Annotated in this window: 785 protein-coding genes, 22 tRNA genes, 3 rRNA genes, 1 other RNA gene, 13 pseudogenes, 1 CRISPR repeat array, 1 riboswitch and 3 other annotated features (2 of these 829 running past the window's edge); of the genes and pseudogenes, 440 read left to right on the forward strand and 384 right to left on the reverse strand. The window is 40.4% G+C overall.

What is annotated here, in order from left to right:
• On the reverse strand, positions 1-621 hold the 5' portion of the coding sequence (locus CYG50_RS01735) for an AhpA/YtjB family protein (RefSeq protein WP_102138949.1). 153 nt of this gene lie to the left of the window's left edge; 621 of the gene's 774 nt are visible here — the first part of the coding sequence; it begins with the start codon at positions 619-621; its stop codon lies off the left edge, out of view.
• A 314-nt stretch (positions 622-935) separates the two neighbouring features.
• On the opposite strand from CYG50_RS01735, the gene serB reads away from it, so the two are divergent.
• The 3 genes from serB (at position 936) to nadR (ending at position 4,778) form a co-directional block, all read left to right on the forward strand.
• Positions 936-1,913: a phosphoserine phosphatase gene (gene serB / locus CYG50_RS01740; protein ID WP_102138950.1), complete on the forward strand. Its 978-nt coding sequence runs from the start codon at positions 936-938 to the stop codon at positions 1,911-1,913.
• 215 nt (positions 1,914-2,128) lie between these two features.
• Positions 2,129-3,514: a DNA repair protein RadA gene (gene radA / locus CYG50_RS01745; protein ID WP_102138951.1), complete on the forward strand. Its 1,386-nt coding sequence runs from the start codon at positions 2,129-2,131 to the stop codon at positions 3,512-3,514.
• A 28-nt stretch (positions 3,515-3,542) separates the two neighbouring features.
• Positions 3,543-4,778, forward strand: a complete 1,236-nt coding sequence (nadR, locus tag CYG50_RS01750; protein WP_102138952.1) for a multifunctional transcriptional regulator/nicotinamide-nucleotide adenylyltransferase/ribosylnicotinamide kinase NadR — start codon at positions 3,543-3,545, stop codon at positions 4,776-4,778.
• A gap of 185 nt (positions 4,779-4,963) precedes the next feature.
• On the opposite strand, the gene ettA is transcribed toward nadR, so the two are convergent.
• Positions 4,964-6,631, reverse strand: coding sequence for an energy-dependent translational throttle protein EttA (ettA, locus tag CYG50_RS01755; protein ID WP_004914750.1), 1,668 nt, complete (start codon positions 6,629-6,631; stop codon positions 4,964-4,966).
• 223 nt (positions 6,632-6,854) lie between these two features.
• Between ettA and CYG50_RS01760 the strand changes: the two genes are divergently transcribed.
• The 4 genes from CYG50_RS01760 (at position 6,855) to trpR (ending at position 10,988) form a co-directional block, all read left to right on the forward strand.
• Positions 6,855-7,136 carry a type II toxin-antitoxin system RelE/ParE family toxin gene (locus CYG50_RS01760; RefSeq protein WP_102138953.1) on the forward strand — a complete coding sequence of 94 codons (282 nt, stop codon included), beginning with the start codon at positions 6,855-6,857 and terminating at the stop codon, positions 7,134-7,136.
• Positions 7,137-7,150: 14 nt separating this feature from the next.
• Complete coding sequence (locus CYG50_RS01765; protein WP_102138954.1) at positions 7,151-7,456, forward strand: HigA family addiction module antitoxin; 306 nt, start codon at positions 7,151-7,153, stop codon at positions 7,454-7,456.
• A 222-nt stretch (positions 7,457-7,678) separates the two neighbouring features.
• Entirely contained in the window at positions 7,679-9,592 is a 1,914-nt protein-coding gene (gene sltY / locus CYG50_RS01770; RefSeq protein WP_168222821.1) for a murein transglycosylase, read from the forward strand.
• Between the two features lie 1,078 nt (positions 9,593-10,670).
• On the forward strand, positions 10,671-10,988 hold the full coding sequence (trpR, locus tag CYG50_RS01775) for a trp operon repressor (protein WP_094961916.1): 318 nt from the start codon (positions 10,671-10,673) through the stop codon (positions 10,986-10,988).
• Positions 10,989-11,358: 370 nt separating this feature from the next.
• Here trpR and yjjX read toward each other — a convergent pair whose 3' ends face one another.
• The gene (gene yjjX, locus CYG50_RS01780) at positions 11,359-11,895 is read right to left on the reverse strand and encodes an inosine/xanthosine triphosphatase (RefSeq protein ID WP_004914743.1); all 537 of its coding nucleotides are present in this window, start codon (positions 11,893-11,895) and stop codon (positions 11,359-11,361) included.
• Between the two features lie 52 nt (positions 11,896-11,947).
• On the opposite strand from yjjX, the gene gpmB reads away from it, so the two are divergent.
• On the forward strand, positions 11,948-12,595 hold the full coding sequence (gene gpmB / locus CYG50_RS01785; RefSeq protein WP_102138956.1) for a 2,3-diphosphoglycerate-dependent phosphoglycerate mutase GpmB: 648 nt from the start codon (positions 11,948-11,950) through the stop codon (positions 12,593-12,595).
• Between the two features lie 43 nt (positions 12,596-12,638).
• Here the strand turns inward: gpmB and robA are convergent, their stop codons facing one another.
• A complete protein-coding gene (gene robA, locus CYG50_RS01790) occupies positions 12,639-13,553 on the reverse strand; it encodes an MDR efflux pump AcrAB transcriptional activator RobA (RefSeq protein ID WP_102138957.1) in 915 nt (304 codons plus the stop codon).
• Between the two features lie 185 nt (positions 13,554-13,738).
• On the opposite strand from robA, the gene creA reads away from it, so the two are divergent.
• On the forward strand, positions 13,739-14,215 hold the full coding sequence (gene creA, locus CYG50_RS01795) for a protein CreA (protein ID WP_102138958.1): 477 nt from the start codon (positions 13,739-13,741) through the stop codon (positions 14,213-14,215).
• A 112-nt stretch (positions 14,216-14,327) separates the two neighbouring features.
• Here the strand turns inward: creA and arcA are convergent, their stop codons facing one another.
• Entirely contained in the window at positions 14,328-15,044 is a 717-nt protein-coding gene (gene arcA / locus CYG50_RS01800) for a two-component system response regulator ArcA (RefSeq protein WP_004905684.1), read from the reverse strand.
• Between the two features lie 1,088 nt (positions 15,045-16,132).
• On the opposite strand from arcA, the gene thrL reads away from it, so the two are divergent.
• From thrL to thrC, 4 genes are all read left to right on the forward strand, one after another.
• The gene (gene thrL / locus CYG50_RS23610) at positions 16,133-16,201 is read left to right on the forward strand and encodes a thr operon leader peptide (RefSeq protein WP_071548816.1); all 69 of its coding nucleotides are present in this window, start codon (positions 16,133-16,135) and stop codon (positions 16,199-16,201) included.
• Positions 16,140-16,261: a sequence feature (Thr leader region), on the forward strand. Its footprint overlaps the gene before it by 62 nt.
• A gap of 24 nt (positions 16,262-16,285) precedes the next feature.
• On the forward strand, positions 16,286-18,745 hold the full coding sequence (gene thrA, locus CYG50_RS01810; protein ID WP_102139068.1) for a bifunctional aspartate kinase/homoserine dehydrogenase I: 2,460 nt from the start codon (positions 16,286-16,288) through the stop codon (positions 18,743-18,745).
• A 3-nt stretch (positions 18,746-18,748) separates the two neighbouring features.
• Positions 18,749-19,678, forward strand: coding sequence for a homoserine kinase (gene thrB, locus CYG50_RS01815; RefSeq protein ID WP_102138959.1), 930 nt, complete (start codon positions 18,749-18,751; stop codon positions 19,676-19,678).
• 3 nt (positions 19,679-19,681) lie between these two features.
• Positions 19,682-20,977, forward strand: a complete 1,296-nt coding sequence (gene thrC / locus CYG50_RS01820) for a threonine synthase (protein ID WP_102138960.1) — start codon at positions 19,682-19,684, stop codon at positions 20,975-20,977.
• 126 nt (positions 20,978-21,103) lie between these two features.
• On the opposite strand, the gene CYG50_RS01825 is transcribed toward thrC, so the two are convergent.
• From CYG50_RS01825 to CYG50_RS01850, 6 genes are all read right to left on the reverse strand, one after another.
• Positions 21,104-21,757, reverse strand: coding sequence for a hypothetical protein (locus CYG50_RS01825; RefSeq protein WP_102138961.1), 654 nt, complete (start codon positions 21,755-21,757; stop codon positions 21,104-21,106).
• 61 nt (positions 21,758-21,818) lie between these two features.
• The gene (locus CYG50_RS01830; RefSeq protein ID WP_102138962.1) at positions 21,819-22,040 is read right to left on the reverse strand and encodes a hypothetical protein; all 222 of its coding nucleotides are present in this window, start codon (positions 22,038-22,040) and stop codon (positions 21,819-21,821) included.
• Between the two features lie 446 nt (positions 22,041-22,486).
• Complete coding sequence (locus CYG50_RS01835; RefSeq protein ID WP_102138963.1) at positions 22,487-22,681, reverse strand: hypothetical protein; 195 nt, start codon at positions 22,679-22,681, stop codon at positions 22,487-22,489.
• Positions 22,682-22,885: 204 nt separating this feature from the next.
• Positions 22,886-23,350 (reverse strand): PcoE/SilE family metal-binding protein, encoded by a 465-nt coding sequence (locus CYG50_RS01840; RefSeq protein ID WP_102138964.1) that lies wholly within the window; start codon positions 23,348-23,350, stop codon positions 22,886-22,888.
• Between the two features lie 107 nt (positions 23,351-23,457).
• Entirely contained in the window at positions 23,458-24,849 is a 1,392-nt protein-coding gene (locus CYG50_RS01845) for a Cu(+)/Ag(+) sensor histidine kinase (RefSeq protein ID WP_102138965.1), read from the reverse strand.
• The gene (locus CYG50_RS01850) at positions 24,842-25,525 is read right to left on the reverse strand and encodes a heavy metal response regulator transcription factor (RefSeq protein WP_102138966.1); all 684 of its coding nucleotides are present in this window, start codon (positions 25,523-25,525) and stop codon (positions 24,842-24,844) included. Before CYG50_RS01850 ends, CYG50_RS01845 begins: the two co-directional genes overlap by 8 nt.
• Positions 25,526-25,679: 154 nt before the next feature.
• On the opposite strand from CYG50_RS01850, the gene CYG50_RS01855 reads away from it, so the two are divergent.
• The 5 genes from CYG50_RS01855 to CYG50_RS01875 are packed head-to-tail and all read left to right on the forward strand — an operon-like array spanning position 25,680 to position 32,334.
• The gene (locus tag CYG50_RS01855) at positions 25,680-27,089 is read left to right on the forward strand and encodes an efflux transporter outer membrane subunit (RefSeq protein ID WP_102138967.1); all 1,410 of its coding nucleotides are present in this window, start codon (positions 25,680-25,682) and stop codon (positions 27,087-27,089) included.
• 8 nt (positions 27,090-27,097) lie between these two features.
• Positions 27,098-27,439 carry a copper-binding protein gene (locus CYG50_RS01860; RefSeq protein WP_229597530.1) on the forward strand — a complete coding sequence of 114 codons (342 nt, stop codon included), beginning with the start codon at positions 27,098-27,100 and terminating at the stop codon, positions 27,437-27,439.
• Positions 27,440-27,456: 17 nt separating this feature from the next.
• A complete protein-coding gene (locus CYG50_RS01865) occupies positions 27,457-28,725 on the forward strand; it encodes an efflux RND transporter periplasmic adaptor subunit (RefSeq protein WP_102138969.1) in 1,269 nt (422 codons plus the stop codon).
• Between the two features lie 3 nt (positions 28,726-28,728).
• Positions 28,729-31,866 carry an efflux RND transporter permease subunit gene (locus tag CYG50_RS01870; protein WP_102138970.1) on the forward strand — a complete coding sequence of 1,046 codons (3,138 nt, stop codon included), beginning with the start codon at positions 28,729-28,731 and terminating at the stop codon, positions 31,864-31,866.
• A 45-nt stretch (positions 31,867-31,911) separates the two neighbouring features.
• Complete coding sequence (locus tag CYG50_RS01875) at positions 31,912-32,334, forward strand: DUF411 domain-containing protein (RefSeq protein WP_102138971.1); 423 nt, start codon at positions 31,912-31,914, stop codon at positions 32,332-32,334.
• Positions 32,335-32,382: 48 nt separating this feature from the next.
• Here the strand turns inward: CYG50_RS01875 and CYG50_RS01880 are convergent, their stop codons facing one another.
• Together CYG50_RS01880 and yaaA are read right to left on the reverse strand one after the other, a co-directional pair.
• Positions 32,383-33,375 (reverse strand): aldo/keto reductase, encoded by a 993-nt coding sequence (locus CYG50_RS01880; RefSeq protein ID WP_102138972.1) that lies wholly within the window; start codon positions 33,373-33,375, stop codon positions 32,383-32,385.
• 199 nt (positions 33,376-33,574) lie between these two features.
• Complete coding sequence (gene yaaA, locus CYG50_RS01885; protein WP_102138973.1) at positions 33,575-34,351, reverse strand: peroxide stress protein YaaA; 777 nt, start codon at positions 34,349-34,351, stop codon at positions 33,575-33,577.
• Positions 34,352-34,633: 282 nt separating this feature from the next.
• On the opposite strand from yaaA, the gene tal reads away from it, so the two are divergent.
• Positions 34,634-35,587, forward strand: a complete 954-nt coding sequence (gene tal / locus CYG50_RS01890; protein WP_102138974.1) for a transaldolase — start codon at positions 34,634-34,636, stop codon at positions 35,585-35,587.
• Between the two features lie 190 nt (positions 35,588-35,777).
• The gene (gene mog / locus CYG50_RS01895) at positions 35,778-36,359 is read left to right on the forward strand and encodes a molybdopterin adenylyltransferase (RefSeq protein WP_102138975.1); all 582 of its coding nucleotides are present in this window, start codon (positions 35,778-35,780) and stop codon (positions 36,357-36,359) included.
• A gap of 79 nt (positions 36,360-36,438) precedes the next feature.
• Here mog and satP read toward each other — a convergent pair whose 3' ends face one another.
• The gene (satP, locus tag CYG50_RS01900) at positions 36,439-37,005 is read right to left on the reverse strand and encodes an acetate uptake transporter (protein ID WP_004905651.1); all 567 of its coding nucleotides are present in this window, start codon (positions 37,003-37,005) and stop codon (positions 36,439-36,441) included.
• A 335-nt stretch (positions 37,006-37,340) separates the two neighbouring features.
• On the opposite strand from satP, the gene dnaK reads away from it, so the two are divergent.
• A complete protein-coding gene (dnaK, locus tag CYG50_RS01905; RefSeq protein ID WP_102138976.1) occupies positions 37,341-39,251 on the forward strand; it encodes a molecular chaperone DnaK in 1,911 nt (636 codons plus the stop codon).
• Between the two features lie 110 nt (positions 39,252-39,361).
• The gene (gene dnaJ, locus CYG50_RS01910) at positions 39,362-40,495 is read left to right on the forward strand and encodes a molecular chaperone DnaJ (protein ID WP_102138977.1); all 1,134 of its coding nucleotides are present in this window, start codon (positions 39,362-39,364) and stop codon (positions 40,493-40,495) included.
• A gap of 67 nt (positions 40,496-40,562) precedes the next feature.
• Here the strand turns inward: dnaJ and CYG50_RS01915 are convergent, their stop codons facing one another.
• Positions 40,563-41,963: an amidohydrolase gene (locus CYG50_RS01915; RefSeq protein WP_102138978.1), complete on the reverse strand. Its 1,401-nt coding sequence runs from the start codon at positions 41,961-41,963 to the stop codon at positions 40,563-40,565.
• Between the two features lie 114 nt (positions 41,964-42,077).
• The gene (locus tag CYG50_RS01920; protein ID WP_102138979.1) at positions 42,078-42,926 is read right to left on the reverse strand and encodes an EamA family transporter; all 849 of its coding nucleotides are present in this window, start codon (positions 42,924-42,926) and stop codon (positions 42,078-42,080) included.
• A gap of 388 nt (positions 42,927-43,314) precedes the next feature.
• Here CYG50_RS01920 and nhaA point away from each other — a divergent pair, with 388 nt between their 5' ends.
• Positions 43,315-44,490 (forward strand): Na+/H+ antiporter NhaA, encoded by a 1,176-nt coding sequence (gene nhaA, locus CYG50_RS01925; RefSeq protein ID WP_102138980.1) that lies wholly within the window; start codon positions 43,315-43,317, stop codon positions 44,488-44,490.
• A 194-nt stretch (positions 44,491-44,684) separates the two neighbouring features.
• Complete coding sequence (gene nhaR / locus CYG50_RS01930; protein ID WP_102138981.1) at positions 44,685-45,608, forward strand: transcriptional activator NhaR; 924 nt, start codon at positions 44,685-44,687, stop codon at positions 45,606-45,608.
• 54 nt (positions 45,609-45,662) lie between these two features.
• On the opposite strand, the gene rpsT is transcribed toward nhaR, so the two are convergent.
• Positions 45,663-45,923, reverse strand: a complete 261-nt coding sequence (gene rpsT, locus CYG50_RS01935; RefSeq protein WP_004914688.1) for a 30S ribosomal protein S20 — start codon at positions 45,921-45,923, stop codon at positions 45,663-45,665.
• Positions 45,924-46,510: 587 nt separating this feature from the next.
• Here rpsT and ribF point away from each other — a divergent pair.
• The 9 genes from ribF (at position 46,511) to CYG50_RS01980 (ending at position 59,465) form a co-directional block, all read left to right on the forward strand.
• Entirely contained in the window at positions 46,511-47,449 is a 939-nt protein-coding gene (gene ribF, locus CYG50_RS01940; RefSeq protein WP_102138982.1) for a bifunctional riboflavin kinase/FAD synthetase, read from the forward strand.
• Positions 47,450-47,477: 28 nt separating this feature from the next.
• A complete protein-coding gene (gene ileS / locus CYG50_RS01945) occupies positions 47,478-50,288 on the forward strand; it encodes an isoleucine--tRNA ligase (RefSeq protein WP_102138983.1) in 2,811 nt (936 codons plus the stop codon).
• Entirely contained in the window at positions 50,288-50,791 is a 504-nt protein-coding gene (gene lspA, locus CYG50_RS01950) for a signal peptidase II (protein ID WP_102138984.1), read from the forward strand. The genes ileS and lspA overlap by 1 nt, the downstream gene beginning before the upstream one ends.
• Positions 50,792-50,873: 82 nt before the next feature.
• Positions 50,874-51,344: an FKBP-type peptidyl-prolyl cis-trans isomerase gene (gene fkpB, locus CYG50_RS01955; protein WP_102138985.1), complete on the forward strand. Its 471-nt coding sequence runs from the start codon at positions 50,874-50,876 to the stop codon at positions 51,342-51,344.
• Positions 51,325-52,278, forward strand: a complete 954-nt coding sequence (gene ispH / locus CYG50_RS01960; protein WP_102138986.1) for a 4-hydroxy-3-methylbut-2-enyl diphosphate reductase — start codon at positions 51,325-51,327, stop codon at positions 52,276-52,278. Before fkpB ends, ispH begins: the two co-directional genes overlap by 20 nt.
• A gap of 289 nt (positions 52,279-52,567) precedes the next feature.
• Positions 52,568-53,389 carry a 4-hydroxy-tetrahydrodipicolinate reductase gene (dapB, locus tag CYG50_RS01965; protein ID WP_102138987.1) on the forward strand — a complete coding sequence of 274 codons (822 nt, stop codon included), beginning with the start codon at positions 52,568-52,570 and terminating at the stop codon, positions 53,387-53,389.
• 446 nt (positions 53,390-53,835) lie between these two features.
• Positions 53,836-54,999, forward strand: a complete 1,164-nt coding sequence (carA, locus tag CYG50_RS01970; protein ID WP_168222822.1) for a glutamine-hydrolyzing carbamoyl-phosphate synthase small subunit — start codon at positions 53,836-53,838, stop codon at positions 54,997-54,999.
• Between the two features lie 15 nt (positions 55,000-55,014).
• On the forward strand, positions 55,015-58,236 hold the full coding sequence (gene carB / locus CYG50_RS01975) for a carbamoyl-phosphate synthase large subunit (RefSeq protein ID WP_102138989.1): 3,222 nt from the start codon (positions 55,015-55,017) through the stop codon (positions 58,234-58,236).
• A 203-nt stretch (positions 58,237-58,439) separates the two neighbouring features.
• The gene (locus CYG50_RS01980) at positions 58,440-59,465 is read left to right on the forward strand and encodes a MerR family transcriptional regulator (protein ID WP_102138990.1); all 1,026 of its coding nucleotides are present in this window, start codon (positions 58,440-58,442) and stop codon (positions 59,463-59,465) included.
• A 39-nt stretch (positions 59,466-59,504) separates the two neighbouring features.
• Here CYG50_RS01980 and CYG50_RS01985 read toward each other — a convergent pair whose 3' ends face one another.
• Positions 59,505-60,182 (reverse strand): DedA family protein, encoded by a 678-nt coding sequence (locus tag CYG50_RS01985; protein ID WP_102138991.1) that lies wholly within the window; start codon positions 60,180-60,182, stop codon positions 59,505-59,507.
• Positions 60,183-60,340: 158 nt separating this feature from the next.
• Complete coding sequence (gene metC, locus CYG50_RS01990; protein WP_102138992.1) at positions 60,341-61,525, reverse strand: cystathionine beta-lyase; 1,185 nt, start codon at positions 61,523-61,525, stop codon at positions 60,341-60,343.
• Positions 61,526-61,937: 412 nt separating this feature from the next.
• Here metC and exbB point away from each other — a divergent pair, with 412 nt between their 5' ends.
• The 4 genes from exbB (at position 61,938) to yedF (ending at position 66,282) form a co-directional block, all read left to right on the forward strand.
• Entirely contained in the window at positions 61,938-62,879 is a 942-nt protein-coding gene (gene exbB, locus CYG50_RS01995) for a tonB-system energizer ExbB (RefSeq protein ID WP_102138993.1), read from the forward strand.
• A 5-nt stretch (positions 62,880-62,884) separates the two neighbouring features.
• Entirely contained in the window at positions 62,885-63,310 is a 426-nt protein-coding gene (gene exbD / locus CYG50_RS02000) for a TonB system transport protein ExbD (RefSeq protein ID WP_102138994.1), read from the forward strand.
• Positions 63,311-64,831: 1,521 nt separating this feature from the next.
• Positions 64,832-66,046, forward strand: coding sequence for a selenium metabolism membrane protein YedE/FdhT (gene yedE, locus CYG50_RS02005; protein ID WP_102138995.1), 1,215 nt, complete (start codon positions 64,832-64,834; stop codon positions 66,044-66,046).
• Positions 66,043-66,282: a sulfurtransferase-like selenium metabolism protein YedF gene (gene yedF / locus CYG50_RS02010; RefSeq protein WP_004914660.1), complete on the forward strand. Its 240-nt coding sequence runs from the start codon at positions 66,043-66,045 to the stop codon at positions 66,280-66,282. The genes yedE and yedF overlap by 4 nt, the downstream gene beginning before the upstream one ends.
• A 647-nt stretch (positions 66,283-66,929) precedes the next feature.
• On the opposite strand, the gene CYG50_RS02015 is transcribed toward yedF, so the two are convergent.
• Together CYG50_RS02015 and rdgC are read right to left on the reverse strand one after the other, a co-directional pair.
• Positions 66,930-67,445: a GNAT family N-acetyltransferase gene (locus CYG50_RS02015; RefSeq protein WP_102138998.1), complete on the reverse strand. Its 516-nt coding sequence runs from the start codon at positions 67,443-67,445 to the stop codon at positions 66,930-66,932.
• A gap of 237 nt (positions 67,446-67,682) precedes the next feature.
• On the reverse strand, positions 67,683-68,588 hold the full coding sequence (gene rdgC, locus CYG50_RS02020) for a recombination-associated protein RdgC (protein WP_102138999.1): 906 nt from the start codon (positions 68,586-68,588) through the stop codon (positions 67,683-67,685).
• A gap of 203 nt (positions 68,589-68,791) precedes the next feature.
• Here rdgC and mak point away from each other — a divergent pair, with 203 nt between their 5' ends.
• Positions 68,792-69,697, forward strand: coding sequence for a fructokinase (mak, locus tag CYG50_RS02025; RefSeq protein ID WP_102139000.1), 906 nt, complete (start codon positions 68,792-68,794; stop codon positions 69,695-69,697).
• A 798-nt stretch (positions 69,698-70,495) separates the two neighbouring features.
• Positions 70,496-72,445, forward strand: coding sequence for a bifunctional 2',3'-cyclic-nucleotide 2'-phosphodiesterase/3'-nucleotidase (locus CYG50_RS02030; RefSeq protein WP_102139001.1), 1,950 nt, complete (start codon positions 70,496-70,498; stop codon positions 72,443-72,445).
• A 192-nt stretch (positions 72,446-72,637) separates the two neighbouring features.
• On the opposite strand, the gene CYG50_RS02035 is transcribed toward CYG50_RS02030, so the two are convergent.
• The 4 genes from CYG50_RS02035 to sbcD all read right to left on the reverse strand — a co-directional run bounded on the left by CYG50_RS02035 (position 72,638) and on the right by sbcD (position 79,354).
• Entirely contained in the window at positions 72,638-72,937 is a 300-nt protein-coding gene (locus tag CYG50_RS02035; RefSeq protein ID WP_102139002.1) for a YmdA family protein, read from the reverse strand.
• Between the two features lie 431 nt (positions 72,938-73,368).
• A complete protein-coding gene (locus tag CYG50_RS02040; RefSeq protein WP_102139003.1) occupies positions 73,369-73,968 on the reverse strand; it encodes a nitroreductase family protein in 600 nt (199 codons plus the stop codon).
• Between the two features lie 486 nt (positions 73,969-74,454).
• The gene (locus CYG50_RS02045) at positions 74,455-78,138 is read right to left on the reverse strand and encodes an AAA family ATPase (RefSeq protein WP_102139004.1); all 3,684 of its coding nucleotides are present in this window, start codon (positions 78,136-78,138) and stop codon (positions 74,455-74,457) included.
• A gap of 1 nt (position 78,139) precedes the next feature.
• Positions 78,140-79,354, reverse strand: a complete 1,215-nt coding sequence (gene sbcD / locus CYG50_RS02050; RefSeq protein WP_102139005.1) for an exonuclease subunit SbcD — start codon at positions 79,352-79,354, stop codon at positions 78,140-78,142.
• A gap of 286 nt (positions 79,355-79,640) precedes the next feature.
• On the opposite strand from sbcD, the gene phoB reads away from it, so the two are divergent.
• From phoB to nadS, 5 genes are all read left to right on the forward strand, one after another.
• Positions 79,641-80,330 carry a phosphate regulon transcriptional regulator PhoB gene (gene phoB, locus CYG50_RS02055; protein ID WP_102139006.1) on the forward strand — a complete coding sequence of 230 codons (690 nt, stop codon included), beginning with the start codon at positions 79,641-79,643 and terminating at the stop codon, positions 80,328-80,330.
• Between the two features lie 23 nt (positions 80,331-80,353).
• A complete protein-coding gene (gene phoR, locus CYG50_RS02060) occupies positions 80,354-81,664 on the forward strand; it encodes a phosphate regulon sensor histidine kinase PhoR (protein WP_102139007.1) in 1,311 nt (436 codons plus the stop codon).
• A gap of 490 nt (positions 81,665-82,154) precedes the next feature.
• Entirely contained in the window at positions 82,155-83,480 is a 1,326-nt protein-coding gene (brnQ, locus tag CYG50_RS02065; RefSeq protein WP_102139008.1) for a branched-chain amino acid transport system II carrier protein, read from the forward strand.
• A 162-nt stretch (positions 83,481-83,642) separates the two neighbouring features.
• Positions 83,643-83,966 (forward strand): type II toxin-antitoxin system RelE/ParE family toxin, encoded by a 324-nt coding sequence (locus tag CYG50_RS02070; protein WP_164454990.1) that lies wholly within the window; start codon positions 83,643-83,645, stop codon positions 83,964-83,966.
• A gap of 168 nt (positions 83,967-84,134) precedes the next feature.
• Positions 84,135-84,437, forward strand: coding sequence for a NadS family protein (nadS, locus tag CYG50_RS02075; protein ID WP_004905562.1), 303 nt, complete (start codon positions 84,135-84,137; stop codon positions 84,435-84,437).
• A 41-nt stretch (positions 84,438-84,478) separates the two neighbouring features.
• Here nadS and ggt read toward each other — a convergent pair whose 3' ends face one another.
• The 3 genes from ggt to CYG50_RS02090 form a co-directional block, all read right to left on the reverse strand.
• On the reverse strand, positions 84,479-86,245 hold the full coding sequence (ggt, locus tag CYG50_RS02080; RefSeq protein WP_102139009.1) for a gamma-glutamyltransferase: 1,767 nt from the start codon (positions 86,243-86,245) through the stop codon (positions 84,479-84,481).
• 239 nt (positions 86,246-86,484) lie between these two features.
• Positions 86,485-87,087, reverse strand: a complete 603-nt coding sequence (locus CYG50_RS02085) for a peroxiredoxin C (RefSeq protein WP_004905550.1) — start codon at positions 87,085-87,087, stop codon at positions 86,485-86,487.
• 231 nt (positions 87,088-87,318) lie between these two features.
• Positions 87,319-87,930, reverse strand: a complete 612-nt coding sequence (locus CYG50_RS02090) for an acyl carrier protein phosphodiesterase (RefSeq protein WP_102139010.1) — start codon at positions 87,928-87,930, stop codon at positions 87,319-87,321.
• 495 nt (positions 87,931-88,425) lie between these two features.
• Here CYG50_RS02090 and queA point away from each other — a divergent pair, with 495 nt between their 5' ends.
• The 11 genes from queA (at position 88,426) to pgpA (ending at position 98,640) form a co-directional block, all read left to right on the forward strand.
• A complete protein-coding gene (gene queA / locus CYG50_RS02095) occupies positions 88,426-89,496 on the forward strand; it encodes a tRNA preQ1(34) S-adenosylmethionine ribosyltransferase-isomerase QueA (protein WP_102139011.1) in 1,071 nt (356 codons plus the stop codon).
• A gap of 89 nt (positions 89,497-89,585) precedes the next feature.
• A complete protein-coding gene (tgt, locus tag CYG50_RS02100; RefSeq protein WP_102139012.1) occupies positions 89,586-90,713 on the forward strand; it encodes a tRNA guanosine(34) transglycosylase Tgt in 1,128 nt (375 codons plus the stop codon).
• A 94-nt stretch (positions 90,714-90,807) separates the two neighbouring features.
• Entirely contained in the window at positions 90,808-91,140 is a 333-nt protein-coding gene (yajC, locus tag CYG50_RS02105; protein ID WP_004905542.1) for a preprotein translocase subunit YajC, read from the forward strand.
• Between the two features lie 26 nt (positions 91,141-91,166).
• Positions 91,167-93,014, forward strand: coding sequence for a protein translocase subunit SecD (secD, locus tag CYG50_RS02110; RefSeq protein ID WP_102139013.1), 1,848 nt, complete (start codon positions 91,167-91,169; stop codon positions 93,012-93,014).
• 10 nt (positions 93,015-93,024) lie between these two features.
• Positions 93,025-93,993 carry a protein translocase subunit SecF gene (gene secF, locus CYG50_RS02115; protein ID WP_004905538.1) on the forward strand — a complete coding sequence of 323 codons (969 nt, stop codon included), beginning with the start codon at positions 93,025-93,027 and terminating at the stop codon, positions 93,991-93,993.
• A gap of 245 nt (positions 93,994-94,238) precedes the next feature.
• Entirely contained in the window at positions 94,239-94,688 is a 450-nt protein-coding gene (gene nrdR, locus CYG50_RS02120) for a transcriptional regulator NrdR (protein WP_102139014.1), read from the forward strand.
• Between the two features lie 5 nt (positions 94,689-94,693).
• The gene (ribD, locus tag CYG50_RS02125) at positions 94,694-95,809 is read left to right on the forward strand and encodes a bifunctional diaminohydroxyphosphoribosylaminopyrimidine deaminase/5-amino-6-(5-phosphoribosylamino)uracil reductase RibD (protein WP_102139015.1); all 1,116 of its coding nucleotides are present in this window, start codon (positions 94,694-94,696) and stop codon (positions 95,807-95,809) included.
• 90 nt (positions 95,810-95,899) lie between these two features.
• The gene (gene ribH, locus CYG50_RS02130) at positions 95,900-96,373 is read left to right on the forward strand and encodes a 6,7-dimethyl-8-ribityllumazine synthase (protein ID WP_004905531.1); all 474 of its coding nucleotides are present in this window, start codon (positions 95,900-95,902) and stop codon (positions 96,371-96,373) included.
• Between the two features lie 103 nt (positions 96,374-96,476).
• Positions 96,477-96,893: a transcription antitermination factor NusB gene (gene nusB / locus CYG50_RS02135; protein WP_036958557.1), complete on the forward strand. Its 417-nt coding sequence runs from the start codon at positions 96,477-96,479 to the stop codon at positions 96,891-96,893.
• A 243-nt stretch (positions 96,894-97,136) separates the two neighbouring features.
• Complete coding sequence (gene thiL, locus CYG50_RS02140) at positions 97,137-98,120, forward strand: thiamine-phosphate kinase (protein WP_102139016.1); 984 nt, start codon at positions 97,137-97,139, stop codon at positions 98,118-98,120.
• Between the two features lies 1 nt (position 98,121).
• A complete protein-coding gene (pgpA, locus tag CYG50_RS02145; protein ID WP_102139017.1) occupies positions 98,122-98,640 on the forward strand; it encodes a phosphatidylglycerophosphatase A in 519 nt (172 codons plus the stop codon).
• Positions 98,641-99,403: 763 nt separating this feature from the next.
• Here the strand turns inward: pgpA and CYG50_RS02150 are convergent.
• The 5 genes from CYG50_RS02150 to fixA all read right to left on the reverse strand — a co-directional run bounded on the left by CYG50_RS02150 (position 99,404) and on the right by fixA (position 104,156).
• The gene (locus tag CYG50_RS02150) at positions 99,404-100,729 is read right to left on the reverse strand and encodes an MFS transporter (protein WP_102139019.1); all 1,326 of its coding nucleotides are present in this window, start codon (positions 100,727-100,729) and stop codon (positions 99,404-99,406) included.
• Between the two features lie 79 nt (positions 100,730-100,808).
• On the reverse strand, positions 100,809-101,096 hold the full coding sequence (fixX, locus tag CYG50_RS02155; protein WP_102139020.1) for a ferredoxin-like protein FixX: 288 nt from the start codon (positions 101,094-101,096) through the stop codon (positions 100,809-100,811).
• On the reverse strand, positions 101,093-102,379 hold the full coding sequence (fixC, locus tag CYG50_RS02160) for an FAD-dependent oxidoreductase FixC (RefSeq protein ID WP_102139021.1): 1,287 nt from the start codon (positions 102,377-102,379) through the stop codon (positions 101,093-101,095). Before fixC ends, fixX begins: the two co-directional genes overlap by 4 nt.
• 53 nt (positions 102,380-102,432) lie before the next feature.
• The gene (locus CYG50_RS02165; RefSeq protein WP_102139022.1) at positions 102,433-103,374 is read right to left on the reverse strand and encodes an FAD-binding protein; all 942 of its coding nucleotides are present in this window, start codon (positions 103,372-103,374) and stop codon (positions 102,433-102,435) included.
• An 11-nt stretch (positions 103,375-103,385) separates the two neighbouring features.
• Positions 103,386-104,156 (reverse strand): putative electron transfer flavoprotein FixA, encoded by a 771-nt coding sequence (gene fixA, locus CYG50_RS02170; RefSeq protein ID WP_102139023.1) that lies wholly within the window; start codon positions 104,154-104,156, stop codon positions 103,386-103,388.
• Positions 104,157-104,667: 511 nt separating this feature from the next.
• On the opposite strand from fixA, the gene caiT reads away from it, so the two are divergent.
• The 6 genes from caiT to caiE all read left to right on the forward strand — a co-directional run bounded on the left by caiT (position 104,668) and on the right by caiE (position 111,766).
• Positions 104,668-106,185, forward strand: a complete 1,518-nt coding sequence (gene caiT, locus CYG50_RS02175; RefSeq protein ID WP_102139024.1) for an L-carnitine/gamma-butyrobetaine antiporter — start codon at positions 104,668-104,670, stop codon at positions 106,183-106,185.
• Positions 106,186-106,219: 34 nt separating this feature from the next.
• Positions 106,220-107,362 carry a crotonobetainyl-CoA dehydrogenase gene (caiA, locus tag CYG50_RS02180; RefSeq protein WP_102139025.1) on the forward strand — a complete coding sequence of 381 codons (1,143 nt, stop codon included), beginning with the start codon at positions 106,220-106,222 and terminating at the stop codon, positions 107,360-107,362.
• Between the two features lie 63 nt (positions 107,363-107,425).
• Entirely contained in the window at positions 107,426-108,646 is a 1,221-nt protein-coding gene (caiB, locus tag CYG50_RS02185; protein WP_102139026.1) for an L-carnitine CoA-transferase, read from the forward strand.
• Positions 108,647-108,716: 70 nt separating this feature from the next.
• Positions 108,717-110,276, forward strand: coding sequence for a crotonobetaine/carnitine-CoA ligase (gene caiC / locus CYG50_RS02190; protein WP_102139027.1), 1,560 nt, complete (start codon positions 108,717-108,719; stop codon positions 110,274-110,276).
• An 87-nt stretch (positions 110,277-110,363) separates the two neighbouring features.
• On the forward strand, positions 110,364-111,149 hold the full coding sequence (gene caiD / locus CYG50_RS02195) for a crotonobetainyl-CoA hydratase (protein WP_102139028.1): 786 nt from the start codon (positions 110,364-110,366) through the stop codon (positions 111,147-111,149).
• A gap of 23 nt (positions 111,150-111,172) precedes the next feature.
• Positions 111,173-111,766, forward strand: a complete 594-nt coding sequence (caiE, locus tag CYG50_RS02200; protein ID WP_102139029.1) for a carnitine operon protein CaiE — start codon at positions 111,173-111,175, stop codon at positions 111,764-111,766.
• Positions 111,767-111,845: 79 nt separating this feature from the next.
• Here caiE and caiF read toward each other — a convergent pair whose 3' ends face one another.
• The 4 genes from caiF to xseB all read right to left on the reverse strand — a co-directional run bounded on the left by caiF (position 111,846) and on the right by xseB (position 116,091).
• Entirely contained in the window at positions 111,846-112,238 is a 393-nt protein-coding gene (caiF, locus tag CYG50_RS02205; protein ID WP_102139030.1) for a carnitine metabolism transcriptional regulator CaiF, read from the reverse strand.
• A 565-nt stretch (positions 112,239-112,803) separates the two neighbouring features.
• Positions 112,804-114,669, reverse strand: a complete 1,866-nt coding sequence (dxs, locus tag CYG50_RS02210) for a 1-deoxy-D-xylulose-5-phosphate synthase (protein ID WP_102139031.1) — start codon at positions 114,667-114,669, stop codon at positions 112,804-112,806.
• Positions 114,670-114,918: 249 nt separating this feature from the next.
• Positions 114,919-115,836 (reverse strand): (2E,6E)-farnesyl diphosphate synthase, encoded by a 918-nt coding sequence (gene ispA / locus CYG50_RS02215; protein ID WP_102139032.1) that lies wholly within the window; start codon positions 115,834-115,836, stop codon positions 114,919-114,921.
• Positions 115,837-115,839: 3 nt separating this feature from the next.
• Positions 115,840-116,091: an exodeoxyribonuclease VII small subunit gene (xseB, locus tag CYG50_RS02220; RefSeq protein WP_004914571.1), complete on the reverse strand. Its 252-nt coding sequence runs from the start codon at positions 116,089-116,091 to the stop codon at positions 115,840-115,842.
• Between the two features lie 220 nt (positions 116,092-116,311).
• Between xseB and thiI the strand changes: the two genes are divergently transcribed.
• Complete coding sequence (gene thiI, locus CYG50_RS02225) at positions 116,312-117,763, forward strand: tRNA uracil 4-sulfurtransferase ThiI (protein ID WP_102139033.1); 1,452 nt, start codon at positions 116,312-116,314, stop codon at positions 117,761-117,763.
• A gap of 70 nt (positions 117,764-117,833) precedes the next feature.
• On the opposite strand, the gene CYG50_RS23615 is transcribed toward thiI, so the two are convergent.
• The 4 genes from CYG50_RS23615 to panE form a co-directional block, all read right to left on the reverse strand.
• Positions 117,834-118,055, reverse strand: coding sequence for a Hok/Gef family protein (locus CYG50_RS23615; protein WP_375373108.1), 222 nt, complete (start codon positions 118,053-118,055; stop codon positions 117,834-117,836).
• Positions 118,056-118,361: 306 nt separating this feature from the next.
• A complete protein-coding gene (locus CYG50_RS02235) occupies positions 118,362-118,505 on the reverse strand; it encodes a Hok/Gef family protein (protein WP_004914564.1) in 144 nt (47 codons plus the stop codon).
• A 253-nt stretch (positions 118,506-118,758) separates the two neighbouring features.
• Positions 118,759-119,352: a protein deglycase YajL gene (yajL, locus tag CYG50_RS02240; protein ID WP_102139034.1), complete on the reverse strand. Its 594-nt coding sequence runs from the start codon at positions 119,350-119,352 to the stop codon at positions 118,759-118,761.
• Positions 119,315-120,226: a 2-dehydropantoate 2-reductase gene (gene panE, locus CYG50_RS02245; RefSeq protein ID WP_102139035.1), complete on the reverse strand. Its 912-nt coding sequence runs from the start codon at positions 120,224-120,226 to the stop codon at positions 119,315-119,317. Before panE ends, yajL begins: the two co-directional genes overlap by 38 nt.
• Before the next feature lie 187 nt (positions 120,227-120,413).
• Here panE and CYG50_RS02250 point away from each other — a divergent pair, with 187 nt between their 5' ends.
• Complete coding sequence (locus CYG50_RS02250; RefSeq protein ID WP_004914551.1) at positions 120,414-120,905, forward strand: YajQ family cyclic di-GMP-binding protein; 492 nt, start codon at positions 120,414-120,416, stop codon at positions 120,903-120,905.
• Positions 120,906-120,942: 37 nt separating this feature from the next.
• On the opposite strand, the gene CYG50_RS02255 is transcribed toward CYG50_RS02250, so the two are convergent.
• From CYG50_RS02255 to CYG50_RS02295, 9 genes are all read right to left on the reverse strand, one after another.
• On the reverse strand, positions 120,943-122,304 hold the full coding sequence (locus CYG50_RS02255; RefSeq protein WP_102139036.1) for an MFS transporter: 1,362 nt from the start codon (positions 122,302-122,304) through the stop codon (positions 120,943-120,945).
• Between the two features lie 302 nt (positions 122,305-122,606).
• Complete coding sequence (gene cyoE / locus CYG50_RS02260; RefSeq protein WP_004905461.1) at positions 122,607-123,494, reverse strand: heme o synthase; 888 nt, start codon at positions 123,492-123,494, stop codon at positions 122,607-122,609.
• 12 nt (positions 123,495-123,506) lie between these two features.
• Positions 123,507-123,839 carry a cytochrome o ubiquinol oxidase subunit IV gene (locus CYG50_RS02265; protein WP_102139037.1) on the reverse strand — a complete coding sequence of 111 codons (333 nt, stop codon included), beginning with the start codon at positions 123,837-123,839 and terminating at the stop codon, positions 123,507-123,509.
• Positions 123,840-124,454 (reverse strand): cytochrome o ubiquinol oxidase subunit III, encoded by a 615-nt coding sequence (locus CYG50_RS02270; RefSeq protein WP_004905456.1) that lies wholly within the window; start codon positions 124,452-124,454, stop codon positions 123,840-123,842. It abuts the gene before it with no gap.
• Entirely contained in the window at positions 124,444-126,435 is a 1,992-nt protein-coding gene (gene cyoB, locus CYG50_RS02275; protein WP_036958554.1) for a cytochrome o ubiquinol oxidase subunit I, read from the reverse strand. Before cyoB ends, CYG50_RS02270 begins: the two co-directional genes overlap by 11 nt.
• Before the next feature lie 4 nt (positions 126,436-126,439).
• Positions 126,440-127,411 carry a cytochrome o ubiquinol oxidase subunit II gene (gene cyoA / locus CYG50_RS02280; protein ID WP_042851662.1) on the reverse strand — a complete coding sequence of 324 codons (972 nt, stop codon included), beginning with the start codon at positions 127,409-127,411 and terminating at the stop codon, positions 126,440-126,442.
• A gap of 427 nt (positions 127,412-127,838) precedes the next feature.
• Complete coding sequence (locus CYG50_RS02285; protein WP_102139038.1) at positions 127,839-128,609, reverse strand: nucleoside-specific channel-forming Tsx family protein; 771 nt, start codon at positions 128,607-128,609, stop codon at positions 127,839-127,841.
• A 272-nt stretch (positions 128,610-128,881) separates the two neighbouring features.
• Complete coding sequence (gene ampG, locus CYG50_RS02290; protein WP_102139039.1) at positions 128,882-130,384, reverse strand: muropeptide MFS transporter AmpG; 1,503 nt, start codon at positions 130,382-130,384, stop codon at positions 128,882-128,884.
• A gap of 129 nt (positions 130,385-130,513) precedes the next feature.
• The gene (locus CYG50_RS02295; protein WP_004914528.1) at positions 130,514-131,095 is read right to left on the reverse strand and encodes a YajG family lipoprotein; all 582 of its coding nucleotides are present in this window, start codon (positions 131,093-131,095) and stop codon (positions 130,514-130,516) included.
• A gap of 247 nt (positions 131,096-131,342) precedes the next feature.
• Here CYG50_RS02295 and bolA point away from each other — a divergent pair, with 247 nt between their 5' ends.
• From bolA to CYG50_RS02340, 9 genes are all read left to right on the forward strand, one after another.
• Complete coding sequence (gene bolA, locus CYG50_RS02300; RefSeq protein ID WP_102139040.1) at positions 131,343-131,681, forward strand: transcriptional regulator BolA; 339 nt, start codon at positions 131,343-131,345, stop codon at positions 131,679-131,681.
• Positions 131,682-132,033: 352 nt separating this feature from the next.
• On the forward strand, positions 132,034-133,338 hold the full coding sequence (tig, locus tag CYG50_RS02305) for a trigger factor (protein ID WP_102139041.1): 1,305 nt from the start codon (positions 132,034-132,036) through the stop codon (positions 133,336-133,338).
• Between the two features lie 559 nt (positions 133,339-133,897).
• Positions 133,898-134,518, forward strand: coding sequence for an ATP-dependent Clp endopeptidase proteolytic subunit ClpP (clpP, locus tag CYG50_RS02310; RefSeq protein ID WP_004905443.1), 621 nt, complete (start codon positions 133,898-133,900; stop codon positions 134,516-134,518).
• Between the two features lie 113 nt (positions 134,519-134,631).
• On the forward strand, positions 134,632-135,909 hold the full coding sequence (gene clpX, locus CYG50_RS02315; RefSeq protein ID WP_094962144.1) for an ATP-dependent protease ATP-binding subunit ClpX: 1,278 nt from the start codon (positions 134,632-134,634) through the stop codon (positions 135,907-135,909).
• Positions 135,910-136,115: 206 nt separating this feature from the next.
• Positions 136,116-138,554: an endopeptidase La gene (gene lon, locus CYG50_RS02320; RefSeq protein WP_102139042.1), complete on the forward strand. Its 2,439-nt coding sequence runs from the start codon at positions 136,116-136,118 to the stop codon at positions 138,552-138,554.
• A 235-nt stretch (positions 138,555-138,789) separates the two neighbouring features.
• A complete protein-coding gene (gene hupB / locus CYG50_RS02325; protein ID WP_004914513.1) occupies positions 138,790-139,065 on the forward strand; it encodes a nucleoid-associated protein HU-beta in 276 nt (91 codons plus the stop codon).
• A 175-nt stretch (positions 139,066-139,240) separates the two neighbouring features.
• A complete protein-coding gene (gene ppiD, locus CYG50_RS02330) occupies positions 139,241-141,112 on the forward strand; it encodes a peptidylprolyl isomerase (protein ID WP_102139043.1) in 1,872 nt (623 codons plus the stop codon).
• Between the two features lie 144 nt (positions 141,113-141,256).
• Positions 141,257-141,628: a ComEA family DNA-binding protein gene (locus tag CYG50_RS02335; RefSeq protein WP_102139044.1), complete on the forward strand. Its 372-nt coding sequence runs from the start codon at positions 141,257-141,259 to the stop codon at positions 141,626-141,628.
• Positions 141,629-141,821: 193 nt separating this feature from the next.
• Positions 141,822-142,250: an acyl-CoA thioesterase gene (locus CYG50_RS02340; protein WP_102139045.1), complete on the forward strand. Its 429-nt coding sequence runs from the start codon at positions 141,822-141,824 to the stop codon at positions 142,248-142,250.
• A 68-nt stretch (positions 142,251-142,318) separates the two neighbouring features.
• Here CYG50_RS02340 and queC read toward each other — a convergent pair whose 3' ends face one another.
• Positions 142,319-142,999 carry a 7-cyano-7-deazaguanine synthase QueC gene (queC, locus tag CYG50_RS02345; RefSeq protein WP_102139046.1) on the reverse strand — a complete coding sequence of 227 codons (681 nt, stop codon included), beginning with the start codon at positions 142,997-142,999 and terminating at the stop codon, positions 142,319-142,321.
• Between the two features lie 276 nt (positions 143,000-143,275).
• Between queC and CYG50_RS02350 the strand changes: the two genes are divergently transcribed.
• From CYG50_RS02350 to amtB, 5 genes are all read left to right on the forward strand, one after another.
• Positions 143,276-143,737, forward strand: a complete 462-nt coding sequence (locus tag CYG50_RS02350; RefSeq protein WP_004905429.1) for an Lrp/AsnC family transcriptional regulator — start codon at positions 143,276-143,278, stop codon at positions 143,735-143,737.
• A 75-nt stretch (positions 143,738-143,812) separates the two neighbouring features.
• Complete coding sequence (locus CYG50_RS02355; protein WP_102139047.1) at positions 143,813-145,558, forward strand: SmdA family multidrug ABC transporter permease/ATP-binding protein; 1,746 nt, start codon at positions 143,813-143,815, stop codon at positions 145,556-145,558.
• Positions 145,555-147,339 carry a SmdB family multidrug efflux ABC transporter permease/ATP-binding protein gene (locus CYG50_RS02360; RefSeq protein ID WP_102139048.1) on the forward strand — a complete coding sequence of 595 codons (1,785 nt, stop codon included), beginning with the start codon at positions 145,555-145,557 and terminating at the stop codon, positions 147,337-147,339. The genes CYG50_RS02355 and CYG50_RS02360 overlap by 4 nt, the downstream gene beginning before the upstream one ends.
• Before the next feature lie 172 nt (positions 147,340-147,511).
• Positions 147,512-147,850 (forward strand): P-II family nitrogen regulator, encoded by a 339-nt coding sequence (gene glnK, locus CYG50_RS02365; protein WP_004905421.1) that lies wholly within the window; start codon positions 147,512-147,514, stop codon positions 147,848-147,850.
• Positions 147,851-147,899: 49 nt separating this feature from the next.
• Positions 147,900-149,147, forward strand: a complete 1,248-nt coding sequence (amtB, locus tag CYG50_RS02370; protein ID WP_181490144.1) for an ammonium transporter AmtB — start codon at positions 147,900-147,902, stop codon at positions 149,145-149,147.
• A 139-nt stretch (positions 149,148-149,286) separates the two neighbouring features.
• Here the strand turns inward: amtB and tesB are convergent, their stop codons facing one another.
• Positions 149,287-150,156: an acyl-CoA thioesterase II gene (gene tesB / locus CYG50_RS02375; RefSeq protein WP_102139050.1), complete on the reverse strand. Its 870-nt coding sequence runs from the start codon at positions 150,154-150,156 to the stop codon at positions 149,287-149,289.
• A gap of 239 nt (positions 150,157-150,395) precedes the next feature.
• Here tesB and CYG50_RS02380 point away from each other — a divergent pair, with 239 nt between their 5' ends.
• On the forward strand, positions 150,396-150,854 hold the full coding sequence (locus CYG50_RS02380; protein WP_102139051.1) for a YbaY family lipoprotein: 459 nt from the start codon (positions 150,396-150,398) through the stop codon (positions 150,852-150,854).
• A 142-nt stretch (positions 150,855-150,996) separates the two neighbouring features.
• Positions 150,997-151,093: signal recognition particle sRNA small type (gene ffs / locus CYG50_RS02385), an RNA gene on the forward strand.
• 320 nt (positions 151,094-151,413) lie between these two features.
• On the opposite strand, the gene hha is transcribed toward ffs, so the two are convergent.
• From hha to gloB, 4 genes are all read right to left on the reverse strand, one after another.
• Complete coding sequence (hha, locus tag CYG50_RS02390; protein WP_102139052.1) at positions 151,414-151,617, reverse strand: hemolysin expression-modulating protein Hha; 204 nt, start codon at positions 151,615-151,617, stop codon at positions 151,414-151,416.
• Positions 151,618-151,691: 74 nt separating this feature from the next.
• Complete coding sequence (gene tomB / locus CYG50_RS02395; RefSeq protein ID WP_102139053.1) at positions 151,692-152,060, reverse strand: Hha toxicity modulator TomB; 369 nt, start codon at positions 152,058-152,060, stop codon at positions 151,692-151,694.
• Between the two features lie 528 nt (positions 152,061-152,588).
• On the reverse strand, positions 152,589-153,959 hold the full coding sequence (gene mltD, locus CYG50_RS02400) for a murein transglycosylase D (protein WP_102139054.1): 1,371 nt from the start codon (positions 153,957-153,959) through the stop codon (positions 152,589-152,591).
• 81 nt (positions 153,960-154,040) lie between these two features.
• Positions 154,041-154,796: a hydroxyacylglutathione hydrolase gene (gene gloB, locus CYG50_RS02405; RefSeq protein ID WP_102139055.1), complete on the reverse strand. Its 756-nt coding sequence runs from the start codon at positions 154,794-154,796 to the stop codon at positions 154,041-154,043.
• Positions 154,797-154,836: 40 nt separating this feature from the next.
• Here gloB and CYG50_RS02410 point away from each other — a divergent pair, with 40 nt between their 5' ends.
• A complete protein-coding gene (locus CYG50_RS02410) occupies positions 154,837-155,571 on the forward strand; it encodes a class I SAM-dependent methyltransferase (protein ID WP_102139056.1) in 735 nt (244 codons plus the stop codon).
• On the opposite strand, the gene rnhA is transcribed toward CYG50_RS02410, so the two are convergent.
• Entirely contained in the window at positions 155,568-156,038 is a 471-nt protein-coding gene (gene rnhA / locus CYG50_RS02415; RefSeq protein ID WP_102139057.1) for a ribonuclease HI, read from the reverse strand. The genes CYG50_RS02410 and rnhA overlap by 4 nt on opposite strands.
• Positions 156,039-156,092: 54 nt before the next feature.
• Between rnhA and dnaQ the strand changes: the two genes are divergently transcribed.
• Together dnaQ and CYG50_RS02425 are read left to right on the forward strand one after the other, a co-directional pair.
• Positions 156,093-156,854, forward strand: coding sequence for a DNA polymerase III subunit epsilon (gene dnaQ / locus CYG50_RS02420; protein WP_102139069.1), 762 nt, complete (start codon positions 156,093-156,095; stop codon positions 156,852-156,854).
• A gap of 154 nt (positions 156,855-157,008) precedes the next feature.
• Positions 157,009-157,085: transfer RNA gene (locus tag CYG50_RS02425), tRNA-Asp, on the forward strand.
• Between the two features lie 281 nt (positions 157,086-157,366).
• Here the strand turns inward: CYG50_RS02425 and CYG50_RS02430 are convergent.
• The 9 genes from CYG50_RS02430 to CYG50_RS02470 all read right to left on the reverse strand — a co-directional run bounded on the left by CYG50_RS02430 (position 157,367) and on the right by CYG50_RS02470 (position 166,516).
• Positions 157,367-157,648, reverse strand: coding sequence for a helix-turn-helix domain-containing protein (locus tag CYG50_RS02430; protein ID WP_181490049.1), 282 nt, complete (start codon positions 157,646-157,648; stop codon positions 157,367-157,369).
• 554 nt (positions 157,649-158,202) lie between these two features.
• Positions 158,203-158,697, reverse strand: a complete 495-nt coding sequence (locus tag CYG50_RS02435; protein ID WP_102139058.1) for a FidL-like protein — start codon at positions 158,695-158,697, stop codon at positions 158,203-158,205.
• The gene (locus CYG50_RS02440; protein WP_102139059.1) at positions 158,690-159,475 is read right to left on the reverse strand and encodes a winged helix-turn-helix domain-containing protein; all 786 of its coding nucleotides are present in this window, start codon (positions 159,473-159,475) and stop codon (positions 158,690-158,692) included. Before CYG50_RS02440 ends, CYG50_RS02435 begins: the two co-directional genes overlap by 8 nt.
• Positions 159,476-159,797: 322 nt before the next feature.
• On the reverse strand, positions 159,798-160,475 hold the full coding sequence (locus CYG50_RS02445) for a fimbrial protein (RefSeq protein ID WP_102139060.1): 678 nt from the start codon (positions 160,473-160,475) through the stop codon (positions 159,798-159,800).
• A 95-nt stretch (positions 160,476-160,570) separates the two neighbouring features.
• Complete coding sequence (locus tag CYG50_RS02450) at positions 160,571-162,187, reverse strand: fimbrial adhesin EcpD family protein (protein ID WP_102139061.1); 1,617 nt, start codon at positions 162,185-162,187, stop codon at positions 160,571-160,573.
• Between the two features lie 24 nt (positions 162,188-162,211).
• Entirely contained in the window at positions 162,212-164,707 is a 2,496-nt protein-coding gene (locus tag CYG50_RS02455; RefSeq protein WP_102139062.1) for a CS1-pili formation C-terminal domain-containing protein, read from the reverse strand.
• Between the two features lie 19 nt (positions 164,708-164,726).
• On the reverse strand, positions 164,727-165,410 hold the full coding sequence (locus CYG50_RS02460; RefSeq protein ID WP_102139063.1) for an EcpB family pilus assembly chaperone: 684 nt from the start codon (positions 165,408-165,410) through the stop codon (positions 164,727-164,729).
• A gap of 94 nt (positions 165,411-165,504) precedes the next feature.
• Positions 165,505-166,113, reverse strand: coding sequence for a common pilus major fimbrillin subunit EcpA (ecpA, locus tag CYG50_RS02465; RefSeq protein WP_004905392.1), 609 nt, complete (start codon positions 166,111-166,113; stop codon positions 165,505-165,507).
• A 97-nt stretch (positions 166,114-166,210) separates the two neighbouring features.
• On the reverse strand, positions 166,211-166,516 hold the full coding sequence (locus tag CYG50_RS02470; protein WP_102139064.1) for a helix-turn-helix domain-containing protein: 306 nt from the start codon (positions 166,514-166,516) through the stop codon (positions 166,211-166,213).
• Between the two features lie 1,534 nt (positions 166,517-168,050).
• Between CYG50_RS02470 and tkt the strand changes: the two genes are divergently transcribed.
• From tkt to fbaA, 5 genes are all read left to right on the forward strand, one after another.
• Positions 168,051-170,045: a transketolase gene (tkt, locus tag CYG50_RS02475; protein WP_102139065.1), complete on the forward strand. Its 1,995-nt coding sequence runs from the start codon at positions 168,051-168,053 to the stop codon at positions 170,043-170,045.
• Between the two features lie 235 nt (positions 170,046-170,280).
• On the forward strand, positions 170,281-170,739 hold the full coding sequence (tnpA, locus tag CYG50_RS02480; protein WP_114365413.1) for an IS200/IS605 family transposase: 459 nt from the start codon (positions 170,281-170,283) through the stop codon (positions 170,737-170,739).
• A gap of 334 nt (positions 170,740-171,073) precedes the next feature.
• Positions 171,074-172,093, forward strand: coding sequence for an erythrose-4-phosphate dehydrogenase (gene epd / locus CYG50_RS02485; RefSeq protein WP_102139531.1), 1,020 nt, complete (start codon positions 171,074-171,076; stop codon positions 172,091-172,093).
• 92 nt (positions 172,094-172,185) lie between these two features.
• A complete protein-coding gene (pgk, locus tag CYG50_RS02490) occupies positions 172,186-173,349 on the forward strand; it encodes a phosphoglycerate kinase (RefSeq protein WP_102139530.1) in 1,164 nt (387 codons plus the stop codon).
• A 59-nt stretch (positions 173,350-173,408) separates the two neighbouring features.
• Positions 173,409-174,485 (forward strand): class II fructose-bisphosphate aldolase, encoded by a 1,077-nt coding sequence (fbaA, locus tag CYG50_RS02495; RefSeq protein ID WP_102139529.1) that lies wholly within the window; start codon positions 173,409-173,411, stop codon positions 174,483-174,485.
• A gap of 66 nt (positions 174,486-174,551) precedes the next feature.
• Here fbaA and CYG50_RS02500 read toward each other — a convergent pair whose 3' ends face one another.
• Positions 174,552-175,433 carry a LysR family transcriptional regulator gene (locus CYG50_RS02500; protein WP_102139528.1) on the reverse strand — a complete coding sequence of 294 codons (882 nt, stop codon included), beginning with the start codon at positions 175,431-175,433 and terminating at the stop codon, positions 174,552-174,554.
• A gap of 317 nt (positions 175,434-175,750) precedes the next feature.
• Between CYG50_RS02500 and CYG50_RS02505 the strand changes: the two genes are divergently transcribed.
• Positions 175,751-176,935: a sodium/glutamate symporter gene (locus CYG50_RS02505; RefSeq protein WP_238706851.1), complete on the forward strand. Its 1,185-nt coding sequence runs from the start codon at positions 175,751-175,753 to the stop codon at positions 176,933-176,935.
• Between the two features lie 50 nt (positions 176,936-176,985).
• Positions 176,986-177,951, forward strand: a complete 966-nt coding sequence (locus tag CYG50_RS02510; RefSeq protein WP_102139526.1) for an agmatinase — start codon at positions 176,986-176,988, stop codon at positions 177,949-177,951.
• A 406-nt stretch (positions 177,952-178,357) separates the two neighbouring features.
• On the opposite strand, the gene CYG50_RS02520 is transcribed toward CYG50_RS02510, so the two are convergent.
• A complete protein-coding gene (locus CYG50_RS02520; protein ID WP_166266751.1) occupies positions 178,358-179,215 on the reverse strand; it encodes a LysR substrate-binding domain-containing protein in 858 nt (285 codons plus the stop codon).
• Positions 179,216-179,299: 84 nt separating this feature from the next.
• Between CYG50_RS02520 and CYG50_RS02525 the strand changes: the two genes are divergently transcribed.
• The 8 genes from CYG50_RS02525 (at position 179,300) to CYG50_RS02560 (ending at position 187,734) form a co-directional block, all read left to right on the forward strand.
• A complete protein-coding gene (locus tag CYG50_RS02525) occupies positions 179,300-179,986 on the forward strand; it encodes an ankyrin repeat domain-containing protein (protein ID WP_102139524.1) in 687 nt (228 codons plus the stop codon).
• The gene (locus tag CYG50_RS02530) at positions 179,986-180,453 is read left to right on the forward strand and encodes a nucleoside deaminase (RefSeq protein ID WP_102139523.1); all 468 of its coding nucleotides are present in this window, start codon (positions 179,986-179,988) and stop codon (positions 180,451-180,453) included. Before CYG50_RS02525 ends, CYG50_RS02530 begins: the two co-directional genes overlap by 1 nt.
• Complete coding sequence (locus tag CYG50_RS02535; RefSeq protein ID WP_102139522.1) at positions 180,450-181,631, forward strand: cyanate transporter; 1,182 nt, start codon at positions 180,450-180,452, stop codon at positions 181,629-181,631. Before CYG50_RS02530 ends, CYG50_RS02535 begins: the two co-directional genes overlap by 4 nt.
• 98 nt (positions 181,632-181,729) lie before the next feature.
• Positions 181,730-182,599, forward strand: a complete 870-nt coding sequence (locus CYG50_RS02540; RefSeq protein ID WP_102139521.1) for a helix-turn-helix transcriptional regulator — start codon at positions 181,730-181,732, stop codon at positions 182,597-182,599.
• 108 nt (positions 182,600-182,707) lie between these two features.
• Positions 182,708-184,846 (forward strand): TonB-dependent siderophore receptor, encoded by a 2,139-nt coding sequence (locus CYG50_RS02545; protein WP_102139520.1) that lies wholly within the window; start codon positions 182,708-182,710, stop codon positions 184,844-184,846.
• On the forward strand, positions 184,846-185,097 hold the full coding sequence (locus tag CYG50_RS02550) for a hypothetical protein (RefSeq protein ID WP_102139519.1): 252 nt from the start codon (positions 184,846-184,848) through the stop codon (positions 185,095-185,097). The genes CYG50_RS02545 and CYG50_RS02550 overlap by 1 nt, the downstream gene beginning before the upstream one ends.
• Entirely contained in the window at positions 185,094-186,533 is a 1,440-nt protein-coding gene (locus CYG50_RS02555) for a PepSY-associated TM helix domain-containing protein (protein WP_102139518.1), read from the forward strand. Before CYG50_RS02550 ends, CYG50_RS02555 begins: the two co-directional genes overlap by 4 nt.
• A complete protein-coding gene (locus tag CYG50_RS02560; RefSeq protein ID WP_102139517.1) occupies positions 186,511-187,734 on the forward strand; it encodes a RhtX/FptX family siderophore transporter in 1,224 nt (407 codons plus the stop codon). The genes CYG50_RS02555 and CYG50_RS02560 overlap by 23 nt, the downstream gene beginning before the upstream one ends.
• Positions 187,735-187,751: 17 nt before the next feature.
• Here CYG50_RS02560 and CYG50_RS02565 read toward each other — a convergent pair whose 3' ends face one another.
• The 29 genes from CYG50_RS02565 to CYG50_RS02705 all read right to left on the reverse strand — a co-directional run bounded on the left by CYG50_RS02565 (position 187,752) and on the right by CYG50_RS02705 (position 215,431).
• Complete coding sequence (locus tag CYG50_RS02565; RefSeq protein ID WP_102139516.1) at positions 187,752-188,144, reverse strand: hypothetical protein; 393 nt, start codon at positions 188,142-188,144, stop codon at positions 187,752-187,754.
• Positions 188,138-188,683: a LemA family protein gene (locus CYG50_RS02570; protein WP_168222823.1), complete on the reverse strand. Its 546-nt coding sequence runs from the start codon at positions 188,681-188,683 to the stop codon at positions 188,138-188,140. The genes CYG50_RS02565 and CYG50_RS02570 overlap by 7 nt, the downstream gene beginning before the upstream one ends.
• 1 nt (position 188,684) lies before the next feature.
• Positions 188,685-189,725: a hypothetical protein gene (locus tag CYG50_RS02575; protein ID WP_181490145.1), complete on the reverse strand. Its 1,041-nt coding sequence runs from the start codon at positions 189,723-189,725 to the stop codon at positions 188,685-188,687.
• 29 nt (positions 189,726-189,754) lie between these two features.
• Entirely contained in the window at positions 189,755-190,366 is a 612-nt protein-coding gene (locus CYG50_RS02580; protein ID WP_229597534.1) for a LemA family protein, read from the reverse strand.
• A 98-nt stretch (positions 190,367-190,464) separates the two neighbouring features.
• Positions 190,465-190,728: a helix-turn-helix domain-containing protein gene (locus tag CYG50_RS02585; RefSeq protein WP_102139513.1), complete on the reverse strand. Its 264-nt coding sequence runs from the start codon at positions 190,726-190,728 to the stop codon at positions 190,465-190,467.
• Positions 190,729-190,787: 59 nt separating this feature from the next.
• Entirely contained in the window at positions 190,788-192,233 is a 1,446-nt protein-coding gene (locus tag CYG50_RS02590) for an O-antigen ligase family protein (protein WP_232368230.1), read from the reverse strand.
• Positions 192,234-192,251: 18 nt separating this feature from the next.
• Complete coding sequence (locus CYG50_RS02595; RefSeq protein WP_102139512.1) at positions 192,252-193,304, reverse strand: MrpH family fimbial adhesin; 1,053 nt, start codon at positions 193,302-193,304, stop codon at positions 192,252-192,254.
• Between the two features lie 15 nt (positions 193,305-193,319).
• Positions 193,320-193,829: a fimbrial protein gene (locus tag CYG50_RS02600; protein ID WP_004905345.1), complete on the reverse strand. Its 510-nt coding sequence runs from the start codon at positions 193,827-193,829 to the stop codon at positions 193,320-193,322.
• A gap of 11 nt (positions 193,830-193,840) precedes the next feature.
• The gene (locus CYG50_RS02605; protein ID WP_102139511.1) at positions 193,841-194,368 is read right to left on the reverse strand and encodes a fimbrial protein; all 528 of its coding nucleotides are present in this window, start codon (positions 194,366-194,368) and stop codon (positions 193,841-193,843) included.
• Positions 194,361-194,711: a hypothetical protein gene (locus CYG50_RS02610; protein ID WP_102139510.1), complete on the reverse strand. Its 351-nt coding sequence runs from the start codon at positions 194,709-194,711 to the stop codon at positions 194,361-194,363. The genes CYG50_RS02605 and CYG50_RS02610 overlap by 8 nt, the downstream gene beginning before the upstream one ends.
• 28 nt (positions 194,712-194,739) lie before the next feature.
• Positions 194,740-195,468, reverse strand: a complete 729-nt coding sequence (locus tag CYG50_RS02615; RefSeq protein ID WP_102139509.1) for a fimbria/pilus periplasmic chaperone — start codon at positions 195,466-195,468, stop codon at positions 194,740-194,742.
• 13 nt (positions 195,469-195,481) lie between these two features.
• Positions 195,482-197,971 carry a fimbria/pilus outer membrane usher protein gene (locus CYG50_RS02620; protein WP_102139508.1) on the reverse strand — a complete coding sequence of 830 codons (2,490 nt, stop codon included), beginning with the start codon at positions 197,969-197,971 and terminating at the stop codon, positions 195,482-195,484.
• Positions 197,972-198,005: 34 nt separating this feature from the next.
• Positions 198,006-198,575: a fimbrial protein gene (locus CYG50_RS02625; protein ID WP_102139507.1), complete on the reverse strand. Its 570-nt coding sequence runs from the start codon at positions 198,573-198,575 to the stop codon at positions 198,006-198,008.
• A gap of 42 nt (positions 198,576-198,617) precedes the next feature.
• Complete coding sequence (locus CYG50_RS02630) at positions 198,618-199,169, reverse strand: fimbrial protein (RefSeq protein ID WP_102139506.1); 552 nt, start codon at positions 199,167-199,169, stop codon at positions 198,618-198,620.
• A gap of 401 nt (positions 199,170-199,570) precedes the next feature.
• The gene (locus CYG50_RS02635; protein ID WP_102139505.1) at positions 199,571-200,053 is read right to left on the reverse strand and encodes a FidL-like protein; all 483 of its coding nucleotides are present in this window, start codon (positions 200,051-200,053) and stop codon (positions 199,571-199,573) included.
• A complete protein-coding gene (locus CYG50_RS02640) occupies positions 200,043-200,861 on the reverse strand; it encodes a winged helix-turn-helix domain-containing protein (protein WP_102139504.1) in 819 nt (272 codons plus the stop codon). Before CYG50_RS02640 ends, CYG50_RS02635 begins: the two co-directional genes overlap by 11 nt.
• Positions 200,862-201,214: 353 nt before the next feature.
• Positions 201,215-201,733: a 4-hydroxyphenylacetate 3-monooxygenase, reductase component gene (hpaC, locus tag CYG50_RS02645; RefSeq protein ID WP_102139503.1), complete on the reverse strand. Its 519-nt coding sequence runs from the start codon at positions 201,731-201,733 to the stop codon at positions 201,215-201,217.
• Positions 201,734-201,752: 19 nt separating this feature from the next.
• Complete coding sequence (hpaB, locus tag CYG50_RS02650; RefSeq protein WP_004905326.1) at positions 201,753-203,315, reverse strand: 4-hydroxyphenylacetate 3-monooxygenase, oxygenase component; 1,563 nt, start codon at positions 203,313-203,315, stop codon at positions 201,753-201,755.
• Between the two features lie 522 nt (positions 203,316-203,837).
• Positions 203,838-204,728 carry a 4-hydroxyphenylacetate catabolism regulatory protein HpaA gene (hpaA, locus tag CYG50_RS02655; RefSeq protein WP_102139502.1) on the reverse strand — a complete coding sequence of 297 codons (891 nt, stop codon included), beginning with the start codon at positions 204,726-204,728 and terminating at the stop codon, positions 203,838-203,840.
• A 276-nt stretch (positions 204,729-205,004) separates the two neighbouring features.
• Positions 205,005-206,372, reverse strand: a complete 1,368-nt coding sequence (hpaX, locus tag CYG50_RS02660) for a 4-hydroxyphenylacetate permease (RefSeq protein ID WP_102139501.1) — start codon at positions 206,370-206,372, stop codon at positions 205,005-205,007.
• A gap of 163 nt (positions 206,373-206,535) precedes the next feature.
• Complete coding sequence (gene hpaI / locus CYG50_RS02665) at positions 206,536-207,342, reverse strand: 4-hydroxy-2-oxoheptanedioate aldolase (RefSeq protein WP_102139500.1); 807 nt, start codon at positions 207,340-207,342, stop codon at positions 206,536-206,538.
• A gap of 10 nt (positions 207,343-207,352) precedes the next feature.
• Positions 207,353-208,156 (reverse strand): 2-oxo-hept-4-ene-1,7-dioate hydratase, encoded by an 804-nt coding sequence (gene hpaH, locus CYG50_RS02670; RefSeq protein WP_102139499.1) that lies wholly within the window; start codon positions 208,154-208,156, stop codon positions 207,353-207,355.
• A 120-nt stretch (positions 208,157-208,276) separates the two neighbouring features.
• Positions 208,277-209,740, reverse strand: coding sequence for an NAD-dependent succinate-semialdehyde dehydrogenase (locus CYG50_RS02675; protein WP_102139498.1), 1,464 nt, complete (start codon positions 209,738-209,740; stop codon positions 208,277-208,279).
• Positions 209,737-210,963: a Bcr/CflA family multidrug efflux MFS transporter gene (locus tag CYG50_RS02680; RefSeq protein ID WP_102139497.1), complete on the reverse strand. Its 1,227-nt coding sequence runs from the start codon at positions 210,961-210,963 to the stop codon at positions 209,737-209,739. Before CYG50_RS02680 ends, CYG50_RS02675 begins: the two co-directional genes overlap by 4 nt.
• 70 nt (positions 210,964-211,033) lie before the next feature.
• Positions 211,034-211,417 (reverse strand): 5-carboxymethyl-2-hydroxymuconate Delta-isomerase, encoded by a 384-nt coding sequence (locus CYG50_RS02685; protein WP_102139496.1) that lies wholly within the window; start codon positions 211,415-211,417, stop codon positions 211,034-211,036.
• 9 nt (positions 211,418-211,426) lie between these two features.
• Positions 211,427-212,308, reverse strand: coding sequence for a 3,4-dihydroxyphenylacetate 2,3-dioxygenase (gene hpaD, locus CYG50_RS02690; RefSeq protein WP_102139495.1), 882 nt, complete (start codon positions 212,306-212,308; stop codon positions 211,427-211,429).
• 248 nt (positions 212,309-212,556) lie between these two features.
• Positions 212,557-214,023, reverse strand: coding sequence for a 5-carboxymethyl-2-hydroxymuconate semialdehyde dehydrogenase (hpaE, locus tag CYG50_RS02695; protein WP_004905295.1), 1,467 nt, complete (start codon positions 214,021-214,023; stop codon positions 212,557-212,559).
• On the reverse strand, positions 214,023-214,790 hold the full coding sequence (locus CYG50_RS02700; RefSeq protein WP_102139534.1) for a fumarylacetoacetate hydrolase family protein: 768 nt from the start codon (positions 214,788-214,790) through the stop codon (positions 214,023-214,025). The genes hpaE and CYG50_RS02700 overlap by 1 nt, the downstream gene beginning before the upstream one ends.
• A gap of 11 nt (positions 214,791-214,801) precedes the next feature.
• Complete coding sequence (locus CYG50_RS02705) at positions 214,802-215,431, reverse strand: fumarylacetoacetate hydrolase family protein (protein ID WP_102139494.1); 630 nt, start codon at positions 215,429-215,431, stop codon at positions 214,802-214,804.
• A 430-nt stretch (positions 215,432-215,861) separates the two neighbouring features.
• Here CYG50_RS02705 and hpaR point away from each other — a divergent pair, with 430 nt between their 5' ends.
• The 5 genes and pseudogenes from hpaR (at position 215,862) to CYG50_RS02730 (ending at position 224,216) form a co-directional block, all read left to right on the forward strand.
• A complete protein-coding gene (gene hpaR, locus CYG50_RS02710) occupies positions 215,862-216,317 on the forward strand; it encodes a homoprotocatechuate degradation operon regulator HpaR (RefSeq protein WP_102139493.1) in 456 nt (151 codons plus the stop codon).
• A gap of 705 nt (positions 216,318-217,022) precedes the next feature.
• Entirely contained in the window at positions 217,023-218,696 is a 1,674-nt protein-coding gene (locus CYG50_RS02715; RefSeq protein WP_168222824.1) for a ShlB/FhaC/HecB family hemolysin secretion/activation protein, read from the forward strand.
• 24 nt (positions 218,697-218,720) lie between these two features.
• Positions 218,721-223,340, forward strand: a complete 4,620-nt coding sequence (locus CYG50_RS02720; RefSeq protein WP_102139491.1) for a DUF637 domain-containing protein — start codon at positions 218,721-218,723, stop codon at positions 223,338-223,340.
• A gap of 18 nt (positions 223,341-223,358) precedes the next feature.
• Positions 223,359-223,844, forward strand: a pseudogene (locus CYG50_RS02725) (hypothetical protein); the annotation flags it as partial.
• Positions 223,845-223,856: 12 nt separating this feature from the next.
• Positions 223,857-224,216, forward strand: coding sequence for a zinc ABC transporter substrate-binding protein (locus tag CYG50_RS02730; protein WP_102139489.1), 360 nt, complete (start codon positions 223,857-223,859; stop codon positions 224,214-224,216).
• A gap of 535 nt (positions 224,217-224,751) precedes the next feature.
• On the opposite strand, the gene CYG50_RS02735 is transcribed toward CYG50_RS02730, so the two are convergent.
• From CYG50_RS02735 to CYG50_RS02750, 4 genes are all read right to left on the reverse strand, one after another.
• A complete protein-coding gene (locus tag CYG50_RS02735; RefSeq protein ID WP_102139488.1) occupies positions 224,752-226,758 on the reverse strand; it encodes a BCCT family transporter in 2,007 nt (668 codons plus the stop codon).
• 418 nt (positions 226,759-227,176) lie between these two features.
• Entirely contained in the window at positions 227,177-227,443 is a 267-nt protein-coding gene (locus CYG50_RS02740; protein ID WP_102139487.1) for a DksA/TraR family C4-type zinc finger protein, read from the reverse strand.
• 71 nt (positions 227,444-227,514) lie between these two features.
• Positions 227,515-227,955 carry a GNAT family N-acetyltransferase gene (locus CYG50_RS02745; protein WP_102139486.1) on the reverse strand — a complete coding sequence of 147 codons (441 nt, stop codon included), beginning with the start codon at positions 227,953-227,955 and terminating at the stop codon, positions 227,515-227,517.
• Between the two features lie 143 nt (positions 227,956-228,098).
• A complete protein-coding gene (locus CYG50_RS02750; protein WP_102139485.1) occupies positions 228,099-228,422 on the reverse strand; it encodes a hypothetical protein in 324 nt (107 codons plus the stop codon).
• Between the two features lie 338 nt (positions 228,423-228,760).
• Between CYG50_RS02750 and CYG50_RS02755 the strand changes: the two genes are divergently transcribed.
• Positions 228,761-229,447 (forward strand): DUF421 domain-containing protein, encoded by a 687-nt coding sequence (locus CYG50_RS02755; RefSeq protein ID WP_102139484.1) that lies wholly within the window; start codon positions 228,761-228,763, stop codon positions 229,445-229,447.
• A gap of 49 nt (positions 229,448-229,496) precedes the next feature.
• Here the strand turns inward: CYG50_RS02755 and cptA are convergent, their stop codons facing one another.
• On the reverse strand, positions 229,497-231,206 hold the full coding sequence (cptA, locus tag CYG50_RS02760; RefSeq protein ID WP_102139483.1) for a phosphoethanolamine transferase CptA: 1,710 nt from the start codon (positions 231,204-231,206) through the stop codon (positions 229,497-229,499).
• Between the two features lie 361 nt (positions 231,207-231,567).
• On the opposite strand from cptA, the gene CYG50_RS02765 reads away from it, so the two are divergent.
• The 6 genes from CYG50_RS02765 (at position 231,568) to CYG50_RS02790 (ending at position 247,985) form a co-directional block, all read left to right on the forward strand.
• Entirely contained in the window at positions 231,568-232,746 is a 1,179-nt protein-coding gene (locus CYG50_RS02765; RefSeq protein ID WP_102139482.1) for an ion channel, read from the forward strand.
• A 33-nt stretch (positions 232,747-232,779) separates the two neighbouring features.
• Positions 232,780-233,412, forward strand: a complete 633-nt coding sequence (gene ccmA / locus CYG50_RS02770) for a cytochrome c biogenesis heme-transporting ATPase CcmA (RefSeq protein WP_102139481.1) — start codon at positions 232,780-232,782, stop codon at positions 233,410-233,412.
• On the forward strand, positions 233,397-234,062 hold the full coding sequence (gene ccmB / locus CYG50_RS02775) for a heme exporter protein CcmB (RefSeq protein ID WP_004905254.1): 666 nt from the start codon (positions 233,397-233,399) through the stop codon (positions 234,060-234,062). The genes ccmA and ccmB overlap by 16 nt, the downstream gene beginning before the upstream one ends.
• Before the next feature lie 428 nt (positions 234,063-234,490).
• On the forward strand, positions 234,491-236,200 hold the full coding sequence (locus CYG50_RS02780) for a ShlB/FhaC/HecB family hemolysin secretion/activation protein (RefSeq protein WP_102139480.1): 1,710 nt from the start codon (positions 234,491-234,493) through the stop codon (positions 236,198-236,200).
• Between the two features lie 11 nt (positions 236,201-236,211).
• Complete coding sequence (locus tag CYG50_RS02785) at positions 236,212-247,623, forward strand: two-partner secretion domain-containing protein (RefSeq protein ID WP_238706819.1); 11,412 nt, start codon at positions 236,212-236,214, stop codon at positions 247,621-247,623.
• Between the two features lie 5 nt (positions 247,624-247,628).
• Positions 247,629-247,985, forward strand: a complete 357-nt coding sequence (locus CYG50_RS02790) for a hypothetical protein (RefSeq protein WP_102139479.1) — start codon at positions 247,629-247,631, stop codon at positions 247,983-247,985.
• On the opposite strand, the gene CYG50_RS02795 is transcribed toward CYG50_RS02790, so the two are convergent.
• On the reverse strand, positions 247,972-248,193 hold the full coding sequence (locus CYG50_RS02795) for a SymE family type I addiction module toxin (RefSeq protein ID WP_102139478.1): 222 nt from the start codon (positions 248,191-248,193) through the stop codon (positions 247,972-247,974). The two genes, CYG50_RS02790 and CYG50_RS02795, sit on opposite strands and share 14 nt — an antisense overlap.
• Positions 248,194-248,223: 30 nt before the next feature.
• Positions 248,224-248,622 (reverse strand): hypothetical protein, encoded by a 399-nt coding sequence (locus CYG50_RS23000; protein WP_232368232.1) that lies wholly within the window; start codon positions 248,620-248,622, stop codon positions 248,224-248,226.
• Between the two features lie 352 nt (positions 248,623-248,974).
• Between CYG50_RS23000 and CYG50_RS02810 the strand changes: the two genes are divergently transcribed.
• From CYG50_RS02810 to CYG50_RS02820, 3 genes are all read left to right on the forward strand, one after another.
• Positions 248,975-249,361, forward strand: a complete 387-nt coding sequence (locus tag CYG50_RS02810) for a thioredoxin family protein (RefSeq protein ID WP_102139477.1) — start codon at positions 248,975-248,977, stop codon at positions 249,359-249,361.
• Positions 249,362-249,403: 42 nt separating this feature from the next.
• Positions 249,404-250,198: a sulfite exporter TauE/SafE family protein gene (locus CYG50_RS02815; RefSeq protein WP_102139476.1), complete on the forward strand. Its 795-nt coding sequence runs from the start codon at positions 249,404-249,406 to the stop codon at positions 250,196-250,198.
• A 223-nt stretch (positions 250,199-250,421) separates the two neighbouring features.
• Positions 250,422-251,429: a LacI family DNA-binding transcriptional regulator gene (locus CYG50_RS02820; RefSeq protein ID WP_102139475.1), complete on the forward strand. Its 1,008-nt coding sequence runs from the start codon at positions 250,422-250,424 to the stop codon at positions 251,427-251,429.
• Between the two features lie 158 nt (positions 251,430-251,587).
• On the opposite strand, the gene CYG50_RS02825 is transcribed toward CYG50_RS02820, so the two are convergent.
• The 6 genes from CYG50_RS02825 to cuyB all read right to left on the reverse strand — a co-directional run bounded on the left by CYG50_RS02825 (position 251,588) and on the right by cuyB (position 259,128).
• On the reverse strand, positions 251,588-252,559 hold the full coding sequence (locus CYG50_RS02825; protein WP_004905244.1) for an ABC transporter permease: 972 nt from the start codon (positions 252,557-252,559) through the stop codon (positions 251,588-251,590).
• Positions 252,560-252,569: 10 nt separating this feature from the next.
• Positions 252,570-254,054, reverse strand: coding sequence for a sugar ABC transporter ATP-binding protein (locus CYG50_RS02830; RefSeq protein ID WP_102139474.1), 1,485 nt, complete (start codon positions 254,052-254,054; stop codon positions 252,570-252,572).
• 156 nt (positions 254,055-254,210) lie between these two features.
• Positions 254,211-255,071 (reverse strand): ABC transporter substrate-binding protein, encoded by an 861-nt coding sequence (locus tag CYG50_RS02835; protein ID WP_375373115.1) that lies wholly within the window; start codon positions 255,069-255,071, stop codon positions 254,211-254,213.
• Between the two features lie 151 nt (positions 255,072-255,222).
• A complete protein-coding gene (locus tag CYG50_RS02840) occupies positions 255,223-256,296 on the reverse strand; it encodes a zinc-binding dehydrogenase (RefSeq protein WP_102139472.1) in 1,074 nt (357 codons plus the stop codon).
• 731 nt (positions 256,297-257,027) lie between these two features.
• Positions 257,028-258,329, reverse strand: coding sequence for an anaerobic C4-dicarboxylate transporter (locus CYG50_RS02845; RefSeq protein WP_094963063.1), 1,302 nt, complete (start codon positions 258,327-258,329; stop codon positions 257,028-257,030).
• Between the two features lie 70 nt (positions 258,330-258,399).
• A complete protein-coding gene (gene cuyB, locus CYG50_RS02850) occupies positions 258,400-259,128 on the reverse strand; it encodes a cysteate racemase (protein WP_102139471.1) in 729 nt (242 codons plus the stop codon).
• A 460-nt stretch (positions 259,129-259,588) separates the two neighbouring features.
• Here cuyB and hypT point away from each other — a divergent pair, with 460 nt between their 5' ends.
• A complete protein-coding gene (hypT, locus tag CYG50_RS02855; protein ID WP_102139470.1) occupies positions 259,589-260,497 on the forward strand; it encodes a hypochlorite stress DNA-binding transcriptional regulator HypT in 909 nt (302 codons plus the stop codon).
• 90 nt (positions 260,498-260,587) lie between these two features.
• Here the strand turns inward: hypT and CYG50_RS02860 are convergent, their stop codons facing one another.
• The 3 genes from CYG50_RS02860 to CYG50_RS02870 form a co-directional block, all read right to left on the reverse strand.
• On the reverse strand, positions 260,588-261,301 hold the full coding sequence (locus CYG50_RS02860) for an MgtC/SapB family protein (protein WP_102139469.1): 714 nt from the start codon (positions 261,299-261,301) through the stop codon (positions 260,588-260,590).
• A 159-nt stretch (positions 261,302-261,460) separates the two neighbouring features.
• Positions 261,461-262,711 carry an MFS transporter gene (locus CYG50_RS02865; protein WP_102139468.1) on the reverse strand — a complete coding sequence of 417 codons (1,251 nt, stop codon included), beginning with the start codon at positions 262,709-262,711 and terminating at the stop codon, positions 261,461-261,463.
• A 14-nt stretch (positions 262,712-262,725) separates the two neighbouring features.
• A complete protein-coding gene (locus CYG50_RS02870) occupies positions 262,726-263,547 on the reverse strand; it encodes an MBL fold metallo-hydrolase (RefSeq protein ID WP_102139467.1) in 822 nt (273 codons plus the stop codon).
• Positions 263,548-263,893: 346 nt separating this feature from the next.
• Here CYG50_RS02870 and CYG50_RS02875 point away from each other — a divergent pair, with 346 nt between their 5' ends.
• On the forward strand, positions 263,894-266,101 hold the full coding sequence (locus CYG50_RS02875) for an extracellular solute-binding protein (protein WP_102139466.1): 2,208 nt from the start codon (positions 263,894-263,896) through the stop codon (positions 266,099-266,101).
• 207 nt (positions 266,102-266,308) lie between these two features.
• Here CYG50_RS02875 and CYG50_RS02880 read toward each other — a convergent pair.
• Positions 266,309-266,653, reverse strand: a pseudogene (locus tag CYG50_RS02880) (type 2 periplasmic-binding domain-containing protein); the annotation flags it as partial.
• A gap of 39 nt (positions 266,654-266,692) precedes the next feature.
• Here CYG50_RS02880 and CYG50_RS02885 point away from each other — a divergent pair.
• Positions 266,693-266,962 (forward strand): MBL fold metallo-hydrolase, encoded by a 270-nt coding sequence (locus CYG50_RS02885; protein WP_102139464.1) that lies wholly within the window; start codon positions 266,693-266,695, stop codon positions 266,960-266,962.
• Positions 266,963-266,982: 20 nt separating this feature from the next.
• Positions 266,983-267,771 (forward strand): MipA/OmpV family protein, encoded by a 789-nt coding sequence (locus CYG50_RS02890; protein WP_102139463.1) that lies wholly within the window; start codon positions 266,983-266,985, stop codon positions 267,769-267,771.
• Positions 267,772-268,808: 1,037 nt separating this feature from the next.
• Here the strand turns inward: CYG50_RS02890 and CYG50_RS02895 are convergent.
• Positions 268,809-269,981 carry a hypothetical protein gene (locus CYG50_RS02895; protein ID WP_102139460.1) on the reverse strand — a complete coding sequence of 391 codons (1,173 nt, stop codon included), beginning with the start codon at positions 269,979-269,981 and terminating at the stop codon, positions 268,809-268,811.
• Positions 269,982-270,248: 267 nt separating this feature from the next.
• On the opposite strand from CYG50_RS02895, the gene CYG50_RS02900 reads away from it, so the two are divergent.
• The 4 genes from CYG50_RS02900 to CYG50_RS02915 all read left to right on the forward strand — a co-directional run bounded on the left by CYG50_RS02900 (position 270,249) and on the right by CYG50_RS02915 (position 273,275).
• The gene (locus tag CYG50_RS02900) at positions 270,249-270,851 is read left to right on the forward strand and encodes a hypothetical protein (protein WP_102139459.1); all 603 of its coding nucleotides are present in this window, start codon (positions 270,249-270,251) and stop codon (positions 270,849-270,851) included.
• Between the two features lie 200 nt (positions 270,852-271,051).
• Positions 271,052-271,306, forward strand: a complete 255-nt coding sequence (locus tag CYG50_RS02905) for a helix-turn-helix transcriptional regulator (protein WP_102139458.1) — start codon at positions 271,052-271,054, stop codon at positions 271,304-271,306.
• Between the two features lie 41 nt (positions 271,307-271,347).
• The gene (locus CYG50_RS02910) at positions 271,348-272,586 is read left to right on the forward strand and encodes a tyrosine-type recombinase/integrase (RefSeq protein ID WP_102139457.1); all 1,239 of its coding nucleotides are present in this window, start codon (positions 271,348-271,350) and stop codon (positions 272,584-272,586) included.
• Between the two features lie 104 nt (positions 272,587-272,690).
• Positions 272,691-273,275, forward strand: coding sequence for an antirestriction protein ArdA (locus CYG50_RS02915; protein ID WP_102139456.1), 585 nt, complete (start codon positions 272,691-272,693; stop codon positions 273,273-273,275).
• Positions 273,276-273,338: 63 nt separating this feature from the next.
• Here CYG50_RS02915 and CYG50_RS23400 read toward each other — a convergent pair whose 3' ends face one another.
• Both CYG50_RS23400 and CYG50_RS02925 read right to left on the reverse strand, forming a co-directional pair.
• Positions 273,339-273,539 (reverse strand): hypothetical protein, encoded by a 201-nt coding sequence (locus CYG50_RS23400; RefSeq protein ID WP_102139455.1) that lies wholly within the window; start codon positions 273,537-273,539, stop codon positions 273,339-273,341.
• A gap of 173 nt (positions 273,540-273,712) precedes the next feature.
• Positions 273,713-274,627: pseudogene (locus tag CYG50_RS02925) on the reverse strand (IS3 family transposase); the annotation flags it as partial.
• Positions 274,628-274,691: 64 nt separating this feature from the next.
• Here CYG50_RS02925 and CYG50_RS02930 point away from each other — a divergent pair.
• The gene (locus CYG50_RS02930) at positions 274,692-275,843 is read left to right on the forward strand and encodes an IS30-like element IS30 family transposase (protein ID WP_102139453.1); all 1,152 of its coding nucleotides are present in this window, start codon (positions 274,692-274,694) and stop codon (positions 275,841-275,843) included.
• A gap of 12 nt (positions 275,844-275,855) precedes the next feature.
• Here the strand turns inward: CYG50_RS02930 and CYG50_RS02935 are convergent.
• Positions 275,856-276,110, reverse strand: a pseudogene (locus CYG50_RS02935) (transposase); the annotation flags it as partial.
• Positions 276,111-276,400: 290 nt separating this feature from the next.
• On the opposite strand from CYG50_RS02935, the pseudogene CYG50_RS02940 reads away from it, so the two are divergent.
• From CYG50_RS02940 to CYG50_RS02950, 3 pseudogenes are all read left to right on the forward strand, one after another.
• Positions 276,401-277,955: pseudogene (locus CYG50_RS02940) on the forward strand (type I restriction-modification system subunit M).
• 2 nt (positions 277,956-277,957) lie between these two features.
• Positions 277,958-278,567 (forward strand): annotated as a pseudogene (locus CYG50_RS02945) (restriction endonuclease subunit S); the annotation flags it as partial.
• 94 nt (positions 278,568-278,661) lie between these two features.
• Positions 278,662-278,769 (forward strand): annotated as a pseudogene (locus CYG50_RS02950) (IS3 family transposase); the annotation flags it as partial.
• Positions 278,770-279,034: 265 nt separating this feature from the next.
• On the opposite strand, the gene CYG50_RS02955 reads toward CYG50_RS02950, so the two are convergent.
• The 3 genes from CYG50_RS02955 to bcsE form a co-directional block, all read right to left on the reverse strand.
• Positions 279,035-280,516, reverse strand: a complete 1,482-nt coding sequence (locus CYG50_RS02955) for a sensor domain-containing diguanylate cyclase (RefSeq protein ID WP_168222825.1) — start codon at positions 280,514-280,516, stop codon at positions 279,035-279,037.
• Between the two features lie 409 nt (positions 280,517-280,925).
• The gene (gene bcsG / locus CYG50_RS02960) at positions 280,926-282,575 is read right to left on the reverse strand and encodes a cellulose biosynthesis protein BcsG (RefSeq protein ID WP_102139532.1); all 1,650 of its coding nucleotides are present in this window, start codon (positions 282,573-282,575) and stop codon (positions 280,926-280,928) included.
• 204 nt (positions 282,576-282,779) lie between these two features.
• Positions 282,780-284,303, reverse strand: coding sequence for a cellulose biosynthesis protein BcsE (gene bcsE, locus CYG50_RS02965; RefSeq protein WP_102139450.1), 1,524 nt, complete (start codon positions 284,301-284,303; stop codon positions 282,780-282,782).
• 430 nt (positions 284,304-284,733) lie between these two features.
• Here bcsE and bcsQ point away from each other — a divergent pair, with 430 nt between their 5' ends.
• The 9 genes and pseudogenes from bcsQ (at position 284,734) to CYG50_RS03010 (ending at position 298,922) form a co-directional block, all read left to right on the forward strand.
• The gene (gene bcsQ / locus CYG50_RS02970) at positions 284,734-285,468 is read left to right on the forward strand and encodes a cellulose biosynthesis protein BcsQ (RefSeq protein WP_102139448.1); all 735 of its coding nucleotides are present in this window, start codon (positions 284,734-284,736) and stop codon (positions 285,466-285,468) included.
• A gap of 1 nt (position 285,469) precedes the next feature.
• Positions 285,470-287,353, forward strand: a pseudogene (bcsA, locus tag CYG50_RS02975) (UDP-forming cellulose synthase catalytic subunit); the annotation flags it as partial.
• Between the two features lie 60 nt (positions 287,354-287,413).
• A protein-coding gene (locus tag CYG50_RS02980) for an IS1 family transposase (protein WP_102140845.1) occupies positions 287,414-288,111 on the forward strand; the annotation gives its coding sequence in 2 pieces (ribosomal slippage) (positions 287,414-287,663 and positions 287,663-288,111; 699 coding nt in all).
• Between the two features lie 108 nt (positions 288,112-288,219).
• Positions 288,220-288,861 (forward strand): PilZ domain-containing protein, encoded by a 642-nt coding sequence (locus CYG50_RS02985; protein WP_238706820.1) that lies wholly within the window; start codon positions 288,220-288,222, stop codon positions 288,859-288,861.
• Positions 288,862-288,904: 43 nt separating this feature from the next.
• On the forward strand, positions 288,905-291,175 hold the full coding sequence (bcsB, locus tag CYG50_RS02990; protein WP_102139781.1) for a cellulose biosynthesis cyclic di-GMP-binding regulatory protein BcsB: 2,271 nt from the start codon (positions 288,905-288,907) through the stop codon (positions 291,173-291,175).
• Between the two features lie 5 nt (positions 291,176-291,180).
• Positions 291,181-292,275, forward strand: a complete 1,095-nt coding sequence (gene bcsZ / locus CYG50_RS02995; protein WP_102139780.1) for a cellulose synthase complex periplasmic endoglucanase BcsZ — start codon at positions 291,181-291,183, stop codon at positions 292,273-292,275.
• A gap of 2 nt (positions 292,276-292,277) precedes the next feature.
• The gene (gene bcsC / locus CYG50_RS03000) at positions 292,278-295,784 is read left to right on the forward strand and encodes a cellulose synthase complex outer membrane protein BcsC (RefSeq protein WP_102139779.1); all 3,507 of its coding nucleotides are present in this window, start codon (positions 292,278-292,280) and stop codon (positions 295,782-295,784) included.
• A gap of 530 nt (positions 295,785-296,314) precedes the next feature.
• The gene (locus tag CYG50_RS03005; protein ID WP_168222826.1) at positions 296,315-298,192 is read left to right on the forward strand and encodes an EAL domain-containing protein; all 1,878 of its coding nucleotides are present in this window, start codon (positions 296,315-296,317) and stop codon (positions 298,190-298,192) included.
• Positions 298,193-298,273: 81 nt separating this feature from the next.
• Positions 298,274-298,922: pseudogene (locus CYG50_RS03010) on the forward strand (IS1 family transposase).
• 371 nt (positions 298,923-299,293) lie between these two features.
• Here CYG50_RS03010 and CYG50_RS03015 read toward each other — a convergent pair.
• The 4 genes from CYG50_RS03015 to mutY all read right to left on the reverse strand — a co-directional run bounded on the left by CYG50_RS03015 (position 299,294) and on the right by mutY (position 302,014).
• A tRNA-Phe gene (locus tag CYG50_RS03015) sits at positions 299,294-299,369 on the reverse strand.
• Positions 299,370-299,553: 184 nt separating this feature from the next.
• The gene (mltC, locus tag CYG50_RS03020) at positions 299,554-300,627 is read right to left on the reverse strand and encodes a membrane-bound lytic murein transglycosylase MltC (RefSeq protein WP_102139777.1); all 1,074 of its coding nucleotides are present in this window, start codon (positions 300,625-300,627) and stop codon (positions 299,554-299,556) included.
• A gap of 54 nt (positions 300,628-300,681) precedes the next feature.
• The gene (locus CYG50_RS03025) at positions 300,682-300,951 is read right to left on the reverse strand and encodes an oxidative damage protection protein (protein WP_004264665.1); all 270 of its coding nucleotides are present in this window, start codon (positions 300,949-300,951) and stop codon (positions 300,682-300,684) included.
• 10 nt (positions 300,952-300,961) lie between these two features.
• A complete protein-coding gene (gene mutY / locus CYG50_RS03030; protein WP_102139776.1) occupies positions 300,962-302,014 on the reverse strand; it encodes an A/G-specific adenine glycosylase in 1,053 nt (350 codons plus the stop codon).
• 289 nt (positions 302,015-302,303) lie between these two features.
• Between mutY and trmB the strand changes: the two genes are divergently transcribed.
• The 5 genes from trmB to CYG50_RS03055 all read left to right on the forward strand — a co-directional run bounded on the left by trmB (position 302,304) and on the right by CYG50_RS03055 (position 306,284).
• Entirely contained in the window at positions 302,304-303,023 is a 720-nt protein-coding gene (gene trmB / locus CYG50_RS03035; protein WP_102139775.1) for a tRNA (guanosine(46)-N7)-methyltransferase TrmB, read from the forward strand.
• Positions 303,023-303,352 (forward strand): YggL family protein, encoded by a 330-nt coding sequence (locus tag CYG50_RS03040; RefSeq protein ID WP_004914167.1) that lies wholly within the window; start codon positions 303,023-303,025, stop codon positions 303,350-303,352. Before trmB ends, CYG50_RS03040 begins: the two co-directional genes overlap by 1 nt.
• 113 nt (positions 303,353-303,465) lie before the next feature.
• Positions 303,466-304,392 (forward strand): glutaminase B, encoded by a 927-nt coding sequence (gene glsB, locus CYG50_RS03045; protein ID WP_102139774.1) that lies wholly within the window; start codon positions 303,466-303,468, stop codon positions 304,390-304,392.
• Positions 304,393-304,415: 23 nt separating this feature from the next.
• Positions 304,416-305,141 (forward strand): YggN family protein, encoded by a 726-nt coding sequence (locus tag CYG50_RS03050; protein ID WP_102139773.1) that lies wholly within the window; start codon positions 304,416-304,418, stop codon positions 305,139-305,141.
• Positions 305,142-305,333: 192 nt separating this feature from the next.
• Positions 305,334-306,284: a siderophore ABC transporter substrate-binding protein gene (locus tag CYG50_RS03055; RefSeq protein ID WP_102139772.1), complete on the forward strand. Its 951-nt coding sequence runs from the start codon at positions 305,334-305,336 to the stop codon at positions 306,282-306,284.
• 162 nt (positions 306,285-306,446) lie between these two features.
• On the opposite strand, the gene hemW is transcribed toward CYG50_RS03055, so the two are convergent.
• The 9 genes from hemW to rsmE form a co-directional block, all read right to left on the reverse strand.
• A complete protein-coding gene (hemW, locus tag CYG50_RS03060; RefSeq protein ID WP_102139771.1) occupies positions 306,447-307,586 on the reverse strand; it encodes a radical SAM family heme chaperone HemW in 1,140 nt (379 codons plus the stop codon).
• Positions 307,579-308,172 (reverse strand): RdgB/HAM1 family non-canonical purine NTP pyrophosphatase, encoded by a 594-nt coding sequence (rdgB, locus tag CYG50_RS03065; protein ID WP_102139770.1) that lies wholly within the window; start codon positions 308,170-308,172, stop codon positions 307,579-307,581. The genes hemW and rdgB overlap by 8 nt, the downstream gene beginning before the upstream one ends.
• A 16-nt stretch (positions 308,173-308,188) precedes the next feature.
• Positions 308,189-308,773: a YggT family protein gene (locus tag CYG50_RS03070; RefSeq protein ID WP_102139769.1), complete on the reverse strand. Its 585-nt coding sequence runs from the start codon at positions 308,771-308,773 to the stop codon at positions 308,189-308,191.
• Positions 308,774-308,792: 19 nt separating this feature from the next.
• Positions 308,793-309,614, reverse strand: a complete 822-nt coding sequence (gene proC / locus CYG50_RS03075; protein ID WP_102139768.1) for a pyrroline-5-carboxylate reductase — start codon at positions 309,612-309,614, stop codon at positions 308,793-308,795.
• A 13-nt stretch (positions 309,615-309,627) separates the two neighbouring features.
• A complete protein-coding gene (locus tag CYG50_RS03080; RefSeq protein WP_102139767.1) occupies positions 309,628-310,320 on the reverse strand; it encodes a YggS family pyridoxal phosphate-dependent enzyme in 693 nt (230 codons plus the stop codon).
• Positions 310,321-310,467: 147 nt separating this feature from the next.
• Positions 310,468-310,887 carry a Holliday junction resolvase RuvX gene (gene ruvX, locus CYG50_RS03085; RefSeq protein ID WP_102139766.1) on the reverse strand — a complete coding sequence of 140 codons (420 nt, stop codon included), beginning with the start codon at positions 310,885-310,887 and terminating at the stop codon, positions 310,468-310,470.
• Positions 310,887-311,450, reverse strand: a complete 564-nt coding sequence (locus CYG50_RS03090) for a YqgE/AlgH family protein (RefSeq protein ID WP_102139765.1) — start codon at positions 311,448-311,450, stop codon at positions 310,887-310,889. Before CYG50_RS03090 ends, ruvX begins: the two co-directional genes overlap by 1 nt.
• 136 nt (positions 311,451-311,586) lie before the next feature.
• Positions 311,587-312,534, reverse strand: a complete 948-nt coding sequence (gshB, locus tag CYG50_RS03095; RefSeq protein ID WP_102139764.1) for a glutathione synthase — start codon at positions 312,532-312,534, stop codon at positions 311,587-311,589.
• 9 nt (positions 312,535-312,543) lie between these two features.
• The gene (gene rsmE, locus CYG50_RS03100; protein WP_102139763.1) at positions 312,544-313,275 is read right to left on the reverse strand and encodes a 16S rRNA (uracil(1498)-N(3))-methyltransferase; all 732 of its coding nucleotides are present in this window, start codon (positions 313,273-313,275) and stop codon (positions 312,544-312,546) included.
• A gap of 279 nt (positions 313,276-313,554) precedes the next feature.
• Between rsmE and CYG50_RS23405 the strand changes: the two genes are divergently transcribed.
• Positions 313,555-314,361, forward strand: coding sequence for a prepilin peptidase (locus tag CYG50_RS23405; protein WP_238706821.1), 807 nt, complete (start codon positions 313,555-313,557; stop codon positions 314,359-314,361).
• 37 nt (positions 314,362-314,398) lie between these two features.
• Here the strand turns inward: CYG50_RS23405 and CYG50_RS03110 are convergent, their stop codons facing one another.
• Together CYG50_RS03110 and CYG50_RS03115 are read right to left on the reverse strand one after the other, a co-directional pair.
• A complete protein-coding gene (locus tag CYG50_RS03110) occupies positions 314,399-315,043 on the reverse strand; it encodes a DsbA family protein (RefSeq protein WP_102139762.1) in 645 nt (214 codons plus the stop codon).
• Positions 315,044-315,218: 175 nt separating this feature from the next.
• Positions 315,219-316,091, reverse strand: a complete 873-nt coding sequence (locus CYG50_RS03115; protein WP_102139761.1) for an MBL fold metallo-hydrolase — start codon at positions 316,089-316,091, stop codon at positions 315,219-315,221.
• A 130-nt stretch (positions 316,092-316,221) separates the two neighbouring features.
• Between CYG50_RS03115 and CYG50_RS03120 the strand changes: the two genes are divergently transcribed.
• Entirely contained in the window at positions 316,222-317,142 is a 921-nt protein-coding gene (locus CYG50_RS03120; RefSeq protein ID WP_102139760.1) for a LysR family transcriptional regulator, read from the forward strand.
• Here the strand turns inward: CYG50_RS03120 and CYG50_RS03125 are convergent.
• Positions 317,116-318,051, reverse strand: coding sequence for a LysR family transcriptional regulator (locus CYG50_RS03125; protein WP_102139759.1), 936 nt, complete (start codon positions 318,049-318,051; stop codon positions 317,116-317,118). The genes CYG50_RS03120 and CYG50_RS03125 overlap by 27 nt on opposite strands.
• 126 nt (positions 318,052-318,177) lie before the next feature.
• On the opposite strand from CYG50_RS03125, the gene lysA reads away from it, so the two are divergent.
• Complete coding sequence (lysA, locus tag CYG50_RS03130) at positions 318,178-319,437, forward strand: diaminopimelate decarboxylase (RefSeq protein WP_102139758.1); 1,260 nt, start codon at positions 318,178-318,180, stop codon at positions 319,435-319,437.
• Positions 319,438-319,596: 159 nt separating this feature from the next.
• The gene (locus CYG50_RS03135; RefSeq protein WP_232368234.1) at positions 319,597-320,460 is read left to right on the forward strand and encodes a hypothetical protein; all 864 of its coding nucleotides are present in this window, start codon (positions 319,597-319,599) and stop codon (positions 320,458-320,460) included.
• Between the two features lie 55 nt (positions 320,461-320,515).
• Here CYG50_RS03135 and fadE read toward each other — a convergent pair whose 3' ends face one another.
• Complete coding sequence (gene fadE / locus CYG50_RS03140) at positions 320,516-322,981, reverse strand: acyl-CoA dehydrogenase FadE (protein WP_102139757.1); 2,466 nt, start codon at positions 322,979-322,981, stop codon at positions 320,516-320,518.
• A 366-nt stretch (positions 322,982-323,347) separates the two neighbouring features.
• On the opposite strand from fadE, the gene lpcA reads away from it, so the two are divergent.
• Both lpcA and CYG50_RS03150 read left to right on the forward strand, forming a co-directional pair.
• Positions 323,348-323,926 (forward strand): D-sedoheptulose 7-phosphate isomerase, encoded by a 579-nt coding sequence (gene lpcA, locus CYG50_RS03145; protein WP_102139756.1) that lies wholly within the window; start codon positions 323,348-323,350, stop codon positions 323,924-323,926.
• A 28-nt stretch (positions 323,927-323,954) separates the two neighbouring features.
• Complete coding sequence (locus CYG50_RS03150) at positions 323,955-324,722, forward strand: class II glutamine amidotransferase (protein ID WP_102139755.1); 768 nt, start codon at positions 323,955-323,957, stop codon at positions 324,720-324,722.
• Here the strand turns inward: CYG50_RS03150 and CYG50_RS03155 are convergent.
• Positions 324,693-325,430 (reverse strand): L,D-transpeptidase family protein, encoded by a 738-nt coding sequence (locus CYG50_RS03155; protein WP_102139754.1) that lies wholly within the window; start codon positions 325,428-325,430, stop codon positions 324,693-324,695. The genes CYG50_RS03150 and CYG50_RS03155 overlap by 30 nt on opposite strands.
• A 416-nt stretch (positions 325,431-325,846) precedes the next feature.
• On the opposite strand from CYG50_RS03155, the gene CYG50_RS03160 reads away from it, so the two are divergent.
• The 8 genes from CYG50_RS03160 (at position 325,847) to nqrM (ending at position 333,203) form a co-directional block, all read left to right on the forward strand.
• Entirely contained in the window at positions 325,847-327,190 is a 1,344-nt protein-coding gene (locus CYG50_RS03160; RefSeq protein WP_102139753.1) for a Na(+)-translocating NADH-quinone reductase subunit A, read from the forward strand.
• Between the two features lie 4 nt (positions 327,191-327,194).
• Positions 327,195-328,433 carry an NADH:ubiquinone reductase (Na(+)-transporting) subunit B gene (locus CYG50_RS03165; protein ID WP_102139752.1) on the forward strand — a complete coding sequence of 413 codons (1,239 nt, stop codon included), beginning with the start codon at positions 327,195-327,197 and terminating at the stop codon, positions 328,431-328,433.
• On the forward strand, positions 328,426-329,220 hold the full coding sequence (locus CYG50_RS03170) for a Na(+)-translocating NADH-quinone reductase subunit C (protein WP_102139751.1): 795 nt from the start codon (positions 328,426-328,428) through the stop codon (positions 329,218-329,220). Before CYG50_RS03165 ends, CYG50_RS03170 begins: the two co-directional genes overlap by 8 nt.
• Entirely contained in the window at positions 329,213-329,842 is a 630-nt protein-coding gene (locus tag CYG50_RS03175) for an NADH:ubiquinone reductase (Na(+)-transporting) subunit D (protein WP_102139750.1), read from the forward strand. Before CYG50_RS03170 ends, CYG50_RS03175 begins: the two co-directional genes overlap by 8 nt.
• 4 nt (positions 329,843-329,846) lie before the next feature.
• Positions 329,847-330,443 carry an NADH:ubiquinone reductase (Na(+)-transporting) subunit E gene (nqrE, locus tag CYG50_RS03180; protein WP_102139749.1) on the forward strand — a complete coding sequence of 199 codons (597 nt, stop codon included), beginning with the start codon at positions 329,847-329,849 and terminating at the stop codon, positions 330,441-330,443.
• A 15-nt stretch (positions 330,444-330,458) separates the two neighbouring features.
• Positions 330,459-331,685 carry an NADH:ubiquinone reductase (Na(+)-transporting) subunit F gene (gene nqrF / locus CYG50_RS03185; RefSeq protein WP_102139748.1) on the forward strand — a complete coding sequence of 409 codons (1,227 nt, stop codon included), beginning with the start codon at positions 330,459-330,461 and terminating at the stop codon, positions 331,683-331,685.
• Between the two features lie 240 nt (positions 331,686-331,925).
• Positions 331,926-332,957: an FAD:protein FMN transferase gene (locus CYG50_RS03190; RefSeq protein WP_102139784.1), complete on the forward strand. Its 1,032-nt coding sequence runs from the start codon at positions 331,926-331,928 to the stop codon at positions 332,955-332,957.
• 18 nt (positions 332,958-332,975) lie between these two features.
• The gene (gene nqrM, locus CYG50_RS03195) at positions 332,976-333,203 is read left to right on the forward strand and encodes a (Na+)-NQR maturation NqrM (protein WP_102139747.1); all 228 of its coding nucleotides are present in this window, start codon (positions 332,976-332,978) and stop codon (positions 333,201-333,203) included.
• A 197-nt stretch (positions 333,204-333,400) separates the two neighbouring features.
• Here nqrM and CYG50_RS03200 read toward each other — a convergent pair whose 3' ends face one another.
• The gene (locus tag CYG50_RS03200) at positions 333,401-334,297 is read right to left on the reverse strand and encodes a glycerophosphodiester phosphodiesterase family protein (RefSeq protein ID WP_102139746.1); all 897 of its coding nucleotides are present in this window, start codon (positions 334,295-334,297) and stop codon (positions 333,401-333,403) included.
• Between the two features lie 282 nt (positions 334,298-334,579).
• On the opposite strand from CYG50_RS03200, the gene dinB reads away from it, so the two are divergent.
• Entirely contained in the window at positions 334,580-335,635 is a 1,056-nt protein-coding gene (gene dinB, locus CYG50_RS03205; protein ID WP_102139745.1) for a DNA polymerase IV, read from the forward strand.
• Between the two features lie 49 nt (positions 335,636-335,684).
• Here the strand turns inward: dinB and pepD are convergent, their stop codons facing one another.
• Entirely contained in the window at positions 335,685-337,145 is a 1,461-nt protein-coding gene (gene pepD / locus CYG50_RS03210; protein ID WP_102139744.1) for a beta-Ala-His dipeptidase, read from the reverse strand.
• 435 nt (positions 337,146-337,580) lie between these two features.
• Between pepD and gpt the strand changes: the two genes are divergently transcribed.
• The 18 genes from gpt (at position 337,581) to luxS (ending at position 355,034) form a co-directional block, all read left to right on the forward strand.
• Entirely contained in the window at positions 337,581-338,045 is a 465-nt protein-coding gene (gpt, locus tag CYG50_RS03215; RefSeq protein ID WP_102139783.1) for a xanthine phosphoribosyltransferase, read from the forward strand.
• 187 nt (positions 338,046-338,232) lie between these two features.
• Positions 338,233-339,483 carry an esterase FrsA gene (gene frsA / locus CYG50_RS03220; RefSeq protein WP_102139743.1) on the forward strand — a complete coding sequence of 417 codons (1,251 nt, stop codon included), beginning with the start codon at positions 338,233-338,235 and terminating at the stop codon, positions 339,481-339,483.
• A 71-nt stretch (positions 339,484-339,554) separates the two neighbouring features.
• Positions 339,555-339,956, forward strand: coding sequence for a sigma factor-binding protein Crl (gene crl / locus CYG50_RS03230; RefSeq protein ID WP_102139742.1), 402 nt, complete (start codon positions 339,555-339,557; stop codon positions 339,954-339,956).
• Positions 339,957-340,072: 116 nt separating this feature from the next.
• Positions 340,073-341,176: a glutamate 5-kinase gene (gene proB, locus CYG50_RS03235; RefSeq protein WP_102139782.1), complete on the forward strand. Its 1,104-nt coding sequence runs from the start codon at positions 340,073-340,075 to the stop codon at positions 341,174-341,176.
• 2 nt (positions 341,177-341,178) lie between these two features.
• Positions 341,179-342,432, forward strand: coding sequence for a glutamate-5-semialdehyde dehydrogenase (gene proA / locus CYG50_RS03240; RefSeq protein WP_102139741.1), 1,254 nt, complete (start codon positions 341,179-341,181; stop codon positions 342,430-342,432).
• Positions 342,433-342,559: 127 nt separating this feature from the next.
• Positions 342,560-343,057 (forward strand): shikimate kinase AroL, encoded by a 498-nt coding sequence (gene aroL, locus CYG50_RS03245; protein WP_102139740.1) that lies wholly within the window; start codon positions 342,560-342,562, stop codon positions 343,055-343,057.
• 140 nt (positions 343,058-343,197) lie between these two features.
• Positions 343,198-345,345, forward strand: coding sequence for a bifunctional acyl-ACP--phospholipid O-acyltransferase/long-chain-fatty-acid--ACP ligase (gene aas, locus CYG50_RS03250; protein WP_102139739.1), 2,148 nt, complete (start codon positions 343,198-343,200; stop codon positions 345,343-345,345).
• A gap of 1 nt (position 345,346) precedes the next feature.
• The gene (gene lplT / locus CYG50_RS03255; protein ID WP_102139738.1) at positions 345,347-346,549 is read left to right on the forward strand and encodes a lysophospholipid transporter LplT; all 1,203 of its coding nucleotides are present in this window, start codon (positions 345,347-345,349) and stop codon (positions 346,547-346,549) included.
• 14 nt (positions 346,550-346,563) lie between these two features.
• Positions 346,564-347,067 (forward strand): nicotinamide-nucleotide amidase, encoded by a 504-nt coding sequence (gene pncC / locus CYG50_RS03260; RefSeq protein WP_102139737.1) that lies wholly within the window; start codon positions 346,564-346,566, stop codon positions 347,065-347,067.
• Between the two features lie 104 nt (positions 347,068-347,171).
• Entirely contained in the window at positions 347,172-348,239 is a 1,068-nt protein-coding gene (gene recA, locus CYG50_RS03265; protein WP_102139736.1) for a recombinase RecA, read from the forward strand.
• A gap of 326 nt (positions 348,240-348,565) precedes the next feature.
• On the forward strand, positions 348,566-351,193 hold the full coding sequence (alaS, locus tag CYG50_RS03270) for an alanine--tRNA ligase (protein WP_102139735.1): 2,628 nt from the start codon (positions 348,566-348,568) through the stop codon (positions 351,191-351,193).
• A 228-nt stretch (positions 351,194-351,421) separates the two neighbouring features.
• Positions 351,422-351,607 carry a carbon storage regulator CsrA gene (gene csrA, locus CYG50_RS03275; protein WP_004264815.1) on the forward strand — a complete coding sequence of 62 codons (186 nt, stop codon included), beginning with the start codon at positions 351,422-351,424 and terminating at the stop codon, positions 351,605-351,607.
• A gap of 436 nt (positions 351,608-352,043) precedes the next feature.
• A tRNA-Ser gene (locus CYG50_RS03280) sits at positions 352,044-352,136 on the forward strand.
• Between the two features lie 11 nt (positions 352,137-352,147).
• A tRNA-Arg gene (locus tag CYG50_RS03285) sits at positions 352,148-352,224 on the forward strand.
• A 138-nt stretch (positions 352,225-352,362) separates the two neighbouring features.
• Positions 352,363-352,439, forward strand: a tRNA-Arg gene (locus CYG50_RS03290).
• 94 nt (positions 352,440-352,533) lie between these two features.
• A tRNA-Arg gene (locus tag CYG50_RS03295) sits at positions 352,534-352,610 on the forward strand.
• Between the two features lie 196 nt (positions 352,611-352,806).
• Positions 352,807-354,366 carry a glutamate--cysteine ligase gene (gene gshA / locus CYG50_RS03300; RefSeq protein ID WP_102139734.1) on the forward strand — a complete coding sequence of 520 codons (1,560 nt, stop codon included), beginning with the start codon at positions 352,807-352,809 and terminating at the stop codon, positions 354,364-354,366.
• 152 nt (positions 354,367-354,518) lie between these two features.
• Positions 354,519-355,034: an S-ribosylhomocysteine lyase gene (gene luxS, locus CYG50_RS03305; RefSeq protein WP_102139733.1), complete on the forward strand. Its 516-nt coding sequence runs from the start codon at positions 354,519-354,521 to the stop codon at positions 355,032-355,034.
• A gap of 88 nt (positions 355,035-355,122) precedes the next feature.
• Here the strand turns inward: luxS and CYG50_RS03310 are convergent, their stop codons facing one another.
• Together CYG50_RS03310 and CYG50_RS03315 are read right to left on the reverse strand one after the other, a co-directional pair.
• Complete coding sequence (locus tag CYG50_RS03310; protein WP_102139732.1) at positions 355,123-356,409, reverse strand: CNNM domain-containing protein; 1,287 nt, start codon at positions 356,407-356,409, stop codon at positions 355,123-355,125.
• Positions 356,410-356,451: 42 nt separating this feature from the next.
• Positions 356,452-357,243, reverse strand: a complete 792-nt coding sequence (locus CYG50_RS03315; RefSeq protein ID WP_102139731.1) for a cytochrome C assembly family protein — start codon at positions 357,241-357,243, stop codon at positions 356,452-356,454.
• A gap of 387 nt (positions 357,244-357,630) precedes the next feature.
• Here CYG50_RS03315 and ffh point away from each other — a divergent pair, with 387 nt between their 5' ends.
• From ffh to CYG50_RS03355, 8 genes are all read left to right on the forward strand, one after another.
• Positions 357,631-358,992, forward strand: coding sequence for a signal recognition particle protein (ffh, locus tag CYG50_RS03320; RefSeq protein WP_102139730.1), 1,362 nt, complete (start codon positions 357,631-357,633; stop codon positions 358,990-358,992).
• Positions 358,993-359,128: 136 nt separating this feature from the next.
• Positions 359,129-359,377 (forward strand): 30S ribosomal protein S16, encoded by a 249-nt coding sequence (gene rpsP, locus CYG50_RS03325; RefSeq protein WP_004264823.1) that lies wholly within the window; start codon positions 359,129-359,131, stop codon positions 359,375-359,377.
• Positions 359,378-359,395: 18 nt separating this feature from the next.
• Positions 359,396-359,941, forward strand: coding sequence for a ribosome maturation factor RimM (gene rimM, locus CYG50_RS03330; protein ID WP_047757188.1), 546 nt, complete (start codon positions 359,396-359,398; stop codon positions 359,939-359,941).
• A 38-nt stretch (positions 359,942-359,979) separates the two neighbouring features.
• Positions 359,980-360,744, forward strand: coding sequence for a tRNA (guanosine(37)-N1)-methyltransferase TrmD (trmD, locus tag CYG50_RS03335; RefSeq protein ID WP_102139729.1), 765 nt, complete (start codon positions 359,980-359,982; stop codon positions 360,742-360,744).
• Positions 360,745-360,785: 41 nt separating this feature from the next.
• A complete protein-coding gene (gene rplS / locus CYG50_RS03340; protein WP_096864779.1) occupies positions 360,786-361,139 on the forward strand; it encodes a 50S ribosomal protein L19 in 354 nt (117 codons plus the stop codon).
• Positions 361,140-361,734: 595 nt separating this feature from the next.
• On the forward strand, positions 361,735-362,829 hold the full coding sequence (locus CYG50_RS03345; RefSeq protein WP_102139727.1) for a 3-deoxy-7-phosphoheptulonate synthase: 1,095 nt from the start codon (positions 361,735-361,737) through the stop codon (positions 362,827-362,829).
• A gap of 13 nt (positions 362,830-362,842) precedes the next feature.
• Entirely contained in the window at positions 362,843-363,964 is a 1,122-nt protein-coding gene (tyrA, locus tag CYG50_RS03350) for a bifunctional chorismate mutase/prephenate dehydrogenase (RefSeq protein WP_102139726.1), read from the forward strand.
• Positions 363,965-364,277: 313 nt separating this feature from the next.
• Positions 364,278-365,846 (forward strand): methyl-accepting chemotaxis protein, encoded by a 1,569-nt coding sequence (locus CYG50_RS03355; protein WP_102139725.1) that lies wholly within the window; start codon positions 364,278-364,280, stop codon positions 365,844-365,846.
• Positions 365,847-365,894: 48 nt separating this feature from the next.
• Here the strand turns inward: CYG50_RS03355 and pheA are convergent, their stop codons facing one another.
• The 3 genes from pheA to bamD form a co-directional block, all read right to left on the reverse strand.
• Positions 365,895-367,067, reverse strand: coding sequence for a bifunctional chorismate mutase/prephenate dehydratase (gene pheA / locus CYG50_RS03360; RefSeq protein WP_102139724.1), 1,173 nt, complete (start codon positions 367,065-367,067; stop codon positions 365,895-365,897).
• Positions 367,068-367,093: 26 nt separating this feature from the next.
• Positions 367,094-367,211, reverse strand: a sequence feature (Phe leader region).
• Positions 367,212-367,351: 140 nt separating this feature from the next.
• On the reverse strand, positions 367,352-367,684 hold the full coding sequence (raiA, locus tag CYG50_RS03365) for a ribosome-associated translation inhibitor RaiA (protein WP_102139723.1): 333 nt from the start codon (positions 367,682-367,684) through the stop codon (positions 367,352-367,354).
• Between the two features lie 315 nt (positions 367,685-367,999).
• The gene (bamD, locus tag CYG50_RS03370; RefSeq protein WP_102139722.1) at positions 368,000-368,731 is read right to left on the reverse strand and encodes an outer membrane protein assembly factor BamD; all 732 of its coding nucleotides are present in this window, start codon (positions 368,729-368,731) and stop codon (positions 368,000-368,002) included.
• 137 nt (positions 368,732-368,868) lie between these two features.
• Here bamD and rluD point away from each other — a divergent pair, with 137 nt between their 5' ends.
• The 9 genes from rluD (at position 368,869) to CYG50_RS03415 (ending at position 379,466) form a co-directional block, all read left to right on the forward strand.
• On the forward strand, positions 368,869-369,846 hold the full coding sequence (gene rluD, locus CYG50_RS03375) for a 23S rRNA pseudouridine(1911/1915/1917) synthase RluD (RefSeq protein ID WP_102139721.1): 978 nt from the start codon (positions 368,869-368,871) through the stop codon (positions 369,844-369,846).
• Positions 369,846-370,580, forward strand: a complete 735-nt coding sequence (gene yfiH / locus CYG50_RS03380; protein ID WP_102139720.1) for a purine nucleoside phosphorylase YfiH — start codon at positions 369,846-369,848, stop codon at positions 370,578-370,580. Before rluD ends, yfiH begins: the two co-directional genes overlap by 1 nt.
• Before the next feature lie 123 nt (positions 370,581-370,703).
• A complete protein-coding gene (gene clpB / locus CYG50_RS03385; protein WP_102139719.1) occupies positions 370,704-373,277 on the forward strand; it encodes an ATP-dependent chaperone ClpB in 2,574 nt (857 codons plus the stop codon).
• Between the two features lie 536 nt (positions 373,278-373,813).
• Positions 373,814-375,353, forward strand: a 16S ribosomal RNA gene (locus CYG50_RS03390).
• A 65-nt stretch (positions 375,354-375,418) separates the two neighbouring features.
• A tRNA-Ile gene (locus tag CYG50_RS03395) sits at positions 375,419-375,495 on the forward strand.
• Between the two features lie 138 nt (positions 375,496-375,633).
• Positions 375,634-375,709 (forward strand) — tRNA-Ala (locus CYG50_RS03400).
• A 222-nt stretch (positions 375,710-375,931) separates the two neighbouring features.
• Positions 375,932-379,062, forward strand: a 23S ribosomal RNA gene (locus CYG50_RS03405).
• 151 nt (positions 379,063-379,213) lie between these two features.
• Positions 379,214-379,329 (forward strand): 5S ribosomal RNA (gene rrf / locus CYG50_RS03410).
• Together the 16S, 23S and 5S rRNA genes with 3 tRNA genes alongside form the textbook arrangement of a ribosomal RNA operon.
• 60 nt (positions 379,330-379,389) lie before the next feature.
• Positions 379,390-379,466 (forward strand) — tRNA-Asp (locus CYG50_RS03415).
• Positions 379,467-379,669: 203 nt separating this feature from the next.
• Here CYG50_RS03415 and CYG50_RS03420 read toward each other — a convergent pair.
• The 7 genes from CYG50_RS03420 to CYG50_RS03450 all read right to left on the reverse strand — a co-directional run bounded on the left by CYG50_RS03420 (position 379,670) and on the right by CYG50_RS03450 (position 386,692).
• Complete coding sequence (locus CYG50_RS03420) at positions 379,670-380,395, reverse strand: ArsR/SmtB family transcription factor (protein WP_231068684.1); 726 nt, start codon at positions 380,393-380,395, stop codon at positions 379,670-379,672.
• Positions 380,377-380,766: an amino acid-binding protein gene (locus CYG50_RS03425; RefSeq protein WP_102138271.1), complete on the reverse strand. Its 390-nt coding sequence runs from the start codon at positions 380,764-380,766 to the stop codon at positions 380,377-380,379. The genes CYG50_RS03420 and CYG50_RS03425 overlap by 19 nt, the downstream gene beginning before the upstream one ends.
• A complete protein-coding gene (locus tag CYG50_RS03430) occupies positions 380,759-381,082 on the reverse strand; it encodes an antibiotic biosynthesis monooxygenase family protein (RefSeq protein WP_102138272.1) in 324 nt (107 codons plus the stop codon). Before CYG50_RS03430 ends, CYG50_RS03425 begins: the two co-directional genes overlap by 8 nt.
• A 112-nt stretch (positions 381,083-381,194) precedes the next feature.
• Positions 381,195-381,527 (reverse strand): YfiM family lipoprotein, encoded by a 333-nt coding sequence (locus CYG50_RS03435; protein WP_102138273.1) that lies wholly within the window; start codon positions 381,525-381,527, stop codon positions 381,195-381,197.
• Between the two features lie 74 nt (positions 381,528-381,601).
• Positions 381,602-382,957 (reverse strand): CDP-diacylglycerol--serine O-phosphatidyltransferase, encoded by a 1,356-nt coding sequence (gene pssA / locus CYG50_RS03440; protein WP_102138274.1) that lies wholly within the window; start codon positions 382,955-382,957, stop codon positions 381,602-381,604.
• A 159-nt stretch (positions 382,958-383,116) separates the two neighbouring features.
• Entirely contained in the window at positions 383,117-385,762 is a 2,646-nt protein-coding gene (locus CYG50_RS03445; RefSeq protein WP_102138275.1) for a bifunctional acetate--CoA ligase family protein/GNAT family N-acetyltransferase, read from the reverse strand.
• 228 nt (positions 385,763-385,990) lie between these two features.
• Positions 385,991-386,692: a tRNA-uridine aminocarboxypropyltransferase gene (locus tag CYG50_RS03450; protein WP_102138276.1), complete on the reverse strand. Its 702-nt coding sequence runs from the start codon at positions 386,690-386,692 to the stop codon at positions 385,991-385,993.
• A 168-nt stretch (positions 386,693-386,860) separates the two neighbouring features.
• Here CYG50_RS03450 and CYG50_RS03455 point away from each other — a divergent pair, with 168 nt between their 5' ends.
• Complete coding sequence (locus CYG50_RS03455; RefSeq protein ID WP_102138277.1) at positions 386,861-387,955, forward strand: tRNA/rRNA methyltransferase; 1,095 nt, start codon at positions 386,861-386,863, stop codon at positions 387,953-387,955.
• Between the two features lie 107 nt (positions 387,956-388,062).
• On the opposite strand, the gene emrB is transcribed toward CYG50_RS03455, so the two are convergent.
• From emrB to nrdH, 11 genes are all read right to left on the reverse strand, one after another.
• Entirely contained in the window at positions 388,063-389,598 is a 1,536-nt protein-coding gene (gene emrB, locus CYG50_RS03460) for a multidrug efflux MFS transporter permease subunit EmrB (protein WP_102138278.1), read from the reverse strand.
• A gap of 14 nt (positions 389,599-389,612) precedes the next feature.
• Positions 389,613-390,794: a multidrug efflux MFS transporter periplasmic adaptor subunit EmrA gene (gene emrA, locus CYG50_RS03465; protein WP_102138279.1), complete on the reverse strand. Its 1,182-nt coding sequence runs from the start codon at positions 390,792-390,794 to the stop codon at positions 389,613-389,615.
• 216 nt (positions 390,795-391,010) lie between these two features.
• The gene (gene mprA / locus CYG50_RS03470) at positions 391,011-391,526 is read right to left on the reverse strand and encodes a transcriptional repressor MprA (protein WP_102138280.1); all 516 of its coding nucleotides are present in this window, start codon (positions 391,524-391,526) and stop codon (positions 391,011-391,013) included.
• A 665-nt stretch (positions 391,527-392,191) separates the two neighbouring features.
• Positions 392,192-393,391 (reverse strand): MFS transporter, encoded by a 1,200-nt coding sequence (locus CYG50_RS03475; protein ID WP_102138281.1) that lies wholly within the window; start codon positions 393,389-393,391, stop codon positions 392,192-392,194.
• Positions 393,392-393,520: 129 nt separating this feature from the next.
• Positions 393,521-394,516 carry a glycine betaine/L-proline ABC transporter substrate-binding protein ProX gene (gene proX / locus CYG50_RS03480; RefSeq protein WP_102138282.1) on the reverse strand — a complete coding sequence of 332 codons (996 nt, stop codon included), beginning with the start codon at positions 394,514-394,516 and terminating at the stop codon, positions 393,521-393,523.
• A gap of 102 nt (positions 394,517-394,618) precedes the next feature.
• Positions 394,619-395,794, reverse strand: coding sequence for a glycine betaine/L-proline ABC transporter permease ProW (gene proW, locus CYG50_RS03485; protein ID WP_102138283.1), 1,176 nt, complete (start codon positions 395,792-395,794; stop codon positions 394,619-394,621).
• Positions 395,787-396,986, reverse strand: a complete 1,200-nt coding sequence (gene proV, locus CYG50_RS03490; protein ID WP_004257111.1) for a glycine betaine/L-proline ABC transporter ATP-binding protein ProV — start codon at positions 396,984-396,986, stop codon at positions 395,787-395,789. Before proV ends, proW begins: the two co-directional genes overlap by 8 nt.
• A 741-nt stretch (positions 396,987-397,727) precedes the next feature.
• A complete protein-coding gene (gene nrdF, locus CYG50_RS03495) occupies positions 397,728-398,699 on the reverse strand; it encodes a class 1b ribonucleoside-diphosphate reductase subunit beta (RefSeq protein ID WP_102138284.1) in 972 nt (323 codons plus the stop codon).
• A 13-nt stretch (positions 398,700-398,712) separates the two neighbouring features.
• Positions 398,713-400,845, reverse strand: a complete 2,133-nt coding sequence (gene nrdE / locus CYG50_RS03500; protein WP_102138285.1) for a class 1b ribonucleoside-diphosphate reductase subunit alpha — start codon at positions 400,843-400,845, stop codon at positions 398,713-398,715.
• A gap of 11 nt (positions 400,846-400,856) precedes the next feature.
• Entirely contained in the window at positions 400,857-401,270 is a 414-nt protein-coding gene (nrdI, locus tag CYG50_RS03505; RefSeq protein WP_102138286.1) for a class Ib ribonucleoside-diphosphate reductase assembly flavoprotein NrdI, read from the reverse strand.
• Positions 401,271-401,278: 8 nt separating this feature from the next.
• Positions 401,279-401,506, reverse strand: coding sequence for a glutaredoxin-like protein NrdH (gene nrdH, locus CYG50_RS03510; RefSeq protein ID WP_102138287.1), 228 nt, complete (start codon positions 401,504-401,506; stop codon positions 401,279-401,281).
• Between the two features lie 288 nt (positions 401,507-401,794).
• Here nrdH and CYG50_RS03515 point away from each other — a divergent pair, with 288 nt between their 5' ends.
• Both CYG50_RS03515 and cspE (CYG50_RS03520) read left to right on the forward strand, forming a co-directional pair.
• On the forward strand, positions 401,795-402,253 hold the full coding sequence (locus CYG50_RS03515) for a methylated-DNA--[protein]-cysteine S-methyltransferase (protein WP_102138288.1): 459 nt from the start codon (positions 401,795-401,797) through the stop codon (positions 402,251-402,253).
• Between the two features lie 216 nt (positions 402,254-402,469).
• A complete protein-coding gene (gene cspE, locus CYG50_RS03520; RefSeq protein WP_004257099.1) occupies positions 402,470-402,679 on the forward strand; it encodes a transcription antiterminator/RNA stability regulator CspE in 210 nt (69 codons plus the stop codon).
• Positions 402,680-402,812: 133 nt separating this feature from the next.
• Here cspE (CYG50_RS03520) and lipA read toward each other — a convergent pair whose 3' ends face one another.
• The 9 genes from lipA to rsfS all read right to left on the reverse strand — a co-directional run bounded on the left by lipA (position 402,813) and on the right by rsfS (position 411,416).
• Positions 402,813-403,778, reverse strand: coding sequence for a lipoyl synthase (gene lipA / locus CYG50_RS03525; protein WP_102138289.1), 966 nt, complete (start codon positions 403,776-403,778; stop codon positions 402,813-402,815).
• A 122-nt stretch (positions 403,779-403,900) separates the two neighbouring features.
• Positions 403,901-404,515 (reverse strand): lipoyl(octanoyl) transferase LipB, encoded by a 615-nt coding sequence (gene lipB, locus CYG50_RS03530; protein WP_375373116.1) that lies wholly within the window; start codon positions 404,513-404,515, stop codon positions 403,901-403,903.
• 243 nt (positions 404,516-404,758) lie between these two features.
• Positions 404,759-405,022: a DUF493 family protein YbeD gene (gene ybeD, locus CYG50_RS03535; protein ID WP_004257083.1), complete on the reverse strand. Its 264-nt coding sequence runs from the start codon at positions 405,020-405,022 to the stop codon at positions 404,759-404,761.
• A 150-nt stretch (positions 405,023-405,172) separates the two neighbouring features.
• Complete coding sequence (dacA, locus tag CYG50_RS03540; protein WP_102138291.1) at positions 405,173-406,384, reverse strand: D-alanyl-D-alanine carboxypeptidase DacA; 1,212 nt, start codon at positions 406,382-406,384, stop codon at positions 405,173-405,175.
• 172 nt (positions 406,385-406,556) lie between these two features.
• On the reverse strand, positions 406,557-407,531 hold the full coding sequence (rlpA, locus tag CYG50_RS03545) for an endolytic peptidoglycan transglycosylase RlpA (protein ID WP_102138292.1): 975 nt from the start codon (positions 407,529-407,531) through the stop codon (positions 406,557-406,559).
• Between the two features lie 13 nt (positions 407,532-407,544).
• Positions 407,545-408,657, reverse strand: a complete 1,113-nt coding sequence (gene mrdB / locus CYG50_RS03550) for a peptidoglycan glycosyltransferase MrdB (RefSeq protein ID WP_102138293.1) — start codon at positions 408,655-408,657, stop codon at positions 407,545-407,547.
• A gap of 37 nt (positions 408,658-408,694) precedes the next feature.
• The gene (gene mrdA, locus CYG50_RS03555; RefSeq protein ID WP_102138294.1) at positions 408,695-410,584 is read right to left on the reverse strand and encodes a peptidoglycan DD-transpeptidase MrdA; all 1,890 of its coding nucleotides are present in this window, start codon (positions 410,582-410,584) and stop codon (positions 408,695-408,697) included.
• Positions 410,585-410,616: 32 nt separating this feature from the next.
• Positions 410,617-411,087, reverse strand: coding sequence for a 23S rRNA (pseudouridine(1915)-N(3))-methyltransferase RlmH (rlmH, locus tag CYG50_RS03560; protein WP_004908925.1), 471 nt, complete (start codon positions 411,085-411,087; stop codon positions 410,617-410,619).
• 2 nt (positions 411,088-411,089) lie between these two features.
• Positions 411,090-411,416 carry a ribosome silencing factor gene (gene rsfS / locus CYG50_RS03565; RefSeq protein WP_080750930.1) on the reverse strand — a complete coding sequence of 109 codons (327 nt, stop codon included), beginning with the start codon at positions 411,414-411,416 and terminating at the stop codon, positions 411,090-411,092.
• Positions 411,417-411,679: 263 nt separating this feature from the next.
• Here rsfS and CYG50_RS23410 point away from each other — a divergent pair, with 263 nt between their 5' ends.
• Entirely contained in the window at positions 411,680-412,402 is a 723-nt protein-coding gene (locus CYG50_RS23410) for a YbgA family protein (RefSeq protein WP_102138295.1), read from the forward strand.
• Here the strand turns inward: CYG50_RS23410 and nadD are convergent.
• The 8 genes from nadD to CYG50_RS03610 form a co-directional block, all read right to left on the reverse strand.
• On the reverse strand, positions 412,393-413,058 hold the full coding sequence (gene nadD / locus CYG50_RS03575; protein WP_102138296.1) for a nicotinate-nucleotide adenylyltransferase: 666 nt from the start codon (positions 413,056-413,058) through the stop codon (positions 412,393-412,395). The genes CYG50_RS23410 and nadD overlap by 10 nt on opposite strands.
• The gene (gene holA / locus CYG50_RS03580; RefSeq protein ID WP_102138297.1) at positions 413,051-414,082 is read right to left on the reverse strand and encodes a DNA polymerase III subunit delta; all 1,032 of its coding nucleotides are present in this window, start codon (positions 414,080-414,082) and stop codon (positions 413,051-413,053) included. Before holA ends, nadD begins: the two co-directional genes overlap by 8 nt.
• A complete protein-coding gene (lptE, locus tag CYG50_RS03585; protein ID WP_102138298.1) occupies positions 414,082-414,621 on the reverse strand; it encodes an LPS assembly lipoprotein LptE in 540 nt (179 codons plus the stop codon). The genes holA and lptE overlap by 1 nt, the downstream gene beginning before the upstream one ends.
• A 30-nt stretch (positions 414,622-414,651) precedes the next feature.
• Entirely contained in the window at positions 414,652-417,234 is a 2,583-nt protein-coding gene (gene leuS / locus CYG50_RS03590; protein ID WP_102138299.1) for a leucine--tRNA ligase, read from the reverse strand.
• Between the two features lie 315 nt (positions 417,235-417,549).
• A complete protein-coding gene (locus CYG50_RS03595; RefSeq protein ID WP_004257041.1) occupies positions 417,550-418,275 on the reverse strand; it encodes an amino acid ABC transporter ATP-binding protein in 726 nt (241 codons plus the stop codon).
• Positions 418,272-418,949: a glutamate/aspartate ABC transporter permease GltK gene (gene gltK / locus CYG50_RS03600; RefSeq protein WP_036958176.1), complete on the reverse strand. Its 678-nt coding sequence runs from the start codon at positions 418,947-418,949 to the stop codon at positions 418,272-418,274. Before gltK ends, CYG50_RS03595 begins: the two co-directional genes overlap by 4 nt.
• Positions 418,950-418,953: 4 nt before the next feature.
• The gene (locus CYG50_RS03605) at positions 418,954-419,694 is read right to left on the reverse strand and encodes an amino acid ABC transporter permease (protein ID WP_102138300.1); all 741 of its coding nucleotides are present in this window, start codon (positions 419,692-419,694) and stop codon (positions 418,954-418,956) included.
• 115 nt (positions 419,695-419,809) lie between these two features.
• A complete protein-coding gene (locus CYG50_RS03610; protein ID WP_102138301.1) occupies positions 419,810-420,703 on the reverse strand; it encodes an amino acid ABC transporter substrate-binding protein in 894 nt (297 codons plus the stop codon).
• A gap of 580 nt (positions 420,704-421,283) precedes the next feature.
• Here CYG50_RS03610 and CYG50_RS03615 point away from each other — a divergent pair.
• From CYG50_RS03615 to CYG50_RS03635, 5 genes are all read left to right on the forward strand, one after another.
• Complete coding sequence (locus tag CYG50_RS03615) at positions 421,284-421,694, forward strand: metal resistance protein (protein WP_102138528.1); 411 nt, start codon at positions 421,284-421,286, stop codon at positions 421,692-421,694.
• 48 nt (positions 421,695-421,742) lie between these two features.
• Complete coding sequence (locus CYG50_RS03620; protein WP_102138302.1) at positions 421,743-423,839, forward strand: protein-disulfide reductase DsbD family protein; 2,097 nt, start codon at positions 421,743-421,745, stop codon at positions 423,837-423,839.
• Positions 423,836-424,567: a DsbA family protein gene (locus CYG50_RS03625; protein ID WP_102138303.1), complete on the forward strand. Its 732-nt coding sequence runs from the start codon at positions 423,836-423,838 to the stop codon at positions 424,565-424,567. The genes CYG50_RS03620 and CYG50_RS03625 overlap by 4 nt, the downstream gene beginning before the upstream one ends.
• 288 nt (positions 424,568-424,855) lie before the next feature.
• Positions 424,856-425,356, forward strand: coding sequence for a protein disulfide oxidoreductase (locus tag CYG50_RS03630; RefSeq protein ID WP_102138304.1), 501 nt, complete (start codon positions 424,856-424,858; stop codon positions 425,354-425,356).
• Between the two features lie 109 nt (positions 425,357-425,465).
• On the forward strand, positions 425,466-425,993 hold the full coding sequence (locus tag CYG50_RS03635) for a hypothetical protein (protein ID WP_094961806.1): 528 nt from the start codon (positions 425,466-425,468) through the stop codon (positions 425,991-425,993).
• Between the two features lie 44 nt (positions 425,994-426,037).
• Here the strand turns inward: CYG50_RS03635 and CYG50_RS03640 are convergent, their stop codons facing one another.
• On the reverse strand, positions 426,038-426,751 hold the full coding sequence (locus CYG50_RS03640; protein WP_102138305.1) for an NUDIX hydrolase: 714 nt from the start codon (positions 426,749-426,751) through the stop codon (positions 426,038-426,040).
• Between the two features lie 150 nt (positions 426,752-426,901).
• On the opposite strand from CYG50_RS03640, the gene CYG50_RS03645 reads away from it, so the two are divergent.
• Both CYG50_RS03645 and CYG50_RS03650 read left to right on the forward strand, forming a co-directional pair.
• The gene (locus CYG50_RS03645; protein WP_102138306.1) at positions 426,902-427,921 is read left to right on the forward strand and encodes an SPFH domain-containing protein; all 1,020 of its coding nucleotides are present in this window, start codon (positions 426,902-426,904) and stop codon (positions 427,919-427,921) included.
• Positions 427,921-428,844, forward strand: a complete 924-nt coding sequence (locus tag CYG50_RS03650) for a diacylglycerol kinase catalytic domain-containing protein (protein ID WP_102138307.1) — start codon at positions 427,921-427,923, stop codon at positions 428,842-428,844. Before CYG50_RS03645 ends, CYG50_RS03650 begins: the two co-directional genes overlap by 1 nt.
• 47 nt (positions 428,845-428,891) lie before the next feature.
• On the opposite strand, the gene lnt is transcribed toward CYG50_RS03650, so the two are convergent.
• The 5 genes from lnt to miaB form a co-directional block, all read right to left on the reverse strand.
• The gene (lnt, locus tag CYG50_RS03655) at positions 428,892-430,421 is read right to left on the reverse strand and encodes an apolipoprotein N-acyltransferase (RefSeq protein ID WP_102138308.1); all 1,530 of its coding nucleotides are present in this window, start codon (positions 430,419-430,421) and stop codon (positions 428,892-428,894) included.
• Entirely contained in the window at positions 430,421-431,305 is an 885-nt protein-coding gene (gene corC / locus CYG50_RS03660) for a CNNM family magnesium/cobalt transport protein CorC (RefSeq protein WP_102138309.1), read from the reverse strand. Before corC ends, lnt begins: the two co-directional genes overlap by 1 nt.
• Positions 431,306-431,670: 365 nt before the next feature.
• Positions 431,671-432,144 carry an rRNA maturation RNase YbeY gene (gene ybeY, locus CYG50_RS03665; RefSeq protein ID WP_094961810.1) on the reverse strand — a complete coding sequence of 158 codons (474 nt, stop codon included), beginning with the start codon at positions 432,142-432,144 and terminating at the stop codon, positions 431,671-431,673.
• Positions 432,145-433,197, reverse strand: coding sequence for a PhoH family protein (locus CYG50_RS03670; protein ID WP_094961837.1), 1,053 nt, complete (start codon positions 433,195-433,197; stop codon positions 432,145-432,147).
• Positions 433,198-433,236: 39 nt separating this feature from the next.
• Positions 433,237-434,667: a tRNA (N6-isopentenyl adenosine(37)-C2)-methylthiotransferase MiaB gene (gene miaB / locus CYG50_RS03675; RefSeq protein WP_094961811.1), complete on the reverse strand. Its 1,431-nt coding sequence runs from the start codon at positions 434,665-434,667 to the stop codon at positions 433,237-433,239.
• A gap of 478 nt (positions 434,668-435,145) precedes the next feature.
• Between miaB and ubiF the strand changes: the two genes are divergently transcribed.
• The gene (gene ubiF, locus CYG50_RS03680; protein ID WP_102138310.1) at positions 435,146-436,333 is read left to right on the forward strand and encodes a 3-demethoxyubiquinol 3-hydroxylase; all 1,188 of its coding nucleotides are present in this window, start codon (positions 435,146-435,148) and stop codon (positions 436,331-436,333) included.
• Between the two features lie 69 nt (positions 436,334-436,402).
• On the opposite strand, the gene CYG50_RS03685 is transcribed toward ubiF, so the two are convergent.
• The 10 genes from CYG50_RS03685 to nagB form a co-directional block, all read right to left on the reverse strand.
• The gene (locus CYG50_RS03685) at positions 436,403-437,746 is read right to left on the reverse strand and encodes a dicarboxylate/amino acid:cation symporter (RefSeq protein ID WP_242685803.1); all 1,344 of its coding nucleotides are present in this window, start codon (positions 437,744-437,746) and stop codon (positions 436,403-436,405) included.
• Positions 437,747-438,333: 587 nt separating this feature from the next.
• Positions 438,334-438,408: transfer RNA gene (locus tag CYG50_RS03690), tRNA-Gln, on the reverse strand.
• An 11-nt stretch (positions 438,409-438,419) separates the two neighbouring features.
• Positions 438,420-438,496: transfer RNA gene (locus CYG50_RS03695), tRNA-Met, on the reverse strand.
• Between the two features lie 48 nt (positions 438,497-438,544).
• Positions 438,545-438,619, reverse strand: a tRNA-Gln gene (locus CYG50_RS03700).
• Positions 438,620-438,651: 32 nt separating this feature from the next.
• A tRNA-Gln gene (locus CYG50_RS03705) sits at positions 438,652-438,726 on the reverse strand.
• A gap of 30 nt (positions 438,727-438,756) precedes the next feature.
• A tRNA-Leu gene (locus CYG50_RS03710) sits at positions 438,757-438,841 on the reverse strand.
• Positions 438,842-438,848: 7 nt separating this feature from the next.
• Positions 438,849-438,925, reverse strand: a tRNA-Met gene (locus CYG50_RS03715).
• A 370-nt stretch (positions 438,926-439,295) separates the two neighbouring features.
• Complete coding sequence (gene nagC, locus CYG50_RS03720) at positions 439,296-440,519, reverse strand: DNA-binding transcriptional regulator NagC (RefSeq protein WP_102138312.1); 1,224 nt, start codon at positions 440,517-440,519, stop codon at positions 439,296-439,298.
• Positions 440,520-440,530: 11 nt separating this feature from the next.
• Positions 440,531-441,694, reverse strand: a complete 1,164-nt coding sequence (nagA, locus tag CYG50_RS03725; RefSeq protein WP_102138313.1) for an N-acetylglucosamine-6-phosphate deacetylase — start codon at positions 441,692-441,694, stop codon at positions 440,531-440,533.
• A gap of 74 nt (positions 441,695-441,768) precedes the next feature.
• A complete protein-coding gene (gene nagB / locus CYG50_RS03730) occupies positions 441,769-442,572 on the reverse strand; it encodes a glucosamine-6-phosphate deaminase (RefSeq protein WP_102138314.1) in 804 nt (267 codons plus the stop codon).
• Between the two features lie 417 nt (positions 442,573-442,989).
• On the opposite strand from nagB, the gene nagE reads away from it, so the two are divergent.
• A complete protein-coding gene (gene nagE, locus CYG50_RS03735; protein WP_102138315.1) occupies positions 442,990-445,017 on the forward strand; it encodes an N-acetylglucosamine-specific PTS transporter subunit IIBC in 2,028 nt (675 codons plus the stop codon).
• Between the two features lie 59 nt (positions 445,018-445,076).
• Here nagE and CYG50_RS03740 read toward each other — a convergent pair whose 3' ends face one another.
• The gene (locus CYG50_RS03740; RefSeq protein ID WP_102138316.1) at positions 445,077-445,571 is read right to left on the reverse strand and encodes a DUF2569 domain-containing protein; all 495 of its coding nucleotides are present in this window, start codon (positions 445,569-445,571) and stop codon (positions 445,077-445,079) included.
• Positions 445,572-445,738: 167 nt separating this feature from the next.
• Here CYG50_RS03740 and CYG50_RS03745 point away from each other — a divergent pair, with 167 nt between their 5' ends.
• Together CYG50_RS03745 and glnS are read left to right on the forward strand one after the other, a co-directional pair.
• Entirely contained in the window at positions 445,739-446,554 is an 816-nt protein-coding gene (locus CYG50_RS03745) for a sulfite exporter TauE/SafE family protein (RefSeq protein ID WP_102138317.1), read from the forward strand.
• A gap of 169 nt (positions 446,555-446,723) precedes the next feature.
• Positions 446,724-448,391: a glutamine--tRNA ligase gene (glnS, locus tag CYG50_RS03750; RefSeq protein WP_148241592.1), complete on the forward strand. Its 1,668-nt coding sequence runs from the start codon at positions 446,724-446,726 to the stop codon at positions 448,389-448,391.
• Between the two features lie 232 nt (positions 448,392-448,623).
• Here glnS and CYG50_RS03755 read toward each other — a convergent pair whose 3' ends face one another.
• The 7 genes from CYG50_RS03755 to kdpF all read right to left on the reverse strand — a co-directional run bounded on the left by CYG50_RS03755 (position 448,624) and on the right by kdpF (position 456,990).
• Positions 448,624-449,013 (reverse strand): DUF5329 family protein, encoded by a 390-nt coding sequence (locus tag CYG50_RS03755; protein ID WP_102138530.1) that lies wholly within the window; start codon positions 449,011-449,013, stop codon positions 448,624-448,626.
• Positions 449,014-449,116: 103 nt separating this feature from the next.
• Positions 449,117-449,803: a two-component system response regulator KdpE gene (gene kdpE / locus CYG50_RS03760; protein WP_102138319.1), complete on the reverse strand. Its 687-nt coding sequence runs from the start codon at positions 449,801-449,803 to the stop codon at positions 449,117-449,119.
• Positions 449,804-449,818: 15 nt separating this feature from the next.
• Positions 449,819-452,506 carry a two-component system sensor histidine kinase KdpD gene (gene kdpD / locus CYG50_RS03765; protein WP_102138320.1) on the reverse strand — a complete coding sequence of 896 codons (2,688 nt, stop codon included), beginning with the start codon at positions 452,504-452,506 and terminating at the stop codon, positions 449,819-449,821.
• 8 nt (positions 452,507-452,514) lie between these two features.
• Positions 452,515-453,108: a potassium-transporting ATPase subunit KdpC gene (kdpC, locus tag CYG50_RS03770; protein WP_102138321.1), complete on the reverse strand. Its 594-nt coding sequence runs from the start codon at positions 453,106-453,108 to the stop codon at positions 452,515-452,517.
• A 10-nt stretch (positions 453,109-453,118) separates the two neighbouring features.
• Positions 453,119-455,182, reverse strand: a complete 2,064-nt coding sequence (gene kdpB / locus CYG50_RS03775; protein ID WP_102138322.1) for a potassium-transporting ATPase subunit KdpB — start codon at positions 455,180-455,182, stop codon at positions 453,119-453,121.
• Positions 455,183-455,195: 13 nt separating this feature from the next.
• A complete protein-coding gene (gene kdpA, locus CYG50_RS03780) occupies positions 455,196-456,899 on the reverse strand; it encodes a potassium-transporting ATPase subunit KdpA (protein ID WP_102138323.1) in 1,704 nt (567 codons plus the stop codon).
• A gap of 1 nt (position 456,900) precedes the next feature.
• Positions 456,901-456,990 carry a K(+)-transporting ATPase subunit F gene (kdpF, locus tag CYG50_RS23620; protein WP_102138324.1) on the reverse strand — a complete coding sequence of 30 codons (90 nt, stop codon included), beginning with the start codon at positions 456,988-456,990 and terminating at the stop codon, positions 456,901-456,903.
• Between the two features lie 440 nt (positions 456,991-457,430).
• Here kdpF and CYG50_RS03790 point away from each other — a divergent pair, with 440 nt between their 5' ends.
• Positions 457,431-457,637, forward strand: coding sequence for a YbfA family protein (locus CYG50_RS03790; RefSeq protein ID WP_036957942.1), 207 nt, complete (start codon positions 457,431-457,433; stop codon positions 457,635-457,637).
• A gap of 233 nt (positions 457,638-457,870) precedes the next feature.
• Positions 457,871-458,614 carry a type 2 GTP cyclohydrolase I gene (locus CYG50_RS03795; RefSeq protein ID WP_102138325.1) on the forward strand — a complete coding sequence of 248 codons (744 nt, stop codon included), beginning with the start codon at positions 457,871-457,873 and terminating at the stop codon, positions 458,612-458,614.
• A gap of 156 nt (positions 458,615-458,770) precedes the next feature.
• Here the strand turns inward: CYG50_RS03795 and CYG50_RS03800 are convergent, their stop codons facing one another.
• Positions 458,771-459,898, reverse strand: a complete 1,128-nt coding sequence (locus CYG50_RS03800) for a multidrug effflux MFS transporter (RefSeq protein ID WP_102138326.1) — start codon at positions 459,896-459,898, stop codon at positions 458,771-458,773.
• A gap of 130 nt (positions 459,899-460,028) precedes the next feature.
• Here CYG50_RS03800 and CYG50_RS03805 point away from each other — a divergent pair, with 130 nt between their 5' ends.
• Complete coding sequence (locus CYG50_RS03805; RefSeq protein WP_102138327.1) at positions 460,029-460,790, forward strand: AraC family transcriptional regulator; 762 nt, start codon at positions 460,029-460,031, stop codon at positions 460,788-460,790.
• Positions 460,791-460,871: 81 nt separating this feature from the next.
• Here CYG50_RS03805 and CYG50_RS03810 read toward each other — a convergent pair whose 3' ends face one another.
• On the reverse strand, positions 460,872-462,158 hold the full coding sequence (locus tag CYG50_RS03810; protein WP_004909058.1) for a citrate synthase: 1,287 nt from the start codon (positions 462,156-462,158) through the stop codon (positions 460,872-460,874).
• Between the two features lie 672 nt (positions 462,159-462,830).
• Here CYG50_RS03810 and sdhC point away from each other — a divergent pair.
• The 21 genes from sdhC (at position 462,831) to CYG50_RS03915 (ending at position 482,753) form a co-directional block, all read left to right on the forward strand.
• Positions 462,831-463,220: a succinate dehydrogenase cytochrome b556 subunit gene (gene sdhC, locus CYG50_RS03815; protein WP_004909059.1), complete on the forward strand. Its 390-nt coding sequence runs from the start codon at positions 462,831-462,833 to the stop codon at positions 463,218-463,220.
• Positions 463,214-463,558 carry a succinate dehydrogenase membrane anchor subunit gene (gene sdhD / locus CYG50_RS03820; RefSeq protein WP_004256832.1) on the forward strand — a complete coding sequence of 115 codons (345 nt, stop codon included), beginning with the start codon at positions 463,214-463,216 and terminating at the stop codon, positions 463,556-463,558. The genes sdhC and sdhD overlap by 7 nt, the downstream gene beginning before the upstream one ends.
• Positions 463,559-465,325, forward strand: a complete 1,767-nt coding sequence (sdhA, locus tag CYG50_RS03825) for a succinate dehydrogenase flavoprotein subunit (protein ID WP_102138328.1) — start codon at positions 463,559-463,561, stop codon at positions 465,323-465,325.
• Between the two features lie 35 nt (positions 465,326-465,360).
• The gene (locus tag CYG50_RS03830; RefSeq protein WP_004256824.1) at positions 465,361-466,077 is read left to right on the forward strand and encodes a succinate dehydrogenase iron-sulfur subunit; all 717 of its coding nucleotides are present in this window, start codon (positions 465,361-465,363) and stop codon (positions 466,075-466,077) included.
• Between the two features lie 496 nt (positions 466,078-466,573).
• A complete protein-coding gene (gene sucA, locus CYG50_RS03835) occupies positions 466,574-469,387 on the forward strand; it encodes a 2-oxoglutarate dehydrogenase E1 component (protein ID WP_102138329.1) in 2,814 nt (937 codons plus the stop codon).
• 14 nt (positions 469,388-469,401) lie between these two features.
• Positions 469,402-470,613 carry a 2-oxoglutarate dehydrogenase complex dihydrolipoyllysine-residue succinyltransferase gene (odhB, locus tag CYG50_RS03840; protein ID WP_102138330.1) on the forward strand — a complete coding sequence of 404 codons (1,212 nt, stop codon included), beginning with the start codon at positions 469,402-469,404 and terminating at the stop codon, positions 470,611-470,613.
• Positions 470,614-470,745: 132 nt separating this feature from the next.
• A complete protein-coding gene (gene sucC, locus CYG50_RS03845) occupies positions 470,746-471,912 on the forward strand; it encodes an ADP-forming succinate--CoA ligase subunit beta (RefSeq protein WP_004909077.1) in 1,167 nt (388 codons plus the stop codon).
• Complete coding sequence (sucD, locus tag CYG50_RS03850; RefSeq protein ID WP_102138331.1) at positions 471,912-472,784, forward strand: succinate--CoA ligase subunit alpha; 873 nt, start codon at positions 471,912-471,914, stop codon at positions 472,782-472,784. The genes sucC and sucD overlap by 1 nt, the downstream gene beginning before the upstream one ends.
• Positions 472,785-473,613: 829 nt before the next feature.
• Positions 473,614-475,182 (forward strand): cytochrome ubiquinol oxidase subunit I, encoded by a 1,569-nt coding sequence (cydA, locus tag CYG50_RS03855; RefSeq protein WP_102138332.1) that lies wholly within the window; start codon positions 473,614-473,616, stop codon positions 475,180-475,182.
• Between the two features lie 13 nt (positions 475,183-475,195).
• Positions 475,196-476,335: a cytochrome d ubiquinol oxidase subunit II gene (cydB, locus tag CYG50_RS03860; protein WP_102138333.1), complete on the forward strand. Its 1,140-nt coding sequence runs from the start codon at positions 475,196-475,198 to the stop codon at positions 476,333-476,335.
• Between the two features lie 11 nt (positions 476,336-476,346).
• Positions 476,347-476,460, forward strand: a complete 114-nt coding sequence (cydX, locus tag CYG50_RS03865; RefSeq protein WP_004909083.1) for a cytochrome bd-I oxidase subunit CydX — start codon at positions 476,347-476,349, stop codon at positions 476,458-476,460.
• Positions 476,461-476,465: 5 nt separating this feature from the next.
• Positions 476,466-476,753 carry a cyd operon protein YbgE gene (gene ybgE / locus CYG50_RS03870; RefSeq protein ID WP_102138334.1) on the forward strand — a complete coding sequence of 96 codons (288 nt, stop codon included), beginning with the start codon at positions 476,466-476,468 and terminating at the stop codon, positions 476,751-476,753.
• Between the two features lie 134 nt (positions 476,754-476,887).
• A complete protein-coding gene (gene ybgC, locus CYG50_RS03875) occupies positions 476,888-477,283 on the forward strand; it encodes a tol-pal system-associated acyl-CoA thioesterase (protein ID WP_004256789.1) in 396 nt (131 codons plus the stop codon).
• The gene (gene tolQ / locus CYG50_RS03880; RefSeq protein WP_004256787.1) at positions 477,280-477,963 is read left to right on the forward strand and encodes a Tol-Pal system protein TolQ; all 684 of its coding nucleotides are present in this window, start codon (positions 477,280-477,282) and stop codon (positions 477,961-477,963) included. Before ybgC ends, tolQ begins: the two co-directional genes overlap by 4 nt.
• Positions 477,964-477,980: 17 nt before the next feature.
• Positions 477,981-478,403 carry a colicin uptake protein TolR gene (tolR, locus tag CYG50_RS03885; protein WP_102138335.1) on the forward strand — a complete coding sequence of 141 codons (423 nt, stop codon included), beginning with the start codon at positions 477,981-477,983 and terminating at the stop codon, positions 478,401-478,403.
• A 51-nt stretch (positions 478,404-478,454) separates the two neighbouring features.
• Entirely contained in the window at positions 478,455-479,573 is a 1,119-nt protein-coding gene (gene tolA, locus CYG50_RS03890) for a cell envelope integrity protein TolA (protein WP_102138336.1), read from the forward strand.
• Between the two features lie 146 nt (positions 479,574-479,719).
• Entirely contained in the window at positions 479,720-481,012 is a 1,293-nt protein-coding gene (tolB, locus tag CYG50_RS03895) for a Tol-Pal system beta propeller repeat protein TolB (protein WP_102138337.1), read from the forward strand.
• A gap of 44 nt (positions 481,013-481,056) precedes the next feature.
• Positions 481,057-481,554, forward strand: coding sequence for a peptidoglycan-associated lipoprotein Pal (gene pal / locus CYG50_RS03900; protein ID WP_004909091.1), 498 nt, complete (start codon positions 481,057-481,059; stop codon positions 481,552-481,554).
• A gap of 22 nt (positions 481,555-481,576) precedes the next feature.
• Entirely contained in the window at positions 481,577-482,368 is a 792-nt protein-coding gene (cpoB, locus tag CYG50_RS03905) for a cell division protein CpoB (RefSeq protein ID WP_102138338.1), read from the forward strand.
• Positions 482,369-482,564: 196 nt separating this feature from the next.
• A tRNA-Lys gene (locus tag CYG50_RS03910) sits at positions 482,565-482,640 on the forward strand.
• A 37-nt stretch (positions 482,641-482,677) separates the two neighbouring features.
• Positions 482,678-482,753 (forward strand) — tRNA-Lys (locus CYG50_RS03915).
• Between the two features lie 332 nt (positions 482,754-483,085).
• On the opposite strand, the gene CYG50_RS03920 is transcribed toward CYG50_RS03915, so the two are convergent.
• Complete coding sequence (locus CYG50_RS03920; protein ID WP_102138339.1) at positions 483,086-483,955, reverse strand: aminoglycoside 6-adenylyltransferase; 870 nt, start codon at positions 483,953-483,955, stop codon at positions 483,086-483,088.
• A gap of 251 nt (positions 483,956-484,206) precedes the next feature.
• On the opposite strand from CYG50_RS03920, the gene nadA reads away from it, so the two are divergent.
• The 3 genes from nadA (at position 484,207) to aroG (ending at position 487,445) form a co-directional block, all read left to right on the forward strand.
• The gene (nadA, locus tag CYG50_RS03925; protein ID WP_102138340.1) at positions 484,207-485,247 is read left to right on the forward strand and encodes a quinolinate synthase NadA; all 1,041 of its coding nucleotides are present in this window, start codon (positions 484,207-484,209) and stop codon (positions 485,245-485,247) included.
• Between the two features lie 66 nt (positions 485,248-485,313).
• Positions 485,314-486,036: a nicotinamide riboside transporter PnuC gene (pnuC, locus tag CYG50_RS03930; RefSeq protein WP_102138341.1), complete on the forward strand. Its 723-nt coding sequence runs from the start codon at positions 485,314-485,316 to the stop codon at positions 486,034-486,036.
• Between the two features lie 353 nt (positions 486,037-486,389).
• Positions 486,390-487,445 (forward strand): 3-deoxy-7-phosphoheptulonate synthase AroG, encoded by a 1,056-nt coding sequence (gene aroG, locus CYG50_RS03935; RefSeq protein WP_102138342.1) that lies wholly within the window; start codon positions 486,390-486,392, stop codon positions 487,443-487,445.
• A gap of 66 nt (positions 487,446-487,511) precedes the next feature.
• On the opposite strand, the gene CYG50_RS03940 is transcribed toward aroG, so the two are convergent.
• The 5 genes from CYG50_RS03940 to modE form a co-directional block, all read right to left on the reverse strand.
• Complete coding sequence (locus CYG50_RS03940) at positions 487,512-488,252, reverse strand: hypothetical protein (protein ID WP_102138343.1); 741 nt, start codon at positions 488,250-488,252, stop codon at positions 487,512-487,514.
• Positions 488,253-488,413: 161 nt separating this feature from the next.
• On the reverse strand, positions 488,414-489,166 hold the full coding sequence (gene gpmA, locus CYG50_RS03945) for a 2,3-diphosphoglycerate-dependent phosphoglycerate mutase (RefSeq protein WP_102138344.1): 753 nt from the start codon (positions 489,164-489,166) through the stop codon (positions 488,414-488,416).
• Positions 489,167-489,343: 177 nt separating this feature from the next.
• The gene (locus tag CYG50_RS03950) at positions 489,344-490,174 is read right to left on the reverse strand and encodes a CPBP family intramembrane glutamic endopeptidase (protein WP_102138345.1); all 831 of its coding nucleotides are present in this window, start codon (positions 490,172-490,174) and stop codon (positions 489,344-489,346) included.
• A gap of 205 nt (positions 490,175-490,379) precedes the next feature.
• Entirely contained in the window at positions 490,380-491,849 is a 1,470-nt protein-coding gene (gene modF / locus CYG50_RS03955) for a molybdate ABC transporter ATP-binding protein ModF (protein ID WP_102138346.1), read from the reverse strand.
• A gap of 144 nt (positions 491,850-491,993) precedes the next feature.
• Positions 491,994-492,782, reverse strand: coding sequence for a molybdenum-dependent transcriptional regulator (gene modE / locus CYG50_RS03960; protein WP_102138347.1), 789 nt, complete (start codon positions 492,780-492,782; stop codon positions 491,994-491,996).
• A gap of 218 nt (positions 492,783-493,000) precedes the next feature.
• Here modE and CYG50_RS03965 point away from each other — a divergent pair, with 218 nt between their 5' ends.
• Positions 493,001-493,153, forward strand: a complete 153-nt coding sequence (locus CYG50_RS03965; RefSeq protein ID WP_004256731.1) for an AcrZ family multidrug efflux pump-associated protein — start codon at positions 493,001-493,003, stop codon at positions 493,151-493,153.
• A gap of 53 nt (positions 493,154-493,206) precedes the next feature.
• Here CYG50_RS03965 and CYG50_RS03970 read toward each other — a convergent pair whose 3' ends face one another.
• Positions 493,207-494,232 (reverse strand): ElaD/SseL family deubiquitinase, encoded by a 1,026-nt coding sequence (locus tag CYG50_RS03970; protein WP_102138348.1) that lies wholly within the window; start codon positions 494,230-494,232, stop codon positions 493,207-493,209.
• A 274-nt stretch (positions 494,233-494,506) separates the two neighbouring features.
• Here CYG50_RS03970 and modA point away from each other — a divergent pair, with 274 nt between their 5' ends.
• The 3 genes from modA to modC are packed head-to-tail and all read left to right on the forward strand — an operon-like array spanning position 494,507 to position 497,067.
• Entirely contained in the window at positions 494,507-495,283 is a 777-nt protein-coding gene (gene modA, locus CYG50_RS03975; protein WP_102138349.1) for a molybdate ABC transporter substrate-binding protein, read from the forward strand.
• Between the two features lie 25 nt (positions 495,284-495,308).
• Entirely contained in the window at positions 495,309-495,998 is a 690-nt protein-coding gene (gene modB, locus CYG50_RS03980) for a molybdate ABC transporter permease subunit (RefSeq protein ID WP_004256724.1), read from the forward strand.
• Between the two features lies 1 nt (position 495,999).
• Positions 496,000-497,067 (forward strand): molybdenum ABC transporter ATP-binding protein ModC, encoded by a 1,068-nt coding sequence (modC, locus tag CYG50_RS03985; protein WP_102138350.1) that lies wholly within the window; start codon positions 496,000-496,002, stop codon positions 497,065-497,067.
• Between the two features lie 333 nt (positions 497,068-497,400).
• Here modC and CYG50_RS03990 read toward each other — a convergent pair whose 3' ends face one another.
• Positions 497,401-498,219, reverse strand: a complete 819-nt coding sequence (locus tag CYG50_RS03990) for a pyridoxal phosphatase (protein ID WP_102138351.1) — start codon at positions 498,217-498,219, stop codon at positions 497,401-497,403.
• Positions 498,220-498,527: 308 nt separating this feature from the next.
• Between CYG50_RS03990 and CYG50_RS03995 the strand changes: the two genes are divergently transcribed.
• The 4 genes from CYG50_RS03995 (at position 498,528) to pgl (ending at position 501,940) form a co-directional block, all read left to right on the forward strand.
• Entirely contained in the window at positions 498,528-499,586 is a 1,059-nt protein-coding gene (locus CYG50_RS03995) for a DegT/DnrJ/EryC1/StrS family aminotransferase (RefSeq protein ID WP_269750073.1), read from the forward strand.
• Complete coding sequence (locus CYG50_RS04000; RefSeq protein ID WP_102138353.1) at positions 499,583-500,011, forward strand: NUDIX domain-containing protein; 429 nt, start codon at positions 499,583-499,585, stop codon at positions 500,009-500,011. Before CYG50_RS03995 ends, CYG50_RS04000 begins: the two co-directional genes overlap by 4 nt.
• A 31-nt stretch (positions 500,012-500,042) precedes the next feature.
• Positions 500,043-500,837, forward strand: coding sequence for an inositol monophosphatase family protein (locus CYG50_RS04005; protein ID WP_102138354.1), 795 nt, complete (start codon positions 500,043-500,045; stop codon positions 500,835-500,837).
• 116 nt (positions 500,838-500,953) lie between these two features.
• Positions 500,954-501,940 (forward strand): 6-phosphogluconolactonase, encoded by a 987-nt coding sequence (gene pgl, locus CYG50_RS04010; protein ID WP_102138355.1) that lies wholly within the window; start codon positions 500,954-500,956, stop codon positions 501,938-501,940.
• A 163-nt stretch (positions 501,941-502,103) separates the two neighbouring features.
• Here pgl and bioA read toward each other — a convergent pair whose 3' ends face one another.
• Complete coding sequence (gene bioA / locus CYG50_RS04015; protein ID WP_102138356.1) at positions 502,104-503,372, reverse strand: adenosylmethionine--8-amino-7-oxononanoate transaminase; 1,269 nt, start codon at positions 503,370-503,372, stop codon at positions 502,104-502,106.
• A gap of 93 nt (positions 503,373-503,465) precedes the next feature.
• Between bioA and bioB the strand changes: the two genes are divergently transcribed.
• The 5 genes from bioB to uvrB all read left to right on the forward strand — a co-directional run bounded on the left by bioB (position 503,466) and on the right by uvrB (position 509,738).
• Positions 503,466-504,503, forward strand: a complete 1,038-nt coding sequence (gene bioB, locus CYG50_RS04020; RefSeq protein ID WP_102138357.1) for a biotin synthase BioB — start codon at positions 503,466-503,468, stop codon at positions 504,501-504,503.
• The gene (gene bioF, locus CYG50_RS04025; RefSeq protein WP_102138358.1) at positions 504,503-505,660 is read left to right on the forward strand and encodes an 8-amino-7-oxononanoate synthase; all 1,158 of its coding nucleotides are present in this window, start codon (positions 504,503-504,505) and stop codon (positions 505,658-505,660) included. Before bioB ends, bioF begins: the two co-directional genes overlap by 1 nt.
• Entirely contained in the window at positions 505,638-506,423 is a 786-nt protein-coding gene (gene bioC / locus CYG50_RS04030) for a malonyl-ACP O-methyltransferase BioC (protein ID WP_102138359.1), read from the forward strand. The genes bioF and bioC overlap by 23 nt, the downstream gene beginning before the upstream one ends.
• The gene (gene bioD / locus CYG50_RS04035; RefSeq protein WP_102138360.1) at positions 506,416-507,093 is read left to right on the forward strand and encodes a dethiobiotin synthase; all 678 of its coding nucleotides are present in this window, start codon (positions 506,416-506,418) and stop codon (positions 507,091-507,093) included. Before bioC ends, bioD begins: the two co-directional genes overlap by 8 nt.
• 626 nt (positions 507,094-507,719) lie before the next feature.
• Positions 507,720-509,738 carry an excinuclease ABC subunit UvrB gene (gene uvrB / locus CYG50_RS04040; RefSeq protein ID WP_102138361.1) on the forward strand — a complete coding sequence of 673 codons (2,019 nt, stop codon included), beginning with the start codon at positions 507,720-507,722 and terminating at the stop codon, positions 509,736-509,738.
• Between the two features lie 204 nt (positions 509,739-509,942).
• On the opposite strand, the gene CYG50_RS04045 is transcribed toward uvrB, so the two are convergent.
• Complete coding sequence (locus CYG50_RS04045; RefSeq protein WP_004909155.1) at positions 509,943-510,851, reverse strand: gluconeogenesis factor YvcK family protein; 909 nt, start codon at positions 510,849-510,851, stop codon at positions 509,943-509,945.
• Positions 510,852-511,144: 293 nt separating this feature from the next.
• Here CYG50_RS04045 and CYG50_RS04050 point away from each other — a divergent pair, with 293 nt between their 5' ends.
• The 8 genes from CYG50_RS04050 (at position 511,145) to CYG50_RS04085 (ending at position 518,970) form a co-directional block, all read left to right on the forward strand.
• Complete coding sequence (locus CYG50_RS04050) at positions 511,145-511,642, forward strand: RNA polymerase sigma factor (RefSeq protein WP_102138362.1); 498 nt, start codon at positions 511,145-511,147, stop codon at positions 511,640-511,642.
• A gap of 2 nt (positions 511,643-511,644) precedes the next feature.
• Positions 511,645-512,586: a FecR family protein gene (locus CYG50_RS04055; protein WP_168222827.1), complete on the forward strand. Its 942-nt coding sequence runs from the start codon at positions 511,645-511,647 to the stop codon at positions 512,584-512,586.
• Between the two features lie 134 nt (positions 512,587-512,720).
• Entirely contained in the window at positions 512,721-515,387 is a 2,667-nt protein-coding gene (locus CYG50_RS04060; protein ID WP_102138364.1) for a TonB-dependent hemoglobin/transferrin/lactoferrin family receptor, read from the forward strand.
• Between the two features lie 431 nt (positions 515,388-515,818).
• A riboswitch (molybdenum cofactor riboswitch) is annotated at positions 515,819-515,958 on the forward strand.
• Positions 515,948-516,928: a GTP 3',8-cyclase MoaA gene (gene moaA / locus CYG50_RS04065; protein ID WP_102138365.1), complete on the forward strand. Its 981-nt coding sequence runs from the start codon at positions 515,948-515,950 to the stop codon at positions 516,926-516,928. (Overlaps the previous riboswitch by 11 nt.)
• 25 nt (positions 516,929-516,953) lie before the next feature.
• On the forward strand, positions 516,954-517,430 hold the full coding sequence (moaC, locus tag CYG50_RS04070) for a cyclic pyranopterin monophosphate synthase MoaC (RefSeq protein ID WP_102138366.1): 477 nt from the start codon (positions 516,954-516,956) through the stop codon (positions 517,428-517,430).
• Positions 517,430-517,675 carry a molybdopterin synthase sulfur carrier subunit gene (gene moaD / locus CYG50_RS04075; protein WP_102138367.1) on the forward strand — a complete coding sequence of 82 codons (246 nt, stop codon included), beginning with the start codon at positions 517,430-517,432 and terminating at the stop codon, positions 517,673-517,675. Before moaC ends, moaD begins: the two co-directional genes overlap by 1 nt.
• 1 nt (position 517,676) lies before the next feature.
• Entirely contained in the window at positions 517,677-518,129 is a 453-nt protein-coding gene (gene moaE, locus CYG50_RS04080; protein ID WP_102138368.1) for a molybdopterin synthase catalytic subunit MoaE, read from the forward strand.
• 133 nt (positions 518,130-518,262) lie between these two features.
• Positions 518,263-518,970: a Bax inhibitor-1/YccA family protein gene (locus CYG50_RS04085; RefSeq protein WP_004256664.1), complete on the forward strand. Its 708-nt coding sequence runs from the start codon at positions 518,263-518,265 to the stop codon at positions 518,968-518,970.
• A 212-nt stretch (positions 518,971-519,182) separates the two neighbouring features.
• Here the strand turns inward: CYG50_RS04085 and CYG50_RS04090 are convergent, their stop codons facing one another.
• The 5 genes from CYG50_RS04090 to CYG50_RS04110 form a co-directional block, all read right to left on the reverse strand.
• Positions 519,183-520,289, reverse strand: coding sequence for an ABC transporter permease (locus tag CYG50_RS04090; protein ID WP_102138369.1), 1,107 nt, complete (start codon positions 520,287-520,289; stop codon positions 519,183-519,185).
• Positions 520,290-520,298: 9 nt separating this feature from the next.
• Positions 520,299-521,438 carry an ABC transporter permease gene (locus tag CYG50_RS04095; RefSeq protein WP_102138370.1) on the reverse strand — a complete coding sequence of 380 codons (1,140 nt, stop codon included), beginning with the start codon at positions 521,436-521,438 and terminating at the stop codon, positions 520,299-520,301.
• Positions 521,435-523,174, reverse strand: a complete 1,740-nt coding sequence (locus CYG50_RS04100) for an ATP-binding cassette domain-containing protein (RefSeq protein WP_102138371.1) — start codon at positions 523,172-523,174, stop codon at positions 521,435-521,437. Before CYG50_RS04100 ends, CYG50_RS04095 begins: the two co-directional genes overlap by 4 nt.
• A 9-nt stretch (positions 523,175-523,183) precedes the next feature.
• A complete protein-coding gene (gene hlyD, locus CYG50_RS04105; RefSeq protein WP_102138372.1) occupies positions 523,184-524,179 on the reverse strand; it encodes a secretion protein HlyD in 996 nt (331 codons plus the stop codon).
• Between the two features lie 152 nt (positions 524,180-524,331).
• On the reverse strand, positions 524,332-525,030 hold the full coding sequence (locus CYG50_RS04110) for a CerR family C-terminal domain-containing protein (protein WP_181489876.1): 699 nt from the start codon (positions 525,028-525,030) through the stop codon (positions 524,332-524,334).
• Positions 525,031-525,315: 285 nt separating this feature from the next.
• Here CYG50_RS04110 and rhlE point away from each other — a divergent pair, with 285 nt between their 5' ends.
• The 3 genes from rhlE (at position 525,316) to CYG50_RS04125 (ending at position 528,173) form a co-directional block, all read left to right on the forward strand.
• Positions 525,316-526,653 (forward strand): ATP-dependent RNA helicase RhlE, encoded by a 1,338-nt coding sequence (gene rhlE, locus CYG50_RS04115; protein ID WP_102138374.1) that lies wholly within the window; start codon positions 525,316-525,318, stop codon positions 526,651-526,653.
• A 168-nt stretch (positions 526,654-526,821) separates the two neighbouring features.
• The gene (dusC, locus tag CYG50_RS04120) at positions 526,822-527,763 is read left to right on the forward strand and encodes a tRNA dihydrouridine(16) synthase DusC (RefSeq protein ID WP_102138375.1); all 942 of its coding nucleotides are present in this window, start codon (positions 526,822-526,824) and stop codon (positions 527,761-527,763) included.
• Positions 527,764-527,924: 161 nt separating this feature from the next.
• Entirely contained in the window at positions 527,925-528,173 is a 249-nt protein-coding gene (locus CYG50_RS04125) for a GlsB/YeaQ/YmgE family stress response membrane protein (RefSeq protein WP_004256598.1), read from the forward strand.
• Between the two features lie 81 nt (positions 528,174-528,254).
• On the opposite strand, the gene sseA is transcribed toward CYG50_RS04125, so the two are convergent.
• Positions 528,255-529,094 (reverse strand): 3-mercaptopyruvate sulfurtransferase, encoded by an 840-nt coding sequence (gene sseA, locus CYG50_RS04130; RefSeq protein WP_102138376.1) that lies wholly within the window; start codon positions 529,092-529,094, stop codon positions 528,255-528,257.
• Positions 529,095-529,132: 38 nt separating this feature from the next.
• Positions 529,133-529,294 carry a YohO family small membrane protein gene (locus tag CYG50_RS22865; protein WP_004256593.1) on the reverse strand — a complete coding sequence of 54 codons (162 nt, stop codon included), beginning with the start codon at positions 529,292-529,294 and terminating at the stop codon, positions 529,133-529,135.
• Positions 529,295-529,552: 258 nt separating this feature from the next.
• On the opposite strand from CYG50_RS22865, the gene dinG reads away from it, so the two are divergent.
• The gene (gene dinG, locus CYG50_RS04135; protein WP_102138377.1) at positions 529,553-531,661 is read left to right on the forward strand and encodes an ATP-dependent DNA helicase DinG; all 2,109 of its coding nucleotides are present in this window, start codon (positions 529,553-529,555) and stop codon (positions 531,659-531,661) included.
• Positions 531,662-531,789: 128 nt separating this feature from the next.
• On the opposite strand, the gene dps is transcribed toward dinG, so the two are convergent.
• Both dps and rhtA read right to left on the reverse strand, forming a co-directional pair.
• Positions 531,790-532,293: a DNA starvation/stationary phase protection protein Dps gene (gene dps / locus CYG50_RS04140; protein WP_102138378.1), complete on the reverse strand. Its 504-nt coding sequence runs from the start codon at positions 532,291-532,293 to the stop codon at positions 531,790-531,792.
• 338 nt (positions 532,294-532,631) lie between these two features.
• Positions 532,632-533,519 carry a threonine/homoserine exporter RhtA gene (gene rhtA, locus CYG50_RS04145; RefSeq protein WP_102138379.1) on the reverse strand — a complete coding sequence of 296 codons (888 nt, stop codon included), beginning with the start codon at positions 533,517-533,519 and terminating at the stop codon, positions 532,632-532,634.
• A gap of 313 nt (positions 533,520-533,832) precedes the next feature.
• Between rhtA and CYG50_RS04150 the strand changes: the two genes are divergently transcribed.
• From CYG50_RS04150 to CYG50_RS04160, 3 genes are all read left to right on the forward strand, one after another.
• A complete protein-coding gene (locus tag CYG50_RS04150) occupies positions 533,833-534,408 on the forward strand; it encodes an LOG family protein (protein WP_102138380.1) in 576 nt (191 codons plus the stop codon).
• 30 nt (positions 534,409-534,438) lie between these two features.
• Positions 534,439-534,897, forward strand: coding sequence for a GNAT family N-acetyltransferase (locus tag CYG50_RS04155; protein ID WP_102138381.1), 459 nt, complete (start codon positions 534,439-534,441; stop codon positions 534,895-534,897).
• Between the two features lie 234 nt (positions 534,898-535,131).
• Positions 535,132-536,730: an ABC-F family ATPase gene (locus CYG50_RS04160; protein WP_102138382.1), complete on the forward strand. Its 1,599-nt coding sequence runs from the start codon at positions 535,132-535,134 to the stop codon at positions 536,728-536,730.
• A gap of 66 nt (positions 536,731-536,796) precedes the next feature.
• Here the strand turns inward: CYG50_RS04160 and CYG50_RS04165 are convergent, their stop codons facing one another.
• From CYG50_RS04165 to moeA, 3 genes are all read right to left on the reverse strand, one after another.
• A complete protein-coding gene (locus tag CYG50_RS04165) occupies positions 536,797-537,132 on the reverse strand; it encodes a zinc ribbon domain-containing protein YjdM (protein WP_004909208.1) in 336 nt (111 codons plus the stop codon).
• A 209-nt stretch (positions 537,133-537,341) separates the two neighbouring features.
• Positions 537,342-538,094, reverse strand: coding sequence for a molybdopterin-synthase adenylyltransferase MoeB (gene moeB, locus CYG50_RS04170; RefSeq protein WP_181489875.1), 753 nt, complete (start codon positions 538,092-538,094; stop codon positions 537,342-537,344).
• Positions 538,095-538,099: 5 nt separating this feature from the next.
• Complete coding sequence (gene moeA / locus CYG50_RS04175; protein ID WP_102138384.1) at positions 538,100-539,341, reverse strand: molybdopterin molybdotransferase MoeA; 1,242 nt, start codon at positions 539,339-539,341, stop codon at positions 538,100-538,102.
• Positions 539,342-539,790: 449 nt separating this feature from the next.
• Between moeA and folE the strand changes: the two genes are divergently transcribed.
• Positions 539,791-540,450, forward strand: coding sequence for a GTP cyclohydrolase I FolE (gene folE / locus CYG50_RS04180; protein WP_004256561.1), 660 nt, complete (start codon positions 539,791-539,793; stop codon positions 540,448-540,450).
• Between the two features lie 3 nt (positions 540,451-540,453).
• The gene (yeiB, locus tag CYG50_RS04185; RefSeq protein WP_102138385.1) at positions 540,454-541,599 is read left to right on the forward strand and encodes a DUF418 domain-containing protein YeiB; all 1,146 of its coding nucleotides are present in this window, start codon (positions 540,454-540,456) and stop codon (positions 541,597-541,599) included.
• Between the two features lie 20 nt (positions 541,600-541,619).
• On the opposite strand, the gene sanA is transcribed toward yeiB, so the two are convergent.
• Positions 541,620-542,324 carry an outer membrane permeability protein SanA gene (gene sanA, locus CYG50_RS04190; RefSeq protein ID WP_004256559.1) on the reverse strand — a complete coding sequence of 235 codons (705 nt, stop codon included), beginning with the start codon at positions 542,322-542,324 and terminating at the stop codon, positions 541,620-541,622.
• Positions 542,325-542,691: 367 nt separating this feature from the next.
• Between sanA and CYG50_RS04195 the strand changes: the two genes are divergently transcribed.
• The 5 genes from CYG50_RS04195 (at position 542,692) to CYG50_RS04215 (ending at position 547,538) form a co-directional block, all read left to right on the forward strand.
• Complete coding sequence (locus CYG50_RS04195; protein ID WP_102138386.1) at positions 542,692-543,387, forward strand: sugar-binding protein; 696 nt, start codon at positions 542,692-542,694, stop codon at positions 543,385-543,387.
• Between the two features lie 168 nt (positions 543,388-543,555).
• Positions 543,556-544,473 (forward strand): N-acetylmuramic acid 6-phosphate etherase, encoded by a 918-nt coding sequence (gene murQ, locus CYG50_RS04200; protein ID WP_102138387.1) that lies wholly within the window; start codon positions 543,556-543,558, stop codon positions 544,471-544,473.
• A 60-nt stretch (positions 544,474-544,533) separates the two neighbouring features.
• A complete protein-coding gene (locus tag CYG50_RS04205) occupies positions 544,534-545,895 on the forward strand; it encodes a PTS transporter subunit EIIC (RefSeq protein WP_102138388.1) in 1,362 nt (453 codons plus the stop codon).
• Between the two features lie 15 nt (positions 545,896-545,910).
• Positions 545,911-546,756 carry a MurR/RpiR family transcriptional regulator gene (locus tag CYG50_RS04210; RefSeq protein WP_102138389.1) on the forward strand — a complete coding sequence of 282 codons (846 nt, stop codon included), beginning with the start codon at positions 545,911-545,913 and terminating at the stop codon, positions 546,754-546,756.
• A complete protein-coding gene (locus CYG50_RS04215; RefSeq protein WP_102138390.1) occupies positions 546,756-547,538 on the forward strand; it encodes a sulfite exporter TauE/SafE family protein in 783 nt (260 codons plus the stop codon). Before CYG50_RS04210 ends, CYG50_RS04215 begins: the two co-directional genes overlap by 1 nt.
• Positions 547,539-547,602: 64 nt before the next feature.
• On the opposite strand, the gene CYG50_RS04220 is transcribed toward CYG50_RS04215, so the two are convergent.
• Positions 547,603-548,484 (reverse strand): rhomboid family intramembrane serine protease, encoded by an 882-nt coding sequence (locus tag CYG50_RS04220; RefSeq protein WP_102138391.1) that lies wholly within the window; start codon positions 548,482-548,484, stop codon positions 547,603-547,605.
• A 165-nt stretch (positions 548,485-548,649) separates the two neighbouring features.
• A complete protein-coding gene (locus CYG50_RS04225) occupies positions 548,650-550,347 on the reverse strand; it encodes an NAD-dependent malic enzyme (RefSeq protein ID WP_102138392.1) in 1,698 nt (565 codons plus the stop codon).
• Between the two features lie 430 nt (positions 550,348-550,777).
• Here CYG50_RS04225 and CYG50_RS04230 point away from each other — a divergent pair, with 430 nt between their 5' ends.
• From CYG50_RS04230 to CYG50_RS04250, 5 genes are all read left to right on the forward strand, one after another.
• Entirely contained in the window at positions 550,778-551,383 is a 606-nt protein-coding gene (locus tag CYG50_RS04230) for a hypothetical protein (RefSeq protein ID WP_102138393.1), read from the forward strand.
• Between the two features lie 71 nt (positions 551,384-551,454).
• A complete protein-coding gene (locus CYG50_RS04235) occupies positions 551,455-552,177 on the forward strand; it encodes a hypothetical protein (RefSeq protein WP_232368199.1) in 723 nt (240 codons plus the stop codon).
• A gap of 10 nt (positions 552,178-552,187) precedes the next feature.
• Positions 552,188-553,570 (forward strand): serine protease, encoded by a 1,383-nt coding sequence (locus tag CYG50_RS04240; RefSeq protein ID WP_102138394.1) that lies wholly within the window; start codon positions 552,188-552,190, stop codon positions 553,568-553,570.
• Positions 553,571-553,723: 153 nt separating this feature from the next.
• Entirely contained in the window at positions 553,724-554,392 is a 669-nt protein-coding gene (locus tag CYG50_RS04245; RefSeq protein ID WP_102138395.1) for a hypothetical protein, read from the forward strand.
• Positions 554,379-555,029: a hypothetical protein gene (locus CYG50_RS04250; protein WP_102138396.1), complete on the forward strand. Its 651-nt coding sequence runs from the start codon at positions 554,379-554,381 to the stop codon at positions 555,027-555,029. Before CYG50_RS04245 ends, CYG50_RS04250 begins: the two co-directional genes overlap by 14 nt.
• A gap of 157 nt (positions 555,030-555,186) precedes the next feature.
• Here CYG50_RS04250 and cdd read toward each other — a convergent pair whose 3' ends face one another.
• The 4 genes from cdd to metG all read right to left on the reverse strand — a co-directional run bounded on the left by cdd (position 555,187) and on the right by metG (position 559,612).
• Positions 555,187-556,074, reverse strand: a complete 888-nt coding sequence (gene cdd, locus CYG50_RS04255) for a cytidine deaminase (protein WP_102138397.1) — start codon at positions 556,072-556,074, stop codon at positions 555,187-555,189.
• Between the two features lie 205 nt (positions 556,075-556,279).
• On the reverse strand, positions 556,280-556,975 hold the full coding sequence (locus CYG50_RS04260) for a CidB/LrgB family autolysis modulator (RefSeq protein ID WP_102138398.1): 696 nt from the start codon (positions 556,973-556,975) through the stop codon (positions 556,280-556,282).
• Positions 556,975-557,442, reverse strand: a complete 468-nt coding sequence (locus CYG50_RS04265) for a CidA/LrgA family protein (RefSeq protein WP_102138399.1) — start codon at positions 557,440-557,442, stop codon at positions 556,975-556,977. The genes CYG50_RS04260 and CYG50_RS04265 overlap by 1 nt, the downstream gene beginning before the upstream one ends.
• Before the next feature lie 142 nt (positions 557,443-557,584).
• A complete protein-coding gene (metG, locus tag CYG50_RS04270; protein ID WP_102138400.1) occupies positions 557,585-559,612 on the reverse strand; it encodes a methionine--tRNA ligase in 2,028 nt (675 codons plus the stop codon).
• 259 nt (positions 559,613-559,871) lie between these two features.
• Between metG and apbC the strand changes: the two genes are divergently transcribed.
• The 6 genes from apbC to asmA all read left to right on the forward strand — a co-directional run bounded on the left by apbC (position 559,872) and on the right by asmA (position 566,221).
• Positions 559,872-560,984 (forward strand): iron-sulfur cluster carrier protein ApbC, encoded by a 1,113-nt coding sequence (gene apbC, locus CYG50_RS04275; RefSeq protein ID WP_102138401.1) that lies wholly within the window; start codon positions 559,872-559,874, stop codon positions 560,982-560,984.
• 223 nt (positions 560,985-561,207) lie between these two features.
• Positions 561,208-561,768 carry a LemA family protein gene (locus tag CYG50_RS04280; RefSeq protein ID WP_004909264.1) on the forward strand — a complete coding sequence of 187 codons (561 nt, stop codon included), beginning with the start codon at positions 561,208-561,210 and terminating at the stop codon, positions 561,766-561,768.
• Between the two features lie 86 nt (positions 561,769-561,854).
• Complete coding sequence (gene htpX / locus CYG50_RS04285) at positions 561,855-562,811, forward strand: zinc metalloprotease HtpX (RefSeq protein WP_102138402.1); 957 nt, start codon at positions 561,855-561,857, stop codon at positions 562,809-562,811.
• A gap of 178 nt (positions 562,812-562,989) precedes the next feature.
• Positions 562,990-563,634, forward strand: coding sequence for a uridine kinase (gene udk / locus CYG50_RS04290; protein ID WP_102138403.1), 645 nt, complete (start codon positions 562,990-562,992; stop codon positions 563,632-563,634).
• A 38-nt stretch (positions 563,635-563,672) separates the two neighbouring features.
• The gene (gene dcd, locus CYG50_RS04295; protein ID WP_004909269.1) at positions 563,673-564,254 is read left to right on the forward strand and encodes a dCTP deaminase; all 582 of its coding nucleotides are present in this window, start codon (positions 563,673-563,675) and stop codon (positions 564,252-564,254) included.
• A gap of 128 nt (positions 564,255-564,382) precedes the next feature.
• On the forward strand, positions 564,383-566,221 hold the full coding sequence (gene asmA, locus CYG50_RS04300; protein WP_102138404.1) for an outer membrane assembly protein AsmA: 1,839 nt from the start codon (positions 564,383-564,385) through the stop codon (positions 566,219-566,221).
• Positions 566,222-566,300: 79 nt separating this feature from the next.
• On the opposite strand, the gene CYG50_RS04305 is transcribed toward asmA, so the two are convergent.
• Together CYG50_RS04305 and CYG50_RS04310 are read right to left on the reverse strand one after the other, a co-directional pair.
• The gene (locus CYG50_RS04305) at positions 566,301-566,840 is read right to left on the reverse strand and encodes a hypothetical protein (RefSeq protein WP_102138405.1); all 540 of its coding nucleotides are present in this window, start codon (positions 566,838-566,840) and stop codon (positions 566,301-566,303) included.
• 183 nt (positions 566,841-567,023) lie between these two features.
• Positions 567,024-568,607: a TerC family protein gene (locus CYG50_RS04310; RefSeq protein WP_102138406.1), complete on the reverse strand. Its 1,584-nt coding sequence runs from the start codon at positions 568,605-568,607 to the stop codon at positions 567,024-567,026.
• Positions 568,608-568,849: 242 nt separating this feature from the next.
• Here CYG50_RS04310 and gnd point away from each other — a divergent pair, with 242 nt between their 5' ends.
• Complete coding sequence (gnd, locus tag CYG50_RS04315) at positions 568,850-570,256, forward strand: NADP-dependent phosphogluconate dehydrogenase (protein WP_102138407.1); 1,407 nt, start codon at positions 568,850-568,852, stop codon at positions 570,254-570,256.
• Between the two features lie 192 nt (positions 570,257-570,448).
• On the forward strand, positions 570,449-571,645 hold the full coding sequence (locus CYG50_RS04320; protein ID WP_102138408.1) for a multidrug effflux MFS transporter: 1,197 nt from the start codon (positions 570,449-570,451) through the stop codon (positions 571,643-571,645).
• 72 nt (positions 571,646-571,717) lie between these two features.
• Here the strand turns inward: CYG50_RS04320 and CYG50_RS04325 are convergent, their stop codons facing one another.
• The gene (locus CYG50_RS04325; RefSeq protein ID WP_102138409.1) at positions 571,718-574,867 is read right to left on the reverse strand and encodes a M66 family metalloprotease; all 3,150 of its coding nucleotides are present in this window, start codon (positions 574,865-574,867) and stop codon (positions 571,718-571,720) included.
• A 301-nt stretch (positions 574,868-575,168) separates the two neighbouring features.
• On the opposite strand from CYG50_RS04325, the gene CYG50_RS04330 reads away from it, so the two are divergent.
• A complete protein-coding gene (locus CYG50_RS04330; RefSeq protein ID WP_102138410.1) occupies positions 575,169-575,810 on the forward strand; it encodes a CatB-related O-acetyltransferase in 642 nt (213 codons plus the stop codon).
• Between the two features lie 48 nt (positions 575,811-575,858).
• Here the strand turns inward: CYG50_RS04330 and CYG50_RS04335 are convergent, their stop codons facing one another.
• The gene (locus tag CYG50_RS04335) at positions 575,859-576,356 is read right to left on the reverse strand and encodes a YbaK/prolyl-tRNA synthetase associated domain-containing protein (RefSeq protein ID WP_102138411.1); all 498 of its coding nucleotides are present in this window, start codon (positions 576,354-576,356) and stop codon (positions 575,859-575,861) included.
• A 332-nt stretch (positions 576,357-576,688) separates the two neighbouring features.
• Here CYG50_RS04335 and CYG50_RS04340 point away from each other — a divergent pair, with 332 nt between their 5' ends.
• Both CYG50_RS04340 and CYG50_RS04345 read left to right on the forward strand, forming a co-directional pair.
• The gene (locus tag CYG50_RS04340) at positions 576,689-578,866 is read left to right on the forward strand and encodes a TonB-dependent receptor (protein WP_102138412.1); all 2,178 of its coding nucleotides are present in this window, start codon (positions 576,689-576,691) and stop codon (positions 578,864-578,866) included.
• A 63-nt stretch (positions 578,867-578,929) separates the two neighbouring features.
• Positions 578,930-579,916 (forward strand): ABC transporter substrate-binding protein, encoded by a 987-nt coding sequence (locus CYG50_RS04345; protein WP_102138413.1) that lies wholly within the window; start codon positions 578,930-578,932, stop codon positions 579,914-579,916.
• A 34-nt stretch (positions 579,917-579,950) separates the two neighbouring features.
• Here CYG50_RS04345 and hisIE read toward each other — a convergent pair whose 3' ends face one another.
• Genes hisIE through hisG form a run of 8 tightly spaced genes read right to left on the reverse strand, consistent with a single transcriptional unit; the run spans position 579,951 to position 587,027 of the window.
• Positions 579,951-580,562, reverse strand: a complete 612-nt coding sequence (gene hisIE / locus CYG50_RS04350) for a bifunctional phosphoribosyl-AMP cyclohydrolase/phosphoribosyl-ATP diphosphatase HisIE (protein ID WP_102138414.1) — start codon at positions 580,560-580,562, stop codon at positions 579,951-579,953.
• A complete protein-coding gene (hisF, locus tag CYG50_RS04355) occupies positions 580,556-581,332 on the reverse strand; it encodes an imidazole glycerol phosphate synthase subunit HisF (protein WP_004909328.1) in 777 nt (258 codons plus the stop codon). Before hisF ends, hisIE begins: the two co-directional genes overlap by 7 nt.
• On the reverse strand, positions 581,314-582,051 hold the full coding sequence (gene hisA / locus CYG50_RS04360; RefSeq protein WP_102138415.1) for a 1-(5-phosphoribosyl)-5-[(5-phosphoribosylamino)methylideneamino]imidazole-4-carboxamide isomerase: 738 nt from the start codon (positions 582,049-582,051) through the stop codon (positions 581,314-581,316). The genes hisF and hisA overlap by 19 nt, the downstream gene beginning before the upstream one ends.
• Positions 582,052-582,056: 5 nt before the next feature.
• Complete coding sequence (gene hisH / locus CYG50_RS04365; RefSeq protein ID WP_102138416.1) at positions 582,057-582,650, reverse strand: imidazole glycerol phosphate synthase subunit HisH; 594 nt, start codon at positions 582,648-582,650, stop codon at positions 582,057-582,059.
• Complete coding sequence (gene hisB, locus CYG50_RS04370) at positions 582,650-583,717, reverse strand: bifunctional histidinol-phosphatase/imidazoleglycerol-phosphate dehydratase HisB (RefSeq protein ID WP_102138417.1); 1,068 nt, start codon at positions 583,715-583,717, stop codon at positions 582,650-582,652. The genes hisH and hisB overlap by 1 nt, the downstream gene beginning before the upstream one ends.
• Before the next feature lie 13 nt (positions 583,718-583,730).
• Positions 583,731-584,801 carry a histidinol-phosphate transaminase gene (gene hisC / locus CYG50_RS04375; RefSeq protein ID WP_102138418.1) on the reverse strand — a complete coding sequence of 357 codons (1,071 nt, stop codon included), beginning with the start codon at positions 584,799-584,801 and terminating at the stop codon, positions 583,731-583,733.
• Between the two features lie 3 nt (positions 584,802-584,804).
• Positions 584,805-586,121 (reverse strand): histidinol dehydrogenase, encoded by a 1,317-nt coding sequence (gene hisD, locus CYG50_RS04380; RefSeq protein WP_102138419.1) that lies wholly within the window; start codon positions 586,119-586,121, stop codon positions 584,805-584,807.
• A 6-nt stretch (positions 586,122-586,127) separates the two neighbouring features.
• A complete protein-coding gene (gene hisG / locus CYG50_RS04385) occupies positions 586,128-587,027 on the reverse strand; it encodes an ATP phosphoribosyltransferase (RefSeq protein ID WP_102138420.1) in 900 nt (299 codons plus the stop codon).
• 53 nt (positions 587,028-587,080) lie between these two features.
• Positions 587,081-587,208 (reverse strand) — a sequence feature (His leader region).
• A gap of 268 nt (positions 587,209-587,476) precedes the next feature.
• On the opposite strand from hisG, the gene CYG50_RS04390 reads away from it, so the two are divergent.
• On the forward strand, positions 587,477-588,304 hold the full coding sequence (locus tag CYG50_RS04390; RefSeq protein WP_102138421.1) for an SDR family oxidoreductase: 828 nt from the start codon (positions 587,477-587,479) through the stop codon (positions 588,302-588,304).
• On the opposite strand, the gene CYG50_RS04395 is transcribed toward CYG50_RS04390, so the two are convergent.
• Positions 588,305-588,928: a glutathione S-transferase family protein gene (locus CYG50_RS04395; protein WP_102138422.1), complete on the reverse strand. Its 624-nt coding sequence runs from the start codon at positions 588,926-588,928 to the stop codon at positions 588,305-588,307. It lies immediately after the preceding gene.
• 217 nt (positions 588,929-589,145) lie between these two features.
• Here CYG50_RS04395 and CYG50_RS04400 point away from each other — a divergent pair, with 217 nt between their 5' ends.
• On the forward strand, positions 589,146-590,351 hold the full coding sequence (locus tag CYG50_RS04400; RefSeq protein ID WP_102138423.1) for a serine hydrolase: 1,206 nt from the start codon (positions 589,146-589,148) through the stop codon (positions 590,349-590,351).
• An 82-nt stretch (positions 590,352-590,433) separates the two neighbouring features.
• Here the strand turns inward: CYG50_RS04400 and CYG50_RS04405 are convergent, their stop codons facing one another.
• The 3 genes from CYG50_RS04405 to ybjG form a co-directional block, all read right to left on the reverse strand.
• On the reverse strand, positions 590,434-591,801 hold the full coding sequence (locus CYG50_RS04405; RefSeq protein ID WP_102138424.1) for an L-serine ammonia-lyase: 1,368 nt from the start codon (positions 591,799-591,801) through the stop codon (positions 590,434-590,436).
• Between the two features lie 74 nt (positions 591,802-591,875).
• A complete protein-coding gene (locus tag CYG50_RS04410; protein ID WP_102138425.1) occupies positions 591,876-593,192 on the reverse strand; it encodes a serine/threonine transporter in 1,317 nt (438 codons plus the stop codon).
• Between the two features lie 853 nt (positions 593,193-594,045).
• The gene (ybjG, locus tag CYG50_RS04415; RefSeq protein WP_102138426.1) at positions 594,046-594,654 is read right to left on the reverse strand and encodes an undecaprenyl-diphosphate phosphatase; all 609 of its coding nucleotides are present in this window, start codon (positions 594,652-594,654) and stop codon (positions 594,046-594,048) included.
• Positions 594,655-594,850: 196 nt separating this feature from the next.
• Here ybjG and CYG50_RS04420 point away from each other — a divergent pair, with 196 nt between their 5' ends.
• Positions 594,851-595,279 carry a secondary thiamine-phosphate synthase enzyme YjbQ gene (locus CYG50_RS04420; RefSeq protein ID WP_102138427.1) on the forward strand — a complete coding sequence of 143 codons (429 nt, stop codon included), beginning with the start codon at positions 594,851-594,853 and terminating at the stop codon, positions 595,277-595,279.
• 247 nt (positions 595,280-595,526) lie between these two features.
• Here the strand turns inward: CYG50_RS04420 and CYG50_RS04430 are convergent, their stop codons facing one another.
• Complete coding sequence (locus CYG50_RS04430; RefSeq protein ID WP_004256424.1) at positions 595,527-595,790, reverse strand: GrxA family glutaredoxin; 264 nt, start codon at positions 595,788-595,790, stop codon at positions 595,527-595,529.
• Positions 595,791-595,950: 160 nt separating this feature from the next.
• On the opposite strand from CYG50_RS04430, the gene CYG50_RS04435 reads away from it, so the two are divergent.
• The 3 genes from CYG50_RS04435 (at position 595,951) to rlmC (ending at position 598,075) form a co-directional block, all read left to right on the forward strand.
• Positions 595,951-596,277: a YbjC family protein gene (locus CYG50_RS04435; protein ID WP_102138429.1), complete on the forward strand. Its 327-nt coding sequence runs from the start codon at positions 595,951-595,953 to the stop codon at positions 596,275-596,277.
• A gap of 139 nt (positions 596,278-596,416) precedes the next feature.
• Positions 596,417-596,932 carry a YbjN domain-containing protein gene (locus CYG50_RS04440; RefSeq protein ID WP_102138430.1) on the forward strand — a complete coding sequence of 172 codons (516 nt, stop codon included), beginning with the start codon at positions 596,417-596,419 and terminating at the stop codon, positions 596,930-596,932.
• 9 nt (positions 596,933-596,941) lie between these two features.
• Positions 596,942-598,075, forward strand: a complete 1,134-nt coding sequence (rlmC, locus tag CYG50_RS04445) for a 23S rRNA (uracil(747)-C(5))-methyltransferase RlmC (RefSeq protein WP_102138431.1) — start codon at positions 596,942-596,944, stop codon at positions 598,073-598,075.
• 69 nt (positions 598,076-598,144) lie between these two features.
• Here rlmC and CYG50_RS04450 read toward each other — a convergent pair whose 3' ends face one another.
• The 7 genes from CYG50_RS04450 to CYG50_RS04480 form a co-directional block, all read right to left on the reverse strand.
• Positions 598,145-599,302 carry a hypothetical protein gene (locus tag CYG50_RS04450; protein ID WP_102138432.1) on the reverse strand — a complete coding sequence of 386 codons (1,158 nt, stop codon included), beginning with the start codon at positions 599,300-599,302 and terminating at the stop codon, positions 598,145-598,147.
• Between the two features lie 142 nt (positions 599,303-599,444).
• Positions 599,445-600,113: an arginine ABC transporter permease ArtM gene (gene artM, locus CYG50_RS04455; protein WP_102138433.1), complete on the reverse strand. Its 669-nt coding sequence runs from the start codon at positions 600,111-600,113 to the stop codon at positions 599,445-599,447.
• Positions 600,110-600,850, reverse strand: coding sequence for an arginine ABC transporter permease ArtQ (gene artQ, locus CYG50_RS04460; RefSeq protein ID WP_102138434.1), 741 nt, complete (start codon positions 600,848-600,850; stop codon positions 600,110-600,112). Before artQ ends, artM begins: the two co-directional genes overlap by 4 nt.
• Positions 600,851-600,862: 12 nt before the next feature.
• Entirely contained in the window at positions 600,863-601,606 is a 744-nt protein-coding gene (gene artJ / locus CYG50_RS04465; protein WP_102138435.1) for an arginine ABC transporter substrate-binding protein, read from the reverse strand.
• A gap of 18 nt (positions 601,607-601,624) precedes the next feature.
• Positions 601,625-602,353 (reverse strand): arginine ABC transporter ATP-binding protein ArtP, encoded by a 729-nt coding sequence (gene artP / locus CYG50_RS04470; protein ID WP_102138436.1) that lies wholly within the window; start codon positions 602,351-602,353, stop codon positions 601,625-601,627.
• A 98-nt stretch (positions 602,354-602,451) separates the two neighbouring features.
• Positions 602,452-603,933 carry a DUF2867 domain-containing protein gene (locus tag CYG50_RS04475; RefSeq protein WP_102138437.1) on the reverse strand — a complete coding sequence of 494 codons (1,482 nt, stop codon included), beginning with the start codon at positions 603,931-603,933 and terminating at the stop codon, positions 602,452-602,454.
• A 51-nt stretch (positions 603,934-603,984) separates the two neighbouring features.
• Positions 603,985-604,884 carry a LysO family transporter gene (locus CYG50_RS04480; protein WP_102138438.1) on the reverse strand — a complete coding sequence of 300 codons (900 nt, stop codon included), beginning with the start codon at positions 604,882-604,884 and terminating at the stop codon, positions 603,985-603,987.
• Positions 604,885-605,289: 405 nt separating this feature from the next.
• On the opposite strand from CYG50_RS04480, the gene CYG50_RS04485 reads away from it, so the two are divergent.
• The 7 genes from CYG50_RS04485 to CYG50_RS04515 all read left to right on the forward strand — a co-directional run bounded on the left by CYG50_RS04485 (position 605,290) and on the right by CYG50_RS04515 (position 614,740).
• Positions 605,290-606,954 carry an ATP-dependent nuclease gene (locus CYG50_RS04485; RefSeq protein WP_102138439.1) on the forward strand — a complete coding sequence of 555 codons (1,665 nt, stop codon included), beginning with the start codon at positions 605,290-605,292 and terminating at the stop codon, positions 606,952-606,954.
• Positions 606,955-607,157: 203 nt separating this feature from the next.
• Entirely contained in the window at positions 607,158-608,264 is a 1,107-nt protein-coding gene (gene macA, locus CYG50_RS04490) for a macrolide transporter subunit MacA (RefSeq protein ID WP_102138440.1), read from the forward strand.
• Positions 608,265-608,266: 2 nt separating this feature from the next.
• On the forward strand, positions 608,267-610,210 hold the full coding sequence (macB, locus tag CYG50_RS04495; RefSeq protein ID WP_102138441.1) for a macrolide ABC transporter ATP-binding protein/permease MacB: 1,944 nt from the start codon (positions 608,267-608,269) through the stop codon (positions 610,208-610,210).
• Between the two features lie 409 nt (positions 610,211-610,619).
• Positions 610,620-611,966: a purine-cytosine permease family protein gene (locus tag CYG50_RS04500; protein ID WP_102138442.1), complete on the forward strand. Its 1,347-nt coding sequence runs from the start codon at positions 610,620-610,622 to the stop codon at positions 611,964-611,966.
• A gap of 10 nt (positions 611,967-611,976) precedes the next feature.
• A complete protein-coding gene (locus CYG50_RS04505) occupies positions 611,977-612,810 on the forward strand; it encodes a nitrilase-related carbon-nitrogen hydrolase (RefSeq protein ID WP_102138443.1) in 834 nt (277 codons plus the stop codon).
• A complete protein-coding gene (locus tag CYG50_RS04510; RefSeq protein ID WP_102138444.1) occupies positions 612,807-613,565 on the forward strand; it encodes an IclR family transcriptional regulator in 759 nt (252 codons plus the stop codon). The genes CYG50_RS04505 and CYG50_RS04510 overlap by 4 nt, the downstream gene beginning before the upstream one ends.
• A gap of 236 nt (positions 613,566-613,801) precedes the next feature.
• Positions 613,802-614,740 carry a DUF1177 domain-containing protein gene (locus CYG50_RS04515; RefSeq protein ID WP_102138445.1) on the forward strand — a complete coding sequence of 313 codons (939 nt, stop codon included), beginning with the start codon at positions 613,802-613,804 and terminating at the stop codon, positions 614,738-614,740.
• A gap of 82 nt (positions 614,741-614,822) precedes the next feature.
• Here CYG50_RS04515 and cspD read toward each other — a convergent pair whose 3' ends face one another.
• Entirely contained in the window at positions 614,823-615,065 is a 243-nt protein-coding gene (gene cspD / locus CYG50_RS04520; RefSeq protein WP_102138446.1) for a cold shock domain-containing protein CspD, read from the reverse strand.
• Positions 615,066-615,458: 393 nt separating this feature from the next.
• Between cspD and clpS the strand changes: the two genes are divergently transcribed.
• Positions 615,459-615,779: an ATP-dependent Clp protease adapter ClpS gene (clpS, locus tag CYG50_RS04525; protein ID WP_102138447.1), complete on the forward strand. Its 321-nt coding sequence runs from the start codon at positions 615,459-615,461 to the stop codon at positions 615,777-615,779.
• A 31-nt stretch (positions 615,780-615,810) separates the two neighbouring features.
• Complete coding sequence (clpA, locus tag CYG50_RS04530; RefSeq protein WP_102138448.1) at positions 615,811-618,093, forward strand: ATP-dependent Clp protease ATP-binding subunit ClpA; 2,283 nt, start codon at positions 615,811-615,813, stop codon at positions 618,091-618,093.
• A gap of 60 nt (positions 618,094-618,153) precedes the next feature.
• Here the strand turns inward: clpA and infA are convergent, their stop codons facing one another.
• From infA to trxB, 6 genes are all read right to left on the reverse strand, one after another.
• A complete protein-coding gene (gene infA, locus CYG50_RS04535; RefSeq protein WP_004244560.1) occupies positions 618,154-618,372 on the reverse strand; it encodes a translation initiation factor IF-1 in 219 nt (72 codons plus the stop codon).
• A 140-nt stretch (positions 618,373-618,512) separates the two neighbouring features.
• A complete protein-coding gene (gene aat / locus CYG50_RS04540) occupies positions 618,513-619,214 on the reverse strand; it encodes a leucyl/phenylalanyl-tRNA--protein transferase (protein ID WP_102138449.1) in 702 nt (233 codons plus the stop codon).
• A 7-nt stretch (positions 619,215-619,221) separates the two neighbouring features.
• The gene (gene cydC / locus CYG50_RS04545; RefSeq protein WP_102138450.1) at positions 619,222-620,964 is read right to left on the reverse strand and encodes a heme ABC transporter ATP-binding protein/permease CydC; all 1,743 of its coding nucleotides are present in this window, start codon (positions 620,962-620,964) and stop codon (positions 619,222-619,224) included.
• 2 nt (positions 620,965-620,966) lie between these two features.
• The gene (gene cydD / locus CYG50_RS04550) at positions 620,967-622,733 is read right to left on the reverse strand and encodes a heme ABC transporter permease/ATP-binding protein CydD (RefSeq protein ID WP_102138451.1); all 1,767 of its coding nucleotides are present in this window, start codon (positions 622,731-622,733) and stop codon (positions 620,967-620,969) included.
• 414 nt (positions 622,734-623,147) lie between these two features.
• On the reverse strand, positions 623,148-624,827 hold the full coding sequence (locus CYG50_RS04555; protein WP_102138452.1) for a DUF7057 domain-containing protein: 1,680 nt from the start codon (positions 624,825-624,827) through the stop codon (positions 623,148-623,150).
• 182 nt (positions 624,828-625,009) lie between these two features.
• On the reverse strand, positions 625,010-625,969 hold the full coding sequence (trxB, locus tag CYG50_RS04560; RefSeq protein WP_004909448.1) for a thioredoxin-disulfide reductase: 960 nt from the start codon (positions 625,967-625,969) through the stop codon (positions 625,010-625,012).
• A 536-nt stretch (positions 625,970-626,505) separates the two neighbouring features.
• Between trxB and lrp the strand changes: the two genes are divergently transcribed.
• The 6 genes from lrp (at position 626,506) to CYG50_RS04590 (ending at position 635,594) form a co-directional block, all read left to right on the forward strand.
• Positions 626,506-627,000 carry a leucine-responsive transcriptional regulator Lrp gene (lrp, locus tag CYG50_RS04565; RefSeq protein WP_004256338.1) on the forward strand — a complete coding sequence of 165 codons (495 nt, stop codon included), beginning with the start codon at positions 626,506-626,508 and terminating at the stop codon, positions 626,998-627,000.
• A gap of 424 nt (positions 627,001-627,424) precedes the next feature.
• Entirely contained in the window at positions 627,425-631,141 is a 3,717-nt protein-coding gene (locus tag CYG50_RS04570) for a DNA translocase FtsK 4TM domain-containing protein (protein ID WP_116068776.1), read from the forward strand.
• Between the two features lie 88 nt (positions 631,142-631,229).
• Entirely contained in the window at positions 631,230-631,850 is a 621-nt protein-coding gene (gene lolA, locus CYG50_RS04575; protein WP_102138454.1) for an outer membrane lipoprotein periplasmic chaperone LolA, read from the forward strand.
• Positions 631,851-631,936: 86 nt separating this feature from the next.
• The gene (locus CYG50_RS04580) at positions 631,937-633,280 is read left to right on the forward strand and encodes a replication-associated recombination protein A (RefSeq protein ID WP_102138455.1); all 1,344 of its coding nucleotides are present in this window, start codon (positions 631,937-631,939) and stop codon (positions 633,278-633,280) included.
• A gap of 108 nt (positions 633,281-633,388) precedes the next feature.
• Entirely contained in the window at positions 633,389-634,681 is a 1,293-nt protein-coding gene (gene serS / locus CYG50_RS04585) for a serine--tRNA ligase (RefSeq protein ID WP_004256329.1), read from the forward strand.
• Positions 634,682-634,865: 184 nt separating this feature from the next.
• Entirely contained in the window at positions 634,866-635,594 is a 729-nt protein-coding gene (locus CYG50_RS04590) for a sulfite exporter TauE/SafE family protein (protein WP_102138456.1), read from the forward strand.
• Here CYG50_RS04590 and CYG50_RS04595 read toward each other — a convergent pair.
• The 3 genes from CYG50_RS04595 to CYG50_RS04605 all read right to left on the reverse strand — a co-directional run bounded on the left by CYG50_RS04595 (position 635,580) and on the right by CYG50_RS04605 (position 638,244).
• A complete protein-coding gene (locus CYG50_RS04595; RefSeq protein WP_102138457.1) occupies positions 635,580-636,473 on the reverse strand; it encodes a LysR substrate-binding domain-containing protein in 894 nt (297 codons plus the stop codon). The genes CYG50_RS04590 and CYG50_RS04595 overlap by 15 nt on opposite strands.
• A 151-nt stretch (positions 636,474-636,624) precedes the next feature.
• A complete protein-coding gene (locus CYG50_RS04600) occupies positions 636,625-637,431 on the reverse strand; it encodes a BPSS1780 family membrane protein (RefSeq protein ID WP_102138458.1) in 807 nt (268 codons plus the stop codon).
• Between the two features lie 345 nt (positions 637,432-637,776).
• Positions 637,777-638,244, reverse strand: coding sequence for an Lrp/AsnC family transcriptional regulator (locus CYG50_RS04605; protein WP_102138459.1), 468 nt, complete (start codon positions 638,242-638,244; stop codon positions 637,777-637,779).
• Positions 638,245-638,393: 149 nt separating this feature from the next.
• Between CYG50_RS04605 and CYG50_RS04610 the strand changes: the two genes are divergently transcribed.
• The gene (locus tag CYG50_RS04610) at positions 638,394-638,816 is read left to right on the forward strand and encodes a DUF2000 domain-containing protein (RefSeq protein ID WP_102138460.1); all 423 of its coding nucleotides are present in this window, start codon (positions 638,394-638,396) and stop codon (positions 638,814-638,816) included.
• A gap of 47 nt (positions 638,817-638,863) precedes the next feature.
• Here CYG50_RS04610 and pflA read toward each other — a convergent pair whose 3' ends face one another.
• From pflA to CYG50_RS04630, 4 genes are all read right to left on the reverse strand, one after another.
• Positions 638,864-639,661 (reverse strand): pyruvate formate lyase 1-activating protein, encoded by a 798-nt coding sequence (gene pflA, locus CYG50_RS04615; RefSeq protein ID WP_232368198.1) that lies wholly within the window; start codon positions 639,659-639,661, stop codon positions 638,864-638,866.
• Between the two features lie 122 nt (positions 639,662-639,783).
• Positions 639,784-642,066 (reverse strand): formate C-acetyltransferase, encoded by a 2,283-nt coding sequence (gene pflB / locus CYG50_RS04620; RefSeq protein ID WP_102138461.1) that lies wholly within the window; start codon positions 642,064-642,066, stop codon positions 639,784-639,786.
• Positions 642,067-642,136: 70 nt separating this feature from the next.
• On the reverse strand, positions 642,137-642,994 hold the full coding sequence (gene focA, locus CYG50_RS04625; protein ID WP_102138462.1) for a formate transporter FocA: 858 nt from the start codon (positions 642,992-642,994) through the stop codon (positions 642,137-642,139).
• A gap of 462 nt (positions 642,995-643,456) precedes the next feature.
• Positions 643,457-644,230: an IclR family transcriptional regulator gene (locus CYG50_RS04630; protein ID WP_102138463.1), complete on the reverse strand. Its 774-nt coding sequence runs from the start codon at positions 644,228-644,230 to the stop codon at positions 643,457-643,459.
• 346 nt (positions 644,231-644,576) lie between these two features.
• On the opposite strand from CYG50_RS04630, the gene CYG50_RS04635 reads away from it, so the two are divergent.
• From CYG50_RS04635 to CYG50_RS04645, 3 genes are read left to right on the forward strand one after another with little or no spacing between them, the layout of a single operon-like run.
• Positions 644,577-645,470 (forward strand): dihydrodipicolinate synthase family protein, encoded by an 894-nt coding sequence (locus CYG50_RS04635; RefSeq protein WP_102138464.1) that lies wholly within the window; start codon positions 644,577-644,579, stop codon positions 645,468-645,470.
• 51 nt (positions 645,471-645,521) lie between these two features.
• A complete protein-coding gene (locus CYG50_RS04640; protein ID WP_102138465.1) occupies positions 645,522-646,835 on the forward strand; it encodes an MFS transporter in 1,314 nt (437 codons plus the stop codon).
• A 25-nt stretch (positions 646,836-646,860) separates the two neighbouring features.
• Positions 646,861-648,456 (forward strand): UxaA family hydrolase, encoded by a 1,596-nt coding sequence (locus CYG50_RS04645; protein ID WP_102138466.1) that lies wholly within the window; start codon positions 646,861-646,863, stop codon positions 648,454-648,456.
• 67 nt (positions 648,457-648,523) lie between these two features.
• Here the strand turns inward: CYG50_RS04645 and ycaO are convergent, their stop codons facing one another.
• A complete protein-coding gene (gene ycaO / locus CYG50_RS04650; RefSeq protein WP_102138467.1) occupies positions 648,524-650,278 on the reverse strand; it encodes a 30S ribosomal protein S12 methylthiotransferase accessory factor YcaO in 1,755 nt (584 codons plus the stop codon).
• A gap of 194 nt (positions 650,279-650,472) precedes the next feature.
• Between ycaO and ansB the strand changes: the two genes are divergently transcribed.
• On the forward strand, positions 650,473-651,516 hold the full coding sequence (gene ansB, locus CYG50_RS04655; protein ID WP_102138468.1) for an L-asparaginase 2: 1,044 nt from the start codon (positions 650,473-650,475) through the stop codon (positions 651,514-651,516).
• A gap of 535 nt (positions 651,517-652,051) precedes the next feature.
• Positions 652,052-653,449: a chitoporin ChiP gene (gene chiP / locus CYG50_RS04660; protein WP_102138469.1), complete on the forward strand. Its 1,398-nt coding sequence runs from the start codon at positions 652,052-652,054 to the stop codon at positions 653,447-653,449.
• Positions 653,450-653,615: 166 nt separating this feature from the next.
• Here chiP and CYG50_RS04665 read toward each other — a convergent pair whose 3' ends face one another.
• The 8 genes from CYG50_RS04665 to ybfF form a co-directional block, all read right to left on the reverse strand.
• Positions 653,616-654,149, reverse strand: coding sequence for a bactofilin family protein (locus CYG50_RS04665; RefSeq protein ID WP_232368197.1), 534 nt, complete (start codon positions 654,147-654,149; stop codon positions 653,616-653,618).
• A gap of 634 nt (positions 654,150-654,783) precedes the next feature.
• Entirely contained in the window at positions 654,784-655,233 is a 450-nt protein-coding gene (fur, locus tag CYG50_RS04670; protein ID WP_004256285.1) for a ferric iron uptake transcriptional regulator, read from the reverse strand.
• Between the two features lie 269 nt (positions 655,234-655,502).
• Complete coding sequence (gene fldA, locus CYG50_RS04675; RefSeq protein ID WP_004256261.1) at positions 655,503-656,030, reverse strand: flavodoxin FldA; 528 nt, start codon at positions 656,028-656,030, stop codon at positions 655,503-655,505.
• A gap of 154 nt (positions 656,031-656,184) precedes the next feature.
• Positions 656,185-656,478, reverse strand: a complete 294-nt coding sequence (gene ybfE, locus CYG50_RS04680) for a LexA regulated protein (RefSeq protein WP_102138471.1) — start codon at positions 656,476-656,478, stop codon at positions 656,185-656,187.
• Positions 656,479-656,647: 169 nt separating this feature from the next.
• Positions 656,648-658,747, reverse strand: a complete 2,100-nt coding sequence (locus tag CYG50_RS04685; RefSeq protein ID WP_102138472.1) for a type I secretion system permease/ATPase — start codon at positions 658,745-658,747, stop codon at positions 656,648-656,650.
• A 3-nt stretch (positions 658,748-658,750) separates the two neighbouring features.
• On the reverse strand, positions 658,751-660,079 hold the full coding sequence (locus CYG50_RS04690) for an HlyD family type I secretion periplasmic adaptor subunit (protein ID WP_102138473.1): 1,329 nt from the start codon (positions 660,077-660,079) through the stop codon (positions 658,751-658,753).
• Positions 660,076-662,181: a peptidase domain-containing ABC transporter gene (locus tag CYG50_RS04695; RefSeq protein ID WP_102138474.1), complete on the reverse strand. Its 2,106-nt coding sequence runs from the start codon at positions 662,179-662,181 to the stop codon at positions 660,076-660,078. Before CYG50_RS04695 ends, CYG50_RS04690 begins: the two co-directional genes overlap by 4 nt.
• A 242-nt stretch (positions 662,182-662,423) precedes the next feature.
• Positions 662,424-663,200 (reverse strand): esterase, encoded by a 777-nt coding sequence (gene ybfF, locus CYG50_RS04700; RefSeq protein ID WP_102138475.1) that lies wholly within the window; start codon positions 663,198-663,200, stop codon positions 662,424-662,426.
• A gap of 325 nt (positions 663,201-663,525) precedes the next feature.
• Between ybfF and seqA the strand changes: the two genes are divergently transcribed.
• From seqA to kdsB, 13 genes are all read left to right on the forward strand, one after another.
• Complete coding sequence (seqA, locus tag CYG50_RS04705) at positions 663,526-664,071, forward strand: replication initiation negative regulator SeqA (protein WP_102138476.1); 546 nt, start codon at positions 663,526-663,528, stop codon at positions 664,069-664,071.
• 56 nt (positions 664,072-664,127) lie between these two features.
• Positions 664,128-665,762 (forward strand): phosphoglucomutase (alpha-D-glucose-1,6-bisphosphate-dependent), encoded by a 1,635-nt coding sequence (gene pgm, locus CYG50_RS04710; protein ID WP_102138477.1) that lies wholly within the window; start codon positions 664,128-664,130, stop codon positions 665,760-665,762.
• Between the two features lie 288 nt (positions 665,763-666,050).
• Positions 666,051-667,142 carry a 3-phosphoserine/phosphohydroxythreonine transaminase gene (serC, locus tag CYG50_RS04715; protein ID WP_102138478.1) on the forward strand — a complete coding sequence of 364 codons (1,092 nt, stop codon included), beginning with the start codon at positions 666,051-666,053 and terminating at the stop codon, positions 667,140-667,142.
• Positions 667,143-667,263: 121 nt separating this feature from the next.
• Positions 667,264-668,541: a 3-phosphoshikimate 1-carboxyvinyltransferase gene (gene aroA, locus CYG50_RS04720; RefSeq protein WP_102138479.1), complete on the forward strand. Its 1,278-nt coding sequence runs from the start codon at positions 667,264-667,266 to the stop codon at positions 668,539-668,541.
• Positions 668,542-668,729: 188 nt separating this feature from the next.
• On the forward strand, positions 668,730-669,413 hold the full coding sequence (gene cmk, locus CYG50_RS04725) for a (d)CMP kinase (protein ID WP_102138480.1): 684 nt from the start codon (positions 668,730-668,732) through the stop codon (positions 669,411-669,413).
• A gap of 173 nt (positions 669,414-669,586) precedes the next feature.
• Positions 669,587-671,260, forward strand: coding sequence for a 30S ribosomal protein S1 (gene rpsA, locus CYG50_RS04730; RefSeq protein WP_004909559.1), 1,674 nt, complete (start codon positions 669,587-669,589; stop codon positions 671,258-671,260).
• A 56-nt stretch (positions 671,261-671,316) separates the two neighbouring features.
• Positions 671,317-671,604 carry an integration host factor subunit beta gene (gene ihfB, locus CYG50_RS04735; RefSeq protein WP_004256221.1) on the forward strand — a complete coding sequence of 96 codons (288 nt, stop codon included), beginning with the start codon at positions 671,317-671,319 and terminating at the stop codon, positions 671,602-671,604.
• 425 nt (positions 671,605-672,029) lie between these two features.
• Positions 672,030-674,432, forward strand: coding sequence for a DNA internalization-related competence protein ComEC/Rec2 (locus CYG50_RS04745; RefSeq protein ID WP_232368196.1), 2,403 nt, complete (start codon positions 672,030-672,032; stop codon positions 674,430-674,432).
• A gap of 36 nt (positions 674,433-674,468) precedes the next feature.
• A complete protein-coding gene (gene msbA / locus CYG50_RS04750; RefSeq protein WP_102138482.1) occupies positions 674,469-676,214 on the forward strand; it encodes a lipid A ABC transporter ATP-binding protein/permease MsbA in 1,746 nt (581 codons plus the stop codon).
• Positions 676,211-677,212, forward strand: coding sequence for a tetraacyldisaccharide 4'-kinase (gene lpxK, locus CYG50_RS04755; protein WP_102138483.1), 1,002 nt, complete (start codon positions 676,211-676,213; stop codon positions 677,210-677,212). Before msbA ends, lpxK begins: the two co-directional genes overlap by 4 nt.
• Before the next feature lie 419 nt (positions 677,213-677,631).
• Positions 677,632-677,847 carry a cold-shock protein gene (locus CYG50_RS04760; RefSeq protein ID WP_102138484.1) on the forward strand — a complete coding sequence of 72 codons (216 nt, stop codon included), beginning with the start codon at positions 677,632-677,634 and terminating at the stop codon, positions 677,845-677,847.
• Positions 677,848-677,986: 139 nt separating this feature from the next.
• Complete coding sequence (locus CYG50_RS04765; protein ID WP_004256203.1) at positions 677,987-678,166, forward strand: Trm112 family protein; 180 nt, start codon at positions 677,987-677,989, stop codon at positions 678,164-678,166.
• Between the two features lie 5 nt (positions 678,167-678,171).
• Complete coding sequence (gene kdsB / locus CYG50_RS04770; RefSeq protein ID WP_102138485.1) at positions 678,172-678,918, forward strand: 3-deoxy-manno-octulosonate cytidylyltransferase; 747 nt, start codon at positions 678,172-678,174, stop codon at positions 678,916-678,918.
• 87 nt (positions 678,919-679,005) lie between these two features.
• Here kdsB and elyC read toward each other — a convergent pair whose 3' ends face one another.
• Positions 679,006-679,833, reverse strand: coding sequence for an envelope biogenesis factor ElyC (elyC, locus tag CYG50_RS04775; protein WP_102138486.1), 828 nt, complete (start codon positions 679,831-679,833; stop codon positions 679,006-679,008).
• 355 nt (positions 679,834-680,188) lie between these two features.
• On the opposite strand from elyC, the gene cmoM reads away from it, so the two are divergent.
• The 8 genes from cmoM (at position 680,189) to CYG50_RS04815 (ending at position 698,609) form a co-directional block, all read left to right on the forward strand.
• Positions 680,189-680,977, forward strand: a complete 789-nt coding sequence (gene cmoM, locus CYG50_RS04780) for a tRNA uridine 5-oxyacetic acid(34) methyltransferase CmoM (RefSeq protein ID WP_102138487.1) — start codon at positions 680,189-680,191, stop codon at positions 680,975-680,977.
• Positions 680,974-682,299 carry a chromosome partition protein MukF gene (mukF, locus tag CYG50_RS04785; RefSeq protein ID WP_102138488.1) on the forward strand — a complete coding sequence of 442 codons (1,326 nt, stop codon included), beginning with the start codon at positions 680,974-680,976 and terminating at the stop codon, positions 682,297-682,299. The genes cmoM and mukF overlap by 4 nt, the downstream gene beginning before the upstream one ends.
• The gene (gene mukE / locus CYG50_RS04790) at positions 682,280-683,005 is read left to right on the forward strand and encodes a chromosome partition protein MukE (protein WP_102138489.1); all 726 of its coding nucleotides are present in this window, start codon (positions 682,280-682,282) and stop codon (positions 683,003-683,005) included. Before mukF ends, mukE begins: the two co-directional genes overlap by 20 nt.
• Positions 683,005-687,447, forward strand: coding sequence for a chromosome partition protein MukB (gene mukB / locus CYG50_RS04795; protein ID WP_102138490.1), 4,443 nt, complete (start codon positions 683,005-683,007; stop codon positions 687,445-687,447). Before mukE ends, mukB begins: the two co-directional genes overlap by 1 nt.
• Before the next feature lie 318 nt (positions 687,448-687,765).
• Positions 687,766-689,517, forward strand: a complete 1,752-nt coding sequence (ldtD, locus tag CYG50_RS04800; protein WP_102138491.1) for a L,D-transpeptidase LdtD — start codon at positions 687,766-687,768, stop codon at positions 689,515-689,517.
• A 389-nt stretch (positions 689,518-689,906) separates the two neighbouring features.
• A complete protein-coding gene (mepK, locus tag CYG50_RS04805) occupies positions 689,907-690,455 on the forward strand; it encodes a peptidoglycan L,D-endopeptidase MepK (protein WP_102138492.1) in 549 nt (182 codons plus the stop codon).
• A 39-nt stretch (positions 690,456-690,494) separates the two neighbouring features.
• Positions 690,495-691,142, forward strand: a complete 648-nt coding sequence (locus CYG50_RS04810) for an MBL fold metallo-hydrolase (protein WP_102138493.1) — start codon at positions 690,495-690,497, stop codon at positions 691,140-691,142.
• A 228-nt stretch (positions 691,143-691,370) separates the two neighbouring features.
• Positions 691,371-698,609 (forward strand): anthrax toxin-like adenylyl cyclase domain-containing protein, encoded by a 7,239-nt coding sequence (locus CYG50_RS04815; RefSeq protein ID WP_102138494.1) that lies wholly within the window; start codon positions 691,371-691,373, stop codon positions 698,607-698,609.
• Positions 698,610-698,711: 102 nt separating this feature from the next.
• Here the strand turns inward: CYG50_RS04815 and CYG50_RS04820 are convergent, their stop codons facing one another.
• The 4 genes from CYG50_RS04820 to pncB form a co-directional block, all read right to left on the reverse strand.
• Complete coding sequence (locus CYG50_RS04820) at positions 698,712-699,902, reverse strand: amino acid aminotransferase (protein WP_102138495.1); 1,191 nt, start codon at positions 699,900-699,902, stop codon at positions 698,712-698,714.
• Between the two features lie 406 nt (positions 699,903-700,308).
• Complete coding sequence (locus tag CYG50_RS04825) at positions 700,309-701,418, reverse strand: porin (protein ID WP_282559483.1); 1,110 nt, start codon at positions 701,416-701,418, stop codon at positions 700,309-700,311.
• Between the two features lie 672 nt (positions 701,419-702,090).
• Entirely contained in the window at positions 702,091-703,491 is a 1,401-nt protein-coding gene (asnS, locus tag CYG50_RS04835; RefSeq protein ID WP_102138497.1) for an asparagine--tRNA ligase, read from the reverse strand.
• Between the two features lie 488 nt (positions 703,492-703,979).
• Positions 703,980-705,194 (reverse strand): nicotinate phosphoribosyltransferase, encoded by a 1,215-nt coding sequence (gene pncB, locus CYG50_RS04840; RefSeq protein WP_102138499.1) that lies wholly within the window; start codon positions 705,192-705,194, stop codon positions 703,980-703,982.
• A gap of 570 nt (positions 705,195-705,764) precedes the next feature.
• Between pncB and pepN the strand changes: the two genes are divergently transcribed.
• From pepN to CYG50_RS04855, 3 genes are all read left to right on the forward strand, one after another.
• A complete protein-coding gene (gene pepN, locus CYG50_RS04845) occupies positions 705,765-708,383 on the forward strand; it encodes an aminopeptidase N (protein ID WP_102138500.1) in 2,619 nt (872 codons plus the stop codon).
• 325 nt (positions 708,384-708,708) lie between these two features.
• A complete protein-coding gene (pyrD, locus tag CYG50_RS04850) occupies positions 708,709-709,719 on the forward strand; it encodes a quinone-dependent dihydroorotate dehydrogenase (protein ID WP_102138501.1) in 1,011 nt (336 codons plus the stop codon).
• 265 nt (positions 709,720-709,984) lie between these two features.
• Positions 709,985-710,530: a cell division protein ZapC gene (locus tag CYG50_RS04855; protein WP_102138502.1), complete on the forward strand. Its 546-nt coding sequence runs from the start codon at positions 709,985-709,987 to the stop codon at positions 710,528-710,530.
• Between the two features lie 133 nt (positions 710,531-710,663).
• On the opposite strand, the gene CYG50_RS04860 is transcribed toward CYG50_RS04855, so the two are convergent.
• Positions 710,664-711,779 carry a YcbX family protein gene (locus CYG50_RS04860; protein ID WP_102138503.1) on the reverse strand — a complete coding sequence of 372 codons (1,116 nt, stop codon included), beginning with the start codon at positions 711,777-711,779 and terminating at the stop codon, positions 710,664-710,666.
• A gap of 98 nt (positions 711,780-711,877) precedes the next feature.
• Between CYG50_RS04860 and rlmKL the strand changes: the two genes are divergently transcribed.
• From rlmKL to rmf, 6 genes are all read left to right on the forward strand, one after another.
• On the forward strand, positions 711,878-713,986 hold the full coding sequence (gene rlmKL / locus CYG50_RS04865; RefSeq protein ID WP_102138504.1) for a bifunctional 23S rRNA (guanine(2069)-N(7))-methyltransferase RlmK/23S rRNA (guanine(2445)-N(2))-methyltransferase RlmL: 2,109 nt from the start codon (positions 711,878-711,880) through the stop codon (positions 713,984-713,986).
• Positions 713,987-713,997: 11 nt separating this feature from the next.
• Positions 713,998-715,905, forward strand: coding sequence for an ABC transporter ATP-binding protein (locus CYG50_RS04870; RefSeq protein ID WP_102138505.1), 1,908 nt, complete (start codon positions 713,998-714,000; stop codon positions 715,903-715,905).
• 30 nt (positions 715,906-715,935) lie between these two features.
• On the forward strand, positions 715,936-717,210 hold the full coding sequence (gene pqiA / locus CYG50_RS04875) for a membrane integrity-associated transporter subunit PqiA (RefSeq protein ID WP_102138506.1): 1,275 nt from the start codon (positions 715,936-715,938) through the stop codon (positions 717,208-717,210).
• Complete coding sequence (gene pqiB / locus CYG50_RS04880; protein WP_102138507.1) at positions 717,207-718,856, forward strand: intermembrane transport protein PqiB; 1,650 nt, start codon at positions 717,207-717,209, stop codon at positions 718,854-718,856. Before pqiA ends, pqiB begins: the two co-directional genes overlap by 4 nt.
• Entirely contained in the window at positions 718,856-719,410 is a 555-nt protein-coding gene (gene pqiC / locus CYG50_RS04885; RefSeq protein ID WP_102138508.1) for a membrane integrity-associated transporter subunit PqiC, read from the forward strand. The genes pqiB and pqiC overlap by 1 nt, the downstream gene beginning before the upstream one ends.
• A 356-nt stretch (positions 719,411-719,766) precedes the next feature.
• Entirely contained in the window at positions 719,767-719,937 is a 171-nt protein-coding gene (rmf, locus tag CYG50_RS04890; protein ID WP_004256131.1) for a ribosome modulation factor, read from the forward strand.
• Between the two features lie 131 nt (positions 719,938-720,068).
• Here rmf and fabA read toward each other — a convergent pair whose 3' ends face one another.
• The 3 genes from fabA to CYG50_RS04905 all read right to left on the reverse strand — a co-directional run bounded on the left by fabA (position 720,069) and on the right by CYG50_RS04905 (position 722,805).
• On the reverse strand, positions 720,069-720,587 hold the full coding sequence (fabA, locus tag CYG50_RS04895; RefSeq protein ID WP_004909641.1) for a bifunctional 3-hydroxydecanoyl-ACP dehydratase/trans-2-decenoyl-ACP isomerase: 519 nt from the start codon (positions 720,585-720,587) through the stop codon (positions 720,069-720,071).
• 96 nt (positions 720,588-720,683) lie between these two features.
• On the reverse strand, positions 720,684-722,420 hold the full coding sequence (locus CYG50_RS04900; RefSeq protein ID WP_102138509.1) for an AAA family ATPase: 1,737 nt from the start codon (positions 722,418-722,420) through the stop codon (positions 720,684-720,686).
• A 208-nt stretch (positions 722,421-722,628) separates the two neighbouring features.
• A complete protein-coding gene (locus tag CYG50_RS04905; protein ID WP_004909646.1) occupies positions 722,629-722,805 on the reverse strand; it encodes a GhoT/OrtT family toxin in 177 nt (58 codons plus the stop codon).
• A gap of 173 nt (positions 722,806-722,978) precedes the next feature.
• Between CYG50_RS04905 and matP the strand changes: the two genes are divergently transcribed.
• The gene (gene matP, locus CYG50_RS04910) at positions 722,979-723,446 is read left to right on the forward strand and encodes a macrodomain Ter protein MatP (RefSeq protein ID WP_102138510.1); all 468 of its coding nucleotides are present in this window, start codon (positions 722,979-722,981) and stop codon (positions 723,444-723,446) included.
• A gap of 181 nt (positions 723,447-723,627) precedes the next feature.
• On the opposite strand, the gene ompA is transcribed toward matP, so the two are convergent.
• Both ompA and sulA read right to left on the reverse strand, forming a co-directional pair.
• The gene (gene ompA / locus CYG50_RS04915) at positions 723,628-724,716 is read right to left on the reverse strand and encodes a porin OmpA (protein ID WP_102138511.1); all 1,089 of its coding nucleotides are present in this window, start codon (positions 724,714-724,716) and stop codon (positions 723,628-723,630) included.
• A 355-nt stretch (positions 724,717-725,071) separates the two neighbouring features.
• A complete protein-coding gene (gene sulA / locus CYG50_RS04920; protein WP_102138512.1) occupies positions 725,072-725,593 on the reverse strand; it encodes an SOS-induced cell division inhibitor SulA in 522 nt (173 codons plus the stop codon).
• Between the two features lie 231 nt (positions 725,594-725,824).
• Here sulA and CYG50_RS04925 point away from each other — a divergent pair, with 231 nt between their 5' ends.
• Positions 725,825-726,439 (forward strand): TfoX/Sxy family DNA transformation protein, encoded by a 615-nt coding sequence (locus CYG50_RS04925; RefSeq protein WP_102138513.1) that lies wholly within the window; start codon positions 725,825-725,827, stop codon positions 726,437-726,439.
• A gap of 99 nt (positions 726,440-726,538) precedes the next feature.
• Here the strand turns inward: CYG50_RS04925 and yccS are convergent, their stop codons facing one another.
• Positions 726,539-728,689, reverse strand: coding sequence for a YccS family putative transporter (gene yccS / locus CYG50_RS04930; RefSeq protein WP_148241594.1), 2,151 nt, complete (start codon positions 728,687-728,689; stop codon positions 726,539-726,541).
• Between the two features lie 123 nt (positions 728,690-728,812).
• Here yccS and helD point away from each other — a divergent pair, with 123 nt between their 5' ends.
• Positions 728,813-730,864: a DNA helicase IV gene (helD, locus tag CYG50_RS04935; protein ID WP_102138514.1), complete on the forward strand. Its 2,052-nt coding sequence runs from the start codon at positions 728,813-728,815 to the stop codon at positions 730,862-730,864.
• Between the two features lie 55 nt (positions 730,865-730,919).
• On the opposite strand, the gene CYG50_RS04940 is transcribed toward helD, so the two are convergent.
• Positions 730,920-731,378 (reverse strand): methylglyoxal synthase, encoded by a 459-nt coding sequence (locus CYG50_RS04940; protein WP_102138515.1) that lies wholly within the window; start codon positions 731,376-731,378, stop codon positions 730,920-730,922.
• Positions 731,379-731,492: 114 nt separating this feature from the next.
• Between CYG50_RS04940 and CYG50_RS04945 the strand changes: the two genes are divergently transcribed.
• Positions 731,493-731,906 (forward strand): CoA-binding protein, encoded by a 414-nt coding sequence (locus tag CYG50_RS04945; protein WP_102138516.1) that lies wholly within the window; start codon positions 731,493-731,495, stop codon positions 731,904-731,906.
• 84 nt (positions 731,907-731,990) lie between these two features.
• On the opposite strand, the gene hspQ is transcribed toward CYG50_RS04945, so the two are convergent.
• A complete protein-coding gene (hspQ, locus tag CYG50_RS04950) occupies positions 731,991-732,311 on the reverse strand; it encodes a heat shock protein HspQ (protein WP_004256095.1) in 321 nt (106 codons plus the stop codon).
• A gap of 219 nt (positions 732,312-732,530) precedes the next feature.
• On the opposite strand from hspQ, the gene CYG50_RS04955 reads away from it, so the two are divergent.
• Positions 732,531-732,809 (forward strand): acylphosphatase, encoded by a 279-nt coding sequence (locus tag CYG50_RS04955; RefSeq protein ID WP_181489865.1) that lies wholly within the window; start codon positions 732,531-732,533, stop codon positions 732,807-732,809.
• 6 nt (positions 732,810-732,815) lie between these two features.
• On the opposite strand, the gene CYG50_RS04960 is transcribed toward CYG50_RS04955, so the two are convergent.
• Positions 732,816-733,145: a TusE/DsrC/DsvC family sulfur relay protein gene (locus CYG50_RS04960; protein ID WP_004256090.1), complete on the reverse strand. Its 330-nt coding sequence runs from the start codon at positions 733,143-733,145 to the stop codon at positions 732,816-732,818.
• A 183-nt stretch (positions 733,146-733,328) separates the two neighbouring features.
• Between CYG50_RS04960 and CYG50_RS04965 the strand changes: the two genes are divergently transcribed.
• From CYG50_RS04965 to CYG50_RS04990, 5 genes are all read left to right on the forward strand, one after another.
• Positions 733,329-733,416 (forward strand) — tRNA-Ser (locus CYG50_RS04965).
• Positions 733,417-734,182: 766 nt separating this feature from the next.
• A complete protein-coding gene (locus tag CYG50_RS04970) occupies positions 734,183-734,866 on the forward strand; it encodes a hypothetical protein (RefSeq protein ID WP_102138518.1) in 684 nt (227 codons plus the stop codon).
• 205 nt (positions 734,867-735,071) lie between these two features.
• Entirely contained in the window at positions 735,072-735,347 is a 276-nt protein-coding gene (locus CYG50_RS04975; protein ID WP_166185345.1) for a GNAT family N-acetyltransferase, read from the forward strand.
• Between the two features lie 27 nt (positions 735,348-735,374).
• Positions 735,375-736,268 (forward strand): pirin family protein, encoded by an 894-nt coding sequence (locus CYG50_RS04980; protein ID WP_102138520.1) that lies wholly within the window; start codon positions 735,375-735,377, stop codon positions 736,266-736,268.
• Between the two features lie 191 nt (positions 736,269-736,459).
• Positions 736,460-736,888 (forward strand): TOBE domain-containing protein, encoded by a 429-nt coding sequence (locus tag CYG50_RS04990; RefSeq protein WP_102138521.1) that lies wholly within the window; start codon positions 736,460-736,462, stop codon positions 736,886-736,888.
• Positions 736,889-736,938: 50 nt separating this feature from the next.
• On the opposite strand, the gene CYG50_RS04995 is transcribed toward CYG50_RS04990, so the two are convergent.
• Positions 736,939-737,607, reverse strand: a complete 669-nt coding sequence (locus tag CYG50_RS04995; protein WP_102138522.1) for a Crp/Fnr family transcriptional regulator — start codon at positions 737,605-737,607, stop codon at positions 736,939-736,941.
• Between the two features lie 135 nt (positions 737,608-737,742).
• Between CYG50_RS04995 and add the strand changes: the two genes are divergently transcribed.
• Entirely contained in the window at positions 737,743-738,774 is a 1,032-nt protein-coding gene (gene add / locus CYG50_RS05000; protein ID WP_232368195.1) for an adenosine deaminase, read from the forward strand.
• Positions 738,775-738,821: 47 nt separating this feature from the next.
• Here the strand turns inward: add and CYG50_RS05005 are convergent, their stop codons facing one another.
• Positions 738,822-739,352, reverse strand: a complete 531-nt coding sequence (locus tag CYG50_RS05005) for a dihydrofolate reductase family protein (RefSeq protein WP_102138523.1) — start codon at positions 739,350-739,352, stop codon at positions 738,822-738,824.
• Between the two features lie 104 nt (positions 739,353-739,456).
• On the opposite strand from CYG50_RS05005, the gene CYG50_RS05010 reads away from it, so the two are divergent.
• The 7 genes and pseudogenes from CYG50_RS05010 to CYG50_RS05040 all read left to right on the forward strand — a co-directional run.
• Positions 739,457-739,723 (forward strand): DUF2798 domain-containing protein, encoded by a 267-nt coding sequence (locus CYG50_RS05010; protein WP_102138524.1) that lies wholly within the window; start codon positions 739,457-739,459, stop codon positions 739,721-739,723.
• Positions 739,724-739,787: 64 nt separating this feature from the next.
• A complete protein-coding gene (locus CYG50_RS05015; RefSeq protein ID WP_102138525.1) occupies positions 739,788-740,111 on the forward strand; it encodes a YnfA family protein in 324 nt (107 codons plus the stop codon).
• A 410-nt stretch (positions 740,112-740,521) separates the two neighbouring features.
• Positions 740,522-743,569 (forward strand): formate dehydrogenase-N subunit alpha, encoded by a 3,048-nt coding sequence (gene fdnG, locus CYG50_RS05020; RefSeq protein ID WP_116068772.1) that lies wholly within the window; start codon positions 740,522-740,524, stop codon positions 743,567-743,569.
• Between the two features lie 10 nt (positions 743,570-743,579).
• Positions 743,580-744,467: a formate dehydrogenase subunit beta gene (gene fdxH, locus CYG50_RS05025; protein ID WP_004909723.1), complete on the forward strand. Its 888-nt coding sequence runs from the start codon at positions 743,580-743,582 to the stop codon at positions 744,465-744,467.
• Positions 744,460-744,690 (forward strand): annotated as a pseudogene (locus tag CYG50_RS05030) (cytochrome b/b6 domain-containing protein); the annotation flags it as partial. The gene fdxH and the pseudogene CYG50_RS05030, both read left to right, overlap by 8 nt.
• A 52-nt stretch (positions 744,691-744,742) precedes the next feature.
• Positions 744,743-746,274 (forward strand): IS3 family transposase gene (locus CYG50_RS05035; protein ID WP_374189495.1). Its coding sequence is split into 2 segments (ribosomal slippage): positions 744,743-745,205 and positions 745,205-746,274, totalling 1,533 coding nucleotides; the frame shifts between segments, so codons are not numbered across the junction.
• A gap of 33 nt (positions 746,275-746,307) precedes the next feature.
• A pseudogene (locus CYG50_RS05040) lies at positions 746,308-746,757 on the forward strand (formate dehydrogenase subunit gamma); the annotation flags it as partial.
• Between the two features lie 104 nt (positions 746,758-746,861).
• Here CYG50_RS05040 and CYG50_RS05045 read toward each other — a convergent pair.
• Both CYG50_RS05045 and CYG50_RS05050 read right to left on the reverse strand, forming a co-directional pair.
• Positions 746,862-747,410: a GNAT family N-acetyltransferase gene (locus CYG50_RS05045; RefSeq protein ID WP_102139537.1), complete on the reverse strand. Its 549-nt coding sequence runs from the start codon at positions 747,408-747,410 to the stop codon at positions 746,862-746,864.
• Between the two features lie 2 nt (positions 747,411-747,412).
• Positions 747,413-747,853 carry a GNAT family N-acetyltransferase gene (locus CYG50_RS05050; protein WP_102139538.1) on the reverse strand — a complete coding sequence of 147 codons (441 nt, stop codon included), beginning with the start codon at positions 747,851-747,853 and terminating at the stop codon, positions 747,413-747,415.
• A 219-nt stretch (positions 747,854-748,072) separates the two neighbouring features.
• Here CYG50_RS05050 and agp point away from each other — a divergent pair, with 219 nt between their 5' ends.
• Together agp and CYG50_RS05060 are read left to right on the forward strand one after the other, a co-directional pair.
• Complete coding sequence (agp, locus tag CYG50_RS05055) at positions 748,073-749,326, forward strand: bifunctional glucose-1-phosphatase/inositol phosphatase (RefSeq protein WP_102139539.1); 1,254 nt, start codon at positions 748,073-748,075, stop codon at positions 749,324-749,326.
• Positions 749,327-749,434: 108 nt separating this feature from the next.
• Positions 749,435-749,899, forward strand: a complete 465-nt coding sequence (locus CYG50_RS05060) for a GNAT family N-acetyltransferase (protein ID WP_102139540.1) — start codon at positions 749,435-749,437, stop codon at positions 749,897-749,899.
• 205 nt (positions 749,900-750,104) lie between these two features.
• Here the strand turns inward: CYG50_RS05060 and CYG50_RS05065 are convergent, their stop codons facing one another.
• The 11 genes from CYG50_RS05065 to ttrS form a co-directional block, all read right to left on the reverse strand.
• Positions 750,105-750,542 carry a universal stress protein gene (locus CYG50_RS05065; RefSeq protein WP_102139541.1) on the reverse strand — a complete coding sequence of 146 codons (438 nt, stop codon included), beginning with the start codon at positions 750,540-750,542 and terminating at the stop codon, positions 750,105-750,107.
• Between the two features lie 199 nt (positions 750,543-750,741).
• Positions 750,742-751,311, reverse strand: a complete 570-nt coding sequence (locus CYG50_RS05070) for a tetratricopeptide repeat protein (RefSeq protein ID WP_102139542.1) — start codon at positions 751,309-751,311, stop codon at positions 750,742-750,744.
• A gap of 548 nt (positions 751,312-751,859) precedes the next feature.
• Entirely contained in the window at positions 751,860-752,267 is a 408-nt protein-coding gene (locus CYG50_RS05075; protein ID WP_102139543.1) for an acyl-CoA thioesterase, read from the reverse strand.
• Between the two features lie 225 nt (positions 752,268-752,492).
• Positions 752,493-752,849 (reverse strand): hypothetical protein, encoded by a 357-nt coding sequence (locus CYG50_RS05080; protein ID WP_102139544.1) that lies wholly within the window; start codon positions 752,847-752,849, stop codon positions 752,493-752,495.
• 109 nt (positions 752,850-752,958) lie between these two features.
• The gene (locus tag CYG50_RS05085; RefSeq protein WP_102139545.1) at positions 752,959-754,377 is read right to left on the reverse strand and encodes an NAD(P)/FAD-dependent oxidoreductase; all 1,419 of its coding nucleotides are present in this window, start codon (positions 754,375-754,377) and stop codon (positions 752,959-752,961) included.
• A gap of 285 nt (positions 754,378-754,662) precedes the next feature.
• Entirely contained in the window at positions 754,663-755,451 is a 789-nt protein-coding gene (locus CYG50_RS05090) for a PhzF family protein (RefSeq protein WP_102139546.1), read from the reverse strand.
• A 155-nt stretch (positions 755,452-755,606) separates the two neighbouring features.
• Positions 755,607-757,136 (reverse strand): peptide MFS transporter, encoded by a 1,530-nt coding sequence (locus CYG50_RS05095; protein ID WP_102139547.1) that lies wholly within the window; start codon positions 757,134-757,136, stop codon positions 755,607-755,609.
• A gap of 383 nt (positions 757,137-757,519) precedes the next feature.
• Positions 757,520-758,746, reverse strand: coding sequence for a multidrug efflux MFS transporter MdtG (gene mdtG, locus CYG50_RS05100; protein ID WP_102139548.1), 1,227 nt, complete (start codon positions 758,744-758,746; stop codon positions 757,520-757,522).
• A gap of 474 nt (positions 758,747-759,220) precedes the next feature.
• Positions 759,221-760,165, reverse strand: a complete 945-nt coding sequence (locus CYG50_RS05105; protein WP_102139549.1) for a Kdo(2)-lipid IV(A) acyltransferase — start codon at positions 760,163-760,165, stop codon at positions 759,221-759,223.
• Between the two features lie 58 nt (positions 760,166-760,223).
• On the reverse strand, positions 760,224-760,820 hold the full coding sequence (ttrR, locus tag CYG50_RS05110; protein ID WP_102139550.1) for a tetrathionate respiration response regulator TtrR: 597 nt from the start codon (positions 760,818-760,820) through the stop codon (positions 760,224-760,226).
• 126 nt (positions 760,821-760,946) lie between these two features.
• Positions 760,947-762,704, reverse strand: coding sequence for a tetrathionate respiration histidine kinase TtrS (gene ttrS, locus CYG50_RS05115; RefSeq protein ID WP_102139551.1), 1,758 nt, complete (start codon positions 762,702-762,704; stop codon positions 760,947-760,949).
• Positions 762,705-762,958: 254 nt separating this feature from the next.
• Here ttrS and ttrB point away from each other — a divergent pair, with 254 nt between their 5' ends.
• From ttrB to ttrA, 3 genes are read left to right on the forward strand one after another with little or no spacing between them, the layout of a single operon-like run.
• The gene (gene ttrB / locus CYG50_RS05120; RefSeq protein WP_102139552.1) at positions 762,959-763,696 is read left to right on the forward strand and encodes a tetrathionate reductase subunit TtrB; all 738 of its coding nucleotides are present in this window, start codon (positions 762,959-762,961) and stop codon (positions 763,694-763,696) included.
• Positions 763,696-764,724, forward strand: a complete 1,029-nt coding sequence (gene ttrC, locus CYG50_RS05125) for a tetrathionate reductase subunit TtrC (RefSeq protein ID WP_181490169.1) — start codon at positions 763,696-763,698, stop codon at positions 764,722-764,724. Before ttrB ends, ttrC begins: the two co-directional genes overlap by 1 nt.
• Positions 764,717-767,791, forward strand: coding sequence for a tetrathionate reductase subunit TtrA (gene ttrA, locus CYG50_RS05130; RefSeq protein WP_102139554.1), 3,075 nt, complete (start codon positions 764,717-764,719; stop codon positions 767,789-767,791). The genes ttrC and ttrA overlap by 8 nt, the downstream gene beginning before the upstream one ends.
• Before the next feature lie 200 nt (positions 767,792-767,991).
• Here the strand turns inward: ttrA and CYG50_RS05135 are convergent, their stop codons facing one another.
• Entirely contained in the window at positions 767,992-768,999 is a 1,008-nt protein-coding gene (locus CYG50_RS05135) for a nickel/cobalt transporter (RefSeq protein WP_232368194.1), read from the reverse strand.
• A complete protein-coding gene (locus tag CYG50_RS05140) occupies positions 768,990-769,625 on the reverse strand; it encodes a DUF1007 family protein (RefSeq protein ID WP_102139555.1) in 636 nt (211 codons plus the stop codon). The genes CYG50_RS05135 and CYG50_RS05140 overlap by 10 nt, the downstream gene beginning before the upstream one ends.
• Before the next feature lie 260 nt (positions 769,626-769,885).
• On the opposite strand from CYG50_RS05140, the gene trhO reads away from it, so the two are divergent.
• Positions 769,886-770,932: an oxygen-dependent tRNA uridine(34) hydroxylase TrhO gene (trhO, locus tag CYG50_RS05145; RefSeq protein WP_102139556.1), complete on the forward strand. Its 1,047-nt coding sequence runs from the start codon at positions 769,886-769,888 to the stop codon at positions 770,930-770,932.
• A gap of 328 nt (positions 770,933-771,260) precedes the next feature.
• The gene (locus tag CYG50_RS05150) at positions 771,261-771,719 is read left to right on the forward strand and encodes an Hsp20 family protein (RefSeq protein ID WP_102139557.1); all 459 of its coding nucleotides are present in this window, start codon (positions 771,261-771,263) and stop codon (positions 771,717-771,719) included.
• 144 nt (positions 771,720-771,863) lie between these two features.
• On the opposite strand, the gene CYG50_RS22975 is transcribed toward CYG50_RS05150, so the two are convergent.
• The 7 genes from CYG50_RS22975 to CYG50_RS05185 form a co-directional block, all read right to left on the reverse strand.
• The gene (locus CYG50_RS22975) at positions 771,864-772,457 is read right to left on the reverse strand and encodes a LuxR C-terminal-related transcriptional regulator (RefSeq protein WP_181489862.1); all 594 of its coding nucleotides are present in this window, start codon (positions 772,455-772,457) and stop codon (positions 771,864-771,866) included.
• 212 nt (positions 772,458-772,669) lie between these two features.
• Positions 772,670-772,924 (reverse strand): biofilm formation regulator BssS, encoded by a 255-nt coding sequence (bssS, locus tag CYG50_RS05160; protein ID WP_004909784.1) that lies wholly within the window; start codon positions 772,922-772,924, stop codon positions 772,670-772,672.
• A gap of 322 nt (positions 772,925-773,246) precedes the next feature.
• Positions 773,247-774,296, reverse strand: coding sequence for a dihydroorotase (gene pyrC / locus CYG50_RS05165; RefSeq protein ID WP_102139558.1), 1,050 nt, complete (start codon positions 774,294-774,296; stop codon positions 773,247-773,249).
• Between the two features lie 212 nt (positions 774,297-774,508).
• Positions 774,509-774,584, reverse strand: a tRNA-Asn gene (locus tag CYG50_RS05170).
• A gap of 260 nt (positions 774,585-774,844) precedes the next feature.
• Positions 774,845-775,288 (reverse strand): universal stress protein, encoded by a 444-nt coding sequence (locus CYG50_RS05175; protein ID WP_102139559.1) that lies wholly within the window; start codon positions 775,286-775,288, stop codon positions 774,845-774,847.
• Between the two features lie 176 nt (positions 775,289-775,464).
• Positions 775,465-776,523 (reverse strand): HlyD family secretion protein, encoded by a 1,059-nt coding sequence (locus tag CYG50_RS05180; protein ID WP_102139560.1) that lies wholly within the window; start codon positions 776,521-776,523, stop codon positions 775,465-775,467.
• A 23-nt stretch (positions 776,524-776,546) separates the two neighbouring features.
• A complete protein-coding gene (locus CYG50_RS05185; RefSeq protein ID WP_102139561.1) occupies positions 776,547-778,088 on the reverse strand; it encodes an MFS transporter in 1,542 nt (513 codons plus the stop codon).
• Between the two features lie 153 nt (positions 778,089-778,241).
• Between CYG50_RS05185 and CYG50_RS05190 the strand changes: the two genes are divergently transcribed.
• A complete protein-coding gene (locus tag CYG50_RS05190; protein WP_102139562.1) occupies positions 778,242-779,144 on the forward strand; it encodes a LysR family transcriptional regulator in 903 nt (300 codons plus the stop codon).
• Positions 779,145-779,281: 137 nt separating this feature from the next.
• Here the strand turns inward: CYG50_RS05190 and CYG50_RS05195 are convergent.
• The 3 genes from CYG50_RS05195 to CYG50_RS05205 all read right to left on the reverse strand — a co-directional run bounded on the left by CYG50_RS05195 (position 779,282) and on the right by CYG50_RS05205 (position 780,366).
• Positions 779,282-779,357 (reverse strand) — tRNA-Asn (locus tag CYG50_RS05195).
• Positions 779,358-779,651: 294 nt separating this feature from the next.
• A tRNA-Asn gene (locus CYG50_RS05200) sits at positions 779,652-779,727 on the reverse strand.
• Between the two features lie 135 nt (positions 779,728-779,862).
• Complete coding sequence (locus CYG50_RS05205; RefSeq protein ID WP_102139563.1) at positions 779,863-780,366, reverse strand: YlaC family protein; 504 nt, start codon at positions 780,364-780,366, stop codon at positions 779,863-779,865.
• Between the two features lie 479 nt (positions 780,367-780,845).
• On the opposite strand from CYG50_RS05205, the gene cspE (CYG50_RS05210) reads away from it, so the two are divergent.
• The 4 genes from cspE (CYG50_RS05210) to mgtA all read left to right on the forward strand — a co-directional run bounded on the left by cspE (CYG50_RS05210) (position 780,846) and on the right by mgtA (position 785,299).
• Entirely contained in the window at positions 780,846-781,058 is a 213-nt protein-coding gene (gene cspE / locus CYG50_RS05210; protein WP_004909801.1) for a transcription antiterminator/RNA stability regulator CspE, read from the forward strand.
• Between the two features lie 103 nt (positions 781,059-781,161).
• A complete protein-coding gene (gene dsrB, locus CYG50_RS05215; protein WP_181489861.1) occupies positions 781,162-781,353 on the forward strand; it encodes a protein DsrB in 192 nt (63 codons plus the stop codon).
• Between the two features lie 395 nt (positions 781,354-781,748).
• Positions 781,749-782,447: an MgtC family protein gene (locus tag CYG50_RS05220; RefSeq protein ID WP_042847948.1), complete on the forward strand. Its 699-nt coding sequence runs from the start codon at positions 781,749-781,751 to the stop codon at positions 782,445-782,447.
• Positions 782,448-782,596: 149 nt separating this feature from the next.
• On the forward strand, positions 782,597-785,299 hold the full coding sequence (gene mgtA, locus CYG50_RS05225) for a magnesium-translocating P-type ATPase (RefSeq protein ID WP_102139565.1): 2,703 nt from the start codon (positions 782,597-782,599) through the stop codon (positions 785,297-785,299).
• Positions 785,300-785,464: 165 nt separating this feature from the next.
• Here mgtA and CYG50_RS05230 read toward each other — a convergent pair whose 3' ends face one another.
• Positions 785,465-785,773, reverse strand: a complete 309-nt coding sequence (locus tag CYG50_RS05230) for a DUF5339 domain-containing protein (protein ID WP_102139566.1) — start codon at positions 785,771-785,773, stop codon at positions 785,465-785,467.
• Between the two features lie 1,058 nt (positions 785,774-786,831).
• Here CYG50_RS05230 and fliZ point away from each other — a divergent pair.
• Positions 786,832-787,350: a flagella biosynthesis regulatory protein FliZ gene (fliZ, locus tag CYG50_RS05235; protein WP_102139567.1), complete on the forward strand. Its 519-nt coding sequence runs from the start codon at positions 786,832-786,834 to the stop codon at positions 787,348-787,350.
• A 236-nt stretch (positions 787,351-787,586) separates the two neighbouring features.
• Here fliZ and putA read toward each other — a convergent pair whose 3' ends face one another.
• Positions 787,587-791,570: a trifunctional transcriptional regulator/proline dehydrogenase/L-glutamate gamma-semialdehyde dehydrogenase gene (putA, locus tag CYG50_RS05240; protein WP_102139568.1), complete on the reverse strand. Its 3,984-nt coding sequence runs from the start codon at positions 791,568-791,570 to the stop codon at positions 787,587-787,589.
• A 499-nt stretch (positions 791,571-792,069) separates the two neighbouring features.
• Between putA and putP the strand changes: the two genes are divergently transcribed.
• Positions 792,070-793,554 carry a sodium/proline symporter PutP gene (gene putP / locus CYG50_RS05245; protein WP_102139569.1) on the forward strand — a complete coding sequence of 495 codons (1,485 nt, stop codon included), beginning with the start codon at positions 792,070-792,072 and terminating at the stop codon, positions 793,552-793,554.
• 68 nt (positions 793,555-793,622) lie between these two features.
• On the opposite strand, the gene cycA is transcribed toward putP, so the two are convergent.
• Positions 793,623-795,023, reverse strand: coding sequence for a D-serine/D-alanine/glycine transporter (gene cycA, locus CYG50_RS05250; RefSeq protein ID WP_102139570.1), 1,401 nt, complete (start codon positions 795,021-795,023; stop codon positions 793,623-793,625).
• A 255-nt stretch (positions 795,024-795,278) separates the two neighbouring features.
• On the opposite strand from cycA, the gene CYG50_RS05255 reads away from it, so the two are divergent.
• Positions 795,279-795,354 (forward strand) — tRNA-Lys (locus tag CYG50_RS05255).
• 34 nt (positions 795,355-795,388) lie between these two features.
• Here CYG50_RS05255 and CYG50_RS05260 read toward each other — a convergent pair.
• From CYG50_RS05260 to CYG50_RS22870, 3 genes and pseudogenes are all read right to left on the reverse strand, one after another.
• Positions 795,389-796,104: pseudogene (locus CYG50_RS05260) on the reverse strand (site-specific integrase); the annotation flags it as partial.
• On the reverse strand, positions 796,077-796,514 hold the full coding sequence (locus tag CYG50_RS05265) for a PD-(D/E)XK nuclease-like domain-containing protein (RefSeq protein ID WP_102139572.1): 438 nt from the start codon (positions 796,512-796,514) through the stop codon (positions 796,077-796,079). The pseudogene CYG50_RS05260 and the gene CYG50_RS05265, both read right to left, overlap by 28 nt.
• Positions 796,515-796,888: 374 nt before the next feature.
• Positions 796,889-797,032: a hypothetical protein gene (locus CYG50_RS22870; protein ID WP_168222828.1), complete on the reverse strand. Its 144-nt coding sequence runs from the start codon at positions 797,030-797,032 to the stop codon at positions 796,889-796,891.
• A gap of 172 nt (positions 797,033-797,204) precedes the next feature.
• Between CYG50_RS22870 and CYG50_RS05270 the strand changes: the two genes are divergently transcribed.
• Positions 797,205-797,594 (forward strand): hypothetical protein, encoded by a 390-nt coding sequence (locus CYG50_RS05270; protein ID WP_102139573.1) that lies wholly within the window; start codon positions 797,205-797,207, stop codon positions 797,592-797,594.
• A 154-nt stretch (positions 797,595-797,748) separates the two neighbouring features.
• On the opposite strand, the pseudogene CYG50_RS05275 reads toward CYG50_RS05270, so the two are convergent.
• From CYG50_RS05275 to CYG50_RS05295, 5 genes and pseudogenes are all read right to left on the reverse strand, one after another.
• Positions 797,749-798,003 (reverse strand): annotated as a pseudogene (locus CYG50_RS05275) (ORF6N domain-containing protein); the annotation flags it as partial.
• The gene (locus CYG50_RS05280; protein ID WP_331001551.1) at positions 798,000-798,269 is read right to left on the reverse strand and encodes a phage antirepressor KilAC domain-containing protein; all 270 of its coding nucleotides are present in this window, start codon (positions 798,267-798,269) and stop codon (positions 798,000-798,002) included. The gene CYG50_RS05280 and the pseudogene CYG50_RS05275, both read right to left, overlap by 4 nt.
• Positions 798,270-798,502: 233 nt before the next feature.
• On the reverse strand, positions 798,503-798,772 hold the full coding sequence (locus CYG50_RS05285) for a hypothetical protein (RefSeq protein WP_102139576.1): 270 nt from the start codon (positions 798,770-798,772) through the stop codon (positions 798,503-798,505).
• Positions 798,773-798,919: 147 nt separating this feature from the next.
• The gene (locus CYG50_RS05290; protein ID WP_102139577.1) at positions 798,920-799,915 is read right to left on the reverse strand and encodes an acyltransferase family protein; all 996 of its coding nucleotides are present in this window, start codon (positions 799,913-799,915) and stop codon (positions 798,920-798,922) included.
• Positions 799,916-800,443: 528 nt separating this feature from the next.
• Positions 800,444-800,890, reverse strand: coding sequence for a type II toxin-antitoxin system HicB family antitoxin (locus CYG50_RS05295; protein ID WP_102139578.1), 447 nt, complete (start codon positions 800,888-800,890; stop codon positions 800,444-800,446).
• A 1,647-nt stretch (positions 800,891-802,537) separates the two neighbouring features.
• Here CYG50_RS05295 and flhD point away from each other — a divergent pair.
• From flhD to CYG50_RS05360, 13 genes are all read left to right on the forward strand, one after another.
• Complete coding sequence (flhD, locus tag CYG50_RS05300; RefSeq protein ID WP_004909823.1) at positions 802,538-802,888, forward strand: flagellar transcriptional regulator FlhD; 351 nt, start codon at positions 802,538-802,540, stop codon at positions 802,886-802,888.
• The gene (gene flhC, locus CYG50_RS05305) at positions 802,885-803,475 is read left to right on the forward strand and encodes a flagellar transcriptional regulator FlhC (RefSeq protein ID WP_102139579.1); all 591 of its coding nucleotides are present in this window, start codon (positions 802,885-802,887) and stop codon (positions 803,473-803,475) included. The genes flhD and flhC overlap by 4 nt, the downstream gene beginning before the upstream one ends.
• 96 nt (positions 803,476-803,571) lie before the next feature.
• Positions 803,572-804,459 (forward strand): flagellar motor stator protein MotA, encoded by an 888-nt coding sequence (gene motA, locus CYG50_RS05310; RefSeq protein ID WP_004909829.1) that lies wholly within the window; start codon positions 803,572-803,574, stop codon positions 804,457-804,459.
• A 7-nt stretch (positions 804,460-804,466) separates the two neighbouring features.
• Complete coding sequence (gene motB / locus CYG50_RS05315; protein ID WP_102139580.1) at positions 804,467-805,384, forward strand: flagellar motor protein MotB; 918 nt, start codon at positions 804,467-804,469, stop codon at positions 805,382-805,384.
• Positions 805,385-805,487: 103 nt separating this feature from the next.
• Positions 805,488-807,572 (forward strand): chemotaxis protein CheA, encoded by a 2,085-nt coding sequence (gene cheA / locus CYG50_RS05320; RefSeq protein ID WP_102139581.1) that lies wholly within the window; start codon positions 805,488-805,490, stop codon positions 807,570-807,572.
• A gap of 16 nt (positions 807,573-807,588) precedes the next feature.
• A complete protein-coding gene (gene cheW / locus CYG50_RS05325; RefSeq protein ID WP_004909833.1) occupies positions 807,589-808,086 on the forward strand; it encodes a chemotaxis protein CheW in 498 nt (165 codons plus the stop codon).
• A gap of 104 nt (positions 808,087-808,190) precedes the next feature.
• Positions 808,191-809,876 (forward strand): methyl-accepting chemotaxis protein, encoded by a 1,686-nt coding sequence (locus tag CYG50_RS05330; protein ID WP_102139582.1) that lies wholly within the window; start codon positions 808,191-808,193, stop codon positions 809,874-809,876.
• A 116-nt stretch (positions 809,877-809,992) separates the two neighbouring features.
• Complete coding sequence (locus CYG50_RS05335) at positions 809,993-811,561, forward strand: methyl-accepting chemotaxis protein (protein ID WP_102139583.1); 1,569 nt, start codon at positions 809,993-809,995, stop codon at positions 811,559-811,561.
• Between the two features lie 133 nt (positions 811,562-811,694).
• Positions 811,695-812,531, forward strand: a complete 837-nt coding sequence (locus tag CYG50_RS05340) for a CheR family methyltransferase (protein ID WP_102139584.1) — start codon at positions 811,695-811,697, stop codon at positions 812,529-812,531.
• On the forward strand, positions 812,531-813,598 hold the full coding sequence (locus CYG50_RS05345) for a protein-glutamate methylesterase/protein-glutamine glutaminase (protein ID WP_102139585.1): 1,068 nt from the start codon (positions 812,531-812,533) through the stop codon (positions 813,596-813,598). The genes CYG50_RS05340 and CYG50_RS05345 overlap by 1 nt, the downstream gene beginning before the upstream one ends.
• A 41-nt stretch (positions 813,599-813,639) precedes the next feature.
• The gene (gene cheY, locus CYG50_RS05350) at positions 813,640-814,032 is read left to right on the forward strand and encodes a chemotaxis response regulator CheY (RefSeq protein ID WP_004255705.1); all 393 of its coding nucleotides are present in this window, start codon (positions 813,640-813,642) and stop codon (positions 814,030-814,032) included.
• 24 nt (positions 814,033-814,056) lie between these two features.
• Positions 814,057-814,695, forward strand: coding sequence for a protein phosphatase CheZ (locus tag CYG50_RS05355; RefSeq protein ID WP_102139586.1), 639 nt, complete (start codon positions 814,057-814,059; stop codon positions 814,693-814,695).
• An 87-nt stretch (positions 814,696-814,782) separates the two neighbouring features.
• Positions 814,783-815,088, forward strand: a complete 306-nt coding sequence (locus CYG50_RS05360) for a helix-turn-helix transcriptional regulator (RefSeq protein ID WP_102139587.1) — start codon at positions 814,783-814,785, stop codon at positions 815,086-815,088.
• A 42-nt stretch (positions 815,089-815,130) separates the two neighbouring features.
• Here the strand turns inward: CYG50_RS05360 and CYG50_RS05365 are convergent, their stop codons facing one another.
• The 3 genes from CYG50_RS05365 to CYG50_RS05375 form a co-directional block, all read right to left on the reverse strand.
• Positions 815,131-815,688 (reverse strand): hypothetical protein, encoded by a 558-nt coding sequence (locus tag CYG50_RS05365; RefSeq protein WP_102139588.1) that lies wholly within the window; start codon positions 815,686-815,688, stop codon positions 815,131-815,133.
• A gap of 71 nt (positions 815,689-815,759) precedes the next feature.
• Positions 815,760-816,011 carry a CcdB family protein gene (locus CYG50_RS05370; RefSeq protein WP_238706822.1) on the reverse strand — a complete coding sequence of 84 codons (252 nt, stop codon included), beginning with the start codon at positions 816,009-816,011 and terminating at the stop codon, positions 815,760-815,762.
• Complete coding sequence (locus tag CYG50_RS05375; protein ID WP_102139589.1) at positions 816,011-816,250, reverse strand: type II toxin-antitoxin system CcdA family antitoxin; 240 nt, start codon at positions 816,248-816,250, stop codon at positions 816,011-816,013. The genes CYG50_RS05370 and CYG50_RS05375 overlap by 1 nt, the downstream gene beginning before the upstream one ends.
• 263 nt (positions 816,251-816,513) lie before the next feature.
• Between CYG50_RS05375 and flhB the strand changes: the two genes are divergently transcribed.
• Positions 816,514-817,665 carry a flagellar biosynthesis protein FlhB gene (gene flhB / locus CYG50_RS05380; protein ID WP_102139590.1) on the forward strand — a complete coding sequence of 384 codons (1,152 nt, stop codon included), beginning with the start codon at positions 816,514-816,516 and terminating at the stop codon, positions 817,663-817,665.
• Positions 817,658-819,757 (forward strand): flagellar biosynthesis protein FlhA, encoded by a 2,100-nt coding sequence (gene flhA / locus CYG50_RS05385; protein ID WP_102139591.1) that lies wholly within the window; start codon positions 817,658-817,660, stop codon positions 819,755-819,757. The genes flhB and flhA overlap by 8 nt, the downstream gene beginning before the upstream one ends.
• A 152-nt stretch (positions 819,758-819,909) precedes the next feature.
• Here flhA and CYG50_RS05390 read toward each other — a convergent pair whose 3' ends face one another.
• The 4 genes from CYG50_RS05390 to flgA all read right to left on the reverse strand — a co-directional run bounded on the left by CYG50_RS05390 (position 819,910) and on the right by flgA (position 822,972).
• Entirely contained in the window at positions 819,910-820,881 is a 972-nt protein-coding gene (locus CYG50_RS05390) for an Abi family protein (RefSeq protein ID WP_102139592.1), read from the reverse strand.
• Positions 820,882-821,086: 205 nt separating this feature from the next.
• Positions 821,087-821,527, reverse strand: coding sequence for a flagellar protein FlgN (locus CYG50_RS05395; RefSeq protein ID WP_102139593.1), 441 nt, complete (start codon positions 821,525-821,527; stop codon positions 821,087-821,089).
• 9 nt (positions 821,528-821,536) lie between these two features.
• Entirely contained in the window at positions 821,537-821,839 is a 303-nt protein-coding gene (gene flgM, locus CYG50_RS05400) for a flagellar biosynthesis anti-sigma factor FlgM (protein ID WP_102139594.1), read from the reverse strand.
• 494 nt (positions 821,840-822,333) lie between these two features.
• On the reverse strand, positions 822,334-822,972 hold the full coding sequence (gene flgA, locus CYG50_RS05405) for a flagellar basal body P-ring formation chaperone FlgA (RefSeq protein ID WP_181490167.1): 639 nt from the start codon (positions 822,970-822,972) through the stop codon (positions 822,334-822,336).
• A gap of 238 nt (positions 822,973-823,210) precedes the next feature.
• Here flgA and flgB point away from each other — a divergent pair, with 238 nt between their 5' ends.
• The 12 genes from flgB (at position 823,211) to CYG50_RS05465 (ending at position 835,255) form a co-directional block, all read left to right on the forward strand.
• A complete protein-coding gene (gene flgB, locus CYG50_RS05410) occupies positions 823,211-823,624 on the forward strand; it encodes a flagellar basal body rod protein FlgB (protein ID WP_102139595.1) in 414 nt (137 codons plus the stop codon).
• 5 nt (positions 823,625-823,629) lie between these two features.
• Entirely contained in the window at positions 823,630-824,034 is a 405-nt protein-coding gene (flgC, locus tag CYG50_RS05415; RefSeq protein ID WP_004909868.1) for a flagellar basal body rod protein FlgC, read from the forward strand.
• A gap of 12 nt (positions 824,035-824,046) precedes the next feature.
• A complete protein-coding gene (locus CYG50_RS05420) occupies positions 824,047-824,904 on the forward strand; it encodes a flagellar hook assembly protein FlgD (RefSeq protein WP_102139596.1) in 858 nt (285 codons plus the stop codon).
• A 27-nt stretch (positions 824,905-824,931) separates the two neighbouring features.
• Complete coding sequence (flgE, locus tag CYG50_RS05425; RefSeq protein WP_102139597.1) at positions 824,932-826,191, forward strand: flagellar hook protein FlgE; 1,260 nt, start codon at positions 824,932-824,934, stop codon at positions 826,189-826,191.
• Positions 826,192-826,206: 15 nt separating this feature from the next.
• Positions 826,207-826,962 (forward strand): flagellar basal-body rod protein FlgF, encoded by a 756-nt coding sequence (locus CYG50_RS05430; protein ID WP_102139598.1) that lies wholly within the window; start codon positions 826,207-826,209, stop codon positions 826,960-826,962.
• 18 nt (positions 826,963-826,980) lie between these two features.
• Positions 826,981-827,763 carry a flagellar basal-body rod protein FlgG gene (gene flgG / locus CYG50_RS05435; protein WP_004909875.1) on the forward strand — a complete coding sequence of 261 codons (783 nt, stop codon included), beginning with the start codon at positions 826,981-826,983 and terminating at the stop codon, positions 827,761-827,763.
• A gap of 69 nt (positions 827,764-827,832) precedes the next feature.
• On the forward strand, positions 827,833-828,615 hold the full coding sequence (locus CYG50_RS05440) for a flagellar basal body L-ring protein FlgH (RefSeq protein ID WP_375373117.1): 783 nt from the start codon (positions 827,833-827,835) through the stop codon (positions 828,613-828,615).
• 35 nt (positions 828,616-828,650) lie between these two features.
• Entirely contained in the window at positions 828,651-829,754 is a 1,104-nt protein-coding gene (locus CYG50_RS05445) for a flagellar basal body P-ring protein FlgI (protein ID WP_102139600.1), read from the forward strand.
• Entirely contained in the window at positions 829,754-830,734 is a 981-nt protein-coding gene (flgJ, locus tag CYG50_RS05450) for a flagellar assembly peptidoglycan hydrolase FlgJ (protein WP_102139601.1), read from the forward strand. Before CYG50_RS05445 ends, flgJ begins: the two co-directional genes overlap by 1 nt.
• A 141-nt stretch (positions 830,735-830,875) precedes the next feature.
• Positions 830,876-832,519 carry a flagellar hook-associated protein FlgK gene (gene flgK / locus CYG50_RS05455; protein ID WP_102139602.1) on the forward strand — a complete coding sequence of 548 codons (1,644 nt, stop codon included), beginning with the start codon at positions 830,876-830,878 and terminating at the stop codon, positions 832,517-832,519.
• 28 nt (positions 832,520-832,547) lie between these two features.
• Positions 832,548-833,483, forward strand: coding sequence for a flagellar hook-associated protein FlgL (gene flgL, locus CYG50_RS05460; RefSeq protein WP_102139603.1), 936 nt, complete (start codon positions 832,548-832,550; stop codon positions 833,481-833,483).
• 1,028 nt (positions 833,484-834,511) lie between these two features.
• On the forward strand, positions 834,512-835,255 hold the full coding sequence (locus tag CYG50_RS05465) for a glycosyltransferase family 25 protein (protein WP_102139605.1): 744 nt from the start codon (positions 834,512-834,514) through the stop codon (positions 835,253-835,255).
• A 220-nt stretch (positions 835,256-835,475) separates the two neighbouring features.
• Here CYG50_RS05465 and CYG50_RS05470 read toward each other — a convergent pair whose 3' ends face one another.
• The gene (locus CYG50_RS05470) at positions 835,476-836,558 is read right to left on the reverse strand and encodes a glycosyltransferase family 9 protein (RefSeq protein ID WP_102139606.1); all 1,083 of its coding nucleotides are present in this window, start codon (positions 836,556-836,558) and stop codon (positions 835,476-835,478) included.
• 460 nt (positions 836,559-837,018) lie between these two features.
• Between CYG50_RS05470 and cas1f the strand changes: the two genes are divergently transcribed.
• The 7 genes from cas1f (at position 837,019) to CYG50_RS05505 (ending at position 846,486) form a co-directional block, all read left to right on the forward strand.
• The gene (gene cas1f / locus CYG50_RS05475) at positions 837,019-837,993 is read left to right on the forward strand and encodes a type I-F CRISPR-associated endonuclease Cas1f (protein ID WP_102139607.1); all 975 of its coding nucleotides are present in this window, start codon (positions 837,019-837,021) and stop codon (positions 837,991-837,993) included.
• Entirely contained in the window at positions 837,990-841,445 is a 3,456-nt protein-coding gene (gene cas3f, locus CYG50_RS05480) for a type I-F CRISPR-associated helicase Cas3f (protein WP_102139608.1), read from the forward strand. The genes cas1f and cas3f overlap by 4 nt, the downstream gene beginning before the upstream one ends.
• 27 nt (positions 841,446-841,472) lie before the next feature.
• Positions 841,473-842,741, forward strand: a complete 1,269-nt coding sequence (gene csy1 / locus CYG50_RS05485; RefSeq protein WP_102139609.1) for a type I-F CRISPR-associated protein Csy1 — start codon at positions 841,473-841,475, stop codon at positions 842,739-842,741.
• Positions 842,738-843,682, forward strand: a complete 945-nt coding sequence (gene csy2 / locus CYG50_RS05490; RefSeq protein WP_102139610.1) for a type I-F CRISPR-associated protein Csy2 — start codon at positions 842,738-842,740, stop codon at positions 843,680-843,682. The genes csy1 and csy2 overlap by 4 nt, the downstream gene beginning before the upstream one ends.
• 2 nt (positions 843,683-843,684) lie before the next feature.
• A complete protein-coding gene (csy3, locus tag CYG50_RS05495) occupies positions 843,685-844,707 on the forward strand; it encodes a type I-F CRISPR-associated protein Csy3 (protein WP_102139611.1) in 1,023 nt (340 codons plus the stop codon).
• Between the two features lie 8 nt (positions 844,708-844,715).
• Positions 844,716-845,351: a type I-F CRISPR-associated endoribonuclease Cas6/Csy4 gene (cas6f, locus tag CYG50_RS05500; protein WP_102139612.1), complete on the forward strand. Its 636-nt coding sequence runs from the start codon at positions 844,716-844,718 to the stop codon at positions 845,349-845,351.
• Positions 845,352-845,481: 130 nt separating this feature from the next.
• Positions 845,482-846,168: a CRISPR direct-repeat array (repeat unit 28 nt; unit sequence GTTCACCGCCATACAGGCGGCTTAGAAA).
• Positions 846,169-846,213: 45 nt separating this feature from the next.
• Complete coding sequence (locus CYG50_RS05505; protein ID WP_102139613.1) at positions 846,214-846,486, forward strand: helix-turn-helix domain-containing protein; 273 nt, start codon at positions 846,214-846,216, stop codon at positions 846,484-846,486.
• 334 nt (positions 846,487-846,820) lie between these two features.
• On the opposite strand, the gene fliR is transcribed toward CYG50_RS05505, so the two are convergent.
• The 13 genes from fliR to fliF all read right to left on the reverse strand — a co-directional run bounded on the left by fliR (position 846,821) and on the right by fliF (position 857,775).
• Entirely contained in the window at positions 846,821-847,600 is a 780-nt protein-coding gene (fliR, locus tag CYG50_RS05510; protein ID WP_102139614.1) for a flagellar biosynthetic protein FliR, read from the reverse strand.
• Between the two features lie 2 nt (positions 847,601-847,602).
• Positions 847,603-847,872: a flagellar biosynthesis protein FliQ gene (fliQ, locus tag CYG50_RS05515; RefSeq protein WP_102139615.1), complete on the reverse strand. Its 270-nt coding sequence runs from the start codon at positions 847,870-847,872 to the stop codon at positions 847,603-847,605.
• A gap of 22 nt (positions 847,873-847,894) precedes the next feature.
• Positions 847,895-848,638, reverse strand: a complete 744-nt coding sequence (gene fliP / locus CYG50_RS05520; RefSeq protein ID WP_102139616.1) for a flagellar type III secretion system pore protein FliP — start codon at positions 848,636-848,638, stop codon at positions 847,895-847,897.
• 12 nt (positions 848,639-848,650) lie between these two features.
• On the reverse strand, positions 848,651-849,109 hold the full coding sequence (fliO, locus tag CYG50_RS05525; RefSeq protein ID WP_102139617.1) for a flagellar biosynthetic protein FliO: 459 nt from the start codon (positions 849,107-849,109) through the stop codon (positions 848,651-848,653).
• A gap of 22 nt (positions 849,110-849,131) precedes the next feature.
• Complete coding sequence (gene fliN, locus CYG50_RS05530; protein WP_004255621.1) at positions 849,132-849,548, reverse strand: flagellar motor switch protein FliN; 417 nt, start codon at positions 849,546-849,548, stop codon at positions 849,132-849,134.
• Positions 849,541-850,548 (reverse strand): flagellar motor switch protein FliM, encoded by a 1,008-nt coding sequence (gene fliM, locus CYG50_RS05535; protein ID WP_102139618.1) that lies wholly within the window; start codon positions 850,546-850,548, stop codon positions 849,541-849,543. The genes fliN and fliM overlap by 8 nt, the downstream gene beginning before the upstream one ends.
• Positions 850,549-850,553: 5 nt before the next feature.
• On the reverse strand, positions 850,554-851,033 hold the full coding sequence (gene fliL, locus CYG50_RS05540; protein WP_102139619.1) for a flagellar basal body-associated protein FliL: 480 nt from the start codon (positions 851,031-851,033) through the stop codon (positions 850,554-850,556).
• Positions 851,034-851,195: 162 nt separating this feature from the next.
• Positions 851,196-852,563 (reverse strand): flagellar hook-length control protein FliK, encoded by a 1,368-nt coding sequence (locus CYG50_RS05545; protein WP_102139620.1) that lies wholly within the window; start codon positions 852,561-852,563, stop codon positions 851,196-851,198.
• A complete protein-coding gene (gene fliJ / locus CYG50_RS05550; protein ID WP_102139621.1) occupies positions 852,564-853,007 on the reverse strand; it encodes a flagellar export protein FliJ in 444 nt (147 codons plus the stop codon).
• 11 nt (positions 853,008-853,018) lie between these two features.
• Entirely contained in the window at positions 853,019-854,383 is a 1,365-nt protein-coding gene (fliI, locus tag CYG50_RS05555; protein ID WP_102139622.1) for a flagellar protein export ATPase FliI, read from the reverse strand.
• Positions 854,380-855,108 (reverse strand): flagellar assembly protein FliH, encoded by a 729-nt coding sequence (gene fliH, locus CYG50_RS05560; protein ID WP_102139623.1) that lies wholly within the window; start codon positions 855,106-855,108, stop codon positions 854,380-854,382. Before fliH ends, fliI begins: the two co-directional genes overlap by 4 nt.
• Positions 855,101-856,093: a flagellar motor switch protein FliG gene (fliG, locus tag CYG50_RS05565; RefSeq protein ID WP_004255600.1), complete on the reverse strand. Its 993-nt coding sequence runs from the start codon at positions 856,091-856,093 to the stop codon at positions 855,101-855,103. The genes fliH and fliG overlap by 8 nt, the downstream gene beginning before the upstream one ends.
• Entirely contained in the window at positions 856,090-857,775 is a 1,686-nt protein-coding gene (gene fliF, locus CYG50_RS05570) for a flagellar basal-body MS-ring/collar protein FliF (RefSeq protein ID WP_102139624.1), read from the reverse strand. The genes fliG and fliF overlap by 4 nt, the downstream gene beginning before the upstream one ends.
• 246 nt (positions 857,776-858,021) lie before the next feature.
• Between fliF and fliE the strand changes: the two genes are divergently transcribed.
• From fliE to cspE (CYG50_RS05585), 3 genes are all read left to right on the forward strand, one after another.
• On the forward strand, positions 858,022-858,333 hold the full coding sequence (gene fliE / locus CYG50_RS05575) for a flagellar hook-basal body complex protein FliE (protein ID WP_102139625.1): 312 nt from the start codon (positions 858,022-858,024) through the stop codon (positions 858,331-858,333).
• A gap of 454 nt (positions 858,334-858,787) precedes the next feature.
• Positions 858,788-859,000 carry a LolA-like protein gene (locus CYG50_RS05580; RefSeq protein ID WP_102139631.1) on the forward strand — a complete coding sequence of 71 codons (213 nt, stop codon included), beginning with the start codon at positions 858,788-858,790 and terminating at the stop codon, positions 858,998-859,000.
• A gap of 341 nt (positions 859,001-859,341) precedes the next feature.
• Positions 859,342-859,554 carry a transcription antiterminator/RNA stability regulator CspE gene (cspE, locus tag CYG50_RS05585; protein ID WP_102139626.1) on the forward strand — a complete coding sequence of 71 codons (213 nt, stop codon included), beginning with the start codon at positions 859,342-859,344 and terminating at the stop codon, positions 859,552-859,554.
• A 93-nt stretch (positions 859,555-859,647) separates the two neighbouring features.
• On the opposite strand, the gene aes is transcribed toward cspE (CYG50_RS05585), so the two are convergent.
• The gene (gene aes / locus CYG50_RS05590) at positions 859,648-860,613 is read right to left on the reverse strand and encodes an acetyl esterase (RefSeq protein WP_102139627.1); all 966 of its coding nucleotides are present in this window, start codon (positions 860,611-860,613) and stop codon (positions 859,648-859,650) included.
• A gap of 215 nt (positions 860,614-860,828) precedes the next feature.
• Positions 860,829-860,960, reverse strand: a complete 132-nt coding sequence (locus CYG50_RS05595; protein ID WP_004255580.1) for an entericidin A/B family lipoprotein — start codon at positions 860,958-860,960, stop codon at positions 860,829-860,831.
• A 697-nt stretch (positions 860,961-861,657) separates the two neighbouring features.
• Between CYG50_RS05595 and tnpA (CYG50_RS05600) the strand changes: the two genes are divergently transcribed.
• The gene (gene tnpA, locus CYG50_RS05600) at positions 861,658-862,116 is read left to right on the forward strand and encodes an IS200/IS605 family transposase (RefSeq protein ID WP_114365413.1); all 459 of its coding nucleotides are present in this window, start codon (positions 861,658-861,660) and stop codon (positions 862,114-862,116) included.
• 107 nt (positions 862,117-862,223) lie between these two features.
• Here the strand turns inward: tnpA (CYG50_RS05600) and CYG50_RS05605 are convergent, their stop codons facing one another.
• Positions 862,224-862,691 (reverse strand): DUF1097 domain-containing protein, encoded by a 468-nt coding sequence (locus tag CYG50_RS05605; protein WP_102139322.1) that lies wholly within the window; start codon positions 862,689-862,691, stop codon positions 862,224-862,226.
• A 486-nt stretch (positions 862,692-863,177) separates the two neighbouring features.
• Between CYG50_RS05605 and CYG50_RS05610 the strand changes: the two genes are divergently transcribed.
• Positions 863,178-863,678 carry a hypothetical protein gene (locus tag CYG50_RS05610; RefSeq protein WP_102139321.1) on the forward strand — a complete coding sequence of 167 codons (501 nt, stop codon included), beginning with the start codon at positions 863,178-863,180 and terminating at the stop codon, positions 863,676-863,678.
• Between the two features lie 134 nt (positions 863,679-863,812).
• Here the strand turns inward: CYG50_RS05610 and CYG50_RS05615 are convergent, their stop codons facing one another.
• The gene (locus tag CYG50_RS05615) at positions 863,813-864,730 is read right to left on the reverse strand and encodes a YadA C-terminal domain-containing protein (protein WP_232368193.1); all 918 of its coding nucleotides are present in this window, start codon (positions 864,728-864,730) and stop codon (positions 863,813-863,815) included.
• A 735-nt stretch (positions 864,731-865,465) separates the two neighbouring features.
• Between CYG50_RS05615 and def the strand changes: the two genes are divergently transcribed.
• A complete protein-coding gene (def, locus tag CYG50_RS05620; protein WP_102139319.1) occupies positions 865,466-865,975 on the forward strand; it encodes a peptide deformylase in 510 nt (169 codons plus the stop codon).
• Positions 865,976-866,028: 53 nt separating this feature from the next.
• On the opposite strand, the gene fliT is transcribed toward def, so the two are convergent.
• Genes fliT through fliD form a run of 3 tightly spaced genes read right to left on the reverse strand, consistent with a single transcriptional unit; the run spans position 866,029 to position 868,267 of the window.
• Positions 866,029-866,418, reverse strand: a complete 390-nt coding sequence (gene fliT / locus CYG50_RS05625) for a flagellar protein FliT (RefSeq protein ID WP_102139318.1) — start codon at positions 866,416-866,418, stop codon at positions 866,029-866,031.
• On the reverse strand, positions 866,408-866,806 hold the full coding sequence (gene fliS / locus CYG50_RS05630) for a flagellar export chaperone FliS (RefSeq protein WP_004909969.1): 399 nt from the start codon (positions 866,804-866,806) through the stop codon (positions 866,408-866,410). Before fliS ends, fliT begins: the two co-directional genes overlap by 11 nt.
• 18 nt (positions 866,807-866,824) lie before the next feature.
• Entirely contained in the window at positions 866,825-868,267 is a 1,443-nt protein-coding gene (fliD, locus tag CYG50_RS05635) for a flagellar filament capping protein FliD (RefSeq protein WP_102139317.1), read from the reverse strand.
• A 196-nt stretch (positions 868,268-868,463) separates the two neighbouring features.
• Here fliD and CYG50_RS22875 point away from each other — a divergent pair, with 196 nt between their 5' ends.
• Together CYG50_RS22875 and CYG50_RS05640 are read left to right on the forward strand one after the other, a co-directional pair.
• Complete coding sequence (locus CYG50_RS22875; RefSeq protein WP_166266935.1) at positions 868,464-868,625, forward strand: hypothetical protein; 162 nt, start codon at positions 868,464-868,466, stop codon at positions 868,623-868,625.
• Positions 868,626-868,647: 22 nt separating this feature from the next.
• Positions 868,648-869,757, forward strand: a complete 1,110-nt coding sequence (locus tag CYG50_RS05640; RefSeq protein WP_102139316.1) for a FliC/FljB family flagellin — start codon at positions 868,648-868,650, stop codon at positions 869,755-869,757.
• A 190-nt stretch (positions 869,758-869,947) separates the two neighbouring features.
• Here the strand turns inward: CYG50_RS05640 and CYG50_RS05645 are convergent, their stop codons facing one another.
• Positions 869,948-871,126, reverse strand: a complete 1,179-nt coding sequence (locus CYG50_RS05645; protein WP_102139315.1) for an MFS transporter — start codon at positions 871,124-871,126, stop codon at positions 869,948-869,950.
• A 2-nt stretch (positions 871,127-871,128) separates the two neighbouring features.
• Entirely contained in the window at positions 871,129-872,601 is a 1,473-nt protein-coding gene (locus CYG50_RS05650) for a tetratricopeptide repeat protein (RefSeq protein ID WP_102139314.1), read from the reverse strand.
• An 883-nt stretch (positions 872,602-873,484) separates the two neighbouring features.
• On the opposite strand from CYG50_RS05650, the gene CYG50_RS05655 reads away from it, so the two are divergent.
• Positions 873,485-874,198 carry an RNA polymerase sigma factor FliA gene (locus tag CYG50_RS05655; RefSeq protein WP_102139329.1) on the forward strand — a complete coding sequence of 238 codons (714 nt, stop codon included), beginning with the start codon at positions 873,485-873,487 and terminating at the stop codon, positions 874,196-874,198.
• A 253-nt stretch (positions 874,199-874,451) separates the two neighbouring features.
• On the opposite strand, the gene CYG50_RS05660 is transcribed toward CYG50_RS05655, so the two are convergent.
• Positions 874,452-874,901: a GNAT family N-acetyltransferase gene (locus CYG50_RS05660; protein WP_102139313.1), complete on the reverse strand. Its 450-nt coding sequence runs from the start codon at positions 874,899-874,901 to the stop codon at positions 874,452-874,454.
• 209 nt (positions 874,902-875,110) lie between these two features.
• On the opposite strand from CYG50_RS05660, the gene cbpA reads away from it, so the two are divergent.
• The 3 genes from cbpA (at position 875,111) to CYG50_RS05675 (ending at position 877,078) form a co-directional block, all read left to right on the forward strand.
• Positions 875,111-876,049 (forward strand): curved DNA-binding protein, encoded by a 939-nt coding sequence (cbpA, locus tag CYG50_RS05665; protein WP_102139312.1) that lies wholly within the window; start codon positions 875,111-875,113, stop codon positions 876,047-876,049.
• Positions 876,049-876,342: a chaperone modulator CbpM gene (locus tag CYG50_RS05670; protein WP_102139311.1), complete on the forward strand. Its 294-nt coding sequence runs from the start codon at positions 876,049-876,051 to the stop codon at positions 876,340-876,342. The genes cbpA and CYG50_RS05670 overlap by 1 nt, the downstream gene beginning before the upstream one ends.
• Before the next feature lie 142 nt (positions 876,343-876,484).
• A complete protein-coding gene (locus tag CYG50_RS05675) occupies positions 876,485-877,078 on the forward strand; it encodes a hypothetical protein (RefSeq protein ID WP_102139310.1) in 594 nt (197 codons plus the stop codon).
• A gap of 67 nt (positions 877,079-877,145) precedes the next feature.
• Here the strand turns inward: CYG50_RS05675 and CYG50_RS05680 are convergent, their stop codons facing one another.
• Both CYG50_RS05680 and kdgK read right to left on the reverse strand, forming a co-directional pair.
• Positions 877,146-877,763 carry a bifunctional 4-hydroxy-2-oxoglutarate aldolase/2-dehydro-3-deoxy-phosphogluconate aldolase gene (locus CYG50_RS05680; protein WP_102139309.1) on the reverse strand — a complete coding sequence of 206 codons (618 nt, stop codon included), beginning with the start codon at positions 877,761-877,763 and terminating at the stop codon, positions 877,146-877,148.
• Between the two features lie 12 nt (positions 877,764-877,775).
• Positions 877,776-878,735: a 2-dehydro-3-deoxygluconokinase gene (gene kdgK / locus CYG50_RS05685; RefSeq protein ID WP_102139308.1), complete on the reverse strand. Its 960-nt coding sequence runs from the start codon at positions 878,733-878,735 to the stop codon at positions 877,776-877,778.
• Between the two features lie 209 nt (positions 878,736-878,944).
• On the opposite strand from kdgK, the gene kdgR reads away from it, so the two are divergent.
• Both kdgR and CYG50_RS05695 read left to right on the forward strand, forming a co-directional pair.
• Positions 878,945-879,727 (forward strand): DNA-binding transcriptional regulator KdgR, encoded by a 783-nt coding sequence (kdgR, locus tag CYG50_RS05690; RefSeq protein ID WP_102139307.1) that lies wholly within the window; start codon positions 878,945-878,947, stop codon positions 879,725-879,727.
• A gap of 175 nt (positions 879,728-879,902) precedes the next feature.
• Positions 879,903-880,262, forward strand: coding sequence for a hypothetical protein (locus tag CYG50_RS05695; RefSeq protein ID WP_102139306.1), 360 nt, complete (start codon positions 879,903-879,905; stop codon positions 880,260-880,262).
• A gap of 52 nt (positions 880,263-880,314) precedes the next feature.
• On the opposite strand, the gene CYG50_RS05700 is transcribed toward CYG50_RS05695, so the two are convergent.
• Positions 880,315-882,357 carry a choline transporter gene (locus CYG50_RS05700; RefSeq protein ID WP_102139305.1) on the reverse strand — a complete coding sequence of 681 codons (2,043 nt, stop codon included), beginning with the start codon at positions 882,355-882,357 and terminating at the stop codon, positions 880,315-880,317.
• Between the two features lie 209 nt (positions 882,358-882,566).
• Here CYG50_RS05700 and betI point away from each other — a divergent pair, with 209 nt between their 5' ends.
• Genes betI through betA form a run of 3 tightly spaced genes read left to right on the forward strand, consistent with a single transcriptional unit; the run spans position 882,567 to position 886,389 of the window.
• Positions 882,567-883,169, forward strand: a complete 603-nt coding sequence (gene betI, locus CYG50_RS05705; protein WP_102139328.1) for a transcriptional regulator BetI — start codon at positions 882,567-882,569, stop codon at positions 883,167-883,169.
• Positions 883,170-883,191: 22 nt separating this feature from the next.
• On the forward strand, positions 883,192-884,670 hold the full coding sequence (gene betB / locus CYG50_RS05710) for a betaine-aldehyde dehydrogenase (protein ID WP_102139304.1): 1,479 nt from the start codon (positions 883,192-883,194) through the stop codon (positions 884,668-884,670).
• 39 nt (positions 884,671-884,709) lie between these two features.
• Positions 884,710-886,389, forward strand: coding sequence for a choline dehydrogenase (gene betA, locus CYG50_RS05715; RefSeq protein ID WP_102139303.1), 1,680 nt, complete (start codon positions 884,710-884,712; stop codon positions 886,387-886,389).
• Positions 886,390-886,647: 258 nt separating this feature from the next.
• Here betA and cutA read toward each other — a convergent pair whose 3' ends face one another.
• Complete coding sequence (gene cutA, locus CYG50_RS05720) at positions 886,648-886,995, reverse strand: divalent-cation tolerance protein CutA (RefSeq protein WP_102139302.1); 348 nt, start codon at positions 886,993-886,995, stop codon at positions 886,648-886,650.
• Positions 886,996-887,636: 641 nt separating this feature from the next.
• Here cutA and CYG50_RS05725 point away from each other — a divergent pair.
• The 3 genes from CYG50_RS05725 (at position 887,637) to CYG50_RS05740 (ending at position 891,172) form a co-directional block, all read left to right on the forward strand.
• Entirely contained in the window at positions 887,637-889,109 is a 1,473-nt protein-coding gene (locus CYG50_RS05725) for an anion permease (RefSeq protein ID WP_102139301.1), read from the forward strand.
• Between the two features lie 639 nt (positions 889,110-889,748).
• Positions 889,749-890,621 carry a DMT family transporter gene (locus CYG50_RS05735; RefSeq protein WP_102139299.1) on the forward strand — a complete coding sequence of 291 codons (873 nt, stop codon included), beginning with the start codon at positions 889,749-889,751 and terminating at the stop codon, positions 890,619-890,621.
• 230 nt (positions 890,622-890,851) lie between these two features.
• Positions 890,852-891,172, forward strand: a complete 321-nt coding sequence (locus CYG50_RS05740; protein ID WP_102139298.1) for a hypothetical protein — start codon at positions 890,852-890,854, stop codon at positions 891,170-891,172.
• A gap of 53 nt (positions 891,173-891,225) precedes the next feature.
• On the opposite strand, the gene CYG50_RS05745 is transcribed toward CYG50_RS05740, so the two are convergent.
• Positions 891,226-892,317 (reverse strand): NADH:flavin oxidoreductase/NADH oxidase, encoded by a 1,092-nt coding sequence (locus CYG50_RS05745; protein ID WP_102139297.1) that lies wholly within the window; start codon positions 892,315-892,317, stop codon positions 891,226-891,228.
• A 542-nt stretch (positions 892,318-892,859) separates the two neighbouring features.
• Here CYG50_RS05745 and CYG50_RS05750 point away from each other — a divergent pair.
• Positions 892,860-894,176, forward strand: coding sequence for a CitMHS family transporter (locus CYG50_RS05750; protein ID WP_102139296.1), 1,317 nt, complete (start codon positions 892,860-892,862; stop codon positions 894,174-894,176).
• Positions 894,177-894,284: 108 nt separating this feature from the next.
• On the opposite strand, the gene CYG50_RS05755 is transcribed toward CYG50_RS05750, so the two are convergent.
• The gene (locus CYG50_RS05755; RefSeq protein ID WP_102139295.1) at positions 894,285-895,064 is read right to left on the reverse strand and encodes an LEM-3-like GIY-YIG domain-containing protein; all 780 of its coding nucleotides are present in this window, start codon (positions 895,062-895,064) and stop codon (positions 894,285-894,287) included.
• A gap of 347 nt (positions 895,065-895,411) precedes the next feature.
• Here CYG50_RS05755 and CYG50_RS05760 point away from each other — a divergent pair, with 347 nt between their 5' ends.
• A complete protein-coding gene (locus CYG50_RS05760) occupies positions 895,412-896,122 on the forward strand; it encodes an RNA ligase family protein (RefSeq protein ID WP_102139327.1) in 711 nt (236 codons plus the stop codon).
• Positions 896,119-897,258, forward strand: a complete 1,140-nt coding sequence (locus CYG50_RS05765; RefSeq protein WP_102139294.1) for an AAA family ATPase — start codon at positions 896,119-896,121, stop codon at positions 897,256-897,258. The genes CYG50_RS05760 and CYG50_RS05765 overlap by 4 nt, the downstream gene beginning before the upstream one ends.
• A 44-nt stretch (positions 897,259-897,302) precedes the next feature.
• Here CYG50_RS05765 and CYG50_RS05770 read toward each other — a convergent pair whose 3' ends face one another.
• Positions 897,303-898,355 carry a 4-oxalomesaconate tautomerase gene (locus tag CYG50_RS05770; RefSeq protein WP_102139293.1) on the reverse strand — a complete coding sequence of 351 codons (1,053 nt, stop codon included), beginning with the start codon at positions 898,353-898,355 and terminating at the stop codon, positions 897,303-897,305.
• 123 nt (positions 898,356-898,478) lie between these two features.
• Between CYG50_RS05770 and CYG50_RS23415 the strand changes: the two genes are divergently transcribed.
• Entirely contained in the window at positions 898,479-898,625 is a 147-nt protein-coding gene (locus CYG50_RS23415) for a hypothetical protein (protein WP_168222829.1), read from the forward strand.
• Positions 898,626-898,798: 173 nt separating this feature from the next.
• Here the strand turns inward: CYG50_RS23415 and CYG50_RS05775 are convergent, their stop codons facing one another.
• The 7 genes from CYG50_RS05775 to citC all read right to left on the reverse strand — a co-directional run bounded on the left by CYG50_RS05775 (position 898,799) and on the right by citC (position 905,704).
• Complete coding sequence (locus tag CYG50_RS05775; protein WP_102139292.1) at positions 898,799-900,232, reverse strand: anion permease; 1,434 nt, start codon at positions 900,230-900,232, stop codon at positions 898,799-898,801.
• Positions 900,233-900,481: 249 nt separating this feature from the next.
• Positions 900,482-901,372, reverse strand: a complete 891-nt coding sequence (gene citG, locus CYG50_RS05780) for a triphosphoribosyl-dephospho-CoA synthase CitG (RefSeq protein WP_102139291.1) — start codon at positions 901,370-901,372, stop codon at positions 900,482-900,484.
• A complete protein-coding gene (gene citX / locus CYG50_RS05785; protein ID WP_102139290.1) occupies positions 901,359-901,898 on the reverse strand; it encodes a citrate lyase holo-[acyl-carrier protein] synthase in 540 nt (179 codons plus the stop codon). Before citX ends, citG begins: the two co-directional genes overlap by 14 nt.
• A gap of 3 nt (positions 901,899-901,901) precedes the next feature.
• Positions 901,902-903,428, reverse strand: coding sequence for a citrate lyase subunit alpha (citF, locus tag CYG50_RS05790; protein WP_102139289.1), 1,527 nt, complete (start codon positions 903,426-903,428; stop codon positions 901,902-901,904).
• A gap of 10 nt (positions 903,429-903,438) precedes the next feature.
• The gene (gene citE, locus CYG50_RS05795) at positions 903,439-904,335 is read right to left on the reverse strand and encodes a citrate (pro-3S)-lyase subunit beta (RefSeq protein ID WP_102139288.1); all 897 of its coding nucleotides are present in this window, start codon (positions 904,333-904,335) and stop codon (positions 903,439-903,441) included.
• A complete protein-coding gene (gene citD / locus CYG50_RS05800) occupies positions 904,335-904,631 on the reverse strand; it encodes a citrate lyase acyl carrier protein (protein WP_102139287.1) in 297 nt (98 codons plus the stop codon). Before citD ends, citE begins: the two co-directional genes overlap by 1 nt.
• Entirely contained in the window at positions 904,628-905,704 is a 1,077-nt protein-coding gene (citC, locus tag CYG50_RS05805) for a [citrate (pro-3S)-lyase] ligase (RefSeq protein WP_168222830.1), read from the reverse strand. The genes citD and citC overlap by 4 nt, the downstream gene beginning before the upstream one ends.
• A 368-nt stretch (positions 905,705-906,072) precedes the next feature.
• On the opposite strand from citC, the gene dpiB reads away from it, so the two are divergent.
• Positions 906,073-907,701 (forward strand): sensor histidine kinase DpiB, encoded by a 1,629-nt coding sequence (gene dpiB / locus CYG50_RS05810; RefSeq protein WP_102139285.1) that lies wholly within the window; start codon positions 906,073-906,075, stop codon positions 907,699-907,701.
• Position 907,702: 1 nt separating this feature from the next.
• Positions 907,703-908,383 carry a two-component response regulator DpiA gene (gene dpiA / locus CYG50_RS05815; protein ID WP_102139284.1) on the forward strand — a complete coding sequence of 227 codons (681 nt, stop codon included), beginning with the start codon at positions 907,703-907,705 and terminating at the stop codon, positions 908,381-908,383.
• 113 nt (positions 908,384-908,496) lie between these two features.
• On the opposite strand, the gene CYG50_RS05820 is transcribed toward dpiA, so the two are convergent.
• Positions 908,497-909,525 (reverse strand): tetratricopeptide repeat protein, encoded by a 1,029-nt coding sequence (locus CYG50_RS05820; protein WP_102139283.1) that lies wholly within the window; start codon positions 909,523-909,525, stop codon positions 908,497-908,499.
• A gap of 947 nt (positions 909,526-910,472) precedes the next feature.
• On the opposite strand from CYG50_RS05820, the gene dtpA reads away from it, so the two are divergent.
• Positions 910,473-911,939: a dipeptide/tripeptide permease DtpA gene (gene dtpA, locus CYG50_RS05825; protein WP_102139282.1), complete on the forward strand. Its 1,467-nt coding sequence runs from the start codon at positions 910,473-910,475 to the stop codon at positions 911,937-911,939.
• Between the two features lie 75 nt (positions 911,940-912,014).
• On the opposite strand, the gene glpX is transcribed toward dtpA, so the two are convergent.
• Positions 912,015-912,992 carry a class II fructose-bisphosphatase gene (gene glpX / locus CYG50_RS05830; protein WP_181490166.1) on the reverse strand — a complete coding sequence of 326 codons (978 nt, stop codon included), beginning with the start codon at positions 912,990-912,992 and terminating at the stop codon, positions 912,015-912,017.
• A 161-nt stretch (positions 912,993-913,153) separates the two neighbouring features.
• A complete protein-coding gene (locus CYG50_RS05835; RefSeq protein WP_102139280.1) occupies positions 913,154-914,077 on the reverse strand; it encodes an AEC family transporter in 924 nt (307 codons plus the stop codon).
• A gap of 595 nt (positions 914,078-914,672) precedes the next feature.
• Between CYG50_RS05835 and CYG50_RS05840 the strand changes: the two genes are divergently transcribed.
• The 7 genes from CYG50_RS05840 to pepT form a co-directional block, all read left to right on the forward strand.
• The gene (locus tag CYG50_RS05840) at positions 914,673-917,501 is read left to right on the forward strand and encodes a DUF2339 domain-containing protein (protein ID WP_102139279.1); all 2,829 of its coding nucleotides are present in this window, start codon (positions 914,673-914,675) and stop codon (positions 917,499-917,501) included.
• Positions 917,498-918,982, forward strand: coding sequence for a DUF3999 family protein (locus tag CYG50_RS05845; RefSeq protein ID WP_102139278.1), 1,485 nt, complete (start codon positions 917,498-917,500; stop codon positions 918,980-918,982). The genes CYG50_RS05840 and CYG50_RS05845 overlap by 4 nt, the downstream gene beginning before the upstream one ends.
• 167 nt (positions 918,983-919,149) lie before the next feature.
• The gene (locus CYG50_RS05850; RefSeq protein WP_102139277.1) at positions 919,150-919,419 is read left to right on the forward strand and encodes a hypothetical protein; all 270 of its coding nucleotides are present in this window, start codon (positions 919,150-919,152) and stop codon (positions 919,417-919,419) included.
• Between the two features lie 73 nt (positions 919,420-919,492).
• Entirely contained in the window at positions 919,493-919,906 is a 414-nt protein-coding gene (locus CYG50_RS05855; RefSeq protein WP_102139276.1) for a GFA family protein, read from the forward strand.
• Positions 919,907-920,089: 183 nt separating this feature from the next.
• On the forward strand, positions 920,090-920,497 hold the full coding sequence (gene psiE / locus CYG50_RS05860; RefSeq protein WP_172412229.1) for a phosphate-starvation-inducible protein PsiE: 408 nt from the start codon (positions 920,090-920,092) through the stop codon (positions 920,495-920,497).
• A gap of 295 nt (positions 920,498-920,792) precedes the next feature.
• Positions 920,793-922,346: an AbgT family transporter gene (locus CYG50_RS05865; protein WP_102139275.1), complete on the forward strand. Its 1,554-nt coding sequence runs from the start codon at positions 920,793-920,795 to the stop codon at positions 922,344-922,346.
• Positions 922,347-922,413: 67 nt separating this feature from the next.
• Positions 922,414-922,746: the beginning of a peptidase T gene (gene pepT, locus CYG50_RS05870; protein WP_102139274.1), read on the forward strand. It continues 900 nt past the right edge of the window; 333 of the gene's 1,233 nt are visible here — the first part of the coding sequence; its start codon is at positions 922,414-922,416; its stop codon lies off the right edge, out of view.

Consider the following 922,746-nt stretch of genomic DNA (forward strand, 5'->3'; position numbering starts at 1 on the left):
ATCATCTTGATTCTCATCCGTATTAACGACTAGCGGTGGGGCTTGCTTGTGGCCTTTCTTTTTCTTTAAACGCAGTAATGTATTGGCTAAAACGAAGCCAATACATAAGGCGAGTAGAATAAAAATTCGCAATACATTGGTGCTGTTATCGGCTTGTTGAATTTCAGCGGAAAGGAGCTCTGTATCAATAGTTAAACGTAAATAGCCTTTTGGCTCTTTTGTGCCTTGGATGGGAACGACAAGTTGGTATTGAAAATTTTGCAGTGATGAGTTGTCATCTATTGCGAGCCGTTCTTTTACCGTTGCAGGCTCACCGACTTGAGTGATCAGTGTGCCACTGGCCGTATAGATGCTGGCATCTAAAATATACCTATCTTTTACCACGTTATTTAAATTGGCATTAATTCGTTCTAAATTAAAATCTTTACTGCCGGGAACAATATAATCAGATAAGCTGAAAGCGACTTGCTTAGCAAGAACATAGGTCAATTGTTTAAATTGCTCAATTCGGCCTTGGTTTTGGCTATTTCCTAAATAAGAAATACCATGCATGAGTAAAGTTACCAGCGCAACGCAGATAACGATAATAACTGTTTTGTGGAGCTTAAAGGTAAGTTTCATTGCTTTATTGGTGCTCTCGACTTATTTTGAGTATAAAGGTGTCGTTATACTTCAGCGAATATAGGGTTATCTTCCGTTTTAACAGTAAATACATAAGGTCATAAAGCCTTAAAATTTAGTATAGTGGCTTCGTTCGGCTGCTCGCAACTCTCATTATAAAAAAGTTACACTCTAAATAATTCGAGTTGTATGTAGGCGACAAACGAAGATAGTCCGATGAACATACACAAGTATGTGATTCGGCTAGCTGAGCGTAGTCAACAACCAGACAACTTGAAGTATGACGAGTATATCGATTACAGGAGCTAATTTTCATGTCAACGAGCTTAACCTATTGTTATCTACCCGACGAAATCCAAAAATGGCCGGGGTTGCCATTGTCGTTAAGCGGTGAAGAAGTGATGCCATTGGATTATCGTGCAGGTGACAGTGGGTGGTTACTATATGGTCGTGGCTTAGATAAAGCGCGGATCAGTAATTTCCAACAGCGATTAGGGATCGCTATCGTAATTGTCTCCTCGTGGCGTATTGATGACTACCAAGTGGTCAGAATTGCCGGGAGTATTACCCCTCGAATTAAAAAACTCGCTGACGAATGTTTATTAGATGTCGTGCCATTGGGGCAAATTCCACGTTTGCGTTCACCGGGTCTATTACTGATGGATATGGACTCGACAGCTATTCAAATTGAATGTATCGATGAAATTGCTCGCTTAGCCGGAGTGGGGGAGCAGGTGGCTGAAGTGACTGAGAGAGCCATGCTAGGGGAGCTCGATTTTACGGAAAGCCTACGAGCGCGAGTCAGCTTACTTGAAGGTGCAGATGCCGCTATTCTTGACCAAGTGATGGAAACACTGCCTTTGATGCCAGGTTTAACAAACCTCGTGCGTAAATTACAAGCGATGAATTGGCACATTGCGATAGCATCCGGCGGTTTTACTTTCTTTGCGGATAATTTACGTCAACGGCTTAAATTGGTGGCTGCTGTTGCGAACCAGCTAGAAGTGAAAAACGGTAAGCTAACAGGCAAGGTCAGAGGCCCAATTGTGGATGCAAAATATAAAGCGCAAACCTTGGTTAAGCTGGCAGAAAAACTGGAAATTCCAATCGAGCAAACTGTTGCCATCGGTGATGGGGCAAATGACCTGAAGATGATCCGTAAAGCGGGGCTGGGTATTGCTTATCATGCGAAACCAAAGGTGTATGCAAGGGCGAAGGTCGCTATTCGTCACGCAGATCTCATGGGGGTGATGTGTGTATTGAGTGGGGGCCTCAAACACGAAGAACGCTAATATTCGTCATGGATTGCGCTGTAGCTGTGTTGGCCGCGCTCGCTAACCCTAGTCACATACTTGTGTATGCTCCTAGGGCTTAGCTTTACTTGCCGCCTTGCTACAACACCATTCATTTTGAATATTAAGCCAAATTAGTATTCAAAATTTTAAGAAAATTTAGAGTGCTGTGGTTCGTCGGTTGTAATACAGAATAATTTTAAGAGGAGTTTGCTGTGGCGAAAGGGGTTAAAAGGGCGTTTGTCTGTAATGATTGCGGGGCGGATTATCCACGTTGGCAAGGGCAATGTAGTGCTTGCCATGCATGGAATACCATTACAGAAGTGCGCCTGGCCTCCACAAGCTCTTCATCGCGTAATGACCGCTTAACGGGGTATGCAGGTAATGCGGCTGGTGTGAGCAAAGTTCAGAAATTATCTGACATTAGCCTTGAAGAACTCCCTCGTTTTACCACTGGGTTTAAAGAATTTGACCGCGTGCTAGGCGGTGGCGTCGTGCCCGGAAGTGCTATCCTTATTGGGGGGAATCCGGGAGCGGGTAAAAGTACCTTATTACTGCAAACCATGTGTTTGTTGTCGCGTGAAATGAAAACCTTGTATGTCACAGGGGAAGAGTCATTGCAACAAGTGGCGATGCGAGCACACCGTTTAGGGCTACCGACTGACTCACTCAATATGCTGTCAGAAACCAGTATTGAGCAAATTTGCTTAACCGCAGAGCAAGAACAACCCAAACTGATGGTGATTGACTCCATCCAAGTGATGCATATGGCTGACATTCAATCATCACCGGGGAGTGTGGCACAAGTGAGAGAAACCGCGGCTTATCTCACTCGCTTCGCCAAAACGCGTGGTGTTGCCATCATAATGGTCGGTCACGTCACCAAAGATGGCTCACTGGCGGGACCAAAAGTTCTCGAACACTGTATTGACTGTTCTATCATGTTAGATGGCGATGCAGATAATCGCTTCCGTACTTTGCGTAGCCATAAAAACCGTTTCGGTGCAGTCAATGAATTAGGCGTGTTTGCCATGACAGAACAAGGGCTTAAAGAAGTGAGTAACCCTTCGGCAATCTTTTTGAGTCGTGGTGATGAAATTACTTCAGGAAGCTCCGTGATGGTAGTTTGGGAAGGAACACGGCCTTTGCTGGTGGAAATCCAAGCGCTTGTGGACCATTCAATGATGTCGAACCCACGGCGTGTTGCGGTTGGGCTTGAGCAAAACCGTTTGGCCATTTTATTGGCCGTATTACACCGTCATGGTGGTTTGCAAATGTCAGACCAAGACGTTTTTGTTAACGTCGTGGGTGGGGTAAAAGTGACTGAAACCAGTGCGGATTTAGCCTTATTACTTTCTTTGGTTTCCAGTTTTCGTGATCGTCCATTGCCTAGAGATCTGGTTGTATTTGGTGAAGTGGGGCTTGCAGGGGAAATTCGCCCTGTACCAAGTGGGCAGGAACGTATCTCTGAAGCAGCAAAACACGGTTTTAAACGCGCCATTGTACCCCATGCGAATATGCCCAAAAAATCACCGCCAGATATGAAAGTGTATGGCGTAAAAAAATTAGCGGATGCATTAAGTATTTTGGATGAACTATAAGCTTTTAATTTAGGTAAAAGGAAAATACATGGCTGAATTTGACTATCTCAAAAACGCAATCAAACGAGCAGGGTATACGCTCCAGCAAGTTGCGGATGCGACAGATATGACCAAAGGCTATCTCAGCCAGTTAATTAACGACAAAATTAAGAGCCCCAGCGCACAAAAAATAGCGGCTTTGCATCGTTTTTTAGGCCTTGAATATCCAAATCAGCAAAAAACGATCGGTGTGGTGTTTGGCAAATTTTATCCATTGCATACTGGGCATATTTATTTGATTCAGCGAGCATGCAGCCAAGTGGATGAACTTCACGTCATTCTCTGCCATGATGAACCTCGCGATAAAGACTTGTTTGTTAACAGTTCTATGTCTCAACAACCCACTGTGAGCGACCGTTTACGGTGGTTATTACAAACCTTTAAATATCAAAAAAATATTCATATTCACTCGTTTGATGAAAACGGCATAGAGCCCTATCCACATGGTTGGGAAGTGTGGAGTGACGGAATGAAAGGCTTTTTGAAAAAGCATAATATCAATCCGAGTTTTATCTATTCAGGGGAAGCGAATGACGCTCCGCGCTATAAAAAATACTTAGGTATCGAAACCATTTTGATTGACCCTGAGCGCACGTTTATGAATATCAGTGGTAACCAAATTCGCCAAGCGCCATTTCGTTATTGGGAATATATTCCAACTGAAGTGAAACCCTTCTTTGTGCGTAAAGTGGCGATTTTAGGCGGTGAATCGAGTGGTAAATCGACGCTAGTCAATAAGTTAGCCAATATTTTCAATACATCCAGTGCGTGGGAATATGGCCGTGACTACGTATTTAGCCACCTTGGTGGTGATGAGATGGCATTGCAATATTCTGATTACGACAAAATTGCTTTAGGGCATGCCCAGTATATTGATTTTGCAGTAAAATATGCCAATAAAGTGGCATTTATTGATACCGACTTTGTCACGACCCAAGCCTTCTGTTTGCGCTATGAAGGTAAAGAACACCCATTTGTTCAGGCACTGATTGATGAGTACCGATTCGATTTGGTGATAGTTTTGGAAAACAACACCCCTTGGGTGGCTGATGGGTTACGCAGTTTAGGAAGTGATAAAGACAGGAAAGCTTTCCAAAACTTACTTATTGAAATGCTTAAGAAAAATAATATTGAGTTTGTCCGTGTAGAATCTTCTGATTACGATACGCGCTTCTTAGAGTGTGTCACCCTCGTTCAGCAGCTATTGATGTTGGATGACTTATAAAGCCTCACAATAAAAAACGGCATCGAATGATGCCGTTTTGATTCTATCTATATGATATCGATCCCTTAAATAATTTGAATTATAGGTAGGCGGCAAGAGAGTGAGTCCCTAGGAGCATACACCAGTATGTGACTAGGGCTCACGAAAGCAGCCAACACCGCTATAATTCTAAATTATGACAGGGATTATTTGGTCATACGCTTATACTTCATCCGGTGCGGTTGAAGTGCTTCCGCACCTAACGTCCGTTTTTTGTAATCTTCATATTCAGAGAAGTTACCTTCGAAGAACGTAATATTACCTTCGTCTTGGTAATCAATGATATGAGTTGCAATACGGTCAAGGAACCAACGGTCATGGGAAATAACCATAGCACAGCCCGGGAACTCTAACAGGGCGTTTTCCAACGCACGTAAAGTTTCAACGTCGAGGTCGTTGGTTGGTTCATCGAGTAACAGGACGTTACCGCCCACTTGCAGTAGTTTGGCTAAGTGTAAACGGCCGCGTTCACCACCAGATAACTCACCAACACGTTTACCTTGGTCTACGCCTTTAAAGTTAAAGCGACCGACGTAAGCGCGGCTTGGAATTTCAAAGTTACCAATACGCATGATGTCTTGGCCGTTGGAAATTTCTTCCCAGACAGTTTTGCTGTCGTCCATCGCATCACGGAACTGGTCAACAGAGGCAATTTTCACGGTATCGCCTAATGTGATGGAGCCAGAGTCCGGTTGCTCTTGGCCTGAAATCATACGGAACAGGGTGGATTTACCCGCACCGTTAGGGCCGATGATCCCGACAATCGCCCCTTTAGGGATTGAGAAATTCAGGTTATCAATCAGAACGCGGTCACCATAAGATTTACTTAGGTTTTCAACCTCGATAACTTTATCCCCTAAACGCGGTCCAGGTGGAATAAAGAGTTCGCTGGTTTCATTACGTTTTTGATATTCCACGCTATTAAGCTCTTCAAAACGAGCAAGACGCGCTTTACCTTTAGCCTGACGGCCTTTTGGATTTTGGCGGATCCACTCAAGCTCTTTCTCGATAGATTTACGACGAGCGGCTTCTGTAGAGGCTTCTTGCGCCAGACGTTCATCTTTTTGCTCAAGCCAAGAAGAGTAGTTGCCTTCCCAAGGAATACCTTCACCACGGTCAAGTTCGAGGATCCAACCCGCGACGTTATCTAAGAAGTAACGGTCATGCGTGATAGCCACAACAGTCCCTTCGTAGTCGTGTAAGAAACGCTCTAACCAAGCAACAGACTCGGCATCCAAGTGGTTGGTTGGCTCATCGAGCAGTAACATGTCTGGTTTTTCTAATAGCAGACGGCAAATTGCCACACGGCGGCGTTCACCCCCTGAAAGGTTCTCGATTTTGGCATCCCAAGCTGGCAGGCGTAGGGCATCTGCTGCACGCTCCAGTTGGTTATCAAGGTTATGGCCATCTTGCGCGGAAATAATCGCTTCTAACTCGCCTTGCTCTTTTGCGAGTTTATCAAAGTCTGCACCTTCTTCCGCGTAAGCCGCATAAACTTCGTCTAAGCGCGTTAATGCATTTTTCACTTCGCTAACCGCTTCTTCAACAGCTTCGCGTACGGTGTGCTCAAGGTTTAGCTTCGGTTCTTGCGGAAGATAGCCGATTTTCAGACCTGGTTGTGGACGTGCTTCACCTTCGATATCGGTATCAATACCCGCCATAATACGCAGTAACGTTGATTTACCGGCACCATTAAGACCTAAAACACCGATCTTAGCCCCCGGAAAGAAGCTCAGAGAGATATTTTTTAAAATATGACGTTTCGGTGGAACAATTTTTCCAACCCGATACATACTGTAGACGTATTGAGCCAATTTATTTACCTTTTGATTTGTAAAGGGAATTTTAGTTTTTTAGTCTATTTTTGCTTTAACAAGCTTAGGCTGAAAAGCATTTAATAAACAGCTATATAATTTTCTAGAACTATACCTGAACATCAGAAGATCATCCATCCCTCTCAGTGATACAAGCTTGATGACTTTCTATTATTAATTCGTGGGTGTATAGTGTGTCTATACGCTATACATGTAGTTGGCCATGATAAAAAGTTTTAAACATAAAGGAATTGAACACTTTTTTAAAATGGGCATTACGTCTGGTATTCAATCGAAGCACATAACAAAGTTACGGGTACAACTGACTGCGCTCAATGTTGCTAAAAAACCACAAGATATGTTTGCACCAAGTTGGAATCTCCATCAATTAAAACGGGGAGATTTGCAGCATCATTGGGCAATATCAGTGAATGGAAACTGGCGACTCACATTTAAATTTGAGGGTGAAGATGCCATTCTCGTTGATTATCAAGATTATCATTAAGTAAGGTGAACATAATGAGCAAAATGCATAATCCAGTACATCCGGGTATCGTTTTACGTGAATATTTAGAGGGTATTTCAGTCACTGAAGCTGCAAAAGCATTGGAGGTAACACGTACAACTCTCTCGCGTATTCTCAACGGTAATAGCGGTATTTCGGCAGATATGGCGATACGATTAGAAATGGCACTCGGAACCAGTGCTGAAATGTGGGTTGAGATGCAAGCCCAGTATGAACTTTGGCAAGCTTCTTTGGAAAAACGCCCCGCCATTAAACCTTTATTTTCGCGGAAGGAAGGTTTTAAGTCATTCATGGACTGAATGATACGTAAAAGACTGTAAAGTCGAAAAATTCAAGAACTCTCTGCTGTTACTAAATAAAAACTTTCGGTAGCATTCATAGTATTGATATATGTTTAATATATCCATGATCCTTCAAGTTGCAGCGCTTTTCGCCTACCTGCAACTCGAATTATTTGGGGTATATTTAGGTTAAGGCTTTTCCTGTATTTTGACTTTAGTTTAGCGATGGAGCGAGTGAATATGAAAGGTTGGTTAGCGGCAGTACCTGTGACAATGTTGCTGGTTTCCAGCACCGTATGGGCGGATTCCTTACAGGCACAACGGGAGCGTTATCAGGCAATTAAGGTTGCATGGGATGCCAATAAAATGGATGAAGTCGAGCGCTTGCTACCGACCTTGCATGATTATCCACTTTACCCTTATCTCGCTTATCGTGAGTTAACTCAAGACTTAGATATTATCTCGCCACGCCAAGTTCAGGAGTTTATTAATACCTATCCAACCTTGCCTGTCGCTAAAAACCTGAAAACACGCTTTGTCAACGAATTAGCTCGCCGCCAAGAGTGGAAATCGCTGCTTGAATTTAGCCCTGAAGCGCCAAAACCTGCCGAAGCACAATGTAATTTTTATTTTGCTAATTGGGCGGTGGGAAATAAGCAAATTGCTTGGCAAGGGGCAGAAAAAGCCTGGTTAAATGGCCGTTCAATGCCGAGTGCCTGTGATAAATTATTTAACGAATGGGAAAAAGCGGGTTATTTAACCCCTGAGATGACCCTTGAGCGTATTAACTTAGCCATAAAAGAGGGCAATACCTCGATTGCGAGTTATTTAGCGAAACGCTTACCGCCAAGCTATAAAACGATTGGTGATGCGTTAGTGAAATTACAAAATGACCCTGCCTCAGTTGTGACATTCGCCAAAACGATGACGCCAACAGATTTTACTCGTCAAGCCACCATCGCGGCTTTTAGCCGTTATGCACGCCAATCCCCTGATGCGGCTCGTACAGTACTGAATAGCATCAGTTCTGCCCAAAAAATGAATATGGCAGAAAAGCAGTTACTTAAAGACAGTGTTGCTTGGCAATATATGGGAGATGTGACCCCAGAGCAGGCTCAATGGCGTGATGAAACTATTCAAGAAAGTAATTCATCGTCATTGAAAGAGCGTCGTGTTCGTTTAGCGTTAGGAGCTGGTGATAAAATCGGTGTTGCGTCATGGCTAAAACGCTTGCCAGCAGATGTCAAAAATAAAGAAGAGTGGCAGTATTGGCAGGCTATCACGTTAATTGATGCAGGCAAAAAAGCGGAAGGAGAGGCATTACTTCGCCAATTAACGGAGAAGCGCGGCTTCTACCCAATGGTGGCCGCACAGGTGCTAGAAATTGACTATCCGGTGTATGTAAAAAGTGCGGTTAAGCCTGATTCAAGTATTGATCAATTGCCTGAAGTGCAACGTGTTCGTGAGTTAATGTACTGGGAAATGGATAACCTTGCCCGTTCTGAGTGGGTGAGTTTAGTGGCATCTCTGCCAGCAAACCAGAAAGAGCAATTGGCGCGTTATGCGTTTGATCATAAATGGGCAGATCTCAGTGTCCAAGCGACCATCACAGCCAAACTTTGGGATCACCTAGAAGAGCGTTTCCCATTAGCGTGGGACAAAGAATTCAATCTATATACCAAGTCGAAAGATATTCAAAAGAGTTATGCAATGGCGATCGCTCGCCAAGAAAGTGCGTGGAATCCACAGGCTCGTTCACCGGTTGGAGCGACAGGTTTGATGCAGTTGATGCCTGCAACAGCAAAACATACCGCACAGAAGCAGGGTATTAATTATGTGAATACGAGCCAACTGACTAACCCGACAACCAATATTGAGCTAGGAACAGCTTATTTGGAAGATGTTTATCAGCAATTTGGTAATAACCGTATTTTAGCTAGTGCGGCTTATAATGCAGGCCCATCTCGTGTGACTCGCTGGTTAGGTAACAGCGGGGGGCGCATTGATGCGGTCGCATTTGTTGAAAGTATTCCGTTCTCAGAAACTCGCGGTTATGTGAAAAATGTGTTGTCGTATGACTTATTCTATAGGCACTTTATGGGGCAGAAAAATAGTAAGATATTGCTTCCTAATGAGTGGAATATGAAATACTAATAAATACTCTTCATATTTCGAATTGTAGGGGTGTTGGCTACGTTCGCTAACCCTAGTCACATACTTGTGTATGCTCCTAGGGCTTAGCATCACTTGCCGCCTACCTACAATCCGAACTATTTTGAGTATTTATCTTTATTATATTTCGATTTATAGGGGCTTCGTATGTAAGCTCTAGTCACATACTTGTGTATGCTCCTAGGGCTTAGCATCACTTGCCGCCTACCTACAATCCGAACTATTTTGAGTATTTATCTTTATTATATTTCGATTTATAGGGGCTTCGTATGTAAGCTCTAGTCACATACTTGTGTATGCTCTTAGGGCTTAGCATCACTTGCCGTCTACCTACAATCCGAACTATTTTGAGTATTCATCTTTATTATATTTCGATTTATAGGGGCTTCGTATGTAAGCTCTAGTCACATACTTGTGTATGCTCTTAGGGCTTAGCATCACTTGCCGCCTACCTACAATCCGAACTATTTTGAGTATTTATCTTTATTATATTTCGATTTATAGGGGCTTCGTATGTAAGCTCTAGTCACATACTTGTGTATGCTCTTAGGGCTTAGCATCACTTGCCGTCTACCTACAATCCGAACTATTTTGAGTATTCATCTTTATTATATTTCGATTTATAGGGGCTTCGTATGTAAGCTCTAGTCACATACTTGTGTATGCTCTTAGGGCTTAGCATCACTTGCCGCCTACCTACAATCCGAACTATTTTGAGTATTTATCTTTATTATATTTCGATTTATAGGGGCTTCGTATGTAAGCTCTAGTCACATACTTGTGTATGCTCCTAGGGCTTAGCATCACTTGCCGCCTACCTACAATCCGAACTATTTTGAGTATTTATCTTTATTATATTTCGATTTATAGGGGCCTCGTATGTAAGCCCTAGTCACATATTTGTGTATGCTCCCCGAGCTATCCTCGCTGGTCGCCTAGTCACAACTCAAACTATTTAGCATATTAACGCAGTAACTAAATGAAAATGGTGTTTGGTTGATGATTTCTAATAAGAGTGTGTTATTATTTGTACTAGTTAAATAGTATGGGTGGATAAACGATGACAGCAAATCAACAACATGACCCGGCACTGACTGCTGATGAAAACGCTGACTGGCTGCGCTTTGTGAATTTATTACAATTGGCATTTGAACAAGATATTCATCTGCCAGTTCTTCAGTTATTACTCACGCCAGATGAGCGCACAGCGTTAGCGACTCGCGTTAAAATTGTGCAAGAGTTGATGCGCGGTGAAATGAGCCAAAGAGAACTGAAAAATGAGCTCGGCGTGGGGATAGCAACTATTACTCGGGGTTCGAATAGCTTAAAGTCAGCGCCTATTCCTGTGAAGGAGTGGTTGGAGCAACAACTTCTCTAAAATACGCGTCATATTTTGCTCTGTGGCGTTGTTGGCTGCATTTGGTTACCCGAATCACATACTTGTGTATGCTCATCGGGATAACCTCACTTGCCGCCTAGCCACAATCCAAACTATTTAGCGTATTGGTATTTATCGTATTTCAAATTGTAGGGGGGTTCAGGCTTCGCTCATTCGCCCTAGTCACATACTTGTGTATGCTCCTAGGGCTTAGCACCACTTGCCAGCTACTTATAATCCGAACTATTTATCGTATTGGTATTTATCGTATTTCAAATTAATAGTCACAAAAAAAGTATGGTTTCCCATACTTTAGTGTGAAAAGAGTGGTGTTTAATCGCACATGCAATTTTAATTATTTTAAGTATAATTAATCTTCTACTTGGTTTAGCTCTTTATAAATTTCATGCTTAATGGGAACCAAGGCCAATATCAAGGCTTGTTGGTAAACACTGGTGCGAGTTAATACCCCGTCAGTGAAAAAACCAATGGCACCACCTTGTTGTTTGATATTATCGATGCCTGTTAAAAAGGCCATTTCATCGCCGAGTTCACGGCCTTCACGAATACCCGCCAGAATTTTTTCTGGGATCATAATACTGGCAGAGCGGGATTCACCACGTATTTGCTTATGTTCAATTACTATCCAAGCAAATGTCATATCGTCTTCGATACCCGCTTCAATACCAACCCAAAAATCCGCTTCAGGGCGAACTTGCCTAGAGGCCATCACGCGTTGTCTAGCCCCAGTACGGGTTTCATTATTACCGATAGGTTGCTGTGGAACACTGCTATCGACATTAATATCTTCAATTTGATAACTGCCAGCCCCAAAAACAGCATCGAAAGCAAGATGGATCGCTTTAATTTTGGCAGGATTAGTCGTTGCAGCTATAACTTGGTACATTAATTATTTTCCTTTGAACACATACTTCGAAAAGTAATAACGGAACACATCTATGTTACAGGTTTATCTTGTTCGCCATGGCGAAACTGAATGGAATTTAGCTCGTCGCATCCAGGGACAATCCGATAGCCCTCTGACCGCCACTGGACGACTGCAAGCAAGGCAGGTGGCTGAGAGGATAAAGTCAGAAGGCATTACCCATATTATCACTAGTGATATGGGACGCACACTGGAAACTGCACAAATAATTGCAAGTGTGTGCGGGTGTGAAATTACCACAGAACCGCGTCTACGTGAACTAAATATGGGCGTTCTTGAGCAAAGAGCAATAGAGTCGTTAACGCCAGAGGAAGAACAGTGGCGTAAAAGCTTAATTGATGGCACACGTGGAGGACGAATTCCAGAGGGTGAATCAATGGAGGAGCTGTATACACGCATGTTTGCAGCACTAAATAGTTGTTTAGATTTGCCTGAAGGTAGCCGCCCGTTGATTGTTAGCCATGGGATTGCGTTAAGTACGTTAATTAGTCGTATTATGGGGGTTCCGGCTTATTCAGAACGTCGCCTTCGTTTACGTAACTGTTCGTTATCTCGTGTTGATTACCAAAACAGTCCATGGTTGGCGAATGGTTGGATAGTTGAAACGGCAGGTGAGGTCACACATTTATCGCAACCGGCTCTTGACGAACAGCAAGGCTAACGATTTAGAAAAAGGAGTTTCAACAAACTGAAACTCCTTTGCTTTAAGGGGTCGCGGCCGAACCTGTTTTGATAGGAACATAATAATCAAAGGTATCGATATGTGTTTTGGGGTCATCATCTTCAGGGGTGATATGACGTAAATCGATGTTTTTTAATCGATAATGTTCGATGTCATAACCTGGTCGACGTGTTAAATTCAGCTTAGGCAGATATACACCATAAATTTGGTATAAAAACTCTTGTAATGCATCTCGAGTTGGCGTCCCATTGAATGAAAATTTAACATAATGGCCACTTGGTAACGTTAAGCTTGAGTATTGGTCTGTGTTAAAACTCGCATCTTCAGGTTTTACCGCCGTGGTATAGAACACCGTTTGTTCATCTTCTTTTTCTGGATTATGAATGGCATGGTGCAAGCCAAAAACTTCAGACGCAATCGTCGTCGTATTATCCAAATAGTAGTGCCAAAATGTTTGGCGCATTTGCGAACAAGCGGTCGACCACTCTTCTAACGCATAAGAACAACTTTGTTCCAAGCCAACCAGTTCTTGCTCTGGCATTTGTAGGAATTCATGTTCAATATTGGTGTGATTATCTAAAATAATCGGTGGGCAAATACCTGCCGCACACCACTCTTCACTCCGGCGGTAAAAAGCAGGGGTTAGGTTAAATTGCTTTTTAAAGGCTCGAGTAAAAGTTTGTTGCGAATCAAAGCGATACTGCAACGCAATATCAAGAATTGGTCGGCTTGTTAGCCGCAATGCCACAGCAGCTCGAGAAAGCCTTCTGGCTCGAATATAAGCACCAATCGCTTGGTCAGTCACCTCTTTGAACATTCGTTGTAAATGCCACTTTGAGTAGCCCGCTTTTGCGGCAACATTATCTAGCGAGAGTGGTTTATCTAGGTTGTCATCTATCCAGCGAAGCAAGTCGCGAATAATATTAGTTTGATCCATGTATATCCCCAGCCAATGCGACTTATAGAACAGATATAATCTATCAATGAATGGCTATTCTATATCAAGTTATCTTTTTCGTTTATAGTAAATGAGTTGTATTTGATAATTAGTTAAGAAAGTGAATAATAAGTCTTGTTTTACTACGAGGTTTTACCGATTTTTAGTTGAATAGGAAATTCAGTATGCGTTGTTCCAGATTAAAAAATATCGCACTTACAGCATTATTATTAGCGTTGCCGAGCATGACATTTGCTGAAGAAATCGGTTCAGTCGATACTGTTTTTAAAATTTTCGGCCCTGACCATAAAATTGTCGTTGAAGCATTTGATGACCCTGATGTTGAGAATGTCACTTGCTATTTAAGTCGTTCAAAAACAGGGGGGATCAAAGGGGGTTTAGGGTTAGCGGAAGACACCTCTGATGCTGCAATTTCATGCCAGCAAGTTGGACCGATTGAGTTAAGCGACCGTGTCAAACGCAAACCGACGAAAGGGCAAGTTGTCTTTCAAAAACGAACGTCTTTAGTCTTCAAAAAATTACAAGTTGTACGTTTTTACGATCCAAAACGTAATGCATTAATTTATTTGACTTATTCAGACAAGATGATCGACGGTTCACCAAAGAATGCGCTAAGTGCAGTGCCGATTATGCCTTGGTGATAACAAAAAACGGTTGAGTCGATGTACTCGCAATAAAAATGGCTCGCCAATAAAAAATCCGTTGCCTAAAAGACAACGGATTTTGATAATCAGTAAATAATTAGCTTGCTAATTATTCGTCTAAATCACCGCAGAAGCGATAGCCTTCACCGTGGATGGTTGCAATGATTTCTGGTGTGTCAGGTGTCGATTCAAAATGTTTACGAATACGACGGATCGTGACGTCAACAGTTCTGTCGTGTGGTTTTAATTCACGGCCAGTCATTTTCTTCAGCAGGTCTGCACGAGTCTGAATTTTTCCTGGGTTTTCACAGAAATGCAGCATCGCACGGAATTCACTACGGGGTAATTTGTAGTGCTCACCCGCAGGGCTGACTAATGAACGGCTATTGATGTCTAATTCCCAACCATTAAATTTATAGCTTTCTACTAAACGACGCTCTTCAGTACCGCCCGCTAAATTCATTGTACGGGACAGTAAGTTGCGCGCACGAATAGTCAGTTCGCGTGGGTTAAATGGTTTAGTGATATAGTCGTCAGCACCAATTTCAAGGCCAAGGATTTTATCCACTTCGTTATCGCGTCCTGTTAGGAACATTAACGCAATGCTTTCTTGCTCACGAAGTTCACGAGCAAGTAATAAACCGTTTTTACCTGGTAAGTTAATATCCATGATGACTAAATTGATGTCATGTTCAGAGAGAACATTATTCATCTCTTCGCCATCAGTTGCCTCATGAACCACATAGCCTTCCGCTTCAAAGATGCTTTTCAGCGTATTGCGTGTGACAATTTCATCTTCAACAATCAAAATGTGTGGGGTCTGCATAGTTGCTACCTAAAGTATTAAAATAAGAATACTGAACTCACAATCCGTTTCCAGTTAGGTGGTTTTAATATTGTTCTCTGGAAAAACACGTTTATGAGTATAAATTTGTTTTGAAATTCAACAGTGACATTATGTTGCCATTTCAGGCAAAAGACTTTAACAACAAGTCAAAATATAAGCACTTTCCCAATATTGTACTGTTAACAGCAATATAACAGCTAATACTGCATTTACCACCTAAAAAACTAACTTTTGTTGATACATATCAAAATCAATTGTAGCACGTTAACAAAAATTGTTAGGTAGATAATTATATAAATTAATGCGGTGTTTAGGAATCAGATAGCGTCTAAAAAAAGGGAGCAGTTGATGCATAGGGGATGCTTCGGATTGGTATTAATGAATATAGTCTTCAATGAGTTAAATATACCATTATAAATAATGTTTAATTTGTGACTTACCTCCGATTTCGAAATGTTATTTTAATACAAAAAAAGGTGAAAAATTTATCTTGTTAGCGATAACGGGATGCAAATATTCAGTTTGTGAGCTTTTATGTTATTTAATTAGGAAAGATACTTATTTTATTTTGTCGCGGGTGGTTTTTAACAATCACCTAGCATTTGTTTGTAATTTAACCAGATGAAGAAGTATGGGTTTTAAGTGTAAGTACTTACTTTGCAATTTATTGCATTAGTGGTTGTAGGCTGATGACTATGAATGGTAAGTGGTAAGAAATATATGAGCTAAATACGTGGGGTGAGTGGGTCATTTTTACGCATTTTTTCACCTTGGTCCTCTTCACAAGAAATGGCTAAAGGTCATCTGTGTTGTCTGTTTTATAGGCAATTTCGTTTTTTGTTGGTTAAAAAATTATTCATCTTGAAATTTTAATTATTTTAGTTTTTAAAACCAATATTGGTGTGATGGATATCTTTTTGGGGAGGTGTTTTTCATGCTGGTAGATAATTTATCAAGTAAAAAAAGGGTTTTAAAAGGGATGTTTTACAAATAAATTTGACAAAATATACCAATTGCTTTAACCGTATAGGGAGAAACTTAAAGAATCTAAGAGACAGACAGAATCTATGCGTAATATCAGCCTGACTATTATTATTACCACCACCACCGTAACCACAGGAAACGGGGCGGGCTGACGCATCCAAAAAATAAAAATGAAAAAGCCCGCATACTTAACCGATGCGGGCTTTTTTTTGGTGTTAATTCAGGAGAGAAATACCATGCGTGTGCTTAAATTTGGCGGTACTTCGGTTGCAAATGACGAACGAGTACTGAATGTTGCTGACATCGCTGAAGGCAAATTAGCAGATGGACAAGTGGCTTTGGTGTTATCCGCGCCAGCAAAAATCACTAACCATTTGGTTGCTATGATTGAAAAAACGGTTGCAGGACAAGATGTCATCACGCATGTTAATGATGCTGAAATGATTTTTGCTAACCTTTTAAAAGGATTAAAAGAAAAACAACCTGGTTTTGAATATGACCGGTTAAAAAAACTGACAGAGCACGAATTCGCGCAAATCAAACAAGTACTGCATGGTATTACTCTTCTCGGACAGTGTCCAGACAGCATTAACGCATCAATTATCTGCCGTGGTGAGAAACTCTCTATCGCAATTATGGAGTCTGTGCTAAAAGCACGCGGTCATAATGTGACCGTCATTAACCCTGTTGAGAGCTTACTCGCGAAAGGCCACTACCTTGAATCTACAGTTGATATAAATGAGTCAACAAAACGCATTTCTGATTTAAATATACCGAAAGAGCATTTTGTCCTAATGGCAGGCTTCACCGCAGGTAATGAGAAGGGTGAATTAGTGGTATTAGGCCGTAATGGGTCTGATTATTCAGCCGCAGTGCTAGCGGCTTGCTTACGTGCCGACTGTTGTGAAATTTGGACTGATGTTGATGGCGTCTATACATGTGACCCGCGTTTAGTGCCTGACGCTCGTTTATTGAAAGGCATGTCATACCAAGAGGCCATGGAGTTATCCTATTTTGGTGCCAAAGTTCTCCATCCTCGTACCATCGCCCCAATTGCTCAATTCCAAATCCCTTGCCTGATAAAAAACACCACTAATTTAAGCGCGCCTGGCACTTTAATTGGTGATGGCCAAACTGACGACAGCACGCCAGTGAAAGGGATCACCAACCTGAATAATATGGCGATGATCAACGTATCTGGCCCCGGTATGAAGGGGATGGTCGGTATGGCTGCACGTATTTTCTCCGTCATGTCTCGTCGAGGGATCTCGGTTGTTCTGATCACGCAATCTTCATCAGAATACAGTATTAGTTTTTGTGTCCCACAAAATGAGTTAGTCAGAGCCCGTGCAGCACTGGAAGAAGAGTTTTACTTAGAGTTGAAAGATGGCGTACTTGAGCCACTGGATGTGATGGAGCAGTTAGCGATCATTTCTGTGGTGGGCGACGGTATGCGTACTTTGAAAGGCATTTCGGCTCGTTTCTTCTCTGCGTTAACTCGTGGCAACATTAACATTGTCGCTATTGCGCAGGGGTCTTCTGAGCGTTCTATTTCTGCCGTTATTGCCAATGACGCTGCCACAACTGCGGTACGCTTATGCCACCAAATGCTATTTAATGCAGAACAAGTTATTGAAGCCTTTGTCATTGGTGTTGGTGGGGTTGGTAATGCGTTAATTGAACAAATTCATCGCCAGCAACAATGGCTAAAACAAAAGCATATCGACTTACGTGTCTGTGGTATTGCGAATTCACGTGCAATGCTCACGGATATGCAAGGGATCGATTTAGGTAACTGGAAAGCGGAACTGGCGGAAGCGAAAGAGCCATTTAGCTTAAGCCGTTTAATTCGTTTAGAGCGTGAATACCATTTCTTGAACCCTGTCATTATCGATTGCACATCAAATCAGGAAATTGCAGAGCAGTATGTTAATTTCTTGAAAGATGGCTTTAATGTGGTCACACCGAATAAAAAAGCCAACACTTTGTCGATGGATTACTACCATCAGTTACGTGCGGCAAGTGAAACATCGAAACGTAAATTCCTCTATGACACCAACGTAGGTGCAGGTTTACCCGTTATCGAGAACCTACAAAACTTACTGAATGCAGGGGATGAACTAGTTCACTTTAGTGGAATTTTATCGGGTTCTTTATCATTCATCTTTGGGAAATTAGACGAGGGCATGTCTTTATCGGAAGCCACAACACTGGCTAAAGAAAAAGGTTTCACAGAGCCAGACCCTCGTGATGATTTATCAGGTATGGATGTGGCGCGTAAATTATTAATTTTAGCCCGTGAAGCGGGTTACAATTTAGAACTACAAGATATTGAAATTGAACCTGTTTTACCTGCTGATTTTGATAGCAGTGGTTCTGTTCCTGAGTTTATGGCTCGTTTACCACAACTGGATGCACAATTTGCACAGCGTATAAAAGCCGCAGAAGCGGAAGAAAAAGTGTTACGCTATGTTGGGTTAATTGAAGAAGGGCGCTGTCGGGTGAAAATCGTTGCTGTGGATGGTAATGACCCTCTCTTCAAGGTTAAAAATGGTGAAAATGCACTGGCCTTCTATACACGTTACTACCAGCCAATTCCTTTAGTATTAAGAGGTTATGGTGCAGGTAATGATGTTACTGCAGCTGGTGTATTTGCGGATGTGCTGCGTACCCTTTCATGGAAACTGGGAGTTTAATAAGTGATTAAAGTTTATGCACCGGCTTCAATTGGTAATGTGAGCGTCGGGTTTGATGTTCTTGGCGCTGCAGTTTCTCCAGCGGATGGTTCATTGTTAGGTGATTGTGTAACAGTTGAAGCGGCGGACACTTTTTCGTTGACGAATAAAGGCAAATTCGTTGCTAAACTTCCGAAAAAAAATGAACACAATATTGTTTACCAGTGCTGGCAATTGTTTTGTGAGCGCCTTGGTCGACCATTAAATGTCGCTATGACGCTCGAAAAAAATATGCCAATTGGTTCAGGGCTCGGTTCTAGTGCGTGTTCTGTTGTTGCAGCACTGATGGCGCTAAACGAATTTGCAGAGAAACCCTTCGATGATACCCAATTGCTTGGCATGATGGGGGAGTTAGAGGGGCGTATTTCAGGAAGTGTGCACTATGATAACGTCGCACCGTGCTTTTTAGGTGGTTTACAGCTGATTATCGAACAAAATGGCATTATTTCTCAGCCTGTGCCTGCATTCGAAAACTGGTATTGGGTCATGGCCTATCCTGGCATTAAAGTATCGACAGCGGAAGCGCGTGCGATCCTTCCTAATAGCTATCCCCGCCATGATATTGTAAATCATGGTCGATACCTATCAGGGTTCATTCATGCTTGTCATACAAACCAATCGTTACTTGCAGCAACGATGATCCAAGATGTTGTGGCTGAACCTTATCGTACACAACTATTACCCGGTTTTGCGGCAGCACGCCAGAATGCAAAAGAAATCGGTGCATTAGCTTGTGGCATTTCTGGCTCTGGGCCAACACTGTTCGCTATTTGCGATGAGAAGCATATCGCTGAAAAAATGGCGAGCTACTTGCAACAACATTATATTCAGAATGATGAAGGCTTTGTGCATATCTGCCGTTTGGATCTGGCCGGGGCAAGGACAATAGGGTAAATAATGAAACTGTATAATTTAAAAGATAACAACGAACAAGTAAGTTTTGCGCAAGCGGTTAAGCAAGGTTTAGGCAAGCAACAAGGTTTATTTTTTCCTCAAGACTTACCTGAATTCACTGCGACTGAAATCGACGAATTATTAAAATTAGATTTTGTCACTCGTAGCAGTCGTATTTTAAGTGCTTTTATTGGTGATGAGATCCCTCATGAGGAGCTCGCTGCAAGGGTCGAAGCCGCGTTTGCTTTTCCTGCGCCAGTTTCTAAGGTTGAAGATGATATCGCGACACTGGAGCTATATCATGGGCCAACACTCGCATTTAAAGACTTCGGTGGTCGCTTTATGGCTCAGGCACTGGGGCAAGTCGCTGGTGAGCAGCCAGTGACCATTTTGACTGCCACTTCTGGGGATACAGGAGCAGCTGTTGCACACGCATTCTATCGTCTTAAGAACGTCCAAGTTGTCATTCTCTACCCAGAAGGAAAAATTAGCCCGCTGCAAGAAAAACTCTTCTGCACGCTGGGTGAAAATATTCATACGGTTGCGATTAAAGATGACTTCGATGCATGCCAAGCATTAGTAAAACAATCGTTTGATGATGAAGAACTAAAAAAAGCGCTGTATTTAAATTCGGCTAACTCGATCAATATCAGCCGTTTATTAGCGCAAATTTGTTATTACTTTGAAGCTGTCGCACAGATCCCAGCAGAAAAACGGGATCAATTAGTGATCTCGGTTCCGAGTGGTAATTTTGGCGATCTTACAGCGGGTTTATTAGCTAAATCAATGGGCTTACCTGTTAAGCGCTTCATTGCAGCTACTAACGTCAATGATACTGTGCCACGTTACCTCGTTGATGGGCAATGGAAGCCAAAACAAACGGTAGCAACCCTATCGAACGCGATGGATGTTAGTCAGCCAAACAACTGGCCTCGTATAGAAGAGCTATTCCGTCGTAAAGGTTGGTCTCTTGATGAATTAGGGCATGGGGCTGTGAGTGACGAAGTGACTAAAGAAGCAGTACGTGAATTAGATAAAAAAGGGTATTTATCTGAGCCACATGCTGCAGTTGCTTATCGTGTGCTTCGTGACCAATTGCAAGAAGGCGAGTTCGGGCTGTTTTTAGGTACGGCACACCCGGCTAAATTTAAAGAGAGTGTTGAAGAAATTCTTAATAAGGCAATACCTTTACCTAAAGAGTTAGCAGAGCGTGCGGAACTACCACTACTCTCACACTTTTTACCCTCTGATTTTGTACAATTACGCACATTTTTAATGAAGTTAGCACCTAAGCAGTAAATATTGCTAGAGTACAAAAAACGGAAGCGAAAGCTTCCGTTTTTATTGGTAATACCATCTTTTATTAAGATAATTATAGGGTTTCATATTGCCACATCACTTATACACTTTTAACGGATTGGTTTGTCACATTGAGCTAATGCCATCGTGCCCGTCTCTACCGCCATCAGGTCCACCGCGTCCTCCTTTTCCTCCTTGGCTACCATTACCCCCATTGCCGCCATTACCACTACCAGAGCCGTTGCCCCCATTACCCCCGTTACCGCCATTAGTTCCACCATGCCCTCCATTACCCCCATTGCCATTTACCGTTCCATTACCGCCATTCCCACCACTACCACCACCATCGCCATCACCGCCATTTCCACCATCACCTCCAGTTATACTGCCATTGCCGCCATTTCCTCCATTGCCATTACTGCCTTCTTCTGCGTTACCACCATTGCTACCATTACCGTTATTTGATCCCGTTCCGCCATTTCCACCATTTTGACCATCACCCCCATGGCCACCGTGACCCCCATGGCCACCATGACCACCTTGACTATCATTTCCAGCTTGGCCCGAATTCCCATTTTGTCCATAGCTTACAAAGCTAAAAAATTTAGAATAGTAATATTGGCCATGGAGTTTCGAACATACCTTATTATTAATTTCATTAATATTAAATTCATTTTTTAATAAACAATTAGATGCAGTATTAAATAAGGAGTGAGAGTATGCTGAAAATGAAATAGAACTCATTAATAAGACACCAAGTGAGATGTAATTTTTATACATTATAAATTCCTCCGTTCCCCCCTCATCGAGTGAGGAGGGAAATATTTAGTGACTAGTTAAATTATCTACCGTTGCCGCCATTACCGCCATTACCGCCGTTGCCGCCATTACCACCATTGCCACCATTACCACCATGACCGCCATTCCCACCATTTCCTCCATGGCTTTGTTCGTAAACAGTAGAATAAGTAGAAATATTGTCAGAATGTTTTTCTTGGAAAGAAGTTGCAGATGATAGAATTGGGAATAATAAAGATACTATGACAATAGATGCTTTATACATATAAGATCCTCGTTTAAAAGTTTAAATTAAAATGAACTGCAATGAAATTGTAATTCATGGTTTTGAATAAGCAATTAGTTATTTATCTATGTGTGTAATTAAATTTATTTTACGATAAATATAAAGTATTATGGCTTTTTTTTATTTTTTTGTTTTATATTAATAACAAATATTTAATTAGTTATATAACTAATAAACCCTTAGTGATTAAAGTAATTAATTAGCAATTGATGATGTAATATTTTATTTTCTAATTAATTTTATAGTTGTGTTTGGGGTATTTTTTGAAAAAAAGGGTAAAGTGGGGCTTTTTAAATTTGGTCCCACTTTACTTTTGATTTAACCGCATATAGACCAGTATTTCCGAAGAGAGTATATTAAATGGATATAGGGCTATACATTATGAGGGAAATATTCTTTAAATTTTATTTGGTATCTTATTGCTTTTATTCGATGTTCAGCCAAACATCATCATCATCTCCATTTTTTACTTGAAACCAAACATCATCATCATCTCCGTTATAGGCTATTTTTAAGTCTATACTTAGGATAGGTGGCTCTGGCGGGAAGGGAAGAATAGGGGTAGCCAAAGAGAGTGCTGGAAATAATAAAGATGCAAGTATGATTGATTTTTTAAACATATAATCGCCTTTTAAAGTTAATATTAAAATGAACTGCCTAGAAATAATAAACTATTTTTTTTGATGTTCAATAAATAGCTTTATTTGTTTTTAATAAAAAATGAAATGGGTTTAATAAAATTGAATGCGAGGGGGTTAGGCTTATTTTGATTGATTTAAAACCATATTAATTAGTTATTTGATAATATGGTTTTAAAATTTCAATTAATTATTTTTTAAATTTTCTATTATTTTACTTTGAATCGATTCTGATGAGCTGTTTTTATGAAAGCTTAACATAGTGACTGCTTTTTCATTTTCATTCATTTCGGAAAATGATTTCGCAACTTTTACTGCCGGTTGTTTATAGTTAGGTGATAGGCTTTGGTGGCGACTGATCATACTTTGCATTATTGGTGATGTATTGTTTTGCGTAAAACTCAATGCAGCAGCAGCTTGGGCGTGTTCATCTAACTCAAGGAATGACTGAGTTGAATTGATATCATTATTGGTCGAAATACCCGCTTTACTTAAATGGCTATTAATCGATTTTAAATTAGAATAAGAAGTATTGTTTTCAGTGAAATTTAATGCATTTGCAGCATTATAATGTATTTCTTTTTCAGTTTGAGCGGCAGATACATGTCCTGTTACAGCTACAAGTGTTAAAGCAAAAATAAATTTTTTCATTGTGAACCCTTATTAAGTTAAATAGTTTATCTTATAACTATAATAAGGCTTTATTTCTGTCTGAATACTGACAACAAAATGACAAAATTGCCATTTATGGTAGACATTCAATTTGGTTTCATAGGTAAAAATACAGTAAAGCGTGTTGAAAAATCATCTGATTTTACAGAGATCCTGCCTTTATGCGCTAATATAATTGATTTGACGATTGCCAACCCAATTCCACTTCCTTCATTTTTTCTTTGTCTTGATTTATCTACTCGATAAAATCTATCAAAGAGTTTTTCTAAGTGTTCTTCGGGTATTTTTATACCGGGATTGCTGATGATTAATTCAATACCCTCTTTTACATTTGAAATGTTAATGCTGACAGAGTCACCCCTTGGGGTGTAGCGGATAGCATTTGATAATAAATTAGTAATCGCTCTTCTTAACATGTCTTTATCGGCCATAATAGGACTAGTGTCCCCAATTAGCTTAAGTTTTATTTCATTCTCTTCAGCGAGATATTCAAAATAATCAAATATGAGCTCTATTTCAGTTTTAATATTAATGATTTTTTTCTCTGGGATAAGCCTATTATCATCTGCTTGAGCAAGAAAAAGCATATCAGAGATCATTCGTGATAGTCGGTTATATTCTTCCAAATTAGAATATAACACTTCAGCTAGCTCTTCTTTACTGCGGTTTTTACTCAAAGATATTTGAGTTTCAGTCATTAAATTAGTGATTGGTGTACGCATTTCATGAGCAATATCTGCCGAAAAATTTGTTTGCCTTACGAAAACATCTTCAATTTTTACTAACATCTGATTAAATGATTTTGTTAATTGCTTCAATTCATTAGGTACAGAATCAGGATCTAAACGGACGCTTAAGTTTTCGGATGTGACATTTTTTATTTCATCGCTTACATCTTTAAGGGGTTTTAATCCCTTTATCACAAGGAAATAAACGACAAGAATAGTAAATAAGCACAGTATAATTGCACTGATAATCAAACTGTTTATTAATGAGCTCAGATAATCATGATGAAAATTTAATGATAGCGCAGTAACTAATCGATATTGTTTAGGCTCTGAAGGAGGGCCCACCTGAATAAGACTTTCTGATAGACGATAATCTTTGAGCTCTACGTCTTGGTTATTTTTATCAGGATCATAATTTTTTAAGTGCGTAATAAGTTTATCTGTTGCATTGGGAGATACTAATGTATTTCCTTTATTATCAATGAGATAAATGGTAGCATCTTGATGCTCATTAATAATGGTTTTAATTCGTGCGTATTGCTCACTTTGTGGATCTGAATTGCCATTTAATAAGCTTCGGATCGTTAAATTCAACTGGTTAAGTGTGTATTCATCTTGCTGCTTAAAATGTAACATAACTGAGTTGATCATGATCGAGCTAAATAATAGTAAGGCGAGGGAGAGAGTAATACTAATCAAAACAATAAGACGAATTGAAATAGAGACAGGAGATCGAAACAGCTTAATCATTTTCAGGGATCTCGAGTAAATAGCCCATCCCTCTAATGGTATGAATCAATTTAGGTTCATAGCCTTGATCTATTTTAGCCCTCAGCCTTTTAACTGCAACATCAATGACATTGGTATCACTATCAAAATTCATATCCCAAACTTTTGAGGCGATAAGAGAACGAGAAAGAACTTCGCCTTGGTGAAGAATAAAAAATTCCAATAATGAAAATTCTTTACTGGTGAGTATAATTTTATCATTTTCACGTGTAACGCGTCGTTTGATCAGGTCAACATGCAAATTAGCAATGGTAAATTGTGTTTTTTGGATGCTGTTATTGCCTCTGCGTAATAAAGTTCTTACTCGAGCAAGTAGCTCAGAAAAATCAAATGGCTTAACAAGATAATCGTCAGCACCTATCTCTAACCCTTTGACTCGATGTTCAACATTACCTAAAGCAGTAAGCATGAGGATTGGCGTATTTTTTCCTGTATTGCGTAAGTTTTTAGCAATCTCCCAGCCATTAATATCTGGCAACATCACATCAAGAATAATTAAATCATAGTCTTCAGTTGTCGCCATATGCAGGCCTGTAATGCCATTTTCGATTGCATCAACAATAAACCCGGACTCACTTAAGCCTTTAGATAAGTATTCTCTCGTTTTATGTTCATCTTCAACAATAAGTAGTTTCATCTCAGGCCCTGCAGTCAGGAAAACAATGTAATCATTCTAAGCACTATGGCAACGAAATGTAAAATGACAAATTTGTCATTTTCATGTCATGAATCTAACAGGAGGCCTTTTTTACTATAGTGACAATTTTAATCACTAGAGGCATGGCTATACCATGTATTCCCCTAAAATATTAATAATAGCTTATGCCCTAATTTTGACTGGTTGTGTTTCGCTTGCCCCTGAATATCAACGCCCTAATTTTAATTTGCCTCATCAATTCAGTGGCAATGTTTCTGATGTAGTAACGCGGGATAAAACAGCGCGGGATAAAACAGAATTAGCAATACCAAGTTGGTCTCAATTTATTCAAGACCCACAAATGAAAAGCGTGATAGAAATTGCGCTTGAGAAAAACAGTGATTTATATCTTGCGGCCTTAGATGTAGAAGAAGCTCGTGTGCGTTTTGGGCTAGCAGGAGCAGAAAAATATCCTCAAATTAGTTCATCGATGAGCGGCGATTATGGCCAATCATTAGAGTCTGGGTCATCCTTCAATAAGAAATACAGTGCAGGCGTTGATATCAGTTATGAACTGGACTTTTTTGGGCGTATTAAAAATTTATCTGATGCCGATAAAGCAAAGTTTATTGCTTCTCAAGAGATGAAGCGTGCGACACAAATTATCACAATCAAAACGGTAGCAGAGGCGTATTTAGATGTGGTGTATAACCAGAAATTATTATTAATTGCGCAAGAGACGAAGCAAAGCTACCTCAATAGTCAATCGATTGTAATGCAAAAAGTGGCGGCAGGAAAAGCCGCGCTATCAGACCTAGAACAAGCTAAAGGGCAAGTACAGTCTATTTCTATTAATATCGAAAAAATTGAAAGTGAAATTGCAAAAAATGAAAATTTACTGAATTTTTTGACAAATGACTATGTAACAAAAATAAATTTAGATCTAGGACGCTACGAGCCAAACTATCCTTTAATTACAACTCCTTCAGATATTCCCTCTGAAATATTATTAAAACGCCCAGATATTATGGCTGCGGAGCAAAATATTATTTCTGAGAATGCCAGTATAGGTGTAGCAAGAGCCGCTTTCTTTCCTTCTATTTCCTTTAATACAGGAATTGAAAACAGTAATGATTCTTTAACAGGGTTATTTGACTCTTCAAATGGTATTTGGAATTTTATTCCTAAAATTACGCTACCTATTTTTACTGGTGGCACAAATAGCCGAAATTTAGAATTAGCAAATATCAGAAAAAATAAAGCAATAGCTAATTACGAAAAAAGTATTCAAGTAGCATTTCGAGAAGTGAAAGATGCCTTAGTGATCAAATCGAGTTTAGAAAAACAACTCATCTCCCAAGTACAATATGTCAACACGCTGCAAAACGTCTTAACACAGAAACAAGCGAGTTATCGATATGGCAGTTTGAGCTATCTCGATGTTCTTGAAGCACAGCGTAGCTTATTTACCGAACAACAAAATTTATTGATGTTGAAAATTGAACAGCAGAAGAATGAAATAAATTTATTCTCTGCATTAGGTGGCGGATTAATAAAATCATGAGGGTAACAATGAAAAAATTAAATACAGTATTTTTTGCAATTTCAATGGCGATGTTAACAGCAACTAGTTATGCAAATGCTGCTGAACATAACCACTCTATTTATCCAGAAAAAGTCGCAGAGCCGACAATCAATACCGAAGGAACGCTAATCTCGATTGATAAAGATAATAAAAAGTTAACAATAAATCATAAAGAAATTCAAAGTATTGGCTGGCCACCAATGACGATGCGTTTTACCTATGAAGATGAAAATATGATTAACGGCTTACAAGAAAATGATGAATTAAAATTTTCATTTGTACAACAAGGCAATCTTTCAATGTTGAAATCCGTCGAAAAGATAAACTAAATAGGTAGAGAGATGTTATGTCATTAGTTAACCTGACCAAATTGCTATTGGTAATTATTTTATCGAGCGTTATTTCAATTTTATTTTACCGATATTTTTTCGTTGTAGAAAATAATAACCAACCAGTTGAAAAACAAGAACGCACCGTATTGTATTGGTATGACCCGATGTATCCCAATACCAAGTTTGATCAACCAGGGAAATCCCCGTTTATGGACATGGATCTTGTTCCTAAATATGCGGATGAAAACTTGGCTTCAGCGAATAGCAAAGGGATAACAATTAACCCAACACAGACACAAAATTTAGGACTTAAAACGGTGGATGTAAAGTGGGGGAAATTAAGCTATGACTTAACATTTCCAGGCGAAATTGCATTTAATGATCATCAATTCGCTATCGTGCAAGCGCGAGAAAATGGTTTCGTTGAAAAAGTTTACCCATTCACCGTTGGTGAGAGGATCCAAAAAGGGGGTCCTATTGCTGATCTAACGATCCCTGCATGGGTTGAAGCGCAAAGTGAATATCTTGCACTCAAGCAGATGAATGCGAGCCAGCAAGATCTTAATAGCGTCATTGAGCGTTTACGTTTAAATGGCATGCCAGAGGGAGCACTTTCTCAGTTTATTAAAACAGGAAAAGTCCAATCACGTTTTACGATCCAAGCACCTATTTCAGGGGTAATTACTGCACTTAATCTACGTTTAGGGATGAACGTATCTAAAGAAGTTGTTATTGCACAAATACAAGGAACAGATCCATTATGGATTAATGCCTCTGTTCCTCAGTCAGTTGCTGAATTACTGAATAAACAAACAGAATTTACAGTTTCTATTCCCGCTTATCCTTCACAGTTATTTACTGTAAAAAACTGGCTGATATTACCTAGCGCAGACCAAGCAAGTCGTACAATTAATATTCGTACAGAAATTGCGGACCCTAGCCATTTATTAAAACCGGGTATGACTGCATATTTGAATTTAGTTGCAGAAGGTAATGAAAGTTTATTGATCCCTTCACAAGCCATTGTGGATTCAGGGAAAGAACAACATGTTATTGCTGTTGGTGAGAATGGTGAATTTATTCCGAAAAGAGTACGAGTGCTCAGTGAATCTCAACAAATGACGGCAATATCTGAAGGGCTACAAGTGGGTGAGCATATTGTGACTCAGGGGATTTTCCTGATTGATTCCGAAGCGAATATTGCGGGAGCATTAGCCAAGATGGAAGCACTTCCTGAGCCTTCAGCGTCATCTAATCATTCATCACATAAATCTCAGGAGTAGAGTATGTTGGAATGGATTATAAGACGCTCAGTCGCTAATCGCTTTTTAGTCCTAATGGGAGTCATGTTTTTAGTTATTGCGGGTATTTGGAGTATCCGCAGTACACCTGTTGATGCATTACCTGACTTATCTGATGTACAAGTGATCATCAAAACCACTTATCCAGGGCAAGCGCCCCAACTGGTCGAAAACCAAGTCACATACCCAATAACGACGACGATGTTATCTGTGCCGGGAGCAAAAACGGTACGGGGTTTTTCTGCATTTGGTGACTCATATGTTTATGTTATTTTTGAAGATAATACAGATTTATACTGGGCTCGTTCACGCGTTTTAGAATATTTAAATCAAGTCCAAAACCAATTGCCAAAAGGTGCGGTAGCCTCTATTGGCCCGGATGCGACAGGGGTTGGCTGGGTTTTTGAATATGCTTTAGTGGACAAAACAGGAAAGCATAATCTAGCTGAACTGCGCTCATTACAAGATTGGTTTTTGAAATATGAATTGAAGGCTTTGCCAAATGTTTCCGAAGTTGCAACCGTCGGAGGTGTGGTTAAATCTTATCAAATCTTAGTTGACCCGCTCAAGCTCAGCCAATTTTCCGTGACATTACCTGAAATAAAACAGGCAGTTGAAATGGCTAACCAAGAAGCGGGTGGCTCATCGATTGAAATTGCTGAAGCTGAATATATGGTTAGAGCGAGTGGCTATCTTCAATCTATTGATGATTTCAATAAAATCTACCTAAAAACTCCCGAAAATGGCGTGCCAATTTACCTACAAGATGTTGCTCGAATACAGGAAGGCCCCGAAATGCGTCGTGGGGTTGCTGAGCTAAATGGGGAAGGCGAGGTAGTTGGTGGTATTATCTTGCTTCGCTCAGGTGAAAATGCACGTAATGTGATCCATGATGTAAAACAGAAACTTGAAGATTTAAGTGCCAGTTTACCGGAAGGCATCGAAATTATCACAACTTATGATAGAAGTATTCTTATTGATAACGCGATTGATAATTTAAGCTATAAGTTGCTAGAAGAATTTATTGTTGTCGCATTGGTGTGCGCTATCTTCCTATGGCATTTCCGTTCTGCATTAGTCGCAATTATTTCCTTGCCTCTCGGATTATTTATTGCCTTTATTGTCATGCGTTATCAAGGAATAAATGCAAATATTATGTCATTGGGGGGGATTGCAATTGCTATCGGGGCAATGGTAGATGCCGCCATTGTGATGATCGAAAATGCGCATAAAAAATTAGAAAAATGGCAACATGAAAATGAAGGTAAAGCCATTGATAATACCCAGCGTTGGAAAGTTATTACTGACTCTGCTGTTGAAGTTGGGCCGGCATTATTTATCAGTTTATTAATTATCACATTGTCTTTTATTCCTATCTTTACGTTGGAAGGACAAGAAGGCCGTTTATTTGGCCCACTCGCATTTACAAAAACCTATGCCATGGCGGGGGCTGCAGCGTTAGCGTTAATTGTGATTCCAATCCTAATGGGGTATTGGATCCGCGGTAATATTCCAAATGAAAATAAAAATCCACTGAATCGTTGGTTGATTGCTCTCTACAGTCCTATTCTAATTAAGGTATTAGCATGGCCGAAGACCACCTTATTAATTGGTTTCTTATCTTTATTTACCGTGATATGGCCATTAAAACATTTAGGGGGGGAATTTCTTCCTGCGATTAATGAAGGTGACTTACTTTATATGCCTTCAACACTGCCGGGAGTTTCGCCTGCCCAAGCGGCATTTTTACTACAAAATACAGATAAGCTAATCAAAACTATTCCTGAGGTCGATACGGTATTTGGTAAAGTCGGTAAAGCTGAAACGGCAACGGACTCAGCCCCTATGGAGATGATTGAAACAACGATACGTTTGAAGCCGCAAGCAGAGTGGCGAGAAGGGATGACACTTGAAAAAATTATTGATGAGCTTGATGAAACCGTGCGTTTGCCCGGGGTTGCAAACTTATGGGTTCCGCCTATTCGCAATCGTATTGACATGTTATCTACGGGAGTCAAAAGCCCTATAGGCATCAAAGTGTCAGGAAGAGATCTTGATGAGATCGATGCATTAGCCCAAGAAATTGAAAAAGTGACAAAATCGGTTCCCGGGGTTGTTTCTGTTTTGGCTGAGCGATTGGTTGGTGGGCGTTATATTGATGTCAAAATTGACAGAGAAAAAGCGGCACGTTTTGGCATGAGTATCAGTGATGTACAAGTTTATATTTCAATGGCGACTGGTGGGGAAATGATCGGGGAAACGGTTGAAGGGATTGAGCGTTACCCAATTAGCATAAGATATCCTCAAGATTACCGAAATAGCGTATCTGCGATGAAATTATTGCCAATTTTAACGCCGAGCAAACAGCAAATTGTACTTAGTGATGTTGCTGATGTATCTGTGAATATGGGCGCTCCAATGTTGAAAACAGAGAACGCAAGACCGACTAGCTGGATTTATATTGATGCGCGTGATCGCGATATGGTCTCTGTTATTAAAGATATTGATGCCGCAATAAAAGATAACATCCAAATGAAGCCGGGCTTGAGTTATTCCTTTACGGGACAATTTGAATTGCTCGAAAGAGCCAACCAAAAATTAATGTTAATGGTTCCTGCTACCATACTGATTATTTTTGTCCTGCTTTATTTAGCATTCAGACGATTTAGTGAAGCATTACTGATTTTATTAAGCTTACCTTTTGCTTTAGTGGGCGCTATTTGGTTCCTTTATTGGATGAACTTTAATTTATCGGTTGCAACAGGGACTGGGTTTATTGCATTGGCAGGTGTCGCCGCTGAATTTGGCGTAGTTATGTTGATTTATTTACGCCATGCAATCGAAGATAAAGAAAAACAGCAAGGAATAAGCAAGTTATCAAACCAAGATTTAGACCATGCATTATATGAAGGTGCTGTTTTACGTGTCCGTCCTAAAGCCATGACAGTTGCCGTAATTTTAGCGGGTTTATTGCCAATATTACTTGGGACAGGAGTCGGTTCGGAAGTCATGAGCCGTATAGCAGCACCGATGATTGGCGGCATGATCACCGCGCCATTATTGTCCCTATTTATTATTCCTGCAGCTTATAAATTAATCTGCCAGTTACGCCATAAAAAATAGACACTTTTTAAGTACTCGTCATTATTATTGATAAGGTAAATAGCAATGAAAAAGATAATTTTAGGTGGAATGTTTTTACTCTCATTTTCTGCATTTTCTCAAAACCAGAGCGTGCAATTGTATAAAGATGCAAATTGTGGCTGCTGCCAATTATGGGGAGAAGGAGTTAAAAAAGCAGGGTATGACGTTGTGGTCAATGAAATCAGTTATGATGACTTGAACAAACTGAATGATGAGCTGAATGTGCCATACAACTTACGCAGTTGCCATATCGCTAAATACAAAGGTAAGGTGATTGTTGGTCATGTTCCTGTCAGCAGTCTTGATGCGATTGATACCTTACCGGCGGATGTGGTAGGAATTTCTGTTCCGGGTATGCCAATTGGTAGCCTAGGGATGGAGCAGCCGGATGGCCGTACTCAGCCTTATTCTGTGGTGCAGTTTAAAGCAAATGGGGAATATCGTTAATTAAGATAAAATTTATTAAGTTGCAGGGTTATCTGCAACTTATTGGTTTTATTCGCTTTCGAATATTAATTCGATGGCTTTGAGTTCTTCTTGCGTAAAATTACGATTTTTTAGGATCCCCATTGCATCATCAATTTGGCTAATACGGCTTGCACCGATGAGAACGGAAGTGATCCTATCATGTCTAAGTAACCAGGCTAAGGCCATTTGGTTTAACTTCTGCCCTCTTTTTACCGCCAATTCATTCAATTGTTTAACTTTTGATAAAATGGTTGAGGTGAGCCTTTCAGGGGGTAAAGAAGGGTTGCCTGCCGCGCGTGAATCAGCAGGAATGCCATTAAGGTAGCGATCAGTTAAAATTCCACCGGCTAGCGGAGAATACGCAATAGAGCCCACCCCTTCTTCTTCCAGTAAATCGAGTAAATCTTCTTCGGGAGTGCGTTCTAGCATGGAGTATTTAGGCTGGTGGATCAGGCAAGGGGTCCCCAATTCATTGAGAATACCAATTGCTTCTTTGGCTAAATTGGTTGGGTAATTAGAAATCCCTACATACAGGGCCTTTCCTTGGCGAACAATGAGATCTAGCGCTCCCATGGTTTCTTCTAATGGGGTATTGGGGTCAGGTCGATGATGATAAAAGATATCCACATAATCCAAGCCCATTCGCTTCAAGCTTTGGTTAAGGCTTGCAACCAAATATTTTTTACTTCCCCAGTCACCATAAGGGCCATCCCACATAGTGAAACCCGCTTTTGATGAAATGATCATTTCATCACGATAAGGCAGAAAATCTTGTTGCATGATTTGGCCAAATGTACTCTCGGCAGATCCAGGAGGTGGCCCATAATTATTAGCCAGATCGAAATGGGTGATCCCAAGGTCAAAAGCATGACGAAGCATGGCTTGGCAGTTATCAACGGGTTTGTTATTACCAAAGTTGTGCCATAACCCTAATGAAATGAGTGGTAATCGTAACCCGCTACGGCCACATAAACGATATTCCATTTCGTTATAGCGCTTTGATGATGCAACATAAGGCATACTTCACCTCCAAAATAGTGGGTAAAACCTCAACTTATACTGTCATAAAGCTAAAAAGCAGGCTGAGGAATCAATGCTAATTTGTTATTGGCTAGAAAGTTTATAAATAAACTGTGATAGAGCTGGAAAAAAGAATGAAGTATTTTGAAATACGTGGGTATCGGCTGTGCGCCAGTCCCCACGTTTTATGTATTAAGAATTAAGCTTGTTCTGAACGAGTAAATACCAGCTCGTTACCTTTAGATTGGCTTTCATCAAATTGATAGCCTTCCAAATTAAAATCAGCCAGTTGGTCTGTTGTCGTCAATTTATTTTGGATAATAAAGCGGCTCATTAAACCCCGCGCTTTTTTTGCATAAAAACTGATAACTTTATATTTACCATTCTTTTCATCAAGGAAAACAGGTTTGATGATTTGACCATCCAATTTCTTCGTATTCACGGATTTGAAGTACTCATCAGAAGCTAGGTTGATCAATATTTGGTCTTTCTGTTCTGCTAAGGTGTGATTTAACTGTTTGGTGATAATGTCTCCCCAAAACTCATACAAATCTTTTCCGCGGGTATTTTTTAAACGAATTCCCATTTCTAAGCGATAAGGCTGCATTAAATCTAGCGGTCTTAAAATACCGTAAAGACCTGATAATATGCGTAAATGGGATTGGGCAAACGCAAAATCGTCTTGCGAAAAGGTTTCAGCTTGCATGCCAGTATAAACATCCCCCTTGAAAGCGAGGATCGCTTGGCGTGCATTTTCTGGGGTAAAGTCCGCATGCCATTCTTCAAAACGAGCAGCGTTGAGCCCTGCAAGTTTGTCACTAATTTTCATTAAACTGGCGATATCCGCAGGGGTTAACTTACGACAGACATTAATTAATTTTTGAGACTCAGTGAGTAATTCAGGCTGAGTAAATTGCTGCGTCGCAAGTGGGCTTTCGTAGTCTAATGTTTTTGCAGGTGAAATTGTAATAAGCATGACTTGACCCTTTATAAAGAATGATACTGCTTACTTTAGCAAAAATTCTTCCTAATTGGGTAATTGATACGATAAGCCAAACCAATATTATTCTTTATTACAATAAGGGCGCAGTATAACTTGCTAAAAGGATTCAGTTTCTAATTGGCTAGCGAAACCGATTGCCAATCAAATAGTTGCTTTTGACTAGATTTACTTGCTTGCAGCAATATGGATGCATGATATTATCTGTAGACGGTGCGGCGATAGCCACAATTCCTTTATAACAACGAGATTAAAGAAATGACCGATAAACTAACCTCACTACGTAGTCTGACAACCGTTGTTGCTGATACTGGCGACATCGAAGCGATGAAGCTTTATAAACCACAAGACGCGACCACAAATCCATCGCTGATCTTAAATGCTGCACAAATTCCTGAGTACCGTAAATTAATTGATGAAGCGGTAGAATGGGCACGTAAGCAAAGCAGTAATCGTGAGCAACAAATTGTTGATGCTTGTGACAAACTGGCTGTTAATATCGGTCTGGAAATTCTGAAATTAGTTCCAGGTCGTATTTCTACTGAAGTTGATGCGCGCCTTTCTTATGATGAAGAAGCTTGTATTACTAAAGCGCGTCACTTAATTAAAATGTATAACGATGCAGGCATCAGTAATGACCGTATTCTGATTAAACTAGCTTCGACTTGGCAGGGTATCCGTGCTGCAGAGAAACTGGAAAAAGAAGGCATTAACTGTAACCTGACCTTATTATTCTCTTTTGCTCAAGCACGCGCTTGTGCGGAAGCAGGTGTATACCTGATTTCTCCATTTGTGGGCCGTATCCTTGACTGGTACAAAGCGAATACAGATAAAAAAGAATTCGCACCACATGAAGATCCAGGTGTAGTTTCTGTTACTGAAATCTACAATTACTACAAAGCTCACGGTTATAAAACTGTGGTTATGGGCGCAAGCTTCCGTAACGTGGGTGAAATCATTGAGTTAGCAGGTTGTGACCGCTTAACTATCTCCCCAGGCTTATTGAAAGAACTGTCTGAGTCACAAGGTGAATTAGTCCGTAAACTGACTGATACAGGTAAAACTCAAGAGCCAGGCGCTAAGTTAACTGAAGCTGAGTTCTACTGGCAGCACAACCAAGATCCAATGGCGGTTGATAAACTGTCTGACGGTATCCGTAAGTTTGCAGTAGACCAAGAAAAACTGGAAAAAATGATTGCAGATTTACTGTAATTTATTTCGTTTTTTCTTAAAACCCAGCCAGTTGGTTGGGTTTTTTTATACCTATTTTTCATTGAGTTAGTTCTCAATTTCAAGATATAAAATTGAGGTCGCTGTATGCAAAAGCGCATCATGCTATGATAATGCTCCTGTTTATCCATTAGTAGACAGTTTCTGAATTGATCAATTTTTTGAGGTTTGTATGAATGAATTGCGCATAGGTCTGGTTTCTGTTTCTGATCGTGCTTCGAGTGGTATTTATGAAGACAAAGGTATTCCAGCACTAGAAGAGTGGTTAGCAAAAACGCTGACAACCCCTTTTCGTATCGAAACTCGCCTGATCCCTGATGAGCAAATCATGATAGAGCAAACATTATGTGAGCTGGTGGATGAATTTGCTTGCCATTTAGTCCTCACTACTGGTGGCACAGGGCCCGCTCGTCGCGATGTCACACCTGATGCAACCCTTGCGATTGCTGACCGCGAGATGCCGGGTTTTGGTGAGCAAATGCGCCAAATTAGCCTGAAATTCGTCCCTACTGCGATACTATCACGTCAAGTGGGGGTAATACGTAACCAAGCTCTGATTTTAAATTTACCTGGACAGCCTAAAGCGATTGCGGAAACTCTGGAAGGTTTAAAAGACAAAGAAGGGAATGTGGTAGTTTCTGGTATTTTTGCCAGTGTTCCTTATTGCATTCAATTACTTGATGGCCCTTATGTAGAAACAGACCCTACAATTGTGAAAGCGTTCAGGCCTAAATCGGCTATTCGCTCTGAGTAGTCTTTTAATGTAATCAGGTGAGACTTAACTCACCTGATTAATAATATTTAATGCATAAAATCACATACGTTAGTTAAATTTAACCACGCTGGCCAATCGGTAATACTGTTTTGCCATATTGCTCATTTAATATTTCCGCAACTGCTAAATAAAATGCGCTAGCACCACAGATAATTCCTTCAAAACCTGCAAATTTTAGTAATGCTGCATTTCCTGTAATATTACCGATTGCTAATAAAGCGAATAATACAGTTAAGCTACCGAAGACAAATTGCAAAACAAAATTAGCTTTGAACGTTCCTAAAAACATGAAAAAGGTAAAAATTCCCCAAATAGCGAGGAAAACACCTAAAAATTCAGGTGAAGTTGCTTCGGCTAATCCCATTGATGGTAAAAATAATAAACCCACTAATGCAATCCAAAACATACCGTAAGAGGTAAATGCAGTTGCACCGAATGTGTTGCCTTTTTTGTATTCAATCAGACCCGCAATAAATTGAGCAATACCACCATAAAAAATGCCCATACTTAAAATAACGGATGAAAGAGGGAAAAAACCTGCGTTATGAATATTCAGCAGGATGGTTGTCATACCAAAGCCTAGTAAACCAAGTGGGCCTGGATTTGCAAGAGAGCTAGACTGCATATAACCTCTGGTAAAATATAAATAATTCAAATAGATAAGAAACAAAAAGTTTTGCCAAAGTGACAGCGGCGGCGCATCATACGCAGTTTTAATTGTTTAAACAATGATCACAAGACAGGTTTTTTTGCAATAAATGCAAATTTTTTTGATTCTCCCCCTTGATGAATGAATTTGTGACCCCATCTTAAAAGCATCAACTGATATCAATCCAAATTATTGCGTATTGAAAAATAATTTAGGCTCTGAGTGAAAACTCCCTTGAAAATGAAATATTGAGCCTCATATAGATTGATATCGAAATCATAGTGAAAAGAATTCCTTTGGAGGCGTTTTAGATGGGTAAAATCATTGGTATCGACTTGGGTACAACTAACTCATGCGTTGCAATTATGGATGGTACTACAGCTCGTGTTCTGGAGAACAGCGAAGGTGATAGAACGACTCCTTCCATCATTGCGTACACTCAAGATGGTGAAATTTTAGTTGGTCAGCCAGCAAAACGTCAGGCTGTGACTAACCCAGAAAATACTTTATTTGCAATCAAACGTTTGATTGGTCGTCGTTTCCAAGACGAAGAAGTTCAGCGCGACGTTTCTATCATGCCATATAAAATCATTGCGGCTGATAACGGCGATGCTTGGTTAGATGTGAAAGGCCAAAAAATGGCTCCACCACAAGTTTCAGCTGAAGTTCTGAAAAAAATGAAGAAAACAGCAGAAGACTATTTAGGTGAGCCAGTAACAGAAGCGGTTATTACTGTTCCTGCTTACTTTAACGATGCTCAGCGTCAAGCAACTAAAGATGCTGGCCGTATCGCGGGTCTAGAAGTAAAACGTATCATTAACGAACCAACAGCTGCGGCATTAGCATATGGTTTAGACCGAGAAATTGGTAACCGTACTATCGCGGTATATGACTTAGGTGGTGGTACCTTTGACTTATCAATCATCGAAATCGATGAAGTTGATGGTGAAAAAACCTATGAAGTTCTGGCTACTAATGGTGACACACACTTAGGTGGTGAAGACTTTGATACACGTTTAATTAACTATTTAGTTGAAGAATTTAAGAAAGAACAAGGTGTTGACCTGCGTAACGACCCGTTAGCAATGCAACGTCTGAAAGAAGCTGCAGAAAAAGCGAAAATTGAGCTGTCTTCTGCACAACAAACAGATGTTAACCTGCCGTATATTACAGCAGATGCAACAGGTCCTAAACACATGAATATCAAAGTGACTCGTGCGAAATTAGAGTCACTGGTAGAAGATTTAGTTAAGCGTTCTATGGAGCCAGTTAAAGTTGCTCTGCAAGACGCAGGCTTAAGCGTGAGCGAAATCAACGACGTTATCTTAGTTGGTGGCCAAACACGTATGCCAATGGTTCAAAAAGTTGTTGCTGATTTCTTTGGTAAAGAGCCACGTAAAGACGTGAACCCAGATGAAGCAGTTGCAATGGGTGCAGCAGTTCAAGGTGGTGTTTTAGCCGGTGATGTTAAAGACGTTCTGTTACTTGACGTAACTCCTCTGTCTTTAGGTATCGAAACCATGGGTGGCGTGATGACTTCGTTAATCTCGAAGAACACCACTATCCCAACTAAACATAGCCAAGTGTTCTCAACAGCGGAAGATAACCAAGCAGCGGTAACTATCCATGTTCTGCAAGGTGAGCGTAAACGTGCAAGTGATAACAAATCACTGGGTCAGTTTAACTTAGACGGTATTCAAGCTGCTCCACGTGGTATGCCACAAATCGAAGTGACTTTTGATATCGATGCTGATGGTATCTTGCATGTGTCTGCTAAAGATAAAAATAGTGGACGTGAGCAAAACATCACCATTAAGGCTTCTTCAGGCCTGAATGATGAGGAAATCGAAAAAATGGTACGTGACGCAGAAGCAAACGCTGAAGCTGACCGTAAATTTGAAGAGCTAGTTCAGGTTCGTAATCAAGCTGACCAATTAGTTCACGGTACTCGTAAACAAATCGAAGAAGCCGGTGATAAATTACCAGCTGAAGATAAAGCAAATATCGAAAAAGCAACTTCTGAATTAGAAGTGGCATCAAAAGGTGAAGATAAAGCGGATATCGAAGCGAAAATCCAAGCTTTAGTCACTGCATCTGCAAAACTGTTGGAAATCGCACAGCAACAAGCTCAAGCGGGCGGTGCAGCTGGCGCAGAAGCGAAGAAAGATGATGACGTTGTTGATGCTGAATTCGAAGAAGTTAACGACAAAGATAAAAAATAATGCCCTTAGCGGGCGCAGTAGCTGTAGCAAATGATAGTTAATGGTTACTGATACCGGATACGGGCGTCGAGGGAACTCTACGCCCGTTCCGCATGTTAAGGGTAAATTAAATGGCCAAAAGAGATTTTTATGAGGTATTAGGCCTCGAGAGAAATGCTTCTGAGAAAGATATTAAGCGTGCTTATAAGCGTTTAGCGATGAAGCACCACCCTGACCGTAATCAGGGAGATAAAGAGTCAGAAGATAAATTTAAAGAAATTAAAGAAGCTTACGAAGTACTTTCTGACGAGCAAAAACGTGCTGCTTATGACCAATATGGTCATGCTGCGTTTGAGCAAGGCGGAATGGGGGGCGGTGGCTTCGGTGGTGGTGCTGACTTCAGTGATATCTTTGGTGACGTCTTCGGTGATATTTTTGGCGGTGGCCGTAGACAGCAGCGCCCAAGCCGTGGTTCTGACCTACAGTACAACATGGAACTGACTCTCGAAGAGGCTGTCCGTGGAGTGACCAAAGAAATCCGTATTCCGACCTTGGAAACCTGTGACGTCTGTCATGGTAATGGTGCGAAGCCTGGGACGAGTGCAGATACGTGCTCTACCTGTCACGGTATGGGCCAAGTCCATATGCGCCAAGGCTTTTTCTCTGTACAACAACCTTGTCCAACGTGTCATGGTCGCGGTAAAGTTATCAAAGATCCATGCAACAAATGTCATGGTCATGGCCGTGTTGAAAGATATAAAACCCTGTCAGTCAAAATTCCTGCAGGGGTAGATACAGGTGACCGTGTTCGTTTATCAGGAGAAGGTGAGGCCGGAGAAAACGGAGCACCAGCAGGCGATTTATTCGTTCAGGTTCATGTATTACCTCATAACATTTTTGAGCGTGATGGTAATAACCTGCATTGTGAGGTTCCGATTAACTTTGCTGATGCAGCATTGGGGGGCGAAATTGAAGTGCCAACCCTTGATGGCCGTGTGAAACTGAAAATCCCAGCAGAAACTCAAACCGGTAAAATTTTCCGCATGAAAGGAAAAGGTGTGAAATCGGTACGTGGTGGTTTGCAAGGTGACTTAATGTGCCACATTGTTGTTGAAACCCCTGTAAAACTGAATGAAAAACAGAAAGAGTTACTCAAAGAATTTGGTGAGTCACTAGGTGGAAAGAGTGGTGAGAAGAATAGCCCGCGCTCTAAAAGCTTTTTAGATGGCGTGAAAAAATTCTTTGATGATTTAACTAATAAATAATTAGTTAATAATTGGTAATGTTAGAATGGCTGACTGAGCATATTGCCAAGTCAGCCATTTTTTTATCTTATTTTACGACTTCACCACTCGCAACTACGGTTTCACGGACTTTGTTAGCAAAATCTTGAGCTTCTTTAATAATGGTGCCTTCATCTGCGGTCAGCAACTGGCGGTCTTGCATCAATACCTTGCCATCAACAATAGTATGGCGAACATTAGCTCCATTTGCACCATAGACTAATGCGGCATAGGGGCTATACATAGGAACCATGTTTGGTGATTTAGTATCAATAACAATGATGTCAGCTAATTTCCCTGCTTCGAGAGAGCCTAATTTGTCTTCCATGTGTAACACGCGTGCAGAACCCATGGTTGCCATATCGACAACCGTGATCGGTGGCATTGCGGCTCTATCTTTATTGGCTAGTTTGTGAATTTTACCCACTAAGTTTAGCTCATTTAACGTCGTTAATGTATTACTCGACATCGGGCCATCCGTTCCTAAACCAACACGAATACCTTTTTCAAGCATGGTTGTGACCGGGGCGACCCCTTTAGCAGATTTCGTGTTTGCACTGATATTATGTGCGACACCAACATCATACTGTTTGAGGAGATCCATATCTTTTTCATCAACCATAATGGCATGAGCTGCAATAACTTTATTATTCAGTGCTCCAATATCAGCCATATATTGTACAGGGCTTTTCCCTCCCGTACGTTTGGCTATTTCTTCTTGCTCACGATCAGTTTCAGCCAGGTGGATCATCACTGGCACATTAAGTTCTTGAGACAATTTTGCGATTTTCTGTAAATGCTCTGTGGTATTGGTATAAGGTGCATGAGGCGCAAAAGCGGGTGTGATACGAGGGTGATCTTTGTATTGGTTGATAAAATTCACTGCATAATTGATACCTTCATCTGCATTTTTTGCATCAGCGACAGGAAATTGAATGACAGATTCCCCAAGGACAGCCCTCAATCCAATTTTATCAACGGTTTTAGCCACTTCATCTTCAAAATAATACATATCAACGTAAGTTGTGACACCACCTTTAATCATTTCAATATTAGCAAGGTTTGCTCCAACTCGTACCATTTCACGGGAGACCATTTTGTTTTCTAATGGGAAGATATAACGGTGTAAACGGTCTGGTACATCATCGGCCAAAGAACGGAACACGGTCATAGATGCATGTGTGTGAGTGTTAATTAACCCAGGCATGACAATGTCGCCATCAACCTTCAGGATATTAGGTGCTTGATAACTTTGAGCTAGTTCAGGGCCACCAACGGCAATGATTTTATTGCCTTTGATGACAACAGTACCATGGTCAATAATTTGTTTCTGGGCATCCATTGTTAAGATGGTTCCATCGACAATAATGATGTCAGCAGATGTAGCTGCAAAGCTAGAAAAAGAAGCACTAATAATGGAAACAGCCAGTAAAGATTTTAAAAACGACATTTTGGCCTCATATCTGGTGAGAAAATATAAAAATTATGAGTAAAAAATATTAATACTATTTCTGATAAAATTAAGTTTGCTGCTTACTGATTGAATATTCAAATAATAATTTTATTAATGACTTAATTTTGCTAATAAAATACCAAAAACAATAACGACACAGGCAACGACTCGCATTACGTTGAATTTTTCTTTGAGAAAGGCAATGGATAGGAACATGGCGAAAAGTACACTCGTTTCTCTAATCGCTGCGACCATGACAATTGGCGCTTGGCTCATCGCCCATATAGCAATGCCATAGCTAATGAGCTGCATTAGCCCACCGAGTAACCCTGAACGCCAGTATTGTTGAATTCCAACAATGAAGGTACCTCGGTATTTGATAAAACCGGGTATAGCTAACACCATTCCGTTCAATAAAAATAGCCAAAGTGTATATGTCACGGGATCTTCACTTGCTCTGGCTCCATAACCATCAGATAAGGTATAACAGGCAGTAAAGAAGGCAGTTGATATGGCAAAAGCTAGAGCTTTCCCATTGATATTTAATGTGAACTTTTTCCCAGCAAAGGCAATGAGCACGACACCACTAATAATAAATAAAACACCAATAAGACCCATCAATGGAATTAATTCATTAAATAGCAACACACCTAGTAGTGCCGTTATTAATGGGGCGGACCCGCGTGATATTGGATAAATCTGGCTTAAGTCACCGTGTGTATAAGCCTGACTTAAAAAATAGGTGTATCCAATATGAAAAAGTACGGATAGGGCTAACCAATGAATAGCTTCTGGTGACGGTAGGCCAAACCAAAATATTGCGGGTACCGCTAAGACGCCAGAAAAAACAGAAATCATGACTAGGCCGAAAAAACGGTCATTGCCAAATTTAACTATGGCGTTCCAGCTTGCATGGCAGAAAGCTGCAAACAGCACAGAAAGTAATACGTAAGTTGTCATTGTTAAATTGTAATCATTAGTATTTTATTAGCAATCCAAACACATTTTTTTGCGAAGCGCTTGGCAGATATCTTGTGGATAGTCTTCCATATTTAAAATTTTTACGAAAGGTATCGAAGAAAGAAATATATGTTTTTTGCCTGCGAAGATAAAAAGTGTAGATTTTTGATACCAAAAAAATTGAATTTATAAAGTCCGTTTATCACAAAATTTATTATTTGTTTTTATAAAAATTGTCTATAGTAAGATTAACGTTTTTTTCTCATTTGCCGTGATCTCTAACCTAAATTGATCGGTAATTTCGAGTGTTAAGCGATAAATAAACGATTTTTTACGAATTAATAATTAGCATAGTATTAACATTCAAAAAAACATTGAGGTTAAATATATGACAGCAATTATTCGTAAATTTTTAAGGTTAGAAGCAGCAGGGGGCTTACTTCTGATTATTGCTGCCATAGTCGCTTTAGTGATGGCAAATTCGCCATTGCAGGGGGCTTATCAGCAATTTTTAGATATCCCTATATCAATTAAAATATCAGAATTTGGTTTGGATAAGCCTTTGATATTATGGGTTAATGACTTCTTAATGGCGATTTTCTTTTTGGTGGTTGGCCTTGAAGTAAAACGTGAATTATTGGAAGGATCCCTCGCAGGACGTGACAAAGCGATATTTCCAGCAATTGCGGCACTAGGTGGAATGATTGCTCCTGCATTAATCTATTTATTATTTAATGGTGGAGATGCAGTTACCCAGCAAGGTTGGGCAATACCTGCCGCTACAGACATTGCTTTCGCGTTAGGTGTGATGGCGTTACTAGGTAAGCGAGTACCCACAGAGCTAAAAGTGTTCTTATTGGCATTGGCTATCATTGATGATTTAGGCGTTATCGTAATTATTGCATTTTTCTATACCAGCTCAGTTTCTTTGGTTGCATTGGGGTTATCAGCACTGTGTATTGCGATCCTTTGTATGATGAATTGGCGTAGAGTAGAGAATACAGCCGCTTACTTAGTTATTGGGTTAATATTGTGGGTGTGTATTTTGAAATCTGGTGTTCATGCCACATTAGCTGGGGTAATTGTCGGCTTCTTGATCCCTTTACGTGGTACTAACCAGACTAAGCCTTCAGAAGAATTGGAGCACGTCTTACATCCATGGGTTGTTTACTTAATTCTACCTATTTTTGCATTTGCTAATTCAGGTGTGCAACTTCAAGGTGTGACTTTTGACGGTTTATTAAGCCCACTGCCATTAGGGGTAGCCGCTGGCTTGATCTTAGGTAAGCCTATTGGGATTTTTCTGTTTAGTTGGGTTTCGGTAAAACTTGGGTTTGCAAAATTACCGGAGTCGATTAACTTAAAACAAGTATTTGCAGTTTCTGTACTGTGTGGGATCGGTTTTACTATGTCTATTTTTATCACTGGCCTCGCATTTGATGGGCTTGATGAGGTGTATAGTACCTATTCACGCCTAGGTATTTTGATTGGTTCGACGTTAGCCGCGTTTTTAGGGTATTTTATGTTAAGAGTAGTGTTACCGAAACAAAAAGAACCAATCTAATACAAGCTTATTGTGTAGTTTTGCAAATTATTAGTAAGAATTTCCGAGCTAATAATCTATGATATACCGTAGTGTGTTTATTAATACACTACGGTATTCATTTTAAAGGCCCTGAAAATATAGGGTACAGGTAAATGTGTATGGTCAATAGTAGTTACCATAACTAGACTAGCGACGGTACAAAAGGAATCGATATGCGGGTTTCACATCTTAATTTTAACCATCTTTACTACTTCTGGCATGTATGTAAAGAGGGCTCTGTTGTCGGAGCAGCAGAAGCGCTTTACCTGACTCCTCAGACAATTACAGGGCAAATAAAAGCACTAGAAGAGCGTTTAGGTGGCAAATTGTTTAAAAGGCAGGGGCGAGGTTTAGTGCCATCTGAGCTTGGACAATTAATTTTCCGCTATGCAGACAAAATGTTTATGCTTAGCCAAGAAATGCTCGATATTGTCAATTACAGCCGCGAATCTAACTTACTGTTTGATGTCGGGGTTGCGGATACGCTATCAAAACAGCTAGTAAGTAAAATATTAGAAACTACGGTTGTTGAGCATGAACAGATTCATTTACGTTGTTTTGAATCAACCCATGAACTGCTATTAGAACAGCTCAGCCAACATAAATTAGATATGATTTTATCTGACTGCCCAGTTGACTCATCGCAGCAGGAAGGCTTGTTTTCGGTGAAATTGGGCGAGTGTAATATGAGTTTCTTTTGCCGTCAGCCTATCCCTAAAAAGCCATTTCCTGAATGTTTAGAGGAACGTCGCTTATTGATCCCTGGTCGGCGATATTTGTTAGGTAGGCATATACTCGCTTGGATCCGCAATAAAAACTTGCAGGTTGAAGTATTAGGTGAATTCGATGATGCCGCACTTATGAAAGCATTCGGCATGCATTATAACGCAATTTTTGTTGCTCCTTCGCAATATACACCTGATCTTTTAGGTGGAGAAGATATTGTGGAGTTAGGGCGTTTAGAGAGCGTTAAAGAAGAATATTACGTTATTTTTGCAGAGAGAATGATCCAGCACCCAGCAGTACAGCGAGTGTGTAATAAAGATTTTTCAGATTTATTTTCAGTTCCGCTTGATAGCCTAGATAAAAAACAATAATAAATAAAAAAACCGGCATAAGCCGGTTTTTTTTAAGCTAATCAAGAAGCAAAATTACATTGCTTTGATTTGAGCAACTAAGTTAGCTTTATGACGTGCTGCTTTATTTTTGTGGATCAGGCCTTTAGTAGCATGGCGATCAACAATAGGTTGCATGTCATTGAATGCTTTCTGAGCAGCTTCTTTATCGCCTGCAGCGATAGCAAGGTAAACTTTCTTGATAAAAGTACGTACCATAGAGCGACGGCTAGCGTTATGCTGGCGACGTTTCTCTGACTGAACGGCACGTTTCTTAGCTGATTTGATATTAGCCAAGGTCCAACTCCCAAATGTATTCTATTGAGGACAATTCAAAGGTCGAGGAATATGCCCTTTCGCCCTTCATTTGTCAATGGATTTGTGCAAATAAACATCGTGTACTTCGATGTTCATGCGCTGTGAATGGTGCAAGATTCTATCAGCAAATATGAGAAGAATACAGATCTTCGCGTGAAAAAATGCGTAATTGATGGCAGAAATTTAAAAAGAACTAAGACGAAAAATAATTTTTAGCTTATCAATCAATATAGAGTATGAAAATTAATCATGATATGGTTGTTTTTTGTTCTTTTTAACCGTTCGGTTATAACCATTGAAGTATAAAACATAAAAATATAATATTTTTAGAGACCTTGGAACAAATTTGTTGTATTGATAATCCATTGGTTACCCCAAAGTTTTTGATGTTCGAATGCAATAGCTCTGTTGGGGAGCGTAATAACCCACTAATTGCATAAAATAGTGGGGAATAAGTCGTGTAGAGATCAAAAAAATAGGGTTTAATGAAACCTTTTGCGAACTAAGGTTAACCTTATGCGTCGTACAAGGTATAATCCTGCAATTTCCTCGGTATTGAGCCTGTTATGGAGCTAATTCGCGGTATACAGAATATCCGGGCGTGCCATCATGGTTGCGTGCTGACTATCGGTAATTTTGATGGTGTCCATCGTGGGCATCAGGTTTTACTTCAAAATTTGAAACTTAAGGGGGCTCAGTTAGGGCTACCAACTGTTGTGATGATATTTGAGCCACAGCCCCTTGAATTTTTTATTGGTGACAAGGCGCCTGCGCGTTTGACACGCCTGCGAGACAAAGTTAAATATCTCGCAGATAGTGGTATCGATTACCTCTTATGTGTTGAATTTAACCAGCACTTTGCATCATTAACACCTGCTGAGTTTGTTTCTGACTTACTCGTCAATAAGCTTGGTGTAAAGTATCTCGCTATAGGTGATGATTTCCGCTTTGGGAAAAATCGCATGGGGGACTTTGCTTTTTTACAACAAGCGGGTGATGAATTTGGTTTTGAAGTTGCAGATACAGAAAGCTTCTGTGATTCAGGGCTACGTATCAGCAGTACAGCGATACGTAAGGCAATTCAAGAAAATAATCTTGAATTAGCTGAAAGCCTATTGGGGCACTCTTATCGTATTAGCGGGCGAGTGGTTCATGGTAATCAACTTGGCAGAACAATAGGTTTTCCGACAGCAAACCTACCGTTAAAACGTTTAGTCACACCCGTTACTGGTGTGTATGCTGTAGAAGTTTACGGTTTAGGTGATAAGCCTTTACCGGGTGTGGCAAATATTGGCACACGTCCGACTGTATCTGGAAAAGGAACACAGTTAGAAGTTCATCTGATTGATGCAAATATGGATTTATATGGGCGTCATATCGATGTAGTGTTACGTAAGAAATTACGTGATGAGCAGCGGTTTGCTTCGTTGGAAGCGCTTAAGGAGCAAATTGCTAATGATGTAATTGCAGCGAGAGAGTATCTTACTGCAATAGGAATCAGATAATTTAGCGGAAAATTGGAACTGAGAATCGATGAGTGACTATAAAAATACCCTGAATCTACCAGAAACAGGGTTCCCAATGCGTGGCGATCTCGCTAAACGCGAACCACAGATGTTAGAGCGCTGGTACAAAGAAGGTTTGTATCAGGCAATCCGTAAAGCAAAATCGGGCAAAAAAACCTTTATTCTGCACGATGGCCCTCCATATGCTAACGGCAGTATTCATATTGGTCACTCAGTTAACAAAATTCTCAAAGACATTATTATTAAGTCCAAAGGGTTGGCGGGCTATGACTCCCCATACATCCCAGGTTGGGACTGCCATGGATTACCGATTGAACACAAAGTTGAACAAATCGTCGGTAAGCCAGGGGAAAAAGTTTCCGCTGCTGAATTTCGTGCACAATGCCGTCAATACGCTAAAGAGCAAATTGAAGGCCAAAAAGCTGATTTCATGCGTCTAGGTGTATTAGGTGAGTGGGATAAACCTTATCTAACAATGGATTTTAAAACCGAAGCTCACATCATTCGAGCATTGGCGAAAACTATTGCAAACGGCCATTTAGTGAAAGGGGCAAAACCTGTTCACTGGTGTACTGCCTGTGGTTCTTCATTAGCAGAAGCTGAAGTTGAATATTATGATAAAACTTCACCATCTATCTATGTTCGCTTCCCAGCCGTAGATGGTAAAGCTGTGTGTGAAAAATTTGGCATTGTTAGCGAAAAAACACCTTCGTTAGTCATCTGGACAACAACGCCTTGGACTTTGCCTGCTAACCGTGCGATTTCTTTAAACCCTGAGTTTAAATATGATTTAATCGAAGTAAATGGTGAGTTACTCATTTTAGCTGCCGACCTTGTCGAAGTGGTGATGAAAACGGTAGGGGTTGAGGCATGGGCCGTTTTAGGTGAATGTGAAGGTTCTGCACTTGAGCTTTTACGTTTCCAGCATCCATTTATGGGCTTTGATGTGCCTGCAATTTTGGGTGACCACGTGACATTAGACGCCGGTACGGGGGCTGTTCATACTGCACCGGGCCATGGTCCTGAAGACTATGTTGTTGGCCAAAAATATGGTTTAGAAACAGCGAACCCTGTGGGCCCTGATGGCTGCTTCTTACCAAATACTTATCCAACATTAGATGGTGTATTTATTTTCAAAGCGAATGACCTTATCGTTGAATTATTGAACGAAAAAGGCGCGTTACTATACAAACAAGCGATTCAACACAGCTACCCATGCTGCTGGCGCCATAAGACTCCAGTTATCTTCCGTGCTACGCCACAGTGGTTTATCGGTATGGATAAAAACGGCTTACGTGAACAATCTCTGAAAGAAATTGATATTGTTCAATGGATCCCGGGTTGGGGGCGCGCACGTATTGAGTCAATGGTTGAAAACCGTCCAGACTGGTGTATTTCTCGTCAACGTACTTGGGGTACCCCAATGTCGTTATTTGTTCATAAAGACACTGAAGAACTGCACCCTCGTACATTAGAATTAATGGAAGAAGTGGCTAAGCGTGTTGAAGTGGATGGCATCCAAGCATGGTGGGATCTTGACCCTGCTGAGCTGTTGGGTGATGAAGCCGAAACATATCGTAAAGTACCTGACACCTTAGATGTATGGTTTGACTCTGGCTCAACGCACTTTGCGGTTGTGGATGCACGCCCTGAATTCCATGGTAATTCAGCGGATATGTACCTCGAAGGGTCGGACCAACACCGCGGCTGGTTTATGTCATCATTGATGTTATCAACAGCAATGAAAGGTAAAGCACCTTATCGCCAAGTATTGACACATGGCTTCACTGTTGATGGCCAAGGCCGCAAAATGTCTAAATCTTTAGGCAACACAGTGAGCCCTCAAGATGTCATGAATAAACTGGGTGCTGACATCTTACGTTTATGGGTTGCATCAACGGATTACACCGGTGAAATCGCAGTTTCAGATGAAATTTTAAAACGTGCTGCGGACTCATACCGCCGTATTCGTAATACCGCGCGTTTCTTACTGGCTAACCTGAGTGGCTTCAATCCTGAAACCGACATGGTGAAACCAGAAGATATGGTGGTTTTAGACCGCTGGGCGGTGAGCCGTGCTTTAGAAGCTCAGCAAGAGATTGCTAAAGCTTATGATGAATACGACTTCTTGTCTGTGATCCAGAGACTAATGCATTTCTGCTCCATTGAAATGGGGTCATTCTATCTGGATATCATCAAAGACCGTCAGTATACCGCGAAAAGTGATAGCTTAGCGCGTCGTAGCTGCCAAACTGCATTATTCCATATTGTTGAAGCGTTAGTGCGTTGGATGGCTCCAGTTCTGTCATTCACTTCTGATGAAATTTGGAATGAATTACCAGGAAAACGTGCTCAATTCGTTCTTACAGAAGAGTGGTATGACGGTTTATTTGGTTTAGATGAATCAAATGAAATGAACAACAGTTTCTGGACTGAGCTACTGGCTGTTCGTGGTGAAGTGAATAAGGTCTTAGAACAAGCGCGTACTGATAAACTCATCGGGGGCTCATTAGAAGCTGCTGTGACATTGTATGCCGATAAAGCTCTGGCCGAAAAACTGCAAAGCCTTGGTGATGAATTACGCTTTGTTTTACTGACATCACAAGCCCATGTAGCTGATATCGCAACAGCTCCTGCAGATGCGCAAGAAAGCGAATTAAAAGGCCTGAAAATTGCGTTCAGTAAAGCTGCGGGTGAAAAATGTCCTCGCTGCTGGCACTACGCAAGTGATATTGGCTCTTCGAGCGAGCAACCAGAAATTTGTGGTCGCTGTGTTACTAACGTAGCCGGTAACGGCGAAACGCGTAAGTTTGCTTGATGAAGACGCCAGTTTGTTCCACCGGTTTGCGTTGGTTATGGTTGACCATTGTGATCATCGTTGCGGATTTAGGCATTAAGCAGTTAGTGCTTAGTGACCTAAATCTGTACGAGCCACATCCGATAATGCCATTTTTCAACATAATGTACGCACAAAATTTTGGAGCGGCATTTAGTTTCTTGGCTGATGAAGGTGGCTGGCAACGTTGGTTCTTTGCAGGTATTGCAATTGGGATATCCATTATCCTAATGGTCATGATGTATCGTCAAAGCGCACAAAAACGCCTATCAAATATTGCTTATGCATTGATTATTGGTGGTGCTATCGGTAATTTAAGCGATCGTTTAGTTCATGGCTTTGTTATTGATTATCTTGATTTTTACGTTGGTAATTGGCATTGGCCAACATTCAACCTAGCAGATATGGCGATATGTATTGGTGCGGCCCTTGTCATTTTTGAAGGTTTCTTACCTGATAAATCAAAGCAAGAAAAAGCCAAATAAGATGGCAGCGTACTAGGTTAGAATGTAATAACTCACAGCCCAGATTTTCTGGGCTGAATTTTATGATAAATAGGTTTGGTTTATGTCTACTCAAATACAGACGCAGAGCTCTGTTTTACTGCATTTCACATTGAAATTGGAAGATGGCTCTACGGCTGACTCCTCGCACGCACAAGGAAAGCCTGCGTTATTTGTTTTAGGGAATGACTCCTTATCGCCAGAACTTGAAGCCCAATTGATTGGCCTTAATGAAGGTGAAAAGAAAAGTTTCTCGCTGCCCGGAGATACTGTTTTTGGGAAACATAACCCTGACTTAGTTCAATATTTTTCATTGCGTGATTTTATAGAAACAGGCATTCCTGAAATTGGTACGATAATGCTATTTACGGCGATGAATGGCAGTGAAATGCCAGGTGTAGTAAAATCAATTGAAGGTGAGTCGATTACTATTGATTTTAATCACCCTCTCGCAGAGCAGCAGATTAGTTTTGATATCGAAGTGCTTGAAGTAGATCCGCAATTGGAGAATCACAATGCAAATATTAATGGCTAACCCTCGTGGGTTTTGTGCAGGCGTAGACCGCGCAATTAGCATCGTAGAAAGGGCGTTAGAAATATATGGTGCTCCGATTTACGTTCGTCACGAAGTGGTTCATAACCGTTATGTTGTTGATGATTTACGTCAACGTGGTGCTATCTTTATTGAGGAAATCTCAGAAGTACCAGATGGGTCTATTTTGATTTTTTCTGCGCATGGCGTTTCCCAAGCTATTCGTCAAGAAGCTCGCTCTCGCGATCTAACAATGTTATTTGATGCGACTTGTCCTTTAGTGACGAAAGTTCATATGGAAGTTGCACGAGCGAGCCGCAAAGGCAAAGAAGCCATTTTAATTGGCCACGCTGGGCACCCAGAAGTCGAAGGTACGATGGGGCAATATAGCAACCCTGAAGGTGGGATGTATCTTGTTGAAAGCCCAGAAGATGTTTGGAAACTGAAAGTGAAAGATGAAAATAATCTCTCTTTCATGACACAAACGACGCTTTCTGTTGATGATACTTCTGATGTCATTGATGCGCTGACATCTCGCTTTCCAAGTATCGTTGGGCCTCGTAAAGACGATATTTGTTATGCAACGACTAACCGCCAAGAAGCGGCGAGAGAGCTTGCAGAACGTGCTGACATTGTTTTAGTCGTCGGTTCTAAAAACTCATCGAACTCAAACCGTCTTGCGGAGTTAGCTTCGCGTATGCAAAAACCTGCCTATTTAATTGATGGTGCGGAAGATATTAAAACGGAATGGTTAGCGGATAAAAATATTATCGGCTTGACAGCAGGGGCATCTGCGCCAGACATTTTAGTTCGACAAGTTATTGATAGACTTAAAGAATTGGGAGCTGATTCTGTTGTTGAATTGCAAGGCCGTGAAGAAAATATCGTCTTCGAAGTTCCTAAAGAATTAAGGGTTGAAGTCAAAGAGATTAATTAATCATTTGATTTTAATTACGGAAACAGCCGCTTTATGATCCCGATCTCGCGGCTGTTTTAACCTTTCCATTCAAATAGTTCCTTTCGAATATCCTCTGAATTAAAACTTTTACTGATAATCCTTTCTCTCTCTACGCTTTTGTTAATAACGATACATTTTTGCTAGCAGAATATGGTCAGGATAGTTAATCTGTATCACAATCATTTCTAAACTGTGGGTAAAAATAGTCTTTTTATCCTAAGCAACAGTTCAAATTTATCTATTTGCATTAATTAAAAAAGGATAAACCATGGCGAATTCAGTGGTACGTGTTGCAGTCGTTGGTGCAGGTGGGCGTATGGGACGCCAGCTAATTCAAGCCGCGCAGCAACAGGATGGCATTCAATTAGGTGCAGCGATTGAGCGTGAGGGCTCATCGCTTATCGGGACAGATGCAGGTGAGCTCGCTGGTATCGGTAAGTTAGGTATTTCCATTGTTGATTCGCTAAATCAGGTTGTTAATGATTTTGATGTTGTCATTGATTTCACTCGCCCAGAAGGGACTTTACACTACCTTGCATTTTGTAAAGCCAACCAAAAAGCGATGGTAATTGGAACGACAGGTTTTGATGAGCAAGGTAAGCAAGCCATCGCCGAAGCGGCGAAATCCATTCCTATTGTCTTTGCGGCAAATTTCAGTGTTGGTGTCAATGTGGTGCTGAAATTACTGGAAAAAGCAGCAAAAGTGATGGGAAATTACACTGATATTGAAATTGTTGAAGCACATCACCGCCATAAAGTGGATGCGCCATCAGGTACGGCTCTAGCTATGGGGGAGTCTATTGCTACTGCACTTGGGAAAGACTTAAAAGAGTGTGCGGTATATACCCGTGAAGGTTATACAGGGGAGAGAGAACCTGGAACCATTGGTTTTGCAACTATTCGTGCTGGGGATATTGTCGGTGAACATACCGCAATGTTTGCAGATATTGGTGAGCGAGTAGAAATTACCCATAAGGCCTCTAGCCGTATGACCTTTGCAAATGGCGCCATCAGGGCATCCGGTTGGGTTTGCGATAGAAATAGTGGGTTATATGATATGAAAGATGTATTAAACCTGGATGATTTATAGTTTTTTTATTTTTATTTTCAATTATAAATTAGTTAGTTGTGATTTGTTTTTTGTATTTTTAATATCGATTTAAATTATTTCATTTTAAATCGATATTAATTCATGTTTTATGTGTTTTTCTCTTCTTTTTTGGTCGTTAATTATCCTTTTCTCCCTCTTCTAGCTGGGTTATTATCAATAAACTAGTTATCTTGCTTTGCAACCGTTTACTTATTCATTTTTACTATGGTTTATACTGATCATCCAACTAAAAATGAGGTAGTTAAGTAAAAAAGTAAGATAAAAGTGAAAAAAATGCATTTTTTTCTAGACAAGACTCCATCTCATCATTAGAATGCGCGCAATTTGCCAAAAATTTGCTTAAAAACTCATTTTGGCATTGATTTAGATCGCAAAATCTGAATTAATATGCATAAAACGTGATTTATTATTCTCCGGAGGGTGTTTTGATTAAGTCAGCTATATTGGTTCTGGAAGACGGAACCCAATTCCACGGGCGTGCTATCGGTGCAGAAGGCGCTGCTGTTGGAGAAGTCGTTTTCAACACGTCGATGACCGGATATCAAGAAATAATTACAGACCCTTCCTATTCCCGCCAAATTGTTACTCTCACTTATCCCCATATTGGTAATGTCGGCACTAATGCTGATGACGAAGAATCTCCAAATGTTCATGCGCAAGGCTTAGTCATTCGTGACTTACCATTGGTTTACAGTAACTTCCGCGGGCAAGAAGGGTTATCCGAATATCTAAAACGCCATAACGTCGTGGCGATTGCGGATATCGATACACGTAAATTGACACGTTTACTGAGAGAAAAAGGCGCACAAAACGGTTGTATCATTGCGGGTGATAACCCTGATGTTGCACTCGCATTGGAAAAAGCGCGTAGTTTTTCAGGTTTGAATGGGTTGGATTTGGCAAAAGAAGTCTGCACTAAAGAGATTTATAACTGGTCCCAAGGTTCATGGACGCTGGAAAATGGCCAGCAAGGCGCGAAAACCGCGGAAGAACTCCCTTTACATGTTGTCGCTTATGACTTCGGTGCGAAGCGTAATATCTTACGTATGTTAGTTGATCGCGGCTGTCGTTTAACGGTGGTGCCAGCAGCAACATCCGCAGAAACCGTATTGGCGATGAACCCCGATGGTATTTTCTTATCGAATGGTCCTGGTGACCCGGCCCCTTGTGATTATGCAATCAAAGCAATTGAAACCTTTTTAACCACAGAAATCCCCGTATTTGGTATTTGTTTAGGTCACCAATTACTTGCTCTGGCTAGCGGAGCCAATACCATGAAAATGAAGTTTGGCCATCATGGTGCTAACCATCCTGTTAAAGATTTAGACAAAGATGTGGTGATGATCACGGCGCAAAACCATGGTTTTGCGGTTGATGAATCGACACTTCCCGACACACTGCGCGTGACTCACAAGTCACTGTTTGATGGAACATTGCAAGGTATTCACCGTACGGATAAACCTGCATTTAGTTTTCAAGGCCACCCAGAAGCAAGTTCAGGGCCACATGATGCGGCAAATTTATTCGACCATTTTATTGAGTTAATTAATGAATACCGCCAAAACACCCCTCGTCAAAACGCACAATAATCGGGAGCAAGAGAAATGGCAAAACGTACTGATATAAAAAGCATTCTGATTTTAGGTGCCGGCCCAATTGTGATTGGCCAGGCATGTGAATTTGACTACTCAGGTGCTCAAGCGTGTAAAGCATTGCGTGAAGAAGGCTATCGCGTAATCTTAGTTAACTCGAACCCTGCGACTATTATGACTGACCCAGAAATGGCAGATGCAACTTACATCGAGCCGATTCACTGGGAAGTTGTGCGTAAAATCATTGAAAAAGAGCGCCCTGATGCCGTTCTACCGACTATGGGCGGCCAAACGGCATTAAACTGTGCGCTTGAATTAGAACGTAAAGGTGTTTTGGCTGAGTTTGGCGTGACCATGATTGGGGCGACCGCTGATGCAATTGATAAAGCAGAAGATCGCCAACGTTTTGATAAAGCAATGAAAAAAATCGGCTTGGGCACAGCACGCTCAGGTATCGCACATAATATGGAAGAAGCTTATGCCGTTGCAGATGCGGTCGGCTTTCCCTGTATTATTCGCCCATCATTTACGATGGGGGGGACCGGTGGCGGTATCGCCTATAACCGCGAAGAGTTTGAAGAAATCTGTACTCGCGGTTTAGATTTATCCCCGACTAACGAGTTATTGATTGATGAGTCGCTGATTGGTTGGAAAGAATATGAAATGGAAGTTGTCCGCGATAAAAAAGACAACTGTATTATCGTCTGTTCCATTGAAAACTTCGATGCGATGGGGATCCACACGGGTGACTCTATCACCGTCGCGCCAGCTCAAACATTGACCGATAAAGAATACCAAATCATGCGTGACGCATCGATGGCCGTATTGCGTGAAATCGGCGTTGAAACAGGTGGCTCTAACGTTCAGTTCGCGGTTAACCCTAAAGATGGGCGCTTAATTGTTATTGAAATGAACCCGCGGGTTTCACGTTCATCGGCACTTGCCTCTAAAGCGACAGGCTTCCCAATCGCTAAAATTGCAGCGAAATTAGCTGTCGGTTATACCCTTGATGAGTTAATGAATGACATCACCGGTGGCCGTACCCCTGCATCATTCGAACCTTCCATTGACTACGTTGTGACAAAAATTCCGCGCTTTAACTTTGAAAAATTTGCGGGCACGAATGACCGGCTCACAACGCAAATGAAATCGGTTGGCGAAGTGATGGCTATTGGTCGCACATTCCAAGAATCAATGCAAAAAGCGTTACGTGGGTTAGAAGTGGGGGCAACAGGCTTCGACCCGAAAGTGGCTCAAGAAGACCCTGAAGCACTGACTCGTATCCGTCGTGAACTAAAAGATGCCGGTGGAGAGCGTATTTGGTTCGTTGCGGATGCATTCCGTGCGGGTCTTTCTGTTGATGGTGTTTTCAATTTAACCAATATTGACCGCTGGTTCTTAGTGCAAATCGAAGAACTGGTACGTTTAGAAGAAGAAGTGGCTGAATTAGGTATCAATGGCCTGACTAAAGACTTCTTACGTGTACTCAAACGGAAAGGTTTTGCAGATGCCCGTTTAGCTAGTCTAGTAGGGGTTTCTGAAGCAGAACTGCGTAAATTACGTCAAGGTTATGATTTACATCCTGTATATAAACGTGTTGATACCTGTGCGGCAGAATTTGCAACAGATACGGCTTATATGTATTCCACTTATGAAGATGAGTGCGAGTCAAACCCAAATAATGCTAAACCGAAGGTGATGGTATTAGGTGGTGGGCCAAACCGGATTGGGCAAGGGATTGAATTTGACTATTGCTGCGTGCATGCATCTTTAGCGTTACGCGAAGACGGCTATGAAACCATCATGGTCAACTGTAATCCTGAAACCGTTTCAACTGACTATGACACCTCAGACCGTCTCTATTTCGAACCTGTCACCCTTGAAGATGTGCTGGAAATTGTGCGTATCGAGCAGCCAAAAGGTGTGATTGTGCAATATGGTGGCCAAACACCATTAAAATTAGCTAGAGCGTTGGAAGCAGCAGGTGTTCCTGTTATTGGTACGAGCCCAGATGCCATTGACCGCGCAGAAGATCGTGAACGTTTCCAGCAAGCCGTTAATCGCTTGAACTTGAAGCAACCAGAGAACGCAACTGTCACAGCGATTGAGCAAGCTGTTGAAAAAGCGGCAGGGATCGGTTACCCACTGGTGGTTCGCCCATCCTATGTGTTAGGTGGTCGTGCGATGGAAATTGTATATGACGAAATCGATTTACGTCGCTATTTCCAAACCGCGGTAAGTGTCTCTAACGATGCGCCAGTACTACTTGACCGCTTTTTAGACGATGCCATTGAAGTTGACGTAGATGCGATTTGTGACGGTGAGATGGTGCTGATTGGCGGTATCATGGAGCACATTGAGCAAGCTGGCGTACACTCTGGTGACTCTGCATGTTCACTCCCTGCATATACACTTAGCCAAGAAATCCAAGATGTGATGCGCGAACAAGTTCGCAACCTTGCCTTCGAGTTACGTGTGCGTGGCTTGATGAACGTGCAGTTTGCCGTCAAAAATAACGAAGTTTATTTAATCGAAGTCAATCCACGTGCCGCAAGGACAGTACCTTTCGTGTCTAAAGCAACAGGTGTGCCATTAGCGAAGGTTGCCGCGCGTGTGATGGTGGGGCAAACCTTGACACAGCAAGGGGTGACGGAAGAAGTTATTCCACCATACTACTCTGTGAAAGAGGTGGTACTGCCATTCAATAAATTCCCTGGTGTTGACCCAATTCTTGGGCCTGAAATGCGTTCAACAGGCGAAGTCATGGGTGTCGGCCGGACATTTGCAGAAGCATTCGCTAAAGCGATGTTAGGTAGCAGCTCGACCATGAAAAAATCTGGTCGCGCGCTGTTGTCTGTTCGTGAAGGTGATAAAACAAAAGTTGTCGATTTAGCCGCTAAGTTGTTAAAACATGGCTTTGAGCTAGATGCGACTCACGGTACTGCGATTGTGCTAGGAGAGGCTGGTATTAACCCGCGCCTCGTCAATAAGGTTCATGAAGGTCGTCCACACATTCAAGATAGAATTAAGAATGGTGAATATGACTACATTGTGAATACTACTGCTGGCCGCCAAGCCATTGAGGACTCAAAATTAATTCGCCGCAGTGCATTGCGTTATAAAGTTCATTATGACACGACGTTGAATGGCGGGTTTGCCACTACGATGTCGCTCAGTGCAGACCCAACCGATACGGTGATCTCTGTACAAGAAATGCATAAATTAATTAAGTAATTATTTAAAGTCATCTACATAAGCCTCAGTATTCAATCTACTGGGGCTTTTTTATTGCTATTCTATAAAGCCATCTCCTGACGAGAGGGAAATTGTCTGCTGATATAATGGATAAAATGGAATTTTAATAAAAAGTGCAAAGTGGTGATTGACTCTCACGTAACGTGAGGCACTAACCTTAGTCGCAATTACAGGGGGAACATATGCTATTTCAAGTTGGTGAGATCGCGGAAAAAACAGGATTAACCATCCGTACACTTCATCATTATGAAGAAATTGGCTTATTGGTACCAACTGCAAGAACCGATGCAGGTTATCGGCTTTACAACATGCAATGCATAGAGCGTTTAACGCAAATTCAATTGTTACGGCAAGTTGGAGTCAAACTGAAAAACATCGGTGAATTATTGGATGGCCAGAGTGGAGATATGACGAGTTTGCTGCAAGAGCGAATTGCATTATTAACGGAACAAATGGAGCAAATGGCGATATTACGTAATCGATTAGAGCAATTACACAGGCAAATGCAAACGGGGAATACTTTAACTCAGGCTGATTGGTTTTCTGTATTGGAGATGATGTCGATGTTTGATAAATATTTTACCCCTCAAGAATTGGAACAATTGCCATTATATACAGCGCATACGCTGAAAAACCAAGAGTGGCAACAGCGCGTAGCAACGGTAAGCAAACTGATGGAACAAGGTGCAACACCTCAATCTACAGAGGTACAACAAATTGCACATGAATGGATGACAGCGTTAGAAAGAGATACTGGAGGAAATCCTGATTTTTTTGCACGACTGAATCAAATTCATTTATCGGATAACACGTTAGCTTATTCATCAGGCATTTCTGTTGCAATGATCCAATTTGTTGCAGAGGGTTTTAGTGAATACCAATTATCACTGTTTAAACCCCATTTAACAGCGGAGCAATTTGCTTTTGTTCAGCAACATTATTTTGCTTCAGGGCAGGTGTGGCCTGAGTTAATTGCGGGTTTATATAATGCATTAAAAGCCCAAAAATCCCCAGATTCACCTGAAGTACAACAATTAGCGCAAACATGGTTAACGATGTTCAACCAGTTTACGGGGGAAGATCCTGAGCTACAAGAGAGAATTCGGGCTATTTATCGTGAAGATCCCAAAATTTCTCAAGGGACATGGATGACTGCAGAAATTGGTCAGTACTTATTTTTTGCTATTAGTAGTTTGGTGACGGAATAAACCAAATGGCCGCTAACTAGCGGCCATTACTCGGTTATATTATGATTTCTCTTTGCTACTCGAGAGCGCCTTGCGGTGTTTCCAATACATTACAATTGAACCAATTAGGCCACTAATCAGTAGGATAACTGGGATAATCATCAGCGCACTAATCACGATTTGCTCGTGTTCTTTCACAAAAGGAATTTGGTTTAGGGCATAGCCTAAGGTGACAATCAAACCAACCCATAGCAAACCACTTAGCCAGTTAAAAAACTGGAAACGGCGATGACTCAACTCAGATAACCCAGCGAGTAAAGGCAATATTGTTCTTACGAATGCGAGGAAGCGTCCTATAAGTAGGGCGTATAAGCCTTGCTTGTTAAACATATTGTTTGCTTTGGTGTGATATTCCTCTGGAATTTGGGCAAGCCAGCGCTTCACAACCTGAGTTTCACTTAGCCATCGGCCTTGTAGAAAACCTATCCAACACCCTAAGCTTGCAGCGACTGTTAGTAACAATATAGTCGGAATAAAGTGTAAGACTCCCTTAGCAATCAATGCACCTGAAAGGATCAGCAAGGTATCACCAGGTAGGAAAGCAGCGGGCAAAACGCCATTTTCTAAGACAATGACGACAAAAAGTACGGTATAAATAACCCAAAGTACTTCAGGGTTGGAGAGTTTAAGGAAATCGTGGTGCCAAAGCGCCAGTACGATTTCGCGTAGGACTTCCATAATTATTCCTGTATCTGCATAAAAGCGAATTTCTTTATCATCTATATTACAGGAAAAAAAGAGCTCAAGTTTGATTTGTTTGAAGAATTAATCATTTAGTGAAAAAATTGCAGGAAACATTTAACGCAGCTCCTGCAATTAATATATTGATTTTTAATTTAAATTCTTTCGAAAGCTAATTGTAAGTCGTGAATTAAATCATCGGTGTGCTCTAGGCCTATATGCACTCGGAAGAAGGTTCCTTCTTTTGGTGAAAAATCATACTGCCGCATATTGAGTAAATCTTCTTTTTGGTATCCCAAAATTAGCGACTCAAAACCACCCCATGAATAACCCATTTTAAAATGATTAAAATTATCAAGAAAAGCGGTAAATTGCTCAGTGGTTAAGCGTGATTTTAGTTGGAAAGAGAAAAGGCCATTAGCACCTGTAAAATCACGGATAAAGAATTCATGGCCAGGTGAATTCTCTAGTGCAGGGTGAAATACCTGTTCAACTTCAGGGCGTTGTTGTAACCAGTTAGCGACTTGTAAGCTATTAATTTGATGCTGCTTTAAGCGAGTCGGCAATGTATGTAGTCCTCGATTAGCCATATAAACGGTGTCTGGATCAGCCGTTTGGCCTAAGAGATATGAATTTTCGCGCAATGTTTCAATACAGCGTTGGTTTGCCACAGCAAGGCCGAGCATACCGTCGGAATGGCCATTGATATATTTAGTTGCTGATTGGATTGATACGTCAACATCAAATAATAAAGGTTTAAGTAAAACACCAGCAGCCCAGGTGTTATCAATCATAATCACAATTTCAGGGGATTTCGCACGTATTGTCTTTACGATTGTCGGTAAATCATGAACTTCCATGGTGATAGAACCGGGGGACTCTAAGAATACAATACGCGTATTGGGCTGAATTAAATCAGCAATATTCATTCCTATGAGTGGGTCAAAATACGTGGTTTGGATATTTAGCTTAGTAAGGATATTGTCGCAAAAATTTTGGGTTGGATCATAAGCTGACCCTGTCACAAGGATATGTTCGCCAGCAGAAATAAAGGACAAAATGGCATTGGTAATTGCGGCAGCACCTGATGGGTAAAGGACACACCCTGCACCCGCTTCTAATTCAGTCATTGCTTCTTGAAAAGCGAAATGTGTTTGTGTCCCGCGACGCCCATAAAATAGTACGTTATTTGCGCGATGACGAGTTGCATGACGCTTTTCTTCAAGCGAATCAAAAATAATCGAAGAGGCTCGCTGAATAACAGGGTTTACCCCTTTTTGTGTGTATTTCGGGTTTCGCCCAATATGGACTAATTGTGTTTCAGGTTTTATGTCTGCCATGATTTTTCCCTACACAGAATATGAACTGGTTAAACTTAGAGGTGATTTATACTAAGACGTTAAATGATCCTGATAGAAATGTAACTTGAGTATTCTTCAACTTTCAAACTGTAGGTAAATTTTATTTGTAAGATTGGGAATGAACATTTAATTGAACCGCGAATTATTAAGGAAAATAACCGCATAGTAGAGAAGGTCATGTTTGTCTAAACGCAAAAAAATATAAAAAAATCGCGAATACTAATGATAATTACTATCAATTCGCGCTGTGTTTGATATCATCAGCACCGTCTTTTTGAAAAGAGACGGACAGCGCGAGTCAAATTTCGCTTTTAAAGGTTAGTCGATGAATGGCACAATCATCGATATGAATTTTTTTATACAACACTAAAAAGAGAGTAAAGGCCAACTGATGCGTAAACTAACAGCTTCTATTCTATTGGCGTTCGGCTTGATGGGTACGGCAGTCGCTGAAACCACACCTGCAACAACACCAGCTGCGTCTCAAAATACACCATCAACACAACCAGCAGCAAATCCGGCTGCACCAACAACAACACCAAGTGCTGAAGTTTCATCAGTACCCGCTGAACCTGCACAAGGCGAAGCCGTGAACACAACTGTTGTTAATGAAAATATTGAAATTGCAACAGAAGCACCAACGGGTGGCTTTGACCAAGACTTATCTGTTTGGGGAATGTACCAAGGCGCAGATAACATTGTTAAAACAGTCATGATAGGGCTTGTTATTGCTTCTGTTATTACTTGGGCAATATTTTTCTCAAAAGGTTTAGAGATTTTAGTGGCTCGCCGCCGCTTAAAAGCAGAAGCGAAAGCAATTGCTGAGGTGAAGTCACTTGATGAAGCTGTCAGTATCGCAGAAGGTTTCAAAGCAAATAGCATTACTCGTATGTTATTAAACGAAGCCGTTACTGAGCGAGCGTTATCAGCAAATAGCTCTGATTTATCAGGCACAAAAGAGCGCACATCATTCCGTCTAGAAAGGGCAGTTGCTGCTATTAGTCGTTATATGGGGCGTGGAAATGGTTATTTAGCTACTATTGGTGCGATTTCTCCATTCGTCGGTTTATTTGGAACTGTCTGGGGGATCATGAACAGCTTTATCGGGATTGCTCACTCACAAACGACTAACCTTGCGGTTGTTGCGCCAGGTATTGCAGAAGCGTTATTGGCGACAGCAATTGGTCTTATTGCCGCTATCCCTGCGGTTGTGATTTATAATATTTTTGCTCGAATGATTAACAACTATCGTGGTCAAGTAGGGGATGTCGCTGCTCAGTCTGCGTTGTTGCTGGGGCGTGATCTTGATCTGGCAAATAGCAAAGCAAGGTAATTATTATGGCAATGCGTTTAGGTGACGAACAAGACGATAGCGGTGAAATGCATGAAATTAACGTAACACCTTTTATTGATGTTATGTTGGTTTTATTGATTATCTTTATGGTTGCAGCACCATTGGCAACAGTTGATATTAAAGTCGACTTACCCGCCTCGACAGCGAAGCCGCAACCACGTCCAGAAAAACCTGTATTTTTAACGGTGAAATCGGACAGCCAGCTTTTTATTGGTGACCAAGCTGTGACAAAAGAACAGCTTGCTTCTACACTTGACCAAGCAACAAGTTCTAATAAGGAAACAACAATCTTTTTCCAAGCGGACAAGAGTGTTGATTATGAAACGATGATGGATGTAATGAATGCATTGCGTCAATCAGGGTACTTGAAGATTGGTTTAGTCGGAATGGAAGCAACATCCTCAAAATAAGCTAATTAAATCCTATAAGCGCGTTTTATCATTAAGGGTAAAACGCGTTTTTTATTATCTAATGGTACCCAAAGTTATATCTGTCGCTTTTTAAACTCTCTTTCGGCACTCTTTTTGGATATTCCATCGCATTTATTTACCTAATTAAATTTTTTTTAAAGAATTTTATTCTTATTTGACGCTCTTTATTCGTTATTTGATAAGATGAGTTGGCTATTGTATTCATTTTTTCACACTATTTTGGATACTTTTGTTTGTATTTCCTATAAATAATGATGAATCATATTAATTTTTATAATCAATATCTGTGTGTTCTTCATTTTTCACCATAGTTTCTTCTATGGATATTACCTTTTTATTTATGTATACATTAGTTAGATTAATTTATTTCGCTGGTTTTTTCGTTCTAAAATGCGAGTTAAATAGCATATAAATACTGATTATTTTATCAATAACGATGCAATAAGATGGGAAACTTAATGAAAAATAAACCATGTTTCTAATAAGGATTTATAAAAAATATCATTTTTAATCGATTTAGTGTATTCCATTATTTATTTTGTGGTTATTTTGTGTGGGAATATTAATCAAAAAGTGATTGTTTATCATAGAGCTGGTTATTTTTGCTTTGATTTTTTAGAATAATAAAATTAAATTAAGTAAATACTACTAATAATTATAATTAAATAATATGTAAACATTATTAATGTTAAAGTGGTTTTATTATATTCAGAAAATATATTTGTAAAATTACTTAGTATATTCAATTAATATTAAATTTATTTTCAAGATTAAAATGAATTATTTTTTAGGAACAATGTAAATTGTTTGTAATAACTTAATGATAGGTTAAATATTTTGCTGTCTTTTTGTGGTTTAACCTTATACTGTTGATTTTAATGGGTTTTTCATTCAATCCTGCATTGTTAAGTGAAAATAAAAAAACACTTGCGCAACAAAGGTGTTTCGCTATAATGCAATCAATAACATTTAGAAACACTTTTAAATACTTTATTATATTGAGTTATCTATTTTTATAATTTACTTAGCTAGGGAATCAATAAGGCCAATACTAATTTGGAAATAATACAAAGTTAGTGAATATTTAGGTCTTTGAATTAAAAATAGATATAATTACTTAACAGGTAACTCAGTGAGTGTATTTATACCGTGATATAAGTGTTATTACTGGAGTCAAATGGGCTGACTACAGACTACGCATAGCAAGCGTCGCCGTAATACGGCAATTTCATATTATACTTTTTTATAGATAAAATAAGACTACACTTCCAGCGTTATCATTGAGATAACGCTTTTTTTTTATTCTAATCTACCTCTTTGGATCTTGAGTAGCACAAGGTCAATCTGTCTCTCGTTTTATGATGAAATAACTTCACGAAAAAATTTATCGGAGTATGATGTGCCTCTTCGCTGTGGGGATCGATATAAATACTTATAACGATAATTATACAACGGCGAGCTTCTCTGCCAAGGTCTGGCGTGAATGAATTGGAAGTAACAATGACTTGGTCTGATTTTAAATCTCGCTATCTCATCGGTTTTTGGAAACCATTACCTGCAGTTATTGCCGCAGGTATCTTATCAACCTATTACTTTGGTTTGACTGGCACGTTTTGGGCAGTTACGGGTGAGTTTACGCGTTGGGGCGGGCACATCATGCAATTATTTGGCGCTGAACCAGAGACATGGGGCTATTTCAAAGTTATTGGTTTCGAAGGTACACCACTAGATCGCATTGATGGTGTGATGATTATTGGCATGTTTGCTGGCTGTTTTGCCGCGGCATTATGGGCCAATAATATTAAATTACGAATGCCTCAGCATAGGATCCGGATTTTTCAAGCTATTTTGGGCGGTATTATCGCTGGATTTGGTGCTCGTTTAGCAATGGGGTGTAATTTAGCCGCATTCTTTACTGGGATCCCTCAATTCTCATTACACGCGTGGTATTTTGCTGTTGCTACTGCGGCAGGGTCATATTTTGGTGCGAAATTCACACTAATGCCAATGTTCCGCATTCCAGTGAAATTGAAAAAAGTTAGCACCGCATCACCATTAACACAAAATCATGATGCGGCAAAAAGACGCTTTAAACTGGGAATGGTGATTTTCACATTAGCGCTGGCTTGGGGCTTTTATACTTTATTAGATTCCCCTGTGATGGGCTTCGCCATTTTATGTGGTATTGGTTTCGGGCTATTAATTGAAAGAGCACAAATTTGTTTTACCTCTGCATTTCGTGACTTGTGGATCACCGGACGCACACATATGGCGAAAGCTATCATTATAGGTATGGCAGTCAGTGCGATTGGTATTTTTAGCTATGTCCAGCTAGGTGCAACGCCAAAAATTTTATGGGCTGGGCCGAATGCGGTCATTGGTGGATTACTGTTTGGCTTTGGTATTGTGCTCGCCGGTGGTTGTGAAACGGGCTGGATGTACCGCGCGGTAGAGGGCCAAGTCCATTATTGGTGGGTCGGTTTTGGTAATATTATTGGCGCTACGGTACTGGCTTATTATTGGGATGATTTAGGCCCTTGGCTAGCGACTGATTTCGACAAAGTCAATCTACTGGAAACCTTTGGGCCAGAAGGTGGGTTACTGGTCACTTATGGATTACTAGCGGTAGCATTCGTGTTGATGTTGGTCTGGGAAAAACACTTTTTCCGTAAACGTTCTCAAAAAGCATCTAATGTATCCGTGGAGGTAGTATGAGTAAGAAAGACATTATCCCTGATTATCGTTTAGATATGGTTGGAGAACCGTGCCCATATCCCGCAGTCGCGACACTAGAAGCGATGCCATCGTTGAAAAAAGGCGAAATATTAGAAGTGGTAAGTGATTGCCCGCAGTCGATTAATAATATTCCTCTAGATGCGAAAAACTACGGTTATACGGTGTTGGATATTCAGCAAGATGGGCCGACTATTCGCTATCTTATCCAAAAATAACGGATACGCGTCATATTTTGCACTGTCGCGGTGTTGGCTTCATGCATTAGCCCTAGTCACATACTTGTGTATGCTCCTAGGGTCTAACGCATTTGCCGCCTTGCGACAGCACAAACTATTTAGCGTATTGGTGTTGGTCATATTTTGCACTGTCGCGGTGTTGGCTTCATGCATTAGCCCTAGTCACATACTTGTGTATGCTCCTAGGGTCTAACGCATTTGCCGCCTTGCGACAGCACAAACTATTTAGCGTATTGGTGTTGGTCATATTTTGCACTGTCGCGGTGTTGGCTTCATGCATTAGCCCTAGTCACATACTTGTGTATGCTCCTAGGGTCTAACGCATTTGCCGCCTTGCGACAGCACAAACTATTTAGCGTATTGGTATTGGTCATATTTTGCACTGTCGCGGTGTTGGCTTCATGCATTAGCCCTAGTCACATACTTGTGTATGCTCCTAGGGTCTAACGCATTTGCCGCCTTGCGACAGCACAAACTATTTAGCGTATTGGTGTTGGTCATATTTTGCACTGTCGCGGTGTTGGCTTCATGCGTTAGCCCTAGTCACATACTTGTGTATGCTCCTAGGGTCTAACGCATTTGCCGCCTTGCGACAGCATAAACAATTTAGCGTATTGGCAATACACTTACTCTTCTTGTTCTTGCCAATTAGTAATATCTAGAACTAGTTCACATTCATCATCCATATAAGCGCCTGTTGGGACAAAACCCAGCTTCTTGTAGAATTCAAATGGGCTCTCTTCCCCTTCACCACAGCTATTATAAAGGCGTGGATAACCTTTTCTTTTTAAATACTGAATGACTTGTACCAAGGCTTCTCGGCCAAATCCTAGCTTTTGGTAGGGCTCTGCAATCATGAAACGCCAAAGCATAATGCCATCATATTCTAATTCATCATCATCTAGCCCTGAATGGAGCATGATGAAACCGACAGGGACATCATCAGCGTAAATGCCTCGGTACCATGCACAATCAGAAAATTGGGCTTCCACCATGGAATAGGCATTGTCAGCCACCATATTACGCTGTGCTTCACTAAGTGTATGACTTAGTAAGCAAATTTCAGAAAAATTATCTGCGGTGACTTTTTGTAGGGTAACCAGTGAATTTTCATCTAATTCGGGTTCGATGAGCTCTTTCATAACATTTCCTTCGACAGAATATTGACCATAATCATCAGTGATGGGCTATTTTTATTATTGTTGTTGAACATAATTAAATATTAGAAATTTGCGATATGGATATAAATCAATCAACCAGAGATTTCACGACCAGTCAATGACTTAATTGTGGCTATGTAAGCGGGGTCTAAAAAGTGATGGCAACTTACTTAAGTGTCAGTTGCCATTGTGAGAGCAATAGGGGATATGAAGAAAAATTTAGTGTTCGGCTTCGCCACCTAATACATCAATCAAGCGAGCGATTAATGCACTAAGTTCACTTGTCATTAAGACGTAATCAGCATCAAATTTTTGAGCGTAGTCTTCTTTAGCGATGTCATCATTTTGGTCTTTTAATGTATCACTAAATTTGAGGCGTTTTAGAGAACCATCGTCAGATAACATAAACTGGATACGCTCTTCCCAATCTAAGGCCAGTTTGGTTACGAGTTTACCTGCTTCAATATGGGTGGCGATTTCATCAGAAATTAGCTCTTGCTTCTTACAGCGGATAATACCACCTTCTTCTAAGATAGCTTTTAGCTCCGCTTCATCCATAACTGCAAAACCTTGTGGTAATGAACCAGAACGGATCCACTCCGTGAGTGTTAGCTCAATGGGGTCTTTAAAAGTAAGAGGGACGACGGGTAAAGAACCTAAGCTTTTACGTAGTAAGGCTAAATTGTCTTCTGCGCGTTTTGCGCTTGCAGCATCAACAATAATTAATTGATTTACAGTATCAATCCAAATGTAGGTTTTGCTAAATTTACTGAATGCGCGAGGAAGGAGAGCATGAACGACTTCATCTTTTAATGAATCTTTTTCAGTTTTCTTCAGCTTACGGCCTTGCTCAGCTTCTAATTTTTCAATTTTATCCTGTAATTCTTGTTTTATTACAGGAGATGGCAGCATTTTTTCTTCTTTTTTGGCACAAATAAGAATTTGGTTACCCGCTACATGCGTCAGGGCATCTCCCCCATTCATCGGTGAAACCCAACCCGTTTGCATCATATCTTGGCTACCACAAGGGTGATAGGCGAGGGCGGCAAGCTGTTTCTCTAAATCATCTGCGGAGAGTGCCAAATCCCGATTTAGGCGATAGACTAATATATTCTTGAACCACATGAAAAACCTACCTTTGTTGATAAATAGCCAGTTAGAGCAGGGGGCTATGATAGCGAATTGTCTGTTATTAAGCGAAAAAAAATACGTTGTTGTTGAGCGTTGCTATCATTTGATGAGTTAGCTATTGATAATCCGCTTCAAAACAAGCCATCATAACGATAGAAACCCTGATATAAAAACCTTGAATAGTAGAGAGCATCATAATGAGAATCGGTATTGATCTTGGTGGAACCAAAATTGAAGTTATTGCATTGGATGACAGTGGCAATACTTTGTTTCGTAAACGTATTCCAACACCTCGTGGTGACTATGATGCGACACTCAAAGCGATAGCGAGTTTAGTGGCGGATGCAGAAACCGCGACGGGGTTGTCAGGTAGTGTTGGTATTGGGATCCCTGGAACCTTGTCTCCAGTGACAGGAAAAGTTAAAAACGCCAATTCCACATGGCTTAATGGCAAACCGTTCGATGCTGATTTGAGCTATTTATTAAATCGTGAAATAAAAATGGCGAATGACGCTAATTGCCTAGCTGTCTCAGAAGCGGTTGATGGCGCAGGAGCAGGCGAGAAAGTCGTGTTTGCTGTTATTATCGGAACCGGTTGTGGCGCAGGGATTGCGATAAATGGTCAGGTGCATTCAGGGGGAAATGGCGTTGCAGGGGAATGGGGGCATAACCCTTTACCATGGCAAGATGAGCAAGATAGGCAATTTCTAGCATCAGAAAGCTGTTATTGTGGGCTGACGGGGTGTACTGAATTATTTGTCTCAGGCACAGGTTTTATGGCTGACTACACGAAACTGTCAGGGTGCAAAAAAACGGGAATGGAAATCGTTGAATTAGCGCAAATAGGGGATGAACATGCCGTCATCGCACTCGAAAACTACCTTAATCGCCTCGCAAAAGCCCTCGGGCAAGCCATTAATATGTTAGACCCAGATGTGATAGTGCTAGGGGGCGGAATGAGTAATGTTGATTACTTATATGAGGCGCTGTCTGAAAGGATCCGTCAATGGGTGTTTGGTGGGGAGTGTGATACACCAATTCGTAAAGCGGTGCATGGCGATTCGAGTGGGGTTCGCGGAGCTGCTTGGTTGTTTTCGTCCTAATTTACGCTGTCGCGGTGTTGGCTTCATTCAGTCACTCTAGTCACATACTTATGTATGCTCCTAGAGATGACCTCATTTTGCCGCCTAGCGACAGCGTAAATTAGTTAGAAAATAGAGCCAATGGGATGGTAGCGGTGTTGGCTTCATTCGGTTACTCGGGTCACATACTTGTGTATGCTCCCCGAGATACCCTCTTTTGCCGCCTTGCCACAACTCGAATTATTTAGAAAAAATACTTAGTTTCTAATCAAATAAAGGTTCTTTAGGAAAAATATTTGGTTTCTAATCAAGTGAGAAATCTTTAGAAAACTAATGATTAAATAATCATCTTTTATTTCTTAAATTAAATTTAGATTAATTGAAAATAATTTGATGGATGGATTTATAAAATAAAAATGGATAAGAAAAATCCCTGTGTTTTATTGGTGAAATAAAACACGGGGATTTAAGTTAAATAAACTTCTGTAATGCTAAGTGATATAAATCACAGTTCTTTTTTTCCTTCGAAAAATATTCATCAATCCTGAATGGAATAATGGGAGTTAATTAAGGTGAATTTGTCATCATTAATTCATTTTTGTGAGCTATATAAAAATCAAGCCCAATAAAAAGATGAAAACCGTGATTTAGTCACAAAAAATAGTTACTGTTTGCAGTGTATTATCATTAAAAATTGACATCATGCACATAGTGTAAAATTTTAATGCTATTTTTGTTGTTTATTTGTTCAATTTTACAAGATAGGTACTCAGATTTGAGAGGCAATTTTCTCTCAATAATGGCAACTAAGGGGATTACATGAATAAAGTATTAAAACTTTCAACACTTGCTATGTTAGTCGCATTTAATGCGAACGCAGCAACGGTTGATTTACGCGTAATGGAAACATCAGATGTTCACAGCAACCTCGTTGACTTTGATTATTATAGAGACAAGCCGACAGAGCAATTTGGTTATGTACGTACTGCAACATTAATTAAAGCCGCTAAACAAGAAGCAACAAACTCAGTATTAGTGGACAACGGAGATTTAATCCAAGGTAGCCCATTAGCAGACTACATAGTAGGTGAAGGTTTAAAAGACGGTGAATCTCACCCAGCACATAAACTTTTAAATACTATGGGTTATACCGTAGGTAACTTCGGTAACCATGAGTTTAACTTTGGATTAGAATTCTTACATAAAGCCATTGATGGCGCAAAATTCCCATACATTAACGCCAATATTATTGATGCAAAAACGGGTGAAAACTACTTTAACCCATACATTATTGTCGATACACCAGTTAAAGATAGAGACGGCAAAACGCACACTATCAAGATTGGTTATATTGGTTTTGTTCCCCCACAAATCCTTATTTGGGATAAACCAAACTTAGAAGGCAAGGTTTTAGTCAACGATATCACTGAAACTGCGAAAAAATTTGTACCGCAAATGAAAAAAGAGGGTGCAGATTTAGTTGTTGCTATCCCTCACTCTGGTTTCTCTCAAGAGCCATATAAAGCAATGGCTGAAAACTCAGTTTATTACCTCAGCGAAGTTCCGGGTATCGACGCTATCATGTTTGGTCACTCACACGGCGTGTTCCCTAGCAAAGATTTCAGTGATATCAAAGGTGTTGATGTTGCAAAAGGGACAGTGAATGGCGTACCAGCTGTCATGCCAGGGCAGTGGGGTGACCATTTAGGTGTGGTTGATTTAGTCGTCAATAATGATGATGGTGCATGGAAAGTAGTTGATGCAACCGCTCACGCACGCCCTGTCTACGATAAGCCAAATAAGAAAGCCTTGGTTGAGCGTGATGGCGAACTGGCGAAAATTATTGAACAAGAACACCAGGATACCCGCAAGTTTGTTGGAAAACATATCGGTAAAGCGTCCGAAAACATGTACAGCTTCTTAGCATTGGTTCAAAGTGACCCAACTGTACAAATCGTGAATGATGCTCAAGTCGATTACACCAAAAACTTTATTCAAGGTGACCCAGATCTGGCTGATTTACCTGTTCTTGCAGCTGCTGCACCATTTAAAGCTGGTGGACGTAAAAACTCACCAACTGAATTTATTGAAGTTGAAAAAGGTGATTTAACTTTCCGTAATGCCGCTGACTTATATTTATATCCAAATACGTTAGTTGTAGTGAAAGCGACAGGCGCCGATGTTGTTGAATGGTTAGAATGTTCTGCGGGAATGTTCAATCAAATCAATCCACAATCAACAGCACCACAAAGCTTATTGAATTGGAATGGTTTCAGAACTTATAACTTCGATACAATTAGTGGTGTAAATTACCAAATCGACCTGACTCAACCCGCGAAATACGATGTTGATTGCCAAACAGTCAACAAAGATGCTAACCGAATCAAAAATGTAACCTACCAAGGTAAGCCGATTGATCCAAAAGCAACCTTCTTAGTGGCAACGAATAACTACCGTGGCTACGGCGGTAAATTTGCGGGAACAGGTGATAATAATGTCGCATTTGCATCTCCAGATGAAAACCGTTCTATTTTAGCGGCTTATATTGCTAAAGAGTCTAAAGATAAAGGACAAATTGCGACTAAAGCCGCGAATAATTGGTCATTCACTCCAATTAAAACAGACAAAAAACTGGATGTTCGCTTTGAAACTGCACCAAGTGAAAAAGCAGCAAAATTCATCAAAGAGAATGCACAGTATCCGATGAAACAAGTCGGTACCGATGAAATTGGTTTCGCTATTTATCAAATAGATTTAACCGAGAAGTAATCTAAACATATTGATATCATTCAAGCCTACCTACGGGTGGGCTTTTTAGTGGCTAAATAATTAGCTTGATAAGTAATTTTAGAGGTGAGAATGCAAAGTAAGAGGGGTGTTAAGGAAATAGCGCTCGGAATATTAAGACAATTTTTACATTAAATATTCCGAGCGGTTATGATTAAGGTAAACATTATGGATCTACTCATAAAAGACATTTAACATAGGTAACTTAGTGTGTTTATCATACTCAACTTTTACATACTCAGACTCTACCTTTTGGCCATTTTTTAAAGAACCTGTTATTGATACATCTTTACCTTTTCGGTAACACGTAATATTAACTCGCTCTTTATGTTCAACTTTGACTGAACATTGTGGCTCATAGATATAACCTGAAAATGAAATTGTACCTCCTGATGAGTTATTACTTGCATAGGTGAAAGAACAACTTGAAATGATTATAGTAACAACAAATGTTAGTAAAGATAAACCTTTCATAGTCCACCTCCTTAATAACACTTTACACGATGGGACGTGTTTTTGTGCTCTCACTTTTAGTGTAGTTCAAATATCTATAATGCAAAACTAAAAATGAAAATATACTTAGAGTTTAGATGGATGGTTGGTTAATGTATTGATAAATATCAAATTATATGTCTATTGGATTTTTTTGTGATCAATTAATAATCAGGCGGTAACACGAGTGTAATAATAATAGTATAATTGTGAATGTTTCTTTTTGTTTCGATGAACTATTTTGAGTAAATATGTTTTATTGTGAGTTCAGGTTAATTTAGAATAAGTGATAATTTTAAATTGGAGGTATCATAAGTGATGATGTTGAATTATTCACTTTGATAATATCAAATAAATGAAATCCTCTCGTAAATATATTACGAAAGGATTATTTAAATTCTTAGTATTTTAGTTTATTTGAAAACTTTGAAACGAACATCGTCGTCCATAAAGTCTTTATCACCCGCTGGCTCATTAATTGAACCAAATACCATTTGAGCGCGTAATATCCAGTTAGCTGGAACATTCCATGCTGTTTGTACGTCATTATCAATCAGTGGATTGTAGTGTTGTAAAGATGCACCGATATTTTCTTGTGACAATGCAGTCCAGACTGCGAATTGTGCGATACCACTGGCTTGTTCAGACCAAATTGGGAAGTTATCTGCATATAAAGGGAATTGCTCTTGCAAACCTTTAACAATATCTTGGTCTTCAAAAAACAGAATAGAACCGGCTCCCGCAGCAAAACTATCAATTTTTTGCTCTGTTGAAGCAAAGGCTTGCTCAGGAACAATTTTACGCAGTGCTTCTTTGGTCATATTCCATAATTTTTGGTGTTCAGCACCAAATAAAATCACGACGCGAGATGTTTGTGAGTTAAATGATGATGGTGAGTGTTTAACTGCTTCTTTAATTAATCTCGTGACGTGTTCTTCTGATACAGGTAAAGCATCGCCGAGGTTATAGATAGTACGACGATTTTTAATCATTTCGATAAATGCGTTAGACATTTTAGTCTCCTAGCTTTTCATTAGCGCACGGCATGTTATTGAATAAATCTTAGAAGCCGTAGTGTGTTTCAATGGTTATTACTATAACTTGGCGAATGGAAAATCATAGAAAAAAAATTTAACGATAAGGTTCAAATTTTTGCACCAAGTTAATAAAGTGTTTTTATTTGCTTAAAATCAATATGTTAATGCTAGTTTTTGTGGCGATTTATGGTGATGAACTGCATTAATAAGCACAAAAGAATAATATGTATAGAAAATAATTGAGGATAAAATAGATGAGAATGAAAGCGCCTAGGTAGAGTATCAAATTAATCAAAAATAGTACGCTGAAGCGGGCTCAACTTTCTCTACCAATGTAGGGAATAATAAAGTGGATGCATTTCGTTTTTTAAACAACTTAGCTATCTTTAAATTAGCAGTTAATTTTAGGGGGGGAGTTTTCCCCACCCCGAATAGTCACAGAATTGAGTTAAATTATGCGGTTTAAATGATACGAAATTGTGCGGGAAGTTCGCTAAAGCCAAGCCCATTGCCTTTTTTCACGGCAATTTGTACAGGAATACGTTCTTTCATTGCTTCCACATGGCTAATTACGCCAATAGTTTTGCCTGATGCATTCAAGCTTTCTAATGCATCAAGGGCAATATCTAACGTTTCTGCATCTAAAGTACCAAAACCTTCGTCTAAAAAGAGCGATTCTAATTGTGTACGATGACTCACCATATCGGATAGCGCTAGGGCCAATGCTAAACTAACTAAAAAGCTTTCCCCACCAGAAAGCGTTTTAATATCTCGAATGCTATCCGCTTGCCAGCCATCAATAACTTGTAACTCAAGGTTTGCTTGGTGGCTACGCTGTAATAAATAACGGCCATGAAGTTTTTCAAGCTGTTGATTAGCTAGAGAAACTAAACAATCCAATGTTAGGCCTTGTGCATAACGTCGGAATTTATCCCCTTCAGCGGAACCGATAAGTAAGCTGAGATAGCTCCAATCATCGTAACTTAACTGACTTTTCTCTATTTCTTGCAGTAAATCTTGTTGCTGGTGGCGCAGTTGCTTATCGGTATTGAGCTGGTTAATTATCTGGCCTTGTCTCTGATTTATTTGCTTAATTTCTTCATCGAGTTGGGCAACAATTGTTTGTAATTGCATTTCAGTCAGTGTCGCTAAATCAGTAATACGTTGTTGATTTAGCACTTCAATGGCCTGTAACCCCTCTTTATAACGCGTTTCACACTGTATACGTGCTTGGTTAATGCGTTGTTTTAGTGCTTCCAATTGTTGTTTTTCTTCATGGCTTATTAACGCCTTAAGGAAAGTGTGTTGATCACTAAATGGGCTATCGGTAAGTGCTTGAGTAAACAGGGTATTGGCTTGCGTTTGTGCCAGTTTTGTTTTTTCGCTGGCATCTATGAGCGCTTGATAACTTCCATTCATTGACGCGATGGTTTTATCAGTCTCATTGAGTTGTTTACTTAATTGTTCCTGAGCTTGGAAAAGCATGGTTTGTTTGTCATTCAATTTCTGAATGAATTGGTTGATAGTTAGACCTGAAAGCAGTGTTTTTCGTTGTGCTGCTTTTTGCTCTAAATCTAGCTCAATTTGTTTAAGACGATTTCTTTCTTGTTCAATTTGTTGAGTAAGAATATCGAGTTGTTCTAACTCAACTTTTAATGTGGCTTTATTGACTTCAATTTGTTGGCTAAGTGTTTGCGCCATCACTTTTTGGTTGTTGAAGTGCTCACTGCGTTGGCTGATCTCGTTAACCCATTCATCGAATTTATCTTTATCAGGCACATTTAAGTTAAATGGCATAAGAGTGGATTGCCATTTATCTAATTGTATCTGCTTACGCTGTTGAAATTGGTTATATTCTTTTTGGATCTCATCAAGTTGTTGTGTTTGGTTTTTTAAACGCTCTTCAATCAATGACAAATCAGATTGCCATTGGGTAAAGCCTGCTTGTTGCTCGTGTAGTTGATACTTGGTTTGCTGATATTCGCGCTCTAGCGCGGTCATATCGGCCACTATTTTCTGTTGCGTAGCTAATTGCTCCGTTAATTGATTAACAAAGAGCGTAACGGCTTGTTCATTTTGGGCTAACTCAGGTGTGAGTGCTTGCTCACATGTCTTTTGCCATTGATAGTTAAAGGCATCGAGTTGTTCTCTGATTTGCTGCTGTTGTTGTAAATTTTCGTTTTGGCGTTGTTTTTGTGTATAAAGTTGTGATTCTAACTGAGTTTGTTGTTGCTTTAATTGGTCGAGTTTATTTGTAAGCTCAATGAGTTGTTGCTGTGTTTCACTGAGGTGAATTGATTGATAATCGTTAACGGCAGGGTGCTCTGTTGCACCGCATAATGGGCAGGGGTTACCCGCTATGAGTTGCTGACGTTCATGCTCTAGGCTAACAATTTTTTGTTCTAATTGTAATTTGTCATTAGTTAGCTTGATGAGTGGCGTCAATTCATTAATGCGTGTTAGGGCAATGCTCAATGTTTTTTGCGTGGTGGTGATATCTTGTGCTAATTCAACATCTTTTTGGGTCTGTTTTTGTTTTTGCGTTTGTGCATTAAGGCATTGAGATAATATTAATGGCAATAATTTAGCATGTTGTAAGCGTGCTTGTAGCTGTTCAATGTGTTGGTTGATGGCGTTAATGTCATGTTTTTCTTGGTTTTGTTTGTAGCTTTCTTCTTGTTTTTTGAATGTGACGGTGCTGTGTTCTAACTCGAGACGTTTTTGGGATAATTTTTCAGTTTTCTGCTGCTGTTGCCGCTGTAATTGTGTAACTTCATTTGAAATAATTTGTTGTTTTTTATGCAAACTCACCAGTTTATCAGCTAACTCGAATATAAAATGGCCTTGTTGCTGCCAGCTACCGATGTGCGCATTGAGCTCAGCGTCTTTTGGGTGTTCTTCTAGGAATAGGTTGTGTTTCTTTAACTCAAGGTGCGCAGTTTGGATCTGACTTTGAGTCTCATTAACTAAGTGTTTTTTTTGCTGAAGAGTTGTGTGCTGTTGTTCAATTTGTTGCGTAATTTCAGTCTGTTGTTGTTTCAATTGTGCAATTTGGTTATCCAGAGGCCTGACAGTTTCATCAATCAATTGATGTTGTTGTTTGGCAAAATCAAGATGTTGTTGATACTCGGATTGTGATTTCAACAACTTCTCTTGCAGTGGGGCACGTTCAGCTTGCTGGGTTTGCAAGCTAAGTTTCAGCTGTTGTTGTTTATTTATGTATTCAGTGAGTTGTTGTTGCTGGCGCTCAACGTCCTGCCATAACGGGCGAAGCGACTCCGCAGGGGCGCTATCAGCCAATCTTTTCAACTGAGGCTGTGCGGATTGGAACTCAAGCTCATTTTTTTTGAGTTCATCATCAAGTGATTGCATGCGCTGGGTGAGTTGGTGATATTGTTGCCACCAATTGACGCCTTGTTGGTGGCGAGCCCGCTGTTGCTTGGTTTGAGTTTCTTGTTCAAGTAAATGGTTTTGCTGTACTAATAACTCTTGGTGTTCTGCTTCAGTGAGTAAATTAATGCTTTGTGCCTTTGCCTTTAGCAAATCTAAGTCAATTTTGGCTTGTTTGTGTTGATTAAAAACATAAATTGAAATCTGGCTATAAATTTCTGTGCCTGTAATTTCTTCAAGTAAATCAGCGCGTTCTTTCTCTGAAGCATTTAAAAAAGCCGCGAAGTCCCCTTGAGAGAGTAAAATTGATTTGGTAAAACGCTCATAATCAAGCCCAGTTATTTGTGCTATTAATTCTTTTATCTCTGTGATTTTTACGGTCAATATTTTACCATCAGTAACCGTTGCAAGCTCCGCCTTAGGCTGTTGTAAATTGCCATCAGGCTTTCCTCCTGCTCGTCGTTGGCTCCAAAAGGCGCGATAAGCTTTACCTTTGACCTCAAACTCTACCTCTGCAAGGCATTCCCCTGTGTGGCGAGTCATCAGTTCATTTTGTGCGTTAGAAATGGTTTTTAAACGCGGTGTTCGGTGATAAAGCGCAAGGCAAATCGCATCCAATAAGGTGGTTTTTCCTGCGCCAGTGGCACCTGTAATGGCAAATAAGCCATTGCTAGCAAATGGCTCCGCAGTGAAATCAATTTTCCACTCACCTCGAAGAGAGTTAATATTTTTTAAACGTAAACTTAGAATCTTCATATTAACTTTCCTTGCTCATTTGTAATGCGTCATAAGATTGTTGAAATAGCTGCACTAGGCGCTGTTCACGCTCAGGATCCTCTAAAGACTCTTGGGCAAGGCGACGTAAAAAAACATCTTCTACAGTGAGTTCACTTAATGTTTCATTGGCTAAGGTTTGGCTTTGTCCCTGTATTTGCTTACGTGCACGGCGCAGTATCACGACTTCAACAGGGAGATCTTGTGTCAACGCTTCAATACGCTGTTGGATATCAGCGAGGTAATCTTGTGAAGCAACTTCAATATCTAACCAAACAGGTTTATCTCCTAGGTAATCTTTCCATGCTTCTAATTGCTGTTCTATTTGGCTTAAGGAGCCTTTAATGCTTTGCAATGGCTGAATAATAGGGATGTCCAATGGGGTGATTTGAGTCAATTCGCTTCCGGTGAATTCAACAAGGCAGACACTTTTTTGTTGTGCTGTTTCGTCAAAACTCAATGCAATAGGTGAGCCACAGTAGCGAATATTTTCTTGCCCTCCAATCACTTGGGGACGGTGAATATGGCCAAGGGCAATATAGTCAGCAGGGGGAAAAGCCCCAGAAGGAAACGCATCTAACGTACCAATATAAATATCTCGAACGGAGTCCGTTAAGGCTGCACCGACAACCGTTAAATGGCCAGTGGCAATAATTGGAATATCCAGCCCCAATGCGGTTCGCTGTTCTAGCGCGAGTTGGTAGCTGGCTTGGTAATGATCATGAATAGCGGTTTGTAGTGAGCGTTGTTTATCTTCACTATTTTGCCCTGCAATACTGAGCTGGATATCTCGAGGACGTAAAAAAGGGATGGCACAGACGAGGCCAATAGGTTGTTCCTGTTTATTTACTAAAGTAATGACATGCGGTTCACTTCCAGACGTAATAACCTGTGTATTCAAATAACTAAGTAGAGCGCTTGATTCATTGAGTACAGAAACCGAGTCGTGATTTCCACTTAAAATTACTAGCTGGCAGCCTGTTTTTTGTAAATCAACAATAAATTTATTATACAGTTCACGTGCATAGCTCGGTGGCGAACCGGTATCGAAGATATCACCTGCAACGATGACAGCATCAACTTGGTGTAATTCCACTTGTTCCACAAGCCAGTTTAAGAAATGTTGGTGCTCAGGCGCACGGCTTTTGGTAAAAAAATACTGACCAAGGTGCCAGTCTGAGGTATGAATAATGCGCATGAGTTATCAATTCCTATCATCAATAATGTGCATGAACGTTCGATAATTAAGTATACCCGATCCATATCACTCGTTGAGGGATGTTTGCGACTTTATTACCTATTACTATATTGCGGAACTATGTCGTCGCGGAACTATGTTGCGGAAATATTTCACTTAAATGACATTTAACCGTTAAAATAAAGATTAATATGAGTTTCACCCATTGATATTCATAATTCTGTCATAAAAGTGACGCATAATGCTTTCACATTTTAAATGTCTTCTTAATTTTACAGGAACAATCATGGCAAGACGCATTCTAGTTGTTGAAGATGAAGCGCCCATCCGAGAAATGGTTTGTTTTGTATTAGAACAGAATGGTTTTCAGCCTATTGAAGCTGATGATTATGACAGTGCGATTGCACAACTCGTTGACCCGCTACCTGACCTCGTACTACTGGATTGGATGATCCCCGGTGGCTCTGGGATCCAAGTCATTAAACATATGAAACGTGATAGCGCAACACGTGACGTTCCTGTCATGATGTTAACTGCACGAGGAGAAGAAGAAGACCGCGTAAAAGGTTTGGAAGTTGGCGCGGATGACTATCTTATTAAGCCATTTTCACCGAAGGAATTAATTGCTCGGGTAAAAGCAATCTTACGTCGTATCTCCCCAATGGCGACGGAAGACATTATTGAAATGAATGGGTTAATGTTAGACCCTACCTCTCATCGTGTCACCAGCAATGAAATCCCTATCGATATGGGCCCAACTGAATATAAATTACTCCATTTCTTTATGACTCACCCTGAACGCGTATATAGTAGAGAACAGCTATTGAACTATGTATGGGGTGCCAATGTGTATGTGGAGGATAGAACTGTTGACGTGCATATTCGGCGGCTAAGAAAGGCACTAGAGACGGAAGGCCATGATAAAATGGTGCAAACTGTACGTGGTACAGGTTATCGTTTTTCTGTCCGTTACTAAAGACCACAAAGGGAGAGCCATGCGTGCTTGAACGTTTATCGATTAAGCAGCTGATTTGGGGGCTGTTTTTATTTATCTTACCCGCCCTTATCTTATCGGTTTTTATTGGCCACCTAGCGTGGCTATTAGTGATCTCGCTACTTGCTGCACTGATATGGCATGGGTATAACTTGCTCAAGCTTTCTTACTGGTTATGGTTAGATAGAAGTATGCTCCCCCCCGAAGGGCGAGGTGGGTGGGAACCGATATTTTATGGTATCTACCAGATGCAGCAACGTAATCGAAAACGCCGTCGTGAATTAGGCCAGTTAATTAAACGGTTTCGTAGTGGTGCAGAATCACTACCTGATGCCGTCGTAATGATGACAACCGAAGGGAATATCTTTTGGTGTAATCGCCATGCTCAGGCTTTACTCGGCTTCCGTTGGCCTGAAGATAACGGACAGCATATTTTTAATTTATTACGTTACCCAGACTTTAGCCGCTACTTCACCATTAAGCGTTATGACCAAGCGCTAACTATTGAGCTCAATAGTGGTGAAATCGTTGAGTTTCGTATCTTGCCGTATACCGAAGGGCAGTTATTGATGGTTGCGCGGGATGTGACAGAAAAACGTCGTTTGGAAAAGGCGCGTAGGGACTTCTTTGCAAATGTGAGCCACGAATTACGGACGCCTCTTACGGTTATTCAAGGTTATCTTGAGGTGATGGACGACCAAGAAAACGTGACTGCGGTTAATAAGAAAGCACTGCATGTCATGCAAGAACAAACGCACCGTATGGATAACTTAGTTAAACAGCTTTTGCAGTTGTCACGTATCGAAGTTGCTCCTCAAATTAACCTTGATGAGCAAGTGAATATCCCTGTTACTCTCAAAATGATTGAACAAGAAGCACTCAGTTTAAGCCAAGGGCGCCACCAGTTTGAATTTCATGTTGATGAAAAATTGCGTGTCCATGGTAATGAAGAACAATTACGAAGTGCAGTGGCAAATTTAGTCTATAACGCGATTAGCCATACGCCTGAGGGCACAAAAATTTGGGTTGATTGGCAAAGAAGTGGGCAAGGGGCTCGCTTTAGTGTGAGAGATAACGGGCAAGGGATACCTGCAGAGCATATCCCTCGTTTAACGGAACGTTTTTATCGGGTAGATAAAGCGCGCTCTCGCCAAGGCGGTGGAGGTACTGGCCTTGGGTTAGCTATTGTTAAACATGCATTACAACATCATAGCAGCCAATTGGTGGTGACAAGCCAATTAGGTAAAGGTAGTGAGTTTTCATTTACTTTACCGCCAGTGCTAATTGTTGATGATAAAAAACTTAAAAGTGAGTAAATGAATCCACTTTATTAATATAATCAAGGTATTAATGAAGTGGATTATTTCTATTTATCAATGCATTTATGTGTTCCATTCAAAATATATATATTTAATGCTGATAATTGCCATCATGTTAATTATATGCTCTGTTAAATAATCAATTGTAATCACCAGAAAAAGATGAGTTGTTCATTTTTCGAGCAAAGCATATAACGAGTATTGGGATTTTACTGAAAGTAATCACTAGTTCTGAAAATTAGTTTAGTTATTTATTCTTGTTTTTCGGTTTGCTATTGCCTTTTTGCCCTATAAAAGTTCTACTTGTTGTCAGTTATTGGCGAATTTTTCTGTTTTTTGACTTTTCATTTCGTATGATGCAAGCAAATATACTTTTTTATATTGTTAACAGTATGTTTATCAGAATTCTATCTCGCTATATATATTTCAAAGGGTTGCTAAGTGTAAACCCATAATTTTCTATTTTGTCACTTAAAAATAACATAATATGGCTCATCGTTTATCATCAAGAGATATCATCGCATTAGGCTTTATGACTTTTGCGTTATTCGTCGGGGCAGGGAACATTATCTTTCCCCCTATGGTTGGTTTGCAGGCAGGGGAACAAGTTTGGACTGCCGCACTAGGTTTTTTGGTTACTGGTGTGGGTCTACCTGTTTTAACGGTTATTGCGCTGGCTAAAGTAGGTGGGGGCATTGAAGCGCTCAGCACGCCTGTCGGCAAAACAGCAGGGTTACTACTAGCGGTTGTTGCTTATTTGTCTGTAGGGCCGCTATTTGCCACACCAAGAACGGCAACTGTGTCCTATAAAGTCGGCATCGCACCTTTATTCGGTGGTGAGTCCGATTTGCTGTTACTGATCTACAGCGTGGTTTACTTCGTTCTCGTTATCGGTATTTCATTATACCCAGGAAAATTGCTCGATAGCGTTGGGCACATTTTAGCGCCTGTAAAAATGTTAGCTCTGGCTATTTTGGGTATTGCGGCTGTTATGTGGCCAGCGGGGGACCCGATCCCTTCTACAATAGAATACCGTGAGATGGCTTTCTCGAACGGCTTTATCAATGGTTACCTGACAATGGATACCCTCGGTGCGATGGTATTTGGTATCGTTATTGTTAATGCTGCGCGTTCAAGGGGTATCGAAAATTCTTCATTATTAACCCGTTATACTATGTGGGCAGGGTTAATTGCAGGGGTATTATTAACGCTGGTCTATTTGTCACTGTTTAAGTTAGGTGAGAATAGTGGTTCGTTAATTCCAAACCCTGCGGATGGCGCTGATATTTTACATACCTATGTCCAATATACTTTTGGTAATTATGGTAGCTTCTTCCTTGCGGTATTAATCTTTGTTGCTTGTATGGTAACGGCTGTAGGCTTAACGTGTGCTTGTGCAGAGTTCTTTAGCCGCTATGTACCGATCTCTTACCGTAAACTGGTGCTGATCCTGGGTGTGTTCTCTATGGTGATCTCAAACTTAGGTTTAAGTAAGCTAATCGCCTTCTCATTACCGGTGCTAGTTTCAATTTATCCACCTTGTATCGTATTAATTTTATTAAGCTTTACTTTGAAGTGGTGGAAAAACCCTACGATAGTGATTGCACCGACAATGTTAGTCAGCTTTGTGGTCGGTCTAATTGGCGCCGTAAAAGCGTCAGATCATCTGAAAGGTTATATTCCTGAATGGATGACTGCAATGCCACTGTATAAGCAAGATTTAGTCTGGGTATTACCAACTGTTGTTGTGATGGTCGTGGCAATTTTATGCGATAAGTTTGTGGCACCCGCTGCGCAGCATAAACAAGTATAGTAATTTCAATTATTGAATCGAAGGGCCGCTAATGTTAGCGGCCTTTTTTTGTGTAACCAGAGCGGTTACATAACTCGTTTTGAATGGGGCTAATGATATTTTTTTGTTGAAGTTAGTACGGAGTACTAGTAGATTGGATAGGAAATGCGCAAGGAGGTGCAAATGAATTATTTAGAGTTTGTTGAAACTAGAATTTTTAGTCAGCAACGTAAACTAATTATGGAAGATAATGAATTTCAATTATTTCAGGCCTTCTTATTAGAAAACTATGAGTATGGTGACGTAATAAGCCGCTCTGGAGGATGTAGAAAAATACGTTGGAGAGCCTTAAATAAAGGAAAACGTGGTGGTGTTAGGGTTATCTATTATAACAGAACCATGAGCGGTAGGTTGTATTTGCTTACGATTTATACTAAGAACGCAAAGGAAGATTTGAATGAACAAGAAAAAGCGATTTTACGAGCAATCATTCAAAAGCTTGCTTAATGGTTAAATATACTCGTAATCTTTCAAGTTGCAGCGGTGTTGATTACGCTCAGATAGCCGAGTCACATAGTTTATCTATGCTTTCCGTCTATCTTCCTTTATCACCTAACTGCCGCTCGAATTATTTAAAATATAGAATTGAATGAGTTATGTAATAAGGATAATGGTATGGGAAAAAAGCTTTTTGACGATTTAGTGAGTAGCTTAGAAGAGATGGTTGCTATCGAGAAAGGTGAATTAGTTCCTGCTAGTGAAAATATTCATCGCTTCGAACTACCAGATGTTAAAGCTATTCGTAAACACTCTGGTATGAAACAACAAGAGTTTGCAGAAGCGATAGGTTCTAGTGTTGATTTGGTCCGTAGCTGGGAACAACAACGTCGGTTTCCATCAGGAATAGCCCTCAAATTGTTGTATCTTTTAGAAAAGAAACCAAGCCTGATTAATGAGTTGAGGGCCATTCATATTTAATCCAACCCCATAAGTGAAGGGGTTGGATCCTTCGACAGCGATTAATCAACCCCAACTGCACTACCTGCTGGACGGCGTACATCGTTAGAGCCATAAATAAAACCTTCGCGAACTTTTCCAGATACAGCTGAATCATTACCGGAAGATTTAGCACTGACGCCCGCGCCTTCTGGGATCGCGACCATAATCAACTCAGCGGCACCCCATGGTGTTTGTTCAACCATCTTGTATCCCATTTTGTCCAGCAGCGCTAAGGTGTCTTTAGAAACGCCTCTTTGCTCATAATAAACCTCATCAGGGAGCCACTGGTGGTGAATGCGTGGTGCATTAACCGCTTCTTGTGGCGGCATACCATGGTCGATAATATTTAAAGCGGTTTGCAGCGTAATTGAAATAATCCGTGAGCCTCCCGGTGAACCGAGAACTAAAAATACCTTGCCATCTTTCGTCACGATAGTCGGGCTCATGGAGGATAATGGGCGCTTACCTGGAGCAATAGAGTTGCGTTCCCCTTGTACTAAGCCATATAAATTCTTCTCGCCGACTTTCGTGGTGAAATCATCCATTTCATCGTTTAAGAAGAACCCTGTCCCCGGAGGGATAACGACGGAACCAAACCGGCCATTAATCGTGTAAGTCGTTGAAACAGCATTTCCTTTTTCATCTACTACAGAGTAATGCGTTGTCTCTGGTTTTTCGTGTGGCCCTATTCCCGGTTGAACTTGGGTTGATGGCGTTGCTTGATTGGGTTTGATTTCTTTACGTAACTCTTCCGCATAGGCTTTACTCAGTAATTTTTCCGTCGGGTTATCGACAAATTTAGGGTCACCTAAGAAGGTATTTCTATCCATGTAAGCATGGCGCATTGCTTCTGTAAGAGTATGAATATAGTCCGCAGAGTTAAAGCCCATTTCTTTGAGGTCATACCCTTCTAAGATATTAAGCGTTTGGCAGATAGTTACCCCGCCTGAACTAGGAGGTGGTGCTGAAATAAATTGATATCCTCTATAGGTGCAGCTCACTGGCGCTGTATCTGTGATGGTAAAATCCGCAAAATCTTTTGCTGTCAAAATCCCGCCATTTTTCTTGGACGCTTCTTCAACAATTTTGGGGATTTCTCCTTCATAAAAGGCAGATGGGCCATTTTTGGCAATTTTTTCTAGTGTGTTAGCTAAATCGGTTTGGACTAATAAGTCGCCTGGTTGGAAGGCACTGCCATCTGGTTTTAAGAAGATACGCGCGACTTCTGGGTCTTGTTTAAAACGTTCTGTTGTGGTGTCGAGAACATCGGTATCTGCACGGGTTAGAGTAAAACCTTCCCTTGCTAATTTGATAGCAGGAGCCATCACCTGCTGGCGGCTCATCGTACCATATTTTTCTAAGGCATAATCGAGGCCTTTGACTGTTCCGGGTACGCCAGATGCGAGGTAGCCATACAAGCTGGCATCTTTGATAAGCTGACCATCTTTATCTAGATACATATCTGCGCTAGCGGCACCAGGGGCAGTTTCTCTAAAGTTGATGAATAAATCTTTGCCATCGGCTAGGTGAATGGTCATAAAGCCACCACCACCGATATTGCCACAACAAGGGTTAACAACCGCTTGTGCATACCCTACCGCAACCGCTGCATCAATGGCATTGCCGCCTGACTTTAGAATATCCGCTCCAATTTGTGATGCTAAGTGTTGGGAAGAAACAACCATGCCTTTTTTCGCTTCAACCGCAGGTTCGGAGGCGGCATATAGTTGACTGGTAAGGAATAAGGAAAGAAGTAGAACCGCAGGGCGTAATGATGTTTTTATCATTCGTATCTCCCAGTTAAGGTTAATTGAGGTGTTCTATTGCACAAATATTCAATATGAATAATTTGTTAATTATTTGTGTTTTTAATGTATAGCACACAATAATACAAAACATTGAGTATTTGAGTTAAGAATTGTTAACTGAGTGGAATAATTGCGAGTAGGAAGAGAAAAGATAGACTTGGTTCACAAAAAGTAAAAAGCGGGCCTAATGCCCGCTTTTCAAAAACTCGCGTAACGAATTACAGTTTTGCAGAGTTTTTAGTCAGGTAGTCAGCAACGCCTTTTGGAGATGCATTCATACCTTCTTGGCCTTTTTCCCACTGAGCTGGGCAAACATCTCCGTGCTCTTCGTGGAATTGCAGCGCGTCAACCATACGCAGCATTTCGTCAATGTTACGGCCTAATGGCAGGTCATTAACGACTTGGTGACGGACAACGCCGTTTTTGTCAACGAGGAAAGAACCACGCAGTGCAACGCCTGCATCTGGGTGTTCGATACCGTAAGCTTTGATGATTTCACGTTTGATATCAGCAACCATTGGGTATTTAACTTCACCAATACCGCCGTTATCGACAGGTGTTTTACGCCATGCGTTATGAACAAACTCAGAGTCAAAAGAAACACCAACAACTTCTACGCCACGTTTTTTGAATTCTTCGTAGCGGTGGTCGAATGCGATCAGTTCTGACGGACAAACGAAAGTAAAGTCCATTGGCCAGAAGAAGATCACAGCTGGACGGCCGTTCAGGTGGGTTTTCAGGTTGAAGTTATCAACAATTTCACCATTACCTAAAACAGCTGCAGCAGTAAAGTCAGGGGCTTGACGTGTTACCAGAACCATAATTTACTCCTATGAGTTTGAATTAAAGTTTTTTGTCCTGTCTATTTATCACCGATGATTTAATCACTGATAAATAATGTGGACATAGACTTCTAAAAGAATAGAAAAATATCTTTTGATAATAAAGACATTTAAACCGATTATTGTGATAGGTTTTGACTATCAATAATACTGGTTTATCAAATTAATATCAATAAGATAGTTTTATTCCACTAAAGTGCAAGCTTTAATTTATTCCTTTGTGTTAATTGTGACACTCTGTACAAAAAAATGTTGCAGCGCATTGGCCATCATTTGTGGGTAAAATTGAAAAAAAATATTTTCCAACGCATCATACTGCAATAAAAAGTCGTTAAATGAACCACTTAACGCACTGAGCTTGGGACGCCGTTTTGCCATTCCATTGAGTGATTTTCCAATATAATTTTTATCTGCGTAGTGTATCAGCCACTGTTGGGGCCAAAGATATTCATTTAGCTCCTGAAACTTTTCAGGGGTATGACAAAGCTGAGGCTCAATTATTTTTCGGCAGTCCCGTACAAAGTCCGCTAGCGGTATTGATGGCTCAATAGTTGACCAATGCAAAGATAAAAAATGGTCCCAAACTAAATCTAATGTAATAGGAGCGACTCGACGGTATTCCTCGCGAAACAGTAGTTTAGCTTCTTTGACTAAAGGGTGGGTATCTGTAGTGCGGTCGACGGCTCGATGCATAAAGATACCAGAGACAATGTCGGATGAATAAAGGCCCGTAGGGTTACCGCGGACATAGTCAGCCATGATGTTGCCGAGCAAGGAGCTGTCAGCGAGGTGGGCCAGGTGGAGGTGAGCTAAATAATTCACTTTAAAATGTCCGTCGTCTTTCAAACCACAGGGGTGTTAGCTTCGTAAAGCCACCCGAATCACATACTCATGTATGCTCATCGGGATATCTTTACTTGCTGCCTACCTGTGATTCGAAATCCATAGGACATGCAGCGCAGCTTAGCTAGCTTTTTGATTGCTCAAACTATAGCAGTAATTATGTTGAATTCGAAACTCACAGGACATTACTTGGCAGAGGAATAAAGAATTCCTCTAATTCGAAATTCATGGGGTATATTTATTTAGTAGAAAAAGAAAAAGAAAAAGAAAAAGACGGAAGTTAATGTGTCATAAAAGTTGAGTAAAATTGAAATAATTCATTCTTTGAATGGATAAATAGCGTACAGAATTTTTTACTAACAAAATATTTGTTAAATAATGGTGTTTTTTTGTGCGATTTTGCGCTTATTTCTTGCGCCAAAGTCGGTGCGGCACTAGACTAGTCGCCTGTTTTTTTAGATTGATGTCAATACAATGCGTGTTTCTGATTTTACTTTTGAATTACCTGAAGAACTAATTGCCCATTATCCACAGGCTGAGCGTAGCGCTTGCCGCTTATTAAGCTTAGATGGTGGCTCAGGGCAGCTCACGCATGGTGTTTTTACCGATATTCTAGAAAAATTGGAGCGCGGTGACTTGCTGGTGTTCAATAACACTCGCGTGATCCCTGCACGGTTATTTGGGCGTAAAGTTAGCGGCGGTAAAATTGAAGTTTTGATTGAGCGTATGTTGGATGAACACCGCGTACTTGCTCATGTTAGGGCATCAAAAGCACCAAAAGAAGGGGCTGAATTACTGCTAGGCGAAGATGAAAGCGTGAAGGCAACGATGGTTGCGCGTCATGGTGCATTGTTTGAACTACGTTTCGACGATGAACGTGATGTATTAAGCATTCTAAACCAAATTGGTCATATGCCTCTGCCGCCTTATATCGATCGCCCTGATGAAGAGTCAGATAAAGAACTTTATCAAACCGTGTATAGCGAAAAACCGGGTGCTGTGGCAGCACCAACGGCAGGCTTGCACTTTGATGAACCGTTACTTGAAGCATTGCGCCAAAAAGGCGTAGAAATGGCGTTTGTGACATTGCATGTGGGAGCCGGTACTTTTCAACCTGTGCGTGTTGATACTATCGAAGATCACATTATGCATTCGGAATATGCAGAAGTGCCACAAGAGGTCGTAGACGCTGTTTTAGCCTGTAAAGCACGAGGCAATCGCGTTATTGCTGTTGGAACGACGTCTGTTCGGTCGCTAGAAAGTGCCGCAAAAGTGAGCCAAGGTGCTTTAATTGCTCCATTTTTTGATGATACCCAAATCTTTATTTACCCTGGGTATGAATATCAGGTGATAGATGCGCTAATCACCAACTTCCACTTACCTGAATCTACATTAATTATGTTGGTTTCTGCGTTTGCTGGATACAAAAACACCATGAATGCGTATAAAGAAGCGGTGGAACAAAAATACCGTTTCTTTAGTTACGGTGATGCGATGTTCATCACGCCGAATGCGCATGCCAGTTCCGAGAAAATTGGTGAGTAATCAGTTTTAAGCGGTGGCAGCAGCTGCTTGCTTAGCAAATTAATATTATCGATAGCAACAGACTGTTTTTCTGCTGCTAGGAGGCAAATGTGAAATACGAATTACAGACGACCGATGGCAATGCACGCCGTGGTCGCTTAGTGTTTGAGCGCGGCGTGGTGGAAACCCCTGCATTTATGCCAGTAGGAACCTACGGTACGGTTAAAGGCATGACTCCCGAAGAAGTCAAAGAGACTGGCGCGCAAATCTTATTGGGGAATACTTTCCACCTGTGGTTACGCCCAGGTCAAGAAATCATGAAGTTACATGGCGACCTCCATGACTTTATGCAATGGCAAGGCCCAATTTTGACCGACTCAGGTGGTTTTCAGGTCTTTAGCCTTGGTGCGATGCGCAAAATTAAAGAAGAAGGTGTGCACTTCCGTAACCCTATCAACGGTGAAAAGGTCTTCTTAAGCCCTGAAAAGTCGATGGAAATCCAGTATGACCTCGGCTCAGACATTGTCATGATTTTTGACGAATGTACGCCATACCCTGCGGATTGGGACTATGCAAAGACATCAATGGAAATGTCGCTGCGTTGGGCTGCACGTAGCCGTCAACGTTTTGACGAACTGAACAACAAAAATGCACTGTTTGGTATCATTCAAGGCAGTGTTTACGAAGATTTACGTGATATTTCAGTTAAGGGGCTGGTGGAAATCGGCTTTGATGGGTACGCTGTAGGCGGCTTAGCCGTAGGCGAACCGAAAGAAGATATGCACCGTATTTTAGAACATGTTTGCCCGCAAATTCCGGCAGAAAAACCACGCTATTTAATGGGCGTAGGAAAACCGGAAGACTTAGTGGAAGGTGTTCGCCGCGGTATTGATATGTTCGATTGCGTGATGCCAACGCGAAATGCACGAAATGGACATTTATTTGTGACAAATGGCGTGGTAAAAATTCGTAATGCTAAGTATAAATCAGACACATCAACACTGGATGCTGATTGTGACTGCTATACTTGTCGTCATTATAGCCGTGCTTACCTGCATCACCTTGATAGATGTAATGAAATTCTTGGTGCAAGGCTCAATACCATTCATAATTTACGTTATTACCAACGCTTGATGGCCGGTATTCGCCAAGCCATTGAAAATGGGAATTTTGAAGAGTTTGCTAAAGATTTTTACCAAAAGATTGGTAAACCCGAACCTTCATTAAATATCGAGTGAATTTAAGTGCGAAATGCCACTAATCTGTGTAGCATATCAAACTTAGCTTTTTTGTATGTAAAATTGCTTTCAATAAAACAATGAGGAAAGTTGAATGAGTTTTTTTATTTCTGAAGCAGCGGCATCAGCAGGTGCACCAGCGCAAGGTAGTCCATACACGATGGTTATCATGCTTGTTGTTTTCGCGCTGATCTTCTATTTCATGATTTTGCGTCCACAGCAAAAACGTGCGAAAGAACACCGTAAATTGATGGAATCTATCACTAAAGGTGATGAAGTTTTAACAACTGGTGGTTTAATCGGACGTGTAACTAAAGTGTCTGAAACCGGTTATGTGGTTCTTGAGCTGAGTGAGAACACAGAAGTAACCATCAAACGTGATTTCGTTGCTGCTGTTTTACCTAAAGGCACAATGAAAGCAATTTAATTCTGATTCTCCCGAAGGGAACTGCCGTGCTAAACCGTTATCCTTTGTGGAAGTATCTGATGTTGATCTGTGCGATCCTCATCGGTTTGCTTTATGCGCTTCCAAACCTATATGGTGAGGATCCGGCTGTTCAGATCACTGGCGTGCGGGGAACCGCCGCCAATGAACAAACGCTGATCCAAGTCCAAAAATCGTTAAAAGACGATAAAATTGAGAGTAAATCTATCTCTCTAGAAAATGGGGCGATTTTAGCCCGATTCAACAACTCTGATGTTCAGTTACGTGCGCGTGAAGTGATCATGAATGCACTGGGTGACCAGTATGTTGTTGCATTAAACCTTGCACCTGCAACGCCTAAGTGGCTTGAAGCTGTCGGTGGTGAACCGATGAAGCTTGGTCTTGATCTGCGTGGTGGGGTTCACTTCCTGATGGAAGTTGATATGGACACTGCATTAGGTAAATTGCAGGAACAAAACATGGATGGTTTGCGTAATGACCTGCGTCAAGAAGGCATTGCGTACTCTTCTATTCGTAAAGGCAATGATTACAGCGTGGAAGTTCGCTTCCGTAACGCGGATGATCGTAGCCAAGCTGAAAAAGCATTGTCTCGTAAATACCCAAACTTAGTCTTTAGTGATGGCAGCGATAACACTATGATTGCTGTTATGACCGACGAGCGCTTACGTGAAGCACGTAACTATGCTGTTTCTCAGAACATTACTATTATTCGCAACCGTGTAAACCAATTAGGTGTTGCGGAGCCACTTGTTCAACGCCAAGGTGCTGACCGAATTGTCGTTGAATTACCGGGTATTCAAGATACCGCTCGCGCAAAAGAAATTTTAGGTGCGACAGCGACATTAGAATTCCGTTTGGTGAATACTTCAGTCGATTCTTCAGCAGCAGAAAGTGGCCGTGTACCAGGTGACTCAGAAGTTAAATATGACCGTGAAGGCATGCCTTACGTGTTATATAAGCGTGTGATCTTAACGGGTGACCATATTACCGATTCAACCTCTGAAGCGGATGAAAATGGTCAACCACAAGTGAGTATCAGCCTAGATAGTGCTGGTGGCTCTATCATGTCTGACTTTACGCGTGATAACCAAGACAAGCTGATGGCAACGCTGTTTGTTGAATACAAAGACAGTGGCAAAAAAGACGCAACAGGCCGTTCAATTTTGGTGAAAGATGAAAAAGTCATCAATGCGGCACGTATTTCTGCGCGTTTTGGTAGTAAATTCCGTATTACCGGTATTACTAACGGCACTGAAGCTCGCCAGCTTTCATTACTGTTACGTGCGGGTGCGTTGATTGCACCAATCCAAATTGTTGAAGAACGAACCATTGGCCCGACACTGGGTATGCAAAATATCGAGCAAGGGCTAAAAGCTTGTATCGCAGGTCTGTTAGCTTCTATCCTATTTATGATTATTTACTATCGTAAATTTGGTTTGATTGCGAGTAGTGCACTGTTGGCAAACTTGGTGTTAATTGTTGGTGTAATGTCCTTATTACCGGGCGCGACACTCACCATGCCAGGTATAGCCGGTATCGTGTTAACCCTTGCGGTTGCCGTCGATGCGAACGTTCTTATCAATGAGCGGATAAAAGAAGAGCTGCGAAATGGGCGGTCTGTCCAGCAAGCGATTCATGAAGGCTATAAAGGCGCCTTCTCAAGTATTACAGACGCAAACTTAACGACACTTATCACTGCGATTATTCTTTATGCAGTGGGTACTGGGTCGATTAAAGGCTTTGCGATTACGACAGCGATTGGTGTCGCAACCTCTATGTTTACAGCTATCGTCGGTACACGTGCTATCGTGAACCTGCTTTACGGCGGTAAACGTATTAACAAGCTGTCAATTTAAGGAGCACGTTGTGGCACAGGATTATACTGTTGAACAATTGAACTATGGTCGTAAAGTCTATGACTTTATGCGCTGGGACAACGTTGCCTTTAGTATTTCTATCGTATTACTGATTGCTTCTTTTGTGATTATTGGCGTCAAAGGTTTTAACTGGGGCTTAGATTTCACTGGTGGTACGGTCATTGAAATCAACTTAAGTCAGCCAGCTGATTTGGATAAAATTCGTGATAGCTTGTCTAACTCGAACCATAAAGATCCATTAATCCAAAACTTTGGTAGCAGCCGCGACATCATGATCCGCATTCCGCCAATTGAAGGCACTGCGGGTCAAGAAGTTGGGAAAGAAATTATCACAATCATCAACCAGAGTGTAGATGATAAAGCAACCGTTAAGCGTATTGAATTCGTTGGGCCGAGTGTCGGTGCTGAGTTGGCGCAAACAGGGGCTTTGGCTCTGTTAACTGCGTTGATTTGTATCTTGATTTATGTCGGCTTCCGTTTTGAATGGCGCTTAGCTGCGGGTGCGGTATTGTCACTCGCGCATGACGTGGTAATTACTTTAGGAATTCTGTCTCTGTTCCATATTGAGATAGATATGACTATCGTGGCATCATTGATGTCGGTTATCGGTTACTCACTGAACGACAGTATCGTTGTATCAGACCGTATCCGTGAGAACTTCCGTAAAATTCGCCGTGGTACACCATATGAAATCATGAACGTCTCTTTGACGCAAACATTGAGCCGTACCATCATGACATCAGCCACCACATTATTAGTGGTTCTGATGCTGTACCTATTTGGCGGTGCAATGCTGGAAGGCTTCTCATTGGTTATGTTAATCGGTGTAACTATCGGTACTATCTCATCTATTTATGTGGCTTCTGCATTAGCACTGAAGATGGGTATGAAACGTGAACACTTGATGCAAGCGAAAGTCGAAAAAGAAGGCGCAGACCAAGAGTCATTACTGCCTTAGTTTTAAAAACGATGAATAACTAAGTCAATTAGCACTCAAAATAGTTCGTGTTGTGAGTAGGCAGCAAGTGAACGATATCCCTAGGAGCATACAAAAGTATGTGACTAGGGTTAATAAGCGATGCCAACACCCCTACAACGGGAAATATGAAGAGCAGCAAGAGCACCCTAGGAGACATCTTCTAGGGTGTTTTTTCTTGCATAGTAGGGTAAACTACCTCCCCCTAAATAGATTCAGGAAACGCTATGCACTGCCCATTCTGCTCAGCTGTAGATACGAAAGTTATTGACTCGCGTCTGGTCGGTGAAGGGTCCCAAGTCCGTAGACGCCGCCAATGTTTACTTTGTCATGAGCGCTTCACAACCTTTGAAGTTGCTGAACTGGTCATGCCTAGGGTCATTAAAAGCGATGATATCCGCGAACCTTTTGATGAAGAAAAGCTTAATCGGGGTATGCAAAAGGCATTAGAAAAACGACCTGTAAGTTCTGATGCCATTGAACAAGCTATTATTTCGATTAAATCCCAGCTTCGGGCAACCGGGGAACGTGAAGTTCCGTCGAAATTAATTGGCAGTTTGGTTATGGATGAGCTGAAAAAGCTCGATAAAGTTGCCTATATCCGTTTTGCTTCTGTTTATCGCAGTTTTGAAGATGTGCGTGAGTTTGGCGAAGAAATCGCTAAATTACAGGATTAACGCCAATGATTGAACAAGACAACATTTATATGGCTCGTGCCTTTGAATTGGCACGAAAAGGGCGTTTTACCACATCACCTAATCCAAATGTCGGGTGCGTGATTGTGCGTGATGGTGTCATTGTTGGTGAGGGGTATCACCAAAAAGCAGGTGAACCCCATGCTGAGGTTCACGCATTAAGAATGGCCGGTGATAAAGCGCAAGGGGCAACAGCTTATGTCACCCTTGAGCCTTGTAGCCATCACGGCCGTACCCCGCCTTGCGCAGAAGCGCTGATCAATGCAGGTGTAAGCCGAGTCGTCGCTGCCATGCAAGACCCAAACCCTCAAGTTGCGGGCCGCGGTTTGTATATGTTGTCGCAAGCAGGAATTGAAACGCGCAGTAATGTTTTATTAGATGATGCAGAAGCGGCTAACCGCGGCTTCTTAAAACGTATGCGTACTGGCTTTCCCTATATTCAATTAAAACTCGCCGCTTCACTAGACGGCAAAACCGCCCTTGGAACTGGGGAAAGTAAATGGATCACCAGCCCCGCAGCTCGCAAAGATGTGCAAGCTCTTCGAGCCGAGGCTAGTGCTATCTTAAGTACCAGCAGCACCGTGGTTGCCGATGACCCTTCTTTAACGGTACGTTGGAAAGAATTACCTAGTAATATTCAGCAAATTTACCCTGAAGAACAAGTCCGTCAACCCATCCGCATTGTGCTAGATAACCACAATCGTGTGACTTCTGAGCATCGTGTCACTCAATTAGATGGCGAATGTTGGTTAGTGCGTTCAAACCCAGATGAAAATGCAGTATGGCAGGGGCAAGTTGAGCAAATCGCTATTCCTGCAGATGAAAACGGCACTGACCTCGTCATTTTGATGATGCAACTGGCTAAACGTAATGTGAATAGCATTTGGGTTGAGGCAGGGGCAAAACTTGCAGGCTCATTGCTTAAGTTAGGTTTAGTGGATGAGCTGATTGTCTATATTGCGCCTAAATTATTAGGAAATAGCGCTCGAGGCCTAGTGGACTTCCCACCGCTTAATGCCCTTATTGATGCGCCAAAGTTTGAATTTACAGAAGTGACACAAGTTGGGCCAGACCTACGTGTCAGGCTTCGTCCCGTATGGTAAGTGGTTTTTTTGAAAATCATACGTACGATACACGAAAGAATGTGATAAAATCCGCGCCCCGCGGGTTATAATTAATATTAGAGGAAGGCTATGAACGTAATTAAAGGTGTTGTTGCTGCGCCACAAGCGCGTGTTGCTATCGCTATCGCTCGTTTTAACAACTTTATTAATGATAGTCTGCTGGAAGGTGCTGTTGATGCGTTAGAACGCATTGGTCAGGTTTCAAATGACAATATTACAATTGTGTGGGTTCCAGGCGCTTATGAGCTACCGTTGACCACAAAAGCATTAGTTGAAACGAATAAATACGATGCAGTCATTGCATTAGGTACGGTTATTCGTGGCGGTACCGCTCACTTTGAATATGTTGCAGGTGAATGTAGCTCCGGCCTATCCCATGTCGCGATGAACAGTGAAGTGCCAGTGACTTTTGGTGTGTTAACCACTGAAAATATCGAACAAGCCATTGAACGTGCGGGTACTAAAGCAGGTAATAAAGGTGCTGAAGCTGCACTGACAGCACTGGAAATGATTAATGTAATTAAGGCCATCAAAGGCAAATAATACACAATTAGCTCTATGTTGCCGTTTTTTCGCCACAATGGTGTAGATAACGCAATGCAACAAGTGTTTTTTGTGTACAGTTTTTAAATTTAAGGGGAATCTTGTGAAACCTGCTGCTCGTCGCCGCGCTCGTGAGTGTGCTGTACAGGCCATTTATTCATGGCAATTATCTGGCAATCCAATTGCTGAAGTCGAATATGAGTTTATTGCTGAACAGGACATGTCAGACGTTGACGTAAACTATTTTCGTGAACTGTTATCAGGTGTTGCGACCAACGCGACAAAACTTGATCAACTGATGGCGCCTTATTTATCTCGTCAGCTCGAAGAGTTAGGGCAGGTAGAAAAAGCGATTTTACGTGTCTCCATGTTTGAATTAAGTTTCCGTGAAGATGTACCTTATAAAGTTGCAATCAATGAAGGTATTGAATTAGCGAAAGTTTTTGGCGCAGAAGATAGCCATAAATTCGTTAACGGTGTATTAGATAAAGCTGCACCTGCGGTTCGCCGTAAAAAATAATAATACCAGGGTTCCCTCCTGTTGCACTACGGTAATGAATAGGTAGGCTGGGTTCCAGTCTACCTTTGTGTTTATATGCTCGCGATATTTCAATGATAGGTGAGCGAAAAATAATTGTGGCCAATTAGATACGTTATTTAGGTTAGCAATTATGCATTATTTACCTATTATTGAATTATTAGGGTGTAAATTATTTGCTTCGTCTCAAACGAAAATAGATATAGCGAAAACGGAAAATCTACCATGTCATATGGCGAATTTGACCTCATCGCGCGTTATTTTAACCGTCAAACCACTAACCGACGTGATGTTAATATCGGTATTGGGGATGACTGTGCGTTGATGACCATTCCAGAAAAACAGCAACTTGCTGTAAGCACTGACACTCTTGTTTCTGGTATTCACTTCCTACCAACCATTTCACCAGCTGATCTTGCTTATAAATCATTAGCCTCTAATTTAAGTGACCTTGCGGCGATGGGGGCGGATCCTGCATGGGTTTCTTTAGCAATTACATCGCCTTGCGTTGATTGTGATTGGTTGCAATCCTTTAGTGATAGTTTGTTTGAACAGCTTAACTATTATGGAATGCAATTGATTGGTGGTGATACAACACGCGGACCAATGAGTTTAACCTACACGGTTCATGGCTTAGTACCAAATGGTAAGGCGATGTCTCGCGCAGGGGCGCGCAATGGTGATTGGATTTATGTCACGGGCACTCTAGGTGATAGCGCAGCTGGCTTAGCTATTTTGCAAGATAAGCTGAATGTTAAAAATGTAGAACATCAAGAATGGCTAATTGCGCGTCATTTACGTCCGCAGCCACGTATTTTACAAGGCCAAGCGTTGAGAAACCTTGCTTCTTCAGCAATTGATATTTCGGATGGTTTAGTTTCTGATCTTAACCATATCTTGAAAGCGAGTGGTTGTGGCGCACGCATTAATTTAGATGCATTGCCTCAATCAGAAGCGTTGAAACAAAGTTGTAGTATTGAGCAAGGGCGTTTATGGTCTTTGAGTGGTGGTGAAGATTACGAACTCTGTTTTACCGTTCCTGAAATTAATCGTGGGGCGTTAGAGATGGCATTAGCGCATACGGGATCAGGCTTTACGTGTATCGGGCAAATTAAGCCGCAGTCTGAAGGAATTAGCTACTTTTGCAATAACCAAGAAGTTGATGTAAACCTAAAAGGTTTCGATCATTTTGTTTCGGAAGGTGCATAGAATGGCAAGTCGCCAAGAAAAAGCAGAAGCAAAAAAACGGCTAAATATGCGTAATCCTTGGCACTTATTGGCTACGGGGTTTGGTAGTGGCCTTTCGCCTATTGTACCTGGCACAATGGGCTCTCTTGCTGCGATACCTTTTTGGTTATTAATGGCAAATATGCCAATTTGGAGTGTGTGGGTACTCATTGTAGTGGGTTTTTGGATTGGTTGCCTAATTTGCCAGCGCACTTCCGACGATATGAAAATTCATGACCATGGCAGTATTGTTTGGGATGAATTTATCGGGATGTGGATTACGCTAATGGCGATCCCTGTTGTTGATTATGAGTGGGTCATCACCGCATTCTTTATTTTCCGCATTTATGACATGTGGAAGCCATGGCCGATACGGTTTTTTGACCGAAAAGTCAGCGGCGGTTTTGGTATTATGATTGATGATATTATTGCCGCGATTTTTGCCTATGTGACTATTTGGTTGCTGGTTTGGTATGAGATCATGCCATTCTCAACCAACTAAATACGCGTCATATTTTGCGCTGTGGCGTTGTTGGCCGCGTTCATTCGCCCTAGTCACATACTTTTGTATGCTCCTAGGGTCTTATTCACTTGCCACCTAGCCACAACTCAAACTATTTAGCGTATTGGTATTTATCGTATTTCAAACTAAATACGCGTCATATTTTGGCTGTGGCGTTGTTGGCCGCGTTCATTCGCCCTAGCCATATACTTTTGTATGCTCCTAGGGTCTTATTCACTTGCCGCCTAGCCACAACCCAAACTATTTAGCGTATTGGTATTTATTGTATTTCAAACTAAATACGCGTCATATTTTGCGCTGTGGCGTTGTTGGCCGCGTTCATTCGCCCTAGTCACATACTTTTGTATGCTCCTAGGGTCTTATTCACTTGCCGCCTAGCCACAACCCAAACTATTTAGCGTATTGGTATTTATTGTATTTCAAACTAAATACGCGTCATATTTTGCGCTGTGGCGTTGTTGGCCGCGTTCATTCGCCCTAGTCACATACTTTTGTATGCTCCTAGGGTCTTATTCACTTGCCACCTAGCCACAACTCAAACTATTTAGCGTATTGGTATTTATCGTATTTCAAACTAAATACGAGTCATATTTTGGCTGTGGCGTTGTTGGCCGCGTTTATTCGCCCTAGTCACATACTTTTGTATGCTCCTAGGGTCTTATTCACTTGCCGCCTAGCCATAACCCAAACTATTTAGCGTATTGGATATAATTGCTCATCGTAGTAACTTCTCTTGCTTCTCTTACTTCTTTCCACGCCGAATACCCATCACTGAGGTTTGCGCTAAGGTTAAGCCTTTGGTTTCGGGGGCAAATAGAACTGAGACAATCAACCCTATAAGTGAAACACCCGCCCCCATCAGCACTACCGAACTGACGCCGTATTTAGTGATAAATAGCGGTAGCGCCCATGTTGAAAAAATGGTTCCAATCCTGCTGATGGACATAATTACCCTAACGGCAGAGGCACGGATATCTGTTGGGAATAGTTCATTAGGATAGAGCCATTGTAAAATACCGGGGCCGCCTGAAAAGAATGCGTAAATGCCAAACATAATAATCACAAGGCAAATACCGAGGTTTGAGAATAGCCCAAGTATCGCCAGTGCAAGAGTCATAATGGCAAAACTACCAATCAATAGTGGCCGCCGTCCCATTTTATTTAGCCAATACATCGCGGGTAAGCAGCCTAACATAAAGAATAGGCTGATAACCACGTTACCTAGTGCGGCATTTTTCCCTTGATCCCAACCGAGCTGGCCAACAATTTGTGGGCCAAAGGTGTAAATTGCAAACATCGGGATCACTTGGCAGGTCCAAATAATGGCAGTGAATAGAACGAAAGAAAAATGGCGCTTAGTGAATAACTGGAGGAAATGTGTTTTTTGTTGTTCTTCAGCTTCGAATACCACGGGCTGGCCAAACAGCTTTTCCATCATTTTTTCGCACTCTTTGACCCGGCCTTTACGAATAAGCCAAAGAGGGGACTCCGGTAAATCAAAACGGCCTATTAAAATGACGATGCAGGGGATAACTGCACTGCCAAGCATCCAGCGCCAGCCATCTTGAACGTCATACAGCATATAACCGACGAGATTGGCACAAGTTGCACCCACATACCACATTGCCGCAATAAAACCGACAGCAAATGCGCGTTGCTTGGTATTAGAGAATTCGGTGATCATTGATGTTGCAATCGGGTAATCTGCACCAATTACTATCCCGATTAAGAACCGCATGATGAGCAGCTCCATCGGTGTTGAGACAAACATGGTCGCAACAGAAATAGCACCAATGGCAACAATATCGATTAAGAACATTTTGCGGCGACCGACTTGGTCACAAATATAGCCGAATAGAGAGGTTCCTATGAAGAGACCTGCTAGTGTTGCAGCACCGAGTAAGCCAATCCATTCGCTACTTAAGCTTAATACAGGGGTAAGCTGTTCTAAAGCAACGCCAATCAGGACTAACACATAACCATCCAGAAAAGGCCCACCGCTACCCCACAGCATGATCCGCCGGTGAACGGAAGAAAATTGAATGTCATCAAAACTTTTTGGTTTCATTATGCATGTGTCCCCGAACAGCGCAAATAAGCGCTCAAAAGCTCTCGAAGCGCGTCACTTCGAGAGTAATACGAAATAATCAGCCGTAACGAAATTCAATGCCAAATGTGCCGCGTGGGTATTCCCATTTTTCTAATGCACTATCTAGGCCTAGAATACGGCAAGTGCCACATTCAAGGCAGCCTGCATAGTCGAAACGAACTGAACCATCTTCTTGTTTTTTATACAAACCTGCTGGGCAGGCTTTGGTTAATGTTTCAAGCACCTGCATGTCTGGATGCTCTTTCACAACAATATGTGGGTTTTCTTCATCGACATTAAATTTATTAATACCGAGTTTGATATCAACGTTGACTGGATTACTCATATTGCTCTGACTCCTTTGATTCCATCCTTGAGCAAATTCATAAAGCCCACTTTTTTCGCGTGTTGTAACATGGTCTTACGCAGCGGGATAGGAGCTTCATCTGAAATAGTGAATAGCTTTTTCGCAATACTGACAGCCATTTCTGGATAGGCAGAGAACATGCGTGGATTATCCAAAAATTCAGGCATTTTTTGGTACATATTCATATCACGAAGAGGGCCTTCGTTGAGTAATTTGAGGTACTCACTGAGTCCTTGTTTACTAAAGTCCTCTTTTTTCATCGCGTTGAGTACTGTATTTGCCGCGGCTTCACCTGAAGCGACCGCTAAGTCCATTCCGCGAATGGTAAAGCCTAAGTTCATACACATACCCGCAGCATCACCAGCAATTAAAACACCATCGCGTACCAATTCGGATTGCATTTTTAGACCCGCTTCAGGGACGACGTGTGCGGCATATTCGAGCATTTTCCCGCCTTCAATTAGGGGTGCGACGGCAGGGTGATTCTTAAAGTCTTCTAACATTTGAGGAACAGACTTTTTGGCGTCTTTTATGTGGTGTAAACCACAAACTAGACCTAAAGAAACCGTATCTTCGTTGGTATATAGGAATCCACCTCCCATTAGGCCATCAGTAGGAACCCCTGCAAATAACCATGCAACACCTTCTTTTTCTTTAAGATTAAAACGGTTAGCCAGGATATCTTTCGGTAGCTCAATAAGCTCTTTTACTCCAACCGCGACATGTTCCGCACTGACGCGCTTTGTCATACCAAGTTGTTCGGCAAGCAGTGAATTGACGCCATCCGCTAAAATGACCACTTTAGCTTCAAGTACGTCTCCATCAGCCTCAACACCAACTACCTTGCCATCGCGTTCAACTAACTTATCAACCCGAATCCCCGTAATACACTGTGCACCAGCATTTTCAGCTTGTTCAACTAGCCATGGGTCGAGTTTGCCACGTAGCACAGACCAAGAGGTTTCCTCTGGTTTTTGTTCAGCTGCATTTTGGAAATCGACGGTTACAGCGCCAGTTTCTGTCATGAATGACAGCTTTTCTCGGGTGATCATGCGTTCGATAGGTGCGTCTTGGGTAAACCCAGGAATGATCCGTTCTAAACTATGGGCATACATTCGCCCACCCGTTACGTTTTTACCGCCCGCGTAGTTTCCTCGTTCAATTAGGAGAACTTGAGCACCTTCACGGGCAAGTACCAGTGCAGCAACCGAACCAGCTAGGCCAGCGCCTACAATGATCGCATCAAAAATATCGTCGGACATAGTTTCTCCAAAGGTCACTAAACAGCGAGGCTAAAGCCCCACTGTTATTTGGTTTATTTAGCCAGTTGTTGAGTGAGTACCGGGAGGATTTTGAATAAATCCCCAACGATCCCATAGTCTGCGAATTGGAAAATAGGGGCATTTTTGTCTTTGTTAATGGCCACAATAATTTGGGCTCCATTTGCACCAACCATGTGCTGGATTTGACCTGAAATCCCTACTGCGAGATAAAGCTCTGGTTTGAGCATCAAATTGGAGATCCCAACGTAGCGCTCATGTTCCATCCATTTTTCATTTTCTGCGACTGGGCGTGAACAGGCAATTTCAGCACCAATGGTATCTGCTAATGTTTTGGCTATTGCAATGTTCTCTTGGCTACCAATCCCTCGACCCACACTGACTACCAGACGCGCTTTGTCTAGTTCAACGGAGTTACCTGCTTTTTTCTGAACCGAGGTACGTACAATAGATTGTTTTGGTTCGACCCATTGCACAGCTTGAGCCGTACCGCTACGTGATGCATCATTTTGTGCAGCTTCAAATGTACCTGTCGCGAGGGTGGCAATCGAAAATGAGCTCCCTAAGGTTTCTTGACCAAAGGCTAGACCACCGTAAACCATATGTTTAATAACAGGTTTTCCTGATTCGACTGTAATTGCTGCCGCATCGTTAGAAACGGCTGCTTGCAGTCTAGCGCCTAAACGTGCCGCTAATAATTTACCCCTACGGGTGTTAGGTAATAGCAATAAACCGTTATCGCCATGCTGTTTGATGGTTGAAACGATAGTGTCCGCATAATCTTCAATAATGCGATCGTCAGGTTTACCTGCCAGTTGAAAAACTTGCGTTGCACCGAGTTGGAAAGCTTGTGAGCTTTGTGTGTCATCAAGTGCTAATACATTGACTTGCTCTCCTAGAGCAAGGGCGCCACCGATAAGTTCAGGTAAGCGAGAAGTCATGTCACTAAATACCCAAACGGTTGATAATTTGCTCATAACGCCTCCGATTAAATAATTTTTCTTAAATGTTCAGCAAATTGTGCAATTTGGTCTTCGCCATCACCTTCAATGATGATGCGCTGGCGGACTTTTTGCTTAGGTGCCGCAATAGATTGCGCAGAAAGAGCTGCAACGTTATCTAAACCAATATCAGCCATCGTCCAAGCTTGAACGGGTTTTTTAGCAGCGCCTAAAATTGCTTTCATTGATGGAATAACGGGAACGTTAATATCGGAGGTAACAGCGACAATGGCTGGTAATGGTATGGACAGCATTTCAATTTCATCTTCTAGCTCACGCTCTATAACTACCGTGTCAGCGGTGATTGAATCGATTTTCTTCACACCGTTGATGGCAGGAACTTGCAGTGTTTCGCCCATCAAGATACTGACTTGTTGTGCATTTAAATCAGCGGAACCATCACCACAAATAATTAAATCAAAACCGACTTTTTGAGCTGCAGAGCTCAAGGCCAGAGCCGTTTGATGTGGTAAGGCTTGTTCCAGTTGGTCATCAATAACAACCACAAGTTCATCTGGGCCACGAGATAAAACGTCTTTACGTGCTTTCATGTTGGTCAGTGCTTTACCACCGACACTTAACGCAATCACTTTACTGTCAGCTTGCTGCGCTTTTATTTGATTAGCGGTTTCAATTGCATTTAAATCATATTGACTGATTTTGGTATCAGCACGTGAAAAATCTAAAGAACCATCTGCGCTATTTACAATAATATCTTGTTCATCAGGAACAGATTTATAGCATGTAATAATATTCATTACATCTCCTAAAATAATATTAATAAATATGATCCGTTTCGGTTTCGGATTATATAATTATCATGAACTGGATATTTAAAAATAAAACCTAGGTCACCAATATTGAAAACCTTAAAATAAAGTCGGTTTAAATATTCATACTGATACCCTACTCACCAATACTGTAAAAATCATCAACTTATCAACGAAATGTTCAATATTGCTACCCTAATCACCAATACTGAAGGTATTTAATAACATTAATGTTACACAATATTTTATCTCTATGTATTTATTGGTATTTAAAATCATTTCAAATGGAATAAATAATAACAATTATTTATCACGAATAATATTGTGACCTTAATAACAGAATTGTTAATGACGAGTCGACATGATTTGAATAGTGATTGAATTAATGCGGAATTAAATTTTTAGGGGTTAATGGGATTTGATAATAAATAAGTAATGAGGTGTTAAATAATATCTATTCTTAAAGCTTATATATTAAATAATAAATTGGGAACGAACTATGAGCAAAGAAAATAAAAAGGGTGGAATAGAACCAAAAGTTTTTTTTCCACCGTTGATCATTGTTGGACTATTGTGTTGGCTAACTGTCCGTGACCTTGATGCTTCAAATGAAGTGATCAACCAAGTCTTCAGCTATGTCACTAATGTGTGGGGCTGGGCATTTGAGTGGTACATGGTTGTGATGTTTGGCGGATGGTTCTGGTTGATTTTGGGGCCTTATGCCAAAAAACGTTTAGGAGAAGAGAAGCCGGAATTTAGCCGTGCGAGCTGGATTTTCATGATGTTCGCATCTTGTACCTCTGCAGCGGTACTTTTTTGGGGGTCGATTGAAATCTATTATTATGTTTCTACACCGCCTTTTGGCTTTGAATCTTATTCAAACGAGGCCAAAAATATCGGGCTTGCATACAGCTTGTTCCATTGGGGGCCATTACCATGGGCGACCTATAGCTTCTTATCTGTCGCATTCGGTTATTTCTTCTTTGTCCGCAAAATGGATGTTATTCGTCCGAGTAGTACGCTAGTTCCTCTGGTAGGGGAAAAACGTGTCAATGGTTGGTTTGGGACTCTTGTTGATAACTTCTATCTCGTTGCTTTGATATTAGCAATGGGAACCAGTCTAGGGTTAGCAACACCGTTGGTTACTGAATGTATTCAATATTTATTTGGTATTCCACATACCTTACAACTTGATGCCATCATCATTTTCTGCTGGATCATTCTAAATGCAATTTGTGTGGCTTTCGGCCTGCAAAAAGGGGTGAAGATTGCCAGTGATGTACGTAGTTATCTCAGTTTCTTGATGTTGGGATGGGTATTCATTGTTGGTGGTGCTAGCTTTATTGTTAACTACTTTACCGATTCTATCGGTGTTCTAATGATGTATATGCCACGTATGCTGTTCTATACAGATGCGGTTGGTAAAAGTGGTTTCCCACAGGGCTGGACAGTATTTTACTGGGCATGGTGGGTTATCTATGCCATTCAAATGTGTATCTTCCTCGCACGTATATCGAAAGGCCGTACTGTCCGTGAATTGTGTATTGGTATGGTTGCGGGTTTAACCGCAGGATCGACATTAATTTGGACTATTTTAGGAAGTAATACTCTACAACTGATTGATAAAGACATTATCAACATTCCAAAACTGATTGAAGAATTCGGCGTTGCACGCGCCATCATTGAGACATGGGCTGCCTTACCTTTGAGCACTGTAACAATTTGGGGCTTCTTCATCCTCTGCTTTATCGCCACGGTCACACTGATTAATGCTTGTTCATACACTCTCGCTATGTCGACTTGTCGCGCAGTGAAAGAGGGTGATGAACCGCCATTATTAGTACGTATCGGTTGGTCTGTCTTAGTCGGTGTTATCGGCATTGTATTGCTGGCTCTAGGCGGATTAAAACCAATACAAACCGCGATAATTGCTGGAGGATGCCCACTTTTTTTCGTCAACATCATGGTAACGCTTTCCTTTATTAAAGATGCCAAAGTGCATTGGAAAAATGACTAATTTATTCAAAAACAACATGTAAGAGGTTATTGATATGGATTTTAGATTGAATGATGAGCAGGAGTTGTTTGTCGCAGGGATCCGTGAACTCATGGCCAGTGAAAACTGGGAGAGCTATTTCGCACAGTGCGACCGCGACAGCCAATATCCTGAGCGTTTTGTAAAAGCCTTAGCGGACATGGAAATCGATAACCTGCTGATCCCAGAAGAACATGGCGGCTTAGATGCAGGGTTTATTACGGTAGCTGCAGTATGGATGGAATTAGGTCGCCTAGGTGCACCAACCTATGTGCTGTACCAATTACCGGGTGGTTTTAACACCGTACTGAGGGAAGGGACTCAAGAGCAAATTGATAAAATTATGGCGTTTCGCGGCACAGGTAAACAAATGTGGAACTCTGCGATCACTGAACCGGGTGCCGGTTCTGACGTCGGTAGCTTGCAAACCACTTATCAACGTCGTAATGGCAAAGTTTATCTTAATGGTAGCAAATGCTTTATCACCAGTAGTGCCTACACACCGTATATCGTGGTGATGAGCCGTGATGCGGATTCGCCAGATAAACCTGTCTTTACTGAGTGGTTCTTGGATATGAGCAAACCGGGTATCAAGGTGAATAAACTTGAGAAACTGGGTTTACGCATGGATAGCTGCTGTGAAATCACGTTTGATAACGTTGAACTTGATGAAAAAGATATGTTCGGCCGTGAAGGTAATGGTTTCAACCGTGTGAAAGAAGAGTTTGACCACGAGCGTTTCCTTGTGGCTCTGACTAACTACGGTACAGCAATGTGTGCGTTCGAAGACGCGGCTCGCTATGCAAATCAGCGTGTTCAATTCGGTGAAGCAATTGGTCGTTACCAATTAATTCAAGAAAAATTTGCACATATGGCGATCAAGCTCAATTCAATGCGCAACATGTTATATGAAACTGCATGGAAGAGTGACAACGGATTGATCACCTCGGGTGATGCAGCGATGTGTAAATACTTCTGTGCAAATGCGGCGTTTGAAGTTGTGGATTCTGCGATGCAAGTACTCGGCGGTGTCGGAATTGCAGGTGAGCATCGAATTGCACGTTTCTGGCGTGACTTACGTGTGGATCGTGTATCTGGTGGTTCAGATGAAATGCAAATACTAACACTAGGCCGCAGTGTACTGAAACAGTACCGCTAATAACTGAATGCTTATAGGTTGGCTTTTTTAGCGAGCCAACCAAGTTTCACAGGAGACGAGAACATGGCAGAGCATCTACCTATGCCAGAGTTTGGCCCATTAGCTGGGGTCAGAGTGGTATTTTCAGGGATTGAAATAGCCGGCCCATTTGCAGGACAAATGTTTGCAGAGTGGGGCGCAGAAGTGATTTGGATAGAGAACGTAGCGTGGGCGGATACCATTCGTGTTCAGCCTAATTATCCTCAGTTATCAAGGCGTAACCTGCGTGCATTATCACTGAATATCTTTAAAGATGAAGGGCGAGAAGCATTCCTGAAGCTAATGGAAACAACGGATATATTCATTGAGGCTAGTAAAGGACCCGCATTTGCTCGTAGAGGGATCACCGATGAGGTACTTTGGGAACACAACCCAAAATTGGTTGTCGCTCATTTATCAGGCTTCGGACAATATGGCGATCCTCAATACACTAACCTAGCGGCCTACAATACCATTGCACAGGCTTTCAGTGGTTATCTTATCCAAAATGGTGATAAAGACCAGCCAATGCCTGCCTTCCCTTATACCGCAGATTATTTTTCTGGCATGACCGCCACAACAGCAGCTCTCGCAGCACTGTATAAAGCGCGTGAAACGGGTAAAGGGGAAAGCATTGATATCGCCATGTACGAAGTGATGTTGCGTATGGGGCAATACTTCATGATGGATTACTTCAATGGTGGCGAAATTTGCCCACGTATGACCAAAGGGAAAGACCCGTACTACGCGGGTTGTGGGCTCTATAGCTGTAATGATGGCTATATTGTGATGGAAGTCGTTGGTATCACTCAAGTACAAGAAATATTTAAAGATATTGGTCTTGGTCATTTACTAGGAACGCCAGAAATACCTGAAGGGACTCAGCTCATTCATCGAATTGAATGTCCTTATGGACCTTTAATGGAAGAAAAACTCGATGAATGGCTAGGCGCACGCTCGATTGATGAGGTGCTAGCAAGGTTGGCTGAGCTGAACATTGCAAGTGCGAAAGTATTAACTATTCCTGAGCTAGATACTAACCCTCAATACATAGCTCGGGAGTCGATTACCAGTTGGCAGACCATGGATGGGCGCACATGTCGTGGTCCAAACGTTATGCCAAAATTCAAAAATAATCCGGGCCAAATATGGCGCGGTATGCCATCACATGGCATGGATACCACGGATATATTGAAAAATATTGGATATAGCGAAACAGATATTCGGGGGTTAGTCGACAAAGGACTGGCCAAAATAGTGGATTAATTGAATGGGTAATCAGGTCAATTAATCCATTGGCCTGAATATTCATCAGGGAAATGATGGGAAGCAATTAATGGATGTAATCGGTAAACAAAATTTGCGCCAAATGTGGGATGATCTAGCGTTAACTCATGGCAATAACAAGGCGCTTATCTTTGAATCCTGCGATGGAAATGTCCGTGAATTCAGCTACATTGAGATGAATGAACACATTAACCGCACAGCAAACCTCTTTTTAGCTTATGGCATTCAAAAAGGGGATAAGGTTGCTTTACATCTAGATAATTGCCCAGAGTTTTTCTTTTGCTGGTTTGGCTTGGCAAAAATTGGGGCGATCATGGTCCCTGTTAATGCACGTTATAAATACAATGAAGCCGCTTGGATTATGCAAAACTGCCAGCCACGGATGGTCGTGACTTGTGCGACTTTTTTAGATATTTATCAACGTGTACTTGATGATGAAAGTACCAGCCTTGAACATATTTTTTTAATTTCAGATACCCCCGTTAAACAACAAAACGGCGTTTCAGACTTTTTGCTTGAACAAGCACAAAAACCCATTGAATTGACACAACTCATTGCGTTAAGTGTTGATGATACTGCGGAAATTTTATTTACTTCGGGTACGACCTCAAAACCCAAAGGGGTGATCATTACCCACTATAACTTACGTTTTGCGGGTTACTACTCTTCTTGGCAGAACACCCTGCGCTCAGATGATATTTATCTGACTGTCATGCCTGTTTTTCATATCGATTGCCAGTGCACCGTGTCCATGGCCGCCTTTTCGGTGGGCGCTACTTTTGTGTTACTCGAAAGGTACAGTGCACGACGTTTTTGGCAACAAGTCGTGAAACATCGAGCGACGGTGGTTGAGTTGATCCCAATGATGATCCGCACGTTATTAAGTCAACCTCTGGCGGATAACGAAAAAGACCATTGTTTACGTGAAGCGATGTTCTATCTCAATTTGAGTAATGAGGAAAAAGAACAATTTATGGCGCGTTTTGCGGTGAAGAGTTTTCTGACCTCATATGGCATGACGGAAACCATCGTGGGGTTGATTGGCGATAGGCCCGGTGATATTCGTCGCTGGCCATCTATTGGCCGCCCCGGTTTTTGCTATAAAGCACAAATCAGGGATGAAAATAACCAACCTGTTGCAGCAGGGGTGGTAGGCGAGCTCTGTGTTAAAGGTGAACGTGGAAAAACCTTATTTAAAGAGTATTACAACAACCCAGAAGCAACGGAGAAAGCTTTCGATAAACAAGGCTGGATGCATACCGGAGACTTTGCTTATCAAGATGACGATGGCTTTTTCTATTTTGTGGATAGAAGCATGAACATGATCAAACGGTGCGGTGAAAACGTTTCGTGCAGTGAGATTGAAAATATCATTGCTTCACATCCCGCTATCGTTGACGTGGCCGTGATAGGTGTTGCTGATGAAATTCGTGATGAAGCAATTAAAGCCTTTATTGTGCTAGAAGAGGGTGAAACCTTAACGCAGGAAGAGTTTTTCGCTTTCTGTGAAAAGCAAATGGCGAAATTTAAAGTGCCGTCATGGGTTGAGGTACGTAAGGATTTACCGCGTAACTGTTCTGGGAAAGTACTGAAAAAACACCTGAAATAATCGAATAATTCTATTAATTACGCGAACGTTTTGGTTGTAACCATTTGCAGCCAAAATGCGAACGCATGATCACTAAAGGATTGCACTATGAGCGAATCATTAAAAGTTACCCGTAATGGCTCCATTTTAGAAATCGTACTTGATAGACCTAAAGCGAATGCAATTGATGCGAAAACCAGTTTCAAAATGGGTGAGGTTTTTCTCAACTTCCGTGATGACCCATCATTACGCGTTGCGATTATCACCGGTGCTGGCGAGCGGTTCTTCTCTGCCGGTTGGGATTTAAAATCTGCTGCAGAAGGTGAAGCCCCAGATGCTGATTTTGGTCCTGGTGGTTTTGCAGGGCTTACTGAAATTTTCAATTTGAATAAGCCTGTCATTGCAGCTGTAAATGGTTATGCGTTTGGTGGAGGTTTCGAACTGGCTTTAGCAGCAGATATGATTATTTGTTCTGAAAATGCTAGCTTTGCATTACCAGAAGCACAACTTGGCATTGTACCTGATAGCGGCGGTGTCTTACGCTTACCCAAAATTCTTCCGGCACCCATTGTGAACGAAATGGTAATGACGGGTAGGCGAATGGATGCGAAGGAAGCATTACGTTGGGGAATTGCTAACGATGTTGTACCAATTGAAAACTTAATGGACAAAGCGCGTCAGTTAGCGGAGCAAATCACCCAAAGTGCGCCACTTGCTGTCGCTGCACTGAAAGAAATTTTCCGTGCGACAGGGGAGCTCACTGTTGAAGAGGGGTATAAACTCATGCGCAGCGGTGTACTGACAAACTACCCTGCGGTTTTACATTCCGAAGATGCAACAGAAGGCCCACTCGCATTTGCCGAAAAACGTTCACCAAGTTGGAAAGGGCGCTAGTTAAGCTAGCAGCGAGGTGAATTTTGAGCTTTTACGCTTTTGAAGGGGTGATCCCAGTTGTTCACCCTACCGCATATGTACACCCATCAGCGGTAGTGATTGGTGATGTTATTATCGGCGAAGGAGTTTTTATTGGGCCTAACGCCTCTTTACGTGGGGACTATGGACGTTTGATCATAGAAAAAGGCGCGAATATTCAGGACTGCTGCATCATGCATGGCTACAGTGATGTAGAAACCATTGTCCATGAATGTGGACATATAGGCCACGGAGCTATTTTACATGGATGCATTATTGGCCGTGATGCTTTGGTTGGAATGAATAGTGTTGTTATGGATGGCGCTGTGATTGGTGAGGAAAGCATTGTTGCTGCGATGAGTTTTGTTAAAGCCGGTTTTCAAGGAGAAAGCCGTCAGATGTTAGTCGGAAGTCCAGCACGTTTTTTACGCTCAGTGACTGATGAAGAACTGCATTGGAAGCGGTTAAACACTAAAGAATATCAAGACTTAGCCGGTCGGTATCAGCAATACCTACAAGAAACTCAGCCCTTAACAGAGCTTGAAGTTAATCGACCCCAATTATTTGGTACAACGGATGTAAAACCTAAGGGGCAGTGATTCACAAAAAGGCCGTAAAATAAAAAAACGCAGCTGGTGAAGTCTGCGTTTTTTATTGGTGTGAAGCTAAGAAATAGGTTTAGCGACGTTGTGATTTTGATAGCATCCATTGCCATTTTTGCTCTCGATTTAATTCACTTGGCGGCATAGAAGCTGCTTTTATAGGAGAATCGATAGTGACTTTTTCAGCTTGATGATTTCTTAAACGTGCATAAAGCTGGTTATCAATTCTCTTAACTTTAATAAGCCGCTGACATTGGCAACCTCGTCCCGATAATTTATTTGGGATCATTTTTACTTCACACTGAATTTCAGCAACATCAGATAAAATATAAGAAACAATATTGACGGCATTAGGATGCGGGATACCAAAGTTGTTAGATATCTCTCTAGCTGTTGTCCAGCGGCCTTGTTTCATTACCCAGTTCGCAATAGATAAATACAAGGGTTCATTAATAAATTGTCCACACATAAGCGCTCCCAAATCTATTTATTAAAATTGATTAAATAAAAATAAACTATATGAAAATTGTAGTTGGAATAGCGTTTATTTGTTTCCTGGTTTGTTAATTAAGAAAACAAAATAATTACTTATTAATTTTCGGTTAAAATTGTTAAAATAATATATTCGTTATAGAAATTAGTTGTCATTTTCAAAATGATATTTTACGAATATAACTCAGAGACTAAATTACTCAGTCCTATAGTGACAAAGTTCATATTAATAGATTTTAAAATAATTTGCATGTCTTTATTGTAAAAACTCACATTCAAGATAAAAGCTTTGTTTATATTCTTATTTCAGGTAAATAGCTGAATATTGTTGTAGATAAACTGATTGTATTTAGTTTTATATTTTATTTTAATGATCTTGAAATATAATAAAAATGTGACATATTTTTTTAATGAACATGAATGAGTCAGTAATAACAGGGAGATAAATACTTTTTTAGTGTATTAAGAAAAGGAATAAGAGTGATTGGCTTTGTGATTGAATAGGGCATTGTATTGTTAATGCAATGCCCTAAAGATAAAAATTATTTGGCTAAGTAGTTATTAATAGAATTAACAATACCAGTGGAATCTAAGCCCAATTCAGCAATAAGTTCCTCTTGGGTACCTTGAGAAATAAAATAATCAGGTAAACCAAGGTTTAAGGTTGGAATGATTTTTTTCTCATGCATTAAGAATTCATTCACGCCGCTACCTGCACCACCCATGATGGCATTTTCTTCGAGAGTGACAAGAACATCATGAGTCTCGGCTATTTCAAGGATCAGGGCTTCGTCTAAAGGCTTCACAAAGCGCATATCAATGACAGTTGCATTGAGTTGCTCGGCAGCGACTAATGCGTGGCTTAATAATGTGCCAAAGCATAAGATAGCGACTTTTTCACCTTGGCGACGAATAATACCTTTACCAATAGGTAGTGGTGATAATGGCTGTAATTCAGCGCCTGTTCCTGTGCCTCGAGGGTAACGCACTGCACATGGGCCATCTTGGTAATGGTAGCCAGTATGTAGCATTTGGCGGCACTCATTTTCATCACTTGGGGCCATAATAACCATTGTTGGTATACAGCGTAGAAATGAAATATCAAAAGAACCTTGGTGAGTTTGCCCATCAGCCCCTACAATGCCAGCTCGGTCAATCGCAAACATGACAGGAACCTTCTGGATAGCCACATCATGAATGACTTGGTCGTAACCGCGTTGCAAGAACGTGGAATAGATGGCAACGATAGGCTTATAGCCACCAATGGCAAGGCCGGCTGCAAATGTGACCGCATGTTGTTCAGCGATCGCGACATCGAAGTATTGGTCTGGGAATTCTTTAGAGAAGCGAACCATACCAGACCCTTCACGCATAGCAGGGGTGATAGCCATCAATTTGCTATCATTTTTAGCCTCTTCACATAGCCAATCACCAAAAATTTTAGAGAAAGTCGGCCCTGTCTCTTTGCTTTTGGGTAAAGTGAATGTGCTTGGGTCAAATTTAGGAACCGCGTGCCAGCTAATAGGGTCTTTTTCTGCCGGCTCATAACCTCGGCCTTTCTTGGTCATGATATGTAAAAATTGCGGGCCTTTTAAATCACGCATATTTTTTAACGTTTGAACTAAGGCAACAACATCATGGCCGTCAACAGGGCCAATATAGTTAAAACCTAATTCTTCAAACATGGTTCCCGGTACAACCATGCCTTTAATGTGTTCTTCTGTCTTTTTCAGTAGCTCTTTAATCGGTGGCATGTTAGAAAAAACTTTTTTGCCACCTTCACGCAATGTTGTGTAGAGCTTTCCAGAAAGCAAGTGAGCTAAGTGGTTGTTGAGTGCGCCAACATTTTCTGAAATAGACATTTCGTTATCGTTTAAGATAACCAACATATCAGGTGCGGCATCCCCTGCATGGTTCATCGCTTCAAATGCCATTCCTGCAGTGATCGCGCCATCACCAATCACACAAACCGTCTTACGGCTTTGTTGCTCTTTTTCTGCGGCAATGGCCATACCTAAACCGGCACTAATGGATGTTGAGGAATGGCCAACGCTTAAAATGTCATATTCACTTTCTTCACGCCATGGAAAGGGATGCAAACCATTTTTTTGACGGATGGTATCAATACGGTCACGGCGACCCGTCAATATTTTATGTGGGTAGGCTTGGTGGCCGACATCCCAAACAAGGTTATCAAATGGAGTTTTATAGACATAATGCAATGCGACGGTGAGTTCAACAGCACCGAGACCAGAAGCAAAGTGACCGCTAGAGCGACCCACGCTACTCAGTAAAAATTGTCTGAGTTCATCACAAAGCTTAGGCAAACTCTCTTTAGGCAACAGACGAAGCTCATCTGGTGTCTCTGCCAAGGCTAGCGTTGGATATTTAGCGATATCAATACTCATTAGTTGCTCACTTATAATTAATAAAAAACCCAACTTACTTAGCCACAATAAAATGACTATTCTCAGTATTTAGCGACATAAGGCTTCTATGTGCTGTTGGGTTGCCTTCGTTTATCGTCTGCCTATAACTCTATTGATTAAGAAGTCATCCATCTATTTTTTGGGGCTATAGGTATGATTCGAAGATGCATTAAGGTAATAATTGCCGTAATTATCGATCTTCTTGTAGCTAAAAGGCAAAGCATATTGTCAGCTTTTACGCTCAATAATGAAATTAGCTAAAGCACTTAGCATTTCTATATTATATCCATGGGACTGGAGAGTCTCTAAAGCATCTATCGCATCATGATATAGCTCACGTGCTTTTTTTTGTGCTGCTTCAAGGCCTAATAGCGATGGGTAGGTGCTTTTTTCATGTTCGGCATCCGTTCCTTGACGTTTACCCGTAACTTCACTATCACCGATAACATCTAGGATATCGTCCTGTACTTGAAAGGCAAGGCCGATGGATTGTGCATATTTGTCTAAAACAGGCAGTAATTGTTGGCCTTTTTCACCGGCTGCAAAAGCACCAAGACGGATTGCTGCACGAATCAATGCACCTGTTTTATGTTGATGAATGCGCTCGAGGGATTCAAGGTTAACTTGCTTTCCTTCCGCATCTAAATCAAGAGCTTGTCCACCACACATACCAGCTAAACCGCTTGCGTATGATAACTCTGCAATCATCGCTATGCGGTCTTTATCAGTAACATCTGGCATAGGTGCCGATGACAGCAGTTGGAATGCCAATGTTTGCAATGCATCTCCAGCAAGTACCGCATTACCTTCACCATATTTAATGTGGCAAGTCGGTTGGCCGCGACGCAAATCATCATCATCCATTGCAGGTAAATCATCATGGATTAATGAATAAGCATGAATACATTCGACGGCGGCTGCAGGGGCATCAAGATTTTCTTGGCTAACACCAAACATAGAGCCGATGGCATAAGTTAAAAATGGGCGTAAACGTTTTCCACCTAATAATGTGCCATAACGCATTGCTTGTGCAAGTGGAAGGTCTGTAAATGGCAGTGCGTTTAAGGCATCTAATAGGTATTGATTGACTCTGTCGTAGGCCTGTTTTTGTTGCTGCGTAAAGCTATCTAAATGTTGTTCAGACATAATTTATTCAGTATCAGGTGAAAAATCGGCTAGAGGTTTATTTTCGTCATCACTCAGCAAAATTTGTACACGTTGCTCAGCTTGCTGTAGTACTTTTTGACCTTGTTTAGCAATTTGAACACCACGTTCAAACTCATTAAGGGCATCTTCTAAGGGAAGCTCACCAGATTCTAGGCGAGCGACGATCTGCTCTAGCTCTTGAAGCGAGTTTTCAAAACTAACAGTTGGAACTTGCTGAGTTTTTTCTTTAGCCATAATATTTAGCCACTAATGTGAAATCAGTTAATTCGAGGGATTTTAAATATTCAGCAGACTAACGCAGTCTTGCTACGGTTACAATTTATTATTGGGGTTTTTAGATTCAACCCGCAAGATAGTGTTATAATACGCCTCATTATTGACAATTGGTAACGTGTCATGTGTCTCTGTTAAGGCACATTCGTTTGCCCCCAACCACCATGAACATGCAGCTATTATGAAGTTTATCATTAAGTTATTCCCAGAAATTACCATTAAAAGCCAAACTGTTAGGCTACGTTTCATTAAAATTTTGACCAGTAATATCCGTAACGTGCTTAAACCACTTGGCGAAGAAATTTCGGTTGTCCGTAATTGGGATAACATTGAAGTGCGTGTGAAGGGGGAAACAAAACACGACGAAATTTGTGACATGCTAGGGCGTATCCCAGGTATTCACCATATTCTCGAAGTGGAAGAAAAACCATTTACCAGTCTACATCATATTTACGAAATGACACACGAAGCCTATGGTGAGTCATTAGAAAATAAAACATTCTGTGTGCGGGTAAAACGTCGCGGTAAACATGAGTTTTCATCCATCGATGCCGAACGCTATATTGGTGGTGGGCTGAACCAGCACATTGCGTCTGCAAAAGTTAAGCTTAAGGATCCTGATACCACGATCCACTTAGAAATCGAAGATGATAAACTTATCTTAGTTAAAGCACGTATTGAAGGTATCGGTGGTTTCCCTATCGGGACCCAAGAGGATGTGTTATCACTCATTTCTGGTGGTTTTGATTCAGGTGTCTCGAGCTATATGTTGATGCGTCGTGGTTGTCGTGTTCACTATTGCTTCTTTAATTTAGGCGGCGCTGCACATGAAATTGGTGTGAAACAAATTGCACATTATCTGTGGAACCGTTTTGGTAGCTCCCATAAAGTCCGTTTTATTGCTGTAAACTTTGAGCCAGTTGTGGCTGAAATTTTAGAAAAAGTGGATGATGGCCAAATGGGGGTTGTGCTCAAACGTATGATGGTAAGAGCCGCATCTAAAGTTGCAGAACGTTATGGCGTTCAGGCGATTGTTACGGGTGAAGCACTGGGGCAGGTGTCAAGCCAGACTCTAACAAACCTGCACTTAATTGATAATGCTTCTGATACCCTCGTATTAAGGCCGCTAATTTCTCATGATAAAGAACACATTATCAAGCTAGCTCGCCAAATTGGTACTGAAGATTTTGCTAAAACCATGCCTGAATATTGTGGTGTGATTTCAAAAAGCCCAACAGTGAAAGCGGTGAAAGCGCGTATTGAAGCGGAAGAGGGCAACTTTGATTTCGGTATTTTAGAGTCTGTTGTTGAACAAGCGCAAAATATTGATATTCGCCAAATTGCACAAGAAAGCCTTGAAAAAGTCCCTGAAATTGAAATGGTGAGTGAGCTTTCAATTGAAAATGAAGTGATTTTAGATATTCGTTCAATTGATGAATTTGAAGATAAACCATTAAACGTGGATGGAATGGAAGTTAAGCATATTCCATTCTATAAGTTGAGCACGCAATTTGGTGACTTACCAAAAGATAAAACCTACTTATTATATTGTGACCGTGGGGTAATGAGCCGCTTGCAAGCGCTATACCTAAAGGAACAAGGTTATGAAAATATAAAGGTTTATCGGCCGTAGCTTAAAACAGGGTGCTTGCATCACCAACTCATCATCAGAGAGAAATGTGGGGGAAAACTCCCCCACAAGACTAGTTATCGCAGGATAACGTAGCTTGAACCAGCGTGCTTCCACTGCTGATACTGAAAGAGCATAGTCTTTCTTGCATCAATAACGAAAAACACAATACCGTAAGGCACACGGTAACTAGCCCCAGAAGGGCAATTTTGGCCATTCCTCTTGACTCCTTTTTTAAAAGGAGACAGAATCCAATTGTTGAGAGTTGGAGACTGCCTCGGATTAAGATTAACATCTAATTCGGGGCTTTCGTCTTTTTGGCTCTCACAAGGCTTGAACCAAAATGATCCAAGCACCCACCGCAATAGTAGCAAAAATTCACTCTAAACAAATCTTTTTGTCGTTCATTTTGTGAATAAAAATATTTAAATTCAGATGGTTATGATTATTTTGATATCATTGATATTAATATGATTGCTGGTGCAATCGAAATAGAAATGGCAAAGTGAGCTGAATAAAAATAAGTAGAGAATAAAAACAGGGTGCTTGTATCACCAACTCATCATCAGAGAGAAATGTGGGGGAAAACTCCCCCACAAGACTAGTTATCGCAGGATAACGTAGCTTGAACCAGCGTGCTTCCACTGCTGATACTGAAAGAGCATAGTCTTTCTTGCATCAATAACGAAAAACACAATACCGTAAGGCACACGGTAACTAGCCCCAGAAGGGCAATTTTGGCCATTCCTCTTGACTCCTTTTCTAAAAGGAGACAGAATCAAATTGTTGAGTGTTTGAGACTGCCTCGGATTAAGATTAACATCTAATTCGGGGCTTTCGTCTTTTTGGCTCTCACAATGCTTGAACCAAAATGATCCAAGCACCCACTGCAATAGTAGCAAAAAAGTACTCTAAACACAGATTTTTTTGCTACTTAATTTTTATTATTCAATTGGTTAACTTGTTTTCTAATTCATTTCTTATAATGAGTTTTATGTCTAATCTTCTAAATAATCATTAATACCATTAGGTAAAACGAGTTGAGAGGCAACTTGGGCTGCAGTCTTCCGGCCTACCAATAATTCAATTAACTTTAATGCAAAGTCAAAAGAAGTGGCTGGCCCTTGGCTAGTTAATAGATTGACACGTTCATCAAAGTAAACTCGGCGATCGACCCATTTATGGGCTGGGATTTTATCTTTCATTGATGGAAAACAGGTCATATTACCTAGCGGAAACAATTGGTGGTATTCAATTACAAGCGCTGGTGCAGCACAAATAGCGGCTACAATTTTACCATCTAGATGCATACGGCGAACTTTTTCAACAACCAGTGGGCTATCGCGGAATGTTTCTGCGCCAGTCATACCACCGGGTAGCACAATAGCATCAAAAGGCTCATCAGCGACTTGAATCAACGGGGTATCGGCAATAATTTTTAGACCTCGTGAAGCGGTAATGGTTAAAGAGCCATCTTCAGTCACACTCGCTAAGGTCACATTAATGCCTGCTCTAACTAATAAATCAGCGGTAATGGTAAATTCGATTTCTTCACTACCATGAGCGATGCAGATTAGAACGGAAGTCGTCATATTGTTGTTCTCTATTTTTGACTAAATGGTATAGGCGATCGTTTTCAGGTGTACTAATCCCATGAGCTCGTGCTTGTTTAATTAAAAAACCGGTTATGTAGTCAATTTCAGTGCGGCGATTATTGCGGATATCTTGTAACATCGATGAATAGTTATCCGCAGTATTATTGATAATGCTATAGATATATTCTGTTAGTTCAGTTTTATCTGTATGTAACCCTTCAGCTGCCATAACATGGCATATTTCATCAATGATCCGAGATATTTGGGTGGAATGTTGAATTAATTCACCATTCTTACAATTATACTCGACGGTGAGGGGGTTAATGACACAGTTGACGATCAATTTACGCCAACAGGTAGTTAGAATTTGATTATGCCAAGCCACATCAGGTAGGGCTTCATGCAAAATATCCGCAATAGGGTAATAAGCCTGTGCTTGGGAATTAATCGCGCCAATATGTGTGATACCATTGGCAACATGAAAGACTTGGTTATTTTCTTGCCACGCCGCATGTGTTGTCACGCCAGCTAAAATAGGATGACGCAACGGAGTAAGTTCCTCAACCGTACCCATGCCATTATGCAGTAATAAAATGGGGGTATTTTCTGGGATAGTTTTAATCAGAGGCAATAAAGCATCAGAAACTTGCCATGCTTTTAAACAGACAATGATTAACTCGCTACTTTGCAAGTGATTAATATTATTACAAGGAACGAGTTCTCGAAAAGTACGTCCATCGGGTTCATTAACATCGACGAATAAATCAGACTGTGCAACACGTAGCCAACCTTGTACGTCATGCCCTTGCATTGCAAGCGAAGCAAGCCACAGTTTACCTATCGCACCACAACCAATCAGAGTTATTTTCATTGTTTCCCCTTTGAAAATGGGAGTTTAACGTCTTATAAGGTAAGGCGGAAGTGATCTCTTGCCAGTATAACCTTTTACTATACTAAGTTGTAGTTAACGAAACATCATAGGCCCTGATAACTTGAAGTGATGTGAGTAAAAACGTTATCATGCGCACAATCTAAAAATTATCAGTGAGGTTCTGGCTATGCCATCATTTGACATTGTATCTGAAGTGGAAATGAATGAAGTACGTAATGCGGTGGAAAATGCACAGCGTGAGTTAACTAGCCGTTGGGATTTTAAAAATGTCGAAGCCAGTTTTGAGCTAAATGACAAAAATGAATCAGTTAAAATTACTAGCGAATCTGATTTCCAAGTGCTTCAATTAGTTGATATTTTAAGAGAAAAAATGGCAAAGCGCGGTATTGATGGTGCGGTATTGAATGTGCCTGAAGATATCGTTCATAGTGGAAAAACCTATAGTGTTGAAGTTACGTTCAAGCAAGGTATTGATGCTGCGATTGCTAAAAAAATCGTTAAATTAATCAAGGACAGTAAACTGAAAGTTCAAGCACAAGTTCAAGGCGACCAAGTGCGTGTGACTGGTAAAGCCCGCGATGACTTACAATCGGTTATGGCGCTGGTGCGCGGTGGGAATTTAGGCCAACCTTTCCAATTTAACAACTTCCGCGATTAGTTGTTTATCAAGTAAGCCCGCAATGGCGGGCTAATTTTTACTGATTTATTAATGCTTCGAGTTGATCTCGATTGATGATTTTTCTATCAACTTTAACATAAGCGCTAAATTCCTCATCAACGACAAGCGCTTCCATCACCCCTTCTTGAGCTTGTAATTTTTTCTCAAGAGCTCTTGTATCTCCAATATGGTTGGATAATTCAATACGAATACTGCTGACATAAGGAGGCTGTTGCATAGTCAAGCTAACGACAAACCAGATAATGGTTAAAATTAAACCGCCAATAAAAACGGTACCAGCCCCTTCAAAACTGTACAACCACCCACCGACAATACCACCAATGGCAACACCTAAAAACTGGCTGGTGGAGTAAACTCCCATGGCCGTTCCTTTATAGCCCGCAGGTGCCTCTTTACTGATTAGTGACGGTAAAATGGCTTCCATAATATTGAAAGCAATAAAAAAGAGTTGAATACCGAGGAAAATCACCCATAAGTGACTACCAGAAAGCCATAAGGTAATTTCAGCTAATGCTAAAACGATAATGCAAAATAAGAAAACCTGTTTCATTTTGCGGTGTTTTTCCGCATAAATAATAAAGGGAAGTACTGTTACAAAGGCGATTAACATCGTAACCAAATAAGCTTTCCAATGGTCTTTCGCTAAGAATCCCGAATCAGTCATGATAAGAGGTAGGGCAACAAAACTGGACATCAGTAGGGTATGTAAGCTGAGGATCCCTATATTTAACTTGAGTAACTGTGGGTGCATTAAAACGGCTTTTAAATTACTTTGCACAAATGCAGACTCACGATTTAAGACATGAGTATTAGTATTAGGAACAACAAAAACAGTCACTGCAATAGCACCTACTGCAAGCAGTGCTATTCCCCAAAATAGACCACTTAAACCAATCAAGTTGGTGAGAATTGGACCCAGTACTAGCGCTATAGCAAAAGTTAAACCGAAACTAATACCTAGAAATGCCATGGCTTTAGTCCGATTTTGCTCTCGAGTTAGATCAGAAAGTAGTGCCATGACGGCAGCTGAAATGGCGCCGGCACCTTGTAAAGCACGCCCAATAATAATTCCCCAAATTGAATCGCTTAATGCCGCGACGATACTTCCGATAATGAAAATGAATAACCCAATAATAATTAAAGGCTTTCTACCAATTTTGTCTGACATCAAACCAAAAGGAATTTGGAAAATAGCTTGGCTAAGACCATAGATACCAATAGCGACACCCACTAAGAACTCGCTAGCTCCTTGTAAATGCATTCCATAGCTGGTCAAAATAGGTAATACCATAAACATTCCAAGCATTCGCAAGGAGAAAACAGAACCTAATCCCCAAGTGGATTTAAGCTCTGCGGATGTCATTTTGTTATCATTCATTTTTATTCTTCATATTTCGTGCTGTCGCGGTGTTAGCTCTCTCGGCTACTTAGGTCGCATACGGGTAGCACAACAAATTTGAGTTACGTTGTGGTGACATGTTTGTACTATCAATCTATTAGCATTTTTAATAGTGCATTCAATATCTAGCTTATAAATAGCAAGGGGCTATTTAACCATAAAATAGATTCATAAGGATAGGCAGAATAAGTAAAAGTGAGTTGTAAAAGCAGTTAGAGACAAATAAAAACGGCGGGGAAGGCCCGCCGTTTAGACATTGTCATCATCAGTGTACAGATAAGTTATCTGACGAGAGCTATAACAGTATCGCTTGAAACGATAGGATCAACTGACATCATTACACTCAATGAAGTAATTGCTACGATTGAGAAAATGAACAGTTTTCTAGCCCAGACTCGGTCGTCATTTTCGGTTTTGAAACCCGAAATTGCCATACCTAGCCACCATAAGCTGACTGCTGCACCTACGATGAGGTACTTATAGCCCGCGTATCCACTGATAGCTAACATCAATGTTGCAACCATAAACGCTAGGATATACAGGAAGATATGTGTCTTCGCGACTGAAATTCCTTTAATAACCGGTAACACTGGAATGTTTGCGGCTTTATAATCCTTAAAACGGAAGATAGCAATGGCATAAGAATGAGGCATCTGCCACAAACTGAATATCAACAATAGGATAAGTGCACCCATATCGAATTCATTTGTAACAGCGCAGTAACCGATAACCGGTGGTGCTGCGCCTGAAAGGCTGCCAATCAGCGTGCCATAAACGGATTTACGTTTCATATATAGGCTATAAATACCTACATAAACAATGAAACCGATAACTGCAAGCAGCATTGCCAGCGCATTGGCTGCTACAAGTAGCAGCACCATACCAGCAATACCTAATGCAGCAGCGTAAATCAGGCTAACTTTCGGATCAATCAGCCCTTTAACTAAAGGGCGATTCTTCGTTCTTTCCATGATACGGTCGATATCACGGTCGATGTAGTTGTTAAAAACACAACCAGAAGCCACGACCAGTGATACACCTAGCAAAGTCGCAACGAACAGTGGGTAATCAATTGACCCTTTTGAAGCCAATAAAAAACCACCGATCACAGAAATCAAGTTTCCGAATATAATTCCTGGTTTGGTCACTTGCAGGTATTGCTTAAACATATCGGCAACTCTTTAGTCGAGCATCATATTGATGTTCAGGTTGTACATAATCCACAGTGAGCCTACGACCACAATGCCAACAATAAGCATGGTGAACAGGAAGGCAACTAAATTCCAACGCTCATCTGATGATGTATTCATATGTAAGAAACAAACCAAATGAACCAGAATTTGCACAACCGCCATGCCCACAACAGTCCAAAGGATTGCTGAAGTTGACGCTGTACCTTCCATCACCATCCAGAAAGGGATCACTGTCAGGATAACTGATAGGATAAAGCCAATCAGGTATGTTTTAACGCTACCGTGGCTTGCTCCAGTGTGAGCATCTTTTGCATGACTCATTTAAATAGCCCCCAGAAGATAAACAACGGTAAATACACAAATCCACACAACGTCTAAGAAGTGCCAGAACAAACTTAGGCAGTTTAAACGTGTTTTGTTGACATCAGTCAGGCCACGGCGAGTGACTTGGATCATCATGATAATAATCCAGATCAGGCCCGCAGTTACGTGTAGACCGTGAGTCGCAACGAGTGCGAAGAAGCCAGATAAGAAACCGCTACGGTCAGGACCAAAGCCTTCTGCAATCAATTCATGGAACTCATAGATTTCCATGATGACGAAGCCAAGGCCTAACAGGAACGTTGCAAACAGCCATAAGTTAACAGCAGCTATCTTACCTTTGTGCATCGCTATCATTGCGAAGCCGTAGGTGATACTACTCACTAACAGTAAGAAGGTTTCGCCTAATACGAACTTCAGACTGAAGATATCTTTACCAGCAGGACCGCCGGCAGTTCCATCGGCCAAAACAACATAGGTAGCAAACAAACAAGCAAACAGAATCAAGTCGCTCATAATATAGAGCCAGAAACCGAATACTTTTGTTCCACCTGCATCGTGGTGCCCATGCTCAGCATGGGCGATATTTTGGTTAGTCATTGTATTAGTTGACATCGTTCACACCTGCCTTACGCAATTCTTCAAAGTGCTTATTCTCGATTTCTTCGATTTCAGCCACAGGTACGTAGTAATCAACATCTTCGTCGAAGCTTTTTGCAATCCAAGTTACGATCATTCCACCGAAACCAATGATTGCGAGCCACCAGATGTGCCAGATCATTGCGAAACCTAAAACTAAGCTAAATGCAGCGATAATAACGCCTGCGCCTGTGTTTTTCGGCATATGAATTTCTTCATATGAAGTTGGTTTCTTATGAGCAAGGCCTTTCTCTTTCAGATCCCACCATGCATCGCGGGTTTGAACGTGTGGTTCAATCGCAAAGTTATAGAAAGGTGGTGGAGAAGATGTCGCCCACTCAAGTGTACGTCCACCCCATGGGTCACCGGTTAAATCACGGTTTTCATGACGGTCACGGATACTCACAATGATTTGGATAACTTGGCATGCAATACCGATGGCGATTAACGCAGCACCGCCTGCAGCAACAACTAACATTGTGTGGTAAGTCGGGTCAATATTCTGACTTAAACGACGGGTCATACCCATAAAGCCAAGAATATACAGTGGCATAAAGGCTAAGAAGAAACCGATGATCCAGAACCAGAAGGCACGAACACCCCATTTCTCATTTAGCGTGAAGCCATATGCTTTCGGGAACCAGTAAGTCATACCCGCGAAGCACCCGAATACAACACCACCAATGATAACGTTATGGAAGTGAGCAATCAGGAATAGACTGTTATGCAGAACGAAGTTTGCACCTGGAACAGCAAGCAGAACACCAGTCATACCACCAACAGAGAAGGTGATGATGAAACCGATAGTCCACAGCATAGGTGATTTAAACTCGATACGGCCTTGGTACATGGTAAACAACCAGTTGAAGATCTTAACCCCTGTAGGGATTGCGATAATCATTGTGGCGATACCAAAGAAGGCGTTAACGTTCGCGCCTGAACCCATCGTAAAGAAGTGGTGCAACCAAACGATGAAGGACATAACGGTAATAACGATTGTCGCCCAAACTAATGAGGTATAACCGAATAAACGTTTTTTCGAGAAGGTTGCTGCAACTTCAGAGAACACACCGAATACTGGGAGAACAAGGATATACACCTCAGGGTGACCCCAAGCCCAAATCAGGTTGATGTACATCATCATGTTGCCGCCCATATCATTAGTAAAGAAATGGGTGCCTAAATAACGGTCTAACGTCAGAAGTGTTAATGTGACGGTTAAGATAGGGAAAGCAGCAACAATCAATACGTTAGTACATAACGCAGCCCAGCTGAATACAGGCATTTTCATCATCGACATACCCGGTGTACGCATACGGATAATAGTCGCGATGAAGTTAACCCCTGTTAATAGAGTACCGATACCGGATATCTGCAGACTCCAGAGCCAGTAATCGACCCCGACCCCAGGGTTGTACTCCAAGCCGGATAATGGCGGATAAGCCAACCAACCAGTCTGTGCGAATTCACCTACCCCTAGAGAGATGTTGATTAACACAACACCCACAACAAAGAACCAGAAGCTCAATGAGTTAAGGAATGGGAACGCAACATCACGTGCACCAATTTGCAGAGGTACAACGAGGTTCATCAGGCCAACAACGAATGGAGTTGCCATGAAGAAAATCATGATAACGCCGTGCGCAGTAAAGATTTGGTCATAGTGATGAGGATTTAAGAAACCCTCTTGGCCAGCAGATGCAAGAACTTGCTGCCCACGCATCATGATAGCATCAGCGAAGCCACGGAATAACATGACCATCGCTACAATGATGTACATGACACCAATTTTTTTATGGTCAACAGAGGTTAACCATTCTTTCCACAACCACTTCCATTTACCAAAGTAAGAAATCACACCAACTAAGCCAAGTCCACCTAGGACAATAGCAATCAGGGTGACTACGATAATCGGCTCATGGAGCGGAATTGCATCTAGTGTTAATTTTCCGAACATGCCCTTATTCCTCAGCGCCAGCTGCATGAGCGCTATGGCTCATTTGCATTGAATTACCTGTAGCATCGTTATGGTCAGTCATTGAATGACTTTGATTTTCTACAGGAGCGTGACCTTTATGGTGCTCATGACCAAACTTCAGAACGATATCTTCATAAAGTTTAGGCTTCACGCTAGAGAAGTAGGTAACAGGAACGTTCATGCTTGGCTTAGCGACTTCGTCAAATGCCTGCATGGTGTCCATTGTTTTAGGAGAAGCTTTTACCTTTTGTACCCACTCATCAAAACCTTGACGGTCAGGAGTTGCAATAGCATTGAACTTCATATCAGAGAAGCCGTGGCCACTGTAGCTTGCAGAGAAGCCCTTATAAGTGCCTGGTTCGTTAGCGATTAAGTGAAGTTTTGTTTGCATACCCGCCATCGCGTAGATTTGGCCACCTAAAGATGGAATGAAGAATGAATTCATCACCGAGTCTGACGTGATTTTGAAGTTAACTGGCACACCGGTAGGGAATGCGATTTCATTAACTGTTGCAATGCCTTGCTCTGGATAAATAAATATCCATTTCCAGTCAGCAGAAATAACTTCAATCGTGACGGGTTCCTGATCACTCACTAATGGCTGATACGGGTCCAGCTCATGTGTCGTCTTCCAAGTGATAGCACCCAGAATAATGATAATGATGATAGGAACAGTCCAGCAGACTAACTCAATTTTATTTGAGTGAGCCCAATTAGGACGGTAGGTTGCTGACGTGTTGGATTCACGGTATTTTCTTGCGAAGATAATCGTCATGAAAATAACAGGAATAACAACAAGTAGCATTAAGCCAATTGCAATAAGAATTAGCTCTTTTTGTTTAACGCCAACGGCGCCTTTTGGATCCATCAACACCATATCGCAACCACCTAATAGTAAGGTAGCTACAACGAGTGAGATTGCTCCGATGCTTTTTTTGTAGTTCATAAGTCTCATCCACGACCCCAAATGACAAGAATCTAATTGTCGTTTCATCAGTGCGGGCATTTTACGGTAAGGTTATGCGAGTGTAAATGATTGTAAGGCAAAGAAACGGAATTGTTAGCTCTTTATGTTAATATGATCACATGTAAAGAACTTATAAAGAAAACGTTAAAATTGATGCGATTTATAAGTATGCATTGATAAAACTCAATTAATAGTAAATTATCTTAGTAATTTTTCAAAGAAAAATATATACAAAAGAAATGAAAAAAGAGTGAAACTGATATAAATGATTAGCAATTTGCTAAGGGAAATTACAGTTTTTATTGCCGATAAAGCTATTTTGGTTGCTTTATCGGCTAAATCATAAAGAAAAATTCTTATTTTACTGAAAAAAATAAGAAAATAGTTAACTCCTGATACAATATTCTATAGTGCGCTAAAAGGTATACTTTAATGTGTAAATGATTGCATCTTGATAGAAGGTATCTCCTAATTTATTGTCAGCATAGCGGTATTGTACCCCTGCAGAAACATGGTTTGTCGCATTCCACCAAAAAGCGAGAGCGCCATTTATGCCATTACTCTTGCCGCCGTTATAGCGTTTGTTCCTGGCAAACTCCATTTCATGCCAGTTTGTTATCATGAAATTTTCTTCGAATGCGCTGAAATTATAACCAGCTACCCAACCTGCTACATATCCATTATTACCTGAATAGAATGTCTGGTCGGTGTAATTTAGAGCAATAAAAGGTTTAAACCATAAATCACCGAATGCAGTGTTATAACCAATACCATATAAAGTATTCACATCGTGGAAATTACCACCATACTTGGCTCCCGGTAATGACCAAGTGCCATAAACGTGGCCATATAGATTGAAACCAGTATCACCTAAATAAAAGCGGCCTGTTGTTTTAATGGTATAGCGTTTATTTCGTCCTGAATCGGTGTGTTGGCTATGGAATGGGTTTTCGAGATCAAAAAAGCCATATAACTCACCCCAATTAAAATTGGCACCGCCTTCAAGCTCAATATAGGCAAAATCTTTCTTACGTGTCGTATTTTCTGTTTTGGTTTCAGTACGATGTGACCAATCTAAATAGTTTACATTGACATCAGCAAAGCCATTTTTATAGCCAATAATATCGTCAGAGTATGCCGTACCCGCTAGAGAAATTAAGGTAGCCATGTAAATGATTTTTTTCATAGATAGATTATCTTCGCTTAATAATTGATGAGGTTTAGCAGTTTGCTAGTTATTAACATTTTAATTAACTGATTTGCAACATGTGATATATTAGGCTTATAAATTGCAATTAAGAAATATTTTACACAGGTAAAGTGATCTAAGTCACGATATTTTGACGATATTAATTCGTTTTGCTATTTAGGTCTGGTTTATAGAAAAGATCAAATTCCCTAAACAAATAAACTTTGCTTAGGGAATTATGAAATGAATAAGAAAGAGTATTGAGAGGGTTATTGCTGTACTGTTTTGCGAACGGCGAGGAAATCTAAACTACCACCAATAACTAAGCTGATAGCACCAATGCTAATACCAGTATTAAAAATAAGGTTTTGGTAGTGGGGTAAACTTAGCCAAAATTCAATTTGTGTCGTAAATAGATAAACTTTCATATCACTAAATGAAAATACAAGTAATGAAAGTAACCAAATAGCAAGGCAGCTTACGGCAGTAATAAGTGCATATACGGCAATACGGTAGCCTCTAGCATATAGTTGACGTCGTTGGAATAGCCCTGTTGTTTGAGTGTAAATTAAGGATGTTCGGCAAGCTAATAAAAGTAAAACGCCAGGAACTGCAACCGCGATTGAAATTAGGTAGAAAAGTGGCCAGCCATAGTTACTGACAAAAATACTTGCGACTGGGCCAATGTAAACACGCCCAACAGCAGAAAGAGCAGAAAGAAGGGCAAATTGCGTTGCAGATAACGACTTATTACATAATGTCATTAAGAGGGCGACAAAAGCAGCAGTTCCCATGCCAGAGAAGATATTTTCTAGAAATATAATCGACCCCATGGTTAAGATATTAGGGGGGGTTATCGCTAAGAACCAATATCCGATATTAGAGCCGCCTTGTAGAAGTCCAAAAATAAATAGAGCTTTAAATAAGCTCATGTTTTTCATTAGGTAACCACCAAGTAATGCCCCAACTATGGTTGCCGCCATACCGACAGTTTTATTGACGGTACCCACTTCACTTAAACTAAAACCAAGCGCGTTTAACAGAAAGTTGGTATTGAGCGCCATGACAAAGGCGTCACCGAGTTTGTAAAAAACTAACAGGAGTAAGATTAGCCATGCATTGTTCCTGCTAAAGAATTCAGCGAGTGGCTCGTAAATTGCTTTTTTTAATGAGGTTGGCGCAGCACCGCTTTCTTCAGGTTCTTTGGCGAGTAATGTCGCGATAACACCGATAACCATCAGCCCAGCCATGACTAAGTACAGTTGTTTCCAGGTTAAAAACTTGTCTGCTAACCAAAGTGCAAGGCCACCTGAAACTAGCATGCTGATCCGGTATCCCATAACGGAGGTTGCCGCACCAATTCCGCGTTCTTCAGCACTCAGTAAATCGGTTTTATAAGCATCAAAAACAATATCTTGTGAGGCTGAACAAAATGCAACAGTAACGGCTAGCGCAGCCAGATACCACAAATGTTCTGAGGGGTTCACAAAGCCCATAGCGGCAATGCTGATAATCAACAGAATTTGAGTGGTTAATAGCCATCCTCTTCGACGACCAAGAAAGGGTGGGGTATAGCGGTCCATCATTGGAGACCAAAGAAATTTCAACACATAAGCCTGTCCGACTAATGAAAAGAAACCAATGGTTTTTATATCGACATTTTCAACAGTTAGCCAAGCTTGTAATGTACCTGCAGTTAAAGCTAAAGGTAGACCAGAAACAAAGCCTAAAAGGATTAAAGTGATGTTATTTGGTAGAGTAAAACGAGGCATTATTCCCTCTAAGCCAGTGTGATATTGCTGCAATACATTGCGCTGCAGAGGTATTGGCTGCGCTATGCTACCCAAGCTCAATCAATGAGAGCTTAGGTAGCTTAATACTTAATGATAATGATTGCTCAATTAATAGCGTGAATTTTGTCTGATAAAATCGGTGATTTCTTGGTCTGTTGCCATATCTGCAATTAAATCAGTTAATGCGCTATTGATAGCCGTTTCTATCTTGGCATTATTGGCAGCCAATAATTCTTGTGTATTAAAATTACGGGTAAATGAACGTGTTTTTGTCGAGCCATTTGGCGCTGTTGCAATAATACTGACACTGGAGTTTACAGTAATATTATGGCGCAGGCTGCCTTCACTTACTTTGGTATCGAGTTTATTCAATTGAACGACTAAATTCACATTTGCCGGTGATGTCACCATAAACCCACGTGCTGCCATTTGCTTTTCGACGGCTTCTTGCATCAGATAACGAGGATCGCGTGAAGGGTTCAGTACAACTAAACTACCATTACGATTAACTTCTGCTAAGGATTTATTCGTACGGTTATCGACACTGCTGACACTAATTGAAGTTGCATTCAGTGTAGGGTTTTTCGCAGGTAAAGCTATCTTAGGCTCTAGTGATAATGTATTGCTGCTGGTTGCACAGCCCGCAAGAAGAAATAACCCTAAAAGTGGAAAACACAGTTTTCTTAACATAATTTTTTCCAGTTCATCTTTCCTAATTGAAAATGTTTCGTTATGGTGCGGGTAGCCGTCGTTCAATATAAAGCTTAGCGGCTTATTTATCCTAAACTGTTAGACAACAATTTTTGAAAAAATTCGCATCAACGTGCCGCTATCATAACATTGGCAAGTTATTATCGGATATAGAAGATAGCAATAATCAACGCGTACAATAAAAGATAATTGCCTCTGAGCATAATTTTTAATTAAGGAGCATTTTATGGGCGCTAATGCAGCTCAAAGTATGCAATCTCTTGTGATCCAAAAATTACAAGCTGCTTTTGAACCTACACATTTGGAGGTGATTAATGAAAGCCATCAACACAATGTGTTACCTGGGTCTGAAAGCCATTTCAAAGTTATTTTAGTGAGTGATAAATTTGAAAATAAACGAATGCTTGCCCGTCATCGTGAAATTTATGCTATTTTAGCGGACGAATTATCAGGAGGGATCCATGCCCTTGCTTTGCATACATATACACAACAAGAGTGGAATGAGCTTGCTGATACAGCATTAAAATCACCAGCTTGTCGTGGTGTAGGTGGTGTTAATCGATAATTCTTCGTTTCAGGTAATGCACTGAGACTATTCTTTACATAATCAGCCATGCTTAATAATGAGTTTGGTGAATGTTTTTTCTTCAATTTAGGTGAAAAAACAAAAAATTTAGTCAGAAAAGTCACAAATAAAGAGGAAAAAACGCTTCTTTTCTCAGCTTTTCTCGACTCAGGGCGCATGCATCGGTATAATGCTGCGTCTAATTTTCAGTAAGGTTTCGGGACGCTTCTGATATCAGGGATTGACCGTTACGAAAGTAACGCCCCCGGTTCTGGAAGGGAGACAGCCGTTATGATTTAATGGCATAACTCTGGAGTAGACCGATCACTAAGATTTATTTTGAGGTAAGAAGATGCAAGTTTCTGTTGAAACGACTCAAGGCCTTGGGCGTCGTGTAACAATCACCGTTCCTGCCACTGATATTGAAAAAGCAGTTAATAGCGAATTAGTTAGTGTTGCTAAAAAAGTACGTGTTGATGGTTTCCGTAAAGGAAAAGTACCAATGAACATCGTTAAACAGCGTTACGGTGCGTCTGTTATGCAAGACGTTCTGGGCGATGTAATGCAACGTAACTTCATCAATGCAATTATTGAGCAAAAAATCAATCCAGCGGGTGCACCTAGCTACAAGCCAGAGCAACTCGAAGATGGTAAAGATTTTGTGTATTCAGTTGAATTCGAAGTTTACCCAGAAATCGAATTAGCAGGTTTAGAAACTATCGAAGTTGAAAAACCAGCAGTTTCTGTAAAAGACGAAGATCTGGAAAACATGTTAGAAACTCTGCGTAAGCAACAAGCGCAGTGGAAAGAAGTTGAAGCGGCAGCAGAAGCTGACTCTCGCATCACTATCAACTTTACCGGTTCTATCGATGGTGAAGAATTCGAAGGCGGCAAAGCAGAAGATTTCGCTCTGGTTATGGGCGAAGGTCGTATGATCCCAGGTTTCGAAGAAGGTGTTGTGGGTCATAAAGCGGGTGAAGAATTCGATATCGAAGTTAACTTCCCAGAAGACTACCATGCTGAAAACCTGAAAGGTAAAGCAGCGAAATTTGCTATCGTTCTGAAGAAAGTAGAACAGCGTGAACTGCCTGAGTTCACTGAAGAATTCATCAAGCGTTTTGGTATCGCTGATGGCTCTTTAGATGGCCTGCGTGCAGAAGTACGTAAAAACATGGAGCGTGAGCTGAAAAATGCTGTGCGTAACCGTGTTAAAGCCCAAGTTCTGGATGGCTTAATCAAAGCTAACGACATCGAAGTACCAGCAGCAGTTGTTGATGGTGAAATTGATGTTCTGCGTCGTCAAGCAGCACAACGCTTTGGTGGTGACGAAAAACAAGCGATGGAATTACCTCGTGAACTGTTTGAAGAACAAGCAAAACGTCGCGTAGTGATCGGTCTGCTGTTAGGTGAAGTGATCAACAAAAACGAACTGAAAGCTGATGAAGATCGTGTTAAAGCACTGATCGAAGAAATGGCTTCTGCGTATGAAGATCCATCTGAAGTTATCGAATACTACAGCAAAAACGAAGAGCTGATGAACAGTGTTCGTAACTTAGCTTTAGAAGAACAAGCTGTTGAAACAGTATTAGCTGTTGCTAAAGTGACAGAAAAAGAAACTAACTTCACTGAACTGATGAACCAAGTTCAAGCAGGTTAATTTTTTCTTGCTGTGCAAAATAATGAAACCCGTGGTGTGCTACTACGGGTTTTTTGTCAATTAAAGCCTTTAAATTATCACTTTAGCGAATTTAATTAGGAAACCCTTGAAAAACACATTTAAACCCTAATTATATTATCTATACTTCAGTAGTCTAAGTGGGGTCTTAATTGCGATTTAAACTATTTTGAATAGCTTAATATTGTCTTTTTACCGCTTAATATTGCCGAAAACGATGATATTAACCAATTGAGTTATTTCGTCATCCTTGAAAATCAAGTATGGTTTTCTAATGGTATAATTCCGTGTAACCCAATAGACTTGTGTTAAACTCTTTTAAAGAGCGTCTTGTTTACTGCAGCATACTTAGCTGCATTTTCTTCTTATTTTGTCAGTAATTTGGTTAAATATTAGCTAAACTAGAAAAATAAGAGGATTGAAAGAGCTTGCAGACACAGGAATTTTTTAAAACCGTTGTTTGTGGCATGAACTCTGCTCAAAATAGCAGGCAGACAGCAAATTAGGCGCAAGCACCAGAACGTTTTAATAGGAGATTTCGATGTCACATTTTGGCAGTCAGGAACAATTAGCATCTCAAATGGCCCTTGTGCCTATGGTCATAGAGCAGACTTCTCGTGGTGAGCGCTCGTATGATATTTACTCACGTCTATTAAAAGAACGTATTATCTTCCTGACAGGTCAAGTGGAAGACCATATGGCGAATTTAATCGTCGCTCAGATGTTATTTCTTGAAGCAGAAAACCCTGAAAAAGATATTCATTTGTATATTAATTCACCGGGTGGTGTAATTACCGCAGGTATGTCAATTTACGATACGATGCAGTTTATCAAGCCTGATGTAAGTACTATTTGTATGGGACAAGCTTGTTCCATGGGGGCTTTTTTATTGACAGCGGGTACAAAAGGTAAACGTTTCTGCTTACCAAATTCACGCGTGATGATCCACCAACCGTTAGGGGGTTATCAAGGCCAAGCGTCAGATATCGAAATCCACGCCCAAGAAATTCTTAAAGTGAAATCTCGAATGAACGAGTTAATGGCTCTGCATACTGGTAAATCCATTGAAGAAATTACCCGAGACACAGAGCGTGACCGTTTCTTATCTGCAAATGAAGCAAAAGAATATGGTTTAGTCGACCAAATTTATAGTAGCCGTTAATGGGTTAACTTTTGGTATAATTAGTTCATACCATAAACTATTTTAAAGAAAATCGTTGTTTTGTTTTTAAATGAACGAAAACAAAACAATATGGATAAAAGTGAGGTCAACTGATGACAGATAAACGCAAAGAGGGGACAGGAAAACTGCTTTACTGCTCTTTCTGCGGAAAAAGTCAGCATGAAGTGCGCAAGCTGATTGCCGGTCCGTCAGTCTATATTTGTGATGAATGTGTAGATTTATGTCTCGATATCATCCGCGAAGAAATAAAAGAACTTACGCCGCATCGTGAGCGTAGTGAATTGCCTACGCCACATGAAATTCGACAGCATCTTGACGACTATGTTATTGGTCAGGAAAAAGCGAAGAAAGTTTTAGCTGTTGCGGTATATAACCACTACAAACGCTTACGTAATGGTGATAAAACCAGTGATGGTGTTGAATTAGGTAAAAGTAATATTTTGCTAATTGGCCCAACAGGTAGTGGTAAAACGCTTTTAGCTGAAACGCTAGCGCGTTATTTGGATGTGCCATTTACAATGGCTGATGCAACGACATTAACTGAAGCAGGTTATGTCGGTGAAGACGTTGAAAATATCATTCAAAAATTACTACAAAAATGCGATTACGATGTTGAAAAAGCTCAACGTGGTATCGTATATATTGATGAAATCGATAAAATTTCACGTAAATCAGATAACCCATCAATTACCCGTGACGTTTCTGGGGAAGGTGTGCAACAAGCACTTCTTAAACTTATTGAAGGAACTGTTGCGGCAGTGCCACCACAAGGAGGGCGTAAGCACCCTCAGCAAGAATTTTTGCAGGTTGATACCTCAAAGATCCTCTTCATTTGTGGCGGGGCATTTGCAGGGCTAGACAAAGTTATCGGTCAGCGTTTGAATACCCGCTCAGGTATTGGTTTTGCTGCAGAAGTGAAAGGTGAGTCAGATAAAGCAACAGAAGGCGAATTATTAACTCAGGCAGAGCCAGAAGATCTAATCAAATTTGGTTTAATTCCTGAATTTATTGGCCGTTTACCTGTTGTTGCAACATTAACTGAACTAAGTGAAGAAGCTCTGATTCAGATTCTGCAAGAACCTAAAAATGCATTAACGAAACAATATCAAGCTTTATTTAGTCTTGAAAACACTGAGCTTGAATTCCGTGAGGAAGCATTAAAAGCCATCGCTAAGAAAGCAATGGCACGTAAAACTGGAGCTCGTGGTTTACGTTCTATCGTTGAAGCTGCATTGTTGAATACGATGTATGACCTCCCTTCAATGAGTGATGTTGAAAAAGTTGTCGTTGATGAAAACGTCATTAATGAACAATCAGAACCGCTTTTAATCTATAGCAAACCTGATGCTCAAGCTTCTGGCGATAACTAATCCCATATAAAATGTTCAATAGTTAATCAAACGAAATGAGGGGTTTCCCTCATTTTGTTTTTTATGTTCAACTAACCATTGAATGCTAAAATCTTGTCCCCATATAGTTTATATTCTGAGGTGTGGTTTCCTTGTTTTAGACAGCAATTTTAGAACAAGAGAGAGAAACCCTTAAACTAGCGTGAGCTAAACGAAGAGAGAGCTTTATGAATCCTGAGCGTTCCGAACGCATTGAAATACCAGTATTGCCTCTGCGTGATGTAGTGGTATACCCACATATGGTGATCCCACTGTTTGTTGGACGTGAAAAATCCATTCACAGTCTGGAAGCAGCGATGGATCATGACAAGCAGGTAATGCTGGTTGCGCAAAAAGAAGCCTCGACTGATGAGCCAGGGGTGAATGATTTATTTGCTGTCGGTACAGTCGCGTCTGTTATTCAGATGTTAAAACTGCCTGATGGCACCGTTAAAGTCCTTGTTGAAGGTCTACGACGCGCACGTATTACCAGTTTGACAGATAATGGCGAATATTTCTTAGCGCAAGCGGAATATTTGGCAACAGAACAAAATAATGAGTCTGAACACGCTGCGTATGATGAAGCGACAGCGGGTTCTCAATCATCAGACACACTTGATGAAAAAGAAAACGAAGTATTGTATCGCACTATCGTTAGTCAGTTTGAAAGCTATATAAAGCTGAATAAAAAGATCCCACCTGAAGTATTAACCGCATTACATGCAATAGAGCAAGATCAGCTAGATAAACTGGCGGATACCATTGCTTCTCATATGCCACTAAAATTAGCGGATAAACAACGCGTTTTAGAAATGGCGAATATCGCTGAGCGTGTTGAGTTTTTGATGGCCATGATGGAGTCAGAAACTGAGTTGCTGCAAGTCGAAAAACGCATCCGTAATCGTGTTAAAAAACAGATGGAAAAAAGCCAGCGCGAGTATTATCTGAATGAGCAAATGAAAGCTATTCAGAAAGAGCTAGGCGAAATGGATGATGCGCCAGATGAATATGAATCGCTAAAACGTAAAATCGAAGAAGCGAAAATGCCAAAAGAGGCACAAGAAAAAGCAGAAGCAGAATTGCAGAAGCTGAAAATGATGTCTCCAATGTCAGCGGAAGCTACCGTAGTCCGTAGTTATATCGATTGGATGGTGCAGGTTCCATGGCATAAACGTAGCAAAGTCAAAAAAGACTTAGTGAAAGCCCAAGAAGTGTTAGATACCGATCACTACGGTTTAGAGCGTGTGAAAGACCGTATTTTAGAGTATCTGGCAGTGCAAAGCCGTGTCAGTAAAATTAAAGGGCCGATTCTTTGTTTAGTTGGGCCTCCAGGTGTGGGTAAAACCTCTTTGGGGCAATCTATTGCTAAGGCTACGGGCCGCCAATATACCCGTATGGCATTAGGTGGGGTACGTGATGAAGCTGAAATTCGCGGTCACCGTCGTACCTATATTGGCTCAATGCCTGGTAAGTTGATCCAGAAAATGGCAAAAGTAGGGGTCAAAAACCCACTATTTTTACTGGATGAAATTGACAAAATGTCATCTGACATGCGTGGTGATCCTGCCTCTGCATTGTTAGAAGTACTTGATCCAGAACAAAATATTGCATTTAACGATCACTACTTAGAAGTGGATTATGATTTGTCTGATGTGATGTTTGTTGCAACATCGAACTCGATGAACATTCCTGCGCCATTGTTAGATCGTATGGAAGTTATCCGTCTTTCTGGTTATACAGAAGATGAAAAACTGAATATTGCGAAGAAACATTTGTTATCTAAGCAGATTGAACGTAATGCGTTGAAAAAGAATGAGTTAACTATCGATGATAGTGCTCTAATGAGCATCATTCGTTATTACACTCGCGAGGCTGGCGTCCGTGGTTTAGAGCGTGAAATCTCTAAATTGTGCCGTAAAGCAGTTAAAGCGCTACTGATGGACAAAAAGCTTAAGCACATTGAAATCAACGCTGATAACCTGAAAGATTATCTGGGTGTTCGCCGTTTTGATTATGGCCAAGCAGATACAGAAAACCGTGTTGGGCAAGTTACAGGCCTAGCTTGGACAGAAGTTGGTGGTGACTTACTTACTATTGAAACTGCATGTGTACCTGGTAAAGGTAAACTAACTTACACTGGTTCTTTAGGTGAAGTCATGCAGGAATCTATCCAAACGGCATTAACGGTTGTTAGAGCTCGAGCAGAAAAACTGGGTATCAATAGCGATTTCTATGAAAAGCGTGATATTCACGTTCACGTACCGGAAGGGGCGACGCCAAAAGATGGCCCGAGTGCGGGTATTGCGATGTCAACTGCTTTAGTTTCTTGCTTAACCGGTAACCCAGTTAGAGCCGACGTGGCAATGACTGGTGAAATTACGTTAAGAGGTTTAGTTTTCCCGATAGGCGGTCTGAAAGAGAAATTATTAGCTGCGCATCGTGGTGGGATTAAAACAGTATTAATCCCTAAAGAAAACGAACGTGATTTAGAGGAAATTCCTCAAAATGTGATCGCGGATCTCGAAATTCATCCGGTGAAAACAATTGAAGAAGTTCTTTCTTTGGCTTTAGTTAACCCTCCTTTTGGCGCTGAAGTAGTTAAAAAGAAAGCTAAAAGAGTGAGCTGAATCAAGAAGTTTGTATAAAATTAAGGCTGACAGCTAATTTAGAGCTTGTCAGCCTTTTTTTTCATCGCTAATTTAACGATGATTCTGATAATTGTTTGTATGCAATCTGTTCTCTTGCCATTGGTAATCAGGATTGATATAACGGCTGCATATTAATTAACTATACTAATAACTGCTATAGTTAATTATAGTTAATTAAGAGATTTATAGTCCAACTAATATGGGGATGATAAGAGTGAATAAAGCTCAACTGATTGATCAAATCGCTTCTGATGCGAATATTTCTAAAGCTGCAGCAGGTCGTGTTGTTGACGCGTTCGTTGCTACTGTAACGGGTTCTTTGAGTAAAGGGGACGATGTTGCTCTAGTTGGCTTTGGGACTTTCTCTGTTCGTGAGCGTGCAGCACGTACAGGCCGTAACCCTCAAACGGGTAAAGAAATTAAAATAGCTGCGGCGAAAGTTCCTGCTTTCCGTCCAGGCAAGGGTCTTAAAGACGCTGTAAATAGCTAATTAGGTATTTAAGTTTGTCTTTCTCGTATTTTTGCGAAAACTCAAACTGACGGAATGTCTTTAATCAGCTAATATATAAGCGCACCATTGAAATGGTGCGCTTTTTTTTCTTTCTGAGTTAAGATTAGCGTATTATCAGGAAATTGAATTCAACAAAGCGGAGTTAAGCCTTTTTATGATGGAAAATTTACGCACAAAGGCGAATAGTCCTTTGCTCAAAATAATACTGGCGCTGATTATCCTTTCATTCGTGTTGGGTGGCGTTATGATGGGTGGCCTTGGTGGCAACAGTGCAAATAATGCAGCTGAAGTTAACGGGCAGTCAATAAGCCGAGAACAGCTACAGCAGGCTTTTCAACAAGAGCGCCAATCATTACAAGAGTATCTGGGAGATAAATTTTCAGAAGTCGCTAGTAATGAAGAAAGTATGAATTTACTGCGCCGCCAAGCTCTCGATAACTTGATTAACAATGAACTGATTAATCAGTATGCTAATGAACTACAACTTTCAGCAAGTGATCAGCAAATTGAGCAATATATTTTCTCAATGCCTGTTTTCCAGACAGATGGCCGGTTTGATAGCGAAAAATATCGTGAGATTTTAAGCCGCAACAACATTAACGCGGATAGCCTCGCAGCTCAAATTCGCCAAGACCTTACACGAGCTCAGTTAGGAAAAACCTTTACTGGAACGGATTTCGCTTTACCATCAGAAGTTAAAGCATATGCTGAATTATTTATGCAAGAACGTGAAATTCGTACTGCAATCTTAGATTTAGCAGAAGTTCAAGCGAAGCAAACAGCTTCTGAAGAAGAATTAAAAGCCTACTATGATGCTAACCAAAATAGCTTTATCTCACCTGAGAAAGTACAAGTAAGCTATGTTGAGATGGATGCTGCATCGATGCCTCCAGCCACAGTGTCTGATGAAGAAGTAAAAGCGTATTATGAGCAAAACCTGAAAAATTATACTCAGGCAGAGCAAAAACAGTACAGTATGATTCAGGCGGATTCTGAAAAGGATGCGAATGATATCCTGAATGAATTAAAACAAGGCGCGGACTTTGCAACATTAGCAACTGAAAAATCAACGGATAAATTCAGTGCAGGGCAAAAGGGCCTGATTGGTTGGATGGAAGCTGCATCAACGCCAATCGAAATTGTAGATGCAAAATTAACAGAAAAAGGGCAACTTTCAGCACCTGTTAAATCACAAAATAGCTATGTTATCTTTCGTTTAGATGATATTAAACCTGAATCTATTAAACCGTTTGAGCAAGTTGAAGAAAGTATTAAAACTAGCTTACTTCAAGATAAAAACATTAAACAATTCTATGATTTACAGCAAAAAGTCAGTGAAGCGGCTACGAGTGATATGGAATCATTAGTATCAGTTGAATCTGTATCTGGTTTGAAAGCGGTGACAACGGATTGGTTTGATAGAACAAATCCACCTGCTGCACTTAATTTCCCTAAAGTGGTCAGTGAAGTGTTTAGCGACCGTTTAGTGGATAAAAATGGTTCTAAAGGGATTAACTCTGACGTGATTAACGTGGAAGGTGACCGTGCATTTGTTGTACGTGTAACAGAGTATAAACCTGAAAGTGTTGAACCTTTTGAACAGGTTAAGTCAGAAATTGAAACACTGGTTAAACGTCAAAAAGCCGATGCAGAGTTGAAAACGACGGGCGATAAACTACTTGCTGAGTTAAAAGCAGGTAAAGGGGCTGAAGCTTTAAATGCTGCTGGTGTTAAACTTTCTGAAGTTCAGACTGTTTCTCGATTAATGCCACAAACAGCGGTTATCAATGCGACAATGGAAATGTCACAACCTGTTGATGGTAAACCAAGTTATGCACTTGCGCGTGATGAGTCCGATAACTATGTGGTTATTCAGTTAGATAAAGTCACATTAGGCCAACCAACGGATGAAGAGTTAAAACAACTGACCCGTGAATACCAAGGTGCAATGAGTTCTGCAGTTAACGAAGCTCTGATGCTTAACTTGCGTGAGAATGCAAAAATTGAAGTGCTGAATATTGAATAATTGCGAACAGCTTCGCAAATAAAATTGTAACTTCATGATTAGAAGGCCACCTTTGGGTGGCCTTTCGTATTTTTAATATTATTGAAAAGTGTTCCGTATTTTTCTATGGCATCGTTGTATCTCAACATACACAGGAGAACAAATATGTTATGGAATTCAGTCAATAAATGCAGATTAGGTATTGTTCTGCTCCTTTCTTTATTATGCTCATTCTCTTTTTTTTCTTTGGCTAAGAAAATTGAGCCAGAAAAAGCCACTGCGGCTGTCATTCAAGAGAAACAAGTAAGTAATAACTCACCATCGACGAGCCATGGCCAGTCTGACAAAGTCAATATCAACTTAGCGGGTGAAGAAGAACTCGCAGAAAAACTGACGGGTATCGGTAGGCAAAAAGCGAAAGCAATTGTTGAATATAGGCAAAAATATGGTGCTTTTAATTCCATTGAAAACATTTTAGAGGTTCAGGGGATAGGTCCTGCATTTTTAGAAAAGAATAAAGATAAGTTAACTTTGTAACTAAAATCCCCCATACAAAGTATGGGGGGGAATATAGTATGGGTGAATTATATTAAAGGTTAATAATTAAGCAAAAAACTAAACCTCTTATAAATAATTTGAGAGCTAAGTCTTATTATTGATAATCATTCAGCATATTTTCCGTACATTTGTTATTTTTATGTTATCGGAAAATAAACTGGTCGGAGTAGTTATGACAACACATATTAAAGTTCATGGTTATCATATAGATGTTTTTCAACATGTTAATAATGCACGATATTTAGAATTTTACGAAGCGGACCGATGGGAATGGATGAATAAACGTAATTTCATTAACTGGGCTATAAAAAATAATTTAACAATGGCTGCAGTGAACATTAATGTAAATTATATCCAAGGCGTATTACTTGGTGATGAGCTGACGGTAGTGACTCGTATGGATAAAATAGGAAGTAAAAGCGCAGTATGTTATCAACAAATTATTCGTAATAAAGCAGGCGTTCAAGAGGTTGTTTCAGATGCCTATGTGACGTTTGTTTTTATCGATAATATAGAGAATAAAGCGATTGTTATCGATGAACAGCTGCGTGAGAAGTTAGAGTCATTCAAGGTGGGTTCTGAAGATTTCATTCAAAATTAGCCTACCTAGCTTGAATAGTTATGAATAGGGCATGGTAGGCCACGTGTTTGATTAACTTATTAGTGCTTTTATTTTAATGATAGCATGATGGTTTCTTTATCATTTAGATATTCAGCTAAGCCCCTGCTTCTTAAATGACAGGCTGCACATTCACCACAACCGTCACCCTGGATGCCATTATAACAAGTCAGTGTTTGCTGCCTAATGGTCTCAAGGTGACCATAACTGTCGGCAAGAGCCCATGTTTGGGCTTTATTCAGCCACATTAACGGTGTTTCAAAGCGAATATTTTTGGCAAGGCCGAGGTCTACAGCATGGTTGAGTGCTTTGACAAACTCATCACGGCAATCGGGATAGCCTGAAAAATCGGTTTCACATACACCGGTTATCACCGCTTCTGCTTGGACTTGATAGGCGTATATTGCTGCGAGAGTGAGAAATAAAATATTACGTCCAGGTACGAAAGTGCTAGGCAGGCCGCTCGACTCGCTTTCTGTGAAATCAGGGACTGGGATGTTATCTCGAGTTAAGCTGCTGATTGCTAATTCATTGAGTAATGTAACATCTAAGACTTTATGCGCTGTAGCACCTAGAGATACGCTTAACTTTTGTGCGACTTCGATTTCAAAACGGTGGCGCTGGCCATAATCGAAAGTCACACAATGAACTTCATCATAGTTTTGCAAAGCTTGAATAAGACAGGTTGTTGAGTCTTGGCCTCCGCTGAAAACCACAACTGCGCGTTTCATAGGTACTCCTTGGTGATATATCATTTTAAAATGTGATGGGAAGAGAGTGAAGCATGTTAACGGTACTAAGGTGTAATTAATAGTTCTATTTTTACAAAGTGAGTTTGATTGAAGTACTATTCATATGCGAATTTGGTTATTCATATAAAAATATTCTATAATCACGACATTTGGTAACATCTTTATTGTTTTTAAATTATTCAATTTTGCATAATATGGTTATGTAGCTAATACAATAACGACAAAAGTACTTACACCCAAGTCAAGAGAGCAATCATGCTAGATAAAATAGACAAAAAGCTGCTTTGTTTATTGCAAAATGACAGTAGCCTATCCCTAAACACCCTTGCTGAAGCTGTTAATTTAACATCTACGCCGTGCTGGAAAAGATTAAAAAGGCTTGAAGATGAGGGCTATATTCGAGGGCGAGTGACTTTACTCGACGGTGAGAAGCTAGGTTTAGGTTTAACGGTAATTGTGACAATTAAAACACAGCATCATAATAGTGAGTGGTATGAGCAATTTGTTTCTTTTGTCAGTCAACTTCCTGAAGTTCTGATGTTTTATCGTATGGCTGGGGAGTATGATTACCTTATGCAAGTAGAAGTGCATGACATGAAATCATATGACTTATTTTATAAAAAACTCGTCAATGGTGTTCATGGTTTAATCGATGTGACTTCAAGTTTTGCAATGGAAAAAATCAAGTATACGACAGTATTGCCTATTCCTGATTAACTCCGTAATAACGTAGATGATTACGGCTTCTCATTTTTAGGCATCATTAAATCAATATATTCAAGGCAGTATTACGTGCGATTATTTTCACAACTAGGTTGGTATTTTTTGAGTGAGTGGCGGCGCTATCTCGGTGCTGTTTGCTTTCTCATTATTATTGCTATCTTACAATTAGTCCCTCCACGCATCGTTGGTGTGGTTGTTGATGGAATAAGTAAAGGGGCAATGCCAACAAAGCAGTTGATTACTTATGTTTCAGTCATGCTGTTGATTGCACTGGTTGTGTATGGTTTGCGGTATGTTTGGCGTTTATGGTTATTTGGTGCTTCTTATAAGTTAGCCGTTCAGCTACGACAAAAATTTTATCGGCAATTAAGTCTGCAAAATCAAGAGTTTTACCTTAAGTACCGAACAGGGGATTTAATTGCACGCACGACGAATGATGTTGACCGAGTTGTGTTTGCAGCTGGTGAAGGTGTTTTAACATTAGTTGACTCATTGGTGATGGGGTGTGCGGTGCTCATCATGATGAGTGTTGAAATTAGTTGGCAACTGACTTTACTAGCACTTATTCCAATGCCAATTATGGCACTAGTCATTAAGCGTTATGGTGACCAGCTTCATCAGCGTTTTAAGCATGCTCAAGGGGCATTTTCGTCTTTAAATAATCATGCGCAAGAAAGTTTAACAAGTATCCGTATGATTAAAGCTTTTGGCCTTGAAGATCATCAATCGAATCAATTTGAACAGGTAGCCACTGAGGCTGGACGTCGCAATATGCATGTTGCTAAAGTTGATGCGCGTTTTGATCCCACCATTTTTATGGCGATTGGTATGGCCAATTTACTCGCTATTGCAGGTGGCAGCTGGATGGTGTTAAACGACACATTGACGTTAGGTGAATTAACGAGCTTTGTGATGTATTTAGGATTAATGATTTGGCCAATGCTAGCGCTCGCATGGATGTTTAATATCGTTGAACGAGGTAGTGCAGCTTATAGTCGTATTCTAAGTTTACTCAATGAACCGTTAGTTATTCAGGATGGCTCGCATTCATTACAGCCTGAAAAGGGAAACTTGAATGTGAATATCATCAATTTTAGTTATCCAGAAACCACACGAATAGCATTACATGATATTCGGTTTGACCTAAAACCTGGGCAATTTTTGGGGATCTGTGGGCCAACAGGGGCTGGGAAATCAACATTGTTGACGTTATTGCAGCGCCAATTTGATGTTACGGAAGGGGAAATCCTCTATCAAGGTTTACCACTATCTGAGGTCCGTTTAAATGAATGGCGTGCTCGGTTATCTATCGTAAATCAATCTCCATTTTTATTTTCAGATACAGTTGCAGGCAATATCGCACTTGGGCGACCTAATGCCACTCAGGAAGAAATTGAGCAGGCAGCGCGTGTCGCTTGTGTACATGATGATATTTTACGTTTACCGGAAGGCTATTCTACTCAGGTTGGTGAACGTGGAGTTATGTTGTCTGGTGGGCAGAAACAACGAATTTCTATTGCAAGGGCAATCTTACAAAATGCAGAAATTTTGGTGTTAGATGATGCACTTTCTGCCGTTGACGGGCAGACCGAGTTTACGATTTTACAAAACTTAAGTCATTGGCGGCAGGGTAGAACCATGATAATCAGCGCTCATCGTCTATCTGCATTGGTAGAAGCAGACAATATTATTGTGCTATCTCAAGGTGCGATTATTAGCCGAGGTAGGCATGAAGCGCTTATTGCACAGTCGGGTTGGTATAAAGATATGTATCAGTACCAACAGATTGAAGCGGCGTTGGATGGTGAGCTATGAGCCAAAAGAAACCACTATGGCCAGCACTTAAGCGTTTACTTTCTTACGGAAAAGCACACCGAGGCACCATGGGGATTGCTATTGCAATGCTATGGTTAGCCGCTATTGCGGAGGTCAGCGGGCCTCTGCTGATCAGTTATTTTATTGATAACATGATTGCGAAAAAGCAAATCATCATGCCACTGGCTTTATATATGGCCGTTGGTTTTATATTGCTTCAAGTTATTGCTGCATTATTACATTACTATCAAATTATTTTATTTAATAAAGCTTCTGTGGGAGTCGTGCAAACATTACGAACAGATGTGATGAATGCCGCCCTTAGGCAGCCTTTGAGTGCCTTTGATAAACAACCTGTTGGCCAATTGATTTCACGAGTTACAAATGATACTGAAGTGATTAAAGATCTATTTGTGATGGTTGTGCCGACGGTGTTTCGGAGTTTAGCCCTGATTTGTGCCATGTTAGTTGCTATGTTTTCATTGGAATGGCGTATGGCATCAATTGCAGTGATGATTTTTCCTGCTGTATTTGTGGTGATGCTTGTTTATCAGCGCTTAAGTACACCGATTGTACGTCGTGTCAGATCTTATCTTGCGGATATTAACAACGGTTTTAACGAAGTCATTAGTGGAATGACGGTTATTCAGCAATTTATCCAACAGGCTAGGTTTGGCGAAAAAATGCAAAGTATTAGTCAAGACCATTATTTTGCAAGAATGAAAGCATTAAAACTTGATGGCTTACTATTAAGGCCATTACTAAGTTTACTTTCAGCTTCAGTATTGTGTGGCTTGCTATTGCTATTTGGGTTTGAAGGAACGACTACCATTGGTGTTGGTGTCTTATATGCATTTATTAACTATTTAGGTCGTTTGAATGAACCGCTTATCGAATTAACTTCTCAGCAATCGATGCTTCAGCAAGCGGTTGTTTCAGGTGAGCGTGTTTTTGAACTCATGGATAGCCCGCAACAAGACTATGGGGAAAGTATTGAGCCATTACAAGGTGGCTCAATCTCAATTAACCATTTATCTTTTGCTTACCGAGATAACAAAATGGTACTTAAAGATATTAATTTACACGTACCTGATAATAATTTTGTTGCATTGGTCGGTCATACTGGGAGCGGTAAAAGTACCATTGCAAATTTAATTATGGGGTATTACCCATGGCAGGAAGGGGATATTTTATTAGATGGACGTGACTTGAGTTCACTATCTCACCAAGTTTTACGTCATGGTATTGCGATGGTGCAACAAGACCCTGTTGTCCTTGCGGCTTCTTTTTTTGATAACGTCGCACTAGGGCGTGAGATTAGCCAAGATAAAGTTTGGGAAGTTATTGAAACTGTTCAGCTTGCTGAGTTAGTTCGTGGGTTACCTGATGGGCTAGATACCGTACTTGGTGAACAAGGAAACACCTTGTCTGTTGGGCAAAGACAATTACTAGCGATGGCTCGAGTACTTGTGGTCACACCTAAAATTTTAATTTTGGATGAAGCAACGGCGAATATTGACTCAGGGACTGAGCAAGCGATACAAAAAGCATTACGAATGATCCGTCAACATACTACGCTCGTCGTGATAGCTCATCGTTTATCGACAATCGTCGATGCTGATCAAGTCGTTGTGTTACATCGTGGTGCAATTGTTGAGCAAGGTAAACATTTGCAGCTTTTACAGCAAAAAGGACGTTATTATCAAATGTACCAGTTGCAACAAGTTGGGGAATCATTGAATGCCCGTTGTGATGCTGAAATTGAGAGTATAACTAGTTAATTATTCTGCACTCTTATAATGCAAGACCTAAAGCCACTCATTCGAGTGGTTTTTTATTTTGTTCTTTCCTATTGAATAATATGGATAAATATATTTTGGCACACGATTTGCTATAACGTTAGTGCTGTTCAAGATATTGAGCGGCTTATTCACCTGACTTATAGGAGTGAGCATGAAATATATCATCGCAATCATTAAGCCATTTAAATTAGATGAAGTCCGAGAAGCACTATCAGATATTGGTGTTCAAGGGCTTACTATTACTGAAGTTCGAGGGTTTGGACGACAGAAAGGACATGCCGAATTATATAGAGGAGCTGAATATACTGTCGATTTTTTACCTAAAGTACGTATGGAAATAGCGGTTTCTGATGAGTTAGTAGAACAGGTAATTGAAACAATCGAAAAAAAAGCTTATACGGGCCAAGTCGGGGATGGAAAAATATTTATTTTGTCATTAGAGCAAGCTGTACGTATTCGTACAGGTGAAAAACAAGACGAAGCACTGTAGGAGAGCAATTATGCGCAAAGGGTTCCAATACTTATGTCTATTGATATCAATGGGGAGTTTTCCAATAACGGTGCTTGCAGCAGAGGAAACCCTAGATAAAGCGGATAACGCATTTATGATGATAGCGACTGCTTTAGTTATTTTCATGATACTTCCAGGTATCGCATTATTCTATGGTGGGCTACTAAGAAGCAAAAATGTTCTTTCTTTAATGGCTCAAACCGCGGTTATTTTCGCTTTAGTGTCTGTTATTTGGATTGTTTATGGGTACAGCTTAGCTTTTAGTGAGGGAAATGATTTTATCGGTGGTTTTAGTCAGATTATGTTAAAAAATATCACTGTTGAAAGCTTATCTGGACCGATCCCTCAATTTATTCACGTTGTTTTTCAAGGGGCATTTGCATGCTTAACGGTCGCATTGGTGGTTGGTGCACTAGGGGAGCGGATTAAATTTTCTGCAATTTTAATTTTTACGATTATTTGGACGACATTTGCTTATTTACCAATGGCACACATGGTATGGGGCGGCGGTATTTTATCGCAAGATGGCGCACTAGATTTTGCTGGGGGTACGGTTGTTCATATTAATGCGGCTGTTGCCGGTTTAGTTGGTGCTTACTTACTTGGGCATCGTACTGGGTTAGGAAAAGAGGCTATTAAACCACATAACTTACCTATGGTGTTTATGGGAACATCCATACTATTCATTGGCTGGTTTGGTTTCAATGCAGGTTCGGCCGGAAGTGCTAATAGTATCGCTGCATTAGCGTTTGTGAACACTATCGCAGCTGCGGCTGGTGCTATTTTATCATGGACTTTAGCTGAGTGGCTTTTCAGGGAAAAACCTTCATTATTAGGTGCTTGCTCTGGTTGCTTAGCTGGGTTAGTTGGGGTTACGCCAGCGGCAGGAACGGTTGGGGTCGGTGGGGCATTAATTATAGGGGTATTGTCTGGGCTGGCGGGTTTATGGGGTGTTGTGATTTTAAAGCGTCGATTAAAAGTTGATGATGTTTGCGATGTTTTTGGTGTTCATGGTGTCTGCGGGATTTTAGGTTGTTTACTAACGGGGGTATTTACTTCAACGGCATTAGGCGGAAGTGGTTTTGCGGAGGGTATTACGATGATGAAACAAGTCGGAATTCAAGCCGTCAGCATACTAGTTTGTGTTGTTTGGACCGCAATCGTTGCTTATATTGCATTTAAAGTGGCAGCGAAAACTTCAGGTTTACGCATTAATGTTGAAAAAGAAAGGGAAGGTTTAGATATTACTTCTCATGGTGAAAGTGCCTACAATTAATCTTAATGTAATGATAATTACAGGATAATACTGTGCTTTGTGTAAATTGATAATGGCAGCTTATTGCTGGCTGCCATTACCTTTTTAAACCGACTCATCTACCTTTCTAAGTAAGTAATCACTTACTCGAAACTCCGCTTTATTTATGGGGTTGCCTATGCCGAATTACACCTTCTTGGACTGCGGTTGCAACAAGATCACCTTGTAAATTATAGAGTTGTCCTTTAACAAAACCCCTTCCACCAGATGCCGAGGGACTTTCTACGGCATACAGTAACCAATCATCAATTTTGAATGGACGATGGAACCACATTGAATGATCAATCGTTGCGACTTGTAGGTCTCGTTCCATAAAGCCTCTACCATGCGGTTGCAATGCGGCTGGAAGGAAATTGTAATCAGATGCATAACCTAACAAATAGTGATGCAGCGAAGGTAGCTCCGGTAACTGTCCTTTCGCTTTAAACCAAATATAACGAAACGGCTCTTGAGGTGCGGAATCGAATGGGCTGTAAAACTCAACAGGACGAAATTCAAAGGGAGTTGGCCTAAGAGCATATTTTTTAACTGATTCTGGCAATTTATCAGCCAAACTTTGCACAATATCATCTTGAGAAATTAACGAAGTCGGTGGTGGTACATCCGGCATCAAGTTTTGATGATTATAACCTTCTTCTTGAGATTGAAATGATGCGGTCATAAAGAAGATAGGCTTGCCGTTTTGAATGGCGCTCACTCGACGTGCGCTAAAACTTCCGCCATCGCGTAAAATTTCAACGTCATAAACAATAGGACGTGAGCTATCGCCTGGACGTAAAAAATAACTATGAAAAGAATTAATCGCTCGCTCTTCAGGTATGGTTTGTTTCGCTGCATACATGGCTTGTCCAACAACTTGTCCGCCAAAAACTTGAGGCAAACCAAGGTCTTCACTTTGTCCCCGAAAAATACCTTCTTCAATTTTTTCGAGTTCGATTAGGCTAATTAAATTCTGTAATTCTGGGCTCATAGTCATCTTAGTTCTGTTATATGTGAATGAGATACTCGTATTTTCCCATTATTTATCCTGAATAGGTAGGTTAATTGTTATCGAATAAATTCAGGTTACGCATTGTTACATTTGGAAATATAAATGTATTATTCTACCAATATTAGCTATACTTTTTATTATTCACCAATCAGAAAATGATTTGTCTATTCCGATTATTTAAAAATGTTTTAGTAAACATTGTATTATAGGTAATAACTATGAAGTTTTTTCGCTACATTGTTAGCTTATTAGTACTTTTAATGTTGGTTAGTTGTGAAGGGAATAGCACAAAGCCCAACGAAAAAGCACTTAATGCTAAAAATAGTAATAATAATCAGACGGTAGATTCAGGGAAAATCGAGGGCCGTGTTGTCATTTTACAGAATACTGCTTTACCTGAAGGTGCGGTTGTTACAATTACTCTGGCGGATACAACGGTGGCGGACTTGCCAGCCCTAATATTATCTCAAAAATATTATAATTCAGTGAACAATCGCCCGACAATTCCCTTTGAGCTCACTTACCAAAAAAATGAAGTTAGGCAGGAAGGTACACTCGTTGTTAATGCAACCGTGAACGCAGATGGAAAATTATTATACATTAGTGATAGTGTTGTAGAGGTTATCAATAACGGCATCACAAAAAATGTTGAATTATTGATGGTATCTGCAAATTAGCGAATAAGCGATTTCTTAGTTGAGTCGCTATTTTCAAAGGTTCTTTGTGTAATAAATCGTCACTTAATCATGGGTTTCTTGCTATTTCAACGACTATCAAGCATAATGCCCCTGCTTTGAAAGAAGCAATCAATGGGGGCTCTGTTGGTTCTCCCGCAACACTAACTTGTTAACTTGGTCAGGTCTGGAAGGAAGCAGCCATAGCAGGGGTCGTGTGTGCCGGGATGTCGCTGGCAGGGCTCCCACCCAATTCTACGTACTCTTTTCTGCATATCAATCCATATATTCTAATTTGTTATGAATATAATCTTTAATTGTTCTTTTTTTATTTTTATAAATGTAAATTAAGTTCATTAACTTAAATAAATTCAAAAGTTAAAAAAAGAAAGGTTAAGAATACAACCTTAATTATTATGATAAGAAAAAAGTAGATTGAAATGAAAAGCAGTAAAGGTTTTTATTAGCATAATTATAATGCTAACAATAATTACATCGCGTCCAGCCGATAAGTGGGTTTACCGGCCATAACCATTCACTATCTGTGCGTGTTAATGAGGTATTATCTAACAAACTTCCAAACAGAAGCTGGGATTTTATCATAAAGCTTATTCATTGTGAGTTCAGCTAAGCGGTGATCTGCTGCGGAGTAGAATAGCTCTAGCTCATCATCAGATAATTCATACTTGTTTTTTTCAATGACACGCTCAAGAGTTTCAATTGTTGTACATTTTCTTAAACGCATCAGATAATCAAATTTGGTCATAATACCCTTTCTTTTGTGCAAAATTACTTATTAATATATGGTTTTATAGTTTGAACTAAAGATAAATAATATCTTTAGGTTTTGCTGGTTAGACATTTTAGGTCATCATCCAGCACAGCGACAAGACTCTGGTTCATTGCTTCCCAGTCTATAACTTCACTGAGCGTGATGACCGGGCTACCGAATAAGTCATAGGTCTCATCGAGGTACTCTTCGATAAGTGATATAACAAGATTCTCTTTTGGATATTTGATTTTAAACCGCCATACAAATGCAGCGATATGTTCAATAAGCTCATTCAAGGCTGCGCTTTGAGGGGAGCTTAAGTCATTAATCCAGTGTGTATTTGTTTTTTGTAAGCTTAAAATAGCATCTCTATTGAGGCTATTACATAAGTATTTTAGCTCTGCTATATCATGTTTTTTGGGTGAGTATTCATCCATAATCACCTCCGTAGGCGAATCTGACTTTTGCTGTGTGTATTTTTTATCAATAATAATATCATGTTAACTAATTAAAGCACCTATGTTCAATATAAAAGTTGCTCATTAATATATTGAAAAATATAAGATTATTGCTAGTTCGTTAAACTTTTCGAAGATTATTAATATAATACATAAGCGATGTTCGAATACGGACTGGCAGCTCGGACTAAACTAGCCGCGATATAATAATAGCATTATTATCACATATGTCACCACCAATAAACTACTTTTTTCTAATTTATTAGTGGGTGGTTGAAGTTTGAGTTGTGTATGTTCTGCTTAAACTCAATTTCATGAAGCATTTATATTATAGTTTAACCATCAGTTATTTTAGTGCGGTGAATATGAAGTGTTTATACAAAAGATGTTATAAAAATTATTATCCCATTTAATTCATTCAAATAATTTATTTTTACTAATAACAGAATTAAAAAATAGAAAAGCTTCTGCCTGAAATAGACAAAAGCTTTTTTTGTTAAGCATAACTTAAAGGTAGAGGTTCAAGGTTACCCCGGGTTTCAGGTCGGCCATTTTAACACCGGAATTCCACGTCATTAGGTCATTGAGTTTTATGCCATGACGTTTCGCAATGCTATAGTAGGAATCGCCTTTCCTTACTTTATAAGTTTTTGCCTTACGATTGCTCACCGTAGACGCTGTATTTGAAACTTTTAATACTTGCCCAGGCTTGATAACGCTTGCGGTTTTTAACCCATTTAGCTTTTGAATATTCTTCGCGGTAGTATTGAATTTTTTTGCAATACTTGCGACGGACTCACCTTTGCGCACCTTATATGTGGCTATTTTAGCCCTATTTTGACGCGCACTCGAAATTGCGGTGGGTTGTACTGTTTTTATCTGCTGATTTTGTTGCGCAGCTAAACGGATCGTGTTTAAAACATCTTGGTCTGACAGTGATATTTTGAATTGTTCAGCTTTCGCGGTAGGTAACATAATATAATGAGGGCCATTTGGCGATGTTATGCCACGTGTATAGCCAGAATTATATGTTTTTACCGATTCAACTGTTAGCCCAGCCAGCTCTGCTGCTTGAGATAACGTGATTTGTTGGCCGACATCAATTTGAGTGAGTGCTCTATTTTTATTACTTGTCGGTAAATTAACTTGATACTTTTCAGGGTTTTTCAATACTTGGCTAAGCGCTAAGATTTTAGGTACGTACTGTTTAGTTTCTTTTGGTAAAGAGAGTGACCAAAAATCAGTAGGTAACCCGGCAGCTTCATTTTTCTTGATAGCATTTTGTACGCAACCTTCTCCACAGTTATAGGCCGCAAGAGTGAGCTCCCAATCATGGCCGAACATAACATTTAAGTTTTCGAGAAGGTCAAAGGCTGCTTTAGTTGAAGAAACCACATCTCTGCGTTCATCAACCCATTGTGTCTGTTTTAGGCCATATGAGCGTGCCGTGATAGGAACGATTTGCCATAGGCCAGCAGCTTGTGCTGGGGAGGTCGCTTTAGGATTAAATGAGCTTTCAACAATAGGAATTAAAGCTAATTCCATAGGTAAATTTCGCTCATTAATTTCGTCTACGATGAGGTACATGTATGGCTCAGCTCTTAATGCCACATCGTAGACAAAACGTTGTTTATCTAAATAACTGTTTGCTAATTCCCTAACTTGAGGTTTATCAGGGATATCCATTTTTAGTTCATCGCTAATATAGCCCCATAAGTCATAATCGGCTTTGGGTAATTGTCGACTGGCTGCTTGGTTATGTGGTGCAACAGTTTCAATTGTATGGTTAGTTGGAGTTTTGTTCTGCTTAATTTTTTTCGGGGCAGTTTGGCATCCGGCCAACAGAACAACGGCGATAAGCGTCGCGATTATCTTCATTCTTTTCTATTGTTCTTCATTTTGATGTTTAAAAGTCGAACAATAATACTTATCCCACCCCGATATGACAATCATTAAACTTTAATATTGGTCTTTTAATTGACGCAACAGGGTGAAAACAGCCCTTAAAGGTGGATTTTGTACGTTAATATTGAGTTTTTTCTGTAATTGAACGTTATCGCATTGCAGAAAGATATTAATTTTTTTCTCTGTTTTCAATGAAGTGGGTACTGTTGGTTGATGTTTGTCACGTATTTGCGTTATTTTTTGTAAATATTGAGTGATGGCTTCATTTTCAGGCCATACATGGTGTGCAAATTTAAGATTAGATAAAGTATATTCATGAGCACAGCAAATTAAGGTTTCATCAGGAAGCTCGGCAATTTTTTGGATAGATTCGAACATTTGCTCGGGGGTTCCTTCAAATATCCGTCCGCAACCCGCGGAAAATAGGGTGTCACCACAGAATAGATAAGGTGCTTGGTAAAAGCCGATATGCTCAGAGGTATGGCCTGATAATGAAATAACCTGTAGATTGAACTCGTTAATTATAACCTTATCACCGTTTTCGACTATTTCTGTTGCCCCTTTAGATTGGGTTTCTTGTGGGCCAAAAACCGGAAGTGTTGTAAATTTGCTTAAAATCCCTTTTACACCGCCAGTATGGTCATTATGGTGGTGAGTTAGCAGGATGGCGACAGGAGCTAGTTGCTTGGCTGTCATTATTTCAAGCACGGGCTCTGCCTCTGCTGGGTCAACGATGATACACTGTTGGTGGCTATCGACTAAAACCCAAATGTAGTTATCGTTTAAAGCGGGTACTCGAATTAACTCCATAATGACCTCGATACTTGCTAATAGTTAATAGGGGAATTTCATGAAGCCTGCGCGTATTGATAAAAAAATTCAAATGCCTGTTAGTTGGTCTGATATTCCTTTTGGGGAACAATACCGTCAAGCTATAGAAAATCAACTTAGCCCTTGGTGGCCGAAGATATTCGGCTTTCATTTGCTTAAGTTAGGCCATTTAAGTACTGAAATCCATACCGACGATTGCCTAATTTCCCATCAGTTTAATGTTGGCACTGGTGACCCTCGTTTTAATCTTGTCGCCAAGCCCGAAGCATTGCCATTAACCCAAAAATCTATAGATGCCTGCCTAATGACTCACTGCTTGGCCTATAGCCATGACCCTCATTGGCTTTTACGGGAAGTTGACCGGGTGCTAATTGATGATGGCTGGTTAATCATTTCAGGTTTTAACCCTTTTAGTCTTGTCGGAATGGCGAAACTCGTACCTGTTTTGCGTAAACGGCAGCCTTATTGTAGCCGTTTTTTTCCATCTGTCAGGGTATTTGATTGGCTAAGTTTATTAAACTATGAAGTTTTATATCATCGTAATTGCCAAGTAATCCCTTGGTTGAGCGCACAAAGGCGAGTGAATAAAAGCTGTGGGGGGATTGGTGCTCTAAGTGTGATTGTGGCGCGGAAACGGACTTGTCCATTAACTCCGACACCACTAAAATTCAAACAACCAAAGGTTAAGATTGGAACCGCGCTTGGTGCTGCGAAGGAGATCAGTAAATCAATGAAGATAAACGACCCTTCTTAATTTTGTGCGGGTTGGTAACCGGTATCTTCCTTGGTCGGTGCTGAAGCCGCAGCACGAGCCAGCTCATCACATTTTTCATTTTCAGGGTGACCTGCATGGCCTTTGACCCAACGCCAATCAATAGTATGTCTTTGAATTGCTTCATCGAGGCGTTTCCATAAATCCACATTCACTACGGGTGATTTATCGGCTTTGCGCCATTGTTTGCGCTTCCAACTGTGGATCCACTGGGTGATCCCTTGGCGTACATATTGGCTATCTGTGGTTAAAATAATGTCACAAGGCCGCTTTAGGGATTCAAGAGCGACAATGGCTGCAAGTAGTTCCATACGATTGTTTGTGGTCATAAAATAACCATCGCTTAAGGTTTTTTCGTGTTGTTGATAACGAAGAACCACCCCGTATCCTCCAGGGCCTGGATTGCCCAAACAGGAACCATCCGTGAAAATTTCTACCTGCTTTGTCATTTCTGGTACACTCTATATTATTCATTCACCTCTAGTTTGACACAAAAAAACATTATGAGCACGGTGATAACCAGACAAATTGTCCTTGATACTGAAACCACGGGTATGAATAAGCTTGGGGTTCATTATGAAGGCCACAACATTATTGAGATTGGTGCGGTTGAAGTTATTAACCGTCGTTTAACAGGGCGTAACTTTCACGTCTATATTAAGCCTGATCGCTTAGTTGACCCTGAAGCATTTGAAGTTCATGGGATCAGTGACGAATTTTTACAAGATAAACCCGTTTTTGCAGAAATTGCAGATGAATTCCTTGAATTTATTCGAGGAGCTGAACTTGTTATTCATAATGCTCCCTTTGATATCGGGTTTATGGATTATGAATTCCGTAAACTCAATAAAGGTATTCCGCCTACACAAGAGTTTTGCACTATCACTGATAGCTTAGTGTTGGCTCGTAAACTTTTTCCTGGTAAACGGAATAACTTGGATGCGCTATGTGACCGTTATTTAATTGATAACGCTAAACGAACACTGCACGGGGCGTTACTCGATGCCGAGATCCTGTCAGATGTCTATTTGGCAATGACGGGTGGGCAAACTTCATTGTCATTTTCGATGGATTCAGAATCTGCTAATAATGAGCAAGAGTATGAAATTCAAAGGATTGAGCGTCCTCAGAGTGGTCTTAGAGTCATTTTTGCTTCTGATGAGGAGCTCATTGCTCATGAAGCTCGGTTGGATATTGTTGATAAGAAGGGCGGGAAACCCTGTCTTTGGCGGCAATCTTCTGATGAAGCTGAAAATTTACATTAATAATTGAATTTATTATTAACGCATGCGAATGGATTTACATTATGAGCCCTTTTAAAGGCTAAAAACTGCTCAACTGCGCGATTTTACAAGAAAAAGTGTTGACGAGTTCTTCAAGTCTTCGTAATATGCATGGCGTTCCCAACAGGGAACATCAGGAGCGGTAGTTCAGTTGGTTAGAATACCTGCCTGTCACGCAGGGGGTCGCGGGTTCGAGTCCCGTCCGTTCCGCCAAATTATAACGCCACGCTAATAAATTAGCGTGGCGTTTTTTTTTAGCATGACAGTATTTAGCTGCATGAGAGTTCCTTTCTTTTTCGTATCACTTTTTTGTTGAATTTATAAACAATACATTTTTTGCTTCTAATGATTTCTTTGAGTTAATTTTTGATATAAGGAGATTTATAATTAATAGATTTATGAGAATAATTTATATTCTTTTTAATCACATTAACTATTTTTAGGTTCTATCACGATTTTATCGAAATTATAAGTTTGAATTCTGTATGACTGTATTAATAATAATTCGCATGAACTCTAACTAAGATAACAGATCTGAAATAATCTAACCAATCTTTACCTAATGCTTTAAGGTATATATGAAGGCTATCAATAGAAATAGCAGATTGGCCATTCTCATACCTTGATATTTGTTGTTGGCTTAAATTTAATAATTTTCCTAATTCTGTTCCTGTTAATGATTTTTCAATACGTGCGGATTTCAAGTATTTTGCGGTAGCCATAACAATATCTAGGTCATTACCTTTATTCAATTCTTTAGTATTGATATATTTCATTTTATACTCTCTCTATTAGGAACTTATTATTTTAAAGTTAGCTATTAAAGATGGCATTACTTTAAATTTTTTGATTTTCTCTATGAGTAATAGATTATATTTTTTAGTTACCAATGTGAAATTGTTTTAATGAATCAAAAATAGTTGATTTGATAGTTTTTGCCTATTGATATTAATGTTAATAATGAGTATAGACTATTAAATCAAAATATAGGTTTTTATAGTTCAATAAAAACAATGCATTACATCAATCTTATAAATTGACTTAAAAGTGAGAATATAATAAACAATAAATGAAAAAAATGGATTTATAGTCATCTAAAAATAATTATTTATATTTTTACATAAAATTACAAAAAAATATTTATAGATTAAGTTGAAAGAGTGATTTATTAGGGATTGATTTGGTACTTATCGGTAGGTAGCATATAAATTTAATTATAGGCAAAGCATAATTAAATCTGCTTAGTTGGATAAAAATGAAAAGGGCAACACGAGTAAGAGATACAATATTGATTATTACCTGAACTACTTTGTAAGTAGAACGCTATGTGTTAAATTTTATTTAATTTATCTTTCCTGTTACAGACAAAATATGGGCCAAATGAACTAGAGAAAAGGTACCAATCAGAAGTTATCTCATCAATTTCTACATATGCAATTGAATTTAGATTGAATACCTTGAAATATTTTTCAAATATATCATCAGGAACATTGTCATTTAAAGATTTTTTATCATAATTTATTGTTAATTTTAAATCCTTCACATACTTTCTTGATGATTGATTGAAATGAACAACTCGATTAACAGTATATGTCTTATCAGTTGTAATTGTTCCTAATAATTTAATATATCCACTGTTATCATTGTTTTTTACTAATTTCATATTTAGTGTATATGATGATTTGTTATTGGCTAATATGAAATTAGAGGAAACAGTTGCTTCACAATATTGTGTTTTACTTTTTTCTAAATTTAAGTAAAATAACAAGGAAACGATAATTAATGAAAAAAGTAGTATCAATGAATATAGTGTTTTATTAGTCATTTTTATCCTGCCAATTCACTCTTGTTGAAATGCAATCTTTATTTTTTTTGCATTTTACTAATAAGCTATGTTTGTTTTTCCCTAAGCTTTGTATGTTGTTATAATAATAAAAAATATCAGAATCTTCACAGGTTAAGTTAAAATCAATTACTTGTTTGCTTATTGTGTCACTTATGTTTTTTTCATAATTATCTTTGAACCCATAAACAGGGCAATCTCCAATTGTGCTAATTTTGTATGATTGTATTGATGTATATGGAAATTTTACTGCATGAATTTGATTTATAAGGTAAATGATCACCAAAATTAAAAAAATACTAATTATCAATAATGTTTTTTTAACAATATGATTTTTATCACTAAGTAATAGTGATTTGTTAGATTTATTGCTTGAAGTGGGAGGGGGATCTAGGCTTTTCTCTATTTTATTATTGAATTTGGTAATCGATTCTTCAATTTGAATTTCAGAAGAGATCACAAGGCCTTTTTTTGATATGCTTAGGATCGCATTTTCAACTAAAAGCTGTTGATGTAATACCTTTCTTAATGTACTAATGTATTGGTTAAGGGTGTTTATCGAAACTTTTAAGTCATATTTATTTAATATTTTTTCTAGTATCTCTTCACGAGTGATAGTCGTTTTATTATTCTGAATTAGTATTATGAAAATATAATTCAACACGGGTGTTAATTTCATTACACTGAGTTCTGTTTCTACCCTAAATATTTCACCTAAGTCAGAGTTATATTTTATTATGTTGTTCAGTATATATATCATACATGACTCTTATTTAGTTATTAAAATATGTGCTTAGTTTGGTCACTTTTAGCTAACATGATAGTCATTGATTTTAAAGTAATTATATCAGTGTAATATACTACTCTCTTCTTGAGAAGAAAATATGAAAATAAATTTTTGTTTATAACGATTGGTTATATATGTAATGGCAAAAATTTCAGTGTATTGTATTAATGAAGCTGATATTTTTGTTTTGATGTCTCGCACATAGATAAAAAGCAGTATTAACCTCTATTTTAAATCATAGAGACCTAAATTAATTTGCTATTTTTATTTTTTAATTTATTGATATAATTGAATTTTAGGTGCAATTGCCAATTGGGTAATATTTATCAAATATTACAATATATTTACGACTTTTCTTTTTAAGACGCTCATCTTTAGACTCTTGGCCGGGTAATAAGTAAAATACATAAGGCTCAGAATCATCATTAGCATCACAGCTTTCATGTAAGAGTACTCTAAAATAGGTATTACCCGTATTTTTTAGAGTGTTAGTACTTGGATTAAGCTCATATTTAAAATCTGGTTTTTGAGGTCTCACAACGAAATAGGTTTCTAGGCTAACCGTTGGGTAAAATAAAGGTCGCTTTTTTTGTTCATCATCATTACGCATATCAAGAGGGGTTTCGCTAATGATGATCTTATAATAGCGCTCGGTCTCATCGGCTTCTCCTCGATAAAAAATCTTAAAAAACTCTTGTTCCCCAGGTAATAAAATTTTCTTCAATGGAGTAAAAATAATCTCGCCATTATGGAGAGGTGCCCCATATTCTTGGTTACCTGGTTTATCAATTTTGTAGGCACTAAAACTATATAAATTAGTCTTATCTGTGTCGTTGATGTATGGCTTAGAAAAAAACTCTTGCCCTGACTCCATCGAAGAAATATCTGCATTGATATATAAAGCAATAGCATTATTGTAAAATACTGATAGCACAACTAATAATAGGATTTTAAGTAAATAAAATAGTTTCATATTAAAAAATCCAAACCAAAATTTAAGTGTATATGGGGTTCAATAAAAGGGGGACTTGAATTTTTACAAGTCGCCCTAAAAGTAGCCATTAGATATTATTGAATATCGGGCCCTGTCCAAATAGCTTTGACAGTTATTGTGCCACTTGCAGAAACGGTGCCTAGCCAATCAATACCATCCAATGTAAAAAATGATTCAGAGTCATTCATTGGAAATGATAAATCTAAGTTAGTTCGATAAAAAGACCCTAAATCCTCATTAGGCCTATCCCATGGTGTTTCAGACCATAATGCATTTTTTAATGAAATTTCATTATTATCACAACTTGCTCGGTGTGATTCTTTAGTGCCATTTTCATTTTTAAATGAAAGATAAGCGGAAAAAGGAACATTAAGTTTATTATCGCTTGAGGTAAATAAACAGTATGACTGTCCTTTTAATGTTGTGTTTGGTCCTTCAACTTTTGCTGTAATAGAGTCCGCTTGCCTTGGCCCGCTAGTCGTGACGATATAATTAAATTCTATCGGTGGCTCATCATTGCCGACTTTTCCTGTTTTGGATTGGTTTGGGTTAAAATCTGCAGGAATAATACTAATTCCATAATCTCTCGGCTTAATTATTAAGAAATTTGAAGGTGTAAATTCGTAAAATCCAGATTGAGGAAGTGGTGATTGAAAACCAAAAGTATATACACTATCAGCAAGTGTGACTGTTGAATTAGGTGAAGCGTCAACAATTGATTTTAAATATTCATTTGAGAGAAAAACTTCAATATTTTGTGAACCATTATTAAAGATCTCTGACATGTTTGTTGTTGATGACCAATTTGTCCAGCGTGTGCTGTTACTCCCTTTATATTGAATAAGTGCAGCACGGGGATCTCTAGCTAAACCTAACTTTGCACTATCAATATACATACGTACTGTAAATGTACCGCCGATAGATTGTCCTTGGGTTTCTAATTCAACCAACTTACAAATAATTCCAGAAGTATTTCCAACAATCCCTGTCGAGCAAAAATTAGAACCGAGCCCAATAGTTGGATTGCCATTGCTATCCACAAAGACTTCTTGTAAGGCGCCCGTTCCTTTTAGAATAATATTGCCTTTTTTATTGGTTGGAATGTAATGTTGTTGTGTTGTTGTTCTTCCTCCACTCGTCATACAGGTCGAGTTACTTAAATCATAATCGTCGCGGCTTGTGCAGGTTCTTAAATCAAAAGTGTACTCTGTTCCCGGTGGGATTTCGGCTAACCAGCGATAAAAAGATTCAGAAAATATTGGTCTTGAATATCCAGACTCACCCGGTGTTCCTGTTTGTTGGATTTTATATGCACCATTATCTCGTAATTGCTGAGCTGACCAATAAGACGTTGCCGGGCAATTTCGGTTATTTGTCATGCAACGATTCCCGATAAAAGGTTGGCTTACGGGAGAATTTTCTAACCAGATATCACCTGTATTATAAGTTGAGCTAAAAGGTGTTCCTGTATATCCCATATAGCCTAAACTATATTGTCTATTGCGCTGGTATTTTGTGAATACATTTGAGCCCGAGAAGCGTGGGTCAACTCTATTGGCAACAATAAAGAATTCGTTATCAACTTGGTTTTCAACAATGACATACTCTTGTAATGGCGCTGTTGCAGAAAACGAATTCGGTATCAGAACCGAAAATGAAATAAAAAATGCTGTTATCGATAATAATCGCATATTAAATTAGCCTTAAAGTGATAATTAACGTTTAGCCAATGCTTCTTGAGGTTGACATGTCACCTCACCGACCCACAATGCACCACGTGCACCTTGAAGGTTTAAATCTGCTTCGCAAATTGTTTGCTGATCATCTTGTAATAAAGATATCACTGGATATCGGACGTCAACGTCCATGGAAAACTCACCATTTTGGTCCGTTTTTGTGCGACCAATATGATTTCGAATTGAGGCATATTTTATATATTCACCATTTGGTGATTTCAGACGACCAAATACCGTGACTAATTGTCTTACCTCAGGTTGATAAAGAGCAATGTTCCCTGGGTATAATGTGACGGATTTATTTCGCCCTGAAACAATATCAAAACTGTCTTTTGATTTTCCGTCATTCATTAATTGAATGTTATAATCCGAATAAGGGGATAATGGAATAAAGGTATTCTTTCCGCTAATTGGGTAATTCTGCCCATTTACTTTTGCGACCATGCTGCCGCTACCTTTTATATCGGAATTGATAATGACGCCCGATTTGCCTTGTTGCCCACTTGGCATGATCATGCCGTTGCTATATGCCACAGAGCCACGAGAGGTTAAATTACCATTAAGCCTGTTATTATCAGGGCGATTAATAGTCACGGTACCTGAGTTATATTTAGTATCATAAGAAGCATAGCCTAATGTTGAAAAATTGGATTCACCATTATCTTTATCTCGGACTAATTTGGAGACAGAAACTCCTGCATTGGTAATCACTGAATTTTCAAAATTCTTATTCGCATAAATATTTGCTTTCACATTACCATTTGTTGAGGAAACACCCGTGCTCAACCATGTTGATAAAGGTAAGGAAAAATCGAGGTTAATATATTTCTCGTTGGTGCTATTTTGATTATCATAATGATAACGCTGTATACCCGCCCTTAACCCCACCGTTCCATAACGGCCAGAGAATAATGTATTCGCATATTCATAGTTAATTGAATCACTGCCAATACGACGATCTTTAGTATTACTAATAGTCAGTGACCCTGTTCTATCAACTATTTTGTCAAAATTAATGGTCCCGCCATAAGAATAACTGTCAGCATCATAAAGTGGTAAGTCACCGCTCACTACAGTTTTTTCTTTAGATGCCCACAAAGAACCGTAACCTTCAGGTATATTGACCGAAAGAGTCGCAATGTTCCGATAACTACCATGGTTTTCTAGCATCCCTTGCCAGTTAACTGAGATATAGTTATTTAAAGCCGCATTGATACTTGTTTCTTGTACAACAAATTTATCAAATCCATAATTTGACATTTGAAAACGCACGCCAGACAACACTGGGAAGTTATAAGCGAAAGAGGCTCCGATTAAATGGCTTTTACCAGGAGTTTGACTCGTTGAGCCTTCATCTCTTACATAATGACGCTTATCAAAGTCAATATAACCACCATAAACTTCCCAATTGAGTTTATCAAAACCGCCTGTTATCGCACCGAAGGATTTATTAATTGTTTGGTGCTGTGTTGTGACAATTTTGCCATCGATAACCGTCTCAATAGTGACGTCGTAAATGCCATAGGGCAGTATACTTGTATCAATTTCAAAATTACCCATGGGAAAATTTTGAATATTTAATAATTTACCTTGTCGATAAATACGTACTTCACCAGGACTATTTAAAAAAGCATAAATCGGCGTGAGTGATTGCTGCTTATTTGTCACCATACTTGAGGAGTTGTTCCCTATTGATGCCGCATAAATTTTACTGCTGCTAAGGGCAGTTAAGCTGGCAATAGATTGCAAATTCCACGTACTCATTAGCCCAAGAGCAAAACGGAATCCGTTGAAGTCACGCTCATACATTGCACGATACAATTCAACATTAGAATTAGATTTTCCAATGCTATATGCTGATGCATTTACATTAAAGTGATGTTCCGCAGCTGCGAATAATGTATCTAAATTGAAATAGCTACTGGATGTATCTTTTGAATCTTTAACACGGCTCTGAAATACCCCTAAATCATAGTTAGCTACTGCTGAAAATGAATTAACTGAAGAATTTCCTAGTACAGATTGCCGCGCATGTTCTTTTGGCGAAAAAGCAGCTTTATCAACATCTAATGATAAATTAAATGAAGAAATATTTAATTGAAGGGTTGCATTATTATCAATAACAATGCCATTATTTTCATTAAAAATGGCATCCTTTTTTTCTTCAAGTTTATCGATTAGTAAATTATTTAGTTTCGCACCGTGCTCATTTTCAATGAGATGAATACTTGATAATTTAATATTACCATGATCGACTACAATAACTGCATCTGCAATTTTGCTTTCGCTCTGATTGGTTACCGTATCATCATTTAGTCGTAAAAAAACAGGTACAGACATTCCTTCTTCCAATGCACTAACAAATGCAGGAGGAATAATATATCCACCGATCTTAACGCTTTTCATTTCATTGGCATTAATCGTATTCGAAAAAATAATACTTAATATTGATAAAGCAATAGCACTTTTACGCATAATTTAAGTCCATTCTTAATTATTTGACAACAATGAACTCTCCTTTGTGCCAAATACCTACGCTTGATTTTTTATTTGTGACATCGACAAATTGTAATTTGACGGCTAAATTTGGCATGAGGTAATAACGCTCGCGGCAAATACCATCCACTCCGTGTTTTTGTTTTTCTGCTAAACAAGGGCCTGAAGCCACTACACGGAAGGTGCTGTTTCCAGTATTCGAAACTTGAGAACTAGTGTATTTATAATTAAATTTTTCAATTCTTGGTGCGACTACGAGAATTGTACTAATTGTTGCTGATGTTGTTGCTGATGCCGATTTTGCACTTTGTGTAACACCACTCTCGCCAATAGGATCATCTTTCCAATTTAATCTATAGTAACGTTCTTTATTATCTTTTGGGCCTTGATAAATTATCTTAAATATATCTTTTGCATTCCCTGGGAGAATTAAGTTGGCGGGCGTTGATAATATTTCATTAGGGTCATTAACTGGAATTACTTTTCCAGTATCAAGTGGTGAATCTATTTTTTCTATCGTTAAATTTACCAATCTTGCGGTATCTACTGTATTTTCAATTTCTTTAGAGAAGGTGTCTTCATTCGATGATATTATTTCAGTAATGTTTCCCACGTTGACAGCAAAACTGTTTTTTAATGGTAAGCATGATAATAAAATTAATGCTAATGTTATCTTTTTCATAATCGTAAATTTCAAAAATGAATGACGATAAAGATATTATTTCCCTATAGTATCTTTATCGTAATATTTAATTATCTAATAAGGAGATATTGAATTAAGGAGCTGGTGTGAAATCACCGTCCCAAGTTGCAGTAAATTGAACTTTCACATCACCATCCCATGTACCATCAGTCAGTGCTTTAAAGTCAGTCGCTGCACCATCAGCTTCAGCGCCAGCAATAACAAAGGTGAATTCACCGCGATCTGCTGCACGCTCAGAGCCATTATAGATACCATCAGCCGCTAAATTGTCTAAACCAGAAGTTAAACCGGTTGATGTATCAATTAATACTAAATCATTATTTTTAGTCAGATCTTCGCCATTCCATTTAACCCCAACAGTTAATTTAGAATCGTCAGTTGTTCTTGCTAATGTATTAGCAATAATTTTTGATGCTAATTTAAAATCTGTTGCACCAGCTTGGCCTTGAATAGCGATATCAAATGCTCCATTTTGTTGGTTAAAGCTTTTTTGGCCTTCGGCATAATTAAAAGTTAAACTTCTTAATGGAGTCACAACTAACATACTTGTCGTGTCTTTAATTGCAGTCGCTTGCCATGTTGCTGTTGCTTGAGCGGTGCGTGTATCTGCATTTGCAGCTGTAGCAAAAGAAGCTGCGATAATTGTTGATAACAATACAGAAGCCATTTTTTTATTTAACATACTAATCTCTCTTTTTATATTGATAGAAAACAATAGTAAAATTAGTTATTTAATTTTTACATATTGATATGGTTTTATTGAATTTAAAATGAAATATTTAAATATCTTTCATGCTGTTTATTAATATTTGGATTGTTTTTTTACTTAAAATTATATCGTTTCTTTTATTTTCTTCAGAGAAACAATCAATATAGTAAATCATTTCAATCCATCTTTTATCTAAAACGGTTAAGATTTCATTTAATTGGTCTAGCGATAATGAACTGCTACCAGTTTCATAGCGAGATACCTGTTGTTGGCTAATGTTAATTAATTCTGCCAACTGTTTTCCTGTCATGTTTTTTTCTTTGCGTGATTTTCGTAAATAATTTCCTACATGACTACTAATTATATTAGCTTTCATTTTTTCAGCCTCTAATATTAATAGATCTATTTATATGATATTCGTTAACTCACTCGCTTGCTTAATTGAGTGTTATAATAAATACATTAAAAAAAGAGTAAATGGCTGGATTTCTATTAAAAAGTTATTATTAATAGGTTTTTCCTATTGATATTGTTTTTTTTGGCATTATCTAATTGAAAAATACACTCCCACCAGTTTAATTGGTTAAAAATACACTTAATAGTGTTGAAATAAGGGGATTTAATAAAAAAATACACTAAATAAGTGTAAAATTATTATAATTGTTAACAAATGTATATTTAATTAAGAAGCATAAAGAATCCACATTGAAAGTTACAATTTATTACAATTAAAAGGGGGGATAATTTAGAATAAAGGCGGGATACTAATTATATTAGTAAAATTATAATTTTTGATGTGTTTTTAGCCCTATTATTTATTAATAACTCAACTAACTAGTTTAATGTGTATGATGTTAAAATTCCGCTTCGTTAACTAGATATATGATATAACATCAATGTTTAGTAGATTGATACTATAGTATCAACTTTTTCATATCTTGACCCTATTGTGATACATGGGGTTTAGGCCTAAGATTTCGCCTTACAGGCCAATTTATTTTCTATAACCTCATCAGGTTTTTACCAGTGAAAATAGAATCTGCGATAGGTTACTACGCTCTCTAGTGTCCCTTATTTTAATTTCAGCAATATCGATTATGATGTCTTTATCTGTGGATGCAGCGTGCTATAGAAATAATAATGGGTAAGGCTTTCTCTTTGTAATTAGGTCACTAAATGCATATAGGTTTTGCAGTGCCTAATACTATACACGTTTGTTCTAAAAGCAATTCTTCAGTTAGGGATTCACTAATTATTACTTAATAAGTTAGATATACGGATCCACCTAACCGCTAATTAAGATTGCACTGTTGTCTTTTGAAAGTCACTTTCATTCAAAACTATACATATAAGAACTGTGAACTGTATAGGAATTTCTGTTGTAAAAACGTTGGTTGTTAGAAGTGCACGCACTATCTATTTCTGATCATTAGAAGTGGTGGGTATTTCAGCATAAACAAAAATACTCGGGTATATTGAGTTTTTTTGCCTAAAACTTTGCCAATTATCACTAATGTGGCAGCTAAATGTGCTAGATACATAAATCATCTTGATCCCAGACACCGAACTCAGGTTTAATAAGGTTAGTCACTTGCGCAAAAATGTAAGCCTTAAGGGATATTTTGCGCAATAGAATGGATTCAGCTTTGCGGCAGTTCAATTTATTTGCGATCTGCTGCCATGAACATAGCAAATATTGCGGTATAGGTAGAATTGGGTTACTTTCAATCGCTCTATTCGTGAAATGCTCAGTTTGTTGGCGATGTGTTGTGTTTCCTTAGGGAAGGGAACATATGGCGATACATCGGTAAATTGACATTTTCATGTTGCAGCGAAATTAAGGCAGCACTATCTGTATTGCGTTGAAAAAATTGGTTTAAGTACGTTTTTATCCTACCTGGAGTATACTGATGACGACTCGTAAAACCCTTGCTAATGCTATCCGCTTTCTAAGTATGGATGCGGTTCAAAAAGCAAAATCAGGGCATCCTGGCGCGCCAATGGGCATGGCTGATATTGCTGAAGTACTGTGGCGTGACCATATGAATCATAACCCAGCAAACCCACACTGGGCAGATCGTGACCGTTTTGTTCTATCAAATGGCCATGGTTCTATGTTGATCTATAGCTTGCTGCATCTTGCAGGTTATGACTTACCTATCGAAGAGTTAAAAAACTTCCGCCAACTACACTCTAAAACACCAGGCCACCCAGAATATGGTTATACTCCAGGCGTTGAAACAACAACCGGTCCTTTAGGTCAAGGTATTGCAAACGCAGTGGGCTTTGCGGTTGCAGAACGCACATTAGCAGCGCAATTCAACCGTCCTGGTCATGATGTTGTAGACCACCACACTTATGTGTTCATGGGTGATGGTTGTATGATGGAAGGTATCTCGCATGAAGCGTGTTCTTTAGCGGGTACACTGAAATTAAATAAACTGATCGCATTCTATGATGACAACGGCATTTCTATTGATGGTGAAGTTGAAGGTTGGTTTACTGACGACACAGCAGCACGCTTTGAGTCTTATGGCTGGCATGTTATTCGTGATATCGACGGCCATGATGCATCACAGATCAACGCAGCAATCAATGAAGCGAAGAAACAAGCTGATAAACCAACACTGATTATGTGTAAAACGATCATTGGTTTTGGTTCACCAAATAAAGCCGGTTCTGAATCTGTTCATGGTGCACCTTTAGGTGATGCTGAAATTGCAGCAACTCGTGAAGCTCTAGGTTGGAACTACGGTCCATTTGAAATCCCTAAAGATATCTACGAAGCTTGGGATGCTCGCACCGCAGGTAAAGAAAAAGAAAGCGCATGGGATAAAAAATTCGCCGCTTATGCAGCACAATTCCCTGAATTAGCTGCGGAGTTCACTCGTCGTATGAATGGTGAATTACCGGCTAGTTTTGACGCAGATGCGAAACAATTCGTTGAAAACTTGCAGCAAAACCCAGCGAATATTGCCAGCCGTAAAGCATCACAAAATGCATTAGAAGCGTTCGGTAAAGTTTTACCTGAATTTATGGGCGGTTCTGCAGACTTGGCGCCAAGTAACTTAACTATGTGGTCAGGCTCCAAAGCACTGAATGTTGACCCAGCGGGTAACTACATTCACTACGGTGTTCGCGAATTTGGTATGTCAGCTATCATGAACGGTATCGCGTTACATGGTGGTTTCATTCCTTACGGCGCGACATTCCTGATGTTCGTTGAGTACGCACGTAATGCGGTTCGTATGGCTGCACTGATGAAAGTGCGTAGCATCTTTGTTTATACCCACGATTCTATTGGTCTGGGTGAAGATGGCCCGACTCACCAACCAGTTGAGCAACTGGCGAGCCTGCGTGTGACACCAAATCTCAGCACATGGCGCCCTTGTGACCAAGTTGAATCTGCGGTGGCATGGAAATATGCTATTGAACGTAAAGATGGCCCAAGCGCTTTAATCTTCTCTCGTCAGAATTTAGAGCAACAACCTCGTACTGCTGAGCAATTAGCCAATATCGAGAAAGGGGCTTATGTCCTGAAAGATTGTGCAGGTACGCCTGAATTAATCTTTATTGCGACAGGTTCTGAAGTGGAGCTGGCAGTTAAAGCAGCTGACCAACTGACAGCGGAAGGCCGTAAAGTTCGCGTTGTATCAATGCCTTCTACTGATGCATTCGATAAACAAGATGCGGCATACCGTGAAGCAGTATTACCTGCCAATGTGACAGCGCGTGTTGCTATCGAAGCAGGTATTGCAGATTACTGGTTCAAGTACACTGGCTTAAACGGTGCCATCATCGGTATGCATACCTTTGGTGAATCTGCACCAGCGGAAGAACTGTATAAAGAGTTCGGCATCACTGCAGAAAAAGCAGTTGAAGCTGCGAAATCTCTTCTGAAATAAGTGATTGCATTTTGGGGTATCCATGTGCGGATGCCCCTCGTAATCATGTTTTGCTGAACAACGCCTAATGATAAGTTAGGCGTTGTTTTTTTGTGTATAGAAAACCCCCAGCTAGGCTGGGGGTTCCGTAAAGCTTTCAGCTTTGAATAAGATATTAAAACCCCTTTTGATTTGTTAAAACACCTTGCGGTCTGGCAACTGCAAGAGTCAAACAAAAAATCAAAAGGGGGTCCCAATGGGGGACGAAAAGAGCTTAGCGCATACACGATGGAATTGTAAATATCACATTGTTTTTGCCCCAAAGTATAGAAGGCAAGTTTTCTACGGTGAAAAACGTAGGGCGATAGGTAGTATTTTAAGGAAATTGTGTGAGTGGAAAAATGTCAGGATAGTGGAGGCAGAATGTTGTGTTGACCACATACACATGCTTCTAGAAATCCCACCCAAGATGAGTGTTTCGAGCTTTATGGGGTATTTAAAAGGAAAAAGCAGTCTAATGCTTTATGAGCAATTTGGGGATTTAAAGTTTAAATATCGAAATAGAGAGTTTTGGTGCAGAGGGTACTATGTTGATACGGTAGGAAAGAATACGAAACGAATACAAGAATATATAAAACATCAGTTAGAACAGGATAAATTGGGAGAGCAATTGTCGCTCCCCTATCCGGGCAGCCCGTTTACGGGCCGTAAGTAATCCATAGATGCAAATGTCAGAGCCGTTATGCGCCTGTTAGGGCGCGGCTGGTAACAAAGCCTTATAGGCGCATATTAAAAACCTCCGGCTATGCCGGAGGATATTTATTTTGTGCACCGATTAACGATTTTCTATTGCGTTCTGTAAATATATCCCTTACTCTAACCTTAGATAAGCTGAACCGTTTCAGTTGTATGCTACTGAATGAAAATATTTTTTAAAAATGTCGGTTGAAGCACACTTTTGATGTTTGACAGCTAAAATGAGCAGTAGAGTTGGTGTGAGTCAGTTATCCTTAGCAACCGTGTGATTTTGCTCAGATACAAGGTGTAGAATGGCAATCAGGGTAGCAATAAACGGCTTTGGCCGCATTGGTCGAAGTGTTTTAAGAGCGTTGTATGAATCAGGCCGTCGGGCAGAGATTGTCGTGGTGGCGATTAATGAACTGGCTGAACCTGAAGGTATTGCGCATTTGCTGAAGTATGATTCCAGTCATGGGCGTTTTGCTTGGGATGTGCGGCTTAACGGTACACTTTTGCAAGTTGGTGATGACAATATTCGCTTGTTTCATCAGCCGGCTATTCATGAATTACCTTGGAAAGAGTTAGGCATTGATGTTGTGTTGGATTGCAGTGGGGCTTATGGCTCAAGGGATGACGGTTTACAACATTTAGCCGCAGGTGCTAAAAAAGTGCTATTTTCTCATCCCGGAACCGATGACCTTGATGCGACGATTGTTTATGGGGTTAACCATGAGACTTTAACCGCTCAAGACAAAATTGTTTCCAATGCCTCTTGTACCACCAATTGTATTATTCCAATTATTAAATTACTTGATGAGGCATTTTCGATTGAGTCGGGAACGGTGACGACGATCCATGCGTCAATGAATGACCAGCCTGTTATCGATGCCTATCATAAAGATTTACGCAGAACTCGCGCGGCGAGTCAGTCTATCATTCCTGTTGATACCAAGTTAGCAGCAGGAATTACGCGAATTTTTCCGAAATTTAAAGACCATTTTGAAGCTATTTCTGTTCGTGTACCGACGACGAATGTGACAGCAATTGATTTGAGTGTTACCGTACATGACGATGTCTGTGTTGAAAAAGTCAATCAGCTACTGCGAGGCGCTGCACAAGGGTATTTTCGTGGTATAGTGGACTACACAGAATTACCGCTGGTCTCGATGGATTTCAATCATGATCCACACAGTGCTATTATTGATGGTACACAAACGCGAGTTAGTGGTAAGCATTTAATTAAAACCCTAGTTTGGTGTGATAACGAATGGGGGTTTGCTAACCGGATGCTAGATACAACATTAGCAATGGCAGCGACAGGTTTAAACTAATTGGCGACTGACAGACAGCAGGGCATGATAACATTATTGCTTTGCACAGCCGCTGATGGAAACTTTATAGAGAATCAACGAGAGGATTCACCATGTCTGTAATTAAGATGACCGATTTAGACTTAGCGGGTAAACGCGTATTCATCCGTTCTGACTTAAACGTTCCTGTAAAAGATGGCAAAGTTACTTCTGATGCACGTATCCGTGCTTCATTACCAACAATTGAAGCTGCTCTGAAACAAGGCGCTAAAGTCATGGTCACTTCTCACCTTGGTCGTCCGACCGAAGGCGAGTACAACGAAGAGTTTTCACTGCAACCTGTTGTTGACTATCTGGCCGACAAAATGGATTACCCAGTTCGTTTAGTGAAAGACTACTTGAATGGTGTTGAAATCAACGCTGGCGAGTTAGTTGTGCTAGAAAACGTTCGCTTTAATAAAGGCGAGAAAAAAGACGACGAAACGCTGTCAAAACAATATGCGGCATTATGTGATGTTTACGTCATGGACGCATTTGGTACGGCTCACCGTGCGCAGGCATCTACACATGGTGTGGCAAAATTCTCTCCAGTGGCTTGTGCTGGCCCACTACTGAGTGGTGAGTTAGAAGCATTAGGTAAAGCATTAGATAACCCAGCTCGCCCAATGGTTGCGATTGTTGGTGGTTCTAAAGTGTCAACTAAACTGACTGTATTAGATTCTCTATCTAAAATTGCAGACCAGTTAATTGTTGGTGGCGGTATTGCGAATACCTTTATCGCAGCGGAAGGCAACAATGTTGGTCGCTCATTATATGAAGCAGACTTAATCCCTGAAGCGAAAAAATTACTGGCAAACTGCCAAATTCCAGTACCGACTGATGTTCGCGTTGCAACTGAGTTCTCCGAAACTGCACCTGCAACTCTGAAAGCAAGTACTGAAATTAAAGACGACGAACAAATTCTGGATTTAGGTGACGAATCTGCACAGCGTTTGGCTGAGATCCTGAAAAATGCCAAAACCATTCTTTGGAATGGCCCAGTAGGCGTGTTTGAGTTCCCTAACTTCCGTAAAGGTACTGAGATCGTTGCAAAAGCAATCGCAGACAGCGACGCATTCTCTATTGCTGGTGGTGGTGACACACTAGCAGCTATCGATTTATTCGATATTGCTGACAAAATTTCATATATCTCTACTGGTGGCGGTGCTTTCCTTGAGTTCGTTGAAGGCAAAAAGCTCCCTGCCGTTGTGATGCTAGAAGAACGTGCTAAAGCGTAATTAATTGTTCATACACAACAGGCAGCGTAGGCTGCCTGTTTACCACAGGACCTTTTCACATGTCTAAAATTTTTGATTTTGTTAAACCGGGTGTTCTTACTGGTGATGATGTACAGAAAGTTTTCGCAGTTGCTAAAGAAAATAACTTTGCATTGCCAGCAGTGAACTGTGTTGGTACGGATTCAATTAACGCCGTACTTGAAACGGCTGCTAAAGTGCGTGCGCCAGTTATTGTGCAGTTTTCTAATGGCGGAGCTGCATTTATCGCAGGTAAAGGCCTGAAAGCTGAAGGCCAACAAGCGGCAATTTTAGGTGCTATCTCTGGTGCCCATCATGTACACCAAATGGCTGAGCACTACGGTGTTCCTGTTATTCTGCATACCGACCACTGTGCGAAGAAATTACTGCCATGGATCGACGGTCTGTTAGATGCGGGTGAAAAGCACTACGCGAAAACAGGTAAACCACTGTTCTCTTCTCACATGATTGACCTGTCTGAAGAATCACTGGAAGAAAACATCGAAATCTGTGCTAAATATTTAGCGCGTATGGCTAAAATCGATATGACACTCGAAATCGAATTAGGCTGTACCGGTGGCGAAGAAGACGGTGTTGATAACACGGGTATGGACAGCTCTGAGCTGTACACTCAACCAGAAGACGTTGCATACGCATACGAAAAACTGAATGCAGTAAGCCCTCGTTTCACTATCGCGGCTTCTTTCGGTAACGTTCACGGTGTTTATAAACCAGGTAACGTCCAGCTAACGCCAAAAATTCTGCGTAATTCACAAGACTACGTTTCAGAAAAATATAACCTGCCACACAACAGCTTAGACTTCGTATTCCACGGTGGTTCTGGCTCAAGTGCTGCTGAAATCAAAGAAGCAGTGAGCTACGGTGTTATCAAAATGAACATCGATACTGATACCCAGTGGGCAACTTGGGATGGTATTTTACAGTACTACAAAAAGAACGAAGGCTATCTGCAAGGTCAGTTAGGTAACCCAGAAGGTGCGGATAAACCTAACAAAAAATACTATGACCCACGTGTATGGCTGCGTAAAGCACAAGAGTCAATGGTTGTTCGTTTAGAGCAAGCATTTAAAGAACTGAACTGTGTTGATGTACTGTAATTAACATTCGTTAAGTTTTTACTTTTAAAATCCCCCAGTGAGGTGACTTGCTGGGGGATTTTTTGATCATGTAGATACTGGTGCTTTACTTAATTGTGAAAGTAGTTTTAAAAACAGTGCTTCACTTTGTGTTAGCGGTTTACTAGCCTCGGTGATTGCACATATGCGGTTATGAAAGACAGGGGAGTCGCTCATTTCTATGAGTGAATGGCGGAAATTAATATGTGAGGCATAGTTTTCCGGTAAAATTCCCACATAGTGACCTGAAGCGATAAAGGTGGCTACGGCCTCAAGGCCAGCGGCTTCGGGGCCTCGGTTAAATTCACCCGATGCTAAAATACTTTCAGTGAATGGGTGTGGCCGATAAACCAATGCTAGATTATGTTTGTTGTTGGCCGTATTCGCAGAAACATAAAGCTTATGGTTTTCTATAAATAAGAATTGGTAATTAAAACGGCTATTTTCGTGATATTGCCCGCGAATACCGATTTGAATTGTTCTATCACTAAGCGCTTTATTTAATTGATTATGGTTGAGTATACTTAGCTCTAATTTAACATTAGGTGCCTCTTGGGTAAATTGAGCGATAGTGGCTGATAGATGGCAGAGTGGATCCGTTAATATATGTTCAATAACACCAATAACTAATGTTCCAGATAAAATCCCATGGCGTTCATCAACTTCAGTTTTGATATTATCTAATGCTTTCAAAGCGGTATTGGCTTTTTCGATAACAAATAAGCCTGACTCAGTTAGCTTAAAGCCAGAAGGACCCCTTTCACACAATTGGACCCCGAGTTTTTCTTCAATTTCACGGATATGGCGGCTTATTGACGCTTTTGACATATTCAGTTTTTTTTCTGCAATGGTAAAGCCACCAGCTTCTGCAACGGAAGTAAAAACACGTAATGATTTTAAGTCTTTTTCAGTTAATTTTTTATTATGCATATTTATACCTATTACGTGAAATCAATCACTAAATGCTAATCTATCTTATTTTTTATTGCGATACAAATAGCATAATTAATACTGTTTTATTTTAAATGTTAAAATTGTTTTTATTTATATAAAAGGTTTCATTTTATGAAACCATAGGATCAAAAATATCACTTTTATTCCTAGTGGATACGTATATCTTAAAGTTGTAGTTGTTAATAGATTATTACCAAAGTGGCGCCACAAAATAATAATTAATCCAAATATATATAAATACAAAAGGATTCTAATTTATGGTCACAGATGAATTGTTAACAATAAAATTAGATATGATTACATTTACAGCATTAGGGGCTTTGTTGTTAATCGCTAGCAATGTAATTATAAAGAAATTCCCATTTTTTATGAAATATTCAATTCCTAGTCCGGTTATCGGCGGGTTTATGTTTTCTATTGTAATGTGGATAGCTTATCAATTTAATATTGTAGAGCTTAATTTTGATAACACATTATATGATTTATCAATGTATATATTTTTCGTCACAATAGGCTTAATGACGGGTGTTAAATTATTAGTGAGTGGTGGAAAAATATTACTGATTTATATGGTGATTTGCTGGGGCTTGGCATTTATGCAAAATGGCGTCAGTATTGGTTTATCGTATGTTTTAGATATTGAGCCACTAGTTGCTATGATGGCAGGCCAAGCCTCGATGCAAGGTGGTCATGGTATGGCGGCATCTTTAGCACCGCTGATTGAGTCCTTTGGTCACAACCAAGCCCTGAATGTTGGGTTAGCGGCTTCGACCTTTGGTTTGATTGCAGGGTCAATTCTAGGTGGGCCTGTTGGGAACTGGTTAATCCAAAGAAATAAATTAAAGATTGAAACTGACCATGTTGATTTAGAAAATTTAGCGGAAAGTAACGATACTGAGGATAAAATTACAGCTCAACAATGTATTATTACAGGTGCAGTTATTTTAAGCGTACTCGCTATCGGAATGCCGACAGCAAAATGGATAAGCACAGTAACAGGGTTTACTATTCCTGGGCATATTTTTAGTTTGTTTATCGGCGTTATATTTCATTCAATTAATGAAAGAAAACCGATGATTAAAATATCTCGCAATACAGTTGTATTATTTTCCACTCTATCACTAGAAATGTTTTTAGTGATGGCAATGATGAAGCTAAAACTTTGGGAATTATATGAGTTAGCGTTACCTCTAACTATCATATTAATATCACAAGTCATTACAACAATATTAGTGGCTATATTTGTTGTTTACCGTGCATTAGGTAAAAACTATGATGCCGCTGTTATGTCAGCAGGTTTTATTGGGCATGGTTTAGGTGCAACACCAAATGGCTTAGTGGTAATGGATGCTATTTGTAATAAATACGGTTTATTCTCACGAAAGGCATTCATTATTATACCAATCGCTGGAACGGTATTAACAGATATTGTTGGTGTCCCTCTATTTGTATTCTTAGCTAACACATTTGGTGGCTAAGAAATAAAAAACAAAAGAAAGAAAACTAAATCTAAGAAGGAATAGTTTGTATGAAAAAATTAACGACACCCCCACATGTTGGCCATAAAACATTTTTATATTCAGAATTAGTGACTGAATTGACCAACATTGAAGCGGATATTGCCATACTAGGGATGCCATTTAGTTCAGCTTATAGTGCTCATGCATTTACCAACGATCAATCTCGTGCTCCACAATATTTACGTGATATGAGTGACCGAATTGTTAGGCATCCAGATCATTATGATTTTGATATTGATGGGCCACTACTACAAGGCCGGAAAGATATTAAATTTGTTGACTGTGGTGATGTTATTCCTGATTTATCAAAGCCTTTGGGGGAGCATCATCAGCGTGCAGCCGAGGCAATTCGACAGTTATTAAGAGCTAAAGCACTTCCTATTGTTTTAGGGGGCGACCATGGGATCACAACGCCTATTTTGCAGGGATTTGATGAAGTAGGGCCGATTACACTTGTGCATATTGATGCACATTTAGATTGGCGTGAAGAGGTTAATGGGGTGGATACCGGCCTTTCAAGCCCGATCCGTCGCGCTTCTGAAATGAAGCATATAGGTGAAATTTTCCAAATTGGTTTACGTGCACAAGGTAGCGGACGCCCAGGGGATTACCAAGCGGCTAAAGACCATGGTGCGCATGTTATTCCGGCCTATGAACTACACGAGGTTGGCATGCAAGCCATTTTAGACCGCATTCCAGATAATTCGAACTACTATATTAGTATTGATGCGGATGGTATTGACCCGAGTATCATGCCTGGAGTTGATGGCCCGGCCCCTGGTGGGGTGACTTATTTGCAAGCTCGTAGCCTAATTCACGGTTTAGTGAAAAAAGGTCGCGTTGTTGGTATGGATATCGTTGAAATTACACCCGCAAAAGATATTCCCTCTAAGCTAACTGGGGTGACTGCAGGGCGTTTTGTTGTGAATTTAATTGGAGCATCCATTCGCGCAGGATATTTTGATAAGAAATAACGCAGCCAATTAATGTTGTGCTAACAATAAAGTGGGTGATTCATTTCCACTTTATTGTTAATTTGCGGGTGTCCCTTGATGAAACCTTAATTGCCATTGGTTTGCTGAATTTTTTAGCCAAATAGATGAGCGGTTAGTTAGCTTGGTTTTATCCCCATCTTGCTGTTCAAAACTGATATAAGTCATCAACACCGTATTATCACTCAATTGCGAACAGTGGAAATTTTCGGCGTAAATCGTTTTAGCTGTTTCATTAGCCAATGACGCTAGGGTATCGAGTTTATCGGTTGAAAAGCCAGAACGACCAAATCAAAAAAATCCTCATGTAATATCTCGCGAAGAAAATCGCTATTCTGTCGGTTAGTACTGTTATGTAATTTTTTTTCTAATTCAATCAGTTTATTCATCACTCGCGTGCCCCCAATTGTTGTGCCAGTTTCTCAGCGAGTTGAGTCACCGTATCCGAAGTATTTGCTTGGAAATGCATCGCAATTTCCATTTCTTGAGCAGCAGGGAAACCTTCTTCTTCTGTTAAAATTCGATGTTGAGGAAGTTTTGCTCGTAAAGGTAATAAACTAATACCTAACCCGTCTGCGATAGCACTTTGAATACCTGCAAGGCTAGAACAAGTATAAGTTATGTGCCAAGGGCGTTGCTCATTGTCTAATAACTTAAACATGTCATTACGATAAAGGCCGTTTTCAGGAAAAACCACCAAAGGTACTGAATCATTATTGAAACGTTTATATTGGTTGCTCGTTAGCCAACACAAAGGCTCTGGCCAATGGTAATCACTTTTAAATTCACCTTTCTTCTGTTTCACAATAATTAAATCTAATTCACCATGTTGGTAGCGCTGATGGAGCTGGCGGCTTAGGCCACTCGTAACTTCTAGTCGCACATTGGGGTTAGCTTGCATAAATGCGGCCAGTGTCGGGGTGACTTGGCCAGAAGCGAGGTCTTCAGGAAAGCCGAGCCGAATAGTTTGAATGACGGCATTGCCAGTGATTTTCATAAAGAAGGTATCATTTAGCGCCAAAATATTTTTTGCATAGCTTAACAAAACTTCTCCAGTTTCGGTTAAGGTGAGTATGCGGTGCCCTCGGATAAATAAAGGCTGGCCGACTAAAGTTTCTAGTCGTTGGATCTGCTGACTCAATGTTGATTGCGTTGAATTTAAATGTTGTGAAGCTACGGTGAAATTCCCCGTCTCAGCGACAGTGACAAAGGTTTTCAACAAAACTAGATTGAGCAACGAATTCATTTTATAAATACCTATCATTTGGTTATTTAATTTTTAAATAGCATACTTTTTCAGTAGATTAAAGAGTCATAGGGGAGATTAATCATGAAAACATTCTTTTTACGTGCAAAATGGTTGGTTCACTTAGCTAGCATTCTTATGATTTCATTGATATTTATGGGGAAAGGCATGGCAAATTCACAAGCTAACTCTTTGGTATCATTGGCTGAACAAGGTAACTTACAAAGTGTTAAGTCCTTAGTTGAGCAGGGCGTAGACATTGAACAGCGAGATTCACGCCAACGTACTGCGTTGATGGGGGCAACCCATGAAAACCATCTTGAGGTTGCCCGTTTTTTGATTGAGCAAGGCGCGGACGTGAATGCACGGGATAATATGCAAGATTCCCCTTATTTGTACGCAGGGGCGCGTGGTTTGCAAGAGATACTTGTATTGACTCTGCAACATGGTGCTGATTTGAAAAGTACCAATCGCTACGGGGGAACTGCGTTGATCCCCGCAGCAGAGCGCGGCCATGTTGCCACGGTCAAAACCTTGATTGATGCGGGTGTTGATGTCAATCACGTTAATCGGTTGGGTTGGACTGCACTGATTGAAGCGATTATTTTGGGTGATGGTAGCGATAAGTACGCACAAATTGTCACTGAATTAATTAAAGGTGGCGCAGATGTCAATTTAGCGGATGGTTCGGGGATATCACCGTTGACGCTGGCGAAAAGTAAAGGTTACCGTAATTTAATCGAAATTCTTGAGCGTTCAGGAGCGAAATAATGTCGGATACGCAATTTTTACAACAAGCTATCAACTTAGCAATGGAGAACGTGCAAGCTGGCGGACGGCCTTTTGGTGCAATAGTTGTCCGTGATGGGCAAGTGGTTGCAAGTGGCGTTAACCAGATGCTTGAGCTCAATGACCCAACGGCCCATGCGGAGCTGATGGCATTGCGTCAAGCAGGGCAAAAATTAAGCCGTGTGAAATTGGATGACTGTGTGGTTTATGCAAGTGGGCAGCCTTGCCCGATGTGCTTGGCCGCGATGCGAATGGCGGGGATCTCTCGGGTCGTCTACGCCTATTCAAATGATGATGCCGCACCTTTTGGGCTCTCTACGGACGCCATAGCAAAAGCGCTGAGGGTCGTTCCTGAGCAGCAATCAGGTTTACGGTTTGAGCAATTAAAACCTAATGATGAAACGCGTAGCACCCTGTACCAACAGTGGTGGGAACGGCAATCTCAATGAGTAAAACAGCACCATCTTCGTTGTCATTGATATTGACCATTGTCTTAGTCGGGCTGAACTTACGACCCTTTATGACGGGGCCTGGGCCTGTCATCGACAATATTATTCAAACGACAGGGATGAGTTATCAAAGTATTTCGCTTTTAACGCTGTTACCCATGTTATTGATGGGGGTTGGGGCATTGGTTGTACCTATGTTAAACCAACGTATAGGCGAACGTACGGGTATCAGTACGGCAATGTTGTTACTGCTAGTCGGTTCACTCGCTCGTTACTTTGTTGCGGATGGTGCGGCTTTATTATTAACCGCTTTTTTATGTGGAGTGGGTGCGGCTTATATTCAGTCGGTCTTTCCTGGGCTTATTAAAGCGAATTTCCCCCAAAAAATGGCAATGATGACCGGGCTATATTCAGCTACATTGATGGCGGGAGGCGCTATCGGCGCACAGCTTACGCCTTTGGTTGAGGAAATGACAGGTCATTGGCAGAGTGCCTTAGCGTGGCTAGCTTTCCCTGCTTTGTTGGCGCTGTTGGCTATTTGGGCGAATGTACACACGGAGCGGGGCTCAAAAGCAGATCGGGTCTCAGTATTGGTGTTCTTACGCAAGCCGAGAGCATGGTTGTTGATGGCAGGCTTTGGGCTGATTAATGCAGGATATGGCACCGTGGTGACTTGGCTGGCACCTTTTTTCCAAGAGCAGGGAATGAGTGCTGCACAAAGTGGCTCATTTGTTGCCATATTAACGGTTTTTCAGGCGTTATCTGCGCTTATGATACCCGTATTTGCATCGCATAATATTGACCGTCGCTTTTGGTTGATTGTCACGCTCAGTTGCCAAGCTCTTGGTTTTTCTGGGTTGATGCTGTTTGCCAGCGATGCGCCACTTTTATGGGTTGCGTTATTAGGCATGGGGCTAGGTGGCTGCTTTGCATTAAGTATTATTACCGCTTTAGACCACCTACCTCACCCGGTTAGTGCAGGGGCATTGACCTCATTGATGCAGGCTGGGGGATTCATCATTGCAGCTTTTGGGCCACTATGTGCTGCGTGGATACAGCAATTGAGCCAGAGTTTTACATGGGTATGGGCAATGCATGTGGTCTTTGTATTAGTAACATTGATTCTTTATTTGCGTTTGAACCCTAAAAGCTACAGTCAAATCTTCAATTTAAACTGATTAATCTCCTCTTTATTTATTGCGAATGATAATTATTGTTATCTTGGCGTTTTTTTGTCACTATCACTGTTTATTTATTCGTCTAGGTAAGAGCCTTTATGCAGCAGCGCATCGAAGATAAATTCACTCAAGCGCATTCAGCCCGAGAAGAACACTCTGTTGGTGAGTTTATTCGGATCCGTCGCGGTGAGTTTCTGATTAACCGTGATTTAGGTATTGAAGAAGAGCAAGCCGCTGGGCTAAAAATTGTGGCTATCCATCAAGGCGCAATGGGCTGCCGTAGTAGTGCGGGACAAAATGTTGAAGTGAATTCGCCTTCTTTGATTTTATCGGGTAGCCAGAAAAATTATCTATTGAATAATCAATTTTATGGCCAACAGACCATGAAATATACCATGATAGATATTTCCCCTGAATGGTTGGATGCGCAGCAATTAAGTTTGCCAGATACGTGTTATCACCCAAATTCCCCAAAACTATTACAGTTGGTTATTCCTCCCAATATATTAGCAATTACGCATCAACTATTTGCTTGCCCAACCCATTCATCATTACGCCAGCTATATTTAAGCGCTAAAGTGTCTGAAATTACGGCATTATGCTTACATCATTCGTTATCTAGTGCGAATTCGGCGGTTATGGGCACATTACGGCAGCGAGATATTGATAGTCTGCATATGGCAAAAACGATATTGATTCAGGAAATAGAATCTCCGCCCAGTTTAGATGAACTGGCTAAGCGGTTAGGGATCAATACCCGTAAACTTACACAAGGTTTCCGTCAATTATTCGGTAACAGTATTTATGGCTGGTTGCAGGAGTACCGTTTAGAAACGGCTTTTCAACTGCTGAGTATGAATGATGCAAATATCTCAACCGTAGCTTACCAAGTCGGTTATACCCCCGCTCATTTCTCCGTTGCATTTCGCAAGCGCTTTGGTATCTCCCCGAATCAACTCAAAAAATAACAATCGACGTGCCGGATAACGATAGACAAATTCCGGCAGTCGAAAGTAACCCATCACATTAATTGCTAAATTGATAACAATTATCATTTAACTTTTTTAGGGTGGAAAATGCTGTCCGTTTATAACATTAAGTCACGCGGAATATTCCGCTTAACACCTTGTGCCCTTTTGTGTGCAACAGTGAGTTGGTCTGTACAAGCAAACCCAGAGTTAGTACAACCGAAACAGGATGTTATACAAGTGACAGCATCCTCAGAGGTTGATGATGACTATGTTGCACCCGGTGTAACAACGCTTGGGAAAATTGCCCTTAAGCCGCGAGAAGTGGCGCAATCTGTTAGCGTGATTGATAGAGAGCAAATTGAAAAACAAAACCTACAAACCCTTGATGATGTAATGCAACGTGCAACAGGGGTAACCAGTGTGCCTTATGTGAAGTTAACAACCGCTTATTATGTCCGTGGTTTCCAGATTGACTCATTTGAAATTGATGGCGTGCCCGCGTTATTAGGGAATATGGCGAGCTCACCTCAAGATATGGCGGTATACGAGCGGGTCGAAATTCTGCGGGGCTCGAACGGCCTATTGCATGGTATGGGAAACCCAGCGGCAACTGTCAATATGGTGCGAAAGCATGCACCAAAAGAAAACATGGCCAAGTTGAGTTTAAGTGCGGGAAGTTGGGATCGTTATCGCGGCGAAGTGGATGTTGGCGGGCTACTGAATGGATCTGGTTCTGTTCGAGGGCGATTTGTGATGGCGTGGGAAGACAAAGACTATTTTTATGATGTTTCTGACCAACAAACCCGTTTGATGTACGGCACGGTCGATATTGATGTCACTACAGATACATTATTACGTCTGGGGGCTCAGTTCCAAACTATTGATTCAGTGACTAATATGGCTGGTGTGCCTTTCGGCAAAGATGGCAGTGATTTACATCTACCGCGTAAAACCTATTTAGATGTGGATTGGGATCGCTTCAAGTGGGATACATCCCGCTCATTTGCGGGTATTGAACATAAAATCAACGATGATTGGCAATATAAGCTTAACGCAGAATATCAACATGTGAATGCTCGATTACTGTATGCAGGCGCATGGGGAAATATCGACCCAGTCACGGGTGATGGCGCGATGCTGATGGGGGGCGCCTATAAATTCCGTAATGAACAAACCAGTATAGATACCAGTTTAAACGGCAAAGTGGACGCGTGGGGGTTAACCCACGATGTGGTTGTTGGTGCAAGTTACTCACATGCCAGTGAAAAGCAATATAGCGCAGACTTAGACCCCGCCTTAAATGTGCCTGTGAATGTGTATCGTTGGAACCCTCACAGCGTGCCAAAACCGAGTGTTGGCGCTTATAGTTCAGCTGGGCCAACTAAAACAACCCAAAAAGGCTTATATGGGATGGGGCGCATCAAAGTGATCGAACCTGTCACGGTTATTGCGGGTGTACGCGATAGCTGGTGGGATGTCAAAACGCCAACAGCAAACTTCACGGAAAATGGCCGTCTTACCCCCTATGGTGGCGTAATTTGGGATTTTACCCCCCAATGGTCATGGTATAGCAGCTATTCAACGGTCTATCAGCCGCAAACAGGAAAAACGTGGAGCGGGAAAATGCTCAAGCCTGTTGAAGGGCAAACTCTTGAAACGGGTGTCAAAGGTGCGCTATTTAATGGCGGATTAAACTTATCCGGTGCTATTTACCAAATCGATATCAAAAATAATCCACAAATTGACCCTGCGCACCCAACGGGGGGCTTTAATAACTATTTCATTAGTGGTGGTAAAGTCCGTAGCCAAGGCTTTGAACTTGAAGGCATTGGTTATCTGACCCCATTTTGGGATGTCTCTGTGGGTTATACCTATACGGATACGAAATACCGTGATGACAGCCAGCGCGAAGGTGAGTCTTACAACACCTTAACTCCGCGACATATGTTGCGCGTCTGGTCTAACTATGACTTACCTTGGGATGAGCGAAAATGGAGTTTGGGCGGTGGCATGCAAGCCCAGAGTGCATACAGTACAAGTAACGGCAATGTGACTTTACGCCAAGGCGGTTATGCCATTTTCAATGCTCGTTTAGGTTATCAAATCGATGAAACATGGACGGCAGCGGTTAACGTGAATAACTTATTTGACCGTCGTTATTACTCAGGGTTGTTCTCTCCTCAATGGAATAACCGCTATGGTGACCCACGTAATGTGATGTTTACATTGAAGGCTGATTTCTAATGAAATTAGTGAGTTGCCTAGCAGTTATTGGCACCTTGTTCAGTGGGATCGTGCTATCGATGTTGATAGCACGTTTTTATCCATCAACAGATCCGCTCGAACGCTTATATGGTGCGATATTTCTAAGTGTTATCACCTCAATGGGGTTATTGGTTTATAACCTCAGTGCATCAAATTGGCGGCAAATATTAGTACGCAGCTATAGTTGGTGGCCATTGCCGCTATTTTTAATGATAGGTGGGTGGATATGAAGCATAAACAGCCTCTTTCCCTCACTCGTCGTTTAAACCAATTACATCGCAGTGCGGGGGCGCTATTTGGTGTTTTTCTGTTTGTGATCTTTTTCACCGGGTGCTGGAGCTTAGGCAGTGATGCATTGAGGTTGTGGGGTAACAATGTGCCACTTTCAGGTAAGTTATTACCACTCGAACAGCTCCTTGCGTTGCAACCAAGTGCAACCATGATCCAATTGCCAGAACAGCACAACCCAGTGATCACTTTTTGCCAAAGTATGGGGAAATGTGAACTCAGCTATAGCGCGATTAGCGGTAAATTGGTTGTATTAGATAGCCCGACAATGTGGCTAGTGACATTACATAAAAACTTATTTATGGGTTTTCCTGGACGTATTTTTATCAGTTTATTTGGTTTTGCATTAGTTGTCTTATTAATCACAGGGCTAGTGATACAACGTCGCAGAATAGCCACAATGTTGCACTTGCCACGCACCACACACTTAAAAGGATTGCTTCACGATTTACATAGCTGGCTTGGCTTATGGTGTTATCCGTGGCTGGTTTTATTTGCGTTTACCGGCGCATTATCGGGGTTAGGTGCGCTCGGAACCGTCTCCCTTGGGGAAAGGGCGGCACCGGATAATCCACACATTATCATGAAAACCTTGATGGGGGAGTTTGAGCCACTAAAAACACCCGTTTCTGTGGCTGAAAGCTCGATTACTGCGGCAGTCAGCGCATTACAGCAAACGGTCCCTAGCTTTATACCTCAAACCTTGTTCAAACAAGGTGATACGTGGGTGATTGGCGGTGTGCGTGATGGGCAGTTATCCACTTCTAATTTCGAACAATATCAACTTGATAGTAAAAAACGCCAGTTAGTTGCAGTGCGAGATTCTGCACAGCAAGGCTTTTGGACACGTGCTTTTATTGCCATCCAACCCTTGCATTATGGGCAATATCAATGGCTGCCTAAAGTAAGTAATACATTGAGTTACCTGCATTTTATCGCAGGGTTGAGTGGGCTGATATTGGTTTCTGTTGGCCTCGCCATGTGGTGTTGGAAAAGAATGCATAGCCTAGCCGCAAGGTTTATCGTGGGCTGTTGCGGTGGGTTGCTGTTGTCCGCATGTGTGCTGCTAGCCGTAATGCCATGGTTCACTGCTTTGCTGCCAATACACTTTTTTATGGTTTGGGGGATAGCATGTATCGCGAGTTTACTCTGTAAAAATGCCCAGTTTAGCTTGATGATATCCCTTTTTCTCTCTGCCATTTTGTTGCTACTCGCATTTATTGCCTCTTATTTGTTTGGCTCGTTGCCTTTTTCTCGTATCAATCTTGTTTTGCTATGTGGCGGAATAGGGCTGTTACTTATTTTATTCGGTTGTCGAAAATTGTCATGCACAGCAAAACGTGCACGGAGTGGGTATGAAAGATCTATTACAGAATAAACAGTTAGTAGTGACGTTGGGGCTACTTTATCTTGCACAAGGGATACCGATGGGGATCGCAATGGATGCGTTGCCTACTTTTTTACGCCATGATGGTGGGGAACTGAAAGCATTGGCTTTTTTGCCATTAGTCGGCTTGCCGTGGGTGGTAAAGTTTTTATGGGCTTCGTTTGTTGATAACCATTGGGGGAAACATTTAGGCCGTCGTAAAAGCTGGATTATTCCAATGCAAATCATTGTGACGGTAACGATGTTTGCGTTAAGTACCATCGGGCTGTCAGTTGCGAATGCTTTACCCTGCATTGTTTTGTTGTTTGTCGCTTCACTTGCCAGTGCCACCCAAGATATTGCAACAGATGGTATGGCTGCGGAGCAGGTCAGTGGCACAATGTTATCAAAAATTAATGCGATACAGATAGCCGGGGTGATGGCGGGCTTTTTTGTTGGTGGCGCAGGGTTGATGATCATGAGTGAAAGTTTAGGCCAGCACCTTGCCTTGGGGGTTTTAGCTTGTGTACCGTTACTCAGTTTAGTGTTTATTAGTCTCTGTCCATTAAAAACACCATCAATTACACAGGAAATGAACGAGAAAGCGAGTCTATTAAAAACGGTTAAACGCCGTGGTGCTCCGCGTTTACTATTATTAACTTTGCTTTCTGCGGTGACGGCTGTTTCCGGTTTTGGTTTAGCCAAATTATTCTTAAATGATGCAGGTTGGTCATTAGCGCAAATTGGTAAAATGGGCATGGCTGGTGGAATGGTCACATTAGTACTAGGTTGTGGCGGTGGGGCGTGGTTAATCGGTAAAATCGGTGTGTGGCGCGCTTTCTCATTTGGTCTGTTATTTGCTTTACTCTCTTCACTATTGTGGTTGCTACAATCTTTCAGTGGCGTGTCAATGAGCTTAGTTGCACTGTGTATTACATTTGGCTCATTATCTGCGGGGATCACCTCGGTCGCGATAATGACAGCAGGGATGCAATTTGCATCACGTTATCAGCAAGCGGGTACTGACATGACCGCGGTACAAAGCACACGGGACATTGGGGAGTTAGTCAGTTCAATGATGCTTGTTGGTTTAACGGCAGCGGTAGGCTATTCAGGTGGGTTTATATTAGGAGCATTAATTGCTTTTATAGCGTTGCTAGTGACATTTTCACATTACCGTTATGTGCAAAGATTAGAAGCAGAGCAAGTTTAATATAAATAGAGTAAGTGCTATTTTTTACGTTTCTTATTTTGTTTTTTGACTTCTTTATCCGCTTTCTTTTTAATGGAATTGAAGTAGATATCTAAATAATGTCGGTTGCTTAAAAATGAAATTAAGCAACTGGCAACAATCACTACCCAAACAAGTTGCAACTTAATTGAGTTTTCAATACTGAAAAGTAGTAGCAGTGGGATCATGACCATCATGCTTATGAAAATGGAGCACAATAACGCGCCAGCAATATAGAGCGAGTACTTTTTAAACCCGAATATATTGAGGATGGTAAGCACGACAAAAGTTAACAGTAGCGTACCAAATGTCGCAAACATAATGATAAGCCCTGCCTCTTGTTGAATGAGCCAATCCGTGAAACCAAACCAAGAGAAAGGGATACTTACCATGATGAACGCTCCTGTTGGCTAAATAGCAGGGGGATATTTTTAAAACCAAATAACCGGGCAAAAATAAGATTGGGGAAAACATGAATATCCGTATTGTAGAGTGTGACGGTTTGGTTGAAAAACTCACGTCGGTCTGCAATTTGGTCTTCAATATGTTTTACTTGGGTTTGTAATTCCATTAACACCGCTTTACTGATTAGTGTTGGATATTTTTCAGCGACAGCAATCAGTGGCTTTATTTTTGATGGGTACTGGTTTGCGGTATCGACTTTGGTTTCAATCGCGGTGCTCGATAAATAGCGCTGGCGGCTTGCCATTAATTCACTAAATAGCTGCTTTTCATGTGCCATCGCTTTATCTGCAACTTGGGTTAATACAGGAACTAATTCAACTTGCTTCTTTAATAACACATCAATATTCGCGAATGCCTTATGGCAATTATTATTCAAGAATACAATATTATTATAAATATTAATAAAATAGCGTATAAAAACATAGCCAATAACAGCGATAATGATGAAAAAAATAAGCTTTTCCATGTTAGTCATCACCAAATAATGCAATCTGGTCGAAATACATATTGAGCTGCCCATTTTTGTAATCCATCGGGGTAACCAAAATCACACCAATCAGAAAAAGTGCAATCATGGCGGTAATAGCTAAATTTCGACGCAATGGACCCGTTTTGTTCCAACGGACGACATAGTTAGAAGGTGAGACGCCTAATAACATATGAGGTGCCTTACGTATAATAACGGGCTCCCCTTTTTCATTGGCATCTGCAGTGCCAATTAATAAATAGCTACTGTTTGGTTCAAGTAAATATTCTTTGTAACGGCGATTACCGCTTTCAATATCCATATGCGGTTCTAAGCCAGGGTAAATAAAATAATCAGGGTCACATTCTACTTTAACAGAGCCCGTATCATCCGTTATGGTAAAGCTGTGCATGTTGTATTTGCTATTTTGTAAGGTATAACTCTTTTTACCATCTTTATCTTTTGATATGGAATATTCAAAATAAAAGGAGCCATAGCAGGATTTATTGCCTAGCTGGCTTTTTATAACTGTCCCGGCAGTAATTTTTCCTTCAATTTCCACAAGCCCCATCGCCATTGAGCGTATCTTTGAAGTGGCTAAGTTTTTCTGAAATTTTAAGAAGCGCTTGGTTGGTGTATTTTCAATCGCTTTAAATACGAAGGCTAAGACAAATGCGATAAAAAATACCCGCATGTCGATAAAGAATCCAGCAAATAGGCAAGTTGCTAGTAGCATTCCCACAAGGACTTTAAGAAACGCACTAAACTTTGATGAGCCTTCATTTTGTAAGCGTTGATAACGTTGATAGCCAGCTTTGCTAGCTCTGACGACATTGCGGGTAATAAAAAAGGTGATGACGAGTACAATGACGTAATAAATGATACTGCCATAGTCGCCTATAGAAGGAGAGAGTGAGTACCACATTCCACAAGCAACACTGATAAAAGGAATAATTCCCCAGTTTACTTTTTTATTCATCGAAAATTTATTATCAATAAATAAAATTAAAGCGCCAATGGCTGCACCAAGTAAAAAATACATATTCACGCATTGATACCTTTACGCTGACATTATTTAAACTGGACGCCGTGATATTTTTTTTCATCTTCAGAAATATCAAGTAATGGCAGTGCTGTAAAACGAAAGGCATTCGCAATCAGGCTATCTGGAAACATTTGTATTGCGGTATTGTATTCTGTTGTTGCATCATTAAAGCCTTCACGTCGCTGCGCGATTTTATTTTCAACCTCACTTAAGGCAATTTGTAGTTGTGTGAATTGCTCACCAGAAATGAGAGTCGGGTAGTTTTCTGCAATGGCAACAAGACTGCTGAGTGCACGGTTCATTTCATTTGATGCCGCAATTTTTTCATGCATATTTTGGGCATTAAAGTAGCGTTGGCGTGCATCACTTAATGAAGTAAATAATGTTTTTTCATGCTCCATCGCTTTTTCTGTGATGGTAACAAGTTGCGGGATTTGGTCTGCACGTTGTTTTAAAATAACATCAATATTGGCAAATTGATTGCTGACTTGATTACGAGCGTTGATCAGGCGGTTATAAATAGAGATCCCCCAGCCTACGGCCAATAATAGTAAAACAAATACAACGATAAGTGTGATAGTCATATTGATGCGTTTTAACCCAAGATAAGTGATTTGAGTTAAATGTATAAAAGCCATGCAGCTTATGCAATCAGAAAAGAATGAAATTGAGGTTAGAATAAAGAAAATCTGATCTTATTTTATAACAAAATCAGATTTTACTGTTTAAACAGTGCTTAAAGATTTATATCGACAAGAGAAAGGTTCTCATAGATATTTTGTTCAAGAAAATAATCTAGGTCACACTGCAGTACATTAGCAAATATACATAGTCGATGAATGGTAAAATTCTGCGTACCGCGTTCATAACGGGAAATTTGCTGTTGGCTTAGGCCTGATTTTTTGCCTAAAGTATGTGCGGTCCAGCCCATTTGTAAGCGGCGTTTACGAAGTTGTAGTCCTATATAGGTGTTTGAAATTTCAGTTTGATATATTCTCATAATACTGTCCTGATTAATATAACACTACTTGAGTGAAAATAAGGTTTATTTATGTTTTTTTATACGTTATTTTTTTCTAAGCTAATTGAACTCGATACTCGAATTGCTATGCTTTCGTTATGATAACTACCCTGTGCATAAAAAGATTTCTCTCCATTAAATAGAAATAGCCCAATAATAAATACACCCAATCCAATAATAAATATAATAAAGCTGAATAAATAAGATAGTTGCTTGTTAATATAAAATAGGGATTGTTCTTCTAATGCGAAAGCGGCATCTGAGAATGATAGAAATAATATGACGATCCCCCAGTGTAATACAGAAAGTAAAAAAGGGTATTCAACATGATTATGTATAATAATAGGGGTTATTGATAGAATGATTGCCAATGGGTAACCATTTCCGTTAATTTTATATTTTATAAAAGATTGAAATACGACATAGATACCTCCGGTTAATAATAAAGATAAAAATATCAAATTAGTGAGTCCTCCAGTCATCAGCCAGAGTAATATTTCATTATGTGGATGAGGAACAATATACATTTTAGGGCTGAAAAAAGGAATTGCTGTTCTTTCATAACTATTTTCAAATAAAAAAGGCTGCTCCCATGCATCATAAGGATTCTCTAAGAATAAAGTAATAGAAAAACGCAACATTTGTTTTAAATGGAATTGATTCATAATGTCAGTTGCAATGTATTGAGGGCATAGCCTTATTAGATAAATTCCAATAAAAATTGCTACAGCAATAATAAAATAACTAGAACTAACACGTAGAGGGTTTTTCTTGTAAAAAAGGCAAATAAAAATAAATGTACAAACAGTAAAGCTTAGCCAAGCAATAACAGACTGCAGAACAACTAAAGTTAATGTGAAAAATAAAATACAAGTTCCAAGTAATACAACCCTAATTTTTTCATAGCGTTCAGATAACAACGAAAATTGTGATAACACAAGAGTCATTAGAGATAATAAGCATGCAGCCGCCATGTTAACTGATAATATATTAACTTGTTGTGATAATCCATTTGACCTCATACCAGATGCAAGATAAAAAATATCGGCTTCAAATATATATTGATATGCAGTGATAAAGGCTTGAGCTACACTAATAGTGATATAACAGTAAATACAAAATGATTGTATTAACCATTTTTTTCTCACTTGTAACCCTGCAATATAGAGTAATACGCCAACAGTAATACCAGAACAATACCAAAAATCAATACTATTATTTTCTCCCTGATAAGATATTAATCCCATCATTAGAATGGCTAAAGAGAAACAGTAGCAAATAGCAGGTAATGTAATGATTATTTTAATTTTTCGATAGAAAACAGTAAATGCAATAATAGATATTGTCAAGGAAATAGATAACCAACTAATAATGTTTTGTGGTAATGATTGTCTTAGGCTTCCTAGGCTATCGATATAAATAAGACTAGCAAGGTGCCAAACAATAAAGATACCAAAAAATAGTCCTCGGGATATTATTATCATAGTACACTTACCGCTGAATTAAATAAATGTGGCGATTAACCAAGCATTACCTTTGTAGTCTCCAGGTTCGGCGTCATAACCTGAAACTTTACTTTCAATCATAATGTTTTTTACTTTATCTATTGTTGTTTCAAATGTTTTTCCACTTTGATTATTTTGTTCATCATAAAGCGTAAGCTCAGAATAAATAGTGTTATTTCCTGATGTTAAAGGGAGTCGTTTTTGTGGATCACTGTCTGTGGCATAGTCTAAAGTTAATTTTACTTTAACTGGCTGCACTCTATCGCATGTATAGGTAACAGTACGAGTTTCTTTACTATTAAATTCATAAGCATCCAATGTTTTGTGATCAATATTTAAATTATCAATACTAGAACGGCAATTTGACGGATAATTGATAACCGACGTAGTGAGGTCTAATTTAACGGTGGCTTTATCAATAGGTACATAAATATCTGGTGTTCCATAGTCTTGGAATAATCGTGTATAACCTGCGATCATTGCGTTTGGAATAACGATTTTTCCATCAACAGGAATATCTTTGACATAAACTCTAACGGTAAAAGGAAAATGAACAGTAAAATATGATGTTGCTAATGGCCCCATTGCTTCATTAGAACATCCTCTCCCTGAAATATTTCTCCAGCCACTGGTTATTCCATTCTCAGAATAAAGAGTAAAAAATGTATTGTTGTTTATTTTATATGCGGTCAGCCCACCAATAGTAAAGCCTGCCTCTGGCATATAGGCAAAGACACGGTGGTAGGCGTAGCTCCAAGGAAGACCAGCGGAATAATTACCTTGTAAGAAGTTCACAGTACAATATACAGAGCCATAAGGCTGAGATGTACTTTCATTAATAACAATACCGGAGCTATTTGCTGGAGCGATTAAAAAATATTTATTGTTATCACTTCCAATTGCTGGGGTGTTAGAAACAACGGAGTTGTTAGATACTAAGCTCATTTTATAACCACCACCACTTCCTGAATAGCGGGTCGCACTATAGGAATTTAAGCTAATTAAGAGTAGTAACAAAAGTAATGGTGAATATATTTTTATATTTTTCATAAAGACTTCCCAATATTACAGATAATCAACCATCACTGATAAAGCGGCACTAAATGGCCCTGCAGTGAGATTTTCAATAGCTTGATTAGTGACTAATTGTGATTGAATAACAACTTTTCCTGTATCACCACTTACGGATGGAGCAATCCTTTCCCATTTATTAAGGTTGAGCGCATTACTTTTATTTTCTTCTGAAAAACGAATACCCAATCCATTAATAGAGGTCGCAAGCACGGTTTCATTGTTTATTGTTAAAGTACTTCCTTCTCTAGGAGATAGGTAAACTTGTAAGTTTTTTCGAAGTTCACATTGTTTAATGAGAATACCAAAGGACTGTTTTTCTTCAGTTAGTCTGTCTAGCGCCACCTCTCGAAAATTAATGACTAATTCTTTTTCGCCATTTTCTGCTGTAAGTACACATGGCGGTCTAACCAATTTAGCAGAAAGAGAAATTAGCACATCCGCTTGAGTACCTAAGGAAACTAATAAGCTAATTAAAGGGAATGAAAAACAAATGAATTTCATTTCAATTCTCCTTATTGATAATCAAGGTTAAAAGTAACAGTTGAGGAAAACCCCCCTGTTTTTAAACGAGTACTAAAGGGTTTTTGAGCATAAACACCAAATAAAAGTGTATTAACGGATCCTTTACCTGATTCAGTAACTGTGCTGACATCAATTGTTGTATTAAGCTCCAGTTCTTTACCACGACTATCAGTCAGAGCTAATAAAACATTAGATTCACCTGTGGTTTTTAAATAATTAATACCATTATGTGTTTCAATATTTTGGGTATTTAACGTTATTTTGATCGTTTTATTCAAAGCCATTGCAGAACAGTCCATGATATCCAACTTAAATGGCTGCATATCTGAACGTCCTAATGTTTCGATTGAAGAAAAACGTAGCCCAGAAAGATATATTTTTTTTTGTGTATCATCATCACTCAGCCGACAACCAAGAGGCACTAGCACACCCTCAAAGTAAACGGTTAGGCTATTGGCAAAGCTGGTATTCCATGTTAGGAATAAAAGGCTAAATAATAATGTTGAGTATCTAGTCATAATTTATTTCCACACGTTGCATCTTATTACTAGCAGGAATAGAGAATAAAATAGTGTTATTGCGTCGTGGTTGTGTTAGCACGTATTGGTTATTGCCTAATTTCAGTGTAAACGGCGCCCAAGCTTGCTTTTGTATTGGTTTGCTACAATGAGAAAAATGCATTTCCACGCTATAGGTTGCTGCAATTAAAGTACTTTCATTTAATTTTAATGAGATATCAGGTAGACAAGGAGCAGTAACAATACGCGCATTGATATATATTGTACCTGTTGTCACAGGCACAGCAGATTCAGCAAAAATAGGTATAGCAAAAGCCCATAATGCTAGGTAATTCAATTTCATTGTTCTGCTCCTATCTATTTTTTACTCATTATTCCGTCACACTGCACTTTGAAGCTTGGCATTTGAAAGCAAGTGAAGGCTTTCCACCATAATCATTGATATATGTCAGGTAAGGTGTTGAATATTTGGATGATTTAATCAGTTGATTAGATTTCGGCGGTACCATAACCGCGTCAAAATCACTTTCTTCGGATTGTTTTTGGCTGTTCCCTAAACCAATTACAGTTAAATAAAATGGTGTTGGATTATTTAATGTATAACCCGATGATGTTGTTGTTAATGTTATATGTTTCGTCCAATCTGTTTTGCTTTGTGCAACAATGTTTTCAGGGCGATAAAATAGTTTTACACGGCTTTGTAATGCAATTTGCAACACACCCGCTTCTGATGATTTAGGCGGGATTTCACGCAGGTTGTAATAAAACAGGGATTCCCTGTCTTGCGGTAACTTTGCAATGTCAGGTGCGGTGCTTAGGCGAACTAGGCTAGTTGATTTGGGCTCCATGCGCTGAATCGGCGGAGTGGCAATAATAGGGCCTGTTTCCAATTTTTGTTCTAACGCATTTTCCAACCACGACTGGGCTAAATAAGGTAGCTCCGGGTTATCATTACGGATCGTAATATTAATAGACGACTGATTTCCATCGAAAATTATACGAGTGCGATCAAGTGTAACCGCGGCATTCGTAACAGAAATTACACTCATAGTCAGCGTGAATACGCTAGTAAGTAATAAAAAAGGGGAATTCAATTTCATCTTAGTTCTCTTATTAACGGCAAATAATAGTTGGGTAAATCTCCTGAGGATTAATCACGTCAGGCACATGGGCACTACACTGGTGTTTATTTCCCCAATAGAGGTTGAGTAAGTCTTTAGGTTGGATACCAACAATCCACGTAATACCTTGTTCACCAACAATTCCGAGTTCAATATTGTTGCTATTACGTACGCTAGCGCCAAAAGGTGGATAAGTGTCATTAGCCAACTTTAAGCGAGCAAACGTTTTTTCACCTTGAATAACATTGAGGCGACGATATCCGATTGCCCCACGAGTCAAAGTCGCATCGGTGACAGTCTCCAATGCCTCAACATCTTTTGGTAATTTACTGGTATTAATTGATGCGCTGGTTTTCCGATAACTACTCACATTTGGCAATACAGCGAGTCCAAACTGATTAGTTTGATAAACGCCACCACTCAGAGGAACGTTAGCTGCTCCAGGTGTTTCTACAACGAGTCGAGTACCACCATAAGCGGCTTGGTGCATGGCAATACCTTCTTTAATTAAGGTAATTCCACCATTAATTGATCCCCCAACACTGTGATATTCGTTCGGGACATAACTTGCGTTTCCTGAAATTGAGGCATAAGGAAGATTTTGGTTTAAATAACCACTAAAGCTGGTTTGGTCATCTTGATGACTTCCTGTTTGATAACCGACATTTAAGTTATAATTGCGCTGCTCACTATATCCGCTATAGCCGATATTATGTGTTGAGCTGTGTTGGCCATTTTGGTTTCGGGTATAACCTTCAGAAAAGCTGACGCTACTCCCTTGACTTAAAGGAATAGTGAAATATAAGCTGAGCGCATCATCTTGATATCCCGCTCTTTTTGAACGAGTTGCAGACGCTGTCAGGTTAATATTTTTGAGCCCAATAGTCGCCCAATTTAAAAGAGTACTTAGGTATAAGCTGTATTGTTCTTCTGTTTCACTATTCCAATAAGTATTATATTGATAGTTTCCACCCAATGAGAAATCATCAAAATATTTATTAATATTAACTTGATAGCTTTCTTTTTGAGCTTGACTTTCATTACCTGTACGTCGTTCATCCAACGTTTGTTGCAAAGAGCGATAGGTTTCATCAGAGAAACGATACCCTGCGAATGTAATGTCGGTTCTGGCTTCATCAAATGATTTTGAATAACTAAGTCGATAACTTCGGCCAGTTAATGTTTTATCAAGTAATTGAGCATGTGACTGAGTCGCATCGAACGAAAGGCTACCGAATGAAAATAGGTCACGGCCAAAGCCAGCTGAAAATGCCTGATAATTTTTTGATAAAACGGATCCCCCATAGATAGACCAAAGGTTATTTAACCCGTAAGAGAGTTCTCCCGACGCAGTTAAATCACCTTCGAGCTGGCGGCCATTAAAACGTGGTTTACCCGCTGCAAATTTATAGCGGATTTGCCCTGGTCTCGTTAAATAGGGTAATGCTGCAGTGGTAATGCTAAATTGTTGCTCTTCACCATTTTCTTCTCGCACCGTCACATCTAATGTTCCACGAATGGAACTATCTAGTGTCTGGATACGAAAGGGGCCAGCAGGTACGGTTGTTTCTAAAACTATACGGTTATGGCTTTTGACAATGACTGTGGCATTAGTTTGAGCAATACCAATAATCTCTGGGGCATAACCCGTTAATTTAGGGGGCATCATATTTTCATCGGTTTCAAGAGATACCCCGGTGTACTGCCAAGAATCAAAAATAGCAGAATAAAAGTAGTTCTCACCTAACGTTAAAATAGACGCAATAGATTTTATTGAGCGATATGCAAATAATCGGCTAAATGTGGCATCACTATATTGGTTTTCGAAACTTCCTGTCGATTTTCGGTAGTTTGCTTGGTAATCACCGCGTAAACGCCATGCACCAAAATTAAGCCCTGTTGTTCCGTTAGCAGAAAGGTACGATTCTCGTGAACCTGAATTTCTACGCGTTAAAGAACCTGTTAGGTTGTAATCTAATAAAAACCCATTTACACCTTCTTCCCAACGTGAAGGAGGAACCCAACTTGGATCAGTATATTCTAAATAGCTTTGTGGAATTAAAATAGATAGCGTTAATGTCGATAAATCTACATTTAATGAAGCACCTTCAAGCGGAGATAAATCAAGGCATTTATCCTCATCACGATATTTAATTAATTTAATTGCGTCTGGAGTAAGCCCTAAACGATCAAGAATATTAAAAGGAACACAAACGGTATCGAATAAATTATTATTTTGGGATTGTGGCGCTATCACAGTGATATCTTGCGCACTACCCATACTCTCATTATTGACTTTGAGGGTTAAATGATAAATACCAGGCATGATAAATCCAGCCTGAGAAAATTGGCTAAAGTCAATATTTTGAGTGTCTTCCGTATCTAACATATCGGTATTAAATTCGACAGCATAGGCTAACGAAGAGATTGAAGATACAAAAGAAGTCACAATGATGTAAGAGTAAATATTAAATTTAACCATGATTTTTTCATCAAATTAATTATGAGTTTATTTACTAGTCGTAAGTAACGTTGAATTTAATTGTGGTAAAGTAATCACCAGGTGTAATTTCGTTATTACTTGCACCCAATTCTGTTTCATATTTTAAAAAGCTCTCTTTACTTTTTTTATCAAAATAAATGTAGTTATTAGAAATGGAATAGAGCTTATTTGGGATTAATAAATTATTGTTAATATCGTATATATATAGAACAACCCCAGGCTTCGGGCCTGATAGTTTTATTGCATTAGAATACGTATCTTGTGGTGCAAAAAAACGAATTTTAATACCTTTATGATTACTGCTGTCATACTCACTAATACAGTTATTTAATTTTATATAGAAAGGTTTTCGCATTAACTTTTCATCTTCTATATTATTTATACTATAATTAGAAATATAATCGTAATTTATATATTGATATTGACTATCAGTTTCAATTGAACAAGGTGCCGCAACGATATAACCCTGCATTACTGTTTCGCCTCGAAGACCATCTTGAATATGTCCAAGGTTAGAGCTAGTCGCATTAGAGTTAATCGAGTTAAATAATAAGGCAATCCATAGATAAGTATTTTTTTTCATAATGAGCCTTTTATGGGGAGAGAATTCTCTCCCCTAAAAAAATTACTCGTATGTGATTTTAAAATCAGCAATAGAACTAAATTCACCTTCGGTAACGGGTGTTGTGCCATCAACACGTTTAGCTAATGCAGTAAATTCTAAAACGTTTTCACCTTGTTTATTACGAATTTGATTCATAACAGATTTGGCTTCATCAAATTTGAAATCTTTGATTTGAATACCGATGTTTGAAGCTGTACCAGTAGTACCTAAGAATTCTTTATTAGTACCGACATAGTTTTTACCACCAAAGGTAATTTTAATATCTTTAACAGCAATCCACTTACCTTCAGTGTCTTTGCTAAATTCATCAAAGTTACATTCTTTTAATTTAATTGCGATATCTTTTTCTGCTGCATTACCCGCTTCTAAAGATGCACGAGAAAGTTGACCGAATGGAACTTCTTGTTTTGTACTTTCTGATTCAATATTACATGGCGCATTAACAACTTGGCCGCTGAAATGTAATTCACCACTATTACCACTAGCAAAGATAGAGGTTGAAATGGCTGAAGTAGCGAATAAAACAGCAATAGAAAGTTTATTTAATTTCATATCTTACATCCTTAAAAATAAGTAAATATTTGATCCCTAGTGAGCCTTTATATAAGTACTGGCATAGGAATAAAGTTCAGTATCCATCAATGGATTTTCAAATGTCCTAATCACAGAACGCTTAACATAATCGTTTTTAGCGTGGGTCATTTCGACGGAGGAAACTTTATCCTTCCTAGGTGTAAAATGGAATAAAATTCTTTTATTTTAATTGAATTAAAAATTATAATTTGTTGACTGGCTTTTTTTAATGCTTATTAATATTTTTATGCTAGTTTGATGGTCTGTAAAATGTTTAATGCTTGTTCCTTTAAGGTGTTTTAAGGTTGAAGGTGTTTAGAAATAAAAAAAATGCATCAAAATATCAATATTTGATGCATTTTTTATGGTTTTTTTTAAATTTACAGAGTGCAAATAAAAAGTGGAGAGAAATTTTCTTCAAAAATATAACTTGTATCGGTTAATTTTTTTATTTTTAAAAAATAAAGTTGATTCATTTCAGGGACTCCCCGAATATTGATTTTCTCTTGAGCTTGATCACCTGGGTCTATAAATATATTGTCAACACGTAAAAAAAAATGGTCGCCTAAGTATTCATGTTTCATCAGAAATTTTCGTGAAATAGTATAGTTTTTACCATTGTCATTAATGCTTCCATTCATAATGAATGTGTGCTGATCAGGTTTGTTTTCATTAGGTATAACACTTAGCAAGTAAAATCCTTTTAAGGTGGAACGATGGTCAGAGATATTTATTTTTAAGGTTGTCTGACAATTGGGAATAACAGGGGTATTAATTATGTGATGAACATATAAGCTAATAAAAACCAGAATTGTAGAGATAATGGACAAAGAAAACACTCTTGCGGATAATTTATTTGACATAAAAATTCTCACAGCTCACAGTTGCGCTCTCTTTCGGTACCGTTGGGCAATAGGACAAAAATAGGAAATTGTCATATAAATTTTTATCATTCGCGACGATACCAACATTATAATAAAAAACAGTTGCTGGCTTTTTACAATCAAGGTTTAATTTCGTGAGTTCATTTTGAATTGTCGCAAAGCTGATGGTTGTTGTATCGGGTTTATGGTAACTATTAATGTAGCGGATACTGCATTGATCAATACGACCAACTTCAGGATATTCTGTTCGGCTTGCAAAGAAATAACTTTTAAATAGGTATAATAAGCAAAAAATAATGATAGCTATAAGTGAAATTTCAACATACCGGTTATTCAGCATGTAATTTTTTTTATTTTCGCTTACTTGGGGGGAAGCTCCTTCAGGTACCTTTGATGAAGAGCCTAGTTCAACCCCAGTAGTGAGCAATTCTTTGTCATTATTATCCTTTATTTCCTCACGCCCATTTTCAATTTTCAGGTCAGCAGAAAATTTAATCCCAACTTTAGGAATAGTTGTAATAATTTCACCATCAGAAAAAGAAGACAGGTGACGACGTAGTACAGATACACTGCTATTAAGGTTATTATCAGAGACGACTTGGTTATGTTCCTCCCAAACCCTACGTAATATTGTTTCTCGGTCAACGATGTCATGATTATTTTGCACTAAGACTAGCAACAAACGGTTTAAAGTTGTTGTTAGTTTTAAGGCGTTATTAATATCGTCGGTATATAACAGCCCCTGATGACTATCATAAGTAATATGATCATTAATCAAATAGTTCATTTTAAAATTTTTTATTTATCGTTAAAATATTTGTATTATTTTAGTGTATACCTGTTATTTATAATATGTCAATTAAGCATAATTCGAGTTAAATTAAAATTTGTTTTAAATCAATTGGTTGTGTTTTTGTTTACACTTGTTATGTTTAAAATTCGGTTTTTTGATGTTATTTCTATAATCGTTCAAAACTAGCTAGTTACTTAGAAAATAAGAAGAAAGGAAACATTAATCTGTCAGTATTAAAAAATTTTAATGTTAAACGAAGTATTAAGATGTGGTTTTATCTAAGAAAAAGTATGGATAAAAAAATAGCCTCTTAAAGTCGAGGCTATTTAATCGATATCTGTGAGTCATTAAGCGGTTGGCTCAAGGATTTGGTGCATAATAGGGTGGAATCTACGTTTGAAATAGACTAAGCCATGCCCTTCATCACGGACAATGATTTGTTTCATTTCAACCATATAGACAGAGTGCGTACCCATGTCCTGCACTTGAGTGATTTCGCCTTCAAGGTTGGCAAGGGCATTTTTTAGTAAAGGTTGCTGTAAAATACCGTTATCCCACACATTCCAGCTAAAACGTTCTTCCATCGTGGAACCTTTCATTCCAGCAAAATGGCACGCTAACTCTTCTTGGTCATGACTCAGCACGTTCACGCACAGGCGGCCATTCTTTTGAAATACCGCATTCATAGCGCTATTGCGGTTAACACAGACCATCAAAGTGGGTGGCGTATCTGTAACTGAACAGACTGCGGTGGCTGTAATTCCACAGCGACCCTCAGTCCCATCCGTGGTGACGATATTGACTGCTGCACCAAGACTTGCCATCGCATCTCTGAAACGCAGGCGATGTTCATTTTCTAAAGACATTTTGACCTCCTGCTGCCGATTATTTCAGCAGCGAATCTAACTGATTAATATCATTGTTGTTATGCAGGTGTGGACGTTTCCATCCGTGTTGATCGTAGTCTGATAAACAGCGATCAACCATATCTGTCATGGCTTTCATATTGCCAGAACCGTATGCATGACGCAGACATTGCAGACGAATTTCATCTTGGCTTCCTGCGTAGTTAATTTCATACAGTTCGTGGCGGCCACCAAATTCACTACCGATTGCATCCCACATGAGTTTAAGGATCTTAATACGTTCAACGTGATCCATACCATTAGAGCCGCGAACATATTTAGCTAAATACTTATCAATTTCTGGATTATTCATATCACGAACGCTTGATGGTAGGTAAATCAGGCCACTTGTCACGTTACTTTCAATGATATTCTTGATTTTGGTGTAAGCCATTGGTGCCATAACACGGTAAGTTTGGATGGCTTGAGTATCTGGTAGATAAGCACCGCCTTCCCATGCTTGCGCTTCAGAGGTCATTGCATCGGTTAATGACCAGAACAGATTACGCCATGCAACCACTTCACCGAGATCGGCTTGTACACCACGGAAATCAATAACACCTGTACATTCTAAACTTTTTTGTAACAATCCGGTAATGAAGTCTAATTTAACCGCTAAGCGGACACAAGCTTGTAATGGGAATAAACGCGCAAACCCACCTTGTACGGCCCAATTACGAGCGCGGTCAAAGTCACGGTAGATCAGGACGTTTTCCCATGGAATTAACACATGATCCATCACCAAGATGGCATCATTTTCATCGAAACGGCTTGAAAGCGGGTAATCAAATGGTGCGCCTGTTGCGCCAGCCACTAATTCATAAGATGCACGTGAGATTAATTTCACACCGTCGGCATCCATTGGTGCAACAAACATCAGTGCAAAATCTGGGTTATCACCCATCACTTGTGCAGAACCAAAACCGATAAAGTTATAGTGTGTTAATGCGGAGTTGGTCGCAACGACTTTTGCACCACTGACGATAATACCCGCATCCGTTTCTTTTTCGAGTTTGATATAAACATCTTTGACTTCATCAGCTGGCTTATGGCGGTCGATTGGCGGGTTAACAATCGCATGGTTAAAGTAAAGGCCGCTCTCTTGAATGCGTTTATACCAGTGACGCGCGTTGTCTGCAAATTGACCATAGTATTCTGGGTTAGCACCTAAACAGCTGGCGAATGCCGCCTTATAGTCTGGAGTGCGTCCCATCCATCCGTAGCTCTGGCGTGACCAATCTGCGATAGCGTCACGTTGTTGGCGCAGTTCATCGGCACTTTTAGCGAAGCGGAAGAATTTGTGAGTGTATCCACCGTTGCCTGTGTCGGTGTTCCAGCAAAGTTGGTCATGAGTCGTTTTATCATGAAGCGCATCATATAATTGTCCTATAGAAGCGGCTGAATTACGAAAAGCAGGGTGAGTGGTGACGTCTTTTACGCGCTCGCCATAAATATAGATTTCGCGGCCATCTTGTAAGCTTTTTAAATATTCTTGGCCATTAAAAGGGCGTTTAGCATCGGAACGAAAATCTTCTGGTTTCATGTCTACCTCGTTATCTCACAATGAGGGCTTGCATTGATAGGGCACAAAGGCTGCAAGCTAAATATGTTAATTTTATGTTTGTTTTGTGTTTCTTAATTGAATCGCTTTACGAGGGAGTTTTAAAGAGACATTCTAAAGGTTTACTGGTACTTTTCGTTGAAAGTTGTTTTTTGTGAAAGAAATGTGATCATCTCGATGTTTTGATATTAACGTAATGCTTTTGTTGTATCGTAATCTATTGATTATCATTTAATAATTCACTTATTTTTATATTAATGTTAATTATTATTCTAGTATATTATTGTTCTTTTTTTGATCTCCTTGTTCACTTTTAGTTAAGCGTTATCGGCATTTTTACAAAGTTAAAACAAAATTTATAAAACATCAAAATGTTTTTAAAATGTAAAATAATTTGAAGGTGTAATAGTTTGTAGAGATAAGGGAGAAGATGGTTTGATATGCAGATAGAGAAGCTTAATGATTTTTACCTAAAAAATAAGGATAAAATCACTAAGCCTCTCTTTAATGAATGTTTTGTTCTCTCCATAGGCTAGGAGAGCATCCTACTAACCGGTTAAAAAAACGCGCAAAATAGGCGGGGTCTTTGAAACCGAGCTGGTAGGCAATCTCAGAAACGGGGCTATCGGAAAATAACAACATTCGTTTAGCTTCACGCAATATTCTGTCAAAAATTAACCTTTTCGGTGGCCGGTTAGCGAACCGCCGGCACATATCCTTAAGGCGTGATTCTGTGACATCAAGTTTCTTGGCATATTCAGGCACTGCAAGGTGTTCATGATAATGCAAGTCAATGAGCTGATTAAACCGCTGGAATAGACGATGTTCGCCTCTAACCCCTGTTGTTGGGTGTTCATCAAGTGGAATCGAGCGCAGCAGAAACGTAAATAATGCTTGGGCTAAAGAAGCGAGGGCTTGGTCTTTACCTATATAGTTATTAGCCGATTCACGCGCCATCAATGCCCAGTAATGGTTAAAGGTATCGATATCATCAGGTTTATCAGCAACAGATAAACATATAGCCGGAATATCCACTAAATCAGGATTTGCTGGGTATAACGACCCCAGTAATGGCGTAATTAAATCCTGTCGTACGGTGAGTACGTGGCCGTCAGTGTCTTCTTGAGTGAAAAATGCATGCGCAACCGAAGGGGGCGTAAGAATAAATAATGGGGCTTGAACGGAATAGCGGGACTCATCGAGCTGCAAAGTAATATGGCCTGTAACCAAATAGTGCAACTGGAAGAAACCGTCATGGCGATGCGCTTGCATATCGCGACCAAAGAAGGCAGCCATGTTGCCAAAGGTTTGGTAGTGGACGTCGTCAGTGCCTTGGGTTTCGTCGTAGTCTGTACTGATGTCAATATTCGTAATTAAAGTTGAGTTACCCTTCATTCTTCGGCTCGCAGCGTTGTTGGCCTCACAAGCCAACCCTAGTCACATACTTCAGTATGCTCCTAGGGATTAGCTTGCTTGCCGCTTAGCTGCAACTCGAATTGCTCTTCATTCTTTGGCCCGCAGCGTTGTTGGCTTCACACGCTAACCCTAGTCACATACTCGTGTATGCTCCTAGGGATTAGCTTGCTTGCCGCCTAGCTGCAAGCCAAATTATTTTGAGCAATATCCATGGTTATTGAGTTACAGCACTCTAATTTATTAAACCTTACATTTTTAAGGTGTTGCCCTTGGTCTTGAGTTTTTCATTGGAATAACCATGACTAACAGCGCACCGACCACCAGCAGGCCTGCCACAAAATAGAGGCCGGAGTTAAAGCTACCGGTTTGGTCTTTTAACCAACCAATCAACAGTGGGCTGACGGCAGAACCTATATTACCCGTTGCGTTAATAACAGCAATACCGATGGCGCGAGCACGTAAACTGATTGATTGGTCTGGGGTTGTCCAGAACACGGCCATCGCAGTAAATGAACCTGTTGATGCCATGATAATACCAATTAATTGGATGACGGGATGGCTTGTCATCGCAGCGAGGATCCAGCCCGCTGCCGCAAATAAGTAGGGAAGTGCAGTGTGCATTTTCCGTTCTTGTAATCTATCAGAGCGACGACTCCAATAGATCATCCCTAGAATAGTACAAAACTGTGGGATAGCGGTTAATAGCCCAATCATGGCATTACTACTGCCTTCATTGAAGCTTTGCATGATCTGCGGTGTCCAAATATTAATCGCACTTAACGTATTGGTTAAGCAAAAATAAGCGACGGTATACATTAAGATCACAGGGGTAAAAATTTCTTTCCATAAACTTTTGTTCTGTAATGCGGTATGGCTTTTTGACCCCTGTGGCTGGACAAGCTCTAGTTGGTCTTGGTCCATCATTTCTTGTAATGTATCTTTGTCTTCTTGGGTCAACCATTTTGCTTTTTTTGGTGAATCATCAAGGTAGAACCAAACCAACACACCGAGGATCACCGATGGGAAACCTTCTAACAGGAACAGCCATTGCCAGCCTTTTAGGTTTAAAATGCCATCCATGCCTAAAATGTAGCCCGATGCCAGGGAACCGAATGCCATGGTGACTGGCATCGCAATCATAAATAAGGCATTAGCACGAGCGCGGAAATAGGCCGGGAACCAGTAAGTCAGATAAACTAAAATCCCAGGTAAGAAGCCCGCCTCAGCGATACCCACTAACATCCGTAGGACGTATAAGCTCGTAGGCCCTGTGGCAAACATGGTGGCTGTAGAAGCGATACCCCAAAGCACCATGATGGTGGCTATCCAGCGGCGAGCCCCAACAATCCCCAACATGATGTTACTTGGAATACCAAAAATCACGTAAGTGGCATAGAACAAGGTAGCCGCTAGGCCAAACATGGTGGACGTTAGGCCGATGTCTTTCCCCATGGTTAAGCCCGCAAAGCCAATATTAATACGGTCTAAGAAGGAAAAAACAAATAGCACAAATAAAAATACAATCAGACGTTTAAATAATTTATTAATCACCCGCTGCTGCGGTTCGGTTAAATTTTTATGTTGTTCAGCAGGGTTAGTGCTTGCAAGTTGTTGATTACTCATATTGTAGGGCCCTCAATTCTTTCTTTTGCAGATTATTATAGGTACAAGGGACGAGTAGGCAGCCATGGTGCTGTCTGCCCAATGTTGCGATATTGATTTCTTATTTATCTAATTAAGTTATTTGTCTGTAGGGTTAAAATTAACTTATTTAGAGATAGTTTAATTAATAAACGCTTGGTGTACTTGAAGTCACCTCAGAGACGGTTTTACCAAATTTTGCTGCTAGCGCTTCTGCGGTACGAGCCAGTAGCGTGGTATCAACCCCGACGGCAACAAATAGTGCGCCGAGTTTCAGATAATGTTCAGCAACATCTGGGGCTGCCATCAAAATACCGGGTGCCAAGCCGGCTTCACGAATTTGTACAATCGCTTTTTCTATCGCGGCTTTGACTTCTGGGTGGTTAGGGTTCCCTGAAAAGCCCATATCCGCACTAAGATCCGCAGGGCCGATAAATACACCATCGACGCCTTCAACCTTTAAGATCTCAGGAAGATTATTCATGGCTTCTCGGGTTTCAACCTGCACTATCACGCACATTTCATCATTGGCACGGGTTAAATAATTAGGTACTCGGTTCCAACGAGAAGCACGAGCTAAAGCACTGCCGACACCACGGATTCCGGCTGGCGGGTAACGCGTTGCACGTACTGCTTGTTTGGCTTGCTCTGCATTTTGTACCATCGGTAGCAAAAGGGTTTGTGCACCAATATCCAGTAATTGCTTAATGATCACCGGATCATTCCACGGTGGGCGTACCACGGGCTGTGACGGATAAGGGGCGATAGCTTGTAATTGAGATAATGTCGTTTGCACATTATTTGGTGCATGTTCACCATCAATTAATAACCAGTCAAAGCCTGCACCAGCAAGTAATTCAGCACTATATGGGCTGCATAAGCCAAGCCATAAACCAATTTGCGGCTGCCCACTTTTTAGCGCTTTTTTAAATTTATTTTCTAAAATATCCATACCATTTTCCTTACACGAAGCGGCAGCTAATTGAACCCATATTGCCGTAATCAACGTGGAACACATCACCTTTACGAGCAGGAACAGGGCGTGTAAATGAGCCACCTAAGATAATTTGGCCTGGCTCAAGTTGTACATTATGCGGTGCTAATTTATTTGCTAACCATGCTACGCCATTCGCTGGGTGATTGAGCACAGCAGCGGCTACGCCCGATTCTTCAATGACGCCATTACGATAGAGTAGGGCGCTAATCCAACGCATATCCAAATCGCGAGGTTTAATTGGGCGACCACCTAAGATTACCGCGCCATTTGCTGCGTTATCTGAAATGGTATCGAACACTTTACGTGGGCGATTGGTTTCAGGGTCAACGTTGTGACAGCGTGCATCAATCAGCTCAAGCGCTGGGATCACATAGTCAGTTGCGTTATAGACATCAAAGATGGTGCAATTTGGCCCACTTAATGGCTTTGCGAGTACGAAGGCTAATTCAACTTCAATACGTGGCACGATAAAGCGGTCTGTTGGAATATCACAGCCATCATCAAAAAACATATCGTCAAGAAGCGCACCGTAATCAGGTTCATCAATTTGTGAACTTGCCTGCATGGCTTTGGATGTTAGCCCAATTTTATGGCCTTTTAGCACACGTCCTTCAGCAATTTTCACGCCAACCCACTCTTTTTGGATAGCGTAAGCATCGTCGATCGTCATTTCTGGGTGATCGAGTGAGATCTGACGGATTTGCTCACGTGATTTTTCAGCCTGATTTAGGCGTTGCGCGATTTGCGAGATTACATCTTTTTGTAACATGCTGTTAATACTCCTATTCACCTATTCTATTTCGAGAGCAGCGCTGCACTAAAGCGCTTTGCTGCCACTCGAACTATTCAAGGTGTAAATTGAATGCGTACCCAGCGGTACTCAATTTAACTAATTAGAAAGACCACCAAAGCAGAGGTATTTCACTTCCAAGTAATCTTCGATTCCGTAGCGTGAACCTTCACGCCCCAGACCAGACTGCTTAATGCCACCAAATGGGGCCACTTCATTTGAGATAATGCCTTCGTTAATACCGACCATGCCGCTTTCTAGAGCTTCTGCGACGCGGTAGATACGACCGATATCTTTTGAATAGAAATAGGATGCCAAGCCAAATTCAGTGTCATTGGCAAGATCAATTGCTTCTTGCTCATCACGGAATTTAAATAATGGCGCGAGTGGGCCGAATGTTTCTTCTTTGGCCACTTTCATAGCCTCAGTGACGCCAGTGATAACGGTCGGTTCAAAGAACAAGCCGCCTAAGTGCGCAGGTTTACCACCTGCAATCACTTTTGCACCATGGGAAACAGCATCAGCAATATGTTCAGTGACTTTATCCACTGCAGCTTGGTTAATCAGAGGGCCTTGCTGGGAGTCTGCTTGTGTGGCAGGGCCGATTTTCAGTTCATTCACGGCTTTTGCTAAACGAGCCGCAAATTCATCGTAAACGCCTTCTTGGACTAAGATACGGTTAGCACACACACAGGTTTGCCCACTATTGCGGAATTTAGCCGTTAACGCACCTTGTACAGCGGCATCTAAATCGGCATCATCAAACACGATAAATGGCGCGTTACCACCGAGTTCCAGAGACATCTTTTTCACTGTATTGGCGCACTGTTCCATCAGCAACTTACCGACTCGAGTTGAACCCGTAAAGGTGAGTTTGCGTACCACAGGGCTGGAGGTCATTACGCCACCAATGGCCTGTGCATCTGTACCCGGAACGATATTGAACACACCCGCAGGAATACCCGCTTCTTCTCCTAATACTGCTAATGCTAATGCGGATAATGGTGTCTCTGCTGCGGGTTTTAACACCATGGTACAGCCGGCAGCAAGGGCTGGGCCGACTTTGCGGGTGATCATGGCATTTGGAAAGTTCCATGGCGTGATAGCAGCAACCACACCGACAGGTTGTTTAATGGTGACAAGGCGACGTCCCGGCAGAGGTGATGGGATGGTTTCCCCATATATACGTTTACCTTCTTCAGCAAACCACTCAATAAAGCTGGCACCGTAGGCAATTTCGCCCATCGATTCAGTGATTGACTTACCTTGTTCAGCACTGAGTAACTCAGCCAATTCTTTTTGGTTGTCCATCATTAAACGGAACCACTTGTTTAAAATTTGGCTGCGCTCTTTGGCGGTTTTAGCACGCCATGCTGGGAGCGCTTTTTCTGCGGCCTCAATAGCTTGTTGAGTTTCTAACGCACCAACATTGCTGACGTTAGCGATAACCTCGTTATTTGCTGGGTTAGTGACCTCAAACACACTTTTATTTTGGGCATCAACCCATTGGCCGTTGATATAAGCTTGTTGGCGAAATAATGTAGAATTGGTATTTATGCTCATTTTTCGTTGTTCTCCGAAGACACTGATTGGACTTGTGGGCGGATATTTTTAGCTGATAGCTGTTGGCTAGCAAAACTTAACCCGGCACAAAGCGCCATAACAAGTGCCATAGCGAATGGGGATTCATCTTGTAATACAGAAACTGCAACGCTGGCGATAGCCGCTAAGGCAAACTGAATAGAAATCGCAAGTGCACTGGCACTTCCTGCAATTTTCCCGCGATGTTGCAGTAATAGTGACAAACTGTTGGTGCCGATAGCATTGACCATCGATAAGAACAGCACGACTAGAATAACAATTATGGGCAAACTTTGTTGGTAAAATATGAGTAACAGCAGACCAAATGCCAATTGAAACCCACTTTGCATAGTCAGTATGCGCGTTAAACTATAGGTTTTTAGCAATTTAACGTTCAACAACAGCATGACGATCATCCCCAGGATGTTACAACCGAACAGCAAACCATAATGTTGTTCAGAAACACCGAAATAATTGATATACACAAACGGTGAACCACTGATAAAGGCAAACATACCGGCAAAAGAGAATGCCATGGTGCCAATAATACTCAGTGCTTCTCGGTCTGTGAGCACCTGCGCATAATTCTTGAAGGCGACACAAAGGATATTTTCAGAACCACGCTGGTGGGTTAGCGTTTCAGGGAGCAAGAAAAAAATCGCACACACCGAAGCTAAGCCAATCAACGCTAATAAGTAAAAAATCACTTGCCACTGAAAATGAACAAGTAAAAAACCACCTAAAAGTGGTGCCAGTAGCGGGGCTATCATGGTCACCAGTGTCATTAATGACAGTACTTTAGGTAGCTCATGGGCAGGATAAACATCCCTTGCAATCGCCCTAGCCATAACAATGGCGGCACCACTGCCAAATGCTTGCAATGCTCTAAAAATAATTAAGGTATTTGCATCAGTAGCTTGAGCGCATAGCAGGCTTGCCACCGTAAAGATGACTAGGCCACTTAGCAGCATTTTACGACGGCCGAGTAAATCACTTAATGGCCCGTAAAATAGCATTCCCACACAGAAACCGGCAAAAAAAGCGCCAAGGGTGTACTGCATTTGCCCTTGAGTGGCGTGTAATGCAGTTCCCATTTGAGGAAGGGCAGGAAGGTACATATCGATAGACAATGGACCGAATGCCACTAATGACCCCAGTAATGGGATCAAGTAGTGCGGTATGTGTTTATCGAAATTTTTAACCATCTTGCCCTCTCAATAAAACGTTAAATAAAGATTTAAACTATTAACCTTTAAGCTATTAACCTTTAAGCTGTTAACTTTTAAACAAGGCATGAACATTGTTTTGCTTATAATTTAATACGGGATCAAGCTCTTCCATGGTAAAAGACAGCGCCAGATAGCGTTTTGCCATTAAATCGGCAAAGTGGGCTTTGATCAGGTCGAAGATCATCTCCCCCGTTTTTTGCCTATCTTCAAGAGAGCGTCCGGCACCAATTTTTAGCGTCATATGCACAAATGCATAATCGTGTTTGCCATCAGCCATTTGCCAAGTATCTAGCCAAATAGCACGGCTACGAATACCGCCTAATGGAAAAATACCAGTAGCAGCAAGGGATTCATTCACTTGTGCAAACAGCTCTGGAAGTTTCGCTTCTTCACGGATATTCTCTGTACATTCTGCATAAAAATGAGGCATAACAGTTCCTTATGCGTTGGCAGCTTGTTTATCAGTGATATAGTTTGGAAGTGGGAACACGGCATTAATTTGCCCTGTGCCTGAGCTGGCAAACAAGTCAGTTAAAACTTCCACTTTCTCAGCGTATTTATCCCAACCTAACATGCCTAACAACATCACTGTGTCGTGCATATGGCCTTCGCCATAGCAGTAGTCGGCATATTCAGGTAGCATTTTGCAGAACTCTTCAAAGCGGCCTTCACGCCAAAGTTTGACGACGCGTTTATCCATCTGCTCATCAAATTCACGAGTGTAGCTATTCATACCGTCTTCGGCTTTTTGGTCATCAATAAAGCGGTGTGATAATGAACCACTCGCTAATACAGCGACTGTGCCATCGTATTTTTCAATCGCAGTCAGTACGGCTTCACCTAATTTGCGGCTGTCTTCAAAACTGTGAGACGTACAGAATGCTGAAATTGAGATAACTTTAAAGTGACGGTCGCTATTCATATAGCGCATAGGGACTAACGTGGCGTATTCGAGGGTTAAGCTTGGAATTTCATGGGCTTGAGCACGAACGCCTAATTTACGTGCTTCTTCCCCAATCATTTGGCCTAATACGGAGTTCCCATCATATTCATATTCCATATCACGAATAAAATGTGGGAGTTCATTACTGGTGTAAATACCTTTGAAGTGGTCAGCACAATTAATGTGATAAGCACTATTAACTAACCAGTGTGTATCAAAAACAATAATGGTATCAACGCCTAATTCACGGCAACGACGGCTGATTTCTTTGTGTCCATCGATAGCGGCTTGGCGACATCCATGGTTTTTACCTGGTAGTTCTGATAGGTACATGGATGGGACGTGTGTTATTTTTGCAGCGAGTGCCAACTTACCCATTTCATCCTCTCTTACCCGTTATATTTTGAGCTGTAGCGGTGTTGGCCGCACAAAACCACCCTAATCACATACTCATGTATGCTCATAGGGATGATTTCGCTTGCCGCCTAGCTACAACTCAAACTATTTAGGGTAAGGAACGAGTTTACCTATAATTTGTTGTAGCTATTATTTATCATGAATCATTTACAGTTCAAATTTTCATGGGTATCTAATTGATAAATAAAATAAAATAAAAAATTGATGAATCATACACCCCAGCGAGGGATGTTGTGGTCTCCGTAGGAGATACACACGTTTTTCATTTCTGCAAACACTTCGAAGCTGTATTCACCACCTTCACGGCCAACACCCGAAGCTTTCACGCCACCGAATGGTTGACGTAGGTCACGCACGTTTTGGGTGTTAACAAACACCATTCCTGCTTCGATACTGCGAGAAAGGCGTAAGATCTTGCTGACATCTTGCGTCCAAATATACGAAGCAAGACCGTATTCAATATCATTTGCCATGCGTAAACCGTCTTCTTCAGATTTAAACGGAATTAAACAAGCTACAGGCCCAAAGATCTCTTCTTGGGCGACACGCATACGGTTATCGACATCAGCCAGTACGGTAGGGCGTAAGAAATTACCACCTTTCAGGTGATCAGGTAGATCGGTCGGTTTGTCTGGTCCACCCGCTAACAAGGTTGCGCCTTCTTCCATACCTAAGCGAATGTAACCCGAAACTTTGTTCCAGTGCTGTTGGCTGATCAATGCACCCACTTGGGTTTTTGGATCGTTCGGGTCACCGACGATCAAGCGGTTTGCACGTTCCGCAAAGCGTTTAACAAACTCAGGGTAAATGCTTTCTTGAATGAAAATACGTGAGCCCGCAGTACAGCGTTCGCCATTAATGGAGAAAATAGTGAACAGAGCGGCATCGAGTGCACGTTCAATGTCCGCATCTTCAAAGACTAATACAGGTGATTTACCCCCTAATTCCATGGAGTATTTTTTCAAGCCTGCATTTTGCATAATGGTGCGGCCAGTGGCCGTGCCCCCAGTAAAGGAAACCGCACGGACATCATGGTGTTTGACTAAAGCATCACCAGCAGTGCTACCATAGCCTTGAACCACGTTCAAAACGCCCGCAGGAATACCGGCTTCTAGAGCCAGTTCACCAAGGCGATTCGCTGATAATGGTGATAACTCAGACATTTTCAGCACCGCAGTATTACCCAGAGCTAAACAAGGGGCGGTTTTCCATGTTGCGGTCATAAATGGCACGTTCCATGGGGAAATCAGCGCACAGACACCCACAGGTTGAACCAAGGTGTAGTTCATCATCTTGTCATCAACAGGGTAAGTGCGGCCATTCATTTGCTGGCAAATTTCGGCAAAGAATTCAAAGTTATGTGAAGCACGTGGGATCAACACATTTTTAGTTTGGTGAATAGGCAAACCGGTGTCTTTGGTTTCCATTTCTGCAATTTGCGGGACATTTTCGTCGATCAATTCACCAAGGCGACGCATTAAGCGAGCACGCTCTTTCATTGGGGTATTGGCCCACTTTGGAAATGCGTCCTTTGCTGCGGCAACAGCTTGGTTGATTTCGTCTTGTCCACCCGCTGCGACTTCAGCTAATACTTCGCCAGTTGCAGGGTTGGTGGTTTCAAAATAGTCTTTGCTAGCAACGTTTTTACCGTTGATCCAATGATTAATCTTAGTCATTACACACGTTCCTCATACTCTTTTTCGCTGATAATGGTGTTGACCAATCTGCCAACGCCTTCAACTTCAACAATGACTTCGTCACCCGGTACGACATCAGACAACCCTTTTGGTGTCCCTGTCGCAATCATGTCTCCCGGTTGCAGTGTCATAAAGTCACTGAGGTAAGCAATTAAAAATGGAATATCAAAAATGAGATCGGCAGTGGTGCCTTTTTGACGTAATTCACCATTAACATAGGTGTATAAAGCCAAATTATGGGGATCTTTAACGGCGTCTTTATCGATAATCCAAGGGCCAATCGGTGTTAAGGTATCGCGGCTCTTAACTCGTAAATTTGGGCGATAATAGTTCTCTAAATAGTCACGGATCGCATAGTCATTACACACGGTGTAGCCTGCGACATAATCCATGGCATCTTCTCTTGAGACCTTATGAGCCGTTTTTCCAATCACCACCACTAATTCAGACTCATAATGCATATATTCAACATTATCAGGGCGAACAGAAAATTGGCGGTGACCCGTTAAGCTGCTTTCCGCTTTTAAGAAAATCAGCGGTTCTTCAGGTGGCTTAAATTCTAACTCTGCGGCGTGGTCGGCATAGTTCAAACCAAGGGCAAATAACGTCCCTTGAGCAGGAGGCAGCCATGTAACATCAGGAGAATCACCCGCGATCACATCCCCATTAGGTAATGTAATGGCTTCGTTATCACCAACAGTGACGGAATATTCAGTGCCTTTAAAAAGGATTTTGGCGCGTTTTATCATCGTAGACATTATTTTCCTCCTGCTGCCACAACGGTATTTTTCAGGCTAGGAAAGCCTTCCGCTTGGATAACCACTTCATCACCGGGTTTGATGGTGACACGTTGCTGTGGTGTGCCGAGTAGGATCACATCCCCTTGCTTTAAGGTGGCAAAGTCACTTAATGCAGCCACTAACTCGCTAGCATCGCGGATCAGATCTTTTGTTGACCAGCGATCCGCTTCTTTGCCATTCACTAGAGTGATGATATCAACAGGAGTATTCAGTGAAGTTGCTACCATTTCACCGATTGGGCAGAAAGTATCACGGCATTTGGCTTTAATCGCAGGACGATAAAATGTGTCTTCTGGCAAGCTCACTTCATTTGCCAATGCAAACCCAGCAATAAATTGATGTGCATCTTCTTTGCTGACTTTACGTGCATTTTTGCCGATTACCAAAGCAAGCGTAGCGCCACTTTGCACTTCTTCACCTGCGGGATGCAAAATTTGCTCGCCTGAATTGATACGCGTATTACGCGGCTTAATAAACCACACTGGGGTTTTCGGCGGGGTTTTATAAGGGGCTTGCTGGAATGCCTCGAGCCAATGGCTAAGCTGGCTTTGATGATTGAGGGCAACGGCAAATACAGTGCCTTTCATTGACAACTCCTTAATGAAAAGAATTCAACTTTCGAGTAATTATTAACATATTAATAAAGTATATTTTTTGAATTAGCAATAGGTTTATGAAAATGTTAATTTTAATTGTGATCTCATTAACACAATTAAGTTACCTTTCTGTAAGATGCTGTTATAAAAGAATTTATTATTTTTTCAATTTTTTTTGATTTACAAAAAATTAACTTTAAAGTTGGATTTTAAATTATTTACTCATTAATATTTTAGGGTTTTTCTTTGAGATTGTTATTTGGGCGTGCTACTCTTAATTAAGGCAAATTGGTGATGTGGAAATTCATGGTGATAACCAAAGGTTTCACTAAAGCATTGGGCCAATAAAGCAATGTGGCAGCCGCCATAAAATACCTAAATTGGGCTAAATAACGTTAATTAAGTGGTGAGTTTTAAGCTTATGCATGAATCATTGACAATTGCATTATTGCAGGCAAGAGAAACCGCAATGGGTTTTTTCCGGCCGATATTAAAGTCGTATAATTTGACTGAACAGCAATGGCGTATCATTCGCGTTTTAGCTGATAAGCGTTCAATTGATTTTCATGAATTATCAGTCCAAACCTGTATTCTGCGCCCAAGTTTAACGGGGATCTTAACCCGTATGGAGCGTGAAGGTTTAATTTTCCGCTTAAAACCGTTGAATGATCAGCGAAAATTATATGTCTCTTTGACTCCTGCGGGGCAAGAGTTGTATGACAAAGCACGGCAGGAAGTGGAAGAAGGTTATCAAAAAATCGAGCAGGCTTTTTCGCCAGAGAAAATGCAGCAATTGACCGCACTGTTGGATGAGTTAATCGCTTTAGAGAGCCCAGATTATAGTAATATCGCTGCTGATAAGAGAAAGAGCGCCTAAATTTTCGTCATATTTCGAGCTCTAGTTGTGTTGGCTTCTTTCGGCTATTTGGGTCACATACTTGTGTATGCTCCCCAAACTATCCTCAATTGCCGCCTTGCTAGAGTTCGAACTATTTAGAAATTTAATTATTGGTCATATTTCGGTTATTTGGGTCACATACTGATGTATGCTCCCCAAACTATCCTCAATTGCCGCCTTGCTAGAGTTCGAGCTATTTAGAAATTTAATTATTGGTCATATTTCGGTTATTTGGATTACATACGACTGTATGCTCATCTGGCTATCTTCAATTGCCACCTTCCTACAATTCGAATTATTTTAAATATAGTTATTACTTAAATAATTCACTTTTCCGTTTAGATTCACTGAAGTTGAACTTCACTTATATTTATTAGTTGAGTAGTCAATCCCTCACTGTCATATCTTATTTGTAATAGTGAAATTATTTATAGGTTGCTTGTGACAAATTCTTCAGAAAAATCATTCCCAATAAAATCAAATGATTGATTTTCAGTGCATAGAGCCAATGATTGTTATCAATTGCAGTTTTGTCGAATTAATAAACTTAAAAAATACAAAAAAACACATTAAAAATGAAAGTATTAATTTTTAGTCATGGTGGATTTTTTTTATCTAAAAACAGTTAATGAGAATAAGTTACATTACGGTAAATTTACTGTTCGTAACGAAAATTTAGATAACATGACAAAATATCAAATTATGTGGCGTTTATTATACTTATCGTTGTTTATGATTTCGCCCTATGGCTACACAGAAAATCAACTACTCCCCTCTGCACAGGAAAGTGTTCAATTTGAACAGAAACAACGGTTAGAGTCAGAGTTAATCCAACGTAATCGATTGGAAAAACAAAGCACTATTTCCATTGAAGATGCATTGCCATCTCCTTCCCAAAATGAAATATGTTTCCTTATCAGTGAGATCCAATTTGTCGGTGCCACACAGCTTACGACTAAAACTCAAACTCAGTTAACCTCATCTTATTTAAAACGCTGCCTCACACTGAGTGAAATACAAAAGCTCACCAAGCATGTAACTAATTACTATATGGAACAAGGGTTTATTACCTCTCAAGCCATCATTCCTGAGCAAGATTTATCCTCACATCAATTGTTATTACAAGTGATTGAAGGGCATGTTGAAACTATCGAGATTGAAAATTCCCCTGAGCGTTTAGTTCATCAAATATTTCCTTATCAACAAGGCAAAATATTAAATCTACGGCATATTGAACAAGGGTTGGAGCAACTCAACCGGTTATCGTCCGCTAAGTACACTATCGATATCCAACCAGGAAGCCAAAATGGCTACTCTCGGGTTATTATTCATCAACAAGGGAAAAAATGGCCTATCACGAGCCAGTTGAATCTCGATAACTCGGGTATGGAGGCAACGGGAAAACAGCTGCTTACCGGCGGTTTAACGGTAGATTCCCCATTAGGGTTTGGTGAGCAGTGGTCAGTCTCGGGCAATACCGATATGGATGGAAGTGTATCCCACCATAACCGTTATATCGTTGCGAATGTGAATGTGCCTTATGGTTATTGGTCATACCGTTACCAATTTTACCGTAACAGTACGTTACAACCGTTTTATGCATCGGGGCAGCAATATCGTTATGAAGGCAAAAATACCAATCAGCAGCTTGATATCAGCCGCTTAATTTATCGCGATGGGAAGCAACGGCTTACACTGCAAAGTAGCTTAAAACATAAAAATGCCAACACCCAGTTAGCTTCCCAAACCTTGAGTATCAGCAGCCCAACTTTAACCTCGCTCTCATTTACCCCGCAGTACAGCACCACGCTTGGACAAGGTTACTTCACGTTTAACCCTGCCGCTGAATGGGGAATATCCGCCTTTGGCGCCTCACCGGATACCCTCGCGAAAGATTCACCGCGCAGCCATTACCGCAAATTCAGTCTAAGCAGCAGTTATCAGTATTTTTTCTCTAATGGTTTGACCTATTTAACCTCATTTTACGGCCAATATTCGCCCGATAATTTATACGGTATTGAACGCATAAGTATTGGAGGCCAGTACTCTGTCCGTGGCTACCACGAGCAGTCTTTAAGTGGTAACCGAGGCGGATATTGGCGTAATGAAATTAATAAAGACATCGCCAATACGGCAATTGGGCAACTGCGTTTTATCGGGGCTTTAGATTACGGGTTTATTGCCTCAGATAAATACCACGTTGAACATGACACCCTAGCGGGGGGAGCCGTTGGTCTCTCTTTTACAGGCAATAGCCTAATTTATTCTCAGTTTCTACTCAGTAAGCCTTTGCATTATCCCTCACAACTTAAACCAGACAATTGGTCGGCTTATTGGTCGGTCTCATTTTCTCTGTAGCTTTACGTTTTTAAAGGATTATTTATGCTAAATGAACAATTACCTTCTCGCTCAAAGCGGATATTAAGTTACACCATTATTTTCTTAACCGCAGTCTACCCCTTACATCCCGCTTGGGGAGCCGCCATGACGGCAGCAGATAAAAACACCCAAATCAGCCAACAAAATAACGTCCCGATTATTAATATCGCCGCACCGAATGGGGCGGGAATATCCCACAATAAATTTCAACAATTTAATGTGGATAAACAAGGTGCGGTACTCAACAACGCCACCACTAATGTGAATTCCCAAATTGCAGGGCAAATCAAAGCCAATGCGAATTTAAAGGGAAATGCCGCTAATCTGATTATCAACGAAGTTACCGGCAGTAGCCGCTCAGAATTACAAGGTAAGTTGGAAGTAGCAGGCAAAGGGGCGAATGTCTTAATTGCTAACCCGAATGGGATTACCTGCAATGGCTGTAGCTTTGTGAATACCCCAGCGATTACCTTGACCACGGGAAAACCCATTCTGGATAACAAGGGGGCATTGTCTGCGGTTGAGGTGAAAAAAGGCAGTGTGGTTATTGGCGCCAATGGCCTGAATGCCGAAGCACAAACCTATGCCGATATTATCAGCCGCGCCACCGAACTAAATGGGCAAATCAAAGCCAAAAACTTGACCTTGATGCAAGGCACCAACCGTGTCGATTTTCAAAAAGGCACCGTAACACCGATTGCGGGTGAAGGGGCAAAACCCAGTATTTCGGTAGATACCAAAGCACTGGGTGGGATGTATGCCAATCAAGTGAAATTGGTGAGTACTGAATCAGGGGTGGGGATTAACCTCAGCAATGTGCAAGCCAACCAACATGACCTGACGTTAACTGTCGATGGAAAAATTACTCTTGCGGGTAATATCCAAGGGAAAAAAGACATTAATGTCAGCACCAAAAACCTGCAAATTAACGCCAATGCCAACGTGAATGCCGCCAAAGACATCACATTAGCCACCAACACCCTCACCAATAACGGGAAAGTTATCGCTGGTAAGGACATGCGAGTCTTTGCTGATAACGTCAGTAACACAGGAAATAGCGCACTTATTCAGGCACAAGATAATCTGTGGATACAAAAAAATGCCAAGGGTGATTTGAGTACGCTGATTGAGAATAAATCCGGGACGATAAAGACCAATGCGGGGGACTTGGTTGTTCGGACAAAAAAATTGACCAACATGGCGTTAAATACCCACTACAAGGAAAATACGATACAACCGACCTCCACAAGTAAGAACTTATTAATAGACCGAGTTAGAGAAGGAGGCGGGAATTATGATGTGGTCATGAATGCAAAGTTGGTTAACCCTCTTCCTAATAAGTGGTTCGGTGTAGCTGATTTTTCAAATGCATTTTATAAAGAGGGTGTTTTAGTCAATACAGGTCAAAGTATTTACTCTGATGATTCAGTTCGGATCGGAGAAATAGTTAGCGGTGGTAATGCTTATCTTAATGGTAATCAAATCACTAATGATAACGGTATCATTTCCGCTAAGAAAAATTTAATTTTAACCGGTAATACTTTAGATAACAGTCAAAATACTGGCTGGAAAAAATACACCTATAAAAATTATGTCATTGATCCTTCGAACAGTGGAAGTGGAATAGTTAATATTAGAAATATCAAAGAATTAATTTTAGAAACGCATTATAAAATACAAGGTGATGTGTTCATTTTGGAATTGATTGATAATGTAAAAACAAAAAAAGGGTTACATTCAGGTGCGAATCTCATCCTCGATTTTAAACATTCGATCAGCAGTGAGAACAAACTACCTATTACCTCATCACTGATCTCAAAAATAAATCACATCGATTCCCCCGCTTATTTAATGTCAGCAAAAAATATTATTTTAAATTCCAATAATATAAATATTTCTACCAACTTACAGTCTGAAAATGATCTGTCTATTATCGCTGGTCAAAACATCAATATTCATGATGCACAACTGGTTGCAAAACAATCACAAAGCCTAATTGCCAACAACGACCTTAATCTCAAACAGGTTAATTTAACGGCTAAAGACAGCACCTTAATTGCGAAAAATGGCAATCTTCAATATAGCTTAAATCCTGTCTCTGCGTTTAAGGATAATGTCTTATCGCCCCCGGTTCTCAATGCCGCAAATTCGTTACATATCCAAGCGGGTAAAAATATCACTTTTGATAATGCGCAGTTAGCCAAAACGAATAAACTTACCCTTAGTGCTAATGACAATATTTTTATTCGTCGTGATGAATCTAATTTAATGAAACTCGCGGCTTCAGAGCCTGTCGCCAATATCAATGCGTTACTCACAAAAACAGGAAATTGGGCAAGTTCAGGGGAAATAAACCTCACCGCTGGTAAAAATATTGAAGCGCATGGCATTGCCTTCAACAGTGGAAAATCACTGACATTCAATACAGGCCAAGATATTCTTTTAGGCTCTAAAGCGATTAAAGATGTCGACAATGTATTTAAGACCAATCGCTACTCAGAGCTACGCTCACAACTCATCGCGGATGGTAATATTACGTTAAATGCAGCCCGTGATATTGACTTGCAGTCGGCTAACCTTCAGTCCAAAGACAAAATTATTGCACTTTCTGGCCGTGATCTTAAATTAACCGCTACCGCTTACTCTGCCATTCCCAACCCCAACGAAGATAACCAAGATGTACGTTATGTGACCTCGACACTTTCCGGTGACAAAGGCATCACACTGGCCTCCAATGGCGCACTCACTGCACAAGGTAGCACAATCAAATCCCTAGATGACATCACACTCTCAAGCGGTGGAAATGTACGCTTAGAGTCGGTCAAAACGAACTATCGTAAGCAGTCAGGGAAAAAATTTGAAGAGTTATATCGCCAAATTGGCACTGAAATTAACAGTGGTAAAACCCTGACCATTTTGTCTGAGGGGAGCATTCTGTTCCAAGCGTCTCGTCTCGTTGCCAAAGGTGCGATGGATATTGCCGCAAAAGGTGGCTATCTCTATGCGCAAGCCATGGAAGAAAGCAGTTATTTTGAAGAGTATAAAAAGAAATGCAATAGATGGACGCTTTGTATTACGAAAAAGGAAGTGAGAAAAACACGCAGTGATAAAACCAATAAAGTCACTGAATTTACTGCTGGTGGCGACATTAATTTGTATGCCAAGGATGATGTCACATTAGAAGCGACCAAAATTAATGCGGGCAAGAATGCCAAAATCACCAGCCAAACGGGCAAGGTGAATTTTAAAGCGGTCAAAAACTCGCAATTTGAACAGGTGATTACAAATTCAAACGGTTTTTATATCACCCAACGTAATAAAGGCTATACCTCAGATAAATGGGTTTTACCTGCATTGCATATTGGTGGAAAACTAACAGTTGATGCGAATAAAGGGATCACTGCGGATGTTAAATCGAAAAATGGTCAGAGCCTAGAAAATGCCTTAGAGGCTCTTGGTCAAACAGAAGGTACACAGTGGCTTGCAGGCTTAAAAGACCATGAAGATGTGCAGTGGAACTTAGTTAAAGACGCCTATGACAGTTGGGATTATAAAAGCCAGAGTTTAAACCCGGTTGCTGCTGCGCTGATTATGATAACCGTTGCAGCGATGACGTCAGGTACAGCAACTAAATTTGCGGCTTGGGCAGCATCCGGTAGCAGTGGTACGAGTGCTGCGGTGATATCAGGCGCGGCTTACTCTGGTATGACGGCTCTTTCAACACAAGCAGCGATCGCACTGGCTGAAAACCAAGGAAACCTATCCAAAGCGCTTAATTCACTAGGTAAAAGCGAAACAGTTAAATCTATTGTTGCTCAAATGGTGATCTCCGGGGCGCTTAATGGTTTAGATGTCAAAATGGGATGGACAAAAGGGAATCCGGGGAATGCTAAGTTACCTTTATTAAGTAATGGGGATTGGAATAAGGTTGCTCAGCGTGTTGCCGCGCAATCTGTGATTAGTTCAACCGTGAATACCACGATCCAAGGTGGCAGTTTTACCGATAACTTTAAGAGTGCCTTACTCAGTAATATCGGGAGTCAAATTAATGCCGAAGGTGCCAAGCTAATTGGAGATAAAGGGGACATCTTAGGTCATTCAGGCAAGCTTTTAGGCCACTCTGTAGTTTCGGGGATTAGCGCTGAAATTGCAGGCAGAAATGCAAAAGGGGCTATAGTTGGTAGTCTTGCTGTTCAGTTAGCTGGGATCACACTAAACAACAATTTGATCAATGAAAAAGAATGGCAAAAAGATTCTGAGAAATACGCTCAATTATCCCGCGTGTTAGGGGGATTTGCGGGTGCAATATTCACAGGTAATGCCGGAGGGGTCTACAGTGGTGCGGACTCGGGAGAAAGTACCTTCAGGTTTAATCACTTACTTCATGAACTTGCAATGGATTTTGATAATGAAATGCAAAAGTGTGCTGGTAATACAAACTGCGAAGCTACACAAATAAAAAAATATGCTATGTTCAGCTTAATAAACAGTGGCAATTTAGATGTAGAAATAACTAATAACCCATTAGTTACACAAGATATCACTAAAACGAGAATATCAAATGCATTTGATTTAGCTAAAAGGCCTTACTGGGCTAGTTATCTAGGTTTTGATGTCATGTAAAATGACCTAGCAAAACAGTACTTAATGTATTGGAACTCACAAGACTTAAATAAAATAAACGCAAAAACACCGGGTTGGACAAAAGCAGCAGTATTAATATCAGATCCTGAAATACAAGCCTCAGTTATTTCATTAGGTTGGATAGGAAAACAACTTATACAAAAGAGCGTATTGACAGTGTCAAAACTAGGCTCTGATGAAATAACATTAATGATAAAAAGTACACAAACGGGCCTTAAAAATCCTAGTCAAATAGATCAAATGAAAATAGATATGCTCAGCAATAACTATAGATTCACTGCACCAGAAGGTATTATTGCTGGATACGTCGATAAAAGAGGTATTCATTATATATCAGAAGGCAATCATAGAATGGTAGCAGCTAAAGAAATATATGTTAAAACAGGTGACTCGCAGTATATTAATAAATTGATTGAAAATGGTAGATGGACTGTAGTTGAATCTGCTCCTGCTGGAGCAAAACCATTACCATCTAGAAATTAATAGGGTAATATCATGACAAAAAATGAAATATATGTAGACATGTTATTTTGGATCCTTCCATACATAAGAAATATTCAATCTCAGGATAAAAAAATAAAATCTAAGGATTTATCATGTTATTATGAATCTGAGCTAATACATAACTTACCAAATAAAATTCTAACGAATGAGTTCACTAGTAGTGATATATCATTTTTAAACTACCAAGCTAAATACTATTATGAAAATTGCACTCCGAAAATCAGTGTGCTTTACTCAAAAAATATAGAATATATTAGAATGTTATTTATTTTAGTACCTGATGAGTTAAAGGATCAACTAACTTGGTCAGGTCCAAAAAATAATTCTATAATTAATCAAGAAACGAATTAGCGTAAAATTTAATAGTTATTCATTCATTGTGGAGTTAATTTAAATATCCTAAATATTATATGGAGAGTGTAGTGGTACAGTGAACTTAACTAGTTAAAAATAAGTCTAATGCACTGTTTTTAATGGTTTTACACTCTTTTTATCCATGATAGGTTCCGGTGTGTAACCTATCATGGGGATCAGACCCCGAAATCAAGTTCTTCTTGTGAGTGGTGGATATTTAGCAAAACGATTAACTGATTTTACTATTAATTACTTTAGTCGAAATTCGTCTATAAAAAAATATCAACCTCAGGGATTGGAATGAAATGTTATTTACAAGGAGAGGGTAATACTCAAGGAATATTATGTGAATATACGATCACTAAAATCTTACCAGACTTAGCTAGCGTCAGTACTTTATTATCAAAAATGCAAATGTCATGAAATAGGATTCTATTGCATTAATAGACAATTGAATAAACACAGGCGGTTATGATTTTAGCCGCCTGTGAATTTTTATCGACACATTTTAGGTAATGTTTCTTTTTTAGGACTACTTACCCAATAAGTGTAAGAAGTGAATATGTTTTTCGTACTGATCAAGAATATCGTGAATGATCTGCTCTTTTGCCCAGCCCATCACATCGTAGTCTTGCCCACCTTCTTTTAAGTGAATTTCAGCGCGATAGTAGCGTTGTTCTTCGCTTTTTTCTTCATCTGTTTCAGTACCCATACCCGATAACGCAAATGACGGTTGAATATAGTAACGGAGGCGAACTTCATAGAAAAAGTTCATATCGTCGCCTAAATCGACTTCAAACCCAATTCGGTCATCTTTATCGGTATGGATATGGCACACAGTACCTTGCTTAGCGAGTTCTTCAGACACCATTTCCATGGATGGCTTCACAGATTCTTCCATAAAACGCTTAACATGTGCACGTTTAGGGAAATAGACAATGTTACGCAAGCGTCGCTGCCACGGAATCGGGTTACGGCTAGCGGTAGGGGCGATGGTGGCTAATTGCTGGCTATCTCGCTTATAAGCGTCGACGCGTAAGGCTTTAAATAACCCATAAATGGAGACAAGCAAAACGGCAGCAAAGGGCAGAGCACTCGCAATGGTGAGTGTCTGTAAGGCTTGCAAACCACCTGCGAGTAGCATGGTAATGGCAACAACTCCCATCAAACCTGCCCAGAAGATACGTTGCCAAACTGGCGTGTTAGAATCGCCTCCAGAGGCTAGCGTGTCAACGACCATGGCTCCTGAATCCGCTGAAGTCACAAAAAACACAATAACCATTAGCATGGCGAAGAAAGATAAGACCGAAGAGAATGGAAAATAATTAAGGAATTCAAACAAAGCGAGAGATACGTCCGCTTGAACAGTTTCGGCTAATAATGTTGCGCCTTTATTTTTAATCAAGTCAATCGCTGTGTTACCGAAGAATGTCATCCACATCAATGTGAAACCTGCGGGGACAAACAGTACTCCCATAACAAATTCACGAATGCTACGGCCGCGAGAAATACGGGCAATAAACATACCGACAAATGGCGACCAAGATAACCACCACCCCCAGTACAGTAGCGTCCAACCACCTAACCAACTGCTTGATTTGGGTTCATAGGCGTAAAGATTAAACGTTTTACTGACTATTTCAGATAAATAACCGCCAGTATTTTCTACAAAAGATTTTAATAGTAATACAGTAGGACCTAAAATCACCACAAGCAGCAATAATAGAAATGCTAAGCCAAGGTTGAGTTCAGATAAAATACGGATCCCTTTATCTAGTCCAGAGACGACAGAAATAGTCGCTAAACCAGTAAAAGCAATAATTAACCCGACTTGTACCATTTCATTAACGGGCAAACCAAATAAATGGTTCATCCCAGCATTGACCTGTAATACGCCAAACCCTAATGAGGTCGCGACACCAAATACGGTACCGACAACAGCAAACACATCAACTGCATGGCCAATAGGGCCATAAATTCGATCACCAATAATAGGGTAAAGGGCTGAACGTAATGTCAGAGGTAGGCCGTGGCGATAACTAAAAAATGCTAAAATTAATGCGACAATGGCGTAAATCGCCCATGCATGTAACCCCCAATGGAAGAAGGTTAAACGCATCGCTTCTTTAGCAGCTTCAATGGTTTGCGGTTCACCAACTGGCGGGTTTAGGTAATGCATTACAGGTTCAGCAACCCCAAAAAACATTAACCCAATTCCCATACCTGCGGAGAAAAGCATAGCAAACCATGACACATAGCTAAAATTGGGTTGGGCGTGGTCTGGCCCCAATTTTATTTGCCCATAACGAGAGAGTCCCAGATAAGTCACACTCAAAAGAACAATAGCAACGGCAAGAATGTAGAACCAGCTAGCGTTATTAAATAAATTTTGTTGAAGATGACTTAGATGAGATTCTGCGACTTTTGGCATCAAAGCGGCAAAGCCTACGATAACCAAAATAATGATGGCAGAGCTATAAAACACAGGGGGACTAATTTTAGAACGAATTTTTTTAGAATCAGTATCAATTTGACTCATAACAACCTTCTTTTGTTTTATTTTATTTTTGGCATACCGATATCAACAAAGTATGCAGCGAGCTGTCCTTCTTAATGAAACAGTGAATAATTGCGAAAAGGTTCCCTAAGGAAACGAGATAGAAAGAACAATAATAGGGTGTTGATGGCAGACTAAACCGCCAAATATAATGATGAAACCCGAGTCTTTATCACCTTCATAAGTTAAAAAATAGGCGGTTATACTGCCATGATACGAGTGAATGATCAACAATATCGGGAAATAACATTAAATAGAGGATAAAAATATCATGTTAATTATCATTAAATTAATAACTAACAATGTAATATTTACATGTTGTACCAATAAGTTAACGTAAATGAGCGAAAGTAAGTACGAGATAAGTAAAAACCATCGATAAGTAGAGGAGGAAATGTGATTAGCGTAATTGGCTATCCTTACTGCCACGCCGATTATAGCCGCTAAATGTAGATTGTTTTTTATCTAATTCATTTTGGCAGTTAATACAGAATTTAACGCCGGCTAATGCTAAACGGCGAGCCTCAGGAATTGCCTCACCACACTCTTCACAAAACTCGGCACTTTCACCTGAGTGCAATTGGCGACGCGCTTGCGCTACCGCATCATCGAGAGTGGCATCAATTTGTTCTTGAACAGCATCTTCATTTGCCCAGCCATTTGCCATCATTTCCCCCTATTTGATTGAATATTGACCTTATATCAATATATAGGCGAAAAAATTTAATTCAAGGGCAGTTATAACTCTAAAGATAATGTCATATAAATGTGGTCCATTCCCTCTTCATCATACATTTCTCCTTCAGTTTGGTACCCCAGAGTATGGTAAAAATCAATGGCAGTATGTTGTGCTGAGAGCGCAATCCTACGGTAATGATGGGAACGGCCATATTGCTCTACAAATTTCATTAATTCACGTCCTAGCCCTTTACCACGGTGTGGTTTTTGTACTGCAACGCGGCCTACTTTGATGAGGTTATCGTCAAGTAGCACACAACGTAATACCGCAGCAGGCTGTCCTTCTAAATACAAAACGACATGTAATGCGGACTCATCATATTCATCGACATCGATATCAGCGGGAAACCCTTGCTCTTGAGTAAAAACTTGTTGGCGCAGGTTGAAGGCATCGGTAAGGAGTTCTGGGTTTGCATACCCAATGCTATATTTAATTTGCATTAGTTTTCCTGAGAGCTAACGAGTAAGAAGTGCAATTATATCGTGGAATGGCGAATTAGTTAGGAGGGTTTTGGTGCTTTTCTGAGGAAAATAAGAATGCAGGCATTTTAAGCCCACATTCTTGAAGGGGACCGAGAAGAAAACTATTTTTTATCAGTTTCTGCGTCATTTTCTGCTTTGAGTGATTCCGTTTTTTCTTTCATATCGGTTGCGACTTCATCGGCTTTATTTATCGCATCTGTTTTGACTTCTTGGCTCAGTTCTGACGCATTTTGTTTTAACTCTTCAGCTTTGTTTTGCGCATCTTTCGTTAGTTCATCAGCTTTTTGTTCACCATCTTCTTTTAGTTGCTGGGCTTTTTCTTCAGCTTGTTTAACGGTGTCACTTGGTTTGGATGAGTCATCACAACCTACGATAACTGTAACGATCCCCGCGAAAAGAAGTGAAGTGATGAGTTTTATATTCATAAACATATCCTTAGCACGATGCTGGTAAAAATGTTATTGAAGCTCGATATTGGCATAATCGCCAATCTGTATATTTAACTCTCGATATTGGCATAATCGCCAATCTGTATATTTAACTATAGTTGAAATTAAGTGAGTTATAAAATAATTAGGTAACTAATTGAAATAGTTATATTTTTTCATTGTTGGCTCAAGTGAAAGCCTATTTTCTGGAAAGTCATCTTTTGTTCCATGCTATAGAGTTATAAAAGATAGAGAATCAAGCTAAACTGATTGAACTTATTATTAAATAAATAATGAAAACAAATTTATGGCTTAGATAACAAAGGAATAGCATTATGGCGTACTATTATTCGTTGATTATTTTAAAATTTATTATCGGTTTTGCCATTGTTATCACTCATATGAATCTATCGGGGAAAACACAGCTTTCCCAAATGACTCCTATTGATTTTATTGGTAATTTTGTCTTAGGGGGCATTATTGGTGGGGTGATTTACAGTGATACTATCCCATTGTACCAGTATGTGATTATTTTAATTATTGGTGTTTTGTTTATAAGCTTTTTGAACTTTTTAACAAAAAGATTTAATTTTTTTCGTAATGTGGCCATTGGTAATCCCATACCCATTATTAAAAAAGGCCAATTTATAATGGAAAACATCTTAGAAAAAGCCAATAAGATAGACCTCATCAATATTTCATCTCGAATTCATGCACAAGGCATTCACTCCTTTCAAGAAATTTATTATGCGCAAATAGAACCTGATGGGCAGCTAACCATTATTTGTGATGAAAAAAATATGCCATCAGTGATCCTGATAAAAGAAGGGGTAATTAGAAGCTATGGTTTGGAATCTATCGAAAGAGACGAGGCTTGGTTAATACAGCAAATTGAATTACAAGGTATTGAATCAATAAACGATATTTTCTTAGCTGAATTTTGGCGTGGTGAAGTCACGTTCATTTTGCGAGATGGTAAAATAAACCGCAAGGGTGCACAGCACCTGAAAGTTATAGCTTAAATGAATAAGTCGGTGAAATGCAGGTAACATTTCACCGACAGAGACCTAATTATTGTTTTAAATCATCATAAAGCATTAATGAGGATTTATTATCTGGGTCACCAATGTAACGAGGTTGAGGTTTAAATGCCTCATTAAACAGGCTTTTTTCGGGCTCAAACCCGGTATAGTTTAAACCTGCTAAATCAGACCACGCATAGATAAAGTCCATATTACTGAATGGTCGGGCTGTTTTATCATTTAAATCAAATTGATGAGTTGATAACCACTCAGGTGACTGCCAAACTAGGAAAGGCACATTGTAAATGACTTTACTCGGCTTTCCTTCGCTGCGCCCTAACATTTTATGAGGCGGGGTATCATAAACGTCTTCACCGTGGTCTGAGAAAAACACCAGAAAACCATTTTCTTTTGAAGAATCAAAGTCCTTGATTAATGTTGAAACAACATAGTCGTTATAATATTGCGCGTTATCATAAGCATTGTAATCTTTTACTTCATCATCATTTAGATTCGCTGGAACCACGCTGTCTTTATCTTTGAAAATAGCTTTATCTTCTGGGTAGCGGAATTCATAGCGCATATGGGTTCCTAACAGATGGACAACAATAAATTTCTTTTCTGCAGGGTCTGCAAGCGCTTCTTTGAATGGAGAAAAAACCACGTCATCATAAATACGTGAGCTTTGCGCCATGTCATTGTTCAAATAATATTGCTTATCTGTTTGGCGAGAGAACGCCGTTAATAAGGTATTACGCTCAGTCATTGTCTGCTGGTTAGTGATCCAAAACGTTTTAAAACCTGCTTGCTTCATCATGTTCATGATAGAAGGGCGTGAATTGAACAGTTCAGGCTCTGTTTGTGTCGCAAACGTCAGAATTTGTTGTAGTGCCTCAATAGTATAAGGTCGTGATGTCACCACATCATTGAATACAGATAAATTAGCAGGGTAATCGTTAGCTAGCTCATCTAACTCAGGGGTGGTTGGGCGTGAATAGCCATATAGGCTCATTCTATCGCGGCTGGTGGACTCACCAATCACTAACACAAATGTGCGGGGGGTGTCACCGTTTGCATCGACGAAGTTTTCTAATGGTGGAATTTTACTGTTGTCGCGGATTAACTCCTCCATGTTTGCCAGCTGGTTTTTATATAAAAGGTAACCACTAACAAACTGCCATGGTGCAGCATAGGCGAGTTTACTATTCAAATAAGATGCGACATTAGCTATTGGCCGGTCTTGTTTAATGCCTTTGTTATAATAAGGAATTCCGAACAAAATAACTAAAATCAGCAATGAAATACCGATGCGCCCTGGTTTTGGTAATGTTACCGGTTTTAGGCGCGTCCAAAGGAAGATAGCGACGACCGTGTAAGCGAGTATGACACCTAATACTTTGAAACTAAAATATTGTTTAAGGAATTCGCCTGCTTCATTGGTATTGGTTTCAAACATCACAAACATGACACTTTGTGATATTTGGTGCCCATAAACAACAAAATAAGCGAGAGCAACAACCGAGGAAAGCCATAAAACAATCCCAATTACTCCTGCAATTAGCTTAACTTTTTTAGGAAAAAGTAGGGCAGGGATCAACCAAAGAGAGCTGTAGAGTAGTGAATCTCTTAGGCCAATGGAATTACTTTGCCCTGTTACTAGCACATACAGTTGTAATAGGGATGAAAAATACCAAAAGTAGATTAGTAACCAGAGCAGTGAGATCCAGCTAAATTTTTCTGAGTGTGTAGTGTTACCCATAGGTTTTTAAACTCTTGTTTTCTATTATTGTTAAGTCGAATATAAAAAATAATTGAGAAATCGATTTTTAGATATAAAGACGTAGTTTAAGTTCCAAAATATATCCTTTATAAATAATAATTTCTTAATAATTCCATAACGCTATGTTTATTAGTGTTTTTTTTGCAAAGAACGTGTTTGGTTTTAATGGGGCAGTTCTTGTGATATTCAATTATAGACGATGTTTTGCCCGCCATTAGCAAAATAGTAAATGGCGAATTAGCATTTGTAATCGTCTTTACGCCATTGATACTATCCTTTGACATATTTATGGTATATAAGAAAATTTGGTGAATGCATCAGTGAAGGGTGAGAGCAATACATGTTAGATAACTCATTTGTGGCTTTTTTGAAATCACCCCTATCAATTAGGGTGCTTCTTTCATTGCTAATTATTATTGATGGCGCAATGATTTTAAAGCCTGTATTAAGCGCTTATACCGACTACATTGATTGGCGTGAGTCTGGGCTAACACAGTGGTTGAAGTCACTGGGTTTTATGAAATTGCTGGATATCCCGAGATTTTTATTGGGAATTTCACTGATTTTCCTATCGCTATTTATGGTTAACGGAGCCCGTATCGCTTGGGTGTTTTCATTATTTTTACTTGGGATTATTTCATTTGTTGACCTGCGGTTAACACAAGAAAACATACATCAAGGTTATTTTTCCCTCTTTTTATTGGTTGCTTTGTGCCTTTTTTGGAAGCTGTATCATCACCATAGCTTAACCAGTGCCGGGTTTGTGGCAATAACCTGTATTATTGCATTATTGCTGTATTCCATTTTTGGTACTTTATATATTGGTGATGAATTTTCACCAGTCGTTAAAGACGGCACAACGGCCTTTTATTTTGCTTTAGTTTGCATGACAACGGTCGGGTTTGGTGACATTGTTCCGGTTACGGTTGATGCGCGTGTATTCACAGTGACAGTGATTATTTTAGGGATCACAATTTTTACCACTTCAGTGGTTTATATTGTTGGGGTGTTAGCTAAAGGTACGAAAGAAATCGTGCGTAAGAGGTTTTCTTATATGAAAAATCATTATGTGGTGATTGGTAGCACACCAATGGCCGTCAATGTTTATCAAGGGCTGAAAAACCGAGAACTGCCGGTGGCCGTGATTTGCCAAGAAAACCATCGCAGCCATTACCCTGAAAAGGATAATATTGTGACCGGTGACCCAACCAGTTCCGAATTGCTCGCCGCAGCTAATGTTAAACACGCAAAGTGTGTGTTAGTCATGACAGATAGCGATTCGCTCAGTACTTTCGCTTTATTGGGGGTGAAAGAGCAAGCGGGGGAAAATAGTTCGGTAAAAACTGTGGTGCTAATTAACCAAGAAAGCAATATGGATAAAGTTCGCTTACTTAAGCCTGATATGTTGTTTTCATTATCTACACTAGGTTCAGAGGTTTTGATGCAAGTGCTTTGCGGTGAAGCAATATCGAGCGACTCTATTAGTGATATGCTGTTGAACAAAGTTGCAAAAAGCTAACCTTTAAAATAAAAACAACAGGAATTGTGCTGCATGCTAAGTGCTCAAGATGTGAGTTGCCTTCGGCAAAATAGGGTTCTATTTCACCAGCTAAATTTTACCGTTCAGCCCAGTGAGATCTTGCAAGTTGAAGGGCCTAATGGTGCGGGGAAAACCACCTTGTTACGCATGATGGCGGGGCTATTAAAGCCTGATGAGGGTGCGGTTTGTTGGAATAATCAATCGATTGAAAAACTGAAAGAAGAGTTTACGCGCCATCTGCTTTATTTAGGGCACAAACCCGCAGTGAAATCATTATTGACCCCGTATGAAAACCTCAAATTTTATTACCGAATGCATAATAAAGGCAGTGAAGGTGACCGTATTTGGGCCGCTTTAGAGGAAGTTTCGCTAATTGGTTATGAAGATATCCCTGTAAGTCAATTGTCTGCGGGCCAACAACGGCGTGTTAATTTAGCGAGGTTATGGCTAAGCGAAGCCCCTTTGTGGGTACTTGACGAGCCTTTTACTGCGATTGATGTTGCGGGAGTGGCGCGTTTAACAGAACGTTTTCATCAACATGCAAAGCAAGGGGGGATTATTTTGTTTACCTCTCACCAAGCGATGTCAGGGCAATTTGGCTCACTAAAACTGACGGGTGGGGTTGAAACATGTTTTGGTTATTAATTAAACGAGAACTTAAAATTGCTTTTCGTGGTTTTTCTGAATTGGTTAACCCGTTGTGGTTTTTCTTAATTGTTATCACACTATTTCCTCTTAGTATTGGTCCTGAACCTCAGTTATTAGCACGTATTGCGGTTGGGGTATTTTGGGTTGCCGCTATTTTGTCTTCGCTGTTATCGTTAGAGCGCTTATTTAAGGATGATTACCTCGATGGTTCCCTTGAACAGCTACTTTTGGCTCCACATCCCTTATTTATTACCGTTTTTGCTAAAGTCATTGCACACTGGTTAGTCACTGGGCTGCCCTTGATCTTGTTATCTCCAGTTGCTGCATTAATGCTGTCTTTTAGCGCAGACACGCTATTTGTCTTAGCGGGAACATTGTTACTGGGTACGCCTGTATTGAGTTTTATTGGTGCGATAGGCGCGGCATTAACGGTTTCTTTAAAAAAAGGTGGCGTTTTAGTCAGCCTGCTAGTTTTACCGCTTTATATTCCTGTGCTTATCTATGCAACAGGTACAATGGAGGCGCATAGCTTTAAAATGCCGCTAGATGGCTATTTTGCCATTCTCGCAGCGCTGTTTGCCGCCAGTATTACTTTTTCGCCACTTGCGATAGCTGCTGCGTTGAAACTTAATATTAGCAATAGTTAGCTGCTCACCTCTTCTCATCAATAGGTAATTAGGGCGTTGATATGCCCTAATTACCGATCTTTCTTACCCTCTTTTTTATAAAGTTGTAATAATTTATTTCAAATGTAATTGGTTAGATTTTCTTTACTCTTTATAAGAGAGAGGGTACTACAACTATTTGATTTTTAGTCACTAAAAATTACGCCTTAAGGTGCATTTTTGATGTTTATCTGGCTTGAATATAATATTCCCTACAAGTTAAATTTGTTTTTTATTTTATAATTAATTGATATGTAGGTTTATTTTGTTTTTATTGAAAGTAATTGGTTATTTTAAAATTAAGCAGACAATTAACAAAAAATGCGAACCAATTGGATTGTTATTTAATAAAAAGTATGTAAAGTTGCGTATATTAACTTAACCTAAATCCAAACCGTTAAAAAAAACTAATGCTTAATGTACGTACCTTACTGAACGGATCAATTTGTTTTGCCTTTTGTTTTCCTGCTCTTGCAAAAGCGTCATTATTGAAACCAGATAACACAGATAACTTGTTCAATCGTCAAACGCATCAGCAACAAATGTTACAACAGCAGTTTGATGCAAAATCTCCCGATGTGAACTTATCTGCTTCCATTGCAAAAACACGTCTGCAATTTCCGCAAGAGACTCCTTGTTTTTTAATTGAACGGGTTGTTGTCAGTGGGCAAGATGCCTTCCCACATTGGGTACCTATCGAAAGGTTAGCGGGTCAGGCTGTTGGTCATTGTATTGGTGTTGATGGCATCAATTTATTAGTCACTGACGTACAAAATCGGCTGATTAGCCACGGCTGGATCACCAGTCGTGTATTGGTTCCTGAACAAGATTTATCAACAGGAGTTCTCCAATTAGTTGTCATGCCAGGCAAAGTACAAAAAGTCATTTTTACTGATGACTCATCACAATACAGTACGCTGTATACCGCAATGCCAGCCCATTCAGGTAATTTATTGGATTTGAGGGATATTGAGCAAGGCTTAGAAAATCTACAACGTTTGCCAACCGTACAAGCATCGATGGAAATGATCCCCGGTGATGGCCCGGGTGAAACCCAAATTGTGATCAACCGTCAGCAATCACGCTATTGGCATGCGGGCGCGTGGGTGGATAATACGGGTTCAAAAAGTACCGGTAAAAACCAAGCGGGTGTGATGCTTGCATTGGATAACCCGACTTCTCTCAGCGATCTTTTCTATCTTACAGCGACTCGCGATTTAAGTTTTTCTAGCGATAAAGACACCACCAATTACAGCGCGCACTACTCGGTGCCGTTTGGTTATTGGCAGTTTGCCACCACCGCGAGTGATTATGAATACACTCAAACTATTGCTGGTGCAAATAGTGATATTGAATATCGCGGTAAAAGTAAAAGCTTGAATTTGCAACTGAGCAATGTGCTTTACCGTGATGCCACAGCGAAAACCACCGCTACCTATGATCTGAATTTGCGCGAAACCCGTAACTTTGTGCAAAACACTGAAATTGAAAATCAAAAACGGCGCACTACAGCGTGGAAGTTAGGTCTAAACCATCGCCAGTATGTGGGGCAATCAACCATTAACGTGGGGGCGAGTTACCAACACGGGACGCGTTGGTTTGGCGCTATGCCTGCTTTTGAAGAGTTTCGTAGTAAAGCTTCTCAAGATTATGCGACAGCCCTCGCGATTGTGATGCAGTTTAACGCATCAGCTAGTATCCCTTTTACAGTGGCCGAACAATCGTTGCGTTTTGATACTCAGTATTCGCGTCAAATAAGCGACCGTCCCTTAACGCCTCAAGATCAATTTAGTATTGGTAACCGCTGGACGGTGCGCGGCTTTGATGGTGAGCGCACACTCAGTGCGGATGAAGGCTGGACACTTCGCAACACCTTGTCATGGTCACTGCCTATTCCTGCTCAAGAGCTCTATGTTGGGGCTGATTACGGCAAAATCAGTGGGCGTTGGACTAACCAGAATTTAGGGACTCACCTTGCGGGTGGGGCGATTGGCCTACGAGGGGCAATAACCCCTGCCAATTTGAGTTATGACTTATCTATCGGTACTCCCTTCTCTAAACCTGATGGTTTTAGAACCGACCCTGCCACTTTTGCTTTCTCTGTAAACTGGAATTATTAAGGACTCTCAGGATGAACAAGTTATTTTACCGCCTAATTTTTAATGCTGCTCGCCAAATGGTGATGGTGGTTTCAGATATTACGCGCAGCCATCGTGCGGGTCCTGCGGGTTCGAGTGAAAATCACGTAGAGAAAGTAACAAGTAGACGAGTGCGCTGGTCAATTAAACCGATAGTCACTTCTTTGTGGTTTACATTAGGAATGGTGAGCTTTAGCGTTTCGTCATCGACCATCGTTGCAGATGGTAAGGCTCCGGGTAACCAACAACCGACCATTGTTAATACGCAAAATGGTTTACCGCAAGTTAATATTCAAGCGCCTAACCGTGATGGCGTCTCTCGTAACCAATACAGCCAGTTCGATGTTGATCATAAAGGGGTGATCCTCAATAACAGCAGCACCAACACGAACACACAACTTGGTGGGATGATCCAAGGTAATGATTGGCTCGCTAAAGGGGAAGCCAAAATTATCCTCAATGAGGTAAATAGCCGTGACCCGAGTCAACTTAATGGTTTTATTGAAGTGGCAGGGAAAAAAGCGGATGTGATCATCGCCAACCCTGCGGGGATCACCTGTAACGGTTGCGGGTTTATCAATGCCGATAAAGCTTTGCTATCGGCGGGAAAAACTTTAATTGAAAACGGTAAAATCAAAGGATTTGAGGTCGATAAAGGCAGCATCAATATTCTTGGGAAAGGCTATAATGGCAATGGTACCAACTACACCGCGTTGATTGCCCGCTCAGTGAATATCAATGCGAAATTGCATGCCAAAGATTTAGCGATCACGACAGGGAAAAATACCGTGGCAGCGGATGGAACAACCATTCTTAAAACGGATAATTCCTCTGCCGATGATAAGCCTGAATTTGCTTTAGATGTTGCCGCATTAGGGGGGATGTACGCCAATACTATTAAAATGCGTGGGACAGAGCACGGTGTAGGCGTGCGTAATGCCGGGCATATTGGGGCACAAGCCGGGGATATTACCCTGTCAGCGGATGGGAAAGTAGGTAACTCTGGCGTGATCACCGCTAGCCAAAATATTGCCCTGAATAGTCAAGATGCTATCAATAATACCGGTACTATACTGGCGCAAAACGATATCCAGCTCAAAGCGAAACAGGCAATAACTAACACCGATAAAGGCCAAATTGTTGCAGGGCGTGATGCAGCAGTTCATGCAGAGCAAATTAACAGTGATCGTAGTGCTTTATTGGCGGCAGGGGTCGATAGCAAAGGTAAGCTGACTTCTGCGGGGTCATTAACAGTTAAAGGGGATAAATCACTTGCATTACAAGGGGATATTGTCGCCAAAGACACCTTAACCGCGACAGGTAGTTCACTCGATTTGTCTGATTCTAATACCCAAGCCAACAATATTGTGTTGACCTCAACGACAACCGATATTCGAACGAAAAATGCGCACCTAAAAGCCACGAATAAAGCCACATTGACGGCTAAAACGGGCATTGATAATCAGCGCGGCGAGATTGTTGCCAATGAGCTCACGTTAATTGCACCTGAGTTAATTGATAATCAGCAAGGCAAATTGGTTCAAACGGGTAACTCAAAAAATACCTTAAATACCAAGCTATTAAACAATCAGCAAGGGGAAATTAACCTTGCAGGTGATACTTCAATCACGACGCAGCAGTTAAATAACCAGTCTGGGCAGTTACTCAGCCGTGATGGCAAGGTTGATATTCAAAGCAAAAACCTGAGCAACCAACAAGGCACGATACTCGCATCCGGTAAACAAGGCCTGATCATCAAAACAGATACGCTTGATGGGCAGAAAGGGGAAATTCTGACCAGTGGTGCACTGGGGGTAACCGCAAAATCGGCCAATCTTGACCAAAGTACAACACAAGCAGAGCACATCACTTTACAAGCAAATACGTTATCTCATCGTCAAGGAAATATGCTGCAGACGGGTGATAAAACGCTGAAACTCAATGTAGCTAATGGATTAGATAACAACCAAGGGAGTATTGCATCCAAAGGTGATCTGAATTTACAAGCAGGGGCCGTTGACAACACGGACGGTAAAATCCTCACTAGCTCGAACCATCGTTTAGACCTAACATCTACTGGTGAATTGAATAATACTCGTGGGGTTATTCAAACCGATAAGTACCTGATGATCAAAGCCGATAAGCTGATCAACCAGCAAGGTAAAATGAGCAGTTTATCCGGTGCTGCTTTATTAACGGCAAATCGTTTAGCAGGTGAAAAAGGGACTATTTATACGCAAAATGCATTGCGCATAGAAAGTGCCGATATCAATTTAAACCAAGGCTTCACGCAAGCAGGCCAAGTTTCTATTTTAGCCAACAACTTTACCCATCAGGGTGCCACCTTGTTGCAAACTGGGGAAGGTAAAACTGAGCTACATATTCAAAACCAATTTGATAACCAGAAAGGTGAAATTTCCAGTAATGGCCAAATTGATATTGTGGCAAACGGGCTAAACAACCAAGACGGCAAAATTATTGCGGCAAAATTAGGCCATTTGACGTTGGCTATTCAACAGGCGCTGAATAATACACAAGGGACATTATTAGGCAATCAAGGTATTCAGCTAGCAGCGGAACGCTTAATTAACCAATCCGGTAAAATTATTGCCAGCTTTGGTGATAACCAATTGACACTTAAACAGTTGGATGGTGAAAAAGGGGAAATTCTCTCGAAAGGCAAACTGGCTTTAACGGGGGATGAACTTAATCTCAATGACGCGGTGACGCAGGCCGATAACATCCAAATTGAAGGACAAAACCTGTCTCATCAGCGTGGGAAAATGCTGCAAACGGGCAGTGAAAAAGGGCAAATCAAGCTTGCTCAAACCCTTGATAACCAGTCAGGGAATATTAGCAGCCAAGGCACACTAAGTCTTGATGTCAATACGCTTGCTAACCAGCAAGGTGTTGTGGTCGCGGCAAAAGTCGGGTCACTAATCCTAAATGCGAAGCAGAGCGTAGATAACACCCAAGGCACCTTATTTGCAGAACAAGACTTTACCCTTAACACACAGTCGTTCACCAATATTGACGGTAAAGCAATTAGTAAACAAGGGAATATGCTGCTGACCACTGAAGACTTGCAAGGTCAGCGTGGGGAAATCATTGCTCAAGGCGATTTATCACTAAGTGGTAAAGGGATTGACCTGACAGCCGCAAATACGCAAGCGCAGCATATCCAATTGCGAGCGAATAATTTAACCCATCAGCAAGGAACAATGACCCAACTGGGTGAACGTGAAGGTACTATTGAGGTATCCCAACAGATTAACAATAGCGCAGGGGATATCAGTGGTAACGGCTCTTGGCTAATCAAAGCAAATACCCTTGATAATCAACAAGGTAAAATATTCAGCGCAAGAATGGGTAAGCTTGATTTACAAATTCAACAAGTGCTGGATAACACGGGTGGAGCATTGACCGGCCGGCAGGGTGTATTTGTGGAAACCCAATCATTGATTAACCGCACAGGTAAAGTGATTGCGAGCATGGGGAATGTCACCTTGAATAGTCAATCACTAGACGGTGATGAAGGTGAAATACTGGCATCGAACACCTTGAATATTGAAGGTGGAATGCTTTCGCTAAATCAGGCTGTCACCCAAGCAGATCATATCTTAATAACGGCAAATACCCTTGATCACCAAGGCGGGAAATTATTACAAACTGGCGATAAAGCCGGGAAAATCAATTTACAAGGGAAGCTGAATAACCAAGCGGGTGAAATAGGCAGTAATGGCGACTTTTCATTAACCGCCAATAGTCTTGATAATCGTGATGGACAAGTTATCACTGCAAAAAATGGTCGGCTAGGTATTGATTTAACCCGTGAATTATTAAACCAAAGCGGGGCACTCATTGGTGAGAATGGGCTGAATATAACGGCAAGTGATATCGAAAACCAGCAAGGAAAATTGGTTGCTCGCCATGGTGATGCAAAACTGGATGTGGCTAATGGTATCAATAACCAAGCAGGGTTAATTGCCGCAGGGCAACTGTTGCAGATGAGCAATCAAGCACTACAAAACCAGTTGGGTTATTTACAAGCAAATACCATTGATATTAATACCCATAACCAGCGGTTTGATAATACACAAGGTTCGTTATTAGCTCAGCAAACATTAGTATTAAATAGTGGCCAAATTGACAACCAACAAGGGTCAATTCAATCAGGTAATGACATGCTGATTGATACTCACGGTGAGCAGCTCAATAACACCCAAAGCGGTGACAATAAAGGCATTTATGCGCAAGGAGGGTTAACCCTAACAACGGGGGAACTCAATAATGAGCAAGGCCGTATTGTGGCGAAAAACACGCTTAATCTGAACAGCCAAGGTGTTAACAACCAGCAAGGCTTGGTGGGCAGCCAGTCTGAACTCTCAATGACAACGCAACTATTGGATAACCGTGAAGGCGTGATTAAAGGCCGCTCTGTGAGTATTGACACACAGGGGCAGAAACTGACGAATCTTGCTAAAAAAGCCGATCAAGGCATTTTTGCTAGCCAAAATCTGGCGATGACAATTGGTGAGTTAATCAATCGCCAAGGGCAAATACAAGCGAACCAAATCTCCCTCGATAGTCAGAAAAAACGTGTTGATAATACGGAGGGGGAAATTCTTGCCGTCAATAATTTAACGGCAAACACGGGGGCACTGGATAACCAACAAGGTCGACTTCAAGCAGGAAAGCAGCTCACACTCAACACCCATGGTGAGCAGATAAACAATAGCTTTACGCAAAAAAATGGTGGTTTATTAAGTGGGGGCGGTTTATCGATTGACAGTGGCAGACTGCTTAACCAGCAAGGGCAAATTCAAAGCTCAGGGGCGGCATCACTCACCACGACAGGTATTGAGAACCAGAACGGGCAAATTTTCGCTGGGCAGTCGATGGATATCAATACCCAGCAGCAGGCATTGCTAAATCAGCAAGGGACATTAGCGAGTAATGACAAGCTTGAATTGAATACTGGGGATTTAAATAATACCCAAGGTGTGGCTCAAGGAAAACTTGGACTCACAGTGAATGCTGAGCAAATTGATAACCAAAAAGGGTTATTACTGAGCCAATCGGCGTTAAAAGTGACAGGAAAAAACCTCGATAATACTGAAGGGGTTGTTCAATCTCAGGGGAGTACAACGCTGGATATTCATCAACGGATTGATAACCAGCAAGGGCAGGTTTTGTCCGGTCAAAACCTGAACGTAAATACCCAACAACTCAATAATATGAGTGGTGTTATTCAAGGTCTCAATAATGTTGAACTGGTAGTCAAACAGCAAATTGAAAACCAACAAGGCTGGATCAAAGCCAATGAAAACCTTGATATTTCTGCGGAGTCTATTGATAACAAAAATACAGCTCAAGCAGGTAAAGGCCTTGAAGGGGCAAATGTTAACCTCAGAACCACACATTTAGATAACCAAAGCGGGGCGGTTCGTGCAGGGCAAGCGATTGAAGCGAATATCGCACAAAGCCTGAATAACATACAAGGGATGCTATCTGCGGGAACGGATTTGAATGTAACCGATAAAGCGCAAGGTAAAGTCTTAGCGGTATTAAATCAGCAAGGGGTGATAGTCAGTAATGGCTCTGCCACGATCACGGCGAACCAGTTAACAGGTGAAGGTAAACTTATCGCGCAAAAAGCGTTATCGCTCACCTTCAATCAACTATTTGAAAATACGGGACGCATTCAGGCAGGTGAAAACCTAACGGCTAATTTTGCTCAAGGTTTTACCAATAAAGGGTTAATTTCTAGTCTTGGCGAGCTGGTTTTAAACACAACGACCGTTATTAACCAACTTTCAGGTGAGATCAGTGGGCAAAGTACCCGTATAAAAGCCAGTGGTCAGGTACACAATACTGGGCTCATTGATGGCGTATTAACTCATATTGTTGCTAATTCCTTAAGTAACTTAGGAACAGGCCGCATTTATGGTGATTTCCTTGCCATCGCAGTAAATAGCTTAGTCAATGATAAACAAGGAGATAAAGCAGCGGTTATTGCTGGGCGTAAAGAGGCCAATCTTGCGGTTGGTGAACTTTTAAACCGTGATCACGCTTTAATTTACAGTGATGGTGATTTAACTATCGGTAGCCAATTAAACGACCAGCTAAAAGCCACCGGTCATGCTAAAAGCGTGAAAAACCATAGTGCTAACATTGAAGCGGCAGGTAACCTCACACTAAAAACGGATTTACTTGAAAATAAAGATATCCATTTACAACTGACTGATGAAGCCGTGGAAGTGAGCCGTGAACATTTTGATTGGTACGATTTTGGTAATGGGCGACGTTATAAAATTCAGCCGCGTAATGGCAACCAAACGCGTTACGCTATTAATGAAGATGGTACGCTGAACAAGGAAGTGGGTATTCATTATGAAAAATCTAATCGCTGGCGGATGTTTGAGTATGGTAACTGGACTAAGAATTTTTATGAATACGATTACGACCGTATCATTTATGAAACCCAAGTTATCAAACGCGATGCCGCATTGATTACGAGTGGAAAGCACTTGACGATTGATGGTCAGCAGCTGAACAATGAAAATTCACGCGTTGTTGCGGGGCAAAACCTGATCTTAACAGGCTATGATCTCAACAACGAAGAAGCACAGGGTGTTCGCCGTATCTTTGAAGATGGAAATACGATTTATCGCTATAAAGGTGGTAAAAAATGGAAAACGCGTACTAGCACGTCAAAATACCAAGGGGTCAATAGCGAAGAAGATTTAGCCTTACATCTATTAGAGGTTGCCGAGAACGCGGGGGGGATCAATAAAACTCAGCTCGATTCAGTCAAAGTGAACCAACTGGATGGGCAAGCCGAACGTGTTTCTGACGCTAATCAACAAGAAAACCAAGGTGCAGCTGTTACTGAGCAGGCGTTAAAAGATAGCAAAAACACGCCATTAGACCTGAAGCCAGGCCAACAAATGGAAGTGGCGCAGTTACCTTCAATTTCAGACAAAGTGGATGTTAAAGACGACAAATCGGTTGACTCATCATTACACGCTGATGATGCCAACATCGGTAACGGGGCTGACATTCAAGGGCAAACTGATGTAGGCAAAGGGGAAAATATCACTGCGGAGACTGGGCCTCAGGGTAAAGACAACCTCGATACCGTGATAAGAACCGTTGGGCCAAACACTCAATTACCCGACAATAGTCTGTTTAACTTAACACCGGGTAGTGATAGCCAATTTTTGATTGAAACCGACCCGCGTTTCACTAACTACAAGAAATGGTTGTCGAGTATTGATATTGTCACCAATGAGCAGCTCCATAAGCGTTTGGGGGATGGTTACTATGAGCAACGTTTAGTTCGTGATCAACTGATTGAAACCACAGGACAGCGCTTATTAGGCAACTACAATAGTGATGAAGAGCAATATCGCGCGCTGCTAACTAACGGTGTTGCGTTTGGTAAGCAATTTAACCTGACTCCGGGCATTGCATTATCACCAGAGCAAATGGCGAACTTAACCACAGACATCGTGTGGATGGTGAATAAAGAAGTCACACTGCCGGATGGCCGCGTTGAAATGGTTAGTGTTCCGCAAGTGTATGTCCGAGCCCGTCAAGGGGACTTAAACGGTAATGGTGCATTGTTAGCGGGGCGTAATGTTTCCGCCAACATGACCGGTAATATCCTTAATAGCGGTGAAATCAGTAGCCGTGAACTGACCGATTTACGTGCTGAAAATATCGAAAATAGTGGGCGCATTCAAGGTAAAGATGTACAACTTGACACCCTAAAAGATATTAAGAATATCGGTGGGGAAATTCGTGGATTAGACAGCGTTTCGCTTTCAGCTGGCCGCGATATTCTCAGTGAAACTGCGCAGCGTGGAGATGGTCAATCACAATGGCTCGACCGACCAGCCAGTATTTATGTCACAGGTGATAATGGCCAGCTTATCTTAAAAGCGGTACAAGATATCAACTTGATCGCCACAGATGTCGGCAATTTAGGCGTTGATGGCAAAACTTCCATTATTGCGGGACGCGATATTAGTTTAGAAACTCGTGATGTCAGCTCGGCATTTGATTACACGCATAATTCAAGCAATTACTATCGTGGGGCTAATAGCACTGAAGTCGGCACGCAAATCCAAACTAAAGGGGATTTAACCTTATCGGCTGGGCAAGATCTTTCCGCTCGTGCAACGACTGTGACCAGCGGTGGAGAGCTGGCGATCAATGTTGGACGTGACATCAATATTACCTCTGGTATTGAAACCAGTGACTATGCGAAACACACAAAAAGCACGGATAAAGGCTTTTTATCAAGCACGACAAAAGAAACTCATGATGAGGTGAACGAACGTACCGCTATCAGTAGTACGTTTAGCGGCGATAGTGTGAAAGTGACCGCAGGGAACAACGTCAATATCGAAGGGAGTAATTTACTTGGAACCAACGATGTCAATGTTACCGCTGGAAATCAGTTAAATGTGACCACTTTTGATGAAGCGTCCCATGAAACACATATGTCGAAAACAACCAAGTCAGGCCTGATGAGCACCGGCGGCATTGGTTTCACGGTTGGTTCAAATTCACAAAAAGTGACCACCGATACGGATAGTAACCAGAAAAAAGGCAGTGTGATTGGGAGTACGGCAGGCGATGTGACATTGACCGCAGGTGGTACAGCAAGCATTCATGGTAGTGATGTGATTGCGGCGAAAGATATCAATGTGACCGGTAGTGATGTGAATATTACGGCGGCTGAAAATAGCCGTACCGATATCACCACAGTGGAAACCAAATCCAGCGGGTTGACGGTTTCCCTCGGCGGTGCAGCGGGCAGCATGTTAGATGGAATGGCGCAGACCGCGAAATCGGCAAAACAAGAAGATGACGGACAATTAGCGGCCCTTAAAGGGATGAAGGCAGGTCTACAAGGCGTTCAGGCTCAACAAGCGGGTGAGCTAGCAGGTTTGAAAGAAGGCGGCAGTGTGGCAGATGCCTTTGGCGTTAATGTGTCATATGGCAGCAGTTCGTCTAAATCGACCACCAAAACCGAGCAGCATACGGCGTCAGGTAGTAGTTTAAGTGCGGGGGATAACATCACCCTTACTGCGACGGGTAAAAAAGAGGGTAGCCAAGGGGATCTGACAGTACAAGGTAGCCAACTGGATGCGGATAAAAACGTCACGTTAACCGCCAAAAATGATATCAACCTGACCAGTGCCACCAACACGCAAAAAGTGGATGGGAAAAACGAAAGCAAAGGTGGCTCAATCGGTGCGGGTATCAGTACGGGCGGTTGGAATGTCAATGCGAGTGTGAATAAAGGCAGCGGCTTTGAAAAAGGTGACAGCCAGTTCTACACCGATACGGAAGTGAACGCAGGCAAACAACTGACCCTCAACAGCGGCAAAGATACCACGCTGACAGGCGCACACGCGAGTGGGGAAACTGTTAAAGCCAATGTGGGCGGGGATTTAACTTTATCGAGCCAACAAGTTACTGATAAGTATGACTCAAAGCAACAGGGCGGCAGTTTAAGCGGCAGTATTGGAACAGGCTTAAATACCACCGCTTCAGTGAATGTTAATAAAACCGAGATGCACAGCGATTATCAATCGGTAGATAAACAAACGGGTATTAATGCAGGCAAAGGCGGTTTTGATATCACCGTCGGTAATCATACGCAACTCGATGGGGCGGTGATTAGCAGCACTGCGGACGCTGAAAAGAACAAGTTGGATACGGGCACGCTGGGCTTTGGGGATATCAAAAATAAAGCTGAGTACAAGGTGGATAGCCAAAGTGGCGGCTTTAGCACAGGGGGCTCTCCATTTGCAGACCAGCTTGCGGGTAATGCCGCAGGCTCCTTGTTGACCAATGTGAATAACAAAGGCAAAGACAGCAATACGACACACTCAGCGGTGTCAGAAGGCGAGATTACAATTCGAGATAAGGATAATCAGAAACAAGATATCAACGAGTTAAGCCGTGATACAGATAATGCCCATGAGAAGCTGAACACCATTTTTGACAAAGAAAAAGAGCAAAAACGGATAGAAAAAACGCAGTTAGTGGGCGAATTAGGTAAGCAGATTACTGATATTGCGGTGACGAATGAGACGATTAAAGCTACGAAGGATGTAGATAGAGAGCACCCTGAGTTGAGTGGCAAGGAAAGAGAAGATGCTATTCAAGCTCAAGTTAACAAATCTGAATGGGGTGTCGGAGGGGATAATCGCCGTATAGTCGAGTCAGGCACCGCTTTGATTCAAGGGCTTATCAGTGGAGATGTGAATAAAGCGGTAGCGAATGCGAGTGCGCCGTATATTGCGAATGAAATCGCCAAAAATATTCCAGAGAAGAACAAAGAAGGACGCATCATTGCCCACGGTATTGCGAATGTTGCATTAGCGCTGGCAAAAGGTGAAAATGCAGGGGCACAATCGCTCGGAGCAATGACAGCGGAAGCGGTTGGAATGTTATCTGAGAAACTGTATAACAAACCAGCTAGCCAGCTGACGGAAGACGAAAAAGCGACAGTCAGTGCATTTGCGAGTCTGGCAGCGGGTATTGCAGGCGGTTTAGTGGGTGGAGATACCTCGAGTGCAGGGAATGCAGCCCAAGCAGGGAAGACGACGGTTGAGAATAACTATTTATCGGGTGATATGTTCACCTTAGATAGGAAAATCAAAGAGGCTAAAAGAAAAGGCGAAGATATAACGCCAATTTTAGAAGAAGCTCGTGCAAAAGCTGAAAAGGATAGAGAGAAAAATAAAGCGTCATGCATAGATAACCCAGATTTATGTGGTTTCGGGCGCGAGTTAGCCAATGAAGCTTATAATGAAAACATGGCCAATGGGCTTTGGCTAGGTATTGATCCTGATATTGTTAATTTCGTTCAAGAAGAAACAATTAAAGATAATGCAGTGATCAATCAGCATACCAGTGAGTTTGGTAAGGATTTAGCGGCTGTATCCGATATTGGAGCTACATTAGCAGGAGCAGGGGTCGGTAGTGTAATTGGAAGTAATATTGGTAAGGGAAATAATAAAGGTACTATTCCAAAACAATCTAACTCGAATAACTCAGTAAATATAGCAACTAATTTTACTAAAGCACCTCAAGCAATTTGGGGGCGTTCTTCAGATGATATAGCTAAAGATTTCAAAACAGCGGGCTGTGAAGTAAATGTCCGCCAGTCAACAAGAGGTTCTGGTCAGGCTGTTATTATTGAGGTCAAGGGGCATCCTGAAATTAGCCAAATCCAATACCACCCTGGAGGAGGTAGACATGGAGGCAGCTATTATAAAGTATCCACGACAACTCAAGGCACAATGAAAGTTGTAGACCCAAGTACATATAAGCCTACACAAGGTGAGAAAGCCACAATAATTAATAAAACTAAAGAGTAGAGATTATGGAACAATTAGAATGGATTACCCGTGCTTTTATGCAGCCAAGTGATACTCAAATGAGACTATTTCCTGATTTTGTAAATGTGGCAGATCAACTTGCAGTTGAGTGGGAAATAGCACTAGATGATATAAATTATGAATTATTATCTATTGAGCAAAGTTCTGCGATAAAAGAATTAGATGATTACATGTTGTCTATCAGCGGCTCAAATAATATCCATTTTTGGAACAATGAAGCTCTTTCATCTTATATAGAGTGGGAAAATATGAGAGCATTAGCTCGAAATGTTGTAGTTAGTATGGGATGGTCTGAAAGCCCCCCTCCGGAAGATAACGCAATATATATCAATCATGACTAACAAGTGATTTTAATAAGATCCCAGCCCCACACTGGGATCTCCTTAGCCGCCTTACTTCCCCTTCAGCCCACCGGATAATCAACTGTCCGGCTTGGCGAGTGAGGGTAAAGTGACTGCCCACCGTAAACCCCAACTCATTCAGCCACTTACCACTTAAGGTGAGTTGCGGGCTGGGGTTGGGTTTACCTCGGTTCGGGGCGTAACCCACTGTATATTATCTGGTTTTGACCACTTCCAATTAATTACTCTTTGTTGTCCAGCGCTTCGCATCATGCATATGTAAGATGCTGTTGATCACGGTCTCAATCGCTTCTCTCTCTTTCTCATCTAGCTGTGAAATCGCTTCAAACTGTCGCTTATTAATGCAGGCAAAGGCGGTTTTGATATCACCGTCGGTAATCATACGCAACTCGATGGGGCGGTGATTAGCAGCACTGCGGACGCTGAAAAGAACAAGTTGGATACGGGCACGCTGGGCTTTGGGGATATCAAAAATAAAGCTGAGTACAAGGTGGATAGCCAAAGTGGCGGCTTTAGCACAGGGGGCTCTCCATTTGCAGACCAGCTCGCGAGTAATGCCGCAGGCTCCTTGTTGACCAATGTGAATAACAAAGGGAAAACCACGTGCTTTACGCACCGTGATCAGCCATTTGGAAAATGTTATGTTAAGGAGCTAAAGAGTTGAACTTGCCATACTCATGCAGTTGGATTTCGTTGAGATCCGTCAGATGCCTTTCTGCCATAATCTAAATAAAAAAACTAAAGGTTTTAATAAGTGTGAAGAGTATGGCTTAATTATAAAAATATTTATATTTTTCTAAATAATATGATTGCTATAACGTTTAAAATATAGATTAATATAAGTGTTGATGGTGCTTGAAAACTATTCTAACAATTTATTTATCTTAAATAAGAATAATGAAATATTTAATTAATATTGATCAACTAATGGATAAGAAGTGGTATATTATCTAGTATATTGTTTCTGTATGTTAGTTCAGGATAAATTGATAAAAAGGCAGCATATAATGCACAATATCTTATCACTAGATAGTGATAATTTCTCAAATATACTTTACCCTTTAGGGTCGCAAGGCCATCAGACGGTTGTCGTTTATTTTTCGGCATCTTGGTGCTTGCCTTGTAAAAATATGAAACCTATTTTTACTAAACTTTCTGAATATTTTCAAGAAAATAACATCATTTTTGGCATTGTTGATATTGCTCAATCTCCTACTTTGGCACCTCAATATGGTATAAAATCAGTGCCGACAATTGCGGTTTTTCAAGATACTCGGTTAATCGATATTATTGCAGGAGAAATGCCATTTAATAAGGTACTAATGGAATTGGAAAAAACGCTCAGTAAGCGTTAATATTCAGCGAATATATTTAATAATAATGATAAGACATTCATAATGTTAATACTGATATTAGAAGGGTTATTGATAGGCTGTCTACTAGGTTTGACGGGAGCTGGCGGGGGAATTCTTGCTGTTCCTGCTTTAATGGCAAGCCAAGATTGGAGTGTAGCATTAGCTGCACCTGTCGGGCTTTTAGCTATTACAATAGCGGCTTTTATTAGTGTTATTCAAGGGCTTATAAAAAAGAATATTCGCTATAAAGCGGCTATTTGGATAGCACTACTGAGTATTCCTTCTGCCAAGTATGGTATTTATCTTGCCCATATTGTTCCTCCAGTTTGGTTAACGCTTATTTTTAGCCTTGTTATGCTTTATGTCGGGGGGCGTATATTTTTCAATAGGGTTGATGAGCAAAATGATGCACATTGTTTAATTAATACTGAAACTGGGAAATTTATTTGGAACACTAAAACAGCGTTAATCTTTGGGGGGATTGGTGTCATTACAGGGTTACTTACTGGTATGCTAGGTGTCGGTGGTGGTTTTATTATTGTTCCTGCATTGCGAAAGTTCACTAATTTGAATATGAAGAGCATTATTGCAACATCGTTAATGGTTATTTTCTGTATTGGTAGTATTAGTATTTTCATTAATGTCTGGAATGGGTTCCAATATCCTAGAGAAATTAGTGTTGTTTTTATTGTTTCATGTGTCATTGGATTATTAATTGGTCGGTTAATAACACATTATATTTCTAATAAAACCATTCAAATGCTATTTTCAAGTGTTGTCATCTTTGTCGCTTTAGGATTGATCTCATCAGTATTAATTGAGTTAAATGTCATTTGAAATAAATTTCAAATATCAGATTATTAATTAAATTTTTATAATTTATGCTGTATGTCACTATTTTGAATTATCAGTCACTTATTCTTCTTAAAGAAAGTGAAATTGATTTATCTTCAAGCTCAAAAAGGTATAATGAACCATCGCATTTTTCTACCCTGATAATAGTGCAATGGATTACTAATATATTCTTCTGGGTAATCATTAAAGGTTGACTAGTATAATTATGACAAAACAAGATAGCTCAACAACGATAATTGATATAGCTAAACGTGCTAATGTAACGGATATTACTGTCTCTAGGGCATTTAATCATCCTGAGATGGTAAAGAAGGAAACTCGGGATAAAATATTAGCTATAGCACAAGAACTCAATTATGTGCCAAATCTTTTTGCACGTAATCTGAAAAATAAAAATAGCCGCATAATAGGTGTGGTTACTGATAGCACATTTAACCCTTTTTATGTCGTACTGATTCAAACGGTCTCACGTTTAGCGAAAGAAAAAGGCTATCAAGTCATGATTTTCGATTCAGATAGCGATGAAAAAGCAGAAAAAACAGCAATCGAAACCTTAGTTAGCTACAAAGCGAGTGGGATCCTACTATCGCCAGTTCGTGATGATAAAGACTATCAACCAAGTTACTTATCATTAATTGACCAGCATAATGTGCCTTTAGTTTTTGTTGACCGTTCAATTTATGGTTATCAGAATAAGTATTCGGGGTTGTTTTTGAAAAACTTTGAAATTGGCGCTTTAACAGGAAAGTTTCTTAACCAGCAAAATAGTGAAAATACACTTATTGTTTCAGGGCCTGAAGGATCTGAAATTAGTTTGTCTCGTTTAGCGGGTATATATGAAAACTTTCCAAATAGAAAAAATATTAATGTCTTATACAGCAGTTATATGTTTAATAAGAATGATGAAGATTATCTAAGAAAAAAAGTTCAAGAGCTTTATACGCCTAATATGTATATTGTTGGGCTGAATGGAATTATTACGGCAGGGATGTATAAAATTATTTTAGAACTAGGACTTTCTTGCCGTTATTTCTCTGTAGATTTACCACCCTATGCAGATACTTACCATTTATCTATTTCTGGTGTACATCATGATTCGGTATATCTTGGTGAATTAACAACAGAGTTATTATTTTCTGAGATAGAGCGAGATTCACATAAAGATCATAAAACAAAACAAATATTTGTTGATGGAAAACTTGTTGTTTATTAATAATATTTAGAATTAAAGAAGGTTATGATCTTTATATACTCTAAAGAATTCGAGTTGTATGTAAGTGCAGTCAACATCTATACAACTTGAAGTATGAAAAATGTAAATAGGCAGGTAGCGATACCTGCCTATTTTAATGGCGATGAAGGACTATTAATTTAGCGTTTCATTGAGCTAATTAATGTCGCACCCCAAATAATTAGGCCTTTTACAATATATTGAACATAAGGTGAAATACCTAATAAATTTAAACCGTTATTAAGTACACCTAAGATCATTGCGCCAATGAGTGTGCCAATGATCATACCACGGCCTCCTGCTATTGAGGCGCCACCGAGTACGACCGCAGCAATCGCATCTAACTCAAAGCCTACCCCTGCATTGGGTTGCCCACTCATTACTCGAGAGGTAAATATTAACCCAGCGAATGCAGCAGTAAAACCGCTAATGACGTAAACTAACATTTTATAACGTTCAACGCGGATACCACTGAGGCGTGCAGCTTCTTCATTACCACCAATGGCGTAAATATAACGGCCAAAAGAGACATGATTTAGTACAACATAGAAAATAAGATAAAGGCCAAGCATTAATAAAATAGGAACTTGAATTCCCATTAACTCTTCGCGTCCCCAAAAAGCAAACTCTTGAGGTAATCCTGACACTGGGTAGCCACCGGTATAAATTAAGGCTAGCCCTTTAGCAATAATCATGGCGCCTAAGGTGACAATAATTGGTGGCATTTTACCATAAGCGGCTAAAATTCCATTAATGAAGCCAAAAGCAACACCGGATAATAAACCCAGAGCAATTGCGGCGTAAGGGTCCATTCCATAATACTTCATTAAGCCTGCCATCAAGGTTCCAGAAAGCGCCATAACAGCACCAACGGACAAGTCAATTCCACCTGTTAAGATAGCAAATGTCATACCGATAGCGATAATGGCATTAATAGAAACCTGACGAGCAATTGTCGAAAGGTTATTTACAGTTAAAAAATGTTCATTAAAAATGGACATGCAGACAAATAAAAGAATTAAACCAACAAGTGGTAAAAATGCAGGTATTTTTGTTAGCTTAGAAAAACTAAATTTATTTTTAGTTAATGGAATTGCACTTTGATTAGACATAGTCGTTATCCTATATAATATTGCCGGCCGCATGCACCATGATCTGAGTTGAGTTTATTTCGTCTCCAGTTAACTCAGCGGCAATTTCACCATCTCGAAAAACCAAAACTCTATCACTGACACCAATAACTTCTGGTAGCTCCGATGAAATCATAATAATGGAAATTCCTTTTTCAGTTAGAGAGCGCATTAATTGATAAATTTCTGATTTTGCCCCAACATCAATACCTCGAGTGGGTTCGTCGAAAATAAGAATTTTGGCTTGTTTATTTAGCCAGCGAGCAATAACAACTTTTTGCTGGTTTCCACCGCTTAAAGTAGAAACTGCAGTGTGAGGCTCTGGTGTTTTAACTTTTACTTGGGAAATTAAATCAATAGATAAAGTGAGTTCTTTTTTGTTTTGAATTAAAAATAATTTTTGAGCGTGATTGTTTAGCCATATATTTTCTTTAACGGAAAACGGCAATACAAGTCCTTGAGTTTTTCGGCTTTCTGGTAATAAACCGATACCTAATTGCAGTGCAGTCGCAGCTGATTTAACTTTAACTTCTTTGCCTTCTAAAACAACTTTTTTCTTGTAAGCCTTATCAGCACCAATCATGGCAAGAATAGTTTCTGTGCGACCTGAACCGACTAATCCAGCAAGCCCTAAAATTTCACCTTTTTTTAATTGAAGGTGGTTAGTTGGGCTATATGAAAAACGCTGAACTTCCGCATCTAAGATGACTTCTTGCTCGTTGAATTGGCGTTTATGAGGGTAAATATTTTCAACTTCACGGCCAACCATCATTTCGATAATAACGTCTAAATCTGTTTCATCGACCTTACGCGACCCTATATATTGTCCATCGCGTAGTACACTGATGGTGTCACAGATTTCATAAATCTCTTCTAAATGGTGGGAAATAAAAAACATTCCAACCCCTTTAGCTTTTAAATCGCGCATTACATCGAATAAATGGTTTGCTTCATTGGGTGTTAATGTCGCAGTTGGCTCATCTAACACTAAAATCTTAGCATCCAAAGACAGTGCTTTTGCGATTTCAACAAACTGTTGTTCTGCAATACTTAAATGACTAATGGGCTCATCAATATTAATGTTTACACCCAGTTCAGCTAGGATTTCCTGCGATTTTTTTCGCATTAATTTTCTATCTAATAAACCAAACTTATTTTTCAACTCTCTATTTAAAAATATATTTTCAAAAGCATTTAAATAAGGAATAAGAGAAAATTCTTGGAAAATAATACCTACGCCTGCTTTTATTGCATCTCTGTAGTTATGAAAGGTGTGTTCTTTGCCTTCAATCAGAATTTGTCCGCTATCAGGTTTATGTATTCCACATAACACTTTCATTAGCGTTGATTTACCTGCGCCGTTTTCACCTAATAATGCGTGAACCTCCCCTTTTTCTAGGGAGAGATTAATATTATCTAACGCCTTAACCCCAGGGAAAGTTTTACTGACATCTTTTAATGCTAATAATTGCATCATATTGCTTCCCTATATTTCTCAACTGCTTAAAAATGGGTAACAAAGCCATTTGGAATTTTTATTCCAATATGCATTTAATAATTAATATTTATGAAAATGTATTGCACCGAACATCAGAAATACAGGTGCAATACATTGGTTATTGATAACTAACGATTACCAGTGAAAGTCTTTAGCATTGGTTTTGTCGATCAATTTAACATCAATTGGGACTTCTTTAGGGACATTGGCACCCCAGTATTTTGCTAAGCCCATAGCTAAACCAATACGAACTTGGTCACGAGGGAATTGCGCCGAAGTAGCAATAAATGGCGAGTTACCTTTGGCAATTTCAGCAACCGCTTCAGGAGAACCGTCAACACTCACCAATTTGACATCACGACCAGAGGACTCAATCGCAGCTAACGCACCTAAAGAACCGACATCGTTAACACTGAAAATCCCATTGAGCGTTGGGTTTGCTTGCAACATGTTTTCTGTCACGTTCATTGCGGTATCGCGTTCTTGTTTACCGTTCAATTTAGTTACGATTTTAATATTCGGGTATTCTTTCATCGCCGCTTCAAAGCCGCGAACGCGCTCAAGAATTGGCACAACAGGGATACCATCTAAAATTGCCACTTCGCCTTTGCCGCCTAATGCTTCACCTAAACGTTTACCAGCCATTAAGCCAGCATCATAGTTTTTAGAACCAACGAAAGAGTCAATTGGGCCATTTGCTTGGGCATCAATGGCGATAACTACAACTCCCGCTTTTTTCGCTGCCAGTACAGCCGTTTCAGCACCCACGCTATCTGCCGGGTTAATTAACAGAATATCGATTTTTTTCTGTAACATATCTTCGATATCACTGGTCTGTTTTGATACATCATGAGCCGCATCAGAAATGTATAGTTGTGCGCCCATATCACCCGTTGCGCTCTCTAAGGCTTCTTTCATGGTGACAAAATATTCATTGTTTAATTCTTGAAATGACATGCCCACTGAAACTGGCTTAGCGGTAGCGTTAAATGTCATACCTAAAGTCAGTACACTTGCAACTACAGCTAACTTTTTAAATTTACTCAGCATAAGATGTTCTCCTAAAAGAGCGTTTAATTATATGTAGGGTTTTTACTTATTTAGTGTTTATTTGAATTATCAATTATTACTACCAGTTAAAACATGTTTATGGCTTGATGACGACTTTAATTGAGTCTGCCGATTTCGCCATGACAAAGGCTTCTTCCCAATCATCAATGGAATAGAAGTGAGTAACGATATCATCAGCGCTAACTAAGCCACGGCTAAATAGGTCAATAGCGACTTCATAACTATATGGCCCTAAGTGAGCTCCGCGGATATCGAGTTCTTTGCGGTCACCTATGATTGACCAGTCAACCGTTGTTTCTTTACCAAATACGCTGAATTCCACGAAACGGCCAAGTTTGCGGATCATTTCTAGCCCTTGAGTGACACCAATAGGCGCCCCCGTTGCTTCAATATAAACGTCACAGCCATAGCCTTCCGTCATATCTTTGACTAGCTTAATGGCATCTTCTTTCAGTGGGTTGATAACGACATCTGCACCAAATTTTTTTGCTAATTCAAGGCGTTCATCAATCGCATCAATGACAACCAGTTTTTTCGGTGTTTTTAATTTGGCGACTTGGATCATACACAGCCCTAGTGGGCCTGCACCAGCAATGACGACGACGTCATTTAAATCGATATCACCACGGCGTACAGTGTGGATAGCACAAGCCATTGGCTCAATTAATGCGGCATCTTTATCAGACAGTTCATCAGGGATTTTATGGATAATGGCGCGTTCTGAAAAACGCATATATTCAGCCATACCACCGTCGGCAACTTCTTTTTGGAAACCGTAAATATCATGGGTTTCACACATCCAGTATTTGCCTGATTTACAGAAACGGCATTCCCAACATGGGACAATTTGTTCAGCTAAGATCCGGTCGCCTATTTTTAATTTAAATTTTTCAGCAGAACCTTCACCAAGTTCAGCAACACGTCCGTAAAATTCATGGCCAGGAACAACGGGGGCTTTTATCCATGGATCATCTCCCCAGAACATCTGAGCGCCATCATTGGCTTTGCAGTCGCCAGCACAGATCCCACATCCATCAACTTTAATGACAACTTCTCTAAATCCTGGTGCCGGCCTTTTAATGTTTTCAAAGCGATAATCATGTGGACCATGACAAACAACCGCTTTCATTTTTTCAGGTAGGTTACTCATGTTCTAAGACCTCTTTCTAGTTGTTAACCCTAATGTTGACGTCAACATTAAGCGTTTTTTTATAACGCATTTGCTTTAGTTTTTTAACGCTTAACTATGAACAATGTATGTATGTAAGAAAAATGGTTATTTAATGTTATAGATAAAATAAATTTTTTTTAATATGACGACGTCGTCATTTTTGAAAGTAAGTATCTTAAAAACTAAAATTTGTGATTCAAGCCCTAATTTTAGTCACTTAATTGAGTACTTTCATTGGGAAATGAGACTGCCGAAACTGAATCTGTAACATGATGAAAATCATGATAAAAATCTTAATTCATTCCTTATTTTGTTTTTTTAGAAATGAATATGAAGCCGAGTATAATTATTTTAACTATTTTCAGAAGCGGATAATTCATGCAAAAACATTTCAGCTCACACTTTTGAATGAAAACAAACTTAAACTACATTTAATAAAGAGATATTGAATGGCTAATAGGCCATTATTTTTAATTTATAAAATTTAATTTAAAAAATTAAATAGGGTAATGAGTCATTTTGATACGCTGTCATAATATTTTTTGCAGATACACCTAGAGGTATGAAAAAAAATAGCTTTATACCTCGTAATTGTATTTTACCAATTAAACAAAGTATAAAGCTAAATAGAGCCAAAGTTTAACTTCATTTTGTCAATAAAATCATTTTATTACAGCGTAAAGGGTGTGAGGGAGACTCACACCCTAGTGCTAGACAATCATTGGTGCAATGATAAAGCCGAAGGCGACACCGGCAATAATTCCACCTAGCCCTGGTAACATAAAGGGATGATTTAAAATATATTTTCCGACTCGAGTAGACCCAGTAGAGTCGAATTCAATGGCAGCTAATGATGTTGGGTAAGTGGGTAAGACAAATACCCCGGTGACGGCGACAAAAGAGGCCAAAATTGCCCATGTCGGGACATCTAAGGCAATGGCTAATGGAATTATTAACGGTGTTGTGGCACCTTGTGAATATAACAAGGCACAGGTCAAAAACAGAACTAAAGCCAATAAAATAGGATATGCAGATAATACATCTCCCGCGATGGCCTTGATTTGGTCCATATGGGCATCAACAAAAGTGGTACCTAATGTCACAATTCCGAGGATCACTGCAAGAGAACTCATTCCTGAGCGGAATGTTGGTGCTAATACAATAGAATCAGGTGATGTTTTACAGAAAACCACCATCAAACATGCTGCACTTAGCATACAAATGATGATGATATCTCGTGTTCCCATCGGCTTACCGATATCAAAACCAGGACGTAATTGTGGGAATGCAGCGAGGATCACGATAGCAATCGTGGCAATAATGAATAGAACAACAGAGAATTTTTCTCTCGTTGTGCTCTCGCCTTTTTTCTCTTCGTATTTATGAACTAAGCCTTTTTGTAAACGTTCTAAATAGACCTCATCGTTTTCAAGTTCGCAGCCTTGACGTGATGCAATAAAAGCGGCAACCATGGCAGCAACAAAAGAGGCGGGTAAACATACTGACATGACAACGATAAAAGTGATGCCATTACCTTCCATGATTGTCAACATCGCTGCCATTGCTGCACTGATTGGAGAGCCCGAAATAGCAATTTGTGAGGCAACCACTGAGCCTGCTAATGTTCTAGATGGTCGGATACCCGAATCTTTCGCAATTTCTGCTATCACAGGCAGCATAGAAAACACAATGAAACCTGTACCAGCCATGATAGTCATCACCCAAGTGGTGATTGGCGCTATAATGTTTAGATACTTAGGATTTTTACGCATAAATTTACTGGCTAGGCGGACTAGATAATCCATCCCGCCCGCAGCTTGTAATGCAGATGCTGCTACCACAACCGTCATAATAATCAGAATAACATCAACAGGTGGTGAACCTATAGGTAAACCAAATCCGATAGTTAATACCGCTAATCCTAACCCACCGCAGAGTCCTATACCTATTCCGCCCATGCGTATACCAAAGAATATTGCACCTAATACAACAATGATTTCTAGCCAAACCATAATCGTCTCCAATAGACAATATATTGTCATTAGTAATATTAAAAAATTAATTTTTGATAGTTGATATAAGTTAAATATTTTTATTTATCATTAAATTTTGTTTTCCGACTCTGTTTTCATACCAGTGAATACTTGCTCTGACTAATGAGCTGGTTGAGTCAATATATTTATCTGGATAACTATTAATTTCATTTTCAAGAATGACGGGAACCTCGGTGCAGCCAAGTACAATAATTTCGGCACCTCGGGAAAATAAAATTTCAGCTTGCTGTTTCATAATGGATTCAGCAATTTTTTTATTTCCTGATTTTAATAAATAAATGCTTTCCATTACATTTTCTTGGCTTTTTTTATCAGGAGTAATGCAGTTTAAATGTTTATTCTCTATGTTTTTTTGATATAGTCCCATATACATAGTGGCATTTGTTGCAAGTAATCCGATATTTTTTTTCTTGGTTGCTAGTACTTCTTTCATTGTCGTTTCAACAATGCTTAGCATGTCGACATGGCAAGCTTTTTTTAGTTCACTAAACCAAAAATGTGCTGTATTACAAGGTATAATAATACATTCGGCCCCGGCACTTTCTAGTTTCTTTAAATAGTCAGTCATTAAAGGTAAAGGTGATTCACCATGGTTTAATAGCGCTTCTGTTCGATCTGGTATATCAGGAATAGATGATATAATTAAAGGGATATGCTCTTGGTCTCTATTTGCTACGGTATAGCTTACAAATTTATTAAATAAATCAACAGTAGCGGCAGGCCCCATACCACCTAATACACCAATTAAACCTTTCATTTTAATACCCCTGCATTTCATTAGCCTTTTTATAAAATAAAAATCAATAAATGCTTATCTTTCTTCATTTATTTAACATATTGGTTAATATTCAAGTGATTATTAACTTACTTATTGCTGCTTAACTTGTGGTTAATATTTATCAATGTTTGTCTTGGATGAGAAATGCAAGTAAGTATGGTTTGATGCAAGATACGCATTAAGAACTTTTATTCAAAATAAAAATATTTTTATAAATTGCTCTGAAGGCCTGAATAGACTAGGTTTTATGAATTAAATAAATTAAATGAAAATTATTTTTGATTTTTGTTAATGTTTTAAATGGTAGGGCTATGCATAATACAAATAACGCTATTACAAATTTAGCTTTGTTATTTAACTAGTCATTAACTCAAAATATCAATAAAAATACTTTTAGTTTTTTATATTTTAACAGCAAGTCAATTTAAGGCTTAATAAGATGAAAAATATAGAAACAAAATGGCTATATGATTTTTTAACTCTAGAATCATGTCGACATTTTTCTCATGCAGCAGAACAGCGGAGTATTTCTCAGCCCGCATTTAGCCGTCGTATTAAAGCTTTAGAGGAAGCCATTGGCGTTGAATTATTTGATAGAACGACTTCCCCTTTACAGTTGTCTGAAGAGGGCAAAATTTTTCATTCTCAAGCGCGTAGTTTATTACAACAACTGGAATGTAACTTAAATGAACTATCCGGTCACAATGTATTGAGCCTACCGAATATTAAAATTGCCGCCGCTCATTCGTTGTCACTGACATTACTGCCTAAATTGGTTCATGGGCTGTCTGGTTACGGTGAGGAGTTTGTTTACCATGTTGAAGCCATTGATGTGGTACAAGTTGTGAACGCATTGAGAGAAGGAAAAAGTGATTTTATTATCTCATTTTATGATGAGGATTTAATGCAATCTCCATTTTCCTCATTGAATGTATTTGAATCTGAATTATATCCAATTTGTGCAGCGGATGAGCATGGTAAGCCGCTATTTGATATCTATCAACCTCAAGTGCCGTTGCTGAATTACACCAGTGCTTCATATATGGGAAGGTTAGTTAATCGTCGGTTAAGTGAGTTTGGTGCGATCAATTCGAAAACACTTTTTATGTCATCAATGAGTGAGTTACTAAAAAATATGGCTTTGGATGGCCATGGCATTGCATGGTTACCCATTTATTCCGTAGTGAATGAATTGAAAGAAAAAAAACTGGTTTGTTTGGATACGCCTGAATTAACAATACCTATCCAAGCGTACATCTATCGCATGGATACACGACTAAATAAAACCGCAGAGGACTTCTGGCGCATTTTGAAAAAGAATATTCCAGAGGATTTACGGAATTTATAGTGGGAAAGGTAATTTATAGGTAAATAACCTGCGAATGTAAGCAGGTTATTTAAGCTCATATGAAAAGATAGCACCTTGAAAAGAAGAGGGTTAGTGATCTAGAGAAACAGAATGCACATAATCTAACTGTTTTAAGGAACAGTAAAATTCAGGTAAAGTGATTTTTTGGCGTACTAATAACTTTAAATTTACCTCGACGCGCTCTTTCTTGATATCTCTGATGGTGAGATTCTCAATTAAGTCTTTGTGACTTTTTAGGTACTCAATAAGTAAGGGAACCCCCTTTTCATGAGTAAATAACATACGAACTTTTATTTTTCCTAATTTTTGATTTTTCATCTGAAATAACGCAACTTGCGGGCTGAGCTGTATTGCTAAGAAAAAAAGAACTGTAACGATGACAGCATGCCAGTAAAACCCTGAGCCACAGGCTATTCCAACACCGGCTGATGCCCAAACTATGGCTGCTGTTGTTAAACCTGAGATTGCATCATCGCGACGATGTAATATAACTCCAGCGCCTAGAAATCCCACTCCACTAATTATTTGTGCAGCTAATCTCATCGGGTCGCTACGTATATTGTCAGAGATATTGGCGTAATACTCCGCTGACTGAATAGAAACGATAGTTAATAAACAGCTGGCAACGGCGATAATGACACAAGTTTTAAAACCAACAGGTTTTCCCTTTGATTCACGTTCTAATCCAATTAAGCCGCCTAAAACAAAGGCGGCCAGTAGTTTAGCGATACTTGATAGTGATAAAGGGCCAATGGTGTCAACAAACTGTATAAATAAATCCATGGCTTGCTCCTGACGTAGGCTTACTCTTTCCTTGGTTTTTACTGTGTATACTCGTAACCCCTCAAGTTGCAGCGGTGTTGACTACACTCAGCTAGCCGAGCCACATAGTTTATCTCTATTCCCCGTCTATCTTCGCTTGTCGCCTACCTGCAACTCGAATTATTTGGGTATAGCAACGTTACTTACTGCTTTTTCACCTTCGTTATTTTTCTTTTTAGACACATCATCTTTAAAGAAGAAGATAAAGAAAACAGTGACAACAGCGGCGACGATAGCTGGGTAATGCCAGAATGTTTCCCATTGTGGTAATGCCGCGCTACCCGTCTCTGTGACAGTTGAATTAAAGATTTCACCACAAATTGTTGAAGCAAATAGCAAACCGAAGCCATTTGAAACAATAAAGCGTAAACCTTGAGCTTGTGCTCGTATCTCTGGTTTTGCTTTACGGTCAACATAGATATCACCGGCAGTAAAGAAGAAGTCCCAGCATAATCCTTGAAGCATCAATCCGATAATAATGAAGTAAAAACCGGAATCTACCGCAGCATAGGAGAATAATATTGAGCGAATAATCCAACTCACCGCGCCAAGAAGTAAGGTAATTTTGAAACCGAACTTCATTAAGAAGAAGGACAGAACGAACATAAACAGGACTTCACATGCAATACCAATTTGCATGATAGATGCCGCATTATCGAATCCAAGTGTTTTAATAAATACAGGAATATAAGCGGAGTAAGCTGTTTTGGGTATCATTAATACAAAGATGCTAAACATTAAGATAACGAAATAGCGGTCTTTAAATAATGAAAGTGCATCTAAGCATAAAATATCTCTAGCGGAGAAAGGCTTACCTTTCGCTTTTGGTGGTGTATTTGGCAAAGTAAAGCAGTAGAAACCCAGTAATACAGCAACAGCGGATGCAATATACCAAGTCATGGTACTACCCGAGAAGCCCATTTCCCCTAATATAAATCCGATAGCCATAAAACCAAATGTACCGAATACACGAATAATAGGGAAATATTTCACGCCATTGATATGAGAGAAGCTGATGCTATTAGAGAGTGCAGTTGTTGGATAAAACAGTAGTCCAATAATAAAAATCATAAACAGGGTCATACCGCTATTTTGTGCCTCAATAAATTGAGGAACACATAGAATAACGACCGCATTAATTAAATGCAGTGTTCCCATTACCTTTTGTGAGGCAAAGAAGCGGTCTGCAACCATACCAATAAATAAAGGAGAAATAATGGTTGCCACGCCTAATAAAGCGTAAGCATTACCAATAATATTTGCCATCCCATAAGTACTTAACACAAGTCCCATGGTCATATTCCATGCGCCTTGCATGAAATATTGCACAAACATCATAATCAGTAAGCGAGAGGTTATTTTCATATCCATGATTAGTTTTCCTCTTAATGTGCTTCTAGCGTTAATCCGTCATAAGCAACGCGGATATTATAAGGCGCACAAACCGCTTCTAATTCACTATGAAGTAATTTGCCACTATGGGAAATATGTGAAACAGCAATTTGAGTTTCTGAATGCAGGCAACCTTGTTGTTGTAGTTTTTCTTTAGCGGCAAATACGGTTTCTAGGCTCATGTGGTTATCTGTACGATTTTTCCCATTGAGTCCGTAAGTGCATTCAAATACGACAATATCAAGCTGTTTATTTTCTAGCCATTTCCATGTTAATTCAGGGAACCAACCTGAATCATGTCCATAAAAAATAGTTTTCCCATCCTTTTCAATGTGATAGACGTAGCACAATTCCCATTTAGCATGATTTGCGAGTAATGGCGTAATTTTATAACCATTTCTTTCGACGGTGACAAAAGGGATTAAGCAGTGGAAATCGAAACGCTCTTTGCTGTAGCCAGGCAGAACATCAAGGCAGCCATTAATTGCTCGGTCATTACCGAAAATATGTAATGGATGGTGAATTTCAAAACCATAACCTTCCATGCGGCTGAATAAATCGCCGACATTAAAATGGTCAGGGTGGGTATGGGTAAATAGTAAACTTTCAAACTTAGTTGCGTCCATTCCATCACGCATTAGCTGATAGCTAAATGTCGGGGAAACATCGATCAGCATAAGATCATCCACAATCGCGGAAGAATGGGTTCTAATATCTTTTCCCCCAAGTTCTCTTGCTTTCTGGCAGTGCTCACAACGGCAAAAAGGATTTGGTATACCTTCAGAAGCCGCGGTGCCTAAAAAGTGAAGTTTCATAATAATTACCTGTATTTTATTGTTTTATTTTGGGTTTTTTGATCCCTGATGTTGATGTTCAAACAAAAAACAAGCTAATTTGAACGTTCCAATAATAATATCGAGGGTTTGCTTTGCCAATAGTTGTTACTTTGTTCAGTGATCTCATTCAAAAAATATTTTTCATATTATTGATTTAATTGATTTTTGTTTTGATGGGCTAAGAAATGGGTAAAAACTGCAATATCTATGTTATTAGATTGTTTTGTAAACTAATTTTCTATGGAACGTTCAAAACAATTATAGGTAGTCGCGATGAATAATTCAGGTATGCTATTGGTAGCAACAATCAAGGTGAAAAAGACAAATGGCAACAATCAAAGATATCGCAAAATTAGCAGGTGTTTCTCATGGGACCGTTTCTAATGTATTGAATAAGCGGGGAAATGTGAGTGTTGAGAAAATTGAAGCAGTCTATAAAGCTGCCAAGCAAATGGGATATCAGTTAAATACACAAGCTCAATTATTGAGAACCAATAAGAGCCAGAAGGTAGCAATACTTTTACCGCAATTAGTGTCTGATAAGTATGCAATATTTTTTAATTCATTTAGGCAATCGATGGCCCAGTATCCTGAGATAACTTATGATCTATTTTTGACGGATGATCTGGAAACGACAGAACTTGATGCATTACAAAAAATTGCAGCTGGCGGTTATAAGCAAGTTGTGGCAGTCAGTTGTTTGCAGGATGCTACCATCTATTTTGACACCTTAAAATTAACCGCTTCTCAAATTATTTTTATTTATCGTCAGCCTGCAAATGCTTACCACTTTTTCACATTGGATTACTCTCAGGCAGCTGATGCCATTTGCCAACAAATTGCGGCAAGTCGAAGCCAGTTAGTGGGTATTTTTAGTGATGATCATGGCGATTTAGAGCACGCCACCTTTGTCAGTGAGTTACAAAATAACCTTAAACAGAAGGCCCCGAATAAAAAATTTACTATTATTCGTGCTTCTAATGATGAATCTTATAAGGCGGCTTTTGGTTTTTTCTCTGAGGAGCAAATACCTGATTTATTTGTTGCTGAAGATATTGAAAAAGCCAGTTTTTTAACCCAGGCAAGTTTTTTTGGAAGTGAAGGCGATTGCCCTGCAATTTTTGCTTTAAGTGGCAACATTCCTCCGATACTAAAAGGGTTGCATTGTTTTCCTATGAACTATGCACAATTAGGATTGGAAGTGGTCGATGAACTGATGAGAGAAGATCTCGAAAAGAAAACTTCGGGGAAGAATACTGTCTACGTTCGTAATCAAAGTGGCAACCTTTATACGGCAACACCAGCAATAATTACTGACAATGAATCTGATCAAACCTTAAATTTACTCACTTTACCCAGCCCTTCAACAAACGCACTTAAAAAACTACTACCACATTTTTATCGGCAAACAGGAATTAAGGTTAATTTAGCTGTTTATCCTTATGATGAAGTTTACCAAATATTAGGGCAGCTCCATTTACACCCTTATTATGACTTATTACGTATTGATATGGCCTGTTTTCCTTGGTTTGCGGAACGCATCCTACAACCATTGGATAAAATAGGAAATGGAGTAACGGATTTATTAAGTAACTTTTCCTTACCGACACAGCAAAAATTTAGTTTGGTGAATGATACAGCATATGCCATGCCATTCGATGCCAGTGCACAAATGTTATTTTATCGTAAAGATCTCTTCGAAGATCCTATTTTAAGAAGAATGTATTACGAAAAAACGGGACAAGAGCTAACCGTTCCCATTTCTTTTACTGAATACGACCAGGTAACTCAATTTTTCACAGAGCTACATGAAGAAGGGGAGTTTTTACGGCCTTTTGGTGCATCAACGACGTTAGGCAGCGCTGGGTTAATTGCCACTGAGTATTTATTAAGATATTACGCAGCAGGTGGACGGTTAATAAGTCATGGCCATATTCCTAGATTAGAAATGCCATTAGCAGGTCAGGTATTAAGTGAATATCTTCATCAAGTTTCTATTACAGAAAATATTCATAATAAATGGTGGAGTGAATCCGTTGAGCAATTTGAGCAAGGAAAACTTGCTATGTTGATTGCTTATATGAACCTGTTTAACGATGTCGCTCATAGTGATATTTTCCCTAAAATTGGTTTTGCTTCTGTGCCTGGGGGTATTCCTCAATTGGGCGGTGGGGCATTAGGTGTTTCTCGCTACAGCCAAAAAAACCATTATGCAGAACAATTTTATCGTTGGCTTTATTCACCAATAGTAATGGATCACCTCATTTTATTGGGGGGCAACAGTAATCATCAAGATTTCAGCCATAATCAAGAGGTTTGCTATCGTTACCCATGGATGCCCCTTGCTTACCAAGAAATAAACCGAGGGATCCGTGAATCTTCAATTCCAAACGGTAAGTTGTTTAACTTGCGCCAAGCTGAGGTCATTATCGGGCAAGGAATTACTAACGTTGTGAATAAAATCATGACTATAGATGAGACGATTGAATATATTAACCAGCGCTTATTGGTTGATACTCAAGGTGAGAGGTAAGGTGAGAGGTAAATAGCGAGTTAATTGGTATTTTAAATCAGCGGATAAACAGATGATAAGGCGTCATTACTTTTTAATTTTATCCGCACAAGCTATCTTCTTCGCACAAGTAATTTGTGATGAAGAGCGTTTCGCTCAGTCATTTTTATTCACTTTTATGGTTGTGGGAGATTGATGATAAGAAAAATCATGGCTAGGCCACTTGTTTTATTCATAATACTGACCAGCTTTTGATTTAAGTATTGCCACTATCTTTTTTTTCCAGGGTTGCATTGATTTTCGATACATTATGAACAACCGACCCAATGCCAAATCGTCAGGCAGGTTTCGAATATTTACTGTATTTTTGAGACCACTGTTACGAAGCCAGGGCTCAGGAACAATTGCAAGCATTGAGCTATTATTCAATGCAGGGATCACTTGTGAGTATTCAGGGCATTTAAATCCTATATTACGAGACATTCCCCTTCTATTTAGTTGTCTATCTAATTCATTTTCATCTTGCAACCAAGGTAAACAATATACGTGTTTGTATTTAACTAATTCCTCTAAACTAACTCTTGGCGCGTTAAATTAAATAATGGAGATAAATTGATATATACAGATAGTTTAGCTACCCCGGGGTATTACTTGGTCAACAATCTAAATTACCCTGAAATAATAGAAGATTTACAATATAGTTATTATGTATTGGCTAACCAAGAAGTCGATATATTTGTAGCCAGTAAAGGTGAGCGATTTGGTCTTAAAGATAAACTTGAATCTCTCAGGAATGGAAATGAAAAAGCATTTTACGATAAAGATGGTTTGGGTTTATATGTTGAAAAATCAAGAATGTCTTTAATTAGTCAACTTCAATAAGCATTAAAAAAAGGATATTAATGAACCGTAATTATATATTTCCTATTACTGGGATGTTTTTCTGTGCTTGCATATCTGCTAGTGAATTAAAAATAGGAGTAGGTGCTGGAGTGGTAACTCCTTATGAGGGGGCTAAAAAATATATACTAACTCCAGATGCTATGATTCAATACACTGAACTAACTGATGACTATGGGATATTCAGTATTGGAACAGAGGGGGCTAAATGGCAATATAATATATATGACAGTATTAATGTTGGGGTTATTGGAACTTACTTGCAAGGTAGAAAAGAGGAAATAGGGTTTTCTGGAAATAAAAATACTGATCTAAAAGGCATGGGGGATCTAAAAGGAGCTGTTGCAGCAGGCTTAGAGATTAGCTATGCTATAAACGAGCATTCTCTCTATATAAACTCTTTAACGGCTATTGGGCATAGAAATTATGGCGGGGAAAAAATCGATAATGCAACACGATATGAATTCGGTATTAATTCTAATTTTGAATTAAATAATGAGTGGTCGATTGATTCAAATGTTTCTATTAGATATGTGAATAAAAATTATAATCAAGCTTACGTTGGTGTTACCGAAGAGCAATCAATGAAAACAAGCTATTTACCTTATACGCCTAATAGTGGGTTTAAGGATGTAGGTGTACTGTTTGGAGTTAACTACAAATTGTTTGATGATTTATATTTGAACCTGAAATCTGGTGGGTATTATCTATTAGGTGATTCAGTAAATAGCCCAATAGTTAAACAGAAGTATGGATTAATAAATATGATTGGAATAACTTATTCATTTTAAATAACATGATAAAAAATAATCTAAAAATCATTGTGACGCTTTCTATATTTATACTATATGGGTGTGCAATAGGTCCTGGGTGGTATAAAGAAGGTGTTAATTATGATGACACTCAAAATGTATTGTCAAAATGTAAATACGATATCGGTATTGCACTCGTGAGCTATACTGATAGGCCTGAACTTATTGCTGAGTGCATGAGGTCTCAAGGATATAGATACAAAAATTATTCACACAATCATTAGTCATATAAATATATAATATGTGATGCTATATGATATAGCATCATTTTAGGATTATTATGATTTTGCCAATTAGTAGAGTGATCAGGGTTTTAAATGAAAGTAATTTCTATGAGTGTATCAACTATGACTTATATCCTAAGATAGGGATTGTATATGCAATTGCTAAAAATAGGTCGGAAATAAAAGTAACTATTTCATCATTGAATGAATTAGGGAATATATTAAGGGTAACTATACAATCAGACAAAAATTGGAATAGAAGATATCAATTTAAATCCTATTTTTGGGAGCATGATTTTTATCATAGCTTTGGCCCGGTTCTTGACGCAATAACACCTAAGTTTATTAAGGTAAAATTCATGAGAGTTAACATTATTAAATATTTAAAATTATAAATTATTTCATGTTTAGTCTTCGTTACCGTATTTTTATTTTCCGATAGAGAAAGCTTTATACTAATTAGCCTCCACAGGCGCTATCAATAGGTGGGCTTGAAAGCTTTCTTTAAACAATATCGAAACCTACTTAATTTATAGTAGGCTGTAACCACTCGGGGTGATCCTACCCGTAACTATACTCGCACAATGGGGTTCATATGGGGGGGGGCGAGTTGAATTTAGTTGAAATTGGGCGAGTGTTGGCTTCAGAGAGATACAAAGCAAAAACCCGCCTTTTGGGCGGGTTCTTTGAATAAGTGGTGCCCGGACTCGGAATCATAATTTTATTTATCTTATTGATTTAAATGGTGATTTAAATTTTATTGCCTTTTGTTACCCTCTATTTTACCCTTTTTTATTTATATGTTTTTTTTAAGCGGGGGGCATTTGTATAGTCGTAAATAGGTAAAATACTCACTATCGATAATATATCTTGTAGAACCTCTGGATTTTTAACATTAGGCATTAGCTTGAGTATGAAGTTTTTATCAATTTTAAAAATGTGTCTTTTTTTTAAAATTTGGTTAACCGATTTGGGCTTATTAATTAATTTTATATAATAATACCCGGTACAATTTATTTTCTCAGGAAAAATGCCTCCGTAATTATCTTTTGGTTCGTAATTTTTGTTTCTTCTTTTTGATACGTATTCTATTTTTGTTAGGTCTATGTTTTTAATTTCATTCGTCAGGTAACTGTCTTTTTCAAAGGTAATAATATTTATTTTTTCAATGTTGTCTTCCATTGTCTTAGTTATTTTGGCTATTTTAATTATTACATAATTAATATCGAATGTGTAAAGGTATTCATTTTTATAAATGCCATTTTTTTTAGTTAATTTTTTTATATTATCGATGTGATCATTTTCATATGCATTTTCATATGCATTTTCATATGCATTTTCTATGGTGTCTGTTTCTTGATAAATTAACTTTTTACTGATGAGTTTTGCCTCATTAACTAAAACAATATAACAAAATAAATTATGCTTAGTTTTTTCGTTGTTTAAGTTTAAATGAAAAAGTAAATTTATTTTTATTTCTGCAAGATAAGATTTATTTAATTTTTCCAAAGACAAAGAACGCGCTCTAATTGTTAAAGGTAAAGTGTATGAGTTATAAGCGGGTTCTTTAATTTTTTTATTCTTATATTGAAAAGTGATTATGGGACTAAATACATTGGAATTAAATTTTTCATTGTTGGTTTTCGTATTTTTTACTATATCACTAATCTCTGAATGGAAATGTTTTTCTAGAATAGCTTCGATGATTTTAGGTTTTGAAATTTTATACTTTTCTGAGTGTTTTTTTATCAATATAACTAGGCTTTCATTTTTTAAGGTAACCTGTAATCGCTCACTTTTTCGAAAGCCTTTAGGGCTTAATATCACTTGATTTTTAGGTGTGACCTTAAAATATTTATCTATTAGATTTTCAACAATCTGGGATTTAGATAGGTTCTGCGCCTCTGCGTCTACAGTTATCCTCTCTATTATTTTTGAGTTGTCAAAGCCTAAATTTATTCTCATAGCAATACCCGGTAGACACAAGTTTTTAGAATATTACTTTAACATCAATCAATTAGTTTTATCAATGAATTTAGGTTATTAATATTATTACCTTACTTACTACTAACCTTACATATCCTATGACCCCTTCCTACCTCTACATCTATTCACCTCATCACAGACGACTGTAACCAGTGATAACAACATTGTGTTAAAACAAACGAGTGTTCTCGGTAAACATTTACTGCACATCCATTCCTATAGGAACATAACCAATTAGGAAAAAAGATGAGTAATGCACGTGACATGTACCCTTCGATCTACAACAAGTTAATCAATCAGTTCAATCTCCTTAATCAGAACTATTCAAAGTTATTAAATGTAAGAGTCGATTTTCACTATGCTCTTCATCAGTCAGTTGATATTAATAAAGCTTATCAAGATATGATTTATCTTTATCATATTTTTAAAACAAATAATGATGCTGTGATTGGTTGTCAATTTGTCATGGAACATTCGAAAGTGGGTGGTCTTCATATTCATGCTGTTTTTTTTATTAATGGTCAAGTACATCAAAAGTATTATCCTTTTTATCTTTGGCTTAATGATTTTTGGTATCAGCATACTCGAGGTGCAAGTCATACCTTTGATTGTAATGATGCAAGGAATTATAAGTGTGCTATCGTGGGGAATACTAAAAGTTATTATGATCTAAATTCTGTTAACGGTTTTATTTGCCTAGCTAAATACTTCTCTAAAAAAGAGCAGAAAGAAAATATCCAAGAATTTTATCGTTGTTTTGTTAGCGGGGTTAATATTAAAAGCCAGAGAGGTAGACCCAGAAGTCATGCGGTAAATACTCTTCCTTTAATGAATGAAAGTGACTTATAACTAATTTCAAAACTATATCACTGAGTTGAGTATCAATGGTGATGTTTTTTTATTTTATACATTAATGGAGGTTTATATGTTTTCAGCATTACTGGATGTTGTTGTCATTATTGTAAAAGCTATTCAAGAAAATTTAAATAAGGATTAAAAAATAACGGAGAGACCTCTCTTATGTACACAACCATAAAAGAGAGGTCATAATGAATCCTTCTATTGCTAATAATTCGCTTTCTACATCCCTATTCAAAACCATTGAGCAAGTTAATTATAACGACACGCGTTATATCTTAATTGATATGAAAATGATTACTCAGCTTATTGGTATGACAGATAAATGGGTTTACAGCTTAATTCAAAAGCAAGCCTTTCCTAAACCTATCAAAATGGGGCGTTCTTCACGATGGCGTTTGAGTGATATTGAACAATGGATTGATGAACAGGCAAGTGCAGAGTAACTGAATATATTGATGACTATCACCCGATTTTGGAGCGTATTATGTCTTTAACTGAGACGAAAATTAAATCAGCAAAAAGTAAAGAGAAAGTCTACCGTTTAACGGATGGTCAAGGTTTAACCCTTGCCATTTTTCCGAATGGAAGTAAATCATGGCAATTGCGTTATCGCTTTAATAATAAAGAAAATACTTATTCAATCGGTTTATATCCTTTAATCACGCTTCAGCAAGCTCGCGCTAAACGGACTGAAATTAAAGAAACCTTAGCACTCGGGCGTGACCCCAAAGTGAAAGAACGTGAAGATCTGCTACATAACCAACAAACATTTGCTAAGGTTGCAAAGGAATGGAGCGATAACCAACTCACATGGACAGAGTGCCACAGACAAAGAGTTGTTAATAGTCTTGAACAGTATGTTATCCCAGACATTGGCGATATGCACATTGAGACAATAACAACCAAAGTATTACTCGCACCAATTAAAGCGGTTGCGTTAACGGGTAAAACAGAACTTGCTTCACGACTACAGCAGCGGATTAAGGCTATTTTACGTTATGCCGTCCAGCAAGGGGTAATTACCTATAATCCTGCACAGGAGCTTGGTGGCGTCATTAATAAGAATAAAGTGACACACAGACCTGCTCTTGACATAAAGCAAGTGCCAGAGCTGCTGGTACGCATTAAACACTATCAGGGTAATCGACTAACGCAGTTAGCTTTACAACTCTCCTTACTCACTTTTGTTCGCTCCAGTGAGTTAAGGTTGGCGCGATGGGATGAAATCGATTTTGAACAAAAGTTATGGACAATTCCTGCGGAGCGGGAAGCCATTGAAGGTGTGAAATATGCTCATCGTGGATCAAAAATGAAAACGCCACAGCTTGTCCCATTATCCTCTCAAGCATTAGCTCTGCTGCAAGAAATTTATGAATATACCGGAAAAAGTACGTTTATCTTTAGTAGCGTAAAAGATGACAACAAACCGATGAGTGAAAATACGTTAAACAAAGCGATCCGTAAATTAGGGTACGACACGAAAACTGAACTTTGTTTGCATGGGTTTAGGACAATTGCGTGTAGCGCTCTTGTTGAATCCAGTCTTTGGGGGCGTGATGCCATTGAACGGCAAATGAGTCACCAAGAAAGAAATCACGTTAGGGCGGCTTATATTCACAAAGCAGAGCACATCATGGAGCGTACAAAGATGATCCAATGGTGGGCTGATTATCTTGACAGTATACAGGGTCATTTCATTATGCCTTATGAATTTGCAGCGTGATAATCACACGACTTACCTCCATTCATTTTCATATATCTCGTATTATCAAAGACCTTCCTCAATAACGGCTACACCTCACTGAACATCAATATTAGGGTTTTAATATGCACACTGATGCTACGGCTTCCCCATGCCTAAAATCTGGGGTTATTTCTGTTTTTATCACTAATCTAGGGAAATATAACGAAGGCGAACTGGTTGGCGAGTGGCTTGAGCTTCCCGTCACCTTAGAAGAGGTACAACACTGTTTAGCGCGTATTGGCATTGATGGGACTCATTATGAAGAGTATTTCTTGACGGACTATGAATCCTCGATTGATGGTGTTTCTTCCTACATTTCAGAATATAGCGTTTTAGATGAGCTGAATGCTTTAGCCACTAAATTAACCGAATTATCTTGTGATGAGATTTATCTCTATCAGGCTGTTATTGAAATGGGCGGCTATGTGAGTTCCATTGACGACTTAATTCATTTAATCGATAACTTAGACTCCTTCCAACGATTAGATGATGTGAATAATGAATATGATTTAGGTTATTACTGGATTGAAGAAAGCGGCTGTTATGATGTAGAACAATTTGGGTGCTTATCACACTATTTTGATTATGAACGTTATGGGCGTGATATTTATCTTGAACAAGGGGGGATTTTTTGTGGTGGTGGCTATGTCTATCATACAGGAGGATAGCTAGAACAATGTAATGAGGGTAAAGCTCCTTGCTTTTCCATGTTGTCTGTTTTACGTCATGTGTCACTCATCATCCTGTAAAGCGTTTGTCTCCGCTTTACAGGATGATGTCTTCTTCGTTTGGGATTTAATTTTTTTGTTATTTTTATTCTCATCCATGATAGGCGTTGGTTGATGTTGATAATGATTTTGATTAACAGGCTGGTGATGATAATTTTTGACACAGGTATCCATGTTCATTAATACGTGAAAAGAATGACTCATATCATTTTGCTCATGGACATGTGAACTGAAATTAATTTACTACGGCAATAGGTATTTTATTTAATCACATTTTTTATTCTCTGTTTTAGATGGAAACACGAGTCAGGGAAAATACAACGAGAAACGTGGGCTTAATGCACAGTCATAGAGTGGAAAGAGCCTGTGTGAAGTGGTCAACTAATATTGGCCACTCTATTAGACTGTTTGTAAAACAGTCGCTCAGATTCATTTGGGGTCAATCCCCCGTTATACCAGTGGGGTCTGATGCCACTGTAATAGCCTGTGATATAACCGATAATTCTACACTCTGCTTCTTTCAAGCTTTCATAACCGATTGAAGGCATCCATTCATGTTTTAAACTTCTAAAAAATCGCTCCATTGGACTATTGTCCCAACAGTTACCTCGTCGGCTCAGACTTTGGGTGATTTGATAACGCCATAATCGGTGACGATACTCAAGGCTAGTATAATGGCTCCCTTGGTCACTATGAAACATCAGCCCTTTTGGGTGCCCCCGCATTTCCCAAGCCATTTGCAAGGCTTTTAATGTCAACCCTGTGTCGGGGGACGTTGATAGAGCCCAACCAACGGGTTTCCGGGCAAAAAGGTCTAACACGACAGCCAGATAAGCCCACCGTTTTCCTGTCCAAATATAAGTCACATCGCCGCACGATACTTGATTGGGCGCTGTGACAGTAAATTGGCGGTCGAGTAAATTTGGGATGTCGATATGTTCTTTACTTCCGTGTTTATACCGATGCTTCACCTGTTGGCAACTTGTAATCCCAAGTTCTTTCATTAAATTACCTACAAGATAACGGCTCATTTTCACACCATATTGAGTCGCCACTATCGTGGCAATAGTCCTTGCGCCAGCAGAGCCGCCACTTAAATTCCAGGCATCTTTGACTAAGCTTCGTTTAATCGCTCGTACGCCGTCAGGTAAGGCATTTTTCATTCGATGATGCCAGTGACGATAGCTGCTGCGATGACGTTCAAAAAGTTGGCAAAGTGTTGTGACGGGGTAATGCGCTCTGAGTTTGTCGATTATCGCGAATCCTTCAGTGAGTCCGACATTAAGAGCGCCGTTGTAGATTCAATTGGTCAACGCAACAGTTATGTGAAAACATGGGGTTGCGGAGGTTTTTTGAATGAGACGAACATTTACAGCAGAGGAAAAAGCCTCTGTTTTTGAACTATGGAAGAACGGAACAGGCTTCAGTGAAATAACGAATATCCTGGGTTCAAAACCCGGAACGATCTTCACTATGTTAAGGGATACTGGCGGCATAAAACCCCATGAGCGTAAGCGGGCTGTAGCTCACCTGACACTGTCTGAGCGCGAGGAGATACGAGCTGGTTTGTCAGCCAAAATGAGCATTCGTGCGATAGCTACTGCGCTGAATCGCAGTCCTTCGACGATCTCACGTGAAGTTCAGCGTAATCGGGGCAGACGCTATTACAAAGCTGTTGATGCTAATAACCGAGCCAACAGAATGGCGAAAAGGCCAAAACCGTGCTTACTGGATCAAAATTTACCATTGCGAAAGCTTGTTCTGGAAAAGCTGGAGATGAAATGGTCTCCAGAGCAAATATCAGGATGGTTAAGGCGAACAAAACCACGTCAAAAAACGCTGCGAATATCACCTGAGACAATTTATAAAACGCTGTACTTTCGTAGCCGTGAAGCGCTACACCACCTGAATATACAGCATCTGCGACGGTCGCATAGCCTTCGCCATGGCAGGCGTCATACCCGCAAAGGCGAAAGAGGTACGATTAACATAGTGAACGGAACACCAATTCACGAACGTTCCCGAAATATCGATAACAGACGCTCTCTGGGGCATTGGGAGGGCGATTTAGTCTCAGGTACAAAAAACTCTCATATAGCCACACTTGTAGACCGAAAATCACGTTATACGATCATCCTTAGACTCAGGGGCAAAGATTCTGTCTCAGTAAATCAGGCTCTTACCGACAAATTCCTGAGTTTACCGTCAGAACTCAGAAAATCACTGACATGGGACAGAGGAATGGAACTGGCCAGACATCTAGAATTTACTGTCAGCACCGGCGTTAAAGTTTACTTCTGCGATCCTCAGAGTCCTTGGCAGCGGGGAACAAATGAGAACACAAATGGGCTAATTCGGCAGTACTTTCCTAAAAAGACATGTCTTGCCCAATATACTCAACATGAACTAGATCTGGTTGCTGCTCAGCTAAACAACAGACCGAGAAAGACACTGAAGTTCAAAACACCGAAAGAGATAATTGAAAGGGGTGTTGCATTGACAGATTGAATCTACACTAGCCTTTTTTAAGATTTCGTTTTCCATTTCAAGACGTTGTATCTTTTTTTTCATCTCACGAAGTTCAATCTGTTCTGGCGTAAGCGGGAGCCCTGTTGGTGTTTTGCCTTGTCGTTTTAATCTCAGTTTTTTAACCCAGCGATTAAGTGCGGCAAGGCTAACGCCCATAGCCTGAGCGGCTTTCGCCACGGAGTAATGATGGTCAACGACCATTTTAGCAGCTTCGAGTTTAAACTCTGCTGAATATTGCTTAACCATGTGCTCACCTGTGATGTTATTGAGGTAAGAATATCACCTCTAGTCAGGTGGCCAAATTAACTATGCCACTTCAGTGTGTATCGCTTTGATGTTCTTTATTTATCGCACTGTGCATCAAATCCCTTTCTGGATCAGGTATGGATGTTATTATTGGCATCATTGGATCTAAAGGGTAGCGGTGGGTTACTCAATCATTGAGTAAGTGTCCTAATCAAACGGTGTCATATTGGTTTTGAATACGCTACTACTGGCATAATGTATTGGTAATATTAAAGAAAAAAGGAATAAGAATGACGAGTCTTCAGCAGCGAGCAGAACTTCATCGACAAATATGGGCAATCGCTAATGATGTGCGAGGTTCAGTGGATGGGTGGGATTTTAAGCAGTATGTCCTCGGTGCACTTTTCTACCGTTTTATCAGTGAAAATTTCGCAAATTACATTGAAGGTGGTGATGAGAGTATCTGCTATGCAGCGTTGGATGACAGTATTATTACGGACGATATTAAAGACGATGCCGTGAGAACGAAAGGGTATTTTATTTGTCCTAGCCAACTGTTTTGCAATGTGGCAGCAAAAGCGAATACCAATGACAGGCTGAACGCAGATTTAAACAGTATTTTTGTGGCAATTGAAAGCTCCGCATCCGGCTATCCATCCGAACCAGACATTAAAGGCTTGTTTGCTGATTTTGATACCACCAGCAACCGATTAGGGAATACCGTTAAAGATAAAAATGTACGCCTATCGGCTGTTCTCAAAGGTGTGGAAGGTTTAAAACTCGGCGACTTTGCTGAACACCAGATAGATTTGTTTGGTGATGCGTATGAGTTTGTGATTTCTAACTATGCGGCAAACGCAGGTAAATCAGGTGGTGGGTTTTTCACTCCTCAGCATGTGTCAAAACTGATAGCGCAATTGGCGATGCATGGACAGACTCACGTCAATAAAATTTACGACCCTGCAGCAGGCTCTGGTTCGTTACTTCTTCAAGCGAAAAAGCATTTTGATAATCACATCATCGAAGACGGCTTTTTTGGTCAGGAAATTAACCATACGACGTTTAACTTAGCACGTATGAATATGTTCGTTCCTGCACAACATCAATTACGATAAATTCAATATTAAGCTGGGTAACACCCTACTTGCGCCTGAATTTAAGGATGACAAGCCGTTTGATGCAATTGTTTCCAATCCGCCGTATTCGGTGAAATGGATTGGTAGTGATGACCCGACGCTGATTAATGATGACCGCTTTGCACCTGCTGGAGTATTGGCACCAAAATCGAAAGCGGATTTTGCGTTTGTCCTCCATGCACTTAATTATCTGTCATCCAAGGGACGTGCGGCTATTGTCTGTTTCCCGAAGATTTTCTACCGTGGTGGTGCAGAGCAAAAAATCCGTCAATATTTGGTTGATAATAACTATGTTGAAACGGTAATTTCCTTAGCGCCTAACCTGTTCTTCGGAACAACCATGGCGGTGAATATTCTGGTGTTATCAAAACATAAAACCGATACCCATGTGCAGTTTATTGATGCCACTGAATTATTCAAAAAAGAAACCAATAACAACATACTGACTGACAAACACATTGCAGACATCATGCAAGTCTTCGACAGTAAAAAAGACACGGATTATCTGGCAAAATCGGTCACCGCTGAAGCGATCGCTGCCAATGATTATAATCTGTCTGTCAGTAGCTATGTAGAAGCCAAAGATATGCGTGAAATTATTAATATCACTGAACTGAATGCTGAACTCAAAACGACTGTCGCTAAAATTGACCAGCTTCGTAAAGATATTGATGCGATTGTGGCTGAAATTGAAGGTAGCGAGGTGTAAGCATGAGCGAGCTAAGTTATCTGGAAAAGTTGCTGGATGGGGCTGAGGTTGAGTGGTTACCTTTAGGGGATTTAACTAAATATGAACAACCAACTAAATACTTAGTGAAAGCGACAGATTATAACGATGAGTTTACTACTCCTGTTCTTACAGCAGGAAAAACATTCATTTTAGGCTATACAAATGAACATGATGGCATCTACAAAGCTTCAAAACATCCTGTGATTATTTTTGATGATTTTACTACAGCCAATAAATGGGTTGATTTTGATTTTAAAGCAAAGTCATCTGCCATGAAAATGATAACTTCTATTGATAATGTTAAATTCTTACTCAAATATATCTACTATTGGTTGAATACACTACCGAGCGAGCTTGTAGAGGGCGATCATAAGCGTCAATGGATTAGCAATTATGCTCATAAAAAAGTCCCCATTCCTTGCCCCAACAACCCAGAAAAATCCTTAGCGATTCAATCTGAAATCGTTCGGATTCTGGATAAATTTACCGCCCTTACCGCTGAGCTTACCGCACGTAAAAAACAATACAACTACTATCGTGACCAGTTGTTGAGTTTTGATGTGGGGGAAGTTGAGTGGGTGGCTTTGGGGGATATTCTAAGTATGCGTGCAGGCCAACATATCTCCGCAAGTAAAATAATACCTAGTAGAACCAATGAACTCTCTTACCCATGTTTTGGTGGTAAAGCTTCTTTCATTCACTGAAAGTCGAATGTATCCACGGTGAGCGTTTTATCAATCGAGAAAAGATGTGGAGGGCGATATTTAGTTATATCGAGTGCGATTACAACAGATGATGCCGTCACAGTGCCTGTGGAGGACTCAGCTCAGCACAGTTTGAAAATCAGACCTCGCTTAGGACCACATCCACATTACGCGGGTAGGATCACACACCTTGTTTTACCCGGTATCGCCACAGTAACTGTCGGAGCTACTTGCTTGTATAGTGGCTACCCTGAATAGCGTTTAAGTTATTTATGACCATTTATTCAGAAAGGCTAAGTTAATAGAATAATTGATAGGTTGACGTAGTAACCTATCAATTATAGAAAATAAAGATTATAATGATACGATATTATTTTTACCTGAAGATTTTGCCTTATAAAGTAACATATCAACTTGGCTTAAAATCTCTGATTCAGTTTGCCCTGACCAAGTTAAAAAGCCACCACTAAACGTTACTTTTAATTCACTAATATTAGACCAGTTCATTTTTTGAACACTCCTTCGCCATGCATTGATGCATTGCAACGCTTCATCATTGGTTAAACTAAGGAAAATAACAATAATTTCCTCCCCGCCATAGCGGAACAATAAATTATTTTTTCCAGCATATTTTTTGCCTTTATCACATACACCTTGAAGGACTAAGTCGCCAATAGCATGGCCATATTGGTCATTAATTCCTTTAAAATCATCAATATCAATCATTCCAATTGAGAATGCTGTTTTAGACTCAATAAGTGATTTTAGGCAGTAATTAAATGCACGTCGGTTATACAGTCCTGTTAGTTCATCTTCTTGAGCAGCTTTTGTCGCAATACTTTTTTCTTGGTGCTGTTTATAAATTTCATCATAGATATTTAGCATTTCTTTTGAGTAAGTTGTTTCTTTTTTTTCATAACCATTTTTTATGGAAGAAAGTAACTCACTCATCATGCGCTGGAAGTTTGCATTCCACAACATACTTACAGCGATATACAGAATAAAACTGATAATGCCTATTATGATAAATGAATGGCGATTATCATCTATAAGATTTTGAAATTGTTCATTTTTGACGACCAATAGCATTATCCAATCAGGATCTGTAAACACATAGTAATAGATATAACTCTTTGTGAGTGGGTCATAAAAATAGTTTTGAACAGAGTTAATATTATCTAACCACTTGAGATTTGATATTTCACTGTAAATTTGTTGTTTATTGGCACTCATGATAATACGGCCATCTTTGTGTGCTATGTATAACTCGCCATTCAATGGGACTTTGATTTGGTTTAGAGGTTTGCTCATCTCATATAAGTCAAGATCCATAGAGACAAGCCCATAGTTGTTACCATTGGTGTCATAAAGACTTTTAGATGCACTGATGATAGGTTTATCAGTAAGGATATCTAAATATGGATAGGTAAAAGTGATTAAATTATTCTTATTGGTATCATTTTTAAACCACGGCCGCGTATGAGGGCGGAAATCCTCATTAGAAATTTCTGGGATACTATTAAATTTTTCGCTTTTGTCCATGAATAAAATATTAGAGATAAAGCGGCTTGAATTTAAGGTATATGAAATTAATTTTTTTAAATCGCCGGAATCTTTGAGTACAAAGTTAGACATCTCTTTCTGATTGGCGAAGCTGGACATAGTGACAATATTATTTTTAATATCACTAATTTGCTGGGTTGTCGACTGTATTGATGCATTATGCACTAATAGCGTAAATGTATCGTGTATATCCTTTTCTGTATTATTTTTGACATATACATAAAACCAGATGTTAGTAAGTAACATCGGGATAGCGAGCAATAAAATGGCCACGTAACTTTGTTTCTTAAATGACCAACCTGTTTTTTTTATATATAGCATATTTGGAATAGATATTTAAAAATAGTTATGTGACTGATTTGTTATATATTTGAAATTTTATAGTTTCATTATGAAACGTAATTACTGATTTAAGAGTGGTTCAACAGTCCGAACAGCATCGAATCTTCATTCGTGAGAAAGAAGATGTTGTTAATATGGAGTGTCGGTTCAATTATATCCGTATTTCGTATGGAAATGAATGTTTAAACTGTAATGACAATCAAATAAGATATAAATTTAAAATTTTTAATTTAGGTGGAGCTATCTATCGGCATTACTCGCTATGCTGAAAGCATCAATCGAATATATTTTATTCTGATGGTCGCATTTGGTCTTTGACCACCAGAATAAGCGTTAAGGGCTACGGTGTCGTTGGATAAGGCACCCATTTTTTGTTACTCATGCGAACATAAGACTTTCCTTTATAGTCTATGACAATGTAATTCGCATTCTCTGCCACCTTGGCGGTGATCGGTAAATTCGCAGTATATTTTGACCAATCTACCGTAGTATCAGAGAAAATTTTTCCATCAACAGCTCTTGCTACTAATTCGGAAATAGCTAAATAGCTGCTTGGCTGGGTTAAAATAATCTCTTCTTTTGGTGGTAATGATTTCATTCCAATAAATTTTATACCGACAGGAACATCCGTAATTGTTGAATTTGGGATATCCCTTAAACCAGATATCTGCATTTTATCTCCTTTTAATGCAGCACCATGTTCAGGCGCAACAATCACCATGACATGACGTTCTGACTTCTCTAATTCATCAAAGAAACTATTGAGTTGATCTAAGAGGATCTTCAAATCAGTATGATAGTCTGCAATTTTTTTATCTTTTACATTTCGATTACCGTCATGTAAGGGGATTAAGTTAAAGAATGTGGCAGTTCTTGGGTTATTTGAGTGTTTTATTGTATTCAACCATTCTCTAAGAATATCTTGGTCATTATATATTGGCGTTCCATCAAAAGCGGTGATTTGATGAGAGAGATTAGCTTGAGATTGCAGTGGTGCTTTTAACCCTGCATAGTCTCTTAGGCCAGATAAATAGTTACCATAATCACCTTTATGATCCATTATCAAATATTCTTCAAAACCAAGATTAGCTAAATTATCCAGCAGCAGGCACTGTTTATCGGCTTCTTCATAAAGACTTTGATGCGGATCTTGCCCACAGCTTGCTCGTAATAAGCGAATCGATGCTGGCCCACTGTAAGTGGTGGCTGAGTTAAAGTTTTTAAATAAGATATCGAACCGTTTCCAAATAGGGTGATTGATAAGCTCTGTATCATCAAAATCATCCCAAGAGAGAGAGCATATGTTTATCATCAATACATCAAAGGGCTGGGCTTCACTTGGTAACGATGTTAAAAACTGCGTTTTTCTTTGCTTTTCATAAAGATGAAATTGTTCTAACCATTTATTGAGTGTTTCATCGGTTGGTTCACCTGTTTGTAGAGGTTGAATATTGCTATTCGTTGTTTGCCTTTCCGATGAACCGATAGTGGTTGTGGCGACAGGTTGGGTAAACGACACTTTAAAATCAATCACATTTGAAATGTTAAGCCAGACTATTCCAATGACAACAAAGGTTGAATAGCGGATCCAATTCGCGGAAAAAATATAGATAACAAGCAGAATAAAAGCAGCCGCTAGCATTTTTACATTAATGAACCTAACGATGAGTTCATATAAATACTCAGCAGAAAAACCGGTAATTTGGTCTTTTTGTTGCCAAATACTCTCCATGCTAGGAAGCCAGCTATCTAAGTAGAGTAATGCTATTCCTATCGGAATTGCTATCCAATAGCGAAGTTTACTTATTTTTGCCCAGGGGATAGGGAGTAATAAGAATGCAATAAATAATAAATTCTCGAAGGCATTAAAATTGAGGTAGCCATACCACAATAGTCCAAATTTAAGAAGAAAATAGAAATTCCAGCCTTTTAAACCATAGTAATATGGACGAGTATCTGTATTTTTAGCGTGTAATGTTGAGTGATTCATTGTTATCTTTTTATTTTTGCCCATAAAAATCGGCAGAAATTGATAAAGAGTCCTTTAAATAGCGGTATTGAGTACTCTCTAATCAATTAAATAGCATATTTGGATAAAAATAAGCTATTAAGCCTGCACGTCATGCTTTGGACGTATGATAAATATTAATCTTTTACGCAAGTAAAAGATTACTAATGTTAATCAATCTATGTTTTAGCTGAACTTGAGTGTCACAGGTTTTGGTGTATAAGGCTGTTTTCTTGACACTAAATTAGCGGGTATATCTTGTATTTCTGTATTGGCATTTTCTATAACATTTTGTATCAATTGGCTATTTCTGAAAGCAGTTACGTGTTTTCTGATATCTTTATCTCGATTAAATACCTGTTTATTTTTAAAGATATGTTCAATAGGTAATTGAAAAATATTACTTAAAGCCTTTTGTTCATCCACCAATCGGCATGATGAAAGGAAAAGATATATGTTATTGTCCAAAATAGTGAGTATGTCGCCATGTCGTCTTATCTTACATAACGGTAGGGCTTGTTTAGCTGGTAAACCATTTACGGTCGTAAAAATGAATAATAAACCACGGGCATCTTCAGGCAGAAATTCATTTCCCAAGAGGATGTTGATGGAATCCATAAAATTGTCTGGGGAGACAAAACCTTTGATGCGTAATGCTTTCATTCCTTCAATGACGGGATGAATATCATTAAGTAATGCTTTTGAATATGTTTGATTTTGAATGCTTTCCAATAGCGAAAGAAACTGTGTCAGTGTCGTACCGTATCGTATTACAAGATTAGCTCCGCAAGTCAGTAAAAGCCTTTCATCACTAGAGCGAATGCACGGGGTGACTTCTGCGACAACGAGTTTAAGGTGTTTTCCTCTAATTGAGCGAATATGGTGTATTTTCTCTGCCAGCTCATCGATATCACCTATTTCATTAATAGATAAAACCAATGTGGCCGAATAGGAATGCTCCGCAATATTAATTATTTCTTTATTAGACTTAATTGATATCCAATTATCAGAATGCAGTATTTTATTAGCCATAACTTTTTCATGGATATAGTAAATATTACTGTCATTTCTATAGTTAATAGTATTTTCTGTTTTATTATCTAACATTAACTTGTTATCTCTAAGTGTTAATGCTAATTGCTCATTAGATAATATTGTATTCACACTGAACCAATAACAAATATCAAGAATGTAGCCTTGAGGGGGATGGGTGAGTAGTGAGAAACCACTTAACAGCTTGAACTTATTAACTAATAAATCTTTCAATTGATGAGTGCTATTACTGTCACTGATGAAAAGAACGCTACAGTTATATTTAATGCAGGCTAACTTAATGTTTTTTAAGAAAACACCTAAAGATGCAGTGAGGTATTCATTTGGAATAAAAAAGACAACTAATGAGTTTTTATGCATCTTGAGTTGTTTTATATATTCTTTCAAATTTAAAGGGTTGCTGACTTTTCTACGATTGAACAGATTAATCCTATTATCTTCGTATGCATTATCAACTTTATTTTGATAATAGTTATGCACTTTGCTGTCAATATTAACATTTAATTTACAATCGTTATTAAAAAGAATCACCTGGTTTATAAAGTTTTTTATATCGACTTTTTTGGTATTTAACCAATATATTTCTTTAGGTTTCATGTTTTGAGCATTGCCATCAAGATAATTGATGCCTAAAGCATAAGTAACGGTATTGTTCATATATTTATTCTTATTGTGACTAAGTGGATATCACTATCATTAATTGCATTTGATAAGCTTTGTAATAATATGTATCATATTTCACACATTTGATAGCAACTGTAACATTATATATCATCGTGCGCAATTGCATGGCAAGTTACTGGCATAGGAATTAACCTGTTTTTTTCCACCCTAAGCTTTATTAATCCATGGCTTTGGTAAGTTATTATTTAACTAATAAAAATCAAAAAATGAAAACAAAAACATTATTAAAAACCGAGAACACATCATTTATCGAATATACGGACATAGAAAATCTAGAACATGAGTTCACTTTTAGTGATTTTGAATACCAAGAGATAAAAGATAATACCACCTATAATATTCTGAAAAGTAAATGGGCTTTATTAGCAGATAGTGCTGATATTTCTTCTCGGAGCTAGCCACGATGCCTATTATTTCTCTGAAAGGCCTTCGAGGGGGCGTGGGGACAACAACATTGTCTTCCGCCTTAGCGTGGGAATTAAATAAGCTTGGCGAAAAAGTTATCGTAATAGATATGTCGCCAGATAACTTGTTGCGCTTACATTTTAATAGTGATTTTAGCGACCCTTCGGGTTGGGCGAACGCCATTTACGAAAATAAAAGCTGGGAAACTACGGCATGGGAATATAAGGATAACTTACTGTTTATTCCATTTGGAATATTAAGTAGTAAAGAAAAGGAAGCAATGCTGGTTAATCAGAATATATTTTCTTTTTGGACTTCTAATATTGATAAAATAAAGAACAGAACAGAATATAATTGGGTCGTTATTGATCTCCCAACAAACAGTTATTCTCAATGTTCCCCGATGGAACAAATTAGTGATATTGTTGTTAATATTGCTGTCCCTGAAACTAATTGTCATACCAGAATATTTCAAGAGTCTGAAATTAATGGTTATTTACTTGCCAATAAGTTTGATGTGCGCAGTGAATTACAAAATGATATTTATCAATACTGGACACATAGATTAGATAATCTTTTACCTATTGCGATTCATCATGATGAATCAATTATGGAATCGGCAGCATCTAAATGTCCGGTTGGGCAATATCGGCCTGAATCTTTAGGGGCGAGTGAAATTCATGCTCTCGCGATCTGGTGCTTAACACACGCTAAAAAAATGGATATTCAGTAATATGAAAGAAGTTAATTCTGATTTACTGAGCGGATTATCATTTTTTTCGCTTGTTGCACGTTATCGGGTTTATCGCACACATCAAAGCTCTGTGCTTGCATCTGTGATGACTTGCCTAACATTATTAATATTAGGTATTTTTTGTAATTACAATTCTAACTCTTGGAAAAAACTAAGGAATAATCATCAAGATTATTATCCTAAAATAAATCCTTTAAGCCCTAAGCCTCTCGATTTTATTCGGTATGTGATCCAGTCTTGCGTGTTACTTGTCTTTAAAACGAATGCTGCACATAGATTACCTAAATGTATGTATCCTTTTTGGAAGAGCATGCAGTGTTATCGTTTGAAGTTTCATCATTGGCTGGCAGAGTTACCCAATAAAATGGGGTATGAACAGCCAGAAGATAAAGCGTTAGATCGAAAAATTGCTCAACCTAGCAGGCTTAGAAAAGTCATGTTATCGGTGATCATTCTTATTTGTACTCTTATTGCATTATTATGTATCACGCAACCTTTTGACCTTTGGTCACAATTTATCTTTGTACTGCTTCTTTGGGGAATTGCAATGGTGATCCGCAGGATCCCAGGGCGCTTATCTTCCCTTATGATGATCGTTTTATCATTAACGATTTCATGTCGCTATATTTGGTGGCGTTATACATCAACACTGAATTGGGATGACCCGCTTAGCTTGATTTGTGGCTTATTGCTGCTAGGTGCAGAAACATATGCATGGTTGGTTTTGGTACTAGGATTTATACAAATCGTGTGGCCACTGAACCGTAAACCTGTTGCGCTTCCTGCGGATACAACCATGTGGCCATCAGTAGACATCATGGTTCCAACATATAACGAACCTATTAGCGTCATTAAACCGACGATTTATGCCTGTTTAGGTATGGATTGGCCTAAAGATAAAATAAATATTTATATTTTAGATGATGGTGGCAGGAATGAGTTCCATCAATTTGCAAATGAAGTCGGTGTTAATTATGTTGCAAGGCCGACGCACGAGTACGCAAAAGCAGGTAACATTAACAATGCATTACGCTTTACAACAGGTGAGTTTGTGGCTATTTTTGACTGTGACCACATACCAACCCGATCATTCCTGCAATTAACCATGGGCGGCTTTTTGAAAGAAAAGCGGCTTGCAGTTGTTCAAACTCCACACCATTTTTTCTCGCCTGATCCCTTTGAGCGTAATCTGCATAATTTCCGAGAAACACCAAATGAAGGCTCATTATTTTATGGATTATTGCAAGATGGTAATGATACTTGGGATGCCACTTTTTTCTGTGGCTCATGCGCAATTATTCGACGTGTTGCGCTAGATGAAGTCGGTGGTATAGCGGTTGAAACAGTCACTGAAGATGCTCATACTTCTTTGAAATTACACAGAAAAGGATGGAGTTCAGCCTATATTAGAATACCTTTAGCCGCAGGGTTGGCAACTGAAAGTTTATCTTCACATATTGGCCAACGTATTCGTTGGGCTAGGGGTATGGTGCAAATTTTCCGTTTAGATAATCCTCTCTTTGGTAAAGGATTAAAACTTGTTCAGCGCTTATGCTACGCAAATGCGATGTTACATTTTTTATCTGGGATACCTCGAATTATTTTTCTTGTGGCACCTTTAGCTTTCTTGTTACTCCATGCCTACATTATTTTTGCGCCAGCTTTAGCCATTGCCCTGTATGTCATTCCTCACATGGTTCAGGCCAGCCTGACTAACTCTAAAATACAGGGGAAATATAGACATACTTTTTGGAGTGAAATTTATGAAACTGTTTTGGCTTGGTATATCGCAAGGCCAACGACGGTTGCTTTGTTTAGTCCTCATAAAGGAAAGTTTAATGTTACGCCTAAAGGGGGATTAATTGGGTCGAGTATTCAATGAGTTGATAATGGGGTAAACTGAGCTTTTCTGTTGAGGTTTAGTATGGCTACCATTTCAGTAAAATGCCGATTCTGTGGGTTAACCGACCCTGTTAAAAAACATGGCACCGGCAATGGAGGTCATCCCCGTTATCGCTGTCAGGCCTGTTGCCGCACTTTTCAACTCGATTATACCTACAACGCTTGTCAGCCCGGCATCAAAGAGCAAGTGGTTGAGCTTGCCATGAATAATGCGGGTATTCGTGACACCGCTAGGGCATTACATATCAGTATCAATGCCGTCGTCCGCACTTTAAAAAACTCTCGCCACGGAATGTAACAACACTGCCCCTAGATAACCTACAAATTCAGCTCATTTGTGAGGTCGATGAGATGTGGTCATTTATCGGTAACAAAAAAAGTCAGCGTTGGTTGTGGTATGCATGGGAGCCTCGCTTAAAGCGGATTATCGCTCATGTATTTGGTTCCCGAAGCAAGAAAACACTGGGGAAATTGTTAAAACTGCTGTCTGGGTTCCGTATCGCTTTTTGGTGTACGGATGGTTACAGGGCGTACAAAGAGACACTCCCTAGCGAAAAACACATTTTAGGAAAGCTATATACACAGCGAATTGAGCGTGAAAATCTGACGTTGCGTAACCGATTGAAACGACTTAATCGCAAGACGTTAGGGTATTCAAAATCATCCGGCATGCATGACAAGATCATTGGGACTTTCATTGAGCGAGAGTATTACGTTTGAAATGCCATCAACCCTTTGGATACGTGACCATTAATTGATGAAGAATATATTGATTGGAATATTAACAAGCCTTATGTCTTTTTAGCTTTATTAAATATAGTGGGGCTTTTGTTTGGAATATGGCGATTAGCGGTAGGTCCAGCAGATGAAATACCTACAGTCATCATGAGTATGTTATGGGTCGTTTATAACATGATTATTCTTGGTGGGGCAGTTGCTGTCTCTTTAGAGGCTAAACAGGTTCGTAATGCTCATCGTGTTGAAATCAATATACCAGCGATCATTATGACAAATTCAGGTCATTTATATCCTTGCACATTATCTGATTATTCAGATGGCGGTATGGGCGTTAAGTTACCGACGAGCAACCCAATTAAAGTTAATGAGAGCCTCCATTTAATTTTAAAACGTGGACAGCGTGAGTTTTCTTTTCCGATTACAGCCGTTCGTTTGAATAAACTCTATATTGGATTTCAGCTTAAAAAGATGTCAAAACAACAACATATTGATTTTATTCAATGTACATTTGCACGAGCAGATACCTGGGCACAGTGGCAAGCTCAATTTAAACACGATAGACCAATTAGCAGCATGTGGGATATTTTTAAATTAGGATTTAAGGGGTATCAAATACTCTCCGAAAAATCTTCACCGATTGTTAATCTCCCGTTTAAAGGATTCATCAGTACGATTAGCTGGCTTAATAGTTTTGTACCAGAATTCAGTAAACGTAAACATTCAAATAATTAATCTTACTAATAAATTTTACATACCGTATATGATGGTTTTAAACATGAGAAAAACACCTTTATTAATGCTTGCTACTGCTCTGAGCATGACAAATTTCAGTTACGGGGAAACACTTCTAGCTAACGAAGATACGGAGCAAACGCGTATCGAAAAAAGCGTAAATGTTCCCACTCATATAATCCCAACGCGAGACGTTAACGTAAGTTTTGCAAAAATCTATCCTACTCAGGGGCCTATTCATCTAAAAGGCACCCGCCCAGATAGCTATATTGATTTTGGGGTTCGAAGTGATGAGCTGGTTTCGATGGCACGCTTAGACCTTGAATTTACACCGTCACCATCGTTATTGCCTATTGAGTCACAATTAAAAGTTTTTTTAAATGATGAGCTTATGGGTGTTGTGGCGATTAAAAAAGAGGATCTAGGTGTAAAAACGCTAGCAAGTCTACCGATTGATCCGCGATTTATAAAAGATTTTAACCAAGTAAGAATGGAATTCATTGGTCACTACCGTGATATTTGTGAAAATCCAACGAATAGTACGCTGTGGCTAGATGTTAGCCAGAATAGTAATCTTAGTATGCAAGTACAACCTCTTGTATTAAAAAATGATCTATCTCGATTCCCAGTACCGTTCTTTGATGCTCGAGACCCAGAAGCGTTAACACTTCCTATTGTGTTTAGTCAGTCGGTAAGTACAAAGCAACAAAATGCGGCGGCTATCTTAGCATCATGGTTTGGTTCTAAGGCGCAGTGGCGTGATCAAAATTATCCCGTATTTATGGATACGTTGCCTAAACAGCACAGTATTGTGTTTATGACAAATGAACACAGACCCCGTTTTTTAGCGGATTACCCAGCCGTTAAAGGCCCGATGATTGAGATGATAAGTCATCCTGATGACCCTTCCATTAAACTATTGTTAATTCAAGGGCGTAATGATGATGACTTGATCCAAGCGGTGAAAGGTATTTCACAGGGGGAACTGCTGTTACGTGGTGCTGCTGTCAGTGTTGAAAATGTAGAAACACTTGCACCACGCATCCCTTATGACGCACCAAATTGGGTGAAAACAGATAAGCCTGTCAGTTTTGCAGAATTGGTTACTTATAAAGGACAGCTGCAATCATCGGGTTTAAATCCTAAGCCAATTAATCTTGAACTTAATTTACCGCCTGATCTTTTTACCTTCCGTAATTCAGGTATTGAGATGAAAATAAATTATCGTTATACAGCGCCAAATATTGAAGATGGTTCAAAGATGATGGTCAATTTAAATAATGAATTGATCCAATCTCAATCTTTAGTACCAAACAAAAAAGAGTCTTCACTGTTAGCTCGTTTACCCTTTACGCAAAGTTTATTTGACCCTGATAGTCAGCTAGCCGTTCCGGCACTTAAGTTAGGTCAGCGTAACCAATTACAGTTTTCTTTTAATTATGCTAATCCGATCCCAGGTGGCACCGTTGATCAATGTATTACATATCAACCTGTTAATAACACAGTTGTGATAGATGAAAATTCTACGATCGACTTCTCTGGTTATCGACATTATATGGCAATGCCAAGTTTACAAGCATTTAGCAAGTCAGGATTCCCATTCTCTCGGATGGCTGATTTATCTGAAACTGTCGTGTTGATGCCAGAGAATGCATCCGCAGAACACATAACAACGCTGTTAAATACAATGGGAATGATTGGTGCGCAGACAGGATTTCCTGCAATTAATGTCACATTAACGAATGCATTAAATGAAGCAAAAGACGCCAATGCAGATTTACTCTTTATTGGTGAGATGTCTAATGTGTTGACAGATAATGAAAACAATCAGGAACTATTATTAGAGAAAACGAAAAGTTGGATAAAAATGCCGATGCGCCCAGCTTATCTAGATAGTAAAGCGCCAAGTGCGGCAGATAGTGCAGCGAGCAGTAAGACAACAGTCAATTCTCAAGGAAATATTGCGGCAATAGTTGAATTCCAGTCGCCGTACAATGATCAACGTAGTGTTGTTGCATTACTTGCTGATAGTCCCAAAGGGTTCTCTTTATTGAATTCGGCAATTACGGATAGTGGTAAGCGCAATTTTATGTCTGGTAGCGTTTCGGTGATCCGAGATTCGGGTATTAATAGTATGCAAGTGGGGGATATTTATTATGTTGGCTATCTACCTTGGTGGGAGAAAGTATGGTCAATTTTTGCATCTCATCCTATTTTGTTAACGCTATTAACAGTGGCTATTGTTGTGATCTTTGGTCTCCTATTATGGCGATTAATGAAATCAATTAGCCGCCGACGTCTGCTATCTGAGTAAATAACATGAAATCGGTTAGGCTGTGTCTACAAATATTGTGTTTGATTGCAGGAATAATATTTCCTGCACAAGCCATGACGGAATGGACTGAATGGGCGCAATTTAAAGCCAGTTATATTCGCGATAGTGGGCGTGTCGTTGATCCCAGCACCAGTAATAAAATAACTACCTCGGAAGGGCAGAGTTATGCCCTCTTTTTCGCATTGGTTGCTAATGATAAGGAAACATTTTCACAACTCATTGAATGGACGGAAAATAACCTTGCTGAAGGTGATTTAACACGGCATTTGCCTGCTTGGCTTTGGGGTCATCGAGAAGATAATTCGTGGGGAGTTATCGATAATAACTCCGCATCTGACTCGGATACATGGATTGCTTATTCGTTACTTGAAGCAGGCCGTTTGTGGAATATTCGCGAGTATGAGTCGAAAGGCTATTTCCTTTTAAAAAGGGTTGCCCAAGAAGAAACGGCAGATATTCCTGAACTCGGTTTGATGTTACTCCCTGGTAGAGTGGGTTTTGTGCATGGTAATCAATGGAAATTAAATCCGAGTTACCAACCATTGCAATTAATGAAGCGTTTTGCTCAAAACTCATCATCTTGGCAAGAAATTGAGAAAAATAGCCTTGAATTATTAGTCGATTCCTCCTTGAAAGGCTTTGTTCCCGATTGGATTAGGTGGCAATCCCCAAATGGTTGGCTGCAAATCGATGGCGTTGCTGGGATGGGAGGATATGATGCGATCCGTTCTTACTTATGGGCTGCCATGCTACCGGAAACAGATCCGAACAGAAAAAAATTACTGGCTCAGTGGCAACCGATTTTAGATGTCGTTATTTCATTAGGCTATCCACCAGAAAGAATTAATATTAATACAGGTAAAACAGAGGGATATGGTAATGCCGCCATTGCTTATGCCTTGTTACCTATGGCATTAGATAATGAAGCCGCAAGAACGATCTTAGAAAAAAAGATCGCGGATTCCCCCCTTAATGATGATGCTTATTATAGCTATGTATTAATGCTGTTCTCTAAAGGCTGGGTAGACAAACGTTTTTATTTTGACTCACAAGGTCAATTACACCCAAATTGGAAATAAGAATGAACAAGTTTGCCACTAAACTCAGTATTTTGACTGTCAGCGTACTGCTAAGTTCATCCTTATATGCTAGCAATTCCGCACAGCAAAATATTTTATTACAACAAATTAGAAATGCGGAAGTCGCCTATCGGGATGATATTGTTAAGGATGCATTATTTAGGTTAGAACTTATTGATGCAAATAATCCAGATTACCTTTTTGCGAAAATTCGTTATGCCATTCGCCAAGGTGAGGCGGCTCAGATTGAGGAAACCGCCGAATTATTGCAAAAAATTGCGCCGAATTCTCAAGCGTATAAAGAAGCGAAAATAAGCCAGTATTTATCCACAATAGAAGGCAGTAATTTATTACAAGAAGCGCGGACTGCCGTTAAAAATGATAATGATAAGCTTGCTGTTGAGATTTATGATCGCCTCTTTAACGGTGTTTATCCAACGATTGAGTTGGAAATTGAATATCTCAACGCTTATTTTTATTTGCCCAATAAAAAACAAGAAACACTGAGCAAATTAAAAATGCTTTACAAAGATAACCCAGATAATGCACATATTATTGAAGCATTAGCTAAACGTTATTTTTATTTTGGTCAGCGAGCGGAAGGTTTTAATCTTTTGGCTACATTGAGTCATAAAGGGACTGAAAATGAAGCTATTGGCGCGAATGCTTGGGTTAAGGAAGTTCAAAGCTGGCCTGTTTCGACTGATAGCCTCTCGTATCTAGAACGGGCGCAAACGGTATTCCCAAATGCGAAGTCACAGCAATCTCAAATTGCGACTCTACTTGCAGAGCAGCGTAATCAGATGAAGGATCCAAGCTTCTTCTCACGAGCAGAAGCTATGAGATCGTTAAAATCCAAAGAAAATAAAATACAAAGACGTGCATTGCCTTTGCTTCTTACAGCATTAAAAAATAATCCTAATGATGCCCAAATATTGGGTGAAATAGGTTTACAGTATTCAGAAAATGGGCAAAGACAATCTGCAATCAATTACCTTTCAAGAGCATTAAAAACGAACCCACAACATGAAGATAGCGAAGATTGGAAACGCAGTTTAGATAATAATCGCTATTGGCTACAGATAAGTCTCGGTGATAAAAACAAAGAGAAAAACGCACTTGAGAGTGCAAAGCGTGCGTATCAAGCAGCACTAAGTCTTAATCCGAAAGGGACTCAAGCGCTCATTGGACTTGGTGATGTTGCTGTATTAGAGAAAAATAATGATAAAGCAGAAAAATATTATTTATCTGCGCTTAATCAAGAAAAAAATAACCTTAATGCAATGGAAGGGCTTACGCTTTATTATTTGCAGCAATCTCCCGAGAAAGCTTTTCAATATTTAGAGAGCTTATCAGCCTCACAGAAAAAAACGCTTCATAGTCAAGGGCGCTATTTATACAGTAAAGCATTGGATGCGTTGGCAACAGAGGCGGAGCAGCAGCAAAATATCCTTAGTTTAATAGATATTAGGCAAAAAATTGCCAGTTATGATCCAAACAATAAATGGAATATTTATCATTTAGCGAAAGGTTATCACGCACAGAATAATGACCTGCTTGCAGAAAAAACGATCCAATTACTCAATGATCCTGCCTTGCGTGGAGCTGATTCTCATTATATTCAAGCCTTGTACTATAGCTCGATTGGTCACGCGAAAAAAGCATTGGCTCTGATTGATGAATTACCCCAAAATCAATGGAATAAAGAGACTGTTGCGCTTTACCAACAATTAAAATTCACGGATGCGTACAATAATGCAATCGCATTGAAGCATGCAGGAAAAGAAAGAGAAGCCGCCCTTCAGCTTGAAAATCTTCCAGATACTGAGCAAACAAAGATCCCTAAGCGTCTACTGCTATCCGATTGGCATTTAGAGGCGCATCAATATGTTTTAGCGCTTGAGGGCTATCAGCAAGTTTTATTGCAAGATCCTGAGAATAAGCTGGCGCTGATCGGTGAATTACACTCTTTACAGGGCTTGAATCAAACACAAGCACTGAGTGAGAAACTCCAGCGTTTTAATGATTTAAGCCAACTGAATACATACTCCGTATATAGCCAGCGTAATATTGCGAATATATTTGCACAATTGGGGGAAAATACACAGGCGGAACGTATCCTGCAATCATTAGTTGAATCTCAGTCGCCATTGAGCGATGAAGAACGTGCTTTGATGTTGCGTGATTTAGCGAGAATTCAGCAACAGCAAGGACATATTCGATTTGCGCTCGATAATTATGCGAAAGGAATGGTCAGCGCTGGAATAACAGATGAATTACCGAAAAATAGAGAGCAGCTCACTTGGTTAACCAAGCACAATGCAGAAGATGGTTGGTTAAAAAGCAGTCTTCGCTCGGATGTTGCAAAGCTGGCAAAGCAAGATGATATTAGAGTAACCCTAGCATACGATTATTGGGGTTCTAACGGAAAAAGTGGCTATTCTAAACTGCGTGCACAGACAACGATGCTACAAGCGGATATGCCTGCTTATGACGGTGGGCTATTTTTTCGCCTTGATAATGTCAATCTTAATGCAGGAAAACTGAAAGGTTCAGACACAGAGAAATTTGGTGTTTGTGATGACTTTGAGTGTGACTCTTTTAAAAAGCAGCAATATAACGGTAATAGCCTCGCTTTAGGTTGGAAAAATGACCGATTTAATTGGGATATAGGTACCACTCCACTGGGTTTTGAGGTAACAGATTGGGTTGGTGGCTTCGAATATAACAATCAATTAGGGGATATTAATTGGGCATTAAATGCACATAGGCGTCCGTTAACTAACTCATTGTTGTCATTTGGTGGGCAAAAAGATCCATTATCCCGAATTATTTGGGGCGGGGTTCGTAAAACAGGTGTGAGCCTAAGCGGCAGTTATGATTTAGGTGGAAATGATGGATATTGGGCTGATATAACAGCAGATCAATTGACAGGAAAAAATGTCCCTGATAACCAAAGTGTAAGATGGATGGGGGGATATTATTATAAAGTTATTAATGAGGTAGACCGCCGAGTCTCTGTTGGTCTCAACAATATGCTTTGGTACTACCAAAAAGATTTAAGCGATTACACTTTAGGCCAAGGTGGATACTATAGCCCACAACAATATATTTCATTTGGACTTCCGGTGACCTATCGTCAAAGAACAGAGAATTGGTCTTGGGAAGTTTCTGGCTCTGTATCGTGGTCTTACTCTCATACAAAAAATAGTCGAAAGTATCCGATTTATCGTTTTTTTGATTCAAATGATGCTATCGAAGATAAAGAATATTTTAGACAAGCCGATAATAAAGGAAGCTATAGTCATGGTGTTGGATACACGACGAATTTATTAATTGAGCGAAAAATAACGCCGCACTGGTTTGTTGGGGCATCTGTTGATATTCAACAAGCAAAAGATTATACCCCAAGCCATGCATTAATTTATCTACGTTATTCCTTCGATGGTTGGTCTGGCGATTTAGACATGCCTCCACAGCCATTAATACCTTATGCTGATTTCAAATAGGATTATTTTTTTATTCTATATTGATGATTAGGGTGCCCATTGTTGGCATCCTAATTTTTATCGGCAATAGATATATTATTAATACATCAATAAATCATTAATGATTTTACAAAAAAAATGCAAAATGGTTGATAAGTTAAATAAAAACAGGCGTATTTTGATAACAAATGGAATTGCTATGATTTATGATGGTTAATCATTCAATTGATTTATTTTTGTAAGGGTTATTATTTGTTCATGCGAGTGTTTTTTTTGTATTGAGTTGATAACATTGTAATTTTTCACTATATAGTCTACGATGAAGAGTAGGCATTTTTTCAGCTTACAGATAATCCTTAACTGATGTCGACGGCTTTAATAAGAATGGTTGTTTTAAGGAGATAGACTTGCGCGCACATAGTTCGCTGACAAAAAAATATATAATAATCATGTCGATTGTATCGTCGATTTTGGTCTGTTTTTTTACGATTATCCAATTTTATGTTTTTATTGAACAACGCAAAGAAATATATTCTAATGATTTAAAAAACATGTCGTATTTTGCGATACCTATCCTTTTGGATGCAATAGAGACTGACAATGAAGATAAAATTAAGAATCTACTCGCCGATCTCACTAAAATTAACGAAATAGATAAATTAGAAGTTATTGATCTCAAAAATAATAGACAGTATAAAAAAGAAATATCTTCCTTGCCGAAGGAAAAAGCATGGTACCTTACAATTATTGATATTGAGGTCTCAGTAAAATCCCCTATTTATTCTGGCTTGAAAGGCTCGTCGAATGATGTTATCGGCTACGTCACCTTTTATACTAATACGATGCATGCCTATGAAGTATTTTGGTTTCGTTTTATTTCGCTGCTTTTAAGCTATACCATTCTATCCGCGATCATATTGTGTTTTTTAGCTTGGCAATTAAATAAAAGATTGATTTACCCACTAAAGTCTATCATCTATCAATTAAAAAGTGTTCCTCAAAATGGTGAACAATTTCATCAGCTCAAGCTAAGTTCAGAAGAAGATAATGATGAACTTGGAATGTTAGTACGTAGCTATAATGATAATCAATTAGCACTGCAAAGAGCCAAAAAATCAATTAGTCAATTGTCAACGCATGATCCGATTTCATTGTTGCCAAATATGACGCTATTTCACCCCGTTTTTGAACAGCACTTGCTCTCTTCTTTTGGGGCATTTAGCAGTTTGATTATTATATCAGTAGATACGTTACAGGAAACAATAGGTGTCCTTAATGCGGAGCAGCAAAAAACCTTGATCCGTAAGCTCGTCGCTCGTATGAAAAGCGTTATTGACCAGACGGATTTGTTGGGTCAGCTTGCATCCGATCGGTTTATTATCTTGCTAAGGGAAGTTGATACCCCTTATCAAGTGATGAATACAGCTCAAAACTTGATGTCTGAAGTGACTGAAATTGTCTCTGTCGATGATATGACACTACGCTCTAGTGCCCGCATTGGCGTTTCCTATCAAAAAAGTTTGTCTGAAACAATTTCGAGTGCGGCTAAATTAGCGGAAAGTATGATTGCTCAGGCTACATCGGCATTGAATACGGCGATGCGTGAGGGGAAAAATCAGATAGTCTTCTTCCAACCAAGTTTAACGGATAAAGCGAAAGAACGATTAGTGCAAGAAGCTGAAATTGTTAAAGCACTTGAGGAGGGCGAATTTTCATTATACTTACAGCCGCAGGCGGATTTAAATACGAATCAGCTCAGTGGCGCTGAAGCGTTAGTCAGATGGACTACACTCGGTGGAAATGTGAACTCACCGGCAGACTTTATCCCATTAGCGGAAGAAATGGGGGGAATTGTGCCTTTGAGTGAATGGGTATTGACTGAATCATTTAAAGTTTTATCAAACTGGCGAATACTCGGAATTAACATTCCAATCTCTTTGAATATTTCAGGGGTGCAGCTTTCTCACGAAAATTTTGCTGCGTCGATAAAGGATAAGCTAGCTCAATTTGATGTACCTGCAGATAAATTGCATATTGAGATCACAGAAACTGCAAGTATTTCAAACCTTGCACGAGCGGCAGAACAACTGAAAGAGCTTCGTTCCTTAGGTATTAAAGTTGCATTAGATGACTTTGGTATTGGTTATGCGGGACTGAATTACTTGAATCAGCTACCTGTTGATATTATTAAAATTGATCGCAGTTTTATTCAGCAAATCCCAGGTGAAAACTCACTCATTAAGGTTATTAGCTTAATCGGAAGCGCATTATCTATCGACATTATCGCTGAAGGTGTTGATTCACAAGCTAAATGTGACTGGTTATTAGCGAATGGTATTCATTATATTCAAGGTTATTGGTTCTCGCCTGCTTTACCTGTTGGTGAATTTAACTACAAATATCGGTCATGTCCCCAATCTGGTGAGTAACTTGTAATATAGAGTAATTTACTAGAGAATAGTCAGGCGAAAGTCGATGAAAGGTGCCCATTTTGTCAACAAACTCCCTCAGTGAAAAACATAGATTAGGGAGCGCTGATCATCAGCGTTATCGTTGCCAAAACTGCTACCGAAGCTTCCAACTCAGTTATGAATATCGCGCCTATCAACCCGGTACTAAAGATAAAATTATCGGCCTTTCGATGAATAATGCTGGTATTCGTGATACTGCTAGGGCCCTTCATATCAGCATTAATGCGGTTGTTCGTACTTTAAAAAACTCTCGCCGAAGCAGGTAACTTCTTTACCCCTTGATAATTTGCAGATTGAACTCCTTTGCGAAGTTGATGAACAGTGGTCTTTTGTAGCTAATAAGAAACAACAACGCTGGCTTTGGTATACTTGGGAACCCCGCTTAAAACGGATTATTGCTCATACGTTTGGTCGTCGAAACAAGAAAACCCTTCGAAAATTACTGGCTTTACTGTTTCGGTTTAATGTAGCTTTTTGGTGCATGGATAAGTTCAGTGCTTATGAGATATTGCCAAAACAAAAACATGTGACAAGTAAGTTTTATACGCAACGCATAGAAAGAGAGAATTTGAACCTGAGAAATCGCATAAAGCGACTGAACCGTAAAACCTTAGGTTACTCAAAGTCACCTGAAATGCATGACAAAATCATCGGCACATTCATAGAGCGTGAACACTACCTCTTATGATGATTTCTATATTGAATACACGACCCACTTGAGGAGGGAATCAAAATAGTATCGATTAATGAGGTATGTTCTGAAAGTAATTATTATTGTTTAGTAAACAAATTTTAAGCTATCCATAAAGATAAGTGCAATGTACTTTTTGAACGGCTTAGTTGGACGAGTTAAAAATACGAGGCTAATAACATGGTTAAGGGTAACAAACAAAATCGAACTGCAGTTACCCTGATTATTACCCTTATTTGCATTTGATGTGGGGTAATGTCAGTTGAACTCAGTTGACAAACGAAAGGCTTGAAAGCAGTGAGATGCCTTATATCAAGGCATTTTAGACATAAAAAAACCCCGCTTTTCAGCGAGGTCTTATAAATGCGTGGTGCCCGGACTCGGAATCGAACCAAGGACACGGGGATTTTCAATCCCCTGCTCTACCGACTGAGCTATCCGGGCAACGGAGCGTATTAAACCTGATTTCATTGGTTGAGTCAAGGCGCTTTCAATAAACTTTTGACTGTATGCGCTTTTTTTCAACATGTTAGCTAGTTTTTAATCGAAAAAACATAAAATCATTAAGGTTAATAACTGATGCCAGCCTTAAATCCGATTTTGGCTGGCATCCAATATTGGAAAAATTTTAACGTAAATAATTTTTCTGTGCTTTGTTCACTTTAATGAGGTAATTACGTGACTCAGCAGCTGGGTGCTTAGTGGACAAGGTTTCATACACTTCACCCGGTTCTAAATTGTTAATGCGCTGTGCGGCTTGTTTTTTATCGCTGTGGAAGACGCGTAGTACGCTACCAGCCCCGCCATTATATGCGGTAATAACAGCATAGCGGCGTGAGGTTTGGTTACGAATATCGCCTAAGTAGCTGTTTTGCAATATAGCTAAGTAAGCCGTACCCGTATCAATGTTTTTCTCTGGGTCAAATAAATAGTTACGGCTAGGAACACCGGATTTTCCTTGTGAGCGGAAAACATCTTTACCAGCTGTGTTTGGCATAATTTGCATTAAGCCAAGCGCATCAGAACGGCTAACCGCATAAGGGTTGAAACTCGACTCAATTTGCATAATCGCGAGGATTAAGGACTCATCTACGCCATATTTGGCCGAGGATTTCTTAATATAAGGTAAATATTTATGAGCCCGTTTATCTAAATGGTTTGGTACTAGTTGCATAGTTACGGACCAAACAATATTCATACCAGATTGGCGGCGCTGCATTTTATTTTCTATCAGATAATCAGCAAACTTTGTGGCTCGCCATTCCCAACGAATAGCTTCACCAGTGTTATCGAGCACTTGACCAAATAAAAAGGGTTCTTTGCTATGGGGAATATCATTGATATCAGAATAGAGGTCAATGGAATTGGGGTCGTCTCCCATTAATAAAGTGGTGACAATAGCTTTTTTTAAGTACTGTGAAGGTTCTACCGCTGAAATAGTCTCTACAGTAATGGTCCCTGCATCAAAATTAATATGGCTACGAGTTCGGTACTCATCGGTATATTTTACATAGTCTTTTGGACCAGCAATTAACACTTCTTTAATGCCCCAAATATTTTCAATATTGTGGGCAAATTGGCCCATTAAGATATTGAACCCATTAGTATCTTTGACATAATCCGGGTTAAAGTCAGGTTTTTGCTTGCTAGAACAAGAGACAATTAGAGGGATCAATAAACTCAGCGCAAATAGTTTTTTCATACGATTCACAGTCTTGGGGCAAAAGTCTACCTACTGAGTAGGTAGACAAACAGATTATTTTTCAGGTGTATAGCCATCAATATGGATGTCATGGCCTTCAAACAAGAACTTAATCATTTCTTGTTCTAACATTTTACGATCATCAGGGTTCATCGTATTGAGCTTCTTTTCATTAATGAGCATGGTCTGCTTTGTCATCCACTGACTCCACGCCTCTTTTGAAATCTCGTTAAAAATACGTTTTCCTAACTCACCTGGGTAAAGCTGAAAATCTTGCCCATCTGCATCACGTTGTAAAAATGTACAAAAAATGGTTCTACTCATTAATTTTTCCTCAAATATCAGGTAGTAAGGCGAGCTGTTTTAGTAAACTTTCAACTGGGGCTGCAAGGCCGATAGTTGCGCCTAGGTGTAAGTTATACCAGAGTCCTTTGCCTTCATCCATGGCAGAATTAAATGCCTGAATGTTAACTTTTACAGGGATAATATCTAAATGAAAATGGCTAAATGTGTGGCGGAAAGAAATTAATTGCTCTAATTGAGAATATTCTAAGCCTGATTCGGCCAGATAATCATTAAGTTGCTCTAAAGAGTCAAACTGTGGGAAGGCAAATAAGCCACCCCAAATGCCAGATGGTGGACGCTGTTCTAGCCACACATTATCGTCATGCTGCATAATCAAAAACCAAGCACTTCTCTCAGGGATTTTCTGCTTAGGTTTTTTGCCTGGGTAGTTTTGCCATGAATGATTGGCATAGGCTACGCAGCCAAAATTGAGGGGGCATAGTTCGCATTTTGGTTTACTGCGAGTACAGACCATAGCGCCTAAATCCATCATCGCTTGGTTAAAAAATTCAACTCCCACTTGTGGGGTGACATCAGTGCTGATTTCCCACAAACGGTTTTCGACTTCTTTTTTACCCGGCCAGCCATCAACCGCATAAGCGCGAGCTAATACGCGTTTAACATTACCATCGAGAATAGGGTAATGCTGTTTTTGTGATAATGATAAAATTGCCCCAGCAGTGGAGCGACCAACACCGGGCAGCGCTAAAACCTCATCAAATGTAGTGGGAAACGAGCCACCATATTGAGTCGCGACCACTTGAGCGGCTTTATGGAGGTTTCGAGCCCGAGCGTAATAGCCGAGCCCTGTCCATAAGTGTAAAACTTCATCAAGAGGTGCGTTGGCAAGAGCGGTAACATCCTCAAAGCGAGAAATAAACTTCTCAAAATAGGGGATTACAGTACTCACTTGGGTTTGTTGCAGCATAACTTCTGATAACCACACATGGTAGGACGATTTTTCCTGTTGCCATGGCAACGTTTTACGACCGTATTTGTGATACCAGTTGAGCACTGCAGATGAAAATTGTTGAGCTTCCATTAATAATTTTATTTTTTATTGATATTTCCAGTCATGATAGGAATTGCAACATAGACGAAGGGGGCTGTAAACCGCTATTGTGTTGTTTAGTGTAAAGTTAGCGAATTATCAACTGCATCCTTGTGGAAGTTTTGCTAAACTCCGGTATCCACCATGTTTCAAGGGTAAGGCTAGTCACTACAACTTGGGCATATAGGGCTATAGTTTGATGGGTTTGGTAATTCATCATCTTATCCACTTGATTGTTGGCACATTAACTTAATTGGGCACTCATTTTAGAACCTTTATTATGATCAATAATGTTATCTCCCCCGAATATAATGAAGATGGGCGGGTTATGCGCCGAGTCCGTAGTTTTGTCCGCCGTCAAGGGCGTCTGACAAAACGTCAGGAAGACGCATTAGAAAAAGAATGGGCAGAAAAAGGCATCGATTTTATCAATGAGCCTTTTGATTTTGCCAAAGTATTCAATAACTCAAATCCAGTGACTTTGGAAATTGGCTTTGGGATGGGCGCCTCATTGGTGACCATGGCATCTCAAAATGCAGATAAAAACTTTTTAGGCATTGAAGTTCATGCACCCGGTGTTGGCGCATGTTTAGCATCGGCAAAAGAAGAAAACATCACTAATTTACGGGTGATGTGCCATGATGCAATAGAAGTTTTAGACTGCATGATCCCAAACGGTAGCCTTGAAATGGTTCAGTTATTTTTCCCTGATCCATGGCATAAAGCGAAACACAATAAGCGTCGTATTGTGCAAGTTCCATTTGCAGAAAAAATTTGCAGCAAACTAGCTATTGGTGGTGTTTTCCATATGGCAACGGATTGGGAGCCTTATGCAGAGCACATGCTTGAAGTGATGACGAGTGTCGAAGGGTATAAAAACTTATCACCATCAGGTGATTACGTTCCTCGTCCGGAAACAAGACCAGAAACAAAATTTGAAAAGCGCGGCCAGCGGTTAGGGCACGGTGTATGGGATTTAATGTTTGAGAGGATCAAATAATGGCTAAACAACCACGTAGTCGTCGTTTACGTAAAAAATTACGCTTGGATGAGTTCCAAGAGTTAGGCTTTACCGTTAAGTGGAGCTTTAAAGAAGGTACGCCGATTGAGGAAGTTGACAGTACCGTTGACCAACTGATTGCAGAAGCGATTGAACCGAATGGTTTAGCGTTTGAAGCTAGTGGCTATATGAGCTGGGAAGGGATCGTTTGCCTGCAAAAAATTGGTAAATGTACCGAAGAGCACCGCCAAATTGTTGAAAATTGGCTAAAATCAAAAGGGATGAATGACGTCGTCGTTTCTGAGCTTTTTGATGTTTGGTGGGAATAATAATTTTATTGAGTAAATCTCAATAAATAAACTGATTTTTCAGTCGCTTGAAGAGGCATCCAAAAATTGGGTGCCTTTATTTTCTGTTGCAAATACTATCTGGAGTCAACGTTTTGAGCGCCATGTTTTCTAACCAGCTACTCAACGATATCCTAGACCAAGTTCGCCCACTGATTGGGCAAGGTTGTGTTGCAAATTATATTCCTGCTTTAGGTTGCGTGCCTTCCCATCATTTAGGCATTGCGGTATCCACAATCGATGGCGATATTTTTACCGCAGGGGACGCGTACCAACGCTTTTCAGTCCAATCTATTTCAAAAGTATTAAGCCTTACACTTGCAATGACACGTTATGAGGAAGAGGAAATTTGGAGCCGCGTAGGTAAAGAACCCTCAGGGCTACCCTTTAATTCGTTAATTCAAATTGAAATGGAAAAGGGGATCCCACGAAACCCGTTTATCAATGCGGGAGCCATTGTTATTGCGGATATGCTGCAATCACGCCTAAGCGCACCTAAACAGCGTATGTTGGAGTTTGTCCGAAAGTTATCTTGTGAACCTGATATCAGCTATGACACGGTTGTTGCTCGCTCAGAATTGGAACACGCCAGTCGTAATGCAGCCATTGCTTATCTTATGAAATCTTTTGGGAATTTTGAAAATGATGTTTTAACGGTTCTCGAAACTTATTTTCATTATTGTTCTCTAAGTATGAACTGTGTTGAATTAGCGAGATGTTTTTCCTATTTAACATCGCAAGGAATGTCATCTTGCTCCATTGACCCTATCATCACACCGCTACAATCAAGGCAAATTAATGCATTAATGATGACTTGTGGTATGTATGACGGCTCTGGTGAGTTTGCATTTCGGATAGGAATGCCCGGAAAGTCAGGCGTTGGCGGGGGGATTGTCTGCGTAGTACCAAACCAATTTACTGTCGCGGTTTGGTCACCTGAGCTAGACTCAGCGGGGAACTCTTTAGTCGGCTGTGCGGCTTTAGAGTTGCTATCGAAACGAATTGGGCGTTCTGTTTTTTAATTCATGCTCTACTAGGAGATTTTATGTTACGCCGTACATTAATTGCATTTTCACTCCTTGCTTGTGCGACGAGCCAAGCTGCAGATTATAACTGTTCTGTAACACCAAAGGATGACATCGTTATGACTCCTGAAAGTGTGCAAGTTATTGGTGCGAGTGGCGATTTAAAAATTACGCCAAATGGTGATATCACACTTAACGGTAAAAATATTGCTGCAACAGAGGCCCAAAAGCAGCAAGCTATTCGTTACCAAGCCGCTATTCGTCAGGACTTACCTTGGATAAAACAAGAATCAGAAAAAAAATTATCAACCTCAAGGGAAACGATAGACAAAGTTGTCGTTAAAGTGGTTGGTAGCGATAGCAATATCCGTAACCGGTTAACAAAATTAGAAAAAGAGCTTAATGGGCAAATCAATCAAATTATTGAGACTCGCCCTAGTGGTTATGTTTTTCACCATGAAGCCATGAAAACCGTTGAAACGAAAGGGCGCGAGCTAGTTAATGAAAGTTTAGGCGGCATTTTACAAGACAGCATCAACGAAATGGGGCGCAAGCAATTATTATCGGGTGGTGACGCCAGTAAAGCGCTACAAGGTGTGTTAGGGAACTTAGGTGGGTTACAACAAGAGCTTGAATCTGAATGGAAAAAACAAGAGAAAAGCTTCCAGCAATTTGGCCAACAAGTTTGTTCTAAAGTGACCTCAATCGAACAACAACGCGTCTCATTACTTAATTCAATCAAATAACCTTATGAGCAGTAATGTATTTTTTGTACATTACTGTTTTTTTATTTATCAATATTATCGTCATCATCAATTTGTGTGATATTAATTCCATTAATGGGAATGAAAATGAAATTGATTCTTATTTGATTGACATCTAAGCTGCTCACTTTACAATGCGGGTTTGGCTTAATGACTTAAATTGGGATCATTTAAATGAAAAAATTCATACCTGCTCTGCTTGTTTCTGTGTTGTCATTCTCTGCGCCTTTCGCTCTCAGCGCTGAATCTACCACTTTCACGCCAAATGCCGTGACAGCACAAGGTGTTGAAAAAGTGACGATCAAACACCTGTCAGGTGAAACTGAAGTCATGAAAAAACCACAAAAAGTGGTTCTGTTTGATTTCGGTGTTTATGACTCAATGCAAAAACTCGGCTTAGGTGACAAGGTTGTTGCACTACCAACAGGCAATGCTCCCGCTTATATAAAAGGCAGCATTCCTGCATCAATGGAAAATGCAGGTGGAATGAAACAACCTGATTTAGCCAAAATCGCGCAATTAAAACCTGACCTGATTGTGATCACAGGTCGTCAAGGTAAGTCTTATGATGAGTTATCAAAAATTGCACCAACCATTAATTTAGGTTCTGATAGCAAACACTATATTGATTCTGTGAAAGCCAATATTGGTGTGATTGGCGAACTTTATGGTAACCAAAAAGCGGTTGATGAGCAGTTGGTACAATTAGATAAAGTCATTGCAGACGCTCAGAAAAAAGCGGCTGATTCTAATAAGAAAGTATTAGTGCTGATGCATAACGACGGTAAATTAATTCCAAACAGCCAAGCCGTTGTTTACAACGTTGTGAAAGCGCAACGTTCTGAACTACCCGTTGATGAAAGTGCAGATAAAGCAAAACGCCGTGTAGTGGATACCAAAACTATTGCTCAAGCGGATCCTGACGTGATCCTGATTGTTGACCGTAGCGAAGCGATTGGAGCAGGTAAATTGGATAAAACGGTATTTGAAGATAGCAATATTCAAGAAACCAAAGCTTATAAAGATGGCAAAATTACTTACCTGCAATCTGACTTATGGTATTTGTCAGGTGGTGGTTTAGTCAGCTTAACTGAACAAGTTAATGCGGTAGTTAATGCACTGTAACTGATATCTGCCGCTGTCTTATTGATGGTGGCAATATGTATTACCTCAATTGTTATTCTTGTCTATTTCATTTTTACCTCTAAATAAAAAGCCCACTTTAATTTGAAGTGGGCTTTCATCTAATTTACAAGCGAAATGATTTATAAGTGAACGGAATAATTGCTATTCTTCACCTAAAAATAACTCTAATAGGGAATTGAGAAACAATTTTCCATGCTCTGTGATCTGCCATTCATCCACAGTTTCTATGATATAACCTTTAGCTAAGGCTTCATCAATAGCCGCTCTAACTGTTGATTCTGGTAACCCTGTATATTGGGTAAATTCACTTCGAGGCATGGCTTCAAGTAAACGAAAACGGTTCATGAAATATTCAAATGGCCTATCGGAGGCGTCAACATCATAAGATTGATGCATGTATCGGCCTTCCATATAACCCCGAGGATGTTTTGTTTTTACGGTTCGTAAAATTTGGCCATCTTCAAAAGAAATTTTTCCATGAGCACCGCAACCGATGCCTAAATAGTCACCAAAGCGCCAGTAATTGAGGTTGTGTTGGCATTGGTAACCAGGTTTAGCATAGGCGGATGTTTCATATTGCTGATAACCTGCCGCACTTAATAATTTATGGCCTTCGGTGTAAATATCCCACAGCGTATCGTCATCGGGTAATACTGGAGGACGTGAGCCAAATTGGGTGTTGGGTTCAATGGTTAATTGGTACCAAGACAGGTGCGGAGGTGCAAGTTCAATGGCTTGGCGCAGGTCAGATAAACCTTCAACTTGAGTTTGCGCAGGTAACCCGTGCATTAAATCGAGGTTAAAGCTTCTTAAATTAAGATTAGTGGCCAACTGAGCCGCTCGTTTCGCTTCGTCAGCACCATGAATACGGCCTAAAGTGATTAATTTGTCATTACCGAAACTTTGTACACCAATAGAAATACGGTTGATTCCTGCTGCTTGGTAACCTGCGAAACGCTCAGCTTCAACAGTGCCGGGGTTTGCTTCCATGGTGACTTCTGCGTGAGGGTCTAGATCAACTCGCTGACGTACGCCATCCATTAAAGCCTGCATTGACTCAGCACTTAATAAACTGGGCGTTCCACCCCCAATAAAAATGGTTTTTACCGAACGCCCAGCAACTAATTTTGCATCGATGTCTAAATCGGCCAATAAGTGCGCCACATATTCTTGCTGAGGGATTTCCCCTTTAAGTGTGTGTGAGTTGAAGTCACAATAAGGGCACTTTTGCACACACCAAGGGATATGGATATACAGGCTCAGCGGAGGTAATTTAAGCATTCTTTAGCGCATCCAACATCATTGTGAGTGCTCTTCCACGATGTGAAACGGCTTGTTTTTCTGCTTTAGTTAACTCTGCTGAGGTGCAACCTAATTCAGGAACATAAAATATTGGGTCATAACCGAAGCCGCCTTGGCCTTTGCGTTCATGAGTGATGACACCGTGCCAACGACCATGAAAAACCAATGGTGTCGGGTCTTCTGCATGGCGTAAATAGACTAGAACGCAGTTGAATTGAGCCTGGCGTTGGTCGTCAGGCACATTTTTCATAGCTTCGAGTAATTTTATCAGGTTTTGCTCATCGGTCGCATCTGCCCCCGCATAACGTGCGGAGTAAATCCCCGGCGCGCCACCAAGTGCATCAACGGAAATTCCTGAATCATCAGCAATTGCGGGTAACCCGGTTTGCGCTGCTGCATGGCGCGCTTTTAGGATCGCATTCTCAATAAAGGTTAAGCCCGTTTCTTCTGCAGATTCAACACCTAATGAGGTTTGTGCGACGATATCCATCCCAAAATCACGTAGTAGGTCAGCTAACTCATTCACTTTTCCGGGGTTACCGGTGGCTAAAACAACTTTTTGCATTATTTAAAACTCGTTTTTACATAATACCAATGGAATACATCATTGCAGTTAATGATGGGTCAATCATTAGTGAGATATCAACACGCAAATAATTCAGAGCGATTAAAATAAACATCACAATCATTGCGGAGAAATCTAACCCGCCCATCGCAGGGATGATACGGCGAATTGGCGCCATTAAAGGCTCTGTTAATTGGTACAATAAATAGTCTACAGGGTTACGGCCTTGGCTGACCCAGCTTAAAATTGCACGGATTAAAATCATCCAAAAAATTAATTTACCAGTATAGGTTAATAATAAAATCAGCCCCATAGGTAGAATGCTTACACCTAAAATAGGGAGCAAGTTAGTCGCCCACATACCAAAGATAATGGCTGCAATAGCTAAAATGAACGCAACAACGACAGATGCGGTATCTATCGCGCCAAAAGAAGGAATGACTCGGCGCAATGGTGCGACGATAGGTTGTGTTGCTTTAACGACAAATTTCGAAAAAGGGTTATAAAAATCTGCACGTACCCACTGCATCCATACGCGCAGTAGTAATACAAAAATATACAGTTGGATCAGGGTCGTAACGACAAATACTAAGGTCTGCATGGTGAATTCCGCGATTAATTTAAAAAAGTTTTTCCATTTCTTCAGCTCTATTTATTGCGCTTTGCATTGCATCGGCAACAATCTGCGGAAGATTTCCATTATAAAATTGCTCTAAAGCCATCGCGGTGGTACCGCCTTTAGAGGTGACTTGTTCACGTAGAGTCGAAAAAGCCGTGTCGTTTTGCGACTTAGCAAGCTCTACAGCCCCTTCAATCGCATGAAGAACGAGCTCTCGAGCTTGCTGTTTATCATAACCGAGTTGTTCTGCTTTTTGTTGCATCGCTTCCATAAATAGAAAGAAATAAGCAGGGGAGCTACCAGTAATGGCAATAATGCTATTGATTTCTTGCTCTTGTTGGCACCAAATCGTGGAGCCGACACTCTGCATCAGTTCTTGTGCAAATTGTTTGTCTTGCTCTGAAACCTTCCCTTGAGCAAATAGCCCACTAACGCCTTTCCCCACCAATGATGGCGTATTTGGCATGATGCGTACTAAATTCAACGGATGAGCGAAATAATCGTTATAGCGTTCAGCGGGGATCCCAGCAGCAATGGTGAGGATTAATTTTTGATCAAAATTAGCCGCATTTTGCAGTGGTTCACACACGTCTTTCATCATTTGCGGCTTAACGGCGAGGACAATCACATCCGCAGCTTTTACAGCAGCTAAGTTATCATCACTGCTAATGATGCCATATTGTTCAGCCAGTTTTTCTCGACGTACAGGCGTAGGAGAACACACTGTGATCATCGATGCAGGGTAGCCATGGTTAACCAGCCCAGCAATGATGGCGTGAGCCATATTTCCGGCGCCGATGAAGGCAATTTTACGATGTTGCATTCTGTTCTCCTATTTATTGGTGATATTGGCGCGCGCCAAAAATAGCGGTTCCTATGCGAACAAGTGTTGAACCGCAATGGATTGCTGCGCGCATGTCGTCAGTCATCCCCATTGAAAGCGTGTCAACCGTGGGATAAGTGGCTTGTAATTGCTTAAATGCGTCATTCATTTGATGAAACACAGCACATTGGCGCTCATAATCCGTTTCAGGTGCAGGGATTGTCATCAGCCCACGTAACACAAGGTTGGGCATAGTCGCGACTTGTGCAGCGAGGTCTGCCACTTCTTCTAGCGTTATACCCGATTTACTGTTTTCATCGCTGATATTAATTTGAATTAGCACATTGAGAGGGGCTTTTTCACTAGGGCGTTGGTCATTTAAGCGCTGGGCAATTTTCGCTCTGTCTAAGGTATGGAACCAATCAAAATGTTCAGCGACAAGGCGGCTTTTATTTGACTGTAACGGGCCAATAAAATGCCAAATAAGGTCATTTCTGTTCGAAAAATATTGAATTTTTTCAACACCTTCTTGAACATAATTTTCACCAAATTGGCGCTGACCTGCCTCAATGGCTTCTAAAATAGCTTCACAAGGTTTTGTTTTACTTACCGCGAGTAGCGTAATGTCTTGTGGTGAGCGCTGACACTCTGCGGCAGCATGCTCAATACGCGCGGTGACATCAGAGATATTATTTTGAATGGTCATTATTTTATTCAATATGGTTTATTCAATACTATTTTATTCATGTCATACATGAATAGCGACTGTTGACCATAGTGTAAAGCAAATTACATCAGAACGGCACCATTGCATGAGGTTAAGCTAAAAATAACCACACAAAAGGCGCAATACTTATATCTGTTGCTCAAACCAGCTTTCAAGGATCACCACAGCAGAGGCTGAATCCACTTTGCCTTTACTTAGTGCTCGATAACCACCTTGTTCAAAAAGGCCAGCTTTTGCTTCAACAGTGGAAAGACGTTCATCGTGTAATTCGACTTTAACACCAAAACGGCCATGAATCCGATTTGCAAAATTACGGGCTTGGCTTGTAACAAGTTGCTCGGTACCATCCATATTAAGGGGAAGGCCGACAATAACCAACTGAGGTTGCCATTCTTTAAGTAACTTTTCGATTTGTTGCCAATCAGGACGGCCGTCACTGGCTTTTAGTGAGGTTAATGGCCGTGCAGTACCTGTAATTTCTTGCCCAACCGCTACACCGATACTTTTGGTTCCAAAATCAAAGGCTAACAATGTTCTTCCAGACATTAAGCATGCCCCGCTTGCATTGAAATTGTATGAATATCAATACCAATTAATTTAGCTGCTGCGGTCCAGCGTTCATGAATTGGTGTGTCAAAAATAAGCTGAGGAGACGCTTCGACAGTTAGCCAGCTATTTTCCATAATTTCCCGTTCAAGTTGGCCAGGTTCCCAACTTGCATAACCTAGTGCAACTAATGAGTTTGCGGGGGAATGTTCACTTCCTAACATCTCTAAGATATCTTTTGATGTCGTCACCATCACTTCATCATTTAAGTGCAGGCTAGATAAAAAGCCTTTAACTGGAGTGTGTAAGATAAACCCATGCTCTTCTGCAACAGGGCCACCTGCGATAACAGGCTTTTTTAAATTACGATCATCAATTTTATCTGAAATCGTGATTTCGAGTTTTTTGAGCATCGTATCGACGGAAAAGTCATCAATAGGTTTGTTAATCACAATCCCCATCGCCCCTTTTTCGTTGTGCTCACACACATAAACGACCGATTGTTCAAAATAAGGGTCTGTTAAGGATGGCATGGCGATAAGAAAATGGTTTTGCAGATTCAAACTTAGACTCCAGCAAATTTAATCACAATTAATAGAATACAATAAAAGGCTAAATAATCGGTGGTAGAACAAACTGATGACGTTTACCGTGTAAAAACAATAAAAATCATCAGTAAAGATAAATCACCGCTATAAATTATTTATTGAGACGGCGTTCAATGGCATCCATTAACATACCGGTAATGGAGATATCAAATGCGGCTTCAATTTCCCGTGCACACGTTGGGCTGGTCACGTTAATTTCAGTTAAACGGTCACCGATGATATCAAGGCCAACAAATATTAAGCCTTTTTCTTTCAATGTTGGCGCAACAGCACGTGCGATGGCCCAGTCACTTTCAGTTAATGGACGCGCTTCACCACGGCCACCCGCAGCAAGGTTACCTCGGGTTTCGCCTTGAGCTGGAATTCGTGCTAAACAATACGGAACGGGTTCACCATCAACAACTAAGACACGCTTATCACCATCTTTAATTGCTGGCAGGAAGTTTTGTGCCATGCAGTAGCGGGAGCTATGTTCTGTTAGCGTTTCAATAATCACACCCACATTTGGGTCATCTTGCTTGAGGCGGAAAATCGAAGCGCCACCCATACCATCTAGTGGTTTAAAAATAACATCGCCATGTTTTTGGTGGAATTCTCTCAACTTTTGTGGGCTGCGAGTGACTAATGTGTCTGGTGTTAATTCAGCAAACCAAGCCGTGAAGAGTTTTTCATTACAGTCACGTAGGCTTTGCGGTTTATTCACAATTAAGGTGCCAGCTTGTTCCGCTCTTTCTAGAATATAAGTCGCATAGATAAATTCAGTATCAAAAGGTGGGTCTTTACGCATTAAAATGGCATCAAGAGAGCTCAGGGCAATATCTTGTTCTCCCTGAAATTCATACCATTTTTCTGGGTTTTCTTCGACCGTCACGATTTTAGTTTGTGCGCGAGCTTCACCTTGGTGTAAATACAGGTCATTCATTTCCATATAATGGATTTCGTAACCACGACGCTGAGCTTCCAACATCATTGCAAAACTGGTGTCTTTCTTGATTTTGATGGACGAAATAGGGTCCATCACTATACCGAGCTTGATCATTTTTTCTCCTTACCCCAGATCACCTAAGCGCACTTGCAGTGCTGTGATAGCGGTTAGCGCAGTCGTTTCTGTTCGTAATACTCGAGGCCCTAACAGTATATCGGTAAATTGATAATTTGCTGTCATGGCAATTTCGTCTGCTGATAAGCCACCTTCTGGGCCAATCAACAATCGTACTTTCTTCAGTTCAGTGGGTAACGTATTAATACTTTCTGTTGCTCGTGGGTGCAAATTAACTTTAAACGCACCATCATTTTCCGCGCACCAGGCTTCCAGTGTCTGCACTGGGCGAATTTCTGGAATTCGGTTACGGCCACATTGTTCGCAGGCTGCAATCGCAATTTTTTGCCATTGCAGTAATTTTTTTTCCAGTCGTTCACCGTCTAAACGAACACCACAACGCTCTGATAATAAAGGTGTTATTGTGTTAACCCCGAGTTCAACAGATTTCTGTATGGTAAATTCCATTTTTTCCCCACGAGACATGACCTGTCCTAGGTGTAAATCGAGAGGAGATTCTCTATCGTCAATCTGGCTATTTTCAATGTGCACGAATACATTTTTTTTAGTAGCTTCAGTAATTTCAGCGCTAAAGATTTGATTGCTGCCATCAAAAAGTTCGAGTTTTTGGCCCGCAGTCATGCGTAGTACCCGACCTACATGGTTTGCAGCATCATCACCAAGAGAAATCGTTGTATTTATTTGAAGAGGCTCTGGGTGATAAATGCGTGGAACGCGCATAGTTTTTCCTTAGTACAGACAGGGTTAATAAATAATATAGCTTTGATGAATATGGGGGTTGAATTGTTAAACTCAAGCACTGCTACCTAGTTTATAACGAAATACTGGCCTTTTATAGTATGTCTGTGCCATAAGCGACATCTTAAACCGCAATGAAAGTGAGCTAGGTGATAATGATATTCGAATAAACCGATTATACCCTACGGAATTAAAGTGTTTGGAGTAGAGAAAATTCACAGTATATTTATTTTTATCTCCATAAAGGAATAAGGAGTTAATATGAAGGAGTTAATCTGTATTTTAATGTCATCGGTCATATCTATTATTTCGCCGTCGGATCAACTTACATTATCGTGTCAAAATGAAACTAACATTTATTTGATTGATTTTACTGTTATTTTTATTTATTTTTCTATGCTGTTAATATCGGTTTTCTCAACTAAAAAACTGCTAATCTATTTGCCTGTTATCTGTTTCGGTGAATCGAAAATTATTATAAAAAATACTATTCTTCTTCTAATATATAGCGCATTAATTTTTATAATATATTGCTCATCTAACAGTTTTCGTATGGTTTTATTTTTAGTGTTATATATTAATTTAATAATTCCATTATTTATTATTGATAATAAAATAGGTTATCTCCCTGATATCCTTACATACCCATTATTATGGTTGGGGCTGTTATATCAAATCCATTTGCCTAATGGGAATGTTGTTTCCGCTATTTATGCGGTGTTGCTCGGTTACTTAGTGATGCTAATGGTGGTGACATTGGTTGAGAAAAAAACGCATCAACCGCAAATGGGAAGAGGGGATTTTAAACTCGTTGCTGCTTGTTCGGCCTGGCTTGGGCTTTGGCAGTTACCTTACTTTTTGGGAGCCGCCGCAGGCGTGGGGTTATTACAATACTGGGTAACCTATGGGGTATTGCCTAAAATATATCCCAAAAAGCAGCAAACAAGTCTAGCTTATTTGGAGAGATCACCTCGGGCGAAAATAGCTAAGAAAACGAAGAAAATCCCATTTGGACCCGCGTTAATTATTAGTGCTAGCGTATGGTTGTATCTATCAATAATTGAATAAAATGACAACCATACACGCATACAGAAAAGGGAGTTTATTAAGATGCGGCAGTGACTAAAGAATCTAAAAACTGCTGCCATTTACTCGGTTCACCAAGGTAATTTTGTAATGGAACACGTAACCATTTATCTTGCTGTTGTATCAACAGAGTTGGAAAACCAGAAGCCCCTGACTGCGCTAACAGAGCCTTACTGCTTCCGATGTGGGCTGGGGTTTCATGTTGTTCACATTCGCTGTAGTGGGACAGATACTGAGGTACATCAAGGCCAATATCTTTTGCAAGGTAGAGAAGCACGTCAACATCTTTAATATGGCGCCCTGAAATATAGTGCGCTTTTTGGATGGCTTTAAGCATTTCAAAGCCTTTGCCTTGCTTGGTTGCCGCTAATATAGCGGTTTGCGGTGGTGTTGAGTCCATAACCAAATTAGGTTCGTGTAGCATTTTTATATAGTCATCGCCAAACACTTGTCCTGTCATTGATGCAATGCGCTTATCTGATTGCAGAATATATTGGCGAAAATTATCATCTAAATGTAGACGAGCGTCACCTGCTAGCATGCCACCACCATGCATTTCAATGTTGATACTTGGGTGTTGCTTGGCAATTTCGACTAAAGGTGCTGCAGCGTAGCACCAGCCGCAATAAGGGTCATAAATATAGTGTAGGGTGATGTTGCTCATAATCGTTCTCTTTATTTGCTATTTTTAAGTAATTTGAATTAAGTTGTATCATTACCATCAAAAGATTAATACCACTATCATCTAGTTAAATCAGCCAAATTGTTTTAGGTAAGTCATTTAGTGTGTAGATACGAGACATACCACGCAACTGGCTGAAATAGTGAATATTACTTAATTACTGAGGCCATTTCATTTCGCCTTTAATGACTTTTGCACTAAGTTCTAAGCTTGATTTATCATCTAATTGTGGGTACTTCGCTGCAATTTTTTGGATGAGCTCATCTGAGTTTTTACTTGTTTTATATGCACTTTCAAAGTCCTGTAAATATTTTTGAGTGAAAGAAACCGTCGTTACATCTAGTTTAGACGCCCCCGTAAAGTGGCCGGGAACAACGGTTGCTGGGTTCAGAGCTTTGATGTCTTCTAATGTTTGTAGCCAATTTTTACGCGACTCTTCTGTTTGTGTATCAGCAACCCAAACATGAATATTGTCAGAAACAATGACCCCACCCACAACGGCTTTTAATGATGGAACCCAGACATAGGTTCTATCTGGCGAAGCGCCATCAAGGCCTTTAATTTCAAGTCGTTCGCCATCAACCGTAAAGCTATCTCCTTTAATCACTTCAGGGACGATAACATGAGTAGGGGCTTCATCTTTTAATACACCGCCCCAGTAAGCAAGTTTGCCATCTTTAGTGGCTTTAATGGCTTCAACTGTGTTTGCTGTTGCTACCACCTTTGCCTCAGGGAAGGCGTTTGTTAGGGTATCGAGCCCAAAATAGTAATCTGGATCTGAATGGCTAATATAAATCGTGGTTAATTTCTTATTGAGTTTTTTGATTTTATCAACCAATTGTTGTGCATCATTTTTTTGAAATTGCGCATCAATCAGTACCACTTCACTTGAGCCGCTAATAATTTCAGAGGAAACAGGGAACACGCTGTTATTTCCGGGGTTATAAACATCCAATGCCAGTTTTTCAGCTTGTGCTAGATTCATAGTTGTGGCGAATAATGTGGTTGCTGCTAATAAGGTCAATTTCATGTTGTATCCTAAAATGAAGTTATACAGAAAAGTTTGTTTTGCATGTCGTGTATACTAAATTGCAATGATAAGATGAAAAACCCCATAATTAGGTGTTGTTTGTTGCATAATTCGGTCAAATGAGAGTGGCATGGATAGATTAAAAGCGGCAGAAGTATTTATTACTATTGTTGAACAGGGCAGCCTAAGTGGCGCAGCTGAAAAACTGGATATGTCGAGAGCGATGGTGACACGCTATTTGTCGGAAATGGAACAGTGGGCGGGAGTGCGTTTACTAAATCGCACCACGCGGAAATTAAGTTTAACTTCCGCAGGGGAAGGTGTATATCAACAATCTTTGCAACTTAATGCTATTTCCCAAATGGTGCCTGTGCAACAAGAGCATGATGCAAAAGCATTATCCGGTTTAGTGCGCATTAGTTGCTCACAATCTATTGCCCAAAGTGCGCTCTCTGTGGCTATTGCTGAGTTTATGACACTCTACCCGAATATGGCTATTGATATGCAAATATCGAATAAATCGGTTAATTTAATAGAGGAGCGAATTGATTTAGCAATTCGCATCACCAATCAGCTGGAACCGAGTTTAATCGCTAAACCCTTGTCAACTTGCCATTCTGTCATTTGTGCTTCACCTGATTTTTTAAAAGGGAAAAAACATCCCGAAAAACCCGAAGATTTAGTTTTACTCGATTGCTTAACCTATAATTTTTTTGGTCGTAGCTTGTGGGTATTTGAAAAAGCAGGCATGCAGCATAGTGTGTTAGTTGATGGGCGCTTAAGTGCTAACGAATCCGTATTTCTCGCTGAAGCAACATTGCAAGGCGCGGGTATCTCTATGCAACCTTATTATTCAGTCGCTAATCATTTGGCTTCGGGGGAGTTAGTTCAGTTATTACCTGAATATACGCCAATGCCACTAGGTATTTACGCTGTGTATACTAGCCGGCAAAAAATGCCAACCGCCCTGAGAGTGGTGATTGATTATCTCGCTAACTGGTTTGAAACTTCACCTCACTGGCAGTTATTGATGCAACAGCGCGGAAGTTAGCTGGGTTTTTATTTGATTAAAGTTATCCTCTAAATGTTGAGTAAAAATATTGGTCAATTGTGATGAGGGGCGGTGAATAGGCCTTATCAAGCTAACAGTAAAAGGAATCGAAAAACTGAGTGGACGCAGCGCTAACTTGCCAGCGGATTGTTGGTGAAAATCTAATGCGGTTAAAGGGTTAACAATAGAAATTCCAATTCCTTTTAGTGCCATAGCGCAAATAGATGAAGCCGAATGTGTTTCCATGACCATTTTTCGTTCGACGTGGTGTTCCGCAAAGGTTGAGTCAATCAACTGACGGTAGCTGTCAGTTAATGACAGGCTAATAAAACGTTGGTCTTGGAAATCGTTGGGGGTTAATACGTCTTTTTGGGTTAAAGGGTGGCTTGTGGGTAAAACACACACTTCATTTAAACTTCCCAGTGTTTGTTGTTCAGTTCCCGGTGGCATTTGCAGATGTTCAGTAAGGCCAAAATCGTAACGTTGAGCCGACAACCATTCTTCAAGAACCGGGGATTCTTGCGGGATCACTGTGATGCTGACCTCTGGGTAGTTTTCCATAAATGACTGGCAAACATGGGGTAATAAAGATTGGGCGAAAGCCGGTAGACAGGTTATCGATATTTGTGCATGTTCGAAGCGGCGGATGGTTTCTGCTGAATTTTTAATACGTTCCAAGCCATAATAAGAGCGTTCAACCTCTTCAAGAAACCGTAATCCTTGTGCTGTAGGTTGTAACCGCCCTTTGACTCTATCGAATAACTTAAACTGCAAAAGGTATTCTAAGCGTGCAAGTTCACGGCTAATAGTGGGTTGTGAAGTGTTCAGCAGCGCGGCGGCTTCCGTCAGGTTGGGGGTAGTCATTACCGCACGGAATATTTCGATGTGCCGCCATGAAATGGCTTGCATAGAAAGTCCTTAAATAAAGTCTATATCAAATATGAATAGACTTTAGCAAAATAGATATTTTTTTTCCCGTATTATTCTTTGAATAATAGCTTTTAATATAATAAAAACTTGCAAACGAGAAAGACAATGACTTCATTCGCAACGACAACAAGCCAATATTTAACTCCTGAGTATTTACGTGTATTACCTGAGCAGTATGGTAGCCCTGTTTGGGTTTATGATAGCGCGGTGATCATTGAGCGTATCAAGCAATTACAAGTTTTTGATACCGTCCGCTTTGCACAAAAAGCGTGCTCGAATATTCATATCCTGCGCTTAATGAAACAGCAAGGCGTTAAAGTCGATTCCGTTTCATTGGGGGAGATTGAACGTGCGCTGGTGGCAGGGTTCCAGCCTGGGCGTGAAAACTCAGAAATCGTATTTACTGCAGATGTGCTCGATAGAGCGACATTAGCGAAAGTCACTGAGCTAGATATCCCTGTAAATGCAGGCTCGATTGATATGCTTGAACAAATTGGCGAACAAAAAGCAGGTCATCCGGTTTGGTTACGCATCAATCCGGGTTTTGGCCACGGCCATAGCCAAAAAACCAATACTGGTGGCGAAAATAGTAAGCACGGTATTTGGCACGAAGACTTACCTTTAGCGTTAGAGAAAATTCGCCTTTACAATTTGTCGTTGGTTGGCATTCATATGCATATTGGTTCTGGGGTTGATTACCAGCACCTTGCTGATGTGTGTGATTCGATGGTGGCGCTAGTCACCACCGCAGGGGTTGATCTTCATGCAATATCAGCGGGTGGTGGGTTATCCACACCGTATCGTGAAGGTGATGAAGTAATCGATGTGCAACATTATTACAGCCTATGGGACAACGCTCGCCAACGTATCGAACAACACTTAGGGCACAAAATTGAACTTGAAATAGAGCCTGGCCGTTATTTGGTTGCGGAATCAGGCGTATTGTTAGCCGAAGTGCGAGCCGTTAAAGATATGGGGAGCCGCCACTATGTGTTAGTGGACAGCGGTTTTAATGATCTCATGCGCCCAGCAATGTATGGCAGCTATCACCATATTTCGCTGTTACCTACAGATGGACGTAACGTGGATGGATCTCAACTAAAAGACACTATTGTCGCTGGCCCTCTGTGTGAATCAGGAGATGTATTTACCCAGTTAGAGGGCGGTTTAGTGGTGACTCGCGCTTTACCCGAGGTAAAAGTTGGCGATTTCCTCGTTTTTCATGATACGGGGGCTTATGGTGCATCCATGTCTTCAAACTACAATAGCCGCCCATTATTACCCGAAGTGATGTTTGTTGATGGTAAACCACAATTGATTCGCCGTCGCCAAACGATAGAAGAGCTATTGGCTTTGGAGTTGTAAGCCTTCCTTTCATTATAGATAAATAGATAACGGCATCTTACTCATAGGCTATTATTGTAAGATGCGGTTATTCTGATTCACCACATCTATATTTCCATGTATTTTACCTACCTTATGTAAATTCTACGCAATACAATAAAAATCAGAAGGTAAAAATCGGTGCAAAAAGCGATGAGGGTTCTTCGTAAACTGTATAAGTATGAAAATAGCCAGTATGACGTTGAGCGTGAGGTTTCTGTTTATAGTCAAAGTACACTTTCAGATAAAGAACAATTGGAGCTAACTCGAATTAATTGGCAAGTGAATCACATTGAGTCTTTCAATGACCATGCTGATATTATGTGCAAGTTCAACAGCTTAAAAAAAGAGGAAAAACTCAGCCAAGAGCGCTGTTTTGATGCTTTCATTGCAGGTGTTGGGGGAAGTTATTTACGAGGACGTTCAGTACTAGGTGCTTTCCATAAACTCCAAAATATACAGATTCATGACTATATAGAAAAAACACAATTAGCCTGTTGTTGGGTATGCAGTGACTACAACCGAAAAATCTATATTAATGATAGTTATTTTCAGTACTGCTTATATTACGGAAATTCTTATACAGGTAATACCTCTTATGCTTATTTAAATTTAAAACATTTACTTAATGTTGAGCCAGTACAGCCACTTGGGGACGATAAAATTAAATTTAACCAGTTATTGGATTTATTCCGTTCTGCTAAGGATGATGAAACCCCCGGTCATTTTGAAAAGCGTTTGGCAGAAGCCAAAATAATCCCGGGTAATAAATACACACATAGAGGGGTTTTACAATCTTTAGCATTAATCGGTGTGATACCAAATCAGTTTATCCCTTTATCATTAGCATCGATGGTTAATTTTGGTGACCTTGTGAGTGCTGAGTCCCAGTTAAACAATACTAAAGGTCGCTCTGATATGGAGATGCCATGGGCTGGCTGGAAAGGACACTTAGGTATTGATGAAGACAAAGTGGTTGAATATTTCAATGATTATTTACTTTAAATATGAATGTCAAAGGGAACTCTTGAGTTCCCTTTGATTTACAAGTAAAAATCAATCAAGCCGCTTTCTTTTTCTTACTAGCTTCTTCATTTGACGGCTCATTTGGCGACTTTTTTGCAGGAAGTACACCCAAATCATCAAATTCAAACTCATCGACGTTGATCGTCCGTAACCGACTTGCTTCTGCTCTACGCAAGATATCGGCTTCCTCTTGCGTAATCACATTTTCAGGAAGTAATTGGTCAGCAAGCTTATCTAAGCGAGTAAAGCTGAGTTTACGCTCTTTTAAACGGCAAATACGCTCGAAAATTGGTTCAGCAGCGATGATATCCAGTAATGCTTGGTTAACTAAGCCATGAGGGTTGTTTTCCGTAGGTGTTAAATACTGACCACGGCCCAATCTGTCGCGCGTTTCTGATGGCTCCATCAGGATTTGAGCCAACTTATGGTCTAATCGGTCTGATGGTGTTGACATCGCACGGCCAGTAGGGAATAGCGTGATGCGCATGACCCCTGCAACCAACTTGTTAGGGAAGTTTTTCAGAAGGTCATCCATCGCTTTTTCTGATTGATATAAACAATCTTCAACTGCCCATTTCACTAGTGGTAAGTCAGCTTTTTGGCGGCCTTCATCTTCATAGCGTTTTAAAGTTGCAGATGCGAGATATAAGTTACTTAAAATATCCCCTAAACGTGCTGAGATACGTTCGCGACGTTTTAAACTGCCACCTAACACGCCCATGGCAACATCGGATAGCAATGCTAAGTTGGCACTTTGGCGGTTTAGCATTTGATAGTAACGACGAGTTTCATCTTTGGTCGGAGCATGACTTCCACGGCCATTGGTCAAACCAAGCCAGAAGCTACGGAATTGATTACTAATTACATGACCAATATGGCCAAATACGGCTTTGTCGAATTTATGTAAGTTGTTATCCTGCGCAGCGGCCATTTCTTCTAATACAAAAGGATGGCAACGGATAGCCCCTTGGCCAAAGATAATCATACTGCGGGTGAGGATATTTGCCCCTTCAACCGTAATGGCGATCGGTGCGCCTTGATAGGCTCTAGCAACAAAGTTTGAATCCCCAAGGCAAATGCCTTTACCGCCAGTAATATCCATGGCATCAATAATGGCGCGCTGGCCCCGGTGCGTACAATGGTATTTAACAATAGCAGATAGAACAGCAGGTTTTTCACCTAACATAATCCCAGAGGTAATGAGAGTTGCCGCCGCATCCATAAGATAAGTATTACCAGCAATGCGTGCTAATGGCTCTTCAATCCCTTCCATTTTCCCAATGGGTAACTTGAATTGGCGACGAATATAAGAGTAAGCCCCTGTTGCGATGGCAATACTCTTCAAACTACCCGTTGAGTTCGATGGCAATGTTATGCCACGGCCCACAGAAAGGCACTCAACCAACATTCTCCAGCCTTGGCCTGCCATTTTTGGACCACCGATAATGTAATCGATAGGTACAAAAATATCTTGTCCGCGGGTAGGGCCATTCATAAATGGAATATTTAGTGGGAAGTGGCGATGACCAATTTCAACTCCTGGGGTGTTGGTTGGAATTAATGCACAGGTGATACCAAGATTTTTCTCACCGCCTAATAACTTATCAGGGTCTGAAAGTTTGAATGCGAGGCCTAATACAGTGGCAATCGGCGCTAAAGTAATATAGCGTTTGTTCCATGTTAAACGCATTCCTAATACTTGCTCGCCTTGCCATTCACCCATACAAACAACACCTGAGTCTGGGATAGCACCGGCATCGGAACCTGCTTCAGGGCTGGTTAGTGCAAAGCATGGAATTTCTTCACCCGTAGCTAAGCCAGGTAAATAACGTTGTTTTTGTTCGTCAGTACCATAATGTTGCAGTAATTCGCCCGGGCCTAATGAGTTTGGCACACCTACCGTGATAGCAAGAATACCAGACACGCCAGCGAGCTTCTGTAGAACCTGTGACTGTGCATATGCGGAGAACTCAAGGCCACCATATTCTTTTTTGATGATCATAGCGAAGAAACGGTGATCACGTAGGTATTGCCATACTTCAGGTGTTAAGTCCGCAAGTTCATGGCTAACTTCGAAGTCGTTGACCATGCCACAAACCGTTTCAACAGGCCCATCAATAAACGCTTGTTCTTCTGCCGTTAATTGAGGTTTCGGGTAGTTGTGCAGCTTGTTCCAATCAGGAGCTCCACGGAAAAGGTCACCCTCCCACCACGTTGTTCCTGCATCAATCGCCTCTTTTTCTGTACGCGACATCGGTGGCATGACTTTTTGGAACATTTTCATCGCACGAGCGGAAAATAGAGATTGGCGTACTGGGCTGAATACAAAAGGAAATAGTACCAAGGCGACTGGTAGTAACATCCAGTAGCTCCAAAGGTTCATTGCGCCCATCACCGCGGTATAGGCTAATAACAATATCGAGCTAAAAATTAAAGAGGTTTTGTGATAACAAAGTACGCCGATTAAGGCGAGAAATAACACAATGCTGAGAAGGATCATAGTTAAGCTCCCGTCTACTTGTAAGAGGTCTGACCTGTCTGTTGCTTTAATCTATACCCATTAATAAAGAATTAGCAATGTATTTACATCTTAATTACAACTTAGCTCACAAAAACGTCATGTAAAGGAAGTTATCGCAGTAATTTGTCTTATTGGTTATGAGTTTCGATGAATTTTGTCGATAGGGCCAAGACAGCACAATCAAAAGTAGAAACAAAATTATCCCTGTGCAACAATCTGACTATTAAAGATTAATTACTGATATCTATCTGAGTTTTGCCATGGAGCGCCATTTTTCTTTTAGGATAATTTGGATATGAATTAATCGTACTCTCTATAACGTATTCTTAATTAAGAGGAAATCTCATGTATCAAGACTTAATCCGTGGTGAGCTGACAGAAGCGGCCGAGACGTTATCGAATTTTCTTAGCGATGATGCCAATATTGCTGCTATCCAACAGGCCGCTGTACTGCTCGCTGACTCTTTTAAAGCGGGTGGCAAAGTATTATCTTGTGGTAATGGGGGGTCTCACTGTGATGCAATGCATTTTGCTGAAGAATTAACAGGACGTTACCGTGAAAACCGCCCAGGTTATCCTGCAATTGCAATTTCAGATGTGAGTCATATATCTTGCGTGAGTAATGACTTTGGATATGAATACGTTTTTTCACGTTTCATCGAAGCTGTTGGTATGAAAGGGGATGTTTTACTCGGAATTTCTACCTCTGGTAATTCAGGGAACATTATTAAAGCGATTGCGGCAGCACGTGAAAAAGGCATGAAAGTCATCACGCTAACAGGCAAAGATGGCGGGAAAATGGCTGGCACCGCGGATATCGAAATTCGAGTCCCACACTTTGGGTATGCCGACCGTATCCAAGAAATTCATATTAAAGTTATTCATATCTTAATTCAGTTAATCGAAAAAGAGATGGTGAAATAACAGTTATTACTGTTTCAGGAGTTTTTAAATGTGCGAGTTACTTGGCATGAGTGCCAATGTTCCAACCGATATTTCGTTTAGCTTAAGTGGGTTGATTTCCCGAGGTGGGCAAACTGGCCCACATAAAGATGGCTGGGGAATTACCTTTTATGAGGGGCTCGGGTGTCGCACATTTAAAGATCCTCAACCTAGTTTTTTGTCACCTGTCGCCCGCTTTGTGCAGGAATACCCGATTAAGTCAGAAAGTATTGTTGCTCATATTCGCCAAGCAAACCGAGGGGATGTGTCGTTAGTAAACACTCACCCCTTTACTCGCGAGCTATGGGGGCGTAATTGGACTTATGCGCATAATGGGCAGTTAAAGGGATATCGTACACTGAAAACTGGGCGCTATTGGCCGATAGGTGAAACCGATAGCGAATGGGCATTTTGCTGGATACTTCATCAACTCAGTGAAAAGTACCCACGCAGGCCATCGAATTGGAAAAGTGTGTTCCGTTTTATTGCGACCTTAGCTGACCAATTACGTCATAAAGGCGTGTTTAATATGTTGCTGTCTGATGGGCAATATATGATGGCCTTTAGTTCAACGAATTTGCATTGGCTAACGCGCAAGGCACCATTTGGTAAAGCTAAATTACTCGACCAAGATATTGAAATCGATTTTGAGCAGTGCACGACACCCACTGATGTTGTTTCTGTCATCGCAACGCAACCATTAACGGGTAACGAAAATTGGCAGCGAATTGACCCCGGTAATTTCGTCTTATTCTATCTTGGTGAGCGCATATTGTGATTTAGACCCTAACAATTTTGTTGGGGTTTCAGGTTGGTCAATAACTGCATATTTACCTAACGCGACGGACACCTCAGCGGGTCTTCCTGTACGGTTGAAATACTCGTAAGCAGGTTGGAGTTGTTTCCAAAAGGCATAGTGGCTGGAATTGCGGTAGCGCAGCATATTTTCATTTGTCATTCTAAATGGGTAAATGCTGACATTAATGACGGGCTGTCCGCTAAGTAAGGCTGTCTCTACCCTTTGGTAAATTTCACCCATATATTCATCCGTCATGGCATAACACCCAACTGAAACACAACTGCCATGGATCATAAGGTAGCTACCGTTATAGCCTTGTGCCTTATCAAACTCATTAGGGAAACCGATATTGATAGATCGGTAATACCGACTGTTAGGATTGAGCTGTTCTGTTGTAATTTGATAAAATCCTTCTGGGCTTTTTAGGTCACCTTCAATCTTTTTGGGACCTAGCCCGCCAGAGAATTTACAAATTGGGTAAGTTTTCGACAGTTTATATTTTCCTGATGGCGTTTTTTGATAGAGTTCTAATAAACCTTCTTGCTTAAATATTTGAATAAAAATAGATGAATTTGGGTTATCAGATACGTTATTATTAAGTAGAAATGAATAGTTACTCGCCTGAATAGCAGGGGAATATATGAGTATAAATAAAAAAATTGCACTAAAAAATTTACTTAATTTCATATCTAAGCCATATCACGAAAATGTTATTGAACAAAAAGAGTACATATTTTATGCATTTTAGACGAGTAAATCGAAAATTAATATAGTTTGTTAATAGTTTTTAAATGAACCTTTATTGCTTAAAAATTAAACATTGGTCGATAAATATGAGCTTAAGCATCGATAATAACGAATTGTTAACAGAAAAATTTAAATATTAATGCAATTTGCTTGAACTATGTCACTTCTATAGCCGGACATAGAGAGTGGGAACTGATAAAATTATGGTTGGCAGAAGATAAAATTTAGTAACAATTATGTGAGAATACCTGCTTAAGTGATAACTATTACTTGAGCTATTTTTTATTTAATGAGTCGCTATCATTCATTGCTGAATCGTTAGCTTAGGGTTTAACTGATAAACTTGTGCAGATCTTATGATTAAAATTAAAAAAGGCCTCAACCTTCCTATCGCAGGTGAGCCAGCCCAAGTGATAGAAGACGGCCCGAAAATTCAACACGTAGCTGTGCTAGGTGAAGAATATGTCGGAATGCGTCCTTCGATGCTGGTTAAAGAAGGTGAGCGTGTAGTTAAAGGACAGGTTCTTTTTGAAGATAAAAAGAACCCAGGGGTTTTGTTTACAAGCCCAGCCTGCGGTCAAATTATTGCTATTAATCGTGGTGAGCGTCGTGTGCTTCAATCTGTTGTCATCGAAATTGATGGTGACGAACAAGAAACTTTTGCAGCTTATACTCGTGATGAGCTATCAACGTTAACTCAACAGCAAGTTGAAGATAATTTGATAAAATCGGGTATGTGGACATCTTTAAGAACGCGTCCATTTAGCCGTTCACCACAGCCTGGTTCTTCACCTATCGCTATTTTTGTCACTGCAATGGACACTAACCCACTTGCAGCGGATCCTGTTTTAGTTATTCAAGAGCAAGAACAAGCATTTAACGATGGGCTTTTGGTTTTAAGTCGCTTAACGGAAGGTAAAATCCATGTGTGTCATGGAGAGGGAGACTTACCGAAGAATGCGGCTCATAACCAAATTTCTTATACCCAATTTACAGGGCCGCATCCTGCTGGTTTAGCGGGAACTCATATCCATTTCTTGGAACCGGTCAGTATTAAGAAAAAAGTTTGGAGCCTTAATTACCAAGATGTAATCGCTATTGGTAAGCTATTTGTTACGGGTCACCTTTACACAGACCGCGTGATTTCATTAGCAGGGCCACAAGTTGAAAAGCCTCGTCTTCTGCGTACTCGCCTAGGTGCTGATTTATATGAACTAACACAAGGTCAGCTTAAAGCAGGTGAAAACCGTATTATTTCGGGTTCAGTCCTTTGGGGCGTGACATGCGATGATACCCATCACTATCTTGGTCGTTTTCATAATCAAGTCTCAGTGTTAGCCGAGGGTCGCGATAAAGAATTATTTGGTTGGATTATGCCAGGTATTAATAAATTTACGATTACTCGTACCACAATCGGGCACTTCCTGAAAAATAAACGCTTTAATTTTACAACGACAATGAACGGTGGCGAACGTTCGATGGTACCAATTGGTAACTACGAGCGAGTCATGCCTCTCGACATCATGGTCACTCATTTATTGCGCGATCTCCTTGCTGGAGACACTGACACATCACAAGAATTGGGCTGTTTAGAGTTGGACGAAGAAGATTTAGGTTTATGTACCTATGTTTGCCCAGCGAAATATGAATATGGTCCGGTGCTACGTGATGTTCTGACCAAGATTGAGCTAGAAGGGTGATTCCATGGGTCTGAAAAATTTATTTGAAAAGTATGAGCACCATTTTGAGCCCGGTGGAAAGCTAGAAAAATACTATGCGTTATTTGAAGCAGTTTCGACTGTTTTTTACACGCCGGGTACGGTAACAAAAGGGCGTTCTCATGTCAGGGATACCATCGACCTGAAACGTATGATGATATTGGTATGGCTAGCGGTTTTCCCAGCGATGTTCTGGGGAATGTATAACGTTGGTAACCAAGCTATCCCAGCTTTGCACCAATTATATAGCGGAGCTGAGTTACAGCAAGTTCTCGCAAGTGATTGGCATTATGGCTTAGCACAGTTTTTAGGCGCATCACTTTCGATGGATGCAGGGTGGGGAAGTAAAATGCTGCTGGGTGCAGTGTATTTCCTGCCTATTTATGCAGTCGTTTTCTTAGTCGGTGGTTTCTGGGAAGTGTTATTCGCCATGATCCGCGGCCATGAAATAAACGAAGGCTTCTTTATTACCTCGATTCTATTTGCCTTGATTGTGCCGCCAACTATTCCTTTGTGGCAGGCTGCATTAGGTATTACTTTCGGGGTTGTTGTCGCGAAAGAAATTTTTGGCGGTACTGGGCGTAATTTCTTAAACCCGGCATTAGCGGGTCGTGCTTTCTTATTCTTTGCTTACCCTGCTCAAATATCAGGTGACTTAGTTTGGACAGCTGCAGATGGCTTCTCTGGTGCAACACCATTATCACAATGGGCAACAGGTGGTGAGCATGCGCTAATGAACACGGTGACTCATGAACCGATTACTTGGATGCAAGCTTTTTTAGGTAACATGCCAGGTTCAATTGGTGAAGTGTCAACACTGATGCTGTTTATTGGTGGTGCTCTTATCATGTTCTTCCGCATCGCATCATGGCGTATTGTTGCTGGTGTGATGGTCGGCATGATTGCAATGTCTTACCTATTCAATGCTATTGGCTCTGATACCAACCCATTATTTGCCATGCCATGGTGGTGGCACATGGTACTCGGCGGCTTCGCATTTGGTATGATTTTTATGGCGACAGACCCAGTATCAGCGTCATTCACAGACAAAGGTAAATGGGCGTACGGTATTCTGATCGGCGTAATGTGTGTCCTTATCAGGGTTGTTAACCCAGCTTATCCCGAAGGGATGATGCTGGCTATCCTATTCGCCAACCTGTTTGCTCCTCTGTTTGACTATCTGGTCGTTCAAGCAAATATTAAGCGGAGAAAAGCTCGTGGCTAATGAAAAACCAATTAATAACGATAGCGTCGGCAGAACATTTCTAGTCGTTTTTATTCTTTGCCTAGTGTGCTCAATTGTCGTCGCAGGGGCTGCCGTTGGTTTAAAACCACAGCAGCAAGAGCAGATTCAGTTAGATACTCAACGTAATATTTTAAGTGTGGCAGGTTTGCTACAACCTAAAATGACCGCTGAGGAAATTCAAAGTGTATATAAGGAACGTATCGAGCCTAAGCTTTTGAATTTTAAAACTAATGAATTGTCTGATAGCACTAGCCGTTATGACTTAAATAACGAGCTACGTAGTGAAGAAACGAGTATTGCATTATCTCCAGCAGAGGATATTGCAAAAATCCGCCGTCGTGCCAATAGCGCCGAAATCTATTTGGTTAAAGATGAAACAGGGAAAGTATCACAAATTATTTTACCTGTTTACGGCTCTGGCTTGTGGTCTGTGATGTATGCCTTTATTGCGGTTGATGTAGATGGTGTCACCTCTCGTGGTATTACTTACTACGCACATGGTGAAACCCCAGGTCTGGGTGGTGAGGTTGATAATCCTCAGTGGAAAGCGCAATGGCCTGGTAAAAAACTGTTCAATGAACAGGGGGTTCCGGCAATTAAAATCGTGCGCGGTGGTGCTACAGATAACCCATTCGGTATCGACGGCCTTTCAGGTGCGACTCTAACATCAAACGGGATCCAACATATGTTTGATTTCTGGTTAGGGGATAACGGTTTTGGTCCGTTCCTGAAAAAAGTACGTGAAGGAGCGCTGAATAATGGCTGATTCAAAAGAAGTAAAACGCGTCCTACTTGGGCCGCTATTTGATAACAACCCGATTGCCTTACAGGTATTAGGGGTTTGTTCTGCACTTGCAGTGACAACGAAGTTAGAAACCGCACTCGTTATGACGATTGCTGTAACCTTAGTGACGGCATTTTCTAACTTCTTTATTTCACTTATCAGGAACTATATTCCGAGCAGTGTACGTATTATCGTTCAAATGGCGATCATTGCATCTTTAGTTATTGTGGTTGACCAAATTTTACGTGCATATGCCTATGAAATATCAAAACAACTTTCTGTATTTGTTGGCTTGATTATTACTAACTGTATCGTAATGGGGCGTGCTGAAGCTTATGCAATGAAAGCGCCACCAATTGAAAGCTTCATGGACGGTATTGGTAATGGTCTAGGTTATGGTGTGATCCTTATTTTAGTCGGCTTTTTCCGTGAGTTATTTGGTTCCGGCAAATTGTTTGGCATCACAGTTTTTGAATCACTACAAACCGGTGGTTGGTACATGCCAAATGGCTTGTTCCTCCTCGCGCCAAGTGCATTCTTTATCATTGGTATGCTGATTTGGGGATTACGTACTCTAAAACCAGCTCAGATAGAGAAGGACTAATAACATGGAACATTATATTAGCCTGTTTGTTAAAGCCATTTTTATTGAAAATATGGCATTAGCGTTTTTCTTGGGAATGTGTACTTTCCTTGCGGTGTCGAAGAATGTAAAAACCGCTTTTGGACTGGGTATTGCTGTAACGGTAGTTCTTGGGATCTCTGTTCCAGCCAATAACTTGGTATACAACTTGATATTACGTGATGGTGCGATTGCGGAAGGTATCGACTTATCCTTCTTGAACTTCATCACTTTTATCGGGGTTATTGCCGCGTTAGTTCAGATCCTTGAAATGATTTTAGATCGCTACTTCCCATCACTGTATAACGCGTTAGGTATCTTTTTGCCATTGATTACCGTTAACTGTGCCATTTTCGGTGGTGTTTCTTTCATGGCTCAGCGTGATTATAACTTTAGCGAATCGGTCGTGTATGGGTTCGGTTCGGGGATCGGTTGGATGCTCGCAATCGTATTGCTGGCGGCTATCCGTGAGAAGATGAAGTACTCAGATATTCCATCGGGTCTAAAAGGGTTAGGTATCACCTTTGTGACAACCGGTTTAATGGCATTGGGCTTTATGTCCTTCTCCGGTGTGCAGCTATAAAGGCGAGAAGAATTCATGGAAATTATTATTTTAGGTGTCGTGATGTTTACCCTGATTGTCTTGGTGCTGACAGGTTTAATCCTGTTTGCAAAATCCAAGCTAGTCAACACAGGGAACATCAAAGTTGAAGTTAATGGCGATCCAGACAAAAGCTTTGAAGCTCCAGCAGGTGACAAGCTGTTAGGCATGTTATCAAACCAAGGTATTTTTGTTTCATCAGCGTGCGGTGGTGGTGGCTCTTGTGGTCAGTGCCGTGTGACAATCAAAGAAGGCGGTGGTGATATTCTGCCAACTGAGCTTTCACACATCAACAAACGTGAAGCAAAAGAAGGTTGCCGATTAGCGTGTCAGGTCAACGTTAAACAAGATTTAAAAATTGAGCTTCCAGAAGAAATTTTTGGTGTGAAGAAATGGGAGTGTGAAGTTATTTCTAATGATAACAAAGCCACTTTCATTAAAGAGCTAAAATTGAAAATCCCAGAGGGCGAGGTTGTTCCTTTCCGTGCGGGTGGCTTTATTCAAATTGAATGCCCGGAACATGTCGTCAAATATGAAGATTTTGATGTGCCGGAAGAGTATCGTGAAGATTGGGATAAATTTAACCTGTTCCGTTATGTGTCTGAGGTTAAAGAGCCAACGGTTCGTGCTTACTCAATGGCAAACTACCCGGAAGAGCATGGCATCATCATGCTAAACGTGCGTATTGCTACACCTCCACCTCGTAACCCTGATGTTCCACCAGGAATTATGTCCTCTTATATTTGGTCATTAAAGCCAGGGGATAAAGTGACGATTTCTGGGCCGTTTGGTGAATTCTTTGCTAAAGAAACGGAAGCAGAAATGGTGTTTATCGGTGGTGGTGCGGGAATGGCACCAATGCGTTCTCACATATTTGACCAACTGCGTCGCTTAGATTCTAAACGTAAGATCAGTTTCTGGTATGGTGCGCGTTCAGTCCGCGAGATGTTCTACACAGAAGATTTTGACCAACTTGCAGCCGAACGTGAAAACTTTACATGGAATGTAGCGCTTTCTGATCCTATGCCTGAAGATAATTGGAATGGTTATACAGGTTTCATTCATAATGTTTTATATGAAAACTACTTAAAAGACCATCCGGCGCCAGAAGATTGTGAGTTCTATATGTGTGGGCCTCCAATGATGAATGCTGCTGTGATTAAAATGTTGAAAGACCTCGGTGTTGAAGATGAAAATATCTTATTGGATGACTTCGGTGGTTAAGCAACTTAGCTGATTTTATTAGATTTATTAAAGTCAGTAGACAGTAATACTTTAAAGAGGGAAAATATTTTCCCTCTTTGTGATTTTAGTAAATCGATTAAGTGCTAATTAGCTAGCGCTTAATCGATAGATTTATAATTATTTTGACTGGAACATTCTCTGCATGGGTGACGATGTAAAGTGTGTTAATAGTCTGGGCGACCTTAACAAAATGCGCTCATGATTGACGCGGAGAAAATTATGCTAAGTAAAAGAATCTATACCCCAATACTGCTATTTGTTGCGGCTCTGTTTCTTACTGCCTGTGGTGGACCTGAACAGCAGAATCTTCAGGGGCAAACGATGGGTACGTACTATTCGGTTAAGTATGTTACAGACTCTTCGGAGCCAAAGCCTGAAGCTATTCAAGCTGAAATAGATAAACGTCTGGAAGAAGTTAACGACCAAATGTCAACATATCGCCCAGATTCAGAATTAAGTCGTTTTAACCAATTTAAAGAAGTGAATACACCATTCCCTGTATCTGCCGCAACGGCAACAGTGGTTAAAAAAGCGATTGAAATTAATAAGCTGACAAGTGGTTCATTAGATGTAACGGTTGGCCCTTTAGTTAATTTATGGGGTTTCGGTCCTGAAGGAAGAGTGACTAAAGCACCTTCGGATGAGGAATTAGCTAAGCGTAGCGCTTGGGTTGGTATCGAAAAACTTGCTGTTCAAGATAATAACCTAATTAAAACAATCCCTGAGCTGTACGTTGACCTCTCCTCAATTGCTAAAGGTTATGGTGTCGACGTTGTTGCTGAATATTTAGAATCATTGGGTATCAATAATTATATGGTTGATATCGGTGGTGAAGTGCGTACAAAAGGAACAAATGGTAAAGAAGTGCCATGGCGTATTGCAATAGAAAAACCTGCAGCGGATGGGGCAAGCCAAACAGCACAAGAGGTCATTGAACCGGGTGACCGTTCTATCGCTACATCAGGAGATTACCGTAATTATTTCGAGCAAGATGGCGTTCGTTTTTCTCATACGATTGACCCGAAAACAGGAAAACCAATCACTCATAATTTAGTTTCTATTACGGTGATTGCAGAAAATTGCATGAGTGCTGATGGCTTATCTACAGGGCTAAATGTTTTGGGGCCTGAAGCTGGCTTTGCTTTAGCTGAAAAAATGAATATTCCTGTTTTCATGATTGTTAAGACAGATAAAGGTTTTGAAGAGCGTTATACTAAGGCATTCGAACCGTTTTTAACCAAAAAACAGTAGTTGTAGGAGGACAAAAAAATGCTTAATATTTTCATTGCAGCCTTTGCACTGTTTTTGTTGGCCTTTTTAGGCATGTCACTTGGGTATATTATTAAACGTAAGAGTATTCAAGGTAGCTGCGGTGGGTTAAGCAGTATTGGTGTTGAAAAAGTGTGTGATTGTCCCGAACCTTGTGATGCGCGTAAGAAACGCATGGCACGCGAAGAAGCACGTAAAAAACTGCTCAATAAAAACCGAATTATATAATTCAACTCTTAATTTATATACCTTAGCTAACAGTATTGTTGGCTAAGGTCGCTATGAAGAGCATTATACTATTTAATCTTACGGACGTGGCTTAATATAACTTGTTATTATGTAATAAAATAAAATGATTATTTTAAATAATGTAAGTTAAAAACTAAGCTATTATTGAAATAACTTAGTTTTTATATTGAAGTATATTATTTTTTAAATGCTTTAGGTGAATCAACCATTACAGCATCAACACCAATTTCTTTTGCGAGTTGGTAGTCACTTTCATTATTAACACCAAAAACAATGATATAAGCATTACCATTTTTTCTAAAACAATCAATAGCTTCTTTGTCCCATGAAATAACCGCAGGTGAACGGGCTTCACCTAAAGTGTATTTTTCAACAACTTCAATTTTTCGATGTAATTCAAAACCGAACCAACGGGTTTCAGATTCATGATTTTCCATAGGACATTGATGACTTATCACACTATTTGCCAGTATAGTGCGAGTTTCATCTCGGCTTTCGAATAACTGTAATTTAGGCTCAAGAGTTTTCAGTGCATTTAAAAATGCGTCATTAGTTGAATAAAAACGTACTCGATTAACACTATTTGTCTCTTTCAATAGATTAAGAATAGCTTCTGCTTGAATGTTAGGGTCTGCATCAGGTGATTTCAGGTCAACATAGAAAGTTGTATTCGGATATTCTTGCAAAATAGTTTTTAACGTACTAATCGTGGTTTTCTGCAAAGGAAACTGTTGATTATGTTTTTGGCTAAATTGATAAGCCGCATTGATTTGGTTTAGTTGCTCAGCGTTGTATGCGGATACTTTACCTTTTTTATCGGTTAGTTCATTCAGTTTGCTTGGTCGATATAAAACTAATTGATTGTCTTTACTTAATTGTACGGTTATCCAAATCGCATCTGACTTATTTTTAATCGCTAAATCAATAGCGTAAAGCGTATTTTCAGGGGCATCCGCAGTTCCTGCTCGATGCGCAACAATTTTAGGGGATAGTGCAAAAGCTGTCTGGCTAGCAAACAGTATTATGAGAGTTGCCATAAAATTAACATATTTTGATGTTGATATAATTGCCATAGATATAATCCATAGATAGTTTTCAAGGTATTGTCGTTGGTAAAACAACTCTTTCTATTACTTTTTTGTTTAAAAGTAAGTATTAACACTTATTTTTAAGACTAACTTTAAGTAGAGTCTTTAATTGGATAGCTTGGCAGATGATTATTGCAATATGATGAATTACCTAGTTATCATTAAGTTAGCACCCTGTTCATCAGTTTTATGGTGATGTAACAATGATTGCATGGCTAACAAATGTACTGTATATTTAATCAGGTGTTTGATTGGCAGGGTTAACTCGTGCGTAAAATTATTCATATTGATATGGACTGCTTTTATGCAGCGATAGAAATGCGGGACGATCCAAGCCTTCGCAATGTGCCTATTGCGGTGGGTGGAAGCGCAAATCGTCGAGGCGTTATTAGCACTGCAAATTATGAAGCCCGTCGCTACGGTGTTCACAGTGCTATGTCCACAGCAATTGCACTTAGGCTTTGCCCGCATTTGAAAGTTGTTCCTGGGCATATGGCACTTTATAAAGAAACCTCTTTGCATATTCAAAAGATATTTGCACGCTATACGGACCTCATAGAGCCCCTTTCTCTTGATGAAGCTTATTTGGATGTTACGGATTGCACACAATTGCACGGCTCTGCAACGTTAATCGCAGAGGCTATTCGCCAGCAAATCTTTGATGAACTGCAATTAACCGCTTCAGCGGGGATAGCGCCAATAAAGTTTTTGGCGAAAATCGCTTCAGATATGAATAAACCCAATGGTCAATTCGTAATCACACCGCAAAATATCGATCAATTTGTTCTTAACTTGCCTCTAAAAAAAATTCCTGGGGTGGGTAAGGTAACAGCCCAAAAATTAGCGGATATGGGGTTGATGACTTGTGCGGATGTCCAAAAATATGATGTTGTTGAATTGATTAAAAGCATGGGTAAATTTGGACAGGTACTTTGGGAGCGTTGCCATGGTATCGATGAGCGAGCTATTAACCCTGATAGGCTGAGAAAGTCGGTGGGGGTTGAGCGTACGTTTGCTGTGGATATTGACCAGTGGGGGGATTGTTTGCTGCTGCTTGATAAATTATATGATGAACTCCAACGGCGTTTGGCGAAGGTAAAACCTGACCTACGCATTGCTCGCCAAGGTGTGAAATTTAAATTTGCAGACTTCCAGCAAACCACACAAGAACACGTATATCCAGTTCTCAATAAACAGGATTTGGTGCAAATAGCGAAACAAGTTTGGGATAATCGGCGCCTAGGGCGTGGTGTTCGGTTAGTTGGCTTACATGTGATGCTACAAAGCCCACAGCTTGAAAGACAACTATTACTTGAATTATAAAAAAACACCCATCGTATGATAGGTGTTTGATTTGCAATTAATTAGTTGTTTATTCTTTAACTGGAATTGCTTTTAAAACCGCAGTTAATAATTTCCAATACTCACCAACGCTTGCAATATGCACACGCTCATCAGGGGAGTGTGCCCCACGAATGGTTGGCCCAATAGAAACCATATCCATGTCTGGGTAAGGTTTTTTGAATAAGCCACACTCAAGGCCTGCATGGATCACCATCACATTAGGGATTTTACCAAACAGTTTGTTGTAGGTATCGCTAACTAAATGCATCACTGGTGAGTCTGCATCTGGCTGCCAACCTGGGTAGCTGCCTTCCGCTCGGTATTGGGCTTGTGCTAATTTACTGATAGAGGTCAGCATGTTAACAACGTAGTTTTTGCCGCTATCGATAAGAGAACGCACAAGAAAGATAATTTCTGCTTTATCTTCAGTTAGTCGTACAACGCCTTCGTTAAGTGATGTTTCAACCACACCAATGGCAACATCACTCATGCGAATTACACCGTTTGGCGCAGCATTTAAGAAGAAAACAAAACGTTTTTGGCAGTCATCAGAAAGCGCTTTTAACTCACTCTGTGCTTCGTCTAGCAGTAGAACAAGGTTAGGTTCGACGACAGCTAATTCGTTTTTCAGAATATCTTCATAACGTGCTCTTAATGTCGTTAATTCAGCAACTTTGTCTGCTGGAACAGCAATAACGGCATAGGCTTCACGAGGAATAGCATTACGGACAGTACCGCCTCTGAAATCTAATAATTTTAGGCTTAAATCTTCTGCGTGTCCTGCCAGAAAACGCGCTAGCAGCTTATTGGCATTACCTAAGCCTAAATGTACATCACCACCTGAGTGCCCACCTTTTAAGCCTTTTAGGGTCATTGTGAAGGTTTTATAGCCTTGTGGTAAGGCTTCACGAGTCAGGTCAAATGTGGTTGTAAAATCAACACCACCAGCACAACCCATGTAAATTTCACCTTCTTCTTCAGAGTCGGTGTTAATCAGAATATCTGCTTGCAACCAGCCGGCTTTCAAGCCAAAGGCACCTTCCATACCGGCTTCTTCGGTCATGGTCAGGAGAACTTCCATTGGGCCATGTTCAACACTATCATCAGCAAGAACCGCCAATGCAGAAGCTAAACCAATGCCGTTATCAGCGCCTAATGTGGTTCCTTCAGCAGTGACCCACTCTCCATTAACATATGGACGAATTGGGTCTGTTTTAAAGTCATGCACCGTGTCGTTATTTTTTTGTGGCACCATGTCTAAGTGAGCTTGTAAAACAACCCCTTTGCGGTTTTCATAACCAGGTGTTGCAGGTTTACGGATCAGAATATTGCCCACTTCATCGCGTTCAACGTGAAAGCCCTTTTGTTTAGACCAATCAACAATATGCGCTGCTAAGGCCTCTTCATGGTATGAAGGGTGTGGGATAGAGCAGATTTTAGCGAAGATGTCCCATAGCGGTTGGGGGGATAATGTAGCAAGTTCAGACACGTTTTTCTCCTTTTCCCGTCATATTTTGAGTTGTAGCGTTGTTGGCTTCACTCGTAAACCCGAGTCACATACTTATGTATGCTCCTAGGGATTTTCTCATTTGCCGCCTAGCCACAACCCAAATTATTTAGGGAAAATATTTAATTTCCTTGGGGTATGGCATCACTAGTTTTATTGACCGAGCAACTCAAATTACCTCAGAGATTTTTAGTTGAGTTATGTTAGTTACTAGCTTGATATGCAAAATTAAATGATGCATTGCTGATAAACTCAGGATAACACTTTCTTTTGAGCAATGGACAGTGTAAATGATAATAATTAATGACGAATGACGCTTTTTGCTGGTTTTTAACCGCCCAAATCACTATAATCTCGCGCAACCTTTTTTCCGCAAGACACATTTCAGATTTACTCAGCAGTCGGGACCCGAATTATATGAGCGAAAAATATGTCGTAACGTGGGATATGTTGCAAATACATGCCCGTAAACTCGCACAACGTTTATTACCAGTAGAGCAATGGACTGGTATTATCGCGGTTAGCCGTGGTGGCCTTGTTCCTGGTGCACTTCTCGCACGCGAACTTGGTATTCGTAACGTTGACACCGTTTGTATTTCTAGCTATGACCATGACAACCAGCGCGAATTAACCGTGATTAAACGCGCCGAAGGTGATGGTGAAGGCTATATTGTGATTGATGACCTCGTTGATACTGGCGGTACAGCACAAGCTATTCGTGATATGTACCCTAAAGCGCACTTTGTGACTATTTTCGCTAAACCAGCAGGTCGTCCATTAGTTGATGATTACGTTGTGGATATCCCACAAGACACATGGATTGAACAGCCATGGGATATGGGTGTCGTTTTTGTTAAACCATTGTGTGAACAAGATAAATAAATCGGTGTTTCAGGCGAGTTTTAGGTGAAAAAACATTGTTATTATAAAGTATTATCGACTTTATTGATTGCAAGAACACATTAATACCTAAAATTTTTAAGCTAAACGCGATATAATTTGGGGAATGCATTTTTGCATTCCCTTTATTTTTTGGCCAAGTTCAACTCTGATAGACAAGGAAATAGGGATGACTCAGCAAAACCTTTCAGAAAAACTTTTCAAACCTAAAGTCAGGCAAGTTGAAACGTCAACACTAGTCTCTTATTCATCTCAAACCATTTCTCAAATCAAAGAACATAGCGTGTTAAGCGGGTCTCATCATGCGGGGTGGTATCGTATGATCAACCGCTTAATGTGGATTTGGCGAGGGATCGACGCCTTAGAAATTGAAGAAGTACTGAGCCGCATTGCTATCTCTGATGCCGAGCGCAGTAATGATAACTTATTGGATACGGTCATTGGCAACCGGCGCGGAAACTGGTGTTTCGAATGGTCCCAGCAAGCCATGCATTGGCAGCAAAAAGCATTAGAGTTTGAGAAAGGTGCAGAGGCAGGGGATGCTTGGTTACGTTCAGCTAACTTGTACAGCATTGCTGCTTACCCATTTATTAAGGGCGATGAGCTTGCTGACCAAGCTATTTTGCTGGCTTGTAAAGCTTATGATAGCGCAGCGAAATTTTCTCAATACCGCTTAAAGAAAATTCCATTTAAAGTTGATGGTGGAAAAGAAGTCTGCGGCTTTCTACATATCCCTTCACAGGGTCAAGGGCCTTACCCGACGGTGATGGTCTGCGGTATGTTAGATAGCTTACAAATTGATTTTTGTCGCTATTTTCGTGACTACCTTGAACCTCTTGGTATTGCGATGCTAACACTGGACATGCCATCCATTGGTTATTCTGTTAAGCAAAAACTGACCCAGGAAACAAGCACGTTACATGAGCAAATCGTTCGCCAACTAGGGGATATTGCTTGGATTGACCATACGCGTTTTGGCATTGTGGGCATGCGTTTTGGCGCAAATATAGCATTAAGATTGGCTTATATGTGCCCTGATAAGATTAAAGCAGTCGCTGTCATAGGGCCAATTGTGCACAGTTTATTGCATGAAGAAAAATATCAGCAAGATATTCCTCGGATGGTTTTGGATGTGTTCGCCAGTCGCTTGGGTATTTATCAAGTTGATGGTTCTGCTTTACGCCATGAATTAAGCTGTTATTCACTTAAAAATCAGGGGCTTTTAGGGAAACGTAATCAAGTTCCAATGTTATCGGTTAGCCTTAAGGATGATATTTATAGCCCTAAAGCGGAATCTGATTTAATTCGACGTTCATCGATGGATGCTGACACGATAATTTTACCAAGCAAGCCTGTTTTTGCTAATTTTGAAAAGGCATTAAGTGAAACTACCAATTGGTTAAAAGCAAAAATACTTTAATTTTATTTAATAACTTGCTTATTTTTTCCCATTTGTTAAAAAGGGATCTTCCCAAGAAGGAGATCCTTAACATGGCTTTACCGACTGATTACTCAAATGGAAAGTATTTAAAGAAGTTTGCTACGATAGGACCTTATTTACGTGAAAAACAATGTTTAAATGGTTGTTATATATTTGATAGCCTTGTTGTTTGTGTAAATGCAAATATTGCTCCAGAAAAACGTGAATTTTGGGGGTGGTGGTTAAAATTGGTTGCAACTGATAAAGGCTTTGAATTTACTTATCATTTTGGCCTATACAATAGCCATGGTAGCTGGCAAGTTAAAACCTTAAAAGATGCAGCAACCATTGAGGCGACTGAGCAAAATTTAGTGTCTTTTCATCAAGCCCTTGTTAAACAATTATCTGAACTTGAGTTGAGCCTCTTTCCCTCCCCGCTAATGGCAGAATTAAAACTGGAATTAAGCGCATAAATTTGTTTTAAACCAACTTTTGTTGAATTTTGCGTTATGCCTGTTGGCATAACGCGCTTCTCCTGATAAAAATGATACCTACTTTTTGGTTTATTAATCCTAATGGCAGAAAAATGATGAAAAATAGCCAGACGCTGGTGGTTAAATTAGGGACCAGTGTATTAACAGGGGGCTCGCGCCGTTTAAATCAAGCTCACATTGTTGAGTTGGTTAGGCAGTGCGCGCAGCAATATGAAAAAGGGCATCGTATTATTATTGTGACTTCTGGGGCAATTGCCGCAGGTCGCGAACATTTAAATTACCCCGAACTGCCGGCTACCATAGCATCTAAACAGTTGCTTGCGGCGGTCGGTCAAAGTCGTCTGATTCAGTTATGGGAACGGTTATTCTCCATTTATGGCATTCATATCGGGCAAATGTTACTGACACGAGCCGATTTAGAAGACAGAGAACGTTTCTTAAATGCACGAGATACCTTGCAAGCACTGTTAGATAACGGAATTATTCCAGTTATCAATGAAAATGATGCCGTTGCTACCGCGGAAATAAAAGTCGGTGATAATGACAATCTATCTGCTTTGGCTGCGATCCTCGGTGATGCTGACAAACTGTTATTACTGACTGATATCGAAGGCTTATATGATGCCGATCCACGCAGTAATCCAAACGCAAAATTGATCCCCGAAGTATATGGTATTAATGATGAACTTCGTGAAATGGCGGGGGGAAGCGTAAGTGGGTTAGGAACCGGTGGAATGGCAACTAAACTGCAAGCGGCAGATGTCGCAGGCCGTGCAGGGATTGATGTTATCATTGCTGCTGGAAATAAACCGGATGTTATTAATGCGGTTATTGAAAACCTTCCTGTTGGCACCCGTTTTTATGGGCAAAAAAACCCAATGGAAAATCGTAAACGTTGGATTTTCGGCGCTCCAGCCGCTGGGGATGTGTATATTGATGATGGTGCACAACTGGCGATCATGGAAAAAGGCAGCTCGTTATTGCCAAAAGGTATTCAGAAAATTGAAGGTGATTTCTCTCGAGGTGCTGTGATCCGTATTCGTAATATGGCAGGAAAAGACCTTGCTCATGGGGTCAGCCACTATAATAGTGATGCACTTAGAATGATTGCGGGGCACCATTCACAAGAAATCAGCAAAATACTTGGTTATGAACACGGTTCTGTGGCCGTTCATCGTGATGATATGATAGTGAGTTAATTATGTTAGAAACAATGGGTAAGGCGGCAAGGGTTGCTTCGTGGCAATTAGCTCAGTTAAGCACCAAACAAAAAAATGCAGCACTATTACAAATTGCTGATCTACTAGAAAAAGACAATGCAGTTATACTTGCAGCGAATCAAAAAGACATGGCGCAGGCAAAAGAAAGCGGTATGACTGAAGCGCTGCAAGACCGCTTATTATTGACGCCAGAGCGTTTAAAAAGTATTGCTGATGATGTCAGAAAAGTATGCCAATTAGCGGATCCTGTTGGGCAAATCATTGATGGAAGCCAATTGGATAGCGGTTTAAATTTGCAACGCCGCCGTGTCCCATTAGGGGTTGTTGGTGTTATTTATGAAGCTCGCCCTAATGTGACTGTGGATGTGGCTTCATTATGTCTAAAAACAGGTAATGCGGTCATTTTACGTGGCGGGAAAGAGACGCATCATACTAACCTTGCGGTGGTGAGTGTTATTCAAAAAGCATTGGAAAATAGCGGGCTACCAGCAGATGCAGTACAAGCTATCAATAACCCAGACCGTGAATTAGTCGCGCAATTACTCAAATTAGATCGCTACGTCGATATGCTAATCCCTCGCGGTGGTGCGGGTTTACATAAATTATGCCGTGAGCAATCAACGATCCCAGTCATTACGGGTGGAATTGGCGTTTGCCACACATTTGTTGATAAATCGGTGGATTTTAATAAAGCCATTAACGTGATTATTAATGCAAAAGTTCAGCGCCCAAGTGCCTGTAATTCACTTGAAACATTATTAGTCCATAAAGAGATTGCGAATGAGTTTTTACCGTTCTTAAGTGACAAAATGGCGCAGCAACAAGTTACACTACATGCAAGTGAGAAAGCGCTTCCATTGCTAAAACAAGGCCCAGCAAAAGTTGTTGATGTAAAACCTGAAAACCTTGTTGATGAATGGCTATCACTGGATCTTAACGTCGAAATTGTTGATGATATTGATGCAGCTATCGACCATATTCGCCAGTATGGCACCGCACATTCTGATGCTATTTTGACAGAGTCTATCCATCAAGCTGACTATTTTGTTCAGTGTGTAGATTCAGCAGCGGTATATGTTAATGCAAGTACTCGTTTTACCGATGGTGGGCAGTTCGGTTTAGGCGCAGAGGTTGCCGTGAGTACGCAGAAATTACATTCACGTGGCCCTATGGGGTTAGATGCGCTAACAACGTATAAATGGATCGGATATGGCGACTTTTTAAGTCGTCCATAGAGAGTAAAAATGATGAGATAGCCACACTTGTGTGGCTTTCTTTTTTTATTTGCCAAATTAGGCAATTTATCATAAGCAAATTTGTAGTTAGTATTGCTTAGTATTTATGATGATGGGATGAAATTTAATGTTTTACATTATCGGTCCAAGAGGTGCGGGTAAAACCACAATTGGTAAAAAGTTTGCAGAATCTAAAGGTTATCAATTTGTTGATACAGATAAATTGATTTTAGAAAAAGCCGGAAAAAGTATTGCTGAAATTGTTGAACAGCACGGTTGGGATTACTTTCGCCAGTTAGAGACTGACGTCCTTAAGTCGATTACGCAAAGCGATATGATTGTTTCAACTGGTGGGGGGCTTGTTCTCGCTGAAGAAAATCAGCAAATTATGCGTAATAACGGCACCGTTATTTATTTAAATACCAATCCTGAAGTTTTAGCAAAACGCCTTGCTGCAGAGCCACAAGCAGATCAGCGGCCAAGCTTGACGGGGAAATCTTTAGTTGAAGAAATTGAAGAAGTGATGCAGCAAAGGGAGCCTATCTATCGCGCGACAGCACACCATATTATTGATGCTGCGCAGCCAGTTGACGATATCATCACACAACTTAATGATTTAACTTAAACGTATTTAGGGTAAGCCATCGGTATTTTCGGAATATACCAATTAGAGTAAAGGGAGCGGCTCAGTAAGATAGACGCAACTAAGGGTAGAAACGTATCACTCTAATATATAAAAATATAATCATAGTATAGGGACTCATTATGTTGGCAAAGATAGTCAAAACAGTACTTAAATTTTTATTTCGTGTACAAGTTATTGGTGATGCGAAAGAATTTAGTCATGATAAATGCTTAATTACACCTAATCATGTTTCTTTCCTTGATGGTGTATTAATTGCACTTTTCTTGCCTGTTAAACCTGTATTTGCTGTTTATTCGACATTTGCCACACCGAAAATGGTGAAGCGGCTTAAGCCCTATGCAGATATTGTCCCCCTTGATCCTGCCAACTCTCTAGGTATTCGCCATCTCGTTAAAGAGGTAGAAAAAGGGCGCCCGATAGTTATTTTCCCAGAAGGCCGAATTTCGGTTCATGGCTCTTTAATGAAAATATACGAAGGCGCAGCGTTTGTGGCCGCAAAGTCCGAAGCAAAAGTTGTGCCTATTCGTATTGAAGGGGCTCAATATAGCCACTTTGGGCGTCTGAAAGGGATTTTTCCATTAAAATGGTTTCCGAAGATCACATTGCATATCTTGCCGGCACAAGATATTCCAATGCCAGAAGCACCTAAGGCTGTAGAGCGTCGAGCCTTGGCGGGTGAACACCTGTACCAAATCATGAAATCTGCTCGTATGTCTTGTTTACCACAAGTCACATTAGTTGAAGAATTTATTCAAAGTGTCCAGTTTTTTGGGCGCTGCACGCCTTGTATTGAAGATATCGCATTTAAAGAGGATTCATATCAATCTCTATTGAAAAAAACGTTAGGGGTTGGTCGTATTATCGAACGTTATACACATGAAAATGAAAGGGTTGGCTTATTATTGCCAAATGCGACAGTCACCGCGGCTGCGATCTTTGGCGCTTTAATGAGAGGCCGAGTACCTGCTATGCTTAATTACACTGCGGGCAGTCATGGTATTAGCAACGCGTTAAAAGCTTCTGCAGCGAAAGTGGTCTTTACTTCCCGCCAGTTTTTGGAAAAAGGCAACTTAACGCATATTCCAGAACAAGTGCCAGAAGCCAGTTGGATTTACCTTGAAGATTTAAAAGACACGGTAACATGGCAAGATAAAATATGGATTATTAAGCACTTACTTAACCCTAAAAAAGCGATTATTCTCCGAAAACCGTCCGATGAAGCGATTGTTTTATTTACATCCGGCTCAGAAGGTACACCCAAAGGTGTTGTCCATAGCCATGCCAGTTTAATGGCAAACGTAGAACAAATTAAAACGATCGCTGATTTCACACCTCGTGACCGCTTTATGTCATCACTGCCGCTATTTCACGCATTTGGTTTGACGGTTGGCTTATTTATCCCACTATTTTCAGGGAGCCGAGTTTTCCTTTATCCAAGCCCATTGCATTACCGGATCATTCCTGAATTAGTCTATGACAAAAACTGTACCGTATTATTTGGGACATCAACCTTTTTAGGTAACTACGCACGGTTTGCTCATCAGTATGATTTTGCACGTTTGCGTTATGTGGTTGCCGGCGCAGAAAAATTATCGGATAAAACGAAAAAGATCTGGTTTGATAAATTTGGCATCCGAATTCTTGAAGGTTATGGGGTAACTGAGTGTGCTCCAATTGTATCAATCAATGTCCCTATGGCCGCGAAAGAAGGCTCTGTAGGGCAGATTTTACCCGATATGGAAGCGCGAATTATCCCAATCTCTGGTATTGAACAAGGCGGTAAACTACAGCTTAAAGGCCCAAATATAATGAAAGGGTATTTGCGTGTTGAAGCTCCAGGCGTACTTGAAACACCGCAAGCTGAAAATGCACAAGGCGAAATAGAGGAAGGTTGGTACGACACAGGTGATATCGTTGAATTAGATCATAAAAATTTCTGTACGATAAAAGGCCGTGTTAAACGTTTTGCTAAACTTGCAGGCGAAATGGTTTCTCTCGAAAGTATCGAGCAAATGGTGGCCTCTCTTTCTCCTAGTGCAAATCACGGTGTGGTGACAAAGCCAGACAGCAGTAAGGGTGAAGCGCTTGTTTTGTTCACAACAGATAAAGAATTAGACCGTAGTGCATTGTCTAGCGCAGCCAAAAGCAAAGGGTTAACCGAGTTAGCGGTTCCTCGCGATATTCGTTTTGTTAAAGAGTTGCCAGTACTCGGTAGCGGTAAAACGGATTTTGTCACATTAAAGCAAATGGCATTAAAGGATGAATAAGATGCAAGAAAGTACTTCCAATTCACCGTTAATGAGCAGAGGGATGAAAGCCGTTCTTGCTTCACAGTTTCTCTCTGCATTTGCAGATAACGCATTATTATTCGCCATATTAGCCCAGCTAAAAGCCGAATTTTACCCTGAATGGAGTCATCCTATCCTGCAAATGGTGTTTGTTTTTACGTACATCGTTTTAGCACCGTTTGTTGGGCAAATCGCAGATAGGTTCTCAAAGGGACGCGTGATGCTGTTTTCTAACATCTTCAAGTTTATTGGGGCATTAGGGATTTGTTTTGGCCTAAACCCATTCCTTTGTTATGGGTTAGTGGGAATCGGCGCAGCTTCATATTCACCAGCTAAATACGGTATTTTGGGGGAACTGACCGGGGGAAATAACCTCGTTAAGGCCAATGGTGTCATGGAAGCTTCAACAATCGCAGCCATTTTAGTGGGGTCAGTTGTTGGCGGAATGCTTTCCGATATTAACTTAATCTTAGCGCTGGGAACATGTGCTGTACTATACGCATTAGCCGTTATCGCGAATTTTTTCATTCCACACTTACAAGCTGCGAGGCCTGGAAAAGGTTGGGATCTTAAATTATTGATGACGTCTTTTTTTAGTGCTTGTCGCGTGCTATGGGCAAACCAAGAAAGCCGTTTTTCACTAGTTGGAACCAGTTTGTTCTGGGGAGCCGGGGTAACACTGCGTTTTCTCCTTGTTGCATGGGTACCTGTGGCGCTGGGGTTACAAGACAACACAACACCAACTATTCTAAATGCAATGGTTGCGGTGGGAATAGTCGCAGGTGCTGGGCTTGCTGCCAAATTTATTACCTTAAAAACGGTTTATCGTTGTATCCCTGCTGGCGTTATTATCGGGATAATGGTGGTGTTACTTTCGTTGCAAACTAATATTATTCCATCCTATTTTATTTTAATTATTCTTGGTATTTTTGGCGGTTTATTTGTCGTTCCGTTGAATGCATTATTGCAAGAAAAAGGGAAGGAGACCGTTGGGGCTGGGAATGCGATTGCGGTACAAAATTTAGGTGAAAATAGTGCAATGCTGATTATGTTAGGCTTGTACTCATTAGCAATTAAAGCAGGTTTGTCAGTTGTGAATGCGGGTATTGGTTTTGGTGCTGTCTTCGCAATTGCGATTGCGGGTTTATGGGTTTGGGATCGTGCTCGTAAAAAAATGGTATAAAGGTAGATAACATCATGATAGATGAGAAGCTGCTTGAAACACTGAGTATTCAGGTTGGGCTAAAACTGAAAGAACAGGGTAAAACAGTCACAACCGCAGAGTCTTGTACTGGGGGCTGGGTCGCTAAGGTTTTAACCGATATATCGGGTAGTTCAGATTACTTTCAGCGTGGCTTTGTGACATACAGCAATGAAGCAAAGCATCAGATGATCGGTGTTAAGGATGAATCTTTACAGCGATATGGCGCTGTAAGCCAACAAGTTGTGACTGAAATGGCGACAGGTGCTTTACAAGAAGCCAGTGCAGATTTCGCTGTTTCAGTTAGTGGGATAGCAGGCCCTGGGGGCGGTAGTGTAGAAAAACCTGTTGGTACGGTATGGTTTGGTTTTGCACAAAAACAGGCAGACCAAACGGTATTTGTCACTACACAACATAGAGTGTTTCAAGGAAACAGAAATGAAGTTCGTTTTCAATCAACAGTTTATATACTTGAAACACTTTTAAAACAGTTAAATTAAAAATTTCCTTGATACTGTATGATTATACAGTATAATTAATTTCAACAAACCGAATTCAATCGTTTTATTTGCAGTGGTCAAATCATTGCACTTAGGGAGTAAACATGGCTATTGATGAAAACAAACAAAAAGCACTTGCAGCAGCATTAGGCCAAATTGAAAAACAATTTGGTAAAGGCTCCATTATGCGTCTTGGTGAAGATCGCTCTATGGATGTTGAAACTATCTCAACAGGCTCCTTATCCCTTGATGTTGCATTGGGTGCTGGTGGCTTGCCACTAGGTCGTATTGTTGAAATCTACGGCCCTGAATCCTCAGGTAAAACAACATTAACCCTGCAAGTTATTGCAGCAGCACAACGTAGCGGTAAAACGTGTGCTTTCATCGATGCTGAACACGCTTTAGACCCTATCTATGCTAAAAAACTAGGCGTAGATATCGATAACTTACTGTGTTCTCAACCTGATACAGGTGAGCAAGCGCTAGAAATTTGTGATGCATTAACTCGTTCAGGCGCAGTTGATGTGATCATCGTTGACTCCGTTGCTGCGTTAACACCGAAAGCTGAAATTGAAGGTGAAATTGGTGATTCACATATGGGCTTAGCAGCTCGTATGATGAGCCAAGCAATGCGTAAATTAGCGGGTAACTTAAAGACATCTAACACTCTACTGATCTTTATCAACCAAATTCGTATGAAGATTGGTGTTATGTTTGGTAACCCAGAAACAACAACGGGCGGTAATGCATTAAAATTCTACGCATCTGTTCGTTTAGATATCCGTCGTATTGGTGCTGTGAAAAATGGCGAGGAAATCGTCGGTAGTGAAACTCGCGTTAAAGTAGTAAAAAACAAAGTTGCAGCACCGTTTAAACAAGCGGAATTCCAAATTTTGTATGGTGAAGGTATTAATACCTTTGGTGAGCTAATTGACTTGGGTGTAAAACACAAGTTAATTGAAAAAGCTGGGGCTTGGTATAGCTATAACGGCGACAAGATTGGCCAAGGTAAAGCTAATTCAACAAATTATTTAAAAGAGCATCCTGAAGTCGCTCAAGAAATTGATACCAAACTGCGTGAAATGCTATTGAACCACACCGGTGAATTTAGCAGTGCGGCAACAGACTTTATCAATGATGCTGATGAAGAAGAAACACCAGAAGAATTTTAATATCAACCTAATTGATTGATTAATTGATAATTTATAGGCGCTCCACTGATGTGGTGGCGCCTGTTTTATTTTACACCTATTGCATTAATAGTTTATTGAACAGTTTTTCTGTGGAAAAATACACCAGTGAAACGTATAAACATACTTTCAGAAAATATCTAGACGCTTTACAATGAAAGCTGCGAATGGATGTATCTATATTTTACTTCTGCACAAAGAGACTTTATCTTATCAGTCACTTTTCAATCGGAGAGTTGATTAGAGGTGATGTTACATTCCATCTCAACAATTCGTAATTCTGTTTCCAGCTTGATATCGGGATAAATATGAGTAAAAGCACCGCTGAGATCCGTCAAGCGTTTCTCGACTTTTTTCATACAAAAGGTCATCAAGTGGTCTCTAGTAGTTCACTAGTGCCAAATAATGACCCTACACTATTGTTCACAAACGCAGGGATGAACCAGTTCAAAGATGTATTTCTTGGCCTGGATAAAAGAGCATACTCCCGAGCGACAACTGCGCAGCGCTGTGTGCGTGCAGGTGGTAAACATAACGACTTAGAAAATGTGGGCTATACTGCTCGCCACCATACATTTTTTGAAATGTTAGGCAATTTTAGCTTTGGTGATTACTTTAAGCATGACGCTATTCGTTTTGCTTGGGAGTTATTGACCAGCGAAGAATGGTTTAACTTACCAAAAGAAAGGTTATGGGTGACCGTTTACGCAACTGATGACGAAGCTTATGATATCTGGAATAAAGAAATTGGTATTCCAGTTGAGCGTATTATTCGTATCGGTGATAACAAGGGTGCACCATATGCGTCAGATAACTTCTGGCAGATGGGTGATACAGGTCCTTGTGGCCCATGTACCGAGATTTTCTATGATCACGGTGATCATATATGGGGTGGGCCTCCAGGAAGCCCTGAAGAAGACGGTGACCGCTATATTGAAATTTGGAACTTGGTGTTCATGCAATTTAACCGTCAGTCTGACGGGACAATGGAACCTCTACCAAAACCTTCAGTTGACACAGGAATGGGCTTAGAGCGTATTTCTGCGGTATTGCAGCACGTTAATTCAAACTATGAAATTGATATTTTCCGTGAACTTATCGCAGCTGCAGCTAAAGCAACTGGCGCGACAGATTTAGAAAACAAATCATTACGTGTTATTGCTGACCATATCCGTTCTTGTGCATTCCTTGTTAGCGATGGTGTTATTCCATCGAATGAAGGCCGTGGTTATGTTTTGCGTCGCATTATCCGTCGTGCTGTTCGTCACGGTTATATGCTTGGTGCAAAAGACACCTTCTTCTACAAATTAGTTGCGCCACTGATTAAAGTCATGGGGTCTGCAGCAGATGAACTTGGACGCCAGCAAGCTATGGTTGAAAAAGTTCTTAAGACCGAAGAAGAGCAATTTGCTCGTACTTTAGAACGCGGTCTTCAATTATTAGATGAAGAACTTGCTTCACTGAAAGGGGATACTCTGGATGGTGAAGCTGCATTCCGCTTATATGACACCTATGGTTTCCCAATCGATCTAACGGCAGATGTTTGCCGCGAACGCAATATTAAAGTCGACGAAGACGGCTTTGAGCGAGCGATGGAAGACCAGCGTCGTCGTGCACGTGAATCCAGTGGTTTTGGCGCGGATTATAACTCTTTAATTAAAGTTGATAAGCGTAGTGAATTCTCCGGTTATCAATATGATGAGCAACAAGCCACTATTACTGCACTATATAAAGATGGCCAGCCTGTAGACAGCTTGAATGCGGGTGAAGAAGGCTTAGTTATACTAGATAAAACAGCATTTTATGCAGAGTCTGGTGGGCAAGTCGGTGATACGGGTTATTTAAATAATGATAGCGCGAGTTTTAAAGTCACGGACACGCAAAAATATGGTCAAGCGATTGGGCATATTGGTCAAGTAGAAGCGGGTTCGCTGGTTGTTAACCATAGAATTACCGCATTCGTGGATAACGCTAGACGTGATGCTATCCGTTTAAATCACTCAGCAACGCACTTACTGCATGCGGCATTACGCCAAGTATTAGGCGACCATGTTTCTCAAAAGGGTTCACTGGTTAATGATAAATACTTGCGTTTTGACTTCTCTCATTTTGAGGCGATGACACAAGATCAACTACGTCAAGTAGAAGATATTGTGAATGCGCAAATCCGTAAAAACTTAGAAATTGAAACTGAGCTGATGGATTTAGAAGGCGCTAAAGCAAAAGGTGCTATGGCATTGTTCGGTGAAAAATATGAAGAGCGCGTGCGCGTTCTGAGTATGGGTGATTTCTCTATCGAGTTATGTGGTGGTACACATGCGCGCCGCACAGGAGATATTGGTTTATTCCGTATCTTGAGTGAATCTGGTACGGCAGCAGGTGTTCGTCGTATTGAAGCGACGACAGGCACAATGGCGATTGAAAGCATTCATCATCAATCAGAGCAACTTTCGGCAATTGCACACTTAGTAAAAGGTGATATGAATAGCCTTGTCGAGAAAGTAAAAGCGGCATTGGACAAATCTCGCCAGCTCGAAAAAGAAATTGTGCAACTAAAAGATCAACAAGCATCTCAAGAAAGTGCTTCACTAAGTAGCAAAGCGAAAGAGGTGAAAGGCATCAAATTGTTAGTCACTCAATTAGGAGATACTGATCCTAAGTTATTGAGAACTATGGTTGATGACCTTAAAAATCAGTTGAAATCAGCGATTATCGTGCTTTCAACAACAAGTGGTGATAAAGTCAGTATGATCGTTGGGGTAACTAATGATTTGACGGCTAAAGTTAAAGCAGGGGATTTGATTTCCCACATTGCAAGTCAGGTAGGTGGTAAAGGTGGTGGCCGCCCAGACATGGCTCAAGCAGGAGGTACTGACGCTAGCGCATTACCTGCTGCTATGGCGAGTGTCGAAGAATGGGTTGAAGCACGCCTGTAAGCACTTACAAAGTTGCCTCATTGAAAAATGAGGCAACTTTAATCTGTTGCGGCATTGTTAATGTATCGTTTGTAGTGCTATATTTTGCTTGTAAATAATTAGAATGCTTGTATTGATGGCATCAATGCTTTAGGTGAATGTCATTGCTTTACGTTTTCACGGTGTGTGATGGACAATAGCGGGGGATACCTAGAGACCCGACTCTTTTAATATTTCAAGGAGCAAAGAATGCTTATTCTGACTCGTCGAGTTGGTGAAACACTCATGATAGGCGATGAGGTAACAGTTACTGTATTGGGTGTCAAAGGCAACCAAGTTCGTATTGGTGTTAATGCCCCAAAAGAAGTTTCTGTTCACCGTGAAGAAATTTATCAACGGATCCAGGCTGAAAAGACTCAACCAGATAATCAATAATAATGAATAAGCGTCCAATGATTGACCACACAGCAAGAATGGGCGCTTGTCTTACTCGTATATTTTCTAAAAATACCCTTTCGCTTTTATAATTCTCTAGCGTCAAACTCATTTTATTGTTTAGTCTTAGGTTTCCTTGTACTGAAATTTTGTTTCCTTTTGTTTGAAATATAGGCTAATCAATCCCGTGAACTCATTTTTATTCGTTTATAGAATAATTTTGTCCCTGTATTTTTGTTTATAAAGTTAGTGTCATAAGGGCTGAAAAGTATCTTTTTCGGTGTTAAACTAATCATCTTGCTTGTGAAATGTGCAAACGGACAACGGAATGCAAAAAGTTTGGAAAAATTGTTTGACTTCTAAGTCTAGGAAAGTAATATGTGCGCCACACAGCAACGAGATGTTTGAAAAAACAAATCGTGTGTAACTAAAATATGGTGAGGTGGCCGAGAGGCTGAAGGCGCTCCCCTGCTAAGGGAGTATGCGGTCAAAAGCTGCATCGAGGGTTCGAATCCCTCCCTCACCGCCATTTTAGATTATGCATCCGTAGCTCAGCTGGATAGAGTACTCGGCTACGAACCGAGCGGTCGGAGGTTCGAATCCTCCCGGATGCACCATCTTTAACCCTATGAGAACATCTGATGGGGTATTGTTTTGGTTTTAGCAGCCAAACAAGACAGTAACTAAGAAGTTGATTTATAGAAGTAGAAGTTGATACAGAAGTTTGAGAGAGCAGCACATCTTGCATTAAGTATGCATCCGTAGCTCAGCTGGATAGAGTACTCGGCTACGAACCGAGCGGTCGGAGGTTCGAATCCTCCCGGATGCACCATCTCTTAGCTAATAACTTAGCAATATCAATAATACCTTTTAATTTAACTCAATAATAGTTATTGAAACTATCGATTTACTATCGACCAAATTTTGCATCCGTAGCTCAGCTGGATAGAGTACTCGGCTACGAACCGAGCGGTCGGAGGTTCGAATCCTCCCGGATGCACCATCATTAAGAAACTCCTCATTTGAGAAGTTTTTTTTTGCCCAAAATTGTCATTTATAAAATTAACTAAATCGTATTTTCTATACCACTTTGATTTATTCCCTCATAAACCACACATCTAGACAGCGACAATTTATGTGATTTAGGCTAAAGTAATTGCCTTAATAAAATAAATTAACATCACAGGCGGGAGGTCGACTTGATCCCGGACGTATCGAAAGCGCTCTCATGGTTAGAGGCGCACCCAGAAACACTAAATGGTATTCAACGTGGTATAGAGCGTGAAACATTGCGTGTAACCCCTACAGGCGCAATTGCAGAGACCTTGCATCCAGAAGGGCTGGGAAAAGCTTTAACACATAAATGGATCACGACAGATTTTGCGGAGTCCTTACTCGAATTTATTACTCCTGTAGATAAAAGCATTAGCCATAATTTGGCTTTTTTGCGGGATTTGCATCGTTATACAGCTCGTCACCTTCAGAATGAAAGAATGTGGCCGTTGAGTATGCCATGCTTTATTGAAAGTGAAGATAGAATCACTCTTGCACAATATGGTTCTTCTAATGTGGGGCAGTTTAAAACACTGTACCGTGAAGGCCTTAAAAATCGTTATGGTGCTTTGATGCAGACGATAGCAGGGGTGCATTATAACTTCTCTTTGCCGATCGAATTTTGGCAAGCATGGGCAGGAATTGAAGACGCAGAAAGTGGTAAAGAAAAAATTTCTGAAGGCTATTTACGCCTGATTAGAAATTACTATCGCTTCGGTTGGGTTATTCCTTATCTATTTGGCGCATCTCCGGCTATCTGCGGCTCTTTTTTGAAAGATAGGGAGACAACGCTATCATTTGATAAAACGGACTGTGGTACGTATTACTTGCCTTATGCGACATCATTACGCATGAGTGACTTAGGGTATACAAATAAATCACAGAGTGATTTAAACATCACATTCAATAAATTGGATGAATATGTCGAAAGCCTGAAAAAAGCCATTTATAAGCCTTCTGCTGAATTTGAAAAACTGGGTGTTAAAAAAGATGGCAAATATATTCAACTGAATACGAATGTGCTACAAATTGAAAATGAGCTCTACGCTCCAATACGACCTAAACGCGTACCTAAAGGCAGTGAATCACCTTCTGATGCGTTATTACGTGGTGGTATTGAGTACATTGAAGTCCGCTCACTGGATATCAATCCATTCAGTGCGATAGGTGTTAATGAAACTCAAGCACGTTTTGTTGATCTATTCTTAATATGGTGTGTACTTGCTGATGCACCTGAAATGAATGCACAGGAATTAGACTGCTGTCGTCAAAACTGGAATCGTGTCATTCTTGAAGGTCGTAAACCAGGCCAAGTCATTGGTTTCGGCTGTGGCAGCGAAGTTAAACCACTAGTTGACGTTGGACAGCAATTATTTAATGACTTGATCCGCGTTGCTGAAGTGTTAGACACTTGTTGTGATGCCAAATATCAAGAAGTTTGTCACCAATTTTTCGCTATGTTTAAAGACCCAACTCTCACGTATTCAGCGCTTGTTATGGATGAAATGTTAGAAAAAGGTATTGGTGGTTACGGGTTAGAATTAGCTGAAAAATATTTTGAACAGCTAGTGAATGAGCCGTATGAAGTGATAACTGAAGAGCAATTTGAGCAAGCACGATTAGCTTCAATAGAGAAGCAAGCAAAGATGGAACAAAGTGAGAGCGAAAGCTTTGAGGACTATCTGCGCATTCATGCAGGACGCTAAAAGAAATGGCCACGCTAGGTGGCCAAAAAAAAATCTCTTAGAGAATTAGGGATGATAACAAATTGCGCGTCTTTCAATAATTCAGACTCTGTATTTTCAAAATAGTTTCATTTATTTTAGAAAATATTTTTTATTTTCGAGGAGGTCACGAAATGCCATTATTAGATAGCTTTACTGTCGATCATACTCGCATGTCAGCACCTGCTGTACGTGTGGCAAAAACCATGAAAACACCAAGCGGCGATACCATCACAGTTTTTGATTTGCGTTTTACTGTACCCAATGAAGAAGCCATGACAGAAAAAGGGACGCATACTTTAGAGCACCTCTTTGCAGGCTTTATGCGTGATCACCTTAACGGTAATGGTGTTGAAATTATTGATATTTCACCAATGGGGTGCCGTACTGGTTTTTATATGAGCCTTATCGGCCAGCCAGATGAACTGCGTGTTGCAAAGGCATGGAAAGCAGCAATGGAAGATGTTTTGCAAGTGAAAGACCAAAACAAGATCCCTGAATTGAATGTCTATCAGTGTGGTACATACAAAATGCACTCACTGGAAGAGGCCCAGCAAATTGCCCGTAATGTTATTGCATCAGAAATTGGCATCAATAAAAATGATGAATTAGCATTACCGGCAGAGAAACTTGAACAGCTACACGTTTAACTTTTTATCAAATATTCTCTACAAAAAGAGCCAATTAAGGCTCTTTTTATTTTTTATATGAGAATTAGATTGCAAGTTTATGACTAAATCAAAGGTCAGGGACTTGAGAACTAAATGTAAGAGGCGTGATCCTTACTTGTTTAACGATATTTTCACTCATCGCTAATACTTCGATAAGGTAATGGCCTACCACAATTTGCTCTTCAAGTTGTGGAATATCACCGATGACCTCTAAAACCATGCCATTAACCGTCCTAGGACCATCTATAGGGAGATTCCAATCAAAAGCCTTATTCAGTTCACGAATATTCGCAGAACCGTCTACAAGAACGCTCCCGTCACTTTGTGGCAAGACTTCTTCAGCCAAAGATGGCGACATAGAGGTTGTGAAGTCACCTACTATCTCTTCTAATATATCCTCGACAGTGATAAGACCTTGAATTTCACCGTATTCATCAACAATGATCCCAAGTTTTTCTTTATTGTGCTGGAAGTTAACTAACTGAACATTTAATGGTGTACTGTTAGGAATAAAATAAATGTTATCCGCAGCTTTGATGAGGTTTTGCTTATTAAACTCACGCTTTTCCATCATGAGACGGTAGGCTTCGCGGACGCGTAAAATACCAATGGAGTCATCAAGTGAGTCACGGTATAACACAATACGGCCATGAGGTGAGTGGGTGAGCTGCCGAATAATTGATTTCCAGTCATCATTGACATCAATACCAACAATTTCATTCCTTGGCAGCATAATATCGCCGACAGTGACTTTGTCTAAATCTAGAATTGAAATCAACATGTCTTGATTTCGGCGGCTAATTTTATGCTTTGATTCGTTAACAATGGTACGTAGTTCTTCCTTATTAACTGCATCAGTTCGTGCGGTTAGTGACTTCACCCCAATGCAGCGTAACAGTAGCGCTGAAATAGTATTAAATGCCCAAACAATAGGCATCATGACTACTTGCAATGGTTTTAAGAAGTAACTACTTGGGAATGCGATTTTTTCAGGGTACAGCGCTGCCAGCGTTTTAGGCATGACTTCGGCAAAAATGAGGATCACAAAAGTCAGGATCCCCGTCGATATCGCGACTCCAGCGTTACCATACAGCCGCATACCGATAATCGTCGCTAATGCGGATGCGACTATGTTGATTAAGTTGTTACCAATAAGGACTAGACTTAACAGTTTGTCAGGGTGTCTAAGAAGTTTTTCAACGCGGATCGCTGAGCGATTACCTTGTTTTGCTAAATGTTTTAACCGATAACGGTTTAGCGTCATCATCCCTGTTTCTGATGCAGAGAAATAGGCTGACATAAAAATTAAAACAATCAATATGATGATTAGCGTACTCGTGGACACATCATCCAAAACAAGTTTCCTTATATTGTGAAAGTCGTGGCTTTATTTGTGTCAAAATACCATAAACTCCTGTATTAAACGGTTACCAAAAAAAGCCATTGTTAAGATGATTGAGCCACCAACATGGAAAAATAGGACGCGCTTACCTCGCCATCCTCCATGGAAATGCCCCCAAAGTAGAGTGATATAAACAAACCAGGCGATCACGGATAACACCGATTTATGAATATTTTCTTTATCAAAAATATTATCCATATAAATAAAACCGGTACATAAGGTAAGAGTTAGCAAAATGACGCCAACTTGAGTGACGTGGAACATTTTACGTTCAATCACCATCATAGGAGGCATATCGGGGCTAAATTTTAAGGTTTTGTTTTTTAGCTGATGGTCAATTAAAGCCACTTGCAATGCATATAAAGCGGCAATAAGAAGCGTTGCATAGCTCAATAAAGCCAAGCCAATGTGAACAAAAAGTGGTACTCGCGCTTCGAGATGCGTAATAAACTCCCCAGGCATTAGCGTCGACAACATCAAGTTAATGATGGCAAAACTATAGACGATGGGTGTTAAGTACCAAGCTTTTCCCCAGTAAGCGACAACAGTCATAATCACACACATGAGTAAGCTCACTGTTGAGCCTAAATTCAGCAGTGTGAGGTTTTGTCCTTCGGCTTCACTAAAAATCAAAAATTTCAATGTAATTGCGTGAGTCACTAACGCAATCACAGCAAGAAAAAGTGCGAGATAGCGGTAAAGTGGCTGCTTGCGCACTTGACCGGGGACGATCAGTAATAGACTGACCATGTATGTACAAACTGCTATGACTGCAAATACGGGCATAGTATAGTGTCGTTAATCATTTTTAGTGGAAAGTTATTTCATAGTATAACTTGTACGAGTGTAGGCTCCAACTATTGGACGGGCCAATCGCAATATATTCGTTGCTGATAGCATTTCATGCGCCTACTGGCTTGGTTTGTATTATTAAACTCAAACCATAATAACCTGTATCATCTGTTTCAAACAGGGGGCAGCGAAAAAACTGCGAGCATGTTACAATGGTGGCATTATTTTGCCGCGATTATTTTTAGTGTTGGTTTTCCTTCATCATAGTGAAGGCATTGATGCTTATAATTCAAGTTGTTAGATAATGCACACTTGAAATTATCTGTATTAGCAACCAGATCAGGCTGACATCGGCCCATCAACAGAATTGAGCTAAGACATATGTTTGATAATTTAACTGACAGACTATCGCGCACGTTGCGCAATATCAGTGGGCGTGGCCGTCTAACTGATGAAAATATTAAAGAAACACTACGCGAAGTTCGCATGGCCTTACTGGAAGCTGACGTTGCTTTACCAGTTGTCCGTGAATTCATTCAAAAAGTTAAAGAAAATGCCGTTGGGCAAGATGTCAATAAAAGTCTAACACCCGGTCAAGAGTTCATTAAAATAGTTCAAAATGAACTGACTAGGGCGATGGGGGACGAAAACCACCAACTTAATTTGTCCGCACAACCCCCCGCAGTTGTTTTAATGGCGGGCTTGCAAGGTGCAGGTAAAACAACCAGCGTTGCAAAATTAGGTAAGCATCTAAAAGAAAAACAGAAGAAAAAAGTATTAGTTGTCTCAGCTGACGTTTATCGCCCCGCAGCGATTAAACAATTAGAGACATTAGCTGAAAGTGTTGGAATAGACTTTTTCCCTTCAGAAGTACAAGAAAAACCCGCAGCAATTGTTCAAAAAGCATTAAAACATGCACAATTGCAATTCTACGATGTGTTGTTGGTGGATACCGCAGGTCGCTTACACGTCGATGAAGCGATGATGGAAGAAATCCAAGAAGTTCACCGCATTATTAAGCCAGTTGAGACCTTATTCGTCGTTGATGCGATGACAGGGCAGGATGCGGCAAACACAGCGAAAGCATTTAATGAAGCCTTACCACTGACAGGGGTTGTATTAACCAAGGTCGATGGTGATGCTCGAGGCGGTGCGGCACTTTCAATTCGTGCGATTACGGGGAAACCTATTAAATTCTTAGGTGTTGGTGAAAAAACTGATGCCTTAGAACCATTCCACCCAGAACGCGTCGCGTCGCGTATCCTTGGCATGGGTGATGTGATTTCTCTGATTGAAGAGATTGAGCATAAAGTTGACCGTGATGAAGCTGAAAAGCTTGCTAAAAAACTTAAAACGGGAGATGGCTTTGATTTAAATGACTTTTTAAGTCAATTAAAGCAAATGCGTAATATGGGCGGCATGGCGAGTATGATGAGCAAAATGCCTGGAATGTCTCAGTTACCCGATGCCGTTAAGTCCCAAATGGATGATAAAATCACCGTTCGTATGGAAGCGATGATTAATTCCATGACACGTAAAGAACGTGAAAAACCAGAAATTATTAAAGGCTCGCGAAAACGTCGTATTGCGGCAGGTTCGGGAACTACTGTGCAAGAAGTTAATCGCCTCTTGAAACAATTTGATGATATGCAACGCATGATGAAGAAAATGAAAAAAGGCGGCTTAGCCAAGATGATGCGCGGCATGAAAGGTATGATGCCACCGGGTTTTCCGGGGCGTTAAGCAATAAAGCCTCAAACAAAACGCACTTTTGATTGATTTTTGCGTCAAAGTGAGTAAACTTTTCGGGCTTTTTATATGACAGCCGGACTCTATCCCTCGATGGAGTCTGGTTGTTTTGTTAACTAATGAGGATGTTATGGTAACAATTCGTTTATCTCGTGGCGGCGCTAAAAAACGTCCGTTCTACCAAATCGTTGTAACCGATAGCCGCAATGCGCGTGACGGTCGTTTCATTGAGCGTATCGGTTTCTTCAACCCGATCGCTGCAGGTCAAGCAGAAGAACTGCGTTTAGACCTAGACCGTGTTGAGCATTGGGTTGGCTTAGGCGCAACTATTTCTGACCGTGTTGCACAACTGGTCAAACAAGCTAAGAAAGCAGCTTAATCTGTCGCGGTGGTAACAATGAGCAAGCAAACTAAACTACAGCCACCTGAAAACCCAATAGTATTGGGGAAATTAGGTGCGGCATACGGTATTCGTGGTTGGCTCAAAGTTTTTTCGTCCACCGAACATGCTGAAAGTATTTTTGAGTATCAGCCTTGGTTTATCCAACGTTCAGGTCAATGGCAACACATTGAAATTGAAGATTGGAAACATCATAACAAGGATATCATCGTCAAGCTGAACGGGGTCGATGACCGCGATGCAGCAGCACTCTTGACTAATTTTGAAATTGCGGTTGATTCAACCCAACTTCCTGAATTAGAAAACGAATACTACTGGAAAGACCTGATGGGCTGCCACGTAGTGACGTTACAAGGGTATGATCTTGGTACCATCACTGACATGATGGAGACTGGTTCAAATGATGTACTGGTCATTAAGGCGAACTTAAAAGATGCATTTGGCATCAAGGAGCGGTTGGTTCCGTTTCTTGATGGGCAGGTTATCAAGAAAGTCGATCTCGATGCCAAACTTATTGAAGTGGATTGGGATCCTGGTTTTTAAATCTCCGGTTGAACGGTTTTGATGAGTGGGACGAAATCATGTGGATTGGTGTAATTAGCCTGTTTCCCGAAATGTTCCGCGCAATAACCGAGTACGGGGTAACTGGCCGGGCAGTGAAGAATGGCCTGCTAACATTTGAGTGCTGGAATCCGCGAGATTTTACTCACGATAGGCACAAGACTGTTGATGATCGCCCCTATGGTGGTGGTCCAGGCATGCTGATGATGGTGCAACCGCTTAAGGATGCAATCAACGCAGCAAGAACTGAGGCTGGTGAGGGTGCAAAGGTTATTTATCTTTCACCACAAGGGCGCAAACTCAGTCAAGACGGTGTTTGCGAGCTGGCAACTAACGAGAAATTGATCCTCGTTTGTGGCCGCTATGAAGGCATTGATGAACGTATCATTCAAACCGAAGTTGACGAAGAATGGTCAATCGGTGATTACGTTCTCAGTGGTGGGGAACTCCCCGCGATGGTGTTGATTGACTCAGTTTCACGGTTTATACCCGGGGTACTTGGTCATCAAGCCTCTGCCCAAGAAGACTCTTTTGCAGATGGTTTGTTAGATTGTCCACACTATACCCGCCCTGAAGTGTTAGATGGCATGCAAGTTCCTGATGTTTTACTTTCAGGAAACCACGCTAAAATAGATAGCTGGCGCATGAAACAATCACTCGGCCGTACCTGGCTTAGAAGACCTGAGCTTCTGGAAAGCCTAGCTCTGACTGACGAGCAGAGGATGTTGCTGGCTGAGTTCCAACAGGAATATCAGTCTGAGCAACAAATGAATCCAGACAATTAATTGTCTAAACATATCAGTTTACCTAGGGTAAGAGAGTTATTATGAGCAACATTATTAAACAAATCGAAGAAGAGCAAATGAAGCAGGACGTACCTTCATTCCGTCAGGGTGACACCGTGGAAGTTAAGGTATGGGTCGTAGAAGGCTCTAAAAAACGTCTGCAGGCATTCGAGGGCGTGGTTATCGCTATTCGTAACCGCGGTCTGCACTCTGCATTCACTGTTCGTAAAATTTCTAACGGCGAAGGTGTTGAGCGTGTATTCCAAACTCACTCTCCAGTCGTAGATAGCATTGCTGTTAAACGTCGTGGTGCTGTTCGCAGATCTAAACTGTACTACCTGCGTGAGCGTTCTGGTAAGGCAGCTCGTATCAAAGAGCGTCTGAACGCCAAGTAATACGCTTTCGCTACATCCGAAAGTTATGTTATAGAGAGGCCCGCTTTTGCGGGCCTTTTTATATTCGTCACTATATTCTTCATATTTCAAATTGTAGCTGTGTTGGCTGCACTCATTCGCACTAGTCACATACTTGTGTATGCTCCTAGCGTCTCATTCCTTTGCCGCCTTGCTACAACTCGAACTATTTAGAATACAACTGAGAAAATCTATTTCAAGTTGTAGCCGTGTTGGCTTCGTTCAGCCATACAGGTCACATACTGATGTATGCTCCCTGCGATGTCCTTACTTTGCCGCCTTGCTACAACTCGAACTATTTAGAATATAGCTGAGAGATTAACCTCTTAATCTGTAAATAAATATTTACTAAAAATCAGTATCGAACACTAATTTAAATATTATAAATGTTAATTTTATGTGAATTCTCATATTTATCAATTTATTACCTAAGTGTAAATATTTATTTACATGCATGGAAATATTTTACATAAATGGATTGAATTGTTTACGATGCATGGTATGTTATTACTCATGCACTCAAACACAATACGTAAATAATAAACTAAGCAAATATAAGCTAATAAGTAGGTAAAAAATGATCATGCAAAAAGATGTACTCAACAACGTGAATATTCAAGACGAGCAGGTATTAATCACTCCTGAGAGTCTGAAAGCAAAATATCCGCTGAGTAACAGCAGCCTGCATGCCATTGCGACATCGCGCCAAGTGATTGCTGATATCATTCATCAACGCGACCCTCGCTTACTCGTGGTATGTGGTCCTTGCTCAATCCATGATGTGGATGCTGCGATTGAATATGGTGAGCGTTTGAAAGTATTAGCCGAAGAATTAAGTGATAGCTTATATATTGTGATGCGTGTGTATTTTGAAAAACCTCGTACAACAGTGGGTTGGAAAGGCTTGATTAGTGACCCATTTATGGATGGCTCCTTTGAAATGGAAAAAGGCCTACATATTGCTCGTGACTTGTTGACTAATTTAGTGAATATGGGCCTACCATTAGCAACAGAAGCACTGGATCCTAACAATCCTCAATACTTAGGGGATCTATTCAGTTGGTCTGCAATTGGTGCAAGAACGACTGAATCACAAACACACCGTGAAATGGCATCAGGCTTATCTATGCCTGTTGGTTTTAAAAATGGGACCGATGGTAGCTTATCTACAGCAATTAATGCGTTAAAAGCAGCAGCAATGCCACACCGTTTTATGGGAATTAACCAATCGGGCCAAGTTTGTTTATTGCATACTAAAGGCAATAGTAATGGGCATGTTATTTTACGTGGTGGAAAAACGCCTAATTACAATGCTGAAGATATCGCGGCTTGTGAAGTGGAAATGAAAAAAGCAGGTTTAGCGCCATCGCTTATGGTGGATTGTAGCCATGGAAACTCAAATAAAGATTACCGCCGTCAACCATTAGTTGTTGATTCTATTATTGAACAAATTATTAATGGTAATGAATCAATTACAGGTATTATGTTAGAAAGCCATATTAATGAAGGGAATCAAACATCTGAACAAGCCCGTGACGCAATGAAATACGGTGTTTCAGTAACAGATGCCTGCATTAACTGGCAAACGACGGAAACGGTATTGCGTAATTTACATCAGGCATTGTTACCTGTGCTTGAACAACGTGCGCAAAAATTGAGTAAAGTGAGCTGATCAAGGTATTGGTATGTCTGTTGAGTTAACCCATTTACGGGAACAAATTGATGAAGTTGATAAATCTTTATTAGATTTATTAGCAAAAAGGCTGCAACTGGTTGCTGAAGTCGGTGAAGTGAAAAGCTTACATGGTTTACCGATTTATGTACCTGAACGAGAAACAAGCATGTTGGCAGCACGTCGCGCAGAAGCTGAGCGTATGGGGATCCCGCCTGATCTGATTGAAGATATTCTTAGGCGGATCATGCGCGAATCTTATGCACGTGAAAATGATAAAGGGTTTAAAACACTGAACCCATCAGCAGGCCCCATTGTGATTGTTGGTGGTGATGGGAAAATGGGACGGCTATTTCATCGTCTCCTTAACTTATCAGGCTACCAAGTAAAGACCTTAAATGAAGGTGATTGGCCGCAAGCAGAATCTATAGTAGCAGGTGCTAGCATCGTGATGATTAGTGTGCCAATACATTTGACGGTACAAGTCATCAACCAACTGCCTAGGCTGGATAAAAGCACGGTCTTGATGGATATTGCATCGATTAAGCAACAGCCATTAGAAGCGATGTTAGCAGCCCATGATGGGCCAGTACTTGGGCTTCACCCGATGTTTGGCCCTGATATTGGTAGTGTTGCAAAGCAAGTTTTTGCTTACTGTAATGGCCGTAGTTCAGAGGCTTATCAATGGTTCCTTGAACAACTATTAGTTTGGGGAGCTCGTTTGAAAGAAATATCAGCCGAAGAGCATGATAGAAACATGAGCTTTATTCAGGCATTACGCCACTTTACAACATTTACTTACGGGCGAAATCTTGCTGAGGAAAATATCGATTTACAGCAATTGCTTGATTTATCATCGCCTATTTATCGCTTAGAGCTTGCGATGGTTGGGCGTCTATTTGCCCAAGACCCTCAACTATATGCAGACATTATTATGTCTTCAAATGAAAATGTTGAATTGATACGTAGATATCATCAGTTATTAGGTGATTCAATAGCACTACTAGAGAACAAAGATAAAGCAGAATTTATTCGCCAATTTAATCAAGTTAGTCAGTGGTTCGGCGAAGATGCCCATCATTTTATGAAAGAAAGCCAATCATTATTGCAACGAGCAAATGATAATCGAAAATAATCATCTCCACCCTCTATCGTGTTTTATGGCGGTAGGGGGCTTTAATTTTTGTTGATTTATTATTATCTTCCATAGTCTTCTGTTTTAGCTAATCTTGTCTATATATTTATTTAAAATAAGCAATTGTACTTATATGTATAATTTCTATCGAATAATATGCCACTTAGCCAAAAATTAAATTTATTCACTATTTAATTCTAAATTAATCGATTTATAAAATTAATATTTATAAATTGATCGATTTATATGATAAAGATTTCATCTATTTTACCGATAACTCTACTCATTAAATGATGGTTAGCGTGGTAAATATATGTTTTTTAAAAATCTTAAAATCAGTATGAAGTTAACGGTCGCATTTGGTAGTTTTGTTGCGCTTATTATCTTAAGTTCAATATTTTCTTTAGCAAATATGAACCGAGCTAATGAAGGAATGAAGCAAGTGCTTTATGAAAGCTACCCTATTGCTTCGACTGCAGGGCAGATGATGGATAACTTTTATTCTTTTATTGGGATCCAAGAGCTTATTTTACTTGATGATCGTGGGAGTGATAAGCGTCGTGAAGAGCTGGCTAAAATTACACTGAAAATAACAGAGTTATTTGAAAAATTAGAAACTAGTGTGACCGATGATCGTTCTAAAGAAATTTTGGCGGACTTACGTGTGATCCGCCAACAGTTCCATGCATCACAGGCTCGTATGAATGCGTTCTTACAACAGAACAATCGCCAAGCTGCCATTGACGAGATGATGACGAAAACGTCGAGTATTCAGCGTGATTATCGAGACCAAATTCAAACTTTAATGGCAATTCAAGATTTGCAGATGCAAGAGATTGGCCGGAAAGTTAATGTAGACTATGAAAGTAATAAAATATTACTAGCAGTGCTATCAATCTTGAGTATTGGCGCGGGCTGCATAATGGGTTGGTATATTACGACAATTATTACAAGGCCATTGGAAAATGCAGTCAATTTCGCTCAGTCGATTGCAAATGGGGATCTGACTAAGGATATTCAGGTTACCTCAAAAGATGAAACAGGAGTGTTATTAAATTCACTTAATGCGATGAAAGAGCACCTACTAGAAATCGTTCAAGAGGTTCAGCAAGGTTCTGAAAGTATTTCGGCAGCAGCAGGGCAGATTGTTGCGGGGAACCAAAACCTGGCCGCGCGCACCGAAGAGCAAGCTGCATCAGTTGAAGAAACAGCCAGTTCAATGGAACAAATCACTTCAACGGTTCAAAACACGACTGAACACACTCATGAAGCCAGTATGCTTGCAGACCAAGCTGCGATTATTGTGCAAAATAATGGTGACATGATGAGCCAAGTCACGAACAAAATGCGTACAATCAATGGTTCATCATCACAGATGACAGAAATTATTAATCTAATCGACTCTATTGCATTCCAAACCAATATTTTAGCATTGAATGCATCTGTTGAAGCTGCAAGAGCTGGTGAGCATGGGCGAGGCTTCGCTGTTGTTGCTGGAGAAGTAAGATTATTAGCACAGAAAAGTGCCGCTTCCGCGAGTGATATTCGTGCGTTGATTGAAAATTCATCGGCACAAACACAAGAAGGCATGGAACTTGTTGAAAAAGCAACTCAACAAATACATGGCATGGTTGATAGTGTAAAAGAGATGAATGCGTTATTACGTGAAATTGGGCAGGCTAGCCGTGAGCAAAGCGATGGCATTTCTCAAATCAATAGTGCGGTCGGGCAGCTTGATTTAACTACACAGCAAAATGCGAGTCTAGTTGAAGAATCTGTTGTCGCAGCGGACTCATTAAATGAACAGGCGTACCATTTGAAGGAGCTAGTCAATTATTTTAGAGTGAAATCGTCGACTCACCAACCTGAAGTGAGAGTATAGTTTCAGTTTAATAGGCTGCACTGAAAAATGCAGCCTAACTATATCTTATTAAGGTGTAATTTTTTCAGGTTCAACAGGAACCACATTTTCGGATGGGTAGCAGCCTAATATTTTAATTGACCTAGTAATTGTTGAAAGCTCTCTTAAAGCTTGTTGCATATTATCTGAACGTAAGTTTGCATGCACATCGACATAAAACATCTCTTCCCACGGTTTTCCATTAATTGGGCGTGATTCTAATTTGCTCATAATTATCTTATTATTTTTCAAAATAACTAATGCATCAACTAAAGCACCGGCTTGTTGGCCAGTAGTAAGAAGCAGTGTTGTTTTTGCAGGAACTTGTTCTGTGACTTCAATTGCTTGTGGTGCAACAACAATAAAGCGAGTCATATTAATTTGCTGATTAGCAAGGTTATGCTCTATTACACTTAAATCATATAGTGCGCCACCAGCTTCACTTCCAAGAGCTGCGACACTTGGTGAGTTTTGGTCTGCGACCATTTGCATTGCAGTTGAAGTGCTATCACAATATTTTATTTCCCAGTGTGGGAATTGCGCTAAGTACTGGCTACATTGCTGGAAAGGCTGTGGATGGCTATAAACGGTTTTGATCTGGCTGAGATCGGTATTTCCTGTAGTTAAGAGACAATGGTTAATTGGGAGCCGAATCTCTCCGACGATTGATAATGACGTATTTTGCAGTAAATCGTAAACATCGTTAATTGCGCCCGAACTGGTGTTTTCTATTGGCAAAATACCATATTCCGCTTGTCCATTTTCAACTAATGAAAAAATATCTTGGAATTTGTGGCAACTGCATTCAACCAATTGGTCAAAATGACGGGCTGAGTACTGGCGTGCAGCAATGTGTGAATAAGAGCCTTTAGGCCCTAAGAACGCAAACCGGGCAGTGTCACTAGGGGTTAAATTTAAATGCTTTTGTAAAATTGCCTGTTGTGTAAGAACGGAGTCCTCAATAATCATTTGAAATAAGCGAGTAATATAAAAGCCATCAAGCCCTAGAGGTTTGCCTTTGTTAATTAAAACATCCAAAAGCTGGCGTTCACGGTCTTTATCACGAATTGGGCGGCTATCATCAATTTTTGTTTCCGCAACTTCAACAGCATAACCACGGCGCTTTGCTAAAAGATTGAGTAACTCACTATCCAGTTGGCTTATTTTTTCTCTTACTTTCAATAAATTAGTGCTGTTTTCCATTCTGCCCACCCTGTTAATATTATGATATAAAAAAAGCCCCCTAGAGGGGGCTTTTTAATTTTGTCTTCTTTTCTTTCTCGAACGACAAAAGCCCCTAATTAGGAGTTGCTAAAGAAGAAAAAGAAAACAAAATTAAGATTCATATGAATACCTTTAATCAGATTCAATTTAAATAAACCCGATACTCACTAAGAAGTCAATAGGTAAGGATCAGAAACATAAAAAAACGCGCCCATAGTGAGCGCGTTTGTAAGGTTCAAGATTAGTTGATAGATAATATAAAATTATAACGTAACAGTATTATTCGCTTCTTTTACACTATTATATGCTCTTCTTGATTCTCCTTTATGTTGCACTTTATTGAGTTGTCTTTCGAGTTTGTTAATTAGTTCATTAATTGCAACGTACATATCTTCATGTTTGGCACTTGCGACCAATTTTCCTGTCGCTGTTTTTATGTTGGCATCAACCATAAAACCTTGTGGCTCTTTTGATAATACAATATGGGTATTTATCAGGGATACTTGCCACTTGTCGAGTTTTGTTAGACGGCTCTCAATGTGCTCACGAATCGCTGGGGTAATGTCCATTTGCTTGCTAGTAATGTTCACTATCATATAGTTACCTCTCATTGTTTCCGTCTTTGTTGAGTTCAGAATACCTATTCTTGCTAAGAAAAAATTGATGTAGATCACATCTCATTCAGGGGAAGAGTAACAGCAATCTGAAGTGTGATTTCACATAAAAAAGGGGTGAAAAAGCATTGCCAAAATGAATGGATTAAGGGACACTGATTGGGTTGGCTAGGGGAACGGTAAATAGCCGGAGCTTTTTTTGGGTTAAAATTAGTCCCTTAAATGAGCAAGCAACTAAATCGCCGCTAGCAAAGAAAAACAGCAGCCTTGGCTGCTGTTTTAGATCTCACGATGTTATTATTGTGGGTTTGCAGCAATAATACTCGCAACTTTATTCGCTTCTTGGTTTAGCCCCATCTCATTATAAGCAATTTCCATGTATGCTAAGGCATTACGTGTTGCTTCTGTGTCTGGGTAGTCTTTTAGCATTTGTTGAACACGATTAACAACCGCGACATAAGCACCGCGTTTGTTGTAGTATTCGACAACAGAAAGGTCGAATTTCGCTAAACGGTCTTTCAAGAAGACTAATCGCTTACTCGCATCATTTGAGTATAAGCTGTTAGGATAGTAGCGAACTAGCTGACTGAAATCTTTGAATGCAACTCGTGCATGCTGTGGGTCTCTGTCTGAGCGGTCGATACCAAAAAGGCCTTGCAATAAGCTATCATCCAGAGCCATTGCGGTTAAGCCTCGCATATAGAGGACATAATCAATATTTGGATGAGTTGGGTTCAAACGCATGAAACGGTCAATCGCAGCTATCGCCATTGGCAGTTCTGCTGATTTATAATATGCATAAATCAGGTCTAATTGAACCTGTTGAGCATATGGACCAAATGGATAACGGTTATCAAGAGCTTCAAATTGTTTAATCGCTGCTTTAAAATTGCCGTCCTGTAATTTTTGCTGACCCGTTGCATATATTTCAGCAGGGGAGCTATCAGGGCTGACTTCAGGAGTGCTGGAACAGCCGACTAAAATCAGGCTCAACGTGGCTGCAGCCACCAGATTTTTCATACGTATCATCACGTGTAGGTTATCCTCTGAGTGTTTCGAGGGAGTCTATCCATAAGGCTCCCGGCAAAATTCGAGTTACAATAGCATATATTTTAAATGAAACGGCGCTGCCGTCAAAATACAAACACCAAAAAGTAGATTAATTTATGGCTCAACAAGTACAACTTAGTGCAACTATCGCTGAATCACAGCTTGGTCAACGTTTAGATCAGGCTTTGGCCGAATTGTTCCCTGATTATTCACGTTCTCGCATAAAAGAATGGATTTTAGCTGATAGAGTGCAGGTTAATGGCAAAGTTATCAATAAGCCAAAAGAAAAAGTTTTCGGCAGTGAACAAATTTTAATCGATGCCCTCATTGAAGAAGATAATCGCTGGGAACCACAAGATATCCCACTTAATGTGATTTATGAAGATGAAGATATCTTAATTATTAATAAACCGCGTGATTTAGTTGTTCACCCTGGTGCAGGGAACCCTGATGGCACAATTTTGAATGCGTTGTTATATCGCTATCCTGAAATTGCAGATGTGCCAAGAGCCGGTATTGTTCATCGTTTAGATAAAGACACCACTGGCTTAATGGTTGTAGCAAAAACAGTTCCTGCTCAAACCCACCTCGTTGAAGCATTGCAACGTAGAGAAATTACGCGTGAATATGAAGCGGTTGCAGTAGGCCGTATGACTGCGGGGGGCATGGTAGAAGAACCTATCTCTCGTCATCCAACTAAAAGAACGCATATGGCTGTTCATCCAATGGGGAAACCTGCGGTAACGCATTATCGAATAATGGAGCACTTTAGAGCCCATACTCGGTTACGTTTACGTCTGGAAACGGGGAGAACCCACCAAATCCGTGTCCATATGGCCCATATCAATCATCCATTAATTGGTGACCCTTTATACGGTGGCCGTCCGCGTCCATTAAAAGGGGCGACAGAAGAATTTCTGGAAGTGATGCGTAATTTTGATAGGCAAGCACTGCACGCCACCATGTTACGCTTATATCACCCAATTTCAGGTATTCAAATGGAGTGGCATGCACCGTTACCTGATGATATGGTTAAGCTTATTGAAGCTCTAAAAGCAGATACTGAACTGCATAAAGACGATATGGACTGGTAATGAATACATTGATTTTCCCTGATTGGCCACAACCTAACAACATAGCGAGCTGTAGTACAACGCGTGCAGGTGGTGTGAGCCTACCACCTTTTGATAGCTTGAATTTGGGTGATCATGTTGGGGATATCCCCAATGCCGTCAGTGAAAATCGTCAGCGCCTTGAAAAACTTGCTCAGCTGCCACAACAGCCTGTTTGGCTTGAGCAAGTTCATGGGACGGATGTGCTCAATCTTGTTGGTAAGAAAGTTCACAATAGGCAAGCAGATGCCGTGTATAGCAATCAGGTAGGGCAAGTTTGCGCTATTATGACTGCGGATTGCTTGCCTGTGTTATTTACTAATCAAGCAGGAACGGAAGTGGCAGCAGCCCACGCAGGGTGGCGCGGGCTATGTCATGGGGTTCTTGAAAATACAATCAATCAGTTTATTAGTCCTGCAAATGAAATTATCGCTTGGCTTGGCCCCGCTATTGGTGCTGAGAAATTTGAAGTTGGTAAAGAAGTCAAAGAGGCTTTTGTTAATCAATCATCTGATTTAGCCTCTGCCTTTATTCCTTATAATGATAAATATCTAGCTGATATTTATTTATTAGCACGTAAAAAACTACAGGCTGCTGGCGTAACGAAGGTCTATGGTGGTGATTTTTGTACAGTAACAGATAAAAACAGATTTTTTTCCTATCGAAGGGAAGGAAAAACCGGCAGGATGGCATCATTAATATGGATAAATACCTAGCGTTGGTGTTTTGTTCTAAATTAATGGATATAACAGAAATAATTCCTTGCGAAACTTGAATATTTAATAACTGACCTCATCTAGTATCCAGTAGCAAATTTAATCTCATTTATTGGAGGTGTTATGCGTCTGGACCGTTTAACGAATAAATTCCAGCAAGCTCTCGCTGACGCCCAATCACTAGCCCTTGGGCGCGAAAACCAGTTTATCGAACCTATTCATCTATTAAGTGCCCTTTTTAATCAAGAGGGTGGCACAGTTCGTCCATTGCTGACGACGTTAGGCGTGAATGCCGTACAATTTCAGCAAAAAGTCGAAGATGCATTAGGGCGTTTACCTCAAGTGCAAGGTGTAGCGGGCGATGTTCAACCATCAAGTGACTTAATGCGTCATTTGAATTTATGTGATCAGTTGGCACAAAAGCACGGAGATGAGTTTATCTCCTCAGAATTATTTCTTGTCGCAGCTTTAGAAGCCAATACGACATTAGCAGACATGCTCAAAGCTGCTGGTGTTAATAAAGATAATTTAAAAAAGGCAATAGAACAGATGCGTGGTGGAGAAAAAGTGAATGACCAAAGCGCTGAAGACCAGCGCCAAGCCTTGAAAAAATACACTGTTGATTTAACCGAACGTGCAGAGCAAGGCAAATTAGACCCAGTGATTGGTCGAGATGAAGAAATTCGTCGGACCATTCAAGTACTGCAACGCCGTACTAAAAATAACCCAGTGCTGATTGGTGAGCCAGGTGTTGGTAAAACAGCAATTGTTGAAGGGTTAGCACAACGTATTGTAAATGGTGAAATACCAGAAGGGCTAAAAAACAAACGCGTATTATCCCTGGATATGGGGGCGCTGATTGCGGGTGCGAAATATCGTGGTGAGTTTGAAGAGCGTTTGAAAGCGGTTCTAAATGATCTTGCCAAACAGGAAGGTAACGTCATTCTGTTTATTGATGAGTTACACACCATGGTTGGTGCAGGTAAAGCCGATGGTGCGATGGATGCGGGTAATATGTTAAAACCGGCTCTAGCTCGCGGTGAATTACACTGTGTTGGTGCAACCACATTAGATGAATACCGTCAATACATTGAGAAAGACCCTGCTTTAGAGCGTCGTTTCCAGAAAGTGTATGTGGCAGAGCCATCTGTTGAAGACACAATTGCCATTTTACGTGGTTTAAAAGAGCGTTATGAATTGCATCACCACGTACAGATAACAGACCCAGCGATTGTGGCGGCAGCAACGTTATCACATCGGTATATTACTGACCGTATGTTACCTGATAAAGCAATTGACTTGATTGATGAAGCGGGTGCAAGTTTACGTATGCAAATGGATTCGAAACCAGAATCCTTGGATAGGCTGGAACGTCGTATTATTCAGCTCAAACTTGAACAGCAAGCGCTGAAAAAAGAATCGGATGACGCAAGTAAAAAACGTCTTGAAATGTTAGAAGAAGAGCTTGCAGAGAAAGAGCGTGAATATTCTGCGTTAGAAGAAGAATGGAAAGCTGAAAAAGCATCATTAACGGGTACTCAGCATATTAAAGCTGAACTTGAAAATACACGTATCGAGATGGAAAAAGCACGCCGTATGGGTGATTTGGCAAAAATGTCCGAATTGCAATACGGTAAAATTCCAGAATTGGAAAAACAGCTGGAAGCAGCAACGAAAGCTGAAGGTAAAAGCATGAAACTGTTACGTAACAAAGTAACAGATGTTGAAATTGCTGAAATCTTAGCGCGTTGGACTGGTATCCCAGTATCTCGAATGCTAGAAAGCGAAAGAGAAAAACTGTTACGCATGGAACAGCAACTCCATCAGCGTGTTATTGGGCAAGATGAAGCGGTCGTTGCAGTATCGAATGCAATTCGTCGTAGCCGTGCAGGGTTATCAGACCCAAATCGCCCAATTGGCTCGTTTATGTTTTTAGGGCCAACAGGGGTAGGTAAAACTGAGTTGTGTAAAGCGTTAGCAAACTTCATGTTTGATAGCGATGATGCAATGGTTCGTATCGACATGTCTGAATTTATGGAAAAACATGCGGTGTCGCGTTTAGTGGGCGCACCTCCAGGTTATGTCGGTTATGAAGAAGGTGGGTATTTAACCGAAGCTATTCGACGTCGTCCATATTCCGTCATTTTATTGGATGAAGTTGAGAAAGCACACCCTGATGTTTTCAACATTTTATTGCAAGTGCTTGATGATGGACGCTTAACGGATGGGCAAGGTAGAACGGTAGACTTCCGTAATACGGTGATCATTATGACATCTAACTTGGGTTCTGACTTAATCCAAGAAAGGTTTGGCATGATTGGTTATTCAGAAATGAAAGATATGGTAATGGAAGTGGTATCTCATAGTTTCAGGCCTGAATTCATTAACCGTATCGATGAAGTCGTTGTATTCCATCCATTAGGTAAAGAGCAAATTACGAATATTGCTAATATTCAACTGGCTCGTTTATACAAACGTCTTGAAGAGCACGGCTATGAAGTCAGCGCAACACCAGCTGCACTTGAGAAAATTGGGGAGGCTGGTTTTGACCCAATCTTCGGAGCAAGGCCATTGAAACGTGCAATTCAGCAGGAAATTGAAAACCCTCTGGCACAAGAAATCTTGTCAGGTAGGTTATTGCCAGGTAAACCAGTCATTTTAGATGTAGAAAATGACGAAATTGTTGCTAAACAGTAATTGATATTATTGTAGAATCAAAAGGTGGCTATCATTAGCCACCTTTTTTATATCAAATTACGTATAAAACTGCTTTTTTTGTTTGAGAATTGGTCGTAAAGTATAAAATGTAGTCACTTGAAAGTTTTTTTCAAAAAAACACTTGCCAGATTTTTCTGACTCCCTATAATGCGCCACCACTGACCGGGAACAAGACAACGCAAAGCGCGATGAACACTGAAACGGCAGCGAGAGATTCTGAAAAGAAAAAGCAAAAAATTGCTTGACTCTCACGGAGGAAAACGTAATATACGCCTCCTCGCAACAACGACCCGGTTCACGAAATCAGGTGTCGACATCGAAAGATGAGTTGCAACGCTCTTTTTACAATTTATCAGACAATCTGTGTGGGCACTCACAGGACACTATCAAAAAAATATTTGATTTTAAGTCTTGAAGAGTGACTAACACGTTAATTCATATATATGAACTAATAGGTAATTTGGTTTCTTCGGAAATCAAACGACAGTAACATTCTTTGAGCATCAAGCTACTTTTAATTGAAGAGTTTGATCATGGCTCAGATTGAACGCTGGCGGCAGGCCTAACACATGCAAGTCGAGCGGTAACAGGGGAAGCTTGCTTCTCGCTGACGAGCGGCGGACGGGTGAGTAATGTATGGGGATCTGCCCGATAGAGGGGGATAACTACTGGAAACGGTAGCTAATACCGCATAATCTCTTAGGAGCAAAGCAGGGGAACTTCGGTCCTTGCGCTATCGGATGAACCCATATGGGATTAGCTAGTTGGTGAGGTAATGGCTCACCAAGGCGACGATCTCTAGCTGGTCTGAGAGGATGATCAGCCACACTGGGACTGAGACACGGCCCAGACTCCTACGGGAGGCAGCAGTGGGGAATATTGCACAATGGGCGCAAGCCTGATGCAGCCATGCCGCGTGTATGAAGAAGGCCCTAGGGTTGTAAAGTACTTTCAGTCGGGAGGAAGGCGTTGATGCTAATATCATCAACGATTGACGTTACCGACAGAAGAAGCACCGGCTAACTCCGTGCCAGCAGCCGCGGTAATACGGAGGGTGCAAGCGTTAATCGGAATTACTGGGCGTAAAGCGCACGCAGGCGGTTGATTAAGTTAGATGTGAAATCCCCGGGCTTAACCTGGGAATGGCATCTAAGACTGGTCAGCTAGAGTCTTGTAGAGGGGGGTAGAATTCCATGTGTAGCGGTGAAATGCGTAGAGATGTGGAGGAATACCGGTGGCGAAGGCGGCCCCCTGGACAAAGACTGACGCTCAGGTGCGAAAGCGTGGGGAGCAAACAGGATTAGATACCCTGGTAGTCCACGCTGTAAACGATGTCGATTTGAAGGTTGTTCCCTAGAGGAGTGGCTTTCGGAGCTAACGCGTTAAATCGACCGCCTGGGGAGTACGGCCGCAAGGTTAAAACTCAAATGAATTGACGGGGGCCCGCACAAGCGGTGGAGCATGTGGTTTAATTCGATGCAACGCGAAGAACCTTACCTACTCTTGACATCCAGAGAACTTAGCAGAGATGCTTTGGTGCCTTCGGGAACTCTGAGACAGGTGCTGCATGGCTGTCGTCAGCTCGTGTTGTGAAATGTTGGGTTAAGTCCCGCAACGAGCGCAACCCTTATCCTTTGTTGCCAGCGATTCGGTCGGGAACTCAAAGGAGACTGCCGGTGATAAACCGGAGGAAGGTGGGGATGACGTCAAGTCATCATGGCCCTTACGAGTAGGGCTACACACGTGCTACAATGGCGTATACAAAGAGAAGCGACCTCGCGAGAGCAAGCGGAACTCATAAAGTACGTCGTAGTCCGGATTGGAGTCTGCAACTCGACTCCATGAAGTCGGAATCGCTAGTAATCGTAGATCAGAATGCTACGGTGAATACGTTCCCGGGCCTTGTACACACCGCCCGTCACACCATGGGAGTGGGTTGCAAAAGAAGTAGGTAGCTTAACCTTCGGGAGGGCGCTTACCACTTTGTGATTCATGACTGGGGTGAAGTCGTAACAAGGTAACCGTAGGGGAACCTGCGGTTGGATCACCTCCTTACCATTGAAGTGTTTTTGTGAAGTGCTCACACAGATTGTCTGATGAAATAGAGTAGCGGTATCGATAGGCTTGTAGCTCAGGTGGTTAGAGCGCACCCCTGATAAGGGTGAGGTCGGTGGTTCAAGTCCACTCAGGCCTACCACTTTTCTCTTATGTTGCGTTATGGCTCAGCTCGTTTACCCAAAAGTAAACTTCGCTAATCCACGCCTTGCCTAAGAAAAAAGACCTCGAATAAGAAAATCTTATAAAGAGATTCATCGATACCGAAAAATACCTTTATGGGGCTATAGCTCAGCTGGGAGAGCGCCTGCCTTGCACGCAGGAGGTCAGCGGTTCGATCCCGCTTAGCTCCACCATAAATTTTTCTGATTATTCAGAATAGATTAGTCAACTAGTCTATTGCGAATAATTATGCTCTTTAACAATCTGGAACAAGCTGAAAATTGAAAACAACGCACATTGTTTATCGCTTAAACAATGTGAGAGTCTCTCAAAAATCTCAACTTGAAGATGTCGTCAACAGACAGAAGCCGTCGGGTTTTGTGTCGAGTGACAAAAAAGACACCTTCGGGTTGTGAGGTTAAGCGACTAAGCGTACACGGTGGATGCCTAGGCAATCAGAGGCGATGAAGGACGTGCTAATCTGCGATAAGCGTCGGTAAGGTGATATGAACCGTTACAACCGACGATTTCCGAATGGGGAAACCCAGTGCAATTCGTTGCACTATCGTTTGATGAATACATAGTCAAACGAAGCGAACCGGGGGAACTGAAACATCTCAGTACCCCGAGGAAAAGAAATCAACCGAGATTCCCCTAGTAGCGGCGAGCGAACGGGGAGCAGCCCAGAGTCTTAATCAGCATTAGCATCAGGAGAACGGTCTGGAAAGTCCGGCAGTAAAGGGTGATAGCCCCGTATCCGAAGGTGTTAGTGTTGTGAACTCGACGAGTAGGGCGGGACACGTGTTATCCTGTCTGAATATGGGGGGACCATCCTCCAAGGCTAAATACTCCTGATTGACCGATAGTGAACCAGTACCGTGAGGGAAAGGCGAAAAGAACCCCGGCGAGGGGAGTGAAATAGAACCTGAAACCGTGTACGTACAAGCAGTGGGAGCCCCACCACCAAAGCATTTTCTGGTGTTGAGGACAACTTTGAAGTGGCATTCAACACGCGTTGACGGAGCGCTTTTTGCGACGTCCAACACACAAAACAAGCAGTGAATGTGCTTTGGGGTGGGGTGACTGCGTACCTTTTGTATAATGGGTCAGCGACTTATATTCTGTAGCAAGGTTAACCGTATAGGGGAGCCGTAGGGAAACCGAGTCTTAACTGGGCGAATAAGTTGCAGGGTATAGACCCGAAACCCGGTGATCTAGCCATGGGCAGGTTGAAGGTTGGGTAACACTAACTGGAGGACCGAACCGACTAATGTTGAAAAATTAGCGGATGACTTGTGGCTGGGGGTGAAAGGCCAATCAAACCGGGAGATAGCTGGTTCTCCCCGAAAGCTATTTAGGTAGCGCCTCGTGAACTCATCTTCGGGGGTAGAGCACTGTTTCGACTAGGGGGTCATCCCGACTTACCAACTCGATGCAAACTACGAATACCGAAGAATGTTATCACGGGAGACACACGGCGGGTGCTAACGTTCGTCGTGAAGAGGGAAACAACCCAGACCGCCAGCTAAGGTCCCAAAGTCATAGTTAAGTGGGAAACGAAGTGGGAAGGCTCAGACAGCCAGGATGTTGGCTTAGAAGCAGCCATCATTTAAAGAAAGCGTAATAGCTCACTGGTCGAGTCGGCCTGCGCGGAAGATGTAACGGGGCTAAACTATGCACCGAAGCTGCGGCAGCGAACGTATCACTTAAACTGATTAAGTGATACTCAGATGTATCAAAACGATTGACGGAGCGAAGCGACGTCAATGCGTCCAACAAAGTCGAGGCGGAAACGTCAGGCAGTCAGTTTAAGGATACGTTCGTTGGGTAGGGGAGCGTTCTGTAAGCCTGTGAAGGTGTACTGTGAGGTATGCTGGAGGTATCAGAAGTGCGAATGCTGACATAAGTAACGATAATGCGGGTGAAAAACCCGCACGCCGGAAGACCAAGGGTTCCTGTCCAACGTTAATCGGGGCAGGGTGAGTCGACCCCTAAGGCGAGGCAGAAATGCGTAGTCGATGGGAAACGGGTTAATATTCCCGTACTGGTGATAATTGCGATGGGGGGACGGAGAAGGCTAGGCTATCCGGGCGACGGTTGTCCCGGTTTAAGAATGTAGGCAGGTGAATTAGGCAAATCCGGTTCACTACATGCTGAGGTTCGATGACGAGTCACTACGGTGATGAAGTAGCTCATGCCCCGCTTCCAGGAAAAGCCTCTAAGCTCTAGATTATCATTAATCGTACCCCAAACCGACACAGGTGGTCAGGTAGAGAATACTCAGGCGCTTGAGAGAACTCGGGTGAAGGAACTAGGCAAAATGGTGCCGTAACTTCGGGAGAAGGCACGCTGGCGCTAGGTGAAGTCCCTCGCGGATGGAGCTGAAGCCAGTCGCAGATACCAGCTGGCTGCAACTGTTTATTAAAAACACAGCACTGTGCAAACACGAAAGTGGACGTATACGGTGTGACGCCTGCCCGGTGCTGGAAGGTTAATTGATGGGGTTATCCGTAAGGAGAAGCTCTTGATCGAAGCCCCAGTAAACGGCGGCCGTAACTATAACGGTCCTAAGGTAGCGAAATTCCTTGTCGGGTAAGTTCCGACCTGCACGAATGGCGTAATGATGGCCAGGCTGTCTCCACCCGAGACTCAGTGAAATTGAACTCGCTGTGAAGATGCAGTGTACCCGCGGCAAGACGGAAAGACCCCGTGAACCTTTACTATAGCTTGACACTGAACATTGAGCCTTGATGTGTAGGATAGGTGGGAGGCTTCGAAGCGTGGACGCCAGTCTGCGTGGAGCCAACCTTGAAATACCACCCTTTAATGTTTGATGTTCTAACGTTGCCCCATTATCTGGGGTGCGGACAGTGTCTGGTGGGTAGTTTGACTGGGGCGGTCTCCTCCCAAAGAGTAACGGAGGAGCACGAAGGTTGGCTAAGCATGGTCGGACATCATGCGGTTAGTGCAAAGGCATAAGCCAGCTTGACTGCGAGAGTGACGGCTCGAGCAGGTACGAAAGTAGGTCTTAGTGATCCGGTGGTTCTGAATGGAAGGGCCATCGCTCAACGGATAAAAGGTACTCCGGGGATAACAGGCTGATACCGCCCAAGAGTTCATATCGACGGCGGTGTTTGGCACCTCGATGTCGGCTCATCACATCCTGGGGCTGAAGTAGGTCCCAAGGGTACGGCTGTTCGCCGTTTAAAGTGGTACGCGAGCTGGGTTTAGAACGTCGTGAGACAGTTCGGTCCCTATCTGCCGTGGGCGTTGGAAGATTGAAAGGGGCTGCTCCTAGTACGAGAGGACCGGAGTGGACGCACCACTGGTGTTCGGGTTGTCATGCCAATGGCATTGCCCGGTAGCTAAGTGCGGAAGAGATAACCGCTGAAAGCATCTAAGCGGGAAACTTGCCTTGAGATGAGTCTTCCCTGACCCTTTAAGGGTCCTAAAGGAACGTTTAAGACTAAGACGTTGATAGGTTGGGTGTGTAAGCATAGCGATATGTTGAGCTAACCAATACTAATGAACCGTGAGGCTTAACCTGACAACACCGAAGGTGTTTTAGAGATTGAGAGATTGAGTTGTTTTTCAAGAAAGAGTGAGAAGCCGAGAGGTGAAGGACACACAGCTTGTTTGAGATTGACGTTCTGGTTTAGTGCACGAAAGTGACATTAAACGGGAATAAATAGAATTTGTCTGGCGGCAATAGCGCGGTGGTCCCACCTGACCCCATGCCGAACTCAGCAGTGAAACGCCGTAGCGCCGATGGTAGTGTGGGGTCTCCCCATGTGAGAGTAGGGAACTGCCAGACATTAATTAAAGGTTTATTGCTCAATTAGCAGTAAGCAGCCGAGAGGCAAAAAGAATAAGTGGAGCGGTAGTTCAGTTGGTTAGAATACCTGCCTGTCACGCAGGGGGTCGCGGGTTCGAGTCCCGTCCGTTCCGCCACTTATCAAAACCCCGTGATGAAAATCACGGGGTTTTTTTATATCATTAATATTATTGGGTTTTATGGATAATGAGCCATAATAGGTGGCTTGAAGCGTTATTTGAGGAAAACACAGTCTTACGTCTGCTTTAATTGGTTCTACAAGTATATTACTAAATCGTTTTAGGATAGAAAGTAACTGTTCACTATTTGGGGGGAGAATTTAAGCTATATTAATATCAAATATACGCTTTAAGGCTTTCTTGCCATTGGAAGTAAAAGTAACGTCTCTATAGCCTTTTGTTTTATCTATCCATTTGTTTTCTTCAAAGAATTGTAGCAGTAATGATCCTGCGAGCCCTCCTAAGTGCATACGTCTTTCACTCCAATCTAAACAAGCACATGCTATTTTCCGTTTTGTATGAGGAACAATATCTATCCCCAATTTTTTGAATTGCTCGGCACCAATTATGGATAATTTATTCTCTTTAGCCATAAACCAGCCATTTTTATCCATAAATTCATATATTTTAACAGCAATTTCTCCTGCCAAGTGGTCATAGCAGGTGCGTGCTTTTCGTAGATGTATAGGCGTTGTTATTGGGAGGGTATACTCCAATTTCATAGATACCCCCATTAATGTTTCTAATAATTCGGCAATGTCTGAGCCTGCAAGTCGATAATAGCGGTGCCTTCCTTGAGATAGACAACTAATTAAGTGGCTATTTAAAAGCTTAGCTAGATGTGCACTTGTTGTTGATGGCGCTATGTCTGCAACTGCGCTTAATTCTGTTGCTGTCCATGCTCTGCCATCCATTAATGCACACAAAATGCTGACCCTTGAAGGATCAGCAATTGCAGAAGCAACTTTTGCGATGGATTGTTCTAATGGTTCTTTTTCTTCAATGAGAATGCTATTTTTGCTGGGTATCATGGTTGGCTTTCCCATTGTTTCGTCACTTCAGCGGCTAACATATCATTGTCTGTTATTAATATTAGCCTATTATTATGGTCGCTATATTGAACTAAGATATTAATTTGGTGAAGTGCGAGTTGAGAAACAATTTCGCCGAGTTCACCTGGACGCTCTTGTTTCAATTTGCGGATAACCGGTTGTATAGTACTTTCAATCTGTAAACCCACAGTTGCTAAGGCACTACGCGCTTTTTCTGGCTGGGTAACAAGAAAGTGAGCGTGGCTTTTTCCTCCGATAGAAAAAACGCCACCGCCTTCAAGACCAACACCATGTTTCCCTAATGTTGTTGCTAACAGAGCTAGAGCACCTACTTGATTTTCAAGAATAACATGAATGTCATACATCAGAGCTATCCTCTTTATTGAATGAGTAATCCTTTAGTGTATGAGCAATTCGAATTCGATAATGGGAAAAAATGGCTTGTTGCCCTTCAACTTGTGCATTGATATGCATGAAATGGTTTTTCCATTTTTTTATAGCTTCCTCTGTTTCCCACCATGAAAGTGAGAGGATTTTTCCTTCCGTTGTGACAGATTGAAAACGCTCGACAGCAATGAACCCTTCAATATTCATAAGTTCAGATTTAAGTTTGGCTGCCAATTCGAAATAACGGTCTTTTTGCGCAGGTATTGGGATGGCTTCAAAAATGACGGCAATCATAAAATACTCCTTAGTGTATAAAGCTCAACTATAAGGATTTAATTTATAGATACTTCGATGGTGAGCGAAATATTGAAAATAGGAATTTAAAAGATAGGGAAAAGAAGGCGGGTCATTTTAAGGACTGATATAAACTGTAACCCGCTATTGACCCTGCTACATCATAGACAACATCATGCCAACTCCAACCGGTGCCCGCAGGCCTGCTATCATAAAGCTCTTTTGCTGCGCCAAGAGATACTGAAAACAGAATACCGAATATGGCCGCATCACGGTGTTGTATGTTTTGTTTATCTGCATAAGCATTGCCAGCTGCAGCCATAGCCGCTGAAAATGCAAAATGCTGAGCTTTATCTTTGCCTTGCCAATTATCATTAGCCCAATGGAAACCCTGACATCCTGTCAAAACGAGCATAAATAAGCTAATGATTAGTGACTTGAACATATTTGCTGAGATACCTAGAAAATTAAAGTAGCAAAATAAAAGCGCCACTGGTGTGACGCTTATTGTTTTAAAATCTAAAGAATGCGGCTAATTAAGCGGTCGACTCGTATTCGACGTAGTCTTCGGATTAATTTCTTCACTTTAACTGGATAGGTTTGAATGCTGTCTAGTTCACGATAATGGCTAACAACTTTTGTATGTGTTCGGATACACGCTAGTTCGTGGCTACGTTGCTCTTGCAATTGTTGTTTTGGATCGTGAATTAATACTGCATTTTCAAGATCTAAGCCCCATGCGCGAGGGTTTAAGTTATTACCAGTGATCAACTGCCACTGATTATCAACCCACATACCTTTTAAGTGATAGGTATTATCGCCATCTTTCCAGAGCCTAACTGTTAATTGTTGGCTGTCAATAAAGCGTTGTAAGCGGCTGACAAAGCGACGCAGATTGATTTCGTAAAGATAGGGCAATGCACCTATAATTTTAAATGGTTCTTCGGGGGGGATATAAAAATCATTGGCGGTTTTGTCACCAATGATAATTTCGACCTCTTTACCATCACGCAGTAACCTGTTGATGATTCGGACTAAAACTGCGGGCAGATTAAAATAAGGTGTACAGATAGTTAATTTATTACTGGTCGACCCCATTAAGTGGGTGATGACTCGGTTTAAATCATTTTTCTTACCAAGCCCGACAAAAGGGGTAACCGATAATGCGTCATTTGATGCATTTCCTGTAAATTGGTAAGAAGCGCCCCTTAAGCTTAAGCGAAATTGTTTGATTAAATGCTTAAACTCTGCTGTTTTAGGACGAGTTTCAGTATTGAGCAAATGAACCGCTTCGGCAGGCAATAATGATGCATCAATAAATTTTTTCATTGATGCAGTGAGTTGCCCATTTTTAATCAGGTGGTATCTGTCATAACGGTATCTATCATGACGTTGTAAATACACGTCATTAATACTCGCTCCGCTATATAGCAAGGTATCATCAAATAAAAAGCCTTTGAGGTGTAGTACACCAAGGGCTTCCCGTGTATTGACAGGAATACCATAGATAGGAATTTCGATATCAGGGTAATGCTGAGCAACATCATAATACCAATCGGCATTAGTTGCATTTGCAGCAACTCCTATACGCCCTCGTTGAGCACGGTGCCAGTCTACGAGAATTTTGATATCCAATGATGTATTAGCTTGTTTTGCAGCATATAGAGCATGAAGTACGTCTTTGCCTGCATCGTCTTTCTCTAAATACAAAGCCGTTATGTAGATAGTATTTTGAGCTTGAGAGATTTGCTTAAGCAGTTCATCACGAAAATCTTCTGTCTTATATAGCGTTTTTACATCAGCAACTTCTTGAGAGAGTTTTGGTAAACTTAACAAATATTGTTGATGTTTTGCTTGTTTTAATTTTGACAACATCACAGTGTAAATTTTCTCTTATTAGTCTAATAGCAACTCGCTTTGCGCACATTTTTAAGCGAATGATCTATGGATGATAGCATATTTAGCTAAACCATTTAGTATAAATTGACGACTTGTTTAATTACTATACAAGTTAAGCCGTGTCCTTAGATATTTCTATAAGTGAAGTGTCAGATTAACGACTCCGTCTTCAAATTGAACGTCAATCTCAAAGCCCAGTTTTTTCGCTAGGCTTATCATATTACGGTTTTCAGGCATGGTTATTGCTGTTAGTTTTTTAATGCCGTGGCTCCGAGTATAGTTAAGTAGCTTTTGCATGAGTTGATAACCGAGCGTTTGCCCCTTCATATCGGAGCGAACCAGTACTGCAAATTCGGCTTCTTGGTTATCAGGATCAGCCATTGCTCGCGTGACGCCAATAATTTCAGGCGTAGTATTTGGGTTTTTTACCGCAACGAAAGCCATTTCTCGGTCATAATCAATTTGTGTCATATTGGCGAGGTCATCGTGTGTGAATTCGCTGATCTCGCTAAAATAGCGATAATAAAGATCCTCTTTTGTCACTTGTTCTATAAAGGATTTTAGCAACGGTTCATCTTCAGGAAGGATCGGACGTAGCAAGCACGTAAGATCTTCTTTTAAATGGATTGTTTCTTCTAGTTCACTAGGGTAAGGGCGGATCGCTAGCCTTGATGTGGTCGCATCATCTGTTGGGCTTAATGTCATTGAGACATCAAGTAAAGTAAATTCATCTCCTGAAGCGAGCAATGGGTGGATGTCTAACCTTGTAATATTTGGGCAATCTATAATTAAATTTGAAACTCGCACTAATAAAGCTGACAGCCCTATAATATTTAAGGGTTCTAAAGCGCTTCGAGATTTGATTTTATAACTTTTGATAGCATTAATAACGAGGTAGCGAGCTAAAGCCATATTCAGTGGTGGAAGAGCGACGGCAGCTTGGCTCTCTTGTTGCCACTCAATACCACCTTCTCCTAGCATGATGAGAGGACCAAAAACAGGGTCTAGCTCAACAGCAATTCTGAGTTCTTGGGCACCTGCTCGATTAGCCATACTTTGGACTAATAGCCCTTCAATTCGTGCATTAGGGAAATTTGTTGAAACACGCTCCATAATCGCTTTGGCGGCATCTTCTACTTCTTTAGCATTGCGCAAATAGAGCATGACCCCTTGTACTTCTGACTTGTGTACAATATCAGGAGAACGCAGTTTTAAAGCAACGGGGTAACCAATTTTTTCTGCAATTTCAATGGCTTCATTGCTAGAGTGCGCTATCCATGTGGGTAAACTATTTAACCCGTAGGCTTTTAAAATAGGTTGAACTTCATGCGTATCTAGGTGCAACTTATTATTTTCCAATGCTTGCTGAATATATTCATGAGCCTGTTGTGTATTAGCGGTGATACCTACTGGAAGGGCTGGCGTTTCTTTTAATTGTTTTTGGTTACGGCGATATTCCACCATATGCATGTAAGCGGTTATTGCCCCTTCTGGAGTACGGTAGGTTGGGATCCCCGCTTCACTAAATAGGCGACGAGATTCTTGAGATGAATATTCTCCACACCAGTTGGTTAAGATAGTTAGCCATTTTCCGCGTGGATGTTGCTTTATGGTTTTAATGATTTTTTCTGCCATGGTTTTGCTTTCAGTTATCGCACTGGGTGTGTGGATAAGCAATAAAGCGTCATGGTCGTGGCTGTCGAGCATTTTGTTCAATACATTGATATAGCGCTCAACGGTGGAGTCATCCCCTAGGTCAATCGGGTTTTTCGTCGATAAATCAAGTGGTAGCAGTGAACTTAATTCATTTTCTGTTTCAACACTTAACGTTGCAAGTTTGCCACTACGCAAGAGAAGTTCGTCTAGCGCCATCGCGGCAGGGGCAGAGCCATTGCTCATGATTGAAAGACGCTCACCACGTAATGGCGTCATATAGCTTAATGTTTCAACCGCAGAAAACATTTCGTGAGTATCCTGCACGCGAAGTAGCCCTGCACGCTGGATAGCGGCGTCATAAGCGGCATCTAGGCTCGGTTTATCGCCCAGAAGCTCTTGTGCTTTATGGGTTCGACCGCTTTTTATCACCAATATAGGTTTATTGCGTGAGGCGCTGCGAGATGACGATAAGAAGCGTCGTGCATCACTAATGCTTTCGAGGTACAACAAAATGGCACTGGTTTTGCTGTCACGCGCTAAATAATCGAGTAAATCGTCAATATCAATATCGATGCTATCGCCCAAGGCAATAAAATAAGAAAAGCCGATGTCTCGGTGCCTTGCCCAATCCAGAACGGTATTTGATACCGCAGCAGATTGAGAGATAAAAGCGAGTTTTCCTTTTAAGATTGGAATTGGCGAAAAACTCGCATTCAAGCCCTGCCAAGGGGCTAAAAAACCTAGGCTATTCGGGCCTAATAGGCGAATTTGATATTGCTGGGCAACTTTTTTTAATTCATTAAACTGAATTGAAGGGGACGATAAAATAATCACCACTTTACAGCCCGCTTCCCCTAATTGCTGTAAACAGGTGATATTACGTGAGTAATGAGTGCAGATAACGGCAAGGTCAGGTTTGAGCGGTAATTTATCTATAGACGGATAGGCAAGCACGCCAAGGACAGAGTCTCGGTTTGGGTTAACAGGCAGAATAGGGCCTTTAAAGCCACTGGTAAGCAGGTTTTTCATCATAACCGAACCTGCACGGCCCGGATTTTCAGATGCGCCAATGACAACGATAGACTTTGGCCGGAATAAAGATTCTAACTGACTGACTAAACCCATGGTTGATAACCCTTTGCTTTGCTGAACGAGATAGGCGTCCAATAGATAAAAATTGGCTGAGTAATACTTATGAATACTATGCCTTATCTTTGCGATTGCGCTAGTTTATCTAGTGAGTTTAATTAATTTATACAAGCACGTTCACGTTTTATTAGCACGACGATCTAAAAGTTGTCATTTAATGGTACTGGGCTCGAAAAGAAAGCGGAAAACAGTACCAATAAATAGTTAGAGGTGGGATTCGGTAAGTAGCTTCTGTGCAATAGGGTGATGTGGTTTTCCTTCAAGATATTTTTGACGGAAAAGATTGAAGTGGCTAAATAGTTGTTTTGACGCGTTTAAATCCCCCGCTAGTTCTAAAACGGTAGCAGCTACCTCAGCGGTACAATGTTGTTCTTCCCTTGATGGCGTACGTAGTAAATAATCCGTTCTTGCTTTGGTATTAATTGAAAGCATTGGAATATCATTAAGATAAGGACTTTTACGAAACATTTTACGTGCTTCTGGCCAGGTTCCATCGAGTAAAATAAATAAAGCGGGTTTATCCGACAAAGTAGGTTCATTGACCACGACACGTTCATTTTGAGCGTAGCTTTCTGGAAAAATAAGGTAAGGTTGCCTTGTAGTGTCTTGCAATGCCGCCAGTAGTTGCGCATCAGGCTCTGTTCTTGACCATTGAAAGGCCAAAGTGTCGGGTAAAACATCCGCAATCAATTTTCCCGTATTACTTGGCTTGAATACTTCGCCATCAAACATAATTAAGCAGAATTGGCTTTTTGCTTGTGACGATACGGTGTCTTGGCACAGGCACTGTGGAATAGGTAACAAGCAATATTGGCAACGTTTTACTCGGCAGCCCCGCGCTTTAAACGGTTTAGTCGATAATGCGAGGCGCTGTTGACGCAGGTGATAAACGGCATTCGGAGTCATGTTGAGTTATATTTTTAGGCCTAAAATGAAGGCGCATATTGTACGCAAAACGATTTCTATACGATAGAAGTATATTCAATAACTTTTAGATGAGATAATAGAGTGAATCGGTAGCGTAGCCATGCAACATCATGTAATCTTCGCGCCATAGCTTAGTAGGGGATAGTGATGAACGACTCGAATGATTTTAGTGGTAAAAACGGCAAAGTAAAAGTGATGTATGTCCGCAGTGAAGAGCAGGACAACAATACAGGTAATGATAAACGCCGAGGCGGTGGCCGTGACGATAGGCGTGGTAATGACAAACGTGGTGGCGATAGACGAGATGGTGCTCGCCAAGATCGTGGTGGTCGCTCAAGTCGCCCTGAAGGCGGTCGTGAAGGTCGTCGCTCCGATAACCGTAATGATGCACCTCGTGAGCGTTCACCTTGGCGCACTGTTTCTAAGCCAGATAGCGAAGAGTTAGCGAATGACCATGGCGGAATTGTTGGTAAGAGTCAAATTGACCCGGAACAGTTGCGTAAGCAGCGCCAAGAAGAAACCCGTATCTATGGTGAGAATGCATGCCAAGCCATGTTTAAAAACCGCCCTGATGCGATTGTTCGCGCGTGGTTCTTGCAATCTGTCACGCCGCGTTTTCGTGATGCGCTAAAATGGATGGCTGCAAATCGCAAGGCTTACCATGTTGTCGATGACGAAGAGTTATCGAAAGCATCGGGAACTGAACATCATGGTGGCGTCTGTTTTATCATCAAAAAACGCGGTGGTATGAGTGCAGATGCTTACTTGCAGCAAGCGACAGGTAATGACTGCGTCTTAGCTCTGGAAGATGTGGGAAATCCACATAATCTGGGCGGTATTATGCGTAGTTGTGCGCACTTTGGTATCAAAGGTGTGATTTTGCAGGATGCTGGCATGCTGGAGTCTGGTGCGGCAATTCGTACCGCAGAAGGTGGTGCTGAGCACATTAAAGCGATTGATGCCGATGGGTTAACGGATACTTTGGATAAATTCCGCAAAGCGGGTTATACCATTGTGACGACTTCCAGCCATAAAGGCAGCCAAGATCTCGCAAAAGCGAAGTTACCTGCCAAAATGGTATTAGTTTTAGGCCAAGAAAGTGATGGTTTAAGTGATAGCACGTGGGACCAAGGTGATATGAGCCTGTATATCGGTGGAACAGGTAAAGTGGAAAGCTTGAACGTGTCTGTTGCAACGGGAATTATGTTGGCGCAGTGGTGGCAACAAAACCAAGTTAAATAATACTTTTCCGTTATAAGATATCTAAAGCCATACATAAAAGGATGTATTTCCAGCTATGTATGGCTTTTTGATATCTGTCATCAAGACGACTTAGTGGGATGGGCTCATTAATGAGCGCCACCGTCTTTTGACCCCGCCCCAAATGGTGGCTTAGCGAACCAGACAATCACCATCAGTAGGATAAAAATTCCAGCTGAGAGCCAAAATATCTCATTGGCTGACATAATCAGCCCTTGGTCAGTAATGGTTTTAGCAAGGTAGGCTGCACTTTGCTGCTCATTCATACCAATTTTCGCCAACTCACTGTACATCTGTTGGGCATTTGGGTTGTATGGATTAACAAACTCAGCAAGGTTTTCATGGTGCATTGACTCTCTTTGGGTCCACATAGTTGTGGTAATCGATGTCCCAATTGCTCCAGCTAAGGTTCGAGTAAAGTTGGACAAACTAGATGCAGAGGCCATTTTTTCTGGTGGTAGGCCAGATAATGTAATGGTTGTCAAAGGCATAAAGAAACAAGCGATAGCTAAGCCCTGCACAAATTGTGGCCATGCGGCTTCGGCAAAACTCATTCCAGGTTCGAAAGTATAAGCACGCCAATAGTAACAAACGGCATAGATAATAAAGCTGAATGTAACTAAATAACGCATATCAATTCGGTTACCAAAGCGCCCTATAATTGGCGTAATCAGCAGTGGTAATAACCCTACAGGAGCAGAGGCTAGTCCAGCCCAGGTCGCGGTATAACCATAAACCTCTTGCAGCAATTGCGGCAGTAGTACAATCGTCCCAAAATAGAGCATGTAAGCGAGACTTAAGGACAAACAGCCAATCGTAAAGTTGCGTTCTTTAAACAGGGACAAGTCGATGACAGGATGGTCGTCTGTGAGCTCCCAAACAATTAAAAAGGAAATTGCGACAACGGCAATAACGGTTAGGACGATAATTTCAGTCGAGTTAAACCAATCCAACTCTTTGCCTTGGTCAAGCATGATTTGTAAAGCACCAATACCGACAACCAATAATACCAAACCAATAGTATCAATACGCTGAATGGATATTTTAGTTTCACGGCCTTTTAAGGTACGCATGATGGCAAAAATAATCGCAATACTAAATGGCACATTGATAAAGAATATCCAGCCCCAATGGTAGTTATCACTAATATAACCACCAAGAATCGGTCCGCAAATAGGAGCAATAACGATAGTCATTGACCAAAGGGCGAGGGCCATGTTGCGTTTGGCGGGAGGATAATTATTAAGCAGCAAGCTTTGAGACAAAGGAATGAGCGGCCCTGCAACTAAACCTTGTAAAACACGGAATAAGATCAGCATTTCTAAGCTGCCAGAAATACCGCACAGCCATGAAGTTAAAGCGAATAAGCCTGTAGACCATAAAAATAGCCTGACTTCACCAATCCTACGCGCTAGCCAACCAGTGACAGGGATGGAGATGGCATTGGCAACACCGAAAGAGGTTATTACCCATGTCCCTTGTGAGTTGGATGCCCCTAAGTTTCCAGCAATGGTTGGAATAGCTACGTTAGCAATTGTGGAATCAAGAACTTGCATAAATGTTGCCAACGAAAGGGCAATCGTCATCCAGGCGAGTTTTGATCCCGTTAAAGGTGCTGTCGTCACGATTGCACCTCCACCTATTGATTTCCTAGGTTATTATTAATTATCTCAGTAACTATTTTGTCTGCAGGAGACATATCCACAGCTAATGCAGCGGTATGGTAAGCTGGTGTATCACGCATCCCTTTAGAAAGCACTTTGCCGTTTTTATCTAACGTATCAACTGTTACTTCGGTGGATAAACCGATACGTAGTGGATGCTCTTCAAGCTGAGTTTTATCTAAGGAAATGCGCACAGGAAGGCGCTGGACTACTTTGATCCAGTTACCACTGGCATTTTGTGCAGGTAATAAAGAGAATGCGCTACCTGTTCCCATATCAAGTCCCACAACAGTGCCGCTGAATACGATATCTTTACCGTAAAAGTCAGTCGTGACCTTCGCTGGCTGGCCGATACGCATATCTGCAAGTTGTGTTTCTTTAAAGTTCGCATCAATCCACATCCCCTCGGAAGGGACAATAGCCATTAACGGTGTTGAAGGGGTGATTTGTGAGCCTACTTGTACACTGCGACGAGAAACATAGCCATCAACAGGGCTGACAATTTTCGTTCGTTGTAAAGTCAGCCAAGCATTTCTAACTTGGGTCGCTGCTTGCTCTACAGCTGGCTGTTTTTCAATTGAGGTATTTAGAACGATGGCTTGATTCGCATTATATTGTTCTATTGCCACGTCTAATGCCGCTTTAGCACTGACAACGGCTTCTCTAGCGTGCTGCAGTTCTTCTTTACCAATAACATGGCTGCTGCCTAACACTTCTCGACGTTTTAAATCATTCTGTAAGCGGTTTAATTCAGAACGTTTTACCTGAATATTGGCTTGGAGCTGGCGGCTATTAACCATGTGCTGGCGGGTCTGACGGACGCTGTTTGCTAATTCTGTTTTTGCTTTATCTAGAGTTAGCTCTGCATCACGTGGGTCGAGTTCAACCAAAACGGTGCCACTTGTCACAAAATCGGTATTATCCACATTGACCGTCATGACGCTCCCGGAAACTTGGGATTGTATTTGTACTTGATTTCCTGCGACATAAGCGTTGTCTGTTGACTCATAGTGGCGAAGAACGAGATACCAGTAGACCGCCCAGCCAACGCCTATAATAATAAATAATAGTGTCAAAAAGATAAGCGCACTTTTGCGTTGTCTTTTTTTATTTCGTTGGGGAGTTTGCGTTTGTTGCATTTCCTCAGGGGAACTCATACTCGTATTTCTCCATTTCTATGGATAAGGATCACGGTTGTTTCCAGTAGTTAGGTGTTAACCACTGGAAACTGAGACTACAAATGATTTTGCTGTTTGATGGGATATCGTAAAGCATAAGGGTGAAAGGATAATGATATATTATTGGCTGAAAAGTTTTTTTTCACCGTTGAGCTTAAGAATGGCTCAAATACATTAACCTTACAAAAGTTATGGTTAATCTTTTATAGTATCCAGTTTTGTCAGTAATTTACGCATTAGCGCATTAAGTTGTTGTTTTTCATCAGTATCTAAAACAGACCAAATATCAATTAATGCGCTGTGCTGAGGTGGTAATAGACCATTTAAAAATTCAGCTCCTTTTTCTGTGAGGTGTAGATGAAGGCAACGTCTATCATTGTGACTCTCTTTGCGTTCAATCCAACCATTTTTTTCCAGTTCATCTGCAATGCGTGTCGCATTGGTTCGTGAGGAACCAAGGGCAGCACTGAGTTCAGATGGCTGAATACTGCGGGAGTCTTTTGTATCAAGGATCATGAGCGCCATAAATAGTGTTTCATTAATACCTTGGGACCTTAACATATTATTTCGCGCTTCAAGTAATTTCCCATGAACATGCATGCATAGGCGTGTTAGGAGAATTTCTTGATACGGAATAGGGCTTTCACGTGAATCTTGCTGTTCTACACGAGTATTGAGTAACTCTTCAGTAGGTGTAAATGAACTTTCCATTATTGGGATACCTTATTAGTTTCAGTTGGTAAGATTACAACTGTCATCAACCATCTAAATGGTATATTAAAAGATAGAATTAGCAATTGTACTTAATTAATATCGCCGATTTTATTTTGATAATGATACATGATTCATAAATTTTATGAATGTAATTTACCTATTTTAGTATAGCGTACTAACTATTTTATACTGATAGTGTCACTTTTGGTTGCGAAATAACCAATTCAACACTTAATTAAAGGCTAATTTCAATCATATGAAACAATATATAATCACATGACATTAACTCAATACCATTTTTTTTGTTACCCAATAATTACAACTTAGATAGATACACTTATATCATAAGTATAACCACCTATTTTTGTATAATTAAAACATTATTTGACGTAACAGTAATTTGAGATTTTAACAGTTATACTACCTTCTTAAAGAGTCATTGTATTTGTTTAACTGTGTCATTCGCTAATATTTACTTTGTTTATTATTACAGTTGATAACTATTGGTTCTATGATAAACGGTCTACTACTTCAACATATTGGTAGATAAGATTGAGGCACATAACTTCAATGTATTATGATTTTTTATCTATTTATGAGACCTCTTATGAGACCTCAAAAATCGTTCTCTCAAAATGCATTGATGCCAGTATGAGTAATAACTAGTCATCAGTTATGGTGATGATGGGATCAAAACGAATGCCAATAGCCCAAATGATTAAACTTAGGGTCGTCAAAATTGCTCCTGCAACTGCTACGCCTTCCCAACCTGCATGTTCATAGGCATAACCTGAAAGCAGGGAACCGAGTGCTCCACCTATGAAATAACTCGTCATATAGCCGGCCGTTAGGCGATTACGCGCTTCAGGTAATATACGATATAACGTACTCTGGCTCGTGACATGAACGGCTTGCACCGCAAGGTCTAGCACCAAAACCCCGATGATAAACGCGACGAGAGAATATTTAGCTAAACCGATGGGGATCCAGGACAATAGTAATAAAACCAATCCGATTGTTGTGATGATTTTTCCTTTACCTTTATCGACAAGATGCCCTGCTTGGGAGGCCATCAGTGCGCCTGCGGCACCGACTAAGCCAAATAAGCCAATAGTCCCTTCGGAGTAATTGAATGGCGGGCTGGCTAACAAAAAAGCCATTGCGGTCCATAATAAACCAAAGTTGGCAAATGATAATGCACCTAGGGAAGCACGTACCGCAAGCACTGGGGTCCCAAAAAATAGTCGGCCAATAGAGCAAATAAGCTGAAAATAGTTTAAGTTGGTTTTTTGATGGTAACGAGGGAGTTTAATTGCTAGAACAATCATTAACAGCATTAATAATGCAAAAGCCACCCAATAGATAGCGCGCCAGCCACCGACCATAGCAACAGCGCCTGAAACCGTTCTTGCAAGTAGAATTCCCAGTAATAGCCCACTCATGATCATCCCCACCGCTTTACCGCGTTTATGTGGTTTAGCAATAGACGCAGCGAGTGGGATCAGGACTTGTGCAACAACCGAAAATAGCCCTGTCAGGGCAGTGCCTAAAAGGATTTGCCAAATATTATTTGAAAGCGCTGTAATTAATAACCCTAATGCCGAAAGAAAGGTCATGGTTAAAATTAAACGCTTGCGTTCAAACAAATCTCCCAGCGGGACTAAAAAAAGTAAACCTGCCGCATAGCCCAGTTGGGCCGCGGTGACAATAAACCCAGCCATATTCGTGGTTAAATTAAACTGCTCCGCAATGGTGTCTAAAAGCGGTTGAGCATAGTAATTACTGGCAACGACGAGACCTGTGGCAATGGCCATTAAAATAGTGAGGCCTGTTGTTAGCTCTGCAGTTTGGGTCTGTTTCATGAGGATTACCTATTATTAGCTAGGCGACTACTATAAACAAAATTTATTACCTTGGTTTATTTCTTTTTGTCATTGATGCAAAAAAGCCACCGGTTAGGGTGGCTAAGGTTATAATCGGGTTGTTTGTTCTTACTTAGCAGCGGCTTGCGCTTCCTTTACCCAACCGTCAAAAGTGGATTGGTGAGCTTTGATCCAAGCATTTGTGTGGCGCTGAATGTCTGATTGTGATGCTTCACCGTTATGCATTCTTAAATTCTGCGCATTAATATCGGCAATAGGCAGCTTCATTACTTCAAATAATTTTGCCGCAGCAGGGTTATCCGCTGCCCATTTTTTATTGGCGACAATATGCATGGTATTTGGTGGGAAACCATAGTTTTTTCCGTTAGGTAATGCTGTATCTGTTTTTTCACCATTTGGCATTGATGAGAATGGCACTTCTAACCAGACCACGTCACGACCCGGCTTGAGGACATCACTTATCCAGTAAGGCGTCCACGTATAATATAAAATAGGCTTACCTTCTTTATATCGGGTAATGGTATCCGCCATCATCGCGGCGTAGTTACCTTGGTTATGGTCGACGGTTTTTTCTAGGTCATAAGCTTTTAAATGGTTATTAATAGCAGCTTCACAGCCCCAACCTGGGTTACATCCCGTTAAATCCGCTTTACCATTACCATTTGAATCGAAGAGTTTAGCAATTTTAGGGTCTTTGAGTTGTTCAACATTGGTAATGTTGTATTTCTCAGCCGTTTTTTTGTCGATAAGGTAGCCTTGAGCCGCATTGACAACATAGTTGCCTTGACGATAGAACACATTATCACCGCCAGCGGCGTCATATTGCGCATTATGTAAAGGAACCCAGCTGGTGGCTAAGTAAGTCGCATCACCGTTCGCAATAGATGCGTAAGCCACGTTATAGTCGACCTCTTTGATAGGCTGAACATCATAGCCGAGCTCTTCAAGGGCTTTCGCCACAATCAGTGTTTGGAACGTTTCCTCACTGATCGTACTTTGTACAGGGTTAATTTTTATCCCTTTGCCCGGAAGGTCGTCCGCACTTGCTAATGGGACGGTAAATATGGCTGTTAGTGCAGATGCAAGAATGATTTTATGTTTCATTATATTGTTCCCTCTGTTTTTTCGCAGCGAGCTTGGCTTTAAAGTTAAGAGCCAAGTTAGGTGCCACGTGAATGGCACTCAGGTGAATGGAGGATATTTTGATTAATGGTTTTTTTTACAAAATGGGCGCATAACTAACCCAATAGGGCCTTTTTGATACCAACGACATGATGTTTTGCCGCGCGTATCTTGCCCCAAAGATTGGGTAAAACGGTCTAAAATGATAGCTAGAATAACAATACCGACCCCTCCGACAGACGCGAGACCCATATCAAGGCGACCAATACCGCGTAAGACCATTTGGCCTAAGCCCCCGACGGCGATCATTGATGCGATAACAACCATCGACAGCGCTAACATCAAGGTTTGGTTTACCCCGGCCATAATAGTTGGCATCGCCAATGGCAATTGCACTTTAAATAGCATTTGGCGGGGACTTGCACCGAATGATTCAGCGGCTTCAATTAAGTCAGCTGGGACTTGTTTGATCCCTAAAATGGTCAAACGAATAATTGGCGGTAGAGCAAATATTATGGTGACGACGACACCAGGCACATTACCGATACCAAATAACATAACAATCGGGACTAAATAGACGAATGCGGGTGTGGTTTGCATCGCATCAAGTAATGGGCGAATAACTTTAGCCGCTCTATCACTACGCGCTAGCCAAATACCTAGCGGTAGTCCTATCACAATACAAAATAGTAAAGACGTGAGGACTAGAGAGAGTGTCACCATGGCTTCAGACCAAGCCCCAATTGCTCCGATGGCTATCATCGAAATAAATGTGGCCACACCCATTGCACGTCCCGCTAATTGCCAAGCGAGTAACGCGAAAATGATAATGGCAACGGGGGACGGGAGTGAGGTAAGAAATTGTTCAAACCCACTCAAAATGAAATCAATAGGAGCACGTATTCCTTGGAATACAGGACGAAAGTTGAGGACAACCCAGTCAATTGCATGTGCAACCCATGAATCAAGGGGGAGCAGCGTGTGCTGGAAGGGATCCATAATATTAAACTGGTCGGGTATGATGCTATCTGTTGGGGCGGCATCAAGCCAATCACTCGAGCTGGTATCAGCAGGTGTTGTTGTGTCTGATGCATTGCCCCAAGGATCATCCGCAGACGTATTTGTCTCGCTAGAGCTTGTCGCTGCCCATGGATCATCAGCTGGTGTATTTTCAGTACCTTGTGTTGGTGTATCAGTGACTTCAGTATCAGCCCATGGATCTTGCTGGTTAGTTGTTGTTTCTTGATTTTGCTTACTCATTTGGTGTCTCCTTATCCAGCGCTTGTAACAGCATTCCTTTTGAAATCACGCCCAAATACCGGTTTTTTTCGTTAATAACCGGAACGGCGCAAGGGGCCTGTGCTACTGTAGAAATAACTTCATTTAAGGATGTATCACCTTGAATTGGTTCGATATCAGTTAAAATTGCGGCTTCAATACCTGCTTTTTCATGAAGCGCTTTTTCTAAGGATTCAACAGAAACCACACCGGCAAAAGTATGTCCTCGAGAAATTAAATAACCGTGATAGCGATCTTCATCGTTAAGGACTTTTAGCGCGGAGCGAGGACCAAAACCCGGTGCGATGTGCAATAGGGCATTTGGTCGTCTGCGTGCGATGTCCTTAGCACTGAAAACTTGGCTGATATCCACACCGCGGAAAAAGGTCTTAACGTAGTCATTCGCAGGGTTATTGAGTATCTCATCAGGTGTGCCGACTTGAACGACAACGCCTCCTTGCATAATGGCAATGCGGTCACCAATTCTCATGGCTTCATCAAGATCATGGGAAATAAAGACAATCGTGCGTTGTTTGTCCCCTTGCAAGGAGAGCAGTTCATCTTGCATTTCTGTACGAATTAGTGGGTCGAGGGCTGAGAATGCTTCATCCATTAACAGAATATCTGGGTCATTGGCGAGTGCTCTGGCTAACCCGATACGTTGGCGCATCCCGCCAGATAGCTCATCTGGATATGAATTTGCCCATTTTTCAAGGTTAACTTGCTCAAGCGCATTCATGGCTTTCTTATGGCGCTCTTCTTTTGGGATACCAGAAAGTTCCATGCCAAAAGCGGTGTTATCGATGACGTTCATATGTGGCATCAACGCAAAGGATTGAAACACCATACTAATTTTTGTTCGCCTAACTTCGCGCAGTGCTTTGTCAGAGATATTGGAAATATCTTCTCCGTCTATCATGACTTGCCCGCTAGTTGGTTCTATCAGGCGATTGAGGAGGCGCACCAAGGTCGATTTCCCTGAGCCAGAAAGTCCCATGACAACAAAGATTTCGCCTTCTTCAATCGTCAGATTAACATCTTGAACACCTACGGTAAGGCCTGTTTTTTCAAAGATATCATCTTTATTCATACCTGATTCTAATAGCTTAAATGCTTGATCAGGATTATCCCCAAATATTTTATATAAATTTTTAACTTGTAATTTTATTGCCATATATTATTTACCCAATTTTCAATCAACAAGGAAGATAAATTACCTATATTGAATGTGATGAATTCTATAGTGGTAGTTAACACTATGTTTCCTAACTATGCTTCCTAACTATGATTATCCTTTGAAAATTATTAGGGCAGAGATTCCTATATTTAGTTTAATGGGCTAGTTAATTATGGATTAAATTCAAATTCCTCCGTTTGAGTTATTAGTAAAATTTGCAAGCAATAAACCCTAGCATAATAAAATTAGCTGACAACCCTAGGTTAAGTATAATTAATCAAAAAATTAGAGAGGAATAATGATTTTATTAGTGTAAATAAAATCGATATCTAAGCTATATACTAATAACCTCTATAATATTCATGTTAGTGTTAACTCGCTGGTGAGATTGAATTTATTTAAAAATAATTTACTTTTAATTTATCAATGTGGGGATTACATGCTCTGTTCTATTTTTAGGTGAAACAGATGCTGGATTGATGGGTGAAAAAAAAGAAATTAACAGTAAATGTATTAATTAAATTTATCTAAAATAAAGTGAAACTTGATTGAATTGAGAAATAAGACCAGATTAACTCATTAAAAATGAATAATTGAACAGATATACATATAAAAAACGAACCTAATTGTTCGTTTATTGAGCCAAAAAATACCATGACAAATAATTTCGTTATAATTCATCATGGTATGATTTTTATTGTGAGCTGTTTTTATTGATAAGCTAAATTAACGATTTAGTTAAAAGTCCCAGTCATCATCTTCGGTACTGACTGCTTTACCAATAATATAAGATGAACCTGAGCCTGAAAAGAAATCATGATTTTCATTTGCATCAGGAGATAATGCCGATAATATCGCGGCACTTACATCGGTGACAGTATCTGGAAATAAGGCTTCATAACCTAAGTTCATTAATGCTTTATTTGCATTGTAATGAAGGAACTTTTTGACATCTTCTGACCAACCAACTGTGTCATAAAGTTCTTGGGTATATTTCACTTCATTTTCGTATAAATCGAATAATAATGAAAATGTGAAATCCTTAATTTCTTTTTGAGCATTTTCATCGTATTGTGTTAATGATTTTTGGAATTTATAACCAATATAATAGCCATGTATAGCTTCATCACGAATAATTAAACGTATAAGATCGGCGGTATTAGTTAGCTTTCCTCTACTTGACCAATACATTGGTAAATAGAAACCTGAATAAAATAGAAATGATTCTAAAAAGACGCTAGCGACCTTTTTCTTTAAAGGGTGTGAATCACAATAGTAAGATAGGATGATCTTCGCTTTATTTTGTAATGCAATGTTTTCTTCACTCCAGCGGTATGCATCATCGACATCAGTCGTGGAGCAAAGTGTTGAAAATATTGAGCTATAAGAGCGTGCATGTACGGCTTCCATAAAGCTAATATTTGATAAAACCGCTTCTTCATGAGGTGTTTGAGCATCTGGCATTAAACAAGGCGCACCAACCGTATTTTGAATGGTATCTAGTAGCGTGAGGCCAGTAAATACGCGTATCGTTAGCTGTTTTTCTGCAGCAGTTAGGGTATTCCAAGACGGAATATCATTAGATAATGGCACTTTTTCTGGAAGCCAAAAATTACTGGTTAATCGGTTCCATACTTCTAAGTCTTTATCATCCTGAATGCGGTTCCAGTTAATGGCTTTTATTGGTGTGTTAGATGTGCTGGTGGTCATAAATATTTTCCTATTACAAAGTGCAAGATACGCAGCCTTCGACCTCTGTTCCTTCGAGGGCAGTTTGGCGTAATCGGATGTAATACAATGTCTTGATTCCTTTTCGCCAGGCATATATTTGCGCTCGGTTAATATCTCGTGTGGTGGCATCATCTTTAAAAAAGAGAGTCAAAGATAAACCTTGGTCAACGTGCTGAGTTGCCATGGCATAAGTATCAATAATTTTTTCAGGACCGATTTGGTAAGCATCTTGGTAATATTCTAAGTTTTCATTCGTCATAAAAGGAGCTGGATAGTAAACACGGCCAATTTTACCTTCTTTACGAATTTCAATTCGTGAAACAATGGGGTGGATGCTTGATGTTGAATTATTGATGTAAGAGATAGACCCTGTAGGCGGGATCGCTTGCAAGTTCTGGTTATAAATCCCATAGGTAATGACAGACTGCTTTAAGGCTTGCCAATCTTCACGAGTTGGAATTTCGATACCCGAACGTCGGAATAATTCCTGAACGGTTTGTGTTTTTGGTAGCCAAATATTGTTGATATATTTATCAAAATAATCACCAGAGGCATAAGTTGAATGTTCAAAACCAACAAATGCAGTTTTTCTTTCAATGGCTAATTGGTTTGACGTTTTTAATGCGTAATAGGTGACCGTATAAAAATAGATATTGGTGAAATCGAGCGCTTCTTCTGAGCCGTAATAGATATGCTCTCTTGCTAGGTAGCCATGTAAATTCATTTGCCCTAATCCAATCGCATGTGATTGCCGGTTACCTTCAGCAATGGAAGGGACAGAACGAATATCACTCATATCTGAAACCGCGCTCAGTGCTCTAACGGCAGCAGCTATTGATTGAGCGAAATTCGGTGAGTCCATCGTTTTAGCGATATTCATGGAGCCTAAATTACAGCTAATATCTTTACCAATTTGTTGATAGCTTAAATCGTCTTCATAAAGACTAGGGCGATTAACTTGCAGTATTTCTGAGCACAGATTGCTCATATTAATACGCCCTGCGATAGGATTAGCTCGGTTGGCCGTATCTTCAAATAAAATATACGGATATCCAGATTCAAACTGGATCTCAGCTAAAGTTTGGAAAAATTCCCGAGCATTAATTTTGTATTTTTTTATCGCTTTGTTATTGACCATTTCATGGTATTTGTCTGTAACACTAATCTCAGACATAGGGACACCATAGATGCGCTCAATATCATAAGGAGAGAATAAATACATGTCCTGGTTATCTTTCGCTAGTTGGAAAGTGATATCAGGGATCACGACCCCTAAAGAAAGTGTTTTAATCCGTATTTTTTCATCTGCATTTTCACGCTTAGTGTCAAGAAAACGCATAATATCAGGGTGATGAGCGTTCAAATAGACTGCGCCAGCGCCTTGCCTAGCACCGAGTTGGTTGGCATAAGAAAATGCATCTTCCAACATTTTCATGACAGGAACAACCCCAGAGGATTGGTTTTCAATCAATTTTATTGGGGCGCCTTGCTCCCGTAAGTTAGTCATCAGAAAGGCGACACCGCCCCCTCGTTTGGATAACTGCAAAGCTGAATTTACTGAGCGGCCAATGGATTCCATGTTGTCTTCGATTCTTAAAAGAAAACAAGAAATTAGCTCACCGCGTTGTTTTTTACCGCAGTTAAGAAAAGTGGGAGTGGCGGGTTGAAAACGCCCTGTAATGATTTCATCAACATATAATCTAGCGAGGGACTCATTCCCTTGTGCAAGTGTTAAGGCAACCATACAGACGCGATCTTCATAGCGTTCGAGATAGCGTTTGCCATCAAAAGTTTTCAGTGTATAGCTAGTGTAATATTTAAAGGCACCTAGGAAAGTTTGAAAACGGAATTTGTGAGCGTATGCCTGTTTAAATAATGTTTTTATAAATTCAAAGTTATATTGTTCTAATACACTATTTTCGTAATAATTCTCTTGTACTAAAAAGTCTAACTTTTCTTTTAAATCATGGAAAAATACGGTGTTCTGGTTCACATGCTGTCGAAAATAGTGGTGAGCCGCTTCTTTGTCTTTATCAAATTGAATACGGCCTTCGTTATCATATAAATTCAACATCGCATTGAGCGCATGATAATCGACATCTGATGTATTTTGCATTTTATCCATTTGAAATAACTCTAGTTGTTTGTACGTTGCCAAAACGTTTTTAGGCCTCGTTGAACGGACTGAACATCTTTATCAGTACCAAGAAGTTCAAAACGATATAGGTAGGGGACATGGCATTTTTGCGCGATGATATTCCCAGCTATCGCATAGGCATCGCCAAAATTGGTATTACCCGCAGCAATAACACCACGGATAAGTGCGCGATTGACTTGAATATTAAGAAATTGGATCACTTCTTTTGGAACCGCACCTTTTGTTCCACCGCCACCGTAAGTCGGCAGTAGTAAAACATAAGGTTTTGTCGCTATTAGGCTACTTTCGTGATTGCCAATAGGTAACCGTGTTGCGGGGACATCTAGCTTTTCAATAAAGCGATGGCAATTTTCTGAGCGACTTGAAAAATAGATGAGTGATTCCGTTTCCATGACATCACCTAAGCGGCTAATAGACTGATCATGTCTGGCCGAAAACCCGCCCAATGTTTGTCGCCCGCAATAACGACAGGAACTTGTTGGTAGCCTAATTTTTTTACAAGTTCAAGAGCTTGGCTATCTTCAGTGAGGTCAATAATTTGGTAAGAAATCGCTTTGCGATCTAAGGCTTGATAAGTAGCATTACACTGAACGCAGTTAGGTTTACTATAAATGGTAATCTCAGTCATGTTATTTACCTTTTGAATGTTTAATAGCATTAGAAATAAGGTACGTGATACCTAAATACTATATATAGATTTTTGTTTTATCAACCACACAATATGTAGTGAATATGAAATGTTGAATGATAATTATTCTAATTGTTGGCTAGGTGGTTATTAACATTGAAAATAAAAAAATATCGTATTAGATGATTCAAAGAGACACTCTAAGAAAAAAGATCATTGCAAAGTGGAAATAATTTACTCTATAACTGTATATACAATCAGGTAATTGAGTCCTTTTGAGGAGATACTATGTACCATCAATATTTAGCAACCCCGGATAAATTTCCTAAACCGTGGATCCATATTACGGCTGATGATGACGGAGTAACTAGCCTCTATTTTGTTGATGAAAAAACAGAAAAAGAAACGAAGAATGAACATTCCAAGCTTTGCGTAAAAGAATTAAAGGAATATTTTAATCACAAAAGAACCGCGTTTACGGTTGAATTAAACCCACAAGGAACAGAATTTCAGAAAAAAGTATGGAAACACCTTTGTGGGATCCCTTATGGGGAGCGATGGAGTTATAAAGATTTGGCATTAAAGCTAGGATCCGTCAATTATTGCCGCGCAGTCGGTATGGCAAACTCACGTAATCCAATCTCATTAATTGTTCCTTGTCATCGCGTTCTTGGACACGATGGAAAACTAGTGGGATATACAGGGGGCTTAGATATTAAAGATTGGTTACTTTTGCATGAGAAGTAAAAGCTAAATAATTAGCTATAAGTAATACTATTAGTTGTAATAATTACTATTGTTAAGAATTATTGTCGAAATCAGAGCCCATTCTATCGATAAATAATATTTTTTTATCTTTTTAGTCCATTTTCGTGATCTAGGTTGTAGACAAGTAACTGAGAAATCTGATGTACTGAGCTTGATACAGATGGTGTGTCTATTTTATTTTAAAGGTAATATTTGATGTCTAAAGTTAAAGGTAACGTTAAGTGGTTCAACGAATCTAAAGGTTTTGGTTTTATCACTCCAGAAGATGGTAGCAAAGATGTATTTGTTCACTTTTCTGCGATTATGGGCGATGGTTTCAAAACCTTAGCTGAAGGCCAAAAAGTGGAATTTGAAATTACTGAAGGTGCTAAAGGCCCATCTGCTGCTAACGTTATTCCTCTGTAATTTTTATAATTAAGATTAAAACGAACAGCTGAAAACTCGCCCTAGCTATCTAGGGCGAGTTTTTTTATCTATAAAAAATAAAAAAGGCCTGATATAAACCAGACCTTTTCATCTATAAATTAAACAGTTGAGACTATTTAACTTCTTCGCCTTTAGCTTGTAAATCGGCATGGTAAGAAGAGCGAACGAATGGGCCACAGGCTGCGTGAGTGAAGCCCATTGCCATGGCTTCATCTTTCATTTCATCAAACTCAGCAGGGCTAACATAGCGTTTGACGGGTAAGTGATGACGGCTTGGCTGCAAGTATTGGCCAAGTGTGAGCATCGTGACACCATGGCGACGTAAATCGCGCATAACTTCGATAATCTCTTCATTGGTTTCACCAAGACCGACCATTAACCCAGATTTAGTTGGGATATCGGGGTGCGCTTCTTTAAATTTTTCGAGTAATTTTAAAGACCATTCATAATTAGCGCCTGGACGAACTTGGCGGTAAACACGCGGCACGTTTTCAAGGTTATGGTTGAACACATCTGGTGGTGTTGCGGTTAAAATCTCTAATGCGCGATCCATACGGCCGCGGAAATCAGGAACCAGTGTTTCAATTTTAATTGATGGGCTTTTTTCACGAATAGCACGAATACAATCAGCAAAATGTTGTGCTCCGCCATCACGTAGGTCATCACGGTCAACTGACGTGATGACGACATAGCGTAGCGCCATATCTTTAATAGTTTGTGCTAATTTTTCAGGTTCGTTTGCATCCGGTGCATTAGGTCGACCATGAGCAACATCGCAGAAAGGACAGCGGCGGGTACAAATAGCGCCCAAAATCATAAAGGTCGCAGTACCGTGGTTAAAACACTCAGAAAGGTTAGGGCACGAAGCCTCTTCACATACAGAGTGTAAGCCATTTTTACGCATGGCGGCTTTAATGCCTTGAATACGAGTGGAGTCAGCAGGAAGCCTAATTTTCATCCAGTCAGGTTTACGTAGAATTTCTTCTCGTTCAGTCACAACGTTTTTGACAGGGATCAGCGCCATTTTGTCGGCGTCACGATATTTAATTCCGCGTTCTATCTGAATTGGTTTACTCATAATATGACGGTTCCAGTTATCTTTTATGCTGATGGATAAGTGATAATTCTAAATAAAACTAAATGGAGGCTGTTATCCATTCATTAAAATATTTTTTAAAATTGTTAAAAATTATAGCATTATTATTGAGCGATATGAAATCCCAGTGTGTCACAGAATTGGCGAATTAGCACAGGCTGAACATCAGAAACTGACACTTTGGGAGCAAGGTCACTCACTTGGGTCATTTTTAATTCGCTGTAACCACAAGGGTTAATGCGGTTAAAGGGTTCAAGATCCATATCAATATTTAATGCGAGACCATGAAAAGAACAGCCTTGCCGTATGCGTAATCCGAGGGAGCAAATTTTATCGCCATTAACATAGACACCAGGAGCATCAGGGCGAGGATACGCTGCAATATTAAAATGGGCAAGGGTATTAACGACGGTATTTTCTAGTGCGCTGACGAGTTCTCTGACACCAATTTTATTACGTTTTAAGTCGAGCATCACGTACATCACTTGCTGCCCAGGGCCATGGTAGGTGACTTGGCCACCTCTATCACTTTGAACGACAGGAATATCACCAGGGGCAAGAACGTGTTCTGCTTTTCCGGCTTGGCCTTGGGTAAATACGCGAGGATGTTCAACCAGCCATATTTCATCACACGTATTTTGGGTACGCTCTTCAGTGAATTGATGCATCGCATCAGAAACAGTTTGATAAGGAGCAAGGCCGAGTTGGCGTATGGTTATACATCTATCTGACAAAATTTAGGTGTCCACGTTGTCTTTATCGTTGCGGGCAGTATAACGCCTATGTTTGCCATACTTCAAGCTAACATCGTATCTGGTACTTGCATAAAATGTGATTCAAATTGGAATCAAATGTTATTTAGGTGTAAATGTAATCCACGCTAAAGTAGAGGAACAAAACGAAAAAGGCCGAATAGCAACAGACTATTCGGCCTTTGATGTGGATCTTTAATACAGTTTTGATTAAAGCACTACTTTCACTAACTCTAATGCACCTAACTCAGTGTACAAGGTTTCAACTTGTTCAATATGAGTTGCATTAATAGTAATAGAAACTGAGTGATAATTGCCTTTGCTACTTGGTTTTACGTCTGGGCTATAGTCACCTGGCGCATGGCGCTGTACCACTTCAATCACTTGATCAACCAGTTCAGGCTGTGCCAAGCCCATTACTTTGTAGGTTAATGGACATGGGAACTCAAGCAGTTCACCTAATTTCGTTTTCATGGGCACTCCTAATTTTTAAATTGGGCTGCTGGCTGAAAAAGATTGGCTGGTATTAAACCAGCCAATGAGAAGTATTCATCCAACAAACATTTCGATACTTATCTATTTCAATACTTACTATATGGGGACGACTTGTTTTAGTTTCAAGTCTTAACCAAACCAGCGATGAAAGAGTAATTTGATGTAGTCAATTAACCGGCTGAAGAAACCACCTTCTTCAACATCTTTTAACACCGCTAGAGGGTGTTGTTCGATGATTTTGCCATCAAGCTGAAAACTAATTGTCCCGACTTGTTGGCCTTTGGTTAACGGGGCTTCGAGCTCAGTGGTTGATAACTCATAGCTCGCTTTTAAATCTTTTAAGCGACCACGTGGGATTGTGAGGTACAAATCTTCTGTGACACCTAATTTTACTTCATTTTCATCACCAAACCAGACTGGCACACTGGCAAAGTCAACATTGGCTTGTAATGGCTTAACGGTTTCATAAAAGCGGAAGCCATAAGTGAGTAATTTTTTGCTCTCTGCATCACGGCCTTTGCTGCTTTTACCGCCCATAACAACCGAGATCAGGCGCATGTCGCCTTCGGTTGCTGATGCGACAAGGTTGTAGCCCGCGGCATTAGTATGGCCTGTTTTGATACCGTCAACCGCAAGGCTTTTATCCCACAATAGGCCATTACGGTTTGTTTGGCGGATATTGTTAAAGGTAAATTCTTTTTCTTTATAGATAGCGTATTCTTCAGGGACATCACGCACTAGCGCTTGGCCAATAAGGGCCATATCACGGGCTGAGCTATACTGACCATCCGCATCTAAACCATGAACGGTTTCAAAATGTGTGTTTTTTAGCCCTAATTTGTTCACGTAGCCATTCATTAATTGAACAAAGTTGGTTTGGTCACCTGCGATATAGTCGGCCATTGCAACACAAGCATCGTTACCTGATTGCAAATTAATACCCCGAGTTAACTGGGATACGCTAACGCGATCGCCAGGTTTTAAGAACATCAATGATGAGCCTTTAAATATTGGATTACCCGTCGCCCATGCATCATTTCCGACCGTGACAATATCATTTTCACCAATTTTACCTGACTTAATTGCTTGACCAATAACATAGCTAGTCATCATTTTGGTCAAACTCGCGGGGTCGCGGCGCTGGTCAGCATTACTTTCAGCAAGAACTTTGCCTGAATTATAATCAATTAATATATAAGCTTCTGCATCAATCGCGGGTGCAGCAGGAATTGATGTATTCGGGAAGGTTTCATTAGCATTTGCAATATTAGCAGTCATAAGAAGGAGTGCGGAGCCCAGCACTGTATGACGCACGATGCGTGATGGAGCGACATTATTCATGGTTTTACCATTACATCCGAAATTCGGTTAACACAAGGAGGCGCAGTTTAGCAAAAGAAAGGGGTAAGAAAAAAGTGACTTTTGCGCTGTACCAATGATTTTTTTGTCAGTTCAATATTGCCTGAATTTAGGTTGCTCCAAATAGACGTGAGCAACCTAAGTTGGCATCGCTTTATGGCGCAACGACCATTGACGATTGATTTTTTTCAGACTGTAAACGGCCTTGAACCTCAACAGCTTGCTGTCTTGTACTAAATGGCCCTAACTGTACTCGGTAAATACCATTGTAGGGTTGTAGGCGCCCAGGGACATTAAACTGCGTTTTCAATTCATTCAGCATGTTTTGAGCATTGGTTTGGCTACTAATTGCACCAGCTTGAACGAGAAAACCGCGTTCTGGCACCGATTCTTCAGCTGTAGTTGCTGCTGGTGGCGGTGTTGGTGTTTGCAGGTTCATATCTGGCATAGTAGGCTGCATCGGTTCTTTTGGCTGCTGAACGGGCAATGTATTTTCTGGCGTAGGCAAGTTCTCCATTACAGGGGTACCCATTGGGCCAGAACCTAATTGTGGGCGTCCCGGTAATGCATAACTTTGTTTCACAAAATTAGAACCCACGGTCCCTGTTCCTGACAAGCTACCATCTTGAGCAACTTGAATGGCATCAATTTTAATTTTTGTCGTAGGCATTAAATTCAGGCGGTCAGCGGTTGCTCTTGATACCGCAATACTTTTGCCCGGGACATAAGGCCCACGGTCATTAACACGGACGACCATCATGCGGCCATTCATCATGTTAGTGATACGAACATAACTTGGAATTGGCAAAGTAGGGTGAGCGGCAGTTAATTCCACTGGGTTAATACGTTCACCAATCGCTGTCATATTGCCTGCAGACTCCGCACCATAAATGGATGCATAGCCTACTTGGCTAAATTGTGATGGGTCACGTACGATTTGGTATTGTTGGCCATTACGTGAGTAATCATTATTTGCAGTTGGATGATACGGCTCATAATGAGGCTCTGCACCTAATACATCTTGAGTGGGTACATTGGCTGGCACTTGGGCAGGTTGTTTAACTTCATCTGTCACACAGCCACTGAGTAGCGCGGCTGTGACGCCAAGCATTATCCATTGTAAACGCATACTAAGCCTCATTTTATAAACTTTTAGAAAGGAATTTTCGGTGTGTATGTATCGACATGATAATACCGAATCCAGCCATTAAAACAATCAAAGCGGAGCCCCCGTAGCTCACTAAAGGGAGAGGGACACCAACGACAGGTAATATACCACTGACCATACCGATGTTCACAAATACATAGACAAAAAGGATTAAGATCAAACCACCAACCATAACCCGACCAAATGTATTCTGTGCGCTAGCAGCAATATAAAGCCCGCGAATAATTAATAAAAGGTATAAGCCAAGTAAAATAAGCACCCCGACTAAGCCAAGTTCCTCTGCTAACACGGCAAAAATAAAGTCGGTATGTCTTTCTGGCAAAAACTCAAGCTGTGATTGTGTGCCATGGAGCCAGCCTTTCCCCATTAACCCACCAGAACCAATCGCAATTTTTGATTGGATAATATGGTAGCCAGCCCCTAATGGGTCTGTTTCTGGGTCTAATAACATCATAACGCGGGCTCTTTGGTAGCCATGCATTAAAAAGAACCACAGCAATGGAATAAAGGCTGCGAGAGCAATGGCTGCGACAGCAATGAGCCGCCAGCTCATCCCGGCAAGGAACAAAACAAACAAGCCGGAAGCGGCAACTAAAATTGAGGTACCAAGGTCTGGCTGCGCTGCCACTAGTAATGTCGGTACAAAAATCAAGACGAGCGCGATTAAGGTGTTTTTGAATGAAGGAGGGCACAGGTCTCTATTCATGAAGCGAGCGACCATTAAAGGAACGGCAATTTTTGCAATTTCAGAAGGCTGAAACCGAATGAAACCCAAGTCTAACCAGCGCTGAGCCCCTTTACTTATTTGCCCAAACACATCAACAAAAACCAGTAAGATAACGCAAAAAATAAACAGGTGAGGAGCCCAGTTTTCATACATTCTAGGGGGGATCTGCGCCATCACTATCATGACAACGAAACCTGACGCAATCTGCCCCAATTTGCGTTCCATCATTTCAGGATCTTGGCCGCTAGCGCTCCACATTATAAATGCGCTGTATGCAAGCAACGCGATGATAATCAGTAGCATAGGCACATCTATATGCAGACGCATGGATAACGAATTTTTTTTCTTATCGTCTGTCATATTCTTTATAGCCCATTGTTATTCGTTGGATTGTGCATCAGCGATCTTCTCCTGCATTGGTTGCTGACACCGCGACTTCGGTACGGTTATCACCAAGAAGAACGTGGTCAAATATTTGCCGCACAATGTCACCGACTGCAGGGCCCACGCCCCCATTTTCTAAAATAATCGCAACAGCGATAGTGGGTTTATCATACGGAGCGTAAGCAATCATCAATTTATGGTCGCGTAAGTGTTCAGCGAGTTTACTGGCATTATAGGTTTCATAACTGAAGACTTGCGCGGTACCCGACTTGGCAGCCGCTTTATATGGTGTACCAATGAAACTGCGGCGCCCTGTACCATTTGGTGCGTTGGCAACACCGTACATTCCATGCTTAGCGAGCTCCCAAAAACCTGAATTCACATCGCCAATTTGTTTGGTCTCTTTGTCTTCATAAGGCACCATGGCATTACCCAATTTTGTACCGTAGAGCAAATGAGGTGTTTTAACTTGGCCATCATTAATTAGTGTCATCAATGCTTTTGACATTTGAATTGGCGTTGCGGTCCAATAGCCTTGTCCAATACCAACAGGAATGGTATCACCTTGATACCAAGGTTTTTTATAGCGTTTTTGTTTCCATTCACGGGTCGGCATGATCCCTGAGCGTTCTTCAGCAAGGTCAATACCCGTATAATCGCCAAAGCCAAACCGGCTCATCCACTCAGAAATACGGTCAATCCCCATGTCATAGGCGACTTGATAGAAGAATGTATCAGCCGATTCAATAATAGATTTTGATACGTTGAGTTTGCCATGTCCCCAGCGCTTCCAGTCACGATAACGTTTTTCTGAACCGGGTAATTGCCACCAACCAGGGTCAAAAATGGTGGTATTGGGGGTGATCACTTTTTCACTTAACGCAGCGACAGAAATAAACGGTTTTACTGTCGATGCAGGGGGATATAGCCCTTGAGTTGTTCGGTTAATCAATGGCCTGTCAGGGTTATTTAATAGTGCTTGATAATCTTTATTGGAGATACCGTTAACAAACAAGTTAGAGTCATAACTTGGATTCGATACCAGAGCCAAAATTTCCCCATTACGCGGATCAGTGACGACGACGGCTGCACGGCTGGTGGTTAGCAGCTTTTCGATATAAATTTGCAATTCGAGGTCAATGGTGAGGTAGATATCTCGACCCGCTTGCGGTGGTTGCTCATGAAGCTGGCGAATAACGCGACCACGACTATTCACTTCAACTTCTTCATAGCCTGTTTTACCGTGTAAAATGTCTTCATAATAGCGTTCAATACCTAATTTCCCGATATCATGACTAGCGGCATAGTTGGGTAATAAGCCTTCTTTATCAAGACGTTCGACATCTTTGTCATTGATTTTCGCCACATAGCCAATCACATGGGTTAATGCAGAGCCGTATGGGTAAGAGCGTCGTTGATAGCTTTTGACTTCTAAACCGGAAAAACGGTATTGATTAACGGCAAAACGAGCGACTTGGACTTCATTGAGCTGCGTTTTTAGTGCAATTGAGGTAAAGCGGCGTGAACGTTTACGCTCTTTTTCAAAATTAGCGATGTCTTCGTCAGTTAAATCGACCACATTGCGAAGGTTATCTAAGGTTTCTTGTAGGTTGCTGACTTTTTCAGGCACGATTTCTAACTGATAAAACGTGCTATTAAGTGCGAGTTGAGTTCCTCGGCGGTCATAAATAATCCCACGGCTTGGTGCAATAGGCACTAATTTGATTCTGTTATCATTTGACCGCGTTTGGTAATCTTCATGACGAACAATTTGCAAGTGATACAAATTCGTCACAAGAATAGACGTTAAAATGACAATCACACCGAAGGCAATGAGCGCTCGGCGGATAAACAAAACTGACTCAGCGGTATGGTCGCGAAAAGGGGTGCGTTGTGTTTTCATCCCATTGCCATTTTGAACATATTTAAACCTGACTATTCCCTGTGGTAAGGGTGATTAGTCGTAATACTCCATGCGCGATACAGACTTTCGGCAACAAGGACACGAACCAGTGGATGGGGGAGCGTAAGTGGTGAAAGTGACCAGCTTTGCTCTGCCGCTGCTTTACACGCAGGCGCAAGGCCTTCGGGGCCACCGATTAATAAACTGACATTACGGCCATCTTGTTTCCATTTATCGAGTTGTACGGCAAGTTTCGGGGTGTCCCAACGATCACCTGGAATATCCAAAGTGACGATGCGATTTCCTTTACCTACAGCTGCGAGCATTAATTCGCCTTCTTTTTCTAGAATGCGTTTTATATCTGCATTTTTCCCACGTTTTCCGGCTGGAATTTCCGTTAATTCAAAGGGCATATCTTTAGGAAAACGGTGGAGGTAATCCATAAAGCCGGTCTGGACCCAGTCCGGCATTTTTGTTCCAACGGCGATGAGCTGTAATTTCAAACTCAGCTCCAGAGCTTTTCTAATTCATACATACGACGACTTTCATCTTGCATAATATGAACAATGGCATCGCCAAGGTCGACGACAATCCAATCAGAAATACCTTGCCCTTCAACACCTAATGGCATTAAACCATTTTTGCGGCAAGCGTCGATTAACCTGTCAGCAACAGACATCAAATGGCGGCTTGATGTCCCTGTACAGATGATCATCTGATCGGTAATACTTGATTTCCCTTGAACATCGATAGTAATGATATCTTCTGCTTTAGCATCATCAAGCTGATCGATAATAAATTGTTGGAGTTCAGTTCCTTGCAAAAGGTTCACCTTTTATTCAAATAAACAGAATATCACGTTAAACACTGTTTGTAGTTTGTAGATAAAATAATCGCTGATAATGAATCAAACACATTAACAGCCTTGCTATTTTACCCTAGATTTTAAGAAAAATCGGCTAAATTCTTTTTTATTCATTGTGGAGTGAAATTTATAGGGATATCCGTACATTTGAGCAAGAAGTTTGTGCTAACTTTACAAAATAACGCTAAAAACTGTTCCCCTGATAAATATTTTAGGATGAGATACGTATTGTGCAAATAATTAAACCAAAAGTTTTTATATTTGAAGGGATTAATCACCTGCCTGCTAATATTCATCGGCAAGTGAGTTCTACGGTTGAATTTGTCACGGATTTTTCCCATGAGGACATGCAAAATAAGGTTAATGGTATTATCAGCTCTAAACAGCAATTTTGTGAATTACAGGGACTATTCCCTGCGAGCATTCCGATATTAACAGATGACAAGCTACAAAATGTCGCGTTCTGGGACTGCTTTTTGACGAAATTGTATACGATGCAACGATTAAATGACTTACATCACGCGTTAACACATCACAATATTATTCAATTTCATAGCTGCCATAAATATCTCATTATGGCGTATTCTCCAGTTGGCTATCAGTATACTGGGCGTTTAGTGGCGAGTATTAAAAGCAGCACCGATCTTGAGTGTTTTTTTAATCAATATAAAGCCTGTTTAATGGAAATATTGGCAACGGTGCCGGCAAGAAACATTGAAGTTAATGCGCTGAGTCATATGCAAGGCTATTTTAAACACAAAGCTACGAAGGATGAGAAAAAACGCTTATTGTGGCTGATTAATGACTATTTAGCAGGGAATTTACCGTTAAACCGGCCATTAGCGATGATGCGACAGTTGCTTGTTCAATACCCAGACAACTATCTAATCGAGCAAGTTATTTTTGAACCATACCCTAATTGTAATTCAATAAGAGAGATCCCTTATTGCTGATAAAGGTGTTGTTGATGAATATATTGCAGAACCGCATCTGGAATTAAATCCTGACACGAGTCACCGGAGCTTAATTTTTCGCGGATTTCGGTTGCAGAGATATTTACCAGTGGGGTATCCCCAATAAAAATATACCCATTCGCTACTTGGTTTAAGGCAATAGGGTCTGTTGTTTGATGTTCTAACAGCCAATTTTGCATTTTAGGGTCGGTAAACTGTGTGGCATACCCCGGTCGGGAACAAACCAATAAATGGCAGTTATCAAGTATGTGATCCCAGCCGTGCCATTTATTAATCGACAATAAGGAATCTTGACCAATAATAAACGCCAGGGGTTTTTCTGGCCCAATTTCTTGGCGTAATTCAACCAGTGTTTCTATCGTGTAAGAAGGGCTATTTTTTTCTAGTTCACGCGTATCGATAGCAAATAAAGGTGCATTTTGAATCGCGAGTTTCACCATTTCTAAACGTTGTGATGGAGTCGCTTCTGGCTGTGGGCGATGGGGGGGAACGTGGTTAGGTAACAAGATAACTTTTTCGAGACCAACTTGTTGGGCAAGGGCTTGCACCGGACGTAAATGACCAAAGTGAATGGGGTCGAACGTCCCACCGAATAATGCTAGCAAGTTATGTTGTTTTGAAAAGGAATTACTCATGAATAAAATTCTCTGCAAATGCTTTACCACATAATAGCATAGACAGTGACTGCAGGTCAGGCCATGGAGAATGGCTAAAATCTTGTTTAATATTGATTTCTGCTTGCGTTAATAACATTAATGCAGATTGTAATTGATGCAATGTTAAACGTTGTAAAGCTTCCGTGAGCACACCTCGGCGGTTTTGCCACACTTTGTGTTGATCAAATAATGTCTTTAATGGGGTTGTTGCAGATTGGCGTTTCAATGTAATAAGCAACATGAGATCACGTTGGATTGAACGCAATAAAATAACAGGCTCGACATCTTCTTGTTGCAGTTGCTCTAAAATATGCCATGAACGGCGGGACTTACCAGCCAATAGGGCATCAACCCAATGGTAGGGGGTAAAATGCGCAGAATCATTAACGGCACTTTCGACCCGAGGGTAGGTGAGTTTACCATCTGGATAAAGAAGAGACAGCCGCTCAAGTGCTTGTGCCAAACCAAGTAAATTCCCTTCATAGCAGTAACAAAGTAGCTGGTTAGCTTCGGTTTCTAACGAAAGCCGCATACTGTAGGCGCGTTTAGAAACCCATTGTGGTAACCGCTGATATTCAGGAGTTAGGCAGCTGATATAAATAGCATCTTGGCTAATTGCTTTAAACCAAGCACTGTTTTCTTGTGCTTTAGTAAGCTTATGACCGCGTAACACAAGAAGGAGATCTGAATGCAGTAGTTGTGCCAGTTGGTTCAGCTTTTCAGCCATGGCAGCGTTAGGGCCATTTTCGGGCAATAACAGAGTCAGAGTTTGACGGCTTGCAAATAGGCTGAGAGCTTGGCAGAGGCTAAAAATCTCATCCCAATCGGTATTTTGCTCAAGAGAAAACGAAAAATGCTCTTCAAAGCCTTGCTCTTGTGCGGCTTTTCGGATGGCATCTTGGCTTTCTTGAAGAAGAAGGGGCTCATTGCCCCAAATTAAATAGCGGCCTCTTAGAGACTCTTGTAACGAAGAGGCCAGCTGTTCAGGGTAAATACGCGTCATTATGGTTGAGTATTCGTATCAGCCGCTTGGTTTTTTGCTTTTTCAAGCTCTGCTGAATGAACAAGCAATAATTTACGCACGATATTACGTGCAGCTTGTTCTTGCATTTCTTGTCTAACAATTTCTTTCTCTGCATCTTTTGCAAGTGCTTCTAAAGGGTTGTCGAAGAAAGTGCGTTCAACACGGCTTTGTAATGGATATATTGCACCATCAGGCATTAAAACCTGCGCATTCATCACCAGTGTTAACTGTTTCTCCGCGGCTTTACCATCTTGATAAACGGATACAGTTTCTGTGTTTTCAGTCGAACCAATGACTTTCAAAATAGGAATGTTCGGACTTCCAGTTTCGAGAACCTTCACGTTACTGAGCCGTAGTTGCTCCCTGAGCGCTCTTGTGAGGTAGCCATATGGGTCACTTGAACTTAGCTGCAAAGTTCTCAGTTCCTCAGGAATTTGAGTTGTTCCTTGAAGACGAAAACCGCAACCTGCGGTGACTAGCACCGCCAGGCTCAAAAATAAAGTTATCAGATAACGCACCTGGCCTCCTTATCAGCCAACAACCTAATATTAACCTACAACAAGGTTTAGCAATTTGCCTGGGACATAGATTACTTTGCGGATGCTAACACCTTCAAGGTATTTCGCTACGCTTGGCTCATTTTTTGCCATGTCTAGGACAAACTCTTGGGTTGCATCAGCCGGAACGGTGATACGGCCACGCACCTTACCATTAACTTGAACAACAACCAGTTTGGTATCGTCAATCATGGCTTTTTCATCAGCAACAGGCCACTGTGCAAAGTCGATGTCCGTTTGGTGACCGAGTGCTTTCCACATCTCAAAGCAAGCGTGTGGAATGATTGGTGATAACATCAGCGTGATAGCCTCGAGAGACTCTTGGACTAATGCACGGTCTTGCTCAGTTTCTTGTGGTGCACGAACTAATTTGTTTAAGAATTCCATGACGGCTGCAATCGCGGTATTAAATGCATAACGACGACTGAAATCATCAGAGACTTTAGCAATTGTTTTGTGCAGATCACGACGTAAGTCTTTCTGTTCTGGTGTCAGTGCGCTGATATCTAAAGGCGAAGTGGCGCCTTTTTGAGAATGTTCATGCACTAAACGCCAAACACGACGAACGAAGCGGTTAGCGCCTTCAACGCTAGACTCTTGCCACTCAAGGGTTAACTCAGGTGGAGCCGCAAACATCATAAACAGACGAACAGTATCGGCACCGTATTTTTCGACCATCAATTGTGGATCAATACCGTTGTTTTTCGACTTAGACATTTTGCTCATACCGGTATACACCAGTTCATGGCCTTCACTGTCTACGGCTTTAGTAATACGGTTTTTGTCGTCACGTTCAACAATGGCATCTGCTGGGGATACCCAAACACGTTGGCCATCGCTGCCGGTGTAATAGAATGCATCAGCAAGCACCATGCCTTGGCACAGTAGACGTTTTGCTGGTTCATCAGAGTTAACTAACCCTGCATCACGCATCAACTTATGGAAGAAGCGGAAATACATTAAGTGCATGATGGCGTGTTCGATACCACCAATATATTGGTCAACCGGTAACCAATAGTTTGCTGCCTCTGGGTTTAACATGCCTTCGTCATATTGTGGGCAGGTATAACGTGCATAGTACCAAGAAGATTCCATAAAGGTATCGAAGGTATCCGTTTCACGTAACGCAGGTTGACCATTAATGGTCATTTTTGCCCACTCAGGATCAGCTTTAATTGGGCTAGTAATGCCGTTCATCACGACATCTTCCGGCAGAATGACAGGTAATTGGTCTTCAGGAACAGGCACGACAGTACCATCTTCCAATGTTGCCATTGGGATTGGTGCGCCCCAGTAACGTTGACGTGAAACGCCCCAGTCACGTAAGCGGTAATTTACTTTGCGTTGGCCTGCGCCCAGAGAAACGAGTTTATCTGAAATCGCATTAAAACCAGCTTGGTGGTCTAATCCATTGAACTCACCTGAGTTAATCAGGGAATTTTTCTCAGTCATCGCTTCTTGGGATAAATCAGGCTCATTGCCATCAGCATCAGCAATAACGGCCTTGATGGGTAAGTTATATTTGTGAGCGAATTCCCAGTCACGTTGGTCATGGGCAGGAACGGCCATAACCGCACCAGTACCGTATTCCATTAAGACAAAGTTAGCGACCCAAATTGGCAGCTTTTCTTGGGTTAATGGATGAATAACGAATAAGCCAGTAGCCATACCTTTTTTATCCATGGTTGCCATATCTGCTTCTGCAGTTTTGGTGTTACGGCACTCATCAATAAATTGGGCTAATTCTGGGTTATTTGTTGCAGCCTCTTTCGCCAGAGGGTGGCCTGCTGCAACAGCCACATAAGTTGCCCCCATAAAAGTATCAGGGCGAGTGGTATAAACCGTTAGGGTTTCATCGCGGTCTGCAACATTGAATGTGATCTCAGTTCCTTCGGAACGGCCGATCCAGTTGCGCTGCATAGTTTTGACTTGCTCTGGCCAGTCATCTAATTTGTCGAGGTCGTTGAGCAGTTCTTCCGCGTAGTCGGTAATTTTAATAAACCATTGTGGGATTTCTTTGCGCTCAACAGGGGTGTCACAACGCCAGCAGCAGCCATCAACCACTTGTTCATTCGCCAAAACGGTTAAATCATGTGGGCACCAGTTAACCGCAGAGGTTTTTTTGTACACTAAACCTTTTTCATACAATTTAGTGAAGAACCATTGTTCCCAACGGTAATATTCAGGAGTACAAGTGGTGACTTCACGATCCCAATCATAACCGAAACCGAGCATTTTCAACTGGTTTTTCATGTAGTCGATATTGGCGTAAGTCCATGGCGCAGGAGCCGTATTATTTTTAACTGCAGCACCTTCAGCAGGCAGACCAAACGCATCCCAACCAATTGGTTGGAGAACGTTTTTCCCCAACAAACGTTGGTAACGAGAGATAACGTCACCCATGGTGTAGTTACGTACGTGGCCCATGTGTAGTCGACCAGAAGGGTAAGGTAGCATGGACAGGCAGTAGTATTTTTCTTTGCTGTTGTCTTCAGTCACTTTGAAAGTTGCTTTTTCATCCCAGTGACGCTGTACTTTAGGCTCTATATCTTCTGGACGATATTGTTCTTGCATGGCACCGATAATCCTATGGTGAATAAATGCTACATCTGTAGCGTGAATGTCTTTCTTAAATTGAGATCCGCATAGCATAGCGGATCTACACCGAAAACAACAATAGTTGATTAGCTGAACCTACGGGGGAAGCTGGATATTGCTTTTCGGGGAACGGATCAGGATATTTTACGCTGATAACCAAACAACTTAACTAAAAAACCAGTGAAATGGTAGTGGTTTGTTGAACTATTTCGGATCTGGGGCGTTGTTGTTGATTTATTTGTTAATAATATAGTGATAAGAGGAGGGAGCTAATAAGCTCCCTCTCTAATATTAATGAAGAATTTTTGCGAGGAAATCTTTTGCACGATCAGATTGTGGGTTAGCAAAAAAGTCTTCTTTTTTACTGTCTTCAACAATCTTCCCTTCATCCATAAAAATCACGCGATTAGCCACTTTCTTGGCGAATCCCATTTCATGGGTCACCACCATCATGGTCATGCCTTCATTGGCTAATTCAACCATAACATCAAGAACTTCGTTGATCATTTCTGGATCTAGCGCTGAGGTCGGTTCATCAAATAGCATTGCTATTGGGTCCATACACAGTGCTCGAGCGATAGCGACACGTTGTTGTTGTCCGCCTGAAAGCTGAGCTGGAAATTTATTGGCATGGCTGGATAAACCTACGCGCTCCAATAATTTCAAACCTTTTGCTTCCGCTTCTTTTTTATCGCGGTTTAATACCTTAACTTGCGCTAATGTCAGATTTTCAATGATTGATAAATGAGGGAATAGCTCGAAGTGCTGGAACACCATTCCTACTTTAGAGCGTAATTTGGCAAGGTCAGTTTTTTTGTTATTTACTTGAATATCATTCACAAAAATCTCACCCTGCTGAATAGGTTCTAAACCATTCACTGTTTTTATTAATGTGGATTTACCAGAACCAGATGGCCCGCACACAACCACAACCTCACCTTTTTTAACTTCAGTTGTGCAGTCTGTAAGCACCTGAAATTGGCCATACCATTTGGATACATTTTTCAGGGTTATCATGAAACAGTCCTTTTCTTAAGATAATTCACTAACATAGAAGCGCCAAAACTAACAATAAAGTACACCAGACCCGCAAACAGTACCATCTCTACTTGTGTCCCATCACGCTCACCTATATTGGTGGCGGTACGGAAAAAGTCTGTCAAACTGAGCACATACACGAGGGATGAGTCCTGAAACAGTACAATCCCTTGAGTTAACAACAACGGCACCATGGCTTTGAAGGCTTGCGGTAATACGACGAGCCGCATGGTTTGCATATTTGTCATTCCCAATGCTAACGCAGCAGAGGCTTGCCCTCGAGAAATACTTTGAATACCAGCACGAATGATTTCAGAGTAATAGGCCGCTTCAAAAAGAGAGAAGGCTATCATTGCCGAAATTAAACGAATATCATTTTTTGGTGATAAGCCTAGAACATTTTGTAATAAGCTAGGCACAATTAAGTAGAACCACAGCAAAACCATGACTAGTGGAATGGAGCGAAATGTATTCACATACAAGGCAGCAAACCAGCTAATGGGTTTGAATGTGGATAACCGCATCACAGCAAGGACAGTACCCCACAAAATCCCCACCACTATCGCGGTCAGTGTAATTTTCGCGGTGACAATAAAGCCATCGATTAAGAAGGGCATACTCGGAGCAATTGAGCTCCAATCAAATTCATACATCATTTTACCGCCCTCCAATGGTGCCAGGTAAGCGAACTTTGCGCTCTAATAACGTCATCAAAATCATAATAATGACGTTAATTCCGACATAAGCTAACGTAATTGCGGTAAAGGATTCCCATGCGTGAGCAGAATAGTCCAATAGCTTTCCTGCTTGTGCCGCCATATCGACTAAACCAATGGTTGATGCAATGGCTGAGTTTTTGACCAAGTTCAGCATTTCAGACGTCATTGGTGGCAAAATTACCCGATAGGCGTTGGGTAATAAAACGTAGCGATAGGTTTGTGGCAAAGTGAGCCCCATTGCGAGAGCAGCGCTTTTTTGCCCTCTAGGTAGTGACTGAATGGCTGCACGTACTTGCTCGGTCATTCGTGCTGCGGTGAATAACCCAAGGCAAAGCATTGAGGAAATAAAGAATTGATAGTTAGGATCTAAGTCCATTTTAAACCAATCCCCGATTGAGCGAGGGAGAAGTTCTGGAATAACCAAATACCAAGTAAAAAATTGCACAATAAGTGGTACGTTGCGGAATAACTCTACGTAAGCAGTTCCTAAAAAGGCTAAAAAACGGTTAGGTACGGTACGTAAAATACCGAAAAATGAGCCGACTAAGAATGCGATGATCCAGGCACAAATAGAAAGTGTTACGGTGACTTCGAGGCCAGATATTAACCACCCTAAATAGGTGGTATTCCCAAACGGGGCTTCCTGAAGGAAAATCCCCCAATTCCAGTTAATAGACATGATGTTGACTTCCTGTGGGCAATGTAATTCCCGAATACTGTCGTAAAAGAGGATGCAAGGCGGGGAACGGCCGCCTTGCAATTCTTACTTCAGTAATACCCTGTTTGTCTTTTTATTAGTTTAATGCTTTGTCATTCGGTTCTTTAAATAAGGCTTTCATTTCATCGGACAGCGTAAATTTCAGGTTCAGATTTTTTGGTGGAATAGGTTGATTGAACCAGCGGTCAAAGGATTTCTCAGCGACACCCGAGGTTTGTGCATTCGCAATGGTTTCATCGATAAGCACTTTAAATTGAGGGTCGTCTTTACGTAACATACAGCCGTAAGCTTCTTCAGTTTGTGGTTTGCCGACGATTTCCCAGATCTCTGGTTTTTTCGCTTTTGCTCGCTCACCTGCTAACAATGCGTCATCCATCATAAAGGCGACAGCACGGCCAGACTCTAAGGTACGGAACGAGTCACCATGGTCTTTCGCGCTGATAATGCGCATTTTCATGTTTTTTTCATCATTTAACTGATTCAACAGAATTTCAGAAGTTGTACCTGAGGTCACAACGACATTTTTACCCGCTAAGTCAGCAAAGTCTTTTACACCAGAGTCACCTTTGGTGAGCAAGCGTGTCCCGACCACAAAGATCGTGTTAGAGAAAGCGGCTTGTTTTTGTCTTTCTACGTTATTGGTTGTTGAGCCACACTCAAAATCAAATGTGCCATTTTGCAGTAGTGGAATACGGTTTTGTGATGTAATTGGAATGAGTTTGACTTGCAGATCAGGCATGTTTAATTTTTTCTTCACTGCATCAACAATAGCATTTGAATAATCCTGCGAGTAACCCACCACTTTCTGGCTATTATCATAGTAAGAGAAAGGGACGGAAGATTCACGATGACCAACAACTATTACACCGTTGTCTTTGATTTTTTTCAGAGTGCCGTTTAACTCTTCTGCTTGGACTGCACAGGTTGCACCTAAAATCATCATCGATAATACAAGTTTACTTATACGCATAGTTACAACTCCTTTAGAACATCGGTGTAAACCCGTTGTAATTTTAAGGAGGTATCGTGAGATAACGCCTAAATTACTGTGGTTTTGTAGTGTTGTGTTTGCAAATGTTTCGCAGATTTAGATAATCCCGCGATTATTCGCTATATGTTTTATTGTTGTTAAAAAGTAATTAAATTTGTTAATTAATGAAAACGAATTGTTTCAATTTCGGGAGCTGTCTCGCATATTATTTGGGTAATTTTTGAATTACCGCACTAACATGGTGATTAGCCACTTAATATTGTCCTAAACTGATAGTCACGCACTGTTAAGGTGCAAACTATCTTCGTATCATGCCATATATTGGATAAAGCAATTTACGTGCCGAGTTTTGATGGAACTGCATTTTTGTTCATTGGGAAGAGAATAATATTTGTAAAGTTAGCTGATGACACTTGTACGGAATATTTTGCTGTGTAAGATGTAACCTCTATTTAACTTATAGACGGTGTAACGGTATTAATCAAAGACTGGTTTTTATCGTTATGGTTATCAAAGTCGCATAATTAGTGTTATTTCAGGAAGTTATACCAAGATGCGCATGAACAGGCATTTAAAATTAGGTAAAGGATTAGTGATATTCGCCTGTCTGATGGTATTGATTTGTATGAATCAACGTGCCGTCGGAGAGCGCCTGCTCGCCAATTTTTTTGTGCCAGATGTCTTAGCTCAAGTGCAAATTAATACTGGGGCTAACCTTTCCTATATCGAACAATCACAAGTAAAACAAGCTGATAGCAGTAGTTCGCATCTTTCTAGTTGTGAACTGAGCGCCAAGTCATTAATGACTTTGTTACCTGTTGTGCTTGAACCATTCTTCTTTATGTTCCTTACTTTGGCTGCGCTAACTTTATTTTGTACTAATCTATTTATATCTAGAGCAAATAATGAAGAGAAGCATGCCCCTCCAAGAGTCAGAAGACACTTACAGTTTTGTAATCTTCGGAATTAACACACAACGAATAGGGACTGGTTTGTGTAATTTATTCTGGAGGAAACAATGCGTTTTTTAATTAATTCATTTTTTATATTTTTTGCACTATTTTCGAGCAGTTTATATGCTGCGGATACGGGGTGGTTGCAACCTGCGAATACGGGGTGGTTGCAACCTGCGAATACGGGGTGGATGAATGACAACACTCCACGACATGCGCAGGTTAGGTTATTAAGTTCGGCGCAGGAAAATGGCAAAGTCGACATTTTGCTCGATGTAAAGCTTGATGAGGGCTGGAAAACCTATTGGCGTTCACCTGGTGAAGGGGGCGTTGCGCCTGAAATTGTGTGGTCATCACCTGTTGAAGCAACGGATTGGCAATGGCCAACACCAGGGCGCTTTGATGTCGCAGGTGTTTCAACTCAAGGTTACATGGGGGATATTGCCTTCCCCATTACAGTAACAAGTCATGAAAAGTTGGATAAACTTGAAGGTACGTTAACATTATCAACGTGTAGTAATGTTTGTATTTTAACCGATTATCCGTTTGAGCTCGATTTAACAGAGCCTGTTCCTGCTGACTTTACTTGGGCGTTTAATCAAGCCAAAGGTGCAGTTCCACCATCAAGTGGTTTAGTTGAGCAAACCAAAGTTGGTTTTGCGAATGATAAGCTAATCATTGAATTGCAGAAAAGCACAGGCAACGCGTGGGAACAACCGAATATTTTCACTGATGTGGTTGAAGGGGCGGCACTAGGCGTTCCTGTTATAGAAACATCAGGTGACCATTTAACAGCAACAATAGATGTCGGTGATGATTGGGGGGGCGATTCTCCCGATTTAACCGGAAAAACCCTCTCTTTTGTTGTTGCAGATGGTGATATTTCACAGCAAGTTAGCCATCAAGTTAGCCCATTTACTGGCACGATAGCGTCTAAAGTGAGCAGTGCTTCTTTATGGCAGGTGATGCTATTTGCCCTTTTAGGGGGGCTGATCCTTAATCTAATGCCGTGCGTACTTCCGGTGTTAGCAATGAAACTTGGCTCTGTATTGATGGTACCTAATGGTGAGCAAAAGACCATTCGCCGTCAGTTTTTATTGTCCTCTCTCGGTATTCTAGTTTCCTTTTGGTTACTGGCGCTCTTGATGACGTTATTACGAGTCGGTCAACAAGCTGTTGGTTGGGGAATTCAGTTCCAAAACCCGTGGTTTATCGGCTTTATGGTGCTGGTAACGGCGTTATTTACTGCGAATTTATTTGGCTTATTTGAAATCAACCTCGGTAGTAAGGCCAATACACGCTTGGCGACAGCGGGTGGTCATGGTAACAGTGGCCATTTTTGGCAAGGGGTATTTGCGACATTACTGGCAACGCCTTGTTCTGCACCATTTTTGGGCACCGCAGTGGCCTTTGCACTGGCAGCGCCAATGGAAGAGTTGTGGTTGATCTTCACGGCATTAGGTGTCGGTATGAGTTTGCCATGGCTACTTATAGCGGCTTTCCCAGTTATTTCTCGCTTACTACCAAAGCCTGGTATGTGGATGCTGAAGCTGCGTGCCGTTCTTGGGTTAATGATGCTGGTATCCAGTTTATGGTTAATTAGCTTATTAATACCACATTTTGGTGTCACTACCTCGACCGTGATTGCTGTCGTTTTCTTAGTGTTATTAGTGGTCTTTATCGCGATAAAACGCGGTGTAAGGGCGGCTATCTTACCATTTATATTATTTGCCGCTTTTGCTGGTGGGTTTGTTTGGATGACACAAGAACAGCATTCCGGTAGCCGTTCTCTTGTTAAAGATACCGTAAATTGGCAACCTTTGACTGAACAAGCGATTACGGCTGCACTGGCGGATAACAAACGTGTATTTATTGATGTCACCGCGGAATGGTGCGTAACCTGTAAGGCAAATAAATACAATGTACTGCTAAGGGATGATATCCAACAGCTGCTTAGTGAACCCGATGTTGTTGCTTTACGTGGTGATTGGACCAAACCTTCACCTGAAATTACGGCATTTTTACAAAAACGTGGGCAGGTTGCTGTTCCATTTAATCAAATTTATGGCCCTAACTTGGCCGAAGGCGAAGTACTGTCAACAATACTTGACCGTGAATCGCTAATATCCGTTATGAATCAGGCCAAAGGAGCCACAAAATGAAAAAAACAATTTTAGCTGTTTTATTTTCGTCACTAATGATTGGGTCAGTAGCACAAGCAGCACCTTTGAGTGCGGACCAAGAAGCACAAGTGCGTAAATTAGTGCGTGATACTTTGGTTGAAAACCCAGAAATTTTGGAAGAAGCGATTGTTGCCCTGCAAGCAAAACAAGGGGAAAAACAGCAAGCTCAAATGAAAGAAACCTTAAAAGCAGAGCAGGACGCTCTGTTTAATGACCCAACCAGTCCACGTATCGGTAAAAAAGATGCCAAGTTAGTTTTGGTTAACTTTACTGATTTTAACTGCCCATTCTGTAAGCGTTTCGACCCTCAACTGATGGATATTGTGAAAAAATATCCAAATGATGTGGCAGTGGTAATCAAATATTTACCATTTAAAGGCCAAACATCAATGGATTCAGCACAGTTAACAATGACACTGTGGCAAGAAGATCCGAAAGCATTTGAAGCTTTACATCACAAATTTATGCAAAAACAGGGCATGCTATCAGATGCAAATATCAAAGATGCTCTCAAAGCTACTGGCAACGATAAATTGAAAGCGAGTGATAAGAGCCGTGATGGTATTCGCACTAATATGATATTGGCAGAAAAATTGGGCGTGAATGGAACACCAGCAACATTGGTGGGTGATGAGCTGATCCCAGGCGCTATTGATGCACAGCAGTTTGAGGCGGTAGTGAAGGAGCAGTTGGCTAAGCTCAAATAATCCTCGTTATCCTCGTCATACTTCGCGCTGTGGCGTTGTTGGCTGCTCTCGACTACGTGGGTCACATACTTGTGTATGCTCCCCACGATAGTCTCGTTTGCCGCCTAGCCACAACGCGAATTATTTAGAGGATAAAGAAAGTTTAAAGAGGAAATAATCCAAACTCTAGAATTAGAGGATAAAAATCAAATATCTTAAATAAGTACTAGAGCATCAATTTCAATTGAATGTTTTGGTTTCTTACATCTTTGATTTGTACTATTTGATAACAAATAGGTAAATAACGGTATGAATAGACTAAAAAAGTGGTCTAAAGAAATTATTGTTTTGGCAATTATTTTATTTATTGCCTTTACAGTGATGGATTTATGGCGCAAGCCACAAACCCTTGCGCCTGTATTATTGGAACAGCACACGCTAGTGAATGGTGAGAGCGTTTCACTAGCTGAGTTAAGCAAAGAAAAACCAATACTGGTTTATTTCTGGGCGACGTGGTGTGGGGTATGTAATTTGACTTCGCCAACGGTATCAGAATTAAGCCAATCAGGTATGCCAATTATTTCAGTAGCGATACGCTCAGGTGAAACATCTCGCTTAATCAAGGGAATGGAAAACAAGGAATTAACGTTTCCTGTGATTAACGATACCAGCGGTCAGCTTTCCAATGCGGTTGGGAACAGTGCAACACCCACATTTATGGTGATTGATAACGGTGAGTTAGTCAGCTTTACATCGGGTTGGACTAGCTCTTATGGTCTAAAAATGCGTATGTGGTTGGCATCCTTTTAACTTTCTACCATCCCCTTTGACCTAAAAAGGGGACTTTTCTGCCTATAAGTTTAATTTATCATTATGGTAAACTCATTCGGCTATATAAATAATAAAATAGGTGAATGGGATGGTTATGTTTAAAAAAGTGGTTGGATTATTTCTAGGTGCGGTATTAATTACGGGATGCTCCCCTGAGGTGGAAGAAAAAACAACAACAAAACAGCCGTCAGAAACGATAAAAAATTCAAAAATAGAACAGCGTTATGATGAAATAAAAGCCAATTCGACAGAAGATAAAATCAATGCTTTTAATGCAAAAGGGGATGATGACCCAACGATGTTACGGGGCATTTTTCTGTCTGATATGGCTAAATCCTTACCTATGTTAATCGACGATGTAACACTATTGACGGAAGTGACTGCTAAAAATGGCATGTTATTTTACCAATATACTATCAAAGGGATCCCTGACAACATATTGGAAGGTGATAGCTGGCAGCAAAATATGCGTGAGATTTTAAACCGCAACTACTGTGATAAAAATGCAGGCATGGATATATTGCATGAAATGTTCCCCGAAGGTATTACGCATAATTATCATAAGTCTAACAAACTCATTTTTACCTATATTGTGACCCCTGCGATTTGCCAATAGCATTCATTAGAGCGCCTGATAATATTTATCAGGCATATCAATTACTAAAATTCTAAATTACGAATAAAACGGTAATCCGCGGATTGTGGTTTTAAACGATACAAATTAGCGGGACGGCCGCGCTCGTGGCGTTTTTCTCCGGTATCAATCAACAAATTCGCTTGTTCGAGTCGGCGCCTAAACGATTTATTTTGCAAAGGCTTACCAATCAAAACTTCATGGACATGTTGTAGCTCAGCTAAGGTAAAAACGTCAGGGAGTGCGAAACCTGGAACGATTGAGTAGAGTGATTTTTGCTTTAGACGTTCTCTTGCTTGTTGATAGAGTTTGAAGTGGTCAAATGCAAGAGAAAGTTGATCAATTTCATCAATAGAGACCCATTTTACAGAATCTACCGTATCAATATGCGCTTCGCAGGCTTGGTAAGCAATTAGAGCAGTATAGCAAACAGTGACAGACCAGCCTCGAGGGTCTCGTTGGTGGTTTCCTTCTGTACAAAGTTGCTCAACATAGGGGGGAATAACCCCCGTTTTTTCTTTCAGCTTACGTAAAACAGTCTCTTCTAAATTTTTATCATTTGTTTCATCAATAAAACCACCCGGCAGCCCCCACTTTCCTTTTTCAGGAAAATTAGCGCGCTCGACAAGTAATACTTTCAGCGTATTTTCATGATAGGTAAATACTACAGCGTCGACAGTGATAAGCGGTGATAGAAATTTTTTTCTATCGTAGTGAGCTAAAAATTCTTTTTCATTCATTTGGTTATCACTCAAAGTCTGATTGGCATTGATGAATAAACTATACGCTAAAAAATAGTTAATGTCATTAAGACAATTATTGCTTGACTAATTAATGTCTATAGGACAATAATTAGTCAAGGTCATAAAGACAATAATGAGGGATCCACTATGATTAACTTTAAATATTTCAAAGCAGACTCATCGACTTTTGTTATTCAATCAGTGAATGGGAAAGTGCGTAAGCAAGGTAAGGGGCTCAGTTTTTGGTATAACTCCGATAAAACGTCCATTGCGGCGCTTCCATTGAATGCACAAGAAGCCCCATTTATTTTTAATTTACAAACAGCTGATTTCCAAAGTTTACGTATTCAAGGGCAAATTTCTTTTCAGGTAAAACAGCCCGAAAAAACAGCGGACGTCTTAAATTTTAACTTATCTAAGGACGGGAAAAGTTACGCTTCAGAAGACCCCATTAAATTAAATGATCGAGTTGTACGAGCAGCTCAAACCGTGATCCAAGCCAAAATACAAACCACTTCACTGCGGGACGCATTATTAATTAGCCAATCATTAGTTGTTTTGGTGAGCCAGCAACTCGCCGTACAGGCGGTCATAGAGTCTCTAGGTATTGAAATCTTGGATGTTTCTATCTCAGCCATTGCACCGCTACCTGAAACGCTTAAAGCATTAGAAGCACAAGCGAGAGAATCCATATTGAAAGAGGCCGATGATGCCATTTATGCAAGACGTAAATTTTCTGTCGAACAAGAGCGCACAATCAAAGAAGCGGAATTAGAAACCGACTTATCTGTTCAAGCCAAAGAACAACAAATTGAAGAGGCGCGCCTTGATAATGAGCGGAAAATATTGCGAGAGCGAGCAGAAATCGAGCAAGAGGAGTTAATCGCACAAGTGAATGCAGAAGCAAAACGCAATGAATTGGTTGCGCTTAGTGTTGAAAACCAACGTATACAGTCGGATGCAGATGCTTACTCTATTGAATCTAAAATGAAAGCCTATAGCCAATTACCGGTGGAAAACTTAAAAGCATTAGCGTTAGCAAAAATGGGACCAGAACAATTGATGGCGATGGCATTCGAATCATTAGCACAAAATGCCGGTAAGATTGGTGAGCTCAATATATCGCCTGATTTATTTGGCCAGCTAATGAAGAAAGGGGGTAAATAATGCAAAGGAATAATGACGTGCGTTTTGTCTTAGTGATGCGTAAAACACGTTTGCAGGAATTGATTGAGCGCTTTAATACTTGGCCTCAAGCTAAATTTTACTTGGAACACAACCATGTTGAGGTGAGTGACTACTTAAATGAACATGACTTATATCAACGCCAATTAATACAAGCCGAATCGATATTGAAATCATTAGGTAGATTTCAATTATTGGAACGAAAATTATTACCTAGTTACCAATTTTCTAAACACGATATTGTTATCGTGATTGGCCAAGATGGTTTAGTGGCGAACACCTTGAAGTACTTAAACGGACAACCCGTTATCGCTATTAATCCAGATCCTGAACGGTGGGATGGTCAGTTGCTTCCTTTTGAAATAGGCCAATTGCAGGAAGTGGTGATGAATACCTTAAAAGGAAAAATAGAGCAAAAAATGGTGACTTTCGCCCAGGCAACGACCAATGACGGGCAATCGCTACTCGCGGTGAACGATTTATTTATTGGTCCGAAAAGCCACACATCGGCACGTTATTTATTAAATTGGAATGGGGAGCAAGAGTTTCAATCATCCTCTGGCATTATTATATCGACAGGACTTGGGTCAACAGGTTGGTTTCAATCTATTTTAGCGGGTGCGCAGGCAATTATGGGGGGAAATAATCATCCGTTGGCAAAAGGATTTGGCTGGGGAGAAAGTAAATTACAGTTTAGTGTTAGGGAGCCATTTTTAAGTAAAACAACAGGAACGAGATGGGTATTTGGTACGATTGAGCCGGGTAGCCCGTTAGCTGTTGAATCATTAATGCCCCATAACGGTGTTATTTTTTCCGATGGCATTGAAGATGATTTCTTACAATTCAATTCAGGTTGTATTGTGACAGTGAAAATTGCGGATCTACAAGGGTTACTGGTTGCATAGTCAATTACCCCACCTCATTGATAGGTACTGAGGTGGGGCCAATATCGTTATTTTTGGCGCCTATTCATAGCAAAACCGAGAATACCAAATATAACGACCACTCCCCACATCGGATAATGACTCCAACGTGCGTAAGGTGTTAGTCCAGTTGTTGGTGTGACTTCAGTGGCAAGCGCCGCTGTTTTAAATTGAGGTAGCATATCTTGTATTGAGCCATCTGCACTGATCACCGCAGTTATCCCGTTATTGGTGGAACGTAATAATGGGCGTCCCAATTCTAATGAACGCATGCGCGCCATTTGGAAATGCTGCCATGGGCCGATAGACTGACCAAACCATGCATCATTGGAGACGGTAAGTAAGTAATCGCTATCAGGTTTAAAGTTATCCCTGACTTGTGTACCTAAAATAATTTCATAGCAAATAGCGGCAGTTAGATGAATATTACCAACCGCTAATTGCGCTTGCTCATAATCGCCACGGCTAAAACCTGACATCGGCAAATTAAAGAATGGTGCGATAGGGCGCAGCAAATCTTCTAAAGGTACATATTCACCAAATGGCACTAAATGGTGTTTGTTATAGCGGTTTTTAGATGGATACAAATACGGGTTTTTATCTCCTAATACAATGATTGTATTATAAAAAGTATATTCACCGTCTATCGGGCGTGCATCCACAATTCCAGTAATTAACTGGGTGTTTGACTCTGCCAATAATTGGTCGAGAGATTTAAGCCACGTTTGGTTATCGAGCTCAACAGAAGGCACCGCTGATTCAGGCCAAATAATCAAAGACGCTTTTCCGATATAAGGGCGAGAGAGCTCCATATAGGTGTCTTTGGTTTTTTGTAAGAAGCTGGCTTCCCACTTCATTGATTGGGGAATGTTGCCTTGAACCAATGCCACTTCCATTTTCTTGCCTTCAAGGGGGGTAAACCATTGTACATTTTTGGCGAGTAATGGGGCAAAAATTAAGGCAGCTGCAACGGCGAGCGAGATAAAGCTGCGACGTAGGATAGCAAGTACTAACAGACCACTAATGCTAAATAAAAGCAATGTGATCATTTCTACCCCAAATATAGGGGCGAGTGCTTTCATCGGCCCATCAATCTGGCTATAACCAAATTGTAGCCATGGGAAGCCAGTTAATACCCAACCACGCAGAAATTCAGTGACTTGCCAGAGAGCTGGCGCCATAAAAACGAAACGCCAAATATTGGCTTTAGGAGCAAGCTTAGCTAGTAAACCACCAAATAGGCCAGTATAAAGCGCAAGGTAAGCGGCTAATAAAATAACAATAAATACGTTTACAGGGCCCGGCATGCCACCAAAATCGGCAATACTTACGTAAACCCAGTTAACACCACTACCGAATAAGCCAAATCCCCAAGCGAAGCCAATAGCAAAAGATTGTTTGGCTGTACGCTGCAAGGTCAGTAGTTGGAGGAAAAGGATAGAAAGCAGTGCGGCAGGCCAGATGTCGAAAGGCGAAAAAGCCAGTGTTCCACTGGCTCCGAAAATTAAAGCCAGCAGTAACCGCAACCGCTGGCTTTGATAAATAAACGTTGAGTTCATTAAGTCTGTTCTTCTTCCAAAGTTGGAACCGGAGCGTCGTCTGGAATTTTCACGTGAAGCAGAAGGATCCTGCGGCTGTCAGCCATAGCAACTTTAAATTGGTAGTTATCTATCGTGATGACTTCACCACGGGAAGGCAGGTGTCCAAAGGCTTGCATAACGAGGCCACCGACGGTATCGACTTCATCGTCACTAAAATGAGTCCCAAAGGCTTCATTGAAATCTTCAATCTGTGTAAGGGCTCGGACAGAATATGAATGACGGCTGAGTTGACGAATATCAACATCGTCTTGGTCGTCATATTCGTCTTCAATTTCGCCTACGATGAGCTCTAAAATATCTTCAATGGTCACTAGACCAGAAACGCCACCAAACTCATCGATCACGATAGCCATATGATAGCGTTGAGAGCGGAATTCTTTGAGTAGTCTGTCTACTCGCTTACTTTCAGGGACAACAACCGCTTGGCGTAATACCTTATCGATGCTAAAAGGCTCTGCGTCGGTACGCATAAATGGCAGTAAATCTTTTGCCATCAATAACCCTTCGATATGGTCTTTGTCTTCACTAATAACAGGGAAGCGTGAGTGAGCAGAGTCAATAATGACATCAAGGCACTCATCAAGCGTTTGATTACGTTTTAAGGTAACAATTTGGGAACGCGGGATCATAATGTCGCGTACGCGCTGATCCGCGATATCCATTACCCCTTCAAGCATTTCGCGGGTATCAGGATCGATCAAATCGTTCTGTTCAGAGTCGCGGATTAATTCGACTAAATCATCACGATTTTTAGGTTCACCATGGAATAGGTGATTTAACAGTGCAAAGAACCCTTTCTTAGGACCAGGGTTATCGCTACTCGAAGAGTTATCGTCGCTCATGGCGGTTAATTTAATATTCCTCAAAAAAATACTCGTCATACTTCGAACCGCAGCGTTGTTGGCTGCACTCGGCTACTCGAATCACATACTTATGTATGCTCATCGAGATATCCTAGCTTGCCGCCTAGCTGCAATTCGAATTATTTAGAGTATTCACTCGTCGTATTTCGAACCGCAGCGTTGTTGGCTGCACTTGGCGCAAAAGTAGCCCAAGTTAAAGTATTTGGAGCTTAGGTTAGTTAATAAAAACAGCTTACTGGATTCTTTTTTAGCATAAAATTGACGGTTTATCTGCAAAATAACCGTCAATTTTTTGTAAAGTAATGCTTTCTATAAGAAAGACATCTCAAAAAATTATAGTTAGGTCACTCTTTTTCTGCAAGGTATGGGTCTTCATAGCCCAATTCAGCGAGAATTTCGGTTTCTAAACCTTCCATTTCTTCAGCTTCATCATCTTCAATATGGTCATAGCCTAAAAGATGAAGGCAACCATGAACAACCATGTGCGCCCAGTGTTCTTCTGCCGTTTTTTGTTGCTCAATAGCTTCTTGTTCAACGACTTGGCGACAAATAATTAAATCACCGAGCAAAGGCAGCTCAATTTCTGGCGGAGCTTCAAAGGGGAATGACAGCACGTTAGTCGGTTTGTCTTTGCCACGATAGGTTAAGTTCAAGTGATGGCTTTCAGGCTCATCAACTACCCGAATAGTGACTTCACTTTGCGCTTGGAATTTAGGTAAAACAGCGGTTAACCAACGCTGAAACTCGGCTTCCGAAGGTAAACCATCAGGGTTTTCACACGCAATTTGTAAATCGAGAATGATGTCAATGCCACTCATTTATAGGTTTTCCTGCTTTTCAAATTGCTTCTGTTGTTCTTTTTCTTCACGTAATTGTTGGCGACGTTTATTGTCTTGTTCTTCCCATGCTTCATAAGCCATGACGACTTTTGCAACGACGGGATGGCGAACCACGTCTTCGCTGTGGAAGAAATTAAAGCTTAAATCATCCACTTCAGAAAGCACTTCAATGGCATGACGTAACCCTGATTTACTACCGCGAGGTAAGTCAACCTGAGTAATATCACCCGTCACAACCGCTTTGGAATTAAAGCCAATACGTGTTAAAAACATTTTCATCTGTTCGATGGTGGTGTTTTGGCTCTCATCTAAAATAATAAAAGCATCATTCAACGTACGACCACGCATATAGGCCAGCGGCGCGACTTCAATAACATTACGCTCAATCAGTTTTTCAACTTTTTCAAAGCCTAACATTTCAAATAGCGCATCATAAAGTGGACGTAGGTAAGGGTCGACTTTTTGGCTGAGATCTCCCGGTAAAAAACCCAGTTTCTCGCCTGCTTCAACCGCTGGACGGGTGAGCAAAATACGACGAACCTCTTGGCGCTCTAACGCATCTACAGCCGCTGCGACCGCTAAGTAGGTTTTCCCTGTACCCGCAGGGCCAATGCCAAACGTTATATCATGGTCTAAAATATTGGCGATATATTGCGCTTGATTTGGGGTGCGTGGTTTGATCACACCACGTTTAGTTTTAATATTCACCGCTTTACCGTAGTCAGGAATGCTATCGGCAGATTGCTCTAAAACGCGGCTATCCATAATGGCTAAGTGAATGTTTTCAGGGTCGATATCAGGGATCACTCCGCGCACGGGCGCGGTGTCGACATACAGTTGACGCAAAATTTTGCTCGCCGCTTGAACATTCAGTGGCTTACCCGATAACTTAAAACGGTTATCACGGCGATTAATTTCGATAGCAAGACGGCGTTCTAGCTGCTTGATATTATCGTCAAATGGCCCGCAGAGGCTCATTAAACGCTGGTTATCTGCGGGTTCTAGAAAGATCTCTTGTGTTGCGATTTGCAAATTTTTTGTCTCGGTCACTGAATATCCTATGGTTGCGGCTTAGGGTTGAAAGCTACCAACACCTAGCTCATCTTCTTTACGGGTACGTGCAATAACAGACTCTGGCGATTCATGAACGCGAAGACCCATTTGGTCTTCTGTACGAATGACTTTACCGCGTAATGAGTTGGTATAGACATCCACAATTTCGACATCCACAAATTTACCGATCATATCCGGTGTGCCTTCAAAGTTTACCACACGGTTATTTTCAGTACGTCCAGACAGCTCCATGACGTTTTTACGTGATGTTCCTTCAACTAAGATACGTTGAACGGTTCCCACCATTTGTCGGCTGAAGCTTAACGCCTGCTGATTAATACGCTGTTGCAGTAAGTATAGACGCTGTTTTTTCTCATCTTCAGTTACATCGTCAGGTAAATCTGCTGCTGGCGTGCCAGGACGTGCGGAATAGACAAAGCTGTAGCTCATATCAAAATTCACGTCTGCAATCAGTTTCATGGTTTTTTCGAAGTCATCGGTTGTTTCACCGGGGAAGCCCACGATAAAGTCTGAGCTGATTAGAATACCAGGGCGTGCTTCACGCAGTTTGCGAATAATGGCTTTATATTCGAGTGCGGTGTGTGCACGTTTCATCATGGTCAGGACGCGGTCTGAGCCACTTTGCACTGGGAGGTGCAAGAAGCTGACTAATTCAGGGGTATCGCGGTAGACTTCGATGATATCGTCAGTAAATTCAATTGGGTGGCTAGTGGTAAAGCGCACACGGTCGATACCATCGATAGCCGCGACTAAACGCAGTAATTCTGCAAATGAGCAAATTTCACCATCAAAGGTTTCACCGCGGTAGGCATTCACGTTTTGACCTAGCAAGTTAACTTCACGTACACCTTGTGCAGCTAACTGCGCGATTTCAAATAGAATATCATCACAAGGGCGGCTAACTTCTTCACCACGGGTGTAAGGCACTACGCAGAAAGTACAATACTTGTTACAGCCTTCCATAATCGAAACGAATGCGGTTGGGCCTTCAGCACGAGGTTCTGGCAACCGGTCAAATTTTTCAATTTCAGGGAAGCTGATATCGATAACTGGGCTGCGCGTACCTTGAACTTGGTTTATCATCTCAGGCAAACGGTGCAACGTTTGCGGGCCGAAAACGATGTCAACGCTTGGCGCACGTTGGCGAATAAAATCCCCTTCTTGTGAAGCGACACAGCCGCCTACACCAATAATAATGTCAGGGTTTTTGTCTTTAAAGAATTTCCAACGACCAAGTTGATGGAAGACTTTTTCTTGTGCTTTTTCACGAATTGAACAGGTATTAAGCAGTAATAAATCTGCTTCTTCTGCAACTTCAGTGAGTTGATAACCATGGGTATTTTCTAATAAAGAAACCATTTTGGATGAGTCATACTCATTCATCTGGCAACCCCAAGTTTTAATGTATAGCTTTTTATTCGTCGACATGTCGTATATCCGGTGTTTTCGAAGCGGCTAGTGTAATGGACTCCGAAACGCGTTGTAAATCCAAAGTCCTACCCTTTATATTTGGGAAGTCGCATGCATTTTGATTAAGGACATCATTGTATGATGGGATAAATGCAAAGATATTTAAAATAATATCACTACACGAAATCTAAGGGCAGGCAATTTGCCTATTGTTTTAAAATTAGCACGTATTGTATTCATTTGCGGCATCAGTGACCAGAGGATGTTGCAAAATTGTGGTTGTTTTTTGTGCAAATTAAAGTGTTTTCAGTAAAATACACTATTTGTAAGGTTATAAAGAAGAGGGAAACCAATGACCTCTAAGTCTTCAATGCCTATATTTCCTGTGAGAATCATCATTTTTCGGTACAATACCTTTATCAACGTGGTCACTGTTATCAAATAATAACCTTTATTAAACAGAGACCTTTATTAAACAGTAAATAGTAGCGAACGTATGAATAAATTAATCGAATCTTATGATGTTGTCGTCGTTGGTGCAGGTATGACTGGCGCGGCAGCAGCATTGGGCTTTGCTCAAGAAGGCATGCGAGTCGCTTTGCTTGAAAAAGCACAACCTGCGGCCTTTGACTCACAAAGTGCTCCTGATGTTCGTATTTCTGCGATTAGCCGCGCTTCTGTTGAATTGTTGGAACAATTAGGTGCTTGGCAACATGTGAAAGCAATGCGGAGTGCGCCATATCGCCAGTTAGAAACATGGGAAGAGCCCGATAGCAATGTGGTTTTCGATGCTCAAAGCCTTGGGTTGCCTGAACTCGGTTTTATGGTAGAAAACCGTGTGTTACAACTTGCATTGTGGCAAGAATGTGAAAAATACAGCAATCTAGACCTTGTCTGTCCTGCGAGACTTATCAATTTATATCAATCTAAGCAGCAAAAAGAGTGGATGTTAGCATTAGATGATGGCCGAACTTTGCAGGCTAAGCTTGTTGTCGGCGCCGATGGTGCGAACTCGCAAGTTCGCAAAATGGCAGGGATTGGTAGCCGAGGCTGGCAGTATCGCCAATCATGCATGTTAATTAGCATTCAAACACAACAGCCTCAGCAAGATAAAACATGGCAGCAGTTTTTCCCTTCAGGGCCTAGGGCATTTTTACCTCTGTATGATAATTGGGCTTCATTAGTCTGGTATGACAGTCCCGCAAAGATTAGGCGTTTACAAGGTATGTCAATGGAACAGTTAACTGGAGCGGTTTCTGAAGCCTTTCCTGAACGTTTAGGGCCGATTACGGCGATAGCTTCCGGGGCATTTCCACTGACCCGCCACCATGCAAGTCGATATGTGATGGACGGATTAGCACTGATTGGCGATGCAGCCCATACCATCAACCCATTAGCGGGGCAGGGGGTGAATTTAGGCTACCGAGATGTTGATGCTCTGCTGAAAGAAGTGGTTTACGCGCGTGAATACATACAGCCTTGGCATTCCCTTGATGTATTAAAACGTTATCAACGCCGTCGTTTGCCTGATAATTTAATCATGCAAGCTGGAATGGATGTGTTTTATATGGCATTTAGTGAAAAGTTACCGGGATTGAAAATAGTTAGGAATCTTGGGTTGATGGCGGCACAGCGCGCCGGAGAAGCAAAAAAACTGGCGCTGAAGTATGCGTTAGGGTTATAGAACTTATCTTAGATATATAAATAGGCCGCAAATTAGCGGCCTATTTATTATTAAATGAAGAAGTTAGTGCTATTTATTATTGGCTAAATCAATCGGCTGAATGTTGCTTGTATCTGTATTGATGTTGTCATCTTCAGTAATCACTGAATCTAAAGTTTCATTTTTTGCTGAAAATGCATGAGCCAGCTTTTCTGTGTCGAGTTCTTTTTCCCAACGTGCAACAACGATACACGCACATGCGTTGCCGACTAAGTTAGTTAAAGCGCGGCACTCAGACATAAATCGGTCGATACCTAAAATAAGCGCCATACCTGCAACAGGAACGCTTGGTACCACCATCAAAGTGGCTGCTAAGGTAATAAAACCTGCACCCGTTACACCAGCTGCCCCCTTCGAGCTTATCATGGCAACTAGCAGCAATGAAATTTGTTCCCAAATAGTCAGTTCAATATTGGTGGCTTGGGCAATAAATAATGCGGCCATCGTCATGTAGATGTTGGTGCCATCAAGGTTGAATGAATAACCAGTAGGGATCACTAAGCCTACAACAGATTTTTCACACCCCGCATGTTCCATTTTTCGCATTAAACTTGGTAATGCGGCCTCAGAAGAAGAAGTTCCTAATACTAACCAGAGTTCATCTTTGATGTACTTAATCAGTTCAATGATTGAGAAACCGTTATATTTGGCTACCGCCCCCAACACCAGTAAGACAAATAGCAGTGATGTTATATAGAAAGTCATAATCAGCATCATTAAGTTGCCGATAGAGGATATTCCATATTTACCAATGGTAAATGCCATTGCACCGAATGCCCCGATAGGGGCGAGTTTCATTAGCATCGCCACCATCTTGAATACAGGCTCTGAGAAGTTTTGTAGCAGTTTTACTATTGGCTCACCGTGTTTACCTGTTGCTGCGAGTGCTAATCCGAAAATGATAGAAATAAACAGAACTTGTAGGATGTTACCGTTGACCAATGGACTAATGACGGTATCAGGGATGATATTCATCAAAAAGCTGACAATCGAGGATTCGTGTGCTTTTTCAACGTAGGTGGCAACTTTGCTGCTATCCAAAGTCGCAGGGTCAATATTAAGCCCCGAGCCTGGACGAATGATATTCGCGACGATAAGACCGATGATGAGAGCAATTGTCGAGAAAGTGATGAAGTAGAGCATTGCTTTACCTGCGACACTTCCCACGGCCTTCATGTTTGACATCCCTGATATACCAGTGACAACAGTTAAGAAGATAACTGGTGCGATAATCATTTTAACGATTTTGATGAATGCATCACCAAGCGGTTTTAATGACTCTCCAATGTCTGGAAAAAAGTGACCAAGTGCTATACCCAGAACGATGGCTACTATCACTTGAACATATAATATTTTATATATTGGTTGCTTTATCATGTTTCGCATAAATTTTCTCTGTAAAAATGTTGCGTTTGGTAATTTATAATTATTAGGTTTAAAACTTTTATTAGAGTTTTTGAGAGCTAATTTAGTTGGAATGGAGGAAGGGGCTGAATTCATTAGTACCAGGGGGTGATAATAATTTGACTGGTAATAATCATACCTAACTACAATTCTAGGGAAGGTTACCACTTTAAATGGTTACATAGAAATGATTGAAGTCACATATTTGATAGAAAAGTTACCCAAACGTAAATTTTATAGGGTAAATGTTGCCCTAAGATCACTTTTAGCGATTAAGTTGCTACTTATTTAGTGGTGTTGGGATTAAATAAATAAAGATATCGCCAAAAAATAATCAGTTAAGCTAAAAAACAGAGGTGAAAATATAGAAAACAGTGGAAATGAATCCCCTGTTTATTAAAAAACGAACGTGTCTGCTGTTTTTTTATTTTTTATTTCATTTATCAATAAAAGTGATAAGAGAGATTAGAGGTAGGGTTTTGTACATAAATACGTTATGCCTAAATGCACTGCGGGGTATTAAGGGAAATCTAATTTATGGGGGATTAAAGAGAGAATGGCTGGGGTACCAGGATTCGAACCTGGGGATGCCAGGATCAAAACCTGGTGCCTTACCGCTTGGCGATACCCCAACAAAAAGAAATGGTAGCTACGACGGGATTCGAACCTGTGACCCCAACATTATGAGTGTTGTGCTCTAACCAGCTGAGCTACATAGCCATTATAATTTCTTTGAAATGATTGTTTGCAACAAGAAGGGAAAGTAGATGGCTGGGGTACCAGGATTCGAACCTGGGAATGCCAGGATCAAAACCTGGTGCCTTACCGCTTGGCGATACCCCATCCGGGAAATTCTACTATTGATTGTATTAAGATGGCTGGGGTACCAGGATTCGAACCTGGGAATGCCAGGATCAAAACCTGGTGCCTTACCGCTTGGCGATACCCCAATCTTAAATTCAATACTACCGAGAAGGAAATGGTGCGGGAGACAAGACTTGAACTTGCACACCTTGCGGCGCCAGAACCTAAATCTGGTGCGTCTACCAATTTCGCCACTCCCGCAAAATAATGGTGGCTATGACGGGATTCGAACCTGTGACCCCAACATTATGAGTGTTGTGCTCTAACCAGCTGAGCTACATAGCCATCTTTTTTTGCATAACCTTCGTCGGCGTTGCGGGGCGCATTATGCTAATTACAGACACGACAGTCAACAGCTTTTTGCACTATTTTTCAGAAAATGCGTCTGTTTGTTTGATGAATAATCATTTTGTCGATAAAGCCAGCAAAAAACAAGCCCATATTTGAAAAAAATCACTTTTTATCTTACCTGTTAGATAAATGTAATTTTGGTGACGCGTGAAGTAATACAGTGAAAGAACGCAAAAATTTGTAACAGGAACAAAGCAGGAAGAAGACGAAGCGATTGAAAAATAGCCTATGAAACGAAACGTTCAAATTGTTGCTAATAAAAAAGCAGGTATCTCGACCTGCTTTAAAGAAAACAACGGTAAAATTAGCTTTCAAACAGTTTTTGTAATAATTCACCATTGAGCATCGCGCGTTTTGTGAGAGCGAAAGCGCCTATTGCCGAGTTGTGAACCAACTGTGATGTTACGATAGGGAGATTTTCCCGAAACCCTTTTAAGGCTTGTGTGTCAATGCAGCTTTGAATCGCGGGTAATAGAATTTGTTCCGCTTCCGTGATATCTCCCGCAATAACAACTTTTTCAGGGTTAAATAAGTTGATTGTGATAGCAATCGCTTTACCAATTTGACGACCAACGTGTTGAATAACTTCCGTGGCAAGCGGGTCTCCTTTATTGGCTGCTTGGCAAATATGGGAGATCGTGCAAGTTTCCAGTGTAAGGGCGCTTGAATAGCCTTGTTCTAAACGTTGTTTTACGCGAGCTTCAATTGCTTGGTTTGAGGCAATGGTTTCTAAACAACCAAAATTGCCACAGTGGCAAAGTTCACCAAGTGGGTCAACTTGGATATGGCCGATTTCTCCGAGATTACCTCGATGGTTGAGCAATATCTCTTTGTTGATGACTAAACCAGCTCCTGCGCCTCTGTGGATACGTACGAGGAGTGAGTCTTCGCAATCACGGGTTGCACCAAAATAGCTCTCAGCGAGCGCTAAGCTGCGAATATCATGCCCTGCATAACACGTTATTCTAAAGTGTGCTTGTAAATTGTCGATGAGATGCCAATTGTCGACTTTGATATGCGGCATGTAGTAGACAATTCCACTATTTGGGTTAACTAACCCAGGGAGAATAATTGAAATTGCGATCAACTCTTTTAAGCGTTTTTGGTTGTGTTCGATAAAATCTTCAAGGGCGGCAATCAGCTTTTGTTCCACCGCTTGCTGAGAGGGTTCTGTGATAGGGTAATGAGCATCGATAATCATTTTGCCACCTAAGTCGTACAAGGCGATGGTGGCATCATAGCGGCCTAAGCGGACGCCAATCGTATGAAAATTTTTGTGCTCAGAAACAATAGATATGGCACGACGGCCCCCAGTGGAGGCCTGTTGGTCAACTTCTTTAATTAAACCACGTTCGAGTAGCTGGCGAGTGATTTTAGTTACACTGGCTGGGGCAAGTTGGCTTTGCTCCGCGATTTGAATTCTTGATATCGGGCCATGTTGGTCAATTAAACTATAGACAACAGCGCTATTTAGTTGTTTGACGAGATCAATATTACCAATTTGCTTCAGCGAGTGGCTTTGATTCATTAGCTAGTTACTCATTTTTTGTAGACTTCTGCTCCGTTAACATAGGTTGCGAGGACGTCGAAGTCGTGGTTAAACGCGGTTAAATTCGCAATTTTACCCGGAGCGATAGACCCTAAAGTCTCATCAACTCCTATGGCTCTTGCGGGGTAGAGCGTTGCCATTCTCAGTGTTTCATCTAATGGAATACCCACGTACTCTACACTGTTTCTCACTGCTTCTATCATGGTGAGTGATGAGCCGCTGAGTGTGCCATTTTCATCTACACATAATCCATCGCGGTAGTATATGGTTTTACCTGCGAAGATAAAATGATCCATTTCACCAGTTTGAGGATCTATTCCTGCGGGCGCGGTGGCATCAGTCACTAAAATTAATTTATCACCTTTTAAGTGTTTGCTATTACGGATATTTGCCCATTGGACATGTAAGCCATCAGCGATAATTCCTGCATACACTTCAGGGGTGTCATAAATAGCCCCGACTAAACCCGGACCACGGCCTGAAATATATGGCATGGCATTGAAAAGGTGCGTTGAAAAGCGAATTCCGGCTTTAAAACCCAGTTTGGCTTCTTCATATGTCGCATTTGAATGTCCAGCTGAAATAACAATGCCGGAATCTTTCAGTTGATGAATGTAATCAAGCTCAACCATTTCAGGCGCTAATGTGATCTTCGTAATCGCATCTGCATGAGCGGTTAAATAATCAATCATCTGCCCGGATGGTTGACGGATAAATTCAGGGTTATGTGTGCCTTTTTTAATAACATTAATATATGGGCCTTCTAAATGAAGCCCGAGAGCTTGGTTCTTATGGTCTTTTAAGTACTCGGTCATGACCTCAATACCATGCTTCATTAATTCGTCAGAGCACGTAATTAACGTTGGCAGGTAACTGGTACATCCCGTACGCTCATTGGCTTTTTGCATGATATCCAAATTCTTTAATGTGACATTTTCTTTATTATCATTGAATTGGACACCACCACAGCCATTGACTTGCAAATCAATAAAACCAGCAGATAGGGTTGCACCTTGTAGGTCATGTTGCGGAATATCGGAAGGTACTTCAGAGACAGGACAAACATCTTTGATGATTTCACCATCGATGATGACCGCATGGTTATCCAGTCTTTCATGACCTGTATAAATAATGCAATTTGTTAATGCATACATGGCTTAAACTCCTGACCTCTGTAAGGTGGGTCACCGATCAGCCTTCGCTGATCGGGTGATTGATAAACATAATATTAGTTAAACTTTTCAATAATTTCAGATTCTAGCTGTTTGAAATATTTAAGCGTTTTGACTTTTAATTCGAGTGTTGCGGGTTCATCACAGACGATCAGTGCTTTTGGGTGCATTTGCACGCAGCTTACTGTCCACATATGGTTGATTGAACCTTCTACCGCAGCATGAACTGCATTCGCTTTATTCGCACCAGTCGCGAGTACCATTAACTCTTCAGCGTCCATTAATGTGGCAACCCCCACAGTTAAAGCGAATTTTGGTACTTGGTTGATATCATTATCAAAGAAGCGTGAGTTCGCTTGGCGTGTTTCGGGTGTTAATGTCTTAATACGGGTACGAGAGTTCAGTGAAGAACCGGGTTCATTAAAAGCAATATGGCCGTCGTTACCTACGCCGCCCATAAATAAATTAATTTTGCCGTAAGATTTAATTTTATCTTCATAGCGTTGGCACTCTGCATCAACATCTGGGGCATTGCCATTCAGTAAATTGATATTTTGCGCTTGAATATCGATGTGGTTAAAGAAATTCTCATGCATAAATGTGTGATAGCTTTGAGGATGATTAGCTGGAATACCAATATATTCATCCATATTAAATGTGACCACATGCTTAAAACTGACTTTTCCTGCGTTATATAAAGCAATCAGAGCTTTATAAGTAGCAAGAGGGGTACCGCCTGTTGGTAACCCAAGAACGAAAGGGCGCTCAGCAGTAGGGTTGAATGCGTTGATTTTATCAGCGATATACTGTGCGGACCAAATGCCGACATCATGCGCATTGTTAAGTGGAATTAGCCTCATGTCTCAATTACCTCTAATAAGTCTGTGAAATCTTTCATATATATATGTATCCCTGATGTTATTCATTAGATATAGGAATACTCGTTATACTACAAATTTATTACGCGCTGGTGTTGGTATACAGTGCCGTTTTAACGGCGACACCTGCATTTTAAACGCGCTGAGAATATACAGGTTAATAGTATAAAAAAGTTATTTTTAATCATAAAATAAGTTTTCAATAATAGCTAGTAATTTAGTCATATCGGTAACTCTTTCGTTGACATTTATCACAAATCGAACCTATTTATTTTGCATCGCGAAACAATTAATTTAGACTATAAAATTGATACTCTCAATAACCTAAATTATGATTTAGGTGTGTGAACAATAAGATCCCGTAAATGGGGCAAAAATAGGGCTATAAAGGGGGAGTTTGTGAATATTCTTAGCTACTTACAGCGGATTGGTAGGGCACTTATGGTGCCAGTTGCAGTACTACCAGCCGCAGCAATCCTGATGGGGATTGGCTATTGGATTGACCCAGATGGTTGGGGAGCCAATAGTGCAATCGCGGCGTTACTGATTAAATCGGGCGCGGCTATTATTGATAATATGTCCGTGCTATTTGCTATTGGTGTTGCTTATGGGATGTCAAAAGATAAGGACGGTGCGGCTGCACTGACCGGTTTTGTCGGTTTTTTAGTGGTGACAACACTGTGTTCTCCTGCATCTTATTCCATGATCATGAATGTTCCGTTGGAAAGCGTTCCTGCGGCATTCGGTAAAATAAATAACCAGTTCGTGGGTATTTTAGTTGGGGTTTTGTCTGCGGAATTGTACAACCGTTATAGTGGCGTAGAGCTACCAAAAGCGTTGTCTTTCTTTAGCGGCCGTCGCCTTGTACCAATTCTGACATCATTCTTAATGATCATCTTAGCCTTCATACTGATGTATGTGTGGCCAGTGGTCTATAACGGTTTAGTGTCTTTCGGTGAAAGCATTAAAGACTTAGGCTCAGTGGGTGCGGGGATTTACGCATTCTTCAACCGTTTATTAATTCCTGTTGGTCTTCACCATGCACTTAACTCAGTGTTCTGGTTTGACGTTGCAGGGATCAATGATATTCCAAACTTCTTAGGCGGTGCTAAGTCAATTGATGCAGGCCTGGCAACGGTGGGGATCACGGGTCGTTATCAAGCTGGTTTCTTCCCAATTATGATGTTTGGTCTACCTGGTGCGGCATTAGCGATTTACCACTGCGCACGTCCAGAAAATAAGGCAAAAGTTGCTGGTATTATGATTGCTGGTGCGTTTGCTGCATTCTTCACCGGGATCACTGAACCGCTCGAATTCTCTTTCATGTTCGTGGCACCGATTCTGTATGTAGTCCACGCATTGTTAACCGGTATTTCGGTTTATATCGCAGCAACAATGGAATGGATCTCAGGATTTGGTTTCAGTGCTGGTTTAGTCGATATGCTATTGCAATCACGTAACCCACTAGCTGTTCAGTGGTATATGTTGATTGTCCAAGGCTTAGTCTTCTTCTGCATCTACTATGTCATTTTCCGCTTCATGATCCGCAAATTCAACCTGTTAACACCAGGCCGTGAAGAGAGCGCAGGTGATGAAACGATTGATGGTTATGACGAAAGCATTAGCCCTGCTGATAGCAGTGACAGCGATATTCAAAAAGAAGCTCGCCAATATGTTGCAGCGGTGGGTGGTAGCGACAATATCGTTAGTATTGATGCCTGTATCACTCGTTTACGTTTAGGTGTTAAAGATTCAGCGGTTGTTAACGACGCCATGACAAAACGTTTAGGGGCTTCAGGTGTTATCCGCTTAAGCAAACAAAATGTTCAAGTGATTGTCGGTACACGTGCTGAATTGGTGGCAAAAGCAATGACTGAAGTGATTGCAAAAGGCCCAATTGCAGGCTCTGCTCCAGTTGCAGTAGCTGAAGAGAAAAAAGCCGCAGAGCCTGCAAAAGCAAAAGGTAATGTGATTTTATCTCTGGTTGCGCCAGTGAGTGGTCAAGTTTTCTCACTTGATGATGTGCCAGATGAAGCGTTCTCTAGCCGTATTGTGGGTGATGGGATTGCCATCAAACCCACAAGTAGTGAAGTGTTAGCCCCTGCATCAGGTACGGTAGTGAAAATTTTCGAAACTAACCATGCATTCTGCCTTGAAACAGAAAATGGCGTCGAACTCATTGTCCATATGGGTATTGATACCGTTGCACTGAAAGGCGAAGGTTGTGCACGTTTAGTGGAAGAAGGTGCGGAAGTGACTGCCGGAACACCAATTCTGAACCTCGACCTCGCGTTCCTTGAAGCGAATGCTAAATCAATGATTAGCCCAGTTATCATCAGCAATATCGATGACTTCGCGGGTGTCGAGATTTTAGTTGAAGGCGACGTGAAAGCAGGCGAAACGGTTATTTATAATGTTCTGAAATAATTCAGCTTAATATTATAAGTTAGTAAGAGGGTGGCTTAGGCCACCCTTTTTTATAAATATTATCGGGTAAAAACTTGAGCAATACGCTCCGATTTTAAAAAATAACCAATCCATATTGCGGCGCTAAAGGCACTGGTAATAATTTGCTTATAATCCGTATTCGTCAATTTTGCGCCATAGAGTACCGCTAGAAAAACAGTAAAGTAGAGGGTAACTATCAGTGCAAGAATATAATATGTAATCATCACCACTTTAGTGGCTTTTTTCTTATTAAAGAAAAACCAGCATGCTATTAATGTCATGATGATATAAGCAAGTTGTAACCCTAACGCTCCAAGGTAAAAAAGAGGGATGCTCCGTGTATTTTCTGCATAATAGACGGCAACTTGAATAAGTTGGTATTCGCCGAAGATAGATAAAAAAGCGGTTATAATTAAGCCTAAAGCAGGTAGGTAAAGCACACCATTAATTCTATGCACTTTTAGTTCTTCACATGCATTACACCATCCTGACGCTTTATTGGCTTCATGTTCATTGCAGTTAATACATTTCATTGGTTTTATCCAGTATTTAGCCGTTATATAAAGCCATTATCGAGGGATTTATCCATAAAATAAATCGGTTATTTGGCGAAATCTCAAACTAAGTTGTCAAGTTTGCATAAGCAAGGGGCTTTTTTCATCGATAAAATATTTTCTCAATAACTTGAGAGGGTTTATCTGTGGAACTGCTTTTGTGTTTATTTGGCTTTATTTCGGGGATCACCACCGCACTATTCGGCTTCGGTGGCGGTTTTATTACGGTTCCACTGTTATATGCCTTGATTACCTTAGTGTGGGGGCCGCAAAGCGATGCAGGCAGTGTGGCAATGCAAATTGCGGTGGCAACATCAACCTGTGTGATGATCTTTTCATCGACGCTTTCGAGTCGTGCTCATTACCTTAAAGGCAACCTGAGTTGGCCAATTATTCGCCCTTTTATTATCCCTATTTCAATTGGCGGAATTCTAGGGGCAATAGTGGCGTTATCCGTAGATAGTGCATTAATTCGTTGGATATTTATTGGTTATCTCGTCATCACTATTTTAGATTGTTTTATTCGTCCCGGCTTTATGAATACAGGATCTACAGGTATACAAGACTCCCGTGGCGGTATTTTTGCCGATACGCCTATTGGTGTGGTGATTGGTGCTGTCGCGGCATTTCTTGGGGTTGGTGGCAGTGTGATGACAGTCCCTTTAATGCGACGTAGAGGCGCGAGTATGATCCAAGCTGCTGCATTTGCGAACCCATTAACATTACCAATGGCAATCACGGGTACATTAACTTATTTTTATTTCGCCATTGATAAACATATTGACCTTGGAGCGGGTTTTCTGGGGATGATCTATATCAAAGGGGCGTTAATTTTAATTGCGACATCGTGGTTAGGGATCCGTTTTGCTTCTTTATTAATGCCTTACCTGAGCGATAAACGCCATGCCCAAAGCTATCCGCTACTGTTACTCGTGGTTTTAGCTGTCATGATACTGGCTTAGGATCGCGTATATTGGTGAGTAAAGATGAGGTTTTTGTCCTAAATTCCTACTGATCATCGCTTTTGCTGCACTTGGCGCAATCAAACGGTTGTTTCCTGATTGATTATGGTAGAATATATTTAATTACCACACGCTTTTAGCGCGCTTTTGGCATTGAGGAATGATGACAATGAATGAGGCAGATGCTCGCCCAACAAATTTTATCCGTCAGATCATAGATGAAGATCTGGCGACCGGAAAACACACGTCAGTGCATACGCGTTTTCCACCTGAACCGAATGGCTATTTACATATTGGTCATGCGAAATCAATCTGCTTGAATTTTGGCATTGCCAAGGATTATCAGGGCCAATGTAACTTACGTTTTGATGACACTAACCCGGTAAAAGAAGATGTCGAATACGTTAACTCCATTCAAGAAGACGTTAAATGGCTTGGTTTTGAGTGGAGCGGTGATGTCCGTTATTCCTCTGATTACTTTGATACCTTGTATCAGTACGCGATCGAGCTGATCAAAAAAGGCTTAGCTTATGTTGACGAACTCAGCCCAGACGAAATTCGTGAATACCGTGGGACACTCAAAGAGCCGGGTAAAAATAGCCCATACCGTGAGCGCCTAATTGAAGACAACTTAGCATTATTCGAAAAAATGCGTGAAGGTGGTTTCGAAGAAGGAAAAGCGTGTTTGCGCGCGAAAATCGATATGGCATCCCCATTTATGGTGATGCGTGACCCAGTTTTATATCGTATTAAGTTTGCGGAACATCACCAATCTGGCAACAAATGGTGTATTTATCCAATGTATGACTTCACGCATTGTATTTCTGATGCATTAGAAGGCATTACGCATTCTTTATGTACGCTAGAGTTCCAAGATAACCGTCGTTTATATGATTGGGTTCTAGACAATATCACGATTGATTGCCATCCACGTCAGTACGAGTTTTCTCGTCTGAATTTGGAATACACGGTGATGTCTAAGCGTAAACTGAACCAATTAGTCACTGAAAAACATGTAAATGGTTGGGATGACCCACGTATGTTAACCATTTCAGGTTTACGTCGTCGTGGCTATACCGCAGCCTCTATTCGTGAATTTTGCCAACGTATTGGTGTTACTAAACAAGACAACAACGTTGAAATGGCCTCTTTAGAGTCTTGTATCCGTGATGACCTGAATGAGTCAGCACCGCGTGCAATGGCGGTTATCGACCCAGTTCGTGTGGTGATTGAAAACATGCCTGCTGGTGAAGAGATTTTAACAGCGCCAAACCATCCAAATAAACCGGAGATGGGTACGCGCCAAGTACCATTTAGCAATGAAATCTATATTGACCGCGCGGACTTCCGTGAAGAAGCGAATCGTCAATATAAACGTTTAGTCTTAGGTAAAGAAGTTCGTTTGCGTAATGCATACATCATTAAGGCAGAGCGTGTTGAAAAAGACGCTGATGGTAATATCACAACAATTTACTGTACTTATGATGCAGGCACATTGAATAAAGACCCAGCAGATGGCCGTAAAGTCAAAGGCGTTATTCATTGGGTTAGCGTCGCTCATGCATTACCGGCAGAAATTCGTCTGTATGACCGTTTATTTACAGTACCAAACCCAGGTGCAGAAGACGATTTCTTATCGGTTATCAACCCTGAGTCGCTGGTTATTCGCCAAGGCTTTGTTGAGCCGAGCCTGAAAGGTGCTGTGGCAGAAAAGGCGTACCAGTTTGAACGTGAAGGCTATTTCTGTGCTGACAACCGTTTAAGCAGCGCAGATCATTTAGTGTTTAATCGGACTGTGGGGTTGCGTGATACTTGGGCGAAGCTCGAGTCTAACTAAAATCCTCGTTATCCTTCGCGCTGTAGGTGTGTTAGCTTCACCCACTAGCCCTAGTCACATACTTATGTATGCTCCTAGGGTCTAGCGGTCTTGCTGCCTTCCTACAACACGAATGATTTAGAGGATTGCCCCTGACAAATAAATTATTTAGAGGGCTGTTCGAGAGCATTAGAATAAAAAAAGCCGTGATATTTCTAGTTAATATCACGGCTTTTTCTATGGATAATACGACTTACTGAGGTTTGTTATCCACTTTTTCTTTTAATAATTCATGCAGATATTCATTCGCGGAAGTCACATTTCCTTGTGCATCTTTGACTTGATACTCTTCCCCCGTAACTGATGACTTTGAAGCAACGTTATCAATAAATTGTTCTGCAGTATTGAGGCGTTTCTCTGTTTTGCGTAATTTTAATCTCAAGTGAGACTCTGCATCGACAGCGGAATGTTCAGTACCATTACGGGTAAATGTAAGATTTTGCTGTTTACCAAGTGCTGCTAATAATGATTCAGTACGCATTTTTTCTTCAGGGCTTAATGCAAGGGCTTGAGTGGTAACAAAAACACTTAAAAAAAGTACTAATGCAGATGAAAAACGGTTTGATAGCTGGGTAGTAAGCATTTGCACGAATTTCTCTCCATAGAAATAAAGGTGAGAAAATTATAAGCAGACTTTTAATTTAAACTATCGGTAAGATTCTTAGAATTCAATTATTGATAGTTGATTAAGGCATAAAGCGATAACCAATCCCTGTTTCGGTTAATAAGTGAATAGGGCGAGCAGGGTCATTCTCCAGTTTTTGTCGTAGATGACCCATATAGATACGTAGGTAATGATTATGTTCCACATAATTAGGCCCCCACACTTGTAGTAACAAATGCCGTTGAGTCAATACTTTGCCACTGTTAGCCACCAGTTCACTGAGTAAACGAAACTCAATTGGGGTAAGGTGGAGCTCTTCACCTTGTTTGGTAACAATTCGATTAATAAAATCGATAGTGATATCCCCAAACTGGCATTTTGAGTTTTCTTGAGTAACTTTACCAAAACGCCGTAAAGCGACCCTAACACGAGCCAGTAATTCACTAATACCAAAGGGTTTTGTCAGGTAATCATCAGCGCCTGCATCCAATGCAGCCACCTTTTGTGATTCTTCTTCACGAGCGGATAAAACAATGATAGGAATACTACTCCACTGGCGTAGTTCACGAATCAAATTGAGTCCATCGCCATCAGGTAAGCCAAGGTCTAAAATCAATAAATCAGGTTGCCGCGTACCGGACTCAATGAGCCCGCGTTGGTAATTTTCCGCCTCAAAGACCTTCCAGCCTTCACCTTCCAGCGCCAAGCGAACAAAGCGACGGATTTCTTTTTCATCTTCAACAACTAGAATTTGATGGCTAGTACTCACAATATTGCTAATCCTTTATGTTTCTACTTCGATATCAGGTAGTTGCTTTAGGGGTAAGACAAAGTGGAAGCTGGCTCCACCTTTATTATTATTCTGCGCCCAAATTTCCCCTTCATGTAATTGAATTATAGCACGGCAAATAGCGAGCCCTAAGCCAACCCCTGGGATCGCTGACTCTTTTTGCGCTCGAGAAAATTTGTCGAAAATATTTTTTTCTTGCCCGTTTGGGATCCCATTGCTGGCATCCCATACTTCGATGTGAATTTTCTGACCTTCAACGGCAGCTCGAATACCAATCGGGGTATCGTTATGGCTGTATTTTACAGCATTTTCTAATAGATTGATTAGAACCCGTTCAATCAAATTAGCATCACAATAAAGTAATAAATCGGCTGGAATATCAATTTCTAAAGGGTGACTGTGTAAGGTGTAATCCAAAGTTCTAACGGCACTACTGGTAATTTCTTGCAGCGATTCCCACGCTAAATTGGGCTGAATACTACCAGATTGCAAGCGAGCCATATCCAATAAATTATTCACTAAACGCGAGGTGCTAAGCACTTGCTGGCGCATTTGGTTAACTTGCTCTGTAAGTGGTGAGTTTTCCGCAGATAAATTCAACATTAAAATTTCAGTTTGACCGAATAAAACGGTAAGCGGTGTTTTTAGGTCATGTGAAAGTGCAGCAAGTAACGAATTTCTCAGTTGTTCACGTTCAATATCTAATTTGGCAGACTCAGCTTGTTTGGTCAGTTGTAGACGAGCAAGAGCACTAGCAATTAACCCCGTGAAGGTTTGCAGCATGCGTTGCTGCTCTGGGATCAATAACTGGCGCATATTTCTTGGCTCAATGGCAAGAACGGCAAGAGTTTGATCTGCTGTAGTGATCGGTTGTAATTGATAAGGAACACTTGGCAAAGTATCCGTACCAGCACCGGCTGGCTGGCGTTTATCAAAACTCCACTTAGCAATGGCTTTATCAATTTGCATTGCAGTGTAGCCATCACATTGTAACGGTGTTAATTGACCATCCTCATCAGGTAATAATAAGCAACTTTTGGCTTGGAAGGCATTATTGAGAAAATGATACCCTGTTTTACCGATATCATCTGTAGTGATGGCTTGGCCTAATTCTTTTGTCATTTCATATAGATGACGTGTCCGTTGTTCGCGATACCGAGCGATACGTGCTTGGTATCGCATACCCGCAGTTAGATTTCCCACAACAACCCCAACAATTAGCATCACCGTAAAAGTGACTAAATATTGCATGTCCATGATAGCAAGGGAAAAATGGGGTTGAACAAAGAACAGGTCAAAACTGATCACGTTGACCAGCGCGGCAAAGACAGAGGGGCGTCGGCCATAAAATAATGCGATTAACACGACACCTAATAGATAGAGTGTCACGAGGTTGGCTTTGTCGAGAGCCAATAAAAAAGTGCGAGAAAATAAAGTGATAGTGGCGCACATTACAATAGCCATTAAATAGCCATTCATATCCGATCGCCATTTTTCAGAGAACGGCTTTCTTTCCGGTTCTTTATCCCACTCACTTTTCTCTTCAAGTGCGACGATCACTAAATCCAGATCAGGGCCGAGCTTACCAAGGCGATCGGCAAAGCCGGGGCGCCAATTGAGCTTAAACCATTTGTTTGATTTATCACGTCGGCCAATTAATATCTTTCCTAAATTATGTTCTCGTGCATAACGTAATATCGCTTTTTCTTCTGAAGGGTCGGATAACGTTGCCGTCTCTGCCCCTAAGTCTTGAGCAAGGCGTAACGCTTTTAAGATAGCTCTGCGCTGGGTTTCAGGTAGCTGATGAAGTGCAGGGGTTTCAACATAAACAGCATGCCAGACACTACCGAATTTTGCAGCAAGCCGAGCAGCTGTACGAACTAACTTTTCATTTCCCCTATTATGGCCGATGCATAGCAATAGCCCATCGCGGGTATGCCAAACAGGTGCTTGGCCTTTACCGCCGCGAAATTCACGCATTTGGTCATCAACTCGGTCAGCTGTACGGCGAAGTGCGAGCTCACGAAGTGCAATTAAATTTCCTTTGCGGAAAAAATGTTCAATGGCGCGTTCGGCTTGCCCTGGTATGTACACTTTGCCTTCTTTAAGACGCTGTCGTAGATCGTCAGGAGGAAGGTCAACTAGTACCACCTCGTCAGCAGCATCAAAAATATGATCTGGAACCGTTTCACGTACACGAATACCTGTAATGCTTCCAACAATATCATTCAGGCTTTCAATGTGTTGAACGTTAATGGTTGTCAACACATCAATTCCGGCATCAAGCAATTCTTCGACATCTTGCCAGCGTTTAGGATGGCGGCTGCCATTGGGGTTACTAAATGCTAACTCATCCATTAAAATTATGGCTGGATGTCTAGCAATTGCAGCATCAATATCGAAGCCATTTAGGCGACGGCCGTGATGAATAATGCGTCTGGGTGGCAATAGAGAAAGGCCGTCAAGTAGCGCGGCCGTTTCTTCTCTTTCATGGGTTTCTACTACGCCAATCAGCACATCTAGCCCTTGTGCTCTGAGTCTTTGTGCTTCTTGGAGCATGGCATACGTTTTTCCAACGCCTGCACAGGCCCCGAAAAAAATCTTTAATTTGCCTCGTCCAATTTCATTGGCTTTGGCCAAGAGTTCATCGGGGTTAGGGCGGAGAGGTTCCTGATTGTTCATCATAGCCCCTAGTGAGTTTGACTATTTATTTGTTGTTGATATTCATCAAGTGCTAAGTTCAGTTTTAGCACATTAATGACCGGTTCGCCTAAAAAGGGTAACAGTGCCTGTTCAGTATGTGTTTCTATCAATGATTTTACCGCATCCAATGGAATTTGCCTGCTTTTTGCAATGCGTGGCGCTTGGTATAACGCTGCATCAACAGAAATATTGGGGTCTAAGCCACTGGCAGACGTTGTGAGTAAATCCACGGGAATTGCACGACTGGCATCGGGATTTTCTGCGCGCAGTTGTTCACTGCGTTCAGTCATAACTTGTTGTAATAATGGATTGCTGACCGCTAAATTACTTCCACCAGAAGCTAATGCATTGTAGGGGCTATCAATAGTTGAGGAGGGGCGACCGTGAAAGTAGCGGACGTTACTCACATTTTGCCCGACCAAAGCTGAGCCAACAACACGCTCATCTTGAGTGAGCAAAGAGCCATTAGCCTGCCATGGAAAGAAAACATGAGCGAGGCCCGTTACCATTAATGGGTAGGCTATACCGGTAAAAAGAGTGAGTATTAATAGCATAATAATCGATGAACGGATCATATTCATAATCAATACCTTAAATCCCAAAGAGACTAATAAATAGATCAATGAGCTTGATCCCAATAAATGGCACAATCAGCCCGCCTAAACCATAAATACCTAAGTTACGTTGCAATAATGATTGTGAGCTCATTGGGCGATAATTAACCCCTTTAATTGCTAGAGGGATCAGGAAAATAATAATTAATGCATTAAAGATCACTGCGGAAAGAATTGCAGAGGCAGGTGAGTGCAAATGCATTACATTTAATGCGTTAAGTTGTGGCCATGTTACGGCGAAGGCCGCAGGAATAATCGCAAAGTATTTAGCAATATCATTGGCAATACTGAACGTCGTTAATGAACCACGGGTCATCAGCATTTGTTTACCAATATGCACCACTTCAATCAGCTTGGTTGGGTTAGAATCTAAATCCACCATATTACCGGCTTCTTTTGCTGCTTGGGTACCAGAGTTCATTGCCACTGCGACATCCGCTTGCGCCAGTGCTGGCGCATCGTTGGTGCCGTCACCTGTCATGGCAACCAAACGGCCTTCAGTTTGATATTGGCGGATCAACGCGAGTTTGGCTTCCGGTGTGGCCTCTGCAAGGAAATCATCCACTCCTGCTTCAGCTGCAATTGCCGCGGCTGTTAAATGGTTATCCCCTGTGATCATCACAGTTTTGATACCCATACTGCGCATTTGGGCAAAGCGTTCTTTCATACCCCCTTTGACGATATCTTTTAATGCAACAACACCTAAAACCGTCTTATTATCAACCACCACAAGTGGAGTTCCACCTAAATGGGCTACTTTTTCGACCAGTTGATCCGCTTCAACAGGGAATTTACCTTGGTTAGCTTCAATATAACGGCGGATCGCATCAGCAGAACCTTTGCGGATCATCCGTTCGCCAATATTGACTCCACTCATACGTGTCATCGCGGAGAAAGGAACAAAGGTTGCATTCAGGGCATGAATGTCTCTTTCGCGTAAATTGAACTTTTGTTTCGCTAGCACCACAATGCTGCGCCCTTCAGGTGTCTCATCGGCTAAAGAAGACAATTGTGCGGCATCAGCCAGTTGCTGTTCAGTGATACCCGTTAGCGGTAAAAATTCGGAGGCTTGGCGGTTTCCCAGTGTAATTGTCCCCGTTTTATCGAGTAATAGAACGTCAACGTCTCCTGCTGCTTCCACTGCGCGACCGCTGGTGGCAATCACATTTGCCCCTAACATGCGGCTCATCCCTGCCACGCCGATAGATGAAAGCAAGCCGCCAATGGTGGTTGGAATTAAACAGACTAATAGGGCAATCAATACTAAAATAGAAACCGCATCGCCAGCACCTGCATAATCTGCGGCAAAAAGGGTAAAAGGGTACAAAGTTGCACAAACGAGGACGAAAATTATCGTGAGTGCAGTTAACAAAATAGTGAGTGCGATTTCATTGGGTGTTTTACGGCGTTGCGCACCTTCAACCATGGAAATCATTCTATCTAAGAAGGTTTCACCGGGGTTAACGGTACATTCCACGATCAGCCAATCGGAAAGTACGCGAGTTCCCCCTGTTACAGAGGAAAAATCTCCACCGGATTCACGGATCACAGGGGCGGACTCCCCAGTGATTGCGCTTTCGTCCACCGAAGCACCGCCTTCGATGACTTCACCGTCACATGGAATGGTTTCTCCTGCACGGATCAACACTATATCGCCTTTACGTAACTGGTCTGAACTCACTATTTCTTGGCTCGCATCCAGTGAGGGCAAAGCTAAACGCGTTGCGCTACTTTGTTGTTTAACGCCTTTTAAGCTTTGGGCTTGTGCTTTACTTCGCCCTTCAGCAAGTGCTTCTGCAAAGTTGGCAAAAATAACTGTAAACCATAGCCAAAGGGTGATCATTCCACTGAACCAAGCACTGCCTTGTGTGTAATCCATTACCATGGCTAACCAGAGAAACGTAGTGATAATACTGCCAATAAAAACTACAAACATCACCGGGTTACGCCATTGTGCTTGTGGTGTACATTTTTTGATAGACTCAAAAATAGACTGCTTGATTAGCTTATTATCGAATAATTTAATATTTTTATTGTTCATATTTTCCTCCTCATCAACCCGCAAAACCAATGTGTAATTGTTCAGCAATTGGACCTAAAGCAAGGGCTGGTACAAAGGTTAGGGCACCAATGAGAAGCACAGTGAAAATCAGTAACCCAATGAATAAAGGGCCTGTCGTTGGTAAAGTGGCGTGGCTTTGGGCTTGTGGTTTTTTATTGGCCATAGACCCCGCGATCGCTAGAACAGGAAGAATGACACCAAAGCGACCGATAAACATAGCTATTGCAAGTAGCACATTGTAGTACGGGGTATTTGTGCTGAGACCTGCAAAAGCGCTACCATTATTATTGGCAGCAGAAGAAAAAGCATATAACACTTCACTAAACCCATGAGCGCCTGGATTTAAAATCCCTGCCCGCCCAGCTTCGCTCATTAATGAAATAGTTGTACCTAGCAGCACTAAGGTTGGGGTGACCAAAATTGCCAGTGCAACCATTTTCATTTCACGCACTTCGATTTTTTTACCGAGGTATTCAGGGGTTCGGCCAATCATCAGGCCAGCAAGGAATACAGCAAGTAGCACAAATAGCAACATACCGTATAAACCTGAACCGACACCACCAAATACGACTTCACCAATTTGCATTAACCACATTGGTACCATCCCGCCCATTGCGGTAAAGGAGTCATGCATTGCGTTAACCGCACCACAAGATGCCGCGGTGGTAACGACGGCAAATAAAGCGGAGCCAACAATACCGAAGCGACTCTCTTTTCCTTCCATATTGGCGGAGCTCGTTGCGTGTAGTTCGGTTAAAAATGGGTTTCCCACATATTCCGCTTTAACCACGACGATGGCAGCAACCACAAAAATGATCCCCATAACCCAGAGTAAAGTGTGGCCTTGTTTGTTGTTACCAACAACACGGCCAAAAGCAAAGCAAAGCGCGGTAGGAATGAGGAAAATCGCTAACATCTGTACAAAATTACTGAGTGCCGTTGGGTTTTCAAAAGGATGTGATGAGTTAGAGCCAAAAAATCCACCGCCATTTGTGCCGAGCAATTTTATCGCTTCCTGTGATGCAACGGGCCCCATAGGGAGTAGCTGTTCACTGCTATCTAAAGGATGAATAAGTAAATAACTGGAAAAATTTTGAATAACACCTTGGCTGACAAAAAAGAGCGCAAAAATAACCGCTAAAGGGAAGAGTAAATACACCGTAATTCGGTAAATATCTAACCACGCATTGCCGACAGTTTTACTGCCATGGCGTGAAAAAGCACGAATAATTGCGAAGGCAACGGCAAGCCCTGTGGCAGCAGACAGGAAGTTTTGGACTGTCAGTCCTGCCATTTGGCTTAAATAGCTTAATGTATTTTCGCCACTATAGGCTTGCCAGTTTGTATTAGTAATAAAACTAACCGCGGTATTGAAGGCTAAGTCCCAGCTCATTCCCCCAAAATGTTGTGGATTAAGCGGTAAATAGCCTTGATTCATTAAAATAGCGAATAATAGAATCAAACCTAAAAAATTAAATAATACGATCGCTAAGGCATATTGCTGCCAATTCATCTCAGCCATGTGCCTTCCCGGCTGTTTGACACCTGTTAAACGCCAAAGTAGGGATTCACTGGCTTCTAATCGACGGGGAATGTCATTGTCGATTAACCGAGCAATACCATTACCTAAAGGTTTTGCTAAGATGAATAGGATCAGTAAAAAGCTACCTAAAAATAGCAATGTGGTAGTCGCCATATCAGAAATCCTCCGCGTTAAGCAGGGCATAAATCAGATACGCTAGCAGTAAAACGACGAGAACTGCCCCAGTAATGGAAAGTAATGACACAGTGTTTTCTCCTTATTATTTCCATGTGATAAGGCTAAAGGGTTCACTGTAAAGAAGCTGATAAAAAGCACGGGCTGGGTGTAAAAAAAGTATAAAAATGACGATTTATTTGCTTGAAAGAGTACGTGGTTATCTCTGAAGGGAATTGCCAATTGTTATGTGATTGTGATTTTTATGTTTATATAAAACATAATTCGGTTAAATTATGTAGTAAAAATACGGAATGGTCCGTTTTTTTAGTCATATTTACATTTAAAGTGGTCAGATGAGTGGTTTTATTACACAATTTGCGATATTCTATTCACAGTCAATATTTTTCATATTATCTGCTCGGTTTTAGTCGCTCTTTACTACTGTGTTAATGGGAAATGTGTGTTAATGGGGAATGATAGAGCAACGCTGGGATCGACAAATAAAGTGGCAACTGAAGGAGGATATCGATGTCCACATATCGCGAATATTCCCGTAATCAGGTACTTGCACGCCGCACTGCTGCTGTAACAGCTGGCATTATTGCGTTTCCGGTTATGGTTTTTTATCCAAAAAGAGCAAAATTTTATAGCCATTTACATAAGGTTTGGGCTAAGACTAGCGATAAACCCGTTTGGTTAGAACGCTCAGAGACAACACTGGAAAGTCATCGCTAATTTAGAGTTGAGTGCCCGGTAATAACCCCTACAATGTTGAATTGTGGGGGTTTTGTTTTTTTATCTTCTATTCTTTATTTTATGATCAGTTATTTTCCATGGGGCAATACCTGCGATTTGCTCTAAATAACACAGAAAAAAATCATGTTTCCGTTTATGCTTATTGATTATCAGTTAATTACGTTCAAACTGGTGGGTAAACAGTTTAGCTGTGCAGTAAAAAGGACAATATAATGCATAACTTAAGATTAGAAGAAATCATTAATGATGAATTGAAAGTTAGTGAGTTCCAAGATTTTGCACCGAATGGATTGCAAGTTGAAGGGCGGCCACATGTACATAAAATCATCACTGGTGTGACAGCTTGCCAAGCATTGCTAGATGCCGCTGTTGAAAAGAAAGCCGATGCCATCATTGTTCACCATGGCTATTTTTGGAAAAATGAGCCAGCCATTATCAAAGGGATGAAAAAAAATCGCTTAAAAACATTATTAGCGAATGATATCAACCTATATGGTTATCACCTCCCATTAGATGCGCACCACAAATTAGGTAATAATACCCAGCTTGCTTATATTATGGGGGTGCAGGTGAATGGCCAAATCGACCCATTAATGCCATTTGGTTTTTTTGACCAACCCATTACGCCTTCAGAGTTAACGTCTCGTTTAGAAACTCGTCTTGGCCGTAAAGTCCTGCATTGTGGTGATAATGCAAAAGAAGAAATTCGCCAAATCGCATGGTGTACAGGGGGAGGGCAAGGCTTCATTCTACAAGCAGCTGAATTTGGTGTAGATGCCTTTGTAACAGGGGAAGTTTCTGAGCAAACCATTCATATAGCAAGGGAAATGGGGATCCATTTCTACAGCGCAGGGCATCACGCAACGGAGCGTTATGGGATCAAGGCGTTGACTAAGTGGCTCGTAGATGAACATGGGTTAGATGCCGAATTTATCGATATCGATAACCCTGCCTAATCTTCTTCGTCTTTCAAACCACAGCGTTGTTGGCTGCATTCGTGAACCCTAGTCACATACTTGTGTATGTTCCTAGGGCTTCACTCTTTTGCCGCCTAGCTGTGATTCGAAATACTTAGAAGATTGATAATCTATTGAAAATAAAAATAAAAATAGCTATTGGGTTCGGTATTTTAACGATGCGAAAACTAATACTGCACTTGAAATAGTTAACACTAAACCTAAGTGTTGGCTCCAGCCAGCGACCATTAGACCGATGGCGAGTCCGATGTAGTAAAATAAACCTAAAATTGCGCCAGCGGTGCCTTTTCTGTCACCATAACGGTTTAATGCATGGGCAAGTATGTTCGGGATCGCAATTCCGTAACCAATAACGACTCCGATAACGGGTAAAACGAACCAAATTGAATCCATTAGCACAAAAACCAAACAGCCACTCACCAAGGAAATCACGCTAGACAGTTTTACAAGCTGCTCAGATGTGTGTTTTTTAGCCAATAAATAGCGATTTGATATCGAACCTAAACCAACCCCAAGCGCTAATAATATCCCTGTTAATCCAAACTGTTGTTGAGTGAGCATTAATTGTTCAAAACTGAATGGAGCCAGCTGATAATAGCTAAATAAATTAATATTGAAAAATGCAATCAAGATCACATTTCTAGCAATTTCTTTATCAGCGATCATGCGTAAAAATGTCTCAATAAATGAGACTTGCGTCACGTTTTCAGGCTTGGTCTCAGGTAAACGACAGGCTGACCAGAGAAAAAGCACCACAGCTAAAATAGCTAAGCCGATAAAAACGGTTCGATAACCGCCAAAACTGACGAGTCCAGCACCAGATAACATTCCCAACGCGGGGCTGATTGCTAAAGCAACACCCATGATAGAAAAAACTTTTGCTAATTCATGGCCTTGGTAGCTATCACGCATAGCGGTTTGTGTACCGATTGAACCGACGGCAGCGCCAAATGCAGACAACATTCTCATTAATAATAATAAATAAAAATGTGTGACAAATAACGCACCAATAGACGCAATACCGTAAATCAATAAACCCGCCAAAATAGTCGGGCGACGCCCTAAGGTGTCACACATACGTCCCCAAAACACCACGCCTAATGCAAAAGCAAAGAAATAAAGCGACAGTGTTTGTGAAGCTTGTTCCGCATTTACTGAGAAAGCGCTGGCAATATCAGTGAGAGCGGGGCTGTATATGGTTTCCACAATTTGAGGAAACATCATTAAGGCAACAGCAAGCCATAATGAAAGAGGGTGTTTCATACTTTTTCCTACCAATCGACTAAAAATAAAGGGTCTAATTAGATACAACGATTTAATAGCAGGTAGTTTAGTGTTATTTTCATTGTCTTATTACAATAATAAAGACTATAAATATCAAAAAAGAGACATTATGGCTTGGCTAAATCAAACAGATAAATTTCAAACTCATTGGTATCGTGCGCCAGTATTGGGGATCGCGGCAAAAATGGGGCAGCATGACTCTGGTTTTCATAAACATGAAATGGGGCAGCTTTTGTTTACACAACAAGGGTGTATACGAATTTCACTGGAAAATCGCCTGTCTTTGCTTCCCCCTGGTAGAGTGGCTTGGATCCCTCCATTTGTTCTTCATCGGGCACAAATGCAGGCATCCGTGGGGTATCGATCGGTTTATTTATCAGAAGAATATGCCAAAAAAATCGGGAACGATGTGGTTATTTTGAATATTTCCCCATTGCTAAGGGAAGTGCTAGAACGTATTGCTATTGCGCCGTTTGAGAGTGATTGGCAGCAGGGGCGTTTGGCCAACTTATTACCGGTATTTATCGATGAGCTACAAAGTGCAGCTTTAGAGCCAACACTGTTGCCATTACCGCAAGATAGACGCTTTAAAGGGATTGATATCGAGCAATTACCACCGAATTTAAACCAGTTAGCGCAGACTATCGGTGCGAGTGAGAAAACAATCACGCGTATTTTCTTGAAAGAAACAGGCATGACATTTCAAACATGGCGACAACAATGGCGGTTTATTAAAGCGATTGAGTTGCTTGCACAAGAAAAACCTTATCACTATATTATTCAAGAGCTTGGTCTAACAAGTGATAGCGCGTTTATCAGTTTTTTCCGCAAAATGAGCGGAATGACACCAAGGGAATATCAACAGCAGTAAGCTAAATGACATCAGTAAAAAAGAAAAAAGCCCCGAAAATTCGAGGCCTTAGCATATGTAGGGTTCAGATTTAATTAAATATTATTTTTTTGCTAATTCAGAGTTGAATTCACGTTTGTCATAGCCGGTATATAGCTGGCGAGGACGAGCAATTTTCAGGCCGTCATCGTGCATTTCATTCCAATGTGCAATCCAGCCAATGGTACGTGCAATGGCAAAAATAACAGTAAACATTGAAGATGGAATACCCATTGCTTTCAAGATGATACCTGAGTAGAAGTCAACGTTCGGGTACAGTTTTTTCTCAATGAAATACGGGTCGTTCAATGCGATACGTTCCAGCTCCATAGCGACTTCCAGCAAGCTGTCATTCAAGCCAAGTTCATTTAGAACTTCATGGCAAGTTTCACGCATTACCGTTGCACGTGGGTCATGGTTTTTATAAACACGGTGACCGAAGCCCATCAAGCGGAAAGAGTCATTTTTGTCTTTAGCGCGCTCGATAAATGCAGGAATGTGCTCAACAGTTTGGATCTCTTCCAACATACGTAAGCAAGCTTCGTTAGCACCGCCGTGAGCAGGCCCCCACAGTGAAGCGATACCTGCCGCGATACAAGCAAATGGGTTTGCACCGGATGAACCCGCAGTACGTACAGTCGAGGTTGAAGCGTTTTGTTCGTGGTCAGCGTGTAGGATTAAGATACGATCCATTGCGCGTTCTAAAACAGGATTAACTGTGTATTCTTCACATGGTGTCGAGAACATCATATGCAAGAAATTACCCGCGTATGACAGGTCATTACGTGGATAAACAAAAGGTTGGCCAATTGAATATTTGTAACACATCGCTGCGACTGTTGGCATTTTCGACAGCAGACGATAAGCCGTAATTTCACGGTGGCGTGGGTTGTTAACATCTAATGCATCGTGATAGAAAGCTGCTAGTGCGCCAGTAACACCGCATAATACAGCCATTGGGTGTGAGTCACGGCGGAAACCATTAAGCATGCGAGTAATTTGCTCATGGATCATGGTATGGCGAGTCACCGTATTTTTAAATACGTCATATTGTTCTTGAGTTGGTGCTTCACCGTATAGCAGGATATAACAAACTTCGAGATAAGAGGCTTCAGTGGCGAGTTGATCGATAGGGAAACCACGGTGCAACAGGATGCCTTGATCACCATCGATATAGGTGATTTTTGATTCACAGGATGCAGTAGAAGTAAAACCAGGGTCGTAGGTAAAAAACCCTTTAGAACCTAAAGTTCGGACATCGATAACGTCTTGACCAATCGTTGGGCTTAAAATATCTAGGTCAATATCACCCTTACTACCAGTCGTTAGCTTAGCTTTGTTATCAGCCATTACGGTCTCCTTAGCGCTTGATAATCGACACCCAACAACCCAGAAGCTCAGCGTTATACTGTGTCTTCATGCATTGTTCTACCGGTATGCTTTGGAAATCAGCTCGCTATCACATAAAACCTGAAATCTGAGACCGACGACAATGTAATTAGGTTGTTTATGAGTGTGTAGATGTTATGTTCTTTTTGTTGTTTTCCCTACAATATCATTATTTGTGGTAAGGGGAACAACTTTCATAACTTTTGTTATTAATACCCATCATAGTTCAAATTGAAGAGTACTTAACATTGCAACATTCACGTTTTTTTCTTTTTACGATGAAGTGTCAACAGCACCGTTAAGATAATTCTGCCAGACCTATATGTAAGATAAATGTTGAATCATTGTCAAATAAGATAAGCACATTTATACAAAATGTTTAAATCGTGATCCCTCTCACTGTTCGGGCTAAATGTCTCCAAACATTTTGTGTGGGAATTGTAATGGCATTGTGAAGACTTTATACTAGCGGCAGGTCTCCGGATTACCCTGTAGTAGGAGTTCCCAGCGTGATCAGTATGCAACTTTATTTAAACATGATGGATTAGAGTTTGTGTTAAGTTGCATTTTGTACCCCTGTCGCTGTCTGATTTCCACCCCAGGTCCGGAGGATGGAAAATAATAAAGAGCTGTGTGGGCAAAATTGTGAAAAAACAAAGACCTGTCAACCTTGATTTGCAGACGATTCACTTCCCGATCACTGCAATATCTTCGATCTTGCACCGTGTCTCTGGCGTCATTACTCTCATCGCAGTTGGTATTCTGCTTTGGTTGTTAGGGACATCTCTCTCCTCTCCAGAAGGTTTTCAATACGCGTCTGAAATAATGACTGGCTTTTTTGCTAAGTTCATTCTTTGGGGCATCTTGACAGCTTTGGCTTACCACATCTGTGGTGGTATTCGCCATATGCTAATGGATTTCGGTTGTGTTGATGAAACGCTTGCTGCTGGTAACTCATCTGCAAAAATTACATTTGTCATTACCGTGATTTTAGCAATTCTGGCGGGGATTTTAGTATGGTAAGTAATGCTTCAGCTTTAGGCCGTACTGGTATCCAGGACTGGCTATTAATCCGTGGTTCTGCGATTGTCATCGCGCTCTACGTACTCTACATTGTTGGTTTTGTTGCTATTAATGACATTACCTATGACGTCTGGCGTGGCTTTTTTGCCTCTTCTGTGACGAAAGTATTCACTATCCTCACGTTGTTCTCGATTCTTGTTCATGCGTGGATTGGCATGTGGCAAGTGCTGACTGACTACGTTAAACCTTTAGCAATTCGTTTAGTATTGCAACTGGCTATCGTTGTAGGTCTGTTGGCTTATTTAATTTACGGAACAATTGTTGTGTGGGGTGCATAAATGAATCTGCCAATCAGAGAGTTTGACGCTATCGTTATCGGTGCGGGTGGCGCAGGTATGCGCGCAGCACTTCAAATTTCACAGATGGGCCTATCTTGTGCGCTTCTGTCAAAAGTTTTTCCAACTCGTTCTCATACTGTATCAGCGCAAGGTGGTATCACGGTTGCTTTAGGTAACACGCATCCTGATAACTGGGAATGGCACATGTATGACACTGTTAAAGGTTCCGACTACATCGGTGACCAAGACGCTATCGAATACATGTGTAAAACAGGGCCAGAGGCTATCCTCGAATTAGAACATATGGGGTTACCGTTCTCGCGCCTTGATGATGGAAGTATTTATCAACGTCCATTTGGTGGTCAGTCTAAAAACTTCGGTGGTGAGCAAGCTGCGCGTACTGCAGCTGCAGCTGACCGTACTGGCCATGCACTGTTACATACCTTGTATCAGCAGAACTTAAAAAACCACACAACCATTTTTTCTGAATGGTATGCCCTTGATTTAGTTAAAAACCAAGACGGCGATGTTGTAGGTTGTACTGCAATTTGTATGGAAACAGGCGAACTGGTTTATTTCAAAGCGAAAGCAACTATTTTAGCAACGGGTGGTGCGGGTCGTATTTACCAATCAACCACTAACGCACACATCAATACGGGTGATGGCGTGGGAATGGCTGCTCGTGCAGGTGTTCCACTGCAAGATATGGAAATGTGGCAATTCCACCCTACGGGGATCGCTGGCGCGGGTGTTCTCGTGACAGAAGGTTGTCGTGGTGAAGGTGGTTACCTGTTGAATAAAGACGGCGAGCGTTTCATGGAGCGTTATGCGCCGAACGCGAAAGACCTTGCGGGTCGTGACGTTGTTGCGCGCTCAATCATGATTGAAATTCGTGAAGGTCGTGGTTGTGATGGCCCATGGGGTCCACACGCCAAGCTGAAACTGGATCACTTAGGAAAAGACGTTCTGGAATCTCGTTTACCGGGTATCCTTGAATTATCTCGTACCTTTGCTCACGTTGACCCAATCAAAGAGCCAATCCCTGTTATTCCTACCTGTCATTACATGATGGGCGGTATTCCAACGAAAGTGACGGGTCAAGCTCTGCGTTATAACGAAAAAGGCGAAGATGAAGTCATTCCTGGTCTGTTTGCGGTCGGTGAAATTGCCTGTGTATCAGTACATGGTGCTAACCGCTTAGGGGGTAACTCACTTCTCGACTTAGTGGTATTTGGTCGCTCAGCGGGTCTGCATTTGAAAGAATCCATTATGGAGCAAGGTTCAATGCGTGATGCATCTGAATCTGATATTGATGCAGCGATGACACGTTTTAACCGTTGGGAAGGTGCGCGTACGGGTGAAGACCCAACTGAAATCCGTAAAGCACTGCAAACCTGTATGCAGCATAACTTCTCGGTATTCCGTGAGGGTGATGCAATGGCGAAAGGTTTAGAAGAGCTGAAAGTGATCCGTGAGCGTCTGCAAAATGCACGCCTTGATGATACTTCGACTGAATTTAATACTCAGCGTATCGAATGTTTAGAACTGGATAACCTGATGGAAACGGCTTATGCAACGGCACAAGCTGCAAACTTCCGTACAGAAAGTCGTGGTGCGCATAGCCGCTTTGACTACCCAGAGCGAGATGATGCGAATTGGTTATGTCACTCATTATATTTACCGCAATCTGAAACGATGACGCGTCGTGAAGTCAACATGCAGCCAAAACTGCGTGAAGCCTTCCCACCGAAAATTCGTACCTACTAATGCGTGGTGTTAATCCAGTTGCGGAGAAATAAACTATGAAATTACAATTTTCGATTTATCGCTACAATCCTGATGTGGACAACGCACCACGTATGCAAGATTACACGCTAGAAGTTCCTGAAGGGCGTGACATGATGTTGCTGGATGCGTTAATCCAAATCAAAGAGCAAGACCCAACACTCTCTTTCCGTCGTTCTTGTCGTGAAGGGGTATGTGGTTCCGATGGCCTGAACATGAACGGTAAAAACGGGTTGGCGTGTATTACGCCATTATCTGCTTTAATCCGTGGTGGGAAGAAAATTGTCATTCGTCCATTACCGGGTCTGCCTGTTGTGCGTGACCTGATTATCGATATGACTCAGTTTTATACCCAATACGAAAAAATTCGTCCATATCTGATTAATGATAACAAGAACCCACCAGCGCGTGAGAATTTACAAACTCCTGCACAACGTGAAAAACTCGATGGTTTATATGAGTGTATTTTGTGTGCTTGTTGTTCGACTTCTTGCCCATCGTTTTGGTGGAATCCAGACAAGTTTATCGGGCCTGCAGGCTTGTTGGCAGCGTATCGCTTCTTAATTGATAGCCGTGATACTGAAACCGATTCACGATTAGATGATCTGAACGACGCTTTTAGTGTCTTCCGCTGTCATAGCATCATGAATTGTGTCAATGTATGCCCTAAAGGGCTAAATCCAACGAAAGCTATCGGTCATATTAAATCTATGTTACTAAAACATAGCGCTTAATTATGCATATTTAACCCACAGTGCTCAGGTGCTGTGGGTTAAAAAAGAAATAGCACAAAATAAAAACATAAGTAAAAAGAAACGCGTAAAGTAAAAGCAATAATAGGTTTTTAATGCGCGGAAGCTCACAAAAGCACGAAAACGAAATACCAACAAAGGGCGTCAGAAAGTAACATTGTCACCCATAAAAAGTAGTACTTATTAAAACGTTGTCATTACAAAAGCGTAAAAAAGTGAAAGCAAAGAAAGTAACAGTAAAAAGTAGAAAAAATAGCCAACTGCAAAAGATGAAGACGACAGCCCAAGCATAGGGGCCTTTAAAAACCGCAGCCAGTTTTTAAAGGTTCCTTAAAAGGGAAACCCTTACTGATAAAGGGCCTCCCAAAGAGAGAACATGCATAAAGCACGTCCAAGAGAACCTTTATCGAGGTCGCTTAAATGCGGCAATTAGTTAACCACGGCGAAAACTAAAGCTTTAAAAGCTTAAGGGATCACAATGCAGAACGGCGTAATGAAGGACTGGCTGGATTCAAGCTTTCTGGCAGGCGCGAACCAGACTTATATAGAACAGCTCTATGAAGATTATCTGACTGACCCTAACTCTGTCGATGCCGAGTGGAAAGCAATTTTTGAGCAACTTCCTGGTGCAGCACTAGGCACTAGCGGTGAACAATTCCACTCCCAAGCGCGCGATTACTTCCGCCGCTTAGCAAAAGACTCTACACGTTATCACACCTCTGTTAGCGATCCAGCTATCGACGCAAAACAAGTTAAAGTTTTGCAATTAATCAATGCGTTCCGCTTCCGCGGGCACCAAAATGCGAATCTTGATCCGTTAGGTCTTTGGAAACGTGAATCTGTTCCAGATTTAGACCCAGCATTCCACAACCTGACGAAAGAAGACTTCAACGAAACCTTCAACGTGGGTTCATTTGCGATTGGCAAAGAAACCATGAAGCTGAGTGAGCTATATGACCACCTGAAACGTATTTATTGCGGTTCTATTGGTGCAGAATATATGCATATCACGAATACAGAAGAAAAACGTTGGATCCAACAGCGTCTTGAGTCTGTTGATGTTTCTAAAATTTTCTCAGTAGAAGAGAAAAAACGCTTCTTAGCTGAATTAACGGCAGCTGAAGGGCTTGAGCGTTACATCGGGGCTAAATTCCCAGGTGCAAAACGTTTCTCATTGGAAGGTGGTGATTCACTGATCCCAATGCTGAAAGATTTAATCCACCACGCAGGCAAGCAAGATACCCGTGAAGTTGTTTTGGGTATGGCTCACCGTGGTCGTTTAAACGTTCTAGTTAATATCTTAGGTAAAAAACCGGGCGAATTATTTGATGAGTTCGCGGGTAAACATAAAGACCACTCAAGCGCGGGTGATGTTAAATATCACCAAGGTTTCTCCTCTGACTTTGAAACCGCAGGCTCTCGTGTTCACTTAGCGCTAGCATTTAACCCGTCTCACCTTGAGATTGTTAGTCCAGTGGTTATCGGCTCAGTGCGCGCACGTCGTGACCGTCTGGATGAAGGCCGCAGCAACATGGTTCTGCCAATTACCATTCATGGTGACTCAGCAGTAACTGGCCAAGGTGTTGTACAAGAAACACTGAACATGTCTCAAGCTCGTGGTTATGAAGTTGGCGGTACGATGCGTATCGTGATTAACAACCAAATTGGTTTCACGACTTCAAATCCAAAAGATACACGTTCAACAGAATACTGCACAGATATCGTGAAGATGGTGCAGGCACCAATTTTCCACGTGAATGCGGATGACCCAGAAGCAGTGTCTTTCGTGACTCGTTTAGCGCTTGATTTCCGTAACACGTTCAAACGCGATGTTATGATTGATTTAGTCTGTTATCGCCGCCATGGCCATAACGAAGCGGATGAGCCAAGTGCAACTCAGCCTGTGATGTACCAAAAAATCAAACAGCACCCAACACCACGTAAAATTTATGCAGATCGTTTAATTGCAGAAAACGTATTAAGTGCTAATGATGTCACTGAAATGGTTAATCTGTATCGCGATGCGTTAGATGCAGGTAACTGTGTGGTTGAAGAGTACCGTGAAATGGGGCTGAACTCATATACATGGGCTCCATATTTAAACCATGAATGGGATGCATCCTATAAATCAACAGTTGATATTAAACGCTTAACGGATCTGGCTGTTAAAGTCAGCACTATCCCAGAAGGCGTGGTTGCGCAATCTCGTGTTGAGAAAATTTATACCGACCGTGCCGAAATGGCAAAAGGTGAGAAATTACTCGACTGGGGCGCGGCTGAAACTTTAGCATACGCAACGTTAGTTGATGAAGGTATTCCTGTGCGTTTGTCCGGTGAAGACGCAGGCCGTGGTACATTCTTCCACCGCCATGCAGTTATTCATAACCAAACAAATGGTTCAGTTTACGTTCCACTGCAAAATATCCATAACGGCCAAGGCGTCTTTAATGTTTGGGACTCTGTTCTGACTGAAAACGCGGTATTAGCATTCGAATATGGCTATGCCACTACTGAGCCTCGTGCACTGACTATTTGGGAAGCCCAATTTGGTGACTTTGCTAACTGTGCTCAAGTGGTTATCGACCAATTTATTAGCTCTGGTGAGCAAAAATGGGGTCGTATGTGTGGTCTGGTAATGCTACTGCCTCATGGTTATGAAGGTCAGGGGCCAGAGCACTCATCTGCACGTTTAGAACGTTACCTGCAACTGTGTGCTGACCAAAACATGCAAGTGTGTGTGCCGTCAACACCTGCTCAGGTTTATCACATGTTGCGTCGCCAAGCCTTACGTGGCATGCGCCGTCCTCTGATTGTGATGTCACCAAAATCTCTGCTACGTCACCCATTAGCGGTCTCTAGCATGGAAGAATTGGCAAACGGTACATTCGAGCCAGTTATCGGTGAAATAGATGATATCAATCCGAAAAATGTGAAACGCGTCGTTATGTGTTCAGGTAAAGTCTATTACGATCTGTTAGAACAACGTCGTAAAAATGAACAAACTGACGTGGCTATCGTGCGTATCGAACAGTTATATCCGTTCCCACACGAAGATATCCAAAAAGCGTTGGCGCAATTTACTGATGTAAAAGACTTTGTATGGTGTCAAGAAGAGCCATTAAACCAAGGTGCTTGGTATTGCAGTCAACATAACTTCCGTGAAGCTATCCCAACAGGGGCAACTTTACGTTATGCAGGTCGAGCTGCTTCTTCATCTCCAGCAGTTGGCTATACGTCCGTACACCAGGAACAACAGAAAGCCCTGGTTAATGACGCTTTGAACATTGAATAATTAAAGGATAGAAAATGAGTAGCGTAGAAATTCTTGTTCCCGATCTTCCTGAGTCCGTTGCAGATGCTACGGTTGCCACATGGCATAAAAAACCAGGTGACAGTGTTCAGCGTGACGAAGTACTGGTTGAGATCGAAACAGATAAAGTCGTATTAGAAGTTCCTGCAAGTGAAGCTGGTGTATTAGAAGCTATCGTTGAAGATGAAGGTGCAACGGTATTGTCTAAGCAATTACTGGGTCGCATTCGTTTAGGCGATAGCACAGGTATTCCTGCTGAAGTGAAAGAAGCACAAGAGTCAACACCTGCACAGCGTCAAACGGCAAGTTTAGAAACTGAAAGCAATGATGCTCTGACCCCTGCGATCCGTCGTTTGATTGCAGAGCACGACTTAAATCCAGCTGACATCAAAGGTACGGGTGTTGGTGGTCGTTTAACGCGTGAAGATGTTGAAAAACATTTAGCTGCAAATAAATCTGCGGCACCTGCGGCGAAAGCCCCAGCGGCTCCACAAGCGCCTTTAGCACACCGTAGCGAAAAACGTGTTCCAATGACGCGTTTACGTAAACGTATTGCTGAGCGCCTGTTAGAAGCGAAAAACACGACCGCCATGTTGACGACCTTTAACGAAGTCAATATGCAACCAATCAAAGACTTACGTAAACAATATGGCGAAGTATTCGAAAAACGTCATGGTGTTCGTTTAGGTTTTATGTCTTTCTATGTGAAAGCTGCGGTTGAAGCACTGAAGCGCTACCCAGAAGTGAATGCTTCTATTGATGGCGATGATGTGGTTTACCATAACTATTTCGATATCAGTATTGCGGTTTCAACACCACGTGGTTTGGTAACACCAGTTCTGCGTGATGTCGATGCAATGAGCATGGCGGATATCGAGAAGAAAATTAAAGAACTGGCTGTTAAAGGTCGTGACGGTAAATTAACTGTCGAAGACTTAAGTGGTGGTAACTTCACTATCACTAACGGTGGCGTATTTGGTTCTCTGATGTCTACACCTATCATTAACCCACCACAGAGCGCGATTTTAGGCATGCATGCCATTAAAGACCGCCCTATGGCTGTAAATGGTAAGGTAGAGATTCTTCCTATGATGTATTTAGCACTGTCTTACGACCACCGTTTAATCGATGGTAGTGAGTCAGTTGGCTTCTTAGTCGCTATCAAAGATATGCTGGAAGATCCAACTCGTTTACTGCTGGACGTATAGCAACATAACAGGGCAGGGTACAACTTGCCCGGTCTGAAGTAACCGATGCAACCCGTTCGCGGGTTGCTAAATCAGTAACAATTGCAGGAGGCGAATAAACGCCTCTTCAGACTCAATTATGGATAGAACATCATGAATTTACACGAGTACCAGGCAAAACAGTTGTTTGCACGTTATGGGATGCCTGCACCGACAGGTTATGCCTGTTCATCAGTCGCTGAAACCGTCGATGCTGCTAAAAAAATTGGTGACGGCCCTTGGGTAATTAAATGCCAAGTTCACGCAGGTGGACGTGGTAAAGCTGGCGGCGTAAAAGTCACTAGTGATATCAACGAAGTGAAAGCATTTGCAGAACACTGGTTAGGTAAAAACTTAGTTACCTATCAAACAGATGCAAACGGCCAGCCTGTTAACCAAATTCTGGTTGAAACGGCAACTGATATCGCTAAAGAACTCTATTTAGGTGCGGTTGTAGACCGTAGTACTCGCCGCGTTGTATTCATGGCATCTACCGAAGGTGGCGTGGAAATCGAGAAAGTCGCAGAAGAGACTCCAGAGTTAATTCACAAAGCGATTATCGACCCACTGACTGGCCCAATGCCTTTCCAAGGCCGTGAGTTAGCATTTAAATTAGGCTTAACTGGCAAACAAGTTAGTCAATTCGCGAAAATTTTCATGGGTCTGGCTACATTATTCCTAGAACGCGATTTAGCATTAGCGGAAATCAACCCACTGGTTATCAGCACTGCGGGTGATTTAGTTTGCTTAGATGGTAAATTAGGTATCGATAGCAACGCGTTATATCGTCAACCAGAGATCCGTGAACTACGTGATGAATCACAAGAAGATGCACGTGAAGCACAAGCCGCTCAGTGGGAACTGAACTACGTTGCGTTAGACGGCAACATCGGCTGTATGGTTAACGGTGCGGGCCTTGCAATGGGTACTATGGATATCGTTAAGCTGCACGGTGGTGCACCGGCTAACTTCTTAGATGTTGGCGGCGGCGCGACAAAAGAGCGTGTAACTGAAGCATTTAAAATCATTCTTTCTGATGAAAACGTGAAAGCCGTTTTTGTTAACATCTTTGGTGGTATCGTTCGCTGCGACCTGATTGCAGACGGCATCATTGGTGCAGTAGAAGAAGTTGGCGTAAATGTACCAGTCGTTGTGCGTTTAGAAGGTAACAATGCAGAGTTAGGTGCTAAAAAACTGGCAGATAGCGGCTTGAATATTATCGCTGCAAACAGCCTGACTGATGCAGCTAAGAAAGCAGTAGCAGCAGCGGAGGCTAAATAATGTCTATTTTAATCGATAAAAACACCAAAGTAATTTGCCAAGGTTTCACTGGTGGCCAAGGTACATTCCACTCAGAACAAGCGATTGCTTATGGCACGCAAATGGTCGGTGGTGTGACGCCAGGTAAAGGTGGCACTGTTCACTTAGGTCTGCCTGTATTTAACACTGTTCGTGAAGCTGTAGAAGCAACGGGCGCAACAGCCTCTGTTATCTATGTTCCAGCACCATTTTGTAAAGATTCTATTTTAGAAGCTATCGATGCTGGCATTAAGCTGATCATCACTATCACTGAAGGTATTCCAACTCTGGATATGCTGACAGTTAAAGTGAAATTAGACGAAGCAGGCGTTCGTATGATTGGCCCTAACTGCCCTGGTGTTATCACGCCAGGTGAATGTAAGATTGGTATCCAACCTGGCCATATCCATATGCCAGGTAAAGTCGGTATCGTTTCACGTTCAGGTACGTTGACTTATGAAGCAGTTAAACAAACAACAGATGCAGGCTTAGGCCAATCGACTTGTGTAGGTATCGGTGGTGACCCAATTCCAGGTTCAAACTTCATTGATATCCTGAAGTTATTCCAAGCAGATCCACAAACTGAAGCTATCGTGATGATCGGTGAAATCGGTGGTAACGCAGAAGAAGAAGCAGCTGAATATATTAAAAAGCATGTTACTAAGCCTGTTGTAGGCTATATCGCAGGTGTAACTGCACCAAAAGGCAAACGTATGGGCCACGCAGGTGCAATCATCGCAGGCGGTAAAGGGACTGCTGATGAGAAATTTGCTGCACTAGAAGCTGCTGGCGTGAAAACCGTTCGTAGCCTTGCAGACATCGGTGATGCAGTCAAATCTCTGCTGAATAAATAAGTAATTCGCTAGGCAACTAGCAAGAGTAAGAGACGAAAGCCCGTGCTCATGTGAGCACGGGTTTTTTTATGCCTTTTAAATATTTTTATAGGGTTATGCGGTTTTTTGAAATGTGTGTCTATACTTAAAAGTGCGTTCTATAGGCTTATATGAAGGAAAATTGATAATAAAAAGGCAATTTAGGTGAGCAGGGTAGTGCTAATAGCACTTTATGCAAAAAAAAGCGAAATTGCGGCATATCAATTTTATAATATTGACGGTAATTCAATTAAGCCAATATAACAGTTTAGTTGAGAAAACGGCTATATTAATAAAATTCATAATAAGTTTAAAATAAGATACTATTACAAATTAAATATTCTTTTTTCGAGTCGTTAATTCAATGATTATATTTTTTGTTAATCTTTGGAAAAATTAAGAACATTTATATCATTATCAATAACAGCAATTTAACAAGTAAACAACCATTAATTGACTGACAGGTATAGCAATTAACAACAGGAAAAAAATTGACGCAAATCAATTCATTGCCTCTGGCTTTATTTGTTCAAATTGCTTAAATTGGTGCTCGATCAAATACTCGATTTTCTATTAAAGGGTATAATTATTGATGTAAATTCAGAATTCAAATCTGAGTCACGTAAAAGAAGTTTATTGTGTGTGAAGATAAGCGTACTATTATTATGGTAACGTTTGTTCTTTTAATTTTGTTAATTTTTTGTTGTTTTGAGGCATTTTTTGCTGGTAGTTAAGAGGCTTTCTAAGTATTTAAAACTGGAAGCTGGGTTGCCGCAAGTCGGTGTCTTCCTGCTAGGAGCAAGGAGTCAAGATGTTTGATATTGTCGAACTGTCACGATTACAGTTTGCCTTAACTGCGATGTATCACTTCCTGTTCGTACCATTAACGCTAGGTATGGCGTTTTTGCTTGCGATCATGGAAACGGTATATGTACTGTCAGGCAAGCAAATTTATAAAGATATGACTAAGTTCTGGGGTAAGTTATTTGGTATTAACTTTGCTCTGGGTGTTGCAACGGGTCTGACCATGGAGTTCCAATTCGGTACTAACTGGTCTTACTACGCGCACTATGTTGGAGATATCTTCGGTGCACCTCTTGCAATCGAAGGTCTGATGGCGTTCTTCTTAGAATCAACGTTTGTCGGTTTATTCTTCTTTGGTTGGGATCGTTTAAGCAAAAAACAACACCTAGCTGTAACATGGTTAGTTGCTTTAGGTTCTAACTTCTCTGCTTTGTGGATCTTGGTTGCGAACGGTTGGATGCAAAACCCAATCGCTGCTGATTTCAACTTCGAAACAATGCGTATGGAAATGGTTAGCTTCTCTGAGCTAGTCTTAAACCCAGTTGCGCAGGTTAAGTTCGTCCACACAGTTGCTGCGGGTTATTGTACCGGTGCAATGTTTGTCCTTGGTATTAGCTCTTACTACCTGCTTAAAGGTCGTGATGTTGCTTTTGCTAAACGTTCTTTTGCTATTGCTGCAAGCTTTGGTATTGCTGCTGTTTTGTCTGTTATCGTTCTTGGTGATGAATCAGGTTACGAAATGGGTGACGTTCAGAAAACCAAACTGGCTGCTGTTGAAGCAGAGTGGGAAACCCATGCTCCACCAGCTGCGTTTAACTTAATCGCTTGGCCGGATACTGAAAAGCAAGAAAATAAATTTGCTATCTCGATTCCTTGGGCGATGGGTATTATTGCAACCCGTTCAATCGATACGCCTGTATTAGGTCTGAAAGACTTAATGAAACAGCACGAAGTTCGTATTCGTAACGGTATGATTGCATACGGTCAGTTACAAGAGCTTCTTGCAGGTAATAAAGATCCTGAACTGCGTTCGGCATTTGAAGTAAACAAAAAAGATCTCGGATATGGCCTTCTGTTAAAACAATATGCACCAAATGTTGTTGATGCAACTGAAGCTCAAATCCAAAAAGCAGTGAAAGATAGTATTCCTAACGTTGGGCCGCTGTTCTGGGCATTCCGTATCATGGTTGGTGTTGGCTTCCTATTACTGTTGATTATTGGCTGGGCATTCCTGTCAGTAGTTCGTAACCGTATTGGTCAAAATAAACTATTGCTGCGTATTGCACTATTCGGTATTCCACTACCATGGATTGCAATTGAATCAGGTTGGTTCGTTGCGGAGTATGGTCGTCAGCCATGGGCAATCGGTGAAGTGTTACCTGTTTCGGTTGCACACTCCAACTTGACGACTCATGACCTGATCTTCTCTATGGTATTGATCTGTGGTCTGTACACACTGTTCTTAATTGCTGAAATGTTCTTAATGTTCAAATTCGCTCGTAAAGGGCCAAGCAGCCTGAAAACTGGCCGCTATCACTTTGAACAGAAAAACCCTTCTGCACACGACGTTCAGTAAATAGGAGCCACTTATGTTTGATTATGAAGTTCTTCGGTTTGTGTGGTGGATCCTTATCGGTGTATTACTGATTGGATTTGCTGTCACAGATGGCTTTGACATGGGCGTTGGCTTCTTATTACCTATTTTAGGTAAAACGGATACTGAACGCCGTATCATGATTAACGCTGTTGCACCTCACTGGGATGGTAACCAAGTTTGGTTAATCACAGCTGGTGGTGCGATGTTTGCTGCCTGGCCACAGGTCTATGCTGCATCATTCTCCGGTTTCTATATCGCGATGATTTTAGTGCTAGCAGCATTGTTCTTCCGTCCGGTTGGTTTCGACTACCGTTCAAAACTGGAGAACCAAAAATGGCGCAATATGTGGGACTGGGGTCTGTTCATCGGTGGTTTCGTTCCACCATTAGTTATCGGTGTTGCGTTTGGTAACCTGTTATTAGGTGTTCCACTGCAAATTGATAACCAACAGTATTTGACCTACACGGGTAACCTGTTTGGTCTGCTAAACCCATATGGTCTGTTGGCGGGTGTCGTTGGCTTAATGATGATTGTTACCCAAGGTGCAACTTATCTGCAAATGCGTACCACTGGCGAACTGTACTTACGTGTGCGTAAAGCAACCTATATCTGTGCGTTAGTTACATTGTTAGCGTTTGCGGGTGCAGGTGTTTGGTTAGTCATGGGCATTGATGGTTATGTTATCACTTCAACTATTGATACTCTGGCGGTGTCAAACCCACTGAACAAAACAGTTGCAGTTGAATCAGGTGCTTGGTTGACTAATTTCAATACTTACCCAATCCTGTGGGCATTGCCTGCTCTGGGTGTAGGATTGCCGTTAATCACAATGCTGTTTAGTAAAGCAGACAAAAATGGTTGGGCGTTTGTGAGTTCTTCATTAACTATCGCTTGTATCATTTTAACCTGTGGTGTAGCAATGTTCCCATTCATCATGCCTTCAAGCATCATGCCAAACGCAAGTTTGACCATGTGGGATGCAACATCTAGCCTGTTTACTCTGCAAGTGATGACTGTTGTTGCTATTATCTTTGTACCAATCGTACTGGCATACACCGCATGGTGTTACTACAAAATGTTCGGTCGTTTGGACAAAAACTTCATCGAAGGCAACAAGCACTCACTGTATTAAGGAGCATAACTATGTGGTATTTCGCCTGGATCCTCGGCACGCTGTTAGCTTGTAGTTTTGCAGTGATTGCAGCATTAGCGTTAGAGCACTCTGAAGACTCTAAAGCCGCTAAAGATGGTGAGTAATAAAAATGCTGGTGGATAAAACCTATCAGCTATTGGATAAGGGGCCGATAAGGGCCCTTATCCTTATTTTAGCTTTAGTCACAGCAGGTGCAGTCATGTGGGATCCAACCCTATTTGCTGCTAAGACCAGTTCATTTCAAATATGGCAAGGGTTATTATTAATATGGGCAACGTGTACCGCGATGATTTTTGGTGTTGGTTTTAAACCCCAAAAAGTTATCTTTCGTGCAATTTTTCACCCATTACCTGCTGCCATCATTCTTATTTGGGGACTTTTTCAGGTCTTTAGATAATTCTAATTGCTAATTATGGGTCAATGGACCCATAATTATTTTTGATATCTTTACTTTCAAAGTGATTCCAAACTGGCACTGTCTTGCGTATAGTGGCACCGTTAATTAATTTAACCTAAGACGGAGTGATTGTTATGTTATTTCGCTGGCCTGTTCGCGTGTATTATGAAGATACAGATGCGGGCGGTGTTGTTTATCATGCACGCTATTTAGCCTTTTTTGAGCGAGCAAGAACCGAAATGCTGCGAAATAAAGGTATCAATCAACAAAGTATGCTTGCTGAGAACCTTGGCTTCGTTGTGCGAAGCATGACAATTGATTTTGTCAAAGGGGCGAAGCTGGATGACCTGCTGGAAGTTGAAACACAAATTATTGAAATGAAACGTGCTTCACTCACTTTTCAGCAAAGGTTAGTTGATTCACAAGGTAACCTGCTTTGTGGGGCAAATGCCCTTATTGCTTGTGTGGACACATCAAAAATGAAGCCGATTGCGCTTCCTAAGTCTATTGTCGCGGAGTTTAAACAGTGACTGACATGAATATCCTGGATTTATTCCTTAAAGCGAGCCTTTTGGTTCAGCTCATTATGTTCGTTTTGATCGGTTTTTCTATCGCATCATGGGCGATCATTATTCAAAGAACGAAAATTTTAAATGCGGCAACGCGTGAGGCGGAAGCATTTGAAGATAAGTTCTGGTCAGGTATCGAGCTATCGCGCTTATATAAAGAAAGCCAAGCTCGCCGTGATGAATTGAGTGGTGCCGAACAAATTTTCCATTCTGGTTTTAAAGAGTTTGTTCGTTTACACCAAGCGAATATTCATGCACCAGATGCGGTCGTGACAGGTGCTTCTCGAGCAATGCGTATTTCAATGAATCGTGAGCTTGAATCAGTTGAAGCGCATATCCCATTTTTAGGTACTGTTGGTTCAATTAGCCCATATATTGGTTTATTTGGTACCGTTTGGGGGATTATGCATGCGTTTATTGCATTGGGAGCGGTAAAACAAGCAACATTACAAATGGTTGCACCGGGTATTGCTGAAGCATTGATTGCAACCGCAATTGGTTTGTTTGCAGCGATCCCTGCAGTTATGGCATTTAACCGTTTGAACTTACGTGTCAGCAAATTAGAGCAAAACTACGATAACTTTATGGAAGAGTTTTTGGCCATCTTGCATCGTCAAGCCTTCTCTGCTGATAAGAAATAAGACGGGGAGATAAGCGAATGGCGCGCACAAGTCGCAGACGTGAGCTGAAATCCGAAATCAACATAGTTCCATTACTGGACGTATTGTTGGTACTGTTGCTGATATTTATGGCAACAGCACCGATTATTTCTCAAAGTGTGGAAGTTGAGCTGCCGGATGCAACAGATACACAAACCGTATCATCAAGTGATAACCCACCGATTATTTTAGAAGTGTCGGGGGTTGGCCAATATAACATGCGCCTTGATGGTGAGGTTTTAGAATTGCTACCACCAGAGCAAATTGCTGCAGAGGCAAAATCTCAATTAGAGAAAAACCCCAAAGCAGTTTTCTTGATTGGTGGAGCAAAAGAAGTCCCTTATGAAGAAGTGATTAAAGCGCTGAACATATTACACAGCGCAGGGATAAAATCAGTTGGCTTGATGACTCAGCCTATATAGGCTGGGTTATTGTCGTTTGAATAAGTCACAATTCTTTTTTTGGATACCAGAGTGGGAAAGACAAAAGAGAAAAAAGATAACTTAAATCGCTCGTTAGTGATGTCAATTGTATTGCACATCCTATTGATTGGGTTGATTGTTATAGGCTCTTTAGTTTCCGTCGTCAAACTTGGTGGTGGCGGGGAAGAGGGAACTGTCATCGATGCGGTGATGGTTGACCCGGGCGTGGTTGTTGAGCAGTATGAAGAAATGCAAAGGCAGCAAAATAACGTCAGACAAGCGGCGAAAGAGCGCAAAGAGCAAGAACAAAAGCAAGAGGCTGAGCTCAGAGAGCAGCAAGAAAAGGAACAAAAGCGTCTTCAGCAACTTGAAGAAGAGCGTATAAAGACTGAACGTGCAACGGCAGAACAACAAAAGCAAGCCGAAGAACAACAGAAAATAGCATTAGAAGCGGCTAAAAAAGCGAAGGAAGAGCAAAAAATAGCCGAAGAAGCTGCCGCGAAAGCGAAAGCAGAAAAAGAAAAATTAATTAAAGAGCAGGCTGCTGAAAAGGCGAAAGCTGAGGCGCAAGCTCAGAAAGAAGCGGAAGCAGCGAAAGCCAAAGCAGAAAAAGAAGCTAAAGAAAAAGCAGAAAAAGAAGCTAAAGAAAAAGCAGAAAAGGACGCGAAAGTAAAAGCTGAAAAAGAAGCTAAAGCTAAAGCCGATAAAGAAGCCAAAGAAAAGGCTGACAAAGAAGCGAAAGCAAAAGCAGCAAAAGCCAAAGCTGAGGCAGCAAAAAATGCCGCTTCTGTTGACGATTTACTCGGCGATTTAACGGCATCAGGCCCTAGCAAGCAAGGTGGCGAAGCTGCAGCTGGAAAAGGTGGCGGTAAAAAATCGGGCGCATCGAATGCTGATGTAGACAGCTATGCTGGTAAGGTGAAAGCGGCTATCCAAAGTAAGTTTTATGATTCAGATACTTTTCGTGGGCGTACTTGTGAACTTCAATTGAAGCTCGCACCTGATGGGCTATTAGTGAGTATTACACCAAAAAATAGCCCAGCCAATGACGCAGCGCTTTGTGACGCCGCAATCCGAGCAGCAAAACTTGCAACGATGCCTAAACCACCTAGCAGAGAAGTCTATGATACGTTTAATAAAGCAGGTAGCACAGTTGTGTTTAAACCTTAATTTTCAATAACTCAGACCAGTCTGTATTGATATTATTAAGGCAATAGAATAAATAGTTTGTGTGGTATCTAGTTTTGTTATTATACCTTTGTTAAAATTCAGCGAATTATTGCGGTAGTAAATAATCCGCAGTAAGGGAGATAAGAATGAAGCAGGCTTTTAAAGTAGTTTTAGGGTTCCTAATGCTATGGGCGACAGTGGCTCAGGCTGAAATACGTATTGAGATCACTGAAGGTGTTAACTCAGCTCAACCTATTGGTGTTGTGCCGTTTAAATGGTCAGGTGCGGGTGCTCCACCACAAGAAGTTGGCCAAATAGTAGGCGCTGATTTACGCAATAGCGGAAAATTTAACCCTATTGAGCCAAGCCGTATGCCTCAACAACCGGGTACCGCTTCTGAAGTGATCCCTGAAGCGTGGACAGCGTTAGGTATTAACGCAGTGGTTGTGGGCCAGGTGCAGCCTGCCGCTGATGGCAGCTTTGTCGTTAGCTATCAGTTAGTTGATGTCGCGGCTAACCCAGGTGCTGTTTTATCTCAGAACCAATATAAAGTAACAAAAGAATGGTTACGCTATGCAGCGCATACTGCAAGTGATGAAGTCTTTGAAAAATTGACAGGTATTCGTGGCGCATTCCGTACACGTATTGCTTATATTGTTGTCAACAAAGGCGGTCAGTATCCATATGAATTACGTGTTTCTGACTATGACGGTTTTAACCAATTTACGGTTCACCGTTCACCAGAACCTTTGATGTCGCCAGCTTGGTCACCAGATGGTGAAAAACTGGCTTACGTTACATTTGAAAGCGGTAGTTCAGCACTTGTCATTCAAACCTTATCGACAGGAGCAGTTCGTCAGGTAGCATCATTCCCACGTCACAATGGGGCACCTGCATTCTCTCCTGATGGGACTAAACTGGCATTTGCATTGTCTAAAACAGGCAGCTTGAACTTATATATAATGGACTTAGCGAGTGGGCAAATTCGTCAGGTAACCGATGGTCGTAGTAACAATACCGAGCCAAGTTGGATGCCAGATAGCCAAACTTTAGTCTATACTTCAGATCAGGCGGGACGTCCGCAGATTTATAAAATCAATATTAATGGTGGCAGTCCTGAACGTGTTTCTTGGGAAGGAACACAAAATCAGGACGCTGATGTTAGCCCGGATGGTACTTTCTTAGTGATGGTCAGCTCCGGCGGCGGTCAGCAACATGTCGCCAAACAAGATCTGGCAACGAACAACGTTGAGTTTTTAACGAAAACGTTCCTAGATGAAACGCCGAGTATCGCACCTAACGGCACTATGGTAATTTATAGCTCCTCTCAAGGCTTGGGGACTATATTGCAGCTAGTTTCGACCGACGGGCGTTTCAAAGCGCGTCTTCCGGCTACCGATGGACAGGTTAAATTCCCTGCCTGGTCGCCGTATCTGTGATGCATAATAATAATGTGTGGCAAAAAATATTAAGGATCAAAACGATGCAACTGAATAAAGTGCTTAAAGGGCTGATGATCGCGTTACCAATCATGGCAGTCGCAGCTTGTAGCTCTAACAAAAACAATGACCAAGATGGCGTAGATACTTCTACTAACCAAACTAACACTGGTCTGTCTGCGGAAGAGCTGGCACGTCAGCAAATGGAACAGCTGCAACAAAACAACACTGTTTACTTTGGCTTTGACAAATACAACGTATCTCCAGAGTACGCTGAAATGTTAGATGCACACGCAGCATTCCTGCGTAGCAACCCATCTGTACGTGTTGTTGTTGAAGGTCATGCGGATGAGCGTGGTACTCCAGAATACAACATCGCGCTGGGCGAGCGTCGTGCTAATGCAGTTAAAATGTACCTGCAAAGCAAAGGTGTTTCTGGTGACCAAGTTTCACTGGTTTCTTACGGTAAAGAAAAACCAGCTGTGTTAGGTCACACTGAAGCAGACTACGCGAAAAACCGTCGTGCAGTCATTGCATACTAATAGATAAGCGAAATTATCTATTATGAACAGTAACTTCAGACAATTACTAGTCGGTCTGTCGTTATTGGTTGGCGTAGCGGCCCCTTGGGCCGCTATTGCCCAAGCGCCAATCAACAATGTCGGATCTGGTTCAACAACAGACCGCCTTACCCAACTTGAGACAGCAGTTAGCTCTCAAGGTCAAATTATGTATCAAATCCAACAGCAACTCGCTGACAACCAACGCGACATCGATATGTTACGTGGCCAGATTCAAGAAAGTGAATACAAATTGAATCAAGTCATTGAGCGCCAGAAAGATTTATACATGCAATTAGACAATGCAGGCGGTGGTAATTCAGCAACCTCAGGCGATACAGCAACACCTGACACTAGCGCATCAAATGGAACATCTTCCTCTACGACACCTACGGCAGCGGCCAATACGGGTGGAAATGAGAAAGATGATTACAATGCGGCAGTCAAATTAGCAATGGAAAGCAAATCCAAAGCTCAAATTGACCAAGCAATCGGTGCATTACAAGGTTTTATTAAAGCCTACCCTAAGTCTGGGTATCAATCTAATGCCAACTATTGGTTGGGGCAGTTAAACTACAACAAAGGTAGCAAAGACGATGCTGCTTTTTATTTTGCCACTGTAGTTAAGCAGTATCCTAAATCCCAAAAAAGCAGCGAAGCCTTATATAAAGTTGGGCTGATCATGCAAGATAAGGGACAAAAAGATAAAGCAAAAGCTGTTTACCAACAGGTATTGAAACAATATCCAAACAGTGCTGGTTCAAAATTAGCCGAAAAAAAGCTGAGTACACTTTAATTTATAGCCCCGAAGCAATATTACCGAATATTTCGGGGTTATCAGTATGATAAGTGTGCATTTAAACTTTTTTTTTAAAAAAATCGTTGCACCCTCGTCAGAAATCAGTAATATAGGCCGCCGTTGAGACGAGAATGTGGTTAGCCAAAAATCTCGAGATACAAAAAGAAATTTAGTTAGAAATGTTGTTTTAGATGGGTCGTTAGCTCAGTCGGTAGAGCAGTTGACTTTTAATCAATTGGTCGCAGGTTCGAATCCTGCACGACCCACCATCTAAAGTCTCTAGTAGTAAAAAGAAGTAATCCAGATGGGTCGTTAGCTCAGTCGGTAGAGCAGTTGACTTTTAATCAATTGGTCGCAGGTTCGAATCCTGCACGACCCACCATCTCGAAGCCATCCCCAAACAAATAATCTAATTCAGTAAACACTCAGTTGCCAAGCCATACCTCGACAAGCTGGTTGTAGGTTCAGCCCGTAGGGTCAATCCGAAGGATTTAAATCCTGCACGACCCACCATCTCAAAGCCATCCCCAAACAAATAATCTAATTCAGTAAACACTCAGTTGCCAAGCCATACCTCGACAAGCTGGTTGCAGGTTCAGCCCGTAGGGTAAATCCGAAGAATTTAAATCCTTTAAGTCAATAATATATATTCGATTGGTCGTACTTCGGCAATAAAAGCACTACGTTCCTTCGTTGTGCTTTAGTTACCTTATTTTACAGTATTTCAGGGAGTAGGGCGTTATCCTGTAAAATACCAATAAGCAATTCTTGCATTTGCTCTGCCATCAGCTGCATATCATCGAAGCCTTGCAGGCTAGCGAGCTCGGTAGTGGCCTCATTAAAGCAACGCATTAAGCATTGAAGAGACAATGCTGCGCTATGTGCGGTTCCACAATTAAAGATAATTTCTAGCGCTTTGATATATTTCTTAGGCATCCATTCATGGTAGTTACGTCCTTTATACCAAACATCATCATTTTGCATAGCGACTAGACGTTCTATCATGGTCAAAAAATACTGTTTCATATCAGCACTTCTTGACCATGCGACCCATAATTCATCTCGAGTTAAAGCTACCGTGACCTGATGAGCTTCATGCCAAAAGTCAGAGACAACTTCAGTAAATTGCTCCGCAGTGAATTGAGGTGGTGTGAGTACTTGTTGATTAATACTTTCAGGTAAGCCTTCGGTGATCCCGGTTTTATCGAGTAATACTGCAAAGCCGCGAGAAAAAGTGGCATCTAAACCTCCCTGCTTCATCTTAGATAATCGCTCAGGTTCGGCAAAGGTGAAATCCACTTTACGACCCTCTTTAAAAATGACCAAACAGGTTGGCCAATCAGGCGCATCTTCTTCAAGATTTAGCAAATGAAGAGCAACTAAAGGTTCACCAAACTGATTAATCCAAGACTTCTGCTTAAATATTTCAGTTGTACCATGGCCAATCAACTCAATATCAATATCTGAATAGCTATCAATGTCTTGCTCCCGAGCACGAGATCCCGTCAATATGACCGCTTCAATTCTTGGATCGAGTAATGAAATAGAGATAATTTTATTTATTAAAGATGCAGGTGATTCCATAACTTGCCTATTAAGTATAACAATGGCTGCTACGATACCGATAAAGGCATATAAAAGCGAAGGTTCAAACGTAAAAAGTGTAAAAAAGCCAAAATGTGAGCTCAAAAGGTCATTCGATAGGTAAAAAGAAAGGAGACTTATTAAGCTAAGTGGGGTATCTTGTTTAGTATATAAAACAAAATGTGCGTAAACTTGCGGTTTTAAACTTATACAAGGTGATAAAATCGCTTTTTGCTAAACAGAGGCAACCAATGAGCGTGTTTATCGATTTTGACCAGTCAGTTTATCCATTCCCAGCAAAACCAGCACGATTAAGCTCGGATGAAAAAGCCTTTTATCGGCAGAAGATTAAGTCGCTTTTGGTGGATAAAAATGCGGTAATCGTTGCACATTACTATACCGACCCTGAAATTCAAGCATTGGCTGAAGAAACGGGAGGTTGCGTTGCAGACTCACTGGAAATGGCGCGTTTTGGTGCAAAACATTCGGCTTCAACTTTGGTTGTTGCTGGCGTGAAATTTATGGGGGAAACTGCAAAGATCCTCAGCCCAGAAAAGCAAGTTTTAATGCCAACATTAGAAGCCCAATGTTCTCTGGATATAGGCTGCCCTGAAGAGGCGTTTATCCGTTTTTGTGATGAGCACCCTGATAGGACTGTTGTGGTATATGCGAATACATCAGCAGCAGTAAAAGCGCGGGCTGATTGGGTGGTGACATCCAGTATTGCTGTCGAGTTAATCGAACACCTTGACAGCTTGGGTGAGAAAATTATTTGGGCTCCTGACCGCCATCTCGGACGCTATGTTCAACAGCAAACAGGCGCTGATATTCTTTGTTGGGAAGGGGCTTGTATTGTTCATGATGAATTTAAAACCCAATCATTAGAAAAAATGAAAGCGTTGTACCCCGAGGCAGCGGTATTGGTTCACCCCGAGTCACCACAAGCGATTGTCGACCTTGCAGATGCGGTGGGTTCTACAAGCCAGTTAATTAAAGCGGCACAAAATTTACCTAACCCATCGATGATAGTGGCGACGGATAAAGGTATTTTTTACAAAATGCAGCAAGCTTGCCCGGATAAGACGCTTTACATTGCTCCTACAGCGGGTGAGGGCGCTACATGCCGCACTTGTGCACATTGCCCTTGGATGGCAATGAATGGCTTAAAAGCGATTGCTGATGCTTTAGAAGGGAGTACCCAAGGCCATCAAATTCAAGTTAGTGAAATATTACGAGAAAAAGCATTACGACCATTAAATAAGATGCTAGATTTTGCAGAGAGTCTAAAATAATAAAATACAATTTGAATGAAGTACTGAGCAATACAACATTAACGATCACTTATAAAGGATTTTGGGATGGATTTCTTTAGTACAGCCAATACGTTAGTGCAGATCCCACTCTGGGGTTCAGTTTATGATTTATCTTACATTGAAGCAGTGGGGACGATTGCCGGCTTACTTTGCATTTTGCTTGCTAGCCTAGAAAAAACGATTAATTACCTGTTTGGGTTAATTAATGTTTCTCTATTCGCGGTTATTTTCTTTCAAATTCAGCTATATGCAAATTTATTGCTACAGATATTTTTCTTTGTTGCTAATATCTATGGCTGGTACGCATGGAGCCGAGTGACTAGTTCACAGCAAGCAGAACTAAAAATTCGTTGGTTGAGCTTACCAAAAGCCGCTATCACACTCGTTATTTCAATCATCGCTATTATTTATCTGACATTTAATATTGATGCGGTATTTGGTGTGCTTGCGAGATGGGCTGTCGAGTTATTAAACCTATTTGGTGCCAACCTTGCGATGCCTACGATAGAACCTGACGCATTCCCATTCTGGGATTCAGCAATGACCATTCTTTCTGTTGTCGCAATGATTTTAATGACGCGTAAGTATGTTGAAAACTGGTTATTGTGGGTCATTATTAACGTCATCAGTATTGTGATTTTCTTTATTCAAGGCGTTTATGCCATGTCATTAGAATACTTAATTTTATTAGGTATCGCCCTAAATGGCTCTAGACTTTGGATAAAATCAGCAAAAGAAAACGGCTCTTTGCCTATTTCCCGCACTTAGAGAGAAAAAATCGACTAAAACAGCGAAAGTGACATTATCGTCATTTAGCTGTTTTAGCTATTATTTGCTCTGTAAAATGCTATTTTCGCTGACTTATTGTGCTAAATTTCAACATTTCACCTCATTTTATAATTGGTGGCTAATAAAGTCCTAGTTTTATCGTGCGCTTGCCTGTTTACAGATGTCTGTTGAACGGTTAGATTAAAATTTCGATGCTAATTCTCTTTTATCCTTTGGGTACAGCGAGGAAATTCAGCTGTCTACTCTGCGCTTTGTTCGAGCGAAACTAACGTGGATAAATTTGGCATGTAAATCAACTACAGTAAAAAATAATAAACATTGGATATACGGGTATGAATTATCAGAACGATGACGTCAGAATAAAACAAATTAAAGAATTATTACCACCAATTGCTCTGCTCGAAAAATTTCCAGCAACCGACAAAGCTGCGTTTACCGTTCATGAAGCACGCCTGGCAATCCACAATATTTTAGCCGGTAAAGATGACCGTTTAGTGGTCGTCATTGGCCCTTGCTCAATTCATGATACTAAAGCGGCTTTAGAGTACGCTGAGCGCTTGGGTAAATTACGTGAGGAATTAAAAGGCTCATTGGAAATCGTGATGCGTGTGTATTTTGAAAAGCCGCGCACAACAGTAGGCTGGAAAGGGCTAATTAATGACCCTAAAATGGATTGTAGCTTTGATATTAATGAAGGTTTACGTATTGCACGTGAATTGCTGTTAACAATCAATAACCAAGGCTTACCGACTGCGGGTGAATTCTTAGATGTCATCAGCCCACAGTATGTGGCAGACTTGATGAGTTGGGGGGCAATCGGTGCTCGTACGACTGAATCACAAATTCACCGTGAGTTAGCGTCAGGCTTATCTTGCCCTGTCGGTTTTAAAAATGGTACTGATGGTACGATTAAAATTGCAATTGATGCAATTAATTCAGCACGTTCAGCTCATTGTTTCTTATCAGTAACTAAGTGGGGACATTCTGCTATTGTGAACACTAGCGGAAACCCAGATTGCCATATTATTTTACGTGGTGGTAAAGAGCCGAATTACAGTGCTAAGCATGTGCAAGAAGTACGTGAAGGGCTAGAGAAAGCAGGGCTTGTGCCGAGTATCATGATTGATTTTAGTCATGCGAATAGCTGTAAAAAATTCGAAAAACAGATGGAAGTGGCAACAGATGTTAGCGAGCAAATCAGTCAAGGTGACCGCTCAATTACAGGAATTATGATTGAAAGTAATCTTGTGGAAGGTAACCAAAATCTCGAATCTGATGAGCCACTAGTTTACGGTAAAAGTGTGACAGATGCGTGTATCGGTTGGAGTGATACTGAAAAAGTGTTACGTCAATTATCGGATGCAGTGATTGCCCGCCGCAATCGATAAAACTTAGTTATAAAAAGCCAGTGATAGCGATGAAAGAACATCGTTAACTGGCTTTTTTATGGTATTTTATTTTTGAATTCTATTTAATAATTCTTCCAGCTTAGCTTGCTCTTCCGGTGTTGCATTCGCTGGCGTTGCCGTTAATTGCAGTACTTCATTATCGACTTGAACATCAAAGTGTACTTTGCCTTTCTCGCCTTTAACATATTTCACCTCTTTTAATGGAATACGATAGCAGTAGGCGAAAATATTTGGGCGAATATAGAAATATGAATCTTTAATCGCTAAATAGATACTGTCACTCGCTTTTTTGCCAAAGTAACCAAGGAAAATTGTGAAAACAAATAGAAACATCCCCAAGCTTTGGCTCAATATAATAAAAGTAACACTAATTAAACCAAGTGCAACGACTAAAATACGGTTATTGCGTTTGTTGAACTCAACGCGCTGGTCAAATTGAACATTTAATGAGGTATCAAATTGGTTTAGTTGATGGTAACGCCAACGGATCGCAGAGAAAATCATTCCCATGGTAAACACAATGGTGATTGGCATTAATGCGAGGCTACTTAATACCGCAAGAACAATGGATAACCGAGGTTTATAAGTCATCACCATCATACTAATAATTTGTACTGGAAAGCTGACACAAGCAATGATCATTAAGGTTTTCATCAGTTCGGCATTAGCTGCACCATTTGAACCATCAACGACTAATTCACCGCCTTGGATCATATACAGCAGAGAACCTAAAATACTGGCGCTAAGTACAAGACCAACCCAAACATACATATTAAATTTGTTCATTTTATTGTTTTATCAACCTTTCAATCTATTTTCCCTATGATAGTCGGTTATTGTGATTTCTTACACCTTGAGTTAATGAATTTTGCGGAAAAGAAAGATAATTATGACAAAAAAAGGGCTAAGCTTTCGCTTAACCCTCTATCGATAGCAATCGTAAATGCTTACTTCGCTTTACCTTGGTTTGCTACTGCAGCTTGTTTAGCTGCGATTTCATCTTGGTTACCTAAATAGTAACGTTTGATTGGCTTCATGTTTTCATCGAATTCATAAACCATTGGGACCGCAGTTGGGATATTCAGGTTCAGAATTTCATCTTCACCCATGTTATCCAAGTATTTAACTAAGGCACGTAAAGAGTTACCGTGAGCCGCAATGATGACTTTTTCACCACTAGCAACGCGAGGCTTAATCACTTCTTCCCAATAAGGGACAACACGCTCGATAGTGGTTGCTAAGCTTTCAGTGACAGGCAGTTCTTTTTCTGACAGTTTCGCATAGCGAGGGTCATGGCCAGGGAAACGCTCATCATCTTTAGTCAGATCTGGAGGAGTGATGGCAAAACCACGACGCCATAATTTAACTTGTTCGTCACCGTATTTTGCAGCGGTTTCTGATTTGTCCAAACCTTGCAGTGCACCGTAATGGCGTTCGTTCAGTTTCCAGCTTTTTTCAACAGGTAACCATTGCTGTTCAACTTGATCAAGGATATTCCATAAAGTATGGATAGCGCGTTTCAGAACGGAAGTGTAAGCAAAATCAAAAACAAAACCTTCGTCTTTTAGCAGTTGGCCTGCAATTTTTGCTTCTTCGCGGCCTTTATCAGACAGTTCTACGTCAGTCCAACCTGTGAAGCGGTTCTCTTTGTTCCACTCACTTTCACCGTGTCTTACTAAAACCAGTTTAGTTACAGCCATAGCTAAAACTCCTATCAGTACACTCAAATTAAAAATGAATTATTGCTGACCTACATTATAGGGATAGTCAACTCGAACGCCAGTAGCAACTTACGTTTTATCTAAACCAAATCAAAAAAGTCACGATCAAAGAAATTTTCATGTGAAACTTAGTTTAAAATTCGTTGCCTTGCCTTTTTATTGACTCACCACCATTTTTACAGGATAAGTAAAAAATAACAGATGTCCCAAATTTAACCCGAAGTGAATCGATACAGCAAGCCATAATTTACCACTCCACATCCAAGCTAGGCCATAAATCAAACCCGCTAACGTAGCAAAGAGAATTAACAGTGGTCCACCAGCAAAATGTACAGCACCAAATAACAGCGAAGCAATCACTAATGCGAGGTATGGGGATTTTAACCAAAGGGTTAAACGTTGCTGTAAATATCCTCGAAATAGCGCTTCTTCCGCTAAGGAAACAAAAAATAGATTACAGAGCACAAAGGCCGGTAGCCAACTAGGGAAATGCGATTCAAAGGCTAATCCACCGGCGGCAGTAGCGATTAACAATAAAAGTGGGACAGAAATAACCAGCAGTGCCCATTGAACTTTAGTTGCATGTTTGGCTGGCCGGCAGACAAATAACGTTGGTAAGCAGGCAAATAAAATAAAAGGGACGAGTGCCTTATCAAAATTAAAATACATTGTGAAAGGGGCGCTATGCGCGCCTACGGAAACTTTATCGAGATATTTTAGGTTATTAAACCCGGGAAATAAGTGAATAAAGAGGCCAACTGCACAAACGAGTAAGGTGGTTTCACTGATAATTTTTATGGATAAATAGTGTTGGAAACGCAAACGAATAATGACAATTATTGTAATACCAACCAATAGCAGAACTGCTTGCCAATCAATAACCTGTGTAAGTGCTGCGGTAATAATTGTGCAAGCGAGTAAAAAAAGTGCAATTAAACGATGTGTTGCAAGCGCTGTAAGTGAAGAGGCTAACATTAACCAAGCCATAAAGAATATCCATTAAGATGTTTAAATTATTAGAAGGGGCGCAGTGTAATGGTTTTGTGTGAATTTTCTAATTTAAAATAATCAACAAAATAATAAGTTAAGTAAAATCAATAGATTGTGTTCGTGTGATTTCGTCACTATTTATTAAACAGTAGATTAAATTTGCCAATAGTTTTATCGCATCTATTGGCAAATAAGTTAAAAATTAAAGCTCTTCAATATCGTAACGGTATTTACCCTTGTCAGGGACAAAAGTGAGCCGATGTGTAATACAAGCAGGGGCGTCTTCTTGATGATGGCTGACAAACAAGAGCTGTGTGTTACCTTGGCTTAGCATGACATCAATAAACCGCAGAACTAACAACCTATTAAGACCATCTAGACCTTGCAATGGCTCATCTAAGATCAGCATAGCAGGGTGTTTAACTAGCGCGCGAGCAATTAAAACTAAGCGTTGTTGCCCCCATGAAAGACTATGGAAAGGTTGTTGAGCTATTTGCGTTGAAAAACCTAACAAAGCTAACCATTCATACGCTAATTGTATTTGGCGGTCGGAAGGGGTTTGGTACAAGCCAATAGAATCATGAAAACCGGAAATGATGACATTGAGTACACTGGTGGCGACACGGTATTCTTGGTGAATGCTATTGCTGACGTAACCAATATGGCGCTTGATATCCCATATGGTTTCTCCTGTTCCACGACGGTGACCAAATAACGTTAGGTCATTACTGTATCCCTGAGGGTGATCCCCTGTGATCAGGCTCAGTAACGTTGATTTTCCAGCCCCATTTTCACCGATAATTTGCCAGTGTTCGTTTGGGTTTACCTGCCAATTTAACCCGTGCAATATCGGTTCGTCATTGTAGCTAACGATACCATTTCTCAAAATAATACGGGGTGTCGTGTCATCCAGTTTTTCGTCTGTGGTGGGGTCCTCTGTTTCAGGGATGGAAAGCTGCTTAATTTTCTCGCTGTGTTGTAATTGCGTTATTAGCGTGTTAGCGAGTACTGACTCTCTATCTCCTGCCATCGTTAACTTGCAGTCAGCGACGACACCGATGTTTTCAATAAAGTCTGGGAGCTCATCGAAGCGGTTTAGCACTAATACTAAAGTTAAGCCTTTTTCAGACAAACTTGATAGCAGCTCGCTAAGATGACTTCTGGAATAGACATCTAGGCCATCAAATGGCTCATCAAGGATTAGCAGGTCGGGGTTACCCATTAATGTTTGGCATAACAGTACCTTGCGAGTTTCTCCTGTGGAAAGGTACTTAAACCGACGAGACAGCAGGTCACTGATACCGAAGCGAGCGGCAAGCTCAAGGCAATATTCATTGTCTTTATGGTTAAACTGGATGATTTCAGCGGCTGTATACCCTGTGTCATCTTCATCATCACTGAGCATATCTGTGTTATTGCGCTGCCATTCTTCATTGATGATTTTTTGTAATTGTTCAAATGATAGACGAACTGGAGAGGTGAATGTATTTTTTACAACGCCAGAAAGTGGGGGAAGTTCATTAGAAAGTACCCGAGCAAGTGAAGATTTACCGCTACCATTGGCACCAATAAAAGCCCAATTATCCCCTTTTTCGATATTAAGTTGTTGAATGTCTAAAGTTTGTATTTCGCTGAGCTTAAAGTTGCCATGTTGTATTGTTATTGTGCCCATCAAGCTTCCTTATCATGATTATTTACCTTGTCATCTATCACAAATAATCAGGATTGAAGATAAAGTCAACAGCTGAACAGCATGGTAAGAGAAAAAAGGTGAATGCTTACTCACTTATGATAGCAAGTAAGCTTAGTTAGCACACTAACAGAGGGTGGCGATAATCACTTGGTCCGCATTGAATAATGCGGTAACGCTATTATTCACTTTCAATGATTGACTATCAATCTCACTGTTTGGCATGGTTGAACATAACGTTTCACCGCCTGTAAGTGTCACAATGACTTCACTGTTCTCATTACCTCGCTCTAACGTGGTAATTTTCCCTTCAAGATGGTTATCAAAGCCAGTTGGGGCGGGTTGTTTAGTAACTTTTACCCAAGGCGCTTTAATCAATGCGAGCACTTCTTTACCTTCAGTTAACCCTAAACGGTTAGCACTTTGCTCTGTTAGTGCTGCATTAATCACTGTACTGTTGTCTGATAAGCGAATTTGCACATGTTGCTGAACTTGCATGTGGTCACGGGAAATTAAAGTACCAAAAAATTGGTTACGAGCACTGGTTTGCAATGAAAACCGTGAAATAGCTGCTAATAAGCTGTCTAAAGGGAGATTGTCTTCTTTTAGAACATCAAAGGCTTTTTGTTGGATTTGTGCTAATAAATCATACAGTTGAAGTAATCTTTCACCGTAGTGTGTGAGTGTTGTACCGCCACCGCCTTTACCCCCTGTTGCTCTATCAACAAGGATATCATCAGTGAGTTGATTCATTTCATTGATGGCATCCCAAGCACTTTTATAGCTGATCCCAGCAAGTTTAGCCCCTTGGCTGATAGAGCCTGTCGCTTTAATTTGTTTGAGTAGCGCGATACGGCGAGGATCAGCAAATAAACTGCCCTGTAGTTTCAGTGTGAGTAAAATTTCGGCCTGCATAAATTCCTCCCTTCCGGTGTGGCTGGTGATGACAGACGTAAAAAGCACGTTTAGTATGTCGTTAGTATAATATTTTGTCTAAAATAGTCTCCATTATAACGTAATTGTGCGTTATTATTTTGATTTGATTTATACTCAATGTATTGAGAGTCAAGTTTTCCCTCGTCAGCGTATCTTGTAGGCTGGTGGGTACAGTATCACTGAAGAGGTTTTTTCCTATGTTAGAACTAATTAAAAGTCTGGGTTTTGCCCTGATGATGGTTCCAGTTGTTATGTTTTTGATCATGGGTTTGATCTATGGTTTGGGCGCGTTCTTTAACTTACTGTCTAAAGCACACGTACCTCATCATCATAATACTGAGAATAAGTAACGCTTAGCGAATACTATTCGAATTAATTATAGACCCCTTGATGGTAAATGCTGTCAGGGGGTTTTTCTTTTTGGTTTTAGGCTATCTAGGTAGCTAGAATATAATTGCCTGCGCTTTTGAATATTAAATTGTTGTTGTTCTTCACTGGTTTTCTCTGAAAAAGAGGATTGGAACTGCATTAGGGCTTCAATGGGGTCCGTTGGTGTCTGTTCTGTAAGTTCTTTGATTGCTTGATGAACAAAAAGCCCACATCCATTAGGGACATATTGTTGAATATTCTTTTCAATATAATGAATTTTTTTTGCTCCAGCTAATTCAGCTGCTTGCGCAATTTTCTGTTTAGCCTCCGAGTCGAGCTCGTAAAAAGAATTAAAAACCATCCCCTTTATCTCATTTTTTACCTCATCTTGGTAAAGCACAAATAAGACCCAATGGTTATTATTAATATTGACAGGAAATAGTTCCAGTTGGCTAAGAGGTTGTTGGCTTATAATTTTCTGAGAAATTATGTCATATAATAGGTTTTCATTATTTTGCATGAGGCCAATAGGGCTATTAACCGTTAACATTGTCGAGGATCCCGTTTCTCTCTTATCGGTAGAGCCAATTTCATCGCTTGTTATCATCCGGTTATTACCCCAGAGATCTGATTCATGACCTAACACTGGTGGTAGGTTTTGCGCAAATAAATGGGTTAATTCGATTTTATCGTCGAGTTTTTCTAGGGTTGAGCCAATGATATACAACAGTTTAGAAGGGTGTTTAAAAGCCTCTCTATGGTGTTTGGATTGATACAGAACCTGACTGGTTTTTTGTATTTCTTTATCGATTCCTTTTACCGCGGAACGTTTTCCACTAAATAAATCAAATAGGATGTTTTCTGCATTTTTTCCTGCAGAGTCTTGCCTAAGAGCAATGTTATGCAATAAATCAATACTCTCTAAGTTTCCATCACTCGCCGATTTTGCTAAAGAATCTAAGGTTTCAGGTGCTATTTCTTTATCAAATAACCCATTAAATTGTTCAATTGTTAACTCAGCCATAAGGTGAGTCGTTAGTTTTGTCGAAAACGTCCCCATATAATTACCTTTGCTATGTCGTTTGTAAAAGTAGAATGAAATACTGAAATATGCACAATTTGTGCCGATAAAATTACAAAGGAAATAAATTGTTCTCTACATAAAAACGATTTTACAGTTGGGGGATTTTTCATCGCTCGTGGAGTTTTAGGGAAAACATGCAACAAAATTGCATCATTTCTTGAGCCAGCACACTTTTATACGTAGTTTGACTTTAAGTTATCGCTGTGTCCTGTTATATATAGCGTGTTGATTAATACTATGGTGAATTAAAATGAAAAAAGGTTTGGTATCACTTCTTGCTGGCGCAACATTGACATTAACTCTGGCTAGCAATAGCTTTGCAGCTGATAAAATTACGGTTTTTGCAGCGGCTTCTTTGACGAATGTATTGAATGAAATTTCAGAGCAGTATAAAAAAGACACGAAAGTTGAAGTTGTTGCTTCTTATGCGTCTTCTTCAACTTTGGCTCGTCAAATTGAGCAAGGCGCACCCGCTAACTTGTTCATTTCTGCTGATCAACAATGGATGGATTACGCCATCGATAAAAAGTTGATGGTGGAAGATACGCGCTATACATTATTAGGTAATGAATTGGTGTTAATCGCACCGAAAGATGCAAAAATCGATAAAGTTGAAATTAATAAACAAACTGATTGGAAAAAACTGTTAGATGGTGGCCGTTTAGCCGTTGGTGACCCTGATCATGTTCCTGTTGGTATCTATGCGAAAGAGGCATTAAGCAACTTAGGTGCATGGGAAACGGTTGACCCGCTGTTAGCACGTACGAATAACGTGCGTAGCGGTATGGCATTAGTTGAACGCCAAGAAGCCCCTTTAGGGATTGTTTATGGTTCTGATGCTGTCGCTAGCCAAAAAGTGAAAGTCGTTGGTGTTTTCCCAGCAGATACCCATAAACCTGTTGAATACCCAATGGCGATTGTTAAAGATCAAGATAACCAAGCAACGCGTGATTATTATGAATACTTAAAAACCCCAGCGGCTTCAGAAGTATTCAAACGTTACGGTTTTGAACCTCGTACTCAATAAACGTTAAGAGAGCATTTTTTTGCAGATGTTAAGTCCTTATGAATGGGAAGCGATTTACCTAAGCCTAAAAGTATCCAGTGTGGCTGTCATTTTCAGTTTACCGTTAGGTATTTTAGTGGCATGGGTGCTAGTCCGCTGTAATTTTCCTGGAAAAACACTGCTCGATAGTATTATCCATCTACCACTGGTGCTGCCGCCAGTGGTAGTGGGTTATTTACTGTTGATCAGTATGGGAAAACGCGGTTTTATTGGTGAATGGCTATATAACTGGTTTGGTTTTAGTTTTACCTTTAGTTGGCGAGGGGCTGCGCTTGCGTCTGCCGTGGTCGCATTTCCACTGATGGTGCGTGCAATTCGTTTAGCGCTTGAGGCGGTTGACCAAAAATTGGAATTAGCCGCGAGGACATTAGGTGCAACACCGTTGCGTGTTTTTTTCACGATAACCATTCCGCTTTCTCTTCCCGGCATTATTGTCGGAACAGTATTAGCATTTGCACGTTCGCTTGGTGAATTTGGCGCCACAATTACATTTGTTTCGAATATACCCGGTGAAACACAAACCATCCCATTAGCGATGTACACCTTAATTGAAACGCCGGGAGCGGAGGTAGACGCTGCGCGTTTATGTGTCATTGCGATTATTTTAGCCTTGATTTCATTATTGATCTCAGAGTGGCTCACCCGTTGGGGTAAAAAGCGTTTGGGGGTGGCTTAGCATGTTAGAACTCGATTTTTCTCAAAAACTAGGGGACTTACAGCTTGAAGTCACAACACAACTGCCAACGGAAAGTATTACTGCGGTTTTTGGGCTTTCAGGTGCAGGTAAAACCTCGCTTATCAATGTGATAGGTGGGTTAACGAAACCCAATACAGGGCGAGTTGTGCTAAATGGCCGTACATTGGTGGATATGGAAAAAGGTATTTGCTTACCACCGGAACAACGCCATATCGGTTATGTGTTTCAAGATGCACGGTTATTTCCTCATTATCGGGTGAAAAGCAATTTGCGTTATGGCATGTCACCTATAATGAAAGACCGCTTTGATGATATTGTCGGCTTGCTTGGTATAGAAAAACTGCTAAATCGTTATCCAATTACACTATCTGGCGGTGAAAAACAGCGTGTAGCGATTGGTAGAGCCTTGCTCACAGCACCTGAAATTCTACTGATGGATGAGCCGCTAGCCTCTTTGGATTTGCCCAGAAAGCGCGAACTCTTACCGTATTTAGAAAAACTGTCCCAAGACGTTAAAATTCCCATTTTATATGTCAGCCATAGTTTGGATGAAATTTTACGCCTTGCGGATAAAGTGATTGTCATGGCGCAAGGAAAAGTAAAAGCGTTTGGCCCTTTGGAAGACGTTTGGGCAAGTAGTGCTTTGCGCCCTTGGTTACAGCAAGAAACGTTAAGCAGTGTGGTAAGTGCAACGGTGCATAGCCAACACCCTGATTATGAAATGACAGCGGTGATTGTAGGTAGCCAAAAACTGTGGATCCCACGCGTTGAGGCACAGCAGGGGGCTGATGTACGGATACGTATTGACGCCGCTGATGTTTCTTTGGTACTCGAAAAGCCACAAGTGAGTAGTATTCGCAATATTTTAGCCGCAGAAGTCGTTGAATGGATTGAAGATGGCGAACAAGTGGATGTGAAGCTAGATTTAGGCGAAGAACATTATTTATGGGCGCGGATCACTCGCTGGGCAAGGGATGAGCTTTCTATTCGCAAAGGACGTAAAGTCTACGCGCAGGTGAAGGCGGTATCATTATCACGTCATCTATAATTACTCGTCGTCCTTGTCGCTGTGGCGTTGTTGGCTACATTCAGCTACCCAAGTCACATACTTCTGTATGCTCCTTGGGATAGCTTCATTTGCCGCCTAGCCACAACACCAATGACTTAGAGTAAAAGATATCGTCCTTGTCGCTGTGGCGTTGTTGGCTACATTCAGCTACCCAAGTCACATACTTCTGTATGCTCCTTGGGATAGCTTCATTTGCCGCCTAGCCACAACACCAATGATTTAGAGTAAAAGATATCGTTCTTGGCGCTGTGGCAATAGAAAATAAGAAAAGGAAAGCGGGGCTTTCCTTTGAACTGATAATTCACGAGAAGATTACAGAACGTATTTACGGATAACTTCGGCAATACCTGGCTCTGTGTTAATGCGAGTGACTAACTTAGCCTGCTGTTTGATTTCATCAACGGCATTGCCCATGGCAACGCCTAAACCTGCGGTGGTCAGCATACTTAAGTCATTGAAGTTATCGCCGAAAGCCACAACATCATTCATCGTCATCCCTTGGGATTCGACCCACTCTTTTAAGCGTTGGCCTTTGCTATTGCCTTTGCGACCGACGTCCACTTGATCCATCCAAGACCATTCACAATCTAAACCAAAGTCATTTTCAATTTCACTAACGATTTGATGAAGTTGCTCCGTATTTGGTGAGCTAACAGCAAATTTCCAAATAGAATCATAGTGATGCATCACATCGGCGTAGTCTTCAACAAATTCAATGGCTGGGCGCTGTGCAACAGGTAAGGATTCGGCCCAATTAAGTGTACGCTGGATGCCCTCTGTTTTTGCGTTGTATAACATAGCGTTATCAACATACATTAAATGCTGAATATCCGTTCCACGCAGCTTGTCTATCATTTGTGTAACGGAATCGAGGGTCATTGGATTGGACTTTAGGACTTTTTTGCCTAAATAATCGTATAGATAAGTTCCGTTGCAACAGATCGCTGGCGTATCAAGGTCTAAGGTTTGGTAAAATGGATGAATCGCAACATGGTGGCGACCAGTGACGATGATCACTTTAACGCCTTGGCGACGAGCCTCTTGTAAAGCAGCTAATGATTCTGGCAGGATTTTTTTCTGGTGATCAAGCAGTGTTCCATCAAGATCGAGCGCAATAACGCGGTATGACATAAACGGCTCCACGTGATTTAGTTGTTACCTATCTTACTAAAGGGCTAGAGATAGGGAGATGATGAATTTAACGAATAACGAGAAATTATTGCTATAAAAACAGTCAACTTGGTATGTTTTATCATCATAACGTTAACTGAACCGTTTTAGTATCATTATTATTTGTTCTTTGTGTCATCCTTACAATTAAAGCGAAATCAAACTAATAGCTGCGTCAAATGGTAGATAATATTAATTGGCATTGTTAAATCTAGCTGTTGCTGAAGGTTGTTTATCAGGGATAGATATTCCATCTTGTTAAGATAGATATTTTCAATGTAGAAAATGCAATTGCTGTTAATTCTGGCACTACAGCATTATTTTCCATGTTTTATGGGGCAGGTATAGGCAGAGGAGATGAAGTAATAGTTCCTAGCTATACATTCTTTGCTACATGCTCCCCACTTCACCAGCTAGGCGCTGAACTAAAATTTGCAGACTGTGGGGATAATGGCAATGTAGATCCAAAATCCGTAGAAGCTCTGATTAACGATAAAACGAAAGCGGTGATTATTACACATATGTGGGGAATACCATGTGATATGGATGAACTGATAGATATATGTGAACGATACGAAATTCTTTTATTAGAAGATAGCTCTCATGCACATGGAGCAACTTGGGATGGCAAAATGATTGGGAGTTTTTCTGATGGCTCTGCTTGGAGTTTTCAGGGGAAGAAAATACTAACGTCAGGTGAAGGTGGCTTCTTTGCCACTAAGCATCGCGAATTCTACGAACGAGCTGTGTTAGTCGGTCATTTTAATAAGCGTGCAAAAAAGGAAGTGAACACTGATATTTTAAGAGATTTTGCTATTACAGGTACTGGTCTTAATTTAAGAATGCACCTACTAGGCGCTTCGGTTGTTATGCCTCAAATGCTAAACTTTGAACAGATGATGCAAGAAAAAAGGGAAACTGCTCATTTATTGAAAACAGGAATTGAGCAAATTGATGGGTTAAAGATAGTTCGCATTCCCAAAAAAGCAAATCCAGCGTGGTATGCCATGCCAATTATATTTGATGAGTCTAAATTTTCAATTGGTCTGCATGAATTCGTAGAGAAACTAAACCAAGCTGGTGCACTTGAAGCTGATATACCTGGCTCAACGTGCCCTATGAATGAATATTTTCTCTTTCATTCACCAAATAAAATCTCTCGTGACTATGATGAGAAAATTCGAGTTAATAAAGCTCATTTCGAAAATGCTATAAAATTTCACAATAGCATGTTTAAGTTGGATATTTGGTATGGAGAAGAGCGTTTCAATTTTATTGATAATTATTTATCAATCATTTTATCTGTTGCAGAGAAGTATCCAAGATGATAGAGAAATATATTCCTCATTCAGTAATATCCAAACTTAAAAACTATGATCGTGTTGTTGTAGGCGGTTTAATCAAAGCTGGACATGATTCAAAAATTCTGTTTTTGAAGCGTTCAGAAGGCGAGTTCATGCCAAATGTATGGGAAATTCCTTCTGGTGGCATGGAGTATGATGAAGATATGCAGACAGCGCTTAGTCGTGAAATTACAGAAGAAACCGGAATGATAGTTATTGAAATTTCTGGTTTTGTCGGTGCGGTTGAGTACCAAGCAATTGGCCAAAGTTGTATTCAATTAAACTTCAATGTTTTATGCTCTGGTCATGTTTGTTTAAGTTCTGAGCACTCAGATTTTGCATGGTCTACTATTGAGTCATTCAAGGGTAATCTTGATGGTTTTATGTTGAGAACGTTCGGATTGCAATGAGTGACAAAAAAACTAGTCAAGGAGTTCTACAGTGTTAAATATTGCTTTAGAAGCCGCTAATACTGCTAGTAAATATTCACTAAAAGGCTTTTACGAAGCTGGTACATTTACAAGAAAAATAGATAACACCATTGTTACCGCTACAGATCTTAAAGTAGAAAATGTGATAAGAGAAGTACTTCAGGTGAAAACCCCACATATTTCTATTTTAGGGGAGGAGCTCGGAACAAATATTGAAGGTGAATTTTCTACCGGATGGATAATAGATCCTATTGATGGAACACGCGCATTTTTGTATGGCGTTCCATTATTTAGTACTTTGATTGCTTATGTTGAACGTGGCATCCCCCTTGTCGGTGTTATATCATTTCCCGCCATTGATACTATGTATTATGCATCGTTAGGAAACGGGTGTTGGTCTAAAAAAGGTGATCTTGCACCAAAACGGATATGTACTCAGATAAAAAAAACGAAAAAATTAAGTGAAGCTGTTGTTTCGATATCAGGAATTCACAGTACTAATTTTGATAGTAGAGAAGGTAACAAAGCTTACAATCTATCAAATGTCGTTAATTCTGCTCAAGATATGGTTTTTATAAATGATTGTTATCAGCATTCAATGGTAGCAACAGGAAGGATCGATTGTGCTATTGATACGTTAATGAAACCATGGGATATCGCTGCTATTTTACCTTGCCTTACTGAAGCTGGAGTTTATTATGCAAATATTAATGGTAATAAAACAAACGTGATCAATGGGGGAAGTTTGGTGTCAGCATCCTCCTCTGAGTTATTGGATGAAGTGATTGTAGCTTTAAACTTATGATACTGAACCTTGGCGCTATTTACTCAGCGTAATTTGCATAATATAGGGTATAGTGAAGCCAATGTAGTAGGCTATAGATACGGTTTTGTATTTTTATCATGAATTAAGGAGTCAGGATGAATCAGGTTGTTTATATTGCGAGCCCCGAGAGTCAGCAAATTCACGTGTGGTCGATGAATGAGGTTGGTGAACTTACTCTTTTACAAACGGTAAAAACACCGGGCCAAGTGCAACCTATGGTACTAAGCCATGATAAAAAACACCTTTATATTGGCGTGCGCCCGAATTTTCGCGTCGTAACCTATGAAATTGAAGAGAAAGGATTACTGCGTTTAAAAGCAGAAACATCCGTTCCGGGAACGCCAGTTCACTTATCATTGGATAACACGGGCAAATATTTATTTGTCCCTTCATACCATCAACACAACCTAGCGGTGCTGGCCATCAATGGCGAGGGTGTGCCAAATCAAGTCGTCCAAGTTATTGAAGGCTTGCGTAATCCACACTCTTCCCATGTCGATGTTGATAATCAACAGCTTTGGGTTCCTTGCTTGGGCGAAGACCATATCCGTTTATTCGATTTACATGAAAATGGTTATTTAACCGAAGCAACTGCGGATCAAATTACTACAGCAGCGAAATCAGGCCCTCGTCATCTGGCCTTCCATCCAAGTGAAAAAGTCATTTATTGTGTGAATGAGTTAGACTCAACGGTAGGCGTGTATCATAAATTTACTCGCTATCGTAATATGCAAACTTTGGCAAATTACCCATTAGGTAACGAAAGCCAGCGCTGGGCTGCCGATATCCATATTACGCCAGATGGCCGCCATTTGTATGTTAGTGAGCGCTCAGAAAGCTACCTCAGCCACTATCTGGTTTCTGATGACGGTTGCGAGCTAACATTAGAAGCACGCTACCCAACAGAGACGCACCCAAGGGGCTTTAATATTGATGCGACAGGCCGTTTTTTAATTTCGAGCGGGCAAAAGTCAGACCATATTTCAGTCTCTGAAATTGACCCAATTACGGGGAAATTGACGCAAATAGGAAGGTATAGGGTCGGGAAAGGTCCTATGTGGGTCATTTCAGTCATCCTTTGAGCCGTAACTGTGTTGGCTACGTTTACTAACCCTAGTCACATACTGGTGTATGCTCCTAGGGCTTAGTTTCACTTGCCGCCTTGTTACAGCTCAAATGATTTATGAAATACTCTAGATTAAAAATTCAGTTAGAATCACTTCGATTATCATTGAGTTTATCGTGCTATCCCAACACTTTTGCCATTGCATTTGTCACTTTACTGAGTTGCTCGGGGGTGATGATATACGGTGGCATCACATAAATCAGCTTGCCGAATGGGCGAACCCAAACACCATTTTCCACAAATACTTTTTGCAAAGCGGCTGTGTTTACGGGCTGCTTCATTTCAATTACGCCAATTGCACCAAGAATGCGCACATCTGCAACACTAGGGTGGGATATTAAAGGCATCAATTCAGCCTTAAGTTGTTGTTCGATATCGGCAACTGTTTCCTGCCAAGGGCTATTGAGTAATAAGGTCAAACTGGCATCCGCTACAGCACAGGCGAGAGGGTTACCCATAAAGGTTGGCCCATGCATAAAACAACCTGCTTCACCATTGCTAATGGTTTCTGCCACATGGCGAGTTGTGAGGGTGGCTGAAAGTGTCATATAACCACCTGTTAGTGCCTTACCTAAACACATAATATCGGGTGATATATCAGCATGCTGGCAAGCAAACAATTTCCCTGTACGACCAAAACCAGTCGCAATTTCATCAGCAATCAATAGCAAACCATACTGATCGCACAAATGGCGGACTCCCTTTAAATATTCAGGGTGATAGATGCGCATACCACCGGCACCTTGGACGATCGGCTCAAGGATGATCGCTGCAATTTCATCACTATTTTCGGCAAGTTGTACTTCAAGAGGATGCAAATCGGTGCTGTCCCATTCGTCGTAAAAACCGCATTGAGGCGCTTCCACAAAAATATGCGGAGGTAAATACCCCTTATACAGGCCATGCATTGAATTATCAGGGTCACAAACGGCCATCGCACCGAAAGTATCTCCATGATATCCATGACGTAATGTGAGGATCCGCTGGCGCTTTTCCCCTTTGGCTTGCCAATATTGCAATGCCATTTTCAGAGCAACTTCAACCGCCACGGAGCCGGAATCGGCAAGAAAGACACATTCCAGCGGCTCTGGTGTGATGGCAACCAATTGCTTACATAGGTTCACAGCAGGTGGGTGTGTGATCCCGCCAAACATCACATGGGACATTTTCGCTAATTGCGTTGTTACCGCTTGGTTTAATACAGGATGATTATAACCATGAATAGCAGCCCACCATGAAGACATACCATCAATTAATTTTTTTCCATCGGCCATGATTAGCTCAGCGCCATGGGCTTCAACTATCGGGTAAGCCGGAATTGGTTGGCTCATCGAGGTATAAGGGTGCCAAATATGTTTGGCATCAAACTGAATATCTACATTATCCATTTGCTATCATCGTCAACTTTTTTAGATCATTTTAGTTGACATGATAGTCACAATATTTAAACTGGCAACAACTTTTTCAACTGGAGAGTTTCCGTGAGCCAATTAAAACAGTGGACAATAAAACAAGCTAATGAACTGTTTTCAATGCCTTTTTTTGAATTATTATTTCAGGCACAGCAAATTCATCGCCAACATTTCGACCCGCAGCAAGTGCAAGTGAGTACGTTGTTATCGATTAAAACCGGGGCTTGCCCTGAAGATTGCAAATATTGTGCGCAAAGTGCGCGCTATAAAACAGGGCTAGAAACTGAAAAGTTAATGGAAGTTCAGCAAGTGCTGGAATCCGCGAAAAAAGCGAAGCAAGCAGGCTCAACCCGCTTTTGTATGGGGGCTGCGTGGCGGAATCCGAAAGAACGCGATATGCCTTATCTTGAGATGATGGTAAAAGAAGTGAAGTCATTAGGGATGGAAACCTGTATGACATTAGGGATGATTGATAATTCCCAAGCTCAACGCTTAGCAGAAGCCGGGTTAGATTATTATAACCATAACCTTGATACCTCTCCTGAATACTACGGCAATATTATTACGACTCGCAGTTATCAAGACCGCTTGAATACACTCGAAAATGTCCGAGATGCAGGGATCAAAGTCTGCTCTGGTGGGATTTTAGGCTTAGGTGAGAAAGTCAGTGACCGAGCGGCATTATTAGTGCAATTGGCAAATTTACCGAAGCCACCAGAAAGTGTGCCGATCAACATGTTGATGAAAGTTGAAGGAACCCCAATGGCCGATAACGAAGATGTCGATGCATTTGATTTTATTCGCACTATTGCCGTTGCACGTATCATGATGCCAACGTCATACGTTAGGCTATCGGCAGGTCGTGAATATATGAATGAGCAAACTCAGGCATTATGTTTTATGGCCGGTGCGAACTCCGTATTCTATGGGTGTAAATTATTAACGACGCCAAACCCCGATGAAAACAAAGATTTAGCACTATTTAGAAAACTGAATATTAACCCTGAGCGAATTGAAACTGACGAAGGGGATAACCATCAAGCTGCTAAGTTAGCCGAAACGCTGTTAACCGCGGATAACCATCAATTTTATAACGCAGCAGTATAATGACTTGGCAATCATTTATACAAAACCAGATAGAGCAGCGTAAGCAGGCTTCTATCTGGCGTCAACGGCGCTGTATTGATAGTGCTAATGGTCGTTCACTTTTTCTAGCTGGAAAAGAATTTCTTAATTTTTCATCCAATGATTATTTGGGGCTATCTCATCATCCTCAAGTAATTGCCGCGTGGCAACGCGGTGCTGATGAATATGGTGTGGGAAGTGGGGGATCGGGGCATATTACCGGGTTCACCAAAGCACATGATAAATTAGAGCAAGCGCTCGCTGATTGGCTAGGCTACCCGAAAGCCTTACTGTTTATTTCAGGTTTTGCTGCGAACCATGCGGTGATCACGGCATTAATGACGGCAAATGATCGTATTTTAGCGGATAAACTTAGCCATGCATCGATTGTGGAGGCCTCGATTCATTCAGGGGCTCAATTAAGGCGCTTTCAGCATAATAATCCTCTATCACTTAATAAGTTAATTCAAAAACCTGTTTCAGGAAAAACGCTTGTCGTCACGGAAGGGGTTTTTAGTATGGATGGTGATAGTGCTCCCCTTCAACAATTGCAGGAAATCGTTAGAAATCAGCAAGCTTGGTTGATGGTTGATGATGCTCATGGTGTTGGCGTTACCGGAGAGCAAGGCCGTGGCAGCTGTTTTGCGAGTGGAATTAAACCTGAAATTTTAGTCGTGACATTTGGCAAAGCATTTGGTTTAAGTGGCGCAGCGGTGCTGTGTGATGAGCCAACGGCTGACTATTTTGTACAGTCCGCACGCCATTTAATTTATAGCACGTCAATGCCACCCGCTCAGGCTGTCGCACTGCTAGCAGCCGTTGAGCAAATTAAGCTCGCAGAGCACGCAAGAGAAAAGCTTAACCAACATATTAAATATTTTAGACATAATGCTGACTTTGATGGTATGCAGCTAACTGATTCAACCACGGCTATTCAGCCACTAATTGTTGGTGAAAACCAAGCGAGCCAACAGTTAGCCAATTTTTTACGCAAAAAAAACATTTGGGTGCAAGCGATCCGACCGCCAACGGTCCCGCCTGGGAGTGCTAGGTTACGGATCACGTTAAGTGCTGCACACCAACGTCAAGATATCGATCAATTATTGGAGGCTTTACATGACTTTATCGCTCAGTCGTGAAAAGCATAAAATTGCGGCGGCATTTGGCCGTGCGGCTAAAAGTTATGACGCAGTGGCAAGTTATCAACGATCAACAGGAACACAACTGCTTGGTCAACTGGCTTCAGCCTTAAATCACTCACAATCAACGGTGCCATTGCATATTTTAGATGCAGGGTGCGGTACGGGGTATTTCAGCCATAAATTGAAAAATCAAGGGCATCGCGTCACCGCATTAGATCTTTCTGTGGGAATGCTCGAAATGGCGCAAACGAAAGCCGTTGCCGATCATTATTTATGTGCGGATATAGAATCCATTCCATTGGATCCACAACTCTTTGACGTGGTTTTTTCCAATTTGTCGGTCCAATGGTGCCAAGATCTGAGCAAAGCATTAAGCGAGTTATATCGAGTGACAAAACCGGGGGGAGTAGTGGTGTTCACCACACTTGCAGAGCATTCTCTGACAGAATTATCCTCAGCTTGGCATTCACTTGACGGCTATTCACATGTGAATGCCTTTCTCAGTGTTCAGCAGATACGAAATAGTTGTCAGTCATGGAGACATGAACTTATTTTTCAGAAGGATACACTCTATTTTCCTGAGTTAATAGCGCTGCTTCATTCACTGAAAGGGATTGGCGCGACACACTTGACCACGAGGCGTAAAGCGGGGCTAATGACCCGCCAGCATTTGCAGCAACTTGCTTTGCTCTATCCAATGACAGAACAAGGCTTACCTTTAACTTATCATACGGTGTTTGGAGTGCTTTACCGTGACTAAAACGTACTTTGTAACCGGAACGGATACTGAGGTCGGAAAAACTGTGGCGAGCTGTGCTTTGTTGCAAGCCGCGGGAAAACAAGGCTGGAAAACAGTGGGTTATAAACCAGTCGCTTCAGGAAGTGAGATGACTGAGCATGGCCTGCGAAATAGTGATGCATTATTATTACAAGCCAATAGCCAGGTTAAATTACCCTATGAGGCGATTAACCCGATTGTATTTGAGGCGCCAACTTCACCGCATATTATCAGTGAAGAACTAAATCAACCCATTGAATTTTCAGTGATAAATAAAGGCTTGGCTTGTTTGAAGTCCCAAGCAGATTGGCTATTAGTTGAAGGTGCTGGTGGCTGGTATACCCCGCTATCCAGAGAAAAAACGTATGCAGATTGGGTGATTGAACAGCAGCTACCCGTTATTTTAGTCGTTGGGGTTAAGTTAGGTTGTATAAATCATGCACTGTTAACCATGGAGTCTATCAAAGCTTCAGGTTTATCTGTGGTAGGCTGGGTGGCCAATGAAGTAGAACCCGCAGGTGTTTTCCAAGCGCAATATTTGTCGACACTTAATCGAATGATTAAAGCACCTTGTTTAGGCGTGATCCCGCACCAAAAAACACTTAGCGGCAAATTAGGACGCTATTTGGATCTTTCTTTATTAACTATTTGATTATATAAAAATAGACATGTTTTCCCCAAGCAGCGCTAATGGCTTGGGGTTGATCGATTGTTAAATAAGGATCCGATCTTTTTTAACGTTCTCAACTTAAATACTGTCAAGTTTTTCAGTAAAAATACCACTCAGATCTTAATAAAAAAGATAAAATCTGTTTTTCATCGCGGTTACTACGTAAAAATTTTTTCATTAAACTGCCATCTTTTTGTCATTTAGCCTTCATTGAACAAATCTTCAAGATCTCGTGAATCCATGAGCCGAAAGGGCTTCAAGAGTTATCCACCATTTCTGTGGATAACCTTGTGTATTAACGTTATAAAACAAGTTCTACGCTAGGTGGCAAGCGGCTTTGACTTTATTTGATGTGATTCTGGACTTTAAATTAATCTATAATAAATACAAATGGTTAAATAAAATCAAGACTTCAATTTGTATTTGAGATACGGCATAAAAATGCAATAGCATAAAATATAAAGTTTCAAAAAGGTCAAGTACTTTTTTGGGGATAACATTTTTATAAACATATTAGAACGGAGAATAACAGAAAATTTAGCTTCAATACTTGAAGCTGGTTTTTTATCCAGTATCATAATGGGAGAAACTAGTTAAGGGGCGTTAATATGAGTAAGGATTTTAAGCTGTATTCTGATTTTCAGCCGGGAGGGGACCAGCCCGAAGCTATCCATAAGTTAAGGGAAGGGCTACAAGATGGACTTGCTCATCAAACTCTATTAGGCGTAACGGGGTCCGGTAAGACGTTCACAATTGCCAATGTTATTGCGCAAGAGAACCGGCCTACCATGTTAATGGCACATAATAAAACCTTAGCTGCACAGCTTTATAGCGAAATGAAAGCCTTCTTTCCAGATAACGCGGTGGAATATTTCGTCTCTTACTATGACTATTATCAGCCAGAAGCATACGTTCCAAGCTCAGATACTTTTATTGAAAAAGACGCCTCTGTAAACGAACACATTGAGCAAATGCGTCTATCTGCAACCAAAGCCTTACTCGAACGCCGAGATGTGATTGTGGTGGCTTCTGTGTCCGCTATTTACGGTTTGGGTGACCCGGATAGCTACTTAAAAATGATGTTGCACCTCACCGATGGCATGATCATCGACCAGCGCTCAATTTTAAGGCGTTTAGCGGACTTGCAATATTCGCGTAATGACCAAGCTTTTACACGAGGGACTTTCCGAGTCCGTGGTGAGGTTATCGATATTTTTCCTGCGGAATCAGACGAATATGCCTTACGTGTAGAGCTATTTGATGACGAAGTTGAACGGTTGTCATTATTTGACCCATTGACAGGGCAAATACAGCATCGTGTTCCCCGTTTTACCGTTTATCCAAAAACGCACTATGTCACACCAAGAGAACGTATTCTTGAGGCCATGGAACAGATTAAGGTTGAATTGGCAGACAGGCGAAAAGTATTACTGGAAAACAATAAATTACTTGAAGAACAACGCATTGCTCAACGAACACAATTTGACTTAGAAATGATGAATGAGCTCGGTTATTGTTCAGGTATTGAAAACTATTCACGCTACTTATCGGGTCGTGCTCCTGGCGAGCCACCACCGACATTATTTGATTATTTACCTGCTGATGGCTTACTGGTGGTGGATGAGTCTCACGTTACTATTCCGCAAATAGGTGCGATGTACAAAGGGGACCGTTCAAGAAAAGAAACCTTAGTGGAATACGGTTTTCGTCTCCCTTCTGCATTAGATAACCGCCCTATGCGCTTTGAAGAATTCGAGGCTTTAGCGCCGCAAACTATTTATGTGTCGGCAACACCGGGTAACTATGAGCTCGATAAATCAGGCAATGAAGTGATTGAGCAGGTTGTTAGGCCAACAGGTCTACTTGATCCGATTATTGAAGTTCGCCCAGTTTCTACGCAAGTGGATGATTTACTATCTGAAATTCGTATTCGTGTGCAAAAAAGTGAACGTGTGTTAGTGACCACCTTAACAAAGCGCATGGCAGAGGACTTAACGGAATATCTTGAAGAGCACGGGGAGCGAGTGCGTTATCTTCACTCCGATATCGATACAGTGGAGCGCGTGGAAATTATTCGTGACCTGCGACTTGGCGAGTTTGATGTACTAGTTGGGATCAACTTATTAAGAGAAGGTTTAGACATGCCAGAGGTATCTCTGGTGGCTATTTTAGACGCGGACAAAGAAGGTTTCTTGCGTTCGGAACGTTCGCTGATTCAAACCATAGGGCGTGCGGCCCGTAACTTAAATGGTAAGGCAATCCTCTATGGAGACAGGATCACCAACTCCATGCAAAAAGCGATCACAGAAACAGAGCGTCGCCGTGCTAAACAAATGGCGTTCAATGAAGAACATGGCATTGTTCCGCAAGGTTTGAATAAGAAAATTGGTGATATCCTGCAAATTGGTCACAAAGTGGGCGGTAAAGGAAAAAGCCGTACGAAAGACAATGGTAAAAATAATAATTCGGTTGATATTCAATCACTGTCGACAAAAGAGTTGGAGCAACGGATTTCACAGCTTGAAGCGCAAATGTATAAGCATGCTCAAGACCTTGAATTTGAAGCGGCTGCGCGAGTCAGAGACGAATTGCAGGAGATACGCTCTCAGTTTATCGCTAATTCCTAATTTTCCTCATACTTCACGCTGTGGGGGTGTTGGCTACGTTTAGTCACTCGGGTCACTATGCTCCCCGAGCTGCCTTCACTTGCCGCCTACCCACAACGCAAAGTATTTTGAAAATAGATTTAGTGGAAATACGGGAAACATAGGGCTAATTTTAGGGAAAGTTTTCCGCTGCGAGTATTTAGCAGCGGAATGGCAGGTGGGGGGTTATAACAAGTTGATGGTTTCTTCGATGGCTTGTAGTAACAGCTTTCTATCATGACGATATGGGATATCGTCTGCTTCGAGTACTCGTTGGATTATTTTGCGTTCTGGGCTGATATTGCTTGTTTGTGTCCGTGGGCCAAGGATTAACGCATCAATTTTTTGGCAACCAATATAATGTTCCATCATTTTTAGTTTGTCAGGCAAAGACAGGTTGGCTGCAGGGGAGCTAATTTCTTTCGCTAAATTGCCAATATAAATCATCGGAGCTTTACATTCGCGCAGTGCAGCCGCAATTTCATCCAAAAGCAGTAATGGCATTAAACTGGTAAAAAAACTGCCAGGGCCGATAATAATTAAATCTGCTTGGTGAATGGCCTGTAAGGCTTCTTTCGTCGCCTTGACGGTCGGGTACAAACGTAACTCTTGTGGGATTTCATGTAAGGCATCAACATTCACCTCACCGTATACTTCATTGCCCATTTCATCGATAGCCATTAAATCAACAGGGGATTCCGACATTGGGATCAACTGCGCATCAACTTTTAGCATATTACGGATAAGATTTATGGCCTCTAGCGGGCGCACACTTAGGTGGTCTAATGATTTTAACATTAAATTACCTAAATTATGGCCTGAAAGCTCGCCATTACCGCTGAAACGGTATTCAAACATCGCTGAAGCAATAGACGGCTCAGTAATTAGCTGATTTAAACAGTTACGCATGTCTCCCCAAGCGATCCCGCCTTCGGAACGACGAATACGACCCGTCGAACCTCCATTATCGGTTGTGGTAACAATACCCGTTAAACGAGAACCTAAAGAAGAAAGTGAAGACATCACGCGACCAAGTCCATGCCCGCCACCTAGAGCGACAACATGTCTGAGATCCGCCAGACTGCAATTCGGCATAGTGTTCCTATATCAGTTAATTTCCAGTACTTATAAAAGCAAGTAAACCAGCGAGTTACGAATGCGGTTTTTTTACGCTAAAGCCCGTTCTATGGCGACTAAAATAAATTGGGCATTAATCTACCATAAAACATCATTCTTAGCTTAAGTACTGTGACAAAAAACAATAAAAGAGATGATTCTGTATTGATGTGGGCCTTAGACGGAAAAATGCGCGAGAGAGTTTTCATTTTAAATTATTATCTATATTATGTAAATAATTCTCATTTTCATTGTTTATTTTATGGATCAATATGTCTGATTCAGAATTACAGCGCCTGTTTGCTCGCCATTCGTCGTCGTTATGTCGTTATCTGAACATCTACCTTAAAGACCATAGTTTAAGTATGGATATCACGCAGGAAAGCTTTGCTCGGTTGGCCGAGTTGATGAAAAACCCTGCCATTCAAGATTTTGATGCTTATTTGTATCGAATTGCGAAAAACCTGATGGTCGACCATTTCCGCCTACAGAAAAAACAACGATTAATGGCTATCAGTGACCAACAGTGGGAAGAGATCCCATCGCGGGTGAAAGGCCTAGAAGCCACTGTCATTCATGATCAACAACTAGAACAAATTCAAAAAATTATCCAAACTTTGCCATTCAGGACTCAGGAGATATTTCGCTTGCATCGAGAAGAAGGACTAACCCAAACGGAAGTGGCGCAGCATTTAAATATTTCATTAAGTACAGTCGAAAAACATTTAGCCAGTGCATTGGCAATGCTAATTCATAAATGGAGAGACTAGTCATGAAGCCATCTGATAGTCCATCTGAAATTGAAAACAAAGCCGCAATGTGGGTTGTGAAAACAACGCATCGCGAGTTGACATCACAAGAGAATGCAGCGTTCCAGTCTTGGCTTAATGCGTCAGAACAACATGCATCAGCTTACTTCCGTGCTCGGCAATTATGGGCACTAACGGCGAATAAACCACGACAAAAAACAGCTGAAAATCAACAGGGAATGAAAAAAAAGAGACTCCCTCGCTATGTTGGTTTATCGATCGCCGCGGCTGTGTTAGTGAGTGTGTTATCCATGTCAATTTGGTATTTTCAATATACACAGCAAGTGGATTACTATGCGAAAACCGGTGAAATACAGCATATCACCTTACCGGATGGTAGCCGTGTAGATCTCGACAGTGGCGCACAGTTGCAATTAGCGTTTAATTCGCAGTACCGGCAAGTCAATTTATTACGGGGACGCGCTTACTTCACCGTCGCACCAAAAACGGATACGGAACCAAGGCCTTTTCAGGTTATGGCGAAAAATGGCATAACTCAGGCGCTTGGTACTGAATTTTCAATTGATAATGAAAATAGCGAAGTGGTGGTCAGTGTTTATCAACACAGCGTAAAGGTGTCGCTATTATCAGGGCAGGAAATGCTTATTCCAGCAGGAAACTTCACACAATATCAATCAGAGATAACACCTATGGCTTCCATGGTTAATTCGCATTCTACAGTATGGCGCGAAGGGCAAATTATTTTTCAACAGCAAATATTTCCAGAAGTTATTGCTGAAATAAATCGTTACCGTGACAAGCAAATTATTTTATTGGCTGAGGAGCCAGTAGGGCACATTAGTGGTGTATTACAGATTAACGCACTCGATAGTGGGCTGACGCATCTGGTGTCATCGTACGGTTTATCCGTTTATGAAATCCCATTTTTTACTTTAATCTATTGATTATGAATAAGTAGTATAGATATTAAGTGATACCGAATTATTTTATAAAAATTTATTTACGGGTTTTCCTAATTTTCGCGTCTTAACCTAAGTGATTATGATTTTTATTACCATTATCATTTTAGGAATGGGAAATGACTCAAAAAAAGCACCACTATAAAAAAGCGACACTTTGTGTTCACCTTGCATTATTTACGTTACCTGCATTTTCATTTTTTAGTCTAGCACAGGCAAACTCAGCGGTAGCGCCTGCACAACAGGAAATCATATTTTCTGTTGCTGCGGGTTCGCTTGAAAACAGCTTGCTGCAATTTGCCCAGCAAGCAAAGGTAGAAATTATCATTCAGAGCCGAGAAGTTAATGGTTTACAAACTCAAGGCTTGAAGGGGAGTTTTACGCTACAGGAGGGGTTACGTCGATTAATTGCTTCAAACCCTGTGCAATATCAGTTGCAAAATAACCGGATAACCATTGAGCGTATCGCGCCTGCTACCAGTGATTCAGTGATCAAACTGGATAATATTACTGTCACAGCAAGCCAGCTCCAACAAGGGGATTGGGTATATAGCAGTCCATCATCCGTCAGTGTGATTAGTAAAAAACAAATTGATGACCGCCCACCAAAGCACATAGCCGATGTGTTAGAACTCACGACAGGCGTCTATTCGAGTGTTAGCCAGCAAGACCCTTCTTTGTCTGTGAATATCCGTGGGATACAGGATTATGGTCGCGTGAATATGAATATCGATGGCATGCGGCAAAACTTTCAAAAAAGCGGACACGGCCAGCGCAATGGTTCTATGTATATCGACTCAGAACTGCTTTCTGGAGTGGAAATACAGAAGGGCAATACGAGTGGGATGGGGAGTGGTGGAACCTTAGGTGGGGTGGCGACCTTCAATACTGTCAACGCGTCTGATTTTTTATCGAAAGATAAAACCTTTGGTGGGAAATTGCATGCGAGTACAGGGTCAAATAATACGCACTTTATTGGTAGTAGTGTGCTGGCATTAGGGAATGAAAAAGCGGATTTACTGTTTGCGGCAAGCGAACGGCGCCTTGGGGATTATAAACCGGGAACTCACGGTAATATTGGTAATATACGAGTCAACAATGGGGCCGGACATTACGATGAACTTGCACACCAATTAAAACACACTCGCATTAATGACAGTAATTACCGAATGACCTCTTATTTAGCAAAAGCTGGTTGGAATATAAGTGATGAGCAGCGTTTGCAATTTAATTACTTAGAAACCAAAGTGGCAACGCCAAATGCAGGAACATTAACGAACTTAGGTGGCACATGGCCCTACAAGTTAGGGTGGAAAAGTAGCGGTTTCAGTGATGTAACCGCCAAAAATTATTCTCTTGATTACACTCAATTTAGCGATAACCCATGGAGCACTGAGTTAAAGGGAAAAGTGTATTTTGTTGATACTAAAGACAATACAGACACCTATTCCACGAGCCAAATTTATAATAATGGCTACCAGATGGATACTCGAGTCAAAACGGTAGGGGTACAGCTTGAAAATCATTCAGAAATTGAATTTAACCATAACAATGTATTAAAAGCGCATTATGGTTTGGAAACCTTCCAAGACAAAGCGAGTAGTAGTTCAACACGTGAAGCAGCTAGTGGCGTGACACCGGACGGAAAACGTTCATTGAGCTCATTATTTACTAATTTGGCTTATGAATACGATGATTGGTTAACATTAGAAGGGGGAGTGCGTTATGACTACTATTCTCTCAAAGGCCAAACCAGTATGCGTTATGGCGTACTTCCTTATACCAAAGACAACCCATGTACAGGCAGAAGGTTACGTGATTGCAAAGTTGTTATGACGACTGAGAATTGGGATGTTGATAACTCAGAAGGGGCATTTTCACCCCACATTCGCTTAGCGGTACGTCCTAATCTTGAGTGGATGGAATTATTTACCAGCTATGGGCGGTCATGGCGCCCGCCAGCCATTACAGAAACGTTAACCACTGGTAGTGCTCACAGTAGTTCGACCCAATTCCCGAATCCGTATTTAAAACCTGAGCGTTCAAATGCTTGGGAAGTGGGAATGAACATCAACTATCCGCAATTATTTATCGAAGAGGACCGATTTGTGGCGAAAATCGCCTATTTTGATACTCGAGTAGATAACTACATTAATTTAGCGATTGACCGTAAAAAACCCGGAATGGTTAGCCCTAATATTGGTAATGCCGCATACAGCAATAACTTGGTTGCAACCCGTTTTAGAGGGTTTGAATACCAACTGAATTATGATGCAGGCTTTGTGTATGCAGACCTGACCTTTACCCACATGATCGGCAAAAATAAATTCTGTTCACGGCCCGCATGGTTAGGTGGCGTATTGAAGTATGGCGAAGACGTTGGTCCCGGTAACTGGTATGTTGAGCCAAATGAGGCATCAAATAACCATGTGGATTGTGATAGCAGCGCTATTTTCAGTAGTGCTGCGAACTTACCTGGAGATCGCGGTTCCTTTACATTAGGTGGGCGAGCGTTTGACAGAAAACTCGATGGGGGAATGGTCATTCGCTTTACACCTGGTTTTCAAGACTATTCAACGGGCTCTAATTCCCCTTACTTAGCCGATTGGCCTAAATATACACTGATTGATTTATATGCAAGTTATGCATTAACCGACAATTTAACTATTCGTGGAAATGTTGAGAACTTAGCCAATCGAGCGTATGTGGTTAGTTATGGGGAAAGTTTGGCTAATACATTAGGTCGAGGTCGAACAGTGTCGGGAGGGATAGAGTATCGTTTCTAAATATACGTCATACTTTACGTTGTGGCGTTTTGGTTAATAAATTTTGTGCCTTACTATTTATTTTTAATTGATATGCCAATTATTTAATTTGAAATACCGGTTTTGATAAGCGTTAAGTGCTGTTATTTACAACGTAAACAATTAGATGGGGAGCTTGCTCCCCGTTTTAGATCTATATCAATAAATGTTTAATTAAATAGTTAGAGATGTTAATCAATTAACATGAAATTATGCGGTTTAAAGCGTGTTAAAACAGAAAATTGTCAGTGATAATAATAGCTTCGGTGATCCAACTATGTTTTTCGTAAGTCGTTGTATATAATAGTATATATCGAATTGTAATTCGCTTTTTCAATTTCTATCGGCTAGAATCCTTACATAAATTAAGTGAACAGAGTGGCGTATTTTATAGTTTAAAATCAGTAACTCGGTTCCAAATAAAACTCCTAGCCTTTGCGTCTAAGTTTGAACGACTGAATATGATGCACTGGCCGTGGCCTAGAGCCACCAGGGTGCAAGATAGAAATGTCTGCATCTCCCGTACTTGGAAAGGTGTGATTATGCAGCAACTTGTCGATCAATTTGACCGGAAATTTTACTATCTTCGGCTTTCTATAACAGATGTTTGCAACTTTCGTTGCACATACTGCCTACCCGATGGCTACAAGCCAAGCGGTCGTCATGAATTCTTAACACTCGATGAAATTCGTCGTATTAGCACAGCATTCGCAGAATTAGGCACAGAAAAAGTGCGTATTACGGGCGGTGAGCCGACTATGCGCAAGGATTTCAGTGATATTATTGCTGCCATCAATGAAAATGAATCAATCAAAAAAATAGCCGTGACAACTAACGGCTATCGTATGGCGCGAGACGTGCAAGAATGGAAAGCCGCAGGGTTGAACGCGATTAATGTGAGCGTTGACAGCTTAGATCCACGCCAATTTGCGGCTATCACAGGGCAAGACAAATTCTTTCAGGTGATGAAAGGCATTGATGCTGCTTTTGAAGCAGGCTTCGAAAAAGTAAAAGTTAATGCCGTGCTCATGAAAAATGTCAATGACATTGCGTTGAAGTCATTCCTAAATTGGATCAAACACCGTCCAATTCAATTACGTTTTATTGAACTCATGGAAACCGGTGATGGTAGTGATATCTTCCAACGTTTTCATATTTCAGGTGAAACTATTCGCGAACGTTTAATCGAAGAAGGCTGGTATATGCTTCCTCGTTCTCGTAGTGATGGGCCAGCGCAAGTCTTTAGTCATCCAGATTACCAAGGCGAAATCGGGCTTATCATGCCGTACGAAAAAGATTTTTGCCAAAGTTGTAACCGCTTACGCGTTTCCTCATTAGGAAATCTGCATTTATGTTTATTTGGTGAAAATGGCATTCCGCTTCGTGATTTATTGGGCGCAGATGACCAAAACGAAGCGTTGAAAGCCCGTATTCAGCGAGGCTTACACCATAAACGAGAAACCCATTTTCTGCATATGGGTGATAGCGGAATTACACCAAATTTATCCGTAATTGGCGGTTAATCCTTTTTTGATTTCAGGAGAAAATATGTCCCAACTGACTCACCTTAATGCGTCGGGCGAGGCGCATATGGTTGATGTTTCAGCCAAAGCTGAAACTGTCCGTGAAGCTCGCGCAGAAGCTTATGTCTCTATGAACCCAGCAACCTTAACGATGATTGTTGATGGTAGTCATCATAAAGGGGATGTGTTCGCTACAGCGCGTATTGCGGGTATTCAAGCGGCAAAAAATACCTGGCAGCTTATCCCATTATGTCACCCACTATTGTTAACTAAAGTTGAAGTAACCCTGAAAGCGGAACCTGAACATAACCGTGTCCGTATTGAAACTTGTTGCCGGTTAACAGGGAAAACAGGGGTAGAAATGGAAGCGTTAACTGCTGCATCTGTTGCTGCTTTGACGATTTATGACATGTGCAAGGCAGTGCAAAAAGATATGGTGATTGGCCCTGTTCGTTTGTTAGAAAAGACAGGCGGTAAGTCTGGACATTTTAAGGTGGAATAATGATCACAGTATTATTTTTTGCTCAAGTCCGTGAGCTAGTTGGAACGGATCGCTTAGAACTTACAGAGACTTACCAAAAAGTGGAAGACTTACGCCAAGCCCTTTCACAAAAAGGCGATCGCTGGGCGTTGGCACTTGAAGATGGCAAATTACTTGCCGCTGTTAATCAATCATTTGTTTCACTAGACCACCCACTCTCAGAAGGGGATGAAGTGGCCTTTTTCCCACCAGTCACTGGGGGGTAATATGGAAAACACTCATATTGCAGTACAAACAGAAAATTTTAGTGTTGGTGAACAATATCAATGGCTTGCGCAGTGTGATAGTGATGGCGCTGTTGTGACTTTTACAGGGAAAGTGCGTAACCATAATTTAGGTGATAGTGTGGCGGCATTAACGCTCGAGCACTACCCAGGAATGACCGAAAAAGCGTTAGCAAATATAGTCGTAGAAGCAAAAGAACGTTGGCCATTGCAGCGAGTTAGTGTGATCCACCGCATTGGTACCTTACAACCAGGTGAAGAAATTGTTTTTGTTGGGGTCACGAGCGCCCACCGTAACGCTGCATTTCAAGCCGCTGAATTTATTATGGATTACTTAAAGACCAAAGCCCCATTTTGGAAAAAAGAAACCTTACCTGAAAATGAACGTTGGGTGGAAGCGAAAGAAACTGACGAAGCGTCTGCAAACCGCTGGTAATCGCATTTTTTCCGCTAAAAAATACGAATTTGCTGAATGGTATTGTCAAAAGAATGTGTTAGACTTTGGTTAATTTCTCCGATTGCAGTATTTTTACTGGGTCGATTTTTCTTTTAGCGAAAGGGTAACCATCATGGGTCAGTTTGATCAACGTAATGATTCTCTTGTCCAGGGTGCCAATACTGGCGTTCAGGCATTTATGTCGCAAGTATACGGCTGGATGACAGTCGGTCTACTGCTGACAGCTTTTGTGGCATGGTATTCAGTTAGCAGTGGTTTGTACTACACCATTGCAACCAATAAAATCCTCTTTTTCGGAATGATTATTGCTGAACTTGGTTTAGTGATGGGCATTTCATTTCTGCTACAAAAAATTAGTGGCATGGCAGCAACGGGCATGTTTATGCTCTATTCATTGCTCACAGGCTTAACAATTTCAGTTATTCTTGCTGCGTATACTGGTGAGTCCGTTGCGGGCACATTTGTTATTACCGCAGTGATGTTTGGTGCATTAAGCTTCTACGGCTATACCACTAAACGTAGCTTAACAGGTATGGGTAACTTCCTGTTTATGGCGCTGATCGGTATTGTTGTCGCTTCTTTGGTTAACATCTGGCTGCAAAGCACCATGATGTATTGGGTGATCACCTACGGTGGTGTTTTACTGTTTGCTGCTTTAACCGCTTATGACACTCAAAAACTGAAAGAAATGGGTTCACAAATTGATGAAGACGACAGGGAAACAATGCGTAAGTACTCTATTATGGGTGCACTGTCTCTGTATTTAGACTTCATTAACCTGTTCTTAATGTTACTGCGTATCTTCGGTGACCGTCGCTAAATTCAGTGACTCTCCTCATAATGCGATGAAATGAGGGGATAGACGTCGTTAAAATTGAAAACCCTTGTTACTTCGGTAACAAGGGTTTTTTGATCTAAATACTATCGTAAAATATGATTTGGATATTATTAGCTTGCTTGTTATTCAAAGCGTTAATGGTAGTTCCAATGCTTTAAATTGTGCTTCCAAAGCGTAATGTGATTTCTTTATGATCACGCTATTTTCTTCCTAAATAAATAATAAGCCACTGAGCTGGTGATTATCGCAATGATAAATAGCGGCCATAAGCTGTGAAAGATAACTGAAAAATCAGCATTTTTTAGGTATATCTGTTTGGTGATTTCAGTGAAATGGCGAATAGGGTTAATCCACGTGATTTGTTGCAGCCAAATTGGCATGTTCTCGACTGGGGAAATGTATCCCGATAACAGCACCGCTGGCATCATAAATACAAATACCCCAATGAATGCTTGTTGCTGAGTTGAACACAGTGCTGAAATGAGTAAACCGAACCCTACCAATGACAACCCGTAAAATAACATGGTGGCATAAAAGAGGAGCAGGGAGCCAGCAAAAGGAATTTGATAGCAAAAGATCCCAATAACTAGGACCAAACTTGCTTGTGCTGTCGCTACTATCAATGCAGGCACCGCCTTACCAATAAATATTTGCCAAGTAGTCAGGGGGGATACTAGCAATTGGTCAAGGGTACCTTGCTCCCTTTCCCTCGCGATAGAAAGAGATGTCACAATCAACACCCCAATTGTGGTAATCAACGCTACCAATGAGGGCACAATAAACCACTTATAATCTAAATTTGGGTTGTACCAATTGCGAACAATTAATTCACTGTTGTTTGGCAAAGCCTGTGATTGCGTTAGCTCATGTTGGTATTGAGTGACAATTTGTGCAACATAGTTTGCTGCAATTTGCGCGCTATTTGAATTACGCCCATCAAGGAGTAACAGCATGTTAGCGCTATGGCGACTTGCAACATCGGCACTAAAGTTTTGCCCAAAACGGACAACCAGCAGCGCTTTGCGGTTATCAAGCGTTTCACGAATTTCGTGTTCATTCTTCAATAATAAAACCTGAGAAAACGCACTGGCTTTGGCGAGACGTTGAGTCAGCTCGATAGACTGTTCACCATTGTCTTGGTCAAAAATAGCAATGGTTGTGTTAGTCACTTCAAGCGTGGCTGCTAGGGGAAATAAAATCATCTGAAATATCACGGGTAAAATCAAAATAACCCGTGTTTGTGGTTCTTGAAGTAATGATTGAAGCTCTTTCATAATTAAGGTGTATAGGCGATAAAACATAACTTCACCTCAATCCAAACGACGGCGAGTTTTTAGCGCCGTCAGTCCAATAAATAGTATTGCAGAAGCGATTAGTAGCAGGAAATCTATCAATAAAACAATATAGATATCACCCGCAAGGAATAGCGTTTGTAGGCTGCTGACAAAGTAACGGGCAGGGATAAAATAAGTTACAGCCTGAATGATTGCAGGCATGCTATCAATTTCAAAAATAAACCCAGAGAGCATAATTGCCGGTAAGAAGGCGGCATTCAGAGCGACCATCGCTGCGTTAAATTGGTTGCGAGTAATTGTTGAAATCAATAACCCCATCCCCAGTGCGGTTGCTAAATAAAGGCTGGTAATGACAAATAATACGAATAAAGAACCACGATAAGGCACCCCTAAGATAAATGTGGTGACAAGCATGCATAACACCATCACAAAAGACCCAAGAACTTGATAAGGCAATAATTTTGAAAGCAATAATTCAGTTTTAGTAATTTGGGTTGAAAGCAATGCTTCCATCGTGCCACGTTCCCATTCTCTTGCGATAACTAAAGAGGTCAAAATGGCACCAACTACGGTAATAATGATACTAATTGCTCCTGGAATAATAAAATGCTGACTAATTGCAGCTTCATTAAACCAATAGCGCATATTGAGCTCTATTAATGGGTCTGTTGGGTAGCCTTGATTTTCCCCTTGCTGTGCCAACCATGTTTGCCAAACACCTTGGGTATAAGCTTGCACAAAGTTAGCTGTATTTGGTTCGCTACCATCAGTAATAACCTGAATAGCTGCATGGCCTTGTTTTTGCAACAATTGAGCTGAAAAATTGACAGGAATGACGATAATGCCGCGAATTTCACCCGCTTGCATTTTGTCGATTAATAAATGGCGGTTATGACTAATAGTCGCATCGATAAATGGCGAACCCGTGAAGGTATCAACCAATTCACGTGCTTGAGAGCTTTGTTGATCAAGTAAAATACCAACGCGTAATTTACTTGAGTCTAAATTGATGCCGTAACCAAAAATAAATAATAACATCAATGGAATAAGTACAGCGATAAGGGCGCTGCTGGGGTCACGAGTAATTTGTTTACTTTCTTTCCAGCATAGTGCTTTAAGCCTACGCCACGAAAAATGAGAAGCGGAATGCGTCATTTTGCCTCCTGTTGCTTATCATAATCCATAATCAAGCCAATAAATGCATCTTCCATCGATGGGTCGGGATTATCGGTAGTCGTCACTTGCTGCTTGAGCTCGTCAGGCGTGCCAGCTGCAATAATTTTTCCATGGTAAACCAGCCCTATACGGTCACAATATTCTGCCTCATCCATAAAGTGAGTCGTGACCATTACGGTGACGCCTTTATCTACCATTCCATTGATATGTAGCCAAAATTCCCGACGAGTGAGTGGGTCAACGCCTGAGGTTGGCTCATCTAAAAATAAGATATCAGGCTCATGCATCAATGAGCAGGCGAGGGCTAAACGTTGTTTATAACCCAGAGGGAGGGATTCAGTAACCTGATTGATAATCGGTTTGAAATTAAAAGCCTCAACCATTTCGTGGATTTTTTTGGCTTGTTGCTGATGGTGTAACCCATAAACACCTGAAAAGAATTTCAGGTTTTGTCCCACTTTCAGGTTGCCGTACAGCGAGAACTTTTGTGCCATATAGCCAAGTTGTTGCCTGACTTTGTTTGAACTCGTTTTTAAATCCATTCCAAGAACGAGTGCTTGCCCACTTGTGGGTTTCATTAACGCACACATCATTTTAAAGGTCGTTGATTTCCCTGCACCATTTGGCCCCAATAAACCAAAAATTTCCCCGCGTTTCACTTGGAAATTTACGCGATCAGTTGCGGCAAATTGGCCAAATTTTTTGGTTAAATTACGCGCTTCTATGACGGTTTCTTCAGGAGCAGGTGGAATTTGCGGCACGATAGCGGCTAATTCCGAACGATGAGATGGGCCTCCACCTAATAAGTCAATAAATGCATCTTCGAAACGAGGCTGCGCTTCAATGAGTTTCCCATCTGCCATATTTAATGCGGTTAATAAATTCGTTTGGGATGCATTCGGCTTCAAAATTAAGCGAATATAGCGGCCTTGGATCACGCCATCGGTAGTTTCTGGTAATACGAGTGCATTTTGCAATACTGTGCGTTTTTGTGTGGCAGGTACATCGAGTAAAAAGGAACGTCCCGCCATTTTTTCAGTCAATAATTCAGGTTTGCCTGCATAAAGCTGTTTGCCTTTATTTAATAGCAGTACATTTTTACACTGTTGTGCTTCATCTAAATAGGAAGTACTCCAAAGGATCAGCATTCCATCATCAGCAAGGGTATGAACCATTTGCCATAGTTCCCGCCGAGCGATGGGGTCAACGCCAACACCGGGTTCGTCGAGTAAAAGAACCTTGGGTTTTCCTAGTAATGTACAGGCTAACCCGAGTTTTTGCTTCATTCCGCCCGATAATTTACCCGCCAGCCTACTGGTAAAAGGAGCTAAGCTAGTGAAAGAAAGCAGCTGCTGATAGGTTTTTTGCCGCTCTTCGCCGAGTACGCCACGCAAATCTGCGTACAAATTTAAATTTTCCTGTACGGTCAGGTCTTCATATAAACCAAATTTTTGGGGCATATAGCCTAGGTCTGCTCGCATAGCAATGCTGTCGTCGATGGGGTCGAGCCCCATCACGCTAATTTTCCCAGCATCTGGTTTTAATAGCCCTGCAATCATGCGCATTAAGGTTGTTTTTCCAGCACCATCAGGGCCGACAAGGCCAGTTACAGAGCCCCCATGAATATCGATTGTTAAGCTTTCAACGGCAGGTGCACCTAAGCCAGCAAAAGTTTTCTCGACGTTGGATAGGCGAATACTGTAATCATCACTCATAGCAAACTCTTACTGTTTATTATCAGCAAACTGAATAGTCACAGGCATTCCTTGGCGTAAAGCATCGTCAGCATCATTGACAACGATACGCAGTCGATAGACTAAATCGGTTCTTAAATCAGGGGTTTGTACGCTTTTAGGCGTAAACTCAGCGGTAGGGGAAACAAACCCGATGGAACCATGATAAGGCTGATTCGGGCGGCTATCGGTATACAGCAAGACCTCTCTACCAGGGATGGCATCTCCGAGGTGTGGTTCGCTAACATAGGCTCGAACCCAAACGGGGTTTGTTAATGTGACGCTAAATACGGTATTACCTGCACTGATGATTGTGCCCGGTTCTATTGCTCGGGTTAAAATAGTCCCAGATGAAGGTGCAGTTAAAATGGTGTCTTTCAAGTCGAGTTCAGCTTGGGCAACAGCCGCTTCAGCTTGTAACCATTCACCTCGTGCAGCGGCTATTTCTTCTTGGCGAAAGCCACTTTGGTATTGATTCAGCTTGTCTTGTGCTGCTTGAAGAGCGGCAAATGCTTGGTTTCGGTTGTTTTTCGCGTTGTCTAAATCATTAGCTGAAATAACGCGAGATGCTGCAAGCCCTTGCTGACGTTTATAAAAGTTATCGGCATATTGCCAAGCTGCTTGTTTTTGAGCCAACTCCGCTTCAACTTGTGCGATTTCTTGGGTGCGGTAACCACTTTCTTTCAAAGCGAGTTGGGCTTTGGCGCTGTCGCGCACCCCTTTGGCTTTATTTAACGCGTTAATGTAGGGAGCGTCATCCAGTTGACCAAGCTGCTGGCCTGCAATAATTTTTGCGCCTTCATCAACGCTTAGGGATGCAAGCTTGCCCGGGACACGAAAACTGAGATTTACTGTGCGGACATCAACATTGCCGTAGAGTGTTAATATCTTGTTTTGCTGTGATTGATAGTAGTAATAACCGCCAATTGCAGCGCCGATTAATATGAGAATAATGAAAACAACAACAGAACGGTTTTTATTGCTCATAGCTAACCTTACTTAAAGAATCCACGATATGAAAACAAATTTGTTGTTAGAGGCCGCTGTTTTTAGTGGGAAAATGTGGCATAAATTACAATAAAATCATCAGCCTCTAGTTATTATCAATGTGAATAAATCACTTTAATATTTTTATCATATCACTTTTCATATTGTTTGCGATGGCGTAAGCCTGCTAATAATATATTTGTATGCTCAATAAGAACTTGATTAATAATTTTAAATTCATTTTCATTAATATGCTTCCAACCGGTTTGACGTAATAACGTCTCTCTAGCAATACGAAATGACAGCGTTTCGCCAAGGATAGCGTGAGTGTGAATTAGCGTTGTTAAATGATTGGGATCAGCACCAATGTAAATGGCAATTAAACGGTTTAGACGCGAATGTATTGGGCCTAAAGCCTGTTCGTGGATGATTGTATAGGCTTCGGTTGGGTTGAGTTGTTCACGTGCTAATATGCGAGAAAAACTTAAATTTTTCTTTTCCAACTGAAAGTGATTATAGGCAATGACTGTTTTTTGTAGTAAACCAAGCGCATCATCAGTGACTTGAACTGATAAAGGTTGACTTAGAAAGTTGTCAATTTCTTGAAATACATCATGGAAATCGTCCCGGATTGTTTTTGTGATAAGCTGAGCAACAGCTAAGTAAAGTCCTTCTTTTGAGCCAAAATAATAAGAAATTGCGGCAATGTTTTGCCCTGATGCCTGTGCGATTTTGCGTGTGGTAGCGCCATCAAGCCCTTGTTCTCCATATACATCAGCAGCAGTGAGAAGCAATTGCATTTTCGCATTTTCTCCTCGCAATGTTGACGATGAATTTGTATTCATAACCATTCCTTTAAAAATTCAGAATTAAATAATATCTAATTAGCTCTTGGTGGCTTTTCATTTTTATAAAAATCAAAAAACGACATCTCATAGTACCATGTAAGTATATATACTATACGGGTGAGATTTTATATTAATTTATTAACCAAACTAAATTAATATATTTATCATCTGTAAATAATGTTAGAATTTTACACAGTGTCGCACGGCAGTTTGCGCTTTTTCTTCTGACTCACTTCCCCCATAACTGCCACATTCAATTTGAAGCGGTGAAGCCCGGAGTAATTTAATTTGACTACTTTTTCAGACCTCGCGTTAAACGAGGAAATTTTGCTTGCCATCAATGAATTAGGTTATGAAAGCCCTACGCCTATTCAACAACAAGCTATCCCAGCCGTGCTTGCAGGAAATGACCTTTTAGCTAGCGCCCAAACAGGTACAGGTAAAACAGCTGGTTTTACATTGCCAATTTTACAAAAGCTTATTACAACTCCTCGAGCAGGGAAGGATCGCAAGCCTATTCGTGCGTTAATTTTGACGCCAACAAGGGAGCTTGCAGCACAAGTAGCTGAAAATGTAAAAGAATATAGCCGTCATTTACGTATTCGTTCTTTTGTGGTTTTTGGTGGGGTAAGCATTAACCCACAAATGATGAAGTTACGTGGCGGTGTTGATGTCTTAATTGCAACTCCGGGGCGCTTATTAGATTTAGCGCACCAAAATGCGGTAGATCTTTCTCAAGTCGAAGTTTTCGTACTTGATGAAGCTGACCGTATGTTAGATATGGGGTTCATTCATGATATTCGTAGGGTGATTAATAAGTTACCTAAAAAGCGCCAAAACTTATTATTCTCAGCAACGTTTTCTGACGAAATCAAACAACTGGCGAATAAATTACTCAATAGTCCAGTGACTATTGAAGTTGCTCCACGAAACTCAGCTTCGGAGCAAATCACCCAGTATGTGCATCTGGTTGATAAAAAAAGAAAAGCAGAGCTACTTTCGTTTATGATTGGCCGTGAAAATTGGCAACAAGTCCTCGTCTTTACACGTACAAAACATGGCGCAAACCGTCTTGCTGAGCATTTAAATAAAGATGGCGTTAAAGCTGCGGCTATTCATGGCAACAAGAGCCAAGGAGCGCGTACACGTGCATTAGCTGACTTTAAATCTGGAGATATTCGTGTTTTAGTAGCAACGGATATCGCAGCTCGTGGTCTTGATATTGAGCAGCTTCCTTATGTGGTGAATTTTGAGCTACCTAATGTTGCAGAAGATTATGTTCACCGTATTGGCCGTACAGGCCGTGCAGAATCAACTGGGATGGCTGTTTCCTTAGTCTGTATTGATGAGGCTAAGTTACTAAAAGATATCGAGAAATTATTGAAAAAATCGATTCCATTGATGGCGATTGAAGGCTATGAGCCCGACCCATCCATCAAAGCGGAGCCTATTCAAAAAACACCACAACGGAATGAACGTCGTTCAGGCGGTTCAGGTGATAGGAATCAAAGTAAAGCACCACGTCGTAGCAATGCACCATCGTCAAAGCCGAGTTCAGGAAAGGGGGCGGGTTCCCCATGGAAAAACGCACAGAAAAAAGTCAAACAAGGGCGTAGTGATAGTTAACCTCCCGTAATCTTGTAGCTCTTTTTAATGTTAATAGCATTGACTAGAGCTATTTGAAAAAACATTTCAAGCCAGTCTCTGGCCACTCCTGTCTTAGAATTTTTCCTGCTTATCAATTAAATAAACGGTATGATAAGCAGGAATTATTACGTTTTTTGTGAGTCACTTATGCGCGTTTTATTAGCTCCTATGGAAGGGGTTTTAGATCCTCTAGTTCGTTGTTTATTAAGTGAAGTTAATGACTATGACCTGTGCATAACAGAGTTTGTTCGTGTGGTTGATACCCTTTTACCCGCAAAAACATTTTACCGTTTATGCCCTGAGCTAAAGCATGAAAGTCGAACCCTTTCAGGGACACTTGTCCGTGTACAGCTGTTAGGGCAGCATCCTCAGTGGTTAGCAGAAAATGCAAACCGAGCGGTCGAGTTAGGATCTTGGGGGGTTGATTTAAATTGCGGGTGTCCATCAAAAACAGTCAATGGCCATGGCGGTGGTGCGACATTATTGAAACAACCTGATTTAATTTATCGAGCTGCTAAATCAATGCGAGAAGCGGTTCCAAAAGAATTACCTATTTCGGTTAAAGTCCGTTTAGGGTGGGATAGCTCTGAATTTGCTTATGAAATTGCAGATGCGGTTCAACAGGCAGGGGCAACAGAACTCACTGTTCACGGTAGAACGAAAGAAGACGGTTATAAAGCAGAGAGTATTAATTGGTCTGCTATTGGAGAGATCCGCCGTAAATTATCGATCCCAGTGATTGCTAATGGTGAAATTTGGGATTATGCGAGCGCACAGCGCTGCCTTGAAATCACAGGTTGTGATGCCGTGATGATTGGTCGTGGAGCACTAAACACCCCAAACCTTAGCCGGGTGGTCAAATTTAATGAATCTAAAATGCCTTGGGAGCAGGTTGGCAGGTTGTTATTAAAGTATACGGAGCTTGAAAAACAAGGAGATACAGGCCATTACCATGCTGCTCGAATCAAGCAGTGGCTAGGTTATTTACGTAAAGAATACCATCAGGCAGATGAACTGTTTTCTCAGGTTAGATCGTTAAAAAATGCCCAACAGATTGCGCAAGTGATAACTGAAATTGTGAGTAATTAGTTATGAATAATGTTAATTAGCAAAATTTTATAGTTGCGAAATTAACTCATAGGGTCTTTACTTAATTGGTAGGAGAGCGATTTAATTTATTTAAAGCTCATACTGTTGTCTGAGAATATTTTGATGTATGTCGTGAAATTACCTAGTCTGGGAGGCGTAAGATGGGTGTAATAGCTTGGATTATTTTTGGTCTAATTGCTGGTGTTTTAGCTAAGTGGCTGATGCCGGGTACTTACCACATGGGGTTCATTATGACCACCGTGTTGGGGATTGTTGGTGCTGTTGTGGGTGGTTACATCAGCACTTTCTTTGGTAAAGGAAAAGTTGATGGCTTCAACTTTGGTAGCTTTGTTGTCGCGGTTATCGGAGCGATAGTCGTGCTGTTCTTAGCTGGGATATTTGCCAAATAGCTATTTTCTCTACTTGATAAATCTTTATTCTATAAGCCACTTGAATATTAAGTGGCTTATATTCTTATGGCGGTGGGGAGGCTACGACTCAATTGGCAGGCCGTTATCTTGCCCCCATTGGGCCCATGAACCATCATACAAACGTACGTTTTGGTTACCTAATAATGTTAATGCCATTAATACCACCGCAGCGGTCATTCCTGAACCACAGGTCGTCACAGAAGGTGCATGGATATCCACACCTTGTTTAGTAAAGATAGCTTTAAGTTGCTCTGGTGATTTGAATTCACCCTTTTCAACGAGAAGATCCCATGGGACGTTTTTGCTCCCAGGAATATGACCCATACGCAAGCCTGGACGAGGTTCCGGCGCTTGGGCAAGAAAGCGTGGCTCTGCACGAGCATCAATAATTTGAATTTTGCCTTGATTCACAATATCAAGCATTTGCTCTCGATTCAGTGCATTACTGTCTTTGCGTGTTGCATGGAACTGTTTCGCAGCTGGTGGAGTGACTTCCCCGGACTGAACATCAAACCCAGCAGTTTTCCAAGCATCGATACCACCAGCTAAAATTTTAACGTTTTTGCAGCCCATTGTAGTAAAAGTCCACCATGCTCTTGGGGATGAAAATAAATTATTCTGCGAATAAATAATAACTTGGGTGTCATTGCCAATGCCCATGGCACTAACGGCTTGGCTAAAAATATCGGCACTTGGCAGCATATGGGGTAAATCACAGCTTTTGTCTGCAATTTCGTCTTGATGAAAGAACTGAGCGTTAGGAATGTGTTCTTCTAAATATTGCTGGCGGCAATCATAAGGTGCAGTCGGTGGTGGAGAGGATGCATCGAGTACAACGATGTTGTCATCAAATAGATGTGAATTTAACCATTGTGGGGTGACGAAATAATCGTTGTACATAAGCTATCTCCATCCTGGGCTGATAAATTATTTTAAAATTATTGAATTTGATTGGGTGCTGGCAGTGCTGAAGGGGATTGTGGCTGCCCTTGTTCAAGGGGAGTTGTTGAACGTGTATAAATGTTCATACCCGCTAAAACAATACCGCCAACAGAACCAAAAGCACATAATGCGCAAAGTGCGATAACAACCTTTTTCATTTTTTATAGCCTGCCTAGTGATAAAAATTCAAAATAGTATAAGAACTCAGAGTATAACCGGATGAGTGTTGCAAACAAGTTAAAAGCTATTTTTTCTGTTGCATAATGGGCGTTTTGCAAAAAGCTTCCCAATTTTTATGTATAATGGGTATTAATACAGTAGTTTTGCGAAGCGGTTGGCAAAAAATTTTTTTTCCTATTTCGTATTGTTGTCGGTTTCGTTATCTTTCATCTTAACTTTGGTCACCTGCATAATTTATGTCCCTGTCAAATAAAACTAAAGAACAAATAACTCAGTGGTATAAAGGGTTATCCGTACAAATTGACGGGTTTGTTTCTCGAGCACCACAGCGGGAGATGATCGCGCAAGTCGCAAAAAACCTAGCGGATGATGATGGTCGCCATTTGGTCATAGAGGCACCTACAGGGGTGGGGAAAACGCTATCTTATTTAATACCGGGAATTGCAGTTGGCAGGGAAGAAGGAAAAACCTTAGTAGTCAGTACGGCAAATGTGGCGCTACAAGACCAAATTTATAGCAAAGATTTACCGTTATTAAGCAAAATTATTCCTGATCTAAAATATACGGGTGCATTCGGGCGTGCTCGTTATGTTTGTCCTCGTAATTTAGAAGCTATCTGCGCAGCAGAAGGCGAACAAATTGATTTAATGTTATTGGTGGAAGATAAAACAGAAATTGCGAATAGTGAAGAACGGGCAATTTGTCAGCAGCTGCGGCATGATTTTCAGAGCTTTGCATGGGATGGGTTAAGGGATCACCACAAACGTGCATTTAGTGATAGTTTATGGCGTAAAGTTAGCACTGATAAAATGAATTGTTTGGGTCGTAATTGCCAATTTTATCAGCGGTGTCCATTTTTTATTGCTAGGCGGGAAATCGAAGATGCCGATGTGGTGGTCGCTAATCATGCATTGGTTATGGCCGCAATGGAGAGTGAGTCGGTTTTGCCGGACCCGAAAAACTTATTATTAGTGCTTGATGAAGGCCACCATGTCCCAGACGTTGCGAGGGATGCCCTTGAAGTTGAAGGCGAAATTACGTTAGTTCAATTAACGGCACAGCTTGATAGCTTTATTCAGCATGTTGGGCAATATATGAGCCAATTTCGTCCAGTGAAGCCACCAAAGCTTGCTAATCCTGAACGGTTACAGCAACATGCAGAAAAATTACGGGAAACATTTCGCGATTTCTCATTATTAGCGAATGCATTATTACCAGAAACATCAAAAGAAACTGAATATTTATTTCCACTAGGTGTGTTACCTGAAGCAATGCAATTAAGCTGTCAGGTGTTGTTCAAGCAGACTGATGCGTTACAAGGGCTGGCTGAAGCTATCTTAAATGATTTAACGGAACAAACTGCGAAACAAGATATCGTTCGCTTACATCGTTCCATTATTGTGACTAGCAGGGCTATGGGGTACTTTGAAAATATGTCGAAGCTATGGCGGCTGGCGGCATTAGAGCAAAGTTCAGGAGCTCCTGTGTCAAAATGGTTAAGTCGGCGTTATGAGAAAAACCAATCTCGTTTCTTTATGCATTGTGCGGGGATCCGAGTAAGTGAGCAGTTGCAACATTTGTTATGGCGCAATGTACCTCATATTGTCATTACCTCGGCAACACTGAGGTCGTTGAACAGTTATTCACGTTTTATGGAACTTACAGGGCTATCCGAAAAAAGTGATGACCGCTTTGTGACATTGTCTTCCCCTTTTAACCATGTTGAGCAGGGTAAAATTATTATTCCTAAAATGGAATATGAGCCAACTATCAATAATGAAGCTGAACACTTAGCAGAAATGGCGGTATTTTTCCGTGAGCAATTTACTCAAAATACTCATCGTGGAGTATTGGTTTTATTTAGTAGCCAAAGAGCGATGGAAGGCTTTCTCGAACACGTAAAAGATTTGCGCTTGCAGCTTTTGGTCCAAGGAGATCAACCTCGCTACCGGTTAGTTGAAACACATTGCGAAAGAATTAACCAAGGGCAAGCTAGTGCCTTAATTGGCTTACAATCGTTTGCTGAGGGGTTAGACCTCAAAGGGGAATACTTAACTCAGGTCCATATTCATAAAATTGCGTTTCCACCAGTAACAAACCCAGTGATTATCACAGAAGGGGATTGGTTGAAATCATTGAAGAGATACCCATTTGAAGTACAAAGTTTACCGAGCGCTTCATTTAATTTGATACAGCAAGCGGGCAGGCTAATTCGTAGTCATGAATGTTATGGTGAAATTATTATTTATGATAAACGTTTACTGACTAAAAATTATGGTAAAAGGCTATTAAATGCATTACCAGTATTTCCGATAGAACAACCCGAAATACCTAAAAAACAGTAAATAATTAAATTAACTCATTTTATTTTTAGATATTTAAATAACAGTTTGATTTATAGTTATTTACTCGCAAATAAAATGGCCACTTTTCAGTGGCCATTGGTCAATTTTAATTGACTCTATTTACGACATTACTCAATATTGGCTTCTAAGAACCAGAGGAATTTATCCATATCGCGGGAAGCCGCAGTAAACATATCCGCAGTGTCTTCGTCTTCCACTTCATCAATGGCTTTGCGGATATCATTCGCGACAATAGCATAGCGGTCGGCTAACGCTTTCAAGTGGTCTTGTACGCTATGGATATTAATTGGGTAAGCTTCTAACGAAGTGAAGCGGTTAACTTCTTGGGTTGTACCAATAGCAACCCCACCCAATTGAACCGCGCGCTCTGCGAATTCATCTAAATGTTCAACTAACGTGGTTCTAAAGCCATCTAGCATTTCATGTACAGCGATAAAATTGCGACCACGCATATTCCAGTGGGCTTGTTTAGTCATTAGAGAGAGATCGGTAAAGTGGACAACCATAACATTAAGAATTCCAATGGTTTCCAATTTTACGCTGTCTTCCATATCATTACGTGTATATAAAAGTTCATTTGAAGATGCTTTAAATAATTTAGCTGTGCTCATGATTCATCCTCTCTTAAATATGAATTTGTTTAGTAACCTCATCTGTCAATAAATATAAAATAACCAAACTAATTTGTCATAATGTAATAAACGATTAATTTAATAGGTCTATTCGATATACTTTATTAACCGTTAATTAATTGTGGATCTTCGATACTAATCGTTTTTGACAATAAGTGCGATAGAGATAATTAATTTTTATTTAAAGCATAAACTAGAAATAAAAATAGATTATTTCAAATTGATGAATAAAACTTTACACGAAAAAAGGTTAATAAATATCAATATATCGAATTTATTAACCTTGACTGTCTTTGTTTGCTTCTAGCTTTTAGTGGCTAGGACACTTTTTCAATTTTTGACTTTGGTACCGCTGTTGAGGTGGAACCAATAGAAGCACAGACAATACATAATAAGGCTAACCACTGAGTCATCGTTAAGTGCTCATTTAGGAAAACAATTCCTAAAAATGCACCCATACAAGGTTCAAGGCTCATCAATGTACCAAAAGTTCGGGCAGGTAAACGCGTTAGCGCGATCATTTCTAAAGTATAAGGAAATGCGGTTGATAAAATCGCGACTGCTAGTGCAATAGGTAAAATTGAAGGGTCGAACATCACCTCGACACCTGTTTGCATTAAACCGATCGGGAAGAAAATCATCGCAGAAATAAATGAACCGATAGCCACGGTGGCAGCGCCATAGCCCGCTCCCGCTCGTTGGCCAAATATAATATACAACCCCCAACAGACACCGGCTCCGAGAGCATAGATAGCACCGAGTGTATCAATGGATTCAATATTATCGCCAATTGGGAGTAAAAATAATAACCCAACTATAACAAGGGCTATCCACAAAAAATCAATTGGGCGGCGAGAGGAGAACATTGCGACAGCTAAAGGACCAGTAAACTCTAGTGCAACGGCTATTCCTAATGGAATGCGCTCAAGGGAAAGGTAAAACAAATAATTCATCGTACCTAGGGACAAGCCGTAGGCTAGCAGTGGAACTAGCGAGCTTCTTCTGAATTTTAAACGCCAAGGTTTAAAAATAACAAATAATATAATTGTAGCAAGCAATAAACGTAAACCAGTAACACCGGGAGCGCCGATAACAGGAAATAAAGTTTTAGCTAAAGAAGCCCCGCTTTGAATAGAGGTCATAGCAAGCAGTAATAACCCGATAGGTAATAGCGGAAATGCGCTCTTTTTAGTGTCGGCAGACATAAATAAGTAAACCTCAGACAACGTAACTTAATTGGCAATAAATATTTAGAAAAATAAGTATTTGATGATGAAAAATAATTTCTGACAGATTATCTCATAAAACCCTGCTGCTTTATATTTCTTTATTTTACAGCTAACAATAACAAGGTGATAAATGTGCTCTATGGGTATTCAAGGTGTTGGTTTAACTGAATGGCGATGTTATAAACATGGATTAACTTTATGGTGGGAAGGATGATGCTTGAGCTTCTACACTAGGCTCGTATAATTCCATTCTCTAAAAAGCCACTATAAAAATGGAAATGAGGAACAAATGGGGAAAATTAAAAGCATTGCAGTGTATTGTGGTTCAAGCATGGGGAAAAACGAAATTTATCAGCAAAAAGCCATTGAATTTGCTAAAGAAATGGTTAGTCGCGATATCACATTAGTCTATGGTGGGGCGAGTGTGGGGATTATGGGAACGGTTGCTGATACTGTTTTGTCATTAGGTGGTAAGGCGATTGGTGTGATCCCTTCATTGCTAGAAGAACGCGAAATTTCTCATAAGAATTTAACTGAGCTGTATAAAGTTGAAACGATGCATCAGCGTAAAAGTAAAATGATTGAACTTGCCGATGCTTTTGTCGCTTTACCAGGCGGTTATGGCACGCTTGAAGAGTACGCAGAAGTATTTACTTGGAGCCAAATTGGTTTACATACTAAACCATGTGCCTTGTTTAATATTAATAATTATTGGCAACCATTGATTGATATGACAAATAAAATGGCGGATGAAGGCTTCCTACATGAAAAATATCGTCATATGGCGATTGTGAATGATTCGCCAGCTGAATTACTAGAAAGCTTCGAAACGTATATTGCGCCACCAATTAAAACTTACGATTAGCATTAATATCGAAATCACAGAGAGGAATGCATGATAAGGGAAGCTATAAAAAGTGATATAGACTCTATTTTATCGCTTTATCAAATTTTGTTTTCGGAAATGGCATTACTAGACCCCGAGCGCTTACAACCTGCAGAGCAGGCTAGGGAATTTATTGAAAATGCGATTATCGATGATAAATTTTATTTGTTAGTTGCTGAATTTAACAGTGAGATTAAAGGATTTTGCATCGCGCAACAACAAGTTGCTGATCCTTATAGCTGCATTGTTCCTCGAAATTTTGGTTATATTTTTGACTTAGTGGTTGACCCCAATTTCCGTGGTGAAAAAGCAGGGCAAAAATTACTCGATGGCATTAAAGTATGGGCGAAGAGTAGGCAGTTTAGCCACTTGGAGCTGTCGGTATTAGCGCAAAATCATAAAGCCATTAAGTTTTATGAGCGAGAAGGGCTAACAGAAATCAGCCGTACTATGGGGATCACGCTTTAGTTTGGCATTTAGTCAGCCTTTCCTTCCGTGCTAATCAATTTGCTGAAAACAGCACAAGATCTAAGCGGTGTAATATGGCATAATGCGCCGCTATTTATACCTGCCATACTCTAATGACCATGCATGGAATGTATTTTGCTGCTCAAATCACTATTTTGGGTTGTTTTGCACGCTGTAGTCATGGAACCCAAATCATCGCAGGCTATTTTACACCGTTTAATTTAAGGCATAGCAGTGTTAACAACGAACAATATCACTATGCAGTTTGGCAGTAAGCCACTGTTTGAAAACATTTCAGTTAAATTTGGCACAGGCAACCGTTATGGTTTGATCGGCGCAAATGGCGCAGGTAAATCCACATTTATGAAGATCTTAGGGGGAGACTTAACCCCAACAGCGGGTAATGTGAGCACGACTGATCCAAATGAGCGTATTGGTAAACTTCGCCAAGATCAGTTCGCATTTGAAGAATTTACCGTGCTTGATACCGTGATTATGGGGCATAGCGAACTGTGGGATGTAAAACAAGAGCGCGATAGGATCTACGCCTCACCTGAAATGAGCGAAGAAGACGGCTACCGAGTCGCTGACTTAGAGGTCGCTTATGGTGAAATGGACGGCTATAGCGCAGAAGCACGTGCAGGTGAATTATTACTGGGTGTAGGTATCCCTGTTGAACAGCATTATGGGCCGATGAGTGAAGTCGCACCTGGCTGGAAACTGCGTGTGCTACTGGCACAGGCCCTATTTTCTGATCCAGATATTTTATTACTCGATGAGCCGACGAACAACTTGGATATCGATACGATTCGTTGGTTAGAGCAAGTGCTGAATGATCGTAACTGTACCATGATCATTATTTCCCATGATAGGCACTTTTTAAATACCGTATGTACGCACATGGCTGACCTAGATTATGGTGAATTACGTTTATTCACGGGTAACTATGATGAATATATGATCGCGGCAACCCAAGCTCGTGAACGTCTATTGTCGGATAACGCAAAGAAAAAAGCGCAAATTGCTGAGCTGCAATCTTTCGTTAGTCGTTTTAGTGCGAATGCTTCTAAGTCGAAACAAGCGACTTCCCGTGCACGTCAAATTGATAAAATTCAATTGGATGAGGTGAAAGCGTCTAGCCGTCAAAACCCATTCATTCGTTTTGAACAAGAGAAAAAATTGTTCCGCAATGCACTGGAATTAGAAGCGGTAACGAACGGTTATGACCAAGGGCCATTATTTAAAAACGTCAATTTATTACTGGAAGTTGGCGAAAAAATGGCGGTTATTGGTGCTAACGGTATCGGTAAAACGACATTCTTAAAAACGCTGGTGGGTGAACAACCTGCAACGAGCGGAATGGTTAAATGGTCAGAAAACAGTAGCATTGGTTACTATGCTCAAGACCACGCAGAAGATTTTGAAACAGATTTAACCGTGTTTGACTGGATGAGTCAGTGGAAAAGTGAAGGAGATGACGAGCAAGCGGTGCGCAGTATTTTAGGCCGTTTACTGTTTTCTCAAGATGACATTAAAAAGAAAGTTAAAGTGTTATCCGGTGGTGAACAAGGGCGCATGTTATTTGGTAAGTTAATGATGCAACAACCAAATATTTTGATTATGGATGAACCAACCAACCACTTGGATATGGAATCTATCGAATCATTAAACTTAGCTCTCGAATTATACAAAGGAACGTTAATTTTCGTTTCCCATGACCGTGAGTTTGTCAGCTCGTTAGCGAGCCGTATTTTGGAGATTAAAGAAGATAAAGTCATTGATTTCAAAGGTACTTATGATGAATACCTGACAAGCCAAGGTGTCGTTCTTTAAATCTGGTTTTTGGATGAAAAACAAAAAGCCCTCAATTCTGAGGGCTTTTTAATGGGCGAAGTAAACTTAGTTTTTCTTCACAAATTCAGATTTCAATTTCATTTGGCCGAAGCCATCAATTTTACAGTCGATATTGTGGTCGCCTTCGACCAAACGGATACCTTTAACGCGGGTACCAATTTTTAGCATAGAAGAGCTGCCTTTGACTTTAAGATCTTTAATAACCGTGATGGTATCACCATCAGCTAACAGGTTGCCATTGGCATCTTTTACAATCAATTCATCAATATCAGCTACAGGCTCGGCATCATTCCATTCATGCGCGCACTCAGGGCAGATATACATATCGTTATCAGTATAGGTGTATTCAGACTGGCATTTCGGGCAAGGAGGGAATTGCATATTCATACTCTCAGTAACTTTATCAAAAGAATAAACAGTGGTGATATTTAAACCATCAAGCACCACAAAAGAGAGATAGTATAAGGTGAAAGGACAATTAAATTATTTTTTCGGATTATTCCTAGTTTTGGTGTGATGAAAATGGGAAAAAGGCGAGAAAAGCCTCGCCTGAGTGATGAGAAAAAACAACTTGCCCGAAAATTTAGTCGTTAGCCTTTAGAACAGACTTCACAATGGGGATCTTTGCTAAGTTTAAATTGGCGAAAATCCATAGTCATTGCATCAAATAACAATACTTTTCCTGAATTAACTTTCCCATAATTAGCTAATAATTTAATTGTTTCCATTGCTTCTAGCGTACCAATGGTACCAACTAAAGGGGACATAACTCCGGCTTCAACACAAGTTAAGTTATTTTCACCAAATAAACGGCTTAAACAGTGATAACAAGGGGTGCTTTCTTCATAAGTGAAAACAGACAATTGCCCTTCCATGCGGATGGCAGCACCTGAAACCAGTGGTTTTTTCTGTGGTAAACACAGGCGATTAAGCTGTTCACGAATGGCAACGTTATCGGTGCAGTCTAAGACCACATCATGGTGCATGATTAATTCATCAAGTTGAGCATCATCTAGTTGTGCATTGACGGTGTCAATTTGGATATGTGGGTTAATGGCAGCAAGTTGCACTTTAGCTGAATCAACTTTGGGTGTACCAATGGTGGCGTCACGGTGCAAAATTTGCCGTTGCAAGTTAGATAACGACACAGTATCGAAATCCACCAATGTCAGATGACCGACACCGGCAGCAGCAAGGTATTGTGTTGCAGCGCAGCCTAAACCGCCAAGGCCAATAACTAGCACTTTGCCAGCCTTAAGTTTTTCCTGCCCATCGAAATCAAACCCACGGAGGATAATTTGGCGGTTATACCGCAACATTTCCAGATCGCTAAGCTCTTGCACAGTTATTATTCACTTTTTAATAAATAGTTAAACATTTCGACTTCAACCATTTCACCTGCTTCAACACGCCCACGCTCTCGTTCAAGGACAATAAAGCAGTTAGCTAAACTAAATGAACTAAACACGTGTGAGCCTTGGTGACCCGTTGTGGCGACTTGTAACTGTCCTTGCTCATTGGTGCTTAGAATTCCTCGTTGAAAATCTAAACGGCCCGGGCTTTTCTTCAATGTGGTGGTAACTGGAACTTTAAAGCGTAGCGGGGCACGCCATTGGCTGTGCCCTGAAAGACGAGCAATCAGCGGTTGAACCAATTGGTAGAAGGTGAGTGCTGCGGAAACGGGGTTCCCCGGTAGCCCACAAAACCAAGCGTCACTCAGCTTGCCAAATGCAAAGGGTTTTCCTGGTTTTATAGCTAGCTTCCAAAAACCAATCGTGCCTAATTCATCCAAAATTTGTTTGGTATAGTCGGCTTCACCCACGGAAACTCCACCACTACTGATCACTAAATCCGCGTGTTGGTTAGCTTCGATAAAGGTTTGTTTGAGTTTTTCTGGCGAGTCCGGTATCACACCTAAATCGAGCACTTCGCAGTTAAGTTTTTCAAGCATCAGACGGACGGTAAAGCGGTTAGTATCATAAATTTGCCCATCTGCTAAAGGAAGGCCGACCGCTTGTAGTTCATCACCCGTTGAAAAAACGGCAACTTTAAGGCGACGATATACGGCGACATCTGCAATACCCAGTGAAGCAATTAAAGGTAGCTGAGCAGTGGTAAGTAAGGTTCCTGCAGGGAACACCGCACTGCCTTGGGCAATATCTTCCCCAGCTTTACGAATATTACTGCCTTGTTTGATGGGGTGGGTGAATATAATCCCTTGTTCGGTTTGTTCTGTAGACTCTTGCATGACAACAGTGTCCACACCTTGTGGAATTGGAGCACCCGTCATAATACGCACGCAGCAACCCGCTTTGAGCTCACCTTCCATCGGGTTGCCAGCAAATGATTTACCTGCCACAGGCATTGGCGTTTTACCATCCCAATCGGCAAAACGTAAGCCATAACCATCCATCGCAGAATTATCAAATGGCGGAACATTGATAGGGGAAATTAGGTCTGTTGCAATGATGCGCTGTGCAGAGGAGGTCAGTGGAATGATTTCTGTATCTGTGACGGTTTTCGTTTGAGATAGTAATTTTTCCAATGCAACATTTAGAGAAATCAAATCGTTAGTATGACACTGATCCATAAATAATGACCCTCATTATTGTTATCTGCCTTGAGGCTTTAAAATGTGTTCGTAATGCATATTATGGCAGAAATCCATTAGTGGGTGAATGAATAGAAATTGATTACAGATAGCTTTTGGTCAGATTTAACCAGTAAGGTGGCATTATCACAAACAAAATTATGCACAGAATGGTTAATGCTTAGGTTATGTATTGTGTTACTTATTGGCGGGTTATTGGTTTTTCACCATTCAAGGTTAAAGGATTGAGAGAAAGTGTGATAAAAATCACGTTATATAAGGTGTTAAATCGTTTAAAGAAAGTAATCATTGGGTGAATGAATTACAGGGTTAAATGCAATTATTTCACGGCAATGATCTATGTTGTGCTGGATTATCTGTACCTGCTGTTTTAGAGTACCGCACACCTGCATTTTATAAAAATAGTAATACCATTTGTGGAGGCTCACATGTCATCTCTGAGTAAAGAGGCCGAATTAGTTCATGCCGCGCTGGAGGCTAGAGGCTTAGAAACGCCTTTACGTATCCAGCCAAAGTCTGGCGACGAACGTAAGAAACTGATTGAAGGGCACATGACAGAGATCATGACGCTGCTGAATTTGGATTTAACCGATGACAGTTTAGCTGATACCCCTCGTCGTATCGCAAAAATGTATGTTGATGAAATTTTTTCAGGGCTTGATTACGCAAACTTTCCAAAAATCACTTTGATTGAAAATAAAATGAAAGTGGATGAAATGGTCACGGTGCGTGATATCACGCTAACAAGTACCTGTGAACACCATTTTGTTACGATCGATGGAAAGGCTACGGTTGCCTATATTCCAAAAGACAAAGTGATTGGTTTATCGAAAATTAATCGCATTGTGCAATTTTTCTCACAACGCCCACAAGTGCAAGAGCGCTTAACTCAGCAAATTTTGGTTGCTTTGCAAACATTATTGGGAACAACAAATGTGGCAGTTTGCATAGATGCGGTGCATTATTGCGTGAAAGCTCGTGGTATTCGTGACGCGACAAGTGCAACAACAACAACGTCACTTGGTGGGTTATTTAAATCAAGCCAAAATACACGGCAAGAATTTTTACGTGCAGTTCGTCACTTATAATTTATGACAACAACGACACCGTCAAGCCGCATTGACCAACTTGACGCTGTTCGTGGTATAGCAATTTTAGGTATTCTGCTAATGAATATCTTTGCATTTGCTTTACCACAAGCAGCGTATTTAAACCCTTACTATACCAATACAACATCCGATTCAGAGGCTTACCTCTGGGGTGTTTTCAATGTCCTTTTTCAAGGTAAAGTTCTCGCGATTTTTTCAATCCTATTTGGGGCAACGCTTGCTTTATTACACTCTCGCTCTCTTCGTTGGAACCAGTGCCGTTTATCTGTTTTAGCCCTATTCGGGGTGATCCATGGGGTTGGTTTTTGGGATGGTGATATTCTGTTGGCTTATGCATTAACCGGCTTGTTAGTGACCTATTTGCTTAATCAATATGATGATAGTTTATTATTGAAAATAGCACTATCAATCTATTTGGTTGGGTTAGTTATTTTGCTCGTGTTGGGAAGTAGTATAGATCCCTCCGGTTTTTGGCAAACCACGGATGAGCAACTGGCATTTGAATATGTGATGCATACCTCGGGGGGAATGGATGGTGTGCTTTATCGGGCGTCAGAGATGCTCAAAATGGTTGAAATGTTGGTTATCCAATATGGCTGGCAATTAGCGGCATTGATGATTATTGGCGCACTGTTAATGAAAAATGGCTGGTTACAAGGGCAATTTAGCGCTCAACACTACCGTCAAATAGCCTACATATTTATCTTGCCATCGATATTGGTCCAAATAGTTTCGCTATACATGCAAAGCCAATTTAATTGGAGTTATTTTTCAACATCAATCATTGGTTACATTATTAATGAGCTAGTTATTCCATTCCAATCTTTAGGATATATCGCTTTGGTGTATGGTTTTTGGGAAAAAATCGCAAATAACAAGGTAATCCATGGGCTGCAATATGTGGGGCGGATGGCGCTGAGTAATTATATTTTGCAAACGCTAATTTGTACCACACTGTTTTACCAATTAGGCTATTTTGGTCAATTCACGCGGGTTGAATTAATTGTCTTGATTCCCATTATTTGGGGAATAAATGTATTATTTTCTTATTATTGGCTGATGTTTTTCAGACAAGGCCCACTTGAATGGTGTTGGCGCAAATTAACAGCAAAGTTAATAGGTAGATGAGTATTTATCTACCTATATATCTACTTCAATTTATTGACTTCATCCGGTGAAACCGCCGGATAGCCTTTAATTCCGGCTGGCATTTTAATCGGGGCTGGGATCGATTCTTGTTCACCTAAAAATTTAGGCTCCCGTTTTAAGATATATAAATCTGCCAGAGCGCCTAGCCGCGCAAACACTTCACGCACTCTCACTCTATACATCCCAGAAGGTGTCGGAACCGCTAAACATTGCGCATCAATACCTTTATGTTTGGCGATAAAGACCGCACGTTCACAATGAAAACGCTGGGTAATAATCGTAAAATTATCGGTATCAAACACTTTTTTAGTGCGTACTACGGAGTCTAATGTCCTAAAACCAGCAAAATCGAGCACAATTTTGGAGGCTGGAACCCCTTCTTTAATTAAATCTTTGCGCATGTTGATTGGCTCATTGTAATTATGAGCGCCATTATCACCACTGAGGAGCAAATATTTCACTTTTCCACTGTGGTATGCTTCCGCTGCGCCTTTAATGCGATAGGTATAATAGAGGTTATTAACACCAGAGGCATAATATTTGGATGTGCCGAGTACCATCCCGACATCGCGCGCAGGCAATTTTTCTACATCTTCATAGATATAGGGGGCGGTATCCCAGCTTATCCAGCGATCAAGCAACATTATGGTCGTAAATGCGATCCCTGCAAGAATAATAAGACCAAAAAACAGACGTTTCCTCATGTCCTAGCCTTGATAATAAAGAGTCATAATCCGAAATTGTCAGCCTCAGTAGGCCTGTGTCTCTAGGCTACTTGACTTAAATTAGTGACGCAAGTCGCGTAACGTAAAGTCATGTCAATGTCTGCACACTAATCGAAGTTGACTAATATTAAGCCTAATAATTGAATCAAAATTAATCAGACATTGGATGAAAAAGGTAAATCACGTTCTCATCAAAGAGTGATTCGCTTCACATCATGGTAGTTTTTATGGAATGAAGCTATATATTATGAAATTTTAATTCTATATTTTTAATTTGAAGTGAAATATTGTTTCTTTGGCGGGTTTCTGTGAATAGCAGATCTTTAATTAGATAGGTGAGGAAAGTATGAAACTAACGACATTATTAGCCGCGAGTGCTGTGTTTGTTACCGCGAGTGTGGCAGCGAAAGAGTACCAAATCAATCATACCGATCAGTTAAAATCACTCAATGATGCGACTAAAAGTACGGAAGTCTGGGAAAAAGCAGAAATATTAACCGATTTTACGTACCCATGGGAAAAGGAAGCGGCTCCCAAAACAGATTTTCGCGCTTTGTGGAGTGATGACACATTATATTTCCGTTTTATTGCAGATGATAAAGATATTCAGTTAGGTGATAACCCAGATAAAGACCAAGCGGTGTTAGATTCTGACCGAGTCGAACTCTTTTTTGCGACTAGCCCTGAACTAAAACCTTATTACACGGCTGAAATGGACCCGAAAGGACGTACTTTCGATGCAAAAGCTAATTATTACCGTGAAGTTGACCCAAGTTGGAACTGGGAGACATTACAAACCGTGGGTGAAATAACGCCAAATGGTTATGTATTAACGGGAAAAATTGATTTAGATGAATTTACTAAACTCGATTTATGGCAAGACGCAGACAAGCAGACACTAATGTGTGCCATTTTACGCGGAGAGTTCAGCGCGGGTGAACCTAAGCAAGTGCGTAAATGGATTAGCTGGATCAAACCTGATTCTGTTAAACCTGATTTTCACATCCCATCTGCCTTCGGAACCTGTAAGTTCGTAAAATAGAGCTATCGCCGGTGGCTTTCGTCACCGGTATTTTTTCAATACAGACCTATTATTGTGAGAAAGATCATAACCCGCAATTAAGTTGTACAAAATTGCAGTGATTTAAATTGAAATAAAAATTCATTTAATGTATTTTTTAATGAAATTAAATTTCATGAGGGCGTTTTAATGTCTCTAGCCGAAAATACTCTGAGTGACTGCCTACACAATGAATTCAATCAGGAAACACAACAGTTTTCACGGTTGGATACACTCTCGATGGTGAAGGTTATTAACCAAGCAGATAGTACCGTTGCAGGGGCTATTCAGGCCGTTCTACCCGCGATTGCCCAAGTGGTTGACGCGATTGCCGGATGCTTAAAACAAGGTGGGCGCTTGTTTTACATTGGGGCGGGAACCAGTGGCAGGCTAGCCGTGTTAGACAGTGCAGAATGCCCACCCACATTTGGCACTTCACCTGAAATGGTGCAGTCGATTATTGCAGGTGGCCAAAATGCCATGCTAAAAGCGGTTGAAAATATTGAGGATTCAGTAGAGTCAGCGATTGAAGAGCTAAAAAAACGCCAACTCTGTGCCAAAGATGTCGTGGTGGGTATTGCAGCCAGCGGACGCACACCATTTACCTTAGCGGGCATTGAATATGCTAATGAAATCGGTGCGTTAACGGTGGCAATTACTACGCGAGGCCGAGGGCTAGTCAGCGAAGTAGCAAAATTGGCGATTGCCCCTGATGTTGGCCCTGAAGTGTTATCAGGTTCGACTCGCATGAAAAGCGGTACTGCGCAAAAAATGATTTTAGGCATGCTAAGTACTTGTGTGATGGGGAGATTAGGCCGTATTCATACTAATTTAATGGTTGATGTTGTTGCGAGTAATATCAAATTACTGCGCCGCGCAGAACGAATTGTAAGTGAGGTCTGCGGTATTGATGAACACACCGCAGCAGGGCTATTGGCACAAGTGGATTATCATCCACGACGCGCAATTTTAATGCATGAGTTACAAATCAACGCACAGCAAGCGACGGACATCGTTCAACAGCATCCAAATACCACATTGGACAGCATGTTAGATACACACCGTTAATAAATGGGGATAGCGTGATGGAAAGCTAGCATATAGCTTAGCCAACACCGGGGGAATAATATGGCTAATAAGATAGAACATCTGGAAGTACTCGCCAGAGAAATAGAAAAATATGCGGGCGGCTTTGAGAACGTGGCAACATTAACTCATTGTATGACGCGTATCCGTTTAGTTTTAAAAGATAATAGCAAATTCGATGCTGAGGCCTTGAAGCAAATTGAAGGCGTAAAAGGCGTGATTTTCAATGGTGAACAGCAACAAGTGATTGTTGGGATGGGAACCGCAGCAAAAGTCTTTTCAGTGATGAACAAACGTATGCAAGGTAGTTCGTCCTCAACAACAGAAACGGCTAAGCCTACAGAAAAAAAAGCGTTCTCGATCCGTCGTACTTTAAATACGTTAGCCGCTATATTTGTCCCTACCATTCCAGCTCTGATTGGTTGCGGTCTTATTATGGGGCTAATCAATATCGTCCGCTTGGTTGCTCCGGGGGTTGTCGACCAATTCCCTGAGTTATTTAAGTTATTAAAATTGATTGGTAGCGCAGTATTTGTTTATCTTTCAATTATGATTGGGGTGAATACCGCGAAAGAGCTTGGTGCTTCCACCTCAATTGGTGCGGTCATGGCTGGGCTACTTTCGATGCCAGGTTTAGCGGATATCACCTTATTTGGCTCGAAATTAGTCCCAGGTAGTGGGGGGATTTTTGCGGTACTGATGGTGGTCGTTTTCTCTTCTAAATTTGAAGTGTGGTTTAGAAGTATCATTAAAGAAAGCTTAGATCTTATCGTGACGCCATTTGTGACCATTTTAGTCTCTGCGATGGTCGCAATTGTGGTGTTCCAACCCGCAGGACATTACTTAAACCAGATTTTGGCTCAAGGGGTTTCTGTCGCTTTATTAAATAGTGGCGGTGGCGCCGTGGCGACTGGCGGTATCTTAGGCGGCAGTTTCTTATTCTTATTACTAACGGGTTTACACCAAGGTTTGATCCCAATTCATGCTGAAATTTTGCAAACTTTTGGCCTGAATTACTTGTTCCCAATTTTAGCGATGGGCGGAATGGGGCAAGTGGGCTCGTGTTTCTGGGTTTATTTAAAAACCAAAAACCAACGTTTGAAAAAAACCTTAGTCGGTGCGTTGCCTGTGGGTATTTTTGGTGTCGGTGAACCGTTATTATTCGGTGTGTCATTGCCATTAGGTAAACCATTCATTGCGGGTTGTATTGGTGGCGCGGCTGGCGGGGCATTAATGGCATTCTTCCATGTCGGGATCATCATTCCTTTTGGAACAGCAGGGTTATCATTAATTCCATTAGTGGGTGATGGCCAAATCCTGGATTTCTTAATTGCTGTTGCAGGTGCATGGATTGTCGGGTTCATTGCCAGTATGATAATAGGCTTCACTGATCCAGAAAAATAATTAGAAGGAAAAGCCATGTCGACACTGACGGTAAAACTGGAAAGCATGCAGACACGCGGTAAAGGCACAGAACAACGTATTGCCACATTTTTGTTGGATAATCGCGAAAGCCTTATTGCGATGAATGCAGCGGAATTGGCACAAGCGGCTGGGGTCAGTAGTGCATCTGTTATCCGCTTTTCACGCCAAATGGGGTACCGTGGCTATCCTGAATTTAAAGTCGATTATTTGTCGGATGAGAAGCAACACAAAGCGGAAAGTTTATACGGTAATCTGAGTCGTCACGATGATACTTCTCAGATTATCGCCAAAACAGGGCAAATGTTTATTTCGGCTATTGAAAAATCACTGGATTTACTTGAGCCATCTGTCGTAGATACCATCGCGCAAAAAATGTTTCAGGCCAAACGTATCGTGCTGTTTGGTGTCGGGTCTTCAGCCATTGTTGCCAGTGATATTTTCCATAAATTAGTTCGCATTAATAAACACGCACTGTTTAGTTATGATTTGCATGTTCAGCTAAGTTATTCGGCAAATTTGGGGCCAGAAGACCTTGCAATTGCGGTAACAGCGCGTGGAAATACTCAAGAAATCAATAGCATGCTTCGAGCTGCAAAAGAAACAGGTTGCCCGACAGTCGCACTGACGCGGTTTGGTCAAGATGAAGCGATAAAGTTAGCGGACTTCGCCTTGCCTTATTTTTATGATGAGCAACATTCCCAATTAGGCATCATCACCCCCCAAGTGTTACAGATGATTACTTTCGATACATTATTTTTTAAATACCTCACGTTAGCAGATAGTGATGCAAATGAAGCATTACAAAAAGGGCGACGCGCACTGATACAAGGCAAGAGTTAATGATTGTAACGGAGTTAGCGATAGGTGCACTTATTGGGCTGATTATTAGCACAACGGGTGTCGGTGGTGGTGTGATTGTATTACCGATACTGACCTATTTTTTTGGGCTGAATGCATTAGCAGCCGTAGCCACGGCCAATTTCCTTTCGATGCTAATGAAGGTTTCTTCTTCTTATATGCATTTTCGCTTAGGCAATATCCCCTTTAAAGGAGCGCTCATTGTATTAGCGATTATGTTGCCGAGCACCTTTCTTTCTAGTTTGCTTGTGACATGGCTTGGGGGATTACCGGGGTATGAAAAACAAGTCGAGTGGGGTATTAACCTGTTAGTGGCTGCTGCCATTATCTTTTCGCTCTATTTATTTGTTCAGCGAATGTTTTTTGTTTCGATCATCAAACAAGAAGCGGCAAAAGGAGATCAGCTAAAATCCATGGCTGTGCCAGCTGTTCTAGCGGGTGTTGTACTTGGTGCAACTGGAGTTGGTGGTGGGGTGGTTGTTCTCCCAATGTTGTTGCGCTATATGCAACTGAATATTAAGCAAGCAATTGGCACATCGATTTTTGTAACAACTGTGTTGTCTGGCTCTTCTGCTTTGGCCTATGCGCAAGACGGTTATACCGATTTAAAATTGGCGCTGATACTGTGTGCGGGGGCATTGATTGTGATGCCACTGGCTAAATATTTACTGATCCGTTTATCCGAGCGCACTTTCCAATACATTACATTGTTATTAATTACCTGTAGCGCAGTTATGATGACAATGAATTTATTCACTTTCTAGATTTATGTCCTACTATTGGCGGTATCAATAATAGGACTGCTCTCTTACCAAAAAACAGTATTTTTTATCGCTGATTAAGTTCTTTTGCCATTTCTTGGTAAATAAACTGGCGCTCATAGTTTAGGTCTTCGTCTTGTAAGGAAGAAAACTGGCTGAGTGTCATGGCCAGTAAGGTGGCAGCTATAAGTACAATTAAGCCACTAGAAAGCAGTTTTGCCCGAAATGTTGCTTGTGGCGCAAGCACAAAAGCACCGCTAATAACCGCACCAAGTACAGCACCACCAATATGAGCAGCGTTATCAATACCTGACTGCAAACCATTGATGAGAGTTAGCGCAATCATCCCAATAATATTATATAGCGGGCGTTTTAATTGGTTGCGTTCTTCAAGAGAGAGACTCGGGTTATTAATTCTTTTCAATAAATCAATTACAGAAGCGGCAGCTAATCCCATTATAGCGCCAGATGCGCCAATACCCACGGTAATATACACTGTGTTATCAGGTAAATATAAACTATTCCACGCATTCATCGATGCACGGTTCGCTACTGCATTAATGGCTTCACTGTATTGCCAATAAGCACTAAAAAATGCCGCGCCAATACCTGAAAATAGGTATATCGCGAGCATCCTAAATTTCCCATAGGTACGTTCGCATTCAATCCCAATAACAAACAAAGCCAACGTATTCAAAGCAAGGTGCATACCACCTGAGTGCAATACCATACTGACTGGATAGCGCCACCAATCCCCCGTTAATGAAAGTTGGTAAACATTGGCACCAAATAGCAATAAGTTATTTTCTTGGGAATCGAGTGGGGCGGCATAATTGAGCTGGTAAAAATAAACAACAATATTCAGCGCTGCAATAAAAAGTGTTAGAGCTATTGCCCATAGGGAAAACTTAGGTTTCTGTGGAATAGCAGCATTGAGGTCGCCAGTCATGTCAATATCCTATTAATCAGTCATGGTCGTTATCTTAAATAAGTGATTTGTTTAGCGCAATTTATCATTATCTGAGAATGCAGATATCATTCTGTCGGGGGGGAACATAAAAAAACAAAAAAGGAGCTCTAAAGAGCCCCTTTCAATCAATACCGTTATGACAAATTAAAACGAAGTACGTTTATAAGTACGGTACTCAGGCTTCCAGAAATTACGTTCAATGGCTTCATCAAGAGCGCTATCCGATGTGACGGTTGCCACACCTTGAACTTGTGCTTCTTTGGCAACTTGTTTAGCAATAATGCGAGAAACATCTTGGATATCAGATAGCAGAGGCAATAGCGCACCTTCACCATTTTTAGCAAGAGGTGAACAGCTGGCGAGAGCGCGGCTGGCGGCCATTAACATGCCATCAGTAACGCGTTTAGCACCAGAGGCGATCACACCAAGACCGATACCCGGGAAGATATAGGAGTTGTTACATTGTGCAATTGGGAACACTTGCTCTTTGTAAGATACTGGGCTAAATGGACTTCCTGTTGCGACCAATGCTTTTCCATCAGTCCAATTGATAATATCTTCTGGGCGAGCTTCAACACGTGACGTTGGGTTCGATAATGGCATCACGATAGGGCGTTCACAGTGCTTATGCATCTCTTTAATGATTTCTTCTGTGAATAACCCAGCTTGGCCAGACACACCAATCAATATGGTTGGTTTGGCATTGCGTACGACATCTAACAGTGAAATTGAGTCACTGTTAACATCCCAGCTGGCTAAATTCTCACTGTTTTGCGTTAACTTAGCTTGGAAATCGAGTAAATTAGGCAGTTTATCGGTTAATAAACCAAAGCGGTCAACCATATAAATGCGTGAACGCGCTTCTTCGTCGCTCAAGCCTTCGGATTTCATCTGGGCGATGATTTGCTCTGCAATACCGCAACCTGCGGAACCGGCACCCAAGAAAGTCACGCGTTGGTCGCTTAGCTTACTGCCTGCTGCATGGCTGGCGGCAATTAAGCTACCTAATGCAACGGATGCAGTGCCTTGAATATCATCATTAAAACAGCAAAGCTCATCACGGTAGCGGGTTAATAAAGGCATCGCATTTTTCTGAGCGAAGTCTTCAAATTGGAGCAATACGTTTGGCCAACGGCGTTTTACTGCTTGGACAAATTCATCAAGGAATTCGTTGTATTCATCACCAGTAATACGTGGGTGGCGCCATCCCATATATAGAGGGTCATTCAGACGCTGTGGGTTGTTGGTTCCTACATCAATAACAATAGGCAAAGTATAAGCAGGGCTGATACCCCCACAAGCGGTATAGAGAGAGAGTTTCCCAATTGGGATACCCATACCGCCGATACCTTGGTCACCAAGGCCTAAAATACGTTCGCCATCGGTAACAACAATCACTTTCACATTTTGTTTGGTGGCGTTTTGTAGCATGTCGTCGATGTATTCACGGTTTGGATAAGAAATAAATAAACCACGTGCACGACGATAAATGTCAGAGAAATGCTCACAAGCTTCACCCACGGTTGGGGTATAGATAATTGGCATTACTTCTGTCAGGTGGGCATCTATAAGGCGATAAAATAAGGTTTCGTTGGTATCTTGAATATTTCGCAGATAAATATGTTTATCAATATCTGATTTAAAATCAATCAATTGACGGTAGGCACGTTCAACTTGTTCTTCGATGGTTTCAACTTGTTCAGGAAGTAAACCATGCAAGTTAAAATTTGCACGCTCTTCTTCGGTGAAGGCGCTTCCTTTATTCAGCAAAGGGAATTCAAGCAAAATTGGGCCAGCGTAGGGTATATAGAGAGGGCGTTTTGTTTCGTACTCATGTTCCATGAAATATCACTCTTCGGACGATTAATCAACAAAGTCAGGGTAGATCCTAAGCTAAACAGCAAATATGTACAGTAAATAATGATAAAAAAGCGTTAAAAAATTTACTGAAAAATATTGTGCATATGATAAGGAGTTTATGTGCGGAAGGGAATGAAAGCCGTCAACGGTGTACTCATTACGGTGGGTAGATCACGCTTAGCCAAGTATGAATGAATTCTTTTTATCTCAGCGGGTTTTTAAACAATGGTTTAACTTCCTTATGGATAAATTTTCTTAATGTTTTTTTCTCTATTTTTAATGAGTTAGTGAGTGAAAAAATTAGTTTACTGTAAGCGAAATTATATTTTCAAATATCATATATTGCTGCATGTTTTTAACTGTTTTAGCTTAGGGTTATTAATTTATATTTCAATCTTGGGGTAAATCATAGATGAAAATTAAAAACATATTAATAATATTCATATTATTGATTATTTCTCTTTGCAATCTGTCATATGGAAATGGCTTTTTAACAAACAAAAAAGAGAAAGTAAAATCAGATAATATTGAAAATTCTTATAATAGTAAGAAAGAAATAGGTATTTTTATTATTTTGATTAGAGAATATATGAAGCAAGTGATGGTTGAATATAATAAACCATTATCAAATAAAGATTTTAATAAATACCATTATGAACACGCATTAGCTCATCTAGAAGTGCTTTTAAAACGTTTTGAAAATGGCAGTACTACGACTCGCAGGGATATTAGTTATCAAGAGGCTGCTGAAATAAATAGAAAAGCATTTGCAGCCTGTGACATGCCCTTTGATGCTTGGTTCTTTGCAGATGTTTTTGATGTCTTAGATCATGAAACTAATCAAAAAATTTGGGATGACATGCTAAATGCATTGGCGAATGATTCCCATGAAAGTGAAAAAAAAGTATTTTTATTTCTTTGGAATAAAATGAAAAATGTATCGGATTTAGATAAGATCGAAAAAAGCAAAAGATGGCTTAATAGACTTGAGCGCGTAATTATATCATTTAAATCATGATTGGAAATTATATTTTATTATTCTAGTTTTTATAATTTAATTATTATTAAATTAGTTCAATAGGTGAAGTTATGGAATTTGGTGTTTTTATCAGCTATATATTTAAGTTAATTATTAATGTATTTCTATTATTAATTTCTATAAATGTTTATGCAGAAAATAGACCGGGCTTTGTTTGTGGGCAGTTTAATAAGAATATTATAGAAATTCCTAGCGAGTATGTTTTTTTATTTGCTGAATATGAAGGGTATAGTTATTTTGACCCAAGGTTTATTGAAAATAAAAAAGGGTGTGAGGCTAATTTTAGAATTCTGCCAATGAGGATGTCATGGCCAGATTTAAAGCCATTTAGTGAAGTCAGCCATGATGTTAAAATGATAGAAGTCTATGTTGAGCCATTAAATAGTGACCCTGAAAAATATTTCAGTCATAAAAAAAATATATACCTAAATATGGGGAGGCTTAAAAGAAAGGGTGAACTATATTATGATGAGGAATTAGAACTTTATTTTAATGAGGTTTCTATTGAGTTTAAACATATTAATGGTAATAAAGTGGATGTCAATATAATAAAGTATGGTTACTATTGGGATGAAGATAATGGTGAAGTCAATGTTTTAATGGAGTGTTCATGGAGACAGTTAGATGATAGTTATCGGCGTTGTAAATTATTATCATTAATGCCTGAGTTTGGTCTTAAATATAGTGTTTCATTTGAATTTTCAAATCTTGTTAATTGGGAAACTATTCAAGACAAGGTAAGGCTATTTTTATCAGAACGTATTAAAAATTAGGGACTAAAATATGAATATTAATGGTCGTAGGCAGGGGAACTTAGAATTAATATCAACAGATTTATCTAATGCTACCCGAATTTTAATGGTTAGCAAAAGGCCAGAGCTTATGTATGATTATTTAGAAAGTAAAGGAGACCGTTATGCGAAGCTAGCAAATAGTGTGGTTAAAGGTGATTCTCTTTTAGGTGCTTTTGCGATGAATCACTTAGATGAGTTTAAATTAGAAAATGGGGAAAAAATTGAGAATATAGAAGATAAAATTCGATTCAAAATGGCAGAAAGGTATCTTGTCACTCTTTATAGTAGGTTTCATAATGAAGGGTTTATAATAAAAGGAGATATTAATCATGTTGAAGCAATGCAAATTCATAACGATGTTTTTGATAATTTAGATTATTCTAGAGACGCATGGACGTTAAAAATTGTATTTGATGTTATGCCTGAAGAAAATAGGGAAACATATTGGCAAACAGCTTTGAATTCAATAGGAGACACGGAAAAAGAAACATTATTGAGTTTGAACACGATGAGTTTTATGTTGGAGCGCTTAGAGGAGTCTCCAGCAAAAGATCAACCTAAAATTCATAATTGGATGAGAAAAGCCATTGATATTGATAATCTTATAGATGGATTAAATATAACAGCAAAAAAAGCATATAGAGCATTTTTTTCTTCGAAAACTATCGATAACATGCAATATAATAATTATATTCTATATAATACAGGAAACCCTTTAATTGATAGAGGAACAGAGCGTTTTTCATTTTGGGATTATCCTTCACAACATTTAGAATCATTTCAAGTACAAACAGATTGGCGTGGCCAAACGGAATTTACACATAAAAATCTATTGTCTGAATATTATTTAGAAAGACCTGACTATATATTACCAGAAACAGGCTTATTTGATTCACCATCAGTTAATTATCAACCAGATGTTGCTCATTATGATCGTATGATTGATGATTTAAGGGGAAATATGCCATCAATAAACAACAAGTCAACACCTCCAATTAAGTATCCACATAATATGGTAGATAAATCGATATTGGAAAGCACTTATCCAAAATCCGAACCAAATAGGCAATTAGCACCTCGTACAACAAACCTACTTGATAGGTTTAAGGATAATGAAACACCAACAAATTATTATCTAGAACGCCCGAGTGTTGTTCTTCCGGGAACTTCCGGATTTAAAGACTTCCCTACAGATACCATAAGAAATAACCATCATTTTGAAAATATGATTGATAATTTAAGAGACAATATGTCATCAATGAATAATTCAATGGACTCATTTGATGATAAATACTCAATATCCTCAATGCCAAGTATACCTGAATTTAGTTATAGTGGTTATTCTTCTGGAGGATCTTTTAGTTTTAATTAATATTTAAAAAGTCCACTTATAATAAAATAAATTATTTTAATTATTTGTAATCGAATGGTGATTGCTGATGTTTGTTTGTATGTGGGCAATGTTTTTTTACATAATTGTTTTTAAGATTATTGGTTTCTAACTTTATGAATAACAAGGATGTATATGAATTATAAATTAATATTTTTGCTTTCAGTTTTTCTTCTCAGTGCTTGCCAAAATCCTCAAGGAAATAATGTAAAATATAATAAAAATAATATAATTAGTTTTTGTGAAAAAAAAGGTGTTAAAACGCCACGTCTTTTCTTTATGCTACAGATGTTATACTTTTCTGAATCTAAGAATTTAATATTTGATAGAAAAAAATTAGTTATTTTTAAGGGTGAAAAAGATAATAACCCAATATTAGAATTCTTAAAGTATCCAAAGGAAGCATTTGTAAGAAAATTTGGCTATGAAGAAGCTATGGTTTTTTATCGCGAGAATTTGAATGAGATGGGAATGCCATACAATGCTTGGATTTTGGCAGATGTTCTGGATGTTGTTAATGAGAGAAGCAAAGAGACACTATGGCAACAGTTCATTTTTGTGATGAATAACAACGATCCTGCGAAGGAAGCTAAATTATTCATGGTGCTTTGGTATGCAATGGTAAGGGAGGCTTCCAAACCACCATCAGACAAGCAAATTAAAAGCAAAAGATGGCTGGAGAAAATGAGGCGGATTGCTTTAGTTAATAAGCTAGAGAGAAAGTTAGATTTTATGTTTGAAGAAATGATTAATGATTCAACGTTTTATAATAAAAATCGAAGGGGTTCTCATGATATCATTTAAATCTAAATCTATTATTACATTAATTTTTATAATTTCATCATGTTTAAGCCTTTTAAATAAAGGTCATGCTTTTACTGATAAAGACAATATTCAAAAGTTTAATAATTCGAATGATAAATATTTCAGTATTTTTATTTATCTAGAAAAAGAGTTTTTAAATAATCATATGAAGGCACGGGGTGAGTCATTCACCAGTGAAAAACGGAGTCGGTATCAAAAAGAAGTAAAATTAGCATATGGACGAATTATGAAAAATCGCAAAGAAAGTGATAACATCCCAATTGGTGACATTACACATCAAGAATTTATTAAAATAAAAAAAGAAGCGATGTTAAATTCAGGAATTCCATATGAAGGTTGGTTGTTTAAAGATGTATTTGAAGTATTATCTATAGATAAACAGAATAAAATTATAGGGAAACTATTAAATAGCTTTTCTAATAAATCACGTAATGGTGAATCTGCGTTATTTGCTAGCATTTGGCTAGACATGAAAGAAGAAGCCGTGCAATCTGCATCGATAAAACAGCAACAAAGCCAAGCTTGGCTAGAAAAAATGCGGAAGATCCCTTTAGTTATTACATTAGAAGACACGATAAATGAAACAGAGAAATTGTTTAATGAATTCACTTACTAGGGCATATATTAATCAAAACTAGTGAGTCCTATTATGGATGGCCACTTTGCAGGTAAATGGTTTTGTGAACAAGATTAAAGTTCTAATAGCAACTATACGGTTATTACTGTTTATTCAAGCTCCCAGCAATAACCGTTATATTTAAATAAATATAAAATTAATCTAAATAAGCTAATTCAATATTTTGGCAACCCAGTGCCTGTAATGTATTTTCGGTAACATACCAATGTTTGATAATTGCATCTTGCTTTTCAACAAACTTAGCTTGGTCGATGGCGTGAATATCTTTACCTGCAAGGTTAATCATAATTAAAGCGGCTTGCAGTGGCGGTAAACTTGGGTTGAATGCGGCATTTTCTGCGTAGCGGCCTGTAAACAGTGAGCCATCTTTTAACTGTAACGCAATACCTGAATGAGATTGACTATAAGGTGCATGAGATTGGTTTGCAGCCTCAATTGCGGCACTTAATAACCGATCACGGCTTTGGTTTTTATAGCCATGGTCAACAGGGTCGAGTAGTAAAGTAGTAATGTTTAAGTCAGACGGCCCAAATGAGTCGGGTAAATAGTGGTGTAGTACTGCGGGTGTGCGGCCTGGTAAATTCACCATAATTTTACCACCTTCACGTAATTCATTCATAAATTGGCGGCAGTGGCCACAAGGTGTGTAATTCACAGTAATTGAGGTAATCTGCGTTTCACCTTTCATCCAAGAGTGTGTCACTGCACACTGTTCTGCATGGATCACTTGGCCCATTGATACATGGCTAAATTCCATATTGGCACCAAAATACAAGTTACCACTTGCCCCACGAGCGATTGCACCCACGTTAAAATGGGAAATAGGCGTAACGGCATAGGCAGCAGCGAAAGGCAATAATGCAAAGGCTAACTCAGCGTCGTCTACACTTGTTTCAGCTTTAATTTGTTCAACTTGTTCAGCCGTTAACACGCCTTGGAAATCAGATTTATCAATGATAGGTCTAAGTACTGACTGTAACTTTTCTGGAAGCTCGGCCCAAGCGGCCTTAAATCTTGAATGCATGAGTTACTCTCCCTATTTAATTATTTTTATTCTATTCAATAATACGTAGAACTATATGTGATCATTATCACCATTCTAAATGAAATTTATGAAACATATTCTTTTGTTGTGAGATATATCTCATGTTTTGTTGGCGTGCACATGAGTAAGAGGCTAATGAACTCCTCTTACTCATATGCTTGGTTATTGGCTTAGTGAATTAAGCTTAGCTAAAAAGATGTAAAATGACAGGGAATATAAACGGGGCAATAAGTGAGGTGATAACCCCGCAGGTCATTAATGCAAGGGAGCTATAAGCACCTTCAATGTAATTCACTTCGGCACAGCGGGCAGTGCCTAGGGCGTGGGAAGCAGTTCCCATCGCGAGCCCTCTTGAGGCGTGGGTTCGTACACGCAGTACATCAAATAAGCTATGGCCAAACATGGCGCCTAAGATCCCAACAAACAACACGCAAGCGGCACTAATCGCAGGGATCCCACCAACAGAATCAGCGACAGCCATCGCAATAGGGGTAGTTACAGATTTAGGTAAAATAGAACCCGCGATATCCGGGGTTGCCCCCAACCATAATGCGATAGCAGCACCGCTGAACATGGCCACTAAACTACCTGCAAAACAAATACTTAATAAAGATTTCCACTGGGCTCGAATTTGGTGCATTTGTTCGTAAAGTGGAAAAGCGAGCGCAACGACTGCGGGTTGTAGCAAATCATTGAGTATTTTGCTACCTGCAAAATAGTGCTCATAAGAAGTATTTGTGACGACCAATAGCGCAATCAATACCGCAATAGTAATTAATAGTGGGTTTAAAATCGGTAACTTAAATGTGGTCGACAACTTACGAGCCAAATAAAACACAACAATAGTCAGCGGCAATGACCACCAAATATGTTCTAACATTATTCATTCCCCTTAGTTTTATCATCATTAATGACCGAAGAAATTGGGTCTTCGGGGGGGAAAGGAACGTCATCAGGTTGAGCCCCAACGACAGGGCGTTCCTTATGAATATAGTTGGAACTGATGGCGACAACGACCATAACGATTAAGGTACTAACCACACAGGAAACGATAATAGGAACCATTTGTTGGCTAATTAATTCATAGTAATTCATTATGCCAACACCAATAGGAACAAACAGGATGGTCATGTTTTTCAACAAAATGCTGCAACCGGGTTGTGCCCACTTCGCGGGGATAATTTGTAACGCAAGCAATATGAATAAAATTAACATGCCGACAATGCTGCCGGGGATGGAGAATGGAAGTAGTGTTGATATAAGGTTTCCAATAATCAGGCAAAGGTAGAGTATTGCGAAAGCTCGCAAATACTGCCATCCCGTTATCAGTACCTGTTTAAATGACATGAGATTGGTCCTGTAATGTAATATCTATTCATCATACAATTAACTTTATTATTGTGCTACCGATCACAATAAAAAGCCAATAAAAAATGGAGAGTCTTTAACCCTCCATTTTTGATGAATAGCAACTCAATTTAATGCGTTGTTATTTAACTTGCATACCGGGCTGTGCGCCACTGTCAGGGCTGAGTAAGAAGATATCTTTACCGCCAGGGCCTGCAGCCATTACCATACCTTCTGAAATGCCAAAACGCATTTTACGTGGTGCGAGATTAGCAACCATCACCGTCAAACGGCCTTCTAATGCTTTCGGGTCTGGATAAGCGGAGCGAATGCCAGAAAATACTTGGCGCGTTTCACCACCGATATCTAATTGTAATTTCAGCAGTTTGTCTGAACCTTCAACAAAATCAGCTTGCTTGATTAATGCAATTCGTAGGTCAATTTTCGCAAAATCATCAAAAGTGATGGTTTCTTGAATTGGGTCGTCAGCGAGTGGCCCGGTGAGTTGTTGTACTGGTTTAATGCTCTCTTTTGAAGCTTCAACCATTGCATCCACTTTTGCCATTTCAATGCGGTTAAACAGCGCTTTGAACGGAGCGACGCTGTGGTTCAATAACGGGGTACTAATCGCATCCCATGACAGTTCACTATTTAAGAAGGCTTCAGCACGCTCAGTGAGGCCGGGTAAAACCGGCTTCAGGTAAGTCATCAGAACGCGGAACAAGTTGATGCCCATCGAGCAAATGTCTTGCAGTTCTTGATCTTTACCTTCTTGTTTTGCCACAACCCAAGGGGCTTTTTCATCAACATAGCGGTTTGCGATATCGGCTAATGCCATAATTTCACGGATCGCTTTGTTATACTCACGATTGCTGAAATCTTCGCCAATAACGTTAGCAGCATCAATAAATTGTTGGTATAGCTCAGGCTCAGCCAGATTTGCCGATAATTTGCCATCGAAGCGTTTAGCAATAAAGCCCGCATTACGTGATGCCAAGTTAACCACTTTATTGACGATGTCGCTGTTGACGCGCTGTACGAAATCTTCCAAATTAAAATCGATATCATCAATACGAGAAGACAGTTTTGCAGCATAGTAATAGCGCAAGCAGTCAGCATCTAAATGATCTAAATACGAACGGGCGGTAATGAATGTTCCGCGAGATTTAGACATTTTTGCACCGTTGACGGTGACATAACCATGCACAAATAGATTTGTCGGTTTACGGTACTGGCTACCTTCTAACATTGCAGGCCAGAACAGGCTATGGAAGTACACGATATCTTTACCGATAAAGTGGTAAAGATCTGTTTTCGAGTCTTTATTCCAAAACTCGTCAAAGTCGAGGTCGCCGCGTTTGTCACACAGGTTTTTAAAGGAGCCCATGTAACCGATAGGGGCATCTAACCAGACATAGAAATATTTACCCGGCGCATCTGGAATTTCAAAACCGAAATAAGGTGCATCACGGGTGATATCCCATTGTTGTAGGCCTGATTCGAACCATTCTTGCATTTTGTTGGCGACTTGTTCTTGCAGTGCGCCTGAGCGAGTCCACGCTTGAAGCATGTCGCTAAATGCAGGAAGATCAAAGAAAAAGTGTTCTGAATCACGCATGACAGGTGTGGCGCCAGAAATCACTGAACGTGGGTTAATCAGCTCTGTTGGGCTATAGGTTGCGCTACACACTTCACAGTTATCACCGTATTGATCTTCGGCTTTACATTTTGGACAAGTGCCTTTAACGAAGCGATCCGGTAAAAACATGCCTTTTTCTGGGTCGAAAAGCTGTGAAATAGTGCGGTTTTTAATAAAACCGTTATTTTTCAGTTTCCCGTAAATCAGCTCTGATAAAACTTTGTTTTCTTCACTGTGTGTGGAGTGGTAGTTATCATAACTAATGGCGAAACCAGCAAAATCGTTCTGATGCTCTTGATTCACTGCCGCAATCATCTCTTCTGGCGTTACGCCAAGCTGTTGAGCTTTAAGCATGATTGGAGTTCCGTGCGCGTCATCGGCACAGATAAAGTGAACCTCTTTGCCGCGCATTCGCTGATAACGGACCCAAATATCAGCCTGAATGTGTTCCAGGATATGACCAAGATGGATTGAACCGTTAGCATAGGGTAACGCACAGGTTACCAGTAATTTATTCGCGACTTGAGACATAGTAACTTTCTTACTTCCATTATTTGAAAAGGGTCTTTGATGTTAACCGATCAAAACCATCGCTGCTAGGGGTATAAAATATTAATTGGAAATTTGTTTGAAAAAGAATTTTTACCTCTTCGTGGCTTTTCCTATCTCGATATAATAACTTTCTTCTTGTTCTCTGTTATGATTAATCTCAGTCAAAGTATATCCGCCCAATTTTCTGTAACTTATTCTAGGATATACATAGTTCAAAAATATAAATAAAGGAGCCGGGATGAACGATAAATCCCCCGAGCAGAACAAACCAGAACTGCTGACTGAACAAGTCTCCAAAGTTTTGGCTTCATTTACACACCCAACACTGCAACGTAATTTGGTTTCTATCAAAGCGTTACATCATTGTGCAATGTTGGACAACGTGCTGCATGTCGAATTAGTAATGCCATTCGTTTGGAAAGGGCCGTTTCAAACTTTAATTAGTGAAAAAACCGCTGAATTAAAGCAACAAACAGGGGCTCATGCTGTTGAATGGAAACTGCGCCATGATATCACCACATTAAAACGTGCGAATGATTTGCCGGGTATTAATGGTGTTCGTAATATCTTAGCCGTCAGTTCAGGTAAAGGTGGTGTCGGTAAATCCAGTACTTCTGTGAACTTAGCGCTCGCGCTGGCGCAAGAAGGGGCAAAAGTCGGTATCTTGGATGCGGATATTTACGGCCCATCAATTCCAAACATGTTAGGCACTACCTTAGAGCGCCCAACCTCTCCAGATGGTCAGCACATGGCGCCAATTATGGCGTATGGCTTGGCAACCAACTCCATCGGTTACTTAGTAACGGATGACAACGCCATGGTTTGGCGTGGCCCAATGGCAAGTAAAGCATTAATGCAAATGCTACAGGACACGTTATGGCCTGATTTGGATTACTTAGTTATCGATATGCCACCAGGAACAGGTGACATCCAATTAACACTTTCCCAAAACATCCCTGTAACAGGGGCGGTGGTGGTGACAACACCACAAGATATCGCCTTGGTTGATGCCATGAAAGGCATCGTGATGTTTAAGAAAGTCAATGTCCCAGTACTGGGTGTCGTTGAAAACATGAGCGCGCATATTTGCAGTAATTGTGGCCATGTTGAGCCGATTTTCGGTACCGGTGGTGCTGAGAAATTAGCCGAGAAATACCATACTAAATTATTGGGGCAGGTGCCTCTGCATATCTCTTTACGTGAAGACCTTGACCGTGGCCAGCCTACTGTCATGCGTGATCCAGAAGGTGAATTTGCAGATATCTACCGTGAAATTGCTTCAGGTATTTCAGCCTTGATGTATTGGGAAGGGGATAAGATCCCAACAGAAATTTCTTTCCGTGCTGTTTAACTGGTTGCAGCTTAATTAGTTATAGAGCAAAAAGGCTATTTAGTTTTACCACTAGATAGCCTTATTTATTGTTGATGCTTTTCTTTACTAAACACGTTTCTTTTAACCTTCTATTTTTCTGAATTGTTCGCGGAACATTTCTTTATTGAGTCATGTTCGCGTAGAATAGCCACATCTTTTATTTAATCAGTTTTCTTTCTACGGGTAACCCGAAAAGGTGACTATGAAATTTTTAATTTTTATTGTTGTCGTGGTGCTGATCGTTATTTATTTTTATAACCGTATCGTTGCATTGCGAGAAGCTGTTATTTCGAGTGAAACAGAGATTTCAGTTCAATTAGATCGTCGTGGAAAAGTATTTGATAGCTTATTAGCAACAGTTAAAAAATATTTAAGCCATGAAACCGAAGTGTTCAGTAAAATTACTGAGCTACGGACGCAAGCACAAAATGCGACAGGGGATAAAGCCCGTGAAGCCGAAGATGCGCTTTCAAAAATGGTGACTAGTGGGGCGATTAATGTCGCAGTTGAAGCTTATCCTGAGCTAAAATCTGATGCCATTATGGCAAATTTACAAGAAGAAATTGTTTCTTCAGAAAATAAATTGTCATTTGCTAAACGTGGTTATAACCGTTCATTAGAAACTTATAATGCGTATATTGCTTCTATGCCAGCAGCGCTAATTGTTGGCATTATTCCTAGCTTAAAAATTTCAAAGGAATATTGGCGTCTTGATGAAGAAACCATTAAGACTGAGGAATCTCGTCGTATTAATTTCGATTAAAAAGCGCTTAGCCTTTGAAGTGATAAATCATCGGAATGCCTTATGGTGTTCCGATATTTTATGAGCGGTAGATAACAGGTCACATTATGGATTTTAGAAACGTCATTCGTAAAAATAATATTCGTACACGTTTGGTGGTGATGAGCTATATTTTTTTAATGCTAATCATTGGCTTACTGGCTGATGTTGCAACGCATCCAAATGAGCAATTGGATTTAGTCGATAATGCAATGATGTTTGTGACATTCCATGAATTACCTATCGCTACTTTTATTGTTTTAGGCTTAACTTTCCTTGGGTTAGTTTATATTCATTTTAGAGGCCATAAAATGATGTTAGCAGGGATGAATGCCAGAGAAATCACCCAAGAAAATGCGAACAGTCCCCAAGAGAAGCAACTTTTCAATATTATTGAAGAATTAAGTTTAAGTGCCAGTTTAGGCTATATTCCCCGTTTATATATTTTAGAAACGGATGAACCGAATGCTTTTGCCGCAGGATGGAATAATCGAAATGCACTTGTGGGAGTGACAAGAGGCTTATTGCAAACGCTTAATCGACAAGAGGTTCAAGCGGTTCTTGCTCATGAAGTTGGCCATATTATTCATGGTGATTCGAAATTAACCTTGTATGTTGGCATTTTGGCCAACGTGATTTTAACCGTGACTAATTTATTTAGTCAGATTTTTATTCGTACGGCAGGGCGCAGCCGCAATAATGCCGCGAATAAAGCGCAAATGATCCTATTAGTTCTGAATTTTGTTTTACCGTGGATAACACAAATCCTCTATTTTTATTTATCTCGTACCCGTGAATATATGGCAGATGCCGCAGCGGTGGATTTGACCTCAGATAACCAAGCCATGATAAGCGCACTGAAAAAAATCTCAGGTAACCATGAAACCCATGAATATGATAACAGCACGACTGGGCAAGCTTACCGAAAAGCCGCTTATATTTTTAATAAAGGGGATTCTGTGTTTTCAACCCACCCCTCGATTGAAAATCGCATTGCAGTATTAGAAGGAAAAAAACAGTTTTAGTGTATAAATGACATTTTGTACGCTTTGATTTACGGCATTTCCTCTCAAATGGGTGTTTTTTTAGCGAACTTTGTTGAGGTATGCTGGAACAACACGCCATTACCCCCTATAATTCCGCCAACATGACATTTTACTGTTGTGTATTTTCATTTCTAATATTCAACCAGGTTATCATTTTATGACTGACATAGCGCATCACTGTACCATTGTAGGTATATCGGGAGCCTCTGCATCTGGCAAAAGCTTAATTGCAAGCACGTTATACCGTGAGTTAAGAGAACAGGTCGGTGATCATAATATCGGTGTTATCCCAGAAGATTGCTATTACAAAGACCAAACCGAGATCCCAATGGAAGAACGCCTTAAGGTAAATTATGACCATCCCAACTCGATGGACCACAGTTTGCTTTATGAACATCTTAAATCACTGAAAAGTGGTCAAGCAGTAGAAATTCCACAATACGACTATGTCGCTCATACACGAAAACAAAAAACCATCACGTTTAAACCTAAAAAAGTCATTATCATTGAAGGTATCTTGTTATTAACAGATAAACGTTTACGTGGTGAAATGGATTTTTCTATTTTCGTTGATACACCGCTCGATATTTGCTTGATGCGCCGTATTAAACGTGATGTAAATGAAAGGGGCAGAACGCTTGATTCCGTTATTGACCAATATAATAAAACGGTTCGCCCAATGTTTTTGCAATTTATTGAGCCATCAAAGCAATATGCCGATATCATTGTACCGCGCGGGGGGAAAAACCGTGTAGCGATTGATATCTTGAAAGCGAAAATTGGCGAATTCTGTCAAGATTAAACCGCGCAGAAATTAAAATAATGAAGGGGGAAACAACCATGCGTCTTTGTGACCGCGATATTATTCAATGGATGGATGATGGTAAATTAGTGATTAGCCCACGCCCACCAGTTGAACGAATCAATGGTGCAACTGCAGATGTTCGTTTAGGAAATCAATTCCGCGTTTTTCGAGGACACACGGCTGCATTTATTGACCTTAGTGGCCCTAAAGATGAGGTTAATGCGGCATTAGATCGTGTCATGAGCGATGAAATTGTTCTTGATGAAGATGAGCCATTTTTTCTGCACCCAGGAGAATTAGCACTTGCAGTGACGCTTGAGTCTGTTACGCTCCCTGATAACCTTGTAGGTTGGTTAGATGGGCGTTCTTCATTAGCGAGATTAGGTTTGATGGTGCACGTAACCGCACATCGAATTGACCCCGGCTGGCATGGTCAAATCGTGCTAGAATTCTACAATTCAGGTAAATTGCCGTTAGCGTTGCGTCCTGGTATGGTGATTGGTGCCTTAAGCTTTGAGCCGTTATCTGGTAGTGCTGATCGCCCCTATAATAGCCGGCAAGATGCTAAATATAAAAACCAACAAGGTGCTGTTGGTAGCCGTATCAGCGAAGACTGATAACCGGTGAACTTTGCGGAAATTGTTGCGTTTTAATGGATATTAAATAGGTAATTTCCGCCCATTTTCAGGGATAGGTGTGAGTTCATTTTTGTGGCGAGCGCAAGCGGAATTAAAGAGAGGGAAGGATGAAACGTTTTTTGACGACACTGATTATTTTACTTGTGGTGATTGTCGCTGGGCTAACAACACTTGTAATGCTCGTGAACCCGAACGATTTTCGTCATTATCTTGTTGAACAAGTAGAGAAAAAAAGTGGTTATCAACTCGAGTTCAACGGCGACATGCGTTGGCATGTATGGCCAACTTTAAGCATTATTACTGGGCCAGTTTCCCTTACCGCACCGAATGCCGCTAAGCCTATTCTAAGTGCCGATAATATGCGTTTAGATGTTGAATTATGGCCACTCATTTCCCATAAGCTTTCTGTTGAGCAAATTGTTATCGATGGCGCTGTTATCCGAAAAACGCCAGAGAGCGAAATCCAAACTCACCATAACGCTCCTGTAGCACCAGGTGGTGCGCCGACAGCAGCGGCTTCACAAGATAAAAGTAGCTGGTTATTAGATATAGAAAAAATTAATATTTCTAATAGTTTAGTTATTTGGCAAACAGCTAAAGATGAATTTAACCTGCGTAATATTGATTTATCACTGAAGAAAAATGATAAAAATCAGGTAGCGGTTAAATTCAGTGGAAATCTGAATAAAAACCAACAAGAGTTTGTATTTAATTTACGTGCGGATGTTAACTTATCCGATATTAATCAAAAAATTAGTGGGGCGTTAACTCAATTCGACTATAAATTGAGTGGTGTCGATTTACCTGAAAGTGGGATTGAAGGGCAAATAACGGGTGATTTTCTATATACCAAAGGGAAGGTGGAAAGTGCGAGTTTAAGCAAGCTGGCAATAACGGCCAATGAAAGCGCCTTATCAGGGGATGCCAGTATCCAATTAACAGACACACCGCAAATTGTTATTAAACTAGCCGCAGATAAACTGGATTTAGATAACTTATTAGGCACCGCTTCGGCAAATATTAATTCAGAAATAGAAACGAATAATAACCGCGTTGGTGTTAAACCTGTGATTTCAGGCTCTAATCCTCAGCAGTATGACTTATCAGGGTTAAAGACTTTTACCGCGAATATTAGCCTAGGGATAAATCATTTGATTTATCGTGGAATGATAGTAAACGACGTCATTTTTGAGGCGCAGAACCAAACACCACGCCTGACCGTTTCAAAATTACAAGGCAAAGCCTTTGGTGGTGATTTTTCATTGCCTGTGACGTTTAATTACAGCTCAACGCCTGCTTATGTTTCAGCAAAACCAGATCTAAAAAATATCGACCTAACACCGTTATTAAATGCTTTCAATATGCCACAAAAACTAAGCGGGGTTATTTCACTCAATGCTGCGTTATCCGGTGTTGGTTATGACGATTATGCAGTGAAAAACCAATGGCAAGGGCCGGTTAATTTTGAACTAAGAAACGCAAAATTACAGGGGCTGAATATTCCGCTATTAATTCAGCAATCCGTTTCCAGAGTAACCAATAAGATTAATGCACCCGTCAATTCGGGAAATTTCACTGAGGTTGATTCCTTCACTGTGACAGGAAAATTAAATAAAGGTAATTTGAATATTTCCTCTATGAATGCGGTCTCACCCTTAGTTAACATTAGCGGACAAGGTCGGATGAATATTCCTAATGAAACCATTGATGTCAATTTAGGGGTTAATATTTCTAATGGATGGGGCGGTGATTCACGTTTAGTTCAACAGTTGCAAGCTATGACTATTCCTCTGCGAATTTATGGCAGCTGGCACAATTTAAAATACCAATTAGATGTGGAAAAACTACTGCGTAATGAGTTACGGACGCAAGCTAAAGAAGCTATTGGTAACTTCCTAAAGAAAGAAGAAAATAAAGGGCTCAATGATTTATTGAATTCATTGTGAAGATAAATTTATGCTTTATATATGAATAGTATAAAAATGGAGCCGCTTAAAATAAGTGGCTCCATTTGATGGTAATAATTTATAATTCAAATTTGGATAGTGTTTTTTTGCCCATCAGAAGGTTATCATGTTTTTCACTATTATCTATGTAAGTTTGGTGAGTCTGATTCATTCTGACATTATCTTGTTTTTTTAACTTTGCTATCTGAGCCTCCACGTTTTTTACTTGACCTGGTGCACGATCGAGTGTTTTTTGCTTCGAACTATGATGCTTGTATGAAGAGCTATTTAACAGCTTTTGATATTTAAAGATGTCTTTTTGTATAGTATCTAATCTGTCCCCAAAATCTTTGATATTATCCTTAGAGAATGCCCCATTTTCTTTGTTGTTTTTAAAATCGTTAATTTTTGAAGTAATATCACTTAACAGCTTTGTAATGGCATTATTCAGTTGTTTAACATCTTTTTTATTAACGGTTTTTTCTGATGTAGTAACAGGACATTTTTGATTATTGTTACTAACGTTGTTAGTATGTCCACTTATACCTTTCGATGAATTACTTGTATTTCTATTTACATTCTGGATATTTGTATTTTGTTGAGGAGTTTTAATTTTCATAACATGGCCTTTATTAAAGTTAATTGTATTTTACTGGTCGAATTATTCAGTGTTTCAATGTTATTATCTTTAATAAAACGCTACTGTTTTTATTGTTAATGGTTAAAGGGATAATATCTGCGGTTTTTAGGCAAAAAAATACCAGCCATATAGGCTGGTACTTAGTCAAAAAGCACGTGCTAATTAGTCATCTTCAAACTCATAACCATCCCCTTCAGGGGCTGGTGGAGTGATTAACACTTTATTGACGCGGTGGCTGTTAACCTCAAGAGGTTGGAAGATACAACCATTGATGGTGACCTGTTCCCCCACTTCTGGAACGCGCTGTAAGTGCTCCATTAAAAGACCTGCAATAGTTTCATATTCACGCTTATCGTCTAATTCCATCGGGATAAACATGATCAAGTCTTCAAGTGGCATAAAACCATTGGCAATCCAGGTACCGTCATCCAGTTTTTGAATGTCGTGGCGAGAGTCATTTTCTTCATCACCCACTGGCAAGTTACCTGCGATGGTTTCCATTACGTCGGTCAATGTCACGATACCTTCGATAGAACCAAACTCATCGACAACGAAGGCAAAGTGAGTATGCGCCTTACGGAACTGCTCTAACGCTTTTAATAGTGATAACCCTTCAGGGAATATTAATGGTTGGGTAATTAGCGCACGTAAGTTTAATGGCTGGCCTTTTAATTGCTGCTTAACCAAATCCATCACATGCACAACACCGACAGGTTCATCGCTGATAGTTTCATCGATGACAACTAAACGTGAGTGTGGGTTCTTCTCCATTAATTGCAGTAAATCTGCAGAAGATTTATTAATGTCGAGATAGTCCACATCATGGCGCGAAGTCATGATGCTTTCAACGTTGCGCTGGGCCATGCCAAGTACGCGAGCAATCATCAAACGTTCTTGAGGGTCAAAAACCGATTGATTATCTGCGATAAGGTTTGAGGTGTGAGGGTCTAATTCCCCACGCTCATTATTACCGCTAAGAATACGTAATACTGCTTCTGCCGTACGTTCACGTAGTGGGCGAGAGCCTGTTAGGAACTTACGACGGTTAAATTGGGCAAATTGGTTTAAGACTTCAATCATGATAGAGAAGCCAATTGCAGCGTATAGATAACCTTTAGGAATGGCATAACCAAAACCTTCGGCAACTAAGCTGAAACCAATCATTAGTAAGAAGCTTAAACACAGTATGACAATGGTTGGGTGCTGGTTAACAAAGCTAGTTAACGGTTTACTTGCCCAAATCATTAATGCCATTGCAATGGTTACAGCAGCAATCATTACACCGATATGGTCAACCATACCGACAGCGGTGATCACAGAGTCCAATGAGAATACGGCATCAAGAACAATAATTTGTGCAACAACAGCCCAGAAATTCGATGTCTTTCTTTGGGTATTGGTGTGTTCGTCTTTCCCCTCCAACCGCTCGTTTAACTCCATTGTGGCTTTAAACAAGAGGAATAAACCACCCACTAACATGATCAAGTCTCGAGCACTAAAGGCGTGATCAAAGAGAGTTAATATTGGTTTCGTGAGGGTAATGAGCCATGACAGGCTAAATAGAAGAACTACACGCATAATCAGGGCTAATAAAAGTCCAGTTACACGGGCTCTATCACGCAGCTTTGGCGGGAGCTTATCGGCCAGAATGGCGATGAAGACGAGGTTATCAATACCAAGAACGATTTCTAGAACGATAAGGGTAGCGAGGCCCGCCCAAATCGAAGGATCTGCGATCCATTCCATACAGTTTGTTTTACCTTCTGATATGACGGCTTATACCGACGAATGAATAATGCGGTTTGTTGAATGAAATATCAATAAAAAATCACGTTAATTGGACAATTCTTGACAAAAATGGCCTTGTATACGTCATCGATTGCATCAATAACTACCATGCTGTCCAATCCTAGGTTAATATGTGATCCCGTTAACAGAATGTCAGCACGGTCGAGGCTGACTTAGTCCTAATCAGACAGGAGTTGTTCATGTCAAAGCAGCAGATTGGTGTTGTCGGAATGGCAGTCATGGGGCGTAACCTTGCGCTCAATATTGAAAGCCGTGGTTACTCAGTGTCTATCTTTAATCGTTCTAAAGATAAAACAGACGAAGTGATTGCCGAAAATCCAGGGAAAAAATTAGTTCCCAACTATACGATTGAAGAGTTTGTTGACTCTCTGGAAAAACCTCGCCGCATCTTGTTGATGGTAAAAGCGGGTGAAGCAACGGACAAAACAATTGCCTCGCTGACTCCTCATCTGGACAAAGGGGATATCTTAATTGACGGTGGTAATACCTTATTCACTGATACTATCCGTCGTAATCGTGAATTATCCGAGCAAGGTTTTAATTTCATCGGTACTGGTGTTTCTGGTGGTGAAGAAGGCGCACTGAAAGGCCCTTCAATTATGCCAGGTGGCCAAAAAGAAGCTTATGAATTAGTTGCGCCAATCTTAAGAGAAATTGCAGCGCAAGCGGAAGGCGAACCTTGTGTGACCTACATTGGTGCAGACGGTGCGGGCCACTATGTGAAAATGGTTCACAATGGTATCGAATATGGTGACATGCAGTTAATCGCAGAAGCCTATTCATTACTAAAAGGGTCATTGAACCTCAGTAACGAAGAATTAGCGGGCATCTTTGCTGAGTGGAACAAAGGTGAACTGAGCAGCTATTTAATTGAAATCACTGCAGATATCTTCAAGAAAAAAGATGAAGAGGGGAAATATCTGGTTGACGTGATCCTCGATGAAGCTGCTAATAAAGGTACTGGTAAATGGACTAGCCAGAGTGCGCTGGATTTAAGTATCCCTCTAACTTTAATTACTGAATCTGTCTTTGCGCGTTATATTTCTTTCTTAAAAGATCAGCGTGTTGCGGCATCCAAAGTATTAACGGGTCCAACCTTGAAAGCCGTTGAAGGCGATAAAAAAGACTTTATTGAAAAAGTTCGCCGTGCGCTGTATTTAGGTAAAATTGTGTCTTATGCACAAGGCTTCCAACAGCTGAAAGCGGCATCGGAAGAATATAACTGGGATTTAAACTACGGTGAAATTGCAAAAATCTTCCGTGCAGGTTGTATTATTCGTGCGCAGTTCCTGCAAAAAATTACGGACGCGTATAACCAAGATGCGAAAATTGCCAATTTACTGTTAGCGCCATACTTCAAACAAATTGCTGATGAATATCAGCAAGCACTGCGTGATGTTGTTTGCTACGGCGTACAAAATGGTATCCCAACACCAACATTCTCCGCGGCTATTTCTTATTATGATAGCTACCGTTCAGCGGTATTGCCTGCAAACTTAATCCAAGCACAGCGTGACTACTTCGGTGCTCACACTTATAAGCGTACTGATAAAGACGGTGTTTTCCATACTGAGTGGATGGAATAAAATTCGTTATCATTAATCTTTGATAACCCAAAGGGCGCTAGGTTTAGCGCCTTTTTTCACTTTTGAAGAGCCGTAAAATGTTTAATTTATAATTATAAGTAACTCATTAATTATACGGTGATTTTTGTTTTTTTTATTATTTATTACATCTAATATTTTCTAAACTACATTTATCGAGTCTAGGCATGGTTTATGCGTAATTTTCTTATCTTAGTACTTTTATTAGTATTACTTGGCCCATTAGGGATTGATTTATATTTGCCTACAATACCTGATATTGCGAAGGATTTAGGAAGCCGTGAGTCGGTGATCCAATCTACAATTGCCTTGTTTATTTTAGTTTTAGGCTTAGGGCAGTTAATTTCAGGCCCATTAGTGGATAGGTATGGCCGAAAACCTATCGCGATTTTGGGTATAGTGCTTTACATCATTGGGGCAGGTGTTGCTATTGCAGCAACAACCCCCGTGGTATTTATTGCCTCGCGTTTATTGCAAGGGGTTGCAGTCTGTTGTACTTCGGTAGTGGCATTTAGTTGTGTGCGTGACCGTATGAATGGCACGGAAGCGGCTCGTGCTTTTGGTTTTTTGAATGGAACATTGAATATTGTTCCTGCGTTAGCTCCGTTGCTCGGAGGCCTGTTAGCAGAAGCGTGGGGCTGGCGAGCACCGTTTTGGTTTCTTGCTTTGTATGCGTTAGTCATATTAGTGCTGATTGTTGCCTTTTTACCTGAAACTCGCCCGGCTAATTTGCCAAAAGCAAAAGTTATCCCGCTGAAAACCTATGGCCGAATTTTGGGGGATCGCCACTTTATGGTGTTTGCCTTAGTCAATGCGGGTACGATGGGAATGGCGTTGACTTATGTTTCTCTTGCACCTACTGTGCTGATGGGGGATGCCCAGTTAACTCCGCTCGCGTTTTCTATTGTATTTGGTATTAATGGTTTTTGGATCATGTTTGCCAGTTATATCGCTAATTATTTTATTCATAAAATAGGGCGACCAACTTGTTTGTTAGTTGGTAGTTCAATGATGGCATTTGGCTGCTTAGGGTTATTGCTAGGTTTTGTCGTATTACCGATAGAAATACAAAGCCATTGGTTAGTTTATATGTTACCTGTCGCTTGCGCTTGTACAGGGCTGGCCTTTATGATGGGAACGGCAACCAGTTATGCTTTAGAACCGTTTGGTAATGAAGCAGGCACCGCATCTGCCTTAGTGGGGTTTGTTCAAATGGCAGGGGGAGCGACACTGGGACTTTGCGCTATCGGTTTGCCTATCGCGCCAAAAATGTCATTGGCGTTAGTTATGTTAGTTGGATGTTTATTCGGTTTACTTGCAAGAAAAACAAGCTTATTGCTTGCTAGATCAGCCTCGACGAGAACAATTTAATATTGTTATTTCAATATGTTATATGTAGTTATCACTAATTGGCTTAGATAATTAGTGATAACTTGGATAATATTATACAATCTCGCCATTAATCGTTGTCAGTAATCTGTTCTTTTTGATTTCAATTTCTCTAGAATGCACAATTTTATTATCAATATAAAGATTAGCTTTTATAGGGTTTAAACTTCGTTCAATATTAATATGGAATTTATTCATCATATCCTCATTTGAACGGAAGTTATGAAGTTGGTACTGGCTTGTTGTCCCATTTTCTAAAATAACCTCTAAATATGGAATGCGAGTATTTATTTCTTTATCACAGTGATAAACCATGCCATAGGACCCATATAATGAAGGGTAGATATAGCTATCGATGACTTTTTTGGGGTCATAAAAGCCCATTAATGTTACTACAGGTACTCCTTGTTTATAGGGAATTTTGTAGAGAATTGTTTTATTGTTATCGTTTCGATTCCAAGTGTAGCCATCTGAAATATAACATATTGAATCATTTTTCTTGATTGATTCAATTTGATTGTTAATATGAATTTCACTATCCCAATCTGCAGATGATTGTATTCTTAAAACAGAATTCCTATTATTTTTATCTGCGAGTGGAATGTTAATTTTCGGGGCGTGATAACCATTCCCATTATAAATATTAACATTACTGCTTTTTTCTAATAGTGAATTTAAATCATTAATTTTAATGTCTGAACCATTTACTGCAGTAAACTCGATGGCGTTAAATTGTGAAAGTTCTAAATATGTATCTACCATCTCTTTTGTCTTTGGGTCCCATTTTTTATACCCTGTTTTTGATTCAGGACTAAATATATAGTTATTTTCCAATCTATTTTGAATTGCAATAAAGGAGTTAGGGGTGTAAGCAGTGTAAGCGTTGTAACGAGTATCATAAGCTTCACCTCCACTCATTGCATCATGGTTTAATGTACCATCTTGATATGTATTTGGAATAAAATAGTTATTATCTGAATCCCACAGCCAAGTTGAATTTTTTTTATTTGCGGTTGTATGAGATCCGCCTTCATCTCCCCCATAATAATCACTTAAGCCAAAATTGTGGCCGAATTCATGACTAAGCTCGTTATTATCTGTCCTATTTAACGTCGCTTTACCTCCACCACCAGACCAGCCGTGGACGACTCTACCATTTTTATACATTCCAACAGAGTTATAGGCAGTTATCTGGGATGTTGGAACAAAAGAATCAGCATCTGGAGCCGAGCTATTTACACCATAATTTGCCATATTAACGCCATTAGCATAAAAGTCTTTAGTGATCGACTCCCTCATGCTACCACTATGGCCTCCTCCTTCATCGGGGGCTTTATCTGTAAAAACTTGACCGTCAGGCATAACCACTTTTAATAAATGGATAGGTTCGTAACGAGAAACAATGAGTTTTTTGACTGGGATCGTTTGATAATATTGACGATTCAGTTCAAATTTATCTAGAAAAAGAAGTGTGTCTCTTGGTGGTGTAAGCAACCCAATATCAAAAGTATTAATGAGTAACTCATTTGGCGCACCTACATCAATGTGAGATAACATGCTTTTTTGACCTTGATAAATAAATTCAAGTTTTATCTCTGGATGGATATATTCCTTGGGGACTGTAGTAGACCATGTATTTTCGATATATTCTAAGTTATTAATAAAACTTTCTTTACTACTTTGATTAATAGGAACCCATTTTTTATCTAAGTCATAGACAAAAAGGATGCTTTCACCTGTTTGTAACTGTAAGGTGTTTTTTCCATAATGAATGTAGCTGCTATATGATGCATTCGAGCTAAACAGTATTTTTTTATTATGAAATGCATCATTTTTATCAAGAGTGAAGTCATGGCTCCAATTACCATCACTCGTTGATATTTTCATCGAATTATTGTTTTTTATTAATTGGTTGAAATGTTTTTGATTTTTAGAAATTTCAATAATCGCTTTATTTTCATCTAGAGTGATAGCGAATTTACTAGAGTGTGAGTTGTTAATTCTTGATTTGTTATCAGTAATTGAAATATTTTTCCATACTCCATTTAAATCACAATGGAATAGTAATAACCCGTCTTTTTTTAGCTCATAAACTTTATTTTTAGTTTGGATGAACGTGGATTCTTCAGCTTCTGATGTAAATATGATTTTTTTAGATGCAAAATTTTTATTCTGCGATAGTGTGAATTTTTTGATTCTATCATAATCCATTTTAGTTATTTTTATGGTGGAGTTTTTTTCTAAGATATCCTCAAAGAACTCTGCATCTATTTTTTCTCTATCTATGTCGGGTAGATTACCAATTTCAAAATCGATAACTGGAAGCGTATTTGGGTGTGCTTTTTTAGGAGGGCTGTAATATTTTATTTTTTTTACATCATTTTTTGTTAGCCAATATCCATTTTCATCGCAGATAAAACGAGTGGCTGATTTTGCCGGTAGTGTTAAGGTGTTATTACCATAGTTAACTTCAACTTCATTATTATTAGTATTGTGTAATGCTATAGTTTTACCTTTATAGCTGATATTGTTATGAAGAATAAATGGTTTTTCTATACTGTTATGGTTGAGCTTTAAATTTATTTTATTATTATTTAATATCGTTTCATGTAAGTGGTTTTGATTTTTCGATATTTCAATTAATTCACTATTAGACCTAATGATGAGGTCAAATTTTACCGATGATTTAAAATCATGAGATGATAAATTAGTTTCTCTTATGCTATTATTGGCTACTTTGGGTAGTTTGGAAGGAGGGGATAATGGCTTGTTCATTATTAAATAATTATTTTTATCATAAATGTTTAATTGAATATCATTAGCCTCAGGGATGTATGCATGTGGCTTAAACATAATTAAAGTTTTTCGCTCTTTAACTAATTTAGGTTTACAGTCCCCTTCGATATGGATCTTGGCTGGAAGAATATTAGCTTGAGCGAAAAATACATTTCCTTTTAACTCCCCCTTTACATCACTAGTATGTCGGTTGTTATTGAAATAATGTTTTGTTTTTTCATTTTGTAAAAATGAGAGGTTATCGAAGGATTTATTTATCTCGGATATTAAATGAAAGTAATCGATAATAGAATTAAATTCATTTTTAGTATCTGTAAATGAATAATTGTCTTTAATTGATGGTGTGTAGTTATTTAAGCTATTAATAAATAATAAAGGAGAGGCGGGGCTTAAGTGTTTATTCAGCATGCAATATTATCTTCTCTATCTATTGTTTCGTGGAAGCAGCTAGAAGTTGTAATTGATGGTAAAATAAAATACCTTTAAAAAAAAGATTAATTGCTTAATAGTTACTCCTAAATGATACTCTAAGCATTGGAAGGCTAACCATTAGTTAGAAAACTAAATTTATTAAAATTAGTGAGGTTAAAATGAATAACTCATTACTAAAAAAACCAATGATTACTCAGTGTGATGTGTTTTGAACGCGGATACATCACCATAGAAAGCGTTCTATGGTAACGATAAACAAATTAAGGGTTTTATTACCATGAATCAAAAACATTGGTCAAAATATCAACTGCTACACGAAGTCGTACAAAATCCTAACATTCATGTTAAAGGCCAACATAGCTACTATAGTGACTGCTGGGATGGTGGGTTTGAAAATTCAGTTGTGCGCTATTTACAGGGGGACGAACAAAGTCGAGATTGGCAATTAGCGTGGGATGTCGACCAACTCTATATTGGTGATTACGTTTGTATTGGTAGCGAAGCTGTTATTTTAATGGGGGGAAACCATACACATCGCATGGATTGGTTTTGTTTGTATCCATTTCTTGAATATATTGAGGAAGCTTATATAGGAAAAGGGGATACAATCATTGGTGATGGGGTATGGGTAGGCATGCGTGCCTTTATTATGCCTGGTGTTAAAATTGGTGAAGGCGCAGTTATCGCAACGAATAGCGTGGTAATTAAAGATGTTGAGCCTTATTGCATCGTCGGTGGAAACCCTGCAAAGGTAATAAAACATCGTTTTTCGCCAGATATTATTACTGAATTACTCGCATTGAAAATTTATGGTTGGCCAGAAGAGAAATTTATTGCACTAAAGCGGTTTATTTGTGGTTCCGATTTTGTGGCATTAAAAAATGCCAGTCAGGAATATGATCAGCGATTGATTAGTTAGTTTTTTTATTGAAGGGTATTCTGTGGAATACCCATTTTTAATACAAAACTAATTTTCTTCTGTGCGAATAAACTCAACTAAAATCGGTGTGGCTATTCTTTGATAATCTTCTGTATTTAAAATAATAGAGCGCTCTAATGTACCTGCATTAAAGGCGAGTTCTTCAAAACGTTCAAATAATAGCGGGTCAGCAATTAATTTTAAGTTGGGGTGAAAACTAAAAGGTGGAATAGCCCCGAACACACATTGAGTGAGCTCATCGACTTCCTTTGGGCTTGCTAAAGATGCGCGGGTTCCACCAATTGCTGTGGCAACCTTACTTAAATCAGCCTGTTTATCAGCAGGTAAAATTGCCAATACGTGTTGGCGGATCCCATTTCCTTTTACATGGCATACTAGCCCTTTTGCCCCTTGCCCAAGTTGCGTACCACGTATTTTTGCCACTTCTTCTGATTTACCTGCCGTAGGATGCTCCATCACCCGATATTTTGCATTATTTTTATCAAGTAATTGTGTGAGTTGCAAAAAAATAGAATTTTCAGACACCGTTTTTTCCCTTTAAAACCACATCAATAGAAGGGAATGATATCAAGTTCATTGAGAGATACAATCGTAAAAAGAAATGAACTAAAAATCATAGGGTTGGGAAATTTTTTAAATTGCATATCAGATACTGTTTTAATCTGTATTGCTATCTGAATGGTGATTTTATCTATTGGATATTCTGTCTGCTATTTTATTTTTAATAAATTCAAATAATTATAAAACAATATTTCAATAGGATAATGAGAATACATATTGTTAAGAATTGAGTTTGATCATTTACGGTGCATTTTATTCTCGGTAATATAAAGTTTTATATAACGAAAACAGATAACATGAAACGTAAAATAAATTTATATATTCTAATACCTCTTATTGCAGGGATCGCCCCATCAATTGTTGCTGCGCAAGTCTCTGAGCAGCTTACAAGCTCCAAGCAAGACAAAATGTTGGTGACAGCGGCTTCAGGGGATGTCACAACAGAAGCTCAAGCCGGAGCGGGCTTCTTTACCTCTCAAATTGATTTAGGCCCGTTAGGGGATTTGGATTGGATTGATACTCCCTATTCCACAACAACAATCAGTCGTGAAATGATTGATAATCAGCAAGCGAAAAGTATCAGTGAATTACTTAAATATGCCCCGAGTACCCAAATGCAAGCACGTGGGGGGATGGATGTGGGACGTCCACAAAGCCGTGGGATGCAAGGAAGTGTCGTAGCTAATAGTCGGTTAGATGGCTTGTATGTCGTCTCAACGACGGCATTTCCGGTTGAAATGTTGGATAGGGTGGACATTATTAATAGCCTCACGGGGTCTTTGTACGGCCCTTCTAGCCCGGCTGGTCAGTTCAATTTCACGGCAAAACGCCCTGAAGATATTCAACGCTTATCTTTAGGTTATCAAAGCCGTAATGCCTATAGCGGCCATGTTGATCTTGGGGGGTATTTTGATACAGATAAGCGCTTTGGTTATCGTTTAAACTTAATGGATGAAGAAGGAACGGGAAATTTAAAGGATAGCACTCTACGTCGTAAGTTGGCTTCTGTTGCCTTTGATTGGAACATTCAACCGGGGACACAGTTACAGCTCAATGCTAGCCACTATAATTTTGTACAAAAAGGTTATGTGGGGAGCTTCAGCTATGGTCCTAAAATTAATTTACCAAAAGCACCTAATCCGCAAGATAAAAATTTAGCTATGCACACTGCGGGGAATGATTTAACTACAGATACAGTGAGCACTCGCTTACTTCATGATTTTAATGAAGATTGGACATTGAATGCCGCAGTCGGATATCAACAAGCAGATAGAGCGATGCGCACGGTGACCAGTATGTTGGTCAATGATAAAGGTGATATTAAGCGCTCACTCCGTGACTCTCCGGCTTCTGGACGTTTTCGTGTACTTAGTAATTCAGTGACACTTAATGGCCATGTAGACACGGGGTCTATTGGACACGATTTGTCATTCGCGACGAATGGTTATGTTTGGTCTATTTATAGTGCAAAGGGAGCTGCTACGGCTTATGACCTTGGCTCAACGAATATGTACCACCCATCTTCATTGATAGAACCTGCAAATGGTAAAATTTACACGGGTGGCTCACGCTATAAATCTGCGGAAAATAGTCAACAAAGTATCACTATCGGCGATACCGTTACATTTGACCCACAATGGTCAGCGATGTTTTATCTCAGCCAAAGTTGGATAGAAAGTCGTAGTTTTGACAAACAGAGCCATAAAACCAGCCAAACTAACTCCAAAGGGTTAAGCCCAAATGCTGCCGTGATGTACAAAATCACCCCACAATTGATGACTTATGTAAGTTATGCAGACTCATTGGAGGAAGGGGATACGGCTCCGATAGGACAAGGCGTTAAAAATGAAGGGCAGACTTTAGACCCATATCGTAGTAAGCAATATGAAGTTGGGGTTAAAGCTGATGTGGCTGATTTAAACCTTGGTGCGGCACTATTTCATTTAGAGCGGCCATTTGCTTATGTGGATAGTCATAGTGTGTTTCGTGAACAAGGTAAGCAAGTGAATAGGGGGCTTGAGTTAACCGCTACAGGTCATGTGTGGCAGGGGTTAAACGTTTATAGCGGCATAACATTTTTAGACCCTAAACTGAAAGACACAGGCTCTCGAACCACTCGGGACAAACGAGTGGTTGGAGTTCCAAAAGTCCAAGCTAATATGCTAGTTGAATATGCGCTGCCAGCTATGCCTGAGTTGGTTTACAGTGCAAATGTACATTACACCGGTAAGCGAGCGGCAAATGATACTAACTCAAGTTGGATTGGTAGCTACACGACGTTAGATTTAGGAACTCGCTATAGTACAAAAATCAACCAGATTCCTACCACTATTCGCCTATCGGTCGATAATGTCACTGACGAACGTTATTGGGCATCTATTTTCCCATCAGGTAATAACGGCCAAGGTGGTGGAAATAGCGCATTCTTAGGCTCTGGCCGTGAAGTCCGCGCAACCATCACATTTGATTTTTAATGGTCGTAACAATAAACGTAAGGAGCACCCTTCTTTATTATGAAGTAAAGAAGGGGCATTAAGATGAGAAAAATAACTTTCTTACAATCCATTATTTTGCTTGCCGGGCTACTAGTCAGTAGCTTGTTAAATGCAAAAACGGATAACCCCGAGTTGCGTATTGCAACACCGTGGCCAGCACAAAATACCATTATTATGATGTTGGGTTATGGCGAGCAAATCGTTGGTACATCGGTGATAGCGAAAAGAATTCCACTATTTCGTCAAATGTTACCCAATATTGATAATGTTCCAGTTATCAGTATTAGCAACCAATTAAATCCAGAGCAAATAATTTCTTTGCGTACACAATTATTGTTTGTGGCGAAAGGCATGGAAGTCCCTCAACGGGACATATTGGAAAGTGCAGGGGTAAAAGTTGTAGAGTACCCTGCAAATTCATTGCAAGCTTTACAAGCTAGAGTTCAAGCGACAGCAAAAGAACTAGGACCAGATGCACAAAATAAAGCGCTTGAATATCAACGCTATTTTGACCGTAATGTCAGGTTGGTAAATGAACGCTTAGTCGGGCTAACAGATACAGAAAAACGTAGGGTTTATCATAGTATGGGAAATACGTTATTTACCTCGGGGCGCCCTTCGTTAAATCAAGATTGGATGGATTTGGCGGGAGCCAAAAATGTGGCTGAAACTTGGTTTTCGGATAAGAAAAATAACTCAGGTGAGGTATTACTGGAGACGATTATTGCGGCCAATCCCGATGTAATCGTTGCAATGAATAAAGAAGATGCCAATATCATCCGAACGTCTTCCCAATGGAAAGCCATTAGCGCGGTAAAAAATCAACAGGTGTATGTCAACCCAAAAGGGATGTTTTGGTGGTGCCGTGAAACCTCAGAAGAAGCATTACAGTTTCTGTGGTTAGCGCAAACTCTTTACCCAGAGCGCTTTGCGGATATCGATATGAAACAAGAGACAGCAGATTTCTACCTGAAGTTTTTTGGGATTTCGCTGAGTGATGCACAAATTGATAATATTTTGCACCCATAAAATAAAACTGCCAGCGAGGCTGGCAGTTTATCGATTACTGGTGACGCTCTTTTAATCGTTTGATTATCGTACTTAAATCAAGTTCTTGGTCTTGCAGTAATACCATTAAATGGTACATCAAATCAGCCGCTTCATTGGTTAATTCTGCGCGGTCATTAACGGTTGCCGCTAATGCGGTTTCAACACCTTCTTCACCCACTTTTTGCGCAATACGCTTAGTACCACTTGCATATAAACGCGCGGTATAAGAGCTTTCAGGAGAAGCAGTTTTGCGCTCTTTGAGCAAGGTTTCTAGTTCAAACAAAAAGCCCCAGTCACTTTGTGCGGGTGCGAAGCAGCTTTGTGTGCCGTTATGGCAAGTTGGGCCATCCGGTAACGCGAGAGCTAGCAGCGTATCGTTGTCACAGTCTGGGTAGATATCCACTAAATTTAAAAAATTATTGGAGGTTTCGCCTTTCGTCCACAAACGTTGCTTTGTGCGAGAGAAAAAGGTGACTTTACGGCTGTCTAAGGTGACATTTAATGCTTCAGGGTTCATATACCCAAGCATTAGCACATCACCTGAAACGGCGTGTTGTACGATAACAGGCATCAGGTTATCGACTTTTTGCCATGCAAGTTGGCTACATTGTTCTGTGGTTAACATACTCTAATTTGAACTCCGTTTTCGGCTAGGTATTGTTTTAAGTCACCGATATTAATAATTTGTTTATGAAATACAGAAGCGGCTAAAGCACCGTCAACACCTGCGTCAGTGAAGGCATCAAGAAAATGCACTTTTTCGCCTGCACCGCCAGAGGCAATCAAGGGCACTTGGCAGACTTCGCGGACTTTCTTGAGTTGTTGTAGATCATACCCTTGGCGTACACCATCTTGGTTCATCATATTTAACACAATTTCACCCGCGCCACGTTGTTGCACTTCTTTTACCCAATCAAGGGTTTTCCACGTGGTTTGTGTGGTACGTTTTTCATCACCGGTAAATTGGTAAACGAGATATTCACCTGTGCTTTCATCAAACCAAGTGTCAATACCAACAACGATACATTGTACGCCAAAGCGTTCAGCTAAACGGCTGATTAATGTAGGGTCGGATAATGCCGGGGAGTTGATGGAAATTTTATCAGCACCAAAAGAGAGAATTTGTGCGGCATCATCGACACTTTTAATACCACCCGCGACGCAAAAAGGAATGTCAATCACTTCAGCGACTTTGGCAACCCAGCTTTTGTCTACCACTCGGCCATCAGAAGAGGCGGTAATATCATAAAACACCAGTTCGTCTGCGCCTTCTTGGGCGTAGCGCTGTGCTAATGGAACAATATCGCCGATGATTTCGTGATTGCGAAATTGGACACCTTTAACCACTTGGCCGTCGCGAACGTCCAAACAAGGAATTATGCGTTTTGCCAACATTTAATTGCCTCCGCAACGGTGAATTTACCTTCTAATAATGCACGGCCAACAATTACGCCAGCTGCACCAGATGGCGGAATAGCCGCGATATCGTCTAAATCCCCAATACCGCCCGATGCTTGAAAAGCAATATCAGGGAATTTTTGGCTAATTTCTTGGTATAAATTCACATTAGAACCCGCCAATGTTCCATCTTTGGAAATATCCGTACAAAGGACATGTTTTAAGCCATAAGGACGATATATTTCAATGGCTTGTTCTAACGTTAGATTTGAATTCTCCTGCCAACCGCTAATGGCGATTTCTTTTATGCCTTGGTCATTAATACGTACGTCTAAGGCAAGGACAATGGCTTCGCCACCATAGGTCTCAAACCACGTTTTGACCAGCTCAGGCTTAGTGACAGCCGTTGAGCCAATGACAACACGGGTCGCTCCAGCTTCCAGTAAGGCTTTAACATCTTCTTCGGTACGAATACCACCACCAACTTGTACTGGAACACTGACGCCTGCTAATAATTTTTTGAGTAGTGAAATTTGGCGTTTTTGTGGGTCTTTAGCTCCCGTTAAATCCACGAGGTGCAATAATTTTGCCCCTTCTTTTTCATATTGCTGCAAACGTGGGAGCGGGTCATTGCCATAATCAGTTTGCTTGGCGTAATCCCCTTGGTGCAACCGCACCACCGTGCCATCAATTAAATCTAATGCAGGAATGATCATGGTAATTACATCTCCAAAAAGTTTTGAATCAAGCGTGAGCCTGCGGTGCCAGAACGTTCTGGGTGAAATTGGACACCATAGAAGTTATCGCAATTCACTGCGCTGCTAAACGGATTGCCATACTGAGTTTGCGCAATGGTATGACTGGAAATTGGCATCGAATAACTGTGTACAAAATAGAAATAGGCGTTATCTGGGATATCCCGAAACAGTGGGTTTCCTGCTAGCGCTTTGACTTGGTTCCAGCCGCTATGTGGAACAGGAAGCCCATTGGCATCCATTTTTTGTACAGGGCTATCAATTAACCCCAGTAGTGGCACCGTAGATTGGCCTTCTTCACTAAAAGAACCGAGTAATTGCATACCTAAACAGATACCTAATACTGGTTGGGTCAGTGCTTTGATTAACGGTACTAATTCGCGTTCAGTCAGCTTTTCCATGGCTGCGCTAGCCGTACCGACACCGGGCAAAAAGACTTTGTCGGCTTGTAAAATGGTGTTGGTATCGCGGCTCACCACAGGGTCATAGCCTAGGCGTTTTACCGCATAGGCTACAGAGGCTAAATTTGCACAGCCGGTATCAAGGATGACAACGTTCATTACAGAACCCCTTTTGAGCTAGGTAACGTATCCCCTTCAACACGAATTGCTTGGCGCAGTGTGCGGCCGAAAACTTTAAACAAGCTCTCTGCTTTATGGTGATCGTTTTTCCCTTTGGTTTTCAGGTGTAACGTGCAACCCATTGCATAGGAAAGCGAGCTAAAGAAGTGCTCAATCATTTCTGTGCTTAAGTCACCAACGCGTTGGTATTTAAACTCGGCTTTGTATTCAAGGTGTGGGCGGCCAGAAATATCCAGCGCGCAGCGCGCTTGGCATTCATCCATTGGGAGAACGAAACCAAAACGTGCGATACCGCGTTTATCTCCAAGTGCCACTTTCAGCGCTTCACCTAGTGCAAGACCGGTATCTTCAACGGTGTGGTGGTCATCGATAAACAAGTCGCCATTGACCTCAATGTTTAACCGGAAACCACCGTGAGTCGCGATTTGGTCTAACATATGGTCAAAGAAGCCCACGCCAGTGCTAATTTTGCTGCCGCCTTCTTGGTCCAGCCAGACTTCGACTTGAATATTGGTTTCTTTTGTGACGCGTTTGACCAGTGCATGGCGGTCGCGTTTAGTTAATTGCTGGGTGATAGCTTCCCAGTCAAGTTCTGCCGGGTTATAACGTAACCCTTTGATACCCATGTTTTTAGCGAGTTGAATGTCTGTTTCACGGTCACCAATCACATAGCTATTTTCGCTATCTAACACGTTGCTATCTAAATAGCGTTCGACTAACTGGAGCTTAGGTTTACGACAAACGCAGTTATCTTCAGGCTTATGTGGGCAAATTAACACTTCATCAAATTTAACGCCTTGGGACTCAAATACCTGCATCATTAAATTATGCGGTGGCTCGAAATCTGCGGTTGGGAAGCTATCGGTGCCTAAGCCGTCTTGATTGGTTATCATCACTAAGCGGTAATTGGCTTTTTGCAGAGCAAGTAAGCTAGGAATAACCGCCTTTTCAAAGGCGAGTTTACTTAAGCTATCAACTTGGAAGTCGGTTGGCGGCTCGGTAATTAATGTTCCATCACGGTCGATAAATAAAATTTTCTGGCTCATGAGTCATTCCTAATTAGCAAAGTGCTGCAATAGCTTCAATAACACGGGTATTTTCTATTTCTGTCCCAACAGTAATACGCAGGCAATTAATGAGACCGGGTTGTTTGCTCTGGTCACGTAAAATAATGCCTTGGTCCCACAGGGCTTTAAACACTTTATTACCATCGGTAAAACGTACCAAAATATAGTTAGTTTCACTCGGATAAACGTGTTCAACCACCGATAAGTCGCGCAGCGCTTCACGAAGTGCAATACGGTTTTCTGTTATCGTTGTTACGCGGCTTTTCATTGTCTCAATGCCTTGTGGTTCAAGAGCTTGAGCTGCAATCATCGCAACAGGGGTTGATAAAGGATAAGGGGCGATAACCTTTAATAGCACTTCAATTACTTCAGGGGTGGCTAAGGTGAAACCACAACGTAAACCGGCCAATGCAAAGGCTTTGGATAAGGTTCTTAAAATGACCAAGTTTGGATATTGTGCTAACCAGCTTGCTACACTGTATTGTGGGCAGAACTCAATATAGGCTTCATCGACAACGACTAATGCACGGCCCGCAGCCATATCTAGCACTTCGCGTAAATCTTTATTGTCGATGATATTGCCTGTTGGATTATTCGGGCTGCAAATATAAATCAGTTTGGTATTGGATAGATTTTCACGGATCGCATTAACGTTTAATGCCCAGTCTGGCAACGCCATGATTTTCTTTTGTTCAACACCAAAGGTTTCTGCACTGACGCTGTACATGCCATAGGTTGGCGGGCAAAACATTACCGCATCTTTGCCTGGTTCACAAAATGCGCGGATCAGCAACTCAATGGACTCATCGGCCCCACGGCAAACGAGCACTTGTTCTGGTTTAACTTTGGCATAAGCCGCATAGTTATTGATCACCGCAACCGGTTGGCATTCAGGGTAACGGTTAAGGTTACGTTCACTGAATTGGTAATCAGGTGCAATCGGGTATTCATTGGCATTGAGCCAAACGTCTCCATTTCCCCCTAGACGTCGTGCAGACATATAAGGTGTCATGGTTTTAACATTTTCACGTGCAAGACTGGCGGCATTAAATGGTTGGCTCATGACTTACTCCTGATTTTGTTTTTTTAGTTCGTTAACGCGTAAGGTAACGGCATTTTTGTGAGCCGTGAGTTGCTCTGCTTGAGCTAACGTTTCGATGGTGTTGGCTAAGCCTAATAAGCCTTGCTTTGACAGCTTTTGGACTGTCATTCGCTTCATAAAATCAGCGAGCCCAAGGCTTGAATAGGTTGAGGTATATCCATAAGTAGGCAATACGTGATTGGTGCCTGATGCATAGTCGCCAGCCGACTCTGGCGACCAGTCGCCAACAAACACAGAGCCGGCACTTGTGATAGCATCGACCAGGTCATCGGCATTGCGAGTTTGCAGTATTAAGTGCTCAGGGCCATAACGGTTGCTAATTTCAACGCATTGAGCGATGGAGTCAGCGATGATGACACGGCTGGCACTCAGGGCTTCTCTCGCTATTTCTGCACGTGAAAGTTGCGCTAATTGTTTTTCTGTTTCTTCAATCACGCGTTGGGCAAAGCTTTCATCGTCAGTTAATAAAATAACTTGTGAATCAGGGCCATGCTCTGCTTGAGATAGCAAATCAGATGCGGTAAATGCGGGGTTTGCACCGTTATCAGCAATGACCAACACTTCGGAAGGACCCGCAGGCATATCAATGGCTGCTCCATCATGGCTTTGGCTGACTTGGCGTTTTGCTTCAGTGACATAGGCATTACCGGGGCCAAAAATTTTATCAACCGCAGGAATGCTTTGGGTACCAAATGCCATTGCAGCAATCGCTTGCGCACCACCTACTTGGAAAATATCGCTGATGCCGCACAGTTTCGCTGCATACAAAATTTCATCGGCAATAGGTGGAGGTGAACATAAAATGATTTTGCGACAGCCAGCGATATTCGCAGGGGTTCCCAACATCATGACCGTTGATAACAGAGGGGCCGACCCCCCTGGAATATATAAACCGACTGCATCTATTGGGCGTGTGACTTGTTGGCACACGACGCCTGCCTGTGTTTCCACTGTAATCGGAGTGATTTTTTGGGCTTCGTGAAAACGACGAATGTTGCCAATCGCTGTTTTCATTGCTGTTTTGATTTCATCACCAAGACGAGCCTCTGCTGCGTCAACAGCATTTGCAGGAACACGCACCGTTTCGACTTCAGTTTTATCGAAACGACGGCTCAGTGCTTTGAGGGCGGTATCGCCCTCGTTACGGACTTGGTCAATAATTTGGCTAACCGCAGTACTAATGCTACCAGAAGCCGCTATTGCAGGGCGCAGCAGCAAAGCGCTTTGCTGCTCTTGGTTACAAGCCGACCAGCGAACAGGTTGGTTAAATCCCATTTTCATGACGGCTTACTCCATCATTTTTTCAATTGGCAGGACAAGAATAGAGCTTGCCCCTAACGCTTTGAGTTTTTCCATGGTTTCCCAGAACAGCGTTTCTGAGCTCACCATGTGCATCGCCACACGGCTTTGTTCGCCTGCTAACGGTAAAATAGTTGGGCGTTCAGCACCCGGCAGTAAGTCAATGATTTCTTCGAGTGTTTCACTTGGCGCGTGCAACATGATGTATTTGGACTCACGCGCTTGGATGACACCTTGGATACGGGTCATCATACGGTCAATAAGCTGTTGTTTTTCAGGCGACATTTCGCCATCGCGTTGAATTAAACAGGCTTTAGAACGGTAGATGACTTCCACTTCTTTTAGGCCGTTTGCTTCAAGTGTTGCACCTGTAGAGACGAGGTCACAGATGGCGTCGGAAAGGCCAGCGCGCGGAGCGACTTCGACTGAACCATTTAACAGACATGATTTAAATTGAATGCCTTTTTGGTCGAAATAGCGTTTTAACAAGTGTGGGTAGGAGGTTGCAACACGTGAGCCATTTAAGCACTCTGCACCGGTATAGTTGAAATCTAATGGGGCAGCGAGAGATAAGCGGCACCCACCAAAATCGAGGCGACGTAGTGTTTTGTATTGTGGGTTTTCACCTTGAGCACGACGATTCAATAACTCTTCTTCAAGAACGTTTTCACCGATGATCCCTAAGTCAACGACACCGTCCATGACCAGCCCTGGAATATCGTCATCACGAACGCGAAGTAAATCAATAGGCATATTTTCTGCATAAGCAATCAAACGTTGTTGTTGTAAATTGATTTTGATGCCACAGCGAGAAAGTAACTCTCTTGATTCTTCACTCAGACGACCTGATTTCTGTATTGCAATACGTAAACGTGATTTATCCAACATGACTTTACCCTTATCCCTTTAAAATTTTTTGTTTAGTAACTCTTTGTTCAAGAATAAAAAAACCCTCGGAAGATTATCTTCCGAGGGTTCTCTCAATTCGCATTTCAGCCACCGGAAGATTCGTTGAACGTCTTCCAGCACACATCGCCCGAAAGACTAGTCAGGATGATGGTGATGATGATGGTTGCGTGAAATACGATTCATAATGTCTTCCGTTCTGTTATTTAAGTGAATGACTAAACATTCATTGTGCTAACTAAATACTCATTGGTATTCAACCTATCCGATTTCCCCCTATGAATGCAACCTTTTTTTTAAAAATAACCAATAATAATTAGTTGTTCACTTTTTATAGTGATAAATCCCTCAGAAATTGTATTCGGAAGTTTTATGGTTTTCAGCTACCCTGTGATTAATTTCAGTCAGTTGAACGATTGGGGAGTTATCATATGAAGAAAGTTACTATCATCGGGTTAGGCTGGGTTGGGTTACCCCTTGCTCAGGCCTTATTGTCTCAAGGCATTCATGTGGTTGGAACTAAAACAACACCAGATGGTATTGAAGCCGCTCAAGCGGTAGGAATAGAGTGCTATGCATTGAAATTAACCCCAGAACTTGAATGTGATGACGATGATTTAGCACAATTGATGGAACAAAGTGATGCTATCGTCATTTTGCTACCCCCATCTAAAATTAATACTGAATACTATGTGACCGCGGTTGAAACACTGGTGAATAGCGCGATAGCATTTCAGGTGCCTAAAGTTATTTTCACATCATCTACGGCAGTTTATGGGGAACAAAATGGCGAAATGGCTGAAAATAGCCCATTGGATGGAGTGACGGAATCAGCTAAAGCCTTGGTGGCGACAGAGCAGTGGTTGCATCAGTTACCGAACATATCGGTGGATATTCTGCGGTTAGCGGGATTAGTTGGTGAAAAACGACATGCAGGGCGTTTTTTAGCGGGGAAAACCGGGGTGAAAGGGGCAAGCCAGCCTGTGAATATGGTTCATCAAGATGATGTGATTGCTGCCATTTTATTATTGCTCCAGCAACCGCAAGGGGGGCATATTTATAACCTCTGTGCGCCAGTCCACCCAACACGAGCCGAATTTTATACTCATGCAGCACAATCTATCGGGTTAACCCCGCCTCAATTTATTGAAGAGAAGAATACGTTAGTGGGGAAAACCATTAACGGTAATAAAATTTGCCAAGAACTCGGGTTTGAATACCAGTACCCAAACCCAAGTTTGATGAATATGACCCTGTGATTATTTAATCGGGATCATGACAATTTTTTGGAACGCAGGGCGTGTGGTCAGTTGCTGGTACCAGCGCTCCAAATTTTTAAATTCAGGGCGCTGCGTGACAATTTCATGCCAAGGGTAAAATAGTGGTGCGATAGCAATGTCAGCGATACCAAATTTGTTACCACTGAAATAGGCTTGGTTAGCTAATGCATTATCAGCAATGGTTAGTAACCGGTTGATATTGCCATAAATAATTTTAGCTTGTTCTGGGTCTCTATCTGCTTCTGGGACACGAACAATTTTGTTCATCATCTGTTTAATGTGGTCGAATAAATTAGCACCACTCCAATCCATCCATTTATCAGCGGCCGCTCGTTCTTGTAGGTCTTGTGCGAGTAATAAGTGAGAATGATCAAATTTTTCCGTAAGGTAACGTAAAATCGCATTCGATTCCCACAGCGCAAAGTCATCATCCTGTAGAGTTGGAATTGTGCTGTTTGGATTCATTTTTATATATTCAGGTGTATCTAGCCCACCAAATGGGCCACCCACATCTTTTTGATTGTAAGCGATATTTAATTCTTCTAAGCACCAAAGTACTTTTTTGACATTGGAAGAGTTGACGCGTCCCCAAACAGTTAACATGGCAGTCTCCTAAATTGATTTTTTGGCATCGACCATGGTTAAGATAGATTAAATTTACTCGGAGGCAAATGTTTATTTGTTATGAGTGGCCTCAGTGATATTAAAGTCTTATATTAGGTCTAGTTATTGAATTTTGTCACAGCGATGGGTTCTCGTTTAGTGATGTTGAGCCAATGACAGTAATTTAAATGTATGGAATTAAGTGAAGGAATAACCGATGAGTAAGAAAATGTTGTCTTTAAAAACCCGCCGAGCTGGTATTGGGTTGAGTCTTTTGGTTGCCGTAAGTTCCAGTGCTTATGCGGCGCAGACACCGGTTGCTCCTCAAGTCGATGCAAAAGCGTTTGTTTTGATGGATTATAATAGCGGTAAAGTTTTAGCTTCTGGAAATCCAGATGAACGTTTAGACCCCGCCAGTTTAACAAAAATTATGACCAGCTATGTGATTGGCCAGGCCGTCAATGCAGGGAAAATCACGCCACAAGACATGGTCACAGTAGGGGAAGATGCGTGGGCGACGGGTAACCCTGTTCTTAAAGGCTCCTCTTTGATGTTTCTAAAGCCTAAAGACCGTGTTTCTGTATTGGATCTAAATAAAGGGATTGTGATCCAGTCAGGGAATGATGCCAGTATCGCCCTTGCTGATTATGTTGCAGGGAGCCAAGACTCATTTGTGAGTCTAATGAATCAGTATGTGCAAAAGATTGGTTTGAAAAATACCCATTTTAAAACGGTTCATGGCCTAGATTCAGAAGGGCAATATAGTACAGCGCGGGATATGGCATTGTTAACCCAAGCAATGATCCGCGATGTGCCTGATGAATACGCACTGCACAAGGAAAAAGAATTTACCTTTAATAAAATTCGTCAACCAAACCGTAACCGTCTGTTATGGAACCAAAATTTAAAAGTGGATGGCGTAAAAACTGGGCACACGAGTGGAGCAGGCCATAACTTAGTCGCCTCTGCAACAGAAGGTGATATGCGTTTGATTTCAGTCGTGTTGGGGGCGCCAAGTGACCGTGTGCGTTTTTCTGAAAGTGAAAAATTACTGACATGGGGCTTCCGCTTCTTTGAAACTGTCACGCCAATTAAGGCTGATGCTACACTGAAAAAACAACGCGTTTGGTTTGGTGATATTTCAGAAGTTGATTTAGGTGTTGCCGATGATGTTTCTGTTACTATTCCTAAAGGGCAGCTGCAAAACTTAAAAGTGGATATTCAACTGACCAATGATTCACTTGAAGCGCCACTGGCTAAGAACCAAGCGGTAGGTACGATTAACTTTATTCTTAATGATGAAGTCATCGAACAGCATCCTTTAGTCGCAAAAAGTGCTGTTGAGGAAGCCGGGTTTTTCGGCCGTATTTGGGATTATATTATGAAAACGATTAGCGGCTGGTGGAGTGCCATTTTCGGTTAATAATTGATTAAGTAGAAAATGATGTGAACACAAAAATGCCTGCATTAGCAGGCATTTTTATCGAGGTGACTAAGACACAATACTATTCGCAGTGAGCCAGTTTAATCGCTAAGCCGCCTTGGGAGGTTTCGCGATACTTAGCGTTGATGTCTTTACCCGTTTCATACATGGTTTCAATGACTTTATCGAGGCAAACTCGTGGGTCACTGACGCGACGCAGTGCCATACGGGCTGCATTGACGGCTTTAACGGAAGCAATGGCATTACGTTCAATACAAGGTACTTGTACTTGTCCACCAACAGGGTCACAGGTTAAGCCTAAGTTATGTTCCATGGCAATTTCTGCCGCAATACACACTTGCTCAGGGCTACCGCCCATTAGCTCGGCTAATCCCGCAGCGGCCATCGAACAAGCAACACCCACTTCCCCTTGGCAACCAACTTCTGCACCAGAAATTGACGCATTCATTTTATATAACGCACCAATGACACCGGAAACTAAAAAATAACGGGTATAGGAATTTTCATTCACCGGGCGAATGAATTTATCATAGTAAGCTAAAACGGCAGGTATAATGCCACAAGCACCGTTAGTTGGCGCTGTTACAACACGACCACCCGCTGCATTTTCTTCGTTAACAGCAAGGGCATACATGTTGATCCAGTCTATTACCGCCATTGGGTCCATATTAGTGCTATCTGTTGTGACCAATTGGCGACGTAGAGCCGCTGCACGACGAGGAACACGCAATGGGCCGGGTAATAAGCCTTCAGTCGTGACACCGCGCTCAATACCCGCTTTCATCACATCCCATATGGATGAGAGATATTGCTGAATTTCTTCTTTACTACGCAGTGCTAATTCATTCTGCATCACGAGCGCGGAAAGCGATAAACCGGTTTCTTTACAGTGTTTTTGCAGGTCAGCTGCATATTTAAATGGGTAAGGGACTTGAACGGCGTTTTCGTCTGACTGGCCAAAATGTTCTTCATCGACAATAAAACCACCGCCGATAGAATAGTAATTTTTGCTGTAAATAACATCATCACCACTGAATGCTGTAATACTCATTCCATTTTCATGGAGCGGTAGGTTGGTAGTATGAAAATTCATGCCACCTTCAGTAGGGAAATCAACTTCATGTTGCCCATGAGCAAGGGAGAGCCTTTCAGTTTGCTCAACATTACGCATAAAAGCAGGAATAGCGTCAATATCAATGGTATCCGGTAAGTTACCCGCAAGACCCATAATAATTGCCATATCCGTTGCATGGCCTTTACCTGTTAAAGAGAGCGAACCATAAACATCAACTGCAATTCGTGTTGTGCGAGTGAGTATTTCTTGCTGGATAAGGTCGTCAACAAATTGTTTGCCCGCTTTCATTGGGCCGACGGTATGGGAACTTGAAGGGCCGATGCCAATTTTGAAGATATCAAATACACTAATCATATTCAGTGCTTCCTTTTGTAGAAAGTCATTGAAATTAGGTAGCTTCCATTTAGGACGCTACCTAGTGGCTTCAATTAGAAGAATAACTTATATGTTGCCGCAGAGATAGCGACCAGACCCATAATTACAATAAATATATTACTGATTTTACCTGAGTATTTACGCATCGCAGGTACTTTGCTAATTGCATACATTGGCATTAAGAACAGTAAAATTGCGATTACTGGGCCACCGAGGCTCTCGATGATATCTAGCACACCTGGGTTTAATGTTGCTACTATCCATGTTGTGACTAACATGAAGATAGCAGTACCACGGTTTAACTTGCGAACATCAATTGTTTTACCTTTTGCACGGTAAGCACGCTCAACCAAGCCATTGAAACCTTCACGTGCGCCTAAGTAGTGACCTAGGAAAGATTTAATAATTGCGATAAAGGCAATGATTGCAGCTGCATATTTGATGAATGGCTGGTCAAAATAGCCAGACAGGTAGTCAAGAATACTGATATTTTGTGCTTTAGCTTGTGCGAGATCTGCTGAAGATAAGGTAAAGACACAGCTGATCACGAAGAACATAACGGTCAGCACCATCAGAATGTGTGCAGAAGCAAGAATTCGTGAACATTTTTGTTCAGCTGCATCACCGTATTCTTCACGTTTTGCAACGGAGAAAGCAGAAATAATCGGCGAGTGGTTAAATGCGAATACCATCACTGGGATTGTCAGCCAAATAGTGACCCAGATGCTTTGTCCGCCAGTATTTTTTGTTGCTTCAGTGATACCTTCCCAAGTTAATGTATTCAGTACATCACCAGACCAATGTGGGATCATATACAGTGAGAATGCAACCAGCACGGCGATAAATGGAAACACTAACATACTCATGACTTTTACGATGTATTTCTCACCGAATGCCACAATCGCCATCACTCCGCCTACAAGGATCAAGGCAAGTAGCCAGCGTGGTGGTGCGCCAACGCCTAATAATTCGGTTAAGAATTTATTGACGTTATTGGTAATGGAAACACCATAAACAAGAAGAATAGGATAAATAGCAAAGAAGTAGAGTAGGGTGATCCAGTTACCTGCTGTGCGACCAAAATGCTCCTCCACGACCTCAGTAATATCACCGTCCGGTTTTGAACCAGACAGAACGAAGCGTGTTAACCCACGGTGAGCAAAAAATGTCATTGGGAAGGCTAATACCAGCATCAGTAAAACAGGTAATAAACCACTCATACCTGCGTTGATGGGCAAAAACAGTACCCCAGCACCGATAGCTGTACCATATAAACCCAGCATCCATACTGTGTCAGTTTTGCGCCAAGCATTGCTAGTTACTGTTTGCGAGGCTGTTTTGTCGATGGAACCAACTTTTGTTGCATCCATAATAGTCTCCGAAAATATAAGTCAAAAAAAAATCATTTAGCGTAACGGCAAATGCATTACGAACTTTTAATCTTTTGGTACGAACAATTACTCAATAACAATTGTTTTCTTTTGCGTAACAATCTGATTGGAAATAAAACTAATATTAGGTCTAAATTTATTTTCAATCAGTTTTGCATTTTTATCATAAATTTTTAAAAGTGGATTTTGAGGGTGTGAATTTATAGTTTACCAGAATAAAATGCCGTGATCATTATCTCAAAAGAGAAATATTTCCTTAGATTGCGATAGATAATCATATTTTATAAAAATGTTAATAAAATTTGCGTTAGGCTTGCTTTTATTAGAGGCTAAATGCTAATTAAATAAGTTTAAATTTTCTTAATTTTTGACAGAATTAAATTCTGCTGAAAAAATATTATTATATTAATGATTAAAATTGAGTTGATTAAAATATCATCCATATCAATATAAATATTGAACTGTACTGTAATGGAAGTACGATTCAGTCGATTTTATTTCTCAGTAATATGTTGATAATTATGGTTATTGTTTTGGTTTTTAGAATGATTCTTTGCGTGATTAATTAGTTTGGGAGTTGGAAGAGATAGTGCTATATATTAATTAATTTGAATTTTTTTCATACTTATATTTGCCACTTTTTTCGCAACGAAAAAAATAATTAAAATAGGTAACAAAATATTTGTTAACTGATTGTTTTAATAATTTTATTGATAACTTCAAAAAGATTTTAATGCTGAATATAAAAATAAACAGAAACTTTGATCTAGCTCAGTTTTTATCATGGGAAAGGAACTGGCATTAATTAATGCCAGTATTTGGATATAGGTTGTTATGGCTGAAACCAACCTTTACGAATAAGAGGGGCACAAATGAAACTATATAGCTGAGTAATAGGTGATTGAATTTTATTCGCACCAATAGACCAGAGAATTTGAGCTAAACCGCATGCGACAATCGCAAGTATAAAGGCGCCTGCCATATCTAAAGGCCAGTGAACACCGAGGTAAATACGCGACCAAGCAATGACAATAGCGGGGATCATCATGACAAGCCCTACCCAGGTCCTTAGCCAGAAAAGAAACGCGAAAGCGAATGTAAAGACAATCGTGCCATGGTTGCTCGGGAATGAAGGCGTGGCTTTATGTTCAGAGAAATTGGTGCCAATTCCCATGACAAATGGGCGGTCATGCGGCGCGAAATAGCCTACTAACCACGAAATTGCTAAACCAATGACAATAGCAATGGCCGCTTTGCAGGCAAAGGCACGTTGGCGAGTCATATTTGGCTGGGCGCCCCAAAACCAACAAGCAACAGTAAATAGTGGAAATAACAGAATTAAGCGTTTTGCAATCACGTTAGCTACAGCAATGGTTCCACTTGCAGTTTCTGGAGTAGCATTGATCAAATTGAATAGATCAAGGTTAAGTTGTTCCAGCACAGTTCAGTACCTCGGACAGATAGTTAGTAAGACAGAATAGGTATTAAAGGGAGATTAAAGTTTCTTAATGAGCAGGTAAAGTCCCTTTGTCTTATTATTGAAAGCTTTGTGCGACAAATTTACTTGCGGTTTAACTATTACTCAATAATTATTTAGTGCAGTAACAGACTTAGATAAGTAAAAGGGAGAAAAAGTGATGTGGTGGCAAAAAGAGATACAACTTAGCGCAAAAGTAAGAGGGTTTCATTTAGTGACAGAAGAAATTCTCAAGCAGCTTCCTGAACTTAGCTTAATTAAGGTTGGTTTAGCCAATATTTTTATTCAACATACATCGGCATCTTTAACGATCAATGAAAATGCGGATTACACTGTCAGAGAAGACTTCGAGAGTTTTTTTAATCAGGCCGTTCCTGAAAATGAGCCTTATTATAAGCATGATTATGAAGGAAGTGATGATATGCCTGCGCACCTAAAAAGCAGTTTATTGGGTGCAAGTTTAACGATTCCGATTACGAAAGGGCGTTTAAATTTGGGAACGTGGCAGGGGATTTATTTATGTGAACATAGAAATCATGGTGGAAAGCGTAGGTTAATCATTACATTGCAAGGCGAACCCAGCCGTTAGAAACAAAAAACCCGATAGCATGAAAACAAACAGTTGGCTATCGGGCTCCTCAATATGGGGACATCAAAGAAAAGCAGTGGCACTAATTAAGACCCCGTCTAAAAAAGAAAGTTCTCACTTAGATGAAAAAAAGTGCAATATTTTTATTAAATTTGGCTTAAATAGCACAAAAAGAACAAGCAAAGTGTTAACACCTATAAATAAGTGAACAACTTTGCTTGTTGGGATGAAAAACGGATGTGACTAATTACTTGTATAGATTCAAATTTTCTTTAGCGTAAGCTTCGAAATCTGTGCACCCACCGATGTGTTGCTCATCAATGAATATTTGTGGAACGGTTTCAACAGGTTTACCGACAGTTTTAGATAAATCTTCTTTAGAAATACCTTCAGCTTGAATATCAACATAGCGGTAGTCAAAATCTTCACGCTCATTTTTCAGTTTTTCAGCGAGTTCTTTTGCACGAACACAGTATGGGCAGCCAGGACGACCAAAAATAACAGTATACATAGTATCTCCTTTTTATCTTGAGCTCAGATTCTAATTGCAATGCTCAATACTATGCCTATATAACTTATGAAATAAAAGTCGAATTTTCCTGTTATACCTATAGGTATGGCATATAATTCACAGTTTGAGAAAGAGACACAATAATGAGAGGAGAAAAAGAATGAGTCATAAACCTCAATCTAAAGGGACAATGCGTTCATTGGCTGATATGCCAAAGCCCATTATCGTGTTAGAAGGTGTGGGGATCATTCTGCTTATTATTGTTTTGTTAGCACTAAATGACTACATCACACTGCCAGAGCCTTTAATGCAGTCAGGGGTGATCGTGAGCATGATTATGGTCGGTATTGGTTGTTTGGTGCCTGCAATGATCAACATTGTCTGGCGAGCAATTCATGGTCTGAGTTTTTTGGGTATTGATCATAAACAGCCAGAAAAGAGCGCATCTAAAAAGTCAGACTCTGCAGATAATAAACCTGATGAATAAGTAGATTAAGCGCAGTTTTACTGGTGTTTCGCCCTACAATATGTGAGAATTATTCGTTTTTTTCGTTAGGGGGAAATGTGCCAAAACCCTAACAAATCGATATTGCACGACTATTTTGAGTTGAAGAAGGTTATTGCCCATGGATTCTATTTGTTACCCTGACATCACTAAGCTACGTGAATGGCTAGACCAACTCAAAACCTCTTATTTCGAGTGTGATTCCTGCTCTGCATTACATTTACCTCATATGCAAAATATCGACGGTATTTTTGATGCGAAGCTCGATATTTTAAATAATGTTTTGGTGTTATCTGCATTAGCTGAGCTTAAACCGACAGCGATTGTGACGTTAGTGGCGAATATCAGCCAAATCAATGCCAGCTCATTAACAGCGAAAGTTTTCCTTGAAATAAACAATGAAAACTTGCCTAAATTGATTGTTAGCCAATCATTTTCATTAGAAGCAGGGATGACGTATCGTCAATTCGGCCATTTTTTACAGCAAGCAGAAGACCAAATTTCAGCCATTGTATTTGAAATCTTTAGCAATAATTTGCTGTATGCGAGTCAGGATGATTTCAGCGAAGATGATGACAATGTTGATGAAGACTCTGAGCATTCCCTTGACGACAAACCTTCGATAATTATCCACTAAGTCTTTGTTATGCACTGTGAAAAATATGCCGCAGGGCAGTGCCATTCATGCCAATGGTTGACATTAACGCCTGAACAGCAAGTTATTGAAAAACAGAGCCAACTACAGGCTCTTTTGCCAGCTATTGATATCTCTCTATTTCAGCCTCCAGCCACAGGGCCACTGATGGCTTTTCGCAATAAAGCCAAAATGGTGGTTAGTGGTAGTGTTGAGAAGCCAATTTTAGGTATTGTTGGGCGAGATGGGCAAGGTGTAGATTTAACGGACTGCCCGTTGTATCCAGATGCCTTTTCTGATGTGTTTAGTGCCATTATTCCTTTTATTGCAAGGGCAGGGCTGACGCCTTATAACATTGAGCGCAAACGCGGTGAATTAAAATACCTATTATTAACCCAAAGTCATTACTCTGGGAAATTCATGCTGCGGTTTGTGTTGCGCTCAGAGAAAAAAATTGAGCAGTTAAAAAAGGCACTGCCATGGCTACAAGAACAGTTGCCACTGCTTGCGGTGATCACCGCCAATATTCAACCCGTGCATATGGCAATACTTGAAGGTGAGGATGAGATTTTCTTAACGGAGCAGCGCACACTTCGTGAAGAGTTTAATCAAGTCCCTTTATTTATTCGGCCACAAGGTTTTTTCCAAACGAATCCTATAGTGGCTGCAAAATTATACCAAACCGCGAGGGAATGGGTTAAAGCGTTAGATATCGATAGCTTGTGGGATCTGTTTTGTGGCGTGGGCGGCTTTGGGCTGCACTGTGCTGAAAAAGACACTCACTTAACAGGGATAGAAATCAGTGCGCCAGCGATTGCCAGCGCACAGCAATCAGCGGATGAACTTGGATTAAAGCATGTTGAGTTTAAAGCACTTGATTCAACGCGTTTTGCCACGGCGAATCAGGATATCCCTCAGCTTATTTTAGTCAATCCGCCACGCCGAGGAATTGGTAAAGAGTTATGCGATTTCCTTTCCCACGTGCAGCCCGAATATATTTTGTATTCTAGCTGTAATGCACAAACCATGGCGCAAGATTTACAACTGTTGGCTGGCTATCAAGTCTGTAAAGTACAGCTATTTGACTTATTCCCTCATACTGCACACTTTGAAGTGCTGACGTTGTTAAAGCGTATTGTACAGTAAAATCCATGTGATGGTTTTTACTGTATAAAACGACAATTCAATATTCGTTATATCATTTGGGTAATTAATTTAATGTTTCAGCAGGAATGAATCCATGGATAATACTCTGAACTTAAATTCATCGATATGATTCGGTATAGGTTTATCACTATGATAGGAGAGCAAATGTTTTAGGTTTTCTAAAAAATCATTTTCGTTATCATATTTTTTTATACCTCTGTTAGGGTCAAAAAACTTATATATATAATTATTTTTATCGTGTTTAATTGAAATTGCCATACAATGGCCATCATAAGAAATCAGTGAATAGTAATCATTGTTATATTTTAATTTATTCTCTATATCAGCTTTTAGTTTTTCAATATTTGATTGGTTTTTATTTATTTGTAAGTTTGCATAGTCACAAATAGGTAGGCTTATATCATTGATTAACCCAGAATTTATATTCTTAGCTGTATTTTTATACATTTCTAGCTTAGATATAAACTCGAAAGCATTAGCTAGAAAAATTTTAATTTCTTTATCATCTAATGGTAAGTCAGATATTATTTTGTTTTTTATATTCTCATTCAATATTTTATGACAATAATAAATTTCTATTGAGTCTTCTTTGTTTCTTCTAACTAAATTATAGTAAAAGGTAACCAACTCTATAATTTCGTATTTACTATCTAAATAACTTACATTTTTATTTACACGAGATATATTTTTCATTAGTAGATGGGTTATATCGTATAGATTTTTTATATTAAGGTCATTTTCCTTATTCTCTAATGATATTAAATTTTTATCTACTTTAATATCTGTGCTTTTATTGATTAATGATGTTTTTTTCTTTTTATTATCAATGAGTAATGAATCTATTTTGTGTGCAATTTTATTGAAATCATATGCGCGTTCATAACTGATCTGAATATTCAGGCCATTGACTATCTGTTTATTTAATAAACTTACTTCAACATCATTCGGCTTTCTGTTTTTTAAATGGTAACTTTGTGCTTTTATGGATTTTAAAGTGGCCCCCATCGATTCAATTAGTTTATCCCCATCACTCTTGTTTTCATTAAGAAGGTATAGGTTTGATAGACCATGGCAAATTCCATTGCTAGCATTAGAGGTATTTCTGACTTGAGTGAGCTTTTTTCTTAGGGCATTATTTTCTTTTTTATTAAAGTATGTAAGTAGTTTGTCTTGATCAAAAGGAATGTCAAATTGAATTTTTTTCATAATAAACTCATCAATCATATCTATTTAATTAGTTTAATTATTACATTATTCAAATAAAGTGCTCTTTAAAAATCCGATTGAGCGAATAAAAAAAGCTTGGTATAAGACCAAGCTTTTTTTACTTGTCGGAGAGAAAGAAAGACTAACCTCTGTGCTCAAATTCCAATGCTTTGCGTTCAATTAAACGCATTAAAATAGTTAAGATTGCATTGACCACTAAATAAATAATACCCGCAGCAACAAATGCCATGACATCCCATGTTTGACCAAAGATAAGCTGACTGTATCCCATGACATCTAGCATGGTAATGGTACTGGCCAGTGAGGTACTTTTGAATATCAATACCACTTCATTGGAATAGGACGATAACGAGCGTTTGAAGGCATAAGGCAAAATAATTCGCATGGTTTGCATTTTGCTCATCCCAAGGGCTTGGCAAGACTGCCATTGACCTGATGGAATGGCTTTAACTGCGCCGTGGAATAATAAAGTGGAATAAGCTGCACTATTTAAAGCTAAGGCTACCATTGCACAGACCCAGGGTGTGGAAATAACCTCCCACAGCATAGGATAATCTTGCAAAGATTTAAATTGGCTTGGGCCGTTATAAATTAAGAAAAATTGTACCAATAACGGCGTACCAGTAAACAGTGTAATGTAGACCTTCACTGCTTGAGAGATCACTGGCGTTTTTAGCGATAAAATTAAGGTGAATAATATAGCTAACAGAAAAGCCACAATGAGGGCGCTAAACGTCAGAGACAAACTGGTTGGAAGTCCCGGTAATATTTTTAATATTAAATCTATCATTTTGATTCACCTCGCTCAAAGCGGGTGGTACGTAGCTCAATACGCTTTAGGACTAGCTGGCTGACTAACGTAATTGCAAGGTAAATCAAACCGACAATGGCATACCAAGTAAACGGTTCCTGAGTACGGTTAACGATGGTTTTAGTTTGTAACATCAAATCATTGACGCTGATGAGTGAAACTAATGCGGTGTCTTTCAATAATACCAGCCATTGGTTACCTAGTCCTGGAAGGGCATGGCGCCACATCTGTGGCATGATAAACCGAAAGAAGATCGTGCGCTTTGTTAAACCTAATGCAAAACCTGCTTCCCACTGACCATAAGGGACGGCTTTCAATGCGCCCCTAAGCGTTTGAGATGCATAGGATGCATATAATAAGGCTAGCGCAATAACGCCACAAACAAATGGGGTATAGTCAAATTCGCCGCTATTAGCAAAGAAAATACTTGGGTCGATTTGGATGGTGGTTTGCCAAAAACCGAGGTTCAGTTCAAAACCATCACCGAGTAGATTGATGAATTGCAATGTACCGAAGTAGACAAATAAAACCACTAACAATTCAGGTAAACCGCGGATCAAAGTGACCCAGCAGGTCCCTAGAAAGGCAATTGGTTTAAAGCGGACAGACTCCCATGCAGTAAACAGCATGGCCAGAACCAAACCCAAAATCAGCGCAGAAACAGCAAGGCCGACGGTGATACCGGCGGCACTTGTTAAAAATAGAAAGTTGCTCATTAATTATATCGATTACTGTTGAAACCATTTTTTGTGGATAGCATCATAAGTGCCGTCTGCTTTAACTTCTGCTAAGGCTTTATTCATTTTATCCAGCAGCTCTTTATTTCCCTTACGAACGGCAATACCTAAACCAATACCGAAGTATTGTGGATCAGTGACTTTCTCGCCAACTGCACCTAAGTTTTCATTACCTTTCCCTTTTAACCACTCGTCAGCGACTGCGGTATCACCGAAAACGGCATCGATACGGCCATTTTGTAAGTCTAAAATAGCAGATTGGTAGTTATCATAAGGAACGGTTGTCATCCCTTTATGTTGTTCCATGATGTATTTTTGGTGAGTGGTTCCGTTTTGTACGCCAATTTTTTTATCTTTTAATTGGTCTATTGAGCTGATTTTTTCTTTAACGGCAATAAATTCCGCTGAGTTAGGGTAGTAAGTCTCAGTGAAATCTACTTGCTGTTGGCGCTCAGGGGTAATATCGATACCTGCCATTAATGCTTCAAAGCGACGGAATTTTAAGCTAGGAATTAAGCTGTCAAAAGATTGGTGAGTAAATGTACAGGTTGCATTCATTTTTTCACACATTGCATTGGCTAAATCAACGTCAAAGCCAACGATTTGGTTATTCTTATCGAACATTTCAAAAGGTGCGTAAGTCGCTTCTGTTGCAAAACGAATAGTTTCTTTTTCCGCAGCAGTTGCAGATAGGGTTACAGCGCCCAGCAGTGCAGCTAATATAATTTTTTTCATTGCTTAATCCTATATCTATTAGTGTGACAGATAATTTGCAAATGCTTCTGTTTGAGGTGCAGTGAAATGGCTTGCATCCCCTTGTTCTACTATATGGCCGTTTTCCATATACACGACACGGCTAGCGGTTTTTCGCGCAATTTCCACTTCGTGAGTAACGATGACTTGTGTAATCCCAGTTGCAGATAGTTCACGTATGATATCAACAACTTGAGCGGTGATTTCTGGGTCAAGTGCAGCGGTTGGTTCATCAAATAATAAAACTTTTGGTTCCATCATTAGCGCTCTTGCAATCGCAACACGCTGTTGCTGCCCACCTGATAAGTGTAATGGGTAGCGGTTAGCAAATTGCGACAACCGTAAGCGTTCTAATAGTTTAGAGGCTTTTGCTTGCGCTTCTTGTTTTGACAATTTTAACACGCGACAAGGTGCTTCAATTAAGTTGTCCATGACACTCAAATGAGGCCATAGATTATATTGTTGAAATACCATCCCCACATTTTGACGCAGCTCACGGATCGCTTTCGCATCTGGAGCGGAAGAAAAGTCAAATTGCTGACCCACAATGTTTAAGTGGCCTGAACGTGGCATTTCTAATAAATTGAGGACACGTAACAACGAGCTTTTACCTGCTCCGCTTGGCCCGAGTAATACCATAGTCTCACCAGCAGAACACTCTAGATTGATATCAAAGAGTGCCTGATGGGAACCATAGAAACAGTTGATGTTTTTTAATTGAATGCTCATGTGTACCAATAATATCTTTTTTCACTACCTGCGATATTAATCCTATGAGCATATTTATGCAATAATTTCTGCATAAAAATTTGGTTTTTACGCTAAAATTAGTCTGATTTAACGGTCAGTTGCTCTGCTTGCTGTTCTTTAGCGAGTTGTTTATCTCGTTCAAAAGCCAGTTCACTGATGCGTTTTGCCATGCCTTTAAAAATAAATAAATGGGCAGGCATCATGGCAAACCAATAGAGTAGGCCGCAAAAGCCAGCTGGATGCCACCATGCCCGAACATCGATTGAACGGCGGTTCCCGCTATCATGAATAGTAAAAGTTAAGCGGCCAAGCCCTGGGGCTTTCATACCAAATAACAAGCTAAGTTGTTTATTTGGTTCAAGATTAATCACGCGCCAGCCATCAATTTCATCACCGAGTTGGAGCTCTTCACGGTCGGGGCGGCCGTACTTCACTTTATTCAGCATCATGTCATCCATGATGGCACGGGTTTTCCACAGACCATTGGCATAGAAATAGCCGTTTTTTCCACCGATTTGTTGCACCGTATACCAGAGCGATTCTGAACTGGCTGTTGTTCCAAGGGTTGCTCCCGCTTGTTTTGGGTAATAGCCATAACCGGGGCGCCAGCGTTTTCTGACTTCTGGGTCATACCCCCAATCTGCGTTATCAACGGCATCGGCTTCTTCTGCTAAAGTCGTTCTAACGGCATCATCAAAAGAGACTAAGGTTTGTGGGATCAGCTCTCGTAACGCTTTATCATCTGCCGGAAGGTCGTGCTGCAAGCCTTGGATTAGCTCCTTAGCAATTGATGGGGGGACGGAGGTGATCAAGCTGATGAAATGCACCGAGATCATACTAATCGGGATCGGGATAGGAATAAGTAAACGACGTTTACCACTGACCTTAATAAAGCGCTTAAATAGCTCTTGATAGCTAATAAACTCAGGGCCACCCGCATCGAAAATTCGGTTCTCGGTTGTTGGTATTTTCGCCAATTGCGTTAAATAATATAAAATATTCGACAGGGCGATGGGGGATGATTTAGAACGAACCCAACGTGGCGGGGTTAAAATGGCTAAGTTGTAGACCATATCGCGCATAATTTCGAATGCGGCAGAACCAGAGCCAACGATAATAGATGAACGAATTTCGGTAACTGGGATTTGGCTTTCACGTAAAATATCGCCAGTTAAACGTCGTGCAATTAGATGTGGTGAATAGGTATGCCCATGTTGTAATGCACTAAGATAAATAACATGTTTAACGCTTGAACCTTCAAGGACTTGTTGCACGTTACGAGCGGCGGTGCGTTCACGCTCAACCAAATTGGCTTGGTCGGCCATGCTATGAACGAGGAAATAAACAATATCAATGTCTTGCATGACATCTTTTAATGTTTCAGGGTCATGGAGATCCACATAAATGCATTGGGTATCTTGCCAGCCTTGGGATAACATCCAATCAACACGGCGTGCGCCTGCTGTTACGTCATATCCTTGCTCAATAAGTTTAGGGATCAGATTTTGACCAATATAACCACTAGCGCCCAACACTAAAACACGTTGTTTATCTGTCATGTTAATTTCCTGTTTCACGCAAATTAACGGCTATTGTGACTGAAATTTTACCTATGTAAAGAAGGCCATGAGAATTGGCGTAATAAGACTAAGTACGAAGCCATGAACAATGGCCGCAGGGACAATTGAAACCCCACCGCTGCGTTGTAAAACAGGCAGTGTAAAATCCATTGACGTTGAACCACAAATGCCAAGAGCGGTTGAACGGTAACGATTAATAATAATTGGAATGAGCATGATTGCAGCAAGTTCCCTTGCTAAGTCATTGAAAAAAGCGGCGCTCCCCATGACTGGGCCATAAGCATCGGTGATGACAATTCCTGTTAATGAGTACCAGCCAAAGCCTGAGGCGACTGCTAACCCCATTTTAACTGGGAGACCGAGTAATAACGCGGCTAACGCACCGCCCGCGAGCGCACTGACCCCCATGACAAATGCAATGGTTGTTCCACGTCGATTGATTAAGATCTGTTTAATACTCATTCCACTATTGCGTAATTGAATGCCAACAAGTAGCAACAGCAGCATTAATGCAACCTGACTGCCTTTATCGGCATAGTGTAAGAAATTAAAACCCGTTAACCCGACGACAAAACCCAACAGTAACACCCCACAAAGTTGCAGAGACTCTAAAACCATTTTGATCCTAGATGGCGGCTTTTCTTGTTTGTGTTGTGGGATTTTCCAAGGGTCCAATTTATCAAGTAATAACAAAGAGATAACATTTAATGAAAATATACAGCCAAAAAAGGTAATGGCATAAATTAAAATAGAAATTAAGTGAATACTTAAGTTTTCAAGCAGTGCGAGAGTTATTCCCATTAGAAATAAAATAACATATACCATCGAGTTAAGTGATTGGTGTACTCGATGGAGAATTTGTTTATTTCTAATAGTAATAAGGTAACCAAGTGTTAATGGTAGCAGTATAATCAAAAGTCCTGAATACATGGCCGGATCCTTAAAGGTTAACCCATAGACTAGGTAACTATAAACAAAGAGTTATGCTTATCTTTTTTATTTAGGTTATCGAAGCATAAACCTGATATAGCGCCGAGTAAGAAAAGAATTTTTTGTGATAAAATTTTTTTATTGGCGTCTCAATGAAAAATAGGTCAAAAACACTAAAAATGAAAGTTTTCCTATTTTATAACACTGCTATTAGATGCTCAATATAGTTCTCTGTTTTGTTATGAATAATTTTTATTTAGCATATATTGTGATAGTAATGAATGTGGTTAATCGGTAAGCTTTGGTTATTATTCTTTTATATTTTCACTTGGCATAATCATTCAGTACGTAATGGTAACTGATGAAATTGAAGGGGGAATATAAATACTTCAAGGAGAGAGTAATATGTACCTGGAACGTGTGGAAATATACGGATTTAGAGGGATTAACCGGCTTTCTTTAGAACTAAATAATAGTACGGTTTTAGTCGGTGAGAATTCCTGGGGGAAATCGAGTTTACTTGACGCACTTGATCTTCTTCTTTCCCCTGAACATACAAATTACCAATTCAGCCTTCATGATTTTCACCACCCAGCAGGGAATGATGAATCGCGTTACCGCTCATTACAGATCGTTCTAAAATTTGGTGAGCGTCGAAAAGGGCGTCATCAATCATATCGCTTTCATAATCTTAGCTCTGTTTGGGTCGATAACGGAGATGGGCTTAAACATATTTTCTATCGTGTTAGTGCAGAGCTTAAAGATGATGGCACAATCGCCGTCGATAAAAACTTTTTAAACGCAGGCGGCAATAAGCTTTCTTTGGATAATGTAGGTAAATATATCAAAGAAATTATTCGGTTATATCCGGTTATTCGCCTACGAGATGCTCGATTCATACACTCGCTTAACCCGGAAACGATTGTTTCAGGGCAAAAAGAGGTACGTGACTTATTTAATGCCCGTATTAAGGAGCTAACCAGTGCATTGGTCAACAACCCTGAACGCTTAAGTGATGAAGACCTTGGTGATGGAATTGATGCGATGCAACAATTGCTTAGCCATTACTTTTCAGGGCAAAGTTCCCATATTATTCGTTCAGATAATTCAATTGTAAAAATAGAGCCACGTAAGCGCGGCTGGAAAGCGCTTGATAATATTAGTCGCTTAATTGCTAAACCAAACCAACGCAATATTCGATTAATTATTCTAGGAATGTTTTCTTCGTTATTACAATCAAAAGGTAATATTCACTTAGATAAGCATGCTCGGCCATTGATTATTGTTGAAGATCCAGAAACGCGTTTACATCCGATTATGCTCTCCATCGCATGGGGCTTATTTAGTTTATTTTCTCTGCAGCGGATTACCACAACGAACTCAGGAGAGCTGCTTTCATTAGCACCTCTGGAAGACTTGTGTCGTCTGGTTCGCAATACCAATAAAGTTTCAGCTTATCGTTTGAATGAAAATGATTTAAGTGCTGAAGAGTTACGTAAAATTTCTTTCCATATTCGCTTTAATCGCCCATCAGCCTTATTTGCTCGTTGTTGGTTATTAGTTGAAGGGGAAACGGAAATTTGGTTGATGAATGAGTTCTCACGTCAGTGTAACTATTACTTTGAAAGTGAAGGAATAAAAGTTATTGCATTTGCGCAAAGTGGCTTGAAGCCTTTGCTGAAGTTTGCCAATAAGATGGGAATTGAATGGCATGTTTTAACCGATGGTGATGAGGCTGGGCGTAAATATGCGGCAACTGCGACGCATTATGCTAACAAAATTGATTCCTCAAATAGGGATAGGCTAACGATGCTGCCAGCACCAGATATGGAACATTTCCTATATCGAGAAGGGTTTAGAAGCCTTTATCATGAAATTGCTGATATTCCAGATAATGCAAAGGTTTCAACTAGGCGGGTGATTATTAAGGCAATTTCTCGTACATCGAAACCGGATTTAGCGCTAGCCACTGTTAATAGAGCCGCAGAATTAGGGCCAGATAGTATCCCGCTGCAATTGAAAATTATGTTTTCTCGTGTGGCATGGTTGGCAAGAGGTAAAGCAAACTAATAGAGATATTGATAAATTTTACTCGTTGTTGATTGAGTATTGAAGAATGGCTATCTCATGTTGAATCAATTGATAACTTAAGTGATATATAATTTGATAATTGTTTTTTAGCTGGCAATAAATTGGGGATCCACCTCCTTTAACAAGTTGTCAGCAATTTTAGAGGGCAATGCCCTCTTTTTGTTCATAGGAAGTAGGTAAACATGAAGGTAAAGCCTAAAAAAAAGTGGCCGATTTACTTGGTGATCATTATTTTTGCCCTAGTCACCGCAGGGGTTCTTTTAAATCGTGAAAAAGAAGCGGTTTTCCAAACCGTAGATGTCATACGAGGCGATTTAGATAAACAAGTACTGGCAACGGGAAAACTCGATGCTGTACGTAAAGTCGATGTTGGGGCTCAGGTTAGTGGGCAGTTACAAACACTGTATGTAAAAGAGGGCGATTATGTTAAAAAAGGCGACTTATTAGCGGTTATTGACCCCAAAAAAGCCCAAAATGATGTTATTGAGTCTGAAGCAACAACACGTGAACTCGAAGCCAATTTATCATTAGCTCAAGCGGAGCTTCGCCTTGCTCAAGTGACTTATCAACGTCATTTAAGCCTAGCGAAACAGCAAGCAGTTTCTCAACAAGAACTTGATAAAGCTAGAACAGATGTGGAAGTAAAAAAAGCGCAAGTCGCCACTTATCAAGCTCAAATTAAGCGTAACCAAGCCACCCTTGATTCGGCAAAAACAAATCTAAAATATACGCAAATTACGGCTCCAATGGATGGCATCGTCACCTTTATTAAAACATTACAGGGGCAGACGGTTATTGCGGCTCAGGAAGCACCAACGATTTTAACGCTTGCAGATTTAAATACGATGCTAGTCAAAGCCGAAGTTTCTGAAGCCGATGTGATTTATTTACAACCGGGTCAAGATGCCTCTTTTACTGTTTTAGGGGCTCCAGATAAAAAATTTGCGGGGCAATTAAAAGATATTTTACCGACACCTGAAAAAATCAATGATGCCATTTTCTATTATGCGCGTTTTGAGGTACCCAACCCGCAACATTTATTGAAATTACAAATGACGGCTCAGGTCACTATTGAATTAGAGTCACGTAAAAATGTGCTGTTACTACCGCTATCTGCATTAGGCAATGAGATCTCACCACAAACCTATGAAGTGGATATCCTTCAAGGCAATAAAGTCGAGAAAAAACAAGTTGAAATTGGTGGCCGAAACGATGTGTATGTGGAAATTATCAAGGGCCTAAATGAAGGTGACAAAGTGGTCATTGGGCACAGCGAGACGGAATACTAACTATGTCTGCGTTAATTGTTCTTCAAGGGATCACTCGCCGCTATGGGGAAGGTGAAAACCAAGTTACGGTCTTAAAAAACGTTTCACTGCAAATTAATGCAGGTGAGATGGTGGCGATTATTGGCGCTTCGGGGTCAGGGAAATCTACACTCATGAATATTATTGGGTGCTTAGATAAACCAACAGAAGGGAATTATTGTATTGATGGCCAAAGCGTCGCAACGTTAGATAACGACCAATTGGCAGAACTGCGCCGTGAACATTTTGGTTTTATTTTTCAACGTTACCATTTATTAAACCATTTAAGTGCGGAACAAAATGTTGAGGTGCCTGCGGTATATGCAGGGGCCGGTAAAAACCAACGTCGCGAGCGAGCTGCTCAACTATTGCAGAGTTTAGGGCTCGGAGAGCGGGTTGATTACCGCCCAAGCCAGTTGTCTGGTGGGCAACAACAGCGCGTGAGTATTGCCCGGGCTCTAATGAATGGTGGGCAGATAATTCTAGCGGATGAGCCAACAGGAGCACTGGATAGCCATTCGGGAGAAGAGGTCATGAATATTTTAAAAGACCTTTGTGCCCAAGGACATACCGTAATTATTGTCACGCATGACCCTGAAATAGCTCAGCAAGCGGAACGTATCGTAGAAATTAAAGATGGCGAGATCTTGAATGACTCGGGTAGCAAAGCCACGACACGAACAAATTCATTACCAAAAGCCCCGGCAAGAAAACTTACATTAAACCAAATGTATGGTCGGTTTAGCGAAGCTTTGTTAATGGCTTGGCGTGCCATGGTTGTCAATAAAATGCGCACATTACTGACGATGCTTGGGATTATCATTGGTATTGCGTCGGTGGTATCAATAATGGTGATCGGTGATGCGGCACAAGGTATGGTCCTTAATGATATTAAATCGATCGGAACCAATACCATTTCTATCTATCCAGGGAAAGATTTCGGTAGTGACGATGCGGAAAATAGGCAATCATTGAAATCTTCGGACATTGACGCGATTGCTAAGCAGCCTTATGTCCACGCTGTCTCTGGGGAATTGAATAGCTCAACTCGGTTAAGAAAAGGCAATTTAGATGCATCAGCTCAACTTTTAGGTGTTGGGCGTGAGTATTTTAATGTTTATGCCTCGAAGTTTTCAGAAGGAATGGGGTTTACTCAAGATATGGCGGACAGGCGAGCCCAAGTGGTGGTGATTGATGCCAATACCAAACGCCGGTTTTTCCCTAAACAAGAACATATTATTGGCGAAACTTTGCTCATTGGTAATATGCCTGCAACGGTTATCGGTGTGCTTGAAGAGAAAAAATCTGCTTTTGGCTCTAATAAGTCATTATCCATTTGGTTACCAGATACCACGGTAAATAGTAAAGTGCTTAATCGACCCTATTACGACAGTATTACTGTACGGGTTAAAGACGGTTATGACGCTAAAACTGCGGAGCAGCAACTGATCCGTTTACTGACATTACGCCACGGTAAACAAGATATTTTCACCTATAACCTCGATACCTTTATTAAAACGGCAGAGAAAACAACCCAAACAATGCAGTTATTTCTCACACTAGTGGCAGTTATTTCATTAGTGGTCGGAGGAATTGGTGTGATGAATATTATGTTAGTTTCCGTTACTGAAAGAACGCGAGAAATTGGTATTCGAATGGCAGTAGGTGCTAGAACTAGCGATGTGATGCAGCAATTTCTCATCGAAGCCGTGCTGGTATGTTTGATGGGAGGGCTAATGGGGATTGGACTATCGTATGGGATTAGCTTATTGGCTCAAATGGCGTTACCGGGTTGGACATTTTCTTTTGATCCTGTGGCGTTAGTCAGTGCCTTTGTTTGTTCAACGGCCATTGGTATTATTTTTGGTTTTTTACCTGCTCGAAATGCGGCTCGCTTGAACCCAATTGATGCGTTGGCGAGGGAATAGTTTACAGCTTAATTATTTATGATCTAAATGCTTGTTGCGTATCTTCTGCATCATAGGGTTTGATGCAGAAGATAGAGAGAAGATATTAAATGCTAACTTGAAAGAGATATCTGCTCAAGAATAGTCCCGTTTTTTGGAACTGAGTTCCTCAATTAAATTCTGCTAATTAAATGCGTTATTTTTAACTCCTTAATTTTCTAATAATATTTTTTTTAATCTATATATTCCCTCGTTTCTTAAAATATTTCATAATAAAAAACTGTCTGAAAAGATAAATTCTGCTTGCGAATTGGTATCGATCATAGATATGATTTGCCCTGTAGAATAAATGAAACCCGGTTCCATATAATGGAACTTATAATAAAGCCAGTAAAAAACTAAGCAAAGACAACCACACAGCAGGTGCGATATGGCGAATAAAGCAGGTGAAGATTATTCTTTGGCTCGAGTACCCCAAAGTGCTCGTAGGCCGTTCTATGAAGTGTTAATTCTACGAATTGGTGCGCTAGCTTGTGTTTCTCAAGTGATGTTAGGTGCGGCTCTTGGTTATGGGTTAACTTTTTGGCAGGCGTTTTGGGCAACAATGCTTGGCTCTGTAATTTTACAGGTTGTCAGCTGGGGGCTTGGAGCAGCTGCATGCCGTGAAGGAATGTCGATTAGCCTACTGTCTCGGTGGGCGGGTTTTGGTAAGTTAGGCTCAGCTCTTATTGGTGGCGCGATTGCCATCTCCTTAATGGGCTGGTTTGGCGTCCAAAATGGTTTCTTTGCGGATGGTATGTATAAAGCGACTAATGTGCTAACACCAGGGACTTGGTCACTTATTACAGGTATTGCGGTGACGGTTATAACAGTATATGGGTATCGATTTTTATCTATTACTGCCAATATCTCAACGCCGCTATTTTTATTTGCGTTAGGCTGGGCGACATATAATTTATTATCAGGTCAAGATATTGGTACGCTTATCAATGACACTGAACCTGCCGGGCCATTAATGACTATGCCTGCGGCCATCACAATGGTTGCTGGTGGTTTTATTATTGCAGCAGTAACAACACCTGATATCAGCCGCTTTATGAAAGGGCCTAAAGATGTGTTTTGGATGACGCTCATCGGCACATTTTTCGGTGAGCTACTGGTCAATATGATAGCGGTACTGATGGCGCTGTCATTACGTACAAGCCAAGTATTTGATTTAATGATGGCGCTGACAGGGCTATTAGGTGCATCGATTGTTATCTTCTCAACAATAAAAATGAATGATATCAATCTGTATTCATCATCGTTAGGTTTTTCAACACTGTTAAATGCCATATTTAATAAGCATTTTGACCGCCGTTATTTAACGTGGGTGATTGGTATTTTTGGGACTATCGCTTCAATGTTAGGGATCTTAGATAACTTTATTGGTTTCTTAATTTACTTAGGAATAGCCATTCCGCCTGTCGCAGGGATCATGGTTGTTGACTATTATTTGTTGAAGCGTGACCGCAAAGAGCTAGATATCACTCGAGAACAAGGCATATTACCACCCAGCTGTGAAGCATATAACCCAGTAACACTTGTGGTATGGGTGATCGCAGTACTGGTTGGGTGGGGGACATCAGAATTAGGTCCGCTGCACGCTGACTATGGCATTCCTGCGCTTAACTCTTTAATTACTGGTGCTGTCGCTTATTGGATCGGAATGCGCTGGCAGGCGAAAGCGAAAGGTGTTGAAACGGTACACTTTCGCAAAGTGTCTCATTTAGATTAAGGATTAAACCATGTCAGGTACAAAAGTTAAAGTTGCTCTGGCTCAGTTTGATTCAGAACTTGGCAATAAAACTAATAACTTACAACGTATGGCACAATTGTGCCAACAAGCCGCGGATTCAGGAGCAAAATTGATTTGTTTCCCTGAACTGGCGACAACGGGTTACCGTGGTGACTTATTGACTACCAAGCTGTGGGATTTAAGCGATTCCATCGGAAGTGAAACTTATACGCTATTTAGCGAACTTGCTACTCGTTTAAATATCACTATTGTTAGCGGTTTTGTTGAACGCGGTGAATATTTAGGTGATATCTATAACTCTGTCGGTGTTTGGAACCCGGGGTGTGATGGTATTAGTGGCGTTTTTCGTAAAGTTCATGCCTTTGGTATAGAGAAACAGTGGTTTGGACGAGGTGATAGTTTTCCGGTGTTTGAAACCCCCATTGGTAAAATCGGTGTCATGATTTGTTATGACATGGGGTTTCCTGAAGTCGCACGAATTTTAACATTACAAGGCGCGGAATTATTATTAGCGCCTTCAGCTTGGTGCGTTCAAGACCGAGATGTCTGGGATATTAACAGCGCCTGTCGAGCATTAGAAAATGGAACTCACTTACTTGCGGTGAACCGTTGGGGCCATGAAGAAGATCTGCATTTATTTGGTGGTAGCAAGGTTTTAGGTCCTCGCGGCCAAGTACTTTGTGAAGCGGGCTGTGAAGGTGAGGAGCTATTAATTGGTGAGGTTGATTTTTTAAACCAAGCCCATACACGCTTAAATGTGCCTTATCTAAGAGACAGAAAGCCACAAAGTTATAGTGTATTAACCCAAGGTTCAGGGTCATGAGTATTTTATCTAGCGTTGTTGATGTTTACCAACTGTTCCTGCGTTCAGGGAACGAACTGACTGTGACAACGTTAGTTAATGAGTTAGGTATGCCTAAAAGTTCAGCCTCCCGTCTTTTAAAGCAAATGGCTGAACTCGGATTGCTTGAAAAGAAAAACAATGCACCGATATATCGACCGGGTTTGTTGATTATGGAATTAGCGCATCGGGCTAGAGGGATGAATCCATTAATCGATATGATGCTTGAAGCACTTGATGAACTTGCGAAAGATAGCGGGTTTACCAGTTATGTATCAGCACTTGATGATGATATGGTTCGTGTCGTTCATGCGCGCTTTGGCAATAGCATGTTACAAGTGATCACTCAGCCGGGTACGCGGTTGCCCATACTGGGGACTTCAACGGGACGTGCGTTATTAGCAAGGTTACCGCTAAATGAGCGGTCAAAAATCATCGGCCGCGAACTAAAAGAAGAGCAAGAGCAGGCTAAATTAGTTGAGCGTTTGGACATAGTGGCTGAGCGTGGCTGGGAATTTTCGATGGATGAATCTGTTGCTGGCGTCGCGTCAATATCAAGTACAGTTTTCGACCCAGCGCAAAATACGTTATATGCCCTGTGCTTAAGTTTACCTGCAACACAAATGAATGATGAGGTTATGGCACAGTTATCCATGAGTCTTTGCCATAAAGCTGCTTATCTTGGTTGTATGGTGGGTGACCCGTATTGGTTACAAAAAAGCATAAATAAGTCATGAGTTTATTTTGTTCATAAAAGTAAACAGTAGTAAGAAGTAGGTAGTAGCAGTAAGTAGTAAATTATAAATATTTATATTGTTAGTATTTTAAGTGCGTGAATACGCCTTCATCAGGAAAAATGAGACCTCAATTACGTGAGGTTTCATCTAGAGCGAAATGAGGTTAACTCGTTATTTTAGGCGAGTTAACCTCAAAGTAGCTCTTCACTCCCATAAAAAAAATTAAAGGAAGTACAATGAGTCTAAAACAAACTCTTTGCGTATATGAGCTAATCGATTGCGCTAGTGTTAAAGGTGAAGACATTGTTGCATTGTTCCAAGATTTCTCACACATTGAAGTTATGTCTAAAACGGTTAAGGATCACAAAGGACAAAGCGATTTTGTTCGCATTCTTATTCCTGGAACACAAGGTAAATCACAGCATAAAGATGCGCCAACACTGGGGATCATCGGGCGTTTAGGTGGAATAGGTGCTAGGCCTTCTCGAATCGGTGTTGTGTCTGATGCAGATGGCGCAATTGCCGCACTTGCAGCAGCGCTTAAACTGGCACAAATGCATGAGAAGGGCGACCGATTACTTGGCGATGTCGTGATCACAACCCATATTTGCCCAAATGCACCAACACGTCCACATACACCTGTTGATTTCATGGACTCCCCCCTTGAAGATGCCACGATGAATCAACATGAGGCGATCCCAGAAGCGGATGCTATTTTGTCCGTAGATACCACAAAGGGAAATCGCTTACTCAATCATAAAGGGTATGCACTGTCTCCTACAGTAAAAAATGGTTGTATTTTACCCGTATCAGAGGATTTAATTCGTTTGATGGAGTGGAGTAGTGGCCAAAAAGCGGTGACATTCCCACTATCAATTCAAGACATCACGCCATATGGCAATGGCCTACATCATATCAACAGTATATTGCAACCTGCGGTATCAACATCTGCACCAGTGGTTGGTGTCGCTATTTGCTCAGAGACTGTGGTGCCAGGTTGCTCTACCGGAGCTAGCCATGAGGTTGATATTGCGGCTACAGTAAAATTTATGATAGAAGTTGCGAAAGAGTTTACCGCGAATCAGTGTGCATTTTATGATGTTGAACAATATGCATTATTAACTGAACTGTATGGTGATATGTGTCATCTGCAAACAGCGGGTAATCGTACTTAGTCATTTCAGAGAATAGCCACAGTTAATTATTAGCCTCATCAATGTAATTGAAATAATTAACTGTGCTCTATTGAGTAAAAGCTTAGCTCGATTCGCTGTTATTAGCGGAATTGTCTTCAGCTTCAATAGGGATGATAAGCTCAGCGTGGTTGCCTTTTGGCCCAATGGTTAAACTGAACTGAACTTTCTGGCCCGCTTTTAGTGTCCTGTAACCGTCCATTTGGATACAGGAATAATGTGCAAAAATATCTTCTCCGCCATCAGCTGGGCAAATAAAGCCAAAGCCTTTTGCGTTATTGAACCACTTAACGATACCTGTCTCCATATTTCATCCTTCAAATTTACCAATATTTGCGTTTAGAGCTATGTATAAAAAACACACACTGAATAAGTATAAATACCGTGTTATTTGTTTACAAAATATACTGTAATAAATTGCCTTCTAAGGTCAAGAGGTGAGGCTCAGGAATTAGTGGAAAGTGTTCAGAATTCGCTAATCAATCGCGCTCATTTTTTGTAATATTTGATATGGTTCACAGATTGCTAACCATAGAAGCAAAGATGATTCCCATGCTACACTGTCATTTAATGCAATATAAACAAAAAATATCATAGTGACTAAATGGTATAGTTTTATGACGTTATCAATATGATTGATAGAAATCGTTGATAATAAAGACTATGCTTAAATTGAAGTTAAACACTGAGCAAGCAAGTAATGAGTGATTTTCTGGGCACATTTAAAACTGACGTCATTTTTAAAGATGAAATAGATCAAACCTTACAGCCACCATCGATGTATAAGGTGCTATTAAATAATGACGATTATACTCCGATGGATTTTGTTGTCGAAGTGTTACAAAAATACTTTTCTTTTGATGAAGAACGCGCTACACAGATAATGTTAGATGTCCATATTCAAGGAAAGGGAGTTTGTGGAATTTTTACTGCAGAGGTTGCTGAAACTAAGGCGGCACAAGTCAATACTTTTGCTCGTGAACATGAGTACCCTTTGCTTTGCACTATAGAGAAAGTCTAATTTGGCTTAATATCAATTTTGGGAGGTGCTTATGCTCAATCAAGAACTGGAGCTTAGTTTAAACGTAGCTTTTACGAAAGCGAAAGACAGTCGCCATGAGTTTATGACTGTAGAGCACCTATTGCTAGCGTTACTGAGTAATATCTCTGCTCGCGAAGCTTTAGATGCTTGTAAGGTTGATCTTGTTGCATTACGTCAAGAACTTGAACACTTCATCGCGCAAACTACACCTTTGTTACCCGAAAATGATAGCAGAGACACCCAGCCTACGTTGAGTTTTCAGCGTGTATTACAGCGTGCTGTTTTTCATGTGCAATCATCTGGGCGCAACGAAGTCAGTGGTGCAAATGTATTAGTGGCGATTTTTAGTGAGCAAGAGTCCCAAGCTGCGTACTTATTACGTAAGCATGATGTTAGCCGCTTAGATGTGGTTAATTATATTTCTCATGGCACGATAAAAGGCGAAGAGTCGTCATCAGAACAAGATATCTCTTCTAATAGCGTGCAAAATGAAGAGCAGCCGGTCTCAGAAGACCATATGGACAACTTTACGAGCAACCTGAACCAACAGGCCAAGAAAGGGAATATCGACCCACTGGTAGGGCGTCAGGCCGAATTAGAGCGTACTATTCAAGTATTGTGTCGCCGTCGTAAAAATAACCCATTATTAGTTGGCGAGTCTGGTGTCGGTAAAACCGCTATTGCTGAAGGGCTAGCGTGGCGTATTGAGCAAGATGATGTACCTGACGTCATGAAAGGCTGCACAATTTATTCATTAGATATTGGTTCATTACTGGCAGGAACCAAATACCGTGGTGACTTTGAGAAACGCTTCAAAGCATTACTGAAAATGTTGGAAAAAGATCCAAAAAGTATTTTATTTATTGATGAAATACACACGATTATCGGTGCAGGAGCAGCATCTGGTGGGCAAGTTGACGCGGCTAACTTAATTAAGCCGTTGCTATCAAGTGGCCGAATTCGTGTTATTGGTTCTACAACATACCAAGAATTTGGCAGTATTTTTGAGAAAGACAGAGCTTTGGCGCGTCGTTTCCAGAAAATTGATATTGTAGAGCCAACTCCAGAAGAAACAATTCGCATCATAAATGGGCTAAAACCTAAATATGAAGCGCATCACGATGTTCGTTATACCGCAAAAGCAATTCAAGCCGCGGTGGATTTATCTATTAAATATATCACTGATAGGCATTTGCCAGATAAAGCCATCGACGTGATTGATGAAGCAGGGGCGCGAACGCGACTGGTTGCACCAAGTAAACGTAAAAAAACCATTGGTGTACCTGAAATTGAAACTGTCGTGGCACGCATTGCCCGCATCCCTGAAAAAACCGTTTCCTCTAGCGATAAAGACAAACTCAAGACACTTGATTCACGTTTGAAAATGTTAGTTTTTGGACAAGATAAAGCGATAAATTCGTTGTCTGAAGCAATCAAAATGAATCGCGCAGGCTTAGGGTTAGAAAATAAACCAGTGGGCTCTTTCTTATTTGCTGGGCCGACGGGGGTGGGTAAAACGGAAGTCACGGTCCAGTTAGCTAAAGCACTGGATATTAAACTATTACGTTTTGATATGTCTGAGTATATGGAACGCCATACTGTTAGCCGTTTAATTGGTGCTCCTCCTGGCTATGTTGGCTTTGATCAAGGTGGCTTACTGACGGATGCAGTTATTAAACATCCGCACTCAGTGGTATTGCTAGATGAAATCGAAAAAGCCCATCCTGATGTGTTTAATATCCTCTTACAGGTCATGGACCATGGTACTCTAACGGATAACAACGGTCGTAAGGCTGATTTCCGTAATGTTGTAGTGGTAATGACAACCAACGCAGGGGTACAAGAAACTCAGCGTCGTTCTATTGGTTTTGCAGAGCAAGATAATAGCACTGATGCGATGTCTGAGATCAAAAAGGCGTTCTCACCAGAGTTTCGCAACCGCCTTGATGGTATCATTTGGTTTAACTCATTAACTCCAGAAATTATTACGCAGGTCGTTGATAAATTTATAGTGGAATTACAAGTTCAACTTGATGAGAAGGGCGTCTCAATTGAAGTCAGCGCTGCGGCTCGCCGTTGGTTATGTGAAAAAGGCTATGATAAAGCGATGGGTGCCCGACCTATGGCTCGCACCATTCAGGACAACCTGAAAAAACCATTAGCAAACGAGCTGCTATTTGGTTCATTAACGAATGGTGGCTCTGTAAGTATCGGGCTTGATGAAAAAAGTAACACACTGACATACAGCTTCAGTAGCGTGCACAAGGCCTCTCCGGAGGATGCGGTATTCTGACGAATAGACCACAGGTGTATTAATGCACCTGTGGTTGTCAGGCCTTGCCTGAAGAGAATATCAACGGCTACGGAAAATGATTCGGCCTTTGCTCAGGTCATAAGGTGTTAACTCTACAGTTACCTTGTCGCCTGTCAGGATGCGGATATAGTTTTTACGCATTTTTCCAGAAATATGAGCAGTCACCACGTGACCGTTTTCCAGTTCAACACGGAACATTGTGTTTGGCAGGGTATCTAACACAGTGCCCTGCATTTCAATATTGTCTTCTTTGGCCATCTAATCCTCTAAGTTTAATAACCTGATTTTTAACGGGCAAGATAATGCCCAAAAACCCACACTAAGTAAAGAAATGTCGCATTTTAACGCGATCTTTATTTTTACATGAGGGTATAAATTTACTATAAAACCAAAATTCGTTACTCGAAAATTGGCGGTATTTCAATCGATTGCGGTAACCAGCAGGCGGGGTCAATCGCTTTGTCACGCCACCGGTAAAGAATATGTAAAAAATCCCTACGGGATATCTCTTTTGCGCCCATTGAGGCAGTATGGTGGTTAAGTACCTGACAATCAAAAAGCTGCCCATTATAGCGCAAAAAATGAAAATAGAATGTAATAAAAGCAAATTTGGATGCATCATTCATTCTGCTAAACATGGATTCCCCACAAAATAGGTGCCCCATGTTCACGCCATACAGGCCTCCAACGAGTTTATCGCCATACCAAGCTTCAATGGAATGCGCCATCCCCGCTTGGTGTAATGCCAAATAACCTGCTTGCACTTCGGGTAAAATCCAAGTGCCCTCTTGACGTATAGAGCAAGCTGCAATAACTTGCTCGAAAGCATGGTTAATAGTAATGCGATAAGTCTGCTTTTTTAATACTTTTTTCATTGACCGGCTAATATGTAATTCACCAACCATGAGTACGGCTCTAGGGTCTGGAGACCACCATAAAGGCATCTCTCCAGGATTAAACCAAGGAAAGATACCATCATAATAGGCAGCTTGCAGCCTTTTTGATGAAAGATCTCCACCAATCGCTAATAAGCCATTGGGTTCCCGCATCGCTTCAGACACGGGAGGAAACAAATAGGAGTCATCATCTAATTGGTACATATACGCCTCAGAGCGGTTGCTGTGCCCAGTGGCGCTGGCGGAACTGGTAATATTGGCCTTGCATACTCAACAGCGCTTGATGGGTACCTTGTTCGATGATTTTACCATTATCCATCACACAAATGTTATCCATTTCCTCTAAGCCTTGCATACGGTGAGTAATGACAATTAATGTCTTATCAGCACATTTTTCCTTGAGCAGCGCTAAAATCTGCTGTTCAGTATGCGCATCAAGCCCTTCCGTTGGCTCATCCATAAGAATTAATGGTGTGTTATGTAACAACGCACGGGCAATGCCTAAGCGACGTTGTTCCCCGCCAGAAAGTTGTCTACCGCCTTCACCCATCCACGCATTAAGCTTTAATTCGTTTTCTAATAAATTACCTAAGCCAACTTGCTGTAATACTTCGCTTAATTCGATATCAGAGGCTTGTTCATTGGCGAGCAATAGATTATTGCGCAATGTATCACTAAAGACATGAACCCGTTGTGGCACAACAGACATCATATTGCGTAACGATTTTTCGCTAAATTCGTTAATAGGCGTGCCATTTAAGTAGATGGTTCCGCTATCAACATCCCAAGCACGGGTTAATAACTGCAGAAGAGTGGATTTACCACAACCTGTTTTGCCTAATAAAGCAAGGTGTTGGCCTTTATTCAACGTTAAAGACACATTGTGAAGAACAGCAAATGGCTGTTCTGGATAGGTAAATGAAATATTATCGACAGTCAGATTTTCTAATGTTGTGATTGAAGGGCTTTCACTTGGGAAATTGACCTCTGGTTTCGCGGTCATTAATTGGGAAACGCGAGTAGCAGATGCAATCACTTGACCCATATGTTGGAAGGCAACAGCAACAGGGCCTAATGCTTCGAAAGCCGCTAGCGCACAGAACACAAATAAAGCAATCAGTGCTCCCGGTTTTGTGTCGCCCCCTACATGGTCGGCAGCCATCCAAAGAAGTAGTGTTGCTGTAACACCAGAGGCAAATAAAATAATGGCTTGAGATAACCCAGTGAGGGCCGCTTGCTGTTGTTGGCGCACTTGCCACTTATTTTCGATATTAAGCAAGTTTTGGCGAAAACGTTCAGTGGCACCAAATAATGTTAACTCAGCTTGTCCTTGCAGTGCTGAGGTTAAAATAGTGCGATAACTTCCACGTAATTCGGTTAGCTCACGGCCAATGGGCTTTCCTGCACGATAAAATATAAATGGCATCGTAAATAGCAAGAACAACATGATGCCACCCAGTGTCCAAGCAAGACGTGGGTCGAGGTAACTTAAACCAAAAATAAGGACAAAGGTAACAAAAAATGCCGTAATGATCGGCGATAAAACCCGCAAATAGAGGTGATCTAGGGTCTCTACGTCAGCGACCAGACGATTGAGTAACTCCCCTTGGCGAAAACGGCTGATCCCCCCCGGCGAAAGGGGCAATACTTTACTAAAAGCAAAAACTCGTAAATGAGCAAGTACCTTAAAGGTCGCATCGTGGCTAACTAAGCGTTCTCCATAACGGCCTGCGGTACGAAAAATTGCAGCACCACGGACACCCGCAGCGGGTAACATGTAATTAAAATAATAAAGACCCGGAAACCCCGCAATTGCGGTTCCAGCTAAAAACCAACCGGAAAGGGTAAGTAAACCAATACTCGCCAGCAAGGTCACAATTGCTAATATGATGCCTAACGTAATTAAAAACCAATGGCGGCGGTAAAGGGCTAAGAAAGGTAATAAAATTTTCATTATCAAAGCTCCTCACTGCGATGGGCAAGTAACTGGGCAAAAGCGCCTTCTGACTGACTCAATTGTGTGTAATTACCTTGCTGAATGATTTGCCCATTAGCCATTACCCAAATTTGGTCGTAATCCAGGGTTTCTTCCAGTAAATGGGTGACTAAGAGGGTCGTTTGCTGGCTTGATAGCTGGTTAAGTGTCTGCATGACACGTTGCTCACTGTGGGAGTCTAGGCTTGCAGCGGGCTCATCTAAAAGTAGCATACGAGATGGTTTCAACAGGGTCCGAGTAACGGCAACTCGCTGAGCTTGGCCGACCGAAAGACGGGCAGCATAGTCACCGAGTTTGGTATTTAGGCCGTCAGGTAAATGAGCTAAGAATTCGGAAACATAGGCATTATCAATAGCCTGTTTAATTTCTGCTTCTGTAGCATTTGGCTTGCCTAAACAGATATTTTCAATCAATGTTTGCTCTGGAAGGTGGGGGTTTTGCCCAACCCAACCCAGTAACTCACGCCATTTGTCAGGGCATAATTCGCGAAGTTCAACGCCATTTATGGTGATGGAGCCGCGATAAGGTAGAAAGCCTAACAATAAATTCAGTAATGAGCTTTTCCCTGCACCACTTTGACCGACAATAGCAATACGTTGTTGTGGCTCAATATTGAAATCTAATGGCCCTGCAAGGCGCACGCCATCATGGGATAAAATTTCTAATTGTTTAGCTTGAATATAGATAGCTTCATTGCTCAGTGTTTGGGTGCCTTGTTGAGCTTTTTGTTCCCCCTCACTGTTTAATAGCGTTTCGAGTGTTTCAGCGGCACCAACAGCTTGTGCTTTAGCGTGGTAGTATGTGCCAAGGTCACGTAATGGTTGGAAAAACTCTGGAGAAAGTATCAAAGCAAGGAAGCCAGCAAACAGTGTGACAGGTAAGCCATAGCTACCAAAGTTCATTTCACCAAGGTAGGAAAATCCAAAATAGACGGCAACAACAGCAATCGAAATCGACGCAAAAAACTCAAGTACGCCTGAAGACAGAAATGCCATTCTGAGTACTTCCATCGTTCTGGAACGAAAATCCTCTGTTGACTCGCGAATTTGCTTAATTTCTGCTTTCTCACGAAAAAATAACCGTAAGGTATCTAGGCCTCGTAACCTATCAAGAAAACTGCCACTTAAACGGCCTAATGCAATAAAATTACGACGGTTAGCGTCTGCCGCACCTAAGCCAACTAATGCCATAAAAATCGGGATCAGCGGGGCAGTGACAAATAAAATGAGGGCGGCTGCCCAGTTAAATGGGAAAATAGCAATCAGGATCATAATGGGGATGATCCCTGCTAAATACATTTGTGGAAGATAGCGTGAATAGTAATCTTGCATGTCTTCAATTTGTTCAAGAATAATCGTAGCCCAACTCCCCGCAGGCTTACCTTTAACCCATACAGGGCCAAGTTCTTGAAGTTTATCGAGTACCATGGTGCGTATTTCTTGGCGCACCACTTGGCCACAACGAAAGCCAACACGTTCTCGTATATAAGTGACAATTGCGCGTAAGACGAAAACGCAGATCAAAAGCATAAAAGGGGTTAATAGCTGTTCTCGAGGAACGTTATCCATAATCAATGCTTGTAAGATAACAGCTAAGAACCAGGCCTGAGCAATAATCAGTAATCCGCTCAAAATGCCTAGTAACATAGAGATCCGCAACCAGCGCTTGGCAGGGGCACTGTGTTGTTTTAACCAACGTACCAATTCAGTCTGTCTTGATTTATCCATAATGATTTAGTTAGCAGGTGTAGTTTTAATGTCATTGAGTATAGTTAGGAAATACCAACCTAACGTTGCTTTTACCATGCGTTATATTGCAGCTGGGCTGTTTTAAACCGCATGAGAACGATAACTTTTTGATCGGGTCACGCAATGGGTGATTATAAGAAAATCTGCGTTTTTGATCTTACCCATAAATTCGAGTATTAGGCTACATCATAACAGCTTCACCACCATATGTTGCATAATAAAAGTGGGTAATTTAAAGTGATTTGTGTTTTGTTATCAAATTGTTTTGTAAAGGTAAATTTAATATTTCAGTAGAGCTTGAGATGTAATAATATTGGGATGTTACTGTATTTTTACGTAATGAAAAGGCGGCTTAACAAAGAAATGTTAAGCCGCCTGCATTTTTAATTAGAATTAAGAAGAGGGGTCTATCATTAACCATTCTTTAGGTTTCAATTTAAAGTTTCCTTTCAATAAATTATCCCAAGCCTGATCTTTTTCTTTTATGGTATCAAATGAGTGAGTTTGCGTATCCATTAACTCCCAGCTTTGTTCCGTTTGTTGCCATATATGGCAATCAATATTAGAGCCACTTGGGTAGGAATAGCACATAACCACATCATCTTGATTGTTTTGGTTAATATCGGCCATAAAGCCAACACATGGGTATGGGTCGTATTGTGAAGTACAATACCATGCACTGCTAAGGTTCTCCCCGAGGTCGAACCAACTATCGGGTATTGTAGGGCTATTTTGAGCTTGAATTAAAACTGACTTTAGCGGTTTTCGCTGTTCTTCTTCATAAGGGCTAGTTTGGAATAGCTTTTGATATTCAGGGTTCTTATTGAGTTGTTCAAAAGCCTGTAGTCCTTTTTCACCTAATTGTTTTAAGTCATAAGCAAGGGAGCTATTGACTTTAATTTTGCCATTTTCAATACCTGCAAGAATACTGTTCAGTGTGATGCGTTTAAAATCAGCTATTGGGCTGTTAATAACTAATATAATGGCAATCAGAGATAAAATTCCTGCTTTATTGATAGACCCCAGATAGGACATCCAAGCTGATTTTTTATAGATAATGGCAATGCTATAAGCAAAAACCAGTGCAAATAGGAATAAGGCAATAGTAAAGGCATACAGGCGTTCAATACTCCAACTATACTGGTTTACTCGCACCAAAATGCCATAAAGAGAAAGCACTGAGAATGCATTGAGTAGAATAATGCTAATTAAAACAAAACCATTTAGGCCTGCACGGAATTGATATTGCGTTGTGCCATCGCCATACACAAAATTAATAAAAATGAGGTTTAAAATTAAAAACCATAGCATCACTGCGGAGCCTAAACCCGCAGAGGTTAAACCTGAAAAATGAGAAACAACGAAACCACCCAAGAAAATAACGGCAACAATATTTAAAAGAGGTAAGAAAAAACGAGCAATAAAGCTAACAAAATTACTGAGTTGTACATTCAATGTTGCGCGTAAAAAAGCTAAACTTACGTTGAAGCCAAGTGCAAAGCTCACCCAATAGATAACGTCGTTATCAAGAGCTTCACTCAAAAAAGTTAGGTTAACAATACCAAATAGAAAACTGGCTATTTTTACGATTAAAGTGAGTAACCCACCTATTGCAGAAGCTAGAACACCTAAAAAGGTATTTTTAATATATAGCCCCATCAAGCAACCGTAGTCGATTTTCCATGTTCTTGTGGTTTGCCACGATTGCATCCAAGGAAGCATAAAAAAGAGTAGAACAGTTAGGGTGATAAAGGCGAAGAATGGGTCTGCATCTGTCGGATTTTGAAAGTCTTGGGAATGCCAGTAATTGAGCCAGAAAATTAACCCAATAATGACAACAATGTTGAGATAGAAAATAGCGGATTTTGCATTGGTAATTAGGTAACTTATTGCTGAAGGAACAAAAATGGCGAGCAAAATAGGTAGATACAGAGTGGTGGCGCTAAGTTGGCTTTCTAGACGGGTAGAGTAATCAGTCGTGGCTGTGATGACGATGCCTTGAATTACGGCAAGTATGACAATAATAAAATAAGAATAACCGCGAATGACATCACGTTCTGATTGTTGCCCCATACCTACACCTTATATTAATTAATGTTATGTAAAAACAGTATAGGCAGTATTAAAAAAGTACAATATAAACTTGGTCTTAAAAATATATGTAAAACTAATAGTTAAGATGGGTAGCATAGGTAATAAAAAAGGCTTCAATTGAGGAAAAATTGAAGCCTATCTAAATCACAATAACTTATTGATTATTTAGATGCTAAACCATCAAGGTAGCGTTCTGCATCTAAGGCTGCCATACAACCTGTACCCGCAGAGGTAATTGCTTGGCGGTATATATGGTCCATGACATCACCTGCAGCGAACACACCTTCAACAGACGTTTGAGTTGCATTGCCTTGAGTGCCAGATTGCACTTTAATATAACCGTTGTCTAAATCTAATTGGCCTTCAAAAATACCGGTATTTGGGCTGTGGCCGATGGCAATAAATGCCCCCATAACAGGAATATCTTCTGTTACATGTGTTTTCGTACACTCTAAGCGCACACCCGTTACGCCCATATCATCACCTAATACTTCATTTAATGTACGGTCGGTATGTAGAATAATATTACCGTTCTCAACTTTATCCATTAAACGATTAATCAGGATTTTTTCCGCACGGAAACTATCACGGCGATGAATTAAATGGACTTCTGAAGCAATGTTAGAAAGGTACAGTGCTTCTTCTACTGCAGTGTTTCCACCACCAACGACAGCGACTTTTTGGTTACGATAGAAGAAACCGTCACAGGTTGCACAAGCTGAAACGCCACGGCCTTTGAACGCTTCTTCTGAAGGTAGGCCGATATAACGAGCGGAAGCCCCTGTCGCAATAATCAGTGCATCACAGGTATATTCATTTTCATCGCCAATTAAACGGAAAGGACGTTGTTTTAAGTCCACTTTTTGGATATGGTCAGATATGATTTCGGTGTCAAATTTTGACGCGTGCTCATGCATGCGTTCCATAAGCCCTGGACCGGTTAAACCTTCTGGGTCACCAGGCCAGTTTTCAACTTCAGTTGTGGTGGTCAATTGACCGCCTTTTTCCACCCCAGTAATCAATGCTGGGTTTAAGTTTGCACGTGCAGCATAGACAGCCGCAGTATAGCCCGCAGGGCCAGAACCAAGAATGATTAACTTGCGATGTGTTGTTGTGCTCATGAATTCCTCTTTAATCTAAAAAGCATTTACGAGATTGTAGGAGAAATAAGAGGCTAACAAAAGTGGTTTAAGTGTAAGTTAGTTTCATTTAGCTTATTTCATCAATAGGTAATACCGACAAAATGTAAGAAAATGTGACAAAAAGTTGCTTGTGTCACGCATCACAATTTTTAGGAATTATCTTGAATTAAGGCTGCGAAACGTTTTACTGGAAAAAAAAGCGAAATCTTGTACTGATTTTTATTCATTTGCTTTGACAATCGGCTGCGCATTTGCGAAAACATCAGTGTAAGAGTTAATTATCTAGCAGATCAATGGAAATGGCGCATTTTTGTTCTTACTGGAAAATTAACTTTACACTACTTACAAATTTAAAATACAAGTAAAAATTGTGGGTGATAATTACATTCACACGAACTTCAGCATTATGAATAAAATTTGCTCCTGAACACGAATTCCTAAATAAATAGAGGTGGTGACTAAGGTGCTTATTTTTAGATGTAGAAAATAACAATTAGAGAAAGAGAGATAAAGAGATGATTGACAATAAAAAGCGTCCTGGCAAAGACCTTGACCGTATCGACAGGAATATATTAAACGAACTACAAAAAGACGGGCGAATTTCTAACGTAGAGCTATCTAAACGAGTTGGTTTATCTCCAACACCTTGTTTAGAGCGTGTACGTCGTCTTGAGAGACAAGGATTTATCTCTGGCTATACGGCGTTATTAAATCCACACTACTTAGATGCATCTTTGCTCGTGTTTGTTGAGATTACACTCAACCGTGGCGCTGCAGATGTGTTTGAGCAATTCAATACTGCAGTTCAAAAACTGGAAGAAATTCAGGAATGTCACCTAGTTTCTGGTGACTTTGACTACCTGTTGAAAACGCGTGTGCCAGATATGTCCGCATATCGTAAACTGTTAGGTGAAACTCTGTTACGTTTACCAGGCGTGAACGACACTCGTACCTATGTAGTTATGGAAGAAGTTAAACAAAGCAATCGCTTAGTGATCAAAACTCGCTAATTATTGCTTTTTAACCTCGATTCAGCACAGCATTTCAGCTTTGTTGCCGCACTGCAGTTTCAACGCTGAGTTTACTCAGCGTTGTTCCGTTTTTCTTACCCCATCTGTTGTTTTATCAAAACATCATGCTTTGTCGTTTAACTGCTTCAACAGGCTACTATCTGAGCCTTTCTATTGTGTTTTACGTAAATTACTAAGCAACTGATAAGTTTTATTTCCAATTTATTGATTCTAAAGCTATAAATATTTAGGATTTTTGACGAGAAATAGAAATTGAATCATCATACATTAGATGGAATACTGCATCTTAGTGCTTTGGTGAGGCCCTGATTTCCCTTAGTCGTTGTAAAGCAGGCAGAGTCAGGCGTTTAATGATAGAATAAACCTAGGTTAGTCAAGAACATCAGTTAGCAAAGAAACAATAATGAGCCAAGAATATACAGAAGATAAACATATCAAATTTAAAAAACTAAGTAGCGGAAGACGGCTATTAGAGGTTATTTTGCTCGCAATATGCTTGAGCGCACTCTTCTTAATGGTGGCTTTATTGAGCTTCAGCCCTTCAGATCCAAGCTGGTCACAAACGACTTGGAATGCCCCTGTGAAAAATTTAGGGGGGAGCGTTGGTTCATGGAGTGCAGATATCCTTTTCTCTGCTTTTGGTATTCTTGCATTTGCAATCCCTCCATTATTGCTTTTAGGGTGTTGGGCGATTTTCCAATATGAAAGTCAACGTCGATATATTGACTTTTTCTCTTTATCATTAAGATTAATTGGTGGGCTAGCGCTTATTTTATCCTCTTGTGGCCTCGCAGCTCTCAATTTTGACGACTTACCTAACTTCGCCTCTGGTGGTGTGATTGGCAGTGTATTTAGTAGTGCAATTATGCCGTGGTTCAATTCATTAGGTGCCACTTTAGCATTACTGTTTTTATGGGCGATAAGCTTTACGCTGTTTACTGGGTGGTCATGGCTTACCATTGCAGAAAAAATTGGTGCAGCCGTCCTTCTCCCGATTACGTTGCTAACAAATCGAGCAAGGGGAGACGATTTAGATGATTATGATTACGATGTTGAAGAAACTGAAGGGGCTTTACAGCGTGCGCAAGAAGCAGAGCACAGAGCCAATGATGACTTAGAACACATTGATGTTGATGATGTTTTATTTTCTGCACCCACAGTGGCTGAATTAGTCACAGAAGTCGACCCAACAACGGTAAAAACGACGAGCGAAGCGATTACAGCGCCAGAAAATCCAATCCCTTCGGTCAATCAAAATGAATTAGAACAAGATCCAGAACCCGCTTTCTCGACAGTGGATGAACCGAGCACATATCATTTTGAAGTACCAGAAGATTACCAACCTAAGCTCGGTGCTGGTTTTGATGCAATATCAGAAACAGCTAATGAGCCGTTAGTTCAATCGTCTGCGTATGTTGCACCAGAAGAACCGATGTTTGGTGTTCATCATAATCAACAAACAGAGCCTCAAAAACACGATAATATCGCTTCTCCAGGGTACTCGAATAATCAGGCAACATCTGTTAATCAAGCGGCGTTTGAACCACAGGCGACATCAGTGTCATCACTTGATCCTTCAAATATAACGCAAAACATTATTCCGTCATCTGTCACTGAAAGGGTTTCTAACCCGGCTGCATTAGCGGCTGCAGGTATTTCAGTCGCGGCACTGGAGCGTCATGCTCAAGTTAAACAAAATATGGAGCCAGAGCTTCCGCGACCTAATCCTGTTCGTTTACCGACGCGTCGTGAATTATATGGCATTCGCATTCCGTCGTTACGTGATGCAGAACTACAACGGCGTGAAGAAGAGGCCTCTAAACGTGAGCAGGTGTATCAGCAGTGGTCTGCAAGTGAGTCTGACGAGCCTGCAACTGATGATGAAGCGCAACAAGACGAATTACTACGAGCGCAGTTTTTAGAACAGCAACGCGAACGTTATGGTGATGTTGATGAAACTGATTATGAAGCACCGTTAAATAGCGTGCATTCTAATGAAGACCAATTGCAAAATGAGCCAATGGCAGAAAATAAAGCCAGCGCATTTACGCAGCCAGAGATTGAACACCGCTGGGCGTCGGCTTCACAACAATCTAATAATACACATACAATTCCAGAGCCTGAGGAAGTCCCACCAACACTGGATAACAGCTATCAGCCGCAGTTTACGCAAGCGTATTCTTCTCAAGAACAAGAGGACTTTGAGCCTAAGATTGATTTAAGAAAAGAGTTTTCTGTACTGGATAGTTTTACTCCTGTTGATGATTTGGTTGACAATGAGCCTGCAGACCCATTATTTATGCCATCATTTAGCGCGACTTCCGTTCCACCTGCAGTTCCACAAAATAATATTGCAGAAGGGCTTGGCAATTCACCGTCAATAACTCAAACTTTTGCGCAGCCACAGCAGCCACAGCAGCCACAGCAGCCACAGCAGCCACAGCAGCCACAGCAGCCACAGCAGCCACAGCAGCCACAGCAGCCACAGCAGCCACAGCAGCCACAGCAGCCACAGCAGCCACAGCAGCCACAGCAGCCACAGCAGCCACAGCAGCCACAGCAGCCACAGCAGCCACAGCAGGATAGCTTATTCCACCCGTTCTTAGTGCGTAATGACCAACCATTACCAAAGCCAACAACCCCAATGCCGTCTCTTGATTTGCTGGCAAGTCCGCCAGCGCAAGAAGAGCCAGTGGATATGTTCAAACTAGAACAAACAGCAAGGCTGATTGAAGCAAGGCTAAATGATTATCGTGTTAAAGCTGAAGTGGTTGGGTTTTCTCCAGGTCCTGTTATTACTCGGTTTGAACTTGACCTAGCACCGGGAGTAAAAGCAGCACGGATATCAACATTGTCACGTGACCTTGCTCGTTCATTATCAACCGTAGCTGTACGCGTTGTAGAAGTGATACCGGGTAAACCTTATGTGGGCCTTGAACTCCCTAATGAGAAACGGCAAACCGTTTATTTAAGTGAAGTCTTAGATTGCGATGACTTCCGTAAAAATCCGTCACCACTGACAATCGTGCTAGGTAAAGATATTGAAGGCGACCCCGTTGTTGCTGATTTAGCGAAAATGCCGCACTTGCTCGTTGCGGGGACAACCGGCTCTGGTAAGTCGGTTGGGGTGAATGCAATGATCCTCAGCATCTTGTATAAAGCGAAACCAGAAGATGTCCGCTTTATCATGATTGACCCGAAAATGCTCGAGTTATCCATTTATGAAGGTATCCCGCACCTATTGACGGAAGTGGTTACTGACATGAAAGATGCAGCGAATGCTTTGCGTTGGTGTGTGAATGAAATGGAACGCCGTTATAAACTGATGTCTGCGTTAGGGGTACGTAACCTCGCGGGGTATAACGAGCGCATCAAAGCGGCAGAAGAAATGGGGCGGCCAATCCCTGATCCACATTGGAAACCCGGTGATAGCATGGATGTCGAACATCCAACGCTGAAAAAAGAGCCTTACATTGTCGTCATGGTTGATGAATTTGCTGACTTAATGATGACGGCAGGTAAAAAAGTGGAAGAGTTAATTGCACGGTTGGCTCAAAAAGCGCGTGCAGCAGGTATTCATTTGGTATTGGCAACTCAGCGGCCATCGGTTGATATCATTACTGGACTAATCAAAGCAAATATTCCAACGCGGATTGCATTTACGGTATCCAGTAAGATTGACTCACGCACGATCCTTGACCAAGGTGGAGCTGAGTCGTTATTAGGTATGGGGGATATGCTGTATTTACCACCAAACTCTTCAATACCTGTGCGGGTACACGGTGCCTTTGTTCGTGACCAAGAGGTTCATGCTGTTGTGAATGACTGGAAAGCTCGCGGTAAACCACAATATATTGATAGCATCACAACCTGTAGTGATGATAGCGAAGGTGGTGGTTATGATAGCGGTGGTGAAGAGCTCGACCCACTGTTTGACCAAGCAGTTGAGTTTGTTGTTGAGAAACAACGCGTTTCCATTTCTGGGGTTCAACGCCAATTTAGGATTGGTTATAACCGAGCTGCAAGGATTGTCGAGCAAATGGAAATCCAAGGTATTGTCAGTGAGCAAGGGCACAATGGTAACCGTGAAGTTCTGGCTCCTCCGTCAATGGGACATTAATAATTTAGTGTGCTAATTGCTGGTTTAATTTAAGGGGTGTATAAAGACGTAACACCTCTTATGGTAATAATTTTAAGGTCTTTCATCGATGAAAAAAATGATGTTATTGGGTGCGTTAGCCCTAAGTTTACATATTGGCCAAGTATTGGCAGACGCAAGCCAAGACCTTCAAGAACGTTTGAATAAGGTCAATAGCTTCCAAGCTAGCTTCTCGCAGAAGGTGACGAGTCCTGAAGGGGATTTGGTTCAAGAAGGTGTTGGGGACTTATGGCTTGAGCGTCCAAATTTATTTAATTGGAACATGACATCACCGGATGAAAGTGTACTTGTGTCTGATGGAAAAAATTTGTGGTTTTATAACCCGTTTGTCGAGCAAGTGACCGTGACTAATTTAGCGGATGCCACGCAGGATACGCCATTTTTACTGATTACGCGTAACGACCCGAAAGATTGGAAACAGTACTCAATCATTCAGCAGGGAAATACGTTTGATTTAAAACCAAAACAAACTAGTGGAACTTTAAAACGTTTTTCCATTACGGTTTCTCCCGAAGGGACGATTGAGCAGTTTTCAGCGGTTGAGCAAGATGGCCAAACTAGCGCTTATCAATTAAAAGAGCAGAAAAATGGTCGCGTTGATGCAAGTAAATTCAAATTTACAGTACCAAAAGGCGTCACTTTAGATGACCAGCGCTCAAATACCAAATAAGATTGATTAGAGAAAATATTAACCAGCAGTATTCATATTTGCTGGTTAATATATAAGATATTTTAAGAAGTAAAAAAGAGGATATCGTGGGTAACCTGTCTCTTGATTTTTCGCAGAATGAATTTCAACCTTTAGCAGCAAGAATGCGGCCTGAAACCCTTGAGCAATATATTGGGCAAAAGCATTTACTGGCAGAGGGGAAACCGTTGCCACGTGCGATTAAAGCGGGTCATCTGCACTCCATGATTTTATGGGGGCCGCCAGGAACAGGTAAAACAACGCTTGCTGAAATTATTGGTAATTATGCACAAGCCGATATTGAACGTATTTCAGCAGTCACCTCTGGTATTAAAGAAATTCGAGAATCCATTGAAAAAGCTCGGCAAAATCGCAGTGCAGGGCGAAGAACCATTTTATTTGTCGATGAGGTTCATCGTTTTAATAAAAGCCAGCAAGATGCATTTTTACCACACATAGAAGATGGCACGATTACATTTATTGGTGCGACAACAGAAAATCCATCATTTGAATTAAATTCTGCATTGTTATCGCGTGCTAGGGTGTATTTGCTTAAATCCCTTGAAGAAAATGATATTGAACAGGTATTGTTGCAAGCACTGGCTGACACCTCTCGTGGCCTTGGAGGGCAAAATGTTGTTCTGCCTGATAGCACGCGCAAAATGGTTGCTCAGTTGGTTAATGGGGATGCTAGGCGTTCATTAAATCTGCTGGAAATGATGGCGGATATGGCCGAAGCGGATAGCCAAGGGCAGCGTATTTTATCCGCTGATTTATTAAAAGAAGTCAGTGGTGAACGAACCGCAAGGTTTGATAACAAAGGCGACCGTTATTACGACTTAATTTCTGCTTTGCATAAGTCGATTAGAGGCTCAGCACCAGATGCCGCACTGTACTGGTTTGCAAGGATCATCACCGCGGGTGGTGACCCACTGTATGTTGCTCGCCGGCTACTTGCAATTGCATCAGAAGATGTGGGTAATGCGGATCCTCGTGCGATGCAAGTCGCCATTTCAGCTTGGGATTGCTTCACGCGTGTGGGGCCAGCCGAAGGTGAGCGTGCGATTGCCCAAGCCATTGTTTATTTAGCATGTGCGCCGAAAAGTAATGCGGTTTATACCGCCTATAAGGCAGCGATTAAAGATGCGCAAATGCAGCCGGATTACGATGTGCCAGAACATCTTCGAAATGCCCCAACTAAACTATTAAAAGAAATGGGTGCAGGGAAAGAATATCGTTATGCGCATGATGAACCGAACGCATATGCTGCGGGGGAAAACTATTTTCCTGAACCTATGCAAACAACGCGTTATTACTACCCTACGAAACGGGGTCAAGAAAGCAAGTTTGCTGAAAAACTAGACTGGTTAGCCCAACAGGATCAAATTAGCACCACAAAACGCTATCGCTAAACTGGGCAATGCGGTAAGGTTATATAGCGAAATACTTTACTTTATTTGTTGTGCTGGAATGCACCTCAAAAAGTGTCATTAATTACTAACAATAATCACAGGATAAGCATGCTCGATCCCAATTTACTGCGTACGGAGCTAGACGCGGTTGCTGAAAAACTGGCTCGCAGGGGTTTTACCCTTGATGTGGAAAAGCTGCGTGAATTAGAAGAACGCCGCAAAGTTTTACAAGTTGAAACTGAAACCCTGCAAGCAGACCGTAACTCGCGATCGAAAACTATTGGTGCGGCGAAGGCACGTGGTGAAGATATCGAACCATTACGTCTGGAAGTTAACCAATTAGGCGAAAAATTGGATTCTGCAAAAGCAGAGTTAGATAAGCTGCAACAAGAAATCCGTGATATTGCCTTAAGTATCCCGAATATCCCAGATGACCAAGTGCCTGATGGTAAAGATGATTCTGACAACGTTGAGGTTGCACGTTGGGGCGAGCCTCGTCAGTATGATTTCGAAGTTAAAGACCATGTCAGTCTTGGCGAGTTATCCGGTGGCTTAGACTTCCCAGCTGCGGTAAAACTGACTGGCGCTCGTTTTGTTGTTATGAAAGGGCAAATTGCTCGTATGCACCGTGCATTGGCACAATTCATGCTTGATTTGCATACTGAACAACATGGTTACCAAGAGTTGTATGTTCCGTATTTAGTCAACCATGACACATTGTACGGAACTGGCCAATTACCAAAGTTTGGTGAAGATTTGTTCCATACTAAACCATTGGAAGAGGAAGCGGACAGCAGTACTTATGCGTTGATCCCAACCGCAGAAGTCCCGGTGACTAACTTAGTTCGCGATGAAATTTTAGATGAAGACTCACTTCCTCTGAAAATGACTGCACATACCCCTTGTTTCCGTTCTGAAGCAGGGTCTTATGGCCGTGACACACGCGGTTTGATCCGTATGCATCAGTTCGACAAAGTTGAGTTAGTGCAAATCGTTCATCCAGAAAAATCCATGGATGCATTGGAAGAGCTGACTGGCCATGCCGAAAAAGTATTACAATTACTGAACTTGCCTTATCGTAAAGTGATTTTATGCACTGGTGATATTGGTTTTGGTTCACGTAAAACCTATGACTTAGAAGTGTGGTTACCAGCGCAAAATACGTATCGTGAAATTTCATCTTGTTCCAACATGTGGGACTTCCAAGCGCGTCGTATGCAAGCTCGTTTCCGTGGTAAGAGTGATAAGAAAACACAACTTGTTCATACTCTGAATGGTTCCGGTTTAGCGGTTGGTCGTACATTGGTGGCGATTTTAGAAAACTACCAATTAGCAGATGGCCGTATTGAAGTTCCAGAAGTATTGCGCCCATATATGAAAGGGTTAGAGTTCATCGGTTAATTTCCGTTACTCCTTCAAACATAAAACGCGACTGATGGTAGTCGCGTTTTTTTTTGTGTAATTTAAAGTGTTTTGGTAAAAACATCCTCAGGCTAAGCCTGATCCCACCTCAATATTTTCCAAATAGCGACATTTAATGTAGGACATTAATCTACGGTAAAGTAAATTTATCGGAGTGATATTGATGGGTGTAATTATTGGTGTTTTCTTATTAGCAGGTATTGTAAAAGGAGTGATTGGACTAGGGTTACCAACAATCGCAATGGGATTATTAAGCACGTCAATGGAGCCTGTTGCCGCTGCTAGCTTGTTAATTATTCCTTCGTTAATCACGAATATATGGCAATTATTAATTGGTCCACAATTTATGGCGCTAATCAAACGGCTCAGTGGTTTTATTATTGGGGTCATGCTTGGCACATTATTCAGTTTTTTACCTTCTTTAACCTCGGCATCTCGCTGGACACTCCCTGCACTGGGTATCGTACTTATTATTTATGGGATATGGGGTTTAGTGGCTAAAAAAATGCCATCTTCCGAGAAATATGAAACATGGCTTTCGCCAACAGTGGGTTATATCACAGGTGTGATTACGGCTGCTACCGGAGTATTTGTTATTCCAGCTGTTCCGTATTTACAAACATTAAAATTAAATAAAGATGAGCTTATTCAGGCTCTAGGGTTAGCATTTACCGCATCAACAGTTGCATTAGCCATTAGATTATCCATTGACCAGCAACAGTATGATATTAATTGGAGTTTATCTGCCTTTGCCTTAATTCCTGCTATTGGTGGAATGTATCTTGGCCAATATTTTCGCCAGATCATTAGTGAAAAGGTATTTCGTCGTTGCTTTTTTATTGGGTTAACAGGATTAGGAATTTACATGGCGGCAAACTTAGCTTTCAGATGACCAGTTAATTAAAAAATGAATAAACTCGTTGGTATAATCAGGTAATTGGCTGAAATCTCGTGCGCAGATAACTAATTTTCGACATGCCCAATCTTCGGTCAATTGCACTATTTTAGTAGTAGAAAGTTGACTACGCTGTGCCGCTTGTTTGGGAATAATAGCAATGCCAATGCCATCATTAACCCCTTGCATTACAGCATCTAGAGTTGGCATGCGTACCCGGTAGTTGAGCCGTTTGCCTTGTTGTTTGGCATTATTATCAATATGTTTTTGTAATGGGTTATCTTCTATCAACCCCACAAATTCAGCATCAATAATATCAGAAAATGGAACACTCTTTTGGCTCGCCCAAAAGCTATCTTTATGGGCAAAAACGACTAATTCACCTGAGCTGAATGGTTGAATATCCAGACCAGTGAGGTCAGTAGAATCTGCGATAATACCAATATCTGCAATTTTATTTTTGATGGCAGTGACGATGTTAGCACTTGGCATTTCCTTCACGGATACAGACATAATGGGGTGTTGTCGTAAATATGCGCTAATACGGGCGGGTAAAAATTCCATTTGGGCAGAAGTATTACAAAGAATATTAATATGCCCACGCAGGTGTTGACTATATTGTCGCAGTTCATCTTGCATTAATTCAATTTGCTGCAAAACTGTTTTCGCATGCTCAATAAATACATGGCCTGCATTCGATAATGAAACACCTTTCACTGAACGAATAAATATAACGATGTTTAATTCGTTTTCTAGCCCACGTATTCGTTCACTTGCAGATTGCAGTGTAATATAAGTTAGTTTCGCTCCTTGGGTGATACTTCCTGCATTGGCGACATTAACACACAGTTTTAAATCAGTGATATCGAAATACATGGAAAACAACTCCAATTTATGAAAAGAAGAGGGAAATTATCATTTAAAGGAATATATGTGAATTTTTTCGGGATAGCAAAAAGGAAAGCAAATGCTTTCCTTTTTTTAGAACTAATGATTTAACAAAGTCGTCAAATCATCATATTTTGGTTTATTTTACTTGCGAGAAAAACAGGCTACGGTAGCTGCTGTAATAGCAAACATACATAATTGGCATAGAAACTAATAAACCTAAACCTAATGGAATAACTGAAATTATCATTAAGATAGAGATAACGATAAAGAACAGAATACCTGGCAGGATGTTTTTCTTAACGGCTTGTAAGCTTGCAGAAATTGCAGCGCCAACCGTGAAATCATGGTTCATCACTAATGCAGGAGCAAACCAAGTTAAGGCTGTACCCACTAATGCTGCAACGGCCATGATGATGATTGCAAAGAAGAATGTACCTGAAGAGGCAAGGATAGCAGCGTCTGATGGCGCACCATATTGGTTGCTTTCCATCAGTAAACCGAACATTGCAGAACCACCGATAATAAATGCGATGATCATACCAACTAAGTTAGCAGCAAAGTTGATTGCGCCTACAGCAAACAACGTACCAAATTTATTTTGGAAGCCTGCAAATAGTAAGCCGATTTCTGCTTGACCTGTTTTACGTTGATTTTCACTGATAGCAATAATACCACCGATAAAAATAGGTGTAATAAATGTAATTAATAAATTTAAGAATGGGATCATTGAAATGATAAAGATCACAGCAAACAGAACAATGTTAATCAAGATCCACATTCCCAGTTTTTCTTTAACGAGAGACCATGATTGGCTGATCCAGTTAACACCTTCGCCTGCATCTACTGCACGCGGTTCTGCGTGAAAAACAAATGTATCAGCTTGCGTTTGCGCATTAATTGTAGGTGCAGGGTTGTTATCTGCACTGAAGTTTTCATTATTCATAATAAAAAAGGAACCTGTTAGTCGTAGTGAATTAGCGATTAATTATTATTAATAAGTTTTTTGAGCTTATACTCATTCTTGTAACTTATCGGCAGTAGTATGCAGATAAGTTAGCTTATTATAAAGCAGACTATTCTGGTAAGGTATTTTTGATTAGAATTTTCTTGTATAAAATATTTTCTATCGAACTAAGATAGTTATCTATGCCTTAATGCACTGAATAGAATACGAATATTTAGTATATTTAGTGAAAAAAGCTATTTTGGGTTCTATCAACAAGGTTGAATCGTCAATTAAATAATCACGATTCATAATAATTCAGTAAGATTTTATTTAATTTAAAAGCTAAATAAGTGATATTGGGTAAGCATCTAACGGCTTAATTTCTTTAAGTACAAACATACTTTGCATTTCTTTGATACCCGGTAGCTGGCGAATAACTGTCATAGCAAAGTCGGCATAGGAGTCTAAATCATGGGATACAACCTGTAGTAAAAAGTCAGAATCACCACCAATACTGTAGCAAGCGACGACATTTTCTAGCTCAGTCACTTCTTGTTCAAATTTTTGTGCTTCAGCCTCGCTATCACTATCAATAATGACGCGAACAAAAACCATGACGCCTAAGCCAATCTTCCTACGATTGAGAATGGCGCGATACCCTTGAATAACATTTTCTTCTTCTAATTTTTTAACCCTTCGCCAACAGGGAGAGGCCGACATGCCTACTTTTTCGGCAAGTACTTGGTTAGTTATTCGAGCGTCATCTTGTAGTAACTTCAGTATTTTTATTTCTGTCTTGTCTATTGCCATAAATGGAAAACTCTACCTTGAAAGGGCTTTTAATAGGATAAATTCACCTAAATCTTAGCGTGTAATGACTGAGTTAGAAAGCCTATTTCTTTCTTTAAATGTCATAATTATTGGGAAATTGAATACACATAAAATAGTAGGGGACAGGAATGATATTTAATCCAGCTGAGCATCGTTGTGCTATCGTCGTTAATCAGGATTTATCTAACGGGTTGGCTATGAATGCCGCTAGTGTGATTGGTGTGAGTTTAGGAAATAAAGTTAACAATATAGTAGGGGAAGATTTGAATAGCACGGATAATATTAATTACCCCGGGGTGATTTATGTGCCATTACCGATTTTAAAATCACCAGAGCAGTATATTAAAGAGATTGAAGTGGCTGCATTAAAGGTAAATGAAATATACGTCATTCCTTTTAGTTTGCTCGCTCAGTCTTGCCGGACTTATGATGAATATCAGCAAAAACTATCTGAGCAGCAATATAAAGATATTCAATTGGCAGGGATCGGCTTGGTGGGGAATAAAAAGGCAGTTACTCAGCTAATTGGCCATTTACCTTTGTTTAGATAGGAATAATAGCAGATAAAGTAGAGGCTCTATAAAGAGCCTCAAATTGGTTAGTACATCACTTTGTGACCATAACTTTCTAGAATACTTTTAACTCGTTCCATCACTTCTTTTGATGGTGGTCTAACGCCATCTAGTTTGTATTCTTCACCCATGGTTTCCCATTTGTGTTTACCAAGTTCGTGGTAGGGCAGTAATTCGATTTTTTCGATATTGCTCATATCTTTGGTAAATTCGCCCAGTAAATGTACTGAATGGTCGTCATCGCTCCAACCTGGCACGACAACATAGCGTACCCAAGTTTTCTGGTTGCGTTTGGCAAGGTAACGAGCAAATTCCAAAGTACGATGATTAGAAACACCTACTAATTTTTGATGAATATCGTCATCGATTTGTTTTAAATCTAACATCACCAAGTCAGTGACATCCATCAGTTCATCAATCACTGGGTCGTAGCGGCGCACGAATCCATTGGTATCAAGGCAAGTATGAATATTCTCTTTTTTACAGGCACGGAACCAGTCACGTATAAATTCAGCTTGTAAGATAGCTTCTCCGCCTGAGGCGGTAACACCTCCGCCAGTCGCATTCATAAAGTGGCGATAGGTTACGGCTTCTTTCATTAATTCTTCAACGGTAACAATGTTGCCACCGTGGGTATCCCAAGTATCGCGGTTATGGCAATACAGGCAGCGCATTAAGCAGCCTTGAAAAAATACAATAAAACGGATCCCAGGGCCATCGACGGTTCCGCATGATTCAAATGAATGAATACGGCCGAGTGTGGTTGGGGTTTCTGTCACATTAGTCGTCGCTATTGTTTTGGTTTTAGTATCATCGATAGACATAGCAGGCACTCCAAAATATCCTTCATACCGCAAAATTTAGAGAAAAATATCGTTGCTGGTATAGATAAAAAGACCCCGTAAAGCGGGGTCTTTAATTTACTTTAATTTTAATGAGCTAATTATTACATTGTACTGGTGAAAGTACGAGTAATAACGTCTTGCTGTTGTTCTTTAGTCAGTGAGTTGAAACGTACAGCATAACCAGATACACGGATAGTCAGTTGTGGGTACTTCTCTGGGTTTTCCATTGCATCTAACAGCATTTCACGGTTCATAACGTTAACGTTCAGGTGCTGGCCGCCTTCAATAGACGCTTCGTGGTGGAAGTAACCATCCATCAGACCCGCTAAGTTAGTTTTACGAACGTCGTCATCTTTACCTAATGCATTTGGTACGATAGAGAAAGTATAAGAAATACCATCTTTCGCGTAAGCAAATGGCAGTTTAGCAACAGAAGTCAGTGAAGCTACCGCACCTTTTTGGTCACGACCGTGCATTGGGTTTGCACCTGGTCCGAATGGCGCACCTGCACGACGACCATCTGGTGTATTACCTGTTTTCTTACCATACACAACGTTAGATGTGATGGTCAGGATTGACTGAGTTGGTACCGCGTTACGGTAAGTAGGCAGTTTCTGAATTTTCTTCATGAAACGTTCAACTAAGTCACACGCGATATCATCTACACGAGAGTCGTTGTTACCAAATTGTGGATATTCACCTTCGATTTCGAAGTCGATAGCGATACCGTCTTCATCACGAATTGGTTTAACTTTCGCATATTTGATTGCAGACAGTGAGTCAGCAGCAACAGATAGACCCGCGATACCACAAGCCATGGTGCGGTAAACATCACGGTCATGTAGTGCCATCAGTGAAGCTTCATAGCTATATTTGTCATGCATAAAGTGGATGCAGTTCAGTGCAGTGACGTACTGAGTTGCTAACCAGTCCATGAAGTGGTCCATTTGGTTCATCACAGTATCGAAATCTAAGACTTCATCCATGATTGGCGCATGTTTAGGACCTACTTGCATTTTCAGTTTTTCATCAACACCACCGTTGATGGTATACAGCATGGTTTTCGCTAAGTTTGCGCGAGCACCGAAGAACTGCATTTGTTTACCAACAATCATTGGGCTGACGCAACATGCGATTGCGTAGTCATCGTTATCGAAATCTGGACGCATCAAGTCATCGTTTTCATACTGAACTGATGAGGTATCGATAGACACTTTCGCCGCGAATTTTTTGAAATTCATTGGCAGTTTTTCTGACCACAGGATAGTCATGTTTGGCTCAGGAGATGGGCCCATGGTATACAGTGTGTTCAGGAAACGGAATGTGCTTTTCGTTACCAGAGTACGACCATCAAGGCCCATACCCGCTAATGATTCAGTTGCCCAGATTGGGTCACCAGAGAACAGCTCATCGTATTCAGGCGTACGTAAGAAACGTACCATACGCAGTTTCATGACTAAGTGGTCAATCAGTTCTTGCGCTTGTTGTTCGGTGATTTTACCTGCTTCTAAGTCACGTTGGATATACACGTCTAAGAAGGTAGAAACACGACCAAATGACATTGCAGCACCGTTTTGTGATTTAACTGCGGCTAAGTAACCGAAGTAAGTCCACTGTACTGCTTCTTGTGCGTTTGTTGCTGGTGCAGAAATATCGTAACCGTATTTTGCAGCCATTTCTTTCATTTGACCCAATGCACGGTGCTGTTCAGCAATTTCTTCGCGCAGTTGGATAGTCATTTGTAAGTCTTCACCTTTTTCTAATCTTTCTTGCAAAGAGGTGAATTGGTTAAATTTGTCTTTCATCAGGAAATCAATACCGTACAGTGCAACACGACGGTAGTCACCGATGATACGACCTCGACCATATGCATCAGGCAGACCTGTTAAGATACCTGATTTACGGCATTTTAAGATGTCTGGCGTATAAACGTCGAAAACACCTTGGTTGTGAGTTTTACGGTATTCAGTGAAGATTTTTTTGATTTCTGGATCTAAAGTACGGTCGTATGCTTTACATGAGCCTTCAACCATTTTGATACCACCGAACGGGATAAGACCACGTTTCAGAGGTGCATCAGTTTGTAAACCAACGATTGTTTCTAATTCTTTAGTAATATAACCAGCATCATGGGAAGTGATGGTTGATGCGACATCTGTGTCAAAATCAACTGGCGCATGAGTGCGGTTTTCGATTTTGATCCCTTCCATGACTTTATCCCACAACTTGTCAGTTGCTGGAGTAGAGCCTGCTAAGAAAGATTCATCACCTTCATATGGAGTGTAGTTTTTCTGGATGAAGTCACGTACATCGACGTTGTCCTGCCAGTTACCTTGGTTAAAACCTTGCCATGCTAAAGCGAATTTTTCATTTAACTCGGACATGATACTTTTACCTTTTAACAATGGATCTTTTAGGGATCTTAATAAATCTTTTCGTGTGTGTCAGTGGCTATTAGTGTTTTTGGCCACTACGTAAATGCATAAACCAATAAATGAGGCCGACTAAAATCGCGCCGCCAATAATATTCCCGATAGTGACTGGAATTAAGTTATCTGTAATAAAATTACCAACCGTTAGATGTGAAAATTGGTCTGGAGACATATTTATTTGAGACCAATATTCAGCAGGAGCGAACTCTTTAATCATAATGCCTAACGGGATCATGAACATGTTTGCGATACTATGTTCAAAACCGCTCGCCACAAACATCGCGACAGGTAAAACTAAAACGACCAGTTTATCAGTTAAACTACGGCCGGAGTAACTCATCCAAACCGCAAGGCAAACCATTAAATTTGCTAAAATTCCTAATGCAACAGCTTCAATAAAGGTATGGTGTAATTTATGGCTGGTGGTTTGTAATACATTTAACCCCCATTGGCCATTGGCTGCGGTGTATTGCCCTGCAAACCAAATTAGTGCAACAAAGAATAACGCACCAATTAAGTTACCAATATAGACATTAAACCAGTTGCGGAACATTTGCCCCCAAGTAATTCTACCTGTGGCTTTTGAGACGATAGTGAGTACGGTGGAGGTGAAAAGGTCTGCGCCACATACAACCACTAACATCAGACCTAAGGAGAAACAAATCCCGCCAATAAGTTTAGTGAAACCATAAGGCGCTTCAGCTGCCCCGGTTGTTGCTGTGATATAGAATACAAACGCGATAGAGATAAAAATACCGGCAGTGAATGCTGACAAGTAAGTAATTGCAGGATGTTTATTTGCCTTATAAAAAGAGGCATCATCTGCGACTTGCGCCATTACAGCTGGTGGCAATAAATTAAAAGGGTTGTCAGCTTTCATACCAACACTCTCTTACAAAGTTGATTAATTATAGCACGCAATAATAGTAACAAAGGGGATAAATGGGAAATTTGATATGGATCATGAACTCGCTAGAGAGAGAGGTAAAAATGGTTAATGCAATGTTAAAATCAAGCGTAACCTAATGAAATAAATGATAAAAATATTTTTTAAAATTTATTAAAAATTTTTATAAAGTCAATTTTAAGCATCAGAATAAGTAAAAATATACGCGTAAATGTTAACTATTTAACATGAATATGATCCCTTTGGCATAAAATTTAACTTATGTTTGCATAATACCCTATTTAATTAGGGGGGATCCCGATATATCTTTCTTAGCTAAACTGTCTTTTTGCAATATTTATCTAACAATTATGCAAATAATAAAAGATTCATATAAATTAATCTATGAATTAAAGTGATATGTCTTAATGAAGTAATCCGTTTTTATCGTTATGGCTAGGTATAAAACTCAATATTTTCCAGTGTATTCAGTTCTTGCTCGATGCGTTCACGGCTCGTTAATAGTATTTTGATGACCTGATCGATTTTTTGCTCATTGATACGGAAAGTGGGGATAGACACGCTAATTGCTGCTATGATTTTATCCCGCTGACGTAACGCGACAGCATAACAGGTTGTCTCTTCATTTATTTCTTTATTATCAATTGCATAGCTGTTTTTTCTGACGTCATCAAGTTGCTGGCGTAGTTCCGCTAGAGTTTGCACACTGTATTGAGTTAAAGGGGTAAAACCCGAAGGGTAAAGCTGGGAAATTTGCTGGTCACTGTAATTGAAAATCATGGCCTTACCCAGTGCAGAATATATAGCAGGTAAGCGAGTACCAATATTAGAGATTAATTGAACTTTTTGCGCTGATTGAACTTTATCAATGTATAGCACATCAGCACCATCTAAAATCCCCATTTGGCACACTTCATTGCATTCATCTACGATATGTACCATTTCCCGATGAACCATTTTGAGCCAATAGGATTTTTCGAAAAATGAGCGGGAAAGGAGCGAGCAGGCGATACCTAAATAATATAGTTGGCTATTGTCATCATAATTAATATATCGATGTTCAACCAACGTTTTTAAGATAGGATAAATCGTCCCCTTTAAGATTTGTGTTTTATCAGAAAGTTGTGTCAAAGAAAGCCCAGTATTTTCAGCCGATAAAACTTGCAGTATTTCTAATACCCGAATTGTCGGCATGTGCCCCGTAGACATTAAACTACCTCCCTGATTAATTTTGTCGCTATTCTAGGTTTAAAATACCACTATGTAAATCATCTCAGAAATACCTTTAGTCTCAAATTGGTCATTCTTAATGATGGGTAAAGTCATCCAAAAGGCGTGAGCTTGCTCAAAATTTAGTAATAAAAAAAACAACTCCCAGCCAGTTTAATGGCTATTTTCTCACTTTAAATTCCTTTTTAATCAAATTGTTATATTTGGACTATATATGGATTGAATGAATTTGACTCAATCAGTAATTCATGATTTCTTGTTGTTTGTTTTTATTTGTGAATGCAGTTTGTATATATGAACAATAATCAGCAAGGAGATTATCGGTATGGAAAGTCGTTATATCACGCCAGTAGTGACCATTTTTGATGACAAAGGTCGAGTGGATACAGAACAAAACATACGTGTTTATGACTCATTGAAAGGCAAGGTCTCTGGTTTTGTCACTATGGGCAGCACGGGGGAATTTTTTGCGCTCAATATGCAGAGCTCAAAAACATTAATCGACCTATGTGGTCGTTATCCAAAGGAGGAAATGCGTGTTTATGCAGGGGCAAGCCGCCTTGATGTGCAAGAGTCGATTGAATTAGCTAACTACGCATACGAAAAAGGAATTGATGGAGTGATGATTATCAGTCCATATTATTTTCCGTTGGATGATGAAGGTGTTTTTCGTTTTTACAGTACGATAGCAGCAAAAACATCTGCTAACATTTTCATTTATAACTTTCCTGAACGAACAGGTTATTCTGTCTCTCCAGATGTTTGCCTACGTTTAGCGGATAAATACCCCAATATCATCGGGTTGAAAGATACCATTCCTGATACGACTCATACTGCCCAAGTAATTGAAACGGTGAAATCACGCTTGCCTCATTTTGAGGTATACGCAGGTTACGATAATAACTTTGCTCATGTGATGCTATCGGGAGGAAATGGTTGTATTGGTGGGCTTTCAAATATTGTTCCGCAATTTTTCGCATCATGGATGCAGGCGTTTACCCAAGGTGATTTAGCGTTAATAGCGAAACACCAACAACGAGTAGACCAATTGATGGCTATATATGGTGTCAATGCGCCATTTATCCCAACCTTTAAAAAAGCGTTGCAACTAAAAGGTGTGATTAATTCAGACTATTGTACAGCTCCATTTATTGGGTTGAACAATAAACAGGTTGAGCAACTTCAGCAGTTATTAACCCTTGCTGATTCACCACTCTGACTTTTCCTGAATCAAACACAATAGAACATCTTATCAACAGGGAAAAATATCATGGCGACAATCAAAGCTTATAACAATCCTGTTTTAAATTCTGCGATAGCTAAATCGTGGAAACGTTTAGTACCTCTGATGTTTATTTTATATTTTGTTGCATTCATTGACCGGGTCAATGTGGGTTTTGCTAAAGATGCAATGCAAGTCGACATTGGTTTGTCTGATTCTGCGTTTGCTTTTGGTGCAGGTATTTTCTTTGCGGCATATGCGCTGTTTGGTATTCCCGCTAACTTAATTTTAAACAAAATTGGCGCACAAAAATGGCTGAGTATTACCACGGTAATCTGGGGCGTTCTGTCTGCAATGACAGGTTTTGTCACCAATGAGACGCAATTTATTATTTTACGCTTCCTATTGGGGTTGGGCGAAGCCGGGTTTTATCCAGGTATTCTATTATTAGCTTCCATTTATTTCCCCAACAATGTACGCGGCTCTGTAATTGGGATCTTCGTTTTAGGCGTACCTTTGGCGTTGACGCTGGGCTCACCATTATCAGGCGCATTACTGGAATTGCATGGCTGGTTAGGTCGGCCGGGTTGGTTCTGGATGTTTGTTATTGAAGGCCTTCCTGCTGTTGTGATTGGTATTTTTGCTTTCTTTTATTTGGATGACAGCCCTGAAAAAGCGCGTTTTTTAACTGAAGAAGAGAAAAAGGCCCTAATAGAACAATTAGCAAAAGAAAATGCAAAAACGGAAACCACATCGGTATCATCCGCACTGAAAAATATCAAAGTTTGGCACCTTGCACTGATTTACGGCACGATCCAAATTTCAGTATATGGTTTGATGTTCTTTCTGCCTTCCCAAGTTGCATCCTTAATGGGGGAAAGTTTAGGCTTTAAACAATCATTAGTTGCTGCAATACCTTGGGCTTGTTCTGCATTTGGGGTGTATTACATTCCTCGTTTTGCCGACCGCCATCCAACCCGTCGCATCGAAATCTCAGTTTTGTGTATGTTAGCTGCCGCATTAGGCTTGGCATTGTCAGCATTTGCTAGCCCTGTTTTTGCTATTGCGGCGTTATGTTTAAGCGCGGTTGGCTTTTTATCCGTTCAACCAGTGTTTTGGACGTTTCCACCTCAGTTATTAAGCGGCCCTGCATTAGCGGCAGGAATTGGTTTCTGTACCACTATGGGGGCATTTTGTTCATTCCTCGCACCAATAATTCGTGTTGAAGTCGATAAAATGATGAATAGCAATACCGCAGGTATCGTGACATTAGCGGTGATCACCGTCGGTTGTGCCATCTTAATCGCATTACTTAAAAAAAACGCCCACAACAATAACATAAAGGCTTTGTCATCCCATTAATGGCATGCTTTCTGGAAGGTGAGATATGCAAAAAATATTAAGAATCGATGAGAGCGACAACCTAATTGTTGCCTTAAAAGACCTGCAAGCAGGAGAGGCTTATCGCTGGGGAAATGAAGACGTGACCCTAGTGACAGATGTTAAAGCAAAACATAAGTTTGCGATCGAAGCGATACCTATTGATGGCATTGTTTCGATGTATGGCACCGCAGTAGGAAAAGCCACAAAGCCAATCGCAAAAGGAGAAGTTATCACCGTTGATAATATTCGCCATTACGCAGCCCCAGTTTCTTTAGAACAAGACGTACCATATGAGTGGAAAGCCCCTGATGTGTCTGCATATCAAGGGCGCACGTTTAAAGGCTATGTCCGTGAGGATGGGCGAGTGGGAACCGCAAATTACTGGCTGATCTTTCCATTAGTATTTTGTGAAAACCGCAATGTAACAAAACTTACTGATGCCTTAAATGAAGCATTAGGTTATACCAATAATAGTTTGAAAAACTTTGCATTAGATTTAACTGTGGGTGAGCAAGGGGGCGTCGCAAAACCTAAATTATTCCCACATATAGAAGGCGTGCGTTGCATTACGGTCACGAGTGGTTGCGGTGGCGCGACCTCTGACAGTAAGACCATGTGTGATGTGCTTGCTGCCTATGCGGATCACCCCAATGTCATCGGTATTACCGTCTTCAGTTTGGGCTGTGAAAAAGCACAGCGCAAAATGTTTAAAGAGTCACTCGCCGCTCGTAACCCCAATTTTGCTAAACCTGCACTTTACTTCCGCCAGCAAGAATGGAATAGCGAAGAAGAAATGATGCAAACCGCTTTGAAGCAAACTTATGAATGCATGAAGGCTGTCATACCGCAATCACGTATGGATGTTCCGTTGTCCCATTTAAAACTCGGTGTGAAATGTGGTGCTTCTGACGGTTTTTCTGGGATTTCGGGTAATCCAGCGATGGGGCTAGTCTCTGATTGGCTCGTCACGTTGGGGGGCGCATCTGGGTTAGCTGAATTCCCTGAATTGTGTGGTGCAGAAGGGGATATGGTGAAACGATGCATCTCTTTTGAGGATAAGAAAAAATTCTTAGACTTGATGGAATGTTATGAAAAAACAGCGAATTTCTTTAATACTACGATTGCGGATAACCCGAGTCCCGGCAATATTGCGGACGGATTAATAACCGACGCGATTAAATCGACGGGAGCGGCTAAAAAGGGCGGAACATCACCGATTAGTGCGGTGTGCGACTATGCGGAGCCAATGCCAGACAGCGGGTTATCATTAGTTTGCACGCCGGGTAATGATGTTGATGCGGTCACTGGCCTCGTTGCTGCAGGCTGCAACGTAGTTATTTTTTCGACAGGGCTCGGAACTCCCACAGGAAACCCGATTGTGCCAGTTTTAAAAATATCGACTAATAGCGCAATTGCAACACGTTTGTCAGACATGATTGATTATGATTGTGGGCCAATTATTGATGGGGTTCCATTACCTACAATAAGTAAAGGGTTATTTGAACGGGTGATTGAAACGGCAAGTGGTGACTATCAGGTCCAAGCGGATCGGCTAGAGCAGTTTGATTTCTTATTATGGAAACGTTCATTGGATTTATAATTAATATAAACCAATAAAATGTAAAAATGTTGACGGGGTGATCTCCCCGTCAACGAATCAATTCACATTATGCATTGTCACGCTTTGCTTTTTGCAGCTTTTCATAAGCTGCCAGCAAGGCTTGGTGCGCAGGAAGTGCTTTCAGTTCTTCGTCAATCGACCACAAACCATAAAAGCATGCTTCCCCAGCGATAGCAGCGGATGCCGCATCTACTGCTTCTTGCCCATACATACGTACAAATGCGTTGTAGTATTGCGCAGGGTCACGCTCTTCTTCTTGGGATAACAACAACAGGGTTTGCAAGCAACGATAATAATTTGCACGCTCAGCAGTAAATACCGAACTATTGAAGTCTTGTGTCCATTCAACCCAAGCAAGTGCTTGCTCAAGATCACCACCCGCCAGTGCCAACATAGATTTTAGCTCGCCAATACGCAGGTTACTCCACCCATTGTCTTTACCTACAGCCAAACCGAGTAATTCACGAACACGGGTAAAATCATCTAAACCGTCATCATCTAGTTGCTCGATAAGGGCAAGATAATCTTGTTTTTCCCATTGGCTATCAGGCAGGTTGATAATGGTGTCGCGTAAATAAGCGCCCATCGCGTTATTTGCGATATGTAAATCTTCTACTGGGTAAATATCAGACATACCCGGGACTAAAATACGGCAAGCGTAGACAACCAAATGGTTATAATCTGCAATATAGACTTCAGCATCTAATGTATTGAAAATACTGATAAGTGTTGCAAATTCTTCTTGAGTTGTGCCTTTAAAGCTCCAATCTGCAAAGGCATAATCGGCATCATCTTTAAACAAATCCCAGCTAATTAAACCGCTTGAATCAATAAAGTGTGTTTCAAGGTTTGTGTGTTCAGCCACTTCCTCGTCATCAAAGGTCGGCGCATTAAACACATCGAGGTCTTTTAAGCCACGGCCTTGCAGCAATTCGGTGACGGTACGCTCAAGAGCAACACCAAAGTCAGGATGAGCACCAAATGAGGCAAAACAAGTCCCGTTCTGTGGGTTAAATAATACCACACAAATTACAGGGTATTGGCCGCCCAGTGATGCGTCATAACAGAAAATTGGAAAACCTTCTTTTTCTAAGGTTTCAACGGCTTCAACTACCGCAGGGTAGCGTGCCATGACGTCAGCAGGGATAGCCGGTAAGCTAATACTATCAGCGATGATTTTATTTTTCACAAAGCGTTCAAAGACTTCGGAAAGGCCTTGTACACGCGCTTCGTTGGCGGTATTTCCCGCAGACATTCCGTTAGAAACATATAGGTTGCCAACGATATTCATTGGAATGTACACGGTTTGGTTGTCTGATTGGCGGGTAAATGGCAGAGCGCAGATACCACGTTCTTCATTGCCGGACTGTAAGTCAATTAATTGGCTAGCGGCTAAGGCGTTGTCGGGGTCATAAAACTTAATCAAACGATTGTCTAATAACCCTTCAGGTAAACTGTCATCTTCGGTTAATGGGAACCATTTTTCATTAGGATAATGAACAAAATCCCCTTCAGCGATAGATTTACCGAGGTAAAAGTCCGCAAAGAAGTAATTCGTTGATAAACGCTCAAAATACTCACCAAGCGCTGAGGCTAATGCGGCTTTTTTGCTCGCCCCTTTACCATTAGTGAAGCAAAGCGGGCACGCTTTATCGCGAATATGTACAGACCAAACGTTGGGAACAGGGTTTAACCAAGAGGCTTCTTCAATATCAAACCCTAATTTCTTTAATTTGGTTTGAAATGCATCGATGGAATCTTCAAGAGCGGCATCTTTGCCGGGAATAAAAGTTTGGCTCATTGTCAGTCACTTGTGAATAGAGTGTTTCAAACGGCCTATGATACGGATTTTTGTCGTAAGCCTCACGCTTTTTATTTGTTCACAGATAAATCATCTTAAAATTCATTATTTATCCTAAAATAATTGTATAGGTCACATAAAATTCAGCATAATTCCACATAATAACTGAAGTTTATTAATGAAAGGAAAATAGGATGAAAAACAGAAATAAAGCGCTTTTAGCGACATTGGTTTCACTGTTTGCCGTATCTGCTATCGCTCAACCTAATATTATGGTATTGGCGACAGGGGGAACGATAGCAGGTGGTGGTGATTCAGCCACATCTTCCAGTTATCAAGCGGGTAAAGTCGGGATTGATGCTTTAATTAATGCCGTGCCAGAAACCAAAAAAATTGCCAATTTAAGTGGTGAGCAGTTGGTGAATATTGGTTCACAAGATATGAATGACCAAGTCTGGCTGACACTGGCGAAAAAAATTAACCAAGATTGCGATAAAACAGATGGTTTTGTAATCACTCATGGTACTGATACTTTAGAAGAAACGGCATTTTTCCTTGATTTAACCACGCAATGTAAAAAGCCAATTGTCTTGGTTGGTGCAATGCGTCCTTCAACAGCTTTGGGCGCTGATGGTCCTTTGAACCTGTATAATGCAGTAGTTTTAGCGACGGATAAGTCTGCTGGAGAGCGTGGTGTTTTGATGGCAATGAACGATAAAGTCGTGCAAGGCCGTAATGTGATGAAAATGAGCACCACTGAAGTACAGGCATTTGATGCCGTTAATAGTGGGGCAGAAGGTTTTATTCATGATGGTAAAGTCACCTATTTCCAAGCACCACAACCACGTGGTGACAAAGCGGCATTTGATGTAAGCAAACTCGAAAAGCTTCCTGCGGTAGGTATCGTTTATAATTATGCGAATGCATCAGCAGCTCCTGTGAAAGCCTTGAGAGAAGAAGGGGTTGAAGGAATTGTAAGCGCAGGTGTGGGTAACGGTAATATGTATAAAGTGGTATTTGACGCTTTAGCAAAAGCAGCGAAAGAAGACGTGGTTGTCGTTCGTTCAAGCCGTGTACCAACAGGTTATACAACAAGAAATGCTGAAGTAGATGACAATTTATATGGTTTTGTAGCTTCAGAAAGGTTGAACCCGCAAAAAGCGCGTGTATTGCTGCAATTAGCCTTAACCCAGACTAAAGATCCCCAGCAAATTCAGGCATTATTTGAAAAATATTAATTATCAAAACAAGTGTTAATTCAATACAGCGGGGTGCAGTAGCCTGTACCCCGTTAGTTTTATTGTTGCTAAGAAATTTCATATTTATGTACGTTATTTTTCAGCATAACAACATTTATCCTAAGCATTTCACTCAATATCTGATTTTTTTTAAGACAATTAGGTCAATGTGGTGATAGAACTTTGAGAATTCCTACAAAATAGAAAAAATTAAGGTACAAACAGTTAATTTATTGATTTTATCTTGAACCCTTTCTTATGTGTATTCTCTATATATTTTTTATATTTATCAATTTATTACATTTTATTTTTAGCAAGGTCATCACTGGTGATAATGGCAATTAATTAAAATTAATGTGTCGTTGATCATATTTTGGCAACAAAGCCTGTATCTGTGTTGATAATTCGCGTTGCAAAAAATAGGCTAAATACATCGCAAGAGGCATAACTCATTGTGAATATTTAGATTTAAATGGAAAGTTAAATCGTATTTCGGCCGAAAAATAAAATTAAAAAATATTAGAGGAATACAAGAATGGTTAATAAAAATGTCAATACTGGCAGGAAATTGCTCGTCTTAAAAATTGCAATAGCGATGCTTCCTATTGGTTACCAGCCAATTATGCATGCGGAGCAATTTCTTGAAGATTCAAAACTTACTGGTGGCCTTTACTACTGGCAACGAGATCGTTCACGTAAGGATTTAGACCCAAATAGCGATAAATATAAAAAATATGCGGATAATCTTAAACACTCAACGTTTAATGCCAGCCTAGATTTCTCATCCGGCTACTTCCAGGACATCATTGGGCTTGATTTAGCCGGTTTTACAGCTATTGAGCTATCAAATAGTGGGCCTGCTGCGCCAAATGAAATCGGCTTTAGTGATGCGAAATCACGTTGGGATGAAAAATGGACAGGGGATCGCAGTGGTGTGACTTTTTATAAGGCTGCTGCAAAATTGAAATATGGCCCTTTCTGGGGGAGAGGCGGCTATATTCAGCCAACGGGGCAAACGCTTTTAGCATCCCATTGGAGTTATATGCCTGGAACATACCGCGGATTAGAGCTGGGTGGGGTGTTTGATTTTGAGCAAAATGGTGAACTCAGCATGTCTTATATGTGGACCGACCGCTATAAAGCGCCTTGGTACCGTAGTATGTATGACTTTCGTGAAGCGGATGGTAAAACTGGGATCAGCTATTTACACTCAATTGGCTTTAAATATGACTTTAAAAACAATCTAGTCCTTGAAGGTGCATATGGGCAAGCTAAAAGTTATATGGATCAATATTTTGCCAAGGTTTCGTATGCTACTCCTGTTGTAGGCCGTGACTTACGTATGTCTTATCAATTTTATGGAGCAAAAGACAAGGTTTCAGACGGCGGAGTTAACGATGTTTATGACGGTTTAGCTTGGTTGCAAGCGATGACATTAGGTTACACCTACGATGAATTTGATTTTAAAGTTGAGGGAACCTATGTAAAAGCTAAAGGTAATCAAGGTTATTTCCTACAGCGTATGACCCCTGGCTGGGCAACATCAAATGGCCGTATGGATATTTGGTGGGATGGCCGTTCAGACTGGAATGCTAATAATGAAAAAGCAGTAATGGCAGGTGTCATGTATGATTTAAAAAATTGGGATTTAGCCGGATGGAAGGTCGGAACCTCATATATTTATGGATGGGATGCAAAACCAAGTACGAATAGCCAATATGCTCAAGATGTACGTTTGAAAGAAAGTGCATGGAACTTTGATATTTTATATACCGTACAGTCAGGGAGAGCGAAAGATACGTTGTTTAAACTGCATTTTACCAAATATGATAACCATACAGATATTCCGAGCTATGGCGGTGGTTACGGAAATATCTTCCAAGATGAAAAAGATATTAAATTTATGGTGATGATGCCATTTACTGTATTTTAAAGTATAAAACATTTTAGTCACAATGACTGCTATAGGGGAAACCATGGCAGTCATTAAAGGGTATTACCTTATATTTTTAATAATGAATGAGATATTAGCGTAAGGATAAATGCCTATATTAAAGCTTAAAAATAAGGTGAGTATTTTCACCTTATTTTTATTGTAATTATAAAGATGCATTATTTACACTTTCATTGAGTATGAAAGTGTCTTGTTTTAGTTTATCTTTTAATACGGTAACTTTTTCTGAATGATGAGCTGGGTTTTTAACTTGTGCTTGACCAGATAAAATCCCACCTTTTTTAATTGATAAACTGCTGTAATGGATCGTGCCGTGGATTTCTCCATTATTTTCAATACAAATAGTATCAGAGTGGCATTCACCTTCAATTCGCCCATTTACCACCAGTTCTTTGCAGGTGATATTTCCTGTCACTTGGCCGTTTAACATGACTTTAACCATATTATCTTTTCCAGTTATATTCCCAATGACTTTTCCGTAGATATGCACTTGCTCATTAGAGGTAATATTTCCTTCAAAAATAACGTCCCTAGAGATAATCGTATTCGATTTTTCTTCACTAATAGTTGGAGTTGATAGTGTGACTTGTTCTTCTATCTTTATGGTCACTTCAGGCTCACTACTTATCGAAGGGGGCGTTGCTGTAGGTGCGGGCTTGTTTTGTCTTTTGGTGAACATTTTACTTACCTTTTTTTGATTGAAGTATACGATCAAGAACAGTATTGATAATGCAAACGAAAATAAGGCGATAGTTAAATAGCTAAAAAACCACCCTATTAAAGTAAGAAACCAGAAGAAAAAACTTGTATTGAGAAAAAGATATGTTTTTTTCATCAGTTAATCTCTTACAAATTACTAAAGTACTAAATAAGTTTAGTCAATAAATGTAATTACACATTTAAATTGTACGTTAACGTTATGGCTACATTTGAATCATTAACTCTCTAATCTAGAGTTAAAATTATAGTAAGGTAATAAAATAATTTTATATAGTATGAAACCCTAGAAATCATCTATAATATTATTTATATACTACTTTGATATGTAAGTGTAATTCTAGATAATAGAATATATTCATCGGTGAAATAATATAAAGGTTTTGATTTGAATTGCAACTATTATAGTTTCTAGGGGAAATTTTTACTAACTAAAAATTTTAGTGATAAATAGTTAAATTTAAGTTATTCACCAGAAATTATCACTAATCGATTGAAAAAATATCGATACTTAAAATAAAAAACCCTGATAAAGTTTATTATCAGGGTTTTGGTATTTTTAACCATTACGCTTTATCAACGATGGTTGAATACTATTACTCTTTTGCTTCGTGTGCGTCAGCATTATCACGGCAATCACCGTCTGCGCAATGACCATATAGATATAAACTATGGTTAGATAGTTTAATGCCATGGCGAGCAGCGATATTTTTTTGGCGAGTTTCAATGGATTCGTCAGTAAACTCAATCACTTTTCCACAATCTAAACAGATTAAATGGTCATGGTGATGTTGCTGAGTTAACTCGAATACAGATTTACCCCCCTCGAAGTTGTGACGGGTTACGATACCAGCATCATCAAATTGGTTTAACACGCGGTATACGGTTGCTAACCCGATCTCTTCACCCATATCGATCAGCTTTTTATAGAGATCTTCCGCACTGACGTGGTGGCACTCAGGCTCTTGAAGTACTTCCAAAATTTTTAATCTTGGAAGAGTGACTTTGAGTCCAGCATTTTTCAATGCTTTATTGTTGTCTGTCATGCGGGTTTGTCCTGTATCTTAAATCATAAATTTAACAATAATGAGACATTTTTAACATCAATACAGTTGTCTTCTAAACTGATTTACAATTATAGGCATGGAAAATAAAAATAGAAACCATGCATTGTCTCATTATTTTGATAATCTCTTGAGAACCTATCCTATTAGGATACCTTATCGGTTATTTTAGTTCACACCACTGGTTTAGGTGATTCATTTTGTGCAAAACAGTGGTGCAATCTATGGGTAAGGGTTCTTTATATGAACTATTAGCCTAAAATTTCAGCTAAAGACATTTCTTCAGAGATTTGTTTTACCCATGCATCAACACGTTCATCTGTTAGCTCAGGTTGACGATCTTCATCAATAGCTAAACCAATAAAGTGGTTGTCATCTGCCATGCCTTTGGATACTTCAAAGTGATAACCTTCTGTTGGCCAATGGCCAACAATAACAGCACCACGAGGTTCGATAATATCGCGGATCGTACCCATAGCATCACAGAAATATTCAGCGTAGTCTTCTTGGTCTCCACAACCAAATAAGGCGACAAGTTTACCTTCGAAATCAATTTCTTCGAGAGTAGGGAAGAAATCATCCCAATCACATTGGGCTTCACCATAATACCAAGTTGGAATACCGAGAAGTAGAATGTCAAAAGCTTCAATATCTTCTTTGCTACATTTTGCGATATCGTGAACTTCTGCTACATCTTTGCCTAATCTTTCTTGGATCATTTTGGCAATATTTTCTGTGTTACCTGTGTCACTTCCGAAGAAAATGCCTATGACTGCCATAAAGTGATTAACCTCTTGTTTTTCTAAGAGAGCTAGAGGCGATAATTTGCCTTCTAGAGCCCATTTAGAACGAAAATAGATAGAATATTACGCCTTATTCTGGCGAAAAAATGTTGCTAAGTCTGTCAAATTTGTGTGATTTATCAAGATAACGTTATTTGAGTATTGATGTATCGACATGCTCAAGTTGTGACATTAAAATTTCTTCGATCAATTCACTACGGCTTATATTTTTATCTTCAGCTAACTGATTCAATACCGCGACAGCTTCTTCGTTCAGCTTCAATTCAACCCTGCGCAATCCCTTCACTTTATCTCGTTTCAGTTGGTTGCGTTTGTTGATCCTTAATTGTTCATCCCGTGATAGCGGGCTTGTTTTAGGTCGCCCAGGCCTTCGTTCCTCAGCGAACAAATCTAGCGTAGTTCGATCTGTTTGTTCTTTTGCCATGTTTATAACTGCTAAAAGGGTGTGCCAGTAATTCAGCGCGCCATGATACCCTAGCTAATTCCCTTGTGCTATAGCTTCATCTATGATGATTTGGTTTAATTGGTTGTAAAGTGAGCACTTTTAGTAAAAAAGCACCACTTGTTATAGGCGTGATGCTTTTTTATACGCGTTATTGTGTTTGTTGGTACCATAAATTGGCGTATAAGCCATTTGATTTGAGTAAGTTTTCATGTGAATTCATTTCGTGTACTTCTCCTTGGCAAATCACACATATCCTATCTGCGTGCATAATCGTATTTAACCGATGCGCAATACTAATAACGGTTCTTCCTTGAGTAATTAATGGCATGTTTTCCATAATGGCGGCTTCTGATTCATAATCGAGTGCGGAAGTAGCTTCATCGAGAATTAAAATATCGGGTTCGGTGAGCAAAGCACGCGCAAGCGCAATTCGTTGACGTTGACCGCCTGAAAGGTTTAAGCCTTTTTCTGATAAGGGGTAACTAAAATTATCAGGTAATGACATTATAAAGTCATAAGCGCCAGCCAATTTTGCAGCGTGAATAACTTGTTCATCAGTCGCTTGTGGATGACTTAATCGAATGTTATCAGCGATAGAGCCGACGAATAAGGTACTTTCTTGTAATACGACGCTCATTTTTCGGCGTAATGAAACGGTATCTGCAACCGCGAGATCCATACCATCAACAATAACTTGCCCGTGCTGTGGGACATAAAGTCGTTGTAATAATTTTGTTAGGGTACTTTTCCCGGAACCTGAGGGGCCGGTAATGCCAATAAATTCACCTGCATTAACCGTTAATGACAAATTATTGAGAACTTCGGGCGTATCAGGTTGATAACGAAAGCGAATATTTTGAAACTCGATTTTTCCGTGAATATTTGACGTATTTGCAATCCCCTTACGTTCATTTTCTACGGGCTCATCAAGAATATCTCCCACTCGACGTAATGAAATGATGGTGTGTTGGAAATCCTGCCAAACTTGGGCAAACCGCAACACAGGCTGTGTAACATGTGCACTTAGCATATTAAATGCCACTAATTCGCCAGGCGAAATCCCACCATTTAGCACCTCTTTGACACCAACCCACAAAAGGATTGCGGTAGTTATTTTGCTCACGAATGTCATTAATTGAGAGGCCACCTCACTGCGCATTGAAACTTTAAAGCTTTGAGTTAGCTGTTTACTAAATATTTTTTTCCAGCGTTGGTTAAAGTACTTTTCTGTTGCTGTCGTTTTTATGGTTTCAATCCCAGTAATACTTTCAGTGAGAAATGTGAGACCATTTTCATCGGCTTGATAGGATTTTTCAGTTTGTTGGCGAATAATTGGGCCTAGGACCATCCATAAAACAAAGAATACCCCCATAGAGCCTAATAAAATCCAAGTCATCAAACTACTGTAGGAAAATAAAACCGCGACAAAAAGAATGACAAAGATAAAGTCTATAAATAGCATCAGAGTTGAACCCGTTAAGAATTGCCTTATATGGGCTAATTCACGGATCCTTGCGATAATTTTACCGGTTGGTCTTAGCTTAAAATAATTTAGAGGTAAGGCCATTAAATGGCGATAAATTTTGCCTGATAATTCAGCGCTGATCTGGCTGCTACTATGACTAAAAATTTTATTACGAATAAAGCCATATATCGGCTCTGCAACAGCAATGGCAAAAATTGCCAATGCAATGACATGCAAATTTGAGAGGCTGCGTCCAACTAACACTTTGTCGATTAAATTTTGAAATAATAAAGGGCTAATTAAGGCAAAAAGCTGAATAATGGCAGAGAGAATAAAAATATTTCGTAATTTAACGTGTTGGCGCAAAATAGAGGGAATAAACCAGCTAAAGCCAAAGGCTTTTTTTTGCTCGGGCTCTAATTGTTCTTTAATGAGTAATACGTCAAATTCAGTTTCTGGAAGTACAGTAGAGTTATGAATGGGTTCCCGTTCGTCATTGGCGGGGTTTATGAGTACCAGTTCATTTTCTTGGCTAATAACTTGCCAAAAACCCGCTACATAGATTAAAGCAGGTAAAGGCAGCGTGCTTAATTGTATATGTTGCGCGGTAATAAGCTCGGTTTCATACCCTAATGTATGTGCACATTCTCTAATTTCCCACTCAGTAGGGGATAAAGTTTGCATACCAATTGCATGCCTGAGTTGATCAGATGAAACATTGTTTTGGTAATATTTAGCCACCCAAACTAAAGCATCCAAGCCATGATTATTTAATTGTTCCATCGATTATTTCTCTCTCATCGCGTTTGAGGTGTATTCATTGATAGGGCTGAGCAAGTAATCAATAATGCGACGTTTATCCGTTTTTATTTCAGCTACAATGGATAAACCGGGAGTCAGTTCAATGGACTCACCATCGACGAGTAGTTCTTTTTGATTAAGACCGATTTGTCCTAAGAATACTAATCCAAGGTTTTCATCGAGAGTACTGTCACGAGATATGGAAATCACTTCACCTTCAATCGTGCCATAACGAGTGTAAGGGAAAGCATCTATTTTCACTTCTGCTCTCAACCCTTCATGGATGAACCCAATATCTTTGTTCAAGATTTTAATTTCAGCTAATTGAACATGATTATTAGGAACTACCGCCATTAACTGCTGTGCCGGTTGTAGCACAGCCCCTAAGGTATGTGTAGCAAGCTGCTGAATAGTGCCATCAACGGGAGCTCGTATAATCTCTAATTGATTCCTCTCTTTATTTTTTAATAATTCTTGTTCAAGAGAAACTCGCTTAAAGTCGGCTTGTTTGTATTTTTCATCCCACTCTTGGTTTTTTTGTGCTTTCATTCTGCCCATCTTTTCATTTAAGGCGTGATGCTGGCTTTTTAGAATTGATAACTCAGATAATTTGGTGACTTTTTCTTTTTTAGCGATTAATAGTTCCCGCTCTTGTTCTAAAAACTCTTTCTGGCTGATTAACTGCTTTTCTGTTAACGAATGGTGTGCATCAAGGCGCTTTTTGATGTTCACAATGAGGGAGTTGATGGTAAGTAATTCATCTTTTCTAGCTTGTTGATTAACAATATTTAATTGAATTTCATTGTTAAGCTCATTAATTAATGAATCAAATTCTATTTTTTGTGTTTGATAGCTAGCCCGCGTATTGTTCTGTTCTGTTTCAGTTAATTGGCTAAATAAAGGTAATTGTTCAAGGGGCTGTTGTGAAATCAATGATTGATAAATTAGTATTTCAGATACATGGAAGTTATGTTGATAATTTAAACTTAGGATATCTTGGTCAACGCCGAGCACATTGACAGTAATTAAAGGATCCCCTTGTTTCACGATTTGCCCATCAGTAACATGAATATGTTCTAAACGGCTTAATTCAAACGCTTGAATTAACTGTGTTCGTCCCGAAACAATCAGTTTCCCCTGAGTCGTTGCTTGAATATCCAATTTGCCAAAAAATGACCAAGTCACGGCAAGAAAAACGCCTATACCAATAGAAATAGCGACATATAGAGCCAAATAAGACGGTGGTGTCTTTAATATTGCCAAGTGTGAAGGCAAAAAGCTGTTATAACGGTTTTTATCTAATCGATGTTTCATTTTACGTCCATGTCTGATTTCAGAGACTGTTGTAGAGTCCACAAGTGTTTATAAAAATCACCTTGTTCAATAAGTTGCTGGTGGCTACCTTGCTCAATGATTTCCCCATTTTGCATCACAATGATCCGCTGGTGATGGCGAATGGTTGATAAGCGATGAGCAATTGTGATGATGGTTCTTCCTTTTGCAATAATATGCATATTTTCTTGAATAACGGCTTGGGACTCGTCATCTAACGCGCTAGTTGCCTCATCAAAAATAATCACTTTAGGGTTAGAGAGTAGTGTTCGAGCAATAGCAATGCGCTGGCGTTGACCGCCAGAAAGGGATGTTCCTCCCTCGGCAAGAACGGTGTCGTAACCTTTTGGTAATTTCAAAATAAAATCATGTGCTCCCGCCATTTTGGCCGCATGAACGACTTCGTCCATGGAAGCATCCGGTGAGGTTTGAGCAATATTGTGAAAAACGGATTGGCTGAATAAAAAATTCTCTTGCAGCACAATGCCAATTTGTTGACGAAGGGAGTGTAAGTTAATCGCGGATATGGGCGTGTTATCCACAAAAATGGCGCCACTCTCTGGGGTATAGAGCCGTAGTAACAATTTAGCAAGGGTACTTTTACCTGACCCGGACGTACCGACAATGCCAATGGTTTCTCCCGCTTTAATATTTAAATTAAAGTTTTTTAGAACAAACGGCATGTTTGGTTGGTAACGGAACGAAATATTTTTTAAATTTAAATGCCCTTGAAGGGGCAATTTATTTTCTTGCTGAGATTGTTCGATAGGTAAGTTGATAATTTGGGAGAGTTTTTCGATAGCGACACGGGTTCGAATGTAGTCCCCCCATAGTTTAGTTAGTTTGATGAGAGGCTGATTAGCGTGGCTAACCATCATGTGAAAGGCAATAAGCTGGCCAATCGTCATTTGCAATGCTAAAACTTCAGAGGCACCAACCCACAAAACAATCGCACTGGTGATTTTTTCAATAGCCATCACCAAATGTTCAGAACGCGAGCTTATTTGCCCTGATACAAAGTTAGTTTGGCTCATATCAGAGGTTTGACCGTCCCAGCGACGAGTAAAATTAGGTTCTACGGATAAGCTTTTCGCGGTTTCGATTCCATTAATACTTTCAGTCAAAAAAGAGGTATTGATGGCGATGTTGGTAAACTGTTGTTGTGCTGCCGATTCAATTTTAGGCGTTAACCACCAAGCTAATAAAAGATAAAATGGAATAGAACACAGAAATATTATTGTGAGTGTTGTGGAAATTAAATTCATCACAAAAATAAACACAAATAAAAATAATACATCTACACATAGAGTGAAAAAGCTACTGGTTAAAAATTCACGAATAGTTTCGAGCTCTTTCACTCGGGTAACAATTGCACCTATTTGCCTACTTTTAAAAAAGGGAATAGGTAGTCTAAGTAAATGATTAACCAGTTTTAAGCCAAGTGTCATATCAATACGGTTAACTGTATGATGATAAATGTACTCACGTAACCCTTTCAACGTCACTTCTATTAGTGCTGCAATCATTAACCCAAAAATTAAAACATCTAAGGTGACTAAACTATTATGAACGAGCACCTTATCCATAATAACTTGCATAACAATAGGGGATACTAATGCGAGGATTTGCAATATAAATGAAAAGAATAAAACCCACAAAATAATGGGTTTATATTTCATAAATTCAACTTGGAACCAAGTGATGTCAAATTGCCCCTGTTTAAGGCTTACCTGTAACCAGTGACCACTCCATTGTTGATTCAGTTCTTCAATGCTCCATATTTCTGGAGGGGTATTCCCAAATTGCTGAACGAGCACTTGCTCTTGGTTACGGTTAGCTAATAGAAAGGCTTCTCCTTTGACATTATATAAAATAGCAGGGCAAACTATTTTAGTTAGATTTTTATTTTTCTGATGTTTATTCCTACAGCGAATGGAGTACTTTGATTTAATAATGTTAAGTTTTTCATTGTAACCAATAGGTTTATTGAGTGCTTGTTCTAGTTCTTTAGGGTTTATTCCCCCTGACAACTTAGCAATAACACTAATAAAGTATAATGTCGATTCTGATTTGAGACTATCCATTTTCTATATTAATAAATTCCTTAAGTTATTTTAATTTTAAAATTAAATTGTGCATTAATAAAATATACAGTAGATAACAATAAAATAGGGTGGAATTTGGATAATACAGGGTTTGTAATTCGCTGTGTATTGAAGTTAGTCTTATTATGTAGTTAATAAAGAAATTATATTTAACTACAAATATATTTAAAGATATTGAAAAGTTATATGTCTTTTCAATATCTATATTTAAATGTAATTAATTATTCGGGGATAGATAAAAAACGATGGATAGCTCTTAAAACATGGTCTGGTTTTTCTGCATGAACCCAGTGCCCTGTATCAGCGACAACCCACGCTTTGGCTTGCGGAAACTGTTGTGCGATTTGTTCTTTATATTCAGCTTGCACATAGGGGGAGTTTCCTCCGGGGATTAACAACACGGGTTTGTCCCAAGCAGGTACTGTTTCCCAACCAATAATACTTTCATAATTAGCTTTGAGAGCGGGTAAATTAAATTTCCACTCACCTTGTTTAAACGACTTAAGCAGAAATTGGATTACGCCATCCTCATTAATGTAATCATGCATAATCACGGTAGCTTCTTGGCGAGTTTTCGCATTTTTTGCTATGGCCGCATCAAGAGCTGCAAATATTTTATCATGACGACGGACTTGGTAAGCGACGGGCGCCATATCAATCGCAACGATGCTATCAATAAAATTAGGGGCTATTGCGGTTGCTGCCATGGCAATTTTCCCCCCCATTGAGTGGCCAATTAAAATAGCATTTTCGTAACCTAAAGATTTTACTAATGTAATAACATCTTGAGCCATTTGCTGGTAACTCATTTGCTCATCACGAAATGAGTCACCATGATTACGAACATCAATTTGAATCGTATCGAAATATTGTTGTAAATTACGCCCTAGAACACCTAAGTTGTTGAGGTCACCAAATAGCCCATGGATGAGTACTACTGGGCTATTTGAGATTGGATTTTCAGGTTTATGAATAGTATGGTTAAGTAATACAGTCATATTTGTTTGATCAATTCGTCAGCGGTACATGTGGTCTTATCATGTCACGGCTCTAAGTAAAATCCAAATGGTCAAATAAACTGCAATCTTGGTTGAGGTAAGTTAATGAGGCGATAACTAAGAGGATCATCGCCAGTAAATTTCAGAAAATTGAATTTGGCTACGGAGGTGAAATACTGAAAGTAATGGCATGATAACCTACTGAATTATCTTCGAACTTAGAATAATGTTTACTTTAAGTTATTGAAATTTTAATTGTTTTGTTTTTTTTAAATCTGTCTTATAATCACACCGCAAATTTTAGTTAAATAAGTACTGGGAAAAAATGAAAACAATAGACGTTGATGAAGAGCTTTACCGCTATATTGCGAGCCATACACAGCATATCGGTGAAAGTGCATCGGATATTTTGCGCCGTATGTTAAATTTCAAATCCGGGCAGCCAGTACAAGCAAAAGAAATGAGTCAGGAACATGCTGTTATTAAGGCTGAACCTGCGACGAGTATACCTGCTGTTGCATTAAATCCTGTTAGGGTCATTAGAGAGCTCCTGTTATCTGACGCTTATGCAGAAAAAAATAAAGCGATTGACCGCTTTATGTTGATTTTATCTACTTTATATAGTTTAGATGCGAATCGTTTTGCGAGTGCAACAGAGTTAATGCATGGTCGAACTCGTATTTATTTTGCTGGCGATGAGCAAACATTACTTGCAGCCGGTAAACAATCTAAGCCTCGCCATATTCCTGGGACACCGTATTGGGTGATCACAAATACGAACACGAATCGTAAACGTAGTATGGTTGATGCGATTATGCAGGAAATGCAATTTCCAACCAATGTGATTGAAAAAGTTTGTAATACTATTTAAAAACTGAAAGGCCACTGATGTTGATAACAAAGCATCAGTGCTTTGGGAGAAAACAAGTGACAATACATGAACGTGCAGGGCAGCTTCCGTTTCAAAGTGACTTGATCAATGTCGCTCAATTAACCGCTCAATATTATACGCAGCAACCACAACCTGGAAATGCATCTCAAGCTGTTAAGTTTGGAACATCAGGGCATCGTGGTAGCTCATTGCGTAAAAACTTTAATGAAAACCACATATTAGCTATTGCACAAGCGATAGCTGATTTACGCAAAAAGCAAGGCGTAACAGGCCCCTGTTTTGTGGGGAAAGACACCCATGCGTTATCAGAAGCGGCATTTATCACTGTGGTTGAAGTCTTAGCGGCAAATCAAGTTCATGTTATTGTTCAGGAAAATAATGGATTTACCCCAACGCCTGCTGTCTCTCATGCCATTTTAAGTTATAACCAATCACATCAAGATGTTGCGGATGGTATTGTTATTACACCATCACATAACCCACCTGAAGATGGCGGTATTAAATATAATCCTGCGAATGGTGGGCCGGCAGATACCGATTTAACGTCTGTCATTGAGAAAAATGCTAACCAATTGCTAGCCAATAACCTTGAAGGAATTAAAAGAACCAACTTTGATAGCGCGATGGCGAGTGAGTACGTCATTCAGAAAGATTTGGTTATGCCTTATGTCTCTGCATTAGGTGAAGTTGTTGATATGCAAGCAATTGCTAAGTCTGGTTTAAAAATTGGCGTTGACCCTCTAGGCGGCTCTGGTATTGAGTACTGGAAAAAAATTGCTGAATATTATCAATTAGATATTGAAATCGTAAATGACCAATTAGACCAAACATTCCGTTTTATGCCTTTAGACCATGATGGTGTCATCCGTATGGACTGCTCATCAAGTTGGGCAATGGCGGGTTTGCTTGGGATGAAAGAAAAATTTGATTTAGCTTTCGCTAATGACCCTGACTATGACCGTCATGGCATTGTCACCCCCGATGGTTTAATGAACCCAAATCACTATCTTGCTGTGGCAATCGACTACCTATTCCAACACCGCCCTCAGTGGGGAAAAAATGTTGCGGTAGGGAAAACCCTTGTCTCAAGTGCGATGATTGACCGTGTTGTTAACGATATAGGGCGTGAATTAGTTGAAGTGCCAGTAGGGTTCAAATGGTTTGTTGATGGGTTATTCAGCGGCCAGCTAGGTTTTGGCGGTGAGGAAAGTGCTGGGGCATCATTTTTGAAATTCGATGGCACACCTTGGTCAACAGACAAAGACGGTATCATTCTTTGCTTACTCGCTGCAGAAATTACGGCGGTTACGGGTGAAAACCCGCAGCAACGTTATAATAACCTCGCTAAGAAATTTGGCGCACCGATTTACAACCGTATTCAAGCGAAAGCGACTCACGAGGAAAAAGCGAAGCTAAGTAAATTATCACCGGAAATGGTTGCAGCAGATACATTGGCTGGAGATAAAATTACACAGCGTTTAACTGCTGCCCCTGGTAATAATGCACCAATTGGCGGTTTAAAAATCATGACTGATTATGGCTGGTTCGCAGCAAGACCATCAGGCACGGAAGAAGCGTATAAAATTTATTGTGAAAGTTTCCGCGGAGAAGAGCATTTACGCCAAATAGAAAAAGAAGCGATTGAGATCGTAAGCAAAGTTATTCGCTAATTTTTTAATTTTTTATAAAAGACATTTCAATGAATATCCCGAAACACAGCGCAATGATGTAATTCGGGATATTATCGCTTATTTATTGTTAATTTCTCCATAAAATTGTGCTTGTCGAGAGTGTGACAAGATTAACAAAATTCTTTTTTCCATTATCAAAAAATAACCCCTCTTTCATTTTTGGGCTTGCTGACAATAACCGTTGCAGCTAAAGGCTTGGAGTGGTACAACTTTAAGTATCTGAGTGAATTTTATTAACCATAATTGAAGATGGATAGGGTGAGGTCAATGAGTCAGGTTTATAATTTCAGTGCAGGCCCAGCTATGCTACCTGTTGAAGTCATGCGTCGTGCTGAACAAGAGTTTTGTAATTGGAAGGGATTAGGCGTTTCTGTCATGGAAGTTAGCCATCGCGGAAAAGACTTTATCGAAGTGGCAACAGAAGCAGAACAAAATTTACGTGATCTATTAAACATTCCTGATAACTATAAAGTTTTATTTTGTCACGGTGGGGCTCGAGCCCATTTTGCTACGTTACCGATGAATTTATTAGGTGATAAAACGACCGCTGACTATATTGTGAGTGGCTATTGGTCAGAGTCAGCAGCAAAAGAAGCTGAAAAATACTGCACACCTAATGTAATTCAAATTACTGAAGAAAAAGACGGTGTTGTGAGTTTAAAACCCATGAAAGAATGGCCATTAAGTGATGATGCCGCTTATGTCCACTATTGCCCAAATGAAACCATTGGTGGCTTAGCTATTCATGAAGAACCTGACTTCCCTGAAGATAAAATTATTGTTGCTGACTATTCCTCTTCTATCTTATCTAAACCGATTGATGTAAGTCGTTATGGTGTCATTTATGCGGGAGCTCAAAAAAATATTGGGCCAGCTGGATTAACTATCGTTATTATCCGAGAAGACCTGCTCGGTAAAGCTTCGCCTCAGACTCCATCTGTATTTGATTACACGGTATTAGCAAAACACGATTCAATGTTTAATACCCCACCGACCTTTGCTTGGTATCTTGCGGGGATGGTCTTCAAATGGTTAAAAGAACAAGGTGGTTTGCAAGAAATGGCTAAGCGTAATTATGAAAAATCACAATTACTCTACAATGCAATTGATGATAGCCAGTTCTACATTAACCGTGTTGCGGTTGAAAACCGTTCTTGGATGAATGTACCGTTCCAAATGCAAAACCCGGCTCTTGATGCGAAATTTATTGATGGAGCCAAAGAGCAAGGCTTACTTTCTCTAAAAGGCCATAAAGTGGCTGGTGGTATGCGTGCGTCAATCTATAATGCGATGCCATTAGCGGGTGTACAGGCTTTGGTTGATTTTATGGCTGATTTCGAACGTCATAACGCTCAATAATGAGATTTGCCGACTGAAATAGGATGTTCAGTCGGTTATTTGTGCTCTTTACATTTGACTTAAAAGAAAATAGAGCCAGATTTTATTTACTTGCAAAACTTCACTGGAGAAACTGCTTTTTATGCAATCCCTGACATTACAACCTATCTCTTCAATTAACGGCACAATTAATTTGCCAGGGTCAAAAAGTGTCTCAAACCGCGCACTATTATTAGCAGCGATGGCTAAAGGAACGACCACACTCACTAACTTATTGGACAGTGATGATATTCGCCATATGCTGAATGCATTAACCCAGTTAGGCGTTAGCTACCAACTATCGGAAGATAAAACATGTTGTCGTGTGGAAGGTTTAGGCGGAAACTTATCTCATCCAAATGCTCTAGAGATATTTTTAGGCAATGCCGGAACGGCAATGCGCCCACTGGCTGCTGCATTATCACTAAGTCACAATAATATTATTTTAACGGGTGAGCCTCGCATGAAAGAGCGCCCAATTGGGCATTTGGTCGATGCATTAAGGGAAGGTGGCGCAGAAATTGAATATTTAGAGCAGGAAAACTACCCGCCACTACGATTGAAAGGTGGTTTTATCGGTGGTCAAATTTCAGTCGATGGGTCTGTTTCCAGCCAGTTTTTAACTGCATTGTTAATGGCGGCTCCGCGTGCAGAGCAAGATACAACAATTACAATTATTGGCGAGTTAGTCTCTAAACCTTATATTGATATCACGTTAGCATTAATGAAAACATTTGGTGTTAATGTCGAAAATCATCAATATGAACATTTCGTTATCAAAGGGCAGCAACAATACCAATCACCAGGTGAATATTTAGTGGAAGGTGATGCTTCATCAGCGTCTTATTTCCTTGCTGCGGCTGCCATTAAGGGAGGTGTAGTGCGTGTAACAGGAATTGGGCGTAATAGTTTGCAAGGGGATACTAAATTTGCCAACGTATTAGAAAAAATGGGCGCGACTATTCGTTGGGGTGATGACTACGTTGAGTGTGAACGCGGAACGTTGACAGGTATTGATATGGACATGAATGCGATCCCTGATGCGGCAATGACTATTGGAACGGTTGCTCTGTTTGCTGAAGGCGAAACGGTTATTCGTAATATTTATAACTGGCGAGTAAAAGAGACCGACCGGTTATATGCGATGGCGACAGAGTTACGAAAAGTTGGCGCTGAAGTGGAAGAAGGACATGATTATATTCGTGTCGTTCCACCGAAAAAATTACAGCATGCTGAAATTGAAACTTATAACGACCATCGTATTGCAATGTGTTTTTCGTTAGTTGCATTATCAGATACGCCAGTAACAATTTTGGATCCCGGCTGCACTGCAAAAACTTTTCCTGATTACTTCGAACAGTTGGCTCGTTTAAGTCATTAATCTATTGGTTGGGTTGATATTATTTTCTTTGATATCAACCTGATTTTTACGATCCAAACATCAATTTTCTCTTATTTTTTAGCAATCATCAGAACCTGCTTATTTCACAAATCTACTGAATTGGTATAATACCTTCACAGATTTTAATTGCGGGTAGCTAGGCTATTTGCAGAAAAGGAGATTTTTATATGGTGGCGATAGCCCCTGTAATCACCGTTGATGGACCAAGCGGAGCAGGTAAAGGTACACTTTGCCAAGCATTAGCAAACGAATTTGGATGGCAGCTTTTAGACTCTGGCGCAATTTATCGTGTATTAGCGTTAGCTGCGTTACATCACCATGTTGATATCCAATCCGAAGATGCGTTAGTTCCTTTGGCTGCAAATTTAGATGTGAAATTTGTTCCTGAAGATAATGTACTGAAAGTCATTCTGGAAGGGGAAGATGTTTCGAATCAAATTAGAACCGAAACAGTAGGGAATACAGCATCCCAAACAGCAACTTTTCCTCGCGTACGTGAAGCCTTACTTCGACGCCAACGTGCATTTAGAACGCTACCTGGACTTATTGCCGATGGCCGTGATATGGGAACGGTGGTTTTCCCCGATGCTCCAGTAAAAATTTTTCTTGATGCGTCAGCTGAAGAACGTGCTCATCGGCGGATGAAGCAGTTGCAAGAAAAAGGTTTTGATGTTAATTTTGAACGTCTTTTAAGCGAAATTGAAGAGCGAGATTTTCGTGATCGTAATCGCTCTGTTGCACCTCTTATTGCCGCGAAAGACGCATTAGTGCTGGATTCCACAAGTATGTCTATTGAGGAAGTTATTGAAAAAGCACACACCTATGCAAAAAAAATTCTACAATTATCGTGATAATAGGCTTTATTTTAGCTTATAATTAGATAATATACGCAGTTACCGCTATGTGATTATATTATTAGCATAGCATCAACCTTGCGACATGGAATGTTGTGGGGTATGTGAAACAACCCCATTTGGCGGGAAGCTAAGTGGACGTTAATTTAAAACTCTTGAAGATCATTAATATGACTGAATCTTTTGCTCAACTCTTTGAAGAATCCCTGCAGAATATTGAAACTCGTCCTGGTTCTATCGTCCGTGGTACTGTTGTTGCCATCGATAAAGACGTAGTCCTTGTTGACGCAGGTCTTAAATCAGAATCTGCTATCCCAGTAGAACAGTTCAAAAATGCTCAGGGTGAGCTAGAAATCCAAGTTGGCGACGAAATCGATGTAGCTCTGGATGCAGTAGAAGATGGTTTCGGTGAAACTATCCTGTCTCGTGAGAAAGCTAAACGTCATGAAGCATGGCTGATGCTGGAAAAAGCTTACGAAGAAGCTGAAACTGTAACTGGTGTTATCAACGGTAAAGTTAAAGGTGGTTTCACTGTTGAGCTGAACGGTATTCGTGCGTTCTTACCAGGTTCACTGGTTGATGTACGTCCAGTTCGTGATACTACTCACTTGGAAGGCAAAGAGCTTGAGTTCAAAGTAATCAAGCTGGATCAGAAACGCAACAACGTTGTTGTTTCTCGTCGTGCTGTAATTGAATCTGAAAGCAGCGCTGAGCGCGATCAACTGCTGGAAAATCTGCAAGAAGGCATGGAAGTTAAAGGTATCGTTAAGAACCTTACTGACTACGGTGCATTCGTTGATCTGGGCGGTGTTGACGGCCTGCTGCATATCACTGACATGGCTTGGAAACGTGTTAAACACCCAAGCGAAATCGTCAACGTTGGTGATGAAATCAATGTTAAAGTTCTGAAATTCGACCGTGAGCGCACTCGTGTTTCTCTGGGTCTGAAACAACTGGGCGAAGATCCTTGGGTCGCAATCGCTAAACGTTACCCAGAAGGTACTAAACTGACTGGTCGCGTTACTAACCTGACTGACTACGGCTGCTTCGTAGAAATCGAAGAAGGCGTTGAAGGTTTAGTTCACGTTTCAGAAATGGATTGGACTAACAAAAACATCCACCCATCTAAAGTTGTTAACGTTGGTGATGTTGTTGAAGTTATGGTTCTGGATATCGATGAAGAACGTCGTCGTATCTCACTGGGCCTGAAACAGTGCAAATCTAACCCATGGCAGCAATTTGCAGAAACTCACAACAAAGGCGACCGCGTTGAAGGTAAAATCAAGTCTATCACTGACTTCGGTATCTTCATCGGTCTGGACGGCGGCATCGATGGCCTGGTTCACCTGTCTGACATCTCCTGGAACGTTGCAGGCGAAGAAGCAGTTCGTGAATACAAAAAAGGTGATGAAATCGCAGCTGTTGTTCTGCAAGTCGACGCAGAGCGTGAGCGTATTTCTTTAGGTGTTAAACAGTTAGCTGAAGATCCATTCAATAACTATTTAGCAGCAACTAAGAAAGGCGCAATCGTAACTGGTAAAGTAATCGCAGTTGATGCTAAAGGTGCAACTGTTGAGCTGACACTGGGCGTTGAAGGTTACCTGCGTGCATCAGAAGCTTCACGTGACCGTGTTGAAGATGCAACACTGGTTCTGAACGTTGGTGATGATGTTGAAGCTAAATACACTGGTGTTGATCGTAAAAACCGTGTAATCAACCTGTCTGTTCGCGCTAAAGACGAAGCTGATGAGAAAGACGCTGTCGCAGCTGTGAACAAACAAGAAGATACAGCATTCGGCAACAATGCTATGGCTGAAGCTTTCAAAGCAGCTAAAGGCGAATAATTAAGTGGGGGCAACAGTAGCGTTGCCCCTTTGTAACGGTAGTTTAGGGAGGTACTATGACCAAGTCTGAATTAATTGAAAGACTGGCTAGCCAGCAGTCTCATCTTTCAGCAAAAACCGTTGAGGAAGCTGTAAAGGAAATTCTTGAGCATATGGCGGATACGTTAGCTAACGGTGAGCGTATTGAAGTCCGTGGTTTCGGCAGTTTTTCTCTTCACTACCGTGCTCCACGCGTTGGCCGTAACCCAAAAACTGGTGATAAAGTGGAACTAGAAGGTAAATATGTTCCTCATTTTAAACCAGGTAAAGAATTACGTGATCGTGTAAATATTTACGGCCAATAATCAGGCTGTAAATCTTAATTATTACATCAAAACAGTGCTTGTATTTTATACGGCACTGTTTTTTATATCTAGCTAACACCAACACCAACACCAACACCAACACCAACACCAACACCAACACCAACACCAACACCAACACCAACACCAACACCAACACCAACACCAACACCAACACCAACACCAACACCAACACCAACACCAACACCGCTTCTATACTTTTAAAGCCTATAAAAATAATAAAATAAATCCAAAAGCAGCTTTAGAGATATATACGTGTCTTGCGAAGCTCCTCGCAAACTAATATGTATATTTATATCAGTAAAAAACATATTGGGAAGCGCTACGAAAAATAAAACAAAGAGACTTAAAAAATTCATAGGAATAAATAAACTAAAGCAAATAAACGCTATGTAGGGATACAAAAGTTGATAAAAAATATCATCTACATAATAAGATGGCTAAATAATTCAATCAAAAAATGTAATTTAATCTTTAATGGGAAATTGTCTGTTTCGATGACAATGGCTTCTATTGCTTTGAGTTTAGGTACATTACCACTTTTATTTATACCTAAAATTTTAATGCTGAGTGAATTATTATTTGTTTCTTTGTTTGTATCGGTATTAATAATATTCTTTATATTTGGTAAATCATGCAAGTTTTTAGCACTAATTATTATGTTTTTTCTATGGGCTAATTGGCATGGAATTAACATCATTAATCATATTAATTATCTATCTAAAAAAAATAACGATATTGATGTGGTTATTGTTGGTATTCCTTTGAGTAGCAAAGAGCAAAAAATTAAAGTACGTATTGATAAAATTAACAATCGTATTGTTTTTCCTCCGTTATATGCTACATGGAAAACAAAGGAAACTGTTTGCGCAGGGCAGTCTTGGCGGATCAATGGCAAAATAAAGCCATTGCACAGTTCACTAAATGAAGGCGGGTTTAATCTACAACGTTATTATTTAGCTAATAGGGTTATAGGGGGGGTGAAAAGCCAAAAAATAGAACCATTAGAAATGGCGTGTTCTGTAAGGCAAAAAATTATTTATAACTATATGGAGCTAATTAGCTCATTATCTAATAAAGGAATTATTTATGGGTTAATGTTTGGCGATAGAAATTTACTGCCTACAGATCAAACCTATTTACTGCAGAAAACAGGTTTGACACATTTAATGGCTATCTCGGGTTTACATATTGGTTTAGCCTACTTGTTTGGTTTTCTTATTGCTCGAGGAATTCAATATTTTTTACCAATAAAATATATTAGTGAAATACTTCCAGTAGTAATAGGTATGGTGCTAGCTATTTTTTATGCATGGATCTCGGGGTTCGCTATCCCTGCAACACGGGCGCTGTTTGCCTTACTATTATGGGTATATATTAGAAATAAGCCTGCAAGGCATTTTGCTTGGCAATGGGCGCTTTGGAGCATAGCGGGAATATTACTATTTGACCCATTGGCTATTTTGTCAGATAGTTTTTGGTTATCTAGCTTCGCTGTACTAGCCATTCTCTATTGGTTATCAATATTTCCATTAGCCTACCATTTAGCTAGAGGGATAAAAGGTAAAATTATAGGGTTAGCACATTTGCAAATAGGCTTGCTCATCTTACTAATTCCAATGCAACTTATTATATTTAATGGTATTAACATAATGGGGTTAGCGGCTAATATTTGGTTTGTTCCGTTAATTTCTTGGTGTGTTGTCCCTGCTATTTTGATCGTATTTTTAGTGCCAATAGAGGTAGTTCAGCGGTCTTTTCTATATGTGATAGATAGGGTGATAGATTTAGGGTTAAAGCCATTACCTTATTTCAGTACTTTTTGGTCAGAGTTCATTAATGTACCTTATTATTTATTCTTAATATGTTGGCTAAGCATCATTGTCATCTTATTTAAGTGGTACAAACGTTACTTTGGGCTTATTGGGTGTGTGGTTATCTCAATCTTTCTAGAAAGGGGAAGTGGTAAACAACTCAAAGAAGGCTGGAAAATGACGGTATTAGATATCGGGCACGGTTTAGCTGTTGTGATAGAGCAAAATGACTTGGCATTTCTCTATGATACTGGAAATACTTGGAAAGAAGGGAGTAATGCACAGCGTCAAATTGTTCCTTTTCTTAAATATCATGATATAACCCCTATTGGCTTAATTTTAAGCCATAATCATTTAGACCATACAGGGGGAGTGAATTATTTAATTCAACAATACCCATGGTTAAGTGTAAGAAGTAGTTTTGGGCCACAGGATACTTTGGCATACAAGAAAAAAAGTAATAATATTAATAATATAAAAAAGATGAAGCACCTTCCCTGTTTTAAAGGTCAAAAATGGCAGTGGGGAATATTAACTTTTGAAGTATTATGGCCTGAAAAGTTAGCACCAATATCGCATAATGATGATTCTTGTGTCATTCAATTGACGGATGGGTTTCATAAAATTTTATTAACAGGAGATATCGAAAAACAAGGGGAAAAATCACTTGTCGCAATGTACAAGAACCGGTTACGTTCGAATCTTCTTTTCGCCCCTCATCATGGAAGCAGCACTTCATCAACTGATTTATTGTTAAGAAATGTTCAACCTTCAATGGTAGTCGTCTCATCTGCAAGGTACAGTGCATGGAAAATTCCGTCGCCAAAAGTCTATTTTAGATATAAAAATAGTAATATTAAGTGGTTAAATACAGCAGAAGATGGTCAGTTAACTATATGGTTTAAAAGAGGAAATGTCCAAACTTCGCGTTATCGCTATGAAATTCAGCCCCGCTGGTATCATCTGTGGTTTGGCTTACCGCTATTTCCCGAGTAGAATAGTGCGCTTACATTAAGTCTGGTAATTAAAAGTATGAATGATAAAGACCTTTCGACAAAACAAACTTTTCGTCGCTTGTGGCCGATAATTGCGCCTTTTAAAGCGGGTTTAATCGTTGCAGCAATAGCACTTATCATAAACGCAGCGGGTGACGCATTTATGATTTCTTTATTAAAACCTTTATTGGATGAAGGCTTTGATAAAGCAGATAATGACGTTTTAAAATGGCTTCCGCTTGCGGTGTTAGGGTTAATGGTTGTTCGTGGTGGGTCTAGCTTTGTTTCAACCTATTGTGTTTCATGGGTTGCAGGTAAAGTCGTGATGAACATGCGACGTAAACTGTTTGGCCATATGATGGGAATGCCCGTTAGTTTTTTTGACCAACAATCAACAGGAACACTGTTATCTAGAATTACTTATGATTCAGAACAAGTTGCATCTTCTTCTTCTGGGGCATTAATTACAATTATTCGTGAAAGTGCTTATATCATCGGGTTATTTGCGATGATGTTCTATTATAGCTGGCAGCTTTCTCTTATTTTAATCGTGATCGCCCCTGTTGTATCAGTCACTATTCGTATCGTTTCTAAGCGTTTTCGTAAGATTAGTAAAAACATGCAAACGGGTATGGGGCATGTGACGGCAAGTGCAGAACAAATGCTAAAAGGGCACAAAGAGGTTTTAATTTTTGGTGGGCAGAAAGTTGAAACTGAACGTTTTAATAAAGTCAGTAACAACATGCGCCGTCAAAATATGAAAATGGTAACCGCTTCAGCAATCTCAGACCCTATTGTTCAGTTAATTGCATCATTTGCATTAGCATTTGTTCTTTATGCTGCGAGCTTTCCCGAAATTCGCGATGAATTAACGTCAGGAACAATTGCAGTTGTTTTCTCATCAATGTTTGCATTGATGCGTCCATTGAAATCATTAACTAACGTTAACTCACAATTCCAACGTGGTATGGCGGCTTGTCAAACGTTATTTGCAATCTTAGATTCGGAACAAGAAAAAGATAACGGAACTAAAGTACTTAAAGAAGTTAAAGGGGATATTAAATTTGAACATGTCACCTTTACCTATGCAACCAAAGAACATCCTGCGTTAGACGATGTATCGTTTACTTTGCCTGCTGGGAAATCAGTTGCTTTAGTTGGGCGATCAGGCTCAGGTAAGTCCACTATTGCAAATTTGATTACACGTTTTTATGACATTGATGAAGGATCTATTCAAATTGATGGTCATGATATCCGTGAATACACATTATCCTCATTACGTAGCCAAGTCGCGTTAGTTTCTCAACATGTTTATTTATTTAACGATACGATAGCGAATAATATTGCTTATGCAACAGACGGTAGCTATAACCGCGAACAAATAGAGAAAGCAGCAGAAATGGCCTATGCAATGGATTTCATTGTTAAACTTGAGAAAGGCCTAGATACAGTTATTGGCGAAAATGGTGTGATGCTTTCTGGCGGACAACGTCAAAGAATAGCGATTGCTCGAGCGCTGCTACGCGACGCCCCAATTCTTATTCTTGATGAGGCAACATCTGCACTAGATACAGAGTCTGAGCGTGCTATTCAAGCGGCTCTTGATGAGTTACAGAAAAATAGAACATCCTTGGTCATTGCTCATCGGTTATCGACGATAGAAAATGCGGATGAAATATTAGTTGTACAAGATGGCCGGATCATTGAGCGTGGTGACCATAAATCGCTATTAGCTCAAGATGGCGCATATTCACAGTTACATAGTATTCAGTTTAAACAATGATAGAACGTATTTGGTCTGGTAAATCATGGCTGTATCTTTTATTACTGCCGTTGTCTTTCCTTTATGGATTGGTAACGGTAATTAGGGATATAGCTTATAAAATCGGGCTGAAACGTTCATGGAAAGCGCCAATTCCAGTGGTAGTGGTGGGAAACCTGACAGCGGGGGGGAATGGTAAAACCCCTGTTGTTATCTGGTTGGTGGAATCACTCACCAAAGAAGGCTACCGCGTGGGGGTTGTTTCTCGAGGGTATGGCGGTAAAGCTGAAAAGTACCCGTTGATACTCGATGAAACGACCACAACTGAAGTTGCAGGGGATGAACCTGTATTAATTTTTCATCGTACTAAATCCCCTGTAGCCGTTGCACCCAAGCGCAGTGATGCAGTTAAAGCCTTACTAGAAAAGTTTCCACTAGATGTAATTATTACTGATGATGGGTTGCAACACTATGCATTGCAACGTGACTACGAAATAGTCGTTATTGATGGTCAACGTCGTTTTGGTAATGGGTGGTGGTTACCCGCAGGGCCTATGCGCGAAAGAGCTGGGCGTTTGAAGAGTGTTAACGCTGTCATTGTTAACGGTGGTGAAGCTCAAAAAAATGAAGCTTTAATGGCCCTTGAAGGCGATGTTGCTTGTAACCTTGTTAGTGGTGAAAAACGAGCGGTTACACAATTGCCTGCAGTTATCGCAATGGCAGGTATTGGTCATCCTCCTCGTTTTTTTGCCTCATTAGAAAATAAAGGGGTCGAGGTCATTAGTACCCATGCTTTTGCTGATCACCAGTCATATGAATTAAAACAGCTTTCACGGTTAGTTAAAAATGAGCAAAACTTATTGATGACCGAAAAAGATGCTGTAAAGTGCCGTGCTTTTGCACAACCCAATTGGTGGTTCCTTCCAGTCCAAGCGCATTTACAAGCTCCTGACGCTGAAAAAATCTTAAGCGGAATAAAAAAACTTATCACAAATAACAAAAAAACTTATCACAAATAACAAAAAAACTTGTCTATAACGTTCCTCTGTGATAATAATATCGCCAATGTGATATAGATCCACTTATTATGTATCTAGATGCAATACATTGATAATTGGATTTTATACTAGCTTAAATTTTACGCTCCGTTCTTTAGTTAGTCTTCATATCCTCGCATAATCTATATTGTAAAGTCGCTGTCATCGTGTTTTGTCATCATAATGTCAAAATAGACTGTTAACTTCGCAGTAGATTTGCGGTGTCTGAAATTTACATACATGAGCGTTATAAAATATGCACAATGATTTGTGCGCATGAATTGGTAAAGTTTAATTACTCTTTGATGTATTAATAGATCAGCAGTTTATAAATGGGAAGCAAGAAAGAGTAATGATACAAAGATAAAAAATATTGTTCTCAGAACAAAAGGAGTTTTAATATGAATTTTCAATTACATATGGGTCGAGTTAAATGGTTTGATGCAAAAGAAGGTTACGGTTTTATTTCCCCATTCAATGGTGGTGATGATGTATTTGTGACAACAAAGTCAATTGCTAATAAAAAAATCAAATCATTATTCGAAGGTCAAAACGTTGAGTTCTCTGTTACTCGTAATTCGAATGGCATAACGGCAGCTGACGTTATTGCTTATTAAATAATAAACAGAACAATTTCTCCTGCTTTTATCCTCTCATCTCACGCAGGAGATCTTATTCAGGAAGATTAAAGTTAACGGTGATATCTGCATGTGATATCCTGACTCCAAGTGAGTTAAAATCCATTCAGGAGAAAACATGGATCACCGTTTACTTGAAATCGTTGCCTGTCCTGTATGCCACGGCAAATTAAGTTATAACAAAGAAAACCTCGAACTTATTTGTAAGTTTGATCATCTAGCCTATCCCATTCGTGATGGCATCCCTGTATTGCTAGAAAATGAAGCCCGCCCTGTTTCATTAGATGAAGGCCAGTAATCATCATGTTTACGGTTATTATTCCTGCTCGTTATGCATCAACACGTCTACCCGGTAAACCTTTGGCTGATATCCATGGCAAGCCAATGGTTGTTCGAGTGATGGAGCAAGCTATTAAGTCGGGGGCTAGCCGGGTGATAGTTGCGACAGATCACTCTGATGTTGCTAAAGCGGTGATTGAAGCAGGCGGTGAAGCCTGTATGACAGACCCAAATCATCAGTCTGGAACAGAAAGGTTGGCTGAAGTTATTGATACATACGCTTTTTCTGACAATGAAATTATCGTAAATGTGCAAGGTGATGAACCTTTAATTCCACCTGAGATTATAAGCCAAGTGGCTCATAACCTTCAGGGGAGCAAAGCTGAAATGGGGACACTGGCTGTGCCCATTAATGATGCTCATGAAGCGTTTAATCCAAATGCAGTCAAGGTTGTTACTGACCACGAAGGTTATGCACTGTATTTTTCTCGGGCAACCATTCCTTGGGATAGAGACAACTTTGCGAAAAGCCAAGACACAATAGGTGATACCTTTTTACGCCATATTGGTATATATGCTTATCGCGCAGGGTTTATTCGTCGTTATATTAAGTGGGAAGCGAGTCCATTAGAAAAAATCGAAATGCTAGAGCAACTTAGGGTGCTTTGGTACGGAGAAAAAATTCATGTGGATGTTGCGAAAACCACGCCAGGCGCTGGTGTTGATACCCCTGAAGATCTTGAACTCGTTAGAAAGCAATTTATTCAGTAGTCAGTATTTTCTTAATAGCCAAAATGGCCAATATACGATTTAGCTAAACGAAAGGTGTAATCTCAATAGGTTACACCTTTTTTGTTGTTATTCAGCAGCAATAGCTTCAGGCGTGGCAAGCTGTTCTTCTAACGCTTGTGTATTATTGGGTTTTAAATGCCACCAAATGGTACCAAGAAATTCATACCAAGCACGTTCACTATGACCAAAATAATATGAGGAAGGAATGTATTTCTCCCATGGATTAATTTCACTCGTGATAACCAACTGATTTGCGGGTGCAGGGAAAGGGGTCATTCCTCGTTGAGTAAACATGGTCATCGCTCGAGGCAGGTGATTAGCAGAAGTTACTAATAAAAAAGGTGATTTCCCAATAATTTTTTCAACTTCATAAGCTTCCTCTTGTGTATCTTTGGGTTCAGTGAGGGGGATAGTATCTTGTGCTGGGACACCCAAGGATTGCGCAACTTGTGCGGCAACTTCGGCACTGCTGATGGTGCTACTCGCTTTACCGCCAGTGAAAATAAGTTTACTACCAGGGTGTTTAAGATAAAGGCGAACACCTTCAGTCACTCTAGGTAAGCTATTATTCAATAGATTAGAGCTTGGGCTCCAATCTGGGTTATATGTAAAGCCACCTCCTAGCACAACAATGTAACGTACATCTTGAGGAGGTGTTTCAGTAATCAGTTCATAGCGTTTATTAAATTGCTTTTCTGCAGGGGCAAGCAAAGTATCTGAAATAGGCTGTAATCCCAACAAGGTTATGAAAACTAAACTTAGAGTAGTCAACGTCTTCCCACAACGCTGCCAGCGTGTGAACCAGAGCAAAAGCAGCCCAATAAACCCGACGATGAGCAATAATGGTAATGGCATCAATAGAGAACCAATATATTTTTTTAAGATAAATAACATAACTAAGCCTATTCTTATGGGGTATCGAGCCACCATTGCGGTGGTATCTGCAGAAAAAATACGTAATAAAACGGCTAAACTAGAGGAAAAATAACAACATGGTGTTTAATAGCGCCAAAATGAAATTTGCTGGGCACAATAAAGTACTATGCAAAAATATAGCTATTATCTGTTATAATTCCTGTTTTAACAGTCGCCTCGCATTGTATGTGATAAGTGCAATGTAATGTGAGAATATTTCTGGTTAGCGTTGATTTTTCCATAATCAAGATGTAATCAACCATTTTACGTTTTTTCGCGACAAATTGGCTCATAAACCGCTTTAAATAATAGATGATAGGTAACCGGATAGCACATGGCAGACCGCAACTTTGATGATATTGTCGATAAATTTGCAAAAAATATCTACGGAACGACAAAAGGAAAAATACGAGAAGCGGTAGTTTGGCAAGATTTAACTCAATTATTGCACAGCCAATTTGAGGGTAAAACCCTAAAAATACTTGATGCAGGCGGTGGTGAAGGGCACTTTTCACGCAAACTCGCCGAAATGGGGCATCAGGTGATACTTTGCGATTTATCTGAAGAGATGTTAGAACGAGGCAGTGAGCTTGCCAAGGAACAAGGTATTAGCGATAACATGCGTTTTGTACATTGTGCGGTGCAAGATGTTGCACAATACATTGATGAACCTGTTGACCTTGTTCTGTTTCATGCGGTACTTGAATGGATTAGCGATCAAAAATATGCAATTGAACAACTGGTAGATATAATTAGACCAGAAGGCGTATTTTCTGTCATGTTCTATAATGCAAATGGTCTGGTGATGCGTAACGCAATTTTGGGAAATTTTCATCTTGCAACGCCACATATTCAACGTCGTCGTAAACGCTCGTTATCACCGCAAAAACCGCTTTTTCCTCATCAAGTTGATGCTTGGTTGAGTGAGTGTAATATGCAAATTATCGGTAAAAGTGGTGTTAGGGTATTTCATGACTATTTACAGAGTCGGCAGTTACAGCAAAAAGATTTTCCAGCATTGTTGGCATTAGAGCAGCAGTATTGCCGTGAAGAACCCTATATTAGTATGGGTCGTTATATTCATGTCATGGCACGCAAACAAATACAAAAGGACGATTTATGAGTGATTTTTCCCAGACCGTCCCTGAACTTGTGTCTTGGGCACGAAAAAATGATTTTTCGATTTCACTTCCTGCTGAACGTTTAGCATTTTTGCTTGCGGTGGCGGTATTAAATAGTGAAAGAGTCAATGGTGAAATGAGTGAAGTGGAGCTGGTTGATGCCTTTCGTGAGGTCTGCAAAGGGTTTGAACAAACCACAGAATCTTTGGCAGTAAGAGCCAATAATGCCATCAATGATATGGTTCGCCAGAAGATATTTAACCGTTTTGCCAGTGACATTGTTGAAGGTAATGCCATTTACCGCTTAACCCCTCTGGGGATCGGTATCAGCGATTATTATATTCGTCAGCGAGAGTTCTCAACATTAAGACTTTCTATGCAGCTTTCTATTGTCGCAGGAGAACTGCAACGTGCCGCTGAAGCCGCAGAAGAAGGGGGCGATGAATTTTATTGGCATCGTTACGTGTTTGCTCCACTAAAATATTCAGTTGCTGAAATTTTTGACAGTATTGATTTATCGCAACGCATTATGGATGAACAACAAAATTCAGTAAAAGAAGATATTGCGGCATTATTAAATCAAGACTGGCAGGCAGCTATTGCTAACTGTGAGCAATTACTATCAGAAACATCAGGTACATTGCGTGAGTTGCAAGACACATTGGAAGCCGCAGGGGATAAACTGCAAGCGAATTTATTACGTATTCAAGAAGCCAATATGAATGCGCCGGTGTTCTCTGACTTAGTGGATAGGTTGGTTTTTGACCTGCAAAATAAACTAGACCGTATTGTTAGCTGGGGTCAACAATCTATCGATTTATGGATTGGTTATGATCGTCATGTTCATAAGTTTATCCGTACAGCTATCGATATGGATAAAAATAGAATATTTTCTCAGCGGTTACGTCAATCCGTTCAGCACTACCTTGATAGCCCTTGGGCACTCACTTACGCCAATGCGGATCGGTTATTCGATATGCGTGATGAAGAACTCGCATTGCATGATGAAGAAGTGATGGGTGAATTACCACCAGAGCTTGAATTTGAAGAGTTTAGTGAATTGAATGACAAGCTTGCAGAGCTAATGGAAGTTGAGTTAGCCATTTATAAAGCAGAGCAACGGCCGCTCGATGTTGGCCGTGTGTTGCATGACTATTTACTGCAATATCCACAAAAACGTCATTTTGATGTAGCTCGAATTATTATCGACCAAGCTGTTAAATTAGGTATCGCAGAGGCTGATTTGGCGGGGTTACCGGCAGAATGGCAAGCTATTAATGATCACGGAGCCAAGGTACAGGCACATGTCATCGACAAATATTGAACAATTTATGCCAGTTAAGCTGGCTCAAGCATTAGCTAACCCGATTTTTCCAGAGCTAGACAGCCAATTGCGTTCAGGTCGCCATATTAGTGTTGATGACCTTGATAACCACGCATTTTTGATGGATTTTCAGGAAGCATTAGAACAATTTTATGCACGATATAACGTAGAATTAATTCGTGCCCCTGAGGGGTTTTTCTATTTACGCCCACGCTCAACAACTCTCATACCGCGCTCGGTGTTGTCTGAATTAGATATGATGGTTGGGAAAATCCTTTGTTATCTCTATCTCAGCCCTGAACGCTTGAGTAATCAAGGTATTTTTACCTCACAAGAGTTATTTGAAGAATTATTATCATTAGCGGATGAAAGCAAATTACTTAAATTTGTTAATCAACGTTCGACAGGTTCTGACTTAGATAAACAAAAACTGCAGGAAAAACTCAGAACATCACTCAACCGTTTACGTCGCTTGGGAATGGTGCACTTTCTGCAGAATGATCCGAGTAAATTTATTATTAGCGAATCTGTATTTCGTTTTGGCGCTGATGTGCGTAGTGGTGATAACCCACAAGATGCACAGTTACGGATGATCCGTGATGGTGAAGCTATCTCTCTTGAAGGGGAATTATCGCTGAAAGACAGTGAAGAAGAGGGTGGCGAAGAGAATCAAGAACCGGCAGAAAGTGATGAGGATGAAGAATAATGATTGAACGCGGAAAATTTCGCTCACTGACGCTGGTGAATTGGAACGGTTTTTTTGCCCGAACTTTTGACCTTGATGAATTAGTGACCACATTATCGGGTGGTAATGGTGCGGGTAAATCAACCACAATGGCGGCGTTTATTACCGCGATGATCCCTGATTTAACCTTACTTCACTTCCGTAACACAACGGAAGCGGGCGCGACCTCTGGTTCTCGTGATAAAGGCTTACACGGGAAATTACGCCCAGGTGTCTGTTACGCAATTTTGGATGTGTTAAATTCGAAGCACCAGCGTGTCATGGTGGGTGTGCGTTTACAACAAGTCGCAGGGCGCGATAAAAAAGTTGATATTAAGCCGTTTATGGTACAAGGCATTCCACTGGCGACGGTGCCAACGGAAATATTGACAGAGGTTATCGATGGCCGCCAAGCAAAAGTGATCCCACTTAATGAACTAAAAGAGCGCCTTGAGGAACAGGAAGGCGTTTTGTTCAAGCAGTTTAACTCAATTACTGACTACCATTCGATTCTGTTTGAATTAGGGGTTTTACCTAAACGTTTACGTTCCGCGAGTGACCGAAGCAAATATTATCGCCTGATTGAAGCGTCACTATATGGTGGTATTTCTAGTGCCATTACTCGCTCATTACGTGATTATTTATTACCTGAAAACAGTGGGGTACGTAAAGCATTCCAAGATATGGAAGCGGCTTTGCGTGAAAACCGTTTAACATTAGAAGCCATTCGTGTAACGCAATCAGACCGTGACTTATTCAAGCATTTGATTAGCCAAGCGACTGATTACGTTTCTGCGGATTATATGCGCCATTCCAATGAAAGACGTATTCACCTTGATGCAGCACTGGCTGCACGCAATGAGCTATTAGCCAGCCGTAAACAATTGCGTGTTGAACAGGTTCGAAGCGTCGAAATGGCGCGTGAGTTGAATGAGCAAAATGGCGCTTCTACAGAATTAGAAGCAGACTACCAAGCGGCCAGTGACCACTTGAATTTAGTACAAGCCGCGCTGCGTCAGCAAGAGAAAATTGACCGTTATCAAGCGGATATCGAAGAACTGACGTATCGTCTTGAAGAACAAAGTGAAGTCGTTGCTGAAGCAACTGAAACTCAAGAAGAATATGAAGCGCGAGCTGAAGCTGCTGAAATTGAAGTTGACGAATTAAAAAATCAACTCGCCGATTACCAACAAGCTCTGGATGTACAACAAACACGCGCTATTCAGTACCAGCAAGCCTTGCATGCCTTAACGCGTGCTCGTGAATTGTGCCAACTTCCTGAATTATCCATTGATAATGCAGATGAATGGTTAGATACCTTCGAAGCACGCGAACAGCAAGCAACCCAAGCGTTATTAGCGATTGAGCAAAAAATGAGTGTGGCAGATGCCGCACATAGCCAATTTGAGCAAGCCTATCAATTAGTTAGAAGTATGATAGGGGAAGTTAGCCGCAGTGATGCATACCAACAAGCGCGTACATTACTACGTGATTGGTCCTCACAACAACATTTAGCGGATCGCGTACAGCCATTGCGTATGCAGCTATCTGAATTGCAACAACGTCTGAATAGCCAGCAAAATGCTGAACGCTTATTGGCAGAGTTTTGTAAGCGTCATGGCCAAAGTTATGAGCCCGATGAGCTTGATGCATTAATGGCTGAGCTGGAAGCACAGCAAGAAGAGCTTAGTATTGGTGTGAATGAGAGTGGCGAAAAACGGATGCAAATGCGCCAAGAATTGGAGCAGATCCGCCAGCGTATTAGCCAACTTTCATCTAAAGCCCCTGCATGGATTATGGCTCAAGAAGCGCTAACACAGCTTAATGAGCAGTCCCATGAAACGTTTGAGTCAAGTACTGCTGTGACTGAGTTTATGCAGCAACTCCTCGAACAAGAGCGGGAAATAACGGTTGAACGAGATGAAGTTGCTGCGCAACGTAAAGATCTCGAAAAGCAAATTGAGCGACTAAGCCAGCCAAGTGGTGCGGAAGATAGCCGCATGTTAGCGTTGGCAGAGCGTTTCAATGGTGTGTTGTTATCTGAAATTTATGATGATATTACCATCGAAGACGCAGCTTATTTCTCCGCGCTATATGGTCCTGCGCGTCACGGAATTGTGGTGCAAGACCTTGATGCAGTTCGCAATCAACTGGATTCGTTACAAGATTGCCCAGATGATGTGTATTTTATCGAGGGAGATCCATCTTCTTTCGACGATAGCGTTTTTGATGCGCAAGAGTTTGAAAATGCGGTATTAGTCCGTTCGTCTGAGCGTCAATGGCGTTACTCTCGTTATCCTGAGTTGCCTTTGTTTGGTCGTGCCGCACGTGAAAGCCATTTAGAGTCGTTAACGGCTGAACGTGATGAGCTCGCTGAGCGCTATGCGAATCTGTCATTTGATGTACAGAAAATTCAGCGTTCACACCAAGCATTCAGCCGGTTTATAGGCCAACACATTTCGGTGGCCTTTGAAGATGATCCAGAAGCTGAAATTCGTACACTCAACCAAAAACGTTCGGAAATTGAACGTGCTTTAGCTCAATTTGAAGAGCAAACTCAGCAGCAACGTCAACAATTTGCCCAAGGTAAAGAAAGCCTTGCGGCTCTTAATCGCTTATTACCTCAAATGGGGTTATTACTCGATGAAACATTGGCGGACAGAGTTGAAGAGATAAACGAAGAGCTAACGGAAGCGGAAGAAGCGGCACATTTCCTGAATAAACATGGTGATGCGTTAGAAAAATTAGAGCCGATTGTGACAGTGTTACTCAGTGATCCTGAACAACACGAGCAATTACGCAAAGATTATGAGTCAGCAAAACACAGCCAGCAAAATGCGAAACAGCAAGCTTTTGCATTAGTAGAGGTTGTTCAGCGCCGTGCTCACTTTAGTTACAGTGATTCAACCGGAATGGTGAATGAAAACGCGGACCTGAATGAAAAACTACGTCAGCGTTTAGAGCAGGCAGAAACCGAGCGTACACGTGCTCGTGAACAATTACGCCAGCACCAAGCACAAAGTGCACAGTTCCATCAAGTTCTTGCCTCGTTACGCAGTTCTTTCGATACCAAACAAGAGATGCTAAAAGAGCTCGAAGTCGAGATGCAAGAAATTGGCGTAAAAGCCGACCCTGACGCCCAAGAGCGCGCTCGTATCCGACGCGATGAGCTGCACCAGCGGGTTATGGAAAACCGTAGTCGTATTAACCAGTTAGAAAAACAGCTGACATTATGTGAAGCTGAAATGGATAACTTACAGAAGCGCCTTCGTAAGTTAGAAAAAGACTACTATATGCTGCGTGAGCAGGTCGTGACAGCAAAAGCAGGTTGGTGTGCGGTAATGCGCTTGGTGAAAGACAATGGCGTTGAGCGTCGTCTACACCGCCGTGAGTTGGCTTATACTGACGGTGATAGCTTACGTTCGATGTCGGATAAAGCCTTAGGAGCGTTGCGTTTAGCGGTTGCAGATAACGAACATTTACGCGATGTACTGCGTTTATCCGAAGATCCAAAACACCCAGAACGGAAGATAAAATTCTTTATCGCAGTATATCAACACCTACGTGAACGTATTCGCCAAGATATTATTCGAACTGATGACCCGATTGATGCAATCGAGCAAATGGAAATTGAACTGGCGCGTTTAACGGAAGAGCTAACAGCGCGTGAGCAAAAATTGGCGATCAGTTCAAAAAGTGTGGCGAATATTATTCGTAAAACCATTCAGCGCGAACAGAATCGCATTCGTATGCTAAACCAAGGGCTGCAAGCTGTAGCATTTGGTCAGGTTAAAGGGGTTCGCCTCAATGTGAATATTCGTGAAAGTCATGCATTGTTACTGAGTGTGCTTTCTGAAGAGAGCGAAATGCATCAAGACTTATTCACCAGCCAACGGTTAACATTCTCTGAAGCAATGGCTAAGTTATACCAACGCCTCAACCCTCAAGTGGATGTTGGGCAACGCTTGCCGCAAACTATTGGTGAAGAATTACTCGATTACCGCAACTACTTAGAGTTAGAAGTTGAGGTTAACCGAGGCTCTGATGGTTGGTTAAAAGCAGAAAGTGGTGCGTTATCAACCGGTGAAGCGATTGGTACGGGTATGTCCATTTTAGTGATGGTAGTACAAAGCTGGGAAGAAGAGTCCCGCCGTTTGCGTGCGAAAGATATTATTCCTTGCCGTTTATTATTCTTAGATGAAGCTGCGCGATTAGATGCTAAATCAATTGCAACCCTATTTGAACTGTGTGACAGATTAGAAATGCAGTTAATTATTGCGGCACCAGAGAATATTAGTCCTGAGAAGGGCACAACCTATAAGCTAGTTCGTAAAGTGGTTGGTAATCATGAACATGTGCATGTAGTTGGCTTAAAAGGCTTTGGGCAAGAAAACCCGACTGTACAAGCCCCAACATTGCAGTAATAGTTTTTGTGAGTGAAACAAAGGCCGGTATTTAGGAATAAATATCGGTTTTTTTTATATGCTAATTAGGCGGCAAAGAAAGCGTCAGGTAAAACTTTTAATTAAAATAAAATTCATCTATGTTTAAACCACTAATACACTTTTGAATTCATTATGATGAAAATAATTCTTTTTCTCATTAATCGTTAGCTTAGCTGTACATAATCTGAAAAAAGGAAAATTAGCCTATTCCTATAACATTACTGCTAAAATTAAATACAATAAAATTGTAATTATAATAAAAATATTATTATCCATGTTGTAAATTAAGGTGGATGTATGGCAAAGAGAAGAGTGAGAGCTCTGCAAGTCTCGGTAATATGCGGGTTGATGGCGTTACAGTTTCCCGCATTCTCAAATGAAGAAAATACGCAGCAAAGTGTTTCTGAAGTTCAAACGATAGCTTCGTTAACACCTACAGAAAGTTTAGTCAAAATAACACAGTCGCTTCCTGCGGATGTGAAACCTATTTTTTCTACGCAATTAGCAAAATTATACGCTGATAGGCAAATGCAGTTATTGTGGCAAGATGAAACGGCAATTAGCCAATTTCAGCAACAACTGGCAGAATTATCCCTTTCTGGAGTTCAGCCTCAATTTGGGGAGTGGCTAGCGATACTGGAAAATAACCAGTTAAATGAGCTAGGCCGTGACGTTATTTTATCTGATGCCATGCTTGGCTATTTACAGTATTTATCTTCGATAGAAGCGAGTGGGCAATATTGGTTATACACCAATCGGCCTTATAAAATTATTGCTCCAACGGCCGCTCAAATGAAACCATGGATAGATGCCGTCGAGTCTAATAATTTAAGTGGCTGGGTTAAATCGCAAGCCCCGAGTCACCCAATGTATTTGCCAATGCGCAAAGAAATGTTGAAATTATTGGCGATCCCGGAAGATAACCTGGAAATTGTGGGGACGAAAACATTAAAGCCAGGGCAGTCTAGCGATGATGTGGTTATTTTGCGTCAAATCTTGCAACGTGAAGGGTTACTTGAAGGTGGAAATGTAACCGAAGACATCGCACCTCCTGAAACAATGGCTCAAGTTGCAGAACTGGCAACTGAACAAACCGCTGAATCGACAGGAACACTTGATGCACCTGCGAGCTCCGTGTCGAAAGTATATGATCAAGAACTCGTCGATGCGGTAAAAAAATTCCAATTGCAATATGGCTTAGAAGCAGACGGTGTTGTTGGAAAAGGCACGCGTGTTTGGTTAAACATGCAGCCTAAGCAGAAAGCAGGTTTAATGGCACTCAATATTCAACGCTTACGTATTATACCAGCAAGTAGTGGGACAGGGATTTTAGTTAATATTCCTGGCTACTCTTTAGATTTCTATTTAAATGACGAAGTGATTTTAGACTCTAAAGTGATTGTTGGCCGTGCTGATCGCAAAACACCGATCATGAGCAGTGCGCTAAATAACGTAGTCATTAACCCGCCTTGGAGTGTGCCGACCAGTATGGCACGTAAAGATATTGCTCCAAGAGGAAAACAAGATCCAAGTTATTTTAGCCGCAAAGGGTATACGGTTTATTCAGGTTGGGGAGCCGACTCATATGAAATCAACCCATATGCTATTGATTGGGATAATATCACCCCAGCTAATTTTCCATATCGCATTCGACAGGCACCGGGCCCGACTAACTCATTAGGGCGCTATAAGTTTAATATGCCGAGTTCAGATGCGATTTATTTACACGATACACCAAACCATAGTTTATTTAATCGCAATGCGCGTGCAATAAGCTCTGGATGTGTGCGAGTGAATAAGGCAAGTGAGTTAGCCAGTATTTTATTAGGTGATGCAGGTTGGGAACAAAAACGCATTGATGGTGCGTTGAAAGAGGGGTCAACACGGTATGTGAATATACCCGATAGGATCCCAGTTTTTCTGTACTATCAAACTGCTTGGGTAGATAAAGACCAGCAACCACAATATCGAGCCGATATTTATCAGTATGATAATTCGATTAATAATGCAGATAAATATTTGCCAATATTGAAAAAGATTTTACACTAATTGTAGGTTTTAATTTGAAGGGGGGATTTTCTCCCCTTAATTATTTTAAGAGTTAACTGCTTGAGCGCTGTTTTTTACACATTTCCATTCTGTGACCTTACCTCTAGAATCCGTTTTTATCTTATTTATTCCGTTGTTTTATGGTTCCTCAATCATTACTATTTTGTTTATCTTTGATAAAGGCAGCATGTTTTGTGTCTTAAATTGCATGTTTCGAGCAGTTCTAGTGATAAAACTCTCTTTTTGACGAAAAATGCAATAAAATTTCCGCGAAGTATGCATATCTTTACATAATTATACATTAAAGATAAGCATGATTTGCTAGACTCAATAGGTTGCCAAAATTTTATCGATTAATACTGAAAATATTAGAGTCTGAGCTATCACCTATGGATATAATTGATCAATCCCGCAGAAAGTGGTTAGGTATTGGGGCCGCAACAGTTGGCCTTAGTTTATTACCAAGCCATGTATTTGCTGCGATGACGACCCCTCGACCACGTATTTTGCGTTTTCAAAACATTAATACAGGCGAATCGCTAAAAACCGAGTTTTTTGACGGGCGCCGTTATAATAAGTCTGAATTAGCGCGTTTAAATCATTTTTTCCGTGACTACCGTTGCGACAAAGTAAAAACTATTGACCCAAAACTGTTTGACCAAATCTATTTATTACAAATGATGATGGGAACAAACAAACCTGTCCAACTGATCTCTGGCTATCGTTCTTTAGAGACTAACAATAAATTGCGTAGTAAAAGCTCTGGCGTGGCAAAGAAAAGTTACCATACCCGTGGGCAAGCGATGGATTTCCATATCGAAGGGCTACAACTGAGTAATATCCGCAAGGCTGCGCTAAAAATGAAAGCGGGTGGCGTTGGTTATTATCCTCGAAGCAATTTTATACATATTGATACAGGACCTGCAAGAACGTGGTAATCTGTGCATAGGTGACACAGATTACGGAGTAATTGCTCGATGAAATATACTATTATCCCAGTAACACCATTTATGCAAAATTGCCACGTTATTTGGGATGAAAATACGTTAGATGCAGTCGTTGTTGACCCCGGCGGAGAAGCTGAAAAATTAATTTCTGCTATTGAAAACCTTGGGCTGAAGTTAACTAAAATTCTGTTAACGCATGGCCATTCTGATCATATCGGCGCATCAGCTATCCTTTCTAAGCATTTTTCAGTGCCTATTTATGGCCCACAAAAAGAAGACGCCTTTTGGATTGAAAACCTCGCGGAACAAAATGCGATGTTTTATATTGGTGAATGCCCTGACTTTACGCCGGATTACTGGTTAGAAGAAGGGGACAAAGTGACTTGCGGCAATATTACATTTGATGTACTGCATTGTCCTGGTCATACACCCGGCCACATTATTTTTGTGAATCACACCGATAAATTAATTTCAATGGGTGATGTCCTTTTTAAAGGGGGCGTCGGCCGAAGTGATTTTCCACGCGGTAACCATCAAGACTTAATTTCCTCTATAAAAAACAAAGTATTACCTCTAGGTGATGATTTTCAGTTCATTCCAGGACATGGCCCCATGTCAAATTTAGGTTTTGAGCGTAAAACAAACCCTTTCTTGCAAGATGAGTTACCCGTTTGGTAATTATCTAATCTGACTTAACCCCCTTAATTACAGGGGTTTTTATAACTTACTATTAATCATCTCATAAAAAATAATCACTAACACTATGTCCTAATTGTTCCCAACTTAGTTTGGGAATGCCTGGAATTTTGCTATTTTCTTATCGAACAAATAATTGTTTGTTTTAATAATAAACAAATAATTAATTGAAATAATTAGTGAAATTACAATCTTCAGGGAAATAAGAGCATGGATGATAAGGATGTTAACGCTGCAACTCAAGGTAATGGCAAAACAGGACGAGACTATTCGAGTATCAATTTACAACTTAAACCGTTGGCAGAAACAACCCCGCAAGTCAAAACGGGCATTCCAGTTAGTCATCAACACATTTTTACGAAAATAGCGAGTGAAGAAAATATTATTATTGGTATACGGCCGATAGATGCTAAATCAACGAATTTAATTGAGTCGGGGGAGTACAGTAGTAAGGGATTGGCTATCAAAGGTAAAAGTGCAGATTGGGGGCCTCATAGTGGTTTTATCCCAGTACAACAGGAGTTTGCTAAAAAATCAGGCCGAGCTAACAGTGACGAACTTAATCGCCAGCTTCAAGGGCTAATTCAATCCGGTAAGGCAATTAGTGTCCATTTAGAGATTAGCACTCAGCGAATAAATGAATTATGTCAACTTAGTGCAGTTTCACCATTAGAACTCATCAATGATGAGGGTTATTATCGTACTACATCCATTGTTGATGGCATCGAAAAAGTTTTTTTCTTGAAAAAAAATGCGGATAAAACATCAGATAGCTGGAAAGTTTACTATCTGGAAAACGAACAGTTTACTGAATTCTTTGTTATTGGTGATACTAAAACGGGTAGGCCAATCACGGCAGATTATGATTTATTTAGCATTATATTTCCAATATCAGATTTAGAGCATTATATCAATGTGAGAGAAATGCCATCTTGGGAAAAATGGAAGGCTAGTGTCAATTATGATGAATTATCAGTAAAGGAAAAAAAATTATTTAATAATAAAGCTGAATATGATCGCTATGAGGGACAGGATAACGGCTTTAGTAATAAGAAAATAAAACAGCTCAAGGATAAGATGAATCACCAGCTAGGCCGAAAGAGTGGATTTGAATTAGTCCATCACGGTGCTGATGATGCTAACCCAGCCAGCGTTATGAGTGAAAATTTTCCGATAACTTTTTTCTTACCTGAAAATTTGAAAGGAAAAAATAAACTTAAAGGGACAACTGAATCAATTGAGACTTATTTTCCAATGAATTCTAATGGCTCTATTATTATTGATAATGTAGAACAATTATCTAATTTTCAACAATTGTTAATTAATCAGGGATATCGTGCCCCATTAAATAAAAGATGGAGCGAAGGTGATAATGGGAAATTATTTGAACCAAAAAGGAAAATATCAGATAGTTATTTAAAAGGGTTAGCATTAATTAACCGAAAAAAAAGCATTAATGATAATGCTGAAAGTAAAGAAAGTAATAAAAAATCCAATGATAAATTTATTACAGATATTGATGATGAATTCAAAGATATCCATCTAGATGACAATAAGCGTAAACCTACTCTTGCAGAAGAGCACGGAACAGAAATCAAGAATGCAGTTCTCTTTGATAACCATTTGAATAAAAACAAAAAAATAAATGGACTGGAAATAGTTGAAAATTCACATCATTCTATTATTAATACATTAGAAAAAATAGCACTAAAAGAAATTTCTATTCAAAATGTCAATAAGACTGAACATGCCTATTTATTGAAGTATTTTTCAGATGAAAATAGAAACATAGATGTTGAAAAATTAAACATTGCAGTTTCTGATCCGTTAGTAAACCGAAAGCTAAATGCAACGTTAAGTCAAAAATTTGAAGCTAATTCACTATTACTGAAGCCATTTCTAGAATTAGAAATATCAAGTCATTATCAACAACAAGCAGTTGACATTCAGACATTATTGTCCGCGATAAGAGATGACATGTCGATATTAAATCACTTAAGTGAGCGTTCACAGACGTTATTAATGAAGCTATTTCCTGCAGGTAGTGGGGTCGATAAAGGAAAAATTTTAGCGATAGTTGCAGATGATCATAAATTTATTCTATTTAATAATAAATTGATGGAGTTTAGTAAATTATCTCCAACCAATTTTATTGGAGAAAATGCGCCGTTAAAACAATATTCTTTTGCAGAGGCATTTAGTATTTATGAAGATAACCAAGAACAGCGATTGGCTCAATTTAACCAACAATTAATTAATGGTAGTAAAGTTGAATTAGTGGACCATGGGGTTATTCGTTCAGGCCCTCAAAGTCGAGTGATGGATCAAATTTTGGGGGGAATATACGCGGTTGAATTGTATTTGGCGGGGAGTGACTCAGCTCGAAATTTTATAGAACGCAAAGCACAAATAGAGAGAGTCACAGTGAAAAAGGTATCGACATCTTCAGAAAAATCTCTGTTGATGAAGATGGCACAGTACAGCCAAGATATTAATACTGAAATTAATAAAAATGGAATATCAATAGCGGATCAACCGATAAGAAATTTATTTTCAACAGTTAAGGATACCAATAACGTAATAATATTCTTAAAGGGTAAATCGGTCACTTACACGGTAACTCATGTGCAACGTTATGGCGGTTACGAAATTAGCTTGTTTGATCCCCAAGGACTCCAGCTTAGTGTAAAAAATAAGACTTCTTGGCAAGCTCAACAACAATTCAAACAGCGAATTAAGCATTATTTTAATGAAAATGTCGAATTTTCTGATGGTGAATTTAGAGCCGATCTCCAGTTTATTGATTTAGACTCTACGGATTTTAAAAGCGCATTATCTTCTTTACGTAACCAACGACAATCAATTATTGAACAACCTGAATTTACGTTACCAAAAAACTGCTGGGTCACTATTAATGGTGAAAAAATTGCGTTTGCCAAATTACAACAATTAGGTGCCACTATTGATGGAAAAACGATTTCCTTAAGTGATATCAATAGCCCTGATCTACATCATAAAATTCGTTTTTCCCCAGATAAGCTAGCGATGTATTTCACATTAATGGAAGGTGGGAAAGAAGATCTCTCTTTTATTAAAGTGTTCCATGAGCAATTAAAATCTGCGGATATCCACCAATTAGTTGAGCGCCAAACTAACTTTACTGAGTCGGGTGTATTAAGAAAACAGTTTGAATACTTAGCGAATAACATTGATATTCAGCAAGATGCTATCTCTTCTTCTGTTTTATTTAAGGTTCGTCAAGAAGGTAAGAGGCTTTCTCAACTTCGACGTTTGACAAATCGTTCAGGGCAAATAATGGGGACAGCCGGAGCTATTCAAAGTTTGATTAGCGCGTATGCAATTTTGGATAAATTAGATAACCCCGATATTAGTGATGAGGAAATTAAAGAGTTAGAAAAACAGTTTTATTTACTTGCAGCATCTGCCTTGTTTAATTATGGCGATATGATAGTGCGACCGATGCTATTAAATATTGCCTCCAGTAAGGGAGCAACTTCGTTGGTTCGTGCGAGGATTGCCTCGGGAACAGTCGTGATTTTCAATTTGGTCGGGATGGGAATTGATGTTTACCAAGCCTACGATAGTTTATCTAAATTAGACAGTGTCACAGACCCGAAACAACGCCAAGATCTTATCGTAAACGCATCTTTCTCTATTGCTAGCGCAGTGGTCAATGGGGTTACCATTATTGGTATTTTAGTGGGTTCTTCTGTTATTCCTGTCGCTGGGTTAGTTATTGGAGGTATATTGCTGGTGGGGGGCTGGGTTTATAACGGTGTTCGTGCGGTTGAAAACATCAAAGGAGTTATTGATATTGACTGGGATCGTGAATTAGAGGAGGGGATCCGTGGTGCTTTAGGTTTAGACCCAACCATACGTACTCAGCAAGAAATGAATACACAACATTATATTAATGCTTTCAAAGAGCAAGATTGGAATATGGATCTGGCTTTATTTGAAAATAATATTGCGCAAGCCGGGTTTGATCACCATCTCAGTATTATTGAAAAACCTACCTATGAAAATGAGCTTCGATACTATCTGGTTGATAATAATGATAACTATTTCTATGGCAAGTTGGGGAATTTATATGTAGAGGCGGGAAATACGACTGTGCGGTTTTTACGCAAAGAAGCGCCTTCATTTACTGCTGAAGAAATTGAGTTCATTTTACAAAATGAAATTGTCAGAACAACTGCGTGGTTTAGAAGTTTAGGGCATCTTTATGAAGATATAGGGCTGTCTATTCACCATGATTTTTTTATTAAATCAAAAGAGAAAGAGGTTTTTGATCTTAAAAATACCGGTAGTATAGCTACTCATGAGCGTTATTCTTTAAATTCTACTTATAAAAACTTGTTATTAGATGAATTTAAAGTACGACACCAAATTTTAAATGATGAATTATCAATACCTTTTCAAGGTCAGTTAATAAATTCCAATCCAGAACAAATTAGTTTTTATTCGAAAAAAACCGAATTTGGAGTATTAGGGCAACAGATATTCAGAGAAAACGAACGTATTTTCAGTGAGCATTTAGTGAATAACATTCAACGAACAGCCTTATATATTGAAAATGCCAGTAGTAAAGGGACTAGCTGGAATACGGCTAATGGTAATGACGTTGTAATTGGTAAAAAAACACAGAAAAATGCTTTTCAAGTACTATCAGGTGAGAAGTATTTTGCAGGGGGAGATAAAAACGATCTATTTTTTATTCGGGATAGCTGTTTAGCATCGTTAACCTCTCGAGGGGGAAATAAGCCGACTAAGTACCTAGATGGCCAAGGAGGACAGGATACCGTTATTATTGATAGCCTACCAGATGGCTATCGTGTGTATGCAGATCTCAACAGAAATATATTGCACTATCAGCGACAAGGAAATCATCCCTATACTCCCGTTGCCCATTTACAAAGCATGGAAAACTTGATGGTAAGAGGGAGTAGTAATGATTGTTTACAGGGAAATGATACGGCAAACATATTAGATGGTGGGTTAGGTAACGATAGATTAGAGGGGAAAGGAGGAGATGATAAACTCATTTTAACTCAAGGTATTGCTGTTGGTGGTGAGGGAAATGATAGTTACCATATTCGCCGTTATGAATGGCTTGACCATGCTGACAACTTGTATCTTACAGAGCGCTATTTTGATGGAAAAGAAAAAGCAGTTAAAACGCGAAAACAGCTAAACCCTATTTATACACAAAGTCGCCATAATTTTCAGGCGAAAGTGGTTATAAAAGAAGCTAATTGCCAACAAAGTCGAGTCTCTTTAGAGTATTTTTTTAATGAAATAAAGCAAGTTCAGCTAGACGGTAACAACTTGGTTTTAACAGTTAAACAACCCAAAAATAGTATTGATGGCCACTTTTTTCAAAATGTGGAAAGTGAAGTCATTATTGTTCTCGAAAATGTGCAAGATGCGAGATCGAAGGCGCCCCACCATGTATATCGGTTACAAACCCTTGATGGTTGGATGATGACAACGGTAATAGATGAAAAACATCCTAACCAGTATTTCAATTTAAGCTATATACAAGAAGGGGATCAATTAGCATCTAAAGACGAAAAGTCTGTCAAAATAGATGAGTCAACGGGTACCATAACGATAGATCAATCCCGCCATTATAAAGCGCCTAAATGGGGGCGGTTTATTCCAATAGGTCATGCTGAACACTTAACCTACCGTGGAAATAGCCAAAACAATGTATTACTACTAATAAAATTAGGTAGTTACATTGAAGTTAGCCATGGAATAGATACCTATCAAATTGTACAAAATAAAGATGAGTACGGTGAGGTTGAGTTCGATTTTTCTAAAGTTAATAACAGCTATACGGATAAGGACAGCTTGTGCCTATTATTGCCTACTGTAAATGGTTATTCGCTGAATATGGATGATGGACAGCTATACAGCTTAGATAAATTTGGGCAAAAAAAATTGACTATTAAGTTTACTAATGTGGGCAATAATCTCTCTGATATTGTCTTAATTCAAGATAAGCATAGCAACTTATTTAAAGCCAATTTACAGGAAAATAGCCTATCACCAGTAAACCCAGTTAAAGAAAGTAGTGCGGGTGACGATCAAATTATATTGCCAATGGGCTATCAATCCGAAAAGCATATCATTGATGCTCAAAATGGTGATGACACTATTATCAATAAGGGCTCAGAAAGCTATGTCCTGCTGGGAGGAGATGGTGATGATAATATTAAAGCCAGCGGTGGAAATAACCTATTATATGGTGGTGCTGGGGACAACTTTATTAGTGGTGGCTCGGGGGATGATTTACTGTTATCCAGTCGAGGAAACGATACGTTAATGGGTGGTGCAGGTGATGACCACTACTTAATTGATGGTCATCAGCCTGGTGTTGTTTATATTGAAGACCTGATTGGAAATAACCATATTCACTTGGTCAATTTTAAACGCGAACAAATTGAAGGTGGTGATTCAAAATATCAACTTTATGTTTCAGCAGCCGGTAAATTGGTAAAAATAAAGGTATCTCATGATGATGAAGGGAACTTTAACATTCATCACTATGAAAGGCTGGACGAAAAATTTAACTCCTCTACCGCTGACGGGATGACTACTCTCACTAATTATTTATCTGAAAAACTCTATAGAGCAAAACAATCAGGGGAATTCACGACTTGGAAACCGATTGATGAGCTTGCAAGCACATTAAATGGCGTGGTAGTCAATAAGGGTGAAGCTAGACCTTTAAACCTAACATCGAGAGATGATGGTATTGTATTACATCAAGAAAACCCTAGAAATAATTGGCTTATTGATACGTTAGCTGGCAATGATAGCGTTATGGATATGACTCAACATGGGCGAATTATCAAAGGTGAGAGTGGTAACGATAAGTTGATAACCCTTGGTGGTGAAAATGTGCTATATGGTGGGCAAGGTAATGATATTTTATTGGCTCAAGGTATGCATCGAGATGTGCTCATCTCTTTAGATGGAAAAGACCAATTAGGGGCAGCTCAAGGGGACGACCTCTATATTGTCAGTGGTCATGGTAAAGGAGCTGTGAAGATCACTGATTTTGAGGGGCGTAATCAGGTGGTACTAATTGATTTTGATACTGATGAAGTCAATTATGAACAATTGTCAGATAAGGTTGCTGAAACAACATATCGCTCAAAGAGCGGCAGGCAGGTGACGCTATCCCATAACAACCATATTGGGTCAATGAATAGTGTCATGCAGGTGCGTCATCTCAATAGTTACCAGCAATTATCAAAACAACATATAGAGCAAACCGTCGACCGTTTGGTTCAGTTGCTTGTTGAGGAGCGAATTGATTATGAAAGTAATCTCGACCTTAGTATAAATAACAGTAATTATAGAAAGAATTGGGGGGCGGTACACATAACTGAGCGCTTCCTTAGCCACCTTAAATAGTTGTTGATAAAAATAGCCAGTCAGTAATGCTACTGACTGGCATGATATTAAAGATGCTGTTTTATTCTTTTCAAAAGGTTAAGTATCAACAAATTTTAATGATTACAGCACTTTAACGATAGCATCACACAGAGGAACCATGTTCTCTAAGGTTAAGCCTGCCACGTTAATACGGCCAGAGCTAACAGCATAGATACCAAATTCGCTACGTAGACGCTCTACCTGCTCTTTTGTTAAGCCACTGAAGGAGAACATCCCATTTTGGTTGATAATGAAGCTGAAGTCCTGTTTAGCGCCTTTTTCTTCCAATGTTTTCACTAACAGTTGGCGCATGCGTTTAATACGCTCACGCATTGCGGTTAATTCTTGGATCCATTCCGCTTTTAACACTTCATCAGAAAGGATAGTTGTCACCACTGCCGCACCGTGTGCTGGTGGGTTTGAGTAGTTGGCGCGAATAACCGCTTTAGCTTGGCTAAATGCACGCTCTGCGTTATCACTGTCTTTGGCAATGATGGTACAAGCACCAACACGTTCATTGTATAAACCGAAGTTTTTAGAGAACGAGCTTGCAACAATCATTTCAGGGTTATTTTTGGTGAAAATGCGCAGGCCTTCGGCATCTTCATCTAAGCCTTTTGCGAAACCTTGGTAGGCAAAGTCAAAAACTGCTAATAAACCTTTTTCTGCACATAATGCAGCTAGTTTTGTCCATTGCTCAGCCGTTGGGTCAATACCCGTTGGGTTATGGCAGCAGCCGTGTAGAACAATCACATCACCAGCCACAGCAGATGACAGGCTGTTAAGCATACCGTCGAAATCCATACCATGTTTGGCAGCGTCATAGTAGTTGTAAGTTAAAACTTCTAAACCAGCTGCTTCAAAGATATTTTTGTGGTTAGGCCAAGTTGGGTTGCTGATCCAAACACGCTTTGCGTTGGTTTGTTTAGCAATAAAATCTGCAGCGATACGCAGTGCACCAGTACCACCCGGTGCTTGCGCTGTACGTGCACGTTTTGAGGTGACAATTTCATGTTGTGCACCGAATAACAGTTCTTGTGTTACACGGCCAAATTCTGGCATTCCGCTAATCGCAAGATAGTTTTTGGTGTTTTCGTTATCCAGCAGGAATTTTTCTGCTTTTTTAACGGTATCAAGCACAGGGGTTTTCCCTGATTCGTCTTTATAGACGCCAATACCTAAGTTGATTTTATTATCGCGGGGATCAGCACGGAAACTATCAGCAAGACCTAAGATTGGGTCAGCAGGGGCAGAAGTAATTTTTTCAAACATGTTGTCGATTCCAAAGCTCTGTAGTGGTACCCAAGACAATTTACAGTGTATGAAGGCGTAAGTGAGAATGCTTTTGGCTATCCTTGCTTGTAAACAGCCCATACAACTGAAATTGATGGATATAGCTGAAAACGGGTTTAGTCGAACGAGTCGAGTTCTCAGGTTAACGTGATAAAGGCTTTTTGCCAACCGTTTTACCAAAAATTGGCGAGATCTTGTGAGCTAGGTAGGAATTGCATGTAATCTAACCATAAATATCTATAAGGGTGGTGAATCAGTCTGTCTTACCGATAATTTAGGTGTTTTTTAGGGGGAAGTTTGAGAGAGGGGGAAAATAAAAAAGCAGCGCCGAAGCGCTGCTTACAAAAACATGTTACCGTTTTCTAACTTATCAGTTAACTGATAATTAGAATTGGTAGATTAAACCTAAACCAACTACGTTATCAGTGCTGATACCGTATGCTTTGGTGAAATCATTTTTATCTAACAGGTTGATTTTATAATCAACAACTGCAGACATGTTTTTGTTGAAGTAGTAGTAAGAACCTACAGAGATATATTTAACCAGATCTTTGTTACCGTAAGTGCCCAAGTCTTTACCTTTAGATTGGTTATAACCTAAAGATGGTTTCAGACCGAAGTCGAACAGGTATTGTGCAACTAACTCAACGTTTTCAGTTTTGTTAGCAATACCTGAACCAAATTTACCGCCAGCACCGTAACGAGTCATGTTTTGAGTTTGACCGTACATTGCTGCTAAGTAAACATTGTTAGCGTCGAATTTACCACCAACGTTCCAAGCTTCAGCTTTTTTACCACCAGCGTTAGGGTAGTTTTTCTGTGCAGGTGTACGTGAAGAGTTAGAATAACCACCACCCAGAGTTACGCCCCAGCCTAAGTCATAAGCGGTAGAGAAACCGAAGCCATCACCGTTGTCTTTACGAACGTTTGAGCTAGACAGGTTGTCGTCACCGTTTTTACCTTGATATTGCAGAGCAAAGCTCAGGCCATCAACATAACCGAACGCGTTGTTGTTACGGTAAGTTAACAGGTTACGGTTACGGCTAGTCATGAAGTTGTCTGCTTGATCCATAGTGTCCGCACCCCATAATGGGAATACGTCGGTCCATGCGTTCGTGTCATAAACCACACCGTAGTTACGGCCGTAGTCGATTGAACCGAAATCAGCAAAACGTAAACCCGCATATGCTAAACGGTTTTTGTTTTCGCCTTCGTTCTCAGCTTTGTTAGTTTTAGTTTCCCACTCGAAACGACCAAAACCAGTCAGTTGGTCAGTGATTTGAGTATCACCTTTAACACCTAAACGAACGCGTGAATCATCACCGTCTTGGCTTGGAGCATCTTTGCTGCTACCGTCAGCGAGGTAGTGACGAACGTCAACTTTACCGTAAACGTCTAATTTGTTGCCGTCTTTGTTGTATACTTCAGCTGCGTTTGCTGCACCAGCAGCTAACAGAGCTGGGATAACCATTGCAAGAATATTGCGTTTCATCATTATTATTACCCTCATTGGTGTTATTCGGACACCTGCCACTGCCAAAAATAATTCGCAAAAAATAATTGGAACTATTTGTGAGAGATTAGTGTCGTCTATGTCGGCGACCAGTGTTCCATTGCTAAATAAAATTATCTACCCTCAAAGTGCTACAAAATCAAAGTTTCTGAAACAAATGGTAACAATGTGTTTCAAAATGTAAAAAATAGAGCAATAAACGACCGCTCATCGTACCAGTTTAAAAAATATTACAAAAATTAGGGAACTTTTTCAAAAGACAAATTGAGTTTTTTTTGAGCAGTTTAGCGAATGTAAAGCGGTTATCTACCACTCGCAAAAAGAGAATTGTGACATAAAAAAGCAGATTATTCTTAGTGGTAGCAGATTGGTGCCATTTTGGGGTGAATTATAAGGTGATAACGTAAAAATTGTGATCAGGTTATCATGCGGCTGCAATTTTATGTAATGGACTGAAATAGTCTGCAGTTAAAAATATATTAGAGTGAAAAAATAACGGGCCAATACAAGATTGGCCCGATACTCGTCATACTTCAAGCCGCATGGGTGTTGACTGTGTTCAGCTTGCCGAATCACATACTTGTGTATGCTCATCGGCTATCTTCGCTGGTCGCCTACATGCCACTCGAATTATTTAGAGTGTAAGGAATGCACTTAGAATGCCGCATTACGTGGGGTACGCGGGAATGGAATGACTTCACGTACGTTACCCACTCCAGTGACATAAGCCACTAAACGCTCAAAACCAAGGCCGAAACCTGAGTGAGGAACGGTGCCATAACGACGCAGATCACGGTACCACCAGTAATCTTCTTTATTCATACCCATTTCTTCAAGGCGTGCATCTAGCATATCAAGACGTTCTTCACGCTGTGAGCCACCGATGATTTCACCAATACCCGGTGCTAATACGTCCATCGCGGCAACCGTTTTACCATCTTCATTGAGACGCATATAGAAAGCTTTGATGTCTTTCGGGTAGTTTTTCACAACAACAGGTGCTTTAAAGTGTTGTTCTGCTAAGTAGCGCTCATGTTCAGACGACATATCGACGCCCCAATAAACTGGGTTTTCGAATTTTTGACCACAAGTTTCAAGGATTTTAATGGCGTCTGTGTAATCAACTTGTGCAAAGTCTGAATTCACAAAGCTTTCTAAGCGGTTGATAACGTCTTTATCAACACGCTGAGTAAAGAACTCTAAGTCGTCGCGGCGTTCTTCAAGAGCAGCTTTGAATGCGAATTTCAGCATTTTTTCTGCCAGACCTGCGACATCATCTAAGTTTGCAAACGCAACTTCAGGTTCAACCATCCAGAACTCAGCCAAGTGGCGGCTGGTATTTGAGTTTTCAGCACGGAAAGTTGGGCCGAAAGTATAGACTTTGCTAATTGCGGTTGCGTAAGCTTCACCATTCAGTTGGCCTGAAACGGTTAAGAAAGCTTCGCGGCCAAAGAAATCTTCGCTGAAATCTACTTCGCCTTTGTCATTACGTGGCAAGTTGTTGTAGTCCAGTGTGGAGACACGGAACATTTCACCTGCGCCTTCGGTATCGGAAGCGGTAATGATTGGCGTAGAAACCCAGAAGTAGCCTTGTTCATCAAAGAAACGGTGGATTGCTTGCGCTAAAGTGTGGCGCACACGTGCAACAGCACCAATTAAGTTAGTGCGCGGGCGCAAGTGCGCTGCTTCACGTAAAAACTCTACACTGTGGCGTTTTGCTGCCATTGGGTAGGTGTCAGGGTCTTCAACCCAACCAACGACTTTTACAGCAGTGGCTTCAAGTTCAAATGATTGGCCTTGGCCTGGGGATTCTTTTACGGTACCCGTAACTTCAACGGAACAGCCAGTTGTGAGGTGCAGGACTTCGTCATTATAATTAGGTAAATTATTATTAATGATAGCCTGTAACGGATTAAAGCAAGAACCGTCATAAACGGCGAGGAAAGAAAAACCAGCATTTGAATCTCTCCTTGTACGTACCCAGCCTTGAACGGTGACTTCTGTGCCTACCGCCACTCGGCCTTGCAGTACGTCGACTACAGGCGCTACTATCATATAATTCACTCTCTTCTATATAATGGTTAATCTTATGCATCTGCAACCCGTCATACTTCGAGCTGTAGGTGTGTTGGCTTCACAAACTGACCCTAGTCACATACTTATGTATGCTCCTAGGGCTCAGTTTGCTAGCCGCCTTCCTACAACTCGAATTATTTAGGGTGTATTCCAACTTTCGTAATAGGAATATTCAACACCGAGTTCAAGGGCATAACAATCTGGTTATTATGCAATTGGCGGATGAAGCAGATTAATAAGGCTTCTTCAATACTAATCCCATTTTTCAGGGGCCAAAGCTCTATGTTACTTGCCATTTATTAGGAAACAAGTAAAAAATCGCGATAAAACATTTCTGTTGAAGCGAAGCGTGGTTATTGAGCTTAAAAGCTATAGTAATAGTAAGTGAATAAAAGAAAAAGAGGGTTTTGAAGCTCTGGGCAAGAAAAGTGCAAATTCTTACCCAGAGCTGGGGAAAAGCGACTTAATTAACTGGCTTTTTCCATTTTAGGCAGGTCAAACGCTTTTCTGAGTTGATTGACGAACTCATCATCTTCACAAATAGTTTTTCCTGGGCTATCAGATAGCTTAGCGACAGGCTTACCATTGCACTCCACTAGCTTAATCACAATATTCAACGGGGTTACATTTGGTATATTGCAGGTTAGACGCGTGCCGATACCAAAAACAAGGTTAACTCGTTGATGAAAATAACGATATAATTCAAGTGCTTTCTGCAAGTCTAAACTGTCTGAGAACACCAGCGTTTTGCTCATAGGGTCAATACCCAATTTTTGATAGTGAGCAATGGCTTTTTCTCCCCATTCGATCGGGTCCCCCGAATCATGACGCAATCCTTGGTAGCGGTTCGCAAAGTTAGCATCAAAATCACGCAAAAAGGCATCCATGGTGATACAGTCAGTTAATGCGACACCCAAGTGATTAGGATATTCATCTAGCCAACTCTGTAATGCCTCGCGTTGGCTATTTGCTAACTCCGGGCTGATTTGCTGGTGGGCTTGGAACCACTCATGGGCTTGTGTGCCAACAGGGGCTAAGTCTAACTCGTGAGCAAGTTTGTAGTTGCTTGTTCCTACAAGATGAGGAAATTCTTGTTTAAGCATCGAAACGATGGCGGATTGCACATCGTAGGAAAAACGGCGGCGTGTCCCGAAGTCCATCAGCTTAAACTTAGACAAATCGAGTTGGTGCTCATCGGCTTGTCGGTAGAATACATTCAATAGCTTTCTAAGTTGTTGAACGGCATCATCAGCAGTGATATCTGGGTGCCGGTCTTTTTGCACAATTTCACTGACTAAAGCAAGGAGAGGGACTTCCCACATGATGACTTCACGCCAAGGCCCGCTTATGCGGATCGCTAATTGGCCTTGGTCTGTGACACTGACAGCAACTTGTTCTGGGTTAAAGCGAAATGACTTTAACCACATAAGATAGTCTTCTTGGAAGAAAGGTAAACAGCGGAGAAAATTCAGTTCATCATCAGAAAGTGATAACTTAGCCATCAACTGAATTTGTTGCCTGATTTCATTGGCGTAAGCACCTAAGATCTCACTGCTACGACAGCGGAATTCAGCGACAACCGGTACCTGATAGTAACGGTGGAAAACGGCCTGCTGCATATGAAGCTTGTAAGCATCGGTATCAAGCAGTGATGTAATAATTGGTGTAGCGTCTAAATTCATGGCACGCAGACATCCTCGCGGAGCTTATCTTTACCACTAATGCTGTTAATTTTTACTCTTGTTTCCCTTGAAACCTGTTTGATTTTCAAAAGTCACAATGAGATAAAAGCGGCAATAGTTGTTAGCTAAATCGTTAAAGTTGCAAAAGTATACCCACTTTAGCAAAAGATAGAAGTGTTATTCCACCTCTTGCTTTCAAGGAGCACGGCAATCTAAATTCGCGCATTGCTTTTCTGTATAACTATTTTCTGTATTACTATGAAATCAAATAAATACGCTTTATTTGTATTGTGTCTCATAAATTGTGTCCCATAGAAACAGACAAAAGCATTAATCACCAAAAGATACTAACACGCCATAGAATATTTAATAGTGCTATAGCACCAACAAGCAAACGAGTTTTTAACAAAATTAAGTACGGTGAGCCATATAAAATTAACATAACCATAAAAATAGATAACATTTTTTGATGAAAATGTTTCTCAAATCCATTCACATTATTGTGGCTTATAGTATTGTATAAGTAATAAAGCAGTACGATATTGAATATAACGAATTAAAAGGTTACTTATGACCCAGTTAAGACAAGCGAAATATCGTCAGGATTATCAAGCACCTGATTACACAATTACAGAGATTGACCTCGATTTTAATCTTGACCCAGTGAAAACGATTGTTACCGCAGTAAGTAAGGTAAAACGCCTTAATCCACAATCATCAACGCTTGAGCTCAATGGCGAAGATTTATCGTTAGTCAGCATCGAAGTCGATGGTAAAGCGTGGCAAAACTATAAAGAATCTGAAGGTAAATTGATTATTGAATCATTACCTGAATCTTTCACACTACGGATTGTGAATGAAATTAGCCCTGAGAAAAATACCGCCCTAGAAGGGTTATATGTTTCAGGTGAGGCGTTATGCACACAATGTGAAGCGGAAGGTTTCCGCCATATTACCTATTACCAAGACCGACCAGATGTATTAGCTCGCTATACCACCACAATTACAGCTGATAAATCACGTTATCCTTATTTACTTTCAAATGGTAACCGTATTGCAGAAGGTGAACTGAATGATGGGCGTCATTGGGTGAAGTGGGAAGACCCATTCCCAAAACCAAGTTATCTATTTGCCTTAGTTGCAGGTGATTTTGACGTTTTAAAAGACACCTTTGTCACTCGCAGTGGTCGTGAAGTTGCGTTAGAGCTCTTTGTTGATAAAGGCAATTTAGACCGCGCACCTTGGGCAATGCAGTCCCTGAAAAATGCCATGAAATGGGATGAAGAGCGCTTTGGTTTAGAGTATGACCTTGATATCTATATGATTGTTGCCGTTGATTTCTTCAACATGGGAGCAATGGAAAATAAAGGGTTGAATGTCTTTAACTCTAAATATGTTTTAGCTAAAAGCGAGACAGCGACGGATAAAGACTATCTGAATATCGAATCCGTAATTGGCCACGAGTATTTCCATAATTGGACAGGAAACCGCATTACTTGTCGTGATTGGTTCCAATTGAGCCTTAAAGAAGGGCTAACCGTTTTTCGCGACCAAGAATTTAGTTCAGATTTAGGCTCTCGCTCTGTTAACCGTATCAACAATGTCAAAGTAATGCGTTCGGCTCAGTTTGCTGAGGATGCAAGCCCAATGGCGCACCCAATTCGCCCAGACAAAGTCATTGAAATGAACAACTTTTATACTTTGACGGTATATGAAAAAGGATCGGAAGTCATTCGCATGATCCACACTCTGCTGGGTGAGGAGATGTTCCAAGCAGGTATACAACTTTATGTTCATCGCCATGATGGCAGTGCGGCAACCTGTGACGATTTTGTGCAGGCGATGGAAGATGCGTCAAATGTTGATTTATCATTATTTCGTCGTTGGTATAGCCAATCAGGGACACCAGTTTTAACTGTTCGTGATGAATATGTGCCAGAAAAACAGCAATATACGCTACATGTTAGCCAAATGACGCCACCTACGGCAGATCAAGCTGAAAAGCAACCATTGCATATCCCATTGGATATTGAGCTCTATGATGAACAAGGTGAAATTATCACGCTAAAACGTGAGGGTAGCGTGGTAAATTCGGTGCTAAACATTACGCAAGAAACTCAGACGTTTGTTTTTGATGAGGTGACAAGCCGCCCAGTTCCATCCTTATTGCGTGAGTTTTCAGCCCCTGTAAAATTAGATTACAACTATACAGATGAGCAACTAGCTTTCTTGATGCAGCATGCAAGTAATGAATTTGCTCGTTGGGATGCGGCTCAGCAACTCATTAATAATTATGTAAAAATTAATGTAGCTCATTATCAAAAAGGTGAAACATTAGTTTTACCTGAGCCAGTGGTAGATGCTTTTCGCGGTGTATTATTAAGTGATTCGATTGATCCTGCATTAGTCGCATTGATCTTAACGTTACCTTCCGAAAATGAGCTGGCAGAATTATTTACGGTTATCGACCCTGTTGCGATCCACGAAGTTGTAAACTTTATTCATCATCATTTAGCGGTAGAAATGCATGATGAACTTCTCTCGGTTTATCGCTCTATTAATATTGATGGCTATCGTGTTGATCACCAAGATATAGCTAAACGCTCATTGCGTAACATTTGCCTGCAATACTTAGCCGCGGGTGATGATAGCGAGCTGGCGAACAAATTAGTGTTGGAACAATACCAATCTGCCGATAACATGACGGATTCATTGGCCGCATTGACCGCAGCTAACGAATCACTGTTACCTTGTAAAGCACAGTTAATGGCAGACTTTGATGAGCGTTGGCACCATGACGGGTTAGTTATGGATAAGTGGTTTACCCTACAAGGGGCGAACCCTGCGAAAGAAGCCCTTGCTAATGTACGTGAATTATTGGGGCACCGCTCATTTAGCATGAGTAACCCTAACCGTGTTCGCTCACTTGTTGGTGCTTTCACAGCGGGGAATCCTGTTAATTTCCATGCGGAAGATAGCAGTGGTTATCAATTCCTGTATGAAATTTTAGTCGATCTGAATACACGCAACCCGCAAGTGGCTTCAAGACTGATTGAACCGTTGATCCGTTTAAAACGTTATGACGAAAAGCGTCAAGCGCAGATGCGCAAAGTGCTTGAGCAATTAAAAGCGCTCGATAACCTTTCTGGTGATCTATTTGAAAAAATTACCAAAGCGTTAGAAAGCTGATTTATATATAGCTAACCAATTATTGGTTTTAATAAGCCGCTAAAATTTAATTTAGCGGCTTATTTGTTTATGGCAAGAATGGAATATTAAATGAGAGATAACTATCATAAAGTGGTTGTTTTCCTCAAAAAACTAGGCAAATGAATTTTTATTGATTTTTTCATGGTAAAAGGGCGGTGAGATAGGGTAATCTATAGCGCGTTTTATCCGACGAAAAAAATCGCATGTATGAATGGCAGCTCGGCAAATCGTATTTGGCGGGGTTTTAGCATGCGACATGATGTCTACTCTATTGAAACGTACTAGTAAAAATAGGTTATTGGATATGCTATATCACCTTGCCCGCAAGGCACTATTCCAGTTCGACCCTGAAAAAGCTCATGAATTGACTTTTCGCCAGCTTCAACGTTTAAATCATTCTCCTTTTCAATGCCTTATTCGCCAATCTGTTGCCACTAAGCCCGTTCAATGCATGGGACTTTCCTTCAAAAACCCACTAGGACTCGCAGCGGGTTTAGATAAAGATGGCGAGTGTATTGATGCTTTCGGTGCCATGGGGTTTGGGTTTATCGAAATTGGTACGGTAACTCCTCGTCCTCAGTCTGGTAATGACAAACCGCGGTTATTTCGACTTGTAGAAGCTGAAGGTTTAATTAACCGGATGGGGTTTAATAATAAAGGTGTCGATAACCTTGTCGAGAATGTTAAAAAATCGAATTACGGTGGGATCATCGGTATCAATATTGGTAAAAATAAAGATACGCCTGTCGAACAAGGTAAAGATGACTATTTAATTTGCATGGATAAGGTCTATGCACATGCCGGTTATATTGCTATTAATATTTCTTCCCCAAATACACCAGGGTTGCGAACATTACAATATGGCGAAGCACTGGATGATTTATTAAGTAGCATAAAAGCAAAACAACTTGAATTACAATTACAGCACCAAAAATATGTGCCAGTTGCTGTCAAAGTTGCGCCTGATTTATCTGAAGAGGAAATTATCCAAGTTTCAGATAGCCTAGTTAGACATAATATCGATGGCGTTATTGCAACGAATACCACGTTAGACCGCTCTTTGGTTCAAGGGATTAATCATTGCAATGAAGCGGGTGGGTTAAGTGGTCGTCCTGTGCAATTAAAAAGTACGCAAGTTATTAAACTTATTTCACGTGAGTTAAATGGAAAACTGCCAATAATTGGAGTCGGTGGAATTGATTCTCTTACCGCGGCACGTGAAAAAATGGAAGCGGGTGCCTCTTTAATTCAAATTTATTCTGGTTTTATTTACCATGGGCCAAAATTAATTAAAGATATTGTTAATCATATCTAGTAATAAATTGTAAATTTACGTATCAAGGGGGTTTATTTATTCCCCCTTTTAAACTATATTGCTAATAGTGGCTATTTTTATATCAAATTGATACCAATTTGCAGCTAGTTTGCTATTTAGATAACGACATTATCCGACTATTTATAAAGTAATTTATTTAGCAGATAATTTAGCGCATAAAAATACGCTTTAGAGTAAATTTAGAGAAGATCATGATATCGATCCTTTCTATTATATTTACCGGTAAATCGCTAAAGGATCGTTTATGAATATTAAACCTGATGATCATTGGCGTTGGTATTTTGATCATGACCATAATAGGGTGATGTTAGATCTCGCCAACGGCATGATATTTCGTTCATGTTTTCCTGCTAAGATGCTAACGGTTTTTGCTCGTAATGAGATGCCATTTAGTATCGAAGATGCAGGTGAATATTATTTATTCGATGAGCAGGCTAAAAGATTAAATATTACTCATGAAGAAAGAGCTGAATTAGTCTTAAATAGCTTAGTTGCTTTTCGTTTTTTAAAACCACAGATGCCAAAGAGTTGGTATTTTTCTTCATTTCACTATATTCGTGAGCCTAAGCAAGGGCAAATAATTCAAGTGTGTTTAGAAAATACGAACCGTTACTTCACATTTATTATTGCGGAAGCTGGTCCATCTGCGAGTTTATGTTTATTAGCTGAACCAATATTAGAATTACCCGATCGAACTTTACGGTTTTGCGATCCAATTAAGATCATGAACGATCGCATGCTTGAATATTCATCTAAAGTGAAACGTCAACTATACGGTAATGCTATTTAGGTGATCGCCAAAGATCGTGGAAAAAAGAATAACTAAATAAATAGGCTTTTGTTAATTTAATTAATCTCGTTTTGAGTGTTTAACACCATCATAGAATTGAACCCTTGATGGTGTTAAAAAGCAAAACCAACGCTTAATTAAATGCTAATTTAACGGATGTTCTCGGGATACAGCTACAAGCGAGTATATAACCATTTTCTTTAATGGCGCTTTGTTTTAACGGGGTGACTTCCCCCGAAATCAGTTTAATTTTACAGCGGCCACAGATACCAGCACGACATGAATAAGGGATCGTTAGACCATTGGATTCTAATTGCTCAAGGATCACATTTTGGTTATCACCTTCATATTCTGTTTCTTCAAAAATTAAACTGACATTATTGGCTTGAGTTTTTAAACTATTAGCAGCTAGATCACTTTCCCGTTCTTGAACTAAATATTGTTTTGCTGGTTTAGTTTCTAATACCGTCAGGGTATCACCAACACGAATAACCCCCGTATTTTTAATAATCACATTTTGTCCGAAATCGACATCACCAGTTTCATCTGAACGGAAGGTTTGCAGTGTTGCAAGTGGCTCACTGTGAGGATGTTTAATTCCTTTTTCTGGGCTAACGGTCGTTAAAATGCACCGGCTACATGGCCTATCTAATGTAAAGACGACATCACCTATTTGAATGGTTTTCCATGTATCTTCTTCAAAAGGCTTGGCACCTGTAATAATTAAATTGCCACGAAACTGCTCTAATTTAATACTAGCAGGGCAACGGCGCTGTAGTTCTTGGACTGAAGCTTCGTTGATCAGTAAGAAAGGGTAGCCATCAGCAAAAGACATCGGCACATCTTGGTGTTCTTTGACACGGCGAGAAAGCTGTGGGCTCAGCCAGCGTAGTTGTACGGGCTCATCAAAAAAGGTACTTAACCAACTATTTATCGCTTCAGGCGCAATAAGTGCATGAAAATGATTGCCCCAAACTTCAGTAGGGCTCTGCTTATCGTTAAAGTCCTGATACAATACCGTTGCACTTTCGCCATTTGGTGCTCGCAAGTGAAGACCATTATTGAGCATTACCGGTGTAAAAAGTAACATTTGTGGATATTTTCTCGCCGTAATAAATTTACCTTCCAGCGTGGTTACCATAAAATTACGATCAAAAGTCAAACCGCTAATATCAGCGAAGGCGTGGGATAAACGAACTCCTCGCATAGATTTAACTGGGTGTGTGTAAAGGCGCGAAAGCGTTATCATTTTTTAATCCTTATAATTGTGCGTAGCAACTTTATGACAACTGCATAAGATTAGCTATAATGCGCAACAATTTTTCATCCAAATTGGTAATAAATACTATGAATTCTCTGTTTGCCAGCACAGCTCGCGGCCTTGAAGAACTACTGAAAACGGAATTAGAATCGCTTGGCGCTAGCCAATGCAAAGTGGCCCAAGGGGGTGTCTATTTTCAAGCCGACGAACGTGTCATGTACCAAAGCCTACTGTGGAGTCGGCTGGCATCGCGTATTTTATTGCCACTGAATGATTTTGATGTCTACAGTGACTTAGATTTGTACCTCGGTGTACAAGCTATCGACTGGAGTGAAATTTTTTCAGTCAATGATACCTTTGTTGTTCATTTTACTGGGACTAATGAAGAAATTCGCAATAGCCAATACGGTGCATTGAAAGTGAAAGATGCTATCGTTGACAGCTTCGTACGCAAGCTTGACCAGCGCCCTGATGTGGCTCGTCAACAAGCAGATATTCGTATCAACGTCTACCTGAATAAAGAGAGAGCCAGTGTGGCACTCGATTTAAGTGGTGATTCATTACATATTCGTGGCTACCGTGATTTGGCAGGCCAAGCGCCCTTAAAAGAGACACTGGCGGCGGCAATTATTAACCGCTCAGGTTGGCAGCAAGGAACCCCATTGGTCGACCCGATGTGCGGTTCAGGAACATTATTAATTGAAGCTGCAATGATGGCAACGGATAAAGCCCCCGGCTTACACCGTACGCATTGGGGTTTCTATGCGTGGTCTAAATTTAACGCGGAACTTTGGCGTGAATTAACTACGGAAGCACAAGTGCGTTTTCGCCAAGGTTTGAAAGAGACGACATCCCGCTTTTATGGTTTTGATATCGACAAGCGTGTACTTGAAATGGCTCGTGCTAACGCACGTCGCGCAGGGTTACAAGATTTAATTACCTTTAAGCAAGGTGATGCAGCAGCATTAGAAAACCCAGTTAATACTAATACGCTAGGCACCATTATCAGTAACCCACCTTATGGTGAGCGTTTAGAAAGTGAGCCTGCTTTAATTGCGCTACATAGTCAGCTAGGGCGTATCGTGAAGGCCCGTTTTCCTGGGTGGCGTTTATCGATTTTTAGTGCTTCTCCTGAGCTACTTAGCTGCTTGCAACTGCGTTCAGAGCGTGAGTTTAAAGCCAAAAACGGCCCTTTAGATTGCGTTCAAAAGAATTATCAATTAGCGGCTACACCGTCAGAAACCATTGCGGAAATATCACCTGATTTTGCAAATCGTTTACGTAAAAATATCAAGAAATTAAGTAAATGGGCGAAGCAGCAAGGGATCGATTGCTACCGTGTTTATGATGCCGACCTACCTGAATACAATGTTGCGGTTGATATTTATGGCGATAAAGTGGTGATCCAAGAATACGCGCCACCGAAAACCGTAGATGAACGCAAAGCTCGTCAACGTTTGTTTGATGTGATCACTGCAACAATGAATGTGTTAGAACTGACATCGAATCAGCTAGTGCTAAAAACGCGCCAGCGCCAAAAAGGCAAGCAGCAGTATGAGAAATTAGCGCAAAAAGACGATTTCTTTTTAGTACAAGAATACAATGCGAAAATGTTGGTGAATTTGACGGACTATCTGGATACGGGGTTATTTCTTGACCACCGTATTGCCCGTAAAATGTTAGGCCAGATGAGTAAAGATGCGGACTTTTTAAATTTGTTCTGTTACACCGGTACTGCTACTGTGCATGCAGGGCTTGGTGGCGCGAAAAGCACCACTTCCGTTGATATGTCACGTACTTATCTTGAGTGGGCTGAAAAAAACCTACAAGCGAACGGGCTAACAGGTCGTCAACACCGTTTAATTCAAGCGGATTGCTTGAGTTGGCTGGCGAATAGCCAGGAACAATTTGATTTGATCTTTATTGATCCCCCAACATTTTCAAATTCAAAACGCATGGATGGTACATTTGATGTACAACGGGATCATATCCAGTTGATTACCCATCTAAAACGGTTATTACGCCGTGGTGGAACCGTGATGTTCTCTAATAACAAACGTGGTTTCAAAATGGATCTTGAAGCAATTAAAGAATTAGGATTACAAGCACAAGAAATCACAGCGAAAACACTGTCAGAAGATTTTGCTCGTAACCGTCAAATACATAACTGCTGGCTAATTAGCCACGCAGAGTAAGGATAGAATCAATGGCTTTAATTAATTTGTCGGGTGCATACCTTTCGTTTAGTGATGCACCTTTACTCGATAATACTGAAATTCATATCGAAGATAACGAACGTGTATGTTTGGTTGGCCGCAATGGTGCGGGTAAATCAACGTTAATGCGTGTGTTAACGAAAGAGCAGCCGCTGGATGACGGTCAATTAATTTACGAACAAGACTTGATTGTTGCTCGCTTACAGCAAGATCCACCGCGTAATATTGAAGGTACTATTTTTGATTTTGTGGCTGAAGGCGTTGCAGAACAAGCTCAGTACCTTAAAGATTATCACCATGTTGCGAAAGAGGTCGAAACCGACCCGAGCGAAAAAAATCTCAATAAATTAGCTGAATTACAAGAGGTGTTGGATAACCGTAATTTATGGTTATTGGACTCTCGTATCAGTGATGTACTGAAAAAACTTGGTTTACCTGCGGATGCAGAATTATCTTCATTATCAGGTGGTTGGCTACGTAAAGCGGCTTTAGGTCGTGCGTTAGTGAGTAACCCGCGAGTACTCTTTTTAGATGAGCCAACCAACCACTTAGATATTGAAACGATCCTTTGGCTGGAAAATTTCCTAAAAGACTTCCAAGGTAGCATCGTATTTATTTCCCATGACCGTTCATTTATCCGCAATATGGCAACGCGTATTATTGATTTAGACCGTGGGCAATTAGCGTCTTGGCCGGGTAATTATGATGACTACTTGGTGAATAAAGAAGAAGCTTTGCGTGTTGAAGAGATGCAAAATGCAGAATTCGACCGTAAATTAGCCCAAGAAGAGACGTGGATCCGCCAAGGTATTAAAGCGCGACGGACTCGTAACGAAGGGCGTGTTCGTGCGTTGAAAGCGTTACGCGTAGAGCGTTCAGAGCGTCGTGAAGTGATGGGCACAGCGAAAATGCAAGTGGGTGAAGCTGCCCGTTCTGGAAAAATTGTGTTTGAAATGGAAAATGTGAATTACCAGGTTGATAATAAAGTACTGGTAAAAGATTTTTCAGCTCAAGTATTACGTGGTGATAAAATCGCTTTAGTTGGGCCAAACGGTTGTGGTAAAACAACATTGTTGCGTTTAATGCTGGGGGATTTACAAGCAGATAGCGGACGAGTGCATTGTGGTACTAAGTTGGAAGTCGCTTATTTCGACCAGCACCGTGCGGCATTGGACCCAGATAAAACCGTGATGGATAACTTAGCGGAAGGCAAACAAGAAGTCATGGTGAATGGTAAGCCACGTCATGTTCTTGGTTATTTGCAAGATTTTATGTTTCCACCAAAACGTGCGATGACCCCTGTTAGGGCGCTTTCTGGTGGTGAACGTAACCGCTTGTTACTTGCACGTTTATTCCTAAAACCAAGTAACTTATTGATCCTCGATGAACCGACTAACGACCTTGATGTCGAAACTTTAGAGTTACTCGAAGAGTTAGTTGATGGTTACCAAGGAACGGTTTTATTGGTTAGCCATGACCGAGAGTTTGTCGATAACAGCGTGACAGAGTGCTGGATCTTCGAAGGTAATGGGGTCATTAACCGTTTTGCTGGCGGGTATTACGATGCTCAACAGCAAAGAGCACAAACCGTGAGTTTGAAAGCAGAACAAACAGGTAAAGTAGCTGGCCAAGATAAACCGACGAAACCGAAAGAAGCGGTAAAACGGTCAAATAAGCTCAGTTATAATTTATTACGTGAATTGGAACAATTGCCAGCAAAATTGGAGCAACTTGAACGTGATATTGAAACACTGCAAGCTCAAGTTGGTGATGCTGATTTTTTCAACCAACCACATGATGTGACAGAAAAAACGCTGAGTCAGCTATCTTCAAAAGAAGCTGAATTGGAGCAAGCGTTTGATCGTTGGCAAGAGCTTGAATTGCTGAAAAACGGCTAATAACGCTTTAATTAAAGGAGCAAATACACTTTGTGCAACCATGAGTCTCATGAACATGTGCTTTGTCCTCAGTGTGACATGTTGGTTGCGGTTCCTGAATTGGAGCAAGGAAGCAAGGCAACATGTCCACGCTGCGAAACCACATTGGTCTCAAAGTGGCGATATCCGTATAAGCAGCCAGCAGCATATGCATTCAGCGCATTAATTATGCTATTTGTTGCCTGCTTATTCCCCTTTGTTAAGATGGGCGCCGCAGGGATTGAAAATGAAATCTCGCTATTCCAAATTATTGAAATTATAGCCGCCACGCGCTATAGCGGTTTGGCACTCTTTTTTCTATTCTTTTCATTGATTATCCCTGCATTTTGCATGGTCACAATTATCCTTTTAGGGTTGCAAGTTCATATTCCTAAAGGCATTAAAGTGGTGATCACCCGTATTTTGTTCCAAATGAAAGCGTGGTGTATGGCTGAGATTTTTCTAGCGGGGGTCTTAGTCAGTTTTGTTAAATTAATCGCTTATGGCGATATTGGCATTGGGTTAAGCTTTTTACCTTATTGTGTATTTTGTATGCTGCAAGTGAGAGCTTTTCAATGCTTAGACCGCCATTGGCTATGGAACCGAATTGAAGCAGCACCGAAATTAGATAGGCCGTTAATCGTCGGCCAGACGGGTATTAAGCAAGATGTACGTTTATGTCTTGTGTGTACGGCAATTTTACCTGCTGAACAATCAAAATGCCCACGCTGCCACTCTCATGGTAGTGTACGGAAAAATCAAAGTTTACAATGGACTTTGGCACTTTTAGTGACATCAATTATGTTGTATATCCCTGCAAATGTGTTGCCAATGATGACCACAAATACGTTGGGAACAGCATTAAATTCGACCATTATTGATGGCGTCATCTTGCTGTGGGAAGACGGATCATATCCTGTTGCCATGGTGATTTTTATTGCCAGTATCATGGTGCCTACATTGAAAATGATTGGAATTGCATGGCTTTGCCTAGATTCCAAAGGGTACGGTAATCGCGACCCACATCGTATGCATTTTATTTATGAGTTAGTGGAATATGTTGGCCGTTGGTCAATGATAGATGTGTTTGTTATCACTATTTTAGCCTCTTTGGTTCAAATGGGGCAGTTGATGAATATTGTCCCTGCGATGGGGATTATTTTCTTTGGTGTGGTTGTTATTCTCACAATGTTTGCAGCGATGACTTTTGACCCTAGATTAACTTGGGATCGCTGTGAAAGAAAAAATGCAGTAAATACTGTTGAACAAGAAGGAGTCATCGGGTGACTGATAAAGAAACACCACAGGCCAATGCCAAAATTAGCAAGCTAAAAAGTTGGTCGCCTGTATGGGTGATCCCAATAGTGACAGTCTTGCTTGGTGCTTGGGTCTTATTTTACCACTTTAGCAACCAAGGCCCTGAAGTGACATTAATCACTTACAATGCCGAAGGAATAGAAGCGGGTAAAACCAAAATTAAAAGCCGCAGCGTTGATATTGGCGTTGTCGAAAGTGTGACACTTGATGATAACTTTAGTCGAGTGATCATTAAAGCGCGCTTGAATAACGAAATGAAAGAGTTGTTGCGTACCGATTCCGCGTTTTGGATTGTAAAACCGACAATCGGGCGTGATGGCGTCACCGGGCTGGGCACATTACTTTCAGGTGCTTATATTGAGCTTCAGCCGGGGTTAGCGGCAAAAGAGCATTTCGAGTTCACTCTATTGGATACTCCGCCTCTTGCATCACCAGATGCCAAGGGCATTCGTGTCGTATTGGTGAGCGATAAGGCAGGGCAGCTAAACCCGGGTGACCCAGTGTTATTCCGTGGTTATCGAGTCGGTTCTGTTGAAACCAGCGACTTTGATATGGATAAACGCGATATGCGCTATCAATTATTTATCAATGCACCTTATGACAAATTGATTAGTTCAAATGTACGTTTTTGGAAAGACAGCGGTATTGCTTTTGATATGTCATCCCAAGGTGTTCATGTTGAAATGGGCTCAATTGCTACACTGCTTACCGGTGGTGTAAGTTTTGATGTTCCAACGGGGTGGGTTCCTGGTGCAAATGTGAAGGAAAATACTGAATTCCAACTGTTTGACAACCAAAGCAGTATTCAAAACTCCTTGTATACACAGTATCAAGACTTTGTCTTATTTTTCTCAGACTCAGTGCGAGGCTTGCAACCAGGTGCACCGGTAGAGTTCCGTGGTATTCGTTTAGGTACCGTTGCACAAGTGCCTTTTTATACGGAAGGTTTAGACCAATCTCTGGATAATGACTTTAGAATTCCTGTTTTGATCCACATTGAGCCGGAACGTTTCTCTAAGGATGTCGGTAAGAACTTTAATTTGAAAAATGAATTAAATTTAGCCTTGAAAGATGGCTTGAGGGCATCATTAAAGTCAGGGAATTTACTCACTGGCGCATTATTTGTTGATCTAGATTTTGTGCAAAATGCAGAGCCTTATAAAGGCCCAACTGTGGTTGCTGGCTATAAAATCATCCCAACAACCAGTGCAGGTTTAGCGCAAATTCAACAAAAAGTCATTGCGGTGTTGGATAAAATCAACAATATGCCAATTGAACCGATGCTTAACCAAACAACACAAACATTGGCAGAAGGGCAGAAAGTTGTTAAAGAAGCTAATGCGATGTTGGCACAACTCAACAAAGTTATGGCGAGTAAAGAGTTCCAAAATTTACCTCATGACTTGCAAAAAACACTGCAAGAAATGAACCGTGCAATGCAAGGTTTCCAACCTGGTTCACCAGCCTATAATAAAATGGTGGACAACATGCAGCGTTTAGACCAAGTATTGAGAGAAGTTCAGCCGCTTTTACGTACTTTGAATAATAAGAGTAATGCGTTAGTTTTCGAAGCTGAACCAACGAAGGATGTTGAGCCTAAAGGAGTGAAAAAATAATGAGATATTTACTATCGATATTTGTTTTATTATTGGCAGCTTGTAGTAGTACTCCAGAGAAAAAGTACTACCAATTGCCAATGAAAACTCCTCAGACACAATCTGCAGAGGTGATGAATAAAGGCCAAGTATGGTTGCAACGCATTATGTTATCAGATGTGCTGACATCAAATGGGATTACCTACCAGACGACAGATGTCAGTTATACCAATGCAAGTACACATCTATGGGCTAGCCCATTAGAGCAACAGCTTGGTCAGTCGATGGTGAGTGAATTATCTGCAGCGTTACCTGAAAAACTGGTGTCTTTGCAGCCATTACAGAACTCACCGGATACACTTGATATTACTTTAACAGCCTTTAATGGGCGATATGATGGCAAAGTATTAATTCAAGGTTTTTGGACTTACTCTCATGATAAAAGTGTGATCCGTCGTAATTTTGATGTGCAGCTAGACCAAAATGAAGATGGCTATCCTGAGCTGGTTCGTACGTTATCGATGGGTTGGCAACAAGTGGCTGAGAGTATTGCGAAAGAGATAGATAAATACTAATCTTTGGTTATTACTTAAGTAATTTATATTAAATGCACCTTGAATATATGTGGTTTATATATTCAAGGTGCATTTTTAATTTAATTAAATATAGATATTCTTTTAATTTATATATTAGTGAATAATAATTGCTTTTGTTCTCTAATATTATGATAAATAAAAGAATGTTTTTATTTTGAATTAAAATCAATAGGTTATGTTAATTGTCATATACAAGTCACATTTATGCCATTTATGACAAATATATGAAAATCTTTACTTGATTTTTTTATCAACGGGCGCTATTTCTATAGGGTACCTATTAAAAATAGTAGGTGCTGTTTTCTTTTCCATTTAAATGATGAGGGAAGTAAGGCATGAAAAGACAGAAGCGAGACCGTTTAGAAAGAGCTTTATCAAGAGGTTATCAAGCAGGTTTAGCAGGGCGCTCTAAAGAGTTGTGCCCGTATCAAGCAGTAGATGCTCGGTCGCATTGGCTAGGTGGTTGGCGAAAGGCGATGGAGGATCGAACCATAGCGGTGGTGTAACCCCCACATTCTTTGATCGTTTAGCTTAAATAACCTGTACTAGTTTTCTTGAGTATTTTTCGGGTTTTTAAGTTTAAGACATCAATTCATTTAAGAACCTCCGCGATTGCGGAGGTTTGCATTTCAAATGTTTAGAATGCGCTCGTATCTTTAAAAAGACCCACTTTTAAGTCCGTTGCAGTATAAATTAATTTACCGTCAACTAATACTTCACCGTCAGCTAACCCCATGATCAGCTTACGGTTGATCACGCGCTTAAAGCTGATGCGGTAAGTGACTTTTTTCGCAGTAGGCAGAACTTGGCCAGTAAATTTAACTTCGCCAACACCTAAAGCACGTCCTTTACCTTCACCACCGAGCCAGCCAAGGTAGAAGCCAACTAGCTGCCACATTGCATCGAGGCCCAAACAGCCTGGCATGACAGGGTCGTTTGTAAAGTGGCAGCCAAAAAACCAAAGGTCTGGATTAATATCCAGTTCAGCTTCCACATAACCTTTGTTAAATGTACCGCCATCTTCAGTCATACTGACGATACGATCCATCATCAACATGTTTCCTGATGGGAGTGGAGGACCATTTTCTCCAAATAACTCGCCTTTACCAGAAGCAATTAAATCATCTTTTGTGTAGGATCCGCGTTTCTCAACCATGTTCTTAAGATAGCCTTTATTATGTGTAGGGCTACAGGATAGCTTACACTTGTACGCTGAACAACTCCGATCTGCTATTTTTTACGCAATCTTTACTTAACTAATCCATTTTAAGAACCAAGGAAGTCTGGCTTTATCAGGTGAGTTTGCTTGATTGATTCGTTCTTGAATTAAAGCTAACAGGTGTACATTTTCTTCTTCAGCTTGTTGTTCAAAGTAAGGTTGCTTAGTCAGTAAAGTAATGGCTTGGGCGACATGTTCAACAGGCCAAATATGGAATTGGCCTTCTTGTACGGCTTCAACGACAGCTGATTTAGTACATAAGTGGCGAACATTTGCCATTGGGATAATGACACCTTGGTTGCCTGTTAACCCACGCTTTTCACAGATATCAAAGAAACCTTCAATTTTTTCATTCACCCCGCCAATAGGCTGAACATAGCCAAATTGGTCAACCGCACCTGTGATAGCAACTTGTTGATCAATAGGCTGTAGTGATAATGCGCTAATTAAAGCGCACAGCTCTGCGAGTGATGCGCTATCACCATCAACTTCACCATAAGATTGCTCAAAGACGATAGAGGCGGAGAAAGGCTGAGGTTGCTCTAATTTAAGCTCGTAATTTAAATAGGCTTGCATGATCATCATGCCTTTGGCATGGATATTCCCACCCAGCTCTGCTTTACGTTCTACATCTGTGAATTCACCGTCACCTAAATGTGCGACACAGGTAATACGGGATGGCTCACCAATGGCGTCAGGGTGCCCTGGATATTGCAAGACAGACAAGCCATTAACTTGGCCGATAACTTCGCCCTCAGTTTTAACGAAGATTTGTTCTTGCAGAATATCGTCCTGAGTACGTTCAGCAAGAAAACTGTGGCGCCATTGGCGGTTTTCATTTGCTTGCTTAAATGACTCTTGAGTCAACAAATGGTTAACATGGTAATGGCTGGCATCAACAAGAGAGCGAACTAACCAAAGAATATCAAGAGGAAGATTAAATTTATCCTCACAGTAACGTACAGCTTGTTGGATAAAAGGGACCCATCCATCAGGCGAAATATGTGGTAATTTATTGGAGTCAATAATGGATTTTATATAACGCATCCATAAGCTCAATTGTTCCTCATCTTCGAAGAACATAACAGGCTCATATTCGCCATAAATAGCGCAGCTAAATAGCTCCGGTGATGTAAATTCAAATTCTTCTAAAGCTAATCTATCACCAACAATAATAACTTTAAGCTCTAAAGGTTGTGGCTCAATTTCAATCGGTAAAGGCTGATTTTCAGAATAAGGCAACCATTCAAGTTGTTGACGGTTAACCATATTTTTTAGGCGAGCCCACATTAAAGGTTGATTGATTAATGCGCTAGCTGCGATAACTAAGATCCCGCCATTAATTTGGTGGAGTAATCCTGGCACTAAATTCAATGAAGGGGTGACATAGCCAAATAATTGTTCGGGTTCTATCCAACTACGGTAAGCGATTTTTTCATGAGAAGAGAAACGGCTTTTAACACCACTTTTCCACTGAAAAAGACGGCTATCTTCAGATAATTGATAATCACCATCAATGGTATTTATCTCTGCCAGTAAGGGGGTAATTGCATTAGCATAAAGGCTAAGATACGCCTCACTTTCATCAGACTTGATAAACATAAAGCGTGTTTGGGCAAATTCATCAACGAAATGTTGTATGCCATCAGATAGCCTAGGCTGAATATCTGATAAAACTGTAGGGGTCAACGTTTCTGAAGATACAAATTTCGTCTGAAATGACGATAAGTTAGGAATTAGGCCTTGCCATGTTAGTTCTTGACTGATCACTATAATTATCTGCTATTAATAGGGTTATAAATAAAATGCCTGCCAATAAGCTGGGCGTATATGCCTGAATAAGGTTTATTTAATAAATTTGCTAAATAACATTGTTTGTTTTATAAACAAATTTCAGGCTCATTCATTACCCAATGGGCAAGCTTGCTATATTAGCCTTTGATAGGCAATCTTGCAGCAATAATTGTTGAATTATCGACTAGAATAACGAAAACATAAATACGATTGGTAGTGTCATTGGCCAAGTTAAGCCAATAAGTATGGCGCTCAGTAAGCGCATAAAACAGTTAGGGTCTTTTGTTACGAGTAGGGTAAATAGCATTGCGCATACACCGCCAATCCCATAGATGACGAGTATGTATTCAAATGTGGACATGCAGTTTTATTAATTTGTTAACAGATAGGGGCAGATTGTACACTATTTTTACAAGGGCAGGTTATCTTCTTTATTGAAAGAGTGAATATTCCACTAAATCGAATATCTGCTTGAGTATTTTGTATATAATCTTGCTAATATAAAGATAGGTTCAATTTTCTTCAGGAAAAATTATGAAATATCAGCAGCTTGAAAATCTTGAATGTGGCTGGAAATGGGAATACCTCGTCAATAAGGCAAGGGGTGGCGAAGCAATTACCCGCTATATAGAAAGAAGCGCAGAAAAAGAAGCGATAGACTTGCTGCTAAAAATGGAAAATAGACCGATTGATGTACTAAAGTGGATCACTCTGCATATGAATCCAGAGCTTGATAATCGAATGAAACAGAGTATTCGAGCGAGGCGCAAGCGTCATTTTAATGCAGAACACCCACATACACGTAAGAAATCAATAGATTTAAACTTTTCGGTGTGGCAGCGTTTGTCTAATCTTGCTGTGAAGCGTAATAAGACGTTGTCTGAAACTATTATTCAGTTGATTGAGGACGCGGAACATAAAGATAAATATGAAAGCCATATGAGCTCATTGAAACAAGATTTACAAGCTATCCTTGGGACACCAAAGGGAAGGGATAATTAAAAAAATCAGTGATGAGCGTCATTGCATCGTGTGTGTCCAAGCAAGATACCCTTATTACAGAATTAGATTTTTGAAAGTAAATTTTGGGGTTGTACTTGTTTTGTTATTTCTGACAATAAAAAACCCCAATATTCATTGGGGTTTTTGTTTTTCAGTTCGAAATTCAAACTAGGGCTAAGAATTAAGCACCTGGTTGAGTTACAACTTCAGTTGTACCTTGGATTTCGATTTCAACGCGACGGTCTGGCGCTAAACACTCGATCAGAGCAGCACGGCCTTTAACATTGTCACATTTGTTACCAGTTACTGGATCTTCTTTACCACGGCCTTCTGCAGCGATTGCGCTAGCTGGAACGCCTTTAGCAACTAAGTAGTCAACTACAGACTGAGCACGTTTTTGTGACAGTGGCAGGTTGTAGTTTTGTGAACCGATACGGTCAGTGAAACCAACTACCAGTACGCGACCTTGAGTTGGGTCGATGCTGCTCAGTTCGTTGTACAGCTCATTCAGAGCTTCTTGACCTTCTGGTTTCAGGCTTGCTTTGTTGAAGTTAAACAGAACGTCTGAACGCAGAGTAAAGCGTTTGTTTTCAACAACTGGAGCTGGAGCAACAACCGGAGCTGGAGCAACAACTGGAGCATCAGCTTGACCGAAACGGTAAGCAACACCAACGCTCAGCATGCCGTTGTCTGGACGAGTACCGATGTTGTCTTTATCACCTAAGTTGCTAACCCATTGGTAGTCTAAACGAGTAGCCCACTCTGGAGTGATTGCATACTCAAGACCTAATGCGTATACAGGTGCAACGCCAGTGTCAGTTTCTTTGAAACGTTGGCCATTTTGGTGAGCTTTAGCTTCTGTACGGTAAACCATACCACCTAAACGAGTGTAAACATCTAAGTCATCCATGATTGGATAGCTTAATTTGGTAGTTAATGAAACACCCATAGATTTCAGGTCACCGCTGTTACCAGCGCCTTTGTATTTCATTTTACCGAACCAATCATAGCCAAGCTCGAAGCCTAAGTATTGGTTATATTGGTAACCAGCGTAGGCACCTGCACCGATTGTGTCACGGTCAGTGCTGTTACCAACAGTGCCCCAACCTGCATAGTCTGTACCAGTTTTTGCTGGATTCAGGCTAGTGTCTTCATAGTGAGACCAACCTAATTTAGCACCGGTATACCAAGTGTTATCTTTTGGAGCTGCTTGTGCAACGGTTGCAAAAGCTGCTACTGCCACTGCTACTGCGATAGCTGTTTTTTTCATTTTTACGCCTCGTTATCATCCAATATTGGCTTGGCTTCGCTGAGCCTTATTATATGCCATTGGTTTAATTTACTTGCTAGGTTTCGCAGACATTATCTACAAAAAAATAATAAAAGTAAAAAAATAATGCCATAAGCCGAACAAGCTAAAGTCTACAACGAACTTAAAAAGATACAAGTAGAGTGAGCAATAATCGTTAAAAAAAGTGTTTTTTTAGTGTATAAATCAGAGAGATATGTATATTTTTAGCAATGATTATTTTTAATCTATCTGATTGATCTACAATACTTTTAATTTAACTTTAGAGACAAATATGTCTAAAGGTTAAATTTAGTAAGAAAATTCTTAATCTTGCCTAGTGGTAATGATTTGAATGAATTTTTAAGTGGTTTGGCTGTCCTGCTTGTGTACTAACCATATCATATGTTTTCTGTGGGCGCATAATTAAACCGATAGAACGGCCTTCTTGAGCAGCATATTGCAAACGAATAAAATCTTGCTCGCTTATTTCCGGCAGCCACCCCAAAACCACACTATAATTACCACTTCTTAATGCTTTTTCCATGGCATCAATCGTAGTGATATCTTCCATATGATTTAATTGCATAACTTTATTGGTGGGTATACCTGATTGTTCTAACCAGTGTTTACTGAGTTTTTTATTAGGACTTAGCCAGAGTAACCAGCGTGATTGAACCCCAAACTGGCGAAGCATGGGTAATAAAATGTAATCCATAATAGGGTGTTTTTCATCGTAAACAAGTTCGCTCACCATACCTTGTTGCATAGAGCTGTTAGTAAGCCCTGTCGCAGGGATTGATTGTGCGTAATTATTAAGAGAATGTTCTGTTGAGTTGTTCCAAGAATAGATGCTCATAATTTACCTCGTTACAATGCTGTATGAACATACAGTAACTGTATATCCATCCAATATCAAGACTATTTTTTCAAAGCGCTTCGCAACTTTGTTGTTTTTTTCTGCATTCTTCTTGGCATTTTTTATGGATGCTCTCAAAATTGGTTATGCGTAATTATCTGTAAAAAAAGAAATTATAAAATTAATTTTCTCAAGGATGAAAATTGAGCATACCCAAAAAGGAGTTTGGTAATGTTGTTAGAAGAAGAAAAAAATTTTTATTTATCCCGTTTGTTAAGTCAGTTTGGCGAGTTAAAACGTAAAAATCATTTCGGTGGGTTTTGTCTATTAGTCGATGATGCAATTGTAGGGTTGGTACTCGACGGTTGTTTTTATTTGCGTGGCTGCTTAGTGGCAAGAAGTCACTTTGAAGCGTCAGGGTTTAATCGATTAGTTTATACTAAAAAAGGCATTCCATTGGAAATGCGTTACTACCAACTTTCGGAACAAGTTTGGCATGACGAGTCCTTGTTTCTTCAATATATTGAGCTGGCATACCGTTCAGCTATCGAGGAATTAAAACAAAAGCAATCAATGACTATGCGTATAAAAGATTTGCCTAATATGAATATGTCGGTTGAGCGCGCACTAGGGAAAATAGGTGTATCTCATGTTGATGATTTGCGTTTGATGGGCGCAAAGGCTTGTTTTATGAAGTTAAAAAAACATGGTAGGAATAACCCCAGTATTAAGTTACTCATTGGCTTAGCCGCTGCAATAGAGGGGTGCCATAGTGCTGTTTTACCCAAGGATATCAAACAAGAATTAATCGCTTGGTATAATAGTTTTGAGTTGACGTCAGCCTAAACCTGCGAAAGTGGACTGGTATTTTTGTAGTTAATATTACATTACGCCATATGAAGATGGGCGGGTATTTAGAATTTCAATACCCGCTCATCGGTATATTTATGACGCACTAATGGTTCGAATTATTTGTTTTATCTCAGGAATTAGTTCGAGCAATAACTTAGTTTGTTCCATGATAAGTAACGTTTTTTCGTCATCACTGGTTGAAATGTTATCTATGCGCTGCAATAAACTGTGGCGAAGTTTATCTGATTTTTCATCAATAACGAGTGGGTCAATGGTTGTGATTTGTAGCGATGATTCAACATAACAAATAGCGTCGTTGAGTAATGAAAGATTACCTTCATTTTGCATTTTTTCACGATGCGCACCTAATGCAGAGATATAGCTGAGTAAAGTGTGGTTTAAGCAGAGAAGGCGAAAAGCTTGTTCTTGAGTGATTCGATAAGACTTAGGGTCAGAAGCCATATTGGAGACAATAGAAGCGAATTCTGCATCATTATTATGTGCGTCTCTTCGTGCGATTCGATATTCAAGGCGGTTGTCTTTACCTTGGTAGTACTGTTGTAAAATAGCATCTAAATAACGGCAGTTGCTATCCATGGTTTTTTGTATGACCTGGGGAAGTTGACGGAATTTCCAGTCAGGCCAAATGAAGCTGACGGCAAGTAATGCAATAAAGCAACCAATTAATGTGTCAATGATCCGTGGAAGTGCAACGTCAAACCCTTCGCCAAGTAGGTTAAAACAAAACAAGACGAGTAGCGTGATAAATAAGGTTGCTTGGGCGTATTGGCTACTGCGAAACATAAAGAACAGTAAACCAGAAATAACGATTAGCGTGAGTTGGCCTTCCATTGAAGGGATTAAATTCAGCAAGGGTAAGCCAATGAGAATACCAACAATCGTGCCTATTATACGTAGAGCTAAACGGCGTTTAGTGGCGCTGTAGTTAGGTTGGCATACAAATAAGCTAGTGAGTAATATCCAATATCCTCTTTCCATATCAAATAGTTGGATGATGATATAGCCAGTACAAAGGAGAATTGACATTCTGACCGCATGGCGAAATAAAGAGGATTTCGGGGTTAAATGGTGTTTAACTCGCGAAATAATATCACTAATACCTGATAACGATTCGTCAGATAATTGCTCTATTTGTTTATTATTTTGCTGCCATGTACTTTGCTCAAGGCTTAGGCCTTTAAGTTGAACGTCAATGCCTTTTAAGTTTTTAAGCAAGTTATACAGAGCTTTAATTTCATGAAGCTCAGGTGATTGCTGTTTTAGTAGCTGTAGCGATTTTTCAATGTAAGTGAAGGTACGTTCAAAACGAGGGTTATGTTGGTATTGTTTACGCCATAAAACCGATTGAGCAACTTGCTGGCAGGCTCTTGCTTGCATGGTTAGTAGGCGTTGGAAACGAAATAAAATATCACAATGACGTAAAGTACGGCTAAGTTGTTGGTATTGTATGTGAGATGAACTTGCTCGTTCGTGAATATCTTGGGCAACAAAATAATAATGCAGTGAATTTCGCGTGCCTTTTTGTCCCCGATCTCCTTTTAATCGGCTCAGTAATGCAATTTTAGCTTGGTTCATGGTGCTAACTAAATGACTGTTTACTAAAGCTAAATCATAAACTGAACGTTGGTAGTCATCTTCTAAGTCTGGGTCAAATAAGTTGGCTTTTGCATCTAGATAAGCTGAAAGTTGCTGGTAGCATTGGGTTATTGCATCTTGTAGTGGCCTAACAGGAAATAAAATATGGCCAATCAAAGTTAAGATATTATACCAAATTGCCCCTGTGAGTAATAATGCAGGTTGTTGGTACCAAGTATCAAAAATAGGTACACCGAGCATGGTATAAATGGCAATTAACAGTGCACCAAATGCGATGGTTGCGTATCGCTGCCCTAAAGCACCAAGAAGAATAAAACCACACGTGGAAAAGGCGAGGCCAAAAAAGAAAAACAAAGGGTATGGAAACAGCAGTTCAATTGAAACGGATGCAATAAAAAAACAAAAAAGTGTAATAATTAAATTTTTTATTCTGCCAGTTAGCCTATCATCTAAGTCAGTCAGTGCTGCAGCAACCACGCCCAAGGTAAGTGGGATAGTGATTTTAGGCTCTTGGTTTAATAACCACGGCACCAAGGTTGCGCCTGTCAGGGCTATAAAGATTCGGATATAATATAAAATATGGCTGTTATATAGCACACGACGATAACTGGTAAGCAGTGTTAGCACAAAGTACCTCAAAGGTAAGACAAGCCCTAATCTATATAGGATAGCTTGTTTGCAAGGAATAAAAAACCGTTTGGAATCAAGCCAACCGTATTTTTGTCATTGATTTTCTCAGGTGCAGGACGTATGGAACTGAAATCAACACAGATTGGACAGCGTCTGGCTCAGCATCCCTACAATCGGGTTCGCTTGCTCAACGCAGGTATTGAAGTGAGTGGTGAAAACCACCAATATCTTATCCCATTTAATGAACTCATTGATATTCGTTGTAAGAGAGGGATTGTTTGGGGGGAGTTAGAATTTGAAATTGTGAATGAGCAGGTTGTTCGTTTACATGGTACGGAATGGAAGCAAACTCAGCGCTTTTATCATTACTTAAATGAAAAATGGCAACAATGGAGCACTGAAATGAGCCACGTCAGTGCTAGTGTATTGAGTGAATTAGTTAATTCGATTGAACAATTGACGCAACAAGATCATTGGTTGACGTTGCGCCACTTAGCCGAGATAAAAGATAAAATATCACAGAAATTCTCATCGCTACCTATGCCTTTGGCGCGCCTTTTATTATTTGAAAATTGTGCACCACAATATCACGAATGCTTAAATTGGCTAAATAATGGCCAAAACTGTCGACGGCAAATTAACGATCACTGGTGTGAGTCTGTCTTAGTTCACTATCACGATTTTTTCCAGCAAGTAGAAACATCACCACTCAATTATTCACAGTCTTTATCTGTAATTAATGGTGAGGATAACGTATTAGTACTGGCGGGGGCTGGGAGTGGTAAAACATCAGTCCTCGTGGCTAGGGCTGGCTGGTTGATCTTGCGAGGTTTGGCAAAACCAGAACAAATCCTATTGTTAGCTTTTGGTCGCAAAGCGGCAGATGAAATGAATGAACGTATTCATTCACGACTACAACAAGATATTGAAGCAAAAACTTTTCATGCTCTTGCTTTACACATTATTCGTGAAGGTAGCAAAAAATCGCCAGTAATTAGTGAGTTAGAAACTGACACTCAAAAACGGCAAACACTATTATTAAATGAATGGCGAGAACAATGTTCAGCAAAGAAAGCACAAGCAAAAGGCTGGCGAGGATGGCTTTCTGAAGAATTGCAGTGGGAAATTCCAGACGGTGAGTTTTGGAAAGACGAAAAATTAAGCAATAAAGTGGCTGCTAGGTTAGACCGTTGGCTAAGCTTAATGCGTATGCATGGCGGTAGCCAGAAGGACATGATTGATAATACGGAAGAAGAAATAAGGGACCTTTTCCAAAAGCGCATTCGTTTAATGGCGCCGTTATTGAAAGTGTGGAAAAGCGCTTTGAAAGATGAAGGTGCAATTGATTTTTCTGGATTAATTCATCAGGCCATTAATATTTTAGAGAAAGGGCGTTTTATTAGCCCATGGAAACATATTTTAGTCGATGAGTTCCAAGATATTTCGCCTCTTAGAGCTAAATTATTGCAGGTACTACGACAGCAGAATAAGCAAACGACGTTATTTGCTGTTGGAGACGATTGGCAGGCTATCTATCGGTTTAGTGGTGCAGAATTAGACTTAACAACATCGTTTGAGCATAACTTTGGCATTGGAGAACTTTGCGCTTTAGACACCACTTATCGTTTTAATGAGCGTATTGGTGAAGTGGCTAACCAGTTTATTTTACAAAACCCAATGCAGCTAGATAAACCATTGAATAGCTTAACGAAAGGGAATAAAAAATCGGTTATTCTTCTTTGTGAGGATGCATTTGAACGTTTGTTGGACAAAATGAGTGGCTATGTGCTTGATGATGAAACGGTATTAGTGCTAGCCCGCTACCATTATTTAAAACCTACTATTTTAGATAAAGCCAAAACTCGCTGGCCAAAATTAAATATTCAGTTTATGACGATTCATGCCTCAAAAGGGCAGCAAGCAGACCATGTCATCATTTGTGGTCTGAATAGCGGAAAGGATGGTTTCCCTGCTCCTGCGCGCGAATCAATCATTGAGCGAGCTTTATTGCCTAAACCAGAAGATTTTGATCACGCAGAAGAAAGACGTTTGCTGTATGTCGCATTAACACGGGCTAAGCAGCAAGTTTGGTTACTCTATGACCCAGAAAAACCGTCAGAATTTGTTGATGAACTCAAGCAATTGGGCGTTCCAAAGCAAAAGAAACCTTAAGGTAATCTTATTTTGTATTAAGCGCCAGAATGCTGTGGCGCTTAACATTGGTAGATTAGTTAGTTCGTTTATTTAAATAGCTTTCGTAATCAGGAATAACGACGTCTATTACATTATCAAAATAGGGTGATGTGATTAAAAAATCAGCAGTTGCAGGGTTGGTCGCGACAGGAATATTCCAAACTGTAGCCAAACGTAGCAATGCTTTAACATCAGGGTCATGAGGTACAGCGTTAAGAGGGTCCCAGAAGAAAATCAAGAGGTCGATTTTTTGTTCTGCGATCATTGAGCCTATTTGCTGGTCTCCCCCCATAGGGCCACTTAGCATACTGGTGACTGGCAACCCAGTGTGCTGGTGGATTAAATTACCTGTTGTGCCGGTTGCGTATAATTTGTGAGTTTGGAGCCGTTCATTGTTTTTCTTAGTCCAAGATAATAATGAAGGTTTACAGTGGTCATGGGCAACCAAAGCAATATTTTTTGAGGCTGTAATTTTACGGGTTGTTGATTCCATGATATTCCCTTAAGTAAGATGCGAGATAAACATCTTTAAAAATTGAATGAGCAAAGATATACAACATATATCATAATGCTAATGAATAGTTTATAGGTTTTGGGAGATATTTTGATGAGAGATCAAGAAATTGCTGAAATTTTAAAGTGTGTTCGAACTATTGCTTTAGTGGGAGCGAGTGATAAGGCAAATAGGCCGAGTTATGAAGTTATGGAATATCTTTTGCATCAAGGCTATACCGTTATTCCAGTGAGCCCCAAATTGGCAGGGCAAACTTTATTAGGGCAGCTTGTATACGAAAAACTTAGTGACATACCAGAGCCTATTGACATGGTCGATGTGTTTCGTAATGCAGAAGCTGCAGTAGGAGTGGCCAGAGAAGCAGTGGAAATTAAAGCTAAAGTTTTGTGGTTACAAAAAGGGGTGATTAGTGAAGAAGCACAGCAAATCGCTTTGCAGGCTGGTTTGCAGTTTGTTATGGATAAATGCCCAAAACAAGAAATACCTGCTTTAGGTCTTGAAAAATAAAGTATTTCTAGCGTTAAAAAAGTAAAGCAGCTAGTGAGCTGCTTTACGGTTGCGTTCATAAATAACAATATAAATATTTGAAGGTTAGTTGCGAAGGCGAGGTGCTTGCAACTGAGACCTTATTGATTCCGCTAGTTCATCCATTGATGGTTGCTCTGGATGGTCTTCTACGGTTTCATAAGTAATTTGAGCTTCAGCCAAATAAGTATGAACAGCATCCCCATTGTCATCTTCCATAACAACATGATACCAAGGTAGATCGCGTAGTGTGCTGTTAGCGGCAATATCATCATCATGTGGTTGTTCGAGCGAATACTCAGCGTCTACATCGACAACAACGCCTAAGTAGCCGAGAAGTTTGTGTCTAACTTGTTGCCCGATTCCATATTTACTGGTGATCATCATAGCGACCTCCTAAAAGCCTTGCTTATACTTCAAACTATATATGGGCAGTGCTACGCGTTTTCAAGCTAAGATATAGACAATTATCAATAACGCAATACACTGTCTTTATACGTAACGATCAAAAGCAGTGCCTCATTTAGCAGATTATCTGTTCAATGAATAAAAAACAACTGTTAAAAGAAGGTATCAATACATTATGCTCTGACAATGGAGGCTCACATGATTACATCAGGTCGATATTTTTATATTTATGGTCGTGTTCAAGGGGTTGGGTTTCGTTACCAGACCTATCATTGGGCTAATCAGAATGGCATAAAAGGCTTTGTGTGTAACCGGGATGACGGTAGTGTTAAGCTAGCTGTTTATGGCTCAGAGCAAGATATTGAGTTTGTTGATGAGTGGCTGAAAGCTGGGGGGCCTCCAGGGGCAAAGGTAGACCATTTTTTTACCGAAAACTGGAAAACCGAGCCAATAGCGGACTTTAGTGTCCGCTATTAGCGGAAATTAAATGCATTTCACCGGTTTTGGCAGGCCTGCAAGTTTAGTCGCTTGTTTAGCAGGACCTTTAGGAAATAACCGGTATAAATAGCGGCTATTGCCTTTTTCTTCCCCAAACTGCTGGGAAACTGCTTTAACTAACATACGAATAGCAGGAGAGGTATTAAATTCCAAATAGAAATTCCTGACGAAACGGATAATTTCGAGGTGTTCATTGGTAATTTCAATATCTTCTTGCTGCGCGAGTAAAGGAATTAATTCTTCACTCCATTGTTGGCTGTCAAGCAGGTAACCTTGCGCATCTGTTTCTATTTCTTGATTATTAAAAACCAACATACTCTTTTTCAACTCAAATAAAATTAGAACGTAAATTTAGCAAAAATAGAGATGTAACCCAAGTAAAGTCGTTAGAGTGTTGATATTTTCGCCTAACAGTATGAAAGACGTATATTTTTAAAGCGAATGATCACATTAGGGGTTTACATCCAATGAGAGGATGTTTATAGTGCACGTCATTGCGGAGGGGTGGCCGAGCGGCTGAAGGCAGCGGTCTTGAAAACCGCCGATGGGAAACCATCCGAGAGTTCGAATCTCTCCTCCTCCGCCATCTTCACTTCTAGTAACGTCTTCCAAAGTCTTCCAATCCCAAGTAAATCAAGCATTCTAGCGAAATTACACACTACCGAACCTACTAACGCCTTTCTAAATCCTCTACAATTTGTTGTATAGTTTTTTGTATAGAAATTCCCTCTACAATTTTCCTGTAGATAAATCCTACATGCTGGCATTATCGCTGCTATCATCTTTTATATCGTTTTGATTGGTGCAATACTGGGGTATTAGGTTACTTTTACTTAAATATCGGATGATTCTCATATGTCTAATAATTAAAATGGTAATATCCACTTCGGCGGATTTTTTAAAATTATTGCCGAACTGTCATTTTAATAAACTATGAATATATTTTCATTGTTTTAAGGCTAATTATTACTTATCCAGCTACGGTGGCTTCATGGGTAATTGTTCTAATTCGCGTAGTTCTTTTTTGAGTGGCTTTCTTTGATTAAAATGTTGATGTGCATTAAAAGCAATTGCTTGTGTTATTAATATCTCATAAGGTGGATTATCCATCTGTAAAATGGTTATTTTGTACATTTATAACTATTAATGCTTCGTTTATAACATTTTATTAATTTAAATATGAATAAGACGGAATAGTTACAGTATTTTTTAGTATTCAATATAAGTAGAGAAAAATTCAAACGGAATGATAAACCAAAGGTTTGATGTGTATCAGAGGATACAAATAGTAACTTGTTGTAACTGTTTTATAAATATATTATTTAGTATCTTAACTCCATGGATTTATCAAGATGAATAAATTATTAATTCCTGCTTTTTGTATTGCTTCTTTATCTGGGTGTGCGGTAACTGAGTATAACTATGTCCCTGACTCACAAAAAATCAGTGAACCTAAAATAGGCCAGGTCAACCATATTACAGTAGGGCAACCCTTAGTAAGAGAAGGCAATATTAGTGAAATAGACGGAATTAAAGTATTAAACCCAGTACAGATAGATTTGGCTTACAAAATTATCCCCGGTGTATTCAAGAAAGTGGGTTCAAGTGATAAAGGCGATTTTTATATGCCAGACCAAATCGTTGATTCTGGCTCGGTCACTGTTGAGGTTTTAGGGCAACCGTGGAATTCACTTTTAATTAAAAAAGGGTCTGGTCCTAATGAGATCTGTATCGTGACAGATGTTAATGTCGCTGTTTGTAGTGATAAAGCACAAATCGAACAGGTAAAACTAAATAATTCTGATGGTGATTCATTTGAACAAGCCTTAATTTTCAATGGGATAAATGACAAGGTTGTCGATGTTAGTTATCAGAGAATAGGTTCAAATATTGAGAATCAAGGATTTGGAGATAATATTCAGTATAACCTTAAGAATAGCGATATTATTTCTTATCGAAATGTAAAATTAAAAATTATCGATAGTTCAGAAAATTCATTAACCTATACGGTGATAAGTAATTTTTCTGACAATTAATGTGCATCACATTAATGAACTAGTTGAAAACAGCGTTAAACTAAATTTAGTCTCTAGTTAAGCGCTGTCGCAGCATCTTTTCTCACTTTATTCTTATTTTAACTTCAAAATATTTGGATCACATCGACAATTGAAGAATATTGTCTTTTCAGCATACCTCACATACTCTAAGTTAAATTGATTTAACGTAGAGGCGTTATTTATGATGAATATCCAATCCAATCACAATAGCTTTTTTATTTTATCTGATGACAAGCAAACGCGCCTTGCCGAAATAACTTTTGTTTATACTGGTGACGACTTAGTGATTATTGACCATACAGTGGTTGATGAAAGCTTAAAAGGACAGGGCATTGCAAAGCGATTAGTTGCTAAGGTTGTTGAGCGAATGAGAGAAGAAGGGCGAAAAATTATTCCATTATGTCCTTTTGCAAAAGCAATATTCGATAGAACACCTGAATACAGTGATATCCGCCAATAATATCTGTTAATTACTGATGAGGTAAGCATGAGTATTCAACATAATGATAAAATACCTGATTTACAGTTGATTACAGCACGTTCGAAAGATGTTGGTGGGCTTCCTGTTGCACGAGTTTTACCGACAAGAGAGCGGAGACTAATAGGTGCTTGGTGTTTTCTTGACCATGCAGGGCCTACGGTTTTTAAAGGCGATTCAGAGGGGATGAAGGTATCACCTCACCCTCATACAGCTTTACAAACATTCACTTGGATGATTGAAGGTGAGGTATTACACCGAGACAGTCTTGGCTATGAACAGGTTATTCGGCCAGGGCAGGTCAATTTAATGACAGCGGGTCATGGGATCAGCCATTCTGAAGATACCCATGGAGAGAGTCGCCAGTTACATGCAGTGCAATTGTGGATTGCTTTACCTGAAGCAGTTAAAGATATTGCCCCTCGTTTTGACCATTATCCTATATTGCCACGTTGGTCTGAAGGTGAAACATACTTCAATTTACTCGTTGGGGAATATGGAACTTATAAAGCACCAACATTAACATTTTCTTCGTTGATCGGGCTCGATATTGTTGCGAAGAAATCCGCTCGACAAATTTTAACGTTACGCTCTGAATTTGAATACGGTATTTTTGTGGTAAGTGGCAGTGCTGTTATTGAAGGGCAGCAAGTTAATAGTAATGAATTAGTTTATTTAGGCAAAAATATAACTGAAGTTTCTGTAGAACTCGCCACAGATAGCCATATTTTATTACTGGGTGGTGAGCCTTTAAATGAACCTGTGTTGATGTGGTGGAATTTTATTGGCCGAACTAAAGCTGATATTCATAACGCAGTTGAGGAATGGAACCAAGGAAGTTCTCGTTTTGGGAACGTTTTTAATGATAGGCGCGAGCCAACACTGGCTCCAGTTATGCCGTAATCAGTTTAAGTTACTCCTTTGTTTATTATATGAAATGAAGGAGTAAGTCATTCTAAATACGACTATAACGCTAAGCATATTGCCTATAAATGCGATTTTGTTTTGAATCTTAATTCAAATGGCAATAGTATTAAATTATTAAAAAATAATCTTACTGAAGTCGTATTTTATTAAAGTATAGGAGATGTTTAATGGCTATTTCTGCAAGAAACCAACTTTCAGGTGTTGTTGAGTCCATTGTTATGGGAGCGGTAAATGATGAAATTATACTCGATTTAGGCAATGGTGAAAGTATTGCGGCAGTGATTACTAAAAATAGTACCAAACAACTTGGTTTAGAAAAAGGTAAAGTGGCAACGGCAGTAATAAAAGCACCTTGGGTTGTGCTTGTGTCCAACGCTGAAGAATATAATTTCTCTGCTCGTAATCAATTTAATGGCGTGATTGAATCCATTGAAAAAGGGAGCGTTAATTCTGTGGTAAATTTAAAAACCAGTGCGGGAACTTTATTATCTGCAGTGGTAACAAATAATAGTACCGTAGAGTTGGGATTAAATGTTAAAAGTAAAGTAACTGCCATTATCAAAGCTTCCAGTGTTATTTTGGCAACTAAGGAATAGTAAAAATTGTTGAAAGGCTGTTATGGCAGCCTTTTGTAATTCACTTTCAGTCAGTTAACCTTTTTTAGGTTAATAATTTTAATTTTTTTACCTTTAAGCTCAATAAGCTTACCTTCAACTAGTTTTATTAATGTGCGGTTTAGTTGCCTGACAGACACACCAAGCATGGCGGCTATTGAATCGCGATTTTCCAATTTAAATTCAGATCCATACTGGTTTTCGGCAAAAACTAAATAACGTCTTAATTTATATTCAACAGAAAATGCAGAAGAAGAGTGTAGCTGCGATGCGTTAAAAAGCTTTTTGCTAAGATGTTGACATATAAATTGTAAAAAAATAGGGGAGCTAAGTTCTTTCTTTTGAATAATTTGTAGTGGAAATGCGAGTAATTCACAATCTGTGACTGCCTGTATCGTACTGTAAATACGGGTGTTTTTGGCATCATTGTTCTGAAATAATTCTAAGTCACCAATAACTGAAAACGCATTTTCAAATGAAAAAACAACATGCTCGCCATTTATTTCATAGCGTTCAACTTGTAGTTTTCCCTCTAAAAGAAAGTAGATAAATTTAATTGTATCATTTTGCGACATTAAGTATTCAGATGAGCTGATTTTAATAAATTTTGCTGACTTTATTGTTTCTTCAGTCAGAATTTTATCAAGCTGATAGAGAGTAAAATATTCTTTGATTTTTTCAGAAGAGATAATTTTTTTCATTATTTATTCTATCAATGTGTGTATTTACAATGAGCAGTATGGCATAGATTCGCAAGTGTAAAAAAGGACGTATGTCCTTTTTTTATCTATTGATGAACTGTTAGTTTAGGTGATATTCAATAGAAGGAGATATACATGAAAGAACAATTATCGAATAGAGTTGGCTGTACTGATGATATGCATGAAAAGATAAATTTAATGCCTAAAGTCGAATTACATGTGCATTTAGACACTTGCTTAAGTTTTCACTATGTAAAGCAAGCTAACCCATCCATTTCATTTAACGAATTTGCTAGCGCATTTATTGCGCCTGAAAAATGTGAAGATCTAGGTGATTTTTTAAAGTGTATAGAGCCACAACTTGATATTTTACAAACTAAAATGGCAATTTCTCTTGCAGTAAATGATTTATTTGAACAACTACAAAACGATAATGTTATTTATGTTGAGCTACGTTTTGCTCCGTTGTTACATCTTAGAAAAGGACTGAAAAGTGCAGAAGTAGTCGAAGTTGTTTTGGACGCCATGGAACAAGCCAAAGAAAAATACGCTATCGAAGCTAGGCTAATACTATGTACCTTACGCCATTTTACTGAGCAACAAAGCTTGGAGACGGCTCAACTAGTTATTGATTATCAAGGCAGTAATGTTGTTGCATTAGATTTAGCTGCAGATGAAGCTAGGTTTACACTGAGTAACCATCAAGCTGCGTTTGATTATGTTCGCTCATATGGTGGCCATGTGATTGCTCATGCAGGGGAAGCTTTAGGGTATGAAAGTGTGCTTGAAACACTCGATAAACTAAAAGTATCCCGTATTGGACACGGCGTAAGAAGTATTGAAAGTGACGAAATAATCGAACGGTTAAAGCTTAATAAGATATTACTTGAAGTTTGTCCTAGCTGTAATATTACCTGTAATGTTTTTGACAGTATTCAAGTACACCCAGTTAACGAATTAAAGAAACGTGGTGTAAGGCTGAATATTAACACTGATGCGCGAACAGTTGCGAATACGACATTAAATCAAGAATACCAGTTATTACACAAGGTTTTTAACTGGACTATTGACGATTTTATTCAGTGTAATGTGCACGCGTTAGAGGCAAGTTTTCTTAATGATATTGTGCGAGAACAATTAACTAATAAAATCAAAAATTGGCTTTAAGCATCATTGAGGGGAGCGGTGGAATACCACTTTTCCCTTTTAACTCATTAAATCTCATAGTGTGATTGTACAAAGCCGGATGGGAAGGTAATGGTTTGGATATGTTTTAGGCGAATATCTTGCTGTATTGGGCCAAATAGTGAGCGCCCGTTGCCAAGTAATATAGGTAATCGTGTAATAATCAGTTTATTGATTAACCCGCTGTTTATAAATGATTGAACTATTTGCCCGCCATCAATATAAATATGTTGATGTCCTTCTTTTTCTAATAGGGCCATGGCTTCTTCGGGGAGGTGATTGAGGAAGCGAACTTTGCCAATTAAATGTTCAGGGATTGGCAGACTGGCTAATGATGAAGAAAGCACTATAACTGGCAACTCATATGGCCAAGGGATCATATGAGAGAGTGTTTCATAAGTACCACGTCCCATAACGATAGCATCAATATGACTCATAAAATCATGATATCCGTGATCTTCATTTGTTGAGTCGAAGGATTGTAGCCAATCAATATCACCATTTTTTCGGGCGATATAACCGTCTAAGCTGGTTGCTATAAATACATGTCCTGAAATCATAATATGGTACCTATTCGAATTGTTTTACAGCTTATAATAATGAATGAAAGTGTAATAATACAGGTGATATAGTGCTTTATGTGCCCGCCAACCTTGGATTTTTTATGTCATATCAAGACCGTAATTATGTTTTAGGTATTCCCAAGTTACCCGCTCGTGCAATGATTTTTCTTGTTCCTTTCTTTTTATCCCTTGTCATGAGTGGAATTGTTTCGCTGATTAGTACGATAAGAGCTTTGGGCTTCACCAGCGAAGTGTTTTTTCCTTGGCTGAGTTCGTGGATGCTCTCTTGGATGATTGCTTTCCCGACCGTATTTTTTGTCTTACCGATTGCAAGGCGAATTTCACTGATGTTAGTTAAAAATGCATAACAGTGAGTGTTAAAATTGCTAATATAAAGGTGAAATTTATGGGCACTATTTTGAATGGGATTTTATGTCGATAAAAATTATTGGTTTGTTCTTTATTACAGCATTAGCTGAAATTGCAGGTTGTTACTTTCCTTATCTTTGGATGAAAAAACAAGGTGGGGCTTGGTTATTAATTCCTGCAGCCTTAAGTTTAATGCTGTTTGTTTGGTTGCTGACATTACACCCAGAAGCGAGCGGACGAATTTATGCAACTTATGGTGGGATATATATTGTCACAGCATTAGTCTGGCTGAAAGTGGTTGATGGTGTCTCTCTTACTGTGACTGATTGGGTGGGTGCTCTGGTTGTACTTGTAGGGGCTGGGATCATTATTAGTGGTTGGGAATAGATGATAATGTTATCTCATTATCTTAAAAATTTAATTATTTATTTTAAGATAATGAGGGGACTAAGATGGCTACAGCATTATCTCTTTATGTTTATTTCATCAAATAAATGCTAGATCCACATTTGAATTTTAAATTAAATGTAAGGGTTATTGTTTTACGAAATTAAACTATTTTCTTTTATGAAATGTTAATTAAAACTGCATTTAACTAAAATATTTTAAAATGTAACATTTGATCTAAATCAATTTAACAATAAATACTCTATTGGTAGTAATTTTAATTGATGTTTAACTACTCAGTTAATATTAATTAAACTTTTATTTTCACTTTCATTGATTTTAGGCAATATCTAATCATATTAGGCTGCTATTCTCTCATCGATTTATACAAAAAATATAAAGAGGTAGCAATGAACGTTAGTCGCAGAAAGTTTTTTAAAATCTGCGCTGGCGGGATGGCAGGTACAACTGTAGCTGCGTTAGGTTTTATGCCTGGAATGGCAATAGCTAATGTACGTGAATATAAATTACTTCGCTCTAAAGAGACGCGTAATACTTGTACTTACTGTTCTGTCGGTTGTGGATTACTAATATATAGCATGGGCGATGGCGCCATGAATGCTAAATCCGCGATATTCCATGTCGAGGGTGATTCAGACCACCCGGTAAACCGTGGTGCTTTATGTCCTAAAGGGGCTGGCCTACTCGACTATATCCAAAGCGAAAATCGTTTACGTTATCCAGAATATAGAGCGCCAGGCTCTGATAAATGGGAACGCATTAGTTGGAATGATGCCTTCACACGCATTGCTCGCTTAATGAAAGATGATCGCGATGCGAATTTCATTGAAAAAAATGCGGAAGGAACAACTGTAAACCGTTGGTTATCAACAGGGATGCTTTGTGCATCAGCTGCTAGTAATGAAACGGGAATGTTGACGCAAAAATTCGCCAGATCGCTAGGAATGCTAGCGGTTGATAACCAAGCGCGTGTCTGACACGGACCAACGGTAGCAAGTCTTGCTCCAACATTTGGTCGCGGTGCGATGACCAACCACTGGGTTGATATCAAAAATGCCGATGTTGTCGTCGTTATGGGCGGTAATGCTGCGGAAGCACACCCTGTTGGGTTCCGCTGGGCAATTGAAGCGAAAAATAACAATGATGCCACACTGATTGTCATAGACCCGCGTTTTACGCGTACTGCATCAGTTGCTGACCATTATGTCCCTATCCGTTCAGGAACCGATATTACCTTTTTATCGGGCGTTTTGCTGTACCTGATTGAAAACCAAAAAATCAATGCTGAGTATGTTCAGAACTATACCAATGCATCGTTGATTGTTAGAGACGATTTTGACTTTAACGATGGTTTATTTAGTGGTTATGACGCTGATAAGCGTAGTTACGATAAAACCAGCTGGAACTATAAGTTTGATGAAAATGGTCACGCATTGCGCGATGACACATTACAAGATCCACGTTGCGTGTGGAATTTACTTCACAAACACGTATCACGCTATACGCCTGATATCGTTGAGCAAATTTGTGGAACACCAAAAGCCGATTTCTTGAAAGTCTGTGAAATTTTAGCCACAACAAGTGCGGCAGATAAAGCTGGGACTTTTCTGTATGCATTAGGCTGGACACAACATACTGTTGGCGCACAAAACATTCGCACCATGGCGATGATCCAGTTACTGTTAGGTAACATGGGGGTTGCGGGTGGCGGTGTGAACGCATTGCGCGGGCACTCGAACATTCAAGGCTTGACAGATTTAGGGTTACTATCAACCAGTTTACCGGGTTACTTGACGCTGCCTTCTGAAAAGCATCAAGACATTGATAGCTACCTGACTGCGAATACACCAAAAGCGACATTACCAAATCAGGTGAATTTCTGGAGTAACTATCCTAAATTCTTCGTGAGTTTGATGAAGTCTTTCTATGGTGATTCAGCTCAAGCAGAAAACCAATGGGGTTATGACTGGTTACCTAAATGGGACCAAGCTTATGATGTCATGAAGTATTTTGACATGATGAGCAAAAACCAAGTGACCGGCTATATCTGTCAAGGGTTTAACCCAGTGGCTTCATTCCCTGATAAGAACAAAGTGGTTAGTTGCCTCAGTAAATTGAAATACCTGATTGTTGTAGACCCATTAGTCACTGAAACGGCTAATTTCTGGCAAAATCACGGTGAGATGAATGACGTTGATACGGCTTCGATTCAAACCGAAGTGTTCCGTTTACCATCGACCTGTTTTGCGGAAGAAGATGGCTCGATAGCAAACTCAGGCCGTTGGTTACAATGGCACTGGCAAGCCGCAGATGCCCCAGGCGAAGCGCGTAATGATGGCCAAATCTTGACCGGAATTCTGTATAAGATCCGTGAATTGTATGAGAAAGAAGGTGGCCAAGGCCAAGATCCTCTGATGCAAATGAAATGGAATTATAAACAACAATTCCATCCTGAATCAGAAGAAGTGGCAAAAGAAAACAACGGTGTTGCACTGGTTGATCTTTATGATGCTGACGGCAATTTACAAGCGAAAAAAGGTGAATTACTCAGCTCATTTGCTTTATTGCGAGCCGATGGTTCAACAGCCTCTTCTTGCTGGATTTACACCGGTAGCTGGACTGAGAAAGGCAACCAGATGGCAAATCGTGATAACAGCGACCCATCTGGTATCGGTAACACATTGGGCTGGGCATGGGCATGGCCTCTGAACCGCCGTGTGATTTATAACCGTGCGTCTTGTGATACCCGAGGTAAACCGTGGAATAAAGACCGCGTGCTTATCGAGTGGAATGGTAAAAAATGGGTCGGTAATGATATTCCTGACTTTAATGCTTCTGCACCTGAAGTAGGAACAGGGCCATTCATCATGCAACCAGAAGGTTTAGGTCGTTTATTTGCTATCGATAAGATGGCAGAAGGGCCATTCCCTGAGCATTATGAGCCATTTGAAACACCACTTGGCACTAACCCGTTGCACCCTAATGTGGTTTCTAACCCAGCGGCGCGAATTTTTGATGAAGACAAGAAACGTCTTGGCGACCACAAAGATTTCCCTTATGTAGGAACCACATACCGCTTAACAGAGCATTTCCACACATGGACCAAGCATGCTCGCTTGAACGCGATTGCTCAGCCAGAGCAATTTGTTGAAATCAGCGAAACACTAGCGAAAGCCAAAGGAATTGCGTTAGGCGATAAGGTCAAAGTCAGTAGTAAGCGTGGGTTTATCAAAGCAGTTGCGGTTGTCACTCCTCGATTACAAACGCTGATGGTGGATGGGAAACCAATTGAAACTGTTGGATTACCGATTCACTGGGGCTTTGAAGGCGCGACTCAAAAAGGGTTTATCACCAATACGTTAACGCCGTCTGTCGGCGATGCTAACTCTCAGACACCTGAGTATAAGGCATTCTTAGTTAACATTGAGAAGGCGTAAGGGAGGGAACATGTCCATGCAATCTCAAGACATTATTAAACGTTCCGCGACCAATAGCATTACGCCTCCGCCACAAGCGCGTGATGATAAGCTTGAAGTCTGTAAGCTCATCGATGTGTCATCCTGTATCGGCTGTAAAGCTTGTCAGGTGGCATGTTCTGAGTGGAATGATATCCGTGACGAAGTTGGCCATTGCGTTGGGGTTTATGATAACCCTACGGATTTAAGTGCAAAATCGTGGACGGTGATGCGTTTTAGCGAAACCACTGAAATGGGCAAGCTAGAATGGCTGATCCGTAAAGATGGCTGTATGCACTGTACCGATCCTGGATGTTTGAAGTCTTGCCCATCAGCAGGAGCAATCATTCAGTACGCAAATGGTATTGTGGATTTCCAATCAGAGCACTGTATTGGTTGTGGCTATTGTATCGCAGGTTGCCCATTCAACATTCCTCGATTAAACCCGAAAGATAATCGAGTATACAAGTGTACCTTGTGTGTTGATAGGGTGAGTGTTGGCCAAGAACCAGCATGTGTGAAAACTTGTCCAACAGGCGCTATTCGTTTCGGTACGAAAAAAGAGATGTTGGAATACGGTGCAGAGCGCGTAACGAAATTGCAAAATCGGGGTTATGCGCAAGCGGGAATTTATGATCCTGAAGGCGTTGGTGGTACACATGTTGTTTATGTACTTCACCATGCTGACAAACCTGAACTGTATCATGGCCTGCCTAAAGACCCACAAATTGATACGCCAATCAATCTGTGGCAGGGCATCTTGAAACCACTTTCTGTCGTTGGATTTATCGCGACCTTTGCAGGGTTGATTTTCCACTATGTGGGAATTGGTCCGAACAAAGAAGTGAGTGATGAAGAGGAGAAAGATGACCATGAGTAAGAAAAGCAAAATGATTGTGCGGACTAAGTTTATTGACCGCGCGTGTCACTGGACGGTTGTCATCAGTTTCTTCTTGGTTGCTTTGTCGGGGATCGCGTTATTTTTCCCAACACTGAAATGGTTGACGGAAACCTTTGGTACACCACAAATGGGACGGATTTTACACCCATTCTTCGGTGTACTCATTTTCGTCGTGCTGATGTCCCCCTGTGTCAGGATAGTTGTCGCCTCAGTTTTTCATAAAAATATAACAGGGAGCGGTAAGTTAGATATTAGTGAAGCATTATCCTGAAGATCATAAGAAAGCCATCATTAGAAAGCTGGTTGAAAGTGGCTTATCATTACGCCAATTCGCAAAGCTAGAAAGTATCAACTTATCTACTTTGTATTCATGGCGAGATAAGTATTTAAAAGCAGGTTCTAGTTTGGCTGATAGCAATAGTTCAGATGGTTGGTCACCAGAGCAAAAGTTCTCAATTGTTTTAGAAACAGCAGCATTGAGCGAAATTGAGTTAAGTGAGTATTGCCGTGAAAAAGGGCTTTACCCTGAGCAAGTTAAAGAATGGAAGCGAAGCTGCATTGCAGGCAATCAAACTAAAGCCCAGCAACGTAAGCAATTAACCCAAGAGCGAAAGGATGATCGTAAGCGGATTAAAGAGTTAGAAAGAGAGTTAAAGCGCAAAGATGCTGCGCTTGCTGAAACGGCAGCGTTGTTGGTGCTCAGAAAAAAGTTAAATGCCTACTGGGGGGAAGACGAGGACAATTAACCTCACTCACAGATAGGCAGCATTACGCATCTCTGATTGATGAAGCAGTCGGCTCAGGTGCTAGAAAAGAGAAAGCCTGTGAAGAAGTTGGTATGTCTGTACGCACATTACAACGCTGGCAGGAAAGCGGTGAAATCAGTGGTGACAAAAGACCTACAGCTGATAGGCCAGAACCGAGTAACAAGCTCACTGAGGAAGAGCAGCAAGCGATATTAGCTACCTGTAACCAAGAAGAATACGCCAATTTAGGGCCAAGTCAGATAGTGCCAATGCTGGCAGATAACGGGCAATATCTCGCGTCTGAATCGAGCTTTTATCGTGTGTTGAAAGCCAATGACCAGCTAGCCCATCGAGGTAAAGCAAAACCTAAAGGTAGCCGAGCTAAACCTAAGGGGTACACAGCGACAGCGCCAAACCAAGTGTGGACTTGGGATATTAGTTACTGCCCGTCAACGGTCATTGGTCGGTTCTTCTACCTCTACATGATAATCGACATCTTCAGCCGTAAGGTTGTCGGGTGGGAAGTTCATGACAGTGAATCAGGTGAACATGCTGCCCAATTGCTTGAGCGCACGCTCTGGTCTGAGAAATGCGTTAAAAAAGACGTGGTATTGCATTCAGATAACGGTAGCCCGATGAAATGTTTGACGATGCAAGCCAAAATGCTTGATATGGGTGTCATTGGCTCTCGTAGCCGCCCCGGTGTCAGCAATGATAATCCGTACTCAGAATCATTGTTCCGCACGGTCAAATACAGTCACCGCTGGCCAAGCGAAGGCTTTAAAAGCCTTGAAGATGCAAGAGCTTGGATGAAAGGCTTCGCTCAATGGTACAACACTGAGCACAGGCATAGTCGCATCAAATTCGTGACACCAGCGCAACGCCATAATGGTGAAGATAAAGCGATATTGGCAAGACGCCATGAGCTATATACCAAAGCGCAAAAAAAGAACCCTAACCGCTGGTCAAAGGGTATTAGAAACTGGGAGGAAATCGGTGATGTGAAATTAAACCCAGAGAACAAAAAAGAAGCTGCTTAACAGCTCAGGCGACAACTACCTTGAAAAACGCCGATGTTTATGTTTGTTCGCTTTGTAAAACACAATATTCCAGATAAGAAAGACTTACCTTGGATTAAAAATATTGTTGAAGTACTCAAAGGTAACGAACATGAAGTGGCTGATGTCGGTAAATATAATGCCGGTCAAAAAATGATGTTCTGGAGTATCATGAGCCTGATTTTTGTGCTCTTGGTCACCGGTATTATTATTTGGCGCCCTTATTTCGCACATTTATTCCCAATGTGGATGGTGCGTTGGGGGCTGTTGATCCACGCTGTTGCTGCGATTGTCTTGATCCATGCCATTTTAATTCATATGTACATGGCATTTTGGGTTAAAGGTTCAATCAACGGAATGATCGAAGGGAAAGTTAGCCGCCGTTGGGCGAGAAAACATCACCCTCGTTGGTACCGCGATGTTGAAGCGAAAGAAGCTAAAGCCGAAGCTGAAAGTAAAAAATAATTTATTTTTAGGTTAACGAAACCGCTGTTGTGTGATTAAGCATGGCAGCGGTTTTTTATTGGATGTAAATAAGCATGAATTGTGAGCAATTTCTTTATGGCAAACTAACGGTTGTCAGCCGCTAATCGATATAGCACATGTTCTTGCAACCAATGGCCATCAGGGAGTGCAGGGTGATAAAAGTTATTTGGATGTTTTATCATTCCAAGTCTTTTCATAACAGATTCTGATGGAGAATTGACCACCGCGGTGAACGCAACAAGCTCTTCTAGTTTTAGTTGTTCAAATGCAAATTTGATCGCGGCGTGAGCCCCTTCAGTCGCATAGCCTTGGTGCCAATAGTTGGGATGCAAGCGCCAACTTAATTCAACACAAGGGGAAAAAGGTAAATTAGCGGCGGGAATATTTAAACCGATAAACCCAATGAATTGTTTATTGGATTTTAATTCTACAGCCCATAATCCCCACCCCCCTTGTTGAGCGAATTTATCTATGATGGTTTCCATAAATTGTGCATTTTGCTGTTCATTTAGCACAGAAGGAAAGTAGTGCATGACATCGGGATGGCTATTCATTTGGTAAAGTGGGTGCTTATCTTCTTCTTGCCACCCACGTAGCCGTAAACGTTCAGTTTCTAATTCAATGATTTTCATGATTATTCTTTATTAAGGTGCATATGGAGAATAGGGAACGGATTACCTTCGCCATCTAGTTCAGAACGTGCATATTGTGTAAAACCCATGTGCTGATAGAAGCCGATGGCTTGAGGATTTTGCTCATTAACGTCCAGTTCAGTAATGCCTAACGTGTCAATGGCATATTGAAGGAGTTTTTTCCCAGTACCTTGGCCTCTACTTTCTTGAGAAATAAACAACATTTCAAGGCGGTGTTTATCGCAGCCTAGAAAACCGGTCATATTACCTGTGTCATCAAATACCACAAAAACAGCTAAATGCGGTAAGTAAAGCTGTTTGATAGCAACTTTTAGCTCCGCAATTTTTTCTTCAGTTAAAAAATGGTGGGTAGCTCTAACTGAAGACTCCCAAACACGAATAATATCATCATCGTGTGCACGTGTGGCACTTTGGACTATCATTATATTATCTCCATGTATTAACTGGAAATCTTAGCTTTTGGTTTTTTTATGTCAATCGCTTATTTTAAATTTACGTTAAGGTTGTTTTTGAGATATTTATCGCAGAAAAAAAAGCTAACTACTTCATTATTAGACTAGCTACGGCGTAATTTTTTCGCCAATTATTTAATATAGCGATAAAGTACTTTTCTTTGTTAATTTAATCGTAGGGGTATCTTAATGAAATATAAATTATTAACTCTCTGTTTATCTACGGCACTATTAACACCAATTGCACCTGTATTAGCCAATACAGGCACCGAATCAGATATGATTTTGGACCAAGTTTTAGTCCTTAGCCGCCATAATTTACGTACACCTATCGTAAATACCGGTATTCTTACTGAAGTGACTGATAAAAAATGGCCTGCTTGGGATGCGCAAAGTGGTTATCTCACAACGAAAGGCGGCGCACTTGAAGTCTATATGGGGCATTATTTTAGGGAATGGATCGACCAAAATAAATTACTTGCAGATGAACTGTGCCCAACGAGCAATGAGGATGTGTACCTTTATACGAATAGTCTACAAAGAACGATAGCAACCGCCCAATTTTTTGCGGCAGGTGCATTTCCTGGATGCAAGGTGAGTATTCATCATCAGCCTGAAATTGGCAAAATGGATCCTGTTTTTAACCCCATTATTACGAATGGCTCCCCTGAATTTAAGCAAAAGGCACTTGCGGAGATGGAGCAATATTTTAACGGGTTATCGCTTACAGCGGGTTATGAAGAATTGGATACAGTTCTGAATATTAAAGACTCGCAAAAATGTAAAACAGATAAACTGTGTAATTTAAACAGCCAAAAAAATAGTTTTATTATTGAAGCAGAAAAAGAACCGGGCGTCAGTGGCCCATTAAAAATTGCGAATTCAGCTGTAGACGCTATTGATCTGCAATATTATGAAGGTTTTCCGGCTAATGATGTGGCTTGGGGGCTTGTGGATACCCCTGAAAAATGGAAAAAACTGAATACGTTAAAAAATGCTTACCAAGAAACGTTGTTTACGCCAAAAATTATTGCTAAGAATGTGGCTCATCCAATACTGAATTATATTGATAAAGGCTTTGTTTCTGTCGATAAAGGAGAAACTGCAAAATTTATATTCTTAGTCGGGCATGATTCGAATATTGCTTCGTTGATGTCAGCTATGGATTTTAAACCATATCAATTACCAGAGCAGTATGAGCACACCCCAATTGGGGGGAAATTAGTGTTTCAACGTTGGACGGACAAACAAGCTAATAAAGATTTTATGAAAGTAGAATATGTTTATCAAACCTCAGATCAGCTTAGGGATAATACATATTTGTCATTACAAACACCTCCTAAGCATGTCACATTAGAGTTAAAAGGGTGCCCAATAGATAAAAGCGGCTATTGTTCTTGGGAAGATTTCCAAAAAGTCATGGCGACAGCCTTAGAACAGTAATAACGGGGTGTTGATGCTCGACTAACTTGAGTGGGGCATCACTTTTTGGGAAGATAGTTAAATTATATATTCAGTTTATTAATATGTTATGTGGATAAAACGCTCACTATGCCTATTCAGTTTTTTCAACTAAGCCAAATTGGTACTGCAGATCTTATCGCATTAAATACTCACCCTGCTGTGCTTGAACATATGCCGTTAGGCAGTCATCTTTTTGATGAGCAAGCCTGCCGTGAGTGGGTTGCAGGAAAAGAGCAGCATTGGGATCAACATGGCTATGGCGTATGGGCCATTATGATTGATGGTCAGTTTGCAGGCTGGGGAGGGTTACAAAATGAAGCGGGTGACGCGGATTTAGCTTTAGTTTTGCATCCCAAGTTTTGGGGAAAGGGAAAATACATTGTTAATAATATAATTCATAAAGCTTTTACATCACTGAAGGTTGAGTCCGTTACAATTCACTTACCGCTAACGCGTAAGAAAATATCAGCGATTTTGCGTTATGGTTTTACTGAAGAGGCTATTGTTGATTTTGACGGTATTCTTTTTAAGCGTTTTAGATTAAGCCACTGAACAGTTTTATCGCATAAAAAAACCCTGCTAAAAAGCAGGGCGTGAAAATCACGAAAATGTTTATGAGCCTTTAATTTACTCTAAATTAGCGAGAAAATAGCCTTATAAAGTGTATGTCTTTGCTGTTTTTTGTAACAATCATTAAGACTAAGCCTTTTATTTGTAAAATGCGTTGGTTTAGCTGTAAATGTAACTTTAGCCCTTATTATCTAACAACTAATACGCTAGTTTTCGCATAGCGAACTACTGAGGCTGCATTCGAACCGAGCAAATAGGTTGACATACTTGGGCGGCGTGAACCGAGTAAAATAATATCAGCGTTAATATCTTCTGCTGTCGCGAGAATTTCGTCTTTAACAGAACCGACGGTTGCTTTTGCCTGTATCTTATCTGCAGGGATATCAAATAATTTAATTTTTTCTTTTAGCTCGGTCAGAATAATTTCAGCTTGCTTTTCGTCATCAGGAAAGTCTCCTGGCAAGATTGTGCCACCGTAGCGTAAATAATTTGAAATTGGTGCGGTTACGGCAAGAAAGTGTACTGTTGCATCGTTCAATTTTTGTAGCGAATTAACATGAGGCACTAATAAATTAGTGAGGGCATCTTCGGTTACATCGATAGGAACTAAAATTGTCTTGTACATAATATCTCCCTTTTTCTTTTATATTATAAGTTTAGAACAATATCATACATTGTGAATTCGATTATTAATAGTAATGGATTTATTGGGCAAAGGGTGTGAGCAAGTAGCCGTAATAAGATTTTTCATCAAAAAAAGAGGGGGACCTGATGCCATTATAATGAATAACATCAGGTAAAATGCAGGAAATATTGGGGTAGATTTATTTTTTTACGCAAGCTTCTTTTAAGCCAGCTTTGCAGGCTTGAGCTAGATATTCAGCTGCAGATTTTTCATTGATTTCAATTCCTTCACCACTTTCTAGCATTCTACCGACTTGGTATTGTGCGGGTGGAAATTTTTTATCAGCAGATTTTTTGAACCATTCAAAAGCCGTAATATAATTTTGTTTTACACCAATACCTTGATAGTAAAACTGCCCCATGTAGTTTTGGGCTTCAACGTTGCCTTTATTCGCTGACTTTTCGAATAGATCCATAGCCGTTTCAAGGTTGGCTTCAACACCATTACCATTTAAATACATATCACCTAAAAACAACTGAGCATCGGAGTTGCCTTTATTCGATGCCATTGTTAGCCATTTCTTTGCTTTACCATAGTCCTGTTTAAGCTCATTCCCAAGGTAATAGCCAATTCCTAACATGACTTGTGCTTTTATATCCCCTTTTTGTGCCTCTTGCTCAATGCGTTTAATGGCTTCTTTGGGAACTGCGGCGACACTCAGGTTAATTGAAAAGGCACATAAAATAATAAATGAGAGAATTCTAAGCATGATTTGATATCTTATATTAGCGTTGTTTTTTTCTGTTTTTAATACAATGTCTCAATGAGATTTATTGTCAACAAAGTAAAGCATATTATATAAAAAAAACTACATCAAAATACGTAATATAAAACAAGCGATACGTTGTGTGTTTTTACGCATTTTTAGGGTAATTAGTAACTTCCCATACTCTACGATTTTAATTGAAAAATATCAATATATAATAAAAAAGACAATATATTTGAGTATGAAGTTTAATGTCTTTTAGTAATGTTATGTATCTGTTGTTACAAGATATTAATAAAAAAATGATTTGAAATCATATGCGGAGGTTAAAGATAAGAGAATAAAATATTAATTGATAAGTTTTATTTTAGAAGATTATTTTTAAAAGACATTTAATACGAATAAATTATCGATATAAAACACATTAAAGGTGAGGAAAGTAAATAAAATAAGGAGTAGTGCATATGTATTAGAAAGGTGTGAATTGAAATTTACAGAGTCCACACCTTAACAATATGATAAAAACCTGCCCGTTAATGGCTTAAAAAAGCTTATAACTCAAATAATGGAGTAGGTTTACCGTTGTCATCAATGGCGACAAAATTAAATTGGCCATGTATCACTTCTTCACGACCATCAGAATACATATCCTCTAAAAAAATCGATACATTAACCGTTAAACTGGTTCTTCCGACTCGAATGACTTTACCGACCAATTCAACAATAGTGCCTGAAGGGATAGGGTGGGTGAAATTAATTTTCTCAGTTGATACGGTAACGAGGCGCTTACGGCTAAAACGCGTTGCGGTAATAAAAGAAACTTCATCCATCCAAGCGAGAGCAGTACCGCCAAATAGGGTGCTATGGTGGTTCGTTGTTGTTGGAAATACGACTTTAGAGACGCGAGAAATGGATTGTTCTATTTTTTGTGCGATAACATCGTCAGCGATGGAACTCATGGTCTACCTTACAATTGTTACTTAGTATGCTCGTAATTGTTAAAAGCAATAATGTTAAAGGCTAAGTGTAATACTCATTTCAAATTAATTCAGCAATAAATGTGAAGTGAATCGTTCCGGCAGGGGAAGTTTTTGAGAATATCAGCTGTAGCTAAAATCAGAAGGGTAATATTAAAGGCTCTGAGTTCAAATTATGAGCCTTTAAATTATAAGTGAGGCATGAAATTAATTATCTAAATACTCTGCGCTCATACGAACAGCTTTTGCATTGTTGCCACTTTTAACGCAAGAAACTAAAAATGCTTTAGACTCAGCCCAAATCGTGGCAGAAAAATCTTCGCCATCAACATCTTTTTCAACAGTAATAGGGTATTTTTCAACACCATCAAGCCACTCGATTAAGCCTGACTTACAGGTTGGAAAATCGTTTTTTGCAATTGAACCATCTAAAACAGGCACTGCAATTTGTGGTTTATTGTTGTTAGCAATCATGTCCTCTAATTGCTCTACGGTATAACTTTTCTCAGCGAAAGCAGTGGTACTTAATAGTGAAATCGCTATTGTTAATAGTAATTTATTCATAATCACTCCATTTGATTTAAGTTTCGAATACTATGTAATAAAGACACAATAGGCAATAAAAAAACCCTTCAAATTGAAGGGTTTTTGTGAGCAAGTTTTACAAGCCAGTTTAGCTGAATCTGTATAGGCTAAATGGTTTAACATTCAATGATGGCTCTTTACCCAGTAACAAGTCAGCCGTGAGCTCAGAAGAAACTGGGCTTTCTGTCATTCCCCAACCTGTAGCAGTATTAATGACAAGGCCCGGATACTCATTAACCTGAGAAATAATTGGATGCTCATCAGGTGCGATGGCCATAGCACCACTCCATTGGTCAATAAGTTTAGAATCCTTAAATGCAGGGAATTCAGTTTTTAATTTCTCAAATGATGCATTCAACTCAGGTAAATCAGGCAATGCCGTCATATTTCTGTGTTTTTCGAAAGGTGAAATTTCGTCCAACTTCCAGCTGGTTGGTTCGGTAAATGAATTAATTAACTGCTCATTTAATGAAATATGCACAGGGAAATCAGGCATAGACAGCAATGGAATGTATTTATAACCATAAACGAAGGAGTCTTTAACAACAGGGGCAACAATCACACGTGGAGATGTTGCGTAGGTGCCGTCAGCTTGTTCACGGAAGAAAATATTGCCAGGTAAAGCAACGTTACCCCCCGGTGCAGTTGGTGATCCGGTGATCAGTTGCTGAGATTGATAAGCGGGCAGTGTTGGGACATCAACACCTAAGTTTTGCATAAACAGCCTTGACCATACGCCACCTGCGACAACAACACGCGAAGTCTTAATAGCCCCTTTCTCGGTGACGACATCAGAAATGACGCCTGCTTGGGTTTCTAAGCCTCTAGCTGCACAGTTAGTATAAATTTTTATACCTAATTTTTTGGCGTAATCTGCCATGACGAAGGTCGCAATTTCAGCATCTAAGCTACCAGAGTCTTCTTCAAAACCAGCGATAGTCCATTTAGATTGTGCACCATTCAAACGTTGGTTGAGCTCAGCACCTTCGATAATACGTGTTTTGAACGGAATATCTGAACCGACGTTTTTACTGCGAGTATCAATCCACTCTCTAACGTTGACAAGATCTTCTTCATCAAATGGTACTTCAACGCGACCTTGAGTACGATAGCTAGTATCTGCACCGACTTTCGCGTTCATCTCTCTCCAACGCTGTTTCCCTAAGTGGTGTAGTAAGAACGTTTCATCTGGCATTTTATACGTGATAACTTGGCCGTAGAAGCGGGATGATTGCTCGCCTGCGATGTTACCTTTTTCAACAATAACAACATCTAAACCACGCCCGACCAGCTCAATTGCAGTCATGATCCCCAGAATTCCAGCGCCAATAACAACGACGTCAGCTTGCTGTGGTAGAGAGCCTTCAGTTCCTGCAACAAAGCCATGTCGTGGCTTACCAGGCACAAATCGACCTTCACGAGTTAACATTGGAGTTAAAATTCCGGCCCCTGCAGCAACGGCAACAACGCCACCACCAATCAAAAATTTTCTTCTAGTAATAGCCATCTTATTAAGTTCCTTATATCGAATGAGTTTTTCACAATTGACCAAAGCTTCAATTAGAAATATTTATAATTGTAATTATATCTTTAATAATAATTATAATTGTAAACCAAATTGGGTTGAAATTAAAATTTTTAATTAAATGTTAAAGATGTTTTTCGGATATGAAATGGGCGCCACTATTTCAAGAGTAATAATGTTCAAGAAAAATACTGGCGCTGGCACTATTTGGATAGAAGAATAGACAGGATAGAAATGATTCTGTTTCTACTTGTTTGATTTTTAATCTTAAATGTGGATTTCACCTGTTAGGAATAAGACGGCTTTACCTGTTAATTTTACTCGTTCAGAGGTCAGCTCACATTGAACTACTCCTCCGCGTGATGAAATTTGTTGGCCAACTAACTGCAATTTATTCAGCCGGTCTGCCCATATTGGCGCGATAGCACAATGTGAGGTACCGGTTACAGGGTCTTCATCTACCCCTTTTGCTGGGGCAAAATAGCGAGAAACAAAGTCACAGTCGCCATTAGCACTTTCTGCTGTAATTGCTAATCCAGGAAGAGAAAGCTGCGAAAGTTTTAACATATCCGGCTGACAGTCTTGAACGTGCTGTGCACTTTCAAGAAAACACAGGTAACGGTCTTTCGCTATCCAAAGCTCTTTGATTTTAACTCCAAGGATGTCGGCGAGGTGTGGGTACTGGTTTGGGTCGCTTTGTACGGATCCTAGTATTGGGAAATCCAGAGTAAATCCTGGGCCATTTTGCGTCACAACTAGCTCACCGGATAGAGAATTAAATATTAAAGGATGAATATCTTGTTGGAGCACATGATTTAACACAAAGGCAGCGGCAAGTGTTGCATGACCACACAGTTTTACTTCAACTTTAGGGGTGAACCATCGGATATGACGACCGACTAAAAATGCGGTTTCTGATAAGTTCACTTCTGCGGCAATAGCAATGAGCTGTTCATCTGGTAGCCAGTTATCGAGTAACACAACCGCAGCAGGATTACCGTGAAAAAGGGTATCAGTGAAGGCATCAACATAGTAAATAGGGGCGGATAGGCTCATTGAATGATTTCCTAAAGTCATTATGGGACGGTGAGAGAGCAGTATAGCGCCTATTCTATGAAATATAATAAGCAAATTATTAGGGAGTTAATGACGCAGAGGAGGTCCGGTAGCGAGTGAGCTGCTACCGGATAGAGGACAATTAATGAGCGTTATTAAGCATTTGCTTCATTTTTGTCTGCATTTTTAAGCATTTTTCTAACAGGGATAATCAACGCTGCCAATACAATGGCACAGATAACCAGCGCAATAGAGACGTGAGAGAAGAGCTCAGGCATGGAATCTAATTGGTCTTTACGGATGTTACCGCCCATGATGCCCGCAGCAAGGTTACCCAATGCACTCGCACAGAACCATAACCCCATCACTTGGCCGCGCATTTTTTGTGGCGCAAGTAAGGTCATTGTTGCTAACCCGATAGGGCTTAAGCACAGTTCCCCTAATGTCAGTAATAAGATACTGCCAACTAACCAGAAAGGTGAAACGCCACTTTGTGTTGCAAGCACTTGGTTTGCCGCTACCATCATGATAGCAAAGCCGCCAGCAGCAAATAAGATACCAATCACGAACTTGGTCATACTGCTTGGGTTCATATTACGTTTAGCCAGCGAAGGCCAGAACCAGCTAAATACTGGCGCTAACAATATAATGAACAGCGCATTGATTGATTGGAACCAAATGGTTGGGATTTCAAAACTGCCCATTTGACGGTCAGTATAGTCACGAGCAAAGATATTAAATGAAGTCGGTTTTTGCTCAAAGGCTGACCAGAAAAATGCGGCTGCAACTAGTAAAATTAAGCAAGCTAGTAAGCGAGAACGTTCACTGCTGGTTAAGCCGCCAAGGAAGAACATAAATAAGAAATAGATGCCCACACAGGTCGAGATAACATAAGCAGAGCTTTTCGCGATTATTGAGGCATTAAATGGGATAGTACCATTATCAATCAAGACAACCAGTATGGCTAATAACACCATGGCAAAGGTCACCCATTTCCCCACATTTTTGCGCTCAACCGTTGGGCGGTTCCATGTGGAATCAAGGCCAACTTCTTTATCATAACGGCGCATTTGAGGAATAGCGTAAAAACGGAAGATTAGCAGCGCAATTAACATGCCTAAGCCACCAAGGCCAAAACCTAAATGCCAACCATACTTTTCATGAAGTGGACCAATAATCAACGGGGCAATAAATGAACCCATGTTAATTCCCATATAAAACAGGGAGAAACCGCCATCACGGCGTGTATCTTCTTTCTTATACAGGGTTCCTACCATTACTGTAATACAGGTTTTAAATAGCCCTGTACCCAATACGATGAGTAATAACCCAACGAAAAAGAAGGTGTTTGATAAAAATGCAGACATTGCGATAGACAAATGCCCAAACGCAATGATTAATGAGCCATACCAAACAGCACGACGTTGGCCTAACCAGTTATCGGCTAACCAACCGCCGGGTAATGAGGTGATATAAACCCCACCTGCAAAAATACCAACGATAGCGGAGGCTTGTTCAATGGGTAATTCCATCCCGCCTTGCAATAATGCCGCACTCATAAATAAGATAAGTAACGGTCTAACTCCGTAAAAAGAGAAGCGTTCCCACATTTCTGTGAGGAAAAGCGAACTCAATGGGTATGGATGCCCAAAAAAAGTTTTTGTTTTAGTCGCAGAATTGTTCATCTGTGAACTCCCATAAATACTCTCTTGAGAGGTTGTGCATGATATAAAACACCAAGCCGTGCGCTCGAGTGTCAATTGTTATTGATATGTTAACATGAATATGTGAAACATATTTTTAACATACATTATTATAGAATCACCTATATACAGAATGAATTTATTGTAAAAGGTGTGCTTTTAAGGTGAAAAGTCGATATAACTCTCATTTCTCACGATAAGCTAGGGGAAGATACAGGATTTTAGTTGACAATAAAAGAAAGAATTTTGAATCGATTAAGTTATTTAAAATCAATTTGTTATGTTCATTAAAATTTGATTTTAAGGAAAGTAAGACAATAAAGCCTATAAATCATCTGGTTTCTGTACAAAAAATAGCAAGACGTTTATTGGTCAGTAGGGGAGGCTCGTAGGCCATCAGATTGTCGTCGGATGACTAACCACGAATAAATTAGGTTGAAGAGAACCAATGCCGCGGTGAAAAAGAATACGGCTCTGAAACCATAAGTTGCTGCGACAAAGGACCCCATTAATGGCCCTGTCACGTTGCCAACATCACGCAATGCTTGGTTATAGCTGAAAATACGTCCGGTTACTTGGTGGGAAATATTATAGATAATTAACGTTTGTACCGCGGGTAGTAGTGCCGCATTCAGAGCCCCAAGCATAAATCGGAGAAAACCTAACTCCCAATAACTACTCACTAGCCCCATTGGGAATAAGACAAAAATAGATGCGCCCAGCACGGCGAGTAAAACTTTTTCAGGGCCTATTCGGTCACTGAGTTTACCTAACATGGGCGCACTGATTAAAGCCGCAACTCCAGGAATGGAAGCTATCACACCACTGACAAAGGCCAAGTTTTCAAGGGAATCAGATAAATCACGTACATAAAGCGTGATGACAGGGTTGATTGAGCCCATTGCAGCTTGAATAATCATGGTGGTAAAAAAGAGGCTGATTACTAAATTTTTATTACGTAAAGAGGCAAAAACTTGTTTGCTCGTTAATGCATCTTTGCGCGAAACCGGTGTAAAGCGTTCTCTGACATAAAAAAGCGTGACAAAAAAGCAGATAAACAGCACCGTTGCGGTAATGAAAAAGACGGGGCGTAAGCCATACTGGTCAGCAAGAAAACCGCCAATGAGTGGGCCAATAAGTGCGCCACTTACGGCACCCGTAGCGAGGACGCCCATAGCCCAACCACTTTTTTTCACGGGAATTTGAGTTGCAATCAGCGCGTTAGCATTAGGGACAAAGCCACCCAATAAACCTAATATGGCTCTTAAGGCTAATAATTGCCAAATATTCTGCGCAAAGCCAATTAACACCATAACAATCGCCATGCCCAGCGCAGATCGCAATAGCATTAACTTTCGTCCCTTGCGATCGGATAACCGACCCCAAAAAGGGGCGGCAATAGCAGAAAATAAGAAAGTGATACTAAAAACAGCGCCAGTCCATAAATTCAGCGAAGCATGGTCTTTGACGCCAAGTTCTTCAATATATAACGGGAGAAAAGGCATGATCAGGCTAAAGGCGGCGCCTGTTAAAAAACAGCCAAACCACACGACGTATAGGTTACGTTTCCAATACTCTGTTTTTCCCGTCATATTTATTTTTCCGTCATATTCAGCCCTACAGCGGTATTGGCTTCATTCAGCTCCCCGAGTTACTTTTTCCGTCATATTCAGTTCTACAGCGTTGTTGGCTTCAGTCAGCTACCCGAGTCACATACTTATGTATGCTCCTCGGGATATCTTCATTTTGCCGCCTAGCTGTAGACCCGACTATTTAGGGAAAACAGTATGAAAAACAGCAAGAAAAGCATCATAAAAAAACAGTTGAAAAATCACGCCATATAGAGAGAACAGTATAAAAAACAGCAAGAAAAGCATCATAAAAAACAGTTGAAAAATCACGCCATATTTAGAGAAAACAGTATAAAAAACAGCAAGAAAAACATCATAAAAAGCAGTTGAAAAATCACGCCATATTTAGAGAAAACAGTATGAAAAACAGCAAGAAAATCATCATAAAAAAACAGTTGAAAAACCACGCCATAATTTATCTGATTACGCTAATGATTAATGATGTATTTTATCTAAATCCCCATATAACGAAGGCTCCCCTTCAGGGCGTGTTTTAAAACGGCGATGTAGCCACATATATTGTTCTGGCGCTCTGAGGATCTCTTTTTCGATAATTTGGTTCATCATGGTTGCGGTAGCCAGATTATCTTCAATTGGGAAATCATCAATGGCAGGTTGAATGATGAGCTCATAGCCTTTACCTGCAGGTAAGCGCCTTGGGGTAAAGGGCACCACTAAAGGAGAGGCAAGACGCAAAATAATTTGTGAACCATTGGTCGTGGCCGCATTTTCTACAGCAAATAACGGTGCAAATGTACTATTGCGAGGGCCGTAGTCATGATCTGGGGCATACCACAAAATTTCCCCATTTTTTAAGTCGCGCACCATGCCTTTCATATCTTTGCGATCTAACATATATTTGTTGGAACGTAACCGCCCACGGGTTTGTAGCCAATCAAGCAGGTCATTATCATTGGCGCGATATACACCGATCCCCGGATTTAACATGCCAAAGGCACGCGCTCCAATTTCCAAGGTCAAAAAGTGAACGCCGAGGGCGATAATGCCTCTACCTGTTTGGCGAGCAGCAACCGCATTTTCTTCCCCAATGACGTTGACCCAGCGACGAACTCGCCAATCAGGCCAAAACCAAGCCATGCCCGTTTCAAATAAGCCCATGCCGACAGATTCAAAGTTTTTGTCGACACAGCGTTGCCGCTCTTGCTCGCTCATGTCTGGAAAACATAATTGCAAATTGCGCTCTGCGACTTTCACCCGCTTTTTCAAAAAGCGTTTAGAAAATAACCCTAAACGCGTTCCCATCCAATAAATGAGAGGATAAGGCAACAATACAAGAAGATATAATACGCCAATGCCTAGCCAAGTTAGCCAGTAACGAGGGTGGAGGAACCGTTTTTGAAATTTTGGAGCTAGTATCATTGTTATCCGAATATATTAGTCATAAATTAATAAAAAGGTATGATTAAACTATATCAAATTATTCGTTTAAAGCGTTAATTGCCTGCATGGTGCTCATTAACTCAGCTAAGTTACGAACCGCCATTTTTTCCATGACTCGGGACCGATGAACCTCAACGGTACGTACAGAAACACAGGCTGCCTCAGCAATTTCACGGTTAATTAAGCCTTGCAACACATAACCACAGATATCTTTTTCGCGAGGAGTGAGTGTGTCGTAGCGCTGCTGAATTAAATACCCTTCAGTGGCTTTGGTGGTTTGTGATTGAGCTTGTTTTAATGTTTTGGCAAGCAGCTGGCTATCAATGGGTTTTTGTAGAAAATCGACAGCACCGAGTTTCACTTGTTCCACAGCCATCGGGATATCGCCATGGCCAGACAAAAATATCACGGCCAATGTGCTTTGCTGCTCTCTAAGGTGTTGGTGAACTTGCCGGCCATCTAGCTTTGGCATGCGCATATCCAATAACACCACACCCTCTTGGTGTAGTGCTGCATTTTGGATAAATTTTTCACTGTCATTCCAAACAGTAACGCTATAGCCCAATGTTTCGAGTAAGAATTGGCAGGCATCCGTTACATCGGGGTCATCATCCACGAGATGGATCACTGGCATACATATACCTCGTCGTGTAGAGGGTGACAAAATAAGGTGCTTTATATGACGAGCATTGATTATCGTAATGAAGCCATTGTCACATATAGTTAATGCGAATGTTATCAATTACGTGGCAAAATATGCTTAATCCACGATTTTACTGTGATAATTGAAAATAAGTGTAACCATTAAGCCATGCAACCCATCATCACTCAGGTTATTTTCGATACGAATATCCCCACCTTGGCTTTGGATCAAACGCTGGCAAATCACTAAACCTAACCCTAAGCCTTCTTTTTTAGTCGTGGCAAATGGCGTGATACCTTGCTCTAGTTGCTCGGAAGGCATTCCTCCCGCATTATCCTGCAAAACAAGTAAAAAATGCTGCTGTGAAAAATGAAACTCAAAACGCAGTAGCGTTGCGCCTGCTTGTAAACTGTTACTGATTAAATTGGAGAGCAATTGCTCAAGTAATGTGTCTGGCAACATCAGGGAGATGTCAGGGGTTTCAGGTAAGATTAACCTCGAATTGGGGTAGTGCTGGTCTGCGCGCAATAATTGCCAAATATGGTTAATAGCCTGTTTAACTGATTGTGGGTTTAATGCGACTGCGGGGTCATGGCCCGGTTTACCCGCCCAGAGACGTAAATTACGAATGATGTCGGCTCCACGTTGAGCTTGGTCGTCGATTTTAGTTAAAGCGCTAATTAATGGATGGCTTTCAGACTCTTTAGTCAGGCGTAGAATGCACCCTTGGGCATAATGGCGGATTGCAGACAGCGGTTGGTTTAATTCATGGGCAAATCCAGAAGCCATTTCCCCCAAAATATTTAACCGCTGCGCCTTTTGTAAATTAGCTTCTTGCTCTCGTAAGCGGTCATGTGCTTCTTCTAATTGGCGGCTGCGGCGCCTGACCAAAAAGGCAATCCAAACATGGTTAATACCCAGTAAAACGAAAAATAATGCGACAAGGCTGATAGTGATTTGGTTTTGAATCGTCCAACTGACGATATCCTGCCAGATCTGGCGCTGTTGTGGGTGTTGGTTGACGTCTCTGAGCAAGGTTTCGACTTGAGTCACCGACGCTGGAGCTCCCCAACGCATAGCAGCTTTATCTGTTGATAATAATGTTTTGGTCACTTTGTCGACCAAATTGTCTGGAACTTCACTTAAGGCGGCAAAAGACCAATTTGGATACAGTTCTGTGCTAGTTAAACAAGAGAGAGAGCTTGGGTGTTGAATTAATGGGCGAAATTGTGTTTTATCAATCAACCCTTCGCTATGCATGTTTTCTAATAAACAGACAGGAACTATAGCTGCGGATAATGAATCATCACGCAGTGCGTATAATAATGCATCTGCAGGGAAGCCTAAAAATTGCATTTTAAAGTCTTTGGCAGCGTCGTATCCCATATCCCTTAACACTTTGTAACCTAACAAATAGCCACCAAAAGCATCAGGTGAAATTGCTCCGACTTTCTTGCCTATTAGGTTTTTAACGTCTGAAATATCACTCTCTTTACGAACTAATATTAAGCTGCCAATAACATTACGCGTTGTGCTGTTGGGCTCCACGTCTGAGCGAAGGGAGAGCAACCAACGTAAATGATAGCGGTTATCTAACTGAATAAATTGGGCAGGGTTCGTCAGCAAAAAATCAATCTTACGATTGGAAATCGCCTCTTTCATCTCATCTAAATTGAGAGGTTGTAATGTAAAACGCTCCCCAGGAATTGATTCATTGAGCGTATCAATCAAAGGCTGCCAATGAGATTGGGTAGAGCTTGGGCCGCGTAAGGCTAATACCCCAATAGTCCACTGGGCCGAAATTGCCGGCAAAGACCACGTCAGTAGCATGATTAACAGTATGTGATACAACGGCCTAGACGATTTTTTTAACATATTTGAGTTATTCGTTGCGTTAGATCAATTTAGCTACGGGTATGTGGTAAACCACAATAGGGCAGTGGCTCCACTCTTCTTACAATGGCACTACAAGTTCTATCAAGGTAACCCAACTGGTTTAAAGAGAAATAACAATTTCAATGGTTATCTTAACGAGACTGTACCCATTGTCAATAACGCATGTAATACAAATAACATATTGATTAATAACTTTTATTTTCGCATTAGCAATGTCAATACTGGAGCCAATTATGGATCTGAGTAAACGAAAATTTCTACAACAAATTGGAGCCGTAACTGCGGGGGCATCATTAATTCCCATCGCAGAAGCAGGGCTCAATTTTTCCCCAACACGCCGAGAAGGCAACCCAGAAAAACGTTATGGAATGTTGATTGATTTGCGCCGCTGTATTGGCTGCCAATCCTGCACAGTAAGCTGCTCGGTTGAAAACCAAACGCCACAAGGCCAATTTAGAACGACAGTGAATCAATATCAAGTCGCAGTGAAAGGCGAAGAAGGGGTCACTAATGTGCTGTTACCTCGTTTATGTAACCACTGTGATAACCCTCCTTGTGTTCCTGTGTGTCCGGTTCAAGCGACTTTCCAACGGGAAGACGGCATTGTTGTCGTTGATAACGAACGCTGTGTTGGCTGTGCTTACTGTGTGCAAGCCTGTCCATACGATGCGCGTTTTATCAACCACTCTACCCAAACTGCGGATAAATGCACATTCTGCGCTCATCGCTTAGAAGTGGGCTTATTGCCAGCTTGTGTTGAATCCTGTGTGGGTGGCGCACGTATTATTGGGGATTTAAAAGACCCTAACAGTACAATTCGTAAAATGCTGACGGAGCACGAGGCTGAAATTAAAGTACTCAAACCGGAAAGTGGCACCTTACCACAAGTTTTCTATATTGGTTTAGATGATGCATTCGTACAGCCGCTGCAAGGCAAAGGGCAGCCCGCATTATGGCAGGAGGTGTTCTGATGAATGGCCAAGTGACTTATATTTCAGAAATTATGGCTCAGCCACAAGAGTTCTTCTGGCTTCCTTGGGCGGTACAATATTTCTTCTTCATTGGAATTGCGTCTTGTGCGGTACTGTACGCTTGTTACCTTCATTGGAGAAACAAACCTGAAAACAGCCGCTTAGAGATGATCTCTGTATTTATTGCTATCACGATGGGGATCACTGCCCCGTTAGCATTAACCGCAGATTTACACCAAACCGCAAGGGTATGGCATTTCTACGCACATCCAACAATGTGGTCTTGGATGTGGTGGGGCTCTGTGTTACTACCATTATTCACCACATTTATTGGTTTATATTTTGTCGCGTTAGTGGTGAAACTGATTTGGAAAAAAGAGTTTAAAGCAACGCGTTGGGTAGCCTTGCTGGCTGCGCTTTCAGCGATCGGCTTATTGTTATATACCGGCCGTGAAGCCTCAGTGTTAAATGCACGTCCAATTTGGTATAGCTGGTGGATACCCGTATTGATGTTCCTGAGTGCTCTACAAGTCTTACCTGCTTTGATTGGTTTAGGGGCACGCCGTGAACCTCAATATCAAAATCGCTTAGCCCGCTTCCAAGTGGTGACATTATTGCTGTTCGCCGTGTGTTTTGCGCTATGGCTCTCAGGTGATACGACTTCAGGTATTGCCGTGCGCCAACAGTTAGATACAGCAAGCCCTGGGTGGTGGATGTTGATGGGAGTTTGTGCATTGTGGGTAATCACTTTTGCGATGTCCGTCAGTAATTTAAAAGCGACTCGCTCCATCCCATATATCACTATTTTAGCCTTAGTTTCAATGGCTTTTGCTTGGACGTTACGTTGGATTTTCCTGATGGAAGTTCAAGCGGTTCCAAAATATAACATTATCGCCAATCCATACCATTTCCCATTGGGAACAGATGGATTACTGGCTATCGTCGGTACATTCGGTTTATGGATTGCGTTAACAATTATTGTTCGTGAAGGTGTTCGCTGGTTTGCGAGGAGAGTGCAACATGGCTAAATTCTCAAGACGTCAATGGCTTAAAGGTGGTTTGGTTGTCGGTGGTATCGCATTATTTGGTGCAAGCTACCGTGATGTTGCCAAACGTGCAGTCGATGGTCTGGTTAATGGTACGTCAGGTAAAGTCACTCTTGATCGCATCAATGGTAACTCTTTACGCCCTGAAGGACAGGCGCTGAAAGGCTGGCAAGAAAATCCAGAACAAGTGGTTGCGATGACACAGTGTTTTGGTTGTTGGACTCAGTGTGGTATTCGTGCTCGTGTCGATACAGCAAAAAATGAAGTATTGCGTATTGCGGGGAACCCTTATCACCCACTTTCCCATGAAGAGCACTTTCCTTATGGTATGCCGCTGAAAACCGCATTTAACAAAATGAGCGGTGAGTCAGGCCTCGAGCACCGTTCTACTGCCTGTGCTCGCGGTGCGACGTTAATGGAAGGCTTAACAAGCCCATTGCGTATTCTAGAGCCGATGAAACGTGTTGGTAAACGTGGGGAAGGCAAATGGGAGCGCATCAGCTTTGAACAATTAATTAAAGAAGTGGTTGAAGGGGGCGATCTATTTGGTGAAGGGCACGTGGATGGCTTACGGGCAATTCGTGATTTAGAAACGCCTTTAGACCCATCTCAACCTAAATTAGGCCCAAAAGCTAACCAATTATTAGTGACCAACGCAGGTGATGACGGCCGTGATGGCTTTATCCGCCGCTTTGCTCAAAATGCCTTTGGTAGTAAAAACTTCGGTGCCCACGGTTCTTATTGTGGACTGGCTTACCGTGCTGGCTCCGGTGCACTGATGGATGATTTGGACAAAAATGCCCACGTTAAACCTGATTGGGATAATGTCCGCTTCGCTCTGTTCCTCGGCACATCGCCTGCGCAATCAGGTAACCCATTTAAGCGCCAAGGCCGCCAGTTAGCGACAGCGCGTTTGCGCGATTCATTTAACTATGTGGTGGTTTCACCTGCATTACCATTAACGACGACTTTAGCGAATGACCACGGTCACTGGGTGCCGGTGCAACCGGGCACTGATGCCGCGTTAGTGATGGGGATGATCCGTTGGATCATCGAAAATGAGCGTTATAATGCAAAATACCTCAGCGTGCCAAGTGAAAAATCCATGGAAGCAGCGGGGGAGAAAAGCTGGACTAACTCAACCCATTTAGTGATTACGGATGATAACCACCCATTAGCAGGCAAATTGTTAATTTCTTCTTATATCACAGGAGAAGGTGACAATGAGAAAGCCTATTTAGTGCAAGATGCTGCGGGTGAGTTAAAACTGGCGGATGAAGCCCCTACGGCTGAGCTGTTTGTGACACGCCAAGTGACCTTGCACGATGGCAGTGAAGTGACCGTTAAATCCAGCTTCCAGTGTTTAAAAGAAGCGGCAAACCGTATGACGTTGGAAGAGTACAGCCAGCGTTGCCATGTTCCAGTAAAAACCATTGAATCACTCGGTAAAGCATTAACTTCTTATGATAGAAAAGCCGCGGTTATCTCCCATGGCGGTATGATGGGCGGTAATGGTTTCTACACTGCATGGTCAGTTATCATGCTTAACGCATTGATTGGTAACTTAAACTTAAAAGGCGGTGTCTCTGTTGGTGGCGGTAAATTCAACGGGGAAAACGATGGACCACGTTATAAAATTGCCAGTTATAAAGGTAAAGTGAAACCTAAGGGTGTGGTGTTATCGCGCAGTAATGAAGTGTATGAAAAGTCAGATGAATTCAAAGCGCGCCAAGCGGCAGGTGAAAGCCCATATCCTGCAAAAGCGCCTTGGTACCCGTTTGCGAAAGGCCAACTGACCGAGCAACTAGCATCTGCCTTGATGGGGTACCCCTACGCACTGAAAGCGTGGATCACCAATATGACTAACCCTGTATACGGTATCGCAGGTATTCGTCAGGTGATGGAAGAAAAACTGAAAGACCCAAAACATTTACCGCTGATTATTGGTATTGATGCCTTTATGAATGAAACCACGGCATTAGCAGATTATATTGTGCCGGATACCCATAATTTCGAAAGTTGGGGGTTCAGCGCACCCTGGTCTGGTGTGCAGGTCAAAGCCAGTACGGCACGTTGGCCAATTGTTGAGTCACGTACAGCTAAAACCGCGGATGGCCAGCCGGTTTCGATGGAAAGTTTCTGTATCGCTGTAGCGAAAGAACTTAATTTACCAGGCTTTGGCGATAACGTGATTGAGGACATGGATGGCAACATGCATTCACTCAATACAGCGGAAGACTATTACTTAAGAGTGGCTGCCAATATGGCATGGTTAGGGGAAAAACCAGTCCCTGAAGCCGCAACAGAAGATATCCAAATCAGTGGCGTGGAGCGCATTTTACCGGCTATTACGCGGACTTTAAAACCGGAAGAAGTGCGTCGTGTTGCCTATATTTTCACACGCGGTGGTCGTTTTGCACCTTATGAAAAAGCATGGGATGGCGATGCAACAGGCCCTCAGTGGAAAAAAGGCCTACAAATTTGGAACCCAACGGTGGCAATTAACCGCCATGCTATAACCGGTGAGCGCTATAGTGGTTGCCCGACCTATTATCCACCACGTATGGCAAATGGCGATGATGTGAATACGGTATTCCCAGAAAAAGAGTGGCCGTTGAAACTGATGTCATTTAAATCCCATGTCATGAGCAGTTCAACGACTGTTATTGAACGTTTACGCCATGTGAAACCGACGAACCTTGTTGCTATCCACCCGGATGACGCTGCGAGAATGGGGGTAACACATGGAGATTGGATCCGCATCACCACTCCGGGTGGCCATGCTGAAGCCCAAGTGAGTGTTCTTGATGGCGTAATGCCTGGTGTGCTGGCAATTGAACATGGCTATGGACACACAGAAATGGGGGCGAAGCAGCATTATCTTGATGGCCAACCAATGCCAATGAATGCGGCAAATGGCTCAGGAATTAACTTAAATGACCTTGGGTTCGCTGACCCAACGCGTGAAGTCGCCAACACGTGGTTAGATTGGGTCTCGGGGGCATCAGTTCGCCAAGGCTTACCTGCTCGCATTGAGTTAATTGGTTAAATGAAGTAGTAAGGATGGTTAGTGATGAGGACCTGCATAGCTTTATCATTAGCCATCTGGTAGTTGGCAATAAAATTGGAAGTTGTAATAGTTGGAAGTTGTAATAAGTAGTAAGCAGTTGACATTGCGCATAAAACGGTGTTACTGCACCGTGACTTCGGCAAATGCCTGGGAGGGGGAGCCCTCCCTTTTTTAATGGTTTATCGCAACAGCGGGGAAACCGATTGTTCTAAGCCAATACTCTGTAACATCAAAACGCCCATCAAAATAAATAAAAGACCTGCCAAAATTTTCAGTGTGATTGCCCAATATGGGGAAAGTGACTTTCCTTTTAAGCGTGATACCCGAACGGCATTATCACGCATTAAATGAACAAAAATAGCGATTAAACAAATAGTTAATGCAGTCCCCATAGCCATTGCTAAGGCTGCGATAACCCCCCACGCATATACCTCAATGACATAAGAAAACAGCAATACAAGAATTGCCCCGGAACAAGGGCGAATACCCATCGATAAGATAATCAATAGCTTACTTTTAAAACTGGATTGCAATTGATGGGATTGGATAACGTGTTGGTGTCCACAGCCACAGTTGTCTGAGTGGCTATGGACTTTTGTTTTACTTATTGTTTTCGTTGAAGAATTCAATGGTTGAATGCTTTTTATCGTGAGTGGCGCCAAGTGTTTTGATTTGCGGATTGACCAGCTACGACGCAGTGCGCTGATGCATAAATAACCACCTAGCAAAATGACAAATAGATAACTGGTTTGCTCGGCATATAAACTGGCTTGGTTGAGATGTTTAGTAGAGAGTTGGAATAGGATCAAGACTAAGGAAACTAAAGTGATCGCAACAAGCCCTTGTAAGAGTGAGGCTAGTAAACTAATGATAACACTCTGCTTTAAATGAGTCGCTTGAGTTGCAATATAAGTGGTGATAATTAATTTTCCATGTCCCGGGCCAAGGGCATGCAAAAAGCCATAAGCAAAACTAGCAACCACCAGTAACCCGCCTGCATACCATGGGCGAGAAGTGGTTTCTTGTAATAGGTAAGATAGCCCTTGGTTTAACTGTTTTTGCCAAGCAAAGCTAAGTTGTAGCCATGATCCCCAGTGGGTAAATAGCTGCCAAGCGGCATAGGTAGTAAGCCCCATAAACAGCGCAGTGATTATTAATTTTGGTGTGCGTAAAGGCATTATGGACATTGAATATCAACCCGTTGTGCAAACTGTTTGCCAAGTGCCAAATCTTCTTCTGGGTTATCAATTTTATCTAAGGAAAAAGCGTAGGCGCGCATTGAGTCGGTGACATTTGCTTCTTGTAGTTCCATCTGGCAATTTGCGGCAATATCTAAAGGCAGGTGAATTTGCTGTTTATTTGGGTAAGTCATGCTGACGTAGAAAGTTGGGTCGTAAGTTTGAATTTCTATGTGGGAACCAGTAATAGGCAAGGGCTGCATAAAGGAAGCGGTAAAGAAAAAAACTAAAGAAAAGCCATCTTTTTCTAAATGATAGCTATCAGGAATACGTTTAAAGCTGACTTTCTTTCCTTGATAATAAAAGTCAGTGAAATAATCCTGCATCAACACATTAGCCATAATAATAGCTTCTTGCTGTTTCCAACGCGGGTCATCCGGTTTGATACCTTTTAATTCATATGCGATATCCGCTGATGTCATTGGGTCCATTTTCCAAACATAGCTAATCCCTGAATATTTATCTTGTTTACTTTCAAGGGAAATTTGCATCTCAATAAAACTATGAGGGTGTGCCGCTGCGTGTGGAGCAACCATAAACAGAAATAAAAAATAGAAAGGAAAAAATCGCATCATTCAGTCAGCTAAATTGTTTTATCAAAAAAATGTTATAACATAACGAAGCGCAAACTAAAAAGAAAAATATCCGCTGATGATTGAAAATGGTATCTAAACGATTGGTTAATACTTTCATCACAATAACCCTGTAAATAAAGGGTTTTTTATTAACAAAATAACAGCGATAATATTTAATAATGGTCAAGTGTGTCCACTTCGTGGACACCATCCGATTTTTGCTTTAGAAATTAACTCGTTACAAAGGAAAAGAGAACACCATGCCAGTGTTACATAATCAAGTTTCAAATAAAATTTTAAAAGAGCGTATGTTGGCTGAAACTGAGCCTCGTACCACAATCTCTTTTTATAAGTATTTCACTATTCAAGACCCAAACGAATTTCGCAATCAATGGTATCAACAATTTAAATCATTAAGCGTTTTTGGGCGTGTTTATATTGCCAAAGAAGGTATTAACGCCCAAATTAGTGTGCCTGAATCCAATGTGAACGCATTACGCGAACTTATCTATGCAACAGACCCTGCATTAGAAAACCTACGTTTAAATATTGCGATTGATGATGACGGTAAATCGTTCTGGGTGCTGCGCATGAAGGTCCGTGAGCGTGTGGTAGCTGACGGTATTGATGACGAAACATTTAACCCAGCAAATACGGGGCAATATCTAAAAGCTCATGAAGTGAATGAGATGATTGATGACCCAAATACTGTTTTCGTCGATATGCGAAATCATTATGAGTATGAAGTAGGGCGTTTTGATAATGCAATTGAAATACCGTCAGATACGTTTAGGGAGCAACTGCCAATGGCGGTTGAAATGCTGCAAGAGCAAAAAGACAAAAACGTTGTAATGTATTGTACTGGTGGGATCCGTTGTGAAAAAGCCAGTGCCTATATGCTGCATAACGGCTTCAAAAATGTCTACCATGTTGAAGGTGGGATTATTGAATATGCACGTAAGGCGAAAGAACAAGGCCTACCTCTACGGTTCAAAGGGAAAAACTTTGTTTTTGACAACCGTATGGGTGAGCGTATTACAGAGGACACATTAGCACAATGCCACCAATGTGGGGCTCCTTGTGATGCGCATACCAATTGCCGTAACGATGGTTGCCATTTGTTGTTCATTCAATGCCCTAGCTGCGCAGAAAAGTATGAAGGTTGTTGCAGTTCATCTTGCACAGAAGAAATGAAACTTCCAGAGCAAGAACAACGGGCACGCCGTGCAGGTCGTGAAGTCAGTAATAAAATCTTTAATAAGTCACGTCACCGTTTATCCGATGGGTTATTAAATAAAGATAACTAGTTATTGATATTCTCGATAATAAGATAGCCCTATAATTAGGGCTGATTAGAGCAAGATAAAATTAATTGAAATAAAAAATTTATTTCATTCGATGTCATCACGTTGCTTATACCCCATGCATTTTGTATGAAATTCATGGGGTTTTTGTTAATGGTTTGCAGCTGGTAACGCCATTTTGTAAAGAAGTGTAATTTAAGGCTTGAAATACGCGTAACTGGCACTATATAAGAATTGCACCAAGAAAGAGCATTATCCCATACTAGGTACACAGGTAATGGTGCATAGTCGTACGTGTTTAGATTGATATAAAAATATTGAAGGAGAAATTATGTCTAACATTAGATCTTTTTCATTATTCCCAACATTATCCGATAGCCTACTTTCTAACAGATTTGACCAAATGGATCGTTTGTTTAGCCAGCTAACAGGTAATAGGCCTTTAACTTCAGAGAATCCGTATAATTTAAAACAAGTAAATGAAACAAGCTATCAATTAACGGTTAGTGTTCCAGGTTATAAGGAAGAGGACTTAAGCGTATCCCTAAAAGGTGGGAAATTGTATATTCAAGGTGAGCAATCAGCAGAATTAGTTAATGATTCTGAGAAATGGATCCATCAAGGAATAACGCAAAGTAAGTTTTCCCTTGAGTTTAACCTCGGTAAAAATGTGAAGATAGAAAGTGCTGAGTTATCTAGTGGTTTACTAACTCTGGATATTGAATATGAAATCCCGGATGAAGAAAAACCTCGAGTTATCGCTATTGAAAATAAAGATATAAAATCATAGAACTAAAATTTATGGCCCGTCAGCAGTTAGAGTGACTTTATAACGATGGACACTTTTGTTGACTGGTTTGCAAGGCCTGATTTCGCTATTTAAACGGAGTCAGGCCTTTTAGTTTTGTTTCAGTCAATTTAAATTAAAACATTTTTAATATAAATATTTAAATACATTATATATAAAAAATAACTCAATTCTATTTTTGACGAAAACTTTCGAGGCTATATGCCTTTTTTGTGAATAAACAGTACTGTTACTGATCCCTAACTTTCGAGAAATAATATGATTAGGCGTCTCATTCATCCAATTATTAATAATGTTTTGTTCTTTAATTGTAAAAATGGATGAATCTATATTATTAGCAAGTTTGGTAATTTTTTCGATTTGCTCATGGTCTTGAATAACTCTATCAAGCGTTTGAATAATAATGCTTTTTGATAGGATGAAATAATTATCTTTTAATAGTAATGGGTTGTTTGTTTGTGGGTAAGGGGCATTTATATAAATATAAAAACGTGTATTATTAGCATTGTTTAATAACTGCTGTAGGATAGGGCAGTAATTAGAGTAATTACAATAGTATGTAAGATTCACTAATATAATACTTGGTAGTTCTGTGTTTATAAAGCCAATGGCTTCTTTTATACATCCTGTACTAATAAATTCGAGTTTTTTATTTTTGGATAAATATTCTGTAATGCCAAGACGTGTATAATAACATTCATCAATAACTAATATTCGCATTGGAACATCCTTGTTTAAGAAGATATCTTACAATAAATTGGAATTGATAGAGAAGTCAACCAAGGATTAATAAAAACAATAAATAGTGTTCTTATTTACAATTGCAAATTATTAATTAATTGATAAGGTAATTATATAAGGATATATAATTACCCATATGGATGAATATATAAATAAATGGATATTAGTGACGCTAATATCCATTTATTTCCCTAGTGTGTTTTAAAACCAAGCTCGACATATTCACCTGACTCTATCTTGTCTACGCCAGCTTGGAGAATATGAATGAGTTGTTTAGCCACATCAGTCGTTAGCCACATGGTTTTATCCACAATAGCGTCACCTGTGTGTTTATCTTGTTCAGGGAGGTAGTGCAAACGCAACATCATAGCGTCGTAATCATCGACTGTGCTGATGTCCCAGCCAACTACTGGGTGGGTTTGAATGACATCATTTTTTTTATTCATATAAACCTCCTAATCAAACATCGTGATAAATAATAAATATCTATAACTGACTAAGAGCAATGATCTCGTGATGAGTCCACTTTCAGTATAAGGAGATTTCACCAATAATAAAGCAAATAAAACATTTTTTTTGTTTATATGACAGAAAATGCATAAAGTGAATCATTATGTTCGTCGGCAAGTGTCATCAATTGTGAAAATACACAAGGAAAATCAATTTATTGATCTTTAATTGGCCATGCTAAGTCGGTAAATTATGTTTTTATCCTACTTAGCTAATAATGATATGGGAAGTCATTTTAACTTCCCATTGACGTGTTCACTACTGGCCCAGAGAAATTGTCCAGCGAGCGTCTTCTCCTGCTAAGAAAGGAACTAATTTATCATTGCAGCAGTCAATCGATTCACAAATGATATTTTGCTCTTTAGTTAGCGTGATGGTTCCTTCATTCACGGGTAAGTTATAGAATTTAGGGCCATTTAATGAACAAAAAGCTTCGAAATGTGCTAAAGCCCCGAGTTCTTCAAAAACACTTGCGTAAGCCGCTAATGCAGTAGGAGCGTTAAAGACTCCAGCGCAACCGCAGGAAGACTCTTTACGTGACTGTATGTGTGGTGCGGTATCGGTACCGAGGAAGAAACGCTCACACCCTGAAGCAACGGCTGCACGTAGTGCTTCTTGGTGCACATTTCGTTTCAAAATAGGCAAGCAAAATAAATGCGGTCTTACACCACCAACTAACATGTGGTTACGATTAAACATTAAATGTTGAGGTGTCAAAGTTGCAGCTGTAAATTCATTTGCTTCTTGGACATACTGAGCCGCTTCTTTGGTGGTTATGTGCTCAAAAACAATTTTCAGTTTTGGAAACTGTGCCCGTAGTGGCAACATAACTTGTTCAATAAACAGTGCTTCTCGGTCAAAAATATCGATATGGCTTGCAGTGACTTCACCATGGATAAGCAGTGGCATTCCTGCTTCTTCCATTGCTGCTAATACGGGGTAAATCTTTTTAATATCAGATACGCCATGGCTAGAGTTAGTTGTTGCATTAGCCGGGTAGAGTTTACAGGCCGTAAATACCCCTTCGTTAAAGCCACGAATGACTTCAGTAGGATCTGTGCTATCAGTAAGGTAGCAAGTCATTAAAGGGGTAAATTGATGCCCTTCGGGAACTGCGTTTAGAATGCGCTCACGGTAAGCCTTTGCGGCTTCAATCGTTGTGATTGGCGGAACTAAATTCGGCATGACAATTGCACGGCCAAAAAATTCACTGGTATAGGGAACGACCGTTTTTAACATATCATCATCGCGAAAATGAACATGCCAATCATCAGGGCGGCGGATCGTTAGGGTAGTTACAGTTGTCATTAAACCGGCTCCATAAGGGAAGAGTGAATGATGAGCGAGTGCTCAAGCCGGAATAGAATGATAAAGGTAAAGTGAAAAAATAGCTATGAGAAATCGCGATTATAGCGTATTTCAGAGGCAGATCGTGCAAAAGACGTAAATAGGTTAATTATTCAAATCGTTTAATAGCAAAAAACCTGCTTAAGTTTCCTTAAGCAGGTTTCTCTAAAATTTGGCTCCTCCAGCTGGACTCGAACCAGCGACATACGGATTAACAGTCCGCCGTTCTACCGACTGAACTATGGAGGAACTCCTTGGTACGCAGAGGATATTAGCTTTCTCTTACTGTATTGTCAAAGGAGAATAGCGAAAAAAATGTTTGTTTGCCTGTTATCTGTGCGAACTGTCGGAAGTTTGATCGAAAATAGGCTAGAGGTGATAAATCAAAGCGATACACTAACGAAAGGCGTGTCACAAATCTGTGTTGATGGGCTGTATATTATTTTGATTTTAGTGGCTAACTGCGGTTAACCACTGGGTAATAGCTGGATATTATTTACCAGAAATATCTACAGTGGAATGACGAGAACGGGTCGGGTGATATCGTCGAGTAAACTACGAGTCACCGAGGTATTAAGCCAGCGCCCAAGTGAAGAAAGATGACGATGAGAAATGATTAATAACTCACAATTATACTTTTCCATTTTCTTGGGGATGGTATTGATAGGTGTACCCGCCGCGAGTAGCCCTTCGGCTTTAAACCCCATGTTGTTTAAGGCGGTTGTGACTTCTTTTAACTGTTTTTGTGCCAAAGCTTCTTCTTTTTGCGCGGCAGGGTATTCATCCCACTCATCACTCTCTTTAGTTAATCCAGTACGGCTTAGTGCAAAGGTATTATCAACAACAGTTAATACAATGACATTGCTGACGCAGCCAGCCATGCGTTGCATAAAGCTAAGGGCATTACTGCTATTTTCAAAGCTGTCGACCGCTAACAATACATTATTAATCATGATTATTTCCTAATAAGCGACCTAAATAGCGCTCTTAAAGTTAGATTCCCCTTTCTTCCAATCCCCTTTGGCAAGCAGCGAGGTTTTGGGGCCATCCGTTCATTGATAAATTTAAAACAACCCACCATTCGGTGGGCAAAGTTGCTGAGTTCTGTGTGGTAGCCCAGTTTTGTTCATCAGCGGCTCCCATCCAGTGTATTAATGGTGACATCTGCGGACATGCCCACACGTAATGCATCCATCATCGCAGCGTGGTCGGCGTTGCTATCAAAAATAATTTTTACAGGTATACGCTGTACAATTTTAGTAAAATTACCTGTCGCATTTTCTGGGGCAACGGGGGAGAAACTCACACCAGACGCTGGCGCAATACTGTCGACATAGCCTTTCAATATTTTCCCTGGGAAGGTGTCTATACTGATATCAACAACTTGGCCGTGAGTAATATTTTCCAATTGAGTTTCTTGATAATTCGCGATGATGTAGAGCTTGTTTTGGGGAACTATGGCCATTAAGGCATCACCTGGCTTGACAAACTCACCGACACGCAAACTTTTTTTACCAATTATGCCTCCAATGGGCGCAGTAATACGGGTGTAGGAGAGGTTAAGCTCGGCCATCTCTTTTTTAGCTTGTGCTAATGTCAATTCAGCATTGCTATCGGCCTGTTTTGCTTCTAATACTTGCAACATATTTTTGGCTGCTTTTAATGATGCTTCGGCTTGTGCAACACTTGCTGTCATTGTTTGTACACGTGTGGTTGCTTGTTGTGCAGCTTGTTGTGAGCCAGCACCGGTATTTGCCATTTTGTGGTAGCGAATTTTTTCTTGGTGCGCAAATTGCAGTTCAGCTTTTGCCGATTGTAGTTGGGCTTCTGCTGCAGCGATCAAGGCTTGCTGACGTGTTAAATTGGCTTTTGCATCATCTTGACGTGCGCGAGCGGATTGCTCTTGTGCAGCCGCTTGAGAAAGTGCAACCGTGAATTCTCTAGGGTCAATGACGGCTAATAATTCACCTTCTTTAACCCATTGGTTATCTTGTACGAGAACTTCGGTCACTACGCCTGAAATTTGTGGTGAAATACGCGAGATATCTGCACGGATATAGGCATCATTGGTATTTTGGGCGGTTTTTTTAATCGCGAACTTATTAATTAATAACCCTCCCATCAAAACAGCAATAGCGGTGATAGCCAGAGCGACATTTTTATTAATTTTTAATTTGATCTTACTCATTCTAATTTCCTGATAATCAATAACTAAGCAGCGGCAACAGACCGCGGTGGGTAAATACGAGTCGGCATCACTAAAATTAGCCCGGTTAATAACAGTGCCAAACCAGAAACTAGCAAATATAGGTCTGAGCTAGCTAAAACATGCCCTTGGTTTGAGGCGAGTTTAGTGAGTTCACCGATAGAGTTTGTGGCAGTATCGCGATAAGTACTGCCGTAGCTGTCAGCAATCACGCCCGAATGGAAATCGCCTCGCTGGCGGCTTAACAGGGCGATTGCTCCCCCAGCAGCCGTTGCCGCAAAACCTTTAACGGCATTAAACCAAGCCGCAGCAAAGGGGCCATCAGTGGGCAATAACCCACCTGTTGCCATCATCAACAGCGGAATGACGGCCATGGGTTGTGCTACGGCTTGCAAGAGGGAAATCATTCTAAAGTTGTCGCCATTCCAATCAGGAGTCAGCTGCGATGCGAGAACACAAGCGGCTGCCATCAAAAGTAAACTCATGGCGAGTACCCAACGGCAATCAACTTTTGGGGTATTACAAATAATGGCAATGATAGGGAGCGTAATGAGTTGTGGAAGCGATACCCATAGCATCATGTCTGAGGTTTGTTCTAGGCGATACCCTTGAATAGCCGATAAATAGCCAGAGGTAATATTCACCAAAGAAACCATAATCAACAACACACCACCCAGGGTGATTAATGAGAACGACAGGTTTCGTTTGCCAAGTAACTGTAAATTGAAAAAGGGTAATGGGTGATACCACTCGTTTATCAAAAACAGGGCTAATAGGCCAAGGCCACCAATTAATAAAACATAAATTAATGATGAATTTAGCCAATCAAGGCGTTCCCCTTGAGAAATCCCCACAGTGAGCATGGCAAGAGCACTTCCACCCAGAAGTAAACCTCGCCAGTTAAACTGTTTGAGTCGTTCTAAGCGTAAAGGGTCTTGCGGCAAACCAAAGCCAATGCAGATGGTGGCTATCGCCATAAGAGGCAAATTCCAATAAAAATATCCACTCCATCCCCAGTGGAAGGCAAAAGCGGCTGCAGTGGCACCAAAAGTAGCACTCCAGGCAGAAACCCAGCCATAAGCCCCTAAACCTAAAACTTTAATAAGCGGAGGCATAAAACGCAGCACTACCGTCATTAACATCGGTGGGAGAGCGCCGCCAGCAAAGCCTTGTAAACTACGTATTGTCAATAGAAGGGCATAATGGTCTCCAAGCCATGGTGTAATTAACCCGCCAATCAGATAAATAGAGCACATAACAAGAGCCACACGACGTAGTGAGAATGTCGGCCAAAAGCAAGGCGTAAATCCTGAACCAATTACAAAACCGGTTACATAACAAGTGATTAACCAACTGCCAGTATCGATATTTAATGCCATTGCGCCCTGAATATCGCCTAGAGCGAATTTACTGGCGTTTTCTCCCACGCCACTCGCCATTACCGCTAAAAAAACACCAAATAGCCCCATCCATGTGCGACCACTGATCTCACTCGCGCTGGCTATCCATTTGTTTTTTTTGGGTTGCGTGATAGACGCATCAACCATTTCAAACTCCTGCTATTTAAAAATTTGTTCTGTCATTTTTCAGCAGTAGTATCTAAACTTTATTTAATTGTTTAAAATGAAATGATGTAATTAAATTATTGCATAAAACGCAATCCACTAATAAGGAGGGCTGCAAAGGGGCGAGGAGGATAAATGCCACAAAAAATTGATTTCAATTTGATTTATGCGTTGAATTTATTATTGGAAGAGGGAAGTGTAGGAGGGGCAGCCGAAAAAATGAATTTAAGTGCTCCCGCTATGAGCCGAATTTTAGGGCGAATTCGTGAGCAATTTAATGACCCGATCCTCGTCAGGGCGGGGCGTAAATTAGTACCAACACCGAGAGCATTAGAACTAAAAGAACAACTTAGCCATATTATTGCTCAAGCAGAAGCGCTAATTGATCCTGACGAATTATTCAATCCAAAAACATTAGAAAGAACATTTGTTATTCGTGCGAATGATATTTTTATTGGTGCTTTAGGAGGCGGGTTATTAGAAAAGCTGAGGGAACTCGCTCCACAAAGCCGTTTAGTTTTTATCGCAGAAAGCGATACAGAAGATGATTCTTTGCGTAGTGGTAAGGTAGATTTGGTTATCGGTTCTTCCCGAGATTGGCACCCTGAAATTAAGGCTCAGAGCTTATTCACCAGCACTTTTCAGGCACTAGTTCGCCCAGGGCACCCGATTATCGGGCAGGTGACGCCTGAAAGTTTAACACATTTCCCGCATATCAGCGTATCACGCAGAGGGCGTACGCTTGGGCCAATTGATGACGCATTACGCGACCTTCAATTACAACGCAATGTTGTGTTGACCTTACCTAGCTTTCATTCAGCCATGATGCTAACAATGAACTCTGATTATATTTTGCCGCTCCCTCGTCATGTGCTGCAAGGGGTAAAGAGTGTTAATTTGCCGTTGGTTGAGATTGAACTTCCCTTGGAGTTAGAATCGATATTCATCGTGCAAGCATGGCATCCAAGGTTGGACAGAGACCCTGCACATCAATGGCTGCGCCAGACGATTAAACAATTTTTTCTAGAGAAAGAATAACGTTTTATTTTTATGGTAGGTGCTTAGTATCTGCTTTGGAAACACAATAAGAGTAGTAAGCAGAGCAATATTAATAAGTAAAATTTTCAGATAGATACAGATAGCAAAAAGCCCGCATTAAGCGGGCTTTTAAAATTTGGCTCCTCCAGCTGGACTTGAACCAGCGACATACGGATTAACAGTCCGCCGTTCTACCGACTGAACTATGGAGGAATTGCTTTGTTCCTGAGAACGAGGCGCATATTACCCATCCTGTTCACTGTTGTAAAGCATAAAAACGAAAAAAACAGCCAAGTGAGTGTTAAGTAATCGATTTGGTGATTATCTATCCCAATAAGTGATGGTTTTGCCCATATTATGCGGCTTATAGAAGATGCTAGGGGACTATTGATAATAAAGGTGAATGCTTCAATGCAGTGCAGTAGTAAGGGATATATCAAACAGAGAGCAAAAACAGAAAGTAAAGACAGATAGCAAAAAGCCCGCATTAAGCGGGCTTTTTAAATTTGGCTCCTCCAGCTGGACTTGAACCAGCGACATACGGATTAACAGTCCGCCGTTCTACCGACTGAACTATGGAGGAATTGCTTGTTCCTGAGAACGAGGCGAATATTAACGATATCATCTCAGGCTGTCAATCATAAAAACAGAAAAAATATCTAACTGTTCATTCACTGCACATTATGATGAAGTTTTACTCTAGTTAATTGATATTGAATTAATTTTGAGCCGCAAGTGTGCTAGGTAATTGCGGAGAAACTTCAGGATAAGCGACGTGATAGATATCATAAAATGAAATCATTCCCTTTAAAGCAATTAAACGTGATATTTCTTGTTTGATAGCAGGGCTAACATCTTGTGAATCAATAATTTTGCTTATTGCATTATCAGAAACTGGTTCAGTGACAAACCATTCCCCGTTATAACAAACACGTAAATCTAGCACACCAATATCTTCAAAATGATAAACAGGCTTAATGTCAAAAAGTAGCACACTGGCTAACACAATAAAGAGGATGGTGATACCCAGAGCCCAATAAGGGCCAAAATAAGGGGCATACCAAAGAATAATGGCAAGAGGGACATAAGCTGCAACCATGCCGACACATAAATAAGGGTGATTGGCAAGAAATTGGCTATTAAAATAAGGTTTCCCATCACGGTTTTCACGTTTATTGATGGTATCCAAATCTTCGACGAGTATTTGTTTGATAATATCCATGTGTATAACTCTCTGTCAGATATCTATACTAGGAGGGTATCACGAGCAATTGAGATTGTTATATATCAGTTAAAAAAAATATTTACACAGATTGTCATCGTATCAGATAATTCTTACTGACATAGAGTGAGTTGCTGGCTTTTTAAATTAAAGTTTTCTTTAAATTATCAACTAAATGCAACGATTTTGTTAACGTTATAGTCGATAAAAGTGATGTAATCGAAAAAACGGCATATTTTTCAGGTTTGCTCGTATAAAATAGTTGCTATTATCTTTAAGTCATGAGTTAATGAGTATCGGCCTGTTTAGCAGTCCTATTTGATGTATGATTACTGAGTTAGTGTGTTCTAAAGAAAAAAGTTATCACAGATAGCCTTTGACCGTGACGCTTCATCTTGGTGTTTCCCTGATTAAATAGTTGACTCTGGCCCGTATATGCCAAAAGGCAAGTTTTTTTGATGTTATATAGGAAAAGTCAAATGTCCGACAAAATGAAAGGTCAAGTTAAGTGGTTCAACGAGTCTAAAGGCTTCGGTTTCATCACTCCAGCTGATGGTAGCAAAGACGTTTTCGTCCACTTCTCTGCCATTCAGGGCAATGGTTTCAAAACTCTGGCTGAAGGTCAGCAAGTTGAATTCACCATTGAAAACGGTGCAAAAGGCCCAGCAGCTGCTAACGTAACTGCTATCTAAGCTAATTGCTTAACTGATTTTCTAAAGCCCGTCATTTTTAATGACGGGCTTTTTCGTATGCGCTACATTTATGGTTAACTTATTTTGTTGGGAAAAGAGTGTTATGAATATTAATGACCGTGTTTATGTAAAAACAGACGGAGAAGAGCGCCGAGAAGGTACTATTTTACTTATCGAACCTTTTAATGAAGGGATAATGTATTTAATTGCATTACCTGATTACCCTGAAGGTATTTGGTTCTTTAATGAAAAAGAAGGTGATGAAGGGATTTTTGTTACGCCAGTTGAAAGATAAGTTTCAATTTAATGGACACTTTGTTCTTTACTTAATAATTTTCCCCACTTATACTCCTCCCATCTTTTACTTAGGAGATTATTACTTGGACAGTCAGAGTTGGAATAAAAACTTAATTTAATGGCAAGCCAGTAATCTTCTTTTCTTTTTGCTGCTTGCCACGACGGCGGGCGGTATCTGATGTTTCCTCATCACACTACTCCCTTATAATTGTATTTAATTAAATAGCGTATTATAGCTGTATTGAGTGTGTATCATGTTGGTATATATTTATTCTCTATTTCCTCCAGGCAATAGCTAATGGTTTTTGAGTAATTTATTTTACTCAAAATATAGCTATATGCTTTTTATTAAGCATATAAATCATTATCCAAGTTATTTTTGGAGGGATTATCATGCTTTTTTCCCCTGATATTTTAAATTTACTGTCTGCTATGTGTTTTGGTGCATTAATTGGTGCTGAGCGCCAATGGCGTCAACGAATGGCGGGTTTGAGAACGAATGCACTGGTTGCAACTGGCGCAGCCGTGTTTATTTTAAGTTCTGTAACGACATCACCAGATAGTCCCGGGCGTATTGCCGCTCAAGTGGTGTCTGGAATTGGTTTCCTTGGGGCGGGAGTAATCATGCGTGAAGGCATGAACATCCGAGGGCTAAACACTGCGGCAACACTTTGGTGTTCTGCGGGGATCGGTGTTTTATGTGGATTAGGGCAATACTCTCTGGCATTGATGGCGACGTTATTAATTTTATGCGCCAATATTTTGTTAAGAGAAGCCGCTTCACGAATTAATAAGCAACCACAACAGCAAGCACTCGATGTAGAACAACGTTATAAAATTCGTGTCATGTGCCATCAAACGGATGAAATCTTAGTAAGAACACTTATTTTACAAGCAATTAACGGATTACATATTCGGTTGCGATCGTTAAGCAGTGCAGACACATTGAAACCTGAACAGCTGGAAGTGTGTGCTGAATTTCTCGCGACACCTGCCGAGCAAAAAGAAATTGAAGCATTGGTATGCAGAATAAGTCTTGAGCAAAGTGTTAGTGCTATCAATTGGAAAGTGGCATCAGAGCTACCTGCCTGATGACTTTAAATTAACTCACTATAGGAGCTGAAATGGACGACCACCCTCCGTCATGGAGATATAAATTGGAGCTATCCTACTGATAATAATTTAATTTTATTTCAGTTGGATAGCGTAAAAATCACGAGTGTTGTATTCGAGACAACGTTATGACTGAAATAAGAGAACCGCGCAAAAGCGTCAAAGCGGCTGCACGCCAAAAATTTATTGTTGGCGAACAAGCGAGTAAAAACATTGAGCAAGTGCTCAATGAATATCAAACAAATTTATTAGGCTTACCAGAGAATGAGGCAATGGATCGCCTTGTTACTGAAGGCGAAAATGAAGTTGCTCATGAAAAAGCCCCTCCAGCATGGAAACAATTGATCTCTTCTTTTAAAAATCCATTCATATTCGTACTGATTATATTAGCCATTGTGAGCTTTTTTACGGATTATGTTATTCCCAAACGTCAAGGCGAAGAAACAGATTTAACCGGGGTGATTATTATCGTCACGATGGTTTTATTGAGTGGATTTTTACGTTTTTGGCAAGAGTATCGAACCAATAAAGCCGCAGAAGCCTTGAAATCCTTAGTTCGTACGACAGCGACTGTATTTCGGCGTGATAATAAAACGGGGCGTTCTGTTCGAAAAGAGGTACCAATTAAATGCCTAGTCCCTGGGGATATTGTGTTGTTATCCGCAGGAGATATGGTTCCTGCTGATCTAAAACTTGTTGAATCAAGAGACTTGTTTATCAGCCAAGCCATTCTAACAGGGGAATCAATACCTGTAGAAAAATATGACACATTGGGTGATGTTTCAGCTAAAAGTTTAGAACCTGTATCGCCAACAGAAAATGAATTGTTAGAAATTTCAAATATCTGCTTAATGGGAACCAATGTTACCAGTGGTACAGCGCGTGGAATTGTAGTAGCAACGGGCGGAAAAACCTATTTAGGCTCACTGGCCAAATCGATTGTGGGAAGCCGTGCGCAAACATCGTTTGATCGTGGTGTGAATAGTGTCAGTTGGTTATTGATCCGTTTTATGTTAGTCATGGTACCAATTGTATTGCTTATCAATGGGTTTACAAAAGGAGATTGGTTCGAAGCGACATTATTCTCACTGGCTGTTGCCGTGGGGCTAACGCCCGAAATGTTACCGATGATTGTAAGCTCAAACTTAGCCAAAGGGGCAATCGCCATGTCGAAACACAAGGTGATTGTCAAAAGGTTAAATGCGATACAAAACTTTGGTGCGATGGATGTGCTGTGTACGGACAAAACGGGAACATTAACGCAAGATCGTATTATTTTAGAACATTATTTAGATAGTAATGGGCAGAAAAATAGTAAAATTTTGCAATTAGCCTGGCTAAACAGCTTTCACCAAAGTGGTGCTAAGAACATGATGGATCAGGCTATTATCCGTCGAGGTAGAGGTAACAGTGAAGTTGAGCAGCTAAAAGCATTCCAAAAAATTGATGAATTGCCCTTTGATTTTATTCGACGCAAATTGTCAGTAACTGTGAGAACACCGGAAGGTGAAGCCCTACTTATTTGTAAGGGAGCGGCTGAGGAAATGTTAGCTGTTTGCCAAAGTTACCAACAAGATGGTGAGCTTCATTTACTGGATGACCAAGCAAGAACAAAAATTACTGAGCTAGTGAGTGACTATAACAGACAGGGATTTCGTGTATTGTTACTCGCTACTCGTCATTTGAATAAAGCGGAAGCCAGCTTACCGCTTTCGGCTCAAGCTGAGTATCAGTTAGAATTACAAGGCATTTTAACTTTCCTTGACCCTGCAAAAGAAAGTGCAATTTCAGCTATTGCTGCACTACGTGAAAATGGTGTGACGGTTAAGGTGTTGACGGGTGATAATGCGATTATTACTGAAAAAATTTGTCATGATGTTGGTTTAAATATCAGTGAAATCATGACCGGCTTAGAGGTTGAAGAGCTGGCAGACGAAGAGTTGAGCCAAAAAGTTGAACAGGTTTCAGTTTTCTGTAAATTAACACCGCTGCAAAAGTCCCGTATTTTAAAACGGTTACAAGCTAATGGACATACGGTTGGTTTTCTTGGTGATGGGATCAATGATGCGCCTGCGTTACGTGATGCTGATGTGGGAATTTCAGTTGATACAGGGACGGATATTGCTAAGGAGTCTGCGGATATTATCCTACTTGAAAAAGATTTGATGGTATTAGAGCAAGGGGTGATTAAAGGACGAGAGACTTTTGGTAATATTATTAAATACTTAAACATGACCGCGAGCTCTAACTTTGGTAACGTATTTTCTGTATTAATTGCGAGCGCATTTATTCCCTTCCTACCGATGCTAGCCATTCATTTGCTCGTTCAAAACTTGCTGTATGATATTTCCCAGCTTGCATTGCCATGGGATAAAATGGATAAAGAGTTTTTAAAGCGCCCCCGCAAATGGGATGCAAAAAATATCGGTCGCTTTATGATTTGGATTGGGCCAACATCATCTATCTTTGATATTACGACTTTCGCACTAATGTGGTACGTGTTCCAAGCGAATAGTGTTGCTCATGAAGCGTTGTTCCAATCGGGTTGGTTTGTTGAAGGGTTACTTTCACAGACGCTAGTTGTTCATATGTTAAGAACACAAAAAATACCGTTTATACAAAGTACTGCGGCACTACCTGTTATGCTAACAACGGGGTTAATTATGGCTCTTGGGTTATATATTCCATTTTCTTCATTTGGTGAAATGATAGGATTACAACCGTTACCAATAGAATATTTCCCATGGCTAGCACTTACATTAGTGAGCTATTGTGTTGTCGCTCAGCTGATGAAGCAATTTTATATCAAACGTTTTGGAACTTGGTTATAAAATAGCGTTAAAAGGGGGGAGGTCCAATAACCTCTTATCTGTTTTGTTAGGTATCTAGTGTGGGTTATTTAATATTTACTGTAACTCATTAATATTCAAAAAATAAAAAGAGCCATAATGACAATGGCTCTTTTTGATCTTACAGAATAAAAAGAATAGGGCTTATTACAGACCTAAAGCAGTTTTCATCTGTTTCATTGCATCAATACCTTGTTGGCAAGCTTTATCTTGTTGATCTTTAGGTAGTGCAGCAACTTGTTTTTTACCTTCTTCCAGCTGACCTTTCATTGCATCTAGCTGAGCTTTTGCTTGCGGGTTTTCTGAAGCTTTAGCAATTAAGCTATCAACTTCAGCGAAGTAAGCATTACAAGTTTCAGTTGCACCAGCAACTTCGCCTTTTTTCTCTTCTTCCGAACAAGCAGTGATTGTCAGTGCCAATAACCCCATACCACAAGCTAAAATTAACTTTTTCATAATCAACCTTATTAAAATTATTTATTTATATAGCGAATTGAGTATATAAGAGATGTTTTTAATATCAAACGTGACAAATCCTAAAATAATATTTTAGCTAGCTAATTAAATTTTAATTTGATTAGGCTATCGTATTTTATTTGTAGGCATTCTCACTATATAACTTCATGGGTTTAGGTAAATCTTTTTTTATCATGCGGTTATGGTATCTCTTTGACTGCTCTACGTATATTTAGAGTGATTGGTGGATAACGTAATTGAAGTTAGAGAGAAAAAAGTTAAAGGCGAGTTTGCAAAAGAAGGATAGGTGGCGTTACGGTCTCTTAATTTAATAAACATATTTTTTGGCAATAATTATGCTTCAGCCATCACCATAGAATTATGTTTAATACGTGGATTTACCTATATTGAGTGCCCGTATCAGCGTTTTAATATCGAAATAACATTTTTTATATGAAATTAAATGTATTAAAAAATCGTTTATTTGTAACAAAATATTTACGGTCGAATGATACGTTTTCACTATGAAATATTTACAGAATTAATGGCTGTTCATTTAAGATGCAATTATAGATGTGAAAAGTGAGCTACTTCACAAATTTAAGAATAAAACCTTTGTATCAGTATAAGTTTGATTTTTAAATTAAATTTTCTTTGTACGCAGATGAAATTATCAGGTAGAGTCTTTGTTTTTAAGCGAACTAATATGTCAGTATCGCTTAACTAATGGTTAATGATAGGTGTACAGAGTTAACGACAACTAAGTTAATTTTGTTGACGCTAACTCAAATTCATACCAAAATTGACTCACCGTAGAAATTCGCCAAAGAGCGAGAGACGGGTTAGAATGTGTTTAACAAAGGGTAATAACTTTTCTTACTGTACATTTTTAGTGTGATCAATTCACTAAAGGTAAAGTAAGAATATATGATATGGGTTCACCATATCGCCATGCAACATAGCAGATATTATATTAATGCTATGGGCATACAATGTATGTAGCCTGATTTATCTGGTTACAATTTTATATTTAGACTTACACACAGGGCTTTACCATTATGTCTGCTTCTATTGTAAAGAAACGGCCTCTGAGTCGTTACATCAAAGATTTTAAACACAGCCAAACTCATTGTGCACATTGTCACAAGACTCTTGATCGCATCTCTTTAGTTTTCAACGATGACATCTTAAATAAAGAAGCTATCGCTGATATGACTGAATTGGTCGATGAAGGTGCCTGGGGGGAGCTGCAAGATAAATTTACTGCACTTTGTCGTTTTTGTAGTGAAATTTATTGCAATAGCAATACTGATTATTTTGATATTATGTCATTTAAACAGTATTTATTCTTACAGACTGAGATGAGCCATAGTACTGTTCGTGAATATGTTGTTCGCTTACGCCGTTTAGACGAACTGTTATCGTCCTCTAATTTTTCTATGAAAGAATTTACTGCAAGTAAAGTTCAAGATGAGTTAAGTGAGAAAATGACAGATTCTGCATTTAGTAATTACAATATTGCATTACGTAAATATGAACAGTATTTATTCTGGGAATCAGAAAAACGCAATAATTAGAATGACATATTGAAAATAAGTATCGCTATTTTCATTGTTGTTTTTAAGCAATGGTGTCCTCATGGGCACCTTTTATGTTTTCAGCGTGCAGGTATCTGGGATAGCATTTATCTGATAGGAACGATGACTGTTGTTGTTATGAGATAAATGTATTTTTAAACAAATATATTTTTAAACAAAGATACTGTGATATATGGCCTGACCATCGTAGATAACGAGGTCAGGCTTTTTGTTTATTATCCTATTGTCATTAAGCTAGCATTACCGCCTGCTGCAGCGGTATTGACACTCAGTGAACGTTCATGAAGTAAGCGTTCAGTCAGAAGATTAATTTCACCGCGTTCGAAGCCTTGTACTGAAATAATTGGCCCTTTACGTTGTGCAACTACCGCGCAAACCTCTTTTAGCTGATCGCTATCACCATGATAAATAACGCCTTCGATTGGCTCTTTAGTTTCTATCCAGTTTTTAGTTAGCGATATGGTTTTTCTCACTTTTTCAGGCAGTGATTTGAACAGCTTCTGATGGAGCTCACTATCTGGCCATAACACCTGACAACCCGCAGAAAGTACAGCGGTTAGCTGGGTTAAACAATCTTGTTCATTATCACTAAGGCATAAAATCAAACCACGAGGGCGCAAGGTATAGGTATTTCTTTCTCCCGTTGGGCCCGGTAATACACGGGTGGTTCCTGTTTGGCTATGGCGTGTAAATAGCTCAATTACGGAAGGCGAAATAGCCGAGTTTTGTTTTTCAGACCATTGTGTAAGTGCTTCAAATGGCTCAAGTAAAATAGTTCTGGCACTTGCATCCATAGGTAAATGGCTATCTTGTCGCTCTAAAGTATTTGAAACAGCATTATCTGGGCGTTCGCTTAATAAACGGTAAAGATATAATGGACCACCTGCTTTAGGACCAGTCCCGGATAAACCTTCACCACCAAAAGGTTGCACGCCAACAACGGCACCAACCATATTTCGGTTTACGTACAGATTGCCAACTTTAGCTTTTGAAACGACTTGGTTGATAGTTTCATCGATACGAGTGTGGACACCCAATGTCAGCCCATAACCTGCAGCGTTAATTTGTTCAACGAGTGCTTCTAGCTCATCTCGTTTAAAACGCACAACGTGAAGAACAGGGCCAAAGATCTCTTTTTTCAGTTCACTTACATCATCAAGTTCTATTAATGTCGGCTTAACATAGGTTCCTTCCATTTGTTCTTGCTGATCATCATGGTTTTCAAATGCAGCTTGGAAAACAGGTTTCCCTTTACTGCGCATTTTCTGAATATGTTGATCGATATTCTCTTTTGCTTCACGGTCAATCACAGGGCCAATATCGGTTGATAAATGCTCTGGATTCCCCATGCGGCACTCTTCCATTGCGCCTTTTAACATACGAATGGTTCTATCTGCGACATCTTCTTGGATACATAGAATGCGCAGTGCCGAACAACGCTGACCCGCACTATCAAATGCAGATGCGACAACATCAGTGACAACTTGTTCTGTGAGTGCAGAAGAATCAACTATCATTGCATTTAACCCGCCAGTTTCTGCAATCAGAGGGGTAGGGCGGCCTTGTGCATCTAGGCGTCCTGCAATATTACGTTGAAGTAACCCTGCGACTTCTGTTGACCCAGTAAACATGACCCCTCGAACACGAGTGTCGCCAACGAGTTGGGCACCAATGGTTTCACCTTTACCCGGTAAAAATTGCAGTACATCGCGAGGAATACCTGCTTGATGCAAAATAGATACCGCGATAGCACCGATTAATGGTGTTTGTTCAGCCGGTTTCGCGAGTACGGTGTTACCTGCTGCGAGAGCGGCAGCAATTTGTCCTGAAAATATTGCTAATGGGAAGTTCCATGGGCTAATACAGACCACAGGCCCTAAAGGACGGTGCGTATTGTTATCAAAATCATTTTTGACTTGGGTTGCATAGTAGTTAAGAAAATCTACCGCTTCCCTAACCTCTGCAATCGCATTGTTGTAGGTTTTACCTGCCTCACGCACTAAAATATCTAACAGCGGCTGTAGCTGTTGTTCCATGAGATCAGCCGCACGTAATAAGATAGCAGCTCGTTCAGAAGGCGGGGTTGCAAACCAGATAGTACCTGCATCGTTAGCCGTATTTAATGCATGTTCAGCTTCTTGTTCTGTTGTTTCGCGAACGTGGCCGACAATATCTTTATGACAAGCCGGGTTAGTAATCGGTGTTGCTTCAGGTAACGCTTGCGAAGCTTGGAAATCACCCCCTAACAGTGGTTCTGCGATTTTTTGCTGCATAGCCGCACTCAGTAGGGCACTTGATAACGAAGCCAGTCGATGTTCGTTTGATAGGTCAAGCCCCATTGAATTCACACGTTCTAGGCCGTACAGATCACGTGGTAATGGAATTTTTGGATGCGGTAAGCCAATTTGCCCTTCAGTTTTTGACAGTTCTAAAACATCTTTGACTGGGTCGGCAACTAATTCATCGAGAGGAATAGTGGCATCAGCGATACGGTTTACAAATGAAGTATTTGCGCCATTTTCTAATAATCGACGCACTAAATAGGCTAATAAAGTTTCGTGTGTACCAACAGGTGCATAAATACGGCAAGGGCGGTTTAGTTTGCCATCAGCGACTTTACCAACAACTTGCTCATAAAGTGGCTCGCCCATTCCATGTAGACATTGGAATTCGTACTGGCCAGGGTAATAATTTTTACCTGCAATTTGGTAGATAGCTGAGAGGGTGTGTGCGTTGTGCGTTGCAAATTGTGGGTAAATTAAATTGGGAACCGATAGGAGTTTTCGCGCACAGGCAATATAAGAAACGTCAGTATACACTTTACGCGTATAAACTGGGTAACCTTCTAGTCCATCCATTTGAGCGCGCTTGATTTCACTGTCCCAATAAGCACCTTTTACTAAGCGGATCATTAAACGACGTTGGCTGCGTTCAGCCAAATTTATAATTGAATCAATCACAAATGGGCAGCGTTTTTGGTAAGCCTGGATAACAAAGCCTATCCCATTCCAACCCGCAAGTTGTGGTTCGAAGCAGAGTTTTTCTAGCAAATCTAAAGAGATTTCTAAGCGGTCAGCTTCTTCGGCGTCAATATTAATCCCTACATCGTATTGATGTGCTTGTAATACGAGGGATAACAGGCGTGGATAAAGCTCTTCCATCACGCGAGAGTATTGTGCACGGCTATAACGTGGATGCAGTGCCGATAGCTTAATTGAAATACCCGGGCCTTCGTAGATACCGCGGCCATTTGATGCTTTACCAATAGCATGGATAGCCTGCTGGTAAGACACCATGTAATCTTGCGCATCTTTTTCCGTTAATGCGGCTTCCCCTAGCATATCGTAAGAATATCGGAAGCCTTTATCTTCGAGTTTGCGTGCGTTAGCGAGTGCTTGGGAGATAGTTTCGCCAGTGACGAATTGCTCTCCCATAAGGCGCATTGCCATATCAACGCCTTTGCGCACTAGTGGCTCACCACTTTTACTGATGATGCGATTAAGTGAGGTTGATAGTTTTGCTTCATTATGTGTAGAAACTAGCTTACCCGTAAACAGCAATCCCCAAGTTGCGGCATTGACAAACATTGAGCTACTTTGGCCAAGGTGTGATTGCCAATTCCCATTGCTAATTTTGTCACGGATAAGCGCATCTCGCGTTGCTTTATCAGGAATGCGCAATAAGGCCTCTGCGAGACACATTAATGCGACACCTTCTTGAGATGAAAGTGAAAATTCTTGAAGTAGACCTTGAACTAAGCCTGAGCGGCCGATGCCATTTTTTTGATTACGCAGTTTTTCAGCGATTGAATACGCTAATTTATGAGCGGCTTCAGCTTGTTCTGTAGGGAGTTGTGCTTGTTGCAATAACATTGGCACAGCTTGTGTTTCAGGAATTCGGTAAGCAGAAGTAATTGCAGAGCGTTTTACAGATTGTGGTAAAATGTGCTCTGCGAAATCTAAGAATGGTTGATAGTTAGATTCAACAGTGGTGTCTTCATCAGAAGTTTGATTTTCTTTTACATCGATACCGGGTGATAGCTCTGGAAAGGCTTGGCCATTATCGAGTTGTTCTAGGTAATTATAAATAGCTTGTTTGATAAGCCAATGTGATGTGCGGTCAAGACGCTGAGCGGCATTTTTAATGCGTTCACGAGTTGCTTCATCAAGTCTCACACCCATAGTTGTAGTGCTACTCATCTTAATTCCTCTAGGTCACGAGTCATTTTAATCAAAAAAGTTACACCACATTATCTTAATGTTGCAACTTTGTGCAACATTGTTAAGTGTGGTTTCTGAAGGAAATGTGAAACATATCGAGTTTTTTAAGTTTTAATAATTTCAATTAAATTAGTGTTTATTTAATTATTATATTTTACATGTGGTTACGTTTTATTTTTTTAGGCGGGACAGTTAAACATCTGATTGTGAATTTTAGTTTAAATTTTAACATTTGTGATATGGATTCTATTTATGCAATAAAAAATAGTTAATTTCTTGTTAATTTAATATGAGTCTGTCTAGGATGGGGCAGTTAAGATATTAAGTTAGTGCAACACAAACAATCACAACCTATTTGGTGTTAGTGCAGATAAATTAAATATGTGCAATAAAGTGCAACACCATGAAGTTACAAGTTATCAACGGCAACTTATAAAGATAACTAATAATTTTAAAGCTACTCAATGGAGAAAACAGGATGACTGTAAGCACTCCGATGATCATTATGTTCGTCGTATATATTACTGGCATGTTACTAATTGGCTATATAGCCTATCGCTCAACTAAAAACTTTGACGATTATATTCTGGGTGGACGAAGTTTAGGCAGTGTCGTAACTGCATTGTCCGCTGGAGCCTCAGATATGAGCGGTTGGTTGCTTATGGGGTTACCGGGTGCGATTTTCTTAGCCGGGATTTCTGAAAGTTGGATTGCTATCGGTTTGAGTCTCGGTGCATATCTTAACTGGTTATTTGTTGCAGGGCGTTTACGTGTCCAAACAGAAAAAAATAATAATGCACTAACATTACCTGATTATTTTACGAGCCGTTTTGAAGATAATAGTAAGATTTTACGTATTATTTCTGCTGTTGTTATTTTAGTTTTCTTTACGATTTATTGTGCATCAGGTGTGGTCGCAGGTGGTTTATTATTTGAAAGCACATTTAATATGAGTTATGAGAAAGCGATGTGGTTAGGGGCACTCGCGACCATTGCTTACACTTTCTTAGGTGGTTTTTTAGCGGTGAGTTGGACTGATACAGTTCAAGCTTCATTAATGATCTTCGCATTGATTCTAACACCTATTGTTGTGATCCTTTCTTTAGGGGGAATAGATACCTCTATTGAAGTCATTAAAGCTAAAAACCCTGAATATCTTGATATGTTTAAAGACATGAATATTATCGCAATTCTGTCATTACTAGGTTGGGGATTAGGCTATTTTGGGCAACCTCACATTTTAGCGCGTTTTATGGCAGCAGACTCTGCGCGTACTATTCGTTCTGCTCGACGTATTAGTATGACATGGATGGTGTTATGCCTAGGTGGAACAATTGCGGTTGGTTTCTTTGGTATCGCTTATTTTGAAAATAACCCGGCTTTAGCGGGGTCGGTCATGCAAAATAATGAGCGCATATTTATGGAGTTAACGGGAATTTTGTTTAACCCATGGGTCGCTGGTATTTTATTATCAGCCATATTAGCAGCGGTAATGAGTACGTTAAGTTGCCAGTTATTAGTTTGTGCAAGCGCGTTAACGGAAGATTTATATAAGCCTTTTATCCGTAAGAGTGCGAGTCAAAAAGAGTTAGTGTGGGTAGGGCGTTTTATGGTGTTGTTGGTCGCTGCAATTGCCATTTATATTGCTCGTGACCCAAATAATAAAGTTTTGGCTTTAGTGAGTAATGCGTGGGCGGGTTTCGGTGCGGCATTTGGTCCTGTTGTTTTAATTTCTGTAATGTGGAAACGAATGACCCGTACGGGGGCACTTGCAGGAATGCTAGTTGGCGCTGTGACAGTGCTAGTTTGGATGAAATACAAATGGTTTGATTTGTACGAAATCATTCCTGGTTTCTTATTAGCAACAATCGCTATTGTTGTTGTGAGTTTAATGACTAAAGCGCCAAGTGCAGCAGCTCAAGCTCGTTTTGATGAGGCTGAGGCAGAATATAAAGCAAGCTAATCGAGCGAGCTTATAAAATCAAAAGGCCGACTAACAGTATTGTTACTCGGCCTTTTTACGCTTTATCATTAATGGTTTTTTCTACGCTTGGCGAATTGGTAACCAATAAATAATAGAATAAACCAAACTGGTGTGGCAATTAAGGCTTGTCTTGTGTCGTGCTGAAATGCTAATAACACGACCATAAAGGCGAAAAAGGCGAGGCTTAACCATGACATCACAATTCCAGCAGGCATTTTGTAATGAGATGCTTTGTGCATTTCAGGGCGTTTTTTACGGAAATTTAAGTAGCTATATAAAATCATGCTCCAAATAAACATAAAGAGAATAGCAGACACGGTTGTGACTAGCGTGAATGCATGCATGATATCAGGAATAAAATAGATCAGAACAATACCAAAACTGAGGCAGATACAAGTAAAAATTAGCCCGGTAGCAGGCACTGCTTTTTTAGATAATTGGCTAAATTGTTTTGGTGCATCACCTTCTTTTGAAAGCCCAAACAGCATTCTGCTGGTGGAAAACACACCACTATTTGCTGAAGATGCCGCAGAAGTTAGAACCACAAAGTTAACAATACTTGCCGCTGCCGGTAGGCTTATCAGGACAAACATTTCTACAAATGGGCTTTTATCGGCCAATATGGTTCGCCAAGGAGTGACAGCCATAATGACAATTAAAGATAAGACATAAAATGCAATGATCCTGATAGGGATTGCGTTGATAGCTTTTGGCAAAGATTTCTCAGGATCACGTGTCTCCGCAGCCGCCGTACCTACTAATTCAATTCCAACAAATGCAAAAATAGCAATTTGGAAGCCAGCAAAGAAGCCGCTGATCCCCATCGGGAACATTCCACCATCGCTCCAAATGTTACTTAAAGATGCAGTATGGCCAGTAGGGGATTGGAAATTCATGGCGATTAATGTGCCGCCTACAGCAATGAGAGCCACAATGGCCACAATTTTTATCATGGCGAACCAGAATTCAAGCTCACCGAATAGCCTGACAGAAACTAGGTTGAGCGTTAATAAGGTGACCACGCAGATAAACGAGGTTACCCATTCAGGAAAATCAGGAGCCCAAAAGCTCACATAGGCTGTAATCGCAATGATATCGGCAATACCGGTGATAACCCAGCAGAACCAGTATGTCCAACCGACAAAAAAGCCTGCCCATGGGCCGATAAGGTCAGCAGAAAAATCACTAAATGATTTGTAGTTCAGATTAGAAAGTAGCAGTTCACCCATTGCGCGCATCACGAAAAATAGTACAAAGCCAATTATCATATATACAAAGATAATCGATGGGCCTGCGAGTGAAATGGTTTTGCCAGAACCCATAAATAAGCCAGTACCAATTGCACCACCAATTGCAATAAGTTGTATATGGCGGTTACTAAGGCTACGTTTTAGCTGATTACGATCAGTATTGGGTTGTGTTGATAGTGAATTCGCATTTTCTTCCATACTAAAGATGTCCGTAGTGGTTTGTGATAATTAGCCACAGTCTTTTTTTTAATTTTGTGGTTATGTTTGCGTGAAATATTGTGACACAAATCTCAATTAGAGTAAGGAAAAGTTATCTTGTTAGGAACGAAGTGATGTTTATTCAAGCATTAGTTTTCTTAAATTTTACATTCGCAACTTAAAATTAACTTAGGTAATAAAAATAGCAGAATCATATTGACTGTAGCAATTGTTAGGCGTTAAATAATTTGTATCGGGTTGTTAGCTCAGTTGGCAGAGTAGGTGACTCTTAATCATTAGGTCGGGGGTTCGAGCCCCCCACAACCCACCAAGATTTTCAATGAGTTAGGTGTGATTGTGATTTTTTAAATTATCTTGCGTGCCATATTCGTGCCATTCAGATTTAAAATATCATCGATGTTTTTGGCGTGTTCTTGCAAGTGATTGGGTGATAGGTGGGCATATCGTTTTACCATTTCTATGCTTTCCCATCCGCCCATTTCTTGCAATGCTGATAATGGCACACCAGCTTGAATTAACCAACTCGCCCAAGTATGACGCAAATCATGAAAATGAAACCCTTCAATACCAGCTTTTTTCATGGCAGAATTAAATGCCTTGTTTGCGTTAACCGTCATTGGCACTAAATCAATAACACCATTTTGCTTACGCTCTCTGACAAAAACATATTTAGTATGTCTGCCTATCTGATCCCGAATAATCTGACAGGCAGTGTCATTGAGCGAAACACCTATCGCGCGATAGTTTTTGGATTGTTCGGGGTTAATCCAAGCTACTTTTCTCACTAAATCAACCTGACTCCACTCAAGGCAAAGTATATTTCCTCTTCGCAGACCAGTAGCTAATGCAAAGGTAATAACTGGCTTTAGGTAATCGGCGGCATTATCAATTAACGCCGTAGCTTGTTCTCGAGTCAGCCACTTAACTCATTAGCAGCTATTCTCAGTAGTGAGCGAATAAATGCCAAGTGTGAATACTTTGATGACTGTGAGGGAAAGCCTTTTTGTGACCCCCTGTTTTTCATCTTAGCTATCACGTTTTGGCATTCATTATTAGTGATAATCCAGTAATCGGACAGGTGGCAAACATGGATACTTCTGATTTTTCCTTTGCCGCCATGTAATCCATAAAGTCGGTATTCATCCTTGCAGACTCAATCATCGGTGTGATTGTTTCTACTTCGCCATTTATTAGAATATTGTCAGCGTTGTAGGTTTTCGCTAGCTCCTTATACTCCTTGGATGCGCGAGTTTTTATTTCTGGCTCAAGTATGAAATCAGTTTCAAATACCTCTGGCTCGAGTAATGCTGCATGAATTGCCGTTCCAATCTGCGCCGATTTACTTCCTTTAAATGGGTTAAAATACAGATTGGCAGGGCTAACGCTAATAGCTTTGACTGACGTTGAGCTTATAGCCTCATCATTGTGATAGTCTTCATTACTTAGCCCGTAAATAACTCCCTCTCTCACAATAACCTTCTTTCGCTTTTTTCAGTCTCAAAAAAAGCGCTCCATGCTTCATCTGATTCTTGAATCGTCATTTTCTATTCCTTAAATATGCGTATTCCTCACTATTAATAGCGATATGAAATGTGTTGTGGTGGGGGATTTAGCTTTTGTCTGATTGAGAAAAAATTCTTGTAAATTATTATTGATTGATAATTTTACTTTTCTTCAGGTATAAAAATGTCACCTTACGCTGCTTTTATTATTAATTTCACTACGTTCAATGGAATGGGGTATATGCAAACATTGAGTGACCCGTTTGTAGTGTTTGATTTGGTGGTTAAGATTGGCTATATGAATGGCATGATTTGAGCCTCCTATCCAATCGCCCCTAGCCTTTAACATTGAATTGCCATCAAGTAAGCTGCGTCAGCTATCAACCCCATTTGTTCTGCCGCTGAGTCGCCAGTCTCATCAAGTTCTTTGGTTTGCCATGAGTTAGATAAGTAGCCACTCATCGCTACTGATCGGGTTGCTTTCACTATCAAACCAGCATTCAGAACGAGTTATATGAAATTCTACGCCCATACAGTCACCCTTATTAAATTAGAGAAAATAAAATATCTCTTAAACGCATAATCTGAAAGTGTGCTTTGCTTCAATTCGCACTCCCGCTAAGCTAGCATTACTGAAACTAATTGATAGGATGGTGAGATGAAAAGAATAAATAGGTATCAAGCTGAAGATTTTATTACAACGTTGGGTGATGTAATTCTCAATTACGATGAGGTTACTGTATCCCAAAAGCACGACATTGTTATTGGGCTAGAGCCAGAGCAAGTAGACAACTTTGAAAGCTTAAAAGGTTTTATAGTAGAAATTAGCAAAGCTATTCCAGATTTTGATAATCAAGTTCAAAGGTATTTTTATCACAGAAACAAAGAATCTGACTTTCCTCACAATTTAAATGTTATTTATATTGAAGGAAATACCGTCATATTGGATTACTGGTCTGAGATGGTAAATAATCAATTCACAATGACATTTCAATACAATAGCGGGGTCTGGAAGTTGATTGATGCAAACGGTAGAAGTCCAAAATGATAACCAAATCTAGCCCGTCCTTGGGCTGGGTGGTTAGGCTAATAGCTTGCCTGATTTAGTTCCTTGCGGACTCATGAGGTTGGCGTAAATAACACCATTCATTTCTGCCAGTCTGCGCGTAACTTCATACTCTTAGGTATGGTTAAGCTTCGCATTCTGTCCAGAGGATAAGGCTTCTAACCTTGGCTGATATTTGTAACTGACTCACTGTCAGTCGCAAATTATTGAGTGCGTCACTGACAACCTTGAAGTAATGCTTGCCCTCGATAAAGCGTTTTTTATTACGTTTAAAATTTTGCTGAATATTATTAATTTCAGTTTCATAAACGTTAGCTAAGAGTTCGGTGGTGATTACACGAAACCCGTTATGTTGAACAGGCGGTAAATTTTGAACGGTTAATGCGTTCATGCCATTACCTCCACGCTTAACAGTTTTGCTAATTTAGATAAACCTTTGGCAGTAACACGAACTTGTGACACTTGCTTATCTTCACCAGTGCGATTTTTTACTACAGAAACTTTATGCTCAAGTAAGTCTTGCTGGATTTTATCTTGATAGCCAATCCAAACCGAACCGATACGGCGGTAAATCCATTTGCTATGGCTCATTAGGTCGAACAATTTTTTAGGATTTACTTGCAATTGCTTAAGTGATCTGGTGCTAAGTATGCATATCGCAGAACCATCTCAATACTTTTCTAATCGCCCCTTTCTTGCATAGCTGATAGAGGCAAGGGAAAATTCTAGAACAAATAAGGGCACATAGAAGTGAAAATGGCAAATCCACAGATAAGTGGCTATGTGTTGCAACAAGGAATGAGTATAAAGAAGAATACGAAGTTGGAATAAAAAAATACTCCGGCGGGTTTTTTATTGCCTGAGCTGTCGTTGCCCAGGCAATAAGTTACTTATTCTATTTCCTTATTCTGTTCATATAATTTAGCGCCCTTTGCTCGCAGTTCCCCATCGACAATTTCGATAGAATCAGCTTCTACGATAATCTTTTCCTGTGACCCTTTGTCTGATTGTGTTCCGTTTAACTTAATGGTGACTTCAGGGGCACTAATAACACCATCTTTTACCTGTACAGATTCTGATGAGGTTTGTATAGAGCTGGCCATAGCGAACGTAGATAGTGTGATTGAGATTACCGCTAAAGGTGCAATATATTTGCGCATAAAACACTCCATTGTGATGAATTCAATGGGATACTATCAAATGAATATTAAATGGGTTACAAGTTTTGTAAAGGTTCTGTTCACATTATCTATGCCAATAATATATTTGACATTTAAGAGGGTGCTATTACATCCTTCATGAATTTATTATTTCAATTTATTAGAGCGAAATACTGGCTCAATAAACCAATGAATAATTGAGTTTGACGCTAATAAAAGTGCTAAACTAATTGTGACTAGAGTCGCTGTTATTATTAGGGGCAAGCTAAGTTCTATGCCTAAATAATTTAAAGTTTGTAATATAACAAAGCAAATAATAGGATGGATCAGATAAACACCTAAGGCATTGTTTGATACTTTTGCATATTTATGGGTTGATAAAGCAAAGTAAATAATGCTCAAACCTAATATTAGGCTTATTGCAAAATTTAAAATATAGACAGAAAATGAGACGAGGAATAAATATGAACTAATTGTGTTGAATACTGATTCAAAGAAAGTCTCTCGATAATTAAGGAATAAAATAGTTAAGGTTGTTATGCAGAAAATAGAAATAATAGGAGTTTTTCTTAGCGAAGATATATTTTCATTGTTAATGAAGTAAGCTATTACAAAAAAAGGAAAGTATAAAATAACCGAGAAAAAACCTGAGATCGGCATAAGGTAAGTTTTTGTTATTAATGAAATTAATAGTGATATAGCTAAGATTGTAGATAGCTTGAATTTGTTTGATTTAACGCTTTTTGGTAGTAACAAAAAGATAGCTTGCCATATAGGTGTTGCTAAAAAAAACCAAACTCCGTACTGAGGAGAAAATAGATATGTTTTTAACGTTAACTCACCGGTAAAATAGAGTGGGAGCATATCGATTGTTTGAAACGTAAAGTAAATTATAAAAGCAGGAAGAAGGTGAGATTGTAACTCTTTCCATGTTGTATTTTTTGTTATAAATGCGACTATAAATACAAACATAGGTATTAATGTTAAGTCAAAAGCATTAATAAGCAATGAATATTTGTTTTTATCAACTAAATTTAAATAAAAATTAAAAACAATTAATGAGCTTAACATTAATTTTAGTGTAGGCCAGTATGGTTGCTCGCTATTTTTTATATTTGAGATTAAACTATTTTCTTTCTTCATACATATACCCTATCTAAAAACTAATTAATTGTACCTCATTGAGGTTTTAATTTGAAATGAATTATTTTAAGGATTATAGAATGGGTAAATACCTGTCAAATATTGATTAGTCTTTTTGCGTTACTACCTCACTATTATTGTGAAAAATTAGCTAGTTTAGGAACGGAATATAAAGTATCGCTTAATTTTTTAGCACTCAATGGCAGGATAAAATCACAGGCTATTAGAGCGCGGAACTAAAAAACTGAGAGGCTATTTGAAGGGAGAGTTGATTTTGGTTGGGAACGTAAAATTTGATTGAGTTTTGAGCAGTTAAAAAGAGGCGGTTTGAAATAGGGTACTATTATTCTGTAATGCACTGAATAAACAGGGATTATTGTAACTGCAGAGTTTGAGATATTAGGAGCTAAATTTAACTCAAGTCTCTGCTATTACATTAGCACTTATTAGTATACGTAAGAAATAAGTAAAGGGATCCTAGTTTTTTCCATGAGATTTTCATTATATTGGCTTTGAATTATGGCTAGCTTAGCTGTTATCAAGCAATTTTTGCGTCACAGTGATTGAAGCTTCGACGCCTAATAGATATAAGGCTTGTTCTAAAAGGTCAATTTTGGATGCGTAATGAATATCTAGTAAGCGTTCTATTTGTTGTGCGTTGATGTTCAACCTGCGAGCGAGATCGACACGTTGTATTGCAGAGTTGAGAATAGCGTTATGCAAAGCAATTTTTAAGCAGCAGATTATAGGTAAATAAACAGTAAAGGTTGCATCACTTTTTGTTTGCGTTGCGAGTGGAATTGGTTTCCTGAGCTCAATATGTTCCGCAAAAGTGGCTAGCAAAATTTCTTGGGCTTCTAACTCAACGTCTTCTTTACAATAGCTAACACCCTGTAGGTCAGGAAAATCGCTAAAATTGATTTCATAAATATTTTCTTCCTCAATAAATTCAACTGCTGCTTGATAAGTGAACATGTTTTTCCTTTAAATTATATTCCAGTGTGTTAAGTGTTGCATTGGCGTATGAGGAAAACAAGTTTATCACTTCACTTAACTAGTCATTTCTTCCTTTATTTCTATGTCTATTGGCCCTGTATTTTATTCACTGGTCGTCATTGGAAATGATTAATGTGATCTTCTTAACATAAATATACCAATGTGAGAATCGTTTTATTCGGAAATTATTGAGAAATAAAGAAAACAAGTGTGAGGGCTATCGCAAATTGAAAAAATTTTTTGACCATAAAAATTGTAATAAATTAGCTTCTTTTATAAGCAGGTTCCTCACTGAATTATTTTAACTAAAAGTAATTTAATTTTTAATTTTTCATTATTCGATTAAGCGATTTTACTTAAGTTTGATTGCTGTTTAGGGTATTTTGTTAAAATAAAAGTATATAGTAATCAATGGTTACTATAACTAACGTTAATTAAATTTGAGGTGTTACGTGAAAATAGCTAAAAACGATAGGCATGAAGGCAAGTAATAATATCTTTAGTTCTTTCTATTTTAAGTGCCGATCAAATATTTTAAAAGAGATATAAAAAACATATGGAAAGCGGAATGTTCTCAATTGAAACCTTCATTTTTTGCTCTCGACTCAAAAGTGGCAGGTTGGCGTAGGTTGATCTTTTTATTAAAAAAAATGAGACTTCAGTTATTTTAGATAAAAAAGTAAATATTAATTAATCAAAAAAATTACTTTAATGAACTAATAACAAGATAATTACTTAAATTACCAAATAAGTAAAATGATCTAACAGATGCATTTAAGCTAAATAGATTTTTATTACTGGTCAATGATGTGAATTTTATAAATTTTATTAATATTGTCATATGGTGGTATTAAAATCATTGTTTAATGAATCTAATGAAAATAGAAGCGAACACTTAATATGTATGACAATATAATGAGTGTTTTTATGATAACTACGATTGAATAATTTTGAACGATGGTTGGAGTATAGATTAAACTTATTGAAAATTAATGATTAAGTTTTATTCCAATAATGCCGATAACGGCTTAATGCACTTATGTGCAACTCAGTTTCTTAATGCTAAAAATTGATTTGGATCAATATTTTGTTTTTGATGTTGTGCTTGGTTTTTTTTGCTTAGTTATCGCATCTAAAGAGTTGTTGCTTTGATTAAAATCCTGTCATTTTGCTTAGGGTGACTGAAAATGTTGTTGATATTTAGGATAAGGTGATAGAAGATAAAGAAATAATGAAGATTATTTAATGAATTGATGGGTAATCATCTCATTGGTACAAAAAGAAACATAAGTACCTTGAATAGTTAATTTAGTGGTGCATAATAATTGGCGACTAATAATGACATCAGTAATTTCTGATTCTTATGGAAATCGCTAATTTTTTGGTCACTCCTTATTGTTGTAGGTATTCAGGAAATATATTTAATTTAGGTTTGGAAATTAGTGTATCTATACTCCAAATTGGGTATTTTTGAATGGATGACATGGGAAAATAATGGAATTACATTTACCCAATTTAATTACTTTTTAAATTTAATAATTTGATTACACAATACTTTCAAATTCATATTTGTTCTTTTTGCACACAGATCGCACAGATGTTGATAATATTCGGAAAGGAAAAAAAATGAGCTCGACGACAGATTTTCTGAAGCATATATACGATATTAACCTCTCATATTTGCTATTAGCCCAAAAACTCATCTCTCAAGAGAAAGCCTCTGCGATGTTTCGTCTAGGTATCTCTGATGCAATGGCAACTACTTTAGCAGACCTTACACTTCCTCAATTAGTCAAATTAGCAGAGACAAACCAGCTAATCTGCCAGTTTAGATTTGATAATAGTGACACAATTGAAAAGCTAACCCGTGATTCAAGAGTTGATGAATTACAACAAATTCATACAGGTATTTTACTTTCGACCCGATTATTGCAAACGCATAATGAGGGCGACACCGAAATAGCGAGAAAAAGATGAGTACCTCAGCTGAAAAAAGTATTGTCCAAGAAGCGAATGATATTCGACTAGCCATGGAATTGATCTCTTTAGGCGCTCGCCTTCAAATGTTAGAAAGTGAAACTCAAATCAGTCGTGGCCGTTTAGTTCGTTTATATAAAGAGCTGAGAGGTTGCCCTCCACCAAAAGGGATGTTGCCTTTCTCCACAGATTGGTTTATGACGTGGGAACAGAATATTCATTCATCCATGTTCTATAATGCTTATCAATTTTTACTTAAAAGTGGCCAATGTCGCGGTGTTGATGCCATATTACGAGCATATAGATTATATCTTGAACAGTGTATACCAGAACCCGGTGAAGAGCCTTTGTTGGCTTTAACACGTGCTTGGACCCTAGTCCGTTTTGTGGAAAGTGGTATGTTACAAAGTTCACAATGTAGTTGTTGCCATGGTTCTTTTATTACCTACGCACATATTCCTGAAAATAGCTTCACTTGCAGTTTATGCCAACCGCCATCACGGGCAATAAAAAAACGTAAACTTTCCGAGCATCTAGCCGATATTACGGTATATCGACAGGATGGCATTACTAAAGCGGTAATGTAATTGGATTGATTTGGTTAACAGGCAAAGGTTTTGCCTGTCACTCCTAATATTCCCTTTGACTGCCATCTGTTAACCAACGGAGTGAAAGGGAATATTGTGTTAATACTCATCGGGTATATCATTGTTACAGTTGCGGTTATTGGCGGATACTTAATGGTCGGTGGCCATTTAGGTGCGCTTTATCAACCCGCTGAATTTGTCATTATTTTAGGTGCAGGTTTAGGTGCCTTTGTTGTTGGTAACAGTGGCAAATCCATCGTCGCCTTGTGCAAAGTATTACCAAAACTCTTCCGTCGTTCCTCCTACAATAAAACAATGTCAATGGACTTAATGGCGTTGTTATTTCAATTACTGAATAAATCACGCCAACAAGGGCTGCTAGCACTTGAAAAAGACATTGATAATCCAAGTGAAAGTGAAATTTTTTCCCAATATCCCCGTATTTTAAAAGATGAGTCCACCATGATGTTTATCGTGGATTACTTACGTCTGATGGTGAGTAGTAACTTACAAAGCCATGAAATTGAAGCTTTAATGGATGAAGAGTTAGAAACCTTTCGTCAAGAAAATGAAGTGCCAGCTTCAGGTTTAAATATGGTCGGTGACTCTATGCCAGCTTTTGGGATCGTTGCGGCTGTTCTGGGGGTTGTTAATGCCTTGGGCTCAGCGGATCGCCCTGCGGGTGAGTTGGGGGCTTTAATTGCCCATGCAATGGTCGGGACATTTCTAGGTATTTTAGTGGCTTATGGCTTTATTTTACCTTTAGCTGCACTGATTAGGCTGCGTAGTAGTGAACAACTGAAAATGATGGAATGCATTAAAGTGACTTTCCTCTCAGCATTGCAAGGCTACGCTCCTCAAATAGCGGTTGAATTTGGCCGCAAGGTGTTATTCAGCGCAGATAGGCCTTCATTTGTTGAACTCGAAGATAAAGTTCGAGAAGTGAAAGTAGGTGCTCGCTCACAAGAAACAACAGAGGAGTAACTAACGGATGGCAGCCAATACACCTCATGTTATTCGAGTTAAAAAGCGCAGTTCACATCAGCAAAACGGGCATGGTGGTTCATGGAAAATCGCTTATGCCGATTTTATGACAGCGATGATGGCGTTTTTTTTAGTGATGTGGCTGATCTCAATTTCAAGTCCTCAAGAGTTAACACAAATTGCTGAATATTTTCGCACCCCCTTAAGTACAGCTATCAACCCAGGAAGTAAAAGTGGCGATGCCACAAATCCGATCCCTGGTGGGGGTAAAGACCCTATTTTTCGTGATGGGGATGTGATGCCTGAACCTAATAATATTATTGATGGTAATGCAAATTATCGTTTTGAAAAATTAAAAGAGTCTCTTGAACAGGCTATTTTAAAAGACCCGCGTTTGAACGAATTAAAGCCCCATTTACTGATTGACATGATTAATGATGGGCTACGTATTCAAATTGTTGATAGTGAAAATCGACCGATGTTTAAAGTGGGTTCGGCAGCGGTTGAACCCTATATGCGCGACATTTTGCGTGCAATAGCGCCACTTCTTAATGATGTACCAAACCGAATTAGTGTCTCTGGGCATACCGATGATCTGGCTTATGCCAACGGGGCTAATTATAGCAACTGGGAATTATCATCAGATCGTGCAAATGCTTCGCGCCGCGAGTTGATCCGCGGTGGAATGGATGAAAACAAAGTCTTACGCGTGGTGGGGATGGCTTCAGCCATTCATTTAGATAAAGAAGATGGCTTTGCCCCGATCAACCGTCGGATAAGCATCATTGTGTTGAATGATGAAGAAACTAAACAAATTCTCCGTGAATACGATGGCGCGAAGCCGATTAATGATGTGCTCAATAAACCGCAAAAGCCCATGCCAGAAACGGCCGTGGGTGTTGTCGCTGCGGTGAAAATACCGTGATGAATTGCTGTTATTTGAATTTATTACATAACTTGTTTAGTTGTCTGCCGGGTTGCTCGGCAGTCAGCGTTAAGTGAAACTTAAGCGAAATTGGATAAAAACCATGGATATTACCGAGTTTTATCAAACATTTTTCGATGAAGCTGATGAGTTGCTCAGGGATATGGAACAACATTTACTTGATCTTGATCCTTTTGACCCGGATAGCGAGCAACTAAATGCCATCTTCCGCAGTGCCCATTCAATCAAAGGAGGGGCTGCAACCTTTGGTTTCACTCAGTTGCAGAATACGACTCATACATTGGAAAATCTTTTAGACAAGGCGCGTCATGATGAGTTAACGCTCACACCTGACATAATTGATGTCTTTCTCGATGCTAAGGATGTCATGGCATCACAGTTAGATGCCTATAAAAATGATTCTTTGCCAGATGAAGACACTTTCAAACGCATTTGTGAGGTGCTTAGCCGGGTTGAAAATAGAGCAGAAGAGGTCGCTGAGATAGATGCTGCGCTACCTGAGCCTAAAGTTGAGAATACGGTTGTTAAAGAAACTTCCACGGAGCAAGGTGAATATTCACACTACTTTATGATCTCGTTAAATCAGCTCAAAGAAAATGAAGTTGATTTACTGGCGGATGAACTCAGTTTATTTGGGCATTTATATCACACTGAAAAAACAGCAAATAGTTTGCAAGCATGGGTGGGCACTAATACGGATATTGATGATATTAGTGGAGTACTATGTTTTGTGGTGGATGAATCGCAAATTAACCATGAAGCCATTTCCTTTGCAGATTGCCGCGCTTTTTCGAAAGAAGAAACGTTATTAAATGACGATAAAGTTGAAGCAAGTGAAATTGAAACAGAGGTAAGTGACGTCACAGAATCGCAAGATACGCCACAAACCTCGGTAAAACCTACCGTACCCGTGTCAGCTACCCCAGCTAAAAAAACGGCAGTCGCTAAACCGAAAGGGGATTCGAGCAGCATTCGTGTGGCCGTAGAGAAAGTTGACCAGTTGATCAACTTAGTGGGGGAATTGGTGATTATCCAATCCATGTTGACCCAACATAGTCAACATGTCGATCAGAACGAATACAGTGATTTGTTAAGCTCAATCGTACAGTTAGAGCGTAATTCCCGCGCTTTGCAAGAATCCGTTATGTCAATTCGTATGATGCCAATGGATTACGTGTTTAGCCGTTTCCCTCGCATGGTACGCGATATAGCTTCCAAATTAGGTAAAAAAATCGAACTGAAAGTCGAAGGAAGCTCAACTGAGCTGGATAAGAGTTTGATTGAGCGCATCGTCGACCCCCTGAATCACCTTGTTCGTAATAGCCTCGACCATGGGATTGAAAAGCCTGAAGTTCGTGTGGCAAATGGTAAGCCAGAAGCTGGCACATTGACCTTAGCGGCAGCACACCAAAGTGGCAATATTTGCATTGAAGTTCGTGATGACGGTGCTGGGCTAAACCGTGAACGTATTTTGGCAAAAGCGAAATCACAAGGCATGAGTGTGCATGATGGTATGAGCAATGATGAAGTTGCGATGCTGATTATGGCTCCGGGTTTTTCAACGGCAGAAGTCGTAACGGATGTTTCTGGACGTGGCGTTGGAATGGATGTGGTTAAACGAAATATCCAAGACATGGGCGGCCGTATTCAAATCGGTTTTACCGAAGGCAAAGGGACTATTATCCGCATCTTATTACCGCTCACTCTAGCCATTTTGGATGGTATGTCTGTGAAAGTTGCGGAGGATGTTTTCATCGTCCCATTGAGTGCCATTATCAGCACCTTGCAACCTCGCCAAGAGGATATTTATCGCTTAGCTGGCGAGGAAAAAATGTTGCTTGTGCGCGGTGAATATTTACCACTTGTTGAATTACACCAAGTATTTTCCATCGAAGAAGCCGAGCGAAATCTAGATAACAGTATTGTGCTGATTATTCAAAATGCAGGCCACCGTTTTGCGTTGTTAGTCGATAAATTAGTTGGGCAGCAACAAGTCGTCGTAAAAAATATTGAAAGTAATTATCGCAAGATCCCTGGTATTTCTGCCGCAACGATTATGGGCGATGGTTCTGTTGCATTGATTTTAGATGTGGCTGAGCTACAAAAAATGAATAACAGCATTTTGATTAAAAAGAAACAGCAGGTTTCTCAACCTGTCGTGCACTAAATAGAGGCCATACACCATGTCTATGTTAGATGATGATTTAAATAAACACGAAGAAGAAAAAAACGGCGAAGGCTACCTTATTTTCACCTTGGGTGAAGAAGAATATGGCATTGAGATCTTAAAAGTGCAGGAAATTCGTGGCTACGAACAAGTAACTCGTATCGCGAATACCCCTGATTTTATCAAAGGAGTGACTAACTTACGTGGAGTCATCATTCCGATTATTGATTTACGGGTGAAATTCTCCCATGAAAACGTGGTGTATAACGATAACACGGTCGTTATTGTCGTGAATTTAAAAGATCGTGTCGTCGGTATTGTGGTCGATGGCGTCTCAGATGTGCTGGTTTTGAATGAAGAACAAATTGCGCCACCGCCTGATTTTGCCGTGACATTATCGACTCAATATTTGACAGGGCTCGGAACATTAAATGACCGTATGTTGATTTTAGTCGATATCGAAAAATTATTAACTAGCGATGAAATGGCGCTGATTGACAGCATGGCTGAGTAACTCTCAGCCCCAATAATTGTTCAAATAATAATAAGTCATTAACTAAAGTTTTTGGTTGGATTACCGATATCCAAAATACAACAAAATTATGTTAGTAAAACGTCATGTACAGTCGAATTAAAATCGTATCGGGACTTTTGTCCGTCATTTTTATCTTTATTTTGCTGCAACTGGTGTCCAGTGGGTTGATGTTTACCAAACTGGGCGATAACAGCGACAGCATCAGTTATTTGAATTCATTACAACGCCAAAGACAAGTATTAACAGAAAGCTGGGTCAATTTGTTACAAGCTCGGGCAAACTTAAACCGCTCTATCAATGCCTATTTACTTGAAGGTCGTAAGATTCAAGACGATGCAACGACAGAAGACTTGATTAAAGCCGCTAAACGTAACTTTAAAGCTGCTGATGATGCTTATGTCCGCTATAACAAGCTGATGCAAAGTTCAGATTATGATAAAGCCAAATTTGAAAAACTGTTTAGCACCTATGAAACCTATCGAGACGCATTAATCAAGTTAGGTGAGTTTGCGGAAAAAGGCGATCTTGAAGGTTTTTATGCACACAGAACCTCAGGGCACCAAGTAAAATTTGAAGAGCAATTTAATGCGTATTTTGCGGACATCTCTGCTGATTTCCAGGCCGAAGTCGTCAATGCAGATAATAACTATCGCCAATCGTTATATATGTTGGTGACGTTATCTATCTTACTCGCCTTAATTGGTTTCTTCAGCTATCGCTATGTTCGTAAAGGTATTATTGAGCCACTCAATATCTTAATTGAACGTATTAAAGTCTTCGCTTCAGGCGATTTAACACCGAATGTGACCACGATTGCCAATAATGAAATTGGTGAGTTGGCCAATGGTGTTCAACATATGCAGCAGGAACTGATTAATACCGTTCGTGGTGTGCTAGATGGTAGCGAAACTATTTACCAAGGTACAACTGAAATTGCTGCAGGTAACAATGACTTGTCGGCACGAACTGAGCAACAAGTCGCTTGCTTAGAAGAAACCTCCGCCAGTATGAGTGAGTTGACTGCAACCGTAAAACAAAATACCGAATATGCCCACCAAGCCAGTGAATTTGCAAACCAAGCTTCAGTGATAGCGAAAGAAGGCGGCAAAGTGGTATCGAATGTCGTCAGTACCATGCTAAATATTGCGGATAGCTCACAGAAAATCTCTGATATCACCGCAGTTATCGATAGCATCGCTTTCCAAACTAATATCTTAGCGCTCAATGCGGCTGTCGAAGCGGCACGGGCCGGTGAGCACGGACGTGGTTTTGCCGTCGTCGCTGATGAGGTGCGTAACTTAGCACAGCGTAGTGCTGATGCCGCTAAAGAGATTAAAACGTTAATTGAAGATTCAGTGTCAAGAACAGGGACAGGTGCTCGCCAAGCAGAAGATGCAGGTGAAACGATGACCAAAATTGTCGAGTCTGTCACACGGGTGACTGACATTATGACGCACATTGCGACCGCATCCGATGAGCAAAGCAAAGGGATTGCACAAGTCAGTATCGCTGTTGCAGAAATGGACAAAGTTACACAGCAAAATGCGTCGTTGGTTGAACAATCTGCGGTGGCAGCTAATGTCTTGGAAGAACAAGTGGCGAAACTGTCGCAACTGATCTCTATCTTCCGTTTACCACCATTAAAACAAAGTGAAATACGCAATATTCAGCCGGCAGCAAGAACGGTTTCAAATATCGTTAAAACACCGGATCTGACAAAACTGTCATCGAAAGAACATAAAGATGATGACAATTGGGAAACTTTCTAAGGGTTAAGCTCAGTTTTTCGCTGCAAAGCCTCGGTTTTGCAGCGTTTCTGTGCATTAGAAAACAAGGCAATGTTTCAGAGGTTCAGTTCTCTTAGCTGGCACAAGTGGGGATTTCTATGTTTGGTAAAAATATCCGAATTTCGGTGAGTTTGTATCTACTTCTCATTTTATTTTGTGGGATGCAGATTGTGTCTAGCGGGGTTTCTGTTGGGATTGTTGTAAGTGAATTAAAATCTTTAGAGCGTATTGATTTGGGGTCTGATAAGCGGGCGATGCTTGAAGAAACCAGTAAACACCTGATGCAAGCACGCAATAGCCTGACGCAAATTGCTTTACTGCATAAAGTGGGTGGTAACGAACCATTGATTGAAGAAACGAGAGTGACTTTTGATAAATTACTCGAAGAAGCTGAGAAAGACTACATCAGGTTTAAAAACCAACCTCTTTTGAGTGAAAAAGAAAATCTCGCAGCACTTGAGAGCCGGTATAAAGCATTTGTGTTGACACTCAAAGCATTAAAAACACATTTAGATAACAACGACATTGCCGCCTATATTGAACTTCCTGCCCAAGAAAACCAGGATCAGTTAGAGCAAGTTGTCGAGGAGTACCTTGAATTACTGAATGCGGAAAACGATGAATCTCTTGCAGCAGCAAGAATGTATAACACGTTTGCGTGGAGTTCATTCGCCTCAGTGATCGTCATCATCATCGCTGTTATCGCATTTGCTCACTATTGGATGAAACGTAAAGTCATTAACCCGCTAAAAAGTATGGGAGATCACTTTGCACTAGTGGCGGATGGCAAACTAAATCAAAAAATTGAAGTCACAACCGGTGATGAAATTGGTGAAGTGTTTGGTAAGTTAAAAGACATGCAGGAGTCTTTAGTGACTTCAGTGACAGCATTGCGCTCGAATACTGATCAAATGTATACAGGGATCCGTGAGATTGCTTTAGGAAATAATAACTTATCATCACGTACTGAACAGCAAGCGGCATCACTAGAAGAAACTGCGGCGAGTATGGAAGAGTTGACAGCAACTGTTAAGCAGAATGCGGATAACGCACGCCAAGCGAGTGAACTGGCGGTGAGTGCATCAAAAACCGCAACGAAAGGTGGAGAGATCACTGAAGATGTGATTGACACCATGACCTCGATTTCCAATAGCTCACAAAAAATTAGCGCCATTATTAGTGTGATTGATGGCATCGCTTTCCAAACCAATATCTTAGCATTGAATGCCGCCGTTGAAGCCGCTCGAGCAGGTGAACAAGGGCGTGGTTTTTCTGTGGTTGCCGGTGAGGTCAGGGCATTGGCTCAGCGCAGCGCGGAAGCAGCAAAAGAAATTAAAACATTGATTGATGAGTCTGTTGGCAGAGTGAGCCAAGGCTCTCAACTGGTTAATGAGGCGGGTGCAACCATGAGTGAATTGGTTGCAGCTGTTAACCAAGTTACTGAATTAATGGGTAATATTGCGTCTGCTTCCAATGAGCAAAGCCGTGGTATTGAGCAAGTCGCCACAGCAGTAAGCCAAATGGATTTAGTGACACAACAGAATGCGGCATTAGTTGAACAATCGACCAGTGCGACAGCGGCACTAGAAGACCAAGCAAACAACTTAGTCGATACCGTTGCATTCTTTGAATTACCCGAAAGCCATTTAAATCGTAATCGGCGTTAAGTATTGTGAAAATTCGTTTCTGAATTTTCGGTGGATAACCGTAACAGGTTATTTTTCCTTAGGTTATCCATCCTAAAAGGCAGCCAAATAACTGGCTGCCTCTGGGTTTTTATTGAATAGGACGACAAGTACGATGCTTTTTGTACCACAGGTAGAACCACTGACTGATGATGAGTTTGGTCGGGTTTGTCGATTTATTCATAAAAAATCAGGCATTGTCCTCACCATGAATAAAAAAAATATGGTCTATAACCGGCTATTAAAGCGGTTACGTGATTGTAATATCGACAATTTTTCAGATTATTTACGAATGTTAGAGCGTGAGCCTCACCATGCAGAATGGCAAGCTTTTGTGAATGCTTTGACGACAAATTTAACGGCATTTTTTCGTGAGCCACATCATTTTGTGACGTTAGCAGACTTTGTTCGCACTCGTAAAAATAGCGCCATTAATATTTGGTGTGCCGCATCTTCAACAGGAGAAGAGCCGTATTCGATAGCAATGACACTGAGCGATGTTCTTGGGCCAAACGCCATCAATGCCAAAGTGATTGCCAGTGACATTGACACGGAAGTGCTAGAAAAAGCGAAACAAGGTGTGTATCGCATAGAAGAGCTGAAGTCTTTAACAGCATTACAGAGACAACGTTATTTTATGAAAGGCGTTGGCGAGTTTGATGGCTATGCGAGAGTCAAGCCTGCATTACGCCAAATGATTGAATTTCGTTATTTAAATTTGAGTGATCATGATTGGCAAATGCAGCACCGATTTGATGCGATTTTTTGTCGTAATGTCATGATTTATTTTGATAAAGAAATGCAAATCAAAATGTTAGAGCGCTTTGCCACATTGCTTAAGCCAGATGGCTTGCTATTTATTGGGCATTCCGAAAATTTATCACAGCTATCGCAAAGTTTCGTTATTAAAGGGCAAACCGTCTACAGCTTACAAGCTGCGAGGAGGGGGTAATGAAAAAAATTAAAGTGCTATGTGTGGATGACTCAGCACTGATGCGCCAATTAATGCGTGAAATAATTAATAGTCATGAAGACATGGTTGTGGTCGATACTGCACCAGACCCTTATGTCGCACGTGACTTAATTAAACAGCATGAACCGGACGTGATCACGTTAGATGTGGAAATGCCACGAATGGATGGTATTGATTTCTTAGAAAAATTAATGCGTTTGCATCCAATGCCTGTGGTAATGGTTTCAACATTAACGTCGAAAGGTTCAGAGGTGACGTTAAAAGCGTTGGAATTAGGTGCCGTGGATTTTGTCACAAAACCCCAAATTGGTATTCGTGAAACGATGATGAGTTATCGCGATATTATTGGTGAAAAAATCCGTGCGGCAGCAATGTCTAAAATTACGCAACGGAGCCGCTTTGCTCGTCCAGAAAAAAAGATCAGTGAACCAGCGTCTCAAGCCAAAGCGCTCTCTCCTTATGTTTGCAATAGCCGTGTGATTGCGGTTGGCGCATCGACTGGAGGCACGGAGGCGATACGTCAATTTCTGGAAATGTTACCTCATGAATGTCCTCCGGTAGTGATTACTCAGCATATGCCTGCGGGTTTTACACGCTCTTTTGCTGATCGCTTAAATAAACTCTGTGTTTTGACCGTAAAAGAAGCCGAACACAACGAGTTATTACAAAAAGGCCATGCCTATATTGCACCGGGCGATTCGCATATGTTGATTGCTGATAAAGGCAAGGGATTTCAAGTCATTTTACAACAAAGCGAACCTGTTAACCGCCACCGTCCTTCTGTTGATGTGCTGTTCGATTCGGTTGCTCAATGTGTTGGGCGAAAATGTATTGGGATCTTATTGACAGGAATGGGGATGGATGGTGCAAAAGGGCTATTAAATTTACGTAAGCAGGGAGCAATTACTTACGCACAAAACGAAAGTAGTTGTGTTGTGTTTGGTATGCCTCGTGCGGCGATTGAAATGGGGGCTGCGGATGAAGTGCAAGATATCCTCAAGATTGCCCCAAGTGTTTTAGCAAGACTTTCTTCTGTCACGGTTTAAACCGAGGCAGGAACTCACAATTGTATTTTGAAGGAGTGGTTATGGCCGCTAAAGATCTTAGTTTTTTGGTTGTCGATGATTTTTCTACAATGCGACGTATCGTCCGTAACTTATTAAAAGAGCTCGGATTTAACAAAATAGAAGAAGCGGAAGACGGTGTTGATGCATTAGAGAAAATCCGTACAGGTAGCATTGATTTTGTCGTGGCTGACTGGAATATGCCAAACATGGATGGCCTTGAGTTGCTTAAAACCATTCGTGGCGATGATGCTTTGAAACATATCCCTGTATTAATGGTGACAGCCGAAGCGAAAAAAGAAAATATTATTGCTGCAGCGCAAGCGGGTGCGAGTGGTTATGTTGTTAAGCCGTTCACTGCCGCTATTTTAGAAGAAAAACTGAATAAAGTATTTGAAAAAATGGGTCTGCAATAACAGTGCGTGCCAAAGGAGATTTTCATGACTGAACAAGTGGGTATGGAAGGTATTCGCAATGGTAATGATGATTTAAAACAAGTCATTACGCGCATTGGTACGCTAATGAGAACCCTGCGTGAGAGTATGCGCGAATTGGGCCTAGAAAAAAGCGTTCAACAGGCGGTGGCCAGTATTCCAGACGGTAAAGACAGGCTGCGTTATATCGCACAAATGACAGCGCAAGCGGCAGAGAAAACCTTAAATGGCATTGATGTCATCAAACCACTGCAAGTGGACATGAATAAGAATGCGCAGGAGCTGCAGCAACAATGGCAAGAAACCGCTGGAGATACGGTTCCTACGCAATTGCGTGAGTCAACAGAAGCCTTTTTAGGACAAGTGATCCAAGACAGCGAAACGACTAAAGCAGAGCTGTTGGAGATCATGATGGCGCAAGATTTCCAAGATTTAACAGGGCAAGTCATCAAAAAAATGATGGAAGTAGTTGAAGAAGCAGAGAAACAACTGCTAGCACTGTTAATGGAAAACACGCCACCTGAAATGCGTGCGAAAACGCAAAATGAAGGTCTGCTTAATGGCCCGCAGATCAATAAAGAAGGCGTTAATGTGATGGCATCACAGTCTCAGGTTGATGATTTACTTGATGAACTAGGCTTCTAATTGCCAACATGGTTTTTAATTAAACTACTCTAATTACATAGGGTTAGGGTAGTTTTCTTGTACTTGAGCGACAAGGAGGAAATTGCAATGATAAATAACGATTTAATTTCGACTTTGGTAATGAAAGAACAAGCTGAAACAGTTCAAGAAAATGAAGAGGATAGCGACGAATGTTATTCTGAGTTACAGGTGAGGCAAGCGTTAATCAATCAACTAAAAAAAGCGCGTTTAGCCAATAACTTAACCCAGATGCAAATTGCGGAGAAAATGCAAACACAAAAGCAAAACGTGTCGCGCTTGGAAAAAGCGCAGTTCGACCCGAAATTAGGCACATTACTAAAGTACGCAGAAGCGGTGGGAATGCGGATTACATTAGATTTCTCATCTAAATAATAATAGGTATGCCAATTAGTATTGATGTGGGTAATTTAATTGCTAATCATGTTGATAAACCGTGATAATTTGGCTGCCAAGAACTTGCTCAAATTGGTCAACAAAATCATCGCGTATATCCCAATTATGAAAACTGAAACCTAGATTGCCGAATGCCCATTGTGGATCAAACCACCACTTTGATAGAGGGGCATGAAAATCGCAATGAAAGCAAGCGAGATTTTCTAGTTTTCCTTCATACCAGTCGGATACCGCATCACCCCATGCGTGACTCTGTTCGCTTTGTTCATTTGCACACTGTGGGCAGTAAATACCGAGACCATTTCCCCCTGCATGGAACACAGTGCGTTCGGTAACGATAGATAAATAGTTTTTCAAGGTATCTTCAGGTAACTGAGTCGGCACGATTTCATCATTAATTACGTACAAAATGGGTTCTTTGTGAGCGGGGGTAGGACGATAAATCACTTCACCATACTCGATACCTTGAAAATCAGGGTCGATAATACCTTGCTGTTTCAGCCAATTAAGCATACGTGAGGCTTCTTTTGGGGCATCTTCTAAAGTGATATCTGGGGCAACAAGGTGGCAAGTATCCATAATAACCTTTTGTCGTTAAAAGCCATTAATAAGCAGGTCAACTGCGTGTTTAATCGTGTCTCGTTGGTGAGTCAAATCAACGATTTCTTTTCTAGTAATGAAAGAGGAACACAAGCCATTTGATGAGTCATTAAAATAAAAACCTGCCCGTTGATTGATAATTGTGGATTTAAGCGTACAGGTAATGGTTTTTTAACAAGCCTACTATCGAATAACGGGATGACTAAGCGAGTATTCAATATATCAATAATATTACTTTGAATATCCAGTAAGTACGGGTATTTAACCGTATCTTCTCGATTTTGATAGAGGCAATATTGCATTAAAAATCCTTGTATTTATCTGAGAGTAATCCATGTTCTTCATTGATCCTATTTAACTCATTAAAACCTTCTCTATTTTCATTTTTCCATTTCTGCGCTTCTAGGCGTTTTAATTCAGCCTGCAAGGCACACGTTAGTATTGCAGATAGGTTAAGTTTTGCCTGCCTAGCTTGTTCGTAGAGTTCAGGCGCCACCGTGACACTGACGGTTTTTTTCATTCTTTGAGCCGTGGTATTCATGGGATTTCCTTAATTACACGTGTTCATACACATGTAATTTAGCATGCTTATTGCTCATATAGGGATTTTATTCTTTATTAATACGAAATATAGGATTATCTTCAGTGGGTGCTCATGTTTGCGAAGCCCTTTGCAAAATTGCCGCTTTATTGCTCAATAGGCAAATAACCCCCTTGAACTGCGTCTATTTTCCACCATTGATTTTTTTACACTCTGTCATGCTATAGCGATAACTCGTATTTTCATTAAATTTTGGAACCGCGGTGTCCGACGAGAGTGATGTAGAAAAAACAGAAGAACCCACACCCCATAAAAAGCAAAAAGCCAAAGATGATGGGCAAATCGTTCGTTCAAAAGAACTTAGCTCGCTAATGATGATGTTAGCAGGCGTGAGCTTGCTATGGCTAAGTGGTGGGCATCTGGCGACACAACTACGGCAAATTGCTCGGCAGGGTTTTATATTTGATAGCCATTACTTGCAAAATACAGGTTTGATGCTCAGTTACTTAGGGCGCGTTGTGAGTGAGGCGTTATTTGCTTTATTACCCGTCATTGGCGGGTTAGCGTTAGTGGGTATTTCTGCGTCATCGTTAGTGGGGGGACTCGTTTTCAATAGCAAGTTGATTAAATTTGATTTGAAAAAGTTAAATCCAATCAAAGGGCTAAAACGTATTTTTTCTATGAATGCGTTATCGGAGTTATTTAAAGCGATTTTGAAATCGTTATTTGTGGGGTTAGGGGCATTTATTTTTCTTTGGCAAAGTTGGCCCTCATTACTGCATTTAGTCATGGAATCACCCGTTACGGCGCTAAGTAATGCATTGCAGAAAGTCATTTTTGCAGGGTATTTAATTGTGTTTTTGCTTATTCCTATGGTGGCTTTTGATGTTTTTTATCAGTTTCGCTCTCATTTGAAAAAATTGCGCATGAGTCGCCAAGAAATCAAAGATGAATTCAAGCAGCAAGAGGGTGACCCTCAAATTAAAGCTAAAATCCGCCAACAGCAGCGTGCGATTGCGCGTAACCGAATGATGGCGGATGTCCCAAGTGCGGATGTTATTGTCACTAACCCGACACACTATGCGGTTGCCCTAAAATATGATGACAAAAAAATGGGGGCACCAAAAGTATTAGCGAAAGGGGCAGGTGTATTGGCTCAGCGCATCAAAGAAATTGGTGAAGAGCACCGAATATTACAGTTAGAAGCACCGCCGCTTGCTCGTGCGCTATATCGCCACGCGGAGATAGGGCAAAGCATTCCTGTTGCATTATATGCAGCGGTTGCAGAAGTTTTAGCATGGGTTTACCAACTGCGTCGTTGGCGCCGTGAAGGTGGGCTCAGACCAAAAAAACCGAAAAATTTACCAGTGCCACCGACGCTGGACTTTGCTGGAGATAACAATCGCGATGGCTAATTTGGCTTCATTATTAAAATTGCCGAAAAATTTACAGGGAACGCAGTGGCAAATACTGGCCGGGCCGGTTCTTATCTTATTGATTTTGTCGATGATGGTATTGCCATTACCGGCATTTTTATTGGATTTACTGTTTACCTTTAATATTGCGCTTTCCATTATGGTGTTATTAGTGGCGATGTTTACCAAGCGTACGTTGGATTTTGCCGCTTTTCCAACCATATTACTGTTTGCAACTTTACTGCGACTCTCTTTGAATATCGCTTCTACCCGGATCATCCTAATGGAAGGCCATACAGGCCCAGATGCTGCCGGGCGAGTCGTCGAAGCATTCGGCCATTTTTTGGTGGGGGGGAATTTTGCAATTGGTATTGTGGTGTTTATTATCCTCGTATTGATTAACTTTATGGTTATCACAAAAGGAGCCGGACGTATTGCTGAAGTGGGTGCACGTTTTGTTCTTGATGGAATGCCAGGCAAGCAAATGGCGATTGATGCGGACCTCAACGCGGGTATCATCAGTGATGATGAAGCCAAAAAGCGTCGTACAGAGGTTACGCAAGAAGCTGATTTTTATGGCTCAATGGACGGTGCGAGTAAGTTTGTCCGTGGGGATGCTATTGCGGGGATCATGATTATGGTGATCAACGTAGTGGGTGGGCTGATTGTTGGTGTTGCTCAACATAATATGTCTTTGGGGAATGCGACGAGTACATATACCTTGCTGACTATCGGTGATGGGCTTGTGGCGCAAATACCTGCTTTGATTATATCAACAGCTGCAGGGGTTATTGTCACTCGTGTCGCAACCGATGAAGATGTGGGTGAACAGATGGTCACCCAGCTATTCAATAACCCTCGCGTGATGTGGTTGAGTGCGGGTGTTCTCGGTTTAATCGGTTTGATCCCGGGCATGCCTAACTTTGTCTTTTTGCTGTTTACCGCAGCATTGGCTGCCCTTGGTTGGTATTTAGTGCGTAAATCGCAGCAACCGGAAAGTGCCACGGGAGATAATAGCCAATCGCAGCATTTCCAAGAAGCCAATAAAGTGGTTGAAGCCACGTGGGATGACGTGCAATTAGAAGATTTATTGGCGATGGAAGTGGGTTATCGGTTGATCCCATTAGTCGATAATGAACAGCAAGGCGAGTTATTAGGGCGATTGCGTGGTTTACGTAAGAAATTTGCTCAAGAAGTGGGGTACTTACCACCGGTGGTGCATATCTGCGATAACTTAGCGCTTTCCCCATGTGAATACCGAATTCTGATTAAGGGTGCGGAAGTTGGACGTGGTGAAGCACAGCCAGGGCGCAGTCTGGCTATTGACCCAGGTAATGCCGCGGGGACGCTACAGGGGGATATCACTAAAGAGCCTGCGTTTGGTTTACCCGCAATCTGGATTGATGATGATTTACGTGAACAAGCACAAATTCAAGGGTATACGGTGGTATCAGCGAGTACTGCGGTGGCAACTCACTTTAATCAAATTTTACTGCAAAACTCCAGCACCTTATTTGGCCGCCAAGAAGCACAAATGCTGTATGACCGTGTGAAAAAAGAGATGCCAAAACTGGCTGATGACTTGATCCCAGATACGATTTCATTAACGATTTTGCACCGTGTACTGCAAAATTTATTAATGGAAGATGTGGTGATCCGCGATATGCGCACCATCATTGAAACCTTGGCTGAAATGGCAGGGGAAAACGGGGAAAATAAAGATACCGATTATTTAACATCTCAAGTGCGCATTGCATTAGGCCGAGCAATCACACAGCAGTGGTTTGGTCATGCAGAAGAAATTCAAGTAATTGGTTTAGAGGCTAGCCTTGAGCAGATCTTACTGCAAGCCGCGAAGAACGGCGGTGGGTTAGAGCCGAATTTGGCACAGTTTATTCAAACTCAAGCGGAGCAAGCCGTGGCACACCAAGAGGCGATGGGGGCACCAACGGTATTATTAGTCAACCATGGTTTGCGTTTGATTTTATCGCGTTTCTTGCGTCGCAGCCTGCCGCAGCTGGTGGTTATGTCGAATTTAGAAATGACGGACCACCGTAAGATAAGAATGACGTCGATGATTAGTGGTAGTTAATCATCTTGCTTCTATCTGAGGAGTTATGTAGTATAAGTCTGTAGTCGTTTTGAAGCTAAATTGTTCTTATACCGAAGGCGTGTATTTGAATGCTCGTCAAAACGCAAAGAAAGTACAAAGAGGCCGCTCTAGTAAGAGCGGCCTCTTTGTACTTAACTGGCTAAAAAACGCCCTACAATTTTGCCTTTATCTGTTAGCAACACAGATTGCCCATCACGCAGGACTTTTTTCAAATTGTGCTTTCGTCCGATTTTACTCAAAGCTATCTTTTTTGTACCTGATGCGAGTTTAAATGCGGTTAATCCATCTATGTGGATAAGCTGAACTAAATCTTTATGAGTAAAGCTATGTAGGTAGTAGGATTGCATATCGCTAGATAGCCACCCAAGTAGGTCGATTAAATGACGATACTCTAACTTTAGTCGGCTTAACGTTGAAGTGATATCATCAGGGGCACTTTTGATTATCGAGTTATCAAACTCATTAACTAAGTTACCAAATTTCCATATAGGTTCAAAATGAGCACATCTATTGCGCAGTTTATTTGTTTGCAGCAGCCGTTGAATGATTCTATGTCGATTTTTTATATCTTTAGGATGTGACTTTTGATGGATAGAGTACGGGTAATACTGAAAAATTTTAGGAAATATTTGTTCCCATGGAATAATTTCACCATTGCTGGTTTTATTAATTTTTAAAATATGCGCCCATTTTCCATTCTCTAGAGTTGAAATTATTTTATGTGGAGCAGGGGGTGGTTGAATATATTTGCCATTTTTCTTTTTCGCAGAATCAATAGCGTTGAAAAGTTTATTACTGCGTGTCAGACCTAGATAATCATACCAATTACAAGACTGAGCATTACCAGATAATTTTTTATTACATACAGTTAATTGATTTGTAAAATAAAAATGGCTAAGAGTATTATGGATTTTGTTTCTTAACGTGATTTCAATTATACCAATCAAGTACATAAACTTAGTGGAAATTTCTTCATTCCAACAGTAAATGCCATGCAATTCGTTCATATCTGTTGTTTTGAATATGGTTCGATAGTTAAAAAAACGTTCGATACTAATATCTATAATGTGTGAGTTTACATTTATGGGTGGTGCCCTAAACATATCTATCCCCGTGGTATTTAAGAGATATAGTCTAATTGATAAACGTTATCTCAGATGAAATAGTTAAATTTACTTAACTTATCATTGAGGGGGGATGATAAAAAGAGGTTGTTACAGAGATTTTGTCTGTATTTACCCTTTATGAGCGGGATATGAAATGAATACTAGATAAGACGGGTGTGTTTTGGACAGGATAAAACACACCTTAGATCGAAATTTTCTTACCTAATGCAGGGCTTTTTGACTCTAAACCATCCGCACCATAAGTGGATTGGTTATTATGTTTTTTCACAAAATTGAGGCGTTGAGCGTTGAGCTCAATATGCAATTGTAGCATTTGGTGATTACGGTAATTCAGCTCTTTTAGCTCAGTTGTTAAGCTTTTAATAGCTTCCCATACACCTGCTAGTGCATCATTGCCTTCATAAGGTGCACTGATCTCAGATTGTGCTTCTAACGCTAGGCGGTTTGTTTCACCATGGCCGATCGCAGCAACTAAAAACCGTTTTTGTTCAGTGGTTTCCTGAAAAGGCGAAGGCGGCACACGGTGATAACCTAGTAATAGCTCTTCATTTTTCATCACTATTTGTAATGATTGCAAATGGGCGAGTTGTTGCTCAAGTAATATCAGTAATTCGTCAGTCATAGTGGTTATTTATTTCATTGATAACATGCATTCATGAGCATCGCGCAAAATGCCATCAGCAATTTTTTCAGCATCCATAGTTAGGGTGCCATCTTTGATTGCTTGTTTAATTTGTTCAACTTTAGCACTATTAATATCACTTGCTTGTGGTTGCAATAATTTTTTTTGTAGCTCACTAGGAGCAAAAGAACTTTCTTTAACGACTTCATTAGTGGGCACTTTTTTGTCCCGCATCGGGGCAGCCGCATCTTGTGGATCGCGGTTTGTCACCTGAGTCAACGCAGAAATTGCAGATGTTTGCTCAATAGCCATAATGTGTTTTCCTATTCCCGATTTTTTTCATATGTGAGTTATCGGCTTATATTGATGAATCTTTAGTGTGTATAGTGTTACAAAATATTGCACCATTCACCAGCTATACTCGTCATACTTCAAGTTGCAGCGTTGTTAACTGCGCTCAGATAGCCGAATCACATACTTGTGTATGCTCATCGGTCTCTCTTCACTTGTCGCCTAGCTGCAACTCGAATTATTTAGAGTATATACTCGTGATACTTCAATCCGCAGTGTTGTTGACTGCGCTCAGCTCGCCGGATCACATACTCATGTATGCTCATCGGTCTCTCTTCTCTTGTCGCCTAGCTGCAACTCGAATTATTTAGAGTATATACTCGTGATACTTCAATCTGCAGTGCTGTTGACCGCGCTCAGCTCGCCGGATCACATACTCATGTATGCTCATCGGTCTCTCTTCACTTGTCGCCTAGCTGCAACTCGAATTATTTAGAGTACAAGTGGGGTTGTTTTTATTTTAATGCCACTTGAACACTGCCATTTTCGAGTGCTTCCCCATTCACAACTTGCCCATTTAACAAGCGCACTCGGGTATTTTGGCCGGCAGTGGCGTTGTTAATCGCTCTGCCTTCGTATTTCACTGAAAAATTATCACCATTGGCGAACACAAATACCGTTTGCCCCGCTTTTATTGCCCATGGTTGTCTTGTCATTGATTTTGTGAATGTTTGTCCGGCTGGAATATTGCGCAGGGCGATCGCTCCGCGAAGTGCGATTTTATCGGTGCTTGCGCCTGCAGGTAGCTTATGTAATAAGCCCTTTTTAGTTCCGATATCAACAAACTGTATAGATTCCCCTCTGGTTATATTACGTGTGGCTACGTAATACTGGCCTGTAACATTCACCGTTAGCTGAATAAACTGTTTTTTCTTGCCACATTGTACTGGGAGGGAAACATTACCCATATTGCGTCCACCAATAGGTGGGTTGATTTGAGGGTGCTCACAAGTTGGCCAACGCTCAATTGGGGTTTTAATTTCTATTGAAATGTGCGTTTTCTTGCCATGAATTTGGCGAAAATAATGGTTGATATCTTGGGGTAACGACGCTTCAGAAAGCGCTGGAGTAAGCCCTAACAAACTGATTACCATATATAATGGCATTTTTTTAGCGTAATACATCCCGTTGTATTCCCCCCAACAAACAAACTTTTTCACGATTGCAGTTTACGCAGCTCCGTAATAATGAATGAGCCAAATAGGTCAATTATTTTGCCTTTATCTCGCCATTAGATTTTTTAGTAGGCCGCTAAGATATGCGGGTCGAATTTTAATTTTTACTCACGAACGCTCAAATTCAAGGATCGCGTTATTTCCATTGAGGCCCACTATGATTGATAAATTAAACGCCACGTTTGCTTTCCAGCAACAGGCTTTGTCAATACGCGAAGCAAGGCAGACCGTATTAGCTTCAAACATTGCTAATGCCGACACCCCCGGCTACCAAGCACGTGATATTGACTTTAATCGTCAACTTCAACAAGCCATGGATAAAGGTGTGGTAGGGGGAAAAGGCGTGACGCTCGCTGTTACGTCGAAAGGACATATCGAAGGGCGAGGGGGCAAAGCGCCAAATATTGACCTGAAATATCGTGTTCCTTACCAAACCTCAATGGATGGTAATACGGTAGATATGGATATTGAACGCAGCCAATTCGCAGATAACACCCTGAAATATCAGACCGACCTTACATTCATCAATAGCCGCGTCAAAAGTATGCTGGCTGTCTTACAGCAAGGGTAATCTTCATGGCTTTACTGAGTATTTTTGATATCTCTGCATCTGCATTGACCGCGCAATCTCAACGCTTGAATGTCAGTGCGAGCAATATGGCAAACGCAGAAAGTATTGCAGGGCCTGATGGTCAACCATATCGTGCAAAACAAGTCGTTTTTCAAATGGCACCACAAGGGCGCCACGAAGTGGGAGGCGTGCGTGTGAGTGAGCTGATAGAAGACCCTACGCCACCCCGTATGGAATATAAGCCCGGTCACCCGTCAGCGAATGAAAAAGGCTATGTGCAAATGCCGAATGTCGACATGGTTGGTGAAATGATCAATACCATTTCAGCCTCCCGTAGCTATCAAGCCAACTTAGAAGTGATGAATACAGCAAAAACCTTGCTGCAAAAGACACTCACAATAGGCCAGTAAGGGAGCGTTTTCATGGGAATTGCAGCCACAATGTACGACTCTTTGGACAATTCGATAGCTGGCCCTGAGCCGGCTGCGAGCAATGTGCCAAAGAAAAGTCAAAGTGACGATATGCGCGACACTTTTTTAAAAATGATTGTCACGCAGATGCAAAACCAAGACCCAACAAAACCAATGGAAAATACGGATTTAACCAGTCAATTGGCACAAATTGCCACGCTTGAAAGCATGAATAAACTCAGCGATAGCGTGAGTGGCATTTCCCAACAAATTGGTTCAGGTCAGTCATTACAAGCCACTCAGCTTGTCGGAAAAGGTGTGCTTATTCCGCGCAATGAAATCATTTTAGCACCACTCAAGAAAGAGAACACAGGCGAAGACAGCAATGTGACTAAGCCATCAAACCCGCTTCCTGACGAGGGCATCAGCCCAAATAGCCCTTCAATGTTTGGGCTTAGTAACAAAGGTGCTATTGCAGGTGAAGAGGGCGGTGAAGAGCCGCAATCTGAATATATTTCCTCGCCGTTTGGGTTCTTTTTACCGAAATTGGCGGACAACGTTGAAATTACTATTCGCGATAAAAACCGAATGGTTGTGCGAACCATTACCTATGATACGGAAGTTAAACCCGATATCTATGATATGGCGTGGGATGGTCGTGATAACAACGGCAACTTGGTCACGGATACAACAGGAAAATATTACTTTGATGTGAAAGCCGTCAGTTCAGGGGCTGAAATCGAAGTGACCAAACTGGGGTATACCCGTGTTAACGGTGTGACCCCAGGCTCTGACGCACCATTACTTGATGTTGGCATTGGGCAAAGTGTCCCGCTGAGCAGCATTTTCAAAGTTTATCCATCTTCTTAATTTACCCCCAATACTCATGGAGAAAATATGTCTTTTTCACAAGCAGTCAGTGGCTTAAATGCAGCCTCAGCGGGGCTTGATTCAATTGGTAATAATATTGCCAACTCCGCAACAAATGGTTTTAAAGGCGCGACGACCTCATTTGCCGATATGTTTGCAGGCTCAGGTGTTGGCTTAGGTGTCAATGTGGCCGCAGTGACCCAAAATTTTAAAGATGGCCCAATCACGCGCACGGATAGAGCGACAGACGTTGCCATCTCAGGTAATGGTTTTTTCCGCGTACAAGACCAAAACGGTGATACTTACTACAGCCGTGATGGTCAATTCTTACGCGATAAAAGCGGTAATTTAGTCAATAACCAAGGGATGGTAGTCACAGGTTACCCCGCGAGTGTTGATGAAAAAGGCAATGTTACCATTCAAAGTGGTGGTGTTCCTGCTGGTTTGAATATTCCAACCGATATGATGGATGCAAAAGCGTCGGAATTAGCGAAATTAACCATTAACCTGAACTCAGAAGATAAAATCAAAGATAAACCTTTCGATGTAAACAACCCCGATGATTCAGCAACTTACAATTTCAGCACGACTATGACGGCGTATGATAGCCAAGGTAACACGCATGAAATTTCCGTGTACTTTGTAAAAAGTGCGGATAATGAATGGAAAGTGTATGCCAAAGATGCGAACGACAAAGTTGCAACGCAATTAATCAATACTGAGGATGTAGACGATACCGTTGTTGTTCATAATAAATTAATTTTTGATGGTAACGGGCGTTTGTCTGCACCTACAGATGCCACTTTTGATTTTAATTATAAAGGGCTAAATGGTGCAAATGATGGTGTTCTTAGAGTTGACCTAAACAAAACTCGCCAACAAAAAGTCAGCGAGTCTTCCGTTAGTGCGATTGATGTTAATGGCTATCCTGCTGGTGAATACACCACCTTTAAAATCGAAGATAACGGTTTGATTACCGCTAACTATTCTAACCAACAAAAACGTGTGGTTGGTCAAGTGGCATTATCCGCTTTCGCAAACCCAAATGGTCTGGTCTCCCAAGGTGGTAACGTTTGGGCCTCTTCTAATGCGTCAGGTAACCCGATGGACGGCGTTCCGGGTGTCGGCCAGTTTGGTAAATTAACCAGCGGTGCGTTGGAGTCTTCTAACGTGGATATGAGCCAAGAGTTAATTAGCATGATTGTGATGCAGCGTAATTACCAATCAAACGCGCAAACCATCAAGACACAAGATCAGATGTTACAGACGCTGGTTAACTTACGATAAAACAAGAGGGTGGCCATGGATCACGTCATTTATACCGCGATGGGAGGAGCGCGTCATGCGCTGGAAAACCAAGCGATTGTTTCAAATAACATTGCCAATGTGTCAACCGCAGGCTTTAAAGCGCAATTGTCCGCAATGCGTGCCGTACCGATAAATGGTGACAGCGAGCAAACCAGAACACTGGTGGTGGCTTCTACTCCCGGTGCTGATATGAGCCAAGGGCCGCTCAATTATACGGGTAAACAAACCGATGTTGCGTTGAATGATAAGCACTTTTTGGCTGTTGAGTTAGCAGATGGCACAGAAGCTTATACCCGTAACGGTAATATTCAAGTGTCTAGTGAAGGTGAACTTGTCATTGGCGAACGTCGCTTACAAGGTGATGGTGGGCCAATTAACGTTCCGCCAAATGCAGAATTAACCATTGGTGCAGACGGGACAGTTACCGCGCTTTTAGCCACTGACCCGCCAACGATGTTAGGGCAAATCGGGCGCTTGAAAGTGGTTGAAGCGCAGCCGCAAGACTTGATCCGTGGCGAAGACGGCTTGTTTCATTTATCACCACAAGGGCAAGCGGCAAATGGCAATGTTTTGCCACAAAGTGAACGCGGAATTGTCACTGCGGGGGTGATTGAAGGCAGTAATGTCAATGCTGCGGAAGCCATGGTCTCGATGATTGCCAATGCAAGGCACTTTGAAATGCAAATGAAAGTTGTCCGCAGTGCTGATGAAAATGCACAACGGGCGAACCAACTGCTCGCTGTTAGCTAAATACAGTAAGGAATTATTATGATCCGCTCATTATGGATTGCTAAAACAGGGCTTGATGCTCAACAAACTAACCTTGATGTTATTTCGAATAACTTAGCAAACGTTAGTACCAATGGCTTCAAGCGCCAACGCGCTGTTTTTGAAGATTTAATGTACCAAAACATTCGCCAACCGGGTGCTATGAGCTCTGAACAAACGTCGTTACCATCGGGTTTGCAGATGGGAACGGGGTCACGCCCTGTTGCCACTATGCGTATTCATGCTCAAGGTGCATTAAATAAAACGGGAAATACCAACGATATCGCTATCAGAGGCCAAGGTTTTTTACATGTGCAAATGCCGGATGGTACAGATGCCTATACACGTGATGGGGCACTACAGCCAAACCAAGATGGCCAATTAGTGACGTCCAGTGGTTACCAAATCGTTCCTGCGATTATGATCCCCGATAACGCGAATAGCTTGTCAATTGCGCGAGATGGTACCGTGACCATCACCGTCTATGGCGATAACCAACCACAGCAAATTGGCCAAATTACATTAACCACCTTTATTAATGACGCCGGTTTGGAAAGTATGGGGGAAAATCTGTATATGGAAACCGCCAGTTCGGGCGCACCAAATGAAAGTGCACCGGGTACCAATGGCGCAGGTTTACTTTATCAACACATGTTAGAAACCTCTAACGTCAATGTGGCAGAAGAGTTGGTCAACATGATCCAAACTCAACGTGCTTATGAAATCAACAGTAAGGCGGTATCCGCTTCTGACCAAATGTTACAGCGATTAACGCAATTGTAACGGGTAAGAATACGTAGAAATAACTCATTGCGATAGTGATGAGTTATTAATGAGAGGGACCTCTTCGTGATGATAAAACGTACACAGCAGCAAAAGAGTAACATGATGATTGAAAGCGGCACGATTTCTCAACAGCAAAAAGCAGCGTTGCTAACACGTTTCATAACACCTAAACAGGCAGGGTTACTTGCCATTTTGGTCTTAGTTACCAGCGGTTGTGCACAAATCAAATCGCGTCCATTAGTGGACACCCAAACCACGGCAATCCCAACAGCACCGACAGCACCTGCACCGAATGGCTCGATATTTCAAAGCGCTCAACCCGCTTACTATGGTTATCAACCATTGTTTGAAGACAGGCGTCCTCGTAATGTTGGCGATATTTTGACCATTAACTTGCAAGAAAACGTGAGTGCGAGCAAAAACTCCTCAGCGAATGCCAATCGTAGTGGGAAAACAGGTTTCTTAGCTGCGATCTTACCGGGTTTCATGCAAGGGTGGATTGGCGGTAAAAACACAGAATTAGATATTAAAGGTAACAGTGACTTTAGCGGCAAAGGCGGTGCCAATGCCAACAACACCTTTAAAGGCACCATCACTGTCACTGTAGACCAATTATTGGCGAACGGTAACTTACATGTGGTTGGTGAGAAACGTATTGCGATAAACCAGGGAACGGAGTCGATTCGTTTCTCAGGAGTGGTTAACCCGCGCACTATCGGCTCAGACAATCATGTGAGCTCGACACAAGTCGCTGATGCACGCATTGAATATGTGGGTGACGGCTATATTAACGAATCGCAAAACATGGGATGGCTACAACGCTTTTTCTTAAATGTTTCGCCTTATTAATTAAACATTAGCGAGAAAACAGCCGAGATAATTTAATGAAAAACAACGTATTAATTTTGCTATCACTATTTTTTTGCTTCGCTTTTTCAGCACACAGTGAGCGTATTAAAGATTTAACTACCGTTCAAGGCGTGCGAGATAACGCGTTGATTGGCTATGGTTTAGTTGTGGGTCTTGATGGGACAGGTGACCAAACCATGCAAACGCCGTTTACGACCCAAAGCTTGAATAACATGCTGTCGCAAATGGGCATCACGGTGCCACCGGGTACCAATATGCAATTGAAAAATGTAGCTGCGGTCATGGTCACCGCCAAATTGCCTCCTTTTGCACGTACAGGGCAATCCGTGGATATTGTCGTTTCCTCAATGGGTAACGCGAAAAGCTTACGTGGCGGTACGTTGTTGATGACTCCCTTAAAAGGGGTTGATGGGCAAATTTATGCGATGGCTCAGGGTAACATCTTAGTGGGTGGTGCGGGTGCCAGTGGCGGCGGCAGTAGTATTAAGGTCAATCAACTCAATGGCGGCCGTATTACTGGTGGAGCAACTATCGAACGTGAGTTGCCGAGCAGTTTCGGGCAAAGTGGTGCGATTAACCTGCAATTAAACGAAGATAGCTTCACATTGGCACAAGATATTGCGGATGCAATTAACCGAATGGGCGGTATGGGAACCGCGTCTGCGTTAGATTCTCGGACAGTGCAATTACTGGTTCCTGCCAATAATCGCGACCAAGTGCGCTTTTTAGCACGAGTGCAAGAACTGAATGTGCGTGCGCCAGTGGCTGAAGCGAAAGTGATCCTCAATTCACGCACCGGCTCTGTGGTGATTAACCGCAGTGTCACACTAGATAGCTGTGCTGTTGCACACGGTAGTTTAGCGGTCACGGTAGAAAGGCAAACTCAAGTGAGCCAGCCGGACACCCCATTTGCGGGTGGGCAAACCGTGGTGACACGAAACACCAGTGTCGGAGTACAAGATAGGGGCGGAGCATTGCAAAAAGTCAACGCCAGTGTGCAATTAAACCAAGTCATTCAAGCGCTGAATACACTCGGTGCAACGCCAAACGACTTGATGTCGATACTGCAAGCGATGGAAAGTGCAGGCTGTTTACGTGCGAAACTGGAGATCATCTAATGAGTGACATGCAGCTATTGCAAGGTGCCGCATTTGATTTACAGTCACTAGGGCAGTTAAAAGGTGAACTGAATAAAAATTCGGAGCAAGGGCTGCGCCACGTCACGCAGCAACTTGAGGCAACATTCGTTCAATTGATGCTAAAAAGTATGCGTGACGCACTTCCGCAAGATGGTTTATTTTCCAGCGACCAAACGCGCATGCTGACCAGTATGTATGACCAGCAAATCGCCCAAGATCTATCGCAAAAAGGCTTAGGTTTTGGGGAAATGATGTACCAGCAGCTTACGCGAGACCAGCACTCCTCGAGTGAGCCAGCATCCAGCGGCCTTCTGCCTTTAGATGAGAAAACAGCGCAATCATTACCGCCATTTAATATGGAACAAATGATGCGCCACTTTGCACCAATGGGCGATGCTCTATCGGCGCCATTCCAAAAAATCAAAGCCTTATCACTTAATAGCAGTAATTTTATTAGCCGCTTAATTGAACCCGCAAAAGCGGCAAGCCAAAACAGTGGTATTTCACATTTTCTGGTATTGGCACAAGCGGCATTAGAAAGTGGATGGGGGCAGCGCGAAATTCTGAAATCAGATGGAAAAACCAGCCATAACCTATTTGGGATAAAAGCGGGAAAAAACTGGGAAGGGCTTGTCACGAATATTATGACAACAGAAGTGATTAACGGCAAAACCATCAAAATGCGTGATGATTTCCGCGTTTATGGCTCTTATGAAGAGGCGATTGCCGATTATATCAACCTATTGACCGAAAACCCGCGTTATAAAGATGTTAAAAAAGCACCGACACCAGAGATTGCCGCACGCCGTTTACATCAAGCTGGATATGCTACAGACCCCGGTTACTCGGACAAGCTTATCACTTTGATTAATCAAATACGCGGCCATCAACCGACAAGTAGCCTCTCGACGTCAAGGGCGGTTCAGGCATATACCATAGACTTAAACGATATTTTCTAAAAATACGGAATTATTGCGAGTTTGGACTAAATAATTACGCTGAATTTCCGATAACCAAATATGCTCTAAATACTTTGTGTTGCTATCGCTTTTATTGTGTCAGCCAATGGCGGCGATAAGCATCCAGAACAGGAAAAGCTTATGCTGAACAATGTAATGAATAATGCGCTCAGTGGTGTGAACGCTGCACAAGGCGGGTTAAGTGTGATTTCCAACAACTTAGCCAACGCAGGTGTGGGTTACTATCATCGCCAAAGTGCTGTTTTCGGGGAGAATCCCGGTACGATGACACCTAATGGCTATTTTGGTAACGGCACTTATTTCAGCCATGTTCGCCGTGAGTTTGATGAATTTGTCAATGCGCAGTACAGCCAATCTCGCGCGCGTAGCGGCGACTATGAGGCGTACGTTAAGAACTGTAATAAAGTTGATGATTTGCTTACTAATGATATCGAAGATATCTCGAGTAATATTGGCAGCTTTTTTACTGCGTTAGACGCGGCCAGCAGTGATGCCAGTGACAAGACGTTGATTGACGTTTTTTTAGGCAACTCAAATGCATTATTGAGCCAGTTTAAAGAAGCAGATCGTCGTCTGCAGGAAATGGAACGCGATACGAATCATCAGATAGAAAATAAAGTCAAAGATATCAATATCTACGCTGAAAAAATTGCCGGTTTAAACCAGCAAATTTCGCGGATCCGTTCAGTAAGTGGCTCAGAGCCAAACGATTTATTAGATGTGCGTGACCGTTTAGTCAATGAAGTTAACTCATTGGTTGGTGTGAAGGTTATTGAGCAAAACGGCAACTATAACGTGACGTTTGCCAATGGCTTGCCGTTAGTCACCGGTGAGAAAGCGAATCGCCTGGAAGCGGTTCCGTCTTCTAAAGATGATAGCCGTTTTAGTATAGGTTTTGTGGGGGCGAATGGCCAAGCGCGTGAAATCCCTGATGAATCATTCCGTGGTGGGGAGCTCAGTGGTATCCTGCGTTCTCGTCAAGAAGTCATGGACCCGGCTTATCAAAAACTCAATAAGTTAGCATTGGTTTTCGCGACTAAATTCAATGAAGTTCATAGCAAAGGTTATGATGCCAACGGTAACACTGGTAAAGACTTCTTTGAAATGGGTAAAGGCAGCGTTGTTAGTAACACCCATAATAGTGGCAAAGCAGATTTTGATCTCAGTTATAGCGATGTGTCTAAAGTTACAGGCAATAACTACGAAATGCGTTTTGACGGCAATGAATGGAATGTCACACGTTTACCCGAAGGCATTAAAGTTCCTGTAGATTCCAATACTGCGGGTACACTGAAATTTGATGGTTTAGAAATCAAAATCAGCAATAGCACGGGTATGTCAAAAGGCGACTCATTTCTGGTGAAGCCAGTGAGTGGTGTGATCAACGGTATGCAGGTCTTGGTAAGCAATGCATCTGATTTCGCAGCTGCTGGAAGTAAAGACAGCGGCCCAGGTGATAATGAAAACATTAAGCAACTGGTTAAACTGCAAGACGAAAAACTCATTGATGGTAGCTCCACGTTTTCTGATTTCTATGCAACGTTAGTTAATGATGTGGGCAGCAAAACCAAGCAAGCGCAAATTGATTCTGAAACACAGAACAAAATGACAGAAAGCTTCTATGAACAAGAGCAAGCTATTTCTGGCGTGAATATGAATGAAGAAAGTATTCAGATGCAGAAAATCCAACAGTTTTTCAATGCCAATGCGCAAGTGCTAAAAACGGTGGATGATTTATTTAACGCATTGATGCGTGCATTCTAAATATTAGCGATAGAATAAGGATTTAGCGATGCGTTTAAGTACCAATATGATTTATCACCAACGCTTGCAAGACATGAACAGCGCTCAAGCGCGTTGGATGGATGCAGGAAGCCAATTAGCGTCTGGTAAACGTGTAAGCAAGCCTTCTGATGACCCGCAAGCGTCTTCGCAAGCGGTACGGATTAACCAGTCAGAAAACCGTAATCAACAGTATGTTGCCAGTCGTGGATTTGCTAAAACAGGAATGACGTTGCAGATGAGCATTTTGACTCAGATGACAGATGTGACGACACAAATCGATACCACGATTATTCAGGCATCAAACCAAGGTAGTTTAAGCGATAAAGACCGTAATACCTTGGCAGAGCAACTCACGGGGCTGAAAGAGCAGTTAGTGGCGTTGGGTAATTCGACTGATGGCAATGGCCGATATATTTTCGCGGGTTTTAAATCAGATAAACCACCATTTGAAATCGATGCTAACGGTGATGTGTTGTATCACGGTGGCGACAAAGCGATTATGCAGAATGTGGCGAGTGACCGTGAGATGACAACTTATTTCACCGGTGCGCAAGTGTTTGATACGGACAGTAACGGGGTTGTCAATATTTTCAAAGCGCTGAATACGGGTATTGAGTCACTGAAAAAACCACTGCAAGGCGCACCTCAAGCAGATTTAGACCAAGCGCAATCTGAGTTAGGTGAAGCGAACCGTGCCATTAAATCCGCATTAGATCAAATTTCCAATATTGAAGCTAAGCAAGGCTTACAATTACAAGAAATTGATAAATTGAATTTTTTAGCTGACACGCGCTCAATTCAAAACGCAGCCCGTAAAAGTGAGTTGTTAGAAACTAACTGGACTGGCACCACCACAGATTATTATAAAGAAAAAGCGATGTTTGAAGCTTCACAAAGTATTTTTAAAGACTTAAATAGCATGTCACTTTTCGGTAGCCGTTAATTATTTAATATTATTTTTACTCACCGCGCTGTGGAGTGATCCAAGCGCGGTTTTTTTGTTTGGTTTTTTTAGTCACTACTTCAAAGTTTGAGTTCACTATTTGTGTTTTTCATATTGCATAAATTTGCGTTTGTTTTACCCTAATTTGACCTTTTATTTTTACTCTTTAAAAATCCATTGACTAAACAATAAGTTGCAACCAGTACTGAAAATAAAGCTATTTTTCATTTTTTAAAGTTAGCACGTTGTTTTTATTTGTTTTAATCTACAAAAGTTATAGTTCACTGCCACACAGGCAGCTTAGAAATCAGCTGACGAGTCGGGCAACTACCAGAGCAAGTTCACTGCCACACAGGCAGCTTAGAAATCAGCAGTAAAGACAATGCCTTTGGATGCTTTGTTCACTGCCACACAGGCAGCTTAGAAAGTCAGATGTAGATACCATCTCTAGAAGCGAACTCAAAATTAATGAAGGTTAATTTTGGCTGATATCTTATTTGATTTTTTATACCCCCCAAACAGATTTGAATCAGCTTTTGCGTTGTAGTCCATAATGCTGCTCGAGTCTCAGATTTAAAAAATTCTATTGGTATTGCTAATTGTTCATTGTATTGACTGTATTTTGGCATAAAAAGCGCGGTAGTAATTGGTTGTCCAACTATTGGGGGGCACTTCGCTTTTAAATTTTCCTTAGGGTTTTCTTTTTGTAACAAAGCTAAACTAGATATCTAATTTCACTTGAACATCAATATGTATTTTGAAATAGATGATAATCCACCATAACGGTAGCTTTTTGCTGTTAGATGACTTTACTATTTGATAGTATGAATTCCCTAATGTTTCACAATGGTTAAGTAGTAGCCTATGATTTTTTAAGTACTGATAGAAAAGTGAAAGAGTTAGGCATGCAACTTGAAAGTCGTAGCCAGTATCGATTTAGTCATAGCCATTAGCGTGTAAGCACCATATTTTCTAGGCTATAATTCATTAAGTATAGCAGTTTAAACCTCACATATGTAGGTATACAAATGATTGTTTTTATTATCAATCTGAAAGAAAGTTCTGAACGTCGAATGAAAATACAAATTCAGCTCGATAAAACTAAATTGAAATATGAATTTATCAATGCGATAAACGGGAAAGATCTATCAGACACTGAGCTTAAAGAGATTACTTATGACTATCCAAATTGTATGCTTTCAAAAGGTGAAATTGGATGTGTTTTAAGCCATTTGTCAATTTATAAAAAAATGGCAGATGAAAACATTGAGCAGGCATTAGTACTAGAAGATGATGCCACACTACCTCATAACATCGAATATGTAGTATCTAAAATAAAAAAAATAGATAAATTAACTAAGCCAAACATTTATTTATTATCATGCGTTGATAGTTACATAAAAAATCAAAAACTAGATAACAATATTTTCAAAGTTTATCAAGCTATTCGCTCTCATGCATACATTATCAACAAAAAAGCAGCTAAAAGACTCATATCATTCCAAACCCCAATTAAGTACGAAGCTGATATGTGGTGGTATTTTAGATATTTCAACTGTGCTAATATATATTGTTTTATACCGTCAGTCATACCTTATGATGATGAAACTAAAAGTATTTCTTTAATTGAGCAAGAGCGCCTACCATTAATAGAATCGAGAGAAAAATACAGAAGTCGACTTCGGAAAAAAATAAGAAATTATCAATATTATAGATTGAAAGATCTATTTTTAAAGAAAGTACTTCTAAAAATTGAATATTGTAAAAAATAACACTGGACGGGGCCTATAAACATAAAAACGCACAAGTTAGAATACTGATAGGGATGTAGAACGGGTCTACTTATTTCTTGATATTGCAGAGTACATGTACGTAAGACTTGGAGAACATTAAGAAAAATGGGGGGTAATGATCTTGTGTCAGTAAAAAAACTTGATATGATAATAAGCCGATTGTTACAACGGCTCTATTTTATGGGGTTAATTAGCAGTATTAATTTAAATCTTTACGCATAGCATTAATTAAGCGATTAACATCAAATTTACTCATAGGATCACCTATCGCAAGACCAAGATTATCACTAGTCGTTAGTTGAATTGCATTCGGGCTATTAGCACCAAAAATAATATTACAATTCTGATTTAAAACATTACGCTTATTATTATAGACACAATATTGTTTTATATTAAAAGCACTTGCTAAGTGAACAATCGCGGTATCTACAGAAACAACCACATCAGCATTTTCAACTAGTGCGAAAGAGTTTCCTGCATCACTATATGGATTTAACACCACATTTTCTAATGATTCACAGTTAATATTATGACCTAAATTAAAAACAACTGTTTTATAATTGTTTAGAGAGTTTAGATACTCGATTATTTCATTTATTTGTTGCATTGAAAAAGAACGTTCACTTTGTGATGCATAAGGATTAAGTATGATTAGTTTTTTATTTTCTTTTATTGAATTAGCATAGTCATGAGCAGACGAAAATTTGACACTATCAAAAGATAATTTGTATTGATAATTTTTAGTATCTAGCTTTAAATAGTCTAGAACCTTTCTCATTCGGTCAGTCAAATGAGACCCACCGTCACTGTGTAGATTTATATCGTATATACTTGCTTTAGGCTGATCGAAACCAATTGATTTTGCAGGTTTTAATAGAAATAAGGTTTTTAACCTATGGCGTATAGAATGGTCAAAATCAAAAATATCAATAACTAGATCAATATTAACTTTTTTTAATTCACTCACTAGTTCAGGTATTTTCTTTTTATCAAAAGAATAAAAACCATCATTCCCGATAATATCAGAAAATAAAAAACTTAATCCTTCTGGAGCAATAACGTATACTTTTTTACCACTAGACCTAATTTTTTCAATTAGACCTGATGTAATAATAGCATCTCCTATAGCCTTTGCGTGCATGAAAATGCATACGTTATTGCAATCATTTACATCAATGTTTTGTTTTTTATAAAAAAGCTTCATAAACCATAGGTTCAGTTTAAACTTGATTTTTTTTGTTTTTTCATTTCTATATCTATTTATCTTTCTTAATATATTCATCTTCTAATTTTCACACTTAAATTTTATAAGTAAGAGCATAGCTATTATAATAATTATGATTGTAAGTTATTCAACTTAAATATTACTGATAAATGATTTAAGACCACATTCCCATACTGTCGTAGTACATCAGCATCAAAATATATATCAATTATTCTTACTCGACATTGACTAACCCTATACCACAGCATCAATATGATATAAGCGTTGGTTACAGCGAAAGCCGCCCTTGAGCCTGAATTTTCTGTCTTCCCTGAATAGATGTGTGTAGTTGTCGAGGTCACTGCCATAAACCGCATAAAAAAGTTATCAAAGAGGTATTTTTTACTCACCATTTTGTGAAACTCTTCGCAAATTGGACTTTAGTCATGGGTTAAGGCTTGTTTCGTAAGTTAAAGCTTATTCTAATAGGATTAATTGATTCAAAAATCTTATTATTTAAGGACGAAATTTAGCGTTTATGGATGATTTCTCGCCGAGTGACTTAAAAACTATTTTGCATTCAAAACGTGCCAATATGTATTACTTGGAACATTGCCGAGTGATGCAAAAAGACGGCCGAGTGCTCTATTTTACCGAAGCCAAAAACGAAAACCTCTATTTCAATATCCCGATTGCGAATACTACAGTTTTATTACTGGGAACAGGAACCTCCGTCACTCAGGCGGCGATGCGAATGCTATCCCAAGCAGGGGTACTCGTTGGCTTCTGTGGTGGTGGGGGAACGCCACTGTATATGTCCACCGAAGTCGAATGGTTAACACCACAAGGGGAGTACCGGCCAACGGAATATCTACAAGGGTGGCTATTTTTTTGGTTTGATGATGAAAAACGTTTAGCGGTGGCTAAAAAATTACAGCAGTCACGTATCAAGTACTTACAACAAGTATGGCAAAGCTCCCGTGAGCTACAAAATGAAGGTTTTACCTATAACGACAGCACTATCCAATCTGCATTAAACACCTTTCACCAACGCACTGACGCAGCTCAAGATACACAAGAATTATTACTCACTGAAGCTCAACTGACTAAAACCTTATATAAGTATGCAGCGAATAATACGGGGCAAAAGAATTTTACGCGTCAGCACCAAGCCACCGACAAAGCCAATGACTTTTTAAATCATGGTAATTATCTAGCTTATGGGCTAGCGGCGAGTTGCCTTTGGGTATTAGGTATTCCTCATGGCTTTGCGGTAATGCACGGTAAAACTCGTCGTGGGGCTTTAGTCTTTGATATTGCTGATTTAATTAAAGATGCCATTGTTTTGCCGTGGGCATTTATTTGCGGTAAAGAAGGGGCGAGTGAGCAAGAGTTTCGCCAGCAAGTTTTGCAATCCTTTGTTGACCATCAATCCCTTGATTTTATGTTCGATACCGTTAAATCACTGGCGTTACCCCCAACGAAAAATCCACAACAGGTGACGTCCCTATGATGGTTACCTTTGTTTCTCAATGTGAAAAACATGCCCTAAAACGAACTCGACGCGTATTAGATGCATTTGCTAACCGAATTGGTGATAACACATGGCAAACCTTGATCACGCAAGAGGGTTTGCAAATGGTTCAAAAATTGTTGCGTCGTAGTGCCAGCCGTAATACGGCGGTAAGCTGCCATTGGATCCGCTCCCGTTCGCGCAGCCAGTTACTTTGGGTGGTTGGAAACAAAAATAAATTTAACTCGCAGGGGTATGTTCCGGTTAATCGAACAGAAAAATCCTTATTGGCTAGTGAACGTGAAAATAATTGGAAATATCTGTCGTTAATCAATGCATTAACGCGTTTAGCTGCCTTGCTTCATGACTGGGGAAAAGCCTCTCAGTTATTTCAAGACAAATTAAACCCGCACAGTAAAAACCATTTTAAAGGGGATCCGCTACGTCATGAATGGGTTTCTTCATTATTATTCAGTGCATTGGTAAAAAGCCAAGGTGATCCGCAACAAGACGAAAGCTGGCTTGATGCACTAGTTAACTCCTCATGGCATGAGCTGCAATTACAAACGTGGGTAAAGGAAAATAATCATTGTGAAACACCATTCAGCCAATTACCTGATGCGGCCTCGTTATTGGTGTGGTTGATTGTTTCTCATCACAGATTACCATTCTTAGGGAATGATAAAGAACGCTTATCCTATGCAGATAAAAGCAGTGACTCGCTAGCGAAACTATTAGAAACGTTGGATAAACATTGGGGTTATCAAAATTATTATGATGAGGCTGAATATTCACAGCGTATTCATCAATGTTTTGAATTCCCATATGGCTTATTGAGCGAGTCAAAAGTATGGCAACAAGCACTCAGTCAGGCGGCAGAACACCTTAAGCATCAACTTCCTCTGTTAAACGAAGCGTTAGAGAATGGCTGCTGGCGGTTGGTTGCGGAACAGGTGCGCTTATGTTTGATGTTAGGGGATCATAATTATTCATCAAAAGAGGCGGACTCAGCATGGCAGTCAGATATTCCATTATATGCCAATACCCAACGTTTGCATGGGCACACTGAATATAAGCAACGACTCGATGAACACTTAGTGAATGTGGCTAATATTGCGGCTAACGTCACGGAATACTTACCATTTTTCGCAACAGAGCCACCTGTCGCAAGTGACATCAACGAACTTAAACACGATAAACATGCCACAGGGAAATTTAGCTGGCAGGAAGATGCAGTTAACGCCATTGACCAATATCGAGAAGAACAACAAGATAAAACGCAAGGGTATTTTGTCATTAACATGGCGAGTACCGGCTGTGGTAAGACAATCGCTAATGCCAAAATTATGCAGGCGCTTGCGGAAGATAAACAAAGTTTACGGTTTATTTTAGCGTTAGGGCTGCGAACACTGACCCTACAAACAGGGGATGAATATCGAGACCGATTAGGCGTCGAAGATGATAACCTTGCTGTGCTGATTGGTTCAAAAGCGGTATTAGAACTCCATCAAGAACAACAAAATAACATTGAAGAACAGCCTCTGTCAGTGGAGTCAGGCTCTGAGTCCCAAGAAAGCCTTTTTGATGATGAAAGGTTAGAACTAAACTGGCAAGGCAGTTTACCGGAAGAAGAGCTCTCTACGGTATTAACAAGGTCAAAAGACAGAGCGCTGCTGTACGCGCCGATCTTAGCCTGCACCATAGACCATATAATGGGTGCCACAGAAACCACGCGAGGTGGGCGTTATATCCTCCCTTACCTGCGGTTAATGTCATCTGACTTAGTGATTGATGAGATTGATGATTTTACGGGGGATGACTCGAAAGCGATTGGGCGTTTAGTCTATCTAGCTGGGGCCTTGGGTCGTAAGGTGATGATTTCATCTGCTACTATTCCCCCAACATTAGCACTTTTCTATTTTAAGGCTTACCAATTAGGTTGGCGAATACATGCACTTAGCCAACGAAAATCACTGCAAGTGGGGTGCGTATGGGTGGATGAGGGGCAATATGACGGGAAGAAAGATAAATGTTTGCGTTCATGCCAAATTGCAACCATCACGGCTGTAGATGATGACGTTACTCTTAATCATTACCGTCAATACCACCATACTTTTATTGAAAAACGCATTAAAGTGCTGCAATCACAGGCAGCGCGTCGCAAAGCGTTTATTGTGCCGATGCAAAAAGAACAAGGCCCTGATCGACAAACGCAATATTTTTCTCATATTCAGCAGGGGATCTTAGGCCTGCACCAAATGCATTTCTGCACTGAAAAGCAAACCCAACTGCAAGTCTCCTTTGGTGTTGTACGTGTTGCCAATATCCCCGTTTGCGTTGTATTAACCCATTATTTATTAGCGAGCGAATGGCCGGAAGGAGTAGAAATTCGCACGATGGCTTACCATAGTCAGCAAGTGCTGCTGCTACGTCATGAACAAGAAAAACACCTTGATGCGGTATTGAAGCGCAAAGAAAAAATAGGGGAGCCCCCGGAGGCTTTCCAAAACCCCGTCATTCGTCAACATATCGACCATGTTCATCAGCAAGGTAACGCGAAACAGCTTATTTTTATTTTAGTAGCAACGCCTGTTGAGGAAGTCGGCCGCGACCACGACTTTGATTGGGCTGTAATTGAACCATCTTCTTATCGCTCTATTATCCAAATGGCTGGGCGAGTGCGTCGGCACCGAGAGGGGGAAATTAGCAGTCCCAATATTGCCTTGTTGCAATATAACTGGAAAGGCTTTATTGAAGAAAAACCGCAAGATGTTTTTTATAAACCGGGCTATGAAAATGGCAATCTAAACCTACGGCTATCCACCCATGACCTGTGTGAGCTGGTGGATGAGCTACAATTGCAAAACTCCGTCGATGCAATTCCTCGAATTCAACAAATCCCGAATTGGAAAAGCCAGCAAAAAAACAGTTTGGCTTGTTTAGAGCATGCATCAATCGAGCGATTGATGGGCGATATTACCGATCTTAAACCCAAAACAACAACGCATTCACGCCTGCTTTTTCAAGCAATAGAGACTCCGTTAAATACACCTAACACGCTTTGGGGATATACCTGTGGGGTTTGGGGGCTAACAGCCCTTTCTCAGCAGTTTTTTTCATATAGAAAAAGTGAACCAACAATGTGTTTATCGTTGATTTTATCGGCAAAAAATAACCCGTATTTTTGTGAATATGATAAAGACAGTGGTTGGGTAAAAGTTGATGGTAAATATGGGATAGGTTTTCAGCCACTGGCCGAGTCACTAAAACAGAGATTATGGCTAGTACGTGATTATCAGCAATCCTTAGAAAGTCGTGAAAATGAATACCAGTCAGCGGAACAACTTTCTCGACGTTATGGCGAAATCAGTTTCTCACCACGCGAAAAAAGTGGAGTTCATTTTTATTATAACGACCAAATGGGACTCAGCACACTTAATGTTTCCGAGTAAAAAATTCAGTCACAAGGACCATTTACTATGTTAGATCCAGCAATAGAGGTCTTTTTTGCGGAGCGCAAAGAGGGATGGCTTAAAAAAAATGTAAAGGCGTCGATGAGTGATAATGAACTTCTGCAATTGCAGCAGGAATGTGATGCGGCTTTTTCATTGTCACAGTGGTTGCCGAATGCGGCAAAGCGGGCAGGGCAAATATCGTTATCCACTCACCCTTGCACCTTTAGCCACCCAAGTTCTCGAAAGAACAAAAATGGTTATGTCACTGCAATACTGGCCAGTTCTGCTCAGGCAAATGACGGTTTTTTGCGAACAGGGAATGTTGTTGTTGAGACGGACGCGTTAGGTAATGCAGCAGCGCTTGACGTGTATAAATTCCTTACCCTTGAGTTGCAAGATAACAAAACATTATTGGCGCATATTGAGGATGAAACGTCATTAGCAAAAGACCTGCTTAAACAAGGCGATGAAAACTATCAAGTCCTGCGGGACGGTTTTCTGGCTATGGTTGTGTCAGATGATACGGTAGCGACGAGTTCAAAAATCAAACAAGTTTATTTTCCTGTTTGGCTAGAGGGTAGCGAATATCACTTATTATCACCATTAACCCCATCAGGCTTAGTTTTCGAACTGCGTAAACGCATTGATGCTATTCGATTTTCTGAACAGACTAAAGCACTGCGAGACTTAAAACGTAAAGGGGAATTTAGCGACATTGGCTATCAAGAAATTTATGGTCTTACAACCATTGGTTACGGGGGAACTAAGCCACAAAATATTTCCGTGCTCAATAATCAAAATGCAGGTAAAGCGCATTTGTTACCCTCACTTCCGCCTAAAATAGCGCAACGAAAGCTACGTCTACCTACCCATGATTTCTTTTCAAATACGTTAAGTCCTTGGCAAGTAAAAGAAAGCTTAGAGGCATTTCATGGCTTGATTTCACTACCCAAAGAGCTGCGTGGCAGCCGTTTTATTGAATATCGAGATAGACGAATTCAAGAATATCTCGATTACGTTATGTTAACCATGTGGGAAGTACGGCGCGAATTTGAACAATATGGCATTCAATTACCAGCCGAACTCGCTAAAGTACAACAAACTTGGTTGTTTCCAGACCAACAGCGGCGCAATAACTCAGATGAATGGTTAGAGGGGGTGATCCTCCTTATTGCCCAGCAATTTATGCGGCATTACAAAAAAGTACTGGGGAAAAAAGCGATAAGTTTAGGGGATGATGAACTTGCGGCTATCGCGGACGTTATTGCCATTAATAAGGAGCTATTACGATGAGTTCCACTTATATACTTAAACTGCCGCATTTAAAAATTCACAATGCAAATGCGTTATCTAGCCCTTATACCATTGGTTTTCCAGCCATGACGGCTTGGTTAGGTTTTATGCATGCCCTAGAGCGCAAACTGGGTGACGATGGCTCGCTAAATATTATTCTCGATTCCATCGCCATCATTAGCCATGACTGCGACTTACAAACTTATCGTGGGGCCAATGATTATGTTAGTTCCATTGTAGGAACAGGCAACCCATTAAATAGTGATGGCTCGCGCTCTGCATTTATCGAAGAAGCCCGTTGCCACTTAGACGTTTCTTTGTTGATTAAATATGGCATTAAAAACAATAAGGTGATTGAAGGTCTTCCTGAATATTCACCGCTACTAGATGTTATCCATGATTTAGTGATGACCATGAAACTCGCTGGGGGCGATATTCTGTCATTAGGGAAGCCATCGGTGCATATTTTGCCATCGGAAGATGCGAATGGGAAATATAGACAAAAGTTACTCAATAGCGTCATGCCTGGCTATGCATTGATTGAGCGTCGCGACTTAATGATTGGCGCAATGAATAATGGGCAAGATGCCATAGATGCTCTGTTGGATCATGTGGTCGTGGAAAACTATTGTGTTGATACTGGAAAAGAAAATGGGAACAAGACGTCATTTGAATGGCGAACTCAGCGTAAAACGGCAGGCTGGATTGTTCCAATAGCAACTGGATATCAAGGTATCTCCCCGTTAGGGCAAGCAAAAAACCAGCGAGACTCAGAAGTGCCACATCGGTTTGCCGAAAGCGTTGTCACGTTAGGGGAGTTTGTATTAGCAAATCGGGTGAATAACATTCATGACATTTTATGGGGATTTAAGTTTGTTGAGTCCCAAAACCTGTATTTATGCCAACAAGTAGCAGCTAACTTTATTTCGAGTGGAGAGTAATAATGGCGAAGAATAATGATGTTGCATCGGTTTTAGCATTTGAAAAAAAATTGGTTCCATCAGATGGCTATTTTTACGGTACATGTTGGGATAATAAATCGCAATTTTCACCATTGTCGTTACAGGAAAAATCTGTACGAGGGACGATTTCAAACCGCTTAAAAGGCGCGGTGAAAAGTGACCCTTTAAAATTAAATTCAGAAGTGGAGAAAGCCAATTTACAAACAGTGGATGCCTGTGCATTAGGGACTGAGCAAGACACTTTGGTTCATCAGTTCACCTTAAAAGTGCTTGGAGGCGTTGAAACGCCATCGGCTTGTAATAACGCATTGTTCAAACAAAGCTATGCGCAAGCGGCTAAAGATTACATTGAAAAACAAGGCTTCCAAGAACTAGGTCGCCGTTATGCCCAAAATATTGCCAATGGGCGCTTTTTATGGCGCAACCGTGTGGGGGCTGAACAAATCGAGGTAGTAGTTAAAGTCCTTAATAAAGGCCAATCAATGGAATGGGTGTTTGATGCGACACAATACAGTATTCATCAATTTGATGCGAAAGATGAAAAAATCACTCAGTTAGCTGAAAAGATTGCGGCGGCCTTAGCACATCCCCAAGGCGCTTTACTATTGGAAATCACTACCTATTCTCAATTGGGTAAAGCACAAGAAGTGTACCCGAGCGAAGAATTGGTGATGGATAAAGGCAAAGGGGATAAAAGCAAAATCTTATATCATGTAAATGGACATGCAGCGATGCATTCACAAAAAATTGGTAATGCTTTACGTTCTATTGATACATGGTATCCCGCGTATGGTAGTGAAAGCGGCGCAGGGGCTATCGCGATCGAACCTTACGGTGCTGTGACTAACCTTGGAACGGCTTATCGGACACCAAAAGATAAACAGGATTTTTATACCCATTTTGATAAATGGGCGCGGGGTGAAAAACTACCACGCATTGAAGATGAACACTATGTAATGGCGGTTTTAGTACGCGGTGGCGTGTTTGGTGAAAGCGACAAATAAGGTGGGCTATGAATTATTATCAGGAAGTCACTTTATTGCCTGACTCAACAGTTCCACTGGATTTCCTCTGGCAAAAAGTTTATCAGCAAATTCATATTGCGCTGGCGGATAATAAGACGTCTCAGGGGCATAGCACGATTGCAGTTGCCTTCCCTGAATATGGCAGCGTAGGCTTTCGCTTAGGCAAAAAAATCCGTTTACATGCGAAAACACCAGCTGAACTTGAGCTGTTAAATGTGCAAAAGTGGTTAGCACGGTTAATGGATTACGTGCATATTAAATCGATTCAAACCGTACCTGAACAGCATGTCCAAGTAAGCTATATTCGAAAGCATGTAAAAGGTCAGAGTCGAATTGAAGCCGATATGCAGCAAAAAGCGCGATTATGGTCTGAAAAATCAGGACAACCATTAGAACAGTGCTTAAAGACGTTGTCTGCGAGTAAGCCAAAGGCGGCTAATCGCTTGCCATTTATTTGGGTTGAAAGCTTACATGCCAGAGATAAGCAAGCTGAAAGCCGGTCTTTTCCTTTGTTTATTAAAAGGATAGACGCTACACAAAAGCAAGTTGGGGTGTTTAGTTGCTATGGTCTTAGTCAAACAACTAATGACACAGTTTGTTTAGCAACGGTTCCACATTTTTGACCTTTGTTTTTTGCTCTTTTAAAATTGGTTAATAAATCAGTAAGTTATAATCATCAGTAAATAAAAGGGTATTTTTCGATAAATACCCTTAACTGATTGTTATTACTTGTTTTTTGTTTTAAAGTGCATTGTTCACCGCCACACAGGCGGCTTAGAAATTGCTAATCTGGTTTCATTTTAAAATCTGTATGTTCACCGCCATACAGGCGGCTTAGAAATTTCGGCGTGGCAACCACAAATTCGTATCAATGTTCACCGCCATACAGGCGGCTTAGAAAATTACTGATAATACCGCAGCAGCGCAAACCAAGTTCACCGCCATACAGGCGGCTTAGAAAACCCTGAAATATCACACTGGTCATCTTCAAAAGTTCACCGCCATACAGGCGGCTTAGATATATATCAAGACAGAAAATTCCAGTTTGCAAGTTCACCGCCATACAGGCGGCTTAGAAATCTAATTGAGGTTTATACGTCTCGGGGCAGTTGTTCACCGCCATACAGGCGGCTTAGAAACAAGCGGTTACAGCGCTTGAACAGGCGCAGGCGTTCACCGCCATACAGGCGGCTTAGAAAATGTAAGATGGTTGCATTGCATAAATTGGTTGGTTCACCGCCACACAGGCGGCTTAGAAAAAGAAGCATTCACTGGCGACTTTCACGTTGTTAATTCACCGCCACACAGGCGGCTTAGAAATAGCCTTTAACATTGCATCTGCCATGCGGTAGGTTCACCGCCATACAGGCGGCTTAGAAAATCACTCATAATCGGTTTGCGTAGCCGTGGTTGTTCACCGCCACACAGGCGGCTTAGAAATTGTGTTGCGATAAAGACAGGAAACTATATTGGAGCTACTAAACGATGAAAACACATAAAGAGCTACATGATGAATGGATGAAAGATCCAGAATACCAAGTTGCTTATGAAGAAGAAATTAGAACTGAAAAATTGCAGGCAATGCTTAAGGCGTGGCGAGAGTCAGCTGGGTTAACAAAAGTTCAAATCGCTGAAATTATAGGGGTTAATCCATCAACTATCACAAGGTTGGAGAGTAATGAGAATAATGCGAGTATTAAAAGCATTGTAAAGTATGCAGCTGCATGTGGTATTAAAAACCCTGTAATCGCCCTTTAAGATAAACTTTATTTACTTTTAATTAGTCATCCCATATTAACTTTTAATCTTTACGTTAAAAACAATTCATCTTAGATTTCTCTCCGTACCGTATTAATTAAGTAGATAGATAACTGTCAATTGACAGCTTAGAAACGAAACAAGTAATGGGTATGATTACCGCCACGCAGGCGGCTTTTTATGATAATGCCCGAAACAAGTATTGGGTTTTATATGTCGATTTAATAAAAGGAAAAGTCAATGAGTTTTGAATTCGAAATAAGTTTTTATATATTTACTTTAAGAATCAGAATGACCAAATGGTTTTACTAATTAATTGATTAAGTATCGATACTCAAACAAACAAATTAAACATCAACGATAACTGCTCGAAAGCTTGGTGGATAAGCCGCTCGGTGTAGCGGGGGAGGATAGAGATAATCACTCCTAACATACTGATACCGATAGTTAAGGTGAGGGGGAACCCCACGACAAACACCGACAACTGAGGGGTCATGCGGTTTAGGATACCCAGAGCAAGGTTTAGAATTAAAAATAAGGTGATAAACGGCAAAGCTAACATTAACCCATTAATAAATATAGTGTTAGCAAATTGAGCAAATACCCAAAAACCATCGCGATTTAATGGTGCGGTTTGAATTGGGAGCAGTTCAAATGAATTGACCACGATATAAATAAGCCACAAGTGCCCATCGAAAGCGAGAAACAATAAAAGGGTGATGACGTTAAATATGCGACCTAAAATCGGCATATTGGGTCCACCTGTTGGGTCAAAAAAGGTGGCGAACGATAACCCCATTTGTAAACCAATCACTTCCCCTGCATGACGTACGGCAGCAAATGCCATTTGCATTGTGAGCCCCATCGCAACACCAATCACCATTTGTTGCACGATAACCCATAGCCCCATAGCAGAAAACAATGGGATATTGACGACCGGAAGTTGGGGGGAAACAATCAAGACGACAAAAAAAGCTAATGCGACGCGAACTTTGGTAATTGCCTGTTTTTCATTAAAAAAGGGCGCTGTACCAAGCAGCGCCAAAAGGCGTATGAAAGGGTAGAAACCTTGGCTTAGCCACAGTGTGAGTGTTTCACTGGTAATGGTTAGCATTGTTAACCAATAATAAATGGTAAGCTGCTAAGCAAAGACCGCATATAGTCAATGAGCAAATTCAGCATCCAGGGACCTGCAATAATGATCACGGAAATGACCGACAAAATTTTAGGAATAAAAGACAATGTCATTTCATTCACTTGTGTGGCGGCTTGCAGTAAGCTGATAATTAAACCCGCGGCTAAAGCGGCTAATAACAAGGGAGCCGCTAGCATCAGTGCGATTTTCATCGCCTCTGTTCCCATCGCCATCACTGATTCAGGTGTCATGACTACTCCGAGTAAAATAATCCTAATTAAAAAAGCTTTGCGATAATGAGCCAAGCAATAATTGCCAGCCATCGACTAATACAAACAGCATTAATTTGAATGGCAATGAAACTGTTGCGGGGGGAACCATCATCATCCCTAATGCCATCAAGACACTAGCCACCACTAAGTCGATGATTAAAAATGGAATAAAAATGGTAAAGCCAATTTGGAATGCAGTTTTGAGTTCGCTGGTAATAAAAGCGGGTACTAAAATACGTAACGGAACATCTTTCGCTTCTTGAATTTCACCCACTTTCGCTATCCTTGCAAACAGGGCTAAGTCAGATTCGCGCGTTTGTCCTAACATGAAGGTTCTTAATGGGGCGGTTCCTTTCTCTAAAGCCGTTTCGAGGCTAATTTTGTCTTCGCTAAACGGCTGGTAGGCTTCGCGGTAAACTTGGTCGGCAACGGGTGACATCACAAAAAAGGTCAAAAATAGTGCCAAGCCTAGTAAGACTTGATTCGGAGGAGCGGAGGGCGTTCCGAGTGCGTTACGCAATAAACCTAAAACAATAATGATGCGGGTAAAACTGGTCATCATTAACAATAAGGCGGGAATAAAGCCTAGTAAGGTTAAAAATAATAGCGTTTGAACGGGTAAAGACCAAGTTTGACCGCCATCTGCCATTGAGTGGCTAATAATGGCAGGCAGTGCCGCAGAGGCGGAATTTGGCAATAAAAACAAGAGGGCAGTAATCGTAAATAGAGATTTAAAAGATAACATGAGCGTTTCCGATTACTTATGTATAGATGTAACTGAAGCCGCAAATTTTGCAGCCTCTTGTTTTTTCTTTAATAAAGACTGAAATGTGAGTGGTTCAACTGGCAATGCCGTTGTGTTTTCAGGCTCTGACGGATATTGGTGTAAGAGGCTGATATTTTGTGAGGTGACACCTAATACCAAACACTCATTGTTCACCTCGACAACCACAACGCGTTCTTTATTACCCAGTGAGCAGCGACTTTTGACTTTTACGATTTGCTCTTTGCCCATTTTTTTTGGGGCAAATCCTAATTTTTTCACCAACCAAGCCCCGGCTAATATCAATAAAATGATCCCCCCTAAAGCGCCCGATATTTGCGTCAAGCTATCATTGTGGTCAATAGCCGGTGCATTAGGTTCACTGGAGGAAACGGTTGTTGATAAAAAAGGCACAGATGTCGGTGCCTGCTCAGCTTGATTGGATATTGCCATTATTATCGACTCATGTTGTTATTTAACGACTTAAACGGCGCATACGTTCGGAAGGCGTAATGATGTCAGTAATACGAATACCGTAATTGTCTGAAACCACGACCACTTCACCCTGTGCGATCAAATAGCCATTGATTAAAATATCCAATGGTTCACCCGCTAAGCCATCCAGAGACACCACAGAACCTTGGGATAAGCTCAGTAATTTTTTTATGGTCATTTTAGTGCGGCCCAGCTCTACTGACAGGCGCACTGGGATGTCCATGATCATATCGATGTCGGACAATTGGTTTAATGGGTTTTGTCCATCAAAGTTATCAAAAGCCTGTGCACCAGCTGAGGCGGATTCCGCTTTTTTTTGCTGTTCCAGCGCTTCAGCCCATAGGTCTTCACTGTCGTGATTGGTTGATGCATCAGGAGAGTTCTTCGCCTCACTCATTGGTACTTTCCTCATCTAGAGTGTTTAATACAGGGTTAATCAAATGTTCTACACGCAATGCATACTGGCCATTTTGAGTACCGTATTGACTGGTTAATACGGGAACACCATCAACATTAACGATGAGGCGGTCAGGCTTCTCAATTGGGAGCACATCCCCTTTTTGCAGTTGCAGTAAGCGAGAAATTCGCATTGGAATGTCAACAAAGTTGGCGACCAATTCAAGTTCGGAGCGTTTTACTTGGGTAACAAGGTTGGTTACCCAAGTTTCGTTTTCTTGGTGACCTTGTTCCATTGGTGGGTTAATTAAGCGCTCACGCAATGGCTCAATCATAGCGATCGGAATACAAATACTGAATTCACCAACGGTATTGCCTATCTCCACTAAAAACGGTGTGGTGACTACGATGTCATTTGGGGACGTCGTGATATTGGTGAATTTGACTTGGATTTCAGAGCGCACATATTCCACTTCAATATCAGCAATGGGTTTCCAAGCATCGCGATATGCCCCTAAAGCGAGCTTGAGCATGCGATTGATAATACGTTGCTCAGTATTGGTAAACTCTTTACCTTCTTGTCGTACAGGAAAACGGCCATCTCCACCAAACAGATTGTCGACAGCGATATAAACTAACGCAGGCTCAAAGGTAAACAATGCTGTGCCCCGTAATGGCGGCATATGAATTAAGTTTAAGTTAGTTGGGACAGGTAAATTACGTGCAAATTCGTGATAAGGTTCGATTTTAATCCCACCCACCGTAATATCTGGGCTGCGACGTAACATATTGAACAAACCCATACGGAATTGGCGAGCAAAACGTTCATTGATGATTTCGAGAGACTGCATTCGTTCTCGAATAACTCGACGTTGAGTATTCGGGTCGTAAGGGCGAACATTATCTTTCCCTTGCATCTCTGGTACAGGCGTACTGCTTGATGGTGCATCGTCATTAAGCAGCGCATCAATTTCGGCCTGAGATAAAATATTATCGCTCATGAATATTACCGCAGAATAAAAGTAGTGAATAACACATCAGAAATATCCTGATCGGTATCCCCCGGGATCAGGGTAGGGGTGAGGGTTTGCTTAATATCTTTCATTAACTGCAACTTACCTTCATGTGTCTCGATATTTTTTGCTTTTTGCTCTGAAAGCAGCAGTAACAAACGGCTACGTACTTCAGGGAGGTATTCATGAAGCTGTTTACGCGATTTTTCATTCGCGAGTCGTAAAGTCACATGGATATAGAGCACGCGATCAGGCGTATCAGCAGCACCGGTTAAATTGACGGTAAATGGCTCTAATTCCATAAAAATAGGCTGTGGCATATTCGGGCGCTTTTCTTCTTCACTATCCGTTTGTGCGCCTTGTTGTGTCGTCCACCAGGTATAACCCCCAAACCCTGCACCAGCAAGGGCAAGAAGGGCAAATAGAATAATCAACCCTTTGTTGGAACTGTTTGATTTTTTGCTCGACGACATTTAGCTGAATTCCTGTTTCTTGGGTGCTAAACCCAGATGGGTTTTTACGTTATGATCTCTAGCATTATGGCTTGGTTGCCAAGAGTTAAAGGAGTGAAAAACGAAACAAAAAGGCGGTAACTCGGCGCTTTAGCTAGGAAATTACCGCATTTTGTTTATTTTTTACGCAAAAGTGTTAATACCACCTTGTCGTGATGCTGTTGTTATTGGTGAAACAGTTGTATTCGCTTCGCTAATACCAACAGCTCCCATGGATGGATGTGTTGCTTGAATTTGTCCATCGTGTTGGTGGGTACTTTGTTGCGGGTTATCTGACTGATGGTTCAAATTATCTTGACCGACAGAGCCTTGAGCTAGGTGAATGCCACTTTCTTGTAGTGCGCTACGTAGCACAGGCATCATGGACTCCATTGCGGCTCGCACATGACTATGCGGGGAGACAAAGTGTATCACGGCTTGGTTATCTTCTATACGTAAATGCACATTGAGCGAGCCTAACTCTTCTGGATGCAAACGAATTTGTGCCTGAGACACCCCTTGACGAGAGAAAAATAACATATGTTGGCTTAATTGCTGCTGCCACGCTTCGCTGCCTAATTGGCTAGCTAAATGCATAGTTGGTGTTGCCGTGGGCGCATTCATTGCAGCGGCCTGTGCGGTCGTTGCCGTTGGCATCATACTAACTGGCATAGTTGTTGTGTGCTGTGAGGATGTGGTAGTAAAAGCGCCAGTTTCAGTTTGTAGTGTAAATGCGCTTTTCGTGGTTTGGTTTAGGGCCTCGCTGGAAACATTTTGTAGGTTTAATACTGGGTCTTTATCACTCACTTTTTTATTCAATGGCATAAAATCAGCAGTTAAATTTTTGCCACGTATATCGCGTTGGTTATCAAGGGGAAAAAGAGACTGATCACGGCGTTCTTCTTTTTCATTCTTAATAAATACCCCAAGTTCAGGGCTGTCTTCTTCGCCTGCGATTTGTTGCTGTGAGCTTTCAAGGTGTTTGCCATCATCTTCATTAATGATGCCATTTGTATTATCCGTTAGATGCTGCATTTTTTGAGTAAATGCGCCTAAAACTGGATGGGATTCAGTTTTGATTGCCGTACTCGCCACCGTTTGCACTTGGCCAGTTAATGACTGTTTCAAGTTATTTAGCCATGCTTGTTTGTTGGTATCTTTGCCTGTCAATAACTCTGTATTAAGTGCAGTTTGCACGCTATCGGCACGCAAGTTACGGCTAAAGTTCAGTTGTTCAATTGTGTTTTCAGCATTTTTTTGCCCAACTTGGGTTTGTTCAACAGTTTCTTTACTCGCTATTGCCAGTTTGTTGTCAACAATGTCTTTGTTAAGCGCTTCTTCATTGACTGGTTGATTGGCGGCATTTTGTTTTTCAATCGGTTGCTGGTTATCAAGCATGGCTTGAAAGGGGAGTGCAGGGGCTTGATTTTCATCAGTGCGCGATTCATTTTGTTGTATATTGCCATTTTTAGTCGATGATGCGGCTGGCACATTCAGGGCATTGATGTCCATTTATTGAGGTCTCCGTAAAGTCGCTCGCTGAGCAAACTCGTCCATTTGTTTTTGTTCTAAGCGGTTTTGACGTTGGTATTCAGTATGTTCAGCACGTTGAATTAATGTGTCGAACGCATTGACACGCTGTTGTTTTTCTTGCCAATGACGGTTAGCTTCGCTAACGCGTTGTTCCCATAAATTTAGTTGCTGTTGCTGTTGTTCGATGGTCAGTTCCAATGTGACCAAAAATTGCTGATAATTCTGCCACTTATCCGATTCCATACCCGTATGTAAGGTTTGGTTGAGTTTTTGACGATACTCGGATTGGTAGTTTTCCAACATATTCAGTTGCTGCGCCATTTGTGTATGGGTTTGGCGCACTTGAGCTAACACCTTAGCCGCTTCTTCTGAGGCTTCGACGGCTAAGGTGAGTAATGTTGTTAAGGCATTATTTTTGGCCATTTATCCCCTCGTTATTCGTTGGGAACTACTTGAGTGAGCTGATCACATGCGGTTTGATAGTCACATCGCTCATCAATATCCTGCTGTAAAAAAGTCGACATTCGCGGATAATACTGAATTGCCGTATCTAACATGGGGTCACTGCCCATGGCGTACGCACCCACGTTAATTAAGTCTCGGTTACGTTGGTAACTGGAGGTTAACTGTTTGAAACGTTGAATTTTTCGGTAATGCTCTTTAGGAATGAGCTCCGTCATTGCTCGGCTAATGGATGCCTCGATATCAATCGCAGGGTAGTGCCCTGACTCAGCCAGTGATCGTGAAAGGACAATATGACCATCCAAAATCGCACGAGCCGAGTCGGCGATCGGGTCTTGTTGGTCATCTCCCTCAGTTAAAACGGTATAGAAGGCCGTAATTGACCCACCATTTTTCCCATTCCCCGCACGCTCAACTAAAGCAGGTAATTTGGCGAAAACAGAAGGTGGATAGCCTTTGGTTGCTGGCGGTTCACCGACGGCTAAAGCAATTTCACGTTGTGCCATACTGTACCGGGTAAGTGAGTCCATAATCAGCAACACACTTAAGCCTTTATCGCGAAAATATTCTGCGATACGAGTGGCATAAGAGGCGCCTTGCATGCGCAATAGAGGGGACACATCGGCAGGTGCAGCAACGACAACAGCACGTTTTAAGCCATCAGCCCCTAGAATATTTTCAATGAAATCTTTAACTTCACGACCACGTTCACCGATCAACCCAACCACGATAATATCGGCTTGAGTAAAGCGTGCCATCATGCCGAGTAATACACTTTTACCTACACCAGAGCCAGCGAATAGGCCCATACGTTGGCCTCGGCCAACTGTTAATAACGCATTTATTGCCCGAACACCGACATCCAATACACTGCTAATAGGTGTTCGCTCCAATGGGTTAATTGGTGGGGTAATTAAGGGGGCGCGTGTTTTTACCTCTAATGGGCCTTTTCCGTCTAATGGGTTGCCTTGGGCATCAAGCACTCTGCCTAATAATTCATTACCAATGGGGAGTAAGCGGCTGGTTTGCCCGTCATCTCCGGTTGATTGTGCATAAACACGCGCACCAGGAGCGATCCCTTCGAGGTCAGCTAATGGCATAAGTAGCATTCTTGGGCCGTTAAAACCGACGACTTCACAGACTACTTCGTCTGAGCCGCCATTAATTGAGCGCTCAATAAAACAAGTTGCCCCTAAAGGCATTTTAATGCCTTCGGCTTCCATCACTAAGCCGGTGATTTTTGTGAGGCGGCCATAACGACGCACCATCGGGATCCCTTTCATCCGCGACTCTAAATCGTCCAACGAGGCAATCCAGCGTCCCAATCGTGCAGTCATGAAAAGCTCTCCGGTGCATATAAACGGCACAACTCTTGCCAGCGTGTCGCTACTGTCATATCAATTTCACCGTCTTCTGCGACGACACGGCAACCACCGAGATGCAATTTAGGATCTGCCACTAAGCGCCAACCATTTAAGTTGAGCAGGGAACCGAGATGCTGTTCAATCAATTCAAAATGATTTGGGTTGACGTGCAGTTCAGGCTGCCCTGCAAAAATTGGCTTTTGCTGCAGTAAGTGGCTGATTTCTTCCAGCAAAGCAGTGCCATCACAAACGGTAGATTGTCCTAACACTTGCTTCGCTGCGGTTAAAGCTATCTGTAGTAGCTTTGTGGTCACCACCGTATCAAAGGTATCGAGTGAATAATTAAATTCAGACAGCAATTTTTGCCATGTTTCAATCACGGGTTGTTGCATAGCGAGCGCTTGCTCACGCCCTTGTTCTTCTCCAGCTCGCAAGCCTTGCTCAAAGCCCGCTTGGTAACCTTCTTGCTGGCCTTTTTCATGCCCTTGTTGGAAACCAGTGCGCTGAGCATCTTCTTTTATGTTATCGAGCAAGTTAATTTGCTCTAACACTTCTTTTGGCTCAAGGCACGGGACTTTTGGCGCATCAGGCTCAGGGACATCGCTTAGTGCGGGGATACCTGAGTTGAGGTCCCATTGATTAAGCTCACGCAGTTGCCAAGGTTGCCATTGGTCATTTGGAATTGTTGACTTAGACATAGACATCGTCTCCACCACCTATAGCGATTTCGCCTTTTTCGACTAAACGGCGAACGATAAGCAAAATGGCTTTTTGTTCGTTTTCCACTTGAGACATACGTACAGGAGAGCGCGATTCCAAATCGTCGCGCACGATTTCTGCAGCACGAGCGGCCATATTGTTGAGGAAGTGGTCGCGCAGAGCTTGGTTGCTGCCTTTGAGGGCAATAACCAGTGAGTCTGTCGAAACATCCTGCAAAATACGTTGAATGCTGCGGTTGTCCACCTCGATAAGGTTTTCGAATAGGAACATTTCGTCAATAATGCGTTGAGCCAGTTCACCATCGTAATCACGCATTGCATCGATAACGCTTTCTTCTTGCTGGCTTTTCATCAAGTTGATGATTTCTGCCGCAGTTCTCACGCCACCCATTTTGCTGCGTTTGAGGTTTTGGCCATCCAGTAAGTTGTTCAATACCTCGGTTAATTCCGCTAATGCAGCAGGTTGGACACCACCGAAGGTGGCGATACGTAACATAATATCGTTGCGTTGGCGCTCTTCGAATAATTCGAGGACATCCGCTGCAAGATTGCGTTTTAAGTGAACCAAAATAGTCGCGATAATTTGCGGATGTTCATCACGGATAATATCGGCAACAGTTTGGGGCTCCATATAGTTGAGGCTTTCGATCCCCGAGGTTGTTTCTTGTTTTTCAAAGATATCCTCAAGTAAGCTTGCAGCGCGTTCTTCGCCAAGTGCTTTCACCAATACAGAGCGCAGATAGTCATTCGTGTTGATATTGAGAGCCGCGAATTGGATCGCTGACTCTTCAAATTCCGTTAATACTTCTGCCAGTTCGTTATTTGAAATTTGGCGCATGTTTGACACTGCCATACTCAATTGTTGAACTTCTTTAGGATTCAGGTGCTTAAAGACTTCTGCAGCCTGATCTTCACCGAGCGTCATTAACATCACGGCACTTTTTTCTGTTCCACTTAAACTCATTGGGATTTTCCTAACCACTGACGGATAACCATTGCCACGATTTGTGGGTCTTTTTCTGCCATTTCACGTATGCGTTGGCTTTGGATTTCAGCACTAACACGTTGACGAGTCAGGCGACGGCGTGTTTGCTCATCCATTTCTTCATCAATCGCTTCATCAACCACGAGCGGAGTTTTCAGTTGCGTGGCAACAAAAACCTCAGCTTCGGCTTGGGCTTGCTGTGTCTTACGGTATTTAACCCATTGTGGTTTGATACCAAAACGCCACATAAACCAAGCAATAATGGCAATAAGCAGTATTTTTCCGTAATCCAGAAGCTGGGCAATAAATTGTGGGCTTTCAAGTAACGAAGGCACTTCTTCAATAGGTGTCTCATTGGTAAACAATGAATTCGTAATATTGAGAGAATCACCTCGTGCAGTGGAAAAACCCATTGCTTCGCGTGTTAATGCTTCAATTTGTTGCAGCATCTCTGGCGGTAATGGTTTCATTTCTGGGCCATTTTCACTGTCTTGTGAATGGTAATTGACAATAACTGCGACCGAGAGCCTATCGACGACACCAATTTGCCGTTGGGTATGACTAATTTTGCGATCTACCTCGTAATTCGTCGTTTCATCGCTTTGTGAGTTCGAAACGCTATTACGGTTATTTGCAGTTTGAGCGCCATCTTTATTGTCTTTATTGGTTTCAATTGGTGCATTTGGTGCACTAACGGGTTGATTAGAAAGCGCACCAGGCACTCCACCTGTTCCGCCATTGTTATTTTGCATACTTTGGCTGTTTTGGCGGGAACGAATAGCGGCGCTATCTGGTGTTTGGTTGGGTTTATATTCCTCTGAAGTTTGTTCAACTTTTGAGAAATCCATTTGTGCGGTGACTTGTGCGTGGATATTAGCGCGCCCTACGAGAGGGGATAGAATATCTTCGATGCGCTGTTTAAGATGGGATTCCATCTCTTTGGTCATTTTAATTTGTGCGCTGTTCGCCGATTGCTGGCTATTATCGTTATTGGTGAGTAAGCGACCCGCTTGGTCAACAATAATGACATTACTGGCTGTTAGGCCTGTTACGCTACTCGATACCATATGGACAATGGCGCTAATTTGTCCCTCATCAAGCATTCTTCCCGGTAATAAGCCAACCGTCACTGAAGCGGTTGGTAGCTTTTGCTCTCGTACAAATAATGTTGGTTTAGGAATGGCTAAATGCACCCGAGCACTTTGTACTGGGCTTAGTGATTCAATAGTTCGAGAGAGTTCACCCTCTAATGCGCGTTGGTAGTTGATTTGCTCACTAAATTGGCTGATACCAAATTGTTCTTTATCTAATAATTCAAAACCGGTATTGCCGCCTTTGGGTAAACCTGATTGAGCGAGTTTTAAACGTAATTCATGCACTTTATCTGCAGGAACTAAAATAGCGCTACCATTATCAGCAATTTGATAAGGCACATTCATCTGAGTTAGCTGGCCAACAATATCGCCACCATCTTTAGCACTTAAATTGCTAAGAAGTACACGGTAGTCAGGGCTGCGTAACCAGAGGAGAAGGGCGACAATAATTGAAACAGCCGCAGCTGCCGCAATCATTAACGGTATTTTAGGATCAGCTTTAATCCTTTCAACTATAGAGGCAAAACCCTTTTTGGCCTCCCCCGTGTCTTTAGATGCGGCACTCATAAATATTCCCTGCTTGGCAGACTACTAGACGGATGAAAATACTTTTGGTGAAACAATGTTATTTCCCTCTTCGTAACGTCACTTTTTCACTTTGCTATTATTTCTTGTTTTTGAGGGTTCTAATGACGGAATCAGCCTATAAAATTGGTGTTATTTATCGGCTTCAAGTTAAAAAGGGTGTGATAGGGTAAGCTGGCCAATATAGGTTAGTGAAAAATTCACAGTAATTAATAAGAAGAGAATCGAATGACAGTTCAAGCGATTGAAGGGGTTATTTCACAATTAAATGTCGTGGCAACCCAAGCCACTAACCCAATTAAACCAGCAATTGAGCCAGTTGGATTTGCTGACCATCTGGTTGCTTCGGTAAATCAAATTAATAAAACGCGTAATGATTCAGCGAAGCAAGTTGAAAACTTCACTTTAGGAAAGCAAGATATTTCCTTGAATGACGTGATGGTTGATATGCAAAAAGCGAGTTTAAGTTTGCAAATGGGAATTCAGGTACGTAATAAGCTGGTGGCAGCGTATCAAGAGATTATGTCTATGCCTGTGTGATTTAGCTATCAGTTTGAATATGATAAATTGATTGCCTTGCTATTACTCTTTTGGGGAAGTGGTGGGGCATTTTTATTGCCAATAATAATCAGTTCGCATATTGTAATTAGGTACTAAAGCATAGGAAGAACAGTATGAAACAAATTATTGATAAGTGTTTTGTTATGGTTTCATTCGTGATTGTTGGGTTATCATTTGTATTTGCTGGCGGGCTTCCGTTTGATCCAACTGAGAAAAACAGTCAATTATAACTATAATGGATTACAAAATTTGCAAGCTGCGTAATGCGGCTTTTTTGTTATCTTAAATCCTACTTTATATATTGTTGTGAGTCATCAATACTCATTTTATCAACGAAATATCAAAATAATAATTTAGAACACTGAAAAGTATTGGTATGATCAATAAGTACATATACTTAGTATTTTATGCGAGAAAAACACAAGCAATCATTATGAAATTAATTACCGCACTATTTTGCCTTTTTTTAATTACAGGCTGTACATTCACGCCTTCCTTTGAACCTAATAAATCAACATGGCCTAAACCACATAAAGACACCCGTTCATCGGAACAAATAAAAGCCGATAGAGAAGCGGTTCATGAACAACAGCGAGCTGTAATGAGAGGTGAAAGACCGGATTACGGTGTTTTTGATAGGTACTAAGCATGACAACGCACATTATAGTGAAATAACTAACTGCTTAATATTTATAATATTATTGGATTAAATGATATCTATATTATTTACAATTAATGCGTGAAGTATTGGTGTGGCAAATGGATTGCAAAAATAATATTTGCCATTTGGTTATAAGTGTGGCTTAATATGCTCACTGGTTTGGAAGTACAGGCCTATTTATGTTAGTCAGTTTTAAGATGTTCACCATTAAGCGTTATCTCAGATACCACTTCATTGCGAATTCCTTCTAATTAATTCCCATAAGTACCACAAGAAACAAACCGCAACATGCCTTATGGCAATTTTAAAAAATTAAAGGAAATTCTATGTCTAATACAATGACTGGTTCAGTAAAATGGTTTAACGATGATAAAGGTTTTGGCTTCATTACACCTGCAGATGGCAGCAAAGATGTATTTGTTCATTTCTCTGCAATTCAAAGCGAAAGCTTCAAAACTTTAGCAGAAGGCCAACAAGTTACATTCACCATTGAAAATGGTGCGAAAGGCCCAGCAGCAGCTAACGTTATCGTAAAATAACGATAAACTAAAAGCTAAGAATTCAAAACCTCGCCAAGTGCGAGGTTTTTTCGTTTTAACTCTGTGCTATTTTCAATAAATACTGTATGAATATCATAAAAGTTGTTTGATAAAATAATTTGCGCCATCACGAATTGCTTCATCTGAAATTTGCATCATGCGTGAGTAATGTAAGAAGGCATGTAAAGTACCTGGGTACATTTTATATTCACAAGGCATATTGTTAGTGTCGAGTGTTCGGAATAAAGCCAAGCTATCATCTAATAGTGGGTCAAATTCCGCACTAGCAATAAAGCAAGGTGGGATGCCGTAGGTTAAATCATTATTGAATAAGCAATAATAAGGCGCTTCTCTATCACCTGCTTCACCAAGATAGGCATTATCATAATTTTCTAAGTCTTCTTTTTGTAACCCATCCCATTCTCCACCATATAGCCGCCGGCTGATTGAATCCTGCAAGCCATAAAGCCCATACCACAATAAAACGGATTTAATATTAGCATTTTCTATAGTGTTATCTCGTAACCAAAGGACAGATGCAAGAGATAACATTGCGCCAGCTGAGTCACCTGCAAAGCCAGTTTGTTGCATATTGATATTATGCTGTGCGGCATTTTGTTGATAATACTGATAAACGGTGGATATTTCTTCAATGGCTTGGGGGTAGCGAGCTTCAGGGGATAATGAATAATCAACTCCGATAACGGTACAGCCTGAATATAGTGCCAGTAAGCGCATAATACGTTTGTGAGTCTGTAAATTACCTAAAATGAACCCACCGCCATGGAGATAAAATAAGGTGGCTGATGGGGATTTAATCGGCTGAAATAGTCGAGTCAAAACATTGCCATATTGAGTTGGTACTTGAATATCGTAAATATTGTGCATCATTGGTGCTTCTGCATTCCAATATTTTCTATCTTCTATATACGCTTGTCGCATTCCGTAATAGCTGGTGTCAATAGGGGAAGGGGATGGATTTTCTGCATAAAATTGCATTACAGACTGCATTTCAGGTGAAATGTGGTCTAACACATTAATTTTATTTTTCGGGTTCATTATGCTCTCCTAGCTGGATGGTTTCCATTGTAAAAGAGAGACATAATTAAGTTGTGATCCTGTTAGCCAATATTAAAATGTCCTACGTTTTAATAGAGTCGGGTTTAGGAATTTATTGGTACTTCAATTTATATACCAAGCGGTGAAACAGTCACCGGTTGGTATATATGCCAGTTTTAGTCGAGGTAGCTAATATTTAAGGATGACGGTAATCATCATTTGGCTGCTCTTTGTATGGCTTCGCCACCTGCTTCGATATCCTCACCAACACCTTTGGTGGTATTGCATGCGCTTAAAGAGAATACGACAGCTAATGAACATGCTAAAAAACAAATTTTTTTAATCATATCTTCTTCCTTTCGTTAGATTCAATTGCAGGTCATAAGATATTTCTTGTTTAAGTATAACAGAAAAATAAGAATACATTTTTAAGCCCCCATAATTTTATGGTTTGATAATGCAAATTCTACTAGTCCATCATTCTTTTTTGTCTGTACTTTTAGATTAACAAGCTAGATTATTAATTATTAAAAGTTAATTACACTAAAATTTAAAAGGTAGGGTTTTAGATATTTTTGATAAATGCGGGATGCAGAAAAATCCGAATTACATAATGTAATTAAATTAATGAATATAGGAGGGGTCGATATTTGACCAGTTACATAAGCTTGGTTAATATAAAATAGAGTTTAATCTTAGGATATTATCATTTTATTAACAATATTGTCGTTATTATATTTGTAAGTGTAAGTAAGAATACTTAAAGTGCTGTCTGATTAATTATTAGTTAAATCAAAATGTTATATCTTGCCGCTGGGGAAATTTAATGTAATATCGAATTCGTTTGAAATTCCCTTGGTTTCATTGATTTATTTAAACCGCCACATTGGCGGTTTTTTTTGTGTATAGAAAACCCCCAGCTAGGCTGGGGGTTCCGTAAAGCTTTCAGCTTTGAATAAGATATTAAAACCCCTTTTGATTTGTTAAAACACCTTGCGGTCTGGCAACTGCAAGAGTCAAACAAAAAATCAAAAGGGGGTCCCAATGGGGGACGAAAAGAGCTTAGCGCATACACGATGGAATTGTAAATATCACATTGTTTTTGCCCCAAAGTATAGAAGGCAAGTTTTCTACGGTGAAAAACGTAGGGCGATAGGTAGTATTTTAAGGAAATTGTGTGAGTGGAAAAATGTCAGGATAGTGGAGGCAGAATGTTGTGTTGACCACATACACATGCTTCTAGAAATCCCACCCAAGATGAGTGTTTCGAGCTTTATGGGGTATTTAAAAGGAAAAAGCAGTCTAATGCTTTATGAGCAATTTGGGGATTTAAAGTTTAAATATCGAAATAGAGAGTTTTGGTGCAGAGGGTACTATGTTGATACGGTAGGAAAGAATACGAAACGAATACAAGAATATATAAAACATCAGTTAGAACAGGATAAATTGGGAGAGCAATTGTCGCTCCCCTATCCGGGCAGCCCGTTTACGGGCCGTAAGTAATCCATAGATGCAAATGTCAGAGCCGTTATGCGCCTGTTAGGGCGCGGCTGGTAACAAAGCCTTATAGGCGCATATTAAAAACCTCCGGCTATGCCGGAGGATATTTATTAGCCTTTATCCGATGAGAACTTTTCAAATAGCCAAAGTCCACTCTTCTTCATTGCAAAACCAAATAACACACCGATGAGTAATGATTGAATAGTCACCAACCAAGCACCTTCAGTGGCAAAAATAGTACAGGTACCGACAAACGTACCGGGTATATAAGAAAGCCACTGTTTTTTCGCTTGTATACACATCAAAAAGGCAACTATACCGGTAACAAAATACCCTACAAAGTGAGGTAATTGTTGCAGGTAGTCACCGCTATGCAGGATCACTAAACCCCAAAATACGCCGCTACAAACAGTTAATGTGGTCACACCTAGGCCTTTAAGCCCATTTTTAGGGTAAGCGAAATAAGCCGTACAGCCTAAAAAGCCTGCCCAGCCGATTAACCCTAAGCTATCTGCAACCCAAGCCCATACTCCAGAGAGAATGGCGGTTGTTAAAGAAAGACAAAATAGTAATTTCACAATATATACTTTACGTTATGGTTATTTATTAATAATACTGTTAATAAATGATTATCTGTAGCCTGTTCATCAGTGACAAAACCATCAGTGACAAAAACCGAGCTGCTACAAAATCAATTCATCATAAAGTGAAGTTGTAACGATTCAGCTATATTATTATTCGAGAGCCTTCTAGGGGTTTTAGGTATTGCTAGAGGGGTAACTGATTAATAATATGATGGTTATCTGTAACTGTCGTGACTCTGGGGCTGTATAAAGCAGAGCATTGTATAGAGTCAGCGGAAATCTGGCAATGAGTATACGCTGAATTATATGTTTTAACTTTATCTTATTGATAATGATTAATTATATGTGAATCTCGTGTTAAACAAATCACTTGAAATTTGAAAATCAATTTGTGAGTGAGTTACTGGTTGACGGTTTTTTTACTTTAATTTAACCCCTTCCCCCTGTAGCATAAAGTAAATTGGCGAGTGAGGTGAGAGTATGAAATGGATGATAGCTGGGGCTGCTGCGCTGTTGTTGATTGGGTGTGATGATACATCGACCGCACTATTTGGCTTAAACTGGGGTCAAAGTATGGATAGCATCAGCTTTATTAAGGCGGGGGATTGCCAAGTAAGTGGCAGTAAAACTGTTTGCACTTTTGGGCAACAAAAGCCGTTTAATGATTGGAGCTATGAAAACCAACTCACTTTTGATGGCGGTGTACTCATTCAAGTTGCAACCACACTTGTTGGGGTCGAGGATTATGCTTCACCCAAACCCGATTTTGCTAACTTTCAACAAAAGCTAGAAAATGAAATGGGCTATTTGACAAAACTGGGCTTTAACTCGCAAATTGCCAGTGAAGTTCTCACTCAATGCCAGTCTGAAACCAGCTGTAATAAAGTGAGTGAGTCATCGAACACGCGTATCGGCATGTCTAACCTTTGGGTTACTATTAACTCAACACCAATCGCGATTGTGACTTATCACCAAGGTTAATTTCAACTCAGAGATTGTTAATTTAGATATTGGCCGATTAAGGCAATTAAAAATAGTACCAATATATCATTGGTACTATTGGTTAATGTTATATAAATAATTTATAAAGTTATATGAAAATAGGCGTTAGAGAGTTACCAACCGAAGGCGACACCCGCTCCGATAACGGCAGCATCTGAATTATTCCAAGAAACAGAACTACGTAAGTTGATATTTTCTTTTAGTTGATATTGAGCCCCGGCAGCGATCGCTGAGCCATTTTTGTAATTCCCCACGCCAACCCCGGCACTAAAGCGGGTATTTGTTGCGTAAGGGATATTGCTCATTGCTGCAACGGATGCAATACCCGCATTTGCTTCTTGGGCACGCTTATCTATTTTGCTATCAAGCTGGCTGACTCCATGGTCAAATTTATTTTCTAACTTTGTGAATTTAAGTTCGTTCGCTTTTTGCGTTTTTGCGGCATCACTTTTTAGGGTCTTGATTGACGAGGTATTTCCAACGACTTTTCTATCGAGATCCTGAATGTTAGTATTTAATTGTTCAGTGACTTGGTCGGCTGCATTTACACCAATTAATGCACCTTGCACATATAATTCGACTTCTTTTAATTTTGAGTCAAATGCATGGTGTTTTTTTTCTCTATCTTTGTTTATTGAGGTAACTTGGTCATTAATTAAATCAGTGTTACTTTGTATTTTTTCAGCGTTTACATTGTAATAATCAAGTATAGAATTATCTACGGTATCTCGTAAATTTGCTAACTCGTTTCGTATATTCGTAGTTTCTGATTTAAGCCTATTGTTATTATTTTTCTTTAATCTATTAATGCTATTATTAAAACTTGAGTCCATCAGGCTTATTTGGTTATCAATATTATTGATTCTTTCATTAATACCAACAATGCTTTTAACGTTGTTTTTGATGTCATATGCGTTGATATCACTTAATGTTGGTGCGGGCTTTGAAAATGAAGTGTTGGCTGCTGCATTATAAGATAAACCGCTGAGTAATATAGCCACTAAGTGACGAGCTAATGCTTTCTTTTCCATGTGTTAATTTCCGTATTATTTAAATTATTATCTAAAGAAGAGTGAAGAGGGGATTTGTTTTTCTCAACTTATTTATAATAGGGTAATTTCTCTGGCGGGTAAAATCGATTTTTTAAATTATATTTGTTCGGAATATTCGTGTTTGACTGGAATAAATACAGTGCTATCTATTTTATATATGGAATATAGGATTATTTATTTGAATGGATTATAAAATGCAATGCTTATTATTTTTTATGTATTAATTCAATTTAAAATAACTTCAATGTGGCCTAAATATATTTTGATGAGGAAACTGTAAAATGCAAAAATAGTAAAACGTTAAAATAGTATAAGCAAAGAAATGCCATCAGAGGGTGAAGCTAAAAATGGCAGGAAGCCAACAAAGGAGCAGCATTTTTTCTATTTTAGATGTTTTTTTTCAAATAACGTGTTATTTTTCTGTAAAATTTTATGTGTCTTGTGTTGCTTAAGCAGATAGGTTAAGTAGGCTAGCGCTAATTTATTGATGTTTAAAGTAAAATTATCTATCTGGTTAATAATGCCACTTTTTGCATGTTGTTGATGAAATAGAAAGACGATAATATTTTGTCTGTTCGCCATACTTCACTGGCAGGGCTGTGACGGCAGTTAACGGCTTTAAAACCGTGGTTATTGCATGTCGTCACTGTAGTTTAAAGTATTTTGAATTATTGATATTTGAATAAAAGCAATCGAATTTATAGGGTTTAAATTATGGCAGTAAGAGAAATTATTGAAATTCCAGATGAACGACTGCGCATTAAATGCAGCCCAGTGACAGATTTCGCTGCAGTACAAACCTTAATCGACGATTTGTTAGATACCATGTACAGCACCGATAACGGCATTGGCCTCGCTGCTACGCAAATTGCTGAAACTAAATCCATTATGGTGATTGATATTTCAGAAAACCGTGATGAGCCGATGGTATTTGTTAACCCTGAGATTGTCGAAAGTGAAGGGGAAACCAGTTACCAAGAAGGGTGCTTGTCAGTGCCGGAGATCTACGCGGATGTAGAGCGTTTCCTGCGCGTTAAAGTGAAAGCGTTCGATAGGCACGGTAAAGCGTTTGAAGTGGATAGCGACGAGTTCTTAGCGATTGTCATGCAACATGAAATCGACCACCTACACGGTAAAGTGTTTCTTGACCATTTGTCTCCATTAAAACGCAATATGCTGTTGAAAAAACTGAAAAAGCAGCAACGTTTAAAACAGCAACAGTAGGCTGTGATCCGAAAGGGAAGAGGGTGTCAGGTTTGTTGGCCTGACACTTAAATTCATTCCATGGGACGAACGACTAACGGGGTGTCTGGCTCATCAAATTGGCCATAGCTATTATTGAGTACCCGTTTTTGGTCTAATTGCTTAATTTCTTTGCTTAAAAAGTTTAAATGCTGTTGTAAATATTCTTTAGTAACACGTTCATTTTCGATAATTTTATGCAGTAACTGAATAAACTCTTCAGTGATGGGCTGCTGTTGTTCGAACGCTTGCGTTAACTCGGTGAGGTTTTCCACCGCAAGGACATATTCTGTCTCTCGGGAGACCAACGTCTCCCATTCCCCGGATTGCGCTAAGGCAACTAAATTTTCACTTAATACTAAGACATTACGGTATATTTCTTGTAAATCGATAGGATTTTTATTGTCCACCTGATTATCTTTCATCCACATTTGCACCGATTTGTTGCCACGCAGAGGCGATATCGGAGAGTAACTGGTAAACTTCTTGGACATAAGCCACGTTGTTTTCGAGGTTGGCGCGAAGTAACTGCATTGTCATGTACTCATACAAACTTGCTAAATTTTCTGCAAGTTCGCCGCCAGCTTCATAATTTAACGACTGCTTTAACCCTGTGTCAATGATGTCGATAGCTTTTGAGATTTCTTTACCTTTTTCCGCCACCTTACCCTGCTGCATAAAAATTTCCCCGCGTTTTAGGGCACTTAGCGCCCCTTTAAACAGGATTTGGATCAGTTGGTATGGGGTCGCGTTGGTGATTTCACTCTCCAAATCGACCTGCTGATAGGCTTGCTGTGCGTGTCGTTGATACATGTTTTTAACCTAAAAGTATTAGCCTAATAACCGGCCTAATGAATTACTGGTGCTGTTCAGTGACGTCATCATTTTGTCCAAGTTTTGGAACTGACGGCGGTGTAAATCCATGGTGTTTTCGATCTGTTTATTGGTCTGCTCAATACGTTTGTCTAAGCTTTTCTTTTTCTTTTGGATACCATCGGTGGCGTTGTGCAGGGTGCCTTCTTTGCTGTCCAAGGTGTCTTTCAAGTAGTTAAAGTTTTCAGTACCAAAACCGGTTTCTTTACCGTCACCAGCAAAAAATACTTTGACGCTCGATGGATTTTCTTTGAGTACTTTATCCAGCACTTTATTATCAATTTCTAAGGTGCCATCCAGTTTTTGCTTAATCCCCATTTTGCTCAGAGTGTCGATGTCCCCACTTGCTTGAGGAGCCCGAACTTGCGTGCGCAGGGTGCTCTGGATCATGCGTAAAGTGGAATCACCAATCAGTGGACCATTGGTTTTATCTGGCGCAGTGCCTTTTTCCGTTGGCGTGTATTTGGTGAGTTCTTTGGCTAATGTTTGGAATTCGTTATAGGCATCCACCCACGCTTTAATTTTACCTTTGGCGGGTTCGATATCTTCAGAAACGATTAGGTGGTCGGCTTTACCGTCTTCGCTTTCTTTTTTCAGCGTTAAGGTTAAACCGGGAAACAGGTCTTTGGCTTCATTGGTTTGTGACTCTAATTTGAAACCATCGATTTCCAGTAAGGCGGTTTGTGGGGCTACTTTTTGCACCATACCATTATCTGCATCGGTATTTAAGGTAACCACACCTTTATCATCAATAACTGACTCAACATTAAGAATAGCAGCCAGTTTGTCATCGCCTTCCACATTGATACTAATACGGTTTTCACTACCTTCTTTTTTAGAGGTAACGACAAGGTGATAGATATTGTCTTTATCTTTGATGACCGATGCGGAAACGCCTTTATCGGTTTTATTGATGGCATCGGCAATTTCAATCAGTGAAGTGTGCTCGTTATCCAGTTTGATAACGATTTTATCTTTATCTTCTTTTTGTGACGGTTGGGTGATAGTAATGGTTCGCTCAGGGGCACCATTGCCCAGTAATTCTTTGTTGCTATTGTTTGGCGTGCCTTTGGTAGCGATTGTTTGCGCTTTTGCTAACTGAGTGACTAACACATCATGCACACCCGCGACCGCTTTGCCGTCAGTTTTTACATCAAAGGCCTTATATTCACCATTGACTTTAGTGGTACTGATATCACCATATTTTTTTAAGTCTTCTGCGGCTTTTTTGAGTTTTTCTAAGGACGATTGCATTTTGCCAAAGGCGCTAATTTGCGCATCATAACTGGCTTTTTGGGTGGTTAATGGCTCTAAACGACGGCGCTCCATCGCTTCTAACTGGTCCATTTGGACGTTTAAATCTAAGTTTGACCCGATACCGAGTGTGGATATTCCTGCCATGTTCTCTCCTACGCTATGTCAGCGACATAAATCTTGAATATAAAAACTATTTAGACTGATATCGGCCAAGGGGAGCAAAATTTTAGACTATTCTGAAAAAGAGTGATGGGAGGAGCTGACACTGGAAAGGTAGGTAATTATCCCTATTGAAATTAAATAATAAGAAAATTAATAAAAATTAATGGATGTGTTAAAAATGAAAGTGTTAAAAATAATGGCACAAAAGCGGGCTGTAAAGCCTTTTCCAACCTTACAGATAAAATTTTTCATTAAAAAGCCTAAAGGGGACTTTTTTGTAGCCGATAACCTAGTTGCTGACGAAATTCATCAAGTTAAGCATTTTGGCTTAACGCATTAATTTGAATAATAAGGATCACATCATGGCACAAGTTATCAATACTAACATTTTGTCTCTGACCACTCAGAACAACTTAAACCGTTCACAAGGCGTTTTAGGTACGGCGATTGAGCGTTTATCTTCTGGTTCACGTATCAACAGCGCAAAAGACGATGCGGCAGGCCAAGCGATTGCTAACCGTTTTACGGCTAACGTTAAAGGTTTAACCCAAGCAGCACGTAATGCTAACGACGGTATTTCTATCGCACAAACTGCGGAAGGTGCAGTTAACGAAATCAACGATAACTTACAACGTATTCGTGAATTAACGGTTCAAGCGAAAAATGGTTCTAACTCTGAATCAGATACAAAATCAATTCAAGAAGAAGTGGATCAACGTTTAGCTGAAATTAATCGTATTTCAGAACAAACACAATTTAATGGAGTTAAAGTTCTTAGCCAAGATACTAAAATGGCAGTACAAGTAGGAGCTAATGACGGTGAAAAAATTGACATCGAATTAAAGAAAATTGACCGTGAAACTTTAGGTTTAGAAAAATTTGACCTGAACTTTACTGGTTATGGTAAGGCTGCTACTAGTGTTAGTGTCAAAATAACAGGCAAAGATGAAACTCAAGAATTAGATACTACGGCTATAGATGCGAAAGTAGCAGCTGGCACTATTAAGTCCTATGAAGTTTTAGAGTCTATTGACGCAAATGGAAAGGTTGATCCAACTAAGTTAGTTGTAAAAACAACAGATGACAAAGGTGTCGTTGCCTATAACGAGGCTGCAGTTACCGCTGGTGCTACTGGCGCAAAAGCAAAAATTGATGTAGGGACTACAAAAGTTGACCCTGTTGCAGGTGATAAAGCGAATGCGAAACCACTTGAAGCTTTAGATAAAGCATTATCAACAGTTGACGGCCTGCGCTCTTCTTTAGGTGCGATTCAAAACCGTCTTCAATCAACTATCAACAACCTGAACAACTCTGTTAACAACCTGAGCGCAGCACGCAGCCGTATCGAAGATGCTGACTTCGCAACAGAAGTTTCTAACATGAGCCGTGGTCAGATCCTGCAACAAGCAGGTACTGCTGTATTAGCGCAAGCTAACCAAGTTCCACAAGGTGTTTTAAGCCTGTTACGTTAATTCGTGATTGGTTGATTATACTGAAGGCCAGCGATACTGGCCTTTTCTTTATCGAACGGTCGTCATACTTCAAGTTGTAGATGCGTTGGCTTCACAAGGTCACCCGAATCACATACTTTAGTATGCTCATCGGGATAACCTTGATTGCCGCCTTCCTACAACTCGAATTATTTAGACCTTGCTTTAGCATTCAGTTAAAGTCTGCATGTATTTTAGTGTTAATTTTGACACAGCTGTAAATTAATATATTTGATAACAGAATAAAAATAATAATAGCGAGAGGGGTGTTGACCAGAAAACCAGACTCATAAGCATAGGGTAGGGCAATTGCACCAAAGATATCCCCTGTCAAAAATGCGGTTTGTATTAAACCAAAAATATGCTCGGCATTTCCTTTGCGGGCGATCTCCATCTCAACCAAATTAATTAATAGTGAGCAAACGGTTCTAAACATATACATGGCAATAACCGAGATGGCGAAAACAATCGGGGAACTAAATTTTATTGACCAAAACATACCATAGAGCATCAGCATACATAAACCAGAAAAAACGAGTAATGAGATAGGTTTATCTTTGTCAGAAAAAATAAACATAAAAAGGTTCTTGAGTACTAGCCCGGTGATCACACCTAATGATAGCACTAGGCCAACATTTGTATCTGAAAAGTGCATGTTTTTTAAATACACCGGAATAATGGGTAAGATCAGTGCCCAACTGGCGCCACTGATAATAAATGCAATAAATAAAATTAAATCTGCTTTACTGAAAAAAGGGAAAAATGAAGTGGTTTTTTGGGGGGGATTCTTAGCTAATGGTGTTTTATTCAGTGGTATTTTTAATGACGGGATGGCAATTATGGCGATTAGTACCATACCTCCACTAATTAACAAAGCCGAACGATAGGGGGATTGATCTATAATCGATAAAATTGTGACTAGCCCCCCAGCAATAAAAGCCCCAAGGCTTTGTGCTACTGTGCTTAAATTATCAGTGTGCAGCAGGACTTTATTTTGTTCCTGTTTATCAATATTAAAAATCAGTGATTTTAGCGCAATAGCGATAATACTCGCACCCATCCCTGCCATCAAACCTGAAGTCACGGCGATAGCCATCCCTGTGGGATAGGCTCTAAGAACAAGGCCACATCCATACAGTAAAAAGCCCACAATTAAACCAGTCTTAGTACCAAATCGGGATAGCCCTTTGGCATAAAGTAGTGAGCACGCCCCCGCAACCGCCATCATTACGTATGAAATTGAAAATAACTTCAATTGCGCTTGCTGTTCCCAATAGATGGGTTGTAGTGTTTTGGATATCCACATCGGGAAAAGAAAGAAAAAATAAAAGAAATATATTTTGTATGTCATGCTTACATACTCAACATTTTAATATTTTCCTTTACTAAAGGATTGTTTGGAAAAATATGTTGGCATTTTAAGAGATAATTGTAGGCAGCTTTCTCTGAACTTTGAGCAATTTTTTCAGCTTGTAAAATTAACCATTCCGGGGTCATAAAAATACCTGTTCTTTGCATAAGATGATCCAGGATTTTATAATTGCTATTTAATGAAAGAATATAAGCATAATTATAGGCTGTAAGATTATCTCCTGAAATTTCCCAAGCAAGGCGAGCATGCTTTTCTGCTGAAATATAATCCTCAGATGATAAAAATGCTATGCTCATATGATAGTGGCTATCGCTATGCATTGGACTAACAGATAATGCTCTTTGAATATTTTTTATATAGCTTGTTATATTTCCTTTATCATAAAAACATATTGCTAATTCAAGATGATATTCAGGAAAAGCATAATCAATTTCAATTAATTGATTGAGATATGTTATCGCATCATCATATTTACCTAATTGTTTATAGCACAGGCATATATTATAAATAATTACGGAACGATGCATGTAGTGCATACTATGTTTGTCTGATAACTGTTGAAGTCCCCAATTAAGTAACCTTATTGCTTCATCAGCATTTCCTTCTCTAAAAAGAATAAGTCCATATCCATTTCGGTTGAACACGGTGAAAAAATTCTTTTTATCTTGTTCTAAATAATCCAACTTACCTGTCTGAATAATGTTATAAGCTTCTTGTAAGAATTGACGTCCTTTTTCGATATTACGCTTATTCGATTTATGGTGGCGAAGATATAGCATTGATAATGTATAATTCGCCTTAATAATGCTTAACGGGTTTTCCGACTCTTTACTTTTAATGTAGTAATATTCTGCCTCAATAGGTTTATTGATACAGTTTTTGATTGTGCCGATTATAAGTGCTTGTGATTTTTCGTAATTATCAAAGTACTCTAAACAGTGTTCTATCAGGTGATCTGCACTGTATATATCACCAGAATTTATAATCATCAGAATATAGGGCTGAATAATGTCAATATCACCAAATTTTTCTTTTATTAATTCATTAATTAGTTTGGTTTCATTTTCAGTTAAATATATTTCTTCATTTTTAGCACAATCTACAATCAGGTTAACAGAAATGTTCATTCGATATAATGCTTGAATGAAACAATTAATCAGTGGGTATGATGAGAATTTAGCTGTAATATTGATTGTTTTAATTTCCGATGTGGCTATTTTTTTAGCTAACTCTGCAACTTTCCTAAACACCTTATCACTTAGATAGTATCTAATTTGGTCATCAGGGCTAATTCTATCTGTTAAGGACAGTTTACTCTTATCAAAATTTTCTAAGGGATAAAGAAATTTTTTATCATTGATAGTTAGTTGCTCTTGTGAAATATATCTAAGTAATATATTCCGAATGATAAGATATTCCAAAGGAATGCTTGCTGCTAGTTTGAAGTAATCCATATAATATAACCCCCTAATAAAAGGAGGTTATAACCTCCTTTTTATCAAATTACTTAGCGTTGTACATTACAGAGAAATCTATGCGTTTAGTACTTGGTTTATGTTTGATCATTTTCATAATTAACCTCTTTAATAAAAAATTTAATTTGTGATTAAACTAATACACCGTTGCATCAGTAAATTTAAAATTACATTTGTTAAGCAATTTCGTCAAATGTAAAATAGTTTGATTTATTTCTATGAGGTTACTGCATTAACATGCTTATGGGGAAATATTAAGCTAGAATGACAATGTATGGAAAAATAAATAACTAAGAATTGGTTTGTTTTTTTGAATAAAATAAGTTTTAAACTTTTATATATTCTAAATTTTTTCATATCAGTGAGTTAATATTAAATGATCAATTAACTGAATTATTGATTTTTTAATTTAATATTTTAATATTTAATTAATGTTGAACTAGCTTGATAATTATATTCTTTAAATATAATTTATTGGACGGATTATTTTTATCACTATTATTATCCATGTCCCATACTATGTTCACATTTAAGGCTAAGCTAGCTTGTTGATAACTTCATTTTCTTTAAGGGAAATTTAACGTTTTCTAACTAAAGCTACAATCAATAGCAAAGTCTAAAGCCAAAATCTGCAATTCAATGACAAAATCACCTTTCAATAAAACAACTTCTCTCACTTGTATTACCAGTAAAACTCCCTAAAAATTGTGTTAAAACAATTATTAAAGTTGTGGTTATTCAAATTTTACCTATTTAGGATAAGGCAAATAAAGCTATATTTAGTGCCTTACTCTACGGATTGAATTCAAAACCAACACAGATAATGAATACCTTTTATAGAGCTTGAAGGGTGATTCAGGTTGTGAGTGATTTGTATACTGCCGAAGGTGTGATTAATAAAAATAGCCTATGGGAGCGTTATTACCCTCTAATACGCCATGAAGCCCTGAAACTGCAAGTCAGACTACCCGCCAGTGTTGATATCGACGACTTAATTCAAGCGGGGGGCATCGGTTTACTACATGCATTGGAACGTTTCGATGTGACCCAAGGGGCGTCATTTGCCACTTATGCGGTGCAAAGAATTCGGGGTTCGATGCTAGATGAACTGCGTAGTCGTGACTGGGTGCCGCGCAGTGTGCGCCGCCAAGCGCGTGAAATGACCAAAGCCATTGGTGCGTTGGAACAATCGTTAGGGCGAAGTGCGACTGAGCCGGAAATCGCCAAAGCGCTGGATATTGACCTTGCGGAGTATCGCCAAGCATTACTGGACACCAATAATAGCCAACTGTTTTCTTATGATGAGTGGCATGAAATTCATGGGGAAAGCTGTGAGCCGCAAATGGATGAGGACGATGGCGGTAACCCGTTGAGTCTGTTGCTAGATTCCAGTTTGCGTGACCAAATTGCGGCGGCAATCAATCAGTTACCAGAACGCGAAAAAATGGTGCTGACGCTGTATTACCAAGAAGAGCTGAACCTGAAGGAGATTGGGGCGGTGCTGGAGGTGGGGGAGTCGAGGGTGAGTCAGCTTCATAGTCAGGCTGTAAAACGCCTCCGCGGCAAATTGAAGTGATGCTCGTCATACTTCGCACCACAGCGTTGTTGGCTTCACTAGTTCACCCTAGTCACATACTGATGTATGCTCCTAGGGCTAAACTAGCTAGCCGCCTAGCTGTAGCACGAATTATTTAGAGCATCAGTATTGAGATATTTTAATACTCATTTAAATTAAATTTGTTTTTATGTGTCTATGTCAGTCTTTTACTAACGAGATGAGTTGCTTATCACTCTATCATTTTCTACGTTTTTAGTAATTTTACTTTCTATTATTCATCCAGCTCTGCCGATCTAACCAAAAAATTCTCTGCCGTGGTGTGCCATGCTCTTGGGGATTGGGTGAACCCCAATTTTAAGTATTCGGTGAGGTTGCTGTCGGTGGAGAAAAATAAAATCTGGCAATCAGCGGGAAGCTCCTCGGCGACGAGGCGCATTAATTGGCGGTCGATGCCGTGTTTTTGATACTGAGTATCAACGGCCAGTTCGCAGATATAACAACAAGAACTAAAATCCGTTACTGTGCGGACAAAACCGACCACCTGTTCCTCATCCCATGCACTAACCAATAAATCCGCGTTATTTAGCATTGCATCTAATTGAGTAAGGTTATCGGTTGTCACCATTTCTTTAAATGGTGATTGGCGAATCAATCGAACAAAATCCTCAATAGAGATGGCAAAGTTGACTTTATAGTTCAGGCGATTGGCAAGCGCATCCATAGAGTTCCCCTATTAATCAAACTACCCTCTTATAGGTTTAGCCTGAAATAGCGTAAATTTCCTGTTTTTTGTGGAATTTTATCATGGCCTAGCTATTCCAATTAGTGCGTAAATGTCCTAAGTTAAATTCAAGGTAGTCGTGATGTTTAGCCCAACAGGGTAAATACCATAAGAATTCTATTCAACAGATAAGTGAACGAGATATGACGATGGAACTAAAGGATTATTACAGCATCATGGGTGTTAAGCGCACCGATGATTTAAAAACCATTAAGACCGCGTATCGCCGTTTAGCGCGAAAATATCACCCTGACGTGAGTAAAGAACCCGATGCCGAAGCACGCTTTAAAGAAATTGCGGAGGCTTGGGCGGTACTTGGTGACAAAGAAAAACGTGCAGAATACGATGAAATGTGGGAACACAGGAATGACCCCTATTTTAACCAAGCTAACCAAGGCCAACAAAGCCGCACCTATTCCCAGCAAGGGTTTGATGAAGGCGGCTTTGATGACATTTTTTCATCGATGTTTTCCCAACGTGCACGGGGTGGCACAAGGCAGGCACGCAGCCATCGCGGGCAGGATTTAGAGGTTGAACTGGCTGTTTTCCTTGAAGAAACCCAAGAACCCCATAAACGTACCATTAGCTATAACTTACCTGTTTATAACGCTTTTGGTTTTATCGAAAACGAAGTCCCTAAAACACTTAACGTGACTATCCCTGCAGGGGTGATTGACGGGCAACGTATTCGCTTAAAAGGGCAAGGCACTGCCGGGGGGAATGGCGGTGAAAATGGCGACCTATGGATAACTATCCGCATTGCACCGCATCCATTATTCGATATTAAGGGCCATGATCTTGAAGTGGTTGTGCCATTAGCCCCTTGGGAAGCCGCTCTAGGGACAAAAGTCACCATCCCAACATTAAAAGACCCGATTGTGATCACCGTTCCTGCTAATAGCCAAGCTGGCCAAAAATTACGCCTTAAAGGTAAAGGGCTGAAACATGAAGGTACAGCAGGGGATCTGTACGCGATTATAAAAATCGTGATGCCAAATAGCAGTAATGCAGAAGCGGATGCACTGTGGCGGAAATTGGCGGAGACTCAGCAGAGTTTTGACCCACGTAAAAATTGGGGAGGCAAATAATGGAACAGTTCACATCATTAACCGTTATTGATTTTTGCGTTCATACTGGTATTGCTGAAGATGAATTACAGGAAATCGTCGGCCTTGGGATAATTCAACCCATTGAAACGACTAATGAGTGGTTGTTTGATGACCAAGCGGTAGTCATTGTGAGAAGAGCCGTGCGTCTTTACCATGAATTAGAAATTGACTGGCCGGGCATCGCAATGGCGATGAGCCTATTGGACCAAAATGAAATGCTCCAACGCGAAAATGAGATGTTGCGTTTACAGTTAAAACGTTTTATTGGTTAGGTTTCTGATAATTTAATGACTATTGAGCTTTCTATATAGAGTCTGTTTCATTTTGGCTTTATGCATTGAATTAAAGTATAGGGCCAATTCATTCAATACCTATAAAAATTTAATTGTATTGTGAACGATATAAGAGGCTTTGATGTTAACTACTGATTGGCGACCTGAATGGGGGAATATTTATTCATGGGTTGCAATGGATAAAAACGGTTATTTAGCATTTATGCTGAATAATTGCTGGGGATGGTTACCCAAAGTGTATATCAACATACCTAATATTAGTGAGTTATATGTTGATTTAAGTGAGTTTATATATTGTGAATCGGCTAAATATGAAAATAGCATACAGAAAAATGGTGATTTTTCAGTTGATCTATTTTCCTATTGGAAATACAAGCATTATTCCCAAGAAACTGTTTTTACCAGTTATAAAAATCGTTTAGATGAAGGTAATAAACTGACAGATGCTTATCTTGCAACACAAAAGGGAATATTTGTATTTGAAGGCATTGAAGGCTATAACCAAGGGGAAGACTTTCCTGTGGGCTATGAGGGTGAAACAAAAATGGGAGATTATTTTCGCCATTTAGTGCCAACGATTTATGCGACAATATCAGATATACCTATCCCTCTAAGGCAATACATTGTCGTTTCTGATACTTTAGATTTTACCAAAGATAGATTGTTAGATAATGATAAAATCAGCGAATATTTTACTCGAATGTATTCTATCTAAACCATTAGCAAAAAGCCCTTACCATCCAGTAAGGGCGCAATAACAACAACGAGATTTTTATTATTAATTAAATAGCCGCTGCTTCTGCAATGAGTTTGCCGAGCTCTTGCCAGTTTTCACTGTCGATAAGGTCATTCGGCACCATCCATGAACCGCCGCACACTAATACAGAAGGTAATGCGGTGTATTCTTTAATGTTTTTCACACCGATACCGCCAGTTGGCATAAATTTAACCGGGTAAACCGCGCTGAGAGCTTTGAGCATGGCAACTCCGCCAGAGGCTTCGGCTGGGAAGAATTTCAATGTGGTGAGATTAAACTCAAGGGCTTGTTCTACTAAACTTGGGTTATTCACACCAGGAATGATAATCACGTTCTTTTGTTGGCAATAAGCCACAATTTTCGGGTTAAAGCCCGGGCTGACGATAAAATCTACACCCGCTTCAATGGCTTGGTCAACTTGCGCTGTGGTTAATACCGTACCTGCGGCAATCAGTAATTCAGGGTAGGCCGCGCGCATATTTTTAATCGCTTGTACCGCTGCAGCGGTGCGGAAGGTGACCTCTGCACATGGCAGGCCATTTTCCACTAAAGCTTTTGCCAATGGCGCACCATGCTCTGCATTATTAATGGTGATAACAGGAACAACATTGAGTTTCTTAATTCTTTCAAGTAATTGATTCATGGTTAAAGCCTCTTAACATTTTACTAAAGCAGTGGTTGGCATGGCCTCGGATGGAATAATCGCTCCCCGGTGTTGGATGACGGTTCCAGCCAGTAAATGACCTGTTTTTGCTGCTTCACATGGGCTGCCACCGACGATGCGACAAGCAAGGTAGCCGGCACTAAAGGAATCCCCTGCGGCAGTGGTATCAACAACATGGCTTATTTTATTCGCAGGGACTTCAATACGTTCGTTATCAATAACGACGAAGCAAGCCTCAGCACCGCGCTTGATCACTATTTCGTTCACGCCATATTGTTGGGTACGTGCAATTGCATCATTTTCATGAATGTCACCATAAAGCAACTGTTCGTCATCAAAGGTCAAAAAAGCGATGTCGGTTAAAGTGAGAGTTTGCTGATAAGCTTGTTGAGCGGCTTGTTTTGAAGGCCAAAGCGCAGGGCGATAGTTATTATCGAAGACAATTTTAGCGCCGTGTTGTTTAGCATGTTGTAACATTTCAAATAACAACTGACGTGAGGCGTCAGGTAAAATGGCTAAGCTAATGCCACTTAAGTAGATAAATTGTTGTGAATTAAGTACTTGCTGTGTGTGGGCTTTGCTATTGCTATCAAGACAGACGGCATCAAGCCAAAATTTTGCCGCGGCATTATCTCGCCAATAGAAAAAGCGACGTTCGCCATCAGCGGAGGTTTCGATTAAATACATCCCAGGCAAATGTTTGTCCGAAATAAAGACTTCTTCAGTATTGATGCCCTCTTGTTGCCAACTGTTTAGCATTTGCTGGCTGAATGGGTCTTTACCTAAACCGGTGATGTAACGGGTTGTCACGCCATGGTCTTTTGTTAAACGAGACAGGTATAGTGCGGTATTGAGTGTATCCCCACCAAACGTTTGTCTATAAAGTTCACCCGATTTTTGCAACTCAACCATGCATTCACCAATAACGGCAACTTGCGGATGTATATTCATTTTCACCACCTGCGCGATTACGACTTAATAAACTATTGCTGACTTAATGATGCTATTAAAACCCATTTCAAATAGAACTTCAATGAAAATGAAACGCCGTTTTAAAAATATTAAATCACCGTTCTTGTTTTTATCATGATAGCCACTTATGCTATCCGCTAGGGTGTAATGTCGATATCAATTTATAGTTATAGGATGATGGAAAAGTAATGGATAAAACGACTCAAACGGATGCTGTTTCAGCAGTGGTTAAGGTATTTAGCATTCTTAGCGCCCTTGGTGAGCAAAAAGAGATTGGTGTGTCTGAGCTTTCACAGCGTTTATTGATGTCAAAAGCCACGACATTTCGTTTTCTGCAAACGATGAAACAGCTAGGCTATGTGGATCAAGAAGGTGAAGCGGATAAATATTCCCTAACATTGAAATTATTCGAGTTGGGAGCGAAATCCCTTGAGTATGTGGATTTAATTGAAATTGCAGATACAGAAATGCGCCGTATTGGCCAATTAACCCATGAAGCGGTGCATTTGGGCGCTTTAGATGAAGATGCCATTATTTATATCCATAAAATCGACTCGAGTTATAATTTACGCATGTATTCACGGGTTGGGCGTCGTAACCCATTGTATTGCACAGCAATCGGTAAGATTTTACTCGCTTGGCAAGATGAAGGATCCATTCGTTTAGCATTGAAAAACGAAACTTTTAGCCAAAAAACGGCAACAACGATTTTAACGTTAGAAGACCTGCTGGTGGAATTAGCCACAGTTCGTGAATGCCATTATGCGCAAGACAGAGAAGAGCAAGAGCTAGGTCTGCGCTGTATTGCTGTGCCAGTGTATGACCGGTTAGGCCATGTGGTTGCAGGGCTATCGATTTCGTTCCCAACGATTCGTTTTGATGAGCAGCGTATTGGTGACTACGTCCAATTACTGAAAACAGCGGGTCGTAATATTTCAGAGAAAATGGGCTATCACCAATATCCATTATAGGGGTGATATAACAGGATTAAGCCAGTTTTAATGATGTATCAATCAATTGATTTAATAACCTATGTAAATTATTTATTTGAATATTAAGGTGTTATAAATTTCACTTATTATTATCCAACACCATGTGTTGCTGCTGACATATAATATTTACTTATGAACACAGTAGGAAATAGATATGTTTAAAAAGGTTATTGTTGTTATTTTTCTTTGTTTCACTTCTTATGGCTTTGCCAGCGACTTTACATTTAAAGAAAAGTCACCCGCTGATCGCGAGTTTAGTCAAGACTACCAAGGAATTAAAAAATTACAGACACAACAAAAGTTTGTCTTTGATCCCAAAAAGAAACTTCCACAAGAAGAACAAAGTTATCAAGCTTTGTTAGAACAGCGAAATGCAGATGAAAATGCGTTTTCAAAACATTTTAATGTGTGTGATGTTAACCCGACGGGAGCAGGGTGCCCTAATTCAATGGCTTGGATGAATGACCGCCAGCAAATGAAAAAAATGCTAGAGCAAGCGGGCCGCCCATATTGATGCGTTGTTCATCTGTTGACTCTAAGGGAGCATCGCCCCCTTAGAGTTCAAACTAGACAGATTCAGGGAATGTTAAGGTTGCACCGGGGGCTTCACGGCTTAAATGAATGAAATTCATATGTTTTTCATATTGGTCTAGAATATCGCTAATCACTTGTTCTTTGGTGTAATCCATTAAATCATTCCCTTGTGAGCCTTCCCATAAGAAGGTTTCTAAGCGGTAATAATGGGATTTCCCTGAACGTGCGCGATAGGTAAAACCGGGAACTGAATAGCGCTGTGGCCACACTTGGTAAATAAAGCTTTGTTCTTCACCTAGGTCGACTGTTAATTCTAAATGGTCTAATCGCTCATCAGCAATGGGTGGTAAGGTGTTAAATTCCACTTTTGCTCCCCTTAAACTGAGCTCTTTCGCCACTTCTTGCATGGCAGGAATGCAGACCAAATCAAGCATACGCTGGGTATAAGTCGTTCCCGGGAAATTCATCACTCGTCCCAAACGCTGTTTCCAATTCAGTGTTCCGTTGCCATATAGTGGTGCAGGGGCATTGGTATTTAGCGAACTAACGCGTCTAAAGTCCTCAACTTTTAATGACTTATATAGCCCAGCCATAATAAAGAAGATAACAAAACTAAAGGGCAAGCCCATGATCACTGTCGTATTTTGTAACGCAGCGACGCCATCCGTCATTAACATCCCTAAGGTAAGTAAGCCAATTGCGACAGACCAGAAAATTCGCAACCAATTAGGGGCATCATTGTTAATATCACTGAGTTTTGAGGTGAAATTGCCTAATACTAATGAACCGGAGTCAGCAGAGGTGACATAGAACAACAGCCCAGTAATGGTTGCAACAGAAGCGGTTAGGCCAAAGCCGGGGTAAAGTTCAAGTAGTGAATAGAAGCCTTTTTCGGGGGCGTCGAGGACGGTTTTTGCAAGTTCACTATTGCCGTGAATGATTTCATACAATGCACTATTACCAAAAATAGATAGCCATAATAGTGTGAAAACAAATGGAATAATTAATGTGCCAATCACAAATTGTCGAATAGTCCGGCCGCGAGAAATACGAGCAAGGAATAACCCAACAAATGGTGACCATGCTACCCACCATGCCCAGAAAAACAGCGTCCAGCTATTCATCCAATCCGTTGGGCGGTCAAAGGTAAAGCTATTGAGGGTCATACCCATAAAGCGGTTGATATAGTCCCCCACATTCAGCACTAAGGCATTGAGTAAGAACTCAGTATCGCCGACAAATAAGATAAATAAAATCAAACCAAATGCTAACAGCACATTGAGCTCGGATAACACCCGAATGCCTTTATTTACCCCTGATGTGGCGGAGATCACGGCCATAATCACCGATAGCAGGATCAACCCACTTTGCACGGGGAGCCCTTGAGGTAAGTCGAATAATACTTTGAGGCCATAATTCAGCTGAACAACCCCAATCCCCAACGTTGTTGCGATACCAAAAATCGTCCCTAATACCGCAGCAATATCCACAGTATGGCCAATTGGGCCGTCAATTCGTTTACCAAATATTGGATAAAGTGCAGAGCGAATGGTCAGCGGCAAGTTATAACGATAACTGAAATAACCCAGTGCAATTCCCATTAAGGCATACATAGACCAGCCCGTTAGGCCATAGTGGAACAGTGTCCACACCATCGCCTGACGAGCTGCTTCTAAGGTTTCGCCTTCGCCTGTTGGCGGCAGCATATATTGGGTGACCGGCTCAGCGACGGAGAAAAACATTAAATCGATACCAATTCCTGCGGCGAATAGCATCGCAGACCAACTGAGTACGCTAAATTCAGGTTTAGATTGTTCAGGGCCGAGTTTGATATTACCAAAGCGTGAGGTAGCAACGAAAATGACAAAAACAATATAAAGCGTTGCTGCTAGCAGGTAATACCAACCAAAGGTTTTAGATACCCAGCCAAGGGCGGCAACGATCCACTGATTTGCTGTTTCGGTCATCAAGATGGTGAAAAAAGAAAACGCCAGAATAAGACCGGCGGAAGTAAAAAAAACCACAGAATTCAGTTTATCCTTCTGCTTATTCTTTGGACTATTTTGAGTTGTCATTGGACATTCCACATTTTTATTTATTTAACAGGTTAAAATTACTTTCTAAGCTAATTGATTGATTTATTAGCCAAGATTTGGTTTTTGTTATCTTCTCTCTTATGTTAATTGTGAATGAATTGTTGTAAACAATAGTTAATATTGATTGAACATTCAATCAAAAAAACGTTTAATACAAGGGATCAATGTATTTTTTAGGTTCAAATACCATGCCGAAGATAGGAATGCAGTCGATACGTAAACAACAGTTAATTCAAGCCACATTGGCTGTGATTAATGAAGTTGGAATGCAGGAAGCTAGTTTTGTGTTAATTGCCCGTAAAGCCGGGGTTTCTACAGGGATCATTAGCCATTATTTCCGTGATAAAAATGGCTTGCTTGAAGCCACTATGCGCCATATTCAATACCAACTAGGGTTTGCGGTTGCAATACGTTTACGGATGTTGACCGGAGCGGAGCCAAAACTACGAATTCAGGCAATTGTTGAGGGCAACTTCGACCCAACGCAAACCAGTGAGGCCGCGATGAAAACGTGGCTAGCCTTTTGGGCTAGTAGTATGCATCAACCGAATTTAAACCGTTTACAGCAGGTTAATGACCGACGCTTGTATTCAAACTTAAGCTATGAGTTTGGGCGGGTGTTAAACAAGGCGGATGCGCGGATGGCAGCGAAGGGGCTGGCGGCTTTAATTGATGGCCTATGGCTACGTAGTGCTTTGAGTAATGAACAATTCCCTGTTAAGGATGCACTCAAAATCACTAACGAATATATCGATATGCAACTACAACGTGCTGAGGTTTTAGAAACCTAATAACCAATTCAGAGGAGATAATATGCAACATCCACCGATACATAAGCTTTATATTCATGGTGGTTATGTCGACAGTTCACAACCTGAATGCGGGCAATTTCCTGCAATCAACCCTGCAAATGGCGAAACTATCGCAAATCTGCAATCTGCGACCCTTGAAGATATCCAATGGGCGGTAGAAAGCGCCAAACAAGGTCAGAAAGTTTGGGCGGCAATGACCGCGATGGAACGCTCACGTATTTTACGCCGTGCGGTGGATATTTTACGGGAACGTAACGACGAATTGGCTTATCTCGAAACTCTTGATACGGGCAAACCGCTTTCTGAAACTCGTTATGTGGATATCGTCACAGGGGCAGATGTCCTTGAATACTATGCAGGTTTAATCCCTATGCTGGAAGGGCAGCAGATCCCTTTGCGTGACAGCGCATTTGCTTATACCCGCCGTGAACCGCTGGGAGTTGTGGCAGGGATTGGCGCATGGAATTACCCTATTCAAATTGCGCTATGGAAATCAGCACCTGCTCTGGCTGCGGGTAATGCCATGGTGTTCAAACCCAGTGAAGTCACGTCGTTAACCGCATTAAAGTTAGCTGAAATTTATACTGAAGCGGGTGTGCCAGCCGGGGTGTTTAACGTGGTGACAGGCCAAGGCGGTGAAGTGGGGCAATGGTTAACGGAGCACCCTGATATTGCCAAAGTTTCATTCACTGGGGGGATCGCAACGGGTAAAAAAGTGATGGCGAATGCGTCAGCCTCTTCTTTAAAAGAGGTGACGATGGAACTAGGCGGTAAATCACCTCTAATTATTTTTGATGATGCAGATTTAGATAAAGCTGCAGATATCGCCATGATGGCGAATTTTTATAGTTCCGGCCAAGTGTGTACCAATGGAACACGGGTTTTTGTGCCAGGATCGCTCAAATCACAGTTTGAAGACAAGATCACTGAACGTGTGGCGCGCATTAAAATAGGTTCCCCCATTGACGATAATACTAACTTTGGGCCATTAGTCAGTTTTGCTCATATGGAAAATGTGTTGCGTTATATTGCGTTAGGCAAACAGCAAGGTGCGAAATTATTGTGCGGAGGTGAACGCTTGATGGATGGCGATTTCGCTCAGGGAGCGTATGTTGCACCAACGGTATTTACTGATTGCAATGATGAAATGCAAATCACGCAGGAAGAAATTTTTGGTCCTGTCATGAGTATTTTAAGTTATCAATCGGAAGATGAAGTGATTGCCCGTGCAAACAACAGCGTATATGGGCTTGCTGCAGGGGTTGTGACACAGGATCTAACGCGTGCGCATCGTGTTATCCATCAATTAGAAGCTGGGATTTGCTGGATCAATACATGGGGTGAATCACCCGCTCAAATGCCAGTAGGGGGATATAAGCATTCCGGTGTTGGCCGTGAAAATGGCGTAATGACATTGCAAAATTATACACAAGTGAAATCCATTCAAGTGGAATTGGGGGAATTTGCATCCGTTTTTTAATCACATCATTTTAATTTGACTGAAACAGAGGAGATAACAATGGTCTATGACTATATTATTATCGGTGCTGGTTCAGCCGGTAACGTTCTTGCTACCCGCCTGACAGAAGATCCAGATGTTACTGTGCTGCTCCTTGAAGCAGGAGGACCGGACTACCGGTTCGACTTTCGCACACAAATGCCAGCGGCATTAGCCTACCCGTTACAGGGGCGACGTTATAATTGGGCTTATGAAACTGATCCTGAACCGCATATGAATAACCGACGAATGGAGTGTGGTAGAGGGAAGGGGCTCGGAGGCTCATCATTAATTAATGGGATGTGTTATATCCGAGGGAATGCCCTAGACTTTGACGGCTGGGCTGAAGCACCTGGCTTAGAAGACTGGCGTTATCTCGATTGCTTACCTTATTTTAGAAAAGCAGAAACGCGTGATATTGGCCCTAATGATTACCATGGTGGAGATGGCCCAGTCAGTGTGACAACACCGAAGAATGGCAATAATGTGCTATTTCATGCGATGGTGGAAGCCGGTGTACAAGCAGGGTATCCACAAACAGATGATTTAAATGGGATCCAACAAGAGGGTTTTGGCCCGATGGATCGCACAGTCACTCCTCAAGGGCGACGAGCAAGTACAGCAAGAGGGTATTTGGACCAAGCGAAAAAACGCCACAATTTAACTATTCTTACGCATGCCACTACGGATACCATTGAGTTTGAAGGGAAAAAAGCGGTTGGTGTTAAATATTATCAAGGTAATAGCACTACGCCTACGGTAGTGAAGGCGCGCAAAGAGGTTCTTTTATGTGCAGGCGCGATCGCATCTCCACAAATTTTACAGCGTTCTGGAGTTGGGCCTGAGGATGTTTTGGCTGAGTTCAATATTCCAGCTGTGCACGTTTTACCTGGTGTAGGGCAAAACTTGCAAGATCACCTTGAAATGTATTTGCAATATGAATGCAAACAACCAGTTTCACTATATCCAGCCTTAAAATGGATAAATCAACCCAAAATAGGCGCTGAATGGCTATTTAAAGGGACAGGAATTGGCGCAAGCAACCAATTTGAAGCAGGCGGGTTTATCCGTACCAGTGAAAAATTCGCTTGGCCAAATATTCAATTCCACTTTTTGCCTGTGGCGATTAACTATAACGGTAGTAATGCCGTTAATCAGCATGGTTTTCAAGCCCATGTAGGTTCAATGCGTTCGCCGAGCCGAGGGCGAGTTCGTTTGAAATCTTTAGACCCAAGGCAGCATCCGAGTATTTTATTTAATTACATGTCATCGGAGCAGGATTGGGAAGAGTTTCGTGCTGCTATTCGTATTACCCGTGAAATTATGGCTCAGCCAGCACTTGACCCATATCGTGGGGAAGAAATCAGCCCCGGTAAACAGATTAGTACTGATGAAGAGCTAGATACATTTGTCCGCGAGAGAGCAGAAACCGCTTTTCACCCCTGTGGAACCTGTAAAATGGGGCACGATGATATGGCGGTAGTGGATGGTGCAGGGCGAGTTCATGGTATTGAAAATTTACGAGTTATCGACGCATCAATTATGCCGTTGATTATTACGGGGAATTTAAATGCAACGACTATCATGATCGCGGAGAAAATCGCCGATAAAATTCGAAATCGGTCTCCGTTGCCCACAAGCGATGCAGATTATTATGTCGCAGGTGGTAGGCCAGTGAGAAATCAGCCCTTAAGGGGCTAGTTTATCCACGAAGATTTCACGTACAAAGCGATTGATATTTATATCAGTCGCTTTTTTAGCTAGACAGAATATGTGTTAGCTAATTTTTAGACAAAAAAAACCTCCAAATATTAAGGAGGGAAAATAAATATAAAGCGAGCTTATTTATATAGCATTAATTTACGGTAAACCATAGCCGACCAGTTGAATTTATTTATACAAAATGATTCTAGCTCACAATTTATAACGTTATAGTTATTAAATTCAGATTAATACCTATTATTTAACGGAGCTAATCAGCCATTGTAGATAATTATCTTCAATTTGGCTTGGGTCTAAGCGAATGAGTTCTGGAGTTTTATATGGGTGTACTTCTTTTATTGCATTAAACAAATTGAGTTGATTCCCTTGGGTTGTTTTGATCAAGAGTAAGATCTCCTTATCTTGCGTGATATTACCATGCCATAGATAAACAGATGTTATTTCAGGGAGTAAAGAAACACATGCAGCTAAACGATTGGCTAGTAAATGTTGGGTAATTTTAATTGCACTTTCATGGCTATTAGTCGTGCATAACACAATACATGGGCGTTGAGCATTTGTGGAGTAAATTTGTTCAGTGGACATTTCATTTCCTTCTTAGTCATATTTGGATGTGTTTTATTGCTCATATTTATAGATTAGGAATAAAAATTGTATTGGGAAAAAGCATAATCACTATAAGTGTTTTTTAGCATGATCAGATTAGATAATAACTAATGATAATTAAGTAGAAGGTATTGCTTCAATAGTGGGTTGCTCGTTTTTTAAGCAAAAACTACCATTGTTATAATTTTTTATATATTCAATATAATTTAGAATATTTCTTGGTTTTATTTTATTAATTCGATTCAGCAAGCATAAATTGAGGGTAAACTATAAAAATAATTGAAATTTTAGTATATTAAGAAACAAATTAGATTATGTGATAAATGTGAGTGTATGTGTTGCTAGCCTAGTAATAGAACAAATAATAAGCCCAGTTTTATTTTTACCCTTATTAATATAAGTGTAGGCTTACCTTTTTGTGCGAAAAATATGAAAGGTTAATCACTGAAATAATATATTACGTTTAGTTACAAAATAAATTACATTTTTTTATAAAAGAATCTACGTACTGATAAATATCAAGGTTTTTGAGCTATATATTGTTAATCTAAAGATAAAATTAGAATATATAACTGAAATTACTCTGTATTTCCATCTTTAAACGTGTATGGATGAACCCTATGAATAAGCTGACACCTTTAAAACCTGTTCCAACGTTAATCGCAGTTGCAATAACATTAATTATTTGGTTTTTAATTCCTGTTCCTGAAGGTGTTAATCCAAATGCGTGGCATCTTTTAGCATTATTTGTAGGCACAATCGCTGCGATTATTGGTAAGGCTTTACCAATAGGTGGTGTTTCTATTGTCGCTATCTCATTAGTTGCAGTTACCGGGGTGACTAATCCAGAATCAACTAAAGGGGCAATTGCGGATGCATTAAGTGGTTTTTCTAATGACTTAATTTGGTTAATTGGTATTTCTATCATGGTTTCCATGAGCTTGAACAAAACAGGTTTAGGGGCAAGGATAGGCTATTATGTCATTTCTTTATTTGGTAAAAAAACATTGGGTATTGCTTATTCATTGGCAATAGCAGAAACAATATTGGCTCCTGTGACACCAAGTAATACTGCACGAGGTGGGGGAATTATTCACCCAATTATGCGTTCTATCGCTGATAGTTTCGGGTCTAAGGCAGATGATGGTACTGCTGGGAAAATCGGTCGTTACTTGGCTTTGGTCAATTACAATATTAACCCGATTACGTCTGCAATGTTTATTACGGCAACAGCCCCCAACCCACTGATAGTCAGCCTGATTGTAAGTGAATTAGGGCAAAAAGGGGAGCTAACTTGGGGAATGTGGGCCATTGCAGCATTTGTGCCTGCCATTATCTCCTTGATTTTAATGCCTCTGGTCATTTATTTGATGTACAAGCCTGAAATCACCTCTACGCCGGATGCGCCTAATTTTGCCAAAGAACGTTTACAGCAATTAGGGCCAGTTTCATTACCTGAAAAATTAACATTAGCTGTTTTTGGGTTGCTATTACTGATGTGGGCAGGTGTACCTGCAATGATTTTTGGACCTGCATACAGTGTGAATGCAACAACAGCAGCATTTATTGGCTTAAGTATTTTATTAGCAACAGGTGTTATCAATTGGGATGATGTCTTAAAAAATAAAGGGGCTTGGGATACGGTAGTTTGGTTCTCCGCTTTGGTGATGATGGCATCTTTCTTAGGAAAATTAGGCCTAATTAAATGGATGTCAGTTTCAGTCGAAGGTGCCATTGCGAGTATGGGAATTAGCTGGGTATGGGGGATGTTGATCCTTGTTCTTATCTATGTTTATTCCCACTATTTCTTTGCTAGTACAACCGCACATATTACCGCAATGTATGCTGCATTTTTAGCTGCGGGCTTATCTCTTGGTGCACCGCCAATGTTGTTAGCTTTAACGCTTGCTTTCTCATCATCATTAATGATGTCATTAACTCATTATGGAACAGGTACTGCACCCATTATTTTTGGTTCTGGCTATGCCACATTAGGCGAGTGGTGGAAAACCGGTTTTGTTATGAGTGTCGTTAACTTAGCCATCTGGTTCTTTATTGGTAGCGTTTGGTGGAAGTTCTTAGGTTACTGGTAATTAGCTAAATTAGAGATTGAAGATATTTAATAGAAATCGGGCTAACAGCTCGATTTCTTCTTTTAAAACCCCATGCTATAAATAAGTGGCTATTGTCATAACCAAGCCACTAATTATCGAAATCAGCATCACTTTTCCCCAACTGAAGACTGACGACGATTTTAATGCATGTTGCCATAACAAACTTATCTCATCCGCATGCGCATATTTTCTCTTATTGATCGCAATCTTAATTTTTTTGATTGTATCGTTATCTACCGGTAATGTTTTTTGAATAACCATGCTATGACCTTCCATTAAGTTGAAGATGCAACTTCAATCAGTAAGACTGGTACTTGTTTGCCTACCTTGATTATCTCAGGTCATGTAAAAAGAAAAATTGATGAGCTTGTATGCAAACTTCCTCATTTATCGTATTTGAAATGAGACTTAATCTATTTAATAAGAAAAAAGGCGGCTTGGAAGTAAACTTATCGTTATTAAGAGGAAATGGCTCTTAATTTAAGGTCATATTTATCATTTTTTACGAAACATTATTATTTGGAGCGGTTGGAGATAAAGGCCATAAATGTGATTGGTTTAGATGAAAAAGCCAGTATGATGTAGCAGAGAGTCTTTTTAATTTATCCAGAGGAACACATGTATTCGCAAAGAAAGGCAGAATTTTTCTTGGTGCTTACCACGATAATTGCAGCTTGGGGATGGGTATTTTCCCGAGAAGCAGTGCAGGGAATGCCAATATTTGCCTTCCTAGGTAGCCGTTTTTTATTCGCAGCCATCATTTTAGCTCCTTTTTGTCGGGGGAAAAAAAATAGAATAGCGGTGAAGCAATTACCCAAAATATTAATGACAGGCGGTTGGATGTCATTAAATATGGTGCTTTGGATCCACGCAGTTGCGATAACAGACTCAATTGGCGAAGGGGCTTTTATCATGAGCCTGGCGATGTTGTTTGTTCCCTTAGTCGCATGGGTGATTTTAAAAAATAAACCTGTACGTTATTTCTGGGAGGCACTTCCTGTCGCTGTATTAGGGCTGGCATGTTTAACACTATTCAAGGCTCAGCTTGAGTTTAAAGCAAGCCAACTTTGGTTTCTTGGCGCCGCAATTGTTCAGGCTATCTATTTTTGTTATACCAGTTTATATACTCGAACAATTCCTCTTTTACCGTTAACGACCATTCAACTTGCCTGTACTGGAATTACAGGACTAGTTTTGTCACTTTTTTTAGAAGAGTGGCCAAGTAGCATCACGATACCCACTATGATGTGGTTTATTGCTAGTGTAGTGATAGCAACGAGTTTACGGTTTGTATTACAGCTTATCGGCCAAAAAAATACCACCGCAGGAAATGCCGCAATTATTATGATCCTTGAACCTGTTATGACCGTATTTGTAGCGGCTATTTGGTATAGTGAAAGAATGCCTTTTATCCAAATTGTTGGCTGTGTGCTAATTTTATCATCATTATTCTATTATCGATGGCGTTGTTCTAATTCATTACCTAAGTAAAATACAGATAATAAAAGATGGGGCAATACAGATTTTTTATAAGAAAACAGCTATGATTAATATGAATAGTCAGTGATAGGGATATTAATCTTAATAAGAACGTCTTATTTGGTGAATTAAGATTAATGGTATTGAAAACATAAACGAGATATCCAAAATAGCGTGAACTAGAAATAATAGGGGTTTATTATTATCATCTTAGTTAAAGCTAAATAGGAAATGGGCATAAAATGAAAAAATTAGCATTAATATTAGGTATGGCGGGAGCGATGGCTGTGCTGTCTGCATGTTCTGATGAAAAATCAGAAGTTGCTGAATACAAAGAAAATTTTGTAAATACTTGTGTGGTTGCATCTGGTAATCCTCAAGGTGAAACGGCAAAAGCAGTGACTGCAATTTGTGGTTGCGCCTACGACAAAACAATTGAGAAATATGGTTTGGCCGAGTTTAAACGTATGGATGCGGAGCTAGAAAAATCAGGTACTGCAGAACCTGAATTCCAAAAAACGATGATTGAATTTGTGCAACAGTGTTCGACTAACGCGCGTTAATTATTTATTACTCGCAGCTATTATCAATTAGCAATAGCTGCGAGTTTATTACCTTACTTAAATAAGTGCTTAAATTGATGTGGGGCACAGCGCCGGTATTGTGGCGCAACGTCTATTTGTTCATTCAATTCACTCGCTGCTCGCCAAGGCCATCGTGGCTCAAATAAAATCCCCCTACCAATAGCGACAAAATCAGCTTGATGGGTTGCAACAATGGCTTCTGCTTGTAAAGGTTCGGTAATAAGGCCTACTGCAATAACAGGCATCATGGTGTTTTCATGAATAGCTTGGGCTAAAGGGACTTGATAATTTGGACTTAATGGTATCTGTTGCTCAGTTGATAAGCCACCTGACGAAACGTGGACATAATCACAACCCAAATCCTCTAATAATTCTGTTAGCTCAATTGATTCTGGTACATTCCAACCCGATTCAAGCCAATCTGTTGCGGAGATCCGCACGCCAATTGCAACATTAGGGTTAATTATTTCTCTCATCTCATGAAAAATATTAGTAAGTAAGCGGGTACGCCCTTTAAAGCACCCACCATATTCATCTTGTCGTAAGTTTGATGCCGGTGATAAGAATTCATGCAGTAAATATCCGTGAGCAGCATGGATCTCAATAACGTCAAAACCGGCTTTTTCAGCACGAATTGCAGCGTCAATAAATTGCTGTTTGACCTGTAGAATTTCATCAATAGTTAATGCATGTGGGATTGCATTCTCACCAAAAGCGATTGCTGATGGTGCAACGGTTTGCCAACCATTTGGTTGTGTAGGATGGATACTTTTACCCCCTAACCAAGGTAACTCGGTTGATGCTTTTCTACCTGCGTGGGCGATTTGTACCCCTAAACGCGCATCTGAAAAATGTCTGATATCGCTGAGCATTTTCTGCATGGCTACCATTTGTTCGTCATTCCATAAGCCTAAGTCTTTGTGGGTAATACGTCCTTCAGGAACAACGGCACTGGCTTCTACAATCACTAAGGAGGCCCCTGACAAGGCAAGGTTCATATAGTGGGCGTTATGCCACGCTGTTGGCATGCCATTTTCTGCAGAATATTGACACATCGGGGGAACAATAATTCTATTTTTCAGCGAAACTTGGCCTATTGATGCAGGTGAAAAAAGGCGGCTCATTGGAACATTCCTTATTAGCAAACTTAAATTATTTTAATATTATACTTAGTTCTCCAAATTTTTTTTGTGAGATGGTGTGGTATTACGGGCTAAATTTTGTTTTTACAGCGGATCGGTGATAGAAAATCAAGTAAATTTTTGCATATTTGGCCAAAAGCATAAAAAGTATATTTCCCTAGCAACATGATGAAAAAAGAGGGAAAAAAGATAAAAAAATAAGATAAAAAATAAAATATTATAATAGTTATTAATTTTTGATTGTTATAATTCTGTAACTTATAAATAAAATTAATATTCACCATTGTGGAGTGGCGTTAATGTCCTCTTATGGTTTTAATGGTTCTAATAGAGAATAAAGCTATTTTTTTATTTTAAATGATAATTTAAATAAGAATTAATGCATTGTTTGTGAAGCAAAATTATAAAATATTCCTTGCGGTTATATTAAATGGTTTATATAAGAAACATGCTTATTAAGCTAATGCGAGCCAAGCTGAATTTTGTGTTCACCTGAAAAATATAATTCTAAGAAGGAAGTTGATGTGCTGACAATTATTGGTATTTTAATCATTATATCGATAGTAACATTATTGATGATGGGGAAAGTTAGCCCAATTATCGCAATGTCTTGTATTCCCTTTATTGGTGCTTTATTTGCTGGTTACTCTGTTGCTGAAATTTCAGTATTCTTTGAAAGCGGAATTAATAAAGTTTCAAAAGTCGCAGCTATGTTTTTATTTGCGATTTTATTTTTTAGCTTAATGAAAGACCTGCATATTTTTGATCCGTTGATCCGTTTAATGGTTAAAATGACGCGTGGGAATATTATTGTTGTTTGTATTATGACAACGTTAATTGCAGGAGTTGTCCATTTAGATGGTTCAGGCGCAGCGACATTCTTAATTATCATTCCTGCACTATTACCTTTATACCGCCAATTGGGGATGAGTCCATACCTTATGTTGCTGCTGATGTGTGCCAGCATGGGGGTTATGAATATGGTACCTTGGGGCGGGCCATTAGGCCGTGCTTCGGCTGTCACTGGAATTGATGCTTCGACCTTATGGCAACATTTGATCCCAGTACAACTCATTGGTATGGGTGGAGCAGTGGTATTTGCTATCTTGATGGGATTACGTGAGAAAAGACGTATTGCCGCGGCAAGTTTGAAAGGAACAACGCCATATGAAATGGATTCTTTGTTACCTGTTAGTGACGACACTGCAGATATAGCGGAAACGGTTCATAAGCCTAAAAAACCACTCATTAATGGTGGGTTAATTGTTGCCTCCGTTGTGTGTTTAGCATTTGGTTTATTATCTGCACCTTATGTTTTTATGATTGCCCTTTCCATTGCCTTGATGGTTAACTTCCCTAACCCTAGAGACCAAATGAAAGTTTTGGCAGCCCATGCTCCGCAAGCATTGGGAATGGTTGCCATTATCTTAGCGGCGGGAGCATTTTTAGGTATTTTATCTGAAGGTGGCATGCTTGAGTCAATCGCAACAGACTTAACCGCTATTTTACCAACAGAATGGGTTTCTAAAGTTCATATTTTTGTTGGTATTTTAGGTGTGCCAATGGATATTTTTACCAGTACCGATGCTTACTATTTTGCACTATTACCAATAATTCAACAAATTGCAGGCACAGTTGGTGTTGACCCATCTTCCGTTGTTTATGCCATGGCGATAGGTAACAATGCAGGAACCTTCGTGAGCCCGTTCTCTCCAGCAGCATGGTTAGCAATGGGATTAGCTGGAATTGATATGGGGCGCCACTTACGTTATTCGTTCGGTTGGATTTGGTTGTTTAGTTTCTTTTTATTAGCGGCTGGGGCGGTACTCGGCTTGTATTAAATACTCTTAATCTGAAGTGCTTGGGAATATTGAAGGTGTTCTCAAGCACTATCAAAAGATGATTATTGCTTTTTCATCTTGAAGACTATTCGTGATATCTGTAATAGATTAATATCCAACCTTAACGAAAGGTGTTCCATAGCTCCTATCTCTATTAATTACTTTTCCTACATAAAGTTTACGAACAGAATCGTCAGCTTTACGTCCGATAAATTCCCACCTATCACTATCACGTTTAATATTGTCTCGAGTAAAATATTGCTGTGTACCTGCTTTTACCCATCCATGCACTTCATAAACTTCTTTAATGATATTGTTATATGTTGCATAGGCGTATTTGATATTACTGTCATTTCTTGGGATATTAGCCCAAACCCCACGGGTTACTTCAAATAAAGAAAGTTCATCCATACCTGATTTATAGAGTTTGTTCAAAAGAAAGGCCAAACCGGAATGTTCTTTTTTAATGTCAACTTGTTGTTCAGTATGTAGATCATGTATCTCGTTTAAACTCAATCGTCCTAGTTTAGTTGTTTTGCCTCTCACTTTATTTGTTAAGCTGTCGACACCCAGTAGATCGATACAAGTAGCTTCCACAACAAATGCGGTATCTTCATCCATGCCATGTCGTAAAATATCAATGCCTAGTTTATTTTGCTTGTGTAATTTCTCTATTTTTTCTTTTTTCTCATTTAATTCTTCAACTAGATCTTTATCTATTTCTTCTGAGTTTATATCAATAGCTTGGTATATGTGTTGTAAGCAACGATCATTCACTCCTTTTCCTATATAAAAAGGGCGACGCTCTTCATCTGTTAGCTCGCATAATGCGTATACGTAGTATTTTAACTTTTTCAAGGTTGTTTTATATTTATCAAAATCAGTCATTAAGTTACTCCAATATTTTTGAAAACCACGTTATACAGGTTAATAAGTGGTTTCAATTCACTGATAAACTAAACAAATAGGCTTATTTGGACTTCTAGATTAATAGGGAGTAGGTGATTTTTGTGTGTAGAGCTAAATTAGGAATAAATTGATAGCCTTTTTCTTGACAAATAGACTAAAATTCAATTGTTTTCCTGCAATTTCGCTAATTTTAACCATTAGCCAAGTAAAAATGAGGCCGTCACTCGGAATAGATATGTAATACCTACACTTGATTTCTCAACAATTAAAGACGCAAATCTAGCAAAAAGATTTGTGGTTATTTCTATTTCTTTAGAGAAAGCATGATGAATATGCAATCAAGAAAGTATGGTAGAACGTATCACTATCCGTTCTCCCCGGGTACGACGAGTGATGATCGCATCAATAGCGATTGGTGGTCGCACATCCAAAATATAGACAAACTGGTTCATACAGAAAAACTGGATGGTGAAAATAATTGTTTAAACCGTCACGGGGTTTTTGCACGCTCTCATGGAGCGCCAACCCAATCAGCATGGAGCCAGCAAATTCGCCAACGTTGGCAGCTGATTAAAGATGATTTAGGGGATATTGAACTATTCGGTGAGAACCTTTACGCAATACATTCCATTGAATATCAACATATTGAAGATTACTTCTATGTATTTGCGGTGAGGCAGGGGGAGTATTGGCTCAGTTGGGAAGAGGTGCAATTTTATGCGGCTCTATTTGATTTCCCAACCGTCCCTCAATTAGATTTATCACTCAGTAAACACATGAGCAAGCAAGAATATGCAAGTTCATTAATTACTGCAGCATCATTAGATAGCCAATTTATTGCGCGTGATACTCACACGGGTAAATCTTGTAGCATGGAAGGTATTGTGAGCCGCGATAGCCAAGGCTTTCATGTGGATGATTTTATGACGCATGTTTTCAAATATGTGCGTAAAAACCATGTTAAAACGGATATCCACTGGAAGCGGCATTGGCAGAGAGCCAAGCTGGCCTTTGAATTACAAGGAGAACAACCATGAGTTGGCAATTAACCCAATGTCGTGATTGGACACAGCTTGAAAAACAGTTCGATTTTGTGCGTGATATGCAGTATGTGCCGCAAGACCGCTTGCACCATGCGGAAGGTAACGTGGCTATTCACACCCAAATGGTGTTAGCTGCTTTAGAAGGTTTGCCTGAATATCAACAGCTTCCTGAGCTTAAACAACAAATCGTTTGGGCTGCAGCCTTGCTGCATGACATCGAAAAACGCAGTACGACAAAAGAAGATGAAGAGGGGCGGATCCATTCACCTGGACATGCCAAAAAAGGTGAGTTATCTGTAAGAAATATATTATTTCGACAAATAGAAACTCCTTTTGCTATTCGCGAACAAATTGCGGCTTTAGTTCGATTCCATGGTTTACCGCTTTGGTTAATGGAAAAGCCAGATCCTGAACGCACGTTATTTGCCGCATCTTTACGGGTTGAAATGTCTTTATTGTGCATGTTAGCTAAAGCTGATGCGATAGGGCGTACGTGTGAAGATAAAGCAGAATTATTGGTCAGAATCGAGCTATTTGAGTTGTTCTGCCGTGAGCAGGGCTGCTGGAACAAACCTAAATCATTCGCGTCAGCGGCTGGGCGCTTCCAGTATTTTCATCATCAAAAAGGCACCACGGATTACCAGCCTTTTGAAGAGGATGGAAGCGAAGTGATTATGTTATGTGGTTTACCGGGGATGGGAAAAGACCATTTCATCAAACGGTTTTACCCACAAACGGCAGTAGTTTGTTTAGATGATATTCGCCGAGAACATAAAATCAACCCAGCAGATAAAAATGCACAAGGGTGGGTCGCTCAGCAAGCGAAAGAACAAGCGAAACAGTTATTACGCACGAAAACCCATTTTATTTGGAATGCGACGTCACTGAGTGCCTCATTACGGGGAACAATGATCAGTTTATTTGAACGCTATCAAGCAAAAATCCATTTAGTTTACTTGGAAGTACCATTTAAACAGTGGCGGCAACAAAATCAACAGCGTCAATATGCGGTACCGGAACAAGTGATGGAAAAAATGGCCGGGAAGTTGGAATTGCCGACGCCAGATGAAGCTCATCAAGTTTCCTATTACATTGATGGCAATTTTGAACCGTTACTTGCAGAAAAATAAAATTCATCACCTGCCTCTAGATAAGAGGCAGGCTATTATTAGTTTTAAGGAACGTATACGTTGCCTTCAAACAGTTTTCTTGCCGTACGAACAATTGAAGCTTGAAGCCCTTCCGGTGAGTTGCCTTGCGGGCTTAATGATACCTCAAATTTACCACTTAAATGCTCAATGGAAATGTTGCTCATATCAACAGGCTGAATGTATTGCTGAGTAATACTGTCCGGGATCATAGTGCTTGTGGCAATGGCAATAGCACCCGTTACGGCAAGCGCACCATGGCATTTATGTGGCATAAAATAGCGGACATTAATTGTTCCACCGTGAATGGCAGGTGAAATCAATATGGGTTTAGGAATGACTTTTTTACTTACATCACCAAGCCCCATCATTGCACCCGCTTTTATACGAATAGCCTCTAGCTTTTGCATAAACTCGGTATCTGCTTCAAGTTGTTCCGCGGTTTCATAACCTGTTTTGTTAAGCTGAGGGGCATCAATTAATACCACTGGCGTCGCCATATCAATGCAGCTGACATCAATACCTTCAATAGTATCAATCGCATGGCCTGTAGGGAGCAATTTCCCTGTTTTTGTTCCACAAGCATTTAAAAATGTCAGTGCAACAGGCGCTGCATGGCCGGGTACGCTAGCAATTTCGGTATTACCATCATAAGTTACATGGTCATCAGGGGTTTGTACCCTAGAGTTGATGAAAGTATTCGTATTTACATTGCGGATCCTAACCGTGGTTGTTTCACCCGTGATGGGCACCAATCCTTTTTCAAGAGCAAAAGAACCCACTGCACAAAGAATATTGCCGCAATTCGGTGCTGTATCAACAAGATGCTCAGTAATAGAAACCTGAGCAAATAGGTAATCAATATCGGCATCAGGGTGGGAGGAAGGGCTAATAATAGCGACTTTACTGGTCTGTGGGCTGCCTCCACCAATGCCATCAATTTGCAAAGCATGGCCAGAACCCATAATAGCGAGGATCAGTTCATCACGTTGTTGAATATCAGTGGGAAGGTCATCGGCTAATAGAAATACGCCTTTTGAGGTTCCGCCACGCATTAGTGTGCAAGGGATTTTTTTCATCTGTTTACCCGTCATATTTCGCGCTGTAGCTGTGTTGGCTACACTCAGCCACCCAAGTCTATGCTCCTTGGGATGTCTTTGTTTTGCCGCCTTGCTACAACGTGAACTATTTAGGGTAAACCCGTGAATACAATGAGGGTGAACCAACCCGTTAAGTATTACGCTGTAGCTGTGTTGGCTACACTCAGCCACCCAAGTTACATACTGATGTATGCTCCTTGGGATGTCTTTGTTTTGCCGCCTTGCTACAACGCGAACTATTTAGGGTAAGCTGGACTAATATTATTAGGTAAACCTAAGAAAAAATTAAGCTTGCTCCAATAAAGTTCACGTTATAGCGCCAAGACTGCAAATAACTCTGGAACAGCGAGAAATTAATCACTTTGTTGTTAAATAGGGCACAATCATGATGGTGCCCGTCGTGTCGATTTATTGACTAAGAATTAAATTAATCCAGTACTGATTAAAATTTCCCACCAACCTAAACCGATAGTCATGTGAACGAATAAACTAATGAAGGCAACTAACCCACCAATGATCCACCAGGAACGGATATCGTTATAACCTGCACCGAATACGATAGGTGCTGCCGCGCCGCCATAGTGAGTAACGCTTCCGCCGTAGGCATTTGAGAACAATAATCCCAGTGCGAGCAACATCGGAGGAGCCCCAGCAACCATGCCCACAGTGGCAAATACCGGAACCATGGCTGCAACGTAGGCACCACCAGAGGCGAATAAGTAGCGAATGGCAACACTGATGAACATGATGACAAAGAACGCTAGCATTGCTTGGTCACCGAAAGAAAGGTATTGGCTCATGGTATCTGCGAGCCACTTGAAGAAACCTGCTTTTGTGAGTACGCCTGACATACTGATAATACCACCGTACCAAATCAGGGTATTCCAGCCGCCTTTATTCTTCAGCACGTCATCCCAAGTTACAACACCGAGGATCAGAGTTAATGCCATAACCGCAATCGCGACGCTAGAAGCGCTGACCCCGATAAGATCAGAGAAAATCCAGCCGCACAGCGCGATAATGAAGACAATACCTAGCAATTTTTCACGCATAGTCATTGGGCCTAAATCTTCAAGGCCTTTGGCTGCGATCTCTTTATTGTTCACCTTTTTCAACTCAGGTGGATACAGTTTGTAGATCATTAATGGCGTCAAAATCAGCATAATTAAACCAGGTACAGAGGCTGCAAGCGCCCATCCGCCCCAACTTAAATGGATGCCCATAATGTCACTCATCATGGCAAGGGCGAGTGCATTCGGTGCCATTGCGGTTAAGAACATATAGCTGGTGGTTTTGGTCACCATATAGACGTTGACGAGGAGGTAGTGACCCGCTTTTCGTGGGCTTTTCTCTGGATCAGACCCTAAAGCAACGGCCACACTATTGATGATTGGAAAAACAATCCCTCCAGCACGTGCGGTATTAGATGGCGTCGCAGGCGCGATAATTAAATCAAGGATTGCGGTTACATAACCGAGCCCTAATGTTGTACCGCCTAACTTGCCAATCAAAATATAAGAAAGACGTTTACCTAAACCAGTAATAACAAAGGCAGCACTCAGAGTAAATGCAGCAAATACAAGCCATGTCGTACCGGATGCATATCCGCTTAAAACTTCACTTGCTTTGACATCTTTAGTCCCTGTTACCCCAATAATTACCGCACTGGCAGCAATAGTGGCTAATAAAATAACAGGCTCTGAATAGGGTTTAAGTACCAATCCAACAATAGCGGCAAGGTAAAGACCAAATAGCAACCATGCAATATGTGGTAGCCCCGCAGGTGTTGGTATTAAAGCAATAATAATTGGAATGGCTATTAAGACTAATAGCTTCCATATTTTTTCTTTTTGCATAAGCCAATTTCCTTGATTAAATCAATATTAAATTTATTTAATATTAAATTGAATGAACTTTAATATTAGGAATTTGTTAAAATGACAATGTTTTTAATATGGCTGTATCTTGAATGAATATAATGAATCTTATTTTCATTACTCATTCATTCTAAGGTATATAATTTATTTAAATAATTAATTGGTTTTTATTTGGTTAATTTGTTTTTATTTTTTAAATTATTCCTGTGTTAATTGATATTAAAATAATTACTTCATGTTAATTAAAGACTGGCTGGGTAATCGGGCAAAAAACCAAGTCAAAATTAATAAATCCGCACTTCCTCCTGGACTCATGTTTAGTTGAATACATTCACTGTCGAATTGTTTAACCTTAACTAAGTCATCATGGGTATTAATACCAGTGACTAATAGCTGTTCTGCGCGTTGCTTTACCCATGTTAATCCGTTGACGCCACCACGATTAACAATATTTGTATCATCATTCAGGCTCATGAGTAGAATTAAGGTATCGAGTAGGGCGATATAGGCTAGTTTACCTTTAGCAAGTTGTTGCAAATAATAAGGAAGTGAATGTTTGATTACTAACGAATAACCGCCTTCCGCTTCACCTCTTGCGCCTGTTAACCCATGTTCCTGATATAAGCGGCGGCCTGCGGTAGGGTTTTCGGTTTTTTGTTTAAGTTCATTGGTAATTCCCTTACACATACTGGCAACCAATAAGCTCACACTTTCAGGTGAAACAAATTGTTGTTGTGCAATCAAACGGCCTATTGCGGTTAAAACTAAACCCAAGGAAAAAATACTGCCTTTATGGGTGTTAACCCCTTTAGTCGCGCGGAACATCGACTTCTCGCAATCTATGCCGATAGGACGAATGAGGGGTAATAGCTGATCGGTAAGACAATTTTTATATTGAGCACCTGCCTGTAAAAATCGAGGAAAATGTACCGCGATGGCATTGGCACTTAAATGAAAGTCAGTGAGTGCCATATCTTTATGAGCGCCGGTATTGTGTTTATCAACTAATCCAGGTTTAGGTGTCAAATTCACTTCGGCTAACATCGCTTGCCATGCTAATTGGCTGTAATAGCGAGTTAATTTCTCATTTATATGGCTGAGCTGTTTAATAGGTTGCATTCGCTAGCTCCTCAATACGATTAAGTATCTCTACCAATGAATGTGTCCGTTGACGAGCACAAATTTTCGCTTCATTTTCACAAACTAAGCATTGCCTTGGTGGTAAATTTAACTGGGAGCGCGAATATTGCTGCCCATTCGCATCAAATACATCAAAATCCCATAATCGACCAACGGGGGACGACTCTTCTAGGTGAATTAACGCCTTTTTAATCTCGATAGCATCGCCATCAACAGCGACCAAACATTCCGGCCCAGTTTTTAGCGCCCACGATTGTTGTGATAAAAACACCCACTGCCCGCATGAAGCAATTTGTTTAAGCGCATTTAGGCCCTGATTAAACACATGTCTAACAAGAGAGTTGTCTTTGACAGCTCCTGGAAAAACGACAGTAAATGAAATCAAGGTTACCTGATGGAGACCAATCCATGCTTGTTGACGAGCCAGACGGGCATCTCGGCTATCCAACAGTTCAGGTAAAGAAATTTCAAATTGCTCTTGAGTATCAGGCAGTGGGCAAAACATAGTTTACTCCTTCACTTGATGTACAACATCAATGACTGAGCCATCACGATAACGCACAACAGCAACTACTTTATCTGTAAATTCAATTGGGTTAGGCGTTCCAGTGAGTAATTGTGCACGCTCTCTTAACCAGCTCATTGAAACGGTTTTGATACCTTGGTTTTCAAGTTGCTGTTTTAATTCAGGGCGAGCAGGGTTAACGGTGATCCCATGGTCAGTGACCAAAATATCCACACTTGATCCCGGCGTTACGCAAGTGAGCACTTCGTCCACTAAAGTTGGAATGCGTCCACGCACTAGAGGGGCAACAATAATAGACAGTTTAGAGGCAACGGCAGTATCGCTATGGCCACCAGATGCACCACGAATAACACCATCAGAACCCGTTAATACATTGACATTAAAGCGTGTATCGATTTCTAACGCACTCAACACAACGACATCAAGCATATCAACAGATGCACCTTTTGAATCAAAACAAGCGTATTGATTTGCACTGATTTCAATGTGATTTGGGTTGCGAGCGAGCGACTCAGCCGCTGCTTTATCGAAGCTTTGAACGTCTAATAATTTGCGAATTAAGCCTTTTTCATGCAAGTCGACAATGGTTGATGTGATGCCACCTAAGGCAAATCCTGCAGTAATATTATGGCGTCTCATTTTATCTTCAAGGAAACGAGTAACGGCAAGAGAAGCACCACCCGTACCGGTTTGTAGTGAAAAACCCTCTTTGAAGTAGCCCGACTTTTCGATAACATCAGCAGCAGTACGAGCAATCAGAAGCTCACGAGGGTTTGACGTCATACGAGTCGCATCTGCCCCGATTTTATCCGCATCACCCACACGTTTAACTTTGACGATATAATCGACTTCATCCTGTTTAATACTGGATGGGTTGTGGGGGTAATCGAGTATTTCTTCCGTTAACATCACCACTTTTTTTGCAGTTTCTGCATCAATTTTGGCGTAACCTAAAGAACCACAGCAAGCCGTTCCGGTATATCCGTTTGCATTACCGTATTCATCACATGATGGTACGCCAATAAATGCCACATCAATAACGAGTTCACCGCTATGAATTAAATTAGCTCTTCCACCATGTGAATGAATTTGTACAGGTTCTTCTAATTCACCGCGTGAAATGGCTTCAGCGAGTGGGCCTCGGATACCAGAGGTATAAATCTTACGAATAACGCCATGACGAATATGTTCAACAAGTGGTGAATGGCAAGCACTTAATGAACTGGATGCAAGTGTTAAGTTGCGAAAACCCATCTCTGCAATAACTTGCATCACCATGTTGACGGTAAGATCTCCACCACGGAAGGCGTGATGGAAAGAAATTGTCATACCGTCTTTAAGGCCAGAACGACGAATAGCGACTTGCAAATCATCACACAATTTGCGATTTCTCGGTTTTTGCACCTGCTGCTGTACTTTACCGATATCTTTAAATTCACGTAGAACATCGTCAATATTTGGTTGTAAGTAGGCTGATACGCGAGCCTGGCGCTGAGTATTATTTGTCATTTTTATTGCCTCACTCTTCCCTAATTCCTGATAATGCTGCTCGTGATAACACGAGGCGAGCTCTGTCAATAACTGGGCCATCGACCATTTTTCCGTTCAATGAAACTACGCCTTTACCTTCAAGGGCTGCAGCATCAGCGGCTTCAACAACACGCTGTGCATGGTCGACTTCTTTTTGAGTTGGTGCATATAAATTATGAAGTAACTCAATTTGTCTTGGGTTAATTAATGATTTGCCATCAAAGCCGAGTTGTTTAATGTGAGCGGCTTCGCGTAGGAAACCTTCTTCATTATTCGCATCAGAATAAACGGTATCAAATGCTTGAATACCTGCTGAGCGAGCGGCTTGTAAAATGGCGCACCGAGCATAGAGGAGTTCTACGCCGTCTGGAGACCGCTCGGTGCGCAAATTGCGGACATAGTCCTCGGCACCTAATGCGATGCCTATAAGTCTTGGTGATGAATGAGCAATATTCACTGCTTGAGTGATGCCCATTGGTGATTCGATAGCCGCTAACAAACCGGTACTACCTTCTTCACGGCCACAACTTTTTTCTATACGTAAGATTTCACTTTCAATATCAATCACATCTTGCGCAGTATCTGTTTTAGGAAGACGGACGACTTTCGCACCACCGCGAACAACCGCTTCAAGGTCAGCAACACCAAAAGCGGAATCTAATGCATTGACCCGTACAATGGTTTCAATATCTTGATAAAGTGGATGTTGCAATGCATGGTAAACTAAGCGACGAGCGGTATCTTTTTCGCGTAAAGTGACTGAGTCCTCAAGGTCGAACATCAAAGCGTCGGCTTTATAAATAAAGGAATTGCTCAACATCGCTGCATTGGAACCGGGAACAAATAGCATACTTCTGCGTGTACGTGATTTTTGTTCTGGAGTCATTATTTATCCTCCCAAGGCAGGTAGTCGATATCACAGGCGCGAGCCAGTAAAGCTTCTAAACGGGCTTTAAGTACACATTCCAGAGCACCTTTATCATCTACAATGATTTGTGCTCCTTGAATATCATGTTGTTGGATAACGTCTTGTACGATTTTTGCGATAGCATCTCCAAACTGTTTTTCAACGCTACTGGTAATTTGTATTGAGACCTCTTGAGTGTCTTCTAGCGGTTCTATGCGAACCATGACATCACTTGATTCAAGTGTGCCAGCTACTGCTGCGTGCTTTATCTTCATATTTCACCTATGGCTAATTCAGAACTTTCGGTGTGGCTTTGAGCTGATGCGATTTGGTTGGCAACCATTTCTTGCAAATATTGATAGGTTGCCTCAGGCACAATCGGCTTAATTGCCGCAAGATCTTTTTTAACGAGCAATCGTCTCACTTGTGAGGCAGAAACTGCCGTTCCATTGATGATTGTTCGCGGAAATTCAACGAGTTCTATAGGTGGAAAATTCATAGCATCGGTTTTTAACCAAAAGCGCATGTCTTGGTTATATTGGTTGGTGACTTGGCAAAAAGGTTCCGAGCCTACGAATCGATGGGTTATCCCCAGAGCAGGGGCGATATATTGGCGAAATATCTTAATGTCTATTTCGGTATAACAGTTATTAGCAACCGTTTTGTCTTTAATAAAGTAGCAAGGAAAAGTCGCCCGAGAAATAATATATTCGGAGCCTTTATGAATAGTGAGGTTTTCTATTCCTTTGGTTCCTGCTTCGATTAAATTTAATCTTACTTTATAAGGAAAACGCGATGTGTCTTCTTTGACAACAAATAGGTGTAGCCAATCACAGGCTTTCGCAGCTTGCTCTATTAAATAGCGGTGGCCTAGGGTGAAGGGATTGGCATTCATGACGATTGCACCAATCTTTTTTCCTTCTTTACGTTGTGCTTTTAAACTTTCGATATAACGCTTTAGATAACAACAACTGTTTTCCATCAACACCATAATATCAGGAACAGTGGCAATGGTATGAAAACCACATTGTTGAAATAGGTTTTCATTTTGAAATTTGGTATAAATAAATAAATGAGTTGTATTATTTTCGTAAGCAAGATTAACCAGTTCTGTTGCTAATTTTAATGCAAGGCCTTCACCTCGAGCTTCATCACTAATAGCAACGCACTTAATAACATTTTTGGCTAATCCTCCACACGCAATTAATTTTTCATTGCGAGAAATAGTAATGAAAACGTCAATGCTTGAATCAAGCTCTAAATCGTTTTCCTTTAAAAACTGAGTTATTTCAGCAAGTTTCCTGTTCTCATGACGTTTTACTTGGTTAAACGTTATGTTTTCGAACATAATAGTATCCTGCATCTCATTTAGAGATGTTTCTAAAATGTTGCTAATGTTAAAGTTAATTAAATAAATTCTCTTTTGCTTTTCTTATAATAATAAATAGATTTTCTTATTTAATTACCCTCATTGATATTTATATTAAAGGTACTGTATTTAATATATTTGACCTATTTCATGTTTCTCAAATGAGATTGTATTTGTTTAATGGTTTTAAAGTTTTTAATTACTTGATAAGTTTTTTATTGCTTGGTTTTAATGTGTTTAATTATTAATATGTGTATTATACCTTTGGCTTGAATCTGATTTATCGGTTATCCTATCATTATTGAGTTAACAAAATTTTTACTTTTCAGCCAGTAACGAGATATAACATGAAAAAAGAATATGCGCTCTCTTCATTGAAAAAAGTAAATTCAGTTTCATTTTCAGTACGAGTATTTTTTCTGTTATTGATAGTTTCTGTTTTTTTAACTCTCGGGTTGGGTAAATATTTTACGGATACAGCTGAAAATCGATTGATTGCGAACATTCAATCATTGGCGATGAGCCAAGCAAAGCTGATTGCTTCTATTGATGGTGTTGTGCAATCAGTAAAGAATAGAGATATTCCGAGGCTGAAGGTTATTGCTGACAAACTAAACCAAGATTCTAACTACGATTATGTGGTTATTGGTGATGAAAAATCAATTCGCTTATATCATCCAAATAGCCAAAAAATTGGTTTTCAAATGCAGTGGAACAAGCCAGGAGCCTTAGAGAAAGGGGAAAGCTATTTCATTAATGGTGAAGGCTCGATGGGAAATGCGGTTAGAGCAAAGACGCCTATTTTTGATGAACAAGGCAAAGTGATTGGCGTTGTGTCCATTGGTTACCTATCCAACAAAATAGACACATCACGTAGTGAATTGTTCGTACAAACAGGTGCTACCTTTTTAGGGATACTGATTATATTGCTCTTCTTATCGTGGGCATTTTCACGTTTAATTCAAAAACAAATGCTGGGTATGGAGCCTGAAGAAATAACGCAATTAGTCTTAGTGCAAAAAGGAATATTTGATGCTGTTTTTGAAGGTATTATCGCAGTAAATATTCAAGGGCAAATAATTAATATTAACTCTAATGCTCGGAAAATGTTATCTCTAAGCAAGCCATTGGGCCAGTTAACGGGCACTTTTGTGTCGGAGCATATTTCGCCAGTTGATTTTTTTATTACTGATATTGAAACGACCAAGCATGATGTAATTTGTGAGTTTAATGGCCTAAATGTGATTGCAAGCCGTGTGGCAATTCGTGATGAAGAACATCTTGTGGGGGCGGTTATTAGCTTTCGTAGCCAAAATGATATTGAATCGTTAAACTCTCAGTTGACCCAAGTTCGTCAATATATAGAGAGTTTACGGACTTTACGGCACGAACACCTTAATTGGATGTCAACACTTAGCGGGTTATTGCAAATGAAAGAGTATGAACAAGCGTTGGCACTGATTAAAGGAGAATCAGAATCTCAGCAACAATTAATTGATACACTCCGTGGGCAGTTTTTTGATAAGCAAGTCGCTGGTTTATTATTTGGTAAGCACCATCGAGCCAAAGAGTTAGGGTTACAATTAAAATTTACTGCAGGTAGCCAGTTACATGAATTACCTAATTCATTAAATAGTACTGAATTTTGTGCCATATTGGGGAATCTACTTGATAATGCATTTGAAGCAAGTTTGCAAAATAATCAGGGTAATAAACAAGTGGAATTATACCTTTCTGATGAAGGAAGGGAGATTGTCATTGAAGTCGCGGATCAGGGGTGTGGTTTCCCGCCAGAAATTCAAAGTAAATGGTTCGAGCGCGGTGTGACAACCAAAACTGATGTGGCAGATAACCATGGTATCGGGCTCTATCTTGTTGCGTCTTATGTTAAACGCTGTAATGGTGCGGTTCTTATTGAAGAAAACCAACCGCATGGTACAGTATTTTCAATATTTATTCCGAAAGTGAAGATATAAAATGATTAAGATAAAAATCCTCATTGTGGAAGATGAGTTGCTGCTTGCCGAAATGCACAGTGAATATATAAAAGCCTATCCTGCATGTGACAAAGTTTGGCTTGCTGGTAACCTTGCAGAAGCAAGAAAAATGGTTGAATACATGAAACCAGACCTGATCTTGTTAGATAACTATTTACCTGATGGAAAAGGCATTGATCTGGTTCACGAATTAATACAAGAAAGAAATAATGCAGACATTGTATTTACTACGGCTGCAAGTGATATGGATACAGTCTCTGAAGCGATTCGTTTAGGCGTTTTTGATTATTTGGTGAAGCCAATTGCCTACGAGCGCTTAGGTCAAACGTTGGATAGATATATTCAACGTAAATCTGTTTTACAAGACAGCAGCAAAACGAATCAAAGTAAAATTGATGATATGTTTAATACCTATGCACGTGGGGAATCTAAGGAAGAACTTCCAACAGGTATTGATATTATTACACTCGAAAAAATACTCGCTTTATTCACAGAGCCTGATGTGCAGTTTACGGCAGAAAGTATTGCTGAAACAATCAAGCTCAGTCGTACCACAGCAAGACGTTATTTGGAGTATTGTTTAGCGAAGGATAAAATCGAAGCTGAAATTGAGTATGGTAAAGTTGGCCGGCCGCAGCGGATTTACCGTAGCAAATTGTGAGTGTTTGTATTCATAGTATATGTCGATAGACGCCCTGCATTGGTTATTACCAATGCAGATTTTCTTCACCTTGTTTATATTGGTGGTACAACAGTAAGCTTGAGAAATAGAATTTATTGCTGTTGATGTTCTAAAATTAACACTTTCTTTTCAGCTCTTTCATGGCCTTTAGCCGCTGCAAGCTGATACCAGCGTAGGGCTTTTTTATCATCAGTTTCAACACCCATGCCATATTGATAACAAGCTCCTGCTGCATATTGCGCATCGGCACTATTTTGCTGGGCAGCTTTTATAAACCAATGACATGCTTTCGCTTGGTCAGCTTTGATACCATCACCGCGTGCATAGATAAGTGCAACATTAAATTGAGATGACATTTCACCTTGTTCAGCCGCTTGGGTTAGCCATTTTATGGCGGATTGGATATCTTTTTTAGTGCCTTGTCCAGTTAAGTACAACATACCTAAGCTATTTTGAGCGGGTGAAAACCCTAATTCGGCTGCGCGGGTAAAATATTGAAAGGCGAGGGGGTAGTCTGTTTTATCATACATACCTACTGCAGCTTGATAACCCAATAAATAGAGTGCTTGAGGGTGGTTTTTCTCAGCGAGAGCAAGGTATATTTTTTGTGCCTTTTGTGGGTCTTTTGTGATGGCCTTCCCTTCTTCATACCAATAGGCTAGGGTGAGCATCGCAGGTTGAAAATGTTGCTCAGCCGCTTTTTTTAGCCACTGTTCGGCTTCTTCTGGGTTTTTCTCTAATAAATTATCAAGGCCGTATAAGGTGTATTCGGCCATATTCATCTGGCCAATAGGGTCACCATTTTCGGCTGCAGTTTGCATCCAATGCAGCATTTGTTTTTCATCGAGTGCAACACCGGTTCCTTGCTGGTACATTAAGCCAAGGTTAATTTGAGCTTTTGTAAACCCTTGATTGGCAGAGAGAAGGTACCAGTGTAAAGCCTGGTCAAACTGTTGATGAGACTGATAAAACATTCCTAAATTAAATTGAGCTTCAGCTTGCCCTTGTTCTGCAAGTGCGATTAGCGCTTCTTCATTGATGAGTGGAGCGGTCTCTTCTGCGAAAGCCTGGGGGGAAAATACGTTAATAAAGATAAAAAATAATAAAAATATTTTTTTCACATGACATCCTTTCGACTAAGCGCTCAATGGCTAAGTTATCTTGTTAGGTAAGTTCCTGCAACGATTGATAGATATTTTATATTAATTCTACTAAATCAAATGGTTAATTGTTGCTATTAGCACATTGGGCAAAAAACACATAAAAAACTTTAAAAAAAGATGAACTTTTTTCCGTTATAACCACTCTTAGTAGTATCTATATACTGTTTGCTTGCGTAAACATTCATATATTTACCCTCATCATTCATTTCTTTACATGAAGTAATGTAATAATGCATCTACGTAGTGATAGTTTGAATTTAGCAAAAGATCCTTGAGTAGAATGCATTATGCCCAGTTTAATACTGGGCTTTTTTTTATCCAAAATTCCAGTTTGCATGTACCTTTCACCGCACTCCTTTAAAGTCTTTCCTACCAGTAAAATAAAAAGCGTCTGTTTGATATGGATGATTTTTGTTTCACATAATACTTACAGCAATAAATCATAAGGTTATAAATCGCGACATTATAGTTTCAATGCAGAATAATGTTCTTAACATTTAATGAACAAATGACTAATTAGTAATCGATAATAATTTGGTAATTTTGTAAAAAATTGAAGTTAATCACGATTAAATTCAATTGATGTAGTAATTAATACTAGCTAATTCTTTAATTTTGGTGCATAAATACCGTATATGGCTCAATTGATTATTGGGTTCTTGGCGGGTTATCTACCAGTTAATGTTGAATAAATAATCAAATGTGCTTTAACTCATTGAATTTATGTTTGAGATCCATAAACAAGCCTACACACAGTTTTGTTTATTTTGAGGTCAGGGAATGATACTCCTCCTACCAAAAGTGAATCTTTTCAACTTTGAATTCTTGAGATCATAACAATGCGAGAGCGTATAGAGCGTTCCGTGGTTTTTTTGCATATGTACAGGTTGTACTAGAGGTAACTTGTGTCCACAACAAATAACAAAGAGGAAGTTAGTCTTAACGCGTTTAAGCAACCTCGCTCATTCTATCTTATTTTTTCTATCGAACTCTGGGAACGTTTTGGTTACTACGGTCTTCAAGGGATCCTTCCAATATACCTAAGCCAAGTGCTGGGTATGTCAGAAAAAGAATCAATTACACTTTTCTCAGCGTTCGCAGCGTTAGTTTATGGCTTTGTTGCGGTAGGTGGCTGGTTAGGGGATAAAGTCCTTGGCACAAAACGTGTGATTGTTCTTGGAACAATCACTCTGATTGCAGGGTATGCATTTGTTGCTTTCTCAGGGCATGATGTGTCGATGGTCTATGTTGGCTTGGCGACTATTGCGGTTGGTAATGGTTTATTTAAAGCGAATCCATCATCACTCTTATCAACCTGCTATGAAAAAGATGACCCACGGTTAGATGGCGCATTTACCATGTACTATATGTCCGTGAATATTGGTTCATTTTTCTCAATGATTGCAACGCCATGGTTAGCGAAACATTATGGTTGGGATGTTGCGTTCTCTCTTAGTGTTGTGGGCCTGATTATCACATTGATTAACTTCTATATGTGTAAAAAATGGGTTTCTCAACATGGCTCAAAGCCTGACTTTGCACCTGTCGTTATTTCAAGGTTAGTTGCTACAGTTGCAGGCGTTATTGCATTAATTGCGATTTCTACATGGTTATTGCATAACCTTGGTATCGCACGTGCAGCATTAGCGATTATTTCTTTGGGTATTTTAGTTATCTTTATCAAAGAAACACTAGCACTAAAAGGTACGGCTCGTCGCCGCATGATTGTTGCATTGATTCTAATGCTTGAAGCGATAGTATTCTTCGTTCTTTATAGCCAAATGCCTACCTCATTAAACTTCTTTGCATTACATAACGTAGAACATGAAGTTCTTGGTTTTTCTATTGAACCTGCGCAATATCAAGCTCTGAACCCATTATGGATTATGATTGGAAGCCCAATTTTAGCCGCGATTTATAATAAAATGGGGGATAACTTACCAATGCCACATAAGTTTGCGATTGGTATGTTGCTATGTTCAGCTGCATTCTTAGTTTTACCACTAGGCGCTAAATTTGCAAATGAAGCCGGTATTGTTTCCGTTGAATGGCTGATTATTTGTTACGGCTTCCAAAGCATTGGTGAGCTGATGATCTCTGGCCTTGGGCTTGCGATGGTGGCTCAGTTAGTTCCGCAACGCTTAATGGGCTTCATTATGGGCGCATGGTTCCTAACCAACTCAGCAGCTGCATTTATTGCGGGATATGTTGCCTCAATGGCGGCGGCACCAGAAGGTGAACTTACCAGCAAAGTCGAATCTTTGGCTGTGTATAGTGACGTATTCTTGAAGATTGGTTTAGTGACTGGTGTGATTGCAATTTTGATGGTTTTAACCGCTCCGATGTTAAATCGTATGACTCTTGAGCGTTAATTTTCATCTTAAGTTGCAGTAATCAAAAGGGCTAAGAAGCCCTTTTGATATATGTGACATACGGTAATAGACGTATTAATTAAAATAGCGGTTATTAATCAGTTTTAGCGAGCGGTCACGGCCATTAACCAAAATGGTATTCGAAATACGGCTGTACGCATCTATTGATACGCCATCCATCAAGATTGTTGGTGTGATGGCTGTGGCGGCAAAGATAACATCAGAAGTGCTGACCATCTGGTCTAAAGATAAAACCTCACCAATTTCTAACCCCATTTGTTGGCAACGCAAAACTTCTTGTGCCGCGAGTTGTTTGTTTTCTTCGCTATCTCCTTTAGCTTTATCTCGAGAAACTAGCCTTGCTTGCATGTCACCACCTAAAGCGCGTGCGATGGCTGCACTGATAATACCTTCAGGAGCACCGCCAGTTCCATACATCATATCAATTGGGTGCTCAGGAAGGATAGTCAGTAATGAGGCGAGTACATCACCATCAGGAATGGTAATCACATTTGCACCAAAATTACGGATAGTCTTAATAATATGTTGATGGCGAGGTTTATCAAGCACTGCGATTGAAAGACTTGAGATTGGTTTATTCAATGCAGAGGAAAGGAACTCTAAATTTTTCTCTAGGGGATTGGCAAGGTGTACGGCCCCTTTAGCTGCGGCCCCAACAACAAGTTTTTCCATATACATATCAGGTGCTTGAAGTAGTGTTCCTGTTGGTGCCGCCGCCAGTACGGCAATGGCATTTTTTTCATTGCAAGCGACCATGCGAGTTCCATCGATAGGATCTACCGCAATATCTAATCCAACAGAACCAGATTGTTTACCAACTTGTTCACCAATATATAGCATGGGAGCATCGTCGATTTCACCTTCACCAATGACAATTTTGCCATGAAAATCAATTTCATTTAGGCGATTTCTCATCGCTTCTACCGCGGCTTTATCTGCAGCATTTTTATCTTGTTTACCCACCCAATCGAAGGCAGCAACTGCAGCGACCTCGGTAACGGAAGCGATAGCAGAAGCTAACTCATCACTAATTTTCATTTTTTGTTTGTATCCCAGATGTATAAAAGAAAAGTATTTATCACTATGATACGTTTTTTGTGATCTATCTGGCAAATAATGGGTGATTAAATCGACAGAGAATTTGGCGGCAGAATGTAATGGTAGCCTAAACATCGGCTACCATTAATTGAAAATTAAAGCATCTCGACGATAGTGATACCGCCAATAATCGAAATTAAGGCAGCTAATGTACTTAATAACACGGTTCCTGCTGAGGTTTCAGTATAGGCTTGGTTGCTAATGGCCAATGCGGGCACTGCGGTCGCGGTGGGTAATACACCAATAATAAATGCAGCTTTCAGTAAATCATCTTGTAAACCTAAAGCGAGTCCAGTTCCTAAAATTAGGGCTGCTTGAACAAAGTTTTTAATAAAAACGTTAAATACAATTTCCTTACTAATTGTCAGTTTGATCCCAGAAAGGAGTAATCCAAGGAAGAATAGGGCGACTCCGCCTGCTGTTTTCCCTAATTCATTGACTGAATTTTGTAATATCTCCGGTAATTTAACGCCCAAAATAGCCAGTATTGCCCCTAGAATAGGAAGAAAAACTAAGGGTTGGGCAATGGCTTTACCAACAGATTTTAAGATACTGTTTCCTTGTTGTGACCCGCTGATCATTAAGAGAGTAAATGGAATAATAATAACGGTATAAATAAGGTTACCTAATACCATTGCTATTAAGCCTGATGACCCGACAGTTGCAAGTAATACAGGTGGCCCACAGTAGGCCATATCAGGAAAAGATACCGACAAGGCTTGCATAGCTGCATCTTTTTTATTATGGCGAAAAATAAATTTACCAAAAATAAAACCAATCACGTATGTTGCAATTAATCCTACGGCCAATGCTAATAAATAGTCAATATTGAGTAATACCGAGGGTGGTGCTTGTGCAGCAGCAAGAAATAGTGCAAACGGTAATGCTATTTTAACAACAAAGTCAGCAAAAGCTTGGGAATACTCTCGTTTGATGAACCCATATTTACCCGATAGCCAACCAACGGCTAATCCAAGAACAATGGGCCCTAAAGCAGCAAGTATAATGTGAGTTAGCATTAAAAAATTCTCCCGATAATATGCGGTAGGCCTTATTTCATAAAAATTCAGTTAAATGACAGTTAACACTTTCCCTTGCGATTAATCTCAGTCTAATTAAAAAATTTATACATTTCATCAATGTGTAATAAAGAAAATAATTAATATTATCTTTAAGTGGCTATAGTCATTTAAGGATAATAAATATTAGAGTAAATATTTTAAAATAAATATATTATATAAATAACATAATAAAAATAATTGTACTAATAAAATTTTCATTATTAATTAGTTAAGTATCTGAAAATGAATATCGAAAAATAGACACTCAATCACTTATCTATTTTCCATGAATTAAACTATCATTAAATGATGATTAAGGGTTTTCTTAGTTACTAAAATAACGAATGAGAGTATTAATAAGTCATAAAAAACGGGTGAGGGTATTGCTTCTTTTTTGTTCAGAGTATAGCTAAAAGTAGAGTGTAATGAATTATTTTGTAACAGTTTATTACATTTGGTTGGCAAGGGGATCAATGCTATCTACACTAGCAGTAATCGTGGTCTTTATTTTCCAGATTCTAAATTGTGAATTTTATTATGAGGAAACCTATTTGTGGATACTTGGATACTAGTAGGACTCGTATTAGTTTTTCTGCTAGTGCTAGCTCCGATACTTGCTATCATTGCCATCAATCGAACTGGTCGGTTGCAGTATCAAATTTCGCTATTAAATCAGAAGGTTTCCTCATTAGAAGCTCTCCTTTCTAACTCTAAACCCTCACAAAGTGTATCTGTTGATGATGTAACGGCTCCCCAACCAAGCTTCGATGAAAAACAAGATGTCTTCTCAATGAGCCATGCTACTTATCAGCAGGCTGAAAAAGAACATGCTTTATCTGATCATGCTTTATCTAGTAATGCGAGCTCGGTTCCCATTACGGAACAAACTGTTTATGAAGATCCTCTCGAACGCTCTCCAATTAATGAAAACATTAACCCAAATAGGTTTGATAACTCGGCAGCACCGCAAATAGACCCAAATCGGTTTAATCATAATGAGCGTAAAACAAATCAAAATAATCAAAATGCGGTTAGTCATGATAAATCAATATTCAGCCATTTCTTTAGCTGGTTAATAAAAGGAAATCCTGTTGCGAAAATAGGTATTCTGTTGTTATTCCTAGGTGTGGCGTATTTACTGAATTATAGCGTGCAAAATGACATTATTTCACCACAAATGCGTTTAATTTTCAGTGCAGTAGGGTGCTTAGGCTTACTTGGCGTTGGCTGGTGGTTACGGAATAAAAAGGCATTATTTGGGTTGATTTTACAAGGGGGAGCAATAGGCTGCTTGTATATCACTATTTTTGCTGCCTTTAAATTATATACGATGGTGCCATATGGAATGGCATTTGCATTTATGTTGCTTATTTGTGCTGCAAGTATTGCTTTGGCATTATTGCAGCGAACGATTAGCTTAGCGGTTTTGGCATCAATAGGCGGGTATTTAGCACCTGTATTACTATCGACTGGTGGTGGAAGCCATGTTGTTTTATTTTCTTATTACCTGATGCTATCTATCGGTATTTTAGTTATTAGCGTGTGGCAGGCTTGGCGCCCTTTAAATTTAGTCGGTATGGTGATGACTTATGGCGTTGCCGTTTTATGGGGGGTAGATAATTACCAGCCAGACTATTATTTATCCTGCCAACTCTTTATTATTGCTAATTTAGTCGTATTTAATGCTTTAACTCAACTATTTTCACTACGTTTTGAACATAGCAAGCAACTTATTGTTGATAATACGCTTCTGTTTGTTCCTCCCTTTGTCAGTATTGCTCTTCAATTCTTTATTTCACAAGGGGAAGGTTTGCTGCCGGCCTTTATTTCTCTGATGATAGGCTTGTTATATCTGGTTACTGGTTTGCAAGTGCATAAACGCTATAAATCTGCTGGCAAGAATATGGCATTAGCAAATATTATTATTGGTGCTGGATTTATCACGTTAGCTATTCCACTAGCGTTAACATTTGAGTGGACCTCCATTATTTGGTCATTAGAAGGTCTATTAATCCTTTGGTTTGGTTTACAGCAAAACCAGAAAAAAATGGCGGCGATTGGCTCTTTATTGATAGTTATTAGTGCAATTACTTTATTAAGTGATTATCCTTATCTATATTGGAGTCGCAGTAGTACTTATATGGTTCCAGTGCTATTAGTCGCATGTTTTATGGCGGGTGGGCTTTTCCATACTCGTCGTAAAGAAGATAGTAACTTTACTTTATTTAGTTATGGTTTCTTAATTATAGGGTTGGTAACGTGGTTTTGTTGGTTACCTTTATTTACCGATATTTTATCGTGGAGCCGTGAATCTGAAGGCTTTATTATTTTAGTCTTGGTTGTTATTTCTGTTTGGTTTTGGCGTTTATATGCTATCCATATTAATTGGGTGCCGTTGTTACTGTGCCAATCTATCTTGTGGATTGCGGGCTATTATTATCTTAGTTTAGATTTCGTTAACGACCAAAACCCAATGGGACGTGGCGAAGGTTCTCTTATATGGCCAGTTGTTTTGGGCAGCTCTGTTTTATTTGTTATTCATGCATATAAGCTTCGTGCCCCCTGGATGCAAAGATGTCTCCATAGCGCTAATTTATGGTTAATTCTTGCGTTTATTGGTACTCAAGTAAATTGGTTCGTTTCTATTTTACCTTGGGGAATGCACGAAGTCGGGTATTTTATGTATATCATGGCCATAACACTAACCATTATTGTTCTGTATTGGCTACAACAAAGTAGAATGCCACCGATGAAACGAAATGGACTGATTTATTGGTATTCGATGCTTCCTGTCGCTGTCGGGCTAATTATATTGTCTAGCTATGCTAATTTAGAAGATGGCAAACTGACGTTTTGGAGTTATATACCATTAATCAATCCATTAGATGAAGCTGGGTTATTTAGTATCGCGGCGCTAGTTTTGATACGTAGAGGGTTCACGCAGAAAATACGTAAAGTGACAGCGGTTAATTTTTGGGTTCTGCGTAGTTTATTAGTGGCCACTATTGCACTTTCTGCTTATTGGTTTAACGGTATTTTAATTCGTGCAACAGCAGATTTCGCAGCACTGAGCTGGAATTATGAAACCCTCTATGATTCGCGCTTAGTACAAACTGTACTTTCTATCAGTTGGGCATTGGCTGCATTAGCCTGCATTATTGTTGCCGCTCTCAAGAAAAACCGTATTTGCTGGTTTATAGGGGCAGGTATTTTTGCATGTGTTATTGCCAAGTTATTCTTAGTTGATATTTATGGGCAAGGTGGTATTTCTCGTGCAATTTCCTTTATTGGTGTTGCATTGTTAATTTTAATTGTTGGGTATTTTTCGCCATTACCACCAAAAGAAGCAAAAGGGAAAGTCGAACAGGAGATGCAACCATGAGTTTAATAAAAAACACAAGACTAGGAAAGTTTATTGCTGTCCTATCTTTATCATTATTTTCTAGTTACATGAATGCAGAGACAGTAGAAGAGACGACACCTTATAGTTTTTATCAAGGCTCAGAAATAAATGTGCTTGATACATCGACCCCTTTTTATTGGTTAGAGCTTCCCGCAAATGCGTATATTAATTCAGCGTACCCTAAAACGTTGCAAGATGTTCGAGTTTTTAATGGCACTGGTAATGAAATGCCTTCCGTATTATTTTCTGATACTGAAAAATCCGTCTCTAATGAAAAAGTGGTTTTTACACCACAACGTTTAGTGACCCAAGTTGACAGCGTTAATTCCGATGATGATGTGCGTAGAGAAAGGCAACATCTACTAGTCGAATCTATCCCAGGTAAAGTGAATAGAATTGAGTTGCCTAGTATGCAAGTGAAAGATAATGTTGCTTATCAGGCTTATTTATTAACGAGAAATCAAAACCAAACTAAAGATGCCCCCGTTAAGAGCCTGACATTAGACTGGGCTAAAAGTGAGAAAGAGTGGCAGGCAAAGGTATCTATTTTTGCTAGCGATGATAAAGAAAATTGGTTAAATGTAGCATCGAACCAGCCAATTATGAATTTAAAATTAAATTCTGAAACTATTGTAAGTAATAATATTGAATTATTGAATGGTAATTCAAAAGCATTAAATGCACCTTATCTTATGGCTGTAATTGTAAGTGCTCCAGATATTGTTATACCCGATTTATTAAAAGTAGATGCAACTTCTAGCGTATTCAATTCAACTCACCGTCAAGAACTATTTCATTTTGAGATGACGAACGATGGAGTTTCAAAAGATCATATAATCTATCAGTTACCTAGAGCACTGCCGTTAAGTGAATTACAAATACAGTTGCAACAACCAAACCGCGTGATCCCCTTAAAAATCGAGTATTCATCTGATCGCGGTGAAAGCTGGAAATTACTCACTAATATTGTCGCCTATAATCAAGCAATAGATGGTGATTTAGTCAGTAATCCAAGCACTGCACTTTATGGCGAAATGGTAGGGAAAGTAAAAATTTCTGCGCTCAAAGGCAGTTGGGAGGATCAACCGCCAAGATTAACGGGAAAACGAGATGCTTATAATCTTATTTTTAATTTACAAGGTCCCTCGCCGTATTTGCTTGTTTGGGGAAATAAACAAGCAAGCTTTGATAAATTAACCACAAGTCAGCTTGTAGGAAAACCAGATAGTATTGATGAATTAATGACGAATTACCCCCAGTTATTTCTTGATAACACAATCATTGAGTTGGGAGGGGTAGATAGATTAACTTCAGCAGAAGAGGCTGATGATAATTTTAACTGGTTGACAATTACTTTATGGATACTGTTATTTATTGGTATCTTAGTATTGATCTATTTTTGCTGGTATTTATTAAGAGAAGTTAATTCTTCAGATAAAGCTAATCATGAAGAGTTATAACTAGATATTTTTATTAGCCAAATAGGGAATAGTACCCTATTTGGTTCCAATTTACGTCTTTGACAATTCTGACATCTCTTTACTCAAGCATGAGCACACTTACCTTTAGTCTGTTTTTTCTGACAAGGATTTGCGCTAAAACAATCATAACGAAATAGGAGATAATGATGGAAAGAACATTACTGGCTCGTATATTTATTGTGATTGTTATTTTGACCGGTTCTTCAATAGTAGCTCAAGCTGCAAATAATACCGTATTAACAGAATTTATAGCACATAATCAAGTGACGTATGAGTATGTGTTACAAAATACAAACCAAAGTGAAGCAGACATAGAGTTTGAACGAGAAACAAAAGAGCTTGATAGTTCTCAACTGCGTAATATTATTAATGATAAACGTTTTACTGGTCGGCAATTTAGAATAGATACAAAGTAAGTAATAACTAAATTTTTACTGTGGTTATATTCATATTGAGTAATAAATCAGCTATCTAAATAAAGGAAATTCTATGCATCAAGGCCAATGTTTATGTGGTTCTGTAAAAATCACAACAGCAAAAGATATTAGCCATGTCAGTGTATGCCATTGCGGAATGTGTCAAAAATGGAATGGTGGCCCAGGTTTTAGTGTTGATTGTGGTAACGATTTAATAGTAGAGGGGCAAGAAGCTGTGACGATCTTTGCATCATCCGAATGGGGAGAGCGTGCATTCTGTAAGAATTGTGGTTCACACCTTTTTTACCATTTACTTTCACCGTCAACATACTATGTATCAACAACCTTATTTAAAGAGAGTAAAGATGCGCAAATGAGTATGCAGATTTACATAGATAGTAAGCCCCAATATTATAATTTTGTAGAAAAAACGCCCATGTTGACAGAGAAAGACATTATGGAAATGATGTCACCGTCATCGGATTAAAATTTCTAATTATTACGTTAATAGTAAGCCATAAGGGGTTTAACGGTAGCTGTTCAGACTGTATTTTTTGATACTATTCGTTAAATTAATTTCTTGTTTGTCATGCGAGTGATTTAAATTTGTTTTACAATTAAGAAAATAACTAGGTTTAAACGTTGTTCAGAGGGATAACAAATGAATAGTATGAAAGGAATGCGTCATGCGAGTAATATTGCGTGGGTACTACAATGGATACTAAATATTGGCTTGATCTCACTCGCTGCTGTACTTGTATTCTTTTTAGCTAAAGAAACGGTAACAATGGCCTCATTAATGTTTGGTAGCTCAAAAGGGGCAACGGCCTATGAATTATTAGAAGGCATTGTCATTTATTTTCTGTATTTTGAGTTTATTGCCTTGATTATAAAGTATTTTATGTCAGGGTATCACTTCCCATTAAGGTACTTTATATATATAGGTATAACGGCAATAATTCGTTTAATTATTGTTGACCATAGTGACCCAATGACAACGCTTTTGCATGCAGGAGCAATTTTAGTACTTGTTGTTGCACTTTATATTGCAAACACTGAAAAATTAAAGCGTGAATAGCATACATTAGTATAATTTACTGGCATGCAAAAAAAGGTGTAATTATTATTCCTTTTTTTGTATGTGTGACATCGAAGGCAAATACTTAAGCTATATATTCTGCATCTAAATCTATAAATTAATAAAATTTAAGATATGTGATGTTTGGTAATTAAAATTAATATAAAAATTTCTAATATTTTATTTTGAAACTGGTTTATCCTGTTAAAACTAATCACAAAAGTATTTTACTTTTATATATAGGTTATTTACTGTTATAAAGTTTCTATTCTAATAACATAAGTAGCTTGTAAATATGACAACAAAAACACTCCCCAAGAAGAAAGGGTTTTTAAACCGTGTTGAGCGCATTGGTAATGTTATGCCTGATGTGACTATGCTGTTTGTTTATGCCCTGATTATATGTTGGTTTTTATCTTATCTGCTTTCTTTCGTAGATTTTAGTTATTACCATCCTATTTCAAAAGATAAAATCGCTATAGTTAATATGTTTCAGTATGAGGAAATAATATTATTTATTACTGCGGCAGTTAAAAATTTTATTAACTTCCCTCCTCTTGGTATAACGATAGTGGCAACGTTAGGTATTGGTATTGCGGAAAGTAGTGGTTTTATTAATACTGCATTGAAAAAAATGCTGTCGTTTATTTCACCTAGAATGCTAACGCCTACAGTAGTATTTGTCGGGATTGTTTCTCATATTGCTTCGGATTCTGCCTATGTCATTTTAATGCCAGTTGCAGCGATGATGTTTTATGCGAGTGGTCGTCACCCGTTAGCTGGGATTGCTGCTGCATTTGCAGGTTTAGCAGGTGGATTTACTGCAAGCTATACACCATCAATTATTGACCCAATAATGCAAAGTTTTACGCAAGATGCTGCGCAAATGCTAGCGCCAGGTTATAGCGTGAATGTTCTATGTAACTATTTCTTTAGTTTGGGCGGAACATTTGGTGTTATTTTTACTTGCTGGTTTATCACTGAAAAAATTGTTGAGCCATGGCTGAATAAAAACTGCCCGATCAGTTTAAATGAAGTTGACACTGATTCTGAAAAAGATTTAGGTAAAATTACTGTTGCTGAAAATCGTGCTTTTCGAATTGCAGGTTTAGTGCTAATTGCTTTAGGTATCGGGTTATTTGCATTGTTATGGCCAGAAAATTCACCATTACGTGGGCCTGACGGTAGCTTAACTAGCCCGAAAGCACCTATTATGCAAATTGTTGTGCCTTTACTGTTTATTTTCTTTGCTTTGCCAGGCATTGTTTATGGCTACATGACGAGATCTTTTACATCAACAAAAGATGTTGTTAAAGCAATGGAGAATATTACTAAATCACTTATCCCATTTATTGTTTTCGCTTTTTTTGCTGCCCAATTTTTATATTCATTTCAACATTCTAATTTAGGCACATTATTGGCGCTTTCAGGGGCTGAGTTATTACGTACACTCGATATGCCATCTGGAATGACTGTTTTTGGAGTAATTCTATTAACCGCTATTTTAAATATTATGATTACTTCAGCGACGTCTAAATGGGCAATTATGGCGCCAGTATTGGTACCTATGCTAATGGCTGTGGGAATTTCACCTGAATTAACACAAGCAGCATTTCGTGTCAGTGACTCTGCGATGAACGTGAGCACACCGATGTTTCCGTTTTATCCGTTAATTCTGATGTATTGTCAAAAATATTATAAAAATGCAGGAATAGGAACATTGTGCTCAATGATGATCCCATTCACTGTTGGGTTATTAATTATTTTGACTTCAACATTATATTTGTTCTGGGCTTTTGATATCCCAATTGGTTTCGATAGCGGTTACACGTGGCATCCTGCACAATAGGTAGAGCCAATACCCTGTCTATTAAATAAATAGATAGGGTAAGTATAGTTAATGCAAGGAATATAAAATGAACGAATTAGGTAAACAATTAGAGCAGCGTTTTTACCGCTACCTCGCTATTGAAAGCCAAAGTGACGCAGCAAGCACGATTGTTCCAAGTACAGAGGGGCAACGTGAACTAGCAAAATTATTAGCGCAAGAGCTTGAAAGTTATGGTCTCAAAGATGTTTATATTGATGACCATGCCATCTTATATGCAATGCGCCCAGGAAATAAACCTTCAGCACCAAAAATAGGTTTTGTAACTCATTTAGATACGGTCGATGTTGGTTTATCTCCCATCATTAAGCCTCAAACTTTGAAGTATGAAGGTCATGACTTATGTTTAAATGAAAAAGAA

Source organism: Providencia huaxiensis (assembly GCF_002843235.3).
GTDB classification, from domain to species: Bacteria; Pseudomonadota; Gammaproteobacteria; order Enterobacterales; family Enterobacteriaceae; genus Providencia; species Providencia huaxiensis.

Bases quoted from the DNA above. Each gene is read 5' to 3' on its own strand.
- serB (WP_102138950.1), top strand. From the start codon at position 936: ATGTCAACGAGCTTAACCTATTGTTATCTACCCGACGAAATCCAAAAA.
- nadR (WP_102138952.1), top strand. From the start codon at position 3,543: ATGGCTGAATTTGACTATCTCAAAAACGCAATCAAACGAGCAGGGTAT.
- CYG50_RS01760 (WP_102138953.1), top strand. From the start codon at position 6,855: ATGATAAAAAGTTTTAAACATAAAGGAATTGAACACTTTTTTAAAATG.
- CYG50_RS01765 (WP_102138954.1), top strand. From the start codon at position 7,151: ATGAGCAAAATGCATAATCCAGTACATCCGGGTATCGTTTTACGTGAA.
- sltY (WP_168222821.1), top strand. From the start codon at position 7,679: ATGAAAGGTTGGTTAGCGGCAGTACCTGTGACAATGTTGCTGGTTTCC.
- trpR (WP_094961916.1), top strand. From the start codon at position 10,671: ATGACAGCAAATCAACAACATGACCCGGCACTGACTGCTGATGAAAAC.
- yjjX (WP_004914743.1), bottom strand. From the start codon at position 11,895: ATGTACCAAGTTATAGCTGCAACGACTAATCCTGCCAAAATTAAAGCG.
- gpmB (WP_102138956.1), top strand. From the start codon at position 11,948: ATGTTACAGGTTTATCTTGTTCGCCATGGCGAAACTGAATGGAATTTA.
- robA (WP_102138957.1), bottom strand. From the start codon at position 13,553: ATGGATCAAACTAATATTATTCGCGACTTGCTTCGCTGGATAGATGAC.
- creA (WP_102138958.1), top strand. From the start codon at position 13,739: ATGCGTTGTTCCAGATTAAAAAATATCGCACTTACAGCATTATTATTA.
- arcA (WP_004905684.1), bottom strand. From the start codon at position 15,044: ATGCAGACCCCACACATTTTGATTGTTGAAGATGAAATTGTCACACGC.
- thrA (WP_102139068.1), top strand. From the start codon at position 16,286: ATGCGTGTGCTTAAATTTGGCGGTACTTCGGTTGCAAATGACGAACGA.
- thrC (WP_102138960.1), top strand. From the start codon at position 19,682: ATGAAACTGTATAATTTAAAAGATAACAACGAACAAGTAAGTTTTGCG.
- CYG50_RS01825 (WP_102138961.1), bottom strand. From the start codon at position 21,757: ATGTATAAAAATTACATCTCACTTGGTGTCTTATTAATGAGTTCTATT.
- CYG50_RS01830 (WP_102138962.1), bottom strand. From the start codon at position 22,040: ATGTATAAAGCATCTATTGTCATAGTATCTTTATTATTCCCAATTCTA.
- CYG50_RS01835 (WP_102138963.1), bottom strand. From the start codon at position 22,681: ATGTTTAAAAAATCAATCATACTTGCATCTTTATTATTTCCAGCACTC.
- CYG50_RS01840 (WP_102138964.1), bottom strand. From the start codon at position 23,350: ATGAAAAAATTTATTTTTGCTTTAACACTTGTAGCTGTAACAGGACAT.
- CYG50_RS01845 (WP_102138965.1), bottom strand. From the start codon at position 24,849: ATGATTAAGCTGTTTCGATCTCCTGTCTCTATTTCAATTCGTCTTATT.
- CYG50_RS01850 (WP_102138966.1), bottom strand. From the start codon at position 25,525: ATGAAACTACTTATTGTTGAAGATGAACATAAAACGAGAGAATACTTA.
- CYG50_RS01855 (WP_102138967.1), top strand. From the start codon at position 25,680: ATGTATTCCCCTAAAATATTAATAATAGCTTATGCCCTAATTTTGACT.
- CYG50_RS01860 (WP_229597530.1), top strand. From the start codon at position 27,098: ATGAAAAAATTAAATACAGTATTTTTTGCAATTTCAATGGCGATGTTA.
- CYG50_RS01865 (WP_102138969.1), top strand. From the start codon at position 27,457: ATGTCATTAGTTAACCTGACCAAATTGCTATTGGTAATTATTTTATCG.
- CYG50_RS01870 (WP_102138970.1), top strand. From the start codon at position 28,729: ATGTTGGAATGGATTATAAGACGCTCAGTCGCTAATCGCTTTTTAGTC.
- CYG50_RS01875 (WP_102138971.1), top strand. From the start codon at position 31,912: ATGAAAAAGATAATTTTAGGTGGAATGTTTTTACTCTCATTTTCTGCA.
- CYG50_RS01880 (WP_102138972.1), bottom strand. From the start codon at position 33,375: ATGCCTTATGTTGCATCATCAAAGCGCTATAACGAAATGGAATATCGT.
- yaaA (WP_102138973.1), bottom strand. From the start codon at position 34,351: ATGCTTATTACAATTTCACCTGCAAAAACATTAGACTACGAAAGCCCA.
- tal (WP_102138974.1), top strand. From the start codon at position 34,634: ATGACCGATAAACTAACCTCACTACGTAGTCTGACAACCGTTGTTGCT.
- mog (WP_102138975.1), top strand. From the start codon at position 35,778: ATGAATGAATTGCGCATAGGTCTGGTTTCTGTTTCTGATCGTGCTTCG.
- satP (WP_004905651.1), bottom strand. From the start codon at position 37,005: ATGCAGTCTAGCTCTCTTGCAAATCCAGGCCCACTTGGTTTACTAGGC.
- dnaK (WP_102138976.1), top strand. From the start codon at position 37,341: ATGGGTAAAATCATTGGTATCGACTTGGGTACAACTAACTCATGCGTT.
- dnaJ (WP_102138977.1), top strand. From the start codon at position 39,362: ATGGCCAAAAGAGATTTTTATGAGGTATTAGGCCTCGAGAGAAATGCT.
- CYG50_RS01915 (WP_102138978.1), bottom strand. From the start codon at position 41,963: ATGTCGTTTTTAAAATCTTTACTGGCTGTTTCCATTATTAGTGCTTCT.
- CYG50_RS01920 (WP_102138979.1), bottom strand. From the start codon at position 42,926: ATGACAACTTACGTATTACTTTCTGTGCTGTTTGCAGCTTTCTGCCAT.
- nhaA (WP_102138980.1), top strand. From the start codon at position 43,315: ATGACAGCAATTATTCGTAAATTTTTAAGGTTAGAAGCAGCAGGGGGC.
- nhaR (WP_102138981.1), top strand. From the start codon at position 44,685: ATGCGGGTTTCACATCTTAATTTTAACCATCTTTACTACTTCTGGCAT.
- ribF (WP_102138982.1), top strand. From the start codon at position 46,511: ATGGAGCTAATTCGCGGTATACAGAATATCCGGGCGTGCCATCATGGT.
- ileS (WP_102138983.1), top strand. From the start codon at position 47,478: ATGAGTGACTATAAAAATACCCTGAATCTACCAGAAACAGGGTTCCCA.
- lspA (WP_102138984.1), top strand. From the start codon at position 50,288: ATGAAGACGCCAGTTTGTTCCACCGGTTTGCGTTGGTTATGGTTGACC.
- fkpB (WP_102138985.1), top strand. From the start codon at position 50,874: ATGTCTACTCAAATACAGACGCAGAGCTCTGTTTTACTGCATTTCACA.
- ispH (WP_102138986.1), top strand. From the start codon at position 51,325: ATGCAAATATTAATGGCTAACCCTCGTGGGTTTTGTGCAGGCGTAGAC.
- dapB (WP_102138987.1), top strand. From the start codon at position 52,568: ATGGCGAATTCAGTGGTACGTGTTGCAGTCGTTGGTGCAGGTGGGCGT.
- carB (WP_102138989.1), top strand. From the start codon at position 55,015: ATGGCAAAACGTACTGATATAAAAAGCATTCTGATTTTAGGTGCCGGC.
- CYG50_RS01980 (WP_102138990.1), top strand. From the start codon at position 58,440: ATGCTATTTCAAGTTGGTGAGATCGCGGAAAAAACAGGATTAACCATC.
- CYG50_RS01985 (WP_102138991.1), bottom strand. From the start codon at position 60,182: ATGGAAGTCCTACGCGAAATCGTACTGGCGCTTTGGCACCACGATTTC.
- metC (WP_102138992.1), bottom strand. From the start codon at position 61,525: ATGGCAGACATAAAACCTGAAACACAATTAGTCCATATTGGGCGAAAC.
- exbB (WP_102138993.1), top strand. From the start codon at position 61,938: ATGCGTAAACTAACAGCTTCTATTCTATTGGCGTTCGGCTTGATGGGT.
- exbD (WP_102138994.1), top strand. From the start codon at position 62,885: ATGGCAATGCGTTTAGGTGACGAACAAGACGATAGCGGTGAAATGCAT.
- yedE (WP_102138995.1), top strand. From the start codon at position 64,832: ATGACTTGGTCTGATTTTAAATCTCGCTATCTCATCGGTTTTTGGAAA.
- yedF (WP_004914660.1), top strand. From the start codon at position 66,043: ATGAGTAAGAAAGACATTATCCCTGATTATCGTTTAGATATGGTTGGA.
- CYG50_RS02015 (WP_102138998.1), bottom strand. From the start codon at position 67,445: ATGAAAGAGCTCATCGAACCCGAATTAGATGAAAATTCACTGGTTACC.
- rdgC (WP_102138999.1), bottom strand. From the start codon at position 68,588: ATGTGGTTCAAGAATATATTAGTCTATCGCCTAAATCGGGATTTGGCA.
- mak (WP_102139000.1), top strand. From the start codon at position 68,792: ATGAGAATCGGTATTGATCTTGGTGGAACCAAAATTGAAGTTATTGCA.
- CYG50_RS02030 (WP_102139001.1), top strand. From the start codon at position 70,496: ATGAATAAAGTATTAAAACTTTCAACACTTGCTATGTTAGTCGCATTT.
- CYG50_RS02035 (WP_102139002.1), bottom strand. From the start codon at position 72,937: ATGAAAGGTTTATCTTTACTAACATTTGTTGTTACTATAATCATTTCA.
- CYG50_RS02040 (WP_102139003.1), bottom strand. From the start codon at position 73,968: ATGTCTAACGCATTTATCGAAATGATTAAAAATCGTCGTACTATCTAT.
- CYG50_RS02045 (WP_102139004.1), bottom strand. From the start codon at position 78,138: ATGAAGATTCTAAGTTTACGTTTAAAAAATATTAACTCTCTTCGAGGT.
- sbcD (WP_102139005.1), bottom strand. From the start codon at position 79,354: ATGCGCATTATTCATACCTCAGACTGGCACCTTGGTCAGTATTTTTTT.
- phoB (WP_102139006.1), top strand. From the start codon at position 79,641: ATGGCAAGACGCATTCTAGTTGTTGAAGATGAAGCGCCCATCCGAGAA.
- brnQ (WP_102139008.1), top strand. From the start codon at position 82,155: ATGGCTCATCGTTTATCATCAAGAGATATCATCGCATTAGGCTTTATG.
- CYG50_RS02070 (WP_164454990.1), top strand. From the start codon at position 83,643: ATGAATTATTTAGAGTTTGTTGAAACTAGAATTTTTAGTCAGCAACGT.
- nadS (WP_004905562.1), top strand. From the start codon at position 84,135: ATGGGAAAAAAGCTTTTTGACGATTTAGTGAGTAGCTTAGAAGAGATG.
- ggt (WP_102139009.1), bottom strand. From the start codon at position 86,245: ATGATAAAAACATCATTACGCCCTGCGGTTCTACTTCTTTCCTTATTC.
- CYG50_RS02085 (WP_004905550.1), bottom strand. From the start codon at position 87,087: ATGGTTCTGGTAACACGTCAAGCCCCTGACTTTACTGCTGCAGCTGTT.
- queA (WP_102139011.1), top strand. From the start codon at position 88,426: ATGCGTGTTTCTGATTTTACTTTTGAATTACCTGAAGAACTAATTGCC.
- yajC (WP_004905542.1), top strand. From the start codon at position 90,808: ATGAGTTTTTTTATTTCTGAAGCAGCGGCATCAGCAGGTGCACCAGCG.
- nrdR (WP_102139014.1), top strand. From the start codon at position 94,239: ATGCACTGCCCATTCTGCTCAGCTGTAGATACGAAAGTTATTGACTCG.
- ribD (WP_102139015.1), top strand. From the start codon at position 94,694: ATGATTGAACAAGACAACATTTATATGGCTCGTGCCTTTGAATTGGCA.
- ribH (WP_004905531.1), top strand. From the start codon at position 95,900: ATGAACGTAATTAAAGGTGTTGTTGCTGCGCCACAAGCGCGTGTTGCT.
- thiL (WP_102139016.1), top strand. From the start codon at position 97,137: ATGTCATATGGCGAATTTGACCTCATCGCGCGTTATTTTAACCGTCAA.
- pgpA (WP_102139017.1), top strand. From the start codon at position 98,122: ATGGCAAGTCGCCAAGAAAAAGCAGAAGCAAAAAAACGGCTAAATATG.
- CYG50_RS02150 (WP_102139019.1), bottom strand. From the start codon at position 100,729: ATGAAACCAAAAAGTTTTGATGACATTCAATTTTCTTCCGTTCACCGG.
- fixX (WP_102139020.1), bottom strand. From the start codon at position 101,096: ATGAGTAATCCAGTCAACGTTGATATCAAACTCGGTATTAATAAATTT.
- fixC (WP_102139021.1), bottom strand. From the start codon at position 102,379: ATGTCCGACGATATTTTTGATGCGATCATTGTAGGCGCTGGCCTAGCT.
- CYG50_RS02165 (WP_102139022.1), bottom strand. From the start codon at position 103,374: ATGAGCAAATTATCAACCGTTTGGGTATTTAGTGACATGACTTCTCGC.
- fixA (WP_102139023.1), bottom strand. From the start codon at position 104,156: ATGAATATTATTACATGCTATAAATCTGTTCCTGATGAACAAGATATT.
- caiT (WP_102139024.1), top strand. From the start codon at position 104,668: ATGAGCAAAGAAAATAAAAAGGGTGGAATAGAACCAAAAGTTTTTTTT.
- caiA (WP_102139025.1), top strand. From the start codon at position 106,220: ATGGATTTTAGATTGAATGATGAGCAGGAGTTGTTTGTCGCAGGGATC.
- caiB (WP_102139026.1), top strand. From the start codon at position 107,426: ATGGCAGAGCATCTACCTATGCCAGAGTTTGGCCCATTAGCTGGGGTC.
- caiC (WP_102139027.1), top strand. From the start codon at position 108,717: ATGGATGTAATCGGTAAACAAAATTTGCGCCAAATGTGGGATGATCTA.
- caiD (WP_102139028.1), top strand. From the start codon at position 110,364: ATGAGCGAATCATTAAAAGTTACCCGTAATGGCTCCATTTTAGAAATC.
- caiF (WP_102139030.1), bottom strand. From the start codon at position 112,238: ATGTGTGGACAATTTATTAATGAACCCTTGTATTTATCTATTGCGAAC.
- dxs (WP_102139031.1), bottom strand. From the start codon at position 114,669: ATGAGTATTGATATCGCTAAATATCCAACGCTAGCCTTGGCAGAGACA.
- ispA (WP_102139032.1), bottom strand. From the start codon at position 115,836: ATGTCTGAACAACATTTAGATAGCTTTACGCAGCAACAAAAACAGGCC.
- xseB (WP_004914571.1), bottom strand. From the start codon at position 116,091: ATGGCTAAAGAAAAAACTCAGCAAGTTCCAACTGTTAGTTTTGAAAAC.
- thiI (WP_102139033.1), top strand. From the start codon at position 116,312: ATGAAGTTTATCATTAAGTTATTCCCAGAAATTACCATTAAAAGCCAA.
- CYG50_RS23615 (WP_375373108.1), bottom strand. From the start codon at position 118,055: ATGTTAATCTTAATCCGAGGCAGTCTCCAACTCTCAACAATTGGATTC.
- CYG50_RS02235 (WP_004914564.1), bottom strand. From the start codon at position 118,505: ATGGCCAAAATTGCCCTTCTGGGGCTAGTTACCGTGTGCCTTACGGTA.
- yajL (WP_102139034.1), bottom strand. From the start codon at position 119,352: ATGACGACTTCCGTTCTAATCTGCATCGCTCATGGTAGTGAAGAAATC.
- panE (WP_102139035.1), bottom strand. From the start codon at position 120,226: ATGAAAATAACTCTGATTGGTTGTGGTGCGATAGGTAAACTGTGGCTT.
- CYG50_RS02250 (WP_004914551.1), top strand. From the start codon at position 120,414: ATGCCATCATTTGACATTGTATCTGAAGTGGAAATGAATGAAGTACGT.
- CYG50_RS02255 (WP_102139036.1), bottom strand. From the start codon at position 122,304: ATGAATGATAACAAAATGACATCCGCAGAGCTTAAATCCACTTGGGGA.
- cyoE (WP_004905461.1), bottom strand. From the start codon at position 123,494: ATGTTTAAGCAATACCTGCAAGTGACCAAACCAGGAATTATATTCGGA.
- CYG50_RS02265 (WP_102139037.1), bottom strand. From the start codon at position 123,839: ATGAGTCATGCAAAAGATGCTCACACTGGAGCAAGCCACGGTAGCGTT.
- CYG50_RS02270 (WP_004905456.1), bottom strand. From the start codon at position 124,454: ATGTCAACTAATACAATGACTAACCAAAATATCGCCCATGCTGAGCAT.
- cyoB (WP_036958554.1), bottom strand. From the start codon at position 126,435: ATGTTCGGAAAATTAACACTAGATGCAATTCCGCTCCATGAGCCGATT.
- cyoA (WP_042851662.1), bottom strand. From the start codon at position 127,411: ATGAGACTTATGAACTACAAAAAAAGCATCGGAGCAATCTCACTCGTT.
- CYG50_RS02285 (WP_102139038.1), bottom strand. From the start codon at position 128,609: ATGAAAAAAATCATTTACATGGCTACCTTAATTTCTCTAGCGGGTACG.
- ampG (WP_102139039.1), bottom strand. From the start codon at position 130,384: ATGCCTCGTTTTACTCTACCAAATAACATCACTTTAATCCTTTTAGGC.
- CYG50_RS02295 (WP_004914528.1), bottom strand. From the start codon at position 131,095: ATGTTAAGAAAACTGTGTTTTCCACTTTTAGGGTTATTTCTTCTTGCG.
- bolA (WP_102139040.1), top strand. From the start codon at position 131,343: ATGGGCGCTAATGCAGCTCAAAGTATGCAATCTCTTGTGATCCAAAAA.
- tig (WP_102139041.1), top strand. From the start codon at position 132,034: ATGCAAGTTTCTGTTGAAACGACTCAAGGCCTTGGGCGTCGTGTAACA.
- clpP (WP_004905443.1), top strand. From the start codon at position 133,898: ATGTCACATTTTGGCAGTCAGGAACAATTAGCATCTCAAATGGCCCTT.
- clpX (WP_094962144.1), top strand. From the start codon at position 134,632: ATGACAGATAAACGCAAAGAGGGGACAGGAAAACTGCTTTACTGCTCT.
- lon (WP_102139042.1), top strand. From the start codon at position 136,116: ATGAATCCTGAGCGTTCCGAACGCATTGAAATACCAGTATTGCCTCTG.
- ppiD (WP_102139043.1), top strand. From the start codon at position 139,241: ATGATGGAAAATTTACGCACAAAGGCGAATAGTCCTTTGCTCAAAATA.
- CYG50_RS02335 (WP_102139044.1), top strand. From the start codon at position 141,257: ATGTTATGGAATTCAGTCAATAAATGCAGATTAGGTATTGTTCTGCTC.
- CYG50_RS02340 (WP_102139045.1), top strand. From the start codon at position 141,822: ATGACAACACATATTAAAGTTCATGGTTATCATATAGATGTTTTTCAA.
- queC (WP_102139046.1), bottom strand. From the start codon at position 142,999: ATGAAACGCGCAGTTGTGGTTTTCAGCGGAGGCCAAGACTCAACAACC.
- CYG50_RS02350 (WP_004905429.1), top strand. From the start codon at position 143,276: ATGCTAGATAAAATAGACAAAAAGCTGCTTTGTTTATTGCAAAATGAC.
- CYG50_RS02360 (WP_102139048.1), top strand. From the start codon at position 145,555: ATGAGCCAAAAGAAACCACTATGGCCAGCACTTAAGCGTTTACTTTCT.
- glnK (WP_004905421.1), top strand. From the start codon at position 147,512: ATGAAATATATCATCGCAATCATTAAGCCATTTAAATTAGATGAAGTC.
- amtB (WP_181490144.1), top strand. From the start codon at position 147,900: ATGGGGAGTTTTCCAATAACGGTGCTTGCAGCAGAGGAAACCCTAGAT.
- tesB (WP_102139050.1), bottom strand. From the start codon at position 150,156: ATGAGCCCAGAATTACAGAATTTAATTAGCCTAATCGAACTCGAAAAA.
- CYG50_RS02380 (WP_102139051.1), top strand. From the start codon at position 150,396: ATGAAGTTTTTTCGCTACATTGTTAGCTTATTAGTACTTTTAATGTTG.
- hha (WP_102139052.1), bottom strand. From the start codon at position 151,617: ATGACCAAATTTGATTATCTGATGCGTTTAAGAAAATGTACAACAATT.
- tomB (WP_102139053.1), bottom strand. From the start codon at position 152,060: ATGGATGAATACTCACCCAAAAAACATGATATAGCAGAGCTAAAATAC.
- mltD (WP_102139054.1), bottom strand. From the start codon at position 153,959: ATGAAGATAATCGCGACGCTTATCGCCGTTGTTCTGTTGGCCGGATGC.
- gloB (WP_102139055.1), bottom strand. From the start codon at position 154,796: ATGGAGTTAATTCGAGTACCCGCTTTAAACGATAACTACATTTGGGTT.
- CYG50_RS02410 (WP_102139056.1), top strand. From the start codon at position 154,837: ATGAAGCCTGCGCGTATTGATAAAAAAATTCAAATGCCTGTTAGTTGG.
- rnhA (WP_102139057.1), bottom strand. From the start codon at position 156,038: ATGACAAAGCAGGTAGAAATTTTCACGGATGGTTCCTGTTTGGGCAAT.
- dnaQ (WP_102139069.1), top strand. From the start codon at position 156,093: ATGAGCACGGTGATAACCAGACAAATTGTCCTTGATACTGAAACCACG.
- CYG50_RS02430 (WP_181490049.1), bottom strand. From the start codon at position 157,648: ATGAAATATATCAATACTAAAGAATTGAATAAAGGTAATGACCTAGAT.
- CYG50_RS02435 (WP_102139058.1), bottom strand. From the start codon at position 158,697: ATGACTAATAAAACACTATATTCATTGATACTACTTTTTTCATTAATT.
- CYG50_RS02440 (WP_102139059.1), bottom strand. From the start codon at position 159,475: ATGATATATATACTGAACAACATAATAAAATATAACTCTGACTTAGGT.
- CYG50_RS02445 (WP_102139060.1), bottom strand. From the start codon at position 160,475: ATGAAACTATTTTATTTACTTAAAATCCTATTATTAGTTGTGCTATCA.
- CYG50_RS02450 (WP_102139061.1), bottom strand. From the start codon at position 162,187: ATGCGATTATTATCGATAACAGCATTTTTTATTTCATTTTCGGTTCTG.
- CYG50_RS02455 (WP_102139062.1), bottom strand. From the start codon at position 164,707: ATGCGTAAAAGTGCTATTGCTTTATCAATATTAAGTATTATTTTTTCG.
- CYG50_RS02460 (WP_102139063.1), bottom strand. From the start codon at position 165,410: ATGAAAAAGATAACATTAGCATTAATTTTATTATCATGCTTACCATTA.
- ecpA (WP_004905392.1), bottom strand. From the start codon at position 166,113: ATGTTAAATAAAAAAATGGCTTCTGTATTGTTATCAACAATTATCGCA.
- CYG50_RS02470 (WP_102139064.1), bottom strand. From the start codon at position 166,516: ATGAAAGCTAATATAATTAGTAGTCATGTAGGAAATTATTTACGAAAA.
- tkt (WP_102139065.1), top strand. From the start codon at position 168,051: ATGACGACTCGTAAAACCCTTGCTAATGCTATCCGCTTTCTAAGTATG.
- tnpA (WP_114365413.1), top strand. From the start codon at position 170,281: ATGGGGGACGAAAAGAGCTTAGCGCATACACGATGGAATTGTAAATAT.
- epd (WP_102139531.1), top strand. From the start codon at position 171,074: ATGGCAATCAGGGTAGCAATAAACGGCTTTGGCCGCATTGGTCGAAGT.
- pgk (WP_102139530.1), top strand. From the start codon at position 172,186: ATGTCTGTAATTAAGATGACCGATTTAGACTTAGCGGGTAAACGCGTA.
- fbaA (WP_102139529.1), top strand. From the start codon at position 173,409: ATGTCTAAAATTTTTGATTTTGTTAAACCGGGTGTTCTTACTGGTGAT.
- CYG50_RS02500 (WP_102139528.1), bottom strand. From the start codon at position 175,433: ATGCATAATAAAAAATTAACTGAAAAAGACTTAAAATCATTACGTGTT.
- CYG50_RS02505 (WP_238706851.1), top strand. From the start codon at position 175,751: ATGATTACATTTACAGCATTAGGGGCTTTGTTGTTAATCGCTAGCAAT.
- CYG50_RS02510 (WP_102139526.1), top strand. From the start codon at position 176,986: ATGAAAAAATTAACGACACCCCCACATGTTGGCCATAAAACATTTTTA.
- CYG50_RS02520 (WP_166266751.1), bottom strand. From the start codon at position 179,215: ATGAATTCGTTGCTCAATCTAGTTTTGTTGAAAACCTTTGTCACTGTC.
- CYG50_RS02525 (WP_102139524.1), top strand. From the start codon at position 179,300: ATGAAAACATTCTTTTTACGTGCAAAATGGTTGGTTCACTTAGCTAGC.
- CYG50_RS02530 (WP_102139523.1), top strand. From the start codon at position 179,986: ATGTCGGATACGCAATTTTTACAACAAGCTATCAACTTAGCAATGGAG.
- CYG50_RS02535 (WP_102139522.1), top strand. From the start codon at position 180,450: ATGAGTAAAACAGCACCATCTTCGTTGTCATTGATATTGACCATTGTC.
- CYG50_RS02540 (WP_102139521.1), top strand. From the start codon at position 181,730: ATGCAGCAGCGCATCGAAGATAAATTCACTCAAGCGCATTCAGCCCGA.
- CYG50_RS02545 (WP_102139520.1), top strand. From the start codon at position 182,708: ATGCTGTCCGTTTATAACATTAAGTCACGCGGAATATTCCGCTTAACA.
- CYG50_RS02550 (WP_102139519.1), top strand. From the start codon at position 184,846: ATGAAATTAGTGAGTTGCCTAGCAGTTATTGGCACCTTGTTCAGTGGG.
- CYG50_RS02555 (WP_102139518.1), top strand. From the start codon at position 185,094: ATGAAGCATAAACAGCCTCTTTCCCTCACTCGTCGTTTAAACCAATTA.
- CYG50_RS02560 (WP_102139517.1), top strand. From the start codon at position 186,511: ATGAAAGATCTATTACAGAATAAACAGTTAGTAGTGACGTTGGGGCTA.
- CYG50_RS02565 (WP_102139516.1), bottom strand. From the start codon at position 188,144: ATGGTAAGTATCCCTTTCTCTTGGTTTGGTTTCACGGATTGGCTCATT.
- CYG50_RS02570 (WP_168222823.1), bottom strand. From the start codon at position 188,683: ATGGAAAAGCTTATTTTTTTCATCATTATCGCTGTTATTGGCTATGTT.
- CYG50_RS02575 (WP_181490145.1), bottom strand. From the start codon at position 189,725: ATGTATTTTTTACTTGGTGCAGCCATTGGCGCTTTAATTTTATTTATT.
- CYG50_RS02580 (WP_229597534.1), bottom strand. From the start codon at position 190,366: ATGGCTTTTATACATTTAACTCAAATCACTTATCTTGGGTTAAAACGC.
- CYG50_RS02585 (WP_102139513.1), bottom strand. From the start codon at position 190,728: ATGAGAATATATCAAACTGAAATTTCAAACACCTATATAGGACTACAA.
- CYG50_RS02590 (WP_232368230.1), bottom strand. From the start codon at position 192,233: ATGATAATAATATCCCGAGGACTATTTTTTGGTATCTTTATTGTTTGG.
- CYG50_RS02595 (WP_102139512.1), bottom strand. From the start codon at position 193,304: ATGAAAAATATAAAAATATATTCACCATTACTTTTGTTACTACTCTTA.
- CYG50_RS02600 (WP_004905345.1), bottom strand. From the start codon at position 193,829: ATGAAATTCATTTGTTTTTCATTCCCTTTAATTAGCTTATTAGTTTCC.
- CYG50_RS02605 (WP_102139511.1), bottom strand. From the start codon at position 194,368: ATGACTAGATACTCAACATTATTATTTAGCCTTTTATTCCTAACATGG.
- CYG50_RS02610 (WP_102139510.1), bottom strand. From the start codon at position 194,711: ATGAAATTGAATTACCTAGCATTATGGGCTTTTGCTATACCTATTTTT.
- CYG50_RS02615 (WP_102139509.1), bottom strand. From the start codon at position 195,468: ATGAAATTGAATTCCCCTTTTTTATTACTTACTAGCGTATTCACGCTG.
- CYG50_RS02620 (WP_102139508.1), bottom strand. From the start codon at position 197,971: ATGGTTAAATTTAATATTTACTCTTACATCATTGTGACTTCTTTTGTA.
- CYG50_RS02625 (WP_102139507.1), bottom strand. From the start codon at position 198,575: ATGAAAAAAAATACTTATCTATGGATTGCCTTATTATTTAACTCGATT.
- CYG50_RS02630 (WP_102139506.1), bottom strand. From the start codon at position 199,169: ATGAAATTAAATAAACTTTCTATTGCTGTTTTATTCGCTACTTCAGCC.
- CYG50_RS02635 (WP_102139505.1), bottom strand. From the start codon at position 200,053: ATGTCAAATAAATTATCCGCAAGAGTGTTTTCTTTGTCCATTATCTCT.
- CYG50_RS02640 (WP_102139504.1), bottom strand. From the start codon at position 200,861: ATGAACTATTTGATTAATGATCATATTACTTATGATAGTCATCAGGGG.
- hpaC (WP_102139503.1), bottom strand. From the start codon at position 201,733: ATGTCTTTAGAAAATGAACATCGCCTGCGTTTCAGAGATGCGATGGCA.
- hpaB (WP_004905326.1), bottom strand. From the start codon at position 203,315: ATGAAACCAGAAGATTTTCGTTCCGATGCTAAACGCCCTTTTAATGGC.
- hpaA (WP_102139502.1), bottom strand. From the start codon at position 204,728: ATGAAGGGTAACTCAACTTTAATTACGAATATTGACATCAGTACAGAC.
- hpaX (WP_102139501.1), bottom strand. From the start codon at position 206,372: ATGAGTAATCAACAACTTGCAAGCACTAACCCTGCTGAACAACATAAA.
- hpaI (WP_102139500.1), bottom strand. From the start codon at position 207,342: ATGGATATTTTAGAAAATAAATTTAAAAAAGCGCTAAAAAGTGGGCAG.
- hpaH (WP_102139499.1), bottom strand. From the start codon at position 208,156: ATGTTACAAAAAGATGTAATCTCGCAAATCGCGCAACGCCTAAATCAG.
- CYG50_RS02675 (WP_102139498.1), bottom strand. From the start codon at position 209,740: ATGAGCATAAATACCAATTCTACATTATTTCGCCAACAAGCTTATATC.
- CYG50_RS02680 (WP_102139497.1), bottom strand. From the start codon at position 210,963: ATGGTTAAAAATTTCGATAAACACATACCGCACTACTTGATCCCATTA.
- CYG50_RS02685 (WP_102139496.1), bottom strand. From the start codon at position 211,417: ATGCCTCATTTTTATGCAGAATGTACAGAGAATATCCGTGAAGAAGCG.
- hpaD (WP_102139495.1), bottom strand. From the start codon at position 212,308: ATGGGTAAGTTGGCACTCGCTGCAAAAATAACACACGTCCCATCCATG.
- hpaE (WP_004905295.1), bottom strand. From the start codon at position 214,023: ATGACTAAGATTAATCATTGGATCAACGGTAAAAACGTTGCTAGCAAA.
- CYG50_RS02705 (WP_102139494.1), bottom strand. From the start codon at position 215,431: ATGAAAGGCACTGTATTTGCCGTTGCCCTCAATCATCAAAGCCAGCTT.
- hpaR (WP_102139493.1), top strand. From the start codon at position 215,862: ATGCATGAATCATTGACAATTGCATTATTGCAGGCAAGAGAAACCGCA.
- CYG50_RS02715 (WP_168222824.1), top strand. From the start codon at position 217,023: ATGACAAAATATCAAATTATGTGGCGTTTATTATACTTATCGTTGTTT.
- CYG50_RS02720 (WP_102139491.1), top strand. From the start codon at position 218,721: ATGCTAAATGAACAATTACCTTCTCGCTCAAAGCGGATATTAAGTTAC.
- CYG50_RS02730 (WP_102139489.1), top strand. From the start codon at position 223,857: ATGACAAAAAATGAAATATATGTAGACATGTTATTTTGGATCCTTCCA.
- CYG50_RS02735 (WP_102139488.1), bottom strand. From the start codon at position 226,758: ATGAGTCAAATTGATACTGATTCTAAAAAAATTCGTTCTAAAATTAGT.
- CYG50_RS02740 (WP_102139487.1), bottom strand. From the start codon at position 227,443: ATGGCAAATGGCTGGGCAAATGAAGATGCTGTTCAAGAACAAATTGAT.
- CYG50_RS02745 (WP_102139486.1), bottom strand. From the start codon at position 227,955: ATGCAAATTAAATATAGCATTGGGTATGCAAACCCAGAACTCCTTACC.
- CYG50_RS02750 (WP_102139485.1), bottom strand. From the start codon at position 228,422: ATGAATATAAAACTCATCACTTCACTTCTTTTCGCGGGGATCGTTACA.
- CYG50_RS02755 (WP_102139484.1), top strand. From the start codon at position 228,761: ATGGCGTACTATTATTCGTTGATTATTTTAAAATTTATTATCGGTTTT.
- cptA (WP_102139483.1), bottom strand. From the start codon at position 231,206: ATGGGTAACACTACACACTCAGAAAAATTTAGCTGGATCTCACTGCTC.
- CYG50_RS02765 (WP_102139482.1), top strand. From the start codon at position 231,568: ATGTTAGATAACTCATTTGTGGCTTTTTTGAAATCACCCCTATCAATT.
- ccmA (WP_102139481.1), top strand. From the start codon at position 232,780: ATGCTAAGTGCTCAAGATGTGAGTTGCCTTCGGCAAAATAGGGTTCTA.
- ccmB (WP_004905254.1), top strand. From the start codon at position 233,397: ATGTTTTGGTTATTAATTAAACGAGAACTTAAAATTGCTTTTCGTGGT.
- CYG50_RS02780 (WP_102139480.1), top strand. From the start codon at position 234,491: ATGCTTAATGTACGTACCTTACTGAACGGATCAATTTGTTTTGCCTTT.
- CYG50_RS02785 (WP_238706819.1), top strand. From the start codon at position 236,212: ATGAACAAGTTATTTTACCGCCTAATTTTTAATGCTGCTCGCCAAATG.
- CYG50_RS02790 (WP_102139479.1), top strand. From the start codon at position 247,629: ATGGAACAATTAGAATGGATTACCCGTGCTTTTATGCAGCCAAGTGAT.
- CYG50_RS02810 (WP_102139477.1), top strand. From the start codon at position 248,975: ATGTTAGTTCAGGATAAATTGATAAAAAGGCAGCATATAATGCACAAT.
- CYG50_RS02815 (WP_102139476.1), top strand. From the start codon at position 249,404: ATGTTAATACTGATATTAGAAGGGTTATTGATAGGCTGTCTACTAGGT.
- CYG50_RS02820 (WP_102139475.1), top strand. From the start codon at position 250,422: ATGACAAAACAAGATAGCTCAACAACGATAATTGATATAGCTAAACGT.
- CYG50_RS02825 (WP_004905244.1), bottom strand. From the start codon at position 252,559: ATGTCTAATCAAAGTGCAATTCCATTAACTAAAAATAAATTTAGTTTT.
- CYG50_RS02830 (WP_102139474.1), bottom strand. From the start codon at position 254,054: ATGATGCAATTATTAGCATTAAAAGATGTCAGTAAAACTTTCCCTGGG.
- CYG50_RS02835 (WP_375373115.1), bottom strand. From the start codon at position 255,071: ATGACATTTAACGCTACCGCTAAGCCAGTTTCAGTGGGCATGTCATTT.
- CYG50_RS02840 (WP_102139472.1), bottom strand. From the start codon at position 256,296: ATGAGTAACCTACCTGAAAAAATGAAAGCGGTTGTTTGTCATGGTCCA.
- CYG50_RS02845 (WP_094963063.1), bottom strand. From the start codon at position 258,329: ATGGTTTGGCTAGAAATCATTGTTGTATTAGGTGCAATATTCTTTGGT.
- cuyB (WP_102139471.1), bottom strand. From the start codon at position 259,128: ATGAAAGGTTTAATTGGTGTATTAGGTGGTATGGGGCCTGCCGCTACT.
- hypT (WP_102139470.1), top strand. From the start codon at position 259,589: ATGAAAAATATAGAAACAAAATGGCTATATGATTTTTTAACTCTAGAA.
- CYG50_RS02860 (WP_102139469.1), bottom strand. From the start codon at position 261,301: ATGGATTTATTTATACAGTTTGTTGACACCATTGGCCCTTTATCACTA.
- CYG50_RS02865 (WP_102139468.1), bottom strand. From the start codon at position 262,711: ATGGATATGAAAATAACCTCTCGCTTACTGATTATGATGTTTGTGCAA.
- CYG50_RS02870 (WP_102139467.1), bottom strand. From the start codon at position 263,547: ATGAAACTTCACTTTTTAGGCACCGCGGCTTCTGAAGGTATACCAAAT.
- CYG50_RS02875 (WP_102139466.1), top strand. From the start codon at position 263,894: ATGGCAACAATCAAAGATATCGCAAAATTAGCAGGTGTTTCTCATGGG.
- CYG50_RS02890 (WP_102139463.1), top strand. From the start codon at position 266,983: ATGAACCGTAATTATATATTTCCTATTACTGGGATGTTTTTCTGTGCT.
- CYG50_RS02895 (WP_102139460.1), bottom strand. From the start codon at position 269,981: ATGAGAATAAATTTAGGCTTTGACAACTCAAAAATAATAGAGAGGATA.
- CYG50_RS02900 (WP_102139459.1), top strand. From the start codon at position 270,249: ATGAGTAATGCACGTGACATGTACCCTTCGATCTACAACAAGTTAATC.
- CYG50_RS02905 (WP_102139458.1), top strand. From the start codon at position 271,052: ATGAATCCTTCTATTGCTAATAATTCGCTTTCTACATCCCTATTCAAA.
- CYG50_RS02910 (WP_102139457.1), top strand. From the start codon at position 271,348: ATGTCTTTAACTGAGACGAAAATTAAATCAGCAAAAAGTAAAGAGAAA.
- CYG50_RS02915 (WP_102139456.1), top strand. From the start codon at position 272,691: ATGCACACTGATGCTACGGCTTCCCCATGCCTAAAATCTGGGGTTATT.
- CYG50_RS23400 (WP_102139455.1), bottom strand. From the start codon at position 273,539: ATGAGTCATTCTTTTCACGTATTAATGAACATGGATACCTGTGTCAAA.
- CYG50_RS02930 (WP_102139453.1), top strand. From the start codon at position 274,692: ATGAGACGAACATTTACAGCAGAGGAAAAAGCCTCTGTTTTTGAACTA.
- bcsG (WP_102139532.1), bottom strand. From the start codon at position 282,575: ATGAATCACTCAACATTACACGCTAAAAATACAGATACTCGTCCATAT.
- bcsE (WP_102139450.1), bottom strand. From the start codon at position 284,303: ATGAACAATACCGTTACTTATGCTTTAGGCATCAATTATCTTGATGGC.
- bcsQ (WP_102139448.1), top strand. From the start codon at position 284,734: ATGCCTATTATTTCTCTGAAAGGCCTTCGAGGGGGCGTGGGGACAACA.
- bcsB (WP_102139781.1), top strand. From the start codon at position 288,905: ATGAGAAAAACACCTTTATTAATGCTTGCTACTGCTCTGAGCATGACA.
- bcsZ (WP_102139780.1), top strand. From the start codon at position 291,181: ATGAAATCGGTTAGGCTGTGTCTACAAATATTGTGTTTGATTGCAGGA.
- bcsC (WP_102139779.1), top strand. From the start codon at position 292,278: ATGAACAAGTTTGCCACTAAACTCAGTATTTTGACTGTCAGCGTACTG.
- CYG50_RS03005 (WP_168222826.1), top strand. From the start codon at position 296,315: ATGTCGTATTTTGCGATACCTATCCTTTTGGATGCAATAGAGACTGAC.
- mltC (WP_102139777.1), bottom strand. From the start codon at position 300,627: ATGAAAAAACTATTTGCGCTGAGTTTATTGATCCCTCTAATTGTCTCT.
- CYG50_RS03025 (WP_004264665.1), bottom strand. From the start codon at position 300,951: ATGAGTAGAACCATTTTTTGTACATTTTTACAACGTGATGCAGATGGG.
- mutY (WP_102139776.1), bottom strand. From the start codon at position 302,014: ATGGAAGCTCAACAATTTTCATCTGCAGTGCTCAACTGGTATCACAAA.
- trmB (WP_102139775.1), top strand. From the start codon at position 302,304: ATGATCAATAATGTTATCTCCCCCGAATATAATGAAGATGGGCGGGTT.
- CYG50_RS03040 (WP_004914167.1), top strand. From the start codon at position 303,023: ATGGCTAAACAACCACGTAGTCGTCGTTTACGTAAAAAATTACGCTTG.
- CYG50_RS03050 (WP_102139773.1), top strand. From the start codon at position 304,416: ATGTTACGCCGTACATTAATTGCATTTTCACTCCTTGCTTGTGCGACG.
- CYG50_RS03055 (WP_102139772.1), top strand. From the start codon at position 305,334: ATGAAAAAATTCATACCTGCTCTGCTTGTTTCTGTGTTGTCATTCTCT.
- hemW (WP_102139771.1), bottom strand. From the start codon at position 307,586: ATGCTTAAATTACCTCCGCTGAGCCTGTATATCCATATCCCTTGGTGT.
- rdgB (WP_102139770.1), bottom strand. From the start codon at position 308,172: ATGCAAAAAGTTGTTTTAGCCACCGGTAACCCCGGAAAAGTGAATGAG.
- CYG50_RS03070 (WP_102139769.1), bottom strand. From the start codon at position 308,773: ATGCAGACCTTAGTATTTGTCGTTACGACCCTGATCCAACTGTATATT.
- proC (WP_102139768.1), bottom strand. From the start codon at position 309,614: ATGCAACATCGTAAAATTGCCTTCATCGGCGCCGGAAATATGGCTCAC.
- CYG50_RS03080 (WP_102139767.1), bottom strand. From the start codon at position 310,320: ATGACCATTCAAAATAATATCTCTGATGTCACCGCGCGTATTGAGCAT.
- ruvX (WP_102139766.1), bottom strand. From the start codon at position 310,887: ATGTCTGGAAGAACATTGTTAGCCTTTGATTTTGGAACCAAAAGTATC.
- gshB (WP_102139764.1), bottom strand. From the start codon at position 312,534: ATGATCAAGCTCGGTATAGTGATGGACCCTATTTCGTCCATCAAAATC.
- rsmE (WP_102139763.1), bottom strand. From the start codon at position 313,275: ATGCGCGTTCCACGCATTTATCACCCAGAGCCTCTTCAAATAAATACA.
- CYG50_RS23405 (WP_238706821.1), top strand. From the start codon at position 313,555: ATGAAGGAGTTAATCTGTATTTTAATGTCATCGGTCATATCTATTATT.
- CYG50_RS03110 (WP_102139762.1), bottom strand. From the start codon at position 315,043: ATGAGCAACATCACCCTACACTATATTTATGACCCTTATTGCGGCTGG.
- CYG50_RS03115 (WP_102139761.1), bottom strand. From the start codon at position 316,091: ATGAAATTGACCTTATTAGCAGCAACCACATTATTCGCCACAACTATG.
- CYG50_RS03120 (WP_102139760.1), top strand. From the start codon at position 316,222: ATGGATAGATTAAAAGCGGCAGAAGTATTTATTACTATTGTTGAACAG.
- CYG50_RS03125 (WP_102139759.1), bottom strand. From the start codon at position 318,051: ATGCAAGCCATTTCATGGCGGCACATCGAAATATTCCGTGCGGTAATG.
- lysA (WP_102139758.1), top strand. From the start codon at position 318,178: ATGACTTCATTCGCAACGACAACAAGCCAATATTTAACTCCTGAGTAT.
- fadE (WP_102139757.1), bottom strand. From the start codon at position 322,981: ATGATCCTTCTCAGCATTGTGTTATTTCTCGCCTTAATCGGCGTACTT.
- lpcA (WP_102139756.1), top strand. From the start codon at position 323,348: ATGTATCAAGACTTAATCCGTGGTGAGCTGACAGAAGCGGCCGAGACG.
- CYG50_RS03150 (WP_102139755.1), top strand. From the start codon at position 323,955: ATGTGCGAGTTACTTGGCATGAGTGCCAATGTTCCAACCGATATTTCG.
- CYG50_RS03155 (WP_102139754.1), bottom strand. From the start codon at position 325,430: ATGAAATTAAGTAAATTTTTTAGTGCAATTTTTTTATTTATACTCATA.
- CYG50_RS03160 (WP_102139753.1), top strand. From the start codon at position 325,847: ATGATTAAAATTAAAAAAGGCCTCAACCTTCCTATCGCAGGTGAGCCA.
- CYG50_RS03165 (WP_102139752.1), top strand. From the start codon at position 327,195: ATGGGTCTGAAAAATTTATTTGAAAAGTATGAGCACCATTTTGAGCCC.
- CYG50_RS03175 (WP_102139750.1), top strand. From the start codon at position 329,213: ATGGCTGATTCAAAAGAAGTAAAACGCGTCCTACTTGGGCCGCTATTT.
- nqrE (WP_102139749.1), top strand. From the start codon at position 329,847: ATGGAACATTATATTAGCCTGTTTGTTAAAGCCATTTTTATTGAAAAT.
- nqrF (WP_102139748.1), top strand. From the start codon at position 330,459: ATGGAAATTATTATTTTAGGTGTCGTGATGTTTACCCTGATTGTCTTG.
- CYG50_RS03190 (WP_102139784.1), top strand. From the start codon at position 331,926: ATGCTAAGTAAAAGAATCTATACCCCAATACTGCTATTTGTTGCGGCT.
- nqrM (WP_102139747.1), top strand. From the start codon at position 332,976: ATGCTTAATATTTTCATTGCAGCCTTTGCACTGTTTTTGTTGGCCTTT.
- CYG50_RS03200 (WP_102139746.1), bottom strand. From the start codon at position 334,297: ATGGCAATTATATCAACATCAAAATATGTTAATTTTATGGCAACTCTC.
- gpt (WP_102139783.1), top strand. From the start codon at position 337,581: ATGAGCGAAAAATATGTCGTAACGTGGGATATGTTGCAAATACATGCC.
- frsA (WP_102139743.1), top strand. From the start codon at position 338,233: ATGACTCAGCAAAACCTTTCAGAAAAACTTTTCAAACCTAAAGTCAGG.
- crl (WP_102139742.1), top strand. From the start codon at position 339,555: ATGGCTTTACCGACTGATTACTCAAATGGAAAGTATTTAAAGAAGTTT.
- proB (WP_102139782.1), top strand. From the start codon at position 340,073: ATGAAAAATAGCCAGACGCTGGTGGTTAAATTAGGGACCAGTGTATTA.
- proA (WP_102139741.1), top strand. From the start codon at position 341,179: ATGTTAGAAACAATGGGTAAGGCGGCAAGGGTTGCTTCGTGGCAATTA.
- aroL (WP_102139740.1), top strand. From the start codon at position 342,560: ATGTTTTACATTATCGGTCCAAGAGGTGCGGGTAAAACCACAATTGGT.
- aas (WP_102139739.1), top strand. From the start codon at position 343,198: ATGTTGGCAAAGATAGTCAAAACAGTACTTAAATTTTTATTTCGTGTA.
- lplT (WP_102139738.1), top strand. From the start codon at position 345,347: ATGCAAGAAAGTACTTCCAATTCACCGTTAATGAGCAGAGGGATGAAA.
- pncC (WP_102139737.1), top strand. From the start codon at position 346,564: ATGATAGATGAGAAGCTGCTTGAAACACTGAGTATTCAGGTTGGGCTA.
- recA (WP_102139736.1), top strand. From the start codon at position 347,172: ATGGCTATTGATGAAAACAAACAAAAAGCACTTGCAGCAGCATTAGGC.
- alaS (WP_102139735.1), top strand. From the start codon at position 348,566: ATGAGTAAAAGCACCGCTGAGATCCGTCAAGCGTTTCTCGACTTTTTT.
- csrA (WP_004264815.1), top strand. From the start codon at position 351,422: ATGCTTATTCTGACTCGTCGAGTTGGTGAAACACTCATGATAGGCGAT.
- luxS (WP_102139733.1), top strand. From the start codon at position 354,519: ATGCCATTATTAGATAGCTTTACTGTCGATCATACTCGCATGTCAGCA.
- CYG50_RS03315 (WP_102139731.1), bottom strand. From the start codon at position 357,243: ATGCCCGTATTTGCAGTCATAGCAGTTTGTACATACATGGTCAGTCTA.
- ffh (WP_102139730.1), top strand. From the start codon at position 357,631: ATGTTTGATAATTTAACTGACAGACTATCGCGCACGTTGCGCAATATC.
- rpsP (WP_004264823.1), top strand. From the start codon at position 359,129: ATGGTAACAATTCGTTTATCTCGTGGCGGCGCTAAAAAACGTCCGTTC.
- rimM (WP_047757188.1), top strand. From the start codon at position 359,396: ATGAGCAAGCAAACTAAACTACAGCCACCTGAAAACCCAATAGTATTG.
- trmD (WP_102139729.1), top strand. From the start codon at position 359,980: ATGTGGATTGGTGTAATTAGCCTGTTTCCCGAAATGTTCCGCGCAATA.
- rplS (WP_096864779.1), top strand. From the start codon at position 360,786: ATGAGCAACATTATTAAACAAATCGAAGAAGAGCAAATGAAGCAGGAC.
- CYG50_RS03345 (WP_102139727.1), top strand. From the start codon at position 361,735: ATGATCATGCAAAAAGATGTACTCAACAACGTGAATATTCAAGACGAG.
- tyrA (WP_102139726.1), top strand. From the start codon at position 362,843: ATGTCTGTTGAGTTAACCCATTTACGGGAACAAATTGATGAAGTTGAT.
- CYG50_RS03355 (WP_102139725.1), top strand. From the start codon at position 364,278: ATGTTTTTTAAAAATCTTAAAATCAGTATGAAGTTAACGGTCGCATTT.
- pheA (WP_102139724.1), bottom strand. From the start codon at position 367,067: ATGGAAAACAGCACTAATTTATTGAAAGTAAGAGAAAAAATAAGCCAA.
- raiA (WP_102139723.1), bottom strand. From the start codon at position 367,684: ATGATAGTGAACATTACTAGCAAGCAAATGGACATTACCCCAGCGATT.
- bamD (WP_102139722.1), bottom strand. From the start codon at position 368,731: ATGATACGTATGAAAAATCTGGTGGCTGCAGCCACGTTGAGCCTGATT.
- rluD (WP_102139721.1), top strand. From the start codon at position 368,869: ATGGCTCAACAAGTACAACTTAGTGCAACTATCGCTGAATCACAGCTT.
- yfiH (WP_102139720.1), top strand. From the start codon at position 369,846: ATGAATACATTGATTTTCCCTGATTGGCCACAACCTAACAACATAGCG.
- clpB (WP_102139719.1), top strand. From the start codon at position 370,704: ATGCGTCTGGACCGTTTAACGAATAAATTCCAGCAAGCTCTCGCTGAC.
- CYG50_RS03420 (WP_231068684.1), bottom strand. From the start codon at position 380,395: ATGGGAAAGCCAACCATGATACCCAGCAAAAATAGCATTCTCATTGAA.
- CYG50_RS03425 (WP_102138271.1), bottom strand. From the start codon at position 380,766: ATGTATGACATTCATGTTATTCTTGAAAATCAAGTAGGTGCTCTAGCT.
- CYG50_RS03430 (WP_102138272.1), bottom strand. From the start codon at position 381,082: ATGATTGCCGTCATTTTTGAAGCCATCCCAATACCTGCGCAAAAAGAC.
- CYG50_RS03435 (WP_102138273.1), bottom strand. From the start codon at position 381,527: ATGTTCAAGTCACTAATCATTAGCTTATTTATGCTCGTTTTGACAGGA.
- pssA (WP_102138274.1), bottom strand. From the start codon at position 382,957: ATGTTGTCAAAATTAAAACAAGCAAAACATCAACAATATTTGTTAAGT.
- CYG50_RS03445 (WP_102138275.1), bottom strand. From the start codon at position 385,762: ATGGGTTTAGTCAGTCAGTTAGAATCTTTATTCCGGCCAAAGTCTATC.
- CYG50_RS03450 (WP_102138276.1), bottom strand. From the start codon at position 386,692: ATGACTCCGAATGCCGTTTATCACCTGCGTCAACAGCGCCTCGCATTA.
- CYG50_RS03455 (WP_102138277.1), top strand. From the start codon at position 386,861: ATGAACGACTCGAATGATTTTAGTGGTAAAAACGGCAAAGTAAAAGTG.
- emrA (WP_102138279.1), bottom strand. From the start codon at position 390,794: ATGAGTTCCCCTGAGGAAATGCAACAAACGCAAACTCCCCAACGAAAT.
- mprA (WP_102138280.1), bottom strand. From the start codon at position 391,526: ATGGAAAGTTCATTTACACCTACTGAAGAGTTACTCAATACTCGTGTA.
- CYG50_RS03475 (WP_102138281.1), bottom strand. From the start codon at position 393,391: ATGAAACAGACCCAAACTGCAGAGCTAACAACAGGCCTCACTATTTTA.
- proX (WP_102138282.1), bottom strand. From the start codon at position 394,516: ATGAAACATAAAATCATTCTTGCATCTGCACTAACAGCCATATTTACC.
- proW (WP_102138283.1), bottom strand. From the start codon at position 395,794: ATGAGTAAGCAAAATCAAGAAACAACAACTAACCAGCAAGATCCATGG.
- proV (WP_004257111.1), bottom strand. From the start codon at position 396,986: ATGGCAATAAAATTACAAGTTAAAAATTTATATAAAATATTTGGGGAT.
- nrdF (WP_102138284.1), bottom strand. From the start codon at position 398,699: ATGACCACCAGCACATCTAACACACCAATAAAAGCCATTAACTGGAAC.
- nrdE (WP_102138285.1), bottom strand. From the start codon at position 400,845: ATGGATAAAATGCAAAATACATCAGATGTCGATTATCATGCGCTCAAT.
- nrdI (WP_102138286.1), bottom strand. From the start codon at position 401,270: ATGGAAACGGAATCACTCATCTATTTTTCAAGTCGCTCAGAAAATTGC.
- nrdH (WP_102138287.1), bottom strand. From the start codon at position 401,506: ATGACTGAGATTACCATTTATAGTAAACCTAACTGCGTTCAGTGTAAT.
- CYG50_RS03515 (WP_102138288.1), top strand. From the start codon at position 401,795: ATGTACCATCAATATTTAGCAACCCCGGATAAATTTCCTAAACCGTGG.
- cspE (WP_004257099.1), top strand. From the start codon at position 402,470: ATGTCTAAAGTTAAAGGTAACGTTAAGTGGTTCAACGAATCTAAAGGT.
- lipA (WP_102138289.1), bottom strand. From the start codon at position 403,778: ATGAGTAAACCAATTCAGATAGAACGCGGAATTAAATATCGTGACGCC.
- ybeD (WP_004257083.1), bottom strand. From the start codon at position 405,022: ATGAAAACGAAATTAGGTGAACTGCTTGAGTTCCCATGTCCATTAACC.
- dacA (WP_102138291.1), bottom strand. From the start codon at position 406,384: ATGAATAATGTCGCTCCATCACGCATCGTGCGTCATACAGTGCTGGGC.
- rlpA (WP_102138292.1), bottom strand. From the start codon at position 407,531: ATGCGTTTACAATGGATAATGCTTGGCGTCACAGCCGCGCTACTCAGT.
- mrdB (WP_102138293.1), bottom strand. From the start codon at position 408,657: ATGACAGACGATAAGAAAAAAAATTCGTTATCCATGCGTCTGCATATA.
- mrdA (WP_102138294.1), bottom strand. From the start codon at position 410,584: ATGAAAACACAACGCACCCCTTTTCGCGACCATACCGCTGAGTCAGTT.
- nadD (WP_102138296.1), bottom strand. From the start codon at position 413,058: ATGAGTAATTCCTTTTCAAAACAACATAACTTGCTAGCATTATTCGGT.
- holA (WP_102138297.1), bottom strand. From the start codon at position 414,082: ATGACGCGTATTTACCCTGAACAGCTGGCCTCTTCGTTACAAGAGTCT.
- leuS (WP_102138299.1), bottom strand. From the start codon at position 417,234: ATGCAAGAACAATATCGTCCAGAAGATATAGAGCCTAAAGTACAGCGT.
- CYG50_RS03595 (WP_004257041.1), bottom strand. From the start codon at position 418,275: ATGATAACCCTGAAAAATGTATCCAAATGGTATGGCCAATTTCAGGTG.
- gltK (WP_036958176.1), bottom strand. From the start codon at position 418,949: ATGTATGAATTTGATTGGAGCTCAATTGCTCCGAGTATGCCCTTCTTA.
- CYG50_RS03605 (WP_102138300.1), bottom strand. From the start codon at position 419,694: ATGTCTATTAACTGGAATTGGGGGATTTTCCTTCAGGAAGCCCCGTTT.
- CYG50_RS03610 (WP_102138301.1), bottom strand. From the start codon at position 420,703: ATGCGTATAAGTAAACTTGTATTATCGATGATGATTTTAGGTGCAACC.
- CYG50_RS03615 (WP_102138528.1), top strand. From the start codon at position 421,284: ATGAACAGGCATTTAAAATTAGGTAAAGGATTAGTGATATTCGCCTGT.
- CYG50_RS03620 (WP_102138302.1), top strand. From the start codon at position 421,743: ATGCGTTTTTTAATTAATTCATTTTTTATATTTTTTGCACTATTTTCG.
- CYG50_RS03625 (WP_102138303.1), top strand. From the start codon at position 423,836: ATGAAAAAAACAATTTTAGCTGTTTTATTTTCGTCACTAATGATTGGG.
- CYG50_RS03630 (WP_102138304.1), top strand. From the start codon at position 424,856: ATGAATAGACTAAAAAAGTGGTCTAAAGAAATTATTGTTTTGGCAATT.
- CYG50_RS03635 (WP_094961806.1), top strand. From the start codon at position 425,466: ATGGTTATGTTTAAAAAAGTGGTTGGATTATTTCTAGGTGCGGTATTA.
- CYG50_RS03640 (WP_102138305.1), bottom strand. From the start codon at position 426,751: ATGAATGAAAAAGAATTTTTAGCTCACTACGATAGAAAAAAATTTCTA.
- CYG50_RS03645 (WP_102138306.1), top strand. From the start codon at position 426,902: ATGATTAACTTTAAATATTTCAAAGCAGACTCATCGACTTTTGTTATT.
- CYG50_RS03650 (WP_102138307.1), top strand. From the start codon at position 427,921: ATGCAAAGGAATAATGACGTGCGTTTTGTCTTAGTGATGCGTAAAACA.
- lnt (WP_102138308.1), bottom strand. From the start codon at position 430,421: ATGAACTCAACGTTTATTTATCAAAGCCAGCGGTTGCGGTTACTGCTG.
- corC (WP_102138309.1), bottom strand. From the start codon at position 431,305: ATGAGCGACGATAACTCTTCGAGTAGCGATAACCCTGGTCCTAAGAAA.
- ybeY (WP_094961810.1), bottom strand. From the start codon at position 432,144: ATGAGTGGCATTGACATCATTCTCGATTTACAAATTGCGTGTGAAAAC.
- miaB (WP_094961811.1), bottom strand. From the start codon at position 434,667: ATGTCGACGAATAAAAAGCTATACATTAAAACTTGGGGTTGCCAGATG.
- ubiF (WP_102138310.1), top strand. From the start codon at position 435,146: ATGAATAAATTAATCGAATCTTATGATGTTGTCGTCGTTGGTGCAGGT.
- nagC (WP_102138312.1), bottom strand. From the start codon at position 440,519: ATGAATCAAAGCCACTCGCTGAAGCAAATTGGTAATATTGATCTCGTC.
- nagA (WP_102138313.1), bottom strand. From the start codon at position 441,694: ATGTATGCATTAACAAATTGCATTATTTATACAGGTCATGAAAGACTG.
- nagB (WP_102138314.1), bottom strand. From the start codon at position 442,572: ATGAGGCTAATTCCACTTAACAATGCGCATGATGTCGGCATTTGGTCC.
- CYG50_RS03740 (WP_102138316.1), bottom strand. From the start codon at position 445,571: ATGAAATGTATTAACTGCAATGAACATGAAGCCAATAAAGCGTCAGGA.
- glnS (WP_148241592.1), top strand. From the start codon at position 446,724: ATGAATGAGGCAGATGCTCGCCCAACAAATTTTATCCGTCAGATCATA.
- CYG50_RS03755 (WP_102138530.1), bottom strand. From the start codon at position 449,013: ATGCTTACTACCCAGCTATCAAACCGTTTTTCATCTGCATTAGTACTT.
- kdpD (WP_102138320.1), bottom strand. From the start codon at position 452,506: ATGAACAATCAGGAACCTCTCCGCCCTAACCCCGATGAACTCTTGGCC.
- kdpC (WP_102138321.1), bottom strand. From the start codon at position 453,108: ATGAATATGATCCGTTCATCGATTATTATGCTATTAATACTCACTCTT.
- kdpB (WP_102138322.1), bottom strand. From the start codon at position 455,182: ATGAACAATAAAAATATTAAATTATTCGATAATAAGCTAATCAAGCAG.
- kdpA (WP_102138323.1), bottom strand. From the start codon at position 456,899: ATGGCGACTACCACATTGCTATTTTTAGGTAGCTTTTTACTGATCCTA.
- CYG50_RS03790 (WP_036957942.1), top strand. From the start codon at position 457,431: ATGTCCACATATCGCGAATATTCCCGTAATCAGGTACTTGCACGCCGC.
- CYG50_RS03795 (WP_102138325.1), top strand. From the start codon at position 457,871: ATGCATAACTTAAGATTAGAAGAAATCATTAATGATGAATTGAAAGTT.
- CYG50_RS03800 (WP_102138326.1), bottom strand. From the start codon at position 459,898: ATGAAACACCCTCTTTCATTATGGCTTGCTGTTGCCTTAATGATGTTT.
- CYG50_RS03805 (WP_102138327.1), top strand. From the start codon at position 460,029: ATGGCTTGGCTAAATCAAACAGATAAATTTCAAACTCATTGGTATCGT.
- CYG50_RS03810 (WP_004909058.1), bottom strand. From the start codon at position 462,158: ATGGCTGATAACAAAGCTAAGCTAACGACTGGTAGTAAGGGTGATATT.
- sdhD (WP_004256832.1), top strand. From the start codon at position 463,214: ATGGTAAGTAATGCTTCAGCTTTAGGCCGTACTGGTATCCAGGACTGG.
- sdhA (WP_102138328.1), top strand. From the start codon at position 463,559: ATGAATCTGCCAATCAGAGAGTTTGACGCTATCGTTATCGGTGCGGGT.
- CYG50_RS03830 (WP_004256824.1), top strand. From the start codon at position 465,361: ATGAAATTACAATTTTCGATTTATCGCTACAATCCTGATGTGGACAAC.
- sucA (WP_102138329.1), top strand. From the start codon at position 466,574: ATGCAGAACGGCGTAATGAAGGACTGGCTGGATTCAAGCTTTCTGGCA.
- odhB (WP_102138330.1), top strand. From the start codon at position 469,402: ATGAGTAGCGTAGAAATTCTTGTTCCCGATCTTCCTGAGTCCGTTGCA.
- sucC (WP_004909077.1), top strand. From the start codon at position 470,746: ATGAATTTACACGAGTACCAGGCAAAACAGTTGTTTGCACGTTATGGG.
- sucD (WP_102138331.1), top strand. From the start codon at position 471,912: ATGTCTATTTTAATCGATAAAAACACCAAAGTAATTTGCCAAGGTTTC.
- cydA (WP_102138332.1), top strand. From the start codon at position 473,614: ATGTTTGATATTGTCGAACTGTCACGATTACAGTTTGCCTTAACTGCG.
- cydB (WP_102138333.1), top strand. From the start codon at position 475,196: ATGTTTGATTATGAAGTTCTTCGGTTTGTGTGGTGGATCCTTATCGGT.
- cydX (WP_004909083.1), top strand. From the start codon at position 476,347: ATGTGGTATTTCGCCTGGATCCTCGGCACGCTGTTAGCTTGTAGTTTT.
- ybgE (WP_102138334.1), top strand. From the start codon at position 476,466: ATGCTGGTGGATAAAACCTATCAGCTATTGGATAAGGGGCCGATAAGG.
- ybgC (WP_004256789.1), top strand. From the start codon at position 476,888: ATGTTATTTCGCTGGCCTGTTCGCGTGTATTATGAAGATACAGATGCG.
- tolR (WP_102138335.1), top strand. From the start codon at position 477,981: ATGGCGCGCACAAGTCGCAGACGTGAGCTGAAATCCGAAATCAACATA.
- tolB (WP_102138337.1), top strand. From the start codon at position 479,720: ATGAAGCAGGCTTTTAAAGTAGTTTTAGGGTTCCTAATGCTATGGGCG.
- pal (WP_004909091.1), top strand. From the start codon at position 481,057: ATGCAACTGAATAAAGTGCTTAAAGGGCTGATGATCGCGTTACCAATC.
- cpoB (WP_102138338.1), top strand. From the start codon at position 481,577: ATGAACAGTAACTTCAGACAATTACTAGTCGGTCTGTCGTTATTGGTT.
- CYG50_RS03920 (WP_102138339.1), bottom strand. From the start codon at position 483,955: ATGGAATCACCTGCATCTTTAATAAATAAAATTATCTCTATTTCATTA.
- nadA (WP_102138340.1), top strand. From the start codon at position 484,207: ATGAGCGTGTTTATCGATTTTGACCAGTCAGTTTATCCATTCCCAGCA.
- pnuC (WP_102138341.1), top strand. From the start codon at position 485,314: ATGGATTTCTTTAGTACAGCCAATACGTTAGTGCAGATCCCACTCTGG.
- aroG (WP_102138342.1), top strand. From the start codon at position 486,390: ATGAATTATCAGAACGATGACGTCAGAATAAAACAAATTAAAGAATTA.
- CYG50_RS03940 (WP_102138343.1), bottom strand. From the start codon at position 488,252: ATGAACAAATTTAATATGTATGTTTGGGTTGGTCTTGTACTTAGCGCC.
- gpmA (WP_102138344.1), bottom strand. From the start codon at position 489,166: ATGGCTGTAACTAAACTGGTTTTAGTAAGACACGGTGAAAGTGAGTGG.
- CYG50_RS03950 (WP_102138345.1), bottom strand. From the start codon at position 490,174: ATGGCTTGGTTAATGTTAGCCTCTTCACTTACAGCGCTTGCAACACAT.
- modF (WP_102138346.1), bottom strand. From the start codon at position 491,849: ATGGGCACAATAACAATACAACATGGCAACTTTAAGCTCAGCGAAATA.
- modE (WP_102138347.1), bottom strand. From the start codon at position 492,782: ATGCAGGCCGAAATTTTACTCACACTGAAACTACAGGGCAGTTTATTT.
- CYG50_RS03965 (WP_004256731.1), top strand. From the start codon at position 493,001: ATGTTAGAACTAATTAAAAGTCTGGGTTTTGCCCTGATGATGGTTCCA.
- CYG50_RS03970 (WP_102138348.1), bottom strand. From the start codon at position 494,232: ATGGGGACGTTTTCGACAAAACTAACGACTCACCTTATGGCTGAGTTA.
- modA (WP_102138349.1), top strand. From the start codon at position 494,507: ATGAAAAAAGGTTTGGTATCACTTCTTGCTGGCGCAACATTGACATTA.
- modB (WP_004256724.1), top strand. From the start codon at position 495,309: ATGTTAAGTCCTTATGAATGGGAAGCGATTTACCTAAGCCTAAAAGTA.
- modC (WP_102138350.1), top strand. From the start codon at position 496,000: ATGTTAGAACTCGATTTTTCTCAAAAACTAGGGGACTTACAGCTTGAA.
- CYG50_RS03990 (WP_102138351.1), bottom strand. From the start codon at position 498,219: ATGTCATACCGCGTTATTGCGCTCGATCTTGATGGAACACTGCTTGAT.
- CYG50_RS04000 (WP_102138353.1), top strand. From the start codon at position 499,583: ATGATAGAGAAATATATTCCTCATTCAGTAATATCCAAACTTAAAAAC.
- pgl (WP_102138355.1), top strand. From the start codon at position 500,954: ATGAATCAGGTTGTTTATATTGCGAGCCCCGAGAGTCAGCAAATTCAC.
- bioA (WP_102138356.1), bottom strand. From the start codon at position 503,372: ATGGATAATGTAGATATTCAGTTTGATGCCAAACATATTTGGCACCCT.
- bioF (WP_102138358.1), top strand. From the start codon at position 504,503: ATGACTTGGCAATCATTTATACAAAACCAGATAGAGCAGCGTAAGCAG.
- bioC (WP_102138359.1), top strand. From the start codon at position 505,638: ATGACTTTATCGCTCAGTCGTGAAAAGCATAAAATTGCGGCGGCATTT.
- uvrB (WP_102138361.1), top strand. From the start codon at position 507,720: ATGAGTAAGGATTTTAAGCTGTATTCTGATTTTCAGCCGGGAGGGGAC.
- CYG50_RS04045 (WP_004909155.1), bottom strand. From the start codon at position 510,851: ATGCCGAATTGCAGTCTGGCGGATCTCAGACATGTTGTCGCTCTAGGT.
- CYG50_RS04050 (WP_102138362.1), top strand. From the start codon at position 511,145: ATGTCTGATTCAGAATTACAGCGCCTGTTTGCTCGCCATTCGTCGTCG.
- CYG50_RS04055 (WP_168222827.1), top strand. From the start codon at position 511,645: ATGAAGCCATCTGATAGTCCATCTGAAATTGAAAACAAAGCCGCAATG.
- CYG50_RS04060 (WP_102138364.1), top strand. From the start codon at position 512,721: ATGACTCAAAAAAAGCACCACTATAAAAAAGCGACACTTTGTGTTCAC.
- moaA (WP_102138365.1), top strand. From the start codon at position 515,948: ATGCAGCAACTTGTCGATCAATTTGACCGGAAATTTTACTATCTTCGG.
- moaC (WP_102138366.1), top strand. From the start codon at position 516,954: ATGTCCCAACTGACTCACCTTAATGCGTCGGGCGAGGCGCATATGGTT.
- moaD (WP_102138367.1), top strand. From the start codon at position 517,430: ATGATCACAGTATTATTTTTTGCTCAAGTCCGTGAGCTAGTTGGAACG.
- moaE (WP_102138368.1), top strand. From the start codon at position 517,677: ATGGAAAACACTCATATTGCAGTACAAACAGAAAATTTTAGTGTTGGT.
- CYG50_RS04085 (WP_004256664.1), top strand. From the start codon at position 518,263: ATGGGTCAGTTTGATCAACGTAATGATTCTCTTGTCCAGGGTGCCAAT.
- CYG50_RS04090 (WP_102138369.1), bottom strand. From the start codon at position 520,289: ATGTTTTATCGCCTATACACCTTAATTATGAAAGAGCTTCAATCATTA.
- CYG50_RS04095 (WP_102138370.1), bottom strand. From the start codon at position 521,438: ATGACGCATTCCGCTTCTCATTTTTCGTGGCGTAGGCTTAAAGCACTA.
- CYG50_RS04100 (WP_102138371.1), bottom strand. From the start codon at position 523,174: ATGAGTGATGATTACAGTATTCGCCTATCCAACGTCGAGAAAACTTTT.
- hlyD (WP_102138372.1), bottom strand. From the start codon at position 524,179: ATGAGCAATAAAAACCGTTCTGTTGTTGTTTTCATTATTCTCATATTA.
- CYG50_RS04110 (WP_181489876.1), bottom strand. From the start codon at position 525,030: ATGGTTATGAATACAAATTCATCGTCAACATTGCGAGGAGAAAATGCG.
- dusC (WP_102138375.1), top strand. From the start codon at position 526,822: ATGCGCGTTTTATTAGCTCCTATGGAAGGGGTTTTAGATCCTCTAGTT.
- CYG50_RS04125 (WP_004256598.1), top strand. From the start codon at position 527,925: ATGGGTGTAATAGCTTGGATTATTTTTGGTCTAATTGCTGGTGTTTTA.
- sseA (WP_102138376.1), bottom strand. From the start codon at position 529,094: ATGTACAACGATTATTTCGTCACCCCACAATGGTTAAATTCACATCTA.
- CYG50_RS22865 (WP_004256593.1), bottom strand. From the start codon at position 529,294: ATGAAAAAGGTTGTTATCGCACTTTGCGCATTATGTGCTTTTGGTTCT.
- dinG (WP_102138377.1), top strand. From the start codon at position 529,553: ATGTCCCTGTCAAATAAAACTAAAGAACAAATAACTCAGTGGTATAAA.
- dps (WP_102138378.1), bottom strand. From the start codon at position 532,293: ATGAGCACAGCTAAATTATTTAAAGCATCTTCAAATGAACTTTTATAT.
- rhtA (WP_102138379.1), bottom strand. From the start codon at position 533,519: ATGTCTGCCGACACTAAAAAGAGCGCATTTCCGCTATTACCTATCGGG.
- CYG50_RS04150 (WP_102138380.1), top strand. From the start codon at position 533,833: ATGGGGAAAATTAAAAGCATTGCAGTGTATTGTGGTTCAAGCATGGGG.
- CYG50_RS04155 (WP_102138381.1), top strand. From the start codon at position 534,439: ATGATAAGGGAAGCTATAAAAAGTGATATAGACTCTATTTTATCGCTT.
- CYG50_RS04165 (WP_004909208.1), bottom strand. From the start codon at position 537,132: ATGCAATTCCCTCCTTGCCCGAAATGCCAGTCTGAATACACCTATACT.
- moeA (WP_102138384.1), bottom strand. From the start codon at position 539,341: ATGGATCAGTGTCATACTAACGATTTGATTTCTCTAAATGTTGCATTG.
- folE (WP_004256561.1), top strand. From the start codon at position 539,791: ATGTCATCTCTGAGTAAAGAGGCCGAATTAGTTCATGCCGCGCTGGAG.
- yeiB (WP_102138385.1), top strand. From the start codon at position 540,454: ATGACAACAACGACACCGTCAAGCCGCATTGACCAACTTGACGCTGTT.
- sanA (WP_004256559.1), bottom strand. From the start codon at position 542,324: ATGAGGAAACGTCTGTTTTTTGGTCTTATTATTCTTGCAGGGATCGCA.
- CYG50_RS04195 (WP_102138386.1), top strand. From the start codon at position 542,692: ATGAAACTAACGACATTATTAGCCGCGAGTGCTGTGTTTGTTACCGCG.
- murQ (WP_102138387.1), top strand. From the start codon at position 543,556: ATGTCTCTAGCCGAAAATACTCTGAGTGACTGCCTACACAATGAATTC.
- CYG50_RS04205 (WP_102138388.1), top strand. From the start codon at position 544,534: ATGGCTAATAAGATAGAACATCTGGAAGTACTCGCCAGAGAAATAGAA.
- CYG50_RS04210 (WP_102138389.1), top strand. From the start codon at position 545,911: ATGTCGACACTGACGGTAAAACTGGAAAGCATGCAGACACGCGGTAAA.
- CYG50_RS04215 (WP_102138390.1), top strand. From the start codon at position 546,756: ATGATTGTAACGGAGTTAGCGATAGGTGCACTTATTGGGCTGATTATT.
- CYG50_RS04220 (WP_102138391.1), bottom strand. From the start codon at position 548,484: ATGACTGGCGACCTCAATGCTGCTATTCCACAGAAACCTAAGTTTTCC.
- CYG50_RS04225 (WP_102138392.1), bottom strand. From the start codon at position 550,347: ATGGAACATGAGTACGAAACAAAACGCCCTCTCTATATACCCTACGCT.
- CYG50_RS04230 (WP_102138393.1), top strand. From the start codon at position 550,778: ATGAAAATTAAAAACATATTAATAATATTCATATTATTGATTATTTCT.
- CYG50_RS04235 (WP_232368199.1), top strand. From the start codon at position 551,455: ATGGAATTTGGTGTTTTTATCAGCTATATATTTAAGTTAATTATTAAT.
- CYG50_RS04240 (WP_102138394.1), top strand. From the start codon at position 552,188: ATGAATATTAATGGTCGTAGGCAGGGGAACTTAGAATTAATATCAACA.
- CYG50_RS04245 (WP_102138395.1), top strand. From the start codon at position 553,724: ATGAATTATAAATTAATATTTTTGCTTTCAGTTTTTCTTCTCAGTGCT.
- CYG50_RS04250 (WP_102138396.1), top strand. From the start codon at position 554,379: ATGATATCATTTAAATCTAAATCTATTATTACATTAATTTTTATAATT.
- cdd (WP_102138397.1), bottom strand. From the start codon at position 556,074: ATGCATTCAAGATTTAAGGCCGCTTGGGCCGAGCTTCCAGAAAAGTTA.
- CYG50_RS04260 (WP_102138398.1), bottom strand. From the start codon at position 556,975: ATGTTAGAACATATTTGGTGGTCATTGCCGCTGACTATTGTTGTGTTT.
- CYG50_RS04265 (WP_102138399.1), bottom strand. From the start codon at position 557,442: ATGTCATTTAAACAGGTACTGATAACGGGATGGCAGTATTTGCGAGCT.
- metG (WP_102138400.1), bottom strand. From the start codon at position 559,612: ATGTCTCAAGTCGCGAATAAATTACTGGTAACCTGTGCGTTACCCTAT.
- apbC (WP_102138401.1), top strand. From the start codon at position 559,872: ATGAACGATAAATCCCCCGAGCAGAACAAACCAGAACTGCTGACTGAA.
- CYG50_RS04280 (WP_004909264.1), top strand. From the start codon at position 561,208: ATGAAATTTTTAATTTTTATTGTTGTCGTGGTGCTGATCGTTATTTAT.
- htpX (WP_102138402.1), top strand. From the start codon at position 561,855: ATGGATTTTAGAAACGTCATTCGTAAAAATAATATTCGTACACGTTTG.
- udk (WP_102138403.1), top strand. From the start codon at position 562,990: ATGACTGACATAGCGCATCACTGTACCATTGTAGGTATATCGGGAGCC.
- dcd (WP_004909269.1), top strand. From the start codon at position 563,673: ATGCGTCTTTGTGACCGCGATATTATTCAATGGATGGATGATGGTAAA.
- asmA (WP_102138404.1), top strand. From the start codon at position 564,383: ATGAAACGTTTTTTGACGACACTGATTATTTTACTTGTGGTGATTGTC.
- CYG50_RS04305 (WP_102138405.1), bottom strand. From the start codon at position 566,840: ATGAAAATTAAAACTCCTCAACAAAATACAAATATCCAGAATGTAAAT.
- CYG50_RS04310 (WP_102138406.1), bottom strand. From the start codon at position 568,607: ATGGAATGGATCGCAGATCCTTCGATTTGGGCGGGCCTCGCTACCCTT.
- gnd (WP_102138407.1), top strand. From the start codon at position 568,850: ATGTCAAAGCAGCAGATTGGTGTTGTCGGAATGGCAGTCATGGGGCGT.
- CYG50_RS04320 (WP_102138408.1), top strand. From the start codon at position 570,449: ATGCGTAATTTTCTTATCTTAGTACTTTTATTAGTATTACTTGGCCCA.
- CYG50_RS04325 (WP_102138409.1), bottom strand. From the start codon at position 574,867: ATGCTGAATAAACACTTAAGCCCCGCCTCTCCTTTATTATTTATTAAT.
- CYG50_RS04330 (WP_102138410.1), top strand. From the start codon at position 575,169: ATGAATCAAAAACATTGGTCAAAATATCAACTGCTACACGAAGTCGTA.
- CYG50_RS04340 (WP_102138412.1), top strand. From the start codon at position 576,689: ATGAAACGTAAAATAAATTTATATATTCTAATACCTCTTATTGCAGGG.
- CYG50_RS04345 (WP_102138413.1), top strand. From the start codon at position 578,930: ATGAGAAAAATAACTTTCTTACAATCCATTATTTTGCTTGCCGGGCTA.
- hisIE (WP_102138414.1), bottom strand. From the start codon at position 580,562: ATGTTAACCACAGAACAATGTAGCCAACTTGCATGGCAAAAAGTCGAT.
- hisF (WP_004909328.1), bottom strand. From the start codon at position 581,332: ATGTTGGCAAAACGCATAATTCCTTGTTTGGACGTTCGCGACGGCCAA.
- hisA (WP_102138415.1), bottom strand. From the start codon at position 582,051: ATGATCATTCCTGCATTAGATTTAATTGATGGCACGGTGGTGCGGTTG.
- hisH (WP_102138416.1), bottom strand. From the start codon at position 582,650: ATGAACGTTGTCATCCTTGATACCGGCTGTGCAAATTTAGCCTCTGTA.
- hisB (WP_102138417.1), bottom strand. From the start codon at position 583,717: ATGAGCCAGAAAATTTTATTTATCGACCGTGATGGAACATTAATTACC.
- hisC (WP_102138418.1), bottom strand. From the start codon at position 584,801: ATGAGCCAACCATTTAATGCCGCCAGTCTTGCACGTGAAAATGTTAAA.
- hisD (WP_102138419.1), bottom strand. From the start codon at position 586,121: ATGAAAATGGGATTTAACCAACCTGTTCGCTGGTCGGCTTGTAACCAA.
- hisG (WP_102138420.1), bottom strand. From the start codon at position 587,027: ATGTTGGATAAATCACGTTTACGTATTGCAATACAGAAATCAGGTCGT.
- CYG50_RS04390 (WP_102138421.1), top strand. From the start codon at position 587,477: ATGAAGAAAGTTACTATCATCGGGTTAGGCTGGGTTGGGTTACCCCTT.
- CYG50_RS04395 (WP_102138422.1), bottom strand. From the start codon at position 588,928: ATGTTAACTGTTTGGGGACGCGTCAACTCTTCCAATGTCAAAAAAGTA.
- CYG50_RS04400 (WP_102138423.1), top strand. From the start codon at position 589,146: ATGAGTAAGAAAATGTTGTCTTTAAAAACCCGCCGAGCTGGTATTGGG.
- CYG50_RS04405 (WP_102138424.1), bottom strand. From the start codon at position 591,801: ATGATTAGTGTATTTGATATCTTCAAAATTGGCATCGGCCCTTCAAGT.
- CYG50_RS04410 (WP_102138425.1), bottom strand. From the start codon at position 593,192: ATGGATGCAACAAAAGTTGGTTCCATCGACAAAACAGCCTCGCAAACA.
- CYG50_RS04420 (WP_102138427.1), top strand. From the start codon at position 594,851: ATGTGGTGGCAAAAAGAGATACAACTTAGCGCAAAAGTAAGAGGGTTT.
- CYG50_RS04430 (WP_004256424.1), bottom strand. From the start codon at position 595,790: ATGTATACTGTTATTTTTGGTCGTCCTGGCTGCCCATACTGTGTTCGT.
- CYG50_RS04435 (WP_102138429.1), top strand. From the start codon at position 595,951: ATGAGTCATAAACCTCAATCTAAAGGGACAATGCGTTCATTGGCTGAT.
- CYG50_RS04440 (WP_102138430.1), top strand. From the start codon at position 596,417: ATGGATTCTATTTGTTACCCTGACATCACTAAGCTACGTGAATGGCTA.
- rlmC (WP_102138431.1), top strand. From the start codon at position 596,942: ATGCACTGTGAAAAATATGCCGCAGGGCAGTGCCATTCATGCCAATGG.
- CYG50_RS04450 (WP_102138432.1), bottom strand. From the start codon at position 599,302: ATGAAAAAAATTCAATTTGACATTCCTTTTGATCAAGACAAACTACTT.
- artM (WP_102138433.1), bottom strand. From the start codon at position 600,113: ATGATAGATTTAATATTAAAAATATTACCGGGACTTCCAACCAGTTTG.
- artQ (WP_102138434.1), bottom strand. From the start codon at position 600,850: ATGAGCAACTTTCTATTTTTAACAAGTGCCGCCGGTATCACCGTCGGC.
- artJ (WP_102138435.1), bottom strand. From the start codon at position 601,606: ATGAAAAAAATTATATTAGCTGCACTGCTGGGCGCTGTAACCCTATCT.
- artP (WP_102138436.1), bottom strand. From the start codon at position 602,353: ATGAGCATTCAATTAAAAAACATCAACTGTTTCTATGGTTCCCATCAG.
- CYG50_RS04475 (WP_102138437.1), bottom strand. From the start codon at position 603,933: ATGACAGATAAACAACGTGTTTTAGTGTTGGGCGCTAGTGGTTATATT.
- CYG50_RS04480 (WP_102138438.1), bottom strand. From the start codon at position 604,884: ATGTATTCAGGACTTTTGATTATACTGCTACCATTAACACTTGGTTAC.
- CYG50_RS04485 (WP_102138439.1), top strand. From the start codon at position 605,290: ATGTACCTGGAACGTGTGGAAATATACGGATTTAGAGGGATTAACCGG.
- macA (WP_102138440.1), top strand. From the start codon at position 607,158: ATGAAGGTAAAGCCTAAAAAAAAGTGGCCGATTTACTTGGTGATCATT.
- macB (WP_102138441.1), top strand. From the start codon at position 608,267: ATGTCTGCGTTAATTGTTCTTCAAGGGATCACTCGCCGCTATGGGGAA.
- CYG50_RS04500 (WP_102138442.1), top strand. From the start codon at position 610,620: ATGGCGAATAAAGCAGGTGAAGATTATTCTTTGGCTCGAGTACCCCAA.
- CYG50_RS04505 (WP_102138443.1), top strand. From the start codon at position 611,977: ATGTCAGGTACAAAAGTTAAAGTTGCTCTGGCTCAGTTTGATTCAGAA.
- CYG50_RS04510 (WP_102138444.1), top strand. From the start codon at position 612,807: ATGAGTATTTTATCTAGCGTTGTTGATGTTTACCAACTGTTCCTGCGT.
- CYG50_RS04515 (WP_102138445.1), top strand. From the start codon at position 613,802: ATGAGTCTAAAACAAACTCTTTGCGTATATGAGCTAATCGATTGCGCT.
- cspD (WP_102138446.1), bottom strand. From the start codon at position 615,065: ATGGAGACAGGTATCGTTAAGTGGTTCAATAACGCAAAAGGCTTTGGC.
- clpS (WP_102138447.1), top strand. From the start codon at position 615,459: ATGAGTGATTTTCTGGGCACATTTAAAACTGACGTCATTTTTAAAGAT.
- clpA (WP_102138448.1), top strand. From the start codon at position 615,811: ATGCTCAATCAAGAACTGGAGCTTAGTTTAAACGTAGCTTTTACGAAA.
- infA (WP_004244560.1), bottom strand. From the start codon at position 618,372: ATGGCCAAAGAAGACAATATTGAAATGCAGGGCACTGTGTTAGATACC.
- aat (WP_102138449.1), bottom strand. From the start codon at position 619,214: ATGTACCAATTAGATGATGACTCCTATTTGTTTCCTCCCGTGTCTGAA.
- cydC (WP_102138450.1), bottom strand. From the start codon at position 620,964: ATGAAAATTTTATTACCTTTCTTAGCCCTTTACCGCCGCCATTGGTTT.
- cydD (WP_102138451.1), bottom strand. From the start codon at position 622,733: ATGGATAAATCAAGACAGACTGAATTGGTACGTTGGTTAAAACAACAC.
- CYG50_RS04555 (WP_102138452.1), bottom strand. From the start codon at position 624,827: ATGGGGCAACAATCAGAACGTGATGTCATTCGCGGTTATTCTTATTTT.
- trxB (WP_004909448.1), bottom strand. From the start codon at position 625,969: ATGAGCACAACAACACATCGCAAGTTAATCATTCTTGGTTCTGGCCCT.
- lrp (WP_004256338.1), top strand. From the start codon at position 626,506: ATGATTGACAATAAAAAGCGTCCTGGCAAAGACCTTGACCGTATCGAC.
- CYG50_RS04570 (WP_116068776.1), top strand. From the start codon at position 627,425: ATGAGCCAAGAATATACAGAAGATAAACATATCAAATTTAAAAAACTA.
- lolA (WP_102138454.1), top strand. From the start codon at position 631,230: ATGAAAAAAATGATGTTATTGGGTGCGTTAGCCCTAAGTTTACATATT.
- serS (WP_004256329.1), top strand. From the start codon at position 633,389: ATGCTCGATCCCAATTTACTGCGTACGGAGCTAGACGCGGTTGCTGAA.
- CYG50_RS04590 (WP_102138456.1), top strand. From the start codon at position 634,866: ATGGGTGTAATTATTGGTGTTTTCTTATTAGCAGGTATTGTAAAAGGA.
- CYG50_RS04595 (WP_102138457.1), bottom strand. From the start codon at position 636,473: ATGTATTTCGATATCACTGATTTAAAACTGTGTGTTAATGTCGCCAAT.
- CYG50_RS04600 (WP_102138458.1), bottom strand. From the start codon at position 637,431: ATGAATAATGAAAACTTCAGTGCAGATAACAACCCTGCACCTACAATT.
- CYG50_RS04605 (WP_102138459.1), bottom strand. From the start codon at position 638,244: ATGGCAATAGACAAGACAGAAATAAAAATACTGAAGTTACTACAAGAT.
- CYG50_RS04610 (WP_102138460.1), top strand. From the start codon at position 638,394: ATGATATTTAATCCAGCTGAGCATCGTTGTGCTATCGTCGTTAATCAG.
- pflA (WP_232368198.1), bottom strand. From the start codon at position 639,661: ATGTCTATCGATGATACTAAAACCAAAACAATAGCGACGACTAATGTG.
- pflB (WP_102138461.1), bottom strand. From the start codon at position 642,066: ATGTCCGAGTTAAATGAAAAATTCGCTTTAGCATGGCAAGGTTTTAAC.
- focA (WP_102138462.1), bottom strand. From the start codon at position 642,994: ATGAAAGCTGACAACCCTTTTAATTTATTGCCACCAGCTGTAATGGCG.
- CYG50_RS04630 (WP_102138463.1), bottom strand. From the start codon at position 644,230: ATGTCTACGGGGCACATGCCGACAATTCGGGTATTAGAAATACTGCAA.
- CYG50_RS04635 (WP_102138464.1), top strand. From the start codon at position 644,577: ATGGAAAGTCGTTATATCACGCCAGTAGTGACCATTTTTGATGACAAA.
- CYG50_RS04640 (WP_102138465.1), top strand. From the start codon at position 645,522: ATGGCGACAATCAAAGCTTATAACAATCCTGTTTTAAATTCTGCGATA.
- CYG50_RS04645 (WP_102138466.1), top strand. From the start codon at position 646,861: ATGCAAAAAATATTAAGAATCGATGAGAGCGACAACCTAATTGTTGCC.
- ycaO (WP_102138467.1), bottom strand. From the start codon at position 650,278: ATGAGCCAAACTTTTATTCCCGGCAAAGATGCCGCTCTTGAAGATTCC.
- ansB (WP_102138468.1), top strand. From the start codon at position 650,473: ATGAAAAACAGAAATAAAGCGCTTTTAGCGACATTGGTTTCACTGTTT.
- chiP (WP_102138469.1), top strand. From the start codon at position 652,052: ATGGTTAATAAAAATGTCAATACTGGCAGGAAATTGCTCGTCTTAAAA.
- CYG50_RS04665 (WP_232368197.1), bottom strand. From the start codon at position 654,149: ATGTTCACCAAAAGACAAAACAAGCCCGCACCTACAGCAACGCCCCCT.
- fur (WP_004256285.1), bottom strand. From the start codon at position 655,233: ATGACAGACAACAATAAAGCATTGAAAAATGCTGGACTCAAAGTCACT.
- fldA (WP_004256261.1), bottom strand. From the start codon at position 656,030: ATGGCAGTCATAGGCATTTTCTTCGGAAGTGACACAGGTAACACAGAA.
- ybfE (WP_102138471.1), bottom strand. From the start codon at position 656,478: ATGGCAAAAGAACAAACAGATCGAACTACGCTAGATTTGTTCGCTGAG.
- CYG50_RS04685 (WP_102138472.1), bottom strand. From the start codon at position 658,747: ATGGAACAATTAAATAATCATGGCTTGGATGCTTTAGTTTGGGTGGCT.
- CYG50_RS04690 (WP_102138473.1), bottom strand. From the start codon at position 660,079: ATGAAACATCGATTAGATAAAAACCGTTATAACAGCTTTTTGCCTTCA.
- CYG50_RS04695 (WP_102138474.1), bottom strand. From the start codon at position 662,181: ATGGATAGTCTCAAATCAGAATCGACATTATACTTTATTAGTGTTATT.
- ybfF (WP_102138475.1), bottom strand. From the start codon at position 663,200: ATGACTGTATTACTTAACCATACTATTCATAAACCTGAAAATCCAATC.
- seqA (WP_102138476.1), top strand. From the start codon at position 663,526: ATGAAAACAATAGACGTTGATGAAGAGCTTTACCGCTATATTGCGAGC.
- serC (WP_102138478.1), top strand. From the start codon at position 666,051: ATGAGTCAGGTTTATAATTTCAGTGCAGGCCCAGCTATGCTACCTGTT.
- aroA (WP_102138479.1), top strand. From the start codon at position 667,264: ATGCAATCCCTGACATTACAACCTATCTCTTCAATTAACGGCACAATT.
- cmk (WP_102138480.1), top strand. From the start codon at position 668,730: ATGGTGGCGATAGCCCCTGTAATCACCGTTGATGGACCAAGCGGAGCA.
- rpsA (WP_004909559.1), top strand. From the start codon at position 669,587: ATGACTGAATCTTTTGCTCAACTCTTTGAAGAATCCCTGCAGAATATT.
- ihfB (WP_004256221.1), top strand. From the start codon at position 671,317: ATGACCAAGTCTGAATTAATTGAAAGACTGGCTAGCCAGCAGTCTCAT.
- msbA (WP_102138482.1), top strand. From the start codon at position 674,469: ATGAATGATAAAGACCTTTCGACAAAACAAACTTTTCGTCGCTTGTGG.
- lpxK (WP_102138483.1), top strand. From the start codon at position 676,211: ATGATAGAACGTATTTGGTCTGGTAAATCATGGCTGTATCTTTTATTA.
- CYG50_RS04760 (WP_102138484.1), top strand. From the start codon at position 677,632: ATGAATTTTCAATTACATATGGGTCGAGTTAAATGGTTTGATGCAAAA.
- CYG50_RS04765 (WP_004256203.1), top strand. From the start codon at position 677,987: ATGGATCACCGTTTACTTGAAATCGTTGCCTGTCCTGTATGCCACGGC.
- kdsB (WP_102138485.1), top strand. From the start codon at position 678,172: ATGTTTACGGTTATTATTCCTGCTCGTTATGCATCAACACGTCTACCC.
- elyC (WP_102138486.1), bottom strand. From the start codon at position 679,833: ATGTTATTTATCTTAAAAAAATATATTGGTTCTCTATTGATGCCATTA.
- cmoM (WP_102138487.1), top strand. From the start codon at position 680,189: ATGGCAGACCGCAACTTTGATGATATTGTCGATAAATTTGCAAAAAAT.
- mukF (WP_102138488.1), top strand. From the start codon at position 680,974: ATGAGTGATTTTTCCCAGACCGTCCCTGAACTTGTGTCTTGGGCACGA.
- mukE (WP_102138489.1), top strand. From the start codon at position 682,280: ATGTCATCGACAAATATTGAACAATTTATGCCAGTTAAGCTGGCTCAA.
- mukB (WP_102138490.1), top strand. From the start codon at position 683,005: ATGATTGAACGCGGAAAATTTCGCTCACTGACGCTGGTGAATTGGAAC.
- ldtD (WP_102138491.1), top strand. From the start codon at position 687,766: ATGGCAAAGAGAAGAGTGAGAGCTCTGCAAGTCTCGGTAATATGCGGG.
- mepK (WP_102138492.1), top strand. From the start codon at position 689,907: ATGGATATAATTGATCAATCCCGCAGAAAGTGGTTAGGTATTGGGGCC.
- CYG50_RS04810 (WP_102138493.1), top strand. From the start codon at position 690,495: ATGAAATATACTATTATCCCAGTAACACCATTTATGCAAAATTGCCAC.
- CYG50_RS04815 (WP_102138494.1), top strand. From the start codon at position 691,371: ATGGATGATAAGGATGTTAACGCTGCAACTCAAGGTAATGGCAAAACA.
- CYG50_RS04820 (WP_102138495.1), bottom strand. From the start codon at position 699,902: ATGTTTGAAAAAATTACTTCTGCCCCTGCTGACCCAATCTTAGGTCTT.
- CYG50_RS04825 (WP_282559483.1), bottom strand. From the start codon at position 701,418: ATGATGAAACGCAATATTCTTGCAATGGTTATCCCAGCTCTGTTAGCT.
- asnS (WP_102138497.1), bottom strand. From the start codon at position 703,491: ATGATAGTAGCGCCTGTAGTCGACGTACTGCAAGGCCGAGTGGCGGTA.
- pncB (WP_102138499.1), bottom strand. From the start codon at position 705,194: ATGAATTTAGACGCTACACCAATTATTACATCACTGCTTGATACCGAT.
- pepN (WP_102138500.1), top strand. From the start codon at position 705,765: ATGACCCAGTTAAGACAAGCGAAATATCGTCAGGATTATCAAGCACCT.
- pyrD (WP_102138501.1), top strand. From the start codon at position 708,709: ATGCTATATCACCTTGCCCGCAAGGCACTATTCCAGTTCGACCCTGAA.
- CYG50_RS04855 (WP_102138502.1), top strand. From the start codon at position 709,985: ATGAATATTAAACCTGATGATCATTGGCGTTGGTATTTTGATCATGAC.
- CYG50_RS04860 (WP_102138503.1), bottom strand. From the start codon at position 711,779: ATGATAACGCTTTCGCGCCTTTACACACACCCAGTTAAATCTATGCGA.
- rlmKL (WP_102138504.1), top strand. From the start codon at position 711,878: ATGAATTCTCTGTTTGCCAGCACAGCTCGCGGCCTTGAAGAACTACTG.
- CYG50_RS04870 (WP_102138505.1), top strand. From the start codon at position 713,998: ATGGCTTTAATTAATTTGTCGGGTGCATACCTTTCGTTTAGTGATGCA.
- pqiC (WP_102138508.1), top strand. From the start codon at position 718,856: ATGAGATATTTACTATCGATATTTGTTTTATTATTGGCAGCTTGTAGT.
- rmf (WP_004256131.1), top strand. From the start codon at position 719,767: ATGAAAAGACAGAAGCGAGACCGTTTAGAAAGAGCTTTATCAAGAGGT.
- fabA (WP_004909641.1), bottom strand. From the start codon at position 720,587: ATGGTTGAGAAACGCGGATCCTACACAAAAGATGATTTAATTGCTTCT.
- CYG50_RS04905 (WP_004909646.1), bottom strand. From the start codon at position 722,805: ATGTCCACATTTGAATACATACTCGTCATCTATGGGATTGGCGGTGTA.
- matP (WP_102138510.1), top strand. From the start codon at position 722,979: ATGAAATATCAGCAGCTTGAAAATCTTGAATGTGGCTGGAAATGGGAA.
- ompA (WP_102138511.1), bottom strand. From the start codon at position 724,716: ATGAAAAAAACAGCTATCGCAGTAGCAGTGGCAGTAGCAGCTTTTGCA.
- sulA (WP_102138512.1), bottom strand. From the start codon at position 725,593: ATGAGCATCTATTCTTGGAACAACTCAACAGAACATTCTCTTAATAAT.
- CYG50_RS04925 (WP_102138513.1), top strand. From the start codon at position 725,825: ATGTTGTTAGAAGAAGAAAAAAATTTTTATTTATCCCGTTTGTTAAGT.
- helD (WP_102138514.1), top strand. From the start codon at position 728,813: ATGGAACTGAAATCAACACAGATTGGACAGCGTCTGGCTCAGCATCCC.
- CYG50_RS04940 (WP_102138515.1), bottom strand. From the start codon at position 731,378: ATGGAATCAACAACCCGTAAAATTACAGCCTCAAAAAATATTGCTTTG.
- CYG50_RS04945 (WP_102138516.1), top strand. From the start codon at position 731,493: ATGAGAGATCAAGAAATTGCTGAAATTTTAAAGTGTGTTCGAACTATT.
- hspQ (WP_004256095.1), bottom strand. From the start codon at position 732,311: ATGATGATCACCAGTAAATATGGAATCGGGCAACAAGTTAGACACAAA.
- CYG50_RS04955 (WP_181489865.1), top strand. From the start codon at position 732,531: ATGATTACATCAGGTCGATATTTTTATATTTATGGTCGTGTTCAAGGG.
- CYG50_RS04960 (WP_004256090.1), bottom strand. From the start codon at position 733,145: ATGTTGGTTTTTAATAATCAAGAAATAGAAACAGATGCGCAAGGTTAC.
- CYG50_RS04970 (WP_102138518.1), top strand. From the start codon at position 734,183: ATGAATAAATTATTAATTCCTGCTTTTTGTATTGCTTCTTTATCTGGG.
- CYG50_RS04975 (WP_166185345.1), top strand. From the start codon at position 735,072: ATGAATATCCAATCCAATCACAATAGCTTTTTTATTTTATCTGATGAC.
- CYG50_RS04980 (WP_102138520.1), top strand. From the start codon at position 735,375: ATGAGTATTCAACATAATGATAAAATACCTGATTTACAGTTGATTACA.
- CYG50_RS04990 (WP_102138521.1), top strand. From the start codon at position 736,460: ATGGCTATTTCTGCAAGAAACCAACTTTCAGGTGTTGTTGAGTCCATT.
- CYG50_RS04995 (WP_102138522.1), bottom strand. From the start codon at position 737,607: ATGAAAAAAATTATCTCTTCTGAAAAAATCAAAGAATATTTTACTCTC.
- add (WP_232368195.1), top strand. From the start codon at position 737,743: ATGAAAGAACAATTATCGAATAGAGTTGGCTGTACTGATGATATGCAT.
- CYG50_RS05005 (WP_102138523.1), bottom strand. From the start codon at position 739,352: ATGATTTCAGGACATGTATTTATAGCAACCAGCTTAGACGGTTATATC.
- CYG50_RS05010 (WP_102138524.1), top strand. From the start codon at position 739,457: ATGTCATATCAAGACCGTAATTATGTTTTAGGTATTCCCAAGTTACCC.
- CYG50_RS05015 (WP_102138525.1), top strand. From the start codon at position 739,788: ATGTCGATAAAAATTATTGGTTTGTTCTTTATTACAGCATTAGCTGAA.
- fdxH (WP_004909723.1), top strand. From the start codon at position 743,580: ATGTCCATGCAATCTCAAGACATTATTAAACGTTCCGCGACCAATAGC.
- CYG50_RS05045 (WP_102139537.1), bottom strand. From the start codon at position 747,410: ATGAAAATCATTGAATTAGAAACTGAACGTTTACGGCTACGTGGGTGG.
- CYG50_RS05050 (WP_102139538.1), bottom strand. From the start codon at position 747,853: ATGATAGTCCAAAGTGCCACACGTGCACACGATGATGATATTATTCGT.
- agp (WP_102139539.1), top strand. From the start codon at position 748,073: ATGAAATATAAATTATTAACTCTCTGTTTATCTACGGCACTATTAACA.
- CYG50_RS05060 (WP_102139540.1), top strand. From the start codon at position 749,435: ATGCCTATTCAGTTTTTTCAACTAAGCCAAATTGGTACTGCAGATCTT.
- CYG50_RS05065 (WP_102139541.1), bottom strand. From the start codon at position 750,542: ATGTACAAGACAATTTTAGTTCCTATCGATGTAACCGAAGATGCCCTC.
- CYG50_RS05070 (WP_102139542.1), bottom strand. From the start codon at position 751,311: ATGCTTAGAATTCTCTCATTTATTATTTTATGTGCCTTTTCAATTAAC.
- CYG50_RS05075 (WP_102139543.1), bottom strand. From the start codon at position 752,267: ATGAGTTCCATCGCTGACGATGTTATCGCACAAAAAATAGAACAATCC.
- CYG50_RS05080 (WP_102139544.1), bottom strand. From the start codon at position 752,849: ATGAATAAATTACTATTAACAATAGCGATTTCACTATTAAGTACCACT.
- CYG50_RS05085 (WP_102139545.1), bottom strand. From the start codon at position 754,377: ATGGCTATTACTAGAAGAAAATTTTTGATTGGTGGTGGCGTTGTTGCC.
- CYG50_RS05090 (WP_102139546.1), bottom strand. From the start codon at position 755,451: ATGAGCCTATCCGCCCCTATTTACTATGTTGATGCCTTCACTGATACC.
- CYG50_RS05095 (WP_102139547.1), bottom strand. From the start codon at position 757,136: ATGAACAATTCTGCGACTAAAACAAAAACTTTTTTTGGGCATCCATAC.
- mdtG (WP_102139548.1), bottom strand. From the start codon at position 758,746: ATGACGGGAAAAACAGAGTATTGGAAACGTAACCTATACGTCGTGTGG.
- CYG50_RS05105 (WP_102139549.1), bottom strand. From the start codon at position 760,165: ATGATACTAGCTCCAAAATTTCAAAAACGGTTCCTCCACCCTCGTTAC.
- ttrR (WP_102139550.1), bottom strand. From the start codon at position 760,820: ATGCCAGTGATCCATCTCGTGGATGATGACCCCGATGTAACGGATGCC.
- ttrS (WP_102139551.1), bottom strand. From the start codon at position 762,704: ATGTTAAAAAAATCGTCTAGGCCGTTGTATCACATACTGTTAATCATG.
- ttrB (WP_102139552.1), top strand. From the start codon at position 762,959: ATGGATCTGAGTAAACGAAAATTTCTACAACAAATTGGAGCCGTAACT.
- ttrC (WP_181490169.1), top strand. From the start codon at position 763,696: ATGAATGGCCAAGTGACTTATATTTCAGAAATTATGGCTCAGCCACAA.
- ttrA (WP_102139554.1), top strand. From the start codon at position 764,717: ATGGCTAAATTCTCAAGACGTCAATGGCTTAAAGGTGGTTTGGTTGTC.
- CYG50_RS05135 (WP_232368194.1), bottom strand. From the start codon at position 768,999: ATGTCCATAATGCCTTTACGCACACCAAAATTAATAATCACTGCGCTG.
- CYG50_RS05140 (WP_102139555.1), bottom strand. From the start codon at position 769,625: ATGATGCGATTTTTTCCTTTCTATTTTTTATTTCTGTTTATGGTTGCT.
- trhO (WP_102139556.1), top strand. From the start codon at position 769,886: ATGCCAGTGTTACATAATCAAGTTTCAAATAAAATTTTAAAAGAGCGT.
- CYG50_RS05150 (WP_102139557.1), top strand. From the start codon at position 771,261: ATGTCTAACATTAGATCTTTTTCATTATTCCCAACATTATCCGATAGC.
- CYG50_RS22975 (WP_181489862.1), bottom strand. From the start codon at position 772,457: ATGCGAATATTAGTTATTGATGAATGTTATTATACACGTCTTGGCATT.
- bssS (WP_004909784.1), bottom strand. From the start codon at position 772,924: ATGAATAAAAAAAATGATGTCATTCAAACCCACCCAGTAGTTGGCTGG.
- pyrC (WP_102139558.1), bottom strand. From the start codon at position 774,296: ATGACAACTGTAACTACCCTAACGATCCGCCGCCCTGATGATTGGCAT.
- CYG50_RS05175 (WP_102139559.1), bottom strand. From the start codon at position 775,288: ATGATTAATAATGTATTGTTAGCGGTCGACAGCTTTGAAAATAGCAGT.
- CYG50_RS05180 (WP_102139560.1), bottom strand. From the start codon at position 776,523: ATGAGTAAGATCAAATTAAAAATTAATAAAAATGTCGCTCTGGCTATC.
- CYG50_RS05185 (WP_102139561.1), bottom strand. From the start codon at position 778,088: ATGGTTGATGCGTCTATCACGCAACCCAAAAAAAACAAATGGATAGCC.
- CYG50_RS05190 (WP_102139562.1), top strand. From the start codon at position 778,242: ATGCCACAAAAAATTGATTTCAATTTGATTTATGCGTTGAATTTATTA.
- CYG50_RS05205 (WP_102139563.1), bottom strand. From the start codon at position 780,366: ATGGATATTATCAAACAAATACTCGTCGAAGATTTGGATACCATCAAT.
- cspE (WP_004909801.1), top strand. From the start codon at position 780,846: ATGTCCGACAAAATGAAAGGTCAAGTTAAGTGGTTCAACGAGTCTAAA.
- dsrB (WP_181489861.1), top strand. From the start codon at position 781,162: ATGAATATTAATGACCGTGTTTATGTAAAAACAGACGGAGAAGAGCGC.
- CYG50_RS05220 (WP_042847948.1), top strand. From the start codon at position 781,749: ATGCTTTTTTCCCCTGATATTTTAAATTTACTGTCTGCTATGTGTTTT.
- mgtA (WP_102139565.1), top strand. From the start codon at position 782,597: ATGACTGAAATAAGAGAACCGCGCAAAAGCGTCAAAGCGGCTGCACGC.
- CYG50_RS05230 (WP_102139566.1), bottom strand. From the start codon at position 785,773: ATGAAAAAGTTAATTTTAGCTTGTGGTATGGGGTTATTGGCACTGACA.
- fliZ (WP_102139567.1), top strand. From the start codon at position 786,832: ATGTCTGCTTCTATTGTAAAGAAACGGCCTCTGAGTCGTTACATCAAA.
- putA (WP_102139568.1), bottom strand. From the start codon at position 791,570: ATGAGTAGCACTACAACTATGGGTGTGAGACTTGATGAAGCAACTCGT.
- putP (WP_102139569.1), top strand. From the start codon at position 792,070: ATGACTGTAAGCACTCCGATGATCATTATGTTCGTCGTATATATTACT.
- cycA (WP_102139570.1), bottom strand. From the start codon at position 795,023: ATGGAAGAAAATGCGAATTCACTATCAACACAACCCAATACTGATCGT.
- CYG50_RS05270 (WP_102139573.1), top strand. From the start codon at position 797,205: ATGAAAAGAATAAATAGGTATCAAGCTGAAGATTTTATTACAACGTTG.
- CYG50_RS05285 (WP_102139576.1), bottom strand. From the start codon at position 798,772: ATGCGCAAATATATTGCACCTTTAGCGGTAATCTCAATCACACTATCT.
- CYG50_RS05290 (WP_102139577.1), bottom strand. From the start codon at position 799,915: ATGAAGAAAGAAAATAGTTTAATCTCAAATATAAAAAATAGCGAGCAA.
- CYG50_RS05295 (WP_102139578.1), bottom strand. From the start codon at position 800,890: ATGTTCACTTATCAAGCAGCAGTTGAATTTATTGAGGAAGAAAATATT.
- flhD (WP_004909823.1), top strand. From the start codon at position 802,538: ATGAGCTCGACGACAGATTTTCTGAAGCATATATACGATATTAACCTC.
- flhC (WP_102139579.1), top strand. From the start codon at position 802,885: ATGAGTACCTCAGCTGAAAAAAGTATTGTCCAAGAAGCGAATGATATT.
- motB (WP_102139580.1), top strand. From the start codon at position 804,467: ATGGCAGCCAATACACCTCATGTTATTCGAGTTAAAAAGCGCAGTTCA.
- cheA (WP_102139581.1), top strand. From the start codon at position 805,488: ATGGATATTACCGAGTTTTATCAAACATTTTTCGATGAAGCTGATGAG.
- cheW (WP_004909833.1), top strand. From the start codon at position 807,589: ATGTCTATGTTAGATGATGATTTAAATAAACACGAAGAAGAAAAAAAC.
- CYG50_RS05330 (WP_102139582.1), top strand. From the start codon at position 808,191: ATGTACAGTCGAATTAAAATCGTATCGGGACTTTTGTCCGTCATTTTT.
- CYG50_RS05335 (WP_102139583.1), top strand. From the start codon at position 809,993: ATGTTTGGTAAAAATATCCGAATTTCGGTGAGTTTGTATCTACTTCTC.
- CYG50_RS05340 (WP_102139584.1), top strand. From the start codon at position 811,695: ATGCTTTTTGTACCACAGGTAGAACCACTGACTGATGATGAGTTTGGT.
- CYG50_RS05345 (WP_102139585.1), top strand. From the start codon at position 812,531: ATGAAAAAAATTAAAGTGCTATGTGTGGATGACTCAGCACTGATGCGC.
- cheY (WP_004255705.1), top strand. From the start codon at position 813,640: ATGGCCGCTAAAGATCTTAGTTTTTTGGTTGTCGATGATTTTTCTACA.
- CYG50_RS05355 (WP_102139586.1), top strand. From the start codon at position 814,057: ATGACTGAACAAGTGGGTATGGAAGGTATTCGCAATGGTAATGATGAT.
- CYG50_RS05360 (WP_102139587.1), top strand. From the start codon at position 814,783: ATGATAAATAACGATTTAATTTCGACTTTGGTAATGAAAGAACAAGCT.
- CYG50_RS05365 (WP_102139588.1), bottom strand. From the start codon at position 815,688: ATGGATACTTGCCACCTTGTTGCCCCAGATATCACTTTAGAAGATGCC.
- CYG50_RS05370 (WP_238706822.1), bottom strand. From the start codon at position 816,011: ATGCAATATTGCCTCTATCAAAATCGAGAAGATACGGTTAAATACCCG.
- CYG50_RS05375 (WP_102139589.1), bottom strand. From the start codon at position 816,250: ATGAATACCACGGCTCAAAGAATGAAAAAAACCGTCAGTGTCACGGTG.
- flhA (WP_102139591.1), top strand. From the start codon at position 817,658: ATGGCTAATTTGGCTTCATTATTAAAATTGCCGAAAAATTTACAGGGA.
- CYG50_RS05390 (WP_102139592.1), bottom strand. From the start codon at position 820,881: ATGTTTAGGGCACCACCCATAAATGTAAACTCACACATTATAGATATT.
- CYG50_RS05395 (WP_102139593.1), bottom strand. From the start codon at position 821,527: ATGACTGACGAATTACTGATATTACTTGAGCAACAACTCGCCCATTTG.
- flgM (WP_102139594.1), bottom strand. From the start codon at position 821,839: ATGGCTATTGAGCAAACATCTGCAATTTCTGCGTTGACTCAGGTGACA.
- flgA (WP_181490167.1), bottom strand. From the start codon at position 822,972: ATGGTAATCAGTTTGTTAGGGCTTACTCCAGCGCTTTCTGAAGCGTCG.
- flgB (WP_102139595.1), top strand. From the start codon at position 823,211: ATGATTGATAAATTAAACGCCACGTTTGCTTTCCAGCAACAGGCTTTG.
- flgC (WP_004909868.1), top strand. From the start codon at position 823,630: ATGGCTTTACTGAGTATTTTTGATATCTCTGCATCTGCATTGACCGCG.
- CYG50_RS05420 (WP_102139596.1), top strand. From the start codon at position 824,047: ATGGGAATTGCAGCCACAATGTACGACTCTTTGGACAATTCGATAGCT.
- flgE (WP_102139597.1), top strand. From the start codon at position 824,932: ATGTCTTTTTCACAAGCAGTCAGTGGCTTAAATGCAGCCTCAGCGGGG.
- CYG50_RS05430 (WP_102139598.1), top strand. From the start codon at position 826,207: ATGGATCACGTCATTTATACCGCGATGGGAGGAGCGCGTCATGCGCTG.
- flgG (WP_004909875.1), top strand. From the start codon at position 826,981: ATGATCCGCTCATTATGGATTGCTAAAACAGGGCTTGATGCTCAACAA.
- CYG50_RS05440 (WP_375373117.1), top strand. From the start codon at position 827,833: ATGATAAAACGTACACAGCAGCAAAAGAGTAACATGATGATTGAAAGC.
- CYG50_RS05445 (WP_102139600.1), top strand. From the start codon at position 828,651: ATGAAAAACAACGTATTAATTTTGCTATCACTATTTTTTTGCTTCGCT.
- flgJ (WP_102139601.1), top strand. From the start codon at position 829,754: ATGAGTGACATGCAGCTATTGCAAGGTGCCGCATTTGATTTACAGTCA.
- flgK (WP_102139602.1), top strand. From the start codon at position 830,876: ATGCTGAACAATGTAATGAATAATGCGCTCAGTGGTGTGAACGCTGCA.
- flgL (WP_102139603.1), top strand. From the start codon at position 832,548: ATGCGTTTAAGTACCAATATGATTTATCACCAACGCTTGCAAGACATG.
- CYG50_RS05465 (WP_102139605.1), top strand. From the start codon at position 834,512: ATGATTGTTTTTATTATCAATCTGAAAGAAAGTTCTGAACGTCGAATG.
- CYG50_RS05470 (WP_102139606.1), bottom strand. From the start codon at position 836,558: ATGAATATATTAAGAAAGATAAATAGATATAGAAATGAAAAAACAAAA.
- cas1f (WP_102139607.1), top strand. From the start codon at position 837,019: ATGGATGATTTCTCGCCGAGTGACTTAAAAACTATTTTGCATTCAAAA.
- cas3f (WP_102139608.1), top strand. From the start codon at position 837,990: ATGATGGTTACCTTTGTTTCTCAATGTGAAAAACATGCCCTAAAACGA.
- csy1 (WP_102139609.1), top strand. From the start codon at position 841,473: ATGTTAGATCCAGCAATAGAGGTCTTTTTTGCGGAGCGCAAAGAGGGA.
- csy2 (WP_102139610.1), top strand. From the start codon at position 842,738: ATGAGTTCCACTTATATACTTAAACTGCCGCATTTAAAAATTCACAAT.
- csy3 (WP_102139611.1), top strand. From the start codon at position 843,685: ATGGCGAAGAATAATGATGTTGCATCGGTTTTAGCATTTGAAAAAAAA.
- cas6f (WP_102139612.1), top strand. From the start codon at position 844,716: ATGAATTATTATCAGGAAGTCACTTTATTGCCTGACTCAACAGTTCCA.
- CYG50_RS05505 (WP_102139613.1), top strand. From the start codon at position 846,214: ATGAAAACACATAAAGAGCTACATGATGAATGGATGAAAGATCCAGAA.
- fliR (WP_102139614.1), bottom strand. From the start codon at position 847,600: ATGCTAACCATTACCAGTGAAACACTCACACTGTGGCTAAGCCAAGGT.
- fliQ (WP_102139615.1), bottom strand. From the start codon at position 847,872: ATGACACCTGAATCAGTGATGGCGATGGGAACAGAGGCGATGAAAATC.
- fliP (WP_102139616.1), bottom strand. From the start codon at position 848,638: ATGTTATCTTTTAAATCTCTATTTACGATTACTGCCCTCTTGTTTTTA.
- fliO (WP_102139617.1), bottom strand. From the start codon at position 849,109: ATGGCAATATCCAATCAAGCTGAGCAGGCACCGACATCTGTGCCTTTT.
- fliN (WP_004255621.1), bottom strand. From the start codon at position 849,548: ATGAGTGAGGCGAAGAACTCTCCTGATGCATCAACCAATCACGACAGT.
- fliM (WP_102139618.1), bottom strand. From the start codon at position 850,548: ATGAGCGATAATATTTTATCTCAGGCCGAAATTGATGCGCTGCTTAAT.
- fliL (WP_102139619.1), bottom strand. From the start codon at position 851,033: ATGTCGTCGAGCAAAAAATCAAACAGTTCCAACAAAGGGTTGATTATT.
- CYG50_RS05545 (WP_102139620.1), bottom strand. From the start codon at position 852,563: ATGGACATCAATGCCCTGAATGTGCCAGCCGCATCATCGACTAAAAAT.
- fliJ (WP_102139621.1), bottom strand. From the start codon at position 853,007: ATGGCCAAAAATAATGCCTTAACAACATTACTCACCTTAGCCGTCGAA.
- fliI (WP_102139622.1), bottom strand. From the start codon at position 854,383: ATGACTGCACGATTGGGACGCTGGATTGCCTCGTTGGACGATTTAGAG.
- fliH (WP_102139623.1), bottom strand. From the start codon at position 855,108: ATGTCTAAGTCAACAATTCCAAATGACCAATGGCAACCTTGGCAACTG.
- fliG (WP_004255600.1), bottom strand. From the start codon at position 856,093: ATGAGTTTAAGTGGAACAGAAAAAAGTGCCGTGATGTTAATGACGCTC.
- fliF (WP_102139624.1), bottom strand. From the start codon at position 857,775: ATGAGTGCCGCATCTAAAGACACGGGGGAGGCCAAAAAGGGTTTTGCC.
- fliE (WP_102139625.1), top strand. From the start codon at position 858,022: ATGACAGTTCAAGCGATTGAAGGGGTTATTTCACAATTAAATGTCGTG.
- CYG50_RS05580 (WP_102139631.1), top strand. From the start codon at position 858,788: ATGAAATTAATTACCGCACTATTTTGCCTTTTTTTAATTACAGGCTGT.
- cspE (WP_102139626.1), top strand. From the start codon at position 859,342: ATGTCTAATACAATGACTGGTTCAGTAAAATGGTTTAACGATGATAAA.
- aes (WP_102139627.1), bottom strand. From the start codon at position 860,613: ATGAACCCGAAAAATAAAATTAATGTGTTAGACCACATTTCACCTGAA.
- CYG50_RS05595 (WP_004255580.1), bottom strand. From the start codon at position 860,960: ATGATTAAAAAAATTTGTTTTTTAGCATGTTCATTAGCTGTCGTATTC.
- tnpA (WP_114365413.1), top strand. From the start codon at position 861,658: ATGGGGGACGAAAAGAGCTTAGCGCATACACGATGGAATTGTAAATAT.
- CYG50_RS05610 (WP_102139321.1), top strand. From the start codon at position 863,178: ATGAAATGGATGATAGCTGGGGCTGCTGCGCTGTTGTTGATTGGGTGT.
- CYG50_RS05615 (WP_232368193.1), bottom strand. From the start codon at position 864,730: ATGGAAAAGAAAGCATTAGCTCGTCACTTAGTGGCTATATTACTCAGC.
- def (WP_102139319.1), top strand. From the start codon at position 865,466: ATGGCAGTAAGAGAAATTATTGAAATTCCAGATGAACGACTGCGCATT.
- fliT (WP_102139318.1), bottom strand. From the start codon at position 866,418: ATGAAAGATAATCAGGTGGACAATAAAAATCCTATCGATTTACAAGAA.
- fliS (WP_004909969.1), bottom strand. From the start codon at position 866,806: ATGTATCAACGACACGCACAGCAAGCCTATCAGCAGGTCGATTTGGAG.
- fliD (WP_102139317.1), bottom strand. From the start codon at position 868,267: ATGGCAGGAATATCCACACTCGGTATCGGGTCAAACTTAGATTTAAAC.
- CYG50_RS22875 (WP_166266935.1), top strand. From the start codon at position 868,464: ATGAAAGTGTTAAAAATAATGGCACAAAAGCGGGCTGTAAAGCCTTTT.
- CYG50_RS05640 (WP_102139316.1), top strand. From the start codon at position 868,648: ATGGCACAAGTTATCAATACTAACATTTTGTCTCTGACCACTCAGAAC.
- CYG50_RS05645 (WP_102139315.1), bottom strand. From the start codon at position 871,126: ATGACATACAAAATATATTTCTTTTATTTTTTCTTTCTTTTCCCGATG.
- CYG50_RS05650 (WP_102139314.1), bottom strand. From the start codon at position 872,601: ATGGATTACTTCAAACTAGCAGCAAGCATTCCTTTGGAATATCTTATC.
- CYG50_RS05660 (WP_102139313.1), bottom strand. From the start codon at position 874,901: ATGGATGCGCTTGCCAATCGCCTGAACTATAAAGTCAACTTTGCCATC.
- cbpA (WP_102139312.1), top strand. From the start codon at position 875,111: ATGGAACTAAAGGATTATTACAGCATCATGGGTGTTAAGCGCACCGAT.
- CYG50_RS05670 (WP_102139311.1), top strand. From the start codon at position 876,049: ATGGAACAGTTCACATCATTAACCGTTATTGATTTTTGCGTTCATACT.
- CYG50_RS05675 (WP_102139310.1), top strand. From the start codon at position 876,485: ATGTTAACTACTGATTGGCGACCTGAATGGGGGAATATTTATTCATGG.
- CYG50_RS05680 (WP_102139309.1), bottom strand. From the start codon at position 877,763: ATGAATCAATTACTTGAAAGAATTAAGAAACTCAATGTTGTTCCTGTT.
- kdgK (WP_102139308.1), bottom strand. From the start codon at position 878,735: ATGAATATACATCCGCAAGTTGCCGTTATTGGTGAATGCATGGTTGAG.
- kdgR (WP_102139307.1), top strand. From the start codon at position 878,945: ATGGATAAAACGACTCAAACGGATGCTGTTTCAGCAGTGGTTAAGGTA.
- CYG50_RS05695 (WP_102139306.1), top strand. From the start codon at position 879,903: ATGTTTAAAAAGGTTATTGTTGTTATTTTTCTTTGTTTCACTTCTTAT.
- CYG50_RS05700 (WP_102139305.1), bottom strand. From the start codon at position 882,357: ATGACAACTCAAAATAGTCCAAAGAATAAGCAGAAGGATAAACTGAAT.
- betI (WP_102139328.1), top strand. From the start codon at position 882,567: ATGCCGAAGATAGGAATGCAGTCGATACGTAAACAACAGTTAATTCAA.
- betB (WP_102139304.1), top strand. From the start codon at position 883,192: ATGCAACATCCACCGATACATAAGCTTTATATTCATGGTGGTTATGTC.
- betA (WP_102139303.1), top strand. From the start codon at position 884,710: ATGGTCTATGACTATATTATTATCGGTGCTGGTTCAGCCGGTAACGTT.
- cutA (WP_102139302.1), bottom strand. From the start codon at position 886,995: ATGTCCACTGAACAAATTTACTCCACAAATGCTCAACGCCCATGTATT.
- CYG50_RS05725 (WP_102139301.1), top strand. From the start codon at position 887,637: ATGAATAAGCTGACACCTTTAAAACCTGTTCCAACGTTAATCGCAGTT.
- CYG50_RS05735 (WP_102139299.1), top strand. From the start codon at position 889,749: ATGTATTCGCAAAGAAAGGCAGAATTTTTCTTGGTGCTTACCACGATA.
- CYG50_RS05740 (WP_102139298.1), top strand. From the start codon at position 890,852: ATGAAAAAATTAGCATTAATATTAGGTATGGCGGGAGCGATGGCTGTG.
- CYG50_RS05745 (WP_102139297.1), bottom strand. From the start codon at position 892,317: ATGAGCCGCCTTTTTTCACCTGCATCAATAGGCCAAGTTTCGCTGAAA.
- CYG50_RS05755 (WP_102139295.1), bottom strand. From the start codon at position 895,064: ATGACTGATTTTGATAAATATAAAACAACCTTGAAAAAGTTAAAATAC.
- CYG50_RS05760 (WP_102139327.1), top strand. From the start codon at position 895,412: ATGAATATGCAATCAAGAAAGTATGGTAGAACGTATCACTATCCGTTC.
- CYG50_RS05765 (WP_102139294.1), top strand. From the start codon at position 896,119: ATGAGTTGGCAATTAACCCAATGTCGTGATTGGACACAGCTTGAAAAA.
- CYG50_RS05770 (WP_102139293.1), bottom strand. From the start codon at position 898,355: ATGAAAAAAATCCCTTGCACACTAATGCGTGGCGGAACCTCAAAAGGC.
- CYG50_RS05775 (WP_102139292.1), bottom strand. From the start codon at position 900,232: ATGCAAAAAGAAAAAATATGGAAGCTATTAGTCTTAATAGCCATTCCA.
- citG (WP_102139291.1), bottom strand. From the start codon at position 901,372: ATGCAACCTATTAAACAGCTCAGCCATATAAATGAGAAATTAACTCGC.
- citX (WP_102139290.1), bottom strand. From the start codon at position 901,898: ATGTTTTGCCCACTGCCTGATACTCAAGAGCAATTTGAAATTTCTTTA.
- citF (WP_102139289.1), bottom strand. From the start codon at position 903,428: ATGACAAATAATACTCAGCGCCAGGCTCGCGTATCAGCCTACTTACAA.
- citE (WP_102139288.1), bottom strand. From the start codon at position 904,335: ATGACTCCAGAACAAAAATCACGTACACGCAGAAGTATGCTATTTGTT.
- citD (WP_102139287.1), bottom strand. From the start codon at position 904,631: ATGAAGATAAAGCACGCAGCAGTAGCTGGCACACTTGAATCAAGTGAT.
- citC (WP_168222830.1), bottom strand. From the start codon at position 905,704: ATGTTCGAAAACATAACGTTTAACCAAGTAAAACGTCATGAGAACAGG.
- dpiB (WP_102139285.1), top strand. From the start codon at position 906,073: ATGAAAAAAGAATATGCGCTCTCTTCATTGAAAAAAGTAAATTCAGTT.
- dpiA (WP_102139284.1), top strand. From the start codon at position 907,703: ATGATTAAGATAAAAATCCTCATTGTGGAAGATGAGTTGCTGCTTGCC.
- CYG50_RS05835 (WP_102139280.1), bottom strand. From the start codon at position 914,077: ATGCTAACTCACATTATACTTGCTGCTTTAGGGCCCATTGTTCTTGGA.
- CYG50_RS05845 (WP_102139278.1), top strand. From the start codon at position 917,498: ATGAGTTTAATAAAAAACACAAGACTAGGAAAGTTTATTGCTGTCCTA.
- CYG50_RS05850 (WP_102139277.1), top strand. From the start codon at position 919,150: ATGGAAAGAACATTACTGGCTCGTATATTTATTGTGATTGTTATTTTG.
- CYG50_RS05855 (WP_102139276.1), top strand. From the start codon at position 919,493: ATGCATCAAGGCCAATGTTTATGTGGTTCTGTAAAAATCACAACAGCA.
- psiE (WP_172412229.1), top strand. From the start codon at position 920,090: ATGAAAGGAATGCGTCATGCGAGTAATATTGCGTGGGTACTACAATGG.
- CYG50_RS05865 (WP_102139275.1), top strand. From the start codon at position 920,793: ATGACAACAAAAACACTCCCCAAGAAGAAAGGGTTTTTAAACCGTGTT.